Annotated in this window: 776 protein-coding genes, 5 tRNA genes, 8 pseudogenes and 2 riboswitches (2 of these 791 running past the window's edge); of the genes and pseudogenes, 407 read left to right on the top strand and 382 right to left on the bottom strand. The window is 70.2% G+C overall.

The annotated features are described in order from the left end of the window. A protein-coding gene (locus tag JHW38_RS15235; protein WP_207522188.1) for a M16 family metallopeptidase crosses the window boundary here: on the top strand, positions 1–847 show its final stretch. It extends 1,934 nt beyond the left edge of the window; the window shows 847 of its 2,781 coding nt (coding positions 1,935–2,781); its start codon lies beyond the left edge, outside the window; its stop codon occupies positions 845–847. A gap of 494 nt (positions 848–1,341) precedes the next feature. Here JHW38_RS15235 and ubiB read toward each other — a convergent pair whose 3' ends face one another. From ubiB to JHW38_RS15260, 5 genes are all read right to left on the bottom strand, one after another. Further along, positions 1,342–3,036 carry a ubiquinone biosynthesis regulatory protein kinase UbiB gene (ubiB, locus tag JHW38_RS15240; protein ID WP_207522189.1) on the bottom strand — a complete coding sequence of 565 codons (1,695 nt, stop codon included), beginning with the start codon at positions 3,034–3,036 and terminating at the stop codon, positions 1,342–1,344. Next, entirely contained in the window at positions 3,033–3,692 is a 660-nt protein-coding gene (locus tag JHW38_RS15245) for a ubiquinone biosynthesis accessory factor UbiJ (protein ID WP_207522190.1), read from the bottom strand. Before JHW38_RS15245 ends, ubiB begins: the two co-directional genes overlap by 4 nt. Before the next feature lie 217 nt (positions 3,693–3,909). After that, on the bottom strand, positions 3,910–4,899 hold the full coding sequence (gene oleD / locus JHW38_RS15250) for a 2-alkyl-3-oxoalkanoate reductase (protein ID WP_207522191.1): 990 nt from the start codon (positions 4,897–4,899) through the stop codon (positions 3,910–3,912). Between the two features lie 167 nt (positions 4,900–5,066). After that, entirely contained in the window at positions 5,067–6,728 is a 1,662-nt protein-coding gene (oleC, locus tag JHW38_RS15255; protein WP_207522192.1) for an olefin beta-lactone synthetase, read from the bottom strand. A gap of 9 nt (positions 6,729–6,737) precedes the next feature. Then, positions 6,738–7,640, bottom strand: coding sequence for an alpha/beta fold hydrolase (locus JHW38_RS15260; protein WP_207522193.1), 903 nt, complete (start codon positions 7,638–7,640; stop codon positions 6,738–6,740). Positions 7,641–7,933: 293 nt separating this feature from the next. Between JHW38_RS15260 and JHW38_RS15265 the strand changes: the two genes are divergently transcribed. The 9 genes from JHW38_RS15265 (at position 7,934) to JHW38_RS15305 (ending at position 23,011) form a co-directional block, all read left to right on the top strand. Beyond that, the gene (locus tag JHW38_RS15265; protein WP_207522194.1) at positions 7,934–8,788 is read left to right on the top strand and encodes an HpcH/HpaI aldolase/citrate lyase family protein; all 855 of its coding nucleotides are present in this window, start codon (positions 7,934–7,936) and stop codon (positions 8,786–8,788) included. Between the two features lie 155 nt (positions 8,789–8,943). Next, the gene (locus JHW38_RS15270; protein WP_242690954.1) at positions 8,944–11,400 is read left to right on the top strand and encodes a sodium:solute symporter; all 2,457 of its coding nucleotides are present in this window, start codon (positions 8,944–8,946) and stop codon (positions 11,398–11,400) included. A gap of 127 nt (positions 11,401–11,527) precedes the next feature. Beyond that, a complete protein-coding gene (locus JHW38_RS15275; RefSeq protein ID WP_207522195.1) occupies positions 11,528–12,421 on the top strand; it encodes a LysR substrate-binding domain-containing protein in 894 nt (297 codons plus the stop codon). Between the two features lie 347 nt (positions 12,422–12,768). Further along, complete coding sequence (locus JHW38_RS15280) at positions 12,769–15,045, top strand: TonB-dependent receptor (protein WP_207522196.1); 2,277 nt, start codon at positions 12,769–12,771, stop codon at positions 15,043–15,045. Positions 15,046–15,363: 318 nt separating this feature from the next. Then, entirely contained in the window at positions 15,364–16,587 is a 1,224-nt protein-coding gene (locus JHW38_RS15285) for a serine hydrolase domain-containing protein (protein WP_207522197.1), read from the top strand. Beyond that, entirely contained in the window at positions 16,584–17,516 is a 933-nt protein-coding gene (locus tag JHW38_RS15290) for a ribokinase (protein WP_207522198.1), read from the top strand. The genes JHW38_RS15285 and JHW38_RS15290 overlap by 4 nt, the downstream gene beginning before the upstream one ends. Positions 17,517–17,617: 101 nt before the next feature. Then, on the top strand, positions 17,618–19,801 hold the full coding sequence (locus tag JHW38_RS15295; protein WP_207522199.1) for an SUMF1/EgtB/PvdO family nonheme iron enzyme: 2,184 nt from the start codon (positions 17,618–17,620) through the stop codon (positions 19,799–19,801). A 4-nt stretch (positions 19,802–19,805) separates the two neighbouring features. Then, complete coding sequence (locus tag JHW38_RS15300; protein ID WP_242690955.1) at positions 19,806–21,713, top strand: glycoside hydrolase family 127 protein; 1,908 nt, start codon at positions 19,806–19,808, stop codon at positions 21,711–21,713. Positions 21,714–21,811: 98 nt separating this feature from the next. Continuing rightward, on the top strand, positions 21,812–23,011 hold the full coding sequence (locus JHW38_RS15305) for a CaiB/BaiF CoA transferase family protein (RefSeq protein WP_207522200.1): 1,200 nt from the start codon (positions 21,812–21,814) through the stop codon (positions 23,009–23,011). 121 nt (positions 23,012–23,132) lie between these two features. Here JHW38_RS15305 and JHW38_RS15310 read toward each other — a convergent pair whose 3' ends face one another. The 10 genes and pseudogenes from JHW38_RS15310 to JHW38_RS15355 all read right to left on the bottom strand — a co-directional run bounded on the left by JHW38_RS15310 (position 23,133) and on the right by JHW38_RS15355 (position 38,990). Beyond that, positions 23,133–23,828 (bottom strand): phospholipase D-like domain-containing protein, encoded by a 696-nt coding sequence (locus tag JHW38_RS15310; protein WP_207522201.1) that lies wholly within the window; start codon positions 23,826–23,828, stop codon positions 23,133–23,135. A 10-nt stretch (positions 23,829–23,838) separates the two neighbouring features. Continuing rightward, entirely contained in the window at positions 23,839–29,193 is a 5,355-nt protein-coding gene (locus JHW38_RS15315; protein WP_207522202.1) for a DNA repair ATPase, read from the bottom strand. 102 nt (positions 29,194–29,295) lie between these two features. Continuing rightward, the gene (locus JHW38_RS15320) at positions 29,296–31,341 is read right to left on the bottom strand and encodes a flotillin family protein (protein ID WP_207522203.1); all 2,046 of its coding nucleotides are present in this window, start codon (positions 31,339–31,341) and stop codon (positions 29,296–29,298) included. 73 nt (positions 31,342–31,414) lie between these two features. Continuing rightward, positions 31,415–32,098, bottom strand: a complete 684-nt coding sequence (locus JHW38_RS15325; RefSeq protein WP_207522204.1) for a hypothetical protein — start codon at positions 32,096–32,098, stop codon at positions 31,415–31,417. A gap of 98 nt (positions 32,099–32,196) precedes the next feature. After that, positions 32,197–32,901, bottom strand: coding sequence for a PspA/IM30 family protein (locus JHW38_RS15330; protein WP_207522205.1), 705 nt, complete (start codon positions 32,899–32,901; stop codon positions 32,197–32,199). Continuing rightward, a complete protein-coding gene (locus JHW38_RS15335; RefSeq protein WP_207522206.1) occupies positions 32,901–33,524 on the bottom strand; it encodes a YjfI family protein in 624 nt (207 codons plus the stop codon). Before JHW38_RS15335 ends, JHW38_RS15330 begins: the two co-directional genes overlap by 1 nt. 196 nt (positions 33,525–33,720) lie before the next feature. Next, complete coding sequence (locus tag JHW38_RS15340) at positions 33,721–33,966, bottom strand: hypothetical protein (protein WP_207522207.1); 246 nt, start codon at positions 33,964–33,966, stop codon at positions 33,721–33,723. Between the two features lie 319 nt (positions 33,967–34,285). Continuing rightward, on the bottom strand, positions 34,286–35,308 hold the full coding sequence (locus tag JHW38_RS15345) for a 3-oxoacyl-ACP synthase III (protein WP_074871033.1): 1,023 nt from the start codon (positions 35,306–35,308) through the stop codon (positions 34,286–34,288). Between the two features lie 271 nt (positions 35,309–35,579). After that, positions 35,580–35,882, bottom strand: a pseudogene (locus JHW38_RS15350) (DUF4156 domain-containing protein); the annotation flags it as partial. Positions 35,883–36,086: 204 nt separating this feature from the next. Then, a complete protein-coding gene (locus tag JHW38_RS15355) occupies positions 36,087–38,990 on the bottom strand; it encodes a M16 family metallopeptidase (protein WP_207522209.1) in 2,904 nt (967 codons plus the stop codon). Between the two features lie 153 nt (positions 38,991–39,143). Here JHW38_RS15355 and JHW38_RS15360 point away from each other — a divergent pair, with 153 nt between their 5' ends. From JHW38_RS15360 to JHW38_RS15370, 3 genes are all read left to right on the top strand, one after another. Beyond that, positions 39,144–39,623 (top strand): tRNA (cytidine(34)-2'-O)-methyltransferase, encoded by a 480-nt coding sequence (locus JHW38_RS15360; RefSeq protein ID WP_207522210.1) that lies wholly within the window; start codon positions 39,144–39,146, stop codon positions 39,621–39,623. 482 nt (positions 39,624–40,105) lie between these two features. After that, positions 40,106–40,948 carry a hypothetical protein gene (locus tag JHW38_RS15365; RefSeq protein WP_207522211.1) on the top strand — a complete coding sequence of 281 codons (843 nt, stop codon included), beginning with the start codon at positions 40,106–40,108 and terminating at the stop codon, positions 40,946–40,948. Next, positions 40,945–41,949: a hypothetical protein gene (locus JHW38_RS15370; protein ID WP_207522212.1), complete on the top strand. Its 1,005-nt coding sequence runs from the start codon at positions 40,945–40,947 to the stop codon at positions 41,947–41,949. Before JHW38_RS15365 ends, JHW38_RS15370 begins: the two co-directional genes overlap by 4 nt. Positions 41,950–42,162: 213 nt before the next feature. Here the strand turns inward: JHW38_RS15370 and JHW38_RS15375 are convergent, their stop codons facing one another. The 8 genes from JHW38_RS15375 to JHW38_RS15410 all read right to left on the bottom strand — a co-directional run bounded on the left by JHW38_RS15375 (position 42,163) and on the right by JHW38_RS15410 (position 50,316). Beyond that, positions 42,163–43,551 carry a DUF58 domain-containing protein gene (locus tag JHW38_RS15375; RefSeq protein ID WP_207522213.1) on the bottom strand — a complete coding sequence of 463 codons (1,389 nt, stop codon included), beginning with the start codon at positions 43,549–43,551 and terminating at the stop codon, positions 42,163–42,165. Next, entirely contained in the window at positions 43,548–44,537 is a 990-nt protein-coding gene (locus tag JHW38_RS15380; RefSeq protein ID WP_207522214.1) for an AAA family ATPase, read from the bottom strand. The genes JHW38_RS15375 and JHW38_RS15380 overlap by 4 nt, the downstream gene beginning before the upstream one ends. Further along, entirely contained in the window at positions 44,534–45,751 is a 1,218-nt protein-coding gene (locus JHW38_RS15385) for a DUF4350 domain-containing protein (protein ID WP_207522215.1), read from the bottom strand. The genes JHW38_RS15380 and JHW38_RS15385 overlap by 4 nt, the downstream gene beginning before the upstream one ends. After that, a complete protein-coding gene (locus tag JHW38_RS15390) occupies positions 45,748–47,466 on the bottom strand; it encodes a DUF4129 domain-containing protein (protein WP_207522216.1) in 1,719 nt (572 codons plus the stop codon). Before JHW38_RS15390 ends, JHW38_RS15385 begins: the two co-directional genes overlap by 4 nt. After that, positions 47,463–48,476: a stage II sporulation protein M gene (locus JHW38_RS15395; RefSeq protein ID WP_207522217.1), complete on the bottom strand. Its 1,014-nt coding sequence runs from the start codon at positions 48,474–48,476 to the stop codon at positions 47,463–47,465. Before JHW38_RS15395 ends, JHW38_RS15390 begins: the two co-directional genes overlap by 4 nt. A gap of 16 nt (positions 48,477–48,492) precedes the next feature. Beyond that, complete coding sequence (locus JHW38_RS15400; RefSeq protein ID WP_207522218.1) at positions 48,493–49,176, bottom strand: RDD family protein; 684 nt, start codon at positions 49,174–49,176, stop codon at positions 48,493–48,495. Beyond that, positions 49,176–49,682: an RDD family protein gene (locus JHW38_RS15405; RefSeq protein ID WP_207522219.1), complete on the bottom strand. Its 507-nt coding sequence runs from the start codon at positions 49,680–49,682 to the stop codon at positions 49,176–49,178. The genes JHW38_RS15400 and JHW38_RS15405 overlap by 1 nt, the downstream gene beginning before the upstream one ends. Positions 49,683–49,773: 91 nt before the next feature. Next, complete coding sequence (locus JHW38_RS15410; RefSeq protein WP_207522220.1) at positions 49,774–50,316, bottom strand: gamma carbonic anhydrase family protein; 543 nt, start codon at positions 50,314–50,316, stop codon at positions 49,774–49,776. Between the two features lie 357 nt (positions 50,317–50,673). Between JHW38_RS15410 and JHW38_RS15415 the strand changes: the two genes are divergently transcribed. The 4 genes from JHW38_RS15415 to xth all read left to right on the top strand — a co-directional run bounded on the left by JHW38_RS15415 (position 50,674) and on the right by xth (position 55,812). Next, a complete protein-coding gene (locus JHW38_RS15415) occupies positions 50,674–52,101 on the top strand; it encodes a coniferyl aldehyde dehydrogenase (protein WP_207522221.1) in 1,428 nt (475 codons plus the stop codon). Positions 52,102–52,320: 219 nt separating this feature from the next. After that, positions 52,321–53,574, top strand: a complete 1,254-nt coding sequence (locus JHW38_RS15420) for a hypothetical protein (RefSeq protein ID WP_207522222.1) — start codon at positions 52,321–52,323, stop codon at positions 53,572–53,574. Between the two features lie 70 nt (positions 53,575–53,644). Continuing rightward, on the top strand, positions 53,645–55,003 hold the full coding sequence (locus JHW38_RS15425) for a hypothetical protein (protein ID WP_207522223.1): 1,359 nt from the start codon (positions 53,645–53,647) through the stop codon (positions 55,001–55,003). A gap of 41 nt (positions 55,004–55,044) precedes the next feature. After that, a complete protein-coding gene (gene xth / locus JHW38_RS15430; protein WP_207522224.1) occupies positions 55,045–55,812 on the top strand; it encodes an exodeoxyribonuclease III in 768 nt (255 codons plus the stop codon). Between the two features lie 73 nt (positions 55,813–55,885). On the opposite strand, the gene JHW38_RS15435 is transcribed toward xth, so the two are convergent. Together JHW38_RS15435 and JHW38_RS15440 are read right to left on the bottom strand one after the other, a co-directional pair. Continuing rightward, a complete protein-coding gene (locus JHW38_RS15435) occupies positions 55,886–56,161 on the bottom strand; it encodes a GlsB/YeaQ/YmgE family stress response membrane protein (protein WP_206412521.1) in 276 nt (91 codons plus the stop codon). 405 nt (positions 56,162–56,566) lie between these two features. After that, the gene (locus tag JHW38_RS15440; protein ID WP_207522225.1) at positions 56,567–57,955 is read right to left on the bottom strand and encodes an AMP-binding protein; all 1,389 of its coding nucleotides are present in this window, start codon (positions 57,953–57,955) and stop codon (positions 56,567–56,569) included. Positions 57,956–58,175: 220 nt separating this feature from the next. Here JHW38_RS15440 and JHW38_RS15445 point away from each other — a divergent pair, with 220 nt between their 5' ends. The 8 genes from JHW38_RS15445 to JHW38_RS15480 all read left to right on the top strand — a co-directional run bounded on the left by JHW38_RS15445 (position 58,176) and on the right by JHW38_RS15480 (position 64,781). Further along, positions 58,176–58,763, top strand: a complete 588-nt coding sequence (locus tag JHW38_RS15445; RefSeq protein WP_207522226.1) for a 4'-phosphopantetheinyl transferase family protein — start codon at positions 58,176–58,178, stop codon at positions 58,761–58,763. A gap of 133 nt (positions 58,764–58,896) precedes the next feature. Then, positions 58,897–59,562, top strand: coding sequence for a 16S rRNA (guanine(527)-N(7))-methyltransferase RsmG (gene rsmG, locus JHW38_RS15450; RefSeq protein ID WP_207522227.1), 666 nt, complete (start codon positions 58,897–58,899; stop codon positions 59,560–59,562). 272 nt (positions 59,563–59,834) lie between these two features. Further along, positions 59,835–60,653 carry a ParA family protein gene (locus tag JHW38_RS15455; protein WP_207522228.1) on the top strand — a complete coding sequence of 273 codons (819 nt, stop codon included), beginning with the start codon at positions 59,835–59,837 and terminating at the stop codon, positions 60,651–60,653. Continuing rightward, complete coding sequence (locus JHW38_RS15460) at positions 60,650–61,567, top strand: ParB/RepB/Spo0J family partition protein (RefSeq protein WP_207522229.1); 918 nt, start codon at positions 60,650–60,652, stop codon at positions 61,565–61,567. The genes JHW38_RS15455 and JHW38_RS15460 overlap by 4 nt, the downstream gene beginning before the upstream one ends. A 418-nt stretch (positions 61,568–61,985) precedes the next feature. Next, positions 61,986–62,411, top strand: coding sequence for a hypothetical protein (locus tag JHW38_RS15465; protein ID WP_207522230.1), 426 nt, complete (start codon positions 61,986–61,988; stop codon positions 62,409–62,411). Positions 62,412–62,514: 103 nt separating this feature from the next. Beyond that, positions 62,515–63,480: an NAD-dependent epimerase/dehydratase family protein gene (locus JHW38_RS15470; RefSeq protein WP_207522231.1), complete on the top strand. Its 966-nt coding sequence runs from the start codon at positions 62,515–62,517 to the stop codon at positions 63,478–63,480. 231 nt (positions 63,481–63,711) lie between these two features. Then, positions 63,712–64,437, top strand: a complete 726-nt coding sequence (locus tag JHW38_RS15475; RefSeq protein ID WP_207522232.1) for a glycosyltransferase family 2 protein — start codon at positions 63,712–63,714, stop codon at positions 64,435–64,437. An 8-nt stretch (positions 64,438–64,445) separates the two neighbouring features. After that, positions 64,446–64,781: a lipid-A-disaccharide synthase N-terminal domain-containing protein gene (locus tag JHW38_RS15480; RefSeq protein ID WP_207522233.1), complete on the top strand. Its 336-nt coding sequence runs from the start codon at positions 64,446–64,448 to the stop codon at positions 64,779–64,781. A gap of 16 nt (positions 64,782–64,797) precedes the next feature. Here the strand turns inward: JHW38_RS15480 and JHW38_RS15485 are convergent, their stop codons facing one another. After that, complete coding sequence (locus tag JHW38_RS15485; protein ID WP_207522234.1) at positions 64,798–65,196, bottom strand: GFA family protein; 399 nt, start codon at positions 65,194–65,196, stop codon at positions 64,798–64,800. A gap of 285 nt (positions 65,197–65,481) precedes the next feature. Here JHW38_RS15485 and rpmB point away from each other — a divergent pair, with 285 nt between their 5' ends. Next, positions 65,482–65,718 carry a 50S ribosomal protein L28 gene (rpmB, locus tag JHW38_RS15490; RefSeq protein ID WP_057916198.1) on the top strand — a complete coding sequence of 79 codons (237 nt, stop codon included), beginning with the start codon at positions 65,482–65,484 and terminating at the stop codon, positions 65,716–65,718. A 12-nt stretch (positions 65,719–65,730) separates the two neighbouring features. Then, positions 65,731–65,895: a 50S ribosomal protein L33 gene (gene rpmG / locus JHW38_RS15495; protein WP_207522235.1), complete on the top strand. Its 165-nt coding sequence runs from the start codon at positions 65,731–65,733 to the stop codon at positions 65,893–65,895. A gap of 372 nt (positions 65,896–66,267) precedes the next feature. Here the strand turns inward: rpmG and JHW38_RS15500 are convergent, their stop codons facing one another. Beyond that, entirely contained in the window at positions 66,268–67,497 is a 1,230-nt protein-coding gene (locus tag JHW38_RS15500) for a trypsin-like serine peptidase (RefSeq protein ID WP_207522236.1), read from the bottom strand. A gap of 655 nt (positions 67,498–68,152) precedes the next feature. Here JHW38_RS15500 and JHW38_RS15505 point away from each other — a divergent pair. The 7 genes and pseudogenes from JHW38_RS15505 to JHW38_RS26000 all read left to right on the top strand — a co-directional run. Continuing rightward, on the top strand, positions 68,153–71,644 hold the full coding sequence (locus tag JHW38_RS15505; protein WP_207522237.1) for a PAS domain-containing hybrid sensor histidine kinase/response regulator: 3,492 nt from the start codon (positions 68,153–68,155) through the stop codon (positions 71,642–71,644). A gap of 156 nt (positions 71,645–71,800) precedes the next feature. Continuing rightward, positions 71,801–72,265, top strand: a complete 465-nt coding sequence (locus tag JHW38_RS15510) for a hypothetical protein (RefSeq protein ID WP_207522238.1) — start codon at positions 71,801–71,803, stop codon at positions 72,263–72,265. A gap of 417 nt (positions 72,266–72,682) precedes the next feature. After that, entirely contained in the window at positions 72,683–73,135 is a 453-nt protein-coding gene (locus JHW38_RS15515; protein WP_207522239.1) for a PH domain-containing protein, read from the top strand. Between the two features lie 178 nt (positions 73,136–73,313). Continuing rightward, on the top strand, positions 73,314–74,174 hold the full coding sequence (locus tag JHW38_RS15520; protein WP_207522240.1) for a DUF2167 domain-containing protein: 861 nt from the start codon (positions 73,314–73,316) through the stop codon (positions 74,172–74,174). After that, positions 74,171–74,875 carry a hypothetical protein gene (locus JHW38_RS15525; RefSeq protein WP_207522241.1) on the top strand — a complete coding sequence of 235 codons (705 nt, stop codon included), beginning with the start codon at positions 74,171–74,173 and terminating at the stop codon, positions 74,873–74,875. Before JHW38_RS15520 ends, JHW38_RS15525 begins: the two co-directional genes overlap by 4 nt. Beyond that, on the top strand, positions 74,872–75,225 hold the full coding sequence (locus JHW38_RS15530) for a hypothetical protein (RefSeq protein WP_207522242.1): 354 nt from the start codon (positions 74,872–74,874) through the stop codon (positions 75,223–75,225). Before JHW38_RS15525 ends, JHW38_RS15530 begins: the two co-directional genes overlap by 4 nt. Continuing rightward, positions 75,176–75,337: pseudogene (locus JHW38_RS26000) on the top strand (DUF6053 domain-containing protein); the annotation flags it as partial. The gene JHW38_RS15530 and the pseudogene JHW38_RS26000, both read left to right, overlap by 50 nt. Before the next feature lie 38 nt (positions 75,338–75,375). Here JHW38_RS26000 and JHW38_RS15535 read toward each other — a convergent pair. The 4 genes from JHW38_RS15535 to JHW38_RS15550 form a co-directional block, all read right to left on the bottom strand. Further along, positions 75,376–76,044 carry a response regulator transcription factor gene (locus JHW38_RS15535; RefSeq protein ID WP_207522243.1) on the bottom strand — a complete coding sequence of 223 codons (669 nt, stop codon included), beginning with the start codon at positions 76,042–76,044 and terminating at the stop codon, positions 75,376–75,378. Positions 76,045–76,368: 324 nt separating this feature from the next. Next, positions 76,369–79,152 (bottom strand): TonB-dependent receptor, encoded by a 2,784-nt coding sequence (locus tag JHW38_RS15540; protein WP_207522244.1) that lies wholly within the window; start codon positions 79,150–79,152, stop codon positions 76,369–76,371. Between the two features lie 813 nt (positions 79,153–79,965). Then, a complete protein-coding gene (locus tag JHW38_RS15545) occupies positions 79,966–80,199 on the bottom strand; it encodes a hypothetical protein (protein ID WP_207522245.1) in 234 nt (77 codons plus the stop codon). Between the two features lie 47 nt (positions 80,200–80,246). After that, the gene (locus JHW38_RS15550) at positions 80,247–80,603 is read right to left on the bottom strand and encodes an ArsR/SmtB family transcription factor (RefSeq protein WP_207522246.1); all 357 of its coding nucleotides are present in this window, start codon (positions 80,601–80,603) and stop codon (positions 80,247–80,249) included. Positions 80,604–80,950: 347 nt separating this feature from the next. Between JHW38_RS15550 and JHW38_RS15555 the strand changes: the two genes are divergently transcribed. Further along, complete coding sequence (locus tag JHW38_RS15555; protein WP_207522247.1) at positions 80,951–82,081, top strand: glycosyltransferase family 4 protein; 1,131 nt, start codon at positions 80,951–80,953, stop codon at positions 82,079–82,081. Between the two features lie 19 nt (positions 82,082–82,100). On the opposite strand, the gene JHW38_RS15560 is transcribed toward JHW38_RS15555, so the two are convergent. After that, positions 82,101–82,325 carry a hypothetical protein gene (locus JHW38_RS15560; protein WP_074871103.1) on the bottom strand — a complete coding sequence of 75 codons (225 nt, stop codon included), beginning with the start codon at positions 82,323–82,325 and terminating at the stop codon, positions 82,101–82,103. Positions 82,326–82,734: 409 nt separating this feature from the next. On the opposite strand from JHW38_RS15560, the gene JHW38_RS15565 reads away from it, so the two are divergent. Next, entirely contained in the window at positions 82,735–83,973 is a 1,239-nt protein-coding gene (locus JHW38_RS15565; protein ID WP_207522248.1) for an MFS transporter, read from the top strand. Between the two features lie 88 nt (positions 83,974–84,061). Here the strand turns inward: JHW38_RS15565 and JHW38_RS15570 are convergent, their stop codons facing one another. Beyond that, entirely contained in the window at positions 84,062–85,168 is a 1,107-nt protein-coding gene (locus JHW38_RS15570) for an acyltransferase family protein (RefSeq protein WP_207522249.1), read from the bottom strand. 418 nt (positions 85,169–85,586) lie between these two features. On the opposite strand from JHW38_RS15570, the gene JHW38_RS15575 reads away from it, so the two are divergent. Continuing rightward, positions 85,587–86,870 (top strand): hypothetical protein, encoded by a 1,284-nt coding sequence (locus JHW38_RS15575; RefSeq protein ID WP_207522250.1) that lies wholly within the window; start codon positions 85,587–85,589, stop codon positions 86,868–86,870. A gap of 159 nt (positions 86,871–87,029) precedes the next feature. On the opposite strand, the gene JHW38_RS15580 is transcribed toward JHW38_RS15575, so the two are convergent. The 14 genes from JHW38_RS15580 to JHW38_RS15645 all read right to left on the bottom strand — a co-directional run bounded on the left by JHW38_RS15580 (position 87,030) and on the right by JHW38_RS15645 (position 99,582). Further along, positions 87,030–87,854, bottom strand: a complete 825-nt coding sequence (locus JHW38_RS15580; RefSeq protein WP_343225428.1) for a DUF6683 family protein — start codon at positions 87,852–87,854, stop codon at positions 87,030–87,032. Further along, complete coding sequence (locus tag JHW38_RS15585; protein WP_207522252.1) at positions 87,854–88,165, bottom strand: EscF/YscF/HrpA family type III secretion system needle major subunit; 312 nt, start codon at positions 88,163–88,165, stop codon at positions 87,854–87,856. The genes JHW38_RS15580 and JHW38_RS15585 overlap by 1 nt, the downstream gene beginning before the upstream one ends. Positions 88,166–88,326: 161 nt before the next feature. Further along, on the bottom strand, positions 88,327–88,803 hold the full coding sequence (locus tag JHW38_RS15590) for a hypothetical protein (RefSeq protein WP_207522253.1): 477 nt from the start codon (positions 88,801–88,803) through the stop codon (positions 88,327–88,329). A gap of 49 nt (positions 88,804–88,852) precedes the next feature. Next, on the bottom strand, positions 88,853–89,644 hold the full coding sequence (locus JHW38_RS15595) for a hypothetical protein (protein WP_207522254.1): 792 nt from the start codon (positions 89,642–89,644) through the stop codon (positions 88,853–88,855). 7 nt (positions 89,645–89,651) lie between these two features. After that, the gene (locus JHW38_RS15600; protein WP_207522255.1) at positions 89,652–90,155 is read right to left on the bottom strand and encodes a hypothetical protein; all 504 of its coding nucleotides are present in this window, start codon (positions 90,153–90,155) and stop codon (positions 89,652–89,654) included. After that, complete coding sequence (locus JHW38_RS15605) at positions 90,152–91,504, bottom strand: FliI/YscN family ATPase (RefSeq protein ID WP_207522256.1); 1,353 nt, start codon at positions 91,502–91,504, stop codon at positions 90,152–90,154. The genes JHW38_RS15600 and JHW38_RS15605 overlap by 4 nt, the downstream gene beginning before the upstream one ends. Before the next feature lie 46 nt (positions 91,505–91,550). Beyond that, positions 91,551–92,276 (bottom strand): FliH/SctL family protein, encoded by a 726-nt coding sequence (locus JHW38_RS15610; RefSeq protein WP_207522257.1) that lies wholly within the window; start codon positions 92,274–92,276, stop codon positions 91,551–91,553. A 37-nt stretch (positions 92,277–92,313) separates the two neighbouring features. Then, positions 92,314–92,958, bottom strand: a complete 645-nt coding sequence (locus JHW38_RS15615; protein ID WP_207522258.1) for a hypothetical protein — start codon at positions 92,956–92,958, stop codon at positions 92,314–92,316. Next, complete coding sequence (gene sctJ / locus JHW38_RS15620; protein WP_207522259.1) at positions 92,955–93,755, bottom strand: type III secretion system inner membrane ring lipoprotein SctJ; 801 nt, start codon at positions 93,753–93,755, stop codon at positions 92,955–92,957. The genes JHW38_RS15615 and sctJ overlap by 4 nt, the downstream gene beginning before the upstream one ends. Before the next feature lie 29 nt (positions 93,756–93,784). Further along, positions 93,785–94,210, bottom strand: coding sequence for a hypothetical protein (locus tag JHW38_RS15625; protein ID WP_207522260.1), 426 nt, complete (start codon positions 94,208–94,210; stop codon positions 93,785–93,787). A gap of 157 nt (positions 94,211–94,367) precedes the next feature. Continuing rightward, positions 94,368–94,760, bottom strand: a complete 393-nt coding sequence (locus tag JHW38_RS15630) for a hypothetical protein (RefSeq protein ID WP_207522261.1) — start codon at positions 94,758–94,760, stop codon at positions 94,368–94,370. A 185-nt stretch (positions 94,761–94,945) separates the two neighbouring features. Continuing rightward, a complete protein-coding gene (locus JHW38_RS15635; RefSeq protein WP_207522262.1) occupies positions 94,946–96,451 on the bottom strand; it encodes an FHA domain-containing protein in 1,506 nt (501 codons plus the stop codon). 131 nt (positions 96,452–96,582) lie between these two features. Continuing rightward, positions 96,583–98,646, bottom strand: a complete 2,064-nt coding sequence (locus JHW38_RS15640; protein ID WP_207522263.1) for an FHIPEP family type III secretion protein — start codon at positions 98,644–98,646, stop codon at positions 96,583–96,585. A 420-nt stretch (positions 98,647–99,066) separates the two neighbouring features. After that, positions 99,067–99,582 carry a flagellar biosynthetic protein FliO gene (locus JHW38_RS15645; RefSeq protein WP_207522264.1) on the bottom strand — a complete coding sequence of 172 codons (516 nt, stop codon included), beginning with the start codon at positions 99,580–99,582 and terminating at the stop codon, positions 99,067–99,069. Positions 99,583–99,718: 136 nt separating this feature from the next. On the opposite strand from JHW38_RS15645, the gene JHW38_RS15650 reads away from it, so the two are divergent. The 7 genes from JHW38_RS15650 (at position 99,719) to JHW38_RS15685 (ending at position 105,513) form a co-directional block, all read left to right on the top strand. Further along, the gene (locus JHW38_RS15650) at positions 99,719–100,798 is read left to right on the top strand and encodes a sensor histidine kinase (protein ID WP_207522265.1); all 1,080 of its coding nucleotides are present in this window, start codon (positions 99,719–99,721) and stop codon (positions 100,796–100,798) included. A 148-nt stretch (positions 100,799–100,946) separates the two neighbouring features. Next, positions 100,947–101,552 (top strand): response regulator transcription factor, encoded by a 606-nt coding sequence (locus JHW38_RS15655; RefSeq protein WP_207522266.1) that lies wholly within the window; start codon positions 100,947–100,949, stop codon positions 101,550–101,552. Continuing rightward, complete coding sequence (gene sctQ / locus JHW38_RS15660; RefSeq protein ID WP_207522267.1) at positions 101,545–102,648, top strand: type III secretion system cytoplasmic ring protein SctQ; 1,104 nt, start codon at positions 101,545–101,547, stop codon at positions 102,646–102,648. The genes JHW38_RS15655 and sctQ overlap by 8 nt, the downstream gene beginning before the upstream one ends. Before the next feature lie 3 nt (positions 102,649–102,651). Beyond that, positions 102,652–103,554 carry an EscR/YscR/HrcR family type III secretion system export apparatus protein gene (locus JHW38_RS26005; protein ID WP_278249797.1) on the top strand — a complete coding sequence of 301 codons (903 nt, stop codon included), beginning with the start codon at positions 102,652–102,654 and terminating at the stop codon, positions 103,552–103,554. Positions 103,555–103,717: 163 nt separating this feature from the next. Beyond that, positions 103,718–103,984 carry a type III secretion system export apparatus subunit SctS gene (sctS, locus tag JHW38_RS15675; RefSeq protein WP_207522268.1) on the top strand — a complete coding sequence of 89 codons (267 nt, stop codon included), beginning with the start codon at positions 103,718–103,720 and terminating at the stop codon, positions 103,982–103,984. Between the two features lie 24 nt (positions 103,985–104,008). Beyond that, positions 104,009–104,803 (top strand): type III secretion system export apparatus subunit SctT, encoded by a 795-nt coding sequence (gene sctT / locus JHW38_RS15680; RefSeq protein WP_207522269.1) that lies wholly within the window; start codon positions 104,009–104,011, stop codon positions 104,801–104,803. 47 nt (positions 104,804–104,850) lie between these two features. Then, positions 104,851–105,513, top strand: coding sequence for a glutathione S-transferase family protein (locus JHW38_RS15685; protein ID WP_207522270.1), 663 nt, complete (start codon positions 104,851–104,853; stop codon positions 105,511–105,513). Here the strand turns inward: JHW38_RS15685 and sctU are convergent. Beyond that, positions 105,504–106,613: a type III secretion system export apparatus subunit SctU gene (gene sctU, locus JHW38_RS15690; protein ID WP_207522271.1), complete on the bottom strand. Its 1,110-nt coding sequence runs from the start codon at positions 106,611–106,613 to the stop codon at positions 105,504–105,506. The genes JHW38_RS15685 and sctU overlap by 10 nt on opposite strands. Positions 106,614–106,827: 214 nt before the next feature. Here sctU and JHW38_RS15695 point away from each other — a divergent pair, with 214 nt between their 5' ends. The 4 genes from JHW38_RS15695 to JHW38_RS15710 all read left to right on the top strand — a co-directional run bounded on the left by JHW38_RS15695 (position 106,828) and on the right by JHW38_RS15710 (position 109,244). Beyond that, positions 106,828–107,145: a hypothetical protein gene (locus tag JHW38_RS15695; RefSeq protein WP_207522272.1), complete on the top strand. Its 318-nt coding sequence runs from the start codon at positions 106,828–106,830 to the stop codon at positions 107,143–107,145. 94 nt (positions 107,146–107,239) lie between these two features. Further along, the gene (locus tag JHW38_RS15700; RefSeq protein ID WP_207522273.1) at positions 107,240–107,962 is read left to right on the top strand and encodes a hypothetical protein; all 723 of its coding nucleotides are present in this window, start codon (positions 107,240–107,242) and stop codon (positions 107,960–107,962) included. 212 nt (positions 107,963–108,174) lie between these two features. Continuing rightward, positions 108,175–108,783 (top strand): SCO family protein, encoded by a 609-nt coding sequence (locus JHW38_RS15705; RefSeq protein ID WP_207522274.1) that lies wholly within the window; start codon positions 108,175–108,177, stop codon positions 108,781–108,783. A gap of 8 nt (positions 108,784–108,791) precedes the next feature. Then, positions 108,792–109,244, top strand: a complete 453-nt coding sequence (locus JHW38_RS15710; RefSeq protein WP_207522275.1) for a copper chaperone PCu(A)C — start codon at positions 108,792–108,794, stop codon at positions 109,242–109,244. A 110-nt stretch (positions 109,245–109,354) separates the two neighbouring features. Here the strand turns inward: JHW38_RS15710 and JHW38_RS15715 are convergent, their stop codons facing one another. Both JHW38_RS15715 and JHW38_RS15720 read right to left on the bottom strand, forming a co-directional pair. Then, complete coding sequence (locus tag JHW38_RS15715) at positions 109,355–109,951, bottom strand: response regulator transcription factor (protein WP_207522276.1); 597 nt, start codon at positions 109,949–109,951, stop codon at positions 109,355–109,357. A gap of 267 nt (positions 109,952–110,218) precedes the next feature. After that, entirely contained in the window at positions 110,219–112,819 is a 2,601-nt protein-coding gene (locus JHW38_RS15720) for a glycoside hydrolase family 3 protein (protein ID WP_242690956.1), read from the bottom strand. A gap of 71 nt (positions 112,820–112,890) precedes the next feature. Here JHW38_RS15720 and JHW38_RS15725 point away from each other — a divergent pair, with 71 nt between their 5' ends. Next, complete coding sequence (locus JHW38_RS15725; protein WP_343225429.1) at positions 112,891–113,979, top strand: LacI family DNA-binding transcriptional regulator; 1,089 nt, start codon at positions 112,891–112,893, stop codon at positions 113,977–113,979. Between the two features lie 47 nt (positions 113,980–114,026). Here the strand turns inward: JHW38_RS15725 and JHW38_RS15730 are convergent, their stop codons facing one another. The 3 genes from JHW38_RS15730 to JHW38_RS15740 form a co-directional block, all read right to left on the bottom strand. Next, positions 114,027–115,592, bottom strand: a complete 1,566-nt coding sequence (locus JHW38_RS15730) for a sodium:solute symporter family transporter (RefSeq protein ID WP_207522277.1) — start codon at positions 115,590–115,592, stop codon at positions 114,027–114,029. 211 nt (positions 115,593–115,803) lie between these two features. Then, positions 115,804–118,467, bottom strand: a complete 2,664-nt coding sequence (locus tag JHW38_RS15735; RefSeq protein ID WP_207522278.1) for a TonB-dependent receptor — start codon at positions 118,465–118,467, stop codon at positions 115,804–115,806. Between the two features lie 575 nt (positions 118,468–119,042). Then, positions 119,043–120,440 (bottom strand): S8 family peptidase, encoded by a 1,398-nt coding sequence (locus JHW38_RS15740; protein WP_428995253.1) that lies wholly within the window; start codon positions 120,438–120,440, stop codon positions 119,043–119,045. Between the two features lie 723 nt (positions 120,441–121,163). Between JHW38_RS15740 and JHW38_RS15745 the strand changes: the two genes are divergently transcribed. After that, positions 121,164–122,681: a 2OG-Fe(II) oxygenase gene (locus tag JHW38_RS15745; protein WP_207522280.1), complete on the top strand. Its 1,518-nt coding sequence runs from the start codon at positions 121,164–121,166 to the stop codon at positions 122,679–122,681. Positions 122,682–122,847: 166 nt separating this feature from the next. Here JHW38_RS15745 and JHW38_RS15750 read toward each other — a convergent pair whose 3' ends face one another. The 5 genes from JHW38_RS15750 to glnA all read right to left on the bottom strand — a co-directional run bounded on the left by JHW38_RS15750 (position 122,848) and on the right by glnA (position 127,711). Next, positions 122,848–124,233: an ammonium transporter gene (locus JHW38_RS15750; RefSeq protein WP_428995254.1), complete on the bottom strand. Its 1,386-nt coding sequence runs from the start codon at positions 124,231–124,233 to the stop codon at positions 122,848–122,850. 37 nt (positions 124,234–124,270) lie between these two features. Next, positions 124,271–124,609, bottom strand: a complete 339-nt coding sequence (locus tag JHW38_RS15755) for a P-II family nitrogen regulator (protein ID WP_207522281.1) — start codon at positions 124,607–124,609, stop codon at positions 124,271–124,273. 44 nt (positions 124,610–124,653) lie between these two features. Beyond that, complete coding sequence (locus JHW38_RS15760; RefSeq protein ID WP_242690957.1) at positions 124,654–125,493, bottom strand: TorF family putative porin; 840 nt, start codon at positions 125,491–125,493, stop codon at positions 124,654–124,656. Positions 125,494–125,717: 224 nt separating this feature from the next. Further along, the gene (locus JHW38_RS15765) at positions 125,718–126,173 is read right to left on the bottom strand and encodes a GNAT family N-acetyltransferase (RefSeq protein ID WP_207522282.1); all 456 of its coding nucleotides are present in this window, start codon (positions 126,171–126,173) and stop codon (positions 125,718–125,720) included. Positions 126,174–126,301: 128 nt separating this feature from the next. Further along, positions 126,302–127,711 carry a type I glutamate--ammonia ligase gene (gene glnA, locus JHW38_RS15770; protein WP_207522283.1) on the bottom strand — a complete coding sequence of 470 codons (1,410 nt, stop codon included), beginning with the start codon at positions 127,709–127,711 and terminating at the stop codon, positions 126,302–126,304. A 324-nt stretch (positions 127,712–128,035) separates the two neighbouring features. On the opposite strand from glnA, the gene JHW38_RS15775 reads away from it, so the two are divergent. The 4 genes from JHW38_RS15775 to JHW38_RS15790 all read left to right on the top strand — a co-directional run bounded on the left by JHW38_RS15775 (position 128,036) and on the right by JHW38_RS15790 (position 131,425). Beyond that, positions 128,036–128,842, top strand: a complete 807-nt coding sequence (locus JHW38_RS15775) for an undecaprenyl-diphosphate phosphatase (RefSeq protein WP_207522284.1) — start codon at positions 128,036–128,038, stop codon at positions 128,840–128,842. 10 nt (positions 128,843–128,852) lie between these two features. Continuing rightward, on the top strand, positions 128,853–129,386 hold the full coding sequence (locus JHW38_RS15780) for a DUF2750 domain-containing protein (RefSeq protein ID WP_207522285.1): 534 nt from the start codon (positions 128,853–128,855) through the stop codon (positions 129,384–129,386). Positions 129,387–129,526: 140 nt separating this feature from the next. Then, a complete protein-coding gene (locus tag JHW38_RS15785; protein WP_207522286.1) occupies positions 129,527–130,441 on the top strand; it encodes a hypothetical protein in 915 nt (304 codons plus the stop codon). A gap of 90 nt (positions 130,442–130,531) precedes the next feature. Next, the gene (locus JHW38_RS15790) at positions 130,532–131,425 is read left to right on the top strand and encodes an META and DUF4377 domain-containing protein (RefSeq protein WP_207522287.1); all 894 of its coding nucleotides are present in this window, start codon (positions 130,532–130,534) and stop codon (positions 131,423–131,425) included. A 107-nt stretch (positions 131,426–131,532) separates the two neighbouring features. Here JHW38_RS15790 and JHW38_RS15795 read toward each other — a convergent pair whose 3' ends face one another. The 7 genes from JHW38_RS15795 to JHW38_RS15825 all read right to left on the bottom strand — a co-directional run bounded on the left by JHW38_RS15795 (position 131,533) and on the right by JHW38_RS15825 (position 139,343). Next, positions 131,533–132,069, bottom strand: a complete 537-nt coding sequence (locus tag JHW38_RS15795) for an RDD family protein (protein ID WP_207522288.1) — start codon at positions 132,067–132,069, stop codon at positions 131,533–131,535. A gap of 30 nt (positions 132,070–132,099) precedes the next feature. Further along, complete coding sequence (locus JHW38_RS15800; RefSeq protein ID WP_207522289.1) at positions 132,100–132,861, bottom strand: SDR family oxidoreductase; 762 nt, start codon at positions 132,859–132,861, stop codon at positions 132,100–132,102. Beyond that, positions 132,858–133,484, bottom strand: a complete 627-nt coding sequence (locus JHW38_RS15805) for a YbhB/YbcL family Raf kinase inhibitor-like protein (protein WP_207522290.1) — start codon at positions 133,482–133,484, stop codon at positions 132,858–132,860. Before JHW38_RS15805 ends, JHW38_RS15800 begins: the two co-directional genes overlap by 4 nt. A gap of 239 nt (positions 133,485–133,723) precedes the next feature. Further along, a complete protein-coding gene (locus JHW38_RS15810; protein WP_207522291.1) occupies positions 133,724–135,796 on the bottom strand; it encodes a tetratricopeptide repeat protein in 2,073 nt (690 codons plus the stop codon). A 200-nt stretch (positions 135,797–135,996) separates the two neighbouring features. Continuing rightward, the gene (locus JHW38_RS15815; protein WP_207526394.1) at positions 135,997–136,986 is read right to left on the bottom strand and encodes a YheT family hydrolase; all 990 of its coding nucleotides are present in this window, start codon (positions 136,984–136,986) and stop codon (positions 135,997–135,999) included. Positions 136,987–136,996: 10 nt separating this feature from the next. Further along, on the bottom strand, positions 136,997–137,803 hold the full coding sequence (locus JHW38_RS15820) for a lysophospholipid acyltransferase family protein (RefSeq protein WP_207522292.1): 807 nt from the start codon (positions 137,801–137,803) through the stop codon (positions 136,997–136,999). A 226-nt stretch (positions 137,804–138,029) separates the two neighbouring features. Next, positions 138,030–139,343, bottom strand: coding sequence for a sugar MFS transporter (locus JHW38_RS15825; RefSeq protein ID WP_207522293.1), 1,314 nt, complete (start codon positions 139,341–139,343; stop codon positions 138,030–138,032). A gap of 423 nt (positions 139,344–139,766) precedes the next feature. On the opposite strand from JHW38_RS15825, the gene JHW38_RS15830 reads away from it, so the two are divergent. From JHW38_RS15830 to JHW38_RS15855, 6 genes are all read left to right on the top strand, one after another. Then, positions 139,767–140,798, top strand: coding sequence for a glucokinase (locus tag JHW38_RS15830; protein ID WP_207522294.1), 1,032 nt, complete (start codon positions 139,767–139,769; stop codon positions 140,796–140,798). Positions 140,799–141,067: 269 nt separating this feature from the next. Next, complete coding sequence (locus tag JHW38_RS15835) at positions 141,068–143,680, top strand: TonB-dependent receptor (RefSeq protein ID WP_207522295.1); 2,613 nt, start codon at positions 141,068–141,070, stop codon at positions 143,678–143,680. A 190-nt stretch (positions 143,681–143,870) separates the two neighbouring features. Next, the gene (locus JHW38_RS15840) at positions 143,871–146,285 is read left to right on the top strand and encodes a family 20 glycosylhydrolase (protein WP_207522296.1); all 2,415 of its coding nucleotides are present in this window, start codon (positions 143,871–143,873) and stop codon (positions 146,283–146,285) included. A 204-nt stretch (positions 146,286–146,489) separates the two neighbouring features. Continuing rightward, positions 146,490–147,128 (top strand): tetratricopeptide repeat protein, encoded by a 639-nt coding sequence (locus JHW38_RS15845; RefSeq protein ID WP_207522297.1) that lies wholly within the window; start codon positions 146,490–146,492, stop codon positions 147,126–147,128. 225 nt (positions 147,129–147,353) lie between these two features. Next, on the top strand, positions 147,354–148,565 hold the full coding sequence (locus JHW38_RS15850; RefSeq protein ID WP_207522298.1) for an EAL domain-containing response regulator: 1,212 nt from the start codon (positions 147,354–147,356) through the stop codon (positions 148,563–148,565). Positions 148,566–148,572: 7 nt separating this feature from the next. Further along, positions 148,573–151,452, top strand: a complete 2,880-nt coding sequence (locus JHW38_RS15855) for an ATP-binding protein (RefSeq protein WP_207522299.1) — start codon at positions 148,573–148,575, stop codon at positions 151,450–151,452. Positions 151,453–152,028: 576 nt separating this feature from the next. Here JHW38_RS15855 and ggt read toward each other — a convergent pair. After that, positions 152,029–153,771 carry a gamma-glutamyltransferase gene (ggt, locus tag JHW38_RS15860; RefSeq protein ID WP_207522300.1) on the bottom strand — a complete coding sequence of 581 codons (1,743 nt, stop codon included), beginning with the start codon at positions 153,769–153,771 and terminating at the stop codon, positions 152,029–152,031. Positions 153,772–154,023: 252 nt separating this feature from the next. Here ggt and JHW38_RS15865 point away from each other — a divergent pair, with 252 nt between their 5' ends. The 3 genes from JHW38_RS15865 (at position 154,024) to JHW38_RS15875 (ending at position 156,561) form a co-directional block, all read left to right on the top strand. Continuing rightward, positions 154,024–154,794 carry an ankyrin repeat domain-containing protein gene (locus tag JHW38_RS15865; RefSeq protein ID WP_207522301.1) on the top strand — a complete coding sequence of 257 codons (771 nt, stop codon included), beginning with the start codon at positions 154,024–154,026 and terminating at the stop codon, positions 154,792–154,794. 277 nt (positions 154,795–155,071) lie between these two features. Then, positions 155,072–155,149, top strand: a riboswitch (S-adenosyl-L-homocysteine riboswitch). 14 nt (positions 155,150–155,163) lie between these two features. Then, the gene (locus JHW38_RS15870) at positions 155,164–156,117 is read left to right on the top strand and encodes an ATP-grasp domain-containing protein (protein WP_242690958.1); all 954 of its coding nucleotides are present in this window, start codon (positions 155,164–155,166) and stop codon (positions 156,115–156,117) included. A gap of 96 nt (positions 156,118–156,213) precedes the next feature. Further along, positions 156,214–156,561 carry a gamma-glutamylcyclotransferase family protein gene (locus tag JHW38_RS15875; protein ID WP_207522302.1) on the top strand — a complete coding sequence of 116 codons (348 nt, stop codon included), beginning with the start codon at positions 156,214–156,216 and terminating at the stop codon, positions 156,559–156,561. On the opposite strand, the gene JHW38_RS15880 is transcribed toward JHW38_RS15875, so the two are convergent. Then, positions 156,558–157,904 carry a TCR/Tet family MFS transporter gene (locus tag JHW38_RS15880; RefSeq protein ID WP_207522303.1) on the bottom strand — a complete coding sequence of 449 codons (1,347 nt, stop codon included), beginning with the start codon at positions 157,902–157,904 and terminating at the stop codon, positions 156,558–156,560. The genes JHW38_RS15875 and JHW38_RS15880 overlap by 4 nt on opposite strands. Positions 157,905–157,995: 91 nt before the next feature. On the opposite strand from JHW38_RS15880, the gene JHW38_RS15885 reads away from it, so the two are divergent. Beyond that, a complete protein-coding gene (locus JHW38_RS15885) occupies positions 157,996–158,625 on the top strand; it encodes a TetR/AcrR family transcriptional regulator C-terminal domain-containing protein (RefSeq protein ID WP_207522304.1) in 630 nt (209 codons plus the stop codon). Between the two features lie 396 nt (positions 158,626–159,021). On the opposite strand, the gene JHW38_RS15890 is transcribed toward JHW38_RS15885, so the two are convergent. Continuing rightward, a complete protein-coding gene (locus JHW38_RS15890) occupies positions 159,022–160,506 on the bottom strand; it encodes an AAA family ATPase (protein ID WP_207522305.1) in 1,485 nt (494 codons plus the stop codon). A gap of 252 nt (positions 160,507–160,758) precedes the next feature. On the opposite strand from JHW38_RS15890, the gene JHW38_RS15895 reads away from it, so the two are divergent. The 6 genes from JHW38_RS15895 to JHW38_RS15920 all read left to right on the top strand — a co-directional run bounded on the left by JHW38_RS15895 (position 160,759) and on the right by JHW38_RS15920 (position 167,157). Further along, positions 160,759–161,667, top strand: coding sequence for an AEC family transporter (locus JHW38_RS15895; protein WP_207522306.1), 909 nt, complete (start codon positions 160,759–160,761; stop codon positions 161,665–161,667). Between the two features lie 23 nt (positions 161,668–161,690). After that, positions 161,691–162,830, top strand: a complete 1,140-nt coding sequence (locus tag JHW38_RS15900; protein WP_207522307.1) for a hypothetical protein — start codon at positions 161,691–161,693, stop codon at positions 162,828–162,830. Between the two features lie 355 nt (positions 162,831–163,185). Beyond that, positions 163,186–163,815 carry a ParA family protein gene (locus tag JHW38_RS15905; protein WP_207522308.1) on the top strand — a complete coding sequence of 210 codons (630 nt, stop codon included), beginning with the start codon at positions 163,186–163,188 and terminating at the stop codon, positions 163,813–163,815. Positions 163,816–163,921: 106 nt separating this feature from the next. Beyond that, a complete protein-coding gene (locus tag JHW38_RS15910) occupies positions 163,922–164,398 on the top strand; it encodes a SixA phosphatase family protein (protein ID WP_207522309.1) in 477 nt (158 codons plus the stop codon). Next, the gene (locus JHW38_RS15915; protein WP_207522310.1) at positions 164,389–165,117 is read left to right on the top strand and encodes a YceI family protein; all 729 of its coding nucleotides are present in this window, start codon (positions 164,389–164,391) and stop codon (positions 165,115–165,117) included. The genes JHW38_RS15910 and JHW38_RS15915 overlap by 10 nt, the downstream gene beginning before the upstream one ends. A gap of 48 nt (positions 165,118–165,165) precedes the next feature. Then, the gene (locus tag JHW38_RS15920; RefSeq protein ID WP_242690959.1) at positions 165,166–167,157 is read left to right on the top strand and encodes a phospholipase D family protein; all 1,992 of its coding nucleotides are present in this window, start codon (positions 165,166–165,168) and stop codon (positions 167,155–167,157) included. A gap of 148 nt (positions 167,158–167,305) precedes the next feature. Here JHW38_RS15920 and JHW38_RS15925 read toward each other — a convergent pair whose 3' ends face one another. Continuing rightward, positions 167,306–167,875 carry a relaxation protein gene (locus JHW38_RS15925; protein ID WP_207522311.1) on the bottom strand — a complete coding sequence of 190 codons (570 nt, stop codon included), beginning with the start codon at positions 167,873–167,875 and terminating at the stop codon, positions 167,306–167,308. A gap of 401 nt (positions 167,876–168,276) precedes the next feature. Between JHW38_RS15925 and JHW38_RS15930 the strand changes: the two genes are divergently transcribed. The 3 genes from JHW38_RS15930 to JHW38_RS15940 all read left to right on the top strand — a co-directional run bounded on the left by JHW38_RS15930 (position 168,277) and on the right by JHW38_RS15940 (position 170,288). After that, positions 168,277–168,462: a hypothetical protein gene (locus JHW38_RS15930; protein WP_207522312.1), complete on the top strand. Its 186-nt coding sequence runs from the start codon at positions 168,277–168,279 to the stop codon at positions 168,460–168,462. Positions 168,463–168,814: 352 nt separating this feature from the next. Further along, positions 168,815–169,174 (top strand): hotdog fold thioesterase, encoded by a 360-nt coding sequence (locus JHW38_RS15935; protein WP_242691410.1) that lies wholly within the window; start codon positions 168,815–168,817, stop codon positions 169,172–169,174. 70 nt (positions 169,175–169,244) lie between these two features. Beyond that, positions 169,245–170,288 (top strand): LacI family DNA-binding transcriptional regulator, encoded by a 1,044-nt coding sequence (locus JHW38_RS15940; protein ID WP_207522314.1) that lies wholly within the window; start codon positions 169,245–169,247, stop codon positions 170,286–170,288. A 140-nt stretch (positions 170,289–170,428) separates the two neighbouring features. Here the strand turns inward: JHW38_RS15940 and eda are convergent, their stop codons facing one another. The 5 genes from eda to zwf form a co-directional block, all read right to left on the bottom strand. Next, positions 170,429–171,073 (bottom strand): bifunctional 4-hydroxy-2-oxoglutarate aldolase/2-dehydro-3-deoxy-phosphogluconate aldolase, encoded by a 645-nt coding sequence (gene eda, locus JHW38_RS15945; protein WP_242690960.1) that lies wholly within the window; start codon positions 171,071–171,073, stop codon positions 170,429–170,431. 22 nt (positions 171,074–171,095) lie between these two features. Beyond that, on the bottom strand, positions 171,096–171,776 hold the full coding sequence (locus JHW38_RS15950) for an HAD family hydrolase (RefSeq protein ID WP_207522315.1): 681 nt from the start codon (positions 171,774–171,776) through the stop codon (positions 171,096–171,098). A 179-nt stretch (positions 171,777–171,955) separates the two neighbouring features. Continuing rightward, a complete protein-coding gene (gene edd / locus JHW38_RS15955) occupies positions 171,956–173,788 on the bottom strand; it encodes a phosphogluconate dehydratase (protein WP_207522316.1) in 1,833 nt (610 codons plus the stop codon). A gap of 268 nt (positions 173,789–174,056) precedes the next feature. Beyond that, positions 174,057–174,812, bottom strand: a complete 756-nt coding sequence (gene pgl, locus JHW38_RS15960) for a 6-phosphogluconolactonase (RefSeq protein ID WP_242690961.1) — start codon at positions 174,810–174,812, stop codon at positions 174,057–174,059. Further along, a complete protein-coding gene (gene zwf / locus JHW38_RS15965; protein WP_207522317.1) occupies positions 174,796–176,313 on the bottom strand; it encodes a glucose-6-phosphate dehydrogenase in 1,518 nt (505 codons plus the stop codon). The genes pgl and zwf overlap by 17 nt, the downstream gene beginning before the upstream one ends. Positions 176,314–176,471: 158 nt before the next feature. Between zwf and JHW38_RS15970 the strand changes: the two genes are divergently transcribed. The 3 genes from JHW38_RS15970 to nagA are packed head-to-tail and all read left to right on the top strand — an operon-like array spanning position 176,472 to position 179,408. Further along, a complete protein-coding gene (locus tag JHW38_RS15970) occupies positions 176,472–177,224 on the top strand; it encodes a GntR family transcriptional regulator (RefSeq protein WP_207522318.1) in 753 nt (250 codons plus the stop codon). A 35-nt stretch (positions 177,225–177,259) separates the two neighbouring features. Then, complete coding sequence (locus JHW38_RS15975; protein ID WP_207526399.1) at positions 177,260–178,270, top strand: SIS domain-containing protein; 1,011 nt, start codon at positions 177,260–177,262, stop codon at positions 178,268–178,270. A gap of 4 nt (positions 178,271–178,274) precedes the next feature. Further along, on the top strand, positions 178,275–179,408 hold the full coding sequence (gene nagA / locus JHW38_RS15980; protein WP_207522319.1) for an N-acetylglucosamine-6-phosphate deacetylase: 1,134 nt from the start codon (positions 178,275–178,277) through the stop codon (positions 179,406–179,408). Between the two features lie 21 nt (positions 179,409–179,429). Here the strand turns inward: nagA and JHW38_RS15985 are convergent, their stop codons facing one another. Both JHW38_RS15985 and JHW38_RS15990 read right to left on the bottom strand, forming a co-directional pair. After that, the gene (locus JHW38_RS15985; RefSeq protein WP_207522320.1) at positions 179,430–179,690 is read right to left on the bottom strand and encodes a DUF6985 domain-containing protein; all 261 of its coding nucleotides are present in this window, start codon (positions 179,688–179,690) and stop codon (positions 179,430–179,432) included. A 213-nt stretch (positions 179,691–179,903) separates the two neighbouring features. Beyond that, positions 179,904–180,341, bottom strand: coding sequence for a hypothetical protein (locus tag JHW38_RS15990; protein WP_207522321.1), 438 nt, complete (start codon positions 180,339–180,341; stop codon positions 179,904–179,906). Positions 180,342–180,740: 399 nt separating this feature from the next. On the opposite strand from JHW38_RS15990, the gene JHW38_RS15995 reads away from it, so the two are divergent. Next, on the top strand, positions 180,741–184,433 hold the full coding sequence (locus JHW38_RS15995) for an indolepyruvate ferredoxin oxidoreductase family protein (protein ID WP_207522322.1): 3,693 nt from the start codon (positions 180,741–180,743) through the stop codon (positions 184,431–184,433). Positions 184,434–184,539: 106 nt separating this feature from the next. Here the strand turns inward: JHW38_RS15995 and JHW38_RS16000 are convergent, their stop codons facing one another. Together JHW38_RS16000 and JHW38_RS16005 are read right to left on the bottom strand one after the other, a co-directional pair. Further along, the gene (locus JHW38_RS16000) at positions 184,540–185,295 is read right to left on the bottom strand and encodes an anti-sigma factor family protein (protein WP_207522323.1); all 756 of its coding nucleotides are present in this window, start codon (positions 185,293–185,295) and stop codon (positions 184,540–184,542) included. A gap of 43 nt (positions 185,296–185,338) precedes the next feature. Continuing rightward, positions 185,339–185,854, bottom strand: coding sequence for an RNA polymerase sigma factor (locus JHW38_RS16005; RefSeq protein ID WP_207522324.1), 516 nt, complete (start codon positions 185,852–185,854; stop codon positions 185,339–185,341). A gap of 158 nt (positions 185,855–186,012) precedes the next feature. Here JHW38_RS16005 and JHW38_RS16010 point away from each other — a divergent pair, with 158 nt between their 5' ends. Together JHW38_RS16010 and JHW38_RS16015 are read left to right on the top strand one after the other, a co-directional pair. Next, positions 186,013–187,089, top strand: a complete 1,077-nt coding sequence (locus JHW38_RS16010) for a catalase family peroxidase (protein ID WP_207522325.1) — start codon at positions 186,013–186,015, stop codon at positions 187,087–187,089. Continuing rightward, complete coding sequence (locus JHW38_RS16015) at positions 187,086–187,676, top strand: cytochrome b (RefSeq protein WP_242690962.1); 591 nt, start codon at positions 187,086–187,088, stop codon at positions 187,674–187,676. The genes JHW38_RS16010 and JHW38_RS16015 overlap by 4 nt, the downstream gene beginning before the upstream one ends. Positions 187,677–187,844: 168 nt before the next feature. Here the strand turns inward: JHW38_RS16015 and JHW38_RS16020 are convergent, their stop codons facing one another. The 4 genes from JHW38_RS16020 to JHW38_RS16035 form a co-directional block, all read right to left on the bottom strand. After that, on the bottom strand, positions 187,845–188,147 hold the full coding sequence (locus tag JHW38_RS16020) for a putative quinol monooxygenase (RefSeq protein WP_207522326.1): 303 nt from the start codon (positions 188,145–188,147) through the stop codon (positions 187,845–187,847). A gap of 166 nt (positions 188,148–188,313) precedes the next feature. Beyond that, complete coding sequence (locus JHW38_RS16025) at positions 188,314–188,913, bottom strand: 3'-5' exonuclease (protein WP_207522327.1); 600 nt, start codon at positions 188,911–188,913, stop codon at positions 188,314–188,316. Between the two features lie 96 nt (positions 188,914–189,009). After that, positions 189,010–190,905, bottom strand: a complete 1,896-nt coding sequence (locus JHW38_RS16030; RefSeq protein ID WP_207522328.1) for a M61 family metallopeptidase — start codon at positions 190,903–190,905, stop codon at positions 189,010–189,012. 180 nt (positions 190,906–191,085) lie between these two features. Next, positions 191,086–192,543 (bottom strand): serine hydrolase domain-containing protein, encoded by a 1,458-nt coding sequence (locus JHW38_RS16035; protein WP_207522329.1) that lies wholly within the window; start codon positions 192,541–192,543, stop codon positions 191,086–191,088. 276 nt (positions 192,544–192,819) lie between these two features. On the opposite strand from JHW38_RS16035, the gene JHW38_RS16040 reads away from it, so the two are divergent. Next, entirely contained in the window at positions 192,820–194,418 is a 1,599-nt protein-coding gene (locus JHW38_RS16040; protein WP_207522330.1) for a glucan biosynthesis protein, read from the top strand. 439 nt (positions 194,419–194,857) lie between these two features. On the opposite strand, the gene mnmG is transcribed toward JHW38_RS16040, so the two are convergent. From mnmG to JHW38_RS16055, 3 genes are all read right to left on the bottom strand, one after another. Beyond that, positions 194,858–196,747, bottom strand: coding sequence for a tRNA uridine-5-carboxymethylaminomethyl(34) synthesis enzyme MnmG (gene mnmG, locus JHW38_RS16045; protein WP_207522331.1), 1,890 nt, complete (start codon positions 196,745–196,747; stop codon positions 194,858–194,860). Between the two features lie 690 nt (positions 196,748–197,437). Further along, on the bottom strand, positions 197,438–197,974 hold the full coding sequence (locus tag JHW38_RS16050) for a hypothetical protein (RefSeq protein WP_207522332.1): 537 nt from the start codon (positions 197,972–197,974) through the stop codon (positions 197,438–197,440). 82 nt (positions 197,975–198,056) lie between these two features. Further along, on the bottom strand, positions 198,057–198,203 hold the full coding sequence (locus JHW38_RS16055; protein ID WP_207522333.1) for a hypothetical protein: 147 nt from the start codon (positions 198,201–198,203) through the stop codon (positions 198,057–198,059). A gap of 493 nt (positions 198,204–198,696) precedes the next feature. Here JHW38_RS16055 and JHW38_RS16060 point away from each other — a divergent pair, with 493 nt between their 5' ends. From JHW38_RS16060 to JHW38_RS16105, 10 genes are all read left to right on the top strand, one after another. Next, on the top strand, positions 198,697–199,383 hold the full coding sequence (locus JHW38_RS16060) for an ABC transporter ATP-binding protein (protein WP_207522334.1): 687 nt from the start codon (positions 198,697–198,699) through the stop codon (positions 199,381–199,383). Between the two features lie 4 nt (positions 199,384–199,387). Continuing rightward, positions 199,388–200,380 (top strand): HlyD family secretion protein, encoded by a 993-nt coding sequence (locus tag JHW38_RS16065; protein WP_207522335.1) that lies wholly within the window; start codon positions 199,388–199,390, stop codon positions 200,378–200,380. After that, complete coding sequence (locus tag JHW38_RS16070) at positions 200,377–201,354, top strand: HlyD family secretion protein (protein ID WP_207522336.1); 978 nt, start codon at positions 200,377–200,379, stop codon at positions 201,352–201,354. The genes JHW38_RS16065 and JHW38_RS16070 overlap by 4 nt, the downstream gene beginning before the upstream one ends. A gap of 47 nt (positions 201,355–201,401) precedes the next feature. Beyond that, on the top strand, positions 201,402–202,673 hold the full coding sequence (locus JHW38_RS16075; RefSeq protein ID WP_207522337.1) for an efflux RND transporter periplasmic adaptor subunit: 1,272 nt from the start codon (positions 201,402–201,404) through the stop codon (positions 202,671–202,673). After that, on the top strand, positions 202,670–203,923 hold the full coding sequence (locus JHW38_RS16080; RefSeq protein WP_207522338.1) for an ABC transporter permease: 1,254 nt from the start codon (positions 202,670–202,672) through the stop codon (positions 203,921–203,923). The genes JHW38_RS16075 and JHW38_RS16080 overlap by 4 nt, the downstream gene beginning before the upstream one ends. 158 nt (positions 203,924–204,081) lie before the next feature. Beyond that, a complete protein-coding gene (locus tag JHW38_RS16085; RefSeq protein ID WP_207522339.1) occupies positions 204,082–205,071 on the top strand; it encodes a pyridoxal-phosphate dependent enzyme in 990 nt (329 codons plus the stop codon). Between the two features lie 221 nt (positions 205,072–205,292). After that, positions 205,293–206,114, top strand: coding sequence for a V4R domain-containing protein (locus JHW38_RS16090; protein WP_207522340.1), 822 nt, complete (start codon positions 205,293–205,295; stop codon positions 206,112–206,114). Between the two features lie 199 nt (positions 206,115–206,313). Continuing rightward, the gene (locus JHW38_RS16095; RefSeq protein WP_242690963.1) at positions 206,314–207,012 is read left to right on the top strand and encodes an MHYT domain-containing protein; all 699 of its coding nucleotides are present in this window, start codon (positions 206,314–206,316) and stop codon (positions 207,010–207,012) included. A 231-nt stretch (positions 207,013–207,243) separates the two neighbouring features. Then, the gene (locus JHW38_RS16100) at positions 207,244–207,669 is read left to right on the top strand and encodes a ketosteroid isomerase-related protein (protein ID WP_207522342.1); all 426 of its coding nucleotides are present in this window, start codon (positions 207,244–207,246) and stop codon (positions 207,667–207,669) included. Between the two features lie 231 nt (positions 207,670–207,900). Continuing rightward, on the top strand, positions 207,901–209,169 hold the full coding sequence (locus JHW38_RS16105) for a clostripain-related cysteine peptidase (RefSeq protein WP_207522343.1): 1,269 nt from the start codon (positions 207,901–207,903) through the stop codon (positions 209,167–209,169). 536 nt (positions 209,170–209,705) lie between these two features. On the opposite strand, the gene JHW38_RS16110 is transcribed toward JHW38_RS16105, so the two are convergent. From JHW38_RS16110 to JHW38_RS16130, 5 genes are all read right to left on the bottom strand, one after another. Further along, the gene (locus tag JHW38_RS16110; protein WP_207522344.1) at positions 209,706–211,157 is read right to left on the bottom strand and encodes an efflux transporter outer membrane subunit; all 1,452 of its coding nucleotides are present in this window, start codon (positions 211,155–211,157) and stop codon (positions 209,706–209,708) included. Beyond that, positions 211,150–214,320 (bottom strand): efflux RND transporter permease subunit, encoded by a 3,171-nt coding sequence (locus JHW38_RS16115; protein WP_207522345.1) that lies wholly within the window; start codon positions 214,318–214,320, stop codon positions 211,150–211,152. Before JHW38_RS16115 ends, JHW38_RS16110 begins: the two co-directional genes overlap by 8 nt. Positions 214,321–214,548: 228 nt before the next feature. Then, a complete protein-coding gene (locus tag JHW38_RS16120) occupies positions 214,549–215,769 on the bottom strand; it encodes an efflux RND transporter periplasmic adaptor subunit (protein WP_207522346.1) in 1,221 nt (406 codons plus the stop codon). Then, a complete protein-coding gene (locus JHW38_RS16125) occupies positions 215,766–216,779 on the bottom strand; it encodes an SDR family NAD(P)-dependent oxidoreductase (RefSeq protein WP_207522347.1) in 1,014 nt (337 codons plus the stop codon). Before JHW38_RS16125 ends, JHW38_RS16120 begins: the two co-directional genes overlap by 4 nt. Next, on the bottom strand, positions 216,776–217,057 hold the full coding sequence (locus JHW38_RS16130; RefSeq protein WP_207522348.1) for a DUF2798 domain-containing protein: 282 nt from the start codon (positions 217,055–217,057) through the stop codon (positions 216,776–216,778). The genes JHW38_RS16125 and JHW38_RS16130 overlap by 4 nt, the downstream gene beginning before the upstream one ends. A 493-nt stretch (positions 217,058–217,550) precedes the next feature. On the opposite strand from JHW38_RS16130, the pseudogene JHW38_RS16135 reads away from it, so the two are divergent. The 4 genes and pseudogenes from JHW38_RS16135 to JHW38_RS16150 form a co-directional block, all read left to right on the top strand. After that, positions 217,551–218,513: pseudogene (locus JHW38_RS16135) on the top strand (LysR substrate-binding domain-containing protein); the annotation flags it as partial. Positions 218,514–218,991: 478 nt separating this feature from the next. Next, the gene (locus JHW38_RS16140) at positions 218,992–224,361 is read left to right on the top strand and encodes an RHS repeat protein (RefSeq protein ID WP_207522350.1); all 5,370 of its coding nucleotides are present in this window, start codon (positions 218,992–218,994) and stop codon (positions 224,359–224,361) included. Positions 224,362–224,371: 10 nt separating this feature from the next. Next, on the top strand, positions 224,372–225,295 hold the full coding sequence (locus JHW38_RS16145) for an RHS repeat domain-containing protein (RefSeq protein ID WP_207522351.1): 924 nt from the start codon (positions 224,372–224,374) through the stop codon (positions 225,293–225,295). A 4-nt stretch (positions 225,296–225,299) separates the two neighbouring features. After that, the gene (locus tag JHW38_RS16150; protein WP_207522352.1) at positions 225,300–225,695 is read left to right on the top strand and encodes a hypothetical protein; all 396 of its coding nucleotides are present in this window, start codon (positions 225,300–225,302) and stop codon (positions 225,693–225,695) included. 176 nt (positions 225,696–225,871) lie between these two features. Here the strand turns inward: JHW38_RS16150 and recD are convergent, their stop codons facing one another. From recD to recC, 3 genes are read right to left on the bottom strand one after another with little or no spacing between them, the layout of a single operon-like run. Continuing rightward, on the bottom strand, positions 225,872–227,713 hold the full coding sequence (gene recD / locus JHW38_RS16155; protein WP_207522353.1) for an exodeoxyribonuclease V subunit alpha: 1,842 nt from the start codon (positions 227,711–227,713) through the stop codon (positions 225,872–225,874). Continuing rightward, the gene (gene recB, locus JHW38_RS16160; RefSeq protein ID WP_207522354.1) at positions 227,710–231,312 is read right to left on the bottom strand and encodes an exodeoxyribonuclease V subunit beta; all 3,603 of its coding nucleotides are present in this window, start codon (positions 231,310–231,312) and stop codon (positions 227,710–227,712) included. Before recB ends, recD begins: the two co-directional genes overlap by 4 nt. Next, on the bottom strand, positions 231,309–234,689 hold the full coding sequence (gene recC, locus JHW38_RS16165) for an exodeoxyribonuclease V subunit gamma (RefSeq protein WP_207522355.1): 3,381 nt from the start codon (positions 234,687–234,689) through the stop codon (positions 231,309–231,311). The genes recB and recC overlap by 4 nt, the downstream gene beginning before the upstream one ends. A gap of 502 nt (positions 234,690–235,191) precedes the next feature. On the opposite strand from recC, the gene JHW38_RS16170 reads away from it, so the two are divergent. The 6 genes from JHW38_RS16170 to JHW38_RS16195 all read left to right on the top strand — a co-directional run bounded on the left by JHW38_RS16170 (position 235,192) and on the right by JHW38_RS16195 (position 239,752). Further along, positions 235,192–235,983 (top strand): ABC transporter ATP-binding protein, encoded by a 792-nt coding sequence (locus JHW38_RS16170; RefSeq protein WP_207522356.1) that lies wholly within the window; start codon positions 235,192–235,194, stop codon positions 235,981–235,983. Then, the gene (locus tag JHW38_RS16175; protein ID WP_207522357.1) at positions 235,983–236,732 is read left to right on the top strand and encodes an MlaE family lipid ABC transporter permease subunit; all 750 of its coding nucleotides are present in this window, start codon (positions 235,983–235,985) and stop codon (positions 236,730–236,732) included. The genes JHW38_RS16170 and JHW38_RS16175 overlap by 1 nt, the downstream gene beginning before the upstream one ends. A gap of 209 nt (positions 236,733–236,941) precedes the next feature. Next, entirely contained in the window at positions 236,942–237,514 is a 573-nt protein-coding gene (gene mlaD / locus JHW38_RS16180; RefSeq protein ID WP_207522358.1) for an outer membrane lipid asymmetry maintenance protein MlaD, read from the top strand. Beyond that, on the top strand, positions 237,511–238,173 hold the full coding sequence (locus JHW38_RS16185; RefSeq protein ID WP_207522359.1) for an MlaC/ttg2D family ABC transporter substrate-binding protein: 663 nt from the start codon (positions 237,511–237,513) through the stop codon (positions 238,171–238,173). The genes mlaD and JHW38_RS16185 overlap by 4 nt, the downstream gene beginning before the upstream one ends. Further along, complete coding sequence (locus JHW38_RS16190; RefSeq protein WP_242690964.1) at positions 238,170–238,463, top strand: STAS domain-containing protein; 294 nt, start codon at positions 238,170–238,172, stop codon at positions 238,461–238,463. Before JHW38_RS16185 ends, JHW38_RS16190 begins: the two co-directional genes overlap by 4 nt. Before the next feature lie 110 nt (positions 238,464–238,573). Continuing rightward, positions 238,574–239,752: an MlaA family lipoprotein gene (locus JHW38_RS16195; protein ID WP_207522360.1), complete on the top strand. Its 1,179-nt coding sequence runs from the start codon at positions 238,574–238,576 to the stop codon at positions 239,750–239,752. A 191-nt stretch (positions 239,753–239,943) separates the two neighbouring features. On the opposite strand, the gene rmuC is transcribed toward JHW38_RS16195, so the two are convergent. Continuing rightward, entirely contained in the window at positions 239,944–241,557 is a 1,614-nt protein-coding gene (rmuC, locus tag JHW38_RS16200; protein WP_207522361.1) for a DNA recombination protein RmuC, read from the bottom strand. 328 nt (positions 241,558–241,885) lie between these two features. On the opposite strand from rmuC, the gene JHW38_RS16205 reads away from it, so the two are divergent. Beyond that, positions 241,886–242,209, top strand: coding sequence for a hypothetical protein (locus JHW38_RS16205; protein WP_207522362.1), 324 nt, complete (start codon positions 241,886–241,888; stop codon positions 242,207–242,209). Further along, entirely contained in the window at positions 242,197–242,481 is a 285-nt protein-coding gene (locus tag JHW38_RS16210; RefSeq protein WP_207522363.1) for a hypothetical protein, read from the top strand. The genes JHW38_RS16205 and JHW38_RS16210 overlap by 13 nt, the downstream gene beginning before the upstream one ends. A gap of 15 nt (positions 242,482–242,496) precedes the next feature. Here JHW38_RS16210 and JHW38_RS16215 read toward each other — a convergent pair whose 3' ends face one another. After that, positions 242,497–243,666 carry a class I SAM-dependent rRNA methyltransferase gene (locus JHW38_RS16215; protein ID WP_207522364.1) on the bottom strand — a complete coding sequence of 390 codons (1,170 nt, stop codon included), beginning with the start codon at positions 243,664–243,666 and terminating at the stop codon, positions 242,497–242,499. Between the two features lie 126 nt (positions 243,667–243,792). Here JHW38_RS16215 and JHW38_RS16220 point away from each other — a divergent pair, with 126 nt between their 5' ends. The 8 genes from JHW38_RS16220 (at position 243,793) to JHW38_RS16250 (ending at position 250,516) form a co-directional block, all read left to right on the top strand. Continuing rightward, a complete protein-coding gene (locus JHW38_RS16220) occupies positions 243,793–244,575 on the top strand; it encodes a rhomboid family intramembrane serine protease (RefSeq protein WP_207522365.1) in 783 nt (260 codons plus the stop codon). A gap of 224 nt (positions 244,576–244,799) precedes the next feature. Next, entirely contained in the window at positions 244,800–245,264 is a 465-nt protein-coding gene (locus tag JHW38_RS16225) for a nuclear transport factor 2 family protein (RefSeq protein ID WP_207522366.1), read from the top strand. A gap of 139 nt (positions 245,265–245,403) precedes the next feature. After that, complete coding sequence (locus JHW38_RS25555) at positions 245,404–245,775, top strand: hypothetical protein (RefSeq protein WP_242690965.1); 372 nt, start codon at positions 245,404–245,406, stop codon at positions 245,773–245,775. Then, positions 245,772–246,554, top strand: coding sequence for a transporter (locus JHW38_RS16230; RefSeq protein ID WP_242690966.1), 783 nt, complete (start codon positions 245,772–245,774; stop codon positions 246,552–246,554). The genes JHW38_RS25555 and JHW38_RS16230 overlap by 4 nt, the downstream gene beginning before the upstream one ends. 82 nt (positions 246,555–246,636) lie before the next feature. After that, positions 246,637–247,206: a hypothetical protein gene (locus tag JHW38_RS16235; RefSeq protein ID WP_207522368.1), complete on the top strand. Its 570-nt coding sequence runs from the start codon at positions 246,637–246,639 to the stop codon at positions 247,204–247,206. A gap of 131 nt (positions 247,207–247,337) precedes the next feature. Next, complete coding sequence (locus JHW38_RS16240) at positions 247,338–249,023, top strand: M20/M25/M40 family metallo-hydrolase (protein ID WP_207522369.1); 1,686 nt, start codon at positions 247,338–247,340, stop codon at positions 249,021–249,023. 133 nt (positions 249,024–249,156) lie between these two features. After that, positions 249,157–249,870, top strand: coding sequence for an aspartate/glutamate racemase family protein (locus tag JHW38_RS16245; protein WP_207522370.1), 714 nt, complete (start codon positions 249,157–249,159; stop codon positions 249,868–249,870). 133 nt (positions 249,871–250,003) lie between these two features. Further along, positions 250,004–250,516 (top strand): cytochrome c oxidase assembly factor Coa1 family protein, encoded by a 513-nt coding sequence (locus JHW38_RS16250; RefSeq protein ID WP_207522371.1) that lies wholly within the window; start codon positions 250,004–250,006, stop codon positions 250,514–250,516. Between the two features lie 206 nt (positions 250,517–250,722). On the opposite strand, the gene JHW38_RS16255 is transcribed toward JHW38_RS16250, so the two are convergent. After that, the gene (locus tag JHW38_RS16255; protein WP_207522372.1) at positions 250,723–251,199 is read right to left on the bottom strand and encodes an Lrp/AsnC family transcriptional regulator; all 477 of its coding nucleotides are present in this window, start codon (positions 251,197–251,199) and stop codon (positions 250,723–250,725) included. A 148-nt stretch (positions 251,200–251,347) separates the two neighbouring features. On the opposite strand from JHW38_RS16255, the gene phhA reads away from it, so the two are divergent. Further along, positions 251,348–252,238, top strand: a complete 891-nt coding sequence (phhA, locus tag JHW38_RS16260; protein WP_207522373.1) for a phenylalanine 4-monooxygenase — start codon at positions 251,348–251,350, stop codon at positions 252,236–252,238. Positions 252,239–252,407: 169 nt separating this feature from the next. After that, positions 252,408–253,016, top strand: a complete 609-nt coding sequence (locus JHW38_RS16265) for a DUF4291 domain-containing protein (protein ID WP_207526402.1) — start codon at positions 252,408–252,410, stop codon at positions 253,014–253,016. 141 nt (positions 253,017–253,157) lie between these two features. Here JHW38_RS16265 and JHW38_RS16270 read toward each other — a convergent pair whose 3' ends face one another. Further along, positions 253,158–253,670: a DUF6622 family protein gene (locus tag JHW38_RS16270; RefSeq protein ID WP_207522374.1), complete on the bottom strand. Its 513-nt coding sequence runs from the start codon at positions 253,668–253,670 to the stop codon at positions 253,158–253,160. A 491-nt stretch (positions 253,671–254,161) separates the two neighbouring features. Between JHW38_RS16270 and JHW38_RS16275 the strand changes: the two genes are divergently transcribed. The 5 genes from JHW38_RS16275 to JHW38_RS16295 all read left to right on the top strand — a co-directional run bounded on the left by JHW38_RS16275 (position 254,162) and on the right by JHW38_RS16295 (position 258,797). Then, positions 254,162–254,788 (top strand): hypothetical protein, encoded by a 627-nt coding sequence (locus JHW38_RS16275; protein WP_207522375.1) that lies wholly within the window; start codon positions 254,162–254,164, stop codon positions 254,786–254,788. A gap of 86 nt (positions 254,789–254,874) precedes the next feature. After that, the gene (locus JHW38_RS16280) at positions 254,875–255,537 is read left to right on the top strand and encodes a hypothetical protein (RefSeq protein WP_207522376.1); all 663 of its coding nucleotides are present in this window, start codon (positions 254,875–254,877) and stop codon (positions 255,535–255,537) included. After that, entirely contained in the window at positions 255,534–255,998 is a 465-nt protein-coding gene (locus JHW38_RS16285) for a hypothetical protein (RefSeq protein ID WP_207522377.1), read from the top strand. The genes JHW38_RS16280 and JHW38_RS16285 overlap by 4 nt, the downstream gene beginning before the upstream one ends. After that, positions 255,998–256,798, top strand: coding sequence for a hypothetical protein (locus JHW38_RS16290; RefSeq protein ID WP_207522378.1), 801 nt, complete (start codon positions 255,998–256,000; stop codon positions 256,796–256,798). The genes JHW38_RS16285 and JHW38_RS16290 overlap by 1 nt, the downstream gene beginning before the upstream one ends. Before the next feature lie 10 nt (positions 256,799–256,808). After that, complete coding sequence (locus JHW38_RS16295) at positions 256,809–258,797, top strand: carboxypeptidase-like regulatory domain-containing protein (protein WP_207522379.1); 1,989 nt, start codon at positions 256,809–256,811, stop codon at positions 258,795–258,797. Between the two features lie 217 nt (positions 258,798–259,014). On the opposite strand, the gene JHW38_RS16300 is transcribed toward JHW38_RS16295, so the two are convergent. Together JHW38_RS16300 and JHW38_RS16305 are read right to left on the bottom strand one after the other, a co-directional pair. Then, the gene (locus tag JHW38_RS16300) at positions 259,015–260,397 is read right to left on the bottom strand and encodes an FAD/NAD(P)-binding protein (RefSeq protein WP_207522380.1); all 1,383 of its coding nucleotides are present in this window, start codon (positions 260,395–260,397) and stop codon (positions 259,015–259,017) included. A gap of 508 nt (positions 260,398–260,905) precedes the next feature. Next, positions 260,906–262,273 (bottom strand): alpha/beta hydrolase family protein, encoded by a 1,368-nt coding sequence (locus JHW38_RS16305; protein ID WP_207522381.1) that lies wholly within the window; start codon positions 262,271–262,273, stop codon positions 260,906–260,908. A 282-nt stretch (positions 262,274–262,555) separates the two neighbouring features. On the opposite strand from JHW38_RS16305, the gene JHW38_RS16310 reads away from it, so the two are divergent. From JHW38_RS16310 to sigJ, 3 genes are all read left to right on the top strand, one after another. Then, the gene (locus JHW38_RS16310; RefSeq protein WP_343225430.1) at positions 262,556–263,698 is read left to right on the top strand and encodes a sensor histidine kinase; all 1,143 of its coding nucleotides are present in this window, start codon (positions 262,556–262,558) and stop codon (positions 263,696–263,698) included. After that, complete coding sequence (locus tag JHW38_RS16315; RefSeq protein ID WP_207522382.1) at positions 263,695–264,333, top strand: response regulator transcription factor; 639 nt, start codon at positions 263,695–263,697, stop codon at positions 264,331–264,333. Before JHW38_RS16310 ends, JHW38_RS16315 begins: the two co-directional genes overlap by 4 nt. A 200-nt stretch (positions 264,334–264,533) precedes the next feature. Beyond that, positions 264,534–265,439 carry an RNA polymerase sigma factor SigJ gene (sigJ, locus tag JHW38_RS16320; RefSeq protein ID WP_207522383.1) on the top strand — a complete coding sequence of 302 codons (906 nt, stop codon included), beginning with the start codon at positions 264,534–264,536 and terminating at the stop codon, positions 265,437–265,439. 40 nt (positions 265,440–265,479) lie between these two features. Here sigJ and JHW38_RS16325 read toward each other — a convergent pair whose 3' ends face one another. From JHW38_RS16325 to JHW38_RS16345, 5 genes are all read right to left on the bottom strand, one after another. After that, positions 265,480–266,178, bottom strand: a complete 699-nt coding sequence (locus tag JHW38_RS16325) for a helix-turn-helix transcriptional regulator (RefSeq protein ID WP_207522384.1) — start codon at positions 266,176–266,178, stop codon at positions 265,480–265,482. Positions 266,179–266,242: 64 nt separating this feature from the next. After that, positions 266,243–267,475, bottom strand: coding sequence for an NIPSNAP family protein (locus JHW38_RS16330; protein WP_207522385.1), 1,233 nt, complete (start codon positions 267,473–267,475; stop codon positions 266,243–266,245). A 14-nt stretch (positions 267,476–267,489) separates the two neighbouring features. Then, entirely contained in the window at positions 267,490–268,074 is a 585-nt protein-coding gene (locus JHW38_RS16335; RefSeq protein WP_207522386.1) for a hypothetical protein, read from the bottom strand. Positions 268,075–268,324: 250 nt separating this feature from the next. After that, entirely contained in the window at positions 268,325–269,824 is a 1,500-nt protein-coding gene (locus tag JHW38_RS16340; RefSeq protein ID WP_207522387.1) for a sensor histidine kinase, read from the bottom strand. 16 nt (positions 269,825–269,840) lie between these two features. Beyond that, a complete protein-coding gene (locus JHW38_RS16345; protein ID WP_207522388.1) occupies positions 269,841–270,506 on the bottom strand; it encodes a response regulator transcription factor in 666 nt (221 codons plus the stop codon). A 207-nt stretch (positions 270,507–270,713) separates the two neighbouring features. Here JHW38_RS16345 and JHW38_RS16350 point away from each other — a divergent pair, with 207 nt between their 5' ends. Continuing rightward, entirely contained in the window at positions 270,714–271,250 is a 537-nt protein-coding gene (locus JHW38_RS16350; RefSeq protein WP_207522389.1) for a GNAT family N-acetyltransferase, read from the top strand. Between the two features lie 540 nt (positions 271,251–271,790). On the opposite strand, the gene dinB is transcribed toward JHW38_RS16350, so the two are convergent. Beyond that, positions 271,791–272,933 carry a DNA polymerase IV gene (gene dinB / locus JHW38_RS16355; RefSeq protein ID WP_207522390.1) on the bottom strand — a complete coding sequence of 381 codons (1,143 nt, stop codon included), beginning with the start codon at positions 272,931–272,933 and terminating at the stop codon, positions 271,791–271,793. Between the two features lie 93 nt (positions 272,934–273,026). After that, the gene (locus JHW38_RS16360; RefSeq protein ID WP_207522391.1) at positions 273,027–273,470 is read right to left on the bottom strand and encodes a hypothetical protein; all 444 of its coding nucleotides are present in this window, start codon (positions 273,468–273,470) and stop codon (positions 273,027–273,029) included. 174 nt (positions 273,471–273,644) lie between these two features. Between JHW38_RS16360 and JHW38_RS16365 the strand changes: the two genes are divergently transcribed. The 5 genes from JHW38_RS16365 to JHW38_RS16385 all read left to right on the top strand — a co-directional run bounded on the left by JHW38_RS16365 (position 273,645) and on the right by JHW38_RS16385 (position 278,089). Beyond that, positions 273,645–274,175, top strand: a complete 531-nt coding sequence (locus JHW38_RS16365) for a hypothetical protein (RefSeq protein ID WP_207522392.1) — start codon at positions 273,645–273,647, stop codon at positions 274,173–274,175. Continuing rightward, positions 274,172–274,468, top strand: a complete 297-nt coding sequence (locus JHW38_RS16370) for a hypothetical protein (protein ID WP_207522393.1) — start codon at positions 274,172–274,174, stop codon at positions 274,466–274,468. The genes JHW38_RS16365 and JHW38_RS16370 overlap by 4 nt, the downstream gene beginning before the upstream one ends. Before the next feature lie 79 nt (positions 274,469–274,547). Next, entirely contained in the window at positions 274,548–275,585 is a 1,038-nt protein-coding gene (locus tag JHW38_RS16375; protein WP_207522394.1) for a class 1 fructose-bisphosphatase, read from the top strand. 343 nt (positions 275,586–275,928) lie between these two features. Next, complete coding sequence (locus JHW38_RS16380; protein WP_207522395.1) at positions 275,929–277,389, top strand: sigma-54 dependent transcriptional regulator; 1,461 nt, start codon at positions 275,929–275,931, stop codon at positions 277,387–277,389. Between the two features lie 49 nt (positions 277,390–277,438). Continuing rightward, the gene (locus JHW38_RS16385; protein ID WP_207522396.1) at positions 277,439–278,089 is read left to right on the top strand and encodes a hypothetical protein; all 651 of its coding nucleotides are present in this window, start codon (positions 277,439–277,441) and stop codon (positions 278,087–278,089) included. A gap of 82 nt (positions 278,090–278,171) precedes the next feature. On the opposite strand, the gene JHW38_RS16390 is transcribed toward JHW38_RS16385, so the two are convergent. The 7 genes from JHW38_RS16390 to JHW38_RS16420 form a co-directional block, all read right to left on the bottom strand. Further along, the gene (locus JHW38_RS16390; RefSeq protein ID WP_207522397.1) at positions 278,172–279,515 is read right to left on the bottom strand and encodes a transporter; all 1,344 of its coding nucleotides are present in this window, start codon (positions 279,513–279,515) and stop codon (positions 278,172–278,174) included. 33 nt (positions 279,516–279,548) lie between these two features. Continuing rightward, positions 279,549–280,214 carry a hypothetical protein gene (locus JHW38_RS16395; RefSeq protein ID WP_207522398.1) on the bottom strand — a complete coding sequence of 222 codons (666 nt, stop codon included), beginning with the start codon at positions 280,212–280,214 and terminating at the stop codon, positions 279,549–279,551. 135 nt (positions 280,215–280,349) lie between these two features. Next, positions 280,350–281,087 carry a C39 family peptidase gene (locus JHW38_RS16400; protein ID WP_207522399.1) on the bottom strand — a complete coding sequence of 246 codons (738 nt, stop codon included), beginning with the start codon at positions 281,085–281,087 and terminating at the stop codon, positions 280,350–280,352. Positions 281,088–281,160: 73 nt separating this feature from the next. Next, on the bottom strand, positions 281,161–281,973 hold the full coding sequence (locus JHW38_RS16405; protein WP_207522400.1) for a hypothetical protein: 813 nt from the start codon (positions 281,971–281,973) through the stop codon (positions 281,161–281,163). Positions 281,974–282,028: 55 nt separating this feature from the next. Continuing rightward, positions 282,029–282,790 (bottom strand): hypothetical protein, encoded by a 762-nt coding sequence (locus JHW38_RS16410; RefSeq protein ID WP_207522401.1) that lies wholly within the window; start codon positions 282,788–282,790, stop codon positions 282,029–282,031. A 55-nt stretch (positions 282,791–282,845) separates the two neighbouring features. Further along, on the bottom strand, positions 282,846–283,466 hold the full coding sequence (locus JHW38_RS16415; RefSeq protein WP_207522402.1) for a hypothetical protein: 621 nt from the start codon (positions 283,464–283,466) through the stop codon (positions 282,846–282,848). Then, entirely contained in the window at positions 283,463–284,017 is a 555-nt protein-coding gene (locus tag JHW38_RS16420; protein WP_207522403.1) for a hypothetical protein, read from the bottom strand. Before JHW38_RS16420 ends, JHW38_RS16415 begins: the two co-directional genes overlap by 4 nt. Positions 284,018–284,414: 397 nt before the next feature. Between JHW38_RS16420 and JHW38_RS16425 the strand changes: the two genes are divergently transcribed. Continuing rightward, positions 284,415–285,167, top strand: coding sequence for a 2OG-Fe(II) oxygenase (locus JHW38_RS16425; RefSeq protein WP_207522404.1), 753 nt, complete (start codon positions 284,415–284,417; stop codon positions 285,165–285,167). A 152-nt stretch (positions 285,168–285,319) separates the two neighbouring features. Here the strand turns inward: JHW38_RS16425 and JHW38_RS16430 are convergent, their stop codons facing one another. Together JHW38_RS16430 and JHW38_RS16435 are read right to left on the bottom strand one after the other, a co-directional pair. Further along, complete coding sequence (locus JHW38_RS16430; RefSeq protein WP_031374300.1) at positions 285,320–285,754, bottom strand: response regulator; 435 nt, start codon at positions 285,752–285,754, stop codon at positions 285,320–285,322. After that, positions 285,747–286,934: a sensor histidine kinase gene (locus tag JHW38_RS16435; protein WP_207522405.1), complete on the bottom strand. Its 1,188-nt coding sequence runs from the start codon at positions 286,932–286,934 to the stop codon at positions 285,747–285,749. The genes JHW38_RS16430 and JHW38_RS16435 overlap by 8 nt, the downstream gene beginning before the upstream one ends. A gap of 136 nt (positions 286,935–287,070) precedes the next feature. Here JHW38_RS16435 and JHW38_RS16440 point away from each other — a divergent pair, with 136 nt between their 5' ends. From JHW38_RS16440 to JHW38_RS16450, 3 genes are all read left to right on the top strand, one after another. Continuing rightward, complete coding sequence (locus JHW38_RS16440) at positions 287,071–288,867, top strand: SLC13 family permease (protein ID WP_207522406.1); 1,797 nt, start codon at positions 287,071–287,073, stop codon at positions 288,865–288,867. A 669-nt stretch (positions 288,868–289,536) separates the two neighbouring features. Continuing rightward, a complete protein-coding gene (locus JHW38_RS16445; RefSeq protein ID WP_207522407.1) occupies positions 289,537–289,755 on the top strand; it encodes a hypothetical protein in 219 nt (72 codons plus the stop codon). Positions 289,756–290,204: 449 nt separating this feature from the next. After that, entirely contained in the window at positions 290,205–292,121 is a 1,917-nt protein-coding gene (locus JHW38_RS16450; RefSeq protein ID WP_207522408.1) for a M4 family metallopeptidase, read from the top strand. A 346-nt stretch (positions 292,122–292,467) separates the two neighbouring features. Here the strand turns inward: JHW38_RS16450 and JHW38_RS16455 are convergent, their stop codons facing one another. The 3 genes from JHW38_RS16455 to JHW38_RS16465 form a co-directional block, all read right to left on the bottom strand. Further along, on the bottom strand, positions 292,468–293,559 hold the full coding sequence (locus JHW38_RS16455) for a lysozyme inhibitor LprI family protein (RefSeq protein WP_207522409.1): 1,092 nt from the start codon (positions 293,557–293,559) through the stop codon (positions 292,468–292,470). A gap of 14 nt (positions 293,560–293,573) precedes the next feature. Continuing rightward, complete coding sequence (locus JHW38_RS16460) at positions 293,574–294,407, bottom strand: lysozyme inhibitor LprI family protein (protein ID WP_207522410.1); 834 nt, start codon at positions 294,405–294,407, stop codon at positions 293,574–293,576. Positions 294,408–294,684: 277 nt separating this feature from the next. Further along, positions 294,685–295,587 (bottom strand): LysR family transcriptional regulator, encoded by a 903-nt coding sequence (locus tag JHW38_RS16465; protein WP_207522411.1) that lies wholly within the window; start codon positions 295,585–295,587, stop codon positions 294,685–294,687. Positions 295,588–295,724: 137 nt separating this feature from the next. Here JHW38_RS16465 and JHW38_RS16470 point away from each other — a divergent pair, with 137 nt between their 5' ends. Continuing rightward, positions 295,725–297,290, top strand: coding sequence for an MFS transporter (locus JHW38_RS16470; RefSeq protein ID WP_207522412.1), 1,566 nt, complete (start codon positions 295,725–295,727; stop codon positions 297,288–297,290). Between the two features lie 90 nt (positions 297,291–297,380). Here the strand turns inward: JHW38_RS16470 and JHW38_RS16475 are convergent, their stop codons facing one another. Both JHW38_RS16475 and JHW38_RS16480 read right to left on the bottom strand, forming a co-directional pair. Then, on the bottom strand, positions 297,381–298,484 hold the full coding sequence (locus JHW38_RS16475) for a PA0069 family radical SAM protein (protein ID WP_207522413.1): 1,104 nt from the start codon (positions 298,482–298,484) through the stop codon (positions 297,381–297,383). A gap of 383 nt (positions 298,485–298,867) precedes the next feature. Beyond that, positions 298,868–299,641, bottom strand: coding sequence for an SIMPL domain-containing protein (locus JHW38_RS16480; RefSeq protein ID WP_207522414.1), 774 nt, complete (start codon positions 299,639–299,641; stop codon positions 298,868–298,870). Between the two features lie 260 nt (positions 299,642–299,901). Between JHW38_RS16480 and cls the strand changes: the two genes are divergently transcribed. From cls to JHW38_RS16495, 3 genes are all read left to right on the top strand, one after another. After that, a complete protein-coding gene (gene cls / locus JHW38_RS16485; RefSeq protein WP_207522415.1) occupies positions 299,902–301,338 on the top strand; it encodes a cardiolipin synthase in 1,437 nt (478 codons plus the stop codon). Positions 301,339–301,687: 349 nt separating this feature from the next. Next, positions 301,688–301,954, top strand: coding sequence for a hypothetical protein (locus tag JHW38_RS16490; RefSeq protein ID WP_207522416.1), 267 nt, complete (start codon positions 301,688–301,690; stop codon positions 301,952–301,954). A 109-nt stretch (positions 301,955–302,063) separates the two neighbouring features. Beyond that, positions 302,064–302,819 (top strand): pyridoxine 5'-phosphate synthase, encoded by a 756-nt coding sequence (locus JHW38_RS16495; protein ID WP_207522417.1) that lies wholly within the window; start codon positions 302,064–302,066, stop codon positions 302,817–302,819. Between the two features lie 510 nt (positions 302,820–303,329). Here JHW38_RS16495 and JHW38_RS16500 read toward each other — a convergent pair. The 15 genes from JHW38_RS16500 to dnaA form a co-directional block, all read right to left on the bottom strand. After that, a complete protein-coding gene (locus JHW38_RS16500) occupies positions 303,330–303,638 on the bottom strand; it encodes a hypothetical protein (RefSeq protein WP_207522418.1) in 309 nt (102 codons plus the stop codon). A 1,114-nt stretch (positions 303,639–304,752) separates the two neighbouring features. Beyond that, on the bottom strand, positions 304,753–305,160 hold the full coding sequence (locus tag JHW38_RS16505) for an ExbD/TolR family protein (protein WP_207522419.1): 408 nt from the start codon (positions 305,158–305,160) through the stop codon (positions 304,753–304,755). A gap of 231 nt (positions 305,161–305,391) precedes the next feature. Then, entirely contained in the window at positions 305,392–305,808 is a 417-nt protein-coding gene (locus JHW38_RS16510) for an ExbD/TolR family protein (RefSeq protein ID WP_074871298.1), read from the bottom strand. Between the two features lie 15 nt (positions 305,809–305,823). Continuing rightward, positions 305,824–306,237, bottom strand: coding sequence for an ExbD/TolR family protein (locus tag JHW38_RS16515; protein ID WP_096376159.1), 414 nt, complete (start codon positions 306,235–306,237; stop codon positions 305,824–305,826). A 42-nt stretch (positions 306,238–306,279) separates the two neighbouring features. Next, entirely contained in the window at positions 306,280–307,029 is a 750-nt protein-coding gene (locus JHW38_RS16520; protein WP_057949725.1) for a MotA/TolQ/ExbB proton channel family protein, read from the bottom strand. 84 nt (positions 307,030–307,113) lie between these two features. Continuing rightward, positions 307,114–307,791: an energy transducer TonB gene (locus JHW38_RS16525; protein WP_207522420.1), complete on the bottom strand. Its 678-nt coding sequence runs from the start codon at positions 307,789–307,791 to the stop codon at positions 307,114–307,116. Positions 307,792–307,937: 146 nt separating this feature from the next. Then, positions 307,938–309,149, bottom strand: a complete 1,212-nt coding sequence (locus JHW38_RS16530) for a tetratricopeptide repeat protein (RefSeq protein ID WP_207522421.1) — start codon at positions 309,147–309,149, stop codon at positions 307,938–307,940. Positions 309,150–309,286: 137 nt separating this feature from the next. Continuing rightward, complete coding sequence (locus tag JHW38_RS16535; protein WP_207522422.1) at positions 309,287–310,090, bottom strand: M48 family metallopeptidase; 804 nt, start codon at positions 310,088–310,090, stop codon at positions 309,287–309,289. 98 nt (positions 310,091–310,188) lie between these two features. Then, on the bottom strand, positions 310,189–311,100 hold the full coding sequence (locus JHW38_RS16540; protein ID WP_207522423.1) for a CPBP family intramembrane glutamic endopeptidase: 912 nt from the start codon (positions 311,098–311,100) through the stop codon (positions 310,189–310,191). Next, positions 311,033–313,465 (bottom strand): DNA topoisomerase (ATP-hydrolyzing) subunit B, encoded by a 2,433-nt coding sequence (gene gyrB, locus JHW38_RS16545; RefSeq protein ID WP_207522424.1) that lies wholly within the window; start codon positions 313,463–313,465, stop codon positions 311,033–311,035. Before gyrB ends, JHW38_RS16540 begins: the two co-directional genes overlap by 68 nt. Positions 313,466–313,612: 147 nt before the next feature. Next, positions 313,613–314,683 (bottom strand): DUF5694 domain-containing protein, encoded by a 1,071-nt coding sequence (locus JHW38_RS16550; protein WP_207522425.1) that lies wholly within the window; start codon positions 314,681–314,683, stop codon positions 313,613–313,615. Positions 314,684–314,789: 106 nt separating this feature from the next. Further along, positions 314,790–315,935, bottom strand: a complete 1,146-nt coding sequence (gene recF / locus JHW38_RS16555) for a DNA replication/repair protein RecF (RefSeq protein WP_207522426.1) — start codon at positions 315,933–315,935, stop codon at positions 314,790–314,792. Positions 315,936–316,293: 358 nt separating this feature from the next. Beyond that, complete coding sequence (gene dnaN, locus JHW38_RS16560; RefSeq protein WP_207522427.1) at positions 316,294–317,394, bottom strand: DNA polymerase III subunit beta; 1,101 nt, start codon at positions 317,392–317,394, stop codon at positions 316,294–316,296. A 465-nt stretch (positions 317,395–317,859) separates the two neighbouring features. Then, on the bottom strand, positions 317,860–318,108 hold the full coding sequence (locus JHW38_RS16565) for a hypothetical protein (protein ID WP_207522428.1): 249 nt from the start codon (positions 318,106–318,108) through the stop codon (positions 317,860–317,862). A 40-nt stretch (positions 318,109–318,148) separates the two neighbouring features. Further along, positions 318,149–319,501: a chromosomal replication initiator protein DnaA gene (dnaA, locus tag JHW38_RS16570; protein ID WP_242690968.1), complete on the bottom strand. Its 1,353-nt coding sequence runs from the start codon at positions 319,499–319,501 to the stop codon at positions 318,149–318,151. Between the two features lie 326 nt (positions 319,502–319,827). Here dnaA and rpmH point away from each other — a divergent pair, with 326 nt between their 5' ends. The 4 genes from rpmH (at position 319,828) to mnmE (ending at position 323,871) form a co-directional block, all read left to right on the top strand. Continuing rightward, positions 319,828–319,968 (top strand): 50S ribosomal protein L34, encoded by a 141-nt coding sequence (rpmH, locus tag JHW38_RS16575; protein WP_027083663.1) that lies wholly within the window; start codon positions 319,828–319,830, stop codon positions 319,966–319,968. An 86-nt stretch (positions 319,969–320,054) separates the two neighbouring features. Beyond that, positions 320,055–320,489, top strand: a complete 435-nt coding sequence (gene rnpA / locus JHW38_RS16580) for a ribonuclease P protein component (protein ID WP_207522430.1) — start codon at positions 320,055–320,057, stop codon at positions 320,487–320,489. 15 nt (positions 320,490–320,504) lie between these two features. Further along, positions 320,505–322,241: a membrane protein insertase YidC gene (yidC, locus tag JHW38_RS16585; RefSeq protein WP_207522431.1), complete on the top strand. Its 1,737-nt coding sequence runs from the start codon at positions 320,505–320,507 to the stop codon at positions 322,239–322,241. Between the two features lie 259 nt (positions 322,242–322,500). Beyond that, entirely contained in the window at positions 322,501–323,871 is a 1,371-nt protein-coding gene (gene mnmE, locus JHW38_RS16590) for a tRNA uridine-5-carboxymethylaminomethyl(34) synthesis GTPase MnmE (RefSeq protein ID WP_207522432.1), read from the top strand. A 150-nt stretch (positions 323,872–324,021) separates the two neighbouring features. On the opposite strand, the gene JHW38_RS16595 is transcribed toward mnmE, so the two are convergent. From JHW38_RS16595 to JHW38_RS16615, 5 genes are all read right to left on the bottom strand, one after another. Further along, on the bottom strand, positions 324,022–325,122 hold the full coding sequence (locus tag JHW38_RS16595) for an alkene reductase (RefSeq protein WP_207522433.1): 1,101 nt from the start codon (positions 325,120–325,122) through the stop codon (positions 324,022–324,024). A 212-nt stretch (positions 325,123–325,334) separates the two neighbouring features. Continuing rightward, complete coding sequence (dkgB, locus tag JHW38_RS16600) at positions 325,335–326,138, bottom strand: 2,5-didehydrogluconate reductase DkgB (RefSeq protein ID WP_207522434.1); 804 nt, start codon at positions 326,136–326,138, stop codon at positions 325,335–325,337. A gap of 33 nt (positions 326,139–326,171) precedes the next feature. Beyond that, complete coding sequence (locus tag JHW38_RS16605; protein WP_207522435.1) at positions 326,172–327,374, bottom strand: MFS transporter; 1,203 nt, start codon at positions 327,372–327,374, stop codon at positions 326,172–326,174. Positions 327,375–327,664: 290 nt separating this feature from the next. Next, positions 327,665–328,777: a zinc ribbon domain-containing protein gene (locus JHW38_RS16610; RefSeq protein WP_207522436.1), complete on the bottom strand. Its 1,113-nt coding sequence runs from the start codon at positions 328,775–328,777 to the stop codon at positions 327,665–327,667. After that, entirely contained in the window at positions 328,777–329,838 is a 1,062-nt protein-coding gene (locus tag JHW38_RS16615; RefSeq protein ID WP_207522437.1) for an SPFH and helix-turn-helix domain-containing protein, read from the bottom strand. Before JHW38_RS16615 ends, JHW38_RS16610 begins: the two co-directional genes overlap by 1 nt. Positions 329,839–330,301: 463 nt before the next feature. Here JHW38_RS16615 and JHW38_RS16620 point away from each other — a divergent pair, with 463 nt between their 5' ends. After that, complete coding sequence (locus JHW38_RS16620; RefSeq protein ID WP_207522438.1) at positions 330,302–331,342, top strand: energy transducer TonB; 1,041 nt, start codon at positions 330,302–330,304, stop codon at positions 331,340–331,342. 635 nt (positions 331,343–331,977) lie between these two features. Here JHW38_RS16620 and JHW38_RS16625 read toward each other — a convergent pair. From JHW38_RS16625 to JHW38_RS16640, 4 genes are all read right to left on the bottom strand, one after another. Beyond that, positions 331,978–333,165 (bottom strand): ABC transporter permease, encoded by a 1,188-nt coding sequence (locus tag JHW38_RS16625; protein WP_207522439.1) that lies wholly within the window; start codon positions 333,163–333,165, stop codon positions 331,978–331,980. Beyond that, positions 333,162–333,908 (bottom strand): ATP-binding cassette domain-containing protein, encoded by a 747-nt coding sequence (locus JHW38_RS16630; RefSeq protein WP_207522440.1) that lies wholly within the window; start codon positions 333,906–333,908, stop codon positions 333,162–333,164. Before JHW38_RS16630 ends, JHW38_RS16625 begins: the two co-directional genes overlap by 4 nt. A gap of 138 nt (positions 333,909–334,046) precedes the next feature. Then, positions 334,047–335,582 (bottom strand): alpha/beta hydrolase, encoded by a 1,536-nt coding sequence (locus JHW38_RS16635; RefSeq protein ID WP_207522441.1) that lies wholly within the window; start codon positions 335,580–335,582, stop codon positions 334,047–334,049. Between the two features lie 232 nt (positions 335,583–335,814). Continuing rightward, positions 335,815–336,561 carry a ferredoxin--NADP reductase gene (locus JHW38_RS16640; RefSeq protein WP_207522442.1) on the bottom strand — a complete coding sequence of 249 codons (747 nt, stop codon included), beginning with the start codon at positions 336,559–336,561 and terminating at the stop codon, positions 335,815–335,817. 343 nt (positions 336,562–336,904) lie between these two features. On the opposite strand from JHW38_RS16640, the gene JHW38_RS16645 reads away from it, so the two are divergent. From JHW38_RS16645 to JHW38_RS16655, 3 genes are all read left to right on the top strand, one after another. Continuing rightward, a complete protein-coding gene (locus tag JHW38_RS16645; RefSeq protein ID WP_242691412.1) occupies positions 336,905–337,831 on the top strand; it encodes an ABC transporter ATP-binding protein in 927 nt (308 codons plus the stop codon). Beyond that, complete coding sequence (locus JHW38_RS16650) at positions 337,828–338,640, top strand: ABC transporter permease (RefSeq protein WP_207522444.1); 813 nt, start codon at positions 337,828–337,830, stop codon at positions 338,638–338,640. The genes JHW38_RS16645 and JHW38_RS16650 overlap by 4 nt, the downstream gene beginning before the upstream one ends. 668 nt (positions 338,641–339,308) lie before the next feature. Continuing rightward, positions 339,309–339,842: a hypothetical protein gene (locus JHW38_RS16655; protein WP_207522445.1), complete on the top strand. Its 534-nt coding sequence runs from the start codon at positions 339,309–339,311 to the stop codon at positions 339,840–339,842. A gap of 70 nt (positions 339,843–339,912) precedes the next feature. Here the strand turns inward: JHW38_RS16655 and JHW38_RS16660 are convergent, their stop codons facing one another. Beyond that, positions 339,913–340,764: a hypothetical protein gene (locus JHW38_RS16660; RefSeq protein WP_207522446.1), complete on the bottom strand. Its 852-nt coding sequence runs from the start codon at positions 340,762–340,764 to the stop codon at positions 339,913–339,915. A 407-nt stretch (positions 340,765–341,171) separates the two neighbouring features. Here JHW38_RS16660 and JHW38_RS16665 point away from each other — a divergent pair, with 407 nt between their 5' ends. After that, positions 341,172–344,264: a TonB-dependent receptor domain-containing protein gene (locus tag JHW38_RS16665; protein WP_207522447.1), complete on the top strand. Its 3,093-nt coding sequence runs from the start codon at positions 341,172–341,174 to the stop codon at positions 344,262–344,264. A gap of 108 nt (positions 344,265–344,372) precedes the next feature. On the opposite strand, the gene JHW38_RS16670 is transcribed toward JHW38_RS16665, so the two are convergent. Then, positions 344,373–345,164: a TatD family hydrolase gene (locus JHW38_RS16670; protein WP_207522448.1), complete on the bottom strand. Its 792-nt coding sequence runs from the start codon at positions 345,162–345,164 to the stop codon at positions 344,373–344,375. A gap of 158 nt (positions 345,165–345,322) precedes the next feature. Here JHW38_RS16670 and JHW38_RS16675 point away from each other — a divergent pair, with 158 nt between their 5' ends. The 3 genes from JHW38_RS16675 (at position 345,323) to JHW38_RS16685 (ending at position 349,003) form a co-directional block, all read left to right on the top strand. Next, the gene (locus JHW38_RS16675; RefSeq protein WP_207522449.1) at positions 345,323–345,790 is read left to right on the top strand and encodes a hypothetical protein; all 468 of its coding nucleotides are present in this window, start codon (positions 345,323–345,325) and stop codon (positions 345,788–345,790) included. 57 nt (positions 345,791–345,847) lie between these two features. Beyond that, positions 345,848–348,394, top strand: a complete 2,547-nt coding sequence (gene hrpB / locus JHW38_RS16680) for an ATP-dependent helicase HrpB (protein ID WP_207522450.1) — start codon at positions 345,848–345,850, stop codon at positions 348,392–348,394. Positions 348,395–348,643: 249 nt separating this feature from the next. Beyond that, complete coding sequence (locus JHW38_RS16685) at positions 348,644–349,003, top strand: hypothetical protein (RefSeq protein WP_207522451.1); 360 nt, start codon at positions 348,644–348,646, stop codon at positions 349,001–349,003. Between the two features lie 234 nt (positions 349,004–349,237). Here the strand turns inward: JHW38_RS16685 and JHW38_RS16690 are convergent, their stop codons facing one another. Beyond that, positions 349,238–350,329 carry a hybrid sensor histidine kinase/response regulator gene (locus JHW38_RS16690; RefSeq protein WP_207522452.1) on the bottom strand — a complete coding sequence of 364 codons (1,092 nt, stop codon included), beginning with the start codon at positions 350,327–350,329 and terminating at the stop codon, positions 349,238–349,240. A gap of 251 nt (positions 350,330–350,580) precedes the next feature. Here JHW38_RS16690 and JHW38_RS16695 point away from each other — a divergent pair, with 251 nt between their 5' ends. Both JHW38_RS16695 and JHW38_RS16700 read left to right on the top strand, forming a co-directional pair. Then, entirely contained in the window at positions 350,581–351,534 is a 954-nt protein-coding gene (locus JHW38_RS16695; protein ID WP_207522453.1) for an aldo/keto reductase, read from the top strand. A gap of 249 nt (positions 351,535–351,783) precedes the next feature. After that, positions 351,784–352,728: a DMT family transporter gene (locus JHW38_RS16700; RefSeq protein ID WP_207522454.1), complete on the top strand. Its 945-nt coding sequence runs from the start codon at positions 351,784–351,786 to the stop codon at positions 352,726–352,728. 64 nt (positions 352,729–352,792) lie between these two features. On the opposite strand, the gene JHW38_RS16705 is transcribed toward JHW38_RS16700, so the two are convergent. Further along, positions 352,793–354,547 (bottom strand): hypothetical protein, encoded by a 1,755-nt coding sequence (locus JHW38_RS16705; protein ID WP_207522455.1) that lies wholly within the window; start codon positions 354,545–354,547, stop codon positions 352,793–352,795. 352 nt (positions 354,548–354,899) lie between these two features. On the opposite strand from JHW38_RS16705, the gene JHW38_RS16710 reads away from it, so the two are divergent. Continuing rightward, complete coding sequence (locus JHW38_RS16710) at positions 354,900–355,298, top strand: hypothetical protein (RefSeq protein ID WP_207522456.1); 399 nt, start codon at positions 354,900–354,902, stop codon at positions 355,296–355,298. A 14-nt stretch (positions 355,299–355,312) separates the two neighbouring features. Here the strand turns inward: JHW38_RS16710 and JHW38_RS16715 are convergent, their stop codons facing one another. From JHW38_RS16715 to JHW38_RS16725, 3 genes are all read right to left on the bottom strand, one after another. Then, a complete protein-coding gene (locus JHW38_RS16715; RefSeq protein ID WP_207522457.1) occupies positions 355,313–355,849 on the bottom strand; it encodes a pseudouridine synthase in 537 nt (178 codons plus the stop codon). Positions 355,850–356,120: 271 nt separating this feature from the next. Beyond that, positions 356,121–357,197 carry a class I SAM-dependent methyltransferase gene (locus JHW38_RS16720; RefSeq protein ID WP_242690969.1) on the bottom strand — a complete coding sequence of 359 codons (1,077 nt, stop codon included), beginning with the start codon at positions 357,195–357,197 and terminating at the stop codon, positions 356,121–356,123. A gap of 119 nt (positions 357,198–357,316) precedes the next feature. Then, entirely contained in the window at positions 357,317–358,276 is a 960-nt protein-coding gene (locus JHW38_RS16725) for a LysR substrate-binding domain-containing protein (RefSeq protein WP_207522458.1), read from the bottom strand. 195 nt (positions 358,277–358,471) lie between these two features. On the opposite strand from JHW38_RS16725, the gene JHW38_RS16730 reads away from it, so the two are divergent. Beyond that, the gene (locus tag JHW38_RS16730; protein WP_207522459.1) at positions 358,472–358,696 is read left to right on the top strand and encodes a hypothetical protein; all 225 of its coding nucleotides are present in this window, start codon (positions 358,472–358,474) and stop codon (positions 358,694–358,696) included. A 102-nt stretch (positions 358,697–358,798) separates the two neighbouring features. Here the strand turns inward: JHW38_RS16730 and aceK are convergent, their stop codons facing one another. Beyond that, complete coding sequence (gene aceK, locus JHW38_RS16735) at positions 358,799–360,529, bottom strand: bifunctional isocitrate dehydrogenase kinase/phosphatase (protein ID WP_207522460.1); 1,731 nt, start codon at positions 360,527–360,529, stop codon at positions 358,799–358,801. Between the two features lie 73 nt (positions 360,530–360,602). Between aceK and JHW38_RS16740 the strand changes: the two genes are divergently transcribed. Beyond that, positions 360,603–361,073, top strand: a complete 471-nt coding sequence (locus JHW38_RS16740; RefSeq protein ID WP_207522461.1) for a hypothetical protein — start codon at positions 360,603–360,605, stop codon at positions 361,071–361,073. A 107-nt stretch (positions 361,074–361,180) separates the two neighbouring features. Here JHW38_RS16740 and JHW38_RS16745 read toward each other — a convergent pair whose 3' ends face one another. Further along, the gene (locus JHW38_RS16745; RefSeq protein ID WP_207522462.1) at positions 361,181–361,942 is read right to left on the bottom strand and encodes a hypothetical protein; all 762 of its coding nucleotides are present in this window, start codon (positions 361,940–361,942) and stop codon (positions 361,181–361,183) included. Between JHW38_RS16745 and JHW38_RS16750 the strand changes: the two genes are divergently transcribed. Continuing rightward, positions 361,942–362,973 carry a DUF4344 domain-containing metallopeptidase gene (locus tag JHW38_RS16750; protein WP_207522463.1) on the top strand — a complete coding sequence of 344 codons (1,032 nt, stop codon included), beginning with the start codon at positions 361,942–361,944 and terminating at the stop codon, positions 362,971–362,973. The two genes, JHW38_RS16745 and JHW38_RS16750, sit on opposite strands and share 1 nt — an antisense overlap. 128 nt (positions 362,974–363,101) lie before the next feature. Continuing rightward, the gene (locus JHW38_RS16755) at positions 363,102–363,410 is read left to right on the top strand and encodes a hypothetical protein (RefSeq protein ID WP_207522464.1); all 309 of its coding nucleotides are present in this window, start codon (positions 363,102–363,104) and stop codon (positions 363,408–363,410) included. 154 nt (positions 363,411–363,564) lie between these two features. On the opposite strand, the gene JHW38_RS16760 is transcribed toward JHW38_RS16755, so the two are convergent. The 4 genes from JHW38_RS16760 to icd all read right to left on the bottom strand — a co-directional run bounded on the left by JHW38_RS16760 (position 363,565) and on the right by icd (position 366,595). Then, positions 363,565–363,966, bottom strand: coding sequence for a hypothetical protein (locus JHW38_RS16760; protein ID WP_207522465.1), 402 nt, complete (start codon positions 363,964–363,966; stop codon positions 363,565–363,567). Between the two features lie 56 nt (positions 363,967–364,022). Beyond that, positions 364,023–364,403 carry a hypothetical protein gene (locus JHW38_RS16765; RefSeq protein ID WP_207522466.1) on the bottom strand — a complete coding sequence of 127 codons (381 nt, stop codon included), beginning with the start codon at positions 364,401–364,403 and terminating at the stop codon, positions 364,023–364,025. Further along, entirely contained in the window at positions 364,400–364,903 is a 504-nt protein-coding gene (locus tag JHW38_RS16770) for a hypothetical protein (protein WP_207522467.1), read from the bottom strand. Before JHW38_RS16770 ends, JHW38_RS16765 begins: the two co-directional genes overlap by 4 nt. A gap of 363 nt (positions 364,904–365,266) precedes the next feature. Then, positions 365,267–366,595, bottom strand: coding sequence for an isocitrate dehydrogenase (NADP(+)) (icd, locus tag JHW38_RS16775; RefSeq protein WP_207522468.1), 1,329 nt, complete (start codon positions 366,593–366,595; stop codon positions 365,267–365,269). Positions 366,596–366,810: 215 nt separating this feature from the next. Between icd and JHW38_RS16780 the strand changes: the two genes are divergently transcribed. The 3 genes from JHW38_RS16780 to JHW38_RS16790 all read left to right on the top strand — a co-directional run bounded on the left by JHW38_RS16780 (position 366,811) and on the right by JHW38_RS16790 (position 367,949). After that, positions 366,811–367,131, top strand: coding sequence for a hypothetical protein (locus tag JHW38_RS16780; protein ID WP_207522469.1), 321 nt, complete (start codon positions 366,811–366,813; stop codon positions 367,129–367,131). A 29-nt stretch (positions 367,132–367,160) separates the two neighbouring features. Further along, complete coding sequence (locus JHW38_RS16785) at positions 367,161–367,610, top strand: zinc-ribbon domain containing protein (RefSeq protein WP_207522470.1); 450 nt, start codon at positions 367,161–367,163, stop codon at positions 367,608–367,610. A 123-nt stretch (positions 367,611–367,733) separates the two neighbouring features. Next, positions 367,734–367,949 carry a hypothetical protein gene (locus JHW38_RS16790; RefSeq protein WP_207522471.1) on the top strand — a complete coding sequence of 72 codons (216 nt, stop codon included), beginning with the start codon at positions 367,734–367,736 and terminating at the stop codon, positions 367,947–367,949. A gap of 51 nt (positions 367,950–368,000) precedes the next feature. Here the strand turns inward: JHW38_RS16790 and JHW38_RS16795 are convergent, their stop codons facing one another. From JHW38_RS16795 to JHW38_RS16805, 3 genes are all read right to left on the bottom strand, one after another. Beyond that, entirely contained in the window at positions 368,001–368,366 is a 366-nt protein-coding gene (locus JHW38_RS16795) for a YkgJ family cysteine cluster protein (RefSeq protein WP_207522472.1), read from the bottom strand. 48 nt (positions 368,367–368,414) lie between these two features. Continuing rightward, positions 368,415–368,723, bottom strand: coding sequence for a hypothetical protein (locus JHW38_RS16800; protein ID WP_207522473.1), 309 nt, complete (start codon positions 368,721–368,723; stop codon positions 368,415–368,417). 83 nt (positions 368,724–368,806) lie between these two features. Continuing rightward, positions 368,807–369,514 (bottom strand): UPF0149 family protein, encoded by a 708-nt coding sequence (locus JHW38_RS16805; protein WP_207522474.1) that lies wholly within the window; start codon positions 369,512–369,514, stop codon positions 368,807–368,809. Between the two features lie 71 nt (positions 369,515–369,585). Here JHW38_RS16805 and JHW38_RS16810 point away from each other — a divergent pair, with 71 nt between their 5' ends. Then, a complete protein-coding gene (locus JHW38_RS16810; RefSeq protein ID WP_207522475.1) occupies positions 369,586–369,981 on the top strand; it encodes a YchJ family protein in 396 nt (131 codons plus the stop codon). A gap of 261 nt (positions 369,982–370,242) precedes the next feature. Here the strand turns inward: JHW38_RS16810 and JHW38_RS16815 are convergent, their stop codons facing one another. From JHW38_RS16815 to JHW38_RS16835, 5 genes are all read right to left on the bottom strand, one after another. Beyond that, a complete protein-coding gene (locus tag JHW38_RS16815; RefSeq protein WP_207522476.1) occupies positions 370,243–370,752 on the bottom strand; it encodes a hypothetical protein in 510 nt (169 codons plus the stop codon). Positions 370,753–370,826: 74 nt separating this feature from the next. After that, positions 370,827–371,135 (bottom strand): LysM peptidoglycan-binding domain-containing protein, encoded by a 309-nt coding sequence (locus tag JHW38_RS16820; RefSeq protein ID WP_207522477.1) that lies wholly within the window; start codon positions 371,133–371,135, stop codon positions 370,827–370,829. Between the two features lie 193 nt (positions 371,136–371,328). Next, entirely contained in the window at positions 371,329–372,141 is an 813-nt protein-coding gene (gene queF, locus JHW38_RS16825) for an NADPH-dependent 7-cyano-7-deazaguanine reductase QueF (protein WP_207522478.1), read from the bottom strand. 165 nt (positions 372,142–372,306) lie between these two features. Then, complete coding sequence (locus JHW38_RS16830) at positions 372,307–373,641, bottom strand: M20 family metallopeptidase (protein ID WP_207522479.1); 1,335 nt, start codon at positions 373,639–373,641, stop codon at positions 372,307–372,309. Between the two features lie 422 nt (positions 373,642–374,063). Continuing rightward, positions 374,064–375,386 (bottom strand): amidohydrolase, encoded by a 1,323-nt coding sequence (locus JHW38_RS16835; protein ID WP_207522480.1) that lies wholly within the window; start codon positions 375,384–375,386, stop codon positions 374,064–374,066. A 51-nt stretch (positions 375,387–375,437) separates the two neighbouring features. Here JHW38_RS16835 and JHW38_RS26010 point away from each other — a divergent pair, with 51 nt between their 5' ends. The 7 genes from JHW38_RS26010 to JHW38_RS16865 all read left to right on the top strand — a co-directional run bounded on the left by JHW38_RS26010 (position 375,438) and on the right by JHW38_RS16865 (position 379,396). Further along, complete coding sequence (locus JHW38_RS26010) at positions 375,438–375,557, top strand: DUF6053 domain-containing protein (RefSeq protein WP_428995255.1); 120 nt, start codon at positions 375,438–375,440, stop codon at positions 375,555–375,557. A 149-nt stretch (positions 375,558–375,706) separates the two neighbouring features. After that, positions 375,707–375,919, top strand: a complete 213-nt coding sequence (locus tag JHW38_RS16840) for a hypothetical protein (RefSeq protein WP_207522481.1) — start codon at positions 375,707–375,709, stop codon at positions 375,917–375,919. An 82-nt stretch (positions 375,920–376,001) separates the two neighbouring features. Further along, positions 376,002–376,223: a hypothetical protein gene (locus JHW38_RS16845; protein ID WP_207522482.1), complete on the top strand. Its 222-nt coding sequence runs from the start codon at positions 376,002–376,004 to the stop codon at positions 376,221–376,223. Between the two features lie 52 nt (positions 376,224–376,275). Continuing rightward, on the top strand, positions 376,276–376,497 hold the full coding sequence (locus JHW38_RS16850) for a hypothetical protein (RefSeq protein WP_207522483.1): 222 nt from the start codon (positions 376,276–376,278) through the stop codon (positions 376,495–376,497). 52 nt (positions 376,498–376,549) lie between these two features. Next, positions 376,550–376,768 (top strand): hypothetical protein, encoded by a 219-nt coding sequence (locus JHW38_RS16855; protein WP_207522484.1) that lies wholly within the window; start codon positions 376,550–376,552, stop codon positions 376,766–376,768. Between the two features lie 70 nt (positions 376,769–376,838). Then, the gene (locus JHW38_RS16860) at positions 376,839–377,057 is read left to right on the top strand and encodes a hypothetical protein (protein ID WP_207522485.1); all 219 of its coding nucleotides are present in this window, start codon (positions 376,839–376,841) and stop codon (positions 377,055–377,057) included. A 206-nt stretch (positions 377,058–377,263) separates the two neighbouring features. Further along, positions 377,264–379,396: a TonB-dependent siderophore receptor gene (locus tag JHW38_RS16865; RefSeq protein ID WP_207522486.1), complete on the top strand. Its 2,133-nt coding sequence runs from the start codon at positions 377,264–377,266 to the stop codon at positions 379,394–379,396. 186 nt (positions 379,397–379,582) lie between these two features. Here the strand turns inward: JHW38_RS16865 and JHW38_RS16870 are convergent, their stop codons facing one another. Further along, the gene (locus JHW38_RS16870; protein ID WP_207522487.1) at positions 379,583–380,584 is read right to left on the bottom strand and encodes an aldo/keto reductase; all 1,002 of its coding nucleotides are present in this window, start codon (positions 380,582–380,584) and stop codon (positions 379,583–379,585) included. A 205-nt stretch (positions 380,585–380,789) separates the two neighbouring features. On the opposite strand from JHW38_RS16870, the gene JHW38_RS16875 reads away from it, so the two are divergent. Together JHW38_RS16875 and JHW38_RS16880 are read left to right on the top strand one after the other, a co-directional pair. Then, complete coding sequence (locus JHW38_RS16875) at positions 380,790–381,665, top strand: LysR family transcriptional regulator (RefSeq protein ID WP_343225431.1); 876 nt, start codon at positions 380,790–380,792, stop codon at positions 381,663–381,665. Between the two features lie 230 nt (positions 381,666–381,895). Then, positions 381,896–383,233 carry an APC family permease gene (locus tag JHW38_RS16880; RefSeq protein WP_207522488.1) on the top strand — a complete coding sequence of 446 codons (1,338 nt, stop codon included), beginning with the start codon at positions 381,896–381,898 and terminating at the stop codon, positions 383,231–383,233. A 4-nt stretch (positions 383,234–383,237) separates the two neighbouring features. Here the strand turns inward: JHW38_RS16880 and JHW38_RS16885 are convergent, their stop codons facing one another. From JHW38_RS16885 to JHW38_RS16895, 3 genes are all read right to left on the bottom strand, one after another. Continuing rightward, positions 383,238–384,944 (bottom strand): serine hydrolase domain-containing protein, encoded by a 1,707-nt coding sequence (locus JHW38_RS16885; protein ID WP_207522489.1) that lies wholly within the window; start codon positions 384,942–384,944, stop codon positions 383,238–383,240. Between the two features lie 121 nt (positions 384,945–385,065). Next, a complete protein-coding gene (locus JHW38_RS16890) occupies positions 385,066–385,611 on the bottom strand; it encodes a DUF2569 family protein (RefSeq protein WP_207522490.1) in 546 nt (181 codons plus the stop codon). Between the two features lie 199 nt (positions 385,612–385,810). Then, positions 385,811–386,098: a hypothetical protein gene (locus JHW38_RS16895; protein ID WP_207522491.1), complete on the bottom strand. Its 288-nt coding sequence runs from the start codon at positions 386,096–386,098 to the stop codon at positions 385,811–385,813. Here JHW38_RS16895 and JHW38_RS16900 point away from each other — a divergent pair. From JHW38_RS16900 to JHW38_RS16910, 3 genes are read left to right on the top strand one after another with little or no spacing between them, the layout of a single operon-like run. Further along, entirely contained in the window at positions 386,082–387,773 is a 1,692-nt protein-coding gene (locus JHW38_RS16900) for an MFS transporter (protein WP_207522492.1), read from the top strand. The two genes, JHW38_RS16895 and JHW38_RS16900, sit on opposite strands and share 17 nt — an antisense overlap. 30 nt (positions 387,774–387,803) lie before the next feature. Next, entirely contained in the window at positions 387,804–389,105 is a 1,302-nt protein-coding gene (locus tag JHW38_RS16905) for an HlyD family secretion protein (protein ID WP_207522493.1), read from the top strand. Further along, a complete protein-coding gene (locus JHW38_RS16910; RefSeq protein WP_207522494.1) occupies positions 389,102–390,493 on the top strand; it encodes an efflux transporter outer membrane subunit in 1,392 nt (463 codons plus the stop codon). Before JHW38_RS16905 ends, JHW38_RS16910 begins: the two co-directional genes overlap by 4 nt. A 187-nt stretch (positions 390,494–390,680) precedes the next feature. Here JHW38_RS16910 and JHW38_RS16915 read toward each other — a convergent pair whose 3' ends face one another. The 8 genes from JHW38_RS16915 to JHW38_RS16950 form a co-directional block, all read right to left on the bottom strand. Continuing rightward, positions 390,681–391,496 (bottom strand): aminoglycoside phosphotransferase family protein, encoded by an 816-nt coding sequence (locus JHW38_RS16915; protein WP_207522495.1) that lies wholly within the window; start codon positions 391,494–391,496, stop codon positions 390,681–390,683. A gap of 591 nt (positions 391,497–392,087) precedes the next feature. Then, positions 392,088–392,357, bottom strand: a complete 270-nt coding sequence (locus JHW38_RS16920; RefSeq protein ID WP_207522496.1) for a hypothetical protein — start codon at positions 392,355–392,357, stop codon at positions 392,088–392,090. Positions 392,358–392,711: 354 nt separating this feature from the next. Further along, entirely contained in the window at positions 392,712–393,095 is a 384-nt protein-coding gene (locus tag JHW38_RS16925; RefSeq protein WP_207526405.1) for an HU family DNA-binding protein, read from the bottom strand. Positions 393,096–393,661: 566 nt separating this feature from the next. Next, complete coding sequence (gene zapE / locus JHW38_RS16930) at positions 393,662–394,771, bottom strand: cell division protein ZapE (RefSeq protein WP_207522497.1); 1,110 nt, start codon at positions 394,769–394,771, stop codon at positions 393,662–393,664. Then, positions 394,768–395,817 carry a lysozyme inhibitor LprI family protein gene (locus tag JHW38_RS16935; protein WP_207522498.1) on the bottom strand — a complete coding sequence of 350 codons (1,050 nt, stop codon included), beginning with the start codon at positions 395,815–395,817 and terminating at the stop codon, positions 394,768–394,770. Before JHW38_RS16935 ends, zapE begins: the two co-directional genes overlap by 4 nt. A gap of 26 nt (positions 395,818–395,843) precedes the next feature. Then, positions 395,844–396,551, bottom strand: a complete 708-nt coding sequence (locus tag JHW38_RS16940) for an alpha/beta hydrolase (RefSeq protein WP_207522499.1) — start codon at positions 396,549–396,551, stop codon at positions 395,844–395,846. Between the two features lie 323 nt (positions 396,552–396,874). Then, positions 396,875–398,668: an ExeM/NucH family extracellular endonuclease gene (locus JHW38_RS16945; protein ID WP_207522500.1), complete on the bottom strand. Its 1,794-nt coding sequence runs from the start codon at positions 398,666–398,668 to the stop codon at positions 396,875–396,877. A gap of 196 nt (positions 398,669–398,864) precedes the next feature. Further along, on the bottom strand, positions 398,865–399,380 hold the full coding sequence (locus JHW38_RS16950) for a c-type cytochrome (RefSeq protein ID WP_207522501.1): 516 nt from the start codon (positions 399,378–399,380) through the stop codon (positions 398,865–398,867). A gap of 449 nt (positions 399,381–399,829) precedes the next feature. On the opposite strand from JHW38_RS16950, the gene JHW38_RS16955 reads away from it, so the two are divergent. From JHW38_RS16955 to pabB, 10 genes are all read left to right on the top strand, one after another. Further along, entirely contained in the window at positions 399,830–400,246 is a 417-nt protein-coding gene (locus JHW38_RS16955; RefSeq protein WP_207522502.1) for a YjfI family protein, read from the top strand. Beyond that, on the top strand, positions 400,243–401,007 hold the full coding sequence (locus tag JHW38_RS16960; protein WP_207522503.1) for a PspA/IM30 family protein: 765 nt from the start codon (positions 400,243–400,245) through the stop codon (positions 401,005–401,007). Before JHW38_RS16955 ends, JHW38_RS16960 begins: the two co-directional genes overlap by 4 nt. A gap of 244 nt (positions 401,008–401,251) precedes the next feature. Continuing rightward, positions 401,252–402,301: a potassium channel family protein gene (locus tag JHW38_RS16965; protein ID WP_207522504.1), complete on the top strand. Its 1,050-nt coding sequence runs from the start codon at positions 401,252–401,254 to the stop codon at positions 402,299–402,301. Positions 402,302–402,320: 19 nt separating this feature from the next. After that, positions 402,321–402,989, top strand: coding sequence for a DUF2491 family protein (locus JHW38_RS16970; protein ID WP_428995326.1), 669 nt, complete (start codon positions 402,321–402,323; stop codon positions 402,987–402,989). Between the two features lie 41 nt (positions 402,990–403,030). After that, positions 403,031–403,438 carry a DUF350 domain-containing protein gene (locus JHW38_RS16975; RefSeq protein ID WP_207522506.1) on the top strand — a complete coding sequence of 136 codons (408 nt, stop codon included), beginning with the start codon at positions 403,031–403,033 and terminating at the stop codon, positions 403,436–403,438. Between the two features lie 8 nt (positions 403,439–403,446). Next, positions 403,447–404,085, top strand: a complete 639-nt coding sequence (locus tag JHW38_RS16980; protein ID WP_207522507.1) for a DUF1190 domain-containing protein — start codon at positions 403,447–403,449, stop codon at positions 404,083–404,085. A 34-nt stretch (positions 404,086–404,119) separates the two neighbouring features. Next, complete coding sequence (locus tag JHW38_RS16985) at positions 404,120–405,307, top strand: glutathionylspermidine synthase family protein (RefSeq protein WP_207522508.1); 1,188 nt, start codon at positions 404,120–404,122, stop codon at positions 405,305–405,307. A 370-nt stretch (positions 405,308–405,677) separates the two neighbouring features. Further along, positions 405,678–407,318, top strand: coding sequence for a M4 family metallopeptidase (locus JHW38_RS16990; RefSeq protein ID WP_207522509.1), 1,641 nt, complete (start codon positions 405,678–405,680; stop codon positions 407,316–407,318). Between the two features lie 473 nt (positions 407,319–407,791). Continuing rightward, positions 407,792–408,547, top strand: a complete 756-nt coding sequence (locus JHW38_RS16995; protein ID WP_207522510.1) for a 4'-phosphopantetheinyl transferase family protein — start codon at positions 407,792–407,794, stop codon at positions 408,545–408,547. Positions 408,548–408,698: 151 nt separating this feature from the next. Then, positions 408,699–410,873, top strand: coding sequence for an aminodeoxychorismate synthase component I (pabB, locus tag JHW38_RS17000; protein ID WP_207522511.1), 2,175 nt, complete (start codon positions 408,699–408,701; stop codon positions 410,871–410,873). 148 nt (positions 410,874–411,021) lie between these two features. Here the strand turns inward: pabB and JHW38_RS17005 are convergent, their stop codons facing one another. The 3 genes from JHW38_RS17005 to JHW38_RS17015 are packed head-to-tail and all read right to left on the bottom strand — an operon-like array spanning position 411,022 to position 413,769. Continuing rightward, the gene (locus JHW38_RS17005; RefSeq protein WP_207522512.1) at positions 411,022–411,414 is read right to left on the bottom strand and encodes a hypothetical protein; all 393 of its coding nucleotides are present in this window, start codon (positions 411,412–411,414) and stop codon (positions 411,022–411,024) included. Between the two features lie 22 nt (positions 411,415–411,436). Continuing rightward, complete coding sequence (locus JHW38_RS17010; RefSeq protein WP_207522513.1) at positions 411,437–413,152, bottom strand: SulP family inorganic anion transporter; 1,716 nt, start codon at positions 413,150–413,152, stop codon at positions 411,437–411,439. Then, positions 413,149–413,769 (bottom strand): ParB-like protein, encoded by a 621-nt coding sequence (locus tag JHW38_RS17015; protein ID WP_207522514.1) that lies wholly within the window; start codon positions 413,767–413,769, stop codon positions 413,149–413,151. The genes JHW38_RS17010 and JHW38_RS17015 overlap by 4 nt, the downstream gene beginning before the upstream one ends. 188 nt (positions 413,770–413,957) lie before the next feature. Here JHW38_RS17015 and JHW38_RS17020 point away from each other — a divergent pair, with 188 nt between their 5' ends. Further along, positions 413,958–414,539, top strand: coding sequence for an ECF-type sigma factor (locus tag JHW38_RS17020; protein ID WP_207522515.1), 582 nt, complete (start codon positions 413,958–413,960; stop codon positions 414,537–414,539). Between the two features lie 10 nt (positions 414,540–414,549). Next, positions 414,550–417,201 (top strand): serine/threonine-protein kinase, encoded by a 2,652-nt coding sequence (locus JHW38_RS17025; protein WP_207522516.1) that lies wholly within the window; start codon positions 414,550–414,552, stop codon positions 417,199–417,201. A gap of 36 nt (positions 417,202–417,237) precedes the next feature. On the opposite strand, the gene JHW38_RS17030 is transcribed toward JHW38_RS17025, so the two are convergent. The 3 genes from JHW38_RS17030 to JHW38_RS17040 form a co-directional block, all read right to left on the bottom strand. After that, the gene (locus JHW38_RS17030; RefSeq protein WP_207522517.1) at positions 417,238–418,167 is read right to left on the bottom strand and encodes a hypothetical protein; all 930 of its coding nucleotides are present in this window, start codon (positions 418,165–418,167) and stop codon (positions 417,238–417,240) included. A 195-nt stretch (positions 418,168–418,362) separates the two neighbouring features. Continuing rightward, entirely contained in the window at positions 418,363–419,259 is an 897-nt protein-coding gene (locus tag JHW38_RS17035) for a hypothetical protein (RefSeq protein ID WP_207522518.1), read from the bottom strand. A gap of 80 nt (positions 419,260–419,339) precedes the next feature. Continuing rightward, positions 419,340–420,974: an adenosine deaminase gene (locus tag JHW38_RS17040; protein ID WP_242690970.1), complete on the bottom strand. Its 1,635-nt coding sequence runs from the start codon at positions 420,972–420,974 to the stop codon at positions 419,340–419,342. A gap of 467 nt (positions 420,975–421,441) precedes the next feature. Here JHW38_RS17040 and JHW38_RS17045 point away from each other — a divergent pair, with 467 nt between their 5' ends. Genes JHW38_RS17045 through JHW38_RS17070 form a run of 6 tightly spaced genes read left to right on the top strand, consistent with a single transcriptional unit; the run spans position 421,442 to position 427,939 of the window. Then, positions 421,442–422,143 carry a response regulator gene (locus tag JHW38_RS17045; RefSeq protein WP_207522519.1) on the top strand — a complete coding sequence of 234 codons (702 nt, stop codon included), beginning with the start codon at positions 421,442–421,444 and terminating at the stop codon, positions 422,141–422,143. A 25-nt stretch (positions 422,144–422,168) separates the two neighbouring features. Then, positions 422,169–423,623: a sensor histidine kinase gene (locus JHW38_RS17050; protein WP_207522520.1), complete on the top strand. Its 1,455-nt coding sequence runs from the start codon at positions 422,169–422,171 to the stop codon at positions 423,621–423,623. Next, entirely contained in the window at positions 423,623–425,110 is a 1,488-nt protein-coding gene (locus JHW38_RS17055) for a TolC family protein (RefSeq protein WP_242690971.1), read from the top strand. The genes JHW38_RS17050 and JHW38_RS17055 overlap by 1 nt, the downstream gene beginning before the upstream one ends. Beyond that, entirely contained in the window at positions 425,107–426,246 is a 1,140-nt protein-coding gene (locus tag JHW38_RS17060; RefSeq protein WP_207522521.1) for an ABC transporter permease, read from the top strand. Before JHW38_RS17055 ends, JHW38_RS17060 begins: the two co-directional genes overlap by 4 nt. A 5-nt stretch (positions 426,247–426,251) precedes the next feature. Continuing rightward, on the top strand, positions 426,252–427,025 hold the full coding sequence (locus tag JHW38_RS17065; RefSeq protein WP_242690972.1) for an ABC transporter ATP-binding protein: 774 nt from the start codon (positions 426,252–426,254) through the stop codon (positions 427,023–427,025). Beyond that, on the top strand, positions 427,022–427,939 hold the full coding sequence (locus JHW38_RS17070) for an efflux RND transporter periplasmic adaptor subunit (protein ID WP_207522523.1): 918 nt from the start codon (positions 427,022–427,024) through the stop codon (positions 427,937–427,939). The genes JHW38_RS17065 and JHW38_RS17070 overlap by 4 nt, the downstream gene beginning before the upstream one ends. A 13-nt stretch (positions 427,940–427,952) precedes the next feature. Here JHW38_RS17070 and JHW38_RS17075 read toward each other — a convergent pair whose 3' ends face one another. The 3 genes from JHW38_RS17075 to JHW38_RS17085 are packed head-to-tail and all read right to left on the bottom strand — an operon-like array spanning position 427,953 to position 431,717. Beyond that, complete coding sequence (locus JHW38_RS17075; protein ID WP_207522524.1) at positions 427,953–430,982, bottom strand: zeta toxin family protein; 3,030 nt, start codon at positions 430,980–430,982, stop codon at positions 427,953–427,955. Then, positions 430,982–431,332, bottom strand: coding sequence for a hypothetical protein (locus JHW38_RS17080; protein WP_207522525.1), 351 nt, complete (start codon positions 431,330–431,332; stop codon positions 430,982–430,984). The genes JHW38_RS17075 and JHW38_RS17080 overlap by 1 nt, the downstream gene beginning before the upstream one ends. A 10-nt stretch (positions 431,333–431,342) precedes the next feature. Further along, complete coding sequence (locus JHW38_RS17085) at positions 431,343–431,717, bottom strand: hypothetical protein (RefSeq protein WP_207522526.1); 375 nt, start codon at positions 431,715–431,717, stop codon at positions 431,343–431,345. 448 nt (positions 431,718–432,165) lie between these two features. Between JHW38_RS17085 and JHW38_RS17090 the strand changes: the two genes are divergently transcribed. Genes JHW38_RS17090 through JHW38_RS17105 form a run of 4 tightly spaced genes read left to right on the top strand, consistent with a single transcriptional unit; the run spans position 432,166 to position 435,047 of the window. Next, the gene (locus tag JHW38_RS17090) at positions 432,166–433,026 is read left to right on the top strand and encodes an alpha/beta hydrolase (RefSeq protein ID WP_207522527.1); all 861 of its coding nucleotides are present in this window, start codon (positions 432,166–432,168) and stop codon (positions 433,024–433,026) included. After that, a complete protein-coding gene (locus tag JHW38_RS17095; RefSeq protein WP_207522528.1) occupies positions 433,023–433,382 on the top strand; it encodes an EamA family transporter in 360 nt (119 codons plus the stop codon). Before JHW38_RS17090 ends, JHW38_RS17095 begins: the two co-directional genes overlap by 4 nt. Beyond that, positions 433,379–433,837 (top strand): DMT family transporter, encoded by a 459-nt coding sequence (locus tag JHW38_RS17100; RefSeq protein WP_207522529.1) that lies wholly within the window; start codon positions 433,379–433,381, stop codon positions 433,835–433,837. Before JHW38_RS17095 ends, JHW38_RS17100 begins: the two co-directional genes overlap by 4 nt. Next, the gene (locus JHW38_RS17105) at positions 433,803–435,047 is read left to right on the top strand and encodes a DegT/DnrJ/EryC1/StrS family aminotransferase (RefSeq protein WP_428995256.1); all 1,245 of its coding nucleotides are present in this window, start codon (positions 433,803–433,805) and stop codon (positions 435,045–435,047) included. Before JHW38_RS17100 ends, JHW38_RS17105 begins: the two co-directional genes overlap by 35 nt. A gap of 388 nt (positions 435,048–435,435) precedes the next feature. Here the strand turns inward: JHW38_RS17105 and JHW38_RS17110 are convergent, their stop codons facing one another. Beyond that, positions 435,436–436,338, bottom strand: a complete 903-nt coding sequence (locus JHW38_RS17110; protein ID WP_242690973.1) for an arginase family protein — start codon at positions 436,336–436,338, stop codon at positions 435,436–435,438. After that, positions 436,319–437,431, bottom strand: coding sequence for a peptidogalycan biosysnthesis protein (locus JHW38_RS17115; protein ID WP_207522530.1), 1,113 nt, complete (start codon positions 437,429–437,431; stop codon positions 436,319–436,321). The genes JHW38_RS17110 and JHW38_RS17115 overlap by 20 nt, the downstream gene beginning before the upstream one ends. 113 nt (positions 437,432–437,544) lie before the next feature. On the opposite strand from JHW38_RS17115, the gene JHW38_RS17120 reads away from it, so the two are divergent. Both JHW38_RS17120 and JHW38_RS17125 read left to right on the top strand, forming a co-directional pair. Then, entirely contained in the window at positions 437,545–437,811 is a 267-nt protein-coding gene (locus tag JHW38_RS17120; protein ID WP_207522531.1) for an acyl carrier protein, read from the top strand. Between the two features lie 63 nt (positions 437,812–437,874). After that, the gene (locus JHW38_RS17125) at positions 437,875–439,089 is read left to right on the top strand and encodes a beta-ketoacyl-[acyl-carrier-protein] synthase family protein (RefSeq protein WP_207522532.1); all 1,215 of its coding nucleotides are present in this window, start codon (positions 437,875–437,877) and stop codon (positions 439,087–439,089) included. A 246-nt stretch (positions 439,090–439,335) separates the two neighbouring features. Here the strand turns inward: JHW38_RS17125 and JHW38_RS17130 are convergent, their stop codons facing one another. The 5 genes from JHW38_RS17130 to JHW38_RS17145 form a co-directional block, all read right to left on the bottom strand. Then, a complete protein-coding gene (locus JHW38_RS17130) occupies positions 439,336–440,790 on the bottom strand; it encodes an aspartate aminotransferase family protein (protein WP_207522533.1) in 1,455 nt (484 codons plus the stop codon). Next, positions 440,787–441,497 (bottom strand): MtnX-like HAD-IB family phosphatase, encoded by a 711-nt coding sequence (locus JHW38_RS17135; protein WP_207526410.1) that lies wholly within the window; start codon positions 441,495–441,497, stop codon positions 440,787–440,789. The genes JHW38_RS17130 and JHW38_RS17135 overlap by 4 nt, the downstream gene beginning before the upstream one ends. 164 nt (positions 441,498–441,661) lie before the next feature. Next, entirely contained in the window at positions 441,662–441,790 is a 129-nt protein-coding gene (locus JHW38_RS25720; RefSeq protein WP_278249798.1) for a hypothetical protein, read from the bottom strand. 190 nt (positions 441,791–441,980) lie between these two features. Further along, positions 441,981–442,748 (bottom strand): LytR/AlgR family response regulator transcription factor, encoded by a 768-nt coding sequence (locus JHW38_RS17140; protein WP_207522534.1) that lies wholly within the window; start codon positions 442,746–442,748, stop codon positions 441,981–441,983. Continuing rightward, positions 442,745–443,890, bottom strand: coding sequence for a sensor histidine kinase (locus JHW38_RS17145; protein WP_207522535.1), 1,146 nt, complete (start codon positions 443,888–443,890; stop codon positions 442,745–442,747). Before JHW38_RS17145 ends, JHW38_RS17140 begins: the two co-directional genes overlap by 4 nt. A gap of 206 nt (positions 443,891–444,096) precedes the next feature. On the opposite strand from JHW38_RS17145, the gene JHW38_RS17150 reads away from it, so the two are divergent. The 4 genes from JHW38_RS17150 (at position 444,097) to JHW38_RS17165 (ending at position 447,717) form a co-directional block, all read left to right on the top strand. Then, positions 444,097–444,465, top strand: coding sequence for a hypothetical protein (locus tag JHW38_RS17150; RefSeq protein WP_207522536.1), 369 nt, complete (start codon positions 444,097–444,099; stop codon positions 444,463–444,465). Between the two features lie 130 nt (positions 444,466–444,595). Then, entirely contained in the window at positions 444,596–444,865 is a 270-nt protein-coding gene (locus JHW38_RS17155) for a hypothetical protein (RefSeq protein ID WP_207522537.1), read from the top strand. Positions 444,866–445,065: 200 nt separating this feature from the next. Then, positions 445,066–446,496 (top strand): hypothetical protein, encoded by a 1,431-nt coding sequence (locus JHW38_RS17160; protein WP_207522538.1) that lies wholly within the window; start codon positions 445,066–445,068, stop codon positions 446,494–446,496. 435 nt (positions 446,497–446,931) lie between these two features. Next, entirely contained in the window at positions 446,932–447,717 is a 786-nt protein-coding gene (locus tag JHW38_RS17165; RefSeq protein WP_207522539.1) for an alpha/beta fold hydrolase, read from the top strand. Positions 447,718–447,763: 46 nt separating this feature from the next. Here the strand turns inward: JHW38_RS17165 and JHW38_RS17170 are convergent, their stop codons facing one another. The 3 genes from JHW38_RS17170 to JHW38_RS17180 form a co-directional block, all read right to left on the bottom strand. Then, entirely contained in the window at positions 447,764–450,736 is a 2,973-nt protein-coding gene (locus JHW38_RS17170) for an XVIPCD domain-containing protein (protein ID WP_207522540.1), read from the bottom strand. Next, positions 450,733–451,248, bottom strand: a complete 516-nt coding sequence (locus JHW38_RS17175; RefSeq protein ID WP_207522541.1) for a hypothetical protein — start codon at positions 451,246–451,248, stop codon at positions 450,733–450,735. Before JHW38_RS17175 ends, JHW38_RS17170 begins: the two co-directional genes overlap by 4 nt. Positions 451,249–451,722: 474 nt before the next feature. Continuing rightward, positions 451,723–452,208, bottom strand: coding sequence for a hypothetical protein (locus JHW38_RS17180; RefSeq protein ID WP_207522542.1), 486 nt, complete (start codon positions 452,206–452,208; stop codon positions 451,723–451,725). Positions 452,209–452,713: 505 nt separating this feature from the next. Here JHW38_RS17180 and JHW38_RS17185 point away from each other — a divergent pair. The 3 genes from JHW38_RS17185 (at position 452,714) to JHW38_RS17195 (ending at position 454,541) form a co-directional block, all read left to right on the top strand. Next, the gene (locus JHW38_RS17185; protein WP_207522543.1) at positions 452,714–452,926 is read left to right on the top strand and encodes a hypothetical protein; all 213 of its coding nucleotides are present in this window, start codon (positions 452,714–452,716) and stop codon (positions 452,924–452,926) included. A gap of 154 nt (positions 452,927–453,080) precedes the next feature. Beyond that, positions 453,081–453,404, top strand: a complete 324-nt coding sequence (locus JHW38_RS17190) for an I78 family peptidase inhibitor (protein ID WP_207522544.1) — start codon at positions 453,081–453,083, stop codon at positions 453,402–453,404. 162 nt (positions 453,405–453,566) lie between these two features. After that, a complete protein-coding gene (locus JHW38_RS17195) occupies positions 453,567–454,541 on the top strand; it encodes an MBL fold metallo-hydrolase (protein WP_207522545.1) in 975 nt (324 codons plus the stop codon). Positions 454,542–454,571: 30 nt separating this feature from the next. Here the strand turns inward: JHW38_RS17195 and JHW38_RS17200 are convergent, their stop codons facing one another. The 15 genes from JHW38_RS17200 to JHW38_RS17270 form a co-directional block, all read right to left on the bottom strand. Further along, the gene (locus JHW38_RS17200) at positions 454,572–456,740 is read right to left on the bottom strand and encodes a hypothetical protein (RefSeq protein ID WP_207522546.1); all 2,169 of its coding nucleotides are present in this window, start codon (positions 456,738–456,740) and stop codon (positions 454,572–454,574) included. 52 nt (positions 456,741–456,792) lie between these two features. After that, positions 456,793–457,926: a 3-oxoacyl-ACP synthase III family protein gene (locus JHW38_RS17205; protein ID WP_207522547.1), complete on the bottom strand. Its 1,134-nt coding sequence runs from the start codon at positions 457,924–457,926 to the stop codon at positions 456,793–456,795. A 17-nt stretch (positions 457,927–457,943) separates the two neighbouring features. Beyond that, positions 457,944–458,825: a hypothetical protein gene (locus JHW38_RS17210; protein ID WP_207522548.1), complete on the bottom strand. Its 882-nt coding sequence runs from the start codon at positions 458,823–458,825 to the stop codon at positions 457,944–457,946. Next, complete coding sequence (locus JHW38_RS17215; RefSeq protein ID WP_207522549.1) at positions 458,822–459,868, bottom strand: beta-ketoacyl-ACP synthase 3; 1,047 nt, start codon at positions 459,866–459,868, stop codon at positions 458,822–458,824. Before JHW38_RS17215 ends, JHW38_RS17210 begins: the two co-directional genes overlap by 4 nt. 30 nt (positions 459,869–459,898) lie before the next feature. After that, on the bottom strand, positions 459,899–461,446 hold the full coding sequence (locus tag JHW38_RS17220) for an AMP-binding protein (protein ID WP_207522550.1): 1,548 nt from the start codon (positions 461,444–461,446) through the stop codon (positions 459,899–459,901). After that, positions 461,443–462,237 carry a thioesterase II family protein gene (locus JHW38_RS17225; protein ID WP_207522551.1) on the bottom strand — a complete coding sequence of 265 codons (795 nt, stop codon included), beginning with the start codon at positions 462,235–462,237 and terminating at the stop codon, positions 461,443–461,445. Before JHW38_RS17225 ends, JHW38_RS17220 begins: the two co-directional genes overlap by 4 nt. A gap of 19 nt (positions 462,238–462,256) precedes the next feature. Further along, positions 462,257–462,511 carry an acyl carrier protein gene (locus JHW38_RS17230; RefSeq protein WP_207522552.1) on the bottom strand — a complete coding sequence of 85 codons (255 nt, stop codon included), beginning with the start codon at positions 462,509–462,511 and terminating at the stop codon, positions 462,257–462,259. Next, positions 462,508–464,622: a beta-ketoacyl synthase N-terminal-like domain-containing protein gene (locus JHW38_RS17235; RefSeq protein ID WP_207522553.1), complete on the bottom strand. Its 2,115-nt coding sequence runs from the start codon at positions 464,620–464,622 to the stop codon at positions 462,508–462,510. Before JHW38_RS17235 ends, JHW38_RS17230 begins: the two co-directional genes overlap by 4 nt. A 1-nt stretch (position 464,623) precedes the next feature. Next, entirely contained in the window at positions 464,624–465,529 is a 906-nt protein-coding gene (locus JHW38_RS17240; protein WP_207522554.1) for an SAM-dependent methyltransferase, read from the bottom strand. 1 nt (position 465,530) lies between these two features. Beyond that, complete coding sequence (locus tag JHW38_RS17245) at positions 465,531–465,821, bottom strand: acyl carrier protein (RefSeq protein WP_207522555.1); 291 nt, start codon at positions 465,819–465,821, stop codon at positions 465,531–465,533. A 72-nt stretch (positions 465,822–465,893) separates the two neighbouring features. Continuing rightward, complete coding sequence (locus JHW38_RS17250; protein ID WP_207522556.1) at positions 465,894–466,922, bottom strand: acyl-CoA desaturase; 1,029 nt, start codon at positions 466,920–466,922, stop codon at positions 465,894–465,896. Further along, positions 466,909–467,877: an acyl-CoA desaturase gene (locus tag JHW38_RS17255; protein ID WP_207522557.1), complete on the bottom strand. Its 969-nt coding sequence runs from the start codon at positions 467,875–467,877 to the stop codon at positions 466,909–466,911. Before JHW38_RS17255 ends, JHW38_RS17250 begins: the two co-directional genes overlap by 14 nt. A gap of 1 nt (position 467,878) precedes the next feature. Next, positions 467,879–469,609, bottom strand: coding sequence for a fatty acyl-AMP ligase (locus JHW38_RS17260; RefSeq protein WP_207522558.1), 1,731 nt, complete (start codon positions 469,607–469,609; stop codon positions 467,879–467,881). A 94-nt stretch (positions 469,610–469,703) separates the two neighbouring features. Further along, positions 469,704–470,738 carry a 3-oxoacyl-ACP synthase III family protein gene (locus JHW38_RS17265; protein ID WP_207522559.1) on the bottom strand — a complete coding sequence of 345 codons (1,035 nt, stop codon included), beginning with the start codon at positions 470,736–470,738 and terminating at the stop codon, positions 469,704–469,706. 611 nt (positions 470,739–471,349) lie between these two features. Then, complete coding sequence (locus tag JHW38_RS17270; protein WP_207522560.1) at positions 471,350–472,246, bottom strand: SDR family oxidoreductase; 897 nt, start codon at positions 472,244–472,246, stop codon at positions 471,350–471,352. An 82-nt stretch (positions 472,247–472,328) separates the two neighbouring features. Here JHW38_RS17270 and JHW38_RS17275 point away from each other — a divergent pair, with 82 nt between their 5' ends. The 3 genes from JHW38_RS17275 to JHW38_RS17285 all read left to right on the top strand — a co-directional run bounded on the left by JHW38_RS17275 (position 472,329) and on the right by JHW38_RS17285 (position 474,923). Further along, entirely contained in the window at positions 472,329–473,168 is an 840-nt protein-coding gene (locus JHW38_RS17275) for a helix-turn-helix transcriptional regulator (RefSeq protein WP_207522561.1), read from the top strand. Positions 473,169–473,284: 116 nt separating this feature from the next. After that, on the top strand, positions 473,285–474,004 hold the full coding sequence (locus JHW38_RS17280; RefSeq protein ID WP_207522562.1) for a hypothetical protein: 720 nt from the start codon (positions 473,285–473,287) through the stop codon (positions 474,002–474,004). 94 nt (positions 474,005–474,098) lie between these two features. After that, positions 474,099–474,923, top strand: coding sequence for a transglutaminase-like domain-containing protein (locus JHW38_RS17285; RefSeq protein ID WP_242691414.1), 825 nt, complete (start codon positions 474,099–474,101; stop codon positions 474,921–474,923). A 14-nt stretch (positions 474,924–474,937) separates the two neighbouring features. Here JHW38_RS17285 and JHW38_RS17290 read toward each other — a convergent pair whose 3' ends face one another. The 4 genes from JHW38_RS17290 to JHW38_RS17305 all read right to left on the bottom strand — a co-directional run bounded on the left by JHW38_RS17290 (position 474,938) and on the right by JHW38_RS17305 (position 478,214). Further along, a complete protein-coding gene (locus tag JHW38_RS17290; RefSeq protein ID WP_207522564.1) occupies positions 474,938–475,387 on the bottom strand; it encodes a hypothetical protein in 450 nt (149 codons plus the stop codon). Positions 475,388–475,612: 225 nt separating this feature from the next. Next, positions 475,613–476,635, bottom strand: coding sequence for a hypothetical protein (locus JHW38_RS17295; protein ID WP_207522565.1), 1,023 nt, complete (start codon positions 476,633–476,635; stop codon positions 475,613–475,615). Positions 476,636–476,975: 340 nt separating this feature from the next. After that, positions 476,976–477,479, bottom strand: coding sequence for a cupin domain-containing protein (locus JHW38_RS17300; protein WP_207522566.1), 504 nt, complete (start codon positions 477,477–477,479; stop codon positions 476,976–476,978). Positions 477,480–477,608: 129 nt separating this feature from the next. Continuing rightward, positions 477,609–478,214, bottom strand: a complete 606-nt coding sequence (locus tag JHW38_RS17305) for a hypothetical protein (protein ID WP_207522567.1) — start codon at positions 478,212–478,214, stop codon at positions 477,609–477,611. A gap of 427 nt (positions 478,215–478,641) precedes the next feature. Here JHW38_RS17305 and JHW38_RS17310 point away from each other — a divergent pair, with 427 nt between their 5' ends. Both JHW38_RS17310 and JHW38_RS17315 read left to right on the top strand, forming a co-directional pair. Further along, a complete protein-coding gene (locus JHW38_RS17310; protein ID WP_207522568.1) occupies positions 478,642–479,043 on the top strand; it encodes a DUF952 domain-containing protein in 402 nt (133 codons plus the stop codon). A gap of 492 nt (positions 479,044–479,535) precedes the next feature. After that, positions 479,536–480,417 (top strand): alpha/beta fold hydrolase, encoded by an 882-nt coding sequence (locus JHW38_RS17315; RefSeq protein WP_207522569.1) that lies wholly within the window; start codon positions 479,536–479,538, stop codon positions 480,415–480,417. 114 nt (positions 480,418–480,531) lie between these two features. Here the strand turns inward: JHW38_RS17315 and JHW38_RS17320 are convergent, their stop codons facing one another. Next, positions 480,532–480,903: a hypothetical protein gene (locus JHW38_RS17320; RefSeq protein ID WP_207522570.1), complete on the bottom strand. Its 372-nt coding sequence runs from the start codon at positions 480,901–480,903 to the stop codon at positions 480,532–480,534. Positions 480,904–481,663: 760 nt separating this feature from the next. On the opposite strand from JHW38_RS17320, the gene JHW38_RS17325 reads away from it, so the two are divergent. The 3 genes from JHW38_RS17325 (at position 481,664) to JHW38_RS17335 (ending at position 483,924) form a co-directional block, all read left to right on the top strand. Next, a complete protein-coding gene (locus JHW38_RS17325; protein WP_207522571.1) occupies positions 481,664–481,945 on the top strand; it encodes a hypothetical protein in 282 nt (93 codons plus the stop codon). 365 nt (positions 481,946–482,310) lie between these two features. Next, complete coding sequence (locus tag JHW38_RS17330; protein ID WP_207522572.1) at positions 482,311–483,087, top strand: hypothetical protein; 777 nt, start codon at positions 482,311–482,313, stop codon at positions 483,085–483,087. Between the two features lie 243 nt (positions 483,088–483,330). Continuing rightward, positions 483,331–483,924: a GNAT family N-acetyltransferase gene (locus tag JHW38_RS17335; RefSeq protein ID WP_207522573.1), complete on the top strand. Its 594-nt coding sequence runs from the start codon at positions 483,331–483,333 to the stop codon at positions 483,922–483,924. A 534-nt stretch (positions 483,925–484,458) separates the two neighbouring features. Here the strand turns inward: JHW38_RS17335 and JHW38_RS17340 are convergent. Beyond that, positions 484,459–484,971 (bottom strand): hypothetical protein, encoded by a 513-nt coding sequence (locus tag JHW38_RS17340; RefSeq protein ID WP_207522574.1) that lies wholly within the window; start codon positions 484,969–484,971, stop codon positions 484,459–484,461. Next, positions 484,968–486,029, bottom strand: coding sequence for an AAA family ATPase (locus JHW38_RS17345; RefSeq protein ID WP_207522575.1), 1,062 nt, complete (start codon positions 486,027–486,029; stop codon positions 484,968–484,970). The genes JHW38_RS17340 and JHW38_RS17345 overlap by 4 nt, the downstream gene beginning before the upstream one ends. A 173-nt stretch (positions 486,030–486,202) precedes the next feature. Between JHW38_RS17345 and JHW38_RS17350 the strand changes: the two genes are divergently transcribed. The 4 genes from JHW38_RS17350 to JHW38_RS17360 all read left to right on the top strand — a co-directional run bounded on the left by JHW38_RS17350 (position 486,203) and on the right by JHW38_RS17360 (position 488,604). Then, positions 486,203–486,598, top strand: a complete 396-nt coding sequence (locus JHW38_RS17350) for a hypothetical protein (protein ID WP_207522576.1) — start codon at positions 486,203–486,205, stop codon at positions 486,596–486,598. Positions 486,599–486,687: 89 nt separating this feature from the next. Beyond that, positions 486,688–487,050 carry a hypothetical protein gene (locus tag JHW38_RS17355; RefSeq protein WP_207522577.1) on the top strand — a complete coding sequence of 121 codons (363 nt, stop codon included), beginning with the start codon at positions 486,688–486,690 and terminating at the stop codon, positions 487,048–487,050. A 272-nt stretch (positions 487,051–487,322) separates the two neighbouring features. Then, positions 487,323–487,664, top strand: a complete 342-nt coding sequence (locus JHW38_RS26015; protein ID WP_428995327.1) for a DUF6988 family protein — start codon at positions 487,323–487,325, stop codon at positions 487,662–487,664. A 307-nt stretch (positions 487,665–487,971) separates the two neighbouring features. Then, complete coding sequence (locus tag JHW38_RS17360) at positions 487,972–488,604, top strand: hypothetical protein (RefSeq protein ID WP_207522578.1); 633 nt, start codon at positions 487,972–487,974, stop codon at positions 488,602–488,604. 372 nt (positions 488,605–488,976) lie between these two features. Here the strand turns inward: JHW38_RS17360 and JHW38_RS17365 are convergent. Beyond that, positions 488,977–489,053, bottom strand: a tRNA-Arg gene (locus JHW38_RS17365). Positions 489,054–489,321: 268 nt separating this feature from the next. Between JHW38_RS17365 and ubiA the strand changes: the two genes are divergently transcribed. From ubiA to JHW38_RS17390, 5 genes are all read left to right on the top strand, one after another. After that, entirely contained in the window at positions 489,322–490,233 is a 912-nt protein-coding gene (gene ubiA / locus JHW38_RS17370) for a 4-hydroxybenzoate octaprenyltransferase (RefSeq protein ID WP_207522579.1), read from the top strand. A 162-nt stretch (positions 490,234–490,395) separates the two neighbouring features. Further along, on the top strand, positions 490,396–492,441 hold the full coding sequence (locus JHW38_RS17375) for a CshA/CshB family fibrillar adhesin-related protein (RefSeq protein ID WP_207522580.1): 2,046 nt from the start codon (positions 490,396–490,398) through the stop codon (positions 492,439–492,441). 187 nt (positions 492,442–492,628) lie between these two features. Then, a complete protein-coding gene (locus tag JHW38_RS17380; RefSeq protein WP_207522581.1) occupies positions 492,629–493,141 on the top strand; it encodes a Rid family hydrolase in 513 nt (170 codons plus the stop codon). A 217-nt stretch (positions 493,142–493,358) separates the two neighbouring features. Further along, a complete protein-coding gene (locus tag JHW38_RS17385) occupies positions 493,359–494,798 on the top strand; it encodes a short-chain fatty acid transporter (protein ID WP_207522582.1) in 1,440 nt (479 codons plus the stop codon). Positions 494,799–495,904: 1,106 nt separating this feature from the next. Then, positions 495,905–497,668: a M64 family metallopeptidase gene (locus tag JHW38_RS17390; protein WP_207522583.1), complete on the top strand. Its 1,764-nt coding sequence runs from the start codon at positions 495,905–495,907 to the stop codon at positions 497,666–497,668. Between the two features lie 313 nt (positions 497,669–497,981). On the opposite strand, the gene JHW38_RS17395 is transcribed toward JHW38_RS17390, so the two are convergent. The 3 genes and pseudogenes from JHW38_RS17395 to JHW38_RS25780 form a co-directional block, all read right to left on the bottom strand. Further along, a complete protein-coding gene (locus tag JHW38_RS17395; protein ID WP_242691415.1) occupies positions 497,982–498,629 on the bottom strand; it encodes a ComF family protein in 648 nt (215 codons plus the stop codon). Then, entirely contained in the window at positions 498,626–498,940 is a 315-nt protein-coding gene (locus tag JHW38_RS17405; protein ID WP_207522584.1) for a hypothetical protein, read from the bottom strand. Before JHW38_RS17405 ends, JHW38_RS17395 begins: the two co-directional genes overlap by 4 nt. A gap of 37 nt (positions 498,941–498,977) precedes the next feature. After that, positions 498,978–499,454: pseudogene (locus tag JHW38_RS25780) on the bottom strand (hypothetical protein); the annotation flags it as partial. Positions 499,455–499,599: 145 nt separating this feature from the next. Here JHW38_RS25780 and bioB point away from each other — a divergent pair. From bioB to folE, 8 genes are all read left to right on the top strand, one after another. Further along, positions 499,600–500,640 (top strand): biotin synthase BioB, encoded by a 1,041-nt coding sequence (gene bioB / locus JHW38_RS17410; RefSeq protein WP_207522585.1) that lies wholly within the window; start codon positions 499,600–499,602, stop codon positions 500,638–500,640. An 18-nt stretch (positions 500,641–500,658) separates the two neighbouring features. Continuing rightward, positions 500,659–501,894, top strand: a complete 1,236-nt coding sequence (gene bioF / locus JHW38_RS17415) for an 8-amino-7-oxononanoate synthase (RefSeq protein WP_207522586.1) — start codon at positions 500,659–500,661, stop codon at positions 501,892–501,894. A gap of 438 nt (positions 501,895–502,332) precedes the next feature. Then, positions 502,333–503,130, top strand: a complete 798-nt coding sequence (bioH, locus tag JHW38_RS17420; protein ID WP_207522587.1) for a pimeloyl-ACP methyl ester esterase BioH — start codon at positions 502,333–502,335, stop codon at positions 503,128–503,130. Between the two features lie 28 nt (positions 503,131–503,158). Continuing rightward, a complete protein-coding gene (gene bioC, locus JHW38_RS17425; RefSeq protein ID WP_207522588.1) occupies positions 503,159–504,070 on the top strand; it encodes a malonyl-ACP O-methyltransferase BioC in 912 nt (303 codons plus the stop codon). Beyond that, the gene (locus JHW38_RS17430) at positions 504,067–505,059 is read left to right on the top strand and encodes a multidrug resistance efflux transporter family protein (protein WP_242690974.1); all 993 of its coding nucleotides are present in this window, start codon (positions 504,067–504,069) and stop codon (positions 505,057–505,059) included. The genes bioC and JHW38_RS17430 overlap by 4 nt, the downstream gene beginning before the upstream one ends. A 151-nt stretch (positions 505,060–505,210) precedes the next feature. After that, positions 505,211–506,911, top strand: coding sequence for a sensor domain-containing diguanylate cyclase (locus JHW38_RS17435; RefSeq protein ID WP_207522589.1), 1,701 nt, complete (start codon positions 505,211–505,213; stop codon positions 506,909–506,911). A 177-nt stretch (positions 506,912–507,088) separates the two neighbouring features. Further along, entirely contained in the window at positions 507,089–507,430 is a 342-nt protein-coding gene (locus JHW38_RS17440) for a hypothetical protein (RefSeq protein WP_207522590.1), read from the top strand. A gap of 280 nt (positions 507,431–507,710) precedes the next feature. Next, positions 507,711–508,304 carry a GTP cyclohydrolase I FolE gene (folE, locus tag JHW38_RS17445; protein WP_207522591.1) on the top strand — a complete coding sequence of 198 codons (594 nt, stop codon included), beginning with the start codon at positions 507,711–507,713 and terminating at the stop codon, positions 508,302–508,304. Between the two features lie 192 nt (positions 508,305–508,496). Here the strand turns inward: folE and JHW38_RS17450 are convergent, their stop codons facing one another. The 3 genes from JHW38_RS17450 to gltB form a co-directional block, all read right to left on the bottom strand. After that, the gene (locus JHW38_RS17450) at positions 508,497–508,862 is read right to left on the bottom strand and encodes a hypothetical protein (protein ID WP_207522592.1); all 366 of its coding nucleotides are present in this window, start codon (positions 508,860–508,862) and stop codon (positions 508,497–508,499) included. Between the two features lie 148 nt (positions 508,863–509,010). Continuing rightward, a complete protein-coding gene (locus tag JHW38_RS17455) occupies positions 509,011–510,543 on the bottom strand; it encodes an FAD-dependent oxidoreductase (protein WP_207522593.1) in 1,533 nt (510 codons plus the stop codon). Between the two features lie 178 nt (positions 510,544–510,721). Next, complete coding sequence (gene gltB / locus JHW38_RS17460) at positions 510,722–515,191, bottom strand: glutamate synthase large subunit (protein WP_207522594.1); 4,470 nt, start codon at positions 515,189–515,191, stop codon at positions 510,722–510,724. A gap of 562 nt (positions 515,192–515,753) precedes the next feature. Between gltB and JHW38_RS17465 the strand changes: the two genes are divergently transcribed. Next, a complete protein-coding gene (locus JHW38_RS17465) occupies positions 515,754–517,034 on the top strand; it encodes a TCR/Tet family MFS transporter (RefSeq protein WP_207522595.1) in 1,281 nt (426 codons plus the stop codon). Positions 517,035–517,123: 89 nt separating this feature from the next. After that, positions 517,124–517,363 carry a hypothetical protein gene (locus JHW38_RS17470; RefSeq protein ID WP_207522596.1) on the top strand — a complete coding sequence of 80 codons (240 nt, stop codon included), beginning with the start codon at positions 517,124–517,126 and terminating at the stop codon, positions 517,361–517,363. 88 nt (positions 517,364–517,451) lie between these two features. Here the strand turns inward: JHW38_RS17470 and JHW38_RS17475 are convergent, their stop codons facing one another. From JHW38_RS17475 to JHW38_RS26025, 8 genes and pseudogenes are all read right to left on the bottom strand, one after another. Then, on the bottom strand, positions 517,452–517,889 hold the full coding sequence (locus JHW38_RS17475) for a barstar family protein (RefSeq protein WP_207522597.1): 438 nt from the start codon (positions 517,887–517,889) through the stop codon (positions 517,452–517,454). Next, positions 517,886–518,335 (bottom strand): ribonuclease domain-containing protein, encoded by a 450-nt coding sequence (locus tag JHW38_RS17480; protein ID WP_207522598.1) that lies wholly within the window; start codon positions 518,333–518,335, stop codon positions 517,886–517,888. Before JHW38_RS17480 ends, JHW38_RS17475 begins: the two co-directional genes overlap by 4 nt. A gap of 145 nt (positions 518,336–518,480) precedes the next feature. Then, entirely contained in the window at positions 518,481–518,891 is a 411-nt protein-coding gene (locus tag JHW38_RS17485; RefSeq protein WP_207522599.1) for an I78 family peptidase inhibitor, read from the bottom strand. 212 nt (positions 518,892–519,103) lie between these two features. Then, positions 519,104–519,406, bottom strand: coding sequence for an I78 family peptidase inhibitor (locus JHW38_RS17490; RefSeq protein ID WP_207522600.1), 303 nt, complete (start codon positions 519,404–519,406; stop codon positions 519,104–519,106). 222 nt (positions 519,407–519,628) lie between these two features. Further along, on the bottom strand, positions 519,629–519,757 hold the full coding sequence (locus tag JHW38_RS26020) for a DUF6053 domain-containing protein (protein ID WP_428995257.1): 129 nt from the start codon (positions 519,755–519,757) through the stop codon (positions 519,629–519,631). 27 nt (positions 519,758–519,784) lie between these two features. Beyond that, positions 519,785–520,963: a ribonuclease H-like domain-containing protein gene (locus JHW38_RS17495; RefSeq protein ID WP_207522601.1), complete on the bottom strand. Its 1,179-nt coding sequence runs from the start codon at positions 520,961–520,963 to the stop codon at positions 519,785–519,787. After that, complete coding sequence (locus JHW38_RS17500; protein ID WP_207522602.1) at positions 520,960–523,419, bottom strand: DEAD/DEAH box helicase; 2,460 nt, start codon at positions 523,417–523,419, stop codon at positions 520,960–520,962. Before JHW38_RS17500 ends, JHW38_RS17495 begins: the two co-directional genes overlap by 4 nt. 119 nt (positions 523,420–523,538) lie before the next feature. Then, a pseudogene (locus JHW38_RS26025) lies at positions 523,539–523,649 on the bottom strand (DUF6053 domain-containing protein); the annotation flags it as partial. 50 nt (positions 523,650–523,699) lie between these two features. Here JHW38_RS26025 and JHW38_RS17505 point away from each other — a divergent pair. The 4 genes from JHW38_RS17505 to JHW38_RS17520 all read left to right on the top strand — a co-directional run bounded on the left by JHW38_RS17505 (position 523,700) and on the right by JHW38_RS17520 (position 528,024). Continuing rightward, complete coding sequence (locus JHW38_RS17505) at positions 523,700–525,064, top strand: Hsp70 family protein (protein WP_207522603.1); 1,365 nt, start codon at positions 523,700–523,702, stop codon at positions 525,062–525,064. A 108-nt stretch (positions 525,065–525,172) separates the two neighbouring features. Then, a complete protein-coding gene (locus JHW38_RS17510; protein WP_207522604.1) occupies positions 525,173–525,871 on the top strand; it encodes a DUF2924 domain-containing protein in 699 nt (232 codons plus the stop codon). 31 nt (positions 525,872–525,902) lie between these two features. Continuing rightward, positions 525,903–526,544, top strand: a complete 642-nt coding sequence (locus tag JHW38_RS17515) for a DUF938 domain-containing protein (protein WP_207522605.1) — start codon at positions 525,903–525,905, stop codon at positions 526,542–526,544. A gap of 79 nt (positions 526,545–526,623) precedes the next feature. Continuing rightward, positions 526,624–528,024: a sialidase family protein gene (locus JHW38_RS17520; RefSeq protein ID WP_207522606.1), complete on the top strand. Its 1,401-nt coding sequence runs from the start codon at positions 526,624–526,626 to the stop codon at positions 528,022–528,024. Here the strand turns inward: JHW38_RS17520 and JHW38_RS17525 are convergent. Both JHW38_RS17525 and JHW38_RS17530 read right to left on the bottom strand, forming a co-directional pair. Then, the gene (locus tag JHW38_RS17525; protein WP_207522607.1) at positions 527,934–528,560 is read right to left on the bottom strand and encodes a YiiX family permuted papain-like enzyme; all 627 of its coding nucleotides are present in this window, start codon (positions 528,558–528,560) and stop codon (positions 527,934–527,936) included. The two genes, JHW38_RS17520 and JHW38_RS17525, sit on opposite strands and share 91 nt — an antisense overlap. 38 nt (positions 528,561–528,598) lie before the next feature. Next, positions 528,599–529,141, bottom strand: a complete 543-nt coding sequence (locus tag JHW38_RS17530) for a GNAT family N-acetyltransferase (RefSeq protein WP_207522608.1) — start codon at positions 529,139–529,141, stop codon at positions 528,599–528,601. 141 nt (positions 529,142–529,282) lie between these two features. Between JHW38_RS17530 and JHW38_RS17535 the strand changes: the two genes are divergently transcribed. Beyond that, the gene (locus JHW38_RS17535) at positions 529,283–530,098 is read left to right on the top strand and encodes a nucleotidyltransferase domain-containing protein (RefSeq protein WP_207526413.1); all 816 of its coding nucleotides are present in this window, start codon (positions 529,283–529,285) and stop codon (positions 530,096–530,098) included. 116 nt (positions 530,099–530,214) lie between these two features. Here JHW38_RS17535 and JHW38_RS17540 read toward each other — a convergent pair whose 3' ends face one another. Beyond that, positions 530,215–530,841, bottom strand: coding sequence for a thymidine kinase (locus JHW38_RS17540; RefSeq protein WP_207522609.1), 627 nt, complete (start codon positions 530,839–530,841; stop codon positions 530,215–530,217). 97 nt (positions 530,842–530,938) lie between these two features. After that, positions 530,939–531,700 carry a sel1 repeat family protein gene (locus tag JHW38_RS17545; RefSeq protein ID WP_207522610.1) on the bottom strand — a complete coding sequence of 254 codons (762 nt, stop codon included), beginning with the start codon at positions 531,698–531,700 and terminating at the stop codon, positions 530,939–530,941. A gap of 121 nt (positions 531,701–531,821) precedes the next feature. Here JHW38_RS17545 and JHW38_RS17550 point away from each other — a divergent pair, with 121 nt between their 5' ends. The 9 genes from JHW38_RS17550 (at position 531,822) to JHW38_RS17590 (ending at position 538,006) form a co-directional block, all read left to right on the top strand. Beyond that, positions 531,822–533,804: a UvrD-helicase domain-containing protein gene (locus JHW38_RS17550; protein WP_207522611.1), complete on the top strand. Its 1,983-nt coding sequence runs from the start codon at positions 531,822–531,824 to the stop codon at positions 533,802–533,804. Between the two features lie 278 nt (positions 533,805–534,082). After that, the gene (locus tag JHW38_RS17555) at positions 534,083–535,108 is read left to right on the top strand and encodes a DUF4272 domain-containing protein (RefSeq protein WP_207522612.1); all 1,026 of its coding nucleotides are present in this window, start codon (positions 534,083–534,085) and stop codon (positions 535,106–535,108) included. 33 nt (positions 535,109–535,141) lie between these two features. Further along, on the top strand, positions 535,142–535,642 hold the full coding sequence (locus JHW38_RS17560; protein WP_207522613.1) for a GNAT family N-acetyltransferase: 501 nt from the start codon (positions 535,142–535,144) through the stop codon (positions 535,640–535,642). A 347-nt stretch (positions 535,643–535,989) separates the two neighbouring features. Further along, positions 535,990–536,075, top strand: a tRNA-Leu gene (locus JHW38_RS17565). A gap of 17 nt (positions 536,076–536,092) precedes the next feature. Continuing rightward, positions 536,093–536,178: transfer RNA gene (locus JHW38_RS17570), tRNA-Leu, on the top strand. A 15-nt stretch (positions 536,179–536,193) separates the two neighbouring features. After that, positions 536,194–536,280 (top strand) — tRNA-Leu (locus JHW38_RS17575). 109 nt (positions 536,281–536,389) lie between these two features. Beyond that, positions 536,390–536,905 (top strand): GNAT family N-acetyltransferase, encoded by a 516-nt coding sequence (locus tag JHW38_RS17580; RefSeq protein ID WP_207522614.1) that lies wholly within the window; start codon positions 536,390–536,392, stop codon positions 536,903–536,905. A 70-nt stretch (positions 536,906–536,975) separates the two neighbouring features. Next, on the top strand, positions 536,976–537,449 hold the full coding sequence (locus tag JHW38_RS17585) for a RidA family protein (protein WP_207522615.1): 474 nt from the start codon (positions 536,976–536,978) through the stop codon (positions 537,447–537,449). Then, the gene (locus JHW38_RS17590) at positions 537,446–538,006 is read left to right on the top strand and encodes a hypothetical protein (RefSeq protein ID WP_207522616.1); all 561 of its coding nucleotides are present in this window, start codon (positions 537,446–537,448) and stop codon (positions 538,004–538,006) included. Before JHW38_RS17585 ends, JHW38_RS17590 begins: the two co-directional genes overlap by 4 nt. A gap of 22 nt (positions 538,007–538,028) precedes the next feature. Here the strand turns inward: JHW38_RS17590 and JHW38_RS17595 are convergent, their stop codons facing one another. Together JHW38_RS17595 and JHW38_RS17600 are read right to left on the bottom strand one after the other, a co-directional pair. Further along, on the bottom strand, positions 538,029–538,517 hold the full coding sequence (locus JHW38_RS17595; RefSeq protein WP_207522617.1) for an SRPBCC family protein: 489 nt from the start codon (positions 538,515–538,517) through the stop codon (positions 538,029–538,031). Further along, positions 538,514–538,909, bottom strand: coding sequence for an ArsR/SmtB family transcription factor (locus JHW38_RS17600; protein WP_207522618.1), 396 nt, complete (start codon positions 538,907–538,909; stop codon positions 538,514–538,516). The genes JHW38_RS17595 and JHW38_RS17600 overlap by 4 nt, the downstream gene beginning before the upstream one ends. Positions 538,910–539,053: 144 nt before the next feature. On the opposite strand from JHW38_RS17600, the gene JHW38_RS17605 reads away from it, so the two are divergent. Continuing rightward, positions 539,054–539,977 carry a 5'-nucleotidase, lipoprotein e(P4) family gene (locus JHW38_RS17605; RefSeq protein WP_207522619.1) on the top strand — a complete coding sequence of 308 codons (924 nt, stop codon included), beginning with the start codon at positions 539,054–539,056 and terminating at the stop codon, positions 539,975–539,977. Positions 539,978–540,369: 392 nt separating this feature from the next. Here JHW38_RS17605 and JHW38_RS17610 read toward each other — a convergent pair whose 3' ends face one another. The 4 genes from JHW38_RS17610 to JHW38_RS17625 all read right to left on the bottom strand — a co-directional run bounded on the left by JHW38_RS17610 (position 540,370) and on the right by JHW38_RS17625 (position 545,164). Further along, positions 540,370–541,359: a Csu type fimbrial protein gene (locus tag JHW38_RS17610; protein WP_242690975.1), complete on the bottom strand. Its 990-nt coding sequence runs from the start codon at positions 541,357–541,359 to the stop codon at positions 540,370–540,372. A gap of 164 nt (positions 541,360–541,523) precedes the next feature. Next, on the bottom strand, positions 541,524–543,875 hold the full coding sequence (locus tag JHW38_RS17615) for a fimbria/pilus outer membrane usher protein (RefSeq protein WP_428995328.1): 2,352 nt from the start codon (positions 543,873–543,875) through the stop codon (positions 541,524–541,526). A gap of 16 nt (positions 543,876–543,891) precedes the next feature. Continuing rightward, a complete protein-coding gene (locus tag JHW38_RS17620) occupies positions 543,892–544,650 on the bottom strand; it encodes a fimbrial biogenesis chaperone (RefSeq protein ID WP_207522622.1) in 759 nt (252 codons plus the stop codon). Positions 544,651–544,660: 10 nt separating this feature from the next. Further along, a complete protein-coding gene (locus tag JHW38_RS17625; protein ID WP_207522623.1) occupies positions 544,661–545,164 on the bottom strand; it encodes a Csu type fimbrial protein in 504 nt (167 codons plus the stop codon). 346 nt (positions 545,165–545,510) lie between these two features. Between JHW38_RS17625 and JHW38_RS17630 the strand changes: the two genes are divergently transcribed. The 4 genes from JHW38_RS17630 (at position 545,511) to JHW38_RS17645 (ending at position 552,535) form a co-directional block, all read left to right on the top strand. Then, entirely contained in the window at positions 545,511–546,776 is a 1,266-nt protein-coding gene (locus JHW38_RS17630; RefSeq protein WP_207522624.1) for a hypothetical protein, read from the top strand. Between the two features lie 465 nt (positions 546,777–547,241). Further along, on the top strand, positions 547,242–549,803 hold the full coding sequence (gene plsB / locus JHW38_RS17635; protein WP_207526414.1) for a glycerol-3-phosphate 1-O-acyltransferase PlsB: 2,562 nt from the start codon (positions 547,242–547,244) through the stop codon (positions 549,801–549,803). Positions 549,804–549,911: 108 nt separating this feature from the next. Beyond that, positions 549,912–551,108 carry a hypothetical protein gene (locus JHW38_RS17640; RefSeq protein WP_207522625.1) on the top strand — a complete coding sequence of 399 codons (1,197 nt, stop codon included), beginning with the start codon at positions 549,912–549,914 and terminating at the stop codon, positions 551,106–551,108. Between the two features lie 131 nt (positions 551,109–551,239). After that, positions 551,240–552,535, top strand: coding sequence for a hypothetical protein (locus tag JHW38_RS17645; protein WP_207522626.1), 1,296 nt, complete (start codon positions 551,240–551,242; stop codon positions 552,533–552,535). Between the two features lie 200 nt (positions 552,536–552,735). Here JHW38_RS17645 and JHW38_RS17650 read toward each other — a convergent pair whose 3' ends face one another. The 4 genes from JHW38_RS17650 to JHW38_RS17665 all read right to left on the bottom strand — a co-directional run bounded on the left by JHW38_RS17650 (position 552,736) and on the right by JHW38_RS17665 (position 554,939). Beyond that, the gene (locus JHW38_RS17650; RefSeq protein ID WP_207522627.1) at positions 552,736–553,359 is read right to left on the bottom strand and encodes a hypothetical protein; all 624 of its coding nucleotides are present in this window, start codon (positions 553,357–553,359) and stop codon (positions 552,736–552,738) included. A gap of 11 nt (positions 553,360–553,370) precedes the next feature. Next, positions 553,371–554,000: a hypothetical protein gene (locus JHW38_RS17655; protein ID WP_207522628.1), complete on the bottom strand. Its 630-nt coding sequence runs from the start codon at positions 553,998–554,000 to the stop codon at positions 553,371–553,373. Then, on the bottom strand, positions 553,997–554,611 hold the full coding sequence (locus JHW38_RS17660; protein WP_207522629.1) for a hypothetical protein: 615 nt from the start codon (positions 554,609–554,611) through the stop codon (positions 553,997–553,999). The genes JHW38_RS17655 and JHW38_RS17660 overlap by 4 nt, the downstream gene beginning before the upstream one ends. Positions 554,612–554,729: 118 nt before the next feature. After that, positions 554,730–554,939 carry a YdcH family protein gene (locus tag JHW38_RS17665; RefSeq protein WP_207522630.1) on the bottom strand — a complete coding sequence of 70 codons (210 nt, stop codon included), beginning with the start codon at positions 554,937–554,939 and terminating at the stop codon, positions 554,730–554,732. 144 nt (positions 554,940–555,083) lie between these two features. On the opposite strand from JHW38_RS17665, the gene ttcA reads away from it, so the two are divergent. From ttcA to JHW38_RS17680, 3 genes are all read left to right on the top strand, one after another. Further along, complete coding sequence (gene ttcA, locus JHW38_RS17670) at positions 555,084–555,989, top strand: tRNA 2-thiocytidine(32) synthetase TtcA (RefSeq protein ID WP_207522631.1); 906 nt, start codon at positions 555,084–555,086, stop codon at positions 555,987–555,989. Positions 555,990–556,159: 170 nt separating this feature from the next. After that, a complete protein-coding gene (locus JHW38_RS17675; RefSeq protein WP_096376396.1) occupies positions 556,160–557,071 on the top strand; it encodes a recombination-associated protein RdgC in 912 nt (303 codons plus the stop codon). Positions 557,072–557,309: 238 nt separating this feature from the next. Beyond that, positions 557,310–558,104: a M48 family metallopeptidase gene (locus JHW38_RS17680; protein WP_207522632.1), complete on the top strand. Its 795-nt coding sequence runs from the start codon at positions 557,310–557,312 to the stop codon at positions 558,102–558,104. 67 nt (positions 558,105–558,171) lie between these two features. Here the strand turns inward: JHW38_RS17680 and JHW38_RS17685 are convergent, their stop codons facing one another. The 3 genes from JHW38_RS17685 to JHW38_RS17695 form a co-directional block, all read right to left on the bottom strand. Next, positions 558,172–559,038, bottom strand: coding sequence for an alpha/beta fold hydrolase (locus tag JHW38_RS17685; RefSeq protein WP_428995258.1), 867 nt, complete (start codon positions 559,036–559,038; stop codon positions 558,172–558,174). Between the two features lie 195 nt (positions 559,039–559,233). Then, positions 559,234–560,238: a ferrochelatase gene (gene hemH / locus JHW38_RS17690; protein ID WP_207522633.1), complete on the bottom strand. Its 1,005-nt coding sequence runs from the start codon at positions 560,236–560,238 to the stop codon at positions 559,234–559,236. Positions 560,239–560,325: 87 nt separating this feature from the next. Continuing rightward, positions 560,326–560,709 carry a hypothetical protein gene (locus JHW38_RS17695; RefSeq protein WP_207522634.1) on the bottom strand — a complete coding sequence of 128 codons (384 nt, stop codon included), beginning with the start codon at positions 560,707–560,709 and terminating at the stop codon, positions 560,326–560,328. 235 nt (positions 560,710–560,944) lie between these two features. On the opposite strand from JHW38_RS17695, the gene JHW38_RS17700 reads away from it, so the two are divergent. The 5 genes from JHW38_RS17700 to JHW38_RS17720 all read left to right on the top strand — a co-directional run bounded on the left by JHW38_RS17700 (position 560,945) and on the right by JHW38_RS17720 (position 564,332). Continuing rightward, the gene (locus tag JHW38_RS17700) at positions 560,945–561,877 is read left to right on the top strand and encodes a lipid-binding SYLF domain-containing protein (protein ID WP_207522635.1); all 933 of its coding nucleotides are present in this window, start codon (positions 560,945–560,947) and stop codon (positions 561,875–561,877) included. Between the two features lie 193 nt (positions 561,878–562,070). Continuing rightward, positions 562,071–562,298, top strand: a complete 228-nt coding sequence (tatA, locus tag JHW38_RS17705) for a Sec-independent protein translocase subunit TatA (protein WP_207522636.1) — start codon at positions 562,071–562,073, stop codon at positions 562,296–562,298. A gap of 54 nt (positions 562,299–562,352) precedes the next feature. Then, positions 562,353–562,856 carry a Sec-independent protein translocase protein TatB gene (gene tatB, locus JHW38_RS17710; protein WP_207522637.1) on the top strand — a complete coding sequence of 168 codons (504 nt, stop codon included), beginning with the start codon at positions 562,353–562,355 and terminating at the stop codon, positions 562,854–562,856. Further along, complete coding sequence (gene tatC, locus JHW38_RS17715; protein WP_207522638.1) at positions 562,843–563,628, top strand: twin-arginine translocase subunit TatC; 786 nt, start codon at positions 562,843–562,845, stop codon at positions 563,626–563,628. Before tatB ends, tatC begins: the two co-directional genes overlap by 14 nt. Next, positions 563,625–564,332 carry an RDD family protein gene (locus JHW38_RS17720; RefSeq protein WP_207522639.1) on the top strand — a complete coding sequence of 236 codons (708 nt, stop codon included), beginning with the start codon at positions 563,625–563,627 and terminating at the stop codon, positions 564,330–564,332. The genes tatC and JHW38_RS17720 overlap by 4 nt, the downstream gene beginning before the upstream one ends. 35 nt (positions 564,333–564,367) lie before the next feature. On the opposite strand, the gene JHW38_RS17725 is transcribed toward JHW38_RS17720, so the two are convergent. Together JHW38_RS17725 and JHW38_RS17730 are read right to left on the bottom strand one after the other, a co-directional pair. Beyond that, the gene (locus JHW38_RS17725) at positions 564,368–565,297 is read right to left on the bottom strand and encodes a hypothetical protein (protein WP_207522640.1); all 930 of its coding nucleotides are present in this window, start codon (positions 565,295–565,297) and stop codon (positions 564,368–564,370) included. Positions 565,298–565,384: 87 nt separating this feature from the next. After that, positions 565,385–566,110, bottom strand: coding sequence for a glutamine amidotransferase (locus tag JHW38_RS17730; RefSeq protein WP_278249799.1), 726 nt, complete (start codon positions 566,108–566,110; stop codon positions 565,385–565,387). Between the two features lie 119 nt (positions 566,111–566,229). Between JHW38_RS17730 and glyQ the strand changes: the two genes are divergently transcribed. After that, positions 566,230–567,162, top strand: coding sequence for a glycine--tRNA ligase subunit alpha (gene glyQ / locus JHW38_RS17735; protein ID WP_207522641.1), 933 nt, complete (start codon positions 566,230–566,232; stop codon positions 567,160–567,162). A 124-nt stretch (positions 567,163–567,286) separates the two neighbouring features. After that, entirely contained in the window at positions 567,287–569,362 is a 2,076-nt protein-coding gene (glyS, locus tag JHW38_RS17740; RefSeq protein ID WP_207522642.1) for a glycine--tRNA ligase subunit beta, read from the top strand. A 176-nt stretch (positions 569,363–569,538) separates the two neighbouring features. Here glyS and JHW38_RS17745 read toward each other — a convergent pair whose 3' ends face one another. Next, positions 569,539–572,445, bottom strand: a complete 2,907-nt coding sequence (locus tag JHW38_RS17745) for a TonB-dependent receptor (protein WP_207522643.1) — start codon at positions 572,443–572,445, stop codon at positions 569,539–569,541. Positions 572,446–572,956: 511 nt separating this feature from the next. Between JHW38_RS17745 and JHW38_RS17750 the strand changes: the two genes are divergently transcribed. The 4 genes from JHW38_RS17750 to JHW38_RS17765 all read left to right on the top strand — a co-directional run bounded on the left by JHW38_RS17750 (position 572,957) and on the right by JHW38_RS17765 (position 580,403). Further along, a complete protein-coding gene (locus tag JHW38_RS17750) occupies positions 572,957–574,933 on the top strand; it encodes an autotransporter assembly complex protein TamA (RefSeq protein ID WP_207522644.1) in 1,977 nt (658 codons plus the stop codon). 27 nt (positions 574,934–574,960) lie between these two features. Then, entirely contained in the window at positions 574,961–578,857 is a 3,897-nt protein-coding gene (locus JHW38_RS17755; RefSeq protein WP_207522645.1) for a translocation/assembly module TamB domain-containing protein, read from the top strand. Positions 578,858–578,972: 115 nt separating this feature from the next. Then, entirely contained in the window at positions 578,973–579,812 is an 840-nt protein-coding gene (locus JHW38_RS17760) for an ADP-ribosylglycohydrolase family protein (RefSeq protein WP_207522646.1), read from the top strand. A 36-nt stretch (positions 579,813–579,848) separates the two neighbouring features. Next, positions 579,849–580,403, top strand: coding sequence for a DinB family protein (locus JHW38_RS17765; protein WP_207522647.1), 555 nt, complete (start codon positions 579,849–579,851; stop codon positions 580,401–580,403). 1 nt (position 580,404) lies between these two features. On the opposite strand, the gene JHW38_RS17770 is transcribed toward JHW38_RS17765, so the two are convergent. The 3 genes from JHW38_RS17770 to mutM form a co-directional block, all read right to left on the bottom strand. After that, positions 580,405–583,104, bottom strand: a complete 2,700-nt coding sequence (locus tag JHW38_RS17770) for a serine/threonine-protein kinase (protein ID WP_207522648.1) — start codon at positions 583,102–583,104, stop codon at positions 580,405–580,407. Positions 583,105–583,349: 245 nt separating this feature from the next. Beyond that, positions 583,350–583,922 carry an ECF-type sigma factor gene (locus tag JHW38_RS17775; protein ID WP_207522649.1) on the bottom strand — a complete coding sequence of 191 codons (573 nt, stop codon included), beginning with the start codon at positions 583,920–583,922 and terminating at the stop codon, positions 583,350–583,352. 272 nt (positions 583,923–584,194) lie between these two features. Beyond that, on the bottom strand, positions 584,195–585,007 hold the full coding sequence (gene mutM / locus JHW38_RS17780; protein ID WP_207522650.1) for a bifunctional DNA-formamidopyrimidine glycosylase/DNA-(apurinic or apyrimidinic site) lyase: 813 nt from the start codon (positions 585,005–585,007) through the stop codon (positions 584,195–584,197). 85 nt (positions 585,008–585,092) lie between these two features. On the opposite strand from mutM, the gene JHW38_RS17785 reads away from it, so the two are divergent. From JHW38_RS17785 to JHW38_RS17805, 5 genes are all read left to right on the top strand, one after another. Further along, positions 585,093–586,061, top strand: coding sequence for a CHAD domain-containing protein (locus JHW38_RS17785; protein WP_207522651.1), 969 nt, complete (start codon positions 585,093–585,095; stop codon positions 586,059–586,061). A gap of 338 nt (positions 586,062–586,399) precedes the next feature. Next, entirely contained in the window at positions 586,400–587,596 is a 1,197-nt protein-coding gene (locus JHW38_RS17790; RefSeq protein WP_207522652.1) for a DesA family fatty acid desaturase, read from the top strand. A gap of 374 nt (positions 587,597–587,970) precedes the next feature. Beyond that, positions 587,971–588,144: a hypothetical protein gene (locus JHW38_RS17795; RefSeq protein ID WP_207522653.1), complete on the top strand. Its 174-nt coding sequence runs from the start codon at positions 587,971–587,973 to the stop codon at positions 588,142–588,144. A gap of 93 nt (positions 588,145–588,237) precedes the next feature. Further along, a complete protein-coding gene (locus JHW38_RS17800; RefSeq protein WP_207522654.1) occupies positions 588,238–588,588 on the top strand; it encodes a hypothetical protein in 351 nt (116 codons plus the stop codon). 218 nt (positions 588,589–588,806) lie between these two features. Further along, positions 588,807–589,625 carry a kanamycin nucleotidyltransferase C-terminal domain-containing protein gene (locus JHW38_RS17805; protein ID WP_207522655.1) on the top strand — a complete coding sequence of 273 codons (819 nt, stop codon included), beginning with the start codon at positions 588,807–588,809 and terminating at the stop codon, positions 589,623–589,625. Positions 589,626–589,628: 3 nt separating this feature from the next. Here the strand turns inward: JHW38_RS17805 and JHW38_RS26030 are convergent. Further along, positions 589,629–589,715 (bottom strand): annotated as a pseudogene (locus JHW38_RS26030) (DUF6053 domain-containing protein); the annotation flags it as partial. Positions 589,716–589,872: 157 nt separating this feature from the next. Here JHW38_RS26030 and JHW38_RS17810 point away from each other — a divergent pair. Then, on the top strand, positions 589,873–590,859 hold the full coding sequence (locus tag JHW38_RS17810) for a hypothetical protein (RefSeq protein ID WP_207522656.1): 987 nt from the start codon (positions 589,873–589,875) through the stop codon (positions 590,857–590,859). Further along, on the top strand, positions 590,856–591,623 hold the full coding sequence (locus JHW38_RS17815) for an ABC transporter ATP-binding protein (protein ID WP_207522657.1): 768 nt from the start codon (positions 590,856–590,858) through the stop codon (positions 591,621–591,623). The genes JHW38_RS17810 and JHW38_RS17815 overlap by 4 nt, the downstream gene beginning before the upstream one ends. Positions 591,624–591,691: 68 nt before the next feature. Here the strand turns inward: JHW38_RS17815 and JHW38_RS17820 are convergent, their stop codons facing one another. From JHW38_RS17820 to JHW38_RS17830, 3 genes are all read right to left on the bottom strand, one after another. Continuing rightward, positions 591,692–592,072 carry a hypothetical protein gene (locus JHW38_RS17820; protein ID WP_207522658.1) on the bottom strand — a complete coding sequence of 127 codons (381 nt, stop codon included), beginning with the start codon at positions 592,070–592,072 and terminating at the stop codon, positions 591,692–591,694. Between the two features lie 325 nt (positions 592,073–592,397). Beyond that, entirely contained in the window at positions 592,398–592,889 is a 492-nt protein-coding gene (locus JHW38_RS17825) for a hypothetical protein (RefSeq protein WP_207522659.1), read from the bottom strand. Further along, positions 592,886–593,446 carry an RNA polymerase sigma factor gene (locus JHW38_RS17830; RefSeq protein ID WP_207522660.1) on the bottom strand — a complete coding sequence of 187 codons (561 nt, stop codon included), beginning with the start codon at positions 593,444–593,446 and terminating at the stop codon, positions 592,886–592,888. Before JHW38_RS17830 ends, JHW38_RS17825 begins: the two co-directional genes overlap by 4 nt. Before the next feature lie 296 nt (positions 593,447–593,742). After that, a riboswitch (glycine riboswitch) is annotated at positions 593,743–593,852 on the top strand. A gap of 156 nt (positions 593,853–594,008) precedes the next feature. On the opposite strand from JHW38_RS17830, the gene JHW38_RS17835 reads away from it, so the two are divergent. Next, the gene (locus tag JHW38_RS17835; RefSeq protein WP_207522661.1) at positions 594,009–594,614 is read left to right on the top strand and encodes a trimeric intracellular cation channel family protein; all 606 of its coding nucleotides are present in this window, start codon (positions 594,009–594,011) and stop codon (positions 594,612–594,614) included. A 3-nt stretch (positions 594,615–594,617) separates the two neighbouring features. Here JHW38_RS17835 and JHW38_RS17840 read toward each other — a convergent pair whose 3' ends face one another. From JHW38_RS17840 to JHW38_RS17850, 3 genes are all read right to left on the bottom strand, one after another. Next, on the bottom strand, positions 594,618–595,196 hold the full coding sequence (locus JHW38_RS17840; protein WP_207522662.1) for a uracil-DNA glycosylase family protein: 579 nt from the start codon (positions 595,194–595,196) through the stop codon (positions 594,618–594,620). A 325-nt stretch (positions 595,197–595,521) separates the two neighbouring features. Beyond that, positions 595,522–597,180, bottom strand: coding sequence for an MFS transporter (locus tag JHW38_RS17845; RefSeq protein ID WP_207522663.1), 1,659 nt, complete (start codon positions 597,178–597,180; stop codon positions 595,522–595,524). Positions 597,181–597,378: 198 nt separating this feature from the next. After that, positions 597,379–598,701 carry a DcaP family trimeric outer membrane transporter gene (locus JHW38_RS17850; RefSeq protein ID WP_242691416.1) on the bottom strand — a complete coding sequence of 441 codons (1,323 nt, stop codon included), beginning with the start codon at positions 598,699–598,701 and terminating at the stop codon, positions 597,379–597,381. Between the two features lie 382 nt (positions 598,702–599,083). Between JHW38_RS17850 and acs the strand changes: the two genes are divergently transcribed. Together acs and JHW38_RS17860 are read left to right on the top strand one after the other, a co-directional pair. Further along, complete coding sequence (gene acs, locus JHW38_RS17855; protein WP_207522664.1) at positions 599,084–601,036, top strand: acetate--CoA ligase; 1,953 nt, start codon at positions 599,084–599,086, stop codon at positions 601,034–601,036. A gap of 297 nt (positions 601,037–601,333) precedes the next feature. Beyond that, positions 601,334–601,759, top strand: coding sequence for a YciI family protein (locus JHW38_RS17860; RefSeq protein ID WP_207522665.1), 426 nt, complete (start codon positions 601,334–601,336; stop codon positions 601,757–601,759). A 14-nt stretch (positions 601,760–601,773) separates the two neighbouring features. Here the strand turns inward: JHW38_RS17860 and JHW38_RS26035 are convergent. Further along, positions 601,774–601,842 (bottom strand): annotated as a pseudogene (locus JHW38_RS26035) (DUF6053 domain-containing protein); the annotation flags it as partial. A gap of 127 nt (positions 601,843–601,969) precedes the next feature. Here JHW38_RS26035 and JHW38_RS17865 point away from each other — a divergent pair. Beyond that, entirely contained in the window at positions 601,970–602,422 is a 453-nt protein-coding gene (locus tag JHW38_RS17865) for a VOC family protein (protein ID WP_207522666.1), read from the top strand. Between the two features lie 139 nt (positions 602,423–602,561). After that, on the top strand, positions 602,562–603,821 hold the full coding sequence (locus JHW38_RS17870) for an RNA polymerase sigma factor (protein ID WP_207522667.1): 1,260 nt from the start codon (positions 602,562–602,564) through the stop codon (positions 603,819–603,821). Between the two features lie 120 nt (positions 603,822–603,941). Here the strand turns inward: JHW38_RS17870 and JHW38_RS17875 are convergent, their stop codons facing one another. The 5 genes from JHW38_RS17875 to JHW38_RS17895 form a co-directional block, all read right to left on the bottom strand. Further along, positions 603,942–604,658 carry an MgtC/SapB family protein gene (locus JHW38_RS17875; protein WP_207522668.1) on the bottom strand — a complete coding sequence of 239 codons (717 nt, stop codon included), beginning with the start codon at positions 604,656–604,658 and terminating at the stop codon, positions 603,942–603,944. Positions 604,659–604,806: 148 nt separating this feature from the next. Continuing rightward, complete coding sequence (locus JHW38_RS17880; protein WP_207522669.1) at positions 604,807–606,102, bottom strand: AAA-associated domain-containing protein; 1,296 nt, start codon at positions 606,100–606,102, stop codon at positions 604,807–604,809. A 48-nt stretch (positions 606,103–606,150) separates the two neighbouring features. Continuing rightward, a complete protein-coding gene (locus tag JHW38_RS17885; RefSeq protein WP_207522670.1) occupies positions 606,151–607,896 on the bottom strand; it encodes an ABC transporter permease in 1,746 nt (581 codons plus the stop codon). Further along, a complete protein-coding gene (locus tag JHW38_RS17890; protein WP_207522671.1) occupies positions 607,823–608,191 on the bottom strand; it encodes a hypothetical protein in 369 nt (122 codons plus the stop codon). Before JHW38_RS17890 ends, JHW38_RS17885 begins: the two co-directional genes overlap by 74 nt. 37 nt (positions 608,192–608,228) lie before the next feature. Further along, complete coding sequence (locus JHW38_RS17895; RefSeq protein WP_207522672.1) at positions 608,229–608,891, bottom strand: hypothetical protein; 663 nt, start codon at positions 608,889–608,891, stop codon at positions 608,229–608,231. A 600-nt stretch (positions 608,892–609,491) separates the two neighbouring features. On the opposite strand from JHW38_RS17895, the gene JHW38_RS17900 reads away from it, so the two are divergent. Beyond that, complete coding sequence (locus tag JHW38_RS17900) at positions 609,492–609,914, top strand: hypothetical protein (RefSeq protein WP_207526506.1); 423 nt, start codon at positions 609,492–609,494, stop codon at positions 609,912–609,914. 127 nt (positions 609,915–610,041) lie between these two features. Here the strand turns inward: JHW38_RS17900 and JHW38_RS17905 are convergent, their stop codons facing one another. Then, positions 610,042–610,647, bottom strand: a complete 606-nt coding sequence (locus JHW38_RS17905) for a TetR/AcrR family transcriptional regulator (protein WP_207522673.1) — start codon at positions 610,645–610,647, stop codon at positions 610,042–610,044. A gap of 138 nt (positions 610,648–610,785) precedes the next feature. On the opposite strand from JHW38_RS17905, the gene JHW38_RS17910 reads away from it, so the two are divergent. The 6 genes from JHW38_RS17910 (at position 610,786) to JHW38_RS17935 (ending at position 620,435) form a co-directional block, all read left to right on the top strand. Then, positions 610,786–611,856, top strand: a complete 1,071-nt coding sequence (locus tag JHW38_RS17910; RefSeq protein WP_207522674.1) for a hypothetical protein — start codon at positions 610,786–610,788, stop codon at positions 611,854–611,856. 144 nt (positions 611,857–612,000) lie between these two features. Then, positions 612,001–615,174, top strand: coding sequence for an efflux RND transporter permease subunit (locus tag JHW38_RS17915; protein ID WP_207522675.1), 3,174 nt, complete (start codon positions 612,001–612,003; stop codon positions 615,172–615,174). A 130-nt stretch (positions 615,175–615,304) separates the two neighbouring features. After that, the gene (locus tag JHW38_RS17920) at positions 615,305–615,793 is read left to right on the top strand and encodes a hypothetical protein (protein ID WP_207522676.1); all 489 of its coding nucleotides are present in this window, start codon (positions 615,305–615,307) and stop codon (positions 615,791–615,793) included. Between the two features lie 141 nt (positions 615,794–615,934). Continuing rightward, entirely contained in the window at positions 615,935–617,569 is a 1,635-nt protein-coding gene (locus JHW38_RS17925; protein ID WP_207522677.1) for a multicopper oxidase family protein, read from the top strand. A gap of 40 nt (positions 617,570–617,609) precedes the next feature. Then, positions 617,610–618,386 carry an FKBP-type peptidyl-prolyl cis-trans isomerase gene (locus tag JHW38_RS17930; RefSeq protein ID WP_207522678.1) on the top strand — a complete coding sequence of 259 codons (777 nt, stop codon included), beginning with the start codon at positions 617,610–617,612 and terminating at the stop codon, positions 618,384–618,386. A 303-nt stretch (positions 618,387–618,689) separates the two neighbouring features. After that, a complete protein-coding gene (locus tag JHW38_RS17935) occupies positions 618,690–620,435 on the top strand; it encodes a DNRLRE domain-containing protein (protein ID WP_207522679.1) in 1,746 nt (581 codons plus the stop codon). A gap of 102 nt (positions 620,436–620,537) precedes the next feature. Here the strand turns inward: JHW38_RS17935 and JHW38_RS17940 are convergent, their stop codons facing one another. Continuing rightward, positions 620,538–621,002: a hypothetical protein gene (locus JHW38_RS17940; RefSeq protein WP_207522680.1), complete on the bottom strand. Its 465-nt coding sequence runs from the start codon at positions 621,000–621,002 to the stop codon at positions 620,538–620,540. A 251-nt stretch (positions 621,003–621,253) separates the two neighbouring features. Further along, positions 621,254–622,684, bottom strand: a complete 1,431-nt coding sequence (locus tag JHW38_RS17945; protein ID WP_207522681.1) for an alpha-L-fucosidase — start codon at positions 622,682–622,684, stop codon at positions 621,254–621,256. Between the two features lie 241 nt (positions 622,685–622,925). Here JHW38_RS17945 and JHW38_RS17950 point away from each other — a divergent pair, with 241 nt between their 5' ends. The 4 genes from JHW38_RS17950 (at position 622,926) to JHW38_RS17965 (ending at position 627,502) form a co-directional block, all read left to right on the top strand. Beyond that, entirely contained in the window at positions 622,926–624,362 is a 1,437-nt protein-coding gene (locus JHW38_RS17950; protein WP_207522682.1) for an alpha-L-fucosidase, read from the top strand. Positions 624,363–624,754: 392 nt separating this feature from the next. Continuing rightward, complete coding sequence (locus JHW38_RS17955; RefSeq protein ID WP_207522683.1) at positions 624,755–625,720, top strand: TerC family protein; 966 nt, start codon at positions 624,755–624,757, stop codon at positions 625,718–625,720. 103 nt (positions 625,721–625,823) lie between these two features. Next, the gene (locus JHW38_RS17960) at positions 625,824–626,777 is read left to right on the top strand and encodes a DNA alkylation repair protein (protein ID WP_207522684.1); all 954 of its coding nucleotides are present in this window, start codon (positions 625,824–625,826) and stop codon (positions 626,775–626,777) included. 137 nt (positions 626,778–626,914) lie between these two features. Then, positions 626,915–627,502: an NAD(P)H-dependent oxidoreductase gene (locus JHW38_RS17965; RefSeq protein WP_207522685.1), complete on the top strand. Its 588-nt coding sequence runs from the start codon at positions 626,915–626,917 to the stop codon at positions 627,500–627,502. Positions 627,503–627,628: 126 nt separating this feature from the next. Here the strand turns inward: JHW38_RS17965 and JHW38_RS17970 are convergent, their stop codons facing one another. The 3 genes from JHW38_RS17970 to JHW38_RS17980 form a co-directional block, all read right to left on the bottom strand. Then, complete coding sequence (locus tag JHW38_RS17970) at positions 627,629–628,087, bottom strand: SRPBCC family protein (protein WP_207522686.1); 459 nt, start codon at positions 628,085–628,087, stop codon at positions 627,629–627,631. A 79-nt stretch (positions 628,088–628,166) separates the two neighbouring features. Continuing rightward, positions 628,167–629,171, bottom strand: a complete 1,005-nt coding sequence (locus tag JHW38_RS17975) for an isoaspartyl peptidase/L-asparaginase family protein (protein WP_207526418.1) — start codon at positions 629,169–629,171, stop codon at positions 628,167–628,169. Between the two features lie 49 nt (positions 629,172–629,220). Next, positions 629,221–630,348 carry a cyanophycinase gene (locus JHW38_RS17980; RefSeq protein WP_207522687.1) on the bottom strand — a complete coding sequence of 376 codons (1,128 nt, stop codon included), beginning with the start codon at positions 630,346–630,348 and terminating at the stop codon, positions 629,221–629,223. A gap of 135 nt (positions 630,349–630,483) precedes the next feature. Here JHW38_RS17980 and JHW38_RS17985 point away from each other — a divergent pair, with 135 nt between their 5' ends. The 3 genes from JHW38_RS17985 (at position 630,484) to JHW38_RS17995 (ending at position 635,544) form a co-directional block, all read left to right on the top strand. Next, complete coding sequence (locus JHW38_RS17985; RefSeq protein ID WP_207522688.1) at positions 630,484–631,104, top strand: RNA polymerase sigma factor; 621 nt, start codon at positions 630,484–630,486, stop codon at positions 631,102–631,104. Beyond that, entirely contained in the window at positions 631,082–632,143 is a 1,062-nt protein-coding gene (locus tag JHW38_RS17990) for a FecR family protein (protein WP_207522689.1), read from the top strand. Before JHW38_RS17985 ends, JHW38_RS17990 begins: the two co-directional genes overlap by 23 nt. Positions 632,144–632,463: 320 nt before the next feature. Then, positions 632,464–635,544: a TonB-dependent receptor gene (locus JHW38_RS17995; protein ID WP_207522690.1), complete on the top strand. Its 3,081-nt coding sequence runs from the start codon at positions 632,464–632,466 to the stop codon at positions 635,542–635,544. Between the two features lie 208 nt (positions 635,545–635,752). On the opposite strand, the gene JHW38_RS18000 is transcribed toward JHW38_RS17995, so the two are convergent. Next, the gene (locus tag JHW38_RS18000; protein ID WP_207522691.1) at positions 635,753–636,520 is read right to left on the bottom strand and encodes a trans-aconitate 2-methyltransferase; all 768 of its coding nucleotides are present in this window, start codon (positions 636,518–636,520) and stop codon (positions 635,753–635,755) included. A gap of 195 nt (positions 636,521–636,715) precedes the next feature. Between JHW38_RS18000 and JHW38_RS18005 the strand changes: the two genes are divergently transcribed. The 3 genes from JHW38_RS18005 to JHW38_RS18015 all read left to right on the top strand — a co-directional run bounded on the left by JHW38_RS18005 (position 636,716) and on the right by JHW38_RS18015 (position 652,768). Next, positions 636,716–651,469: a LysM peptidoglycan-binding domain-containing protein gene (locus JHW38_RS18005; RefSeq protein ID WP_207522692.1), complete on the top strand. Its 14,754-nt coding sequence runs from the start codon at positions 636,716–636,718 to the stop codon at positions 651,467–651,469. A gap of 2 nt (positions 651,470–651,471) precedes the next feature. Then, entirely contained in the window at positions 651,472–651,906 is a 435-nt protein-coding gene (locus JHW38_RS18010) for a hypothetical protein (RefSeq protein ID WP_207522693.1), read from the top strand. Positions 651,907–652,174: 268 nt separating this feature from the next. After that, positions 652,175–652,768, top strand: a complete 594-nt coding sequence (locus tag JHW38_RS18015) for a hypothetical protein (RefSeq protein ID WP_207522694.1) — start codon at positions 652,175–652,177, stop codon at positions 652,766–652,768. Positions 652,769–652,805: 37 nt separating this feature from the next. On the opposite strand, the gene JHW38_RS18020 is transcribed toward JHW38_RS18015, so the two are convergent. After that, on the bottom strand, positions 652,806–653,603 hold the full coding sequence (locus JHW38_RS18020) for an SDR family NAD(P)-dependent oxidoreductase (RefSeq protein ID WP_207522695.1): 798 nt from the start codon (positions 653,601–653,603) through the stop codon (positions 652,806–652,808). Positions 653,604–653,765: 162 nt separating this feature from the next. Between JHW38_RS18020 and JHW38_RS18025 the strand changes: the two genes are divergently transcribed. From JHW38_RS18025 to JHW38_RS18040, 4 genes are all read left to right on the top strand, one after another. Then, positions 653,766–654,821, top strand: a complete 1,056-nt coding sequence (locus tag JHW38_RS18025; RefSeq protein ID WP_207522696.1) for a two-component system sensor histidine kinase NtrB — start codon at positions 653,766–653,768, stop codon at positions 654,819–654,821. After that, positions 654,818–656,224 carry a nitrogen regulation protein NR(I) gene (ntrC, locus tag JHW38_RS18030; protein ID WP_207522697.1) on the top strand — a complete coding sequence of 469 codons (1,407 nt, stop codon included), beginning with the start codon at positions 654,818–654,820 and terminating at the stop codon, positions 656,222–656,224. The genes JHW38_RS18025 and ntrC overlap by 4 nt, the downstream gene beginning before the upstream one ends. Positions 656,225–656,732: 508 nt before the next feature. Next, positions 656,733–657,311: a superoxide dismutase family protein gene (locus JHW38_RS18035; protein WP_207522698.1), complete on the top strand. Its 579-nt coding sequence runs from the start codon at positions 656,733–656,735 to the stop codon at positions 657,309–657,311. An 89-nt stretch (positions 657,312–657,400) separates the two neighbouring features. Then, the gene (locus tag JHW38_RS18040) at positions 657,401–657,898 is read left to right on the top strand and encodes a GNAT family N-acetyltransferase (RefSeq protein ID WP_207522699.1); all 498 of its coding nucleotides are present in this window, start codon (positions 657,401–657,403) and stop codon (positions 657,896–657,898) included. Between the two features lie 219 nt (positions 657,899–658,117). Here the strand turns inward: JHW38_RS18040 and JHW38_RS18045 are convergent, their stop codons facing one another. Next, on the bottom strand, positions 658,118–659,035 hold the full coding sequence (locus tag JHW38_RS18045; RefSeq protein ID WP_207522700.1) for a hypothetical protein: 918 nt from the start codon (positions 659,033–659,035) through the stop codon (positions 658,118–658,120). A 151-nt stretch (positions 659,036–659,186) separates the two neighbouring features. Here JHW38_RS18045 and JHW38_RS18050 point away from each other — a divergent pair, with 151 nt between their 5' ends. The 4 genes from JHW38_RS18050 to JHW38_RS18065 all read left to right on the top strand — a co-directional run bounded on the left by JHW38_RS18050 (position 659,187) and on the right by JHW38_RS18065 (position 664,126). Beyond that, the gene (locus tag JHW38_RS18050; protein ID WP_207522701.1) at positions 659,187–660,464 is read left to right on the top strand and encodes an acetyl-CoA C-acetyltransferase; all 1,278 of its coding nucleotides are present in this window, start codon (positions 659,187–659,189) and stop codon (positions 660,462–660,464) included. Between the two features lie 230 nt (positions 660,465–660,694). Further along, positions 660,695–661,426, top strand: a complete 732-nt coding sequence (locus tag JHW38_RS18055) for a hypothetical protein (RefSeq protein WP_207522702.1) — start codon at positions 660,695–660,697, stop codon at positions 661,424–661,426. A gap of 375 nt (positions 661,427–661,801) precedes the next feature. Then, a complete protein-coding gene (locus JHW38_RS18060) occupies positions 661,802–663,388 on the top strand; it encodes a CocE/NonD family hydrolase (RefSeq protein WP_207522703.1) in 1,587 nt (528 codons plus the stop codon). Between the two features lie 174 nt (positions 663,389–663,562). Further along, positions 663,563–664,126 (top strand): hypothetical protein, encoded by a 564-nt coding sequence (locus JHW38_RS18065; protein ID WP_207522704.1) that lies wholly within the window; start codon positions 663,563–663,565, stop codon positions 664,124–664,126. Positions 664,127–664,232: 106 nt separating this feature from the next. On the opposite strand, the gene JHW38_RS18070 is transcribed toward JHW38_RS18065, so the two are convergent. The 3 genes from JHW38_RS18070 to JHW38_RS18080 form a co-directional block, all read right to left on the bottom strand. After that, positions 664,233–665,483 (bottom strand): heme biosynthesis HemY N-terminal domain-containing protein, encoded by a 1,251-nt coding sequence (locus tag JHW38_RS18070; RefSeq protein ID WP_207522705.1) that lies wholly within the window; start codon positions 665,481–665,483, stop codon positions 664,233–664,235. A 52-nt stretch (positions 665,484–665,535) separates the two neighbouring features. Beyond that, positions 665,536–666,531 (bottom strand): uroporphyrinogen-III C-methyltransferase, encoded by a 996-nt coding sequence (locus JHW38_RS18075; protein WP_207522706.1) that lies wholly within the window; start codon positions 666,529–666,531, stop codon positions 665,536–665,538. Between the two features lie 224 nt (positions 666,532–666,755). After that, positions 666,756–667,562, bottom strand: a complete 807-nt coding sequence (locus tag JHW38_RS18080; RefSeq protein ID WP_207522707.1) for a uroporphyrinogen-III synthase — start codon at positions 667,560–667,562, stop codon at positions 666,756–666,758. A gap of 360 nt (positions 667,563–667,922) precedes the next feature. Between JHW38_RS18080 and JHW38_RS18085 the strand changes: the two genes are divergently transcribed. The 5 genes from JHW38_RS18085 (at position 667,923) to JHW38_RS18105 (ending at position 671,418) form a co-directional block, all read left to right on the top strand. After that, entirely contained in the window at positions 667,923–668,381 is a 459-nt protein-coding gene (locus JHW38_RS18085) for a YiiD C-terminal domain-containing protein (RefSeq protein ID WP_207522708.1), read from the top strand. Positions 668,382–668,420: 39 nt separating this feature from the next. Continuing rightward, positions 668,421–668,879 (top strand): hypothetical protein, encoded by a 459-nt coding sequence (locus JHW38_RS18090; RefSeq protein WP_242690977.1) that lies wholly within the window; start codon positions 668,421–668,423, stop codon positions 668,877–668,879. A 182-nt stretch (positions 668,880–669,061) separates the two neighbouring features. Continuing rightward, the gene (locus tag JHW38_RS18095) at positions 669,062–669,499 is read left to right on the top strand and encodes a rhodanese-like domain-containing protein (protein WP_207522709.1); all 438 of its coding nucleotides are present in this window, start codon (positions 669,062–669,064) and stop codon (positions 669,497–669,499) included. A gap of 343 nt (positions 669,500–669,842) precedes the next feature. Next, positions 669,843–670,349, top strand: coding sequence for a protein-export chaperone SecB (secB, locus tag JHW38_RS18100; RefSeq protein ID WP_207522710.1), 507 nt, complete (start codon positions 669,843–669,845; stop codon positions 670,347–670,349). Between the two features lie 31 nt (positions 670,350–670,380). Next, complete coding sequence (locus JHW38_RS18105) at positions 670,381–671,418, top strand: NAD(P)H-dependent glycerol-3-phosphate dehydrogenase (protein ID WP_207522711.1); 1,038 nt, start codon at positions 670,381–670,383, stop codon at positions 671,416–671,418. Between the two features lie 212 nt (positions 671,419–671,630). Here the strand turns inward: JHW38_RS18105 and JHW38_RS18110 are convergent, their stop codons facing one another. Beyond that, positions 671,631–672,269 carry a diffusible signal factor-reguated Ax21 faimly protein gene (locus JHW38_RS18110; RefSeq protein ID WP_207522712.1) on the bottom strand — a complete coding sequence of 213 codons (639 nt, stop codon included), beginning with the start codon at positions 672,267–672,269 and terminating at the stop codon, positions 671,631–671,633. A gap of 351 nt (positions 672,270–672,620) precedes the next feature. Here JHW38_RS18110 and JHW38_RS18115 point away from each other — a divergent pair, with 351 nt between their 5' ends. From JHW38_RS18115 to JHW38_RS18170, 12 genes are all read left to right on the top strand, one after another. Continuing rightward, on the top strand, positions 672,621–673,388 hold the full coding sequence (locus tag JHW38_RS18115; RefSeq protein ID WP_207522713.1) for a 2OG-Fe(II) oxygenase: 768 nt from the start codon (positions 672,621–672,623) through the stop codon (positions 673,386–673,388). Positions 673,389–673,638: 250 nt separating this feature from the next. Then, a complete protein-coding gene (locus JHW38_RS18120; protein WP_207522714.1) occupies positions 673,639–674,421 on the top strand; it encodes a peptidoglycan-binding domain-containing protein in 783 nt (260 codons plus the stop codon). Positions 674,422–674,753: 332 nt separating this feature from the next. After that, the gene (locus tag JHW38_RS18125) at positions 674,754–676,907 is read left to right on the top strand and encodes a TonB-dependent receptor (protein WP_207522715.1); all 2,154 of its coding nucleotides are present in this window, start codon (positions 674,754–674,756) and stop codon (positions 676,905–676,907) included. Further along, the gene (locus JHW38_RS18130) at positions 676,904–677,665 is read left to right on the top strand and encodes an ABC transporter ATP-binding protein (RefSeq protein ID WP_207522716.1); all 762 of its coding nucleotides are present in this window, start codon (positions 676,904–676,906) and stop codon (positions 677,663–677,665) included. Before JHW38_RS18125 ends, JHW38_RS18130 begins: the two co-directional genes overlap by 4 nt. After that, entirely contained in the window at positions 677,662–679,065 is a 1,404-nt protein-coding gene (locus tag JHW38_RS18135) for an ABC transporter permease subunit (RefSeq protein ID WP_207522717.1), read from the top strand. Before JHW38_RS18130 ends, JHW38_RS18135 begins: the two co-directional genes overlap by 4 nt. Further along, positions 679,062–680,594 carry a DUF3526 domain-containing protein gene (locus JHW38_RS18140; protein WP_207522718.1) on the top strand — a complete coding sequence of 511 codons (1,533 nt, stop codon included), beginning with the start codon at positions 679,062–679,064 and terminating at the stop codon, positions 680,592–680,594. Before JHW38_RS18135 ends, JHW38_RS18140 begins: the two co-directional genes overlap by 4 nt. 2 nt (positions 680,595–680,596) lie before the next feature. Continuing rightward, positions 680,597–682,561, top strand: coding sequence for a TonB-dependent receptor domain-containing protein (locus JHW38_RS18145; protein WP_207522719.1), 1,965 nt, complete (start codon positions 680,597–680,599; stop codon positions 682,559–682,561). Between the two features lie 22 nt (positions 682,562–682,583). After that, entirely contained in the window at positions 682,584–683,528 is a 945-nt protein-coding gene (locus tag JHW38_RS18150) for a hypothetical protein (RefSeq protein WP_207522720.1), read from the top strand. Next, a complete protein-coding gene (locus JHW38_RS18155; protein WP_207522721.1) occupies positions 683,525–684,589 on the top strand; it encodes a pyridoxal-phosphate dependent enzyme in 1,065 nt (354 codons plus the stop codon). The genes JHW38_RS18150 and JHW38_RS18155 overlap by 4 nt, the downstream gene beginning before the upstream one ends. Before the next feature lie 25 nt (positions 684,590–684,614). Next, positions 684,615–685,892 (top strand): ATP-grasp domain-containing protein, encoded by a 1,278-nt coding sequence (locus JHW38_RS18160; RefSeq protein WP_207522722.1) that lies wholly within the window; start codon positions 684,615–684,617, stop codon positions 685,890–685,892. A 52-nt stretch (positions 685,893–685,944) separates the two neighbouring features. Beyond that, positions 685,945–686,784 (top strand): Rossmann-like domain-containing protein, encoded by an 840-nt coding sequence (locus JHW38_RS18165; RefSeq protein WP_207522723.1) that lies wholly within the window; start codon positions 685,945–685,947, stop codon positions 686,782–686,784. A 13-nt stretch (positions 686,785–686,797) separates the two neighbouring features. Then, a complete protein-coding gene (locus JHW38_RS18170; protein WP_207522724.1) occupies positions 686,798–688,018 on the top strand; it encodes an MFS transporter in 1,221 nt (406 codons plus the stop codon). Between the two features lie 78 nt (positions 688,019–688,096). Here the strand turns inward: JHW38_RS18170 and JHW38_RS18175 are convergent, their stop codons facing one another. Next, positions 688,097–689,005 (bottom strand): LysR family transcriptional regulator, encoded by a 909-nt coding sequence (locus JHW38_RS18175; RefSeq protein ID WP_242690978.1) that lies wholly within the window; start codon positions 689,003–689,005, stop codon positions 688,097–688,099. 95 nt (positions 689,006–689,100) lie between these two features. On the opposite strand from JHW38_RS18175, the gene JHW38_RS18180 reads away from it, so the two are divergent. Genes JHW38_RS18180 through JHW38_RS18195 form a run of 4 tightly spaced genes read left to right on the top strand, consistent with a single transcriptional unit; the run spans position 689,101 to position 692,836 of the window. Then, complete coding sequence (locus JHW38_RS18180; protein ID WP_207522726.1) at positions 689,101–689,550, top strand: hypothetical protein; 450 nt, start codon at positions 689,101–689,103, stop codon at positions 689,548–689,550. Between the two features lie 60 nt (positions 689,551–689,610). After that, complete coding sequence (locus tag JHW38_RS18185) at positions 689,611–690,675, top strand: L-dopachrome tautomerase-related protein (RefSeq protein ID WP_207522727.1); 1,065 nt, start codon at positions 689,611–689,613, stop codon at positions 690,673–690,675. A gap of 20 nt (positions 690,676–690,695) precedes the next feature. Next, complete coding sequence (locus tag JHW38_RS18190; protein WP_242690979.1) at positions 690,696–691,724, top strand: polysaccharide deacetylase family protein; 1,029 nt, start codon at positions 690,696–690,698, stop codon at positions 691,722–691,724. 29 nt (positions 691,725–691,753) lie between these two features. Beyond that, a complete protein-coding gene (locus JHW38_RS18195; RefSeq protein ID WP_278249822.1) occupies positions 691,754–692,836 on the top strand; it encodes an alkene reductase in 1,083 nt (360 codons plus the stop codon). A gap of 19 nt (positions 692,837–692,855) precedes the next feature. Here the strand turns inward: JHW38_RS18195 and JHW38_RS18200 are convergent, their stop codons facing one another. From JHW38_RS18200 to aroE, 3 genes are all read right to left on the bottom strand, one after another. Next, positions 692,856–693,110: a YkgJ family cysteine cluster protein gene (locus JHW38_RS18200; protein WP_207522729.1), complete on the bottom strand. Its 255-nt coding sequence runs from the start codon at positions 693,108–693,110 to the stop codon at positions 692,856–692,858. 10 nt (positions 693,111–693,120) lie between these two features. Then, positions 693,121–693,468: a hypothetical protein gene (locus JHW38_RS18205; protein WP_207522730.1), complete on the bottom strand. Its 348-nt coding sequence runs from the start codon at positions 693,466–693,468 to the stop codon at positions 693,121–693,123. Positions 693,469–693,532: 64 nt separating this feature from the next. Next, positions 693,533–694,402, bottom strand: a complete 870-nt coding sequence (aroE, locus tag JHW38_RS18210; RefSeq protein WP_207522731.1) for a shikimate dehydrogenase — start codon at positions 694,400–694,402, stop codon at positions 693,533–693,535. Positions 694,403–694,452: 50 nt separating this feature from the next. On the opposite strand from aroE, the gene JHW38_RS18215 reads away from it, so the two are divergent. Both JHW38_RS18215 and JHW38_RS18220 read left to right on the top strand, forming a co-directional pair. Beyond that, a complete protein-coding gene (locus JHW38_RS18215; RefSeq protein WP_207522732.1) occupies positions 694,453–695,379 on the top strand; it encodes a TolB family protein in 927 nt (308 codons plus the stop codon). A gap of 96 nt (positions 695,380–695,475) precedes the next feature. Further along, positions 695,476–696,321 (top strand): hypothetical protein, encoded by an 846-nt coding sequence (locus JHW38_RS18220; RefSeq protein WP_207522733.1) that lies wholly within the window; start codon positions 695,476–695,478, stop codon positions 696,319–696,321. Positions 696,322–696,434: 113 nt separating this feature from the next. On the opposite strand, the gene hemB is transcribed toward JHW38_RS18220, so the two are convergent. The 4 genes from hemB to cysT all read right to left on the bottom strand — a co-directional run bounded on the left by hemB (position 696,435) and on the right by cysT (position 700,391). After that, entirely contained in the window at positions 696,435–697,427 is a 993-nt protein-coding gene (hemB, locus tag JHW38_RS18225) for a porphobilinogen synthase (protein ID WP_207522734.1), read from the bottom strand. 192 nt (positions 697,428–697,619) lie between these two features. Next, positions 697,620–698,663: a sulfate/molybdate ABC transporter ATP-binding protein gene (locus JHW38_RS18230; protein WP_207522735.1), complete on the bottom strand. Its 1,044-nt coding sequence runs from the start codon at positions 698,661–698,663 to the stop codon at positions 697,620–697,622. Positions 698,664–698,677: 14 nt separating this feature from the next. After that, positions 698,678–699,535, bottom strand: coding sequence for a sulfate ABC transporter permease subunit CysW (gene cysW / locus JHW38_RS18235; protein WP_207522736.1), 858 nt, complete (start codon positions 699,533–699,535; stop codon positions 698,678–698,680). Continuing rightward, positions 699,528–700,391: a sulfate ABC transporter permease subunit CysT gene (cysT, locus tag JHW38_RS18240; protein ID WP_207522737.1), complete on the bottom strand. Its 864-nt coding sequence runs from the start codon at positions 700,389–700,391 to the stop codon at positions 699,528–699,530. Before cysT ends, cysW begins: the two co-directional genes overlap by 8 nt. A gap of 184 nt (positions 700,392–700,575) precedes the next feature. Between cysT and JHW38_RS26040 the strand changes: the two are divergent. Beyond that, positions 700,576–700,659: pseudogene (locus JHW38_RS26040) on the top strand (DUF6053 domain-containing protein); the annotation flags it as partial. Between the two features lie 84 nt (positions 700,660–700,743). Here the strand turns inward: JHW38_RS26040 and JHW38_RS18245 are convergent. The 4 genes from JHW38_RS18245 to JHW38_RS18260 form a co-directional block, all read right to left on the bottom strand. Continuing rightward, positions 700,744–701,745, bottom strand: coding sequence for a sulfate ABC transporter substrate-binding protein (locus JHW38_RS18245; RefSeq protein WP_207522738.1), 1,002 nt, complete (start codon positions 701,743–701,745; stop codon positions 700,744–700,746). Between the two features lie 52 nt (positions 701,746–701,797). Further along, positions 701,798–703,243 carry an OprO/OprP family phosphate-selective porin gene (locus JHW38_RS18250; protein WP_207522739.1) on the bottom strand — a complete coding sequence of 482 codons (1,446 nt, stop codon included), beginning with the start codon at positions 703,241–703,243 and terminating at the stop codon, positions 701,798–701,800. Positions 703,244–703,621: 378 nt separating this feature from the next. Further along, positions 703,622–703,885, bottom strand: a complete 264-nt coding sequence (locus JHW38_RS18255; protein ID WP_207522740.1) for a hypothetical protein — start codon at positions 703,883–703,885, stop codon at positions 703,622–703,624. Continuing rightward, positions 703,882–704,397, bottom strand: a complete 516-nt coding sequence (locus JHW38_RS18260) for an RrF2 family transcriptional regulator (RefSeq protein ID WP_207522741.1) — start codon at positions 704,395–704,397, stop codon at positions 703,882–703,884. The genes JHW38_RS18255 and JHW38_RS18260 overlap by 4 nt, the downstream gene beginning before the upstream one ends. Positions 704,398–704,600: 203 nt before the next feature. On the opposite strand from JHW38_RS18260, the gene JHW38_RS18265 reads away from it, so the two are divergent. Further along, entirely contained in the window at positions 704,601–705,473 is an 873-nt protein-coding gene (locus tag JHW38_RS18265; protein WP_207522742.1) for an ABC transporter permease, read from the top strand. Next, positions 705,470–707,038 (top strand): dipeptide ABC transporter ATP-binding protein, encoded by a 1,569-nt coding sequence (locus JHW38_RS18270; protein ID WP_207522743.1) that lies wholly within the window; start codon positions 705,470–705,472, stop codon positions 707,036–707,038. The genes JHW38_RS18265 and JHW38_RS18270 overlap by 4 nt, the downstream gene beginning before the upstream one ends. Positions 707,039–707,156: 118 nt before the next feature. Here JHW38_RS18270 and JHW38_RS18275 read toward each other — a convergent pair whose 3' ends face one another. Beyond that, positions 707,157–707,405, bottom strand: a complete 249-nt coding sequence (locus JHW38_RS18275) for a hypothetical protein (RefSeq protein WP_207522744.1) — start codon at positions 707,403–707,405, stop codon at positions 707,157–707,159. A 512-nt stretch (positions 707,406–707,917) separates the two neighbouring features. On the opposite strand from JHW38_RS18275, the gene JHW38_RS18280 reads away from it, so the two are divergent. Continuing rightward, a complete protein-coding gene (locus JHW38_RS18280) occupies positions 707,918–709,402 on the top strand; it encodes a YadA-like family protein (RefSeq protein ID WP_207522745.1) in 1,485 nt (494 codons plus the stop codon). Positions 709,403–709,630: 228 nt separating this feature from the next. Here JHW38_RS18280 and JHW38_RS18285 read toward each other — a convergent pair whose 3' ends face one another. Continuing rightward, positions 709,631–710,647 carry a pteridine-dependent deoxygenase gene (locus JHW38_RS18285; protein WP_207522746.1) on the bottom strand — a complete coding sequence of 339 codons (1,017 nt, stop codon included), beginning with the start codon at positions 710,645–710,647 and terminating at the stop codon, positions 709,631–709,633. A gap of 349 nt (positions 710,648–710,996) precedes the next feature. Here JHW38_RS18285 and JHW38_RS18290 point away from each other — a divergent pair, with 349 nt between their 5' ends. The 9 genes from JHW38_RS18290 to JHW38_RS18330 all read left to right on the top strand — a co-directional run bounded on the left by JHW38_RS18290 (position 710,997) and on the right by JHW38_RS18330 (position 718,402). Beyond that, the gene (locus JHW38_RS18290) at positions 710,997–711,266 is read left to right on the top strand and encodes a phosphopantetheine-binding protein (protein ID WP_057949458.1); all 270 of its coding nucleotides are present in this window, start codon (positions 710,997–710,999) and stop codon (positions 711,264–711,266) included. A 61-nt stretch (positions 711,267–711,327) separates the two neighbouring features. Next, positions 711,328–712,038, top strand: coding sequence for a ketosynthase (locus tag JHW38_RS18295; RefSeq protein WP_207522747.1), 711 nt, complete (start codon positions 711,328–711,330; stop codon positions 712,036–712,038). Between the two features lie 167 nt (positions 712,039–712,205). Continuing rightward, positions 712,206–712,514, top strand: a complete 309-nt coding sequence (locus JHW38_RS18300) for a beta-hydroxyacyl-ACP dehydratase (RefSeq protein WP_207522748.1) — start codon at positions 712,206–712,208, stop codon at positions 712,512–712,514. Continuing rightward, complete coding sequence (locus JHW38_RS18305) at positions 712,511–713,485, top strand: acyltransferase (protein ID WP_207522749.1); 975 nt, start codon at positions 712,511–712,513, stop codon at positions 713,483–713,485. Before JHW38_RS18300 ends, JHW38_RS18305 begins: the two co-directional genes overlap by 4 nt. Further along, on the top strand, positions 713,412–714,122 hold the full coding sequence (locus tag JHW38_RS18310; RefSeq protein WP_278249823.1) for a LolA-related protein: 711 nt from the start codon (positions 713,412–713,414) through the stop codon (positions 714,120–714,122). The genes JHW38_RS18305 and JHW38_RS18310 overlap by 74 nt, the downstream gene beginning before the upstream one ends. Further along, on the top strand, positions 714,122–716,479 hold the full coding sequence (locus JHW38_RS18315; RefSeq protein ID WP_207522750.1) for an MMPL family transporter: 2,358 nt from the start codon (positions 714,122–714,124) through the stop codon (positions 716,477–716,479). Before JHW38_RS18310 ends, JHW38_RS18315 begins: the two co-directional genes overlap by 1 nt. 13 nt (positions 716,480–716,492) lie before the next feature. Continuing rightward, positions 716,493–716,921 (top strand): phosphotransferase, encoded by a 429-nt coding sequence (locus JHW38_RS18320; protein WP_207526422.1) that lies wholly within the window; start codon positions 716,493–716,495, stop codon positions 716,919–716,921. 40 nt (positions 716,922–716,961) lie between these two features. Next, positions 716,962–717,702 carry a 3-oxoacyl-ACP reductase FabG gene (fabG, locus tag JHW38_RS18325; RefSeq protein ID WP_207522751.1) on the top strand — a complete coding sequence of 247 codons (741 nt, stop codon included), beginning with the start codon at positions 716,962–716,964 and terminating at the stop codon, positions 717,700–717,702. Between the two features lie 223 nt (positions 717,703–717,925). After that, entirely contained in the window at positions 717,926–718,402 is a 477-nt protein-coding gene (locus tag JHW38_RS18330; protein WP_207522752.1) for a hypothetical protein, read from the top strand. Positions 718,403–718,517: 115 nt separating this feature from the next. Here the strand turns inward: JHW38_RS18330 and JHW38_RS18335 are convergent, their stop codons facing one another. Genes JHW38_RS18335 through JHW38_RS18345 form a run of 3 tightly spaced genes read right to left on the bottom strand, consistent with a single transcriptional unit; the run spans position 718,518 to position 721,376 of the window. Further along, positions 718,518–719,339 (bottom strand): glycosyltransferase family 2 protein, encoded by an 822-nt coding sequence (locus JHW38_RS18335; RefSeq protein ID WP_207526423.1) that lies wholly within the window; start codon positions 719,337–719,339, stop codon positions 718,518–718,520. Between the two features lie 31 nt (positions 719,340–719,370). Continuing rightward, positions 719,371–720,180 (bottom strand): beta-ketoacyl synthase chain length factor, encoded by an 810-nt coding sequence (locus JHW38_RS18340; protein WP_207522753.1) that lies wholly within the window; start codon positions 720,178–720,180, stop codon positions 719,371–719,373. Next, a complete protein-coding gene (locus JHW38_RS18345; RefSeq protein ID WP_207526424.1) occupies positions 720,177–721,376 on the bottom strand; it encodes a beta-ketoacyl-[acyl-carrier-protein] synthase family protein in 1,200 nt (399 codons plus the stop codon). Before JHW38_RS18345 ends, JHW38_RS18340 begins: the two co-directional genes overlap by 4 nt. A gap of 308 nt (positions 721,377–721,684) precedes the next feature. Between JHW38_RS18345 and JHW38_RS18350 the strand changes: the two genes are divergently transcribed. Beyond that, entirely contained in the window at positions 721,685–722,368 is a 684-nt protein-coding gene (locus JHW38_RS18350) for a YdcF family protein (RefSeq protein WP_207522754.1), read from the top strand. Positions 722,369–722,613: 245 nt separating this feature from the next. Here the strand turns inward: JHW38_RS18350 and JHW38_RS18355 are convergent, their stop codons facing one another. Then, the gene (locus tag JHW38_RS18355; protein ID WP_207522755.1) at positions 722,614–723,300 is read right to left on the bottom strand and encodes a helix-turn-helix domain-containing protein; all 687 of its coding nucleotides are present in this window, start codon (positions 723,298–723,300) and stop codon (positions 722,614–722,616) included. Between the two features lie 504 nt (positions 723,301–723,804). Next, entirely contained in the window at positions 723,805–724,653 is an 849-nt protein-coding gene (locus JHW38_RS18360) for a hypothetical protein (RefSeq protein ID WP_207522756.1), read from the bottom strand. Between the two features lie 16 nt (positions 724,654–724,669). Between JHW38_RS18360 and JHW38_RS18365 the strand changes: the two genes are divergently transcribed. Beyond that, positions 724,670–726,988: a serine hydrolase domain-containing protein gene (locus tag JHW38_RS18365; RefSeq protein ID WP_207522757.1), complete on the top strand. Its 2,319-nt coding sequence runs from the start codon at positions 724,670–724,672 to the stop codon at positions 726,986–726,988. A gap of 105 nt (positions 726,989–727,093) precedes the next feature. Here the strand turns inward: JHW38_RS18365 and JHW38_RS18370 are convergent, their stop codons facing one another. From JHW38_RS18370 to JHW38_RS18385, 4 genes are all read right to left on the bottom strand, one after another. Continuing rightward, the gene (locus tag JHW38_RS18370; RefSeq protein WP_207522758.1) at positions 727,094–728,899 is read right to left on the bottom strand and encodes a DUF885 domain-containing protein; all 1,806 of its coding nucleotides are present in this window, start codon (positions 728,897–728,899) and stop codon (positions 727,094–727,096) included. Positions 728,900–729,067: 168 nt separating this feature from the next. Then, a complete protein-coding gene (locus tag JHW38_RS18375) occupies positions 729,068–729,535 on the bottom strand; it encodes a cytochrome c oxidase assembly factor Coa1 family protein (protein ID WP_207522759.1) in 468 nt (155 codons plus the stop codon). Between the two features lie 43 nt (positions 729,536–729,578). Further along, positions 729,579–731,795 (bottom strand): S9 family peptidase, encoded by a 2,217-nt coding sequence (locus tag JHW38_RS18380; protein WP_207526425.1) that lies wholly within the window; start codon positions 731,793–731,795, stop codon positions 729,579–729,581. Between the two features lie 146 nt (positions 731,796–731,941). Continuing rightward, positions 731,942–732,655 carry a glutathione binding-like protein gene (locus JHW38_RS18385; RefSeq protein ID WP_207522760.1) on the bottom strand — a complete coding sequence of 238 codons (714 nt, stop codon included), beginning with the start codon at positions 732,653–732,655 and terminating at the stop codon, positions 731,942–731,944. Positions 732,656–732,890: 235 nt separating this feature from the next. Between JHW38_RS18385 and JHW38_RS18390 the strand changes: the two genes are divergently transcribed. Continuing rightward, positions 732,891–733,532, top strand: coding sequence for a TIGR00645 family protein (locus tag JHW38_RS18390; protein ID WP_207522761.1), 642 nt, complete (start codon positions 732,891–732,893; stop codon positions 733,530–733,532). A gap of 102 nt (positions 733,533–733,634) precedes the next feature. Here the strand turns inward: JHW38_RS18390 and JHW38_RS18395 are convergent, their stop codons facing one another. Then, complete coding sequence (locus tag JHW38_RS18395) at positions 733,635–734,618, bottom strand: hypothetical protein (protein WP_207522762.1); 984 nt, start codon at positions 734,616–734,618, stop codon at positions 733,635–733,637. A 131-nt stretch (positions 734,619–734,749) separates the two neighbouring features. Between JHW38_RS18395 and uvrD the strand changes: the two genes are divergently transcribed. Then, positions 734,750–736,927 (top strand): DNA helicase II, encoded by a 2,178-nt coding sequence (gene uvrD, locus JHW38_RS18400; protein ID WP_207522763.1) that lies wholly within the window; start codon positions 734,750–734,752, stop codon positions 736,925–736,927. 124 nt (positions 736,928–737,051) lie between these two features. Here the strand turns inward: uvrD and JHW38_RS18405 are convergent, their stop codons facing one another. Continuing rightward, positions 737,052–739,406, bottom strand: a complete 2,355-nt coding sequence (locus tag JHW38_RS18405) for a TonB-dependent receptor plug domain-containing protein (RefSeq protein ID WP_207522764.1) — start codon at positions 739,404–739,406, stop codon at positions 737,052–737,054. A gap of 175 nt (positions 739,407–739,581) precedes the next feature. On the opposite strand from JHW38_RS18405, the gene JHW38_RS18410 reads away from it, so the two are divergent. Next, positions 739,582–740,823 carry a phytase gene (locus JHW38_RS18410; protein WP_207522765.1) on the top strand — a complete coding sequence of 414 codons (1,242 nt, stop codon included), beginning with the start codon at positions 739,582–739,584 and terminating at the stop codon, positions 740,821–740,823. Positions 740,824–740,915: 92 nt separating this feature from the next. Here JHW38_RS18410 and JHW38_RS18415 read toward each other — a convergent pair whose 3' ends face one another. The 3 genes from JHW38_RS18415 to JHW38_RS18425 all read right to left on the bottom strand — a co-directional run bounded on the left by JHW38_RS18415 (position 740,916) and on the right by JHW38_RS18425 (position 742,481). Continuing rightward, positions 740,916–741,452, bottom strand: coding sequence for a hypothetical protein (locus JHW38_RS18415; RefSeq protein ID WP_207522766.1), 537 nt, complete (start codon positions 741,450–741,452; stop codon positions 740,916–740,918). Between the two features lie 179 nt (positions 741,453–741,631). After that, positions 741,632–742,060: a GNAT family N-acetyltransferase gene (locus JHW38_RS18420; RefSeq protein WP_207522767.1), complete on the bottom strand. Its 429-nt coding sequence runs from the start codon at positions 742,058–742,060 to the stop codon at positions 741,632–741,634. A gap of 103 nt (positions 742,061–742,163) precedes the next feature. Then, entirely contained in the window at positions 742,164–742,481 is a 318-nt protein-coding gene (locus tag JHW38_RS18425) for a DUF2782 domain-containing protein (protein ID WP_207522768.1), read from the bottom strand. 167 nt (positions 742,482–742,648) lie between these two features. Here JHW38_RS18425 and polA point away from each other — a divergent pair, with 167 nt between their 5' ends. Further along, on the top strand, positions 742,649–745,432 hold the full coding sequence (gene polA, locus JHW38_RS18430; protein ID WP_207522769.1) for a DNA polymerase I: 2,784 nt from the start codon (positions 742,649–742,651) through the stop codon (positions 745,430–745,432). A gap of 516 nt (positions 745,433–745,948) precedes the next feature. Here the strand turns inward: polA and hemF are convergent. Together hemF and JHW38_RS18440 are read right to left on the bottom strand one after the other, a co-directional pair. Then, entirely contained in the window at positions 745,949–746,860 is a 912-nt protein-coding gene (gene hemF, locus JHW38_RS18435; protein ID WP_207522770.1) for an oxygen-dependent coproporphyrinogen oxidase, read from the bottom strand. 172 nt (positions 746,861–747,032) lie between these two features. Further along, positions 747,033–749,408 carry a S9 family peptidase gene (locus JHW38_RS18440; protein ID WP_207522771.1) on the bottom strand — a complete coding sequence of 792 codons (2,376 nt, stop codon included), beginning with the start codon at positions 749,406–749,408 and terminating at the stop codon, positions 747,033–747,035. A 932-nt stretch (positions 749,409–750,340) separates the two neighbouring features. On the opposite strand from JHW38_RS18440, the gene JHW38_RS18445 reads away from it, so the two are divergent. The 5 genes from JHW38_RS18445 (at position 750,341) to JHW38_RS18465 (ending at position 759,204) form a co-directional block, all read left to right on the top strand. After that, entirely contained in the window at positions 750,341–751,741 is a 1,401-nt protein-coding gene (locus JHW38_RS18445; RefSeq protein WP_207522772.1) for a cytochrome ubiquinol oxidase subunit I, read from the top strand. 75 nt (positions 751,742–751,816) lie between these two features. Further along, positions 751,817–752,821, top strand: a complete 1,005-nt coding sequence (gene cydB / locus JHW38_RS18450) for a cytochrome d ubiquinol oxidase subunit II (protein ID WP_207522773.1) — start codon at positions 751,817–751,819, stop codon at positions 752,819–752,821. 594 nt (positions 752,822–753,415) lie between these two features. After that, positions 753,416–755,032, top strand: coding sequence for a S8 family serine peptidase (locus JHW38_RS25725; RefSeq protein WP_207522774.1), 1,617 nt, complete (start codon positions 753,416–753,418; stop codon positions 755,030–755,032). Positions 755,033–755,555: 523 nt separating this feature from the next. Beyond that, the gene (locus JHW38_RS18460) at positions 755,556–755,834 is read left to right on the top strand and encodes a YcgL domain-containing protein (protein WP_207522775.1); all 279 of its coding nucleotides are present in this window, start codon (positions 755,556–755,558) and stop codon (positions 755,832–755,834) included. After that, a complete protein-coding gene (locus JHW38_RS18465) occupies positions 755,827–759,204 on the top strand; it encodes an ankyrin repeat domain-containing protein (protein ID WP_207522776.1) in 3,378 nt (1,125 codons plus the stop codon). The genes JHW38_RS18460 and JHW38_RS18465 overlap by 8 nt, the downstream gene beginning before the upstream one ends. A gap of 523 nt (positions 759,205–759,727) precedes the next feature. Here JHW38_RS18465 and JHW38_RS18470 read toward each other — a convergent pair. Next, on the bottom strand, positions 759,728–761,569 hold the full coding sequence (locus JHW38_RS18470) for a monovalent cation:proton antiporter-2 (CPA2) family protein (protein WP_207522777.1): 1,842 nt from the start codon (positions 761,567–761,569) through the stop codon (positions 759,728–759,730). Positions 761,570–761,764: 195 nt separating this feature from the next. Here JHW38_RS18470 and JHW38_RS18475 point away from each other — a divergent pair, with 195 nt between their 5' ends. The 3 genes from JHW38_RS18475 (at position 761,765) to JHW38_RS18485 (ending at position 765,061) form a co-directional block, all read left to right on the top strand. After that, positions 761,765–762,628 carry a protein tonB gene (locus tag JHW38_RS18475; RefSeq protein WP_207522778.1) on the top strand — a complete coding sequence of 288 codons (864 nt, stop codon included), beginning with the start codon at positions 761,765–761,767 and terminating at the stop codon, positions 762,626–762,628. A 226-nt stretch (positions 762,629–762,854) separates the two neighbouring features. Further along, on the top strand, positions 762,855–763,022 hold the full coding sequence (locus tag JHW38_RS18480) for a hypothetical protein (RefSeq protein WP_207522779.1): 168 nt from the start codon (positions 762,855–762,857) through the stop codon (positions 763,020–763,022). Positions 763,023–763,276: 254 nt separating this feature from the next. Further along, positions 763,277–765,061, top strand: a complete 1,785-nt coding sequence (locus JHW38_RS18485) for an XVIPCD domain-containing protein (protein ID WP_207522780.1) — start codon at positions 763,277–763,279, stop codon at positions 765,059–765,061. An 833-nt stretch (positions 765,062–765,894) separates the two neighbouring features. Here JHW38_RS18485 and JHW38_RS18490 read toward each other — a convergent pair. From JHW38_RS18490 to JHW38_RS18500, 3 genes are all read right to left on the bottom strand, one after another. After that, a complete protein-coding gene (locus JHW38_RS18490; RefSeq protein ID WP_207522781.1) occupies positions 765,895–766,785 on the bottom strand; it encodes an RNA polymerase sigma-70 factor in 891 nt (296 codons plus the stop codon). A gap of 89 nt (positions 766,786–766,874) precedes the next feature. After that, on the bottom strand, positions 766,875–767,300 hold the full coding sequence (locus tag JHW38_RS18495; RefSeq protein ID WP_207522782.1) for a cupin domain-containing protein: 426 nt from the start codon (positions 767,298–767,300) through the stop codon (positions 766,875–766,877). A 102-nt stretch (positions 767,301–767,402) separates the two neighbouring features. Then, on the bottom strand, positions 767,403–767,882 hold the full coding sequence (locus JHW38_RS18500; RefSeq protein WP_207522783.1) for a carboxymuconolactone decarboxylase family protein: 480 nt from the start codon (positions 767,880–767,882) through the stop codon (positions 767,403–767,405). A 175-nt stretch (positions 767,883–768,057) separates the two neighbouring features. Between JHW38_RS18500 and JHW38_RS18505 the strand changes: the two genes are divergently transcribed. The 4 genes from JHW38_RS18505 to JHW38_RS18520 all read left to right on the top strand — a co-directional run bounded on the left by JHW38_RS18505 (position 768,058) and on the right by JHW38_RS18520 (position 770,844). After that, positions 768,058–768,321 (top strand): sigma factor-like helix-turn-helix DNA-binding protein, encoded by a 264-nt coding sequence (locus tag JHW38_RS18505; RefSeq protein WP_207522784.1) that lies wholly within the window; start codon positions 768,058–768,060, stop codon positions 768,319–768,321. After that, complete coding sequence (locus JHW38_RS18510) at positions 768,318–769,340, top strand: LysR family transcriptional regulator (protein WP_207522785.1); 1,023 nt, start codon at positions 768,318–768,320, stop codon at positions 769,338–769,340. Before JHW38_RS18505 ends, JHW38_RS18510 begins: the two co-directional genes overlap by 4 nt. A gap of 166 nt (positions 769,341–769,506) precedes the next feature. Further along, positions 769,507–770,277 carry an SDR family oxidoreductase gene (locus JHW38_RS18515; RefSeq protein WP_207522786.1) on the top strand — a complete coding sequence of 257 codons (771 nt, stop codon included), beginning with the start codon at positions 769,507–769,509 and terminating at the stop codon, positions 770,275–770,277. A 72-nt stretch (positions 770,278–770,349) separates the two neighbouring features. Beyond that, complete coding sequence (locus JHW38_RS18520) at positions 770,350–770,844, top strand: Ohr family peroxiredoxin (protein WP_207522787.1); 495 nt, start codon at positions 770,350–770,352, stop codon at positions 770,842–770,844. A 198-nt stretch (positions 770,845–771,042) separates the two neighbouring features. On the opposite strand, the gene rho is transcribed toward JHW38_RS18520, so the two are convergent. After that, on the bottom strand, positions 771,043–772,824 hold the full coding sequence (gene rho / locus JHW38_RS18525; protein WP_242690980.1) for a transcription termination factor Rho: 1,782 nt from the start codon (positions 772,822–772,824) through the stop codon (positions 771,043–771,045). Between the two features lie 279 nt (positions 772,825–773,103). Beyond that, a complete protein-coding gene (trxA, locus tag JHW38_RS18530) occupies positions 773,104–773,436 on the bottom strand; it encodes a thioredoxin (RefSeq protein ID WP_207522788.1) in 333 nt (110 codons plus the stop codon). 289 nt (positions 773,437–773,725) lie between these two features. Here trxA and rhlB point away from each other — a divergent pair, with 289 nt between their 5' ends. Continuing rightward, positions 773,726–775,528: an ATP-dependent RNA helicase RhlB gene (gene rhlB, locus JHW38_RS18535; RefSeq protein ID WP_207522789.1), complete on the top strand. Its 1,803-nt coding sequence runs from the start codon at positions 773,726–773,728 to the stop codon at positions 775,526–775,528. 233 nt (positions 775,529–775,761) lie between these two features. Here rhlB and JHW38_RS18540 read toward each other — a convergent pair whose 3' ends face one another. Further along, on the bottom strand, positions 775,762–776,199 hold the full coding sequence (locus tag JHW38_RS18540) for a hypothetical protein (protein WP_207522790.1): 438 nt from the start codon (positions 776,197–776,199) through the stop codon (positions 775,762–775,764). A gap of 255 nt (positions 776,200–776,454) precedes the next feature. On the opposite strand from JHW38_RS18540, the gene ftsE reads away from it, so the two are divergent. The 6 genes from ftsE (at position 776,455) to JHW38_RS18570 (ending at position 781,086) form a co-directional block, all read left to right on the top strand. Continuing rightward, entirely contained in the window at positions 776,455–777,141 is a 687-nt protein-coding gene (ftsE, locus tag JHW38_RS18545) for a cell division ATP-binding protein FtsE (RefSeq protein ID WP_207522791.1), read from the top strand. Between the two features lie 113 nt (positions 777,142–777,254). Next, a complete protein-coding gene (gene ftsX / locus JHW38_RS18550; RefSeq protein WP_242691419.1) occupies positions 777,255–778,151 on the top strand; it encodes a permease-like cell division protein FtsX in 897 nt (298 codons plus the stop codon). A 265-nt stretch (positions 778,152–778,416) separates the two neighbouring features. Beyond that, positions 778,417–779,268, top strand: coding sequence for a response regulator (locus JHW38_RS18555; RefSeq protein WP_207522793.1), 852 nt, complete (start codon positions 778,417–778,419; stop codon positions 779,266–779,268). Beyond that, on the top strand, positions 779,265–779,969 hold the full coding sequence (gene ung, locus JHW38_RS18560; RefSeq protein ID WP_207522794.1) for a uracil-DNA glycosylase: 705 nt from the start codon (positions 779,265–779,267) through the stop codon (positions 779,967–779,969). The genes JHW38_RS18555 and ung overlap by 4 nt, the downstream gene beginning before the upstream one ends. 294 nt (positions 779,970–780,263) lie before the next feature. Continuing rightward, complete coding sequence (locus tag JHW38_RS18565) at positions 780,264–780,422, top strand: hypothetical protein (protein ID WP_207522795.1); 159 nt, start codon at positions 780,264–780,266, stop codon at positions 780,420–780,422. 469 nt (positions 780,423–780,891) lie between these two features. After that, positions 780,892–781,086, top strand: coding sequence for a hypothetical protein (locus JHW38_RS18570; protein ID WP_207522796.1), 195 nt, complete (start codon positions 780,892–780,894; stop codon positions 781,084–781,086). 156 nt (positions 781,087–781,242) lie between these two features. On the opposite strand, the gene JHW38_RS18575 is transcribed toward JHW38_RS18570, so the two are convergent. Beyond that, complete coding sequence (locus JHW38_RS18575; protein ID WP_207522797.1) at positions 781,243–782,097, bottom strand: LysR substrate-binding domain-containing protein; 855 nt, start codon at positions 782,095–782,097, stop codon at positions 781,243–781,245. A gap of 102 nt (positions 782,098–782,199) precedes the next feature. Here JHW38_RS18575 and JHW38_RS18580 point away from each other — a divergent pair, with 102 nt between their 5' ends. Further along, complete coding sequence (locus tag JHW38_RS18580) at positions 782,200–782,655, top strand: tautomerase family protein (RefSeq protein WP_207522798.1); 456 nt, start codon at positions 782,200–782,202, stop codon at positions 782,653–782,655. A 98-nt stretch (positions 782,656–782,753) separates the two neighbouring features. Here JHW38_RS18580 and gcvA read toward each other — a convergent pair whose 3' ends face one another. Further along, the gene (gene gcvA, locus JHW38_RS18585; RefSeq protein WP_207522799.1) at positions 782,754–783,662 is read right to left on the bottom strand and encodes a transcriptional regulator GcvA; all 909 of its coding nucleotides are present in this window, start codon (positions 783,660–783,662) and stop codon (positions 782,754–782,756) included. Positions 783,663–783,797: 135 nt separating this feature from the next. Here gcvA and JHW38_RS18590 point away from each other — a divergent pair, with 135 nt between their 5' ends. Next, positions 783,798–784,490 (top strand): FMN-dependent NADH-azoreductase, encoded by a 693-nt coding sequence (locus JHW38_RS18590; protein WP_207522800.1) that lies wholly within the window; start codon positions 783,798–783,800, stop codon positions 784,488–784,490. A 319-nt stretch (positions 784,491–784,809) separates the two neighbouring features. Beyond that, a complete protein-coding gene (locus tag JHW38_RS18595; protein WP_207522801.1) occupies positions 784,810–785,673 on the top strand; it encodes an EcsC family protein in 864 nt (287 codons plus the stop codon). 302 nt (positions 785,674–785,975) lie between these two features. On the opposite strand, the gene JHW38_RS18600 is transcribed toward JHW38_RS18595, so the two are convergent. Then, positions 785,976–787,283: a sensor histidine kinase gene (locus JHW38_RS18600; protein ID WP_207522802.1), complete on the bottom strand. Its 1,308-nt coding sequence runs from the start codon at positions 787,281–787,283 to the stop codon at positions 785,976–785,978. Beyond that, positions 787,267–787,980, bottom strand: coding sequence for a response regulator transcription factor (locus tag JHW38_RS18605; protein ID WP_207522803.1), 714 nt, complete (start codon positions 787,978–787,980; stop codon positions 787,267–787,269). The genes JHW38_RS18600 and JHW38_RS18605 overlap by 17 nt, the downstream gene beginning before the upstream one ends. A gap of 342 nt (positions 787,981–788,322) precedes the next feature. Between JHW38_RS18605 and JHW38_RS18610 the strand changes: the two genes are divergently transcribed. Both JHW38_RS18610 and JHW38_RS18615 read left to right on the top strand, forming a co-directional pair. Beyond that, positions 788,323–789,129, top strand: coding sequence for a phosphatase PAP2 family protein (locus tag JHW38_RS18610; RefSeq protein WP_428995259.1), 807 nt, complete (start codon positions 788,323–788,325; stop codon positions 789,127–789,129). Continuing rightward, positions 789,126–790,787, top strand: coding sequence for a phosphoethanolamine transferase (locus JHW38_RS18615; protein ID WP_207522804.1), 1,662 nt, complete (start codon positions 789,126–789,128; stop codon positions 790,785–790,787). The genes JHW38_RS18610 and JHW38_RS18615 overlap by 4 nt, the downstream gene beginning before the upstream one ends. 118 nt (positions 790,788–790,905) lie before the next feature. Here JHW38_RS18615 and JHW38_RS18620 read toward each other — a convergent pair whose 3' ends face one another. The 3 genes from JHW38_RS18620 to JHW38_RS18630 form a co-directional block, all read right to left on the bottom strand. Continuing rightward, positions 790,906–792,171, bottom strand: a complete 1,266-nt coding sequence (locus tag JHW38_RS18620) for a patatin-like phospholipase family protein (protein WP_207522805.1) — start codon at positions 792,169–792,171, stop codon at positions 790,906–790,908. A gap of 350 nt (positions 792,172–792,521) precedes the next feature. Next, on the bottom strand, positions 792,522–793,892 hold the full coding sequence (locus JHW38_RS18625; RefSeq protein WP_207522806.1) for a glycosyltransferase: 1,371 nt from the start codon (positions 793,890–793,892) through the stop codon (positions 792,522–792,524). A 10-nt stretch (positions 793,893–793,902) separates the two neighbouring features. Next, entirely contained in the window at positions 793,903–797,925 is a 4,023-nt protein-coding gene (locus JHW38_RS18630) for a non-ribosomal peptide synthetase (protein WP_207522807.1), read from the bottom strand. A gap of 846 nt (positions 797,926–798,771) precedes the next feature. On the opposite strand from JHW38_RS18630, the gene JHW38_RS18635 reads away from it, so the two are divergent. After that, on the top strand, positions 798,772–799,440 hold the full coding sequence (locus JHW38_RS18635) for a hypothetical protein (RefSeq protein ID WP_207522808.1): 669 nt from the start codon (positions 798,772–798,774) through the stop codon (positions 799,438–799,440). A 30-nt stretch (positions 799,441–799,470) separates the two neighbouring features. Here the strand turns inward: JHW38_RS18635 and JHW38_RS18640 are convergent, their stop codons facing one another. The 3 genes from JHW38_RS18640 to JHW38_RS18650 form a co-directional block, all read right to left on the bottom strand. After that, complete coding sequence (locus JHW38_RS18640; RefSeq protein ID WP_207522809.1) at positions 799,471–799,905, bottom strand: hypothetical protein; 435 nt, start codon at positions 799,903–799,905, stop codon at positions 799,471–799,473. 122 nt (positions 799,906–800,027) lie between these two features. Continuing rightward, the gene (locus JHW38_RS18645) at positions 800,028–801,392 is read right to left on the bottom strand and encodes an ATP-binding protein (RefSeq protein ID WP_207522810.1); all 1,365 of its coding nucleotides are present in this window, start codon (positions 801,390–801,392) and stop codon (positions 800,028–800,030) included. After that, on the bottom strand, positions 801,393–802,091 hold the full coding sequence (locus JHW38_RS18650) for a response regulator (RefSeq protein WP_207522811.1): 699 nt from the start codon (positions 802,089–802,091) through the stop codon (positions 801,393–801,395). A gap of 259 nt (positions 802,092–802,350) precedes the next feature. Here JHW38_RS18650 and JHW38_RS18655 point away from each other — a divergent pair, with 259 nt between their 5' ends. The 3 genes from JHW38_RS18655 (at position 802,351) to JHW38_RS18665 (ending at position 803,710) form a co-directional block, all read left to right on the top strand. Further along, complete coding sequence (locus JHW38_RS18655) at positions 802,351–802,839, top strand: hypothetical protein (protein ID WP_207522812.1); 489 nt, start codon at positions 802,351–802,353, stop codon at positions 802,837–802,839. A gap of 75 nt (positions 802,840–802,914) precedes the next feature. Beyond that, complete coding sequence (locus tag JHW38_RS18660; protein WP_207522813.1) at positions 802,915–803,370, top strand: SRPBCC family protein; 456 nt, start codon at positions 802,915–802,917, stop codon at positions 803,368–803,370. After that, a complete protein-coding gene (locus JHW38_RS18665; protein WP_207522814.1) occupies positions 803,360–803,710 on the top strand; it encodes an ArsR/SmtB family transcription factor in 351 nt (116 codons plus the stop codon). Before JHW38_RS18660 ends, JHW38_RS18665 begins: the two co-directional genes overlap by 11 nt. Before the next feature lie 90 nt (positions 803,711–803,800). Here JHW38_RS18665 and JHW38_RS18670 read toward each other — a convergent pair whose 3' ends face one another. The 3 genes from JHW38_RS18670 to JHW38_RS18680 all read right to left on the bottom strand — a co-directional run bounded on the left by JHW38_RS18670 (position 803,801) and on the right by JHW38_RS18680 (position 805,904). Beyond that, positions 803,801–804,274, bottom strand: a complete 474-nt coding sequence (locus JHW38_RS18670) for a cupin domain-containing protein (RefSeq protein WP_207522815.1) — start codon at positions 804,272–804,274, stop codon at positions 803,801–803,803. 27 nt (positions 804,275–804,301) lie between these two features. Next, on the bottom strand, positions 804,302–805,108 hold the full coding sequence (locus JHW38_RS18675) for an MBL fold metallo-hydrolase (RefSeq protein ID WP_207522816.1): 807 nt from the start codon (positions 805,106–805,108) through the stop codon (positions 804,302–804,304). 88 nt (positions 805,109–805,196) lie between these two features. Further along, positions 805,197–805,904, bottom strand: coding sequence for a glutathione binding-like protein (locus JHW38_RS18680; RefSeq protein WP_207522817.1), 708 nt, complete (start codon positions 805,902–805,904; stop codon positions 805,197–805,199). A 90-nt stretch (positions 805,905–805,994) separates the two neighbouring features. Between JHW38_RS18680 and JHW38_RS18685 the strand changes: the two genes are divergently transcribed. After that, a complete protein-coding gene (locus tag JHW38_RS18685) occupies positions 805,995–807,473 on the top strand; it encodes a PLP-dependent aminotransferase family protein (RefSeq protein WP_207522818.1) in 1,479 nt (492 codons plus the stop codon). Between the two features lie 102 nt (positions 807,474–807,575). On the opposite strand, the gene JHW38_RS18690 is transcribed toward JHW38_RS18685, so the two are convergent. From JHW38_RS18690 to JHW38_RS18700, 3 genes are all read right to left on the bottom strand, one after another. Then, the gene (locus JHW38_RS18690) at positions 807,576–808,025 is read right to left on the bottom strand and encodes a hypothetical protein (RefSeq protein ID WP_207522819.1); all 450 of its coding nucleotides are present in this window, start codon (positions 808,023–808,025) and stop codon (positions 807,576–807,578) included. Between the two features lie 109 nt (positions 808,026–808,134). Beyond that, entirely contained in the window at positions 808,135–811,251 is a 3,117-nt protein-coding gene (locus tag JHW38_RS18695; protein WP_207522820.1) for a TonB-dependent receptor domain-containing protein, read from the bottom strand. A 277-nt stretch (positions 811,252–811,528) separates the two neighbouring features. After that, on the bottom strand, positions 811,529–812,440 hold the full coding sequence (locus tag JHW38_RS18700; protein ID WP_207522821.1) for a pyridoxal-phosphate dependent enzyme: 912 nt from the start codon (positions 812,438–812,440) through the stop codon (positions 811,529–811,531). A 562-nt stretch (positions 812,441–813,002) separates the two neighbouring features. Here JHW38_RS18700 and rpoH point away from each other — a divergent pair. Next, a complete protein-coding gene (gene rpoH, locus JHW38_RS18705; RefSeq protein ID WP_207522822.1) occupies positions 813,003–813,881 on the top strand; it encodes an RNA polymerase sigma factor RpoH in 879 nt (292 codons plus the stop codon). A 72-nt stretch (positions 813,882–813,953) separates the two neighbouring features. Here the strand turns inward: rpoH and JHW38_RS18710 are convergent, their stop codons facing one another. Beyond that, the gene (locus JHW38_RS18710; protein WP_207522823.1) at positions 813,954–815,507 is read right to left on the bottom strand and encodes a hypothetical protein; all 1,554 of its coding nucleotides are present in this window, start codon (positions 815,505–815,507) and stop codon (positions 813,954–813,956) included. A 151-nt stretch (positions 815,508–815,658) separates the two neighbouring features. On the opposite strand from JHW38_RS18710, the gene JHW38_RS18715 reads away from it, so the two are divergent. The 4 genes from JHW38_RS18715 (at position 815,659) to JHW38_RS18730 (ending at position 817,950) form a co-directional block, all read left to right on the top strand. Then, complete coding sequence (locus JHW38_RS18715; protein WP_207522824.1) at positions 815,659–816,126, top strand: DUF1203 domain-containing protein; 468 nt, start codon at positions 815,659–815,661, stop codon at positions 816,124–816,126. 219 nt (positions 816,127–816,345) lie between these two features. Beyond that, the gene (locus tag JHW38_RS18720; RefSeq protein WP_207522825.1) at positions 816,346–816,774 is read left to right on the top strand and encodes a hypothetical protein; all 429 of its coding nucleotides are present in this window, start codon (positions 816,346–816,348) and stop codon (positions 816,772–816,774) included. A gap of 221 nt (positions 816,775–816,995) precedes the next feature. Then, positions 816,996–817,424 carry a hypothetical protein gene (locus tag JHW38_RS18725; RefSeq protein ID WP_207522826.1) on the top strand — a complete coding sequence of 143 codons (429 nt, stop codon included), beginning with the start codon at positions 816,996–816,998 and terminating at the stop codon, positions 817,422–817,424. A 100-nt stretch (positions 817,425–817,524) separates the two neighbouring features. After that, a complete protein-coding gene (locus JHW38_RS18730) occupies positions 817,525–817,950 on the top strand; it encodes a hypothetical protein (protein ID WP_207522827.1) in 426 nt (141 codons plus the stop codon). Positions 817,951–818,050: 100 nt separating this feature from the next. Here JHW38_RS18730 and JHW38_RS18735 read toward each other — a convergent pair whose 3' ends face one another. Then, positions 818,051–819,331 (bottom strand): NAD(P)/FAD-dependent oxidoreductase, encoded by a 1,281-nt coding sequence (locus JHW38_RS18735; protein ID WP_207522828.1) that lies wholly within the window; start codon positions 819,329–819,331, stop codon positions 818,051–818,053. 10 nt (positions 819,332–819,341) lie between these two features. After that, positions 819,342–820,295, bottom strand: a complete 954-nt coding sequence (gene tal / locus JHW38_RS18740) for a transaldolase (protein ID WP_207522829.1) — start codon at positions 820,293–820,295, stop codon at positions 819,342–819,344. A gap of 184 nt (positions 820,296–820,479) precedes the next feature. Between tal and JHW38_RS18745 the strand changes: the two genes are divergently transcribed. Then, on the top strand, positions 820,480–821,325 hold the full coding sequence (locus tag JHW38_RS18745; RefSeq protein WP_428995329.1) for an NYN domain-containing protein: 846 nt from the start codon (positions 820,480–820,482) through the stop codon (positions 821,323–821,325). Between the two features lie 204 nt (positions 821,326–821,529). Here the strand turns inward: JHW38_RS18745 and JHW38_RS18750 are convergent, their stop codons facing one another. Beyond that, entirely contained in the window at positions 821,530–823,782 is a 2,253-nt protein-coding gene (locus JHW38_RS18750; RefSeq protein ID WP_207522831.1) for a primosomal protein N', read from the bottom strand. Positions 823,783–824,236: 454 nt separating this feature from the next. Here JHW38_RS18750 and JHW38_RS18755 point away from each other — a divergent pair, with 454 nt between their 5' ends. After that, positions 824,237–825,238, top strand: coding sequence for a hypothetical protein (locus JHW38_RS18755; RefSeq protein ID WP_207522832.1), 1,002 nt, complete (start codon positions 824,237–824,239; stop codon positions 825,236–825,238). Further along, complete coding sequence (locus JHW38_RS18760; RefSeq protein ID WP_207522833.1) at positions 825,235–825,879, top strand: DUF3106 domain-containing protein; 645 nt, start codon at positions 825,235–825,237, stop codon at positions 825,877–825,879. Before JHW38_RS18755 ends, JHW38_RS18760 begins: the two co-directional genes overlap by 4 nt. 122 nt (positions 825,880–826,001) lie before the next feature. Here the strand turns inward: JHW38_RS18760 and JHW38_RS18765 are convergent, their stop codons facing one another. Both JHW38_RS18765 and JHW38_RS18770 read right to left on the bottom strand, forming a co-directional pair. Beyond that, the gene (locus tag JHW38_RS18765) at positions 826,002–826,322 is read right to left on the bottom strand and encodes a DUF4286 family protein (RefSeq protein WP_207522834.1); all 321 of its coding nucleotides are present in this window, start codon (positions 826,320–826,322) and stop codon (positions 826,002–826,004) included. Positions 826,323–826,327: 5 nt separating this feature from the next. Further along, positions 826,328–827,818: a DUF3667 domain-containing protein gene (locus JHW38_RS18770; RefSeq protein WP_207522835.1), complete on the bottom strand. Its 1,491-nt coding sequence runs from the start codon at positions 827,816–827,818 to the stop codon at positions 826,328–826,330. A gap of 118 nt (positions 827,819–827,936) precedes the next feature. Between JHW38_RS18770 and JHW38_RS18775 the strand changes: the two genes are divergently transcribed. Together JHW38_RS18775 and sppA are read left to right on the top strand one after the other, a co-directional pair. Further along, a complete protein-coding gene (locus JHW38_RS18775) occupies positions 827,937–829,358 on the top strand; it encodes an MATE family efflux transporter (RefSeq protein ID WP_207522836.1) in 1,422 nt (473 codons plus the stop codon). 157 nt (positions 829,359–829,515) lie between these two features. Then, positions 829,516–831,402, top strand: coding sequence for a signal peptide peptidase SppA (sppA, locus tag JHW38_RS18780; RefSeq protein ID WP_207522837.1), 1,887 nt, complete (start codon positions 829,516–829,518; stop codon positions 831,400–831,402). 152 nt (positions 831,403–831,554) lie between these two features. On the opposite strand, the gene JHW38_RS18785 is transcribed toward sppA, so the two are convergent. After that, positions 831,555–831,779, bottom strand: coding sequence for a hypothetical protein (locus tag JHW38_RS18785; protein ID WP_207522838.1), 225 nt, complete (start codon positions 831,777–831,779; stop codon positions 831,555–831,557). A gap of 115 nt (positions 831,780–831,894) precedes the next feature. Here JHW38_RS18785 and JHW38_RS18790 point away from each other — a divergent pair, with 115 nt between their 5' ends. Next, on the top strand, positions 831,895–832,671 hold the full coding sequence (locus JHW38_RS18790) for an SDR family oxidoreductase (protein ID WP_207522839.1): 777 nt from the start codon (positions 831,895–831,897) through the stop codon (positions 832,669–832,671). A 112-nt stretch (positions 832,672–832,783) separates the two neighbouring features. Here JHW38_RS18790 and JHW38_RS18795 read toward each other — a convergent pair whose 3' ends face one another. The 11 genes from JHW38_RS18795 to JHW38_RS18845 all read right to left on the bottom strand — a co-directional run bounded on the left by JHW38_RS18795 (position 832,784) and on the right by JHW38_RS18845 (position 845,778). Beyond that, a complete protein-coding gene (locus tag JHW38_RS18795; protein WP_207522840.1) occupies positions 832,784–833,461 on the bottom strand; it encodes a DUF4124 domain-containing protein in 678 nt (225 codons plus the stop codon). Next, positions 833,461–834,264 (bottom strand): DUF4124 domain-containing protein, encoded by an 804-nt coding sequence (locus tag JHW38_RS18800; protein WP_207522841.1) that lies wholly within the window; start codon positions 834,262–834,264, stop codon positions 833,461–833,463. Before JHW38_RS18800 ends, JHW38_RS18795 begins: the two co-directional genes overlap by 1 nt. 63 nt (positions 834,265–834,327) lie before the next feature. Next, positions 834,328–834,762 (bottom strand): EamA family transporter, encoded by a 435-nt coding sequence (locus JHW38_RS18805; protein WP_207522842.1) that lies wholly within the window; start codon positions 834,760–834,762, stop codon positions 834,328–834,330. Positions 834,763–834,948: 186 nt separating this feature from the next. Then, positions 834,949–835,515: a Sua5/YciO/YrdC/YwlC family protein gene (locus tag JHW38_RS18810; protein WP_207522843.1), complete on the bottom strand. Its 567-nt coding sequence runs from the start codon at positions 835,513–835,515 to the stop codon at positions 834,949–834,951. Positions 835,516–835,591: 76 nt separating this feature from the next. Next, the gene (locus JHW38_RS18815; RefSeq protein ID WP_207522844.1) at positions 835,592–836,584 is read right to left on the bottom strand and encodes a lytic polysaccharide monooxygenase; all 993 of its coding nucleotides are present in this window, start codon (positions 836,582–836,584) and stop codon (positions 835,592–835,594) included. Positions 836,585–837,087: 503 nt separating this feature from the next. Next, positions 837,088–839,649: a DNA topoisomerase I gene (locus tag JHW38_RS18820; RefSeq protein WP_207522845.1), complete on the bottom strand. Its 2,562-nt coding sequence runs from the start codon at positions 839,647–839,649 to the stop codon at positions 837,088–837,090. 298 nt (positions 839,650–839,947) lie between these two features. After that, on the bottom strand, positions 839,948–841,042 hold the full coding sequence (locus JHW38_RS18825) for an RDD family protein (protein WP_207522846.1): 1,095 nt from the start codon (positions 841,040–841,042) through the stop codon (positions 839,948–839,950). Between the two features lie 154 nt (positions 841,043–841,196). Continuing rightward, entirely contained in the window at positions 841,197–842,162 is a 966-nt protein-coding gene (locus tag JHW38_RS18830; RefSeq protein ID WP_207522847.1) for a GYF domain-containing protein, read from the bottom strand. A 393-nt stretch (positions 842,163–842,555) separates the two neighbouring features. Beyond that, positions 842,556–843,044 (bottom strand): DUF494 family protein, encoded by a 489-nt coding sequence (locus tag JHW38_RS18835; RefSeq protein WP_207522848.1) that lies wholly within the window; start codon positions 843,042–843,044, stop codon positions 842,556–842,558. An 88-nt stretch (positions 843,045–843,132) separates the two neighbouring features. Further along, the gene (dprA, locus tag JHW38_RS18840; RefSeq protein ID WP_207522849.1) at positions 843,133–844,527 is read right to left on the bottom strand and encodes a DNA-processing protein DprA; all 1,395 of its coding nucleotides are present in this window, start codon (positions 844,525–844,527) and stop codon (positions 843,133–843,135) included. 96 nt (positions 844,528–844,623) lie between these two features. Next, positions 844,624–845,778 (bottom strand): LysM peptidoglycan-binding domain-containing protein, encoded by a 1,155-nt coding sequence (locus JHW38_RS18845; protein WP_207522850.1) that lies wholly within the window; start codon positions 845,776–845,778, stop codon positions 844,624–844,626. 171 nt (positions 845,779–845,949) lie between these two features. Here JHW38_RS18845 and def point away from each other — a divergent pair, with 171 nt between their 5' ends. The 5 genes from def to JHW38_RS18870 all read left to right on the top strand — a co-directional run bounded on the left by def (position 845,950) and on the right by JHW38_RS18870 (position 852,586). Next, the gene (def, locus tag JHW38_RS18850; protein ID WP_207522851.1) at positions 845,950–846,462 is read left to right on the top strand and encodes a peptide deformylase; all 513 of its coding nucleotides are present in this window, start codon (positions 845,950–845,952) and stop codon (positions 846,460–846,462) included. A gap of 145 nt (positions 846,463–846,607) precedes the next feature. Further along, complete coding sequence (gene fmt / locus JHW38_RS18855; protein WP_207522852.1) at positions 846,608–847,531, top strand: methionyl-tRNA formyltransferase; 924 nt, start codon at positions 846,608–846,610, stop codon at positions 847,529–847,531. A 577-nt stretch (positions 847,532–848,108) separates the two neighbouring features. Then, positions 848,109–849,431, top strand: coding sequence for a 16S rRNA (cytosine(967)-C(5))-methyltransferase RsmB (rsmB, locus tag JHW38_RS18860; RefSeq protein WP_242691420.1), 1,323 nt, complete (start codon positions 848,109–848,111; stop codon positions 849,429–849,431). Between the two features lie 114 nt (positions 849,432–849,545). Continuing rightward, positions 849,546–851,312, top strand: coding sequence for an ArnT family glycosyltransferase (locus JHW38_RS18865; protein WP_207522854.1), 1,767 nt, complete (start codon positions 849,546–849,548; stop codon positions 851,310–851,312). A gap of 29 nt (positions 851,313–851,341) precedes the next feature. Next, entirely contained in the window at positions 851,342–852,586 is a 1,245-nt protein-coding gene (locus JHW38_RS18870; protein ID WP_207522855.1) for an O-antigen ligase family protein, read from the top strand. A 21-nt stretch (positions 852,587–852,607) separates the two neighbouring features. On the opposite strand, the gene JHW38_RS18875 is transcribed toward JHW38_RS18870, so the two are convergent. Next, entirely contained in the window at positions 852,608–853,435 is an 828-nt protein-coding gene (locus JHW38_RS18875; protein WP_207526428.1) for a glycosyltransferase family 2 protein, read from the bottom strand. 165 nt (positions 853,436–853,600) lie between these two features. Between JHW38_RS18875 and JHW38_RS18880 the strand changes: the two genes are divergently transcribed. Beyond that, a complete protein-coding gene (locus JHW38_RS18880; RefSeq protein ID WP_207522856.1) occupies positions 853,601–854,674 on the top strand; it encodes a CDP-glycerol glycerophosphotransferase family protein in 1,074 nt (357 codons plus the stop codon). A gap of 159 nt (positions 854,675–854,833) precedes the next feature. Here JHW38_RS18880 and JHW38_RS18885 read toward each other — a convergent pair whose 3' ends face one another. The 3 genes from JHW38_RS18885 to JHW38_RS18895 form a co-directional block, all read right to left on the bottom strand. After that, entirely contained in the window at positions 854,834–856,273 is a 1,440-nt protein-coding gene (locus JHW38_RS18885) for a PH domain-containing protein (protein WP_242691421.1), read from the bottom strand. Between the two features lie 83 nt (positions 856,274–856,356). Next, on the bottom strand, positions 856,357–857,022 hold the full coding sequence (locus JHW38_RS18890; protein ID WP_207522858.1) for a PH domain-containing protein: 666 nt from the start codon (positions 857,020–857,022) through the stop codon (positions 856,357–856,359). A 159-nt stretch (positions 857,023–857,181) separates the two neighbouring features. Then, entirely contained in the window at positions 857,182–858,129 is a 948-nt protein-coding gene (locus JHW38_RS18895) for a lauroyl acyltransferase (RefSeq protein ID WP_207522859.1), read from the bottom strand. A gap of 130 nt (positions 858,130–858,259) precedes the next feature. Here JHW38_RS18895 and dtd point away from each other — a divergent pair, with 130 nt between their 5' ends. From dtd to JHW38_RS18915, 4 genes are all read left to right on the top strand, one after another. Beyond that, positions 858,260–858,700, top strand: coding sequence for a D-aminoacyl-tRNA deacylase (gene dtd, locus JHW38_RS18900; RefSeq protein WP_207522860.1), 441 nt, complete (start codon positions 858,260–858,262; stop codon positions 858,698–858,700). Positions 858,701–858,796: 96 nt separating this feature from the next. Next, positions 858,797–860,665, top strand: a complete 1,869-nt coding sequence (rpoD, locus tag JHW38_RS18905) for an RNA polymerase sigma factor RpoD (protein ID WP_207522861.1) — start codon at positions 858,797–858,799, stop codon at positions 860,663–860,665. A gap of 250 nt (positions 860,666–860,915) precedes the next feature. Further along, on the top strand, positions 860,916–861,389 hold the full coding sequence (locus JHW38_RS18910; RefSeq protein WP_207522862.1) for a hypothetical protein: 474 nt from the start codon (positions 860,916–860,918) through the stop codon (positions 861,387–861,389). Between the two features lie 49 nt (positions 861,390–861,438). Beyond that, complete coding sequence (locus JHW38_RS18915) at positions 861,439–861,930, top strand: hypothetical protein (protein WP_207522863.1); 492 nt, start codon at positions 861,439–861,441, stop codon at positions 861,928–861,930. A 32-nt stretch (positions 861,931–861,962) separates the two neighbouring features. Here the strand turns inward: JHW38_RS18915 and JHW38_RS18920 are convergent, their stop codons facing one another. The 5 genes from JHW38_RS18920 to JHW38_RS18940 all read right to left on the bottom strand — a co-directional run bounded on the left by JHW38_RS18920 (position 861,963) and on the right by JHW38_RS18940 (position 867,154). Beyond that, a complete protein-coding gene (locus JHW38_RS18920; RefSeq protein WP_207522864.1) occupies positions 861,963–862,328 on the bottom strand; it encodes a nuclear transport factor 2 family protein in 366 nt (121 codons plus the stop codon). Between the two features lie 248 nt (positions 862,329–862,576). Beyond that, positions 862,577–863,791, bottom strand: coding sequence for an AGE family epimerase/isomerase (locus tag JHW38_RS18925; RefSeq protein ID WP_207522865.1), 1,215 nt, complete (start codon positions 863,789–863,791; stop codon positions 862,577–862,579). Continuing rightward, a complete protein-coding gene (locus JHW38_RS18930; protein WP_207522866.1) occupies positions 863,788–864,813 on the bottom strand; it encodes a carbohydrate kinase family protein in 1,026 nt (341 codons plus the stop codon). The genes JHW38_RS18925 and JHW38_RS18930 overlap by 4 nt, the downstream gene beginning before the upstream one ends. After that, on the bottom strand, positions 864,813–866,111 hold the full coding sequence (locus tag JHW38_RS18935) for a sugar MFS transporter (protein ID WP_207522867.1): 1,299 nt from the start codon (positions 866,109–866,111) through the stop codon (positions 864,813–864,815). Before JHW38_RS18935 ends, JHW38_RS18930 begins: the two co-directional genes overlap by 1 nt. Further along, the gene (locus JHW38_RS18940) at positions 866,108–867,154 is read right to left on the bottom strand and encodes a LacI family DNA-binding transcriptional regulator (RefSeq protein WP_207522868.1); all 1,047 of its coding nucleotides are present in this window, start codon (positions 867,152–867,154) and stop codon (positions 866,108–866,110) included. The genes JHW38_RS18935 and JHW38_RS18940 overlap by 4 nt, the downstream gene beginning before the upstream one ends. A 240-nt stretch (positions 867,155–867,394) precedes the next feature. On the opposite strand from JHW38_RS18940, the gene JHW38_RS18945 reads away from it, so the two are divergent. Further along, entirely contained in the window at positions 867,395–869,809 is a 2,415-nt protein-coding gene (locus tag JHW38_RS18945) for a GH92 family glycosyl hydrolase (RefSeq protein WP_207522869.1), read from the top strand. A gap of 54 nt (positions 869,810–869,863) precedes the next feature. Here the strand turns inward: JHW38_RS18945 and JHW38_RS18950 are convergent, their stop codons facing one another. Beyond that, on the bottom strand, positions 869,864–871,024 hold the full coding sequence (locus JHW38_RS18950) for an alginate lyase family protein (protein ID WP_207522870.1): 1,161 nt from the start codon (positions 871,022–871,024) through the stop codon (positions 869,864–869,866). Between the two features lie 391 nt (positions 871,025–871,415). On the opposite strand from JHW38_RS18950, the gene JHW38_RS18955 reads away from it, so the two are divergent. Further along, positions 871,416–871,491 (top strand) — tRNA-Ile (locus tag JHW38_RS18955). Between the two features lie 34 nt (positions 871,492–871,525). Here the strand turns inward: JHW38_RS18955 and JHW38_RS18960 are convergent. The 6 genes from JHW38_RS18960 to JHW38_RS18985 all read right to left on the bottom strand — a co-directional run bounded on the left by JHW38_RS18960 (position 871,526) and on the right by JHW38_RS18985 (position 879,365). Further along, positions 871,526–871,906, bottom strand: coding sequence for a hypothetical protein (locus JHW38_RS18960; RefSeq protein WP_207522871.1), 381 nt, complete (start codon positions 871,904–871,906; stop codon positions 871,526–871,528). Between the two features lie 53 nt (positions 871,907–871,959). After that, positions 871,960–873,567 carry a hypothetical protein gene (locus JHW38_RS18965; protein WP_207522872.1) on the bottom strand — a complete coding sequence of 536 codons (1,608 nt, stop codon included), beginning with the start codon at positions 873,565–873,567 and terminating at the stop codon, positions 871,960–871,962. 1,118 nt (positions 873,568–874,685) lie between these two features. Then, positions 874,686–875,225: a hypothetical protein gene (locus JHW38_RS18970; RefSeq protein WP_207522873.1), complete on the bottom strand. Its 540-nt coding sequence runs from the start codon at positions 875,223–875,225 to the stop codon at positions 874,686–874,688. A gap of 43 nt (positions 875,226–875,268) precedes the next feature. Further along, complete coding sequence (locus tag JHW38_RS18975) at positions 875,269–875,775, bottom strand: hypothetical protein (protein WP_207522874.1); 507 nt, start codon at positions 875,773–875,775, stop codon at positions 875,269–875,271. 341 nt (positions 875,776–876,116) lie between these two features. Then, positions 876,117–877,001: an AraC family transcriptional regulator gene (locus JHW38_RS18980; RefSeq protein WP_207522875.1), complete on the bottom strand. Its 885-nt coding sequence runs from the start codon at positions 876,999–877,001 to the stop codon at positions 876,117–876,119. Positions 877,002–877,271: 270 nt separating this feature from the next. Next, positions 877,272–879,365 (bottom strand): TonB-dependent siderophore receptor, encoded by a 2,094-nt coding sequence (locus JHW38_RS18985; RefSeq protein ID WP_207522876.1) that lies wholly within the window; start codon positions 879,363–879,365, stop codon positions 877,272–877,274. 972 nt (positions 879,366–880,337) lie between these two features. On the opposite strand from JHW38_RS18985, the gene JHW38_RS18990 reads away from it, so the two are divergent. After that, a complete protein-coding gene (locus JHW38_RS18990; protein ID WP_207522877.1) occupies positions 880,338–880,763 on the top strand; it encodes a hypothetical protein in 426 nt (141 codons plus the stop codon). Between the two features lie 37 nt (positions 880,764–880,800). Continuing rightward, positions 880,801–882,642, top strand: a complete 1,842-nt coding sequence (locus JHW38_RS18995; RefSeq protein ID WP_207522878.1) for a hypothetical protein — start codon at positions 880,801–880,803, stop codon at positions 882,640–882,642. A gap of 923 nt (positions 882,643–883,565) precedes the next feature. Here JHW38_RS18995 and JHW38_RS19000 read toward each other — a convergent pair. Next, a complete protein-coding gene (locus tag JHW38_RS19000) occupies positions 883,566–884,765 on the bottom strand; it encodes a serine hydrolase domain-containing protein (RefSeq protein WP_207522879.1) in 1,200 nt (399 codons plus the stop codon). Between the two features lie 507 nt (positions 884,766–885,272). Between JHW38_RS19000 and JHW38_RS19005 the strand changes: the two genes are divergently transcribed. From JHW38_RS19005 to JHW38_RS19020, 4 genes are all read left to right on the top strand, one after another. Continuing rightward, positions 885,273–887,057, top strand: coding sequence for an Ig-like domain-containing protein (locus JHW38_RS19005; protein ID WP_242690982.1), 1,785 nt, complete (start codon positions 885,273–885,275; stop codon positions 887,055–887,057). Positions 887,058–887,603: 546 nt separating this feature from the next. Beyond that, the gene (locus JHW38_RS19010) at positions 887,604–889,403 is read left to right on the top strand and encodes a sensor histidine kinase (RefSeq protein ID WP_207522881.1); all 1,800 of its coding nucleotides are present in this window, start codon (positions 887,604–887,606) and stop codon (positions 889,401–889,403) included. Then, a complete protein-coding gene (locus JHW38_RS19015) occupies positions 889,400–889,840 on the top strand; it encodes a response regulator (protein WP_207522882.1) in 441 nt (146 codons plus the stop codon). The genes JHW38_RS19010 and JHW38_RS19015 overlap by 4 nt, the downstream gene beginning before the upstream one ends. Positions 889,841–889,850: 10 nt before the next feature. Next, positions 889,851–890,228, top strand: a complete 378-nt coding sequence (locus JHW38_RS19020; protein ID WP_207522883.1) for a hypothetical protein — start codon at positions 889,851–889,853, stop codon at positions 890,226–890,228. Between the two features lie 31 nt (positions 890,229–890,259). On the opposite strand, the gene JHW38_RS25580 is transcribed toward JHW38_RS19020, so the two are convergent. Together JHW38_RS25580 and JHW38_RS19030 are read right to left on the bottom strand one after the other, a co-directional pair. Further along, positions 890,260–891,021: a nuclear transport factor 2 family protein gene (locus JHW38_RS25580; protein WP_242690983.1), complete on the bottom strand. Its 762-nt coding sequence runs from the start codon at positions 891,019–891,021 to the stop codon at positions 890,260–890,262. Between the two features lie 97 nt (positions 891,022–891,118). After that, positions 891,119–891,772 carry a hydrolase gene (locus JHW38_RS19030; RefSeq protein ID WP_207522884.1) on the bottom strand — a complete coding sequence of 218 codons (654 nt, stop codon included), beginning with the start codon at positions 891,770–891,772 and terminating at the stop codon, positions 891,119–891,121. A 194-nt stretch (positions 891,773–891,966) separates the two neighbouring features. On the opposite strand from JHW38_RS19030, the gene JHW38_RS19035 reads away from it, so the two are divergent. Continuing rightward, positions 891,967–892,854: a LysR family transcriptional regulator gene (locus tag JHW38_RS19035; RefSeq protein WP_207522885.1), complete on the top strand. Its 888-nt coding sequence runs from the start codon at positions 891,967–891,969 to the stop codon at positions 892,852–892,854. 24 nt (positions 892,855–892,878) lie between these two features. Here the strand turns inward: JHW38_RS19035 and JHW38_RS19040 are convergent, their stop codons facing one another. Beyond that, complete coding sequence (locus tag JHW38_RS19040; RefSeq protein ID WP_207522886.1) at positions 892,879–893,358, bottom strand: SRPBCC family protein; 480 nt, start codon at positions 893,356–893,358, stop codon at positions 892,879–892,881. 226 nt (positions 893,359–893,584) lie between these two features. On the opposite strand from JHW38_RS19040, the gene JHW38_RS19045 reads away from it, so the two are divergent. Beyond that, positions 893,585–893,812 (top strand): hypothetical protein, encoded by a 228-nt coding sequence (locus JHW38_RS19045; protein ID WP_207522887.1) that lies wholly within the window; start codon positions 893,585–893,587, stop codon positions 893,810–893,812. 53 nt (positions 893,813–893,865) lie between these two features. On the opposite strand, the gene JHW38_RS19050 is transcribed toward JHW38_RS19045, so the two are convergent. After that, positions 893,866–894,285 carry an H-NS family nucleoid-associated regulatory protein gene (locus JHW38_RS19050; RefSeq protein ID WP_207522888.1) on the bottom strand — a complete coding sequence of 140 codons (420 nt, stop codon included), beginning with the start codon at positions 894,283–894,285 and terminating at the stop codon, positions 893,866–893,868. 310 nt (positions 894,286–894,595) lie between these two features. Here JHW38_RS19050 and JHW38_RS19055 point away from each other — a divergent pair, with 310 nt between their 5' ends. Both JHW38_RS19055 and JHW38_RS19060 read left to right on the top strand, forming a co-directional pair. After that, positions 894,596–895,513: an MBL fold metallo-hydrolase gene (locus JHW38_RS19055; protein ID WP_207522889.1), complete on the top strand. Its 918-nt coding sequence runs from the start codon at positions 894,596–894,598 to the stop codon at positions 895,511–895,513. 71 nt (positions 895,514–895,584) lie between these two features. Then, positions 895,585–896,466 carry a hypothetical protein gene (locus JHW38_RS19060; protein ID WP_207522890.1) on the top strand — a complete coding sequence of 294 codons (882 nt, stop codon included), beginning with the start codon at positions 895,585–895,587 and terminating at the stop codon, positions 896,464–896,466. 67 nt (positions 896,467–896,533) lie between these two features. On the opposite strand, the gene JHW38_RS19065 is transcribed toward JHW38_RS19060, so the two are convergent. Together JHW38_RS19065 and JHW38_RS19070 are read right to left on the bottom strand one after the other, a co-directional pair. Further along, positions 896,534–898,645 (bottom strand): right-handed parallel beta-helix repeat-containing protein, encoded by a 2,112-nt coding sequence (locus tag JHW38_RS19065; protein ID WP_207522891.1) that lies wholly within the window; start codon positions 898,643–898,645, stop codon positions 896,534–896,536. Between the two features lie 428 nt (positions 898,646–899,073). Then, positions 899,074–900,909, bottom strand: coding sequence for a CocE/NonD family hydrolase (locus JHW38_RS19070; RefSeq protein ID WP_242691422.1), 1,836 nt, complete (start codon positions 900,907–900,909; stop codon positions 899,074–899,076). 165 nt (positions 900,910–901,074) lie between these two features. Here JHW38_RS19070 and JHW38_RS26045 point away from each other — a divergent pair, with 165 nt between their 5' ends. Further along, complete coding sequence (locus JHW38_RS26045) at positions 901,075–901,296, top strand: DUF6053 domain-containing protein (protein WP_428995260.1); 222 nt, start codon at positions 901,075–901,077, stop codon at positions 901,294–901,296. On the opposite strand, the gene JHW38_RS19075 is transcribed toward JHW38_RS26045, so the two are convergent. The 4 genes from JHW38_RS19075 to JHW38_RS19090 all read right to left on the bottom strand — a co-directional run bounded on the left by JHW38_RS19075 (position 901,199) and on the right by JHW38_RS19090 (position 905,231). Further along, positions 901,199–902,644: an OprO/OprP family phosphate-selective porin gene (locus JHW38_RS19075; protein ID WP_207522893.1), complete on the bottom strand. Its 1,446-nt coding sequence runs from the start codon at positions 902,642–902,644 to the stop codon at positions 901,199–901,201. The two genes, JHW38_RS26045 and JHW38_RS19075, sit on opposite strands and share 98 nt — an antisense overlap. Before the next feature lie 71 nt (positions 902,645–902,715). Continuing rightward, entirely contained in the window at positions 902,716–903,738 is a 1,023-nt protein-coding gene (locus JHW38_RS19080; RefSeq protein WP_207522894.1) for an alpha/beta hydrolase, read from the bottom strand. A 192-nt stretch (positions 903,739–903,930) separates the two neighbouring features. Further along, on the bottom strand, positions 903,931–904,479 hold the full coding sequence (locus tag JHW38_RS19085) for a C39 family peptidase (RefSeq protein ID WP_207522895.1): 549 nt from the start codon (positions 904,477–904,479) through the stop codon (positions 903,931–903,933). A gap of 29 nt (positions 904,480–904,508) precedes the next feature. After that, positions 904,509–905,231, bottom strand: a complete 723-nt coding sequence (locus JHW38_RS19090; protein ID WP_207522896.1) for a hypothetical protein — start codon at positions 905,229–905,231, stop codon at positions 904,509–904,511. Positions 905,232–905,602: 371 nt separating this feature from the next. Here JHW38_RS19090 and JHW38_RS19095 point away from each other — a divergent pair, with 371 nt between their 5' ends. Together JHW38_RS19095 and JHW38_RS19100 are read left to right on the top strand one after the other, a co-directional pair. Then, positions 905,603–906,163 carry an ECF-type sigma factor gene (locus JHW38_RS19095; protein ID WP_207522897.1) on the top strand — a complete coding sequence of 187 codons (561 nt, stop codon included), beginning with the start codon at positions 905,603–905,605 and terminating at the stop codon, positions 906,161–906,163. A gap of 10 nt (positions 906,164–906,173) precedes the next feature. Continuing rightward, a complete protein-coding gene (locus tag JHW38_RS19100) occupies positions 906,174–908,474 on the top strand; it encodes a protein kinase domain-containing protein (protein ID WP_207522898.1) in 2,301 nt (766 codons plus the stop codon). 74 nt (positions 908,475–908,548) lie between these two features. On the opposite strand, the gene JHW38_RS19105 is transcribed toward JHW38_RS19100, so the two are convergent. Further along, positions 908,549–909,364, bottom strand: a complete 816-nt coding sequence (locus JHW38_RS19105; protein ID WP_207522899.1) for a sel1 repeat family protein — start codon at positions 909,362–909,364, stop codon at positions 908,549–908,551. Positions 909,365–909,545: 181 nt separating this feature from the next. Next, a complete protein-coding gene (locus JHW38_RS19110) occupies positions 909,546–910,223 on the bottom strand; it encodes a TetR/AcrR family transcriptional regulator (RefSeq protein WP_207522900.1) in 678 nt (225 codons plus the stop codon). A 111-nt stretch (positions 910,224–910,334) separates the two neighbouring features. Between JHW38_RS19110 and JHW38_RS19115 the strand changes: the two genes are divergently transcribed. The 3 genes in view from JHW38_RS19115 to JHW38_RS19125 are tightly spaced (each overlapping or abutting the next) and all read left to right on the top strand, a layout consistent with a single transcriptional unit that may run on beyond the window. Beyond that, positions 910,335–911,393 (top strand): SDR family oxidoreductase, encoded by a 1,059-nt coding sequence (locus tag JHW38_RS19115; protein WP_207522901.1) that lies wholly within the window; start codon positions 910,335–910,337, stop codon positions 911,391–911,393. Next, on the top strand, positions 911,390–912,070 hold the full coding sequence (locus tag JHW38_RS19120) for an NAD-dependent epimerase/dehydratase family protein (protein ID WP_207522902.1): 681 nt from the start codon (positions 911,390–911,392) through the stop codon (positions 912,068–912,070). Before JHW38_RS19115 ends, JHW38_RS19120 begins: the two co-directional genes overlap by 4 nt. Then, positions 912,063–912,859, top strand: the 5' portion of a protein-coding gene (locus JHW38_RS19125) for an MBL fold metallo-hydrolase (RefSeq protein WP_207522903.1). It continues 403 nt past the right edge of the window; only the first 797 of its 1,200 coding nucleotides appear in the window; the start codon lies at positions 912,063–912,065; its stop codon lies beyond the right edge, outside the window. Before JHW38_RS19120 ends, JHW38_RS19125 begins: the two co-directional genes overlap by 8 nt.

Below are 912,859 nucleotides of genomic sequence, written 5' to 3' on the forward strand. Positions count from 1 at the left end.
GCCGGCCGGGCACCCGCTGCGCGCGCGCAGCCTCGACGAATCGCTGGCCCAGATCAAGGCGATCAAGCTCGACGAGCTGCGCGCGTTCCACCGCGATTTCTACGGCAGCGCCGAAGGCGAGATCGCGGTGGTCGGCGACTTCGATCCGGAAACACTCAAGCGCCAGTTGCAGGCGCTGTTCGCGGCCTGGAAGCCCGGCCACGCGTTCGCGCCGATCGCGACCCATTACACCGCGGTGGCGCCGGAGCAGCGCCGGCTGGAAACCCCGGACAAGGCCAACGGCGTGCTGATCGCGCGCGCCAACGTGGCGCTGAAGGAAACCGATGCCGACTACCCGGCGCTGGTGGCGGCCAACTACATCCTCGGCGGCGGCATGAAGTCGCGCCTGGGCGACCGCATCCGCCGCAAGGACGGCCTGAGCTACGGCGTCGGCAGCGACCTCGACGCCGACTCCAGCCGCGACGGCCGCGACGATGCCGGCAGCTGGAGCGTGCAGGCGATCGCCGCGCCGCAAAACCTCGACAAGGTCGAGCGCGCGATGCGCGAAGAACTGACGCGCCTGGCCGAAGGCGGCGTAGCCGCCGACGAACTGCGCGACGCCGTCTCCGGCCTGCTGACCCAACGCGAACAAGCGCGCGCCTCCGACGCCACCGTCGCCGTGCTGCTCAGCCGCAACCTGTTCTTCGACCGCACCATGCAGTTCAGCGCCGACCTCGACGCGAAGTTCAAGGCGCTGACGGTGGAATCGGTGAACGCAGCGATCAAGCGCAGCCTGAAGCCGCAAGACTTCAGCGTGTATCTGGCCGGCGATTTCGCGGCGGGCGACAAGCCGGCGGCGGCGAAGTAAACGGCGAGCTGCGGCCGCTGTTGTTGCTGTTGCTGTTGCTGTTGCTGTTGATCTTCGCTCCCCCCGCCGCCCCGAACTCGCCACAGGCAAAAGCAGACCCGAAGGGCGCGCGCATGGATGCGCGCGTGCGGGACCGGGCCAGGATGGCCCTTGTCCCGCATCCCTGCGCAAGCACCGAACCCTAGTGGCTCTTGATTCGAGAACAAGGAAAGCGCCTTTCTTTGGTTACTTTCTTTGGCAAGACAAAGAAAGTGACCCGGCCGCTTGCGGACGGAAGCTGTTGATTGCGGCTGGTCGTCACACGACATACCGCCAACGGCGAAATCAACACGGAAAGACAGGAGCGCGGCAGTTCAGTTGTCGCAGTCGCAGCTCGCGCAGCTCCTACAGGGGCTCCAGCCAGTTCCGTATCCGACTGTAGGAGCTGCGCGAGCTGCGACCGCGAAACCCCAGCCACGGCAAAACTTCAAACACCAACCTCAACCCAGCCGCCGTTACTTGAACCACCGCTTACGCCGCCGCCGCGGCCAAGCCGCCAACAACGCCCACACCCCCCCCAACCCCGCAATCCACGACGAAGCCGGAATCGACCAAAACCGCGGCCCGCCCGACTCCAACCCGTACAACACCGCCGAAACGATCAACAACCCGGTCCCCAAAATCGCCGACACCGTCCGCCGCACCGCATCCTTGATCGTGCGGTTGAGCTCGACGATATCCCCCGACCGCATCTTCAGCTCGTGCTGCCCAGCCACCTGCTGGCTCAGCCAGGAATGCAGCAGCCGCGGCATTTCCGGCGCGCGCGTCACCAGCTCCGGCAGGCGCTTGCGGAACTCGCCGGCCAGCCGCTGCGGGCTGTAGCGGTCGAGCAGGATGCGCTGCAACACCGGCCGCGCCACCGCCCAGATGTCGAGCTTGGGATCGAGCAGTCGGCCGACGCCTTCGATGTTCAGCAGGGTCTTCTGCAACAGGATCAGCTGCGGCTGCAAAGTCAGCTCGTAGCGCTGCGCGGTGCGGAACAGCTTGACCAGCACCTCGGCCAATGAAATCTCGCTCAGCGGGCGGGTGAAGTACGGCTCGCACACCGCGCGCGTGGCCGCTTCGAGCTCGTCGATGCGGATGTGCGCCGGCATCCAGCCGGCCTGCACGTGCAGTTCGGCGATGCGGCGGTAGTCGCGGTTGAAGATCGCCATGAAGTTCTCGGCGAGGTAGTACTGATCCTCGTCCGACAACTGGCCCATGATCCCGAAATCCAGGGCGATGAAGCGCGGGTTGTGGCGCCGCGCCGGATCGCTGTCGACCCAGATGTTGCCGGCGTGGGCGTCGGCGTGGAAGAAGTTGTCGCGGAACACCTGGGTGTAGAACACCCGCACGCCCTTGGCGGCGAGCGCGCGGCGGTCGATGCCGGCGGCGTCGAGCGCGGCGATGTCGTCCGACGGAATGCCGTAGACGCGTTCCAGCGTCAGCGCGCGTTCGGAGGTGTGCGACCAGATCACCTCGGGCACGTACATGTCGTCGCTGTCGGCCCAGAACCGGCGCAGCACGCTGGCGTTGGCGCCCTCGCGCTGCAGGTCGAGCTCGGCGGCGAGCGTGCTTTCGATCTCGGCGACGATCGCGCGCGGACGGATCTTGTCGGCGTTCGGATGGGCGCGGTCGACCAGCGCGGCCAGCGCCTTGAGCAGGGCGATGTCGCCGGCGATCTTGCCCTCGATGTCGGGGCGCAGCACCTTGACCACGACCTCGCGCGCGGGCCGTTCGCCCTGCGCGGGCAGGCGCGCGGCGTGGACCTGGGCGATCGAGGCCGACGCCAGCGGCTCGATGTCGAAGCGTTCGAACGCGTCCTCGATGCTGCGCTCCAGCGCGCGCTCGACGATGCCGCGCGCGGTCTCGCCGTCGAACGGCTTGACCCGGTCCTGCAGCAAGGTCAGTTCCGCGGCGATGTCCGGCGGGACCAGATCGCGGCGGGTCGAGAGGATCTGGCCGAACTTGACGAAGATCGGGCCGAGTTCCTGCAGGGCCAGGCGCAGCCGCGCGCCGCGCGACATCGCCGCGACTTCGGCCGAGGCGCGCGGCACGAATGGGCGCGCGAGCTTGAGCCAGCGTTCGGCCGGGGTGTCGTCGAGCAGCGCGTCGAGGCGATAGCGCAGCAGCACGCGGCCGATGCGCCAGGCGCGGGCGGCAGACCTCATGCGCGGCCGCCCGCGCGCGCGCGCAGGCGCGCCACCCGCGCGGCCGCGCGCTCGACGTCGTCGCGCAAGGCGTCGACGTCGTCGTGGAAGGCGTCGAGTTCGGCGCGCGGCACCAGGTCGCGGCTTTCCTCGGTGAGGTATTCGGCGGCGTTGCTGGCGAACGCGCCGGCGGCGTCGCGGGCGTGGCGCAATGCGCCGGCGACCGCGTTGGCGATCTGCACGCCGACGATGTCGCCGAACACCGCGGTGAACGGCTGCTGCCAGTCCGGATCGAAGCGCTCGGCCAACCGTTGCAGGCGCCGGGCCAGATCGGCGTCGCCTTCGATGCGCAGCTTGCCGACCGGCGCGGCCTGTTCGTTGCGCGCCGCGCCGAGCAGGTTCGGCAGCTGGGCGAAGATCGCGCCGAGGGTGCTGCGCACCGACAGGTCCGGCTCGTCGCTGCTGCGCACCGGGCCGACTTCCAGGCGTTCGCCGGCGACCAGGATGCGCGCGGCCAGCGGCGGCTCGGCCAGGTGCAGGGCGATGCTGCGGCCGTCGAGCGCGGACAGGCCGGCGCGGGTGTCGGGATCGAGCGCGAGCGCGCGGTTGAGCGCGGCTTCCAGGGCGCGGCCGGCGAGCGGCTTGAGCGCATCCAGGGGCGAGGCGGAATCGTTCATGCGCCCATTCTATCCGCGGCCGCCGGCGCGGCTGTTAGCGCTTTGTGCAAGCGCGGTGCGGTTTAGGGACGCGGTTTGGCCGCAGGTCCTGGGCCGCCGCGCATCCTGGCCGGGCTCCCTGTAGGAGCGGCGCGAGCCGCGACCGCGAATTGCGGCGTCCGGCGCGAACATGAAACCCCGCGGTCGCGGCTCGCGCCGCTCCTACAGGAGGCTTCGGTCAGCCCTGCGCCGCCTTGACCCGCGCCAGCCCTTCGTCGAACCCCACCTGCGGCACGTAGCCGAAATCGCGCCGGGCCGGGCCCATGTCGTACCAGTGGGTGGTCGACAGCTGTTCGGCCAGGAACCGGGTCATCGGCGGTTCGCTCTTGAGCGGCAGCAGCGTCCACAGCCCTTCGCAGATCGCGCCGACGACGTAGGCGGCGCGGAACGGCAGGGTCTTGTCGACGGTCGGCGCGCCGACCGCGGCGAGCAGGCCGTTGAGGGTCTCGCGCGCGCTGCGCGGGTCGCCGTTGCTGATGAAGTAGGCCTTGCCGGCGCAGGCCGAACCCGGGGCCAGATGCTCGAAGGCGTCGAAGTGGGCCTGGGCGGCGTTGTCGATGTAGGTGGTGTCGATCAGGTTGTCGCCGGTGCCGACGAAGCGCAGGCGGCCGCTGTTGGCGCGCTGGACCAGGCGCGGCAGCAGCTGATTGTCGCCGACGCCCCAGATCAGCCGCGGGCGCAGCGCCACGGTCGCCAGCTGCGGCGAATTGGCCGCGAGCACGGCTTTTTCGGCGATGGTCTTGGTGGTGGCGTAGTGGGCCTTGAAGCCGTCGCCGTAGGGCACGGTCTCGGCGCTGCCGCCTTCGACCGGATGGGTCGCGCGGTGGGTGACGCTCGGCGTGGAGGTGTAGACCAGCTTGCCGATGCCGTGGGCGCGGCAGGCGGCCAGAACATTCTCGGTGCCGACCACGTTGGCCTGGTGATAGCTGTCGTAGCTGCCCCAGGCGCCGGCCTTGGCGGCGTTGTGGAAGATCGCGTCGCACCCTTGCGCCGCGGCGACCACGGCGTTGCGGTCGGCAAGATCGCCCTGGATCTGGGTCACGCCGAGCGGTTCCAGCGCCGGGTAGTGGCCGCGGTTGAAGCTGAGCACTTCATGGCCGCGCGCGGTGAGGCCGCGGCACAGCGCCTGGCCGAGGAAGCCGCCGCCGCCGGTAACGAGGATCTTCATCGCGCTGGGGTCCATGAGTGGGGAATCGAATGATAGGGCTTGCGGCCGCAGCGGAATGTCGGCCAGGCGACAGGCCGGCGTTGGCGGGAGGGCCTGAAGGCTGTCTCACCAGCGCTGAAGCGGACCTTCGGCGCTGGAGGCGGTACCGCAACACCCAACGACCGCCTTCAGTCGCCGATCGCGCGCGCCTGCAGCGCCAGCTTCTCGCGCCCGATCTTGGCGTTGTGGCGGATGTCGACCGGAAAGCCCGGATGGAAGCGGAAGCGTTCGATCGCGGCGGTATGCGCATGCTTGGCGCCGATTTCGCGCAGCTCCTCGACGATGCGCTCGCGCTCGCGGTTGCCGATGCGCGGCTTATGCAATTCGACCCACAGCAGCGGCCGCTGCCGGCCCGCTTCGCCGGTGCCGACCAGCGCGGTGCGGCGCACCTTGGGATGGGTGTTGAACACCGGTTCGACCTGCTCGGTGTACAACGGCCCGTTCGCGGTTTCGACGCGATGGCCCTTGCGCCCGCAGAACCACAGCCGGCCGTGTTCGTCGAGGTAGCCGACGTCGCCCATGCGGTGGACGATGCGCTCGCCCGCGCCCGTCGTTTCGCGGATCTTGGCGAGCTGGGTCATGCGCTCGCGGTTGAAGTACGAATCGGTCGCGGTCGGCCCGGCCACGGTGATTTCGCCGACGGTGCCGACGGCAACCAGCAGCTCGTCCGACCACTGCTCGATGGCTTCGTCGCTGACGCGGATGATGCGCACGTCGTTGCGCGCGACCGCGCGGCCGACGCAGGTGCCGGCGCCGGCTTCGGTCGCCGCGCGCGTGGATTGCAGTTCGCGGCCTTCGATGACCGCCACCGGCAGGCATTCGGTGGCGCCGTACGGCGTCCAGAACTGGGCGTCCTCGTGCATCAGCCCGCGCAGCTTGGCGACCGTGTCCGGCGGCACCGGCGCGCCGGCCGAGGTCACCCGCCGCAGCGTCGGCAGCGGCCGGCCGTAGTTCGCCAGCACCGCCATCAGCGCGGGCGAGCCGAACAGTTGGTCGCAATCGAAGCGGCGCAGCGCATCGTGCAGCTTGGCCGGGTCGGCCTGCGCCGGCCGGGTCGGGTCCATGTCCGGAATCACCGAGGTCAGGCCCAGCGCCGGGTCGAACAGCGCGAACGGCGGGAACGTCGGCAGATCGACGCCGCCGGGCGCGATGCCGAAGGCCTCGCCCATCATTTCGATCTGGGCGACGAAATGGCGATGGCGGAACACGACGCCCTTGGGCACGCCGGTCGAACCGCTGGTGAACACGATCGCGGCGACTTCGTCGGCGCGGGTGTCGGCCAGCTGCGAACCGGCGCCTTCGCCGGCGCGCTCGACGCGCGCGAGCGTGTCGTCGGCGAGGAACGCGCGTTGACCGGTGGTGATGCGGATGCGCGCCGACTTCGCCCAGCCCAGCACGACGCGGGCGATGTGCGCCAGCGGAATGCCGATGAACGCCTCCGGCGCGGCTTCGTCGAGGCATTGGCGCAGCGCGCGCTTGTCGATGCCCGGATCGATCAGCACCGGCACCGCGCCGGCCTTGAACAAGGCGAACATCAGCAGGAAGAACTCCGGCGACGGCCGCACCATCACCGCGGTGCGGGTGCCGCGGACGATGCCGCGTTTCGCCAGCCCGGCGGCGATCGCGTCGCTGCGGCGGTCGAGTTCGGCGTAGGTCAGCTCGACGTCGTAGCGCGCCAGGCCGTCCGGCCCGCGCGTGCCGGGGCAGCGCATGGCCACGCGCTGCGGCGACTGCGCGGCCAGCCGCGGCAGCGAGGCGGCGATGTTGCAGATCGCACCGGTAGCGTCCATGCGCGCGCCTCAGGCCAGCGGGTGGCGGTCGAGGAAGGCGCGGATCGCCGGCACCAGCTCGGCGGCCTTGTCTTCCAGCACGTAATGGCCGGCGTCCTTGAACGCGTGCACTTCGGCCTGCGGCAAGGCGTCGGTGAAGCCCTTGAGGAAGTGGTGGTCGAACACGAAATCGCGCAGGCCCCAGCCGAGGAAGGCCGGGCGGTCGGCGTATTCGGGCAGCTTGCGGCCCATCGCCTGCACCAGCGGCCAGGCCTTGTCGCCTTCGCCGAGCGGGATGTCCTGGACGAAGCGCGAGGTGGCGATGCGATTGGCCCACGAGTCGTACGGCGCGAGATAGGCGCGGCGCACCTCGGCCGGCATCGGCTTGGCCACGCCCAGGCGCGCGGCGCCGCCGGCGAAGGCGTTGAAACCGCGGATCAGGCCGGTGCCGAGCGCGGAATCGCGGCCCAGGCGCAGGCGCTTGGGCAGCGGCTTGGCCGCCGGCAGCGGGAACGCGCCGGTGTTGGTGACGACCAGGCGCTTGATCTGGTCGGAATGCTTCAGGCCCCAGCCGAAGCCGATGCCGCCGCCCCAGTCGTGCACGGCCAGGGTCATCGGGCCGGCGATGCCGAGGTGCTCGAGCAGCGTCTCGACGTCGTCGACGCGCGATTGCAGGGTGTAGTCGTAGCCGGCGTCGTCGGGCTTGTCGGACAGGCCCATGCCGACGTGGTCGGGGACGATGCAGCGGTAGCGGTCGTGCAGGCCCAGCACCAGCTTGCGCCAGTAATAGCTCCACGAGGGGTTGCCGTGCAGCATCACCACCACCTCGCCGTCGCGCGGGCCCTGGTCGAGATAGCTCATCCGGATGCCCGGGCGGACCTCGAAACGTTGCGGCTGGAACGGGTAGTCGGGGAAGTTGAGGCTGGACGTCATCGGGGACTCGGTGGCGGCGCGCCTCGCGGGCGGGCCTGGCGGACAGGCGGCCATTATCGGGTGCCGGGGCCGGATGGGGAATTTTTGCGGTGTCGGGGGGCTGGGCTCCCTGTAGGAGCGGCGCGAGCCGCGACCGCGGGGCCTCGGCCTCGCGCCGCCCCCAACGACAACCCACGCGAATCCCCCGGCGATCGCAACAAAACCTATCGTTTGAACATGCCGCCCCTGTGCCGATGCCCGCGAACGCTTGCCGCACACTCGCCGGACCATGAATGCCGCCGCCCCGCCCCGCCATGCGTAGCAAGCTGTTCGTCCCCGGGGCGCGGCCGGAGCTGTTCGACAAGGCCCTGGCCGGCGCCGCCGACGCGCTGTCGTTCGATCTGGAGGACGCGGTCGCGCCCGAGCGCAAGGCCGCAGCGCGGGTCGCGGTGGCCGCGTTCCTGGCGTCCGGCGCCGCGGCGGCCTCGTCGAAGCTGATGATCGTGCGGGTCAACGCCCCCGGCAGCGAGCACTTCGTCGCCGATCTGGCCGCGGTGGCGCGCGAGGGCACCGACCTCATCAACCTGCCCAAGATCGAATCGGCCGCGGCCCTGCACGAAGCGGCGGCGGCGCTGGAACGGGCCGAGGCGCGCAACGGCGTGGCCCGGCCGATCGGCCTGCTGGTCAACATCGAAACCCCGCGCGCGCTGCTCGCCGCCGCCGCCATCGCCGCGGCGCATCCGCGCGTGGCGGGGCTGCAACTGGGCTTGGCCGATCTGTTCGAAGCGCAGGGCATCGCCCGCGACGACCGCGCCAACCTGCACGCCGCGCTGTTCGCCGTGCGCATGGCCGCGGCCGCGGCCGGGGTGTTCGCGCTCGACGGCGCCTACGCCAACCTGCACGACGAGGCCGGTTATTTCGAGGAAGCGCTGACCGCCAAGCGCCTGGGCTTCCTCGGCAAGAGTTGCCTGCACCCGCGCCAGGTCGGGCTGGCCAACCGCGCCTTCGCCGCCAGCGGCGACGAGCTCGACCGCGCGCGGCGCATCGTCGCCGCGGCGCGCGAGGCCGCCGACGGCGGCCGCGGCGTGTTCGTGGTCGACGGGCGCATGATCGACCGGCCGTTCCTCAAGCGCGCGCAGGCCCTGCTCGCGACCGCGGAACGGTCGTAACCAGCCGTATTCGGCCGCGGCCGGCGCGCCGCGGCATCAGGGCGCCGCGCCCGCGGCGCCGCGCAAGTTCGAGGGGACGTTGGCGGATGTCGCAGCAGTCGCAGTCGGTAGGGTTCGGTCTTCGCGCGCCAACGGCGCATCGCGGCTTCGCCAGCGTGTGGCCCGCGCTGCGGCGCGCGTCGATCGCCTTCGCTGCCTTGCTGTTGCTGCCGATGCTGGCCGCGCCGCTGCGCGCCGAACCGCTGACGCCGTTGCGGGCCGGCGCGTTGCCGGCGCTCGAAGCCGCATCGCCGCCGCTCGGGCTGGCGCAGCTCGACGGCGCCACGATCGCGATCGGCGCCGACGGCGCCTGGCGCCTGGACCCAGGCGCGGCGCAGTGGCGCGCGCTGCAGGGCGGCCCGCCGCCGCGCACCCGCGCGGTCGTCGGCGACGGCGCGCGCGCGTTCGCGCTGTCGGCCGACGGTTCGCTGGCGCGGCTGCAAGCCGACGCCACGCGCTTGCAGGCGCAGGCGTTGCCGAATCCGCCGGAGCCGTTGCGCGACGCGGCGGCGGCGTGGTCGGCCGACACGCTCTACCTCGCCGGCCTCGGCGCCGACGGCGCGCCGCGCGTCTACCAGCGCCCGCTCGGCGACGAACGCGCCGCCTGGACCGCCGCGCCCGCGTGGACCGTACCCGGCACGCCGCGCACCCTGCTGTTGCAGACCAGATCGCTGTTCCTCGTGCTCGCCGATCCCGCCGGCGATGCCGACGCGCTGCTGCGCTGGACGCCCGGCGAAGCGGCTTGGCGCGATGTGGGCCGCGTGCCCGGTTACGTGCCCGCCGGCGCCGGCCGCGCCACCGGCCAGGCCCATCTGCTGATCCCGGTGCAGGCCAGCGCGCACGCGCCGGCGCGGCTGCAGACCTACCAGACCATCACCGGCGCCTGGGCCGAACTGCCCGGCGCGCAACTGCCGGCCGACGCGCTCGCCAGCGCGGCCTGGCCCGACGGGCTGATGTGGGCGCGCGCCGACGGCGCCCGCACCCAGTTCGCGACCGCGCAGATCCAGTCGAACAAGCTGCGCCTGCACTGGCTCGACTGGGTGGTGATCGTGGTCTACCTCGCCGGCATGATCGGCATCGGCCTGTACTTCTACCTGCGCGAGAAACGCGGCAACACCGACAGCTTCTTCGTCGGCGGCCGCAGCATTCCGTTCTGGGCCGCCGGCATCAGCCTGTACGCGGCCAACACCAGCTCGATCAGCTTCATCGCCATTCCGGCCAAGGCGTTCGAGACCAACTGGCAGTACATGGCCAACAACGTCATCGCCGTGTTCGGGCTGGTGTTCGTGGCGATCTGGGTCGTGCCTTTGCTGCGCCGGCTCGACCTGATGTCGGTGTTCTCGTACCTGGAAACCCGCTTCCACCCGGCCATCCGCATGCTCGCCAGCGCCTTGTGCGTGTTCGTGCAGATCGGCAGCCGCATGAGCGTGATCCTGTTCCTGCCGGCGCTGGCCATCGCCACCATCACCGGCATCAGCGTGTTCTGGAGCGTGCTGCTGATGGGCGGCTTCACCATCGTCTACACCGCGATGGGCGGGATGAAGGCGGTGATCTGGACCGACTTCGTCCAGGTCATCGTCAAGATGGGCGGCGCGATCTTCGCCATCGGCTTCATGATCTGGGGCCTGCGCGGCGGCTTCGGCCAGTTCTGGTCCACTGCGATGGCCGAAGGCAAGATGCACACCTTCGACTTCAGCTTCGATTTGACCAAAGCGACCGTGTGGGGCTTCGTGTTCCTGGTCCTGTTCGAAGTGGTGCTGACCTTCCCCAAGGACCAGGTGCTGATGCAGCGCACCTTGTCGACCAAGTCCGACAAGGAAGCCGGGCGCTCGATCTGGGCGTTCGCGGCGATCATGATTCCCGGCGGCATCGTCTTCTACACCATCGGCACGGCGATGTTCGTGTACTACCGCGAGCACCCCGAGCGCATGAACCCGCTGCTGCCGATCGACGCGACGTTTCCGATGTTCATCGCCGCCGAGCTGCCGGTCGGCGTGACCGGGCTCATCATCGCCGGCATCTTCGCCGCGGCGATGGCGACGCTGTCGGGGATCATGAACTCGGTGGCGACGCTGATCTCGGTGGACTTCTACGAGAAGCTGCACAAGGGCCATACGCCGCAGCAGAGCGTGCGCTTCGCCGAGCTCATGACCGTGGTCGTTGGGCTGATCGGCATCGGCGCAGCGTTGCTGCTGTCGAAGTTCGACATCCATTCGCTGTTCGACGTGTCGATCGAGCTGGCCGGTTTGCTAGGCGGCGGCTTCGCCGGCGCTTATACGCTGGGCATGTTCACCCGCCGCGCCAACTGGCAGGGCGTGGCGATCGGGATCGGCGCGAGCATCGTGCTGACCTTGGGCATCTGGACCTTGCGCGCGGTGCATCCGTATTACTACCTGGCGATCTCGATCGCGCTGTGCATCGCGATCGGGTATGTGGCGAGTCTGTTTTTCCCGGCGCCGACGCAGTCGTTGGAGGGGTTGACGATTTATCGGCGGCGAGGGGCCTCATCCGCCCCTGCGGGGCACCTTCTCCCGCAAGCGGGAGAAGGGACAGCCAGCGGCGATCAGCTTTGAGCCCCTCTCCCGCTTGCGGGAGAGGGGTTGGGGTGAGGGCAACCGCACCCGCTGAAAAGGTGACCAATGGAAGTAGCCCACCCCACCCGCCTGAGGTAGCGTTGCCCCACAACAACCGCGAGCCGCCGTGGAAACCCAGTTCCTCAACACCTTCGTCACCATCGTCGACCAAGGCTCGATGGCCGCCGCCGCGCGCGTGCTCGGCATCACCCCGGCCGCGGTCGCGCAGCAGATCCGCACCCTGGAACGCGAGATCGGCGCGCCGCTGATCGCGCGCGTCGGCCGCACCGTCAGCGTCACCGAGGAAGGCGCGCGGATCCTGCCGCGCACGCGCGAACTGCTGCGCAACGTCGCCGACCTGCGCAGCGTCGCCGCCGAAAGCGAAGTCGCCGGCGAGCTGCGCCTGGGCGCGTGCCCGACCGCGCTGGCCGGGATCCTGCCCGACGTGCTCGCGCGCATGGTCGAGACGTTTCCGCAGATCAACGTCTTCATCAAGCCCGGCTTCTCGGCCGATCTCTACCACGCCGTCGAACAGGGCGACCTGGACGCGGCGATCGTGCTGCAGGCGCCGTATCCGCTGCCCAAGACCTGCGAATGGCAGCTGTTGCGCGAGGAACCGCTGATCGTGCTGGCGCCGGCGCACCTGGCCGACCGCGACCCGCACGAACTGCTCGCGACCCAGCCGCTGATCCGCTACGACCGCCACCAATGGGGCGGCCGCCAGGCCGACGAATATCTGCGCGCGCAGCGCATCGTCCCGCGCGAACGCTTCGAATTGAACGCGCTCAACGCCATCGCGGTGATGGTCGACCGCGGCCTCGGCGTATCGCTGGTGCCCGACTGGGCGCAGCCCTGGCCCGAAGGCCTCAAGCTCGCGCGCATCCCGCTGCCCGACGCCTCGGCCAAGCGCTGCATCGGCATCGTCTGGTCGCGTTCGAGCGTGCGCGTGCGGCTCGTCACCGTGCTTTTGCAGGAAAGCCGCAAAGCCATGCAGCAGCGCAACGGCCCGAAGCCCCTGTAGGAGCGACGCGAGTCGCGACCGCGAAGCCTCGCTTACGACGCAACCGTGCAAGCCCGCGGTCGCAGCTTGCGCAACTCCTGCAGCTTGAAACGAAACAACATCGTTTTTGCCGCAGCGCAACAAGAATTGCTAACGCCTCACCCAACAAAACCTAGCCTCTGAACATAGCGCGCAACGGTTCTAAGCCACCGAGCGAACGCATAGTCTCGCCAGCATCCGGGGATCGCGCGATGTCGGGGACGTCGCCACAAGGACGCGGCCACGCTGCCGTCGGGCCAACGCCGGAACGATGCGCGACGCCGCTCGCGGCGCGCGCCGGCCTTCGCATCACCACGACGGAACCGAACATGCTCAAGCCTCTTTCCGCCGCGATCGGCAGCGCCCTGCTGCTGTCCTTCGTCGCCGGCGGCGCCGCCGCCCAGGACCCGGCGCCGGCCGCGCCCGAAGCCAGCGCAGCCGCGCGCGCCGCGGTCGACCTCGACAACGTCGTGGTCACCGGCACCCGCAGCCCCAAGGCGGTCGACAAGATTCCCGGCGCGATCACCCTGGTGTCGAAAGCCGAACTCGCGCGCAGCCTAGTGCTGACCGAAGACGCGACCGCGGTGCTCGCGCGCACCGTGCCCGGCTATGCCGAATCCTCGCAGGCGATGAGCAACACCGGCGAGAACCTGCGCGGCCGCGTCGCCCTGCGTTTGTTCGACGGCGTGCCGCAGGGCTCGCCGCTGCGCGAAGGCACCCGCAACGGCACCTTCACCGACATGGGCATCGTCGGCCGGATCGAAGTCATCAACGGCCCGTCCGCGTCGGAAGGCATCGGCGCGGCCGGCGGCATCATCAACTATCTGTCCGCCGCGCCGACCAAGGAAGGCAACGAGTTCACCCTGATCACCCGCTACACCACCCAGTTCGAGGACGACAGCGACGGCTGGAAGCTCGGCTTCAACTTCGCCCGCAAGGCCGGAAACTTCGACATGCTCGCCAGCGTCTCGTTCCTGGACCGCGGCATCACCTACGACGGCCAAGGCCGCCGCATCGGCATGAACACCAGCGGCTCGCTGGCCGACACCGAATCGCGCAACCTGTTCCTCAAAGCCGGCTACGACTTCGGCGAGGACGGCACCCAGCGCATCGAAGGCTCGGTCAGCCACTTCAACATCGAGGGCAAGGCCAACTACATCCAGGTGCTGGGCTGCCGCCCCGACGAGCGCGCGCTGTGCGGCGAGACCCGCACCAACACCTCCGAGCGCGGCAGCATCTTCGGCTCCAAGGCCGCGATCAACGATTTCAAGCAATACCAGCTGACCTACACGAACAGCGATTTCTTCGGCGGCACGCTGACCGTGAACGGCTACAAGGCCGATCAGGAAATGCGCTACCTGCCGGAGAACACCATCGACCGCCAGGATCCGCTGCTCGGGCCGATCGGTTCGGTCTGGGACCAGTCGGAAATCGTCACCAACAAGAAAGGCCTGCGCACCTCGTGGGCGCGGCCGTCGCTGTTCTCGGTCGAAGGCCTGGAGCTGCGCATCGGCGTGGACCTGGTCGAAGACACCGCGCAGCAGCGCCTGGCGCTGACCGACCGGCTGTGGGTGCCGCCGATGGACTACAAGAGCCGTGCGCCGTGGATGCAGCTGTCGTGGGACATCGGCCCGGTGACTCTGTCCGGCGGCATCCGCCGCGAGGACGGCGAGCTGCACGTCGACAGCTACACCACCACTTGGTACCGCGACCGCCGCAACGTCGGCGGCGGCACTTTGGACTATCAGGAGAACCTGACCAACTTCGGCGCCGTGTGGCGCGTCAACGAGCAATGGTCGGTGTTCGGCTCCTACGGCGAAGGCTTCACCCTGGCCAACGTCGGCATTCCGCTGCGCAACGTGCAGTGCTCCGGCGACGCCGGCAGCGTGCAGACCAACGGCTGCCCGAACGACCCGCCGATCAACGTCGGCGACCTGCTCGACCTCAACGCCATCGTGGTCGAGAACACCGAGTTCGGCTTCAACTGGCGCGGCGAGCGCGCCTCGGTCAGCGCCTCGCATTACGACTCCAAGTCCGACTACGGCCAGTCGCTGGCGATCGACCCGGTCACCAACGACCTGGTGCTGCTGCGCGCGCCGGTGCGGATCAAGGGCGTCGAAGTCTCGGCCGACTGGCGCTTCAACGACGCCTGGCGGATCAGCGCAGTGTATTCGCGCACCCGCGGCAAGACCTCGTTCTGGTCGGCCGACGCGGCCGGCCGCTTCGGCGCCGGCGGCTTGAACAAGCCGATGGGCGTGCTCGACATCAACCCCGACAAGCTGGCCTGGACCCTGACCTGGAACTTCCGCCCCAACGCCGATGTGAGCCTGGGCGCGACCACATTGTTCTCGCGCGACCTGTCCGGCAGCGACGTGCGCGCATTCGACAACCGCGCGTTCGCCTTCACCGAAAGCACCAAGGGCTACACCTTGTTCGACCTGGGCTTCAATTACGAGACCCAGCGCTACGGCAAGTTTTCGCTCGGCATCGAGAACCTGCTCGACAAGCAATACATCCTGAGCTGGTCGCAGCCGCCGGGCGGGTTCCAGAACTATTGGGCCGGACGCGGGCGCACCGTCTCGCTGACCCACACCTTCAAGTTCTGAGTTCCGCGGCGGACGCCGGTTCGGATCGCCCTCGTCCGCCGCGGCATGGACAGCCGCGGCGGCTTTTTCTTCGCAACAGGAATCGACTTGCCCACTCGCGCCTTCCGCCGTTGCCGCGTGCCGCTGCTGATCGTGGGAGCGATGGCGACAGGTGCGGCTTGCGCCGAAACCGGGCACAACAGCCTCGGGCCCGAAGGCCCTCCCGCGACGGTCGTGGCAATGCAGACATCGGCGGAGTCTGTGGGAGGGACTTCAGTCCCGACGCTTTCCGCTCAGGCTTCAGCACCCACCTCGCCATTCGAACCGTTGCACGCGTACATGCGCGACGCGACCCGCCCCGGCGGCTACCTCGGCGCGGTCGTGCTGATCCTGCGCGACGGCCGCATCGTCGACTTCCACGCCTACGGCCAGCGCGATTTGGCCCGCCGCGAAGCGATGCGCCGCGACGCGATCTTCCGCATCTATTCGATGAGCAAGACGGTGACTTCGGCCGCGGTGATGCAACTGGCCGAGCGCGGCCTGATCGACATCGAAGCGCCGGTCGAACGCTACCTGCCCGAACTCGCCGACCGCCAGGTCGCCGCCGGCGGCAGCGCCGATGCGCCGCGGCTGCACCCGGCGCGGCGCGCGATCACCGTGCGACATCTGCTGACCCACACCGCCGGTTTCGCCGCCGGCCTGCCCGGCGACGACCTCGCCGCTGCGCTGACCCGTCGCGACGATCCGCACGCCGCCGGCGACCTCGCCGGTTTCGTCGCCCGCCTCGCGCGCGCGCCGCTGGCCGCCGATCCCGGCACCCGTTTCGGTTACGACGGCGCAGCCACCGAGGTGCTGGCGCGGCTGGTCGAAGTCGTGTCCGGGCAAGCCTTCGATGCTTACTTGCGCGAGCATCTGTTCGTTCCGCTGCGCATGCGCGACACCGGTTTCGCGGTGCCCGCCGATGCGCGCAGCCGCATCGCCGACTTGACCACCACCGCCGACGACGGCCGCCTGCGCCTGGACGACAGCCCCTCGCAACGCGTTCCCGGCGCGCCGCTCAACGCCTATTCCAGCGGCGCCGGCGGCTTGTATTCCACCGCCTGCGATTACGCGCGCTTCGCCCAGATGCTGCTCGACGGCGGCCGCATCGCCGACCGCTCCGGCTTCGCCGACTGCGGCGAACGCCGCGCCGGCCCCGGCCCGCGCGTGCTGCGCGCCGACACGGTCGCGGCGATGCTGCGCAACCAGCTGAGCATGCTCGATCCGCCGGTGCACCAGTTCGACCGCGGCGAAGGCTTCGGTTTCGGCGGTGCGGTGGTGATCGATCCGGCCAAGCGCGCGACGCCGGCGTCGCCGGGACAGTTCGGCTGGCCCGGCGCGGCGTCGACCACCTACGCCATCGATCCGCTGCGCAAGACCGTGGCGATCGCGCTGTTGCAGCATCTACCACGCCGCGAAATCGCCGACGACCCGCCGCGCCTGAGCGCGGATTTCTATCGTCTCGCCTACGCCGCCGTCGACGCCGCGGCCGCGGCATCGGCCGCCAGCGGGAGTGCCCGGTGACCCAGCCCGAACGCCTCGCCGTCCTCGTCGCCGGCTCGGCCAATCTCGACTTCGTCGTCCGCGCCGCGCACGCGCCCGCGCCCGGCGAAACCGTGCTCGGCCGCGAACTGGCGACCTATCCCGGCGGCAAGGGCGCCAACCAGGCCCTCGCCTGCGCGCGCGCCGGCGCCGCGCCGACGCGCATGCTGCTGGCGCTCGGCGCCGACGCGCACGCCGAACCGATCGAACGCTCGTTGCGCGAAGGCGGCGTCGAACTGCGGGTGCGCCGCATCGGCGACCGCGCGACCGGCACCGCCTTCGTCTGCGTGGCCGACGACGGCGAGAACTCGATCGTCGTCGCGCCCGGCGCCAACGCCGCGCTGCGCGGCGACGACCTGCCCGCGCTCGACGGCGTCGGCTGGCTGTTGCTGCAACTGGAAACGCCGTTGGACGCGGTCGCCGCGTGGGCGCGGCGCGCACGCGCGGCAGGCGTGACCGTGGCGCTCAACGCGGCGCCCGCGCAGGCCTTGCCGGCGGCGTTGCTCGACGCGGTCGACCTGCTGATCGTCAACGAAGGCGAGCTGGCCGCGCTGACCGGCCAGAGCGATCCTGAGGCCGCGCTCGCCGCGGTGCGCGTGCCGAACGTGGTGGTGACCCTGGGCGCGCGCGGCTGCCTCGCGCGCGCCGACGGACGCGCCCTGCGCCAGCGCGCGTTCGCGGTCGACGCGGTCGACACCACCGCGGCCGGCGATACGTTCTGCGGCGTCCTGGTCGCCGCGCTGGCGCAAGGCGACGGCTTCGACACCGCGTTGCGGCGCGCCTGCGCGGCCTCGGCGCTGGCGTGCACGCGACCGGGTGCGCAGACCAGCGTGCCGAGTCATGTCGAAGTCGAGCGGCTGCTGCAAACTGCCGAGGCGGCGGCGCTTTCCGATCCGGTTGCCGCGACTTGAGGCAGAGCATCGGGACCGAAGTCCCTCCCACAGCCGCCGTACCAGCGCGACGCATCGACACCGAACTCCAATCCCGCAATCAGACTCACGAATCCCCCGCCATGTCCGACTACGATTCCGCCGCCGACGCCGCTCCCGAAGCCGAGCGCCCGCGCGTGCGCAGCGAGTACAAGTTCTCCCACGTCACCACCCAGCGCTACCTGCCGCTGCCGGGCAAGGCGCCGGGCTGGCCGTTCGCCGAGATCGGCCACTGGAAGACCGACGTGGACGGCGCGCTCGACGACTGGATCGAGGAACTCAAGGACTGGCGGCGCGAGCATCTGGTCCGCATCGGCTACGACGACGCGCATTACCGCCGGCCGGAACTGCAATGGGCGCAGCGCAACTTCGTCCACGCGCAGATGATGGTCGAGGACCGGTATTTCTACGATCCGGTCGCAGGCCGCTATACCGTCGATCGTTATCTCGACGACCTTGAGCGTCGCTACGGCGGCATCGACAGCGTGCTGATCTGGCCGGTGTATCCGAACATCGGCGTCGACGACCGCAACCAGTTCGACCTCGCCCGCGATCTGCCCGGCGGCCTCGACGGGCTGCGCGGCGCGGTCGCCGATTTCCACCGCCGCGGCGTGCGCGTGTTCCTTCCGACCATGCCGTGGGACCACGGCACCCGCGACGCCGGCCGCCGCGATTGGGACAGCGTCGCCGAACTGGTCGCAGCGATCGGCGCCGACGGCGTCAACGGCGACACCTACAACGGCGTGCCGCGCGCGTTCTTCGACGCCTGCGACGCCGCCGGCCATCCGGTGGTGCTGCAACCCGAATCGACCATCAGCGCCGAGGAAGCGCTGATCTGGAACGTGCAGAGCTGGGGCAAGAAGGCGCCGAACGAAGCGGTACCGCCGGTGGCCAAGTTCAAGTGGCTGGAACCGCGGCACATGATCAACTACGAAAACCGCTGGGGCCGCGACCGCAACCACGACCTGCAATACATCTTCTTCAACGGCGTCGGCTACAACGCCTGGGAGAACGTGTGGGGCGTTTGGAACCAGTTGAGCGACCGCGACGCCGAAGGCCTGCGCCGCATCGCCACGGTCGAGCGCGCGTTCGCGCCGCATTTCGTCGCCGCCGATTGGCGGCCGTACGCGCGCACCTTGCAACACGGTGTATTCGCCAGCCGTTTCCCGCACGGGGGCTCGACGGTCTGGACCGTGGTCAACCGCAACGAATTCGACGTCGACGGGGAATTGATCGCAGTCGCGCATGCGGACGGCCAGCGGTACTACGACCTGTGGAACGGCGCCGAGCTGACGCCGCGCGTCGACGGCGGACGCGCGACGCTCGAATTCGCGCTGGAAGGCCGCGGCTTCGGCGCGCTGCTGGCGCGGCCGGCCGCAGCCGCCGACGACGACGGGCTCGACGCGTTCCTGGCCAAGATGCGCACGCTGTCGGCCCGACCGCTGCGCGAGTACAGCGCGCAGTGGACTTCGCTGAAGCAGACCCTGGTGGAGATCGCGCCGACCGCGCCGGCACCGGCCGCGCCGCAAGGCATGGTCGAGATCCCTGCCGCCGACTTCGACTTCGTCGTCGGCGGCGTCGAGATCGAAGGCCAGACCTGGGAAGGCGTGGACGTGCAGTACCCGTGGGAGAACAGCGCGCGCCGCAACCATCGCAGGCGCCTGCGCCTGCCGCGCTTCTTCATCGACCGCACTCCGGTCACCAACGCGCAGTACCTCGAGTTCGTGCGCGCCAGCGGCTACGTTCCGCGCGACGCGCACAACTACCTGCGCGACTGGGTCGACGGTGCGCCACGGGCGGGTTGGGAAGACCGTCCCGTCACTTGGGTCGCGCTCGAAGACGCGCGCGCCTATGCGCACTGGGCCGGCAAGCGCCTGCCGCGCGAGTGGGAGTGGCAGTACGCCGCGCAGGGCGGCGACGGCCGCCGCTATCCCTGGGGCGACGATTGGCGCGAAGACGCGGTGCCGGCGCCGAACCGCGGCCGCCGCGTGCGCGCGCCGGATCCGGTCGATGCGCATCCGGCCGGTGCCAGCCCGTTCGGCGTGCTCGATCTGGTCGGCAACGTCTGGCAATGGACCGACGAATACGTCGACGATCACACCCGCGCGGCGATCCTGCGCGGCGGCAGTTCGTACCAGCCGCAGACCTCGCATTGGTATTTCCCGCAGGCCTACCGACTCGACCAGCACGGCAAGCTGCTGCTGATGGCGCCGAGCAAAGACCGCTCGGCCTGCATCGGCTTCCGCTGCGCGATGGACGCGGAGTAAGCGCATGCGCGACTACGCTCCCGCGCTGGATCCGGCCGGCATCGACCTGCAAGGGCCGCTCGGCGAAGCGCTCGCGGCCAACCTGCGCGGCCGCCTGTCGCATTTCATCGTCGACGAAACCAGCCCGGCGATCGCGCTGTTCGCGCCCGAGCGCCGCCGCCACAACACCGAGGGCGATTGGTACGGCGAACACGCCGGCAAGTGGCTCAGCGCTGCGGCCAAGGCCGCCGCGCGCAGCGGCGATGCGCGTCTGCTCGGCAACGTCCGCCGCGTCGCCGACTTCCTGGTCTCGGTGCAGGAAGCCGACGGTTACCTCGGCACCTACGCGCCGGAGCGCCGCTTCATGCGCAAGCAGCCGCCGAAGCCGGTCAGCTGGGACGGCGCGCCGAGCGTGCGCACCTGGGACATCTGGACCCACGCGTATCTGATCCTCGGCCTGCTGGAAGTGCACAAGCACTTCCCCGAACCGCGCTACCTCGACGCCGCGCGCCGCATCGGCGCGCTGTGCCTGCGCACGCTCAACGACCGCGGCATCGACATCACCGAGCTCGGCAATCATTTCGGCATGTCGGCGACGGTGCTGCTCGATCCCGCGGTCGAACTGTATTTCGCCACCGGCGAGCAGGATTTCCTCGACCTGGCCCTGATCGTGCTCGGCCAGGCCGACGCGCATCCGCCGCTGGCCCTGCTCACGCGCGCTCTCGCCGGCGCGGACGCGGCCGAGATCGCCACCGGCAAGGCCTACCAACTGGCCTGGAACCTGGTCGGGCTGGCCAAGCTGCACCGCGCCAGCGGCCATGCCGACTACCTGGGCGCGGTCGAGTCGCTGTGGCGCAGCATCCGCGAGCGCCATCTGACCCTCGGCGGCGGCCCCTGGGGCGGCGTCGCGCACCGCTCGCGCGAGGTGTTCAACGCGCCCGGCGCGTTCGACCCGCACGGCTATGTCGAAACCTGTTCGACCCTGGCCTGGATCCAGCTCAATCGCGAATTGCTGACGATCACCGGCGAGGCGCGTTACGCCGAGGAAATCGAGCGTTCGGCCTACAACGACCTGCTCGCCGCGCAGGCGCCGGACGGCGAGGACTGGTGCTATTACGTGTTCCCGAACGGGCGGCGCGTGCATACCACGTACTGGCGCTGCTGCAAGTCCAGCGGTGCGATGGCGGTGGAGGAACTGCCGGGCGTGGCTTACTCGCTCGACGACGCTGACGCGGTCGCGGTCAATCTGTATGGTGCCGGCTCGGCGCGCGTCGCCCATCCGGTCGCGGGCGGACTTCGTCTGACTCAGGACACGGCGTATCCGTTCGACGGGTCGATCCGCATCCGGGTCGAGCCGAAAAATCCGGCGCGTTTCGCGCTGCGCCTGCGCATCCCTTCGTGGGCGCAAGGCGCGCATGTCGAGGTCAACGGCGCGGCCGTCGACGGCAAGCCCGCCGCAGGCGACTACTTCGCCGTCGAACGCGAATGGCGCGAAGGCGACGAGGTGCTGTTGCGTCTGCCGATGCGGCCGGTCGCGCACCTCGCGCTGAACCGCAACGTGCAGGAATCGCGCGCGCCCGACGGCAGCGCGGTCGCGCAGGAGGTGTTGCGTCACGCCTACCTCGGCTTCACCTGCGGCCCGCTGGTCTACGCCACCGGCCTGATCGACGGCTTCAAGAGCGAGGAAACCGTGCGCCTGCCCGACGCGCCGGAGTCCGAGTGGCTGCATTGGTCCGCGCCCGCCGCCGGCGCGCCGCCGCGGCTGGAGCTACGTCTGGGCTATCGCGCGCCGCTGAGCTTCGAACCGTATTACCGCGCCGGCGGCCGCGTCGACGGCGCCTGGCGCCTGACCTGGCTGTCGCTGGCGCCGCCCGAGGCCGATGCGGTTTGCGGCTTCGCGCACGATGCACACGGCCCAAGCAAGAATTCGTAACGCCAGAACATATGCCGCCTGCCTGTTCGCGCGGCGCGGGCAGGCGCACAGTTGAACCGCCCGCACCGTCGAACCGCCCAGGCTCCGCCACCGCACGCATGGATTACCGCACTCCGCTTCCGCCCGATCGCAACCGCACCGGCGCCGGCCCGCTGGCCGGCGTGCGCGTGCTCGATCTCAGCGCGTACATCGCCGGCCCTTACGGCTGCGCCCTGCTCGCCGATCAGGGCGCCGACGTCATCAAGATCGAGCCGCCGGACGGCGACAACCTGCGGCAATATCCTTCGACCTTGGTCAGCGAAAGCCGCGCCTTCCTCGGCGTCAACCGCAGCAAGCGCGGCATCGTCCTCGACCTCAAGCGCGCGCACGACCACGCCGCGCTGCTGCGCCTGGTGCGCGAGGCCGACGTGCTGGTACACAACTTCCGCCCCAGCGTTCCGGCGCGGCTCGGCATCGATTTCGAACGCCTGCAACTGATCAACCCGCGCCTGATCTATTGCGCGGTCAGCGGCTACGGCGAAGACGGGCCGATGAAGGACAAGGCCGGCTACGACCAGGTCTTGCAGACCATGACCGGCATGTGCGCGCTGCAAGGCAAGCGCGGCGGGCCGCCGGAAATCATCTACGGCTCGGTGGTGGACTATTACGCCGCCGCGCTGCTCGCCGGCGGCGTGGCCTCGGCGCTGTACGAGCGCGAGCGCAGCGGCCTGGGCCAGTTCGTCGGCGTGTCGCTGCTGCGCAGCGCGCTGACCATGCAATCGGCACGGCTGATCTGGGCCGAAGGCGAAGGCCTCGACATCGGCCGCGACATGCGCTCGGGCGGGGTCACCGGCATCCACCCGACCCGCGACGGGCATATCTACATCTCGGCCAACACGCCGCGGTTCTGGCAGGCCCTGTGCGAGAAGACCGGGCTGGACGCGTTGGTCGCCGACCCGCGCTACGACAGCGTGCGCAAGCGCGCCGACGCCGCGGCGCAGATCGTCCCGCAACTGCACGCGGCGCTCGCGCAGCACACCGCGCTGGAATGGGAAGCGCTGTTCGGCGACGCGGTGCCGTGCGCGGCGGCGCGGCGGATCGAAGACATGTTCGAGCATCCGCAGGTGCTCGCCGAAGGCATCGTCGCGCCGATCGAGCATCCCGGCATCGGCCGTTACCGTGGCGTGGCGCAGTCGATCAAGTTCGGCCGCACGCCGGGGCCGGCGCCGTTCGCGGCGCCGGAGCTGGGGCAGGATACCGAGGCGGTGACGCGCGAGTTGGACGAGTCGGGCGTGGTGGCGGTGCGCGAGCGCGGGTGAGGCCGGTTTCGGCGTAGTCGGAGTTTCGCGGTCGCGGCTCGCGCCGCTCCTACAGTCGGGATCGCGCCCCTGTAGGAGCGGCGCAAGCCGCGACCGCGCCACTTCGCCTACGACGTCCGCCTCAACGCCCGAACTTGTCCCACAGCATCTCGAAGTGCCCCGAGAAGCTGCGCACCAGATTGGCGTCGTCGGTCACCACCAGATTCTCCTCGTTGCTGGTGGTCGCGCTGCGCGTCCAGTTGAAGCTGCCGTTCGCCAACACCCGCCCGTCGAACAGCGCGAACTTGTGGTGCATGTGGAACGGACTGTCGTCGATCCGCAGCGGTACGCCGAGTTCGATCAGCCGCGCCACGTCGCTGCCTTCGTCGTATTGCTTGTCGTTGTCGCTGATGACCCGCACCTCGAGCCCGCGCTTATGGCAAGCGAGAATCTCCTCGCTGAGCCGGTCGTCCGAGATCGTGTAGACACAGACCTCGACCCGACGCTTGGCCGACCGGCACAGCTCGCGCAACTTGCGCAGGCAGGCGTCGCCGGGCGCGAAGAACGCGCTCGACACCAGCGCCGGCGGCTCGGCGACCGCGTCCAGGGTCTTGACCACCTGCTCCAGCCAGCGCAGCGAATCCAGGGTCTGCGGCGTTTGCGACGGCTGCGCCAGCATCAGCTCGCGGGCCATGTCGAAGGCGCGGTTGCGCAGATAGCGCACCCGGTCGGCCGGCAGCTTCGCGCCGAGTTCGCGCAGTTCGAATTTCTCCTGCGCGTCCAAGTTCAGGTCGGCCACGCTTTCGCGCAGGGTGCGGTCGAGTTCGGCGAAATCCATCACGGCGGCCTCAGCGCTGGACCCGGCCGTTGAGCCGGTCGGCGAATTCGTTGAGCGCGCGTTGCAGTTCGCGCTGCTGTTCGGTCATCTCGGCGCGGGTCGGCGCATCCTCGATCCCGCGCTCGCCGAGTTGCTTGAACAGCTCGATCATCGCCGCGTTGACCCGTTCCTGGCGTTCGTCGTTGCCCTGCAAGCGCTCGACCAGCGGCACGAACGCCTGCTGCAGCTGCGGGCCGAGCCCGCCGAGCGCGGCGGCCAGGGCCGCGCCGGCGTCGGCCGGCGGCGCGGCGTCGGGTTCGCTGCTTGCGGCGGCGATGCGTTCCAGCGCCGCCAGCAGTTGCGGCCACGGCGCTGCTTCGGCCGGTTTGGCTTGCGCCACCTGCGCCGCGCTCGCGCGGCCGGTGGCCGCATCGAGCGCGCGCACGCTCTCGACCAGATCGTTGAGCTGCGCCACCACCCGCCCGCCGACGTCCGACTCGCCCGCGCCCATCGCCTTGTTGCGCAGGAAATCGCGCTTGATCTGGGCCCAGCGCGCGGCCTGCTCCTCGCTGTGGATGCCGCGCAGCTCGCCGAGCTTGAGCAGGTTCTCCTCGGCGCCGGAGGTCAGCAGCTGCGCCTCGCCGAGATAGTGATCGTCGATCAGCTGCTGCAACTCGGCCGCGTTCATGACCGGCGAAATCTTCTCCGCCAGCTTGTTCATGTTGCGGTAGCTGCCTTGCAGCTTGAACGGCGGCTCGGTGCGATAGGTTTCGGCCTGGGCCGCGCTGGCGATGTACTGCTGGTTGACCCGGTAGACCACGTCGCGCACCTGCACCAGCCGTTCCAGGGTCGCGACGATCTCGTTGATCTCCGCGCCGCTGTAGGCGTGCTTGAGTTCGTTGGCCGAGAACGCCTTGCCCTGGGCCTTGTCGATCAGCTTGTACAGATCGCCCATCTCGCGCGTGGCCAGCGGCGCCAGCACCGGGTTCGAGGTCAGGCTGTTCTCGATATAGCTCAACAGGAACGCGTGCTCCATGCCGCCGAGCACGTCGCCGAGGTTGTAGATGTCGGCGCGGTTGGCGAGCATGTCCGGAATCTTGAACACCTCGCCGGACTCGGTGTACGGGTTGCCGGCCATGACCACGCAGAACTTCTTGCCGCGCATGTCGTAGGTGCGCGTGCGCCCCTTCCACACGCCCTCGATGCGGCGGGTGCCGTCGCACAGCGAGATGAACTTCTGCAGGAACTCGGGATGGGTGTGCTGGATGTCGTCGACGTACAGCATTACGTTGTTGCCCATCTCCAGCGCCAGATTGAGCTTTTCGAGCTCCTGGCGCGAGGTCGCGTCCGGCGCCTGGGCCGGATCGAGCGAACGCACCTCGTGGCCGAGCGCGGGGCCGTTGATCTTCATGAAGATCAGGCCGAGCCGGTGCGCCACGTATTCCATCAGCGTGGTTTTGCCGTAGCCCGGCGGCGAGATCATCATCAGCAGGCCCATCAGGTCCGAGCGCTTGCTCTCGCCGACCGTGCCCATCTGCTTGGCGAGATTGTCGCCGATGACGCCGAGGTAGACGTCGTTGATGAGCTTGTTGCGCACGAACGAGCTCAGCGGCCGCGGCTTGAACTCGTCCAGGCGCAGCGCCGCGCGTTCGCGCGCGACGATGCCCTGGCGCAGCGCCTGATAGGTCTGGAAGCCCGGCACGAAGCGTTCGCGATGGTGGCGCAGCCGCGCCGACCAGTCGTCCACGGCGATGCGCATGCGGCCCTCGCGGATGCGCGGGTGCTCGCCGAGCAGGCCTTGCAGGTCGGCGCCGAGTTCGGTTTCGCTGGTGGTCTTGGCGAAGCCGTCGTCGAGCAGCAGCAGCGCCGCGGCTTCGGCCGCGTACGCCGCCTGCGCGGCGAGCTCCGGCGTGCGCGCCAGCGCGTCGACCCAGTTCGTCGCCAGCGCCCAGCGCGCGGCCGGGCGTTCGCGCAGCGATTCGAGCGTCGCGGCGAAACCGTCCCACATCCGCGCCGCGCCGAGTTTTTCGCGCAAGGCCGCAAGCAGCTGCGCGGCGTAGCGGCTGAACACGAACCGCGGCTGCGGCGCCGACAGCTCCAGCACCAGGTATTCCGCCGCGCGCGGGGTCAGCGCCGGATCGACCGGCATCGTCTGTGCCTGCGCCCACGCCGCCATCGCCGCGGCGACTTCGCCGCGCAGCGCGGCGAGGCCGTCGCCGCTGCCGAACAGGCGCTGGATGTCGGCCGCGGTGCGCGCGCGCTCCGGCCAGCCGGCGGCATCGCCGTGCCCGCCTTGCAACGACCAGAAGTACGCCGCCCACGCCCGCGCCGCCGGTTCGAAGCTCAGGCTGCCGGCGCTGTCGCGCAGCGGCAGCAGCGCTTGCAGGATCAGCGCGGCGTCGTGGTCGTGGATGCCTTTCTCGTAGCCCTCGCGGTAGCGCGGCGCGGCGAAGTCGCGCAATGTGCGCGCCAGCGCCTCGGGCTGGGCGAGCTGCGAACGCAGCAGGTCCATGCTCAGGTTCTCGCGTCCGGCTTCGGCGGCCTCGATCGCCAGCCCGGCCAGGTACTCGCCGCGATACAGCTGCGGCGATTCGGAGTCCATCGACACGCCCCAGTAGTCGCGCGCCGCGTTCAGGCCGGCATCGTCGATCGGCTCGAAGAAATCGGTGCCGGTCAGATGCAGGTTCAGCGCGTCGCCGCGCGGCATCAGGGTCAGGTCGAGTTCCTGGGTGTTGACGCTGAAGCGGTGGCGCGGGCCGAGCTTGATGACGCCGCCGCCGTCCTCGAACAGTTCGCTGCGGTCGCGCAGCGCGCGCACCGCCTGATCGCGCGCGCCCTTGAGCCGCGCCTCGACGTCGTCGGCCTTGACGTTGTCCTTGAGCGCGCGCAGGCGCTCGGCCAGCTCGCGCAGCTTGAGGATCAACGCGTCGCCGGCGAAGAACGCGTTGAGCTCGTCGTTGTCGGCGAAGCGCGCGGTGCGCCGGCCCAGGCCTTCGAGGATGCGCACGGCCGCGTCCATGACCGCCTGCGCCTTGCGCTGGCGTTCGTCCAGCAGGGTCTGCTTGTGCGCCTCGAAGGTTTCCAGCAACTCCTCGCGCTTGGCCAGGATGTCGCCGAGGAAGGCCTCGTGCTCGCCGAACTGGCTTTCCAGTTCCTCCAGCTGCACCAGCAGGCGCGAGAGTTGCTCGTCGGCCTTTTCCGGGTCCTGCGCCAACGCCAGCGCGCTGGCGATGCTCTGGCCGAACAGGGTGAACTGGGCGCCGAACTGGGCCACCGATTCGGCCGATCCCAATTGCTTGCGGCGCTGGTCGGCGCGCGCCTTGGCCTGATTGAGCTTGGCGTAGATCTCCGAAATCGACTCGACCACACGGGTGCGCTGGGTCGCGTCGTCGACCTTCAGCGTCGCCATCAGCCCCGACAGCATGTCCAGGTCGCCGGACATCGCCTGCATCCGGCTCAGCGGCTCGCTCAACTGGGTCACCGTGGACGCGGCCTGCGCCTGCGCGTCCAGCGTCTTGAGCGCCTCGCCGAGCGGCGCCAGCGCCTTGTCGCCGGCCAGGAACGCGCCGGTCGCCGCGCCGATGCGCTCGTGCGCGGCGATCAGCGCCTGCTCCATCGCATCGATCTTCGCCACATCGATGTAGCGGTACTCGCGAATGGTCAGCAGGTGCCCGCGCTGCGCGGTCAGTCCGTTCAACGCATCGACGAACGGCTGCACTTCTTCCCAGTTCTCGGGCTGCAGGCTGTCGAGCAGTTCCTTCTGCCGGCTCTGCGCCTCGCCCATCGCGCGCTCGGACTGGCTGCGGATGCCTTCGACTTTCTCGTACTCGTCGAGCACCGACTCGGCGGTCGCGGCGATTTCGCGCAGCAACGGCGCGACGTCGCCGCAGTGCGGGTCGCTGAGCCAATGGTGGGCGTCGAACAGCCGCCGGGTGTTCTGCGCGAGCAGGCCGTAGCGCTGCGCCGAGACTTCGGTCGCCTCGATCTCGCGGCTCAGGCTGATCAGCTCGGACATGCCGCGCACCAACTCGGCGTTGCCGATCTTGCCCATGAAGCTGTTGCCGGCCGGCTGCCGCGCCGCGTATTCCTCGCTGGCGTACGGTGTCTGCCACACCTGCATTGGGTGCACGCGGGTCGGCTCGTCGCTTTCGGTGGCGAAGATCACCATGCGCCCGTCTTCCAGGCGCGCGTAGCCGTGGCCGAAGATCGGCGTCTGCAGGCGCCGTTCGATCAGGTTGTAGGTGAACATCGCGGTGCGGCCCTGCTCGGGCTCGTAGAACAGGTACATCACGTCTTCGCCGTTGGGCGAGCGGATGTTGCGCTTGTAGCGCATCCCGTCCATCGACTGGTCGAAGCGCTTGTGCTCGCCGTTCTGCAGGTAGTAGCCGCCGGGGAAGATGATGCCGTGGTCTTCCGGCAGCTGGATGCAGGCCAGCCCGATCTCGTCCAGCCGCACCACCTTGCGGGTGAGGGTGTTGAACACCAGGTAGCGCCACTGCTCCTCGCGGTACGGCAGGATCTTCAGCAGGATCAGGCTGCCGACGCGGGCGTAGTCGACCTGGGCGTCGTCGAGCGACTGGGTCTTGTCCTGGACCGGCTCGCGGTAGATGCCCTGGCCGTCCTGGGTGTTGTTCTCGATCTTGACCGTGAGGTCGCCGTTGACCGTCTCGACGAACACGCTGTCGAGGATGTTCAGATGCGGATGGCGGCCGTTGACGACGAGCTCGCGCCCGGCGCGGATCCACTCGAAGTCGTACGGCGCCGGCAGCGCGATGTCGCGCTCGCCGCGGTTGTCGATGTAGCGCACTTCGCCGTCGGGCGAGACCGACCAGCGGAACACGCGCAGGTCGGTGATGCGCTCGCCGATCTGGAACGCGGCCAGCAGCTTGCCGTCGCGCACGATCAGCTGGATCAGCCGGGTGTGCTTGTAGTAGGCGTAAAGCTCGCGGAAGTCGTGGGCGAAGCTGTCGATGCCGAGGAAGCTGCCCTTGAGCTCGACCGGAGTGACGTCGTAGCCCTCGGGCCCCTGCACCAGCTTGTACAGCGAGAACACGTCGGCGACGACGGTCTCTTTCTTGAGCCCCATGAACACGTTGTAGCCGAACACCAGGTAGTCGCCTACCTGGACGATGTCGCGCGCGACGCAGTTGTTCTCGGTGCGGATGCGGAAGCGGCCGATCACCTCCATCTGGCTGCTGCCGAACTCGGCCAGGCGCTGCTGGTTGAGTGCGTCGGCCAGCGCGCGCAGCTTCTGGCCCTGTTCGGCCAGGCGCTTGCTCAGCACCTCGTAGGCGCCGCCCTGGGCGACGGCCTGATCGACTGCGCTGCTGTCGCCAGCAGTGGGAGCGCCCGCGGCCGCAGCCGCGGCGGGCTTGGTGTCCGCCATGTTTCGTCCTGCCTTTCGGGCCGGCCGCGCGAGTCCGCGCCGCCGGCGTCACACCGACGCGCCGCCGTCAGCGGCGGCGCGTTCCCTGGCCTCGCGCCGCGCTCAGGAATCCAGCGTCGCGGCGCCGTCGGCGGCCTTGTCGCCGGGCTTGGGTTCGGCCTTGGCCAGGATGCGCTGCAGCACGTCCTGCACGATCGGGCTCTTGCCGGCCACGCCTTCGATCGCCTTGCCGACCGACAGCGCCTTGGCGAAGGAATCGAAGAACGCGCCTTCGCCGCCGACGATGTCGATGTTGGCCTTGCTGAGCGCGGCCGACAGCACCTCGGACTGCTCCTTGGCGATCTCCTTGTTGGCCTCGATGCCGGCGATGGCCTGCTCGAAGTTCTTTTCCAGCTGCATGCGGAACTCCTCGTGCGCGCGCGCCTGATCGCTGAGCGAACCCAACGCGCCGAACTTCTCGCCCAGGCCCTCGGCTTCGGCCTTGAACTTCTGCAGCAGCACTTCGGCTTCCGACAGGCCCAGGGCCTGGGTCGCCTTGGCCTTGGCCGCGCCCAGCTGCTCCTCGCCGCGCGCCTGCGCGAACAGGTTTTCCTCCAGCACCTTGGCGTCGGACAGGCCCTGCTTCTGCTTGGCGTCGGCCTGCGCTTCGATCACGCGCGCCTGCGCCAGGCCCTTTTCCTGCTCGCCCTTGGCTTCCGCGCCGAGGGTCTCGGCGATCACGCGGGCCTTGGCCAGGCCTTCCTTCTCGGCCGCGGCCGCGGTGACTTCGCGCACCCGCGCATCGGCCAGGCCCGGCGCGGCGCGCTCGGCCTCGATGCCTTCGGCGAGCTTCTTCTTGGCCTCGGCGGTCTTGCCGGCGGCTTCGAACTCGGCCTGGGCCAGCGTGGTCATCTCCACCGCCTTGTGCTTGGACGCGGTCTCGTCGGCCTCGGCCTGCTTGACCTGGCGCACCAGTTCTTCCTCGGCCAGCGCCTGCGCGGCGAGCACCGCGACCTGCTTGGCGCGATCGGCCTCGGACACCTGGCGCACTTCCTTGATGCGTTCCTCCTCCTGCGCCACGGTCTTCTCGACCGCGATGCGCTCGCGGATGACGTTGGCGATTTCCTTGCGCTGTTCTTCCAGCGCGCGCTCCTTCTCGATCCGGTTGAGCTCGACCTCGCGCTCGCGCGACACCACTTCCAGGTCCTTGGCGCGGGTGACCTTCTCGACCTCGATCACCACCGCGCGCTGGCGGTTCTGCTGCGCCACTTCGACTTCGCGCTGGCGGTTCTGCTCGCGGATGTCGATCTGTTCCTGCGCGGCGATGCGCGCCTGCTCGGCCTTGAGCCGCTCCTCCTCCTGGACCTTGGCGGTCTCGGCCTGCTCGCGCGCCTGGATGGTCTGGATCTCGCGCTTCTGCCGCGCCTCGGCGTCGGCCTGCTGGCGTTCCAGCGCCAGCATCGCCTCGCGGGTCTCGACGTTCTTCTTGGTGATCGCCAGCTGCTCGTTGCGCTCGAGCTCGTTGGTGATGACGTTCTGCGCCGCGGTCAGCTCGGTGATCTTGCGGATGCCTTCGGCGTCGAGGATGTTGCTCGGGTCCAGCGACGCCTTCGGGGTCTGTTCCAGATAATCGATGGCGACGTCTTCGAGCACGTAGCCGTTGAGGTCGTTGCCGATCACCTCGATGATGCGGTCGCGGAATTCCTGCCGGTTCTCGAACAGCTTGACGAACTCGATCTGCTTGCCGACCGTCTTCAGCGCTTCGGAGAACTTGGCGTTGAACAGCTCGTTGACCGCGGTGCGGTCGGAGGCGCGGTCCACGCCGATCGCCTTGGCGACCTTGAGCACGTCCTGCTGGGTCTCGTTGACGCGCAGGTAGAACGCCACGGTGATGTCCGCGCGCATGTTGTCGCGGCAGATCAGCCCGTCCTTGGCGCGGCGATCCACTTCCAGGGTGATCAGGGAGATCTTCATGAACTCCTTCTTGTAGATCACCGGATACACCAGCGCGCCGGTGAAGTGCACCTTCGGCGTCGCGGACATGTCGTTGACGATCAGGGCCGTGCCTTGCGGCACCTTGATGTAGAAGGCCTTGAACATCAGCAGCATCACGAAAATCATCAGTACGACGACGACGATGGCGGCGCCGACGATCATCAAGTTGTCCATTTGCATCTCCCTATGACACGACTGCTTGTCGCGGCCGAGAAGGCGGCGACGGTTCGATGGCGGGCGCCCGGGTTCAGGCGCCGCGGAATTCGTCTTCGCTGACCGCGCGGTAGGCGTTCTGGTCTTCGAGGTATTCGATCAGCACGACCCGGTCGCCGCGCTTGAAGCGCTGCGGGTCCTCGTCGCGGATCTGCAGGATCAGGCCGGCGCCGCCGTCTTCGACGCTGGCGGTGCCGGTGCCGCGGTTGACCGGGCTGCGCACGGTCGCGACCTGGCCGAGGATCGGCCGCGGCGGGCCCGGCTGCATCTTGCGCAGCAGCTGGCGCAGCGGCCGCAGCGCCAGCGCGGCGACCGGCAGCGACACGCAGAAGTTGACGAAGATGATCGCCGCGCCCGCGGCGATGCGCAGCGGCGTGCCCGGCACCAGCTTCATCAGGTAGACGTCGGCGTAGTAGGTCAGGATCCAGCCGACCAGCACGATCACGCTGATGACCACGGTGATCGGAATGCCGCCCAGGCCCAGGCGCATCAGCGGATCGAAGATGCCGTGCTGCGGATGGTGCGCGCCGTCGGCGAGGGTGTGGTCGCCGAAGCCGTGCGCGCCGTGACCGTGGCCGTGGCCGCCGATCCAGCCGTCGATCATTTCGCCGCCGGCCAGACCCACCGCCGACAGCAGCCAGTAACCCACGACCACGCCGAGCAGGACGGTGTAGAACGCCGTCGGCAACGTCAGGATCGTACTGAAGAAATCGCTCATCCCGTCTCCCTCCCCGCTTGCCGCGATGCCCGCGGCGCCTCCATGAAACCGGGCGGCCCCATGCCGACCGGCCAAACCGAACCGAATCGAACCGGGGCTCAGCCCGGCAATTTCTGCCGCAGGCGCGCCAGCACCGCTTCGGCGCCGGCCTCGTCGGGCATGATCCCCGCGTCGCGCAATTTCTTTTCCAGCGCGTCGCCGCCGTCGTGGCGCGCCAGCTCGGCCGCCGCTTCCATGCGCGCGCCGCGCTCGGCCTGCTTCTGCTTGATCCGCGCCAACGAATCCACCGCGGTCTGCAAGCGGTTCTGCGGCCCGGCGTAGCGCTGCGCGACCGCAGCCTGGGCGCGCTGCATGCTTTCGGTCGCCTTGACCGTGTCGAGCTGCTGCTTGAGCCGGCGGATGTTGCCTTCGGCCATCGCCACCGCCTTGCGCAGCTCGGCGACGCTGGCGGCGAGCTGGCGCAGGTGCGCCTCGTCGTCGCCGCGCGCGGCTTCCAGCGCGGCGATCTTGTCGGCGACTTCGCGCGCCAGCGCGTCCTCGCCCGACTCCAGCGCCTTGATCGCATAGCCTTCGTATTCGGCGATCTTGTCCGCGCCCTCGTTCCAGGCGCGCTGCGCCAGGGTGTGGCGCGCGAGCAGGTGCGCCAGCGATTCGCGCGACTGGCGCAGCTCGATGTCGCAGTCGCGGATCTCCTGGTCGAGGATGCGCAGCGCCTGGCTGTCGACCCAGGCCTCGCCGAGCTCCTGCGCGCCGGCGCGCACCGAGGTCAGCAGCTTGCTCCAGATGCCGCCCTGCTTGGCCATCACGCCGCCTCCAGCAATTGCGTCTCGTAGGCCTCGCTGGCCTTGATGACGTTGTCGGCCAGGGTTTCGATTTCGTACAGCACGTTCGACAGCGACGACGACGCGCTGAGCGCGCCGAACATCATGTACACCGCTTCGCCGTCGGCGAGGGTTTCGATGCCGATGGTCGACAACGGAAACACCTTGTGGGTGCGCAGCACTTCTTCGTTGAACGCGGCGGCGTCGCGCACGTGCGCGACCGGCCACAGCAGCGCCTCGACCACGATCTGCTCGCCGACCACGGCCAGGAACAGCGGCAGGTCGCCGTATTCGGCCATGACCAGGTGCAGGCTCGGCTCGGCGCCGTCGATCAGTTCGATCTGCGAGTCGCCGTAGACGAATTCCTCGGTCTGCGAGAGGGCGTCGAACAGCCCCGTCGCGGTCCAGACCTTGCCGTCGTTCATGTCCCTCTCCACCCGTCCCCGTCCCGTCGCCGCACCGCGCGGCTGGCGCATGCGCTTTTCCGCCGCCAGCAGCTCGTCGCCGAACTCGGGCAGCACCCACAGTTCTTTCTTGACCAGCCCTTTCTCGCGCAGGCGTTCGCGGTGGCGGCGCTGGTAGTAGGCGGAGGATCTGCGTTCCATGGAGACGGACGTTAGAGCATTACATGTGACACTGACAAGCTGTCACATGTAAGAGCCGACGAACGGCGGCAGACGGCGGCCGTTGGGGGCCGCCGGGCGTTGTCGATCAAGGGCTTGCGGTACGCGGGTGGAAGGCTCTCGCCGGCATGGGCGAGGGCGCGGTCGCGGCTTGCGCCGCTCCTACAGAGAGCTTGGGTCAGGCCGGGATGCCGTGTTGCTGGCGGGCCTGGGCGATGCGGGCCTGGACTTCGGGGGCGAGGGTGCCGAGTTCGGCCTGCTTGAAGATGTTGCCGAGCACGCGCTTCTCGTCGTCGTCGATGACGTCGTCGCGCAGGGCGAGGTCGAGCAGGTTCTGCAGTTCGGCGAGGTCGAGCGTGCCGTCGTTGGTGAATACCTGGATCGAGGCGAGCGCGATCACGAGGTGGCTCTTGGGCTGGGCCATGCGGCAACTCCGTTGCGGGTGATGAAGGTCCTGGTGCGGCGGCCGTCGCGGCCGGCGCGTGATGGGTTCGACTATAGCAAGGTCGGTGCGGGGTTCTGCGGTCGGGGGCGCAGGGTTCGCCGTCAGCGAAGTGTCGCGGTCGCGGCTTGCGCCGCTCCTACAGTCGCAAACGAAACCCCTGCAGGAGCGGCGCAAGCCGCGACCGCGACACCGCAACTACCGCGCAACCCGCCACGCCCGCGCAAAAACAAAACGGGCCCGACGCTCGCGCATCGGACCCGCTCGTTTTTCGCAGCGAGCCTTGCGGCTCAGTCCGCGATCACCACACCACTTCGGCCATCGAGCAGTTCAAGCCCGAACCGATGCCGAGCAGCGCGACGCGGTTGCCCTTCTTCAAGCGGCCCATCTCGCGCAGCTTGCTGAGCACGATCGGCACCGAGGCCGGGCCGATGTTGCCGTGCTCGCCGAAGATCGTCATGACCTTGTTCGGGTCGATGCCGAAGGCCTTGAGGAAGGCCTGGGTGTGCGCGCGGCTGACCTGGTGGATCACGAATTCGTCGAGCTCCTCGACCGCCCAGCCGAGCGCGGCGCGCGCGGCGGTGAAGGTCTTCTGGCCGAGCTTGAGGCCTTCGATCATCAGCATGCGGCCGTCGGCGACCATGCGGTCGTGGTGCAGGTCGCCCACGCACAGGTGGTTCCACTCGGTCGCCGAGCGGGTCACGCCGCCGCGGTAGCGCGGCGCGCCCGGGGCCAGTTCGGCGCGGGCCAGGACCATCGCCGCGGCGCCGGAACCCAGGGTCAGCGTCGCCATTTCGTCGCGCAGCTGCGATTCGGTGACGTCGGCGCGCGACAGGCGGTCGAGGGTCTTCTCGTAGGCCTTGTTGGCGGTCTCGCCGTCGACGACCAGGGCGTAGTCGATCTCGCCGCGCTCGATCATGCGGCCGGCGATGTCCATGCCGTTGATGAAGGCGAGACAGGCGTTGGCGACGTCGAAGTTCTGGCAGTTCTCGCCCAGGCGCAGGTTGCCGGCGACGATGCTGGCGGTCGACGGCTCCAGGTAGTCGCGGCTGACCGAGGTGTTGACCAGCAGGCCGATGCGGTCGGCGTCGACGCCGGCGTCGGCCAGCGCCTTGACCCCGGCCAGGGTCGCCGCTTCCGACGGCTTGACCTCGCCGTCCCACAGACGGCGCTCGCGCACGCCGGCGATGTTCTGCAGCACGTCCACCTTGATGCCGAGGCGGTCCAACGTCGGCTTGAGCCGGGCGTTGATTTCCTCGGTGGTCAGCTTTCGCGGCGCGTCGACATGGGCGAGGCCGGCGATGGCTACGTGTTGGAACAGCATGGGCGCGAACCCTTGGCAGGCAGAAAAGTGCGACAGGTTAGCGCCTTCGCGCCCCCCATGCACCAGCAAAAGTCACGCCGGGGCCTGGATCTGAACCAAGCCCGAAGGGTTATTCCGTTTGAAATTCAACCATTTACAACGGTTTTTGCACCGCAAAAAAGCCGTACGCCGGCGTTTGGATTTGCGTTCAACCGCCGACGGGATAGGTCTGGGCGCTGCCGGAAGCGGGTTTTTGCGCGGCCGGAGCGGCCGCGCCGGGGCCGGCGGCGCCGCAACGGTAGGCGCCGAAACGCTGCGCGCCCTGGTTCGGATCGGCCAGCGCCTGGATGGTGTCGGCCTGCAACGCCGGCGCTTCGTTGCGCGCCAGGGTTTCCAGTTCTTCGCGCACGCGCAGCTCGTTGCGCTCGTAGAAAGCGATGTTGTGCTTGACCGCGACCTGCACCTCGCCGCGCTTCTCGCACGCGGGCGCCGCGCCCGGAGACAGCACCCGCACCGCCTGCGCGCCCGGGGCCATGTTGACCCAGGTGCAGGCCGAAACGCTCAGAGCCAGGAACACGATTGCCGGTGCGCGCATGCGGAACCTCGATGGGGGCGGTTGGAACCGGCCGGCATTGTCGCCGGAATCGGCTGAGCGCGAAACCAATGCGTGCCGGCCGATCGCGTGCGGCCGCGATGCACGCGCCGACCAGCGCCTGCGCCCGAACGCGAACGGGCCGCCCTGCGCGGGCGGCCCGTGGTTCGTTCCAGCGGCGAACCCGCCGCCGTTATAGCCGCTGCGTCAGCGCAGCGGCTTGCCGTCGCTGTCGATGACCTTGACCTCGCCGAGCCCCAGCGCGCGCACCGGCTGCTCGATCTTGGACAGGTCGCCGACCACCACCCAGGTCAGCGCGGCCGGGTCCAGCGCCTTGGCCGCGGCCTGCGCCAGCGCCGGCGTCATCGCCTCGTTGCGCGCCTTGTATTGCAGGATGTAATCGGCCGGGCGGCCGTAGCGCAGGTCGGCGCCGACCTGGCCGAGCAGCGCGTCGCCGGTTTCGTACGCGCCCGGCAGGCTCAGGGTGTTGGCGGCGCGGACCTTGGCCACCTCGGCCGCCAGGATCGGCTTGCTGCCGCTGCTGAAGGCTTCGATTTCGCGCTTGAGTTCGGCCAGCGATTCGACCGTCTTGTCGGCCTGCACCGCCGCCTGCGCGATCCACGGGCGCTGGCCGAGCGCATTGCCCGAGCCGCTGTAGGACCCGTAGGCCCAGTGCTTGTCCTCGCGCAGGTTCATGTTGAGGCGCGAGCTGAACTCGCCGCCGAGCACGCCGTTGGCGAAATCGAAATCGATCGTGCCTTTGTCGCTGGTCGGCGCGATCAGCTCGCCGACATAGAGATTGGACTGGATCGCGCCGGGCTGGTCGACCAGGAACACCCGCGGCGCCTTCGGCCGCGCCACCGCGGTCAGGGCCGGCAGCGCCGGCGCGTCGGCCGCGCCCTTCCAGTCGCCGAAGCGCTTTTCCAGCAGCGGCACGATCTGCGCCAGGGTGGTGTCGCCGACCACGACCACGCGCGCGCGCTGCGGCTGCAACCAGTCGCGGTGGAAGCGCAGCAGGTCGTCGCGCTGGATCGAACCGATCGAGGCCTCGGTGCCGGTGCCGGTGAACGGAATCGCGTAGGCGTGGTCGGCGCCGTACAGCAGCGGCGGCAGCACCCGCAGCGCAGCGGTCTGCGGGCGCGCCTTCTCCTGCTTGATCCCGGCCAGCCACTGCGCGCGTACGCGCTCGATCTCGCCGTCCTCGAAGCGCGGACGGCGCACGGTGTCGGCGAACAAGTCCAGCGACGGTTCGAGCTTGTCGCTCAGCGCCGACAACGCGACGCTGGCGCTGTCGAGGCTGGCGCCGCTGCTGAGTTCGGCGCCGAGCTGTTCCTTGCGCGCCGACAGCTGCAGCGAGCCCAGATCGCCGGCGCCTTCGTCGAGCATCGCCATCGCGAAGCTGGCGGTGCCGGTCTTGCGGCCCAGGTCGGCGCTGAAGCCGCCGGGGAATTCCATCTGCAACTGCACCACCGGGATTTCGTGGCGCTCGATCAGCACCACCTGCATGCCGTTGGCCAGCGTCGCGGTCTGCCGCGACGGGAACTTCAGCGCCGGGAAGCTGGTGGTCTTGGGCACGCCCTGGCTGCGGTCGAGGTCGGACTTGACCGTGGTGAAGCGCGGGTCCGGCGCCGGCAGCGGCGCGGGCCGGCTCGCCGGCGCGGCGCGCGCGGTCTCCGGCAACGCCGAGGCCGGCTGGTCGCCGGGCGTCACCACGATGGTGTGCGAGCCCTTGCCGAGCCACGTGCGCCCGGCCGCCTGCACGCTGGCGATGCTGGCCTTGTCGAGGTCGGCGAGCTCGCCGCGGTAGCAATCGGGCCGGCCGAGGAACACCGCACAGCGCGCGAGCACGTCGGACTTGCCGCCGAAACCGCCGATGCGCTCGATGCCGCGCACGAACTCGGCGCGGCTGGCGGTCTTGGCGCGTTCGAGTTCTTCCGCGCTCGGGCCCTGCGCGATCAGGCGCGAGATTTCCTCGTCGATCGCCGCGCGCACCTTGGCCGGGTCGACGCCTTGCTTGACGTTGGCGACCACGACCAGGGTGCCGCTGATTTCGGCGTCGTTGACCGAGACGCTGGCGCTGTCGGCGATGCGGTCGCGGTGGACCAGGCGCTCGTCCAGGCGCGAAGCCGCGCTGCCGCCGAGCACCTGCGCGAACAAGGCCAGGTCGGTGCCGTCGGCGGCGCCGAACTGGGCGACCGGCCAGGCGCGGTAGACGCGCGCCTGCGGCACGCGGTCGCCGATGGTTTCCTCGGTGTCGCGCTCGCGCTTGGGCACGCGCGGTGCCATGTCCTTGAGCGTGGCGGTGGCGGGAATGTCGCCGAAGTAGCGCAGCGCCTTTTGCTTCGCGGTGGCCAGGTCGATGTCGCCGGCCAGCACCAGCACCGCGTTGTTGGGGCCGTACCAGCTGCGGAACCAGGTCTTGACGTCGTCGAGCGAGGCCGCGTCGAGGTCGGCCATCGAACCGATGGTCTGCCAGCTATAGGGGTGGTCGGCCGGATACAGCGCCTCGTAGAGCTTGGCGATGATGCGGCGGCCGTAGGGCTGGTTTTCGCCCTGGCGCTTTTCGTTCTGGACCACGCCGCGCTGCTCGTCCAGGGTCTTCTGGTCGATCGCGCCGAGCAGGTGGCCCATGCGGTCGGATTCCATCCACAGCGCCATGTCCAGCGCGGTGGTCGGCACGTTCTGGAAATAGTTGGTGCGGTCGACGTTGGTGGTGCCGTTCTGGTCGGTGGCGCCGACCAGTTCGAACGGGCCGAAGAATTCGTCGCGGTGGTTTTCCGAACCCTGGAACATCAGGTGTTCGAACAAATGGGCGAAGCCGGTGCGGCCGGGCTGTTCGTTCTTGCTGCCGACGTGGTACCAGACGTTGACCGCGACGATCGGCGCCTTGCGGTCGGTGTGCACGATCACCCGCAGGCCGTTGGGCAGGGTGAATTCGTCGTAGGCGATGGCGACCGCGGCGGCGGGCTTGGCGGCCGCGGCCGGCGTCGCGGGCGCGGCCAGCGCCGCGGCGGGCGCGCCCAGCGCGGCGGCCAGCGCCAGGGCTAGCGCGGCGGCGCGCGGGGCCGGCGCGCACGCGCGCGGGCCGAAGAAGGAGGAAAGCTGGGACATGACGGCTCCGGTCGTTAGGGGCGTCCGCGAGCGGACCACCGGCCATCTTAGGCGCAGGCGCCACGCCGGGCATGGGTCGCCGGTCACGTGGGGAGGCCGCGCGCGGCTGCGTTGCGCGGCCCAAGGCCGGCCCGGCCGCCGCATAATGCGCGCATGTTCAACGTTATCCTGTTCCAGCCGGAGATTCCGCCCAACACCGGCAACGTCATCCGCCTGTGCGCGAACACCGGCGCGGCCCTGCACCTGATCGCGCCGCTCGGCTTCACCCTCGAAGACAAGCAGCTCAAGCGCGCCGGCCTGGACTACCACGAGTACGCCAGCCTGCAGGTGCACGACGGCCTCGACGCCGCGCTGGCCGCGATCGCCGCCGCCCAGGGCGCGCCGCCGCGTTTGTTCGCGCTGAGCACGCGCGGCCGCGAGCGCTTCGACGCGCCGCGTTATGCAGCGGGCGATGCGTTCCTGTTCGGGCCGGAGACCCGCGGGTTGCCGCAGGAGGTGCTCGATGCGCTGCCGGCGGAGCAGCGGTTGCGGCTGCCGATGCGGCCGGACAACCGCAGTCTGAATCTGTCGAACACGGTGGCGGTGGTGGTGTTCGAGGCGTGGCGGCAGTTCGGGTATGTGGGCGGAGAGTAGAGAGGACCGAATCGGAACCTCGGCCGCTTCAGCCATTTTTCGGTATCACGAAGCGGTTAGCGCCCCGGGGACAGTATTACGCTAATCCGCCTATTAGAAAGCCCATTCCCATGCTGGATTTACAAGGAAGCTTCTGCGCCGGGGAATAGATGGGAATTTGAGCTTCCACATATATGGCACTTATTGACGTGCCATAACGCAGTGATAAATCGCCCATATCGAAGTTGGAGAATTTGAGCGCACCGCTGCTTGCGCTCAACGCGTCGCAGTTCCCGCCAGACGACTGAGCCATGATCGCCTAGGCCACGGGGAATGCCGACTGTCTGATCAAGCCCCGTTGTTTCGACACAAAAAACGCTCGATCGGGAGCGTCACCGGAATAATCGCGGACGAGAGCGCAAAACAGCGATCGCTGGGCAGGATAAGCGCACGCGCCGCCGCCTCAGCCCCTCGCAAAATCGCTACTGGCTCGAACCCCTCACATGGAGAAAGTGAAAATGTTGCGGATCCTGATCTTGATCGGAGCCCTGGGCGGATTGGGTGCTTCCGTTCCGTCGCACGCCGCGCTCAAGGACGCTATAGCCGAACGCGGGCGCCAAGAAGTCCACAAAAACCAGCAAGAGCGCCTGCAAGCGCTTACGCAACGCGGTCGGATTGGCAGCTTCCAACAGTTGCTCGGAACGGGCCGCATGCAGGTCGCCTCGTCCACCGGCGCATCCGAGGCCGCTTCGCGCGATGCAGCCATCGACTTGGCTGCCCTTGGCTTCACCGCGGCGGACGTCAAAGCCTATCGCGCGCGCCAAATCGATCTATTCGATGTGGCGCACCGGTTTTTCGAAGGCATCACGTCGCCGACAGAACAGATGCTGATGGCCGACACCATTGTGATAGGCACGGCGGGGCAGATGCGGGGCGCGCGCGACCGCATCGACGGATTCCTGACGGAAGTCCCGTTCAGCGTCGCGAAATCACTGAAGGGCTCGCGCACTGCCGGCGACATCGTTCACATCCCCATGAATTCCGGCCCGCTTCCGGATGGCAACTATCAGCGGGATTTTTCCGAAGTCCAGTTCGCCTATGGAAAAAAGTACCTGCTCGTTCTGTCAAAGAACTGGTACGAGCAATTCGTCGCCATAAAGAAGAAGCGAGCCGAGAGCAGCTTTACCGCACTGCCCTACGTCGTGTACGAAATCGCCGAGAACAACGCGTTGCGCCGCGTCTCCCGCACGCTCAAAGCCGGACCCGAACCCGAAAACGTCGAATCCGTAGAAGCCGAACTAAGGCGCCTCGCCGTAAGCAGCAGCCAAACGGGAGGGGTCCGATGAGATTTCGCGCCACGCGCACTGCGCTAGCAATCGGGGCGATAGTCTGGGCTGGAATCGGCCATGCCAGCCCACCGAACTTTCTCGTAAAATGGCAGATCGATTCCGCTATCGTCGGAATCCACAGTTCCATACCGCCGACCTGCGTCCAGCCCACGGCGAATGCAGTCGCCACATGGAACAGCGTTGGGGCAAATTTCCTTCTTTTCCCGGACTTCATCGTCTCTCAACCGCGAGTGGCCGAGCAGAGGCCGGATTACGACTACAAGAACGTCACCATCGAAGACGGCGTGCCGTCGAATCCGCTTGCGCTTATGGCGGCTAGAGTGACGATGAACACCTCTACAAAAGTCTTGCAGAACGCGGACATCGTCGTAGACAAGCGCCGGCTATGGAACAACGATCCGACCCAAATCCAGCTTAGTTGCTCGACCGCGACGAATATCCCACCTGCCGAAGTTGACTGGGAATCCGCGATTCTTCACGAACTTGGGCACGTGGTTGGAATCGACGACAGCCAGAGCGACATCAGCTGCTCGATGTATTTCGAATTGGGCCCAGGACAAAAGCAGCGCAGCCTGTGCGCGGACGAAAAACTGGTATACATCGATGCGTACAAGCCGTTCAAGATCACGAGCCTAGCGAACCTGGCCGGCCCGCAGGGCGTGAACATTCCTGCTCAGATCTTCTTTGAAGGCATTCCCAAGTTCCCGGTCCAGAGAAAGACCAAGATCGTTGAATGCGCCAGCGACTGGTCGTGCTCCGATTACAACGGAAGCTACTCGACCTATACGTCCTCGCCGCTCACCTTCAATTTCAAGTGCACGAATTCCTCGCCACTGCCCACGGCGACGTTCAAATGGAGAACCACGCTGGTCGATGCCAATGGCGTGACGACCAACGCGGTCGACCATACGAGCACCTGCACCAGACCGGCCGGTACGACGCAGACAAGCACAGTCGATGTTTCGGGTGGTGTCGGTCGAGTAATAATCACCGACTGAAGCCGCAACCAAGCGGGTTCGGCACAGTCAACTGGCGCTAAAAAACCTATCGGCGACAGCTTGCGAGCGCGAGGAAAAAAGCAAACCCCATCGTGAGCCGGGGCTTTCTTTTTCGCGGCGCACACTGGCGTGCCGAAAAGACACTGCGTTGTGACCTTGATCCGACATCGCCGTGAACGGCGACGCGCAAAAAAGATCGACAGCGGCGCGCTGTTACAACAACCGCTCCCGCTTCACCGCCAGATACTTCTCCACCAACGACGCCGCCAACTGCTCGCAAGCCACGTCCAGCACCATCACCCCCTGGCTGCGCAGCGCTTCGTGCGCCTGGGTGCGGTGTTCCAGGTATTGCGCGGTGGCGCCGGCGCGGATCGCGCCGGACAGGTCGTCGACTTCGTCGTCCAGGGCCTGATCCAGCGAGCCTTCGCGCAAGCTCGCCACGCACACCAGATGGCGGCCGCGCAGCATGCGCACCGCGGCCAGCAGGTCGTCCATGTCTTCGTCGCGCAGGTTGGTCACCAGCATCACCAGCGCGCGCCGGCGCTGGCGCAGCGACAGTTCGGTCGCGGCGGCGAGGAAGTCGGTGGCGACCGGCTGCGGTTGCAACGCGTAGCTGGCGCGCAGCAGGTTGTCGATCGCGCCGACGCCGCGCTGCGGCGGCACCCAGCGGCTCTGGCCGCCGCTGGCGAGCAGGCCGACGCCGTCGCCCTGGCGCAGCGCCAGATACGACACCACCAGCGCCGCGTCGAGCACGTGGTCGAAGTGCGAGAGCTCGCCGTCGCGCGCCATCAGCCGGCGGCCGGTGTCGAGCATCAGCACCAGTTGCTGGTTGCGCTCGTCCTGGTATTCGCGCGAAATCAGCCGGCGCGCGCGCGCCGTGGCCTTCCAGTCGATCTGGCGCAGGCTGTCGCCGACGCGGTACTCGCGCATCTGGTGGAAGTCGGTGCCTTCGCCGCGGCGGCGCTTGACGTGCGCGCCGACCAGGCGCGAGGCCTGTTCGGCGCTGAACATCGCGAACTTGGCCAGCGGCGCGAAATTGGGGAACACCCGCACGCGTTGCGGCGCGCCGGCCACGCGCGACTGCCACCACAGGCCCCATGGCGAATGCAGGCGCAGCTGGGTGCCGTCGAACTGGAAATCGCCGCGGCTGTTGGCGCGCAGGTAGTAGTCGAAGCCGGCCGATTCGCCGGGCTTGAGGTCGAGCCGGCGCGGCAGGTCGCGCCAAGCCCAGCCGCCGGGATGCAGGTCGAACACGTCGACGCGCTGGCGCCGTTCGCCGTCGATTTCCAGGCTCACCGGCCGTTCCACGCCGATCGCCCAGGTGTCGTGCATGCGCCGCTGCACGCGCGGCGTCGGCGCGCGCCATACCCGCCAGCCGTCCAGCGCCAGCAGCGCCACCGCGGCCAGCACCGCCAGCTGCCACCACTGCGGGCTCAGCCAGCCCGCGCTCGCCGCCAGGCCCAGCGCCGCGCACGGCAGCGCCAGCCAGCCCAGCCGCAGCGACGGCCGCGGCCAGGCTTGGCGCGCCAGCGCGCGTTCGCGCGGCACCGCGGATGCGGCGCCGGCGACGGCGGGCAACGGCGGCGGCGCCGTCGGACTCATTGCCGCGGCGCTTCCACCGTGGCCAGCAGCGCGTGCAGCACGTCGTCGGGCGACTGGCCTTCGATCTGCAGCTCCGGCGCCAGCGCGATGCGGTGGCGCAGCACCGGCTTGGCGATTTCGCGCACATCGTCGGGGGTCACGAAATCGCGCCCGGACAGCACCGCCTGCGCGCGCGCGGCGCGCACCAGGCCGAGGCTGCCGCGCGGGCCGGCGCCGAGCGCGATGCCGGCCCAGTCGCGGGTCTTGGCGACGATGCGCACGACGTAGTCGATCACCGCCTCGTCGACCCGCACCAGCGCGGTGCCCTGCTGCATCGCCACGATTTCCTCGGGGCCGAGCACGCGCTGCACCTGCGACAGGTCGAAGTCCGACGCGCTGCGGCCGAGGCTGACCGCGCTGACCATGCGCTTCTCGTCGGCCAGGGTCGGGTAGTCGATCATGATCTTCAGCAGGAACCGGTCCAGCTGCGCTTCCGGCAGCGGATAGGTGCCTTCCTGTTCGACCGGGTTCTGGGTCGCCAGGGTCAGGAACGGCGGCGGCAGTTCGAAGCTGTGGCCTTCGATGGTGACCTGCAGTTCCTGCATCGCCTCCAGCAGCGCCGACTGGGTCTTGGCCGGGGCGCGGTTGATTTCGTCGGCCAGCAGCAGATTGGTGAACACCGGGCCGCGGCGGATGTTGAAGCTCTCGGTCTTGGGGTCGTACACCGCGTGGCCGCTGATGTCGCTGGGCATCAGGTCGGGGGTGAACTGGACGCGCGCGTAACCGCAGTCCAGCGCCTTCGACAGCGCGCGCACCACCAGGGTCTTGCCGAGGCCGGGCACGCCTTCGAGTAGCGCATGGCCGCCGGCGAGCAGCGCGATCAGGATCTGGTCGAGCACTTCGGCCTGGCCGATGAAGGCCTTGCCGACCTCATCGCGCACGGCGGCGGCGCGTTCGGCGAGCGCGGCGCCGGTGATCGGGACGAGCGGAGCGGCATCGAGGCTCATAGACGGTTTCTCATGCGGATCAAAGTGGCGATGCGGGTGCGGAAGGCGGCGTGGTCGCGCGCCAGCGGAGGGGCGAGGGCGTCGCGGATCTGCGCCGGCCCGAGCCCGGGTTCGTTCTTGTAGCGCTGCGCCAGCAGCTCGACCTGGGGCTCGCCTTCGATCGAGGCGGCGTACGGGTCGCGCCGGCGCAGCCGCAGCAGGAACGCGGCGCGCACCGAGGCGTACAGGCTGGGGCCGTAGCCGTAGCGGTAGATGTGTTCGCCGCTGGCGACCACGTGTTCGAGCAGCGAGCGCCGCTCCATCGCCGGCGCCGGCCGCAACGGGCCGAAGCGCTGCATGCGCTGCCACAGCCACGCCAGCAGCCACAACAGCAGCGGCAGCCACGCCATCCAGCTGTTGACGATCAAGGTATGCCACAGCGACGGGACTTCGGCCGCGTAGATCAGGTGCACGGTGCCGGCCTCGTAGTTCGGCGCCAGCACCTGGCGCGCGAACGCGGCGTTGGAGGCCTGCGCGATCTCGTCGCCGCCCAGGCGCGGGCCGCCGAACAGCGGCACGCCCGAACCGCCGCGGTTGGACAGGAAATCCAGGTCCGCCAGCACGTCGACCTTGCCGTCGCCGTAGGGCAGACGCGCGTACACGTAAGCCGTGTCCTCGTCGCCCCAGGCCGCTTCGGGTTCGGTTTCGGCGTTGTAGAAATAGAACCGGCGCGAGCCGCAGAACATCGACTGCGCCTGGCGCCCGCGTTCGAACAACTGCGCGCAGCCGTTGCGCTCGGCCTGCTCGCTGCCGTCGGACGCGTCGAGCAAGGTCACGCCGACGTCGTCGAGCACCGGCACCCGCGCTTCGCCGACGCGTTCGCGCCACGGCGGCGTGCGCACGACCAGGTGGCCGCCGCGCGCGACCCATTCCAGCAAGGCCTTGGCGTCGCCGGCGGCGAGGGTGCGCGGGTCGCGGTAGATCACTACGGTGTCGCGCTTGCCCAGCGTATGGGTCGACAGCAGCAGGCGCTGGCGCGCGTCGACCTTGACCCCGTCCTTGAGCAGAGCCAGCTTGAGCACGTACAGCGGATTGCTCGCCGCCTCGCCGGTGCGCGGCATGTCGACCATTTCCTCGCTGCGCACGAAATCCTGGCGCCACAGCGAATAGCCGGCGAAGCCGAGCAAGCCCAGCACCAGCACGACCAGGATCGCGTACACGGCCTGGCGGTTCATGCGGCCCACCCGAAGCGCCGGCTGAGCGTGCCGACCAGATCATCGAACTCCTCGGCCGCCGGCAGGGTTTGCGCGTAGGCCGCGTACTGCCACACCCGCACCGCGCGCGCGAACGCGTCGCGGTCCTCGGCCAACGGCAGCTGGCGCGAGGCGCGCAGGCATTGCGCCTCGGTCGCGCCGGGGACCAGGGTCACCTGCGCGCGCTGCGCCATCGATTCGACCGCGGCGCGGTACATCAGCGCCAGCGCGTCGCGGTGGCGGCCGCCGCGCCACAGCCGGCGGATCGCGGTCGCAATGTCGTCGGGCAGCGGTTCGGGTTCGGCCAGCGCCGCGCTGCGCACATCGCCGGGCGCCTGCACCGCGTCGCCGGCGCCGCTGCGGAACCAGCCCAGCCAGCGGCTCAGGCTGAACAGCAACAGGCCGACGATCAGCGCGACCACGCCCCACAGCACCACTTCCAGGCCGGTGGCCAGGCCGCTGCCGATGCCGTTGAAACCGCTGCGGTCGCGCCGTCTGGCGGGCTTGTCCGGCTCGGGTTCGTCGGCCTTGGCGCGCGGCTTCCACAGGCTTTGCTTCTGCTTCGGCGCGACGGTCGGGTCTTTCATCGACTGATCGACCGCGCGCCGCAGCGCCGCGTCGTCGCTGCGCGCGGCGCCGTATAGCGCGTCCAGGGTCGAGGTCTGGGCGCCGGGCTTTTTTTCGTCGTCGCGGATCGGAACGCTGGGGTAGGACGACTCGGCGTCTTCGTCCTCGGAGGATTCGTCGCCGCCGCCTTGCTCGCTTAGTTCGTCCGCGTCGACCTGCGCGTCGTCGGCGGCCGGCTCGGCCGCGGGCGCGGCGGCATCGCCGCCTTCGAACTGCGCGGCGCGGTCGCCGCCGGCGTCCTGCGCCTGCGCCGGCGCCAGCCACGCGCCCAGCCCCAGGCCGAGGCACAGCGCCAGCAGCGACGGCGCCGCGGCCGCGCTCAGGCGCGCGCGCAGGCGGCGGAACACGATCTCGATGTCCCAGCCTTCGATCTCGGTGCGGCGATTGAGATACAAGCCGAAACCGGCGCCGACGTAGAACGGCTCGATCACGCTCATCGCGATCCACTGCAGCACGTTCAACAGCGCGATCATCCAGCCCGGCTGTTCGACGAACGCTTCCCACAGCGACTTGAGCGTGTCGGGCAGGTAGTCGAACGGGATGAACATCGCCCCGGCGAACACCAGCCCGAGCATCAGCACGAGTTCGAAGTTCAGGCAGATCAGGGTCAGCAGCGCGCTCACGCCGTACACCGGCGCGCCGAGCGCGGCGCGGCGCTGGCGCGCTTCGCCGCCGTCGCCGCCTTCGAGCAGGTCGACCGGCAGGTACAGCGGACGCGCCGGGCCGAGCCGGCGCCAGGTCAGGTACGGCAACCACCAGCGCCCGCCCCAGCGCAGCGCGGCGCGCGCGGTCTGGCGCGGGGTCGGGGTTTCGCCGAACACCGCGCGCGAGATCACGAACAGCGGAATGCGGTCGAGCCAGGGCTTGAGCCACCACATCAGCAGGCCCGACAGCCACAGCAGGTCGAACACCCAGCCGATCGCGTTGAGCGCGATCAGCAGCGGCAGGGTCACCAGCAGCCAGGGTTTCCAGATCGCGCCGGCGTTGCGGCGGACCAGGGCCATGCCGAGTTCGCAGGCTTCCCAGGCGGTGCGCGGACGCAGGGCGACGGTGAGCGCTTCGAGCTTCATGCGGCGTCTTCGTCGTCCTGGTACGCCGCGTTGCGGCCGCCGCGCAGCAGCCACAGCGCGGTCAGCGACCACAGCAGCGCGCCGACGGCGTACTTGATCGAGGCCGGCATCCAGCCGATCGACGACCAGAACGCTTCGACGAACGCGGCGAACACCAGCATCGCGAACACGCCGATGCAGATCTTGGCGCCGCGGCGGCCGCCGTGGATCAGCGAATCCACGCGCCGGCGCTGGCCCGGCGCGATCAGGCTCAGGCCCATGCGCAGGCCGGCGCCGCCGGCGATGACGATCGCGGTGAGCTCCGGCGCCGAATGCCCGGCGACGAAGCGCCAGAACGGATCGCCGTGGCCGACCGCCTGCAGATGCCCGGCGACGCCGCCGATCATGATGCCGTTGAAGATCAGCACGAACACCGTGCCGACCCCGGCCACCAGGCCGGTGGCGAAGGTCTGGAAGCCGATGCCGACGTTGTTGCCGATGTAGTGGGCGAACATCTCCAGGTCGTCTTCCTGGGTGCGGCCGAGGTCGCGCTTGCCGCTGGGGTCGTACATTTCCTCGAACTGGGCCAGCATCTGCGGCGGGAACAGGCCCGAGGCCAGGTCCGGCTTGACCTGGATGGCGACGAAGATCGTCACCAGCGGAATCACGAACAGCAGCGCTGCGGCCAGCATGCAGCGCCATTCGGCGCGGACCAGGCGCGGGAAGCCGGCGAGCAGGAATTCGACCGCGCGGCGCGGATGCGCCGGCTTGGTCCGGTACAGCATGCTGTGGCCGCGCTGCATCAGCTGTTGCAGGCGGTCGGTGACCACCGCGCTGTAGCCGCGCCGGCGCGCCAGCGCCAGTTGCTGGCACAGGCGACGGTGGCGCGCGGGCAGTTCGTCGTCGCGGATGCCGCGCCATTCGCGCCGGGTCGAACGCGCGTTGCGCGCGCTGTCGCCGCGGCGCTCCAGCCACTGTTCGAACTCGCGCCATTCGGCCTGATGCCGTTCGACGAAGCGTTCCTGCTTCATGACCGTGCGCCCCGCTTCATCGCCGCCCCAGCAGCCAGTTGGCGATGCCGTACAGGCGCGCCGCCGCGGCCTGGCCGCGCACGTGCACCAAGGGCTCGGCCAGATCGGCCAGTTCGGCCTGACGCGCCGCGGTCAGGCCGGGGCCGCGTTCGGCGAAGGCGACCACCGCGGCTTGTTCGTGCGGCAGCAGCAGTTGGTCGGGCGCCACCGCCGGCGCGACCGCGGCCTCGTGCAGCAGCGTCTGGCGCGGCGCGTGCACGACCAGGGTGCGCGCGACCATGTCGCCCAGGCGCCGGCCCCAGGGGTCGATCAGGCACGTGGTCAGGCCGACCGCATAGAACAGCGGCAGCGCGTCGACCACCCGCAACAGGTTGCGCGCGAACGCCGCCATCCAGCCGACCGGCGCGCCGTCGGCGGACACCACGCGCAGGCCCAGCGCCCATTTGCCGGGCGTGCGGCCCTGCATCAGCGCTTCGAACAGCACCGGATAGAACCAGGTCAGGCCGAAGCTGACCAGCATCAGCAGCGCGCCGCCGGCCTTGCCGAACGGAATCGCCAGCAGCTGCACCAGGGCGACGTAGATCGCCGCGCGCGCGAGCAGGTCCACCAGATACGCCAGCGCGCGCGGCACCGGGCCGGCCGCGCGCAGGTGCAGGGCCACGCCTTCGGGCGTCACCACCTGGCGGTAGGTGTCGAGCATCAGACCTTGATGACCTTGGTGTCGCAGATCAGGTCGTGCAGGCAGCGGCTTTCCTCGCCGAAGATCCACAGCGCGTTGACCAGGGCGAAGATGCCGCCCAGGCACGGCACCTGCTCGATCAGCGCGATCACGAACATGCGCAGGCCGACGATGCGGCCGAACGAGCACGGCGAGCCGTCGTTGCGCACGATCTTCATCCCCAGCCAGCGCTTGCCGAGGGTCTGCGAATGCTGCGACAGCAGCACCAGCTGATACGCGAACAGGCCCAGCGCGAGCAGCAGGCCGAGCCCGATCATGCCCAGTTGCAGCGGCGAGGGTTCCTCGTTGCGCGGCGCGATCGCCACCGACAGGAACGCCGGCAGCAGGCAGGCCATGATCAGGCCGCCGTCGATCAGGCGCGCGACCAGACGCAGGCCGCGGTCGGCCTTGATCGAGTCGTCGGCCAGTTCGCCGGGCAGCGGCGGCGGCGCGGTCGGCGCCGCGTACGGATTCTGCGAATCTTCCATGTAGCGATAACTCCGTGGTGGTGCTTTCCCCTGGCGCGACTGTAAACGCGGCGGGCGGGCCTGACTAGCCGCGGCGCGGCCGGCGCCGGGCTCAGGCCGTGGCCATGCCCAGGTAGCGGTCCTTCAACCGAACATAATGCTGCGCGCTGTATTGCAGCTGCTCGATCTCGCGTTCGCTCAGGCGCCGGACCAGGCGCGCCGGATTGCCGAGCCACAGCTCGCCCTCGCCGACCACCTTGCCCGGCGCGATCACCGCGCCGGCGCCGACGAAACCGAAGCGGCTGACGCGGGCGCCGTCGAGGATCTTGGCGCCCATGCCGATCAGGGCGAACTCGTCGATGGTGCAGGCGTGGACGATGGCGCCGTGGCCGATAGTCACGTCGTTGGCGATCACCGTCGGCAGGCCGCCGGGACGGGTGAACGGGCCCTCGTGGGTGACGTGGACGATGGTGCCGTCCTGGACGTTGGTGCGCGCGCCGATGGCGATGGAATTGACGTCGCCGCGGACCACGCAGCCGGGCCAGATGGACACGTCGTCGCCGAGGGTCACCGCGCCGATCACGGTCGCGGCCGGGTCGACGTAGACGCGTTCGCCGAGGGCGGGGAAGGTGTCGAGATAGGGTCGAAGGCTCATCCGCGCATTGTAGGCGCTGGCGGCGGCGGGCCGCGGCGGCGGGCGCGGATCGCCCGATCCGGGCAGGCTGGTCCGCTCGGTCGCTCGGTCGCTTGGTCGCTTGACGCGGCACTTCAGCGCCCTCCGTCCCACCGTCATCCCCGCGAAGGCGGGGATCCAGGGCTTCATCGCGACACGACTCTGAAGTCTCTGGATCCCCGCCTTCGCGGGGATGACGTTCTGGTGGAGACGCCGGCGCGGGACAGTCCCGCCACAACCGTAGGGTCCGCAACTCGACCGCCGCGCCCCCCTCGCCTGTCCTCTGCCGCCCCACCGCGGTCGCGTTTTCGCCGCCCCCGGCGTACTAGACTGCGGCGTATGGACACTCTCGCCGACACGCCCCTCGCCGACCTCGCCGCGACCCGCGAACGCCTGCGCGCCGCCTGGCAGGCGCGCAAGCCCGACTACGCCCAGCGCCGCGCCGACCTGCTGCGCCTGCGCGACGCGTTCCGCGCCCGGCTGCCGCAGATGGACGCGGCGATCCGCGCCGACTTCGGCCACCGCTCCAGCCACGAGAACCTGCTCTCGGAGGCGATGATCACCCTGGCCGAGATCGAGCACGCGCTGTCGCACCTGCGCGGCTGGATGCGCCCGCGCCGCGCCGCGGTCGGCTGGCGGTTCTGGCCGGCGCGCGCGCAGATCCGGCCCGAGCCGGTCGGCGTGGTCGGCATCCTGTCGCCGTGGAACTACCCGGTGAACCTGGCCCTGGTGCCGCTGGTCTCGGCGATCGCCGCCGGCAACCACGTCTACCTCAAGCCGTCCGAACACACCCCGCGCACCGCGCAGTTCCTGCGCGAGCTGCTGGCCGACGTGTTTCCCGAAGACCGCGTCGCGGTCGCGCTGGGCGGGCCGGAGCTCGGCGCGGCGTTCTCGGCGCTGCCGTTCGACCATTTGCTGTTCACCGGCTCGACCGCGGTCGGCCGCAAGGTCATGGCCGCGGCCGCGCCGAACCTGACCCCGGTGACGCTGGAACTCGGCGGCAAGGCGCCGGCGCTGGTGTGCCCGGACTATCCGCTGGAACAGGCCGCCGCGCGCATCGCCACCGGCAAGTGGTTCAACGCCGGGCAGACCTGCATCGGCGTGGACTACGTGCTGGTCGACGAGGCGCGCCGCGACGCGCTGGTCGCCGCCGTGCTCGCGCAGTTGAAGGCGCGCTACGGCGACCTGGGCGTGGCCCAGGACTACACCCGCATCATCAACGCCAGCCAGTACGCGCGGCTGGCCTCGTACCTCGACGACGCGCGCGCGCGCGGGATCGCGGTGATCGAACCGTTCGACGACCCCGCCGCGCGCGACGCGCGCGCGGCCGAGCGCCTGTTCCCGCCGACGCTGGTGATCGAACCCGGCGACGACGCGCAGGTGATGCAGCACGAGATCTTCGGCCCGATCCTGCCGGTGCTGTCCTACCGCACGCTCGACGAGGCCATCGCCCGCATCAACCGGCTCGACCGGCCGCTGGCGCTGTACCCCTTCAGCCGCGACTCGGCCCAGGTCGACAAGATCCTCGCCCAGACCCTGGCCGGCGGCGTCACCGTCAACGACACCCTGCTGCACTTCGGCGCCCACGACCTGCCGTTCGGCGGGATCGGCCCCAGCGGCATCGGCGCGATCCACGGCCGCAACGGCTTCGACGCTTTCAGCAAGCTGCTGCCGGTGTTCTACCAGCGGCCGTGGGCCGGCAGCGACCTGCTCAAGCCGCCGTACAAGGGCAAGATCGACGCGATGATCCGCTTCCTGGCGAAGTAGCGCGCTGGAAGTGATCGACGGCAGCGACGCAGGGACCGCGGAGCCGTCGAGGCGGTCGTGCGGGCGCGGCGCGAGTCCGCCGAGCGATCCCCGGTGCGCTGCGCGCCGCCACCTGCGCGCGACGCGCAGCCTTCGTCGCGACGAAACCGGCGCAGCGCAAGGCCGCGAATGCGATGATGGCGGCGCGGCGCAAGGCCGCGCCGGAGGATCGCAACGCGCATGGACGCCCCAACGCCCCACCCCGCTTCGCCGTCCGCGCCAACGCGCTCCAACGCGCCCGCGTGGGTCGCCTTCGCGCTGCCGCCGCTGGCCAGCGCGGCGTGGCTGGTCTGGGCCGCGCTGACGCTCGGCAACGCCGAGGCCGAGGGCGGACGCGCTTACGACATGATGCTGTACGGCATCGGCGGCGCCGGCCTGACCGGCGTGGCCGCGATCGCGGTGCTGATCTGGGCCGGCCTGCGCGGCTACGTCGGCCGCGCCCTGCTCGCCTTGCTCGCCGGCCTGCTGCTGGCGCCGCTGCTGCTGTGGTTCGGCGCCGGCGCGGTGCTGTCGGCGCGGCGCAAGGATTTCGAACAGCGGCAGGAACAGGTGCGCCAGCTCGCCGACACGGTCCGCCGCGGCGACGCCGCGCATATCCGCGCCGCGATCGACGCGCTGCCCGACAAACCCGGCCCGGCGCGCGCGTTGTGCATGCTGCAAGGCCGGCGCACTTACAAGCTGGTGCATTGGGTCTGGTTCGACGAACACGCCAACGGCCCCCAGTTGTCCAGCGCCGAGCTGCTGACCGCGGCGGCCGCGGTGGTCGACGGGCCGGCCTCGATCCAGGTCAAGCAAACGACCCTGCGCACGGCCCTGCTCGGCCTGATCGAGCAAAACGAGCCGGCGCGCTTCGGCGCCTGGGCCGCATTGTGGCGGCGCACGCTGACGCAACCGGCCGCAGGCCCGCTGCTGCTCGTCGCCGATCCCGACGCGCACGGCGATTGCAGCTACGGCGATCCGCTCGATTTCGCCCTCAGCCGCTGGCGCGACGACGGCGTGCGCGCGTGGATCGACGCCGGTTTCGGCTTCGCCGAGGGACGCAGCCAGCCGCTGTCCGCGCTGCGCGCCCTGCGCCGTCCCGGCAGCTTGCGCGCCCTGCTCGCCGCCGACCCGCAGTTCGCGCAGCTGTTGCGCGAGGACCGCGACGCCGGCGAAGAAGCGCTGTCGGCGCAGGCCGATTCGCTCAGCGCCACGCTCGATGCGAGCGAGCGGCCCGAAGACGCGGCCGAACTGGTCGAAGCGCTGCACGCCGCCGGCGCGCGGCCGCGCACGGTCGGGCTGGCGACCGGCTGCGAATTGTTCGAGGCCGGCGAAAAGCGACGCGACGCGCCGCGCGACACGCCGCAACGGCAGGCGGCGGTCGAGCGCATCCGCGCAGTGTTGTGCCCGCAGCCGCGCAAGCCCGCGCACGCGGCGCGGCCCGCTGCGGCGTGAGCGCGGCCGAACTGGCATCGTCCACGGCGGCGCGGTAAAACGGCGTCAGCCCCGGATTCGAGCCATCGCCTTGGACGGCACTGTCGATCGCACCGCCCGCCAGCGCCGCCGCGTCCTGCGCCGCTGGCTGCTCGCTTATCCCGTGGTCGCGCTGGCCTTGTCGATCTATGCGGTCGCCACGTCCGCGCGCACCGACATGGGCGAATTCCTGCTGCTCGCGGTCGTCGCCGCCGGCGCGGCGCTGGCGATGCCGCTGCTGGCGCTGATCGACGGCGCGCGCAGCCGCGCGATCGGCCCGGCCGTGGGTGGCTGCCTGCTCGGCGTCGTGCCCGCGCTGCTGGTGGTCGCCTGCGTCACCGCGGCCGACCAAGCCTATTTCGAGCACACCATGAAGATGCAGCGCGAACGCATGGCCGGGCTGCTCGACGCCAGCGTGCGCGGCGACCGCGACGGCGTGCGCGCGGCGATGGCGACGCTCGCCGACGAATACGACCCGGCCCACGCGCTGTGCCTGATCGGCGCCGCCGGCCGCAGCCAGGACTGGGTGCTGCCCGAACCCGACGGCGGCGCACTGCGCGTTCCCACCGCGCGGCTGTTCGACGCCGCCGAAGCCTTGATGCAGGACCTGCCGCGCGCGCAGCGCCAGGCCGTGCTCGGCGCGCTGCTGGTGCGGCTGAGCGAACGCAATGAGGCGATCGGCTACCTGCGCGGTTGGCTGCGCCTGTGGCGCGACGCCCAGGCCGAACGCGCGTCGCGTACGCTGGCCTTCGCACAACCGCGCGCCGACGATTCCGCCGGCGACTGCCATCTCGACAGCGACGCCGACCTCGCCCGGATCGTCGCCGACACCTGGCACGACGACGGCCTGCGCGCCTGGATCGCCGCCGGCTACGGTTTCTCGGCGGAACAGGGACCGCCCGCGCTCGACGGACTGCGCAGCGAGGCCGGTCTGGACGCGTTGCTCGCCGCCGGCTTCGACCTGCGCGCGGCGCTGCGCCGGCCGGTCGCCAACAACGAGGCCATGCACCAGCTCGCCGCCCGCCTGCCGCTGCGGCTGGACCAAGGCGACGACCCCGCCGCGCTGGCCGGGCTGACCGAAGCCTATCTGCGCGCCGGCGCCGAACTCGGCCGGACCCGCTACGGCAAGACCCTGTGCGAAACCTTCCGCGACGCCGAGCGCAGCCAGGCCGCCGACCGCGCGTCTGCGCCCGCGGCCGCGCGCACCACCGCGGCCGAGCGCATCGATCGGGCGCTGTGCCCGCAGGGCCGGCCGCCGGCGCCGACGTCTTCGTCCACCACCGCTTACGAAGACAGCCTCGCGGCGGCCTCCGACGCCGCGTCGGAGGCGGCCCGGCGCGAGGCGCTCGGGTCGTCGCAGTCGCCGAGCCCCGAGCCGCCGGCGCCCGAACCGGCCACGCCCGCACATTGAGGCGACATCGCCGCGCCCGCAAACGCGGCTACACTTCGCCCATGAAAATCGTCAGCTGGAACGTCAACTCCCTCAACGTGCGCCTGCCGCACCTGCAGCAGTGGCTGGAGGCGTTCGCGCCCGACATCGTCGCGCTGCAGGAAACCAAGCTCGAAGACAGCCGCTTCCCCGACACCGCGTTGGCCGAGGCCGGCTACCGCAGCGTGTTCGCCGGGCAGAAGACCTACAACGGCGTGGCGATCCTCTCGCGCGAAGCCGCGCAGGACGTGCAGGTCGGCATTCCGGGTTTCGACGACGAGCAGCAGCGCGTCATCGCCGCGACCGTCGGCGGGCTGCGCATCATCGACCTGTACGTGGTCAACGGCCAGGACGTGGGCACCGACAAGTACGCCTACAAGCTGCGCTGGCTCGATGCGGCGCACGCCTGGATCCAGGACGAGCTCAGCCGCCATCCCGACCTGATCGTGCTCGGCGATTTCAACATCGCCCCGGAAGCGCGCGACACCCACGACCCGGCGGTGTGGAACGACAGCCACATCCTCACCTCCACCGCCGAGCGCGACGCGCTGCAACGGCTGCTGGCGCTGGGCCTGCACGACGCGTTCCGGCTGTTCCCGCAGGAAGAAAACCAGTTCTCGTGGTGGGACTACCGCCAGGCCGGCTTCCGCCGCAACCTCGGCCTGCGCATCGACCTGACCCTGATTTCCGACTCGCTGCGCGCGCGCTGCGTGGCCGCCGGCATCGACCGCGAACCGCGCACCTGGGACCGTCCCAGCGATCACGCGCCGGCGTGGGTCGAACTGGCCTGAGCCCGCGCGTTTTCGCCCAAGCAAAAGGCCCGGCATTGCCGGGCCTTCTGTTTTTCGCGGCGCCTGCTTGCGCTCAGCGCACGCGGCCGCGCCGGAACAGGTTGACGATGCCGAGCAGCACGATCGCGCCGACCAGCGACAAGGCCAGCCCGGCGACGTTGAACGCGCCGCTGTTGATGGTGCCGGCGCCGATGCCGAGCACGCCGCCGAGCCAACCGCCGAGGAAGGCGCCGACGATGCCGACGATGATGTTGAGGAAAATGCCTTGCTGGCCGTCGGTGCGCATGATCATGCTGGCGATCCAACCGATGATGCCGCCTACGACCAACCAAACGATGATGCCGAACATTGCGTCTTCTCCTGAGGTTGCACAGGTGATGCGAACGGCGCCGTAGTGCGTGAAACGTAGCGCTGGCGCCGTTGCCTGAACGGGGTTGCGGCCAGTCTGGTACCGATGGCGTGACGGCAACGTCGAATTGCGCGCGTTGGTCATGTGAAGAAGCGAACGACGCGGGCGTTCGTGAACGTCGCGGCGCGATTTCGCGACAACTTGCGCATGCGGGGGCTGCCTGCTGCAGGAGCGGCGCAAGCCGCGACCGCGCCAACGCGACCATTGCGACCGCATCGGTCGCACGGCTGGCCGCAGACGCAAACGAACACGACGGCCGCTCAACGCGGCCGGTGAAAATTTCGTCGTGGTTGGCTTGGCGCGGTCGCGGCTCGCGCCGCTCCTACAGGGGGGAGCGATCGCGGCTTACGTTTGCGCGCGCAGCATCGCTTCCAGCGCATCGCGCGGCAGTTTGCCGGTGTCGTTGCGCGGCAACGCGGCCACTTTCTTGAGCGGGCGCGGCAGGAACACCGGATCCACGCTCTGCCGCAATGCGGCCAGGATCTGCGCTTCGCTGAGCGACGGCGCGACCGCCAATGCGGCGATGCGGCGCACGCCGAACGCATCGGCTTCGTCGAGCTGGAACACCGCGCCGTCGTCGACGCCGTCGATCGCCAGCAGCTTGCGGGTCAGATCGCCGAGCGAGGCGCGCTTGCCGGCGATTTCGAGCAGGTCGGCGGCGCGGCCGCGCACGTGGAAGCGGCCGTCGGCGTCGACTTCCATCAGGTCGGCCAGCACCACCGCTTCGGGCAAGTGCGCGGCGTGGATCGCGGTGCCGTCGGGCTGCGGGCACACGCGCACGCCGGGCAGCGGCGTCCACGCCAGTTCCTGCGCGGTGCGGCGGCGCGCGAACACGCAAGTTTCGGTCGAACCGAACACTTCGCGCACTTCGCAGCCGTAGCGCCGTTCCGCGGTCTGCGCCAGTTCCTGCGACAGCGGCGCGGTGGCCGAGACGATGCCGGCCAGCGGCGGCAGTTCGATCTGCGATTCGACCAGCGCGCGCAAGTGCACGGGCGTGGTCACCAGCAACGGGGGCGTGGCGGCGTCGGCCAGCGCGCGCGCGACGTCGCCGGGAAAGAACGGCCGCTGCGCATGCACCGCGACCGGGCCGAGCAAGGGCAGCAGCACCGACATCTCCATGCCGTACATATGCTGCGGCGGCACGGTGGCCACGACTTCGGTGACGCCGTCCGCGCGCAGCAGGCCGGCCAGCGCGGCCAGGTTCTGCGCGGTGCTGGTGCGGAAGCCGCCCCAGGTCTTGAGGTTCGGCTTGGGCTGGCCGGTGCTGCCGGAAGTGAAGCCGATCGCCAGCAGCGCTTCGTCGTCGACGCGCAGCGGTTCGCCCGCGAGCGGCGGCAACGCCTGCTGCAGCCGCAGATAGCGCGGCGGCACCGGTTCGAGTTCGAGATCGCCGACGCAGTAACTTTCGGGGTAGCGGCCGAGCACGTCGTCGACGATCGCCGGCGCGCGCGACGGCGGCAGCAGGTTGATCTGGCCGCGCACCGCGACCGCGCACAGCGCGACCAGGAAGCGGTAGCGGTCCTCGCACAGGTTCACCGCATGCCGCGCCTGCGGCAGGCGCGCGGCCAGCGCGCGCACGTCGCCTTCGAACGCGGCGCGGTCGATGCGGCCGCCGGGGCCGAACGCGAGCGCGCGCGTCGGCGCGCCGGACAGAAGCTCCCGCCACGCGGACTCGGATTCGCAATTGGGCTGGGGCGCCGGGGCGCCGTGGCTCGGATCGATGACCGCTGACATTCGCTGTGGTTTTCCGCTGTGTTGCCTGAAACTTGCCGGGCCCTGCCTGATCGCAGGCTGACGAACCGCCTCGGCGCGGCCTCGGCCGCGCCGGTACTGCGCCTGCTGCGGCCCGCGCGCAAGCGCCGCGCCCCCGCGCAGCTGCCGTACGAACGAAACCCGATCCCCTGGGTTTAGCTTACGCTGACCGACCCGCCGCACGCCAAGCCCGCATCTGTTCATGTCCCTGTCCGCCGTCACCGCCCCGCCGCTGTGGACCCCGCCGCGCTGGATCTGGCTGCCGCATCCGCACGGCGAACCGGCGCAGCCGCAGGCGCGCGCCTGGCTCGCCGCCGAACTCGGCGACCCGGACCTGCAAGTGGCGCGCGACGGCCGCCAGCGTCCGCACCTGCTGCCGCCGCACCAGGGCTGGGACTGCAACTGGAGCCACAGCGGCGACCGCCTGCTGGTGGCGCTGGGCCGCGGCGGCCGGGTCGGCGTCGACCTGGAGCGGCTGCACCGGCGCCCGCGCGCGCTGGAGGTGGCCAAGCGCTACTTCACCGAACGCGAGGCGCAGTGGCTGGCGGCGCAGGACGATCGCGATCTGGCGTTCCTGCGGCTGTGGTGCGCGAAGGAAGCCGTGCTCAAGGCGCACGGGCACGGGCTGTCGTTCGGGCTGCACCGGCTGCGCCTGGAACCGGCGGCCGACGGGTTGCGGCTGGTGGAATGCGATGCGGAGCTGGGCGTGCCGGAGCAGTGGCGGCTGCTGGAGATCGCACCGGGGCCCGGATACCTGGGCGCGCTGGCGTGGCGGATGGAGCCGCTGTAGGGGCGGCGCGAGCCGCGGCTGCGGGGTTTTCGATGGCGCCGAGACTTTCGCCGTAGCGGGATTTTCGCGGTCGCGGCTCGCGCCGCTCCTACAACAAGCTTCGGCCATCGCGCATTCGGCGATAATCGCCGCGATGAACGCTCCCACTTCCCTACCGCCCGGCCTGCGCGGCGAGCTCGAGGCCGGCCTGTCCGCGCTCGCGCTCGACCCGGCGCTGGCGACGCCGCTGCTGGACTACCTGGCCCTGCTGGCGCGCTGGAACCGCACCTACAACCTCACCGCGGTGCGCGACCCGCACGAGATGGTCGGCAAGCACCTGCTCGATTCGCTGGCCATGCACCGCTACGCCGAGGCCCTCGCGGCGCGCGGCGGCGCGCTGGCCGACCTCGGCACCGGCGCCGGCCTGCCCGGCATCCCGTTGTCGATCGTCAAGCCGGGCCTGCGCGTGACCCTGGTCGAGAGCAACGGCAAGAAGGCCCGCTTCATGCGCGAGGCGCTGCGCCAGCTCGGGCTCAGGCACGCGCGGGTGGCCGAATCGCGGATCGAGGCCTTCGCCGAGCCGGGCGCCTACGACGCCATCACCGCGCGCGCCCTGGCCACGCTGCCGCTGATCCTGGAACTCGGCGGGCACCTGCTCAAGCCCGGCGGGGTGCTGCTGGCGATGAAGGGCGTGCGCCCGGACGAGGAAATCGCCGCCCTGCCCGCGGGCTGGGAGCTGCGCGCGGTCGAGCCGATGGCGGTGCCGGGGCTGGCCGCGGAGCGGCATATGGTGGTGATCGGGCGGGTCGGCGAGGGCTGATCCGGGCGGCGGACGCCGGGCGCGGCGACGGCGATCTGCGCTGCGGCCTGCGCGGTAGCGGAATTGGCGCGGTCGCGGCTTGCGCCGCTCCTGCAGGGGGCTGCGGCTACCATACGGCGGCCGGGCGGAACGTCCGGCGCCACGCGCCGCCCCAGGACGCCCCAAGCGCGCGGCGGCCGGGGCGGGCATAATCCCCTGTCCGGTCGGCGCCACGCGCCGCCGGCATCGTCAGCTTCTTCTTTATTCACTCCGCAACCGCAGGGACGAGCCGCATGGCCCGCATCATCGCCGTCGCCAATCAGAAAGGCGGGGTCGGCAAGACCACCACCGCGGTCAACCTGGCCGCCGCGCTGGCCGGCGCGCCCAAGCGCGTGCTGCTGGTCGACCTGGACCCGCAGGGCAACGCCACGATGGGCAGCGGCATCGACAAGCGCCAGCTCGAGGACTCGGTCTGCGACGTGCTGCTGGGCGAGGCCGACGCCGCCGCCACGATCGTGCAGGCGCCGGAAAGCTTCGACCTGTTGCCGGGCAATATCGACCTCACCGCGGCCGAAATCCGCCTGATGAACGAAGATGCGCGCGAGCAGCGGCTCAAGCGCGCGCTCGAACCGCTGCGCGCGAACTACGACTTCATCATCATCGACTGCCCGCCGGCGCTGTCGCTGCTGACCTTGAACGCGCTGACCGCGGCCGATTCGGTGATCGTGCCGATGCAGTGCGAGTACTACGCCCTGGAAGGCCTCAGCGCGCTGGTCGAGACCATCGATGCGCTCAAGGCCCAGCTGAACCCTTCACTCGAAATCGAAGGCGTGTTGCGCACCATGTTCGACGTGCGCAACAACCTCGCCAACGCCGTCTCCGCCGACCTCACCGCCCACTTCGGCGACCGGGTCTTCCGCACGATCGTGCCGCGCAACGTGCGTCTGGCCGAAGCGCCGAGCTACGGCCAGAGCATCGTCGGCTACGACCGCGCCAGCCGCGGCGGCATCGCCTACCTGGGCCTGGCCGGCGAAGTGCTGCGCCGCCAGCGCGAGCGCGATCAGGCCGCCGCCAAGACCGCGCGCAGCGCCACCGCGGAGACCCCGGCATGAGCAATCCCGCCAAGAAGCGCGGCCTCGGCCGCGGCCTGGAAGCCTTGCTCGGCCCCAAGGCCGCCGCCGAAGCGCCGACCCTGGTCGAAGCCCAGCCCGGCGACCTGCTGCGGCACCTGCCGGTCGATTCGCTGAGCGCCGGCAAGTACCAGCCGCGCAAGCACTGGGACGAGGAAAAGCTCGCCGAGCTGGCCGAGTCGATCAAGGCCCAGGGCGTGATCCAGCCGATCGTCGTGCGCGAGATCGGCGAACGCGGCGGCAAGACCTACGAAATCATCGCCGGCGAACGCCGCTGGCGCGCCTCGCGCCTGGCCGGGCTGGCCGAGATCCCGGTGGTCATCCGCGAAGTCGACGACCGCACCGTGGTCGCGATGGCGCTGATCGAGAACATCCAGCGCGAAGACCTCAACCCGCTCGAAGAAGCGCAGGCGCTGACCCGCCTGATCGACGAATTCGACCTCACCCACGCCCAGGCCGCCGAGGCCGTGGGCCGCTCGCGCGCGGCGGTGTCGAACCTGCTGCGCCTGCTCGAGCTGCCGGGCGAGATCCGGGTGCTGGTGGAGACCCGTTCGCTGGAAATGGGGCACGCGCGCGCGCTGCTGACCCTGGCGCCGCAGGCCGCGATCGCCCTGGCCCGCCAGGCCGCCGAGCTCGGCTGGTCGGTGCGCGACGTCGAACATCGCGTGCAGCAGCTCGCCGCCGGCAAGATCCCGGTGTCCGGCAAGCCCAAGCCGGCCAAACTCAAGCCGCAGGCCGACATCGTGACCCTGGAGCGCGAGCTGTCGGAATCGCTCAACACCAAGGTCAACGTGCTGCACGGCCGCGGCGGCAAGGGCCGGCTGGTGATCCACTACACCGACCTGGATTCGCTCGAAGGCGTGCTGGAAAAGCTGCGCGGCAAGGTCGAGGCTTAAGCCTCGCGGGCGGGCTTCGGGCCCGGGCCGCCGCGCTTTCTGCAAGAAGTCCTCGACGCGAGGTTTCCCGCGCGTTTGCGGCAGGGCCTCAGGCCCGACGCCTTCCGATCCGGCTGCGATCTAAGGCGCCCGCTCGGCGGCGCCCGACCGCGCCGCCCCGCCATCTCCTTCAGCTCGCTGAACCGAGTACCGGCTCGGTCGTTTCCCCCTAGCCTGATCGCGCCGCCCTAGCGGCCGCCTCCGTGTTTTGTCGACCGTAACGACACCGGATCGCGAGGGGTTCCACTAAACTTGCGCCACCGTCCCCCGCCGCCTGCCCTGCCGGATCCCGTCCGGCCGGGCGCTGGGCGTCGCCGGTGCGGTAGGCAGTTTCAGAAATTCAGGCACTGAAAAATCCACCGAGCAAGGAGATGCAACGATGAAATGGATGGCCGCCGCCGCGCTGATGCTGGCCCCGGTCCTGGCCTGGGCGCAAACCGGCACCTGCCCGGCGCTCAAGAACCCGGACATGAAGTGGAACCAGCGCCAGGGCGACAACTACACCCTGTGCTACATCGAACTGCCCGGCAGCGTCAGCACCGGTTTCGGCATCTATGTCGGCCACCGCACGTTCAAGCCGGACAAGAAGGCCAAAGCCGAGAAGGGCGCGGTCGGCACCCAGCAGGTGCAGTGGTACACCAAGGCCACCCCGGGCAACGCGCGTCCGTACTCGCGCGAAGCGATGATCGTGATCCCCGGCGACAAGCCCAAGAGCAAGCTCAAGGTCTACGCCTGGATCGACGCGGCCACCGCCGAACAGCTGAGCCAGGCCACCGCGATCGCCAAGCAGGTGGCGCTGAACTGAGGCCCCGGCCCGGCCGGATCCGCGACCGCGACGCGCGTGCAATGCGCGCGTCGCGGGCACGACGGATAATGTGCGCCCGTCCCGACCGCCGGCCTTCCCTCGCATGACCATCCTCGTCACCGGCGCCGCCGGCTTCATCGGCGCCAACGTCTGCCGCGCGCTGCGCGCCCAGGGCCGCGCCGTGGTCGGCCTGGACAACTACAACGATTACTACGACCCGCAGATCAAGCGCGACCGCGTCGCCGCGCTGTGTCCGGACGTGGACATCCGCGCGCTCGACCTGACCGACCGCGACGGCCTGGCCGCGCTGTTCGACGAGTTCGCGTTCGAGCGCGTGGTGCACCTGGCCGCGCAGGCCGGCGTGCGCTACTCGCTGAGCAATCCGCACGCCTACGTCGACAGCAACCTGGTCGGCTTCGTCAATCTGCTGGAACTGTGCCGCCACCGCGGCGTGCAGCACCTGGCCTACGCCTCGTCCTCGTCGGTGTACGGCGACTCGGCGACGCCTCCGTTCTCGGAAGACCAGCGCATCGACAAGCCGCGCTCGCTGTACGCGGCGACCAAGGCCGCCAACGAGCTGATGGCCTACACCTACGCCCAGCTGTACGGCCTGCGCGCGACCGGCCTGCGCTTCTTCACCGTGTACGGCCCGTGGGGCAGGCCGGACATGGCGCCGCTGCTGTTCTCGCGCGCGGTCCTGGCCGGGCGCCCGATCGAGGTGTTCAACCACGGCAAGATGCGCCGCGACTTCACCTACATCGACGACATCGTCGCCGGCGTCATCGGCGCGCTCGACCACCCGTCCGAAGCGGTCCCGCCGCACCGCGTGTTCAACCTCGGCAACCACACCCCGGTCGAGCTGGAGCGTTTCATCCAGGTCATCGCCGACGCCGCCGGCCGGCCGGCGCAGAAGGTCTACAAGCCGATGCAGCCCGGCGACATGGTCGAAACCATGGCCGACACCGCGCTCGCCCGGGCCGCGTTCGGCTTCGAGCCGGCGACCTCGATCGAGGCCGGGCTGCCCGGCGTGGTCGCCTGGTGCCGCGACTATTTCGGCGACAATGCTTGAAGTTCGGCTGTTTTCCAGACCTGGGGCGGGTTTTTAGCCGCACTACGGTGGCCCGTGACGATTCCGACCGAATCTGAACACCGGCGCAGGTAAGCTCCGCGGTTTGCGCCGGCGGCCGGGCTGCGCACAATGAATCGTTAAACCCGGCGCGGCAGGCTTGCGTCTCAGGCGCTCCTGCGGCATATCGCGCATGCCCGCCGGACCTCCCCCGAATTCCCTCGAGTTCCATCCATGACCCAAACCCCACAACTGTCGGTCGTCGTTCCGGTGTTCAACGAACAGGACAACGTCGCGCCCCTGGTCCAGGAAATCACCACCGCGCTGCGCGGCGTGGCCGATTTCGAGATCGTCTATGTGGACGACCATTCGCGCGACGGCACCCTGGCGGCGCTGGAAGCGCTGAAAGCCGGCGTACCCGAGCTGCGCGTGCTGCACCACGTAACCCAGAGCGGGCAGAGCACCGCGGTGCGCAACGGGGTCAAGGCCGCGCGCGGCGCCTGGATCGCGACCCTCGACGGCGACGGCCAGAACGACCCGGCCGACATTCCCAAGCTGCTGGCCAAGCGCGCCGAATCGGCGCCGCAGTTCAAGCTGTTCGCCGGCTGGCGGGTCAACCGCCAGGACTCCGGCAGCAAGCGCTGGGCGTCGAAGTGGGCCAACGCGATCCGCAGCCGCATGCTGCGCGACGACACCCCCGACACCGGCTGCGGCATCAAGCTGTTCGAGCGCGCCGCGTTCCTGGAACTGCCGTACTTCGACCACATGCACCGCTACCTGCCGGCGCTGATGCAACGCGCCGGCTACCAGACCGTCAGCGTACCGGTGAACCACCGCGCGCGCGGCGCCGGCGTGTCCAAGTACAACAACCTCAACCGCGCCCTGGTCGGCATCAGCGACCTGCGCGGCGTGGCCTGGCTGATCCGCCGCGGCAAGCTGACCCAGATCGTCGAACGCTGAGCGCCGCCATGGACTTGATGAATTCCCCGATCGGGTGGCTGGCCTGGACCGGCCTGCACATGTCGCCGTGGAAGCTGATCGGCCTGATCGGCGCGCTGATGTTCGGCGGCCGCTGGCTGGTCCAGTTCGTCGCCAGCAAGCGCGCGGGCAAGCCGGTGATCCCGCGGGTGTTCTGGTACATGAGCCTGATCGGCAGCGCGATGACCCTGAGCTACTTCCTGTTCTCGCAAAAGCAGGACTCGGTCGGGGTGATCCAGAACCTGTTCCCGGCGTTCACCGCGGCCTACAGCCTGTACCTGGACATCAAGCACCGCGGCTGGCGCCGCGACCGCGCCAGCCACTGAGCCGGCGCCCGCGGGGCTAGTCGAGCTGCTCGCACCCGGGCGGCACCACGACCCAGGCATGGCGGCGTTCGCCGTACACCGAGACCTGCGGCGGCGGCGGAAACGCCGGATCGGCGAACGCGCCGGCCGCGACCAGGACGATGCCGGGCAGCGCCTCGGGCCGCCAGAACACGGTCGAGCCGCAGTGCGGGCAGAAACCGAAACGGGCCCGGTTGCCGCTGTCGCCGGCCTTGACGAACTCTCGCGTCTCGCCCTGCACCGCGACCGAGGCTTCGGGATAGCGCACCTGATAGCTGAACGCGCTGCCGGTGCGGCGCTGGCAGGCCAGGCAGTGGCAGATCGAGATCCGCAGCGGTTCGCCCTCGCAGGCCAGGCTCAGCTGGCCGCAGGCGCAGGAAGCGGTGCGACGGGTCATGGCGCTCGTCCTCGACGGGGTGGTCCGCCGCCGGAGTATGGCGCCGGGCCGCGTCGCATGGGCCAAGTGCTTGTTCCGGCTTGTAATTGCCGGCATAATGCGCGGCTCGCTGTGTCCGGCCGCCTCTCGAGGCGTCACCGGGCGGCCCCGGAAGCGCGATTCCGGACCGCCACGTGCAGCGGAAATTCCACCTGTATCGCGCGGTGCAAGCGTCTTCATCGATGCCGGCATCGGGGCCGCCGCCTCCCTGGCCAAGGGAAGCATCCAACCTTTTAGAGGTGCGCAATGTCCCGCGTATGCCAAGTTACGGGCAAGCGAACGACGACCGGCAACAACGTCTCGCATGCCATGAACAAAACCCGCCGCCGTTTCCTCCCCAACCTGCACGAGCGCCGTTTCTGGGTCGCCAGTGAGAACCGTTGGGTGAAGCTGCGCGTTTCCGCCCACGCCCTGCGCACCATCGACAAGAACGGCATCGACTCCGTTCTCGCCGAGCTGCGCGCCCGCGGCGAAAAGATCTAAGGAGGATCGACCATGGCTTCCAAGCGCGACAAGATCCGCCTGATCTCGACGGCGAACACCGGTCACTTCTACACGACCGACAAGAACAAGAAGAACACCCCGGCCAAGATGGAGATCAAGAAGTACGATCCCGTCGTCCGTAAGCACGTGATCTACAAGGAAGGCAAGATCAAGTGACGCAATGGCGCGTTCGCGCCTAGCGCGAACGCCTTTGCCATTGCGTCATCCCCGCGAAAGCGGGGATCCAGAGCCTTCAGAAGCGAACCCGCCTACATGGCGGGTTTTCTTTTGCGCGGATTTCGCCGAGGCATCCGGCTTGCGCGGCGAACGGCGACTCCGCGGTCGCGGCTCGCGCCGCTCCTACAGGCAGCGCTCGCCGCAACGCAGCGACCACGACGCCGCCACGAACGCGAGAGGGACTCCAACCCGACGCCTTCGCCCCGATCGCCGCGCCCCCACGGCGCGGCGATCCGAACCCAAAGCGTCGGGACCGAAGTCCCTCCCGCAACCGCGATCCCACCGACGCCTACGCGCGCCGGCTCCGCCGCATCACGGAATCACGCCGCCGAAATACGTCGACACCTGCGGCCAGATCAGCGAGATCTTCGCGCCGGAATTGAAGCAGCCGCCGAAGTGGTGCAGCGCCAGCACCTTGCCGCTGGAGCGCGCGATCACCGGCGAACCCGAGCTGCCGCCTTCGGTGTCGCAGTAATAGCCCACGTCGCTGTTGGTGGCGTTGCCGTTGACGCTGGGCGCATCGACGCGGCACTTGCCGCCGCTGTTCTGGGTGTCGGCGACGCTGAGCTCCTTCATCCGCCCGCCCGGATGGCCGGCGATGAAGATGCCTTCGTTGGCGACCGCGGCGCGCGGATCCAGGCCGAGCGAACCGAAGCTGGAGATGTTGGCGAAGTTCTTCACCGTGAACAGGGTGTAGTCCAGGGTGGCGTCGGTCTTGAGCATCTGGTCGCCCGCGACCTTGGTCACCGTCGCCTGCGCGCCGGTGCAGGTGCTGCGCTGGTAGTTGAACCAGAACTCGGCGCCGGCCACGCCGGCGGCGCTGTTGATGCAGTGGTTGTTGGTGAACATGCGGTTCTGCGAGCTCACCCGCCATGCGGTGCACAGGCTGCCGCCGCTCATGACCGCGCGCGCCACCGGCTTGGAGCCGTTGAAGGCCTGGGTGTCGCTGGTCGAATAGCAGGCCGCGGCCTGCTTGTTGTCGGTGCCGCAGATCGACTTGCCGCCGACGTCGGTGCTCAGCAGGCCTGCGTTCTGCAGCTCCGGCAGCATGTCGTCCGGATAACCTTCGAGATAACGCGTGACCTTGACCCCGTGATCCTTGCGCCACGGCTCGCGCGCCGTGCCGACCAGGCGCAGCACCGCGACCGGTCCGGAGATCGACATCGCCGAGAACCGGGTCTTGCCGTCTTCGCCGAGATCGGCGGCGACGGTGTGGCCGTCGCGGCGATCGGCGCTGTAGCGATACACCTCGCTGCCGTCGGGGCTGGCGACTTCGAGGGTCACGCCGGCCGGCAGCGAGAAGTGTTCGAAGTGCACCTTGATGAAGGACGCGTCCGGGGTGCGGATTTCCACCTGCTTGGCGCCGGCGTCGACGCCGGCGCGGCCGACGCGGCCGGGCTGCGCACCCAGTTGCAGATCGGCGGCGCGCACGTCGGCGATCTTGATCGGCGCCGGCGCGGTCTGCGCGTTGGCCGACAGCGACAGGCACAGCGCGCTGGCGAGCAGCGCGGGTACGAACAGCTTGGACATTGCGTGGTTCATTCGCTGGTCCCTCCTGGGATGTAGCGGCGCGAACACGGCTTGAGGCGATGAGGCGTGCGGGCGCGCGCCGACGCGCCGCGCGCGGGCGGCGGTCGGGCGTGGCGAGTGCTGCGCCGGAGACGATGGTTGAGGTGGCGCACGGCGAGGCCCCGCCGTGCGCGGGCGACCTTGGCAAATGCGGCGGGGGCAAACCGTGATCGCGGTGGGTTACGCGGCGCGCGGATACAGGTCGGTGGCGGAACCTTGATAGCCGGCTCAGGGCGATTGAGGCGCGGGTAAGACGCGTTCAGGGCGTTGCGGGTGAAGGGGTGCGCGTTGCGGCAGGACAGCAATGCGTAAGTGGGTGGCGGGAGTTGGGAGTTGGGAGTTGGGAGCTGGGACTTGGGATGCGGGACGACAGATCCTCTGCCGCCGCAGCAAGACACCACGGCCCCGCCTGTCGTCATCCCCGCGAAGGCGGGGATCCAGGGCTTCATCGCGGCATGACTCTGAAGTCTCTGGATCCCCGCCTTCGCGGGGATGACATTCTGGCGGGGACGCCGGCACGGGAGAATTGCGGCCGGACGCCCCGCCCAAAGTCGCACTCCGCTCGCGCCCCGCCCCCGCCACCGACCCCGTACACTCGACCGACTCCAATCACCCGGCGCCCGCACCCTTGATCCCCGGCTGGATCCTGCTGCTGGTCTCGGCCGGCTACGTCGGCCTGCTGTTCGCGGTCGCCTACTACGGCGATCAGCGCGAGCGCTCGCCGCGCGCGCGCTGGCTGCGCACCGCCGTGTATTCGCTGGCGCTGGCGGTGTACTGCTCGTCGTGGACGTTCTACGGCGCGGTCGGCACCGCCGCGCGCACCGGCCTGGGCTTCCTGCCGATCTACCTCGGCCCGCTGCTGATGCTGGCGTTCGGCTGGCGCATCCTCGAACGGCTGGTGCTGATCTCCGGCGAACACCGCATCGTCTCGATCGCCGACTTCCTGTCCTCGCGCTACGGCCGCGCGCCGGGCCTGGCCGCGCTGGTCGCCGCGGTCGCGCTGACCGCGGCGGTGCCCTACGTCGCGCTGCAATTCAAAGCGGTGGCGATGAGCGTGCAGGTGCTCGCCGGCGTGCCCGCCGACGCCGGCCTGCTCGCCGATCCGGCGTTCTACGTGGCGATGATGCTGGCGGTGTTCGCGATCCTGTTCGGCACCCGCCGCGTCGACGCGACCGAGCACCACCACGGCATGGTCCTGGCGGTGGCATTGGAATCGCTGGTCAAGCTGATCGCCTTCGTCGCCATCGGCGTGTTCGCCCTGATCCACCTGCCGGGCCTGGGCAATTACGGCGAACGCATGCAGCAGGCCGCGCGGGTGGTGCTGCAACCCGGCCTGCCCGACGGCTTCGTGACCCAGACCCTGCTCGCGTTCACCGCCATCGTCTGCCTGCCGCGCCAGTTCCACGTCGCCGTGGTCGAATGCCAGGACCCCAACGACCTGCGTTCGGCGCGCTGGCTGTTCGGCGGCTATCTGGCGCTGATCAGCCTGCTGGTGGTGCCGATCACCCTGGCCGGGCAGGCCGCGCTCGGCGGCACCGGCGTCTCGCCGGACACCTACGTGCTGGCGCTGCCGCTGCAGATGGACCGGCAGGCGCTGGCGCTGATGGTCTACATCGGCGGCTTCTCGGCCGCGACCGGCATGGTGATCGTGTCGTCGGTGGCGCTGTCGACGATGGTCAGCAACGACCTGGTCATGCCGCTGCTGCTGCGCAGCGGCGTGCTGCACGAAGGCGCGCCGCACCAGAGCCCGGGCATCGACCGGCAGGTGCTGTGGGTGCGCCGCGTCACCATCGTGCTGCTGGCGCTGATGGCCTACGGCTACCACCGCGCCTCGCTCGGCGCGAACGGGCTGGCCCAGCACGGCCTGCTCGCGTTCGCCGCGGTCGCGCAGTTCGCGCCTGCGCTGATCGGCGGCCTGTACTGGCGCGGCGCCAGCCGCGCCGGCGCGTTCGCCGGCCTGTTCGCCGGCACCGTGGTGTGGAGCTACACCCTGCTGCTGCCGGCGTTGAGCCGGATCGGCTGGATCGACCAGGGCTGGCTCGCCACCGGCCCGCTCGACATCGCGTGGCTGCGCCCGGAGCAGTTGTTCGGGCTGGTCGGCTGGGAGCCGCTGACCCACGGCACGTTCTGGTCGCTGCTGTTCAACGTCGGCGCGTTCCTGTTCGTGTCCGCGCGCCAGCGCCCGCGCCTGCAGGAACAGTTGCTGGCCGCGCCGTTTCTCGACCCGTACGTGCGCCGTCCCGCGCTCGGCCCCGGCGGCTGGGCCGGCAGCGTGCGCGGCGGCGAATTGCTGGCGCTGGCCGAGCGCATCGTCGGCGAGCGCCACGCGCGCCGCGCGTTCGAGGACTACGCGCGCCAGCAAGGCCGCGAGTGGCAGCCCGAACAACCCGCCGACCGCGCCCTGGCGCAGTTCACCGAACGCCTGCTGGCCGCGGCGATCGGCGCCGCCTCGGCGCGCCTGACCCTGACCAGCGCGCTGCGCGGTTCGGGCATGGAACTGGGCGAAGTGGTCGCACTGCTCGACGAGGCCAACCAGGAGCTGCGCTTCAACCGGCAGGTGCTGTCGACGACGATGGAAAACATCAGCCAGGGCGTCAGCGTGGTCGATCCGCAGATGCGGCTGGTGGCGTGGAACCGGCGCTATCAGGAACTGCTCGACTACCCCGACGGCATGCTCTACGTCGGCCGTCCGGTCGCCGACCTGCTGCGCTGGAACGCCGAGCGCGGCGAGATGGGGCCGGGCCCGCTCGACGAAGCCAGCATCGACGAGCTGGTGCGCCGGCGCCTCGCGCATCTGCGCGCGGGCGCGCCGCACCTGTTCGAACGCGTGCGCCCGAACGGCCAAGTGATCGAAATGGTCGGGCGGCCGTTGGTCGGCGGCGGCTACGTCACCAGCTACAGCGACGTCACCGACTACAAGCGGGTCGAACAGGCGCTGCGCGAGGCCAACGAGAACCTGGAGCAACGCGTCGAGCAGCGCACCCAGGAAGCCGAATCGGCGCAGCAGTCCAAGACCCGCTTCCTCGCCGCGGTCAGCCACGACGTACTGCAACCGCTCAACGCCGCGCGTCTGTTCACCGCGGCGCTGCGCGAGAGCGACAGCCCCGACGAACAACGGCGCCTGGCCGAACGCGTCGACGCCTCGTTGCGCGCGGCCGAGGACCTGCTCGACGGCCTGCTCGACATCTCGCGCCTGGACGCCGGCGCGCTGCGTCCGGAGCCCAGCGATTTCGACGCCGGCGAACTGCTGCGCGAACTGGCCGCGCAGTACGCGCCCAGCGCCGCCGGCCGCGGCCTGTCGCTGCGCGTGCGCGCGCCGCTCGGCGCGATGCCGGTGCGCAGCGACCGCCGCCTGCTGCGCCGCGCCTTGCAGAATTTCCTCGCCAACGCGCTGCGCTACACCCGCGAAGGCGGCGTGCTGATGGCCGCGCGCATGCGTCCGGGCGCATCGGCGGCCGAGCCGGGCCGGGTCGAGCTGCAAGTGTGGGACACCGGCCCGGGCATCCCCGAGCACCATCTGGAACAGATCTTCGACGAGTTCCAACGCTTCGACCAACCCGGCAGCGGCGGCGAACGCGGCCTCGGCCTGGGCCTGTCGATCTGCCAGCGCATCGCCCGCACCCTCGACCACCCGCTGCGGGTGCGCTCGCACATCGGCCGCGGCAGCGTGTTCTCGATCAGCGTGCCGTGGGGCCAGGTGCCGCGCGAAGCCGCGCCGGCCGAGGCCGCGCAGGCGGGGCTGGCCGATTCGCTGGCCGGCCTGCGCGTGCTGTGCATCGACAACGACCGCGAGATCCTCGACGGCATGCGCGCCCTGCTCGACCGCTGGGGCGCGACCGCCCTGCTCGCGGCGACCGTCGACGACGCGCTGGCGCTGCTCGGGCAAACGCCCGACGTGGCCCTGGTCGATTACCACCTGCACGACCGCCTCGACGGCCTGGCCACCATCGACGCGCTGCGCGCGCGGCTCGGCCGCGAACTGCCGGCGGCGCTGCTGACCGGCGACGGCAGCGACGCGCTCAAGCACGCCGCGCGCGACCGCGGCTGCCGGGTGCTGACCAAGCCGATCAAACCGGCTTCGTTGCGCGCGTTCCTGGCGGCGCAGCGACCGGCGGCGTGAGCGGCGCGGCCGATGCCATCGGCCGGCCGCGGGTCCGCGCCGCTGTCCGCTGAGGTCCGCGCGCCTTATCCTGATCCGGTTCTGCGTCGGAGCCGAAGCGAATCGCCGCGCCGCGGCCGATCCGTACCGACGCTCCATCGAGCCAGGGGAAAATCGATGCGCCTACGCAAACGTTTCGTCGCCGCGCTGGCGCTGGCCTGCGCCGCCGGCCTCGCCGTCGCCGCACCCGGGCGCGAACCGGCCCAGCCGCGTCTGGACGGGATCTATCAAGCCGATTCGGGTCGCGGCCACTTCTTCTACCTGCGCTTCTACGCCGACGGCGTCGTGGTCTCGGTGACCTCGCCGGAACCGGCGGAACAGGTCAACGACTGGTTCAACCGCGGCTGCGCCGCACTGCCGCGCGGCGCCTACACGCGGCGCGACCAACGCGTCGAATTCGTCACCCGCGCGCGGGTCGGCTCGGTCGAGTACGCCGGAACGCTCGCGCACGACCGCTTCGACGCGCATGTGCGCTCGTTGATCAACGGCCACGAATCGGACCAGACGTTCCGTTTCGTCCCGATCGCCAAGCTCAGCGAACAGCCCTCGGCGGACGCGCCGCCCGCCTGCGGGGCCGGCTAGGCGGACCGACGGCGGTTCAGGCTGCCGCGCCCGCAACCGGCTCAATCGCGCCTCGCGCAGCGTTGAGCGCCCAGCGGCCTGAACGGTTAACTTTTTCCGCTGAACGAAGCGGGCCGAATCGCGTTTTCCGCCTTGAGATCGGCGCTCATCGTCGACACCATAACGCCCGGATGCCTGGCCACTTCGCGTTGCGACGGATCGCGACGAATCGACCGCAGGGACCTCAAGCGCCGGCGTCCACTCCCCGCTGCCGTCTGTCTTGCGCCCCAGGCCCGCTCGCGCGGGCCGCAGGCGCGCGGCCGGGTGCGCTACGCTGGCGCTTCGAGCACTCGCCCCGACCGGCCGGCCATGCAGCCGCAGCATTCGAAGCTCCCGAACTCGTCCGATCCGACGCATCCGCGCCGCTACCGCGTGCGCATGCCGCTGCTGTTCGGCTTCGGCGCTCTGACTTGCGCAGCGACCGTGGTCTTGGTCGCGACCGCCGTCTATCAACACGCGTGGACCGCCGTGACGGTCCTGACCCTGCTGTTCGGCGGCTCCGGCATGGCGCTGATGCTGATGGCCGCGCCGCTGGAAGGCGACGAGGACGGACTCACCGTTCGGCGTCTGCATCGGCACACACGCATCGCCTGGAGCGACATCGTCGCCGCGCAGGGCGATGCCGACCGGTTGCTGCTGCGCACGCGCGGATCGCGCGAATCGCTGCTGTCGTATTCGTATTGGCGCGGCGAGGACCGCAACGGGTTGTATCTGCTGATCCGCGAGAAATTCGCCGCCCACGGCACCGAGGTCGCGCCGCGCCTGCGCGCCTTCCTGCGCATGGACGAGGATTTCCTCCAGCCCCTGCCCCGGGACGACGACGCGACCTGAGCCGTCGCCGCGCGCGCCCGACGCCGCCGGTCGCCGCCCGACGCCATTGCCGATGTGACGCAGTGCCCATAAGCTGTCGCCGCCCGCACCGATCCAAGGACGCGATCGCGGGCCGGACGTAGGGGTACGTCCGTCAGCGTCTCTCACAGACGTTCATCGACACAGGGGATTCCACACCATGCGCAAGCGCCTGCTTTGCGTCCTGACCGCGCTCGCGCTGGCCACCGCCGCCGCGACCGCCGCCGCCCAAGATCCGGCCGACGCGCTGGCCAAACTCGCCTGGCAGATCGGCCCGACCCAGGGCGCCATCGCCGGCAAGGCGACGGTCAAGGTGCCCGACGGCTATGTCTTCCTCGGCGCGGCCGAGACCCGCAAGCTCAACGAGCTGCTGCACAACCCGCCGTCCGGCGACGACGAGTTCACCCTCGCGCCGAAGGACCTGCACTGGTTCTCGTTCTTCCACTACAGCGACATCGGCTATGTGAAGGACAACGAGAAGCTCGACCCCGACGCGATCCTCGCTTCGGTGCGCGAAGGCACCGAGCAGTCCAACGAGGAGCGCCGTCGCCGCGGCTGGGAAACCATGCACGTCGAGGGTTGGAGCTTCAAGCCGCAGTACGACAAGACCCTCAACAATCTGGAATGGGCGATCCTGGCCTCGGCCGAGGGCAGCAGCGAGAAGATCGTCAACTACAACACCCGCCTGCTCGGCCGTCATGGCGTGACCGAAGTGGTGCTGGTGTCGGATCAGTCCGGGCTTACCCAGGCGGTCGGCGAGTTCAAGCAACTGGTGCCGGGTTACGCGTTCAACGACGGCGAGAAGTACACCGAGTTCCGTCCGGGCGACCACGTCGCCGAGATCGGCCTGGCCGCGCTGATCACCGGCGGCGCCGCCGCGGTGGCGAGCAAGAAGGGCGTGTTCGCGGCGATCGGCCTGTTCCTGGTCAAGGCCTGGAAGCTGGTGCTGGTCGGCCTGGCGGCGGTCGGCGGCGCGATCGGCAAGCTGTTCGGACGCAAGAAGGATTCGTCCGGGCAATGAGCCCGCAGACGCTCCAGCTGCTGCTGGCGCTCGGCGTGTTCGCGTTCTATCTGCACGATTCGGCGCTGCTGCTGCATTACGACGAAATCGTGCTGACCCGGCGCGGCCGGCGCTGGTTCGCCAGCGCCGGCTCGGACACGCGGCTGGGCGGGCGCTATCTGTACCTGCCCGACCCGCTGCGTCCGGCCGCGCCGCTGTTCCGCGCCGGCTGGCTGGACGCATCGCAACCGGGCGAGCACTGGGCCGGCCTGGACCACTACCTCGCCGCGCTCGCGCGCTTCGCCGCGCCGTGCCGGCTGCTGTGGTGGCTGCTGCTGGTGGCGTTGCCGCTGATGCTGTGGCGCGCCGCGCATCCGACCGCGATGCTGGCGCTGGCCGCGGCGGTCTACGCCTGCGTGCTGTGGATCGGCCTGCGCCTGTGGCGGCTGCGGCGGGTGCTGGAACTGAGCCGGCGGCAGGCGCTGACGATGGCGTTCGAACTGCTGTGCTGCCCGCCGCATGCGATCAACGCCGTACGCCGGCTGTGCGAACGCCGCGGCCTGCGCAGCGAGGCCATGACCGCGGCGCGGCGCTTGCTCGGCCCTGGCCGAACGGCGACGCTGGCCGGCGAGATCGGCGAACGATTGGATTTGGCCCTGGATTTCCGCGGCGACGACCCGAGCCTGCTCGACGCGCGCCAACGCCTGGAGCGACTGCGATGACCTCCACCGAACTGCTCGTCGCCATCGGCGGCGCGGCCCTGGGTTACTGGTTCATCGCCGTGGCCTGGCCGCTGCTGCGCGGCCGCCGCGGCGACGATGCCGAGGCGCCCGGCGCAAGCCCGTTCGCGCCGGATCCGCCTTGGCACGAAGTGCTCGGCGTCGGCGCCGACGCCGAGCGCGCGATCATCGACGCCGCGCACCGGGCCAAGCGCGAGGAATACCTGCCCGAACGCGTCGCCCGCCTCGGCGCCGGCGCGCGGCGCCAGGCGCAGTGGCGTTTGATGGAGATCGATCGCGCGTATGCGACGGCGATGCGCGAGCTGGGGCTCGGGCGCGACGAACCGCGCTGAGCCGCTGCGCGGGTCGGGCTCGCGCGGCGGCGGCGCTTGGGCGGGAGGGACTTCAGTCCCGACGCTCTTGCGCCGGATCGCAGCGGTCCGAACTCAGAGCGTCGGGACTGAAGTCCCTCCCACCTCGAAGCCGGCGCTGCAACGGCCGCACTACTCCGCTTCTTCCGGCGGCGGCACGATCGCGCTCGGATCCAGCGCCAGCCTTCCTGCGATCAACACCGCCTGGGTGCGGTTGTTGGCGCCGAGCTTGCGCAGGATCGCGGTCACGTGCGCCTTTACCGTCGCTTCCGACACGCCCAGTTCGTAACCGATCTGCTTGTTGAGCAGCCCCGCGCCGAGCATCTGCAGCACCCGGAACTGTTGCGGCGTGAGGTCGCGCAACCGCTGCGCGGCCTCGTGTTCGTCGGCGTTCGCGGCCGGCGCGGCGATCGCCGCCGGCGGCGCCCAGCGGTCGCCGTCGAGGACGGTGGTGATGGCTTCGCCGAGCGTCGCCGCATCGGCGGATTTGGGAATGAAGCCGACCGCGCCGTGGTCGAGCGCGCGGCGCATCGTCGCCGGCTCCTCGCGCGCGGACACCACCACGATCGGCAGCTGCGGATGCAGCGCGCGCAGATGCACCAGCGCGCTGAAGCCCTGCGCGCCGGGCATGTTGAGATCCAGCAGCAACAGGTCGGCATCGGATTCGGCTTCGACCAGGGCGTACAGCGCGTCGACGCTGTCGGCCTCGCGCAGCGCCGCGTCGGGCAGCACCCGCGCGACCGCGCCGCGCAAGGCTTCGCGGAACAGCGGATGGTCGTCGGCGATCAGCAAGGTAGGCATGGGGCGGGCCTGTAGGTGTCGCAGGAATCGCAGGGCGGTGCGCTGCGGACGACGGGATGAGGACGATCTTACGTCGCTACCCGGCGTGGCCGGCTATTGGACGATGGGTGAAGGTCGGTGAAGCGCGGGTCGGCGCCGGCATGAACGGCGTCGCAGAAACCGCGATCGGCGCGCAAACGCGCCGCCGCGCGGACAAGAAAAGGCCCGTCCCGCGGGCGGCGGGACAGGCCGGAAACAGCCCTAAACGGCTGGAGAGCGGCTTACTGGAGGGTGGGCCGGATCGGGATACGGGCGGACAAGCCCCGGCCAGGCCGGGGCCCGGCCTCAATGGAAGTCGTACTTGACCCCCACGGTGAAGTAGCGGCCGATGGCGCCGCTGGAATGCATCGGGTTGTAGTTGATCGCGCCGTAGGTCAGCGGATCCAGCGGAGCGATCTTGTCGGTCAGGTTCTGGATCGAGCCGAACACCTCGATGCCGTCGACCGCGCGCCAGCGCCCGGACAGGTCGAAGGTGGTGAACGACGGGATCCGGCAGCCGCCGCCCGGCGCCGCGGTGCCGTCGGCGTAGCGGCTGGCGCAGGGATTGCCCTTCGCGGTGATGTTCTTGAAGCTCGAGATGTAGTTGACCACGCCGCTGAGCGAGAGCTTGCCGTATTCCCAGGTCGCGCCGAGGTTGATCTTGTCCTTCGGCGTGCCGATGCAGTTGGTCACGTCGCAGTTGCCGTGGGTGCCGGCGTATTCGAACGTGGTGCCGTCCTCCTCCTCGCGCTCGAAGGTGCTGATGTGGCTCCACTGCAGGTCGAGGTTGAGCCTGCCGCTGGCGCCGAGGTCGAAGCTCTGGCGCGCGTCCAGGTCGATGCCGCGCACCGTGGTCGAGGCCGAGTTGATGTAGTTGGCCTGCGCGGCGAGCAAGGTGCCGGAGTTCGGCACGCCGGGCAGGTTGTTGTCGCTGCGCACGGTGCGGCCGGCGGCGACCGCGGCCGAGGTCGACTCGACGTTGATCTCGTTGGTGCGCTTGATCTCCCAGCCGTCGAGGGTGATGGTGGTGTTGGCGGTGGGTTCGAACACCAGGCCCAGGGTGTAGCTCTTGGATTCTTCGGGCTTGAGGTTCGAATTCGGGCTGGTGATCACCGCGACCTGGATGTCGCAGTCGCGCACGCTCGCGCCCGGCGCCGGCGTGCCGCCGGGGCAGCGCACCGGATCGGCGGCGGCGGTGAACGCGGCCAGCCCGCCCTTGCCCGACTCGGCCGGATTCGGCGCGCGGAAGCCTTCGGCGTAGGTCGCGCGCAACGCCAGTTGTTCGAACGGCTTCCACTTGATGCCGATCTTCGGCGTGGTCGCGTCGTCGCCGCCCTTGTACTTGTCGTAGCGCACCGCGCCGGAGATCTCCAGGCTTTCCAGCACCGGCGCGACCAGTTCGGCGTAGGCCGCGGCGACTTCCTGGGTGCCGCTGTAGGCCGAATAGCCCAGGCCGATGATGTCGCCGGTGTCGGTGTAGGTCTGCGGGTCGAGTTCTGCCTTCTGCCGGCGCCATTCCGCGCCGAACGCGATGCCGAGCGAGCCGCCCTTGAGTTCGGCCAGCGAACGCGAACCCTTGACGTCGAACAGGTCCAGCGTGGTCTTGCCGTCGGCGTGGATGGTCGGCGAGATGTAGTCGTACAGCGCCTTCGAATTCAGCCCCGCGTTCTGGCCGATGCGCCAGTAGCCGCCGGGGCCGGTGCCGTTGGTCAGCGCGTCGCGCACCGCGCTGTAGCGCAGGAAGTTGTCGCGGGTGTTGGTCAGGTCGTTCTGCGAATGCAGATAGGCCACGTCCACGTCCCAGGCGCCGAGCGTGCCCTTGACGCCGGCGAGGATGCGGCTGAATTCGCTGTCGGTGCGGATGGTGCGCGGGCCGACGTCGAACGCGGCGTAGCGCAGGTTCACCGACTGGCCCGGGAACGGATTGTCGGGATGGTTCGGGCCCAGCACCACGGCGCTGTCGCCGGCGTCGCCGTTGATCGGCCCGCCCGGATAGCCCCAGGCGCCGGACACGCCCGAAGGCGTGTTGTGGAACGTGCTCTTTTTGCGCGAGTAACCGGCTTCGACGTACGCCTCGAACGTGTCGGACAGCGCGAAGGTGCCGCGGCCGAACAGGTTCACGTACTTCTCCTCCGGCGCCAGGCTGTTGAACTGGCCGGACTGCCACAGGCAGCCGCCGTTCGGGTCCTGCGGGGTCAGCGGCGACAGTTGCGCGCAGCCGGGCAGCGACATGTACTGGCCGGTGGTGGGGTTCTTGACGTTGCCGGCCGGCGAACTGGTCGCGTCGGTGCCGAGGATGTAGCCGGACATGAAGCGCTTGGTCTGGCTGTAGCCCCACGGGCGCGCGTCGCCGGTGCCGATCCACTTGCGGTCGCGGCGGTCGGCGACGCGGATCTCGTCGGTCTGTCCGCCTTCCAGATTGAAGTAGACGTTGTAGCGGTCTTCGTTGAGGTCGCCGAAGCCGAAGGTCACCGAGGCCTTGGCCTGCTGGCCGTCGCCCTTGCCGGACGCGCCGTAGCTGCTGCGCACCGACACGCCCTTGAACTCCTTGCGCAGGATGATGTTGACCACGCCGGCGATGGCGTCGGAGCCGTAGATCGCCGAGGCGCCGTCCTTCAGCACTTCGACCCGCTCGACCGCGTCCATCGGAATGACGCTGAGATCGGTGAACACTTTTTGGCCATCGTCGGCCAGGCCATAAGGCGCCATGCGCCGGCCGTTGAGCAGCACCAGGGTCGAACCGGCGCCGAGGCCGCGCAGCGACACGCCGGTGCCGCCGGCGGCGAAGCCGGTGCCGTAGGTGCGCGGCACCGAGCCGGCGCCGTCGACGGTCAGCGTCTGCAGGTATTCGGCCAGCGTCGCCTTGCCGCTGCGGTCGATGTCCTGGCGCGTGACCACCTGCACCGGCGAAGCGGTTTCCATGTCGCCGCGGCTGATGTTGGAGCCGGTGACTTCGATCCGGCCGAGCGTGGTGGTCGGCTCGGCGGCGCTGTCCTGCGTTTGCGCCTGCGCGGCGACCGGTGCGAGACCGGCGACGGCGGCGACGAGCAAGGCGCGGCGGATCGCGTGGCTGAGAGGGGCGTGCGGCATGATCGGCTGGCTCCTGATTGCGGTGGATTCCCTGGGGATCGCGGCGGGGCTACGGCAGTGTCGGCAACCTCCGCCGCCGTCGTTGTGCGCATCGCGCGCTGTCGCTGCGCGCGGGCATCGCGATCAATGTCCGGCGCTTGCGCGAACCGCTCGCGCAGCGATGCGCGGCGCGACTGGCGCCGACTGCGGCAGTGAGCCCCCTCGATGTTCCGATGCGTTGCGGATTCGATGCTGCGGACGCGGACGTCGCGCAGCGCCGATGCGCGGCGCACGCGTGAATCGACGTTAACGCGCCGCGTCGCAGCGGTACTTCGACGCAGTTCCGTTTAGCGCGCGCAAAACTTTGCGGAGTGTGTCGAGTGCGTTGAACGGATGCGCGCGACGATGCGCGCGGTGGCGATGGCCGCGGAATTTCGCTTAGCGCGGTGTGCGCGAAGCGACGGACGCGAGGGCGATTTTTTTGCGCCGCGATTGTGCGGATGCATCATCGGGAGTTACTGGATCGGCAAAGTTTCGTGGCGCAGGCGATGTGCGTTGCGTCGTGTCCGCGATTCGCGGAATGCGCTTTCGCTGTGACCGCTGATCGTCGTTCGCGCGCGGACGAGCGCGACGCTTCATCACGCATCGCGCTGAAGTCTCTGGATCCCCGCGTTCGCGGGGATGACGGTCTGGGAGCAACGCAACGAAACCCACCCACCGTCATGCCCGCGAACGCGGGCATCCAGGGCTTCATCCAGGCATGAGGCTGAGGTTCGTCGATCTGTCGCTTTCGCAGGGATGAACATGCGGAAGCCGTGCGGCGAATTCCGCGCGCTAAACCACCACGCCGTCTTCGTCGCGATCGCGCGTCGGCAACGGCATCGCGGGCGCGACCGATTCGCTCGCGCCCGCCGACGACGACCGCGCGACGGTGGTCCGGATCGCGCCGGCGAGCGGACTGGGCAGACAACAACACGGTGCGCGCGAAGACGCGCAGGGCGCCGCCGCAGCGGCGGCCTTGGCCGGCGCGGCGCGCCGGCGCGCGGGGCGGCCGGCGTCAGCGGCCATGCGCGCGCTCCGCGTGCGCGGCGGCCGCAGGCGCGCGTCGCCCGGCGTCAGTCGGGCAAGTCGTCATGCGCGGCCCCGGGGGCGGCCTGCAACTGGGCCAGGTAATCGTCCAGGCGCTGCAGGCGCTCGTCCCACAGCTGCCGGTATTCGTCGAGCCAGCCGGACACTTCCTGCAGGCGCGCGGTCTCCAGCCGGCACGGCCGCCACTGCGCGGCGCGGCCGCGCGCGACCAGGCCGGCGCGCTCGAGCACCTTGATGTGCTTGGAGATCGCCGGAAGGCTCATCTGGAACGGTTCGGCCAGTTCGGTCACGCCGGCTTCGCCGCTGGCGAGGCGGGCCAGGATCGCGCGTCGGGTCGGGTCGGCGAGGGCGGCGAAGGTGGTGCTGAGCGAATCGACGGACATGGCAACTGAACCGAGAGGTTAAATAACCGGGATAGTGAGCGCCCGGCGCGCGCAGGGTGTCAAGCCGGCCGTGAGGGTTCCGTCAGTCCTGCCGGCCGCGTCCGCGCGCCGTTCGTTCAGTCGATTCATGAATAGGCGTACTGAATTCTTACTCACGGAACCTCACTTCATCACATAATAACTGTGACGATGTTCGCACTAATGGAGAGGCGCTGACTCGGCCGCTTGTTCTCGTTAGTCGTATCCCGGCCAGGACCTGCGTCACCGATGAAGTCTCTCCACTCCAACGCGATCTTCGCTGCCGCGCGGCCCCCGCGCGCGGACGCCGCTGCGACTGCGGGGACCGCATGCGCATAGGCCTGGACTACCGCGCCGCGACCGCGGCGCCGGCCAGCGGCCCGGCCCGTCAGGTGCTGGCGCTGGAACGCGCCCTGCGCCGCCGGCCCGACACCGAGACGGTGCTGTTCACCGAAGCCCCGCTCGATCACCCGCACCGCGCCATCGCGGTCGCCGCCGACCTGCCCGCGCGCGCCGACGCCGACGCCGCGCCCCCCGGGCTGCGCCGGCGCTGGCGCTTCGAGGCCGGCTTCCTGCCGGGCGCGCTGCGCGCGCAGAAGGTCGACATCTACATCGCCGCGGCCGAGGGCGGCCTGCCGGTGTGGCGCAAGCCCGCGGCGGTGCGCCAGGTGCTGCTGCTGCACGACCTGTTCCGGCTGACCCTGCGCCGCCCGCGCTCGGCGCCGTGGCGCTCGCTGGCCTCGCGCCTGATCGACGAGGCCGCGATCGGCCATTCCATCGCCAGCGCCGACGCGATCTGGACGCCGTCGCGCTACACCACCGCCGAGTGCGGCCGGCTGTTCCCGGCCCACGCGCACAAGCTGTACGTGCTGCCCGACGCGCTGGCGCCGCTGCCGGCGCCGGCCGAGCGCAGCCGCCTGAGCCGGCCGCTGCCGCCGCGCTACTGGCTGCTGGTCGGCACGCGCGAGCCGCGCAAGAACGCCGACCTGTTCCTGCGCGCGTGGCTGGACGCGCGCCGCCAGCACTACGACACCCCCGACCTGGTGGTCGTCGGCTCGCCCGCCGACGTGCCGGCCGAGCTGCAGCGGCTCAGCGGCGTGCACTGGTTCGAACGCATCGGCGACGACGAGCTCGCGCGCCTGTACCTCGACGCCGAGCGCCTGTGGCAGCCGTCCTACGCCGAAGGCTTCGGCCTGCCGGTGCTGGAAGCGCTGGCCGCGGGCACGCCGGTGGCGGTCGCCGAAGGCGGCGCGCTGGAGGAAGTGGCGCCGGGCGACATGCCGCGCTTCGATCCGCACGACCGCCCGCAACTGGCCGAGCTGATGATCCGGCTGAGCCGCGAATCGGTGGTCGGCAACGCCGAACAGCGCCGCGCCTTCGCCCAGCGCTTCGCGCCGAACGCTTATGCCGCGCGCGTCGGCGCCTTGCTCGACGAGTTGCTCAAGAACAAGAAGAAGTGAACCCGGCTCCCCAGCCGGCTCACTCGTAGGGCGCGTGCTGCAGGCCCTGGGCGGCGATGATGCGGTTGATGTGCGCGACCACATGGCAGCGCTCGGTGCGCGGAGTGACGGTCAGCAGACGCTCGATCAGGCTGTCCACGCGCGGCCAGAACACCTCGTCGTCGCGCCAATGGCGGCGCCACAGCGGCAATGCCGCGCTGAGCTGGCACAGATCGCCGTCGAGTTCGGCGCGGGTTCGGTGCATCGGTTCGACTCCCCTGACAGCGGCGGGACCGGCCCGCCCTCGTTGACGCCTGAGCGGCCGCAGCCGCCGTGCTGAACTCGCCGTCGCCACCGGGGGATGCGGGACGGCCTCTAATGTACGAACGCAGACTGGGACCGTTGCCCCACCTTAGATCACCAAAAATATATCCAAAAAGTGACTGAAGTCACGTTGTTTACCCGGCATCGTGGTGTGCCAGGGTAGGAGGGGCGTGCAGCAAGGGGTGAGACCGAAGGAGTGGGCAGCGGGAAAAGCCGCTTTCGCCCGCTGCCCTGCGCCCGCTTCTTGCGCCTCAGCGTTCCACCCGCGACGCATTGACCTCAAGCAAGCCTGAGGTCGCAAGGTGGCGGCCATCGTCCCGATCCGGCCCGCTCCCGTGAATCCCATGCCCGTGTCCTCCCCCGCCGCCCTGCCCCAGGCCGAACGCACCGACTGGCAGGCGGTGGCCGCCGTGTTCGGCGCCGGCCTGATCGCCGCCCTGCAAGTCGGCAAGACCGCGATCGCCCTGCCCGCGCTGCGCGCCGACCTCGGCCTGGACCTGCGCGCCGGCGGCTGGCTGATGGCGGTGTTCGGCGTGCTCGGCCTGTTCGCCAGCGTGCCGGCCGGCGCGCTGGTGGCGCGGTTGGGCGACCGCCGCCTGCAGGTGATCGGCCTGGCCGCGATGGCGGTCGGCAGCGCGCTCGGCAGCCAGGTCCACAGCCTGGCGGCGCTGATGGCCACGCGCGTGCTCGAGGGCGCCGGCTTCCTGCTGTTCGCGGTGGCCGGCGCGAGCGTGCTGCAACGGCTGTCGCTGGCGCGCGACCGCGCCGTGGTATTCGCGATCTGGAGTTGCTACATGCCCGCCGGCATGGCCCTGGCGCTGGCCACCGGCGCGGCGCTGGACGGGACCGCGCTGGCCGGCTGGCGCGGCTACTGGGAACTCAACGCGCTGTTGTGCGCGGCGGCGGCGCTGGCGCTGCGGCTGGCGGTGCGCGCGCCGTCGGCGCAGGCCGCGCGCGCCGCCGCGCAGCGGCCGTGGCGGCAGATCGGCGCCGACGCGCTGGCGGTGGCCGGCGCGCGCGGCCCGCTGCTGCTGGCGCTGGCGTTCGCCCTGTACGCCTTGCAGTTCTATGCGCTGCTGAGCTTCCTGCCGACCCTGCTGATGCAGCGCATGCAGGTCGACGCCGCCACCGCCGGCCTGCTCAGCGGGCTGGCGATCGGCAGCAACGTGCTCGGCAACCTCGCCGCCGGCGCGCTGCTGCGGCGCGGCGCGCAGCGCTGGCGGTTGATCGCGCTCGCCAGCGTAGTGATGGGCGCGGCGGCCGCCGGCGCGTTCGCGTTGCCGCTGCCGGCCGTCGTCGCTTATGCCTTGTGCGTGCTGTTCGCGCTGGCCGGCGGCCTGCTGCCGGCCTCGGCGATCGGCGGCGCCGCCGAGCTCGAACGCGATCCGGGCCGGATCGCGATCGCGGTCGGCCTGCTGATGCAGGGCAGTTACCTCGGCCAGGTGATCGGCCCGTCGCTGTTCGGCAGCGTGGTCCAGGCCGCCGGCTGGGCGGCCGCTGCATGGCCGGTGGCGTTGGCGGCGCTCGGCGCGGTCGCCGCGGCGGTCGCGGTGCGCAGCAGCTTCGCGGCCGAGTCGGCGCGCGGCTGAGCCACGCGCCGGCGGTTCGAATCGGGCCGCGCGAGTCGGTGCCGCTCGAGTCGATATCGCTTGAACCGCTTCGCCGGAACCGCCGCGCTTAAACCGCCGCCGCTTCGGCCGCCGGCGCCGGCGCGCGGCGCCGGATCAGGCGTTCGCGCCAGCGCAGGAACGGCCGCTCGACCGCGTAGTGCAGGATCGCGCCGGCCGCCAAGGCGGCGCCGGCATACGCGAACAACGCCAGCAGCGGCCGCGTCTCCAAGGCCTCGCCGTACGCGCCGGCCATCAGCGCGAACGCGCCTTTGTGGACCAGATAGAGACTGAAGGACGCCGCCGCCAGCCAGGCCGCGCCGGGCACGCGCAGGCGTCCGGTCCAGCGCTGCTCGGACGCGCCGGCGGCGACCAGCAACGCCATTCCCAGCGACACCACCGGAAAGCCGAACACCGACGCGACGAAACCCAGGCGCTGCTGCGACAACGCGATCGCCGCGCCGACCGCGAGCGCGCCGGCCAGCGCCAGCCAGCCCGAATGCCGCATCAGCGCCTGCCACGCGCGCGGCCGGTACGCGCGCAACGCCGCCAGCGCCACGCCGAACAGCAGACCGTCCAGGCGCATCCAGGTCGGGTAGTAGATGCGTTCGACCCAATGGTTGGCGTTGTCGTCGAGATCGTTCCAGACCCAGGCGCGCAACGCGATTCCGGCCAGCACCAGCGCGACCGTCGCAGCCGCGCCTTTCCACAACGCCGGCCGCCGCGTCAGCGTAACCGCGAGCAGCGGGAACAGCAGATAGAAATGCTCTTCCACACACAGCGACCACGCATGCGAGAACGCCTTGTTGCGTTCGTAATCGATCAGCAGGTTCAGGGTGAAGGTGAAGAACTGCCAGCCCGACTCCAGCCCCGGGCGTTCGCGGAACGCCGGCCACAGCAGATACAGCGCGAGCACCGTCCAGAACGCCGGCAGCACGCGCAAGGCGCGGCGCAGGTAGAAATCCTTGAAATCGAGCGCGCGGCCCTGGCTCAGCGGCCGCAGCACCTGCCAGCCGATCAGATAGCCGCTGAGGGCGAAGAACAAGTCCACGCCCATCCAGCCGAACTGCGACATCGGCGACCACGACGAACCCAGGCCGGCGCCTTGGGCATGGAAGAACATCACCCAAACGATCGCGATCGCGCGCAGCAGATCGAGGCCGGGCAGTCGGCTCATCTTGATTCCAGGAGTTGGGGGAGCGTTGCGGAGGTCGGTGCCGCGTTCGCTTGACGACGTTGCATCGTGGAGAGCGGGCGCGAAGACAGTGTGCGCCCGCGCATCGCGCGCAACAAGACGATGTGCGCGCGCGGCGCGCCTGCGTTGCCACGTTTGCGCTGCGTTGCGCAGGCGCGCGCGCCGCGCTGCAATCTGCGTTTTCGGCAGTTGCAAGAATCTTTTATGGCGACGACGAACGTTGCCGCATTTCGGTTCCCGCGCACGCTGCGGCGCGCGTGTCGCCGACTTGCGTTGCGCATGCATTCGCGACGCCGCGCGCGCACCTAGGGCCAGCCCGAGGATGCCGCGCCCGTCCGCGCGCATTACCGTCGAATCCGGCGCCTGCGTACGGCAGGCGATTCGGTGGGCGGGTGCGGCCATGTCGGGCATCAACTTCGGCAATCCCTTGAGCGGTCTGCTGCCGGGCCTCGGCGGCTCCAAGCCGGGCCTGCCCGGCGGCCCGCAGCCGCCCGGGCTGAACCTGCCCGGCGGCATCGACGCCCCGCCCGGCCACGGCGGCCTGCCGCCCGGGCAGAACGGCCCCGACGGCCTGTCCAACCCCGGCGGCAACAACGGCCTGCCGGGCGGCGACCCGTATTCGCCCGGCGCCAGCGGGCCCGGCACGCCGACCGCCACGCCCGATGCGGTCAGCCAACCCAACGCGCCACTGCTGAACCCCGACAACCCCGCCAGCCGTCTGCTGCAGGGCCAGTCGCCGAGCGCGAACAACAGCAGCTACAGCAATCCGTTCAACGCCAACTCGCCGACCCAGTACCCGCCGCCGACCTTGTCCGAACGCGCGCTGGTCAACGCGCCGCAGTTCGGCGCCGGCGATCGGGTCGCGGTGAACTACGGGGTGATGCCGGCCAGCGGCAACGCCCAAGGCGCCGTCGTGCAAGGCCAGGGCCTGCCGCAGACGGCGTCCGGCGCGTTGCCGCCGAGCGTGGGCAGCGGCGCGGGCGCAGGCGCGGCCGCCAATTCCGCCGCGGCCGCCTCGACCACCAGCAATGCCGCGGCGCCGGCGCTGACCCTGGTCAACACCGCCACGCCGAACGCGGTCGCGGCCGCGCCGATGGCCGCGGCGACCTCGCAGGAGGCGCTGCTCGCGCAACAGAACCTGCTCGCGCGCATGGCCGGGCAACACGCGCCGGCCGCCGGCAACACCGCCGCCAACGCCGCGCCGCCGCCGTCGGAAACCTCGGCCACGCTGCCGGCGGTGGGCAGCAACGCGGCCCACAACGATCCGCGCTCGCTGCCGCTGGGCGGCAACGAACGCGCCGCGCAGCAACGCGGCGACGCGCCCAACAACGCCCTGGTCTACACCGGCGACGGCGCGCCGCGGCGCGCGCAACGGCGCGGCGCCGGCGTCGACAACGCCACCCTGACCCATTGGCTGTGGCGTTTCGGCCGCGGCGGCGCGCACCGCCCCAGCCGCGAAGCCGAGCCCGAGCTGGAAGCGCTGCGCGCGCTGCAATGGCTGTTCTGGGTGCTGACCGTGGTCGCCTACGCGAGCCTGGCGATGGCGGTGGTGCTGATGCTGCCGGCCGGCAGCCTGATCAGCGAACGCGCCAGCCCGGCCGGCAGCGGTTTGGCGCTGTTCCTGGCGGTGGTGGTCGCGGCCGGCGCGTGGGTGCTCGGGCGCAGGATCAGGCGCTCGCGCTGAGGGATCCGGCGCGTCGGCGCGCAAGGTCTCGGGCCGGAAGGTCCTTCCACGAGCGCGACCGCCGCGAACCGGGCCAGTGCGTGCGTTCGTGCGAGCGGCTTCGAGCCCGATGCGTTCGCTTCGGCTCGCCGCGCCGCCTCAGCGCGTCGCCGCGCTGCCTCAGCGCGCCAGCCCCGCCGCGCCGAAGCGATAGTCCTGCAGATCCAGCCCCAAGGTCCGGCGGATGTCCTCGCGCGCGGCGCGCGCGAACGCCGCCTGGGTCTGCGGATCCGGCGCGCGCGCGAACTGCTCCAGCTTCTCGTCCAGGTTCAACGAGCGGAACAGGAAATCGTCGGCCACCCATTGCCGCTGCGCCGGCGCCAGCCGCGCCAGCACGCCGTTGTCGGCGAACGAACCGCGCATCTGCTCGCGCAGCGCGCGCAGCGACTGCGCCGACGGCAGCGGCGCCTGGTGCACCAGCGCCCAGTTCACCGCGACGTGATAGGCGGCGACATCGGCGAGGTTGTCGTTGGACAGGCCGCGCGCCGGCAATGCGGCGGCGAAGCGGCGACGGTAATCGGCGCCGCCGGAGCGGCGGGCGAAATCCTCGGCGACGCCGCGGCTCTGCTTGCCCATCGCCGCGATCAGCGCCGCGCGCACGCGCTCGGTGGTGGCCGGGTCGCGCCGGAACGACAGGTCCGCCTGCGCGGCTTTCGCGCTCGCCTTTGCCGCCGGCTTGGCCGCGGCCGCCGCGCTGTTGCGCTGGCTCAGCGAGCGATTGATCGCCGCGTTGACCGCGGCGGTGCCGGCGGTGTTCTGCATCGCGTTCATGGACGAATTGAACGAGTCCATGTACGGCTGATAATCCTGCGCCATCGCCGGCGACGCGGCGACGCACAGCGCGACGACCGCCAGACGCGAACGCGCGCAACGCAGAAACGCGAAAGGAGCGAAGCCTCGCGGCTTCGCTCCCTCCGACTCGCGCCTTGGGCGCGAGCGCGCCATCAACCCTTGCGGGCGGTGTTGGCGTTGGTGTCGCCGATGGTCTTCACCACGTTGGTGAAGGTGTTCATCATCAGCTGGAATTCCGAGACCAGGGCCTGGGTCTTGAGCATGTCGCTGGGCTTGGCGTCGGCCGGCAGGCCTTCGATCGCCTTGGTCATCTGGTCGGCCTTCTTGTCGGCGAGCTTGCCGCACAGGGTAGCCAGCGCCATCAGCCAGCCGTTCTTGCCGCCGGCCTTGGCTTCTTCGGTCTTGTTCTGCACTTCCTGATTGGCCAGGGAGTTGACGAACAGGGCGTTCACGTCGTTGCTCATGATCTTCTCCAATGCGATGCGTTGTGCGAGATAGAGCGGTTCAGCCTTGGTCGTCGAGACCCGCCCCTGGTGTGATGCCATCTTCCGCATGGCCCCGGGTCGCAACAAGCTATGGCGTACCCTAGGTGCCGCGGCGCGAAAACCCGCGCCTGGCCTGCCTCTCAGCCCGCATTGCCCCAGGGATTGCGCGGCGCCGGCTTGCGCGACGCCGGCTGCGCCGGCGAATTTGCGACGGCGGTCGCGGCCTGGGCCGACTTGCGCGCGGCGTTGCGCTCGTTCAGCCATTGCGCCGCGGCTTCTTCGCCCTGCTCGCGGCGCAGGCGCGCGTACTCGTACGCGTCCTTGACCGATTCGCGGCGCAGCGGCTCCAGGGTCTCGTCGAAATTGCGCATTTGCGACTCGCGCTCGCTGGCGTCGGCGTCCGGCAGCATCGCCTCGACCGCGGCCGCCCAGTCGCGGCGCATCGCATCCGGGTCCAGTTCGGCCGGCGCGCTGAGGTCCTGCTGCGCCAGCGCCTCCTCGAAGTGCTGCATCAACAGGCGGCGGTCTTCGCCGTTGAGCTGGGACTGCTCCTGCAGCATGGTCTCGAACGAAGCGCGCAGCTGGCGGCGCTGGTCGTCGGCGGTCTGGTCGGTCATCGGTGGCGTTCCGTCGGTTGGGTGTAAGAGGCCGCGCGCGCCGGCGCGGTCAGTCGTGGTAATGCGGATCGATGCTGAGCTGGCCGAGGTTGCGCGCGGCGAAGCGGCGCATCAGCTCCGGGCCGGCGTCGCGGATCGCGTCGTAGCTCGAACGCGAGCGCGAGTCGGCGCGCAGCGTCCAGCCTTCGGCGGTCTTGCTCAACAGCAGGTCGGTGCCGGGCAGGGTCTGGTCGGACAGGCGCAGCAGCACCTGCCCGTCCTCGCCGTCGGCGCCGCCGCCGCTGACCGCGAGCTGGCGCACGTGGCGCTCGATCAGGTCGGCGAACGCGGCGGCGTTGGAGGTCGGCGCCGGCGCCTGCATCGGCGCGGCCTGCTCGGCGCGCATCGCCTGCTGCGCCAGCCACAGGCCGGATTGCTCCGACGACTGCTGGCCGGCGTCGCCGCGGTCGAAGCCGACCGAATAGCGCTGCTCGTCGCGCGATTTCTGCTCGACGGTCTGCTGGCGCGCCTGGCCTTGCGCGGCGTGGCTCTGCGCGGTCTGGTCCTGGGCGTACTGGTTGCGGCCGCGCTCCAGCGCGTTCTGCTGGCGGCCGCGCAGGGCCTGCGAAGCGGCGTCGCCGGCGGCGGCCTGCTGGCCGTCCTCGGGCGGCGCGCCGGGCGTGGTCTGCTCGCCCTTCTGGCCCAGCGCCTGGCGCTGCTGCATCAGGTTGCGGAACTGGTCGACCGATTCGGCCGGCGCCGGTTCGTGCGCGGCGAGGCGGCGCTCGGCCACCTGCGCTTCCTGCGCGGCCTGTTGCGCGCGCTTGGCGTCTTCGTTGGCGGAGTTGCGGATCGTACTCATGGCGACCTCAGAAGGGACTGCTGTCGTGAGCGGAGCGCTGGCGCGCGGCCAGCAACAGATCGGCGGAGAGCGCTTCCTCGCGCCGCTGGGCGATCGCGTTTTGTTCCTTGCGCCAGACGTCGCGGCGCTTCTCCAGCGCCTCCAGCCGCGCCTTGGCGCGGAAGAAGGCCTTGCGCGCCTCGTCCAGCGCGGCTTCGGCCTCGCGCAGCTTGCCTTGCGCGTCGGCCAGGCGCTGGCGCGCGGCGGCGGCGAGTTCGGCCAGGTGATCGATGTGCGCCTCGCGCTGCGACATCGCCATCGGCCACGGCACGCCCGGCGGCGGCGGGTCGAGCAGGCGCAGGCGCTGGCCGGCGCGTTCCTGCAGCAGCGACTGGATCTCGCCCTCGATCGCCACGCAGGCCTCGCGCCGCGCCTGCACCTGGGCCTGCCGCTCAACGACCAGCGCGCGCGCCTTCTCCAGGCGGTGCTCGCGCAGTTGCAGCAGGGTCGCCAGGGGAAAGCGCTGCTTCATCCGAACAACCTGCGCAGCGCGTCGACGGATTGCCTGTAGTCGGCCAGATCGTTGGCCGACTGCTTGAGCAGCTTGCGGATCGGCTCGATCTTCTCGATCGCGATGTCGGCGTCGGCGTCGCTGCCGCGCTTGTACTCGCCCAGTTGCAGCAGCAGCTCGATGTCCTGGTGCTTGGCTAGGTACTTGCGCAGCTGCCCGGCGGCGCGCTGGTGCGCGTCGTCGGCGACGCGCGGCATCGTCCGGCTCAGGCTCACCAGCACGTCGATGGCCGGGTAGTGGTAGGCGGCGGCGAGCTTGCGCGACAGCACGATGTGCCCGTCGAGGATCGAACGCACTTCCTCGGCGACCGGGTCGTCGCCGTCCTCGCCTTCCATCAGCACGGTGTAGAACGCGGTGATCGAGCCCTTGTCGTTGTTGCCGGCGCGCTCGAACAAGCGCGGCATCTGGCTGAACACCGACGGCGGGAAGCCGCGCCGCGCCGGCGGTTCGCCGATCGCCAGGCCGACGTCGCGCAGCGCGCGGGCGAAGCGGGTCACCGAGTCGACCAGCAGCATCACCCGCTGGCCGCGGTCGCGGAAGTACTCGGCGATGGCGGTGGCGACCCAGGCCGCGCGGCTGCGCTCCAGCGCCGGCCGGTCGGAGGTGGCGACGACGATGATGGATTTCTTCAACCCGGCTTCGCCGAGGTTGTCGTGGATGAATTCGTTGACCTCGCGGCCGCGCTCGCCGACCAGGGCGATCACGTTGACGTCGGCGTCGCCGCCGCGCGCGAGCATGCCGAGCAAGGTGCTCTTGCCGCCGCCGGCGACGGCGAAGATGCCCAGGCGCTGGCCGACGCCGGCGGTGATGACCGAGTCGATCGCGCGCACGCCGGTGGCGAAGGGCTGTTCGATCAGCTGCCGCGCCAGCGGATTCGGCGAGGCGGCGTAGATCGGCATCTGCACGGTCGGGCCGAGGCTGCCGCGGCCGTCGATCGCGTCGCCGTTGGCGTCGAGGATGCGCCCGAGCAGGCCGTCGCCGCAGCGCACCGAGGCCTGGCGGCCGGTGGCGACGACTTCGGTGTCGTGGGCGACGCCGTCGAGCGCGCCCAGCGGCGTCAGCAGGGTGTACTGGCGCGACACCCCGACCACTTCGGCGGCGAGGCGGAAATTGCGGTCGCGCGGGCTGCGCAGTTCGCACAGCTCGCCGATCATCGCCTTCAGGCCGGTCGCGCGGATCATGGTGCCGTAGGCTTCGGCGACCTTGCCCACGCGGACCACGCTGGGCACCCGCGCGAGCGCGGCGATCAGCGGGTCGATCTGCACCGGCGCGGGCGCCGGCTGCAGGACGGTGCGCGGCAGGCTGCTCATCGCGCCGCTTCCCGCGAAGGATTCCGCAACGCGGGCGCGCGCGGAATCATCCGCCGTGCTCCGCGCCGTACTCGGCGCCGGACAGGGCGATGCGGATCGCTTCGATCTGCTGGGCGACGCCGGCGCGCACTTCGCCGACTTCCGACACCACCACGCAGCTGAGCTTGTCCAGGCTTTCGTCGTCGACCAGTTCGATCACCCCGACCACCGGATGCGCCTGGCGCACCAGGCCCAGGCCCTTGGCGACTTCCTCGCGCACGCTGGGGTGCACGCGGATCAGCAGGAACTGTTCGGCCTGCGCCGCTTCCACCGCCTGCATGACCAGCGGCGGCACCACCGCGCGCGCGTCGAACTCCGGCGAGATCCGCGCCACGATCGCGCAGGCCAGCTCGGTCACGCGGCTGCCGGCGTCGGCCAGCACCCGCGCGCGGCGCTCGTTGAGGTCGGCCAGCTGCTGCGCCATCTGCAACTGCGCGCGCGCCAGGCCTTCGGCGAACCCGGCGGCGTAGCCGGCCTCGCGCGCCTGCTTGATTTCGTCGCCGGCCAGTTCGTACAGCTCGTTGACCCGGGCCAGCATCTGGTCGATCTCGGCGATCTGGTTCCACTGTTTGCCCGGCACCACCACCCCGGCCAGCGCGCGGTCGAACTGGCGGCGCTCGAACACCGCCACCGCGCCGCCGGCGCGGCCGTGGTCGCGCCGCGCCGTCAGCTCGGCGACGTTGCTCGCGCCGGCGGCGGACGGGACTTCCTGGCGGAGCGGATCGGCGGGCATGGCGGTTCCGTGGACTGCGGCGAAAGGAAAGGCGCGCTCAGGCCGTCAGCGGGCGCGCGCCGTGATGCGTATGCAGGCGCTCGACCACTTCGGGCGGCAGATGCGCGACCAGCGTCGGCGCGCTGTCGTGGACCTCGCGCGGCAGCAGCAGCCGGACCCAGTCGGCCAGGCCGGGGTCGCGGCGCTCGGCCCACAGCCGCAGTTCGGCGCGGCCGCGCAGGTCGAGCAGGAAGTACAGCGGCGCGTCGTCGTCCATGCGCAGGGCGCGGTCGAGGTTGTCGCCGAGCTGCAGGGCCAGTTGGTTCTGCACCTTGCCGTCCCAGACCTGGCTGTCGAGCGCCAGCAGATAGGAGTTGTCGAGCGCCTGCTTGAGCCGGCGCACCGGCTCGCGCCGCACTTCGGCGCGGATCGCCGGCGCATACGCCAGCGCGCCCAGGTCGCGCACCAGCCGCTCGACCCGCGCGCGCGGCCAGCGCAGCGCGGCCGCGGCGAAGCCCGCGCCCGGCTGCGGCGCCAGCAACGCCGGCGCGGCTTCGGCGGCGAGCCAGCCGCCGAGCAGGCGGCGGCCGAGCGCGCTGTCGCGCGCGGCCGCCAGCAGTTCCGGCGCGATGCGCTCGTCGCCGCGGCCGTGCCAGCTGGCATCGGTCTCGGTCAACACCGCGCGCAGCGCCGCGACGCTCATCCGTTCCACACTCCGCCGCGGGCGTTGCTCTGCGGCGGCGGCTGCGCGGCCGGGAACAGGCGCGAGCGCATGCGGCCGAAGAAGAACGCCACGATCGCCAGCAGCACCAGCGCGCCGGCGCCGATGATGACCGCGCTGAGGTCGATCGAGCCGAGCACCGCGTTGAGCGGGCCGCCGGCCTGGCTGACCTTCGGCGGCGACTGCACGGTGAAGAACTTCACCGTGACCTTGTTGACGTCGTCGAGGCCTTCGACGCTGTCCTTGACGAACACTTTGATGTCGGTCTCGCGGTCGCGCAGACTCTGGCCCGGGCGTTCGAAGATCAGCACCGAGGCCGAGGAGTCCTGGACGTTGCCGCCGAGCGGGTCGCGGTCGGGCAAGGCGATGTGCACGCGCGCCTCGACCACGCCGTCGATGCGGGTCAGGGTGCGCGACAGCTCCTGCGACAGGCCGTACAGATAGCGCGCCTTTTCTTCCAGCGCCGAGGACGCGAAGCCTTCCTTCTTGAACACGTCGCCGAGCGAGCGGTACTGCGCGCGCGGCAGGCCGCGCGAGGTCAGCACCTGCATCGCGTACGGAATGTCGCCGCGGTTGACCATGACCTCCCAGCCGGTCTTGCTCGGCGAGGGGTCCTTCTCGGCGGGGATGCCCGCGTCGAGCAGCGCCGCCATCAGTTCGTTGGCCTGCTGCTCGTCGAGCTGGCTGTACAGCGGCGTGCGCGTACACCCCACGATCAGCAGGCAGGCCAGCAGGGCCGCCAGAATCCTTAAAGCCTTGAAGCCCGACGCCCTACCCATGCATCCCCCGTGTTGGTGTGTCTTGCGTGTTACGACTGCTGGCGGAACAGCTGCTGGATGCCGTCGGACGTGCGGTTGGCGACGTTCGAGGTCAGCTGCGAGGTGAACATGAATTGATGGCACTTCATGGTCATCTGGATCATCTCGCCCGGGGTCAGCTCGGCCGCGTTGGCGGACATGCTCTGACTGACCTGGCCGATGCTTTCGGCGCCGCCGTTGAGGTTGTCCAGCGCCGCCAGCACCGCGCGGGTGCCCTGCGAAGGCTCGCTGGCGCCGGCCTGGGCGACTTGCCCCGCGCCTTCGGCGTGCACCCCGCCCGCGCCGCCCGGAGCGGCGCCGCGGTCGAACGCGGCCGCGAACTCGCGGATGTCGTAGGCCGAGGCCTGCGGCGACTGGGCCGGCGACGCGGCGGCCGGCTGCGCGGCTTCGGCCGCGACTTGGATGGCTTCGATCATGAACCTGTCTCCTGCAATAGGTTCGACAACATGAGGTCCGAACGAACGTTACGACGCACCGGCGCGGCGGATGCCGAACCCTGCGACGGCCGCGGGCGCCCGGATGCTCGATCCGGGCGCCGCGACGGCAGGCGGCAGACGTCGGGCCGCGCGCCGGTCAGTTCTTCGACGCCAGCTTCTCGATGCCCTGGGCGACCGAGTTGATCGAGGTCGAAGCGCTGTTGGAGATGAACTGCATGCGCAGGCTCTGCGAGGTCAGCGCGATCATCGACGAGGGCTGGTCGTCGCCGCCGCCGATCGAGCCCGACAGCTCGGTGATGCGCGAGGCCTGCGCGTCCATGGTCTGGCCCCAGGCGCGCGCCATCGACTCGTACCAGCTCGCCGAACCGCCGCCACCGCCGCCGCCGGCCGAAATGCCGCCGCCGCCGCTGCTGCCGCCCGCGCGCGAGCCCTTGCCGTTGCCGATCGCGTCGTTCTTGTTGACGTCGGCGATGAAGCTGGTGACCAGGCCGGCATTGCCGCCGGCGCCGTTGACTGCGTTGTTGCTCATGACGTCTCTCCTGCTCGTTTGCGGCATGGCCGCGCAATGGCGTGGAACAACGAATGGCACCGAAAACTTGACGCGTACTGCAATTCCGGACGTTTCAGCGGACGAAGGGTGCAGGGTGCCGAGGTTGGATTAAATCGGCGCCGTGCGGGCGAAACCAGCTAGTGCTGACCCTGGGTCGTCCCTGTTCATTGTCGGTTTCCGGGCCGCGCCGGCGCTTCGGCCACGGCCGGGCGCGCGCTCGCGGGCGCAGCGGGCGGCTGGGCCGCGGCGGCGGCAGGCGGCTTGGCGTTGCTGCCGGCGGCGGCGTTCGCCGCGGGCGCAGCGCCGGCGGTGGCGGGCGCAGGCGCGGCCGCGTCGGGCGCCGGCGCAGCGGCGGCGGCATCGGCCGCCGGCGCGGCGCCGCTGGCGATCGCCAGCTCCTGCGCGGTCAGCGGCTGCGCCTTGATCTGCTCGGTCAGGCCGGTCAGCTTGTTAAGCGCCCAGGCCTTGTCGCCGATGGCGATCAGGTTGCGGCCGTCGGGCAGGCTGTCGCCGACCGCGTACTGCGCGCCGTCGAGATCGATCACGTGCGGGTTGTCGCCGCGCACGATCTTGACGATCCGGGTCGGCTCGGTCGGCACCGCCTGCTTCGGCGCTTCCGGCGCGGCCACCGCGGGGCCGGCGACCTGGGTTTCGTCGAGGTTGCGCGGAATCACCCGGCGCACGCCGTTGACGTCCTGCATCGCGCGCGAGGCGACCGCGCGCTTGAACTGTTCTTCGTCGGCGAAGCGGCCGCTGACTTCGACGTCGCCGTTGCCGAGGTAGCGCGTGGTCGTGCTCAGGCCCTGGCTGCGCAGCACCTCGCGCACGTCGGCGGCGATGTCGTCGCCGGTGCGCAGGTCCAGCCGCGCCTCGACCTGGTCGGTGGCCAGGCGCTTGCGGATCATCTCGCGCACGCTCGCGTCCTTGACCGTGCCCGACAGCACCAGGCCGCCGTCCTCGTTCTCGACCAGCTTGCCGCCGGCGATCGAGAACTCCTTGATCAGCGGCTGCACCAGTTCGGTCGGGGTCGGCTTCTTCTCGAAGCCCGGCATCACCGCCGCGGCGATCGCCACCGACACCAGCGACAGCGCCGCCAGGCCCGCGATCAGCGGCAGGTGGCGCATCGGCGTCTTGGCCGGACGCGCGGCGTCGGCGAGGTTCGGCAGCATCGTCGCCCAGCCCGGGTCTTCGGCCGCGCCGACCGCGAACGAGGCGCCGCCGATGTCGACGCGCTGCATCGCCGCGAGTTCGGCCGGGTCGCCCGGATTCAAGGTCTGGCCTTCGATCGTCAGCGGCGCGTCGAGCGCGCGCAGCGAGACCGTGCCGCCCATGCGGGTCAGGAAGGCGTGGCGCGGTGCGACGTTGGGATCGGACAGGACGATGTCGCAATCGCCGCTGCTGCCGATCAGCACGGTTTCCTGCGCCGACAGCGGCCGGCTGCCGCCGGTGTGCAGGCCGGAGACGATGCGCAGCACGCTGATCGGCGAGGCGATGCGGATTTCGGCGCTGCGGCCTTCGACGGCGCGCGGCTCGGAAGCGGCACCGGTCGACGCTGCGGACGTGAACGATTCAGGCGACTCGACCGCAGGCGACTGCGCGGCGCGCGTCCGCTCCGCGTCGCCGATGCCGTCTTCGCGCTCGTGCGGGGGGTGTTGATCGGGGGACATCATCGCGGTGACTCCTGTTCAGCGCCGCCGCCGAAGGCGGGGCGCGCGGCCGGGACGCGCGAGTCGCGCGGGCCGTTCGGCCGATGAATGGGGAAATGGGCGCTCGCAGCGATGGACATGGCTGTGTTCTCTCCTCAGGCGTTGACCTGACCCGCCTGCACGATGCGCAGATCGGGCGCGAGTTCCTGGTAGGACAACACCGGCAGCTCGAAGAAGTCGATCTCCAGCAGCTTGCGCAAATGACGGCGAACATCCAGTGAACACAACAGCACCGGTTTTATGCCTTCGCCCTGTCGCGCCAGATGCGAACGCACTTCCGCGCCGAGCCGTCCGGCCAGTTCCGGCGAGATCGCCAGCTGGGTGGCGCCGCCGGCCACGCGCACCGATTGGCGCAGGCGGTCTTCGAGCTCGGGATGGATCAGCAACACCTGCATCGTGCGTTCGCCGTCGGCGTAGCGGTCGGCGATTTCGCGCTTCAGCGCGACCCGCACGTACTCGGTCAGCAGCACCACGTCCTTCTCGCGTCCGCCGACGTCGGTGATGGCTTCGAAGGCGTCGCGCAGATTGCGGATCGGCACGCCTTCCTCGACCAGCCGGCGCAGCACGTCGGCGACGCGCTGCGGCGCGACCACGCGCAGCATTTCCTTGACCAGGTCCGGATAGTCGCGCTGCATGCGCCCGAACAGGTTGGACGCTTCCTGGATGCCGATGAAGCTGCCCAGGCGCCGTTCCAGCGCGAGCCGGCAATGCTCCATCACCGTGCCCAGGCCGTCGCGGATGCCCGGCCCGGCCTGGCCGGTCCACTCGCCGGCCAGCGGCGGGAAGAAGCCCGGCAACTTCGGCGCGTTGGCGTCGCCGGCGCGCGCGGCGCGGAACTGCGCGTTCGGCGACAGCCGGCCGAACGCCATGCGCGCGCCGAACGCGGTGAGGCGGTAACCGCCGAGGCCGTCGCTGCCGTCGAGGTCGGCGGCGATCTTGACCACCGGCACCGGCAGCGGCACGCCGTATTCGTCGCGCAGACGGCGCGCGATCTCGATCATGCGTTCGCGCGCGGCGTGCTCGCCGAACGCGGCCGCCAGCGACGGCGACAGGTCCAGCTGCAGCGCCGCGGGCGGCGCGACTTCGTCTTCGTTGGCCGGCTTGTCCTCCGCCGCGCGCTCGCCCTCGGGCACGCTGAACGCGCGCCGCAGCAGCGGGTGGTAGTGGCGGTAGCGCCACGCGGCGAAGCCCAGCAGCACGACCGACAGCGCGAAGAACACCAGCTTCGGGAAGCCCGGCACGAAGATCATCAGGAACGCCAGGCAGCCGGTGATCAGCAGCACGCGCGGCTGGCCCGAGACCTGGCGGGTGATCGATTCGCCGAGGTGGCGGTCGTCCTCGTCGCCGGCGGTGCGGGTCACCACCAAGCCGGCGGCGATCGTCGCCAGGATCGCCGGGATCTGCGAGACCAGGCCGTCGCCGATGGTCAGGATCGAATAGGTGTGGGTGGCGTCGCCGAGCGGCATGCCCTTCTGCAGCACGCCGATGGCCAGGCCGCCGAGCAGGTTGATGATGATGATGACGATGCCGGCGATGGCGTCGCCCTTCACGAACTTCATCGCGCCGTCGAGGCTGCCGTGCAGTTGGCTTTCCACTTCCAGCAGGCGGCGCTTGCGCTTGGCCTCGTCCTTGTCGATCAGGCCGGCGCGCAGGTCCGAGTCGATCGACAGCTGCTTGCCGGGCATCGCGTCGAGGGTGAAGCGCGCGGCGACTTCGGCCACGCGCTCGGCGCCCTTGGCGATGACGATGAACTGGACCACGGTGATGATCAGGAACACCACGAAGCCGACCACCAGGTTGCCGCCGGCGACCAGGCTGCCGAATGTTTCGACGATATGACCGCCGTTGGCTTCGAGCAGGATCGAGCGGGTGATGGCGATCGACAGCGACAGCCGGAACAGCGTGGTCAGCAGCAGCACGCTGGGAAAGCTGGAGAACGCGACCGGCGTGGGGATGTACAGCGCGATCAGCAGCAGGCCGAAGCCGATCGCGATGTTGACCGCGACCAGCGTGTCGATGATCGCCAGCGGCAGCGGCAGGATCATCACGCCGATGATGGTCACCGCCGCGAACGCCAGGACCACGTCGCTGTAGCCCGCGCGGCGACGGCCCTGCGCGCCGGACGCGGTAGCGATCCAGGAAGTCAGCAGTCCACGCATTCGTTCGTCCCGAGTTCCTTAGGAAATCCCGCTCCCCGCGGGGGCATGGCCGATCCGCCCGCGCAGGCCCGGCGCGGCGCCTTGCGCCAGCGCGACGGCGACCGCGGCGCCGCGCGGAACGGATCCGCGCGCAGCGTTCGTGTGATGAGTCGCACAGTCTGGAACGTTGCAGGCGATCACGACGTTGCCACGTACCCCAGAGCCATCGCGCATGGCTGTCCTCGACACGATGCCGGTCCGGACGGCCGATACTAAGTGCAATTTGTCACTTGTTGTGTGAACGAACGGGTTCCGCGCAATGCGCGCACAAACTCACGCGGCCTTCATTGGACGCGGCTAAATTCGCGCGCATTCGTCGCTGTTTTTGTGAACTTGTGCGCACTTGCTTCGACGCATTCGTCTAACGTACGCGCAAAACGTTCACGCCTCGCGCTCGACCGCGGCGTTGGGGGCCGCGTTGGGGGATTCAGCGACGGACGATTCCACAGGCGAAGCGGTTGCAGATGCAACCGTTGCGTCGGCCGCAGCGATGTCGGCCGGTTCGAGCTCGGCGATCAGGGTCATGGTCTGTCCGCCCACGCCGACCGCGAGCGCCCGGCCGGCGCGGGTGCGCAACACCACGATCCGCTCGCGCGGACCGATCGGCAGGATCTGCAGCACCGACAGCGGCGCTTCGCGCGCGGTCAGGCCGTGGCGCTTGCGCAGCACGTACAGCACCGCGACCAGGCCGCCGAGCACCACCGCCACCGGCAGCAGGATCGCGGCGAACTCGAACAGCAACGACGGCGGCTGCGCAGCGGCGGCCTGGGCGGCGGGAGCGGCGGCGGCCGCCGGCGCCGCGGCGAACGCGGCCCACGGCGCGCAGCACGCGAAGGCGAGGCAGGCGCGGACGGGGCCGGAACGGACGGCGGAACGCAGCAAGGGCAGTGTCGGCATGGCGATTGAGTGCGCAACCAGGTTCGGGAACGGAAGGAGCGACGACGGCGCGATCGGCGGCCGGCGCGCGGCGACATACCGTAGCAGCCCGCCGCGGCTTCACGCCGCGCGGCCGGCGAACGCGGGAGGCTGAGGCATGCCCCGCACCCGCGCCAGCACCAATACGGCCGACACCGCCGCGCGCGGCGACGCCGGCCTGCTCGCCGCGGTGCCGTTCGCCTGCGCGGTGTTCGCCGGCGACGGCGCGCTGCGCGCGGCCAACCCGCGCTACCGCGAGGAATTCGGCGAACTGCCCGAACACGACCGGCGCGAAGCCCTGCTGGCGCGCCTGCACGGCCAGAACGGCGGCGGCGCGCGCCCGCGCGAGGTCCGCGCGCCGCACAGCGGGCGCTGGTACGCGCTGCACTGGGGCCGCGCCGAACACGCCGGCGAGGCCGCCGACGTGCTGACCGCGGTCGACATCAGCGAGCGCATCGAGACCCTGGCCTCGCACAAGAGCCGGCAGGAAAAGCTGCTGTTCACCTCGCGCATGATGTCGGTCGGCGAAATGGCTGCGACCCTCGCGCACGAGCTCAACCAGCCGCTTGCGGCGATCATGAATTACGTAAACGGCAGCCTGCGGCTGGTCGAGCAGGCCGGCGGGCCGGTCCAGGTCGAACGCGCGCTGCAGGCCGCGCGGACCCAGGCCGAGCACGCCAGCGCGGTGATCTCGCGGGTGCGCGAGTTCGTCCGCGCGCGCGAGCCGCGGCGCGACGCGCACGCGCTGTCGCGCCTGGCCGAGACCGTGCTGGAGCTGCTGCGGCTGGAAGCCGAGCGGCTCGACCTGCGCATCGAACTGCGCCTGCCCGAATCGCTGCCGCCGGTGTTCGCCGACCGGGTGATGGTCGAGCAGGTGCTGCTGAACCTGGTCAAGAACGCGATCGAGGCGATGCGCGAGATCGCCCCCGAGCGGCGCGAGCTGCGCATCGACGCGCGCCTGAACCTGGACGAGCAGGTCGAGGTGCGCGTGTCCGACCGCGGCGCCGGGCTCAGCCCGGCCGAGCAGGACCAGCTGTTCTCGCCGTTCTTCACCACCAAGACCGACGGCCTCGGCATCGGCCTGGCGATCTGCCGTTCGATCATCGAATACCACGAGGGCCGGCTGTTCTTCGAGCCGCGCGAAGGCGGCGGCAGCGTGTTCGGCTTCACCCTGCCGCGTTACGAGGCGCGCGCTTGAAAGGCGCGCAGGTGACAAACATCAGCACCGCCGCCGGGCCGCTCCGGGTTATACCGTCGCGCTGGCGCGCGAGCGGGCGAGGCCGCGCCGCGCCGATGCGCCGGCCGGCTCCGCACGGCGGCGCGCGATCCGCCGCTAGGGAGTCCGCATGAGCGAAGCCCGCATCTATCTGGTCGACGACAACGACGGTTTCCGCGAATCCACCGCGTGGCTGCTGGAAACCGCCGGCTTCGAGGTGCAGGCCTACGCCAGCGCGCCGGCGTTCCTGGAGGCCTACGCCGGCGAGCGCCACGGCAGCGGCGCGCAGTGCCTGGTCTCGGACATCCGCATGCCGCTGATGAGCGGGCTGCAATTGCAGGAGGAACTGCGCCGGCGCGGGATCACGCTGCCGCTGGTGTTCGTCACCGCGCACGGCGACGTGCCGCTGGCGGTCGAGGCCATGCGCAAGGGCGCGGCCAACTTCCTCGAGAAACCCTTCAGCGACGACGGCCTGATCGAGGCGATCCGCGCCGCGGTCGCCAACGCGCGCAACCACGCCGGCGGCGGCGAGGCCGGCGACGACCGGCTGGCCCGGCTCAGCCCGCGCGAACGCCAGGTCATGGACTTGGTGGTGGCGAGCAAGCCCAACAAGATCATCGCCGACGTGCTCGGCATCAGCGTCAAGACCGTGGAACTGCATCGATCGAACATGATGAACAAACTCGGGGTACGCTCGCTGCCCGAACTGATGAAGGTGGCGCTGGGTCATGGTTGAGGCCGACGCGATCGACGCTGCGCCGGGCACGGCCGGCGAAAACGCCGCGCTGCAGGCGCGGCCGCTGCGCGGCCGGGTGCCGGCGGTGCCGCTGTGGCAGGCGCAGGCGCTGTGCGGTTTCTTCGGCGCGGCCCAGCGCTGGCCGCTGCGCGACGGCGGCGGCTGGCTGGAGTTCTTCGCCGCCGGCCCGGTCGACGGCGAAGTGATGACCCTGGAAGGCGACGGCGCGCGGGTGCGGCTGCAGCTCGACAGCGGGCTGGCGCTGGACGCCGACACCGGCCTGCACTGGAGCGGCTACCGCGGCCGCTCGCGGGTGCTGGCCTGGAGCCTGGCGCACGAATCGCAATTGATGAAGCTGAGCCAGGCGCTCGACGTGGCGCTGATTCCGGTCGTCGACGACAGCGCCGCCTCGCTGCAGAGCCTGCAGGCGCGCGGCGACGACGACGGCCTGTGGCTGGGCTTCCGCGTGCTCGACGGCGCCGCGCAGCCGCGCGCGCGCGGGCACCTGCGGATTCCGCCGGGTTGGGTCGACCGCCTGCTGCAACGCGCGGAGCTGTTCGAGCGCGCGCGCGGCGACGGCGACGGCGACGGCGACGACTACCGCGACTGGTCGCAGCTGCCGGTGCCGCTGGCGCTGAGCTGGGACGGCCCGACCCTGCGCTACGCGCAATGGCGCCAGCTGCGCGTCGGCGACGTGCTGGTGATCGGCAATTTCCAGCGCCTGCCGCAGATGCGCGCATGCGCGCCGGGCTGCGCCTGGCCGCTGGCGCCGAGCGCCGAGGGCTGGCGCATCGACGGGCCGGCGCAATTCCTTTCCACGCACGAGGAGACATCCGCGATGAGCGACCCCGAATCCGCCGCCGAGGCGCCCGCAGCGACCGGACCGGACGTGCCGGTGCGGCTGCAGTTCGACCTGGGGCGGCTGGAATGCCGCTACGAGGACCTGCAGGGATTCCAGCCCGGCTACGTGTTCGCCCTGCCCTCGCGGCTGGAAGGCGCCAACGTGGTGATCCGCGCCAACGGGCGCGATGCGGGCCGCGGCGAGATCGTCGCGGTCGGCGATACCTTGGGCGTGCGCCTGCTCTCCTGGAGCTGAGTCATGGATTTCAGTTCGTTCTCGCCGGCGCTGGTGCTGCTGACGGTGGTCAGCCTGGCGCTGGCGCCGTTCGTGGCGGTGATGGTGACCTCCTTCACCAAGATCGTGGTGGTGCTGAGCCTGCTGCGCAACGCGCTGGGCCTGCAGCAGGTGCCGCCGAACGTGGTCATCAACGGTCTGGCGATCGTGCTGTCGATCTATGTGATGTATCCGGTGATCCTGGAGACCCACGACGCGATCAACGCGCGCGCCGGCGGCGGCGCGGCGGCGACCGCGACCCAGGGACAGCCGCCGGGCACCGGGCCGGCCGCGGCGAACGCCGCGAACGCGCCGGCGGATCCGGCCGCCGCAGCGGCGCCTGCTGCTGCGGCCGCACCGGCCGCGGCGAACGCTGCGGCGCCTGCCGCACCGGCGGCCGCTGCCGCGACGCCCGCCGCCGCGCAGGCCAACGCGCCCGCCGGCGCCAAACGCCCGACTCCGCTGCCGTCGGCCGTGCTCGGCGGCAAGATGGACGCCGCGCGCCTGCTCGCGCTGATGGACGCCGGCAAGGAACCGCTGCGCAAGTTCCTGATCAAGCACTCCAGCGACGCCGAGCGCGCGTTCTTCCTGCGCAGCGCCCAACGCCTGCTGCCGCCGAACGCGCGCGGCGACATCAGCGTCGACGATTTCATCGTGGTGATTCCGGCGTTCACCGTCAGCGAACTCACCGCCGCGTTCCAGATCGGCTTCCTGATCTTCCTGCCGTTCCTCATCATCGACCTGGTGGTGTCGAACATCCTGCTCTCGCTCGGCATGATGATGCTCTCGCCGACCACCGTGTCGCTGCCGTTCAAGCTGCTGCTGTTCGTGCTGATCGGCGGCTGGGCGAAGCTGGTGCACGGGCTGGTGCTGACGTATGGCGGGTGAAGCGGGGGTTGGGGACAGCAACAGCGGGGTTGGGGAACTGGGGCGGCGCGGGTGCGGGTTGTGCCGGCGGCCTTTGAACTCACGCGCATCCACAGTTCCCTAACCCCGCCCTTGCTCTCTCCAACCCCGCTGCACGCTCCCTCCCGCCACAACGGACCCCGCCATGGGCGACATGCTCGAAATGACCAAACAGGCCCTGTGGCTGACCCTGCTGCTGTCGGGGCCGCCGGTGGTGGCCGCGGCCCTGGTCGGGCTGGTGGTGGCCTTCATCCAGGCCGCGACCCAGTTGCAGGAACAGACCTTCGCCTACGCGATCAAGTTCACCGTGATCGCGGTGACCTTGTTCGTCACCGCGTCGATGATCGGCGGCACCCTGTACACCTTCGCCGACCGCATCTTCCTCGACTTCCCCGGCATGATCCGCCACTGATGCGCGACGCACGCTGACGACGCGATGATTCTCGACGTAGAAAACGGCGGCAACCTGCTGCTCGCGCTCGGGCTGGTGCTGCCGCGCGTGCTCGGCGCGTTCATGATGCTGCCGCTGATCACCTCCGAAAACATGCCGCCGCTGGTGCGCAACAGCTTCATGGTCTCGCTGGCGATCATCGCCATTCCGGTGGCGATGAACGGCGTGCCGCTGAGCCAGCTCAACGCGCTGCAGTTCGCGCCGATCATCCTCAAGGAACTGTTCATCGGCGTGTCGATCGGCTTCGTGTTCGGCATGGTGTTCTGGGCGATCAGCGCCGCCGGCAACGTCATCGACACCCAGGTCGGCATGACCCTGGCGCAGGTGTTCGACCCGGTCCAGGGCCATCAGGCCTCGCTGCACGGCAGCTTCCTGTCGCAGTTCGCGACCTGGCTGTTCATGGCCAGCGGCGCGTTCCTGGTGTTCCTCGACCTGCTGATGGCCAGCTACGCGATGTGGCCGGTGGTGTCGTTCTTCCCGACCCTGCACGCGGCCGGCATGGAGCTGTTCGTCGGCCAGTTCAGTTACCTCATGAGCGCGCTGCTGGTGCTGGCGGCGCCGGCGATGGTGGTGCTGCTGCTGATCGACCTGTCGTTCGGCCTGGTCAACCGCTTCGCCCCGCAGCTCAACGTGTTCACCATCACCATGCCGATCAAGGCCTGGCTGGCGACCTGGATCGTGCTGCTGATGCTCGGGGTGTACGTGGAGATCGTGTTGCAGCGCATCTCCGGCAACCGCGGCCTGATCGAGGCCTTGAACAAAGCCTTCGGCGGCGCCTGAGGCGCGCGCCGCGTCTGTCGTTTTCCCCGTTTCGGAAGGAGCGCGCGATGACCGAACTGACCCTCACCACGTTCGACTGGGTGCCGGATTTCCCGCGCGGCTACGTGCGCGACGTGCGCGTGCGCTGGGCGCTCGAAGAAGCCGGGCTCGACTACCAGGTGCGCAGCGTGCCGTTCCGCGAGCGCGGCCCCGACCACTACGCGCACCAGCCGTTCGGCCAGGTGCCGTGGCTGACCGACGGCGAACTGTCGATCTTCGAAAGCGGCGCGATCCTGCTGCATCTGGCCCAGCGCGCCGACAGTCCGCGCGCGCAGGCCTTGCTGCCGGCCGATCCGCAGCGCCGCAGCGAGGCGGTGGAATGGCTGTTCGCCGGCCTCAATTCGGTCGAGATGGCGAGCGTGCCGTGGTCGGTGCTGAAGTTCTCCGACGTCGCCGACGGCGTCGCCTGGGAGCGCATGAACGGCTTCCTGGAAATGCGCCTGGACCGCATGGAGCCGGTGCTGGCGCAGCGCGAATGGCTGGCCGGACAGTTCAGCGTCGCCGACATCCTGATGGCCGACGTGCTGCGCCTGCCCGACCGCTTCGATCGCCTCAGCGGGCATCCGGCCTGTCGCGCCTATGTCGCCCGCGCGACCGCGCGGCCGGCGTTCGCCAAGGCCCATGCCGACCAGATGGCGCACTTCGCCGCGGCCGACGCCGCTCAGCGCTGATCGTCGAGCGGCGGCGGCAGTTCCGGCGCGCTGTCGTCGCCGTCGCGCAGGCGGCGCACGGTTTCGGCCCAGTGCAGGACCTCGGCCACAGCCTCGAAGAACTCGTTGCCGATGTATTCGTCGAGCCCGGCGCGTTCGTTGAGGCCGCGCGCCAGCTCCACGTTCTGCAGGATCGGCACGCCGGCCTCGGCGGCGGCGCGCTTGATCGCCTCGGCCATGTAGCCCTCGCCCTTGGCCACCACCACCGGCAGGTCGGTGATGCCGTGCTCGTACTGCAGGGCGATGGCGATGTGGGTGGGGTTGGTCACGACGACGTTGGATTGGCGGACGGCGTTGAGCATGTTCTGCTGCGACCATTCCTGATGCAACTGCCGGCGCCGGCTCTTGACGTGCGGGTCGCCTTCGTTTTCCTTGACCTCCTGCTGGATGTCGCGCCGGCTCATGCGCAACTGCTTGAGGTAGGAGAACTTCTGGTACCACACGTCGATGGCGGAGACGAAGAAGAACACGAAGATCGTCCACACCCCGATCCGCACCAGCCCGTACCAGATGCCCGAGCCCATCGCCGCGGGCGGCGCGTACGGCAGCAGCATCAGCTGGGCCAGCATCTTGTAGATCACGAAGCTGCCGATGCCGACCAGGGCCGCGCTCTTGATCGTGGACTTGACCAGTTCGACCAGGTTGTCCATCGAGAACATCTTCTTGACGCCCTCGGCCGGGTTCATCTTGTCCATCGCCGGCTTGAGCTTGCCCAGCGCCAGGATCGGGCCGACCTGCAGGAACTCGACCACCGCGCCGAGGAACACCGCCATCGTCAGCAGCGGCAGGGTCAGCCACAGCAGGGTTTCGAACGCCGACCCGCCGACCTCGCGCAAGGCGTCGCCGAACGGCTGGTTGATCGCCTTGAGGCTGGTTTCGAACAGGCGGATCAGCTTGAGCCGCATGAAGTCCAGCATCAGCCAGCCGCACACCATCCAGCCGAGCACCAGCACGGTGCTGGTGAGCTCCTTGCTCTTGGCGACATTGCCTTCCTTGCGCGCGTCGCGGATCTTTTTCTGGGTCGGCGGCTCGGTCTTGTCGGCGCCCTGGTCCTTCGCCATGCGCGGCCCTGCTGCGGGAAGGGCACCGAGGCTAGCACGCAGGCCACAGCGCGAAAGTGGCGGGTGTCAGCAATCGCCGCCGGGCGTGCGACGGGGGGCCTGAACGCAGGCGGGGCACGTCCACCGCACCTAGGGTCGCCCCGAGTTGGCCCTGTTGGCGCCCTGGGGCTACATTGCGCCCATCCCCCACACCGCGACCGCCCTGACCGCCCGCATGAGCACCATCGGCCCCGATTCGCGCATCGACCGCGCTGGCCTCGACAGCCAGACGCTGGAAGCGCTGCGCGTCCGCGAGCCGGCGGCGCAGGGCGCGCAGGCGCCGGGCGCGGTCGCCGAGGCGGTCCCCGCGTATGCCCCGCCCGCGGTCGACCCCGGCGAGCAGACCCTCAACGCCGACGCCTGGCGCGGCGTGGCCGCCGGCGACCGCCAGTTGCCGGGCGATAGCCGCCTGGAACACGAGCTGGGCCAGCTGGACCTGTCCGCCGCCGCCGACCGCGGCGCCGAGGCGGTGCTGGATTCGCTGACCGCCTGACCGGGGCGTTCGATCCGACTGCGCACTCCGGCCGGCGATCCGCGGCCGCCATCGCCTGCCCGCATCGCTGCCGCCGGCCCGCTCGGCTAGGCTAGTGGCGTCTTTCGCCGTCTTCCTGCTTGTGACCGAACCCGCCGCGTTGAACGAATCGCCGTCGCCCGAAGCCCTGCGCGCCGCCGCCGACCGGCTGGTGTCGGCGCTGGCCGCGCACAGCGACCCGGAGTACCGGCTCAGCGTGCTCAAGCGCGTGGTCCGGCGCCTCGGCGAGGAACGCTATCCCTTGTTCATCCGCCTGCTCGGCGTGGTCGCCGAGAGCGACGACGCGCGCGCCCAGCGCCTGCTCGCCGACACCTTCGGCACCGCGCTGCGGCGCATGGACCTGCCCGGCGGCGCGCTGAGTTCGTGGGGCGCGACGCGCTTGCCGGACGCGACCGGGCCGGTCGCGGCGAGCGCGTTGTCCGGCCACTTCTTCGGCGCGACGCCGCGGCGTCTGCTCGGGCCGGTCGAATACCTGACCGTGTGGCATTTGCAACGCACCCAGCGCACCGCGTTGGGCGCGGACACCTTCCGCACCGCGCTGGCGCGGCTGATCGCCTTGCTGAACCGCAGCGAGGACGCGCGCACGCTGTATCCGCAAAAGCTCGCGGCCGATGCGCAGAACGAGATGGAAGGCGCTTACACGCGCGCCACCCGCGAGCGCCTGCGCACGCTGGCCGACGCGTGGCGGGCCGGGCGCTCGCCGGACGAGGTGGCGCAGGCGGTGCTGGATGTGGCGGAGGCGCCGTTGCCGACAGGTTGGGTGGTTCGCGATCTTTGATCGTCGCCGGGGGTCGCCCCACCCCGGCCCGAACGCAGAGCGTTCGGGCGTTCGCGACTGCGATGGCTCGCAAGCGCAGTCGCTCACCCCGTTTACGGGAGAGGGGTTGGGGTGAGGGCCGCAAGCAAAAACGCCGCTGCGACACTGAGCCACATCCTTCCGCGCAACGCCGGTGCTGCAATGCCAGCCTCCCCGCACCGAAGCGAACGCGCATGCGCGACCTGCCCTTCCTTCCATCGCCTTCGCGCCGCCGCCTGCTCGCCGCGGCCGGCGCCGCCGCGCTGCTGAGCGCCTGCGGCCCCGGCGAACCCAAGCTGAAACTGCACGGCATCGACCTGAGCCTGCGCCCCGGTTTCGGCGGCGATTTCCGCCTGCTCGATCCGCAAGGCCGCGAACGCACGCTGTCGGATTTCTACGGCAAGACGGTGCTGCTGTTCTTCGGCTTCACCCTATGCCCCGACGTATGCCCGACCGCGCTGACCCGCGCCGTGCAGATCCGCAAACTGCTCGGCGCCGACGGGCCGAACCTGCAGGTGCTGTTCGTCACCCTCGACCCGGCGCGCGACACGCCGCAGGTGCTGCAGGCCTACACCCAGGCCTTCGACCCGAGCTTCATCGGCCTGAGCGGCAGCGAACAGCGCATCGCCGACACCGCCAAGGCGTTCCGCGTGGTCTACGCGAAAGTGCCGACCGGTTCGACCTACACCATCGACCACTCCGCGCTGAGCTACGTCTACGACGCCCACGGCCGCCTGCGCATGGCGCTGCGGCACGAGCAGAGCGCGGCCGAGTGCGTCGACGACATCCGCCAGATCCTGTGAGGCCGCCCATGCGTCGCGATCGTTTCCCCGTCCTGCTGCTCGCCGCCGCGCTGCTGTGCGCGGCGCCCGCCGCGTCCGCGCAAGTGAAGGTGGAAGCGCCGTGGGTGCGCGCGACCGTCGCCCAGCAACCGGCGACCGGCGCCTTCATGCGCCTGACCGCCGCGCGCGAGCTGCGCCTGGTCGATGCGCGCTCGCCGGCGGCCGAGCATGTGGAAGTGCACGAGATGGCGATGCAGGGACAGACCATGCGCATGCGCCAGATCGCCGCGCTGGCCTTGCCCAAGGACCGCGCGGTGGCGTTGGCGCCGGGCGGTTATCACCTGATGCTGATCGGGCTGAAACAGCCGTTGCGCGCGGGCGCGAAGGTGTCGCTGACGCTGGTGTTCGAAGATGCTGCGGGCAAGCGCAGCGAGCAGGATGTGCAGGCCGAAGTGCGCCCGCTGGCTACGCCGGCGTCGTAGCAGCCCTGTAGGAGCGGCGCGAGCCGCGACCGCGACAACGCAACCATTGCGCAAGGTTCGGCGTAGTTGCGTTGTCGCGGTCGCGGCTCGCGCCGCTCCTACAAAAAGCGCTACAGCCCGACGACGCTGCGCTCCGGCCCCGGCCGCTTGCCGAGCTTGCGCTGCAGCGAACGCCGATGCATGCCGAGCAACCGCGCCGTCGCCGAAATGTTGCCGCCGGTATCGTTGAGCGCCTGCTGGATATGCTCCCACTCCAGCCGCCGCAGCGGCATCATCGTGTCCGGCGCCTGCGCGGGCGTCGGCGCCGCATCCGGCGACTCCAGGCCGAGCGCGGCCAGGATTGCGTTGACGCTGGCCGGCTTGGGCAGGTAATCGTCGGCGCCGCGCTTGATCGCGTCGACCGCGGTGGCGACGCTGGCGTAGCCGGTGACCAACACGATGCGCATGTCCGTGCGCAGCTCGCGCAACGGCCGGATCAACTGCAGGCCCGACTCGGCGCCGAGCTTGAGATCGACCAGCGCGAACGCCGGCGGTTGCTGCAAGGCCAGATCCAGCGCCTGGCGCACGCTGCCGGCGGTGCGCGTGTCGACGCCGCGACGGGCGAGGCTGCGTTGCAGGGTGGCGGCATAGGTGTCGTCGTCGTCGACGATCAGGCCCGGGCCGAGGGGGCCGTTCACAACGGCACGAGGGGGCGTGGTTGCGTTCATGCGCGGCATCCTACGCCCGGGCCCGCGCCGCGGGAGTGCGGCAAACTGCCACAGGACAATGTGTCCAACGCTGTGGTTGGGGGTATGACGGCCGGTCGCTGCGACGCCGCGCAGTGCGCAAGGAATGGGAGAGACGCCTCGTCCTCCCACACCCGTCATCCCCGCGAACGCGGGGATCCAGAGCCTTCAGCGTCATGCGCCGATGAACTCAGGCTCCCCGCTTCGCATCAGCATCAACGTCAGCGAACGACACCGACGCATAACGACTCACTGCCGCTTGCACTCCACCACCTTGTCCGCATCGGTGCCGTAAGCGACTTCGTGCAACACCACCACCGTCCCCTTCGGCGCCTGCAACCCGAACGGCGACAGCAGCTTGCCCATATCGCCGCCGGCCGTGCGCACGCACTTGAGCGGCACGCCGATGCGCTGCCACTGCCCGCGCGGCAGCCCGCGCAGGATCTCGCCGAACGGCAGCTTGGCTTCGCAGGTCGGCCCGCACTGCGCGGTCAGATAGGCCTCGCCCGCGCCGACCGCATCGGCCTTCAGCGAGATCAGCAGCTGCACGTCGCCGTTGGTCTCGCGCACCAGTTCCACCGGCGCGTCGGCGACCAGATCCAGGCGCGCCTCGCCCTTCCACTCCGCGCGCCACGCGTCTTCCTGCGCCTTGTAGTCCACCGCCGTCACCGCCAGCGCGCCGTCGGCGCTGGCCAGCGGCGGCTTGGCCGCGTCGCTGTGCTTGCCCTGCGAATTCACCCGCAGCAGCCAGCCGCGCGGCAGCGCGCCGCGGGCGAGGAAGCTCATCGAGCGCTGGTCGAGATCCGGCGTGCCCGGATCTTCCGACAAGGCGCCGACCTTGCCGCCCTTGGCATAGTTCAAGCCGTAACCGAACGCGAACTGCGGCGAGTAATCCTTGTCGCCGACGTTGGCCACCTGCACCGCGGTGCGCGGCCACGAATACGGCAGCTTGCCCTTGAAGTCCTGCTGGACCTTGCCGTCGGCCTTGCGCAGCAGCACATCGGCGATGCCGCCGCCTTCCGAACCCGGCAGCCAGGCGGCGACGAACGCGTCGGAGGCGTTGATCTCGCGGTTGGTCCACAGCGGCCGGCCCGACAGGAACACGCTGACCACCGGCACGCCGTCGGCCTTGAGCCGCTTGATCGTGTCCAGCTCGGCGTTGCGCGTGCCGCGGAACGTCGCGATGCGCAGGTCGCCCTGAAACTCGGCGTAGGGGTCTTCGCCGTAGACATAGATCGCCACGTCCGGCTTGGCCGCGTACTTGCCGTCGGCGGCCAGTTCGGCTTGGCCGCCGGCGGCTTCGATCTGCTCGCGCAGGCCGCTCCAGATCGATTGCGCGTGCGGGAAATCCGAGGGTTTGAGCCCGGTGCCCTGCCAGTTCAAGGTCCAGCCGCCGGACTGCTTGGCGACGTTGTCGGCGCCGTCGCCGAGCACCAGCACCCGCGACTTCGGCGCGATCGGCAGCACGCCGCTGTCGTTCTTCAGCAGCACCAGCGACTCGCGCACGGCCTGGCGCGCGATCGCGCGATGCGCGGGGCTGCCGAGCACCTCGAACTTGCCGCCGAGCGGGCGCTTGGACGGCGCGCCGGCTTCGAACAGGCCCAGGCGCAGCTTGACCCGCAGGATCCGGGTCACCGCGTCGTCGAGCCGCGCCATCGAAATCTCGCCGCTTTTGACCTGCTTGAGCGCGTTGTCGTAATAGCCGCGCCAGCTGTCGGGCGCCATCAGCATGTCGACGCCGGCGTTGAACGCGGCCGCGCAGTTGTCGTTGCTGCAACCGCTCAGCTGGCCGTGCGCGTTCCAGTCGCCGACCACGAAGCCGTCGAAGCCCATGCGGCCTTTCAGCACGTCGGTCAGCAGCGCACGGTTGCCGTGCATCTTGGCGCCGTTCCAGCTCGAGAACGAGGCCATCACCGTCTGCGCGCCGGCCTTCAGCGCCGGCGGATAGCCCGCGCCGTGGATATCGCGCAGTTGCTGCTCGCTGATCTTCGCATCGCCCTGGTCGCGGCCTTCGAAGGTGCCGCCGTCGGCGAGGAAGTGCTTGGCCGAGGCGATCACGTGCGCGCCGTCGAGGAACTGCTTGCTGCCGAGCTTTCCCTGCAGGCCTTCGATCGCCGCGGCGGCGTAGCTGGCGACCAGCCGCGGATCTTCGGAATAGCCTTCGTAGGTGCGGCCCCAGCGGTCGTCGCGCGGCACGGTCAGGGTCGGCGCGAAGGTCCACTCCATGCCGGTGCTGCGCACTTCGGCCGCGGTGGCTTCGCCGATGCGCCGGATCAGCGCCGGGTTGCGCGTCGCGCCGAGCGCGATGTTGTGCGGGAACAAGGTCGCGCCGACCAGATTGTTGTGGCCGTGCACGGCGTCGATGCCGAAGATGATCGGCACCGCGACCTTGCCGTCGCTGGCGTCCATCGAGGCGTTGTAGAACTTGTCGGCGATGTCGAGCCATTCCTGCGGCGGCGCGGCGTAATTGCCGCCCGGCTCGGAGATTCCGCCGGGTTCGGAATTGCCGCCGGCCAGCACCGAGCCGATGTGGTACTTGCGCACATCCTCGGGCGTGGCGCTGTTGATGTCGGCCTGCACGATCTGGCCGACCTTCTCCTCCACGCTCATCTTCGCCAGCAAAGCCTGGATCCTTGCCTCCAGTTGGGCGTCGCGCGGGATCGGCGGCTTCAGCGCCGGCCACAGCGCCGGGTGCACCGTCGCCGCGGCGCTCGTCGGTTCCTGCGCCGCGCCGGTCAGCGCCGGCGCCAGCGCCAGCAGCAAGGCCCAGGCCAGCCGGCGCGGGCGCGGCGCGGGTTTTTGGATCGAGACAGCGGCGGCGCGCCGGGGCATCGGGACGGTGGCGTTCATGGGTCGCTCCTGAAGGCATGGAAAGGTACGGCAGCGTTTCGGCCGGATCGGCCGAAACGCCGCGAAAACAGATGAGTTCCGCCCGCGCGATCTGGCAGAATGCGGCCTACACGCGGCAAGGAAACAGACCGGTCATGCGGGTGCGCATCGAAGATGTGGCGGAGGTCGCGGGCGTGTCGATGAAGACCGTCTCGCGCGTGCTCAACCAGGAACCCAACGTCAGCGAGGAAACCCGCAAGCGCGTGGAAGCCGCCGCGCGCAAGCTGCAGTACCGGCCGAACCCGTCGGCGCGCAGCCTGGCCGGGCAGCGTTCGTTCCTGGTCGCGCTGCTGTACGACAACCCGTCCAGCAACTATCTGATGGAAGTGCAGGCCGGCATGCTCGACGCCTGCAACAGCCAGCACTACAACCTGATGCTGGCGCCGGTGACCTACACCGACAAGAAGCTGGTGGCGCACGTCGACGAGATCGTGCAGCGCTCGCGCGCCGACGGCCTGGTGCTGACGCCGCCGCTGACCGACCACCCGGGCCTGATGAAGCGGCTCGGCCAGCTCGGCATTCCCTACGCCAACATCTCGCCCAAGCTGCGCGGCGAGCGCATCGGCGTGGTCCTGGACGAGGAGCGCGCGGTGCGCGAGTTGATGGCGCATCTGGTCTCGCTCGGCCATCGCCGCATCGCCCACATCAAGGGCCACCCCGAGCACGGCGCCAGCCAGTGGCGCTTGAACGGCTACCGCGACGGGCTGGCCGCGGCCGGCATCGAATTCGATCCGCAGCTGGTCGCCGAAGGCGATTTCCACTACGACACCGGCGCGATCTGCGCCCAGCGCCTGCTGCTGATGGACGATCCGCCGACCGCGATCTTCGCCGCCAACGACGACATGGCCGCCGGCACCATCCGCACCGCCAGCGAAATGGGGCTGTCGATTCCCGGCGACGTGTCGGTGTGCGGCTTCGACGACACGCCGCTGTCGCGGCAGATCTATCCGCCGCTGACCACGGTGCGCCAGCCGACCCGCGAGATGGGCCGGCTCGCCACCCACGAGCTGTTCAAGCGGATCAAGGCGCCCGACGCGGGCCAGCTGATCCTGGCCCCGTACGAACTGCAGCTGCGCAAGTCCACCGGTGCGGTCGGCAAGCCGCGCGCGCGCAAGCGCTGACGCGCGCGGCGCGGCGCGCAGCGGTCGCCTCGCTCGCGCCGGCGCGGTCACCAGAACGCGGCGTACAGCGCGATCAGGATCGCCAGCACCGCGAGCGCGGCGATGTTCCAGGCCGGCGCGGTGGCGTAGCTGACGCCGTCGTGGCGGATGCGGTCGCGCGCGGCCGGCGGCGCGGTCGCCAGCGACACCGCCGCCATCAGCAACGCCGACAGCAGGAACGTCACGCCGATGCGGTTGACGAACGACATGTCGGTCCAGATCACGTACTTGAACAACAACGAAAGCGCGATCGAGCCACCTGCGGCCGCCAGCGCGCCAGCTTCGTTGGCGCGTTTCCAGAACAGCCCGAACAGGAAGATCACCACGATCCCCGGGGTGAAGAAACCGGTGTATTCCTGGATGTACTGGAAGCCCTGATCGAACCCGCCCAGCAGCGGCCGCGCAGTGAGGATGGCGATCAGGATCGACACCGCGGCGGCGATACGGCCGACCCGCACCAGTTGCCGCTCGCTGGCATCGGTGCGTCGCTTGGCATAGAAATCCAGAGTGAAGATCGTCGCCACCGAATTGATCTTCGAGGCCAGCGACGCCACGATCGCCGCGACCAATGCCGCGAACACCAAGCCGAGCACGCCCGGCGGCAGCAGCGCCATCATCGCCGGATAGGCATCGTCGGAGCGCTCCAGCCCCGGCGAAAGCATCACCGCGGCGATGCCCGGCAACACCACGATCACCGGCAGCACGATCTTCAGCGCCGCGGCGAATACGATGCCCTTCTGCGCTTCGTTCAGATCCTTGGCGGCGAGCGCGCGCTGGATGATGTACTGATTGAAGCCCCAGTAACTCAGATGGGCGATCCACAGGCCGCCGAGCAGAACGCCCAGCCCCGGCAGCTTGTCGTAATGCGGGCTGTCCTTGGGCAGGATCATATGGAAGTGGTCGGGATGCGCGCTGAGCAGCTTGTTGAAGCCGGCGACGATGCCCGCGCCGTCGCCGATCTTGCTCAGCGTCAGCCCCGCCACCAACAAGCCGCCGAGCACCAGCAAGGTCACCTGCACGATGTCGGTCAGCGCCACCGCCTTGAGCCCGCCGTACAGCTGATACGCCAGCGCGAACAAACCGAGCAGGGTCAGCGCCAGCATCTGGTCCATGCCGGTGACCTGGGCCACCGCGATCGAACCCAGCCACACGATCGAGGTCAGGTTGACGAACACGTACAGCCCGAGCCAGAACACCGCCATCAGCGTGCGGATGCGGTTGCCGTAACGCTCCTCCAAGAACTGCGGCATGGTGTAGATGCCGTTGCGCAGGAACACCGGCAGGAAGAACTTGCCGACCACCAGCAGCGTCGCCGCCGCCATCCATTCGTAGGACGCGATCGCCAGGCCGAGCGCATAGCCCGAGCCGGACATGCCGATGATCTGCTCGGCGGAGATGTTGGCGGCGATCAGCGAAGCGCCGATCGCCCACCACGGCAGCGCCTTGCTGGCGAGGAAGTAGTCCTTGGCGGTTTTCTCGTGCCCGCCCTTCTCGCGCGAGACCCACTGGGCGAGAACGAACACGCCGGCCAGGTAGGCCAGGACGATGGCGGTATCGAGCAGGGACAGTTTCATGCGGCTCCGGGGATGGATTGCGCGGTTGCGTCCGTTCTACCCGCCGGCGCCGCGGCTGGCCACGGTCCGGGCGCGTTTCGGCGCAAGAATTCGATTGCAACAGGCGCCGACGCCGCGACACCCCGCCGCTCCGCCCGTGCGCCGTGGGGACGCGCGCGGGACGGGGCGGCGAGGCAGGGACGCTGCGCTGGCGCTGCCGGACGCTCCGGCATCAGAAGGCCCAACGCACGCGCACGCCGTAGCTGCGCGCGTCGTTGAGGAATCGGGTGTTGACGCCCGAACCGACCAAGGCCTTCTGCGACACGTCCTTGTTGGTCAGGTTCGCGCCCCACAGTTCGAAGCGCCAGGCGCCGTCGAGGGTGGTGTAGCCGGCGCCGGCGTTGATCTGGGTGAAGCCGTCCTGGCGATCCGGGAAGCCCGCGGTGGCCGCGTCCTCGATCCGGTCGACGGTGCCGGCGGTGTCGCGCAGGAACGTCACCGGGCGGTTGTTGTACTGGGTCAGGAAGAACGAGGAGCGGTACGCGGCCAGGATCTGCCAGTCGAAGGTACCGCCGGGCACGTCGAAGGCCTGCTGCAGGCGCGCGTTGAAGGTGTATTTCGACGACAGCGGCAGCTCGTTGCCGGACAGGTCGATCTGCGAGGTGATGCCGCCGTTGCCGAAGTCCTGGCTGCGCACGTCGGCGACCACGCCCTGCTTGATCTTGGTGTGCAGGTACAGCGCGTTGAGGTCGAGGGTGAAGCCGGCGCCGAAGCGCAGGCGGCTCTCGGCCTCGACGCCGTACAGTTCGGACTTGCCGACGTTGCGGTTGACCAGGGCGAAGCCGCTGGCCTCGCCGTCGGGATTGAACGCGATCACGCTCAGGTCCTGGAACACCTGGTCGTCGTAGTCGTAGTAGAAGCCGCTGACGTTGAAGGTCGAGGTGCGGCCGAGGAACTCGAACGAATTCTTCGAACCGATCTCGAACGCGGTCAGCTTCTCCGGCTTGTAGGTTTCCGGAATCACGTTGACGTCGAAGCTGTCGTTGAAGCCGCCGGCCTTGTGGCCGGTGGAGACGGTCGCGTAGAGCAGGTTGCGCGGCGTCAGGTCGTATTCCAGGCCCAGGCGCCAGTCGGTGAACTCGAACGCGCTGGAGCCGTGCTGCGGCGCGGGCACGCCGAGGACCAGGAAGCTGTGCTGGCCGTTGGCCGGGCAGTTCACGGTGTTGCCGCCGATGTCGGGACGGTCGATGCAGGTGCCGTTCGGACGGCTGCCGTCGACGATGCCGGCCAGTTGCTGCTGCATGGTGTCGCGCGCGCCGGCGCGCAGGATGCCTTGCAGCAGGAAGCGGGCGAGGTCCGCATTGCTGGTCAGGCCGCTGACGTCGAAGCTGGGGCGGTTCAACAACGCCGGCATGAAGCCTTCGGTGCCGAGCCGGGTCTGGAACACGCCGCCGTCGCCGCCGAAGCCCATCGTCCAGTTGCCGCCGATGCCGTCGCGCGACTTGCGCTCCTCGGTGTAGCGCAGGCCGCCCTTGACCCGTAGGCGCTCGCTGACGTCGAAGGTGCCGTCGCCGTAGACCGCCCACGAACGCCCGTCGACGTCGGGCATGGTGAACTCGGTGCCCGAGTAGAACGCGCCCTTGTCGGTCAGCGACATGAAGCCGACCTGCTGCTTTTCGTGGAAATAGAAGCCGCCGGTGGTCCAGCGGAAGCGCGCGTCGTCGTCGGAGGACAGCCGCAGCTCGTGGGTCTGCGATTGCGAACGCGCCTGCAGGTAGTTGGTGCCGAAGTTGTCGTAGTCCACGCCGCCCCAGCTGGCCGGCTCGCCGGCCGGACGCGCGCGCAGGTCGCGGCCGGGCCAGCTGTTGCCGTCGGCGGCGGCATTGATCTGGAAGTAGTCGACGTCGCGGTAGCTGCCGCTGTATTCCAGGTTGACGCCGCCGAAGTCGTAGCGCACCTGGCCCTGGAAGCCCCACAGCTTGTTGTCGACCTTGCCCTGCACGCCGCGATAGACCACCGCGCGCATGTCGATGTCGTCGGGCTTGAAGCCGGCTTCGGCGGCGCGGAACACGCCCGCGCCCGGATAGCCCGTGCCGAGTTCGCGGCCGACGTCGAGCATCGCGAACACTTGCAGCTTCTCGTCGGGCTCGTACAGGAACGACAGGCGGCCGGCGCTGTCGTCCTGGATGCCGGCGGGTTTCAGGTTCTGCCACAGGCCGACGTTCTTGAAGCCGGCTTCCTTCTCGACGTGATAGCCCGCGAACCGCAGCGCGGCGTATTCGCCGAGCGGGAAGTTCAATGCGGTTTCGTAGCCCTTCTGGTCGCGGTTGCCGACTTCGCCCTGCACGTAGCCGCTGAATTTTCCGCCCAGCTCCGGCTTCTTGGTGACGATGTTGAGCGTGCCGGCCAGTGCATTTCGTCCGCGCAGCGTGCCCTGCGGGCCCTTGTTGATCTCGACCCGTTCCAGGTCGAAGAACATCCCGCCCAGGCCGCGCGGCCGCGGGATGTAGGCGCCGTTGATGTGCGGCGCCGCGCCGGGATCGCCGAGTTCGGTGTTGTTCGACGAACCCACGCCGCGGATGAAGATCTCGGTCGCGCCTTCCTGGTTGGCGATGCTCAGGCCGGGCACGGCCACCTGCATCTGGCGCAGTTCGTTGTTGATGCCAAGGCCGCGCAGATCCTCCTGCGACAGCGCCTGCGCGGTGCCGGCGTACTTCTGCAGGCTTTGCGCGCGGCGCTCGACGGTGACGATGACCGAATCCAGGTCGGTGGCGCGCTGTTCGCCCGTCGGTTGCGGCGGCGCGGCGGGCGCGGCGTCCTGCGCGGCGGCGTGGCCGGCCAGCAGCGCGGCGACGACCGCCAGACTCAGACGCGAACCGCAGTGATTCAGGTGCATCGCAACCTCCCCTTCCGATGCCGGCGCTGCGGCCGGTCGTATTGACTGCTGATGTCGAGCGCGGCGCGGTCGCCCCCTGCGCGGAACCGGCCGAAAGATGCCGGCAGCTTGTAGCCCGCCGATGACAGCGCTGTCAACAAAGCGGACACGTTGCGGCAATGCAGCACGATTTCCGCTGAAATCGATCGGCCGTTCGGGACAGGACAGGTGTGCGGCGCTTGCGTGATCCGGATCACGACAATTGCGCGTTTGCACGGGCGTAAGCGTTTTCAATGCGGCGCGGCGGCGGTCTGGCTTAGACCAAAGTCGGCCGTGTGCGGGGCGCGCGCGACGCCGCCGCGGCAGGCGCCTGCGCGCGGCGATGGCGCAGCGCATCACGGCGCTTGCGCGGCCTCGGCGCGGGTCGGCGGGGGCGCGCTTTGCGATCGCGCTCACATCCGAGCGGGAGTGCGGTGGCGCGGCAGCGCGAGGCGGACAAAAACGGACTCCGGCCGAAGCCGGAGTCCGTGGGTCACGACTCGCGATCGTGTCTTGCCGCGGCCGCCGCACGCGCGGCCGCGTCGTGCGCTGCCGCGTTACGGCGTGGCGTCGGTGGCCGCGTCGGCGTTGACGATGCCGGTGCCGATGGTCGGGTTCTGGGTCGAGGCGAACGGCGAAGCGGTGTTCTTGATCGTCGTCTCCACCTGCGCCGGGGTCAGGTCCGTGCCCGGCTTGGACTGCATCAGCGCGACCACGCCGGCCACGAACGGCGCCGCCATCGAGGTGCCGTTGTAGTTGACGTAGTTGAACGCGCCCGGCGAGGTGGTGCCGGCGTTGAGCGTCGACAGGATGGTCTGGCCCGGCGCGGACACGTCGACCAAGGCGCCGTAGTTGGAGAAGCTGGCGCGCACGCCGGCCGAGGTGGTGGCGCCGACGTTGATGACGTTGGCGCAGCTGGCCGGCTGGAACCCGGACGCGTTGGCGTTGCTATTGCCGGCGGCGACCACCACGGTCACCCCGCGCGAAACCGCGCCGTTGATCGCCACCTGCATCGCCGAGGTGGTCGCGCACGCGCCGCCGCCGCCGAGGCTCATGTTGATGACGGTGGCCTTGTTGGCGCCGACCGCGGGCACGCCCGAGACGGTGCCGCCGGAGGCCCAGGTGATCGCATCGGCGATGTCGGCCAGGGTGCCGCCGCAACGGCCGAGCACGCGCGCGCTGAGGATCTTGGACAGGAACGCGGTGCCGGCGATGCCGGTGGAATTGTTGGTCACGCCGGCGGCGATGCCGCTGACGTGGGTGCCGTGCCAGCTCGAATTGCGCGCCGGCTGGCCGACGCCGCACTGGCCGGCGGTGGTCCAGTCGCCCGGGTCGTGCGGATCGGCGTCGCGGCCGTTGCCGTCGTTGGCGGTGGTGGCGTTGCTGATGAAGTCGTAGCCCAGCGGCGAGGTGCGGTTGTTCAGCAGGTCCGGATGATCGGTGATGCCGGTGTCGACCACCGCGATGATCTTGCCCTGGCCCTGATAGCCGTTGTCCCACGCGGTGTTGGCGCGGATGCCGTAGGTGCCGTTGAGGCCCCATTGCTGCGGATACAGCGGATCGTTCGGGGTCAGCAGCGCCTGGAAGCGCGCGTTGGGTTCGACGAAGCGCACGCGCGGATCGGCGGCGATGCTTTTCATCAGCGTCGCCGCTTCGACCACGTCGAGCGGACGGCTGACTTCGATCAGTTCGGCGCCGGTGGAGATGGTGCGGGTGTGCTGGATCTTCAGGTCCTTGCGGCCGAGCGAAGCCAGGGCGATGTCGAGATCGCGCTGGAACGCGGCGGCCTTGGGCGCGTCCTCGGCGTAGCTGACGAGGAAGCCGTCGACCGGCTCGTCGGCCTTCAGGCCGGTGAGATCGACGCGGTCGGCCGCCAGGGCCGGCGCGGCGATGAGGCTGAGAACGGCGGCCGCCAGCGCGTGCCGGCGGAGGCGAAGCATGGAAGGCGAAGACATGAACGAAACTCCCGTGAGGTTTCGATGAGCCGCGATCTGCGGCGGAACCGTCCTGGTCCCTCTCGCGTGTCCAGCAGTGGGGAATACGACGTTGCCTTACGCGAGCGCGTCCGGACGTGGTCTGCGGGCAGCGCTATGCCCGCGCACTGGAGCCTAGAGAGGAATATTTATTCGACAACCGCTAAACCACCGTCGGTCACATCGGCTTCGCCGAAAACATCATGGATTGCGCATCGTCGCCGCTCGCGTTCGCATGAATCGGCGCAATGTTTTTTTTCGTAGCGATGAACGAGTGCGATGCGCGTCGTGAAGGCGGGCCGCGCAGTTCGATTGCGGTAAACGGTTATCCAACCGAGAGTGGCGCGAGGCGATGCGGCGACGCGCGAACGTACGTGCGCAAATGCAGAAGCAGGTGCTTGATGCATGTATCGAACGCATCGAATGCGGGTCGCAGCGACTGTAGGAGCGGCGCGAGCCGCGACAACCGCAGCGGTGTTCGAAAGCCCATCTCCCCGAAGCCAGGACAATCGATGCTGTTGCGGATGACGCAACGATTTTCCAGGCTTCGGCTACGACACTGCCGAACACCGCTGCGGTTGTCGCGGCTCGCGCCGCTCCTGTAGAAACCCCCTCCCTCGACGGCGCTCGAACACAGGAGTAACGTCGTCCACGAGCGCATCGCCGCGGCCGCGGACCCCGAGTCCGCACTCACAAGGAACCGACATGAACGCCGCTGCCCACACGCTCCTGCCCCTGCGGGCGGACGCGCCGTCGTCCGCTGTCCGCAGCATCGAACGGCCGCTGCCGGCCGCGCTCGGCGCCTGCGCGCTGATCCACGGCTTCCTCGACCCGGCCGAATGCGCGGCGCTGATCGCCGCCGCCGAAGCGCGCGGCTTCGGCGGCGCCGGCAGCGACTACCCGCCTTCCTATCGCAACAACGACCGCCAGGTGCTCGACGATCCGGCGCTGGCGCGGCGCCTGTTCGAGCGTCTGCGCGCGTACGCGCCGGACGAGCTCGCCGACGCCGACGGCGGGCGTTGGCGGCTCGAATCGCTCAACGAACGATTGCGCTTGTGCCGCTATCGTCCGGGCCAGCGCTTCAATATCCACCAGGACGGCGTGCACCACCGCGGCCCGGACCTGCGCAGCCGCCTGACCTTCATGATCTACCTCACCGACGGCGCCGCGTTCGCCGGCGGCGACACCTTGTTCTACGCGCACGGCCCGGGCCGCGGCGGCGAGGCCGAGGCCGCGCCGCAGGCGCGGGTCAGGCCGCGCGCCGGCGCGCTGATCCTGTTCGACCACGCGCTGTGGCATGCCGGCGAAGCGGTCACCGCAGGGGTCAAGCACATCCTGCGCAGCGATCTGTTGTATCGCCGCATTGGCGCTCGCGGCCCGGCCGACGCGCCGGCGCCGTTCGCGCCCGGCCACGACGGCTACGTCTGGACGCTGGCGCGCCTGGGCGACGGCCGCATCGCCAGCGCTGGGCGCGATGCGCAGGTGCGGCTGTGGTCCGGCGACGGCCGCGAGACGGCGCGCCTGCAAGGACACGCGCAGTCGGTGCTGGGCCTGTGCGAACTGCCGCACGCACGGCTGGCGACGGTGTCGCGCGACCGCAGCCTGCGGATCTGGAACCTCGCCGATGGCGCTTGCCTGCGCAGCGCGCCCGCGCACGACAGCGCGGCGCTGTGTTTGACCCGGCTCGGCGACGGCCGCCTCGCCAGCGGCGCGGCCGATGGCGGCATCGCGCTGTGGAACGGCGACGGCGAGCGCCTGCGCGCCTGGACCGCGCACGCGGGCTGGGTGTGGTCGTTGTGCGCGCTAGGCGACAGCGGATTGCTCAGCGCCAGCGAAGACGGCGAGCTGGCGTGGTGGAACGCTTCAAGCGCGGAGCGTGTCGCCAGCCTGCGTTGCGATGCGCCGCTGCGCAGCGTGGACGCGGAAGGCGCGCGGATCGCGTTCGCCGGCGTCGACGGCCGTATCCGTTTGGCGCGTGCGAGCGACGGGGCGCTGCGCGAGGACCGCGATTGGCTCGGCCACGACGCGGCGGTTCGGCGGGTGCGCTGGCTCGGCGACGGGCGCTTGGTCAGCTGCGGCGAGGACGGGCGCGTCCGGGTGTGGAACGCGGACGGCGCGTTGCTGCAGGAGCGGCGGCACGACAACTTCGCCACCGATGCCTTGCTGCTGGACGACGGGCGGCTGCTCAGTTGCGGCTACGACGGCGTGTTGCGTACGGATTGAAGGCAAGTGGCGCGGTTGGCGAGGTTTCGCGGTCGCGGCTTGCGCCGCTCCTACAGGGAGCGGCTGTAGGAGCGGCGCGAGCCGCGACCGCGCCCGATCCGATCGTGCCGCAACCCCGCAGCCCCGTCATCCCCCCTCTCCCGCGAACGGGAGAGGGGTCCCCCACTCAGCTCTCGTACGCCGACTCGCCGTGCGTAGTGATGTCCAGGCCCTCGCGCTCGGCTTCTTCGGCCACGCGCAGCCCGACCACCGCCTTGACGATCGCGAACGCGACCACCGACACCAGGCCCGACCACACCACGGTGATCGCCACGCTCAGCGCCTGTACGCCGACCTGCGCGGCGATGCTGTCGTTGCCCGCGCCGAGGCCGAAGCCGCCCAGCGCCGGTGCGCTGAACACGCCGGTCAGCAGCGCGCCGATGATGCCGCCGAGGCCGTGCACGCCGAACACGTCGAGCGCGTCGTCGGCGCCGAGCAGGCGCTTGAGCCCGTGCACCCCCCACACGCAGGCCGCGCCGGCGATCGCGCCGATGGCGATGGCGCCGAACGGGCCGACCGTGCCGCAGGCCGGGGTGATCGCGACCAGACCGGCGACCACGCCCGACGCGCCGCCGAGCATCGACGACTTGCCCTTGACGATCTTCTCGACCAGGCTCCACGCCAACGCCGCCGCCGCAGTGGCCAGCAAGGTGTTGAGGAAGGCCAGCGCCGCGCCCGCGGTCGCTTCCAGGTTGGAGCCGGCGTTGAAGCCGAACCAGCCGACCCACAGCAGCGACGCGCCGATCATGGTGAAGGTGACATTGTGCGGCTTCAGCGCCTCGCGTCCGTAACCCACGCGCTTGCCGACGAAGTAGGCGCCGACCAGACCGGCGACGCCGGCGTTGATGTGCACCACGGTGCCGCCGGCGAAGTCGATCGCGCCCTTGGCGAACAGGAAGCCGTCCGGCCCGTACCAGACCATGTGCGCGATCGGCAGATACGCGAAGGTGAACCAGATCGCCGCGAACAGCAGCACCGCGGCGAACTTGATCCGCTCGGCGAACGCGCCGACGATCAGCGCGCCGGTGATGCCGGCGAAGGTCGACTGGAACGCCACGAACACGTACTCGGGCAGCGACACGCCGGCGGTGAACGTCGCCGCCAGCGATTCCTTGTTCACGCCCTTGAGGAACAGTTTATCGAACGTGCCGATCCAGGCGTTGCCGCCGGCGAAGGCGAGCGAGTAGCCGTAGCTGACCCACAACAGCACGATCAGCGAAAACACCGCCAGCACCTGCATCAGCACCGACAGCACGTTCTTGGAGCGCACCAGCCCGCCGTAGAACAGCGCCAGGCCGGGCACGGTCATCAGCAGCACCAGCAGGGTCGAGGTCAGCATCCAGGCGACATCGCCCTTGTCGACCACGGGTTTGACCGCCGCCGCGGCGGCCGCGGCCTCTTGCGCGTGGGCCGGGGCGAACGCCAGCAGCGCCGCCGCGGGCAACGCGGTCCACAACAACGTCTTGCTCATCCGCCCGCGCGCGCGGGCCTCGTCGATCGTCGCGTACTTCATAAGGGTTTCTCGCAGGCCGAAGTCAATGGGCTCGTCGTCACAGGGCGTCGTCGTCGAGTTCGCCGGTGCGGATGCGCACCGTGTTCTCCACCGGCAGGACGATGATCTTTCCGTCGCCGACCTTGCCGGTGCGCGCGGCGTTCTGGATCGCCTCCAGCGCCGCGTCGAGCAGGCTGTCGGGCACCGCGCATTCGATCTTGAGTTTGGGCAGGAAATCGACGACGTATTCGGCGCCGCGGTACAGCTCGGTATGGCCCTTCTGCCGTCCGAAGCCTTTGACTTCGGTGACGGTGATGCCCGATACGCCGACTTCGGTCAGCGCTTCGCGCACTTCGTCGAGCTTGAACGGGCGGACGATGGCGATGATCAGTTTCATCTCGCAACTCCAGGTTGGGTCGTGCTCGTTGGGCTCGCGCGGCGTCAGAACGCCTTGCTGACGGTCAGGGTGAATGCGCTGTCGGCCAGGAAGTTGTTGTGGGCGTTGGTGTAGAGCGCTTTTTCGGCGTCGGTGTCGCTGTAGGCGGCGGCGACGGAGAAGCCGTTGTCGAAGCTCTTGGTGACGCCGAGTTTCCAGTCGGTGTACTCGAAGGCCTCGTTGTTCTCGATCCACTGCTTGCCGCCGTGCAGGTTCAGCGTCCAGCCCGGCTGGAAGGTCCAGTTGAGGTTGGCGTCGAGATAGCCCGAACCGTCGGAGTCGGCGTAGCCGAACAGGTCGGTGACGGCGTGCGAGTACTTGAGCCCGAGCGACACCGTCTCGCTCGCCGCGAGCGTGCCGCCGACGTAGATCTCGGTCGTGTTGGGGCTGTTGAAGCCGGACGGATAGCTGCCCGGGTAGTAGTAGGTCAGCACGCCGACGTCGTAGGAAAAGATCTCCCCGGCCTTGCCGCGATAGCCCAGGTAGCCGTCGAGTTCGAGGCTGTTGGAAATGTCGTCGCCGACGACGACCGTGTCCGACAGCCAGCTGACGTTGCTGCCCCACGCGCCGGCGTAGAAGCCGCCGTCGTGGGCGTACTCGATCCCGGCCTGCAACGCCGGCTTCTGGTTGGTCTGGGACACGCCGCGGAACAGATAGTCCGTGGTCAGCGCGACCGAGCCGGACGTGCCGGCGAACGCCGGCGACGCCGCGCAGGCGAGCGCCAACGCGAGCATCGCGCGTCGTGCGGTTTGTCCCTGGCGCGGAGCGTGTGCGAGCGTCGTCGTGACGCGGGACGCCGTGGTGGCGACGGCATCGGTGGTGTTATCGCTGGTGTGAGACGACATGACGCAGGCTCCTCATAAGCGGTGGCCCCTCCCCGGTCATTGCTTCGCGAAGGAAGCGGTGGTGCGGGATGCGGCGGAACGCTTCGTCGTCGTTCTCGCCGTTTTTCGGAAACAAGCCGCCCCGCGGCGGACGTGGCCCGTCGTGCGCGTTCTCCTGGTTGGAAGGGAAATCGAAAGCCGCCCAAACGAACACGGCCCGAAGCGTTCGCTCCGGGCCGTGCGGGTTACAAGGTCTTGCTCATGAACACGCTGTTGGGATCGTCGCGGTAATCGGCGAAGGGCCCGCAGTAACCGAAGCCGTAACGCGCGTACAAGCTGCGCGCCGGCCCGAATCCATCCATCGAGCCGGTTTCCAGGCTCAACCGCCGGTACTGCCGGCGCGCCGCTTCGGCGAGGATGTGCTCGAGCATCGCCGCGGCCACCCCGCGCCGTCGGTGCGCGTCGGCGGTGCGCATCGATTTGATCTCGCCGTGCTCCGCGTCGAGCCGCTTGAGCGCGCCGCAACCGAGCAGTTCCTCGCCGTCCCAGGCGCTCCAGAAACTGATCTGCGGGTGCTTGAGCGCATCGAGGCCGAGCGCGTGGATGCTTTCCGGCGGCGACAGTTCGGCCATGCCCTGCAGGTGTTCGCGCAGCAGCGCGATCACTTCGGGACGGTCGAGCTGGCCTTCGCGGATGTGCATCAGTCGCTGTTCCTTCGTTTCGACAGGCAAAGCAGGGGCCGCGGGCGCCGGCGCGAGGCCGCCGCCCTGGGGGACACGATCGTTTCGAACTCAGCGCGGCCGCAGTGCGCGGCCGCGCTGCGGCGCCGTCAGACGGCGTAGTACATCTGGTATTCCAGCGGGTGCGTCGCAGCGCGGAACTTGGTCACTTCCTGCATCTTCAGCGCGATGTAGCCGTCGATGAAGTCGTCGGTGAACACGCCGCCGGCCTTGAGGAAGTCGCGGTCCTTGTCCAGCGCTTCCAGGGCCTGGTCGAGCGAGTGGCACACGGTCGGGATGCCCTTCTCCTCCTCCGGCGGCAGGTCGTACAGGTCCTTGTCGCTCGGCGCACCCGGGTCGATCTGGTTCTTGATGCCGTCCAGGCCGGCCATCATCAGCGCGGCGAAGGTCAGGTAGCCCGACTGGATCGGGTCGGGGAAGCGCATTTCGATGCGGCGCGCCTTCGGGTTGGCCACGTACGGAATGCGGCAGCTCGCCGAGCGGTTGCGCGCCGAATAGGCCAGCATCACCGGCGCTTCGAAGCCCGGCACCAGGCGCTTGTAGCTGTTGGTGCCCGAGTTGGTGAAGGCGTTGATCGCGCGCGCGTGCTTGAACACGCCGCCGATGTACCACAGCGCCAGCTGCGACAGGCCGCCGTAGCCGTCGCCGGAGAACAGGTTGACGCCGCCCTTGGCGAAGGACTGGTGCACGTGCATGCCGCTGCCGTTGTCGCCGACGATCGGCTTGGGCATGAAGGTCGCGGTCTTGCCGTTGCGGTGGGCGACGTTCTTGATGATGTACTTCATCGTCAGCAGCTCGTCGGCCTTGGCGACCAGCGAGTTGAACTTGGTGCCGATCTCGCACTGGCCGGCGTTGGCCACTTCGTGGTGGTGCACTTCGACTTCGATGCCGACCTGTTCCAGCGTCTTGCACATCTCGGCGCGGATGTCGTGCAGCGAGTCGAGCGGCGCGACCGGGAAGTAGCCGCCCTTCACGCCCGGACGGTAGCCGCTGTTGCCGCCTTCGTATTCCTTGCCCGAGTTCCACGCGGCTTCTTCCGAATCGATGTGGAAGAAGGTGTGGCCCATGTCGTTGGCGTAGCGCACCGAGTCGAAGATGAAGAACTCGGGCTCGGGGCCGAAGAAGGCCTGGTCGGCGACGCCGCTAGACTTGAGGTAGGCCTCGGCGCGCTTGGCCACGCCGCGCGGGTCGCGCGAGTAGGCCTGCATGGTGGCCGGGTCGAGGATGTCGCAGGTCAGCACCACGGTCGGATCGGCGGTGAACGGATCCAGGAACGCGGTCGACGCGTCGGGCAGCAGGATCATGTCCGACTCGTTGATGCCCTTCCAGCCGCTGATCGAGGAACCGTCGAACATCTTGCCGTCCTCGAACAGGGCCGGCTCGACGATCGACTTGGGAAAGGTCACGTGATGCTGCACGCCGCGCATGTCGGTGAAGCGCAGATCGACGAATTCGACCTTGTGGTCCTTGATGAGCTTTTCGATGTGTTCGAGGGACATGTGCTGGGATCCGGGATTGGGGATTGGGGATTTGGGATTCGGGATTGGCAAAGCGGGGGCCTTGCGACCTGGTTAGATTCAAGCAAACGGCGTGCCAGCTTTCGACTTAACGTAAGCTAATGATTTTAAAAGGCGACCAGCTAAGCCCTTTCAGATAAAGCACCAAATTGGGGCAAGCAATCCAGGTTTCGCACCAACTTGGAAATTGCCGCTTCCGCTATCCTGACCCGCTGCCGCGAGCCCCCGATCGCGCGGCCCGGGCAAATCCGCCGCGAATCCCGCCTCCGCCAATCCCGAATCCCGAATCCCCAATCCCCGCCCCCAATGACCGACCTGCTAGCCGCCCTCCTCCTCGGCATCATCGAAGGCATCACCGAATTCCTCCCGATCTCCAGCACCGGCCACCTGCTGATCGCCCAGCACTGGCTCGGCGCGCGCTCGGACCTGTTCAACATCTCGATCCAGGCCGGCGCGATCCTGGCGGTGGTGGTCATCTACTGGCAGCGCCTGTGGGGCCTGGCCGTCGGCTTCACCCAGCGCGACAACCTCGACTACCTGCTCAAGCTCGGCGTCGCCTTCGGCGTGACCTCGGTGCTCGGCCTGATCGTCAAGAAAGCCGGCTTCACCCTGCCCGACCACGTCACCCCGATCGCCTGGGCGCTGGTGCTCGGCGGCGTGTGGATGATCGCGGCCGAGCATTTCGCCGCCAAACGCGCCGCCGCGCTCGGCGAGCGCAGCGAGATCACCTGGACGGTCGCGACCCTGGTCGGCATCGCCCAGGTCGTGGCCGGCGTGTTCCCGGGCACCTCGCGTTCGGCCGCGACGATCTTCGTCGCCCTGCTCGCCGGCACCACCTCGCGCGCGGCGGCGACCGAGTTCGCGTTCCTGGTCGGCATCCCGACCATGTTCGCCGCCAGCGGCTACGAGCTGATGGGTGTGATCGGCACCCCGGCCGCGGCGCAGGAAGACTGGGGCGCGCTGGCGGTGGCCTTCGTCGCGTCGGCGGTGACCGCCTTCATCGCGGTCAAATGGCTGCTGCGCTACATCCAGAGCCATCGTTTCACCGCGTTCGCGATCTACCGCTTCGTGTTCGGCATCGCGCTGTTGCTGCTGATGCCGGCGGGCAGCTGAGGAAACCGTCATGTCCGATCCGCAAGCACCCAACGCCAACGCCGCGCAGTTCGAGCAGGAACTGCTCGAAGACCAGGCGCTGTCGGCCGCCGAGCGCTACGCCTCGTTCCTCGCCGCGGTCGCCGACAGCGGCCGCTTCTGGGTCGCCGAGTCGGGCGAGTACCTGCTGACCCTGTTCGACGGCGACGGCCAGGAACTGCTGCCGGCCTGGCCTTCGGCCGCGACCGCGCACGCCGCGCTGGCGCAGGCGCGCACGCAGTCGCCGAACCTCGCCGGCTACGCGCCGGCGCCGCGCGAACTGGCCGCCTGGCGCGAGCGCGCCGCCGCGGCGATGGACGAGGCCGGCGTCGGCGTCGGCACGTTTCCGGACCTGGCGATGCAATGCGCGGTGGTCGCGCCGACGCAATTGCTCGAACACCTCGATGCGGTGATCGCCGATGCCGGCGCGGCGGCGGACCAATCCGCGGACGCTGCGCCCGGGCTCGACCTCGCCCAGGCGCAGCGCGCGCTGGCGCAGAAGTTCGCCAAGCCCAAGGGCGACTGAGCGCCGCACGCGAGGAAACGCCTGTGCGCAAGCCTGCGCGCGCCGGTGACGAATCTCGATAGCGCGACCGCTATCGCACATCGGTATCGACGCCGCGCACCGGACTGCTTCACGCTGTGCGCCCCGATACGGAGATCGTCATGGGCACCGGCATGAAATTCCCGCGCGTCGCCGCGATCGTCGTCGCGCTCGCCTTTTGCGCCGGCCTGGCGCTGGCGTACGCCGCCAGGCCGGGCGGCTACGGCGCCGATGCCTCGTCCGACCCGACCCTGACCTCGTTGCCGCGGCGCAAGGCCGGCATCGCCGACCTGACCGAATACCCATGGCAGGTGCAACTGGCCACGCGCGCCGACGGCAACGCCTTGCCGCTGCTGCAGGCCGATGCGATCAGCCAGATCGAACTGCGCTTCAGCGACCGCAGCATGATGTTCCGCGGCGGCAACACGCATTCGATGGAGTACCGCATCGACGGCGCGCGCATCGTACCCGCTCATGGCGACAGCGACGGCTTCGCGATGACCCTCGCCGGCACCGCGCACGAGCGCCCGCGCGCGATCGACGACCTGCTGTCCGCGCACCTGCGGCCGCCGTTCGACTACTGGCTGGAAGGCAGCGGCGCGACCCAGCGCCTGTACCTGACCGGCGCCGACGGCACTCGCTTCATCCTGCAGACGCAGGACGCGGCGTACGGCGCCAAGGCCGAGCAGGTCAGCCTGGAAGCCGAACCCGGACTGCGCGCCTGCGCGGTCGGCTGCGCAGCGCTGGCGGCGCCGACGCCGAGTTGCCTGTCGGTGCGCAAGCTGCGCTGGGTGAAGTACATGCCGCAACCGGCGTCGGACTGGTTCCTGCTGCCGAAGCACGCCTTCGACGGGCGCCGTTCCGACCCGCAGCGACGCCAGTTGCTGGACACGCGCCACTATCCGAGCCTGACCGGACAAGCGTGCTCGCTCGGCGTCTACGTGGTCGACATGGTCACCGACTTCGATCAGATCCCGAAGGTCGAAGTCCATGGCAATACGGTCAGCGCGACGGCGCAACACGACGCGCAGCCGTGAGCCCGACCCGCGCCTGAACGCGCAAAACCCCATGCGGCGCGGGCCTGCGTTCATCTGTTTTTCGCGACTCACCCCGGATCATTGCGCCCCATGAAAATCCAACGCCCCCTGCTTCTCGCCGCCGCGCTGTCCAGCGTCCTGCTCGCCGCCTGCGCCGCGCCTTCGACCAATGCCGGCAAGACCGCCGACGCCAAGCCCGACGCGCAGTCGCAAAGCGGCGCCCAGCCCGACACCGGCGCCGCACCGGCCGCGGTCAAGAGCGATCCGGCGCTGGCTTCGTCGGTCGACCTGCGCGGCTACACCTGGAACCTCGACACCGCGACCGACGCCGCCGGCAAGCCAATCGCGCTGTTGCAGCGCGAAGGCAAGTACGGCCTCAAGCTGAGCTTCAGCGGCGACAACCTCGGCGTGTCCGGCGGCTGCAACCACGTCGGCGCGGGCTTCAAGCTCGCCGGCGACCGCATCGACATCGGCGCGTTCCGCACCACCCTGATGGCCTGCGAAGACCAGCGCCTGATGCAGATGGACAGCGCGATCAGCGAACAGCTCAAGGGCAGCGCGCGCTTCGCGATCGAAGGCGACGCGCCGCAGCCGCGCCTGCTGCTGACCACCGCCGGCGGCGCCAAGCTCGTCCTCAGCGGCGAGCCGACCGCGGAAACCCGCTACGGCAGCGCCGGCACGACGATGTTCCTGGAAGTGGATTCGCAGCTGCGCAAGTGCTCGCACCCGCTGATCCCGAACTACCAGTGCCTGTGGGTGCGCGAGCGCAAGTACGACGACAACGGCGTCGCGCTCAAGCCCAGCGACGAATGGCATTTCCTGTACCAGAACATCGAGGGCTACACCCACGAAGCCGGCATCCGCAACGTGGTGCGGGTCAAGAAGTTCGACATCAAGAACCCGCCGGCCGACGCGTCGTCGGTGGCGTACGTGCAGGACATGGTGATCGAAAGCGAATCGGTGCCGGCGCCGAAGTCGAAGTAAGCCGCGCCGCCTCGCTTGCTGCGGGCCCGGTCGCCGCAAGGCGGCCGGGCCCGTTCGTTATCGGCTCGGCTGCGAAGGTCGACGCAGGCGAATCTGTGCGCCGCGCTTCAGCGCTTGGCCGCCGCGCGCACCACCAGCGTCTTCGGCAAGCGGTCGTGCCACGCCGCCACGCGCGCGCCGCTGAAGAAGATCGTGAACGGTTCGAACGGAATCTGCCGCGCGGCGGTGCGTCCGAGCACCTGGGCCCAGCTCGGCGGCCGGCCCTGTACGTCGACCACGCGGGTGCTGGTGACCAGCTTGCCGAGGGTGACGCCGAAGATGCCTTCCATCGGGACGTAATAGGCGAACTGCACCAGCAGCATGGTCAGCGACATGGTCGGGTTCCACGGCGCGTCCGGCGCGGGCCGCAGCAGCTTGAGCACGTCGGGGTCGAACGCGGAATACACGCTGAGCCCGCCGAGCACCACCGCGCTGCACACCGCGCTGTCGATCAGCAGGTTGATCAGGCGCTGGGCGCGGCTGGCGACCACCAGTTCGGCGGCGCGCTCGGCGCGCAGTTCGGACTGCGGCCGCTCGTGGGGGTCGCGCTGCTGGGGGTCGCGCTGCTGGGGATCGCGCTGGCGGGAATCGTCGGGAAGGTTCATGGCGTCGTTCGTTTCGGATCGTGGCGCGGTTTACAGCGTGCGGGTCTGGCCGCCGTCGACGTCGACGATGGCGCCCTGCATGTAGCTGGCGGCGTCGGAGACGAGGAAGGCGACCACGCGGGCGATTTCTTCCGGCGCGCCGAAACGCGCCACGCCGAGCGTGCGCGCCAGTTCGGCCGCGGCCGCGGCGGCGTCGAGGCCGCGTTCGCGCGCGATCGCGTCGATGCGGGTCTGGGTGCGTTCGGTGGCGATCGAACTGGGATTGACCGCGTTGACCCGCACGCCGTCGCGCACGCCGCGGTCGGCCAGGGCCTTGGTCAGGTTCAACAGCGCGGCGTTGACCGCGCCGCCGATCGCGAACTCGGCGCTGCCGGTGCGCCCGCCGATGCCGGCGATGTTGACGATCGCGCCGCCGCGTTCGGCCAGCGCCGGCCACGCAGCGCGGCACAGCCGCACCGCGCCGAAGAATTTCAGGCCGAAGCCGGAGCTCCAGTCGGCGTCGGAAAAGCCGAGGAAATCGCCGCGCGGGGTCGCGCCGGCGTTGTTGACCAGCACGTCGAGGCCGCCGAAGCGTTCGTGCGCCGCGGCGACCGCGCGCGCGGCGGCCTCGGGTTCGGACAAGTCGGCCGCCAATGCCAGCGCCGGGCCCGGCAGTTGCGCGGCCAACGCGTCGAGCGCGGCGCCCGAGCGCGCGACCAGCACCACGCTGAGCCCGCCGGCCGACAGCTCGCGCGCGATCGCCGCGCCGATGCCGCGGCTGGCGCCGCTGACCAAGGCCACCCGCGTACTCACCCCTTGACCTCCGGGTTGAGCGAATACGTCGCATAGATCGACGCCTGCCCCAACACATGCCCCTGCATCGCATTGAGCGCATCGGCCGCGGTGAAACGTGCGTCCAGCGGCAGGCGCTCGACGTCGAGGGCGAAGATGCGGAAGAAATAGCGATGCAGACGCAGATCGTTCGGCGGCGGGAACGCGCCGTCGTAGCCGTACCAGTCGCCGGCCAGATCCGGATCGGACGCGAACCAGCCGGTGTAGTCGTTGAGGCCCTGGCGCGCGCCGCTCGGGCCGGCCGGATCGCGCTTGCCGTGCGCGACCACGCCGTCGCTGCAGCTGCCGGCCGCGATCTCGCGCACATCGGCGGGAACATCGGCCACGACCCAATGGATGAAATCGCCGCGCACCTGATGTTCGGGAATCTGCACGTCGTCGCGGCCGACCATCTCGGCCACCGTCGGCACGTCCGGGTCGATGCAGATCAGCACGAACGAACGCGTTCCTTCCGGCACGTCGTCCCAGGCCAGGTGCGGATTGCGGTTGGCGGCGAAGCCGAAACCGTCGGCCGTGGCCTGGCCGGCGGCGAATTCGGCGTCCAGGCGTTGGCGGTGCTGGAAACTGTTGCTGCGGATCTGCATGACGGACTCCTGGTTCGAAGCCGGCGTGCGCACGCCGGCTTGGGGACGCGGATGGTTCGAAGCGGATTTTCGGAGCGCGCCGGCGGACGCGGATGGTTCGGGTGTTTTGTTCGACGCGGCTGGCTCGACGCACGCGCGCGCCGCGGCGGGCGCGGCGGCGCGGGCGCCCATGATCGCACCCGCGCATGACGACGACCGCGACCGCCGCCGCATCGGCGGCGGCGGCGCGGCGCGCGCGCTCAGCGCTCGGGGTAACCGAGCCGGCGCGCGACCGGGCCGAGCACCGCGAAGGCCTCGCCGAGCGGGCCGGCGTAATCGCGCCAGCGGCCGTTCGGCAGGCGGTCGCTGATGTCGATCTCCTTCGGCAGCTGCAGGTTCACCCGCAGCGTGTCGGCCAGCACCTGGGCGATCTGCGCCGGGTGTTCGCCGACTTCGTCGAGCTTGACCAAACGGTGCGGGAACAGGTTGCCTTCGTGCAGGTCGGCGACCTGCTCCAGGCTGCGCGCCAGCCAGCGCGCGCCTTCTTCCGGCGAGCTCAGGCGGTACGGGGTCGGGCTGCCGAACGCCAGCCAGTCCAGCAGCATGTCGCGCGGGTCGCGCACCGCCATCAGCAGGAAGGCTTCGGGCAGGTACGGACGCAGCGCGCGCAGCAGCGCGTTGTCCCACCACAGCAGCCAGTCGTACACCGGCGCCTCGCCGACGCCGCGCGCGGACAGCGCGGCGCGGTAGAGCTTGACCAGGAACGCCGGATCCAGGCTGCCGGACAGCAATTCGTCGACCGTGCCGTAGCGCTGCATCGGGTCGCTCGGCGGCTGCGGGCCGAAGCGGTCGAACAGCAGCGGCGCGCCGGCCAGGCCGAGCACCTGGCCGATGCGTTCGATCTGCGAACCCGGCGCGCCCCACAGCAGCAGGATGCCGCGGCTGCCTTCCGGCGCCTTCGCCAGCGCCGGCCATTCCTGGCCGGTGCGCGCGCTGATCGGGTTCAGCGGCAGGCGCTGCTCGGTGACTTCGGCGTGCAGCTCGGCCCAGGTCGCGGCGGCGGCTTCGGGCTGGCCGGCGACGTCGAGGGTGCGGCCGAGCATCTGCCGCAGCTCGCGCTTGACGTTCGGATCCGGGGCCATCCCGATCAGCCGCTCGATGCGCTCGGCGGCGGCCTCGGGATCGCGTTCGACCAGCGCCTGGACGATGCGCATCTCGGCCTGGGCGTCGCCCGGGCTGAGTTCGGCGATGCGTTCGGCCAGGGCCACGGCCTGATCGGTTTCGCCGAGGTGGTCGTGCACGGCGGCGCGCGCTTCCAGCGCGCCGAGATTTTCCGGCATGGCTTCGCGCCAGCGCGCGATCACCGCCAGCGCCGACTCCGACGCGAACGGTTCCAGCGCGACCCGCGCGCGCCACAGCTGCGGCGTCTGCGGCTGCGCGGCGAGCGCGGTTTCCAGCGACTGCACCGCTTCGTCGAAGGCGTCGTTGCGGCGCCAGGCTTCCATCGTCGCGTCGAGCGTGCGCAGGTCGGCCGGATGCTCGGCGAAGGCGCTGCGCAGGAAACGCAGGGCGCGGTCGTTGCGGCCGGCGTCGAGTTCGACTTCGCCGGCCCAGCGGCGCACGCCGAAGTCGGCGCCGTCGCGTTCGGCCAGCGGCGCCAGGCGGTCGGCGGCGTCGACGAAGCGCGACTGGCGGCGCAGCAGTTCGGCCAGCAGCAGCGGCAGGGTCGGCTGGTCGGGATTGAGCTCGGACAGGCGCTGGAAGCACTGCTCGGCGAAGGCGAGGTGGTCCTTGGCGAGGTACGCGAAACCCAGCGCGTGCAGCACCTGCGGGTCGTCCGGCGCGACCGAGCCGGCCTGGCTCAGCACCGCCAGGGCGCGGTCGGGATCGCCGCGGCGCAGCGCCAGCATGCCGACCACCGCGGCCACGCGCGGATGGTCCGGGGCGATGCGCGCGGCGGTGCGGGCGAGCCGCTCGGCTTCGTCGAGGTCGCCGTGCAGCACCGCCAGCTGGGCCTTGATGATGTAGGCGGGGAAGGTGTTCGGGTCCAGGCCGATGGCTTGCGCCAGCGAGGCCTGGGCCTGGTCGAGCTGGCGCCCGTCGAGCAGCGCGCCGGCGCGCTCCAGGTGCAGCTGCGCGTCCTCGGGCGTCAGGCCGATGGCGCGGTCGAGCGCGGCCACGGCGGCCTCGCCCTGGCCGTCCAGGCGCAGCGCGGCGGCGTGCAGGCGGTGGGCGCTGGCGTCGTTGGGCTGCTCGCCGACGAGCTGCTCGGCGCTGGCGAGCGCCTGAGCCGTGTCGCCGCGGCGCAGGGCGTCGAGGATGGGTTCGTACATGTGACGTGCTTCGCGCTGGATAAGAGGGGGGATTGTAGGGGTGTGCGCGGTTTTGCGCTTTTTGCCCGGTTCGGCGGCTTCGGGCGGGCGCGCAGCGGGAGCGGGCGCTGCCGGGCGAACGCGCAGCGGTACCGGCGCACGGCGGCGGCGCGGACGCCGGCCGGGCGCGGCCCGGCGATGGCCGATCGGCGCGGCAGCGCTCAGCCGGCCGCCAGCGCGTCCATGCGGTCGGCGATCCAGCGTTCGGCGAAGCCGTCGAGCTGGGCGTTCTCGAGGAAGCCGCAATGGCCGCCCCACGGCGCCACTTCCAGGCGCGAATGCGGCGGCAGGCGCAGCTCGCGGAAGCCGGCCAGCGGAATCACCGGGTCGTCGGCGGCCATCAGGATGCTGGCCGGCACCTGCAGCCGCGCCATGCGTTCGCCGGCGATGGAATAGCCGTCGAAATAGCGGTCCAGGGTGCCGAAGTCGGTGTGGCGCTCGACCATCCACTGGGTCAGCGGGCGCATGCGCAGGCCGAGGGTGCGGTCGTCGAAATCGTGCACGGCCGGAAACAGTTCGCGCTTGCGCGCCAGCGAGCCGCGCCATTTGCGCTCGAAGTACCACAGGTACATCGGCAGCCCGGTTTCCATCTGCTCCATCGTGCGCGCCGGATCCAGCACCGGGCACACCGCCGCGGCGTGCGCCAGCGGCAGGCCGATCTCGGACGCGCGCAGCGCCAGGCGCAGGGCGAAATTGCCGCCGAGCGAATAGCCGGCCACCGACAGCGGCCGCAGCGGGAAGCGCTCGGCCACGACCTGCGCGGCCTGCACCACTTCCTCCAGGCGGTTGGAGTGGAACAGGCCTTCGTTGAGGTGGTGGGTGTCGCCGTGGTCGCGGAAGTTGAGCCGGAACACTTCGAAGCCGCGGCCGAGCAGGCGCGCCGCGGTCAGGCGCATGTAGTTGGATTCGGCGCTGCCTTCCCAGCCGTGCAGCAGCAGCACCAGGCCGCGCGGCGTGGTGCCGGGCACCGCGCTGTGCAGGCCTTGCAGGCGCACGCCGCCGGCGGTTTCCAGCAGATGCAGTTCGCTGCGCGCGCCGGCCTGGGCCAGGCGCCGCTCGGCGTTGCGCCGGCGCAGCGGGCTGGAGCCCAGCACCGACTGGATGTGAGCGTTGCGCAGCCAGCGCGGCGGCGCGTAGTCGGATGCGGTCAGCATCGCCGCCTCAGCCCGCCATCGCCTCGACGATGCGCTGCCGCGCCAGATCGGCGATGCGGCGGCGGCCGTCGGCCTCGCCGGGGCCGATCGGCGCGAGGAAATGCACTTCGGCCAGCCGCCCGGGCTCGCCGAGCAGGCGCAGGAAGTTGGCGAAGAAGCTTTCGCGGTCCTGGAACGCGACCACCTGCTGGGCGTCGCCGCGCTCGCCGTAGCGCAGCGCCACCGGCTGCACCGGCACGCCGGCTTCGACCGCGGCCATGAAGATGCGCGCGTGGAACGGGCCGATCTCGCGGCCGCCGCGGGTGCCGCCTTCGGGGAACACGCCGACCGAACGGCCCGCGCGCAGGCGCGAGAGCATTTCGTGCAGCACCCCGCCGAGCGATTCGGTGCTGCCGCGCGAATGGAAGATGGTGTGGCCGCGCGCGGCCAGCCAGCCGACCACCGGCCAGCCGGCGATTTCGCGCTTGGCGACGAAGCCCATCATGCGCTGGCTGTGCAGGATCTCGATGTCGACCCAGCTGACGTGGTTGGCGACGAACAAGGTCGCCCCGGCCAGCGGCGTGCCGACCCGGCGCAGGCGGAAGCCGAAGATCCGCATCAACCCGGCCGACCAGGCCCGGATCACGCGGTGTTCCAGGGTTTCCTCGCCCCAGGGGATGCGGGCGGTGGGCAGGGTGATCAGCAGCAGGACCAGCGGCAGGTGGACGAACACGTGCCACAGCAGCAAGGGCGTACGGATCAGGTAACGCAGCGCGCGCGCGGCCGACGCGCCGGTGGGCGCGACCGCGCCGGCGTGGGGAGGCGGCGCATTCATTGCGTGCACGATACCGAAGCGCCGCCGCAGCGGCCAGGGTCAAATGGCGGAACGCCACGTCCGGCGAGGCCGGACGCGGCGGCGGTGAAATTTTCACCGGATCGGCGCCGGCGCTTCAAACGCCGGGCGCCGGCTGGCGGGACGAGCGGCAGCGGGGCCTCGCGGCGGCAAGGCCTCCCAGAAGGGCTCCAGCCCGGCGGACCCCGCCTGCGCGGGGCCCGGCGGTTCAGTTGGCCTCGACCGCCGGCGCCGCGCCGGCGCCGCTGCGCTCGCGCAGGCCGAGCTTATGCCCGACCTTGGCGAAGAACAGGATGTACAGGTAGCACGGCACCATCAGCGCCAGGAACACCGCCTGGAAATCGAAGTGCTGCTTCAGCACCGCGTACAGCTGCGGCACCACCGCGCCGCCGGCGATGCCCATGACCATGATCGCCGAGCCGGTTTCGGTGTGGCGGCCGAGGCCGCGGATGCCGAGCGGGAAGATCGCCGGCCACATCATCGCGTTGGCGAAGCCGAGCGCGGCGACGAACAGCACCGAGACGTAGCCTTGGGTCGCGAACGCGCCGATGCTCAGCAGCACGCCGAGCACCGCCGACCACGACAGGTAGCGCTCCTGCGAGATGAAGCGCGGAATCACGATCAGGCCGACGATGTAGCCGGCCAGCATCCCGCCAAGGGTGAACGAGGTGAAGAACTTGGTCTTGTCCAGCGGCAGGCCGAAGCTGTGGCCGTAGGTGCCGATGGCGTCGCCGGCCATCACTTCCACGCCGACGTAGACGAAGATGCACAGCGCGCCGAGCCACAGGTGCGGATAGCCGAACAGGCTGCGGCCGTCGTCGCCGCCCGCGGCGCCGCCCTTGTTGACCTCTGCGGCGCGCAGTTCCGGCAGCGGCGAGAACAGCACGCCGACCGCGAGCAGCGCGAGCACGCCGGCCATCAGCAGGTACGGGCCGTGGATGTTGGTGGCGAACTCGTTGAGCAGCTGCTGCTTGGTGGCCGGATCGGCGCCCTTGACCTGTTCGGCCAAGTCGCCCATGCCGTGCAGCACCAGGGTGCCGAGCACGATCGGCGCGAGGATGCCGGCGATCTTGTTGCAGATGCCCATCACCGCGATGCGCCGGGCCGCGCCCTCGATCGGGCCGAGGATGCTGATGTAGGGATTGACCGCGGTCTGCAGCACCGCCAGGCCGGCGCCGATCACGAACAGACCGCCGAGCGCGCCGGGGTACCAGCGCTGGGTGGTGAACTCGCCGAACACCGCCGCGCCGATCGCCATCACCATCAGGCCCAGGGCCATGCCGCGCTTCATCCCGGTGAAGCGCAGGATCGACGAGGCCGGCAGGGCCAGGAAGAAGTACGACAGATAGAACGCCATCGGCACCAGGAACGCGCCGACTTCGTCGAGCTCGAAGGCGAGCTGGGCGAAGCCGATCAGCGGGCCGTTGAGCCAGGTGACGAAGCCGAACACGAAGAACAGCGCGCCGACGATCGCGATCGACATGAGATAGCGCGGCGGAGCGCTGGCGTTTGCAACCGACATGAGACATCCCCTCCCAGGGCAGGCGGGAGACGCCCGCCGCGTGCGCCTTGCTCCGGTTGACCGGCACGACAAGCGTTGGCCCAACGTTGTCACAACTGCCCGCGTCCTGCCAACCGGGACCGCCCGAATCGGCTGAAACCCGCGCCAGAACGTGATCTCCGGCGCGCGTGGCGATGTTGCGCCGCATCAAGAAAAGCGCGGCAACCGACACGGTTTGCGCCCGGCGATGACGGTTTTGCGGAGTCTTGTTGACAACGTTGTCAAAGCGGGTGCAGTCTCGGCGCCGCCAAGGGGAACGCTCAAAGGCAGCCGTGGAGGGCGCATGCAGTGGGACGGGTCGTGGGAAACCGGACAATCGCAGCCGCAGAGCGGGCGCCGCGCGTGGCGCCTGAACGGGCGCGCCGCGCGGACGCGGGTGCGCGCATGAGTGCGGCGCCGCGGCCGAGCACGGCCGCGCCGGCCGACGCCGGTACCTTCATCGCCGCCGACGTCGGCGGGACCCACACCCGGGTCGGGCTGGTGCGCCCCGGCCAGGGCGGCGACACCGTCGCCGTGCTCGCCCACCGCAAGTACGTGTGCGCCGACTACCCGAGCCTGGCGCCGATCCTGGCCGAATTCATCGCCGGCAACGGCATCGGCGTGGAGCGCGTGGTCATCGCCTGCGCCGGCGTGGTGCTGGAAGACCGCGTGGTCAATTCCAACCTGCCGTGGCCGATCTCGCTGTCGGAACTGCGCCGCGAGCTGGGCCTGCGCGAAGTGTTGTTCATCAACGATTTCCAGGCCAACGCCAACGCCGCCCAGTGCATGGCGCCGGAAGACTCGACCCTGCTGACGCCGGGCGTGCGCGACGCCGCGCCGGGCCCGGTGCTGGTGATCGGCCCCGGCACCGGCCTGGGCGCGGCGATCCGCATTCCCAACGGCCGCGGCACCGTGGTGCTGCCGACCGAAGCCGGCCACACCGCGTTCGCGCCGGGCAACGCGCGCGAAGTCGAGATGCTGCGGCTGGTGCAGCAGCGCGGCCACGACTACGTCAAGACCGAACATTTCGTCTCCGGCCCCGGGCTGGTGAACCTGTACGACTCGCTGTGCACGCTGTCCGCGGTCGAGCCGGCGCTGCGCGCGCCGGCGGCGATCACCGAGGCCGCGCGCCGCGGCGACGCGATCGCGCGCGAGGCGGTGCTGACCTTCTGCGCCCTGCTCGGCAGCGTGATCGGCGACCTGGTGGTCATCAGCGGCGCCAAGTCGGTGTTCATCGCCGGCGGCATCCTGCCGCAGCTCAAGGACTTCGTGCCCGACAGCCGTTTCCACGCGCGCATGCTCGACAAGGGCGTGATGCGCCCGGTGCTCGAGAGCGTGCCGGTGCGGCTCATCGAGAACGAGCGCCTGGGCGTGATCGGCGCGGCCAGCTGGTACCTGGAACACAGCCGCGACGCCGCGGCCCGCAGCGTCACGTAATCCCGAATTCCGTCGCGCGGCGCGCAGGCGCCGCGCGGCGCAGGCAGCACACGCACCAGGCGCAAGGCCGAAGGCACGCTCGCGGCCTCGCATCGAAGGCGGCAACACCCAGCGCTCCGCGCTGGCAGCACAGGCAGCACCGGGAACACGCAGACGGCCGCAACGCGACCGGGCTGCCGCAGCACCGCACGCACACAAGACAACCGGACTCCGCGACGAACCGGCAACGGACGATCGCCGAGCCATCACCGCCCGAGGGAGGAACAGTAATGAAAGCGCGCAAGACCCTTTTGTCCGCCAGTATCGTCATGGCTCTGAGCATGGCCACGGGCGTAGCGATGGCGCAGGACGCACCGGCCGCCGCGGCCCAGGCCAAGGACCTCGACGCGGTCGTGGTCACCGGCATCCGCGCCAGCCTGGAGAAGTCGCTCGACACCAAGCGGGCCAACGTGACCGTGTCGGAGGCGATCACCGCCGAGGACATCGGCAAGTTCGCCAACACCAACGTCGCCGAAGCCATGTCGCAGATTCCCGGCGTGGTCCTGGACCGCCGCTTCGGCCAGGGCGAGCGCGTCAGCATCGACGGCACCGACCCCAGCCTCAACCTCAGCTTCCTCGACGGCCACCCGGTGGCGCAGTCGATCTGGCTGTACGGCGAGCAGCCCAACCGCGGCTTCGACTACACCCTGCTGGCGCCGGAAATCCTCGGCCGTCTGGAAGTCATCAAGTCCTCCGAAGCGCGCCTGACCGAAGGCAGCCTCGGCGGCACCGTGCTGATGCACACGCGCAAGCCGCTGGACCTGGACGCCAACTCCATCGCCGGCTCGCTGAGCTTCAACTACAACGACCAGGGCGGCGACACCCGTCCCAGCGGCTCGGTGATGTACAGCTGGAAGAACGCCGACGCGAACTTCGGCTTCAACATCGCCGCGCAGCACTACGAAGAGACCGTCGACCGTCAGGGCGTGGAAGTGTTCGGCTACCAGAAGGCCAGCGCCTTCCCGAACCAGACCGGCGCGGCGGCCAACATCGACGTGCCCAACTTCGTCAACGCCGCCTGGTTCCAGCAGACCCGCGAACGCAACAGCGCGAACCTCAACCTGCAGTTCAAGCCGAGCGACGAGCTGGAGTTCAACCTCAGCGGCTTGTTCATCCGCGAGAGCTTCGACAACTACAACCAGTCGTTCTACAACTTCCTGACCCAGCGTCCGGGCGCGGTGGACCGTCTGAGCACCAGCGGCGGCGTCGCCACCGGCGGCCACAGCAACGCCAACCCGGTGTTCTACGACAACAACGTGCGCGCCTCCGAGCCCGAGACCAAGGGCATCGACCTGACCGGCAAGTACCAGACCGACACCTGGGGCGTGTCGGGCCAGGTCGGCCACAGCAAGTCGGAGAACACCCTGGAGCAGTGGTTCATCGAACCGGTCTACACCGGCGGCTACAGCTTCGACCTCAAGCGCGGCCTGACCTTCGACAACCCGGCGGCGGCCAGCAACCCGGCCAACTGGGCCGGCGACGGCTTCATGGGCAACTACGGCGTCATCGACACCGAGACCAAGGACACCTACGGCCAGGTCGATTTCAACATCCGCTTCGACAGCGTGCTCAACAACCTCAGCTTCGGCGCGCGTCGCGGCAAGCACGAGGAAGACTACCGCCAGAACGTCTACGTCGGCCTGCCGGTCGCCGACCTGGTCACCGTCGGCACGATCAACCCGGTCAGCCTGCGCGACCTCAATCCCGGTTCGGGCCGCCACGTCCAGGTCGGCCGCCAGAACGTGATCGACTACGTCAACCGCTACCGCGGCGCGCTGACTCCGGATCCGGCCAGCTTCCTCAACAACACCTTCAGCATCGAGCAGACCAACACCGCGGCCTACGTCCAGGCCGACTTCGCCAGCGGCGGCTGGCGCGGCAACGTCGGCGTGCGCTACGTCGAGTCCAAGACCGACGGCGAGGGCTTCGCCTACGGCGGCACCCCGAGCCTGACCGACCTCGACTCCAAGCGCGTGCGCAGCTCGAAGAAGGAAGACTTCGTGCTGCCGTCGTTGAACGTGGTCTACGACACCGGCAACGACGTGCTGCTGCGCTTCGGCGCGGCCAAGGTCGTGGCCTGGGCGCCGTACAACCAGCTGGTCGGCAACACCTTCCTCAACGACAGCACCTTCACCGGCAGCGGCGGCAGCTCCAACCTCGACGCGTACGAGTCGACCAACTACAGCCTGTCGGCCGAGTGGTACTTCGCCGAGCAGTCGGTGCTGGCGGCGTCGGTGTTCTACAAGGACATCGACAACTACATCACCAGCGAAGGCCGCATCGAGCGCCAGTTCAACTCCAACGCGACCACCGCGCCGGCGTTCTACCAGTCGCGCATCGTCGGCACCAACGGCTGCACCACCGACGGCTTCTGCAACTACAGCATCATCCGTCCGCTCAACGCCGGCAAAGGCAAGGTCAAGGGCTTCACCGTCAGCTACCAGCAGCCGTTCGGCGACACCGGTTTCGGCCTGACCGCGAACTACACCTACGCCGACGGCGAAGGCGCCAACGGCACCGACCTGCCGTACCAGTCGCGCGATGCGGTGGCGATCAGCCCGTACTACGAGCGCGGCCCGTTCTCCGCCCGCATCAGCTACAACTGGCGCAGCGATTACCTGGCCGGCGGCTACGTGGCCGGCGCGCCGCCGGCGAGCGTGGACGACTACGCCGAGCTCGGCGCGAGCGTGGCCTGGAACATCGACGACCGCCTGACGGTCGCGCTGGAGGGCATGAACCTGCTCGACTCGGAGTACAAGCAGTACCTCGGCCGCGAAGAACTGGTCGCCCAGAGCTTCCACACCGGGCGCCGTTTCATGGCGTCGTTCCGCTTCAAGTTCTGATCGGCCGGCAAGGCGATCGATCGCTCGACCCGACAAGCCCGGCATGCGAATGCCGGGCTTGTCTTTTTTCCGCGCCGCCGAGTCCGCCGCGCATGCGGCCGACCGCGCGGACGCACAAACAAACAACCCCCGGCCGCCGCGCCTGCGGCATGGTGAGCGGCCGAACGCCCCGCTCCGGAGTCCGTCCACGATGAAGACCCGCCACCGCGTCGCCCCGCCCGTCCGTACCGCTTTCGTCCACGCCGGCTTGGCCTGCGCGCTGGTCGCCGCGCTGACCGCATGCGAACGCAAGGCCACGGCCGAACCCGTCGCCGCGCCGGCCGCCGTGCAACCCGCCGCGGCGCCGCGCGTCGCCCATCCCAGCGCGGTCCTGCCGCGCCCGGCCAAGTTCGTGCCGGGCCAGGGCGCGTTCGCGTTCGGCCCGCAGACCGTGGTGACGGTCGCGGCCGACCAGCCCGGCGCGCGCCGCGTCGGCGAGTTCTTCGCCCAGCGCGTGCAGGCGCTGCGCGGCTTCGCGCCGAAGCTGCAGGACAACAGCGGCGAGACCAAGGGCGCGGTCGAGCTGGCGCTGGACCCGAAGCTGCCGATCGGCGAGGAAGCCTACGTGCTCGACATCGGCCGGGACGGCGCCAAGATCAGCGCGCGCAGCGAGGCCGGCCTGTTCTACGGCGCGGTCAGCCTGTGGCAGCTGGCCACCGCCGACGGCGGCCAGGGCGCCACGGTGATCGCCGCGCAGCGCATCGAAGACGCGCCGGCCTACCGCTGGCGCGGGCTGATGCTCGATGTCGCGCGCCATTTCCGCAGCGTCGACGAGGTCAAGGCGGTGCTCGACCAGATGGCTTCGCTGAAGCTCAACACCTTCCACTGGCACCTCACCGACGACCAGGGCTGGCGCGTGGAGATCAAGAAATACCCGCGCCTGGCCGAAGTCGGCGGCTGCCGCGTGCGCGCCGGCGCCAACGGCCGCGACGCGCGCGGCCAGCCGGTGCCGTACTGCGGTTACTACACCCAGGAACAGATCCGCGACGTGGTCGCCTACGCCGCCGCGCGCCACATCAACGTGGTGCCGGAAATCGAAATGCCCGGCCATGCCCAGGCCGCGATCGCGGCTTATCCGCAACTCGGCGTCGGCGACGTGCTCAAGCAGGCGCCGAAGGTGTCGTCGGATTGGGGCGTGCACACCTATCTGTTCAACCCCGAGGATCAGACGTTCGCGGTCCTGACCGACATCCTCGACGAAGTGGTCGCGCTGTTCCCGTCCAAGTACATCCACATCGGCGGCGACGAGGCGGCCAAGGACCAGTGGCAGGCCTCGCCGCGGGTGCAGGCCAAGATCAAGTCGCTGGGGCTGAAGGACGAAGCCGCGCTGCAGAGCTGGTTCGTCGGCCGCATCGGCCAGCACTTGGAGAAACACGGCCGCACCCTGGTCGGCTGGGACGAGATCCTGGAAGGCGGCGCGCTGCCGGCCAGCGCCACGGTGATGTCCTGGCGCGGCGACGCCGGCGCGCTGGAGGCCGCGCGCAAAGGCCATGACGTGATCCTCGCGCCCGACCGCAAGCTGTACCTGGACTACGCCCAGAGCGAACGCGACGACGAACCCAGCGGCCGCTTCCCGGTCAGCACGCTGCGCGCGTTCTACGATTTCCAGATGACCCCGCCCGGCATGGACGCGCAGCAGGCGCAGCGGGTGATCGGCGCGCAGGGCAATCTGTGGGTCGAGCACAAGCGCACCTTCGAACTGGTGCAGCTGGCGCTGCATCCGCGCCTGGACGCGCTGGCCGAGGTGGTGTGGTCGCCGGCGCAGGGCCGCGACTGGAACGACTTCCAGCGCCGGCTGGTGCCGCAGCTGGCGCGCTACCAGGCGCTCAAGACCCCGTACAGCGACGCCGCCTACGCGGTCGACGTGCGGGCCGAGCCCGACGCCGCCGGCGCGCGGGTGACGCTGAGCAGCCAGACCGGCTTCGGCGAAATCCGCTACCGCACCGACGGCGGCGAACCCGACGCGTCCTCGCCGGTGTATACGCAGCCGGTGCAGGCGCCGCTGCCGCTGGACGTGGTCGCCACGACCTTCTTCGACGGCCACGCGCTGTCGGCGCCGGGCCGCTATCGCGCGCAGACCGCCGCCGACCTCAGCGAGCGCGGCAGCGCCCGGCTCAAGGCCTGCCGCGAGGGCTACAACCTGCGCCTGGAGGACGACGCGGCGCGCGACGGCAGCCTCGGCGACAACGGTACGCGCGCCGCGCTGACCGTGAACCTGATCGACCCGTGCTGGATCTACCCCGCCGCGAAGCTCGACGGCGTGGCCACGCTGCGCGCCACGGTCGGGCAGGTGCCGTACAACTTCCAGCTCTGGCACGACACCGACAAGATCGTGACCCGCAAGGCCGAGCCGGATGCGGCGCTGGAAGTGCGCCTGAACGACTGCAAGAGCGCGCCGATCGCGCGCCTGGCGCTGAAGCCGGCCCTGGCCAGCGACGGCCTGACCGTGCTGGAGGCGCCGCTGCCGAAGCTGTCGGGCACGCACGATCTGTGCTTCGTGTTCGCCAGCGGCCGCCACGATCCGCTGTGGGCGCTCGACCGGGTCAGCCTGCGGACCGCGCCCTGAGCGGTACGGCGAGGGGGCGGCCGACCGACGCCCCCCGCCGTCCCGCAGACCGGCGCCTGGGACGTGTCCGAGGTGGCGTTACTGCATTTACAGCGCATGCGGGCATGCGTTCGGCCGCATTTCGGAAACAAAAATATGTGGCGATGTTCATGAATCCGTGCTTTGGGCGGTAGCATGTGCGGCCCAAAGGGGGGACTCACGTACATGCTCATCCGCAATCTGCTGTTGGCCTCGGCGCTCGCCGCGGCCCTGGCTTCCGGCGCGGCCGCTGCGCAAAGCCTGCCCAAGCCCAACGAGTTCTACTTCGACGCCGACGCGCAGACCGCCAAGCCGGTCATCGCGGTGCGCGAAACCGGCGAGGCGGCGATGGACCGCCTGGCCAAGATCCTGGAACGCAAGGCGCACGCGCCGACCGAAGCCGCCCAGCTGGCGCATCTGGCGATGGAGGCCGGGCGCAACGACCTGGGCCGCCAGCTGTACGCCCGCGCCCTGCGCGAGATCGACAGCGGCAGCAGCTTCTGGCGCTCGATCAACTGGAGCTACGGCTGGGACCTGTACCACGCCGGCGCCCCGGAAGAGGCGCTGAAGGTGTTCGCCACCCTGCACAGCGCGCGCAACATCAGCGCCGGCTGGATGCCGCCGACCTATGCGGTGGTGTTGTGGACGCTCGGCCGCAAGGACGAAGCGCTGCAGTGGTACGCCGCCGCGGTGCGCACCGAGCCGGACCAGTGGCGCGACGCCTCGCGCTACGCCGAACTGCTGCCGGGCTGGCGCGACGCCGACCGCGCGACCCTGGCCGAAGTGCAAAAGGCCTGGGCGGCCAATCCGCCGGCCTGGCCGTAAGCGAACGAGCGCGCGGGAGGTCGGCCGCGACGGCCGCATCCGGCCGCACGCGCGCCGCCGTCCGCGCGCGCCGCGCCACCCGCGTCACCCCGCGCCCGCGACGCCCGTCGCAGGCGCTCCAGACCGTTCGTCGCCACGCTTCCCGTTGACTCGGCTACACGGCTACATTCGGCCGTCCGCTGCCTCCGGGCGCGGCTCGTCGCTGCGCCCGCAACCGGGGATCGGATGTCGAAGTCGGCACTCAGCGTCCTGGTGGTCGAAGACCACGGCTTCCAGCGCCGCATGGCGCTGCGCCTGCTGGCCGAACTCGGCGTGAGCGCCCTGCACGAAGCCGCCGACGGCGCCGCCGCGCTGCGGCTGTTGCGCGAACTGCCGCAGGCCGCGGGCGCGGATCCGGTCGACCTGGTCCTGGTCGACCTGGACATGCCCGGCATGGACGGCATCGAATTCATCGACCGCCTCGCCCAACAGCGCCTGGCCCGCGCCGTGCTGGTGGTCAGCGCGCTCGACCCGGCGTTGCTGCATACCGTGCAGACGATGGCGCGCGCCTGCGGCCTGCGCGTGCTCGACGCGCTGGCCAAGCCGCTGACGAAAGCCAAACTGGAAGAAGCCCTGACGTCCCTGCGCCAAACCAAGGCCGACGAAGAACCCCCAACCACGCCGCAAGTCACCCCCGCAGAAGCCCGCACCGCCCTCGAAACCGGCCAAATCGAACCCTGGTTCCAGTTACAAGTGGAACTAAGCAACGGCCGCGCCATCGGCGTGGAAGCGCTCGCCCGCTGGCGTCACGACGACGGCCGGGTGATCCTTCCCAAACATTTCGTGCCCCTGCTGGAAGCCCAGGACCTGCTCGACGAACTGACCGAACGCATGCTCGCCCAAGCCTGCCGCCACAAACGCGGCTGGGACCGCGAAGGCCTGCGCCTGAAGCTGTCGGTCAACGTCTCCGCGTCCACCCTCGACGACGTCGGCGCCGCCGACCGCTACCAGCGGATCGTGCGCGAGGCCGGGGTGGCGCCGAGCGAAGTGGTGCTGGAGCTGACCGAAAGCTCGCTGATGGCCGACGCCGCGCGCGGCCTGGCGGTGCTGGCGCGGCTGCGGCTCAAGGGCTTCGGCCTGTCGATCGACGACTTCGGCACCGGCTGGTCGTCGCTGTCGCAACTCTCGCAGGTGCCGTTCACCGAGCTGAAGATCGATCAGGAGTTCGTCGCCGGCGCCAGCCAGCGGCCGCGCAAGCGCGCGGTGGTCGAAGCCAGCCTGGACCTGGCGCGCAAGCTCGGCCTGGACGCGGTCGCCGAAGGCGTGGAGACGGTCGAGGACTGGCAGATGCTGGCCGAGCTCGGCTGCGCGGTCGCGCAAGGCCGGCTGATCGGCGAGGCGGTGCCCGGCGCCGAGCTGCGCGCCGCGCTCGCGCGCTGGCGCCGCCCCGAGCACTGACCCGACGATGTTCGCCTGGCTCGACCGCTACAGCGTCCGCCGCCAGCTCTGGGGCCTGTTCGCGCTGTTCCTGGCCGCCGGCTCCAGCGTGCTGCTGATCGACGAGATCGAGCAGCACCGCGCGCGCGCCGCGCTGCAATCGCTGCAGGACGATTCGCTGCGCGGGCTGCGCCTGATCAAGACCATTTCCGACGCCTACGGCCTGGACGTGGTCGACACCACCTTCCGGGTGCGCAACGCCCTGGTCGGCTGGGACGAAGGCGTGGACCGGGTCGACCGCGCCCGCGCCCGCATCGACGCGGCCTGGCGCGAGCTCGACGCGCTGCCGCACACGCCGCGCGAGCAGCAGCAGCTCGGCGCCGCCGCGCTGGCCCGGCGCACCGCCGACGCCGCCGCGCAGGAGCTGCGCACGATCCTGCAACGGCGCGACCTGCGCGCGCTCGGCCGGTTCGCCGACACCCGTCTGTACCCGGCGATCGATCCGCTGACCCAGCGCATGCAGAGCCTGTCCGACCTGGAACTGATCCAGGCCGACGCGGTAGTGCGCGCCGACATCGCCCGCAGCGAACGGGTCAGCCTGCTGCGCATCGCGGTGTCGCTGCTGGCGCTGGCGCTGGCCGCGCTGGTCGGCCGGCGGGTGCTGCGCAACGCCTCGCGCGGGGTCGACCAGCTGACCTGGCTGGCGCGGCGCATGCGCGACCACGACTACACCGCCGACCCCGGCGACCTGCCGCTGGGCGAGCTCGGCGCGGTCATGCAGACCTTCCTGGACATGCGCCGCGACGTGCTCGGCTTCGAAACCGAACTGACCGGCCAGCTGATCCGCAACGAGCGCACCCGCGCCGAACTGGAGCGGCGCGAGCGCTTCCAGGCCTCGCTGCTGGATTCGGCCCAGACCGCGGTCATGGCGGTCGACGCGCACGGCCGCTTCACCCTGATCAATCCGTTCGCCGAACGCCTGCTCGGCGTGCGCGAAGCCGACGCGGTCGGCCGCGAACCGCTGCATGCGGTGTTCGAAACCCGCGCCCTGCAGGCGCTGGCGACCGAACTGGGCACGCGCCTGGGCCGGCCGGTGGCGGCCGACTGGACCGCGCTGCGCGAACTCGCGCGCGGCCAGGCCGCGCCGCGCGAAACCCGCCTGCGCCACCGCAACGGCACCTGGGTGCCGGCGCTGGTCGCGGTGTCGGCCACCGGCGGCGGCGACGACGAGGCGCCGGGGCTGCTGGTGATCGCCGCCGACCTCAGCGCGCTGAAGCGGCTGGAGCGCGAACTGCGCGCCAGCGAAGCGCGCGCGCAGGACGCGAGCCGGGCCAAGTCCTCGTTCCTGGCGGCGATGAGCCACGAGATCCGCACGCCGATGATCGGCGTGACCGGGATGATCGAAGTGCTCGCGCATTCGCGCCTGGACGGCGAGCAGCGGCAGGCGCTGGAGGTGATCCAGCAGTCCTCGCAGGCGCTGTTGCAGATCATCGGCGACATTCTCGACTTCTCGAAGATCGAAGCCGGCCGGCTGGAGCTGGCGCCGGAACCGGTGGATCTGGCCGCGCTGGTGCGCGCCACCGCCGCCGGCTTCCTCGGCGCGGCCGGCGCGCGCGCGGTGGCGCTGAGCTGCGAGATCGACCCGCGGCTGGCCCCGGCGTATCGCGCCGATGCGCTGCGGCTGCGGCAGATCCTCGGCAACTTCCTGTCGAACGCGGTCAAGTTCACCGAGCGCGGCACGATCGAGGCGGCGCTGGAATTCGAAGGCGCGCAGCCGCCCGCCGCCGGCGACGACGCGCCGCGCGACCGCCTGTGCCTGCGCGTGAGCGACACCGGCATCGGCATCGACGCCGAACAGCAACGCCTGCTGTTCCAACCGTTCCAGCAAGCCGACGCCGACACCGCGCGCCGCTACGGCGGCACCGGCCTGGGGCTGGCGATCTGCCGGCGGCTGGCCGAACTGATGGGCGGCGAGATCTCCATGCACAGCGAGCCCGGCGTAGGCACGACCCTGCGCCTGCGCGTGAGCCTGCCGCGCGCGTCGGCGCCGGAAACCGCCGACGCGGCCGGCGACGCCGCCGCGCTGCCCGCCGCCGCGCCGCCGGACCCCGAACGCGCCGCGCGCGAAGGCCGGCTGGTGCTGCTGGTCGACGACCATCCGACCAACCGGCTGGTGATCGCGCGGCAACTGGCCCTGGCCGGCTATGCCTGCGAAACCGCCGACGGCGGCGAGGCCGGCCTGCAGCGCTGGCGCAGCGGCCGCTACGGCCTGGTCCTGACCGACCTGCGCATGCCGGGCCTCGACGGTTACGCATTGGCACGGGCGATCCGCGCCGAACAGACGCAGGCCGGGATCGGCGACGCCGACCCGCGGCGCACGCCGATCCTCGCGCTGACCGCATCGGCCTTGAAGGACGAGGCCGACGCCTGTTTCGCCGCGGGCATGGACGATTGCCTGGTCAAACCGGTGGCCGCGGCGAAACTGGCCGCGGCGCTGCGGCGCTGGCTGCCGGCGGCGACCGATGCAGACGCACGCAGCGCGCACGAACCCGAATCGGCGCTCGCGCCCGGAGGCGACCTCGGCCGCGTGCTCGACCTCGAAGTCCTGCATTCCCTGCTGGCCGACAGCGGCGGCGGCGATGCCGAAGCGGTGCTGGGCGAATTTCTCGTAGCCGCCGACGAAGACCTCGGCGGCCTGCGCCACGCCCGCGACGCGCAAGACGCCGCCGCGCTGTCGCGCCACGCCCACCGCCTCAAGGGCGCGGCGCAACTGATCGGCGCACAGGAACTCGGCGACGCCGCGCAAGCGCTCGAACACGCCGCCCGCGCGCAGGACTGGCCGCTGGCGAAACCGTTGCTCGGCGACGTCGAAACCGCGCTGCGCCGTTTGCGTCGCTTGCGCGGTTAGGCGCGATCGCGAATCACTCGTCGCCGCAAACCTCGGAATTCCAGAGCGCCAAAAGAAAACGGGTTCCGACGCTCGCCGGAACCCGTTTTGATTTTGTCGTTGCCCTTGCCTTTCGCTCCCCCCGCCGCCCCGAACTCGCCACAGGCAATGAGAGACCCGAAGGGCGCGCGCATGGATGCGCGCGTGCGGGACCGGGCCAGGATAGCCCTTGTCCCGCATCCCTGCGCAAGCTACGAACGATAGTGGCTCTTGATTCGAAAACAGGGAAAGCGCCTTTCTTTGGTTACTTTCTTTGGCAAGACAAAGAAAGTGACCCGGCCGCTTGCGGACGGAAGCTTTGGATTGTGGCTTGTCTTCACCCGCAATGAAGACAACGACGAAACCAACCGCGGAACGCCCGCTGTAGGAGCGACGCAAGTCGCGACCGCGAAACCGCAGCCCTTGCGCAGGTTTCGTCGTAGTTGAGTTTTCGCGGTCGCGACTTGCGTCGCTCCTACAGCCGGATACGAAACGTTCCGGTGTTCCTGGAACTGCGACCGCGACACCCCTCCAACGACGAAGCCCTCGCCGCGCGACTCAGTACCCCGCCGCCTGCCCATCCTTGCGCGACTCGCTCGCCCCCACATAACCGCCGTTCGGATTGACCATGATCGCCTGATACCCGCCATAAGGCCCCAGCGCAAACCGCACGCTATGCCCGCGCCGCACCAACTCGCGCACGGTCTCGTACGAATACCCCGTCTCCAGATCCAGCTCGCCGCCGTCGCTCATCGCCACCATCTGCCCCGCCGGCTCGGTCGACCCGTCGTGCTGGATCCGCGGCGCATCGCCGGCTTCCTGCAGGTTCATGCCGAAGTCGATCATGTTCATCAGGATCTGCGCATGCCCCTGCGGCTGCATCGCCCCGCCCATGACCCCGAACGACAGCCACGGCTTGCCGTCCTTGGTCACGAACGCGGGAATGATGGTGTGGAACGGCCGCTTGCCCGGCGCGAACGAATTGGGATGGCCTGCCTTCAGCACGAACTGCTCGCCGCGGTCCTGGAAGATGAAGCCCAGCCCCGGCGGCGCCATGCCGCTGCCCATGCCGCGGTAGTTGGACTGGATCAGCGAGACCATCATGCCGTCGGCGTCGGCCACGGTCATGTAGATGGTGTCGCCCTGGTCGAGCTGCGCCGGCGTCGCCGGCTGCGCTTCCTTGAGCACCTTGTCCATGGAAATCAGCTTGCGCCGCTGCGCCGCGTAGTCCTTGGAGATCAGCTTGGCCACCGGCGAGGACTTCTCGAACGCCGGATCGGCGTACCAGCGCGCGCGGTCGGCGAAGGCGAGCTTCTTGGCTTCGGCGAACAGGTGCACGTGCTCGACGCTGCCGAAGCCGTACGACTTGAGGTCGTAGCCTTCCAGGATGTTGAGGATCTGCAGCGCGGCGATGCCCTGCCCGTTCGGCGGCAGTTCCCACACATCGTAGCCGCGGTAGTTGCTGCTGACCGGATCGACCCATTCGCCGTGGTGCGCGGCCATGTCCTCGTAGCTCAGGAAGCCGCCGTTGGCCTTGAAGTACGCGCCGATGGTGCGGGCGATGTCGCCCTTGTAGAACGCATCGCGCCCGCCCTGGGCGATTTGTTCGAGGGTGTGGGCGAGGTTCGGGTTCTTCCACATCTCGCCGGTGCGCGGCGCGCGGCCGTCGATGGTGAACTGCTCCTTGAAGCCCGGCCACTTCGACAAACGCGGCACCGAGGCGTTCCAGTAATACGCGATGACCTCGTGCACCGGATGGCCTTCGCGCGCGTAGCGGATCGCGGGCGCCAGGTTCTCGGCCATCGGCTTGCGGCCGAAGCGCTCGTGCAAGGCGAACCAGCCGTCGACCGCGCCGGGCACGGTCACCGGCAGCGGGCCGTGCGGCGGAATCTCCTTGAGCCCGCGCTTCTGGAACTCGGCCAGGCTCAGCGATTGCGGCGAGCGGCCCGAGCCGTTGTAGCCGTAGAGCTTCTTGGTTTTCGGATCCCACACGATCGCGAACAGGTCGCCGCCGACGCCGTTGCCGGTCGGCTCCATCAGCCCGAGCGCGGCGTTGGCGGCGATCGCCGCGTCGACCGCGCTGCCGCCGGCCTTCATCACGTCCAGCGCGATCTGCGTGGTCAACGGATGCGAGGTCGCGGCCATGGCATGCGGCGCGTAGACCTCGCTGCGGGTGGCGAAGGGCTGGCCGCTGATGCGGTCGGCGGCGTGCGCGGGCAGCGCCGGCGCGAGGACGGCGGCGCAGGCCAGGAGCAGCGCCGCCGCGCGGCGCGGACGCAGGGCGGTGTTCGAAGAAGGCATGGTCGAGCTCCCCAGGACAGCCTTCGACGATAGCGCAGGCGCGCGCCGAACTGAGTAGGCCGAAAGTCGAGCCCGGGCGGCTGAATGCGTGCTTCGGCGCCGGCCAAGCCGCGCCATGCGGCGGCGCAGCGCGAATTCGCCCGAACCGGCAAGGGCCGTCGCGGCGCGCGCGGATCCGGCACCGGTACCGGTCCGTCGCGCCGGCGGCGGGTTAGCATCGGCCCTTCCCACCGCAATCCGGCGGAGGCGCTCATGCACACCGACCGCAAGGCCCGCGCCGCGCGCGGGCTGGCCTACGCCGCGGCGTTGGGCGCGTGCCTGTGCGCCGCTGCCGCGTTCGCCCAACCCGGAGCCAGGGCCATGCGCGCCAGCCAGGCGTTTTCCTCACCGGCCGCGGCCGAACTGGCGCAGGCCGCCGGCGACGGCGACGCCGCACGGGTGCGCGCGCTGGTCGCCGCCGGCGCCGATCCCAACGCGCGCGGCGAGCGCGGCGTCAGCGTGCTGCAATGGGCGTTGTACCAGCGCAGCGTCGACGGTCTGCGCGCATTGCTCGCGGCCGGCGCCGACCCGGCCCAGGGCGCCGACGACGGCGCCACCGTGCTGCAACTGGCGGCGATGGCCGACGACCCGCGCTATCTGCGCGCCTTGCTCGAGGCCCAGGTCGATCCGAACCTGAGCAACACCGTCACCGGCGCCAGCGCGCTGGCCGCGGCGCTGCTGGCCGAGCGCGCCGACAACTTCGCCGCGCTGCTCGCAGCCGGCGCCGATCCGAACCGCGCCGACCGCACCGGCAACACGCCGCTGCACGTCGCGGCGAAGATCAACGAATTCGGCCACGCGCTGACCCTGCTGCGCGCCGGCGCCGATGCGAACGCGCGCAACGCGCAGGGCGCGAGCTTCCAGCGCTACATGTTCATGAGCCCGGACCGGTTGCTCAACGCGCGCACGCGCGGCGAGCGCGATGCGGTCGAGGCGTGGCTGCGCGAGCGCGGGGTGGCGCTGGAGGATACGGCGGCGAAGTAAGCCGCCGCGCGCGGTTCGCGCCGCCGTTGCCGGTTCGGTCGCCGCCGCGTGCGGCGCGGCCGAGGCGATGCGCTCGCGCCGACCGCGATACCCGGCGGCGGACGCCGACGCAACGACGAGAATTTTTCGCGCACCGCTGCGCCGCTCCGCGAAGGTTTCGCTATTTCGCCGCGCCCGCGCGTTTCGCGTTGACAGCCCGCCGCGCCGCATCGAACACTGCGCCGGCATCGCGTTGCGATGCGTCCACTGCGCGGCGCCGGCACGGCCCCGCGCGTCCGGACCCGAGGGGTGCTGCGACGGAGCCTGCGCTCCGCCACGCTCGGGCCGCGATGCCGAGCAAGGGCGCCCTCCCGTCATGTTGGAGGCGTCATGTCCCTGTCCGATCCGCACACCCCCGCCGCCGATGCGCGCGCACCCGGCTTCGTCCGCTTCGATCCGCCGCTCTCGCTCGCCCTGGTCGTGTCCGACGTCCAGCCCGAACCGCACGAAGACGACGCCGGCCTGATCGCCGCGCTGCGCGAGCACGGCATCCACGTCCACGCCCGCAGCTGGAGCGACGCCACCGTCGACTGGGCCGCGCACGATGCGCTGCTGGTGCGCAGCACCTGGGATTACTTCGAGCGTTACACCGAGTTCCTGCAGTGGTACCAGCGCATCGAAGCGCTGCGTTGTCCGATCGCCAATCCGCTGCCGCTGTTGGTATGGAACAGCGACAAGCGCTATCTGCTGGAACTGGCCGCGCAAGGCGTGGCGATCATCCCGACCGTGCATGCGCGCGGCGCCGACCTCGACGCCGCGCTGACGCCGATGCAGGGCGAGGTGGTGGTCAAGCCCAGCGTCAGCGGCGGCGCCTGGAACACGCTGCGCGGCCGCATCGGCAGCGACGGCTTCGCGCAAGCGCTGGCGGCGCTGCCGCGCGAGCTGGATTACCTGATCCAGGCGTTCGTGCCGCAGGTGGTCGAAGACGGCGAGTGGTCGCTGCTGTTCTTCGGCGGCGTCTACAGCCACGCGGTCCTGAAGAAGCCGGCGCGCGACGACTATCGCGTGCAGACGTACTACGGCGGCACCGCCGTGCTCACCGAACCGCCCGCGCACGTCGCCGCCTCGGCGCGGCGCGCGCTCGATGCGGTCGCGGCGCTGGGCTTCCGCGACCAGGCCTATGTGCGCGTGGACGGCGTGGTGGTCGGCGACGAGTTCCAGGTCATGGAGCTGGAATTCATCGAACCGTTCCTGCATCTGGCCGCGCATCCGCCGGCCGCGCGCCTGTTCGCGGCGCAACTGGCGCAGCGTTGGTCGGCGCTGCGCGAGGCCGCGGCGGCCTGACCCCGGCCGCGGCACCGTCATCGGCCGCGCGCGGCGATTGCGCGCGCGGCCGATGCCGCTTAGCGTCGGGTGCCCCGCATCGAAGACCGCACGCAGATGAGCGACGCCCACGATCAGCGCCTGTTTTCCTACGGCACCCTGCAACTGCCGGCGGTGCAGCAGGCCACCTTCGGCCGCCTGCTGGCCGGCGAAGCCGACGCCTTGGTCGGCTTCCGCCGCACGATGGTGAAGATCGACGACCCGCAAGTCGTCGCCACCAGCGGCCAGACCCACCACCCGATCGTCGAACCCAGCGGCGACCGCGGCGACCGCGTCGACGGCACGGTGTTCGCGATCAGCGCCGCCGAACTGGCGCGCGCCGACGACTACGAAGTCGACGACTACGTCCGCGTCGAGGCCGTGCTGGCCTCGGGCGGACGCGCCTGGGTGTACGTGAAGGCTTAACCGGCCGCAGCAACGTCGGCGGGAGCGGCGTCCGCGGCCGACGCGCGCGAGCCGCGCAGCAGCTTGCGCAGCGCCGGCACGCACGGCAGGTACAGCGCCGCGCCGACGACCCAGACCCAGCCGTCCCAATGGCCGGCGCCGGCGACGTAAATCGCGCCGAACAGCAGCGGGCCGATCACCGCGGCGAGGCTCGCGAGGCTGGCCAGCACGCCTTGCAGCGCGCCCTGGCGGGCTTCGTCGGTGCGCTCGCTCGACATCGCCAGCAGCGCCGGCCCGCCGATGCCGCCGCCGGCGGCCAGCAACAAGCCGGGCGCGAGGGTCGCGGCGCTGCGGGCGAAGGCGAAGGTCAAATAACCGAGCACGTCGGAGATCACCCCGCCGATCAGGGTCTTGCCGGGGCCGAAGCGGTCGCTGATGCGGCCGGTGGCGAAGGCCTGGAACAGCGAGTGGATGACCCCGAACGCAGCCAGCGACAGGCCGACCGCGGTCGGGTTCCAGCCGAAGCGGTCGTGGCCGTAGATCGCCCACAGCGTGCCGGGCACCTGGCCGGCGAGCTGCATGGCCAGGTACAGCCACAGCAGCGGGGCGAGGTCCGGCAGGCGGCCGAGTTCGCGCAGCGAATGCCACGGCGCCAGCTCGCGCAGCGACGGCGCCGGCCGCGGCTGGGGATCGCGTTCGCGCTTGGGTTCGGGCAGGGCCAGCCAGGCCAGGGCGAAGTTCAGCAGCGCCAGCGCGGCCGCGGCCACGAACGGCGCGCGCAGCCAGATCGCGCCGAGCAGGCCGCCGATCACCGGCCCGGCCACCAGGCCCAGGCCGAACGCCGCGCCGAGCCAGCCGTAGCGGCGCGCGCGCTGGGATTCGTCGGAGATGTCGGCGATGTAGGCGCCGGCGACCGAGCCGCTGGCGCCGCTGATGCCGGCGATGGCGCGGCCCAGGTACAGCAGCGACAGCCACGGCGCGCAGGCCATCAGCAGGTAGTCAAGCGAACTGCCGAACAGCGAACACAGCAGCACCGGGCGGCGGCCGAAGCGGTCGCTGAGCGCGCCCAGCGCTGGGGCGCAGACGAACTGCATCAGCGCGTACAGCGCGGTCAGGGCGCCGGCGTGCAGGGCCAGGTTGTGGTGCAGGCCGAACGAGTCGAGCAGTTGCGGCATGACCGGCGCGATCAGGCCGATGCCGATGGCGTCGAGGGCGACGGTGGCCAGGATCAGGCCCAGCGCGAGGCCGGTGCCGGAGATGGCGGCGGACGAAACGGCGGCGGGGGCCGGGCCGTTCGCTTGAGCCGCGGCCTCGGCCGCCGGCTCGGCCGGCGCGGAGGCCGGCGGTTGGATCGGGGTGTGCATGGCACGCTTCCCTATCGGTGATAGATTCGACGCGGATGCTAATCTATCGCCGATAGGGACACAAGCCCCCACCGGCCGGAGACCGAATTCGATGAAACTGCAACGCGAGACCGTGGTCGCCGCCGCCCTGAAGCTCCTCGACGAAGTCGGCATGGACGGCCTGACCACGCGCCGGCTGGCCCAGGAACTGGGCGTGCAGCAGCCGAGCCTGTACTGGCATTTCAAGAACAAGCGCGAACTGCTCGACGCCCTGGCCGAGGCGATGCTGGCCGAGCAACAGCCGGCCGATCACACCCAGTACCCCGACTGGCGCGAGTGGATGGCCGCCCAGGCCCACGCGTTCCGCCGCTGCCTGCGCGCCCACCGCGACGGCGCGCGCGTGCACATCGGCACCCGCCCCGAGGGCGGCGACTTCGGCGACGGCGAAGCCGAGCTGGCCTATCTGGTCGCCGCCGGCTTCACCCCGGCCGACGGCCTGCGCGCGCTGATCTCGCTGAGCTACTACACGATCGGCTGGCTGCTGGAAGAACAGGCCGCGACCGAAGCCGGCCGCGGCCCGGGCCAGGCGCCGATGGTGCCGGACCCGCAGCGCTACCCGCTGCTGGCGCAGGCGCAGACGGTGCTGAGCCAGAACGATGTCGATGCGGATTACGAGTACGGGCTGCGGGCGTTGATCGCGGGGTTCGAGGCCTTGTTGCCGCTGCGGGCGGTTGGGCGCTGAGCGGCCGAGCGATCGAGGACAGGAGCGCAGCGCGCATGGACCGCGCAGCTGCCAGAACGTCATGCCCGCGAAGGCGGGCATCCAGAGACTTCAACGCTTTGTCGCGATAAAGCCCGGGATGCCTGCCTTCGCGGGCATGACGGCTGGGTAGATCGCATAGCGACTGCGCAAGAGCGGCGAATCCCTAAGACTCGCTTCGCCTCCATCGGCACGTCATCCCCGCGAACGCGGGGATCCAGAGACTTCAGCGTCCTGCCTGGATAAAGCCCTGGATGCCCGCCTTCGCGGGCATGACGGCGGGTGAGTTTCGTCGCGTCTCTCTCAGGTCGTCATCCCCGCGAACGCGGGGATCCAGAGCCTTCAGCGTCCTGCTTCACGGCAACCGCCACCGCCGCTTCAATCCGCCGGCACCGTCCGCCCCCGCGCCCACTCGCGCAGCTCCGCCACCTTCTCGCCCATCAGCACCGACAGCGGCCGGGTCTGCTTGAGTTCGGCGCGCACCTGGAAATCCGACAGCGCGGTGCCGGCGGCGTGCGCGGCGTACATCGCCGCGACGATGGCCTGTTCGATCTCGGCGCCGGAAAAGCCGTCGCTGGCCGCGGCCAGCGCGGGCAGGTCGAAGCCGGCCGGGTCGAGCGAGCGCCGGCGCAGGTGGATCGCGAACAGTTCCTCGCGCACCTCGGCTGCGGGCAGGTCGACGAAGAAGATTTCGTCGAAGCGGCCCTTGCGCAGCAGTTCCGGCGGCAAGGCGTCGATCTGGTTGGCGGTGGCGACCAGGAACAGTTTCGAGCGGCGCTCGGCCATCCAGGTCAGCAGATAACCGAGCACCCGCCGCGACACGCCGCCGTCGCTGTCGCCGCTGTCGGCCAGGCCTTTTTCGATTTCGTCGATCCACAGCACCGCCGGCGCCAGCTGTTCGGCCGAGGCCAGCGCGGCGCGCAGGTTCTTTTCGGTTTCGCCGTGGAACTTGTCGTACAGGGTGCCGAAGTCCAGCCGCACCAGCGGCACGCCGAAACCGGCGGCGACGGCCTTGGCGATCATCGATTTGCCGCAGCCCTGCACGCCGAGCAGCAGCAGGCCCTTGGGCGGGTCCAGGCCCGGCGGCGGTTCGGCGCCGGCGAACACCGGGCGGCGCTGTTCGACCCAGCGCTTGAGCCGGCGCGCGCCGGCGACCTCGCCCATGCGCGCGCTGTCGTATTCGTAATGCAGGTGGCCGGAGCGGTTCAGCAGTTCGAACTTGAGCTTGGCCAGCTCGGGCAGGTCGTCGGCGTTGAGCGCGCCGTCGCGGAAGATCAGGTGGCGGGCGATGCGGCGCGCGTCGACCGCGTCGATGCCCTGCAGGTTGCGCACGATCTGCTTGACCGCCTCGCCGTCGGCCTCGACCCGGCGGCCGCCGTTTTCGCGCGCGTAGTTCTCCGCTTCCTCGCGCACCAGCTTGAGCAGGGCGTTGGCGTCGGGCAGGCGCGGGGTGAAGCGCACCGCCAGCGCGTCCAGGTCCGGCGGCAGTTCCTGCTTGTGGCCGATCAGCACCAGCACGTGCGGCTCGCACTCGCGGCGCTGGGCGATCTCGCGCAGCTGGCGCTGGGTGCTGGCGTAGCTCAGGTACGGATGGGCGTCGAACAGCAGGTAGATGCCGCGCTGGTCGGCCTGGCGGATCGCCTGCAAGGTGGTCGAGATGTCGGGCGCGACCTCGGCGTCGTCCTCGCGGTCCAGGTCGATCCGGCGCAGGCCTTCGGTGATCGACCACCGGTACAGCGCGCGCCAGACGTTCATCAGCGCCTGGCGGAACAGTTCGACCACGCGGGTTTCGTCGCGGGTCTCGATCACGATCAACGGGGTGTTGGCGCGGATCAGCGCGGTCAGGTCTTGCAGGTCGCTCATGGGCCGGGGTCTTCCGTGGAACGGGCATGATACGGCGGCGCGCGCTGGCGGGTCGCGCCGGCGCGGGTTTCGGCCCGGCGCGCGTTCGCGGGCGCACTGGCGGTTACACGCAAACCCGCGCCGGCGCGGATCGCCCACGCGGACGCGGCGGCGCCGACCCGCATCGCGGCGCGCGGGCCTAATCCGAAAGCCGTCTTGAGCCGGCGCGCGCCAGCCGCGACCATGCCGGCATCCCCTGCCACGCCGCGACTCATGGCTTTCGACGCCTTCGCCCTGGTTCTGGCCATGCTGGTGCTGGGCTATCTGTTCCAGCGCCTGCGCGCCCTGCCCGACAACGCCGCCCAGGTCCTCAACCAGGTCGTGCTGTACGTCTGCCTGCCGGCGGCGGTGCTGCGCTACGCCCCGCGCCTGCACCTGGAACCGGCCCTGCTCGGCGTGGCCGCGGTGCCGTGGCTGCTGCTGGCGGCGACCGTGCTGCTGGTCGGCCTGCTCGCGCGGGCGCTGAAATTGCGCCGCGACGAGCATGCGGTGCTGCTGCTGACCGTGGCCCTGGGCAACACCAGCTTCCTCGGCTACCCGCTGACCCGCGCCCTGATCGGCGAACACGCCCTGCCGTACGCCGTGGTCTACGACCAGTTCGGCGCGTTCCTGATCCTGTCGACCTTCGGCCTGTGGGTGCTGGCGCGCTACGGCGGCGACACCCGCCCGAGCGCGGCCGACATGCTGCGGCGGGTGCTGCGTTTTCCGCCGCTGTGGGCGCTGATCCTGGGCTTCACGGTCATGCCTGCCGAACCGCCGGGCTGGATCGCCGGCGGCCTGCAACGCCTGTCCGACGCGCTGCTGCCGCTGGCGATGCTGACCATCGGCCTGTCGGTGAAGCTGGCGCTGCCGCGCGAGGAGCTCAAGCCGCTGGCCGCCGGCCTGGCGCTGAAGCTGGCGCTGATGCCGGCGCTGGCCTGGGCGCTGGTGCCGCTGCTCGGCCTGCAGGGCGAGATGGCCCGCACCACGGTGCTGGAATCGGCGATGCCGCCGATGGTCACCGCCGGCGCCCTGGCCATCGCCCACGGCCTGGCGCCGCGGCTGGCGGCGGCGATGGTCGGGTATGGCCTGCTGTTGTCGCTGGCGAGCTTGCCGCTGTGGGCGGGGCTGGCGGTAGGCTGAGGCTTCTCCGCCGGCCGCCGCTCATGCTCGCTTCCACCTTGTACCGCTCGCGCTTCACCGTCCTCGCCGCGCTGGCGCTGGCGCTGGCGTTCGCCGGTTGCGACCGCGGCGCGGCCGAGGCCGACCCGCCGCAAGCCGCGTCCGCGGCATGGCAGGCCGCATCCGACACCCTGCTGCGCGCGCATCTGCGCCGATTGGCCGAACGCGAGGACCTGCAAAGCCAACGCGACCTGCTGCGCCTGCAAACGCTGTCGCCGAACTTCCACACCCAGTCGGCGCAGCGGCTCGCGCGCGAGCGCCTGGGCGTCATCGCCCGGGTGCGCGCGGCCGCGCCGGCCGACACCGAAGCCGACTGGTACCACGCCGAGCTGTGCGTGCGCCGGCATCCGCCGGCGACGCAAGGCTGCGACCCGGGCCCAGCCCTGCGCCGGCTGCAAGCGGCCGAACCGGACAACGCCGCGGTCTGGCTGCTGGCCGCCGACGCCGCCGATGCACGCCACGACCCCGCCGGCTATCTCCTCAGCCTGCGCCGCGCCGCCGCGGCGCGCCGCTACGACCTGCACTACGCCCGCCACTGGAGCGGCGCGCTGGAGTCGCTGCAGCGCCTGCCGTTGCCGCCGCTGGACCCGCCCACCCGCCGCTACTTGAACGACGAAGACCCCGACGCGGCCAGCGACGCCGATATGCGCACGCTGCTGGCGACGATGGCGGCGCCGTTGCCGCTGCCGACCGCGGCGGTGCTGAACTGTCGCGCGCCCGAGGACGAGGAGCGCGCGGCCTGCGCCGCGGTCGCCGGCCTGATGGCCGCGTCCGACACGCTGATCGGCCAGACCCTCGGCCTGTCGACGATGGCGCGGCTCAGCGCCGATGCCGCCGACGGCCCGGCCTGGCGCGAGCGCCTGCGCCAGGCCTATTGGCGCAACGAGCGCGCCCGCGACCTGCCGGCCTCGCCGCAGTTCGTCTCGCTGCTGCGCAGCCGCGGCGAAGTGGCCGCCTACGACGCGCTGCTGCGCGCCGCCGGCCGCGAGCGCGCGCCGCCGGGTTGGCTGCCGCAACAGGCGATGGCGCGCGAGCTGGTACGCACCGGTCGTAGCGATGGCGACGGCGACGACGCAAACGCCGACACCGAAGCGGCGGCGCCTGCGCCGCCGGTCCCGTTGTAATCCTCACGCCGGCGCCGGCCGCGGGCCCGGGTCCGGATCGCCGCAGCGGCCGCCTCGGTTCCAGCCTCAGCCACCGCTCCGGGTCGCTCCCCGGACCGGCGCCGAACCTCGCCGGCACGCCCGCCGCGACGCAGGCGACCGGCGCTTACGCGCCGCGTCTACCGGTCGATGCGTTCCCGGCCGATGCCATTCCCGTCGATGTGGACTGGGTCGCAGATCGCACCGGCCGGCCGGGCGGTCGTCGCAGGCCCGTACCCACGGACCCCACCGCGGACGCGACGAGACCGGCCCGCGCCGTGATGACCGGCTGCACGGAGCCGGTGTAGGCTGGGGCTCCGATCCGGAGGGAGCTCGCATGAAGACCGTGCTGGTGGCCAGTTCCAAGGGCGGTGTCGGCAAGACCACGATCGCCACCCACCTCGCCGCGCAGGCGGCCTTGGAAGGGTTGCGCACGGCCTTGATCGACGCCGATCCGCAAGGCTCCTCGACCCGCTGGGCGCAGCGCCGCTCAGTCCTGGAAAGCGCGGTGCTGCCGCTCGACGGCACGCGCAAGAAGGCCTGGCGCAAGCAGCTGCCCGAAGACGCCCAGCGCACCGTCATCGACGCTCCGGCCGGCGCCATGGCCGAGGACCTGGAATCCTTCCTCGAGGTCGCCGACGCGGTGATCGTCCCGGTCCAGCCCTCGACCCTCGACATCGAAGCCACCGTGCCCTTCCTCGACACCCTGGCCCAGCACCCGCGGGTGCGCCGCGGCCAGCTGCGCGTGGGCCTGGTCGGCAACAAGCTCAAGCCGTGGACCAACGCCTCGCAGCAGGCGCTGGACCTGCTCAGCGAATGGCCGTATCCGGTGGTCGGGCAGATCCGCGACAGCCAGGCCTACGTGGTCATGACCGCGCTGGGCAAGAGCCTGTTCGACTACCACTCGCAGCAGATCCGCGAGCATCAGGCCGATTGGGCGCCGTTGTTGAAGTGGCTGAAGAAGTGAGGCGCACCGCGCGCGCATTCACCCACACCCGCCGCCGCACCCGCTACCCTGACCGCCCTGCGTTCGCGCAAGCGCCGCCCCTCTCCATCCGATCCGTCAAGGCCACATGCGCGAACTGATCCTGCTCCGCCACGCCCACGCCGAACCCGCCGCCAACGGTCAGGCCGACCTCGACCGTCCCCTGTCCGCCGAAGGCCTGGCCGAAGCCGAAGCCGCCGGCCGCTGGCTGGCGCAGAACAAGCTGGTGCCCGACTGCGTGCTGTGCTCGCCGTCGCGGCGCACGCGCGAAACCCTGGAAGCCGTGCTCGGCGCGATCGGCTACGTCGAACAGCGGATCGAGCCGTCGGTGTACGAGGCCACCCCGGGCACGCTGATCGCCCTGGCCGACACCCACGCCGACGTCGAACGGCTGATGCTGGTCGGGCACAACCCCGGCCTGGAGCGGCTGGCCGCGCTGCTGCACAGCGGCCAGTCCGGCGATTACCGCGGCATGCCGCCGGCGGGCATCGCCGTGCTCAGCCTCGTCCCCGGCGTGGCCCTGGAACCCGGTTCGGCCCAGCTCAGCGCCTTCTGGTGGCCGTGACCGCGTCGCGGCCGCGGCCGTTCGGCCGCGCTGCGACGTCGCTGCCTCTCGCCCTGCTCCTGCTCGCCGGCGGCGCCGGCGCGCAGGCGCCGTTGCCGTCGGCGGCGCCCGCGACCGCCGCGCCGCTGCCGGCGCCGGGCCCGCGCGTGGTCGCGCAGACCGGCTTCGATCCGCTCCACACCCGTTTCAGCTTCGAACTGCGCACCCGCTGGGGCCAGAAGGTCGGCGGCGAGTTCCCGCGCTACGACGGCGAGGTCAGCGTGCTCGCCGACGGCCGCCATCAGGTCCGCATCCGCCTGGCCACCGGCGCGGTCGTGGTCGGCGATTCCGAGCGCTACACCCGCATGGCCCGCGGCGATCGCTTCTTCGCCGCCGAGCGTTATCCGTACATCGAATTCCTGTCCGAGCCGCACGCGGCCGACCTGGTCCGCCAGGGCGGCGCGCTGCGCGGACGGCTGACCCTGCACGGGATCAGCCGCATGGAAACCTTCGTCCTGGCCCCGGCCGCGTGCGCGCGCCCGGGCGAGGACTGCGACGCGATCGCCCACGGCAGCGTCAGCCGCGACGACTACGCTCTGGACGGATGGCAGTTCGCGTTGGGCGACCGGGTGCGTTTCACCATGCAAGTGCGCCTGTTATCCACGCAAAATAAGCTTCCCCCGCCGCGGACCCCGCCGTCGCGGCCCCCCGAGACGGTTCCGGCACGGCCGGAGCGCTGACCCACCCGCGTTGCCGCACCGGCGCCGCGACGCCAAGGAGCTGTACCGTTGAACCCCGTGTCGCGCGGCCTTGCGGCCCTGCTCGCCCTGTCCCTGTCGGCCTGCGCCTCGCTGAGCCCGGCCCAGCGCGACCGCGCCAGCGCGATCGCCGCCGCCGCGCGCTCGGCGCAGATCGACTGCCACGGCGAGAACGCCTGCGCCCAGCCCTCGCCGCTGTACGACCTCGGGGTCAAGGCGCTGGCCGAATCGGCGCCGGAGCGGCCGCGCCACTACACCGTGATCCTCGACCGCGGCCCCGACGCGCTGCTGGCGCGGATCAACCTGATCCGCAGCGCGCGCCACACCCTGGACCTGCAGACCTACATCTTCGAGGAGGACGACGCCGCGCGCCTGGTCCTGGACGAACTGCTCGCCGCCGCGCGCCGCGGCGTGCGCGTGCGCCTGCTGATCGACCAGCTCGCGGCGATGCGCCACATCGACACCCTCGCGGCGCTGGCCGGCGCCCACGTCAACTTCGAGATCAAGCTGTACAACCCGGTCCTGCACCGCGCCCGCATCACCTACCCGCAGTACGCGCTGGCCGCGGCCTGCTGCTGGCGCCGGCTCAACCAGCGCATGCACACCAAGCTGCTGCTGGCCGACAGCCAGGTCGGCATTTCCGGCGGGCGCAATTACCAGGACGACTATTACGACTGGGACGACGAGTACAACTTCCGCGACCGCGACGTGATCGTCGCCGGCCCGGTCGCGCAGGTCATGGGCACCGACTTCCAGGTGTTCTGGAGCGACCGCCGCAGCGTGCCGGTCGAGCGTCTGGCCGACGTGGGCCAGCGCATCATCGACGACGGCGTGCCGCTGCTGCCGCCGAGCAAGTTCGAACGCCCGCAGCGCGCGCAGGCGATGCGCGAGGCGGCCGCCGACGACGCCCAGGTGCGCGAGCGGCTGGTCGAACCCGCGATCGCGGTCGGCGCGGTGCGCTACATCTCCGACACTCCGGACAAGCACCGCGAGGACGCCGAGAGCAACGCCCTGGCCTCGGACTCGCTGCGCAACCTGATCGCCAATTCGCGCGACGAGGTGCTGCTGCAGACGCCGTACCTGGTGCTGTCCAAGTCGGCGCAGCAGCTGTTCCGCACCCTGCACGCGCGCCCCGACCGGCCGCGGGTGATCGTCTCGACCAACTCGCTGGCCGCGACCGACGCCTTCATCGCCTACGCGCTGTCGTACAAGTACAAGCGCCGCTACCTGCGCGAGTTCGGCTTCAACATCTACGAGTACAAGCCGTTCCCGGCCGACGCGCCGATCGACATCGCCGCGACCGGCGCCGAACTGCCGGCGCTGGGCCTGCCCGGCCTGGCCGAGACCGGCGCGGACGGGCCCGAAGGGCGCGCCGAACCGGGCGACGTCTCCGGCGCAGGCCTGGCCGAATCGCGCCGGCGCCGCAACGACCCGGACCGCAGCAGCGTGCTCTACCGCCAGCGCTACCGCCAACCGCTGACCCAGGAATACGCGGCGATGCGCTACGCGCGGCGCCGCACCAACGAACCGGTACCGCTCAAGCGCGCCGGCGTGCGCATCGGCATGCACGCCAAGTCGATGGTGATCGACCAGCGCATCGGCGTGATCGGCACCCACAACTTCGACCCGCGCGGCGACCACTACAACACCGAGAGCGCGGTGGTGATCGACGATCCGGCGTTCGCCCAGGCGTTGGCGGCGAGCATCCGCCGCGACATCGCGCCGGAGAATTCGTGGGTGATCGCGCGCCGCGACAAGCCGCCGATCTTCTCCGGGCTGGAGTATTCGATCGCCAAGATCTCCGAGCACCTGCCGATCTTCGACCTGTGGCCGGTGCGCTACGCCACCAGCTACGAATTCGTGCCCGGGCCGGATTGCCCGAATCCGCTGTTGCGCACCGATCCGGGATTCCGCGCGTGCTACAAGCCGGTCGGCGATTTCCCCGAGGTCAATCTCGGGGTCAAGAGTCTGACGACGCGGATGTTCACCGCGTTCGGGGCGGGGTTGGCGCCGATTCTGTAACGCGGCGGTCGCGTCGGGTTCGTCGTCGTTGCGTTGTCGCGGTCGCAGCTCGCGCAGCTCCTACAGGGGCTGCGGCCGGTTGCGTGTCCGACTGTAGGAGCGGCGCGAGCCGCGACCGCAACGCTGCAACTACGACGAAACCACCCGCCTAGCGCGAGCGCACCGGCCGATACTGCTTGCGATCTCCATACCCCGCGGCCTTCTCGTCCACGTTCGCGCACAAGCGCCCGTCGCACAGGGTCACGTCCGCACGGTTGTAGGCGCGCAGCAATTCGGCCGAGATCCGGCTCTGGTCGATATCGGCGCGGTACTGCCACAGCAGCCAGCCGCCGCCGAGCAGCAACAGCAGCACGCTGCCGAACGCGGCGCCGACGACTTTCCACACCAGATGCTTGTGCAGCTGCTCCATGCGCTTGAGCTGCCCGGCCAGCGTCTGCGAGCCGTCGTGGAGCAGGCTGCCGGCGTCGCGCAGACGTTTTTCGTACGCGCCCACCGGTTCCGACAAACCGCTTTCGAGCTTGCCCATGACCGCCCCGGGCAGCGTGCGCAGGCTGTCGTCGGCCGATTGCCGCAGCACCCCGGGCACTTGCTGCGCCAGCGCCTGCAGGTGCTCGGCCAAGGCGCGCTGGTGGCGCTCGAGTTCCTCGCAGCGGCGCTCGAACTGTTCCATCAACACCGCGGTCTTGCTGATCAGCGCGGTCAGCTCGTCCTGTTGCATCGTGACTCTCCCTGCTTGAGCGCGGCCCGTCGACCGCAGGCTCGCGATGACGGAGCAGCCGGTCCGGCCGCAACCGGTCCGAGCCTACGCGAGCGTTCGCGCCCGCGGCAACGCGGCGCGGCGCCCGGCCGAAGTGCGTTGCCGGCCCGGGCTGGCGCCGCCGCAGTCACACCCGCGCCGGCGCCGCCGTCTAGGTCGTCAGTCATGGCAACCCCGGCCGCCCCGGGCTCATCCATATCCTCGAACCCGGTAGATGCAGCCCCGCCGGCCAGCCCCCAGAACCGCACGGGGCATGACTAAAGGGGGATATGACTTCCAGCACATACCGATTTCTGCACAGGTGTTGTACTTTACCAACACACCGAAGCACTACCACCCCACGACACACCAAGGACCCGACCATGAACGCCTCCAACGCCCGCACCCAGACCGCCGCCCCGACCGCCAAGACCCCGGCCGCCAACGCCCCGGTCCGCCACGTCCACCGCCAGCGCGACTTCGGCGTCGGCTACGGCAACTCCAGCGGCTACGCCAGCAACCGCAGCTACGCCAGCAACTGGGTCCAGCCGCGCTTCCGCTTCGCCTGATCGCAGCATGGCGTCCCTGGTCCGGTCGGCCACGCTTCCCTGGTCCGGATCGGCGCACTGAGCGCTCCCTTTTCCCAAAAGTCCCAGCGCGCGCCGATCCGGCCTCTTTTGCCCCGCCCGAACCGAACTGCGTTCCGCCCGAAGCCGTTGCCACCGCCGTAACCGCTGTTCCCCGGCGCAAGCCGACACGTCCCGGCTGGTCCGGTCGCCGTCCCGCCGCTATCGTTCTGCGATGAGCGCATCGGACCCGACCAGCCCCGCGGCCCCGGCCGCCACTCCGCCGGCAGCCAAACCGCTGTTCCGCGGCACCACCACCGTCGACGACCTCAACCGGCTCTCGCGCAACACCGCGATGGAGCCTTTGGGCATCGCCTTCACCGAAATCGGCCCCGATTACGTGCGCGGCACCATGCCGGTCGACGCGCGCACCCACCAGCCCTACGGCCTGCTGCACGGCGGCGCCTCGGTGCTGCTGGCCGAAACCCTCGGCAGCAGCGCCGGCAACCTGTGCTGCCCGGACGGCAAGGTCTGCGTCGGCATCGAGATCAACGCCAACCACGTGCGCGGCGTGCGCCAAGGCACGGTCACCGGCACCGCCCGGCCGATCCACGTCGGCGCCAGCACCCAGGTCTGGGAAATCCGCATCGAGGACGAGGCCGGCCGCCTGGCCTGCATCTCGCGCCTGACCCTGGCCGTGGTACCCAAGGCCTGAAGCGGCGAGTAGGCTAAAGCCCCGCGTGGCGCGCACGACGCGCCCGCACCGCGCTCACCGCCGAGGCCCCGTGCGCCGACCCACCATCAAAGATGTCGCCGAACTCGCCCAGGTCTCGCTGAAGACCGTCTCGCGGGTCATCAACGACGAGTCCGGCGTGCGCGCCCGCACCCGCGCGCGGGTGCACGAGGCGATCGCCGAACTCGAATACCGCCCCGACCCGTCCGCGCGCAGCCTGCGCAGCGCCCAGCCGTATGCGCTCGGCGTGGTCTACGACAACCCGAACCCGTACTACATCATCAGCGTGCAGAACGGCGTGCTCGCCGCCTGCCGCGAAACCGGCTACGGCCTGCAGATCCATCCCTGCGATTCGTCCTCGCCGCTGCTGGCCGCCGACCTGATCGACCTGGTCCAGGGCGCGCGCCTGGCCGGCCTGGTGCTGGCGCCGCCGATGTCCGAGCGCATGGAGCTGGTCAGCGAACTGACCGCGCACGGGATCAAGCTGGTGCGCATCGTCTCGGCCGCCGAAGACCCGCGCGACGGCGCGCCGTGCGTGTGGGTCGACGACCGCGACGCCGCCTACGACATCACCGAACACCTGATCCAGCTCGGCCACCAGCGCATCGGCTTCCTGTGGGGCGGCAAGTCGCACCGTTCCAGTTGGGAGCGCTACAAAGGCTATGCGCAGGCGCTGACCGACTACGGCATCGGCGAAGACGAGAATCTGGTCCTGCCCGGCGACTATTCGTTCGACGACGGCTTCCGCGGCGCGCGCCGCCTGTTCGCCCTGCCCGACCGGCCGACCGCGATCTTCGGCAGCAACGACGAAATCGCCGCCGGCGTGCTCGCGGCGGCGAAGTCCTCGGGCATGCACGTGCCTTACGACCTGTCGATCGCCGGCTTCGAGGACAGCCCGTTTTCCAAGCAGTCGTGGCCGACGCTGACGACCGCGCGGCAGGCGACCGAAGAAATCGCGCGACACGCCGCGTACCGCCTGATCGCCGAACTGCGGCGCGAGAGCGACACCCAGCTGGAGCCGCCGGCGAACGAAGGCTTCAGCCCGATCCTGGTGGTGCGCGGGTCGACTGCGCCGCCGCGGCCGGCGCAGGCGTAGCCGCCTGCATTCCGGTCCCCTCTCCCGCTTGCAGGAGAGGGTTAGGGTGAGGGCAAATGCGACTTCAATGCCTGCGCGGGTGCGGACGCAGCGCGTGCCCTCCGCCGGCCCTCTCCCGCAAGCGGGAGAGGGAGCAAAGCTCATTTCAGCGCCGCCGCCTCGCGCGCCAACGCCTCGACCTGGGCCCAATCCCCCGCCTTCACCGCCGCCGCCGGCGCCACCCACGAGCCGCCGACGCACGGCACGTTCGCCAGCGCCAGGTACTCGCGCGCGTTGTTCGCGCCGATGCCGCCGGTGGCGCAGAACCGCAGCTCCGGCAGCGGGCCGCCGAGCGACTTCAGCGCGGTCGCGCCGCCGATCGATTCGGCCGGGAAGAACTTGAGCTGGGTGTAGCCGTGTTCGAGCAACGCCATCGCTTCCGACGCGGTGGCCGCGCCCGGCAGCCACGGCAGATCGATCTCGCGCGCCGCGGCGATCAGCCCCGGCGAACTGCCCGGCGACACCGCGAAGGTCGCGCCGGCCTTCAACGCATCGACGAAATCCTGCGGCCGCCGCACGCTGCCGACGCCGACCGCGGCGCCTTCGACTTCCGCGGCGATCGCCCGCACCGCCTCCATCGCGACCGGCGTGCGCAGCGTCACTTCGATCGCCGGCAAGCCGCCGGCGACCAGCGCGCGCGCCAGCGGCACCGCATGGCTGAGGTCGTCGATCACCAGCACCGGCACCACCGGCGCCAGCGCCAGCACCGCGCCGACGCGCTTTTGCAGATCCTGCATCGCAGTCATTGTTCGGTTCCCAGAAAAATAATCAGGCGCGCGCGGCGACTTCGTCGATGTGCTTGAGCAGGTCGGCCGGGTCTTCGTAGACGCGGAAGCCGCCGGCGCGTTCGAGTTCGTCCTGGCCGTAGCCGCCGGACAGCAGGCCGACGCCGAGCGCGCGGGCGCGGCGCGCGGCGAGCAGGTCCCAGATGCTGTCGCCGACCACGACCGAATGCTCGATGTCGGCGCCGAGCTTGTCGGCGGCGGCGAGGAACAGGTCCGGATCGGGCTTGGCGTAGCGCACCATGTCGCGGGTGATCACCACGTTGCGCTCGGGGTCGACGCCGAGCGCGACCAGGTTGTGGCGCGCGGTTTCCATGCGGCCGCTGGTGGCGATGGCCCAGGGAATTTCGTTTTCGGTCAGGTACGCGAGCAGTTCGACCGCGCCCGGCAGCGGCCGGATCTGCGTCGCCTGCGCGGCGTAGGCCTGCGCGTGCAGCTTGTGCAGGCGCTCCACGCGCTCGGGTGTGATGTCGATTCCGGTCTCGCGCAGCAGGATGTTGGTGAACAAGCCGCCGCTCATGCCGATCTTGCGGTGGATGCGCCACACCGACAGCGGGATGCCGTCGGCGTCGAGCGCTTGTTTCCAGGCCAGGACGTGTTGGTAGACGCTGTCGACCAGGGTGCCGTCGAGGTCGAACAGGAAGGTGGTGCGGATCGGGGCGGGCATGGCGCTGCCTTTTGGAATTCGGAAGTTGGGGGCGATGCAGTTCTTACCTACCGTCATTCCCGCGAAAGCGGGAATCCAGAGACTTCAGAGTCATGTCGCGATGAAGCCCTGGGTTCCCGCTTTCGCGGGAACGACGGTCGGGGCAGCGCGGCGCGATCAACACCGCACCGCCCTCGCAATCACAACGGCACCGGCCCGAACACGCCCGCGCCCTGATCCGCCGGCGCGGCCGCGTCGCGGAACGCGGCGAACAGTTCGCGGCCGAAGCCGACATGGTGCGCGGACAGATCGGCCGTCGCGTTCTCGCGCGCCGCCCAATCGGCCGGTTCGACCACGCTCAGCGTCCCGGCCACCGCGTCCACGCGCAGCACGTCGCCGTCGCGCAGCTTGGCCAGCGGGCCGCCGACCATCGCTTCGGGGGTGACGTGGATCGCCGCCGGCACCTGCCCCGACGCGCCGGACATGCGGCCGTCGGTCACCAGCGCGACGCGATGCCCGCGTTTCTGCAACACCGTCAGCGTCGGCGTCAGCTGATGCAGCTCCGGCATGCCGTTCGCGCGCGGGCCCTGGAAACGCACCACCACGATCACGTCGCGGTCCAGCTCGCCGCGCTCGAACGCCTGCTTGACCTCGTATTGCTCGGTGAACACCCGGCACGGCGCTTCGACCGTCCAACGGTCTTCCGGCACCGCCGAGACCTTGATCGCAGCGATGCCGAGGTTGCCGGTCAGCACGCGCAAGCCGCCGTCCTTGCGGAACGGATCGGCGACCGGCCGCAGCACCGCGGTGTCGCAGCTTTCGCGCGTGCACGGCACGTAATGCACTTCGCCGTCCTCGCCCAGGCGCGCTTCGACGCGATAACGCTCCAGGCCGTGCCCGGCGACGGTTTCCACATCGCCGTGCAGCAGGCCGTGATCGAGCAGTTCGCCGATCAGGAACGCCAGGCCGCCGGCGGCGTGGAAGTGGTTCACATCGGCGCTGCCGTTGGGATACACCCGCGCCAGCAGCGGCACCACCGACGACAGCGCGTCGAAATCCTCCAGCCGCAGCTCGATGCCGGCGGCGGCGGCCATCGCCACCAGATGCAGCAGGTGGTTGGTCGAACCGCCGGTGGCGTGCAGGCCGATCACGCCGTTGACGATCGCGCGTTCGTCGACGATCCGCCCGATCGGGCGGAAGTCCTCGCCCAGCGCGGTGATCTGCGCGGCGCGGCGCGCGGCCAGCGCGGTCAGCGCGTCGCGCAGCGGCGTATTCGGATGGACGAAACTGGAGCCCGGCAGGTGCAGGCCCATCATCTCCATCAGCATCTGGTTGGAATTGGCGGTGCCGTAGAAGGTGCAGGTGCCGGGGCCGTGGTAGCTGCGCGCCTCGGCTTCGAGCAACTCGTCGCGGGTCGCTTCGCCGGTGGCGTAGCGCTGGCGCACGCGCGATTTCTCGTCGTTGGGCAGGCCCGAGGTCATCGGCCCGGCCGGCACGAAGATGCCCGGCAGATGGCCGAAGTGCAAAGCGCCGATGAGCAGGCCGGGCACGATCTTGTCGCACACGCCCAGGTACAGCGCGGCGTCGAACATGTCGTGCGACAGCGCCACCGCGGTCGCCATCGCGATCACGTCGCGCGAGAACAGCGACAGCTCCATGCCTTCGCGGCCCTGGGTGACGCCGTCGCACATCGCCGGCACGCAACCGGCGACCTGCGCGGTCGCGCCGGCGTCGCGCGCGGCGGCTTTCAGCAGATCGGGATAGCGCTCCAGCGGCTGGTGCGCCGAGAGCATGTCGTTGAACGAGGTGACGATGCCGAGGTTCGGCGCCGCGCCGCTGCGCAGCGCCTGCTTGTCGCCGGGCGCGCAGGCGGCGAAACCGTGGGCGAGATTGCCGCACGACAGCCGGCGCCGGTGCGGACCGCTGCCGCAGGCCGCGTCGAGGCGGGCGAGGTAGGCGGTGCGGCGCGCGCGGCTGCGTTCGACGATGCTTTGCGTGACTTGCGCGACGACAGGATGCAATTGGGTATTCACTTGAACCTTGCTCGATGCGGGGCGCCGGCATCGGCGCCTGGCCGGTGACTCGAAAAACGAGACTCCCCTAAAAAAGGGAGAGAGGGGGGATTTGCTCTTCCTACACCTTCCGGAGAAGCACCGGCAAAAGCAAATCCCCCCGCGTCCGCGGTGCGGACGCCGCCCCGGCGACGGGGCGACAGCAAAAGCCTTAACTGGGAGGGGAGGGAGTCAGGGCTTGGCTGTCTGCGGAACCCAAAACGACGCGGGTTCCAAATAATCGTGCGGGTTACGGACTCCAATACAAGGTCGGCACGTGCGGCGCGCCGGCCAGCGCGGCGCGGATCGGCAGGGTCGAACGCGGGTCGCTACGCGCGGCGTCGAGCACCGCGCGCTTGCTTTCGCCTTCGATGTGCAGATACAGCGCCGGCGCGGTGAAGATCGCGCTCAGGGTCAAGGTCATGCGCGGCTCGGGCATCGCCGCGGTGCGCACCGACATCACCGGCGCGCGGCCGCGCGGCTGCAGGCCGATCTCGCGCAGCGCCGGGTTGTCGTGGCCGAGGTCCGGGAACAGCGAGGCGGTGTGGCCGTCGTCGCCCATGCCGAGCACCGCGACGTCGAGCGGCAGGCCTTCGTTGGCGATCTTGGTCAGCACCGGCATCAGCGCCATCTCGGGCGTGTCGACCGGGCGATACAGCGGCAGGAAGCGCGCCGCCGCGGCGTTGTGCTGGAACAGGTGCTCGCGCAGCAGGCGTTCGTTCGAACGCGGATGCTCGGCCGGCACCCAGCGCTCGTCGATCGGCAGCACGGTGACCCGCGCCCAATCCAGCGTCTGCTGCGACAGCTGCTGGAAAAAGCGCTTCGGCGTGTTGCCGCCGGACAGCGCGATGCTGGCTTCGCCGTGGCGCGCGAGCGCGGCGCGCAGGTCGGCGGCGACTTGCCGCGCCAGCGCCAACGCCAGCTGTTCGCCGTCGTCGAACAGTTTTTCGTGCAGCGGCAGCGGCAAGGGTTCGATCACGGTCAGTCGCTCAGCCTGCATCTTCATGCCACGTCCTCCCATCGCGTTCGATCAGCGCCACCGCGGCGCTCGGTCCCCAGCTGCCGGCGGTGTACGGGCGCGGCGCCTCGGCGCTCGCGGCCCAGGCCGCGCGGATCGGGTCGATCCATTTCCACGCCGCGTCGACTTCGTCGCGGCGCATGAACAACATCGGATTGCCGCGCACCACGTCCATCAGCAGGCGCTCGTACGCATCGGCCTGGCGTCCGCCGAACGCGGCCGCGAAGCTCATGTCCAAGGGCACGTGGCGCAGGCGCAGGCCGCCGGGGCCGGGCACCTTGTTCATCAACCACAGCTTCACGCCTTCGTCGGGCTGCAGCCGCAGCACCAGCTTGTTCGGCTGCAGGCGGCTGGACGGGTCCTGTTCGGTCAGGCCTTCGAAAATCGAATGCGGCACCTGACGGAACGTCACCACGATTTCCGACACGCGTTCTGCCAGCCGCTTGCCGGTGCGCAGGTAGAACGGCACCCCGGCCCAGCGCCAGTTCTTCACTTCGGCCTTGAGCGCGACGAAGGTTTCGGTGAACGACTGCGCGCCCAGTTCCTGCGCATAGCCCGGCACCGCGCGGCCTTCGACCGCGCCGGCCTTGTACTGGCCGCGCACGGTGAAGCCGGCGGCGTTGCCGTTCTCGATCGGGCGCAGCGCGCGCAGCACCTTGAGTTTCTCGTCGCGGATCGCGTCGGCGGCCAGCGACGACGGCGGCTCCATCGCGACCAGGCACAGCAGCTGCAACAGGTGGTTCTGGACCATGTCGCGCAGCGCGCCGGACTTGTCGTAATACGGGGCGCGCGATTCCACGCCGACGGTTTCGGCCACGGTGATCTGCACGTGGTCGATGTGCTCGGCCTTCCACAGCGGTTCGAACAGCGCGTTGCTGAAACGCAGCGCGGTCAGGTTCTGCACCGTCTCCTTGCCGAGGTAATGGTCGATGCGGAAGATTTGGGTTTCGTTGAACACCCGCGCCAGCGCGTCGTTGATCGCGTCGGCGCTGGTGCCGTCCTTGCCGAGCGGCTTTTCCACCACCACGCGGGTCTTGGGATTGACCAGGCCGTGCGATTGCAGCCGGTCGGAGACCACGCCGAACAGGTCCGGGCCGACCGCGAGGTAGAACACCCGCACCCGCTCGGCGTCGGCGAACTCGGCGGCGAACTCGGGCCAGCCGCTGTCCGAGCTCAGGTCCAGCCGGCGGTACGACAGCAGCGCCAGGAAGCCGTCGAGCACCTCGGTCTGCTGCGCCTGCTCGCCGGCGAACTGGATCAGCGCCTCGCGGATCTTGCCGCGGTAGGCCTCGTCGCTGCGCTCGTCGCGGGCGATGCCGACGATGCGCGCGGCGGCGACGATCTGGCCGTCGGCATAACGGTGGAACAAGGCCGGCAGCAGCTTGCGCAGGGCCAGGTCGCCGGTGCCGCCGAAGATCACCAGATCGAACGGGGCCAGCGGCGCCAGATGCGGGGGTTGCGCGGTGGAAGGCACGGAATAGACGCTCATGGACGGTCCGGCGGGGTCTCGACTGGTCTGGATGAAACCATACCAGCAAAGATACCAGTAAGATACCACCCGTGCAAAATAACCATAAATCAATGGTTTAAACCGGTTTAGCACGTCTTTGTTGCCGCCAATGGTCTGCCACTGGTATCTTTTCCCGCATGCAGGACTATCTGCAAAACGAATTCCGCCGCCAGTCCGACGCGCGCCGCGCGCCGGCGTATCAACACCTGCGCCGCACCCTCCAGCACGCGATCGAGAACGGCGAGCTGACCGCCGGCCAGGCCCTGCCCGGCGAACGCGAGCTCGGCAAGCTGCTCGACCTGTCGCGGGTGACCGTGCGCAAGGCCATCGCCGGCCTGGTCGGCGACGGCCTGCTGGTGCAGCGCCAGGGCGCCGGCACCTTCGTCGCCGAGCGCATCGTCAAATCGTTCTCGCGCCTGACCAGCTTCACCGACGACTTGCGCGCGCGCGGGCTCGATCCGCGCTCGACCTTCCTCGAACGCGGCCTCGGCGAGGTCACGCCGGAGGAAGCGATGGCGTTGAACCTGTCGCCGGGCGCGGCGGTGATCCGCTACTACCGCCTGCGCACCGCCGACGGCGTGGCCTTGGCGCTGGAGCGCACGGTGGTGCCGGCCGCGGTCATCGGCGATCCGGACCTGGTCGAGAACTCGCTCTACGAAGCCTTCGCCAAGCTCGGCATCCGCCCCGCGCGCGCCTTGCAGCGCCTGCGCGCGATCGCCTTCGACGCCGAGCAGGCGCGGCTGATGAACCTGCCCGAAGGCGCGCCCGGTCTGTTCATCGAACGCCGCACCTTCCTCGACGACGGTCGCGTCGTCGAGTTCACCCGATCCTTCTACCGCGGCGACGCCTACGACTTCGTCGCCGAACTCCAGAGCGAACCCACCCCGTGAGCGCCGACACCCTGCTCGACCCCAGCACCACCCGCATGTACGCCGAAGCGCAGGAAGCCGGCGACGCGGTCGCCCGCCAGTTCGCCGCCAACGCCGACATCGTCGACGAGCTGGCCGAACGCCTGCGCGCGCAGCCGCCGCGCTTCATCGTCACTTGCGCGCGCGGCAGTTCGGATCACGCCGCGACCTACGGCAAATACCTGTTCGAGACCCAGCTGGGCCTGGTCACCGCCTCGGCGTCGCCGTCGGTGGGCTCGGTCTATGCGGTCAAGCCGCAGTTGCAGGATTCGCTGTTCGTGGCGGTGTCGCAGTCGGGCAAAAGCCCCGACCTGGTGCGCAACGCCGAGATCGCCAAGAGCGCCGGCGCGCACGTGCTGGCCCTGGTCAACGTCGCCGACTCGCCGCTGGCGCAGGTCGCCGACACCGTGCTGCCGTTGCACGCCGGCCCGGAAAAGAGCGTCGCGGCGACCAAAAGCTATCTGTGCTCGCTCGCGGCGATGCTGCAGCTGACCGCGCGCTGGAGCAGCGACGCGCGCCTGTTCGACGCCGTGCACGCGCTGCCGGCGGCGCTGCGCGAGGCGTTCGCGCAGGACTGGTCGCCGCTGGTCGAGGGCCTCAAGGACGCGCACAACCTGTTCGTGATCGGCCGCGGCCTCGGCCTCGGCGCGGCCCAGGAGGCCGCGCTGAAGTTCAAGGAAACCTGCGGCCTGCACGCCGAAGCCTTCAGCAGCGCGGAAGTGAAGCACGGCCCGATGGCGATCGTCGGCCCGGGCTTTCCGGTGCTGGCCTTCGCCCAGGACGACGGCACCGGCGACGGCACCGTGGCGGTCGCGCGCGAGTTCCGCCAGCGCGGCGCGCCGGTGTGGCTGGCCGCGCCGGGCATCCACGGCGGCGATGCGCTGCCGCTGGCGCGCTCGCTGCACCCGGCGATGACGCCGCTGCTGACCGTGGCCAGCTTCTACAAGGCGGCCAACGCGCTGTCGGCCGCGCGCGGGCTGAACCCGGACGTGCCGCCGCATCTCAATAAAGTCACCGAGACCGTCTGAGGCCATGACCGCCACCGCCTTCGTCAACGGCCGCGTGCTCAGCGAGCGCGGCTTCGAATCCGACCTCAGCGTCATCGTCGAGGACGGCTGGATCGTCGCCGTGCTGCCCGGCCCGGCGCCGGCCGGCGCGCAGGCGGTCGATCTGCACGGCCGCTATCTGGCGCCCGGCTTCATCGACACCCAGGTCAACGGCGGCGGCGACGTGCTGTTCAACGATGCGCCGACGGTCGACGGGCTGCGCACGATCGCCCAGGCGCACCGCAAGTTCGGCACCACCGGGATGATGCCGACGCTGATCAGCGACGACGTCGAGGTGATGCTGCGCGCGATCGCCGCGGTGCGCGAGGCCATCGCCGCGGGCGTGCCCGGCATTCTCGGCATCCATCTCGAAGGCCCGTACCTCGCGCCGGCGCGCAAGGGCGTGCACAACCCCGACAAGTTCCACACCCCGGGCGAGGACGAGCTCGACCGCATCGCCTCGCTCGACAACGGCAAGACGATCCTGACCTTGGCGCCGGAGCGCTTCGACGACGCCACCCTGCGCGCGCTGGCCGCGCGCGGCGTGCTGCTCAGCGCCGGCCACACCGCCGCCGATTACGAACGCCTGCGCTCGGCCTTCGCCAACGGCATCAGCGGCGTCACCCACCTGTTCAACGCGATGACGCCGCTCGGCAGCCGCGAACCCGGCGGCGTCGGCGCCTGCCTCGACGATCCCGGCTCGTGGTGCGGGGTGATCGTCGACGGCGAACACGTGCATGACGCTTCGCTGCGCGTGGCCATCGCGGCCAAGCCGCGCGGCAAGATCATGCTGGTCACCGACGCGATGCCGCCGGTCGGCGGCGTCAACGAAGACTTCGTGCTGTACGGCGAGACCATGACCTGCCGCGACGGCAAGTGCAGCACCGCCAGCGGCACCCTGGCCGGCTCGGCGCTCGACATGGCGACCGCGGTGCGCAACACCGTGCGGCGCCTGGGGCTGCCGCTGGAGGACGCCTGCCGCATGGCCTCGGCGTATCCGGCCGACTTCCTCGGCCTCGGCGGCGAGCTCGGACGGATCGCGCCGGGCTATCGCGCCGATCTGGTCGCGCTCGACGACGAGCTGACGGTGCGCGACAGCTGGATCGCCGGCCGGCGCTGAGCGCGCCGGCAAACGTTGCCATCAACGGCGGCGGCGATACACCACGTCTTCCAGCGTCGGATCGTCATACGCGTAGACGTGCTCGCCGGCTTCGAGCAGCGCCGAATGGGGGCTGGCGATGAAGGCCGCGACGGCGGCATGGAAGTCCTCCGGCGCCTCGTCGTCTTCGTAGCCTTCGGGCACCAGCGCGCATTCGCGGCCGCCGAGCACCGACAGGGCCAGCGGCGTGTCGCAGCGCGATTCGAACAAGGCGGCGGGGTCTTTGGGTGGGCGTTTGGCCATGCGGGTCGCTCCTGCGAGGAGTGGCAACGGCGGCGCCCGGCGGTCCCGGCTGCGGGCACAAGCATAGGCCGGCGCGCCGAGTCTCGATTCACTCGCCACAGCAGTGGCGCCGCCGCATCGCCGCGCGTGTCCCGACGCGGCTTCATGCGTCCACAAGGCGGAGAGGGTGGGGCGCGCCGACAGCACGGCCGCTGAGGCCGCGCCGCGCCCGGCTCAGCCGCCGCGGCAGTCGCGGCGCGCGCGGTCTTCGCGCTGGGCGACGTCGCCGGCGCCGGCTTCGCGCATCTTCTTGATCGAATGCGCGCAGCGGTCGCTCATCGGCTTGCGCACGTTGCCTTGCGCATCGCGTTCGCCGGCCGCCGGTTCGCTCCAGCGCACCAGCGGCTGCGGCGACGGCATCGGGAAGTTCGCCGCGCCCGGCTCGGCCAGGCGCGCGTTGGCCGGGCTCTGGCGATACAGCGCGTCCTGCGGGTTCGCCGCGCCCGGCGGCGCATGCGCGGAGGGTTCGCGCTTGGGAGCAGCCAACACCGGCGGCGAGGTCTTGGCGGCCGCGACGGCGGCGGGCTTGGCCGCCGGCCGAGCGGGCGCCTGGGCGAAGGCCGGCGCCGACAACAGCAGCGCGAGCGCTGCGGCGAGAGGAAGACGGAACATGAGCGCGGTCCTGAAATTACGCCGGATCGTCGCCGGCCTTGCGACTGTAGCGGCATCGCGACGCCGCCACGCCGCGGCGCGGCGCAGGCGTTCATGCGCGGTGCGCATTGGCGGCCATCGCGCGCCGCGCAGCCTGCGCGGCGCAGGCCGGATGCGCCGGCCGCGACGGCGGCGCGCAGCCCGGTGGCGGCCCTCGCATTCCCCTGTTCATCCTGCGCACGCAGCGGCCGCCGTCCCCGTATACGAAAGGCACACTCTGCCCGTCTGGCGGCCCAATTACGCACACAGGCTATAATTCCGAGTCTTTGCTCGGCTCCCGGCGCGCCACACCGGACCGCACGGACGCCCGCCGCACCGCCCCCGCCAGCCCACCCGCGGCATCGCCGCGAGAGCCCGCCCATGACCAGCACCGCAGAACTCAGCTCGCCGTCGTCGGCGAACACGGACCTCACCAACTCCGTGCTCGACCCGGACTACACCCTCGAGCACAAGTACACCCGCCAGGAAGGCCGCATCTATCTGTCCGGCGTGCAGGCGCTGGTGCGCCTGCCGCTGATGCAGCGCCTGCGCGACCAGGCCGCGGGGCTCAACACCGCCGGCTTCATCTCCGGCTACCGCGGCTCGCCGCTGGGCGGGTTCGACCTGGAGCTGTGGCGCGCGCGCAAGCATCTGGAAGCGGCCGGGGTGAAGTTCACCCCGGGCCTCAACGAAGACCTCGGCGCGACCATGGTCTGGGGCACCCAGCAGACCAACCTGTTTCCCGGCGCCAAGGTCGAAGGCGTGTACGGCATGTGGTACGGCAAGGGCCCCGGCGTGGACCGCACCGGCGACGTGTTCAAACACGCGAACGCCGCCGGCACCAGCAAGCACGGCGGCGTGCTGGCGCTGGCCGCCGACGACCACGCCTGCCGCTCCTCGACCCTGCCGCACGGCTCGGAAGGCGAGTTCACCAGCGCGATGATGCCGATCCTCAACCCGGCCGGCGTGCAGGACATCCTCGACATGGGCCTGATCGGCTGGGCGATGTCGCGCTACACCGGGCGTTGGGTCGGCTTCAAGACCATCGCCGAAACCGTGGAGTCGTCGGCGTCGGTCGACGTCAATCCGCTGGCGTTGCAGATCGTCACCCCGGACGACTTCGTCATCCCGGCCGGCGGCCTCAACATCCGTTGGCCGGATCCGCCGATGGACCAGGAAATGCGCCTGCACCAGTACGCGGTCAAGGCCGCGCAGGCGTTCGCGCGGGCCAACAGGATCGACCGCATCGTCATCGATTCGGCCAACGCGCGCCTGGGCATCATCACCACCGGCAAGAGCTACCTCGACGTGCTGCAGGCGCTGGAATACCTGGGCCTGGACGCGCGCGCCTGCGCCGACCTCGGCATCCGCGTGTACAAGGTCGGCATGACCTGGCCGCTGGAACCGGTCGGCCTGCGCGCGTTCGCGCGCGGCCTCGACGACATCCTGGTGGTCGAGGAGAAGCACGCCTTCATCGAAAGCCAGATGAAGGAATCGATGTACAACTGGGACGGCGGCAAGCGTCCGTCGATCGTCGGCAAGTACGACGAGAACGGCGAGTGGATCCTGCCCTCGACCGGCGAGCTGACCCCGGCGCGCATCGCCGGCGTGATCGCGCGCCGCATCCAGCGCTTCCACGACAGCGAGCAGATGCGCGACGTGCTGCGCTGGATGGAGGAAAAGGAAAGCGAGCTGGCGCTGCCGCGGGTCGCGTTCCCGCGCGTGCCGCACTACTGCTCGGGCTGCCCGCACAACACCTCCACGGTGGTGCCGGAAGGCTCGCGCGCGCTCGGCGGCATCGGTTGCCATTACATGGTCACCTGGATGGACCGCGACACCAACACCTTCACCCAGATGGGCGGCGAAGGCGTGACCTGGTGCGGACAGGCCGGTTTCACCGAGACCGAGCACGTGTTCCAGAACCTCGGCGACGGCACCTACTTCCACTCGGGCTCGCTGGCGATCCGCCAGTCGGTCGCCGCCGGCGTCAACATCACCTACAAGATCCTCTACAACGACGCGGTCGCGATGACCGGCGGCCAGCCGGTCGACGGCACCTTGTCGGTGCCGCAGATCGCGCATCAGGTGCGCTCCGAGGGCGTGCACACGATCGTCCTGCTGTCCGACGACATCGCCAAGTGGAACCGCCGCGAGCTGTTCCCCAGCGACGTCGAATTCCACGACCGCAAGGAACTCGACGCGATCCAGAAGCGCCTGCGCCAGGTCAAGGGCGTCAGCGTGCTGATCTACGACCAGACCTGCGCGACCGAGAAGCGCCGCCGCCGCAAGCGCGGCAAGATGGTCGATCCGCAAAAGCGCGTCATGGTCAATTCGCTGGTCTGCGAAGGCTGCGGCGATTGCGGCAAGAAGTCGTTCTGCGTGTCGGTGCTGCCGAAGGAAACCGAGTTCGGGCGCAAGCGCGAGATCGACCAGTCGAACTGCAACAAGGACTATTCCTGCGTCAATGGTTTTTGCCCGAGCTTCGTCACCGTCGAAGGCGGCGGCCTGAAGAAGAAGAAGGGTTCCTCGGCCAAGGATCGTCTGAACGATCTGCCGCTGCCGCAGCTGCCCGCGCTCGACCAGCCCTGGAACATCCTCATCACCGGCGTCGGCGGCACCGGCGTGGTCACCATCGGCGCGCTGCTCGGCATGGCCGGGCACCTGGAAGGCAAGGGCGCGAGCGTGCTCGACCAGACCGGCCTGGCGCAGAAGGGCGGCGCGGTGACCACCCACATCCGCATCGCCAAGACCCCCGAGGACATCCACGCCGTGCGCATCGCCGCCGGCGAGGCCGATCTGGTGCTGGGCTGCGACATGGTCGTGGTCAACGACTACTGGGCGCTGTCGAAGATCCGCGCCGGCCGCAGCCAGGTCGTGCTCAACAGCTACGAAGCGATGCCGGGCACCTTCACCACGCGTCCGGACATGCAGTTCCCGGCCACCGACATCGTCGCCGCGATCAAGCTCGCGCTCGGCGATCAGGCGCCGCATCTGGTCGATGCGACCCAGCTCGCCACCGCCCTGCTCGGCGACGCCATCGCCGCCAACCTGTTCATCCTCGGCTACGCCTGGCAGCGCGCGCTGGTGCCGATCAGCTTCGACGCGCTGATGCGCGCGATCGAGCTCAACGGCGCGGCGATCGAGATGAACAAGACCGCGTTCGCCTGGGGCCGCCTGGCCGCGATCGACCCGCGCGCGGTGGCCGAAGCCGCCGGCGTGACCCGCAAGGTGCCGACCGCCGCCGAAGCGACCCCGCGCGACCTGCCGCACCTCAAGCCCGGCGAGTGGGAAGGCAACGAGTGGGGCGCGACCTCGGCGCCGCGCGCGACCCGCAACGAGGACGAGCTGCGCCACGTGCCTGCCAAGGCCGATGGCGACAACGTCGCGTTCCTGCCGCTCGACGACCTGCGCCTGTCGCGCTCGCTCGACGAACTGATCGCGCGCCGCGTCGCCTTCCTGACCGACTACCAGGACGCCGCCTACGCCAAGCGCTATTCCGACTTCGTCGCCAAGGTGCGCGAGGCCGAGCAAAAGAAGGCGCCGGGCTCGACCGATCTGGCCGAGGCGGTCGCGCGCTACTTCTTCAAGCTGATGGCCTACAAGGACGAGTACGAAGTCGCGCGCCTGTACACCAGCGGCGAATTCCAGCGCCGCCTGCAGCAGCAGTTCGACGGCGACTACAAGCTCAAGTTCCACCTCGCCCCGCCGCTGCTGGCCAAGAAGGACGCGCAAGGCCGTTTGATCAAGCAGGAATTCGGCCCCTGGGTGTTCACCGCGTTCAAGTGGATGGCCAAGCTGCGCAAGCTGCGCGGCGGCACCTTCGACATCTTCGGCTACACCGAGGAACGCAAGATGGAGCGGCGCCTGATCGGCGAGTACGAACAGACCGTCGGCGGCCTGCTCGACAAACTCGACGGCGGCAACGTCGACCTCGCCGCGGAAATCGCCGGCATTCCCGAGCACATCCGCGGCTACGGCCACGTCAAGGAAGAACACCTGCACAAGGCCAAGGCGCGCGAGGCGGAGTTGCTGAAGGAATTCGCTAATCCGTTGCGGATCGTGCAGGCGGCTTGAGGCCTTCGGGTCCGCGACGCGCACGCGATCGCACCGTTGGAACGAAACGCCCCGCATCCGCGGGGCGTTTCTTTTTCCCCTTCGCAAGCCGCCGAAGCTCGCCGGCTCAAATCGCCCGCAACGCGTGCCGCACCACATCCGCGCTGGCCGCATCGCCCGCGCTGACCATCGCGTAGTTGTAGCCGCCGCGCGACCAGTACTGCGCCAGCAGGCCGCCGTCGCGGCGGTCGCCGCGCGGCAGCATGTGGTGGCGCGGGCCGGGCGGGCGGATGTAGAAGCTGATCGCCGCGCCGGCCGGGTCCTGGTAGACCACCAGCGCCGCGGCGCCCTGGTCGGTGGACAGCGCGCGCGCGCCGACCGGGCGGTAGCCGGCGGCGCTGAGGTCGGGCAGGCGCATGGGTTCGCGGAAGTTCGCGTCGAGCCAGGACTGCACATCGCCGGCGACCGCGTCGGTGCGCAGGTCGTGGCGCGCGGCGAACAGCCGGTGCGCGGCGATCGCGTCGGCCATCGGCGCGCCGGCCAGCATCGCCGGCGCGGCGGGACGGCTCCATTCGCGCGCCTGCCAGCCGCCGATGCCGCCCACGCCGAGGCTCAGCAGCACCGCCGCGGCCACGGCGTAGCGCGCGCTGCGGCGGCGCGCGAGGCCCGCACGCAGGCGCGCGGGGTCGAGCGCGGGCTCCAGCGGCGGCAGCGCGCCGGCGAGCCCGACGCGCAGTTGCTGCGCGTCGCGCTGCCAGGCCTGCAGTTCGGCCAGCCGCTCGGGCTGGCGCGCCAGCCAGGCCTCGACCTCGGCGCGGCGCGCGGGGTCCAGGCGGCCGTCGATGTAGGCGTGCAGATCGTGTTCGTCGGGGACGTGGGTCATACGGAACTCGCAAGCGGAAGCGAACAGCGGCGGGACGAACGCATCATTTCAGCAATCTCAGCGGCGGCGCGGCGGTCTCGCCGTCGCTGAGCCGGCGCAGCGCCTGGCGCGCGCGCGACAGCCGCGACATCACCGTGCCGATGGGGACTTCGAGAATATCGGCGACTTCCTGATAGCTCAGGCCTTCGACCGACACCCACAACAGCAGGCTGCGCTGCTCCACCGGCAACTGCTGCAAGGCCTCCAGCGCCGAGCGCGCGATCGCCTCGCGCTCGGCCGAGGGCTGGCTGTCCGGCGCGCCCAGGCCGGTCCGCGCGAGCACGCCGGCATAGCGCTGGGCGCGGCGCTGGCCGTCGAGGAACTGGCGGTAGAGGATCGAGAACAGCCACGGCCGCAGCGCCGCCTCGTCGCGGCGCTGGTCCCAGCCGGCGATGGCGCGCTCGAGCGCGCTCTGGACCAGATCGTCGGCCGCGTGCGGGTCGCGCGCCAGCCAGCGGGCGAAGCGCCGCAGCGAGGGCAGTTGTTCGCGCAGGGCCTGATCGAGTTCGTGCGGGGACATGGGCGCGGTTCGCAGGGGTTCGTCCGGTGTGACGCCGCCGGACCCAGTTTATTCCCGCGGCCGGTCGCCGCGCCGTTCAGGACGCGGCGAGGGAATAAGCGCCGCGGCCGCGCGTCGTACCGGTGACGCAGCCACTCCCGCAGCCACGATCGCCCGCCATGAACGAACCCTTCGCACCGCCCCGACCGCCCGTCCCGCTCGCCCGCTGGGCCCTGATCGCGCTCGCGGTCGGCGGCCTCGCCGGCGCCTTCGCCTATGTCGCCGGCTACCTCGACCCGCAGCGGCTGACGCCGAAGCGCCTGGTCGATCAGTTGCAGACCAACGGCGGCCTGCACCCCGGCTACCGCCGCAACCACGCCAAGGGCGTGTGCGTGATCGGCCGCTTCGACAGCAACGGCGCGGCCGCGCCGTACTCGCGCGCGGCCCTGTTCGCTGCGGGTGCGAGCACGCCCCTGGTCGGCCGCTTCGCCCTGCCCGGCGGCAACCCCTACGCGCCCGACGGCGGCGTGCCGATCCGCAGCCTGGCGCTGCGCCTGACCCAGGCCGACGGCCAGCAATGGCGCACCGGCATGAACAACATGCCGGTGTTTCCGGTCGCCACGCCGCAGGCGTTCTTCGAGCAACTGCGCGCGACCGCGCCCGACCCGGCCACCGGCAAGCCCGACCCGGCCAAGCAAAAGGCGTTCTTCGAGGCGCACCCGGAAACGTCCGCGTTCCGCGCCTGGATCAAGGACCAGAAGCCGTCGGCCAGCTACGCCACCGACAGTTACTACGGCCTCAACGCGTTCTACTTCGTCGGCGCCGACGGCGCGCGCCATGCGGTGCGCTGGCGGGTCGAGGCCGACAACGGCGCCGCCGCCGCACCGCTCGGCGCGCAGGACGTGAACACCCTCGCCGCCGAACTCGAACAACGCCTCGCCCGGGGCCCGCTGCGCTGGCGGCTGTGGGCGACGCTGGCCGCGGCCGGCGATCCGGTCGACGACGCGACCCAAGTCTGGCCGGCGCAGCGCCCGCAGATCGACGCCGGCACGCTGATCCTGGAACGCGCCCAGGACCAGGACAGCGGCGAATGCCGCGACATCAACTACGACCCGATGGTGCTGCCCGACGGCATCGTCGCCTCGGCCGACCCGCTGCTGCCGGCGCGCTCGGCCGCTTACGCCGAGTCCTACCGCCGCCGCACCGCCGAGGAAGCGCGTGCCGGCGGCCGTCCGCCGCAGGAGGCCGCGCGATGAACGCCGAGACGAATGCCGAACCGACCCGCCGCGACGAAACGATGTTCTGGTGGCCGGCGCGCGTGCTGCACTGGCTGATGGCGCTGATGATCCTGACCATGCTGTTCGTCGGCGCGGGCCTGGTCGCGAGCGTGTCGGAACGCCACGCCTGGCTGCTGGCGCTGCACAAGCCGCTCGGCGCGGCGATCCTGGTGTTGGCGGTGTTGCGGCTGGCGCTGCGGCTGTGGCGCCGCCCGCCGCCGCTGCCGCGCGAGCTGAGCGCGGCGCAGCGTTTCGCCGCGCACGCCTCGCACTGGCTGTTGTACGCGCTGATGCTGGCGATGCCGCTGATCGGCTGGGCGATGCTGTCGGCCGGCGGCTATCCGGTCGACCTCGGCGCCGGGCTGCGCCTGCCGCCGATCGCGCCGTTCGACCCGAGCTGGTTCGCGGCGCTGCGCTGGCTGCACCGGACCTTGGCGTACGCCTTGTTCGCGCTGGTGCTGCTGCATCTGGCGGCGGCGCTGTATCACGGCCTGATCCGCCGCGACGGGGTGTTGCGCAGCATGCTGTGGCGGCGGCGCGAGATTGTGGAGCAGGACCTCGGCTGAGTGGCGATTGCGGCACCGTGCTTTCGGCGCGAACGGCCACAATTCTGCGCGCAAGCGCCGATTCCGACTGTAGGAGCTGCGCAAGCTGCGACCGCGACATCGCGCTTACGACGCAAACGGCTACCCCGCGGTCGCGGCTCGCGCCGCTCCTACAGGAAGCGATCCGGTTTACCCGGCCGGCGGCAGGCCGTGCCCGCCGACCGGCTCGGTTTCGAAATGCGAATCGAACCCCGCGATCATCGGCCGCGCCTTGGCGATCGTCGCCTGCACCTGCGGCAACGACAACGAGGCGCGATGGCTGTCGGCGTCGTCCCAGACCTCGGTGATCCAGATCGCGTCGCCGTCGCCCGGATCGCGCGCGACGATGTAGCTGCGGCAGCCGGGCATCGCGCCCACGTCCTGCAACAGCAGCGCGATCAGCGCGTCGCGCTGGCCCGGCGCGGCTTTCATGCGGCCGATCAATCCGTACATGGCGGTGTCCTCGCATGCGGGCGCGGGCCCGCCGGGAGCCGACTCTAGCGCCGTATTGCGGACAGATCGCGGACAGCAAGCTCGCGAACGGCTGGCTCGCGGAAAGCCAGCGGGGATAGCGGGCCCATAGACAGCCGGCTCGTGGGCACCGGGCCCGCGAACAGGCTCAGCGCGCCTCGCGCGGCAACTCCGCCCGACCCAGCGCGTACGGCAGCAGCCGCGCGATGTTGCGCGCATCGTCGATGCCGCGGTGGTGGGTGCCGGCGAACTCCAGCCGCGCGCGGCGCACGCCGCCGCCGAGGCCGAACTTGCGGCCCGAGCCTTCGCGCTGCGCGAACAGCCGCTTGATGTTGCGGTGCGGCGCGCCGACCGGATCGGCGACGCGGTGGAAGCCGCAGTCCTGCTGCAGCTGATTGCGGTCGTAATCGCCCCACGAACCCCAGATCAGGTCCGGATACGCGCCGCGCCAAGCCTTCAGCGCGGCGGCCACGTCGGCGAAACCGGGCGCGGCGTCGACCTGCGCCTGGGTGATCGTGGTCAGTTGCGTGCAGAAATCGCTCAGCCGCGGATGCCGCACCGGCCGCACGAAACTCTGGAATTCGTCGACCACGCGCAACGTCGCGGTTTCGACCATCACCGCGCCGATCTCGATGATCTCCATCTGCTGGCGCGGCACCGACCCGTCGTTGGCGCAGGTCGCTTCGAAGTCGATCAGCAGGTAATGCGCGGGTTCTCGTTCTGGTTCTTTTTCGATGTTTTCGTTCATAGCGCGGCATTGTCGCGCGTCCCACGCTGTCGCCGCCGCACCGCCGGTCGGCCGCCAAACGGCGGCCTGCGCGGTCGCGGCTCGCGCCGGAACGGCTTACTTCGGCGCGAAAATCTTCGACAGGCGATCCGGCGCACCGTCGATCCGCTCCAGCCGCGGGTAACGCAAGCCGCCGCGGTAATCGATGCGCACGCTGCGCACCGCATCGCCGTTGCGCACGATCAGCTCGATCGGCTGCTTGCCGTCCTTGTTCGCGCCGACCGCGTCCTTGAGCCGCTCGCCGCTGGCGCTGTAGCCGTTGATCGCGATCAGCGTGCTGCCCGGAGCGATGCCGGCGTCGAAGGCCGGGCCGTCCCAGCGCACCGCGACGACGTTGTTGTCGTTGGACAGGCTCAGGCCGAGCGAATAGGTCAGGTCGGTCTGCTTGCGGTCGCTTTCGGCGAGCTTGGCGTATTCGCTCGGCGTGTCGGCGAAGCTCAGCTTCCAGCCGCTCGCGGCCAAGCCGTCCAGCGGCGCGGCGCGCGCGTCCAGGCGCTCGCGCAGGAACCCGGCCCAGTCGAACGGCGCGACCTTGTCGAGCGCGGCGACCACGTCCTCGAACTCGTACGGCTTGACCTCGAAATCGCCGTCGGCGCCGCGGAAGAAGCCGCGCGCGAAGTCGTCGAGCGAGCGCTTCTCGCCGCTCAGCGCGCGCAGCTTGGCGTCGACCGCCAGCCACACCAGCTGGCCGCCGCTGTAGTAGTCCTCGCTGAGCTGGTAGCTCGAATACGATTTGGGCCGGCGCATCGAAATCACCGGATCCATCGTGGTGTCCTGCAACGGCCGCCAGCTCAGGCCCGGGCGGTCCTCGGCGTAGCGCGCGGCCACCAGCGCCAGCGCGTCGCGCGCGAACTCGGGCTTCCACAAGCCCGAACGCGCGGCCAGCACATAACCCCAGTACTGGGTCTGGCCTTCGTACACCCACAGCAGGCTGTCGCGCAGCGGCTGGTTGAAGTTGCCCGCGACCAGCCCGGCCGGACGGCGGAATTTGCCGTTCCAGGCGTGGGTGTACTCGTGCGCGAGCAGATCGCGGCCGAGCGCGCTGCTGCCGTCCCAGCCGGTGAAGTAGTCGGCGTCGACGCCGTTCTCGCTGGAGCGATGGTGTTCCAGGCCGATCCCGCTCATCTGGCCCGACAGCGCCAGCAGGAAATCGTAATGGTCGTAAGGCTGCGAGCCGAACAGCTTGACCGCCTGCGTCACCAGTTCGCGGTGCGGCTTGAGCTGTTCGGGCTTGGCTTCGAGGAACTTGGCCGCGTCGGCGACCAGATTCAATCGCACCGGAATCTTCGCGCCCGGGGCCAGATCGATCTGCTTGTAATGGCGGCCGGCGAACACCGGCGAATCCAGCAAGGTGTTGAGCGGCACCGGGCGGAAGCGCAGGGTGTCGCCCTGGCGCGCGTCCAGTTCCAGCGCGGTGCCGGCCTGCCAGCCGGCCGGCAGTTTCAGGCTCGGCGCCACCTGGATGCCGCGCGCGTAGTAACCGGCCGGATACAGCGCGACCTGGTTCCATTGCACGTTGAGCATGTCGGCGGTCATCACCACCCGCCCCTGGTTGCCCGCGGTCGGGGTCAGCATGTCGAACTCGATGTCCAACTCGCCGACGCCCTGCGGCACCTCGAGCTTGAACGCGTACACGTCGAGCGGATCGCGCGCCCAGGCGATGGCCTGGCCGTTGCCGCGCACGCGCAGGCCGGCGAGCTTGTCGATCGGGCCGGTCGGCGAATGGTTGCCCTGGATCCACTGCGGGAACAGCAAGGTCAGCGGCCCGGCCTGCACCGGCAGGCGCTGGCGCGCGTGCAGCACGCGCCGGGCGATGTCGCTGGCGTCGACCTCCAGTTGCACGGTGCCGGGGTACGGCCGGTCCTGCGGCGGCGCGGTCTGCGCGCGCGCGGCGTGCCAGGGCAGCGCAGCGGCGATCAGCAAGGGCAACAGGGCGAGCGGGGATCGGCGCATGTACGGACTCCAGGACGCAGGACACGAAAAACCCATCCTACTCACCGCGCCCGCACGCCGGCCCCCTGCCATTGGGCATGGGTCGGCGATACCGCGACGCCGGTACGGCGTAGCGGCAAATTGCGCACATCCGCGGCCGGCCGACGCCCGTCGCCGGCGTCCGCGCAGCGCCGTCCGCCGTCAACGCGGCGGCAGCGCCTCCTGGCTGCGCTCGCTGCGCTGGGCCGTGCCGGTTCCGTCTTCGAAGTAATCCACCGCGGTCACCGCGCCGGCCGCGTCGCGCACCAGCTTCAGCCGCGCGATGCCGTTGGGATAGACGAATTCGCCGGCGCCGACCGCGGTCAGCGTGGCCGCCGCGCCGCCGCCGATGCGCTGGATGCTCAGCCCGCCGCCGTCGGCGCGCAGCGCCCACGAACGCGCGGGCACGGCCTGCCGGTACACGCCTTCGGCCTGGCGCAGCGTGCGCGGTTCCTCGGCCACCGCCAGCGCCGGCGGATACGGATCGCCGAGCGCGGCCGCGGCCAGCTTGCGCACGATCGGCTCCAGCCCCGCGCTGCCCGGCGCGCCGGTGTCGCTGTTGCTGAGCACCGCCACGGTGATCTCGCGCTCGGGCAGGTACAGCAGGTACGAAGCGAAGCCGAAGATGCCGCCGCTGTGCGCGTAGCCGTCGCGCCCGCGCACCGCCGTGCGGCCGATGCCGTAACCGTAGCCGTACGCGCCCTGCTGCGCCTTGCCGTGCGCGGTGGTCATGGCCGTGTAGTCGGCCGCGCCGATCGCCTTGCCGCCGTGCAGCGCGCGATTCCAGCGCAACAGGTCGTCGAGCGTGGACACCAGCGCGCCGGCCGCGTGCGGCTGGCTCATGTCGAGGAAGTCCATCGGCGCGACCGCATCGTCGCGGCGGGTGTAGCCGTTGACCATGCCGGGAATCAGCGCGTGCACGTCGCCGTAGCGGGTGTGTTCGAGCTTGAGCGGCTGCAGCAAGCTGCGGCGCAGGTACTCGTGCCAGGGCTGGCCGCTGGCGGCCTCGATCACCGCGCCGAGCAGCACGTAACCGGAATTGTTGTAGCGGAAGTCCTGGCCCGGGGCGAAGTCCGCCGGCAGGTCCTTGAACACCGCGATCAGTTCCTGGGTGCTCAGTTCGCGCTTGATCGACTCGCGCATGTAGCCGTCGATGCCGGTGTAGCTCTTGACTCCCGAAGTGTGGTCGAGCAGGTGGCGGACCTTGATCGCCTCGCCGTTGGGATAGCCGGGCACGTACTTGGACAGGGGATCGTCGAGCCCGACCTTGCCGGCTTCGACCAGCTTGAGCAGGGCCGCGGCGGCGAACTGCTTGGTCACCGAGCCGATGCGGAAGGTCTGCTGCGGGGTCAGCGGCACGCCGAGTTCGACGTCGGCCAGCCCGCGCGCGCCGCGGTACAGCACGCGGTCGCCGCGCGCGACCAGCACCGCGATGCCGGGCGCGTCGGCCGGGACGTTCTCGGCGAGCAGGCGTTCGGCCAGCGCGCGCACGCTGGCGTCTTCGGCGGTGTGCGCCGCCGGCGCGGCGGGCGCGGCGAACGCCGGCGCGGGGGCCAGGACGAGACAGGACAAGGCCGCCGCACAGGCGGCGGCGAGCAAGGCGCAGCGGACAGCCGGCATGACGACTCCATTCGCAGGGGATCGCCGGACCTTAGCCGCGCGCCCGCGGCGGCCGACACGGCCGGAAGTCCCGACGACTTTCGGCGACGATTGCGGCGGCGGCATCGGGCGGCGAAGTTCGGCCGCGACGTTCGACGACGCGTATCGCCGGCCGAACCGCCGCGCAGGCCGCCCCGCTGAACGACCGGTTTTGCATTTCCACACCGGCCTAACCCCGCGCGCGCGGCGATTGGCTAGCATGCGGCGTTTCCGTCGCTGCCCTGCCCGACCGCCCCCATGATCCGACGCCAGTTCCTCCAATCCGCGGCCGCCGCCCTGGCCACCTTCGGCCTGCCCCTGCCCGCGCTGGCCCTGGCCGGCACCGCCGCGCCGAAGAAGCTCGGCGCGCCGCAGCCGTTCGACTACGCCAGCCTCAAGGGCCAGGCGCGCGCGCTGGCGCAGAAGGCCTACGTGGCGCGCAGCACGACCCTGCCGCCGGCGCTGGCCGCGCTGAACTGGGACCAGTACCAGTCGATCCGCTTCCGCCGCGACCACGCGCTGTGGGGCGACGGCGACGGCAAGTTCCTCGCCCAGTTCTTCCACCTGGGCCTGTTCTTCAAGTCGCCGGTGCGCATGTACGACCTCGCCGACGGCCAGGCGCGCGAGCTGGCCTACGACCCGGCGATGTTCGACCGCGCCGCCAGCGGCCTCAAGCCGGGCGCGCCGCTGCCGCCGGACCTGGGCTTCGCCGGCTTCCGCCTCAACACCCGCAAGGACCCCGAGCGCGACTTCGCCGCATTCCTCGGCGCCAGCTACTTCCGCGCGGTCGGCGTGGAAGGCCAGTACGGCCAGTCCGCGCGCGGCCTGGCGATCGACACCGGCAGCGGCCACGCCGAGGAATTCCCCGACTTCGTCGCCTACTGGCTGGAACGCCCGTCCAAGAACTCCGACACCGTCGTCGTCTACGGCCTGCTCGACTCGCCCAGCGTCGCCGGCGCCTACCGCTTCGCGATCACTCCGGGCGAAGTGCTGCTGATGGACATCGACTGCGCGCTGTACCCGCGCAAGACCATCGAACGCCTCGGCCTGGGCCCGTGCACCAGCATGTACCAGGTCGGCGAGAACGACCGCCGCATGGACTGGGACTGGCGCCCGGAGATCCACGACACCGACGGCCTGGCGATGTGGACCGGCAGCGGCGAATGGATCTGGCGCCCGCTGTGCAACCCCGAACACCTGCGCTTCAACATGTTCGCCGACGACAACCCACGCGGCTTCGGCCTGCTCCAGCGCGACCGCAACTTCGACCATTACCAGGACGACGGCGTGTTCTACGACAAGCGCCCCTGCCTGTGGGTCGAGCCCAAGCAGGGCTGGGGCGCGGGTTCGGTGCAACTGGTCGAGATCCCGACCCTGGACGAAACCTTCGACAACATCGTCGCGTTCTGGAACCCGCGCGAGAAACCGCAGGCCGGCCAGGAACTGCTGTACGGCTACCGCCTGTACTGGGGCGCGCAGCCGCCGGCGGTGCCCAAGCTCGCCCATTGCGTCGCCACCCGCACCGGCCTGGGCGGACGCATCGGCTTCAAGCGCGACACCTTCTCGTGGCGCTTCGCGGTGGACTTCGCTGGCGGCAATCTGGCCGCACTGGCCAAGCGCGACGCCACCGTCGAACCGGTGGTGCAGATCTCCGGCGGCGCGCGCCTGGAAACCGTCTCCTGCCGCCCGCTGCACGAAATCGGCGGCTACCGGGTCATGTTCGACGCCGTGCCGCCGGGCGACGCTACCGACCAGCTAGACCTGCGCCTGTTCCTGCGCGACGCCAGCGGTACGCTCAGCGAAACCTGGCTGTACCAGTGGTCGCCGCCGCCGAAGAGCGAGCGCAAGCTGTATTGAGGCGAGGGAGTCGAACTTCGGCTCCAACTCCCGCAGCAAAGAGGACACGCAGGCCGCGCTCTTGCTCTTGCCGGTCATCCCCGCGAACGCGGGGATCCAGGGCTTTATCGCGACAGGTCTCTGAAGTCTCTGGATCCCCGCCTTCGCGGGGATGACGATAGGTGGGATGCACGTAGCTGCAGCTGCAGCGCTGCCGTTGTGACGACAGGCGGGATGCGCGTAGCTGCAGTGCTGCCGCTGTACTGAGTTCGGGCTCGGGATTCGGCGTCCGCAACAACGAAACGTGCAGGCCGCGCTCTTGCCCGTCATCCCCGCGAACGCGGGGATCCAGGGCTTTATCGCGACAGGTCTCTGAAGTCTCTGGATCCCCGCCTGCGCGGAGATGACGGCAGGAACGAGACGCGCAACGGCCAGCCGCGCCGCCCTATCCCGCCGCGGCTCACGCCACCCGCGAACGCCGCACGCGGGTCAGATGCACCAGCAGCAGCGAAATCGCCGCCGGCGTCATCCCCGGAATGCGCTGCGCCTGCCCGACCGTCTGCGGCCGCACGCGCTCGAGCTTCTGCTGCACCTCGGCCGACAAACCGCGCACCGCGGCGTAGTCGAAATCCTGCGGGATCGGCGTGTGCTCGTTGCGCTGCTGGCGCTCGATCTCCTCGCGCTGGCGATCGAGATAACCGGCGTACTTGACCCCGATCTCGACCTGCTCGGCCACCTCCGCATCGCCCACGCCCGGCCCCAGCGACGCCACCTGCATCAGCTTGGCGTAGTCCAGTTCCGGCCGCTTGAGCAGATCGCGCGCGCTGCTTTCGCGGCTGACCTCGATGCCCAGCGTCTGCGCGACTTCGCGCCCCAGCGCGTTGTTCGGCGCCGCCCACACCGCGCCCAGGCGCGCGGTCTCGCGCTGCACCGCCTCGAGCTTGCGCTCGAACAGGCCCCAGCGCGCATCGTCGACCAGCCCCATCGCGCGCGCCGCCGGCGTCAGCCGCTGGTCGGCGTTGTCCTCGCGCAATTGCAGCCGGTACTCGGCGCGCGAGGTGAACATGCGGTACGGCTCGCTGGTGCCGTGGGTGATCAGGTCGTCGACCAGCACGCCCAGATAGGCCTGATCGCGGCGCGGGCTCCAGCCCTGCTCGCCGCGGACGAAACGCGCGGCGTTGAGGCCGGCCAGCAGGCCCTGCGCCGCGGCCTCCTCGTAACCGGTGGTGCCGTTGATCTGGCCGGCGAAGAACAGCCCCGCCACCGCCTTGGTTTCCAAGGTGTCGTTGAGCCCGCGCGGGTCGAAGAAGTCGTACTCGATGGCGTAGCCCGGCCGGGTCAGGTGGGCGTTCTCGAAACCGCGGATCGAGCGCACCAGGTCCAGCTGCACGTCGAACGGCAGCGAGGTCGAGATGCCGTTGGGATAGATCTCGAAGGTCTCCAGCCCCTCGGGCTCGACGAAGATCTGGTGGCTGGCCTTCTCGGCGAAACGCACCACCTTGTCCTCGATCGACGGGCAGTAGCGCGGGCCGATGCCCTCGATCTGGCCGGTGTACAGCGGCGAGCGGTCGAGCGCGCCGCGGATGATCTCGTGGGTCCGCTCGCTGGTGTGGGTGATCCAGCACGAGACCTGACGCGGATGGTCGGCCGGACTGCCGATGAAGGACATGACCGGACGCGGATCGTCGCCCGGCTGCTCCTCCATCACCGAGTAGTCCAGGCTGCGCCCGTCGATGCGCGGCGGCGTGCCGGTCTTGAGCCGGTCGACCACGAACGGCCCCTCGCGCAGGCGCGCGGCCAGCGCGGTCGCCGGCGGATCGCCGGCGCGGCCGGCGGCGTAGGTGGTCTGGCCGACATGGACCTTGCCGGCGAGGAAGGTGCCGGCGGTCAGCACCACCGCCGGCGCGCGGAAGCGCAGCCCGGTCTGGGTGAGAACGCCGGTGACCCGGCCGGCGTCGAATTCGATGTCGTCGACCGCGGCCTGGAACAGGCTCAGCCCCGGCTGGCCCTCGACCGCGCGGCGGATGAAGGCGCGGTACAGCGCGCGGTCGGCCTGGCAGCGGGTCGCGCGCACGGCCGGGCCCTTGCTGGCGTTGAGCCGGCGCCACTGGATGCCGGCGGCGTCGGCGGCGCGGCCCATGACCCCGCCCATGGCGTCGATTTCCTTGACCAGATGGCCCTTGCCGATGCCGCCGATGGCTGGGTTGCAGCTCATCGCGCCGACCGTCTCGATCGAATGAGTCAGCAGCAGGGTGCGCGCGCCGGCACGCGCCGCGGTCAGCGCGGCCTCGGTTCCGGCATGGCCGCCGCCGACCACGATGACGTCGAATTGGTAGAAGGAGTCGCTCATGGGTTCGAGGCGGTCTGGCAACGGCGGGGCGCCGGACGCGGCGCTGGCTGGGCGGCGCGGCGCCCGGACGGGCCGGCATTTTCGCACGCCGGACTGGAGCACGACGTCAAGCCGGCGGCGGCCCACGAAAAGTTGGCACGCTCCATGCTTGGATATTCATGCACCTTGCGGGGCAGGCGCTAGACGCCGGCTGGAATTGGAACAGGGGCTGGCCAAGCGCTCGCGGGGGAAGCCGGGGGCCGAATGTCGGGGGACATTCGGCCCCTTTTTATTGCCTGCGCGCCGGCTCCGGCCGGCGCCCGCCGATCCGCGCCACGCTGCCGAGGCAGCCGCGAAGCCCGCGTCGGGCGTTCGCCCTAACCCATTGACCCAAAAAGAAAAGCGCGCGTAGATACGCGCGCTTTCCGGTCGCGTCCGCACTGCGGAGCGGAATGGGCGCCGACGCCTGACGGGGACGGAACAGGGGGGATCCGTGATTCCTCGCCAGGCGCCGACATAGAAGCCTGTGCTTACCGAAAACGTCCAAATACGACGTAAGCGGTCAGTAGCGGTAGATTGCTGTCACTCCGTCAGGAACGCAAGTGCGCACCGTTCCAGTTCCGACGAAAAAGGGGCCCGTAGGCCCCTGGTAGCGTCTTGAACGGTCGTAAACGACCGATGGCCGGTGTCCGGCGTGCGGAGTTCGCCTGTTCAGCGTTCCACGTCGCGCCAAGCGCGGCCACCGTCGCGGCGCGCGGACGGCATCGCTGGGGCACGCGGCGTCATCATTTGTTGCTGCGGCATCGAGCGCGGCTGCTGCGGCATGCTGGTGCCCGGATTGCGCGGACCCCAGGCGCCGCCGCCGACCGGGCGGGTGTCGCGCCACGGGATGCCGCCGTCGCTGCGCGGCGGCGAGGGGTTGTTCGAAGGCGGGTTGGTGGGCGGCCGGCCCGGACGGTTGGGGTAGTAGTGGCGTGGGTAGCCGTAGTAGTACGGATAGCCGCCGTAACCGTAGTACGGGTTGCCGTAATAGCCGCCGCCGTAGCGGAAGCGATACGACTCGCCGTACGGGTAATAGCCGTAGCCCGGCCCGTAATAGCCGCCGTAGCCGCCGTAATAGTTGTAGTCCACGCTCGGCCGGCCGTAGTAATACGAGCCCGGCCCACCGCCGCCGCGGACGGTGTAGTCGGAGACGCAGCCGGCCAGCAGGCCGGCTGCGAGTAGCGGAATTGTCAGTTGTCGGATCATGGCAGCCCCCCCGGATAGGGTTTCAGATTCTGCCTGATGCATTGAACTCGGGCTTAACTCGGCCGACCCGGAACTGTCAGTTTCACGCCGGTTCGGGCTGCGCCGCGTTGTCGCTCAGGTCGATATGCGGGGCCGGATGCGAACCGGCAGCCGTAGGCTGGATCTCAGGCGGCTCGCAGCCGGTGAGCAGGACCAGGCTCAAGGCCAGACAGAGCGAAAGTTTGCGCATGGGATTCCCCTGTGAATGAGCGTCGTGGTGATCCGGACGCGCGGGTGCGTCCGGAGGCGGCGGCCGTCCTGGCCAATCGATCCGCAGCTCCCGCCGGGCGCACCGGCGGAATCGGCTCGTTCGGGTTCAACCGGGGGCGGTGCCGGATACTCCCCGCACGGCGCGGATTCCGGAGAATCTTCGCCTGTCCTCGACTGACGTGCCTTGCGGGTCGATCCATAAACTATCGGTGAAGACCTGCGCGATTGCGGTACGGGTTCACAATACGGGTTCATGAATCGTTGCGCGTTGCGACCAGCGGACACGCGCGCACGCGGCGCCCGGCCTCGCGCCGGCGCAGGTCCTGACAAATGGGGGATTGCGCCGACCCGCGCCGGCGCGGGAACCTTCAGGGCGCGCGCCGGGTCGCAACGACCACGGCGGCGCCCGCGCAACGGACGATGCGCGGGCAGGCTCCTCGCGGCATGTCTCCCACTTCCCGGCCCGGTTATCGATGATCGAATTGGATGCGGTCCATCGTCGTTATGAAATGAACGGGCAAGCGGTGAATGCGTTGGCCGGGGTGGACCTGAAGATCGGCGCCGGCGAATTCGTCGCCATCACCGGCGCATCGGGTTCCGGCAAATCCAGCCTGCTCAACATCCTGGGCTGCCTGGACCGGCCGACCCGCGGGCGCTATCTGATCGAAGGCCGCGACGTCGCCGAGTTCGACGACGAGGACGCCAGCGACATCCGCAACCGCCGCATCGGCTTCGTGTTCCAGAGCTTCCACTTGCTGCCGCGGCTGACCCTGCTGGAGAACGTGCTGCTGCCGCTGCGCTTCCACCGCCAGCCGCCGGCGGACGCGCCGCAGCGCGCGCACCAGCTGCTGGCCCGGGTCGGCCTCGGCGAGCGCAGCGGGCACCGCCCCAGCGAGCTGTCCGGCGGCCAGCAGCAACGCGCCGCGATCGCCCGCGCGCTGCTGTTGCAGCCGGCGCTGCTGCTCGCCGACGAGCCGACCGGCAACCTGGACTCCAAGAGCGCGGCCGATGTGCTCGACCTGATCGGCGAAGTCCACGCCGGCGGCCAGACCGTGGTGCTGGTGACCCACGACCGCGACCTGGCCGCGCGAGCGCCGCGCGAGGTGCGCCTGCACGACGGCAAGGTCGAGCACGACAGCGCGCACGGCCGGGCGGCCTGAGCGCATGATCGCAAACGCATTCCGATCCGTTTCCGCCGCGTCCGCGCTCGCCGCCGCGCTGGCCATCGCAGCCGCTGTCGCCGCGCCCGCCGCTTGCGCGGTGGTACTGACCGGCGAAGTGCGCTCGGTCGGCGCCCAGGCCATCTACACCCCGCAGGCCAACACCGCGCCGGTGTCGCTGCGCTATTTCGTGCCGGAAGGGCAGGCGGTCAAAGCCGGCGAGGTGGTGCTGCGCATCGACCCGGGCCAGGCCGGCACCCAGATTCCCGAACTCGACGCCAAGATCGAACAGGCCCGGGCCAAGGCGGCCAAGGAACTGGCCGAGCTGGAAGTCAAAGCGGTCGACGCCGAAGTGGCGCAGGCCGAGGCCGATGCGGCGCTGGCCACGGCCAAGATCGAAGCGGCGATTCCGCGCGGCCTGATCTCGCAGCTGGACTACGACCGCCATCAGGGCGAACTCGACAAGACCCAGCGCGAGCAGCGGCTCAAGCGCGAACTGCTCGACGCCGCGCGCGCCGCGGTCGCGCGCCGGCGCCAGGACGGCGATCTGGAAACGCGCAAGCTCAGCGTGCAGCGCGATTACTACGCCGCGCTGCTGCGCCAGTCGGAAGTGCGCGCCGAGCGCGACGGCATCGTCCTGCACGGCTTCAACAACAACTGGATCGGCGGGCGCATCGACGAGGGCAGCTCGACCATGCCCGGCAGCAAGGCCGGCGAGGTGGTCGGCAGCGGCGGCGCGATGCAGGTGCGCGCCTGGGCGCTGGAACCCGACCGCCCCGGGCTGCGCGTCGGCCAGGACGTGCAGCTGAGTTTCGACGCGCTGCCGCAGCGCGAGTTGCGCGGGCGCATCGCCGCGATCGCCGGCGCGCCCGACCGCAAGCCCGAATGGGGCGAAGGCCGCTACTTCAGCGTCGACATCGACCTGCCGGCCGGGCACGGCCTGGCGCTGCTGCCGGGCATGAGCGTGCGGGTGACCGCGGCGGGAGCGCACCGATGAGAATCCATGCGCTGCGTTGCGCTGTTTTCTTCGCGCTGGCGTCGGCCGCAACGCTGTCCGCTGCGGCCGCGCCGTTGCGCGTCGACGGCGAAGTCTACGCGCGCCGTTCCTCGCCGCTGATGCCGCCGAACATCGAACGCATGTGGCAGTTCAACATCACCCAGCTCGCGCCCGACGGCGCGCCGGTCAAGCGCGGGCAGGCGGTGATCAGCTTCGACAGCAGCGACGTGATCAAGCAGCTCACCGAGAAGCGCAGCACGCTCAAGGAAAAGCAGAGCGAGCTGGAAAAGCTCGACCTGGAACTGGCCGAGCGCGAGCGCACCGAGCGGCTGGCCACCGCCGAGGCGCAGGCCGCGCTGGAGAAAGCCAAGCGCAAGACCGAGCAGCCGGCCGAGCTGATCGCCGGCGTCGAGTACCGCAAGCTGGTGGTCGCGCGCGAACAGGCCGAACGCAAGATGGAACTGGCGCGCAAGCGCGAAGTCCTGTCGGCCGAGCAGCGCCGCCAGGAGCGGCGCCTGCTGGCCGCCGAACGCGACCAGTTGCAGGCCGACGTGGATCGCCTGCAGCGCTCGCAACAGGCGCTCGACGTGGTCGCGCCGCGCGACGGGCTGATGATGCACCGAAGCAATTTCGAAGGCGAAAAATTCGATGTCGGCTCGCAGGTCTGGGTCGGCCAGACCGTGGCCGAGATTCCCGACATGAGCACGCTGGCGGTGCGCGCGGAACTCGCCGAGCGCGACCTGGGCCAGGTCAAGGTCGGCGCGCCGGTGCGGATCGTGGTCGAAGGCGGCGCCGGCAGCGTGCTGCGCGGCAAGGTCGCCTCGGTCGGGCGCGCGGTGCGCAGCAAATCGCAGGTGCAGCCGGTGCCGGTGCTGGACCTGGACGTGCAGCTCGACGATCCGCGCGCGCCGCTGCGGCCGGGGCAGGCGGTGCGGGTCGAGATCGCGGCGGCGGCGGCGGGAGCGGCGCGATGAGAGCGTTCGGTGTGGATGCGCGGCTTCTGCTGCGGTGCGGCGGCTGGTTGGCGCTGCCTCTCTGGTTGGCCGCCTGCTCCGGCGAACTCGCGCCGGCCGCGACCGAAACCGTCGCCGCGGCGCCGCTGCGGCTCAGCGTGCGCGGCGAGGGCGAGCTCAAGTCGGCCAAGGCCACGCCGCTGAGCGTGCCCGGCCGCAACTGGGCCGCGCGTCAGGTCGAGTGGATGCTGCCGGAAGGCAGCGCGGTCAAGAAGGGCGACCTGATCGCGCGCTTCAGCGCCGACCAGGGCAAGCAGGAACTGGCGCAGACCCTGATCGACCTGCAGCGCAACCAGCTCGCGCGCGCGGCCAAGCAGGGCGATCTGGACACCGCGCAGAGCAAGGTCGGGGTCGATCTGGCCCAGGTCGCGGTGCAGTTGGCGATCGCCGAACGCTACGCCAGCGCCGACCTGAGCACGCTGGCGCGCAACGAGGTGCTCGACGCGGTCCAGGACCGCAGCTTCCTGACCTCCAAGCAGGACATCCTGCAATGGCAGCGCGGCCAGGCCGGGGTGCGCGGCGGCGCCGAGCTGGCGGTGCTCGACGCCCAGCGCGCGACCTACGACATCGCCGCCAAGACCCGCCAGGCCGACCTGGACGCGCTGGAACTGCGCGCGCCCAACGACGGCGTGCTGATGCTCGCGACCAACTGGCAGGGCGACAAGGCCAACATCGGCGCGACCCTGCGCGCGGGTTTCGATTACGGCAGCCTGCCCGACGCGTCGGCGATGGAACTGGACCTGAGCCTGCCGCAGATCGAGGCGCAGGGGGTCAAGGTCGGCAACGCGGTCGAGATGTTCCCGGTCGGCCGGCCCGAACAGACGATCCGCAGCAAGCTGTCCTGGGTCGCCAGCGCGGCCAAGGTGCGCAATCAGCAGAGTCCGGTGAAGTATCTGAGCATGAAGGCGCCGATTCCGGCCGAAGCGATCGCGCGCTACAAGCTGGTGCCGGGCCAGCAGTTGCAGGCGCGGGTGGTGCTGCTGGACGCGCCCAAGGCCTTGAGCGTGGCCAACGTCGCGGTCGACAGCGACGACGGCCGCGACTACGTGCGGGTGCGCGACGGCGCCGGCTTCCAGCGCCGCGAGGTCCAGCTCGGCGTGCGCGGGCCGGCGCGTTCGCAGGTGCTGTCGGGCCTGCGCGAAGGCGATGCGGTGTTGCTGGCCGAAGCCGGCGCGATCGACGCGCCGACCGCCAAGGCCGAAGACGCGGCCAAGGACGCGGCCGCGCAAGACAAGAAGGCCGCGGCGAAACCGCAACCGGCGCAGGCGGTGGGCCGATGAGCCGCGCGCTGGGCTGGCTGCCGCCGATCTGGCGCGAAGCGGTCGAGGAACTGTGGCGGCGCCGGCTGCGCACCTTGCTGACCTTGCTCGGTCTGATCTTCGGCGTCGGCGCGATCGTGGCGATGCAGGCGGTCGGCGAGGGCAGCCGGCGCGAAGCGCTGCACCTGGTCGAAAGCCTCGGCCTCAACAATCTGATCGCCGAAGCCAAGCTGCAGCAGGACGAGAACAGCCTGCGCGAGATCCGCGCGCGCAGCCTCGGCCTGAGCCTGGCCGACGCCGACGCGGCGCTGGCGGTGGTGCCCGGCGCGCAGCGCTACGCCGCGGAAAAACCCGTGCGCACCCATTCGGTGTTCAGCGATCACGGCCGCAGCGACGCGCAGGCCAGCGGGGTCAGCCCGGACTACTTCGAACTGTCGTCGCTGCGCGTGGCCAAGGGCCGCGCGCTCAGCGCCGACGACGACCGCGCGCTGGCGGCGGTGGCGGTGCTCGGCCATCAGGCCGCGGCCGATCTGTTTCCGCACATGGATCCGCTCGGCCGCTATCTGAAGGTCAACCACGTGTGGCTGCAGGTGGTCGGCGTGCTGGCCGACCGCGACCTCAGCAAGGACCAGTTCGAAGGCGTGCAGCTGGGCCTGGAGAGCAACCGCGTGTACGTGCCGCTGGCCAGCGCGCGGGCGCGGTTCAAGTTCAATCCGCAGGAGGACGAAATCGACCGCTTCCTGCTGCGGCTCGGCGACCCCTCGCAACTGGCGGCCGGCGCGCGGGTGCTGTCGACGGTGCTCGGCCAGCGCCATGCCGGCAGCGCCGATTTCCGCCTGGTGGTGCCGCAGCAGCTGTTCCAGCAGCACCAGAAGACCCAGCGCATCTTCCGCGTGGTGATGGGCGCGATCGCCGGCGTGAGCCTGCTGGTCGGCGGCATCGGCATCATGAACATCATGCTCGCCAACGTATTGGAGCGGCGGCGCGAGATCGGCCTGCTGCGCGCGCTCGGCGCGCGCCGGCGCGACGTGGTCGCGCAGTTCCTGCGCGAGGCCACGGTGATCTGCGTCGCCGGCGCGGCGCTGGGCTTGCTGTTCGGCGTGCTGTTGGCGTATCTGATCGCCGCGTTCGCCGGCTGGCAGGTGGCGTGGGCGCCGCTGCCGGTGTTGCTGTCGGCGGCGTTCTGCGCGGCGGTGGGACTGGCGTTCGGGGTGTATCCGGCGCGGCAGGCGGCGCGGTTGGATCCGATCGCGGCGTTGAGGCATGACTGAGGGGGGCAAAAGCGGGAATAGGGATTAGGGGTTAGGGAACTGCGGGTACGCGGGCGGTCGAGGCATCGCAGTTTCCGGTTGCGGCGGTGTTGTATGCGGGCGTCGCAACTCCAGTTCCCTAACCCCTAACCCCGCTCGTGCTGCGCTACGCTTGCGCGATGAACGCTCCCGATACCCCGACGCTCGCCGCCCCCGCCTACACCGACATCCTCGCCGCCGCCGCGCGCATCGCCGCGCATGCGCACGCGACTCCGGTGCTGACCTCGCACGCGCTCGACGAGCTCGCCGGCTGCCGGCTGCACTTCAAATGCGAGAACCTGCAGCGCGGCGGCGCGTTCAAGTTCCGCGGCGCCTGCAATGCGGTGTTCTCGCTGAGCGACGAACAGGCCGCGCGCGGCATCGTCACCCAGAGTTCCGGCAACCACGGCGCCGCCATCGCCCTGGCCGCGCGCCTGCGCGGCGCGCGCGCGACCGTGGTCGCGCCGCACAACACGCCCAAGGTCAAGCTCGCCGCGATCCGCGCCTACGGCGCGCAGGTGGTGTTCTGCGAACCCGCGCAGTCCGCGCGCGACGAAGCCACCGCGCGGGTGCTGGCCGACACCGGCGGCGTGCTGGTGCATCCGTTCAACGATCCGTTGGTGATCGCGGGGCAGGGCACCGCGACGCTGGAACTGATGGCGTCCGCGCCCGGCCTGGACGCGGTGATCGCGCCGGTCAGCGGCGGCGGCCTGCTGTCGGGCACCGCCATCGCCGCGCACGGCGCCGACCCGGGCGTTGCGGTCTACGGCGCCGAACCGCAGGGCGCGCGCGACGCCCACGACTCGCTGCGCGAAGGCCGGCGCATCACCGGCCGCGCCACCGACACGGTCTGCGACGGGCTGCGCGCGGAACTGGGCACGCTCACCTTTCCTATCCTTGGCTCACACGTGCGCGAGGTGTTGCTGGTCGACGACGCGCAGGCGATCGCGGCGATGCGGCTGATCTGGGAGCGGATGAAGCTGGTGGTCGAACCCTCCGGCGCGGTTCCGCTGGCGGCGGTGCTGGCGAACCGCGAATTGTTCTCCGGCCGCAGCGTCGGCCTGATCGTCTCCGGCGGCAATGTCGACCTCGATCAAGCGGCGCAATGGTTCGCCGCACACGCTTCGTGACCGGTTTCCGATTCGGTTTGCGTTTGTTATGCGGCGCACGTTGAGGACGCGTCCTCGCGCCGCATAAAAAGACTAAAAACCAGGGCTTTTGTGTGATCTTGGTTAGTGTTTTTTGTTAACACAACTGGCACGCTGCGCCATCGCGCGCCAGTCCCTGTCATGACGCGTCGACCGCTCGATCCGAGCGGAACGGACCCGCGCACAGGCCAGGGGAGTTCTGCATGGTGGATGTCGAGTTTCGCGTGGTTTCCGAGCGCCGCGACGGCCTGCTGCTCGCCTTGGGCCAGGTCGTCATCGCCAACGGTTTCACCCTGCTGCGCCAACGCATGCTCAACAGCGACGAAGGCGTGGTGCTGGTGATGGTGGTGCGCGGGCCGGCCGATCAACTGCTGGTGCTGGAGGAGAAGCTGGGCACCCATCATCTGGTGCAGAGCTTCGAGGCCTCGCCCTACGAAGGCGCGTCGAGCGCGCCGGCGCAGGCGCCCGCGCGCTCCGGCAATGGCAACGGTCATGGCAACGGCCACGGCGACGGCCATGCAGCGCCGCCGCCGCAGTCCGCGCCGCCGGTCGCCTCGGCGCCGATGCCGGCCGGCGCCGCGCCGATCGACATGCAGCGCGTGGAAACGCTGCTGCCCCAGTTGGCGCGCAACTACCCCAACATCCTGCTGCAGCTGGTCGCGCTCGAGCGCGAGCTGCCGCCGGCCCAGCGCGAGGCGACCTTGCGCTACATCGGCCAGCGCGTCGGCGCCTGGGTCTACAAGCGCGACTTCGCCCTCGGCGGACAGCTGCCGATGGCCGACTCGGTGCGCCGCATCGCCCTGCCGGCGATGCGCCAGCTGGTCCAGGCCGAACTGCACGACGACTCGCTGCGCGTGCGCAACAGCCCCTTCTGCCATCGCGGCGAACATGGCGAGTGCTGCCATTTCCTGCGCGGCATGCTCGGCGGCCTGCTCGAAGGCCAGCACGGCGGCAACGTGCGCGTGGTCGAAAGCCAGTGCCGCAACACCGGCGCGGAGACTTGCCGGTTCGATTTCGAAGCCTGACCGGACAGACCGGTCGACCGCCGCGGCCGGGATCGCCGCGGCGCCACGCGCCGACGTACGCGCCGGCGTGGGATGTCGCCTTGGCGCGGGACGGCGCCCGGGCGGCCGATTGCTGTTCCTATCCGAAGACAACCCATCCACCAGGGGGTTCGCCATGCCGCTCGACCAAGCGATTCAATGCGTCCACGACCCGTTGCTCGTGATTCTTTCCTATGTGGTGTCGGTGCTGGGGTCGTTCACCGCCCTGCAGTTGGCCATCGCCATCCCGGGCGCGACCGGCGCGGCGCGCTGGCGCGCCGTGACCGCCGCCGGCATCGCGATGGGCGGCGGCGCGATCTGGGCGATGCACTTCATCGCCATGCTCGCCTGCCGGATGAACGTGGAAGTGACCTACGACCTGCCCGTCACCCTGGGTTCGGCGGTGATCGCGGTGGTGTCGTGCATGGCCGGCCTGTCGATCGCCGGCACCGGCGTGTTCAACTGGAGCAAGCTGATCGTCGGCGGCGTGCTGATGGGCCTGGGCGTGACCGGCATGCACTACACCGGCATGGCGGCGATGGTGATGCCGGCCGACACCGTCTACAACCAGTCGCTGCTGGTGACCTCCGCCGGCATCGCCATCGTCGCCTCGATCGTCGCCCTGTGGCTGGCGTTCAACCTGCGCGGCTGGGCGCAGATGCTCGGCAGCGCGCTGGTGATGGGCGTGGCCGTGTGCGGCATGCACTACACCGGCATGCTCGCGGCGACCTTCATCCCCGACAAGAGCGCGGCCGCCGCCGGCGGCGTCAGCGGCGGCTACCTCGGCGTGGGCATCTTCGTGGTCACCACCGCGCTGCTCGCGGCGGTGCTGACGATCAGCCTGCTGCGTCAGCGCCAGCGCGCGATGGTGCGGATCTGATCGCGCCGATCCGGGACTGAGCATGCGAGCGTCGAACGCGGCCCGGCGGGCTTACCGCCGGGCCGCGCGCTTTTGCGGGAGGGATTTTCCGGGACGGCCTTCAGCCCCTCCCGCAAAACCGGCACCGGCTGCGAACGCCCTTCCGCCCTGGCTCGTCGGCCCGGCGCGAATGCGCGATCATGCGCCTGCCCCGCCCCCTTCCCCGACCCAGATTCCGCAGGACCGCAGCCGATGACCGAAGGCCCCCGCCGCCACGACCTCGCCAGCGAGCTGGTGCTCTCCTACTACGCCGCGTTCAACCGCGGCGACTGGGACGGCATGCTCGCCACGCTCGGCGACGACGTCGTCCACGACCTCAACCAGGGCGCGCGCGAAACCGGCCGCGAGGCGTTCGCGGCGTTCCTGCGACGCATGTCGCGGCACTACCGCGAGCAATTGCGCGACATCGTGGTGATGACCTCGGTCGACGGCGCCCGCGCCGCGGCCGAGTACGTGGTGCACGGCGAGTACGCGGTCACCGATCCGGGCCTGCCGGAAGCGCGCGGGCAGAAGTACGTGCTGCCGGGCGGCGCGTTCTTCGAGATCCGCGAGGGCCGGATCCAGCGGGTCAGCAACTACTACAACCTCGACCATTGGGTGGCCCAGGTCGGCGGCTGAGCGGCACGCGCTTCGGCGCCTTCCGCCACCGGCGCTGCGCAACGCAGTTCCGGCGTGCGTGTCGCGTTCCTCGCGAGCGATCACACTTGCGACGCAAATTTTAGGTAGGGCGCGCCAGGGTGAGCCGCGCCGGCTTGCGCTTTTACCTGTGGCGGACGCGTGTCCGCCCTTCGCCGCGCGCACGAAGCGCGCCGTGCGCGCCGCGAAGCTCACCTACCAGGAACCCGAACCATGCGATTGCTCAATCACGCCATGCTCGCCGCCGCCCTGCTCGCGGGCGGCGGCCTGGCCCATGCCGCCAAGGCGCCGGCCAAACCCAAGGCGGCCACCGCCGAGTGGAACGTGCTGGTGTTCATGAACGGCAAGAACAACCTCGAAGAATTCACCGTCCACAACTGGAACCAGATGGCCAAGGTCGGCAGCACCGACAAGGTCAACATCCTGGTCGAGTACGGCCGCGGCGACGGCTATTACACCGGCAACGGCGACTGGACCGGGGTCAAGCGCTACCGCGTGGCCAAGGGCGCCAAGCCGACCGCGGCCAATGCGCTGCTCGACCTGGGCAAGGCCAAGCTCAACACCGACATGGGCGATCCGGCCGCGCTGGCCGACTTCCTGGCCTGGAGCGCCAAGACCTATCCGGCCAAGCGCACCATGCTGGTGATCTGGAACCACGGCCAGGGCTTCCGCGCCGCGCCGGTGCAGGCCACCCACCGCGCGGTGTCGTTCGACGACGAAACCGGCAACGCGCTGTACAACAGCGACGTCGCCGCGGCGATCAAGACCGCGCTCGGCGACAAGAAGCTCGACATCGTCGCCTTCGACGCCTGCCTGATGGCGATGATCGAACCGGCCTACGAGTTGGCCGATCGCGCCGATTACCTGGTCGGCAGCGAAGACCTGGAACCGGGCGAAGGCTGGGATTACGGCTTCCTCGCCGGCCTGGTCAAGGCGCCGGCGACGACCGATGCCAAGGCGCTCGGCAAGCTCGTGGTCGACAGCTACGACGCGTACTACACCAACAAGCCGTCCGGCCACACCACGCTGTCGAGCATCGATCTGGGCAAGATCGGCCTGTTCGCCGACGCGCTCGACGGGGTGACCGCGTCGCTGACCACCAGCGCCGAGCAGCAGGCCGCGCGCGATGCGCGCAAGGCGCTGACGCCGTATCCGACCTCCTACGGCGTCGACATCGGCGGCTGGCTCGCCACGCTGAAGACCAAGGCCGTCGACGCCGACAGCAAGGCCGCGATCGGCGACGCGCAGGACGCGTTGGCGCTGGCGGTCAAGAGCAACTACACCAGCGGCAACAAGGTCGGCAAGAGCTATTACGGCGACACCGGGCTGGCGGTGTTCTTCCCGCAGAGCGCGGCCGAGTTCAACCGCGACAGCTTCCGCGACGGCTACAAGGTCAGTAATACCGACCGGCCGATCCGCTACGTCGGCGAATCGGCGTGGCCGGGCTTTCTGAAGACGGTGTTCTCGGTGCCGACCGACTGAGGCAAAAAAAGCCGACGGGACGGCCGCGGCGGCGATGCGGCGCGGGCGCGCTACCAGTCGCGCCCGCGCGCGCTGCGCGGCGAGCGGAACCCAGTGCCGCGCCGCGCATGCCGCCGCGACCGGCCCGTCGGACCGAGGAATTCGGCCATGGCCTCGCGGCGACGCCGCGAGGCGAACATCGGAACCGACCGCCCGGGACGCGCGACGCGCGCCCCACCGCGAGGAACGCGCAACGCGTCCCGGGCGAATCGATGCGGGGCGGCGCGGGCGCGAGGCCCGCGCCGCCGGGAATCAAAAGGACCGACGAGCGGCCTGCGGCGGTAGAGAGGGGAGGGGCCGCGCCGCGGGCCGGGGTCGTCGGTCAGGAAAGCGGAGAAGGCAAGAGCGGGGTTGGGGGTTGGGGAACTGAGGTGGCGATGATCGGGCGCAGCCTTCGCGGAAGTTGCGACAGCGCGTATCGGAGTACACCGCCACAACGAAGCTGCCAACCATTGCGCACTCTCAGTTCCCTAACCCCTAGTCCCTAATCCCGCTTCTCAATTACGAGCTACTCCCTCGCGCACCGGCTCACGCGCCGGCCACCCACCCGCCATCGCCTTGTACAACGCGATGGCGCCGGTGACCGAACGCGTGCGTCCGTCGGCGAACGCGTCCTGCGCCTGCAGCTGGGTGCGCTCGGCGTCGAGCACTTCGAACAGGTCGGCGGCGCCGGCCTCGTAACGCACGCGCGCGAGCTTGGCGGCCTTGCGGCTGTCGTCGGCGGCGCGTTCCAGGTGCTGGTCCTCGACCCGCGCGCGGGCGTAGCGGACCAGCGCGTTCTCGGTGTCTTCCAGCGCCAGCAGCACGCTTTGCTGATAACGCGCCAACTCGCCTTCGGCGCTGGCATCGGCGGCCTTGATGCGCGAGCGCACCCGGCCGATGTCGAGGAACGACCAGTCGATGCCGAGCGCGACCAGACGGGTTTCGCTGGCGCGTTCGAACAGCGCGCTGGTGTCGATGGCCTGCGAACCGATCAGCCCCGACAGGGTGAAGCGCGGGAACAGGTCGGCGGTGGCCACGCCGATGCGCGCGGTGGCCGCGTGCAGGCGGTGCTCGGCCGCGGCGACGTCGGGACGCCGGCGCAGCAGCTCGCCCGGCGTGCCGGCATCCAGCCGCGCCGGCAAGGCCGGCAGCGCCGAGGCCTGATCGAGCTCGGCCACCAGCGAATCCGGCGTCTGCCCGGTCAGCACCGCGAGGCGGTGCTGGGTCACCGCGACCTGGGCTTCCAGGTTCGGCACCCGCGCCAGGGTCGCTTCGAGCTGGGCGCGAGCGCGCGAGGTGTCGAACTCGGTGCCGCGGCCGGCGTCGAAGCGCGCTTCGACCAGACGCAGCGTCTCCTGCTGGTTCTCGGCGTTCTCGCGCGCGACCCGCAGGCGTTCCTGCAGGCCGCGCAGCTCGACGTAGCTGCGCGCGACTTCGCCGACGATGGTCACCTGCATCGCCTGCAGGTCGGCCGCGCTGGCCCAGGTGTCGGCGCGCTGCGACTCGACGTTGCGGCGCACGCGGCCGAACAGGTCGAGTTCCCAGCTGACGTTGGCCTGGACGCTGTAGCTCTCGTTGTCGCGGCCGCGGTTGTCCACGCCCGGCATCTGGTCGCTGCTGGAGCGGGTGTCGCTGCCGCTGGCGCTGCCGGTGATGGTCGGGAAGCGGTCGAACTTGGCGCCGCGCAACAGCGCGTTGGCGCGGTCGTAGTTGGCCAGGGCGATGCGCAGGTCGTGGTTGGCGCCCAGCGACTCCTCGACCAGCCGGGTCAGCAGCGGGTCGTTGAAGTTGCGCCAGAACTCGGCGGCCGGATCCGGCGCGGCGGTGCCGTCGGTGGCGGCCTCGGCGTCGGCGCGGGAGAACTTTTCCGGCGTCGCCAGGGTCGGCCGGACATAGTCCGGACCGACCGCGCAGGCGGCCAGCGCGAGCGTCAGCAGCGCGACCGCGGGAAGTTGCAACTTACGCATGGACGGTCTCCGAAACATTGTGGTGGTCGCCGTGCGAGACCAGCTTGTTGCCGACCAGCTTGCGCAGCGCCACGTAGAACACCGGGGTCAGGAACAGACCGAACAGGGTCACGCCGAGCATGCCGGCGAACACGGTGATGCCGGTGACCGAGCGGACCTCGGCGCCGGCGCCGTGCGACAGCACCAGCGGCACGGTGCCGGCGATGAAGGCGATCGAGGTCATCACGATCGGACGCAGACGCAGGCGGCACGATTCCAGCGCGGCTTCGACGATGCCCTTGCCCTGCAGTTCCAGCTCGCGGGCGAACTCGACGATCAGGATCGCGTTCTTGCACGCCAGGCCCATCAACACCACCAGGCCGACCTGCACGAACACGTTGTTGTCGCCGCCGGTCAGCTTGACGCCGATCAGCGCCGACAGCATGCACATCGGCACGATCAGGATCACCGCCAGCGGCAGGGTCCAGCTTTCGTACAGCGCGGCCAGCACCAGGAACGCGAGCAGGATGGCGAGCGGGAACACGATCATCGCCGCGTTGCCCTGGCTGACCTGCTGATAGCTCAGGTCGGTCCACTCGATCTCCATGCCGTTGGGCAGGACCTTGGCGGCCACGTCCTTGACCACTTCCATCGCCTGCGAGGACGACATCACGCGCGGGTCGACGTCGCCGGCGATGTCCGCGGCCGGGTAGCCGTTGTAGCGCAGCACCGGGTCGGGACCGAAGGTCTGCTTGATGCTGACCATCGAACCGATCGGCACCATCTCGCCGCGGTCGTTGCGGGTGCGCAGGTTGGCGATGTCCTCGACGCTGTCGCGGAACGAACCGTCGGCCTGGGCGATGACCTGCCAGGTGCGGCCGAACTGGTTGAAGTCGTTGACGTAGGCCGAACCCAGGTAGGTCTGCAGGGTGTCGAACAGCTCGGTCAGCGGCACGCCCTGCGCCTTGGCCTTGACCCGGTCGACTTCGGCGTCGAGCTGCGGCACGTTGGCCTGGTAGGTGCTGTTGGCGTAGCCCATGCCCGGGGTCTGCATGACCGTGCCCTGGAACGCGCTGACCGCGTTCTGCAGCGCGCCGTAGCCGAGGTTGTTGCGGTCCTGGATGAACATCTGATAGCCCGCGCCGTTGCCCAGGCCGAGGATCGGCGGCGGCATCAGCGCGAAGGTGAAGCCTTCCTGGAAGCCGCTGATCTTCTGGTTCAACTCGGCGGTGATCTCCACCGCGCTGCGGTGACGCTCGGAGAACGGCTTGAGCGGCAGGAACGCCACGCCGGTGTTGGGCGTGTTGGTGAACTGCACCGCGTTGAGGCCCGGGAAGGCGATCGAGTGCTGCACGCCTTCGGTCTTCATCGCCACATCGGTCACCTTGCTCAGCAGGGCGTCGGTGCGCGAGATCGAGGAGCCTTCCGGCAGCTTGACCGCGGCGATCAGGTACAGCTTGTCCTGCAGCGGGATGAAGCCGGGCGGCACGATCTTGAACATGAAGCCGGTGGCGACCAGCAGCACCGCATAGACCACGAACACCGCGCCGCGCTTGCCCAAGGCGCGCGAAATCGCGCCCTGGTACTTGTGCGAGCTGGAGGCGAAGAAGCGGTTGAACGGACGGAACAGCCAGCCGAACAGGCGGTCGATCAAGCGCGTCGGCGCATCCTTGGGCGCGCCGTGCGGCTTGAGCAGGCGCGCGGCCAGCGCCGGCGACAGGGTCAGCGAGTTGACCGCCGAGATCACCGTGGAGATGGCGATGGTGACCGCGAACTGCTTGTAGAACTGGCCGGTCACGCCCGACAGGAACGCCATCGGCACGAACACCGCGCACAGCACCAGCGCGATCGCCACGATCGGGCCGGACACTTCCTTCATCGCCTGGTGCGCCGCGTCGAGCGGGCTCAGGCCTTCCTCGATGTTGCGCTCGACGTTCTCGACCACCACGATCGCGTCGTCGACGACGATGCCGATCGCCAGCACCAGGCCGAACAGGCTCAAGGTGTTGATCGAGAAGCCCAGCAGGTACAGCGCGGAGAACGTGCCGACCACCGACACCGGCACCGCGATCAGCGGAATGATCGAGGCGCGCCAGGTCTGCAGGAACAGGATCACCACCAGCACCACCAGCAGCACCGCTTCGAGCAGGGTCGACACCACCGCCTTGATCGAGTCGCGCACGAAGATGGTGGTGTCGTACACCGCCTCGTACTTGATGCCTTCCGGGAACGTCTTGGAGAGCTGGTTCATCGTGCCGATGACCTGCTCCTGGATCTGCAGCGCGTTCGCGCCCGGCGCCTGGAAGATGCCGATGCCGACCGCGTTCTTGCCGTCGAGCTGCGAGCGCAGGCTGTAGTCGCCGGCGCCGAGTTCCAGGCGGGCGACGTCGGACAGACGCACCACTTCGCCGTCGTTGCCGCGCTTGAGCACGATGTCGCCGAACTCCTTCTCGCTGCGCAGGCGGCCCTGGGCGTTGATCAGGGTCAGGAAGTCGCTGCTCGGCATCGGCTCGGCGCCGAGCTGGCCGGCGGAGACCTGCACGTTCTGCTCGCGCATGGCGCGGACCACGTCGCCGGCGGTGAGGCCGCGCGAGGCGACCTTGTCCGGGTCGAGCCAGGCGCGCATGGCGTAGTCGCCGCCGCCGAAGATCTGCGCGTCGCCGACGCCCGACAGGCGCGCCAGGCTGTCCTTGACGTGCAGTCGGGCGTAGTTGCGCAGGTACAAGGTGTCGTACTTGCCGTTCGGCGAAGTCAGGTGCACGACCATCAGGAAGACGGGCGACTGCTTCTGCGTCGTCACGCCTTGCCGGCGCACGTCCTCGGGCAGTCGCGCCAGCGCCTGGCTGACCCGGTTCTGCACGCGCACGGCGGCGTCGTCGGCGTTGGTGCCCGGCTTGAAGGTCACGGTGGTGACCAGCACGCCGTCGGAACCGGCGACCGACTTGATGTACATCATGTCTTCGACGCCGTTGATCGCTTCTTCGAGCGGCGTGGCGACGGTTTCGGCGATGACCTTGGGGTTGGCGCCCGGATACACCGTGCGCACGACCACCGAAGGCGGCACCACTTCGGGATATTCGCTGATCGGCAGGATCGGGATCGCGATCAGGCCGGCGGCGAAGATCACGATCGACAATACGGCTGCGAAGATCGGCCGATCGATGAAAAATTTGGAAAAGTCCATGACGGATTCCTTGGTGCGGCGATGAGCCGCATGGGTCCCGGGCCGGGTCCCGCGAGGGGCGGGGTCGGCCTTTGATTGCTTTGAACCGGCTGGAAGGTTCGTCATTCCCGCGCAAGCGGGAATCCAGAGACTTCAAGCGTTCTCGCCCGAACAGCCCTGGATCCCCGCCTTCGCGGGGATGACGTCAGGTAGATCCGACCGGTTCGTGTGGTGGCTGCTAAGCCCGGCTCACTTCGACCCGGCCGCCGCGCCCGGTGCGGCGGGCACCGGCGCCGGCGCGCCCATCGCGATGGACTTGGGCTGCACCGGCATGCCCGGGAAGAACACCTTCTGCACGCCGTGGACGATGACCTTGTCGGTCGGCGCGAGCCCGGATTCGACCACGCGCAGCCCGTCGATCATGCGGCCGAGCTTGACGTCCTTGCGCACCGCCTCGTTCTTGGCGCCGAGCACGTAGACGTACTTGCGGTCCTGGTCGGTCAGCACGGCCTTGTCGTCGACCAGCATGGCCTTGAACTCGCCGCTGCCTTCCAGCTGCACGCGCGCGAACAGGCCCGGGGTCAGCACCCGGTCTTCGTTGGGGACCACGGCGCGGGCGCGGATGGTGCCGGTGTTGGAGTCGAGCTGGTTGTCGGTGAAATCGACCGTGCCCGCATGCGGGTAGCCGTTTTCGCCGGCCAGGCCGACCTTGACCGGGTTCTTGTCGCCGGAACGCTCGCCCTTGCGGGCCAGGTCGTTGTAGCGCAGGTAGGTCTGTTCGTCGGCTTCGAAGTACACGTACATCGGGTTCTGCGAGACCAGGGTGGTCAGCAGGGTCTGGTCGGCCGAGGCCAGGTTGCCGACGGTGACCATCGCCCGACCGGCGCGGCCGTTGATCGGCGAACGCACTTCGGTGAAGGTCAGGTCGAGCTGGGCCGAGGCGACCGCGGCTTCGGCCGCGCGCACCGCGGCGTCGCCGCCGGTGCTGGCGGCGCGGCGGGTCTCGAACTCCTCGCGCGAGATCGCCTTGGCCTCGACCAGGGTCTGGGCGCGCTTGTCCTGGGTCTGGGCCAGGCGCGCTTCGGCGCGCGCGCGTTCCAGTTCGGCCTGGGCGCGGTTGAGCTCGGCGCGGTAGCGGCGCTGGTCGATCACGAACAGCAGGTCGCCTTTCTTGACCTCCTGGCCTTCCTTGTAGGCGACGCGGTCGACGTAGCCGCTCACGCGCGGGCGCAGCTCGACGGTTTCCACCGCCGACACCCGGCCGGTGAACTCGTCCCACTGCCGGACCTGCTTGCTCAGGACCTGGGCGACGCTGACTTCCGGCGGCGGCGGCGCGCCGCCTTCGTGCGGAGCGGCCTGGCTGCCGCAGCCGACGGCGGCCAGGGCGATGACGACGCTCGCGGTCAACGCGAGCACGGAAAGTCCGATTCCGGGCTTGCCGGAGCGGACGGAGAAGTGACGGGTGCTCATCGTGGGGTGGGTTCCTGTTTGGGATTCGGTGCGGTCAGCGACTTCAGCAGGGCGCGCGCGTCGAGCAGACATCGTTGGGTCTTGTCGTCGGACGCACAGTCCGGTTCTTGCGCGGTTGCGGCGGCGGCTGCGGGAAGCGGGACCGTCTTGGGTAAGGTGTCGCGACTGGTAGGAAGCGGCGCGGGAGGGGCGGGCGGAGCGGCGGAGCGGGCTGGCGTTGCGTCGTCGACGCGGCTGGCGGGCGGTGAGGGGAGCCGGATCGCAGCCGGCGGCGGCGGCGACGGCCGCGCGCGCGGCGGCAACAAGGTCGGCGCCGGCGCGCGCAACGCATACGGCACGATCGGACGCGGCGGCTCCTCGCTGATGTCGTGATCGATCAGCGCCATCGCGCGCTGGCCGACCGACAGCGCACTGGGCCATTCGGGGCAGGAATGGCGTTGGTTGAACTCGGTGCACACCGGCGTGTCGACGGCCAGCAGCTGCACCCGCACCGCCTGTTGGCGCGCTTCGTCGTGCAGCACGCGCGCGAGCATGCGCAGCGCGGCGGCGCCGATCGAGCGGTGGCCGTAACCGGCCCAGGGGTGCTCGCTGCCGGGACCGCCGATCAGCACATAGGTGCCGCCGCGGTCGCGTTCGGCCAGCAACGGCAGCAGGTGGCGCGCCGCGGCGAGGTGGGGGAGAAGATCCTCGTCGAGCTTGCGCCGCAGGAACTCGGCCGGGTTGTCGAGCAGGCGGCCGCGCTCGGCGCTGCCGCACACCGCCGCGACCACGCCGGCGAGCGGGCGGCCGAGCTTGCGCAGGGCGCGCGCGAGCTTGGCGCCGGCCGCGTCGTTGGCGACGGAACCGGTCACGACGGTCAGGTCGGCCTGGGGGTAGCCGGCCTTGAGCGCCTTGAGTTCGCTGGACCGGCGCGCGACCGCGATGACCGGGCGGCCGCTGTCGATCGCGGCCTGCACGACCCCGCGGCCGACGCCGCCGGTGGCACCGAGTACAACCAAAGGGGCTTTCATTGTCCCGCCCCTGGGACTTTCTCTCCCACAACCGGGACGATCCCGTGACGCTTGTCATCCTGGGTGTAGTGCGCGAGCAGCGCGCCGACGGCCGGCATCAGCAGCATGGCCGCGGGCAGGGCGATGGTGAAGGCCAGCACCCAGGCCAGCATCCACGCTTCCTCGGCGCCCTGGGCCAGGCCCTGGCGGAAGACGACGACGGCGAGGCCGATCAGCGCGGACATGGCCAGCGACATGACGGGCAGAAACGCGTACCTGGCTTGGCGGGGGGTCAACATGGCGGGGGGACCTCGTGACGATGTGCGGCACAGGTTAGAGATGGGAACGGGTCTTGATTAGCCCGGGATTCAGGGAATAATTGTCCCGGCAACGGTCCAATCCCGGTTCCGGCCCCTTGAAGGCCGGCGGACCCGCCCCAACCCCGACTGTGCGGAAGGGGGCCGGCCCGCGGTGCATCGCACGACGGCGCCACTTTCGGCGTTCGCCGCGGACGGCGGCAGTGGAAGCGATCAATCCGCGCCGGTGACAGCCGTCATCACTTATCACCGCGCCGGCAGGAGCCGGCGGGCGTCACACCCAGGGAGTCGTCGGTCCGGCACCGGCAGGCCGCGTTCCGCCCGCGTCGTCGCGACGCGCCCGGTCCTGGCATGCACCGCTGATCGCTGTACGTACATACCGTTACACCATCCGTCTCGCGTTCGAACACAATCGCTTGCCGATCCCGGTCTGCGGCGTGGTGTTCCCAGCCTTCGAACCAGGAGTCCAACCCCCGTGGCTCACGATCTCAACGACACGCTGATCTTCGTCAAGGTGGTCGAAAGCGGCAGCTTCATCGCCGCCGCGCAGGCGCTGCGCCTGCCCAAGACCACGGTCAGCCGCAAAGTCCAGGAACTGGAAACGCGCCTGGGCGCGCAGCTCCTGCACCGCACCACGCGCAAGCTCGGCCTGACCGAAGCCGGCAACGTCTACTTCGAGCACTGCCAGCGCATCGCGCGCGAGTTGAACGAAGCCGAAAGCGCGGTCGGCCAGCTGCAGGGCGGCCCGCGCGGCTGGCTGCGCATCACCGCGCCGTACTCGGTCGGCATCACCTGGATCGCGCCTTTGCTCGGCGAGTTCCACGCCCGCCATCCCGAGGTGCGGGTGGAGATGAACCTCAGCAACGAAACCGTCGACATGATCGACCAGGGCATCGACGTGGCCCTGCGCGTCGGCGCGCTGCCGGATTCGAACCTGATCGCGCGCAAGCTGGCGGTGTTCCGCACCCAGATCTACGCCAGCCCGAACTACCTGGCGCGCCACGGCGAACCGCTGCACCCCGACGACCTGCGCCACCACCGCACCCTGGCCATGCCCAAGTCGCGGCGCAGCAACAACGAATACGTGTGGGCGCTCAGCGACGGCGAGCGCACCGTCGACTACGTGATCGACCCGGTCATGGTCGCCAACGACCCGGGCCCGCTGCGCGGCGCGCTGCTGTGCGGCGAAGCGCTGATGCTGGCCGCCGACGTCACCGTCAAGGCTTTCGCCGAACAAGGCTACGTGCAGCGCGTGCTGGCCGGTTGGACCGGTCCGGAGTACGAGTTCAACGCCGTGTTCCCGCGCGGCCAGGTGCAATCGCCGAAGGTCCGCGCCTTCGTCGACTTCCTGGTCGAACGCCTGAACTTCGACGCCGACTACATGCAGGTGCTGTGCCCCGACGCCAAGCGCTTCCGCAAGGCCTCCGAAGAAGCCGAAGCCGCGCTCGCCCACGGCCTGGCCAAGGAAGCCGGCGAACCGCGCACGATCGCGGTGCCGGTGGTCGAAGCGATCGAAGCGATCGCCGAGGCGGTCGACGGCGGCAAGCGGCCCGGCAAGGCGCGCGTCGCCGCGAAGGCCGACGCCGAGACCAAGCGCGACGGCACCCCGAGCGACGAGGACGCCGCGTTGGCGTAAGGCTTGCGGCGCGCCGCGCCGGACAGGTTCGTTGTGTGGACTCCCCATCGTCTCGCGGTCGAGGCGGTGGGGATTTTTTGTCTACATGCGAGTCGCGCTTGCGCATAGTGCGCGGCTTTTTTCCGCTTCAACGCCTGAATCGAATCACGCGCATTACGTCCCGTTACAAATGCGACTTGAATCAGGGTTTGGCTTGCTGCAATGATCGCCGCGGGGCAGGTCACGGACGCCCTGAAAACGAGCAGCTTTCAGCCGCAACGGCTGATCCACGGACGATTCCATGAATTCGATGAATAAGCGATTCCTTCGCAGCGACGCGCTGCGATACGGCTTGGCCTGGGCGTTGTTTTTGCTGACGGCGCTCGCGTTGAGCCCCGCCCGCGCGCAGAACACCGATTGGCCCAACGAATACGCCAAGCGCGTACGCGCCACCGAGAACGTTTCGCCGTTGTCGGACGAGGCCTTCGGCGACAAGGTGAACCTGTTCAACGGCACCGTGCGCTTCAGCCACGACCTGATCTCGCTGCCGGGCAACAGCGCGTTGCCGGTGTCGCTCGGCATCTTCCTGGATCCGCACGACATCACCGGCGGGCCGCTCAACGGCAACTGGGATCTGGATATTCCCTACGTCGGCGCGGTGCATCACAGCAAGAGCGCGGAGGCCAAGGGATGGGTGGCGTTCCCCTCTTACGTCAACAACGGCTATGTCGACTTCGACTATTCGATGTTCTGGAGCGGCAACCGCCTCACCATCAACGGAGGCGGCGGCGGCGACTTGCTCAAGATCGGTAACGACCCTAAGCAGGTGAAGCCGAACAACTCTGTCAGCTACACCTTCGCGACCAAGGACGGCTGGTACTTTTCCGAGCTGCCCAGCGTGCAGAACGGCCCCGGCAAAGGCCTGATCGGCTACGCACCGGACGGCACCAAGTACACCTTCGACTGGCTCGTCTATCGGCGCTATTCGTCGATCACCCATCCGTGGGGATACAACGTCGCCAATGCGTTGCTGCACCGCTACAAGCTCAAGCTCTATGTCAGCAAGATCGAAGACCGCTTCGGCAACTGGGTGAAGTACGAGTGGGAGCAGGATCATCCCAAGCGGATCTACGCCAACGACGGGCGCGAGATCACGATGACGTACACCGATCCGGCGCCGTATCTGTTCGCCGGGAACGTGCAGACCAACATCCTCTCGGCGACCGCCAACGGCCGGACCTGGACGTTCAGCTATCCATCGGGAGAAGGCGGCAACGTCCGCAACCCGGATGGCACCGAATGGAAATACGAAGGTCCAGGCCAGTTGGGCACGTTCCGCCTGGATGTCGCCGAATACCTGCTCAATCCTGACACCAACCAGACCTACCCAAAGCAGAACGTTCCCTGCTCGCCGGGCGCGATCCTCAAGGACACCACCAGCCGGGCGCGCATCACCCATCCGTCCGGCGCGGTCGCGCAGTACACATTCAAGTCCATGCGGCACGGGCGGACCAACGTTCCGTTCCTGTGCGAAACGGGCATCAACGACAACAGCCCGCGCAATCGCTATTCCACGTTCCACGACACGTGGTCGATCACCGAGAAGCGCATCAGCGCGCCGGGCGTAGCGGAGAAGGCTTATACCTACAGCTACGACGGCGTTGGTGAGGGCTATCAGACCCAGGACGAGTCGCGCTGGGACATCGGCGCCGGCTGGAACGCCAAGTACGCGCCGCCTGCGCCCAACTACAAGACCGTTACCGTCACCGAGCCCGACGGCACCCAGAACATCCACACCTTCGGCCGCGACCGCGACATCAACGAAGGCCAGTTGTTCAAGGTCGAAACCAAGAAAGCCGGCACGGCCTACCGCGTGGTCGACAGCGCATACGTAACCGACGCCGAAGCCGCTGCGATGCCATTCCCAAACTGGATGGGCAGCAACGGCGACGAGTACGCGGACAAGCTGCCCAACTCCAACCGGCCGCTCAAGAGCGCGATCACCCGTCAAGACGGCGCCACCTTCAACCGCGCGATCAACGCATTCGACGCGCTGGCGCGGCCGGTGAACACGACCGCATGGTCGTCCGGCACCGCCAGCGACGGCAGCCGCACCACGACGACGGAGTACCACGACGATCTCGCCTTGTGGGTGCTGGGCCAGGTCAAGAAGGAAAACAACGCCAACACCGGCTGGATCGTGTCGCGCACCGAGTACGACGCGCAAGCCCGTCCTTCGCAGCGCTACGCATTCGGGCGGCTGGTCGAAAGCTACGGCTACAACGCCGACGGAACCCTGGCGACGGTCACCGACGGCGGCGGCAACGTCACCGCCTTGAGCGCGTGGAAGCGCGGCTTGCCGCAATCGATCCAGTACGCCGACCTCACCGGCGATTCGGCCGTGGTCGACGATAACGGCTGGCTTTCCTCGGTGACCGACGAGAACGGCTACACCACCGCTTATGCCTACGATCCGATGGGTCGGTTGAAGACCGTCACGCCGCCGTCCGGCGACAGCAACGCGTGGAGCGCTACCCAGATCACCCTGAGCCGGCGCGACATGGACGAGTACGGCCTGCCGCCCGGCCACTGGATGCATACCACGACCATCGGCGGCCGCTACTGCAAGAACGTGTTCCTGGACGGCTTCTGGCGGCCGGTGCTGACCCACGAATGGGACTGCGCCGATCTTCAGGGTACCTTGCGCGCCAGCGCCCAACGTTACGACGACAAGGGCCGGACGGTGTTTTCGAGCTACCCGCTCGGCTATGCGGATGCATTCCCCAATGTCTTCTCGACACCGCTCAAGGGAACCTACACCGATTACGACGCCCTCGGGCGCGTCTCGCTGTTGCAGCAAGACAGCGAGCTCGGCCGCCTGAGTGCGCGCACGGAGTATTTATCCGGCTTCCAGACGCGGTTGACCAATCCGCGTCAACAGCAGACCACCACGGCGTATCAGACCTTCGATCAGCCCGGCATCGACGCGCCAGTGTCCATCGCGCATCCCGAAGGCACGCTGACCACCATCGCACGCGACATCCTCGGCGCCGCGACGGCGATCCGCCGCAGCAACCAGGACGGAACGGTCCAGCTCACCCGCAGCTACGTCTACGACGGCCAGCATCGGCTGTGCAAAAGCATCGAACCCGAAACCGGCGCGACCGCGACCGGTTACGACGCCGCGAACAACATCGCCTGGACCGCGACCGGCCTGGCGCTGCCGGCGACCGACAGCTGCAACCGCGACGAAGCGCTGGCGTCCGGCCGCGCGATCGGCCGCAGCTACGACGCGCGCAACCGCATCAAGGCCCTGAGCTTCCCGGATGGCCGCGGCAATCAGGCCTGGACCTACTACCCCGACGGCTTGCCTAAAGAGATCGTGACCCAGAACGGCGGGCAGGACCCGGCGGTCACGAACCGCTACTGGTACAACAAACTGCGTCTGCCGACCGCCGAGCAAATGAGCTTCTCCACTTTCGAATGGGGCTTCGGTCTGGACTACACCAACGAGGGCAAGCTCGCTTCGCACACCTATCCCAACGGCCAGCAGGTCGCCTACGACACCAACGGCCTGGGCCAGGCCAAGCGCGCGGGCAGCTATGCCAGCGAGGTCAGCTATTTCGCCAACGGCGGCCTGGCGCGGTTCGTCTACGGCAACGGCATCGTCCACACCCTGACCCAGAACGCACGCGGACTGGCCGAGCGCAGCCGCGACGCCGGCGCCGCCACGGTGCTCGACGACAGCTACGACTACGACGCCAACGGCAACGTCGCGGCCATCAGCGACGGCCGCGCGGGCGCGCCTGGCAACCGCAGCATGACCTACGACGGGCTCGACCGCCTGACCACGACGGCATCGACCATGTTCGGCGCCGCGTCCTACAGCTACGACGCGCTCGACAACCTGCGCACGGTCAAAGTGGCCGGCACCGCGACGGTTCCCGGACGCCAGCACGTTTACTACTACAACGGCGCCAATCAGCTTGAACTGGTCAGGACGCCGGACGGCGCGGGCGTGATCGGCCTGGAATACGACGAACAAGGCAACCTGCGCAACAAGAACGGAAAGCAGTTCCGCTTCGACTACGGCAACCGCCTGCGTGAGGCGAAGGACGCGGAATCGTATCTCTACGACGGCCACGGCCGGCGGGTGCTGTCCACCAGCCCGACGCTCGGCCGCATCGTCTCGATGTACAGCCAGGACGGTGTGCTGCGCTATCAACGCGACTTCCGCAAAGAGAAGGACATCGCCTACTTCCATTTGAACGGCAGCCTCGTGGCGAAGGCCACGTCGCCGACTGCGCCCGATGTACCGGTGGTGGCTGCGCCCAGCTACGTCTCGCAAACCAGCTACACCGTCAGCTGGAGCAATGTCACCGCGTCCGGCAGCTATGAGTTGCAGGAGCGAACGAACGGCGGCGCCTGGCAGGCTTTGTACAACGGCGCCGAACGTAGTCGGACACTCTCGGGGCGCAGCAGCGGCAGCTATGGCTACCGAGTGCGCGCCTGCAACGGCGCCGGCGGTTGCGGCCTGTGGAGCGTCGAGGCGAACGTGCAAGTGCAGCGCCCCCCGACCGAGGCACCGGTGCTGACCGTTCCCGCGACCGCATTAAACGGACAGTACAGCGTCAGCTGGGCCGCAGCCGGCGGCGCTACGGATTACGTGCTGGAGGAAAGCTTCAAAAGTGGCGCCTGGAGCACCGCATACAGCGGTTCTGCGCTGAGCCAGGCGTTTTCGGCGAAACCCTACGGCGTCTTCGCTTATCGGGTGAAGGCCTGCAACCCGGCAGGTTGCGGACCGACCTCGGCTGCCAGCAACGTTTCTGTTCTGTATCCGCCGGGCTCGGCACCGACCTTGACCGCACCGGCGCAGAGCGACGCGGGCAGTTTCGCTGTGAGCTGGACCGCTGTCGGCGGCACGAGCCGGTACGAACTGGAGCAGAACGCCCTCGGCGGCGGCTGGGCCTTGATCCAGGACGCCAATGCGACCAGCCGCACGATCGTGGGCGGCGCCAGCGGAACCTATGGCTACCGCGTCCGTGCCTGCAACGCAGCCGGTTGCGGCGCGACCTCGGCGGAAGTCCAGGTGACCGTGATCGGCCCGCCCACCGCGGTGCCGTCGATGAGCCTGGCTGCGAGCAACAATACCGGCTCGTTCGAAGTGACCTGGACCGTCGTCCCGACCGCGACGGCATATCAGCTCGAAGGCAGCCGCGAGGGCGCAGCCTGGCAGCTGCTGTATCAGGCCGCGGCCAACGGCACCATCCTGGGCGGCCTGGGAGACGGCCGCTACGGATACCGCGTGCGCGGCTGCAATCCGGCCGGATGCGGGCCTTACTCCGACGTCCGTTTCATCGTCGTCGACCTGCCGCCGGCCACGCCGAGCATCACGTTGGCCGATTGGCTGCGCAACACGCTGAAGGGGAGCGTCGTCAACGACACCTGCACCGTGCGCTGGACGACTACTGCGAAGACGCAGAACTACGAACTGCAGTCGGCAGACAACGGCGCGCAGTTGTACCGAGGGTCCGCAACGCAGGCCGTCTCTGCGTCGAGTGGGCAGTATTGCGCGTTGAACTATGCCGTACGTGCGTGCGGTACGGGCGGGTGCTCGGCGTGGTCGTCGCCGGCCTATCCGGCCACCCGCCGCACCGAGCCGATGGACTGAGGAGTAACCCATGAAAAGGAAAATCCTGAACTGGATCTCGGCCACGACGTTGACTGCTGCCGCATTCGTCGCGCAGGCGCAAACGGTTATCGAGTACGTCCACACCGATGCCTTGGGCACGCCAGTGGCGATCACGGATGCGAACCAGAACGTGATCGAGCGCAGTGAATACGAACCATACGGGCGGCTAGTCAATCGCCAGCTTATGGATGGTCCGGGTTACACAGGGCATGTCAACGACGCCGCGACTGGCCTGTCCTACATGCAGCAGCGATATTTCGACCCAGAGCTCGGCAGATTCATGTCAGTTGATCCCGTGACCGCTATCGGTGGAGGAAATCGCTTCTTCAATCGATACGCTTACGGATTCAACAATCCATTCAAGTTCAACGATCCCGATGGCAGATGCCCCGTCACATCCAGCAAGCGTTCTTGCATAGATTCCGAGCGCGTCCACCCCACTCGATTTGTCAATATTCGGCTGTCCTCCGACCAAGAGAGCGCGGCCAAGGCAGGAAAGAATGTCGTCAAACTTCAATCTGGCGAGACAAAGGAAAAGCTCGGTTCGTTGAATGAGCAGCCGGATGGCACTTTGAAGACGGAGCTAGTTGCGAACGTAAAGACCAGTACAACCAGTTCGGCTTTTAAGGCCAGTGGAGACCTCCCTCCCAATGCAAAGGCGACAATTCATGGTCACCCCGACAGCAGCCAGCTGATGGACGACAAGAAAAGTGCGGGAGACCTTCAAGCAGTCATCAATGTCAGCAAGCCAAATGTCGCGGTGGCCACCGATGGGCGCATGGCAGCGTGGGAAGTAGTCAACGGGGTTACACAGGTTCGAGCGATAAACGGCTATTTTAACCAAGCCGAAATCAAGCATTTCGAAAGCATAATCGATAGCCGCCAGCGCGCCTTCAACGAGTCCGGAGACTGAACGAATGAAATTTGCTCAGGCAGTATTTGCGGCTTTGATACTTTCATCTTGCACGGCGGCTCCTATCAGGCCCGATGGCGCCCTGACGCCGTCCATTCTCAATGCCGCCAAGTCCGAGCATCACGGACAACGCGTCAAAGTCTTTGGGTGGATGACTTCAGGCTTTGAGCGTTATGGCATATGGGACAACAAAGCGGCGTTTGACCGCGGAAACTACACTGACGACTGCGTAAGCTTGTTGATTCCGGAGGCAATGGATACATCGAGGTATGACAAGCGTTATGTCGAGCTGGAGGGTGAGTTCGTCCAACGCCTCGAAAAGAACGCAGTCAATCTCGGTGCTTGCAATAGAACCACCATCATATTGAGCGAGGATTCTCCGCCACGACTCGTCAAGTGACCATCTCAGCCGCGATTGGTGTCAAGGTCCTGACAGACGAATTTCATGCAGATATCGAATCAGTTATCTGGCAGGAGAGCGGAGATCTAGCTGCTCAGATGATGCAGCCATGAGCGAACTATTGCCCGCATACACCGCTTACTGACCCGAAACGACCGACTGATCGGCACGCCCCCTCACCCCAACCGCCAAGCCAACCCCGACACCCGCGCCGCATGCCGCGCCAACGCCGCGCGCAGCACGTTCTCGCTCGCGGCCAGATGCACCTCGCCGCGCGCGCGGGTCAGCCCGGTGTAAACCAGTTCGCGCGATAGATGCCGCGCGTCCTGCCGCGGCAGCTGCAACCACACCCGCTCGAACTCCGACCCCTGCGACTTGTGCACGGTCATCGCGAACGCGCCGCTGTGCGCGGGCAGTGCGGAGGGGTGGAAGGGGCGAGGACCCTGACTGCCGCCGGCGAACCACGCGACGGTGCCGGCGGTGGGGTCGTCGCGACCGGCGCCGTCGCGCGCGCGCAGGCAGACGCCGATGTCGCCGTTGAACAGGCCGTGGCGATAGCTATTCTCGGTGATCAGCAGCAGGCGGCCGTGGAAGTAGGCGGGACGGTGCGCTCCGGCCAGTGCTTCTTCGATGCGTGCGTTGAGCGGAGCGGCGCCCTGGCCGCCGTCGCGCAGCGCGGTCAGCAGACGCAGGCGCGCGGCCAGGGCCAGGGCTTGCGCGGGATCGTCGCTGTCGCCGATCGCGCGCCACGCCGGCAGCAGGCGCTCGCGGCCGCTGCCGGCGAGCGGGTCGTGCACGTCTTCGTGAAAATGCACGCCGCGCAGTTCGCCGCTGCGCAGCAGGGCCAGCGCGGTGTCGGCGTCGCCGGCGCGCACGGCGTCGGCCAGCGGGGCCAGTTGCAGGTCTTCGGTCTGGCGGTAGCCGCGGCGCAGGTGTGCGCGGCTGGCGCTGAGCGGGGTCGGCGCAGTCTGCACCGGCACGGCGTCGCCGAGCAGCGGACGCAGCGCACTGGCTTGTTCGGCGGGCAGGCCGTCGTCGTCGCCGGCGGCGTCGACGATCGCGGCGAGCACGTCGCCGGCTTCCACCGACGGCAGCTGGTCGCGGTCGCCGAGCAGGATCAGGCGCGCGCCGTCGGGCACGGCTTCGACCAGTTTGCACATCAGCGGCAGGTCGACCATCGAGGCTTCGTCGACCACGACGACGTCGAAGGCCAGCGGATTGCGCGCGTCGTGGCGGAAGCGCGGACGGTCGGGCACGACGCCGAGCAGGCGGTGCAGGGTGCCGGCTTGTTGCGGCAAGGCGTCGAGCAACGCGGCGTCGAAGTCCGGCAGCTCGCGCAAGCGTTCGGCGGCGCCGCGCAGGCTTTCGGCCATGCGCTCGGCGGCGCGGCCGGTCGGCGCGGCCAGGGCGATGCGCGGCGGCGCCACGCCGTCCAGGCGCGCCTGCGCGATCAGCAGCACCAGCACGCGCGCGATGGTGGTGGTCTTGCCGGTGCCGGGGCCGCCGGTGGCGAGCAACAGCGATTGCAGCAGCGCCAGCGCGGCGGCGCGGGCCTGGCGGTCGTCGTCGCGCGCGTGCGGAAACAGTTGCGCGAACAGCGGCGCCAGCGCGTCCAGGTCGGCCGGCGGCGGCGCGAACGCCTGCAAGCGGCGCAGGCCCGCGGCGAGGCGGCGTTCGTATTCGCGGTAACGGCGCAGGTACAGCAGGCCGCGTTCGAGCACCAACGGCGCGGCCGCGTCGGCGGCTTCGTCGGCGCCCGGCGTGGCGACCCAGCGCGATTGCGCCAGCAGCGCCAGCCACGCCTGCGGCTCGGGCCATTCGATCGCCGCTTCGCTGAGCCACTGCGGCTTGCGCGGATCGAACGCGGCATGGCCGCGCGCGATCGCCTGCGAAGCCAATGCCGCGCCGGCCAGCACCGCATCGGGCGTGTCGCGGTCGAGCCGGCGCAGCGCCTGCGCCAGCGCGTGGTCGACGGTGCGCAGCGCGCCGTCGCGGAACAGGGCGTCGAGCAGGCTCATCGCGCGCCTCCGGCGAACGCCGCGTCGAGCGCTTCGATCAAGGCTTGCGGCGGCTTGGCCGCGTAAAGACCGGCCTGCGGATCGGCCGCATCGAGGCCGCGGCAGAACAGATAGCGCACGCCGCCGAAATCGCGCGCGTAGTCGTAGGCCTCGCCGAGGCGGAAACGCAGCCAGCGGTGCAGGGCGACGGTGTAGATCAGCGATTGCAGGTCGTACTCGCTTTCGGCCATCGCGCGTTCGACCTGGGCGGCGTCGAACCCCGGCAGGCGGTTGGTCTTGTAGTCGAGCACGTAATAGCGGCCGTCGTGCGAATACACCAAGTCGATCTTGCCGGTCATCAAGCCTTCCAGGCGCCGGCGCGAGCCGAACGCGCGGCGCTCGCGCACCTGGCCGTGCGCGTGCAGCGCGGCCAGCAGCGCGTCGATCGGCGCGGCGTCGAGAGCGAAGTGGAATTCCATTTCGCTGCGCCGCGCCGGTTCTGGCACGTCGCACAGGCGCGCGCCTTCGGGCAGCGGCGCGACCAGGGTGCGCCCGACCAGCGAACCGAGCAGCTCCATGCCGTCGGCGATTTCGGTTTCGGTGTAGCCCTCCTTGCCCATCGCCGAAGCCAGCACCTCGGCCTGCCCCGGCGGCGGCGGATCGCCTGCGCGCCAGTCGCGCCAGGCGCCGAAGTCGACGCGTTCGAGCGCGTTGTGGACGACGTTGCCGAAGCGGCTGCCGCCGAAGCGCGCATCGCCGGGCAGCGCCGCGGCCGGCGCGGAATCGATGGCGGCGTCCACGGCGGTCTGCGGTTCGTCTTCGGCGCCGCGTTCGTCCTGCGCCGCGGGGTCGAAACCGGCGTCCTCGTTGGTCAGCTGGGTGAAGCTGTACACCCACCAGTCGCGCGCGACCTTGGCGACGGCTTCGCGCGCCGGCGGCACCGCGCCGGCGGCGGCGGGCGGCAGCGGCGCGGGCGGCGGCTCGATCGGCGCCGCGTCGATCGCAACGCCGGGTTCGCGCGCCAGCGCGTCGAGGTCGGCCAGCATCGGCTGCAGCGGCGACAGCGACGCCTGGTACAGCGGCCCGGCGGCGATCCACAGCGCGTGGCGCGCGCGGGTCAGGCCGACGTAGAGCAGACGCGCGTCCTCGGCGCGGTTCTCCAGCGCGGCGCGCTCGCGCGCGGCGTCCCAGTCCGGCGCGTTCGGGTCGAACACCTCGCTTTGCAGTTGCATGACCCGGCCGAGGTCGGGATCGGGGTATTCGCACCAGCGGCCGGGGCGCGGTTCGCGGCCCAGCGCGACGAACGGCAGGAACACCAGGCCGAATTCCAGGCCCTTGCTCTTGTGCAGGGTCAGGATCTGTACCCGGTGCGCGTCCGATTCCAATCGCAGTTGTTGTTTCTCGTCGCTGTCGTCGGCCTCGGCGATGCGCAGGCGCAGCCAGTCGCGCAGGCCGTGCAGGCCGAGCGCTCGGCGGTCGGCTTCCTGCAAGGTCTCGGCCAGTTGCAGCAGGTTGGTCAGACGGCGTTCGCCGTCGCTGATCGCGAGCAATCGCGGCGCTTGTTGCGCGCACAGCTCGGCCAGCAGCGCCAGCGGGCCGTGGCGCTGCCAGCGCTCGCGCCAGTGCAGCGCCTGCGCTTGCCAGCGCGCCTGTTCGGTTTCCTCGGCGGCCACGCGCGCCACCTGCGCGCCGTCCAGGCCGACCAGCACCGTCGCCAGCGCCGCGCGCAGGCGGCCGCTGTCGCCGGGGTGCAGCAAGGCGTCGAACAGGGTCAGCACTTCCATCGCCTGTTCGGTCGCGAACAGGCTGCGGCGGCCGGCGGCGACCGCGGGGATGCCGGCGGCGGTCAATGCTTGCTGGATCTGCGCGGCCTCGTCGTGGCTGCGCACCAACACGGCTATGTCGGCCGGGCGCAACGGCCGGCCCTGGATCGTGGCGCGGCCGGCGCGCGCATCGGCGAGCCAGCGGTGGATCGCGGCGACGCAGGCGCGCGCGGCCAGCTCGCGCGATTCGGGCGAACTCCACTCGGGTTTCTTGCGTCCGTCGGCCGGCGGCGGCAGCGCGCGCAACACCAGCGCCGGTGCCACGGCGCCATCGCGCTGCAGATCGTCGTCGGCGACCGCGCCGCCGGCTTCGACCGCGCGGAAGCGGATGCGCGGATCGACGAACGCGGCCGCGCCGGCCTGCGCGTACAGCGCGGCGATCGCTTGCAGCAACGAAGGCCGCGAGCGGAAATTGTGGTCCAGCGGCGGCGCCGGCTCGGCCTGCGCCGCGGCCGACAGATAGGTGTGCACGTCGCCGCCGCGGAACCCGTAGATCGCCTGCTTGGGATCGCCGATCAGGAACAAGGCGCTGCCTTCCGCCCCGGCCTCGCCGAACACGCGGCGGAAGATCGCCCACTGGCGCGGGTCGGTGTCCTGGAATTCGTCGACCAAGGCCACCGCATACTGTTCGCGCAGACGCTGCGCCAAGGCCTCGCCGTGCGCGCCGTCCAGCGCTGCGGCGACATCGGCGATCAGATCGTCGAAGCTCTGCACCCGGCGCACGCGCTTGAGTTCGGCCAACCGTTGCGACGCCGCCGCGCGGATGCGGTGCGCCAACGCGAGCCGCTGCGCCGCGAGCCACTGCTCGCGCCGCTGCGCGGTGTCGAGATACGTCGCCACCGCGTCGAACAACGGCGACGCCGGCACTTGCGCTTCCTTGCCCTTGTTGGCCTTCGACGCCAACGCGGCGGGCGCGAGCTTTTGTACGCGTTCGTCGAGCGGCTGGCCGTAGTCGCCGTTGGCGCACCACGCGCGCAGCTGTGCGTACAGCTCACCCGGCAGGTTGGCGCGGTAGCTGTTGCCGTTGAGTACCTTGCCGGCGATGGCCGCGTCGAGCGCGGCGAAGGCCTCGTCGGCGTGCGCCGCGAAGGCGTCGCTCAACGCCGCGCCGGCCTGTTGCAACTCGTCCAGCGGATCGTCCGCGGCTTCCGGCGCGGCCGGCAGCAGCAACGGCGTGCGCAGCAACGCGCCGAGGTCGGCGGCCAGCGACGGCGGGCCGCCGGGCCATTGCAGCGCCAGCAGTTCGGCTTCGCCGGCGTCGTTGCCGAACGCGCGCCACAGGTCGACGGCGATTTCGTCGTGCAGCTCGCGCTCGCTGCCGATCAGCTCGGGCGCGTCGAACGGCTGGCCGGTTTCCAGCGCGTGCTCGGCGAGCACGCGCGCGCAGAAGCCGTGAATGGTGACCACCGCGGCCAGATCGATCTCGCGCGCGGCGCGTTGCAGGCGCGCGCGCAGCGCGGCCTCGCCTTCGAGCTCGGCCTGCGCGCGCACCAGCGTGCGGGTCAGCGCGCGCTCGGCATCGTCGTCGGCCGGCTGCAACGCGGGATCGTCCGCGGCGATGCGCGCGGCCAGCAGCAAACGCCGGCGCAAGCGCTCGCGCAGCTCTTGGGTCGCCGCGTCGGTGAAGGTCACCGCGAGGATGCGGCTGACGCTGAGGCCGCGTTCGATCACCAGCCGCGCGACCAGCGTGGCCAGGGTGTAGGTCTTGCCGGTGCCGGCGCTGGCCTCGATCAGGCGCAGGCCGTCGAGCGGCAGCGCCAGGAACGGGTCGGTGGGGTTCGCGTCGCCGGCGCTCATGCGGCGTCCTCGTCGCGGCCCAGCACCACCGCATCGAACACCAGCTTGGCGATGCCGCGGAATTGCTCGCCCAGTTCCGCATCGGCGAACGGATCGCGCCCGCGCAGCGCGAGGCGCACGCCGGGTTGGCCGGCTTCGCCCCAATGGCGCGGGCCGCCGTGCCATTGCGCTTCGGCCCGGCTCCAACCAGAGTGTCCACGACCGTCCTTGTCCTGCATCGCCGCCTCGTACCACAGCCAGCCCGCGCGCGGCAGGAACGGCAGCGGCATGCGCAGGCCGTAGTCGCGCAGACGCAGCAGCGCCGCCAGCGCGGCGCGCGCCTGCCGCGGCGGCAACGCGGCGCGCAGGTGCGGGCCGGGCCCGTCGCTGGCTTGGGCGAACTGCGCCAGCGGGCGCGCGTCGCCGAGCGCCGACAGCACCAGCCAGTCCAGGCCGTGCGCGATCTGCGCCGGCCCATGCAAGGTATCGAAGCGCAATCGCGCCAGCCCGCTCGGATACAACTCGTCGAGCCGTCCGAGCAAGCGCGTCCCGTCGAGTTCCAGTTCGAACGGCAGCGTCTGCGCCGCGCCGCCGCGCCAGCGCGCGAACGCGTCGGCATAGGGGCGCACCTGACCGAGCAAGGCGTCGAGCTGGCGCCGTCCCAGCGGCCCCGACGGCAGCAAGGCGCGCGCGCGCAGCGAAGCCTGCAGGCGGTCGCGGTCGACCGCGCCGTCGCCGGCGAGCAGGTCGTCGAACACCGCGCGCTGCAATTGTTGGCGGAACAGACCGCGCCCCGGCAGCACCAGCGGTTCGACGTCTTCGGCGGTTTCGATTTCCTCGGGCAGGCGCAGGCCCAGGCGCTGGCGCAGGAACGCGGTCGGCGGATCGCGCAGGAAGCTGCGCAGGTCCTGGTAGTTCAAGTGGCGGTCGCCGTCTTCGTGCTGCAGCGGCGGCAACAGGTCGTCGAGCCACGGGCCGAGATCTTCGCGCCGGCCCGCGCCGGCGTCCGCGGCCGGACGCCATTCGCTGCGGTAACTGAAGCGGCGCGGTTCGGCCGCGTCGCCGGCGTCGCCGCCGAACGCGGCCGGCGCGAACGGCTGCAACGGCTGGCGCACCACGAACTGCGCGCGCACCTGGGCCGGATCGGCGTGGTAGCGGGCGATCGCGTCGAGCAGTTCCGACACCAGCGGCGACGGCTCGCGCTGGCTGCCGTCGCGCGGGTCGGCGCCCAGGTAGCTCAGATAGAACGCGTCGGACGCGGCGCCGAACAATTGCAGGAACAAGAAGCGGTCGTCGTCGCGCAGCGAGCGGTCGCCGCGGCGGCGCGCGCCGGTGCCGAGTTCGGCGGCGAGGCGGTTGAGGCCGCCGGCCGGGTCGCGGCGCGGGTAATCGCCGTCGTTCATGCCGAGCAGGCAGATCGCGCGGAACGGAATCAAACGCATCGGCACCATCCGGCCGAAGCTGACCCCGCCGGTCAGCAGCGGCGCGCGGGTGTCGGCCTCGGCCAGCGCGGCGCGGAAATGCGCGCGCACCACTTCCGGCGCGACGCTGCCGTCGAAGCCGGCCGCGGCGGCGTCGCCGGCGAAGGTTTCCACCAGCGTGCGCAGGCGTTCCAGCGTGCGCTGGTCGCCGCTGTCGCGCGGGCGTTCGGGCAGCAGCGCGCGCAGCGGGCCGAGCAGGCGTTCGCACCATTGCGCCGGGGTCAGCTCGGCGGCGAGGCCGCGTTCGAACCGGGCCAGCACGCGCAACAGGCGGATCAACGCATCGAGCGCATCGAGCGCAGCGCCTTCGAGTTCGGCGTACGGCGCGACGCCGGCGACCAAGGCGCCGTCGCCGTCTTCGCCGTCGCCGGCGGCGTGGCCGATCAGCACGCGGTCGAGCGCGAACGCCCAGGTGTAGGCGTCGTCGCCGGGCGCGTCGTGGCGGCCGCGATGGGCGGCGTCGATGCCCCAGCGCGCGCCGGCTTCGCCGAGCCACACGCGCAGGCGCTCCAGGCCGTCGCCGTCGAGGCCGGCCTGTTCGGCGATCGCCGGAGTCGCCAGCAGGTCGAGGATTTCGCTGAGGCCGAAGCGCGACACCGGCAAGGCCAGCAGGCGCAGGAACACTTCGGCCAGGGGCTCGGCGGCGAGCGGGCTGACGTCGGCGAGCGCATACGGGATGAAGCCCGGGCGCCCGGCGAGGCCGCCGAACACCGCGGCGATGTGCGGCGCGTACGGATCGATGTCGGGCGCGAGCACGGCGATGTCGCGCGGTTGCAGCGGCGGGTCGAAGCGGCGGCCTTGTTCGCTGTTCGGATCGAGCAGGCCTTGCAGTTGGTCGTGCAGCACCTGCACCTCGCGCAAGCGCGTATGGCAGGCGTGGATCTGCACGCTGGCGTCGAGCCGGTCGAGCTGCGCGCGCCACGGCTGCGCCGGCAGCGCGCGCCGGTGCAGCAGGTCGCGTTGCAGGCGTTGCAGCAGGCTGTCGCGCTCGGGGTCGTCGTAGCGGCTGTCTTCCGGATCGGCGTAGGCGGCGATTTCGCCGGACGGGTGCACCACTTCGTAGCCGCCGAGCACCGCCATGAAATCGCGCCCGGCCGCGCCCCAGGCCTGCAGCAGCGGGTTGTCGTCTTCGCCGAACGCGGCCTGCTCGCCCTGGCGCAGGCGCTCGGCCAGAGTGCCCAGGTCGCCCCAGTACTTGCGCGTCGGCGTCGGCAGATAGAAATGCAGGCTGCCGGCGCGGGCCTGGGTCGCGATCACCCGCAACACGTCGGGCGAGATGTTCAGCGTGGCGAAGGCGAACAGCCGCGGCGGCAGGCCGCGCGGCGCGTCGTCGCGTTCGCTGTCGCCGCCGAAGCGCTGCAGGTAGTCGTCGATGCGGCGCGCGCGGTAGCGGCGGCCGCCGGCGACCTTGCGCCACAGCGCCGCCTGCGGGTCGCCGCGCTCGTGACCGGCGTCCCAGGCCAGCAGCCAGTCGCGGCGCCAGGCCTGGTATTTCTCGAACAGGCCGGCGAGTTCGCCCGACAGCGACCAGGCCTTGATCGGATCGTCGCCGTCCAGATAACCGCGCAGCGGCGCCAATGCCGGCTCGCGCAACTGCGCCGGCCGCGCCAGCTGCGCGTACAGCCGCCAGCGCAGCGCGGCGGCGTCGAGGTCGTCCTCGCCGCCGGGCACGTTGGCGTCGAGCGCGCGCTGGACGAATTCGCCCGGGGTCAGGAATTCCAGGTTCGCGGCGATGCCGTGCGCCTGCGCCAGGGTCGCCTGCAACCAGCGCCGCATCGCCACCTGCGGGATCAGGATCGTGTCCGGCGCCAGCAACGGCTGCCCGGGCGCCGGCGTGCGCAGCTCCTGCGCGAGCAGTCCGGCCAGCACGTCCAGCGCATTGGAATGGTAGAGACGGAAATCGGGACGCGCGGGCATAGGGCGACATCTTACGTACCCCGGCGCGGCGCGCGTGCAGCGCATCGGGCGTTTGCGCGGCGCGCGGGGCGTTTGCGCACGGTGTCGCGCGCGGGGTTACGCGCCGTTACCCCGCGCGAGCGGATCCGCGCTTACGCTGCGCGACGGCGGCGGCTCGGCGCGGCGCCGGCGCTTAAAACGGTTTTAATCCCGACCGGCTGCAATGCGCCGTCGGCGCCGGACACGGTGCGGCCTGGCGGCGACGCGAGGCGGCGCGCAGCGCCCGACGCGCGGCCGCAGCGGGCGAATCGAACGGTCCGTTCGGCCCGGCGCGACAGCGGCGAGGCCCGCGGACGGCTAAGCTGCGACAATGGCCTGCGCTCCATCCCCGTTCAGGCGGGCTGGGCCAAGCTGCGCCGTTTTCTGACGGTGTGTTTTCTGGCGGCCGGTTTTCCAGTGTTCTGGACAGCGTCCGCTTCGCTCCGCCCTGCACCGCATCGCTCCCACCGGTAGCCGCCCCCGCATGACGACGACTTCGACGCCCATCGTCCGCCTGACCGACCTGCGCCTGGATCGCGGCGGCCGCAGCGTGCTGCGCGGCATCAATCTGAGCGTGCCGCGCGGCAGCATCGTCGCCGTGCTCGGCCCGTCCGGCAGCGGCAAGTCGACCCTGCTGTCGGCGCTGACCGGCGAACTGGCGCCGGCCTCGGGCACGGTCGAAGTGTTCGGCCAACCGGTGCCGCAGAACCAGCGCCAGTTGCTGGAACTGCGCAAAGGCATCGGCGTGCTGCTGCAAGGCAACGGCCTGCTGACCGACCTGACCGCGGCCGAGAACGTGGCCCTGCCGCTGCGCGCGCACACCCAGCTGCCGAACCCGCTGATCCGCCGGCTGGTGCTGATGAAGCTGCACGCGGTCGGCCTGCGCGCGGCCGCCGACGCCTACCCGCGCGAACTCTCCGGCGGCATGGCCCGGCGCGTGGCGCTGGCGCGCGCGCTGGCGCTGGACCCGCCGCTGATGATCTACGACGAACCGCTGACCGGGCTCGACCCGATCGCCTCGGGCGTGGTCATGAGCCTGGTGCGCCGGCTCAACGACACCCTCGGCCTGACCAGCATCGTGGTGACCCACCACGTCCACGAAACCCTGCCGGTGGCCGACCACGCCATCGTCATCGCCAACGGCGGCATCGTCTTCTCCGGCACCCCGGCCGAGCTGGAGCACAGCGACGACCCCTTGGTGCGCCAGTTCCTGCGCGGCGAGCCCGACGGCCCGATCGGCTTCGACGCCGCACCGCGCAACTCGGAGGCCGCGTAATGGCGTTGTTCGAAACCGTCCGCTCGCTGGGCCGCGCCGGCCTGTTCTCGTTGTCGGTGTTCCGCGCGTCCAAACCGACCGCGGATTTGTTCCGCGAGCTGGTGCGCGAGATCTACAAGATCGGCGCGCGTTCGCTGCCGATCATCGCCGTTGGCGGCGCGTTCGTGGGCTTGTCGGTGACCCTGCTGGGCTACCGCGCGCTCGATACCTACGGCGCGGCCAACCAAGTCAGCGCGATGCTCGGCCTCGGCCTGTACCGCGAGCTCGGCCCGGTGCTGACCGCGCTGCTGTTCATCGGCCGCGCCGGCAGCTCGATCGCGGCCGAACTGGGGCTGATGCGCGCGACCGACCAGATCACCGCGCTCGGCCTGATGGCGATCGACCCGGTCGGCAAGGCGGTGGCGCCGCGGTTCTGGGCGGCGGTGCTGTGCGTGCCGCTGCTGACCGGCTTCTTCTGCAGCCTGGCGATCAGCGCGAGCTATTTCGAATCGGTCCACGTGATCGGCCTGGAGCCCGGGGTGTTCTGGCAGGTGCTCAAGGACAGCGTGGATTTCTTCGACGATTTCCTGATGGCGTTCGTGAAGTCGGCCGTGTTCGGCGGCACCGCGGCGCTGGTGGCGGCGTACGTGGGCTACCACGCCGAGCCGACCATCGAGGGCACCTCGGTGGCGACGACGCGCGCGGTGGTCAACGCCTCGCTGCTAGTGCTGATGTTCAACTTCGTGATGTCGGCATTCTTGTTCAAGTGATGTTCCCTTCTCCCGCTTGCGGGAGAAGGTGCCCGAAGGGCGGATGAGGGCAGAACGAGGTGACCGGAGCTGCGCTGCGCGCGCCCCTCACCCCACCCCCTCTCCCGCACGCGGGAGAGGGGCTTTCCGAATTTCGCTGTTGCCGTAGCAGACAAACCGTTTCCCCAGCCGCGTTGAACCGCGCGGGCTTTATCCCCAAGGTGGTGCCCATGTCCGTCCGCAGTCCCCGCATCGAATTCGCCGTCGGCGCGTTCCTGCTGCTCGCCCTGGCCTCGCTGCTGGTGTTGGCGATCGCCTCCACCAACGGCAAGTTCGGCTTCGGCCGCGACAATTACGAGGTCACCGCCAAGTTCACCAGCATCGGCGCGCTGCGTCCGAACGCGCCGGTGAAGATCGGCGGCGTCAACGTCGGCCAGGTCGCCGATATTTCGCTGGACCCCAAGAGCTACGCCTCGGTGGTCACCCTGGCCATCGACAAGCGCTACAACAAGCTCTCGGCCGACACCTCGGCCGGCATCTTCACCAGCGGCCTGCTCGGCGAAAGCTATATCGGGTTGACCCCGGGCGGCGACCCGGACGACCTCAAGCCGGGCGACGAGATCTACCTGACCCAGCCAGCGATCGACCTGATCCAGCTGGTCGGCAAGTACATGTTCAGCGGCGGCGCGGCCGGCGGCGGCAACAACGCCAACGGCGCCGAAGCCGCCAAGCCGGCCGACGCCGGCACCCCCGATTACCTCAAGGGCGAACCCACCGCCCCCTCCAGCGAGAGCAAGCCATGAAGCGCATCCTGACCGCCTCCCTCCTCGCCTGCGCCCTGCTCGCCGGCGTTCCGTCCCTGGCCCTGGCCCAGGCCACCGCCGCGCCGGGCACCGCGCCGGCCGCCGGCATGCCGAGCGCGATGGTGCTGACCAACACCACCCGCATCCTGTCGACCCTGGAATCGCGCCGCGCCGAGTTCAGCAAGAACCGCGCCGCGCTGAGCCAGTTCGTGACCACCGAGTTCAACCAGCTGTTCGACCGCGACTACGCCGCGCGGCTGGTGCTGGGCACCCACGGCCGCGGCGCCGCCGATGCCGACGTGGCCAACTTCGCCGACGCGCTGACCAGCAGCCTGATGCAGCGCTACGGTTCGGCCCTGCTCGACTTCAACACCCGCCTGCAGGTGCGGATCAAGTCGGAAACCCCGCTGCGCAACGGCGCCATCGTCAAGGTGTCGAGCGAGTTCCTGCGCCAGGGCGGCGAGCCGGTGCCGGTGGACTACCTGCTGCGCAAGACCGGCAACCAGTGGAAGGTGTTCGACGTGATGGTGGAAGGCGTCAGCTTCGTGCAGACCTTCCGCAACCAGTTCGACACGCCGCTGAGCCAGAAGTCGATCGCCCAGGTCGCCGCCGACATCAAGGCCGGCAAGCTGCAGGCGCAGGCGAGCGGCAACAAGTGAGCGCGGCGGGCACCGCGGCCAGCGTGCGGCGCGACGGCGAGACGCTGGCGTTCGCCGGCGCGCTCGACCGCGCCGCGGCGGCCGCGTTGTGGCCGCAAGCGCGGCCGCTGGCGGCCGGCGCGCGCCGCTTCGACCTGACCGGCGTGGCCTCGGTCGACAGCGCCGGCCTGGCGCTGTTGGCCGAACTGGCCGCGCAGGCGCCGGGCGTGGCGGTGGTCGGCGAGCCGGCCGGTCTGGCCGAGTTGCGCGCGGCCTACCGCCTCGACGAATCGCTCGGCTTCGGCCGCTGAGGACCGCGCCGCCGTACCGCTGTCGCACATTCCCCCTCGTTGCGGTCGCCGACGCCCACGGACGTGGCCTGGCCGCCCCCACCGCTGTCCCGGAAGACTAGACTGCAACCATGCGCCCCCACGCACTCCCTCTCGCGCTGGCCCTGGCCCTGGCCGCGCACACCGCTCCGGCCCTGGCGCAAGACGCCACGCCGGCCCTGCCGGGCGACAGCGCCGGCCTGATCATCGATGCGGCCGCGCTGGCCGCGGCAGCGCAGGCGAGCGCGGACGGCGCGGTCGACGCCAACGCCCCCGTGCAGACCGATTCGGCGCGCGCGCTGGCTTCGGCCGAAGCCGCCGCGACCGAGGCCGCCGCCGTCGACGCCGCCCAGGCAGCGCCGCACGAGGCGCCGTCGCTGGACTACGCCGTCGCCCAGGTCGACCCGGCCGCGACCGCCGCGCCGCCGCCGGCCGCCGCCGCGAGCGACGACCCGCGCACCGACGCCGAACGCGACTTCGACGCGCTGTACGGCAGCCCGCAGCAGGAATACAACCCGGTCGCCGATCCCACCTTGCCGGCCCCGGCCAACGTGCCCGGCGGCTACGACCCGTGGGAGAAGTACAACCGCAAGATGCACCGCTTCAACAACGCGGTCGACCGCGGCGTGGCCAAGCCGCTGGCGCGCGCCTACACCAAGGTGGTGCCGCGGCCGGTGCGGCTGGGCGTCAGCAACTTCTTCAACAACCTCGGCCAGCCGGTGTCGATGGTCAATGCGCTGCTGCAGGGCAAGCCCAAGCAGGCGGCGCAGTCGCTGGGCCGGTTCGCGCTGAACACCACGCTCGGCATCGGCGGCATCTTCGACCCGGCCACCGCGGCCAAGCTGCCGAACCGCAGCGAGGACTTCGGCCAGACCTTGGGCGTGTGGGGCTGGAAGCGCTCGCGCTACCTGGAACTGCCGTTCTTCGGCCCGCGCACCGTGCGCGACGCCTTCGGCGCGGTCGGCGACGCCCCGCTGAGCCCGCTGCGCCGGATCGAGCGCGACCGCATCCGCATCGGCCTGCAGGGCCTGCAGCTGGTCGACATCCGCGCCCAGCTGCTGCCGCTGGACAACCTGCGCGAAGGCGCCGAAGACGAGTACGCGCTGGTGCGCGATTCGTGGATGCAGCGCCGCGATTACCAGATCTTCGGCGACCGCCTGGAGAAGAACGGCGAGACCCAGCTGCCGGATTACCTGCAGGACGACAGCAACCCGAGCGTGCCGGCGAACGCGATGCCGGTGATGCCGACCGACGGCGCCGGCGTGCGCTGAGGCGGTACAACAGCTGATACGCGAACGGCCCGGTTGCGAATCCGGGCCGTTTCGTTTTGGTCGTTCGCGTTGTTGCGGTGGCTTCCTGTAGGAGCGGCGCGAGCCGCGACCGCGGGGTCGCACGCTCGCGTCGCAAGCGCGGTGGCGCGGTCGCGACTTGCGTCGCTCCTACAGGGGGAAACGCGACAACGTCAGGTCGGGTCGGGTTCCGGCAAACCGGCCGCGCCTTCGATGGGCTGCGGGCCGTCGGGCTGCAACGCCTGGGCGTCGTCGACGGCCGCCGGCAACGCCAGCGGCGCCGAAGCGTCTTCGCTTTCGCCCCCGTCTTCGTCCAGCGCCGACTCCACCAGCTTCGCCGGCATCGCCTTGTTCGGCTTGACCCCCAGCTCGCGCAGCATCTCGGCCTGGCGGATCGCATTGCCTTTGCCGCGGCCGAGCTTGTCGCGCGCGGCTTCCAGGGTCTTGTTGGCGCCGTCGAGCTGGCTCGCGGCCTTGTCCAGGTCGGCCACGAACGCGGCCAGCTTGTCGTACAGCAGCGCGCCGCGCTTGGCGATCTCCTGCGCGTTGCGGCTCTGCGCTTCCTGCCGCCACAGGTGCTTGACCGTGCGCAGCACGAACAGCAGCGTCGACGGGCTCACCATCAGCACGTTGCGGTCCCAGCCTTCCATGAACAAGCCGCGGTCGTTGGCGACGGCGAGCATGAACGCCGGTTCGATCGGCACGAACATCAGCACGAAGTCGAGCGAACGCAGGCCGTACAGCTCCTGGTAACGCTTCTCCGACAGGCCGCGCATGTGCTGGCGCATCGATTCGATGTGGCGCTTGAGCGCGCGCGAACGGGTGTCCTCGTCTTCGGCGCTGACGAACTGTTCGTAGGCGACCAGCGACATCTTGGCGTCGACGATCATGTGCCGGTCTTCGGGCAGGTGCAGGGTCACGTCGGGGCGGCGTTCGCCGTCCTCGGTGCCGTGGCTTTCCTGCACGTCGTATTCCTCGCCCTTGCGCAGGCCGGCCGATTCCAGCACCCGCTCGAGCACCAGCTCGCCCCAGGCGCCCTGGGCCTTGTTCGAGCCCTTGAGCGCGGTGGTGAGGTTCTTGGCGTCTTCGCTGAGCGACTGGTTCAGCGCCATCAGCTGGCGCACCTGTTCGCCGAGCGCGGTGCGGTCGCGGGTTTCGTTGTCGTAGACGGTCTCGACCCGGGTCTGGAACTCGGCCAGCTTCTGCTGCAACGGGTCGAGCAGCTGGCCCAGGTGGCTGCGGTTCTGCTCGGTGAAGCGGCGGCTCTTCTCTTCCAGGATCTCGTTGGCGAGGTTGCGGAACTGCGCGCTGAGTTCGTCGCGCACCTCGCGCAGCTGGGCGATCTTCTCGTTCGCCTGGCCGCGCTCGGCGTCCAGTTGGGTGGCCATGCGGCCGAGTTCGACCGTGCGCCGGTTGAGGTCGCCGGCCAGCGCGTCGCGTTCGCGTTCGAGCTGCTCGAACTCCAGGCGCAGGCGCTGCAAGGCCTGCTGCTCCTTGTCGAGCTCGGCGCCGCTGCGGCCGATGGCTTCGCGCAGCAGGCCGCTGTCGCGCTGCAACTGGTTGCGCTGCGCGTCCAGTTCGTCGAGCCGCGACTGCAGTTCGGGAATGCGCGCGCAGCGCTCGGCGAGCTGGGCGCGCTCGGTGTGGGCGGCGGCGAGCTGGGCGCCGAGTTCGGCGCGCGCGGCGGCGTGCGCGCGCGCGGCGCCGGCGCGGGCCAGCAGCCAGGCCAGCGCGGCGGAGGCCGCGGCGGCGACGAGAACGGCGGCGACGACGAAAGCTGGGGACATCCGGGACTCGGGAGCGAAAACGAAAGGAGGCGGGCGCGTTGCCGCGCGGCAGGCGGGCCGTCCGTGCCCGAGGCCCCGCGCGGCGGCGGGGCGTGCAGGCACGAGCGGCGTGCCTAGTCTAAGGGCCAGTCTAAACGGGTGAGTCTCACGCCCTGCGACCGGCGGCGGCCGGGCGGGGCGGCGCAGCAACTGCGTTGGCGGTCACAAATCGCGCGCAAGCTGCGGGTCCGTTGTTCCATACGGAACGGCACTGACGGCCGCGGCTGTGCCAATCTTGGCCGCAGCCGTCGGGCGGCGCAGGCCCGTCCCATGCACACAAGGCCCGCCCATGGACCCGCGAGACCCACGACTGTACGCCGACCCGCGCGGCGTCTGGCGCGACGACGGCGCCGGCCGCGTGCACGGCATCCGCTGGCGCGATATCGACGGCATCGACGGCTACGCCATCGACGCGGCCGAGCGCCGGCTGATCTACGTCGAACTCGGCACCGCCAGCGGCGAGCGCCTGGAACTGCGCACCGACTGGCCCGGCTACGCCGACGTCGCGCGCGCGCTCAGCGCGCACCTGCCCGGGCTCGACCTGGACGCGCTGCAGCGGCTCGAACAGGCGCGCCCGGACGACCCGCCGGCGATCCTGTGGTGGCGCGATTGACGGCGGCCGCGCCGAGCCCGGCGCCGGCCGAGCTGCGCAAGCTCAGCCAGCGCGACTGGTCCTGGACCCTGTACGGCGCCGGCGAGCGCCGCTTCCTGTCGGTGCTGTGCGGGACGGTGGCGACCTACGAGCTGACCGTCGAACTGGCGCCGCCCGAGCGCGAACGCATCGGCGAGATCGGTTTCCTCGACGCGTTCGCGAACGAAGTCGCCTACCGCCCGACCCAGTGGCACCCGCGCCACCTGCGCGATTTCCGCGCGCCGCCCGAATAAGCGCGGCGCTGCCGCTCAGTCCAGCACGCGGCAGAACACCGCCTTCAGATAACGCGACTCCGGCACCTGCGCCAGCCACGGGTGGTCGGCGCCGGCGCCGGCCACGCGCAGCACCTGCACGGTGCGGCCGGCGTAGAACGCGGCGCGGCGCAGCATGTCGAGGAACTGGTCCTCGCTGACCAAGCCGGTGCACGAGAACGTCGCGAACAAACCGCCGGGCTTGACCACGCTGAGCGCCAGCTTGTTCATGTCGAGGTATTTCTTCAGCGCGGGAATGACCTGCTCGCGGTCGCGGGTCATCTTGGCCGGGTCGAGGATGACCACGTCGAAGCGTTCGCCCGCGTTGCCCATGTCGCGCAGGTACGGAAAGATGTCGGCCTGGACGAACTTGACGTGGGCGTTGTTGAGCTTGGCGTTGGCCTTGGCGATGTTGATGACGTCGGCGTCGATGTCCACGCCGATCACTTCCTCGGCGCCGCGCGCCTTGGCGTAGACGCCGAAACCGCCGGTGTTGCAGCACAGGTCGAGCACGCGCTTGCCGGCGACCTGCTGCGACAGCCATTCGCGATTCTCGCGCTGGTCGGCGAAGAAGCCGGTCTTGTGCGCGCCGGCCGGGTCGGCGCGGAACTTGATGCCGTACTCGGTGATGGTCGCCGGCGGCACCGCTTCGGTGCCGCGGAAATCGAAGCTTTCCTGCTTCTGCACGTGCTCGTCGGCGAAGGCGTAGAAACGGCAGCCGGGGAACTGCGCGCGCAGCGCGTCGTAGATCCACTCGCGGTGGCGGAACGCGCCGGCGCTGAAGTATTCGACCACGAGCAGATCGCCGTAGCGGTCCACGACCAGGCCGCTGATGCCGTCGCCCTCGCTGTGGACCACGCGCCAGGCGTCGCTGATTTCGTCGAGCCTGAGCACGTCGCGGCGCAGCGACACGGCCGCGGCGATCTTGCGCGCGAACCAGTCGGCGTCGACCGCCACGTCGGGGTCGTTCTCGAGCATGCGCAGGGCGATGCGCGAATGGCCGTTGTAGAAGCCGCGGCCGATCCACACGCCGTCCACGCCGACCACATCGACGATGGCGCCGGGCTTGGGGCGCTGGGCCGGCTTGTCGACCAGGCGCTGGAAGATCCAGGGGTGGGTGGATTTCCAGGCGTTCTTGAGGCGTACGGTGGGGAGTTCGGTAGTCATCGCGCCATTCTACCGGGCCGCGCGCCCGGGCCCGGACTGCGAACCCCGGCCCAATCCCGCCGGCGGGACAAAGAAGCCCAGCCCGGCCGGCTTGTTTTGCCGCGGCCGGGTGCCAATCTGCTTCGTATGCACCTGCCCACCGACGCCCCGATCCCCGACACCCCGGCGCAGCGCAAGGCCGACCGCTCGCGCCTGACCCGGGCCCTCAACGCCAGCCTGGCCTTCGTGCTGGTGCTGGCGGCGGTGTTCGCCGCCCAGAGCGGCTTCGACATCCGCCCGTTCACGGTCCAGCCGTGGTCGGCCGAAGGCCTGCTCGGGATCCTGACCGCGCCGCTGCTGCACGGTTCGGTCGAGCACCTGGCCGCCAACGCGACCTCGCTGCTGCTGCTCGGCACCCTGGCCGGCGCGGTCTATCCCAAGGCCACGTTGCGCGCGCTGCCGGTGATCTGGCTGGGGTCGGGGCTCGGCGCGTGGCTGCTCGGCGAAGCCGGGAGCCATCATTTGGGCGCCAGCGGCCTCACCCATGGCTTCATGTTCCTGGTCATGACCCTGGGCCTGCTGCGCCGCGACCGCCCGTCGATCGCCGCGGCGATGATCGCCTTCCTGCTCTACGGCGGCATGCTGCTGACCGTGCTGCCGCGCGAAGCCGGGGTGTCCTGGCAGGCCCACCTCGGCGGCGCCGTCGCCGGCGTGGCCTCGGCGTTCGCCTTCCGCCTGCGCGACCCGCTGCCGCCGCGCAAGCGCTACAGCTGGGAAGACGAGGAAGACGCCGAACTGGTGCCGCTCAACGACGAACTGGAACCGCCGAGCCCGCGCAACGTGCCGGTGCTGTGGAACCGGCCGGAGCCGCGCGATGTGCAGGCGGGGGTGGTGTTGCGGTTTCCGCCGCGCGAACCGCCGGTGGAGTGAGAGCGATGACGACTCGCCGGCGTCGGGGTTCGTCGTCGTTGTGTTTTCGCGGTCGCAGCTCGCGCAGCTCCTACAGCGGCTTCCTGTAGGAGCTGCGCGAGCTGCGACCGCGGACCTGCCGCCGCCGCGAACGCCCCATCGCGGCGACGCAACCAACGGCATTTGCGCGCGACGTCGCCGGCCTCCATCCTCGGCCGCCTCCCGTCACGACCCGGCCCACGCCCATGACCGCATCTCGTGCATTGCCCGCGCTCGCCCTCGCCGCCGCGCTGACCGCGGCGCCCGCCGCTTTCGCCAGCGAGATCGACCCCGCGACCCGCAGCGCCATCGAAGCGACCTGCTTCGATTACGTCGACGGCCAGCTCGAAGGCGACCCCGCGCGCGTCGCGCGCGCGCTGCATCCGGACCTGGCCAAGCGCCGCGTGCTCGGCGAGACCGCCGACGAGAAGCTCGGCCTGCGTCGGATGAGCAAGGAAGAACTGGTCGAGCTGACCCGCCAGGGCGCGCTGAAAACGCCGAAGGCGCAGTGGAACCGCAGCTGCAGCGCGCTCGACGTCGCCGGCAACGTCGCAGTCGCGCGCGCGGAAACGCCGTGGTTCGTGGATTTCTTCCACCTCGGCAAGTTCGGCGAGCGCTGGGTCATCGTCAACGCGCTGTGGTACGCCAAGCCCAAGCCGGCGCAGGACTGAACCCGGCGCGGCGGTTTTCGGACGCTGCGTCGTTCCGGCCGCGTCCGGCGCGCGTTACATTGGCGCCGCGTCCACGGACCGGGACCGCGGCCGCCGGCCGTCCCGTCGTCGTGGCCTCCCCTTGCGACCGGAGCCCGCCATGCAACGTCTTTGCCTTGTTCTCGCCGCGCTGGCGATCGCCGCGCTGCCGACCCTGACGCAGGCCAAGAGCGCCTGCCACATCCAGGGCCAGGTCGGCGGCATGCTCATCAACGAGTGCACCGAGACCGACCAGAACGTCCCCGACGATCAGCTCAAGCAGCAATGCAACGGCAAGGTGCCGGGGCTGGCCGAAGTCGGCGGCCACGCCGATGCGCGCGTGGTCGCGGCCTGCCCGGCCGGCGCCAGCGGCGTGTGCGAAGGGCCGATGGGCGCGCCGGCGCGGATCTATTACTACAAGCGTTCGGCCGAAGAACTGACGATGGTGCGCAACGCCTGCCAGGCGCAGCGCGGCAAGTGGGTCGCGCCTTGAGCCCGCCGCGGCGCGCACTCGCGCGCGGCGCGGCGCTGGCCGCACTGGCGCTGGCAGCGCCGGCCTACGCCGACGGCGCCGCCGATCCGCCGTCGTTCGACCGGCCCGGCATCGCGTTTTCCACCGGCACCCTGCCGCGTGGCGGCTTCGCCTGGGAACAGGGGCTGCCGGATGTCGAGCGCGACCGCAGCGGCGGCGTGCGCAGCACCCAGTACAGCGCCGACACCAATCTGCGCCTGGGCCTGACCGACACGCTGGAAGTGCAGATCGCGACCTCGCCGTACAACTACCTGCGCGAAAGCGGCAACGGCGCGCGCCGCAGCGCCCACGGCGGCGGCGACACCTCGCTGGCGCTGAAGCTGGCGCTGCCGTCGAGCAACGACAAGTTCAGCTGGGCGCTGCTCGGCAGCGCCACCGTCGCCACCGGCGCGCGCGACTTCAGCGACGGCCGCGACCGTTACGCGCTCGGCGCCACCGTCGCCTACGACTTCGACGACGCCACCTCCGGTTCGCTGTACCTCAATGTCGAGCGCAGCGGCGGCATCGAGGCCTGGACCTTTTCGCCGAGCCTGAGCCGCGCCTTCAGCGCGCGCTGGGGCGGCTATGTCGAAGCCGGCTGGACCCGCACCGCGCACGCGCCGGACACCGGCGTGGCCGGGGTCGGCCTGACCTTCATGGCCACGCCGAAGATCCAGCTCGACGCCTCGCTCGACGCGGGCCTGAACGACGCCAGCCCGGATTGGCAAGGCGGCGTCGGCGTATCGTTGTTCTTCGACTGATCGTTGTTCGACCGGTCATTGCGCGACAGAGCAGCCGCGACCGGTCCGCTGCGCGCGGACCGCACCGCCCGGAGCCCCGTTCATGGACGACAACCTCTACGCCCCGCCCGCCAGCCAGGTGGTCGACCCCGCGCCCGTCGCGACCGGCGCCGCGTTCTACGTGGTCGCGCCGTTCAAGTTCTGCCTGCTGTTCTTCGCCACCCTCGGCGCGTACCAGCTGTACTGGTTCTACATGCAGTGGACGCGCTACCGCCGCCACAGCGGCGAAACCCTGTGGGCGGTGCCGCGCACGATCTTCGCGATCTTCTACACCCACGCGCTGGCGCGGCGCATCGACAAAGTGCTGCGCGAACGCGGCGAGCGCTACGACTGGTCGCCTAGCGCCACCGCGACGCTGTTCGTGATCGCGCAGATCGCCAGCACCGCGTCCGACCGCTGGGCCGCGCGCATGGCCTCGCCGCTCGCCGATTTCTTGAGCATCGCCATGCTGATCCCGATCGGCCTGTGCGTGATGGCGCTGCAGAAAGCCGCCAACCGCGCCAGCGGCGATCCGCAAGGCGAGGCCAACCAGCGCTTGAGCGTGGCCAATTATGTCTGGCTCGCGGTCGGCGCGCTGCTGTGGCTGACGCTGTTGTCGGACTATCTGTTCTAAGCGCCAAGGCGCGGCCGGCGCCGCCGCGGCGGTAGCGTCCGAATCGTTACCGGCGGGCGTAGCGCCGGGTCCGGGCCGGTGCTAGCGTCGCCGGCAGTGCGCGCGTGGGGCGCGCCGCCGCCGGAGGTCCGATGTACCGTCCAGCCCGTTTTGTCGCCTTGTGGTGCGGTTGCCTTGCGTTCGCCCTGGCCGGCTGCCAGCGCGCCGCGGCGCCCGCTCCCGTCACCGCCACGACCACCACTACGACGACCACCAGCGACGACGACGCCGCGCAGGCGCGCCGAATCGAAGCCGACGTGCGCTTCCTCGCCGACGACCTGCTCGAAGGCCGCGAAACCGCCACCCGCGGTTTCGACCTCGCCGCGCTGTACGTGGCGCAGCGCCTGCGCGCGATCGGCGCCGAACCGGCCGGCGACGACGGCGGCTATTTCCAGAGCGTGCCGCTGCTGCGCGCGCAGCGCATCGACGGCGGCGGCGAGTTCCGGATCGAACGCGCGACCGGCACGGTGGCGCTGAAGTTCCGCGACGAATTCCTGCCGCAGCTCGACTTCGCCGGCGGCCAGAACCAAGTGCGTGCGCCGGCCGCGTTCGTCGGCCAGGCGGTGTATGCGCCCGAACTCAAGCAAGACGACTTCGCCGGCATCGACCTGCGCGGCAAGATCGCGGTGTTCTTCAACGGCGCGCCCAAGCGCTTCGACCACGACCGGCGCGCGTTCTACAGCTCCTACCGCGAGAAGCTCGACGCGGTGGCGCAGCGCGGCGCGGTCGGCGCGGTGATCGTGGCCACCGAAGACGAGGAGAAGCGCAGCCCGTGGGCGCGCGCCGTGCAGCACTGGGACAAGCCCGGCATGCGCCTGCGCGGCGGCGACGGCCGCGCGCTCGACATTTTCCCGCAGTTGCGCGTGGTCGCGCAGGTCTCGGCCGCGCGCGCGCCGGCGCTGCTCGACGCCGGCGACCGCAGCGCGGCCGAGCTGTTCCGGCAAGCGCGCGAGGGCGCGCTGCGCGGCTACGACCTGCCCGGCACGCTGAGCCTGTCGGCGCGCAACACGCTCGAGGCGGCGCAGTCGCGCAACGTGGTCGCCCGCCTGCCCGGCCGCGAGCCGGCGCTGCGCAACGAGCACGTCGTCTTCAGCGCGCACCTGGACCACCTCGGCATCGGCGCGCCGGTCAAGGGCGATGCGATCTACAACGGCGCGCTCGACAACGCGCTCGGCGTGGCGGTGATGCTGGAAGCGGCGCAGCAGCTCGCGCACAGCGACGCGGCGCGCAAGCGCTCGCTGCTGTTCGTGGCGCTGACCGGCGAGGAAAAAGGCCTGCTCGGCGCGCACTGGTTCGCCGGCCATCCCAGCCCCGCCGGCGCGGCGCTGGTGGCCAACGTCAACATGGACATGCCGGTGCTGCTGGCGCCGACCAGCGACGCGATTCCGATCGGCGTCGAGCATTCCGACCTGCAGGCGGTGTTGCAGCGCGCGGCCGCGCAGACCGGGGTGACGCTGTCGCCGGATCCGATTCCGGAAGAGAGCATCTTCATCCGCAGCGACCAGTACGCCTTCATCCGCAACGGCGTGCCGGCGGTGTATCTGATCGGCGGCTTGAACGGCAGCGAAAAAGCCAAGGGCCAGCTCGGCCAGTTCCTGCGCCAGGATTACCACCAGCCCGGCGACGATGTCTCGCAGCCGATCCAGTACCCCGACGCGGCGCGGCTGGCGCGGCTCAATGTGCGCATCGGCGAGGCCATCGCCGGGGCGGAAAAGAAGCCGGCGTGGAATGCCGGGGATTTCTTCGGCGAGAAATTCGCGAAGGCGGCGAAGCCTTGAGGGTTGGTTGCGGCTGAGAGGACAGCGTCGGGGCTGAAGGGCCTGCCACAATGCGACGCTTCGAAGATTCGTTGACTCATGAGATCGAAGCGTCGGGACTGACGTCGCTTCCTCAAGGCCTATACTCGAACGCATGAGCGAACCCCAACTGCGCACTCTCGGCCTGCTCGGCGGCATGAGCTGGGAATCGACCCTGCCGTACTACCGCCTCATCAACCAGACCGTGCGCGAACGCCTCGGCGGCCTGCATTCGGCGCGGCTGCTGCTGTACAGCGTCGACTTCGCCGAGATCGAGCGGATGCAGCACGCCGGCGACTGGGACGCGGCCGGCGCCGCGCTCGGCCGCGCCGCATGCGCGCTGCGCGACGGCGGCGCGCAGTTGCTGGTGATCTGCACCAACACCATGCACAAGGTCGCCGATGCGGTCGAGCAGGCCGCGCAATTGCCGCTGCTGCACATCGCCGACCCGACCGGCGCGGCGATCCGCGCCGCCGGCTTGCACCGCATCGGCCTGCTCGGCACGCGCTTCACGATGGAGCAAGACTTCTATCGCCAGCGCCTGCAACAACGGCACGGGCTGGAGGTGCTGGTGCCCGACGAGGCCGGACGCGAGGCGGTGCACCGGATCATCTACGACGAGCTGTGCGTCGGCGCGATCCGCGAGGAATCGCGGCAGGTGTACCGCGAGATCATCGCCGGGTTGGTCGCGCGCGGCGCGCAGGGCGTGATCCTGGGCTGCACCGAGATCGGCCTGCTGATCGGCGACGGCGATGTCGACATCCCGCTGTTCGATACCGCGGCGCTGCATGCGCGCGCGGCGGCGTTGGCGTCGATCGGGCAGGATTGAAACGGGTTCGAGCCTGCACCGGTTCGAACCCGATGCCGGCCCGAAGCCGCCGCCAGGCGCGGCCGCGGGCTTGGTGCCGTGAGCGCCGCCGGTCCACACTATCTTTCCCGCAGCACCGCGAATGGAGTCCGCAATGAACGATCGCCCCAATCCCGGCTGGTTCGGCCGCAATTGGAAATGGCTGGTGCCGACCGGCTGCCTGACCGTGCTGCTGTTGTTCGCGCTGGTGTTGGCGGGGCTGATCGGGCTCGGCGTCAAAGGCATGTCGGGGCTCATGAGCGGCAGCGAGCCGGTGCGCCATGCGCTGACACTGGCCAAGGCCAATCCCGAGGTGCAGGCCGCGTTCGGGGAGCCGCTGGAGACCGGCATGGGTTTCCAAGGCTCGCTGACGACCAACAACGACAGCGGCTCGGCCGACCTGTCGGTGCCGATCAAGGGCCCCAAAGGCAGCGGCCGCCTGTACGTGAAAGGCGAGCGCGAGGCCGACCGCTGGACTTATCGGCTGATCGAGATCGCCGTCGACGGCAGCGAGCGGCGTATCGATCTGCTTGGGGCGCCGTCTGCTCCGGCACCGAAAGAGACGGCGCCGGAGAAGACGCAAGAACATGATCCGGACGCGCCTGCGGAGCCCGCGGCGACGGCTTGATCGGTTCGTTCGCATAAGCGCCAAAAATCGAATGGGTTCCGGCGAAAGCCGGAACCCATTTGTTTTCCGGCCTCAGCGCGAGGCGGTCGCGTTTCTCCCTGTAGGAGCGGCGCGAGCCGCGACCGCGACACCGCGCTTGCGACGCGAGCTTGCGACCCCGCGGTCGCGACTTGCGTCGCTCCTACAGGGAGCAACCGCGGCAATGTTCACTTCGCCGGCAACGGCAGCGCCTTGAACTCCTTGACCGTGCGCAGCACCAGACTCGAATTGATGTCCGCGCCGCCGGCCTGGTTCAGCAGCCGGTCGAGCAGGAAGCGCGAGAGATGCTCCAGGTCGCGCACGACGATCTGCAGCAGATAGTCCATGTCGCCGGTCAGCGCGTAACAGGCCACCACCTCGTCCCAGGCGCCGACGAACTCGGCGAAGGCGGCGACCGCCTCGCTGTCGTGGCGGCCCAGGCGCACCCGCACGAACGCCTGCAGGCCCAGCCCGAGCCGCGCCGCGTCGACCTCGGCGCGGTAGCCGCGGATCACCCCTTCGCGCTCCAGCCGCTGCACCCGGCGCAGGCAGGCCGAGGCCGACAGGTGCACGCGCTCGGCCAGTTCGGCGTTGGTCAGGCGGCCGTCGCGCTGCAATTCGGCCAGCAGGACGATGTCGGTGCGGTCGAGTTCGATCGTGCTCATGCTCGTGGTCACTTTCGGCGCCCATCGGGCGATATACGCAAGGATGTTGCGCCGAACCCGGTTACAAGCGCAATAACGCAAGCCTATTGCGCCGCAACACGGCTAAAGTCGTCTCAACGGCCCGATCCGGAGCCTGGAGCGAGCCGGTATGAACACCACCCCGCAGCGCGTCGAACACCAACTCACCGACAAGGGCTACGTCCCGGTGTACACCACCGCCGTGGTCGAGCAGCCGTGGAGCGCGTATTCGAGCGAGGACCATGCGGTGTGGGCGCAGTTGTTCGAACGCCAGCAGAAGGTGCTGGTCGGCCGCGCCAGCGACGAGTTCCTGAGCGCCCAGCGCGCGATGAACATGACGCCCGACCGCATCCCCAAGTTCGCGGACCTCAACCGCACCCTGCGCGCGCACACCGGCTGGGAGCTGATCGGGGTCGAAGGGCTGCTGCCGGAGCTGACCTTCTTCGACCACCTGGCCAACCGCCGTTTCCCGGTGACCTGGTGGATCCGCAAGCCCGAGCAGATCGACTACCTGTCCGAGCCGGACCTGTTCCACGACCTGTTCGGCCACGTGCCGCTGCTGATGAACCCGGTGTTCGCCGACTACATGCAGGCCTATGGCCTCGGCGGGGTCAAGGCGCACGGGATCGATCCCGACGCGCTGGTGCACCTGACCCGGCTGTACTGGTACACGGTCGAATTCGGCCTCATCCAGCAGGCCGACGGGCTGCGCATCTACGGCAGCGGCATCGTCTCGTCCAAGAGCGAGTCGATCTACAGCCTGGAATCGGCCGCGCCGAACCGGATCGGCTTCGACCTGGAGCGGGTCATGCGCACGCGCTACCGCATCGACACCTTCCAGAAGACCTACTTCGTCATCGACAGCTTCGAACAGCTGATGCGCGCGACCGAGCCGGACTTCACCCCGATCTACCAGCGCCTGCGCCAGCACGAATCGGTCCCGGCCGGCGAAGTGCTGGCGAGCGATGCGGTGTTCACCCGCGGCACCGGCGAAGGCTGGCTGACCGACGGCGACGTCTGACCGCGCCGCCGCGTATCCCCTGCAGGCGCGACCGCGACACCCCGCCGACGACGCCATCGTCGCCGGCCCGCGCCGCTCGTCCGCACCGAGCGGCGCAGCCGTCGGATTCCAACGACGCGCGCTACACTCGCCGCCGATGAACGACGAAAACCAGAGCAAGACCCCGCACATGGGTGCGGGCCACGCCGCCGCCGCGCAGACCGCCAGCGGCCTTCCGTATCGCCAGATCCGCGCCGTCTACGACGACGCCACGATCCGCGTCTACCAGGCCTTCAACGAGCAGATCGCCGACGCCGCGCTCGCCGCCGGCCGCTTCGTCGCGCCGTTCTCGCGCTCGCGCATGACCTGGATCAAGCCCTCGTTCCGCTGGATGATGTACCGCGCCGGCTGGGGCTACAAAGACGACAACCAGCGCCGCATCCTCGCCATCGATATCCGCCGCGAGGGCTTCGAATGGGCGTTGGCGAACAGTTGCCCTTCGCATCCGGACCCGGCGATGACGCCGCAGCAGTGGCAGCAGCATCGCGACGCCACGCCGGTGCGGATCCAGTGGGATCCCGAACGCGATCTGCATTTCCATCCGCTCGACCATCGCTCGATCCAGATCGGGCTGGGCCGGCCGGCGGTGCTGCGCTATGCCGACGAGTGGACGCAGCGGATCGAGGATGTCACGCCGTTGGCGCATCGCATGCACGCACTGGTGCAGGCGGACCGGCTCGAAGAAGCCGCTGCGTTGTTGCCGCCGGAGCGGCCGTACCTGCCGCTGACCGAGGTTTGATGCGAGAGGGCCTTCAGGCCCGATGCGTTCGGTCCAGGTACCGCGACCTGAGCCGAAAGCATCGGGCCTGAAGGCCCTCCCACAGAAACAGTCGCGGCAGCTCGAAGCAGCGGCGGCGCCCGAAGGCGCCGCCGGCGACGCTCACGCCAGCGCCAGGTCGGTCTGCGGCGCGCGCCGCTGCCCGGCCAGGAAGCGCAGCGCCCAGCCGGCGAAGTAGCCGGCGCTGAAGCCCGACACCACCAGGTCCCAACCCAGCGCGCTGGCGTGCAACTGCGGCTGGACCGCGGCGATCACCTGCAGCGCGTAGTGCGCGCCGAAGATGCCGAGGTTGCGCAGCAGCGGCAGCGCGCTGCCGGGCTGGCGCACCAAGCGGCGCTGGTGGTCGAAGGCCAGCGCGGCCGGGTTCAGCGACCACACCCCGAGCGCGCCGCCGATCGCCGCGCCGAGGAACCAGCGGCTCAGCGTCTCCAGCGGCGCGCCGGAGTGCCCGGCCAGCCCGATCAATCCCCAGGCGATGAACACCGCCGGCACCGCCCACACCCGCGCCAGCGATTGCACGCCGGTGCGCAGGCGGCGCAGGCCGAGGTACAGCAGGACCGCGAAGATGGCGTAGACCCACAGCGGGGTGCCTTGCAGGAGATGGCTGAGGAACATGGCGGCGGGCCTCGGTGAGAAAGATGCGGCGGGCGGAAGGGCGGGGTTCGTACCGGCGGGCAGGGCCGCCGGGTACGGTGCATATGCTCGGCCTCGGGCCGGCGCGATCGCAGGCCCGACGGTCACCGATGCGGCCTGCCGGAAGTCATCGCGTGGGCCGGGTGGCGACGCGGCCGGCGGGTGGCGTAGCCGGCGGGCAGGGCGGCCCGGAAGCAGGCCTGGGCACCAGTCAGGTGCCGATTTGGAATTTTTAAGACGTCTAACTGGACGCACTACGTCACATTCGTGAGCGAGTGGATGACGTGCCTGGGCGATTCCCGCCCAGCCGGGCAAAGCGCCCGGTTTTATGAACACGTTCACATTTTGGCACCTGTGAATCACATCGCACTAACAAACCAATCTGCGACATAAATCACGCTTGTGGCACGGATTGTGCGTGATCTGGCCGGAGCGCCGGATCCCCCGGCGCCGACTCCCTTCGGACACCTTCCATGCGCAAGCTTCCGACCGCTCTCCTGGCCGCCGCTCTGCTGGCCGGCCTGCCGCTGCTCGCCCAGGCCGAGTCGCAGTACACGACCGGCACCGCCTCGCCGATCACCGCCACCGCCCGCCTCGACTTCCAGATCACCGTGCCGAAGATCCTGTTCCTGCGCGTCGGCGCCGGCGCGGACTACACCAACACGGCCACCATCAACCAGATCGCCTTCACCGTGCCGGCCGCCAACGTCGGCAACGGCGCCCCGGTCGCGGCCACCGCCGCCTCCGGCGACCTCGGCAACGGCGCGGTCACCGCCAAGCTGGTCGGCAACAACGGCACCATCGCGCTGTCGTCCTCGACGGTCGGCGCGCTCGGCAACGGTTCGGGCGACAGCATTTCCTACAGCCAGATCCAGACCACCACCGCGGTCAACACCACCGCCACCGCGCTGACCGCCCCGGCCCTGGCCGACGGCGCCGTCACCAGCACCAACGTCGCGCCGGTCGCCGGCAGCAAGGTGGTCAACCTCGACGCGCGCTGGACCTACGCCTACCTCAACGGCGCGGTGGTCGCGCCGGGCACCTACGGCGGCGTCAACGCCAACAACAGCCGCGTCACCTACACCGCGTCGATGCCGTAAGCGCGATGCGATGCGTCGCGCGCCGGCGTCGCCGGCGCGCGACTCCGGCGCCGCCGCCACCGCGGCGCCTTCCCCGGAGACCCGTCATGACCGCACCCATGCGCGGCCAGGCCCTGGGCCTGTGCGCCGCCGTTCCGCTCGCCGCAACGCTGGCCGGATTCGCGCTGGCGGGATTCGCGCCGGCCGCGGCCGCGTTCACCGCCAACTTGAATCCCGGCACGCGCGCGATCTACCTGCGCGTCGGCGACGGCGTCTACACCGGCAGCTACACCGGCAACGGCACGCCCGGCAACGGCGGCGGCATCGACGTGGTGTCGGTGACGGTGCCGGCGGCCGCGCTCGGCAACGGCGTGGATCAGGTCATGACGACCACCGCGTCCTCGGGCGTCAGCAACTACGACAGCTACGCGTTCTGCAACGTGCCGGCGCAGATCTACGTCGGCGGTTTCTACCGCCGCAGCGGCAGCGGCGGCGCCGCCAGCCTCACCGCGACCGTGCCGGCCGGCCTTACCAACGGCCAGGGCCAGACCATCGCGTTTTCGCAGATTTCCTGGACCGCCAGCGGCAACGGCGACACCGGCGCGCAGCCGATCCCGGCCGGCACCTTCCAGCCCGGCAACCAGTTGCTGGCGAGCTTTCCGATCAACACCTGGCGCGAGAGCTGCCACACCTTCCGCTACGCCAACGACGCGGTGGTCAGCGCGGGCACCTACACCGGCAGGGTGACCTACACCCTGAGCGCGCCGTGAGCCGCGCCGTGCGCGCCTGCTGCGTTCTCGTCCTCGCGCTCGCCGCGACGGCGGCGAACGCGGCGACCTACCGCGTCGACGACAGCGGCAGCCAGGTCATGAACCCGAACGTGCAGATGCGCTGGGACGCGAGCGTGCCCGGCGCGCAGGGCCGCGGCGTCACCGGCGCGCTGGAAGTCGCGCTGCGCCTGGACGTGGCCGCGTGGCGCGGCCGCAGCGGCCGCATCTACATGCGGCTGCCGGCCTCGCCGTCGGGCCCGTTGCGCGCGGCGTGGACCACGCAAGGGCCGCTGCTGCCGGGCCAGCTGATCGCCGGCGAACGCGCGCTGATCTACGCCGGGCCGATCGCCGACGACGCCCTGCGCGACCGCCTGCGCCTGACCGTGCAAGCCGACGGGCAGCGCCTGGAGCGCGTGGAAACCCTCAATTTCACCTTCGAAATCGACCTGGACGGACTCTGATGCGCCTTCCCTCGCGCTCCCTCGCCGCGCTGTGCCTGCTCGCCTCGCTGTGGCCGACGGCCGCCGCCGCGCAAGGCTTTTCCGCGCTGGTCTCGCCGCCGCGCTTCGAAGACCGCGCCGCGCCGGGCAGCGTCTACCGCAACGTGGTGGAGATCACCAACGTCGGCGCGCGCGCCGCGCGCTACACCCTCAAGACCGCCGACTGGAGCATCGACGGCAACGGCGCGGTCGCGTTCGACACCGCGCTCGCGCCGGGCAGCTGCCGGCCGTGGGTCGGCCTGGAAGCGGCGCAGATCGACGTCGCCGGCAACGGCAAGCGCCGCTACCGTTTCGAAGTGGCGGTGCCGAAGGACGCGCCGGCCGGCGAATGCCGCTTCGCGATCCTGCTGGAAGGCGAGCCGGAAACCGTCGGCGGCGCGCTGGCGCTGCCGGTGAGCGGGCGCATCGGCATCATCGTCTACCTCGCCGTCGGCGACGCCGCGGCGCAGTTGCGCGTGGTCGACACCGGCACCGCGCAGATCGACGGCCGGCGCGTGCCGGTGCTGCGCGTGCGCAACGAGGGCAATGCGCATACGCGGCTGGAAGGTTTGGTCGACGCGGTCGACGCCGGCGGCCGCCGCTACGGCCTGCAGCCTTCGAGCCTGCCGATCCTGCCCGGCGAAACCCGCACCCTGGCGCTGACGCCGCAGGCCGACGACGCCGACGCGGCCGCGCCGACCCTGGCGTATCCGTTGCAGCTCAAGGGCGCGCTGGAATGGGACCGGCAGAAGTTGCCGCTCGACCAGCGCCTGGCGCCGTGAGCCGCGCGCGGTGACCGCCCGCTCGCGCCCGTTGCTGCGCCGCCGCCTCGTCGCGGCGCTGACGCTCGTGCTGACCGCGTCCGCGTCGACCGCAGCGGCGCAGGACAAGGACGGCGCCGCTGCCGACAACGACTACCGCGACCGCATCATCGCGCCGCAGTCGCTGGCGCCGCTGCCGCCGGACCCGGAAGAAACCCGCGACGACAGCGGCCTGCCGCGTTCGCTGCGGATCGGCTTCGACTACGCGCGCAACGAACGCGGCGACGACCGCTACGACGAAAGCGGCGTCAGCCTCGGCGGCTATTGGGAAACCGCGGACTGGGGCAGCCTCTCGCTCGACGCCACCGCGCTGCGCCGCAACCGCGGCGAAGGCCGGCGCGATGCGCGCGAATGGAGCGGCGCGGCGACGCTGTGGCAGCGCGGCGTGTATCTCGACGGCGGCTGGCGCGGCGACAACGGCCTCGGCGTGATCGCCACGCCGGCGCTGGAGTTGCAGCGCAACCAGTACCGGTTCTTCCTGCCGACGGTGGCGATGGCCGGCGCCAGCAGCCAGTGGAGCCGCGACAGCGACGGCCGCAGCGTGTACGCCGCGTTCGGCCGCGCCGGCGTGTTCGACGGCACCCGCACGGTCGGCTTCGACCTCGCCGACGGCGAAGTCGCCGCGCTCGGCGCGCAGTGGCGGCCGGCGCAGGACTGGACCGCGTCGGCGGCGCTGCTCAGCACCGACGGCCGGATCGCGCCGGACGAACGCGGCGTCGGCTACGTCGCCGGCGCGACCCAGGCCGGGCACTGGGCCGCGCGCTGGAGCTCGGGCGCCGACTCGGTGCAATTCAATCTGCTCAACAGCCACAGCCGCGACGGCAACGCCAGCGGCGGCTGGATCGACGCCAGCGCGCGCCGCGGCCGCTTCCGCCACGACGCCGGCCTGTTCTCGCTCGACCCCGGCATGGCCTGGGGCGCGCTGCCGGTCAATCAGGACGCGCGCGGCGGCTATTACCGCCTGGGCTACCAATACGGCCGCTGGCTGTGGAACGCCGGGCTCGACGAAATCCGTTCGATCAGCGGCCGCGGCTTCGACGGCCGCTACGCGACCGCGTTCGCGCGCTATCAGGCCAGCACGCGCCTGGGCTACGGCGCCAGCGCGAGCCTGCGCCACGCGCAGCGCGGCGGCGACGCGTACTCGGTGCAGGGCTTCGCCGATTACCGCAGCGATTGGGGCCAGACCCGGCTGCAACTCGACCGCGCCGACGCCGGCGGCGGCGAACGCAGCTGGCAGGCCAGCATCGATCAGGCGCTGCCGCTGCCGGAAGGCCAGCACCTGTCGCTGTCGCTGGCGTACGCCGAACTCGGCCAGCGCGGCCTGGAGGCGACCCGCAGCGCCAGCGCCTCGCTGTACGGCGGCCTGCGCCTGGGCCAGCGCTGGAGCCTCGACGGCAACGCGCGCTGGAGCCACGGCGACGGCCCGTCGGCGACGCGCGGCAGCGACATCAACCTCAGCCTCAGCGGCGCGCTGGCGCGCGGCTGGTCGCTGAGCGCGGCGGTGTATCAGAGCCGCGGCTCGCAGCGCTCGCCGTTCCTGCTCGATCCCTTGGCCCTGGACTCGCCGTTCCAGCGCCTGCCGCGCGAACGCTCGGCGCTGCTGACCCTGCGCTACGACTGGCAGGCCGGGCGCTCGCTGCCGATCCTCGGCGCCGCGCCGGGCGCGGCCAGCGGCGCGATCGCCGGGACGCTGTACCTCGACGAGAACGGCGACGGCGTACGCGCCGCGTCGGAATCGCCGGCGGCCAACGTCACCGTGATCCTCGACGGCCGCTGGACCGCGCGCACCGACAGCAACGGTGCGTTCGCGTTCGACCGGGTCGGCGTCGGCGAACACCGCCTGCAGGTCGTCGCCGACAACCTGCCGTTGCCGTGGTCGCTGGTCGAAGCGCCGATGGCGGTGCGGGTGTCGGTGCGCGAGACCGCGCGCGTGGAAATCGGCGCGACGCGGCCGCGATGAGGGGCTTGGCGCGTGTGGCGAGGTTTTCGCCGCACGCCGGATGACGCGATGAGCCCCCTGTAGGAGCGACGCGAGTCGCGACCGCGCGCTTTCACGCTCGCGGCGCGACTTTCGCCGCACGCCGGTTGGCGCGGTCGCGGCTCGCGCCGCTCCTACAGGCAGCAGACGATTTGCGCGGCGCCGGGCTGCGCGACGTCGCGGTGAAGCGGCCGCCGATTTACGCGGTGGCCAACGCCGGCCGGCTTCGCGCCGGCGCCGCGGTCGCCAGCAACCGCTCCGCCAGATCGCGCGCGGCCACGCGCAACTCCGGCACCGCGGTGATCTCCCACAACTGCGCGCGCAGCAGCGGTCCGATCGCGTACAGCCCGCGCACCGCCGCGCCCTTGCGGTCCAGCGCTTCGAACTGCGCCGACGTGCGCAGCCCCAGGCCGAGCGGATCGGCCGCGATCAGACCCGATTCGCGCAGATGCGCGATCAGCGGATGGGTGGTGCGCTCGACATCGGTGTCCAGGCCGGTCGCGCGGATCAGCGCGTCGAAGCGCTCGGTGTGCAGGCGCTGGCCGCCGCGTTCGCGGATCAGCGCTTCGACCGCGTCGTCGCCGCGGCGCGCGCGCAGCAGGCGGCCGGCGCGGATCTGCAGCTGGCCGGACTCCTGCAAGGCCTGCAACTCGTCGGCCAGCTGCGGCGCGATGCGATGCCGCAGCGCTTCCCAGTACGAACGCAGATGGCGCGCGAACGCGCTGCGCTGCGCCGCCGGCATGCCGGCCCAGAAACTTTGCGTGTACGGCCGCAGCGCGTCGACCAGGCTGCGCCAGTCGTCGACCACCGGGGCCAGATTGCGCAGCGCGCGCAGCAGTTCGCGCGGGGCGTGGCCGTCGAGCGCGTGCAGCACCGCCGGCGGCAGCGCCACCGGCGCCGGCGCGGCCTCGCCGTGGGTGCGCGGCAGCAGGCCGTGGCGCGACAGCGCCACGATCGGGCCGCGATGGCCGCGCTTGTGCAGGCTCACCACCACATCGGCCATCGTCAGACCGGTGCCGACGATCAGCAAGCGCGCGGCCGGGTCGAGCGCGTCGAGCGCGCCGTCCTGCCACGGCCAGCCGAGATAGCTCGGATGCACCGCCAAGCGCGGCCCGACCCCGGCCAAGGGCTGCGGCGGCAGCGCGCCGACCGCGAGCACGACCTTGTCGGTCAGGAAATCGCTGCCGTCGGCCAGATGCACGCGGAAACCGGCGGCGGCGCGTTCCACCGCGATCGCCTCGTGGCGGATCTGGCTGAAGCCGGCGGTGCTGCCGGCGACCGCGGCTTGCAGCTGCGCATGCAGGTATTCGCCGAACAACAACCGCGGCAGGTAGCTGCCGCGAGCGCGGTCGGTGAGGTTGAGCCAGTCGGCGAAACCGCCCGGCGCGTCGGGCGTGGCGCCCAGATCGCTGGCGCGCACGTTGAGCAGATGCTCCGGCCGCGCCTCGCCGTAGGCCACGCCGCGGCCGTAGCTTTCCGGCTGTCCGACCAGGCACAGCTCCACGCCGGGACCGGCGCTGCGCGCCAGTTCGCCGGCCAGGGCGCTGCCGCTGAAACCCGCACCGATGATCGTGATCCGCATGGGGCTGCTCCTGCGTTCGAGAGTGGAGCAGACGTTCTAGTGGATTGCGCCGCGGCGGGTGTAAAGCCGGGGTTACCGGTTCGTAAAGCGCGGCGCACGATGCGGAAGATCGTCATGACGATTCGGCATCAGCTCTGTCGCGCAACGGCAACACGACGCGACGATTCGCGCCGCGAGGAATTTCCTGTGATTCGGGGGAATAGCCTTTCGGCTTCGATGCGGCTCGTTGTGGTTCGTCACGCACCGGGCCTAAGACGCCGGGCCTGAAGGCCCTCGCATCGAAGCGGCGGCAAGGACTTCAGTTTCGATGCGTTCGTTTCCGCTGCGAACAACCACCGGCACCGGCGCGCAAGGCTGCATGCCGGAAGGCCCTCCCATCGCGGCAGCCACCGTAGCCGCCGGATGAGAGGGCCTTCGGCCCGAACTTTTCATGCGGGTTCGACGCGAACCCAGCCAAGCGCGTCGGGCCTGCAAGCCCTCGCGCAAGCAAGGCCTCGCTGCGCCGCGCTTACTTCGGCCCGGCCAACTGCTTGGCCGCGCCGTACGGCCAGCCGTCGAGCGTGCCGCGCTTGATCCAGTCCAACTGCATGCGCAGATAGCCTTCGGCGATGCGGGTGTGCTGGCGCTCGCCCTTGGCGTCCTTCTCGAATTCCAGGATGCCGTGGTCGGCCTGCGGGAACACCACGCTGGTGATCGGGCGGCCGGCCTTGCCGAGTTCGGTCAGGCGCTTTTGGGTTTCATCGGAAGGCGCTTCGACGTCGTCGCCGCCGACCACCCACAGCTGCGGGGTCTTGAGCGTGCGCAGCACCGGCATCGGGTCGTAGTCCCAGCTGACTTCGAAATCGTATTTGGCGAATTCGGCCGCGATTTCGGCCGGCGTGTGGTTGGCGATCAGGCCGCTGTACTCGCCCTTGACCGCTTTCCACCACGGCTCCTTCTGGTACTTCGCGCGCGCCGCGTCGAGTTCCTTCCAGCCGCGCTTGCCGGTGGTCGAAGCGATCAGGCCGGTGGCGTCGGTCAGTTCGCGCGCCTTGCGCAGCGTGGCGGCGTCGCCGAAACCGGCGGCGCGCAGGTCCAGCACGACCTGGTCGCGGTCTTCGGCCAGCACGCCGTCGGCGAGGCCGAAGCCGACTTCGACGAAGTCCGCCTGCGGCGTCTTGCTCGCCGCCAGCGGCGCGACCCAGCCGCCCTGGCTGCCGCCGAGGTAGCCGATCTTGCCCACGCGCCCGTCGCCCACGCGCAGCGCTTCGCGCAGCGCGGCGCCGGCGTCGTCGGACAGCTCGTGGAAGTTCTGCGTGTACTTGCCGCTGGAGCCGCCGGTGCCGCGCTTGTCGTAGACGAACACGCCGACGCCTTCGCTCGGGAACAGGTATTGCTGGAAATAGCCGTCGACGCCGGAATAGTTCTCCGAGCCGTGCACCAGCACGACCACCGGCACCTTGTCCTGGCCGGCCGGCAGCACCAGCCGGCCGCGCAGCTTGACCCCGGCGCCCTCGAACGTGGTGTCGACGATGTCGAACTTGAGCCGGTCGCCGCGGTGGCCGTCGAACACGATGCCGTCGTCGCAGCTGCCGAGTTCGACCTTCGTCGTGTCGGCGCGCTGGGTCCAGCCGACCGTGCCGACCAGCGCGCCGTCCTTGCTGCCGGGCGCGCTGACCAGCTTGCCGGTGCGGCCGTCGAGCAGGCGCCAGCGCAGCACCGAGGCATCGTCGGTGCGGCCGATCGCGACCGCGCGGCCGTCGTCGAGGCGGTAGGCGCCGGCGTGGCAGGTCAGGTCGGCGCCTTTCGCCGCGGGCGCGGGCTCGGCGGCATGGACGGCGGTGGCGGCGAACAGCGCCGCGGTCAGGGTGGCGATGCGCAAGGCGGTCGGGTTCATGTGGGCTGGCCGTTGGAAGGGAGGTCGTGGCTTGTGATGCGCGCTTGCGCGCCGCGGTTGCAGCCTGCGCAGCGATCGCGGCCTCAACGCTGTGCACTTTCTTTTCGCGGTGCGATGTGCTGCGCGCGACGCGCGCATGACACGGGACCGGACGCCGCGCGAACCATGCCCGGCCCGCGTCCGCGCGCGCAGCCCCCGCCGGTCGTGGGCGCGCCGTGCCAGAAGTCACTTTCTGCGCCCGCCCGGTTGCCAACGCGGGCCGCCGCCGCGCAGCATTCGGCCATGCCCCTGCCTTCGCCGCTGCGCGCCGTGTTGCGACCGCTGAACCTGCCCGCCGTGCTGACCTGGGTCGCGGTCGGGCTGTCGTTGCCGCTGGACCGCTCGGCGCAGGCGCCGACGCTGTGGCTGGCGATGGGCCTGTTCCTGCTGGCCTTCTTCGGCGACGAACTGTTCGGCCTGGCGCGCGCGCGCCGCGAGGCCTGGTTCGCGCTCGAGGCGACGACGGCGCTGGCGGTCTGCGCGCTGGCGCCGCGCGGCGGCGCCGCGCCGGCGCTGCTGGTGATCCTGGTCGCGCAGCTGGCGCTGGTCTATCCGCTGCGCCGGGTGTATCTGCTGGTCGCGCTGATCGATGCCGCGCTGTACCTGATCCTGCATTGGGCCGGGCATCCGGTGCCCGGCATCGTGGTGCTGGGCTTCGCCGGCTTCCAGGCGTTCGCGATGCTGATCGCGCATTACGCCAGCACCGCCGAGCAGGCCCGCGACCGCCTCGCCCTGGTCAACGCCGACCTGCTCGCGACCCGCGCGCTGCTGGCCGACAGCGCGCGCGACGCCGAGCGCCTGCGCATGGCGCGCGAGCTGCACGACGTGGCGGGGCACAAGCTCACCGCGATGATGCTCAACCTGCGCGCGCTGGCGGCCGAACCGGAGCTGGCCGAACGCCGCGAAGTGCAGATCGCGCAGCAGCTGGCCGGCGAGCTGCTCGGCGACATCCGCGCCGTGGTCCAGGCGCTGCGCGACGCGCGCGGGCTCGACCTGGGCACCGCGCTGCGCGCGCTGGCCGCGCCGCTGCCGAAGCCGACGCTGGCGCTGGAGCTCGACGAACGCCTGCACCTGACCGACCCGGCCCTGGCCGAAACCCTGCTGCGCGTGGTCCAGGAAGCGCTGACCAACGCCGCGCGCCACGCCGACGCCGCGCAGCTGCGGGTGGCGCTGCGCCGCGACGGCGCCGCGCTGGACCTGCGCATCGACGACGACGGCCGGGTGCGTGCACCATTGCGCGAAGGCAACGGCTTGTCGGGCATGCGCGAACGCGTCGCCGCGGCCGGCGGCGAACTCGATTTCTCCCTCACTCCCGAAGGCTCGATGCGCATCCACGCCCGCTTCCCGCTGCAACGCTCCGAACCCGTCGCCGCGAGGCCGGCATGAGCGCGGCGCCGATCCGTATCGCCCTGGCCGACGACCAGGCGCTGGTCCGCGCCGGCCTGCGCGCGCTGCTCGAACGCCTCGGCTTGACCATCGCCTTCGAAGCCGACGACGGCCAGGCGCTGATCGATCAGCTGGCGCACGCGCCGGTCGACGTGGTGCTCAGCGACATCCGCATGCCCGGCCTGGACGGCATCGACGCGCTGCTGGCGCTGCGCGAACGCGGCGACCGCACCCCGGTGCTGCTGCTGACCACCTTCGACGACAGCGAGTTGCTGCTGCGCGCCGCCGAAGCCGGCGCGCAGGGCTTCTTGCTCAAGGACGCCGCGCCGGAAGACCTGCGCGACGCGATCGCCCGGGTCGCCGCCGGCGAGACCCTGTTGCAGCCGGTCAGCACCGAGCCGGTGCGCGCGCGCTACCGCTACCACGCCGACGACGCGCCGCGCGCCTTGTTCACCGAGCGCGAGGTCGGGGTGCTGCGGCTGATGGCGGGCGGGTATTCGAACCGCGAGATCGCCAAGGCGATGTTCCTGGCGGAGGGGACGGTGAAGAACTACGTGTCGGTGATCCTGGAGAAGCTGGATACGCGCGACCGGACCCGGGCGGTGTTGAAGGCGATTACGTTGCGGGTGATTTGAAGAAGCGGTTTCGACGTAGTTGCGGTGTCGCGGTCGCAGCTCGCGCAGCTCCTACAGGGAGCTGTTGCAGGAGCCGCGCGAGCTGCGACCGCGACGCTTCGCCGGCGACGAACCTCGCGAGCCATGTCACACCCGCACGGCCCGGATCGTCGAACCAGCACCACACCGCTATCCTGGCGCCCCCGCCGCGCCCCACGCCCATGACCCACGCCACCGACGACGACCGCCTTTTCGCCCAGCACGCGCCGATGCTGACCGGCCTGGCCTACCGCATCCTCGGCTCGCGCGCCGATGCCGAAGACGCGGTCCAGGACACCTACCTGAAGTGGCTCGACGCCGAGCGCGCCGCGATCGACAACCCGGCCGCGTGGCTGACCACCGCCTGCACCCGCCGCTGCATCGATCTGCTGCGCGCCGCCCACCGCACCCGCGTGGACTACGTCGGCTCGTGGCTGCCCGAGCCGATCCAGGCCGAACTGGCGCACGCCAGCGCCGGCAGCGAGCCGGAGGCGCACTGGACCCTGGCCTCGTCGCTGTCGACCGCGTTCCTGCTGTTGCTGGAACGGCTGACCCCGAAGGAGCGCGCGGCCTATCTGCTGCACGAGATCTTCGACCAGCCCTACGCCGAAGTGGCGAAGATCCTGGAGATCGAGGAAGCCGCCTGCCGCAAGCTGGTGCAGCGCGCGCGCGGCAACGTCGAACAGGCCAAGGTCCGCCACGTCACTCCGGCCGAGCAGCAGGACCAGTTGCTGGCCGCGTTCGAGACCGCGATCGTGCAGGGCCGCACCGCGCCGCTGGCAGCGCTGCTGTCGCAGCAGGTCGCGCTGCACGCCGACGGCGGCGGCAAGGCCACCGCGGCCGCGCAGGCGATCCACGGCGCCGACGCGGTGCTCGGCTTCATCGCCTCGGTGCTGCACCCGGCCTGCCGCGAGGACCGCTGGACCTTCGTCGACCTCAACGGCTCGCGCGGCGTGATCCTGGAGCGCCAGGGCCGGATCGAGGCGGCGATCAGCTTCGGCTACGACGAAGGCGGCGCGCTCAGCGACATCTTCATCATGCGCAATCCCGACAAGCTGGCGCGGCTGGAGGCGGTGCGGATTCAATAGGCGCGGATCCAATGACGGCGGCGGCGCGCCGCCGCAACGCTCACAGCTGATCGCCCAACGACGAACCGACCGAGCGCAGGTAGGCGTTGAGCCCGCGCGTTTCGTCGGCAGCGAAGATTTCCCCGGTCGCCGCCTGCGCGACGATCCGGTCCGGGCGGAAGCTGCGGAAATCCTCGCGCAAGCGGCACCACGCGCCGAGCGTCCAGCTGCCGCCCCAGAACGACAGGCACAGCGGCTCGATCGCGCGTTCGCTGGCGCGCGACTCGTTGTCGCGATAGGTCAGCTGCAGCACCTGCCGGCTCTGCACCGCGGCGTAGAGCGGGTCGATGACGCCGCTGGTTTCCAGGCGGTTGCCGAGCTCCGGCGCGAAGATGCGGGTGCGCGCGGCGCGGTCGCGCAGCTCCGGCGGCAGCACCGCCTCGATCTTCAGCAGCGCCGCGGTGGCGCCGCGGCCGAGCCGCTCGCCGCCGAACGCGCGCACGAACCGGCTGCCGACGATCAGCGCTTCGAGCTCGTCGGGACTGAACATCAGCGGCGGGATGTCCGCGCCCTTGCGCAGCACATAGCCGACCCCGGCCTCGCCTTCGATCGGCACGCCCGAGCGTTGCAGGTCGGCGACGTCGCGGTAGACCGTGCGCAGCGACACCTCCAGCGTCTGCGCCAGTTGCTGGGCGGTGATGGCCTGGCGGCGGCCGCGCAGGGCATGGATCAGCAGGAACAGGCGGTCGGCGCGGCGCATGCCGCATGATCCCGCGCCGCGGCGGCGCGCTCAAGCGCGCGGCGGCGGCGAAGGGCGCGGACGCTCACGCGCGCAGCTCCGAGCGCGCGGTCGGCGCCAGCCGCAGCAGTTGCGGCGCGGCTTTCAGATCCGCGAGCAGGGCGTCGGCGACCGCGGCGCGCCAGCCGGCGTCCGCGGCCAACCGCCGCGGCGCTTCGGCGTCGTCGCAGCGTGCGAACCAGACCAGCGCCGGCTCGCCCTCGCGCACCGGCAGGCGCGGATAGCCGTTGGGCGTGTCGTCGGTCACGTACACGCCGAGCAGTTCGAGGCCGGCCGGTTCCAGCAGCGGCGCGAAGCCGCGTTCGAAGCGTTGCAGGAACCCGTCCTGCGCCGGCGCGTTCAACTCGCACACGCCGACGCAGACGATGCCGCCGTCTTCGCCGCGCGCGCCGACCGGCGCGCGCTCGTGCGCAGCGGCGGGCAGCGCGCAGTCCGGCCGCGCCGGCTTGAGCAGGCGCACGTCGTCGTTGTCGAGCAGGGTCGCGTTGGCGGCGTCGCGGTGGGCGCGCCAGGTCGGGCCGCCGTAGAAGCCCTGCAGCGATTCGGCGCGCAGCGCGTGGCTCGGGAAACCGCGCACCCAGGTGTAGCGGTCGGCGGCGTCGAGTTCGCGGAACTGGCCGATCACGTGCATGCCGACGGCTTCCTGCGATTCGACGAACTCGCGCTCGAACAGCTCGATCAGATCGTCGCGGCGGCCGGGCCGCATCAGGTAGCGGCGCAGTTCGATCACCGCGTCGTCGTGGCGCAGGCGGCCGTCGTCGTCGCGGCGGCGCAGCCACATATGCCAGTTGGTTTCCCAGCTGGCGCCGCCGTCGCGCGAGAACGCCTGCTGCCAGTGCGCGGTGTGGGCGCCGATCCCGCTCCACTGGAAGCGCGCGCGCACCGGCTCGCCGTCGTGTTCGAGTTCGCCTTCGAACACGCCGACGCCGCGTTCGAAACCGCCGGCGACCGGCGGCTCCAGCACGCCGTCGTGGCTGCCGGCCCACCAGATGTTCCACTGCCGGCGTTGCAGGTCGAACAGGCGCAGGGTCATGCCCTGGAAGTCGTCGGCCTGCCCCGGCCGGCGCCAGTCGCTGAGGAAGGCGTCGACGTTGCCGAGCCCGCCGAGCACCGGCTCGCAGCTCTGGCGGGCGTGGAAGATCTCCCAATCGTCGCTGCCGGCCAAGCGCTGGCGCAGGCGTTCGTTGCGCACCTGCCAATGGCCGTGCAGGAAGTCGAAATCGTGGCGGCCGTCGCGGGCCTGGGTGTCGTCGCTCATCGTCTCTCTCTCGTTCAGGCCAGTCGGGTCATGCGCATGACCCAGTTGGTTTCCCAGCTGCGGCCGCCGTCGGGCGACAGCGCCTGTTCCCAGCGCACGCTGTCGGCGCGGATGTCCGACCAGACCGCGCGCGAGGGCAGCATCCGGCCCTCGTGCGCCTCGCGGCCTTCGAACACGCCGACGCCATCGCGGAAGCCGCCGATCAGCGGCGGTTCCAGCGCGCCGTCGCGGTCGCTGGCCCAGTACACGTGCCATTGCCGGGTGTGCGGGCGGTACAGGCGCAGGGCGAAGCCTTCGATGCCGCCGTTCCAGTCGGTTCGGTAGCGGTCGACGCTGCCGAGGCCGGCGAGGATCGGGCGGCATTCGTCGGTGGCGTCGAATTCGATCCAGTCGTCGCTGCCGGCCAGGCGCTTGGCCAAGCGGCGGTTTTCGACTTTCCAGCGGCCGACGTAGAAGTCGAAGTCGTGGCGGCCGTCGTGCGGCGCGGGTGCGGCTTCAGCTGCGCTGGCCGGGCCGACGCCCGCCAGCGCGGCCAGCGGCGCGCTCGCGCCGAGTTGCAGCAGGCGCCGTCGCAGCGCGTCGATTGCAGTGGTGTCCATCGCGTTCCCCTCGCGTCCGGTGGCAGGGGCACAGGATCGGCGGGGGCTGCTGCCAGCCTGTTGTCAGCAGGGGTGGGGGCGGGGGCGAATCCGCAACAACGGCATAGGCGAGCTGGGCTCCCTGTAGGAGCGACGCGAGTCGCGACTGCGAATCCGCAGCTACGACGCCAGTCGCCTGCGGGCGAGTGACGCCGGCCGTCGAGGGTTCGCGGTCGCGACTCGCGTCGCTCCTACAGGAGGCCCATCAGGTTCACGGCGCGACCGGCGGGAACCACACGCACACCTCGAACCCACGCCCCGGCCCGCGCGGATCGTCGGCGCCGCGCTCCAGCCCCTGGCCGCATTCGATCTTGGCGCCGTGGGTCTGGGCGATGCGCGCGACCAGCGACAGGCCGATGCCGCTGCCGCCGTCGGGACTGCCGGGCGCGCGGTAGAAACGGTCGAAGATGCGCTCGCAGTCGTCGACCGCCACGCCCGGGCCGTTGTCGGCCACGCGCAACACCGCGCCGCCGGCTTCGGCCGAGCAGCTGACCGCGACCTGGCCGTCGGCGCCGGCGTGGCGCACGGCGTTGTCGATCAGGTTGCGCAGCAGGATCCCGAGCTGGTCGACGTCGCCGAGCAAGCGGGTCGGTTCGGCGCACAGGCTGATGCGCTGGCGGCGTTCGCGCGCCAGGGTTTCGAAGTCGCGGATCACCAGCACCACCAGATCCGACAGGTCCAGCGGCGCCAGCCGCACGCTTTCCTCGCCGGCGTCGAGGCGGGCCAGATCGAGCAACTGCTCCGACAGCCGCGCGCTGCGGCGCACGCCGGCGCTGAGCCGGTGCAGCGCCTCGTTCTTTTCCTCCAGCGTGCCCGCGCGCAGCGCCAGTTCGGCGTGGGTGCTCAGCACCGCCAGCGGCGTGCGCAGCTCGTGCGCGGCGTCGGAAATGAAACGGCGCTCGTGCTGGACCGCGGCATCGACGCGTTCGAGCTGGCCGTTGAAGGCTTCCACCAGCGGATGAAATTCGCTCGGCAAGGCGTGGGTCGGCAGCGGCGTCAGGTCGAGCGGCTGGCGTTGCAGCAAGGTGCGGCGCAGCGCGGTGATCGGCCGCAGCGAGCGTCCGATCACCATCCAGGTCGCCAGCGCGAACAGCAGCAAGATCAGCGCCGCGGCGATCAGGCTGCCGACGATCCAGCCGCGCAGTTCCTCGACCACCATGCGCTTGCTGCGGCCGACCTGCACGACCAGGCCGCGCTGCGGATCGGACAGGGTGTAGACCTGCCAGCGCTCGCCGTCGATGACCCGGCGGGCGAAGCCGTCCTTGAACTCGGGGTTCAGCGGTTGCAGCGGCGCGGCCGCCGAATACACCACGTTGCGGCCGCCGGCCCAGACCTGGAAGCTCATCTTGCGGTCGGCGGACACCGGTATCGGCCGCTGCCGCGCCGGGTCGCGCGAGGGCAGGCGCTCCAGGCCTTCGGGCATCGAGGCGAGCACTTGTTCGGCGATCTCGCGCAGCGAGTTGTCGAGCATGCCGGTGTGCTCGCGGCCGAGCTGCCAGACCTGGCAGCTCAGCCACACGAACCAGGTCAGCAGCACCGCCTTGAACAGCACCCAGGTCAGCTTCCAGCGCAGCGAGCGCCCGGCCGGGAATTCGCGCGAGCGGCGGCAGCGCTCGCGCCAGCCTTCGCGCGGCGCCTCGCGTTCGCGCCACGGCGCCGCGGGTTCGGCGTCGCCCGCGGGGCCGGCGTCGCGGCCGTCGACGGCGCTCATGGCGCGGCGCTCGCGTTCAATTCGGGCCGCCGCCGATGCGGTAACCGTAGCCGTGCACGGTCACGATCAGTTGTTCGCCGAGCTTGCGCCGCAGCTGGTGCACGTACACCGCGATGGTGTTGCTCTCGATCGTGCCGGAGCTGCCGTACACCGATTCTTCCAGCTGCTCGCGGGTGACCACGCGGCCCTGGCGTTCGAGCAGCAGGGTCAGGGTGCGGAACTCGTGGCCGCTGAGCGTGACCGGCTCGCCGTCGCGGGTGACCAGGCGCCGCGCCGGGTCGAGCACCACCGTGCCGCAGCTGAGCACCGGCGACACCCGGCCCTGGCTGCGCCGCATCACCGCGCGCAGGCGCGCGCACAGTTCGTCGAGCTGGAAGGGTTTGACGATGTAGTCGTCGGCGCCGGCGTCGAGCCCGGCGATGCGTTCGCTGAGCTTGTCGCGCGCGGTCACGATCAGCACCGGGGTGGCGTCGTAGCGGTTGCGCAGCGCGCCGAGCACGCCGAGGCCGGAGCCGCCGGGCAGGCCGAGGTCGAGCACCACCGCGTCGAAGTCGTGATCGACCAGCGCGGTCTTGGCCAGCCGCGCGTCGGCGACCCAGTCGACCCGCCAGCCGTCGTGGCTCAGGCCGGTGCGCACGGCTTCGGCCAGCATCGCGTCGTCTTCCACCAGCAGGATGTTCATGACCCGGTCGCGCGCTCGTGTTGCGGAGGTGTTGCGGCATTTCGCCGCATCGTGCCGGGGCACTGTGCGCCGGCACGATTAAAAAGTTCTTAAAAGCCGGCGCGCAGGATGGCTGCGCCCGCACCGGGGCCCGCCGCGTCCGCGGACTCCCGTCGCGATGCTACCGCGTCGCCGCGCCCCTCACCCGCCGCTTACCGGAAACCCGCGATGAACCCCCAGCTCGCCGTGACCCGTTCCGACCCCATGCCCGCCGCCGCGCCGGCCGTCCTGCGCGTGCGCGCGGTGACCCGCGCCGACGCCGCGACCCTGATCGCGCTGTGCCAGGAGCACGCCGACCGCCGCGAACTGGAGCGCCGCCCCTACGGCCCCGCGCGCGCGGATGCGCTGGAGCTGATGGAAGTGCTGTTCGAGCCCCCGTACGGCGCCTGGGCGTGGCTGGCCGAGGCCGACGGCGAGGCGGTCGGCTACGCCAGCGCCACCGCTGGCTTCTCGATGCTCGAACGAGCGTACTGCCTGCAACTCGACGATCCCTACGTGCGCGAGCCGTGGCTCGGGTGCGGCGTGGAGGCCGAATTGCTGCGCCATGCGCTGGACGCGGCGCGCCGCTTCGGCTGCCTGAACCTGCAATGCCAGTCGCCGCAATGGAGCCAGGCCGCGCGCGCGCTGGACGCGCCGTTGCGCGCGGTGCGGGTCGAGGCGGTGAAGTACGTGGTGCGCATGGACGAGGACGCCGCGCAAGCGTAAGCGCGAGGGAGCCGGGCCGGCGCTGTCTCCCCCGGCGCGGGTCCGGCTCCGTTCGCGCGGCGATGTTCATACCGTCGATGACATCGGCGGCGGCGATGAACGTCCGCAGGCAATGCGGTCTGCGTCGTCGATGCAGCACCGCGGTCTGAACTCGCGCGATTTCCACGCGGCCAAGCCCCACGTTCTCGCCGACAGTTACCGCAAGAGCAAAAAAGGATTCCGGCGAACACCGGAATCCTTTCTGCTGTTGCCTTTGCATTAGCTTGTCCGCTCCCCCCGCCGCCCCGAATTCGCCACAGGCAACCGTAGACCCGAAGGGCGCGCGCATGGATGCGCGCGTGCGGGACCGGGCCAGGATGGCCCTTGTCCCGCATCCCCGCGCAGGCATCGAACGATAGTGGCTCTTGATTCGAAAACAAGGAAAGCGCCTTTCTTTGGTTACTTTCTTTGGCAAGACAAAGAAAGTGACCCGGCCGCTTGCGGACGGAAGCTATTGATCTCCGCTTGTCATCACGCGACACAGCGACGACAGCGAAAGCATCAATCGTCCATCTCGTCCGACAAAGCCGCCTCCGCATCCTCCAACGCGAACGACGCCGCGAACAGATCCGACTGCGCCAACGCCTCGCCTTCCTCTGCAAACCCCGACAACCCCACGCCGACCAACCGATACAAGGTCTCTTCCGGCAACTCCACCCGCGCGCGCAAGGCCCAGGCGATGTCAGCCAGTTCGCGCTCGCTGCCCGGCGGCTGCGGCGGAGTCAGGCTGCGGGTCAAAATGCGAAAGTCGGACGTCTTGAGCTTGAGCACCACAGTGCGCGCAATCCGCCCCGGCCGCCGCTGCAACTCGCGCCGATACCCCGCCCAAGTCTTGCCGGCCAGCGCCCGGATCTCAGCCTCGGTACGCTCCAACGGCACGTCGCGTTCGAACGTGTCTTCCGAAGAAATCTGCAAGGTCGGCCGTTCCGGCTCGACCGGATGCTCGTCGATCCCGTAAGCGAGTTCGTGCAGCCGCCGCCCCCAGCGCCCGAAGCGCTGCTCCAGCTCCAGCGCCCCGAACGCGCGCAAGTCGGCGACGGTCGCCACGCCCAGCTCGGCGAGCTTGCCCTCCATGACCTTGCCCACGCCCGGCAACCGCCCCACCGCCAGCGGCGCGAGAAACGCCTCGACCTGATGCGGCTTGACCACGAACAGCCCATCGGGCTTGTTCCAGTCCGAAGCGATCTTGGCCACGAACTTGTTCGGCGCCACGCCGGCCGACGCGGTCAGCTGGGTTTCCTCGCGGATCGACGCGCGGATCGCCTGCGCGGTCGCGGTCGCCGAGGGCAGGCCGGTCTTGGTCGCGGTGACGTCGAGATAGGCCTCGTCCAGCGACAAGGGTTCGATCAGATCGGTGTGGCGCGCGAAGATCTCGCGCACCTGGCGCGAGACCGCCTTGTAGCGGACGAAATCCGGCGGCACGAACACCGCCTGCGGGCACAGCCGCTCGGCGCGCACCGCCGGCATCGCCGAGCGCACCCCGAACACCCGCGCCTCGTAGCTGGCCGCGCACACCACCGAGCGCGCGCCGCGCCAGGCCACCACCACCGGGCGGCCGCGCAGGGAAGCGTCGTCGCGCTGTTCGACCGACGCGTAGAACGCGTCCATGTCGACATGCAGGACTTTGCGCGGAGCGGCGGACACGGAAGGCGGCGGAGGCGAACGCGGACAGGGCGAGCGATGCGGAACATGGTAGCCGTTCCGCCCGCGCCGTCCGCGCCGCGCCCGCCGCCGCGGTCACTCCGCGTAGGTCGGCACCAGCGCGCCGTTGCTGTCGAGCCCGGCGCCGTACTGGCCGTCGCCGTAGCTGTACACCGGCGGGTTGCCGAGCGTGGCCAGCAGCGCCTGATAGGCCTGCGGCACGCTTTCCTGCCAGACCGCGATCTGGCCGATCACGAACACCGAGGCCGGGTTGTAGCCCCAGCTGTCGAGGATCTCGGCGACCGTGGGCACGTCGTTGACCGCGAACACGTTGCCCTGGTCGTCGGCGACGCTGAGGTGGATGCCGATGATCCGCGCGCCGGCGTCGTTGCGCGCGCATACGCCGATGCAGGAGGTGAAGGGGGTGAACTGGATCGTGGACTGGGTGTCGTTGCCCTGCGGCGGAACGTTGTCGGCCGAACCCCAGCGGCGCTCGGGGATGGCCAGGGGCGTGTTGCTGAACTCGATCGCGTACGGCATGGCTGCGCTCCGGAAACCCGCGGCGGATTGCCGCGCGGCGAACCTAGCCGGCGGCGCGCGGCGCCGCCATTGCGGGCGCGGTCCGCAGGCGCGCGGCGCCGACGCAGCGCACAAACCCCGCAACCGCGCGCCGGCGCGCTTCACGTCGCCGGCGCCGGCGCGTTCATCCGGGGCATGAACCTGCACGCCTCGCCGATCCCGACCGCCGCGTCCGCGGCCCCGCCCTGTTTCGCCGGCCTGCCGGCGCCCGACAGCGACGATTTCGAAACCCTCAGCGCGTTCTGCGACACCCACCGGATCGACGCGCTGGCGGCGCTGCCGTGGGTCGCGGCCGAAGTCGCCCAGTCCTGCGGCTTCGCCGCGATGCTGCGGCTGGCGCACCGCCACGGCGGCCGCCGCGTCTACCTGCCGCGCGGCCGCAACGCCTGCGCCGCGCGCCTGGGCCTGGAACTGGACGCGGCCGCGCACCGGCGCCTGCTCGACCGCGCCAGCGCCGCCGGCACGATCGAGATTCCCTCGGCCTGGGGCGTGTTCGTGGCCCTGCGCCGGGTCGCGATCCGCGCCGCGCTGCGCGCCGGCTGCGACCAGCGCGAGATCGCCCATGCCTTCGGCGTGACCGAGCGCCATCTGCGCCGCGAAGTCGATTCGCTGCAGGTGCGCGCCGGCGACGCGGCGGCGCGCACGCCGCCGGACGTGCGCCAGTGAGCGCGCGCGCGGCTGCCGCGACGATCGAACGGGCGGTGATGGTGCGCCGCGACGGCCCGCGCGGCCGCTGGATCCTGCACACCGCGGTCGACTTCCTGCGCGTGGACGACGGCGCCCGCATCGCCTGCGACTACTTCGAAGTCGCGCCCGCGCCCGGGCAGCTGTGCTGGATCCGGGTCGCCGCGCCGCATCCGGACGCCGGCACCTGGCTGGCCCGTTTCGACCACAGCTACAACGTGGTCTTCGACTTCGTCGACCTGCGCCCGGCCGAGCCCGCGCCCGGCGAAAACTGAACGGGCCGGGGCCTGCGCACGACGGCGCGTCGCCGACTTCGGCGACAATGGCGCCCCCTCGCCGCCAGCGTCCGAGCCCATGTCCGCCGTTCTCACGCCCAGCTCCGCCATCTCCCTGACCCGTTACCTGATCGAAGAACAGCGCGCCGGCCGCATCAACGCCGACCTGCGCCTGCTGATCGAAGTGGTCGCGCGCGCCTGCAAGACGATTTCCATCGCGGTCGGCAAGGGCGCCCTCGGCGGCGTGCTCGGCGATGCCGGCACCGGCAATATCCAAGGCGAAGCGCAGAAGAAGCTCGACGTGCTCAGCAACGAGATCCTGCTCGAAGCCAACGCCTGGGGCGGCCACCTCGCCGGCCTGGCCTCGGAGGAGATGGACACCTCGCACCCGATCCCCGACGTCTACCCGCGCGGCAACTACCTGCTGCTGTTCGATCCCCTCGACGGCTCGTCGAACATCGACGTCAACATTTCCGTCGGCACCATCTTCTCGGTGCTGCGCGCGCCCGAAGGCGTGACCCAGGCGCAGGACAAGGACTTCCTGCAGGCCGGCACCGAACAGGTCTGCGCCGGCTACACCACCTACGGCCCCAGCACCATGCTGGTGCTGACCATCGGCAACGGCACCCACGCCTTCACCCTCGACCGCGAAGTCGGCAGCTTCGTGCTGACCACCCGCAACATGCGCATTCCCGAAGACACCCAGGAATTCGCGGTCAACATGTCCAACCAGCGCCATTGGCAGCCGCCGATGCAGCGCTACGTCGGCGACCTGCTCGCCGGCAAGCAAGGCCCGCGCGGCAAGGACTTCAACATGCGCTGGGTCGCCTCGATGGTCGCCGACGTGCACCGCATCCTGACCCGCGGCGGCATCTTCAGCTACCCGCTCGACGCCAAGTGCGCCGACAAGGGCGGCAAGCTGCGGCTGATGTACGAAGCCAACCCGATGGCGCTGCTGGTCGAGCAGGCCGGCGGCGCGGCCAGTACCGGCCGCCAGCGCATGCTGGAAGTGGCGCCGACCGGGCTGCATCAGCGGGTGCCGGTGTTCCTCGGCAGCAAGAGCGAAGTCGAGGCGGCGGTGCGCTATCACCGCGAGTTCGATTCCGAGCAGCCGTAAGCGGCCGATAAGCCCGACCCGGCCTGCAGCATCGGCCGCATCGCGCGGCGGCGAACCGCAACGTCGCCGCGCGGCAACCGCGATTCGCGGCGATCCGGCCGCGCGCGCCGGATTTTCCGGCATCCGCGACGACGCGCGCGCGGTGTCGCTTGCCACGATCCAATGCGCACGCCGCGCCCGCGCACCCCAACATCTGGCGTCTTGCGCGCGCCCCGCCGTGCCCAGCCGCTAAAACGCACCGCGCCGACCCGACCGGCCGTCGGTGGCCGGCTTCCGCTGGTCACTGCGTTGGAGTAAGAACTGGAATCAATTGCGCAGTTTTGCGCGCGCGGGGATCGAACTCATGGCCAACGGGATCCGCAGCGATCTGGCGTACCGTCACGCCGTCGCGGCGCCGGTCAGGGCCGCCGCCGCGCGCGGCGACGGCGCGCGCGAACTGCTCTACCTCAGCCCCGGCGGCGCCGGCCGCATGCACGCGCTGGCCCCGTTGCAGAACCTGGGCTGGACCCTGCGCCGCGCCCACGACGCGCGCGCCGCGCTGCGCCAGCTGCAATCCAGCCCGCGCCTGCCGCACGCAGTGCTGATCGATCTGCGCGAAGGCTTCGAAGCGCGCGACCTCGACGACCTCGGCCCGGCCCTGGCCGCGCACAACGCCGGCTGGATCGCCGGCGTCGCCGCCGCCCAGCTCGAACACGAGCCGACCCGCCGGCTGATCCGCGACTACTGCTACGACTACGTCACCCTGCCGTGCCCGGAAGCGGTGCTGCATACGGTGATCGGCCACGCCTACGGCATGGCCGCGCTGGCCTGCGGCGCCGACGGCCACGGCGCGCTCGGCGACGCCGGCCTGGACGGCATGATCGGCGAGAGCGAACCGATCCGCGCGCTGTGCCGCGGCCTGCACAAGGCCGCCGGCACCGACGCGCCGGTGTTCATCGCCGGCGAAACCGGCACCGGCAAGGAACTCGCGGCGATGGCGGTGCACCGCCACTCGCACCGCGCGCGCCAGCCGTTCGTGGCGATCAACTGCGGCGCGATCCCGCACAACCTGGTGCAGTCGGAACTGTTCGGCTTTGAGCGCGGCGCGTTCACCGGCGCGCAGCAGCGCAAGCTCGGCCGGATCGAAATGGCCCACGGCGGCACCTTGTTCCTCGACGAGATCGGCGACCTGCCGCTGGACAGCCAGGCCTCGCTGCTGCGCTTCCTGCAACAGGGCACGATCGAACGCCTCGGCGGCCACGAGCCGATCCCGGTCGACGTGCGCATCGTCTCGGCGACCCACCACGACCTCGACCACGCCGTCGCCGAAGGCAAGTTCCGCGCCGACCTCTACCACCGCCTGTGCGTGCTGCGCCTGCGCCAGCCGCCGCTGCGCGAACGCGGCGGCGACATCGACCTGCTCGCCGACCACGCCCTGCAGCGTTATGCGCAGGAAACCTCGCGCGGCATCAAGGGCTTCTCGCCGTGCGCGCGGCTGGCCCTGCACCGCCACGACTGGCCCGGCAACGTGCGCGAACTGATCAACCGCGTGCGCCAGGCCGTGGTCATGGCCGAAGGCCGCTACCTCACCGCCGCCGACCTGCACATCGGCGACGCCGCGATCGGCGCGCCGATGACCCTCGACGAAGCCCGCGACGCGGCCACGCGCGAGGCGATCGAGCGCGCGTTGCAGCGCAACCGCGGGCGGCTCGGCGAATCGGCGCGCGAGCTCGGGGTGTCGCGGGTGACGTTGTATCGGTTGATGCAGCGGCTCGCCATGCGCGGCACTGACGAAAATATGAATGGCGAACTAGAGATCGTTTGAAGTTTCAACGCCACCGGATCAGGAGCAAAGGATGGGCCCACGCATATCCGTGAACAAGCTCGGCGAGTACATGACTGCGACGCCATCTAGACGTCGACAAATTGTTAAGGATCAGAAGAACAAACCTGCCTTCAAAGCAGCCAGATATAAAGATGCCCGCGAGATAATTACTACTTTCATAGCATCTGGAATGATCGATGATGAAGTAGCGCTAGATGCCGCCGAAGCTTTGCGAGAAGATCAAAGCGGAACGGATTTCGCTATACAAGATCGATTCAACTGCGCTGACGCAATCGAAAAATTCGTCGAGCTCAGCGGAGACATTGATCTGGGAAGTCTAGTTCCGATCGCCAGTCCTGAAGCAGCCTCTGACTCGCTCGAGCTCTCTGGAGTTCGCGTAAGCATACGCCCGGACGCTCTACTTCTGGATAAGGACTCCCATGAGGTTGTCGGATGCATCAAGCTACACTTCGCAAAAAGCCAGCCATTGGACGAAAAAGGTGGGGCGTACGTCGCGACGGCTATGCGTGCTTACTTAGAGACGGTGATTTCGTCGCCTTCCGTCGTTAATCCAACACGGTGCTATGTAGTCGATATAGCGACAAGAACCATCTACCTCGCGCCGAAAGCAGTAAAACGGCGCATGGACGATCTTTCTGCCGCATGCGAAGAAATCAAGGATCGATGGGCTAACCTCTAAAAGAAATCGGGGCGGAAACCCTCCGCCCCGTCCCCGGGCACAGCGCGACGCCATTCCCCGCAAGCGATGCCGCGCGGCGCTTTCAGAACGAACGCGAACCGCGCAGCGAAAACACGAAATTCGGCGCGTCCGGGGTCAGCCCCGCGGCGATCTGGCCGTTGAAGGTCCAGCCCGAGGGCAGCACGTAGCTGGCGCCGATGTTGAGCGTGGTCGAATTGCTGGAGCTGCCGGCGACGCGCCGCTTCGCTGCACCCGGCGCGGTGATGTGGGTCGCGCCGGTGGCCGCGGTGGCGACGCTGAAGCTGACCGCCGAGCGGTCGTTGAGCGCGATCGCCAGGCCGCCGCTGAGCTGCACGGTGTTGCCCAGCGCCACCCGCGCCGGCGAGACCTGTTCGGCCACCGGCGAGATGTCGTCGAAATCGGCCGGCTGGTTGTAGGTGTAGCCGATGTTGCCGAACAGGATCACCGGGTCGTAGGTGCGCAGCGCCGAGACGTTGAACGTCGCTGCCCACACGCCCGAGCCGGTCGGTAGGTCTTCGGGGATGTTGAGGTTGTTGTTGTCGCCGTCGGGCTGGATCAGCTTGAGCCCGAACGGATCGCGCCCGGTCGGCGCGCGCACGCGCAGGCTGGTGACGATGTCGGGCCAGCGCTGCGATTCCTTGACCCACTGGTAGTACGCCGCGACGCTCGCATCGCCGACGCCCTGCGAGCGCATGCGCACTTCGCTGACCACGCTGGACGCGCCGCCGGCGCCGCCGCTGACGAAGCGCGAGTCGCGGTAGACGTAAGGCAGCGAGGCTTCGAGGCTGAGCCGGTCGCTGAGGCCGTAGCGGCCGCTGAGTTCGAAGGTGCCGACGCTGGCCTTGGTCTGGTCGAGGTTGATGCTGCCGAGGAAGATCGCGTCGAGCGCGAGGAATCCGCTGAGCGCGAGTTGGCGGCGGTCGTAGTAGCTGTAGCTGAAGCCGGCGTCGAGGGTGAACTTGCGTTCGAACAGCGGCGCGTGTTCGCGCACGACCAGGGCTTTTTCCTGCTCGCGGCGCTGGGCGTCTTCTTCGCGCTGGGCCTGGCCGACCTGGATCGGTGCGTTGGCCGATCCGTCGGCGACTGCTGCGTTGTTGTCGCCGGCTTTGCGCCGCGCATCCTCGGCCAGCTCGCGCGCATCGCGCGGCACGCCTTGCTGCGCGCCATCGGGCGCGTCGGCCTGCGGCGCGCTCAGGCCGCGTCCGTGCTGAGCCAGTTCTAGCCGGTCGACTTCGTCGCGCAAGCGCTCGATTTCGGCGCGCTGCGCGGTCAGTTCGTTGCTCATGTCGAGCATGCGTTGATGCAGCGACTTGAAATCCGCGGCGGCGGCGTCTTCGCCGGCATGCGCCGGCGCGCTCAACGCGAGCGCTACGGCGAACGACAGCGGGGCGAGGGCAATGCGCATGATCGTGCCTCCATGCCTTGGGTGCGGTGGGCGTCAGCGCGGCAGCGCGCGCAGGCCTTCGAGCGCCTGCTGCAGGCCGAGCTGGCGGCTCATCTGCGGCGTCATCGCCGCGGTGACGATCTGCAATTGCAGGCGGTTGCCGGCGCTGACGCCGTCGCCGGCGATGCGCCCGCTCTGGGCGATGCCGCCGAGGCCGCCGCCGTCCAGGCGCTGTTGCAGCGACACGCCCGGCGCCTGCACGCCGACCTGCGCGCCGCCGTCGAGGAAGGTCACCTGCGCGCGCAGCGCGCCGGCGGCGCTGTCGCTGTGGGTCTGGCCGTTGAAGCCGGACGCGTCCAGGTCGGCGCGCGCGCGGTCGACGAAATCGATCGAGGCCAGGTTCGACAACCGGTTGCCGTCGCCGGCGATCTGCGCGATCTGGCCGATGCCTTGCACGCGCACCGCGTCGGCGCCCGAGGCATCGGCATGGGCGAGCGGCGCATCGGCGCCGACCGCCGCGCTGCTGCGCGCGTCGCTGCGCACGCTGTAGCCGTCGCCGTCGCGCAGCACCAGCAGCGAACCGGTAGCGATAGCCGCGCCTTGCTGCGGCGTGGCCACGCTGGAAATCAGGTCCACGCGCAGGCCGATCAGCATGTGCGCGTCGTAGTAGCGTCCGCTGAGCGTCGCCAACGTGGCGTCGTCGACGATCTGCGCGCGCACCGGCGCGCGCTGCGCGGGTGGCAGGGCGGCCGCGGGTTGCGCCGCGGCCGCCGCTGCCGCGAGGGCCGTGAACAGGACACAGGGGAGTGATGGGCGGTTCATCGGGCACCTCGAAACGAAAACCTCGATTACGGTTCAGAACAGGTCCGACAGCGACAGCGTGTACTCGACCGCGCGCGGCGCGGCGGTGGCGCGTTGCAGCGCGTCGCCGCGGCGTTGCAATGCCGGCGAGCTGCGGTCGAAGACCAGATAGGAGTCGGCGCGCATCGGTCGGTCGCCGACCACCGCCAGGACGATGCCGTTCCAGCCGCGCACGAACTCGGCTTCCGGCATCACCCGATGGCCCAGCGCCGGATCGGCGACGAACACGCGTCCGCCGGCCGCGCCCTTGACCACGACGAAGTGGCGATAGCCGCGGATGTCGAGCAGCGCGATCACCGGCATCTGCAGGCGGTACAACGCGTCGGCGTCGATGCGGAAGCCGTGCGCGCGCAGGCCGATGCTTTCGACGTAACGCTTCATGTCGAGCATCGAAAACCCGTTGCGCACGACTTCGCGCGGATCCACGCCGACCATCATCTTTTCGATCAGCGCCGGCTCGTCGACGTCGAGGCCGTAGCCGTAATGCAGCAGGCTGGCCAACGCGGCCGAGCCGCAGCTGAAGTCGTAGCGCTGGCGCAGCAGTTCGCGATAGCGCAGGTCGCGCAGGGTGCGCATCGGCTTGACCATCGGGGTCGGGCCGGCGCCGGTGAGGCGGGTCAGGTCGATCGGGCTGTAGCGCTCGCCGGGCGAGACTGCGTTCTGCGCGCGCGCGGCGCCGCAGGCGGCAAGAGCGAACGCGAGCGTGGCGGCGATAGCGCGCAAGGCGTGCATGGCGGCGAGGTCGAGAGAAAGTCGGGAAGGCCGCGATGGCCGATGCGCGGCCATCGCGGTGCGGCGGGGGAGGTCAGTCGCCGCAATGGGTGCAGGTCGGCGGCGGCGGCGGCGGCGCGCAGGCGCCGCACGACGCGGTGGCGATCGCCAGACCGTTGTGCTGCAGATTGCCGACGCCCGACGCCACGTTGACGCCGATGTTGCCCTGCGCGCCGGACAGCGCGCTGCCGCCGAGCGAGGCGTACAGGTCCAGGCTGATGCGGCGGCCGTCGCTGTCGAGCAGGTTCGACGTCGCCGACTGTTCGCTGTCGGCGCTGGCCAGGGCCAAGGTGCCGGAGCTGTTCACCGAAGCGGCCATGGCGTTGCCTTGCGCGTTGCCGACGCCGGCGGCGACGTTGACGCCGATGTTGCCCTTGGCGTTCGACAGCGCATTGCCGTCGAGCGTGGCGCGGTAGAAAGTCTGGTCGGTGCTGGTGGTGGCGAAGTTGGCGTACGAAGACTGCGAACCGAACGTCATCGCCGAGGCGAAGACTTTTTCGCCGTCGACTGCCGACAGCGCGGTGTCGTTGCTCTGCGCGTTGCCGACGCCGGCGGCGACGTTGACGCCGAGGTTGCCCTGGGCATTGGACAAGGCGTTATCGCCCAGGTGCGCGCTGTGGTCGCCGTCGCCGAGCGAGGCGTTGGCTTCGGTGCTCTGGTCCTGGTCCACGGTCGCGGCCGATTGCGAGGCCACGCGGACCTGGCCGCGCACCTTGACCCGGCCGGATACGTCGATGCGGTTGCCGACGTAGGTATCGCTGTGGATGCGCGCGTCGTCGCCCTCGGCCAGGGCCGGCAAGGCCACCGCGGCGAGCGCGAGCGCCAACAAGCAGTGTTGGAGTTTCATCTTCGTTCTCCGTCAGGCGCTGCGGCCGCGGCGCGACGCCGCGGCCGCGCGCGCGTCATTGGCAGCTGCCGCACGAAGCGGTGGCGATCGACAGGCCGTTGTGCTGCAGGTTGCCGACGCCGGCGGCGACGTTGGCGCCGATGTTGCCCTGCGCGCCCGACAGCGCGCTGCCGCCGAGGGTGGCGAAGGTGTCCAGGTCGCAGGCCGCGGCCAGTTCGTTGAGCCAGCTGTGCTGCTCGCTGTCGGAAGCGGCCTTGGCGATCGTGCCGGAGCTGTTGACCGAGGCGGCCATGCCGTTGCTCTGCGCATTGCCGACGCCGGCGCCGACGTTGACGCCGATGTTGCCCTTGGCGTTCGACAGCGCGCTGCCGTCGAGCGTGGCGCTGTAGTAGGTGTCCTGCTGGCTCGAATAGGCGTAGTTGAAGCCGGCCTTCTGGTCGTTGAACACCATCGCCGAGGCGAACACCTTCTCGCCGTCGACCGCCGACAGCGCGGTGTCGTTGCTCTGCGCGTTGCCGACGCCGGCGGCGACGTTGGCGCCCATATTGCCCTGGGCGTTCGACATCGCGCTGCCGCCCATGTGGGCGTCGTGGTCGCCGTCGCCGAGCGAGGTGTTGGCCAGGGTGTTCTGGTCCTGGTCCACGGTCGCGGCCGATTCGGACGCGACCCGGATCTTGCCCTTGACCGCGACGCGGCCGCCGACGTGGATGCGGTTGCTGATCGAGGTGTCGCTGTGGATGCGGGCGTCGTCGCCTTCGGCGTAAGCAGGCGCGGCGACGGCCAGGGCGAGGGCGAGCAGGGTCAGTTGCGCTTTCATGGTCTCTCTCCTGAAGGGTGGTGGGTGTCGCGACTGCATTCCGCCGTTGTGGTTGTTATGGAGCGCTCCCCGGCAGTCGGAGCACGATGGCGTTGACCGACGCGTTGCCGGCCCCCGCCGTCTGGTTGAGTTGCAGCACGCCCTGGCCGCCGCGGAAGGCGTCGTCGGCGATGGCGGCGTCGCGCAGGCTCGGCGCGCGCCGGTTCTCCAGCGGCGCGGACGGCGGGCCGGCGATCTGCGCCAGGGCCGCGTCGTCGAGCGCGGCGGCGCCGCCGCGCGCCAGCGCGAACTGGTTGAGCTGGGCATTGCCGGCGCCGGCGCTTTGGTTGAGTTGCAGCAGGCCGCTGGCGTCGGCGAACGCGCCGGCGCCGATGCGCGCCTGCGCGTTACGCGCGGCGGCGGCGGGGTCGGGACGTTCGGCTTGCTGATGCGCGTTGGCGGCGGCGAGCGCGATGCCGTCCGGGGTCAGCGCCAGCGCGGCCTGATTGGCCTGCGCATTGCCCTGGCCCGCGGCTTGGTTGATCGCCGCGCGGCCGTCGAGGCCGCGGCCGGCTGCGCCGATCTCGGCGCGGTCGAGCGGCGGCTCGGCGCGGCCGTCGCCGGCGATCGCGGTCGCCAGGAGGCAGCCGATCAGCCACCAAGGCGCATGCCGCAGCGGGCGCGCGCGCGCGTTCACCGCCCGCTCCCGGTCGGCGGCGGCGCGACGGCGGACGGCATCGCCGCCTGCATCACCGCACCGCTGATCGTGTCGCCGAGGCCGGCGGTGGCGCCGATCACCGCGCCGCCGACGCTGGCGCTGGCGCCGAGCGGCGCCGACGCCGCCGGGCCGCCGAACGCGTTGCCTGCGCCGACGCCCGCCGACGGCACCAGCAACCCGGTCACCGCGCCGGCGGCCGCGGCCACGCCGATGCCGCCGGAACCGTGCTGGCCGAGCGCGGCATCGTCGAGCAGCGGCGCCAGCGAACGGTCGAGGGTGGCGTGGAACACCCGGCCCGGGAACGTCGTCGCCTCGGTGCGCACCGGGTTGTCCTGCACCGGCAGCGCGCGATACGCGATGCGCGGGTACACCGTGCGGGCGACGATCACGCTCGGGTCGGGGCCGGGTTCGGCCGCGTGCGCGCCCGGCGCGGCGGCGACGGCGATGGCCAGCGCGGCGCACGCCAGCGCGCGGCGGTGGAGGGCGACGGCGCCGACGGTGGCGGCGCGCAGGGCGGGCAGGGACGACATGGCGGACTCCGAGAGACGGGGGGTCTCGAAACACCGGTCGCGGGGCAGGCGCGGCCGGCAGAGGGTCCTACGCCAAACCCGTGCCAACTCCGCAAGCGCTTGATCCGGCGCTGGTTTTTCGCCGTCCAGCGCGGCGTGTCCGGTGCCGCTGCGACAAAACGTTGCGCGCCGGCAACGCCCGGCCGGCGCCTCGGTGCGGACGGTTCCCCACTCAGCTTTGCGCTGTCGCAGCCGCGCATGCGCGCGGGGCCTGGCTTTGCCGCGGCTCGCGCATCGCGCCGCGCGCGCATCGCGGCCGCGTTGCGTTTTCGCAACCTCGCCACGCATGCGAGGATGGGGCGACGACGCCGTCGGCGCGTTTGTGTCCTACCCGATCCGTTCCGCCAGGTGGCCTTGCATGTCTTCCGCACCCGACGCCGTCCGCGACGCCCTGCCCGCCGCCGCCAACGGCGGCGACGATTTCATCGAGGTCTATCCGCAGGCGCTCGACCGCGCGCAATGCGCCGAGCTGATGCGGCGCTTCGACGCCAGCCGCGAGAGCGAACCCGGCCGCGTCGGCGGCGGCGTGATGCCCGACCTCAAGGACAGCCGCGACCTCACCATCACCGGCCGCGAAGGCTGGAAAGACATCGAGATCGCGCTGAACCTGGCGGTGTTCCGCGGCCTGCTGCAGTACCTGCGCCGCTATCCGCACATGATGATCGCGCCGCTGATGCTGGAAGCGCCGGGCGCCGACGGCAAGCGCCACCGCCTGACCCCCGAGCGCATGGCGCAGATGGACGACCAGCAGCTCGCGCCGATCGCCCAGACCGTGTTCCGTCCCGGCGCGATCAATCTGCAGCGCTACACCGACGGCCGCGGCGGTTATCCGTACTGGCATTGCGAGCTGTACCCGCGCGACGCCCACGCCGAAACCCTGCACCGGCACGTGCTGTGGACGATCTACCTCAACGACGGCTTCGAGGAAGGCGAAACCGAGTTCCTGTATCAGCGGCGCAAGATCGCGCCGCGCGCCGGCGACCTGCTGATCGCGCCGGCCGCGTTCACCCACACCCATCGCGGCAACCGGCCGAAGGGTGGGGACAAGTACATCGCTACGAGCTGGATCTTGTTTCAGCGCGCCGAGCGGTTGTTCGGCGGCGGGGGCTGAGCGGCGTTCGCTGCGCAGCGGAGCCGGCGGCGCGAGATTGAAAGCCCGCGGTCGCGGCTTGCGCCGCTCCTACAGGGGGCGCAGGCCGCGGCGTGGCGGCTGTGACCGCGAATTACGGGCGACGACGCGAGTTTGAAACGCGCCGCGCAGGCTCAGGGATTGCGCGGATGGTTCAACACCAGCCAATACAAGCCGACCTGCTTGACCGCCCACACGAACTGCTCGAAATCCACCGGCTTCTGGATGTAGCTGTTGACCCCGAGCGCATAGCTGGCTTCGACGTCGAACGGCTCGGTGCTGGTGGTCAGCACCACCACCGGCAGGGTCCGGGTGGGTTCGTGGGCGCGGATCGCCTGCAGCACTTCGCGGCCGTCGACCTTGGGCAGGTTGAGGTCCAGCAGCACGATCGACGGCAGGTCGTTGGGATCGCGGTCGGAGTAGCGGCCACGGGCGAACAGGTAATCCAGCGCCTCGGCGCCGTCGCCCATCACCACCAGCCTGTTGGCGATCTTGGCCTCGTCGAACGCGAGCCGGGTCAGCTCGACGTCGTCGGGGTTGTCCTCGACCAGCAGGATTTCCTTATGCATCAGCGTTTTCCTCGCCCCTCGACACGAGCGGCAACTCGACTGTGAACGTGCTGCCCGCGCCGGGCTCGGCGTGGGCGCGCAACTGGCCGCGATGGCGCTCGGCCACGCGTTGCGCGATCGCCAGGCCCAGGCCGTGGCCGCCGCCCTGGTCCGGCCCGTGCAGGCGCTGGAAGGGCTCGAACAGCTTGTGAGCATAGCGCATGTCGAAACCGCTCCCGTGGTCGCGCACGCTCAGCGCCAGCACCCCGGCGCGGACTTCGCCGGCGACCTCGATCCGCACCCGCGTCCCGGCCGGCGCCTCGGCCGGCACGGTCGAGAACTTCCAGGCGTTGTGCATCAGCTGGGTCAGCATGAGCTTGAGCAGGCGCTCGTCGCCCTCGACCTGCAAGCCGGGCTGGACGCTGACCTCGCCGCGATGGGCGGGGTCGGCGTCCTGCAGCTCGGCGCCGACCCAGTCGGCCAGCAGGCTCAGGTCGACCGGCGCGATCCGCATCTCGGCGCGGGTCACGTGCGACAGCTCGGTCAGCATCGCCAGCAGCCCGGTCATGCGGCTCGCGGCGGCGCGGATCCGGCCCAGGTAGTCGCGGTCGGTTTCGTTGAGGCGCTCGCCGGCGCGGTCGGCCAGCAACGCGGAGAAGCTTTCGATCGAACGCAGCGGCGCGCGCAGGTCGTGGGCGACCGCGTCGGCGAACAGCTGCAGCTGCCGGTGCGAGGCGTCGAGCGCGGCGCCGTGCTCGGCGACCCGCGCGCTCAGCGCGATGCCGGCCTCGCGTTCGCCGCGGATGTCGCGCATGTGCGAGATGAAGTACTGCGGCGCGCCGTCGTCGGCGCGCATCACCGCGACGTTGAGCTGCACCCACACGTCGGAGCCGTCGCTGTGCACGTAGCGCTTGTGTTCGTCGACCGAGGCCAGCTCGCCGCTGACCAGGGCGGCGACGAGGTTGTGGCTGATCGCCAGATCGTCGGGATGGGTGACGTCGCTGTAGTGCTGGCCGCGCAGTTGTTCCTCGCGGTAACCCAGCATCGCGCACAGCGCCGGATTGACCTCCAGCCACACGCCTTCGAGCGAGACGATGGCCATGCCGATGTTCGACGCCGTCATCGCCAGGCGGAAACGATCTGCCCGCGCCGGATCGTCTCCGGCCTGCGGGGCGGTCGGCAGGGCGTGCGGCAAGCTCATCGGATTGGGGGCGGATCGGACCGCAGCGTCGGCCATCGGCGGCGAAGTGGCCGGGAAGTGTAGCGAATGTGTCCGTGACGGCAGGGTGGACGGCGCACACGGCGCGGACACGGCCAACTCCCGCACAATCGCCGCCATGGACTTTTCTCAGATCGCCTTCCTGCTGATCCTGGCCGCCGCACTGTACCTGTTCGTCAGCGAACGCCTGCGGGTCGACGTGACCGCGATGCTGACCCTGCTGGCGCTGGTGCTGACCGGGGTGCTCGACGCCAAGCAGGCCTTGTCGGGCTTTGCCAGCGAACCGGCGATCATCGTCGCGGCGGTGTTCGTGATCTCCGGCGGCCTGGCCGCGACCGGCATCACCGAGCGCCTGGGCCAGTGGATCGGCCGCGCCGCCGGGCGCAGCGAGGGCCGGGCGATCGCGGTGACCATGCCGGCGGTGGCGGCGCTGTCCTCGTTCACCCACCACGTCATGGTCACGGCGATGATGCTGCCGATCCTGACCCGGTTCGCGAAGTCGCGCGGGCTGTCGGCCTCGCGCCTGCTGATGCCGATGTCGTTCGCGGCCTCGCTCGGCACCACCCTGACGCTCGTCAGCGCCCCCGCCTTCCTGCTCGCCGACAACCTGATCGAACGCACCGGCGCGCCCGGGCTGGGGATCTTCTCGATCACCCCGATCGGCCTGGCGCTGGTCGTGGTCGGCGTGCTGTACATGCTGGCCGCGCGCTGGATCCTGCCCAAGCGCAGCGGCGACCACGGCGACGACGGCTACCTGCGCCTGGACCGCTACCGCACCGAGCTGCTGGTGGTCGAGGGCTCGCGCTGGAGCACGCGGCCGCTGGCGGAGCTGCAGAAGGCGCTCGGCGACCGCTTCGTGCTGACCGGCTGGCTGCGCGACGGCGTGCGCCGCCAGGACCTGGGCCCGAGCAGCCCGCTGATCAGCGGCGACATCCTGCTGGTCGAGGCCTCGGCCGACGCGCTGGCCTCGCTGCACGACGACGCCGGCCTGGACCTCAACGCGATCGCGCGTTTCGGCGAACACGCCCAGGGCGACGGCGAGGCGCAGCTGGTGCAGGCGCTGGTCGCGCCGGGTTCGGAGTTCGTCGGCCGCAGCGTGCGCGAGCTCGACTTCGCCCGCCGCTTCAACGCGGTCATCGCCGGGCTGTGGCGGCGCGACGGCGCGGTCGCGCCGCGTCTGGCCGACGCGCGCCTGCGCGAGGGCGACCTGCTGGTGCTGTGGGGCCGGCCGGCGCGTTTCGCCGAACTGGCCGCGCACCACGGCTTCCTGATGCTGGTGCCGTTCGCCGGCGAAGCGCGGCGGCGGCTGCGCGCGCCGGTCGCGCTGGCGATCCTGGCCGCGACCGTGGTCGCCGCGGCGACCGAATGGCTGCCGGCGCCGCTGGCGTTCCTGCTCGGCGCGGTGGCGATGGTGGCCACGCGCTGCGTCGACGTGGAACAGGCCTATCGCGAGATCGACGTGCGCATCTTCGTGATGATCGCCGGCGTCATCCCGCTCGGCGTGGCGATGGAACAGACCGGCACCGCGCAGCTGCTGGCCCAGGGCATGCTGCACGTGATCGCCGGCTGGCCGCCGCTGGCGATCTTGCTGGTGATGTTCACCGTGGCCGCGCTGCTGACCCAGATCCTGTCGGACGCGGCGACCACGGTGCTGCTGGGGCCGATCGCGATCTCGCTGGCGCAATCGCTGGGCCAGCCGCCGACGCCGTTCGTGGTGTGCACCGCGCTAGGCGCGGTGGTCGCGTTCCTGACCCCGATCGGTCACCACGGCAACCTCCTCATCCTCGGCCCCGGCCAGTACCGCTTCAGCGATTTCCTGCGCATCGGCTTGCCCCTGACCGTGCTCATCGCCTTGGTCAGCGCCTGGATGGCGCGCTGGCTCTGGCTCGGCGGGCCGTTCTGGCCCGGCGGCTGAAGCCAGTCCTGCGCTTCGAGTTCGCCGGCCGGCAGGCTGACCGTGCCCGCGCCGGTCGCCGCCGGCGCCGCCGCCCAGGCCAGCAGCAGGGCCCAGGCCAACCACGCGCGGCGGTGCCGACGCGCGCGTGGGCGAACGGGCAGCGCGGCCGGCGTCCTGGCGATGGCGGGCATGGTCGGTCCTTGAGCGGCCGCGGCGAGGCGGGAGCGGTCAAGGTAGGCCTGCGGCGGGGTCGGTTGATCCGCCGAAAGTCTCGGTGAGGCAACGGGTTACAGGCGGCGTTCAGTCGCATGAGCGGGGTTGGGGGTTGGGGAACTGAGGTGGCGCGGCGAGGGTGCACAGCGCGGGTCGGGGCGGGCTGAGGGCCTCATTGCGTTGGTTGAGGTTCGGATGTTTTGCCGGGGGGGTCAGCGCGAAGCGCTTGCGGATGCGTTGGCCGCAGCGCGGTCTCGACCCGCGATCAGAAATTTCCTACAGCGCGCCTGCGAGTCTTCCGAGGGTAAAAGACTGTGGCTTGCGTCACCTTATGCGCGCCCCGGCAGCCTCACTCATGCGCCGGCAACGGACGCCGCTCTTGGCCAGCGCATCGGCCAACCGATGGGTCGCCGCCTTGAGCAAGCGGTCAAGCTGGGTCGGGGCCTCATTCGTTCGCCATCCACGCGGGGCGTCATGGTCTTCACCGTGCAACTCAACGAATCCACCTACCACGGCCGCACGCTGTCGTGCGACGTGGCCGACGCGCGCTTCGACGATGCCGCCTCGGCGTCGGCCGCCGCCAAGGCCGAAGCCTTCGATCTGTCGATGCAGCTGCGCGTGGCGGTGGCGATCCGCATCTTCGAAGACAGCCGCATTTATCTGTCGCACATCATGCCGGCGCCGCAGCGCTGAAACGGCCGCAGGTTTTCTTTGACCGCAACGCTTCGCTGCGCAACGCAGCGACTGCAGGAGCGACGCGAGTCGCGACCACGAAGTTCGCGCTCGCGCCGAAACGTTCGTCGTAGCGGTTTTTTCGCGGTCGCGGCTTGCGCCGCTCCTACAGGGCGAACCCGCGGTTCGCATCGTCCGTCGGCCTTCGCGCTCTTAGACGCGCATCCCATTTCTTCGATCCCACCTGCCTTCTTTGCGTAACAAAGGTGGGGGGATACGCATTGCGCCGCGTTCGCAGCTATGGGGAAACGCTGCAACGGATGCGCCTTCACTCGTCGTAAGACGCCGCCGTCAGGCACCAATGACTCCCTGCCGTTGTGCAGTAACGCCGCAGACGCGACTCGATTCGCGCACCGGCGATTTGCGTTCTTTTCTCTCTTTCGCTTTGCATGACTCGGAGACCCAACGCTATGTCGATCAAGCACAAGGTGCTCACCGCATCGATTCTTCTGGCCATCACCGGCACCACCGCGACCGCGCTGGTGGTCGCGCAGCGCGACGCCGGCGGCGCGTCCGGCAACGCTCAGGCCAATGCCCAAGGCGGCGCCGCGAACGCTCACGCCGCCGCGCAACGCAGCGCGCACGCGCCGGCCGCGCACGCGACCCTCGAACAGCCCTTCGCCGACGCCTCGGCGCGCTCGGGCGCGACCCCGCAGGCGCAGCTCGACACCCATCCGGCGGTGCAGCGCGCGCGCGAATGGCTGCAGGCCGACAAGGCCCGCAGCGCCGCCGCGCAAGGCCTGTCCGGCGGCGCCGGCGCCGCCGCGCTGGCGGCGGAAAGCTACAAGCCGCGCGACGTCATCGTCGAAGCCGACGGCAGCGAACACGTGCGTTTCCAGCGCGATTACCAGGGCCTGCCGGTGATCGGCGGCGATCTGGTCACCCACGCCAAGAACGGCCTGCTGACCTCGATCAGCAAGACCCTCGACCTGACCCTCGGCAACGGCGGCGCCGCGCCGAACGCGAAGCTCTCGTCCGCGCAGGCCATCGCCGACGCCGGCGTGCACTTCGCCGGGCGCTTCCTCGAGCAGCCCAAGTCGCGCATGGTCTACTTCGCCAAGGACAACCAGCCCACGCTGGCCTATGAAGTCACCTTCCGCGGCCTCAACAAGGCGCAGCGCCCGGTCCACGACCTGATCTACGTCGACGCCGGCAACGGCGGCCTGCTCGGCCGCGACAGCCGCATCTACAGCGCCGAAAGCACCGAAACCTACGGCTACACGATCACCCGCGGCAAGGTGAACATCACCACCGCCAAGGTCAGCGCCGCGGAAAGCGACGGTCGCGGCGCGGGCTATCTGCTGCGCGACGACAAGCGCGGCGGCGGCAGCACCCACAACACCGGCGGCACCGTGGTCGACCTGATCTTCGGCGGCGGCGACTTCAGCGCGCCGGCGATGTTCGATGCCGACAATGTCTGGGGCAACGAGCAGATGACCAACATCGAGCGCACCGGCGTGGAAGCCCACTACGGCGTCGCCCGCACCTGGGACTACTACAAGAAGTTCTACGACCGCGTCGGCATCTTCGGCGACGGCCTCGGCGTGCAGAGCTTCGTCAACGTCACCTTCAGCTACTTCGGCATCTTCGACCTGGGCGGCACCAACGCGTTCTGGGACGGCGACGCCAAGCGCATGGTCTACGGCAACGGCGATTTCGGCGTGTCCAATCCGGTCGTGGCGATCGACGTGGCCGGCCACGAGATGTCGCACGGCGTAACCCAGGCGACCTCGGGCCTGCTGTACTCCGGCGACGCCGGCGGCCTCAACGAAGCCAACTCCGACATCCACGGCACCCTGGTCGAGTTCTTCGACAACAGCCCGAAGGATCCGCCGGATTACCTGATCGGCGAGAACGTGAACCTCGACGGCACGCCGCTGCGCTACATGTTCAAGCCGAGCCTGGACGCGGACGCCGACGGCAACGGTTCGTTCGACTGCTACCCGGCCGCCGGCTTCACCGAGGAAGACCCGCATTACACCTCGGGCATCGGCAACCACTTCTTCTACCTGCTGGCCGAAGGCCAGAAGGTGCCGAAGTCGCACCGCAAGACCGTGCTGCCGTCCGACCTGGTGTGCAACGGCGCGACCGGCCTGAAGGGCCTGACGCCGGTGGTCGCCGGGCAGATCTGGTACCGCGCCAACACGCTGTACCTGACCTCGCAGGCGAGCTACCCGGATGCGCGCGTGGCGACCCAGACCGCGGCCCAGGACCTGGTCGACCGCGGCCTGCTCAAGGCCAGCGCGGTCAAGACCGTGGCTTGCGCGTGGGAAGCGGTGAACGTGGGCTTGCCGGAAGGTTCGAACGCGGTCAACTGCAAGAACTGATCGTGCGGGCGGCGCGGCCTTCGGGCTGCGTCGCCTGATGCATCGGCGGTAAAGAAAAAGCGCCGGGACTTCGGTCCTGGCGCTTTTGTTTTTGCGTGCGGGCGACGGGCAGGAAACGGCAACGACGAAGCGCGGCAGGCGAGGCGGCTTGCGACTGCGCGGTCGCGGCTCGCGCCGCTCCTACAGTGGGGGCTTCCAATCCTTCGGCGAACTGCGAGGCAGCGACTGTAGGAGCGACGCGAGTCGCGACCGCGAAACTGGGCCGACGGCGCAAGCTTGCGACCCCGCGGTCGCGGCTTGCGCCGCTCCTACAGGCAGGCATCCGACATGCGTTGGATGCAGGCGCTCAACGCGCCGGCGCAGTCGTCTGGAAATACCAGCCGTCCAGCGTGCCGTTGTGCCCGCAGAATTCCGACATCGGATGCGGCTGGCCGTTGCTGTCGAGTTCGCGCACGCGCAAGCCGGCGCCGACGCGGGTCAGCTCCAACGCGCTGCCGTCGTCGCCGGCACGTGCGACCACGCGCGCTTCGCTGCCGCCGCCGGAGACCTCGGCGTCGCAGACCCAGCGCCCGTCGAGCGGGTGGGCCGCGTTGCCGCGCACCACGTAGACGCCCTTGGTGTCGCGGCGGATTTCCAGGCCGCCGGCGAAGTTGTTCCAGTCGCCGAGCAGGCCCTCGCGGGGACGCTCGCGAATACGCTCCAGTTCCTTGAGCCGCCCGTCGAGTTGATCGCGCAGCACCTTGCCGCGTTCGCCGCGCTCGGCGTTTTCGTACGCGGCGTCGCGCACGCTCATGAAGTAGCGCTGGTCCTCGCGCAATCCCTGCCCGGCTTCGCCGCCGAAGCCTTGCAGCAAGTCGGCGTAGCGGTGCGCGATCGCCGAGTCCGCGCGCGCGGCGGCCGGGTCGGCGCAGATCGCGCGCTCCACCGGCGTCCTGGCTTTGGCGCAATCGAACGAGGGCTGCGGCTTGCCGTCGTCGAAGAACGCGTAGGCCGAGAAATCCACCGCGTCGGCCTTGGCGCGCGGAATGCGGCGATAACGCGAGCCTTCGTCGATCTTGCTCTGGCAACTTTTCGTCGCGGCGCCGACCCATTGCAGCTCGGCGCCGCATTGCAGCAGGTAGTCCGGTTGTTTCGACGGCGTGCGCGGTTCGCAGCCGTTGGCGCTGATCGAACAACCTTCCGGGTCGAACTCCACGCGCCCGTCGACCAGCCGCCCCTTGAACAGGTTGGTGCCGCCGCTGTTGCTGGCGCGCCAGTTCCACGCGCCGCGGATCTGCGCGCCGCGCTGTTCCAGTTGCAGGCTCTGGCACCACAGCTCGCCCTGGTAGCGCTGGCAGGATTCCCAGAAGCCGTCGAACGACGCCGCCGGCGCGGCATGGGCGAACATCGGTGCGGCCGACAGCAGCGCGGCGGCGGCGATACGCGAAAACTTGCTCATGGAAGCGTCCTGCCTCAGGAATAGAACGGAATGCGTTGCAGCTTGTAGACGCCGTCGACGCGCTTGAACACGCGCTGGCTGTGGATATCGTCGTTTTCGAGCAGATATTCGCCCGGCTCGATCACGCCCGGCGCCTGCACCTCGCCGTTCTCGTCCTCGCCCGAATCGAGCTTGCGCGAGTAGCCGCGCACGCGGTTGGCCTTGAGCGCGGCGCGCACCGCGGCGGTGACGATGCGGTCGTACTTGGCCACCGCCTCGGCTTCGTTGCGCGCGCTGGCCGACTGCTTGCGCTGCTGCGCGTCGCAGGGGTCGTTGCCGGGCAGGCAGCTGCTGCCGCGGCTGAAATCGGCGAACGGCTGCGCGGTCATCTTCGCCACCGCGGCGCGGTCGTCGGCGGCCACGGCCTTGCGCAGATCGGCGATGAAGACCTTGAAATCGCCGTGGCGGTCGAAGCGGTAGTCGTTCTTGGGTTTCGCGGCGGCGGCCGGCTCCGGCGGCAAGGCCTGCGCCCAGTCGCGGCGCATCTGCGCGATGCGTTGCTGGTACGCGTCGCGGATGCAGGCCGGATCGCGGCATTCGTTGCGCCCGGCCAGCCAGCGCGCGTTCTCGGCGGCGATCGGATCGACCTGGCGGCCGGTGTCGCCGTCGACGCCGCGGGTTTCGGCGCGGATTTGTTTGTAGAGCTCGTTCATTTCGCTGTCCAAACGCGACAGCTCGGCGTCGGCGCAGATCGTTTTCTCGACCTGGGTGCGCGCGCGGCGGCAATCGAAGCCGGCGGCCTGGCTCACCGCGGCGACGGCGAGCAGGGCTAGCGCCGCGCAAGCGCGGAAAGTAGCGGATCGGAACATGCGGAATCCTTGCGGCGGGGAGAGGGAAGCGCGAACGGCCGGGCACGCCGCGCGCGGCCGCGAGCGGGCGCGGCCGAAGCGAGGAAGAAAGCGTGCGGGCGACAGCGGGGGCATGGGCATCCTTGCGCAGTCCGGCGGTTCGGCGGATACGGCGGCGCGCCCGGTGCCGCGGCGCGCTGGCGGCATTGTCGGCGAGGCCGCGCGCGCCTGCCAGCGCGGACGCGATGCGGCCACGATCGGGCAGGTCGCGGGCCCGCCGCTCATCCGGTCTGTCGGCTCACGCGATCGGCTTGTGCCGGAACAAGCGCTCGCCGATGAAGTCGAGGAACACCCGCAGCTTCGGCGACACGTGCCGGTGCGCCGGCCACAGCGCCCAGAACTGGCCGCGCTGGGTTTCGTAGCCCGGCAGCACGCGTTGCAGGCGGCCGGCGGCGAGGTGCTCGCGGACCAGGAAATCCACCGAGTACACGATGCCCAGGCCATGCACCGCGGCTTCGACCGCGGCCTCGCTGTTGTTGCACACCAGCGCCGCCGGCAGGTGCGGCGCGGCCTCGCCGGGTTCCAGCTTCAACGACCATTCCTGCAGCTTGCCGCTGTTGGCGAAACGGAAGTGGATGCAGTCGTGCCCGGCCAGATCGGCCGGCACGCGCGGTTCGCCGCGGCAGGCCAGGTACTCCGGCGCGGCGCACAGCATGAAGCAGAACGGGCCGAGCCGGCGCGCGCGCAGGCGCGAGTCGGGCATGTCGCCGCTGCGGATCGCGGCGTCGAAGCCGCCGTCGATGACGTCGACGATCTGGTCGTTGAAGTCCAGTTCCAGCTCGACTTCCGGATAGCGCTTGTGGAACTCGCCGAGCACCGGCACCAGGAAGCGGTAGCCCACGGTCGGCAGGGCGATGCGCAGGCGTCCGCGCGGCGCCTGCATGGCGTGGGTCAACGCGGCCTCGGCGTCTTCGAGTTCGTCCAGCAGCGGCTTGCAGCGCTCGTAGAACTGGCGGCCCTCCTCGGTCAGCTGGACGTTGCGGGTGTTGCGCTGGAGCAGGCGCACGCCGAGCTGCTGCTCCAGCCGGGCCACGCTCTTGCCGACCGCCGAGGACGAGACCCCGAGCTGGCGCGCCGCGGCGACGAAGCTGCGGGCGTGGGCGGTGCGCACGAAGGCGAGCAGGCTGCCGAGCTTGTCCATGCGGCGGATCCCCAGGGGAGGGTGGGTGCGAGGCCGCCATTATGTCCGTTTGCTCCATAAAGCTTGAACCGCAGTGGTGTTTTTCACCGATTGCGGCACTCCTAAGCTGGTCCACCGTCCCCCACGGCCTACCCCGCATGTCCGTTTCCGCCTCTCCGGCCGAGCCCGCCTCCGGCCGCCACGACCGTTTCTGGATCCTCGGCGCCATCTGCCTGGCCGGGCTGGTGCTGCCGCTGAGCTTCACCGCGCCGCCGGTGGCGATCCCGGCCATCGCCGCCGAGCTCGGCGGCAGCCCGGTGGCGCTGAACTGGATGACCAACGCCTTCATGCTCGCCTTCGGCAGCTGTTTGATGGCCGCCGGCACGCTCGCCGACACCTACGGCCGCAAGCGCGTGTTCGCCACCGGCATCGTCGCGTTCGCGCTGGTCTCGCTGCTGCTGGCGCTGGCGCCGAGCCTGGCCGCGCTGAACGGCCTGCGCGTGCTGCAAGGCGTCGCCGCGGCGCTGGCGCTGGCCGGCGGCAATGCCGCGCTGTCGCAGGAATTCCACGGCCCGGCGCGGATCCGCGCCTTCAGCCTGCTCGGCACCGCATTCGGCCTCGGCCTCGCGTTCGGGCCGAGCCTGGCCGGCTGGCTGGTGCAGACCCAGGGCTGGCGTTCGGTGTTCCTGTCGAGCCTGGCGATCGCGGTGCTGGCGACCTTGTTCGGGGTGCCGCGCATGCGCGAATCGCGCGATCCCGATGCCGGCGGCCTGGACTGGCGCGGCAGCCTGAGTTCGACCGCGATGCTGGCTTCGCTGACCATCGGCGTGCTCGAAGCGCCAGAGCGCGGCTGGGGCGATCCGTGGGTGCTCGGCGCGCTGATCGGTTCGGCGTTGCTGCTGGTCTGGTTCGTGCGCATCGAAACGCGCGCGGCGCGGCCGATGCTGGACCTGAGCCTGCTGCGCTATCCGCGCTTCGTCGGCGCGCAGTTGCTGCCGATCGGCACCGGGCTGTGTTACCTGGCCCTGATCGTGCTGCTGCCGGTGCGGCTGATCGGCATCCACGGGCTCGGCACGCTCGACGCCGGGCTGATGATGATCGCGCTGTCGGCGCCGATGCTGGTGGTGCCGATGGTGGCGGCGGTGCTGAACCACCGCGTCGCCGCCTCGACCCTGTGCGCGGCCGGCCTGTTGCTGGCCGCGGCCGGCCTGGCGTGGCTGGGCTGGGCCGCCGGGCGCGGCGAGGTCGCCGGGCTGATCGCGCCGATGCTGTTGATCGGCACCGGCTCGGCGATTCCGTGGGGCCTGATGGACGGTCTGGCGATCAGCGTAGTGCCGAAGGAACGCGCCGGCATGGCCGCCGGCGTGTTCGGCGCCAGCCGCGTGTCCGGCGAAGGCATCGCCCTGGCGGTGGTCGCCGCGGCCCTGGCCGGCCTGTTGCAGTGGCGGCTCGGCCACGCCGGCGCCGCCGCCGGCGAGGCCCTGAACCAGGCCGCGCAACGGCTGGCCACCGGCGACGCCGCGCGCGCGCAGGCGCTGCTGCCGCAGTTCGCGCCGGCGGCGTTGCGCGCGGCGTACGACGGCGCGTTCGCGTGGCTGATGTATGCGCTGGCCGGCGCGACCGCGGTGGTGGCGTGGGTGGTGTATGCGCTGCTCGGGCCCGCAGCGGAGCCGGCGCCGGCCGACGCGGCGGGCGCGGCCTTGTGCGAGGACGCGGCGGGCTGAGAGCGTTCGGGCGCAGAAGGGCCTTCGGGCCCGACGCTGCGCGCCCGCACCGTCAGTTGTGGATAACGCCGTGCGGCCGATCCGCGTCGGTCAGAACAGCTCCATCTGCGGCGTCGGCTTGCGCGGCGCGACGAACCGGCTCGTATCCAGCGCCGGCAAGCGGTCGAAGCCCAGCCGTCGCCAGCTCTTGCGGAAGCGCTGCTCGATCAGCTGCGCGAACGGCCCTTCGCCGCGCATGCGATGGCCGAAACGGCTGTCGTAATCCTTGCCGCCGCTCATCTGCTGGATCAGGCTCATCACGTGCGCGGCGCGGTCGGGGTAGTGCAGTTGCAGCCAGTCGCGCCAGACCTGCTTGAGCTCGTGCGGCAGCCGCAGCAGCACGTAACCGGCCGCGCGCGCGCCGGCCTCGTGCGCGGCGTCGAGGATGCGCTCGATCTCGCCGTCGTTGATCATCGGAATCACCGGCGCCACCATGACCCCGACCGGCACCCCGGCCTGGGCCAGCGTGCGCATCGCCTTGAGCCGCGAATGCGGCGCCGAGGCGCGCGGCTCCATCCGCGCGGACAGCTGGTTGTCGAGCGTGGTCACCGAGAAGTACACCGACACCAGCCCGCGCTGCGCCATCGACGCCAGCACGTCGACGTCGCGCACGATCGAGGCGTTCTTGGTGATCAGGCTGAAAGGGTGCGAACACGCGTCGAGCACGTCGATGACCCCGCGGGTGATGCGGTAGCGGCGCTCGATCGGCTGGTAGGAATCGGTGTTGATGCCCAGCGCGATCGGCGCGCAGCGGTAGCCCGGGCGCGCCAGCTCGTTCTGCAGGCGCTCGGCGGCGTTGGTCTTGGCGAACAAGCGGGTTTCGAAATCCAGCCCCGGCGACAGTTCCAGGTAGGCGTGGGACGGACGCGCGAAGCAGTAGACGCAGCCGTGCTCGCAGCCCCGATAGGGATTGATCGACTGGCCGAAGGCGATGTCGGGCGAATCGTTGCGGCTGATGATGCTGCGCGCGGTTTCCTCGCTGACCACGGTGTCCGGGCGCGAGGCGAGCTCGGCGTCCTCGTAGACCGAGCCCCAGCCGTCGTCCTCGCCATGGGCGGTGCGCACGGCGAAGCGGCCTTCGACATAGCTGGCCGCGCCGCGGCCCTTGATCGCCGCCGGCTGCATCGAGATCTGGGTTTTGCGCGCCGAATCCATGCGCCCCAGCCTAAGCCCGCGGCGTCGCAACAGACGCGACGCTAGAACGCGGGCTGTGGATAAGACCGGCTACCCGGGCTGTGGACAACCGCTCAGGCAGATGAACGAGCGCGGGCTTATCGACAGCACTTATCCCCAACCCGCCCCGTTCAGGGAAACCCGCGCGCTGGTTCGCTTTGCGCGGGTTTACCCACATCGCTGACCACGAGTTATCCCCAAGCTTCTCCAGCGTTCCATTTTGCGCAGTTTGCCGCCCCAACGCGGCCCCCAAACCTTTGCAGGAGCGACGCGAGTCGCGACCGCGAAACCCGACCGACGGCGCAAGCCCGGAGCCCCACAGTCGCGGCTCGTGCCGCCCTTACACAGGACCGCAGCCGCGCCGCTCACTCGATCGCAAAACTCGCCGACACCGTCGCATTGACGCTGATCTGACCGACCGCCAGCGTCGCGCCATCGTCCTCGCCGCCCTCGTCGCCGGCTTGCTGGACCACGTTCTGCATCATCTGCCCGCCGCCGGCGCCGCCCCAGCCGCCGCCGCGCCACCAGCCTCCGGAATACGACTCCGAGACGCTGTAGACCGCGCCGCGCCGCACGCCGAGTTCGTGCGCCAGCGCGTCGGCCTTGTCCTGGGCCGCGCGGATCGCCAGCGCGCGCGCGGCGTCGCGGTGCTTGCGCAGCTGCGAGGTGCGGAACTCGATCCCGTGCACGTGCTGCGCGCCGTTGGCCAGCAGCCCGGCCAGCACGCTCTCGTAGGCGCCGATCCGGGTCAGGCGCACGCCGATGCTCTTGCGCGCGACGTAGAACTCCGGCGTCAGCCGCGCCACGACCTTGGTGCTGTTGTCGTACGGATAACGCGGCTCGATGTTGACGTAATCGGTCTGCACGTCCTTGTCCGGCACGCCGCTGGCGCGCAGGAACGCCAGCGCCTTGGCCACGTCGGCGTCGTTGAGGCGCTTGGCCTCGGCCAGCGCGATCGCGCGCGACTCCACCCCGACGCTGATCAGGACCTCGTCGGGCGGCACCTTGATTTCGGCCGAACCCGACACGTTGAGACTGCGCCGCTCGGGCGCCGGCAGTTCGGAAAAGCGCGGCACGGCCGCGGACGGCGCGGCGATCAGGATCGCGGACAGCAACAGCCACCAGGCGGGACGCGGCATGGGACTTCCTCCTTGAGATGGGAACCGGTGAGATCCACCAACGCGCGCCGGCTGCGGCCGGGGTTAGCGCGGCGATCGGCGGCGAAGCGGCAAGCATCGCGGCGCCTGTTGTGGATAACCTGCCATCCCCGACGCGGCCGCGCGCGAACCCCGCGCGTGCCGCACGCAGCGACCGCACGCACACTTTGCGCCGCAACCCGCGCGGGCTAGCCTAGCGCGGCGCCGGCCGCGGCCGCGCCACCTTCCGATGGAGCTTCGCCGTGCCCGAATCGCTGACCGCGCTGTGGCAAGACCTGGTCCGCATCCCTCACCTGGGCCTGTACCTGACCGCCGGCTGGGCGGTGTACCTGTTCTGGCTGGGCACCTGGATCGTCCTGCAAAAACGCGAGCCGGTGGCGACCCTGAGCTGGTTGTTCAGCCTCGCCCTGCTGCCCTACATCGGCTTCCTGATCTATTTCTTCTTCGGCCCGCAGCGCATCCACCGCCAGCGCCTGCGCCGGGTGCGCGCGCGCGCCGCGCTGCCGGCGCCGCCGCCCGGGCTGACCCCGTCGCCGGAAGCGATCGAACTGGCGCGCCTGGGCCAGGCCACCACCGGCCTGCCGCCGACCACCGCGACCGACGCGCGCCTGCTGATCGACGGCGGCGCCAAGTACGAATCGCTGCTGGCCGACATCGCCCAGGCGCGCGAGCACATCCACCTGGAGTACTACATCTACCAGCCCGACGGCATCGGCACCGCGCTGCGCGACGCGCTGGTCGAACGCGCGCGCGCCGGGGTCAAGGTGCGCCTGCTGCTCGACGCGGTCGGTTCCGGCAGCACCTCCAAGCGCTTCCTGCAGCCGCTGCTCGACGCCGGCGGCGAAGCGGCGTGGTTCCATCCGATGAAGCTGCGCTGGTTGTGGCACCGGCCGTGGCTGAACCTGCGCACCCACCGCAAGATCGTCGTCGTCGACGGCCGCATCGGCTACACCGGCGGCATCAACATCACCGACGAGGAGGACGAGCGCGCGCGCAAGGACGCCTACCGCGACCTGCACCTGCGCCTGGAAGGCGATGTGGTGCGCGAGCTCGAACTGGTCTTCATCGAGGACTGGTGCTACGCCACCGGCCAGCCGCCGCTGAAGCAGCTGCATCTGGCGCCGCAGCCGGGCACGATCGCCGCGCAGGTGGTCAGCTCGGGGCCGGACTCGAACTGGGAAGCGATCCACCGCATCCACGTCGGCGCGATCCACGCCGCGCGCACGCGGGTGTGGCTGGTGACGCCGTACTTCGTCCCCGGCGAAGCCGCGCGCATGGCCCTGACCTCGGCCGCGCTCGGCGGCCTGGACGTGCGCCTGCTGGTGCCCAAGCTCAGCGACAGCCGGCTGGTGACGTATGCGGCGCGCTCCTACTTCGACGAACTGCTCGAGGCCGGGGTCAAGATCCACGAGTACGGCCCGCGCATGCTGCATACCAAGGCGCTGCTGTGCGACGACGAAAGCGTCGTCATCGGTTCGGCCAACTTCGACCACCGCAGCTTCCGGCTCAACTTCGAGATTTCGGTGATGTTCTACAACGCCGACCTCGGCGGCCGGCTGGCGGCGCTGATCGAGCAGGAATGCTCGCGCGCGCCGCGGGTGCGCAACGACCGCAACCGTTCGCTGTGGCGGGTGCGGCTGCCGGAGGCGCTGGCGCGGTTGGTGTCGCCGTTGTTGTAGGCGCGGCAGGGCGTCGGGCTGGCGCCGGACGGCGCAGGTCGCGGTCGCGGCTTGCGCCGCTCCTACAGTCGGATTTCCAGCGATGTCGCGCCTGCTCCCTGTAGGAGCGGCGCAAGCCGCGACCACGTCCCCCCGGCCTCGCGCCGAACCCCTCCCGCCAGCGTATTCATCGCCCCGACGCCCGCCGACTCCGCCCCGATGTGCCGGCGGTCGCAGCCGCGCACCGCTGCGGCTGTAGCCTGCCGCGGTCGCACGCTACACTCGACCCGGGCCCGTCCGAGGCCCCCGGCCGGCCGATCGCGACCGGCCCGGACAGGGGACCGCCGATTTCGTCAGGGAGCACGCCGCAATGCCTTGGGTTTATCTGCTGCTGGCCGCCGCCGCCTTCGGGCTGGCGCTGAAGACCACCTCGCCGCCGCTGATGGCGGTCGGCCTGCTGGCCGCGCTCGGGCTGTTGATCGCCGGGGTCATGGGCCTGCTGGCGCGGCGCCTGGACAACAGCAGCCGCGACGTGTCGTCGATGATCGATCCGGCCGAACTGCGCCGCCTGCGCGAGCAGGCCGAAGCGCGCAAGCTCGCCGCCGCGGCCAGCCAGTCGGAACCGCCGCAGCGCTGAGTCCGCCGGATCCGGGCCGCCGGCCCGGCCGACGCTTGTCCACAGGCCGCATCCGCGGCGGCCAGATTGCGCACTCGCCGCCGGCTGCGGCGCACGCTAGGCTTTGGCCATGACCGTCCTCAGCGTCAACGTCAACAAGATCGCGGTACTGCGCAATTCGCGCGGCGGGTCCGAGCCGGACGTGGTGCGCGCCGCGCGCGCCTGCCTCGACGCCGGCGCCCACGGCATCACCGTGCATCCGCGCCCCGACGCGCGCCACATCCGCGACTACGACGTGCTCGCGCTGGCCGAACTCGCGCACGCGCGCGGCGTCGAGTTCAACATCGAAGGCAATCCGTTCGCGCCGCCGCGCGCCGGCTACCCGGGCCTGCTCGAACTGTGCCGCCAGGCGCGTCCGGCGCAGGCGACGCTGGTGCCCGACGGCGACGACCAGCTCACTTCCGACCACGGCTTCGACTTCGAACGCGACGCCGCCGCGCTGCGCCCGCGCATCGCCGAACTGGGCGAACTCGGCTGCCGCGTCAGCGTGTTCGCCGACGCCGACCGCGACGGCATCGAACGCGCCGCCGAACTCGGCGCGCAACGCGTCGAGTTGTACACAGGCCCGTTCGCCGAAGCCTTCGCCGCCGGCGACGCCGGCGCGGCGCTGGCCGAGTTCGCCGCCGCCGCGCGCCGCGCCCAGGCCGCCGGCCTGGGCGTCAACGCCGGGCACGACCTCAGCCAGGCCAACCTCGGCGCGTTCCTGCGCGCGGTGCCGAACGTGCTGGAAGTGTCGATCGGCCACGCGCTGATCAGCGAGGCCTTGTACGACGGCCTCGATGCGACGGTCCGCGGGTATCTCGCGGCGATGGCCGGCGCTCGCTGAAACGCTTCGGCGGCGGCTGGATCGATCGGCCGCCGACGCGAGTCGGCTCGCATCCCGCAACTTATCCACCGCGCAGCGCTGCGTAGTTGGCGATGCGTTTTCGATTCGTACCTGCGCGTGGATGCCGCCACGCTGTGGGTAAGTCCGCGTTCGGCGACGCGCAGCGTCGCGCTCACGAACGCTTCTGTGGACAAGTCGTTTCCGCGAAGGCGTCTGTGGATAGATGATGCCGCGCAGTCGGCGACGCACCCCGTCGACGACTGCGACAAGAACGACTTGTGGACAAGACTGCGCGGCATATTCGCAGAGTGCTGCGCATCAAGCGTTTCAACGGCGTCGCCCTGCAGTGTGCGAGCTGTGGACAAGCGCGCGGCCAGGACTCGATCGTCGGTGGTTCGCGGTTGCGCGTCTTGCGGCAGCGACAGACTGCATTCGACTGATCGCAGCGGCTTGTGGACAAGTATCGATAGCGCTTCCGGTGTACACCAGCGCGCGGCTTGCTTCGTCGTTCTATCCGCCGATGATCTGCACGGTCGTTGCGTCTGCTTCGATGCTGCCGGCATGCCGGCTGTGGACAAGTTCGAAGTACGCCGTGCGCGCGGTCTCGCGTGCGATCGCGGCGACTCGACCGGCATGGATCGCGCGGTCTGCGGATGATCGGCGCCACTGCCGCATCGATTCCGATCGCCTCGCGATGCGGCCTGTGGACAAGCTCGAGTCGCGCAGCATGCATGCCGCGCCGCGCGCGATCTCGGCCGTTCCATCAGCATCGACCACAGTTTTTTCGCCCTGCCTTCTTTGGATAATCCGCGTCGTCATCGCATCGGCGCCAAGGCCGCCGCGATGCGGCCAGGCAAGCGACTGTCGCTTGCAAGGCTGTGGACAAGTGCGCGGCGCGACGCACCGCGCAACGAGAGCCGTCTCCATCGCCGTCACGACAGACTCGGACAAGTGTCCGCTGAGACTGCGATGAACCGCTCAGCGCAACGCCAGTAGCGACGCTGCGCCAGCGCACATGCGGCCCGGCCGGCTTGTGGACAAGTCTTGTCATAAGTGCTCGCGCGTACCGAGCGAAACCCGCGTTTTCCAGGCCTTTTTTGCGGGTCCGCAGCGATTGCGGATGCGGTGTGGACAACTGTTCGGACAGTTCACAAATCCGCCCCAGGCGAGATCGGCATGGCCCCGTGTTGCCTGCGACGGTAGCGAGCCATCGATTGCGGACAATGCGCAGGCGCATCGTTTCGCCACACAGGGTCGAATGCATCGCACCCCCAGCCGTGGACGTCGGGCCGCCGAGCGCGGGTGTTCGTCGCAGCGACGTAGACAAGTCCACAGCGAGTCGCAGCGGTGCGCGCTTCCACGCGGTCCCGAAAATCGGGCGCAGCTCTGTGGACAATCAGATCTCGTAGCGGGCATCGAGCGTTGTCGCCGGGCCGTCGAAACGCATCGCTCTGGGGGTACGTCCATGCGCACAGGCTTGTGGGCAATTCGCACCGGTTGGTGGCGATCGAACGTTCCGCGCTGTACAGCACACCGCATCGCATCGCTCCGATATGCGACGCGGCGAGCCGACCTTCCGTTATCCACAACGCGGCGATGCCCGCTCGACGAAAAGTCCGATAGCGGTTATCCACATGCGTCCTCACGTTCGAAGCGGAGGCGCGAGGTACGCGCTTATCCACAGTCCGAATCACCCGCAGACCGCACCGACGCTCTCCTCATCGCGCGGCTGTGGACAACATCCGCAGCGCTCACGCCGAGCCATTCGCGGATCGGCCGTGGCATCGCGTCGCATGCGCCCGGTACGAGCCCGCGACGCGGTCATGCCCGGCAGCAAAGCTTGTGGACAAGCCTCGCCGCACACGAAAACGGCCGCGTCTTCGGCGGCCGTCTCCGGTTCCACGTGGCGCCGCGCGTCGGGCGGCGAAGCGGTCTAGCGTGTGGACAAGTTGCGGATGCCGGCTTCGTCCGCGGCCGACAAGGCGTGAGCGAAGGCCTGGTAGTCGGCATCGGCGTTCGCGCTCACCGTCAACACGGTGTCGGGACGGTCGGCGGCCAGCGCCGTCAGCGCCGCGGACAGCTGCGCGCGCGTCATCGGCCGGCCGTCGAGGACGAAGCTGCCGTCCTGGCGCACGTTCAATTCGGCCTTCGGGGCCTCCTTGACCGGATGCGGGTTGGGGGAGGGCAGGCTGAGCTTGAGCTGCCCGGTCAGCGCTGGCGCGGTCACCATGAAGATGATCAGCAACACCAGCATCACGTCGACCAGCGGGGTCACGTTGATCTCGGCGACGGTCTCGTTGCGGTACCGGCCTGACGAAGCGGAATACGCGGAAACGGCCATGAGCTACCTCCATCCTTGGGGCGGGATACCCGGCTCGACGGTAATCCCGCGGCGGCCGGGTGCGCAAGTCGTCGCATTTCGGCGCCGACCGCGCCGGGTCGGCTCGGCGTGGCCGATCGCGGCCACGGACTTGCCCACACCCCATCACCGGCGCCCCGACAGGCGGCCGCATAAAAAAACGCCGCCCGGTTGGGCGGCGTTTCACGACGGTAAGCGTCGGTTCCGAACGGATTACTTCTGGACGAAACCGATCTTTTTCATGTCTGCGTTTTTGGCGTAAGCCAGCACCTTGGCGAGCACGCCGTATTCGGCGTCTTCGTTGGTGTCGATTTCTAGCAGAGGTTGGTTCGTGGGATCGCGCTGCACCGTTTCGTTCATCATCCCCGGGATCGCCGCGAGCGGCGTGGGGTTGTTGTTCCAGAACACCTGGCCGGTCGCGTCGATGCGCAAGGCGATCGGCGGCGGCGGCTCGGAGGTCTGCGGCGGCGGGTTGAGCGTCGGCTGCGGAAGATTGACGTCGATCGGATAGGACACCGTCGGCGCCGTGACCATGAAGATGATCAGCAGCACCAGCAGCACGTCGACCAGCGGGGTGACGTTGATGTCCGAAATCGCGCCGCTATCGGAGGAGTTGTTGCTGAAAGCCATGTTCCCGATCTCCGATTAGCGTTCTTTGATCGCGACGAAGCCGACCTTACGCATGCCTTGCTTCTGCGCGATGGTCACCACGTTGTTGATCGTGCGGTACTTGGTGGTGCGGTCCCCGCGGACGTTGATCGGCGGCTGCGGGGTCTTCTGCGCTTCGACCGAAAGACGGCTTTCCAGCTGGTCGGCGGTGATCGGCTCGTCGTTCCAGTAGATGTGACCGTCTTCTTGGATCGCCAAGGTGATCGGCGTGATCTTCGGCGCTTCCTCGATCTTCTTCAGCGTGGCTTCGGGCAGCTTGATTTCGACCTTATGCGTCATCAACGGCGCCGTGATCATGAAGATGATCAGCAGCACCAGCATCACGTCCACGAGGGGCGTGACGTTGATTGTGGCCATCGGGCCGCCGGTGTCGCCTGAACTAAAGGCCATGTCCGAACTCCAGGAGCTACGCTAAATGGGGAGGCGTGGTAATTAGCGCTTGTTCGACACTTCGCCGACGCGCGAGCCGGTGGCGAAGAAGTCGTGCAGGTCGTGCGCGAAGGTGTCGAACTTGTTGTTCGTGACGCGGTTCAGGCGCACGAAGAAGTTGTACGCGAGCACCGCCGGGATCGCGACGAACAGACCGATCGCGGTCATGATCAGCGCTTCGCCGACCGGGCCGGCGACGGCCTGGATCGAGGACTCGCCCGAGGCGCCCAGGCGCAGCAGCGCGTGGTAGATGCCCCACACGGTGCCGAGCAGGCCGACGAACGGCGCGGTCGAACCGACGGTGGCGAGCACGGTCAGACCGGCTTCCAGACGCGAGCTCTCGCGGGTCACGGCCTGACGCAGGGCGCGATCGACGAACTCCGAGCGGTTCAGCGACTCGACCAGGCGCGAACCTTCGTGGCGCTGGTGGTGAGCGGCGGCCTGGGCGGCGTCGAGGGCGATCTTGGAGAACGGCTCGCTGCGCGGCTGCTCTTCCATGTAGCGGATCGCGTCCTGCGCGTTCGGGGTTTCCCAGAAGGTGCTGACGACGCGGTCCGAGGAACCGCGCAGGCGCAGGTTCTTAACGAAGTTGATGACGATCCAGTAGACCGACAGAACCGACATCAGCGTGAGCGTGATGAACACGATCCAGCCGACGAGATCGAAGTTCTGCAACAGATGCGAGAAGCTCATCTGCTGGAGCGCTTCAGCGTTGGAGCCTCCGGCGGCGGCGGTGGTGGTTTGCTGCAGCATGACGCTTACCTTTGAATGTCGTGGAAAGGAAGAAAGGTTTTACGCGGAACGAACGACACAACTAGCTGGTCCAGCCGACCCCGATCAGGTCGGCGGGACGAAGTCCACGGGCACTCGGACGCGACTGGCGACCGGCTGACCGTTTTTCATTTCGGGGTTGAAGCGCCACTTGCGCGCGGCGTCCATGGCCGCTCGGTCCAGGTTGCGGTTGCGGCTGGACTTCTCGACCTGCACGTCCAGCACGTTGCCCTGGCCGTCGATGCTGATCACGAGGACTACGGTGCCGCCCACGCCCTGACGGGCTTCGGTCGGCGGGTACTTCGGCGGGTTCAGGCGGCGCGAGGACGGATCCACGCTCGAACCGATATCGCTGGCCACGGCGGGCGGCGACGGCGGAGCCGGCGGCGGCGCGGGCGGATCGATCGGGCTCGGATCGACGTTCTCGATCGGCGGCTGCTCCGGCGGCGGCGGCGTCGGAGTCGGTCGCGGCGGCGACAGCTCCTTCGGCGGCTGCTTGATTTCCTTCGGCGGCTCCGGCGGCGGCGGCGGCGGCGGCGGGGGCGGCGGCGGCGGCTTGATGATGTTCACCATCGTCACCTCCTCCTTGTCCTGCTGCTGGGCGGGCGGAGTCATCGGGGCCAGCAACAACAGCAGCGCCGCAGCATGCACGGCGATCGCGCAGGTGATACCGGCAATACGTGCCCAGTTCAGCCCTTCGCGGTCGTCATCTTTCCTAACTTGGAGTTCGAGGTCTTGCGTCATGCCGTCAGCTCGGGAGGTGTTACCGGACGCCTGGGCGCCGCGGGCCATCGTTCGGTTCCTGCAACCGTTTCCAGTCGCGGGAACCTCCTAGCATATACCAAACCGCGTCACAGGTTTACAAGCGCGGATGGGCCTGCACGCTGAAATTACTTGCCTTTCAGCGCGAGAATCTTTTTGGCGTCGTCGGGCTTTTTCACGCCCTTCGCGATCGCCTGCTTGGCGGCTTCCTTGGCCTCGGGAATGCGGTCTTCCTGCCACAGCACGCGGGCGAGATTCAGGTACGTCTCACCGTCCGGCGCGAGCGGAGCCGCCTTCTTGTACGCGTCGATCGAGGGACCGGTCTGGTCGGAGTAGTAATAGGCCTGGGCCAGCGCCACGTAGGCCTGGTAGTCGGGCTTGAGGACGCCCTTCTGCAGACCTTCGTTGATCACTCCGATCGCCTCCTTCTCTTTCTTGTCGAGATTGAGGTAGGTCGAATACAGCTGACGATAGTCCTTGTCTTCGGTGAACTGGCCGGCGGCGCGCATCTTCTCCATCACCGCGGCGGCCTTGTCGAGCATGTCGGACTGCGAATAGACCGCGGCGACGTTCATCTGCGCGCGCTTGTCGTTCGGATTCTTGGCGGCGATCGACTCGGCGACCTTGGCCGCCTCGGCGCCCTGGTTGTTCTCGACGTAGGCGGCCATCAGCAGCTGCAGCCATTCCTGCTTGGGCTCCGGCGACGCGTCGACGGCCTGCTTGATGACCTTGGCCGCGTCCGGGTAGCGCTCCAGGCGGTACAGCGCATTGCCCTTGACGATCAGGTGCTCGGGCTTGGTGCTCTTGGACTCGTTGAGGAAACGGTCCATCGTCGCCAGCGACTCGGCGTACTGCTCTTCCTGCAGCTGCAGCTGGGCCAGGACGAACATGCGGTCGAAGTGGGCGTTGTTGTCGAGGCCGTTGATCTCGATGGCCTTCTTCAGGTACTCGATCGCCGCCTTGTTGTCGTCGGCGTCGTACGCGACCTGGAAGCCGATCTGCGCGGCGAAGGAGCGTTCGTAAGGATTGAGACCGGTGTCGGCGATGATCGCGTCGGCCTGGCTGCGGGCCTCCGGGAACTTCTCCTTGTCGAACGCGTCCATCATCTTCTGCAGCTTGGCGCCGCCCTTCGACGAGGCCTTGGCTTCCGGCGCGGTGCGGGTCGCGTTCGGGTACTGGTTTTCCTGCTTGGCGGGCTTGCCGCTGTCCTTGGCCGCGCGGCGCTGGGCGCTGCGCTCGGAGGCGGTCTGGGCGTTGACCTGGGTCACGGCACCGAACACCAGCACCGCACCGATGGCGGCGGCAAGCAGGGTGCTGCGACGGGTGGGTTGCTTGTTCATCGACTCACCTTTTCAAGGGGCTCAGAGGCCGCAGACCGGGGCCTCGCGGCGGACCGGCGCAAGGCCAAGGGGCCGCCAACCTAACAGAAACTTGGGCCTGCGCGATACGGGTTCGGGCTGCCTTTTTCACATGTTCATCATCCACACCTGGGCGTACGGCCGGACGCCCGGGCCTGCTCGTAGACCGGGACCAGGGCGCCGGCGCGGGCGTTCAGTTCGTGGATGCGCGACTGCGGGTCGGGGTGGGTCGACAGCCACTGCGGCGGGCGCGAACTGCTGGCCGCGATCATGTTCTGCCACAGGTCCACGGCCTGCCTCGGGTCGTAGCCCGCCTGTGCCATAAGTCGTTGACCCACCACGTCCGCCTCGCTCTCCTGGGTGCGCGAACCGGGCAGCAGGAAGGCGGTCTGCAGGGCCGCGCCGCCGAGCTGGCTGGTCGCGCTGGCGGCGCCGTCGCCGTAGCGCGCGCCCATCAGGCTGCCGAGGATGTTGAGCGCCACCTGGCTGCCCATCTGGCGGGTGATGCGCTCGTCGTGATGGCGCGAAACCACGTGGCCGATTTCGTGCGAAATCACCGCCGCAAGTTGGTCCTGGTTCTTGGCGACGGTAAAAATTCCCGTGTTTACGCCAACCTTTCCGCCAGGAAGGGCAAAGGCGTTGGGGGAACTATCGACGAACACGGCCACTTCCCAATTCGCCTGCCACGCCGGCGGCAGTTCGCGCGTGATCGTGTTCACCACGCAGCGCACGTAGGCGTTCTGGCGCGCATCGGTGCTGATGCGCTCCTTCTTCTTGGTTTCGGCGAAGGCCTGCGCGCCCATCTGGTCGAGCTGGGCCTGGGAGACGCCGCCGACGTGCTGGGTGCGCCCGGTGGGCGACGTGGTGGTGGCGCAGGCCGCGACCGCCGCGGCGATCGCGAGCCCGAGCAGGATGCGTTTCATTGCCGGTGGTCCCCAAAGCGATAACGGCTTTGTAGCCTTGCCCGGATTAACGGATCGTCAATAGCGGTACGGGCTGCGGCCCGGCGCGGATGCGCGGCTCAGGGCCCGGCCATCAGCGCCAGGCAGGCGATGAGGTTGTTGCCGGCGTGGACCAGGTACGAAGCCCACAGGCTGCCGGTGCGGCGGTAGACCAGGGCGAACACCGCGCCCATCAGCGCATACACGGCCCACAGCACCAGCACGCCCCAGCCGCGGCCGGCGCCGAGGCCGGGCGGTTCGTGGACCAGGGCGAAGGCGACCGAGCTCAACACCAGGCCAAGCCACGGCCGGCCCGCGGCCCACAGCCGGCCGAACAGCACCCGGCGGAACAGCAGTTCCTCGTACGCCGGCGCGATCAGCACCGCGAACACCAGCCACAGCCCGGGCTGGGCGCGCAGCGGGTCGCTGAGGACCTGGTTGGTCGGGGTCGCGTCGATGCCCAGCAGTTGGGTCATCCGATCGGCCATGTAACTGAACCATAGCAGCACGATGACGGCTGTTAGGATCAGCATCCAGGTAGATGGCCGCAACAAGGCCCGCCACGCGGCGCGCCGCTCGACCGCGTTCGCAGTTCGACGAAAGTAGTAGACGATCAGGGCCGCAAAAGCGGTCGCGGCGAGGCCGATCAGCAGCGAAATCGACGTGGGCGGGCCGGCGTGCGCGGAAGTCGCGCCGCGCAGCCCCTGGACGAAGCCCCAGCCGACCGTGCCGAGCACCGATCCGCCGGCCAGCAGGCACAGCCACAGCAGCAGGTCGAAGGCGAAGCCGGCCAGCGCCGGCAGCAGCGGTGCCGGCGTGGAACCTACGGTGTTGGGGAGAGCGTCCGCTTCGCCCGCGAGCGCGGGCGAGGGATCGGCCGGCGCGGCCGTGGCGGCGCCGGCGAGGCTTGAACCCGGCGCGGGCTCAGACGTCGAGATTGGCCACCTTGAGCGCGTTGTCCTCGATGAACTCGCGCCGCGGTTCGACCACATCGCCCATCAGCGTGCTGAAGATCTGGTCGGCGGCGACCGCGTCCTCGATCCGCACCTGCAGCAGGCGGCGGGTTTCCGGATTGACCGTGGTATCCCACAGCTGCTCGGGGTTCATCTCGCCCAGGCCCTTGAAGCGCTGGATCTGGCGGCCTTTCTTGGCCTCGTCCATCAGCCAGGCCTGCGCCTGGGCGAAGCCCGAGACCGCCTGGGCGCGGTTGCCGCGCACGATCTGCGCGCCGTCGCGCACCAGCCCGTGCAGCAGCGCCGCGGCTTCGCGCAGCGCGCGCAGCTCGCCGCTTTCGAACGCGGCCAGCGGCAGCACCTGGGTCAGCTCCTGGCCCATGTGGGTGCGCTTGAGCAGCAGCGCGGCCTGACGCGTTTCGTTGGCGCGATGCAGGGTCAGCTCGTAGCGCGGACGGCCCAGGCCGGATTCGTTGAAGCGCTTTTCCAGCCCGCCGAAATCCGGCGTGTGGTTGAGCAGGTAATCGGTGTCGAGCTTGGTGTAGTCGATCAGCGCGGTCAGCACGTTCGGATCGTAGCGATGCGAATTGCGCGCGATGGTTTCCTTGGCCGCGGCGTACGCCAACAGCAGCTTCTCCAGCGCCGCGCCTTCGATCGGCGGTTCGCCGTCGGCCGGAATCAGGCCGGCGCCCTCGACCGCGTTGCCGGCCAGGTACGCGTCGAGCGCCGCGTCGTCCTTGAGGTAGATCTCGTTCTTGCCCTGCTTGATCTTGTACAGCGGCGGCAGGCCGATGTAGATGTGGCCGCGCTCGATCAGCTCCGGCATCTGCCGGTAGAAGAACGTCAGCAGCAAGGTGCGGATGTGCGAGCCGTCGACGTCGGCGTCGGTCATCAGGATGATGCGGTGGTAGCGCAGCTTGTCCGGGTTGTACTCGTCCTTGCCGATGCCGGTGCCCAGCGCGGTGATCAGCGTGCCGACTTCGGCGCTGCCGAGCATGCGGTCGAAACGCGCGCGCTCGACGTTGAGGATCTTGCCCTTGAGCGGCAGGATCGCCTGGGTCTTGCGGTTGCGGCCCTGCTTGGCCGAGCCGCCTGCGGAGTCGCCCTCGACGATGAACAGTTCCGACAGCGCCGGATCCTTTTCCTGGCAGTCGGCGAGCTTGCCGGGCAGGCCGGCGATGTCGAGCGCGCCCTTGCGGCGGGTCAGGTCGCGCGCCTTGCGCGCGGCTTCGCGCGCGCGCGCGGCGTCGATGATCTTGCCGGTGATCGCGCGCGCTTCGTTGGGATGTTCCTGCAGGAATTCTTCCAGGCGCGCGCCGAAGGTGCTTTCCACGACCGGACGCACTTCCGAGCTGACCAGCTTTTCCTTGGTCTGCGACGAGAAGCTCGGGTCCGGCACCTTCACCGACAGCACCGCGATCATGCCTTCGCGCATGTCGTCGCCGGACAGCGAGATCTTCGCCTGCTTGGCGATGCCGCTCTGCTCGATGTAGTTGGTCAGCGTGCGCGTGAGCGCGGCGCGGAAACCGATCAGGTGGGTGCCGCCGTCCTTCTGCGGGATGTTGTTGGTGAAGCAGAACATCGTTTCCTGATACGAGTCGGTCCACTGCAACGCGACGTCGACGGTGATGCCGTTCTGTTCGCCGGACACCGAGATCACGTGCGGATGCAGCGGCGTCTTGACCTGCGCGAGATGCTCGACGAAGGAGCGGATGCCGCCTTCGTACTGGAACACGTCGCGGCGGCCTTCGCCGCGCTCGTCGATCAGGGTGATCTTGACGCCCGAGTTGAGGAACGACAGTTCGCGCAGGCGGCGCGCGAGGATGTCGTAGTGGAACTCGACGTCGGTGAAGATTTCGACCGCCGGCTTGAAGCGCAGCGTGGTGCCGCGCAGGTCCGAGGCTTCCAGCTGCTTGAGCGGATAGACCGGCTCGCCGAGCGCGTATTCCTGCTGGTAGTGGTGGCCGTCGCGCCAGATGTCCAGCCACAGGCGTTCGGACAACGCGTTGACCACCGACACGCCGACGCCGTGCAGGCCGCCGGAGACCTTGTAGCTGTTGTCGTCGAACTTGCCGCCAGCGTGCAGCACGGTGAGGATCACCTCGGCCGCGGAGACGCCTTCTTCCTTGTGGATGTCGACCGGAATGCCGCGGCCGTTGTCGTAGACCGAGACCGAGCCGTCGGTCAGCAGGGTCACGACGACATCGTCGGCGTGGCCCGCGAGCGCTTCGTCGATCGCGTTGTCGACGACTTCGAACACCATGTGGTGCAGGCCGGTGCCGTCGTGCACGTCGCCGATGTACATGCCGGGCCGCTTGCGCACGGCCTCCAGGCCGCGCAGCACGGTGATCTTGCTGGAGTCGTACGAGGTCGAGGGCGGAGTCGGAACGGTTTCGTCGGTCATTCGCTTCGGGTCGGCTGCAAAGGCTGGCTGGGCCCGGTCGGAAACGCGTGGCCCGGCCAGACATTAGCTATTGGGATCCAGACGAAATTATAGCACTTCGCGCCCCCTCCCCTGTGGGTACCCAGCCCCGGACGCCTGGATGGCCTCTCAGCGCGTCCCAGGCGCGAGCAGAGCCTGGACGTCGACCACGTCGACGTCGTGCATCTGCCGCAGATACGCGTCGAGATAAGCCTTGTGCGAGGCGCCGACGACCTGCAGCACGCGCACGCCGGGGCGGTTGCCGAAGGCTTCGCGCAGGCTCGCGGCCATGCGCAGATTGCGTGCCTCCCACCACGCCACGTACTGGCGGCCGTAGCGCTCGGGCGAGGGCTCGCGCAGGGCGGCGCCGAAGTCGGAATCGATGCCGCCGAGCTGGGTGGCGGGGCGATTGAGGAAGCGGTAGAGCCCGAGCAGGTCGCCGCGGTCGGTATAGCCCTGTTCCTCGGCGATGAAGGGGTACGCCGAGGCCTTGCGGACCGCGCCGATCGCGTCCTGGAAACCCGGCCCCATGTCGGCGAATACGCGGTCGGCGCTGTGATCGTCGATCGCGTAGACCCGTTGTAGGCCCAGGCGCGCGGCCAGGGCCGCGCCGATGCGGTAGTTCTCGTTGCGGGCCGTGGTGGCGAGGGCGCCCAGTTGCTCAGTCAGCGCCGCATCGAGGCCGTCGCCGGCGCGGCGTTCGGACGGCGGCAGTTGCAGCCACTGGACCAGGGCCGAGGCGCGTTCGCTCGCGGCCAGCAGCAGCGAGGCGAGGCGACGGCGCTGGGCCGGGGTCGGCTGCGCCGGCCAGTCGGCGTAGCGGCGGCGCACTTCGGCGACCGCGGCCGGGACGTCGAGGCCGGTGGCCTTGCGCGCGGCCGCGGTGTCGGCGCAGTAGGTGTCGTCCGCGCCGTCGAACAGCGGTTGGTAGCGCCTCAGGTGATCGCATCCTTCGCCGGACACGGCCTCGATGGCGACGATGTCGGGCTTGAACGCCGCCAGGCGCTCCAGCACCGGCTCGAGCCGGGTCAGGTCGTAGTCCTTGGGCAGGCCGCTGAGGTGGGCGGTGCCGAGCACGGCGACCTGGGTGCGCGGGCCGGCGCTGCGGCGGCTGAGTTCGGACAGATCGACCTGGGCCGGCGCCGGCAGGGTGGCGACAAGGGCGAACAGGCCGAGAACGGCGGAAAGAACGGACTTCACTCCCTGAATCCCCTGGCTGGATGCGTCCGGGTGGGATGCGGACGGGGTCGGCGGGGTTTAGAACCGAGGTTGGCGTCGTGTTCCACGTGGAACACGTCTGAGGCCATCAAGAGCGGGTTCCACGCTCCAGTTCCACGGACAGGCTTCCCGTGGAACCGTGGATCCTTGATTCCTGCCGCAAGGTTCCATGTTCCACGTGGAACCGAGCGATCTCGACTTCCATCTCGGCCAACGCGGGCGGAGGCTCTGTGCCGGTGATGAAAACTTGGGCCCGACTGGCGATCAGACGCTCCAGCACGCGACGCTGATGCCGGCGATCCAGCTCCGAGGCCAGATCGTCCAGCGCGATCACCGGCCATTCGCCCTGGACTTGCGCGTGCTGCTCGGCCTGGGCCAGCAAGGCCACCAATGCGACCAGCTTGGCTTGCCCGCGCGACAGGGCCTCGCGGCCCGGAATCGCACCGTAGCCGATGCGCCAGTCGGCGCGATGCGGGCCGACCGAGGTAAAGCCTTGCTGCTGGTCGCGTTCCCGGGCCAGCAGCAGGGCGTCGGCCAGCGGGAAGTCGTCGCGGCGCCAGCCGGGGACGTAGTCCAGGCGGATCGCGCCCAGTCCCGGCGCGAGTTCCGCCGCAAACGCGGCAAATCGGGGCTGCAGCTCGTCCAGATATTGCTGGCGGCGCCGGCTCAGCGGTTCGCCAGCCTCGGACAGCTCGCGATCCCACGCATCGATCTGGCCATCGCGGGCCCGCGCCTTGAGCAGGGCGTTGCGCTGCTTGAGCGCGCGGGTGTATCGCCGCCACAGCGGAGTGAAGTCTGGTTCCACGTGGAACAAGCCCCAATCGAGATAGCGACGACGGATTTCGCCGGGCCCGGTAATCAGCGCGTGGCTGCCGGGCTCGAAGCTGACGACGGCCAGCGCCGCGCACAACTCGCCGAGCTGGGACACCGAAGCGCCATCGAGCCGGCCGACCCAGTCCTGTCCGCTGTGCCGCAACCCGGCCTTGCGCCGCTGGTCGCGGCGGGCCTCCTGCCATTCGACGAACACTTCCAAGGCCGGATCGCCGGCACGGATCAAACCGTCGCGAACGCGGCCACGAAAACTGCGCCCGTAGGCCATCAGGTGCAGGGCTTCGAGCAGGCTGGTCTTGCCCGCGCCGTTCTCGCCGGTGATCAGGTTGATCCCGGGCGCCGGCAACAGGCTTACGTCGGCGAAGCGGCGCAGGCCGCGGGCGTCCAGGCGGGTTACGTGCATGGGGGAATGATCGCAGATTGGCTAGGGCGGGGCGGGCGGGACGCAGCAAACGGGCCTGGCTAAACCGGTATGGGCTACCTGTAGGAGCGGCGCGAGCCGCGACAACCGAAGCGATTGACGCTAGCGGAGCCGCCGAAGCCAAAGATCCGCCAGAACAAGGTTTTCCTAGCCACATCAGTCGCTTAGGCGACCTCGTGGTACCAAATTTCTTCGGTTGATCGCGGCTCGCGCCGCTCCTACAGGGCCCTCAGGAACCCGACGTAAGCAGCCGAACCTTCAGCCAGGCCCCAAAACGCACACGCCCGGCAGAAGCCGGGCGTGTGTTGTGTTCCACGTGGAACCGAAGCGACGCCGTGGATCAGAGACGCAGCGGCATCACCACATGGCGGCAACGTTCGTTCGACGCCTCGCGCACCAGCGCCGAGGAGTTGGCGTCGCGCAATGCCAGCACCACATGCTCGTCGCGCAGCGCGGTCAGGGCGTCGAGCAGGTAGTTCACGTTGAAGCCCACGGCCAGGTCGTCGACCTTGGTGTCGGCTTCGACTTCTTCCTGCGCTTCTTCCTGTTCCGGGTTGTGCGCGCTGATCTTGAGCTGGCCGGGCGAGACTTCGATGCGCACGCCGCGGTACTTCTCGTTCGACAGGATCGCCGCGCGTTGCAGCGAAGCGCGCAGGATCTCGCGCTCGATCCGCACTTCCTTGTCGGCGCCGATCGGAATCACCGCCTCGTAATCGGGGAAACGGCCGTCGATCAGCTTGCTGGTGAAGGTGACATCGTCGCGCTTGATGCGGATGTGGCCGCGGCCCATCTCCAGCTCGACCTCGCGGTCGCCGCCTTCGAGCAGACGCTGCAATTCCTGCACGCCCTTGCGCGGCACGATGATCTGGCGCTTGGTCTGCGCGCCGCCTTCGAACGGCGCTTCGCACAAGGCCAAACGGTGGCCGTCGGTGGCGACGCAGCGCAGGCTGGTTTCGCGCAGGTCGAACAGCAAGCCGTTGAGGTAATAGCGCACGTCCTGCTGCGCCATCGCGAACGCGGTGCGTTCGATCAGCTCCTTCAGCGCGGCTTCCGGCACGCGCACGCGTTCGGTCGCTTCGACTTCGTCGATCGACGGGAAGTCGTTGGCCGGCAGGCTCGACAGGGTGAAGCGCGAACGCCCGGCCTGCACGGTGATCTTCTCGGCGGCCTGGCTCACGGTGACCTTACTGCCGTCGGGCAGGGCGCGCACGATTTCGAACAGCTTGCGCGCCGGAATCGTGGTTTCGCCGTCCTTCGCATCGTCGACGTTGACGCGCGAAATCATCTCGACTTCCAGGTCGGTGCCGGTCAGCGAGAGCTGGCCGTCCTTGACCTGAACCAGCAGGTTGGCGAGGACCGGCAAGGTCTGCCGGCGTTCGACGACATTGACCACTTGGGCCAACGGCTTGAGAAAAACTTCGCGTTGCAGGCTGAAACGCATGCGGACCCCTTGGCCGGTCGGTGGGCGCAAACCCAATTACTAAAGAGATGTATAAATCAAAATCTTGGTGGCGGTGGAGCAGCGAAAAACTGTTGAAAACCGACTTAAGACTTTGATTTACAAGCTAATTCCGGTAACTCAAACGCGGGTAGAACTGGCCCTGGAGGGCGGGTGGAACCTGTGGATAACCTCGGCGCGTCGCCGCGGCCTGAACTTTATCCACAGCTTGTACGAGTCTAGTCCCCGAACTTATGCCTTTCACATCAGCAACTTAGCGTCTACCTTGTGTCCACCGGCGGCGCGGTCGTCGGTGCGGACCCCGAACCGCCGGCGCTGGAACCCGGTTGGATCCGCCTAGCGCCTGCGCCTTGTGCGCGGCCCCGGCAAACCGGTGGTTCCTGGAATCCCGACCCACGCCAACGCCGAACCACCCGCCCGGCCCCTCAGCCTGCGGTCCTGCGATCTCTACGGATGAGCGCGGACGGCAGCCAGACCGACCGGAAGGCCGTGCCGCTGCGTCGCGCTCGTCGTCGTGGATTCCAGCAGGAACCGCCAATGCAGGAGCCGCACCACATAAAACGAGCCGCCGGCCCGCCGCTGGGCGAGGTCGCGGCCGGCTCCGGCCGGAAGGCCGTTGCGGCGCCAGCTTAGCGCGGGCGGCGCGGTGCGGTCGGGGCGCGATAGCGGGATCGCGCCGTCGGCGTTGCCGCGCATCCCAGGCCGAGGCCGGCGCCCGCCGAGCAGGCGCCGCGGATCACTCGCTGAGCTTGCGGATCAGCTTGTCCCAGTCTTCCCGCAGCTTGCCGTCGGTTTCCATCAGGGTGCGGATCTGACGGCAAGCGTGCAGAACGGTCGTGTGGTCGCGACCGGCGAAGGCATCGCCGATCTCCGGCAGCGAGTGTTCGGTCAGTTCCTTGGTCAGCGCCATGGCCACCTGGCGCGGACGGGCGAGCGAACGCGTGCGCCGCTTGGACAACAAGTCCTTGATCTGGAGGCCGTAGTAGTCTGCCACGGTCTTTTGGATGTTGGGGATGCCGATCGCCTGTTGCTGCGCGCGCAGCAGGTCGCGCAGGGTTTCCTGGGCGAACTCGGCGGTGATCGCGCGGCCGGTGAAGTTGGCGCGCGCGGTCAGGGTGTTGAGCGCGCCTTCCAGGTCGCGCACGTTCGAGCGCATCTTCTTGGCCAGCAGGAAGGCGACTTCCTCGGGGATCGCTGCGCCGCGTTCCTTGGCCTTGGAGATCACGATCTGGGCGCGGGTCTCGAAGTCCGGCGGCTCGATCGCCACCGACAGGCCCCAGGCCAGGCGCGACTTCAGCCGCGGCTCCAGGCCTTCGACCTCGCGCGGGTAGCGGTCGCAGGTCAGGATGATCTGCTGCTTGCCGTCGAACAGCGCATTGAAGGTGTGGAAGAACTCCTCCTGGGTGCGGTCCTTGCCGGCGAAGAACTGGATGTCGTCGATCAGCAGCGCGTCGACGCGCTGGAACTGGCGCTTGAACGCATCCATGGTCTTGTCCTGCAGCGCTTTCATCATCGCGCTGAAGAACTGCTCCGAACGCAGGTACATCACCCGCATCGCCGGATTGGCGTCGCGCATGGCGTTGCCGGCGGCGAACATCAGATGGGTCTTGCCCAGGCCGGTGCCGCCGTACAACAGCAGCGGGTTGTGCGCGCGTTCGCCGGGCTTCTGCGCGGCCTGCCACGCGGCGGCGCGGCCGAGCTGGTTGCTGCGGCCTTCGACGAAGTTGTCGAAGGTGTAATGGGTGTCGAGGTTGCCCTGGAACGGCTCGACCGGCGCGGTCACCGCGGCCGGCGCCTGGCGCACGGCGCTGGTGGTCGGCTCCAGCGGCAGCGGCTGGGTGCTGCCCGGCGCGCGCGGCAGCGAGCCGACTTCCAGGCTGACGTCTTCGCTGCCGGCGAAGTACGACAACAGCTCGCGGATGCGCGCGAGGTAGCGCTCGCGCACGTGTTCGACCACGAACGCGTTGGGCGCGTAAAGCACGGTCTTGCTGTCGCGCTGCGCGGCCTGCAGCGGCTTCAACCAGGTATGCACGTCCTCGACCGGGAACTCGGCTTCAAGGCGTTCGAGGCAGCGGGGCCAGGCTTCCATCTGTAGCGTGTCTTCTTGTGTGCGTGTTTCGTGCGTGGGGCGGTCGGCCGCAACGGCGGGGCCGGCGGCGGACGAAAGCGGCCCAACGCACGATGCGCACATCGCGACGCAGGAAGCCGGGGGGTCGGTCAGACTACCACCGAGGCCGGGATCGGAACAGGACTAATCCACAGGTTCATGCACAGCTCGTGCACAGGCTGCCCCCAGGCGCTTTGGTGGCCTGCGTCGCGCATCCGCAATCCCAATCGGGACAAGGGCTTGACCCTGCCGTAGGGGCGCCGCTAGAATCGGCGGTCCACTTTCGTCGTTATCTTTGCGAGCCTGTCATGGCCACCAAGCGCACCTACCAGCCCAGCAACCTCAAGCGCAAGCGCGACCACGGTTTCCGTGCCCGCATGGCGACCGCCGACGGCCGCAAGATTCTCGCCCGTCGTCGCGCCAAGGGCCGCAAGCGCCTGACCGCCTAAGCGTTGCCGGCCGCCCTGCCGAGATCGTTCCTGGCCATCGACCGCCAGGCACGGCCGATCCGGCGCCGCGCGGCCGAGCGCCTGCAATGAACTCGAACCGCTTCCCGCGCACCGCGCGGGTACGCGCGCGTTCCGATTTCGACCGCATCTTCAAGCATGGACGGCGCGTGGCGCTGCCCGTGCTCGCTTTGCATTTCCAGGCCGACCCGCAGATTCCGGCGCGGCTGGGGCTGGCGGTGTCGCGCAAGGTCGATCCGAACGCGGTCGGCCGCAACCGCATCAAGCGCATCCTGCGCGATGCCTTCCGCCACCTGCGCGGCGAGCTCGCCGCGGGCGATTATGTCGTGGTCGCGCGCCCGGGTGCGGCCAAGCTGTCCGGCGAGGAACTCCGCGCCGCGTTCCACAGTCTGCTCAAGCGCGCCGGCGCCCGAAACGCGCTCGCATTGCCCGAGACTGCGGCCCCCGGCACAATGCCGGCCGCTTCCCCTTCTCACCCCACGCCGGACTCCGGTCCCGGCTGAGCCCGCCTGCTGCCCATGAACCAGACCCGTGCTTTTCTGATCCTCGCCTGGCTGATGGTGGCGACCCTGCTGTGGATGGAGTGGGGCAAGGAGAAATCGGCGCCGCCGGCTCCGCCGCCGAGCGCGGTCGCGCCGGCCAGCAGCGTGCCCAGCGTCGCCGGCCTGAGCGCTGCGCCCGGCGTGCCCGCCGCGCCGACCGCCGCGCCGTCCGCGCCGGCGGCATCGCCCGGCGTCGCCGCGGCCGCGCCCAGCGACGCGCCGGTGGTGGTCAGCACCGACGTGTTCAAGGTGATCCTCAACGGCGGCGAGATCAGCGAGGCCGACCTGCTGCGCTACCCGGTCGGCACCGAGCCCGACAGCCCGCCGATGCGGCTGCTGGCCCACGATTCGACCCTGTACTTCGTCGCCCAGAGCGGCTGGGTCAACCAGGCCAAGATCGCCCCGACCCACGATGCCGGCTTCCGTTACGCCGGCGACTCGCGCGAGCTCAAGCTGGCCGACGGCGCCAAGGAAATCGCGGTGCCGTTCGTGTGGACGGGCGCCGACGGCGTGACCATCACCCGCACCTACACCTTCCGCCGCGGCGACTACGTCATCAAGGTCCGCGACGAAGTCGCCAACGCCAGCGCCGCGCCGTGGCAGGGCTACATCTACCGCCAGCTCAGCCGCGTGCCGCGCGAGCTCGCGCGCAAGGGGCCCTTCAGCCCCGAGCAGTACAGCTTCCAGGGCGCGGCGTGGTACAGCCCGACCGACAAGTACGAGAAGCGCAAGTTCGACAAGTTCGCCGCCGACGGCAACCTCAACAAGCAGGTCACCGGCGGCTGGATCGCGATGCTGCAGCACCACTTCTTCGCCGCCTGGATTCCGGGCGACAAGGACCAGGGCCAGTTCCAGCTCGACCAGCTCAACGCCGGCGGCGCGTCGCAGTACGTCATCCGCGACGTCGGCCCGGGCTTCACCGTCGCGCCCGGCCAGAAGGCCAGCACCGAAGCGCGCCTGTGGGTCGGCCCGAAGCTGGTCAAGGCGATCGAAGCGCAGAAGGTGCAGGGCCTGGACCGCGCGGTCGACTTCAGCAGCTACTCGATCTTCGCCACCCTCGCCAACGGCCTGTTCTGGCTGCTCGACAAGCTGCACGGCCTGTTCGGCAACTGGGGCTGGGCGATCATCGGCCTGGTGGTGCTGCTGAAGCTGGCGCTGTATCCGCTGTCGGCGGCGCAGTACAAGTCGCAAGCCAAGATGCGCAAGTTCCAGCCGCGCGTGGCCCAGCTCAAGGAGCGCTACGGCGACGACAAGCAGAAGTTCCAGATGGCGCTGATGGAGCTGTACAAGAAGGAGAAGATCAACCCGGTCGGCGGCTGTCTGCCGCTGCTGCCGAGCATCATCATCTTCATGACGCTGTACTGGATGCTGGCCGAGTCGGTGGAACTGCGCCACGCGCCGTGGACGCTGTGGATCCACGACCTGACCTCGCGCGATCCGTTCTTCGTGCTGCCGCTGTGCAACATCGCGATCATGTGGGCGACGCAGAAGCTGACCCCGATGACCGGCATGGACCCGACCCAGCAGAAGATGATGCAGTTCATGCCGCTGGTGTTCGGCGCGATCCTGGCGTTCCTGCCGGCCGGTCTGGTGCTGTACCAAGTCGCCAACGGCGGTCTGGGTCTGTTGCAGCAGTGGATCACGACCAAGCGCTACGCCGAGGAGAATGCCGGCGGCGGTGGCGGCAAGGACAAGGACAAGGACAAGAGCTGATCGGTTCGCCGGATCGGTTTTCGCGAAGCCCGCCGCAAGGCGGGCTTTTGCGTTTCTGGGGATAAGTCGGTTGCTGCGCAGCGCCACCCGCCGTCATCCCCGCGAAGGCGGGGATCCAGGGCTTCACCGCGACACGACTCTGAAGTCTCTGGATCCCCGCCTGCGCGGGGATGACGACTCGTGGGCTGCGTGGAGACAGATGGCGAAACCCCGAACTCCGACCTTATCCACAGCACGACCCAGCCACTATCATTCGCCTATGACCGCCCCCGCCTCCGCCCGCGACACCATCGCCGCCATCGCCACCGCGCCCGGCGCGGGCGGCGTGGGCATCGTGCGTTTATCGGGAGCCCAGGCGCGCGAGATCGCGCGAACGATGGCCGGCCGCGAACTGCAACCGCGCTACGCCCATTACGTGCGTTTCCGCGACGGCGCCGGCGAGACCATCGACGACGGCATCGCGCTGTTCTTCGCCGCGCCGGCCAGCTACACCGGCGAGGACGTCGCCGAGTTGCAGGCGCACGGCGGCCCCGCGTTGCTGGAGGAACTGCTCGCGCGCGCGTGCGCGCTCGGCGCGCGCCGCGCGCGGCCGGGCGAGTTCAGCGAACGCGCGTTTCTCGAAGGCCGGCTCGACCTGGCTCAGGCCGAGGCCGTCGCCGACCTGATCGCCGCGGCCGACGCGCGCGCCGCGCGCGCGGCGCGGCGCGCGCTGGACGGCGAATTCTCGCGTCGCGTCGAAGCCCTGGCCGGCGACCTGCTGGCGGTGCGCGTGCACGTGGAGGCGGCGATCGATTTCGCCGACGAGCCCATCGACACGCTCGGCGGCGGCGCGTTGCGCGAACGCTTGCGCGGCGCGGCGCAGGCGCTGGACGACTTGCTGGCCGCGGCCGAACGTGGCCGGCGTCTGCGCGACGGCCTGCATGCGGTGATCGTCGGCCCGCCCAACGCCGGCAAGAGTTCGTTGTTGAACGCGTTGGCCGGCAGCGAGCGCGCCATCGTCACCGACATCGCCGGCACCACCCGCGATCTGCTGCACGAAACCATCAAGCTCGACGGCGTCGAGCTGACCCTGGTCGACACCGCCGGCCTGCGCGACGGCGGCGACGCGATCGAGCGCGAAGGCATGCGCCGCGCGCGCGGCGAACTCGACCGCGCCGACCTCGCCATCGTCGTGCTCGACGCGCGCGATCCGCACGGCGGGTTGGCCGCGGTCGCCGATGCGATCGAACCGGTGCCGGCGCGCTTGTTCGTCTACAACAAGATCGATCTGCTCGAATCCGACTACGACTCGCCGGGGCCGGCCGATGTCGGCGGCGAAAACCGGGTGTTCGTGTCCGCGCAGACCGGCGCGGGGCTCGATGCCTTGCACGCGCGCTTGCGCGCGTTGGCGCAAGGCGATGGCAGCGATGCGGCCGAAGGCGCGTTCACCGCGCGCGCGCGGCATGTCGATGCGTTGCGGCAGGCGCGCGAGGAGCTGGCCGAGGCGCGCGCGCAGCTCGATCACGAGATGCTCGATCTGGCGGCGGAAGCCCTGCGCCATGCGCACGACGCGTTGGGCGAAATCACCGGGCGGGTGCGCGCCGATGATTTGCTGGGGCATATCTTTTCGAGTTTCTGTATCGGTAAGTGAAACGTCGACGGTGGGAGCAGGGTTGCGCCGTCGGTGCGGTTTCGCGGTCGCGGCTTGCGCCGCTCCTACAGGGGGCTACCTGTAGGAGCGGCGCGAGCCGCGACCACGACACATCGTCTACGGCGCAACGACCCTACCGCCGCCGCACCCTCACGCCGCGCGCGGATAATCCGTATAACCCTGCGCCCCACCGCCGAAATAACGCGAGCGATCGCCCTCGTTCAACGGCAAATCCCGCCGCAACCGCTCCGGCAGGTCCGGATTGGCGATGAACGGCCGGCCGAAGCCGATCAGGTCGGCCCAGCCGCGCGCGAGCGCATGTTCGGCGCGGGCCTTGTCGTACTTGCCCGAGTAGATCAGCGTGCCGCAGTAGATCAGGCGCAAGGCGTCGCGGAACGCGTCGGGCATGCTGGGCGCGTCGTCCCAGTCGGCTTCGGCGATGTGCAGGTAGGCGACGCCGATATCGTCGAGCAGTTTCGCGGCGGCGAGGTAGGTCGCCTGCGGCGTGTCGTCGACCGCGCCTTGCAGCGTGGTCAGCGGCGCCAGGCGCACGCCGACGCGTTCGGCGCCGATCGCATCGGTCACGGCTTGCGCGACTTCGCGCAGAAAGCGCAGGCGGTTCGGCAACGAACCGCCGTACTCGTCGTCGCGCGCGTTGGCCTGCGAGTCGATGAACTGGTTGATGAGGTAGCCGTTGGCGCCGTGCAGCTCGATGCCGTCGAAGCCGGCGGCGACGGCGTTGCGCGCGGCCTGGGCGTAGTCGGCGACGATCGCGGCGATCTCATCGCGGTGCAGCGCGCGCGGCGCGGAGTGCTGGACCATTTCGCCGACGCCGGCTTCGGGCCCGCGGCCTTCGACGTCGACGAAGACTTTGACGCCTTCGGCGACCAACGCCGACGAGGACACCGGCGCGGCGCCGTTTTCCTGCAAGGCGACGTGCGAGACCCGGCCGACGTGCCACAGCTGGGCGAAGATGCGCCCGCCCGCCGCGTGCACGGCGTCGGTGACGCGGCGCCAGCCGGCGATCTGTTCGGGCGTGTAGATGCCGGGGGTCCAGGCGTAGCCCTGGCCCTGGCGGCTGATCTGGGTGCCTTCGCTGACGATCAGGCCGGCGCCGGCGCGTTGCGCGTAGTACTGCGCCATCAGTTCGGTAGCGACCTCGCCGCGGCCGGCGCGCGAGCGGGTCATCGGCGGCATGACGATGCGGTTGGGAAGATCGAGCGCGCCGATGCGGTGGGGGGCGAACAACATGGGGATATCTCGCGGAAGTCGGGAACGAGGTGGAGTCGGGCGCGCGCGAGCGTAGGCGTCGCGGCGCCGATGCAGTGTTCTGTGGATAAGGTTGCGCGGCGGGCGTGTGCGATGGCGGTCGCGGCTTGCGCCGCTCCTACAGGTGGATCGCATGCCTTCTGTAGGAGCGACGCAAGTCGCGACCGCGACATTTCAACTACGACGCCACCGCCTCAATCCCACGCCGGCGCCAATCCGTCCGGATCGGTCAGCCGTTCGCCGCGATCCAGCGCCGCGATGCGCTGCATGTCCTCATCGTCCAAGCGCAGCGACACCGCCAGCAGATTGCCGGCCAGATTCTCGCGCTTGGTCGAAGACGGAATGACCGCATAGCCCAGCTGCATCGCCCAGGCCAACGCCACCTGCGCGGGCGTGGCGCGATGCTTGGCGGCGATATCCACAAGCGCCGGGTCGCTCAACACCTTGCCGTAAGCCAAGGTCATGTACGACGTCAGCGCGATCCCCGCCTCTCGCGCGAACCGCGCGAGCTTGCGGTTCTGCAGGTACGGATGCAGTTCGACCTGATTGGTCGCGAGGGCGTCGGCGCCGACCGCAGCGATCGCGCGCTGCATCAGCGCGATGTTGAAGTTGGAAACGCCGATCGCACGAGTCAGACCTTCGTCGCGCGCTTGCGCCAGCGCGGCCATGAATTCTTCCACCGGCACGGCGTCGTCCGGCGACGGCCAGTGGATCAAGGTCAGGTCGACGTAATCGGTGCGCAGCTTGGCAAGGCTTTCGCGCAAGCTGGGGATAAGCCGGTCGCGCGAGAGGTTGTCGATCCAGATCTTGGTGGTCAGGTAGACCTCGCCGCGGGCCACGCCGCTGTCCGCGACCGCTTGGCCGACCTCGGCTTCGTTGCCGTAGATCTGCGCGGTGTCGACGGCGCGGTAGCCCAGCTCCAGGCCGGTGCGGACGGAATCGACGACGGTCTGGCCCTTGAGGCGGAAAGTGCCGAGGCCGAAGGCAGGAACATTCATGTGGATATCTCCGAAAGAAAGCGGGGGAAGAATTCAGTGCGCGGCGACGGCAATGCCGTCGGCACGGTCGGCGACGCCGTCGCGGCGGTCCAGGCGGCCGCTCAGCGCGGTCAGGCCGAACGCGGCCAGCACCACCAGCGCGGCGATCCACGGCGTATGCGCGAGGCCGAGGTGGGCGACGACTTGTCCGCCGGCCCACGCGCCGCCGGCGACGCCGAGGTTGAACGCGGCGATGTTGAAACCGGCGGCGGTGTCGACCGCCTGCGGCGCATAACGCTGCGCCTGCTTGACCACGTACACCTGCAGGCCGGGCACGTTGCCGAACGCGACCGCGCCCCAGGCCAAGGCGGTCAATACCACCAGCCACGGGCTGTGCGCGGTGAAGCTCAGCGCCAGCAGCACCGCGGCGAGCAGCGCGAAGATGATCTTCAGCGCGGCGACCGGGCCGCGGCGGTCGGCCAGCCGCCCGCCCCAGACGTTGCCGACCGCGACCGACACGCCGTAGGCCAGCAACACCGCGCCGACCATGTTCGGGCTGAGGCCGGCGATGTCCTGCAGGATCGGGGCGAGAAAGGTGAAGGCGATCAGCGAGCCGCCGTAGCCGACCGCGGTCATCGCGTAGACCAGCAGCAGGCGCGGTTGCAGCAGCAAGGCGGCCTGCTTGCGCAGCGGCGCAGGTTCGCTGTGGGCGATGCGCTGGGGTACGAACAGCGCGCTGCCGATCAGCGCGACCAGGCCGAACCCGGCGACCGCGAGGAAGGTCGCGCGCCAGCCGAAGTGCTGACCGAGGAAGGTGCCGAGCGGAATGCCGGTGACGAAGGCCACGGTCATGCCGCTGAACATCGTGGCGATGGCGCTGGCGGCTTTTTCCTTCGGCACCAGGCCGGTGGCGATGATCGAGCCGACCGAGAAGAACACGCCGTGGGCGAGGCCGGTCAGCACGCGGGCGAGGATCAGGGTGGCGTAGCCCGGGGCCAGCCAGGCGAGCAGGTTGCCGGCGGTGAACAAGGCCATCAGCGCGACCAGCAGCGCCTTGCGCGGCACCCGGCCGGTCAGCGCGGTCAGCAGCGGCGCGCCGATCGCGACCGCGAGCGCGTACAGGCTGACCAGCAGGCCGGCCGCGGGCAGGTCGACGCGCAGGTCGGCGGCGAGGGTCGGGATCAGGCCGACGATGACGAACTCGGTGGTGCCGATGGCGAAGGCGCCGAGGGTCAGGGCCAACAGGGCGAGGGGCATGGCGGGCATCCGGGGAATCGGGCGATTCGGGATGCGCAGTGTCGGCGCCTGGGCTTTGCGGAAAAACGCAGTTTTTATCGAATTACATTTGACTGGAAGTCAAGGATAGAAACGGGGGAGCGCTGTGGATAAGCACGGGACAGCGCTCGGATAAATCTCCCGAAAGCCAGTCAGGACAAGGCTATAGATGGGGTTCCAGTTATCCACAAAGGCTTATCCACAGCCTCGGCGACCTCGCGCTCGTGCCCGATCGCCGTCGAGTCTGTGGATAAACCGCGTTTGTGGATAACTCAGCGGTTGCCGCCGAACACCGCCATCAGCACCAGCAGTGCGATCGCCGCGGCCAACCCGGCGAAGAAGATCTTGACCCAGCTGTAGGGCCGCTCGCCGGCCAGCGCGCCGGTGTAGCCGTTGGCCAGCACCTGATAGCTGCGCGAGCCGTAGGTGTAGCTGACCAGCCACACCGGCACCAGCACGTGCTTGAAGGTGCGGCCGCTGAAATCGGCGTCGACCTGCAGGTTGCGCTGGGTGTCGCCGGGGACCTGCGCCGAACACAGGCTGCGGGTCTGCGCTTCCATCTGCGCCTGCCCGATCTGCGCGGCGCGGCGCAGGTCGACCTGATAGCGCTCGACCAGCCAGCCGCGCACGAACTCGGGCGAATACGGCTTCAGGTCGGTGGTGGTCGGGAACGAACCGATCCGTTCGAGCAGGCCGGCGTGCACGCCGACCGTGCCCGGCACCAGTTCGTCGTCGAAGAAGTGCTGCAACGCGCCGGACGCGGATTCCCAGCGCGTGCGCTGCACCTGCCGGGTCTTGCGCTCGCCGTTCTCGGTGTAGCTCTGGGTCTCGTAATAGTGATAGCCGGCCTCGGCGGTCCAGCGCGCGGCCACGTGCGCGTCGAAGGTCCAGTACGGCAGGTACACGCCCTTGAGCGTGTCGGTCAGCGCCGCGCGCTTGAGCCGGTTCGGCGCGAACCAGCGCGTGCCGTACCACTTGCGGATCGCGTCGCGCACCTGGCCGTCGCTGAGCTTGAACGGCAGCAGGCTTTGCGGGGTGATCGCATCGCCGAGCGACTGGTGGTCGATGATCGACGGCGAGCCGCAGAACTCGCAGCGCTGCGCGACCTTGCCGTCGACGAACACCGAGATCGCCTTGCAGCTTTGGCACTGCACCTCGCGCGGCGCGCCGTCGTCGGCGTAGCCGCGTTGTTCGCCGGGGTGTTCGGACAGCGCGCGCGCCAGGTCCAGTTCCTGCACCACTTGCAGGCCCTGGCTTTCCTGCGCCTGCGTCCACGGCACCACGGTGCCGCAGTACGGACACGCCAGCGCCTGCTTGGACGCGTTCCATTGCAGATCCCCGCCGCACTCCGGGCAGGGATGTTTTCCGACGGTGGCGTTGTCCATCAGCCGCGCAGGAATTCTTCGAGCGCGCTCTTGGCGATGCGGGTGGCGTTGCCGATCTTGCGCGCCTTCAGATCGCCGGACGCGATCGCGGCCATCACGTCCTCGACCGAGACGCCGAGCGTGGCGGCGGCCTGTTCGGGCGTCAGCACTTCCAGTCCCGCGGCCGCGGCGGGCGCCGCGGCTTGCGCCGGCGCCGAGCCCGCGCCCGGCGCGCCCGACATGCCGCGCATCATTTCCTGGGCGATGCCGAAACCGACCGCCATCTGCGCCGGCACCGCGGCCGAGGCGTCGCCGCCCTGGCCCATCGCGCTGCCCATCTGGAACTTGACGTAGTCGTTGAGGTTGCCGACCGCGCCCATGCTCGAACGCGCATCGATCGCCTTCTCCACGTCCGGCGGCACCGACACGTTCTCCAGCACGAAGGCGGTGATCTCGATGCCGTACTTGGAGGTCATCGCCGGATTGATGACCGGCAACAGCGCCTCGCCGAGTTCGCTGTAGCGCGAGGCCACGTCCAGCGCCGGCACCTTGGCGGTCGCCAGCGCCTCGGTGAACACGCTGACGATGCGCGAACGCATGGTGTCGGCGAATTCGTCGAGGCGGAAATTCTGGTCGGTGCCGGCGACTTCCTTGAGGAACTTCGGCGGGTCGACGATGCGGAAATCGTAGGTGCCGAACGCGCGCAGGCGGACCACGCCGAAGTCGGCGTCGCGCATCATCACCGGGTTGGCGGTGCCCCACTTGTTGCCGGTGAACAAGCGCGTGTTGAGGAAGTAGACGTCGCACTTGAACGGCGATTCGAAGCCGTACTTCCAGCCCAGGATCGTCGACAGGACCGGGATGTTCTCGGTCTGGAGGGTGTGCTTGCCGGGGCCGAACAGGTCGGCGTACTGGCCGGCGGCGACGAACTGGACCTGCTGCGACTCGCGCACGATCAGCTGGGCGCCGTTCTTGATCTCCTTGTCGTCGTCGGGAAAGCGATAGGAGAGGGTGTCGCGCGAGTCATCGGTCCACTCGATGATCTCCAGCAGCTCGCCCTTGATGAAACCCAGAATGCTCATGTCGCCGCTCCGCTTCCTGCCAGTGGTGCGGCCGATTCTAGAGCACGGCGGTTGCGCTGCAGACCCGCGGCGGGTCGGTCCCGCGCCGAACGCCAGGCCGCTTGCGGACGGACCGGCCGCACGCCGCGCCACGGGCGGCCCGGTCGACGACCGCGGCCCGGCGGGCGTGCCGACGGCATCGCCGGGCAGCGGACGAGGCTCCGTCCGCCGGCGCACGGCCGTTCGCCGGCGCGGTCCGGCGGCCGGCGAAAACTGTGGCGACGGTCGCGCACGTGGCTGCGAACCGACACACCCGGTATCGGTGCGGCCCGCGATGGATGGCACACTCGGGGTCTGACGCCCATCGCGGCGGGCCGCGGCAACCTGAACGCTTGACAAACGCGGCCCGCTAGCGCGTTCTATCCGGCGTGCGCCCGGCCCCGTATCGGACGGGGACTCGCGTACTTCAGGGGAGCTTTTATCGATGATCGCCAATAACGACCGGCATTACAGCCGGCTGTCCGCCGTAAAGCAGTTGTCCGCCGTGTTCGCGCTCGGATGCGCGCTGGCGGCCTGCGGTAAGAAAGAAGAAGCCGCCCCGGCCGCGCCGGAGCAGGCCGCGCCGAGCGCGAGCGCGCCGGCGGTGAACGCCGGAAACGCCGTGTCGGCCAAGGTCTCGGCGCTGACGGTCGAGCAACTGCGCGACGCCGCGCGCAAGGCGTACGCGGAAAACCGTCTGTACGCGCCGGCCGAAGACAACGCGGTGGAGTACTACCTGGCCCTGCGCGAGAAGGCGCCGGCCGATGCGGTGGCCTCCAGCGCGCTGACCGACCTGCTGCCGATGACCGTGATCGCCACCGAGCAGAGCATCGGCCGCGAGGATTTCAGCGAAGCCCAGCGCCTGTCGGCGCTGATCGAACGCGCCGACGGCCAGCACCCGGCGTTGGCCCGGCTCAAGGCCTCCATCGCCAGCGCCCAGCAGGCGGTGACCAAGCGCGCCGAGCAGGAAAAGCTGACCGCCGAGGAACAGACCCGCAAGCAGGCCGAGCTGGAGAAGCAGCGCCTGGCCCAGCAGCAGCAACAGCAGCAGCAGGCCGCGCAGCAGCTGGCGACCCAGCAGGCCGCCGAACGCCAGGCCGCGACCCAGCGCGCCGCCGAGCAACGCGCCGCCGAACAGCGTGCGGCCGAACAGCGCGCCGCGCCGACCGCCGCCGCGCCGGAACGTCCGGCCCCGGCGCCGGCCGCCGCGAGCGCACCGGCCGCCGCCGCGAGCGACCTGCGCGCGGTGTCGACGCCGGCGCCGCGTTACCCGCCCGAAGCGCTGCGCGCCGGCACCTCCGGCGAGGTCCAGGTCGAGTTCACCGTCGGCACCGACGGCTCGGTCACCGCCGCGCGCGTGGTCCGCGCCAACCCGGCGCGCGTGTTCGACCGCGAAGCGGTCAACGCGGTGCGCAAGTGGCGCTTCCAGCCGGTGCCCGCGCCGGTCACCACGCGCCGCACGATCGGGTTCAACCCGGGCGGTTGATCGCCGCGGCGATTCGAAGCGAAACGAAAAAGCCCGGCTCGCGCCGGGCTTTTTTATACCGCGAAGGTTGCGCTTGCGACTGTAGGAGCGGCGCGAGCCGCGACCGCGACAACGCAACTGCGGCGTTGCTTGCGGCGGAGCGGCGTTGTCGCGGTCGCGGCTAGCGCCGTTCCCGCAAGGCCGCGTTGCCGGATCAGCTTGAGATCGCAGGACCGATATGAGCCGTTTTAATTACGACGACAGGGTTCGCGTCATGGCCGGGGTCGACCAGAGGTGGCGGCCCGGTGCTGTCGCATGGATTGTCGGGGTTTTCGAAGATCGGCCGAGCGGGAGCTATTTCGAACACTTTCCGCAAGGGGTCGTGTACTCGATCGAGTACGAAGACGGCGCGTCCACGGAAGTTCACGAAGACGCGTTGGAGCCGCTGGACTAGGTCGACGCAAACAGGCGCAGGCACTGGTTTTCCTGCGCGGGTCTTCGTTTTTCTTTTTACCGGGCGACCTGCGTTGCCGCCTGAGCCCGGCGACGCCGATCGTTGCTGGATCCGCGGCCGGAAAAACAGCGTCGGGCCTGAAGGCCCTCGCATGGGAGCCCTCCCGAAGGAGGGCTCTCGCACGACGGGGCGCCCGCAGCGCTCAGCCCGAAATCGCCAGCCGCTCGTTGTTGTAGCGGCGCACCGCGGCGATCCACAGCAGCGCCGCCAGGCCGAAGCCGCAGGCCAGGTACATCGCCCAGATCTGGCCGTTGATCGCCTCGCCGCGGATCACCTTCAGCAGCAGCTGGTTCTGCGCCAGGAACGGGACCGCGAACTGCCACAGCTGGGTCTTGAGCGGGTTGACCATCAGCACGAAGGTCGGCAGCAGCGGCAGCAGCATCAGCCAGGTCACGTGGCTCTGCGCTTCCTTCAGGCTCTTGGCCGCGGCCGACAGATAGGTCAGCAGCGCGGTGCCGATGAACGACATCGGCAGCAGGATCAGCAGCATCTTGCCGATCGAGTACAGGCTCACGTCGAGCATGCGCCCGACCCCGCTGCTCATCTGCGCGCTGAGCTTGAACGCCAGCAAGGTCAGCAGCAGCGAGAACAGGCCGAGCACGCAGGCTGCGGCGATCTTGCCGCTGACGATCGCCGCGCGCGGCGCCGGCGTGGCCAGCAGCGGCTCCAGCGACTGGCGTTCGCGCTCGCCGGCCGTGGCGTCGATGATCAGGAAGGCGCCGCCGGCGAACGAGGTCATGATCAGCAGGTACGGCAGCAGCGCCGACAGGATCAGGCCGCGCTTGGCCTCGGCGGTGGCGACGTCGCGGTCGGCGACGTTGACCGGCTGGACCACGCTGGCGGAAATGCCGCGCGCCAGCAGCCGCAGCGCGCCGACCTGGCGGCTGTAGCCTTCCAGCGCCGCGTGCAGGCGCCGCGCCGGAATGTCGGCGTCGCGGCGGGTGCTGTCCTGCACGATCTCCACCAGCGCCGGCTGCCCGGCCTTCCAGTCCTTGGCGAAGTCGGCCGAGACGATCAGGCCGACGTCGTGGTCCTGGCTCTGCACCGCCGCGTCGAGGTCCTTCGGCGCCGGCACCGCGACGATGTTCTGGGTGGCGAGGAACTTGATCAGGTTCGGCGCGCGTTCGGCGCCGACCACCGGCACTTTGAGCGCGTTGTCGAGCTGGGTGCGGGCGCGGTTCTCGGCCAGCGAGCCCATGCCCAGCATCAGCAGCGGATACAGCAGCGGGCCCATCAGCAAGGTGATCGCGAGGGTGCGGCGGTCGCGCGAGATGTCGAGCAGTTCCTTGCGCACCACCGACCAGAACGCGGCGAAGGGATTGACGTTCATGCGTGCAGGCCCTCGTCGCTGCCGATCGCCTTGACGAAGGCGTCTTCCAGATTGTCCTCGCCGGTCTGCGCGCGCAGTTCGTCGGCGCTGCCGGCGGCCACTACTTGGCCCTTGGCGATGATGACGACGCGGTCGCACAGCGCCGCCACCTCTTGCATGATGTGGCTGGAGAAGATCACGCAGCGTCCTTCCTCGCGCAGTCCGCGCAAAAAGCCGCGCATCGCGCGGGTGGTCATCACGTCCAGGCCGTTGGTGGGTTCGTCCAGGATCACGTTGCGCGGGTCGTGCACCAGCGCGCGGGCGATCGCGGTCTTGGTGCGCTGGCCTTGCGAGAAGCCTTCGGTCTGGCGGTCGAGGATGTCGCCCATGTCGAGCGCGCGCGCCAGCTCGGCGGTGCGCCGTTCGATCTGGGCGCGGCTCAGGCCGTGCAGTTCGCCGAAGTAGGCGATGTTCTCGCGCGCGGTCAGGCGCTTGTACACGCCGCGCGCGTCCGGCAGCACGCCGAGCGCGCGGCGCACCGCGGCCGGGTCCTTGGCCGCGTCGACGCCGTCCACGCGCACTTCGCCGCGGTCGGGACGCATCAGGGTGTAGAGCATGCGCAAGGTGGTGGTCTTGCCGGCGCCGTTGGGGCCGAGCAGCCCGGTGATTTCGCCGTCGCGCGCTTCGAAATCGACGCCTTGCACGGCATCGACGGTGCCGGTCTTGGTCTTGAAGGATTTATGCAGGTCGTGGGCGGTGATCATGGCTTCTGGTCGCGAATGGGGAATGGAGAATCGGCAGTCGGCAAAGGCAACGGGGCGCGCCAAGCAGCGAGGGAAGCAGACCAGCGCGATGCGGCGCGCCTTCTCGATTCCCTGTTCCCCATTCCCGATTCCCGGCTCCTACGGCTCCCACCCGGTGAAGGAAACGAACGGCGGCACGTAACCCAGCGTATCCAGGCAGCGCGCATCGAGCTTCTTGGCGTCGCCGCTTTCCAGGAACTGGCCGAGCAGCTTCGGCGTGCAGCCGACCCGCAGCGCGCCGTGGCCCTGGCCGCGCAGCACCAGATGGCGGCCGTTCGGCAGATGCTTGAGCACCTGCTCGCCGTAGCGCGGCGGCGTCACCGGATCGAGTTCGCCCGACAGCAGCAGCACCGGCAGGTCCGAGCGCAGCGGTTCGTGGAAATTCTTCGGCCGCGTGCCGGTCGGCCAGACCTTGCACTGCGCGGTCAGCGCGTCGGTCATGGCGTTGCCGAGCACGGTGTCCTTGTCGGCCGGATCGGCGACGAACAGGTCGGCGTCCTCGGCGCAGGTCACCGACAGCTGCATGCCGTAGTTGAGTTCCTCGCTGAGCTGGCCGCCGATCATCTTCGACAGCGCCAGCAGCGGCGCGTAGCGGCCCTGGTCGGCTTCCGACAGCACCAGCGGCAGCAGCGAGGCGGCTTCGGGCTGGTACGAGAACATCCGCGTGAGCATCGCCACGTGGCCGGCGCTGATGCGTTCGCGGCGCGGCTCGCCGGTCGACGGGTCGCGGTAGTCGACTTCGACCGGGTTGGCCTGCAGCCGCGCCATCAGCCGGCGCAGCTGCTCGCGCGGCTCGGCGCCGAAGCGCGCGCGGCAGGCCGGCGTCTGCTGGCACAGCTTGAACTGCTGGGCCAGCGCGTTGTCGAGGTTGCGCGCGTGTTCGCTGCCGAGCACCAGTTCGTTCGGCGCGACGCCGTCGAGCACCACCGCGCGGGTGTGCTGCGGATAACGTCCGGCGTACTGCTGGGCCACGCGGGTGCCGTAGGACACGCCGACCAGGTCGACCTTGGCCGCGCCGATCGCCGCGCGCACCGCGTCGAGGTCGGCGATCGCGTCGGTGGTGGTGAAGTAGCGCGCATCGACCTTGAGGTGCTGCGCGCAGCGGCGCACCGCCTCGGTCGCGGCGGCCATCTGCGCGGCCTCGTTCTGGCCGTCGTCGTCCTGCGGCACCGCCTCGGCGCAGGTCAGCGGGGTCGACTTGCCGGTGCCGCGCTGATCGACCAGCACGATGTTGCGGCGCTTGCGCACGTCGCGGAACGCCGCGTCGACCAGCGGCCACGACGCGGTCGCGGCCTGGCCGGGGCCGCCGGCGAGGAAGAACACCGGATCGTCCTCGGCCGCGGCGCTGTCGGTCGACGGCAGCCAGGCCAGGTTGAGCTCGATCTTGCGGCCGTTGGGCTGGGCGTGGTTCTCCGGCACCTGGAAGCGTGCGCACTGGGCCGCGATGGTGCCGGTCGCGAACGGCGAGGCCAGGGTGCAGGGTTCGAACGCGATCGCGCCGTAGCGGCGCTTGAGCGCGCCGCCGTTGCCGCCGCCGGCGTTGCTGTCGCAGCCGGCCAGCGCCAGGGCCGCGAACGCGGCGGCCAGCGCGATGGCCGCGCGCAGCGGCCGGGGGTGCTTGCAATCGATGGGCATGTTGCGTGGTCTCGTCGCCAGGCGGTTTCGCCTGCAAGAATGACAGACCCCGGTGGCGGGAAGAATGTGACCGCCCGGCGCGGTGAATCTTTCAACGGCTGTCGGGCCGCGCTGCGGCTGGGCCGAAAGCGGCGCGTCTGAAGGCTCTCCCACAACAGCCGAAGCCCGATGGCCTGCCGGCGCTTGTGAGCGGGCCTTCAGGCCCGACGCCCTTGTACCCGCCGCCGCGCCCTTACTTCGACGAAACGTACTTCTCGCGCCGGATCTGCGGCACCGCCAACCCATACCCCTTCAACGCCTCGAAACAGGCGTCGACCATGTTCGGATTGCCGCACAGATAAGCGATGTCGCCGTTGCCGTCGGGCGCGAACTCGGCCAGGAACTGCTGCACATAACCGTGGCGCACGTCCGGATGCGGGTCGGCCGGCAGCTCGCGCGAGAAGCACGGCACGAAGCGGAAGCCCGGCACGCGCTCGGCGAACGCGCGGAACTCGTCGCCGTACAGCAGTTCTTCCGGGGTGCGCGCGCCGAACAGCAGCACGACCTGGATACCGCGTTCGCGGATCTGCCGTTCCAGCTGCGGCAGCATCGCCCGGTACGGGGTCACGCCGGTGCCGGTGGCGATCAGCAGGTAGCGGCGGTTGGCGTCGGCCGGCATCAGGCAGAAGCGCCCGAACGGGCCGCTGGCCTGGACCGCCTCGCCTTCGCGCAGGCCTTCGAACAGCGCGGTGGCAGCGCCGCCGGCGACGTAGCTGACCGCGATCTCGACGGTTTCGCCCGGGCCCATCGCATGGTCGTGGATCGTCGCCAGCGAATAGCTGCGCTTGGTCGCGGTGCCGTCGGCGTACTGGAAGTGGACCTGGATGAATTGTCCGGGGATGTAGTCCAGCGGTTCGCCGTCGTCGCGCTGAAGCACGTAATGGCCCACGGTCGGCGCCAGCATGCGGCGCGAGACGAGCTTGAGCGGGAATTGCTTCATTCGACGGAGTTCTCGCTGAGCGCCCGGCCGGAGCCGGGCGCGGAAAGGGGGTCGGCCGTGCCGCAGGGGCGGGCGAAGCGACCGGCTGCGCAAACTCCGGGCGGGCCGGGCGCTTTCGCGCCGCCGCAATCGGGGCGTCCGCAACAGTCTGTGGCCGGAGTGCCGCCACGCGGCCGCCTATACTAAGCCATTCGCCGCGAGGCCCGCGGCCAGCGACCGAGACCCTCACGCAATGACCCAGCCAACGGCCCCCGCCACGGGCCCCCGGTCCGCCACGGCCAGCAGCGCCGCGGCCGTCCCCGCCACGGTCGGTTCCCCCGCCGCCGCCGTGCCCGCCTTGCGCGTGCGCGACCTGCGCAAGACCTACGACAACAACGTGCAGGCGCTCAAGGGCGTGTCCCTGGACGTCGCCGAAGGCGACTTCTTCGCCCTGCTCGGCCCCAACGGCGCCGGCAAGTCGACCCTGATCGGCATCGTCAGTTCGCTGGTCAACCTCAGCGACGGCTCGGTCGAGATCTTCGGCACCGACCTGCAGCGCCGGCGCGACGCGGCGATGCGGCTGATCGGCCTGGTGCCGCAGGAAATCAACTTCAACATGTTCGAGAAGCCGCTCGACATCCTGGTCAACTACGCCGGCTTCTACGGCGTGCCGCGCGCGCAAGCGCTGGCGCGCGCCGAGGAGGAACTCAAGCGCGCGCAGCTGTGGGACAAGGCCGACAAGATGAGCCGCACGCTGTCGGGCGGCATGAAGCGCCGGCTGATGATCGCGCGGGCGATGATGACCCGGCCGCGCCTGCTGATCCTCGACGAACCCACCGCCGGCGTCGACATCGAAATCCGCCGCGGCATGTGGAAGACCCTGCGCGAGATCAACGCCGCGGGCACCACGATCATCCTGACCACGCATTACCTGGAAGAAGCCGAGAGCCTGTGCCGCAACCTGGCGATCATCGACCAGGGCCGCATCGTCCAGCAGGGCCCGATGAAAGCGCTGCTGGCGATGCTCGACGTGGAAGGCTTCCTGCTCGACATCGACGGCGTGCTGCCGGCCGCGCTGCCGCAGATCGAAGGCGCGACCCTGCTGGCCGCCGATGACCACACGCTCGATCTGGAAATGCCGCGCGCGATGGACCTCAACCGCGTGTTCGCCGCGCTCGGCGAGGCCGGCATCCGGGTGCGTTCGATGCGGACCAAGTCCAACCGCCTGGAGGAGCTGTTCGTGCGCATGATCGCACCGCCTTCCGCCGCCGCCACCGGGAGCGCCGCATGAGCAGCCAGACCCAACCCGCGCCGAGCGCCGAGATTTCGCCCGCGCGCCGCAACCTGACCGCGCTGGGCACCATCGTGCGCCGCGAAGTCGCGCGCATCCTGCGCATCTGGGGCCAGACCCTGGTGCCGCCGGCGATCACCATGACCCTGTACTTCCTGATCTTCGGCGGCCTGATCGGCTCGCGCATCGGCGATATGGGCGGCTACACCTACATGGAGTTCATCGTCCCGGGCCTGGTGATGATGAGCGTGATCCAGAACAGCTACGGCAACATCTCCTCGAGTTTCTTCGGCGCCAAGTTCGGCCGCCATGTCGAGGAGCTGCTGGTCAGCCCGATGCCGAACTGGGTGATCCTGTGGGGCTACGTCGCCGGCGCGGTGCTGCGCGGCATCATGGTCGGCGCGATCGTGCTGCTGATCGCGATGTGCTTCACCACCGTGCGCATCCCGCATCCGCTGGTGACCTTCACCACGGTGCTGCTGGGCGCGACGATCTTCTCGCTGGCGGGCTTCATCAACGCGGTGTATGCGAAGAAGTTCGACGACGTGGCGATCGTGCCGACCTTCATCCTGACTCCGCTGACGTATCTGGGCGGCGTGTTCTATTCGGTCAAGCTGTTGCCGGCGTGGGCGGAGGCGGCGACGCACGCCAATCCGATCTTCTACATGGTCAATGCGTTCCGCTACGGATTGCTCGGCAGCAGCGACGTGCCGTTGTGGGTCGCGTATGCGTTGATGCTGGCGTTCGTGGTGGCGTTGTCGTCGCTGGGTTTGTGGTTGCTCAAGCGCGGCGTCGGGTTGCGTAGCTGAGCGCGCTCGACGTAGCTGCGCAAGCCGCATGACCTTCGCTGCGTTGTTCCGGCGAAAGCCGGAATCCGTGTTGTTGTAGCCGCTGCTTTTGCTCTCCTGCCGCCTCAGCGCAACTGTTGCGTAGGTTGCGTCGTGATTGCGTTTTCGCGGTCGCGACTTGCGTCGCTCCTACAGTCGGATACGAACCCTCTTCGGATATCGCAACAACGAGTGACGACAAGCGGAAATCCAAAGCTTCCGTCCGCAAGCGGCCGGGTCACTTTCTTTGTCTTGCCAAAGAAAGTAACCAAAGAAAGGCGCTTTCCCTGTTTCGAATCAAGAGCCACTATCGTTCGTGGCTTGCGCAGGGATGCGGGACAAGGGCCATCCTGGCCCGGTCCCGCACGCGCGCATCCATGCGCGCGCCCTTCGGGTCTCTGTTTGCCTGTGGCGAGTTCGGGACGGCGGGGGGAGCGAAAAGCAACGGCAACAGCAGAGACGACAGCCGGCCGTGTCTGCTGTTCGCGCTGACTACCTAGCGAAAACAGCGAATCCAAGCGTTCTCGTTGCCCGACACTTCGCCGCGTTCGCTAACTGAACCAAATCCCGCACCATTGACCCCTCCTGCACCCGCCTCGCGTTACAACGAGGCCGCCCGCACCGGGCGTAACCGCCACCAAGGAGTTCCCATGCGCCTGACGCCCCTCGCCGCGATCGCTTCGCTCGCCTTCCTCGCCGCGTGCACCGCACCGGACAAAGCCAAGGACGCCGCCGCGACGCCGGCCGCCGAGGTCGCGCCGGCCGCCACCGCCGAACCGGCCGCACAACCCGAACCGGCGACGACGCCGTCGGCCAAGATCGGCGCCGACCAGGTCGGCAAGCTCAGCCCGGTGCCGGCGTTCAAGGGCTTCGGCGAGCACTGGAGCGTGGATATCCAGGCCACCGGCGAGATGAACCACAAGGTCGATCTGACCTGGGGCAGCGGCAGCGAAAAGGCCAGCGGCACCGCGCGCTACAACGGTCAGCCGGCCGATGCGCCGAGCACGCTGATCGTGCTCAGCGGCGAGTTGCAGACCAAGGACGGGGCCAAGCCGATGACGATCGAGATCAGCCGCAAGGAATGCATCGACGACGGCGACAACAAGCACATGCAGTCGGTCGACATCAGCGTCGAGGGCATGGACAAGTTCAGCGGCGGCTGCGGCGATCTGGCCGTGTATTGATCGCATCGCAGACCGCGCAAAAACAAACGGCCCGCATCGCGGGCCGTTTGTTTTCCGTCGCGCCGCGCGCTCAGCGCCGCGCCGCGCGCCCGTGCCACCAGCGCACCAGCAGCCACGACAGGATCGGCGCGAACAGCAGCACCAGCAACACGATGGTGATGCGTCCGGCCATGTCCCACTGCTCGCCGCCGAGCATCGCCGGCAGCGAGCCGAGCACGATCAGCACCGGCGTCAGCAACGACGACGCCAGCGCCGGCAGCGCGCCGGAGCCGCGCCGCATCGGCGCGATCAGCGCGATCAGGCCGTGCACGGCGCCGATGCCGAGCCCGACCACGCTCATGCCGGCGCGCTGCTGGCCGTCGCCGAGCGTGGTGAACGCCGCGGCCACGGTCTGCACCAGCAAGGCGACGCCGGCGGCCAGGCTCAGCGCGACCAGCGCGCCGATCAAGCGCCGTTGCCACGGTTGCCACAGCACCGGCGCGGCGCCGCGCCCGGCCAGGCGCCAGGCCAGCGGCAACGCGACCAGGTTCACCGCCACCACCTTGAGCACGCCGAAGCCCGCGGCCCACGCGCCCATCGCCGATACGCTGTAGCGCCGCCCCAGCGATTGCATCAGCGGCGCCTGCGCGAGCGACCACAGCACGCCGAGGCCGAAGATCAGCACCAGCGCGGCGAGGATGCAGGCCCACGGCCGCGCCGGCACGCCGCGGCGGTCGGTCAGCGCGCTGGCGACGACGGCGACGGTGCCGATCAACAGGCCGATCGAACACAGCCACTGCGCCGCGCCCATGCCCGCGCTCTGGGTCGCCGGCGAGGACGCCGCCGCGGCCAGCACGAACGCGCCGGACAGCGCGAACACCAGCGTGGACAGGGTCAGCGGCACGAACGCGGGCGAGCGGTTTTCGGCGGGAGCGGTCGGCATGGGCGGGCGCGGGAAAGGGGGCGCGACAGGGTAGCCGGTTCGCCCGGGCGCCGGGTTCGCGCCGGCGCCGGGCGCACGCCACGGCAGTGACGTGGTTGAAGCATCTGTGCGGTCGATTGGTACTGAATATTCACTGCCAAGCGCGATTTCATGGATCCAATGCTTTGCTGACTTTTGCGCAAGTCTTGATCTTTCCTGTTCTCGCTTTGGCTGATTCAGCCTCATTAACGCTAGTAAAAACAATCAGTTAACTAGAAGAAACATTTTGTTACGGTTTTTTCTTGCTTCCCCGCCCGGCCGCGACCTATTAGTGAGGTCCCGTGGCGCAAGGCCACGGATGACTTTTCGGGGGAAAACTCATGCAAACGACTCACCGTCGCGGCGTTGCGCCGCGCCGTTCGCCGCTCATGCTGGGCATCTGCCTGGTGCTGGCCGCTCCGGCCGTCTGGGCGCAGCAAACGCCGCCGGCTGCGCCCGCCGCCGCGGAAGCCGACAAACCGGCCAGCACCAAGACCACCGAGCTCGACCGGCTGGTCGTCACCGGTTCGCGCATCCGCCGCGCCGGTTTCGACACGCTCGAGCCGGCGACCGTCGTCAGCAAGGAGTACATCTCCGCGCGCGGCATCACCAACGTCGCCGACGCGCTCAACGAAATTCCCGGCTTCGGCGTCGGAATCACGCCCGAAGGCGGCCAGGCGACCTTCGGCACCGGCGTCAACTTCGTCAACCGCTTCGGCATCGGCAGCGCGCGCACGCTGACCCTGGTCAACGGCCGCCGCTTCGTCACCAGCGCGCCGACCACGCTGTTCGGACCGGCCGCGCCGGGCCTGCAGGTCGACCTCAACGCGATCCCGACCGCGCTGGTCGAGCGGGTCGAGAACATCGCCATCGGCGGCGCGCCGACCTACGGCTCCGACGCCATCGCCGGCGTGGTCAACGTGATCCTGCGCAAGAACTACGAAGGCGTGGAAGCCGGCGCCAGCTACGGCGTCACCGAGCAAGGCGACAACGAGCGCTACAACGCCTGGGCCCTGGTCGGCGCGAACTTCGACGACGGCCGCGGCAACGTCACCTTCTCGTTCACCTACGACGACAGCAAGGGCGTGCTGCAGAAGGACCGCGATTTCTTCCGCGCCGGCTACTTCAACGCCGCCAACCCGCTGGCCGCGCGCATGGCCGCGCTGTTCCCGGGCCGCACGCCGGCCAACGACGGCCGCTACAACCCGAACATCCCGTTCAACACCGGCAACGGCGACGGCATTCCCAACGGCGTGCTGATCCGCGACCGCCGGATCTGGTCGACCCCGTTCGGCGGCCTGATCTCGCCGGTCAGCGGCGCGTTCAAGCCCGGCACCGACAACATGATCGCCAACGGCTTCGGCCCCGGCGGCAACACCGTGCTCGCGTTCGACCGCAGCGGCAACCTGGTGCCGTACAACCAGGGCATTCCGTACTCGGCCACCGACGCCAGCGGCGGCGACGGCATCAGCCTGGTCGATGCCGGCCAGGTGATCTCCGACCTCAAGCGCATGTCGGTCAACACCACCGCGCGCTGGGCGCTGAACGATCGCGTCGACGTGTTCATGGAAGGCTCGTTCTATTCGGCCGAAAGCACCGAGCTGACCGACCAGTGGGCCTACAACTCGCCGCTGTTCGGCGGCGCCAGCCAGATGCTGCGCTTTCCGACCACCTACGCGCTGCTGACCGATCAGGCCCGCGCGCAGTTGAACGCGCTCGGCGTGACCGCGTTCAACCTCTCGCGCGCCTCGCGCGACCTGATCACCAACAACGGCAGCGGCACCACCGAGCTGGGCCGGATCGTGCTCGGCCTGGAAGGCGATTTCGACATCGGCGAGCGCACCTTCTACTGGGAAGCCTCGGCCAACTACGGCCGCAGCGACTCGCGCGCGTACGGCACCTCGCTGAACCAGCAGAACTTCGTCAACGCGCTCAACGTGATCCGGGTCAACGGCCAGGTGGTCTGCGCCGGCGCGCCGGTCGCCGGCGTGGTGGTGCCGGGCGGGGTCACCGCCAAGCCCGATCCGAACTGCGTGCCGCTGGACCTGTTCGGCGAAGGCCGCCCCAGCGCGGCCGCGCGCCAGTACGTGACCACCCGCACCGCCTCGCAGGCGCTGCAGGAGCAGGAGGTCTACAACGTCAACGTCTCCAGCACCCTGTTCAACCTGTGGAGCGGGCCGCTGCAATACAACATCGGTTTCGAACACCGCAAGGAAAGCGGTTTGTTCGATCCGGGCTCGTTCCTCGAGCAGGGCCTGGGCCGTTCGGTGCCGATCACCCCGCTGCAGGGCCAGTACACCACCAACGAGTGGTTCGGCGAGTTCGTGCTGCCGCTGGTCAATCCCGAGCGCAACTTCATCGGCCTGCGTAAGCTCGACGTGATCGGCAAGTACCGCCAGGTCGACAACTCGATCAACGGCAAGTTCGACACCTACACCTACGGCCTGCAGTGGAAGCCGTTCGAAGACCTGGAAATCCGCGGCAACTTCACCCGTTCGCTGCGTTCGCCGGCGATCACCGAAGCGTTCCTGCCGCAGGCGACCTCGTTCCAGTTCGTCACCGGCGACCCCTGCGACGCGCGCTTCATCAACAGCGGCGCGAACGTCGCCAACCGCAAGCGCAATTGCCAGGCCTTCCTCAATTACTACGGCCTGACCAACTTCACCTCGAATGCCAACGGCGCGTCGATCCAGGGCATCTCCGGCGGCAATCCGAACCTGCGCAACGAGTCGGCCGACTCCTACACCTACGGCTTCACCTGGGCGCCGTCGTTCGCCGAAGGCCTGACCGTCACCGCCGATTACTACAACATCAAGATCAAGGACGTCATCAGCAGCCTGACCGCGGCCGACATCGCCACCGCCTGCTTCGACGCGTCCGACTTCAACGCCGGCGACGTGCCCAACGCCAACTCGTTCTGCAGCCGCATCGTCCGCAACGCCCCGGGCAGCAGCGCCGGCGCGGGCCAGGCGACCAGCTTCATCAGCGGCTTCGTCAACGGCAAGTCGCTGACGATGGAGGCGTATTCGACCGAGATCGCCTACCGCTTCGACACCGACCGCTTCGGCCGCTTCGCGTTCGGCCTGACCGGCTACTTCCCCAAGGAGCTGACGATCGACGTCACCGGCGTCTCGCCGAATCCTTCGGCCGGCGAGATCGGCACGTCCAAGCGCCAGTACCAGCTCAGCGGCGCGTGGGAGAAGGGCCGCTGGGGCCTGAACCTGACTGGCAACTACCTCAGCAGCGCCGAGTTCAACGTGCTCAACACGCCGGAAACCCGCGACATCCTCAAGGTCGGCGACTACTGGCTGTTCAACGGCGGCGTGCGCTACCGCCTCAACGATCACGCCATGCTGCGGCTGGCGGTGACCAATCTGTTCGACAAAGCCCCGCCGTTCCCGGCGCAGACCTCGGCGGACGCGTTCTCGACCTACGACGTGCTCGGCCGCCGCTACAACCTGGCGTTCGAGTGGAAGTTCTGAGGATGTAAGGCAAGACGCGGGCTTGCGCCGAGCAAGCCCGCGAAGTGGAGGCTGTACTCCGATGGCCGGCCCGCTCTCCGACGGGTCGGCCCTTTTTTTGCGTCGCGCTCAGCCGGGCAAGCGGAAGAAGGCGCTGGCCGCCGCGGTGCTGTTGGCGGCGGTGACGGCGACGTCTTCGCCGCGGTCGCGCGCCAGTTCCTCGACGATATGGGCCAGGTACATCGGCTCGTTGCGCCGGTGCGAGGGCGCCGGCTTGACCGTGCGCGGCAGCAGGTACGGCGCGTCGGTTTCGATCATCAGCCGCTCGGCGGGAATGTGCTTGACCAGCTCGCGCAGATGCAGGCCGCGGCGCTCGTCGCACAGCCAGCCGGTGATGCCGATGTACCAGTCGCGGTCGAGATAGGCGAACAGTTCCTCGCGCGTGCCGGTGAAGCAATGCACCACCGCCGGGCCGAGCTTGCCGTCGAAGTTCTTCATCATCGCCACGAAGTCGTCGTGGGCGTCGCGCTGGTGCAGGAACAGCGGCTTGCCGGTGTCGACCGCGGTCTGCAACTGCATCTCGAACGCGCGCCGCTGCGCCGGGCGCGGCGAGAAATCGCGGAAGTAGTCCAGGCCGCATTCGCCGACCGCGACGACTTCGTCGTGGGCCAGCAGCGCGCGCATTTCCGCGTCGCATTCGGCGGTGTATTCGCTGGCGTGGTGCGGGTGCACGCCGGCGGTGGCGAACAGCTCGCCGGGATGCCGCCGCGCCAGCTCCAGCGCCTTGGGCGAATGCTCGCGGCTGGCGCCGGTGATCACCATGCGCGCCACGCCTGCGTCGCGGGCGCGTTGCAGCACCGCGTCGCGGTCGGCGTCGAAGCTGTCGTGGGTGAGGTTGGCGCCGATGTCGATCAGTTGCATGGGGCACAGCGGAAGCGAAGGCAGCGCGCAGTGTAGATGCTGGCCGCAGCCGGCCCAACCCGCGCGCCGCCCGCGGCGGACGACCGGCGCGCTTCACAACGGCGGTGCGGCCGCGTTGCTTGCATACACGGCGGCAGGGGCCGCCCAGGAGACTGTCCATGCGCATCGCTTCCCTCGGCCTGGCCGCGCTGCTGGCCGCCGCCGGCGTCGTCCACGCCGCCACGCCCGCCGCCGCCGGCCTGGATTTCCCCAAACAGACCTTCAGCGGCGGCAACGTCAACCCGGTCTGGCGGGTCGAACTCAAGCGCGTGGAGGCCGGCGCGGTCGAGCTGCGCCTGTCCAGCCCGCGCGGCGTGCCGATCGCCGCGGGCACGCTGAAATCGGTCGAGCCGGTGCTGAAGCTGCCGGTGTTCGGCGAACTCAAGGGCCAGTACGGCCTCGCCGGGCCGGTCATCCTGCAGCAGCGCTCGCTGCCGGCGCAGGTGCTGGTCGCACCGAGCAAGGCCGGCCAGCCGTGCCAGGACGCCCGCGGCAAGAAGTATTCGCAGGCGGTGTTCCTGGTGATCGGCGCGAGCAGCGATCCGGACAAGCTGTATTACGGCTGCGGCGAATACGCCAAGCCCTGAGCGGCACCGGCGGCGGCGCCATTCCGGCCGCCGCCGCCGGTCCGTATCCTTGCGCGGGTGAACAGCCCCGCCTTTCCGATCGATTCCTTGCTGCCGCAGATCCGCGACAGCCTCGCCGCCCATCCGCGCCTGGTGCTGGAAGCGCCGCCCGGCGCCGGCAAGACCACCCAGGTGCCGCCGGCGCTGCTCGATGCGCCGTGGCTCGGCGGGCGCAAGATCGTCATGCTGGAGCCGCGCCGCGTCGCCGCGCGCGCGGCCGCCCAGTTCATGGCGCGCCAGCGCGGCGAAGCCGCCGGCGACACGGTCGGCTATCGCATCCGCTTCGAGAACAAGGTGTCCGCGCGGACCCGGATCGAAGTCGTCACCGAGGGCATCCTGACCCGGATGATCCAGGACGATCCGACCCTCGACGGGGTCGGCGCGCTGCTGTTCGACGAATTCCACGAACGCCATCTGGCCGCCGACCTCGGCCTGGCCCTGGCCCTGGACGTGCAGGCCTCGCTGCGCGAGGACCTGCGCATCGTGGTGATGTCGGCGACCCTCGACGGCGAGCGGTTGGCGCAGTTCCTCGACGCGCCGCGGCTCAGCAGCGCCGGGCGCAGCTACCCGGTGCAGATCGCGCACCTGCCGGCGCGGCGCGAGGAGAAGCCCGAACACCAGCTCAAGCGCGCGGTCGAACACGCGCTGGGCGCGCACCCCGGCGACGTGCTCGCGTTCCTGCCGGGCCAGCGCGAGATCGCGCGCGCCGAAGCGGCGTTGGCCGGCAGCGAGGCCGCGCGCGGCGTCGATGTGCTGACCCTGCACGGCGAACTGCCGGTCGAGCAGCAAAGCCGCGTGCTCCAGCCCGATCCCGACGGCCGCCGCCGGGTGGTGCTGGCGACCAACGTCGCCGAATCCAGCGTGACCCTGCCCGGCGTGCGCGTGGTCGTCGATGCGGGGTTGGCGCGCGAGCCGCGCTACGACCCCAACAGCGGCTTCGCCCGCCTCGACGTGGTCGCCATCGCCCAGGCCTCGGCCGACCAGCGCGCCGGCCGCGCCGGCCGCGTCGCCGACGGCTGGGCGTACCGTTTATGGCCCGAATCGCAGCGGCTGGAGCCGCAGCGGCGGCCGGAAATGGCCCAGGTCGAACTGGCCGGGCTGGCGCTGGAACTGGCCGCCTGGGGCGACGCCGGCCTGCGTTTCGTCGATGCGCCGCCGCCCGGCGCGATGGCCGCGGCGCGCGAACTGCTGCTGCGCCTGGGCGCGCTGGAACCCGGCGCCGGCGCGCAGCCGGTCATCACTGCGTTCGGCCGGCGCATGCTCGCGCTCGGCACCCACCCGCGGCTGGCGGCGATGCTGCTGGCGCCGAGCGACGCCGGCGAACGCGCCCTGGCCTGCGATCTGGCCGCGCTGCTGGAAGCGCGCGACCCGCTGCGCAGCGGCGGCGACGCGCTGCACGCGCGCTGGCAGGCGCTGGCCGCGTTCCGCGCCGGCCGCGCGCCGGCGGACGCGTCGCGTTCGGCCCTGGCCGCGCTCGATCAGGCCAGCAAGCAATGGCGCCGGCGTTTGCGCGTCGACGCCGCGCCGCCCGCGTCGGCGCCCGCGCACTTGCTCGGCGACCTGCTCGCGCACGCGTTTCCCGACCGCATCGGCCGCCAGCATCCCAGCGATCCGTATCGTTATCAGCTCGCCAACGGCCGCAGCGCCAAGCTGTTCGACGACAGCGCCGTGTACGGCGAACCGTGGCTGCTGGTCGCCGAACTGCGCGACGATCCGCGCGACGCGCGCATCCTGCGCGCCGCGCCGCTCGACGAGGCGCGGCTGGAGCGCGAGTTCCCGCAGCGTTTCGTCAGCGAGGACCGGGTGGTGTGGGACGCCAACGCGCGCGGGATCGCGGCGGTGCGCGAACGCCGCTTCGACCGCATCGTGATCGACAGCCGGCCGCTGGCCAAACCCGATCCGGCGCGCTACGCCGACGCCTTGGTCGACGCGGTGCGCCAGCTCGGCCTGGACGCGTTGCCGTGGACCGAATCGCTGCGCCAGTGGCGCGCGCGCCTGCGCTGCCTGCGCGAGTGGATGCCCGAGCTGGCGCAGGGCGAACACGCGTTGCCGGATCTGAGCGACGAAGCCTTGATGGCGGGCCTCGACACCTGGCTCAAGCCGGCCTTGCGCGGCAAGACCCGGCTCGACGCGCTCGACGAAGCCGGCTTCGGCGAAGCGCTGCGTTCGCTCGCCGACTGGAGCTGGCGGCAGAAGCTCGAAACGCTGGCGCCGACGCGCATCACGGTGCCGTCGGGTCAGGAACGCGCGATCCACTACGACTTCGAAGCCGAAACTCACGACGCCCATATCGGCGCCAGCGCGCCGGTGCTCGCGGTGAAGCTGCAGGAACTGTTCGGCCTGGCCGACACCCCGCGCATCGCCGACGGCCGCGTGCCGCTGACCCTGCACCTGCTGTCGCCGGCGGGCCGGCCGCTGCAAGTCACCCAGGACCTGCGCGGTTTCTGGGAACGCACGTATCCGGAAGTGAAGAAGGAAATGAAAGGCCGCTACCCCAAGCATCCATGGCCCGACGACCCGTGGACCGCCAAGGCCACACACCGCGCAAAACCGCGCGGCACATAACTCGCACCGGCTTCCTGTAGGAGCGGCGCAAGCCGCGACCACGCCACCACAACCACGACGCCACCCACACCCGCCCCCTGTAGGAGCGGCGCAAGCCGCGACCGCGCCGCCACAATCACGACGCCACCCACCCGTCGTATCCTCTCTCCCACATTCAGCCCCAAGCCACGCCAGCGTCGCCCCGCTCACAGAATTTCAACGGTGGCGCGCCGACACTGGAGCCCGTTTCTCTCGTCCAGGACCGACACGATGAGCAAGTTCGATTCCCTGCCCGACCGCGCGCTGGAACTGGTGCACGCGATCAGCGCCAACCTCAAGGAGGCCGCGCCCAAGGCCGGCCAGTGGCTCGACACCGGCGCCAAGCTCGGCGTGGTCAAGGCCGGCGCGCGCACCGCCGGCGGTTTCATCCGCCGCAATCCGGTGGTCGCGGTCGCCGCCGTCGCCGGCGCGGGTTTGCTGTGGTACGCCGCGGCGCGGCGCAAGGCGCGCAAGCAGGCCGAAGGCGAACCGATCGAAGGTTCGGCGCGGCGCATCGACGCGCGCCGTTCGGCGCCGGGCGCGGGGCGCCGGCGTACGCGCAATGGCGCGGACGAGGGTGCCGCCGAGTAAGTACGTTTGCGCGTGAACGAGGCGCCGGTTGCGGCGCTTCGTCGGAATAACAAAAAGCCGGCGCGGATGCGCCGGCTTTTTCGTTTGGGTTGCGTCGTGGTCGAGTTTTCGCGGTCGCAGCTTGCGCAGCTCCTACAGGGGCCTCGGCAGGTTGCGTATCCGACTGTAGGAGCTGCGCAAGCTGCGACCGCGAAAACTCGACTACAGCGAACGCACCGCAGCGCGAGAAACCCGTCAGGCCTCCGGCAACTCGATAATGAACCGCGAGCCGCCATGCTTGCGTTCTTCATACCAAAGCTGCCCGCCGGCATTGACCACGATCTGCTTGGCCAGCGACAAGCCCAGCCCGCTCGACAACCCGTCGTCGATGTCGTTGTCGTGCAAGCGCACGAAGGGTTTGAACAGCTCGCGCTGGCGCGCCACCGGAATGCCCGGGCCGCGGTCGGCGACGATCAACTGCCAGAAACCCGGCGCGCTGTTGCGCGCGGCCAAGGTCAGGTCGCCGCCGGGCGCATACTTCATCGCGTTGGTGACCAGATTCTCGCTGACCTGACGCAGCACCCGCGAGTCCATCGCCACCTGCGCCGAACCGTTCGGCGGCGGCTGCACCTGCACCCGGATGCCGCGCGCGTCGAGCTGCATTTCGTAGCGGCGCACCAGCCAGTCCAGGGTTTCGGCCAGGTCGGCGCGGGCGCTTTGTTCGGCGCGTTCGCGGTGGCCGGCCTGGGTTTCCAGGTAATGGCGGATATACCCCAGCGCGTCGTCGGCGCTCTCGTGGATCATTTGCAGATAGCGCGGCACGCGCTCGGGCTTGCAGCCGTTGTTGATCAGCAGGTCGCTGGCGAACAGCACGCTGGTCAACGGATTCTTCAGGTCGTGCGCGACCAGGTTGACCAGTTCCTCGCGCTCGCGCGCGACCCGCTCGAGCCGGTCGCGGGTGAGCTTGAGGCCGACGTGGGCGTTGACCCGCGCCAGCAGTTCTTCGGGCAGGAACGGTTTGGTGACGTAATCGACCACGCCGGCGTCGAACGCGCGCAGCAGCAGGTCGCGGTCGTGGGCGGCGGTGACGAACACCACCGGCACCCGCAACGGCGAGCCGGCGCGCAGCGCGTCCATGACTTCGAAACCGTCCATGCCCGGCATCATCACGTCGAGCAGGATCAGGTCGGGCGGGGACTGCGCGTACAACTGCAAGGCCTCGTCGCCGGTCGAGGCGGCCACCACTTCATAACCCTGGCGGGACAGCAGGGCGGTCACCACGCGCAGATTCGCGGCCTGGTCGTCGACGACCAAGATGCGACCGGTGGATGTCGCGGGAGTGCTCACGTCCTGTAAATCTCCTGAGGGCGCTGGACTGCCACATAATTCACACAAAATTCGCATTTGTGAATCGCGTGGAAATCGTGTGGCAAGTTAACAGAAACCTTCACGCAAAGGCGGTATCGGAGCCGGGAATGATGAATCGTTCACTGCCCTGCGACGACCTGCCGCAACCGGTAACGATGGCCCACACGAAGGTGAATGACGGTCGCAATGCGGCGGCGCATCATGAACACTCCCGCATTAAGGAAAGCGCAATGAAAATGCGCCCGCTCGGTCGTTCTTCCCTGTCGGTCGCGCCGCTGGCGTTCGGCGGCAACGTATTGGGCTGGAGCGCCGACGAGGCGACCGGTTTCGCCCTGCTCGACGCCTTCATCGAGGCCGGTTTCGCCCTGGTCGATACCGCCGACGCGTACTCGGCCTGGGTGCCGGGCAACCAGGGCGGCGAGTCCGAGCGCATCATCGGCCGCTGGCTGGCCCAGGGCGGCGGGCGCCGCGAGCGCATCGTCGTCGCGACCAAGGTCGGCAAGTGGGCGCCGCGGCGCGGGCTGGCGCCGGCCACGATCCAGGCGGCGGTGGAGGATTCGCTGCGCCGGCTCGGCACCGACACCATCGATCTCTATCAGGCCCACGCGGACGATCCCTCGGTGCCGCTGGAGGACACCCTCGGCGCGTTCGCCCGGCTGATCGAACAGGGCAAGGTGCGCGCGATCGGCGCGTCGAACTACTCGGCGACGCGTCTGGCGCAGGCCCTGGAGGTGTCGCAGCGGCACGGGCTGCCGCGTTACGAAACCCTGCAACCGCAGTACAACCTCTGCGATCGCGCCGGCTTCGAGGCCGAACTGGAGCCGTTGGCGCGCGAACGCGGCCTCGGCGTCATCGGGTATTACTCGCTGGCCAGCGGTTTTCTGACCGGCAAATACCGCGGCCGCGACGACCTCGGCAAAAGCGCGGCGCGCGGCGGCGCGGTGGCCCGGTATCTGGACGCGCGCGGGCTGCGCATCCTGGCCGCGCTCGACGCGGTCGCCGCCGGCCACGGCGCCACGCCGGCGCAGGTGGCGCTGGCGTGGCTGATGGCGCGGCCGTCGGTGACCGCGCCGATCGCCGGCGCGACCAGCGTGGCGCAGTTGCAGGAACTGATGGCGGCGGCGCGCCTGAGGCTGGCGGTCGATGAGATCGCGGCGTTGGATGCGGCCAGCGCCGGCGGCTGAAGCGCCCGGTATTGCCGCGTACGCGCCGTCGGCGCGCTTCGCTGAGCGCCTCCCGTCCGGCCGAACGCCCACGCCGGCAAAGGCCGACGGGTGCGGCGCGGTGTCGCTGGGCTGCGCCCGGCCTTACCCTGTCGCCACGGCGCCGCGATCTTCGTCGCGGCCCTGCCTGTCGTTTCTCCCATTCCCCAAGCGCCGTCGCTGCCCGCGCCACGCAGGCGGCGCACGCGTCCACCCGAGCCCTGTCCGCCCGTGTCCTCCGCCTCTGTCCGCCGCACCGGCTTCGCCCTCGCCGCCGCCGGCGCGATCCTGTTCTCGGCCAAGGCGATCCTGGCCAAGCTGCAATACCGCTTCGGCGTCGATTCGCTGCAAGTGCTGGCCCTGCGCATGGCCTTCTCGCTGCCGTTGTTCGTCGCCCTGGGCGCGCGCGAGCACCGCCGCGCGCGCGTGCGCGGCGCGCTGCCGACCCGGCGCGACTGGGGCCTGATCGTGGTGCTCGGCGTGCTCGGCTATTACCTGTCGAGCCTGCTCGACTTCTGGGGCCTGGAGTACGTGCCGGTGTCGCTGGAGCGGCTGATCCTGTTCCTCAACCCGACCATCGTGCTGCTGATCGGCCTGTTCGCGTTCGGCCGCCGGGTCGCCGCGCGCGAGTGGGCGGCGCTGGCGGTCAGCTACGCCGGCGTGGTCCTGGTGATGGTCGAGAACCTGCGCGTGGAAGGCGAGCACGTGCTGCTCGGCAGCGCGCTGGTGCTCGGCGCGGCGGTCAGCTACGCGCTGTACCTGGCGATGTCGGGCGAGCTGGTCAAGCGCCTGGGGTCGTTGCAGTTGGTGGCGTGGGCGATGATCGTGTCGACCGCCGCGGTGCTGGCGCATTACCTGATCGCGCGCGACCCGGCGGCCCTGTTCGGCCTGCCGTGGCAGGTCTATGCGCTGGCCGCGGCCAACGCGGTGTTCTGCACCTTCCTGCCGGTGACCTTCACCATGGCCGCGGTCGGGCGCCTGGGCGCCGGCACCGCGGCGCAGTTCTCGGTGATCGGGCCGGTGTCGCTGGTGTTCCTCGGCGCCTGGGTGCTCGGCGAGAAGATCACCGCGATCCAGCTGGTCGGCACCGCGGTGGTGCTCGGCGGGGTGTTGCTGCTGAGCCGGCCGGGGGCGAACTCGGTGCCGGTGGCGGCGGCGGACAAAGCGTCGGGCTGAGCCGGCGCGCAAACGCGAACAGGCGCCCGAGGGCGCCTGTTCGCTTACGCACTTCGGGCCAGCCTCAGTGGGTCGCCAGCAGCGGCACGCTGAGGGCTTCGTGGAACACGGCGCCGGACAGGCAGGCGTTGCTCTGCAGCGCCGACAGCTTGGTCGCGCGGTCCTTGAGGTCGCCGTAGGTGCGCGGCGTGCCGCTTAAGGGGTCGGCCATGGTGAAGGTGCCCGGATTGGCGAGGCTGCTGCCCGCCGGGTTGTTGCCGATCAGGAACCGCGACAGCAGCGAGGTCGCGCCGGACGCGCGCGGGGCGATGTGGAGGAAGTTGGTGGTCTGGGTCTCGGCGCCGTGGCAGGCGTTGCAGGTGTTGAGCGAGAACCCGTGGCGCTCGTCGTTGCCGGCGCCCGGACCGTTCCAGAACTGCTGCGGCGGCCCGTTCGGCACCGCGCCGGTCAGCATGCGCTGGCCCTGGTAGACCAGCGGCACCTGGTAGTTGTTGGCCAGGATCTGCGCCGAAAAGTCCCAGATGTAATCGCCGAGCAGGATCGAGTTGTTGAGGCTGTGGTGCGGCGTCTGCTTGGACGTCGTCATGGTCAGTTGGTTGGCGCCGCGGGCGATGGCGAACTCGCGCAGTTCCCACGGGCTTTGCAGGAACTCGTTGGTGCGCACCTGGTTGATCGCGCTGCGGTTCGGCTTGGCCGGCGCGGCGTTGGCCGCGGTGAAGCGGTCGGTGATGACCTGCAGCTGCGAGTTGTAGGCCGGCGAGCCCAAGGTCAGCGTGCCCAACGCGCCCCACTGGCGCGCATAGCTGCGGATGTTGGTGCAGCCGGTGATCGGAATGCCGTATTCCAGGATCACCGTGAACGGCAGCACCGAACAACTGCCGCTGGCGTTGCGCCGGAGCACGCCGAACACGAACCGGCCTTCGCCGGCGGTGCCGCCGCCGTAGGCCGAGTTGGTGCGCAGGTCCATGCGGTTGACGATCGCCAGCAGGCGCAGCGGCGCGCGGTCCATGCGCAGCTTGCCGGTAACGGTGTCCTTTTCCCAGGCGTTGAGCACCTGGTTGATGACCTGCGCGCGCGCCGCGGCCGGGAAGGTGTTGATGGTCTGGGTGGTGGCCCACTGGCGCAGCCAGTTCTCGGTGAAGTCCGCCGGGGTCACGCCGCTGACCGGCTGATTCGCCATGTTGGTCATCAGCCTGTTGAAGGTCCAGGCGCCGTTGGCGTTGCCGGCGCCGGTGCACAGGTCGAAGGTGCGGGTCGGGTCCTCGATCACGCTCGGCGAGGTGACCAGCAGCGAGCGCTCCGGCCGCACCAGCGCCGCCGGGCCGAACACCACCGGGAACGGAATCCGGATCGGCATCTGCAGCTCGATCTGCTTGCGCAGGGTTTCCGGTTCGAGGAACGCCATCGGCGCCTCGCCGCGGAACTCGCGGTCGACGAAGGTCGCCACGGTCAGCTTCTGCCCGGCCTGCTCCTTGCGCTCGCTCTGCTCCTTGACGAAGCCTTCGAAGTCGAACGGGATCGGCGCGCTGTAGAGCTGCGGGTCCTTCTCGTCGCGGCGCAGGACTACGGGCTTGTCGCCGACGTTGAAGTTGATCTCGGCCGGCAGCTGCTGCTCCTTGGCGTAGATCAGCTGCAGCAGGGCGTCGCCCTGGCCCGACTGCGGGGTCGGGGTGATCAGCATGTCCTCGACCACCGGTGGGGCCAGTTCGAACGGCAAGGGTTCTTCGGCGGCGGATGCGGCCGGCGCGTGCAGCAGGCTGGCGGACCCGGCGGCCAGCGCGAGGCCGACGCCGAGGGACAGGGAACGCAGGGTGGACATGGGTCGGGCTCCTTCCGTTGAGCAGACCGCGAGTGGCGTAGCGCCAGGCGCGTAGCTGTCGTCGACGCTAAGGCCGCGCGCGCGGGCGGCGCCAGCGCCGCGGCGGGATCAAATGGGGACGTTTTCGCAGCCGCGCCGGCGAGCTGCGACCGCGGTCGCGGCGACACTGCGCCGGCGATAGCGAAGGCGGGTGAGCGAAGGTGAGCGAGCCAGCGGCCGCGCAGGTCAGGCCGATCGCGCGTCGGCAGCGTCCGCACAGGCCCGCAAGGCGCCGGCTTGAGCGCCGAGTCTCGTCAGCGCGCCGCCGATCCGCGAAAATGCCGCGCCCCCGAACTGCGCCAAGGTTTCGCGCATGCAACGTCTTTTGCTGCTGATCGCGCTGGTCGCGGTCGCCGCGTTCGCCTACCTGCACTGGTTCGCCCCGCCGGCGCCGCGCTACCGCCTGGACGAGATCGAGCGCCAGCCGGTGCCGCGCGCCGAGTTCTTCGCGCTGTGGCGCGAAACCGCCTACGGCCTGTGCGACCGCGGCGCCGCCGGCGGCGAGCGGCTCGGGCCGGCCGATTGCCGGCGTTACGTCGATCGCGCGCACGAGCGCTGCGCCGCCCGCGTCGGCGCGCCGGCGACGGTCGCCGGCAAGGCCGAATCGCGGCGCTGGGCGCGGCCGTACCTGGAGTGCGTGGTGCCCGCGCCGGTGTGCCGCGGGGTGGAAGTGCGGACCCTGGACGACGCGCTGCGCCACTGCGCGCCGTAAGCGCGGCGCTCAGTTCACAGCGCGCGCCACTGCCCCGGCGCCAGCCCGCCGAGCCGGTGCGGGCCGATCGCCACCCGGATCAGGCGCAGCGTCGGCAGGCCGACCGCGGCGGTCATCCGCCGCACCTGGCGGTTGCGGCCTTCGCCGATGCTCAGTTCCAGCCACGCGTCGGGCACGGTCTTGCGGAACCGCACCGGCGGATCGCGCGGCCACAGCCAGTCCGGCGGGTCGAGCGCGCGCGCGCGCGCCGGCAGGGTCGGCCCGTCGTTGAGTTCGACCCCGTCGCGCAGGCGCTGCAACTGCGCCGCGGACGGCTCGCCTTCGACCTGGACCAGATAGGTCTTGGCCTGCTTGTGGCGCGGGTCGGTCAGGCGATGGGCGAGCGCGCCGTCGTCGGTCAGCAGCAGCAGGCCTTCGCTGTCGTGATCCAGGCGCCCCGCGGCGTAGACCCCGGCCGGCAGCCCGAACCCGGCCAGGGTCGGCTTCGGCGGCTGGCTGCGGTCGGTGAACTGCGAGAGCGCGCCGTAGGGTTTGTTGAGGGCGATCAGCATCGGAGTGGGGCGGGCGGGGGGCGGGGTTATTTTGCCGGGACGCGGCGCGAGAGCGGAGTTTGTCGTAGTCGGATTGTCGCGGTCGCGGCTCGCGCCGCTCCTACAGGGGCTGCGGCCTGTGCCGTTTCCGACTGTAGGAGCGGCGCGAGCCGCGACCGCGACAACCCACCCACGACGACACCACCGGTGCCGACGTCGGCACCCGCCCAAAACGAACAGGCCCGCCGCAATCGCGACGGGCCTGCCGGTCAATGCCGATACCGCGCAACGATCAGCGCGGCTTGCGGAAGCGCAAGGTCATCCGGTCGCTTTCGCCGATCGCCTTGTACTTGGCGTCGTCCGCCGCATCGTGCTGGTTGGTCGGCGGCAGCGTCCACACGCCGTTCGGGTAGTCCTTGGTGTCGCGCGGATTGGCGTTGATCTCGCTCTTGCCCTCGAGCTTGAAGCCGGCCGCTTCGGCCATCGCGATCACCTGCGCCGTGCCGACATAACCGCTCTTGTCCTCGGCCGGCACGTCGGCCTTGGCGCGGTGCTCGACCACGCCGAGGGTGCCGCCGGGCTTGAGCACGTCGAAGAAGCCCTTGAACATCACCTCGGCCTGGCCGGCGCTGCGCCAGTTGTGCACGTTGCGGAAGGTCAGCACCACATCGGCCGAGGCCGGCGGGCCGAACGCGGGCTTGAACGGGTCGTAGGCGGCGACGACGGCGGCGGCGTACTGCAGCGGCGCGTCGGCGAACTTCTTCTCCAGGCCGGTCTTGGCCTTGTAGTAGTAGGCGCGCGCGCTGTCCTTGGTCTGGCTGTCGGGGTCGACCACCGCGGCCACGTAGCGGCCCTTCTCGCGCAGGTATGGGGCGAGGATTTCCGAGTACCAGCCGCCGCCCGGGGTGATTTCGACCACGGTCTGGTCGGGGCGCACGCCGAAGAACTGCAGCGTTTCCAGCGGATGGCGATACGCGTCGCGGGCGACGTTGCCCGGGTCGCGCCAGGCGCCGGCGATCGCGTTCTTGAGCGGGCTGCCGGTGTTGGCGGCCGCGGCGGGCTTGTGCGCGGCCGGCTTGGCGGCCGGCTTTTCGGCCGGCTTCGCTTCGGCCGGCTTCGCTTCGGCGGGCTGTTCCGCGGCCTTCGCCGGCTGTTCGGCCGCCGCTGCCGCGGGCTTTTCGGCGGCTGCCGCGGCGGGCTTCTCGACCTCGGCGGCGGCGGGCTGCGCGGGCTTTTCGGCCGGCTGCGCAGCGGCCTGCTCCGCGGCCGGCGCCGGCTCGGGCTTGTTGTCCTGAGCGTGCGCGACCGCGCCCGCGCCGGCGGGCAACAGCGCGGCGAGCAGCAGTCGGGCGAGGTGTTTACGTTCCATGCAACCCACTCCAGTGACGTTCGGAAGGCCGCAGCCTACCGCATGCGTTCAGCCTGCGCTGTAACGCGAATGTGCCGGCGCTGCCGGCTGCGGCGCGTGCTGCGCCGCCGCAGCGCGACTCAACTGCGCTTCGCCCGCGGCTTGCGCGCCGGCGCCGCGGCGCCGGCCTGGCCGCGCGCGGCGAGGTCGGCGTCCATCTGCTCGACATACTCGCGCGCCTGTTCATGCAGCCAGGTGCGGAACGACTCCAGCCCGGCGTGATCGACCGAACGCGGCGGATACACCAGGTAATGCCCCCAGTCGATCTTCAGCCGCCCCTGGCTCAGCGGCACCAACTGGCCGTTGCGGATCAACAGCCGCGTGCGCGCCATCCGCCCCAGCGCCACGCCCAGGCCCTCGACCGCGGCGCGGTGCATGGTTTCGGAATCGTCGAAGTGGGCGACGTAGCGCGCCGGCGGCTTGCCGCCGTAGCGGTCGAACCAGTCCTGCCAGTACGTCGACAGGTCGCCGAGCAAGGGCCAGCGGTGCAGGTCGTCCTGCGCCGGCAGGCCGCCCATGCGTTCGACCAGCTCCGGGCTGGCCACCGGAATCAGGGTTTCGTCGAACAGGTGCTCGATCACCAGCCCCGGCCAGCGGCCGTAGCCGCCGCGGATCGCCGCGTCGACGCCGGGCTCGCGGTCGAAGTCGACCAGCGCCGCGGACGAGAACAGATTGAGTTCGAGCTGGGGATAACGCGCGACGAAGCTGCCCAGCCGCGGCATCAGCCAGGCCGAGGCCATCGACGCCAGCAGGCTCAGGGTCAGCACGTCGTCGCGGCGCGGGCTGTACGGGCGCAGGGCGTGGTCGAGCGCGTCCAGGTGCGGCGCCACCACCGACAGCAGGCGCTCGCCGTCGGCGGTCAGGCGCACACCGCGCGGGCCGCGTTCGAACAGGCGCCGGCCCAGGCGCTGTTCCAGGGTGCGTATCTGATGGCTCAAGGCGCTGACGGTGAGGTGCATCTGCTCGGCGGCGCGGGTCAGGTTGTTCAAGCGCGCGGCGGTGGCGAAACCCAGCAGGGCGTGCAACGGCGGACGGTTCATCGAGGCGGTTCCCGGTGGCGTTCGAGCGTTCGATCCGGCTCAAGTCTGGCTTGCAAACGTATCGCTTTTTTGCCGGATTTGGCGAGCGTAACTTGAGCCTCGTCCGCAGCCCGCACGGCGTCCCCCACGCGCCGGCCGGCTCCGGCCCCCGCACACGAGGCCCCGGCCATAGCCGGTTCCGGAGGAGTCCAGGCCATGAATATCTACAAGAACCTGATGTTCCTGCACGGCCATTTCGTCGATCCGCGCGATGCCGACGACGACGCGCCGGCGCCCGCGCCGCAGCGCGCGGCCTTCGTCGCCGCCTCGCGCCCGGCTCAAGCCGCGCGCCGGCTCGACTGGCGCCAGTGGTGGCTGCGGCTGTGGCCGGCGCAAAGCGCCCGCGTCGCCGACGGCTGCGACGGCGCGCGCTGCGCCTGAACCCGCTGCGCCAGAGCGCGCTGCGCCAGAGCGCGCTGCGCCGGAGCCGGACGAACTCCGGCCCGCGCGCCGGCGACGTTCGCCGAACACCCGGCGCGCCGCTTACGGCAGCCGCCGCGCCGACGGATACGGCGCCACGTCGTTGATCCGCCCGGCCGCGAGCCCGGCCTGCACCTGCCGCCACCACTGCACCTGGAAGATCTCGCCGTGGGCGTGCATCAGCGCGCCCAGCAGCGGCGGGCTCAGGCCGAGGAAGCGCGGGAACTGTTCCGGGAAGACGTCGTTGCCGTGGGCGTAGAACCACGCGCCGGCTTCCATCTCGTCCTCGTGGTTGCGCGGCGCCGGCACCTCGCGGAAGCGGCAGTCGCTGACCAGACACAGCTCGTCGTAGTCGTAGAAGATCGCGCGCCCGTGGCGCGAGACGCCGAAGTTCTTCAGCAACAAGTCGCCGGGAAAGATGTTGCTCAGCGCCAGGTCGCGGATCGCCTGCCCGTAATCGATGACCGCCGCGCGCGCGGCTTCGGGCGTCTGCTCGCGCACGTACAGGTTCAGCGGCCGCAGCCGCCGCTCGACGTAGCACAGGTGCAGCACCAGATCCTCGCCGTCGAGGGTGATGCTGCCGGCGCAAGTGGTCAGCAATTCGTCGAGCAAATCCGGCGCGAAACGCGCGCGCGGAAAGCGCAGGAACCGGAACGGCTGCGCGTCGACCAGCCGGCCGACGCGGTCGTGGTGGAACACCAGCGAGTACTTGGCTTCCACGTCCTCGCGCGCGACTTCCTTCGGGTACGCGAACCGGTCGCGGATCAGCTTGAACACCAGCGGATAGCTCGGCAGGGTGAACACCGCCATGACCATGCCGCGCTCGCCTTCGGCGCGGATCAGGCGCTCGCCCGGCTGCGCGGCGAACTGGCGGAAGAAGGTGCGGTAGCGCTCGGTCTTGCCCTGCTTGGCGCGGCCGAGCACGGTGTAGAGCTCGTCGATCGGCTTGCCCGGCAGCAAGGTGCGCAGGAACACCACCGCATCGCCGACGGTCGGCAGGTCGGCGTGGAAATAGCTGCGCGAATAGCTGAACAGCTGCACGACTTCGGCGCGCAAGGTCAGCACCGCATCGACCCGCAGCGCGCCGTCGTCGTTGACCAGCGCGATCACGCACGGCGAGAAACTGCGCTCGCCGAACACCCGCCCGACCAGATAGGCGCGGCGCTCGCGATAGAACACCGTATCCAGCAGCTCCACCGCGCGCACCGGATGCGGGCCCCAGTGCTGCAGGTCTTCCTGCAGGCGCACCGCGATGCCGGCGGCGCAGCGGGTGCGGTGGGCGTAGGGCACGGCGAACGGGTAGTCGTCGAGCACGCGCATGAAGGTCTCGACCAAGCGGTCGCCGGACACCGCATAGCTGTGCCGCGCCACCGGATGGGTGATCGCATCGGTCGGCTCGATGTCGAGGGCGACGAACTCCAGCGCCGGATCCACGCCGCGGGTCTTGAAGAAGCGCCGGGTCAGCGTGTTGAAGAAAGTCTTGTACAACTCGCCGTCGAGCAGCGGCGCGACGATCCCGGCATAGGCCTCGCGCACCCGCGCCCACAGCGCCGGTTCGCGCGCGCGCGCGCCGAGCCGCGCTTCCAGCGCCTGCCCGGCTTCGCCGACGCACAGGTCGTACAGCGCGATGCGCTCGACCGCGTCGTCGCGCGCGCCGTTCCAGTCGCAGCGTTCGAAACGCGCTTGCGCGCGCCGGGTGATCGCGGCGAAGCGCGCGTGGTAGTCGGCGAACGCATCGCGGATCTGGCTGGCGACGGCGACCGCTTCGGCGAGAGCGTCGGGGGCGGCGGACATGGCCGCAGTGTACGGCGGCGCGCGTGCGGCTGTGGCATGCTCGCCGGCGGATTCGCTTACCGATGAAACCGTCATGACGCTTCGGACACCGACGCCGGCGATTTTATGTGCCGCGTTGATACTGGCCGCGCTGGCGCCGCACGCCGCGCTGGCCCAGGACGACACCCGCCTGATCCTGTACACCGGCCGCGTCGGCGAACGCGCGGTGACGATGTACCTCAAGGACGAACCGGCCCCGTGCGGCGGCGACTTGCGCCTGATCACCGCGATCTATCGCTACGACGGCGTGTCCAAGTGGCTGGAACTGGACGCCAACAGCGATCGCAAGGGCCGCCTGGCCCTGGTCGAATCCAACCTCGGCAGCGGCGTCAGCGGCGCGATGATGCTGGTGCGCGACGGCGATGGCCTGAAAGGCAAGTGGATCAGCCCCGACGGCGAGCGGGTGCTGCCGGCGCGCTTCCAGCCGGCTCCGGCGCCGGCCAGGAAGCGCCGCGAGATGGAGGAGACCCTGGAAAAGGTCCACTACGAGAACAACGACTGCTGAGCTGCGCCGGACTCGCCCTGTAGGAGCTGCGCAAGCTGCGACCGCGCAGCCCGCCGGCCGCGTCGCATCCACGCAACGCCGACGAACCCACGATCAACCCACGCCGCCTAGCGCCCGCGCGGCCACCGCATCTCCAGCGCCACCATCGCCGCCACGCACGCCGAGATCGCCGGCCACCACGGCAGGAACAGTTCCAAGGTCGGTTCCCAGCGCGCCCAGGTATTGCCGTAGTGCAGCGCGAACACGGTCAGGTTGGTGTGCAGCGCCAGCAGCAGGGCCGCGCCGATCGCCGCCGCCGCCAGCGCGCGGTCGTAGCGGCGCGGCCCGCGCCGGCGCTGCCGCCAGCGCAGCAGCAACGCGCACGGCAGCACGGTCAGCAACAGGCAGACCGTGGCGAAGAGGGTCAGCGCGGTGAGAAAGCGCACCGGCGTCATCGTCGTCAGCACTGCGACGTCCGTTTCGCCGATCACCGTTTCCCAGTGCGCCCAGGCCGGCAACGCCACCGCCGCGGCCATGAACCACAGCGCGCGCACGCCCCCAGCCAGCGCAGAACGGCCGGTGGCGAGCGCGGGCGAAACGAGGCTGATGCGGGTCGAGGTCATGGACGCGGCGGCCGCTCGGTCGATACGGCCAACGATCCTACTGTCATTACCGGCAAAATCCGATGCACTTCTCGAAACCATCGGGTTACCATCCGCCGCGACGGTGCAGGGATGCTGATACGCGCCGATCGGACCGGCCCGATGGGGGAACTCCGGTGCGGCGCCCGCCGCCCGGAAGGCATCGCCGGCACCGCTCGCCGCTCGCGTCTTGCGCTCGAACCGGGGCTTCGCGCCCCGTGCCTTTCCTGACGAGAGCGACACATCCAATGGTTCAGAAGATCATCATCGGCGTGCTGGCCGCGGCCCTGATCGCGGTCTGTTCGGTCTGGGGCTACACCGCCTGGCAGAAGCAGCAGGCCGCCGCGCCCGCACCGGCGCCCGTCGCCGCCGCGCTGCCCGCGGCCAAGCCGCTCGATGCGGCCCTGCCGGCCGAGACCGCGCCGGTCGCGGCCGAAGCGCCGAAGGAAGAAAAGGCCGACGGCACCCACTTCACCTACAAGTACGTCTCGCCGCGCAATTCCGACCTGCTGGCGATGTACAACATGGCCAGCGAGATCGACATCCTGCACCACCTGCCGGAGGTCAATCAGCTCGACGGCTGGCTGACCCTGCCGCGGCCGATCAACTTCATCACCGCCGAGTGCGGCACCGTCAACGCCTTCTACGCCCGCGACAAGGGCGACGTGGTGCTGTGCTACGAGATGCTGGAACTGCTGGTGCGCCAGGGCGCGGCGATCGCCCAGGCCAACGGCGGCAGCACCGGCGACCAGCTCAAGTACCTGATGGCGAACCTGCGCTTCCTGATGCTGCACGAGACCGGCCACGCCCTGGTCGACATGCTCGACCTGCCGCAGACCGGGCGCGAGGAAGACGCGGTCGACCAGCTCGCCACCACCTTGATGCTGTCGCTGGTCAGCGCCGACGAGAGCGAGGGCGACATCGCCCAGAACCTGCAGCTGGCGTCGAACTTCTTCCTGCTGACCGACAGCGGCAACCACGACATGGCCAGCTACGCCGACGAGCATTCGGTCGGCGCGCAGCGCTTCTTCAACCTGCAGTGCATGATCTACGGCCACGATCCGGGCAAGTACCTGCGCATCGTCACCAGCGGCCGCCTGCCCGAGGCGCGCGCGCTGCGCTGCCAGGACGAGAGCAAGCAGATCACCCGCAACTGGCTGCGCCTGATCGAGCCGAACATCGCGCCGAAGCACCGCATGACCGCCGAGGAGGAGCAGGCCAAGATCGAGGCGATCAAGCAAAAGCAGGTCGAGAACGCGCCGGCGCCGTACGTGCGCTGAGCCTCGTCCGGGCGCCCGGATACGGGCGCCGCGGTTGCGCCCGCCGATGCGGCGCGCGCAGCCCGGATCCAAAAAGAACTATGCGCGGCCGCTACGGCGGCCGTTTCATCGCTATCGGTTGATTGCACATGATGGTTTGCCGCACGCTCGCACTGAGCGCTTTCGTCCTCGCGCTGGCCGCCTGCGTCAAGCCCGCCGCCGAACCGGCTTCGCCGGAACAGGCGCGCGCCGCGTTCCTGGCTTCGTGCGAACGCCGGCTGCAAGGCCGCACCTCGCTCAGCGCCGCGCAGATCGCGAGCTTCTGCCCCTGCTTCGCCGACGCGGCCGCCGCCAAGCACGATCTCAACCGGCTCAACGCCGAGATGGAATCCGGCAGCGACGACGCGTTCAAGTCGACCCTCCAGGCCGAATTCGAGCAGTGCAAACGGCGCATGTAACGCGCCGATAGCCCTCCTGTAGGAGCGGCGCAAGCCGCGACCGCGAATCCGCAACCACGACGAAACCGCCCTGCGAGCGAAAGACTCGCGGATGCAGGCGCCGTGGTTGCGGATTCGCGGTCGCGGCTTGCGCCGCTCCTACAGGAAGCGCCGGCTACTGCGCGTTGCCGTCGGGCATCAGCAGCACCAGCGGCTCGCAGGCTTTCGCCGTGCAGCCCCAGCGGCGCACGGCCGCTCCGTCGGTCCAGGTCGCCGTCGCCGCGGCGTTGATCTCGAAGTCCCACTCGCGTCCCTGCGCGCGCAGGCGGCCGCTGATCGAACACGGCAGCCAGTAGAACGCGTCGTGGGTGCCGTCGGGGTATTCGCGGCTCGCGGCGAACAATGCCGCCACCTGCCGCGGATTCAGGCGCCACGCCGCGCAGTCCTTGCGCAGCGCGGGTTCGCGGCCTTGCGGGTCGTCGAAGCGCGCCGGATCCACGCGCAGCACGGTCAGCGTTTGGCCGCCGTCCGCGCCGGGCGCGTGCGCGCAGGCGGCCAGCAGCAGTGCGAGCGACAAGCCGGCAACGGCCTGAAAACCAGTACGTCGCAGAGCAAGCATCGTAGTGAACGGCATCATCGGGCCTTGGGAAAATCCGCGGCCTTGCGCTCGAACGCGTCGCGCGCCAGGCCTGCGTAACAAACGAACGCCGCCACCGCCTGTTCGACGCTGGAAACGCTGAAACTCAGCGCGTCGCCGCGCTGCGCCAGGCGCGCGAGCAAGGAATCGCGAACCAGGCGTTCGCTGCGGAACGCGAATGCGCCATGGCCGAGCGGCCGCGCTTCGAGAAAATCGCGTTCGTCGCGGTACAGGCCGATACCGTACGCGCGCTCGGGCGGCGCCGCCTGCGCCTGCGCCAGCAACTCGCCCAGGCGCGAGGTCGGCACCGGGCCCAGCTGTTCGACGGCGCCGTCGTCGTAGACGCGGTAACCGCGCAGGTCGGCTGCGGCGTTCATCGCCCGTCGAACAGCCGCAACACGAGTTCTTCGACTTCCAGCGGCCGGCCGGCGCGCGCGGCGGCCTGGTGCCATTGCGCCGGCGAGGGACCGTCGCTGGCGCTCGCGCCGCCCCACAGCGAGGCGTTGATCGCGAACACCGCCGCGCCTTCGCGCACATGCATCGGCGCGACCCGCTCCAACGCGGCGCGCAGCGGGCCTTCGACCGCGGCCGGCAATGCCGGCGTGTAATCCAGCCAGACCTTGCGCGCGCCGTCGGCGCGCACCGCGACGACCACATAGCCCGACGCGGGCGCGCCGGGCGCGGCCCGTTGCAGATGCGCCTGCGCCGCGGCGTTGAGCGCCTTGATGTAGGCCGCCATCGCCTCGGCGCCGTCGACGCGCTGCGCCATCGCCTCCTGCGGTTGCAGCAGCATGATCGAGTTGACCGCGTACGGCGCGGCCGCGGCGGCGGATCCGGTCCAGGACATGAGCAGCACGATCGTCAACAACCAACGCATGGCGGCGACCTCGCATCCGATGTGAGGCGGTAAGGCGGCCCGCGCGGGCGCGGGGCTTGCCGCGATCCTAGCGCAACCGGCTGCGGCCGGTCTGCCGGCCGTCGTCCGCGTGGTCGCGATGGCCCCTTGTAGGAGCGGCGCGAGCCGCGACCAACCGCAGCGGTGTTCGAAAGCGCCGCTTCCGCAGCCCGGGCAATCGGCCACGCTTGCAGATGCCGACTATCGGGGCTTCGGAAACCTCGCTTGCGAACACCGCTGCGGTTGGTCGCGGCTCGCGCCGCTCCTACAGGTAGGCATCGAAACGCCAAAAAAACACGGGGCGCCTGAGCGCCCCGTGCTTCAACGACTTCGGCGCGTCGCGCCTCAGAGGTGCTTGATGATCTCGTCCGCGAACTCCGAGCACTTGACCTCGGTCGCGCCGTCCATCAGACGGGCGAAATCGTAGGTCACGCGCTTGGAGCCGATGGCCTTGTCCATCGCCGCGATGATCGCGTCGGCGGCTTCGGTCCAGCCCATATAACGCAGCATCATCTCGCCCGACAGGATCACCGAACCCGGGTTGACCTTGTCCAGGTCGGCGTACTTCGGCGCGGTGCCGTGGGTCGCCTCGAACACGGCGTGGCCGGTCACGTAGTTGATGTTCGCGCCCGGCGCGATGCCGATGCCGCCGACCTGCGCGGCGAGCGCGTCGGACAGGTAGTCGCCGTTGAGGTTCAGCGTCGCGCTGACGTCGTATTCCTTCGGACGCAGCAGGATCTGCTGCAGGAAGGCGTCGGCGATCGCGTCCTTGATGACCAGGCCCGCGCCGGGCTTGCCTTCCGGAATCACGTGCCACGGGCCGCCGTCGAGCTCGACCGCGCCGAAGGCTTCGCGCGCGATCTGGTAACCCCAGTCGCGGAAGCCGCCTTCGGTGTACTTCATGATGTTGCCCTTGTGGACCAGGGTCACCGACTTGCGATTGTTCTCGATCGCGTATTCGATGGCCGCGTGGACCAGGCGGGTGGTGCCCAGGAACGACACCGGCTTGATGCCGATGCCGACCTCGACGCCGAGCTCGCGGCGCGGCGCGCCGACTTCGACCAGCGCGTCCTGCCAGGCGTCGATCTTGGCCTGGGTGCCGAAGCGGATCTTGTCGAACGCCTGCGGGAATTCCTTCTGCAGGAAGTCCAGCACCTTCTTCGAGTCGGCGCTGCCGCCGGCCCATTCGATGCCGGCGTAGATGTCCTCGGTGTTCTCGCGGAAGATCACCATGTCGACGTCGCCCGGCTTCTTGACCGGCGAGGGCACGCCTTCGAACCAGCGCACCGGGCGCAGGCAGACGTACAGGTCGAGCATCTGGCGCAGGGCCACGTTGAGCGAGCGGATGCCGCCGCCGACCGGCGTGGTCAGCGGGCCCTTGATGCTCACCAAGTAGTCGCGACAGGCTTGCACGGTGCCATCGGGCAGCCAGGTGCCGTAGGTGTTGTTGGCCTTCTCGCCGGCATAGACCTCCAGCCACTCGATCTTCTTCTTGCCGCCGTAAGCCTTGGCGACCGCGGCATCGAGCACGCGCACCGAGGCGCGCCAGATGTCGGGGCCGGTGCCGTCGCCTTCGATGAACGGGATGATCGGGCGGTCCGGCACGTTCAGGCCGGTCGGGGTCTTGGTGATCTTGGCGCCGCCTGCGGGCGGCGTCGCTACGAACTCGGTCATTACGATCTCCAGTGGGGCCGCCCGTGCGCAGGCGCATGGGACGGTGCAGGGTTCCTGCGGCCCGCGGGTGGCGCGACGGGCCGGCCGGCCATTGTCGCGGTTCGGGGGAGGCGAGGCAAAGTGCGCGGTGGGTCGCTGTGTTGCGGGGCCGGGCCGCAGGGCCTGTTATCGTGGCCGGCGCGGGCGCGGGCGCGGCGGCATCGGAGGCAGAGGCAATGGCGGCGCAGGATTCGATCTATGCCCGGCAGTGGCGCGACCGGCGCGCGCGCCGATTGTGGTTTTACGGCGTTTGGATCGGCGGCTTCGCGGTCCTGGCGCTGCTGATGTTCGGCGTGCTTCCACATTTCCCACAGATCCCGGCCGGCGCAATATTCGTCGTACTGGGCTTGACTTGGTTGGCGGGTTCCTTCTTCGCCGGGATGCGGCTTCAGCGATTTCCTTGTCCTCGCTGCGGACGTTCGTATTTCATGACCTCATTGATCTACTTCCCGTTCGCGCGTCAGTGCCGCCATTGCGGCTTGCCGCGGGACGAGTGAGGCGGCGCATGTACCGTCGGAAATCTCCGGTGCGTAAACGCAGGAAGAAGCGGCCCGATCCGCCGGTGCCGGTCGATACCTCCCGGTGGTCGCAGGCCAGCCGCCGCTCGATGACCTGCGAACTGATCGGCGATCATTATTCCGATCGCACGCTCAGCTGCCGCAATTGCCGCAACGCATTCGTGTTCAGCGCGCAGCAACAGCGCGAAACTTACGAAGTACGCAAGGCCTACATCGCGCAACAACGTTGCCTGTGCCCGCAGTGCTGGCCGCAGCGCTTGCGCCTGGTCGACGAACTCAAGCGTCTGCGCTCGCGTTGGGCGCGCGACCGCGCGGGCGTGAAGCGCGACCCGCAGGCCTTGCGCCGATGGCGCGAACTGTTGGCGCAAGCGCCGCGCTACGGTCTGCGCAGGGACCGCGCGCAATGCGCGATGGTCGAGCGGTTGCTGGCCGCGGCCTTGCCGCCGGTGGATGCGTGAGGGTTCGGCCTGCGTCGCGAACGATGCAGGGCGTCGCCCGGCAACGCTGGAATCGAGCCGATCCCTTATGCTGTCGCAGTAGCGACGTACCCGCATTCGTACGCAGCGATTCGGATTGCAACAATGATGAAGATCCTAGCGATCGTAGCCGCCCTGATTTCCACCGGCCTGGGCATCAGCGCGATCCTCACCCGCAGCATCTCGTTGCACTGGACCATCGGCAACGGCGAGCCGCGGCTCGACGAGCCGCCGACGGAGGTCCGCGGTTGGCCGGCGGTGGTCCTGGGCGTCGTCTGCATCGGCATCGGTGCGTTCATCGTCGCCAAGCACGTGCTCTGAGCCGTCTGCGCGGGAATCCGCGCGGATTCGGCGCGAGTCGCTTCGTCCCTGTCAGCCCGCGACAGCCCAGTCGCCCGGCGTCAACGGCGCCATCCCATGCACGGCCCGTGCGCGGTCGCATTGCGCGCTCGGCGCGCCGTCTTCCCACGCGGGCCTGACCTCGCGGCACGGCGAAGGCCGCAACGGATAGATGCCGCAGTGCGCGTCGCGCGCGAGGTCGCCACGCAGTTGTTCGCAACGCACCGGCGCGCCGCCGTAGGTGCCGCGCATGACCACGCGGTGCGGGTCCAGGGTTTCGGTCAGCGCCGATGGAGTGAGGCCGTGCGGGTGCGCGTCGGTCTCGCTCCAGTGGAACGCGACGCGGAAGGCGGCGCAGCAGGCGCCGCAGCGCAGGCAGGGGTGGGCAGCGTCGGACATGGGCCGGCGAATGTCGCGGCGGTGAAGGGATGGAATGGGTGCGAACGGCTACAGCAGCGCGGACACGCCGACCGCGCTCGTGAACGCGGAGATCAGCCCGAGCCACGCGATGATACGGCCATGCTCGGCGAAGCGCTGCGGGCGCAGCAGCCACTGCACGGCGCAGCCGACGAGATAGCCGGGCAGGAAGGCGAGGACGAGGCCGGTCCAGAGGCGGTCGAAGGCCTTGGGCGCTTCGAGTCCGTAGTAGCCGGCGACCGCGCCGAGCGCGAGTGCGGCGTACAGCGTCAGCCTCAGCGGCCGGATCCGGCGCAGATCCGCCCGGTCGTAGTCGAACCAGAATCGCGATTGCCGCATGCCGCTTCCTTGGCGCTGCTTGAACCGAGCCACACGCTAGCGCGACCCGGTCGCCACCGCCAGGGGCGACGCGGTTCAGGCGCTCAGGCCCCGCAGCACTTCTTGTACTTCTTGCCGCTGCCGCACGGGCACGGTTCGTTGCGGTCCGGGGTGTCGGCGCGGCGCAGCGGTTCGCGCGGGGTCAGCGCGTCGATGCGGTGGTGCTGCAGGTCGGCGAGCATGCCGGGCAGGCCGGAGACGATCTCCAGGCGCTCGCGGTAGCTGACCGGGGTCGGCGGCGCGGCCGGGTCCTCGCCGAGCACTTCGCCGCTGGCGAGGCGGTCGAACAGGACGAAGATCTCGTCGATCCAGTCGTTCTCGTCGAGCCAGGTTTCCCAGGTGGCTTCGCGCAGTTCGACGCCGCGGAAGAAGCCCAGCGCCCAGTCGCGGCCGACGTCGAGTTCGTCGGGCTGTTCGGTGTCGGGTTCTTCCGGCAGCCACAGCAGCGGGGCGAGGTGGTCGGGCAGGTCGTCGTCGCCGTGGCGGACCCGCGCCGAGACCATGTTCCAGTGGCCGATCAGCAGCGCCTGCACCTGCGCGGCCTCGGCCTCGTCGCTCCAGCGCGGCTCCTTGCCGCCCCACACCGCCGGCTGCCACTCGGCCGGCGCCGGCTGGTCGGGGCCGACCACCAGGGCCGAGAGGTAGCCGTCCAGCGCTTCCAGGTTGAAGCCCTTGTACGGCACGGCGCGCTGGTCGAGCAGGTCGGCCAGGCGTTCGATCTGCTCGTCGTCGAGGTAGGCGGGGGCTTTCATGGCGGCGCTCGTGGGGGCAACGGGGGCGTGCATGGTAGTCGCAAGCGCGTCGCCGCGGCGAAAATACCCGCATGAGCGCCCGCATCCCCGTCCCCGCCGCCTGCCCCTGCGACCCGGCCCGCCGTTATTCCGCCTGCTGCGGCCCCGCGCATGCCGGCCAGCCCGCGGCCAGCGCCCAGGCGCTGATGCGCTCGCGCTACAGCGCCTATGCGCTCGGCGACCTGGAGTACCTGCGCGCGAGCTGGGCGGCGCGGACCTGCCCGGACGAACTCGATTTCGACCCGGCGGTGCGCTGGCTCGGCCTGGAGATCAAGCGCACGCGCGAAGACGGCGACGCGGCGGCGGTGGAATTCGTCGCGCGTTACCGCGTCGGCGGCGGCAGCGCGGTGCGGCTGCACGAGCTCAGCCGGTTCGAGCGGGTCGACGGGCGCTGGCTTTATCTGGACGGCGAATTCCCGTCGGGTTGAAGCCACGATCGCCCCCTGTAGGAGCGGCGCAAGCCGCGACCGCGACACTGCGCTTACGACGAATTTTCGATCCGTTCGCATCCGCGCGCGCGGTCGCGCGCGATGGCCACTGGCGCCGCGGTTGCGGGTTCGCGGTCGCGGCTCGCGCCGCTCCTACAGCAAGCCGACGCGAGTCCCGCAACCGCCGCATCGCGCGAACAAAAAAAGGGCGCGGCCGTGAGGCCGCGCCCGGGCTTGCCCGCCCTTGAGGCGGAGAGAGGCTTACTTCTTGACTTCGAAATCCTTGCTCTGGACGACGTTGCCGTCCTGGCTGATCTCGACCTTGTACTTGCCTTCCGGGAAGCCCTTCGGGCTGTTGATGCTGAACTCGGTCACGCCGCCGTTGGTGGCCTGCACGTCGACCGCCGGATCTTCCTTGACGGTCTGGCCGTCCTGGTAGGTCCACTTGGCGCCGATCTTGGTCGCCACGGTGGCGGTCGGATCGGAGGTGTTGGTGGTCACCGACGCGTGGATGGTGTCCTTCGGCTTGAACGTGGTCGCCGCGGCGGTGACCTTCTTGTCGGCGCCGACGGCGCTGCCGAGGTCGAGGCTGGCGACGGTCGCGGTCGCAGCGACCGGAGCCGGGGCCGGGGCGGGCGCAGGAGCCGGGGTTTCGGCGGCCGGCGGCGGCGGCGGCGGAGCCGGCTCTTCCTTCTTCTTGCAGCCCGCCAGCGCCAGCGAGGCGACCAGGGCGGCGGCGACGGCGTACGTGGTGCGATTGCGGATCAGCATGGTGGATCTCCTTGGAAAGACGATGAAGTGGAAAGCGTCGCGGCGCGGGTTCGCGCCTCGTCGTTGACGGTGCGTCAGTCGTTGACGGTCGGAATCTTCAGGATCTGGCCGGGCTGGATCTTGTCGGGATCGTCGAGCTGATCGCGATTGGCCTCGAAGATCGCATTCCACTTGCTCGCCTTGCCGTAGAACTCTTTGGCGATGTGCGACAGCGTGTCGCCCTTCTGGACCGTGTAGGTCTGCTGGCCACCGCCGGTGATCTCGTCGGTCGAGCTCACGCCGCTCTGGACGTCGCTGAAATCGGCTTTCTCTTTGATTTCGTCGGTGCTCGACACACCGCTTTGCACATCGGAAAAATCGGCTTTCTTGTCCGGGGTAGTCATGGGTAGAGGGCTCCTGCCGGGGTGGCGGGGGCACCATGACATGGGGCTTGTTAAAAAGACATAGCGCCCGCGTGAACTGTGATGAGGAAACTGAATGGGGATATGACGCGTTTAAGACGCGTCTCAACCGGCGCTGTGCGCGCGCTGGATCCCGCGGCACCGGCCGTATGCCGGACCGGTGCCGTGAGCCGGCTTACTGGCGCTCGTCGCGGCCGGCGGCCGGCGCGTCCAGACCGGCGCTGCCGCGCCAGGGATTGATGTCCAGGCCGCCGCGGCGGGTGTAGCGCGCTTCCACCGACAGCCACTGCGGGCCGGCGATGCGGCTGAGGTCGGCATGGATGCGCTCGACGCATTGCTCGTGGAATTCGGCGTGGTCGCGGAACGAGACCAGGTAGCGCAGCAGGCCGGCCCGGTCCAGGCGCGGGCCGCGATACGCGACGACGACCCGCGCCCAGTCCGGCTGGCCGGTGACCGGGCAGTTCGACTTGAGCAGGGCCGAACTCAGGGTTTCCTCGACGATCTCGCCCGCGTCGGCGGACAGGTGTCCGGCATTCGGCGGGCCGTAGTCGTCGATCGCCACGTCGAGCGCGTCGATCGATTCGACGCTGTCGCCGTCATCGATCGGCGGCAGGCCGAACGCGACCTGCACCGGCGCGCCGGCGGCGGCGCCGAGGTCGCGCACGAAGGTGTCGAGCACCGCCTGCGCGCTGTCGAAACGGCTGGAATTGAAGGAATTCAGGTACAGCTTGAGCGACTTGGATTCGATCAGGTGCGGCGAGGTCGCCGGCACCGAAATCGTCGCGGTGGCGACCTGCGGCTTGCCGCGGCGGTCGAGCCAGCTAAGTTCGTAGGCGTGCCAGCGGTCGTAGCCGACGAACGGCGGCGCAGCGTCGTCGACGCCGATGTGCTCGCGGCCGAGCGCGCGGGCGATGGGGAACAGCAGCGAGGCGTCGTACTCGCGCGGGTAGTCGACGTGGCGGCCGAGGGGGAGTTCGTGGGAGGTCATGGCGGTATTTTAGCCGCTGCGGCGGGTGGCGCCGGTTGCCGCAGTTCGCGGTCGCAGCTTGCGCAGCTCCTACAGTCGGATCCGAACCGTCCGAAACCCTTGTAGGAGCGGCGCGAGCCGCTACCGCGACAATTCACCTGCGGCGCAACCGCAACCGCGCCGCGCTCACCCCGCCTTCGGCGCGTTCAGATAATCCAGCGTCACCTGCAGCATCGCCCGCAGCCCCAGGTCCAGCGAGCTCTCGTCGAGCTTGAACTTCGGCGAGTGGTTGCTCGGCGCCGTGGTCGGGTCCACGCCCTTTTCGGTCGCGCCGACGAAGAAGAACATCGCCGGCACTTCCTTGGCGTAGTACGAGAAATCCTCCGCGCCCATCACCAGCGGCATCTCGACCACGTTGGCGTCGCCGGCCACCGCCTTCAGGCTCGGCAGCATGCGCGCGGTCAGCGCCGGGTCGTTGTAGGTCACCGGGTTGCCGTCCTGGTCCGGCACCTGCGCTTCGGCGCGGGCGCCGTGCGCGGCGCTGACGTGCTCGGCGACGTTCTTGAGGTCTTTGAAGATCGCCTGGCGCATGCCTTCGTCGAAGGTGCGGATGGTGCCGACCATCTCCACGTCGTCGGGAATGATGTTGTAGCGGATGCCGCCCTTGATCGCGCCGAAGCTGACCACCGCCGGCAGCTTGGCGATGTTGGTGCGGCGGCTGACGATGGTCTGCGAGGTGCCGATCACGTCGGCGGCGGCGACGATCGGGTCGATGCCGGCCCACGGCGCCGAGCCGTGGGTCTGGCGGCCCTTGATCTTGATGCTGAAGCGGTCGGACGCGGCCATCAGCGGGCCGCCGCGCACGCCGAGCTGGCCGGCGTTCAAGGTCGAGAACACGTGCAGGCCGAACACCGCTTCGGGCTTGTAGTCCTTGAACAATCCGTCCTTGAGCATCAGCGAGGCGCCGCCTTCCTCGTTGCCCGGCGCGCCTTCTTCGGCCGGCTGGAAGATCAGCATCACCTGGCCCGGCAGGTCCTTCTTCATCGCCACCAGCGCATCGGCCACGCCGAGCAGGATGCCGGTGTGGGCGTCGTGGCCGCAGGCGTGCATGACCCCGACGGTTTCGCCGCGATAGGTCGCGGTGGCCTTGGACGCGAACGGCAGGTCGACCTGTTCGGTCACCGGCAGCGCGTCCATGTCGGCGCGCAGGGCGATCTTCGGGCCGGGCTTGCCGCCTTCGATGATCGCGACCACGCCATGCTTGGCGATGCCGGTGCGCGGCTTGAGCCCGAGCTTGCGCAGGTGCTCGGCGACCTTGGCCGCGGTGCGCTCCTCGCGGTTGGACAGTTCCGGGTTCTGGTGGAAATCGCGGCGCCAGCCGACCACGTCGGCCTTGAGCTTGGCCGCGGCGCTGGCGACCTCCGGGCGCTCGCCCGACGCCTGGGCGGCGGCGGCGAGCGGCAGGGCGAGGGCGGACAGACTCAGGGCGCAGCGCAGCGCGACGGACAGCGGACGCTTCATCGACTTCGACTCCGGCGGGAAAGTCCCGATGCTAGCCGAAGGCGGGCGGCGCGGCAGCGCGACTTTGGGTGGGCCCGTCCCTGTAGGAGCGGCGCGAGCCGCGACCGCGAACCTGCAATGGCGACGAAAACTTCTATCCCGCGCAACCGCATGCGCCGATGCGAAGGCGGAGGTTTCGTCGTCGTTGCGGTGTCGCGGTCGCGGCTTGCGCCGCTCCTACAGGGGGGATCGCCGGGTTGCGCACTGAAGACCCGAGACGTTCGCGGCGTACCCCGCCAGAACGTCATCCCCGCGAACGCGGAGATCCAGAGACTTCAGAGCCATGTCGCGGTGAAGCCCTGGATCCCCGCCTTCGCGGGGATGACGGTAGGAGAGTGGCGTGGCGTGGCGCGGTGCAGCGCGAATCGATACGACCTCGCCGATCACTCCTGCGCCGGCGCACCGTGCAGATAATCCAGCGCCACCTGCAACATCGCCTTCGTGCCGACCTCCAGCGCGCCTTCGTCGAGCATGAAGTTCGGCGAATGGTTGATCGGCGCCTTGGCCGCGTCGCTGCCCTTCGCGGTCGAGCCGACGAAGAAATAGAAGCCCGGCACGGTGTTGGCGAACTGGGAGAAATCCTCGGCCACGGTCACCAGCCCGGATTCGACCACGTTGGCCTCGCCGGCCGCGCGCCGCAGCGACGGCAGGGCGCGGCGGGTCAGGGCGGCGTCGTTGATCGTCGCCGGCGCGTTGTTGACCACCGCCAGCTCGGCGCTGGCGCCGGCGGCGTGGGCGTAGTCGTCGGCGGTGCGGCGCAGGCGCGCGATCACGTCCTCGCGCACGGCCGGGTCGAAGGTGCGCAGGGTGCCGACGAGCCTGGCTTCGTCGGGAATGATGTTGAAGCGCACGCCGCTGTTGAACTGGCCGGCGGTCAGCACCACCGGGGTCGCGGCGATGTTGACCTGGCGCGCGATCATGCTCTGGCTGGCGAGCAGGATCTGCGCGCCGACGGTGATCGGGTCGACCCCGTCCCACGGCCGCGAGCCGTGGGTCTGCTTGCCGCGCACGGTCAGGCTCCATTCGTCGGCGCTGGCCAGCATCGGGCCGCTGCGGTAGCCGATCTGGCCGACGTTGAGCCCGGCCCACACGTGCAGGCCGAACACGGCTTCGGGTTTGAAGTCCTTGAACACGCCTTGATCGAGCATGAGTTTGGCGCCGAACGGCTCGCCCGCGGTCGGCGGGCCTTCCTCGGCCGGCTGGAACACGAACATGACTTCGCCCGGCAGTTGGTCCTTGTGCGCGGCCAGCGCGGTGGCGACGCCGAGCAGGATCGCCACGTGCGCGTCGTGGCCGCAGGCGTGCATGACCCCGACCGGCTGGCCGCGGTAATCGGCGGTGACCTTGGACGCGAACGGCAAACCGGCCGGCTCGGTCACCGGCAGCGCGTCCATGTCGGCGCGGATGGCGATGCGCGGGCCGGGCTTGCCGCCCTTAAGCACCGCCGCCACGCCGGTGTGGGCGATGCCGGTGCGCGGTTGCAGGCCGAGCTTGCGCAACTGTGCAGCGACGAGCTGTGCGGTGCGCACTTCGTGCTGGCCGAGCTCGGGGTGCTGGTGGATGTCGCGGCGCCAGGCCACGACCTGGCTTTGGACCGATTGCGCGGCCTGCGCGGTCGCGGCGGGGTCGGCGCTTTGGGCGAACGCGGGAGCGGCGCAGGCGAGCGCCAGGGCGGCCAACGCCGACGGACGGAAAGACAGGGACATCGCAGGACTCCGGCGCGGGAAGGAAGGCGGCGTACGGATGCGTCGGCGGTCGTGGGAGGGCCTTCAGGCCCGACGCCGTTCGCTGCGATCATCGCGATCGGACACCAGAGCGTCGGGCCTGAAGGCCTTCCCATAACCGCGCATCGCACGCGCGGCAGCCTGCGATGCTAAGGCCGAAGCTGCGCCCGCGGTACCCGGCGGCGGCCGCAACGCGGCGTTGCAACCGTGCGTACGGACGTGAATGCAGTCACAGGCCGGGCCGTCGCCGTCGCGCATGCTGGCCACGGCCGATCCGGCCGCCGACCAAGGAGCAGGTTCGCATGGGTTCGATTCGCCACACCCTGAGTTTTCTCGCCGCGTTCGCGTTCGCCGCCGGTTTCGCCGGCAGCGCCCTGGCCGCGGGCAATTGCAGCATCTGCATGGGCATCTACGACCGCTGCATGGCCCAGCCCGACGCCGACCAGGGCGTCTGCGCGCGCCTGCACAACCAGTGCGCGCAACCCAAGCAGTGCCCGCTGATGCCGGAGTTCTGAGCATCGCCGCCGGCTCCGGCGCGCGTCGCGACGGCGCCGGTGTTCCGCGTTGCATTCACCAACGACCAAGGAGCAGGTTCGTATGCGTTCGATTCGCCACAAGACGTTGTTCGCCGCCGCATTCGTGTTCGCCGCCGGCTTCGCCGCCAGCGCCGCCGCCGTCCCGGCCAAGTGCGCGCCGTGCCGCCAGATCTACGACGACTGCATGGCCGGGCCCAACCCCAGCTACGAAGTCTGCGCGCGCCAGTACAACGAGTGCGTGCCGCCGAGCTGCCCGCTGATGCCGCTGCCGTGGGATCCCTGAGCGCCGCCGCCGCACCCGACCGGAATCATCCACGACCAAGGAGAAGGTTCGTATGCGTTCGATTCGCCACAAGACGTTGTTCGCCGCCGCATTCGTGTTCGCCGCCGGCTTCGCCGCCAGCGCCGCCGCGATCCCGGCCAAGTGCGCGCCGTGCCGCCAGATCTACGACGACTGCATGGCCGGCCCCACTCCCAGCTACGAAGTCTGCGCGCGCCAGTACAACCAGTGCGTGCCGGCGGGCTGCATGCTGATGCCGCTGCCGTGGGAACCCTGAGCGCCGCCGTTGCGCCCGACCGGAGTCATCCACGACCCAGGAGAAGATCCGTATGCGTTCGATCCGCCACAAGACGCTGTTCGCCGCCGCGTTCGCATTCGCGATGGCGCTGAGCTCGACCGCGATGGCGCAGTTCGATTACCGGTGCGACTCGTGCATGAGTCAATACACCTATTGCGCCGGCCAACCCGATGCGTCGATTCCGGCGTGCGTCGACGAATACAACATTTGCGCGGGACGCTACGACTGCCCGTACATGCCGATCGAGTGAAGTCCGTCCCCGGCCGCCGCCAGCGACGGCCGGTGGCGTCGTCCGCCACATGACCCAGGAGAAGGTTCGTATGCGTTCGATTCGCCACAAGACCCTGTTCGCCGCCGCGTTCGTGTTCGCCGCCGGCTTCGTCGGCACCGCCGCGGCCGGCAGTTGCTGGGATTGCCAGCAGATCTATAACGCCTGCATGCAGGAACCCGGGACCACCCAGAGCCAGTGCGCGCACCGCCACAACGACTGCGCGCGGCCGATGAACTGCCCGCTGATGCCGGAAACCGACATCGAGTAAGGCCGCCAGGCGTGCGACCCGCGGGCGCGGTGCGGCGCGCCCGCTTCGGGTCGGGGCCGGGGCGCACGGGCGCCCCGGCCGCCGCCCGGCGGGCCGATTTGCCCCGCCGCCGCCGCGGGCCTAAAATGAGAATGGTTATCGTTTGCCGGCTCGCAGGACGCTCGCGGCCGCGATCGCGCCCTTTCCCGTTCTCCGTGCAGGCCCCCATGTCCCTTTCCGCTTCCCGTCCGCGCGCGCTCGGCCGCGCGATCCGCCTGACCTTGTCCGGCCTGCCGCTGCTGGCCGGCGCTTTCGCCGCGCAGGCCGCGGACGCCCCGGCCGCCGACGCGACCACCCTCGACAAGGTCCAGGTCCAGGCGCCGATCGCCAAGCGCAGCCAGACCGTGACCAAGACCGACACCCCGCTGATCGAGGTGCCGCAGTCGGTCTCGGTCATCACCGCCCAGCAGATGCGCGAGCGCGGCATCCAGGGCATCGAGGAAGCGGTGTGGTACACCGCCGGCGCGCAGGGCGGCGGCTACGGCCAGGACACCCGCAGCGACTGGCTGCTGGTGCGCGGCTTCACCCCGGCCCGCTACATGGACGGGCTGACCCTCACCGACGGCGTGTGGACCGGCGGCACCCGCATCGAGCCGTACGGGCTGGAGCGGCTGGACGTGCTCAAGGGACCCTCGTCGGTGGCCTACGGCGCGATGCCGCCGGGCGGCCTGGTCAACATGGTCAGCAAGCGGCCGACCGCCGAGCCGCTGCACGAGGTCGAGGTCACCCTCGGCAACTACGACCTGCGCCAGGCCGCGTTCGATTTCGGCGGCCCGCTCAGCGCCGACGGCGTGTGGTCGTACCGGCTGACCGGCCTGGCCCGCAACAGCGACAACATCGTCGACCACGTCAAGGACGACCGTTACTTCTTCGCCCCCGCGCTGAGCTGGAAGCCGAGCGAGGACACCGAACTGACCGTGCTGGCGCGCTGGCAGAAGGCCGACACCGCGCAGGGCGGCGGCTTCCTGCCCGCGGCCGGCACCCTGCTGCCGAACCCGCACGGCAAGATCCCGCGCGAGCGCTACACCGGCGAGCCGGGCTGGAACGACTACGTCAAGACCATGCGCTCGATCGGCTACGAATTCCGCCACCGCTTCAGCGACGCGGTGACCTTCCGCCAGAACCTGCGCTACGGCAAGGTCGACGTCGATCACGACGCCGGCGTCGGCGCGTTCGGCCTGCAGGACGACCAGCGCACGCTGACGCGCTACTACTTCCCGCTGGAAGAAGCCTCCAAGTCATTCGCCGTCGACAACAACGTCGAATGGAAGTTCGGCACCGGCGGCTGGGACCACACCGTCCTCGCCGGCATCGACTATCGCCGTCTGGAAAGCGACTACAGTTCGGCGTTCGCGTTCGGCGCGCCGTCGCTGGACATCTTCAACCCGGTCTACGGCGCGCGCATCGTCAAGCCGGCCTACACCTCGCGCACCGACAAGGTGCAGCAGCAGGTCGGCGTGTACGTGCAGGACCAAATCCGCATCGACCGCTGGGTGATCACCGCCGCCGGCCGCCAGGACCGGGTGCGCACGCGCACCGACAATCTGCTGGCCGCGCCGGTCACGCGCGAGCGCCAGAACGACAGCAAGTTCTCCGGGCGCCTGGGCGTGAACTACCTGTTCGACTCGGGCTGGGCGCCGTATGTGGCCTGGTCGCAGTCGTTCGAACCGACCGTCGGCGCCGACTTCGCCGGCCGTTCGTTCGTGCCGACCACCGGCGAGCAGATCGAAGCGGGCCTGAAGTTCCAGCCCGCCAGCGGCCGCGCGCTGCTGACCCTGGCCGCGTACGAGCTCAAGCAGAAGAACACCCTGACCGTCGATCCCAACCACACCTTGTTCTCGCTGCAACAGGGCGAGACCCGGGTGCGCGGCGCCGAACTGGAAGGGCGCTGGAATTTCGCCAACGGCCTGAGCGTGTACGGCGCCTACACCTACACCGATTCGGAAGTGACCCGCAGCAACGACGCCGGCGCGCTCGGCAAGCAGATCGCCTTGCAGCCGCGCAACGTCGCGTCCTTGGGCGCGGACTACACCATCGGCTACGGCGCGCTGTCGGGCCTGGGCTTCGGCGCCGGCGTGCGCTACACCGGCGAGCACTACGGCGATCTGTACAACCAGTGGAAGACGCCGTCGTACACGCTGTTCGACGCCTCGGTGCGCTACGACCTGGACGCGTGGCGGTTCCAGCTCAACGCCAGCAACCTCAGCGACAAGGAATACGTGTCGGTGTGCAACAGCGCGGCGTGGTGCTACTACGGCTATCCGCGCACGGTGACGGCGTCGGTGCGCTATCGCTGGTGATGCGCGCGGATCTTGCGACGCAGCGACTGTAGGAGCTGCGCGAGCTGCGACTACGGGGTAGCCGGTTGCGTCGTCTGCGTGGTGTCGCGGTCGCGACTTGCGTCGCTCCTACAGGTGGATCGCGCGGATCTTCGCTGGTGCGGAAAAACGGGACGCAGCGTCGCCGCTGCGTCCCGCGGGCGCGGCTCAGCGACCGATCATCGCCATGCCGGCTTCGCTGTAGCGCTCGCCCGCGACCGCGCCGGGGGCGAACAGCGCGGCCAGGCGGCCGAGGTCGTCGGCCGTCAGCGTCACGTCGACCGCGCCGAGGTTGTCGTCGAGGTACTTGCGTCGCTTGGTGCCGGGGATCGGCACGATGTGCTCGCCCTGCGCCAGTACCCAGGCCAGCGCCAGTTGCGCCGGGGTGCAGCCCTTGTCGGCGGCCAGTCGCTTGACCTGCTGCGCCAGTTCCAGATTGCGGGCGAAGTTGTCGCCCTGGAAGCGCGGAGTGATGCGGCGGAAGTCGTCGCTGGCGAGCGAATCGGCGCTGGTGATCGCGCCGGTCAGAAAGCCGCGGCCGAGCGGGCTGTAGGGCACGAAGCCCACGCCGAGGCGTTCGCACGCGGCCAGCACGCCGTTGTTCTCCGGGTCGCGCGTCCACAGCGAGTATTCGCTCTGCACCGCGGCGATCGGATGCACGGCCTGAGCGCGTTCGAGCGTCTGCGCCGAGGGTTCGGACAGGCCCAGGTAACGCACCTTGCCCTGGCGCACGAGGTCGGCCATCGCGCCGACGGTGTCTTCGATCGGCACGTTCGGATCGACCCGGTGCTGGTAGTACAGGTCGATATGGTCGGTGCGCAGGCGCTGCAGGCTGCCCTCGACCGCGCTGCGCACGTACTCGGGGCGGCCGCTGACGGTGCGCACGCCGGGTTGCGACGGGTCGGAGACGAAGCCGAACTTGCTGGCCAGGAACACCTGCTCGCGGCGGCCCTGCAGGAAGCCGCCGAGCAATTCCTCGTTGGTGTGCGGACCGTACACGTCGGCGGTGTCGAGGAAGTTCACCCCGCGCTCCAGGGCGCGTTCCAGCGTGGCCAGCGATTCGCCGTCGTCGGCGGCGCCGTAGGCGAAGCTCATGCCCATGCAGCCCAGGCCGAGCGCGGACACGGTGGGGCCGTTGCGGCCGAGGCGGCGGGTCGGAAGCGTAGTCATTGCGGCGGTTCTCCATGATCGGGGGGAGAGCGGGACGCGGCGGGTGGGGGTCCGCCGCGGCGCCCGGGGAGGGCGTGCGGGCACTGTAGGCCGGCGTCATTGCGCGAAAAACCGGCCTATTCCTCATGTGTCATGAAGATTTTCTTCATAATGGCCGACAGGTCCCGCCGGAGCCGCCGCCATCGCCGCCCATCCCCTGCCCGCCGTGCTCGGCTTCGCCCGGGTCGCCCACTTCGGCAGCTTCACCCGCGCCGCGGCCGAGCTTGAGGTCTCGCCGTCGGCCCTGTCGCAGAGCGTGCGCGCGCTGGAAACCAAGCTCGGCGTGCGCCTGCTGAACCGCACCACCCGGCAGGTGGCGCTGACCGAGCACGGCGCGCGCTTCCTCGAACGCATCCAGCCCGGGTTGGCGCAGATCCAGGCCGCGTTCGACGACCTCGACGAGGTCCGCCACCGCCCGACCGGACGGCTGCGCATCAATGTCGGCCGCACCGCGCTGCGGATCATGATCGAGCCGAAGCTGGCGGCGTTCATGGCCTTGTATCCGGAGCTCGAAGTGGAGCTGTTCGCCGACGACACGCTGGCCGACCTGGTCGGCGAAGGGTTCGACGCCGGCATCCGCCTCGGCGAGAGCCTGGCGCGCGAGATGGTCGCGCTGCCGTTCGGCGGGCCGCAGCGCCAGGTCATCGTCGGCTCGCCGGCCTACTTCGAACGGCATCCGCGGCCGCGCACGCCGCAGGACCTGGCGCAGCACGACTGCATCCGCCTGCGCCTGCCCGGCGCGCGGCGTCTGTATCCGTACGAATTCAGCCGCGACGGGCGCGATTTCGACGTGGAAGTGCACGGCCGGCTGATCCTCAACGAAGGCTGGCACATCCTGTCGGCGGCGCGCGCGGGGCTGGGGCTGGCGCAGGTGTTCGAACCCTCGGCGCGCGCGGACCTGCGCGAAGGGCGCTTGATCGAGGTGTTGTCGGAGTGGCTGCCGCCGTTCCCGGGGTTCCACATCTACTACCCGGCGCGCAAGCAGCTGCCGATGAAGCTGCGGGTGTTCGTGGATTTCCTGCGCGCGCAGACTTGGGACTAGCCGCGACGTAGCGACTGTAGGAGCTGCGCGAGCTGCGACCGCGGGGTAGCCGGTCGCGTCGTAGGCGTGGTGTCGCGGTCGCGGCTCGCGCCGCTCCTACAGGCAGATCGCGTGGTGCTTCGATGGCCGGGAGGTCGCGATTCGCGCCGTCCGCGCAGGCGGTTCTCGCATTTCGCCGCGGCGCATGCGAGGCTGCGGCGGATCGCTGGGGAGCCGTCATGAACGATGCCGTGTCCGCCGTAGCACCCGCCGCGCCGAAACCGCTGCAAGGCGAGGCCGCGCTGGTGCGCGCGCTGGGGCCGTTCCAGCTCGGCGCTTCGATCGTCAACATCATCGTCGGCGCCGGCATCTTCATGCTGCCGGCGCTGCTGTACGGACGGCTCGGCGCGAGCGCGCCGCTGGTGTTCGTGGCCGGGGCGCTGGCGATCGTGCCGATCGCGCTGTGCTTCGCCGCGATCGGCAGCCGCGCCGCCGCCACCGGCGGGCCGTACACCTTCGTCGGCGCGGCGTTCGGGCCGTTCGCCGGGTTCCTCGCCGGCGCGTTGATGTGGGTCTGCAACACCTCCTCCAGCGCCGGCGTCGCCGCGGCCCTGGCCGAGCAGGCCGGCAACGCATGGGCCGCGCTGCGCGAGCCGCTGCCGCGCGCGGCGTTCATCGCCGCGGTCTACGCCGCGCTGTTCGCGCTCAACGCGTTCGGGGTCAGGCTCGGCGCGCGCATGATCGTGCTGCTGGCCACGCTCAAGCTGTTGCCGCTGTTCCTGCTCGCCGGCGTCGGCCTGTGGTTCGTCGACTGGCATCAACTCAGCGCCGCGGCGTGGCCGGGCTGGGGCGCGCTGGGCTCGTCGATGGTGCTGGTGGTGTTCGCCTACTCGGGCATGGAAACCGCGCTGGTGCCGACCGGCGAAGTGCGCGATCCCTCGCGCCACGTGCCGCGCGCGACCCTGTCGGCGATCGTGCTGGTGGTGCTGCTGTACATCGGCATCCAGCTGGCCTGCCAGGGCTTGCTCGGCGCGCGCCTGCAAGGCAGCGCCACGCCGGTCGCCGACGCCGCCGGCGCGGGCTGGGCGCCCGCGCACGGGCTGCTGCTGGCGACCGCGGGCGTGTCGATGACGGGATTTCTGATGGGCAACCTGTTCTCGTCCTCGCGCCTGCTGTTCGCGCTCGGCCGCGACGGCTATCTGCCGGCTGCGTTCGGCCGGGTCGACGCGCGCTATCACGTGCCGCGCGTGGGCTTGCTCGCGCATGCCGGGATCGCGCTGGCGCTGGCGCTGATCGGCAACTTCGAAACCCTGGCGCTGATTTCCGGCGGCGCGATCTGCCTGCTGTTCGCCGCGGTCTCGGTCGCGGCCTGGCGCGCGCAGGCGCGCGACCTGCGCGGCGCCGGCGAACCCTTCCGCCTGCCCGGCGGCAGCTGGCCGATGCCGCTGCTGGCGGTCGCGGTGATGGCGGCGATCCTGGCGACGATGACCCTGGCGCAGTGGCTGGCGATCCTCGTTTCCCTGCTCGCGCTGGTGGCGCTGTACGCGGTGCTGGCGTTGCGCCGGCGCGCGGCCGGCGCAACGCGCTGAAGCGTCAGCGGCGCTGGCAGCGCAGGTCGCGGACCCGGCCGACGTCGAGCGAGACGCCGTCGATCTTGCCGTCGGCGCCGCGCTGGAAGCGGTAGGTGATCGCGTCCTCGGTGAAGCTGTCGCGCTCCAGCGGTTCCAGCCGCGGCGGCGCCACGCGCGGATCGAAGCGGTGCAGGGCGCCGTCGATCACGCTGAGGCGGTAGTCGCGGCCGAGTTCCTCGCAGCGGTAATCGCCGGCATACGCCGCCAGCGCCGCGGCGTCGGGCGCCGCCACGGCCAAGGCTTCGAACTCGGTGCGTTCGCCTTCGGCCTGCTGCACCAGCACGCGCGGCCGGCCGCGACCCGCATCGCGGAACGACAGCGCCTGGATCGGGCTGTCTTCGACCTCGAATTCGGCCTTGCCGGCCGGGCGCAGCGCGAAGCTGTCGCCGAAGGCGTGCAGTTCCAGTTCGCCGTCGTTCCATTGGATGCGGCGCAGGCTGCCGGTCTTGGGATTGCGGTACGCCCCGGTCCAGCGCTGCATCGCCGCCGCCGGCAGCGCGACCGCGGCGCGTTGCGCGCGCGCCGCGTCGGGCTCGGACGGCAGCCCCAGCCACAGCGCGGCGGTGCGCTGGGCCATGCCGTCGGGGTCGGCGTGGGCTGCGTTGCACAGCGCCGCCACCGACAGATGCCGTTGCGGATAACGCAGCAGCTGGGCGCGATAACCGCCCCAGGCGCCGCCGTGTTTGACGATCTTGAGCCCGTCGTGCTCGCCGACCATCAGCCCCAGCGCGTAGTCGATCGGCTCGCCGCTGTCGAGCTTGCCCGGCTGTTGCAGGCGGGCGAGAAACGCGGCGTCGCCGACCACGGGGCGATAGAAATTCTCGTCCCAGCGTTGCAGGTCGGCCAGCGTGGTCAGCACCGAGCCGTCGCCGACCTGATCCCAGTTCGGCAGATCGATGCGGTAACGCTCGATCCCCGCGGGCTGCGGTTTGCCGGGCTGGGTTTCCGCCTTGGAATAAGCGCTGGCACGGCCGCGCACCGGCAAGGTGTGGTCGTCGCGATAGCGCGTGTCGCGCATGCCCAGCGGTTCGAAAATGCGTTCGCGCGCGAACTGCGCCAGCGGTTTGCCCGATACCCGCTTGACCACTTCGGCGGCGAGGAAGTAGCCGGTGTTGCTGTACACGTATTCGCTGCCGGGAGCGAAGTTCAGCGCCTTCTGCCGCGCCAGCAGGTCCAGGGTCTGGCGGTCGCTGCTGTAGTCGTCGTAGGCGATGCCGGCCAGCAGTTGCAGCACCAGGTAATCGCGCAGGCCGCTGGTGTGCTGCAACAGGTGGCGCAGGGTGATGGTGCGGCCGTAGTCGGGCAGCTCGGGTACGTACTTGCGCACGTCGTCGTCGAGCGAGAGCCGGCCGTCGCGTTCCAGCAGCAGCACCGCGGCGGCGGTGAACTGCTTGGAGGTCGAGCCGATGTCGAACACGGTGTCGGCGCCGATCGGCACGCCGAGTTCGAGGTTGGCCTGGCCGTAGCCTTTGTGGAACGCGACCGCGCCGTCGCGGAACACCGCCACGCCGCAGCCGGGCGTGTCGGGGTGGTTCCACTGGGCGAAGATCCGGTCGGTGCCGGCTTCGAGTTCGGCCGGCGCGGCCGGCGCGGCGACGGCGGCGAAACTCGCCGCGACGAGCGCCAGCGCGACGGCCAGCGGACGCAGCGGAAAATGCAGAACGTGCATGGCGTGTCCTTACGGATGCGCACGGCGAAGGCGCGCGCGGGCCGGCCACTATAGGCAGCGCGTCCGCGTCCGCCGCGTGGCGTCAGTCACGCAATCGCACGGCGCGAACGCGCCGATACACTCAGTTGCGGCGGGCGACAAAAGTGTTCTTGACCCGGTCGGACATGATCGCGTACGCGATCCACAAGCCGTTCCAGAACAGGCCGCGGACGATCACGACCAGCGCCAGCGTGCCGAGGAAGCCGCCGTTGCTGGCCTGGGTCAGCAGGCCGGTGGCGACCGCGAACAGCATCAGGTCGATGCCCAGCCAGCCGATGTAGACGCGCGGGAACCACCGCGACTTCATGAAGAACAGCGCCAGCGCGGCGAGGTTCAGCGCGAAGCTCACGCCGCAGGCCGCGATGTAGATCTGTATCGCCGTGCGCTTGGCCGCATCGAGTTCCGGCGAATCCAGCATCGCGGCCATGCCGCCGCCGTTGACCATGCCGAACAGCAGCGACCACACCAACATCACCGCCACCGCGATCAACCAGCCGCCCAGCCCTTGCGGCCCGCTGTTGCGCTCGCTGCGGTTGGTGCTGAACCGCAAGGGTTCGTCGCCGAGCCGCAGCGCGCCGCGTTCGGCGGGCGCAGCGGGTTCGCGGCGATACGGATCTTCTTCCTGCATGGCGCCTCCTGCCGGCGCGGCGGTTCCGGCTTCCCCCCGAAGCCGGCGACGGCCGCGCGCACACGATAGCCGCAATGCGCTTGCCGTCACATCCCCGCGACGCCGGTCCGGCACCATAGCCCGGCAGGGGAAAGCGGACTCGCACGGACAAGCCGGCCGCCTCGCGCGCGCTTGATCGTTGACCGTCCGCTGTTGCCTACTATTCCGTCGCAACGCCAACGCACGCAGGAGCCGCGCGCCTGCCGATGGCCCGCACCGCCGCTACCGCCGTGTCCGATTCCGCAACCGCCTCCGCCAGCACCGACGCCGCGAGGCCGGGCGCCTCCGTGCCGTCTTCGCCCGCGCCGTCGTCTTCGGCGGCCGCGCCGGGGCCGTTCGGGTCCGGCAAGCCCGCCGCATCGGCCAGCGCCGCCAGCGACGGAGCCGGCGCACCGCCGCCGCCCGCAGATCCGCCGGCCGTACCGCCGCCGATGCCGCGCTGGCGCATCGCCGCGTTCGTCGCGATCTCGCTGCTGCTCGGCCTGACCCAGAGCCTGGGCATGAACCTGGTGGCCTCGAACCTGCCGCAGGTGCAGGGCGCGCTCGGCGCGACCACCGCCGAAGGCGCGTGGCTGCTGACCGCCTACTTCGCCACCAACATCCCGGCCAGCCTGCTGCTGACCAAGTTCCGCCTGCATTACGGCCTGCGCCTGTTCGCCGATCTGGCGATCGGCCTGTTCGTGATCGCCGCGGTGGTGCACCTGGTCGCCAACGACCTCAGCTCGGCGATCGCCGCGCGCGCCGCGCTCGGCATCGCCGCCGCGCCGCTGAGTTCGCTGACCGTGTTGTACATGGCCGAGGTCTTCAGCGGGCCGAAGAAGGTCATCGGCCTGATGTTCGGCTTCGCCGCGCTGCAGACCGGCGCGCCGGTGTCGCGGATCGTCGCCGAAGGCCTGTTCCTGCACGGCCAGTGGCACGGCGTGGTGATGTTCGAACTCGGCCTGGCGCTGGCCTGCTTCGCCGCGATCAACCTGCTGCGGGTGACGCCGGTGCCGCGCCAGCCGATGTTCGACCGTCTCGACATCGTCAGCTTCCCGCTCTACGCCAGCGCGATCGCCTTGTTCACCGTGGTGCTGACCCAAGGCCGGCTGCGCTGGTGGCTGGACACGCCGTGGCTGGGCCAGTGCCTGGTCGCCGCGGCGGTGTGCGCGGGCGCGTTCGTGATCGTCGAAATCAACCGTTCCAAGCCGATGGTCAACCTGCGCTGGCTGCTGCACGGCGGCTACATGGTGCGGCTGGGGCTGGCGATCACGCTGTCGCGCATGGTGCTGTCGGAGCAATCGGTCGGCGCGGTCGGCCTGCTCAACGTGCTGGGCCTGCTCAACGAACAGATGCACACCCTGTTCTGGCTGGTGCTGCTGGGCACGGTCGGCGGCTTCGTGGTGACCCTGCTGTTCCTGCCGAAGCAGCGTTTCGACTTGCTCGGCCTGATCGCGGTCGCCATCGTCGGCGTCTGCGCCTACGTGGACTCGCACGCGACCAACCTGACCCGGCCGGAAAACTTCTATCTGACCCAGACCCTGATCGCGATGGCGGCGTCGATGTTCCTGGCCTCGTCGATCCTGCTCGCGCTGGTGCGGGTGGTCGCCGACGGGCTGCGCAACCTGGTCACCTTCATCGTCTTGTTCAGCACCACCAACGCGCTCGGCGGCCTGCTCGGCTCGGCGGTGCTCGGCACCTATCTGGCCCAGCGCCAGACCGCGCATTACCAGCACCTGATGCAGCAGGCCACGCTCGCCGACCCGCAAGTGGTGCTGCGCACCCAGCAGCTCGGCGGCGCGGTCGCGCGCGTGCTCGGCGACAGCGCCGCGCGCGGCAACCAGGGGCTGGCGTCGTTCAATCAGCAGGTGACGCGCGAAGCCTGGGTGCTGGCCTACAACGACGTGTTCCTGGCGGTGGCGTGGCTGGCCGCGGCGGTGCTGCTGTGGGTGCTGCTGCTGAAGTGGCATCTGTGGCGGCGCGGCCACACCGTGGTCAGCTTCGCTTCGCAGGTGCCCGGCCCGTTCGGCCCGCCGGCGGCGGCGCCTGCGCCCGCGCCCGCGGCGGAGGCGCGCCGCGACGCCGCAACCACGCCGCCTGCGCTGCAATCGCCGCCGGGCGCCGCGACACCTTCCAATGCCTGACCCCAACCTCCCCGACCCGAAGGACGCCCCATGCCCCTGAAGACGCCCTTCAAATCCAAGGCCACCGTGCCGGCGCTGCTGATCGCGCTGCTGGCCGTGCTGGTGATCCTGTACGCGTGGCGGCTGTGGCCGTTCTCCACTGCGCGCCAGAGCACCGAGAACGCCTACGTGCGCGGCAGCGTGACCGTGATCGCGCCGAAGGTCGACGGCTACGTCGCCCAGGTGCGGGTGCAGGACTACATGCAGGTCAAGGCCGGGCAGGTGCTGGTCGAACTGGATGCGCGCAACTACCGCCAGCGCGTCGATCAGGCCCGCGCCAACCTCGCCGCGCAGGACGCCAACCTGTCCAACTCGACCCAGGCCCAGCGCGTGCGCGAGGCCGCGGTGGCGAACGTCGAGGCCCAGCTCAAGGCGGCGCAGGCCAACCTCGCCCGCGCCCAGGCCGACATGCGCCGGGCCGAGGCGCTGGTCGGCGACGGTTCGTTGTCCAAGCGCGAGCGCGACCAGACGCTCGCCGCGTTGCGCCAGGCCGAAGCCTCGATGGGCCAGGCCCAGGCCGCGCGACGCTCGGCCGACGAGGACGTGCGTTCGGTGATCGTCAACCGCGACGCGTTGACCGCGGCGGTGGCCAACGCGCGCGCGGCGCTGCGGCTGGCCGAGATCGATCTGGCCAACACCCGCATCCAGGCGCCGCAGGATGGGCGCCTGGGCGAGATCGGCGTGCGCCTGGGCCAGTACGTCACCCCGGGCACCCAGCTGATGCAGCTGGTGCCGCAGCGGGTGTGGGTGGTGGCGAACTTCAAGGAATCGCAGACCGCGGGCATCCGCCCCGGGCAGGCGGCGTGGTTCCGGGTCGACGCGCTCGACGGCAAGACCCTGCGCGGTCGGGTCGAACGCATTTCGCCGGCCACCGGCTCGGAATTCAGCGTGATCAAGACCGACAACGCGACCGGCAACTTCACCAAGGTCGCGCAGCGGCTGCCGGTGCGGATCGCGCTGGAGCCCGGCAAGGACGAGGCCGAGCGCGAGCTGGCCGCGCGGCTGCGGCCGGGCATGTCGGTGGAAGCCACGGTCGATACCGCGAGCCAGATCGATGCCGACGCGGTGCACCGCGCCGAGCAGGCCGCGGCGGCCGATGCGGCGCGCGATGCGTCGGTGCCGGCGTTGCAGGCCGACGATGAGGCGGCGGCCGCGCGCGGCGAGCCCGCGAACGGCACGCCTTCGAACCCCGCGCAGTCGAGCGACGCGCCCGTACGTGGCGGCGGCGCGGACGCCGCCGCGCGCGCGCCCGCGCATCCGTCGCAGCCGAACGCCCAGGCGCCGGCGCGATGAACCCGCTGCGCGACTTCGCCCGCCTCGCCACGCTGATCGCGGCAACCGCTGCGCTCGCCGCCTGCGTCAGCGTCGCCCCGCCGCCGACGCTGGACGCGCCGCCGCCGCAATGGCGCGACGCGCCCGGCGCCGGCGTCGCCGTGCAGCGCGACTGGTGGCGCGGCTACAACGACCCGGCGCTGACCCGGCTCGTCGACGCCGCGCTGGAACGCAACACCGACCTGCGCCTGGCCGCGGCGCGCGTGGCCGAAGCGCGCGCGCTGCTCGACGCGCAGGGCGCGCAGCAATGGCCGACGTTGGATTTGGCCGGCAGCGCCACGCGCTCGCGCAGCGTTGGCGCCGCGACCGGGCGGCCGAACCTGTCGACCGTCAGCCAGCCGCAGTTCCAGGCCGCGTACGAAGTCGACTTGTGGGGCCGGCTGAGTTCGCTGACCGAGGCCGCGCGCGCCAACCTGCTCGCCAGCCAGACCGGCGCCGACAGCGTGCGCCTGAGCGTCGCCGCGGCGGCGGCCTCGGGCTACATCGGCCTGCTCGCCAGCGACGCGCGTCTGGACGTGGCCCGGCGCACCCTGGCTTCGCGCGAAAACGCGCTCAAGCTGGCCCAGCGCCGCTACGACACCGGCTACACCTCGCGCCTGGAACTGGCCCAGGCGCAGGCCGAGTACCGCGCCACCGCGCAGGTGGTGCCGCAGCTGGAGCTGGCGATCCGGCGCCAGGAAGACGCGTTGTCGGTATTGCTCGGCCGCGCCCCGCAGGCGATCGAACGCGGCCGTGCGCTGGCCGAGATCGCCGCGCCGGCGCTGCCGGCGGCCGGCGTGCCCTCGCAGTTGCTGCGGCGCCGTCCCGACATCGCCCAGGGCGAGGCGCAGATCGCCGCCAGCGACGCCAGCCTCGCCGCCGCGCGCGCGCAGCTGTTGCCGTCGCTGCGCCTGACCGGTTCGATCGGCAGCCTGGAATCGAGCCTGCTGCACGGCGACCCGATCCGGGTGTGGAGCGTCGGCGGCAGCGTGCTGGCGCCGCTGTTCAACGCCGGCCGCCTGCGCGCCGGCGTGCGCGCCAGCGCCGCGCGCCGCGACCAGGCGGTGCTGGGCTACCAGAAGACCGTGCTGACCGCGTTCGCCGAAGTCGAGGACGCGCTGGCGGCGATCGGCCACCTGCGCGAACAGCGCGACCAGGCGCTGCAACAGCAGCGCGCCCTGGCCGATGCGCTGCGCATCGCGCACAACCGCTACAACGAGGGCTATGCCTCGTACCTGGAAGAACTCGACGCGCAGCGCAACCTGTTCAATGCCGAGCTGACCGCGTTGCAGTTGCAGGGCGATGCGCTGACGGCGGAAGTGAATCTGTACAAGGCGCTCGGCGGCGGCTGGGAGCCGGCGGCGCAGTAGGCGGTGGCGCGGTCGGGCAGAAAGCGTCTGACCTGAAGGCCCTGCGACAAAAGCCTGAGCCGTTGCGGGAGAACCCAGTTGTGGGAGAGCCCTCTCCGGTAAGGAGCCCTCTTGCGGGAGGGCCTTCAGGCCCGAGGCTTTCCTCTCGGCTCGCGAAACGCTCCCACCGGAGCATTTCGCCGTCGCCTCACACCCGATCCAGCTCGTTCAAGGCCTTGCCGATGATCGCGAACTCCTTGTCCGGCTGCTCGCCGTCGCTGAGGAACCACGCCGCCGACAGGCCCTGGAACGCGACGATCCATTGCAGCATCCGCCGCCGCTCGATCTGCGCCAGCTCGGTCACCACCGCCAGCCGGCGTTCGAAATGGCCCGGCGCCAGCGCGGTGTCGCCGTCCGGGTCGGTGAACAGGTTGGCGTAGTCGAAACCGCGCTCGCCGGCCACGCGCTTGGGATCGATCGCGATCCAGCCGCGCTGCGGGCCGGCGTCGAGCACGTTCTCGTGGTGGATGTCGCCGTGCAGCGGCACGTGTTCGCGCGGATCGTCGAACAGTTCCTGCGCGACCTGCCAGCTGCGCCGCAACACGCCGCCGTGGCTGGCCGCGTACACCGGCAGATCGGCGAACCATTCGCGCAGCGTCGCCAATCCCGGCGGCGGCGGCTCAGGGCGCGGCGCGTGCAGGCGCGCGACGGCTTCGCACAGGATCCGCGTGGCCTCCTCGTCCTGGCCGTTGCGCGCCATCTGCGCCAGCGAACGCGGCCCGCAGGCGCGTTCGAGCAGCAGCGCGCCCTCGCCGTCGTCGGCGTAGACGCGCGCGGCGCCGTCGCCGTTCCACCAGTTCATCAGCAGGCCGCCTTTCTTCTCCTCGGCTTCGCGGGCGATCTTGAGCATCGCCGGCTGGTCGTTCCAGCGCACCGGCAGCACGTCGCTGCTGTGGGTGTGGATCGGGGGGCCGTCGGGAGTGAGAGTCCACAGGGCCAGGTGGTGCTCGAAAGGCGTCGTCATGCGCGGTGTGGCGGAGGCGGCGGAACTCTGGATATCGGGGGTGGGGCGGGGGTCGGCAAGTGGTGAGATGTTTCTTTGTGTAGGGGGTTGCGGTGGAGTTGCGCAAAGTTTCGTTATGCGTTTGTCGGTGTTTGATCGCGCTTGGTTGTTGCGTTCGTCTTTGCTTGAGCTACGAGTGAAGACAAGCAACGATCAACAGCTTCCGTCCGCAAGCGGCCGGGTCACTTTCTTTGTCTTGCCAAAGAAAGTAACCAAAGAAAGGCGCTTTTCCTGTTCCGAATCAAGAGCCACTATCGTTCGAAGCTTGCGCAGGGATGCGGGACAAGGGCCATCCTGGCCCGGTCCCGCACGCGCGCATCCATGCGCGCGCCCTTCGGGTCTCTCATTGCCTGTGACGAGTTCGCAACGGCGGGGGGAGCGGAAAGCAACTGCAAGATGAAAGGGCGCTGGCCGTAGCGACTGTAGGAGCTGCGCAAGCTGCGACCGCGACAATGACGCAACGACGAACCTGCGCCGCTGCGTCGTCGTTTCATCGATTCGATCCACAGAACGAAAAACCCGATAACGCAAAGCGCTATCGCAGCCGACGCCTCAAGGCGTCTCGGTTTCCTGCGCCGCGTCCTCGCGCTCCTTGAGCACCTGGGCGGCTTCCGCATCCGCGGCGACGCGGTGGCGCAGCGACTTGCAGCGCTCCACGCCGGCGTCGGTCAGGGTCAGCGCGCCGTCGTCGTCGGCCTGCGCCAGCGCCGCGTCGATCAGGCGTTCGTGCAAGGTGCGCGAGTGGGCGCCGGGTGGGTGTCCCTGGTCGATGCGCTGCAATACATCCAGCAAGGCCAAGTCTTCCAGGCTGATCGGATCCACGAGCTGACTCCAGGCGAATGCGCGCACTATGCCACGGCGTCCGCGTTTGCGAAGTGCCGCGCGAGCGGCTTCAGCCTGTTCATTTTTCATCGGCGCACTCTGCGATCGTCATCGCCGCCAAGGCGGGGATCCGGAGACTTCGCAGTCGTGCCGCGATGAGGCCCTGGATCCCCGCTTTCGCGGGGATGACGGCCGGTGAGCCGCGTTTGTCCGACGGGCTGAGCAGTACCCACGCACGCTGTCGGCATCGAAGCCGCAATGCGAATCGCGAACCGCAAAAACGCGAACGCCGCCCAAAGGCGGCGTCCGGCAAGCAGACGATGCGGCGGGCCGGAGCGCGCCGCATCCGCAGGATCAGAGTGCGGCGTCCTTGAGCTTCTTGAGCGGACGCACCTTCACCTTGACGGTGGCCGGCTTGGCGGCGAACCACTGCTCTTCCTTGGTGAACGGGTTGATGCCCTTGCGCTTCGGCTTGGCGGCGACGCTGACGGCGGTGATCTTCAGGATGCCCGGCAGGGTGAACGCGCCGGCGCCCTTCTTGTTGATCGAGGCGTGCACGGCGCCTTCCAGAGCGCCCAGGATCGAGCGGACGTCCTTGGCCACGACGCCGGTGGTTTCGGCGAGGTGCGCGACCAGGCCCGACTTGCTCAGCACTTCCTTGATCGGCTTCGGAGCGGCGGTCTTGGCGGCAGCCTTCGGCGCGGCCTTCTTCTTTGCAGCGGTCTTTTTCGTAGCCATAGTGTTTTCCGGTAGTACGGCGTTGGATGGATGGGTTGCCTGGTTAACCCCTCGGCAAGGCGGAATGTAGGGCAAGCCCGCCGCGTCGCCAAGAGCTTTGGCGTAAAAAAATGCGGGTTTTTCAGCCGCGCGCGTCCGATCGCGGCGGCGCGCACGGAAAAACCCCGGCGCCGTGCGGAATTCGGCGCCGCCGCGGACGCCGCCGCGCCCGCAGCGCGAGCGCACAAAACCCCTTGAAAACAGCATGTTCGGCGATTCGTGCGGCGGCGCAGCGAAACTTTGCGCGCGCTGCGCGCGCGCCGCGACGGCGGTGGCGGCGACGCGGCGGCGGCATTCAGTCGCGGGCGGGTCCGAACGCGCGCGCGGCGGCGCGGATGTGTGCCTTTGCGCGTTGTTGCGCGAACGCAGGCGCCGCTTGCGCGGCGAAAACCGGCAGCTAAAGGCGCGAAAGCAGGGACTTGCGCCGCGATCGCCGGCGCGCGGCTGCACGCGGTCTTCACCGCCGAGGCCGACGGCGAACGCCGCGCGCAGCGGCCAGCCGGCGCGCGCCGCCGGTCGGCTGCGCCTCAGCCGCGGTGCGCGCGCGCCAGGTATTCGGCCGACTGCATCTCGATCAGGCGCGAGGCGGTGCGCTCGAACGCGCCGGTCAGGCGCTCGCCGCGGTACAGCGCGGTCGGCGCGTCGGCGGCGGTGCAGACCAGGTTGACGTGGCGGTCGTAGAACTCGTCGATCAGGTTGACGAAGCGCCGCGCCGGGTCGTCGTTGCGGCCGTCGAACAGCGGAATGCCGCCGAGCAGCACGGTGTGGTATTCGGTCGCGATCTCGATGTAGTCGCTGGCCGCGCGCGGGCCTTCGCACAGCGCGGCGAAGTCGAACCAGGCGTGGCCGTCGGCGCGCGCGCGCACCGGGATGTCGCGGTCGTCGATGCGCAACGGCCCGGTTTCCGGCGCGCAGCCGGCCGCCAGTTCCTTCCAGCGCGCCGCCATCCACGGCTCGGATTCGGCGTCCAGCGGCGCGCGGTAGACCGGCGTGCGGGTCAGCGCGCGCAGCCGGTAATCCTGCTGGCTGTCGAGCAGCAGCACCTGGCAGTGCGCCTGGATCTGCGCGATCGCCGGCTTGAAGCGGTCGCGCTGCAGGCCGTCGGCGTACAGGTTCGGCGGGTCGATGTTGGAGGTGGTGACCAGGGTCACGCCCTCGGCGAACAGGCGCTCGAGCAGCCGTCCGAGCAGCATCGCATCGCCGATGTCGATGACGAAGAATTCGTCCAGCACCAGCACCCGCAGGCTGTCGCGCCATTCGCGCGCGATCTTGGCCAGCGGGTCGCTCTGGCCGGCGTGCGCGCGCAGTTGCGCGTGGACCTCGCGCATGAAGCGGTGGAAGTGGGTGCGGCGCTTCTCGCGGATCGGCAGCTGTTCGTAGAACAGATCGATCAGGAAGGTCTTGCCGCGGCCGACCCCGCCCCACAGGTACAGCCCGCGCACGCCTTCGCGCGGCTTGCCGCGCAGGCGGTCGAACAGGCCGGGTTCGGGCGCGCCGACGAGCTGGGCCTGGATCCGGTCGAGCTCGCGCAGCGCCGGGTGCTGGGCGGCATCGTCGCCCCAGTCGCCGCGGGCGACGCCGGCGGCGTAGGCCTGCGACGGCGTGGCCGCCGCGTCGGCTCGAAGGTTCGCGCTCACGGCTTCAGCACGCGGCCGCCGGCCGACATCAGCCGCACCGGCACCTGTTCCTGGTAACCGTCCGACCAGGCGTCGACCGCGGCCGGCAGCTTGCCGGTCCAGGCCGGATCGCTGCTGTAGTAGCGCAGTTCGGCGTGGCCCTGCTTGTCCTCGGCGCGGATCGCCGCCCACTGGCGGCCGTCGTCGGCCTGGATCAGCAGCGCGCGCATGTCGACCGCGACGCCGCGCACGTAGCCGTTGGTGACCTGGGCCTTGAGTTCTTCGTCGCGGCGGGTGTCGGTGACGTCGAGACGTTCGACCAGGGCGTCGTAGTCGTCGCCGATCAGCGCGCGCAGGCGCGCGTCGTCCTCGGGCTTGAGCACTACGCCGAGGTCGAGCAGGGTCCAGTGGGTCGTCGCCACCGCGGCCGGCAGGCCGGGCAGGTAGCGGCCGCTGAAATGCACGCCCATGCCGGCGCCGCAGTCGCTGCCGGTGTGCTGCTGTTCGATCTGGATCTGGCGGTGGAAGCGGTGGAAGGTCAGTTCGCAGGCGGCGTTGTCGCCCTGGCCCTTGAACGCCATCTCGCTGTCGCCGGCCTTGCGCGCGCGGCCCGACAGCAGGCCGGTGTTGGCGCCGGAACTGGCTTGCAGCTCCAGTTCGTAACGGTCGTCGCCGGCCGGCTTGAGCGCGAGCGTGGCGGTGCCGTCGCTGCGGGTCCACTCGCCGGCCCAGTCGAACTTGCCCGCGACCGCGGCCGGCTTGAGCTCGGTCAGGCGGCCGACGTAGGCCATGCGCAGGCAGCGCACCTGGCCGTCGCAGCGGTCGCGTTCGCGCAGCCAGGCTTGCTGGTCTTTCTTGAGTTCGCCGCGGTAGTCGCTGGCCTTGAGCGCGGCGGCGTAGGCGCCGGCGAGTTCGCCGTCGCGCTGGCGCAGCACCGGGTCGGTGCAGATGGCTTGTTCGTTGCGGCTTTTGGCTTTGCCGCAGTCGATGCCGGCGGCGGCGGCCGGCAGCGCGGCCGCGGCGAGCGCGGCGGCCAGCGGCAGCGCCAGGCGGGGGGGAAGGCGCATGGGGGAAGCGTCCTGGTCGGTCGGGTTCAGACGGGCGCGGCGCCGCCGGCGTCGTGGTCGGCGCTGCCGTCGATGGGCGGCGGCAGGTGCGGGCGCACCGAGTTCTTGATCGCGCCGCGCAGGTCGATCAGGCGGCGGTGGAAGAAGTGCGAGGTGTCGGGCATGCGCACCAGCTCGGGCGGCTGGCGCAGGCCGCCGATCCAGGCGTAGACCGCTTCGGGATCGACGATCTCGTCGGCCTCGCCCTGGATCACGATCCACGGATAGCCGCTGGGCGGGGCGATGCGGTCGAAGTCCCAGCGTCCGGCCGGCGGCGCGATCGACAGCAGCAGCTTCGGTTGCAGTTCGTCGGCCATGCGCAGCGACACGTAGGCGCCGAAGCTGAAACCGGCCAGCCACAGCTGCGCGTCGGGACGCTGCGCGCGCACCCACGCGGCGACCGCGCGCAGGTCGTCGCATTCGCCTTCGCCCTGGTCGAATTCGCCTTCGGAACGGCCGACGCCGCGGAAGTTGAAGCGCACCGTGGCCGCGCCGGATTCGCGCAGCGAGCGCGCGGCCATGGTCACGACCTTGTTGTGCATGGTCCCGCCCTCGGTCGGCAGCGGGTGGCAGACGATGGCGACGATCGGGCGAGGCGGCGCTTCGGGCGCTTCCACGATGGCCTCGATCGCCCCGGCCGGACCGGCCAGGGTCAGCGCGGCGCTGGCGTCGCTGGGAAAGGCGGGGTTGCTCATGCCGCGCATGATACGGGGCGGCGTGCAGCGGGTGTTACGGCGGCGTGTGCGCGGCGGCGGCGGCCAAGGCGGGCAAATCGCGGCGGTTCGGCGGGCCGGGTCGAGGGGGTGTCGCGTCGGAGCGCAAGGCGTCGGGCCTGAAGGCCTTCCCGCAACCGCATCGGGCTTCGGTCGGCGCGCTCGTTGCCTCGGCCCATCGCAGTGCAAGGCCGTTGCACAAAACGTATCCGGCCCGACGCTGCTCCCACGCATGCGGCCGACGCCCGATGCGGTGGTGCGCGGGCCTTCAGGCCCGACGCTTTCGGCGCCGATCGCCGCGCCGCTTACTTCGGCAGCAAGTCGAAACCCAGCAACACCGGATCGTGATCGGAACTGCGCCACGGCCCCGCGCCGCCGGCGCGATAACCGGCGCTCTCGGGTTCGTCGGCGTTGGTGTGCCACTCGGCCGCGCCGCGCAGCGTCGCCGCCAGCGCCGGCGACAGCAGCGCGTGGTCGAGCCGGCCGAGTTCGCCGTCGTAGACGTAGCTGTAAGGCGCGGCGACCTTGGCCGCGGCGAACGCGTCCTGCCAGCCGGCCGCGTACAGCTCGCGCAGCGGTTGTTCCTGAGCGTAGGCGTTGAGGTCGCCGACGATCATCGTCAGCTGGCCGCCGCTGCGGGTCGGGTCGGTCTTCAGCCACGCGTCCAGGCGCCGCGCCGAATCGCTGCGCAACACGTTCCAGCAGGCCGCGCCGTCGCCCTGGTCGCGGTCGCCGCCTTCGGCGTCGCGGCAGCCCTTGGACTTGAAATGGTTGGCCGCGACCACGAACGCCGGGCCGCGCCGGCCGTCGGCGCCGAGCGCTTCGAACGCCTGCGCCATCGGCACCCGCGAGTGGGTGCCGAACGGGCCCTGGGTCAGGGTCGCGGCGAGCCCGCGCGCGGCCACGCGCTGGCCGCGGTAGATCAGGCCGACCCGGATCAGATCGCCGCCGGGGCCGCGCACGGCCGACGCGCACGGCTGCTTGCACGGCGCGGCGTAGCGCCAGTCCTGGGCGCCGCCGCCGGCGGCGTCGGCGCGGTCGAGCGCGGACACCAGTTGCGCCAGGGTCGAATCGGGGCCGTAGCCGTCGTTCTCCAGTTCCATCAGCGCGGCCACGTCGGGGTTCATCGCGTGGATGGTTTCGACCAGCTTGGCCAGCTGGGCGTGGAACTCGGCTTCGCTGCGGGCGCCGCGCGGGGTCGGGAAACCGCCGCTGCGGCCGTCGCCGTTGAACAGGTTTTCCAGGTTGAACGCGGCGATGCGCAGGCTGCCGTCGACCCGCGGCGGCTGTTGCGGGCGCGGCGCCGCCTGCAGCTGCGGCGCATGCTCCAGGCGCAGGCCGGGGCGGCCGTTGCGCGGCAGGGCGATGCCTTCGAGCGCGTCGAGGCGGCTGCCGCTGCGCGCGGCGTAGGCCGCGTCGCCGAGCGCGTCGCCGCTGAGGGTCAGGCGCCGGCGCAGGTTGTCGGCGGCGACCGCGCGCGCGGCTTCGCTGCCCGGTGCGGCGCGTTCGCCCGGCTGCCACAGCGGGCCGTCGAAGGCGGCTTCGACGGTGCCGCGTTCGCGGTCGCGGTCGGCCAGGGTCAGCGGCGCGGCGATGCGCACGCGCATGCCGGCCAGGGCGTGCCAGTCGGGCGCGGCGCCGACGACGGTCGGGGTCAGTGCGCGCAGTCGTTTGTCGAGCGCGCGCGAACGCAGCGGTTCGACCTGGGCGGCGTCGATCGCCAGCAAGGTGTCGGCGCCGCCCTTGCCGGCGCCGCCCTTGCCGCCGACCGGCAGCGCGGCGCGGCGCACGGGGCCGGCGACTTCGACGGTCTGTCCCGGCGTCAATGCGGCCGCGGCCGGGCCGAGCACCCAGATCGCGTCCGAGGTCGCGGCGTCGCCGTCGCCGGCGTCCTGCAGCAGCCAGCCCGGCTGGCCGTCGGCGTCGGGCAGCGCGGCGGTGACCACGCCGGCCACGCGCACCGGCGCGGCGGCGCCGGCGGACTGCAGCGTCCCGATCGGCACCGTCGCGGCCGCGCCGCGGTCGGCATGCGGCGCGCTGGCGCAGGCGGCCAGCAGCAGGCAGGGCGCGAAGGCGAGGGCGGGGCGGATGCGCGTCATGGCGGGCTCGGGGTCGAATGAGCGGCCATTATCCGCACCCGGATTGCGGATCGTCGTGTGCCGTCTGGCGGCAACGCGGCCGCTGGTCGGCGCTGTCGGCGCGGGTCCGGCGCCGCGCAGGCGACGGCCAGCGGCGCAAACGAAAGCGCCGCCCGAAGGCGGCGCGGTTCGTGCGGCCGTGCGCGAGCGCGGCGGCTTACTTGATGTTGCTGAGCATCCAGTCGACCGTCGCGGCGACCTGCTCGTTGGTCAGCGCCGGGTTGCCGCCCTTCGGCGGCATGATCCCGGACGTGCCGGTGAAGCCTTCGATGGCGTGCTTGTGCAGGGTGTCCTTGCCCTTGGGGATGCGCGCCGACCAATGCGAGGCGTCCAGGGTCGGGGCGCCGCCGGCGCCGGACTTGTGGCAGCCCGCGCACAGGCTGTCGAAGATCACCTTGCCGTCCTTGGTGCCGCCGTAAGCGACCTGCGAGGCCGCCTTGGCCGCCGCCGCGGCGACCGCCGCCTGCTGCGCCGCCGCGCCGGTGGCGCCGGCGTAGACCGCGCCGGTCGGGGCGATGCGGTTCTCGGTGCGGGCCGCCGCGCGCGGATCGATCTCCTGCGGCAGCTGCTTGTGGACGAAATAGGCCGCGATCATCAGGCCGAGGGTCACCAGCATCAGGAAGCCGATCACCATCGAGAATTTCTTCAGGAATTCAAGGTCGTAATTGCGCACGGTCCACCTATTGCGTGCGCCCCGCCCGGGGGCGCATCGAGCCATCGACGTGGCCGCCACCGGGGTTCGGCGCGACCGCTGCACGGACCCGCCCTGGGACGGTCCGCCTTCCGCCGCCAGGGCGGAATCGCGGGCCGGGAATGCCGGTCGGGTAGTTCCGCCGGACAGTTTAGCCCAAAGCCCGGCCCGCGCGGCCGGCTCCGGCGCGGACGTGCGCGCGACCCGCCAGGCCCCGCCGCTGCGGGCTTTGCGCCGTGTATGGGGGTGCGATCCTGCGACTTGTGCGCCTTGCGCCGGCCCGCGGCCGCCCCTATAACCTTCCCGTTCCATGAGCACGGTCACGGACGATGATCGCGGCGGGCCACCGGGCGCCGCCCGCGCCGCGCCCCTGCGATCCGGACGCCCGCGCCGCACCCGTCTTTCAAGGACTCTCCCTCAAGGACCGCCCTATGTCCCGCTGGACCACGCACGAACTGATCGCCCGCTTGCAAGCCACCTTCGGCGCCGAAAACGTCGAAGAAGTGCCGACCGCCGACGGCGCGATCCAGGTGACCCTGCCGGAGAGCGGCGACCTGGGCATCACCATCGCCCTGACCGACCGCGAGATCTTCGTCTCCACCCCGCTGGTCGAATCCGGCCAGGTGCGCGACGTGGCCGGCTTCAACGAGGCCTGCCTGCGCCTGAACCCGATCAACCCGCTGTCCAACCTGGGCCTGACCACCATCAACGACCGCGACGTCTACATCGTGTTCGGCGAGATGGCGCCCGACTCCAGCGCCGAGCAGATCGAGCTGGAAATCCGCACCCTGGCCGACAACGCGATCGACGCGGTGGAAGCCCTCAAGTCCTATCTGGTGAGCGCATGAGCATCCTGCAGAAGATCCTGACCCTGTTCCGCGGTACCGCGCACGAGGCCGGCCAGGCCGTCGTCGACGCCAACGCGCTGAAGATCCTGGATCAGGAAATCCGCGACGCCGGCACCGAGCTGGCGCGTTCCAAGGAAGAACTGACCAAGGTCATGGCGCAGCGCCAGCTGCAGGCCAACCGCAGCAAGGACCGCTTCGTCAAGAAGGCCGAGTACGAGACCTACATCGCCGGCGCGCTGCGCAAAGGCGACGAGCAGCTCGCGCGCGAAGTGGCCGAGCGCCTGGCCGCGGTCGAGAACGACCTGAAGAACGACGAGCAGGCGATCAACAGCTTTGATGCCAGCATCAACCAGCTCAAGACCGCGATCACCGCGACCGAGCGCAAGCTGGCGCGGGTCAAGCAGCAGGTCGACACGGTCAAGGCCACCGAGGCGGTGCAGCGCGCGCAGACCGCGGTCGCCTCGCGCCACTCCGGCGCGAACGGCAAGGTCACCACCGCGCTGGATTCGCTCGAACGCATCCAGCAGCGCCAGGCCGAGCGCGGCGCGCGCCTGGAAGCGGCGGCGCAGCTGGAGTCGGAAAGCGGCGACGGCGATCTGAACAAGCGCCTGGAAGCGGCCGGCTTGCTGCCGGAGTCGACCAGCGTCGACAACATCCTCGAGCGTTTCCGCGAAAAGCCGGTGCAGCAGCTGAGCCACGAGCCGGCGGCGCTGCCGGCGGCGGAAGTGCGCGAGGCCGACAAGGTCGAGCGCAAGGACTGACCGCGTTTCCGGCGCGCGACAGGTGGCGCCGGAGCATGATTTTCGCGGTCGCGGCTCGCGCCGCTCCTACAGGGAGCTCATGTAGGAGCGGCGCGAGCCGCGACCGCGACAGATCCGTTGCGGCGAACCCCGCCTTCGGGCGCGCACCCTGCCCCGCAAACCACGCGCACCACCGGCGCACGACGCGCCGCTCCCAGGGAAAACGGATGTCGAAACCGCGCACGCGACGCCGCAGGCCCGCGCCATGATCGTCCTGGGCAAGCTCTACCGCAGCCTGCGCGGGCACCTGCGCCGGATCAGCTGGGGCGTGGTCGCCGCCGCGCTGGCGGCGCACATGAGCCTCACCTGGCTGCTGCTGGCCGCGGCCGGCGAAGCCAAGCTGCTGGGCTGGGATTCGTTCGTCTATTACTACGTGACCACGGCCAGCACGATCGGCTACGGCGACCTGTCGCCCGGCAGCGCCGCGGGCCGCTGGGTCGCGGCGCTGTTCGTGATGCCCGGCGCGATCGCCTTGTTCGCTTCGATCCTGGCCAAGACCAGCGCCGGCCTGCTCAATTTCTGGAAGCGCCATCAGGTGGGCAAGATGAGCTACGAAGACCTGTGCGGCCATACCGTGCTGATCGGCTGGCACGGCCGCGAATCGCAACGGCTGGTGCAGCTGCTGCTGGCCGACGCCAATACCGACGACGAAGGCATCGTGCTGGTCGCCGAAGGGCTCGGCGAGAACCCGCTGCCGGACCAGATCCGCTTCGTCGCGGTCGATTCCTACGCCGATTGCGGCGAGTACGAACGCGCCGCGCTGGCCGGCGCGGCGCGGGTGATCGTGCACGCGGCCGACGACGACCGCTCGCTGGCGGCGGTGTTCGCGGTGATGGCGCAACAGCCGTCCGCGCACATCGTCGCCCACTTCGAATTGGCGGCGGTGGCGCAGCTGGTGCGCAACCATTACCCGCATGTGGAATGCACCCGGCCGCTGCACGTGGACGTGATCGCGCGCGCCGCGCAGGACGCCGGCAGTTCGCTGGTGGCCGGCGAATGGCTCGGCGCCGGCGGGCCGACCCAATTCAGCTTGCAGGTGCCGGCCGCGGCCGCGCCGGTGCGCGCGGGCAAGCTGGCCGCGGCGTTCCGCAGCGAATCGGCGCTGTGGATCGGCTACCGCGACGGCCGCACCGCCGCGCCGGTACTGAATCCGCCCGATCATGTCGAGATCGCGCCGGGCACATTGTTGTATTACCTTGCCGACGCGCGCATCGACGGCGCGCGCCTGCCGTGGGCGTCGCTCGCGGCGGCCTGAAGAAACGAATCGCGAGGGCATCGGGATGGGTTGGTTGGACGGATTGTTCGGCGGCAAGAAACGCGAGGCCGACAAGCCCGCGCTGCCGTTCGCGCACGAGCTGCCGCTGGGGCTGCGCATCAACGGGCGGGTCGCGTTCGACACGCTGACCTTCCGCGCCAATCCGCAAGCCTGGACCCTGCGCCTGCCCGAAGGCCACCAGGGCATTCCCTGCTACGGCTACATCGATCTCAAGGGCGGCCACGCCCTGCACCGCTTCTATCTCGACGACGACGCCTACCTGCAGGTCAGCACCGCCAACGGCCAGGTCGAGGGCATCAAGGCCTTCGTCTTCAACGACACGGTCAACCCGCCGAACCAGGCCGCGTTCAAGCGCTTCATCCAGGAGCACCCGCACCTGGGCGCGGCCTCGATCGACTACGCCGGCCGCACCTGGTACCGCGAATTCGGCGACGACATCGCCGAGAAAGTGCCGCCGGTGGTCTACGACGAAGTGCTGTACCGGCACGACCCGCCGCGCCGCGACGACGATCTGACCCATTACGCGATGCTGTATCGGCGCGAGATCCCCGAGCTGGAACGCGACGAGTTCCTGCTGGTCACCGCCGAGGACTACGGCCCCAGCGAATTCGTCGTCACCTACGCGCTCGGCATCGACCTCAACACCGCCGACCTCGACATCACCTGAGTTTCCGCGCCGCACCGCCATCACCGCAAGGACACCGCCCCATGGACGCACCGATCAACGCCTACAGCTTCCTCAACTTCCTCGCCTATGCCGGCATCGGCATCGGCGTGCTGGTCCTGGCCGCGCTGGCGGTGTCGATGATCACCCCGCACCGCGAGCTCAGCCTGATCCGCGCCGGCAACACCGCCGCCGCGACCGGCTTCGCCGGCACCCTGATCGGCCTGGCCCTGCCGCTGCATTCGGCGATCTCCAACTCGGTCAGCCTGGTCGACGCGGCGATCTGGGGCGCGGTGTCGGTGGTGGTGCAGCTGTTCGCGTTCCTGCTCGCGCGGCTGGTCTCGCCGAAGCTGTCGCAGCAGATCACCGAAGGCCAGATCGGCGCGGGCGTGTTCTCCGCCGGCGTGTCGGTCAGCGTCGGCCTCATCAACGCCGCCGCGATGACGCCGTGAGCGATGCCATGACCAAGACTGCGAACGACACTGCGCCGCGCGGCAAGCGCTCGCGCAACCTGCGGCTGGTGCTGATGGCGGTGGCCGTGCCGGCGGTGCTGGCCGGCTGCGACGACGATCCCAGCGGCAAGATCCTGACCTCGCGCGAAGAATGCAGGGTGCAGACCGAAGTCTCGCGCGAGGAATGCGACAAGGCCTACAGCCAGGCCCTGGTCGAACACGAAAAGCTCGCGCCGCGCTTCGAGAGCGAGCAGGAGTGCAACCAGCAGTTCGGCGCCTGCCAGCCGCTCGCCGGCCAGTCCGCGGCCGCGCATCCGACCTACATCCCGCCGATGACCGGGTTCCTGATCGGCTACGCGCTGTCGCAGGCGATGAACGGGGGCGGCGGCTATTACCGCGTCGGCGGCGTGTCGCCGCTGTACCGCGATTACCGCAGCGGCGGCTACCTCAAGCCCGACGGCCGCGAGGTCAGCACCTACAGCGGCACCGTCTACGGCAAGAAGGCCGGCGACACCGCGCTGCCGGCGCGCGCGGTCACCGTCTCGCGCGCGGGCTTCGGCTCCAGCGCGGCCGCGCGCGGCGGCTTCGGCCGCAGCAGCAGTTCCGACGGCGGCGGCCGCGGCTTCGGCGGCGGCCGCGGCGGCTGAGCCGCGGCGCCGATCCACTTTTACTCGAGCATCCATGAAACGCATCGTCGTCCCCGAACGCCCGGATTGGCGCGAACAGGCCGAGTCGCTCGGCTTCCGCTTCCACACCATCGACGGCGCGCCGTACTGGGACGAGCGCGCGTGCTATGCGTTCGGCCTGCGCCAGATCGAGGACGACATCGAGCAGCCCACCCAGGAGCTGCACGACATGGCGATGGCCCTGGTCGACGAAGTCGCCGGTTCGGAACAGTTGCTGGAGCGGCTGGCGATTCCGCGCGAGTACTGGGACTGGATCGCCGATTCCTGGCGCCGCGGCGAGCCGCACCTGTACGGCCGCATGGACCTGGCCTACGACGGCCGCGGCCCGGCCAAGTTGTACGAGCTCAACTACGACACGCCGACCTCGCTGTACGAGGCGGCGTACTTCCAGTGGCTGTGGCTGGAGCAGAACATCGCCCGCGGCGAACTGGGCGAGCGCAGCGACCAGTACAACCGCATCCAGGAACTGCTGATCGAAACCTTCGGCGCGCTGGCGCGCGAGGGCCGCATCGCCACGCCGGTGCATTTCGCCGCGGTCGAAGGCTCGCTGGAAGACCAGGGCACCGTGCGCTACCTGCGCGACTGCGCCGAGCAGGCCGGCGTGCAGACCCTGGAACTGACGATCGAAGGCATCGGCCTGAGCCGCGAAGGGTATTTCACCGACGGCGACGACCGGGTCATCCGCACCTTGTTCAAGCTGTATCCGCTGGAGTGGATGTTCGCCGAGGAATACGGCCCCAAGCTGGCCGGCTCGCGCGTGCAGCTGATCGAGCCGGCGTGGAAGGCGATCCTCAGCAACAAGGGCGTGCTGCCGCTGCTGTGGCAGCGCCACGCCGGCCATCCGAACCTGCTGGAAGCGCATTTCGAAGACGCCGACGCCGGCGAACTCGCGCCGGGCTGGGTGCGCAAGCCGCTGTTCTCGCGCGAAGGCGCCAACATCGAACTGGTCGGCCTGGACGGCGAGCGTTTGCGCAGCGACGGCCCTTACGACGACGGCCCGACCATCCGTCAGGCCTTGTATCCGCTGCCGCGTTTCGACGGCGCCGACGGCGAGGCGAACTATCCGCTGATCGGCAGTTGGGTCGTGGCCGATCAGGCCGCCGGCATGGGCATCCGCGAGGATGCCGGGCCGATCACCCAGGATACGTCGCGGTTCATGCCGCACGTCATCGTCGGCGATTGAACGGCGGCGGCGCGGCCGCGACGCATCGGATCGCACAGCGTCGAAGCTGAGGCCTCCCCCTCGGCTCGGCGCTGCCGCGCGAGCGATGGGCGAAGCATCCGTCGCTCATCCATGCCGCGTCGCGCGCGGTTGCAGACGAAACCGCAGTGGACCTGCGTCGCACTTCGCGTTCATCGTGAACGCGATGAACGATCCGCCGTCATATGACGATTGCGGAAACTGCGAAATCCCCCAGCAATTCGGCGTGCGATCCGCACTTGCGCGTCGCGGCCGCCGCGTGGGCACCGACTCAAGATGAACCTGGCGGCCCGCGTTGCCGCTACGGTTCGCCGGCCGTACCGGCGCTTGCATCACTTGAGGGGAAGACCGGATGACTTCGCATTTCCACGCACCCAAGCGCCTCGCCCTGGTCCTGGCCATCGCCGCCGCCGCGCCGGCCGCGCACGCCGCGCCGCCGGCCGCGCGCGCGCTGGCGATGGATCAGGCGCAGGGCCTGATCGCCAACCATCTCGGCGCGCTGCAAGGCGCCGCCGACGACCGCTTCCAGGCACGCGACGCGGTGGTCGACGCCGACGGCACCGAACACGTGCGCTTCGACCGAAGCTACCGCGGCCTGCGCATGATCGGCGGCGACGTGGTGGTCAAGAGCCAGCGCGGCCAGCTGCGCCAGGCGCTGCTGAGCCTGCGCAGCGCGCAGCGTCCGGCGCTGACGCCGCGGCTGAGCGCGGACGCCGCCGCGGTCGAGGCCGGCGCGCGCTTCTCCGGCCGCGTCGATCAGGTGCGCTCGAACGAGCTGGTGGTGTACGCGCGCGGCAAACAGCCGGTGCTGGCGTACGAAGTGACCCTGCAAGGCGCCGACACCGACCGCCACTCGGGTCTGGTGACGTTCTATGTCAACGCCGCCGACGGCAAAGTGCTCGACGTGCAGGACCTGATCCAGACCGCCGCGGCCACCGGCACCGGCAAGTCGTTCTATTACGGCGACCTGAGCATCGCCACCGACAAGAAGAGCGCGACCAAGTACGACCTGATCGACACCACCCGCGGCAACGGCAGCGTCTACGACGCCAAGGGCGGGGTGGTTTCGAACCTGTTCGACATCCTGTCGACCACCAGTGCGGCGACCTTGTTCACCGACGCCGACAACGCCTGGGGCAACAACGCCGTCAGCGACCGCGCGACCCTGGCCGTGGATATCCATTACGGCGTCGGCGCGACCTGGGACTACTACAAGAACGTGCACGGCCGCAGCGGCCTGGCCGGCGACGGCAAGGGCATCAAGAGCTACGCCCACACCAACTTCAAGACCTCCACCGGCGCCACCACCGGCGCCAACGCCGCGTACGTGGCGCTGGTCAATTCGATGTTCTACGGCGACGGCGACGCCGCGCGCGGCTACGGCCCGGTCGTCGGCCTGGACGTGGCCGGCCACGAGATGACCCATGGCGTGACCGCGGCGACCTCCAAGCTGGCCTATTCGGGCGATGCCGGCGGCCTCAACGAAGCGGCGTCGGACATCATGGGCACGCTGGTCGAGTTCTACGCCAACAACGCGCGCGACCCGGGCGACTACCGCATCGGCGAGATGATGCGCAGCGACGGCAAGGCCTTCCGCGACATGTACAACCAGGCCGCCGACGGCAAGTCGTTCAACTGCTATCCCGCCGGCGGCTTCGACCCGGCGCTGTCCGACGGCGCGCACAACCCGCACTACACTTCGGGCGTGGGCAACCGGCTGGCGTACCTGGCGATGGAAGGCGCGAGCGTGCCGGTGGGCTCGGGGCTGACCCAGGCGCAGCTGGTCTGCAACGGCGACACCGGCATCGTCGGCATGGGCCAGGACAAGTTCGGCAAGATCTGGTATCGCGCGCTGACCGCGAAGTTCACTTCCAACACCACCTACCCGCAGGCGCGCGCGGCGACGCTGGCGGCGGCGACCGAGCTGTACGGCGCGAATTCGGCCGAGTACAACACGCTGGCGCGGGCGTGGAGCGCGGTCAACGTCAACTGACGGCTGAATGAGTTCGTGCGTCAGGCAACGGCCCGCCTTGTGCGGGCCGTTGTGCGTTCGGGGCTTGTGGCGGGGGATCGCGCTGAAGTCTCTGGATCCCCGCGTTCGCGGGGATGACGGTCTGCAAGAGGCGCAGCGAAACCCACACACCGTTATGCCCGCGAACGCGCGCATCCAGGGCTTGATCCAGGCATGACGCTGAAGTCTCTGGATCCCCGCCTTCGCGGGGATGACGACCTGGAACAGACGCGGCGAAACCTACCTACCGTCATTCCCGCGAACGCGGGAATCCAGGGCTTCATCGAGGCATGGCTCTGAAGTCTCTGGATCCCCGCGTTCGCGGGGATGACGATCTGTAAGAGGCGCAGCGGAACGTGACTATCGACGTTCCCGCGACCGCGACCGCGACCGCGGTACCGGCGCCGCCGCGGCGCGTGTGCGATTCTGTCGCTCCCTTCCTCGCTCCCGCGCCCATGACCGCCGACGCGCCGGCCGCCGTCCGTCCCGAACCGCCGCGTCCGCCATCGCGATTCCTGTGCGAGGCCGGCGATATCGAGGTCGAGGCCTTCGGCCGCCGCTTCGGCGGCCACGCCTGCCGCTTCGATGTGGCCGCGTATCGCGACGAGTTGTTCGCCGAGCACGCGGTCGCGTTCGCGCCGCAGCTCGAGCGCGCGGTGCCCAAGCGCCGCAGCGAATTCCTCGCCGGGCGCGTGTGCGCGGGCCGCGCGCTGGCGCGGATCGGCGCGACGGCGGCGACGGTCGCGATCGGCCGCGATCGCGAGCCGCTGTGGCCGCCGGGCGTGGCCGCCTCGATCACCCACGCCGGCGATCGCGCCTTGTGCGTGGCCATGCCGGCCGCCGATACGCTCGGCCTGGGCGTCGACATCGAGCGGCCGATGGACGCGCGCCGCGCCGCCGACATCCGCGCGGTGGTGGTCGACGCGGCCGAGTGGGCGCTGATCGAGGCCGGCTTCGCCGATCCGGCCGCCGGCCTGGGCGCGGTGTTCTCGGCCAAGGAGAGCCTGTACAAGGCGCTGTTCGCGCAGGTGCGGCGGGTGTTCGGCTTCGACGCGATGCGGCTGGCGCGGATCGAACCGCAGCGGCTGGAGTTCGTCTGCGCCGAAGACCTCGCCGCCGGGGTCCGCCGCGGCCAGCGCTATGCCGCGCACTATCGCTTCGATGCCGACGGCGGCGTGCTGAGCCTGGTCTGGTTGCCGCGTCCGGGCTGAGCCCCACTCCGAATCCGGCCCCAATCCGGTAAAAAGCCGGCCGCCAGCCTCGCGCGGCAGTCGCGCCGATACGGCCGAGCGACTCCGCCGTGCCCGCACCGCGTTGCCGGACCGCCGCGTCCCCGCGGCTTTGTTACACAATGGGCGGATCATGCGTTGCCTGTTGATCGACAACTACGACTCTTTCACCTGGAACCTCGCCGACCTGATCGGCCGCGCGTTCGGCCAGGCGCCGCAGGTGCTGCGCAACGACGCGGCCGACTGGGACGAGTTGCAGGCCGATGCGCGCTACGACTGCGTCGTGGTCTCGCCGGGCCCCGGCAGCGCGGTGCGCGCCGCCGACCTGGGACTGTCGCGCCGCGCCATCGAGGCTTCGGCGCTGCCGCTGCTGGGCGTGTGCCTGGGCTTCCAGGCCATCGCCCACGCCAACGGCGGCCGCATCGCCCACGCGCCGGAGCCGGTGCACGGCCGCCCGGCGCGCTTGCGCCACGACGGCCGCGAGCTGTTCGCCGGCTTGCCGCAGCCGTTGCAGGTGATCCGCTACCACTCGCTGATCGCCGCCGCGCCGCTGCCGGCGCAGCTGCAAGCCATCGCGCACAGCGAGGACGGCGTCATCATGGCCCTGCGCCACCTGCGCCGGCCGCAGTGGGGCGTGCAGTTCCATCCCGAGTCGGTGCTCAGCGAGCACGGGCTGGCGATGATCGGCAACTTCCGCGATCTGGTCCGCCGCCATCGCGGCGGCGCGACGGTCGGCTGGCGCGAAGCCGTCGCGCCTGCGCCCGCGAGCGCGCCCGTTTCCGCGCGCGCACCCGCATCGCTCGCACCCGCACCCGCACCCGCACCCGCATCCGCGCCCACCGCGCCCACCGCGCCCACCGCGCCCGCGTTGCGCGTGTGGCTGCGCGCACTCGACCCCGCGCCCGACGCGGAAACCGTGTTCGCGCACTGCTACGCGCAGTCGCCGCACGCGTTCTGGCTCGACAGCCAGGTCGCCGAAGACGCCGGCTGTTCGTTCATGGGCGCGGCCGATCCCGGCGACGTGTTGCACTATCGCGTCGGCGACGACGATGCGGCCTTGTCGGCCGGGCAAGGGCTGCTGGCGCAACTGCGCGCAGAACTCGCGCGCGACATCGCCCCGGTCGACGAAACCCTGCCGTTCGAATTCCGCGGCGGTTACGTCGGCTACTTCGGCTACGAAGCCAAGGCCCTGTTCGACGGCGAACGCGGCCACGCCGCGGCCGCGCCCGATGCGGTGTGGATGCGCGCGCGCCGCTTCCTCGCCTTCGACCACGCCGGCGGCCGCGCCTGGGCGCTGGCGGTGGCCGACGAAGCCGGCGCGGACGCCGCGCAACGCTGGCTCGACGACACCGCCGCGCGAGTGCGCGCACTGCCGGCCGCTGCGGCGGAACCGGCGCCTGCGCAGCCGGCGCTGGCCGCACTCGACGTCGCGATGGACCTCGGCCACGACGACTACCTCGACGCGATCGCGCAATGCCGCCGCGCCATCGTCGAGGGCGAGTCGTACCAGGTCTGCCTGACCAACCATTTCCGCGTGCGCGCCCGGCTCGATCCGCTGGCGCTGTACCGGCGCCTGCGCCGCGGCAACGCCGCGCCGTTCGGCGCCTACCTGCGCAGCGGCGCGCAGTGCGTGCTGAGCACGTCGCCGGAACGCTTCGTCCGCGTCGATCGCGCCGGCCGGGTCCAGGCCAAGCCGATCAAGGGCACGATCCGCCGGGCCGAGGATCCGGCGTTGGACGCGCGCTACGCGCAGGAACTGGCCGCCTCGGGCAAGGACCGCGCCGAAAACCTGATGATCGTCGACCTGATGCGCAACGATCTCAACCGCGTGGCCGTGCGCGGCACGGTCGAGGTGCCGCGGCTGGCCGCGATCGAGAGCTACCGCACCGTGCATCAGATGGTCAGCACGGTCGAAGCGCGGCTGCGCCCGGACTGCGACCTGATCGACCTGCTGCGCGCGACGTTTCCCGGCGGCTCGATCAGCGGCGCGCCGAAGCGCCGCACGCTGGCGATCATCGACCGGCTCGAACGCAGCGCGCGCGGCGTGTACTGCGGTTCGATCGGCTACCTCGGCTACGGCCGCGTCGCCGATCTCAACATCGGCATCCGCACCCTGGCCTACGACGGCGAAGAAGTGTCGTTCGGCGCGGGCGGCGCGATCACCTGGCTGTCGGATCCGCAGGCCGAGTTCCAGGAGGTCTTGCTCAAGGCCGAAGCGGTGTTGCGGCCGTTGTGGGACCACCTAGGCGGCGGCGCCGCGTTCGCCGGCGCGGTCGAGGGCGACCGGTGGCGGGTGCGCGGCGGTTGAGCCGAACGCGTCGGGCCTGAAGGCCCTCCCGCACCGCGCCGGCCTGCCCACGAAGCCCAGCACGCCGAGCGCGCGCTTGCGGCCGCATGGCGCGACGTTTCTCCTGCGCACGGTCTCGGGATTCGCGGCGCTGCTTGTGGGCGGGCCTTCAGGCCCGACGCTTTTGTGTCCGCCGCGAGGCGTCCGCCCAGCGCCAAGCCAACACGCCCAGCAGGGGCAGCGCCAGCAACAAGGCCGCGTCGAACCACGAGGGGTACTCGCTACCCAACGTCGCCACCGCCCACACCGTCAGCGCCGCCAGCAACACCCAGGCGAACATCGCCTGCGCGCGCGCCGCCGGCGTCCAGCGCGCCACGATCCACAACGCCAGCGCGCCTGCGGCGACCGTCCAGGTCAAATCCCAAGCCAAGCGCGCATCGCCGCCCGGCGGCAGGCCCAGCCGCGCCGCCAGTTCGCCGCCGCTCCAGTTCGCCGCGACGAACGCCGCTGCCGCCCCAGACCACGCCAGCAGCGAACCCACGATTGCGCGCAACCAACCCATCGTCGTCATCGCCGCGCCGCCGTCACGTGCGCGGCGCCGCGTCGGCGGGGCCGGCCCGGGTCGCGACTGCGTCGACTGCATCCGCTTCGACGGAGCCGGCCTCGTTCGCCTCCATCCCGGCATTGACCGCATCGTCCACGCTCCAATACTCCAGCGCCGACGCCGTCTGCCCCGGCAACTGCACGCGCTCCAGCAAGGTGCGCACGCCGTCCTTCAGCCGCGCCAAGGTCAGCGCCACGCCGCGCGCGCGCAGCCAGCCGTCGAAATCGCTCAGCGCTTCCAGCGAGGTGCTGTCCAAGTCCGGCGAGATCTCCAGGCTCAGCACCAGCCGGCGCGCCTGCGGCCGCGCTTCCACCTGCTGCCGCGCCAGCGCCAGGATCGGCTCGGCGTTGGCGAAGAACAGCGGCTGCTCCGGCCGCAGCACCAGCACGCCGGGCACCGGCTGGGCCTGCGGATGCAGCGCGGTGTCGACGAAGTCGTGGCTGCCGGGCAGGCGCCCGAGCACGCTCAGGCGCGGGCGCGAGAGCCGGCGCAGCAGCATCAGCAGGCTGAAGGCGATCGCCGCCAGCAGGCCGTCGAGAATGCCCAGGCTCAGCACCGTGGCGACCGCGGCGAACGCGACCAGCCGGTCGCGGTGCCAGCGCAGGTAAGGCGCGAACGTTGCGGGCCGCAGCGACTTGCCGACCGCGTGGATCACGATCGCCGCCAGCACCGGCTGCGGGATGCGTTCGATCCAGGCCAGGGCGAAGGCGACCATCAGCAGCACCGCCAATGCCGCGACCAGCCCGGCCACGCGCGAACGCGCGCCGGCCGCTTCGTTGGCCGAGGTCGCCGAATAGCCGGCGCCGACCGGCAGGCCGTGCAGCAGGCCCGACACCGCGTTGGCGACGCCGAGCGCGAACAGGTCGCGGTTCGGCTCGACCGCGTCGCCGTGCTTGAGCGCGTAGGCGCGGATCGCGGTGTAGGACTCGGCGTACAGCACCAGGGTCAGCGCCAGCGCCAGTTCCAGGCAGGTCAGCCACTGGTCCGGGCCGGGCCAGCCGGGCGCGCCCAGTGGCGGGCTCAGCGCGATCGCGCCGGTCAGGGCCACGCCATGCGCGGCCAGCGCGGACGATGCGGCGACGCCGAGCGCGATCACCAGCAGGCTCGCCGGCAGTTTCGGAAACCGTTCGCCGAACTTCAGCGCCAGCAAAGCCAGCGCGCCGGTGGCGAAGCTGGCCGGTTGCCATTCGCGCCAGCGTTGCGGCAGTTCCAGCAGCAGCGGCGCGAAGTCGCCGGCGCGGGCGTGCAAGCCCAGCAGCGACGGCAGTTGCTTGAGCACGATCACGCAGGCCAGGCCGAAGGTGAAACCGCGCAGCACCGGCCGCGCGATCATCTGCGACAGCCCGCCCAGCCGCGCCGCCGAGGCGGCGAGGAAGCAGGCGCCGGTGGCCAGGGTCAGGAACCCGGCGATGGCCGCGCGCGCGGCCGGGTCGGGGCCGGCCACGGCCAGGGTCGCCGCGGCCAGCACCGCGGCCGAGGACGAGGTCGCCGAGACGATAGCGAACCGGCTGCGCCCGATCAGCCCGTAGGCCAGCAGGCCGGCGAACAGCGCGAACACGCCGGTCTGCGCGGGCAGGCCGGCGAGCGCGGAGTAGGCCACCGCCTCGGGCAGCAACAGGCCGGCGATCGCCAGCCCGGCCACCACGTCGGCGCCGCGGCCGGCCGATGCGGCGCCGGCGGGCGCGGGCGCGCTCATGCGAACGACCCGCTCCAGCCCGGCAGGTAACCGGCTTCGGCGCTGTGGGCCAAGGCCAGCGCGCGCTCGAGCGCACGCGCGCCGGACTTGGCCGCGTCCTTCGCGGCGATCCGCGCGCGCAGGAAATCCGCCCACAGGAATTCGGCGTACGGCGTCGCGTCCTTGGCGCAACCGCCGGCCTCGCGCACGCGCGCGGCCAAGGTGCGGTAGGGATCGTCGCGCAACTGCTGCAAACCGTCGGGGATCGCCGCGTAGTCGGTGCGCGCGCCGCGCTCGTCGTAGGGATGCGCCCAGCGGTTGAATTCCATCGTCCGCCAGAACGTCGCCGGATCGAGCCAGGAAAAATCCCGCTGCACGATCACCGGCACCTCCGCCACGCCTTCTTCGAGCATGGCCAGGCCGAAGTGGTGGTGATCGACGATATAGACCTCGCGGCCGGGACCGAGCACGCCGGGAAACCAGTGCGAGGCGATCAGCGCGGCGCGCTTTTTGCGCCCCAGCGCATGCCATTGCGCACGCTTGTCGGCGACTTCGCGCAGGCCGACGGTGATCTGGGTCGGACGCAGCCGCTGCGGAGCGACACTCAGGATCGGATGACGCAGGCCGTGCTGGGACATGGGCGGGCTCCACGGTCGCGTGCCGGCGCGCGACGCCGGTCCATTGAAGGAGATGCCGGCCCGGCTTGGCAAGCCCGCCGCACGCCGGCGCACGGAGGTTGCGCGCGCTTAACCGCGGCGGCGGCGCGCATGGCTCGGCGCCGCGGCCAAGCGCTATGCTGGCCTCCCCTCCGGGCGTCGCCCCCGCCATGACCGCCGCCGATCCGCCGTCCGACATCACCGCACTGTTGCACGGCTGGCGCGAGGGCGATGCGCAGTCCGAAGCGCAGTTGCTCGACTGCATCTATCCGGTGCTGCGGCGGCTGGCGCGGCAGCGGCTGGCGCGCAGCGGGCAGGTCACCCTGCGCGCGACCGAACTGGCCAACGACGCTTACTTCGAACTGGCCCAGCAACGCGAAGTGCCGTTCCAGAACCGCGCCCACTTCTACGCCATCGCCGCGCACGCGATCCGGCGCCTGCTGGTCGACCACTTGCGCGAGCGCTCCGCGCTCAAGCGCGGCGGCGACGCGATCCGGGTGACCCTGCAGGCCGGCGACGAGATCGCCGCGCCGTCGGCCGACCTCGCCGACGCGCTCGACCTCGACCGCTTGCTGGAACGGCTCGAACGCATCAACGCGCGCGCCGCGCGCGGCGTCGAGCTGCGCTACTTCGGCGGCCTCACCATCGAGGAGACCGCGCAGACCATCGGCGTGTCTCTGCCCACCGCCAAACGCGACTGGCAGTTCGCGCGCGCCTGGCTGCACGACCAACTGTCCGCTTCGCCGGGCTGAGCGCCGCGCCATGACCACTCCGACCGCGCTATGGGCGCAGGCCGCCGATGCGTTCGCCCGCGCGCTGGAGCTGCCGCCGGCGGCGCGCGCGGGTTTCCTCGACCAGGTGTGCGCCGCGCACGTCGACCCGGACGGTCTGCGCGCCGCGGTCGCGCGCCTGCTGGCCGCGCACGAGGCGATGGAGGCCGAATCCTCCGGCGACCGCGAGGCCCTGCCGTGGCGCGGCGGCGCCGCGCCGCTGTGGAGCGACGACGACCACGGCCTGAGCGCCGGCGAACGCGCCGGCGCGTTCGTGATCGAACGCGAACTCGGCGCCGGCGGCATGGGCCGGGTGTATCTGGCGCGGCGCGCGGTCGAGGACGGCGAACAGCGCGTCGCGCTCAAGCTCGCCGCCTCGCCGCTGTGGGCGCCGCAGGTGCAGCGCCGGCTGCGGCGCGAACGCGAACTGCTGGCGAGCCTGGAGCATCCGAACATCGCGCGCCTGATCGACGTCGGCGAACTGCCGTCGGGGCAGCCGTACTTCGCGATGGAATACGTCGACGGCGAGCCGATCGCGGCCTGGTGCGACCGCCACCGGCTGCCGCTGCGCGCGCGGATCGAACTGGCGTTGCAGGCGCTGGCGGCGGTCGACTACGCGCACCGCCGGCTGGTGCTGCATCGCGATCTCAAGTCGAGCAACGTGCTGGTCGACAGCGAAGGCCGCGCGCGCCTGCTCGACTTCGGCATCGCCAAGGCGGTCGCGCCCGGCGCGGCGGCGACGGTCGACGCGCAGGCGTTCTTCTCGCCGGCCAGCGCCGCGCCCGAGCAGGTGTCGGGCGCGGCGACCAGCGTCGCCACCGACGTCTACGCGCTCGGCGTGCTGCTGTACGAACTGCTGTGCGGGCAACTGCCGCTGGACGCCGACGAGCGCAGCGCGGCCGAACTGACCCGCGCCATCGCCCACGAAATCCCGGCGCTGGCGAGCCGTCGGCTGGCCAGACTGGAAGCGCGCGAACCCGAGCGCGCCGCGGCCGTCGCCCAGGCGCGCGGCGCGGCCTCGGCGCGGGCGCTGCGGCGGCAGCTGCAGGGCGACCTCGACGCGATCCTGGCGCGCTGCCTGCGCAAGGAACCCGAGCAGCGCTACGCCAGCGTCGAACGCCTCGGCGACGACCTGCGCGCGTGGCTGCACGCGCAGCCGGTGGCCGCGCGCGGCGGCGAGCGTTGGTACCGGCTCGGCAAGTTCGTGCGCCGTCAGCGGCTGCCGCTGGCGCTGGCGACGATCGCGGTGGCGCTGACCGCCGGATTCGTCGTCCATACCGTGTTGCAGGCGCGCGAACTGGCGCAGGCGCGCGACCGCGCCGAGGCGCGGCGGCTGCAGTCCGAACGGGTGACGGCGTTCATGGTCGATCTGTTCCGCGCGTCCGATCCGTCGCAGGCGCGCGGCCGCGATCCCAGCGCGCGCGAACTGCTGGCGCGCGCGGCCAAGGGATTGCAGGAGAACCGCGACCCGGAGACGCGCGCCGCGTTGACCGCCGCCATCGCCGAAGTCGAATTCAATCTGAGCGACTACGAAGCCGCCGAGCGCCTTTCGGCCGAAGCGCTGCGCCTGCGTCTGGCGCAGCCGGACACCGAACCGGCGGTGTTGCGCCGGACCTACGCGCTGCGCGCGCAGGCGGCGCTGCTGCGCGCCGACTACGCCGGCGCCGAGACGTTTCTGACCCAGGCCGAGCGGCGCTTGACGCCGGAAGCCGAAGACGAAGCGCTGACCCTGTTGCGCCTGCGCGCGCGCCTGTCGCAGGCGCAAGGCAAGCTCGACCTGGCCCTGGCCCAATGGCAGCGCGCCGACGACGCGCACCGGCGCCGGTACGGCCGCGACGATCCGCGCAGCGCGCAGGCGCGGCGCGGCTTGGCCAGCGCCCTGCTCGCGGCCGGCCAGGAACAGCGCGGCTCGCAATTGCTCGCCGAGTTGCCGCAGACGCGCAGCGGCGACAGCGGCAACGACCCGGCGGCCGCCAAGGCCCTGGCCTCGCAGGCGCGCCAGCGCCGCGACGCCGGCGATTACGCCGAAGCCGAGCGCGCCGCGACCGAGGCCCTGCGCATCGACCTCACCCTGTACGGCGAAGACCACGAGGAAACCGCGGCGGTGTTCAACCTGCTCGGCACCATCGCCCAGTCGCGCGACGATTACCGCGCCGCGCTGGCCTGGTTCGAACGCACCCTGGCGGTGCGCATGAAGGTGTTCGGCCCGAAGCATCCGCGCGTGGCCAGTTCCGAGTTCAACCTGGGCGTGATGCGCCACCTGTTCCTCGACGACCCGCGCGGCGCCGAGCCGCATCTGCGCCGCGCGGTGGAGATCGCCGCCGCGGCGACGCCGGACCATCTCAACCTGGCCATGTACCGGCTCGGCTGGGCGATGGACCTGCACGACCTGGGCCGCATCGCGGAAGCGCGCGCCGCGCTGGCGCCGGCGCTCAAGCGATTCGGCGAATTGCAGGGCCAGGAGCTGAACCGCGCGCTCGCCCGCAGCGAGGACCTGTGCATGGCGCCGCCGCCGTGGACGGCGGCGCAGGCGCAGGCCTTCGCCGAAGCGGCGACGGCGGTGCGCGCCGAAGTCGAACCCGACCATCCCAAGCGTCGCCGCCTGGAAGCCTGCGCCGCGCGGATGGCGCCGGCGCGCGGTTAGCCGGTCGCGGCGTCGCCGCCGCGACCGGCGGACGGCTCAGTCGGCGCGCGGCGCGATCGGCGTCGGCGCGTTCGGCTCGCGTTCGACGTCGAGCGTCTGGTCGAGGCTGCCGGTCGGCAGCGACGTCCACGACACCCGCATGCCCATGCCTTCGCTGAGCGCGGTGCCCCCCAGCGGACCGTTGCGCAGGCGCACCGGCCGCCATTGCGCGCTCGGCAGCGGGAAGCTCAGCCACTGCTGCACCGGCATGCCGATGCCCACGCGCACCTGATCGCCGTCGTGGAGCAGGCGGATGCGCGGATCCGGCTTGTTCTGGGCGTCGACCAGCACCGCCGACAGCGACGCCAGCACCGGCGGCGCCAGCGAGGTGCCGTCGCCTTGCGACCAGCCGGCGTGCGGCGACTCCAGCCAGTCCGCGCGCAGCACCGGTACGGCGCCTTCGTAGTTCTTGACGATGAGGGTCAGGCTCAGCACGCGTTCGTACTGCGGGCCCGAGGCCGGACGGAACGACCATTCCAGGAACGTCGACTCCTGGCGCTGCGGCGGCAGGCCGATCGGCGGCTGTTGCGCCGCCGGCCGCACCGCACCCGCGCCGGCCTTGCCCGCGCCGGCGCGCGACACCGAATCGCCCGGCGGCGCCAGCTGGATGTTGTTGAGTTCCAGCGGCAGCTCCGGCCACTCCTTGGTCTTTTCCAGCACCGCCAGGTTTTTGCCGGTGAACGGCAGATCGCGCAGGCTCCAGTACTCGATCCCGTACTGGGCCGCTGCGGCCGACACGATCATGTCGACCTCGCACGAACTGGCGTTGGGGTCGGTGCCCGACTTCGGCGCCGGGTTCGAGCCGGCTCTGCTGCCGGGCGGCGGATCGATCGGGCCGCCGCCGCCGCCGTCGCAGAAATCGCTGCCGGCCAGGGCCGGGCCGGCGGCCAGCAACAGGCACAGGGCCAAGGGGGAAAGCGTGCGCATGGGTCGTGCTCCTTTGAGTGATTCGCCCGGACGGGCGCGTTCCTGTTTCGTTCGTGTGGGGGGGCGCGGCGAACCGCAGACGGCCGCGCCCGCCGCGCAGGCGGGCGCCCGCGCGATGAGGTAGCGATCGATGGCGTTCCCGTCCGATCCGCGCGTGCGCCGGCAGCGGCGCGCGCCGGACCGGCCGCCGTACGCTCAGTCCGTGTGCGGCCCGGCCGGATCCGGCGGTTCCGGCTCCGGTTGCGGCTGGCCGGGACCAGACGGGTCGGGGCCGTCGCTGTCGAGCGTGCCCAGCGACACGCTCGGCCAGCCGACCCGCAGGCCCATGCCGCGGGTCAGCGGCGAGCCCTTGACCAGCCCGTTGCGCAGCCGGGTCGGATGCCACTGCGCGTTCGGCAGCGCGAAGCTGATCCACTCGCTGACCGGCAGGCCCAGGCCGACGCGCACGAACCCGCCGTCGTGCAGCAGGGTGAAGCGCCGCGGCGCCGCCTGGCCGCTGCCGTACAGCCGGACCGTGCGGCTGGACAGCGTCCGCGGCGTGGCGCCGTTGAGGTAGGACCAGTCGCGGGTCGGCGGATCGAGCCAGTCGGCGCGCAGGTAGGTGCCGCGGCTGTCGACCATGACCGTCAGCGCCAGCACCCGCTCGCCGATTTCCAGGGCGTCGGGCTGGAACGCCCATTCCAGGAAGGTCGATTCGCTGTAAGGACCGGCCGGCTCGCCGATCGGCGGATCGATAACGCCGCTCGGCGCGCGCAGCGACGCGGTGCCCGACGGCAGATGCACTTCTTCCAGGCACAGCGGCAGTTCCGGCCAGCCCGGGAAGCCCTTGAGCGCTTCCATGTTCGCGCTGGTGTAGCGCAGGTCGCGCAGGCGCCAGTAGGCGCTGCCGGCGCTCTGCGCCTGGTTGGTCACGATCATGTTGGCTTCGCACGAGCCGCCGCTGGGATCGGTCGGCGACGCCTTCGCCGAACCGCCGGCGGCGCCGTCCGGCGGTTCGGTCTTGCCGCCGCCGCTGTCGCAGAAATCGCTGCCGGCCAGGGCCGGGCCGGCGGCCAGCAGCAGGCATAAGGTCAGTGGAGAGAAGGCGCGCATCGGTCAAGCTCCTGGGGCGGCAGCGCGCCCGGGGCAGGCGCGGTCCTGATGGAATACTCGGAGAATCCGCGACGGAAGGATCATTTTTTCTGTGCGCTGTGCAATGGCAGGCGCGGTTCGCGCTCGAACCGTGCCAACTGTTGTTCCAGCCGCCACTGCAACCCCGCCTTGTCGCTGCCGCGCAGCCAGGCCGCGCAGGCCGCATCGGCGTCGCCGCGCGGGTCGGCGTCGGCGCAGGCCGCTGCGCGCGCGCCGCCGGCCGCGTCGCGCCACAGGCTGGCGCCGGGCAGGAACGCGTAATGCAGGCTGGCGCGGGCGAGCTGCTTGAGTTCGCGGTAATCCAGTCCCTGCTCCTGCGCCGCGCGCAGGTACTCGCCGCTGAGGTCGCTGCGCAGCACGCCCTGGTCGTCGCTGGACAACACCACCGGCACGCCGGCGGCGCGGTACAGCGCCAGCGGATGCGCGGCGCCGCGCACGCCGAGGATCGCGGCGTTGCTGGACAGGTTGATCTCCACCGCGACGTTGCGCTGCGCCATCTCTTGCAGCAGCGCGGCGAGGTCGTCTTCGTAGGCCAGGGCGATGCCGTGGCCGATGCGGTCGGCGCCGGCGGTTTCCACCGCCTGGCGGATGTGGCTGCGCAAGTCGCCCGGCGGCGACAGCCCGGCGACCAACTCGCCGGCGTGCAGCGACACCTTCACGTCCGGATAGCGCTGCCTGAAGAACGCGACCATGCGCATGTGCAGGGCGTAGTCGCGCGCCGCCAGCGGGTGATGCTCGACGCCGAGCAGATTGACGCCGACGCAGCGCGGATCGGCCGCGGCCAAAGCGAAGGCGAACGCGAGGCTGGCGAACACGCGCGCCGGCTCGTGCGTGCGCGTGGCCGGAATCTGATAGCGCACCTCGACGGCGCAGCCGGCTTGCGGCGCAGCGCCGGCGCAGCCGAGCACGGCGGCGGCGCGCGCTTCGTCGCGATCGAGATCGGCGCGCGCGCGCGGCACCGCGTCGGCCAGCACCGGTTGCAGGGCCGCGGCGAGCGCGGCGAAATCGCCGGCGTCGCCGTGTTGCGCGGCGGCCGCATCGACCACGCTGCGCCCGGCCGGCGGCACCTGCATCAGTTCCAGATACGCGGTGCGTTCGCCCGCGGCGATCGCGCGCACCGCGGCGAGCATGTCGCCGCCGCGCTTGCGCGAGACGATGCGGAAGCGGTCGAACGCGTCGAAGAAGCGCTGCTCGACCGGCACCATCGGATCGCCGATGCCGCGCTCGTAGCCGCGCACCGACATCGCATCGATCGCGCGCCCGTACAGCGGCAGCGGCGCGTCCGCGACCGCGACGCGCGCGGGCGGATCGCACGGCGGAGCGACCAGATGCGCGTCCTCGCGCTGCAGGCACAGGCCGTCTTCGCCGGCCCAGCGCAGATAGTCCTCGGCGTAGACCGCGCCGCTGAGGTGGCTGTGCAGGTCGCCGCCCTTGGGCATCGCCTGCACGAACGCGCGCAGCCGCGGCGGGCTGGCCAGGATGCGGTCGAAGTACGCGGCGGTGGCGGCTTCGGCTGCGGCCGCGCCGCCGGCTTCGCGCGCGGACGCGGCGCCGGCCGACGCCGCGCCGGCGAGCCATGCGACCGCCGCCAGCCAGAACGGCGCGCGCCGCGGCGGCGCCCGGTTCAGCTGCCTCGCCCGTCCCGCCCCTGCGCTGCCCGCGCCTGCGTTTTCCATGCACCGCTCCCCGCGCCGCTCGCCCCTTTGGCCGCCGATCTTAGGCCAAGCCCGGATCGGCCGTGCCGGCGTCGCTAACCGACGCTCACACCGCAACCGGGGTCACGGCGCCGCCGGGTTTGCCGCGATAGGCAGAAGACTGCGCCGGCGCGGAACCTTGGGTAACGGTCGCGGTCGAAGCCGCGCCCAAGCGCTGTCGCGGTTTTGTAACCGTACGTATCGGTCGCCTGAGCGGTGAGAGAACGTTCATGTCCCGATGCGACTTTCGGCGGATTCGCGGCGATGCAAAAACCTCTTGAATTCAGCGCTGCGGCCATGGCGAATACCACCGGTTTTCGCGCTGTCGCGAAGTTCTCCGACAAATTTTTGACAGAAAGTAACGTTAACGAAAATTCGCAATAGCGAGTGCCACACTTTCGCTATCACGCCGGACGCATCGCGCGGCCGGACCGAGCACAGGGACGCCCATGCGCATCTTGATCGCCGAAGACGACCCCGCCATCGCCTCGGGTCTGAGCGCCGCGCTCGCCGACAGCGGCCACGCGGTCGACCGCGTCGCGCGCGGCAACGACGCCGACGCGGCCTTGCACGACGGCACCTACGATCTCGTCGTGCTCGATCTCAACCTGCCGCAGCTCGACGGCCTGACCGTGCTGCAGCGCGCCCGCGCGCGCGGCGAGAGCGCGGCGATGCTGGTGGTGACCGCGCGCGAAGGCGTCAGCGAACGCGTGCGCGCGCTCGACTCCGGCGCCGACGACTATCTGGTCAAACCCTTCGTGCTGGAAGAATTCGCCGCGCGCGTGCGCGCGCTGCTGCGCCGCCGGGTCAGCCAGGGCATTCCGATGCTGTCGATCGGCAAGCTGCGCCTGGACCTGGCCGGTCGCCGCGGCTGGAACCAGGACGCGGCGCTGGAACTGACCGGCCGCGAGTTCGCCCTGCTCGACGCGCTGCTGAGCCGCCGCGGCAGCCTGGTCAGCCGCGAGCAACTGATCGAAGCGCTGTGCAACTGGGAACAGGACATCACCAACAACGGCCTGGACATCGCCATCCACCGCCTGCGCCGCAAGCTCGACGGCAGCGGCGTCAACATCCGCACCATCCGCGGCCTGGGTTACGTGGTCGAAGAAACCGGCGCCGCGATCGCGGCCGTCGGCGAACGCCGCGCCTGACCGCCCGCGCCCGGCCGACCCGCACGTGACTTCCGCCGCATCGACGCCCGGCCCGCGCGCCCGGCCCGCGCGCGCCGGCGACAGCCTGCGCCGGCGGCTGCTGCTGTTCCTGCTGGTGCCGGTGTGCATCACCGTGGTGCTGGTGTCGGTGCTGGTGTACGCGGTGGCTTCGCGCTACTCCGACAGCGTCTACGACGAAGGCCTGCTCGAAGACGCGTACGGCCTGGCCAAGGTGCTCAAGGCCACCGGCTCGGACGGGCAGCTGTCGCCGCAGGCGGCGTTCCTGCTCGAATACGCCAAGCTCGGCCACAACTACTACTCGGTGCGCAGCCTGCGCCGCGGCGAACTCAGCGCCAGCCGCGAGGCGATTCCGCCGGGTCCGGCGCCGCGCCTGGACGGCGACGCGCAGTTCTACGACACCCGCATCGACGACGTGCCTTCGCGCGCGGTCGCGCTGGCGGTGCCGGCGCCGGCCGATCCCAGCGACACACTGGTGGTGACTCTGGCCGAAACCGTGCAGGACCGGCAGCTGCGCGCGCGCCAGATCCTGCTGATGTCGATCCTGCTGCAACTGGTGTTGACCGCGGTGCTGTTGGCGCTGATGTGGAGCGGCGTCAGCCGCGGCCTGCGCGCGCTGGATCCGCTGATCGGCCGCTTGGCCCGGCACGGGCAGGAACTGGTGCCGGTCGGCGACGTGCCGGTGCCGGCCGAGATCCGTCCGCTCAGCGCCACGATCGACGCGCTGCTCGAACGCATCCGCCGCCTGTTCGTCAGCCAGGAACATTTCATCGCCGACGCCGCGCACCAGTTGCGCACGCCGCTGGCCGGCCTGGCGCTGCACGCCGAACGCGCGCGCAGCAGCGCCGACGAGGGCCAGCGCGCCGACGCGCTGGCGCAGGTGCAGGTGCTGACCATGCGCCTGGCCCGCACCGCGACCCAGTTGCTGGCGCTGAGCCGCGCGCAGGCGCCGGTGGAGGCCGACGGGCCGATGGCGCCGTTGCGCCTGGACCAGCTGTTGCCGGAAATTCTCGGCGAGCACGTCGCCCGGGCGATGCGCGCCGATGTCGATCTGGGCTACGAAGGCTCCGGCGAAGCCTTGTCGGTGCGCGCCGACGCGTATGCGCTGCACGATGCGCTCGGCAATCTGATCGACAACGCGCTCAGTTATGTGCGTCGCGGCGGCACGGTCAGCGTCGCCCTGCAGCGCTACGGCGAGTTCGCGCGGGTCAGCGTCGACGACGACGGCCCCGGCGTGTCCGACGCGGCGCTGCCGCGCCTGGGCGATCGTTTCTATCGCGCGCCCGAGGCGATCGAAGGCGGCACCGGCCTGGGGCTGGCGATCGTGCGCCGCATCGCCGACCGCCACGGCGCGCGCGTCGCCTTCGCCCGCTCGCGCCTGGGCGGGTTGCGGGTCGAACTGGATTTTCCCTTGATCGCCCCGGCGGGGCGGGTCGCGTCTTTGACCGCGGAGCTGCATTGATGTCCCTGTTCTCGCGGAGCCTGCCGTTGCCGAGCCCGTTCTTGCGCAGCCGGCTGCGTATCGCGCGCCTGCTGCCGCTGGCGCTGCTGCCCGTGGCCTTGGCCGCGTGCCTGAGCACGCCGATTCCCGACCAGACGCCGCCGTTGCCGCCGCAGTGGCGCAACGCACCGGCGGCCGATGCCGCGCCCGCAGCGGCGCCGGATCCGCGCGGCTGGTGGCATGCCTTCGGCGATCCGCGCCTGGACGCGCTGGTCGAACAGGCGCTGGCCGCCAACCTCGACACCGCCCAGGCGCGCGCGCGCCTGCGCTCGGCGCGGCTGCTGCAGCAACACGCCGGCGACGCGCTCAAGCCGGAAGTGCGCGCGCGCACCAGCAACCCGATCGATCCCGACGCCAGCGCCTCGTTCTTCGTGATGGGCCTGGACGCGGTCTGGGAAATGGGCTTCTTCGGCCGCAGCGAAGCGCTCGAACGCGGCGCCCGCGCCGAGCTCGACGGCGCCGCCGCGCAGCTGCGTCAGGCGCAGATCAGCGTGGCGGCGGAAACCGCGCGCGAATGGATCGCGCTGCGCGATGCGGCCGAGCGCGAGCGCCTGCTCGATTCGATCCGCGCCGCGCGCGCCGAGCAGTTGCGCGTGCAGCAGGTGCGCGCCGACCTGCGTCTGGCCGCGCGCGACAGCGTGCAGGCGCCGCGCGCCGCGCTGGCCCAGGCCGAAGCCGCGCTCGGCGAACCGCGCCAGCGCATCGTCGCCGCCGAACAGGCGCTGGCGGTGCTGCTCGGCCGCGCCGAACCCGATCCGGACTGGCGCCGCGGCGCGGCGCGTCCGCCGCTGGCGCGCGCGGCGATCGAACGCGCGCCGGCCGACCTGCTGCGCACGCGTCCCGACATCGCCCTGGCCCAGGCCGGGGTGCTGCGCGCGGCCGCCGATCTCGGCCTCGCGCGCGCCGATCAATACCCGCGGCTGGCGTTCGGCACCTCGATCCAATGGTCGGTCAACGTCACCGCGCACCGCCGCACCGAAACCGAAGGCATCGGCGTGTCCGGTCCGATCATCGACGTGCCGCTGTTCGACTGGGGCCTGCGCCGCGCGCGCGCCCACGCCAAAGGCGCCGAACTCGAAGCGGCCGCGCTGGCCTACCGCAAGACCGTGCTGGCGGCGGTCGCGGAAACCGAATCGGCGCTGTCGGCGCTGGAGCAGCAGCGCCAGCGCGAGGACGCCGACCGCCGCGCCTTCGACGCGCTGGCGCGTTCGGCGCAGATGCAGCAAGTGCGGCGCGGGCTCGGCCTGAGCGGCGATCTGGAACTGGCCACGAGCGCGATCGAACGCGATCAGGCCGCGCTCGAACTGGTCGCCGCGCAGGGCGACCGCGCCCAGGCCTACATCGCGCTGTACAAGGCGCTCGGCGCCGCGCCCGAGGACCGGCTCGGCCGCGCCGACGAAGGCGACGTTGCCGCCACCGCGCGCGCCGACGCCGGAGCGCGCCGATGACCTCGCTGGCGCGCCAGACCCTGCGCTACGAATGGCGCCGGTTCCTGCCGGCGGTGCTGGCGATCGGCTTCTCCAGCCTGCTGCTGTTGCTGCAGGCGGCCTTGGTGCTCGGCATCTTCGGCAGCGCCAGCGTGTACGTGTCGGGTTCCTCGGCCGACCTGTGGGTCGGCTATCCGGGCACCCAGAGCGTCGACCAGGGCCGGCCGGTGGATCCGAACCTGCAATCGCTGCTGCTGATGCAGCCGCAGGTGGCCAAGGTCGAACCGTTCTATTGGCTCGACGCCGACTGGCGCGGCCCGGCCAAGGACACCGGCGGCGTGTCGGTGTACGTCTCCGGCATCGATATCGGCGCCAACGGGCTGATGTTCTCGCGCGCGCTGTCGCCGCAGCTGCGCCAGCGGCTGGCGCTGCCCGACAGCGTGATCGTCGACCGCGCCGAACTCGACAAGCTCGGCGTCGGCATCGGCGAGAGCGCGCACCTCAACGGCCATCGCGTGCGCGTGGTCGGCGCCAGCTCGGGCCTGCGCGCGCTCGGCGGCGTCAACGTCGTCGCCTCGCTCGAAACCGCGCGGCACCTGCAAGGCAACAGCGCCAACGCGGCCTGGCCGGCGTACTTCGTCGCCAGCCTGCGCGATCCGGCGCAGGCGCCGCAGGTGATCGCGCAACTGCGCGCCGGCGCCCCGGGCTTCGGCCGCTTCGAGGCCTGGACCGCGCCGGATTTCGCCCGCCAGGCGGTGCTGTTCTGGATGTTCGACACCGGCGCCGGCGCCGGCGTGCTGTTCCTGGCCGCGGTGGTGCTGCTGGTCGGCGCGGTCATCACCAGCCAGGCGCTGGTCGCCGCGGTCAACGGTTCGGTGCGCGAATACGCGACCTTGAACGCGCTCGGCATCGGCATGCGTTCGCTGCGCTGGGTGGTGCTGGAGCAGGCGCTGTGGGTCGGAGCGATCGGCGTGGTGGTGGCGACCGGCGCCGGGCTGGCGCTGATCGCGCTGGCGCGCGCGCGCGACGTGCCGGTGCTGTTCAATCTGCAAGTGACCGCGATCTGCATGCTGGTGGTGATGGTGCTGGCTTCCCTGTCGGGCCTGTCGGCCCTGCGCGGCCTGCGCCGCGCCGATCCCGCGGTGCTGCTGCGATGAACGCCATGCCGAACCCGTCCGCCGCGCGCACCGCCGATCCCGCGGCCGGCCTTATCGCCCACGGCATCGTCAAATCCTTCGTTTCCGGCAGCGTGCGCACCACCGTGCTCGACGGCATTTCGCTGCAGGTGCATCCGGGCGAACTGACCTTGATCTCGGGCCCGTCGGGCTGCGGCAAGAGCACGCTGCTGTCGGTGCTCAGCGGCTTGCAGCGTCCCGACCAAGGCCGGGTCAGCGCGCTCGGCGAAGACCTCGGCGCGCTCGGCCTGCGCGCGCTGGAGGCGTTCCGCCTGCACCACACCGGCTTCGTGTTCCAGGGCTTCAACCTGTTCCCGGCGCTGACCGCGACCGAACAGGTGGCGTTGCCGCTGCATTACCTCGGCCTCAGCCGCGCCGACAGCCGCGCCCGCGCGCTGGCCGCGCTGGAAGAAGTCGGCATGGCCCGGCGCGCGCACCTGCGCCCGGCCGAACTGTCCGGCGGCGAGAAACAACGCGTGGCGATCGCGCGCGCGCTGGCCAAGCGGCCGGCGCTGCTGTTCGCCGACGAGCCGACCAGCTCGCTCGACGCCGCCAACGGCCAGATCGTGATCGATATCCTGCACGGCATCGCCCGCCGCCACCGCACCCTGGTGCTGTGCGTGAGCCACGATCCGCGCCTGATCGGCCACGCCGACCGTCTTGTGACCATGGAAGACGGACGCATCCTCAGCGACCGGCGCGATCCTGGCGCCGATCTTCCGCTTTCTCCCATTCCCTCCTTCTCCCCCGGGCCGCGATGATCCGTCTCCTTAACCGCCCTGCGCCGCTGTCGATCTGCCTCGCGCTGGCGTTGGCCCTGTCCGGCTGCGGCCGCGACGACGCCGCGAGCGCCGCCGCGCCGGCGGCCGCGAATCCGTCGTCGGCGTTCGCCGCGGTCGCGCGCGGCCGCATCGATGTCGAAGGCGGCCTGCTCAAGCTCGGCATGGCGGCCGACGGCGTGCTGGCACGGGTGCCGGTGCGCGAAGGCGAACGCGTCGCCGCCGGCCAGGAGTTGGCCGCGCTCGACGCCAACGCCGCGCAGGCCGACGACCGCATCGCCGAAGCCAAGCTGGCGCAGGCGCGCGCGCAAGTGAACCTGTTGCAGCAACGCCTCGCGCAAGCGCGCGTGCGCGCGCAGCGCCTCGGCGCGGCCGCCGCGGCCGGCGCCGGCGACGGCCAGAGCGCCGACGACGCCCGCGACGCGCTGGCGCAGTTGCAGAACGAAGCCGACAGCGCCCGCGCCGCCGCCGACATCGCCGCCGCGCAGCGCGATCAGGCCGCCTGGACCTTGCAGCGCCAGACCCTGCATGCGCCGGTCGCGGGCCAGCTCGCGCGCGTCGCCGCGCGCGTGGGCATGAGCGTGGCGCCGCACGGCGCGCCGCTGTTCGTGCTGCTGCCCGACGGCGAGCGCATCGTCCGCGCCGAACTCAACGCCGCCTTCCTCGACCGCGTGCATCCGGGCATGCGCGCGCAGATCCTCGACGACGGCGACACCCAGCGCGTGCTCGGCGCCGCCAAGGTGCTGCGTCTGGCGCCCGCGTTCGGCGCCTCGACCCTGGAAGACGATCCGGACGTGCGCGCGAACGAGCGCACCGTCGAGTGCGTGCTGGCGCTGGACAAGGGCGACGGGCTGCGCATCGGGCAGCGCGTGTTGGTGCGGTTCCTGGGCAAATAGCCCGGGGCGGAGCCTACAGCCGCGGGCCGCGCTCGGCCGCTTCGGGTTGCGCGCGCTGCTGCGCGTCGAGCGTGCGCTGGATGTCGCGCTCGCGTTCCAGCGTCTGCGCATCGCGCAGGCTCTGCTGCATCGGCGGCGCCTGCTCGCCGAGCGGGACCTGGGCGTGCAGGCCCGGCACGGCGCTGCCGACCCACAGCTTGCCGCCGGCGACGCCGACCGGGCCGATCTGGTCCGCGTCGCCGATGCCGCCGCGCTTGGCCGCGACCATCGCCCAGGCCACGGTCTCGTCGGACACGCCTTGCGGCGCGCCGGAGCGGATCTTGGCGAACATCGCCTGGTCTTGCGGCGACAAGTGCGCGTCGCCTTCGCGGCCGGAGCGGTTGCGCTCGGCGTCTTCGCGTTGCGACGAGCGTTGTCGTTCCTGTTCCTGTTCCTGCGGCGACGGTTGCGGACGTGCGGCGCGTTCGCGTTCGTCGTGTTGCATCCGCGCGTTGGCGTCGGGCTCGGCGGGTGTCCGTTCGGGCGGCGCGGCTTTCGGCGGCGCGCGCGCCGGTTCGACGATTTCGACCGCCGCGGCGGTCGCGGTGTCCGGCGCTGCGGCCGCTGTCGTCGCCGCTGCGGCGATGATCGGCGCGGCCGCCGCGACCTGCTGCACCTGATCGTGCGACAGCCCTTGCCGGTTGGCTTCGCGCACGCTTTGTTCCTGCGCGTCGCGCTGCTGCGGCGACAACGCGTCGATGCGCAGTTCCGGCGACTGCGGCAGCGGTGCGGACGCCGCGCGCAGATCCATGCGCGCCAGTTCGACTTCCTGGCCGCTGGTGACCGCGGCGACCCGCACCACGCCTTGCGCGTCGCGTTGCAGATGGGCGATGGAACTGTGGATGTCGGCGTGGCCGTGCGCGTCGGGTTGCACGTACAGCGCGCTGGTCGCCGGATCGATGCCTTGCGCCTCGCGCGTGCGCTGCACCGCTTCCAGGGCGGCATCGATCCGTTCCGGCGCGGGCGCGACGCCCGCGGCGGCATACGCGGACTGCAACGCGGCGCGGTCGATCGATTCGCGGGTCGGCGGCGCCGGCGCCGGAATCCCGGCCATCTGTTCGGCGTGCTGCGCCAGCGCCGGTTGCAGCAGCGCGCGCGTGCCTTCGAGTTCGCGCCCCGCGTTGGCGGAGGCTGCTTCGCCGTCACGTTCGCGTTGCCACGCGCCGTTCTCCGCACGCCGATACAACTCGCCGTCCGAAGCGGTCAATCGCGTAGGCTCGGCGAGCGCGGTCGCGACCGCAGCGGGCTTCTCGCCGAACTGCTGCCAACCGTTGGCGCGATAGCTGGCGTCGTAGCGCGCGGCGATGGCGGCGGGGCTGTGGGCGAGGTTGTCGCGCAGCGTCTGGGTCGCGGCCGCGTCCAGTTCCGTCGCGCGTTCCGGCGCGGCGACATCGGTGCGGGTCAGCGGATGGCCGCGATCGGTGCGCGCGACCACCGTGTCGCGCCGCCATTCGCCGCTGTCGCCGTCGCGGCGCCAGTCGGCGGGCGCGAGGCTCGGCGCATCGCCGGCACCCGCGGGCTGCACGTGCGGATCGCGCGGCGGCGGCAGATTGCCCATCGCCAGCGCGGTGGCGGTGTTGCTGGCGTAGTAATCCAGCTCCCGCGCCTTCTCCGGCGTGGCCGAAAACGCCTGCCGCGTCGGCGCGTCGACGCCGTCGTCGCGCAGGTCGCCGGTGTCCTGGCGCAGCCACTGGCGGCCGTCGGATCGCCACGCGACGCCCTCGCGGTCGGTCTGCCGGTAGACCTGCCGCTCGTCCCACCACTGCGCCGCGCGTTCGCCGACCTGACTGCCGGCGATCGCGCCGACCGCGACGAATGCCGCCGCGCCCGGCCCGGTTTCCCAGCCCACAGCCAATCCGGCCGCCGCGCCGCCGAGCCAACCGCCGCTGCCGCGTGCGCCGTAATGCAGGAGTTGCGATTGCGCGGCCAAGGGGTTGTCCTGCGCCAACAACGAACTGACCTTCTCGCCGGTTTCGTGCGCGTCGTAGGCGCTGGCTGCGACGCCGAGGGCCGAGGCGCCGGCGAGGACGGCAGCGCGCGGCATCTTCGGCAGATGAGGTTCGGCTGGCGTCGCGAACGGTTGTGGTGCGTTGGGGCGCACCAAGGCGTCGATGGTGGCGATGCCTTGCTGGCGGGCCAGGACGTTCTCGGCGATTTTCAGGTCGCTGTGTTCGGCGAGCAGGTTCGTGCGGGTGGGTGGGTCGAGGTTTGGGTTACGTGCGGAGTTTTGGGGCAGGTCGTTATGCCATTGAACCTGCGCGTCCCAGCCTGCGCGCAAGCGTTCAGTGTGGGCGGGATTCTTGAGCCGCTCCAGGCGGGTCTCTTCCAAGGCCTGTCCCGGTGTGCGCGCATCGATGCGGCTGTCGTAATGTTGCACGCCCTCGCGGTCGAATATGCGGATGGGCACACCGGTACGATCGTGGATCGTGTCCAGGCTGACAGGAAGTTTTCCGTAGATGGCGTCGCGTGCGCCTTCAGGCACGTAGCGGCCGTAGCCTTCGTTATCGATCTTTTTAGAGAAGCGTTCGTCGACGCCGAATTCGCTTTCCAGTTTGGGGGAGGCGATTGCGCGGACCTCCACCTCATAGCCTTTCGACTTGAGATCCTGGATCAGATCCGATGCCCATTGTCCGTTGCTGAGCGTGGTGTCGAAAACCAAGTTCTTCTTGCCGGCAATAGTGGCTTCCAGCAGTTCATCGGCCCACTGGCTGGCATCGGCGTGGGTCCGGCCCGACCACGTATAGGGATTTTCCAGCCGAAACTCCGGGGCTCCAGGGTGGTAAGAACGTAATTCGTCCGGATCGACGAGAACCACATCTCCCTGAAGTTCGAGGCTGGCCGCATTGACGAGCCCACCCTTGCCAGCCCCCGGCTGTCCCGCGAGCAGAATCGCCTTCGGGTTGTCTTGCGACGAAACATCGCTGATCAGACTTTTAGGAAGAACTTTATCGAGCAGGATTTGCTTATGCGTCTGCTCGCTCAGTCGGTCGTTGTTCTCGTCCATCACAGAACATCTCTGTATTTCTCGACGTAATCGCGAATTCCTTTATCGCCGATCCAAGCCATCTTGCGAATGGCGCCGGACATTACATCCTGCTTGTGATCGGCTGCCGCGATCTTTACAGCGTCTCCATCGGCCTCGGCTTCCTTGAGTTCCTTGATCGCCTCGAAATAAAAGGTGTCCAAACGTCCCTCCAACATCCATATGATGCGGTCGAGCGGTTCCGATGCCGAAGGTGTATCTACGAAGTCGGCAAGCAGATCCTGTAAGCGTTGGATGTGCCCGGGATACTCCTTGAGCATGTCGCGGAGTCTTTGCGGTATGGGCGGCGGCGGTGGGTTCGAATGATTCATCGAAATTGATTCATTCAGTAAGGTATAGGGGCGGTTTGGTACGGCCGAAGAATCTGTGCGGGCTGTCTTGGCTTCCTCGCAAGCGCGATTCGGAATCTTCGACTGTTCTCTGGATGTAGATCAACGAATCCTCCATTCCACCCATTCCAGCTCCGGCATGCGACATTCGTAGCGCTCTCTTGTGTGCCGCCTCTAAAGCCGTTTGATCGCCAGCCCGTTTCGCCGCCTCGATTTCTTCGCGAGCTTCCGAGATGAACGTTTCTAGACAGCCTTCCAGCAACCAGACCGCACGATCATAGGGATCCAACCCTGCGGAGGAGGTTTCGGCGAACCAATCGAGAGTCGCCTGCAAGCGATCGATGCACTCCGGGCAGTCAATGAGCATTGCAAGGAGCTTCTTTGGAACGGCGGCGGCGGTAGTTCCCCTGGCTCACTGGCACTCCATTCGATCGATCTGCTCTCCGGCCGATAACGGCCTTCGAATAGTCTCACCCTCATGGCGCGACTGAAACAGGCCTGTCCGTTTGCCAGGGGACGCAGAAAGCAAATCGCGTTCCAGAGCACTTTCGATACGGATGCGTCGCAGCACCAACCCGCATTCGGCACGTCCATTCCCAACTCAAACCCGCCGAAAACGCCACCGAATCGAGCAGTCTGTCCCATATAACGCACTGCAACTTCCCAGTGACGTGTCTACTCACACAATAGCCACCATTCAGCCACCCAACCCCCCACGAAAGGTTGCTGAAACCCCCACTAGTCAGACTCCCCCTTTCCAGCCCCCACCCGCCGCACGCTCCGGCGCGGCCCTGGCGCCAGCGATACGAGTCTCGATGATCACCAACGCGGAATTCCACTACGAAGGCGGGCGCGACGGCGTGCTGCTGATCCACGGCCTGACCGGCACGCCGCACGAGATGCGGCTGCTCGGCAAAGGGCTGCAGCGGGCGGGATACACGGTCTACGGGATGCAGTTGGCCGGGCATTGCGGCGACGAGGCCGATCTGCTCGCGACCGGCTGGCGCGATTGGTACGCCAGCGTCGAGCGCGCCGCCGACGAACTGCGCGGCAAAGTCGATCGTTTGTACGTCGCCGGCCTGTCGATGGGCGCGCTGCTGTCGCTGATGCTGGCGGTGGAGCGGCCGGGCTGGGTGTCGGGCGTCGGCGTGCTCGGCGCGACCTTCCGCTACGACGGCTGGAACATGCCGAAGATCGGCCGGCTGTCGTTCCTGTTGCCGTGGTTCAAGCGTCTGGGCATCGGCCGCGGCCGCAGTTTTCAGGAAGAACCGCCGTACGGGCTGCGCGACGAACGCATCCGCGCCCAGGTCAGCGGCGCGATGCTCGGCGGCGACAGCGCGGCGGCGGGGTTGCCGGGCAATCCCTGGCATTCGCTGGCCGATCTGTACAGCCTGTCGGCGCATCTGCGCCGGCGCCTGGGCGAGGTGCGCGCGCCGTGTCTGGTCGCGCATGCGACCGAAGACGATGTCGCCCACGTGCGCAACGCGCAGTTGGTCGCCGACCGCGTATCGGGGCCGGTCGAGTTGCTGTGGCTGCGCGACAGCTATCACATGATTACGATCGACCGCGACCGGCGCGTGTTGATCGACGGCCTGGCCGGTTTCTTCCAGCGCGTCGGCGACGGCCGCGCGGTCGGTGCGGATGCGATGTCCGCCGCGGCGGTGCGCGCGGCATGAGCGCGCTGGTGTGGGCGCTGTGGACGGCGACGGTGCTGCTCGACACCGGCGGCCAGCTCGCGTTCAAGGCGGCCGCGGGCGATCCCGACGCCGGCGACGGACTGGCGCGCTGGAAGCACATGCTGTCGCGGCCGTGGCTGTGGATCGGCGGCGCCTGCTACGTGCTCGAATTCCTGGCCTGGATCGCGTTCCTGTCGCTGGTGCCGCTCGGCCGCGGCGTGCTGCTGGGCTCGATCAACATCGTCGCGATCATGCTCGCCGGGCGCTGGCTGTTCGGCGAGAAGCTCACGCCGTGGCGGTTGGCCGGCATGGGCCTGATCGGGCTCGGCGTGGCGATGGTCGGAGCGGGCGCATGAAGCGGTTCTATCTGATCGGTTTCGCCTTGCTGATGGGGTTCGACACCCTGGCCCAGCTGAGTTTCAAGCACGCCGGCAGCGGCGCGTTTCCGCCCGAGGCCTCGCTGGACTGGCTGCTGCGCCTGCTCGCGCAGCCGTGGCTGTACGGCGCGCTGCTCGGCTACATCGGCGCGTTCTTCACCTGGATGAGCCTGCTCAAGCACGCGCCGATCGGGCCGGCGTTCGCCGCGTCGCACCTGGAAGTGGTCAGCGTGCTGGCGTTGTCGGCGTGGCTGTTCGGCGAACGCTTCAGCTCGTTGCAGGTGGCCGGTGCGGTCGCGATCGTCGCCGGCATCGTGTGCCTGGCGATGGGCGAGCCGGACGACGCCGAATCCGGCAGCGAGCAGGCGGCGCAACTGGCCGCCGGGCGCGAACCTCGCGATGCGGGCGAAGCCGATGGCGGCGCCGCGCACTGAACTGCCGCCGACGGCGGGGTTGCCGCTGCGCTGGAGCGATTTCGCCCCGGGCGCGGCAGCGCCGCTGGCGCCGCAACTGGCGCGCCTGCTCGAACTCGACGACGGTGCGGCCACGCTGACCTGTTCGGGCACCGCCGCGCTGGTGCTCGCGCTGAGCGCGCTGGGGCGCGACAGCGCGCGCCGCGATGTGATCGTGCCGGCCTATACCTGCCCGCTCGTCGCCATCGCGGTCGCACACTGCGGGTTGAACCTGCGCTTGTGCGACACCCGGCCCGGGCATTTCGAAATGGATCCCGACGCGCTGGCGGCGCTGTGCGGCCCGGACACGCTGGCGATCGTGCCGGCGCATCTGGGCGGGCGTCTGGCCGATCTGGGCGCGCCGGTGCGGCTGGCCCGCGCGGTCGGCGCCCGGGTGATCGAAGACGCGGCGCAGGCGCTCGGCGCGCGCCACGCCGACGGCACGCCGGCCGGCGCGGCCGGCGACCTGGGCATCCTCAGTCTCGCCGCCGGCAAGGGACTGAGCATTTTCGAAGGTGGCGCGCTGATCGCGCACGATCCGGCGTTGCGCGCGCGCATCGCCGAACTCGCGCCGCAGGTGCTGCCGCGGTCGTTGCGCTGGGAAGCGCGACGTTGCATCGAACTGATCGGCTACGCGCTGCTCTACGGGCCGCGCGGGCTGCGTTGGGTGTACGGCGCGCCTCTGCGGCGCGCGCTGCGGCGCGGCGACGAGGTGGCGGCAGCGCAGGACGAGTTCTCCTTGCGCATTCCGTTGCACCGGGTCGGCGGCTGGCGCCGCGCCATCGGCGCGCGCGCCGCGCCGCGCCTGCCGGCGTTCCTCGATGCCGCGCGCCAGCGCGCGCTGGCGCGCAGCGCGCAGTTGCGCGGGATCGAAGGCGTGCAGGTGCTCGGCGACCGCCGCGGCGAACGCGGCACCTGGCCGACCCTGACCCTGCTGTTCGCCGATCCGGCCGCGCGCGACGCCGCGCTGGCGCGGCTGTGGGGCGCGGGCCTGGGCGTGTCCTGGCCGTTCGTGCGCGCGCTGCCGGATTACGCTTACCTGCGCGGCACCGTTGCGTCCGCGCCGATGCCGAACGCCGCCGATTTCGCCGCGCGCGTGCTCGCCGTCGGCAACAGCGAATGGCTCGACGATGCGGCGTTCGCGCGGATCGCGCAGGTGCTGCAGGAAAGCTGCCGACAGCCGCGAGGCTGACGAGGCGGGTGCACCCCCTGTAGGAGCGGCGCGAGCCGCGACCGCGTCATTGCGGCTGCGTCGGAAGCTCCGTCGCGGTTGCGGCTTCGCGGTCGCGACTCGCGTCGCTCCTACAGTCTGAAACGAACCGGCCGAAGCCTCCTGTAGGAGCGGCGCAAGCCGCGACCACGTCATTGCGGCTACGTCGAAAGCTCCGTCGCGGTTGCGGCTTCGCGGTCGCGACTCGCGTCGCTCCTACAGTCTGAAACGAGCCGGCCGAAGCCTCCTGTAGGAGCGGCGCAAGCCGCGACCGCGCCATTGCGGCCACGTCGAAAGTTCCGTCGCAGTCGCGGTTCCGCAGTCGCGAGTCGCGTCGCTCCCAACATCCAGAACGAATCGCGCGGCAATCTCACCCCAACGCCGACAACAACCGCAGGTTGACCCGATGCTGCTGCGCCTGCCACAGCCGCAGCGCGTCCGCGTCCGGCGGGCTCTGACCATCGGCGGCGGCCAGCGCGCGCTTCCACCATTGCGGATAGGCGGCGATGGAGATCTCGCCGGTGACGTCGCTGGCGACGATGCGCGGGCGCAGGCGCGCGACCGCGGCGAGCAGGGCGTCGGCGCGCATCTGGCCTTGGTCCCAGTTGGTCATCGCGTCCTCGGGGCGCAGCACGTCCTTGTCGATGCTGAGGTAGATCGGGTCGCGGCCGGTCTCGATCTCGGCCAGGAACGCGTCCAGCGCGGCGTCGACGCTGGCGTGGCTGCGCACCGCCGCGCCCAGGCCGAGCCGGCGCGCCCAGCCGACTGCGACCTGGCTCGACCAGTAGCGCAGCTTGCCGCGGTACAGCGGACGCAGGCGGTTTTCCCAGGCGTGCGCCAGGCCGATGTCGGTCGAGGTGATGCCGACCACGTGCACCCGCGCCACCTGCGGCAGCGCGGCGACTTTCGCCACCCACGAGCCGCAATGGATCGCCAGCGGAAAGCGCATGTTGTCGGGATGGTTGTCGAACACCACCACCTGCAGGCGGCCGTGGGCGCGCGCGGCGCGGCGGATCAGCGGCAGGCTGAGGTGGTGGAAATCGCCGCTGCCGAGGAAGGCGCAGCCGTGGCGCGCCGGCAGGGTTTGCTCGAGGCGTTCGCCGAAGCGCGCCAGCGCGCGTTGCGAGCAGGCGAAGCGCAGGCGGTCGTGCCAGTCGCGCAGGTCCAGGCGCAGCGCGCCGGGCAGGGCGCCGACCGAGGCGTCGAGGTCGAGCACGACCGGCGTCTGGGCGGCGGCCGCCGACTTCATCGAATCAGGCGCGGCTGGCGGCATCGGCGTTCTCCGGTTCGTTCGCGGCCGCCGCGGCGGCCTCCAATACGCTGCGGTCGGATTCGAAGAACTTCGCCATCCGGCGCAAGCCGGCGCGCAGCAGCGGATTGCGCGCGTACACCGCATGCCGGGTGAAGGCGAAGCGCGCGCCGAGCTGGCGCTTGACCTGCGGGTCGGTCCAGCCGGCGACGTAGGCGTCGAGGTTGCGGCGCAGCGCGTAGTCGAGGTTTTCGAACCAGCTCAGCGCATAGAGATTGTGTTCGCGCGCCTGCGGGTAAAGCAGGCCGATGTACTTGTCGACCAGCATGCCGGCGTGTTCGTAGCACAGGTTCCAGCCGATCGTCTCGCCGTGGTGGCGGTACACGAACACCACCCCGCCGCTGTCGCCGTCGCGCAGCAGGGCGCGGAAGTAGTCGCGGCTGAGCAGGTCGAAGTGGATCTCGCTTTGCGCGTAGACGTTGAGGTACAGCGCGTAGAACGCGTCGACGAGCGCGTCGTCGGCGAACTCCGGCGCGCCGGCGGCGAGCGTGTCCACGCTCAGGTCCGCGCGCGAGCGCAGTTTGCGGCGCAGGTCGCGGCGGCGCCCGCGCGACAGCCGCGCGAGATACGCATCGATGGAGTCGAAGTCGATCGGCACCCAGGCCAGCGCCTGGCCTTCCAGCAGCACGAAGCCCTCCGCGGCCAGGGCGTCGGCGAAGGCCGCGGCCTGGCGGTTGGCCTCGGCCGGCAGCAGCGGCGAGTCGACCGGCAGGTCCTTGACGATCAGCAGAGGGCAGCGCCGGCCCTGTTCCTCGCGCAGGCGCCGCGCCAGCGCGGCGGCGTCGTCGCGGCCGGGCAGCGGCGGCAGCCACAGGTATTCGGTGTTGGTCGCACCGATGAAGCGGGTGCGCAGGCGCAGCCACGGCCGCCACAGCGCGTGGCCGGGCCAGCCGCGCACGCGCCGCAGCAGCTCCGGCTCGGCGGTCGTCAATGGATCGAACGGCGCGGTGAACGCGGGCAGGCCACCGCCGGCCATTTCCGCGGCGAAGCCGGCCGGCGGATGGGCGAGGAAGTGGCCGAGCAGCCGCTCAGGTTCCAGACGGGTCACGAAAGACATGTGCAAGGTTCGCCGGCTAGAGTCGGGCGTTGATGGGCCGGGCCCGGCCGCCTCGCGCGTCGGACCCGACCCTGTGCGGTCCAGCCCCCGCGAGCGACACCAGGAGCGCCAGCATGAACGAATCCGTCGAACGGCAGTTGTACGAAATCATCGCCAAGCAGAGCGGCATCGACGTCGCCACGATCACTCCGCAGTCCACGCTCAAGGATCTCGGCGTCGACTCGCTGACCGCGATCGAAACCATCTTCGAGATCGAAGAACACTTTGGCGTGACCCTGCCCGACCGCGACCCCAACTTCGACACCGACTCGGTGCAGGGCCTGCTGACCGCGCTGCAGCAGGCGCTCGACGGCGCCGCCGCGGCGCCGGACGCGGCCTGAGCCGGCGCGCGCGCCGGCCGTCTTCGCGACGGCCCGCTTGAATTCCATCCGCCGGAGACCCGGATGCGCAGAGTAGTGATCACCGGCATGGGCGCGATCAACGCGCTCGGCCACACCGCGGCCGACACCTGGCGCGAAATGCTCGCCGGCCGCAGCGCCATCGGCCCGGTCCAGGCGGTGCCGGCCGAGAAGCTGCGCGCCAAGGTCGCCGCCGAAGTGCGCGGCTACGAGCCGGCGCAGCACTTCGACGACAAACGTTTGCCGATGCTCGACCGCACTTCGCAGTTCGCGTTGATCGCGGCGCGCGAGGCGGTCAGCCAGTCCGGCCTCGACTTCCGCCAAGGAGATCTGGGCGAGCGCAGCGCGGTCATCGTCGGCACCGGCGTCGGCGGCGAAACCAGCCACGACGAGGCGTTCCGCCGCCTGTACGGCGACAACAACCCGCGCGTGCATCCGTTCACCATCGTGCGGGTGATGGCGAACGCGCCGGCCTGCCACCTGAGCATCGAATTCGGCATCACCGGCCCGGCGTTCGGCGTGGTCAGCGCCTGCGCCTCGTCGAACCATGCGTTCTCGCAGGCCTTGCAGACCATCCGCGCCGGCAGCGCCGACGTGGCCCTGGCCGGCGGCGCGGAGGCCTGCATCACGCTCGGGCTGACCAAGGCCTGGGAGGCGATGCGGGTGCTGGCCGACGACACCTGCCGGCCGTTCTGCCTGCAGCGCCGCGGCTTGGTGCTCGGCGAGGGCTCGGCGATCTTCGTGCTGGAAGAATACGAACACGCGCGCCGGCGCGGCGCGACGATCCTGGCCGAACTGGCCGGCGCCGGCCTGTCGGCCGATGCCAGCGATCTGGTCCTGCCGTCGCAGGCCGGCGCGGTCGCGGCGCTGCGGCGCGCGCTGAAGGACGCCGGGCTGGCGCCGGAACAGATCGGCTACATCAATGCCCACGGCACCGCCACGCCGGCCAACGATCCCAGCGAGAGCCGCGCGATCCGCGAGGTGTTCGGCGCGCACGCCGACGGTTTGCCGGTGAGCTCGACCAAGGCCGTGCACGGCCATGCGCTCGGCGCGGCCGGCGCGCTGGAGATGGTCGCCGCGCTCGGCGCGCTGCGCGAGCAGGCGGTGCCGCCGACGGCGAACTTCCTCGATCCGGATCCGCAGTGCGATCTGGATTATGTGCCGAATGCGGCGCGCGAGGCGAAGGTGGAAGCGGTGCTGTCGAACTCGTTCGCGTTCGGTGGGTTGAATGCGGTGGTGGCGGTCCGAAGCTTGCGTTGAAGACGACGCAAAGGACGGGTGGGCATCGTCGCCCACCCGGCCCGAACGCATGGCGTTCGGGCGTTCGCGGCCGCGCGAGCCGGTGGCTCGCAAGCGCGGCCCCTCACCCCGCTTTGCGGGAGAGGGAAATGCGAGCGCAGCGAGCGAGGGTGAGGGCCGCGGGCCCTCACGCGACGGCGCAACCAACGCGACAACCGCGACGACTGGCAAACGAGGAAGCACAGCCGCCGCGGCCATCGCGTCCGCTTACAGCGAGCGCTTGGCGCGCGTCAGCAGCTGATCCAGCAGGGCCAGCGCCTGATCGATCTCCGCGCCGGAAATATGCAGCGACGGCGCCAGCGTGATCACGTTCTTGTAGTAACCGCCGACGTCCAGCACCAGGCCCATCTTCTTGCCGTTGTAGTCCAGATCGCCGGCCAGGCCGATGTCGCACATGCGGTCGAGCAGCTGCTTGTTCGGGGTGAAGCCGTCGGCCTCGCAGATCTCCGCGCGCAGCGCCAGGCCCAGGCCGTCGACGTCGCCGATTTCCGGATGGCGCTGCTGCAGGTCCTTCAGGCCGGCCAGGAAGTGCGCGCCGGCGCGCATCACCCGGTTCTCGTAATCGCCTTCGGCCAGCATCCGCATCGTCTCCAGGCCGACCGCGGTGCCCAGCGGGTTGGAGGCGAAGGTCGAATGGGTCGAGCCCGGCGGGAACACGGTCGGGTTGATCAGCTCCTCGCGCGCCCAGATGCCGGCGAGCGGGTTGAGGCCGTTGGTCAGCGCCTTGCCGAACACCAGCACGTCGGGCTGCACGCCGAAATGCTCGATCGACCACAGCTTGCCGGTGCGGAAGAAGCCCATCTGGATTTCGTCGACGACCAGCAGGATGCCGTACTTGTCCAGCACGCGCTTGAGCCCGGCGAAGAAGTTCGGCGGCGGAATCACGTAGCCGCCGGTGCCCTGGATCGGCTCGACGTAGAACGCGGCGTACTCGCACTGGCCGACCTTGGGATCCCACACGCCGTTGTATTCGGTCTCGAACAGGCGCTCGAACTTGGCCACGCAATGCTCGCCGTATTCTTCCTTGCTCATGCCCTTGGGGCCGCGGAAGTGGTACGGGAATTCGATGAACTGGGCGCGGTCGAAATGGCCGTAGCGGCGGCGGTAGCGGTACGAGGAGGTGATCGCCGAGGCGCCGAGGGTGCGGCCGTGGTAGCCGCCTTCGAACGCGAACATCAGGCTCTTGCCGCCGCTGGCGTTGCGCACCAGCTTCAGCGAATCCTCGACCGACTGCGCGCCGCCGACGTTGAAGTGCACGCGGCCCTTGCGCCCCCACTTGTTCTGCGCGTCGACCGCGATGGTCTTGGCCAACTCGATCTTGGTCGGGTGCAGGTACTGGCTGGCGACCTGCGGCAGGGTGTCGATCTGGCGCTTGAGCACGTTGTCCAGGCGCGGATTGCGGTAACCGAAGTTGACCGCCGAGTACCACATCTGCAGATCGAGGAATTCGGTGCCGGCCGAGTCGTACAGATAGCTGCCGTCGGCGCCGGTGAAGATCTTCGGCGGGTCGCTGTAGTGCACGGTGTCGCCGAACGAGCACCAGGTTTCTTCATCGGCCAGCAGTTCGGCGTCGCTGCGCGCAGCGGCATCGGACAGGTTGGCGGCGGGGACGGCGATATCGCTCGGGGCGAGATCGTCGGCGAGCAAAGCGGAATGCGTCATGGGGTGCGGACCCGGGTGGGGAGGGGGAGGACGGAATCGGTAACGCGCGGCGCGTCGAGCAGGCCGTCGAGCAGGCTCGGCAGCAACGCCAGCGCTTCCAGGAAGCCGCCGATCGGCGCATGCGCGATGCGCTGCTGGCGGCAGTGGTCGATCAATTTGCTCTTGGCGAAGACGTAGTCGGCGCGCGCGGCGACGCAGAAATCCGACTGGCCGTCGCCGATCAGCAGGTTGCGCGCGCGCGCCGGCGCGCGGCCGGCGACCGCGCATTTGCAGGTGCCGCTGCCGACCCGGCAATCCGGGCGCGCATGCGGGAATTCCAGGCGCCATTCGCGTTCGCCGACCGCGACCAGGCGGTTGGCGACGACCGGCAACGGGGCCAGGCCGTGGCGGGCGAGGATGCGTTGGATGGCGTAGTCCAGGCCGTCGCTGACCACGGTCAGGCGGCAGCCGGCGGCGTGCGCGGCGCGCACGAATTCAGGGAAGGCCGGGTCGATGCGGATGCCGTCGAGCAGGGCGTCGAGCCCGTCGCGGTCGGTGTCGAGCAGGGCCACCTGCTGGTGCATGCACTCGCGCGAGGTGATGCGTCCGGCCTTCCAGGCCGCCTCGATCAGCTCCCAGCCGGGCCGGGCATAGCGCACCAGCACCGTGTCGGTGACGTCTTCCAACGCGATGGTGCCGTCGAAATCGCAAAGAATGTTCCAGCCCAGGCTCATGCGCAGTCCGGCTAAGAGGCGTTGGCGGCAGCCTAGGCGGCTTTCCTTTCGCAGCCCTTTCGCCCGCGAAAGCGTCGCGCGCGGCGTTCAGGCGCGGCGACGGCGCGGCTGCGGTTCGGGTTCGTGAAGGCCGGGCGGGCGGTCCGGCCCGGCGCGGCTCAGCCGCGGTCGATCGCGAACACCAGGTCGTGGAACCAGCCGATGCCCAGATAGGCGGCGATCATCGCCAGCGCCGAGAGCAGGCAGGTCGCGGCGACGGCGATCCAGGTGAATCTGCGCTCGTTCATGCCCGCCCTCGTCCGTGTAGCCAGGACGATAGCGGCGCGCGCGCTGCGGGTCTGCGTTGCGGGTCAAGCGCGAACTGTGCAAGCCGGCGCGTTGTCGTTGCGCGCTCACGCAAACTCACCCCGCACCCGCATGGCCTACCTGTAGGAGCGGCGCAAGCCGCGACCGCGCCACCGCAACGACGACGAACCCTTACTCGTCCCCGCGCACCGTAGCCAACCGCAAAAAACTCTCGTGCTGATACCGGCTCATGCGCAAGCGCTGCCCATCGTCCATCGTCACCACATGATGGCCGTTGAACCACGGCTGGATGCTGCGCACCCGGCGCACGTTGACGATGGCCGAGCGGTGCACGCGGGCGAAATGGCGCGGGTCCAGGCGCGCGGCCAGCGCGGTCAGGGTTTCGCGCAACTCGTGCACGCGGCCGCCGGCGTGGATCTGCACGGTGTTGCGGTTGGCCTTGATCCAGACGATGTCCTCGACCGCGACCAGCACCACGGTCTCGCCTTCGCGCACCGGAATGCGTTGCAGGTGCTCGTGCTTCTGCCGCAGCGCGTCGAGCGCCTGCAGGATCTGGCTGCCGAGCCCGGCCTGCGCGGCCAGCCGCAGCTTGGCGCGCTGCACGGTGGCGGCGAAGCGTTCGCGGCTGAACGGCTTGATCAGGTAATCGACCGCGTTGGCTTCGAACGCGCGCACCGCGTACTGCTCGTAGGCGGTGACGAACACCGTCGCCGGCATGCGCGTTTCGCCGACCGCGGCGATCACTTCCAGGCCGGTCATCGCCGGCATCTGGATGTCGAGGAACACCAGCTCCGGCGCCAGCTCGGCGATCGCGCGCACCGCGCTGGCGCCGTCGCCGCATTCGCCGAGCACGCGCAGTTGCGGGTCTTCGCGCAGCAGCTTGACGATCGCCAGCCGCGCCAGCGGTTCGTCGTCGACGACCAGCACGCCCAGGCTCATGCGCGGCCGGCTCCTGCGCGGTCTGCGTCGGGCGCGGGCGCGTCGGCGGCGACTTCGACGTCCTCGTCGATCTCGCGCGCCGGCAAGGCGATGCGGCAGGCCACGCCCTGCGGCCACAGTTGGTCCAGGCGCAACTGCGCGGCGTCGCCGTACAGCTCGCGCAGGCGCAGGCGGGTGTTGGACAGGCCGATGCCGTGGCCTTGCGGGCTTTCGCCCGGGGTCAGTTCGCTGTTGCGGTTGCGCACTTCGATGCGCAGCTCGCCGTCCTCGCGCCGGCATTCGATCTCGACCCGGTCGGCGCCGACGCGGCGGCCGATGCCGTGGCGGATCGCGTTCTCGACCAGGGGTTGCAGCAGCAGGCTCGGCACCGCGCAGTCCAGCGCTTCGGGATCGGCGTAGATGCGCGCCTCCAGCCGGTCCTGGAAGCGCTTGCGCTGGATGCCCAGGTACAGCTCCAGCAGGTCGAGCTCGCGGCGCAGGGAAATTTCCTGGCCGTCGTAATCCTCCAGGAACGCGCGCAGCAGTTCGCTCAGGCGCAGCAGCATGTCCTCGGCCGAACGCTGGTCTTCGTCGAGCAGGGTCACGATCGCGTGCAGCGTGTTGAACAGGAAGTGCGGCTGCAGCTGGGTCTTGAGCACTTGCAGCCGCGATTGCGCCAGCTCGCGCGCCAGCCGCACCGCTTCGAGTTCGCGCCGGCTCTGTTCGGCGCGGAAGTGCAGCGAGTGCTGGATCGCCAGCAGCGCCCAATAGGTCAGCAGGCCGGTGGCGGCGTGCTGGCCGACGAAGTACACCATCTGTTCGCCGAAGCCGCTGGGTTCGAACAGGGTCGACACCGCCGCGCCGATCGACAACGCCAGCGCGGTCACGCCGACGCTCAGCAGCGCCTGGCGCGCGAGCCCGCGCAGGTGCAGCGGCGGGCGCACCGGATGCCGCGCCGACAGCTTGAAGATCCACGGCGCCAGCGCGGCCCAGGTGAACCACTGGATCGCCGACCAGCGCAGGTACACCCACGGCGGCCACACTTCGGGGCCGGCGACCGCGTCGAACAGCATGTGTTGCACGGCGAACGCCACCGCGACCACCGACCACAGGGCCAGGTAGCGGCGCAGGCCGAGGGTGGTGTCGCCCAATTGAATCTGCATCGGCGCGGCCCGGAGTCGTTACGCCGGCATCGTAAGCGCGCTGGTACGCGCGGAAAAGCGTGGGCGGCGGCGGCGACGATCCGTCCCGCCGCGGCGACGATTCGTCCCGCGACGGTGGCCGCGCAGGCCGCCGCCGCGCTGGGATGTGCGCGAACCCGGCCGCGGCCGCCGCGCCGGGCCACCCGCACAGACTCCGGAGAACCGTCGTGTCCGCGATCCGCACCGCCGCCTTGCTCGTCGCCGCGCTGTCGGCCGCGGGCGCCGCGCAGGCCCAAGCGCGCTACTTCGAAATCATCAACCGCGGCGGCGACAGCATCGTCGCGGTCGCCGCCTCGCCGGCCGGCGCGGCGGCGTTCGCCGACAAGCCGATCGCCGCGCCGCTGCAAGGCGGCGGCGCCACCGCCACGATCGAGCTGGCCGGCCCGGGATGCCGCTACGATCTGCGGTTCTCGCTGGCCAACGGACGCGTGCTGGAATACGCCGATGTCGACGCTTGCCGCCATCGCGGCTTGCGCGTGGCCGCGGCGCCGCAACGCGCGGCGCGGCCGGCGACCGGACTCGCAGGCCGGCCTTGATGGGCTGGCTTTAAACGGCTGCGCGTCACTGTCCGCGCACACGGGTTTTGACACTGCGCCGCGGCGGCGTTAGAGCTGGCGCTCGCGGTCGCGCGCCGTCCCGGCGCGCGTCGCTTCCAGGGAGAAGGACATGCGCAAGCTCCGCACGAAAGGGATGTTCGCCGCCGCCGCGGCGCTGTGTTCGCTGATGCTGGCCGGCGTTGCGGTTTCGCAGCCCGGGCCGTACGTGGAAATCCGCACCTACACCGATGCCGGCGGCAACACGATCGGCGTGCAGCTGATCAGCCGCGGCTGCCGCGACCCGCAGCCGGCCGGTTGGGGCGTGTGGACCGGGCCGTACACGGTCGACCGCGGCCGCTGCTTCGTGATCGCGCCGCCCGGCGGCGGCGAGGTCAACTAAGGCCGCACGGACGTTCCAGGCCGCTCCGGGCGCCGCCATCGGCGCCCGGAGCCACGCCCGTTCCAGCACGCACCCCGCGCGCCCTCAGTTCCCCAATCCCTATTCCCGCTTTTGCTTTTCCCGCTTGCCGAAACCTTCACACCCTCCGCTCGGCCCGATGCCACACTCCCCCCTCGCCTGAAACGCTAAGGAGTGGTGTCATGGGTGATCCGAATCGCGATCCCGCCGACGGTCCCGGCAACGGCCCGGGCGACGATCCCAACCGCCCGCGCCCGCCGGCCAGCCCGCCGCCGTCGCCGACCCGGCCCGCGCCGGCGTCCGATCCGCTCGGCACCGCGCTGGGCCCGATCCTGAGCACGGTCTCGCCGCAGCGGCCGCCGAATCCGGCCGGCTCCGGCCCGGGCACCGCCAGCCAGGTCCAGTTCGACGGCAACCAGCCGCTGTTCTCCGGCGGCGAACGCCAGACCCAGGGCGGCGCCTTCCCCAGCACCGCCTTCGGCGGCTACGTCTCGCGCCCCGGCGGCGGCGACCTGCGCATCTTCGCCGGCAGCAGCGACGGCCCGACCACCTTCGCCTTCGCCGGCCGCCAGGACACCGGCGCGTTCGGGCTCGGCCTGCGCCTGACCGACGGCACCAACGGCCTCGGCGCGGGCTATGCCAACAACCCGCAGACCCAGACCCAGACCGGCTTCGTGCGCCTGGACGCCGACCGCCTGCAGCTGACCGCGCAGGGCAGCTTCGCCCCGAACGGCAACCAGTTCACCCTCGACGGCCGCTACAGCCTCGAAGGCGGCCGCTCGGTCGCCGCCAACGGCGCGTTCAACGACGGCAGCCGCGAGTGGCGCGCCGGCCTGGGCTACAACGGCGGCACCGGCGGCACCAACCTCAGCGGCACGGTGATCGGCAATCCGCAGGGCGTCGGCGGCAGTTTCGACTTCAACACCCAGCTCGGCACCGGCGTGCGTGGCGGTGCGCAAGGCAATTACCAGCCCAGCGGCACCTGGAGCGTGGGGCCGCGCTTCAATCTCGAACTCGGCGATGGCTGGAGCGCGACCGCCGGCGCCAACGTGCTGCGCGACGCCAACCGCCGCATCAGCGGCAACGGCGAGCTCGGCGTCAGCCGTTACGACGAGCGCAGCGGCGCGCGCTTCAATCTCAGCGCGGGCGCGGACACCAACGGCGGCTACAACGCGCGCGTCGGCGTGACCTTTACGCTGGATTCGATCGGCTCGCTGTTCAGCGGCGGCAGCCGTCATCGTTCCGTCGCGCCGCCGCCGTCCGATATCGGCCTGCCGAGTCCGCGGACCGATCCGCCGCCGGCCACGCCCAGGCTCGACCAGCGCAGCGCGGTGGAACCGCAGGCGCAGCCCGGCGACGGCGCGGCGGCGCCGCGGCGCACGGCCAGCGCTGCCGGCGGCGACACCAACGCGTTGCTCGATGGTTTGATGTCCGGCGATCCCAACGCGAGGGCCGCCGCGCGCAATCATCCGGCTGCGCAGGAGATGCTTGGTCAGGCGACCGCCGAGGCCAACCGCCAGCAGGCCGCCCAGCAGCAGGTCGCGCAAGCGCCGACGCAGGAGACCGCGCCGGCGCAGGCCAATCCATCGCATGGCGCGCGTTCGTTGAGCTGAGCGCGCGCGGCGAATCGCGGCGACTGCGATGCCGCACCGGATGCCCGCCTTCGCGGGCATGACGGCGGGCGGTGTGTTTCGCTTCGCCACCTTACAAGCCGTCATCCCCGCGAAAGCGGGATCCAGAGACTTCAGAGTCATGCCTGGATAAAGCCCTGGATGCCCGCCTTCGCGGGGATGACGACCAGGGGCGTGTTTCGCGTCGCCACCTTATAAGCCGTCATCCCCGCGAAAGCGGTGATCCAGAGACTTCAGGGTCGTGCCTGGATAAAGCCCTGGATGCCCGCCTTCGCGGGCATGACGACAGTGGGTTTCGCGGTGTTTCTTCCAGACCGTCATTCCCGCGAACGCGGGCTTCGCTTTGCTTCGGCAGAGCCGAACATCCAGAGACTTCAGAGCCATGCCTCCAGCGCCGTCTGCTAACGTCGACGCCGCATGCCGCCATCGACCCCGCAAGACTTGCACATCGCCACCCCGCACGGCCGCCTGTTCGCACAGCGTTGGCATGCCGGCGGCGACGCCGCGCCGATCGTGCTGCTGCACGACTCGCTCGGCTGCGTCGAACTGTGGCGCGACTTTCCCGCGGCGCTGGCCGCGGCCACCGCGCGCGACGTCGTCGCCTACGACCGCCTCGGCTTCGGCCGTTCCGACCCGCATCCGGGCCGCCTCGACGCCGGTTTCATCGCCGCCGAAGCCGGCGCGGGGTTCGCCCACGTGCGCGAGGCGTTCGCGCTGGAACATTTCGTCGCGTTCGGCCACAGCGTCGGCGGCGGCATGGCGGTCGGCTGCGCGGCGCGCTATCCGGCGCAGTGCCGCGCGCTGGTGACCGAGTCGGCGCAAGCCTTCGTCGAAGACCGCACCCGCGACGGCATCCTCGCCGCGCGCGCAGCGTTCGCCGAGCCCGGGCAGGTCGAGCGGCTGGGCAAATACCACGGCGACAAGGCGGCGTGGGTGCTGAGCGCGTGGATCGACACCTGGCTGGCGCCAGCGTTCGCCGACTGGAACCTCGATGCGCAACTCGCCGGCGTGCACTGCCCGACCCTGGCGGTCCACGGCGAGCGCGACGAATACGGCAGCGTGCGCCATCCCGAACGCATCGCCGCCGGCGTGCGCGGGCCGGCCACGCTGAGCGTTCTGCCCGGATGCGGCCATGTGCCGCATCGCGAGCGCGCGGGCGAGACGCTGGATCTGATCGCGGCGTGGTTGCGGACGGTGGATTGAGCCGCGCCGCCAGCCGCGCGCGTCGCGCGGCTGGCGACAGACGCGCTCACACCGTCTGCGCGCGCGAAGCCTCCTGATTGCGGCCCAGCGCCTGCTGCCGTTCCTGCTCCTGCGCCACCGCGGTATTGGCCGCGAGCAGCTTCTGGTCCGACTGCTCCACCGGCGTGGACGCGGCGACAGCCACCGTCACGCCGGCGCGCTTGTGCGCCGGATCGTCGAGCGCGCCTTCGACCGCGAACAGCTGGCCGTTCTTGCCCGGCACCACGTGGTCGACGCGGTCGAGCGGCGGCGCCGGGCGCGTGGCGGCCTCGTCGCGATGCGGATCGCGGCAGGCGGCGAGCAGGCTGCGGCTGACCCGTTCGCTGGCGTCGTCGTACGGTTTGCCGATGCCCTGGTCGAAGCTGCGCACGCCGCCGCGGATCTGTTCGAGCATCGCGTGCTGGGCGTGGTTGGGATCGTCGGGGCCGTGGCCGTTGGAGGAATGCTTCGGCGCGGGCTGCGCAGGCGCGGCGGGCGCGGGCGTCGCCGGCGCGGGCGCGGCCGGCGCCACGACGCGCATCTCCTGCGCCGTGGTCACGCTCCTCATCTCGACCTTGTTGTCGTTCTGGCCGGTGAAGGTCGCGATCGGGCTGCCGGGGCCGTAGGTATTCGTCGCCGGATCGGGCAACAGCTTCAGCGAGAAGCTGGTGTTGTTGCCGATGCCGTCGCGGGCGTGGTCGCGCTTGACCGCGGCGGCGGCGGCGTCGAGTTCGGCGTCGCTGCGGGTCACGCCGGCGGACTTGTACACGCCGGCGACCATCTCGCGCACCGGATCGGGATCCGGCGGCCGATGCTCCTTGGCGTACTGCGCCATCACCTTCATGTCGGCCAGGCCGGCCTGCTGGCTGTTGAAGGTCGCGTTCAATTCGGCGCGGATGTTGCCCTCGGCCTTGGTGTCGCGCAGCCAGCCGTCGTGGGTCCACTCGCCGTCGGCGCCGCGGGTATAGAGGTCGCCGTTGGACGCTTGCAGGGTGCCGCTGCTGGCCGCGGCGTGCTTGATCGATTCCGGCACCGGGCCGGCCTTTTCCCAGCCGAGCTGGTCGTAGGCGATCTGGTAGCGCGCGGCCACCGCGGCCGGCGAATTGGCCGCGTTCTGGGCGACGATCAGCTGCGACTGCGCGTCCAGCGCCTTGGCTTCCTGCGCCGTCGCGGTCTGCGTGCGCATGTTCGGAATCATCTGGAATTCCGAGAGCATCGCGTCTTCGGTCAGCACCCGCGACCATTGCCCGTTGCCGGCGTCGCGGGTCCAGTTGCCGGCGACGTAGCCGGGCTGGTCTTCCTTGCCGGGAATCGAATACGGATTGACCGGCTTGGGCGAGTTGGCCAGGCCGAGGTCGTAGGAGGCGTTGGCGGACTGGTAGTTCAGTTGCCGCGCGAGCCCGCCGATGGCGGTGTAGCCGTTGTTGCGATAGAGCGGGTCGCCGTCGGAATCGGTGCGCGGCTTGACCTGCACGTCGCCGCCCGGCGCGGCCGGCGTGGCCTTGACCTGTTCGGTCTGCGCTCTGCGCGTCCACGGCCCGTTCGGCTGCGCGGGATCGCGGTGCCAGACGTTGCCGTTGCCGTCGGTCTGTTCGTAGATCTTCTTGTTGTCGCGGCTCTCGGCCCATTTCTCGCCGGCGTAGGCGCCGATGGCGCCGCCGACCAACCCCGTGACGATCGCCCCGGGCCCGGTCTCCGACCCCGCCAGCAAGCCGTAGCCCGCGCCGGCGAGGAAGCCGCCGGCGATGCCGCCGGCGCTGCGGCCGACGAAGTGGGTGGCCGCCGATTCGGCGCCGGTGGTGTTGCCCTGCGAGCGCAGCTCGATGACCTTGTTGCCGGTGCTGGCGAAGTCGTAGGCCATCAGCGCGATGCCGGCCGCGCCGGCGCCCTTGAGCATCAGCTTGCCGCTCGGGCTCAGGCCCTTGGGCAGCAGCGCTTCGGCCGCGCCTTCGGCGGCGCCCTCGGCCGCGCCGGTGGCGCCTTTGACGCCGGGCGTCGGCTTCAGGCCCGGCGTCGGCGGCGGTTCGGCGGCGGCGACCGGCGGCCCGCGCGGCGCGCCGGGTTCGCCGGCGGCCGGACGCGGCGCGCGTTCGGGTGCGTCGGCGATCGGCCCGGTATGCACCGGCGGCGTGCGCCCGGCCAGCCACGCGCTGCGGGTGACCGCCATCTCGTCGAAGCTCAGCGCCTTGAACGCGTCGACCGGCTTGTTGAACAAGGTCTTGTTGACCGCGTCGTAGCCTTCGATGAGCTTGAGCTCCGCGCGCACCTGTTCGACGCTGACCACAGTCCCGCCGCGGCTCGCGGCCGCGGCGACGGTCTTTTCCAGCTGCTGGAATTCGGCCGCCGACTTGCTGGCGAAGGCCAGCGGATCGCTGCCGAACGCGCTGACCGGATAGCCGTTGATGACCGCGTCGGGATGCTTGAGCGCGGTGGTCAGCTCGAAATTGCTAAAGCCGCGGCCCTTCGGCGCGTTCTCCACGAACGCCACGATCGGCTTGCCGCGCGCGACGGCGTTTTCGAAGTACTCGGCGCTGCCGGCGTTCCACATCATGTCTTTCAGCGCGCCGCGGTAGTCGGCCTTGAACGGCTCGATGCCTTCGGCCTTCATGAAGGCCTTGAACTTGCCTTCGGACGCGGCGAAGCCCGGGTCGGTCTGCGCGGTTTCGACGAAGCTGCCCCACGGCGTATCGCCGATGATGCCGGCCTTGCCCTTGACGTCGGCGGCGTACTTGACCGCGTTGTTGAAGTTGCTGGTGCCGGAGGCGTCGCTGCCGGAGAAGCCGACGTAGTCCACGCCCGCGCCGAGCTTGGGCGGATGCGCCTGCATCTGCTTGCTCATGTACTGCGCGTAGCTGGTGCTGCCGTCGGGGCCGGAGCCGGGCGACTTGAGGTAATCGATGACCTTCTGCACCTGCTGCGGGCTCAGCGCCGAACCGTCGGCGTTGCGCGCGCCGCCGAGGGTGGTGCGGGCGTAATCGTCGAACACGAAGCCGGTGCTCATGACGCGTCGCTCCCGTCGGCGTGCGCGGGCACGAAGGCTTCGGCGAGCACCAGCTCGCCGTCGGCGAGGCGCGCGACCGACTCCGGCGCGGCGATGCCGCGCTCGGCCAGTGCGGCGGCGTCGACGACCGCGAGATAGCGGGTGTCGTCGTCGTTGTCGGTGCGCGTTTCGAACACGCCGACCAGCCCGCGCGCGAGCTCGCGCAGGAAGACGAAGTCGGGCTCGTCGTTGGCGAGCCGGCGCTTGAGGTCGAGCGCGGCGTCGAGCGCGCCGGCGCTGCCCAGTTCGAGCAGGAACACCCGCTCGCGGCGTCCGGCCTTGTCGACCACGGCGTCCGAGCCGTTCAGGCCGAGGCCGTAGAAGCGCTTGCCGTCGAGGAAGATGGCGTACTGGTATTCGGTGTCGTCCGGGCTTGCGGGCGGCGAGGCCGGCTGCAGGCGCGGTTCGTAGATGGTCAGTCCGGTGTCGGCGTCCACGGCCGAGCCCAGGCGGGGTTGAAAATCCAGCGACATGATCGAGTCCTTGATGATGAAAGTCCGGCGCCGCGAATGCGCTGCGCGCATTCCCCCTGTGCGGCGGCCTCCCTGCCGCGGCGAGGCGGCGTTCCGTAACGGGAGCGGGAACCGCCGGGTGCAGGCCGGGCGGTTCCCGGGCGCTAGAGTGCCATAGCGCCCGGACGGCGGCGTACGGGGACGGGGCGGTTCGGGGCAAGGTTCCGACCGGCGGTGGGGCGGCGGGCCGGAGGGGGCCGGGAATGCGGAATTGTGGCCCGTGGGGCGGTGCACAGGCGCGGCGTCGGAACGGCCGGGCCGGCGACGACTGGGGCGCCGCGTTCAGGGGCTCGCGCGCAGGCCGCGTGCGGCGCGGTCGTTGCTACGCCGGCTCCGGGCCAGCCGGCTTTGGACAAGCAAGCCCAGGCAGCGAAGATCCTGGCCAAGCGCCGCCGCCGCGGTTCGCGGCGACGGCGCACAACGGCGAAGGCCGGCTTACTGGCAGACGTACTCGCGCGCCTGCCAGAGGGTGTCCATATCCAGTTCTTCGAACTGGATCACGACGGTCTCCACGCGGGTCCAGCTGGCGACCGCGCGCGCGCCGACGTTGCCGCACGCCGCCGGCAGACCGCCGGCCACGGCCTGCCCGTCGATCGCGTAAGCCGAGCCGTCGCAGGCCGAGCCGGCCTGGAACGGGTTGTGGTTGCAGGTCATCAGCACGTCGTTGGCGAGCCCGTTGGCGGCGTCGAAATTCGCCGTCCAGCCGCTGGCCGCATCGTTCGCGCAGCTCGCGGAGTAGCCCGGCAGGGTCGGGCCGCCGGCATTGCAGGTGTGTTCGTCGTAACTGCCGAAGAAGCTGGTCTTGTAGTACGCGGTGCGGCCGGTTTCGACCCATTGGGCGGCGGCGGCATCGTGCGCGAACGCGGACAGGCCGAGCAGGCACAAGGCTGCGGCGGCGAGCGGGCTGGATCCTTTCGACATGGCGATCGTCCTCGGTGGTGGCGTCGTAATGCGGTGGGAGCGGTGCGGTCCCGGCCGTGCGGATCGCGCGCGCGATGGCGGCGGATGCGTGCGGGCAAACCTCCGCGAGCGCACGCGCGCGGACGCCGCGCATCGCAGCGCGTGCGGAAACGTTCGCAAGGCCGTGGCGGCTCCCTGCCGGCGAAAGAACGGGCCGCAGGATCCGCGCGGCCGCCGCCGCCATGATCGTCCGCGTACGACGACGAACACAAGCGACGGCGCGCGCAGCGCGCGAACGACTGGCAGAACTGACAGCGCAACGACGCATGCGCGAATGCGAAACGCGATGAACGACAAAAAAACATCGGCGTCGCGGCCGTGTCGCATCGATGCGTTGCGTGCGGCACGCGTATCGCGGCGAACGCACGATGGATTTGCGACGCAGGTTGAAGTCCGCGGGCTTTTGCGCCGCAACACCGGTGCTAGCCTGCGCGGGCCCGGTCCTGGGCCTCTAAGGAGAGAGATCATGACCCGTACCAACAAGCTGCTGGCCGTGTGTGCGTTCGCGTTCGGCCTGACCTTCGCTTCGTCCGCGTTCGCCGCCTGCAATGCGCGCTGCTTCGACACCTGCCAGACCGGCGCCATCAACCGCTGCCTGGCCAACGGCGGCGGCGACCGCTGCTACGAAGACGTGACCTACGCGCATTGCTATCGCCAGTGCGGCTGCATCATTCCCTGATCGCAACCGGCGCGAACGCGACGCCCCGTCCGCACGGACGGGGCGTTTTCGTCGACGACGTTCATGTTCCTGCGCGACCGCCGCGACGCGCGCGACAGTCGACAAGCCGCGGCGTTCGGCGGACGATGCGAACGTCCTCCGCCGAGATCCCCCGATGAACGCAGATCGCAAGAGCTTCCCGTTGCGCCGCCTGTCGCTGCCGGCCGCGTGCGCGCTGGCGCTGCTCGCCGCCGCGTGTTCGCCGCCGCCGACGCGCCCCGACCAGACCGGCCGCGGCCGCTGCGACGCCAGCGCATTGGGCTGGGCGGTCGGCAAGCCGCTCGACGAAGCCGCCGGGCGCAAGCTGTTCCAGCAAAGCGGTGCGGGCCTGTGGCGTGTGGTCGCGCCGGACAACACCTTCTCCAGCGATCAGCGCGACGACCGGCTCAACGTGCGCGTCGACGCTTCCAATGTCGTGACCGGCGTCGACTGCGGCTGAAGTCGGCCACGCGCGCGCCGCCGCTGTCCGCGGCGCGCGCCCGACCGCGCGAACATGCACGCGCGGCCGCAACCGCCGCGCCGCCGCCGCAACTGTGCGAACGCGCGCAAAGCCGCCGCGGACGCGACGATACACTGCGCTCCAGCCCCGCGAGCGCCCGCCATGAGCGTAGTTGCCGAAGCCGCATCCGCCGCCGCCGTCGATCGCGCCGGCATCGCCACCGTCGACACCGGCTTCCAGCGCCCGGGCTTCGACGCCTCGCACCTGATCGTCGAAAACGGCCGCGGCGCCTTCGTCGATTGCGGCACCACCTACAGCGTGCCGAACCTGCTCGCCGCGCTGCAGGACAACGCGCTGGCGCCGCACGACGTGGACTGGCTGATCCTGACCCACGTGCACCTCGACCACGCCGGCGGCGCCGGCGCGCTGATGCGCGCGCTGCCGAACGCGCGCATGGCGGTGCACCCGCGCGGCGCGCCGCACATGATCGATCCGTCCAAGCTGATCGCCGGCGCCACCGCGGTCTGGGGCGCCGAAGCGATGGCGCGCGACTACGGCGAGATCGTGCCGGTGCCGGCCGAACGCGTGCGCGTGGTCGAGGACGGCGACACCCTGCAACTGGCCGGGCGCGCCTTGCAGTTCGTCGACACGCCCGGCCACGCGCGCCACCATCACTGCATCTGGGACGAACGCAGCGGCGCCTGGTTCACCGGCGATACGCTGGGCCTGTCGTACCGCGATTTCGATTCCGCGCGCGGCGCGTTCGTGCTGCCGACCACCTCGCCGAGCCAATTCGAGCCCGAACCGCTGAAGGACTCGATCCGCCGCTTGCTGCAACGCAAGCCGCGTGCGGCCTACCTCACCCATTACGGCCGCGTCGACGAAGTCGAGCGTTTGGCCGCCGACATGATCGAGCAGATCGATGCGATGGTGGCGTTCGCGCGCCGCGCCCAGGCGGAAACCGGCGACCGCGATGCGCGCCACGCGCGCCTGTGCGCGGCGTTGGCCGATTACTACGTCGAACGCCTGCTCGCGCACGGCACGCCGATGAGCGAAGCGACCGCGCGGGCGATGCTCGCCGACGAGGTCGAAGTCAACGCGCAGGGCCTGGAATTCTGGCTCGACCGCGGAGGCTGAGCGCCGCCGCGGCATGCGGACCGACGCGCCTCAGGCCGGCGCGCCGCCGTGCTGGTGCACGTAGTCGGCGATGCTGAAGAAGCGATAGCGCGCCAGCCGGTCGATCGCCGGAATGCCGCGCGGATGGATGCCGCCGTAGATCTCGTCGCGCGGGCCGAAGCCGGCCAGGCTCATCGCCAGCATGAACTCGTCGAACGGCATCATGAACTGGCGCGAGACGAAGTGCATGCCCCAGTTGAGCGAGTGCGGCAGCTTTTCCTTGCGCATCCACGCTTCTTCGTCCTCGGGCACCTCCTCCAGCAGGTTGCGCGCCTTCGGGCTGTGGCCTTCCACGGCGAGGAAGCCGTGGCGGATGTACGGCTTCCAGCGGCCCATGAAGTCGACCAGATCGGCCGCGGCGACGAAGCCCGGCACCAGGCCGTGCTCGTCGCCGAACGCGACCTGGAACAAGGCCTTGAGCTGGTCCAGCGCGAACGGCAGTTCGGCGTGCTCGTCGACCGCCGGCGCGTCTTCGACATAGCGTTCCAGCACCGCGCGCAGGCGGCCGCGGTCGGCTGAGCGCAGGTGCGCGAGCAACACCGCGTCGGCGTCGGCCTCGCTGCGCACGGCCAGGCGGCGGTTGTGGACCAGGAACATGAAGGTGTGCAGGAAATCGCGCAGCCCGGCCGGGCGGTCGTGGCCGTTCTCGCGCACGCGCAGGCCGCTGAGCGCGAGTTCGTCGTCGTAGCGCGCCGGCTTGGAGATGTCGGCGTGGACCACGCGCGCGTGCACATGCGGGTGGTCGTCGAACGCCGACAGCGTGGCGCGCGCGCGGGTGCGCGCGGCCTCGTTGTAGTCGGCGCCGACCACCAGCAGCGGGAACTGCTGCAGGTGCTGGCCGCGGCGGGTGTGGGCGATCACGTATTCGGCCAGGCGCTTGAGCGCGATCGCGTCGCCGCAGCCCATGTCGGCGATGCCGGCGGGCTGTTGCTCCAGCGGGGTGTCGTCGAACAGGCGGCGCACGATCTTCTCGTTGATCTCGCGCGTCGCCGGGCCCGAACCGGCGCCGCTGGACGCGTACACGTTCATGACCCGGTCGATGTGCTGGTCCTGGCCGACGCCGAGCGGATCGGGATCGCCGAACAGCAAGTCCTGCAAACGCGCGTACGAACGCAGGTACGACGCCGGCAGGCCGGCGTACGGCGCGGCGATCGGGCGGTTGCGGCGGCCTTCGGCGCTGAGGCGGATGCGGCCGCTGCCGTCGTCCTCGATCTGGCCCAGCCGCTGCATCAGCGCCCACGCCGCGCGCAGGAACGCGGGATCGGCCTGCGGCCAGCCGCGTTCGCGCGCGGTCCAGGCGTTGCCGTCGGCGAAGGCTTCCAGCACCGACGGCGCGATCCGTTCGAGCTTGCCGTCGCGGCGTTCCAGCACCGCCATGTCGAGCGCGACCCAGGTCGGCCCGGCGAGCAGGCCGTCGAGCGCGGTCAGCAACTGCGCGCGGGTCCGCCGTGCGACCCGGCCGCTGGCCGCGGCCAGGCCCCATTCGCCGTCGCTGAGTTCGACCAGGGCGGCGTACGCGGCGACCGCGTCGTTATCGTCGCGTTGGCGATGGCACAGCGCATGCGCGTGTTGCAGCCAGTCGCAGGCCGCGGCGGCGCGGGCGAAGGTGTCGGCGTGGCGGCGCACCCAGTCGACCGCGCAGGCGCCGGTCTCGGTGAGGCGGTAGCGCATGCCGCGGTCGGCGCCGTCGATGCGCAGCCAGCCTTGCAAAGCGACCAGGTTGAACGCGCCCCACAAGGTGCCGAGGTTGGGTTCCGGATCGGCCTTGCGGCTGCGCGCGAACTCGAGCATCGCGCGTTCCTCGCCGACGGCGAGGCCGTCGAACGCGCCGGCCGCGACCAGCGTGGCCAAGGTCGGCACCACCACCACGCCGTTGGCCCAACCGAAGCTGCGGCCGTAAGCGAGCACGCGGTCGGCCTGTTCCGCCGACAGGCGCAAAGTCGCGGCGCGTTCGCCGCGTTCGAGCGCGATGTCGGCGTCGCCGGCGTCCACCGCGATGCCGATCGGCGTACCGGCGGGCAAGCCGAGCACCTGGCAGGCATCGTCGCCGTGGGAGTCGATGTAGCGCGCCAGCCGCGCGCTGAGGCCGGCGTGGTCGGCGCCAGGGTCGGCGTGATCGGCGGGGTCGGCTTGCTGAGCGGCGAGGGCGTTCGCGTGCATGGCGGGTCCGTTGGCAGGATCGGTGGAAGGGAACTCAGCGGAAAGCCAGCGCTCAGGCTTCGGCGGCGCTGGGGTGGGATGCGGGAACGGCGCGCGGCGCTTCGATCAAAGGCTCGTCGCCGGTGGCGATCGCGCCGACCCGCCACAGCTGCGCGCCGAAGCTCCAGCCCGCGCCGGCGCCGGCGATCAGCACGCGGTGGCCGGGTTGGATGACCCCGCGCCGCAGCGATTCGTGCATCGCGATCGGCACCGACACCGACGCCAGACAGGCGCAGTCGGCGAGCTTGACCACGTAGCGCTCGCGCGGCACGCCCAGGGTCGCGGCCCAGCCGTCGACCAGGGTTTGCGCAGGCTGGTGGAACACCACCGCGTCGACGTCCTCGCCGCGCAGGCCGTTCTGGTCGAGCAGGCGCTGGGCGATGCCGGGGATGGTCTCGGGCATGAACCGCGCGATCTCGTCCTTGGTCTGGCTCTTGAGGGTGAAATACGCGCGGTAATCCTGCGGCGCCTCGCTGCGCGCCTGCGCGCCGGCGGCTTCGAGCTTGCGCGAGTGGCGCCACTTGGCCGTGGCCAGCCCGTAGTGCTCGCCGTCGCTGCGATAAACCGAATCGAGCAGGTCGTACGGCGAATCCGCGTCGCCGGCGCTGAGCACCGCGGCCGCGGCGCCGTCGCCGAAGTTGATCGAGGACTTGCAGGTGTAGTCCAGCAGCGAGGAGAACCATTCGGCCGAACACACCAGCACGTGGCGGGCGCGGCCCTGGCGGATGTAGTTGGCCGCCATCTGCATCTGGAACAGGAAGCTGGCGCATTCGGCTTCGATGTCGAAGTTCAGCGCGCGGCCCGCGCCAAGGTGTTCGCGCAACAGGCCCGACAGGCGCGGCGCGAAGCGGCGGCTGGCGTCGCTGCCGTCGCGGGTCACGAACGGCGAGGTGATGTTGGCCAGGATCATGTCGAGCTGGCCGGGCTCGATGCCGGCCGCGCGCACCGCGCGCGCGCTGACCTCGCCGGCCAGCCAGGTTTCCGATTCGCCGCGCGCGCGGTCGAAGGCCTGGCGCGAATAGATGCCCCAGAACTCGTACCAGGCCTCGGGCACGTCGCGCAGCTCGGCGAAGGCCGGGCCGCCGTTGGGCAGGGCCTTGGACGGCAGCGCGCAGGTCAGGCTGCGGATGGCGACGGTGGGTTTCATGTGATCTCTCCGGGGTCTCAGAGTTCCAGGGCGAAGCAGCCCACGCGCGGCTTGAACGGATCGAGCGAAAACGCGGCCAGCGCCGCGCGCGGCGCGTCCGGCGTCTGCGCGCGTTCGCGCAACAGTTCGTGCAGGCGCGCCGGCAGTTCGAACATCGGCGCGGTCGGCGCGCCGGCTTCTTCGCCGCCGGCTTCGCCGAACCAGCTTTCGTACAGCCAATGCCGCGCGGCGCCGCGGCGCGTATCCGGCAGCTGCGCGCGCAGCGCCTGCAACGGCGCGCGCAGCAGCTGCGGATCGACCCGCGCGCCGCGCTCGCCGTCGAACGCGCCCTGCGCCAGCGCGTGGCAGCCGGTCGCGACCATCGTCGCCGAGTCCAGCGCGTGCAGCGCCGCCAGCGGCGCGTGGTCGATGTCGTGATGGGCGAAGAACGCCGGCGCGTCGTCGCCGTCGAACCCGAGCACGATCGCCGCCGAGCCGTCGGCCAGCGCCTGGGCGTTGGCGCCGATGGTTTCGGCGAGGCATTCGGCGCGGGTGACCAGGGCGCGGCGATAGCCCAGTTCGCGGCTGAAGCTCTGCGCCAGATCCAGCGCCAGCGCCCAGTCGGCGTCCATCAGGTCGAACACCACCGCGCGGTCCATGCCGAGTTCGCGCTGGATCGGATGGCTCAGACGCGGATAGGAGAAATCCGGATCGTCGGCCAGGCGGCTCGGCGACAGCGACAGGCTGACGATCAGTTCGATCTCGGCCGCTTCGCAGCGCGCCTGCGCCAGCGCTGCGCGGATCGAGACCAGGGCGTAGTCGATCGCCATCACCGAACGGTCCGGCGCGGCGCGTTCGCGCGCGCTGGCCGGCGAATGCGCGCCGGCGGGCAGGTAACGGCTGGCGCCGAGGATCTTCATGCGAGGGCTTCCAAAGTGGCGGTGGTGGAGGCGGCGCGCGCCGCGGCGAACGCCGGTTGCCGGTACAGCGCCGCGCCCCAGGTGGCGCCGGAGCCGTACGCCAGCAGCAGCACGGTTTGCCCGGGCCGCACCTGCGGCATGCGCTGGGCCAGGGTCACCGGCAGCGAGGCCGAGGCCATGTTGCCGAGGCGGTCGACGCTGACCGCGAAGCGCGATTCCTCGCAGCCCAGGCGCCGGCGCACTTCGTCGAGGATGCGCAGGTTGGGCTGGTGGCAGACGATGTGGTCGACTTCGTCGACGCTCAGGCCGTGGCGGCGCAGCAGCCGCGTCGCGATCGTCGCCAGGGTGTCGCTGGCGTGTTCGAACATCGGCTTGCCGCGCATCAGGAAATCGCCGCGGCCGTCGCCGGCGGCTTCGGCGCTGGCGAAGCGCGCGTCGGCGCTGCCGGGCGAGTGGGTCATCAGCAGGTCGAAGTAGCGGCCGTCGGCGCCGAGTTCCAGATCGATCAGGCCGCTGCCGGCGCCGTCGCCGCCGGCCTCGATCACCGCCGCGCCGGCGCCGTCGCCGAGCAGGATCGCGAGGTTGCGGCCGCGGTCGGAGCAGTCCATGCGCTTGGACAGCACTTCGCCGCAGATCAGCAGCACCCGCCGGCAGCCGCCGCCGATCAGGCCGCGCGCCAGTTGCAGGCCGTACAAGAAGCCGCTGCATTGGGCGCGGATGTCGAGCGCCGGGATCGGGCCCAGGCCGAGCATCGGCTGGATCAGGCAGGCCTGCGAAGGATCGTGGTGGTTCGGCGACAGCGTGTTGACCAGCAGGAAGTCGATGTCGTGCGGGCCCAGCCCGGCCGCGTCCAGCGCCGCGCGCGCGGCCGGCACCATCAGGTCGCTGGCCGCCTGCGCCGCGCCGACGTGGCGGCGCTCGCGCACGCCGGTGCGTTCGAGGATGAATGCCTCGCTGGTGTTGATGCGGCCGAGCAGGTCGCGGTTGGCGACCACGGTGTCGGGCAGGCAGGCGCCGAGCCCGGCGAAGACCAGGCTAGTCATGGCGGCGGCTCCTGCGGGGGCGGGCGCGGCTCAGCACAGGCTCACGTCCTCCAGCGCCTGCGGTTGCAGCGCGCGGCTGGCGAACTGGGCGATCGCGCGGCGGTTGGGCTTGCCGTTCGCGGTCAGCGGCAGCTCGTCGAGCTGCAGCACCCGTACCGGGCGCATGTGGCTTTCCACCCGCAGTTCCATCAGCGCCTGCACGCGTTCGATCTGTTCGGCGCCGGGCTGGCCGTGCACGCACAGCACCGGCCGGTCTTCGCCGCTGGCGTCGCGCGCCGGCACCACGAAGCAGATGCCCAGTTCCGGCAGGTGCGTGCCGATCAGCAGTTCGACCTGGATCGGCACCACCCAGCGCCCGAACACCTTGAAGCGGTCGTCCTCGCGGCCGTGGAAGTACAGGTATTGCTCGTCGTCGCGCGCGAACAGGTCGCCGGTGCGGTACCAGCCGTCGACGAAGCGCGAGGCGCCTTCGTGGCGCCGCCGCCAATAGCCGGCCGCGACCGCCGGCGAGCGCACCAGCAGCACGCCGATCTGGCCGGGGCCGACGTCGCGGCCGTGTTCGTCGACGATGCGCGCCTTGCAGCTCGGCAGCATGCGGCCGAGGCTGCCGGGGCGCAGCGCGTCGGGGTAGGTGGTCGCGAACACGTGACACAGCTCGGTCGCGCCGATGCCGTCGTGCAGGTCAAAACCGAAGCGCAGGCGCCAGCGCGCGGCGGTGGCTTCCGGCAGCGGCGCGCCGGCCGAGAACGCCAGGCGCAGCTTGCAGTCCTCGCCGCGCAGGCCGCCTTCGAGCAGCATGCGGTACAGCGTCGGCACCGCGAACAACACGGTCGGGGCGAACTCGCGCAGGTTGCCGAGCACGCTCTCGGCGGTCGGCCAGGCCGGGTCGAGCACCGCGCTGGCGCCGAGGTACAGCGGGAAGAACAGGCTGTTGCCCATGCCGTAGCCGAAGAACATCTTCGGCACCGAATACAGCACGTCGTCCTGGCCCAGGCGCAGCTGCGCGCACAGGTCGGCGCAGCAGGCCAGCACGCCGGCGCCGCTGTGCATCACGCCCTTGGGCTTGCCGGTGGTGCCGGAGGTGTATTGGATCAGCGCCGGCGCGTCGGCCGGCACCGCCACGGTCGCGTCCCAGCGGTCGTCGTCGTCGCGCGCGGCCAGCACCGTGTCGCGGAACCACATGGTTTCGAGCAGGCGCGCGTTCGGCGCCGGCGACAGCCCGCCGAGCGCCTGCGCCACGGTCACCGCTTCGCCGACCTGGGCGTACAGCAGCGCCGGCTTGGCGTCTTCCAGGATGGTGCGCAGCGATTCGCGGTCCAGGCGCGAGTTGACCACCGCCGGCAGCGCGCCGATCGCCAGTGCGGCGAAGAACAGCACCGCGAGGTTGGGGCCGTCGTCGAGCGCGATCACGACCCGGTCGCCGGCGGTCACCGAGTCGCGGATCATCGCCGCGGCCTGGCGCCGCACGGCGCGGTCGAGCTCGCGGTAATCGAGGCGGTAGCCGGGACCGAGGTAGCAGGGCTTGTCCAGGGCGCGCTTGGCGAACACCAGCTCGGCGGCCAGATTCAAGGCGTTCATGCGGTTCCTTCCTCCTCGGGCGATTCGATCGGATGGCCGGCGCGCGACGGCGCCGGCGCAGCGAGCAGGGCCGCGAGCGCCGCCAGCAGCGGTCGCGGATCGGGCTTGAAAAAGAAATGCTCGCCGTCCCATTCGTGCACGCGGGTCGGCGCGCGGCTCAGCGCGCTCCAGGCGGCCAATTCCTCGGCGGTGCAGGCCGGGTCGTCGCGGCCGCGCATCGCCGCGATCGGCAGCGCCAGCGGCGCGCGCGCGCGGTGCAGGTAGCCGGCGTTGAGGCGCAGGTCGGCGCGGATCGCCGGCAGGTAGGCGGCCAGCGCGGCGGCGTCGGCGAGCACCTGCGGGTCGGTGCCGTCGAAGCGGTGCAGCAGGGCGAGGAATTCTTCGTCGCGCAGGCCGTCGACGTCGGGGTAGTCCAGCGGCAGTTGCGGCGCGGGCCGGCCGGCCACGCACAGCCGCAGCGGCGCGCGCGCGCCGGTGTCTTGCAGCTCGCATGCGGTCAGGTAGGCCAGCAGCGCGCCGAAGCTGTGGCCGAAGAACGCGTACGGCCCGGGGCGCTGCGCGCACGCGGCGGCGATCGTCGCGGCCAAGTCCTGCAGGTCGGTCCACGGCGCTTCGCGATGGCGGAACTCGCGGCCCGGCAGTTGCACGCCGACGATCCGCAGCCATGCCGGCGCGATCCGGTTCCAGCCCAAAAACGCGCCGCCGCCGCTGCCGGCCGAGCCGAAGCAGATCAGTTCCAGGCGCGCGCCGGGCTGCGCGCCGGTGCCGGTGAACCAGGCCGGGGCGTTCATGCTCGGGCCGCGGCCGGGTTCATGGCGCCGCCTCGCCGCCGCCGAGCGCCGCCGACAGCTGGGCGATCGACGGGCAATCCCAGAACACGGTGATCGGCAATTCGCGCCGCAGCCAGCCGGACAATTCGGTAGCGATCGACACCGCCACCACCGAGTCGAAGGCGTAGTCGGTGAACGCGCGCTCGCGGTCGATCTGCGCCGGCTCGACACCGCTGGCGCGGGCCACGCGCGCGCTGAGCCAGCGCGCGATTTCTTCCTGGTCGGGAGCGGTCATGACAGCGCAGCCAAGGTGTCGACGTCGGCCGCAGCCGTCGCGTCGGTCGGCGCCGCAGCGGCGCGGGCGGGGCCGGGCGCGGCCTCGAGCGGAGGCACGTCGTAATGACGGCGGCGTTGGAACGGATACAGCGGCAGCTCGATGCGCCGGCCTTGCAGCAGCGTCGCCAGCTCCGGCCAGCGCAGCGGATAGCCGCGCCGCAGCAGCGCCGCGCACAGTTCGGCCAGGCGCCGCGCCGGCGTCGCCTGCGGCGGCGCCAACGCGTCGCCGTCGCGCGCGACCAGCACCGGCACGTGCGGCCGCGGCGATTCCTCGCCGTACGCGGTCACCGCGATGCCGAGGCTGGCGGCGTACACCGAGGCCGCGCGCAGATCCTCGCAGGCGCCGTCGACCGCCAGCCGCGGCAGGCCCAGCTTGGCCAGCAAAGCGATCGGCCGCAGCGGGCCGTGCAGCGGCGCCGGCAGCGGTTGCAGCGCGCGTTGCAGCGGCGGCCACGGCGCCTGCTCGGCGCCGTCGTTGGGGAACAGCGCCAGGCGCAGCTCGCCTTCGCCGGCGGCCGGCGCGGCGCCGCTGCGCAGCGCGGCGATCGCCTCGTCCCAGTCGCCGACCACCCACACCCGCCGCAGCGGGAACAGCCGGCGCTGCACGAACATCCCGGCGCACAGGTCGCGCAGCCGCGCCAGCGGCTCGCCGCGCGCGCGCAAGGTGTCGGCGAAGTCGGCATACGCCGCGCACAGGCGTTCCAGCGCCTGCGCATCGGCGGCGCTGACCGCCAGCGGCCACGGCCCCTGCGCTTCGGCATCGGGCTGCGCGCGCTGCGGCGGCGCCTGTTCCAGCACCGCATGCGCGTTGCCGCCGCCGAAGCCGAACGCGCTGACCGCGGCGCGGCGCGGGCCGCGGTCGCCGCTCCAGGTTTGGTGCTGGGAACACAATTCCAGGCCGCCCTGGCTCAATCGCAGCAGCTGGCTCGGCGTCTGCGCGTGCAGGCTCGCCGGCACTTCGCCGCGTTCCAGGATCAACGCGGTCTTGATCGCGCCGGCGATGCCGGCGCTGGCTTCCAGATGGCCGATGTTGGATTTGACCGAACCGACCCGGCACGGCCTTAGCGGATCGCGCTCGCGGTCGTAGACCTCGCGGATCGCCTGCATCTCGATCGCATCGCCGAGCAGGGTGCCGACCGCATGCGCCTCGATGTACTCGACGCTGGCCGCCTCGACCCCGGCGCGTTGCAGCGCCGCGCGCATCACCTGCTGCTGCGCCGGCCGGTACGGCGCCGACAGGCCGTTGCTGCGGCCGTTGTGGTTGGTCGCGCTGCCGAGCACCACCGCGCGGATGCGGTCGCCGTCGGCGAGCGCGCGGTCCAAGCGCTTGAGCAGCAGCATGCCGCCGCCTTCGCCGCAGACATAACCGTCGGCGTCGGCGGCGAACGGCTTGCAGCGGCCGTCGCGGGCCAGCGCGCCGGCCTGGGCGAAGGCGATCATGTTGGCCGGCGACAGGATCAGCTGCACGCCGCCGGCCAGGGCCAGCTCGCATTCCTCGTCGTCGAGCGCGCGGCAGGCCAGGTGCAGCGAGGCCAGCGACGAAGCGCAGGCCGCGTCGACCGTCAGGCTCGGCCCGGTCAGGCCGAACAGGTACGAGATGCGGTTGGCCGCGACCGCGGCGCTGGCGCCGGTGCTGGTGCGCATGTCGATGTGCGCCCACTGCCCGGCCCAGCGGCGGTCGAAATCGCGCGTGCTCAGGCCGAGGAACACGCCGACCGGCTGGCCGACCAGGCGGTCCGGCGCCAGCCCGGCGTCTTCGCAGGCGTGCCAGGCCAGTTCCAGCGCCATGCCCTGCTGCGGATCCATGCGCTGCGCTTCTTCGGCGTCGATGCGGAAGAACGCCGCGTCGTAGCGGTCGCCGCCGTCGTCGATGCCGGCCTGCGCGCAATAGGTGCGGCCCGGCTGGCCCGGCGCGTCGCCGAGAAACGCGGCCGCGTCCCAGCGTTCGGCCGGCACCGCGCCGAGGCCGCTGCGGCCGTGGACGAGGTTGTCCCAGAACGCTTCCACGCCGTCGGCGCGCGGAAACCGGCAGGCCATGCCGACGATGGCGATGGGCGCGCGCGCGGCCATCTCAGCCGCGTCCCGCCAGCGGCGTGCTGCGCGGCAACGGCCGCAGCGCCAGCCGGCAAAGGTTCATGGTGCCGGTGTGGAAGGCCACCACCATCAGCGACAGATACTTTTCGTAGCGCTGGTACTGCGCTTCGCCGGCCAGTTCGATCGCCTCGCGCCTGTTGCGGCGCAGGTTGTGCAGCCACTGGCGCAGGGTGCGCGCGTAGTGGTGGCGGTCGTTGCGCAGCTCGACGATCTCGAACAGGCCGCTGGCGGCCTGGAACAGGTCGGCCGGGCGCGGCAGGTCGGATTCGGGAAAAATCTCCTGCGCGAAGAACGCGCTGAACTGGCTGCGTTCGGCGTTCTCGTAGGTGATGGTCTGCAGCGAGACGCGGCCGTCGGCCGTCAGTTGTTCGGCGCAGAACTCGAAGAAACGGCGGTAGGCGGCGATCTTCTCGCTCTGGCTCTGCTCCAGGCTGGCGAAGTGCTCGAACGCGCCGATCGAGACGATCGAGTCGTAGCGCGCCTCGCCGCGGTGCTGCTCCCAGCTTTCCAGGCGCGCGCGCAGGCGCGGATCGGCGTGCGCGGCGATCGCGTCGGCCTGGGCCTGGCTCAGGGTCACGCCGGTGCAGTCGGCATCGCCATGGCGCTGCAGCGCGCGCTTCATCAGCCCGCCCCAGCCGCAGCCGACGTCGAGCAGGCGCTTGCCGGCGCCGAAGCCGGCGCGGTCGAGGTGCCAGTCGAGCTTGTTGCGCTGCGCGGCGTCGAGGTCTTCGCTGTCGTCGAGCCACAGCGCGCTGGAGTAGGTCATCGACGGATCCAGCCACAGCGCATAGAACGCGTTGCCGACGTCGTAGTGGTGCTGGATCGCGTCGGCCGACGCGCCGGCGCTGACCGCGGTGGAGGCCGCCTGAGGTTGCGCGCTCATCTCAGCGCTCCGCCGCCAGCGCGGCCGCCAGCGCGGCGATGCTGGGATGGTCGTAGGCCACCGCCGCATCGAGCTCGCGGCCGAGCCAGTCGCCGAGGTCGCCGGTCATGCCGACCGCGGCCGAGGAATCCAGGCCGATCTGGTTGAAGCTGGCTTCGGCGTCGATGCTGTCCGGCGTCACCGACAGCACGTCGGCGATGTACAGGCGCAGCCACTGGGCGATGCGCTCTTTGGCGTCGCCGGCGGCGGCGTCGAAGCTCGGCAGGGGGAACGGCGCGGTCATCTGGTTCATGGGCGGGCCTCGGTGTGCTCGGAAGAAAGAAACGCCGGAGAGAAAAGGTCGAGAGAGGAACGCGGGTGCGGCTCAGGCTCCGGCGTCGGAACCGGGATCGGCGGCGGCGACCGCGGGCCCGCGGCCGCGCAGCGCGCGGCGGTCGCGGTCTTCCGCGCGCACGCGCTGCACGTCCCAGACCACGCCGAGTTTTTCCAGCACGCACACCACCCCGCCGCTGATGTCGATCTGCCACCAGCGCAGCGACAGGATCGCCGCGCGCGGAAACGCGTGATGGTTGTTGTGCCAGGACTCGCCGAGGGTCGGGATCGCCATCCACAGGTTGTTGGTGCTCAGGTCGCGGGCGACGAAATCGCGGGTGCCGACCACGTGCGCGAACGAGGTGATCCACCAGATCATGTTGTGCAGCGCGAACATGCGGATCAGCCCGCCCCACAGGAAGCCTTCCAGCGCGCCGTACCAGGTGCCGGTCAGCGCGCCGCCGAGCGCGGCCGGCAGCGCCCAGCCGAGCGCGATCCATTGGTAGTAGCGCTTGTTGACCCACATGATCGGCGCGTCGCCGAGCAGGTCTCGGGCGTAGAAATTGGCGTTCGGCACTTCGTGCTTGAAGGTCCAGCCGATGTAGGCGTGCAGCAGCCCGCGCACGCGGTTGAGCGCGCCGTCGCCGTGCAGGTTCGGCGAATGCGGGTCGCCGGGCTTGTCGGCCAGCTCGTGGTGCATGCGGTGCAGCGAGGTCCAGAACACCACCGGGCCTTGCCCGGCCATCGAGCCCAGGATCGCCAGCAGCGCGCGGAACGCGCTCGAGGACTTGAAGCCGCGGTGGGTGAAGTGGCGGTGGTAGCCGATGGTCAGGCCCATGCCGACCAGGAAGAAGAACAGCAGGAAAATGCCGAGCGCGGTCGCCGAGACCGGGCGCACGAACAGGTGCAATGCGATCGCCGTAACCAGTCCGCCGAAGCCGAGCCCCGTCACCAACGCGGTGTGCAGGTGCTGCAGTCGGCGGAACCGCGGGTTTTCGACGGTGCGGCGGCGGTTCGGCACGGGTCCGGCGGACGGCGCCGGCGCCGGGTCGAGGCCGGTGTCGGACTCAATCGCGCTCATGGGGAGCTTCCTGCAAGGACGGGAGGGAAGACGGTTCCGGCGCGGCGCCGCGCGGCTCGGGCTTGGCCCGGCGCACTTGTTCGGCCAGTCCCAGGCGTTCGAGCAGCAGCACGAAGGCGCCGCCGATGTCGAGTTCGTACCAGGCGCGCGAGAAATACGCGGCGCTGCCGTCGGCGTGGTGGTTGTTGTGCCAGCCTTCGCCGAGCGCGAACAAACCCAGGAACCAGTTGTTGCGGCTGCTGTCGCCGGTGTCGTAGCGCTGATAGCCCCACAGGTGCGCGGCCGAGTTGATGCCGTTGGTGAGCTGGTTGGTCACGAACAAACGCAGCAGGCCGCCCCACAGCAAGCCTTCGAACGCGCCGGCGAACGTGCCCTCGATCGCCAGTCCGATCAGCGCCGGCAGCAGCAGGCCCAGCGCCAGCCAGGCGAAGTAGTGGCGGCCGACCCAGCGCACGGTTTCGTCCTTGAGCAGGTCCGGGCAGTACTGCAGCGAACTCGACAGCTCGTGGCCGAAGGTCCAGCCCGCGTGCGCGTGCCAGAACCCGCGCCAGCGGCCGAGCGCGAGGCCTTGATGGGTGCGCGGCGAATGCGGGTCGCCGTCGCGGTCGACGTAGCGGTGATGGCGGCGGTGGTTGCTGACCCAGTAGATCGGCGGGCCTTGCGCGGCCATGCACGCCAGGATCGTCAGCGCCGCCTTGATCGGCCGGGTGGTCTTGAACGCTCGATGGGTCAGCAGGCGGTGGTAGCCGACGGTGATCGCCAGGATGGTCAGGAAATAACCGCCGAGCAGCAGCGCCACATGCCATGGCCTGACCTGGCCGTAGACCAGCGCCGCGACCACCGCGGCCGCCGGCAGCGCCACGATCAGCAGCGCGTGCAGACGCTGCGCCAGGCGCCCGCCGGAACTGGCCAGGGCGACGCGCGCCGACGGTTGCAGACTCTCCGGACGCTCCATCTCAGGCCTCGCTCAGTTCCGGCGCGTCGGCCGCTTCGAACGCGTCGGCTTCGAACAGCTCGCGGCAGCGGCCGCGGCGGACCTTGCCGCTGGTGGTGCGCGGCAGGTGGCCCGGCTTGATCAGCCGCACCTGCGCGACCGCGACGCCGTGGCGGGCGATGATCTCCGCGCGCAGCGCGTCGACGATCGCCGCCTTGTCGGCGAAGCCGAGGCCCTGGCGGCTGAGTTCGTGCACGATCACCACCTGCTCGTCGTGCGGCGCGGGGCGCTGGAACGCCGCGCCGCCGCCGAACGCCAGCGCCGGGTGCGCGTCCTGCGCGGTGTGTTCCAGGTCCTGCGGGTAGTGGTTCTTGCCGCGCACGATCAGCACGTCCTTGAGCCGGCCGGTGATCAGCAACTGCCCGTCGAGCAGCGCGCCGAGGTCGCCGGTGCGCAGGTAGCGCTGGCCCTCGGGCGCGTCGGCCAGGGTCGCGGCGAAAGTGCGCTCGCTCAGCTCAGGTTGATCGAAATAGCCGCGCGCGACGCTGTCGCCGCCGACCCAGATCTCGCCGATGCTGCCGTCGGGCAGCGCGGCGCGCGTGTCCGGATGCACGATCCGCACCGGGGTGGCGTCGCCGATGCCGCCGCAGCCGATGAAGGCCATGCCTTCGCCCGGCGCGGCCGCGGCGGTGGCGTCGCCGATCGACAGCGCGCCCGCGTCGAGGTCGTAGCGGCGCGCGCCGTCGCCCTGCATCACGCCGGTGACGAACAAGGTCGCCTCGGCCATGCCGTAGCACGGGAACACCGACGACGCGCGCAGCCCGTGCGGCGCGTAGGCCTCGACGAACGCGGCGACGGTGCCGGCGCGGACCGGCTCGGCGCCGGTGTAGGCCACTTCCCACGCGCTCAGGTCCAGGCCCTCGCGCGCTTCTTCGCCGACCTTGCGCACGCACAGGTCGTAGGCGAAGTTCGGCCCGCCGCTGACGGTGCCGCGGTAGTCGCTGATCGCGCGCAGCCAGCGCGCCGGCTTCTGGATGAAGTCGATCGGCTGCATCAGCACGCACTGGCCGCCCTGGTACAGCGTTTGCAGCAGATTTCCGATCAGGCCCATGTCGTGGTAATGCGGCAGCCAGCCGACCACCACCGACTCGCGGTGCATGCGCATGTAGTGGCCGATGGCGCGCTGATTGGCGATCAGATTGTCGTGGCCGACCATCACGCCCTTCGGCGTGCCGGTCGAGCCGGAGGTGTATTGCAGGAACGCCAGCGTTTCGCCGCCGGCGTAGGCCAGCGCTTCGAACTGCGGCGGCGGCGCGATGCCTTGGATGCTGGCGATGGCGCCGGTGTCGACCCAGTCGACCGCGCCGAGCCCGGCCGCGACCGCGTCGCGCAGCTTGGCCTGCTCGCGCTCGCCGGCGATCACGCAGGCCACCCGCGCGTTGCGCCCGATCGCCGCGACCGCGCCGGCGTTCTTCGCCGACGGCACCGACACCGGCACCGCGACCACGCCGGCGGCGAGGCAGCCGAGGAAGGTCTGGAAGAACGCCAGCGGATCGGCGTCGAGCACGATCGCGCGCTGCCCGGCGTAGCCGCGTTCGGTCAGTTCGGCGGCGATCGACCAGGCGCGGTCGCGCAGTTGCGCGTACGTGCACTGGCTGGCCGCGGTTTCGCCGCGGTCCAGGCCGATGTAGGCGACCTTGTCGGGCGTGGCCTCGGCATGGCGGCACAGCCGGGCCAGAATCGTCTTGTCCACTGCGTTAGTCGCGTCCACTGCGCACCTCGGTGAGTCGACGGGCCGGCGCTCGCGCGCCGGAGGGATCGATGCGGGCGGCGTCGCCGCCGCGCGGTCAGGCGGTTACGGCCAAGACTTGCGGCTGGGTTTGCGCTTGTTCTTGCGGTGCGCACTGCGCTTGCGCCGGCGCGGCCGCCTGCGGCGCGTAGCGCAGCACGGTCGAACCCCACGACAGCCCGACGCCGAAACTCGACAACACCAGCGTGCGCGCGCCCGACGGCGCGCTCAGCAGCGGCGCCAGCACCAGCGGAATCGAGGAGCAGCAGGTGTTGCCGACGTCCTGGGCCAGGAACGGAGTCTTCTCCGGCACCCCGAGCGCATCGCCGATGCTTTCGACGATGAACTTGCTGCCCTGGTGCAGCAGCACCACGTCGACCTCGTCGAGCGCGGCCGCGTTCTTCTCCAGCGCGCGGGCGATGCTGCCGGGCACCTCGCGGATGCAGAAGCGCGCCACGTCTTTGCCGACCATGCGCAGGCGCCGGCGTTCGTCGAGCATCAGGCTGCCGGCGTGGTCGCCGCTGGTGCCGAAGTCGGCCGCGCCGATCCGCCACGGCGCCTGCCGCGACAGCAAGGTCGCGGTCGCGGCGTCGCCGAACAGCAGCGCGGTCGCGCGGTCGTCGGGATCGACGATCTTGCTGTACGGGTCTGCGGTGACCAGCACGCCGTAATCGGCGCCGAGCGATTGCAGGAAGCCGGCGGTGAGGCTCAGCGCGTACACATAGCCCGAGCAGCCCAGGGCCAGGTCGAACGAAGCCACCCGCGTCGGCCAGCCCATGCGTCCGTGCACGATCGCCGACACCGGCGGAATGCCGTAGCCGTCGGGATTCTGGGTGACCACGACCAGGCAGCCGATGCGTTGCGGATCGATCCGGCAGCGTTCGAGCAGATCGGCGATCGCGCGGCAGGCCAGATCGGAGGTGGTTTCGCCGCTGTCCTTGACCGACAAGGTGTCGAAACCGATGCGCGAGACCAAGGTATCGCGCGGAACGCTGAGCCGTTCGGCGCGATCGGCGCAGTGGATGCGCGAGCGCGGCACATAGGCGCCGATCGCCTCGATTCCGTAGTCGAAGCCGGCCGCCTGCGCGCTCATGTGCGTCGCCACCGCGATGCAGCGCGACGCCGCGCGCGCTGGCCGATGTGTCGTTGCGAGGGACGCAGATCCTTCATGCGCGATGCCTTCCTTGGATGGGTGGGCGTGGCGAGGTGCGAACTTCCGGGCGGCCGATGCTGCTGTGCGCGCGATGGCGTTTTCAATCGCGGATCCGGCGAACTGCTGCATCGGTCGCAGCCGGCTCGATGCGCGCGCGAGCTTGTGACTGCCGACGTGCGCGCGCCTGGATTGGCGGCGCAGATGCGCAGCGACGGCAATCACGGACGCGCTCGCGCCGCGACGGCGCGCGCTCGCGCGTTCGCGGCGACTGCGCGAACGCGCGTGCGGTCACTCGCGAACGGAGCCGGGTGTGCTTTCGCGATGCGACTGACATCGAATCGTTCGTGACTCGGGCCGGGATCGCGTCGCAGTTCCCTGCGCGGAATCTGGGGATTGCAGCAATGAGGTCACAGTTGACGCGCAAGTTGCGCGTCGGGTCGCATCGTTGCGATCGACCGTATGCGGTTTGCGTCGTGGGCGACGCTGCGGATCGCGGAGCAGCGGCCGCTTCGGTTCGCGGCCGGCGGCGCGAACCGAAGCGTCTTCGTCGATCAGGCGTCGGTGAGTTCGAGCCGGCGCAGATCTTCGATCAGGCCCGGCCCGGTCGGCGTCCATCCGAGCCGGCGCCGGGTTTGTTCGCTGGACGCGGGAAAATCGTGGCCCGCGAACAGCGCGAGCCAGCCGAACCGGCTTTGCGCCTGCTCCGGCGCGATCGATTCCACCGGCAGATCCAGGAGCCGGCCGACCGTCTCGACGATCTCGCGCATCGCCACGCCTTGCTCGGCGACTGCGTGGTATTTCGCGCCGGGCTGCGCGCGCTCCAGCGCCAGCCGGTACGCGCGGGCGACGTCGGACAGGTGCGCGGCCGGCCAGCGCTGGCTGCCGTCGCCGACATACAGACATTTGCCGAGCTGCCGGAACAGCGCGACCAGCGGCGTGACCAGGCCTTGCGAAACCGGGTCGTGCACCTGCGGCAGGCGCATCACCGACACGTTGGCGCCGGCCGCGGCGGCCGCGGCCGCGGCTTCCTCCGAGGCGGCGCGCGGATGCCGGTCGGCGCCGACCGCGGCGTCGTCCTCGCGCGCGAGCTGGCCCGGCGCGGCCGCGACGATGGCGGTGCCCGAGGTCACGATCAGCGGACGGTCCGAGCCGGCGAGCGCCGCGCCGAGCGCGGCGACGATCGCGCGGTCTTCCTCGCAGCTGGCCGCGAAGCGCGAGAAATCGTGGTTGAAGGCCAGATGGATCACGCCGTCGGCCTGCGCGGCGCCGGCGGCGAGGCTGGCGTGGTCGTCGATCGAGCCGGGGTGGACCTGCGCGCCGGCGGCCCGCAGCGCATCGGCCTTGGCCGGGTTGCGGCACAGACCCAACACGCCATGGCCGGCGCCGATCAGTTCCGCGACCACGGCCGAGCCGATGTTGCCGGTGGCGCCGGTGACGAATACCCGCATGGGAGCGCTTCCTTTATTGGTGGGGAAGCCGACTGTGTGCTTCAATCGGATGCTGGTAAATCAGTGTCTTTATCCTATTAAGATGGCTACCCGCCTCAGCCCCAACGGCGCGTCGGACAGCCCGCTCGGCGCCTATCTGCGCGACCGCCGCGCCAGGCTCGATCCGGCCGCGCTCGGTTTGCCCAGCGCGCGCCGGCGCACGCCGGGGCTGCGGCGCGAGGAAGTCGCGCAACGCGCCCACATCAGCCCGACCTGGTACACCTGGCTGGAACAGGGCCGCGGCGGCGCGCCGTCGGCCGAAGTGCTCGACCGGATCGCGGCCGCGCTGATGCTGACCGAGGTCGAACGCGAACATCTGTTCCTGCTCGGCCTCGGCCGGCCGCCGGAAGCGCGCTGGCGAGACGACAGCGGCGTGACCCCGCGCCTGCAGCGCGTGCTCGACGCGCTGGACCCGCACCCGGCGCTGATCCGCACCGCGACCTGGGACGTGGCCGCGTGGAACCGCGCTGCGACGGTGATGCTGATCGACTACGGCTCGCTGCCGCCGGAGGAGCGCAACATCCTGCGCTACCTGTTCCTCGACCCGCGCGCGCGCGCCGCGCAATACGACTGGGAGAGCGTGGCGCGCTTCGCGGTCGGCGCGTTCCGCGTCGACGCGGCGCGCGCGGGCGCCAACCTCGCGATCGAGCCCTTCGTCGAGCGCATGTGCCGGTTGAGCCCCGACTTCGAACGCCTGTGGCGCGACAACGGCGTGCAAGGCGCGCACGGCGACGCCGTCAAACACATCCGCCATCCGCTGCTCGGACCGCTCGCATTCGAGTATTCGGTGTTCGCGGTCGATGCGCGTACGGATCTGAGCCTGGTGGTCTACAACCCCACGACCGTCGCGGACCTGCAAAAGATTGCCGGCTTGCTCGGCTAGCCGGACCTCGCGCGCCCGTCATGCGCGAGCGCTGCGAACCGCCCTTGCCGGCGCCTGCGCCGGCGCGTAGGGTTGCGCACCGCTCATCCAGCCCGCACCGCCCAGAGGCGCCTCGCATGCAGTTCAACGGACAACGTTTCCTCGTCGTGTATTCCGGCGTGCTCACCATCGCCTTCGTCGCCGCGATGCTGAGCGGCTTCGCCCAGACCAACAAGAAGCTGGTGGTGGAGGAACTCGAGGTCCAGCGCATCAACGTCAAGGAGCCCGACGGCACCTTGCGCCTGATCGTGTCCAATGCCGCCAAGGCGCCCGGCATCATCATCAAGGCCAAGGAATACCCGCATCCGAACCGCCGCGTCGCCGGCCTGATCTTCTTCAACGACGAAGGCAGCGAGAACGGCGGCCTGATCTTCGGCGGCGAGAAGACCAAGGACGGCGACAAGCGCTCGTTCGGCCACCTCTCGTTCGACGCCTACGAACAAGACCAGACCATGGCGCTCAACTCGCAGGACGGCAAGGAAGGCCGCGCGACCAAGCTGCAATTCACCGATTACCCCGACCACTCCATCGTCGAGGACATCGAGTTCATGGATTCGATCAAGGACCTGCCCAAGGACCAGCAGGAGGCCAAAAAGAAGGCTTACTTCGACCGCAAGGGCAAGCCGACGCGGCGGATGCGTCTGGCCCGCGACGCCGACGGCAGCGTGGTGCTGGCGATGAACGATCTGCAAGGACGGCCGCGCATCGCCATGAAGGTCGCCGACGACGGCACGCCTTCGTTGAAGATGCTCGACGAGAACGGCAAGGTGGTCGGGCAGCTGGCGCCGCAGCCGTAAGCGGACGCCGGCCGGCGATCGAACGCGGCGGACGCCGCGGTTTGCGGTGCAATGGCTGGCGTGCGCTTTGCCAGGAAGGTGATGCTTGAAGTCGATGCGATGGTCGCTGTGGATGGGCGCGGTGATGGTTTCGGCGTGGATGCGCGCCGCCGCCGCGGAACCGGCGTTGTCCGAGGCCGAGCTCAGGCTGCGGATCCAGTCGGTGCTGGTGCCGTCGCCGTACCGGCTGTCGCCGGCGGCGCGCCGCGGCACCGTCCGTTACCGGCTCGCCGAACGCGACGCCGCGGCGAACTGGGCATGGCCGCAAACCGGCGAGCAAAACGCCGTGCGTACTTCCGACGGGCTGGAGCTGACCGTCTGCAAGGACTGCGGCCGCGAACCCGCGCCCGACGCGGCCGCGCTGCGGCGCTACCGCGCGCCGACGCCATGGCTGCAAAGCAAGGACCCGGCGGTGGCGAGCTTCGCCCGCGCCGCCGGCGTCGGCAGCGTCGACACGCGCATGCGTCGTCTGGTCAAGGCGGTGCAGGCGCAGCTGTCGGGCCCGGTGGTCTACAGCGGTTACCGCAGCGCGCGCGAAGCCTTGCAGCGGCGCGAAGGCGATTGCACCGAGTACGCCTTGCTGCTCGCCGCGGCCGCGCGCTCGCGCCGCATCCCGGCGCGCGTGGTCGGCGGGATGGCGTACGGCAGCCGTTTCGTCGGCCGCGCGCACGCGTTCGGCCCGCATATGTGGGTGCAGGCCTGGAACGGAGAACGTTGGATCAGCTACGACGCCGGCCTCGGCGAATTCGACGCCGGCCATCTGGCGCTGGCGGTCGGCGACGGCGATCCTGAAAGCCTGCGCGGCGTGATGGCGGCGCTCGCCGGCCTGCGCATCGATGACGCGGCCGGCCTGTTGCCCGAGCAACGCGCCGCCGATTGACGCGGCGGCGGCGCTTATTCGCGCGGCGGCGGTTCGCGCCGCATCGGCAGCTCGGGCAGGTCGCTGTCGTCGTCGACCCATTCGGCTTCGCCGGGACGGCTGATGCCGCCGACCAGCACCATGACCAGATCCGACTCCAGGCGTTGCGTGGTCACCACCACCGGTGTCTGCGTCTGCGCGGCGGCGCTGGGCGCGGCGAGCACGGTCTGCGGCGATGGTGCGATCTCCGCCTGGCCGGCCGCGGCGGGCGCGGCGATCGCCAGCGCCAGCGCCGTGCCCATCGCCAACCGATACGAGACGCAGACCGGGCCGCTGGCCTGCCGCAACAGCTCCGCGCGCTCCGCGTCGCTGCGCCCGTCGAGGCAGTGCACGGTCTTGCCGCACGCGCCGCAATGGCCGTCGAGGCGTTGGCGCGCCTGCGCGTCGAGCGGACAGGGCTGGTCGATCCTGGGGTAGCGGGCCATGTGCGGTTCCTTTGCACCGAACGATGGCCCGTTGTAGCACGCGGCCGGCGGCTTGAGGCCCGAAGCCGCGGGCGCGCATGCCGCCGATCCGACCGGCGGCGCAGGACAGGAAACCTGTGTCCTGAATGCGAGCGTCGATCTGGCCGCTGCCGAGGTCACCCACGCGAACGTCACGGTCTTCGCGTTTTCGGCGGCGCACAGCCCAACCGACGCCCGCGGCCGGCCTCAGTCCGAATACGGCTCCGGATTGGCCAGCGCGGCGCCGCGATGGTCGGGTCGGGCCGGATCGTTGCGATAGTTGTCGCGCCACTCGCTCCAGCCGTAGCCGAGCCGCGCGCCCTCGTCGTAGACATAACCGTAGCCGTAGCCGGTCACGCTGAAGCGGTTGTCGACCACGGCGAGCGCGCGGCCGTAACGGTTGCCCCAGCGCGACTCCAGGATCAGCTGATAGCCGTTGCCCTCGAACAGATTGCCTTCGATCCGGACTTGGTCGATGTCCGCGGCGGTCTGGAAGAACAGCGAGCCGGTGTCGTTGCCGGAGCGGATGTCGAAACGGTTGTTGCGGATCGACATGCGCCGCAGCGGGTTCGCCGCGGTCGAAAAATCGCGCACGGTCGCGGCGGAGTTGTGCGAAGCGTTGCCGCCGGAGCCGTACGAGCGCAGGCGATGCACGTAGTTGCCGTCGGCGACGGCGTCGTACTGCGGGCCGGTGTTGTAGAAGCAGATGCCGCTGCCGGTGTCGTGGATGTAGTTGCGCTCCAGGATGCCGACGCCGAGGAAGGCGCAGGAACGCGAGATGCGTTTCTGCGCGATCAAGGCGCCGGAAATTTCCGAATCGCGGATCTCGACCCGGCCCTTGGCCGGCGGACAGGCGTCGTCGACGCAGCGCGAATAGTCGGTCGTGGTCAGCACCGCGGTGCCTTCGCTGATCGAGACGGGGCGAAAGCAGGAACGTTCGATGACGATGTCGCCGGCCGAAAGGTCCAGCGGCGATTCGAAACGAAGATCGCTCAGGCGCGTGCCGGGCGCCAGCCTGGCGTTGCCGGTGTAGCGCGGAAGCGAATCGCAAGTGTGCTGCCCGATCGCGGCCAGCCCGGTGTTGGTGGGCGTGAGTTGCCAGCCCCGCAGCAGCGGCGGCTGCGCCGAAGCGGCGCTTGCGAGCGCGGCCAGCGCAACGCAGGCGAGCGCCTGGCTTGCGCGGACCAAGCGGCGGGCGTCGGAGCGAATCGACAACGCGGGATCGATCATGGACTTCCTCTCGGGATGAGTAGCCGAACGGATGCGGGCAGATCGGCGGCTCGTCTGGTCGACGTTCGTCGCGCCGGATCTTCCCGGTAAGGCCGGCGAAGCCGCTGTCGATGAGCGCATGCGGCGCGCGCAGCGCATCGCCGGCGACGCGATCATCCGCGCGCCGGCAGCGCGCGATGCTTGCCGCCGATCACGTTCGTACAATGTGCCCGCGTTTGCGCCGGCGATTGGGACGACAGCTGTCCGCAATGGCGTTGCGGCGCTCGGTGCGCCGCTTCCCGAACGCATGACAGATGTCCATTGCGCGCGCGAACGCGATTGGGCTGGCGATGCCGCCGCTTCAGCGTTCCCCGTCCCAATAGTCGACGCCTTCGCCGTTTCTGCCGATGAATTCGAACGCTTGCTCGCCGCCCAGGTTCGCCTCCGCCATGAACTTCCCCGAATCGGGATACACGCAGATCTCGGGATCGTCCGTGGTTGCGATGGAGAGATACTTCAGAACCCCGGGCGATGTGTTGATGATCTGGTGCGGGTACTCCGGGCCGGGCGGAATGCAGACGACGTCGCCGGCCTTGATCGGCAACAGCTCCCCGGCCACGCGCAGCGTTCCGGATCCTTCGATCACGATGAACATCTCCTCCTGCGCGTAGTGCAGGTGATAGGGGCACACGCGCTTGCCCGGCGGCACGACGTCGAACGCCGCGGCCAGCTTGCGCGCCGCGGTTCCCTCGGTGATGCGCACGCGCTCGCTCTCGTACAGCGGGCCGCGGACGAAATGCTTGAGCGGCGATTCATGCACGTTGCGGATCAATGCTGCGGAAAGCGCGCTGGCTGTGTCGGACATGGCTGGGCTCCACGGGATGACGGGCGCCCACTATGACGCTTGCCGCGCGTTGCGGCAGCGTTGCGGGCGCCATCGGCACGTGCGCGCTGTCGCGCGGGCGGCAAAGCGGTCGCGCCTGTCAGCGACAGGTCACGGAACCACGCGGATCGGGAGATTGGCGACCAAGGCATTGGGCGCCGTATTGGTTCTGGTTTGAACCAGGCAGGGGCCGAGGCTCTGCTTGAATACCAGGCGATTGAGCACAGGCGGTCCCGACTGCGTGGCCGCATCCAGGACGGCGACGATGGGACCGCCCGACGGCGTGGAGTTCGGACAATTCAGGCTGAAGGGCGGCGGCACCGACAGCCTGACAGCACTGAGCGTCACGTTCCACAGCGTCGGCGACAGCGTGGGCGCGCCGGTGAAAGGCGGATTGGGTCCGATGTAAGGGGCCGCCGCGGCCGTTGCCGGCCACGGAAGATACGTCACCACCGCAGGACAGATCGAAGCGCCGGACAGCACGACGTTGGTGATGCTCGCGCTGCCGTTGACGACCGTCATCGTAAAATCCGCGTTGCAGGAAAAGCCGCTGACGGCGGTCACCGAAATCGGCCCAGCCAAGTGGACCGTTCCGTTGGCCGACCATGTTCCGGTCGACACGTTCCATACCTGGAAGGAGGTAGCGGATGCGCAGGCGCTGGCGGACACTGCCATGATTGCGGCGATGGCGAGCAGGGAGGTCCTGAACGGGGTCATGGCGTTTTCTCCTGTGTGGTTTCGAGCCGTCGTCCCTGTACAGACGCGCCCGCCCGAACAACCCGAACCTGGTAAGCAAGCAACGAACGGACCTGCCGCCGCGGCGTCTCCTTTGAAGCCCGGTGGAAGGACGTGAGAAAGGGAGAGTTTCAAGAATCCCGCACCCATGGCGCAACGCGCTTGGACGAGACGCGCTGCAGTTCGTCTCCAGGACGTTGCGTCTCGGCCGGACTCACCCAGGCTTCCCGGCGCTGGCCGCGACAACGAACGCGCTGGGTTCGCTCAGAAAACATCCACGGGCAGCGGCCGTCCGGCAGTCAAGCGCTTACCGCACCGTATCAACCGCAGAGGTAAGGTCATGAGGCACAAGAGGGTTCGGGTCCTGTTGCTCGGGTCGTTGTTTATCGGCCATCCCGGCCAAGGCGCGTTGGCGGAAGAAGGCGGTGCGCCTCCGACGGCGGCGTACAAGATACTGACCCGGCCGGAAATGGAAGCGCTCAAGGCGAACGGACGCTTCGAAGGCTCGGCTCAGGACGCGGCCGACGGATTCATCCATCTTTCGACCGACAGCCAGCTGACGCGAACGGCCGACCTGCATTTCGCCGGCAAGACCGACCTGTTCGTCGCGACGGTGGACGTGCAGGCCGCTGGCGCCAGCATCAAGTGGGAAATCTCGCCGCGCAGCGGCCTGGTGTTTCCGCATCTGTACGGCGTGTTGGAGCAGCGGCTAGTGCTGCGCATCGTCCGCCTCCGCCGCGACGACCGCGGGCGCGTCGTCCTGGATGCCGCGCCGGATCGCGCCGAGACCCAAGGCGACGGTCGGCCCTGAGGGGCCGGCATACCGGAGCAGAAGTTCAAGAACACGGAACCCTTACGGCTGCCGCAACGCGGCCGAACGGCAAGGGATGCGCCTGGAGTCCTTCCGAAGTCCGGTTCCGTCGACGACCGCCGATAACGGTGCGCCCGACACCATTGGAAAACGCAACGGAAACTCAAGGGCGCGCCCAAGCGCCGTGAGCTTTCGTGCGCGATCGTTACCTTCGGTGATCCCATCGGAGTCCGTCTACCTCGTCTCGGAACCGGATCCGCAGGGACGGTATATCCAGCGCAACCTGTCCGTAAGACGCGTCGACACAGGCTCAGACAGTCGGCTCGTTTTTCTCGTTGCCGCGTTGCTGCCGGTTTCAAGGCGGCCCGGACGCGGCCGATCGATCTGCGGACCCAGGCGAGTCGCTCAGTAGGTTGCAGTCGAAAAACGTTGGACTGTCTTGCTCCCGCATCCACGCATACCCATCCACGACGACAGTGGCGGAGAACGCTTATGACGGTGAAATCCGAAGACCGGTTCGTTGAGATCGACGACGTGAAGCTGTGCTATCGGGTCGAAGGCGACCCGTCGCACCCGCCCGTGCTGTTGATCATGGGCCTGAACTCCCAGCTGATCCATTGGCCGCAGCGGCTCGTCGACGCGCTGAAAGAGCAGCATCTGGTCGTCCGCTTCGACAACCGCGACAGCGGCTTGACGCGGTGGCGCAGCGGAGAGCCGCCCGCCGACGGCTATCGCCTGGTCGACATGGCCGACGACGCGATCGCGTTGCTGGATCACCTCAAGATCGACAGCGCCCATATCGTCGGGGCGTCGATGGGCGGCATGATCGCGCAGCGGCTGGCGATCAATTACCCCGCGCGAGCGCGCAGCCTGTGCTCGATCATGAGCACCACCGGCAATATCTGGGTCGGATACGCGCAGCCCGGCGTCATCGCGGAACTGATCGAGCCGCCGCCGGCCGACGAGCAAGGCGCGATCGAGCATGCCGCGGCGCTGTACGACCTGATCGGCTCGGATACCTATGCCGCCGAAGAACGTCCGCGTCGCCGGGCGCTGGCCGAAGCGGCTTACCGGCGTTCGCTCGATGAGAACGGCGTTCCGGCCCATCCCGGCGGCGGCGCGCGCCAAGTCGGTGCGATCCTGCTCGCGGGCGATCGCACGAAGGAACTCAATGGCCTGGCCCTGCCGACCTTGGTCATCCACGGCAACGAGGACGCACTGATCCATATTTCGGGCGGCAAGGCCACGCGCGACGCCATCCCGGGAGCCCAATGGCTGGGCGATCCGGCGCAGGGCGTCGAAGGCATGGGGCACGACCTGCCGCAGCCGCTGCTCGACGCGATCGTCGCCGGAATCGTCGCGCACCTTAAGTAGAGCGCGTTCGCGGGCTGGGTCGGCGACGGGTGGTCCAGCCCGCGAAACGATCGCCGACGGCGTCGGCGGCGCCATCCCTCCGACCGGCGCCTTATGCGCAGTGCGCGCCATGCCCTAGTCCAGAGGCGTCAGTCCACTCATGTAGGACAGCAAGAACCGGTGTTCGACGAGGTCGCTTTCGTAATGGCCGAGGACGTAAGGATCCGAGTTCCCGACATCGGAGTGCGGGTACAGCAGCCCGATGGGACGAATCGTCCAGACCCGGGACGAGAGGAGCGTGTCGTAGGTAAAGCGAAGCCGCTTGCCGTCGCGGATGGTGGATTGGACCAGCCACTCCAGCGGCGATCTGGGGATGCCGGGGCCATACGCCGACGTGAGTATTCGACTCGGTGTGAATCGGCCAAGCCATTGGCTGAGCATAAAGATCACCCGGTGTAGATGGCTCTCTCCCTCGAGCCGGGCGCCGCCGTGGGTGCGGGTTGACATGCACCTTGGTTTTCTTGCTGTCAGTCACATTTTTACGACCGCCTTAACCGTTAACACTCACCAAAACTCACGGCCGCGACGCGGCCGCCCGGAATCGTTTCCGGTTCCACCTGAGCATCGTTCGCCGCGATGTCCATGCCGTAGTCGGAGGGGTTCGCAGGCGTTCGTTCGGATCGGACCACCATGAAGCTGGGGCTGCATTCCGGCTCGCTGGACGTCAATCGGTGGAGGCGCGCTTCATGCGCATGAGCGCGACCTAGCGGCGCAGCGACCACCCGAGCTCGGCCGCGAACTGGCGATGAAAATGAAACTTCGAGAACGCGGCGATCCGGTTGACCGCGTCCAGATCCAGGTCCGAGTCGAGACATCCGTTCGATGTGCGCGAGCGCTTTGTGCATCCGCGAACAGTAGGCTCGCGTCGCCGCCTTCATGGATCGCCTGGGTCGTTGGTCCCTGAGTGGCCCGCCTGTCCTGGCGCCCGAAGCCGCGACGCGCTCGGCCGATCTCGCCGAGACGCTATCGAATGAAGCGCCCGGACGCGCGGCGGGTCGGCGCAACGCGCGTCGAAGCCCGTGCTAGGGTTCCAGCGCGGCGAAACCCGATCGTGTTCTTCGTTGACAGGTCTGCCGGAGCGCTACGAAAGCCGCCCCGCATCCGCGACAGCGTTCCACGTCGCGGTTTTGGCCCTCTGCGCAGATCGGATCAATACAGGCGTCACGATGGCTCCGCAATCTTCGAACTTCACCCGCAAGGAGCACGTATGAAGATGAACAAGTATCGCGCCGTCGGCGCAGCCCTCCTGATGTCGATCGTATTCAGCGGCGCCGCCCTCGCGGCCCGGCACCACTACCAAGTGATCGGCGAGGGCTATGGTCACGATCGCGACCAAGCCTATGAAGCCGCGTCCTACTACGCGAATCGCGCCTGCTACCTGGGCTGGGGCGAATCCACGCAGGAGGAGACCATTTTGGTCGAGGAACTTCAGCCGGCCAGCGGCTACTGGTATGTGAAGCTGTCCTTGGGCTGCTTCTCGGACGACTGAGCGCGCATTCGATTCGGCGCAAGGCCGTGGCGAGCCGGGAAGCGACCGGCTCGCCATGGATCCGCTCAGCGGCTTCATGCTCGACGTTTGTCGTGATGACGATTGCCTCGTCGCACGCTGCCTGCGCGGCGGCATGATCGCGTGTTCCGCATATCCGGTTTGCGCACGCCTGTCTTCGAGCTCACGACCGGTGCTCGGAGGTGAATGCTTCAGGTTCGACGCCGGACAAGCGTATCGAGGTGACGAAAACCTTTGCAGCGACCGCGCGAGGTTAAAAATCCTTCGCATCGCCGCGACGTATGCCACATGAGCGCTCGTCGATTCTTCGCTGGTGCGGACAGTTCCGATCCGCTTGGGAGACATCCATGACGAGCAACAAAGGAGCGCGCGATCTGAACCGCGATCCCATCACCGGCGCCCCGGGTTCCCATCCGGTCGGAGTCGGCGTGGGCGGCGTGGGCGGCGCCGCCGCAGGCATGGTGCTGGGCGCGCTCGGCGGACCGATCGGAATGCTGATCGGTGGCGGCATCGGCGCGATCGCCGGCGCTTCGGCCGGCAAGGGCGTGGCCGAGAAGCTGGACCCCACGGGCGAAGCCGGCTATTGGCGCGAGGAATACAGTCGGCGCCCGTACTACGACCCCAAGTACGACTACGACCGCGACTATGGTCCCGCCTATGCCTACGGCGCAGCGGCGCGTTCGAACCTCGGCGATCGCTCCTGGGACCCGACCACCGAAGCCGAGCTCGAACGCGACTGGGCCAAGGCGCGCGAAGATTCCCGGCTCGAATGGAGCGACGCGCGCGCGGCGGTGCAGGATTCGTGGGGACGCGCCGACCGCACCTACCGCACCTACGAGGCCACGGACCGCTATCACCAGTCGCGGTTCGACCAGGTTCCGTATCGCGATGCCGACGCGCAATATGCGGACTACCAGCCGGCGTATCGTCTCGGCACGCAAGCACGGCATCAGCACACCGATCGGGAATGGGACGACCGGCTGGAAGCCGAACTCGGCCAGCGCTGGAACGAGGTCAAGGGCGAATCGCGACTGGGCTGGGACAAGGCCAGGGGCGCGGCCAAGGATGCATGGCATAGCGTGGAGCGTGCGCTTCCTGGCGATGCGGACAAGGACGGTCGCTGACGGCGGCTATTGACCTGAAAGCAAGGCAGCGCGCAGTCCAGGCAGGCCCCGACGCCACGGCGCATAGGGGCCTGCTGTCTATGCGTCGATTCAGCTTGTGCAAACCGATTCGGCTGCACTTTGAACACTGAGATGGATCAAATCGATCAGATTTTCGGCCAGTCACTCAGCGACTGACCGTGCTGAAACCGCTTGGCGGGTTGACTGGGGTCAGGCGTCAGATGGTCAAGAACGGAGAGCGAGATGACCCAACCCTCGACCGAGATACGCAGCGCCTCTCTCGATGAGATGCCACGCGCGGTGGCGACGGTCGTGGCTGCATTTGTCGCCGACCCGCCCGCGCGATTCGCTTGGCCTTCGGCGCACGACTACCTCCAGACCATGCCATTGGCCACGCGCGAATTCGCGGGCAGTTGTTTCAAGCACGGCACGGCCTATGTATCCGAGGACTTCTGCGGCACCGCGCTGTGGTTGCCACCGGGCGTGGAGCTCGACGGCGAAACCCTGGAAAAAATGTTCCGCGACACGGCAAAGCGCGAGCACCTCGACGACCTGCTTGCAACGTTCGAAAAGATGGGACAGGCGCACCCTCAAGAGGCCCATTGGTATTTGCCGCAGATCGGCGTCGACCCGAACGCGCAAGGCAAGGGCATCGGAGCGGCGTTGATGCGCCATGCCCTAGCCCGCTGCGACCGGAATCACGCGTTGGCGTACCTTGAGGCGTCGAAACCGCAGAATATCCCGTTCTATCGGCACTATGGCTTCGAACCGTTGCGCGAAATCCAGATCGGCGCGGCGCCGCCCGTCATGCCTATGCTTCGCAGACCTCGCCGTTGATGGCGCAGGCCGGTGTGCTTTGCCGCACGCCTGGCCATTCGTTGGGCCGCGACCGTAATGGACGACTGCGTAGCTGCAGGCGAGCGTGGGGAGCGCGCCGGGGTTGCGCGGCGCTACTTGGGCGACACGATGTACTGGCGATTGGCACCGATCGCTTCGCCCTTGGCGATGCCCAGAGGGTGTCCAAGGCCATCACCTGGAAGTGGTGACGATGCGGCGGGCGCGCACTCGCCGCCTGGGCCCGTAAAGGATAGCCGGGCCGAGGCATTGGACTAAAAAACCAAGGCACTCAGGCTAAGAGAGAGAAAAGCGGGGTTGATCTGCCCCGTTCCGGTCGAAACGGGGCCGACCTTGGTCGAACGCTAAAGCGCAAAAAACATTGAAACAAAGCGTTTTCGACAGTCGCTGCTCTCGAAACAGAGAGGTTCGAACTGGAAATTTGGCGCGCCCACGGCTCCCGGATTCGAACTGGTAGTTCACAAAAAGCCGGCTAGAGCAACCTCAACACAGGCTAGGTCAGCGCCGAGAGGACGATCAGCCCTTGTCAGGGCTGTCGTCCTGCGACTGTGTACTGGCCTCATCAACAGTGCGGGTTGCGTCTTCCGCCGGCGTGGGGGGCGAATGGTCTTCGACCGGCTTCCTGAACGCGTTTCCCTTCTGCGCCCGCGCAACGGACATCTCAACTATTCTGTCTACAACCCGTTCGGGGGTGTTCCACTTCATGACCAGCCGCCCCGGGTCCATGCCGTAGTCAGCGACAATGTCGCGTAGCTGTTCTAACGATAGTTTTTCGAGAGCGCGACGTAGAACGGGTTCGCCATCTCGAATCAACTGGACTGGATCGAAGGCCGCCGGATTTCGTCGATTCTTGCCGCGCTTGATGTCATCAACTTCCGTTGCCGGCTTTCCACCGCCGTCCTTGGAGCCCTTGCGTTTAGCCGACGCAGGGCTCAGAGCCTCGATCAAAGCTGATTCGAAGTCAGGGTTGCGTTCGGCTTCTTCGATTACAGCGCGAACTACGCGGTTAAGGATATTTTTAACGCTCACAACTCTCCCTCCAAGTCTCGCCAGATTTCCCTTGCGAGTTCGATATAGGTCGACGTGAGGCCGTGCGGGTCGGGCCCGTACTTCTGCCGCAAGGTGCGCTTGGAAGATAGATGTTCAGCGGCGGCAGACGCGACGTTGGTCTGCTTGATCCTGGTTGCGTAGACGGCGGGAAGTCGATCGTCGTTCCGCAATTGGTTCAATACGGTATTGTGCACAGTCGAGTTTGTCTGGAACTTCGTTGCAACGATTCCAAGTGGTGTGATCTGGTCTCCCAGTTCTTCCGCGAATTCATCGATTCGGGTGACAATCTGCGGAATACCGTAGGTGGAGAGATGGTCTGGGATTGTAGGGATCAGATAAAAGTCAGACAGGCGCAAACCGTTCAGCGTAACAATGCCGAGGTTTGGCGGACAGTCAACAATGACAATATCGTAATCATCGATTTTGGCCTTAACAGCGCGCCAAAGTAGCTCGACTGGATTAACAGCGTAGAACTTACCTGCCGGGGCCGAAGCCAATTGATCCTGCACATCGATAAGATCGAGGCTCGACGGGAGAAGATCGATGCTTCTTGCTTCCTGCACGTCTCCAACGCCTTTCTGCAGTGTTGCTTCAAGATTGAACTTCTTCCCCTCCGTGTTCATCGCATCCTTGAACAATTGAGCCAGCGTATGGCCCTTGTTGTTCAGTTCCAGCCACTTATCCTCGCCGAGCAACATAATCGTTGCGTTGGTCTGAGGGTCGAGGTCAATGACCAATACCTTCTTACCCATGACGCCGGAAAAAACTTCGGCGAGAGCCACCGACGTCGTGGTCTTGGCGACGCCGCCCTTTAGATTGATAGTAGAAATCACGTGAGCCACTGGAATGTTCCTCTTGTTCTTTCTGAGCCAAGACCGGATGTGCGACCGATGGAAAATTGGACCAGAGGCAAGTTCAGTGATGGGCGCAGGGAAGTCAGAAACGCGCACTCTCCAATTGGCGACCGCTTGACGGGAAACCCCCGCCATCTGGGCAATCTCGCCAATCCCGACAAAGTCATCGCCTGTTTGTTCCATATCACCTGCATGTGAGCATCGTTCACAGCAGCAGTGTACATCGTTCACAGCGGTCGTCAAGGGGGGGCATGTACGGTGTTGCATCACTGGGCGCCGGCTCTGCGCAGCCGTGAAAGAGCTACTAGGTCCGACTTGCACGCCAGAGTATGCGTGGATACTCTCTGGCTGCGCCGATGACGTCGGCCAGCCCGTCCACGATGGCGAAGCCGAATCGGCAACGTGCTTGTTACGCGGGTACCTTTTTTCGCCGCGAAGCTTTATGTGTGGACGCATATGGCAAGACCGCGGTCTTGAAGAAAGGTTCTATCTCCGTGCAAAAATTTGCTATCCATCAAATCGAAATCATGCGTCGCATGGCGAAGAAGATTTCGCACGCCGAAGGCATCTCGCACGGCCACGCACTTGACAGGCTGGCTGAGGAAAAAGGGCTCAAGAATTTGTCATTGCTTCAGAAGAATGGGGTTTTGGACCCCAGTCTTCCACAGCCTTATGTCTTCCGCCGTAGTGACGAGGGGTGGCCCAGTCGTTGCACGCTGTTCGTCCCCCGAGGGACAGGTGGAGGCAACTGACTCCTGCCGAAGCGGCGCTCAGTCAGACTGAAGATATCAGCCAGAAGTTCGTTAGCACGGCTAATGCTGTCGAGTTTTCTATTGACTACATGACCGCGTTGCTGAGGCGCGCGCGCTTCCGGATCGCGCAAGATTGCACCGCGATCTGGGAAATGCGTTGTTGGCTGCCTTATGGAGTGGATTACACCGAGGACGGCTCTCGTCTTTTAGTCAATCGCCGATACAAGCCGGTTGGCATGACGGCTCGTGATTGGGTGGTATATGAGCAGTTTCCTCGACATGTATTGTCGATGCATGGGGAAGAGTGGCGCCAGTTTGCTTGGCCTAGTGCTAAGGATGCATTCCTTTACGCTGATTCCTGTATGCCTCGGAAATCCCGGGAAATGGCCGATCAGTATCTCAAGCGCTTGGAGCGTCTGAGCCAGGTCATTCAACGAAATGGCGAGTCGTAATCGACCCTTCTCCGCTCCCGTCGTTCATGCCCGGGCGAAGGGAGTCAGGGGCGAGCGAGCCTGTACCATTAGAACTGCAAACTTAGACGAGCTTCCTCTAGCTGCGGCCACTTAGGAGTTCACATGGATAGTGACGATCGAACACGAGTGGCCCAGCGTCTGCGCGAATCTTGGGGGCAGTTTCGGGCTCTGGCTGAGCTCATCCCTGCCAAGCAACCTCATCGCGTTCGATTCGATCTAGCGCGCAGTGCCGTTGACTTGGCCCTAGAGCACTGCTCCAGCATCATCAAGTTGATCGGCACAGGAAGGAACTCAGCTCTGCAGCTACTTTACTAAGGCCGCTGCTGGAGGCGGGCGCAAATGCTTGGTGGCTGATGTACTGCGCCGATACTGATCGCGTTAGAGGGCTCAAGATGGCATTGGGCGGGGAGTCCACTGCCGATACACCGCAACTGGAAGATGCGCTAAAGGCACTCACACCAATATTCCCGGAAACGTGCGTCATCCTCAATGGATTAAGGAACAAGGGGCCTGCTACTTGGCTGCACAAGTTCACTCACGGGGGGGGTTGCAGCTCCATCGGCGCGCAAATGCTTGGTTGGCGGACGAGTTGATCATGCACCTAATAGCGGCGGATACCTTCGCAGTGACTGCATGTGCCGTGTCCGCTCGCATCTATAACGCTGAGTCAGTCGAAAGTTACGCGCGACGTCGACTCGATGAACTAAGCGACCAGCTCGATGTAATTAGTAATCAGGAGCACAAGGTACGGACTCCGCTCGTGCTGCCTGAGGTCGTATTGATTGACGAGTGGGACAATGCATGAGGAGGCAGGTGCGCAGTCCCGAAGTCTGAGACTATGGCCTCGACATGCTACTCCGTGGCAGCGAACCTAGGCGTATGACTTACGGGCGTAACGACATGAATTACAGATTTGAGCGTGCAGATGCTCAGAGGCTGGCCGATCTAGCAGGGGTTCTACACGATCTGGAGTTATCAATTCAGGCATGTGATGAATTCCTCAGCAACCCTGTAGTGGGATCAGTTAGAGCCATCCTGATCTCTAGGTCGCTCGCGACATTTGCCATTGTTACGTACTGCCGGACTATGGCTTCCGGAGTTAGGTCAGGAATATCAACGGAACAACTCGCTCTATTGCCATCACATTTGCAGCAGCGGCACGATTATTTAAAGGGCATACGAGATAAATTCATTGCGCACTCGGTAAACCACTTCGAAGAGAACTTCGTAGAGGTCGAGTTGGAGAAATCAGATTCCGGATTGGTGAAGGTGAGTAGTTTAAGTACTGATCACACGAGGCACGCTACCTTCTCCAATGCGGATATGATCGGTTTGAGGGAGTTGGCGGAAGCCCTGCTTGAGGTGATGAACACGGAGTATGACGCTGAATTTGATCGTGTTTGGGATACCCTAGAATCGCTTGCGCCTGCTGAACTATTGGCTGTTCTGACGGCTCCATCGGGTCGAGGATATAAGCCTCCTCATACACCACGTAAGCGCTTCGATCAGCACTCATCTAAAAGGGATAGGTGACAACCGCGGTCTGGCATTCTCGATCAGAGTCAGCATGTCTTGCGCAGAGTTAGCGGAAGGATGGAAGGATACTAATTCCTACTCTTGGCCCAATTCGTGAGTTCCGCACACGTTAGAACGATTTTTTGGACCCCACCTCTGGCATCAAACTGATCTTTTTGACTAACGCTAAGTTGTTGAAAAAAAGGAGAGCGGGAGTTAGTTGTTGGACTAAAAAACGCCCTGAGAGAAGAGAGAAAAGTGGGGTTGATCCTCCCCGTTTCGGCCGGAACCGCGCCGACCCTGGCCCAACGCCAAAACGCGAAAACCGCCGAAAATAAAGCGTTTTCGACGGTCGCTGCTCTCGAAACAGAGAGGTTCGAACTGGGAATTTGGCGCGCCTGGAGGGATTCGAACCCCCGACCAATGGCTTCGGAAGCCACTACTCTATCCGGCTGAGCTACAGGCGCTTGGAGATCGCGTACGCCGACTCGCGGCGTGCGGCCGTGCATCATAGCGGAATCCGCCGGTTTGGGTGAATCCGGCCGGTCGGTCGCGTAGGACGGCCCGGGAGGCTGCACCGCCGCCGCCGCGGCCGTCGGCCGAGCCAGGGCCTGATCCCGCGCCAGGCAAGCCGATCCGGCGCCCGATCGAAAGCTCCGACCCGACAAGCCCGGCACGCCCCCCAGTCCCGCCGCAAGCAAGCGCCCCGCCCCCGGCGCGCTACTCTATGCGGCTATGGATCGCGCCCACTCCCACCTGCCCGCGCCGGACTGGCGGCGGCGTCTGTCGCTGTACTGGAAGCTGACCCGCGGCGACCGGCCGATCGGCTGGCTGCTGTTGCTGTGGCCGACCTGGTGGGGGCTGTGGATCGCGGCTGGCGGGGTGCCGCCGCTGTGGACGCTGTTCGTGTTCTCGGCGGGGGTCTGGCTGACCCGCGCGGCCGGGTGCGTCATCAACGATTACGCCGACCGCTGGCTGGACCCGCACGTGGAGCGCACCAAGCACCGACCGCTGGCGACCGGTGAGCTGCGCGGACGCGAGGCGCTGGCGGTGTTCGCGGCCCTGATGCTGGCCGCGTTCGCGCTGGTGCTGACGATGAACCGGCTGACCGTGCTGATGAGCGTGGTCGGCGTGGCGCTGGCGGCGAGCTATCCCTATCTGAAACGGTATACGCATTTGCCGCAGGTGTACCTCGGCATGGCCTTCGGCTGGGGCATCCCGATGGCGTTCGCGGCGGTGCGCGGCGAAGTGCCGGCGGTGGCGTGGCTGCTGTACGTGGCCAACATCCTGTGGTCGACCGCGTACGACACCTGGTATGCGATGGTCGACCGCGAGGACGATCTGAAGATGGGGTCGAAGTCGACCGCGATCTTGTTCGGCGAACTCGATCTGCTCGCTATCGGCACGCTGTATGCGCTGATGTTCGCCGCCCTGGCGCTGGCCGGGCAGCGCGCCGCGCTGGGGCCGTGGTACTACGCCGGACTCGCGGTCGCGGCGGTGTTGGTGGTCTACGAATTCGTCCTCGCGCGCGGACGCGAGCGCGAACGGTGCTTCCGTGCGTTCCTGCACAACCATTGGGTGGGGCTGACGATCTTCGCCGGGCTGGCGTTGGATTACTTCGTGCGCGGCGCGCCCGCGGCGGTGTGAACGGCATCCAGCCGGCCGCGCGGGCCTGCGCATTTCAAATGGCGTTGACAGACGGGCTGGCACACTCCGGTCACGCCGAAGCGGGGGGCGTGGCCTAGCCGGCTTCCTTCCGTGCGCGCGGCCCGGCCGCCCGGCGTCGTCCGTCGTCGTCGAGAAGTCCGCATGTCCTCAGTTCTCCCCCCGCGCCGCCCGCGCCTTGCGTTCGCGAGCCGCTTCGCGCGTCCGTTCGCCGCCGCCGTCCTCGCCGCCACCTTGTTGCCGCTGAGCGCGCAGGCGCAGTTCGCCACCGGCGGCGCCGGGCGCTTCAAGTCGAACATCTACTGGTTCAACTGGGGCACCGCGCCGAACACCATTCCGCAGGCCGGCACCACGGTGACCAATACGATCCCGCTGAACGGGCAGGAACTGCGCGTGACCTGTTCGCTGAGCAACATCAGCGGCGGCACCGCGCCGTCGTTGCGGGTGTATCGGCCAGGCAGTTGGCAGGGCGACGGTCTAGACGATCTGTACAACATCGGCGGCACCGGCGCCGCCAACACCATGAACATCGGTTTGCGCAATCGCGTCGATGCGACCACGGTGAATTTCGACTTCAGCTGTTCGGCGACGCTGGGCGCGCCTGGGCAGCCGAACCCGCCTGCGTATCAGCTCGAAGGCCTGGTGGTGGCCGACGCCGAGCAGTCGGCGAACGACGAATTCCTGCAGGCGACCATCAACTCCACCAACACCGGCGGCCCGACCACCTGGCGCATCATCGACCGCTACCGCACGCCCGGCTGCACCACCGGCACGCCGGCCCTGCTGAGCCAGTCCGGCGGCACCAGTACCCTGCGTTTCGGCGCGTCGACCAACTGCGCCTCCGGCCCGATGGGCGTGGGCTTCATGGAGAACGCGACCCGCGCCAGCGTGCAGTTCCGCGGCGGCGGCGGCTCGGCGGTGGCGGTCGGCGTGGTGGTGGTGGACTCCACCGATCACGGCGATGCGCCGAGCAGCTACGGCGACGCCGTGCACCTGGCCCAGTTCACCTGGAGCGGCGGCACGCTGACGCCGGGCGTGACCACCGACATCAACGCCGACAGCTTCGCCCTCGCCAATCTGGTGCCGCCGAGCACCCGCCTGGGCAGCGCGCTGGATTCCGAATCGGCCGCGCAGTACTCGGCCAACGCCGACGGCGACGATCTGCTCGGCACCGACGACGAAGACGCGTTCGCGGCGCCGCTGGGCACCATCGCCGCGTTGCCGGGCCGCACTTACACCTCGCCGGCGATCGCCTGCACCGGGCCGGGCACGGTGCGCGGCTGGATCGACTTCAACCGCGACGGCGATTTCGACGATGCCGGCGAAGTCTCCACCAACAGCCCGACCTGTTCCGGCACCTCCACCGTCACCCTCAACTGGACGGTACCGGCCGGCGTGCAGACCGGGCGCAGCTACATGCGCCTGCGCATCGCCAGCAACGCCGCGCAGATCGCCACCCCGACCGGTTCGGCCAGCGACGGCGAGGTCGAAGACCACGTGCTGACCCTGGCCGATGCGCGCATCGCGTTGGTCAAGCAGGTCGGCGCGCGCGCCAACGCGGCCGACCAGTTCACCGTCAGCCTGCTGCAAGGCGCCACCGTGCTCGGCAGCGCCGCCACCAGCGGCGCCGGCACCAGCGCCAGCACCGGCGCGGTGTTGTTGGCCGCGAGCACCGGCTACACCTTGCGCGATGCGCTCAGCGCGGGTTCGACGCCGTTCGCGAATTACCAGAAAAGCATCGCTTGCGTCGCCAACGCCGGCAGCACCGGCGCGGTGCCGGCGCCCGGCGGGCCGACCGGCACCGGCCCGGTCGACTGGACGCTGACGCCGAACCCGGGCAACGACCTGACCTGCACCATCACCAACCGCGCGCTGCTGACCGCGCTGCGGATCAACAAGACCGACAACCAGAGCACGTACACGCCGGGTGCAGACCGCGAGTACACCCTGACGGTCAACAACGACGGCGCCGACGCGGCGATCGGCGCGCGGGTCAGCGATACCTTGCCGGCCGGCGCGACCTTGTCCGCGCCGTGGCGCTGCACCGCCAGCGCCGGTTCGGCCTGCGGCGCCGCCAGCGGCGGCACGGTCGGCGGCAACAGCGTGACGTTGACGGTCGACCTGGCCCCCGGCGGCAGCGCGACGATCGCGGTGCCGGTGCGTTACAGCGCCAATCCGGGCGATTACTGAGGGTCGGGGCGCCGTTGCCGCGGCGCCCGAAACGGGGCGGCGGCGGCGCGCGCGGGTCGGCCCGGGCGCGTGCGACCGCGCCCGCGAGTTCGCGCGACCGGCATAACGCAATCGTGATTGCGGGCAATGACGGCTGCGCGGCGACAGGGCGCAATGACGGCCGACACCCTTCGCACGGAGCGCCGCCATGCCCAAGCCGCTGTTGCCCCTGTCCCTGCTGTTCGCCGCCTGCGCCGCGATCGCCGCACCGCCCGCGCCCGACGCCGCGCCGCCGACGCGCGAGCATTTCGCCCCGCCGGGCTGGGAAAGTTCGTACCGCGACCTGCACTACTCGCCGGTGGTGCGCATCGGCGACCGGGTCATCGTGTCCGGCATCCCGGCGATGGACGGCGCCGACGACGAAGCCAAGGCGCGCGCCTTGTTCGTCGAACTGCGCGCGCACCTGCGCAGCGCCGGCGCCAACCTCGACGACGTGATCGAACTGCAGAGCTTCCACGTCGCCCGCGACCAGGCCGAATTCCGCCGGCGCATCGAGCCGGTGCTGAAGGTGCATCGCGAGTTCTTCAAGGATCACTATCCCGCTTGGACGGCGGTGGCGGTCAGCGGCCTGTATTCGAAAAGCGCGAGCTTCGAGTTGCGGGCGGAAGCCGTGATCGGCTCCGGCAAAGCCCCGCGCGCCAAGATCGGCGCCAAAGACTGAACCCGCATGGCCTGCCTGTAGGAGCGGCGCGAGCTGCGACCGCGACAACGCAACTACGCCGAAGGTTTCGACGCAGCGGTGATGTCGCGGTCGCGGCTCGCGCCGCTCCTGCAGGCGGCCCATGAAGCCCATCGCCAGCGTTTGCGACTAAAGTCCAAGTGGCCCGCGCACCCCCGGCTCGGACAATCCCCCAGCCTCCGCAGGATTCCGCCACCTCATGACTTCAGCCGCTCCCGCCGCCGACGGCCCGCTCGCCCGTTTCGCCCTGCGCAGCGCCGCCTGGGCCGAACGCTGGTTCCCCGACGCGTACGTGTTCGCCGCGCTCGGCGTGGTCGTGGTCGCGCTCGCCGCGCTGGCGTTCGGCGCGAGCCCCGGCGCCACCGCGGCCGCGTTCGGCGACGGTTACTGGAGCCTGATCCCGTTCACCATGCAAATGGCGTTCGTGGTCATCGGCGGCTACGTCGTCGCCACCGCGCCGACGGTGGCGCGGCTGATCGATGCGCTGGCGCGGTTTCCGCGCAGCGGCCGCGGCGCGATCTGCTACGTCGCCTTGGTCAGCATGCTGACCTCGCTGCTGAGCTGGGGCTTCTCGCTGGTGTTCGGCGGCCTGCTGGTGCGCGCGCTGGCGCGGCGCGAGGACCTGGACATGGACTACCGCGCCGCCGGCGCGGCCGCCTACCTCGGCCTCGGCGCGGTCTGGGCGATGGGGCTGAGCTCGTCGGCCGCGCAGTTGCAGGCCAACCCGGCCAGCATGCCGCCGGGATTGCTGGCGATCACCGGCGTGATTCCTTTCAGCGAAACCATTTTCCTGTGGCAGTCGATCGCGCTGACCGCGGCGCTGATCGCGGTGTCGCTGCTGGTGTGCTTCGTCACCGCGCCGCGCGGCGCTTCGGTCAAGCGCGCGCGCGAGTTCGAAGGCGCCGACCGCCTCGCCGCCGACGAGAAGCACGCCGCGGCGCTGCCGCCGCGCACGCGCCCGGGCGAATGGCTCGAATACAGCCCGCTGATCACGGTGCTGCTGGCGGCGATGAGCGTGGGCTGGCTGGCCTACGAATTTTCCAACAAGCCGCTGGTCAGCGCGATCGCCAACCTCAACACCTACAACTTCCTGTTCCTCACCGCCGGCCTGCTGCTGCACTGGCGCCCGCGCAGCTTCCTCAACGCGGTCGCGCGCGCGGTGCCCAGCACCGGCGGCGTGCTGATCCAGTTTCCGCTCTACGGCGGCATCGCCAGCCTGCTGACCGCGGCCAAGGGCGCCGACGGCCAGACCCTCGCGCACCATCTGTCGAGCGTGTTCGTGCGCATCGCCAGCACCGAGACCTTCACCTTGGTGATGGGCGTGTACTCGGCGGTGCTCGGCTTCTTCGTGCCGTCCGGCGGCGGCAAGTGGATCATCGAAGCGCCGTACGTGATGCAGGCCGCCAACGACCTGCGCGTGCACCTGGGCTGGGCGGTGCAGGTGTACAACGCCGCCGAAGCCTTGCCGAACCTCATCAACCCGTTCTGGATGCTGCCGCTGCTGGGTGTGCTGGGACTGAAGGCGCGCGACATCGTCGGCTTCACCTTCCTGCAATTGCTGGCGCATATCCCGCTGGCGCTGGGCTTGCTGTGGCTGCTCGGCCTGACCCTGAACTATCACCCGCCGGTAATGCCCTAAACGCATCGTCGCGCATCGCGCAAGCGGAAAAATCCTACCCTCGCGCGCGCCGACGGCCGACTGACGCGTTCGGCCGCGGTGCGCGATTCTGTGCGCCGTGGAGACGCCGCGCCGGTCGCGCGGCAGGTGCGGACAAGGAGGCCGCGCTGCTCCACCGCCACGTTCCCGCCGTCGCGTGCGGGCCGCCGTCGACGCTGCGGATTCTCAATGTGGGAGAACCGCTTTGGCGACAATAGCGGCACGCGGCAGGGAAGGGATTCCGAGCCGGTCAACGACGCCCAGGGAGGGAGCGGAGCAGGGGGCAGGGAAGCGCATCGCAGGCAACGGCCTCCTCGTCGGTGGAGCGCTTGCGATGCCGGGCCCCGAGCACGGCAGGGAACGTCGGCCAAGCGAACCCGCCCGATTCGATCAGACGCGCCAGGAGGCGCAACGCAGGGAGCATCGCCAGGGACGGCGGGCGGTCGGAATCGGGGATGCGCCAGGACGGCGCGCGTGGCGGCAGGGACGCCGCCACCGGGTGGGGGCCAGGGAGGGCGAGCGGGTTGCGCGCAGGACGCGCGCACCCGCGACGCAGGGCGCGCGGCGGGTTTTGTGCGGCGCGCAAGGGGACGAACTTCAGTCCCGACGCTTTCGGCTCCACGCGGGTCGAAGCCGCGTTGCGGTCGATTGAAGGCGTCGGGCCTGAAGGTCCTTCCCGAAAGGCGGGCGCCAGCGTCGGCGAACGGAATCGTCGGCGCTGGCGCGCGATGGGGTGCCTTGTCGCAACAGGGAATGTGGATGCTCCCGGCGTCCACGCCGCGCGGTGTCTGCGCAAGGCCGCTGTTACGGATCGAGTGGTGCGCAAGCCGGGCACCCTCGCGGGGCGTGCTCATGGCGAGTTGCGTTTCCGCAATGTCGCATCACAAAAACGGCACACATACGCCAGCCGATACTGTGACCGTGCCTACGCTCGCCACCTCGGGCGTGGAGTAGCGTGCTGTCGTCGCCGGATGCGCCGAGGTTGCCAGCGCAATGGACTCCGGTGTGTGAGTTCCGCACCGGCATCACCGTCGCGCTTGCGCGGCCACGCCGGTGCGCGCCCGTCCGCCGCTCGCTGGGGAACCGCCATGAGACTGTCCACGTTGCTGTGCGCCGGCGCGCTGTCGCTGGCGGCCACTTGCGTCCACGCCGCCGTGCCCGCGCATTACGTCGTGTTCGAAATGGACGCGCAAGGGCGCGCCGAGCCGGTGTTCTACACCCAGGTCGAGCTCGGCGACCCGCAGCGCGACCTGCGCGGCCGGCAGCCGGTCGAGCGCGGCGTCGAACGGGTCGAGTACCGCATCTCGCGCAACGGCGCCAAGAGCGCGCAGGCGTACGAGGCGCAGGTGCCGCAGTTCCTGCGCGCGGAGTTCGCCGCCGATCCCGAGCACGGCGACGGCCGCATCGAGCTGCACCGGCCGGTGCGCGATCCGCATCGCGCCTTCGTGGTGCGGGTGCCGCTGGACGCGGCCGATACGATCGAGCTCGCCGGCGGCGCGGCCAAGGCGGCGCAGCGCATCGACCTGCGCGAGCTGGCGATCCGCGCCGCGCAACTGCCGCTGGCCGCCGCCGCGCGCCGCGCGCTGCCGCTGGCCGCGCCGCTGCCGGGCGAGGCCGCCGCCAGCGCCGCCAAGGCCGCCAACTCCGGCAACCGGCTCGACATCCTGGTGCTCGGCGACGGCTACACCAGCGCCGAACAGACCACCTTCGCCAATCATGCCGCGGCGCTGAAGACCGCACTGTTCAACGTCAGCCCGTACAAGGACTACCAGAACTTCGTGAACTGGCAGACCGGTTTCGTCGCCTCCAGCCAGTCCGGCGCCGACCATCCGCCGTACCAGGCCGGCTGCACCGGCACCAGTTGCTGCGCCGACACCGCCGCGCGCAGCGATCCGCGCGCCGGCATCTTCGTCAACACCGCGCTCGATGCGACCTTCTGCACCAGCCAGATCCATCGCCTGCTGACCACGCGCTCGTCCAAGGTCATGGCCGCGGCCGCCGGCTTCCCGGACTGGGACAAGATCCTGGTGACGGTCAACGACCCGGTCTACGGCGGCGCCGGCGGTTCGTTCGCGACGATCTCGGCGCACAGCAGCGCGGCGTTGATCGCGATCCACGAGTTCGGCCACAGCTTCCACGGCCTGGCCGACGAGTACGACACGCCGTACCCCGGCTTCCCGGCCTGCAGCGACATCAGCGGCAGCGCGCGCTGCGAACCCAACGTGACCAATCAGACCAATGCCAGCCTGGTGAAGTGGCGCAGCTGGTTCACCCCGGGCCTGCCGATCCCGACGCCGGCCGGCACCAGCGGCACCGGCCTGTTCCAGGGCGCGCGCTACCTCAGCAGCGGCATGTACCGGCCGGTCGACAACACCTGCCTGATGCGCGCGCTGGGCACCTCGTTCTGCCCGGTGTGCCGGCAGGAGTATGTGCTCAAGCTCTACCGCGGCGGCTTCGGCTCGCCCGCGGCCGGCATCGACCTGATCGAGCCCGGCACCGAGGCGCCGTCGCCGGCGGCGGCGGTGAACTACGCGCGCGGCAGCACCCAGCGCTTCTCGGCGGCGATCCTGCGCCCGAGCATCGGCACGGTCGCGCTGCAGTGGTACCTCGACGGCGTGGCGGTGTCCGGCGCGACCGCGGCCAGCTACGACTTCCGCCAGGACGCCGCGACGCCGGCCACGCGCACGCTGGAATTGCGCGCGACCGATCAGACCGTATTCGTCAAAGCGGCGATGGCCGGGAACCTGTTGCAGCATTCGCGCACCTGGACGATTCGTGTGAACGCTGCGAAGGCGTCGTCGGCATCGGCGAACGCTTCGGCGGATGTCGCTAGGATTGCGGCCGCGCCTTGATGCCGGGATGCATCGCGGCCAGCGCGCTCCACGGGTGTCATGACGCGACAACGCTGTCGTCGGCGCGTGCAGCGCGCCGGCGTTGCCGGTATCGACGGTTCGGCTCGGCTTGGATTCGATTGAATTCGAACTGAGCCGAACCGAGCCGAACCGAGCCGAACCGAGCCGAGCCGAAGCCAGAACGCGGAGCACTTCTCAGCGTCGTCATCCCCGCGAAAGCGGGGATCCAGAGACTTCAGCGTGCTGCCGACCCGAACCGCGCACTCGCTGCGGGCCGCAACCCAGCGGTCGCCATCGGCGCGCGCGCCCGACGCTACAGCGTCCGCGCACACACCCAGGCATCGACCCGCTGCGCCCCCGCGCGCCGCAACGCCTGCGCGGCCGCATGCAGGGTCGCGCCGGTGGTCATGACATCGTCGATCAGGATCGCGTGCGCCGGCGGCGGCGTATCGGCGATCCAGACGAACGCCTCGGCCAGGTTGCGCCGGCGCTGGGCGGCGTCGAGACGCGATTGCGGCGGAGTGTCGCGGGTGCGGTGCAAGCCGCTGGCGCACACGCTCAGACCGAGGCGACGCGACAGCGGGCGCGCGAGTTCGAGGGCTTGGTCGTAGCCGCGCTGGCGCAGGCGGCTGCGGTGCAGCGGAACGGGGATCAGGATTGCAGCCGGTGCGTCGTCGGAACGGGCAGGATGCGCAGAGCGATTCGGCGCGCGTATGCCCTCGCGGCTGATCGCTCCTACGCTTGCGGCACCTGCGAAGTGCGCAGCATGCAGGGCCGAGGCGAATGTCGGTGCGGCCGCGGCGGCGTTCCGGGATCGCATGCGCTCGGCCAATGGTGCGAACGCGGCCGCCATCGTCGTCGCCAGCACGCGACCGGCGGCGAGGTCGCGATGGAACTTGAAGCGCGGCAGCAGGCGATCGAGCGGAGCGCGGTAAAGGCTGGCCGCGCGCACTTCGTTCAACGGCGAGGCGCGGACGAGGCAGGCGCCGCAGCGATCGGGCAGCGCGGCGGCGATCGAAGACGTGTGCGTGAGCGGATTGGCGCCGACTGCGCCATCACCATCATCGCCACCGCCACCGCCACCGCCACCGCCACCGCCACCGCCATCGCCATCGCCACCACCACCACCGCCACCGCCACCGCCACCGCCACCGCCACCGCCACCGCCACCGCCACCGCCACCGCCACCGCCACCGCCACCGCCACCGCCACCGCCACCGCCACCGTCGCCACCGCCGCCACCGCCGCCACCGCCGTCATCGTCATCGTCATCGTCCGCCCGCACTCCCACCCGAGCCGCAACCAACGGCATCGCACACCCCAGACAACTGCGCCCCACCCGTGGCCACTGCGCCCAACACGCTGCGCACAGATCGCAGCCCGGCAGGCCCGCCTCGGCGCAGATCAAACAGCGCGAGGGCCACAGCGACCAACCCAGGCGCGGCCAGACGCCGGTCGGGACAGGCAGGGCAGGAAAGGCGGCGAGTGCGGCAGTCATGCGAGCAGTGTCGGCACGCGCAAGCGGCGCCGATATCGGCCGCCACCCCCGCACCGGATCGGAAAAGCGCCCGCCGCGCCGCCGGAGACCGCCCCGGCGCGGGGTCGGCGACCTTGCCCATTCGGGCCGCCGCGCCGAAACCGGGGGCGAAATCGCACTGCCGCCGAGGAAAAGAGTGCCCAACCGCGATCCCGCGTCCGACCCTGCCCACCCAACGCGCGCGATCGCGCCACGAACACGACGCCAACGCAGCCAACCTGCCTGGAACCTCCCGCAAGAAGCGCTCATTCACGCGCCCGACTGCTGTCAACCAATCGACGCCAGCCACGGTTGACAGCCACCCCCGCGCTTCCCAGACTCCCCAATCCGGCCGCGCCCAGTGCAGCCGGTTCCCTTTCGCCCGCCGTCAGTGCAGTCCGCTGGAGCCAGCCCGGTGCCCAACACGTCCCCCGAATCCACTCTCCGATACGACTGGTCCCGCGCCGAGGTCCGCGCGCTGTTCGACCTGCCGTTCCCCGAGCTGCTGCACCGCGCCGCCGGCGTGCACCGCGAGAATTTCGATCCGACCGAGGTCCAGGTCAGCACCCTACTGTCGGTCAAGACCGGCGGCTGCCCGGAAGACTGCGCCTACTGCCCGCAGGCCCAGCGCTACCACACCGGCGTCGACGCGACCAAGCTGATGAGCACCGAGGCGGTGCTGGAAAAGGCCCGCCAGGCCAAGGCCGCCGGCGCCTCGCGCTTCTGCATGGGCGCGGCCTGGCGCTCGCCGAAGGACCGCGACATCCCGAAGGTCGCGGCGATGATCCGCGAGGTGAAGTCGCTGGGCCTGGAAACCTGCGCGACCCTGGGCATGCTGTCCGAAGATCAGGCGCTCAAGCTCAAGGCCGCCGGCCTGGACTACTACAACCACAACCTCGACACCGCGCCGGAGTTCTACAACGAGATCATCCGCACCCGCGAGTTCCAGGACCGCCTGGACACGCTCGAACACGTGCGCGACGCCGGCATGAAGACCTGCTGCGGCGGCATCGTCGGCATGGGCGAGTCGCGCGAGCAGCGCGCCGGCCTGTTGCAGACCCTGGCCAACCTGCCGGCGCATCCGGATTCGGTGCCGATCAACCGTCTGGTCCAGGTCGAGGGCACGCCGTTGGCCGGAACCACCGAGCTCGATCCGTTCGAATTCGTGCGCACCATCGCGGTTGCGCGCTTGATGATGCCGAAGTCGATGGTCCGTCTCTCCGCCGGTCGAGAATCGATGAGCGACGAGTTGCAGGCGCTGTGCTTCCTGGCCGGCGCCAACTCGATCTTCTACGGCGAGAAGCTGCTGACCACCGGCAACCCGGACACCGAGCGCGATCTGGCGCTGTTCGCGCGGCTGGGCCTGCGGCCGATGCAGATCGTGGAGACCGCGGGCACCGTCCATGCGAGTATTGAGCAGCACGAAGCACATCCCGCCCACACCTGCGCCGCCTGAGCGGCGGAGCCACCTGCCATGAGCAGCAGCCAGCGTATCCTTTGGCGCGACCGGATCCACGCCGCACAAGCCGAGCGCGTGGCGTCCGCGCGCACGCGCAGCCACCGCGCGGTGAGCCACCGCGACGGCGCGCGTTGCGAAGTCGACGGGCGTTCGCTGGTCAATTTCTGCGGCAACGATTACCTCGGGCTGTCGCAGCACTTCGCGGTCATCAACGCGTTCCAGGACGCGGCCTCGCGCGAAGGCACCGGCGGCGTCGCCTCGCATCTGGTCTGCGGGCATCACGCCCAGCACGAGGCGCTCGAACGCGAACTGGCCGACTGGCTGGAATCGCCGCGCGCGCTGCTGATGGGCAGCGGCTTCATGGCCAATCTCGCCGCGGTGCAGGGTTTGCTCGGCGAAGAAGACGTGTGCGTGCAGGACCGGCTCAACCACGCCAGCCTGATCGACGCCGCGCGTCTGGCCGGCTGCCGCTTGCGCCGCTATCCGCACGCCGATCCCGAAGGCGCGATCCGGCAGTTGCGCAACGTGCCCGACGGCCTGGCGATGCTGGCCACCGACGGCGTTTTCAGCATGGACGGCGACATCGCGCCGCTGCGCGACCTGGCCCTGGTGGCGCGCGCGCAGAAGGCGGTGCTGTACGTCGACGACGCCCACGGCGTCGGCGTCACCGGCCCGGACGGGCGCGGCACGGTCGCCGCGGCGCGTTTATCGGTGCAGGAAGTGCCGTTGCAGCTGGCGACGTTCGGCAAGGCGCTCGGCAGCTACGGCGCGGCGCTGCACGGCGACGCCGACCTGATCGGGCATCTGGCCGAAACCGCGCGCAGCCACCTCTACACCACCGCCTTGCCGCCGGCGCAGGCCGCGGCCACGCGCGCGGCGATCAAGCTGGCGCGCAACGACCACTGGCGGCGCGAGAAGCTGGCCGAACTGACCGCGCTGTTCCGCGAACGCGCGACCAAGCTCGGCCTGGAACTGCTGCCGTCGGGCACGCCGATCCAGCCGGTGATGTGCGGCGACGACCGCCGCGCGCTGGCGATGGCGCAGGCGCTGGAGCAGCAGGGCTACTGGGTCGCCGCGATCCGTCCGCCGACCGTGCCGGAAGGGCGCGCGCGGCTGCGGGTGACGTTCTCGGCGCTGCACACGCGCGAGCAGGTCGAAGGCCTGATCGACGCGCTGGCGCGCGCGGCCGAGCGGGTGGCGATCGAGCGCGCGGACGAGGCGACGATGGCCGTGGTCGGGGCTGGGCGTTGAGGCGGCGATTGGCGGCGACGAACCGGTAAAGACGGACCGATAAATCAGCAAGAGCCGACGCTTTTGCTCGTCATTCCCGCGAACGCGGGAATCCAGGGCTTTATCGAGGCATTGCTCTGAAGTCTCTGGATCCCCGCATTCGCGGGGATGACGAGCAAGAGCGAAAGCGACGAGTCGGATACAGACAGCGACACAAGCGACAAGGCGACATAAGCGCAACTGGCAAGACAGGCGAAGCCCCACCCCGTCATTCCCGCGAACGCGGGCTCCGCTTTACTTCGGCGGAGCCGAATATCCAGGGCTTTACCGAAGCAAGACTTCCAAGTCTCGTTACCCCGCACCCACAGCGACGACGAGCGAGCAATCCACCGCACCACCCGCCCCGCAGCGCCCCCGCGCGGCGACGGCGGCACGCAAACGCAGCAGCACGGACTTTCCATGTACATCCAAACCGCCGGCGCTCCCGCCGGCAGCGGCCGCCCGGCGCTGGCGCTGATCCACGGCTGGGCCATGCACGCCGGGCTGTTCGCGCCGCTGGTCGAACGCCTCGGCGATGCCTTCAGCCTGCATCTGATCGACCTGCCCGGCCACGGCTACGCCCGCGACGACGCCACCGCGCTGGATCCCAAGGCGCTGGCCGCCGAACTGGTGCAGCGCATTCCCGACGCGTACTGGCTCGGCTGGTCGCTCGGCGGCCAGGTCGCGCTGCGCGCCGGCCTGGACCATCCGGAGCAGGTGCGCGGCCTGATCCTGATCGCCTCCTCGCCGCGCTTCGTGGTCGGCGCGGACTGGCCGCACGGCGTACAGCCCAGCCTGTTCCGCAATTTCGGCGAAGCGCTGGAGCGCGATTTCCGCGGCACCCTCGACGGCTTCCTGGCGCTGGAAGCGCTGGGTTCGGCCAAGGCCCAGGAAGAACTGCGCCACCTGCGCGAACTCGCGTTCGAACGCGGCGAACCGGCGCCGCGCGCGCTGCAGGAGGGGCTGGTGCTGCTCGACGAATTCGATGTGCGCGCCGAACTGCCGCAACTGCGCGTGCCGAGCCTGTGGATCTCCGGCCGCCGCGACCGGCTGGTGCCGGCCGGCGCGATGCCGGCCGCTGCCGCGCTGACGCCGCTCGGCCGCAGCGCGGTCATCGCCAGCGCCGGCCACGCGCCGTTCCTCGGCGCCACCGATGAAGTCGCCGCCGCCATCGAAGCCTTCGCCGCGCCGGCGCCGGCCGCCCTTCCGCTCGCCTGAGCGCGCTCCGCACCGTTTGAGTCCTGCCATGACCGATCTGTTCGACCACCGCCAAGTGCGCCGCTCGTTCTCGCGCGCCGCGCACGGCTACGACCAGGCCGCCGCGCTGCAGCGCGAAGTCGGCGCGCGCCTGTCGGAAACCCTGGATTACCTCGAAGACCGCGTGCCCGAGGTGGTCGTCGACGTCGGCTGCGGCCCCGGCCACCTCAGCGCGGCGATGCAGAAGCGCTGGCCGCGCGCGCAGGTGATCGCGCTGGATCTGGCCCTGCCGATGCTGCGCGAGGCGCGCGACAACTTCGGCGGCCGCGGCTGGCGCGAGCGCCTGCTCGGCGGCGCGCGCCGGCCCGACGCGGTCTGCGCCGACGCGCGCGCGCTGCCGCTGCGCGACGCCAGCGTCGACGTGCTGTTCTCGAACCTGTGCCTGCAATGGGTCGAAGACCTGCCGGCGGTGTTCGCCGGCTTCCGCCGCGTGCTCAAGCCCGGCGGCCTGCTGCTGGTGTCGACCTTCGGCCCCGACACCTTGTTCGAACTGCGCGGCGCGTTCGCCGAAGCCGACGCGGCGCCGCACGTGAGCCCGTTCGCCTCGATCGCCCAGTTCGGCGACGCGCTGATCGCGGCCGGCTTCAAGAACCCGGTACTGGACCGCGACGAGTTCGTGCTCGGCCATCCCGACCTGGGCCATCTGATGCGCGAGCTGCGCACGCTCGGCGCCACCAACGCCAGCGTCGACCGCCGCCGCAGCCTCACCGGCCGCGCCCGCTTTGCGCGAGCGGCGCAGGCCTACGAGCCGCTTCGCGGCGCCGACGGTTCGCTGCCGGCGACCTGGGAAGTCGTCTACGCCCATGCCTGGGGCCCGGAGCCGGGCACGCCGATCCGGGTCGGCGGCGTCGACGAGGTGCAGGTGCCGGTGTCGAGCATCCGCGTCCGGCCGCGCGCGTGAACGCGCGCCGCCACGCCCTGGCGGCGGTGCTGATCGCGCTGGCGTCGGCGCTGTTCTTCACCTGCACCTACGTGCTCAACCGCGCCGCCGCCGGCGGCGGCGGGCATTGGGCCTGGACCGCGGCGCTGCGTTATCTGTTCACCCTGCCGCTGCTGTTGCCGGTGGTGGCGGCGCAAGGCGGCATCGCGCCGGTGTGGCGCGCGATCCGCGCCCATCCGGGCCCGTGGCTGGCCTGGAGCGCGATCGGCTTCGGCCTGTTCTACCTGTGCCTGAGCTACGCCGCCGCGAGCGGACCGGCGTGGCTGATCGCCGCGACCTTCCAGCTGACCGTGATCGCCGGAATGCTGTGCGCGCCGCTGCTCTACCGCGACGAACGCGCGCGCATCCCGCTGCCGGCGCTGCTGGTCGGCGCCGCGATCGTGGTCGGCGTGCTGCTGATGCAGCTCGGCCACGGCGGCGGCCGGCTCGACCGCGCCGGCTGGATCGCGCTGGCCTGCGTGGCGGTGTCGGCGTTCGCCTATCCGCTCGGCAACCGCGGCCTGTTGCTGCACCTGGAACGCAGCGGCATCGAGCTCAACGCGACCCAGCGCGTGTTCGGCATGACCCTGGCCAGCCAGCCGCTGTGGTGGGCGACCGCGCTCTATGCCGGCGCCGAAGCCGGCGCGCCGACGGCGGCGCAGGCGGGGTTGGCCGCGGGCGTGGCGCTCGGCGCCGGGGTGATCGCGACGATCCTGTTCTTCCAGGCCACCGGCATGGTCCGCAACGATCCGACCGCGCTGGCCGCGGCCGAGGCGATGCAGGCCGCCGAGATCGTGTTCGCCACCGCGATCGGCGCGCTGTGGCTCGGCGAAGGCTGGCCGCGCGGCCAGGCCCTGGCCGGCGCCGGGCTGGTCGTGCTCGGCATCGTCGCCTTCAGCGCGGTCGCCGCGCGCGCCGCGGCCGGCAACGAGCGCCGGCTCAAGCGCCTGCGCAGCGATCGCGGCGGTTGAGCGCCGCGGCGCCGCGCCTGGGCGCCGGCCGGGCGCCGTACCCGTCGCCGGCGTATGTTGCGTTGCGCCGCCGTAGCGTCGCCGCCATCCCCGCGCGCGTCCGCAGCGGCTAGACTTCGACGTTCTTCGAAACACGGGAGCGGACCGGGACATGCGCAAGGCGGCGTGGGCGCTGACGATCGCGATGCTGTGCGCGCTGCTGCTGTGCGCGCCGGCCGCGGCGCAATCGCTCAAGGTCGAAGTGCTGATGACCGAGACCGACCTGCAGACCCCGCCGGTCGGCGCGCCGGTGCTGCGCAGCATGGTCGCCGAGCGCCCGCACGACTTCGTCCGCTTCAGCCTGCCGCGGCGCCAGGAAGGCTATTGGCTGCGCCTGACCAGCCAGCGCACGATCAAGCCCGGCGACGGCCAGATGCTGGTGGTGCGCGGCTCGCGCGCGATGGGCCCGCTGCTGTACTACCCGCCCGGCGCGGCCAACGCGCGCGAGATCGACGACGCCGAGCACGGCGGCGTGCCGCTGATGCGGCGCGGCTGGGTGCTGCCGCTGCCGAACGGCTGGCCGACCTCGTCGGTGGCCTATGTGCGGATCAAGGGCCGCGCGGCGATGAGCGAGATCCGGCTCAACTTCGCCAGCATTCCCGAACTGGCCCGGCAGGAGCGCGGCGACGCGCGCTTCATGGCCGCCGCGTTCACCGCGATGATGCTGATGGCGGTGGCGATGGTCGGCGTGTGGGTCGCGTTCCGCGATTTCGTCTACCTCGGTTACGGCGCCTATCTGGCGTGCATGGCCACCTATCTGCTGCTCAGATCCGGCGACGCCTCGGAGATGTGGGGGTTGGCCGGCATGGCCAGCGAACCGGCGGTGGCGTGGGCATTGGCGACGCTGGCGACGATCTTCCAGCTCGGCTTCAGCGTGCGCTTCCTCGACCTGCCGCGGCTGATGCCGCGCACCACCTGGGCGCTGCGGATCGTGCAGTGGGCCAACATCGGCTGGCTGCTGGTGCTGCTGCTGTTGCGCGAGCACGTCTACGGCTGGTGGTACATCGGCGGCAACATCCTGCTGCTGCTCGGCGTGCCGCTGATGCTGGTGATCGCGGTGGTCGCCTGGCGCAAGGGCGCGCCGTACGCCGGCTATTACCTGCTCGGCTGGACGCCGATGCTGGTGCTGGCCGCGGCGCTGGCGGCCAACATCCTCGGCCTGCAGGACGCCGAATGGGCCGAGCGCGGGCTGGCGCTGACCGCGGTGCTGGAATCGGCGGTGCTGGCGCTGGCCTTGAGCCAGCACGCGGCCAACCGCCACCGCATCGTGCTGCTGGCGCGGCAATCGGTGGAGCGCGACCCGCTGACCGGCGCGCTCAACGCCCAGGTGCTGGAACAGATGCTGCAGGCCTGGTCGTCGCCGGGCAGCCTCAACGTCAACAACTACGCGCTGCTGCTGGTCGACCTGGACGGCTTCGCCGAGGTCAACGCGCGCTACGGCCGCGCGGTCGGCGACGCGCTGCTGCAACAGGCGCTCTCGCGCATGCGCGGGGTGCTGCGGCCGGACGACACCATCGCGCGCATGGACGGCGACTGCTTCGGCATCGTCAGCGAATGCGAACGCGCCGAAAGCGAAATGCTGGCGCGGCGCATCGGCGAGACCTTCGCCCAGCGCCCGTTCCGCATCGACAGCCACGAGATCGTGATGAGCGTGAGCATCGGCGTGGCGATGTCGCAGCGCGGCGAGCCGGTGCCGGCGCTGTTCGAACGCGCCCGGCTGGCGCTGCGCCATGCCGTCGGCGCCGGCCGCAACGCGGTCAGCACCGCCCAGGGCGGCGGCCGCGACGTGGCGGTGGTGCTGCAACCCGAATGAGCCGCCGCTGCGGTCGCGCAACGCGCAGCGGGCATCGGTTTTCGTCACGAAAAACTAACGCATCGGCCGTCGCTCCCGACGCAGGCTGAACGTCTTAAGCCGCCTCGGCGATCTTCACCTGCATTGCATCTTCATGGGCCTAGCTTGGTCCACGGAACGAGCAAGTCGATGCGAGCCATGAGCAATCACGACGAAACGGAGGTCGGCGCAGCGGTCGTGCAAGCGATAGACCCGGGCGAATATCGCGAGCATTTCCATCGCGAATTCCGCTTCGCCCCGTACTACAGCGCCGGGCGCGAGTGGCCCGATTACGAACCGGCGTATCGCTACGGCTACGACAGCTATCTGCACTGCGGCGGGCGCCGGTTCGAAGAAGTCGAAACCGCGCTGGCCGCCGAATGGAACCACTGCCGCGCGGCATCGCGGCTGCACTGGACCGAAGCGCGCGAAGCGGTGCGCGACGGTTGGCACCACATCGAGCGCAACCTGCCCCACGCGCTCGACCGGCCTTTGCGCTGATACCCCGCGCAGAGTCCAACCGCTCCCCCGGCGCTCTCTCCCCCGGGGAGCCGACTGGTCGCCCCGTTGGGCGACCTTTTTTTTGGCCGGGATTCGGGATTCGCGATGGACCGACTGTGCCGTGGATGGCGCATACAGGCTCTCAGGTCGCGAGTCCCCGATCCCTAATCCCCAATCCCCAATCCCCAATCCCCAATCCCCAATCCCCAATCCCCAATCCCCAATCCCCGATCCCGGCTTGATAGCATTCGTGTCCCCCCAAGCACACAAGGCCCGTCTCATGGCCGATACCCCCGACAAGCCCAGCCGCGAGCAAGCCGAGGCGGCGGTCCGTACCCTGCTGGCCTGGGCCGGCGAGGACCCGCAGCGCGAAGGCCTGCTCGACACGCCCAAGCGCGTGGTCACCGCCTACGGCGACTGGTTCAGCGGCTACACCGACGATCCGCGCGAGTACCTGGCGCGCACCTTCGAGGAAGTGGCCGGCTACGACGAGATGATCGTGCTGCGCGACATCGAGTTCGAAAGCCATTGCGAGCACCACATGGCGCCGATCATCGGCAAGGCCCACGTCGGCTATCTGCCCAGCGGCAAGGTCGTCGGCATCAGCAAGCTCGCGCGCGTGGTGGAAACCTATGCGCGCCGCTTCCAGGTGCAGGAGAAGATGACCGCGCAGATCGCCCAGTCGATCCAGGACGTGCTGCAGCCGCTCGGCGTCGGCGTGGTGGTCGAGGGCGCGCACGAGTGCATGACCACGCGCGGCGTGCACAAGCGCGGCGTCAGCATGATCACCTCGAAGATGCTCGGCATGTTCCGCGACGACGCGCGCACCCGCGCCGAGTTCCTGCGCTTCATCGATGTGGGGCCGGGGCGCTGAAAGCGCCCGATCAGATCCCGCGCTGAAGGCATCCGACCGAGGTCGATGCGCGCGCTTTGCGCGCATCGCGTCGAGAGCCGCTGGCGACAGCGGCTCTTTGTTGTGCGGCGGAAGCGGAATCGGGTGGGTTCCGGCGTTCGCCGGAACGACGGCGTCGGCTGGCGCGGGTTCGCGCGCCGCGCCGCGCGCCGCTCAACCCAGCTTCGGATCCGGAAACGGCAGCTTGTCCTGCGACTGGCTCGGCTGGGCGACCCAGCGTTCGCCGTTCCAGTAGAAATCGGCCTGGGTTTCCGAAGCGCCGGCGCCGCTTTGCACCTTCACCGTGCACGCGGTCTGGCCCGGATATTCGGCGTCGACCGCCGGGATGCAGGTGCCCAGCACCACCGCCACATCGCGCATCAGCGCCGGGTCGCCGAACATCTCGGCGATGGCCTTGCCGGCCTGCGCCGCGTTGGGCAGTTTCGACGGCGCCGGCTGCGCCGTGGCGGGACGGTCGGCGCGCGCGCAGGCGCCGAGCAACGACAGGCACAGCAACGCGGCTGGAAGATCGATACGCATGGGTCGTTCCTTCGAATGAGCACCGCGCCGCAGCGTGCGGCGTCCCCCGGTGTGCCGTTCCCGGCACCGCGAGTGTAGCCGCGTCGCGGCGGCGATGCGAAGGCGCGACGGCGCCGCGACCCGCGGCGCCGTCGACAACCGCGAACGCTCAGCCGGCCCTGGCCAGCGCGGCGTCGCGGCGCGCCGCCAGCGGCGCGCGTTCGCGCAGCAGGGCGACGATGCCGGCCGCGGCCTCGCGGCCTTCGAACGCCGCGGTCACCACCAGGTCGGCGCCGCGCACCGCATCGCCGCCGGCGAACACCTTTTCGTTCGCGGTCTGGTACGGCAGCCCGCCGGCGGCCTTGCGCCGGGTCGCGCAGCCTTCGTTGGTCGCCAGCACCTGGATCCGGCCGTTGTCGGCCAGAGCGATGCCGTGCTGGGCCAACCACGCCGGCGGATCGGGCTGGAAGCCGAACGCGATCACCACCACGTCGGCGTCGAGGGTTTCCTCGCTGCCTTCGACCGTTTCGGCGCGCTGGCGGCCGCGCGCGTCGGGCGGGCCGAGCCGGGTCTGGGCGACGCGCACGCCGCTGACCGTCTCGCCGTCGCCGAGCAGTTCCAGCGGCTGGCGGTTGAACAGGAACTGCACGCCTTCCTCGCGCGCATTGGCGACTTCGCGCGCCGAGCCCGGCATGTTGGCCTCGTCGCGGCGATACACGCAGCTGACCTGGGCCGCGCCGAGCCGCACCGCGCTGCGCACGCAGTCCATGCCGGTGTCGCCGCCGCCGAGCACGATCACGCGCTTGCCGCGCAGGTCGGGCAGTTCGATATGGTCTTCCCAGCCGGCGATCGGCGCCGAACTCGCGTTCGCGCCTTCGCCGTGGACGATGCGCCCGTTCTGGACCAGGAACGGCAGCGCCGGCAGCACGTTGCGCAGGTCCTGTCCCGGCAGGCCGCCGTCGGTGTAGCGGTACGTGCCCAGGCCCAGGAACACCGCGTCGAACTCGGCGACCAGCGCATCGAAGCCGATATCGCGGCCGATCTCGACGCCGAGGCGGAACTGCACGCCCATGCCTTCGAGCACCTCGCGGCGCTGGATCATCACCGACTTCTCCAGCTTGAAGCTGGGAATGCCGAAATGCAGCAATCCGCCGATGTGCTCGTAGCGGTCGAACACCACCGCCTGGATGCCGGCGCGGGCGAGGCGGTCGGCGCAGGCCAGGCCGGCGGGACCGGCGCCGATCACGGCGACGCGGTGGCCGCTGGCGGTCACCGTCGACAGGTCCGGACGCCAGCCGTCGGCGAGCGCGTTGTCGACGATGTATTTCTCGACCGCGCCGATGGTGACCGCGCCGAAGCCGTCGTTGAGCGTGCAGCTGCCCTCGCACAAGCGGTCCTGCGGGCAGACGCGGCCGCAGATTTCGGGCAGCGGATTGGTCTCGTGGCACAGCGACGCGGCTTCGTGCAGGCGGCCTTCGCGCGCCAGTTCCAGCCAGTTGGGGATGTAGTTGTGCAGCGGGCAGGCCCAGCCGCAGTACGGGTTGCCGCAGTCCAGGCAGCGCCCGGCCTGCTTCTTGGCTTCGACTTCGGAGAAGCGGCCGTACAGTTCGCCCCAGTCGCCGTCCAGGCGCAGTTGCAGCGGAATGCGCGAGGGCATCTCGCGCGGGGCGTCGCGGAATTGGAAGACCGGCTTCTTGCTCATGCGGGCTGGACTCGATGGCGTTGTCGACACACGGCGGAGGCGTTGCGCAGCGGCGATGCCAGCGGTTTTACCGAGGAAAGGCCGCGTTCGCTGGTAATTCGGATCATCGTCGTCGCCTCGGTGGGTGTGATCGCCCGCGTCGCCGACGCGGCGCGGGGTGAAACGGACGCGCGCGCCATCACGCCGCGCTCCGCAGGGTTTCGGCCAGCGATTCCAGGCTCGCCGCCTTCGGCTTGACCAGCCAGAACTTGCCCAGGTAGTCGCGCATCTCGTCGAGGATGCGCCGCGCCCAGGCGCTGCCGGTCAAGGCCGCGTGGGTTTCCAGCAGGTCGTGCAGGTGCGAGCGGTGGTGCTCGAAGCCGTCGGCGGAGATGCGCAGGATGTCGATCAGCTCGTGGTTGTAGCGGTCGACGAAATCGCGTTCGACGTCCAGCACGTAGGCCATGCCGCCGGTGAAGCCGGCGCCGAAGTTCAGGCCGGTGCGGCCGAGCACCGCGACCACGCCGCCGGTCATGTACTCGCAGCAGTGGTCGCCGGCGCCTTCCACGACCGCGGTGGCGCCGGAGTTGCGCACGCCGAAGCGTTCGCCGGCGCGGCCGGCGGCGTACAGCTCGCCGCCGGTGGCGCCGTACAGGCAGGTGTTGCCGAGGATCGGCGTCTCGTGCGCGAGGTAGCGCGCGCCGTGCGGCGGGCGCAGCACGATGCGGCCGCCGGCCATGCCCTTGCCGACGTAGTCGTTGGCCTCGCCGGTGAGTTCGAACTGCAGGCCGCCGGCCTGGAACGCGCCGAAGCTCTGGCCCGCGGTGCCCTGGAAGCGCAGGGTCAGCGGCGCGTCGTTCATGCCGCGGTCGCCGTGGGCGCGGGCGATGCGCCCGGACAGGCGCGCGCCGATGCTGCGGTCGGTGTTGCGGATCTTGTAGCTGTAGTCGCCGCCGGCCTTGTGCGCGATCGCCACGGCGAGTTCGGTGTCGAGTTGCAGCGCCAGCCCGTCGGGTTCGGCCGGCGGCGCCGGCATGCCGCAGTGGCCGCCGTGGGCCAGGCCCGAGCCGGCCAGCAGCGGCGACAGGTCCAGGCGCTGCTGGCGCCGGCTGTCGCCGTCGCGCTGGCGCAGCAAGTCGGTGCGGCCGACGATTTCGCCGAGCGTGCGCACGCCCAGCGCGGCCAGCCAATGCCGCACTTCCTCGGCGAGCAGGCGGAAGAAGTTCTCCACGCGCTCGGGCAGCCCGGTGAAATGGTCGCGGCGCAGCGCGTTGTCCTGGGTGGCCACGCCGGTGGCGCAGTTGTTGAGGTGGCAGATGCGCAGGTACTTGCAGCCCAGCGCGATCATCGGCGCGGTGCCGAAACCGAAGCTTTCCGCGCCGAGCAGCGCCGCCTTGACCACGTCGAGGCCACTCTTGAGTCCGCCGTCGGTCTGCAGGATCACGCGTTCGCGCAGATCGTTGCCGATCAGCGCTTGGCGCGCCTCGGACAAACCCAGTTCCCACGGCGTGCCGGCATAGCGGATCGACGACAGCGGGCTGGCGCCGGTGCCGCCGTCGTGGCCGGACACGGTGATCAGGTCGGCGCCGGCCTTGGCCACGCCGGTGGCGATGGTGCCGACGCCCGCGTGCGAGACCAGCTTCACCGAGATCAGCGCTTCGGGATTGACCTGACGCAAGTCGTGGATCAGCTGGGCCAGATCTTCGATCGAATAGATGTCGTGATGCGGCGGCGGCGAAATCAGGCCGATGCCCGGCATCGCGTAGCGCAGCCGCGCGATCAGCTCGTTGACCTTGTGCCCCGGCAACTGGCCGCCTTCGCCGGGCTTGGCGCCCTGGGCGACCTTGATCTGCAGCACTTCGGCGTTGACCAGATACTCCGGGGTGACGCCGAAGCGGCCCGAGGCGATCTGCTTGATCTTCGAGACCTTGTCGCTGCGATAACGCGCCGGGTCTTCGCCGCCTTCGCCCGAATTCGAACGCCCGCCGAGCCGGTTCATCGCGATCGCCAGCGCTTCGTGCGCTTCCGGCGACAGCGCGCCCAGGCTCATCGCGGCCGAGTCGAAACGGCGCACGATGGCTTCGATGGGTTCAACTTCTTCCAGCGCAATCGCCCGCGACGGATCGGCTTCGAGTTCGAGCAGGTCGCGCAGAGCCGCGGTCGGACGCTCGTTGACCGCTTCGGCGTACCGCTGCCAGTCGCTCCACTCGCCGCTGCCGACCGCGCGCTGCAGGCGGGTGACCACGTCGGGGTTGAACAGGTGGTACTCGCCGCCGGGCGTGTACTTGAGCAGGCCGCCGATCTCCGGCAGGCGGTTCGGATTCCAGGCGAGGTCGGCGAGGGTTTCGTCGTCGCTTTGCAGCAGTTCGAAACCGGCGCCGCTGATGCGCGACGGCGTGCCGGCGAAGCACAGGTCCACCACTTCCTTGTCCAGGCCGATGATCTCGAACAGCTGCGCGCCGCGGTAGCTGCCGATGGTGGCGATGCCCATCTTGGAAATGATCTTGAGCAGGCCCTTCTTGATCGCGCGGCGGTAGCTGCGGCCGATCTGCGCGACTTCGCCGTGCTTGGTGCGCAGGATGCCGCGCGCGCCGAGGTCGTGCAGGGTCTGGTAGGCCAGGTACGGATACACCGCGGTCGCGCCGAAGCCGATCAGGCAGGCGAAGTGGTGCGGGTCGCGCGCGGTGCCGGTCTCGATGATGAGGTTGGCTTCGCAGCGCAGGCCCACGCGCACCAGGTGCTGGTGGATCGCGCCGGTGGCCAGCAGCGCATGCATCATCAGCGCGTCGCGGCGCGGGCGGCGGTCGCTGACGATCAGCAGCACGATGCCGTCGCGGGTCGCGTCCTCGGCCTCGCGGCACAGCCGCAGCAAGGCCGCCTTGAGCCCTTCCTCGGCGGTGTAGTTGAGGTCGATGTAGCGGTGCGACTGGTCGTACGGCGCCATCGCCAGCAACTGGCGCAGCTTGCGCTGGGCCAGCACCGGCGAATTGAGATGGATGTGGCCGACGTTGTTCGGCCCGTCGACGAACACGTTGCCCTCGCGCCCGATCTGGGTCGCCAGCGACATCACGCAGTCCTCGCGCAGCGGGTCCATCGGCGGGTTGGTGACCTGGGCGAAGGCCTGGCGGAACTGGTCGTACAGCGGCCGCACCTGTTGCGACAGCACCGCCATCGGCACGTCGTCGCCCATCGAACCGGTGGCTTCCTGCTCGATCTCGGCCAGCGGGCGCAGCACTTGCTCGCGCTCCTCGCGGGTCAGCTGAAAGAGCTTCTGGAAACCGGCGAGGGTTTCGTGGTCGAACGGTTCGGCAGCGAGGTTCGGATCGATCAGCTCGCTGTGCAGGTAGGTCATGCCCTGCTTGAGCCAGCGCTTGTACGGCGCGCGCGCGCGGTTGATCCGGTCGATGGCTTCCGAATCCAGCAGCTCGCCCTGGTACAGGTCGGCGGCGATCATCTCGCCCGGGCCGAGCTTGCCCTTGGCTTCGATCTCCTCGGCCGGCAGCTCCCACACGCCGGCTTCGGAGGCGATCAGGAAATGGCGGTCGCGCGAGCGCAGCCAGCGCGCCGGGCGCAGGCCGTTGCGGTCGAGCGTGCACGCGGCGTAGCGGCCGTCGCAGGTGACGATGCCGGCCGGGCCGTCCCACGGCTCGGTGTTGAGCGCGTAGTACTCGTAGAACGCGGCGAGGTCGGCGTCCTTGTATTCCAGCGATTGGGTCGCCGGCGGAATCAGGATGCGCATCGCCTTGAGCAGGTCCATGCCGCCGGCCTGCAGCACTTCCAGCATGTTGTCGAGACTTTGCGAATCCGAGCCGTCGACGCTGACGATGTGCTCGAACTCGCGCAGGTCCAGGTTCGGCGTGCGCCAGGCGTGCACGCGCGCCTGCGCCCAGGCGCGGTTGCCGGCGATGGTGTTGATCTCGCCGTTGTGGGCGAGCAGGCGGAACGGCTGCGCCAGCGGCCAGCGCGGCGTGGTGTTGGTCGAGAAGCGCTGGTGGAACACCACCGCGCTGGCGGCCAGTTCCGGCCGTTGCAGATCCGGGTACAGCTGCATCAGCCGGTCCGGCAGCACCATGCCCTTGTAGCCGATGCTGGCCGAGGACAGGCTCACCACATAGAAGTCGCGCTCGTCGCTCAGGCGCTGCTCGGCGCGGCGGCGGGCCAGGAACAGCGAGCGCTGGAACGCGGCCGGATCGAACGGGGCGGCGGCGTCGACGAAGATCTGTTCGATCCGCGGCATGGTCTTGCGCGCGAGTTCGCCGCAGGCGTCCAGATTGACCGGCACCACGCGCCAGCCGGTGACCCGCATGCCTTCGCTGCGCAAGGTCTCGTTGAGGGTGTCGCGGGCGCGCTGGGCGGCGTCGGCGTCGTGCGGCAGGAACACCAGGCCGGCGGCGAAGTTCGCGCCGGGGCGGATGTTGGCTTCGCGCGCGATCAGGCGCAAGAACGCGTCGGGGTGGCGGATCAGCAGGCCGCAACCGTCGCCGCTGAGGCCGTCGGCGGCGACGCCGCCGCGATGGGTCATGCGCGACAGCGCTTCCAGCGCGCGGTCGACCAGGGCGCGGCTGGGACGATCGTCGAGTTGCGCGATCAGCCCGAAACCGCAGCTGTCCCGCTCGTCGCGGGGATCGTAGAGCCCAGCAGGGCTGGGACGTTCTTGCCTGGCTTGCATCGCATCTCCGGGACGATTAAGTGTTCCGTGGATCGCTAGCTCGCTACCGCTGCGCGTTGTGGTGGCTCGTCCCGCCTGGATCGGGGCGCCGCCGCGCGGATGGGCGCGGCATTGCGTCGGGTTCCGATGTTCGGCTCGTGTCTGGAGTTCGCTTCCTGTGGGGTCCGCAACGCGCGCCGCGTTCGCGACGTCGCTATGTGTTCGTCTCGGCGGCCCCGCGCGCTGTTTCGCGCGAAGACCGTCCACCGCCGGCGAGGACCTGGGTCCGCACCGCAGCGTTGAAAACCGAGCGTGTCCCGACTAAAGCACAAATTGTGCGATGCGGCAATTCGCCTGCGGGCACGGAAATTCCAGGAAGTGCGCTGGATCGCGCTTGTGAGCGCGCGCGCTCACAGCCGATTTCGTAAGCCGATGATCGCAATAGAAAAATCGAGGCCGCACGATGCGATTAGTAACGCCGGAAACCATCCCGCCATGACATTCGTCCATAGCCTGGGCAACGGCGGGCGCTAAACTGCGCGGCGAGCATCCCTCGTTCTCTTTCAGGCCGGCCGCCGACCCCATGACCACCGCTTCCGCTCCCGCACCGGGCGCGCGCCGCGCTGCGCTCGTCTTCATCTTCGTCACCGTGCTGATCGACGTGCTGTCGTTCGGGCTCATCATTCCGGTGCTGCCGCATCTGATCGAGAAGTTCGTCGACGGCGACACCGCGCGCGCGGCCTATTGGGTCGGGCTGTTCGGCACCGTGTTCGCGCTGATCCAGTTCGTGTTCTCGCCGATCCAGGGCAGCCTGTCGGACCGCTACGGGCGGCGCCCGGTGATCCTGTTGTCGTGCCTGGGCCTGGGCCTGGACTTCATCCTGATGGCGGTGGCCAACACCTTGCCGCTGCTGTTGATCGGCCGGGTCATCTCCGGCATCACCGCGGCCAGCTTCACCACCGCCAACGCCTACATCGCCGACATCACCCCGCCGGAACAGCGCGCCAAGAGCTTCGGCATGATCGGCGCGGCGTTCGGCGTGGGCTTCGTGATCGGGCCGGTGATCGGCGCGTATCTGGGCGAAGTCGACCTGCGCCTGCCGTTCTGGTTCTCCGCGGGCCTGGCGCTGCTCAACTTCCTCTACGGCCTGTTCGTGCTGCCCGAGTCGCTGCCGAAGGAAAAGCGCAGCGCGCGCTTCGACTGGAGCCACGCCAACCCGCTGGGTTCGCTGATGCTGCTCAAGCGCTATCCGCAGGTGTTCGGCCTGGCCGCGGTGGTGTTCATCGCCAACATGGCGCATTACGTGTATCCGAGCATCTTCGTGCTGTTCGCCGACTACCAGTACCACTGGGGCCTGCGCGAGGTCGGCTGGGTGCTGCTGGTGGTCGGCGTGTTCAACATCATCGTCAACGTCGCCTTGATCGGGCGGGTGGTCGCGAAACTGGGCGAGCGCCGCACCTTGCTGCTCGGGTTGAGCTGCGGCGCGCTCGGCTTCGTCATCTACGGGCTGGCCGAACAGGGCTGGTACTTCCTGCTCGGCCTGCCGATCAGCGCCTTGTGGGCGATGGCCGCGCCGGCGACGCAGGCGCTGGTCACGCGCCAGGTCGGCGCCGACGCGCAGGGCCGGGTGCAGGGCGCGCTGATGAGCCTGATCGCGCTGGCCGGGGTGATCGGTCCGGCGCTGTACGCCGGCAGCTTCGGCTACTTCATCGGCAAGAGCGCGCCGGTGCATCTGCCGGGCGCGCCGTGGTTCATCGCCGCGGCGCTGCTGACCCTGGGGCTGTTGATCGCCTGGCGCTACGCGCGCGCGCCCACCGCGCCGGCGGCGCCGCCCGCGGCCGGCGCCGCCGAAGCGGCGGCCTGAACCGTTCGCGTCCCCACCTGACCGATGGCACAGGTGGGGCGGCCGCGCGCGCCGGCATGGTCGGGTTCCGTCCGCCAGGAGAGACCCGCATGCGCGCGCTGCCCGCCTTCGTTCTGAGCCTTGTCGCCGCCGCCGCGCTGAGCGCGTGCGGCGGCGTGTCGTACCGCGACACCAACGCCGCCGTGGACGCGCGGCCCGAATGCGCCAGCGGCCCGCTGCGGCCGGGCGAGACGCCGCCGTCGTGGTGCGAGCGCAAGGTCGAGACGGATTGGAAGTCGGATCGCGGCGGGGAGAAGGTCGACTTCAAGAAGAAGGAGGGCGGGGGCTGAGGGTTCGTCGCGGTTTGGGAGAGCCGTGGCGGAAGGCGGCTCTCGCGAAAGACGATTCCGGCGAACTCGCCGGTCGCCCTTCCCGCGACTACGGCGCCATCTGCGCCAGCTCCGCCTCCGGCAGCGGCAGCAAGGCCCAGAACGGCACCCGCGTCTTGGCCCAGTCGCGCGCCGCTTCGCCGAGGATTTCGACCAGGGTCGCGGCGTCGTCGGCATTCGCCGCCTGCCACGCGCCGGCGCGTTCGATCAGCAGCAGGTAACCCGGCGCCGGCCACCACGACAGGTCGTTGACGCTGTCGTCGAGCGCGTCCCAGTTGCCGCCGAACCACTCGGGAAAACGCAGGCCGGCGGCGAGGCGGGCGAGCGCGTCGTCCTTGTCGCGGCAGTCGGCGAAGTCGACCCGCACCAGCGCGAATTCCAGTTCGGCGGCGGCATCGGCCAGGGCCTGGCTGTCGCGCGCGTCGATGAAGTAGGCGCCGGCCTGGGCCGGGTCGGCGAGCAGTTCGCGCGGGTCGATGGCGCTCATCGCGCGGCTCCTTGAGCGGGCGGGTCGAAACGGCGGAAGCTGCGGTAGTGGTCGTCGCTGTAATAGAACTCCACCGGCGGATCGCCACCGGTGACGATGCGGCGCGCGCCGCGGTCGTCCGAGCCCGGGGTTTCCACGGTGTACTCGCGGTAATAGCCGCGCGGCTGCGGCGGCAGGCGGCGCTCGCGGTTCTGGAAGGTGCTGCCGTCCTGGCGGTGTTCGAAGCGGCCGCCGCTTTGGATCTTGCGCAGCACGTCGCGGGCTTCGGCGGGCAGGAACGCGGGATAAGCCGCGTCGTTGCGCGCGCCTTCGTTGCGCGATGCGCGCGGGCCGTCGGCGACGGCGACCGGGCCCGATGCGGTCGCAGCGGGACGGTGGCCGAACTGGTTCCAGGCCCACAGGCCGATCAGGACGACGGCGGCGAGCGGCCAGAGGTTGCGGCGCATGGCGAGGGCTCCCGGAAAAGGTCGGGAGTTTAGGCGACGCGGGCTCTACGTGGCATGAGCGGGTCAGGGGAATCGCAGGAACGATGGCCTGGGCGAGTCTGCTGCCTCGGCGCCGTTGTGCTCGCGCCGTCTTCGCTCCTCGCGCTTACCCGCAGCCGATGTCGACGATGACGTTGCGCTCGTCGACATGCACGTTGACCCGGCCGTCCAGGTATTCCTTGGTGATCATCTGCCCGGGCTTGAGCACGCGTACCGTGTGGCCGCCGGCGGCGGCGCGGGCGCGTTCGACGGTGGCGGCGTCGGCGGTCTTGCCGATCAGCGCGGACTTGGCGGCGTCGGCGTTGCAGCTCGGCCGCGGCGGCAGCGGTGCGGGCTCGGCCGGCGCGGCGGGTTCGGCCGCGGTCTGGCCGGCGGCGGACTGTTCGGCGGAACTGGGCATGTCGGCGGCCGGGCGCGGGCCGGCGCAGGCGCTCATCGCCAGCGGCAGCGCCGCCGCCAGACACAGCGCGGAAAACAGGCGGGGCGTGCGGCGGGATGCGGCGGTCGGTGCGGACATGGCGTTCTCCTTTCGCGAAGCGCGCGCGGCGCGGTCAGGCGAGCCTGCGCCGCTGCGGCTGTGTCGCGGGTTAACGCCGCTGGATGCGATGGCCGATTCGCGACTGCGCGCACAGCGCAGCCGGCTTTTGTGGGAGGGCCTTCGGACTTTCAGGCCTGCGCGGAAAGCGTCGGGCCTGAAGGCCCTCCCACGGACAGCGACAGCGCGCGGGATCAGCCGCAGCGCAGGCCGGTGATCGCGCCGCGCTCGTTGACGTCGACGTTGATGCGGTCTTCGCGGTAATCCATGGTCGCGGCCATGCCCGGGGTCAGCACGCGCACGTCGCGGCTGTGGCTTTCGCTGCGGATGCGGTCGACCGTGGCGGCGTCGGGCGCGCGGCCGATGGCCCAGCGCGCGGCTTCGGCGTTGCAGGTCTGGCCGACGTTGGTCGGCGGAATCGGCGTCGCGCAGGCGGACAGCATCAGGCCGAGCGCGGCGACCGGCAACGCGAGGCGGAGGGAGATCGGGGAGGACATGGCGAGGCTCCTGCATGGGGTATGGACGGGAGTGCCGCGAGCCTGGGCCCGGCGGCGTGTGCGGCGCATGAAGGCCGGCGTTGCGGGAACGGCGCGATGCGAAGGCCATGTCGGCGCGGTGCGCGGATCGTCGCGGCCGGGCCGTTCCTGCGAGGCAGGGCGAGTCTATACGAGCGCGGCGACAGGTTTGCGTCGCGCGTTCAAGCGGCGGTCAGGGCGCGGCTACAGTCGCTGCGTTTTTCGGGTTTCGTTCTTGAGTGACGGCTTGTAACTGTGCGTGGGAGAGACTTCAGTCCCGACGCTTTCGTTTCCGATCTGAGCCAAAAGCGTCGGGACTGAAGTCCCTCCCACAAAAGCCGATGGATGTTCCGCGGGGAATCAGGATTCCAGCAGCGCCGCATCGGCCTGCGCTTGTGCCTGCACCAGCCGCAGCATCAGCTGGGCGAGCGTGACCACGTCCTGATGATTGTGCGCGGCCACGCGCCGCAACAGCGCCGACGAACCGCCGCGCAGGAAATGCAGCCACGCCGCCGGCGCTTGCGAGCCGGGCAGGTCGTCTTCGCGCACGATCCGCAGCAGCTCGCGTTCCATCGTCGCGAGCTTGCAGTTCTCCCACACGCCGCGGTACAGCCGCCGGGTCGGGAACAGCAGATCGACGTGATCGAGCCCGGCCAGCGGATTGGCGATGCGCGCCAACCGATAACGCGTGTTGAGCAGCGGCGCGTCGTAGCACCGGCCGTTGTAGCTCGACAGCACGGTCTCCGCCGTCAGCCAGCGCGCGAACTCGCGCAGCATCGCGGTTTCGGCCGACAGCGTGGAGATCATCAACTGGCGGATGCGCAGGCCGTCGCCGCGCTGCGGATCGTCGTACCAGTCGGCCGCGCCGATCATGAAGGCGCGGGTGCCGGTGCCGCCGGCCAGGCCGGTGGTTTCGGTGTCGAAGAACAGCAGCCGGCGCGGGTCGAGGCGATCCTCGCGGCGCTTGGCGAAGTCCAGCGGCAAGGCTTCGCGCGGGCCGGGCAGCGGTAGATGCGCCTGGATCAGATGCAGGCCCGGGGCGATTTCTTCGCCGGGCAGGGAGCGGTCGGCGGGCAGCGCGCGCACGCTGCGCGCGGGGTCGGCGGCGCTCGCGCGCTCGCCTCGGCGCGCGAGCGCGGCAGCGCTGCGCCCGCTCTCGCGTGCGTCGCCGCGCGCGTCCGCGGCGCGCGGCGCGGGCGGGCCCGAGGCGGGTGTCGGTTTGCGTTCGCGCAAGGCGATCATGCGGCGCAAGGCATCGAGGTCGGGGCGTTGCGTGCGGGCAGGCGCGGGTGCGAGGCCGTCGGGTCCGAAGATGCAATCGGCGTCGCTGCGCGCGTTGGCGGCGGCCGCGGCCGCGCCGGCCGAATCGGTGCCGGCCGCGCCGGGCGTTGCGGCTTGCACCAGCGCGGCGTTGTTCGTTGCCGCCGGCTCGTCGCGCGTTGCCGGCAACGCCACCGGCGCCGCGGCGCGCGGCGCCGCCGTCTCGCTGCGCCCGGCCTGCTGTTGCAGCGCGCGCAACCTGGCCAGATTCAAGCTCATGCGTCCGCGTCCTCGAGCAGGCGCAGCACCTGCAGCGCGAGCGCGCGCGGCGTGGCGCCGCCGCCGTCTTCGTCGCTGGCCAGCACCGGGCCGACGCAGGCCGGGCAGCCGGCGCGGCAATCGCAGCCCTCAACCAGCTCGCGCGCGCGCAGCACCAGTTCGGCCTGGCGCCGCCACAGCGGCTCGCTCAGCCCGACGCCGCCGGGGAAGTTGTCGTACAGGTACACGGTCGGCACGAACTGCTGCACGTCGCCGACCAAGGCGGCGCTGTCGTTGCCGTCGCCGCGGATCTGCCCGCGTCCGTCCTTGTCCTGGGTCGCGAACCACGCCCCGTCGCCGTTGCCGACCGACTTCTGCAAGTCGCGCGCATCGGCCATCACCGCGACCGTGGCGACGATGTGCAGCGCGTGCGCGGCGCCGAGAAAGCCGTCGAGCGCGTCCTGGCGCGAGGCGAAGCGCGACAGCAGCACGCCCTGCGGCAACTGCCACCACAGCGCGGTGGTGTGCAGTTCCTGGTCGGGCAGGTTGACCGGCCCGTAGCCGATGCTTTCGTGGGTGTAGTAGCGGATCTTCTTGTAGCCGGCGACGCGCCGCACCACGTGCACCTCGCCGTGGTGGCTGTCGCCGCGGCCCGCATCGCAGCCGTCGAAGCGTTCCAGCACCTTGAGCTTGGTGTAGTCGATCGAGTCGGTGTAGTAGTCGACGTGGGTGCGGGTGACGTAGGCCTTGCGGCCATCCCAGTCGAGCCGCTCGACCTGGTACGGCACCGACTGGATCATGTGGATCGCGCCTTCGTACAAGGTCAGCGCCGCGGCCGAATAGTCGACCTCGGCGATGATGGTCTGGCGCCCGTCGCTGCGGTCGACCACGACGAAATTGCCGTCGGCGACCGAGCGCAGGCTCACCGCATTGGCCGGGTAGCTGTCGGCGATCCACTCCCAGCGCTCGCCTTCGCGATGGACCACGCCGGTTTCGGCCAGCGCTTCCAGGAACACGGCCGGATCGACCGGGCCGAACGACTCGCCGTGCAGGAACGGCAGCTCGAACGCGGCGCAGCGGATGTGGTCGAACAGGATCAGCGGCTGGTCCGGGGCGATGCGCGCGTGCTCGGGCGAGGCGTCGGCGAAGAAATCCGGATGCCGCACCACGTACTGGTCCAACGGTTGCGAGCTGGCCACCATGACCCCGAGCGAGGGCTGCTGGCGGCGTCCGGCGCGGCCGAAGCGCTGCCACGTCGCCGCGACCGAACCCGGATAGCCGTTGAGCACGACCACGTCGAGGCTGCCGATATCCACGCCGAGCTCCAGCGCCGAGGTCGCGACGATGCCGTCGATGCGGCCGTCGCGCATCGCCCGCTCGGCCTCGCGCCGCTCGCTCGGCAGGTAGCCGCCGCGGTAGGCGCGGATGCGTGCGGGCTTGCGCGGATCGGAATCGAACACGTCCTTCAAATACTTGGTCAGCACCTCGACCATCAGCCGGGTCTGCGCGAACACCAGGGTCTTGAGCCCGGCCTTGATCGCGATGCGGGCGATGCGGTTGCTCTGCGAACGCGCCGAGGCGCGCAGGCCGAGGTCGGCGTTGATCACCGGCGGGTTCCACAGCAGCACGTGTTTGTCGCCGGTCGGCGCGCCGGAGTCGAGGATCGCGCGCACCGGCTGTTCGATCAGCGCCTCGGCGTGCGCCTGCGGGTTACCGATGGTGGCCGAGCACAGGATGAACTGCGGACTCACGCCGTAGAACGCGCAAATGCGCTTGAGCCGGCGCAGCACCCCGGCGACATGGCTGCCGAACACGCCGCGGTAGGTGTGCACCTCGTCGATCACCACGTAGCGCAGGTTCTCGAAGAACTGCGCCCACTTGGTGTGATGCGGCAGGATCGCCTGATGCAGCATGTCGGGATTGGAGACGACGATGTCGCCGTGCAGGCGGATCGCCTGGCGCGCGTCGCCGGGGGTGTCGCCGTCGAAGGTGAAGGCTTTGACCCCGAGATCGCCGGCGCGGTTGAGTTCCAGCAACTCCGCCACTTGATCCTGCGCCAGCGCCTTGGTCGGGAACAGGTACAGCGCTTTCGCGCCCGAGGTCATCGCCGCGCTGACCACCGGCAGGGTGTAGCACAGCGATTTGCCCGAAGCGGTCGGCGTGACCACGGCGACGTGCTCGCCGGCCTGCGCGGCCTGCCACGCTTCGGCCTGATGGCTGTAGAGCCGGTCGATGCCGCGCGCGCGCAGCGCGGTTTTCAGCGGCTCGGGCAAATCTTCGGGCAAGGGCGCATAACGCCCCTCGCGACCCGGCACGGTGAAATGCCCGGTGATGCGGGCGCCGTAGCGGCGCTGCAGGCGCTGGGCCAGCGCGGCGCCGTGGCGCGCCGGCAGCGGCGCGTCCTCGCCCTCGGGCTTGCGCGCGTTGGGATGGGCGGGGACGAGATCGTGGTGCGCGGGGTCGATGAGGGCGGACATGGCGGGGCCGGACGGGGCGTCGTCTCGTTGTACGCGACTGGGGTCTCAGCGTGTGAGACGGCGCCGTGGCGGGCGATGGCGACTTTGCCGCTTGTGGCGGCGGCACCGGTGTCGGCTTTTGTGGGAGGGCCTTCAGGCCCGAAGCTCTTATGTCCGATCGCGGCGTTGCGAAACAAAAGCCTCGGGCCTGAACGCCGTCCCACAAAAGCAAGGTCCTGCGGTTCACTCATGCGCCCGCCGCAGCCTGTATCCTTGCGCGCCGCGAATTCCAGCCCTCCCCATGAAGATCGGCATCGATTTCGGCACCAGCTATTCCGCCGCCGCCGCCGTCATCGACGGTCAGGTCCGCACCGTGCGTTTCGGCGAGGAACGCCAGTTCCGCACCACGGTGTATTTCCCCGAGGCCGTGCCCGACCCGGACAAGTTCGAACTCGACGACGCGATGGAGGCCGAGGTCGACTCGATCGTGCGCAGCGCGCGCGCCGAGCAGAGCCGCAACCCCGGCCAGGCCCGGCGCAGCGACCTCGAACTGCGCCGCGATGCGGTGCGCGCGGTGCGCCGGCAGTGGCTGGAGCGGCAGGTGCGCGAGGCGCGCGCCTCGGCCGCGTCGCTGCAGAACGCGGTGTACGGCGAGGAAGCGGTCGAGGCCTATCTGGCCGAGGGCTTCGGCAATCTGGTGCAGTCGCCCAAGTCGATGCTCGGCTACCAACTGGCGCCGCACGTGCGTCAGACCATCGTCGGCATCGCCGGCTACATCCTCGAACACATCCGCCTGAGCGCCAGCCAGCAGTTCGGCGCCAACGTGCGCGCGGCGGTGCTCGGCCGGCCGGTGCAGTTCCGCAGCTCGATGGGCGCGGCCGGCGGCGACCAGGCCCTGGAGATCCTGCGCGAAGCCGCGCTCGGCGCGGGCTTCGACGAAGTCGATTTCCTCGAAGAACCGGTCGCTGCGGCGCTCGGCCACCACGCCCAGAGCCCGCAACGCCACCGCGCGCTGGTGGTCGACATCGGCGGCGGCACCAGCGACATCACCCTGGCCGAAGTCGGCGGCGCGCAGCCGCCGCAGGTGCTGGGTTCGTGGGGCATCGCCCGCGGCGGCGTCGATGTCGATCTGGCGCTGAGCCTGTCGCGCTTCATGCCGCTGTTCGGCAAGGGCGCCACGCGCGTGCCGGCGCACCATTTCGTCGAAGCCGCGACCGTGCACGACGTAATCCGCCAGCGCGATTTCCAGCGCCGCGACGCCTACCGCGAAGTCGACGAACCGTTCGGTTCGCGCCTGATCGCGCTGCAGGACACCGGCAACACCACCCGCCTGAGCCGCGCGGTGGAAGCGGCCAAGATCGAACTGAGCTCGCGCGAACGCAACCGCGCCGAGCTCGACTACATCGAGGCCGGGCTGGCCCAGGAAGTGCTCGCGCCCGACCTCGGCATGGCCGCCGAGGGTTTCCTCGGTTTCTTGACCGAACTGTTGAACGACGTCGCCGCGCAGATCGGCGAGCCGCCGCAGGTGGTGTTCCTGACCGGCGGCATGTCGCGCGCGCCGTACGTGCGCGAGGCGGCGCAGCGGTGTTTCCCGGAGGCGCAGCTGGTGGCCGGCGATGCGTCGCTGGGGGTGGTGTCGGGGTTGGCGTTCGCGGCGTTGGGCTGAAGACCGCGATTGAGGCCCGGATTCGCGCCGTTCCGGGTTGACAGGCCCGGGCCTTTCCCCCTCAAATTCGGCCGTTCGCTGCTTCGGCCGTCGGGATTTGGGGGATCTATGGCAAGGAAGTCTTCGCCCGCGCTGGTGAGCGAGTATCTCGAGCGCCTGTCGGGCGAAATGTTCGAGCCCGCGTACCGCACCGAACTGTCCGACCTGATCCGCGGCAAGGCCGGCATCTACGCGCTCTACAAAGGCGAACGGCTGTACTACGTCGGGCTCGCGCGCAATCTCGAAAAACGCGTCGGCGATCACCTCAAAGACCAGCATGCGGGCAAGTGGGACTCGTTCAGCGTCTACCTGATCAGCGCCAGCGAACACATCAAGTCGCTGGAGTCGCTGCTGCTGCGGGTCTTGTTCCCGAAGGGCAACCAGGTCAGCGGCAAGCTGGTCGGCGCGGTCGACAAGAAGAACCTGCTGCTCAAGGCGATGAAGGAGACCGACTCGGCCCGGCGCGCCCGTCTCGTCGGCGCGCATCGCCCGGCTCCGACGGTGCGCAAAAAAGCCGCGACCGGCCGCGGCGCGGTCGCCTTGGCCGGCGTGGTCAAACGCGCATTGCCGTTGCTGCGCGAGTACGGCGGCGAAGTCCATCGCGCGTCGCTGCGCAGCGACGGCTACATTCATTACAAGGGACAAAAGTACCGTTCGCCGTCGGCTGCGGCAGGGCAGATCTGTCCGGGCGCCGTCAACGGTTGGTACTTCTGGTATTACGAAGCCTCCAAGGGCGATTGGGTGCCTTTGGACCGGTTGCGCAAGTAGCGCGCCCGAAGCCGCTGCGGAGTCCCGCCCGATGACCGAACGTCCGTACTCGCCCTCGTGCGAACGCAACCGCGACCCGATCCTCGCCGTGCTGCGCGAACATTTCGCCGACCGCCGCGAGGTGCTGGAAATCGGCAGCGGCACCGGCCAGCACGCGGTGCATTTCGCCGCGGCGATGCCGTGGTTGCGCTGGCAATGCTCCGACGGCGCCGCCTATTTGCCGGGGATCCGCTTGTGGCTGGCCGAAGCGGCTTTGGCCAATACACCGCCGCCGTTGGAACTCCAGGCCATCGTTGAGCCCGCGCCCGGTTTCGCGCCGCCGCCGCCGTTGCCGCGCGGCGGCGATGGCGTAGCGCGCGGCTTCGACGCGGTCTTCAGTGCAAACACCCTGCACATCATGGGCTGGCCGCAGGTCGAGGCGTTCTTCGCCGGCCTGGCGACGGTGCTCGCCGACGACGCCTGCGTCGTCGTGTACGGGCCGTTCAACTACGCCGGCGCCTATACCAGCGACAGCAATCGCGATTTCGACGGCTGGCTCAAGGCGCGCGATCCGGCCTCGGCGATCCGCGATTTCGAGGCGGTCGATGCGCTGGCCGCGGCGATCGGGCTGCGTCTGCGCGCGGACATCGCGATGCCGGCCAACAACCGCTGCCTGGTCTGGCGCCGCGGCTGAGCGCTGCGGCCGCGCGGCGCTTGACGGCGGCCGCCGCGGCGCCCGCACAATGCGTTTCCGCTCCGATCCGGATTCCGCCATGCGCGCAACGCTGCCGTCTTCGCTGTTGTGCGTACTGGCGCTGGCCGTGGCCGGCTGCCAACAGGCGACGCCGCCCGCTCCCGCCGCGAAACCCGAAGCGACGCCGGCCGCGGCAACGCCGCAGTGGCGCGTCTCCGACTGGCCACTGCCGGTCGCCGCCGCCGCCGCGCAGCCGGACCTGATCGCCGCGCCGGACGGCGGCTGGTTGCTGTCGTGGATCGAACCCGGCGAACACGGCGGGCATGCGTTGAAGTTCGCGCGCGCCGGCCGCGACGGTCGCTGGGACGCGCCGCGCCGCATCGCCGCGGGCCGCGACTGGTTCGTCAACTGGGCCGACACGCCGCATATCGCCGCGAGCGCCGACGGCGCGCTGTGGGCGCACTGGCTGCAGAAGTCGGCGCCGGCGACCTATGCCTACGACGTGGTGCTGACCCGCTCCGGCGACGGCGGCGCCACCTGGTCGAAGCCGCTGAAGGTCAACGACGACGGCACCGCGACCGAGCACGGCTTCGTCTCGCTGTGGCCCGACGGCGCCGACGGCCTCGGCGTGGCCTGGCTCGACGGCCGCCACACCGGCGCGGCCGCGGGCGAGGGCGGCCACGCCGGCCACCGCGGCGCGATGAGCCTGCGCGCGGCGCGCTTCGACGCGAAGCTGGCGCGCTCGCTCGACCACGAAATCGATGCGATGACCTGCGACTGCTGCCAGACCGACGCGGCGCCGACCGCGCGCGGCCCGTTGCTGGTCTATCGCGACCGCGATGCGCAGGAGATCCGCGACATCGCCGCGACCCGCCGCGACGGCGAGGCCTGGAGCGAGCCGCGCCACGTCAACGCCGACCGCTGGACCATGCCGGCCTGCCCGGTCAACGGCCCGTCGGTGGCCGCGCGCGGCGAGGCGGCGCTGGTGGCGTGGTACACCGCCGCGGGCGGCGAGTCCAAGGTGCAGGCGGCGCGCAGCGACGACGCCGGCACGAGTTTCGGCGCGCCCTTGCTGCTCGACCGCGGCGAGCCGGTGCAGGGCCGGGTCGAGGCCGCGCTCGGCGCGGACGCGGCCTGGGTGCTGTGGCTGCGCGAGGACAAGCAGGGACAGACCCTGTGGCTGGCGCGGCTGGCGCCGGATCTGTCGCGCGAACTGCAACGCATCGAAGTGGCGCGGGTGCCGGGGCGCGGCCGCGGCACCGGCTTCGCCCAGCTCGCGCTCGGCGACGGCGTCGCTTATGTGGTGTGGACCGAACTGGTCGACGGCGCCGCGCGGCTGCGCGGGGCGCGGGTGCAGGCCGAGGCCGGCTCCGCGCCGGACGCGCGGCCTCAGCCCGAGGCGACGGTTTCCAGCAGCGGCGAATCGAACATCGCCGCCGGCGACACCACCGTTTCGCCGAGCGGCACGCGCGCGCCGTAGCGTTCGCGCAGCTTGGCCTTCACTGCCGGGTCGTCGAGCCTGAACTCGCCCAGGCGCTGCAGCTTGCCGATGCGAACGCCCATCGCGCGGTCGAACAATTTGTAGGCCAGCTCGCTGCAATACAGCCGGTCGTCGGACCAGCCGAAAGCGAGGTCGTAATGCTTGCCGCGCATCCGCTCGGCCTGCGCCAGCAAGCGCTGGGCCTGCGCCGCATCCGGCGGCTGGCGCAAGCGCTTGAGCACGTAATGCCGGCCCTGGCCGCGCGCGATCCATGCGTCCAGCGGGGTGTAGCGCGCCGGTTCGACCGCTTCGAACACATACGGCTTGCCGTCGCGATGCAGCACCACGCCCATGTGGCTGTAACGCGAACCGGTCGCGCTCTGGACCGCCAGGCTCTGCGCCGAACGCGAGGCGTGGAAGATCAGGTCGCCGTCGCGCACCGGCGGCGGCGCGGCGCGCGCGCAGGCCGCGCCCAGCGTCAGCGTGGCGGCCAGCGCGCAGGCGAAAACGGCGCGCAGCGCGGCCGCGCGGCTCATCGGGAGTGGCTCATTCGAGGCAGCTCATCGGGCGCCGCTCATGCCGGCGCGCCGGCCGCTTCGGCGCGCTTGGCCGCGACCGTGGCGAACAGCCGCACGTCGCGGTTCTCGGTGCCGTGCCGGATCGTGCCCTCCTCGCGCATGCCGAGCCGTTCCAGCACCTTGATCGACGCCGCATTGCCCGGGCTGACGATCGCCAGCACCCGCGCCAACGCCAGCGCCTCGCGTGCGTAGCGCAGCACCGCCTCGCCGGCCTCGACCGCATAACCGCGCTGCCAGTGGCGTTGCAGGAAGGCGTAGCCCAGGTCCGGCGCGGGCAGGGTGTCGCGGCACAGCAGGCCGCTGATGCCGATCGGCTCGCCGCTGTCGCGCAGCTCGACCCGCCACAGGCCGTAGCCGTGGCGCGCGTAGCTTGCGGCGGGGCCGTCCTGGATGTAGCGCAGCGCGCCGTCGAGGTCGCGCACGCCGCGGTCGCCGATGCCGCCGAGGAAGCCGGGTTCGTTGAGCAGTTCGAGAATGAAGCCGGCGTCGCCGGCGGCGAGCTCGCGCAGGGTCAGGCGTTCGGTCTGGATCGTCGGCATGGGCGGCGGCGCGCGCGGGTCGGTCGGGCAACGATACGACAGTGGCGCGCTTCGGTGAGGCCTCGATGAAGCCGGCGCGACGGCGGCTACACTGGCCGGCCACGCACCGCCGCCTTCGCCGCCATGACCGAGCCGTCCCGCCTGCACGAAATCCACCCCATCGCCGACGACAAGCGCCGCGCCGTGCTCGACGCGCTGGCCGCGATCGAGCGCGAGCACGACGTGCGCGTGGTCTACGCCTGCGAATCCGGCAGCCGCGGTTGGGGCTTTTCCTCGCCCGACAGCGACTACGACGCGCGCTTCGTCTACGTGCACCGGCAGCCGTGGTACCTCAGCGTCAACGAGCGCACCGGCCCGGGCGAGCCGCAGCGCGACGTGATCGAGCTGCCGATCGAGTCGGACCTGGACGTGGCCGGCTGGGACCTGCGCAAGGCGCTGCGGCTGGTGTCCAAGTCCAACCCGACCCTGCTGGAGTGGCTGCGCTCGCCGATCGTGTACCGCCAGGACGAGGCGATGGCCGCCGAGCTGCACCGGCTGGCCGAGCGCTTCTATTCGCCGATCGCGGCCTGGCACCACTACCTGAGCCTGGCGCGCGGCACCTTCCGCTCGCACCTGGGCGGCGACAGCATCCGCACCAAGAAATACCTGTACGTGCTGCGGCCGGTGCTGGCCTGCCAGTGGATCGAACGCGAGGACAGCGCGCCGCCGATGGCGTTCGAACTGCTGCTGGAGCGGCTGCTGCCGGACGGCCCGGTGCGCGCGGCGATCGACGAGCTGCTGGTGCGCAAGCGCCGCAGCGCCGAAGTCGAAGCCGGGCCGCGGGTGCCGGCGCTGAGCGATTTCCTCGCCGCCGAGCTGGAGCGGATGCAGGCGCAGCCGCCGCAGCTGAGGCCGGGCCAGGGGCGCGGCGATGAGCTGGACGAGTTCTTCCGCGCTTCGCTGCGGCAGGAGTGGTGACCCCCTGTAGGAGCGGCGCGAGCCGCGACCGCGACAACGCAACTGCGGCGAAACTTGCGGCGTAGTTGCGTTGTCGCGGTCGCGGCTCGCGCCGCTCTTACAGGAAGCAGCGAGGCTCAGTTCGACAACGGCAACGGCGGCTGCAACGGCTCGATCGTGCCTTCCCCGCGCATCACCTTCTTGTATTCCTTGCGCGACACCGAGATGTAGCGTTCGTTGCCGCCGATCTCGACCTGCGGCCCGTCGTGCACCGCGCGCCCGGCTTCGTCCACGCGCAGGGTCATGGTCGCCTTCTTGCCGCTGTGGCAGATGGTCTTGATCTCGCTGAGCTCGTCGGCCCAGGCCAGCAGGTACTGGCTGCCTTCGAACAGTTCGCCGCGGAAATCGGTGCGCAGGCCGTAGCACAGCACCGGGATGCGCAGGTCGTCGACCACTTCGCTGAGCTGCCAGACCTGCGAGCGGCTGAGGAACTGGGCCTCGTCGACCAGCACGCAATGCAGCGCGCCGTGCGCGGCGATGTCGGCGCGGATCAGCGCTTCCAGGTCCTGGTCGCGGTCGAAGGCCTGGCCTTCGGCGCGCAGGCCGATGCGCGAGGCGACCACGCCGGTGCCGGCGCGGTGGTCCAGGCGCGGGGTCAGGATCGCGGTGCGCATGCCGCGTTCGCGGTAGTTGTGCGCCGACTGCAGCAGGGTCGTGGTCTTGCCGGCGTTCATCGCCGAATAATAGAAATAGAGCTTGGCCATGCCGCCAGTGTAGGGCGAGCGGCGCCGCCGCTACAGACTTGACGCCGGCCGGCGCGCGCGTCGCGCGCGCGCCGGCGCGATGCTCACGGGGTACCGCTTACGGCGTGCCGTTCAGGCTTTGCGGAACGCCGACCTCGACGTTGCCGCCGCTCTGCCAGACCGCGTCCTCGACCGCCCAGTAGCGGTGCGCGTCGAGCCGCCAGTCGGCGTACATCGGGCGCAGGTCGAGCGAATCGCCGCCGTCGAACAGCGAGGCGCCGCCCATCGACGCGGCCACTTGCACGCGGTCGGTGGCGGCGCCGGTGCGGCTGCCGGTGGCCTGGCTGCGCGCCCGCGCCAGCGCGCGCTCGAAGCGCGGCTTGGCCGCCTCGTCGCCGAACTCCGCGTACAGGGCGCGGCCCTCGCGCAGCGCGCGCTCGCGTTCGGCCTCGCTGAGTTCCAACCACATCTTCTCGCGCAGCAGCAGGAACTGCGGGTAGCGGCGCTCGGCGGCGAGGTCGGCCCAGGCGTAGGCCAGGGCGCGGTCGGCGGGCTGGCCCAGGCCGTGCCACAGGATCAGGCTCAGGCGGTGCTGCGAATACTTGTCGGCGTAGCGCGCGGCGCGGCGGAACTGCTCGGCGGCGCTGCGCCAGTCGCCCTTGCCGGCGGCTTCGGCGCCGTACAGGCGGTACAGCTCGTTGGGATGGGTCGCGGCGATGCGGCGGCGGGTTTCGAACTCGCGCAGCGTGGTCCGGTCGGTCTCGGCCACGGCCTGTTGTTGCGGCGTCGGCGCAGGCGGCGCTGCGACGGGCGGCGCCGCCGACGCGGCGGCCGGCGCCAGCGCGGCGAACACGAAAAACAGCGCGAAACCTCGGGGCATGGCCGGCTCCGGCGGCCCGGCGGCGGGTCCGCAGGCGTCCAGCCTACTCCAGCCGCGCCGCCGCCGGCACGGCGGTTAGACTATCGGGTCGGTCCGGCCCCCGCCGGCGATCTGGCGTCCCATGCACGGTCTCAATCCCCCCCAACGCGCCGCCGTCCTCAACACCGACGGTCCCTTGCTCGTGCTCGCCGGCGCCGGCAGCGGCAAGACCCGCGTGATCGTGGAGAAGATCGCCCACCTGATCGCGTCGGGCCGCATGCCGGCCAAGCGCATCGCCGCGATCACCTTCACCAACAAGTCGGCCAAGGAAATGCGCGAACGCGTGGCCAAGCGCATCCGCGGCGACGCCGCCGACGGCCTGACCATCTGCACCTTCCACGCGCTGGGCCTGAAGTTCCTGCAGATCGAGCACGCCAAGCTCGGCCTGCGCCGAGGCTTCAGCGTGTTCGACAGCGACGACAGCAACGCCCAGATCAAGGACCTGCTGCCGGCCGGGACCAAGCCCGACGTGCTCGACGACATGCGCAACCTGATCTCGCGGGCCAAGAACGCGGGCCTGTCGCCGGAGCAGGCGATGGCCGAATCGCGCAGCCCGCGCGAGATCGAGGCGGCGACGATCTACGAGCTGTACCAAAAGCGCCTGACCACGTTCAACGCGGTCGATTTCGACGATTTGATCCGCCTGCCGGTGCAGTTGCTGGAAGCCGACAGCGACGTCCAACTGGCCTGGCGCGAGCGCATCGGCTACCTGCTGGTCGACGAGTGCCAGGACACCAACGACGCCCAGTACCGTCTGCTCAAGGGGTTGGCCGGGCCGCGCGGGCTGTTCACCTGCGTGGGCGACGACGACCAGTCGATCTACGCCTGGCGCGGCGCCAATCCGGACAATCTGCTCGAGCTCGGCAAGGATTATCCGAGCCTGCAGATCGTCAAGCTCGAACAGAACTACCGTTGCAGCAACCGGGTCCTGCGCGCGGCCAACGCGCTGATCGCCAACAACCCGCACGAGCATCCCAAGACCTTGTGGAGCGACCAGGCCGACGGCGAGCGCATCCGGGTGTGGGAATGCCGCGACAGCGCGCACGAAGCCGAAAAGGTCGCCGCCGAAATCCACTTCCAGCAGCAGAAGCACAACGCGCCGTGGAGCGACTTCTGTATCCTGTTCCGCGGCAACCATCAGAGCCGCGCGCTGGAAAAGGCGTTGCAACTGCTGCGGGTGCCGTATCACCTCAGCGGCGGCACCGCGTTCCTGGAGCGCGGCGAGGTCAAGGACGCGCTGGCGTGGCTGCGGCTGGTCGCCAATCCCGACGACGACGCGGCGTTCCTGCGTTCGGTGACCTCGCCCAAGCGCGAGGTCGGCGCCACTTCGTTGGCCAAGCTGGCCGAGATGGCGCGCCACGCGCAGCTGCCGATGTCGCGCATGGCCGAGTCGATCCACGCGATCAAGCAACTGACCCCGCGCGCCGGCAACGCGCTCGACGGCTTCGTCAACATCGTGCGCTTCCTGCGCGAGGAGGCCCAGCGCATCAGCCCCGGCGAACTGGTCGGCGTGCTGGCCGAGCGCAGCGGCCTGCTCGCCTCGATCCGCGCCCAGTGCAAGGACGAGGCCAGCTACCAGCGACGCAAGGAAAACCTGCAGGAGCTGTCGGGCTGGTTCGACGGCGGCCGCGGCTCGGGCCCGGGCGAACTGGCCGCGCAGCTGGCGCTGCTGTCGCACGCCGACAAGGGCGAGGCCGGCAACCAGGTGCGGCTGATGAGCCTGCACGCGGCCAAAGGCCTGGAATTCCGCTTCGTCTTCATCGTCGGCGTCGAGGACGGCAACCTGCCGCACGACGCCAGCCTCGACGAAGGCCGCCTGGACGAAGAACGGCGGCTGATGTACGTGGGCATCACCCGCGCCAAGGAGCAGCTGTACCTGTCGCACTCGCGCGAAACCCAGCGCTGGGGCGAGCGCATCCGGCTCAAGCCGAGCCGCTTCATCGACGAACTGCCGGCCGGCGAACTGCAACGCGACGGCGCCGATCCGGTCGCCGACGCCGAACGCAAGCGCGAACGCTCGCTGGCGGGCTTCGCCGCGATCAAGGCGCTGCTCGAAGAAGGCTGAGCCGTCGCGGGACCGTCGTCCGTCCCGCGGGAAGACGGTCCGCGCCGCTGTCTTGCGCTCTTGCGGCAAAGCCGTCGGCCCCGACGCCCTTCGCTGTTCGGGAGGGCCGTCGGGCGCGACGCCTTCCGCTCCGATCGCTGCCTGTCCGCGCATCGCAACGAATGCGCACTTCGACGGATTTCTGCCCGCCCCGTCACACCCATGCGGCCGCTGCGCACGCGACCGCATCGCGCGAAACCGCTAGGCTGGCGTCCGAATCCCCCGAAGGGCCCCCGCCCATGCCCCTGCTGATCAACGCCTATTCCACGCTCGCCTCGCCGCCGCCGCCGCCGTTCCTGACGCAGGCGCCCACCCGCCGCGACCGCAGCGATCCCGAATTGGTGCCGCACCTGCAGGGCTTCGTCGGCTACGTGATGAGCACGGTCGCCGACGGCATGGACGCGCGCACCTTCGGCGTGCTGCGGCATCTGCAGCGAGTGCAGACCCAGTTTTCGTTCGAAGTGCACGAGCGCGATTACGACGCGCTCGCCGCCTGGGGCGACAGCGCCAACGTGCTGTGCTTCCTGCCCGACGGCAGCGTGCGCGACGCCGCCGGCAACGTGCTGGTGAGCCGCGGCGAACCGCCGGTGGAAGCCGACGCCGCGCTGCCGTACCCGGCCGACGCGCGCGAGCGCAAGCGCCGCAGCGAAGCCGAACTGCGCCAGCTCGGCGCCGCGCCGCCGGCGCACCTGCCGCCGGTGCTCGGCGCCGGCGAAGTGCGCCTGCGCGACGCGCAGGAAGCCATGCGCCGCATGCTGGCGCTGTGCGCGGTCGCGGTGCGCGCCGAGTCGCTGAGCTCGCAGCCGCTGTCGATGGAGGAAATCCGCGCCAAACTCGCGACGGGCGTGGCCGCGCTGACCCCGGCCGAACGCGCCTTCATCGCCGCCGACAAACCCGACGAGGACACCTGGGCCAACCAGGGCTGGCGCTACGAAAGCGCGGCGCTGCTGCAATGGGCGCTGGGCCTGAGCGAGGCGCTGCCGGCGCCGACCGCGATCTGCGACGCGGCCCGGGTCGCGCGCGTGGCCATCGACCATTCAGACGAGGCCGCCATCGCCGCCGCGCGCCTGCGCCCGCTGCCGGAACTGCTCGACGCGCTCGACGGCGCTTATCGCCGCCACTGGCTGGTGCGGCAGGCGCGTCTGGACGACAAACCCGCGCCGATCGGCCTGCATCCCAGCGTCGTCTACGAGCGCCACTACGCGCTCAACTGGCTGCTGCGTTTCGACGAGCAGGACTGGGACGAGGTCGGCACGCCGACCTGAGCGCGGCGGCCGCCCGCTCGGCATACTCGGCGCATGAACCCGACCCTGCGCCCCGCAACCATAGCCGACCATCCGGCCGTGCTCGCCCTGAATCTCGAAGCCGAAGCGCTGATGAGCCCGATGGACGCCGCGCGTCTGGCCATGCTCGACGGCCAGAGCGCTTACCACCGCGTGGCCTGCGACGGCGACGCGGTGGTCGCGTTCCTGATCGCGCTCGACCAGGGCGCCGACTACGACAGTCCGAACTACCAGTGGTACCGCCAGCGTTACCCGCGCTTTCTCTACATCGACCGCATCGCCGTGGCGGCGAGCCATCGCGCGCGCAAGCTCGGCGGACTGCTCTACGACGATCTGTTCGCGTTCGCGCGCCAACGCGGCTTCGACACGGTCGCGGCGGAGTTCTACATCGAACCGTTCAACGAAGCGTCGAGCCGATTCCATGCGCGGCATGGATTCGTCGAAGTCGGGACGCAGTGGGTCGCGCAGGGAAGCAAGCGCGTGTCGTTGCAGATCGCCGCGGTGCCGAAGGGCTGACGCGTATCGCGCGTTGCGCGAATAAAAAAATCGCCGCGGCACTTGCTTGCGCGAATTTCGTTTTGCTATGTTGCGCGCATGGACATCATCTCTCACCGCCGACTACGCCTGAGCGCGCGATTGCATCGTCGCGACGCCGGCGTGCGTTCGAGCGGAATCCGACTACGTTGACCCCATCGCCCGATCCCTCGCGGATCGGCCGGGGCCGCTAGCGGTACGACTCGAAGGCGCCGAAAGGCGCCTTCGTCGTTTTCGCCTTTCGGCATCGCATGCCGCCACCGACTCCGCTGCGCCTTCGCCGGCGCGGCGCGGGACGCCGCGCGCCGGCATCCGCATCGATTCCCCACGCCCGAATGACGTAATGGCAAACGTGCAGCCCTGAGATGGCTGCGGCCGCAAGGCCGTGCGGGTTCGAGTCCCGCTTCGGGCACCACTTCGCAAGCACCATCCGCCCGGATGGCGAAACGGTAGACGCACCGGTCTCAGAAGCCGGTGGCCGCAAGGCTGTGTGGGTTCGAATCCCACTCCGGGCACCAATGCAAACCCACGTCGCCCAAGTGACGTAACTGGCAACCGTGCCGGCCTCAGATGCCGGCGGCCGCGAGGCCGTGCGGGTTCGACTCCCGCCTTGGGCACCACACTCGGCCATGCCGCACGCCGGCAAAACTGCGATGATCGAATCCGGTTCCGATGCAACGGCTCGCGCATGATCGTGCGGCATCTCCCTTCGACGAGCGTTGCGCCGCGATGATGCCGACCCTGGCCCGCGTCGGCCTGCACCTGCGCCCGCTCGTCATGGCCGACGCGCCGGCGTGGTTCGCCTATCTGTCCTTGCCCGGCGCGGTCGAACACACCAGCTGGAGCCTGGACGGGATCGAGGTGCTGTACCCGCAGATCGCCGCGTCCCATCCGTTCCGCGGCGATGCGCCGGTCTTGTTCGCGATCGTCGACGATCTGGACGAACTGGTCGGCACGGTCGGTTTCCATACCGTGTTCGACGATCCGCGCGGCGGCGAGATCGCCTACAACCTGCATCCGGCGCACTGGGGCCGCGGCATCGCCAGCGAGGCCTGCGCGGCGGTGACGCAGTGGGGCTTGCACGAGCGCGGTTATGCGCGCGTCGACGCGTACGCGCTCGACAGCAATTCCGCCAGCCAGCGCGTGCTCGACAAGTGCGGGTTCCGTCGCGTGCGGCTGGAGACCGGGCTGCGCTCGGTGCGCGGCGCGCCGCGCGATTTCTGGCTGTACCGGCGCGAGGCGTGAGCGCGGGCGCTTGCCAGCGGCGCGGCCGCGGACGATGATCCGGGCACTTCATCGGATGAGGGCAAGGATCATGCGCTGGTTCCGTTCCGCCGCCGTACTGTGCCTGTGCGCGATGTCCGCCGCCGCGTTCGCGGGCGAGCGGCCGCAGTTCCTGGGTTCGCCCGATCCGGCCGCGGCGAAGTTGCCGTTCTCCGAAGCGGTGCGCAGCGGCGACCTGTTGTTCCTGTCCGGCCAGATCGGCACCGTGCCCGGCGCCGACAACGCCTTGGCGAAAGGCGGGATCGGGCCGGAGGCCGAGCAGACGCTGGGCAACATCCGCGCCGTGCTCGAACGCCACGGCGCGTCGATGCGCGATGTGGTCAAGTGCACGGTGTTCCTGGCCGATATCGGCGATTGGCCGGCGTTCAACGAGGTCTATCGCAAGCATTTCAGCGCGCCGTTCCCGGCGCGCAGCGCGTTGGCCGCGTCGGGTCTGGCGATGGGCGCCAAGGTCGAGGTCGAATGCATCGCGCAGGCGCCGCGCAAGGCGGGCAAGGCGCGATGAGCATCGGCTTCGGCGCCGTGGCCGCACGCGCGGCCGTCTGCGCGCTGGCCTGCGCACTGGCGCTCGCCGCGCCGGCGCGCGCGGACGCGGCCGAAGGCTATACGCCGGCCGACGCGGTTTTGTCGGAACCGCGCGCGCATCCCGACTGGCCATGCCTGTCGTCGCTGCTGCAGCAGATCGTCGACGACCAGGGCGAGCGCGGCGTCAACCTCCTGCACATCGGCCGCGTGGTGCGTCGGGCCGGCGACGGCGACGACTTCGTGCGCGTGTACTGGCCGCGGCAGCGCGCGATCGTGCTGGTGTCGCTGAACCGCAACGGCTGCGCCGATCCCGCTTACCGCTACGACTCGCTCGGCCTGGGCTGGTATCGGACCAAGGCGCGCATCGACCTGGACAGCCACGTGCGCGAAACCGAGGCCGAAGTCAGCGGCAGCAGCTTCCTCGTCACCCGCGCGTGGACCGACGCGGTGATCGCCGAATGCACGACGCACGGCACCGAGCTCAAGCTGCGGCGCGCGCGCCGGCGGCGTTCGGACGCCGACGCCGACGCGCTTTGAGCCGGCGCGACGCAGGCCGCGCTCAGGCTGCCTTGCGCTCGTCCAGCAAGGCTTCCAGCGCGTCGTAGCTCAGGCCCATGCCGGTTTCCATCGGCGATTGCAGCACGCCGTCGCGGATCTCGCGGCTGGCGTATTCGATGCGGTTGCGCATCAGCGTGCGTCCGCCGCGTTCGACGAAGGTGGTGGTGCCGAGCGCGTCGCCGCCGAACCAGGCCTCGTCGAAACGCTCGCGGCCGACGATGCGCTCGGGCGCGACGACTTCGGCGTAGACGCCGCGGATGCCCATCTGCGCATCGCCGTTGCGCCACAGATAGCGGTAGGCGCCGCCGGCGCGCAGATCGATCTCGCACTCGTCGAGCGACCAGCCGCCGAACACGCCGAGCCAGCGCTTGAGCAGCTCGGGGCGGGTCCAGGCTTCGAACACCAGTTCGCGTGGGGCGTCGAATTCGCGGGTGACGACGATGGCGGTGTCGCCGTCGGCGGCGACGCTCAGGGTGTTGTTGGCGCTCATGGCGTTTTCCTTTTGCGGTTGGGACGGATGGCGGGACGCGGCGCGGCGGCATCGCTGCCGGCGCGCTCGCGCTGCATTTGCGCCAGCAGGGCATCGAGCTGGCCGAAGCTGCTCTCCCAGTAGCGCCGATAGGTTTCGAGCCACGCGTTGGCCTCGGCCAGCGGCTGCGCGCGCAGCCGGCACGGGCGGCGCTGGGCGTCGCGGCCGCGTTCGATCAGGCCGGCGCCTTCGAGCACCTTGAGGTGCTTGGAGATCGCCGGCTGGCTCATCGCGAACGGCTCGGCCAGCTCGTTGACCGAGGCCTCGCCGAGCGCGAGCCGGGCCAGGATCGCGCGCCGGGTCGGGTCGGACAGGGCGGCGAAGGTGGCGTCCAGGTGCTGGCTGGGCTGCATAAATAACCAAATAGTTATAGAACGTATTGGCTATATACGCGGCCGGTGCGGGCTGGTCAAACCCGTTCCGACGAACGGCGCGGCATTCGACACGCTTTTGCGCCGGGGCCTACACTTCCCGGCCTTTCCTCAGGACCCACGCGCATGCAGCTTCGCGTCCCTCTTACCGTCCTGGCCTGCGCGCTGGCGCTGGCCGCGTGCAAGCCGCAGCCGGGCGCGCCGGCCGCCGCCGCGCCCGCCGCCGATGCCAAGCCCGCGGCCGCCGCGCCGCCGGCCGCCGACGCCAAGCCGACCGGCGCGGACGACAACCTCAACGCGGTGCTGTGGATGCAGCGCTCGGTCGAATACCGCGCCAGCGCCGAGACGATCTATCGCGCCGCCGCCGACAAGCTCGACGCCGCGCTGAAGCAGCCGAACTGGGACGCGCTGGTGCCGGACGAACGCGGCAACGCCGCCAAGGGCCTCAAGCCCGCGGTGGTGATGGACGTGGACGAGACCGTGCTCGACAACTCGCCGTATCAGGCGCGCTTGGTGCGCGACGGCAAGGAATACGACGAAGTCAGCTGGGACGCGTGGGTCGCGGAAAAGAAGGCCAAACCGGTGCCCGGCGTGGTCGAGTTCGCCAAGGCCGCGCAGGCCAAGGGCGTGACCATCCTGTACCTGTCGAACCGCGCGGTGCATCTGAAGGACGCCACGCTCGCCAACCTGCGCAGCGCCGGCCTGCCGGTCGCCGACGACTCGGTGTTCCTCGGCCTGGGCACGGTGGTCGATGGCTGCGAACAGAACGGCAGCGAGAAGAATTGCCGGCGCTTGCTGGCCGGCAAGCAGTATCGCGTGCTGATGCAGTTCGGCGACCAGATCGGCGACTTCGTGCAGGTGGTGGCGAACACGCCGGAAGGCCGCGACGGTCTGCTCGAGCAATACCACGACTGGTTCGGCGAACGCTGGTGGATGCTGCCGAACCCGAGTTACGGCTCGTGGGAAGCGATGACCTTCAACAACGACTACAGCCAGTCGCGCGACGCGCGGCGCGAGGCCAAGCGCAAGGCGCTGGATCTGGCGCCGTAAGGCGTCTCAGGTGTTCTGGCGACGTTCTACCTTTTTAAATCAATGAGTTGAATCGCAATACTTAAGGTATTGCATTAGCTTGGTCCCGGCGTTAGTCTGCCCGCATCCCGGCTCCGGCCGGGGCCATGCCACAACTCGTACTCTCCGGCGCAAGCCGGATTTGAAGGAGGCCTCGCGCCTCCTTTTTCTTTTTTGCGGCGCAGGTTCGGCAGCTCCCTGTAGGAGCGGCGCGAGCCGCGATCGCGACACGTCGCTTAGCGCGAACGCTGGACAAAATCTCGCCATTCGCATCTCGCGACTCGGCGCAGTGCATTTGTCGGTGGCTTTCGCGGTTGTGCGATTGGCGCGGTCGCGGCTTGCGCCGCTCCTACAGGTAGGCCATGCGGGATGCGTCAGTAGGTGACGGTGACTACGACCGTGTCGGTGTAGCTCCCCGGCGTTGCCGTCTGCGGCGCTACCCGGCCGTACACCGTCTGCGATTGCGCCGTACCCGTGCCGGTGCCGGCGACCGTGTCGGTGCCCAAGGTCGTGCCCCAGCGCTGGCTGCGGCCGCTGTCGCGGTACAGCTCGTACGGGACGAACAGGCCGCCGGCGCTGCGCATGCGGCGGATGTTGCCGCTGGCGTTGAGGCCGTTGCCGATGCCGAGTTGCCAGGCGGTGCGGCCGGTGCAGGTCAGGCCGATCGCGGTGGTGCGGTCGACGTTGCTGAGGATCCGTCCCGGCACGTTGCCGAAGGCGAGGTCGGGCACCGGCTTCGGGCTCAGCGCGCAGGCGTTGGGCACCGAGCCGGAGACGGTGAAGGGGATCGTGCTCGCGGTGCCGGTGCTGCCGCCGCTGATGCACGAGGCGGGCATCGGCGGGGTGCCCAGCAACGCTTCGGCGAACTGGAATTCGATCTTGGTGTCGGCCGCGGCGGTGAAGCGGTTGGTGTAGGTGCCGGCGTTGAGCGCGGTCTGCGTGGGGATGCGGCCGTACAAGGTGGCGGTGAGGGTCTGGCTGCCGCCGAGCAGCGGCACGTCGTAGTCGAACTGCAGCGGCAGGAAATTCGGCACGGTGGCGTTGCCGCGCGCGCCCCAGATCTGGGTGCGCGCGCTGTCGGTGTAAAGCTGCATCTGCAAGGGGTCGGAGAAGCCGTTGATCATGCGCCGCGGCGCCAAGGTGCCGCCGCCGTCGGTGCCGCTGAAAATGCTCACGCACATGTTGACCCGCGCCTTGGCCAGCAGCGACAGCGCGCCGGTGGTGCAGGTGACGGTGAGGGTCGCAGTGGCGTCGGTCTGCGCGCCGTTGGTCGGCGCGAACGCGAGGTTGGTCATGCTGCCGGTGCAACTGGTCGCCGCCTGCGCCGGCGCGGTCCAGGCGAGTGCGGCCAGCAGCGCGAACATGCATCGCAAGCCCATGCGTCGCAGGTCTATGCGCAGCGAGTCCGGGCGCGGTTGGCGCACGCGGTCGCGTGGGATTCGCTCGTCCGCCGCCGTCGCCGTCGCCGTCGCCGTCGCCGTCGCGCGCGCCGGCGCGTTCGCCGCTGCCGCGGTGCGCGCGAACGCGCTCACCGCGCCGCCTCGCGCGCGCACGCCAGCGGCCCGAGCCGGGCGATGCCCTGCGCGTCGGCGGGGTAGTCGAAGCGCACCACGCATTCGCCGCCGTCGGGCAGGCGCACGCGCAACTCGTTGCGTTCCAGCAGCTGTTCCAGATAAGTCTCGCCGTCGTAGCCGACGGTGGCGCGTTCGCCGTTGCCGCTGAGCACTTCGCTGCCGAGCGGCAACGGCGCGCCGGCGGCGTCGCGCAGGCTCAGCACCGCGGCGCGGATCTTGTCGATCTTGAAGCGCACCACGGTGCCGGAGCGGTCGCGCGGCGTGGCCAGCGTTTCGACCCGATCCAGCCGGGTGTCGGCCGGCAGTTCCATCGGATCGATGCCGATGCGGTTGCGCTGCCACGCGTTGAGCGGCGTCACCAGCAGCACGCCGTCGGCGTCGGTGCGGCCGAACGGGCGGTTCTCGAGCAGCACCGGCACGCCGGGCACGCCGGTCGAGACCACCGCGAACGCGTCGCTGACGTTGCGCGCGGCGAAGCCGTGGCCGCCCATCCACACCAGCGCGCCGCTGGCGCTGGCGTAGCCGTAGTCGCGCGAACCCTGGCGCGCGTAGCCGAGGTTGAAGCGGCCGGCATCGGTCAGCCACGCCGCTTCGGCCAGGCCGCCTTCTTCGCCGTCGCCGCCGCGTGCCTGCAGGCGCCAGCCGAAGCCGCCGTCGCCGGGCACCGGGCGCGTCAGGTCGATCGCGCCCTGGTCGAGGCCGGCGGCGCGCTGCGCCGAGACGCTGAGCTGGGTGCCGGGGCGCGCGGGATCGGCTCGCAGGTTGAGGTTGAAGCCGAGGTACACGGTGCGGTCGCGGCTGCGGTCGAGGTTCTGGTTGTACGACAGGCTCAGCGACGCGCGGGTGCCGAGGTTGCGGCTCCAGGTCGCGCCGGCGTAGCGCGCCGGTTCTTCGCCGCGATAGACCAGCCGCACGTAGTTCAGGCCGAGGCTGCCGATGCGCGCATCGCTCCAGCCGATCACCGCGCGTTCGCTGACCCGCGGCGCGCCCAGGCCGTAACGCGAGGCGAGGTCGCGGTAATCGCCGTGGGTGCGCTGGGTATCGGCGGCGAAGTTGAAGCGGCCGTTGCTCCAGTTGTAGGCCGCGGTGTATTGCCAGCCGGCATCGCCGCCGTCGCGGCCGTGGCTCAGCGACGCGCCGAACACGCCGGCTTGCCCGAGCAGCCAGGCCGCGCCGACACCGCCGTTGACCACGCCATCGCCGCCTTCGCCGTGGGCCTGGAAGGTGAAGCGGTCGCTGACGCCGTAGCGCAGGTCGGCGCTGAGCAAGGGGTCGCTGCCGTATTCGAACGAACGCAGCGCGTAGGCCTCGCGCGCGACGCCGAGGCTCACCGACCAGTCTGACAAACCCTTCGCGAGCAGCTGTTGCGCGGCGTAGAACGGAAAGTCGAGCGTGCGGGTGCGGCCGAACGCGTCGGTGACCACCAGCTGCGCGCTGCCGGCGCCGGTGATGCCGGGAATGGTGGTCAGCTGGAACGGCCCGGGCGCGACTTCGCCGCTGTATTGGCGCAGGCCGTTGACGTACAGGTCCACCGCCGACGGCACCGCGACTTCGCCGACCAAGGTCGGCAGCGGCGTAGTGATGCGATACGGCTGCAGGCCGAAATCGCGGCCGAAGCGCACGCCGCCCAGGCGCAGCGGGCGGGTCCAGTCGAGCTGGCCGCTGACCACGTCGCCGACGGTCACGGCGAACATCGATTCGGGCCGCGACCAGCGCCAGCTGGTGTCCAGGCGGATCGAATCGGTGCGCCGCGGCGCGCCGTCTTCGCGGTAGTGGCGGATCACGCCGGTCTGACTGAAGACTCCATCGCCGAGCCCGAACGCGCGCGCTTCGACGAACGCGGTGGCGTTGTCGCTGCGGTCGTCGCGGCTGGCGTAGAGGTCGTAGTTGAGCAACAGCCCCGGCGAGGCGCTGGCCTTGGGCACGTCGGCGCCGGGCGCGTTGAGGCGGCTGACGCGCAGGTCCAGCAAGGCCAGCGGCGCGTCGATGGCGACGCGCTGTTGCGTCGCGTCGAAGCGCACGCTGACGCCGGGCAGGGTGTCGGGTGCGAGCGTGTCGCCGCTGTCGCGGTCGTTCAGGGCGAAGCCGATCGCGCGCAAGGTGGCGACGCTGGCGTAGAGCCGGCCGTCGCGCAGTTCGAACGGTTGCGGCGCGCCGTACGCGGTCTGGTTGAGGCTGACTTCGAGGTACACGGCCATGTTCGCGGCCTGCGCCGCGGCCGCGGCGGCGTTGACCGGACGCGCGATGTCGGCCGCGTCGAACGACGCCGGCGATGCGGCGCGGCTCAGTTGCGACGCCAGGAGCAGGCCGGCCGGCATGGCTTCAGCGAGCCGGCGGGTCCAGCGCCAGCGCCTGCTCGTTGGGTTCGCCATTGATCCTCGCTTTCAAGGTGCCCGCGCCGTGCAGCGGGTCGGCCGGCACGCGCAGCGGCCAGCGCATGCGTTGGCCGGCCAGGGCATAGCCGAGCAGCCCCGGCGCCAGCGCATGGCGCGCGCCTTGCGCATCGACGAACACCGCATCGGCCAGTTGCGCGCGGCGGTCGCCGCGGTTGTCCACCGACAGCCAGGCTTGCGCTCCTTCGAACTGGAACTGCGCGCGCAGCTGCGGCGCGCCCGCGGCGCCGTCGAGCGGGGCCAGGAACACCGGCACCGAATAGCGCAGCACGAATTGCAGGCCGGTTTGCTCCGGGGTCTGCGCCGGCGGCAATTCGTCGACGATCAAGCGGTAAGCGCCTTCGCGCGCGGGCGGCGCGCCGAGCCGGATCACCCGCACCAACTGGCGCGCGCCGGGCGCGAGTTCCAGCATCGGCGGGCTGATCGCCAGGCCGGGGTCGGGTTCGAGCCGCTCCTGGCCCTCATTCTGGGTCCAGCGGAACACCCGCACCTGCGCGCGCAGCGTCTCCTGGCCGGTGTTGCTGAGCCACAACGCGTCGGCGGGGCGCTCGCGGCTGAGGGTCAGCGTGGTCGGCGTGACCTGCAGCCCGGCGGCGGACGCCGCGGCGCCCGCGCCGGCCAGCGCGGTTGCGAGCGCGAGCCGGGAAGCGAGGCTGCGGAAGGGTGCTGCGCGCCGGCCGCCGCCCATCGCGCGGCGGTCAGTAGGTGATCGTGGCGATCACCACGTCATTGTAAGTACCAGCGGGAAAGTTGGCGCTGGGCGTGCGCCCGTACACCGGGATGTTGACCGCGGCGCCGGTGCCGCTGCCGGCCAGCACGTTGCCGCCCGCGCCGACGGTGCTGCCCCACACGTCGGTGGGGCCGCGCGCGGCGGCGCGGTAGAGCTGGTATGGCACCAGGTTGGCGCCGTTGGCCATCTTGCGGCTGTTGACGTCGGTGCCGTTCTGGCCGTTGTCCAGGCCGATGGTGTAGGCCGTGCCGGGCGTGCAGTTGACGGTCAGCTGGCCCTGCTGGTCGACGTTGGTGGCGCTGGACGACACGCTGCCGAAATTGACCGGCAACGGCGCGGTGGTGTGGATGTCGCAGACGCTGGTGATGGTGATGGTGACGTTGAGGTTGGCGGTGTCGGTCGCCGCGAACGCGGGGCCGGCGGCGGCCAGGGCGACGACAGCGAGGAACAGACGGCTCGGGGTAAGACGCATGGTCGTTCTCCTGCGCACGCGGCGCATTAGGCGGGCGAGCTTTTGTGCCGGTTCTGCCTGTTTAGAACGCATAAAACATGCCAGAGCCGGCACCTTAACCAGCTGACTGACGGGCAAGGGTGATGCCTTTCACGGGATGGGGGAGCGCACCTGTTCAGCCGCATATTTGCGATGCGAATCACAAAACATGAGTGACGTATCTGGACTTCCGTACTCGACCCGTGCCGTCGCTAACTGTGCGTTCGCGTCGTAAAAGTGAGCGAGCGTGAGCGGCCCTTGTGCGCCGGCGAGGGCGACGCCAAGATGCCGGTCCGCGGATGCGCTCCGCGCCAGAGCCTCCGCCCGCATGCCTCTCGTTCGACGCGCCAGCGCTGCCGTGCTGACGATCGCCGCTGTGCTGGCGGCGGCCGGTTGCGGCCCGGAACCGGCCCCGGCCGACGCGGTGCCGACCTTGCCGGCGCAGGCGGTGACCCAATTGGTGTCCGACCTGCGCCGCAACGACCTGGCCGCCTACGCGCGCCACGCGGTGCCGCCGGAACTGCACCAGCGCCTGGAAACCGCCTGGGGCGAGGGCCGTACGGTGTGGCCGCTGACCGAGCTGCCGCTCGACGACCGCTTTCCTTCCTTCATCGCCGCGCTCGCCGAGCAGGACGCCGAACGCAAGCTGGTGGCGACGTATCGCCGCCAGTTCGCCGGCGCCGGCAGCGAACTGCAGTCGGCGGCCAAGACGCTGGGGCTGTTCGCGAGCCAGTACGTGCGCAGCGAGCCGGGGTACAGCGACACCGAGCGCGATCACCATGCGCAGTTGATCGAAGCGATCAGCGGCTGGGCGCAATCGGCTCCGCTGGGCGATTCGCAGCGGGCGCGCGAGGCGATACCCCAGTTGGTGTCGGCCGCGCGCGCGACCGGGCTGGCCGCGCCGGGCGCGTTCGCCAAGGCCGGCATGGACCGCAGCCTGCGCCGGCTCGGCCCGTTCGTGGAGCGGCTCAAGCAGGTGCTCGGCGAGTACGGCCTGAACCTCGATGCGGCGCTGGACAGCGTTGATGCGACCCTGGACGTGCAGACCGGCGACACCGCCAAGGTGCGCATCCGCTATCAGGTCGGCGGCCAGCCGGTCGATGCCTATGTGCTGGTCGAGCGCATCGACGGCCGCTGGTACCTCAGCGACGTGCTGCGCCATGCCCGCGCCGAGGCCGAGGCGCCGGTGCAGGCGGCGCCGTCGGGGACGATGGCGCAACGGCTGGCGGCGCTGGCCAAGGTGCAGGCGCAAGCCCGCGCGCCTGCGGCGGTGGCGGCCAGGCCGGCGGGGGTCGCTGCGCCGGCGACGGCGCCGGTCGATCCGGTCGCGCCGCCTGCGGCGGATGCGCGCCCGGGCCCGGGCACGGTCAAACCGGCGCCGGCTGCGGCATCGGGCGACGCCCTGCCGGCCGCGCGGCCAGCGGTCGCCGAGTCCAAACCGGCCGAGACGCCCGAAACCAAACCCGCCAGCGCCGGCAAACCGGTCGCGCCCGAGGCGAAAGCTGCCGGCAAGAACGTTCCGCCCGAGCCCAAGCCCGCCGCCAAGCCGGCGGCCCGGCCCGGCGCCGCCGGCGAGCCGCCCAAACCGCGCTGAGCCGCGCCGGCCGGCGCGGCGGGTGACAACGGTGTCGCCATCCGGGGCAGCCGGTGGTCCCGTCGCCGGCGGCCTGCGCCGCGGCCCGCGGTCCGGGGCGCGGTTCCGGGCCGAATAGGCATAATGCCGGCAATGCCGAAACAGACGCCCCTGCCTTTCCCCGACGCCGCGGCGGCCGATGCCGCAGCGGTTCCGGACCGCGCCGCGCCGGCCGCGACGGATCCCAGCGATCCCGCCGCCGCCGCGGATCCAGGCAGCGACAACGCAAATCCAGTCACATCGAACATGCCCCAAGCGTCCGTTCCGAACACTTCCGATCCGTCTGGTCCCGTGCCCGCCGAGGGCGACGCCGTCGCCCGCGCGTCCGCCGCCCAGGACGAGCCCATCGCCGCTCCGGGCACCGCCGAACCGTCGCCTGCGCCCGACCCGGCCGCCGAACACGACCCCGAGCAGCCCGAACTGCCGATGCCGACGCCCGTCGCCGCCGCGTCCGCCGGCGCCGGCCCGTCCGCGCCCGCGCCGCGGCCATGGTGGGCGCGCCTGCTCGGCAAGCTGATGGCGCCGTGGGTCGCGCTGACCGTCGAGCCGAAGAACCCGCAGCAGCACGTCGCCGAGCAATGGCAGGGCCGCCCGGTCTGCTACGTGCTGGAGGACTACGGCCTGTCCAACGCGCTGATCCTGGAGCGCGCCTGCCTGGAAAGCGGCCTGCCGTCGCCGCTGCAACCGCTGCCGGGCGACCCGCTCGGGCGCAAGCGCGCCTATGTCGCGCTGTCGCGGCGCAACGCCGGCACCCTGGCGCCGGCCGGCCCGCCGTCGGCGAAAACCCATTCGGGTTCGCTGGCGCGGCTGCTCGACGCGCACCGCGTCGATCCGCACCTGGACGTGCAGCTGGTGCCGGTGTCGATCTTCGTCGGCCGCGCGCCGGACCGCACCAGCGGCTGGTTCTCGGTGCTGTTCTCGGAGAACTGGACCCTGGTCGGCCGCTTCCGCCGCCTGCTCGCGATCGCGCTCAACGGCCGCCACACCACGGTGCGGTTCTCACCGCCGGTGTCGCTGCGCGGCATCGTCGACGAAGGGCTGGAGCCCGAACGCACGGTGCGCAAGCTCTCGCGCGTGCTGCGCACCCACTTCCGCCGCATCCGCGCGGCGGTGATCGGGCCCGACCTGTCGACCCGGCGCATGCTGATCGACCGCGTGCTCGCCAGCGACCCGGTCAAGGAAGCCATCGCCGACCAGGCCCGCCGCGACGGCACCGACGCCGCCGAGGCCTGGAAAAAGGCCCACGCGATGGCCTACGAGATCGCCGCCGACTATTCGCATCCGGTGGTGCGCTCGGCCAGCTTCCTGCTCACGCCGGTGTGGAACCGCATCTACCGCGGCGTGCTGGTCCATCACCTGGACCGGCTCAAGCAGGAAGCGCCCGGCTTCGAAGTGGTCTACGTGCCCTGCCACCGCAGCCATCTGGACTACCTGCTGCTGAGCTATTTGCTCTACACCAAGGGCATCGTGCCGCCGCACATCGCCGCCGGCGTGAACCTCAATCTGCCGGTGGTCGGCACCATCCTGCGCAAGGGCGGCGCGTTCTTCCTGCGCCGCAGCATCCGCGGCAGCGCGCTGTATTCGGCGGTGTTCTCCGAATACGTGGCGCAGCTGGTCGCCGGCGGCTACTCGATCGAATACTTCATCGAAGGCGGGCGTTCGCGCACCGGCCGGCTGCTGCCGCCGAAGGGCGGCATGCTGGTGATGACCGTGCGCGGCTTCCTGCGCCAGCCGACCCGACCGGTGCTGTTCCAGCCGGTCTACATCGGCTACGAGAAGCTGATGGAAGGCAACAGCTACCGCGACGAACTGTCGGGCAAGCCGAAGGAAAAGGAATCGATCTGGCAGCTGCTGTGGGGCATTCCCAAGGTGCTGCGCTCCAACTACGGCCAGGTGGTGGTGAACTTCGGCGAGCCGATCAAGCTCGGCGACATGCTCAGCGAGCATGCGCCGGAATGGGACGGCCGGCCGCTGGAGGAAGACGACAAGCCGCAGTGGCTGTCCGATACGGTCGACGCGCTGGCCCAGCAGATCCAGGTCAACGTCAACCGCGCCGCCGACGTCAACCCGATCAACCTGCTGGCGTTGGCGCTGCTGTCCACGCCCAAGCACGCGATGGGCGAAGCCGACCTGCTCGCGCAGATCGCGCTGAGCAAGACCTTGCTGGCCGAACTGCCGTACTCCGACCGCGTCACCGTGACCCCGCACACGCCGCAGGAAATCGTCGCCCACGGCGAAGAGATCAACGTGCTCGAGCGCATCGCCCATCCGCTCGGCGACGTGCTCGGCGTGGACGAGGACAAGGCGGTGTTGCTGAGCTACTTCCGCAACAACGTGCTGCACCTGTTCACCGCCGCCTCGTGGATCGCCTGCTGCTTCCAGCACAACCGGCGCATGAGCCTGGCCGGCGTGCTGCGCCTGGGGCGCAGCGTGTATCCGTTCCTGCAGGCCGAGCTGTTCCTGCCGTGGAGCGAGGACGAATTCGCCCAGCGCCTGGCGCGCACGGTCGATGTGTTCATCCGCGAAGGCCTGCTCGAGAAGGTCAGCGACGACGACGGCGGCATCCTCGCCCGCAACGCCGGCCAGACCGACGAAGTGTTCCGCCTGCGCGCGATCGGCCATTCGCTGCAACAGGCGTTCGAGCGTTACTACATCGCCATTTCGGTGCTGGTGAAGAACGGCCCGGGCACCTTGTCGGCGGCCGAACTCGAAAGCCTGTGCCAGCTCGCCGCGCAGCGTTTGTCGCTGCTGTACGCGCCGGCCGCGCCGGAGTTCTTCGACAAGACCCTGTTCCGCGGTTTCATCCAGAAACTGCGCGAACTGCGGCTGGTGTGGCCCGACAGCCAGAGCAAGCTGGCGTTCGACCAGCGCCTGGACGCGTGGGCCAAGGACGCCAAGGTCATCCTCGGGCGCGAGCTGCGGCATACGATCGAGAAGATCAGTCCGGAGATGGCGGCGAAGCCGGCGGCGCCGGAGGCGGGCGGCTGAACGCGGCGCGGCCGTCCGTGCGGGCGGCCGCGCTTGTCGCGCATCGGGTTCGCGCCGATACTGCGCGCGCCTCTCTCTAGGGAGAGAGGTTTCACAGGGGAAATCCATATGCTCAAGTTCACCGCTTTGGCGGCGGGCGCGTTCGCGCTGCTGTCGTGCGCAGACTGCAGCGCGGCCGACGAGGCCGACGGCTACCGTCCCGAACGCGCGGCGATGGCCGCGCAGATGCCGGTCTACCTGGTCGTGCTCAATTCGCGGGTGCGGCCGCAGATCGACTATCCGCGCATGGTCGGCGGCAACGTCTATATGCCTCAGCCGTATTACCACAACAACGTCCCGGGCCTGAGCGTGGGGCAGGCGGCGCTGGCCAACGCTCTGGGCGCCGCGCTGGCCGATGCGATGATCTATGCCGAGGCCAAGCAGCGCGCGGCCGCGGCGTATGCGCCGGTGGTCGGCGGCCGCTGCGATCTGGAGATCGCAGCGCCGTTGCAGCAGACCTTGCGCGAGGCGATGGCGCGCGCGCCGTGGGGCGCGAACGTCCAGCCGATTCTGATCGACGGCGACGTCGAGGACTGGGACAAGCAGATTCCCAAAGACCGGCCGCGCCAGGTCTTCAGCGTGAGCGCCAGCCTGACGCCCGGGCTCGGCGCGCTGCTGACCTCGGTGGATCTGGCGGCTTATTCGCCCGAAGGCGGAGGGTCCGGCTCGTCCTGGCAGAAGAAGCCGTTGTGGCAAGACCGGTTCATCGTGGTCTCCGATGTCGTGGCCCTGCCTGCCAAGAGCAACGCCGACCGGGCGCGGATGGCGGCGCAGGAAGACGCGCGTTATGCCGAAAGCGGCGATCTGGCGGTGGTGGCCAAGGTTGCCAAGGACATTTACGGCGCGGGCAAGTCCGAACGCATGCGCGCTACGGCCGCCGATCGCTTGCACAAGCGCAACCTCAAGCTCGCGCGCGAGGCCGATTGGTCGCTGCTGACCGAAGGCCCGCGCCGAGGCGAGTTGTGGAGCCAGGACGATTGCGCGCCGATGCGCGCCGCCGTCGCGGCCGCCAGCGGCGAACTCGGACGCATGCTCGACGACCTGTACGCGCAGCGCTTGCCGCCGCGCCTGCAGGCCAAGCACAAGACCAAGGACGATCCCCCGGAGGCGCCGGGCGAGCGCAAGATCCGGGCGTTGCCGGGCGGCGTGTATGTGTCGCGCAACGAGGGCGGCACCACGCCGTTGGCCTATCGCTATCAACTGCTGCCGCAGGAGAAGGAACAAGGCCAGGACCAGGCCCAAGCCCAAGCCCAAGCCCAGAATTAAGACCGAGTGCGCGGGCGGCGCCGGGCGCGCCGCCCGCGTTCCTCGCAGCGGACGGGCGCACCTGATAGTCGTCACTGCGCCCGGTGGCGCGCGCGGGGTACCATCGTCCGACTCCGCACCGGCTACCGCCGATGTCCTCCTCCGCTTCCGCCGCCGACCTCGCTTCTGCTCCGTCCGCCCCGCTGCAGCCGGCCGACAGCGAGCGCCTAGGCCCCGGCGCCTGGCGCGAAATCCCCCTGCTGACCGCGCGCCTGCTGTGGCGGCACTGGCCGGCGCTGGCGTTCTGGTTCTTCGCCCAGCGGCTGTGCTACGGCCTGCTGATGGACCTGGCGGTCAAGCTCGGCGAGCGTTCGCTGCTGCTGTCGTTCGCGTCCCTGTCGGTGCTGATCGTCACCCAGCTGGCCGGCACCATCTTCATGTTCCAGTCGCTGCGGCCGTCGCTGCCGATGCTGGCCGGCGGCGCCGCGGTGCCGGATACGCGGGTGGTGCGCAAGCAGTGGATCACTTCGCTGGCGATCGCGTTGCTGCCGTTCTTCGCCTACTACGTGGGCTGGGGCCTGATGGAGGATCTGCGCCGGTCGTTCATCACCGAATACATCTTCAGCGTGTGGGAGAAGGAAGACTTCCGCCACGTGCTCAAGCTCAAGGGCCTGTGGATCGCGCTGGCGGCGGCGTGGGCGGTGCGCTGGTTCAGCAAGCGCCGCGCGGCGGCGACCGGGCATGCGTCGTGGAACGTTTTGGCGACCGTGTGCGAGGCGTACTGGGTGTTCGTCGGCGTGGCCGCGATCGGCCAGGCGATCAAGGGCGGCAAGGATTGGTGGCACGAACGCGCGGTGTACGTGGCGGTCGGCGATTGGTGGGAAAGCCCGACCGCGCTGTTCAAGACCCTGGCGCCGACCAAGCGCGCGCTGGCGCCGGTGTGGGATTTCCTCAGCACCGCCGGCGGCGCGATCGCGCTGCCGCTGATCTGGCTGGCGATCACCGCGATTATCTACGGCATCGACCTGCGCAAGGCGCAGCGCATCGACCAGGCCGACGAACAACTGGGCCGCGCGGTCGCGCGCTTCAAGTCGATGCATTTCACTCTGCGCATGCTCGCCGACAAGGCCAGCGCCGGCTGGACCAGCAAGGGCGTGCCGGTGGTCAACAGCCTGCGTTTGGTGTTGCGCGCGGGTTTGCCGGCGCTGCTGACGTTGTGCGTGTGCTGGCAGCTGCTGGCGTATCTGGATTCGTGGTCGTGGCACTGGATGCAGCAGTGGGTCGGCCCGAAGGATCCGGATTGGCAATCGGTGGAAGGGCAGGTCTACGCCGCCTTCCTCAACACGCCGCTGTCGTTCCGGCCGTCGCTGTTCACCGATGTGCTGCGGGTGGTGCTGCTGGCGGCGACGTTCGATCGCGCCATCGCGCGCTTGCCGCGGGCGGTTTGATCCGAAGGCACGGCTTCGCAGCCGCATCGCGATGAAGCCCTGGATCCCCGCGTTCGCGGGGATGACGGTCTGCAAGTGGCGCCGCGAAACCCACCTCACGTCATGCCCGCGAACGCGGGCATCCAGGGCTTCACCGAGGCATGACTCCGAGGTCTTGGACCCCCGCCTTCGCGGGAACGACGTACCGAGCGAGCCGCCGACTACAACGCGAATTCGAGATAACGCCCGTCGGCCTTGCCCGAGTACCGGAACTCGATGCGCGCACGCAGATCGCCCAGGCGCTGCCCGCGCGGCAACACGAACGCATGCTGGAACGCGAACGGCCGTCCCGGCACCGCCAGCACCTGCTTGAACGAATCGTCGTAGCCGCTGCCGCAGGTGCTCGGCAGGCGCGGGCCGGACAGGCGCGGCAGCGCGCCGGCGCCGGCGTTCCAGCGCCGGCCCTGGGCGTCGACGATGGCGCCGACGCAGGTGTCCAGGTCGCGGGTCTTGGCGCCCGAATCGGGGATCACTTCATAACGCAGCAACACCACTTCGGCGTCCTTGCGCAGCGGGCCGCGCAGGCGCGGGTCGCGCGGCGCCAGCGATTCGGCCGCGACCAGTTTCCAGCGCGCGCCGTTGAACGCGGTCCAGTCGTTCTTGTTCGCCGCCACCGCCACGCTGGGATTGCGTTCGCGGTAGCGCTGCAAGGCGTCGCGATACGGCAGCCACAGCGCCAGCGCACCGACCACGGCGGTGCCGATCAGCCACAGCGCGTTGCGCCGCCACCAACCGGCGGGCGGCGCGGTCGCGGAAGCATCGGCGGCGGAAGAAGTCGTCGTCATCGCAGGGCCGCTCACATCCGCAGGTCCAGAACCGGTTTGGCCTCGGCCAGCAGCTTGCGCGCGGCCGCCTTGTCGAGCTTCAGGTCGACATCGACGAGGCTGTCGCCGCCGACCGGCAGCAGGCTGCCCCAATACAGCTGCAGGTGCGCGCCTTCGAGCTGGTCCGGCGGCAGTTCGAAGAACCACGCGCCGCTCTCGGGCAGGCCCGGCGCGAGCTCGCGCTGGTTGAGGGTGAAGCCGGGCAGCTTGGGCCGGTCCGGGCTCGACGCCACGTAGACCAAGCCGTCGCGGGTGCGGATCTGCGCGCTGAGGTACCCCGGCCGCTGGGTCGCCTCGACCTTGGCCAGCACCGACAGCCACACGCCCGCGCTGCGCAGGGTGCGGTCTTCGGGATGGGCGAAATCGCCCTTGAGCAGATACGCCTGGGCGACCTTGAGCCGGCCGACCTCGACCGCGAAATTGCGCCCGGCCGCGCGCGCCGCCGGCGCCGATTGCAGCAGCGGCGCGTCGCGCTGCTCGTAGCTGGATTCGCCCTTGCGCAGCGCCACCACCGCGGCCAGCGCCAGCACGATCCACAGCGCGTCGCGCCAGCGCCAGCGCGGCAGGCGCGCGCGCGGCGCGGCCGGCGAGGGCGCGCTCATGGCGCCACCCGGCGGTCGCGCAGGTCCTGCACGGCCAGCTTGAAGCTCGCCGCGGGCTTGTCCTGCAGCCAGGCGCCTTCGTCGTTGAGATAGGCCTTGGCCTTGTAGTCGCGGCCGAACAGGCCGAACAACTGGGTCGGCGCGTACGCGTAGTCCGGCGGCAGCTTCCAGACCAGGTCGACGCGTTGTTTCAGGCGCGGGTGCAGGTCGGCGAGCAGGCTGTGGTCGTCCGCGGCCAGCGGCAGCCCGGCCTTGACGATCTCGCGCTTGGGCCCGACCAGGATCAGGTCGTCGAGCAGATAACCGTGGCTGTTGAAGCTGCGCCCGGTGCGGTTCTCGACCTCGGCCTGCAGCACCAGGTACAGCTGGCCCGGCTCGATCCGCCCGCCGGGCTTGTAATAGGCGACCCAGGCGCTCAGCGGCGTCACCGCCATCGCCCCGGTCTGCACGCGCTTGCCGGCCGGATACTGCGGCAGCGGCTTGGCCCTGGCCTTGGCCGGCTCGAATCCGCCGAGCGCGAATACCGCGATCAGCGCGACCGCGGCGACGGCCGCGAGGGCCTGCCACCACGGGTTGCGCGCCGCGCCGATCAGTTCGTCCTTATTCGCCATGCCGGGGCCCGTTGCGAGTGCGCGCACCGTAGCACGAGGGGACGGGGCGGCTGCACCCGGGGACGTCACCAGGGGCGCATGACAGCTGCCATGCCGGCGCGCGCGGACGCGCTGCGGCTCAGGCCGGTTCGTCGGGGATCAGCGCGCTTTCGAGCCGGGCGATGCAGTCCTTCAGCCACAGCTTGCGCTTCTTCAGGCGCTTGACCGTCAGCTCGTCGGCCTGCGGGTCCAGGCCGAGGCGGTCGATGGCGGCGTCGAGATCGCGATGCTCCACCCGCAGGTCGGCGAGCTGGCGGGCGATTTCGGCGGCATCGGCACTGGCGGTCATGGCCCTGAGCTTAAACCGCCGCCGTGTCCGTCGTCATCGGCCGCCGCGCGCAGGGCGCAAACCCTTGCGGCGGTTGGCTTGCGGCCCGCGCGCGGCGGCGTCCGGGCCGTGTTCACCGACCCTTGGCGTAGAATCGGCGGCCTGATGAGTACCGTCCTGCCTCTCGCCGAACCCGTCCGCCGCGCCCGCGCCGCCGACCCCGCCGCCACCGATGTCGGCCGCCTCGGCGCGCGCCTGCGCCACCAGGTCGGCCGCGCCATCGCCGACTTCGGCATGATCGAAGAAGGCGACAAGGTCATGGTCTGCCTGTCCGGCGGCAAGGACAGCTACACCCTGCTCGACATCCTGATGCAGTTGCAGAAGAAGGCGCCGGTGAAGTTCGAGCTGGTCGCGGTCAACCTCGACCAGAAGCAGCCGGACTTTCCCGAGCACGTGCTGCCGCAGTACCTCGAATCGGTCGGCGTGGCGTACAAGATCCTCGAGCAGGACACCTACTCGGTGGTCACGCGCGTGGTGCCGGAAGGCAAGACCATGTGCTCCTTGTGCTCGCGGCTGCGGCGCGGGGCGCTCTATACCTACGCGGCGGAACAGGGCTTCACCAAGATCGCGCTCGGGCATCATCGCGACGATCTGGTCGCCACGTTCTTCCTGAACCTGTTTTTCCACGCCAAGCTCAGCGGCATGCCGCCGAAGCTGCTGTCCGACGACGGCCGCCATGTGGTGATCCGGCCGCTGGCTTACGTGCGCGAGGACGACATCGTCGAATACGCCGCCGCGCGCCGGTTTCCGATCATTCCGTGCAACCTGTGCGGTTCGCAGGAGAACCTGCAGCGCAAGCAGGTCAAGCGGATGATGGACGCGTGGGAACGCGAGACGCCCGGGCGGCTGGAAATCATCGCGCGCGCGCTCGGCGATATCCGGCCGTCGCAGCTCAGCGATCCGAAGCTGTTCGATTTCCTCGGCCTGGGGCAGGCCGGCGGCGCGGCGGCGCAGGCGCCGGTGTGGCTGGACGAGGCCGGCTCCGACGATCCGGTCGCGCAGATCGGATGATCCATCGTTTCATCGCACCGTCGTTCCCGCGCAAGCGGGAACCCAGGGCGTTACGTGCGGGAACGCACGAGGTCTCCGGATTCCCGCTTGCGCGGGACTGACGACACACGGCAGGCGCGGCACCCGCGACGCCGATTCCCGATTTCCCCTTTCCTATTCCCGGTCTCTGAATGTTCTTTCGCAATCTCACGTTCTTCCGCTTCCCCACCACCCACGACCTGAGCGAACTCGACAAGGGTCTCGAAGAATGCCGGCTCAAGCCGGTCGGCCCGCTGGAACTGTCCTCGCGCGGCTTCATCTCGCCGTTCGGCCGCGCCGATGAGGAAGCGGCGATCAGCAACCGCATCGGCAGCGCGATCTGGCTGACCGTCGGCGGCGAAGACCGGCTGCTGCCCGGCGCGGTCGTCAACGACATGCTGGCCAAGAAGCTGGCCGAGATCGAGCAGAAGGAAGGGCGCAAGCCCGGCGGCCGCACCCGCAAGCGGCTCAAGGACGAGCTGATCACCGACCTGATGCCGCGCGCCTTCATAAAGCCCAGCCGCACCGACGCGATCATCGATCTCGAACACGGGCTGGTGATCGTCGACAGTTCCAGCCGCAAGAGCGCCGAGAACGTCATCAGCGAAATCCGCCGCGCGGTCGGCAGCTTCCCGGCGCTGCCGCTGAACGCCGAAGTCGCGCCGCGTTCGATCCTGACCGGCTGGGTCGCCGGCGAGCCGTTGCCGGACGGGATCATGCTCGGCGACGAGTGCGAACTGCGCGATCCGGTCGACCAGGGCGCGGTGGTCAAGTGCCAGCGCCAGGAACTGGAGAGCGACGAGATCGCCAAGCACCTGGAGACCGGCAAGCAGGTCACCCGCCTGGCGCTGAGCCTGGACGACCACGTGTCGTTCGTGATCGGCGAGGACCTGATCGTGCGCAAGTTCAAACTGCTCGACGGCGCTGTGGACCAACTCGAACACAGCGACGGCGACGGCCTGCGCGCCGAGCTCGACGCGCGCTTCGCGCTGATGAGCGCGGAAGTGAAGCGCTTGTTCGTGGTGATGGAAAAGGCGTTGAAGCTGTCCAAGGTCGAGGCCTGAGTCTCGCGTGGGTCGCGGGTGCGGCGCGACCTGCGGCAACGCGGTCGCGGCTCGCGCCGCTCCTGCAGGTCTAAACGCCGGCTTCGGCCGCCCCCTGTAGGAGCGGCGCAAGCCGCGACCGCGACACCGCAGCGACGACGAACCCCGCCGCACCGCGCGCACCGCCCGCAACCGCGCCGCGCCGTCGCAAAACTCCCGCCGCATCGCGCTATGCTTCGCGCATGGCGGTCCCCCACCCATGAAAAGCCTCCTGCGCCTGCTGACCGGCACGCCGCAGGCCGCGCCGCGCAGCGTGTCGCGCGAGACCGTCGCCATCGTCCTGGCCGACGGCCGCAGCGTCGAGGTGCTGCGGGTGCGCGACCCGCGCGCGCGCCGGATCAAGCTCAGCGTCGACGAGCGCGGCCCGCGCCTGACCCTGCCGCTGCGCGCCAGCGAGATCGCCGGCACCCGCTTCGTGATCGAGCACGGCGACTGGCTGCTGGCGCAGATCGCCCGCGCCGGCACCGATGCGCCGGGCCTGCAGCCGCACGTCACCGCCGCGCTGCCGCTGCGCGGCGCCGAGGTGCCGCTGCGCTGGCAGGCCGCGCGCTACCTGCGCATCCAGGCCGGCGACGACGCGATCGAGATCGCCGCGCCCGAAACCGTGGCGCTGAAGTCGTTGCAGCGCGCGCTGCGCGATTTCTACGAAGGCCAGGCCCGCACCGACGTCGGCCGCTGGCTGCCCAAGTACCTGCCCGACCTGCCGCGCGCGCCCTCGCGCCTGCGCTACCGGGTGATGTCCTCGCAATGGGGTTCGCTGGCGCCCGACGGCGCGCTGTCGCTGGACCTGTCGCTGGTGCTGGCGCCGCCGGCGGCGTTCGAATACGTGCTGGTGCACGAGCTGTGCCATCTGATCCATGCCGACCATTCGCGCGCGTTCTGGCGCGAGGTCGAGCGGCGCTGCCCGGACTGGCGCGACGAACGCGAGTACTTCCGCGCGTCCGGGCGCGCGCTCAAGGCGCGGCTGCGCAAGCTGATCGCTGCCGACGACTGAGCGGCGGCGATCGCGCTTCGGCGCAAGCGCGCGCGGCGCTCAACGCCCGCGGTTCAACGCCCGCGGTTCAACGCGACAGGAACTCGCGGAACAGCTCGCCGACCATCTGCGGCTGCTCCATATGCAGATGGTGCGTCCCCGGCCGCACATGCAGCTCGCCCTCGCGCAGCAGCGTCGCGCGCTCGCGCCGCACCGCGTCGGGCATGTAGCTTTGCGCCGGGTCGGCCCAGACCATGCAGGTCGGGCTGTCGATCGCGCGGATCAGCGCGCGCATCTGCGCTTCGCTCATGCGCAGCGCCGAGGTCAGGGTCAGGCGCGGATCGCTGCGCCAGACGAAACCGGCCGCGCCGGCGTCGCTGCGCACCGGCGCGACGCCGCGTTCGACCAGCAGGCGCGCGGGCGCTTCGCTGAGGTTGTTGGCGATCATGCGCGCCTTGACCGCGGTGGCGATGTCGGAAAACACCCGCAACTGCTTGCCGCCGAGCGCGGCCATGCCGGCGAAGGCTTCGCGCAGGCGCGCGCCGACCCGCTCCTCGGGTTCCGACAGCGAGCCCAGCGCTTCGACCAGCAGCAGCCGGTCGACCCGCTGCGGCACCGCCGCGGCGACGAAGCTGGCGGTGGCGCCGCCGAGCGAATGGCCGAGCAGGTGGAAGCGCTCCCAGCCCAGCGCGTCGGCCACCGCCAGCGCAGCGCGCGCGGCGACGACCAGGCTGTACTCGCCCGCGACCGGCAGATGCGAGCTGGCGCCGTGGCCGGGCAGGTCGGGCGCGACCAGGTCGAAGCCGTCGAACCACGGCGCCAGCGGCACGTAGCTGGCGGCGTTGTCGAGCCAGCCGTGCAGCGCCAGCAGCTTCGGCGCCTGGGTGCGGCCGTTGCGCAGACCGGCGAGGCGGCCGAAGTCGGTGTCGACGACGAATTCTTGCATTGCAGCCATTACCGCATCCTGTGCTCGGGCGCGCGGCCCATGATGCCAGCGCGCGGTGACAACGCGCAGCGCGGCGGCGGGCCGCCTGCCGCTGCGCGCGAATCCGCACGCGCGGGCCGCGCGCGGTCCGTGTTCGATCGGTCCGCTCTCAAGCGGCCGCGCTCGACCGATCGGCGCTCGCCTCGCCGGCCCGCCGCCGCAGCGTCAAATCGCCGGCTTCCACCCGGCCAGTTCGCGCTGCACGATGCCGGCCAGGGCCTGCGCATGCGCGGGCGATTCGTTGAGGCAGGGGATATAGCGCAGCCGTCCGCCGCGCGCGGCGAAGTCCTCGGCCAGCATCATCGCGACTTCTTCCAGCGTTTCCAGGCAGTCCACGGCGAAGCCGGGAGCGATCACGTCGACCTGGCCGACTCCGCGCGCGGCCAGCGCGGTCAGGGTGTCGGCGGTGGACGGCTCCAGCCAGCGCTCGCGGCCGAAGCGCGATTGGTAGCTCAGGGTCCAGGCGTCGTCGGCCAGCCCCAGCGCCTGGGCGATGGCGCGCGCGCTGGCCTCGCACTGGCGCGGATACGGATCGCCGGCGGCGGCGAAGCGCTGCGGCAGGCCGTGGAAGGACATCAGCAGATGCGCGCCGGCGCCGTGCGCGGCGCGGTGGCGGCGCACCGATTCGGCGACCGCGCCGACCCAGTCGGGATCGGTGTGGTAGTCGTGGACCATGCGCTTGTCCAAACCCTCGGCCGCATCCAGCACATCGCCGACCGAGGCGGTGGTCGAGGTCGAATACTGCGGATACAGCGGCAACGCCAGCACCCGCTTGACGCCTTGCGCGCGCAACTGCGGCAGCAACTGCTTCCACGACGGCTGGCCGTAGCGCATCGCGTGCAGCACCCGCAGCTGCGGCAGTTCGCGTTGCAGCGCTTCGGCCAGGCGGCGCGTGTGCACCGCCAGTGGCGAGCCTTCCGGCAGCCACACGCTGGCGTACTTGTGCGCGACCTTGCCGCTGCGCAGCGGCAGGATCGCGAAGTGCAGCAGCGGGCACCACAGCCAGCGGCTCATGTCGACCACGCGATGGTCGTGCAGGAATTCGGACAGATAGCGGCGCACGGCCGCGGTGTTGGCGGCCTCGGGGGTGCCGAGGTTGACCAGCACCACGGCGGTATCGGCGCCGGCTGGCGCGGCGGCGGAATCGTCGGAGCTTGCGATTGCGGGCATGCGCATAGGATGACATCCGCGCGCCGCGCCGGGGCATCGATTGTCCGGATCGACCGGATCGACGGCGCCGATCGGCGGCGCAACGGTTCAGTTGACCGCGAAACCTTGGCAGCGCTCGCAGAATTCGCAGAATCGCTCCAGCCAGGGCCGGGTCGCGCTGTAGTTCAGCGACAGATCGTCGCGGTGGAAGCCTTGCGTGTCCGGTTCGTCGGTGAAGCCGCCCTCGAAGGTCAGGCGGGTGTCCGGGCCCATCTGCGGCAGGTAGCGCTCGCGGATCGCCCGGGCGATGGCGCGCGCCTCGTCGCGGTCGAACTGGACGGTGACGCCGCTGTAGTGCATCAGGATCGAACGGGTCTCGTCGCCGAGGTCGAGCGACTGGATCAGGTCCAGGGTCGGCCGCCAATGCCAGGCGTTGACGTCGAGCGTGCCGGCGCCGCCGGCGCAGTCCAGATCCCGGATCGTGAAGCCCATGACGCGTCCTCGCTGCGTACCGGCGCGAGAATGCGGCGCCGCCGCGCGCGCGTCAACGCGGCCTACAATGCCGCCATCGCGCGCCGCGCGCGTCCGCCCGTACAGTCTGCGTTCGCCGGTGATTCATTACCGCCGCACTAGCCTGAACCGATCGCCGTCGTTGCGGTCTGTACGTTCGGTCGCCGCGCTGGCGCCCTTCATCCGCAGTCCGTCCGCTTATCCGCCGGAGCCGTCCATGTCCCGTCCGCAGTCCCGCGTCCTGAGTGTTTGCCTGGCCCTGAGCCTGGGCCTGTCCGCCACCGCCGCCGTGGCCGGCCCCGACGAGGACCAGCGCGCCCGCGATGCGGTGCGCGTGCTCGGCGACATCCAGCAGATTCCCGAGTCGGCGATTCCCGACAAGCTGTTCGACGAGGCCCGCGCCATTGTCGTGGTGCCCGATACGCTCAAGGTCGGCCTCGTGTTCGGCGGCCGCCGCGGCCACGGCCTGGTCTCGGTCAAGAATCCCGACGGCACCTGGTCCAATCCCAGCTTCATGAAGCTCACCGGCGGCAGCGTCGGCTTCCAGGCCGGCGTGCAGTCCTCCGACATCGTGCTGGTGTTCCGCGGCGCGCGCGGCCTGGATTCGATCGTCAACGGCAAGCTGACCCTCGGCGGCGACGCCAGCGTGGCCGCCGGCCCGGTCGGGCGCACCGCCGCGGCCGCCACCGACGGCCAGCTCAAGGCCGAAATCTGGTCGTGGTCGCGCGCGCGCGGCCTGTTCGCCGGCGTCGCCCTCGACGGCGCGGTGCTGTCGATCGACGACGCGGCCAATCAGGCCGTGTACGGCTCCGGCAGCACTCCGCGCATGATTTTCGAGGGCCGTGCCAGTGGCCAGCCGTCGAATGCCGTGGTCGATTTCCGCGACCGCTTGGAGGAGGCCAGCGCCGCCGCGCGCGCCAAGCGCACCGCCGAGGAGCAGCGTCCGGAGCTCGGCACCACCGTGTATCCCGCGCCCGGCGTGACCGTGGCCCAGCCGGCCGGCGCCGCGACCGAGCCGGCGCGCGCGCCCGCCCACGAGCGTCTGGCCCCGGCCCAGCCGGCGCAGCCGCAGCCCGTGCAGGGCCAGCCGGCGCCGTTCCAGAGCGTGCCGGCGCAGACCAATCCGGCCAAGGTCGAGCCGCTGCCCTGAGCCTGCGAGCGCGGGCGGCGAACGCTTCGCCGCCCGGTTCAGAACCGCGGCCGGCCCGGCGACGCCCGTCCGCGCCGGCGCCGGATCGCGCCGACATGCCGAATCTGTCGTGTGCGGCAGGACCTTTGCCACATCGGCTTAAGAGCCGTTGCGGTATCCTTACCCCTTCATCAATTCAGCAGCGAGCATCGTCATGGGCGCCTGGGGCATCGGTCATTGGATCATCGTCCTTGTGATTGTTCTGCTGGTGTTCGGGACCAAGCGCCTGGGCAGCGTGGGCAAGGACCTCGGCGATGCGGTGAAGGGTTTCAAGAAGGGCATGGCCGAGGACGACGACAAGCCCGGCCAGCTCAAGGACGAATCGCGCAACAGCACCGACAGCAACGCTTCGGCGCGCAACGACGAGCGCAACCAGCGCTGATCCGGCGCTGACCGCGCCGCCGCCGCCCCGCCTTCTACGTACGGTCACGCAGGCATGTTCGACATAGGCTTCTCCGAAGTCTTCGTGATCGCGATCGTGGCTTTGATCGTGCTCGGTCCCGAGCGTTTGCCCAAGGCGGCGCGCTTCGCCGGCCTGTGGGTGCGGCGCGCGCGCGCGCAGTGGTACTCGGTCAAGTCCGAACTCGAACGCGAACTGGCCGACGAAGAACTCAAGCGCAGCTTGCTGCAGGCCCAGGACGAACTGCGTTCGGCCCAGCAGCAGCTGCGCGACGGCGACCGCGCGCTGCGCGAGGGCGTCGACGATCTGAACCGGCGCGTGGCCGGTACCGGCAGCGCCGCGGTCGAAGCGGCGCCGGCCGAAACCGCGCCGGCCGAGGCGTTGCCGCCGCCGGACGCGGCCGCGCCGTTGCCCGAGGCCGCGCCGACCGCCGACGCGGCCGTCCACGCCGAGCCCGCGCATCCCGACTACCACGGCGCCACCCAGCCGGATTACCACCGCCCCTCCACTGCACAGACGCCGAACGATGAGCGACGCTGATCCCCGCTCCGGCGATCCCAACGACTACACGCCCGAGCCGCGCCTGCTCGATCACCTGATCGAACTGCGCGCGCGCCTGCTGCGCGGCGTCGCCGGGCTGATGATCGTGTTCCTGGGCCTGCTGCCGTTCGCCAACAAGCTCTACCACTTCCTGGCCACGCCGCTGCTGGCCAAGCTGCCGGCCGGCAGCCAGCTGATCGCGGTCGAAGTGGCCTCGCCGTTCGCCGCGCCGCTGAAGCTGGCGTTCTTCGCCGCGCTGATGATCTCGATGCCGTGGCTGCTGTACCAGGCCTGGGCCTTCGTCGCGCCGGGCCTGTACAAGCGCGAGAAGCGCCTGGCCCTGCCGCTGCTGGTGTCGGCATTGACGCTGTTCTACACCGGTTGCGCGTTCGCGTTCTTCCTGGTGCTGCCGTCGGTGTTCGGCTTCCTGGTCAAGGTCACGCCGGCCGGCGTGTCGATGATGACCGACATCAACGCCTACCTCGACTTCGTCCTGGTCCTGTTCCTGGCGTTCGGCCTGAGCTTCGAAGTGCCGGTCGCGCTGGTGATCCTGGCCCTGCTCGGCTGGGTGACCCCGGCCCAGCTCAAGGAAGCGCGCGGCTACGCCATCGTCGGCATCTTCATCGTCGCCGCCGTCATCACCCCGCCCGACGTGGTCTCGCAGCTGATGCTGGCGATCCCGATGTGCCTGCTGTACGAGCTCGGCATCATCGCCGCCAAGTGGGTCGCATCCGAGCGCGCGCGCCCGGCCGACGACGCGCAGGAATCGTGAGCGCGCCCGGCGCGGCGTCGCCGCCGGCCGGGTTTTGGCCGCGTTATGCGGCGTGGTCGCTGGATGCGTTGTTAGTCGCGGCGCTGACCTGTCTGCTCGGCGCCGGCTTCTGGCGCGAACGCGCCGAGGCGGCGGCGCGCGGCTATGCCGAACTCAATGCGCGGCTGGCCGAAGCGATGGCGTCCTCGGCGCTCGACGAGCTGGAATTCGGCGGTTTTCTCGGCAGTCTCGGTACCGATCCGCAAGTGCACGCCGCCGCGGCCGCGACCGCCTCGGCGGTCACCGCGCTGGCGCTGGGCTGGCTGCTGGCTTATGCCGTCCTCGGCCTGATCCTTGAGACCGCGTTCGTCGCCTTCACCCCATGGCAGGCCACGCCGGGCAAGCGCGCGCTGCGCCTGCGCGTGCGCGCGCGCGACGGCGGCGAACTCGGCGCGGCGCGCGCGGCGCTGCGTTATCTCGCCGGCTCGTTGTCGTGGCTGACCTTCAACATCGGCCACCTGATGGCGTCCGCCAAACCCGAACACCTGGCCCTGCACGACCGCATCGCCGGCGCCAGCGTGCGCCGCGACGGCGCCGCCGCGATGCCGGCCTGGGGTTGGCTGTGGCTGGCCGCGCAGATCGCCGCGGCGCTGGCCGCCTGCGTGTGGCTGATGTGGACGCTGCAGGCGTCGCTGGAAACCGCGCTGTACGGCGGCGCGCTGTAGCCGCCGCGCTGCAGCGGTTGAAAAACCGCGGCCGCTCAGGCCTCGAACCGATCCTGCCGCGCCGGCGCCTGCGCCGCCGCGCCGCCGCCCTCGCTGTCGCCGTCTTCGGCGAACACATCGCTCCAGGCGTAATAGCAGGTGCCGCACATGACCACCAGGAACACCATGCCGTACGCGGCGAACAACAGCCATGCGAGCAAGTGGCCGAACATCGGCGCGACCGCCGAACCCAGCAGCGCCAGCACCAGCGCGGCGATGCTGACCAGCAGCCCGGCGAGCATCGCGCCGAGCATGAACAGCATGGTCGCGAACAGGTACGAGCCCAGGTTCCACAGCGACGCGCTGAAGCTGCGCTTGACCGCGTCGGACAGGCTCAGCCCGGAGAACATGATCTGCGGCACCGACACCAGCACCACCGCGGTGCTGAAGTAATAGAACAGCAGCTGCGCCAGCGCGACCAGCGCCGGCTGTTCGGCGGTCGGCACGGTGGTGATGCGGCCGGTGATCGCGCCGCGCACCATCTCCTGGTACTGCGGCCAGTAGTCCGCGCCGGTGGCCCAGATCAGCAGCGAACCGCAGATCAGCGCCAGCGCGATCTGGATCATGCCCAGCAGCGCCAGCGGCAGCGCCTTGTGCAGGCGCAGCGGCGCGAACAGGTCGCGCGCGCGGGTCGGCCGGCCGCTTTCGGCTTCGCGGATCACGTGCATCAGCCCGCCCAGCAGCACCGGCAGGATCAGCACCGCCGCCAGCGCGGCGACCGCGACGGTGGTGATCGCGGTTTCGAAGTCGGTGCTTTCGCCGAACTGCAGCGGCAGGGTGAACACGAACATCAGCAGGTACAGCACCGCGATCAGCAGCAGCGCCGCGCCGAAGATCGCGCGCGGGTTGCGCCGGCCCAGGTTGATCGCGCGCATCAGCCATTGCGCGCCGTGGGTCAGCGGCACTTTGCGGATCGAGTGGCTCATCGGCGGTGGCTCATCGGATCGGTCCCGTTGCCGGGCCCCTGGCGAAAAGAATGCGGCGCCGGCGCGGCTGCGCCGGCGGCGGAAGGCTCAGCGGCCGTGCAGCGCGCGCGCATGGCCGACGAAACGGCGCAGCACCCGGCGCGCGTGCGGCGCGGCGCTGACCTCGCGCGCGACCGTGCGCGGGCACAGGCCCTCGTTGCGCAGCGCGTCCTGGCGCGCGCGCACGTAGCCGCGCATGTGGCCGGCGCTGAATTCGGGATGGAACTGCACGCCCCAGGCGCGCTCGCCCCAGCGGAACGCATGGCAGGCGTCGTGGCCCGAGCGCGCCAGCACCGTGGCGCCTTCGGGCGCGCGCAGCACCGTCTGCAAATGCGTGGCCTGGGCCGGAAAGCTGGCCGGCAGGCCGGCGAACAGCGGGTCGGCGGCGGCGCTGGGGTGCAGCTCCAGCCGCACCGTGCCCATCTCGCGTCCGGCCGGGTGGTTGCCGACTTCGCCGCCGAGCGCGTGCGCCAGCAACTGGTGGCCGTAGCAGATGCCGAACAGCGGCAGCCCGGCATGGGCGGCCTCGCGCAGCCACTGCGCGCTGCTTTCGCTCCACTGCGCGCGGTCGGTGACCATCGCGCCGGAGCCGGTGACGATGGCCCCGGCGAAACCGTCGCGGCCGGGCAGTTCATCGCCGGCTTCGACGTTGACCACCACCGCCTCGTCCCGGTCCAGACCGGCGGCGACGCGGATCCAATGCGGAAAACCGCGGTGGCGGCGCATGGAGGGGACCGGCTGGCCGGTCTCGAGAATCAGGAAGGGCGGCTTCACGGGGCGTTGGCGGGCACGGCGGGGGGATCGCCAATAATGGACCGACAATGGGGGCAAAGTCCTGAAATTACAGGGCTCGCCGCTATACTAACCCGCTTTGCCGCAGCGCAGACCAGACCATGAGCGCGTCCGACGCACCGCCCACCGCGATCACCTTCCAGAGCATGATCCAGCGCCTCAACGCCTACTGGGCCGAGCGCGGCTGCGTGCTGATCCAGCCGCTGGACCTGGAAGTCGGCGCCGGCACCTTCCACCCGGCCACCTTCCTGCGCGCGCTCGGCCCGGAGCCGTGGAACGCCGCCTACGTGCAGCCCAGCCGCCGCCCCACCGACGGCCGCTACGGCGAAAACCCCAACCGCCTGCAGCGCTACTACCAGTACCAGGTGGCGATGAAGCCCAGCCCCGACAACATCGTCGAGCTGTACTTCGACTCGCTCAAGGCGCTCGGCGTGGACCCGCGCGTGCACGACCTGCGCCTGGTCGAGGACAACTGGGAATCGCCGACCCTCGGCGCCTGGGGCCTGGGCTGGGAAGTCTGGCTCAACGGCATGGAAGTCACCCAGTTCACCTACTTCCAGCAGGCCGGCGGCCTGGAGTGCCGGCCGGTGCTCGGCGAGATCACCTACGGTCTCGAGCGCCTGTGCATGTACCTGCAGAACGTCGACAACGTCTACGACCTGATCTGGACCTACGGCCCGGACGGCACCGCGGTGACCTACGGCGACGTCTACCACCAGAACGAAGTCGAGCAGAGCGCCTACAACTTCGAACACGCCGACGTGGCCGAGCTGTTCCACCGCTTCGACGCCTGCGAGAAGGAAGCGCAGAAGCTGATCGAACTCGGCCTGCCGCTGCCGGCCTACGACCAGGTGTGCAAGGCCAGCCACAGCTTCAACCTGCTCGACGCGCGCCGCGCCATCAGCGTGACCGAGCGCCAGCGCTACATCCTGCGCGTGCGCCGCATCGCCCAGGGCGTGGCCGAGGCCTACTTCGCCCAGCGCGAGAAGCTCGGTTTCCCGGCGCTGAAGCAAGCCGACGCAGAAGCCGCCTGACCCGCTGAAAGCCCCTCTCCCGCTTGCGGGAGAGGGGTTGGGGTGAGGGCCTCCCGCCGCCCCGAAACCACCCAATCCCCGGCGCCGTCCGCAGGACGCGCGGCGACACCGCAAAGGCCACCGCATGAGCACGACCCAACCCCTCCTGATCGAACTGGGCACCGAAGAACTGCCGGTCAAGGCGCTGCCGGCGCTGGCCCAGGCCTTCTTCGACGGCGTGCTCGACGGCCTGCACAAGCGCGGCATCGGTTTCGATCGCGACGGCGCCAAGCCGCTGTACACCCCGCGCCGCCTGGCGGTGCTGCTGCGCGCGGTCGACACCCGCCAGCCGGAACAGCGCAGCGAAGTGCTCGGCCCCTACCTCAACATCGCGCTCGACGCCGACGGCCAGCCGACCAAGGCGCTGCAGGGCTTCGCGGCCAAGTCCGGGGTCGAGTGGACCCAGTTGGAGAAGACCAGCGACAACAAGGGCGAGCGTTTCGTCCACCGCGCGGTCAAGCCCGGCGCCGACACCGCGCAGCTGCTGGCCGAGGTCGTGCGCGAGGCGCTGGCGGCGATGCCGATTCCCAAGCCGATGCGCTGGGGCGGCCACGATTACGGCTTCGCCCGTCCGGTGCATTGGCTGGTGGTGCTGCTCGGCAAGGACGTGGTGCCGGCCGACGCGCTCGGCGTCAGCAGCGACCGCATGAGCCGCGGCCACCGTTTCATGCACGACAAGCCGGTGTGGTTCTCGCTGCCGCAGGACTATGTCGAATCGTTGCGCAGCGCGTTCGTGCTGGTCGATCCGGACGAGCGCCGCGAGCGCATCGTGCGCGAAGTCGAAGCCGCCGCCAGCCGCGACGGCGGCCGTGCGCGCATCGACGCGGGCATCCTGGAGGAGGTCAACGGCCTGACCGAATGGCCGGTCGCGGTGGCCTGCGGTTTCGAACGCGAGTTCCTCGCGGTGCCGCAGGAAGCGCTGATCGCGACGATGGAAGCGAATCAGAAATTCTTCCCGGTGCTCGACGCGCAGGGCCAGCTGACCGAGCGCTTCGTCGGCGTGGCCAACATCGAAAGCCGCGACCCGGCCGAAGTGCGCAAGGGCTACGAGCGGGTGATCCGTCCGCGCTTCGCCGACGCCAAGTTCTTCTTCGACGAGGACCTCAAGCAGGGCCTGGAGTCGATGGGCGAGGGCCTGAAGACGGTCAAGTACCAGGACAAGCTCGGCAGCGTCGCCGACAAGGTCGCGCGGGCGACCGCGCTGGCGCAGTCGATCGCCGCCCAGGTCGGCGTCGACCCGGCGCAGGCCGCGCGCGCCGCGTCGCTGTCGAAGAACGACCTGCAATCGCGCATGGTCAACGAATTCCCCGAACTGCAGGGCATCGCCGGCCGCTACTACGCCCGCGCCGCCGGCGAGAACGCCGCGGTCGCCGACGCGATCGACGAGGCCTACATGCCGCGCTTCGCCGGCGACGCGATCGCGCCGTCGGCGCTGGGCCGCGTGGTCGCCATCGCCGAGCGCCTGGACACCCTGGCCGGCGGTTTCGCCGCGGGCCTGAAGCCGACCGGCAACAAGGATCCCTTCAGCCTGCGCCGCAACGCACTGGGCCTGGCGCGCACCTTGCTCGAAGGCGGGCTCGACCTGTCGCTCCGCGCGTTGCTGGACGAAGCGGTGAAGTTGCAGCCGGCGCAGAAGCAGGGAGTCGACGCGGACGAGCTCAGCGAATTCGTCTACGACCGCCTGCGCAACTACTACGGCGAACGCGGCATCGCGATGGCGCAGCTGGAAGCCGTCAGCGCCGTCGCCCACGGCTCGCTGCTCGACTTCGACCGCCGCCTCAACGCCATCGCCGAATTCGCCCGGCTGCCCGAGGCCGAAGCGCTCGCCGCGGCCAACAAGCGCAGCCGCAACATCCTCAAGAAAGTCGAAGGCGGCGTGCCCGAAGCGATCGATCCGGCGCTGTTCAACGAGCCGGCCGAACGCGAATTGGCCGAAGCGGTGGACGCGGCGATCGCCGACACCGACCCGCTGCTGGCCCAACGCGACTACGTCGCCGTGCTCGGCCGCCTGGCGCGGCTGCGCCCGCAAGTGGACGCGTTCTTCGACAAGGTCATGGTCAACGTCGACGACGCGGCGGTGCGCAACAACCGGCTGGCCTTGCTCAAGCGTTTGTCCGACCGGCTCGGCGGGGTGGCGGCGATCGAGCATTTGTCGATCTGATCGCGGCGTTCGCGTTGTAGAAAAGGCCGGCTTTCGCCGGCCTTTTTTTGTCCCTCGAAATGTTCGTCGCCCGAGTGCGGCATCGGCTGCGGAAGATCCGCGACAAAAAAGAGGGCCGGCTTGCGCCGGCCCTCTCCTTACTGCTTCGGCAAGCGGCTCTCGCCGCTACCCGTGGATCAACGGAACTTGTAGTTCACGCCCACGTAGTAAGCGCGGCCGATGGTGTCGTACACGCCCGAACCGAACGAGTTGCCGTACATCGCCAGCGGCGGGTCGGAATCGAACAGGTTGGTGATGCCGCCGTAGACGTCCCAGCCGGTGTCGGCGAAGTCGTAGCTCACGCGGATGTCGTGGACCACGCCCGAGCCGGCCTTGGCCGGAGCCAGGAAGAACGGATCGTTCTTGTAGGTGTCCCAGTCGGTCTGACGGGCGACGCCGGAGACGTAACGGGTGTTCCAGGTGCCGCTCCAGTTGTCGCGGCGGTAGTTGGCGCTGATGTTCGCCTTCCACTTCGGATAGCCCAGCGCGCCCAGGTACTCCACCTTCGCCGCCGGATCGTTCTGGAACGGGTAGTCGGTGTAGTTCAGGGTGCGGGTCGCATCCAGCTGCCACGACATCTTGCCGCCGAACAGTTCGTGCGTGTAGGACGCGCCGATGTCGATGCCGTCGGTTTCCTTGGCCGCGATGTTCTGGTAGATCGCGGTCACGAACGCGATCTGGCCGTCGGCGCGGCGGCGGACGTTGGAGCAGTAGATGTTGCCGATGCCGCCTGGGGTGTCGACGCAGCGCTGCGCGGTCTGCTCGAAGTCGAGCAGCGAGATCGCGTTGCGCAGCTTGATCTTCCAGTAGTCGACGTTGAGGCTGAAGCCTTCCAGGAAGGTCGGGGTGAACACGAAGCCGTAGGTCACGGTGCGGCCGGTTTCGGGCTTCAGGTTCGGATTGCTGCCCGACAGGCCTTCGTTGGTGCCGGTGACCTGGTCGGTGAAGTTGGCCGGCAGGCCCAGCAGCGCGCAGTTGGCGGCGCGCACGGCCGGATCGCTGCCGCGGCCGATCTGCTGGACGTCGCAGGGATCGTCGACGAAGCCGAAGTTCTGGCTCTGGCCGCCGAACAGCTCGCCGATGTTCGGCGCGCGCACCGCCGAGGAGGCGTTGCCGCGCAGACGCAGGCTGTCGTTGATCACCCAGTCCAGGTTGTAACGCCAGGCGCGGGTGTTGCCGGTGGTGTCGTAGTCGGAGAAACGGACCGCGCCGCCGAGGGTCAAGTTCTTGATCAGGGTGATGTCGTGCAGCAGCGGCACCGCGGTTTCGATCCACAGTTCCTTGACGTTGTAGCTGCCGCGCGAATCCGGGATCGCGTTGAGGAAGGTCAGGCCCGCCTTGTCCAGCGAGTCGTTGATCTGTTCGCTGGTCTCGCGACGGTACTCGACGCCGGCGGCGAAGCTCATCGGGCCGGCCGGCAGTTCGAACAGGTTGTTGTTGACCAGCGAGCCGCCGGCGACGAACTGGGTCAGGCGGGTCTTGGCGCGGGTGGTGACGTTGAACCAGTCGCGCGCGGCCTTGCTGATCGCGCCGTCGCCGAAGATGGAGAACGGAACGCAGCTGGCGATGGTTTCCGGCGTGAGCGTCAGGCCCAGGTTTTCGAAGTTGACGTTGGCCGCGGTCGGATCGATCTGCGAGCGGCAGACGATCTTGCCGTTGGCGTCCTTCACCGCGTCCAGGCCCGCGTAGAAGCGTTCCATGTAGCGGTTGTTGAGGTTGTCGCGGGTCTCGGTGGTGCGGCCGTAGTTGACCGACGCGTCGTACTGCCAGTCGCCCTTGCTGCCGAGCACGCCTTCGGCGCCGAGGACCAGGCGCATGGTCTTGCGCTTGGTGTCTTCGCCGCGCAGACCCGAATCGTAGTCGTCGCGGGACAGGAAGAAGCCTTCGCCGCCGGTCAGCGCGCTGAGCGCCGGAGTGACGTAGGCGTTGTCGTCGGCGATGTAGTGGCCGCCGTAGGTGCCGAAGGTGTTGAACGCGGCGGTGCCGAACGACTTCGAGTTGGCCTGGTTGTACAGACCTTCCATGTACAGGCGGTGGTTCTCGGTCACGTCGAAGCTGCCGGCCACGTTCAGCGTGGTGCGGTCGAACTTCGGCTGCAGCTGGTTGGCGCGGTTGCTGTCGTTGTGGTCGCAATCGGTGCAGCGGCGGCGCGAGGTGTCGCGCAGGCCGTCGATGCGCAGCGGACGGTAGGTGCCGTCCGGGTTGAACACGTACAGGTTGGCCGGGTTGCTGAAGCTGCCGGTGCGCGAGAACACGCCGCCGGTGGTGAACTCGTACGAGCCGGCGTTCTTGAAGTAGGAACGGGCGTACGGGCCGCCGGGGGTGTTCAGCGTGGTCACGTCTTCGTTGCCGAAGCGGTCGCGGAACTGCAGGTCGTCCTGGCGCGAGTGCTCGAGCGAGGCGGCGATGTTGCCGCGGTCGTCGGCGAAGTTGGTGCCGGCGGTGACCGAGAACAGCTCCTTGCCGAAGCTGCCGTGCTGGCTGGTGCCGAACTGGGCGTGCAGGTTCACGCCTTCGTACTTCTTCTTGAGGATGAAGTTGATCACGCCCGAGACGGCGTCGGCGCCGTACACCGCGGACGCGCCGCCGGTGATGATTTCGACGCGCTCGATCCAGTCGGCCGGGATCAGGTTGGTGTCGACCGCGGTGTCGCCGGCCGAGGCGCCGACCATGCGGCGGCCGTTGACCAGGACCAGGGTGCGCGAGGTGCCGAGGTTGCGCAGATCCTGCATCGCAATACCGGCGGTGCCGATGAAGCGGCTGGAGTTGCCCATGGTGAAGGTGGTCGCCAGCGCCGGCATCGTGGTCAGCACGTCGCCGATGTTGACCGCGCCGGTGGCCTTGATGTCCTCGGCGGTCAGCACGCTGACCGGCTGCGCGGAGACCACGTTCGGATTGGAGATGCGCGAACCGGTGACGGTGACCGTTTCGATCTTGGTGATGGCTTCGCCCGAGCTCGAGCCGGCCTGCTGCTGCGCGTACGCCGGCGCGGCCATGCCAACCAACGCGGTGCACACCGCGATGGTGAGATTCTTTCTGTTCACGAAGTGGACTCCTGGAATGTGCAGTGACATTGCTTCCCTACCTGAAAACTTCCTTGCTGGAAGAGGGTGGGTGATCGTTATTAGGAGAGACCCCGAGTGACCGGTCCGCAGCCCCCTGCACGACCGATCAGTTTCCCCTGGTACCGAAATTACGTCTTCTTAACGCCGAGTGCAATTAACCTGAAACCTGTCAATGCACTTTTTGTAAGAGAGACAAGCTCTTAGCGCGAAATGTGCGCGCTATCTCATTGATTTTCCGGGGCCCACCCGCGCAGCGTCGGAGTCGGGAACGGATGCGGCCCAGCATGCGGCCAAGATCGGCAAAGGCTGGCGTGCCATATCGCAGGGCTGTGATTCCGGGCGAAGCGATGACCGCACCGGCTGTGCACGAGTGCGTCCTGCGCTGCGCCCGCGACGTGCTTGCGCCGCGTTGACTCCGCAGCCGTTAATCTGAACGCGCACCCCGAATTTTCCTAAACAATACAAGCCGTTACCGGTTATTCTGCGCGCTATGCCATTGATTCCCCGTCTCTTTCTCGCCGGCGCCTTGAGCCTCGGGGCCGCCGGCGCGGCTCAGGCGGCCAAAGTCGACAAAGTCGAAATCCACGGCCTGGACGAGGCGATGACCCACAACGTACGGGTGTCGCTGTCGCTGGTGGACAGCATCGGCAAGGAGGTCTCCGGGCGACGCCTGGGCTACCTGCTGCGCGAGGCCGAGAACGAGACCCGCGAGGCGCTGGAGCCGTTCGGCTACTACTCGCCGACGATCAAGATCGAAGACTCGCGCGGCGCCCGCCTGGTCGCCACGCCTTCGACCGACACCGCCGCCCAGGCGCGCGAGGGCGACCTCGGCGCGCCGGGCGAGCGCGACGCCACGCCCGCGACCGACACGCCCGCGGCCGACGCCAGTGGCGGCGACGCCTCCGCCGACGGCGCGCCCGCCGCGGCGCCGGCGCGCAACGGTTCGTCCGCGCCGCCGATCCGGGTCACCATCACCGTCGACAAGGGCGAACCGGTCAAGGTGCGGCGCTCGGACATCGCCATCCTCGGCGCGGGCAGCGACGATCGTTACCTCAATCAGGATCTGGCCGCGTTCCGGCCGGGGCCGGATCAGGTGTTCGATCATGCGGCGTATGAGGCGAGCAAGACCAAGATCAGTCGACGGCTCGCGGAACGAGGCTACTTCGACGCTGATTTTTCTTCGCGGCGGGTGGCGGTTACGCGCGCGGAACATGCGGCCGACATCGACTTGGTCTGGACCAGCGGCCAGCGCTACGACATGGGCGCGATCAGCTTCGAGCAGACGCCCAAGCGCATCATCCGCGACAGCCTGCTGCAGAAGCTGGTGTATTGGGAGCAGGGCAGCTACTACCACCAGGGCAAGCTCGACCGCTTCCGCGAATCGCTGGCGCGGCTGGACTATTTCTCCAGCATCGACATCGAACCGCTGCCGGACCAGGCGAGCGACGGGCAGGTGCCGGTCAAGGTGACCCTGACCCCGGCCAAGCGCAGCATCTACACCGCCGGCGTCAGCTACGGCACCGACAGCGGCGCCGGCGTGCGCCTGGGCGTGGAGCGGCGCTACGTCAACGACCGCGGCCACAAGGCGCTGGCGCAGATCGACTTCGCCCAGCGGCGCAAGACCGCGACCCTGCAGTACCGCATCCCCGCGTTCGCCTGGCTCGACGGCTGGTACACCTTCAGCCTGCAGGGCAGCGACGAGCAGACCGACTACATCGATTCGCGCCGGATCGAACTGGTCGCCAGCCGCAGCGGCAAGATCAACCAGCACTGGACCGCGACCGCTTCGCTGCACGGCCTGCGCGAGCGTTGGGCCTACTACGACGAACTCGACGACGATCCGGACACGCGCGAGAACTACCGCACCGCGACGTTCGTGTATCCCTCGCTGCGCGCCGAATACGTCGACGTCGACGACAAGCTCTATCCGCGCAGCGGCATCAGCGCCACCGGCATGATCCGCGGCGGCCTGGAAGCGCTGGGTTCGGACGCGAACTTCATCCAGGCCCACGTCACCGGCCGCTGGTTCAAGGGCCTGGGCGAGCGCAGCCGCCTGATCGCGCGCGGCGAGGTCGGCCATACCTTCACCAATTCGCTGACCGACATGCCGCCGTCGCTGCGCTTCTACGCCGGCGGCGACCGCAGCATCCGCGGTTACGAATGGCGCGAGGTCGGCCCGCGCATTCCGCCGGCGGAAGGCCGCAAGGCCTATGCGCTGGGCGCGAAGAACGTGGTGACCTCGAGCATCGAGTACGAGCAGTACTTCAACGAGAGCTGGGGCGGCGCGGTGTTCGTCGACAGCGGCAGCGCGTTCGACAATCAGAAGGACCTGAAGATGCGCACCGGCGTCGGCGTCGGCGTGCGCTGGCGTTCGCCGGTGGGCCCGCTGCGCATCGACATCGCGCGCGGCCTCGACGACCCGGATTCGGGTTTCCAGATCTATCTCAACATCGGCGCCGATCTGTAAGCCGCGCCCAGGACGATTCCGCAGCACATGAGCGATACGCCCCCGCCGCCGCCGACCCCCACCGCGCAGGAGCTGCTGCTCGAACGCCGCCGCCGGCGCCGCGCCGCGGCCCGGCGCTGGGCCTGGCGCAGCAGCATCGCCGCGGCGGTGCTGACCCTGCTGATCGCGTTCGCGGCGTACTGGCTGATCGCCACCATCGCCGGCCGCGACGTGTTGCTGGCGCAGATCGTCGCGCGCCTGCCGGCCGATTCGAGCTTCACCTGGAAGGCCGCCGAAGGCCCGCTGTCGGGCCCGTTGACCCTGCGCGGCGTGCGCTTCGCCTACAAGAAGACGGTGTTCACCGCCGAACGCATCTACCTGGATCCGGCGCTGCGCCCGTTGCTGGGCCGCAAGCTGCGCCTGGACGCGGTGCAGGTCGAAGGCGCCACGCTGGATATCGAAAAGAGCGACGAGCCGTTCGAACTGCCGCGCTGGCCGGACGTGCTGCCGCAGATCGAACCGCCGCTGGCGGTGCAGGCCGACGATGTGCGCATCGACGGCTTCAAGATCGCCCAGGCCGGCGAGCACCTCATCGACATCCGCCAGCTGCGCGCCGGGCTCGATGCGCAGTCGGGCAAGCTGCACGTGGAAAAGCTCGTCGCCGACACCGACCGCGGCCGCTTCACCGCGCACGGCGATTACCAGCCCAGCCGCGATTTCAAGTCCGACCTGACCGTCACCGCGGTGCTGCCGAGCGCGCCCGGCCGTACGCCGCCGCGCCTGGGCCTGGTCGCGCGCGGCGATCTGTCGCGCATGGACGTCGCCCTGGCCGGCGCCGCGCCGGGGCCGGTGCGTTTGACCCTGACCTTGCGCGGCAAGCAAGAAGCGCCGGACTGGCGCTTGCACGCGAAGGCCGACGCGCTCGACATCGGCCTGCTGACCGCGCCCGACGCCAAGCCCAGCGCCACGCCGATGGCGCTGCGTTTCGACGCGCAGGGCAGCGGCGGCGTCGCCGCGCTGGAAGGCGAATTCCGCCAGGGCGACACGGCGGTGACGGTGCTGCCGTCGAAGCTGTCGCTGAAAGAACAGGTGCTGGACGTGCAGCCGTTGGCGCTGCAATTGTTCGACGGCACCGCCACATTGCGCGGCCACGCCGATTTCAGCGACGCCGAAAACGGCCGCTTCAAGTTCTCGATCAACGCGCGCGGCCTGACCTGGGGCGGCCAGGCGCCGCCGACCACGCTCAAGTCGGTGGCCAAGCCTGCGCAGGCAGCGCAGACGCCGGCCACGCCGGCGGTGACGCTGGAAACCGCCGACTTCGGCTTCGCCGGCACGGTCAAAGACTGGGCGGCGATCGGCAACGCCCGGCTGTTGCGCGACAAGCAGGCCGCGACGGTCGAATTCGACGGCCGCGGCAACGACCAGCGCATGAGCCTGAAGTCGCTCAAGGCCAAGATGCCGACCGGCCTGCTCGACGCCAGCGGCGAAGTGGCATGGGCGCCGAAGTTGGCCTGGGATCTCAAGGCCGCGTTGTCGGGCTTCGACCCGGGTTATTTCGCGCCGGAATTCAAGGGCGCGGTCGACGGCCAATTGGCCAGCACCGGCAGCGTGCGCGACGACGGCGGGCTGGAGATCCAGGCCAGCGCCGACAAGCTCGGCGGCCGCTTGCGCGATCGCCCGCTCGGCGGCCGCGGCCGTTTCCTGATGCATGGCGCGGCCACCGGCAAGACCGGCGACGCCTACGAGGGCGACGTCGCGTTGAGCCTCGGCGGCAGCAAGCTCGAAGCCAAGGGCAAGTACGCGCAGGACATCGACGTCGACGCGAAGTTCGCGCCCTTGCAGTTGAACGATCTGCTGCCCAGCGCGACCGGCAGCCTCAACGGCACGCTCAAACTGACCGGCGCGGCCGACGCGCCGAACCTCGACGCCGACCTCAGCGGCAGCGGGCTCAAGTACGGCGACTACCGCGCCGCCAGCTTCAGCGCCAAAGGCAAGCTGCCGTGGCGCGGCCGCGGCGGGCAACTCGCGCTGCGCGCCAGCGATCTCGACGCCGGGCTGGCGTTGTCGTCGCTGAGCGTGGACGCGCAGGGCGCGGTCGAAGCGCTGCAACTGCAGGCGCAGGCGCGCAGCGAAGTCGCGAACCTGGACCTGTCCGGCCACGCCGACAAGCGCGGCAACGTGTGGTCGGGCGCGCTGGCCTCGTTGCAGCTGGCGCCGAGCAAGGGCGCCAGCTGGCGCTTGCAGCAGGCCGCCTCGTTCCGCTGGGACGGCAACAGCGGCGGCTTCAACGACGCCTGTCTAGCCTCCAGCAGCGGCGGTTCGCTGTGCGCCAGCGCCGACTGGCCGCGCCGCGGCGTCGAGCTCAAGGGCCACGGCCTGCCGCTGCTGCTGGCGCAGCCGTATCTGCCCGAGCGCAGCGACAAGCGGCCGTGGGTCCTGCGCGGCGAAATCGCCGTCGACGGCGAACTGCGCCCGGCCGGCAACGGCTGGCGCGGCAACTTCAACGTCAGTTCCGCCAGCGGCGGGCTGAAATTCAGCGAACGCGCGCGGCGCGAGCTGGTGCGCTACAGCGCGCTCTCGCTCAAGGCCAGCTTCGACACGCAGAAGCTCAGCGCCGAACTCAAGTCCGTCTTCAACGACGACGGCCGCATCGAAGCCACCGTCAACACCGGTTGGGACGCGTATGCGCCGCTGTCGGGCAACGTCGCGGTCGACACCGACGAGCTGACCTGGGTCGAGCTGTTCTCGCCCGACATCGTCGAGCCCAAGGGCAAGCTGGAAGGCCGCATCGGCCTGGCCGGCACGCGCAGCAAGCCGCTGTTGAGCGGGCAGGCGCGGCTGTCGCAGTTCACCACCGAAGTGCCGGCGCTGGGCATCGTGCTGCAGGACGGCGACGTGCGCCTGGACGCGCAGCCCGACGGCAGCGCGCGCATCGCCGGCAGCGTGCGTTCGGGCGAGGGCACGCTCAACGTCGACGGCAGCCTCGGCTGGCAGGGCGACGACACGCCGCTGGTGTTGAACGTGCGCGGCACCAACGTGCTCGCCTCCGACACCCGCGACCTGCGCGCGGTCGCCAACCCCGAACTGACCGTGCGCTACGCGGCCAAGCAGCCGCTCAACGTCACCGGCAAGGTCACCATTCCGTCGGCGCGCGTCGACCTGGAGCGTCTGGACCAGGGCGTGTCGGTGTCCGAGGACGTGGTCGTGCTCGACCCGGTCGATCCGGAAAACACCGGCGCCTCGCCGCTGGAGCTCGACCTGACCCTGGCCGTCGGCGACGACGTCAAGCTCAAGGGCTTCGGCCTGGACGGCAAGCTCGGCGGCCAGATGCGGGTGCGTTCGCGTCCGGGCCGCGAGATGGCCGCGAGCGGCGCGCTCAGCGTCGAAGGGCGTTACGAAGCCTACGGACAGAAGTTGCAGATCACCCGCGGCAACCTGGCCTGGAACAACGGCCCGGTGTCCGACCCGATCCTGGACTTGCGCGCCGAACGCGAAGTCGGCGCGGTCAAGGCCGGCGTCGACATCGGCGGACGGGTCAGCGCGCCGACCGTCAATGTCTGGTCCGATCCGGCCAGCTCGCAGTCCGAAGCGCTGGCTTACCTGACCCTCGGCCGTCCGCTGTCGAACCTGACCGGCGACGAGAGCAAGCAGCTCAACGCCGCCAGCGCCGCGCTGTCCGCCGGCGGCGGCCTGCTGGCCTCGCAGCTCGGCGCCAAGATCGGCCTCGACGACGCCGGCGTGATGGAAAGCCGCGCGCTCGGCGGTTCGGTGCTCGGCGTGGGCAAGTACCTGTCGCCGAAGCTGTACGTCGGCTATGGCGTGTCGCTGCTCGGCACCGGCCAGGTGCTGACCTTGAAGTACCTGCTGCGCAAGGGCTTCGATGTCGAGATCGAGTCGAGCACGTTGGAGAATCGCGCGTCGGTGAATTGGCGCAAGGAGAAGTGAGGGCGGCGGCGCGCATGCGCCGCGCCGTTCGGTTCCGACGCGCGGCAACGGCCGGAGGATAAACTGCCGCGCATCGCCCACACGGACCGGGCGGAACCTCACAAGGACTGACGACATGCTGCTGCAACTGGCCATCGGCGACGCATACGGCGCCGGTTTCGAATACGCCCCGGACCGGCTCGTGCGCGAGCGCAACGACGGTGCTGGCTACACTCGCCACCCGCGCCACGATATCGAGCCGGGTTGCTATACCGACGACACCCAGATGAGCCTGGCCATCGCCGAGGCACTGGTCGAAAACGATCCGTGGACCCGCGAATCGCTGGCCGCGCGCTTCGTCGCCGCGTTCAAGCGCGATCCGCGCGAAGGCTACGCCAGCCGTTTCCACGGCCTGCTGACCGAGGTGCGCGACGGCGACGACCTGCTCGCGCGGATCCGGCCCGACAGCGCCAAGAGCGGCGCCGCGATGCGCTCGCCGCCGCTCGGCGTGTTGGCCGATACCGCGCAGGTGATCCGCCGCGCCGAGCTGCAGGCGCGCATCACCCACGACACGTCCGGCGGCGTGGCTTCGGCGACGGCCTCGGCGTTGTGCGCGCATTATTTCGTCCACCGGCACGGGCCGAAGGCCGAGCTGGCCGACTTCCTGCTCGCCTACGTGCCGGGCCCCTGGGATCGGCCGTGGCACGGCAAGGTCGGCGCGTTGGGGATGGACAGCGTGCACGCGGCGGTCGCGGCCCTGCGCGAGCACGCGAGCATGCGCGAGTTGTTGCGCGCCTGCATCGCTTTCACCGGCGATGTAGACACGGTCGCGACGATCGCGCTCGCCGCAGGCGCCCACAGCGAGGAGATCGCGCAAGATCTTCCGGTTTCGCTGTACGAAGGCCTGGAAAACAGCCGCTATGGCCGCGATTATCTGGCGACGCTGGACGCGCGGCTGATGGCGCTGGCAGGCTGACGCGCCGGCACGCGCGCGGCGAACCAGGATCCGGATATGAACCTGCTGGCCCACACCCGCCTGATGGCCGACTACAACCGCTGGATGAACCAGCGCATCTACGCCGCCGCCGCGCGCCTGCCGGCCGCGGCGGTGGCGCAGGATCGCGGCGCGTTCTTCGGCTCGATCCTGGGCACGCTCAACCACCTGATGGTCGCCGACAAGATCTGGCTGCACCGCTTCGCCACCCATCCTTCGCGCTTCGCCGCGCTCGACCCGCTGCGCACGCAGCCGCGGCCGACCGACCTGCGCGCGGTCGAGTTCGACACGCTGCCGCAGTGGCGGGTCGCGCGCGAGCAACTCGATGCGGCGATCGTCGATTGGGCCGGCGAGCTGAGCGAGGCCGATCTGGATCATGTGCTGGCGTACGCCAACACCAAGGGCGTGGTGTCGCAGCGACGGTTCGGATTGCTGCTGCTGCATTTCTTCAATCACCAGACCCATCACCGCGGCCAGATCACCACCTTGTTGACCCAGGCCGGCGAAGACGTCGGCGGCACCGATCTGCTCGAGCTGATTCCGGCCTTGCCGGCGGACGCGTCGGCGCTGTGATTCAACCCGCGCATCCGTCGCGGATCGCCTGCACCTCGCGCAACACCTCGCTCCCATCCGGCCGCGCCTCACCGATGCTGCGCAGCAGGCCGTCCAGCCGCGCCCGCGCTTGGCCGCGCTGGTTGCCGGCGCAGCGCAGTTGCGCGGCATAGGCTTGCGCGCGCCAGCCGAGCTTGCGCAAGGCTTCGTCGTTGATCGGCAGTTCCGCCAGCGAGTCCAGGTGCGACAGCGCGGCGGCGTCGCCGCCGGCGGCTTGCATGCGGGTCAGCGCGAGCTCGGCCGCGCGCGTGCGCGGGTCGCGTTCGCCGTAGGCCTTGCGGGTCAGCGCCAGCGCGCGTTGCAGGCGCGGCGCGGCGCTGTCGCGCGCGCCCAGGGCGAGTTCGGCTTCGCCGAGCTGGCGCTCGGTTTCGCCGACCGGGCCGGAGTCGGCGCCGTCCTGGCGGATGCGCAGGCGCCGCACCTGCTCCAGCGTTTCGCGCGCCTGCGCGCCTTGGCCGGCGTCCAGCAGCACCAGCGCCTGGTCGCTCATCAGCGCGGCCAGCTTCGCCGGCTGCGGCGCGCGCCGGGCGATCTGCAACGCGCGCTCGAATTCGCTCAGCGAACGCGGCAGGTCGCCGCGCTCCCAGGCGACGATGCCGAGCGCGCGATGCACTTCGGTCAGGTCGGCGTCGTCGGGCCGCTGGCGCTGCGGCAGCAGGCTGCCGAGCAGTTGCAGTTCCTTCTGCGCCAGGGCGAACTGGCCTTGGTCGATGTGCAGCGCGACGAGTTGCCGGCGCACGGCGAGGGTGGCCGGGTGCTGCGCGCCGTTGACTTCCAGGGCGATCGCCAGCGCGTCGGTGGCGTCGCGCTCGGCGTCGCCGAGCTGGCCCAGCGAGCGCCGCAGCGCGGCCAGGTTGCGGCCGATCTCGACGTGCAAAGGATGGCGGTCGCCGACGCTTTGCTGCAGCTTGCGCCGCGCCTGTTCGAAACCCAGCAGCGCCTCGCGGCTCTGGCCGGCGTCGGCCTGCAGGCCGGCCAGGTCCATCAGGTTCTCGACTTCGCCGACGTCGGTGTTCTCGCGCATCTCGCGGCGGATCGCCAGCGAGCGTTCGAACAGCTGGCGCGCGCCCTGGCGCTCGCCGTTGTCGCGGCGGCAGCGGCCGAGTTCGGAATAGAACTCGCTGGTCTGCAACGGCAGCTGCGCCTGCTCGCGCCGGGCCAGATCGAGCGCGGGCTGCATCAGCGCGGCGCAGTCGCGAGGCTGGTTCAGCAGCCGCAGCACCTTGCCGCGCTGGTTCAAGGATTCCAGGCGCAGGCTGTCGGGAATGTCGTCGGTGGACGCGATCACCTGCGCCTGCCGATCCAGCAGGCTGCGCGCTTCGCTGTAGTCGCCGAGCCCGGTGCGGATGCGCGCGATCACCCCGAACAGTTCGGCGCGCGAGCGCGGCTGCTTGGCCAGTTCGCGGTTGCCGCGCGCGACCGAAGCGTCGAGCAGGCCGCGCAGGTCCAGCGGCTCGCCTTCGGGCGTGCCGCGCGCGCTTTCGAACAGGCCGACCATGAAGTCCTGCATGGCCTGCGCGCGCGCCGCTTCGGCGACCGCTTCGCGCGCCTGCCAGGCGACCACGCCGAGCGAGGCGCTGAGCACCAGCGCGACCAGCGCCGCGGTCGCCAGCGCCCAGCGGTGGCGCGCCATGTACTTGTTGACCCGGTAGCGCACGCTCTGCGCGCGCGCCAGCACCGGCCGCCCGGCTTCGAAGCGCTGCAGGTCCAGCGACAGCGCTTCCACCGAGGGATAGCGCTGCTCCGGCCGCTTGGCCAGGGTCTTGAGCACGATGTTGTCGAGATCGCCGGCCAGCTGTTTGCCCAGGCGCCGCAGCGAGCCCGGATCCAGGTCGGGATCGTTGGCGTCGGCGTAGCGCAGCACCGCCTGCGAGGGCTTGAGCGGATCGGCGGCGAGGATCGCCTCCTCCCATTCCGCGTCGGTCTGGCGCTTGAGCTTGTACGGCTTGGAATCGGTCAGCAGTTCGTACAGCACCACGCCGAGCGAATACACGTCGGTCATGGTGGTGACCGGTTCGCCGCGCACCTGCTCGGGCGCGGCGTAGTGCAGGGTGAAGGCGCGCGCGCCGGTGCGGGTCTGCTCCGGCAACGGCACGTCGTTGCTGTCGAGCAGCTTGGCGATGCCGAAGTCGAGCAGGCGCACGTCGCCGGCCGGCGTCACCAGGATGTTCGACGGCTTGAGGTCGCGGTGGACGATCAGGTTGGCGTGGGCGTGGCTGACCGCGTCGCAGATCTGCTGGAACATGCGCAGCCGCTTGTCCAGCGAGGTGCGCTGGTTGCGGCAGTAGTCGGTGATCGGCTCGCCTTCGACGTATTCCAGCGCCAGGTACGGCAGCCCGTCGCGGGTCACGCCGGCGTCGAGCAGGCGGGCGATGTAGGGATGGGCCAGACGCGCGAGGATCTGCCGTTCGCGGGTGAAGCGGGTGCGCAGGTTGACGTCGGTCAGGCCCGGCCGCAGCAGCTTCAGCGCGACCCGGCGCTGGTACAGGCCGTCGGCGCGCGAGGCCAGCCACACCTGGCCCATGCCGCCTTCGCCGAGCAGGCTTTCGAGCCGGTACGTGCCGACTTCCACGCCGGGACGCATGCCGGACTGCTGCGGCGCGACCAAGGGTTCGGAGAGGAAATCCTCGTGGCCGTCTTCCAGGCCAATAAGCTCAGTCAACTCCGCCGCCAGCGACGGATCATCCGCGCCTAGCTCGCGAAGACGTTCGGCGCGCGCATCCGGCTCCAGCTCGAGCAACGCATCGAGCAACGGCGAAAGTCGCAACCAACGTTCGGCGTCCATCGAATCAGCCGCGCGCCCGCGCGCGCAGGACGGCGAACAAGAGCAGCGGAGCGACGGCGATGACGGTCATGGCGTTGCGCATTCCTTGCAGGCGCGCACCGCGCGGACCGCGGCGCGGGCGCTCAGCGGCTGGGTTCGTCCTGCAGCGACGCCAGCAGGAACAGTCGCGCTTTCTGCCAGTCGCGGCGGATGCTGCGCTCGGAACGCTGCAGCAGCGCGGCGATTTCCAGTTCCGACAGGCCGGCGAAGTAGCGCAGTTCCACCACCTGGGCCAGGCGTTGGTCGACGCCGGCGAGCTTGGTCAGCGCCGAATCCAGGCCGAGGGTGTCCTCGTCCAGGCGCAGGCCGCCTTCGACGTCGTCGGGCAGTTCGGTGACGCGGTGCAGGTCGCCGCCGCGCTTTTGCGCGAGGCGCTGGCGCGCGTAGTCGACCACCACGCTGCGCATGGCGGAGGCGGCATAGGCGAAGAAATGCGCGCGGTCGTCGAACTGCGCTTCGCGCCGGCCGACCAGTTTGAGATAGGCCTCGTGCACCAGCGCGGTGGCGTCCAGCGTTTGCCCGTGCTGGCCGGCGAGCTGGCGCCGCGCCATCGTGTGCAGTTCCTGATAGAGCGTGGCGAGCACGCGGTCGAGCGCGCCGCGATCGCCTTCGCGCGCGGCGTCCAACAGGATCGTGATGTCAGCGCTTTCGGCCATGTCGCCCCCAATTCGGACCAGACTATAGCGCGTTCAGCTTGGCTTGGAAGCGACACAGGTGGCAGCAAACCTGCGCCGGAATGCAGCAATAGGCTGCGTAACCGGCAGCTTTCATGCGTACAAAATTACCCCGCGGCGTTAACGCGCGAGGCGCCGTCGCGATGACACGGCGGCGCCCCGCTGCGATGAACGGTAAGGGCGCATGGATCCGGACAGCGTCGGAATCCGCCGGCGCGGCCCGCCGAACCGGCGCGACCGCACCGGAGCCGCATTCAGCGTTGGCAGTGCCCGCACCAGACCGTGGTGCGCTGGCCGATGCTGGCCTGCTTCAGCGGCCGCCCGCAGCGCGGGCAGGGCTCGCCGCCGCGGCCGTAGGCGGCCAGTTCCTGCTCGAAATAGCCGGGCGCGCCGTCGGGGCTGATGAAGTCGCGCAAGGTGGTGCCGCCGCGCTGGATCGCATAGCCGAGGATCGCCTTGATCGCGCCGGCCAGCTCGGCGTAGCGCTCGCGCGAGACCTTGCCGGCCGCGCGCAACGGCGACACGCCGGCGGCGAACAGCGCTTCGGCGGCGTAGATGTTGCCGACGCCGACCACGACTTTCTGATCCATCAAAAACGTTTTCACCGGCGCCTTGCGGCCGCGGCTGAGCTGGAACAGGTAGTCGCCGTCGAACGCGTCCGACAGCGGCTCCGGGCCGAGATCGCGCAGCAACTCGTGGGTGTCGCCGGGCGCCTGCCACAGCAGGCAGCCGAACCGGCGCGGGTCGTTGAAGCGCAGCACGCGGTCGTCGTCGAGCAGCAGGTCGACGTGGTCGTGATCGCGCACCGGCGTGTCGGCGGGCAGCACGCGCAGGCTGCCGGACATGCCCAGGTGCAGCACGGCGCTGCCGGCGGCGGTGTCGATCAGCAGGTACTTGGCGCGCCGGCGCACGGCGTCGATGCGCTGGCCGGGCAGGGTCTCCTCGATCGCCGCCGGGATCGGCCAGCGCAGGTCCGGGCGGCGCAGGATCGCGGTGACGACGTGACGGCCTTCCAAGTGCGGCGCGAGGCCGCGCCGGGTGGTTTCGACTTCAGGTAATTCAGGCATGGGGCCAGCGTACTATCCCGCTCGGGCCGGCGCTCGCGGCGTCGGCACGAACTGTACGCATCCATGCGCCGCAGGGAGTCCGGTCATGCCGCAGGCCGCCGTCGAAGCCGACGCCGAGGGAGTCGAGTCCGCCGCGCAACCAGGCGCGCGGCGCGCCGCCGGCGCCGCGCGCCGGCCGCGCAGCCGCGGCGGCAGTGCGCCGCCGTCGCCGCCCGCGCGCGCCGAGCCGCTGCCCGTCGTGGACGAATCCGAACCCGAGCCGGCGCCGCGCCCGCCCGGCCAGCGCCTGCGCGCGCATGCGACCCGCGAGATCGACCAGGCCCTGGACGCGCTCGGCTGGGGCGGCAACCGCCTGCACGCCGGCGTGCATCTGGCGCGCAAGTGCCTGCGTCGCGCCCGCGCGACCCTGGCACTGGGCGGCGACGCGCTCGGGCCGGGCCGCGACTGGGTCGACCGCGCGATCCGCGACCTCAATCGCGACCTGTCGTCGCTGCGCGACGCCCACGCCCTGGTCGAAACCCTGGACCGATTGCTGCGCGGCACGCTCGCGCCCGAAGCGCGGCCGTTGCTGGCGCGCGCGCGCCGCGCCGCCGCCGCCGCGCGCGCCCAGGCCGCGCACGCGGCGCGCGCCGACGATCCCGGCCTGGGCCGCCGCCGCGCGCTGCTGCGGGTGCTGCGCGCGGCGCTGCGCGCGCTGCCGTGGAAGCAATTGCAGCCGGAGCACTGGCGCGGCGCGGTCGCCGCCGGCCTGGCCCGGGTCGAGCGCGCCGGCGAGCGCGCCCGCGCCAGCGGCGGCGACGAGGACTGGCACGAATGGCGCCGCCGCGCGCGCCGGCTGTCGCAGCAGCAGCGCGCGCTGAAAAGCGCGGGGCTCGGCGCGGACGCGCCGACGTTCGACAAGCACCAGATCGAGCGGCTGGGCGAGGCGCAGGACCTGACCTTGCTGCTGGAGCATTGCGGCAAGGGCTCGCCGTTCGCGAAGCTCGAGCGCGGGGCGGTCAAGGCGTTCGCGCGGGCGGAGCTGGAGCGGGCGCGGGAGCGGATCCAGGGGTAGGGATAGGCGGGTCGCGCCGCCGGCGAGGTGGCGCGGTCGCGGCTCGCGCCGCTCCTGCAGGGGGCGGTTCCGACTGTAGGAGTGGCGCGAGCCGCGACCGCGAACCCACGCCGCCCGGCGCCATCCCCGCCCCTGAACGCCCCCGCCGGGCCTGAACCGCCCCGTCCTGCCCGCTCCCCGCCGCCTTGCCCGTTCGAACTCACAACCCCATCACAACCATCGGCCGGCCATACCGGCGCGAACGGTGGAGCCGTAATGGCATCATCGGCTATACAACTGTCCTTTAATTGCCCGCCACCCCCAGGCGCCGTCCGCCGCCGCCGCTCCCGGAGTTCGCAATGCCCGCGTCCCTGATCGATTTCCTCGCCGGAGGCCTGGTCCAGGCCAGCTTCTGGGAATTGGTCGTCTACTTCCTGGTGGTGACCCAGCTCACCATCCTGTCGGTCACCTTGTACCTGCACCGCTCGATGGCGCACCGCTCGGTCGACTTCCATCCGGTGCTGGCGCATTTCTTCCGTTTCTGGACCTGGCTGACCACCTCGATGATCACCAAGGAGTGGGCGGCGATCCATCGCAAGCACCACGCCAAGTGCGAGACCGAGGACGACCCGCACAGCCCGCAGTTCAAGGGCATCGACACGGTGATGTGGCGCGGCGTGGAGCTCTACCGCCAGGCCCGCAGCGAGCGCGAGGACATCGAGAAGTACGGCAAGGGCTGCCCGGACGACTGGATCGAACGCAAGCTCTACACCCCGTGGGCGACCTTCGGCCCGGTGCTGTTGCTGCTGTCGAGCTTCGCCCTGTTCGGCTTCGCCGGCGTGGCGATCTGGGCGCTGCAGATGGTGTGGATCCCGTTCTGGGCCGCCGGCGTGGTCAACGGCCTGGGCCACTGGTGGGGCTACCGCAATTTCGAAACCACCGACACCGCGACCAACCTGACCCCGTGGGGCTTCTGGATCGGCGGCGAAGAACTGCACAACAACCACCACGCGTTCCCGAGCTCGGCCAAGTTCGCCCTGCGCAAGTGGGAGTTCGACATCGGCTGGACCGCGATCCGCGGCCTCGCCGCGCTGCGCCTGGCCAAGGTGCTGCGGGTCGCGCCGACCCTGGACGTGCGCCCGAACATCGCCATGCCCGACGGCGAAACCCTGAAGGCGCTGCTGGCGATCCGCTTCCAGGCGATGACCGATTTCTACCGCAACGTGACCCTGCCGACCCTGCGCGAAGACGCCGGCGACCGCATGCGCGCGTTGCCGCGGCGGCTGCGCAAGGGCCTGGCCGACGGCGGCCGCTGGCTCGACGACGGCGCCCGCACGCGCTTGCAGAACTGGGTCGCCGAGCGTCCGCGCATGGCCCAGCTGGCCGATTTCCGCCAGCGCCTGGCGCAGGTGCTGGACGACCGCTCGCACGACGCCCAGGCCACGCTGCAGCGCCTGCACGCCTGGTGCGTGGAGGCCGAAGCCAGCGGCATCCAGTCGCTGCAGGCGTTCTCGGCGCGGCTCAAGGGCTACGCGCTGGCGCCGGCGCGCTACTGACCGCCGCGGCGCCCGCGCCGCCGCCCAGGAATCCGACGACCCGCGCTCCGGCGCGGGTTTTCTTTTGTACGACGCGCGCCGAAGCGCGAGTGAGACGGCGGTGGTTTCGCCGATTGCGCGGCCCGGCGCGCGCGCGTAGCGTCGCCGGGCAAGGATTCCGGCGCCGCCGTCCGGCCGCGCCGCACACGGAGGTGGCCCGTGCCCGGCCCAATCGCCTGCCCGACCGACGCTTGCGCCCGCGCCTTGGTCGCGCGCGCCGCGTCCACGCGCCCGCCGCCGTCCCGGTTCGCGTTCAAGGACGAACCGCCCATCCGCGACCGCGACTGCGCGCCACGGAGCGGCGCCGGCGAGCGCATGCGTAAGGAGAGAGCACGATGAAATCGTTCCGTACCCGACGCTTCAAGGCGCTGGCTCTGGCGGCGCTGTTCGCCGCCGGCATCGGCTTCGGCGCGGCCCAGGCCGATACCAAGTACGCCGAGGGCTGCGCGCCCAAGTCCGGCTGCCAGTTCGGCGGCACCCGCTTCGCCTGCTGCCAGGACGACAGCTGACGCGTCCGCGCGGCCGGCGCGCGCGCCGGCCGCGCACTTGCCCGCCGCGCCCGCGCACGGCAGGCTGCGCGCATCCCCCGCCGCGGAGCGCGCATGCGCCGTCTGCTTATCTTCGCGTTGATCCCGTGGCTGTGCGCGGTCGTGCCGGCCGCGGCGCAGGAAGTGACCTCGACCGGCGACTACCTCTCGCGCATGGACGCCGACCGCGACGGCCGGGTCTCGCTGAGCGAATACCAGGACTGGCTCAGCTACGCCTTCGATGCGATGGACGCCAACCGCGACGGCGTGCTCGACGCCGCCGAACAACCCGCCAGCGGCCGCGGCGCGCGCGCGCCGCTGACCCGCGAGCAGCACCGCAAGACCCTGGCCGAACGCTTCGCGCGGCAGGACCGCAACCACGACGGCTACCTCGACGCGCGCGAGCTGGCGTCGCCGCCGCAATGACCGCGTGGTTGCGCGCCCCCTGTAGGAGCGGCGCGAGCCGCGACCGCGGGGCAGCCGATCGCGTCGCGCATGCGGTTTCGCGCTCGCCGCTCGCGCCGTTCCCGCAGGGAGCCATCGAAGCCGCGATGCGCGATGCATCCCACCGCAACCGCCAGCCGCGTCGCAACGCCCGCATTGCGCAATTGCCGCGCGCGCGAGCGTCGTGGTAACTAGTCGCGATGGATTACGCACTGCCCCAGGGCGAACTCGACACCCTGTTCGCCGGACCGCAATCGGTCACCTCCGAGCAACGCCGCGACCTGGTCGCCCTCATCCTCGAACGCTTGCGCGAGCGCTACGGCGAACGCCTGCTGGCGGTGGCGCTGTACGGCTCCACCGCGCGCGACAGCGACGGCCCGTATTCGGACGTGGAGCTGTGGGCGGTGCTCGACGACGCCGCGTTCGGCGCGGACTTCGACGAATCGCTGGAATGGGTGCACGGCCGCGGCAAGGCCGAGGTCAACCTGATGTCGCGCAGCGCGGTGGAAGCGTTCGCGCGCGAAGTCGACGAGGCCTGGCCGATCAGCCACGGCCAGTTCGTGTATTCGCGCGCGCTGTGGATCGCGCCGGATCACGGCGCGCTGTTCGAGACCTTGCGTTCGCTGGCCGCGCATCCGGACGACGCCGAAGTCGAACGGGCGATGGCCGAGATCGTGGTCGGCGAGCTGTACGAGCTGATCGGCAAGCTGCGCAACCGCTACGCGCGCAAGCCGCTGGCGCTGCTGGCCGGCGAGTTCGCCGTGCACGTGGCCTGCCTGGCCGGGCTGGCCGAGCGCCATCTGTACGCCAGCGCCGGCACGATGTTCGACGAAGCCGCCGATCTGCCGGGGCCGGACGGCGCGGTCGAGCTGTACCGGCTGGTGGCGAAGGGCGAGCTCGGCGACGAAGCGCGCCTGGTCGCGACGCTGGAGCGGGTGTGGGCCGGCCTGGAAGCCTGGGTGGGCGAGGTGGCGCTGACCGAGGCCGTGCGCCGGCGTTGCGTGGCGGGCGAGCGCTGAGCATCACGGCGTCGCCGTGAACGCAGCTTTCGTGGGAGGGCCTTCAGGCCCGACGCTTTGCGCTCCGGCCGCCGTGGATGCCGAGACGAGTGGACAGCTTCCGCCGTAGGCGCACTGTCGCGGTCGCGGCTTGCGCCGCTCCTACAGTCGGATTCGGAACCGGCGACGCGCCCATCCATCGGCACTGTGCCGCCGACGCGGCCGCGCACACCATCGCCGAACCCCATCCGCGCTAACCTCGCCGATCATGCCGCCCCTGTTTCACCCTTGGCTGCGCGAAGCCCGACTCGCCGCCCTGCGCGGCGGCGGTTGGAAGCGCGGGCGCCGCCTCGTCGTCGCGTTGGCGCTGGCGGCCGCCGTCGGCTTGGCCTTGCGCGCCGCGGGCGGCGAAGCGGCGGCGTTGCCGGAGGCGTTGCCGCGCTTGCTCGCGCAGTTGCCGCTGCCGTTCGTGCTGCTCGCGCTGGCGCTGTCGTACGCCAGCGCGCGTGCGCGGCTGGCCGGGCTCGACGAGCGTCTGCGCCACGGCTGGTGGGCGGCCGCGCCGATCGAACCGGCGCGGACCACGCGCACCTTGGTGTTGCTGGCGACGCTCGGCGCGGCCGCGGCCTTGTCGGTGGCGGCGTTGCTGCTGGCCGCGTTCGGCGGCGACGGCGAGCGCGTGCGCACTGCGTTCTTCGTTCTCGCCGCCGGGCTGGTGCCGGGCACCGCCTTGGGCCTGTTCGCCGCGCTGCGCCAGCGCCGCCGTCCCGCGCAGCGCCTGCGCGAAGGCGCGCGCGAGCCGATGTTCGGCCTGCGCTGGCTCGACGACGCGCGCCTGCCGCACCTGAGCGACTGGCAGCGGCGCGAAGCGCTGCTGCGTTGGCGCCGCGGCGGCCACGCCTGGATGATCGGCGCGGTGCTGATGGCCTTGCCCGGTTCGACCGCGCTCGCGTCCGGCGCCGGCGTGTTGCTGATCGCCACCGCGCTGGCTTGGTTCAGCCTGTTGGCGCAGGCCTGCGCCGCGGCCAGCGTCGCCGCCGGCCGCGCGCTGGCGGCGACGCCGCTGGCGCGGAGCGGCTTGCGCCGCGCGGCCTGGCGCTATCCGACGTTCGCGTTCGTCTGCGCCTGCGCGCTGGCCGGCGTGGGCGCGGCGTTGCTCGGCGTCGGCTGGCGCGCCGCGCCGATGCTGCTCGGCGCGGCCGCGGTGTTGTGCCTGCCGGCCTGGGCCGCTTTGCGCGGCGGGCGGCGGGCATGAACGCCGCGCTGGAACTGCATGGGCTGCAGCACCGTTACGACGAACACGCGGTGCTGCACGGCATCGACCTGCAGCTGATGCCCGGCGATTTCGTCGCGCTGATCGGCCCCAACGGTTCGGGCAAGACCACCTTGCTGCACTGCCTGGCCGGCCTGCTGCGGCCGAGCGCCGGGCGGGTGCTGATCGGCGGCCGCGACCTCGCCCGCGAGCCGCTCGCGGCCAAGCGCGCGCTCGGCTTCGCGGTCGACCCGGCGCGGCTGCCGCCGCTGCTGAGCGGGCGCGAATGCCTGCGCCTGTTCGCCGGCGCGCGCGGCCTGGACGCGATTCCCGAGGCGACGCTGGCGTTGTGCGCGACCTTGTCGCTGGACGCGATGCTCGACCGCCGCATCGGCCAGTACTCGCTCGGCACCCGGCAGAAACTGGCGATCGCGCTGGGCCTGCTCGGCGAGCCGCCGCTGCTGGTGCTGGACGAACCGCTCAACGGCCTGGACCCGCTCAGCGCCTACGCGCTCAAGCGCCATCTGCAACAGCTCGCGCGCGAACGCGGCGCGGCGGTGCTGCTGGCGACGCATTCGCTGGACGTGGCCGAGCGTTTCATCACCCGTGCGGCGTTGCTGGTGGATGGGTGGCTGCGGCGGGAGTGGGCGGCGGGCGAACTCGACGCCATCCGCGCCGATCCGGCGCGGTCGCTCGAGCAGTCGATGGTGGAGGCGTTGGCGGGGTCCGGCGCCGACGCTACGGCCAGGCGCGACGGCGATTCATAGCGCGAATGCAGCGAGCCGCGGCCGCGACCGCGACGCGAACCGCGAGCACGGCCGGCCCACCTGCGCGCTCAGCGCAGCGGCGTGCTCATGCACAGCACGGCGGCGATTTCGTCGGCGCCGATGACGGCCCGCAGTTCGGCATTGACCTCGGCGGTCGCGCCGGTGAACAGATGGAAGTCCAGGTCGTGGCGGAAGGCGCTGGTTCTCGCTGCGGACCAGCCCGGGAGCGTGGTGTCGATAATGGCGAAATTCACCGCGCTGGATGCATCGTGCTGCACGAGTTCGGTTTCGAGCGCGGCGAGGGAAGTCGCGGCCAGCTCGAACAAGCCGTATCGGTATTTGCCACGTTCGTTCAGAAAGCGTGCCGCGACCTGCGCGTCTGCAATGAAGACCCGGCGCCAGCCGGTGAGCTGCGACGATTCGGCGGCGGCGAACAGTGGGTGGGCCATGCGATGCGTCCTGTTGGCGGCGTTGCGGGGACGCTAGGCGAGAGGCGCGGAGGCGTCAAATCTCGGTGCGTCCGTGGCGGCCGGCGACGCTGCGGCGTCGGCTCGTCGGTCGTGCTGCAAGCGCGCCATACAGGGGCCGATCCCTGGCGAGGCACGGTGGTTGCAGCAGTCGATAGCAATCGCGTCGGACGGCGCTTCGTGGTGGCGCAGTCCGGCTGTAGGAGCGACGCGAGTCGCGACCGCGACCTCGCGCTGACGGCGCAAGCGGGCGATCCCGCGGTCGCGACTCGCGTCGCTCCTACACGGGGATCGCGCGGCGATGCAGTCAGCCGAGCCCGCGTTCGAGTTCTTCGCGCCGGCGTTGCAGACCCGCGTAGTAGCGATCCGCGCGCACGTGCATCGCCATCGCCGCGGCGCCCATGACCAGGCCGAGCGCGCCGGCCGGCCAGCCGGCGGCGACGCCGGCGAACGCCGCCAGGGCGAACGCGCCGAGGCTGTAGACGGCGCAGAACGCCAGCGCCAGACGCGCGGCCAGCAGGCGATGGCGCGCGTACAGCACGCGCCGGTGGCGCAGCGCCCACTGCGCGTAGCCGCACCAGCCCAGGTTGATAGCCAGCAGCACCGCGAAAGCGGCCTGGGTGCGCGCCGGCAGCGCCGGTTCGGTCAGCCACAGCGCGGCCAGCGCGACGCTGGCGCCGGCGCCGAGCAACAGCAGCGCGACATGGGCCCAGCGCGCGCCGGGAGTCAGTTCGCGTTCGAGCAGGTCGCGCAGCGCCGCGGGCACGGCCTCGGTGGGCAGCGGGGTCGGTCGGTTCATTGCGGTTCTCCTTTGCGGTCGAGTTGGCGGCGCAGCAGCGCGCGGGCGCGGAACAAGCGCGACTTGACCGTGCCCAGCGGGCGTTCGATCACCTGCGCGATCTCCTCCAGCGACAGTCCTTGCAGGTAATGCAGGCTCAGCGCTTCTTGCTCGGGCGGCGGCAGGCGGTCGATGTGGCGCTGCAGATGCAGCAGATCGAGCGCACGTTCGGGTTCGGCCGCGTCCTGCGCGAGCGTGTCCGGGTCGAGATCGGCCTCGGCGGTTGGTTCGGCGTAGCGGCCGCGCAGCCGGTCCATGCCGGCGCGGCGGGCGATGCCGAACAGCCACGGCCGCAGCCGCGCCGGTTCGCGCAGGCCGGCGATGCCGCGCAGCACCCGCAGCCAGGTGTCCTGGACGATCTCGTCGGCGCCGTCGTCGTCCCCGCACAGGCGCCGGGCGTAGCCGCGCAGCGGGCCGTGCCAGCGCGCGATCAGCGCGTCGAAGGCGGCGCGTTCGCCGAGCTGGCAGCCCAGGGCCAGCCACTCGTCGTAGTGCGGATCGTCGGGGGGCAAGGGCATGGCGGCGGCAGCGATGGGTTCCTACCTGTAGTCGCGGCGGCGGCGAAAAGGTTCGCGCCGGTTCGGGTCGGCCGCAACGGACGGTGCCCGTCGCAACCGCCGGCATCCGTTGCGGCCGGCGCCGGCCGCAACCGCCAGCGCCGGCACGCCGCGGCGCGCGCACGCCTGCTACCATGCCGCCCGTTCGCAGAAGAGAGGCGCCGGCCATGGCCGCCGCCCGCCGAAGGCGCAGGCTCCCATAATCGCTCAGGCCCGGTTCGCAGAACCCAATTCGCCGAAACCGACCACTGCAACGACATCGCCGATCTGGAGAGAGGCCGCATCGACGGCCCACCGAAGGGGCAAGCAGCCGCGGGCGCACGCGTCCGGGCCGCGCAAACTCTCAGGTAAAAGGACAGCGGGAGCGGCGCCGCGGCCAAGGTTGCGGAAACCGATGCGCATCGCTGCGCGCGCCTTGGCGCGCGCGGTCCCGCCGTCCGCCTGCGTCCGTTCGCGACGCGGCGCCTGCGCGCATCCGTCTCCGCTGCCGCCGCGGTCCCCCGACCGTTGCCGGAGACCTCCCGTGTTGCTGCAGATCATCTACCTCATCGCCATCAGCGCCGAAGCCATGACCGGCGCGCTCGCCGCCGGCCGCCGGCGCATGGACCTGTTCGGCGTGGTCATCATCGCCTGCGTGACCGCGCTCGGCGGCGGCTCGCTGCGCGACATCGTGCTCGGTCACTATCCGCTGGGCTGGGTGCGCCATCCCGAGTACCTGGGCTACACCGTCGGCGCCGCGTTCGCGGCGACGTTCCTGGCCAAGAAGCTGCACTATCTGCGCCGCACCTTTCTGTGGCTCGACGCGCTGGGCCTGATCGCTTTCACCCTGATCGGCTGCGCGGTGGCGCGCGAAGGCGGGCATGCGCCGGTCATCGTGGTGATCGCCGGCATGCTCACCGGCGCGTTCGGCGGCGTGCTGCGCGACGTGCTGTGCAACGAGATTCCGCTGGTGTTCCAGCGCGAGCTGTACGCGGTGATCTCGCTGTTGACCGGCATCGCCTACCTGTTGCTGCTGCGCCTGGGCGTGGTCGAGAACGTCGCGGTGCTGGCATGCCTGGCCGGCGGCTTCGCGTTTCGGTTGCTGGCGATCCGCTACGAGTGGGAGATGCCGAAGTTCGTCTACCAGTGAGCGCTAATCGGCCAGCGCCTGGGCCACGCGCTCGCGCAACGCCGGCACCAGTTCGCGTTCGAACCACGGATTGCGCTTGAGCCACAGATTGTTGCGCGGGCTCGGATGCGGCAGTGCGACCAAGCGCGGCCAGTGCGTGCGCCAGTCCAGCACCGCTTCGGTCAGCGAAGCCGCACCGGGCAGATGCCAGGCCTGCGCGTACTGGCCGACCGCGAGGGTCAGGCGCAGGCCGTGCAACTGCGGCAGCAGCTTCGGCAACCATGCCGGCGCGCATTCCGGCCGCGGCGGAAGGTCGCCGGATTTGCCTTTGCCGGGATAGCAGAACCCCATCGGCACGATCGCCACGCGTGCGGCGTCGTAGAAGGTCGCGCGATCCAGCCCGAGCCAGGCGCGCAGGCGCTCGCCGCTGGCGTCGTCGAACGGGATCCCCGATTCGTGCACCTTGCGCCCCGGCGCCTGCCCCGCGATCAGCAGGCGCGCGGTTGCGCTGGCCTGCAACACCGGCCGCACGCCATGCGGCAGGTGCGCGGCGCACAAGGTGCAGGCGCGGACTTCGCGCAGCAGAGTGGGGAGGGTCGGCATGGGCTTATGGTAGTTCGGACTCGGGAGTCGGGAGTTGAAGTCGAAGGATGCACGGATTCTGCTTTTGCTCGTCATCCCCGCGAAGGCGGGGATCCAGGGCTTCATCGCGACAGGGCTCTGAAGTCTCTGGATCCCCGCCTTCGCGGGGATGACGTCTTGTGGCTGGCGCAGCGGCTTGTAGCCTTTCCCGAATCCCGAATCCCGAATCCCGAATCCCGAATCCCGAATCCCGAATCCCGAATCCCGAATCCCGAATCCCGAATCCCGAATCCCCAAAAAACTACGCCGGCCCAAAGGCCGGCGCAGTCCCCAAAGCGACACCCCATCACTCGGTAATATCGCGATCCTTCGTCTCCGGCAGGAACAGCGCGCCGATCACCACCGTCAGCCCCGCCACCACCACCGGATACCACAAGCCGCTGTAGATGTTGCCCGTCGCCGCCACGATCGCGAACGCGGTGAACGGCAGGAAGCCGCCGAACCAGCCGTTGCCGATGTGGTACGGCAGCGACATCGAGGTGTAGCGGATCCGGGTCGGGAACAGTTCGACCAGCCACGCCGCGATCGGGCCGTAGACCATCGTCACCAGCAGCACCAGGAAGGTCAGCAGCCCGATCACCGCCGGCTTGTTGATCTGCGCCGGATCGGCCTTGGCCGGATAGCCGGCGGTAGCCAACGCTTCGGTCAGTTGCTTGCCGAAGGCTTCCGACTGGGCCTTGAACGCGGCGCTGTCCAACGCTTCGCCTTCGAAGCTGTTGAGCGTGGTGCCGCCGATGCTGACCGTGGCCAGGCTGCCGGCCGGGCCGGCCGCGTTCTGGTACGGAATGCCCTTCTTCGCCAGCGCCGACTTGATCACGTCGCAGGACTGCTTGAACGCGGCCTTGCCGACCGGATCGAACTGGAACGCGCAGCGCGCCGGATCGGCGGTGACGGTGACCGGCGAGGCGGCGACCGCGGCTTCCAGCGCCGGGTTGACGTTGTGGGTGAGCGCCTTGAACACCGGGAAGTAAGTGACCACCGCGATCAGGCAGCCGCCGAGCACGATCACCTTGCGGCCGATCTTGTCCGACAGCCAGCCGAAGAAGATGAAACCGCCGGTGGCCAACGCCAATGCGATGGCGATGAAGATGTCGGCCTGGTTGGGGTCCATGCCGAGCGTCTTGGTCAGGAAGAACAGCGAGTAGAACTGTCCGCCGTACCACACCACCGCCTGGCCCGCGGTCGCGCCGAGCAGGGCCAGCAGCGCGATCTTGCCGTTCTTGGAGAAGAAGCTCTCGGTGATCGGCGCCTTCGAGGTCTTGCCTTCGGCCTTCATCTGCTGGAACAGCGGCGATTCGGCCAGCTGCATGCGGATCCACACCGACACGCCGAGCAGGACCACCGACACCCAGAACGGAATGCGCCAGCCCCAGGATTCGAATTCTTCCTTGCCCAGGTAGTTGCGGCAGCTCCAGATCACCAGCAGCGACAGGAACAGGCCGATGGTGGCGGTGGTCTGGATGAAGCTGGTGTACAGGCCGCGCTTGCCGTTGGGCGCGTGCTCGGCCACGTACGTCGCCGCGCCGCCGTACTCGCCGCCCAGGGCCAGGCCCTGCAGCAGGCGCAGCACGATCAGGATGATCGGCGCGAGGATGCCGAGCGTGGCGTAGCTCGGCAGGATGCCGACCAGGAAGGTCGACACGCCCATCAGCACGATGGTGACCAGGAAGGTGTACTTGCGCCCGATCATGTCGCCCAGGCGCCCGAACACCAGCGCGCCGAACGGCCGCACCGCGAAGCCGGCGGCGAAGGCGAGCAGGGCGAAGATGAACTGGCTGGTCTCGTTGAGGCCGCCGAAGAACTGCTTGCCGATGATGACGGCGAGCGATCCGTACAGATAGAAGTCGTACCACTCGAACACGGTGCCGAGGCTGGAAGCGAAGATCACCTTGCGGTGGTCCTTGGTGAGCGGCGCCGAATGCGCGCCGGCGGTCGTGCTGGACATGAGCTGTTCCCCCGAACAGTGGATGGAAGCGGGCCGCGGCCCGCCGGGGCGTTTTTCTTCGGTGCTGCCGCGGCGTCGTGCCCGCCGCGTCGATTCTTCGGTGCCGTCATCCCCGCGAAGGCGGGGATCCAGAGACTTCAGCGTATGCCTGGATGAAGCCCTGGGTTCCCGCCTTCGCGGGAACGACGGCCCCCGCCGTCAGAAGCTGTACTTCACATGCGTCTGCAACCGATTGAGCTCGCCCTTCTCGCCGGTCTCGATCTCGCGCTGCCCCCAGATGTACTCCGCGCCGATGTCGAGCTTCGGAATCGGGGTGTAGATCAGGTTGAGATGCGCCGACTGCGCCGACTTGGTGATGCCCAACCCGGTCAGCGCGGTCTTGTTGTCGTACTGCGCGCGCGAATAGAACACGTTGCCGCGCAGCTTCGGACCGAACACATGGCGCCAGCCGACGAAGCCGGAGATCAGGTCGATGTTCTCCAGATCGCCGCTGGCGTCGAGCACCGCGTCGTTGTTGAGCGCCAGACCGACATAACGGCCGATGCCGCTGCCGGCGGTCACCATGTAGCGCAAGTCGTCGCTGGCGCCGAGGTTCCACTTGCCCGAGACGCTCAGGCCGTAGCCGGTGCTGCTGTCGTTGACCCGGCCGGCCTGGTACTTGAGCTGCCGCGCCAGCGCGCCGACGCTGAAATGGCCCCAGTCGCCCTTGGCGGTGTAGCGCGCGGTCACGTCGGGCACGGCGCCGTCGTCGCCGGCGACCTGGGCCATGTTGCCGCGGAACGGCGTGTACACCGTCTCCGGATTCTCGATCGAGAACGACCACGGCCCGCTGGTGTAGCGCAACTGGGCCTGGCGCACGAACACCGTGCCTTCGGTCGGGCCGAGGAAGTCGACCGTGTCGGGCAGCGCGTTGGCGTCCTGGAAGTTCGACCAGGTCTGGCCGGCCAGCCACTTGTTCCAGGTCACATAGGCGTGGCGTACGGTCAGCGCGTAGGTGTTGGTGGCGATCTCGTTGCCGGTGAACGCGGTCGAGCCGCCGCCGAACAGGTCGAATTCCAGGTAACCCTTGAGCTTGTCGCCGCTGTCCAGGTCGGTGTCGGCGGCGAACCAGAAGCGCGAGAAGTTCGCGCCCATGTCGGTGTCGCTGCCGCCCTCGCGGGTGGCCTTGGCGCCGACCGGAATCGCCTTGGGCACGTAGAACAGGCGGCCGACCGAACCGTCGGCGATGTCGCCGGCGTCGGTGGACGTGACCGAGGCGTCGAGCTTGATGAAGCCGCCGTAGCTGAAGCGCGTGCCCGGATTGCCGGAAGGGCTGATGGTGGTGGCCTGGATCGGGTTCTTGACCGCCGGCGCCGCCGCCACCGCCGGCGCGCTGGTCTGCGCGGCTCTGACTTCGGTGACCTGGGTCTGGGTTTGCTGCTGTTGCGAGACCAGTTGCTGGACCATGCGCTCCAGTTCGGCCACGCGCGCTTCCAGTTCTTTCTCCTTGGCGGTCTGGGCCAGGGCATGGCCGGGCAGCATCAGCGCGAGCAGCACCGAAGCGGCCAGCAGCGAGCGGCCGCGCGCGGCGCGGCCCCCGGCGTGCGCCCCCGCGCCGCGTGTGAGCAGGCTAGACAACATCGTGATTCCCTCCCGAGGAATGCCGCCCGGAACGTGCGGCCGCGGCCAGCCTGCGCGCCGCGGCGGCGGCGCCACCATTCGCCATTGGTCGAAAAAAGACCCCTGTCTGCGCGGCTTACGACCATCGTCTAAGAGCGCGGCGCTGCGTGGATTGCTGCGCTGCGGCACACTGAGGGCAGGTCAGGCGAGGCCGGGCGCGGCGCCCGTCCGTTATTCTCCCCGGTCTCGCTATCCACCCCTCGCGTCGTTCCCACGCAGCCACGGCATCTCGCACGGAGCCCTCATGAGCAACCCCGCCAGCGTCCATCCCGTCGATCCGGCCTTCGCCGCGAACTCGCGCTACACGCGCGAGCGGTACGAGCGCGAGTACGCCGAATCGGTACGCGACCCGGACGGCTTCTGGGGCCGCATCGCCCAGCGCCTGGACTGGTACAAGGCGCCGAGCAAGATCGGCAACGTCAGCTACGACCTCAACGATTTCCGCATCAAGTGGTACGAGGACGGCGAGCTCAACGTCAGCGTCAACTGCCTCGACCGCCACCTGCAAACGCGCGGCGACAAGACCGCGCTGCTGTTCGAACGCGACGATCCGGACCAGCCGGCCGAACGCATCACCTACCGCGATCTGCACGCGCGCGTCTGCCGCCTGGCCAATGCGCTGCGCAACCTCGGCGTCGCCAAGGGCGACCGCATCACCATCTACCTGCCGATGATTCCCGAAGCGGTGGTGGCGATGCTGGCCTGCGCGCGCATCGGCGCGGTCCATTCGGTGGTGTTCGGCGGCTTCGCGCCCAATTCCATCGCCGACCGCATCGCCGACTGCGCCAGCAAGCTGGTCATCACCTCCGACGAAGGCCTGCGCGGCGGCAAGAAGATTCCGCTGAAGGCCAACGTCGACGCGGCGCTGAAGCTGCCGGGCACCAACTCGGTCGAAACCGTGCTGGTGGTGCGCCACACCGGCGCCGCGGTCGACATGCAGATGCCGCGCGACCGCTGGTACGACGCGGTCGTCGAAGGCCAGAGCGACGCCTGCGAGCCCGAGCGCATGAACGCGGAAGACCCGTTGTTCATCCTCTACACCTCCGGCAGCACCGGCAAGCCCAAGGGCGTGCTGCACACCAGCGGCGGTTATCTGGTCTACGCCAGCTACACCCACGAAGCGGTGTTCGACCTGCGCGAGGACGATGTCTATTGGTGCACGGCCGACGTCGGCTGGGTCACCGGCCACAGCTACATCGTCTACGGCCCGCTGGCCAACGGCGCCACCGCGCTGGTGTTCGAAGGCGTGCCGAACTATCCCGACGTGTCGCGCTTCTGGAACGTGATCGACAAGCATAAGGTCACGATCTTCTACACCGCGCCGACCGCGATCCGCGCGTTGATGCGCGACGGCGACGAGCCGGTCAAGCGGACTTCGCGCAAGTCGCTGCGCCTGCTCGGCTCGGTCGGCGAGCCGATCAACCCCGAGGCCTGGCGCTGGTACTACGATGTGGTCGGCGACGGCCGCTGCCCGATCGTCGATACCTGGTGGCAGACCGAGACCGGCGGCATCCTGATCACCCCGCTGGCCGGCGCGATCGACCTCAAGCCGGGCTCGGCGAGCAAGCCGTTCTTCGGCGTGCAGCCGGCGCTGGTCGACGCCAACGGCCAGGTGCTGGAAGGCGAGGCCGAAGGCAATCTGGTCCTGACCGCGTCGTGGCCGGGGCAGATGCGCACGGTCTACGGCGACCATCAGCGTTTCATCGAAACCTATTTCAAGACCTATCCCGGCAACTACTTCACCGGCGACGGCTGCCGCCGCGACGCCGACGGTTATTACTGGATCACCGGCCGCGTCGACGACGTCATCAACGTCAGCGGCCACCGCATCGGCACGGCCGAGGTCGAGAGCGCGCTGGTGCTGCATCCCAAGGTCGCCGAGGCGGCGGTGGTCGGTTTCCCGCACGACCTCAAGGGCCAGGGCATCTACGCCTATGTGACCCTGATCGCCGGCGAAGCGCCGAGCGAAGACCTGCGCAAGGAACTGGTCGCCTGGGTGCGCAAGGAGATCGGTCCGATCGCCACGCCCGACCACCTGCAATGGGCGCCGGGCCTGCCGAAGACGCGTTCGGGCAAGATCATGCGCCGGATCCTGCGCAAGATCGCCGAGAACGCGCCGGACCAGCTCGGCGACACCTCGACCCTGGCCGATCCGTCGGTGGTCGAGAGCTTGGTCAACGAGCGCCTGGGCAAGTAAGCGCCGCAGCGAAAAAGAGCGGACCGGGCGACCGGTCCGCTTTTTTTTGTTCGCGCGAACCGGTTTCCCCCCTGTAGGAGCGGCGCGAGCCGCGACCGCGGGGCAGCCGATCGCGCCGCACAGGCGGTGCCTCGGCCGCGGCCCGTACGGTCGCGCCGTAGCTGCGGTGTCGCGGTCGCGGCTCGCGCCGCTCCTACAGGGAGCAAACCGGCTGGCGACCTTTGTCGATTCCGCCGATCCCGATTCGTCGCCTTCTCAGAAGCCGGCCTCCCGCCGGCGCAAACGAGGACCGCGACCATGAAATTCATGCTGATCGTCAAAGCCACCGCCGACAGCGAAGCCGGCGTCATGCCCAGCACCGAGCTGCTGACCGCGATGGGCGCCTACAACGAGGAACTGGTGCGCGCCGGCGTGCTGCTGGCCGGCGAAGGCCTGCACCCGAGCGCGCGCGGCGCGCGCGTGCACTTCGACGGCCGCGCGCGCCGGGTCGCGCCGGGGCCGTTCCAGGCGCCGGGCGAACTGATCGCCGGGTTCTGGCTGATCCAGGCGCGCTCGCTCGAAGAAGCGGTGGAATGGGTCAAGCGGGTGCCGAACCCGGACGGCTCGCAGTCGCAGATCGAGATCCGCCAGGTGTTCGACGCGGCCGATTTCGGCGACGCGCTGACGCCGGAGTTGCAAGCGGCCGAAGCGCAGCTGCGCGAGCAAGTGGCCGGCCGCCACTGATCCCGTCGGCCCGCTGTGGGATGGCCTCCGGGCCCGAGGCTCCTGGGTCGGACCGCCGCGACCCGAGCGAAAGGCATCGGGCCTGAAGCCTCCCCGCAACCGCCGGCGCAGTTTGTCGATCCGCGCCTGCCGCATTCGTCGTCTTATCGAAGCCGCAACGGTTCCACCGTGCCGCGCTTCCCCCATTCATCCCTTCCAGGAACCGCCACCATGCAACTCAACACCTACCTCTCCTTCGACGGCGACTGCCGCCAGGCGTTCGAGACCTACCAGAAGATCCTCGGCGGCAAGATCCACGCGCTGATGCCGTTCGGCGACAACCCGGGCTGCGAATCGCTGGCCGCCGACGAGCGCGAGAAGATCATGCACGGCTGCTACGAGCTCGACGGCTTCATGCTGATGGGCACCGACGCCACCGCCGCGTATCCGTACAAGCCGATCGTCGGCGCGCACGTGACCCTGAGCCTCAACGACCCCGAACAGGCCGCGCGCGTGTTCAAGGCCCTGGCCGAAGGCGGCAAGGTCGAAATGCCGCTGCAGGAAACCTTCTGGGCGCTGGCCTACGGCATCGTCACCGACCGCTTCGGGGTGCCGTGGATGGTCAACTGCGTGCAGGCGATGGGGTGCGTGGACGGCGACGGCGACGGCCGCGCCGCGGCCTGATCCGCAGGCGCAAGCGGCGGCGCGAATCGCCGCGTCCGCCGCAGCCTGCACCCGTTGCGGCCCTGACTGAGCGGCCCCGCGCCCGCGCGGGCCGTTGGACCCTTGCGACCCGGCGCGCGAGGTGGTGTCATCCGTCGCCATGACGGCCACCGACACCCACCGCGCCATCGATGCCGTCTGGCGCATCGAATCGGCCAAGCTCATCGCCGGTCTCACCCGCATGGTCCGCGACGTCGGCCTGGCCGAGGAACTGGCCCAGGACGCGCTGATCGTCGCGCTGGAGAAGTGGCCCGAGACCGGCGTGCCCGACAACCCGGGCGCTTGGCTGATGCAGACCGCCAAGAACCGCGCCATCGACCGGCTGCGGCGGCGCAAGCTGCTCGACCGCAAGCACGAGCAGATCGGCTACGAGATCGAATCCGGTCTCGACGACGCCGAGGACAAGTTCTTCGACAAGCTCGACGACGACATCGGCGACGACCTGCTGCGGCTGGTGTTCATCTCCTGCCACCCGGTGCTGTCGACCGAGGCGCGCGTCGCCCTGACCCTGCGCCTGCTCGGCGGCCTGACCACCGACGAGATCGCGCGCGCCTTCCTCGCCAGCGAACCGACCATCGCCCAGCGCATCGTCCGCGCCAAGCGCACCCTGGCCGATGCGCAGGTGCCGTTCGAAGTGCCGCGCGGCGACGAGCTGGCCGAACGCGTGTCCTCGGTGCTGGAAGTGATCTATCTGGTGTTCAACGAAGGCTATTCGGCCACCGCCGGCGACGACTGGATGCGGCCGAACCTGTGCGAGGACGCGCTGCGCCTGGGCCGGATCCTGACCGGGCTGATGCCGAAGCAGGCCGAAGCGTTCGGCCTGGTCGCGCTGATGGAAATCCAGGCCTCGCGCTCGAAGGCGCGCACCGGCCCCGACGGCCAGCCGATCCTGCTGCTGGACCAGGACCGCTCGCGCTGGGACCGCCTGCAGATCCAGCGCGGCCTCGCCGCGCTGGAGCGCGCCGTGCAATTGCGCGGCGCCGACGGCCCGTACGTGCTGCAGGCTGCCATCGCCGCCTGCCACGCCCGCGCCGCGACCGCCCAGGACACGCCGTGGGCGCGCATCGCGGTGCTGTACCAGCGCCTGGCGCAGCGCCTGCCGTCGCCGGTGGTCGAACTCAACCGCGCGGTCGCGGTGTCGATGGCGTACGGCCCGGACGCGGCGCTGCCGCTGGTCGACGCCTTGCTCGAGGAGCCGTCGATGAAGCAATACCACCTGCTGCCGAGCGTGCGCGGCGACCTGCTGTTCAAGCTCGGCCGCAGCGCCGAGGCGCGCGCCGAGTTCGAACGCGCCGCCGCGCTGACCCGCAATGCGCGCGAACGCGAGTTCCTGCTCGGTCGCGCGGCGGAGTGCGCGTAACGCCGCAGCATTCGCTCCCCTGCAGGAGCGGCGCGAGCCGCGACCGCGGGGCAGCCGGTTGCGTCGTATGTGCGGTATCGCGGTCGCGGCTTGCGCCGCTCCTACAGGGGGTCGCCAAGCTCAATCGCGCGTGCTCGACTCCCACGTCGCATGCATCACCCCCGGCAAGCGCCGCAATCGCTCCACCACCGAGTCCAGCTCCGCGGCGATCACCGCGGTGCTGACCAAGGTGGCGACGATCTCGGTCGCGGTTTCGCCGTGCTCGTCGACGTCGACGTCGCCGACCGGATAGTTCGCCGCCTCCAGATGATCGACCAGCCACTCGCGCGCCGCGGGCGCCGATTCCGGCGCCGCGCTCAGCCGCACCTCGTAGGTCGCTTCCGACACGCGCTCGTCGATCGGCACCCGGTTGATCGCGTTGACCAGCGGCCGCAGCAAGGTGTTGCCGGCGATCACGAACGCGGTCAGCAGCGCGCCCTCGGCGAGCATGTCCGCGCCGGTGCAGGCGCCGACCGCGGCCGAGCACCACAGCGTGGCGGCGGTGTTGAGGCCGCGCACGTTCATGCCTTCCTTCATGATCACGCCGGCGCCGAGGAAGCCGATGCCGGAGACCACGTAGGAAATCACCCGCACGGCCTCGACGCTGCCGGCCAGGCGCATGCCGAGGTCGACGAACGCGGCCGCGCCGACCGCGACCAGCACGTTGGTGCGCAGGCCCGCGGTGCGCTGGCGGTACTGGCGTTCGGCGCCGATCAGGGTGCCGAGCACGAACGCGGCCAGCAGGCTCAGCACGGTGTCGAGGAACGGCAGCAGTTGGAAGGTGTGCAGGAAGCGCATGGAGGCTCCGGAGGAAAAGCGGGAGAGTCGGCGGTCGCAGCGCGGGGCATCGGGCTCGAAGACCCGCGCTGCGACAGCCTCGCACTCCCGGATGAAAGTTTTTGTGCAAGGGCTTCAGCCCGACGCGGTCGTTCCGGCTCGCCCGGACTCAACCCGGGTTGTCCAGGCTGAACCGATCCGCGGCCTCGTCGTAAGCGAAATACTCCGCATAGCGCGCCCACGAGGTGACCGCGCGCAGCGTCGCCGCCGCGTAGTCGGGCGACATGTGGTCTTCCAGCTCGTCGCGGAAGCGCCGCGCCGGCGCCTGGTGCGCGCTGCGTTCGTCGAGCACCCGGCGGATGTGCGCGGCCAGCGGCACGTGCGCGGCCAACTGGCGCGCGAACAAATGCTTGCGCGCATCGGTGTCGAGCGCGACGAAACGCGCGCCGGTCTCGCTCAGGCGCAGGTCGCCATCGCCGAGTTCGGCCAGGCCGAGCAGTTGCAGGCTTTCGGCGATTGGAAACAGCTCGTCGATCTCCAGCTGCAACTGCGCCGCCAGCGCCGGCAGATCGGCGTGGCCGCGGTACGGCGGCTCGGCCAACGCCTCGGCCAGGCCGGCGATGAGGTTGCTCGACACCTGCGGCAACTCCATCGCCAGCCCGCCGCGCGGCGCCGCGCCGGGCTGGGCGCCGCCGGTCATGCGCTGGTAGATCGCATCGACCAGATCGCGGAACGCCGGGTCGAAGCGGTCGCGCGGCTGCGGCAGTTCGACCCGGATCTCCTCGATCACCCGCCCCGGATGCGAACCGAAGATCAGGATGCGGTCGCACATCAGCACCGCTTCCTCGATGTTGTGGGTCACCATCAGGATCGATTCGATCGGCATGCGCCGCTCGGCCCACAGGTCGAGCAGGTCCGAACGCAGGGTCTGCGCGGTCAGCACGTCGAGCGCCGAGAACGGCTCGTCCATCAGCAGCAGCTTGGGCTCGACCACCAGCGCGCGGGCCAGGCCGACGCGCTGGCGCATGCCGCCGGACAGTTCCTTCGGGTACGCGCTCTCGTAACCGTCCAGGCCGATCAGGTCGATCGCCGCCAAGGCGCGCCGGCGCCGCTGCGCCGGCGCCACGCCGCGCGCTTCCAGGCCGAGCTCGACGTTCTGCAGCACGGTCAGCCACGGGAACAGGGCGAAGCTCTGGAACACCATCGCGATGTCGGCCGGCGCGCGGCTCAGCGGCGTGCCGAGGAATTCGACCTCGCCTTCGCTGGGACGGATCAGGCCGGCGATGGCGCGCAGCAAGGTCGACTTGCCCGAGCCGGAACGGCCGAGCAGGCCGACGATTTCGCCGGGGTGCAGTTGCAGGTCGACGTGGTCGAGCACGCGCAGCGGCTCGCTGCCGGCCTTCGGGTAGTGCTGGCTGAGGCCGCGCACGTCGATCAGCGGGCGGATGCAGGTGTGCAGGGTCATGAGGGAACTCCTTGCCAAAACGAATAGGGATGCGAAGACGGCGCGCGCTCAATCCAGGCGCAGGCGCCGTTCGGCGTAGGCGTACAGCGGCCGCCACAGCGCGCGGCTGAAGGCGGTGACGAACAGCGACATCACCGCCACGCCAAGCACGATGCGCGGGAAGTCGCCGGCTTCGGTGGCGCGGGCGATGTAGGAACCCAGGCCGTAGGCTTCGACCTTGCGGTCGCCCCAGTGCACCAGTTCGGCGACGATGCTGGCGTTCCACGAACCGCCCGAAGCGGTCAGCGCGCCGGTGACGTAGTAAGGGAACACCGCCGGCAGGATCGCGCGCCGCCACCACGTCCACGAACGCAGCCGGTACACCGTGGCCGCTTCGCGCAGGTCGGTCGGCACCGCGCTGGCGCCGGCGATGACGTTGAACAGGATGTACCACTGCGTGCCGAGCACCATCAGCGGCGACAGCCACACGTCCGGATTCGCGCCGGTGGCGAGGATCGCGATCACCGCGACCGGGAACAGCACGTTGGCCGGGAACGCCGCCAACAACTGCGCCACCGGTTGCAGCCGTTGCGCCCAGCGCGGACGCAGGCCGATCCACACCCCGACCGGCACCCAGATCAGACTGGCGACGGCGATCAGCACGATCACCCGCAGCAGCGTCGCCAGACCGCCGCCGAACGCGGCGCGCACATCGTCCAGGCCCAGGTGCTGGCGGCCGTAGTCGAACGCGAACCACGCGCCGCAGGCCGCGGCCAGCAGCAGCGCGGCCAGCCACAGCCGGTCGGGCCACGGCGATGCCGAGACCTCGTCGCTGGCGGCGACGACCGGCGCGCGCCGCCGCAGCCGCAGGCACATCGCGCGCTGCCACAGCCACGCCAGCGGCCGCAGCGCGCGCTTGCCGGCGCGGGTGCGGCGGATCAGTTCGTACATCCACGAACGCGGACGCTGTTGGCTGGCGGTCTGCTCGCTGCGGAACTTGTCGGCCCAGGCCACGATCGGGCGGAACAGCAGTTGGTCGCACAACACGATGGTGACCGCCATCGCCGCCACCGCCCAGCCGACCGCGGCGAAGTTCTGCTGCGCGATCGCCAGCGCGAGGTACGAGCCCACGCCCGGCAGCGTCACCGTGGTGTCGCCGACGGTGATCGCCTCGGAGGCGACGATGAAGAACCAGCCGCCGGACATCGACATCATCGCGTTCCACACCAGCCCCGGCATCGCGAACGGCGCTTCCAGCCGCCAGAACCGCTGCCACGCGCTCAGGCCGAAGCCGCGCGCGACTTCGTCGAGGTCGCGCGGCAAGGTGCGCAGCGATTGATAGAACGAGAACGCCATGTTCCAGGCCTGGCTGGTGAAGATGGCGAACACCGCCGCGCATTCGGCGCCGAGCTGGCGGCCCGGGAACAAACCGAGGAACGCTGTGACTGTGAAGCTCAGGAAGCCCAGCACCGGCACCGATTGCAGGATGTCCAGCGCCGGCACGATCAGGCGTTCGGCGAGCCGGCTCTTGGCCGCCCAGGTCGCGATGGTGAAGGTGAACAGCAACGACGCCAGCATCGCCGCGAACATGCGCAACGTAGTGCGCAGGGCGTAGTCGGGCAGGCGCGCCGGGTCGAGCGTGACCGGATCGAGATGCAACGCCGACAGCGGCGCGCGGGTTTCCATCGCCGCATGCGCCAGCGCGGCCGCGCCGGCGATCAGCAGCGCGAACGCGATCAGGTCATAGGCGTTGGGCCACCAGCGCTGGCGCGACAGCGCCGGCGGCAGCAGCGGAAAGGGACGGAAGACGGACATCGGTGCGGGCCTCGGTGGAGCGGAACGGGCGCGCGCTCGGGCGCGCGCGAGGAACAGGGCGGTCGATGGGTTTTCGTCCCGGCGGTTCGTCGGCCGCGCCGGCGCGGACCCAGCGGCATTCCAGCCGGCCGGTCGCTGGCGAGCGCCGCCATTGCGCGATCAGTTGTTCGCGCGGCGCGGCGTCGGCCGCGGCGGCTTCGCGCGCGCGCAGCTGCGCGCAGGCCAGCCGCAGCAGCGGAGCGAGCGCGCGGTGTTGCGGCCGCGCGCGGTGCACAGGGAAATGCAGCAGGGTCATGGCGTCCTCCTTGCAGTGGATCGAAGCGGCGCGGCGCTCAACGCAGCGCGAAGTTGAAGCCCAGGGTCAGCCACGGGCCGCGCGGATCGCGCGCGCGGTCGCCGAGCAACAGGTCGAGGCTGGCCGCTTCGCTCAGCGCGCGGCGCAGGCCGAGTTGGCCGCCGACATCGCCGTGCGGATCGGCGTAGAGCTCGGCCAACGCGGTCCAGCGCGCGGCGAGCGCTTGCTCCAGGCCGACGCCACCGGTGAGGCGCGCGCGGCCGCGAAGCGGCTGGTTCCAGCCGAGATTGACGTGCCACAAACGCTGGCCGTGCGGATCGGGCCCGAGGGTCAGCGGCAGGTTGAGGTTCCAGCCGTCGTAGCGGCCGCCGGTCCAGTTCGCGCCGAGCGCAGCGGCCAGCGCCCAGCCGTGGGGCGAGGCATGCAGCACGCGCTTGGCGCCGAGGCTCTGCGCGGCCGGCGCGTGCGGCGCGGCGTAGTCGCTATGGCTCAGGCCGAATTCGGTGCCGGCGATATCGCAGGCCGGCGCGAGGGTCAGCTCGCGCGCCGGCGCGGCCGTGCGCAGCCAGCTTTCGAGCTGGCAACGGCCGCGCTCGACGGTCGCGGCGTCGTCGACGTACAGGCTGGCGCCGGCGCGCGCGGCGCCGGCGTGCGCCCACAGCGCCGCAGCGAACAAGAACAGGGTGAAGCGCAGGAGCATCGGCGATCTCCGGACGAACGGAAACGCCAAAGGCCACTGGAAAGCGGTCTTCGCAGGGACTGCAGTGCGATGGAAAACGAGCGCGCGCCCGCGCCGCGCTGGGCGGGCGAAGGAAGGGCGTTAGGGGTTGCGTGCGACTCGGCTTCGTTCTGCGCGAACGGAGCCGACCTGGGACATCCCAGACCTGGAGCGATCCGTCAGCGCGAGCGCTGCAGCGAAGGTCTAGATCGACTGTCCAAGGGGGCCTCTGGAGGGCGGAAGGGAGCTTGCGGGGCGCATGATCCTCGCCGGATGCGGCCGGGTCAACCCCGTTCGCGCATCGTCGGCGCGATTCGCCAGAACCGGTTCAGTCGGGCGCATCGCTCGCTGTTACAAGGTTGCAGACGCGAGAGGCGGGGCGCGGGAACTCGGTCGCGATGATCTCGTCGCTGCGGGACGCATCGTCGCAACGCAGTCGCTCCCTCCCGGCCCGCGCGGCGTTGCGGCAGTGGAATTCACAAGCGTCGAAGTCGCCGAAACCCGCGGTTTTACCGAATCGTTTACACGCCGGGCCAACGACTGCCGTCACCATCGGCGCAAGCCACGAGGGCGAGGACGGACATGGATGCGGTGTTCTGGGTGCTGATTTCGGTGTTGGCCGCGGTCAACGTGTTGGCCACGCGCAAGTGCTGGCGCAGCAAGCGGTTCAAGCCGTCGGTTCGGGCAGCGTTGATCCTGGTGGTGTGGTTGCTGCCGGTGTTCGGCGCGATCTGGATCCTGTTGGCGACCGAGTTGGCGAGGCCCGCGAGCGAGCGGGTGCGGATCGTCTACGTCGCGCACGGAACCCGCGGCGGCTTCGGTCGAAGCGATGCCGGCGCTGCCGGCGCGTTCTGGGTGCACGCCAGCGGCGCAGTCGATGCGGGCGGCGGCGATGGCGCGCATTGCGGCAGCGATTCCGGCGGCGGTTGTCACGGCGGAGGCGACAGCGGCGGCGGCGGCGACTGCGGCGGCGGTGGCGATGGAGGCGGCGGCAGCTGCCATTGAGTCGCGTGCGCTTTTTGCAGGAGCGGCGCGAGCGGCGACCGCGGCATCGCGCTTACGACGCAAGCGCGGTTTCGCGGTCGCGGCTCGCGCCGCTCCTACAGTCGGGTGCGCGGCTGTCTCGAGCGCATCAAGCGCGCGCGATCGTCGCCTCGATCAAGGTCGCCAAGGTCTTCGCCGCATCGGCTTCCTCGATCCGCCCATGCGTCATCTCGCGCGACAGCGCTTCGCCCGCGCCGACGATGGCGATGCAGCGCCGTTGCAGTTCGGCTTCGTCGACCTTCGCGTACGGCGCGAGCAAGCCGCGATAGAACCCGACGTAACCGGCGGTGAGTTCGCGCTGCACCCGTTCCATCTCCTCGTCGCCCTTGAGCGCGGCGAAGATCGCGTGGCATTCCGGCCCGGCGGTGCGGAAGCAGCTCATGTAGCTCTCGCCCATCAGCCGCGCGACGTCGCCCAGGCGCTTGGGCGTGCGCTCGAAGTCCTGCGCGACGGTGACGGCCTGGCGTTCGTCGATGCGCTTGTACAAAGCGATCAACAGGCCCGAGCGGGTGCCGAAGTGTTCATAGGCGATCGGCTTGCTGACCCCGGCGCGCTCGGCGAGGTAGCCCAGGGTCAGCGCGTCGGTGCCTTGCTCGCGCACGACCGCCATCGCCGTTTCCAGCAATTGCTCGCGCCGTTCGGGCTTGGCCATGCGCTTGGCCGGAGCGGGTGGGGCGGATGCGTGGGCACTCATGGTCGGGTCTCCGCAACTTCGAAAAGGCGCTTGACAGCGCCGGCGGGATTGTATCTTACTATTGGTAACTTACCAATCGTAGCTTGTGTCGGGCCATCGGGGTCCGGCGCGGGCGCGGTGAACACCGGATCCCGAATCATGACCGCCCTGGTTTCTTCCGCTCAATCCTCTATCCCTTCGGCCGCCGCCGCGTTGGCGCCGGTCCTGATCGTTGGCGGTTCCGGCGTGGTCGGCGCGCAGGGCGCGCAGGCGCTGCGCCGCTTGCACCCTGGCCTGAAGCTGGCGATCGCCGGCCGCGACCGCGCGCGCGCCGAGGCCGTTGCCGCGCAACTCGGCGATGCCGAGGCGGTCGTGGTCGACCTGCGCCGCGCCGACCTGGGCCTGCCGGCGCAGGCGCGCTTCAGCGCCGTGGTCGTGTTCCTCAAGGACGAGCGCTTGAACACGCTCAAGTACGCGTTGCAGCACGGCCTGCCGTACGTCAGCACCTCCAGCGGATCGTTCGAGATCGCGCCGGAAGTGAGTTTCCACCTGCGCCATCCGGGCCGTTCGCCGATGCTGCTGGCGAGCCACTGGCTGGCCGGCGCGGCGACCCTGCCGGCGCTGCACTTCTCCGCCGCGCTGCGCCGCGTCGACCGGATCGGCATCTTCGCCCTGCTCGACGAAGAAGACATGGGCGGCCCGGCCGCGGCCGCCGACTACGAACGCCTGACCACGGCCGCGGCCGCGCAGATCCTCGACGACGGCCAGTGGCGCTGGGTGCGCGGCGAGGACGCGGCCAGCGTCGGCACGAGCGTGGACGGCACGCCGATCGCGGCTTCGGCGTACTCGCCGATGGACGTGGTGAGCCTGGCCGCGGCCACCGACGCGCAGTCGATCCGGCTCGACATGGCCCTGGGCGAAAGCGCCAGCCGCCGCCGCGGCGAAGCGTTCTCGACCGAGATCGCGCTGGAACTGGAAGGCGAAGATTTCGCGGGCCGTCGCGTGCGCCATCGCCATGAGCTGGTGCATCCGCAAGGCCAGGCGCCGCTGACCGCGCTCGGCATCGCCCTCGGCGTGGAGCGCCTGCTCGGCCTGGACGGCGCGGCCGCGCCGGCGCCGGGCCTGTACACGCCGGACCTGCTGATCGACCCGGCTTATTTCCTGCGCCGCATGCGCGAGTCCGGCACGCGCGTGAGCAGCCGCGACGCGCAGGACGCGCGCGCCGCCTGAGCGCGCGGCGCGGGTCCGCGCCGCCGCCGCATCGGATCGTGCGCGACCAACGACGCGCGCCGCAAGCATCGCCCACACCCGCCAGCCGGCGCCGAACGGCGCCGGCCGCCCCTCGCTTTGTCCGCGCCGCCCGGGAGGCCGCCCATGGACTTGTCCCGCTACTTCATCGACCGCCCGATCTTCGCCGCGGTGCTGTCGATCCTGATCTTCGCCGCCGGCCTGATCGCGCTGCCGAACCTGCCGGTCAGCGAATACCCCGACGTGGTGCCGCCGACGGTGGTGGTGCGCGCGGTCTATCCCGGCGCCAATCCGCAGGCCATCGCCCAGACCGTGGCCACGCCGCTGGAGGAAGCGGTCAACGGCGTGCAGGACATGATGTACATGAAGTCGGTGGCCGGCACCGACGGCGTGCTGGTGCTCACCGTCACCTTCAAGCCCGGCACCGATCCCGACCAGGCCCAGGTGCAGGTGCAGAACCGGGTCGGACAAGCGCTGGCGCGCCTGCCCGAAGACGTGCGCCGCCAAGGCGTGACCACGCAGAAGCAGTCGCCGACGCTGACCCTGCTGGTGCATCTGGTCTCGCCCGACGGCCGCTACGACTCGCTGTACCTGCGCAACTACGCCACGCTCAAGCTCCGCGACGAACTGGCGCGGCTGCCCGGCGTCGGCCAGACCCAGATGTTCGGCAGCGGCGACTACGCCATGCGCATCTGGCTCGATCCGGGCCGGATCGCCGCGCGCGGCCTCAGCGCCGGCGACGTGGTGCGGGCGATCCGCGAGCAGAACGTGCAGGTGTCCGCCGGCCAGCTCGGCGCCGAGCCGATGCCGGGCGGCAGCGATTATCTGATTCCGATCAACAGCCAGGGCCGCCTGCAGAGCGAGGCCGAGTTCGAACGCATCGTGGTCAAGGGCGGCGACGGCGGCGAGATCGTGCGCCTGTCCGACGTGGCCCGGGTCGAACTCGATGCCGGCGACTACACCCTGCGCGCACAGCTCGACAACCGCGATGCGGTCGCCATCGGCGTGTTCGAAGCGCCCGGCGCCAATTCCATCGCCTTGTCGGACGCGGTGCGCGCGCGCATGGCCGAACTGGCGCAACGCTTCCCGCCGGGGCTGGAGCACCGCATCGTCTACGACCCGACCGTGTTCGTGCGCGATTCGATCCGCGCGGTGGTGACGACGCTGGCCGAAGCGGTGCTGCTGGTGGTGCTGGTGGTGATCCTGTTCCTGCAGACCTGGCGCGCCTCGGTCATTCCGCTGATCGCGGTGCCGGTCTCGGTAGTGGGAACCTTCGCGGTGTTGTACGTGCTCGGCTTCTCGATCAACACCTTGAGCCTGTTCGGGCTGGTGCTGGCGATCGGCATCGTCGTCGACGACGCGATCGTGGTGGTCGAGAACGTCGAGCGCAACATCGAAGACGGCCTGAGCCCGCTCGATGCCGCGCACAAGGCGATGAAAGAAGTGTCCGGGCCGATCGTAGCGATCGCGCTGGTGCTGTGCGCGGTGTTCGTGCCGATGGCGTTCCTGTCCGGGGTGACCGGCCAGTTCTATCGCCAGTTCGCGGTCACCATCGCCATCTCCACGATGATCTCGGCGATCAACTCGCTGACCCTGTCGCCGGCGCTGGCCGCGCGCCTGCTCAAGCCGCACGGCGCCGGCCAGGACGCGCCGACGCGGTTGATCGAGCGTCTGTTCGGCTGGCTGTTCCGTCCGTTCAACCGCGCCTTCGGCGCCGGCGCGCAGCGCTACCAGGCCGCGGTCGCGCGCCTGCTCGGCCGCCGCGGCGCGGTCGCGGCGGTGTACCTGGCCTTGCTGTTGGCGACCGCCGCGATGTTCCAGGCGGTGCCCGGCGGCTTCATTCCGACCCAGGACAAGCTGTACCTGATCGGCGGCATCAAGCTGCCCGAAGGCGCCTCGCTGGCGCGCACGGACGCGGCGATCCGCAAGATGAGCGCGATCGCGATGGCCACGCCCGGCGTGCACGCCGCCGAAGCTTATCCCGGCCTCAACCCGTTGCAGTTCACCAACACGCCCAACACCGGCACGCTGTTCTTCGAACTCGAGCCGTTCGCTGCGCGCAGCCGCAGCGCCAGCGCGATCAACGACGAACTCAACGCCAGGTTCGCCGCCTTGCAGGACGGCGCGGCGTTCTCGTTCATGCCGCCGCCGATCCTCGGCCTCGGCACCGGCTCGGGCTATGCGCTGTACGTGCAGGACCGCGACGGCCAGGGCTACGGCGCCTTGCAGGGCGCGCTCAACGACTACACCGCGGCGATCGCGCAGGTGCCCGGGCTCGGTTATCCGATCAGCACCTATCAGGCCAACGTGCCGCAGCTCGACGCGCAGGTCGACCGGACCAAGGCCAAGGCCCAGGGCGTGGCGCTGAGCGAGGTGTTCGACACCTTGCAGACCTATCTGGGCTCGGCCTACGTCAACGACTTCAACCAGTTCGGCCGCACCTGGCAGGTGATCGCGCAGGCCGACGGCAGCCACCGCGACAGCGTCGAGGACGTCGGCCGCCTGCAACTGCGCAACCAGCGCGGCGAGATGGTGCCGCTGGCTTCGCTGGTGACCCTGCGCGAAACCTACGGGCCGGATCCGGTGATCCGCTACAACGGCTATCCGGCCTTCGACCTGGCCGGCGAGGCCGACCCGCGCGCGCTGTCGTCGGGGCAGGCGATGCGCGCGCTGGAAACGCTGGCGCGCTCGGCGCTGCCGCGCGGCATGCGGATCGAATGGACCGATCTGAGCTACCAGCAGGCGACTCAGGGACGCGCGGCGCTGATCGTGTTCCCGCTGGCGATCCTGCTCGCGTTCCTGGTGCTGGCCGCGTTGTACGAAAGCTGGACCCTGCCGCTGGCGGTGATCCTGATCGTGCCGGCGACGCTGCTGTCGGCCCTGGTCGGGGTGTGGCTCGACGGCGGCGACAACAACGTGTTCGTGCAGGTCGGCCTGGTGGTGTTGATGGGGCTGGCGTGCAAGAACGCGATCCTGATCGTCGAGTTCGCGCGCGAGCTGGAATCGCAAGGCCGCGGCATCGTCGAGGCCGCGCTGGAAGCCTGCCGCCTGCGCCTGCGGCCGATCGTGATGACCTCGGTGGCCTTCATCGCCGGCACCGTGCCCCTGCTGCTCGGCCACGGCGCCGGCAGCGAAGTGCGCGCGGCGACCGGGGCGACGGTGTTCGCCGGGATGATCGGGGTGACCGTGTTCGGCCTGTTCCTGACCCCGGTGTTCTACGTCGCGCTGCGCCGTTGGGCCGCGCGCCGGCGCGCACCGCACGCTGCGCCGCCGGCGCTCGCGGCCGGTGAGGTTCGGTGAGCGAAGCCTCCCGCGCCGCTCGGCGAAGGCCGCGCGGCGCGGGCGCGGCCGACGTAGGGAGGCGGTCGGCAGCGTGCGTTGCTACGTGTACATTGGTCGCCGCAGGGGCGACGGCACCGAGGGGACGCAAGTGCAGCAAGCAATCCGACTGGCCGGCTTCTTCGCCGCCCACGGCGTGTGGTGCGTGGCCGACGGCGAGGACCTGATCCCGATCTACGCCTTCGAAGACGCCGCCGGCGAGCGCAAGATGATCCGCTACGCCGGCGAGCAGCTGGAGGAGGCGGTGGCCGAAGCGCGCGCGCGGCTGTCGGCGAACCCGGACACCGCGCAGCACGCGGTGCTGGTCCACGACGGCTTCGTGACCTTGCCTTCGGGCCGCACCGACGCGCTGATCCTGAGCGTGCGCGACTTCGCCGGCGATCTCGCCGCGACCCTGGCCGTGCCTTACCGCAACGCCGCCCACCCGCTCGGCTTCGCCGTGCACCGGCCCAAGTTCCTCGACTGGCGCGGCGAGTCCGAGCCCGATTACGCCCGCCTCGGCGAGGACTTCTTCGCCGGGGTGGAAGAACACGAGATGGGCGACCGGGTCTGGCAGGCGCGGCTCGACGATTCGATCTGAGCGCCGGCCGCGCCGAACCTTGATCGGCATCGCACAAAATCCAGGCGCGGCGCAAAGCAATTGCCATCGTCGGCGAACATCATGGCGGGTCGCCGGCAGCCGCCGGCGTTACCGACTTCCGCCCGCCAACGCCCGTAGCCGATGACCGATCCGCAACGCCGCCGCTTCCTCATCGGACTCACCGTCGGCGGCGCCGCCACCGTGGCGGGGCCGATCGCGATGTGGCGCTACACCGGCGGCCACGGCCACCGCATGGGCGCGCTGCCGGACCTGCAATCGCTGCCGCCGGACGCGCGCTTCGTGCAGCCGCTGCGCATTCCCGGCAGCGAAGGCCCGATGGCCGAGATCGACCTGCGCCGGCCGCTGCAGTTGACCGCGCGTACCGCGCAAGCCGAACTGTTCCCCGGGCCGCCGACGCAACTGTGGGCCTACACCGCCCGCGTCGCCGGCGGCGAGGCGCTGAACCCGCTGCTGCGCGCGCGCCGCGGCGACAGCATCGAGGTCGGCCTCGACAACCGGCTGGCCGAAGCGACGACGCTGCACTGGCACGGCCTGCACGTCGACGAGGCCAACGACGGCAGCGGCCTGTATCCGGTCGCCGCCGGCAGCCAATACCGTTATCGATTGCGCGTGGACAACCGCGCCGGCCTGTACTGGTACCACGCCCATCCGCACGGCCGCACCGGCGCGCAGTTGCAGCGCGGTCTGGCCGGCCTGCTGCTGGTCGAAGACGACGAAGAACTGGCGCTGCGCCAGCGCCTGGGCCTGCGTTGGGGCGAGCGCGACCTGCCGCTGATGATCGCCGACAAGCAGGTCGACGCGCGCAACGCCATCGTCTACAAGGACGGCGCCGACGACTGGATCGGCAACCGCGTGCTGGTCAACTGGACGCCGGAACCTTATCTCGACGTGATTCCGGCCTGGTACCGCTTCCGCCTCGCCAACGTGTCCAACGCGCGCCTGCTGCGCCCGTGTTTCCTGCACGAAGACAAGCCGCTGCCGATGCTGCTGATCGGCAGCGACGGCGGCCTGCTCGAACGCGCCTGGCCGATCGACGACCTGTTCCTGGCGCCGGCGCAGCGCGCCGACGTGCTGGTCGACTTCGGCGCGCTCAAGCCCGGCGCCAAGGCGGTGCTGCGCAGCCTCGACTACGTGGCGATGGAAAACGAAGACGAGTCCGGCGCGTTCGCGCCCGACCCGATGGGCGACCATCCCGGCGCGGCGGCGATGGGCGAGCCCTTGGACCTGATGGAACTGCGGGTGATCGAATGCGTCACCGAGCGCCCGCCGGCCCAACTGCCTTCGCTCGATGCGATGTCGGCGGTGCCGGCGCCGCCGGACACCGCCGACTGGCCGGTGCGCGCGCTGCGCCTGCGCATGGACGAACAAGGCCGCTGGTTCATCAACGACTGGAATTTCCACCTCAGCGGCCACGATCCGGCGTTCACGGTGAAGCGCGGAACCCGCGAGGTCTGGGAAATCCGCAACAGCATGACCAGCATGCCGCACCCGATGCACCTGCACGGCTTCCAGTTCCGGGTGGTATCGCGCGCGATCAGCCCGCCGGACATCCGCGGCCGCCAAGTCGCGCCGGGCGGCCTGACGCCGCAGGACCTGGGCTGGAACGACACCGTGGTGGTGTGGCCCGGCGAGATCGTGCGCATCGCCATCGACTTCTCGCAGCCGTTCGCGGGCGTGCAGCGCTACATGCTCCATTGCCACAACCTCGAGCACGAGGACATGGGCATGATGCTGACCTTCGCCGTCGCCGACTGACCGTTCGTCTTCTCTCTTTATGCATCTTCGGAGTTCCGCCATGCCGCGTTCGCTGCTCGTCCTGTCCGCGTTGTCGCTCGCGCTCGCCGGCGCCCTGGTCGCGTGCGCGCCTAGCGGCTCGGGCGCAGGCAAGAACACCGCCGCCGCGCCGTCGGCGCCGCTGGCGAAGGCCGACGTGGACAGCGAACGGGCGAAGATCAGCTACGTGGTCGGCCGCGATTTCGCCCGCAGCGTCGAACCGATCCGCGCCGAACTCGACACCGAACTGGTGCTGCGCGCGATCCGCGACGCCCAGGCCGGCCGCCCTTCGCTGTTCGACGACAGCGAAAGCAAGCGCATCCGCGACGGCTTCAGCGCGCACCTGCGCGACAAGCACGACCAGGAGGTCAAGGCGCTGGCCTCGCGCAATCTCGCCGCGGGCGAGGCGTTCCTGGCCAAGAACGCGAAAGCCGAAGGGGTGAAGACCACCGCGTCGGGGCTGCAATACCAAGCGATCAAGCAAGGCCAGGGCGCGCACCCGAAGGCCAGCGACACGGTGCGGGTGAACTACGTCGGCACGCTGATCGACGGCAGCAAGTTCGAGAGCACCTACGACACCGACCATCCGGCCGAGTTCGTGCTGTCGCAGGTGATGCCGGGCTGGACCGAAGGCGTGCAGCTGATGACGCCCGGCGCGAAGTACCGGTTCTGGATGCCGCCGAAGCTGGCGTACGGCGATCGCGGGCTGGCCGGGCAGATCGAGCCGAATTCGGTGCTGGCGTTCGAGGTGGAGTTGCTGGAGATCGCGGGGCAGGGCGCGCCGACGCACGACGAGTAAGCGCGTCGCGAGCGCAACGGAAAGCGTCGGAACCGAAGTCGCTCCCGCAAGCGCCCGCTTGCTTATCGATGTCACCCGCGCCGGCGCAAGCCTGCCCTTGTGGGAGGGACTTCGGTCCCGACGCTGTTCGCTGCGCCCGCCGCTCGCCGCAACTGCGAAAGTTGTGACGCAGACCGCGCGAAGCACGCAACAGCCGCGCATTGCGTCGCAATCGTGTAGCAGTTTTCCGGCCAAACTCCGCAGCCATCGCGGCTGTCGTCCGCGATCCCCGCTTTCAGCCAACTCCACCGCCGGAGACAGCCAGTGACCGCCATCGCCCTGCGCGCCCCGTTGTGCGCCGCCCTCGCCACCGCCCTGATCGGCGCCGCATCGCTCGCGCCCGCGCAGGCCGCGCAGCGCACCCTGCAGCTGTCGGAAGACGCCACCCAGAGCAAGCCGGTGACCGCGTCCGCGCTGCGCGGCACGCCGCTGGCCAAGGCCGGCGCCGCCGACCGCGTCTGCGAGACCGGCGCGAAGTGGCTGCGGCTGGGCTTCAAGCAGCTCAAGCTGTCGGGCTACGACTCGCTGGTGCTGACCAGCAGCGGCGGCGACAAGCTGGTGTTCGAAGGCGGCCACTGGAACGAGCGCAGCTTCACCACCCGCGCGCTGCGCGGCGAATGCGTCGCGATCCAGCCGTATTTCAGCCAGCCCGACAGCGCGTTCCAGCTCGACCGCTACGACTACAGCGCGGTCGCGCTGGACAAGGCCACGGTGGTGGTCGCCGGCGCCGGCGACATCTGCGACACCAGCGGCAACGCCTGCCAGGGCACCTCGGACCTGATCGTCTCGATCAACCCGACCGCGGTGTTCACCGCCGGCGACAACGCGTACAACAGCGGCACCCTGAGCGAATACAACAGCCGCTACGCGCCGACCTGGGGCCGCTTCAAGGCGCTGACCAGCCCCTCGCCCGGCAACCACGACTACAGCACCACCGGCGCCAAGGGCTACTTCGACTACTTCAACGGCAGCGGCAACCAGACCGGCCCGGCCGGCGACCGCAGCAAGGGCTATTACAGCTGGGACGTCGGCGACTGGCATTTCATCGCCCTCAACACCATGAGCGGCGGCACCGTCGCGCAGACCCAGATCGACTGGCTCAAGTCCGATCTCGCCGCCAACACCAAGCCGTGCACCGCGGCGTACTTCCACCATCCGTTGCTGAGCCGCGGCAGCTACTCCGGCTACAGCCAGGTCAAGCCGTTCTGGGACGCGCTGTACGCGGCCAAGGCCGACCTGGTGCTGGTCGGCCACGACCACAACTACCAGCGCTACGGCAAGATGAATCCCGACAAGGCCGCGGCCAGCGACGGCATCCGCCAGGTCCTGGTCGGCACCGGCGGGCGCGCGTTCTACGGCATCAGCGGCAGCCACGCTTTGCTGGAATCGAGCAACGACAGCACCTTCGGCGTGCTCAAGCTGACCCTGACCGCGAGCGGCTACACCGGCGACTTCGTGCCGCGCGCCGGCAGCAGCTACACCGACCACTTCACCGGCACCTGCAACAAGGGCAGCGGCAATCCGCCGACCCAGACGATCACCTTGAACAGCGTGCGCGACGTGACGGTCAAGTCCGGCGGCAGCCGCGACAACAGCGCCACGCTGTACGCCGACGGCAGCGACGGCGGCCAGGTGCTGCGCGGGCTGATGGCCTGGGACGTGTCCGCCGCCGCGGGCAAGACCGTCACCGGCGCGCAGGTCAAGCTGCAGGTCACCGACCGTTCCACCGGCACCTACGACCTCTACAGCGCCGGCGCCGCGTGGACCGAAGCCAACGCGACTTACAGCGGCGTCGGCCTCGGCGCCAAGATCGGTTCGATCGTGCCGAGCGCGACCGGCGCGCAGACCCTCACGCTCAACGCGGCGGGTTTGCAGCTGGTCAAGGACTGGGCGTCGGGCGCTGCCGCCAACAACGGCGTGGTGCTGTCGTCGAGCTCCAGCGACGGCGTGGATTGGTCTTCGCGCGAGGGTTCCAACGCGCCGCAGCTGATCCTCACGTACACGCCCTGAGCGCTGCGCGCCGCAAGCGCTGATGCGCTTGCGGCCGGACCGGCGCAAACGAAAACGCCCGCGGACTGCGCGGGCGTTTTCTTTTCGCGAGCGAGCGTTCGATCAGGCCGTGGCTTGCAGCGCCGGACGCGCGGCGTGGGTGCCCGCGCCTGCGCCGATCATCAGCTTGACCGATTCCTTGATGCGCTCGGCGCCGCCGAGCTTCACCGCGGCGATCAGGCGATCGCCGATGGTCTTGTGCTCGTCGGCGCTGCTGGCATGCGCGCCGAGAATGGCCAGGCCTTTCTCGGTGAGCCGGTAACGCAGCGCCAGATGCACGAACGGAACGCCGTTCAACGACTCCTTGACGCAGGCCGTGCTGCGCACATAACCCTCGTCCAGCAGCCATTCGAAAGTCGCGCCGCAGGCGAGCACCGCCTGCGCCATGGCTTCGCGGTTGGACGGGTCCACGCCCGGCAGATGACGCGCCGATTCCTCGGCGTTGAAGCGGGCTACGACGGGATGCTGCTCAAGCGCCGCCGCGCAGATCCGCGCGGTGGCAATGCTGAAAACCTCGATGTTTTTCATGGATGACGCCCCCTGACGTCCTTGCTATTTACGAGGGCATTACGTAAAAACGGCGTGAACGAAATTCATCTAATTGCTTGAAAAATAACGGGTATTTCTTGAGGTTCGTACCGTCTGAACTGTGATGCCCGGCGCTGCGGCCATGACATGGGATGACAAACTGACCCGCCGCGGCAGATGCATAACGCGGCGCGGCACCCGCCTGTGACGCGGGCGGATCAGTTTGATGAACAAAAATGGCCCGGACGCGCTCAGGTTTTTTCCGGAGCCAGTTCGATCACCGTGTCGATGCTATCGGCCAGCGTCTCGGGCAACGCGACGCGCAGCGCTTCGCCGTCGCGATGCGTGCGCAACGCGGCGCCGCCGTCGAGCAGGCGCGCGCGCCAGCGGCCCGGCGCGTTCACGCGCAGCTCGCCGTCGGCTGGGCGTTCGAACACGTGCAGGTACAGCCGCTCGTCCTTGGCCGTGATCCGGCCCCACGCGACCTCGCCGAGCGGATTGGCGGCGGTCGCGTAGACCGAATCGCCGTTGCGCCGCAGCCACTCGCCCATCTGCCGCAAGCGCTCGACGCTGGCCTGCGGTACGCTGCCGTCGGCCATCGGGCCGATGTTGAGCAGCAGGTTGCCGCCCTTGCTGGCGGTGTCGACCAGATCGCGCAGCAACTCGCGCGTGGACTTCCAGTTCGTGTCCAGCGCGCTGTAGCCCCAGGTGCCGTTCATGGTCATGCACGCTTCCCAGTCCACGCCGGCGACGCCGCGCGCGGGGATCGCCTGCTCGGGCGTGGTGAAGTCGCCGTGGGCGCGGTCGAACCATTGCAGGCTGCCTTGCGGATCGTCGTAGCCGAGCGAACGGTACAGGCGGTTGTTCATGACGATGCCGGGCTGGGCCTTGCGCACTATCGCCATCAGCTCCTGCGCGCGCCAGGTTTCGCCTTCGGCGCCGGGATTGGAATAGTCCCACCACAGCACGTCGATCGGGCCGTAACGCTCGGTCAGTTCGCGCACCTGGGCCTGCAGGAAATCCTGGTACTGCTTCAGGTTCGCGCGCTGCGCGTAGCCGGGATCTTCTTTGTCGCCGGCTTTCTCCAGCGGATGCGGCAAGGGATGTTCGAGCCGGGCGAAGTCGCGGTACGGATACGCCGGGTGGTGCCAGTCGATGACCGAGTGGTACAGCCCGACCTTGAGGCCTTCGGCGCGCGCGGCCTCGACGATTTCGCGGACCAGATCGCGGCCGGTGGCGTCCTTGGCGTCGAAGTCGCTGACTGCGCTGTCGTGCAGGGCGAAGCCTTCGTGGTGCTTGCTGGTGAACACCAGATACTTGGCGCCGGCCTGCTTGGCCAGCTTCGCCCACTCGCGCGCGAAGCCGGGCTTGGGCTTGAACAGCGGCAGCATCTGTCGCGCGTATTCGGCGGTCGGCACGTGCGCGTTGCGCTGGATCCATTCGGCCGAGCCCTTGACCGGCTCGCCGTTCCAGCGCCCGGCCGCGCCGGAATACAAGCCCCAGTGCACGAACAAGCCGAAGCGCGCTTCGCGCCACCAGCGCATGCGCGCATCGAACGCGGCCTGCGATTCGCTCGGCGCGGCGACCTCGGGCTTGGGCGCGGCGGCGGCGGGCGTGGCCGCGCGGGCGAGGCCGGCGAGCGCGAGCAGGCACGGAATCAAGGCGGCGCGCAGCGGCGTCATCGGCGTTCTCCTCGGGGCGTTGCGCGCATCCCAGCAGACTGCGCGCGCGGCGGTCAACCGCGCGGAGGTCGCGTGCTTTCGTTTGGCGGCGGCGTGCGCGTGCTTGCTTTCGGACTGCGCGTGCGGTCGCGCGAACGGCAAAAAATCCAAACAAATCCAAATTGCGGCAATCGCGCCGCAACATGGCGAGGCGCGCTTGCGCCACTAGACTGCGGACATCGCCGTCGCTGTGGTACCGATCATGGACCGTCGTCGTTTCCTGCTGGCAAGTTCCACGTCCGCGCTCGCCGCGTCCGCACTTCCGGCAGCGGCGCTGGCCGCCGCGCCCGCGCCCGTTGCCGCCGCACGCCCGCGACCGACGCCGCAGCAACTCGCGTGGCAGCGCGAAGAACTCGCGCTGTTCGTCCACTACACGGTCAACACCTACACCGATCGCGAATGGGGCGAAGGCGACGAAAGCCCGCGCGCGTTCGCGCCGACCGACCTGGACGCGCGGCAATGGGCGCGCGCGGCCATGGCCGGCGGTTTCCGCAGCCTGATCCTCACCGCCAAGCACCACGACGGCTTCTGCCTGTGGCCGACCGCGACCACCGCGCACAGCGTACGCAGCAGTCCGTGGCGCGACGGCCGCGGCGACGTGGTGCGCGAGTTCGTCGACGCCTGCTGCGCCGAGAATCTCGGCGTGGGCTTCTACCTGTCGCCGTGGGACCGGCACGAGCCGCGCTACGGCAGCGGCCAGGCCTACGACGATTTCTACCTCGCGCAATTGACCGAGTTGCTGACGAACTACGGCCCGGTGGTCGAGGTGTGGTTCGACGGCGCCAACGGCGAAGGGCCGAACGGACGGCGTCAGGCGTACGACTGGCCGCGCATCCATCGCACCGTGCGCGCCTTGCAGCCCGATGCGGTGATCTTTTCCGACGCCGGCCCCGACGTGCGCTGGATCGGCAACGAGCGCGGCGTCGCCGGCAGCACCTGCTGGGCGACGGTGGATCCGGCGCGGGTGCCGCACCCGGGTTTCGACCGGCCCTGGGTCGGCGAAGCGTTGCAACAAGGCGACCCGCACGGCAGCGCGTGGCGGCCCGGCGAGACCGACGTGTCGATCCGGCCCGGCTGGTTCTGGCACGCGGCCGAGGACGCCAAGGTGCGCAGCGCCGACAATCTGATCGATCTGTACTGCAGCTCGGTCGGGCGCAACAGCAAGCTGCTGCTGAACGTGCCGCCGACCCGCGCCGGCCGCTTCCACGACACCGATGTCGCGCGCCTCGCCGAGTTCGGACGCAAGCGCGAGGCCTTGTTCGCCGGCGGCAACCGCCTCGCCGGCGCGCGCGTGCGCTCCAGCGACGGCGACGCGCCGCAGCGTGCGCTCGACGGCGATCCGGAGTCGTTCTGGCGCGCCGACGCGGTCGAGGCGTGGCTGGAGTTCGAACTGGACGAAGCGATCGAGTTCGATCTGTTGTGTTTGCAGGAGGCGATCGCCCACGGCCAGCACGTGGCCAACCACCGTTTCGAGATCTGGCGCGACGGCCAGTGGCGCACGGTGGCCTGGGGCACGACCATCGGGCACAAGCGCGTGGAGCGGTTCGAGCCGGTGCGGGCGCGGCGGTTGCGGCTGGTGGTCGAGCATGGCTACGAACCGGCGCGAATCGCGACGGTGGCGGTGTATCGCGGCGGCTGAACGCGGGACGGCGATCGTCCTGTAGGAGCGGCGCGAGCCGCGACCGCGGGGTGGCCGGTCGCGTCGCAAGCGCGGTGTCGCGGTCGCGGCTCGCGCCGCTCCTACAGGGGGGCGCCCGGACTGTGCCGCCGACCCTGAACGGCAGTTCAGCGGCAACCGTGCTATCGTTGCCCGCAGAAGGGGAGTAGCTCCCGCTGTCGACATCGTCACTACGGGCTCACCGCCCCGGTGCGACAGGTGTCCGGACCACCGAACGGTCGGCCGGATGCGAGCAAGACCTTCGCCGCAGCGGCGAAGGCATGTCTCCCGAATTCCCTCCGGACGACGCTTCGCGGCCTGCGGCCTCGAAACCGGCGCGCTTGCGCCTCCAAATCGTCTTGCGGGAGAGTCAAATGGAAACCATCGGCAGTCCGATGCTGTGGGGCGCGTTCGCCGCCTTCGTCGTCGTCGCGCTGCTCGTCGATCTGGTGCTGATGCGCCACGGCGGGCCGCACAAAGTCACGTTCAAGGAAGCGGCGTGGTGGAGCGTGGGCTGGATCGCCCTGGCGTTCGTGTTCAATGCGGCGCTGTGGTGGTACGTGAGCCGCGAGTCCGGCGCTGAAGTAGGCAACCGGGTCGGGCTCGAGTTCCTGACCGGCTACTTGGTCGAGAAGTCGCTCGCGGTCGACAACATCTTCGTGTTCCTGATGCTGTTCTCGTACTTCGCGGTGCCGGAGGAGCAGCGCCAGCGCGTGCTGGTCATCGGCATCCTCGGCGCGATCGTGCTGCGCTCGATCCTGATCTTCGCCGGCGCGCTGCTGCTGGCCAAGTTCCATTGGGTGCTGTACGTGTTCGGCGCGTTCCTGGTGTTCACCGGCATCAAGATGCTGATGGCCGCGGGCAAGAGCCCGGACCTGGAGCAGAACCCGGTGCTCAAGTGGATGCGCGGCCACCTGCGCCTGACCGACGAGTACCACGACAGCAAGCTGTCGATCATGCGCGACGGCAAGCGCTGGTTCACCCCGCTGTTCGCGGTGATCGCGCTGATCGGCGTGACCGACGTGATCTTCGCGGTCGATTCGATTCCGGCGATCTTCGCCATCACCGCCGATCCGTTCATCGTGCTGACCTCGAACGTGTTCGCGGTGCTGGGCCTGCGCGCGATGTTCTTCCTGCTGCAGGGTATGGCCGACCGCTTCCACCTGCTGCCGTACGGCCTGGCCACCGTGCTGGTGTTCATCGGCGCGAAGATGCTGCTGATCGATCTCTACAAGATCCCGATCCTGGTGTCGCTGCTGGGCGTAGCGGTCATCATCGGCACCTCGGTGGTCGCCAGCCTGATGCTGCCGCCGAAGCCGGAGGCGGGCGCCAAGGGCTGATCCGCCCGAACGCGTTACCGAAGCGATAGCGGGCCGCGGCGCCGATGGGTACATTGGCGCCGCGGCCTTTTTGTTGGCGGCCGCGAACCCACCGGAGGCCGTCGTGGCCAGAACCGCCGTCACCGATGCGATCGCGCGCAAGGCCGCTGCGGGCAAGCAGGCCGCGGTTGCGAAAACCGCGCGCAAGGCCGCGGCCAAGAAAGCCGTGAGCGAGAAAAGCGCGACGAAGAAAACCGCGGTGAAGAAAGCGGCAGCGAAGCCGGCGACTGCGAAGAAAGCCGCAGCGAGGCGGCCGGCCGCGAAGAACGCCGCGCCGACTCTGGCCAGCGAACGCAAAGCCGCCCAGGCCGCGTTCGCCGCGCTGCCGTTGCCGCAACGCCTGAGCCAGGCCCTGGACGGGCTGCGCGCCGCGGCCAGCGCCGGGCATCGCGCCGGCATGCTGCGTTTCGCGATTCCGAACGAGCGCGCCTTCGGCGTGCCGATGGCCGCGATCCAGGCCCTGGCCAAGCGCGTGGGCCGCGACCGCGCGCTCGCCGCGGCGCTGTGGGACAGCGGCTGGTACGAAGCGCGCCTGCTCGCGGCCTATCTCGACGATCCGGCTGCGGTGACCGCCGCGCAGATGGACCGCTGGGCGCGCGAGTTCGACAACTGGGCGGTGTGCGACACGGTCTGCTTCGCCCTGTTCGACCGCAGCGCGCACGCCTGGGCCAAGATCGAGCAATGGGCGCGGCGCGAGGACGAGTTCGTGCGCCGCGCTGCGTTCGCGCTGCTGGCGAGCAAGAGCGTGCACGACAAGGCGGCCGAAGACGCGCAGTTCCTGCGCGGTCTGGCGTTGATCGAGGCGCACGCCGGCGACGCGCGCAACTTCGTCAAGAAAGCGGTGAACTGGGCCTTGCGCTCGGTCGGCAAGCGCAACGCCGCGCTGCATGCGGCGGCGCTGAAGACCGCGGCGCGCCTGGCCGCGTCGGCCGATGCGGCGCCGCGCTGGAACGGCAAGGACGCGCTGCGCGAGCTCAACGGCGCGTCGGTGTCGGCGCGTCTGGCGAAGCGCAAATAGGGCCGCAGGCACGAACGCGACGGCGCGGCCGCGCGCCGCGTCGCCGACGACTCCGGGCGATTATCCTTGGCGGCCCAATCCCGCATCGCGGCCGGCGCGCAGCGCGTGGCCGCATTCCTCAAACCTCGGTGCCGCGCATGTTCGCCTTGTCGATTCTCGCCAACCCCAGCCCCGCCAGTTTCAGCCACGCGATGGCCGACGCCGCCCATCGCGTGTTGAGCGATCGCGGTTACCGCATCGCGTTCCACGACCTGTACGCGGAGGGCTTCGACCCGGTGCAGCGCACCGGCGAGAGCGGCAACAACCGTTCCGACGATGCGCTGATCGAACGGCATTGCGCCGAACTGGCCAGCGCCGACCTGATCCTGATCTTCCATCCGAACTGGTGGGGGCAGCCGCCGGCGATCATGAAAGGCTGGATCGATCGCGTGTTCCGCCTGGATACCGCCTACGGCTATCCGCCCGGCGTGTCTTACCAGGGCGTGCCGGTCGGGTTGCTCAAGGCGCGGCACGCGCTGGTGTTCAATACCTCCAACACGCCGGCGCAGCGCGAGGCCGAGGCGTTCGGCGATCCGTTGGAGGCGATCTGGAAGCGCTGCGTGTTCGGCCTGTGCGGGGTGGACTCGGTGATCCGGCGAATGGTCGGGCCGGTGTCGGGCAGCGAGGAGCGGCAACGCGCGCAATGGTTGGCGCAGGTCGCCGAGGATGTGGCTGCCGTCGCCTGAGCGTCGCCGGGTTCGCGCTTCGGGCCGCAGCCGTTGTAGGAGCGGCGCGAGCCGCGACCGCGGCAACGCAACTGCTGCGCTGCTTTCGTCGTGAGCGAAATGCCGCGGTCGCGGCTCGCGCCGCTCCTACAGCGGCGTTTCGCGGCTGCGTTCGCAGTAGGTCTTCAACCCGGCCAGACGCCGCCGCACCACCGCATCGAAGTAACGCGCCGCCAGCGGCTCGATCGCCCAGCGCAGCCAGCGCGGCCGCGCGCGCAGGCTGTAGCGGAAGCGCGCCTGCGTACGCTGCGGGTCCAGCGCCTGGAAGATCCAGGTGCCGGCGAATTTTTCCAGGAACCACGGCCCGCGCACCATCGCGATGGCGGCGAGGCCGGGCGGCTTGAGCTGGACGAAGCGGACCTGCATGCGCAGGCCGAACTTGTTGCGCACCCGGACTTCGCTGCCGAGCGGGGCGGCCGCGTCGCCGACCATCTCGATGCGCTCGGGAAACGGGTCCCAGTCGTAGCGCACCGCATAGTCCTGCGAGACCGCATAGACATAGTCCGCGGGCGCGGCGATTTCGGTGCGTCGTTCGATCAGGGCCATGCGCGGCGCCGCGGAGGGACAGGCGGAGTATGGCGGACGCAGCGGCCGCACCGCTGCGCCGCGATGCCGCACCCCGGATTCAGCGCGCCGCCGGCTCCGCCAGCTTCTCGTCCTTGAACAGCGCCACGTGCGGCACGCCGTCCGCGCCGATCCAGCCGCGGTACATGCCTTCGGTGTTGAACGGCAGCGCGAACTCGCCGTTCGCGCCGAGCACGATCGCGCCGCCGTCGCCGCCGGCGGCGGGGATGTCGCGGTCGATCACGCCCTCGGCGGCTTCGCGCACGCTCTGGCCGGCGTAGCGCATGCGCGCGCAGATCTCGTGCGCGGCCACGGCGCGGATGTAGTACTCGCCCCAGCCGGTGCCCGACACCGCGCAGCGCGCGTCGGCATAGGTGCCGGCGCCGATGATCGGCGAATCGCCGACCCGGCCGTAACGTTTGTTGGTCATGCCGCCGGTGGAGGTGCCCGCGGCGAGGCGGCCCTGGGCGTCGAGCGCGACCGCGCCGACGGTGCCGAAGTGCTTCGCGGTTTCGATATCGGCGTGGGCCTGCCCCGAGGCTTCTTCCTTGAGCGCCTTCTGCAACTGCTGCCAGCGCTTTTCGGTGCGGAAGTACGACGGATCGACCAGGGTCACGCCGGCTTCCTTGGCGAAGACTTCCGCGCCGTCGCCGACCAGCATCACGTGCTTGGACTTCTCCATCACCGCGCGCGCCAAGGCGATCGGATTCTTGACCCGGTGCACGCCGGCGACCGCGCCGGCGCGGCCGCTGGCGCCGTCCATCAGCGCCGAATCGAGTTCGTTCCTGCCGTCGTGGGTGAACACCGCGCCGCGACCGGCGTTGAACATCGGCGCGTCTTCCAGCACCACGATCGCGGCGCCGACCGCATCCAGCGCCGGCTTGCCCGCGGCCAGCGCGGCGTGGCCGGCGCGCAGCGCGCTTTCCAGCGCCGCGCGCGCGTCCTTCTGGTCTTTTTCGGTCAGGCCGGCGCGCTCGACGCCGGCGCCGCCGTGGATCACCAGCACGGGTTTGGGCGCGGCGGGCTTGGCCGCGTCGGCGGCCCATGCGGCAGGCGCGAGCGCCATCGATCCGAGCAAAGCGGCGCAGCAGGCGCCATGCAGTTCCAGGTGCAGCTTACGGCGCAACGAGTTGCTCATCATCGGCTCCATAGGACAAGTTCGGCAGCCGCAGGGCGTCGCGCGCGGCGTCGCCGTCGGCGGGACCCTCGCGCAGGATCAGCTGCCCGGACTCGACATCATAAAGCTCGACGAACGCCGGCCGCTCGACTTTGAAGTCGCGCATGCGCAGCGCGCTGCCCTCGCCGATGCCGATCACCGGCACCGCGCGCTGGCTCAGCGGCTCGCCTTCGGCGAAGGTCGCCGGCTGGCGCGGCTTGACCAGCCAGACCTTGCCGCCGTTGCCGCTGAACACGCTGCCTTCGCCGTGCGCGTCGATGCACAGCGCGGTGTATTCGTCGACGCCGAGGCCGACCAGGTCGCGGCGGCCGTGTTCGTTGGACAGCCGCGCCAGGAACGCGATCAGCCGCCCCAGGCGCTGGCGCTTGCCGAAGTGGCTGTCGGTGATGACGTTGTGCAGATACGGCAGGTGCAGGAAATCGTCGACCATGGTCAGCTTGGGCCCGGCCGGATCCTCGAGCGCGGTTTGCGAGACCACGCTGCCGCCGTCCATGGCGCCGTACGCGTACGCGCCGAGGATCGCCAGACCCGCGCTGGTGCCGCCGATCGGCTTGCCCGCGCGCACGTGCGCGTCGAGCGCGCGCGCCAGCGGCGTGTCCTTCCAGTAGCGCACGTAGCGCGACTGGTCGCCGCCGGCGATGAAGATGCCGTCGGCGCGGCGGACGATGTCGAGCACCTGCGGGTCGCTGGCGGCGCGGCGGTCCTGGAACACCAGGGTCTGCGCGCCGGTGATGCCGCCGATGTCGTCGAAGAATTCGTTCTGCGCATCGACCGTGCCGGATGCGCGCAGGATCACGATGCGGCCGTGGCCGGCGCGTTCGACCATCCAGGCGAACGCCTCGCGCGGCCACTCGCCGCCGCCGACCAGCATCAGGCCGGCGCGGGTCGGCTGCGGGCGCGGCGCGTCGATGCGGCCGATCTCGTAGTAGCGATAGCCGTCGCGCTGGGCCGGATCGGCGCCGTCGGCGGGCGCTTGCGCGTGCGCGTTCAGGCCCGCGCTGGCGAGGCCCGCGGCCAGCCACAGCCCCGCCAGGGTTTTGCGCCGCAACGCGGACCAGGACCACATCGACGAACGCTGCATCGCACGGCCTCCGAACTGGGATCTTTACATCACGACGAAGCAGGGCGGCGCGATCCCCCATCGCCGCAGAACGCGTCCGCGCCGGATGCGCGGCGCGCGGGGCTGGGCTAATGTCCGCGCATGGACAACGATCTGGACGCGTGGTTCGCCGCCGACATCCTCTGCCACGAGGCGGCGCTGGTGCAGTATCTGCGCCGGGCCTGGCCGCATCCGGACGAAGTCCACGACCTGCGCCAGGAAGTCTATGTGCGCGTCTACGAAGCGGCCGGCAAGGCCCGCCCGCACCAGCCCAAATCGTTCCTGTTCGCGACCGCCCGCCACCTGATGACCGACCGCCTGCGCCGCGGACGGGTGGTTTCGATCGAGCCGGTGGGTGATTTCGAGTCCTTGAACGTCTTGATAGACGAGTGCTCGCCCGAGCGCCGGCTCGGCGCGCGCCAGAATCTGCGCCGCCTGGCCGAGGCCTTCGACCGTCTGCCCGAACGCTGCCGCGAGGCGGTGTGGTTGCGCCGGGTCGAGGAACTGCCGCAGAAGCAGGTGGCGCAGCGCATGGGCATCACCGAGAAGACCGTGGAGAAGCAGATCGCCAAGGGCATGCGCCTGTTGGCCGAGCACTACTTCGGCGGCGAGGCGGGCGGGCAGGACGGAGCCGGAATGGCCGCGCTCGGCCGCTCGCGGCGTTCGGCTACGGACGACGAGGCGCAGGGACATGACGGACATGGCGGCAAGCAGGGAGATTGAAGACACCGCTGCGCAGTGGCTGGCCCGACGCGAAAGCGGCGATTGGCCGGCGGCGGCGCAGGCCGAGCTCGAGGCCTGGCTGGCGCGCGCGACCGCGCACCGGGTCGCGTTCGTGCGCCTGCAGGCGGCGTGGACCCAGGCGGCGCGGTTGCGCGCCCTGGCCGGCGCCGACTCGGGCGTGCCGGAGCGTCTGAGCTGGGACGAGGCCGCGCCCGCGCGCGCCGACGCGCCGGCGGACGCCGCGGCCTCGCCGTTGCGCGCCGATGCGCTGAGCTTCCAGGTGCGGCCCAAGCCGGCGCGCGCCTCGCGCTGGCCGTACGCGGCCGCCGCGGCGGTGGCGACGCTGGCGGTCGGGCTGGGCTGGGGCTGGCTGCACTACGGCGCGGTCGAGCGTTCCAGTTACCGCACCGCGCTCGGCAAGACCGACGAAGTCGCGCTGGCCGACGGCTCGCACGCCACCTTGAGCAGCGACAGCCGCATCGAGGTGGCGCTGTCGGGCGCGCAGCGGCGGGTCGAACTGGCCCAGGGCGAGGCGTTCTTCGCCGTGGCCAAGGATCCGCGCCGGCCGTTCGCGGTCGCGGCCGGCGCGCGCCGGGTGGTGGCGGTCGGCACGCACTTCTCGGTGCGCCGCGACGGCGCCGACGTGCGTGTGGTGGTCACCGAGGGCACGGTGCGGCTGGAGTCCGAACCGGTCGGCGGCCATCCGCAGCCGACCACGCTGCTGCCGGCCGGCAGCATCGCCCTGGCCGGGCCGAACGGGGTGCTGGTGCGCAGCGTGCCGGTCGAGGAGGCCGAGCGCTACGTCGATTGGCGCCACGGGTTCCTGGTGTTCCGCGATACGCCGCTGGCGCAGGCCGCGGCCGAGTTCAACCGCTACAGCGCGCGCAAGCTGGTGATCGCCGATGCGGCGGCCGGCGAGTTGCGCGTGGGCGGCAATTTCCGCTGGTCGAACGCGGAGATGTTCGTGGGGTTGCTGGAGCAAGCGATGCCGGTGAAGGCGGAGCGGTTGCCGGACCGGATCGTGTTGCGCAGTCGCTGAGAGCGGCCCTCATCCGCCCTGCGGGCACCTTCTCCCGCGAGCGGGAGAAGAAAAGCTGGCTTGTGGTGCGTGGAGTTCGCGTCCCGTTCTGGGGAGGTCGGGAGCGCGAGAGCCCTTGCTGTTCCTTCTCCCGCTTGCGGGAGAAGGTGCCCGAAGGGCGGATGAGGGGCCCCGGTCGCTGTTCCACCGCCGCTCGCCTCGGCACACTACGCCGCCCTCGCGGCCGGGCCCGTGCCTGCCGCCGCGTGCGGGATTCGCCGACTTCGTTCGTCTGACATACACAACGGCGCCGTACGAGTGCCGATGGGGAGGGGAAACCGATGCTGCGTGGTTTACGTGTAGTGCTGTTGACGTTGGCCTGTTCCGCCGCCCTGTCCGCGCAGGCGCAGGGGGCGCCGGCGCGGGTCGAGATCCCGGCCGGCGACCTGTCGGCCGCGCTGGATGCGCTGGCGCGCCAGTCCGGCGCCCAGTTCGTCTATTCCGCCGACCAGTTGCGCGGCCTGCGCACCGCCGGCGTCAGCGGCACCATGCCGGCCGGCGACGCGCTCGACCGGCTGTTGCGCGGCAGCGGCTTCGTCGCCCGCCGCGACCCGTCCGGCGGCATGGTCATCGTCAAGGACGTGGCCGCGCCCAAGTCCCGGCCCGCCGCGGCCGCCGCGCCGCGCGCGCAGGCGGCCACCGGCGGCGCCTCGCCGGAGCCGCCGGCGGCGACCGACCTGGAGACCATCCAGGTCACCGGCTCGCGCATTCCGCGCGCGCAGATCGAAGGCCCGGCGCCGGTCACGGTGATGACCGCGCAGGAGATCAAGGCCAACGGCTTCACCAGCGTGCCCGACGTGCTGCGGGCGATGACCCAGAACGGCGGCGAGACCCAGAGCCAGCAATCGGCCAGCGGCGCCGACTTTTCGCCCGGCGCGCAACAGGTCGACCTGCGCGGCCTCGGCCCCAACCACACCCTGGTGCTGGTCAACGGCCGCCGCATCGCCGACTTTCCGATGCCGTTCAAGGGCCGCAGCAACTTCACCGACATTTCCAACATTCCGCTCGGCATGGTCGAGCGGATCGAAATCCTGACCGGCAGCGCCTCGGCGATCTACGGCTCCGACGCGATCTCCGGCGTGGTCAACTTCATCCTCAAGAAGCAGGCCGACGGCACCACCGTCGACGTGCGCATGGGCGACGCCACCCGCGGCGGCGCCGAGTCGTTCGACCTGAGCGTGTCCAGCGGCTACAGCAACGACCGCTTCACCGCGATCTACGGCGCCGAGCTGCTGGTGCAGAACCCGCTGTGGGCCTACGACCGCGCGCGCCAGGATTCGACCCTGGACGGCCCCAGCGCCGGCAGCCGCGCGCCGCGCCGCACGTTTCTGCGCACCAACTGGTACGACGAATACCTCGACCCGGAAGGCGCCTGCGACGGCGTCGCCGCGCTCAACGGCGGCAACACCTATCGCGCCTCGCGCCCGGGCTACGGCGTCGACGGCGAGGACGGCTATTACTGCGGCAGCGACCGTTCGATCGGCTACGGCACCATCCTCAGCAAGCGCCGCGGCCTCAACGCCTACGGTTCGCTGAGCTACCGTTTCGACAACGACACCGAATGGTTCGCCGACCTGCAGTTGGGCTACCACGAGCTGTCGATGTTCCGCGACGTGACCCAGTGGGTCTACCAGCGTCCCGACGGCGACGAGAGCGGCTACTTCTTCAACCGCGCCACCGACCAGCTCGAATACTGGCAGCGCCAGTTCACGCCCGAGGAAATGGGCGGCCTCAACAACGGCGACATCCGCACCCGGCAGAAGACCTTCAGCGTCACCACCGGCTTCAAGGGCCGCTGGGGCGCGAACTGGGATTGGGAAACCGCGCTGAGCCATTCGCAGTACCAGTCCACGATCAGCTGGCCGCAGATCGTCGCGTCCAAGGCCAACGCCTTGTTCCTCGGCCCGCAGCTCGGCACCGACGACGACGGCTATCCGATCTTCGACGCCGACCCCTCGCGCCTGTACCGGCCGCTGACCCGCGCCGAGTACGACTCGATCGCCGCGCGCACCGTCTATCAGCCCAAGTCGCGCACCGACACGCTGTCGCTGACCTTCACCAACACCGAGCTGTTCCAGCTGCCGGCCGGCGCGGTCGGCTTCGCCGGCACCGTGGAAGCCGGCAACCAGAGCTACAACCTGCGCCCGGATCCGCTGGCGACCCAGTACTACTACTACAGCTGGCGCGATTCCGACGGTCACGGCAGCCGCGACCGCTGGGCCGCGGCCGGCGAACTGCGCCTGCCCTTGTTCGAGCGCCTGAACCTCAGCGTCGCCGGCCGCTACGACCAGTACCGCTACAGCGGCAACAGCATCGACAAGTTCACCTACAGCGCCGGCCTGGAATGGCGGCCGCTCGACACGCTGCTGCTGCGCGGCTCCTACGGCACCGCGTTCCGCGCGCCGGACCTGCATTACGTGTTCGCCGGCGAAGGCAACGCCGAATCGGCCGCGATCGACTACTACCGCTGCCGCAGCGAAGAGCCGGGCGTGGATTACGCCGACTGCTCGTACGGGGACGAAAGCCTGATCGTCACCCGCCGCGGCAACCGCAAGCTGGAGCCGGAAACCAGCACCTCGTGGACCGCCGGCGTGGTGTGGTCGCCGCTGGCGAACCTGGATTTCTCGCTGGATTATTACGACATCGACCTGCGCCACCAGGTCCAGGACCTGCGCGCCGACAGCGTGCTGCAGGACGAAGCCGACTGCCGCCTGGGCCAGCGTCCGGACGGCACGCCGGTGAGCGCCGGCTCGCCGACCTGCGCGGACGCGCTGGCGCGGGTGGTGCGCAGCGCCGACGGCCGTTTGTACGGCACCTACGTCAACCCGATCAACATCGCCCGCGAGCGCACCAACGGCGTCGACTTCACCGCGCGCTGGCGCTGGGACACCGCGCTCGGCACGTTCCGCTTCAGCGGCAACTACAGCTGGGTGCGCGAACACGAGAGCCAGCAGTACGCCGGCGACCGGGTCGAGGACCAGTTCGCGATCAACAGCGGTTTCGACATCCCGCGCAGCAAGGCCAGCGCCAGCGTCAGCTGGGAGCGCGACCGCTGGACCGCGACCGTGCACGGCGAACGCCTGGGCAAGCTGCCGAACTACGACTCCTACAACGAGGCTTACGATCCCGCGGACGGCGGCAGCCCGTGGATCGGCGCGACCTACCGCTACAACCTGTCGCTGCAATACCGCTTCACCGACCACAACCAGCTGTCGGTGTCGGTAACCAACCTGTTCGACAAGATGCCGCCGCACGACGCCAGCTACACCGGCTACCCGTATTACGACGTGTCCTGGTTCGATGCGCTGGGCCGGCAGGTGTTCGTGCAGTACACCCACAAGTTCGGCGGCGCGCCGCTGTAAGCGCGCCGGCCGCGGATGCGTCCGCGGCCACGGTTTGGCTTCCTGCCACAAGGATAGTGGCGGGAGGCTTTTTTACCCCGATCGCCTCGCGGCTCCGATGGCCCCCTGTAGGAGCGGCGCAAGCCGCGACCGCGCCAACGCAGCCACGCCGAAACATCCACGTGCCGCGTGCACGACCGATAACGGCAAAGTCCGCGCCAACGCCGACTTACTCAGGCGTCCGCGCCACCACGAAAATCCGCCGGAACTCGAACCACGTCGTCCCGTCGCCGCGCGGCGGATACGCCTCATCCAGCATCGCCGCCAACTCGCTGCGGAAGCGCTGCCAATCCTCCGCATTCAACGCCGCCTTTACCGGCCGCAGCGCCGTCCCGGTGATCCACTCCAGCACCGCATTCTCGCCCTGCAGGCGCTGGGTATACGTCGTTTCCCACGCATCGACCTGACAGCCCAGCCGCGCCAGACGCTCCGCGTACTGGGTCGGTGCATCCACCGCCTCGTCGTCGCGCAGCCCGACCGCCGCGAGCTTGTCGACCCAACCCGGGCTGGCCGCGAGCCTGCGCGTCAGCACGTGCGAAGGCGCGACGAAATTGCCCGGCACCTGGATCGCGATCCACGCGCCCGCCGGCAGCTCGCGCACCCAGCGCTCCAGCAGCTCGCGATGCTCGGGCACCCACTGCAACACCGCGTTGGACACCACCACGTCGGTATCGGGCTTGGGTTTCCACTCGCGCACATCGACCAGTTCCGCATCGATGCCGAGCTTGCGCGCGGCCGCGACCATCTCCGGCGAATTGTCGCTGGCCTCCAGCGCCGCCTGCGGCCAGCGCTGGGCCAGCGCCGCGGTGAGGTTGCCGGGGCCGCAGCCCAGGTCGACGACCCGGCGCGGCGCGGTCGCGCCGATGCGGGCGGTGAGGTCGAAGAACGGCCGGCCGCGCAGGTCGGCGAAGTCGAGGTATTTGGCGGGGTCCCACATGCGAGCGGCTCCGGAGAGGGATGGACCCACTATAGGCGCCCCGGGAGCCCCGGGCTGTGCCCTGCGTGGCCGCCGGATCCCAAGCGGGGCGGGCGTTTCGGCGTTTCGGAGGCGGCCGCTAAACTTTTTCTGGAATGTGCCGAGAAGTCCGTTAGAGGGCCGCCCCCTGGCGGCTAACCGAAACGGGAAAGGCACATGGTCGCGATCGTCACAGGGAACGGACTGGGTCTGCAGGCCTCCTCGGCGCTGGGTCTGGGCGGGCGGGGGCAGATCGGCGGTGCGGGGGTCGGCAAGACCGGGGAGCAGGCGTTCGTCAACGCCGCGACCGGCAACCTGATCCTGCGCGACCGCGACCAATGGCTGATGGGCCGCGGCGTCGACGCCGAGCTGTACCGGGCCTACAACAGCCAGGCGCAGCTGGTCGGCGAGACTTGGCGCGCGGGCGTCAGCAAGCAGGTCGGCGGTCTGACCGGGACGGTCAATGCGGCCGGCAGCAGCGTCTATCGCACCGACTGGGACGGCAGCCGCATCGCCTACGCCTGGGACGCGGCGCGTTCGTTGTACGTCGCCAGCGAAGGCGCGGGCACCCGCGACACCCTGGCCTGGGACGGCGGCAACCAGCGCTGGACCTGGACCCAGGGCGGCAGCCAGCTGATCGAGCGCTACGACGCGGCCAACAGCGGCCGCCTGATCGAGAGCGTGGACCGCGACGGCAATGCGGTCAGCTACGTCTACAACGGCGCCGGCGCGCTCAGCCAGGTCGTCACCGCCAACGGCGAAACGACCTACCTGGACTACGACTCCAACGGCCGCCTGAGCCAGCTGCGCACCGTCACCCAGACCGCCAACGGCACTCAGACCTCAACCGCGGTGCGTTACGGCTACGACAGCGCCGGCCGGCTGGGCACGGTGACGTTGGACCTGAGCCCGGACGACAATTCGGTCGCCGACGGCAAGGTGTTCACCACGACGTATGGCTACGACGGCAGCAGCGGCCGGATCGCCTCGATCACCCAGTCCGACGGCGCCAAAGTCGCGTTCGGCTACCAGCTGATCGACGGCCAGTACCGCGTGGTCAGCATCGCCCAGACCAGCGACGCCGGCGTGCTGCGCACGACCACGCTGAGCTACGACACCGCGAACCGCCGCACGACCATCGTCGACCCGCTCGGCCAGGACACGATCCTGAGCTACGACGCGCAGGGCCGGCTGTTGCAGACCAGCAGCCCAATGGTCAACGGCGCGCACCAGACCCAGACTTTCACCTACGACGCCGCCGGGCAAGTCGCGACGATCCGCGACGGGCTGGGCAACGAAGTCAAATACACCTACGACGCAGCCGGCAACCTCATCAAGCAGGAAGACGCGGTCGGCACGGTGGTGGAGCGCACCTTCGGCAGCGACAACCAACTGCTGAGCGAGACGGTATCGGGGCCGAACACGGCCACGGCGACGACGCGGTATGTGTACGACGCGGAGCAGCATCTGCGGTTCAAGGTCAGCGCCGAGGGGCGCGTCAGCGAGCTGCGCTACAACGCCGCCGGCCAGTTGATCGCGACGCTGGGCTACTCGGAAGGCAACTACGCCGGCAGCACGTTCACCGAGGCCGCGCTGACCGCGTGGGCCGGCGCCACCGCGCGCATCGGCGAGCGCACCGACAGCGAGTACGACTTCCGCGGCAACCTGAGCCAGGTGACCCGCTACGCCACGCTGGCCGCCGACGGCAGCGGCGTGCTCGACGACCAGGTCATCCGCACCCGCTTCGTCTACGACGCGCAGGGCCGGCTGTTGCAGCGTTACGTCGGCCCGATCGCGGCGCCGGAAGTCGAACAGTTCGTCTACGACGGCCTGGGCCGGACGATCCGGGTCACCGGGTTCAACGACGCGGTGACCGTTACCCAGTACGACGACGCGCAGCGGCGCACGGTGACGACGCTGGCCAACGGGCTGGTGCGCACCTCGACCTACAACCACGCCGGCGAGCTGATCGCGCTGGCCGAATCCAACAGCGGCGGCACGGTGCTGTCGCAGGTGCGCTATCACTACGACGCCGACGGGCGGCTGCGCATGAGCGAGGATGCGCTCGGGGCGAAGACGCATGTGTTGTACGACGAGGCAGGGCGGCGGGTCGGTGAAATCGATGCCGCTGGCGCGCTGACGGAGTACGTCTACGACGCCAACAACCAGGTCGTGCGCAGCGTCCGTTACGCCAACACGGTCAACGCCACCGCGCTGGCAGCGTTGCTGGACGCGAACGGCAAGCCGAAGCAGACCGCGACCGTCAACGGTCAAACCGTTGCGCTGACCCTCGCCAACGCCGGCGTGCGGCCGGCGGCGGATACGGCCAACGACCGCCTGGAGTGGCGCTTCTACGATGCGGCCGGCCGTCTGGCCAAGAGCGTGAACGGCGGCGGGGTGGTGACCGATTACGTTTACGACGCCGCTTCGCGCGTGGTCGCCAGCGTGGTCCGCACCGCGACCGTCGACCCGGCCGCGCTGCGCGCCGATCCGAACCTGGCCAACGCGACCGTTCAAGCCGATGCCCAGGATCGCAAGACCCGCTATTTCTATAGCGCCGACGGCCAGCTGCGCGGCACGCTGTCGGCCGATCTGCGCCTGCAGGAGCACGTCTACGACGCGACCGGCCGCCGCATCCAGACCATCGCCTACGAGCGCACGGCAGCGGCCGAATACGCCGACGCGGGAAGCTTCGAGCAACTGCGTTCCTACTCCGACCGGGCCGATGCCCGGACCCGCTATCGGTACGATGCGCGCGGGCTGTTGACGGCGCAGATCGACGGCGAGAACAACGTCACCCGTTACGCCTACGACGCCTACGGCAACATCGCCGAGCGCATCCGCGGCGAGCGCCTGGCGCCGCCGCAGGGCGGGACCTATCGTCTGCACGGCTCGTTTCAGGCGCAGACCTATGCGTCCGCTCCGGGCCAACGGGCGACGGTGAAGGTGTGGGTCGACGGCGCGCTGGCGGCGACGATCGAAGTCGGCGACGACGCCTATCGCGCCTATGCGTTCTCGATCGAACTGGCGCGCGCAAGCCAGCACGAAGTTCGGCTGGAGGCGACGCTCCCGGACGGCAGCGCGCTGGCGATCGGTTCGGCGGAATTCGCCGGCATCGCCTTCGACGCGGGCGGCGATTCGCGTTGGACCGGCGCGGCCGGCAGCCAGACGTTCCCGCGCGGCGATGTCTATCTCGACCAAAGCCAGTGGACCCAGTGGCTGGCCGCCGCACCGGACGTCGATCCGCAGTGGCAACCGCCGACGGACGCGCTGGCGACGACCTTGCCCGGCGTGCGCGAACGCACCACTTACGAATACGACGCCGACGGCCACTTGCTGCGCCAGACCGAATACTCCGGCAGCGGCGACGCGGTCTCCGGCTACGACTACGACACGATGGGCCAGTTGGTCGGCGAAAGCCGCGGCGACCGCCAGGCGCGCTACCGCTACGACCTGCAAGGGCGCCTGCTGGCGCAACTCAGCGGCGAAGGCGTCAAGGCCTTGCAGGCGCTCGGCGCCAATCCCGGCGCGGCGCAGGTGGAAGCGATCTGGAACGCCTGGGGCGTGCGCTACGCCTACGACGCCGCCGGCCGCCGCATCTCGGCGACCGATGCGCTGGGGCGTTCGACCTTGTCCTATTACGACGCCGCCGGCCGCGTGACCCACCTGGTCAACGCGATGGGCGAGGTCAGCGAGCGCCGCTACAACGCATGGGGCGACCTGACCGAAACCGTGGTCTACGCCAAGCGCCTGACCGCGGCCTCGCTCGGCCAGATGCGCGGCGGCGCGCTCGGCAGCGCCGAACGCACCGCGTTCGCGCTGCTCGACGATGCCCAGGCCAGCCGCACCCGCCTGAGCTACACCACCGCCGGTGCGGTGCGCGAGGCCATCGACGCGATGGGCGGGCTTACCCGCAACACCTACGGCGCCTGGGGACAGCTGAGCGGGACCCGCTCGTGGACCAGTTATCTGGACCGCAGCGACGCTACCGCGCTCGACACCGGTTACGACTACGATGCGATGGGGCGAGTGTCGGTGGTCCGCTCGTATCAGTCGCCGCAGAGCTGGTTCGGCCGTTTCACCTCGTACGACCGCTACGGCCTGATAGCGACCGAGCACGGCCTCGGCGTCGCCGAGTACACCCAGCGGCGCGACCGCGCCGGCCGCGTCGCCGCCACCGGCGACGTAGTCGGCAACTGGACGCACTTCGTCAGCGACGCGTTCGGCAACGTGCTGGCGCGCACCGACCGCACCGGCGCGCGCACCGAATACAGCTACACCGCGTTCAACCGCGAAGTGCGCACGCGCAGCGCCGAAGGCGTCGAGACCGTCGCGCGCTACAACGAGCACGGCCAGGCGGTCGAGCTGACCGACGGCCGCGGCAACAAGACCGTTTACGTCTACGACCTGGACGGCCGGCTGAAGTCGGTGACCACGCCGGACGGCGTCGTGCGCTCGAGCTACGACAAGGCCGGCCAGTTGATCGAGACGGTCGACGCGCGCGGGGTCAAGACCGTGTTCGAGTACGACGCGGTCGGACGCATGCTCACCCGCACCCTCGATCCGGACGGCCTGGCGATCAAGACCCGCTACGACTACGACGCCAAGGGCCAGCTGATCCGAACCACCGACCCCAACGGTACGGCGATCGAGGTCAAGTACGACCTCAACGGCCGCCAGGCCAGTGTGGTGGTGGATGCGGGCGCGGGCCGGCTCAATCTGACCACCGGCTACGAATACGACGCGGCCGGCCGCACCGTGCGCGTCACCGAAGGCATGGGCACGGCCGCGGCGCGCGTGACCCAGAACAGCTACGACAAGCTCGGCCGCCTGGAAACCAGCACCGTCGATCCGGACGGGTTGGCGATCCGCACCGAATTCGCCTACGACGAAGACGGCCGTCTGGTCGCGCGCCGCGACGCACTGGAGCACTTGACCCGCTACGTCTACGACAGCCTCGGCCGGCTGAGGTACAGCATCGACGCCGCCGGCGCGGTGGAAGCGCGCAACTACGACCAGGAAGGCCGGCTGATCCGCGTTCGCGCCTATGCGACGGCGATCGACACCACCTGGATGGCGTGGATGCTGAGCTTCGAGAAAGCGGAGAACGCATTGCCCGCGCAGACCGCGGACGACCGCGTCACCCGCTACGCCTACGATCGCGACGGTCGCGTACGTTACGTCATCGATCCCTCCAACGCCGTGCGCGAAAGCGTCTACGACAACGGCGGCAACATCGTGCGCAGCATCGCCTACGCCACGCCCGTCGGCGGCCTGGGCGACGCGCCCAACGCGGCCGACGTGGCCGCGGCATTGGCAGCGCAAAGCGCCGGCGCGCATGCCGCCGACCGCACCGGACGCGCGATGTACGACGCCGCCGGCCGCGCCGTGTTCCAGGTCGATGCGGCCGGCTATGTCGTGCGCAACCGTTACGACGCGGCCGGCAATCTGCTCGCCAGCGCAAAGTATGCGGCGACGTATCCGGCCAACGGCGCGATCGACCGCGCCAGCCTCGACGCCTGGGCCGACGCGCAGCCGCGCGAACAGACCGCCGAAGACCGCTGGGTCTACGACGCCGCCGGCCGCGTGACCTGGCAGGTCGATGCGGGCGACCGGGTGACCCGCAACACCTACGACGCGGCCGGCCGCCTGCGCACGGCCGTACGGTTCATGCGCACCGCCGCGTACCCGGCCGCCGCGCCCGCGGCTTACACCGAAGCCGGCATGGCGGCGTGGTTCGCGCAGTACGTACAGAGCGATTCGCGCGAAATCCATCCGACCACGATGTGGTTCTACGACGCCGCCGGCCGGGTGCGCTTCGTCTACGACGCGATCAAGCGCGTGAGCGAAACGCGCTATGACGCGGTCGGCAACGTCGTGCATACCCGCGTCGCCGACGCGCAGTACCAACGCCCGATCGTGCCGACCGATACCGTCGACAGCATCGGTGCGATCGTCGCGCTCGGCTGGAGCGTGGGGACCCGGCTGGGTTACGACGGCGCCGGCCGCATGCTGGAAAGCACCGACGACAACGGCGCGGTGCGGCGCTATCAGCGCGACGGGCTGGGGCAGGTGGTCGCCGAATTCGCCGCCTGGGGCAGCCCGGCGCAGACCGAAACCCGGCGCAAGTACGACCCGGCCGGGCGGCTGGTCGAGGAGACCCGCGCCGCCGGCACGACGGTGGCGAACACCTCGCGCCGCGTCTACGACGCGTTCGGCCAGTTGATCGCGGCGATCGATCCGCGCGGCGTCGAACTGGCCGAGTCGGATTCGCCGTGGGCGCTGGCCGAGCGCAAGCGCCGCGGAGCGACCGACACCGGCGGCGCCGCGCTGCTCGTATCGACCTTGAGCGCCGAACAGAAAGCCGCGCTGCTGGCCGCATACACCACCCGCACCCGTTACGACGTCAACGGGCGTGCGACCCAGACCATCGATGCCCTGGGCGGCGTCGTCGCCCGCAGCTACGATGCGTTCGGCGATGCGGTCAAAGTCGTCGACGCACTCGGCAACGCGGGCTATTTCTACTTCGATGCGCTGGGGCGGGTGAGCCATCAGGTCGACCCGATGGGCTACCTGACCCGCACCGAGTACGACGCGCTCGGCAATACGGCCGCGGTGTACCGCTATCTGCAACCCGTCGCCGGCGCGGTCGACGGCGCCGCGCCGCCGGCGCCGCCGGCCGGCGCGGTGGCGGTCACGCGCATGCGCTACGACCTCGCCGGCCAGCTCATCGGCACGACCGACGCCGAAAACGGCGTGGAAAGCTTCGAATACGATGCGGCCGGCCGCCGCACCAAGTACCGCAACAAACTCGGCGGCGAAGTCGCCTATGCCTACGACCGGGCCGGCCAGCTGATCGAGGAAACCTATCTGTCGGTGAGCGTGGCGCTGGCCGACGGCGGCCGCGGGCCGCTGACCAATCGCTATGTCTACGATATGTTCGGCCGCCAGACGACGGCGTACGAAGCGTTCGGCAGCCGCGAGATCCGCGGCCGCACCACCGCTTACGACGCGCTCGGCCGGCCGGTGTACGCGCTCAGCGAAGTCGCGCTCGAAGGCGAGTCGACGACCGATCTCGAGGAGGGTTTCAACCACGACGCGCGCGGCAACCTGATCGAGAAGACCGACGGCCGCGGCGGCATCACCCGCTACTACTACGATGCCAACGACCGCCTGATCGGCCAGGTCGATCCGAACGGGCGCCTGACCCTAAACGAGTACGACGCCGTCGGCAATCTGCTGCGCACCCGGTCGTTCGTGCAGGCCGTGGCGCTGCCGGCGGGCGACGCGCTGCCCGCGATTCCGCTCGATGGCGCCGGCCGTCCCGCCGCCGCGCGCGAGACCCAGTACCGCTACGACGCCGCCGGCCGCCGCATCGAAGCGACCACCGTCGGCGTACTGTTCGCGGTCGCCGACGCGCCCTTGCCGGGCGGGTCGTACTACACCCTGCAGGAAGGCAGTTTCTCCGAGAGCTGGGTCTACGACCTCGGCGGGCGCTTGGTGAGCCGCAAGGACGGCAACAGTGGAGTCGCACGCAGCTACTACGACGCGCTGGGCCGCAAGACCCTGGAACTCGACGCCGAAGGCTATCGCACCGACTGGACCTACGACGCCGAAGGCAACGTGCTCGAAGAACAGCGCTACGCCAAGCTCCATCCCAACCCGCTACCGACCTCCGGCGATTTGACGGCTTACTTCGCGGCCTGGCCGGAAGACGATCAGAACGATCGCGTCACCGTCTACAGCTACGACAAGATGGGACGCCGGCTCAGCGAAACCCGCAAGAACGTCGACGCGCGATCGGTCGGCAGCAACGGCCAGCTGGCCGAAATCCGCGACGCCGATGCGACCACGGGCTACGCCTACGACGCCGCCGGCAACCTGCTGCGCCGCACCGACGCGCTCGGCAATGTGTTCGGCTGGGAGTACGACAAGCTTGGTCGCAACATCGCCAAGACCCTGCCCGGCTTCGTCGATCACGCCGGCCGCAGCATCACCGCGCGCACCGAGTACGACTACAACGGCCTGCACCAGATCATCCGCGAAGTCCGGGTCGGAACCGCGGGCGAGCCCAGCCAGACCGACACCTACGTCTACGCCCAGGGCGGCCGCCTGATGTCGCAGACCAACGCGATGGGCTACACCACCAGCTACAGCTACAACGCCGGCGGCGACATGCTCGGCATGAGCTACCAGCGCACCGACTCGGCCGGCGTCAAGCGCAGCGAGACCGTGCAGGCGAGCTACGACGTGTCCGGCCGCGAAACCGCGCGCGTCACCGTCGCCAGCGACGGCAGCCGCAGCGTCGAGCGCCGCACCGCGTACAACCTGTTCGGCGAGGTGACCGGCCGCGGCATCGGCCCGGGCGCGGTGTTGCAGGAGTTCGCCGAGTACGACCTGGCCGGCCGCATGATCCGCGGCAACCTGGAAGGCGGCGTGGTGCGCGTCTTCTACTACGACGCCAACGGCAACGCGGCGCTGCGGATGGAATCGCAGACCGTCGACCTGCGCGCGCAGTCCTACGCCCAGCTGCCGGGCGTGGCCGGCGTGTTCGCGACCATCACCCAGTACGACAAGCGCAACCAGGTCGTCGACGTGATCCAGCCGACGATGACCGCCGATCCGGACCGCTGGAGCTTCGATCCCAAGCCCGCCAGCCCGACCCGCATCGGCCAGATCGGCGTGAACGTCGGCGGGCCGGTCGGCTATCCGCCGGCGACGCCGCTGTACAACAGCGCGAACGGATCGCTGTACATCGGCAACGGCGCCGGGATGGGGCCGATGAACAACGCCGCCGGCCTGTACTCCAGCATCCACAACGGCACGATCGACACCTTGTCGGTGGGCATCGACCTGCCGGACTACACGGCCCAGTTCGGTCCCGCGTATCAGATCCGGATCGAGGTCGGCAGTTACGAGAACTACTGGCGCGGCCCGGATCCCCAGTTCGGCGAAGCGACCGGAAATTCCTCCGGCAGCTTCGTAGGCACACAGGCAGACCGCTATGCCACGATCAATCTGCGCTCGATGTTCCCCGACGGCCGTTTCGGCATGTGGGACGACGTCTGGGGCAACGTCCAGCTTTCGATCAGCGTCTACATCGTTTCGCGCTCTATGGGCGGGGGACGGGAATTCCTGATCGCCGATGGCTTCGGCGAGATGCAGGCGAGAGGAAACGGCGTCAGCATGGGGTTCTATTCGAACTCGCCGGGCTCTACCTTCGTCCCGCTCACCCCGAGCCTGCCCGCGCAGTTCTCCGTCGGCACCGTGCGCCTGCCCAACGACGGCTTCCGCCAGGACATCACCCCGCAGTTCTACTACCGCCCCTGGGGCTCCAGCGGCGCGTTCCAGCTGCTGCCGATCAGCCGCACGCCGGAAGGCGGCATGGCGACCGTCGACGTCAGCCAGCTGCCCGCCCAGCAATACGAAGTGCTGTACGTGTCCGAGCGCAACGACGGCGCGCTCGGGCGCCGCGAACGCTACTCGATGCGGACCGGGCCCAACGCGTCGATCGCCTTGGTTGGCGACGCGCAGCAATCGGCGTATCTGGTCAACGGCATCGGCATGTTTGTCTGGGCCGGCAACGAGCTTCATGCGGTGTCGCTGCGCATGCGTCGCGGCGAACTGCCGCGTTACGCCGCGATGGAATACCGGCGCAAGGGCACGCAGGACGCCTGGACGTATCAGCCCATTCCCCATCTGGCTCCGCCCAACAGCTTCAACTGGTGGGATGCGGGCACCCGCCCGGGCGATTACGAAGTCCGCCTCATCATGACCAACGACGCGGGCCAGGGCGAGATCCTGGTCGGCGAAATCCGCGCCGGCGCCTCGCCGAGCGTGTTCCTGCAGTATCAGTACGACCCCAGCGCGGTCACGCTCAGCAATCTGCCGCGCGGCGCCGAGTCGGTGAGCTTCACCATCACTCGGCCCAACGGCAGCGTCGCGGTCGCCGACTCCGCGGTGTCGATCGTTAACGGCGTCGCCGTGTGGGCGATCCCGGATTGGCTGCTGGCCGAAAGCGGCAGCAACTTCACCGTCTACGGCATCGAAGCCAAGTTCAGCAGCGGCAGCCGCACCGTGCCGTCGGTGGTCTACAAGGCCAACGGCACGATCCAGATCGGCCCGCAGCGCACGCCGGCCGCGACCATCGCCGTGCCCGGCAACCTGTACACGCTGAGCCTGGAGCCGCCGGCATCCGCGCCGGGCGACTACATCGCCTTGCACTACCGCCCCGAGGGCGATCCCTCGCGCAACTTCGAGCAAGTCATCGTCCGCCGCGCCGTCGACGGCAAGTTCCACTGGGACACGGTGGACTTGGACAAGTCGAAGATGTACGAGTACTACTACGACGTCTACGGCAGTCTCGCCGACGCGCAGAATCCGAACGGCCTCAGCCGCGGGCGTTCGAACGGCTATTTCTGGCCGGTCGCCGACGGCGCGGCGGCGGAAGTGCGCTGGGTCTACCGCGACAACGCATCCACGTCGACGTCGATCCACCGCCGCCAGAGCTGGAACGCGTTCGGCGAAGTCGCCAGCGAAACCGTCAGCGTCAGCGATGGGGGCGATCCGCGCCTGCGCGATCTGGAATACAACACGCTCGGCAAGCTGGTGAAGGTGCGCGACCCGGAAACCAGCGTCACCTACGCCAACGGCTTCAGCAAGCGCGAACGGATCGAACAGATCTACTACTACGATCTCGCAGGCAGTCTGGTCGGCTATGTCGACGGCAACGGCAACCTGACCACCCAAGCCTGGAATTACGGTAGCGCCAAGCCCAGCGTGTCGCAGGAATGGCATGCCGACGGCGGCAGCAAGACCTACCGCTACGACGTGTTCGGCAACCAGCGGATCATGATCGACGAGATCGGCCGCCAGACCGATTACCGCTACGACAACGGCAACCGCCTGGTCCAACTCGACCGCCCCGTCCGTGCCGACGGTCAGCGCGCGACCGAGACCTACGCCTACGACGAGCAGGACCGCCGCCTGCGCCGCACCACCGTGCTCGGCAGCGATACCACCGACTACAGCATCGAAGGCGACGTCAGCCGCACCGTCAGCGCCGAAGGCCGCGTCACCACCTACACCGCGGTCTGGAACGCGCAGGCCGACGGCGGCAACGGCGCGTGGGAACGCACCACCGCGCAGGCCAACGGCCGCAGCATGACCGACGTGGTCAACGCCTACGGCCAGAAGCTGCAGCACCGCGACCTCGGCGGCAACATGTTCTACTACCGCTACAACCGCGCCGGTCTGCTCGCCAGCTCCACCACCGACAAGCGCACGGCCGGACAGGAAATCGTCTACGAGTACTACAACAACGGCCTGATCAAGACCCTCAACGACCAGCGCGAAGGCATCGTCTCGCGCTACGAGTACGACCGCAACGGCAACCGCACCTTCGAAGGCCAGACCGGCAAGAACGGCGCCTGGGTGTTCCAGCAGTCGGTCGCCACTTACGACGAACTCAACCGACTGACCCACATCCAGGACCCGCGCTACGTCATCGACTATCGCTTCGACGGCAACGGCAACCGGGTCTACATGAAGGCGGTCTATGTCGATCCGCTGACCCTGCAGCTCGACCAGAGCCGGCCGCAGGAGTACTGGTACCAGTACGACGCGATGAACCGCTTCACCGTGACGATGGGCAAGCTGCGCGGCACTGCGGCGAACAAGGACGACGCCTCGGCCTGGGTGTGGCAGGGCGACAGCGGCGATGGCGTGCTGGTGGCCTACGACCGCGCCGGCCAGCGCATCGAGGCGACCTATGCCAGCGACCGCCACGTCGAACAGTACGCCTACGATTCGATGGGCTACCTGACCGACACCAAGATCGGCGGCGTGGTGCGCGCCAGCCGCAGCAACGACCTCGCCGGCCGCGTCCTCGACTACCGCGAATACGACGCCGACCGCGTCCTGCGCAACCACATCACCCACACCTGGGACCGCGACAGCCTGTTGGTGCAGGACTTCGACAACCTCAAGAACACCGGCACCCGCACCTATCGCTTCGGCGACGGCACGGTCGAGTACACCCAGACCTACGACAACAACGCCAACCCCGGCGCGACGGTCAAGACCACTTACACCTACCAGTGGTTCGACAGCGCCAAGCAACAGGAAATCCGCGTCGACGGCAGCGCGCCGGGCGTCAAGGGGCCCTGGGCGCCGGGCTTCTCGCACTACAGCTACGACGACCTGGGCCGGATCCTGGTCGCGCGCGACGAAACCGGCGGGCGTTCGTTCTCGTACCAGGTCGACGGCGAAGGCCGCATCCTGCAGCGCGACGAACTGATGGGCGGCGAATTCATCGACGGCCGCATCTACAACGCGACCCAGAACCGCTACCACAGCTACTTCCTGTTCGACGACCGCCAGGTCGGCAACCTCGGCAACGACGGCATCGACCGCATCGACTACGTCAAGGAACTGGCGCAGAACCAGGCCCCGGCCGGCGCGCGCAACGACGACCGCCACAAGCGCTTCACCCCGGTCGGCGGCGTCGACTTCGACCAGAACTACCAGCCGATCAACAGCCTGTACCCGACCGCCGCGCCGGGCAGCTACATTGTCAAGGCCGGCGACACGCTGCAAAGCATCGCCAACGCCGTGTGGGGCGACGGCGCGATGTGGTACCTGCTGGCCGATGCGAACGGTTTGGCGCCGAACCAGCCCTTGATCGCGAACACCGTGCTGACGGTGCCGAACAAGGTCACCAACATCCACAACAACGCGGGCACGTTCAAGCCGTACGACGCGGGTGCGGCGATGGGCAATACCAGCCCGACGTTGCCGGAGCCGCCGCCGCCGCCGACGCCTAAGAAAGGTGGGTGCGGTGGGTTTGTGCAGATATTGGCGATCGTGGTGGCGGTGGTCGTGACGATCTACACCGCAGGTGCGGCTGCCGGGTTGGTTGGTTTGGAAACGACAGCTGCTACGACCTTTGGCGCCGGCCTCCAGGTACTGGGAGGGGTAGCTACCGCTGCGACGACTGGTCTAGCCGCTACCGCGGGTGTTGCCGTCGCTGGCTTCGCTGCGGGAGCAATTGGTGGAGCTGTCGGCAGCATCGCCAGTCAGGGCGTCCTCATCGCCGGTGGCGCGCAGAACGGATTCGACTGGAAGGGCGTTGCGACCAGCGCTTTGGGCTCTGGCATATCTGCCGGATTGGCTGGATCGGCGGGCTTAGGGAGTGTGCTGGACAAGGTCGGGAAAGCGGCGGGAGGCTTCGGCCGCGCGGTTGCCGCCGGTGCGGTCAACAGCGCAGTGACGACTGGGCTGGCCTCGGTAATGGATTTGGGTAGCTTCAGCTGGAAGAACGTCGCGATCTCGGCGGTGAGCTCCGGTGTGGGATACGCGGCGGGGCAGGGAGTCGGTCGCCTGCAGTACGACGGCGCGGCCGGTTGGGGCGACGCGCTGAGCAGCGGCAGGGCTCAACAGGAGCTGGGCAAGAAATTTACCCGCGACGTGCTCAGCGGCTTTGCCGCGGGAGCCGTCAGCGCGGCTGCGCGCGGCAACCTTTCCGGCGAAGTACTGATGCAGGTCGGCCTGGATGTGGTCGCCTCGACCATAGGCAACAGCATCGTGGAGCAGGCGGCGGCGCGGCAGCAGGCGTTCGCCGATTCGATGGGTCGCAGCGAACAGCGCATGCAGGATATCGCTCGCGATATCGGCGACAGAAACATGGCCGCTGCCGCGGACGACGCGGCATTTCGAATCCAAGCGGGCGCGGACCGGATTCTGCAGGACGGGGTGGGGCAGCGGCTCGCTCGAGGAGATATCGGCATCGACCGGGATTTCGATCGGAATTGGGCGATGGCTCAAGCCAAGGCCCAAGCTTTGGCCGGCGTGGACTCCCGGGGCGTGGGGAATACCCCGGGGGCGCCCGTCTATCCGCAGCAATGGTGGGGTACGCCTTCGATCACGGGCTATTTCGCAGGCGATTTAGCGCGTACGCACGGGATCACAACGGCGGAACTCCTGAGCGGAGGTGCCGTTGTTCGCCAGATGGTGGACAAAGAAATGGAAAATATCGCGATAACGGGAAAGCGTTCGGTCGGAGTGTCCGCCACGCCCCCGGAATACCTGGTCGGCAGGCAGTTGTATGACGACTACGAGCGTCAGGCCAACGATCCCTGGGGGATCCGCCTGGCTCGCAACTTGCCCGGCGATGCCACCAATCTTGTCCTTAATGAACTGATCGGAATGGGGGCGGCTGCGGCCTACAGTCGTGTGGCCTCTTTGCTACTCCGGTCCGAAAAAGCGATCACTCAGGCAGATCTTCAGGCTGCGTTCGCGAGCACCAGACCCTATGAAATCCCGGGAGCGCAAGTACCCGCGTCCGGTACCGCATTCGTCCGCATCTCGAACCTGTCCGACGATCTCGTTCTCGACGTCGGCGCCGGGCGGGCCATCGGCGAGCCTGTCTACCGGACATCGTATGCCTACAGCATGGTTCGGGAGCTGGATGCGTACGGCAATGAGATCATGTACAGAGCCATGAGTCTGGCCGAGTTCAGGCTGTTGAAACTGACGGGTAAAGTGCCGCCGGGCTCCGGGGGTAAAGAAACCATGTTGTCGCCGTTGCAGGACTACTCGACCAAGTATCGAGGGGTTCTCGTCCGGGTTGCCGTAAAGCCAGGCACTATGGCGGAACTCGCGGACATGGGCGCCGTGGCGAACACGGCCAGCATGGTTCAGTTCCCGGGTAGGCCTTTTGTCGGCAACGTCGAAAATTGGACGCAGAACTACGCGCTTATCAAAATGGAAAAGGGCCAGATCAATACCGGTCTTGGCCAGGGACGGGCTTTGCAGGTCTTCAACGACAATGTGGTCGATGTTCGCCCTGTAAGCGTTACCTATGGCGACGGATCGGTGCATAAGTACAACCCGGCCGTAAACTACAAAGACTCCGATTTCGGTAAAAAATGACAATGAAAGACATTTACAATCTTGCGACGGCCCTCGATGGCTCTCCGGATCTGGTGCGGGATACTCAGGCTCTGACGCTCGATCAATCCAAGCCGGGAATGGGCTTGAAGGGGACTTGGGGCTTGTTTGGTTCGCCGCAATGGTGGAAGAGCGTGAGGACCGGCGCGATCCCTCGGAAGTCCGTTTCTGGCGTCGTCACGGCCGTCTTCGAGGCTGGACAGGATAGGAGCGGAAGCCCCAACAGTTTTACGTTGTTGACCGAGAGGGGAGAAGAGGTTTCGGAAAGCATGTACTCGGACACGCCAGATGCCATGAGGGAGTTTCAGGTCGGTAAGAGCGTGGAAATCGAGTACTTGTTCGATGAACTGAAAGAACGCGCTCCGGATGGGGCGCCGACTTATCTGGACATCGTCCTTCGGGTGTCTATCGAAGATTGATAAGGGATCGGAACGGATTCGTTGATCGATTTCGGCCTGGATCAGGCCGGTAACTGCACCAGTCTCTACGTCGCCAACGGTTCGTCCTTCGCGATCAGGCTGCCCTGACCGGCGCACCGGTGTCGGTCGACCGCCGCGCCGCTGGCGTGGTCGAGGATCGAGCCGGTCATCGACGGAGCCCGGTCCGAGTGCCGGGCAAGGACCGCGGTTGGCTCGGGCGGATGGACCGCGGGCATCGCAGGCCTGCGGCGGTTCGGGCTGGGGCCGGATGGCGCGCCGACTCGGCGAATGCAACGCGAACGCCTGCGATGACAGCCACGGGCGCGATGCGACGCGCAACGCAGTCCGCGCAATCCGTGCCCGCTGCGGCGCCAGCGTGATTGTGGCCGCCGCCGCCGCGTGCTCCAGTCGCGGCGCGCCCGCCATTCCGGCGGGCTTTCAAGGAGGAAATACCATGAAGCATTCGATCTCGGCGGCGCTGGCCGCGTTAACGGTCTCGACGGCGTTGTGCGGCACGGCCTTCGCTGGCGACAAAGGCAACGTCCCGGTGACCTTGGAAACCAACTCGTCGAATCAGGTGATCCGCGCCTACGGCATGATCGGCTCGGCGCGCAACAGCGTCGACACCAAACAGATCATCAGCTGCTTTATCAGCGCGACGGGCAGCTCGCTGCACGCCGGTTGCGAGGCGCAGAACGCGGCGGGCAACAATACGATGTGCCTGAGTTCGAGTCCGAACATCGTCGCTGCGGTGCAATCGGTCGGTCCCGATTCCTACATCGACTTCACCCGCGACAGTTCCGGCAATTGCACCGGTTTGTATGTCGCCAACGGTTCGCCCACCGCGGTCAAGCAACCCTGATCCGCACATCGGTGCGGCCGTCGCGGCCGCACCGTTTTCAGTCCAGCAGCACGCCGCTGGTGAGGTTGAGGATCGCGCCGGTCATCGATGCGGCGCGGTCCGATGCCGCGTATACCGCCGCGCCGGCGATCTCGTCCAATGAAGGCAACCGCTTGAGCAACGTGCTTTCCGCCGCGCCGCGCATCATCTCGTCGAGACTCATGCCGGCCGCGTCGGCCTGCGGCTGGAACACTTCGCGCGCATGCGAGCCGTGCTGCAAGGTTTCGGGAATCGCATGCGAGCGCAGGCAGACGGTGCGGATGCCGCGCGCACCGAGTTCGCCGGCCATGTGACGCGATAAAGCCTCGACCCCGGCGCAAGCGACGCAATGGCCGAGATAGCCGGGTCCGGTCATGCGCGCCACCGGCGTCACCAGCGAGAGGATCGCGCCGCCCGCGCGCATGTGCGCGGCGGCGGCCTGGGCGATCAGGTAGTGGCTGCGGATGTAGCGATGCACCGGCAGTTCGAACGCGTCCAGGCTCAGCTCGGCCAGCGGTACGCCTTGCACGTGCATGAAGCCGACGGCGTTGAACGCGATGTCGATGCCGCCGGCGCGTGCGGCGACGTGGTCGGCGTGGGCGTCGACGGCCGCTTCGTCGAGCGCGTCGACGCAATCGGCCTCGGCGCTGCCGCCAGCCGCCGCGATCGCGGCGACGGTAGCGTCGAGCCGTTCGCGCCCGCGCGCGGCCAGGAACACCCGCGCCCCTTCGCGCGCGAACGCGCGCGCCACCGCGCCGCCGATGGCGCCGCTGCCGCCGTGGACCACCGCGACCTTGCCTGTGAGTTCGCCTTGCATACGTCCTCCGTTGAGCCATGACGGTGCGTTCGGCCGGTCCGGCCGGTCGCCCGGGGTGCCTAGCTAAAGCCCTGCCGCACCTTGTTGTCAACCAGTTGGTTAAGTTCGAAAGGCGCCGATTGGCCCCCTGTCCGCGCGCAGGCTCTGCACTATGATGGTGCAATGCCCGCCGACCCCCAGCCCGCCCCCGACCTCAGCCTCGACGCGCTGACCACGCCCTTGGCCTGGAGCGACGCGGCCGGCGTCCTGACCGGCTGCAACCTCGCCTTCTCGCGTTGGTTCGGCGTCGGCGCGCGGCGCTTGCTGGGCTGGCCGCTGGCCGGGCTCGATGCCGGCGACGGCCGCCTCGCGCTGGCGGTCGCGCGCGCCGGCGGCGACGAAGCGCCGCTGCGCATGCGCCGCATGCGCCTGCGTTACGGCGACGGCGAAGAACGTTTCGCCGACCTGTGGCTGAGCCGGCGCGACGACGGCGGTTGGCTGCTGGAAGCGCATCCGGTCGACGAGTTTCCCGGCGACGACCCGGCGCTGTTGCTGCCGTCGGCGTTGTCGGCCTCGCTCAAGGGCCTCGCCCACGAACTGCGCAATCCGCTCGCCGGCTTGAAGGGCGCTTCGCAACTGCTCGCGCGCCGCGTCGACGACGCCGATTCGCGCGAGCTGATCGAACTGATCGACAGCGAAGTCGAACGCCTCACCGGTCTGGTCGACCGCCTGCTGACGCCGGCGCCGCCGCGGCCGCACGCGCCGCTCAACATCCATGCCGTGCTCGAACGCGTGCTGCGCCTGGCCGAAGCCGACGCCGGCTGGGCGGTGCGGCTGGTGCGCGACTACGATCCCAGCCTGCCGGAATTCGCCGGCGACGCCGACCGCTTGATGCAGGCGGTGTGGAATCTGGCGCGCAACGCCATCGAGGCCGGCGCCAACCACGTCCAGCTGCGCACCCGGGTCGAGCACGGCGCGCGCATCGGCGACAGCGCGCATCCGATCGCGCTGCGCCTGGAGATCATCGACGACGGCCGCGGCGTGCCCGAAGAACTCGCCGAGCAGTTGTTCCTGCCGCTGGTGTCCGGCCGCGCCGAAGGCAGCGGGCTCGGATTGGCGCTGGCGCAGCAGGTCGCGCGCGAACACCGCGGTTCGCTGACGTATCGCTCGCGCCCGGGGCATACCGTGTTCACGCTGCTGCTGCCGATGCACATCGAGGATCAAGGGGAAAGCGCATGAGCGCCGCGCGCATCTGGGTCGTCGACGACGACCGTTCGGTCCGCTTCGTGCTCGCCACCGCGCTGCGCGAGGCCGGCTACACCGTGGACGGTTTCGAGAACGCCGCCGACGCCTTGAGCGCGCTCGAACAGCGTGGCACGCCGGACCTGTTGTTCACCGACGTGCGCATGCCCGGCGACGGCGGTCTGGTGTTGCTGGAAAAACTCAAGGCGCGCGCGCCGTCGCTGCCGGTGGTGGTGATGAGCGCCTACACCGACGTGGCCAGCACCGCCGGCGCGTTCCGCGGCGGTGCGCAGGAATTCCTGTCCAAGCCGTTCGATCTCGACGAAGCCGTGGCGCTGGCCGCGCGCACGCTGGCGACCCGCGCGCCGGCCGAACGCGACGAACCCGCGGTAGAAGCCACAGCGGACGACACGTTGATCGGCGACACGCCGGCGATGCTGACCCTGTTCCGCGCGATCGGCCGTCTCGCCCAGGCGCCGCTGTCGGTGCTGATCACCGGCGAGACCGGCACCGGCAAGGAACTGGTCGCGCGCGCGCTGCACCGCGAATCGCCGCGTTCGCACAAGCCCTTCGTCGCGCTCAACACCGCGGCGATTCCGGCCGAACTGCTGGAAAGCGAACTGTTCGGCCACGAGGCCGGGGCGTTCACCGGCGCCCAGCGCCGCCATGTCGGCCGCTTCGAGCAGGCCGACCGCGGCAGCCTGTTCCTCGACGAAATCGGCGACATGCCGTTGCCGTTGCAGACCCGTTTGTTGCGTGTGCTGGCCGAGGGCGAGTTCTTCCGCGTCGGCGGGCGCGAGTTGATCCGGGTCGACGTGCGGGTGATCGCCGCGACCCATCAGGACCTCGAAAACCTCGTCGCGCAGGGGCGCTTCCGCGCCGACCTGCTGCATCGCCTGGACGTGGTGCGCCTGCGCCTGCCGCCGTTGCGCGAGCGCCGCGGCGACCTGCCGCAGCTCGCCGAGCGTTTCCTCGCCGCCGCCGCGCAGCGGTTCGGCGCGCCGCTCAAACGTTTGTCGAAGCCGGCGCTGGAGCGGTTGATGGCGCACGACTGGCCCGGCAACGTGCGCGAACTGGAGAACGTGTGCTGGCGTCTGGCGGCGTTGGCGCCGGGCGACGCGATCGCGCGCGAGGATCTCGACGAAGCGCTCGGCGCGGCGCCGGCCGCGGCGGGCGACGCCGGCGAAGAATGGGAAACGCTGCTGTCGGCGTGGGCGCGCGCGCAGCTGGCCGACGGTCGCGCGAACCTGCACGCCGACGCGCGCGAGCGTTTCGACCGCGCGTTGCTCGAAGCCGCGCTCGCCCACACCGGCGGGCGCCGCACCGAAGCGGCCGCGCGCTTGGGGCTGGGGCGCAACACGCTGACGCGCAAGCTCGGGCCGGGGCGTCGCCGCAGCTGAGGCCGGCGCCGTTTGTAGGAGAGTTCTTTCGGAAGAGTCTTCAGGCCCGGCGCTCTGGTTTCAGTTGCGAAGGCGCACGACCTCGATCGCTTGAGCGCCGGATCGAAAAGCGTCGGGCCTGAAGGCCCTCCCACAAAAACCGAGGCGCTGCGCCAGTTCGCAGCTCGGGACGTCGGGTACGAAGGTTCTCCCACAAAGAGACGATTCGCTGCGCCGATTCTCAGCTCAGGACATCGGGCCTGAAGACCCTCCCGCAAAGCCGACGCGCCGCGTAACCTCACGGCGCGCAGCTGCGGCACTTCTTGCCGCACCGCAACGATGCTGCGCTTGGCGGCTCGCCGCCGCCGTGGCGCGATCGCCCGCATCGCCGCCATAATCGCGCGGCAAGGCCACCACACACGCCGCGCCGCCACGCCTTTGCGCTTCACCCGCGCTGAACCCAGGCCCAGCTAGCGTCGGCCCCACGACCGGGCGTCGCCGCGCGACGCCGCCGACCAGGAGCACCGCTATGACCGCGACTCTACGCATCGCCTTACTCGCCGCCGCCACCGCCGCGCTCGCCGCGTGCGGCGGCCAGACCGTCAAGCCGACACCGCCGCCGGCATCCGCCGGTCCCAAGCCGGTATCCACCGCCAGTTCGGCCACCGTGGTGCTGGCGTCGGCATCCGGCAGTCTGGTCAGCGGCAAGCTCACCCTGCGCCCGATGGGCGACGGCGTGCACCTTACCGGCGAGATCGGCGGGCTGACGCCGAACAGCACCCACGCCATCCACATCCATGAGAAGGGCGATTGCAGCGCCGCCGACGCCACCAGCGCGGGCGGCCACTTCAATCCGGCTGCGCAGCCGCACGGCCAGGTCGATCACGGCGCGCACCATGCCGGCGACATGGACAATCTGGTCGCCAACGCCGACGGCGTGGCCAAGGTCGACGCGCACGCCAGCGGCGTGACCCTCGGCGGCGGCGCGCCGAACGACGTCGCCGGCCGCGCGGTGATCGTCCACGCCTCGCCGGACGACTACAAGACCCAGCCGACCGGCAACGCCGGCGCGCGTCTGGCCTGCGGCGTGATCAAGACCGGGCGCTGAAACTTCGCCGGATCGAAGCGCAAAGCCCGACGCTTCGCGCTTCGATCCGAACCGTTGGCAACGCCAACACCGATAACGATCCCATCGCCATGACCCATCTGCGCATCCGCGACGCCGCTCCCGCCGATTGCGACCTCATCGCGCAGTGGATGATCGCGATGGCCTGGGAAACCGAGCACAAGCGCCTGGACCCGCCGACCGTCCACGCCGGCGTCGCCGCCGGCCTCGCCGATCCGGCCAAGGCGCGTTACTTCGTCGCGATGCGCGAAGCGGAAACCGCCGGGCGCGAAACCATCGCGGTTCCGGCCGGTACCTTGATGCTGACGCGCGAGTGGAGCGATTGGCGCAATGGCGAGTGGTGGTGGATTCAGAGCGTTTACGTCGCCGCCGAACATCGCCGCCAGGGCGTGTACGACGCGCTGCACAGCCATGTCGCGGCGCTGGCGCAGGCGACGCCCGATGCGATCGGGCTGCGCTTGTACGTCGAGCGCGGCAACGCGGCGGCGCAGCGCACGTATCGCGGCCAGGGCATGGTCGATGCGGGCTACGACATCTTCGAACAGGAATTCGCCGCGACCCGGCGCTGAGCTGCGTTCGCAGCGGACGGGCGCAACGAATCCGCGAACGCAGCGCGCCGCGACCGACGCATGCGACGCAGCCGACCGGCGATTGCGATGCCGAGCCCCTCTCCCGCTTGCGGGAGAGGGGTTGGGGTGAGGGTGTTCGGCAGCGGCAAGAGCCATTCGCGCCTACGGCGCTCAGCCCTCACCCCGGCCCTCTCCCGCAAGCGGAGAGGGAGACGAGGGTCAAATCGCCTCGCGCGGCTGCTCGTCGTCGCAATGCACGAACGTCACCGGCACCCCATGCGCCCCCAGCACCGCCGACATCTGCCGCAGCCGCGCTTCGAAATGCTGGTAACGCCGGTTGAGCTTCTCGCGACACTCATCGGTATCGCACGGCGCTTCCGGCGCGTAGCGCGCATGCCATGCGGCCGGCGAAAACAAAGCGATGCGCGCTTCGCCATCGGCGTAATGCACCAGCGGCTCGGGCGGCGCGTCGACCCAATGCTCGCCCTCGGGCTGCAGCAGCGCGGTTTCCAGCAGCGGCCACAACGGGCCCAGGCCGGCGTGTTCGTATTGCAGGGCCATCATCGCGGCGAGGTCGTGCACGGTCAGGTAGCGCGCGTGCTCGACCTTGAGGCCGAACGCGTCCTGCGCCGCCAGCGCGGTGTCGGCGCCGGCCATGCCGCGTTCGAGCAGGCTCGATTCGAGGATCTCGCCGACCCGGGCGACCAGCTCGGCCGAACCGCTGAGCGCGAACGGCACCAGCCGCAGCGGGCCGCCGGCGAAATCGGGCGAGGGCGTCAGCGCGCCGGGCAACTGGTCGTCGTGGGCGCCGAAGGCGATGACCCGGCCGGCCTGTTCGGCGCCGCGTTCGCGCGGGGCGCGCGCGGCCAGTTCGTCGAGCTCGCGGTGCAGGGGCCAGCCCGGGCGCAGCAGTTCGACCGGGTCGTAATGGGCGCCGACGGTGACCAGGTCCAGCGCCGCGGTGTCGGCGGCGAAGCCGGCGAGGTCGCGGGCGATCTTCTCCGACAGGGCGCCGGCGTCCTGGCGGGCGAGGGCGCTGCGCGCGACGGCGGCGTCGCCCTTGAGCTCCAGGGCGAGCGCGCCGAGGACGTGCAGGGGCGCGGCGGGGCCGCGTGCGGTGGGGCTTTCGGAGGTCATGGTCACCAAGGATACGCTGGCGTTTGGTAGAGCGCGCCGGCGGCGCTACACTGGGCTCCATTATGCCCGCTCTGCCCCGTGGGCCCGCGTCAACACCGATCGCTTTCCCGCCCGGTCTTTCCCCGAAACCCGCTTTTCAGAGGTGCTGCCGATGCGTCAAAACCGTCCCGTCGCCGTGCTCGGTGGCGTGCGAATCCCGTTCTGCCGGCAGAACACCGCCTACGCGGATGTCGGCAACCTGGGGATGTCGGTGCGCACGCTCGGCGCGCTGGTCGAAAAGTTCGGCCTGCACGGCCAACAGCTCGGCGAAGTGGCGATGGGCGCGGTGATCAAGCACAGCAGCGACTGGAACCTCGGCCGCGAGGCCGCGCTGTCCTCGGGCCTGTCGCCGCTGACCCCGGGCATCACCCTGCAGCGCGCCTGCGGCACCTCGCTGGATTCGATCATCACCATCGCCAACAAGATCGCCACCGGGCAGATCGAGGCCGGCATCGGCGGCGGCTCGGACACCACCTCCGACGTGCCGATCGTCTACGGCCGCAGCCTGCGCCGGCGCCTGTTGCAGGCCGCGCGGGCCAAGACCACCAAGGACAAGATCGCCGCGTTCAAGGGCTTCCACCTGCGCGAGCTCAAGCCCGAGTTCCCCGGCGTGGCCGAGCCGCGCACCGGCAAGAGCATGGGCGACCACTGCGAGGACATGGCCAAGCAGTGGAACATCTCGCGCGACTCGCAGGACGAGTGGGCGCTGTCGTCGCACCAGAAGCTCGCCGCCGCCTACGAGCGCGGCTTCTTCGACGACCTGGTGGTGAGCTTCCGCGGCGTCTCGCGCGACAACAACCTGCGCGCCGATTCCAGCCTGGAAAAGCTGGCCACGCTGAAGCCGGCGTTCGACAAGACCTCCGGCCGCGGCACCCTGACCGCGGCCAACTCGACTCCGCTGACCGACGGCGCCTCGGCCTGCCTGCTGGCCTCGGAGGAATGGGCGCAGGCGCACAACCAGGAAGTGCTGTGCTATCTGCGCGACGCGCAGGTCGCCGCGGTCGACTTCGTCCACGGCGAAGGCCTGCTGATGGCGCCGACCGTGGCGGTGCCGGAGATGCTCAAGCGCAACGGCCTGACCTTGCAGGATTTCGACATCTACGAGATCCACGAAGCCTTCGCCGCGCAGGTGCTGTGCACGCTGCGCGCGTGGGAGAGCGAGGATTACTGCAAGAACCGGCTCGGCCTGGACGCGCCGCTGGGCAAGATCGACCCGGCCAAGATCAACCCGAACGGCTCGTCGCTGGCCGCCGGCCATCCCTTCGCCGCGACCGGCGCGCGCATCGTCGCCACCGCCGCCAAGGAGCTCAAGCAACGCGGCGGCGGCCGCTGCCTGATTTCGATCTGCACCGCCGGCGGCATGGGCGTGGTGGCGATTCTGGAGCGCTGAGTTTTGCGGCGCTGACCGTACTGTTGCTGTCGCCTGCCTGCATCGGGGCCGAAGCTGCGAAGCTTCGGCCCCGATGCGTTTTTGCGGGCAGGGTATGGCAGGGCGTCGGTTCCGACGCTCTTTTCCCGCTGCAGCGGTCTTGCCCGCCTCGAACCGCAGGAACCCCGCCCCCAGGTCCCGCCGCCGGCGTTTCAGGCACAATGCGGACTCCGTCGCGACAAGGATCTGTCATGCGCGCATTGCTCGCGTTATCGCTCGCCCTGGGCCTGGCCCCGCTGTCGGCCGCGGCGATGACCTTCATGGACGAGTCCTTCGTCTGCCCCATCGACGGCCAGCCGTTCACCGCCCGCGTCGCCGCATCCGGCACCTCGTTCGGCCGCTACTTCGACGGCCAGCACTACGGGCCGATCGCCTCGCCGGGCCCGCTGCCGGCCTGCCCCGGCAACGGCTTCATCGTCGAGGACGACCAACGCCGCTACGACGCGCCGGAACTGGAGCGGCTGCGCGCCTTCGTCGCGTCGTCCGACTATCGCCGCTGGGTCGCGGAGGACACGCCGTACTATCGGTTGGCCAAGCAACAGACCTTCTTCGGCGCGTCCGACGATGTGATCGCCCGCTCCCTGCTCGCGGCGACCTGGGAAGCCGGCGCGCGCCGTTACCCGCGTTACGCCGCCGAAGCCCTGGAGGCCTGGCAGAAGCGCGCCGCGCGCGAGGCCGGCAACGACCGCGCCTATCACTCGCGCCTGATGGTCGGCGAATTGCAGCGCCGGCTCGGCCGCTTCGACGAGGCCCGCGCCACGTTCGAGGCGCTGCGCGTCGACGCCGGTTTTCCCGGCAAGCAGGTCGAGGCCGACGATGCCGCGACTCTGCGCAAGATCGTCGATGCGCAGTTGCAGTTGATCCGCGACCGCAGCGTGGCGCATGCGCGCCTGGACGAGAACGGCGACATCGTGGATTTCTGAGCGAGGGGCCTTCGCGCCCGCGGTTTTTCGATCGGTTGAGCCGAAAGACCGTTCCGGCCGGGACGGCAGCGCTTGGGCGAACGGTCGTCCCGGCCGGCGCCTTCCGATCCGCAGCGGCGAACGGCCGCCCGCCCACACCGCGAACGGCAGGGCCGAAGCCCTCCGGAACTCTGTGCGGCACACACGAAAGACAGCCTTATCGCGCCTTTTGGGCGCCTCATGACGCCATTCCGTGACCCAGGTCGCCACGGTTCATCGGGTTGCCGAATCCCCGCCGTTGTTGCCCATCCATGCGCAGTGGTACGGTCGCCAGGCGGTAAACCATACGCAAACGTATCCATTCGTGCAGGACCGGTCCTTGGGAGGGGACGACTCATGCGCAGGATTCAAACGTGGTGGCTGTCGTTCCTGTTGCTGTTCCTGAGCGTCCTCGCCCCGGCCGCCTACGCCGGCGGCTTCAGCGGCCAGTACCAGCGCATCGCCGGCTGGGACGGGGCGCCCATGGGCGCGTTCGTGATGGTGCCCAAGGACCAGGGCCCGGGCCCGTTCCCGCTGCTGGTGATGCCGGCCAGCTGGGCGGTGCCGAACCTGGAGTACGTCGGCCGCGGCGGCCAGCTGGCGGCCAAGGGCTATGTGGTGGTGAGCTACACCTCGCGCGGGTTCTGGGATTCGGCCGGGCAGATCGACATCGCCGGGCCGGGCACGGTCGAGGACGTCAGCGCGGTGATCGACTGGGCGCTGGCGAACACGCCGTCGGACCCGAGCCGGATCGGCGCCAGCGGCATTTCCTACGGCGCCGGCATCAGCCTGCTCGCGGCCGAACGCGATCCGCGCATCAAGGCGGTGGCCGCGCTCAGCGGCTGGGCCGACCTGGAGGCCTCGCTGTACGCCAACCGCACCGTCAGCCAGCAGGGCGCGGGCTTGCTGGTGGTCGCCGGCGCGCTGACCGGCCGGCCCGGGCCGGAGCTGGCCCAGGCCACCGCGCGCATCGCCCTGGGCGATTTCGACGGCGCCGTCGCCGGCCTGCTGCCGATCGTGCCGCAGCGCAGCCCGATGACCGAGGTCGCCGCGCTCAACCGCAACCGCACCGCGGTGCTGCTGGCCAACGCCTTCAACGACAGCCTGTTCCCGCCGGGCCAGTACGTGGATTTCTACAACGCGCTGAGCGGGCCGAAGCAGTTGCTGTTCGCCCACGGCGACCACGCCACGATCGAAGCGCCCGGCGCGCTCGGCCTGCCGAACGAGACCTACACCGCGGTGGAGCGCTGGTTCGACCATCACCTCAAGGGCGCCGACAACGGCGTACCGCGCGAACCCGCGGTGCGGCTGAAGTCGCAGGCCGGCGACTGGCGCGGCTACGCCGACTGGAACGCGGTGCAGAGCGGCGCGACGGTGTTCGCGTTGAGCAAGCCGAGCGGCTTGATCGCCCCGACCGGCGAACTGCGCAGCGCGCCGAGCGTGGGCTGGAGCCAGTCGATCCTGACCGGCCTGCCGACCGTGGCCGATTCCGGCGTAGCGATGGTCAGCGGTTTCCTGCAATCGCTGCAGGTCGCGCCGACCGCGTCGATCCCGCTGGTCGCGCGCGCCGGCGCCGGCGTGTGGCAATCGCCGGTGTACTGGAGCGGCGCCCAGCTCAGCGGCATGCCGCAGCTGCGCATCACGGTGACGCCGAGCCAGAGCGAGGTCAGCGTGTTCGCTTACCTCTACAGCGTCGATCTGCTCGGCAACGGCCAGTTGCTCAGCCACAAGCCCTATTCGCTGCGCGGCGCGCGGCCGGGCGTGGCGCAGAACCTGGACCTGCGCCTGGAAGCGACCAGTTGGGACCTCGCGCCGGGCCGCCGGCTGGTGCTGGTGATCGACACCGCCGATCCGCGCTACACCGGCGCCAGCCGCATCGGCGGCACGCTGAGCTTCAGCTCGCCGGCCTCGGCGCCGGCGACGCTGACCGTGCCGCTGCGCTGAGCGTTCGGGTCGGAACGAAGACGGCGCCGCGAGGCGCCGTTTTCGTTCGTGCGGCCGGCTGCGGCAGTGCGTATCGTGTCGCCGCCTTGCGCGCGGCGCACGCGGCGATACGATGGCCGCGGGGATCGCCGCGAACCGCGGGCGAAGCGCAATGCACGCGCCACAGGGGGCAGGATGCAGACGTTCAATCCATACGAAGCGCCGCAAAGCGCGTTCGCCGACAGCGCCGTCGCCGAATCGGACGACCGTCGCGGGCCGTGGCGCGACGGGCCGGATCTGATCGCGGTGCGCGATTCGCACTTGCCGGGCCGCTGCGTCAAATGCAACGCGCCGGGCGAGACGCGGCTGAAGAAGACCTATTACTGGCACAGCGCCTGGTGGCTGCTGCTGGTGCTGTTCAATCTGCTGATCTACGCCATCGTGGCGATGATCGTGCGCAAGAACTGCCGGCTCGAAGCCAGCCTGTGCGCGCAGCACGCCAAGCGCCGCTCGCGCCTGATCGCCGCCGCGTTGTGTTGCCTCGGCGGGTTCGCGCTGGCCTTGTTCTTCGGCATCGCCCACAACTCCGGCCCGCTGTTCGCGCTCGCCGTCGCGGCGTTGCTGGGCTCGATCGTCACCGCGATGATCGCCTCGCGCACGCTGTATCCCAAGCGCATCGGCGAACGCTACGCGCGCTTCGGCGGCGCGGCGCAGGAATTCCTGGCGACCCTGCCGAGGTTCCGCGACACGGGCGTGTGAGCGCCGCGCCGGACGCGCACGCGAACGACCGCGGTGGAACGCCTGCGCGAAAAACAGAACGGCCGCATCGCTGCGGCCGTTCTGCATCGCATCGGCGCCTGGCCGGTCAGCCGCGCAAGCGCGGCATGCCGAACTCGTCGCGTTCCTCGACCACCGCCTCGTCGAACAGTTTCTGGCGCAGGTCGCGGCCCGGCAGTTCGCTCGGCGCTTCGCCGCGCGCGGCGCGCAGCGCGTTGAGGTAGCTCAGGCGCGCGCGGCTCTCGTCGCCGACCTGGGCGAAGCCGTGGCCGAGTTCTTCCCAGGCTTCGCTGCCGGCGCCCTGGGCGACGGCGCGGTGCAGATAAGCTTCGGCCTGCGGCCACTGGCTCTGCGCGCGCGCCAGCCGGGCCAGGCTCAGCAACAGCCCCGGGCTGCCCGAACGCGCGGCCAGCCAGCGTTCGGCCTGGGCGCGGCGCGCTTCCAGCCGGCCGATCGGCAGGCGTCCGTACAGCGCCGCCAGCGGTTCGTCCCAGCGCGCGTCGAGCGCCTGTTCGAGGCTTTTCGCCGCGGCTTCTTCCCAGCGCATGTCGGCGGCGCGTTCGGCGTAGGCGGCCACCGCCGCCGGTTCGCTTTTGAGCGGCTTGGGCAGGCTTTCCCACAGGTCGGCCAGCACGTTGGCGTCGGCGGCTTCGCGCAGCGCCGCTTCGGCCCATTGCGCTTCCAGCTGGCTCAGGCGCGCGGCCGGCCAGGCGTTGCTCTGGCGCAGCGCGCCGAGCAGGCCGTAGGCCTCGCCGGCGCGGCCCAGCGCGGCCAGCGCCTGCGCGCGCAAGGCCAGTCCGCGCGGCGGCAGCGGCTGCGCGGCCGGCGCATCGAGCGCGGCCAGCGCATCGCCGGCGCGTTGTTCGGCCAGCGCGTATTCGGCCGCGGCCAGCGCGCGCGCGGCCGGGTAGTCGCTGGCGATCGCATCGAGATGCTGCGCCTGCGCCGCGGCATCGCCGCGCGCGGCCGCCGCATGCGCGGCGCCGACCCCGGCCACCGCGGCCGTGTCGCGGCTGCGCGCGGCCTGCGCCAGCGATTTTTCGGCGCGGCTCCAATGGCCCTGGTGCAGCGCGTCCAGGCCGTCGATCAAGCGCGCCCGCGCCTGCTTCTTGCGGTGCCGGCGCATGGCCACGAACGGCAGGCTCAGCGCCTTCCACACCAGCCACAGCGCGAGCAGGCCGCCGACCAGCATCAACAGCGCCTTGGGCACGTTGGTGAGGTAGTCGTAGCCGCCGTAGGTGACGACGACGCGGCCCGGATCCTGTAGCAGCAACTGCGCGACCAAGGCGCCGACCAGGGCCAGCACGATCCAGAACAGGAGATTGCGGAACAGATTCATCGTGGCGCGTCCTTCCTCGGAGCCCGGTCGGTGCGGTCGGTGCGCGCGGCGCTCAGTGCGCCGTGCGCAACTGGCGCAACTGCTGCAGTGTGGTGCCGAGGGTGGGAACCGTCAGTGAAAGCGGCATCGCCGCCAGTTCGCGCAGGCTCGCGAGCTGTTTTTCCTGCGTCGGCGAAGGCGCCGACAAGCGCTGCACCCAGCGTTCGGCGCGCTTGAGCGCGATCTTGTAGCCCGGCGCGTCGCGGCGTTCGGCCGCCGCGCGCGCCAGCGAGATCTCCAGCTGCAGCCCGGCCAGCGCGGCCGAGCGGTCGGCCGGATGCGAGGCGACGGTGCGGTCGACCGGCTGGGTTTCGATCAGCGTGCCGAACGCGCGCCGCCACCACGGCGACGGCTCGGCGACGGCCGGGCGGGCGCTGTCTTCCGGCAGGGTCAGCGACTGCGCCAGCGCGTCGAGCTTGGCCATCGCCTGCATGCGCGGTTCGATCCCCAGTTCCTTGAGCGCGGCGGTTTCCTGCAGCAGGGTCTGGCGCAGGCTCAGATAGGCCGGATCGTCGATGCCGTCGAGCACGCCGCCGGCCAGGATGTAGGCGCGGCGCGCGCCTTCCAGGTCGCCGGCGATCTGCAGGCGCTGCTGGCCCAGGGTCAGCAACAGCTCGGTCTCGTCCAGGCGCATGGCCTGGGCGCCGTGGCGGTTGGGGTCGGCGAGCTTGGACACGCTGTCCTCGATCAGCGCCGCGCGCTGGCCGATGCCGTGCAATTCGTCGCGCAGCACCCGGTTGGTGCTGTCGGCCTGGACGATGCGGCGGTTCTGCGCGTCCTGGTTCGTGCGCAAGGTGTCGACCCGCTGCTCCAGCGCCTCCAGGCGCTGCGCGTCGTCGGCCGCGGCCTCGCGTTCGAGCACTTCGCGCTGCTGCCATTGGCGCCAGCCGAACCAGCCGGCCGCGGCGATCAGCGCCAGCAACACCAGCCACAGCCAGGCGGACGAACCGCGGCGCGCGGGCGCCGCGGCGGAAGGAGAAAGGGACACGGGATCGGCGGGGTCGTTCATGACCCGGCCATGCTACCGGATGAACGGATCAAGACCGCCTTGACGCGATCGCGTTTCGTTGCGGCCGGGCGCTCGGCGCGGACGGACGGCGCGTTCTCGTGCGGGGCCGGACGAGTCGCGCCGCATCCGAGCGGGCGCGGTCGGCGTGCCGCGCCAAGCCGAAGGCGCGCGACCGGTCGTGCGCAGCAGGCCGTGCCGCATCCGCCGCGCGCAGGTCGGTTCGCTCAAGTGCCCGTCGTCTCCGCCAGCGGCGCCAGCAATTCCTCCGCGCCCGGCCCGGCGGCGACGCCGACCGTGGCGAACCCGGCCTCGCGCGCCAGCTGCGCCAGCCGCGCGCTGGCCGCGCTGACCCGGGCCTGGCGCAGCCGCGCGGCGGCCTCGGCCGGCAATCGTTCGAGCACGCGCTGCAAGGCCTCGCCGCTGGACAGCGCCAGCAGCAGCGGCGCGCGCGCATCGATCAGGCGCGCGACCATGAACCGGTCCAGCGGCGCCGGCTCGCGCCGGTAGATGTCGGCGCGCCGCAGCTGCGCGCCGCGCGCGGCCAGGGTCGGCGCGATCGCGCCGCGGCCGCCGGGCGCGGTCAGCAAGCCGACGCTGTCGCCGGCGGCGTAGCGGTCCAGGCCGGGCAGGGCGAGCAGGCCTTCGCTGTCCATGCGCTCGGGCCAGCGAACATCGGTTATGCCGAATTCGGCCAGAGCCTGTGCAGTGCCGGCACCGACCGCATACCAGGCCTGACCGGCGCGTTGCGGCGGCTGCGGCAGCGTCGGCGCGGCCGCGCGCGCATCGGCCGCGCACAGGTCGCGCAAGGCGCGCACCGCGTTGGGACTGGTGACCACGACTTGCGTCGACTGCAGGGCGGCGGCCAAGGCCGCGCGCGCCGCAGCGGTGTTTTCGCTGCGGATCGACCACGGCGACAGCTCGATCAATGCGCTGGCGTATTGCGCTGCGATACAGCGTAGCGCCTCGTGTTCGTCACTAGGACGTAACGAGATCACGTACCATCGCGGCGGTATCGTCGGCTCGCGGCTCATGCGCGCAGCTTCGCACAGCGCCGCGCGCAACGGCAGCCGCCATGCGTCGCAGTACGTTTACGCGAGGGTTTTCGCGCTCGCGCAGCGCGGTTGCGCTGCAAGCGCCGCGCCGTATCGATACCGGATTCGCGCAATCGTTTTTCGATTCGGTTCCTGCGATTTCGTTTTGCAGCACGTTCGCGCAACACCGCTTCCGCAACACGGCTTCCGCACCACCGAATACGCAACACCGTTCCCCGTGTCCCGCAGTTCGCGATTCGTTCCTGTGGTCTGCTTCGCGCGGCCGCCGGCCGGCCCGCCGTTGCGTTCCGTCCGTGCCCCGCACGTTATCCATTCCCCCGCACCGCGCTTCCGACGCTGATGACTTTCGACGCCGCTCTGCAACGCCTGCACACCCACTACCAGTCCATGCCGCCGGTCGCGGCGATGAACGTCGGCATCGCCGGCTACGACGGCAAGCGCCTGCGCCTGCGCGCGCCGCTCGCCCACCACGTCAACGACAAGGGCTGCGCGTTCGGCGGCAGCCTCGCCTCGGTGATGACCCTGGCCTCGTGGGGCCTGGTCTCGCTGGGCCTGGAAATCGCCGAGCTGCGCGCGGAAGTGTTCGTCGCCGACAGCCAGATCCGCTACCTGGCGCCGCTGTTCGGCGACCTGGAAGTGCAGGCCGAGCTGGCCGCCGACGCCGACTGGAGCGTGTTCGTGCAGACCCTGCGCGGCCGCGGCCGCGCCCGCACCGGCCTGATCGCGCGCGCTTTGCTGCCCGAAGGCGGGGTCGCGACCGAGTTCACTGCGCGCTACGTCGCGATCGCCAAAGCCTGATCCGGCCGGCGCCTGACGCGGCCGCGGCGGGCGGGTAGGATGCACGCCAAACCGCCCACCGAGCCGGAGTCCGCGATGCGCCTGATGAAGTACCTGCTGCTGTCCTGCCTGTTCGCGTTCGCGCTGGCCGGCTGCCAGACCACCGGCACCCAGAACAACCGCCTGACCGAAGCGCAGTACGCCTATTCCGCGGCGATCCGCTGGGGCGATTTCGAAGGCGCCGCCAACCTGATCAAGCCGCAGCTGCGCAAGCAACTGGCGCCCACGCCGATGCAGCTGGAGCGCTACAAGCAGATCCAGGTGTCCGGCTACAACGACGTCGGCAGCGAAGTCGACAAGGAAAAGGGCACCGCGGTGCGCATCGTCAACATCGGCGTGATCAACCGCCACACCCTGGCCGAGCGCAACGTGCGCTACACCGAGGCCTGGGAATGGGACCCGGAAGCCAAGACATGGTGGGTCATCGGCGGCCTGCCGGACTTTTGGGAAGGCCAGTGAAGCAGGAGATAGCGAGTAGAAGCTAGGAGATAGCGACAGCCGCTCTTGCTACCTCCTATCTCCTAGGCGCCATCTCCTGAAGGCCCCCGCCAGGGGCCCTTTTTGCTTCCTGGGGCCGCGGTGGGCGACAATCGCGGCCCCGCGTGGGCCGTGCCGGCCCCGCCCGTGCATGAGCTGACTCCGTGAGTTTCGATGAATTGCTGGCGTTCGCCGGCCGCCACCTGTACCTGTCGCTGGGCCTGGTCGGCTTGACCGTGGCGCTGATCTACACCGAGACCGCGCGGCTGTTCCGCGGCTACAAGGCCCTGCGTCCGGCCGAGCTGACCCAGCTGATCAACCGCGACAACGCCCTGGTCATCGACCTGTCGGCGATCGCGGAATACGAAAAGGGCCACATCCCGGGCAGCCGCTCGGTCCAGCCGAGCCAGTTCGATCCGGAAAGCAAGCTGCTGGCCGCGGCCAAGCAACTGCCGGTGGTCGCGGTGTGCCGCAACGGCCAGGCCTCCGCCGACGCCGCCAAGCGGCTGAAGAAGGCCGGTTTCGAGCAGGTCTATTGGCTCGACGGCGGCATCGCCGCCTGGCAGCAGGCCGACCTGCCGCTGATCAAGGGCCGCAACTGAGCCGGCGGCCGCGCCGCGGCCGTCGCTTCGTTCGCGCCTGAACCCGCTTTACCAGCGCTGCGCGCGCCTTGTCGCGCCCGCGTCACGCGCGCCGGCCAGGCTGGCGCCCGCCGCGGTCTCGCCGCCGGCGATCCGGGCCCGGCATTGTGTGAGGCGCGCCGGGATTCCGTCCCGGCGCAACGCCGATCCGGCCGATCGGGGCTTGATCGCGCCGCAATCGCCTCAATCCAAGCTGTTCCGCGGCCGATCCGCGCCGCCGCCGCCGGGCCGTTTGGTCCGGCGCGGACGAGCGGGCATAATCGGCCTCTTTTCGAAATTTCATCTAGCTGGGGGAGTCACCACGATGTCCGAAGAAAACGTCAACGGCGCGGTCGCGCCGGCCGATAACGGCCCCGCGTTCACCGTCGAAAAGATTTACGTCAAGGACGTCTCCTTCGAGGTCCCCGGCGCGCCGGCCGTGTTCGCCGAAACCCAGCAGCCGCAGCTGCAGCTGAACCTGTCGCAGAACGTGCAGCGCGTCGGCGACAACGCCTTCGAAGTCGTGCTCGGCGTGACCCTGACCTGCACCGCCGGCGACAAGTCGATGTACCTGGCCGAAGTGAAGCAGGCCGGCGTGTTCGGCCTGATCGGCTTCGACGCCCAGACCCTGGACGCGATGCTCGGCACCCACTGCCCGAACGTGCTGTATCCCTACGCGCGCCAGCTCATCAGCGACCTGATCCAGGCCGGCGGCTTCCCGCCGTTCTTCCTGCAGCCGATCAACTTCGACGCGCTATACGCCGAAGGCCTGCGTCAGCGCGCCGGCCAGGGCGAGAGCCTCGCCGACGCGGAAACCGCCGGCAACGCCTGATCCCGGGCACGCACCGGACTCCGTCGCGCGCATGACTTCGCAGACCACGACTCTCAAGCCGCGCGTGGCGGTGATCGGTGCCGGTTCCTGGGGCACCGCGCTGGCGGCGCTGATCGCCCGGCACGGTCACCCGACCGTGCTGTGGGGCCGCGACGGCGACGTCGCCGCGGCCATCGACGGCCGCCACGAAAACCCGCGCTACCTGCCGGGCATCGCCCTGCCGGACGCGCTGCGCGCCACCACCGATCTGGCGGCGGCGCTGGCCGGCGCCGATCTGGTGCTGGTGGTGACGCCCTCGCACGCCTTCGCCGAAACCCTGCGCGCGCTGGCCCCGCATCGGCCCGCGCACGCCGGCGTGGCCTGGGCGACCAAGGGCTTCGAGCCCGGCAGCGGCCGTTTCCTGCACGAAGTCGCCGAGGAAGTGCTCGGCGCCGGCGTGCCGTTGGCGGTCGTCACCGGCCCCTCGTTCGCCAAGGAAGTCGCGCAAGGCCTGCCGACCGCGCTGACCGTGCATTCCGACGACGCGGACTTCGCCCAGTCGGTCGCCGATGCGCTGCACGGCCCGGCGTTCCGCGCCTACACCGGCGACGACATGCTCGGCGCCGAACTCGGCGGCGCGATGAAGAACGTGCTCGCGGTCGCCACCGGCGTCGCCGACGGCATGCAGCTCGGCCTCAACGCCCGCGCCGGCCTGATCACCCGCGGCCTCAACGAAATGCTGCGCCTCAACCAGGCCATCGGCGGCCAGCCCGAAACCCTGATGGGCCTGGCCGGCCTCGGCGACCTGGTGCTGACCTGCACCGGCGACCTGTCGCGCAACCGCCGCCTGGGCCTGGCCCTGGGCCGCGGCCAGTCGATCGAGGACGCGGTGCGCGAGATCGGCCAGGTGGTCGAATCGGTGCAGACCGCCGACGAAGTCATGCGCCAGGCCGAGCGCCACCGCATCGAACTGCCGATCTCCAGCGCCGTGCGCGAAGTGCTGCACGGCCGCATCACCCCGTCCGACGGCCTGCGCCAGCTGCTCGCGCGCGAGCAGAAGCCCGAGTACCCGAACGACCTGTTCGGCTGATCGCGCCGCGCGCGCCGGCGGCGCGCGCTGTTTTCCCGCAACCCGATCCGCGCGCGCCGCCAGGCCGCGCGTCGGTCGCGCGCGCGCAATCCGCGCAGCGTCGCGGCGAACGGGCAAAAAAAGAGCCCGACCTTGCGGCCGGGCTCCATCGCGACTTTTCGGGGGAGAGAGAGAATTCGCGATTGTTGCTGGAGTACCGTCGGAGCGCTTTCTTAGAAGCTGAAGCGCGGACCGATGAAGTATTCCTTCTCGCCGCCGTCGATGAACTTGGCGTCGGCGGTGATGCCCCAGTTGTTGTTGAACTTCACCAGGGTGCCCACGCGGGCGTAGAACTTGCTGTCGTACTTGTCGGCCGAGCTGCCGTACGAACGGGTGTTGTCGAAGTCCTGGTAACCGGCGAAGGCATAGCCTTCCCAGTTCGGGGTCAGCGTGCCGCGCACGCCGGCTTCGACGAAACCGCCCTTGAACTTGTCCGAGAAACCGCTGAAGTCGTACTTGTTCTGCTCGTAGGCGATGCGGGTGACGAGGTCGACGCGCTTGCTCAGCTCATGGTTGTAGCCCACGCCGATGTTCCAGCGGTCCAGATCGGTGCTCGGAATGCGGATGGTGCCGATGCTGCTGATGAAGCTGCGCGAATCGGTCTCCTGCTTGCTGTAGCTGCCGAAGACGTGGAAGTTCGGGTGGAACGCGTACGAACCGGCGATGGTCCAGCCATCGGAATCGGCGAACTTGTTCTTGGCGTCGATCTTGGCGTAGCCGGCTTCGACGTAGTTGTAGGAGACGCCTTCGGCGGCCGAAGCGGCGAACGGCAGCGCAGCGGCGAGGGTCAGGGCAAGCAATGCACGCTTCATAAAGGTCTTAGCCTCTTATTGGTCTTATTCCGTTTCCACGCGCCTCGGGGTAAGGCGTCCGTGTGGATCGGTGTGCGCAGTATCGTCATCGCGCTTCAATCGCACCTGAATTTTTCTGAGTTTTTTATAGGAACTAAACGTTCTGTTTACGGTACTTGGACATCGGTCTAGGCCTGAAGTCACGGTTTTTAAGGGGATTTTCAGCATCGCAACGCACGAGCCTTGCTAGAGGCTGAACATTCGCGCGCACGATCGGCAAACAGGCGCAGCGCAAGAAACGGATGGCGCGGCGTCGCGCGCATCGCCAGCATGACGTTCGTCATACGCATGCGCCGCAGGACGCTCAATCCCATGATCGCCGACGCTTGGATTTCGCAAACAGCGCCCGAAACCGCCGCGCCGGACGCGCGCGAACGCCTGCATCGCCGCATCGACGGCTACGACTGGAGCGCGCTCGGCGCCGCGCTCGACGAACGCGGCTGGGCGCTGCTGCCGAAGCTGCTCAGCGCGAGCCAATGCGCGGCGCTGGCGGACGCTTACGACGACGAGCCGCGCTACCGCAGCCGCATCGTCATGCAGCGCCACGGCTTCGGCCGCGGCGAATACCGTTACTTCGGCTATCCGCTGCCGCCGATGGTGCAGGCGTTGCGCGAAGGCCTGTACCCGCCTCTGGCGCGGATCGCCGAGCGTTGGCGCGCGGCGCTGGGCGAAGACGGCGGGTATCCGGATTCGTTGCAGGCGTTCGTGGCGCGCTGCCATGCCGCCGGCCAGACGCGACCGACGCCGTTGCTGTTGCGCTACGGCGAGGGCGACTACAACTGCCTGCACCAGGACGTCTACGGCGAGCATGTGTTTCCGCTGCAAACCGCGATCTTGCTGTCGCAGCCCGGGCGCGACTTCGAAGGCGGCGAGTTCGTGCTGACCGAACAGCGTCCGCGCATGCAGTCGCGCGCGCAGGTGGTGCCGCTGCGGCAAGGCGATGCGGTGGCGTTCGCGGTGCGCCACCGGCCGCAGCGCGGCGCGCGCGGGTTCTACCGGGTCAACCTGCGCCATGGCGTGAGCGCGTTGCGCGCGGGCACGCGGCATACGCTGGGCGTGATCTTCCACGACGCGCAGTGAGCGGCCGGCGCCGCGACGGCGGTGCGGCTCACCCGCGTCATCTGCGAAAACGTCGCACGCCCTGCGCTGTTAGCGCCCGCGGCAAACGCGACGGCGCGCGCATCGCGGCCACAGCGCTGTTGCATCCGTGCATCGCCGGTCGCTGACCGCCCCGCCGTAGCGGCGGCGTTGGCTCCTAAGTCGCCGCTGCGCGAACGGCGCGCCGCACCGCGGCGCGATCCGAGGACGAGTCGATCACAAGGAGCCCGCCATGCCGCTGCAAGACCAATCTTTCGTGCGCCGCGAACTCGATTTCCCCGGCGCCTTGCGCCAGGGCGCCAGCGGCGCGGCGGTGAAGCGGGTGCAGGAGTGGCTGGGCTATCACGACAGCGGCACGCCGATCGACGGCAAGTTCGGCCCCGGGACCGACCGCGCCTTGCAGGGCTTCGCCGCGCGCAAGCGCATCGCCTATGCCGGCGAAGTCGGGCCGACGCTGTGGGCGGCGCTGACCGAGCCGCTGGCGCGCGTTGTCGGCGCGAGCGCCAACGCGCCGGCGAACAAGCCGTATCCGCAGTTGGTGCGCTGGTTCGCCGAGCAGCATCTGCTCGCGCATCCGGTCGAACTCGGCGGCGCCAATCGCGGGCCGTGGGTGCGGTTCTACATGAAGGGCAGCGAGGGCGAGAGCATGCTGTGGTGCGCGGGGTTCGTCAGCACGGTGTTGCGCCAGGCGGCCGAGCATGCGGGGCGGGCGATGCCGATCGCCGGCAGCTTCGGCTGCGACGAACTGGCGGCGCAGGCCAAGGCCGGCGGGCGTTTCCTCGCCGCGCGCGCGCTCGCCGGCGCGCCGGGCTTCGCCGCGCTCGGCGCTTGCGGCGTGTTCCTGGTGCGCAAGAGCGCCAGCGACTGGATCCACACCGGCTTCGCCTTCGACGGCAACGCCGACAGCTTCCTCAGCATCGAGGGCAATACCGACCACAAGGGCTCGGCCAACGGGTTCGAGGTCGCGCGCCGCGCGCGCAAGACCGCGGCCTGCGATTTCATCCGCCTGGGCTGAGTCCGGCCGGCCCGGCCCGGCGCGTGTGGGCCGGGCCCTCCACGGCCGGTCCATCGGCGACGAATCCGCCCAGCACCGCCTGCGGCCTTGGCGCCGCACCGGACGAATCCCCCCTCTGCCGTATTGACGCCCCCGCGACTCCCGCTTACCTTGTGTCGGAAATGAAATGATATATCGTTTCATTTCACACTTTCGGTGCAGCAGGGGTCGCAGTGAACACAGGCAGTCGGGGAAGCCGCGCGGCAGCGGCAGGCGGAACACCACAACGACGCGGCGGGGCGGTCGCGCCCGGCGCCGGGCCGCGCTGGCTCGCGGGCGCGGTCCTGAGCGCGTTGGCGCTGCCGTCCGCCTTCGCCCAGACCGCGCCGGCCGAAAGCGCCGGCGGCGCCACGCCCAAGCTGCTCGACAAGGTCACCGTCGAAGGCGCGTCCGCCGCGCCGTGGGACCGGCCCGCGCCGACCGCCTCGCGCCTGGGCCTGAGCGGGCGCGAGACGCCGGCCGCGGTGACGACGCTGACCCAGGAACAGATCCAGGCCCGCGGCCTGCGCGGCAGCGTCGAGACGCTCAACGCCGCGCCGGGCGTGTTGGCCGGGCAGTTGCCGTCGTCGCCGGGCACGGCCTCGATGCGCGGCTTCAGCGGCGGCGCGATCGCGCTGCTGTACGACGGCGTGCGCCAGAGCACCGCGCCGCTGGTCACCCGCGACTTCGACAGTTGGAGCTTCGAGCGCATCGAAGTGCTCAAGGGCCCGGCCTCGGTGCTGTACGGCGAAGGCGCGCTGGCCGGCGCGATCAATCTGGTGCCCAAGCGCCCGGACTTCGACGGCCGCGCGTTCTCCGGCCTGATCGGCGTCGGCAGCTTCGGCGGCCGCCGCTACGCGGTGGATTTCAACGAACCGGTCGGCGAGCGCCTGGCCTTGCGCGCGATCGCCAGCCGCCGCAGCGGCGACGGCTACGTCGACGGCACCGCCAGCGAGTCCACCTCGGCCACCGTGGCCGCGCGCTGGCGGCCGAGCGACGCGATCGAGGTCGATGTCGCGCTGGATCATTTCGAAGACGACTACGACACGGCGTACTGGGGCACGCCGCTGCTTCCCGCCGCGCTCGCGCGCGACCCCAGCTCGCTGGTGCGCAGCGCCGACGGGCGCGTGCTCGACCGTTCGCTGCGCCGGCGCAACTACAACGTCGACAACGGTCTGCAGGATTCGCGCGGCGACTGGCTGCGCACGCGGGTGGGTTGGCAGATCGGCGACGGCCTGCGCTTCAGCAACGAGTTCAGCTACTACGACGCCAAGCGCCGCTGGTGGAATTCGGAAACCTACGCGTTCAACCCGCGCAGCGGCCTGCTCGACCGCGGCACCACCCGGATCGAGCACGATCAACGCTTCTGGGTCGAGCGCGCGACGCTGTCGGCCGACAGCGAGTTGGGCGGACGCCGCAACCGCGCCGCGGTCGGCATGGAAATCAGCAACGGCGACTTCGCGGTGATGCGCCGCTTCGGCACCACCGCGCCCGTCGATCCGTTCGCGCCGCAGCGCGGTTCGGTCAGCTTCGCCGACACCGCGGCGAACTTCCCCGGCGCCGGCAACCGCGTCGATTTCGATTCGCGCACCCGGGTGTACTCGCTGTTCGCCGAAGACGCCTACAACCTCAGCGAACGCTGGTTGCTGCTGGCCGGCCTGCGTTACGACCGGATCGAGCTGGAACGCCGCATCGACGACCGCAACACCGGCGCGCGCACGCGCTTCGAACGCACTTACGAACCGCTGTCGTGGCGGCTGGGCACGGTCTACGATCTGGCGCCGGCGACCCAGCTGTACGCGCAGTACAGCACCGCGGTGGCGCCGGTCGGCAGCCTGCCGCTGCTGTCGCTGGCGAACTCGCGCTTCGAACTGACCCACGGGCGTTCGGCCGAGGCCGGGATCAAGAGCAGCGTGTGGGACGGCCGCGTCGATCTGGGCGCGAGCGCGTACTGGATCGAGCAGGACGACATCGTCACCCGCGATCCGCGCAACGCCAATCTGTCGGTGCAAGGCGGCACCCAGTCGTCGCGCGGGATCGAACTGACCGCGGCGGCGGCGCTGACCCGCGCCTTGCGCATCGACGCCAGCGTGGCCGCGTTGAACGCGCGCTTCGACAAACTGCGCGAGGCCGGCGGCGCCGACCGCGCCGGCAACGTACCGCCGAACGTGCCCGAGCGTATCGCGCAAGTGCATGCGAGCTACCGCTTCGACGCGCTGCCGCTGACCGTCGGCGCCGGCGCGCGCTACGTCGGGCCGTGGTACGCCGACAACGCCAACCGCCTGCGCGTCGCCGGCCGCACGGTCTGGGACGCCAGCGTCGCCTACCGGTTGCCGTTCGGCGAGATCGCGCTGTACGGGCGCAACCTCGGCGATGCGCTGTACGCCGACTGGACCGGCGGCGCCGCCGACCAATTCGTGCTCGGCGCGCCGCGCAGCGTCGAGCTGACCTTGAGGGTGAACCTATGAGCCTGCTCGAGAGCAGCACCGACGCGCTGCGCCTGGACGGCGTGCGCAAGGACTTCGGCGACCGCCACGCCCTGCAGTCGCTGACGCTCGGCATCGCGCCGGGCGAGGTGTACGCGCTGCTCGGTCCCAACGGCGCCGGCAAGACCACCACCTTGAACCTGATCCTCGGGTTCCTGGACCCGGACGGCGGCCGCATCGAGGTCGCCGGCATCGACGTGGGCCGCGACCGACTCGGCGCGCGCGCCAGGATCGCGTATCTGCCGGAAACGGTGATGCTGCATCCGCAGCTCGACGCGATCGAGAACCTGAGCTATTTCGCCTTGCTCGGCGGCCGCCGCATCGACGCGCGCCAGGCGCGCGCGCTGCTGGCCGAGGCCGGTTTGCAGGAGGAAGCGCATACCCGCCGCGCCGGCGGTTTTTCCAAGGGCATGCGGCAGAAAGTCGGCCTCGCCATCGCCCTGGCCAAGGACGCGCAGTTGCTGCTGCTCGACGAACCGACCTCGGGCCTGGACGCCAGCGCCGCCAACGATCTGTCGCACGGCATGCGCGCTGCGTCGCGGCGCGGCGTGGCGGTGCTGATGGCGACCCACGATCTGTACCGGGTCAAGGACGTGGCCCATCGCCTCGGCATCCTGCGCGCGGGCCGGTTGTTGACCGAGCGCCGCACCAGCGAACTGTCGGCCTCGCAGATCGAAGCGCTGTACTTGCAGGAACTCGACGCGGCCGGCGCGGCCGCGACCGGAGCGGCCGCCGCATGAGCGCGTCGCTGACCGCGTACGAATGGACCCTGCTGCGCCGCGACCGCCGCGCCTGGTGGGCGTTGCTGGCGCTGGCCGCGCTGGTGTTGCTGGCGTTTTCGTTCGACCTGGCGACGGTGGCGTCGGGCAATGCGGCCAAGGCGCAGGCCGCAAAGGCCGAGCGCGCGCGCTGGCTGGGGCAGGGCGCGAAGGATCCGCATTCGGCCGCGCACTACAGCATCTTCGCGTTCAAGCCGGCGCCGCTGTTGGCGGCGCTGGACCCGGGCGCGCAGCCCTTCGTCGGCCAGACCGTGTGGCTGGAAGCGCACGTGCAGAACGACATGCTGTACCGGCCGCAGGGCGATGCGTCGGCGTTGCAGCGCGCGGGGCTGGCCAGTCCGGCCAGCCTGTTGATCGCGTTCGCGCCGCTGGTGGCGTTCCTGCTGGCGTTCACCGCGGTGGCGATGGACCGCGAGCGCGGCACCTTGCGCCTGGCGCTCGGCGCGGCGCTGCGTCCGCGCGCGATCGTCGCCGCCAAGGCGCTGGCGATCTGGTCGGCGCTGCTGCTTGCGTTGCTCGCACCGGTCACCGTCGCGGCGGCCGTCGCCAGCGCCGCGCTGGGCGGACTGAGCGCGGACGTGGCCTTGCGCCTGGCGCTGTGGGCGGCGGCGATGGCGGTGTACCTGGGCGTGCTGACCGCGCTCGGCGTGGCGGCGTGCTTGCTGACGCGCAGCGTGCGCGGCGCGCTGGCGCTGTTGTTCGGGCTGTGGATCGCGCTGGCGCTGGCCTTGCCGCGTTGGGCCAGCGGCGCGGTCGAAGCCGCGGTGCCGTTGCCGTCGAGCCAACAGGTCAAGCAACAGCTGCAGGACGAAGCGCCGTCGTTCTGGACCGCCGAGGAAGCCAAGAAGCACCGCAGCGCCTTGCTCGCGCGCTACGGCGCCAAGGACGTCGGCGAGATGCGCGTGGACGCGCGCGGCGCCGAGCTGGATCTGAGCGAGCGCCATTCGCACGAAGTCTTCGACCGCGTGCTCGGCGGTTTCTACGACCGCGTCGCGGCGCAGGACCGCGCCTTCGCCGCCTGGGGCTGGGCGAGCCCGGCGACCGCGATGCAGAGCCTGTCGCCGCTGCTGGCCGGCAGCGATTTCGGCCACCACCGGCGCTTCATCGATGCCGCCGAGCACTACCGGCGCGCGCTGGTCAACCGCATGAACGAGGACGTGATGGCGCATCCGCTCAATGGCGCGCAGCCGCGCCATACCAACGACGAACGCCTGTGGGCGCAGGTGCCGCAGTTCGAAGCGCCGATGCCGGCGCTGGCGGCGAACTGGCGCAACGCCGCGCCCGCGCTGTCCGGCTTGCTCGCCTGGGCGGCGTTGGCCGCGGGCTTGCTGGCGCTGGCCGCGCGCAGGCTGCGGCCATGAGCGCGCGCAGCGACCACGCCGGCGCGATCGCGTTGCCGGCCGCGCGCAGCGCCGGTTTCGCCGAGCTGTTGCGTTGGGAACTCGGCCATATCGGCCGCAGCCGTCTGTTGTGGACCGTGATCGGTCTGCTGTTCGCGGCGATGCTGTGGGGCGCGCACAGCGGCGCCGCGCTGCATCGCGGCCAGGACCGGGCGATCGAGCGCAGCCGCGCCAGCGATCTGGACTGGACCCGGCAGATCCTCGAGCGCGCGCGCCGTTACGCGGAACCGGCGGCCGAACCGGTGCCGTACTGGCAGGACCCGACCGACGTGGCCGGTTTCAGCCGTTATTTCCTGCGCGCCCACAGCTACAAGCCGAACCTGCCGCTGTCGCCGCTGGCGGTCGGCGGCAGCGATCTGATGCCGACGCGGCTGCCGGTGAAGCTGGAAACGCCGTTCGGGATCGAGCCGGCCTACGATTTCGAGAATCCGCGCGCGCTCGGCCTGGGCCGGTTCGATCTCGGCTACGTGCTGGTGTATCTGCTGCCGGTCGCGGCGATCGTGCTGATCGGCTTGCTCGCCACGTTCGAGCGCGACCACGGCATGCTGCGGCTGATCGCCGCGCAACGGGTCGGGCCGCGCGCCTGGCTCGGCGCGCGCATCGCCGCGATCTTCCTCTGGCTGGCGCCGGCGGCGCTGTTGAGCATGTTGATCGCATTGTTCTCGGCCGGCGCCGACCTCGGCGCCGCCGTTCCCGAATTGATCGCGTCGGCGGCACTGGTGGTGGCCTACCTGGGGTTCTGGGCCGCGCTGGGATTCGTCGTGGTGTCCGCGTGGCCCGGCGCCGCCGGCGCGATCAGCCTGATGAGCGCGGTGTGGGCGGTGCTGGCGATCGGCCTGCCGCTGCTCGGCAGCGGGGTCGCCGCGCGCCTGGGCGACGCGCCCACGCCGATCGCTTACGTGGACGCGCAGCGCCGCGCCAACGACGCCATCGGCGTCGAACGCGATGCGCTGCTCGCGCGCGACTTCCGCGCCCGCGCCGACCTGGCCGGTTCGCTCGACAAGATCGGCAGCCTGGACTACGCCACGCGACTGAGCTTCCTGGCGCCGGAACTGGAGCGCCGCCTGCAACCGCTGCGCGACCGCCAGGACAGCGCGCACAGCGCGCGCGAGCGGCTGTCGCAGTGGGCCGGCTACGCGGCGCCGCCGCTGGGCATGGAGCAGGCGCTGGCGCGTCTGGCCGGCACCGACGCCGAGCGCCATCGCCGTTTCGAACGCCAGACCGCGGCGTACCAGAAGCGATTGCGCGAGTGGTTCTATCCGCGCATGCAGCGCCAGATCGCGGCGCCGACGCCGCGGCCGCGCGCGGACAGCTACGGGCGCATGAACTTCCTGGAGTTCGATGCGATCCCGGCGTACGTCTGGAGCGAAGCGCCGGCGTGGTCGCGGGTGGCCGGCGCGCTGCCGATGGCGCTGTGGCTGACGCTGCTGGCGGCGGGCCTGAGCGGCTGGGCGCTGCGGCGCCTGCGGCAATGGCCGGCGGAGTTGTGAGCGTGCGCGCGCACTCCCGCACGCCGTCGGCTCGGGCCGGCGCATCGAACTGGAGCGTCGGCTTCGCGCTCATGGTCTGCGCCGCGGCCGCGCAGGCGCAGCGCGCCGGCGACAACGCGGTGACCGCGGCCGAGGACGCGTTCGGCGCGACCTTGGGCAACGAAACCATCGGCTTGTACAGCGCCAAGCAGGTGCGCGGCTTCTCGCCGGTGGACGCCGGCAACGTGCGCATGGACGGCGTCTACTTCGATCGCCAGGGCACGGTGCCGCCGGCGCTGGTGGAAGGTTCGAGCATCCGGGTCGGCCCGTCGGCGCTGAACTATCCGTTCCCGGCGCCGACCGGGATCGTCGACTATCGGCTGAAGAAGGCCGGCGACGAACGCGTGCTCAGCGTGCTGGCGGCGCTCAACGCCTACGGCGCGCCGGCGCTGGAGTTCGACGCGCGCCTGCCGCTGGTCGAGGGACGTTTCGGCATCGCCGCCAACCTGGCGTTGGCGCGCGAGGAGTATTACGACGGCGCCGACGCGCGCTATGTGCGCGCCGGCTTCGTGCCGCGCTGGCGGCCGAACGACTGGATCGAGATCCTGCCGTTCTGGAGCATCTCGCGCGGCCGCGACGAGGAAGTGGCGCCGACCATCCTGACCGCGGGCCCGTACCGGCCGCCGAAGATCGAGCGCCGCCGCCACTTCGGCCAGAGCTGGAGCGACAACGAATACGACAGCCGCAATTTCGGCGTGCTGGCCAAGGCGCGCATCGGTGCGGACTGGGCCTTCGCCGGCGGCGTGGTGCGTTCGGTCAACAACCAGCCGCAAGGCTTCGCCGAACTGTTTTCCGACACCACGCCCGATGGCCTGACCCGCGAGCGCGTGGTCGCCGATCCGCGCCAGCGTTATGCGTCCACCAGCGGCGAGTTGCGGCTCAGCCGCAGCTTCCGCGAGGGCCCGCGCCTGCACGTGCTGCATGCGGCGGTGCGCGGGCGCGGCGTGGACAGCGAGTACGGCGGTTCGGCGCCGGCGATCGATTACGGCTGGCGGCCGCTCGGCGAACCGCGTCCGCAGCCGCGGCCGGACGGTTTCGACTTCGGACCGCTGACCCACGACCGGGTCGAGCAATGGACCGCGGGCCTGGCCTACGAGGGCCGCTGGCGCGAGGTCGGCGAGTGGAATCTCGGCGTGCAGCGCAGCCGTTACCGCAAGCGCATCGAGCAGCCCGGCGCGGCGACGGCGCTGAGCCGCGACGATCCCTGGCTGCCGAGCGCGAGCGTGTCGCTGCAACTGAGTCCGCGGCTGGCGCTGTACGCCGGCCACACCCGCGGCCTGGAGGAGAGCGGCATCGCGCCGGACGATGCGGCCAACCGCAATCAGGCGCTGCCGGCGATCCGCACCCGCCAGACCGATGCGGGGCTGCGCTGGAAGCTCGGCGACGACCTGAAGCTGGTCGCCGGCGCGTTCGACGTGCGCAAGCCGTATTTCGCCACCGACGAGCGCAACGTGTTCGGGCCGCTGGCCGAAGTGCGCCATCGCGGCATCGAGCTGAGTTTGAGCGGCAAGCCCGGCGACCGCTGGACCGTGGTCGCCGGCGCGGTGCTGATGCGCCCGCGCGTCAGCGGCGAGGCGGTGCGGCTGGGGCGGGTCGGCGACCGTCCCATCGGCCAGACCGAGCAATTGCTGCGCGCCGACCTGGAGTACCGCCCGCCGTGGCTGTCGGGCTGGTCGTTCGATGCGTCGATGAGCCGCTACGGCGAACGCGTGGCTTCGCGCGACGGGCGCAACGTGGTGCCGGCCTACGCGCTGGTCGACCTCGGCGCGCGCTATCGCTTCCGCCTCGGCGAGGCGCCGGCGAGCCTGCGCCTGCTGGTGGCCAACGTCGGCGACACCTTCACCTGGAACATCTACGGCAACAACAGTTTCGGCCTCATCGACGGACGCCGCTACGTGGCGCAGCTGACGGTGGATTTCGGCGGTTGATCTCGCGCTCGGGGAGATGCGCATGCTGCAACGCTACCAATCGAAACAAGCCGCCGCGTCCGACGATCCGGCCGCCGCCGCCGCATGGGCGCCGGAGGCGACGCCGCGCGCGGCCTGCAGCGGCGTTTGCCACGGCACCCTGGGCGAGCTGTGGCAGGGGCCGTGCGAACAGCACGGGGAACTGCATATCGGCCTGATCTCGCTGCCGGTGCGGCGCTACAGCTGGATGCATTTCCTGCCCGGCGAGGACGGCGACATCGAGCGCGATCTCGACGGCAAGGACAAGTGCCGGCGCGCGATAGAGGCTTATCTGCATCTGCACGGCAAGACCCTGCCGCCCGGGCGGTTCGTGCACGACAGCGAACTGCCGACCGGAAAGGGCATGGCCAGTTCCACCGCCGACCTGGTCGCGACGGTGCGCTGCCTGGACCGGCTGTTCGGCGCGACCACGCCGCTGGCCGCGCTGACCGCGCTGCTGCGCGGCATCGAGCGCTCCGACAGCGTGTTCCTCGACCGTTATGCGCTGTACCTGAGCGGACGCCAGCAGGTCCTGCAGACCTTCGCCGACGCGCCGCGCCTGCACGCCTGCTACATCGACGAAGGCGGCACGGTGGAAACCGAGAAGCTGGCCGAGCCGCTGTTGCAGCACTACCGGCGCCACCAGGCCTCGTACCGGGCGCATCTGGAACTCGCGCTGGACGCGTTCGGGCGCGGCGACGCGGCGGCGATCTGCGAAGTCGCCACGCGCAGCGCGCAGCTGGCGCAGTGGGTGACGCCGAAGCCGCACCTGGACATCCTGCTGCGCCACCGCCGCGAGCTCGGCGCCGACGGCGTGGTGGTCGCGCACACCGGCAGCCTGATCGGCTATCTGTTCGCGCAGCGTCCCGACCCCGCGCGCCTGGGCGAGCTGTCGGCGTTCTTCGCCGGCCTCGGCCGGCAGTGCCGGCTGATCGAGGCCGGGCCATGAGCGCGCCCGTGCACGCGCACATCGCCGATGCGATCAAGGCGCCCGATCTGGTCCGGCTCGGGCCGAACCTGTACGTCGCCCGGTTCGAAACCATGAAGGTGTATTCGACCCTGGTCGCGGTCGAACGCCTGCTCGCCAGCGGCCGCATCGCGCCCGGGGCGACGCTGATGGACAGCTCCAGCGGCATCTACGCGTACGCGCTGGCGCTGGCGTGCCACAAGTTCGGGCTCAAGTGCCGCATCGTCGGCTCCAAGACCGTGGACAAGACGCTGATGGTGCAGTTGCGCATCCTCGGCGCCACGGTCGAGCAGGTCGAGCCGCAGGCCACGCTCAAGCTCGACCAGAGCCTGCGGGTGGCGCGCATCCACGAGCTGATGGCGGCCGATCCGAACCTGCACTGGATGCAGCAGTACCACGACGACATCCATTACTGCGGTTACGAACCCGTCGCCGAACTGATCGCCGACGGCGTGCGCGGCGCGCCGCTGAGCCTGGTCGGCGGGGTCGGCTCGGGCTGCTCCACCGGCGGGCTGGCCTGCGCCTTGCGCGCGCATGCCGGCGAGGTCGAACTGATCGGCGTGCAGCCGTTCGGCAGCATGACCTTCGGCTGCGAGCACATCGAAGACCCCGGCATCATCATCGCCGGCATCGGCAGTTCGATCCCGTTCCGCAACGTGCGCCATGCGCTGTACGACCAGGTGCACTGGGTTTCGTTCGACTACGGCCTGTCCGGCGCGGTGGCGTTGCTGCGCGAGCACGCGCTGTTCGCCGGCCTGTCCAGCGGCTGCTGCCATCTGGTCGCGCGGCGCGAAGCGCTGCTGCATCCCGAGCGCAACGTGGTGTTCCTCGCCGCCGACACCGGCCATCGCTACGTCGATGGCGTGTTCGCGCGCTACGACGAGGCGCTGGCGCTGGACGCGCTCGCGCCCAAACACGTCGAGCGGCTCGACCAGCTGGAACTGCCGTGGTCGGCGATGCGCTGGGAGCGCGCCGCGTTCGATCCGCTGGCCGCGCGCGCATCCGTTTCTCCGGCCGCGGCGCAGGCCGCGGCCGCACATTGAATTCCTTACTCCGGAGCATCGCCTCATGGCGCACCTGTTGATGATCGAAAGCTGGGTCGGCGGCACCGGCCGGATCTTTCCGCCGGCCATCGCCCGGCTCGGCCACCGCTACACCTTCGTCACCCGCAACCGCGGCCACTACCAGGACCCGCGTTCGCGCGAGATCCATCCGGTGATCGAGCACGCCGACAACGTGCTGAGCTTCGACACCAACGACGTGCCGGCCCTGGTCGAGTTCCTGCGCGCCCAGCACGAGGTGCTGGAGTTCGACGGCGTGGTGACGATCTGCGACTACTACATCGGCACCGTGGCCGAAGTGGCGCAGGCGCTGAACCTGCCGCAGGCGTTCTCCGACAACGTGGTGATGGAGCGGCGCAAGGATCTGGTGCGCGAGGCGATCGAGCGCGCGTTCCTGCCGAATCCGAAATTCGCCGTGACCGGCGAGTGGGAGCAGGTCAGGCGCGAGGCCGAGCGCATCGGCTATCCGCTGGTCGTCAAGCCGACCGACCTGGCATCCAGCGCCTTCGTCAAGTTGGTGCGCGACGAAGACCAACTGCGCGAATCCTTCGACGCGCTGGCGGCGTTCCCGCGCAACTTCCGCGAGCAGGAGCGGGTGCCGCTGCTGTTGCTGGAGGAGTTCATGGACGGCGAGGAAGTCAGCGTCGAGGCCTGCACGTATCGCGGCAGCACCACGGTGATCGGCATCACCGACAAGAGCCTCACCGGGTTTCCATACTTCATCGAGGACGGCCACATGTTCCCGGCGCGGCTCGACCCGGCGCTGGCGCAACAAGTCGAAGCGCTGGTGCGCGGCGCGCTGGCCGCGGTCGGCCACGATCACGGGCTCAGCCATACCGAGGTCAAGCTGACGTCGAAGGGGCCGCGCATCGTCGAGATCAATCCGCGCCCGGGCGGCAACTACATCGCCGAGCTGATCCAGCGGGTGACCGGCATCGACCTGCTCGATGCGCAGATCGAACTGGCGCTGGGCCGCGAGCCGGACCTGCGCCGGCGCGACACCGGCGTCGCCAGCGCCGCGATCAAGTTCCTGGTGCCGCCGCGCAGCGGGCGCGTGCTCGCGCTCGACGGCGCCGCGGCGCTCGACAAGGATCCGAACGTGGCGCGCTGGAGCCTAGCGGCGGTCGCCGACAGCGAGGTGTCGGCGCCGATCGACAACGCCTGCTACCTCGGCCATGTCGTCGCCAGCGACGCCTACGGCCTGGACGCGCGCGCGCACGCCGAGCGCGCGGTCGCCGGCCTGCGCCTGCGCTACGCCGACGAAGCCGTCGCGCCGGCCGCCTGAGTCCGCGCAGCGCCGCTTCGCACCGATCCCGCCCTTTCGAACGAGTACCCGCATGCATCCGTCCATTCCCCGCACCGTCGCCGACCTCACCGATGCCGTCCTGCGCGGCGAGCACGGCCCCGATCCCGCCGCGTTGCACGCGGTCGGCGCGTTCTGGGTCCGCCAGAGCACCCAGTTTCCCGGCACCGACACCAAGTACCGCAACTACTACCTGGTGCTGCGCGCCGAGTCGGCGTTCGGCGGCTGCTGCCTGGAGCGCGATCAGCTCGAGTCGGCGATCGCCGAGGACTTGTCCGGGCGCAGCCTCGCCGAACTGCTGCGCGACGAGCGCACGCCGGTGCGGGTGGCCGCGCTCGACGCCTATCTCGCCCTGGCGTATCCGCATCGCGAGCAAGCCCAGGCGCACACCCTGCTGTTGCCGCACGGCACGCCGCTGGAGCGGGCGCGCGCTCGCGACGCGGCCATCGCCGGTCTGCTCGACATCCGGCCGGGCATGCGGGTCGCGCTGATCGGCGTGGTCAATCCGCTGGTCGAGGCGATCCGCGCGCGCGGCGGCGTCTGCCTGCCCTGCGATTTCAACCTGCGCGTGACCTCCGACGGCACCGAGGTCGCGACCGACATGGAGCAGGTATTGGCCGCCGCCGACATGGTCATCGCCACCGGCATGACCCTGAGCAACGGCTCGTTCGACCGCATCGTCGAGGTCGCGCGCGAACGCGGCGTCGGCCTGGTGGTGTACGCGCAGACCGGCAGCGCGATCGTGCCGCGCTTCCTCGGCCACGGCGTCGCCGCGGTGTCGGCCGAGCCGTTCCCGTTCTCGCAGTTCAGCGCCGATCCGACCCCGATCCATCTGTACCGCGCCGTATCGCTCGGCGCGCGCGAGGCGGCTTGAGCCGGGTACGCGAATGAACGCCGCTGCCGTCGCCGCTGCCGCGACCCATGGCCTGGACGAGCCCGCGCGCAAGCGCGCGCTGACCGGTCTGCTGGTCTACACCTTCTTCATGGTGGCCGGCTTCGCCATGCTGATGCCGCTGGTGGCCGTGCACTACGTCGACGGCGTCGGCATGGCCGCGGCCGCGGTCGGGCTGGCGCTGGCGGTGCGGCAGTTGCTGCAGCAAGGGCTGGCGCTGCTCGGCGGAATGCTGTCGGACCGCTTCGGCGCGCGGCGCATGATCTGCCTCGGCGTGCTGCTGCGCGCCGCCGGTTTCGCCAGCCTCGCTTTCGCCGCCGACCTGCCGGCGCTGCTGTGGGCGATGGCGCTGTCGGCGCTGGGCGGGGCGATGTTCGAAGCGCCGTACCAGGCCAGCATCGCCGCGCTGACCGACGCGCAATCGCGGCCGCGCTATTACGCGATCAGCAACTGGGTCAGCGGCGTGGCCACCACGCTCGGCCCGCTGCTCGGCGTGGCCTTGCTGCGCTTCGATTTCCGCATCGTGTGCCTGGCCGCGGCGGTGTGTTTCGCGCTGAATTTCGTCATCGCGCTGAAGCTGCTGCCGAAGTTCGAGATGCCGCCGCAACCGCCGCCGCTGCGCCACGGCCTGGGCCTGGTGCGCGGCAACCGCGCGTTCCTGGTCCTGGTCGGCTGGCTGATGCTGTATTGGTTCCTGGCGGTGCAGATCAACATCAGTTTCCCGCTGCTGGCGCAGAAACTCGCCGGCGACGCCGACGGCGTCGGCGCGATGTTTGCGCTCAGCGCCGGCATCACCGTCGCCCTGCAATACGGGCTGGTGCGCTGGCTGGAGCGGCGCCTGAGCGCGGCGCAGGTGCTGGTGCTCGGGGTGAGTCTGATGGCGCTGTCGACCGGCGCGATCGCGTTCGCCGGGTCGTATCCGGCCTTGCTGGCCTGCGTCGCCGGCTACGCGGTCGGCGCGGTGATGACCCGGCCGACCCAGCAGACCCTGATCGCCGGCCTCGCCGATGCGCGCGCATTGGGCACCTTCCTCGGCGTGAGTTCGTTGAGCCTCGCCGTCGGCGGCGGCCTCGGCAACATCGCCGGCGGCTGGCTGATGGACGTGGCCGCGGCCAGCGCGCGGCCGTGGCTGCCGTGGACGACGTTCTGCGCGGTCGGGCTGCTCAGCGCGCTCGGCCTGCATCTGGCGCTGCGCGGGCGCGCGGCGCCGGCGTAGCGCAACCGTCTTCCTTCCCCGTCGCTTCAGTTGCCCTCTCCCGGACTCCGGCAAAAGGAGAGGGCTTTTTTTTGGCGATCACTGCGGGATCGCGGCGATCGCCTCGAACCGCTCGCGCAGAAACTCGCGCAACCGCTGCACCAGCGGGCTCAGCAAGCGCCGGTCGGGGCACACCAGATTCAACGGCGCCGGTTCGCCGCGCCAGTCGCGGCACAGCACGCGCAGTTGCCCGGCCCGCACTTCCTGCGAGATGTCGAGCCAGGACTTGAACGCGATGCCGTGCCCGGCCATCGCCCATCGCTTGACCGCGTGGCCGTCGTCGCTGACGCGGTCGCCGCGCACGCGCAGGTCGCGCGTCTGTTCGCCGCGGGTCAGCCGCCAGCGGTCCTGGGTTTCGCCGCGGATCAGCATGCGCAGGCAGTTGCGTTCGGCCAGCTCGTCCGGATCGGCCGGTTCGCCGTGGCGTTGCAGATACTGCGGCGAGGCGCACAGCACGCGGCGGTTGTCGGCGCGCAGCGGCAGCGCGATCAGGCTCGAATCCGGCGGCGGGCCGTAGCGCAGGGCGACGTCGACCGGCTGGCGGTAGACGTCGGCGAAATGGTCGGACAGGTTGGCGCGCAGCTGCACCTGCGGATGCGCGGCGAGGAACTCGTCGAGCCATGGCAGCACCAGGCTGCGGCCGAGGTCCGACGGCATCGACAGTTGCAGGCTGCCGCGCAGCGTCGCCTGTTCGCCGCGCAACGCCTGCTCGCCTTCGTCGATCGCGCGCAGCGCTTCGCGCGCGTGCTGGAGGAAGCGCTCGCCCTCGTGGGTCAGGCGCAGGCTGCGGGTCGAGCGCACGAACAATTGCGCGTGCAGTTCCGCTTCCAGGCGCTTGAGCGTGGCGCTGGCCGCGGCCGGGCTGATGTCGAGCGCGCGCGCGGCGGCCGACAGGCTGCCGGCATCGGCGGCGCGGACGAACAGGACGAGGTCGGCGAAGGCCTTCATTTTCAACGCCCGGTTGAAACAGAACCGGCTTATGCCCGGTTTTTGCCGCGCCGGCAAGGCGTCAGCCTGAGCTCCCCGCGTTTCCGGCCCCGGCCATGCCCGCCATCGACCCTCCCGCAGCGCCGCAGTGGCGCTTCGATCACCTCAATCTGCACGGCCACGCCGACGGCGCCGCACTGGCGGGTCTGTTCGGCGAAGTGATGGGGCTGCGTCCGGGCTACCGGCCGCCGTTCCCGTTTCCGGGGCAGTGGCTGTACCGCGGCGACGAGGCCTGGCTGCATCTGGTGCAGCCGCCGTCGCCGCGCGACGAACGCTTGCGCGTGGGTCACATCGCGTTCCGCACCGACGAGCCGGCCGCGGCGCTGATCCAGCGCGTGCGCGCGGCGGGCCTGCAACACGAGGTCGCGGTGGTGCCCGAGCGCGGCGAAGTGCAGGTGTTCGTGCCGCTGCCCGGCGGGCTGGTGATCGAACTCGACGCCGCGGCCGACCCGGCGTTGGCCGGCGACGGCGTCTACCGCAGCGCGCTCGCGCGGCAGCGCGTCTGAAGTCTTCCCAACGCGGCGCGGATCGCGCGCCGCTCACTCCCGATCCGAGGATCCGTTCCGATGAAGTTTCCCTCCCGCTCCCTGCTCGCCGCCGCCGCGTTGTGCGCCGCTCTCGGCGCCGCCGCGCACGCCGAAACCTTGAAACAAGACAAGCGTCTGCAAGTGGTCGCCGTGTCCGATGTGCGCCCCGGCAATGTCGCCGTCGCGCCCGACGGCCGCGTGTTCGCGACCTTCCATCCGCTCGGCGCCAGCAAGCTGCAACTGGCCGAAGTCGTCGACGGAAAGCTGCGGCCGTATCCCGACATGAGCGTGCAGAACGACGGCGCCGCGGCCACGGACACGACGCTCGACACCCCGCTGGGCATCAGCGTCGACCGCAAGAACCGCCTGTGGGTCGTCGACATGGGCCTCAAGCTCGGCAAGACCCGGCTGTGGTCGTTCGACCTGGCCACCGGCAAGCTCGCGCGCAAGTACGAACTGCCGGCGCAGATCGCGCCGAAGGGCAGCTTCGTCCAGGACTTCGCCATCGACGAGGCGCGCGGCTGGGCGTATCTGGCCGATATCGCCGACCCGGGCATCATCGCGCTGAATCTCGACAGCGGCGCCGCGCGCCGGTTCGGCGGCCACGCCGCGCTGCGCGCCGAAGACGTCGACATGAAGATCGACGGGCGGGTGGTGAATTTCGGCGGCAAGCCGGCGCGCGTGGGCATCAATCCGATCACTTTGTCGGCCGACCGCGAGACCCTGTACTTCGGCGCGATGAACGGCACCACCTGGTACCGCCTGCCGGCGCGGCTGTTGCGCGAAGGCGCCGACGACGCGGCGGTGGCCGCGGCGATCGCGCCGGCCGGGCCGAAGCCGATCAGCGACGGCGTCGCCACCGACGCCGCCGGCACGCATTGGTTCACCGACCTGCAACGCCACGCCATCGTCCGTCTCGGCCGCGACGGCAAGCTGCGCGACGCGTTGCGCGATCCGCGCCTGCAATGGCCGGACAATCTCGCGCTCGGCGCGGACGGCTGGATGTATCTGTCGGTCAATCAGCTCGACCGCACCCCGAGCTTCACCGGCGGCGCCGACAGCGGCCGTCCGCCGTATTACCTCTACCGCTTCCGCGCGCGTTGAGCCGGACAGGAGACGCCGCGATGAGCGATGAATCCCACGACGCGACACCGGCCTCGCCGCCGCGCCGGCGCTTCGTGCGCGACGCCGCGCTCGGCCTCGCCGCCGCCGCGGCCGCGGGCGGCGCGGCCGCCAGCGGCGCGCATGCCGCGCACGCGGCCGGCTGGGCGTCCGCGCCGCGCGTGCGCGGCGGCGATGCCGACGGCGAGCATTGGCCCGAGCACGCGCGCCTGGTGTTGTCGATCTCGATGCAGTTCGAGGCCGGCGGCGAGCCCGAGCGCGGCGCCGACAGTCCGTTTCCCGACAACCTGCCGGCCGGCTTGCCCGATCTGGCCGCGCGCACGTGGTTCCAGTACGGCTATCGCGAAGGCGTTCCGCGCCTGCTCGACCTGTGGGACAAGCACGGCCTCAAGGTCACCTCGCACATGGTCGGCGCGGCGGTGCTGAAATCGCCGGAGCTGGCGCGCGAGATCGTGCGCCGCGGCCACGAAGCCGCCGCGCATGGCATGGACTGGCGCTCGCAGGCCGGTATGAGCCGCGAGCAAGAGACGCGTTTCGTGCGCGACGGCATGGACGCGGTGGAGCGCATCACCGGCCAGCGCCCGCGCGGCTACAACTGCAACTGGCTGCGGCGCAGTCCGCATACGCTGTCGGTGCTGCGCGAGCTGGGCTTGGTCTACCACATCGACGATCTCAGCCGCGACGAACCCTTCATCGTGCCCGTGGACGGCGGCGACTTCGTGGTCGTGCCGTACACCTTGCACTGCAACGACATCGTGCTGATCGAGGGCCGCCATTTCTCCAGCCGCCAGTTCTGCGAGCAGCTCAAGGACGAGTTCGACCAGCTCTACGCCGAAGGCGCGACGCGCCGGCGGGTGATGTCGATCAGCACCCACGACCGCATCGGCGGCCGGCCCGCGGTGGTGCGCGCGCTCGACGAGTTCCTGAGTTACGCCCTGGCCCAGCCCGGCGTGGTCGGCGCACGCAAGGACGCGCTGGCGCGCTGGACCTTGGCCGATCGAAACAGCCGGCGCGAGCCGGCGGCGACCTGATCTTCCATTGGAGTTTGGCCATGAGCGAATTGTTGTTCGAACCGGCGCGTCTGGGCTCGCAGCTGCTGACCAACCGCATGGTGATGTCGCCGATGACCCGCGCCCGCAGCGCCCAGCCCGGCAACGTGCCGACGCCGGCGATGGCGCGCTACTACGCCCAGCGCGCCGGCGCCGGCCTGATCGTCAGCGAAGCCACCCAGGTGTCGCCGCAAGGGCAGGGCTACAGCTTCACTCCGGGCATCCACAGCGACGAACAGATCGCCGGCTGGCGGCAGGTGACCGGCGCGGTGCATGCCGCCGGCGGGCGCATGTTCCTGCAGCTGTGGCATGTGGGGCGGATGTCGCACGAGAGTTTCCACGGCGGCGAACGGCCGGTCGCGCCGTCGGCGCTGTCGCCGGAGGCGAAGGTGTGGATCGTGCGCGACGGCGTCGGCGGCCTGGTCGATTGCCCGGTGCCGCGCGCGCTGCGGCGCGAGGAGATCGCCGGCATCGTCGAGCAGTTCCGCCGCGGCGCCGCCAACGCCATCGCCGCCGGCTTCGACGGCGTCGAGATCCACGCCGCCAACGGCTATCTGATCGATCAGTTCCTGCGCACTACGTCCAACCGGCGCGACGACGACTACGGCGGTTCGATCGGCAACCGGGTGCGTTTCCTCGAGGAAGTGACGCGCGCGGTCGCCGGCGAGGTCGGCGCGGACCGCACCGGCATCCGGCTGGCGCCGTACATCACCGCGCGCAACATGAACTGCCCGCAGATCATCGCCGCGATCCTGGAAGCGGCGCGGCGCCTGCAGGACATCGGCGTGGCCTATCTGCATCTGTCCGAAGCCGATTGGGACGATGCGCCGCACGTGCCCGATTCGTTCCGCCACGAACTGCGCGCGATCTATTCCGGCGGGCTGATCGTCGCCGGCCGCTACGACCGCGAACGCGGCGAACGCATCCTGCGCCAGGGGCTCGCGGATCTGGTCGCGTTCGGCCGGCCGTTCATCGCCAATCCCGACCTGCCGCAGCGCTACGCCCACGACTGGCCGCTGGCGGCGTTCGACCCGGCGACATTGTTCGGCGGCGACGAGCGCGGCTACACCACGTATCCGGCCTATTCGGCCTGAGCCGCGGATCCGCCTGCGGTTACGGCGCGGTGGCGCGTTCCAGCGCCATCAGCGTCGCCAGCGCGTCCTCGCGCGATTCGCCGCACATCGAAGGTTGCGGCTGCAACGAGCCGCAGAAACGCGGGCGCTCGGGTTTTCCGAACAAGCGGCAGCGCAGTTCGTCGTCGAGTTGAACGCAGGGAATGCCGGCCGGTTTGCCGTGCGGCATGCCGGGAATCGGCGAGGCGATCGACGGGGCGATGCAGCAGGCGCCGCAGCGGTCGCGGCAGGGCATCGCCGCGCGCTCAGGTCTGCGGCGGCGCCGGCCGCTTGGCCAGCACCGCGGCGATCAACAGGCCGGTGGCGGTCAGCGACAGCAGGATGTGGACGCCGCCGACCACGGATTGGCCGAGGCCGGCCGTGCTCGCGCTCATGCCGGACGCCATCATCTTGTACATCCAGGCTTGCCCGGCCAGCCCCAGCAACATGCTGAGGATCTGCAGCGAGAACGCGGCGACCGCATAGACCGCGCCGACGCCGATGCGGCGCTTCCACGACAGGCACAGGGTCACGCCGACGGCGCAGGCGATCAGGTTCGGCGCGGACATCGCCGCTTGCATGCCCAGTGCGGGCAGCCAGTCTTCGAAGGTCATGCAGGGCTCCTTGCCGGAACGCGCGCGGCGCGGCGCGCGCAGAAATCGATAGTCGCGAGCGCAGTCAATCCGCGGTCACCAGAGTGCCCGCGCCCTGGCGCAGCAGGTCGTAGACCGGATCGGTCTCGGGGCGGCGGCGGTGCCAGCGCTCGAAACTCTCGGCGGCCTGTTCGACCAGCATGCCGAGGCCGTCGATGCGGTCGTGCGCGCCGGCGACCTTGGCCCAGGCCAGGAACGGGATCGCCGCTTCGCCGTAGCTCAGGTCCACCGCCGCGGTGCGCGGCGTGGCCAGGCTCATCGGCAGGCTCGGGAATTCGTGTTCGCGCGCGGCCGAGGTGGCGTTGACGATCAGATCGAAGTTGCCGAGGTTGCCGACGTCGCTGAGGTAGCGCGGATGCACCCGGCCCGGTTGGCCGAGCGTGTCGGCCAGCGCATCGGCGCGTTCGCCGGTGCGGTTGACGATGAACAGGTCGCCGATGCCGGCGTCGAGCAAGGCCGGCGCCACGCCGCGCGCGGCGCCGCCGGCGCCGATCAGCAGGCTGCGGCGTTCGCGCAGGTCCAGGCCGTGGCGTTCGGTGAGGTCGCGGATCAGGCCGACGCCGTCGGTGTTGTCGCCTTCCCAGCCGGTGGCGCTGCGGATCAGGGTATTGACCGCGCCGGAACGGCGGGCGCGCTCGCTCAGGTGGGTGCAGATGCTGGCCGCGCGGGTCTTCAGCGGCAGGGTGATGTTGGCGCCGAGGCCGCTTTCGGCGGCGAATTCGGCCAGGGCCACGTCGAAGCGCTCCGGCGCGGCGTCGACCGCCACGTACTCCAGCGCGATCCCGAACTGGCGCGCGAACGCCGCGTGGATGCGCGGCGACAGCGAATGCGCGACCGGATGGCCGAACACCGCATAGCGCAGGACCGGGCTGGACGAGCTGGAATCGATCGACATGACGCGCGCCTCGTTAGACTGGTGACCCTTCCGATGGGAGCAAGACGCGCATGCGGCACGCCAGGGTCTGGTTGCGACCGAGTGTACTCCTCGCCTGGGCGGTCGCCAGCCCGGCCGGAGCGGGTCTGAACGAATACGGCATAGAAGGCATGGGTGTGGTGTCCACCGCGCACAGCGAAGTGCGCGCGAGCGTGAGTCCCGACGGACGGCGCATCGTCTGGGGCAGCGACCGTCCCGGCGGCGCCGGCGGGCGCGACCTGTGGCAGGCCACATTGGTCGACGGCCGCTGGCAGAACCCGCAGCCGTTGCCGCTCAACACCGCCGCCACCGACTTCGATCCGCACTTCAGCGCCGACGGCCGCTGGCTGTTGTTCTTCTCCGACCGTCCCGGCGGCCACGGCAAGGACGATCTTTATCGCGCTGCGGTGCTGGCCGACGGCGGTTTCGGCCCGGCCGAGAATCTCGGCGCGGGCGTCAACAGCGCCGGCCGCGAATGGGCGCCGACCTTGAGCCGCGACGGCCGCCACCTGCTGTTCGCCAGCGACGGCCGCGGCGGCGCCGGCGGCCAGGACCTGTGGATCGCGCGCTGGAACGGCCAGGCCTTCGTCGACCCGCGTCCGGTGCCCGGCGTGAACACCGCCGCCGACGAATTCGACGCCGCCTGGCTCGGCGACGGCCGCGCGATCGTGTTCACCCGTTCGCAGAGCGTCGACGGCGACAAGCCGTTCCGCCTGTACATCGCGCAATGCGACGGCCAGCGCTATGGCGACGCGGTTCCTCTGAAATTGTCGTTCAACACCGAGGAGAACTTCACCTTCGGGCCGTCGCTGGACTGGAACAAGCCGGGCGAGTTGTTGCTCAACGGCACGGCGAAGTCGCCGAAGGCGGGGCGGCAGGACATCTATCGGATGGCGGCGCCGGCGGTTACGGGCAAAGACGGGTGTGTGGATGAAATAATCGCCAAAGGACGAGGTTAGCTTCGAGTGACTTCTGACGCCTAGGAAAGGTGCCCCGAAGATGCCTGGACTAGTCTTCGGTCGATAAATCGGACGATCATCGTTAGTGGAGGCGTGATGGCATGGAATGATCTGATTGGATTTCTTCGAGCTATTCCGGACGTTGTTTGGTCTGGGATTTTTGCGGCGACACTCGCATTTACTGGGGTGATGTTGTCGAACCGAAGCAATACGTCGCGACTCATTCGCCAGCTTAAACACGATGCAGGAGAGAAGGCCAAAGATCGAAATGCTGTGCTACGAAGGGAGGTGTATCTTCGTGCCGCAGAAGAGTTTGTCCGAGCTAACAGTCGATTGGGCGCACTCACGCAAATCGATCCGGTCAAGCAGAACTTGGCTGATGGATTTCAGGAATTGTTCGTTGTTGGCGCCAAGGTTCAAATGGTCTCTCGGGCATCTACATCTAAGCTGGTCGGCGAACTTCTTGTAGCCTATGGCGAGACTTTGCTGGATCTTGCGAGGGATCTCCAGCCCGTGCACGATGTCCAGATAGATATAGCCATCGCCAATCAAGCCCACGATGAGGCTGCCGAGGAAACAAAGAGGGTGCTTGCTGCGTTGACTAGTTTTAATGAGTCGGCTAGTGCGAATGAGGCTGTGTTCAAGGCGCTCAGCCGCTCATTCGATTACAACGAGGGGAATAGAAGGACTCTATCTGAGCAAAGATTGAAGCTCTTAGATCTCCGTAGTGATCTAGTAGCCGATTTCGCGCGCAAAGTTATGCTCGCGATGAAGAGGGTTTCGAGCGTTCAACTTCCTGTCATGGTTGCAATTCGCCAGGAGCTCGATCTTGACGGTGACATCAGTGATTTTGAGGCTCAAGCTTTTGAGAATCAAAAAAGAATGGAAGTCGCGCTAGATGCATCTTTGAGGTGGATGGAAGCTGAGCGAGATCGCTCGTAGAGGCGGCCCTTCTACGAGACTGATGCCGCGTTGGTCTTTGCTCAGTATTCGTCAGATCTCTATGAGAACTGAGAGGTTCTCATCATGTGCATCTACATGATGCGAGGCCCGCTTTAGCGCGCCTCGCGCATCCATCTTGCCGCATCCAACGCGAAGTAAGTCAGCACCCCATCCGCGCCGGCGCGCTTGATCGAGGTCAGCGCTTCCATGACGCAGCCGCGCTCGTCGAGCCAACCGTTGCCGATCGCCGCGCGCAGCATCGCGTACTCGCCGCTGACCTGATACACGAACGTCGGCGCGCCGAATTCGTCCTTGGCCCGGCGCACGATGTCCAGGTACGGCATGCCCGGCTTGACCATGATCATGTCGGCGCCTTCGTCGAGGTCGAGCGCGATCTCGCGCATCGCTTCGTCGCTGTTGGCCGGGTCCATTTGGTAGGTGTACTTGTTGCCCTTGCCGAGCGCGCCGGCCGAGCCGACCGCGTCGCGGAACGGCCCGTAGAAGCTCGACGCGTACTTGGCGCTGTAGGCGAGGATGCGGGTGTGGATGTGGCCTTCGCTTTCCAGCGCGGCGCGGATCTGACCGATGCGGCCGTCCATCATGTCGCTCGGCGCGACCACATCGCTTCCGGCGGCGGCGTGCGACAGCGCCTGCTTGACCAGCGCCTCGACGGTTTCGTCGTTCATGACGTAGCCGCTGTCGTCGATCAGGCCGTCCTGGCCGTGGGTGGTGTACGGATCCAGCGCGACGTCGGTGATGACGCCGAGTTCCGGGAAGCGCTGCTTGAGCGCGCGCACCGCGCGCTGGCACAGGCCGTCGTCCTGCCAGGCGGCTTCGGCGGTCAGCGACTTGGCGTCGGGCGCGGTGACCGGGAACAGGGCCAGCGCCGGCACCCGCAGTTCGCTGGCCTGTTCGGCCACGCGCAGCAGTTCGTCGATCGACAGGCGCTCGATGCCGGGCATCGAGCCGACCGGGGCGCGGCCGTCGAGTTCGTGGACGAAGACCGGGTAGATCAGGTCGTCGGCGGTGAGGACGGTCTCGCGCATCAACCGGCGCGAGAATTCGTCGCGGCGCATCCGCCGCGGGCGGGTGTAGGGGTAGCTCATGGTGGCCTAGTCTACTCCCGTGCGGGGCGGGGGCCTGCGGCCGCGGGTCGCGGCGCGGCGGGACGGCGCGTTGCGGATTCGGCACGAAGCCCCTGTAGGAGCGGCGCGAGCCGCGACCGCGGGGCTTCGATCTTGCGGCGCAGGCCGATTTTCGCGGTCGCGGCTTGCGCCGCTCCTACAGGGGGCTTCGAATCAATCCGAGTAGACGCGGTAGCGCAGCGGCCGCACGTGGACGAGGCTCCCAGGCGCCGGCGTCACCGCATCCGGCGTCGCCACCAGATCCAGTTCCAGCGGCCGCGTCTGCCCTTCGACGTTGAGTTCCAGGGTGATCCGCTCGGCCAGCCGGTGCGCCGACAGCACCTGCGCCGGCAGGCCTTCGCCCGCGCCGACCAGGGCGATGTCGTGCGGGCGCACGTACAGGCGTGCGCGGCTGCGGCTGTGCACGTCGACCGGCAGGCGCAGGCCGTGGCCGTCGATCGACAGTTCGCCGCCCTCGGTCTGGCCGTCGATGACGTTGGCGCGGCCGATGAAGTCGAACACGTAGGCCGAGGCCGGCGCGCTGTAGATCTCGTCGGGCGTGCCGATCTGTTCGATCCGGCCGTCCTTGAGCACGACCACGCGGTCGGCCAGCTCCAGCGCTTCTTCCTGGTCGTGGGTCACGAACAAAGTGGTCTGCCCGGTCTGGTCGTGCAGGCGGCGCAGCCAGCGCCGCAGCTCGACGCGGACCTTGGCGTCGAGCGCGCCGAAGGGTTCGTCGAGCAGCAGCACGGTCGGGTCGATCGCCAGTGCGCGCGCCAAGGCGACGCGCTGCTTCTGGCCGCCGGAGAGTTGTTCGGGATAGCGCGCACCCAGTTCGGGCAGTTGGATCAGCCCGAGCAGTTCCTGCACGCGCTTGGCGATCGCCGCCTTGTCGGGGCGCCGCGAGCGCGGCCGGCTGCGCAGACCGAAGGCGATGTTCTCGGCCACGGTCATGTGCTTGAACAAGGCGTAGTGCTGGAACACGAAGCCGACGTTGCGCTCGCGCAGGCTCAGGCGGGTGGCGTCGGTCTGGCCGAACAGCAGCTGGCCCGAGTCCGGCGGCAACAGGCCGGCGATGACCCGCAGCAAGGTGGTCTTGCCCGAGCCCGACGGGCCCAGCAGCGCGACCAGTTCGCCCGAGGCGACGTCCAGGTCGACCGCGTTGAGCGCGGCCACGTTCGCGTAACGCTTGGCGATGGCTTTGAGATGCAGGTCCATATCGTCTTCGCTCGTCAATGCCGCCGGTGCGATTGCGCCAGCGCATCGCCGTGCCGCGTTTCCAGCCACAGTTTCACCACCAAGGTCACCAGCGCCAGCCCCGCCAGCAGCGACGCCGCCGCGAACGCCGCCGCGGCTTCGCCGCCGAGTTGCTTGTACAGCACTTCCACGTGCAGCGAGAGCGTGTTGGTCTTGCCCATGACGTTGCCCGAGACCACGGTGACCGCGCCGAACTCGCCCATCGCCCGCGCGCTGCACAACAGCACGCCGTACAGCAGGCCCCATTTGATGTTCGGCAGGGTCACCTTGAAGAACATGGTCCAGGCGTTGGCGCCGAGCGAGCGCGCGGCCAGTTCCTCGTCGCTGCCTTGCTGTTCCATCAGCGGAATCAGCTCGCGCACCACGAACGGGAAGGTCACGAACAAGGTCGCCAGCACGATGCCCGGGGTCGCGAACAGGATCTTGAGGTCGTAGGCGTTGAGCACGTCGCGCAGGAAGCCGTGGGTCGGGCTGAACAACAGCACCAGACACAGGCCGGCGACCACCGGCGACACCGCGAACGGCAGGTCGATCAGCGACAGCAGCGCGCGCTTGCCGCGGAATTCGAAGCGGGTCAGCGCCCAGGCCGCGAACACGCCGCAGATCGCGTTGACCGGCACCACGATCGCCGCGGTCAGCAAGGTCAGCTTGAGCGCGTCGACGGTGTGTTCCTCGCTGACCGCGCCCCACCAGACTTTCAGGCCGCTGCCGAACGCCGCGCCGAGCAGGGCGAACAGCGGCAGCACCACCACCAGCAGCATGACCGCCGCGGCCAGGCCGATCAGCAGCCAGCGCACCCAGGCCGGTTCCTGCAGGTGGTCGCGCTCAGCCATCGCGGCGGTTCCCGTGCGCGAACAGGGTCGAGGCGGCGTTGATCGCCAACAGGCAGGCGAACGACATCAGCAGCAGCAAGGTCGCCAGCACGATTGCCGCGGGCACGCCGCCGTCTTCTTCCAGGCGGATGGTGATCAGCATCGGCGCGATCTCGGTCTTCCACGGCAGGTTGCCGGAGATGAAGATCACCGAGCCGAACTCGCCGAGCGCGCGCGCGAACGCCAGCGCGAAGCCGGTCAGCAGCGCCGGCAGCAGTTCCGGCAGGATCACTCGCCGCAGCGTGGTCAGGCGCGAGGCGCCGAGCGAGACCGCGGCTTCTTCCTGCTCGCGCCCGAGCGCTTCGAGCACCGGTTGCACGGTGCGCACCGCGAACGGCAGGCCGACGAAGATCAGGGCGATGACGATGCCGGTGAAGTTGTTGACGAGCTGGATGCCGAACGGTTGCAGCAACTGCCCGACCCAGCCGTTGGCGTCGTAGATCGCCGCCAGGGTGATGCCGGCGACCGCGGTCGGCAGCGCGAACGGCAGGTCGACCAGCGCGTCCATCAGGCGCCGGCCGGGGAAGCGGTAGCGCACCAGCACCCAGGCGATCAGCGCGCCGAACAGCAAGGCGGCGATCGCCGCGACCAGGGACGCGCCGAAGCTGACCTTGAGCGAGGCGATCACGCGCGAATCGGAAATCGCGCGCGCCCAGCCGGCCCAGCCCAGGCCGCCGGAACGCAGGATCAGCGCCGCCAGCGGCAGCAGCACGATCAGGCCGAGCCAGGTCAGGCCGATGCCGAGGCCCAGCCCGAAACCGGGCAGGGGACGGCGCCAGCGACCGGAGGCCGGCAATGGGAGGGCTTGCTCGCTCATGTGGCGGTGGGCGGCAGAAGTTGTGAGGACGCAGGGGTGCGACGCTATCGCGGTTTCCCGAACGCGTGGAAATGCGCGTTGGTTGTATCGAGGTGCGCGATGGCGATATGGGGTTCGAGTCGGGGGTGGCGCGGAAGTTCCGTACGGTGAATGGGCGGGCGATGCTGGCGTACCGGCCGTACGTATGCGAGGGCCTTCGGGCCCGACGTTTTCGGCTCCGATCAATGCGACCTGGAACAAACGCCTCGGGCCCGAAGGCCTTCCCGCAACAGCGCAGCCGAGCCTGGAGCAACGGCGAGCCGCGGCCGCGCCGGCTCTCGCACGCCGGCGCGGCCGCGGTCTCAGGCGGAACTCACTTGGGCTGGTAGATCTTGTCGAAGAACCCGCCGTCGGAGAAATGCGCGGCCTGCGCCTTCTTCCAGCCGCCGAAGGCGCCGTCGATGGTGACCTGCTTGACCGCCGGGAACTTGCTCAGCTCCGCCGCCGGCACCTTGTCCGGTTCGGCCGGACGGTAGCCGTGCTTGGCCGCCAAGCGCTGGCCTTCGGGGGTGTAGAGGAAGCGCAGGTAGGCTTCGGCCTGCTTGCGGGTGCCGTGCTTGTCGACGTTCTTGTCGACCCAGGCCACCGGCGGCTCGGCCTTGATGCTCAGGCTCGGCACTACGATCTCGAACTGGCCGCGGGTGTTGGACTGGTGCAGGGTCAGCAGCGCTTCGTTCTCCCAGGCGATCAGCACGTCGCCGATCTTGCGGTCGACGAAGGTGGTGGTGGAGCCGCGCGCGCCGGTGTCGAGCACGGGCACGTTCTTGAACAAGGCCGAGAGATAGTCGACGACCTTGTCGCCGTCGCGGAACTTGGTCGAGGCCCAGGCCCACGCCGCCAGATAGTTCCAGCGCGCGCCGCCGGAGGTCTTGGGGTTGGGGGTGATGACCGCGACGCCGGGCTTGATCAGGTCGTCCCAGTCCTTGATCCCCTTCGGGTTGCCCTTGCGCACCAGGAACACGATGGTCGAGGTGTACGGCGAGCTCTGGTGCGGCAGGCGCTTCTGCCAGTCGGCCGGCAGTTGCTTGGCGTTGGCGACGGTGTCGATGTCGCCGGCCAGCGCCAGCGTCACCACATCGGCTTCCAGGCCGTCGACGACCGCGCGCGCCTGCTTGCCGGAGCCGCCGTGCGAGGTGCGGATGTTGAGGGTCTCGCCGGTCTGCTGTTTCCACTGCGCGGCGAACACCTGGTTGACCTCGGCGTAGAACTCGCGGGTGGGGTCGTAGGAGACGTTGAGCAGTTCAGCGTCCTTGGCCGCGGCGGTGCCGGCGGCCAGCGCCACGCTGAGCAGAATCCATCGGTAGGCGGTTTTCATCGGTCGATCCTCTGCGAAGTGGCGTAAACGGATAAGTACGGACAAAGGCGGATCAGAATGCGAGCTGGGCGCGGGTGAAGAAGGCTTTTTCGTCTTCGCGGTCGCGCCCGGCCGCGGCGCCGCCGTCGAATTGGGTCTGGGTGTAGTTGGCGACCAGCTTGAGGTTGGAGGTGAGGTACCAGTTCAGGCCCAGCCCCCACGACCGCGCCGCGGCGGCGACGGCGTTGGGATCGGCGAAGCGCGGGAACGCGGCGTCGTCGATTTCCAGACGGCCGTAACGCGCGACCAGCTCGAACGCGCCCCAGCCTGCACTACCGACGGTAAAAGCTTGGTTAGGCCGGGTCACGCCGCGGTAGCCGGCGTCTTCGCCGGTGAGCACCAGACCGGCGGTGACTTGCCAGGCGCGGTGGTCGAGCTCCTCGCGCGCCGCGCCGACGCGGACCTCCTGGCTGGAACTGACGTACTCGCCGAGCAGGCCGAATGCGTTGCGGTAGTAGTACAGCTGCGGCGACCAGCGCTTGCTCGCGCCGTCGGCGAGCACGGTGCTGCGGTAGTTGAAGAACTGCGACTGGCCCGGGGTGCGGTAGCGCGGCAGGAAGTTGTTGCCGCTGCCGCGGCGGTCGCCGGCGCTGGCGCCGAGGCCGAAGCCCAGGCCCTGCAACGCGCCGCCGGCGTTCTTCCACGGTTCCAGGAAGATCCGCCCGGCGTATTCGAATTCGTTGTCGGGATTGGTCGTGGGGCTGTCGCGGCCGTCGACCGCGCCGTTGAACACGCCGACCGCGTACGACACGGTGGAACCGGCGAACTCGCCCTGCAGCTGCAGGCCGAGGTCGCGGTTGGGCGTGAGCTCGGACGCCAGGCCCAGTTCGATCAGGCCGGTGGAACCGCTGGATTGCAGGCGCTCCAGCCCGACCGGGCTCTTGAACTTGCCGATCCGCAAGGTCGCGCGCGGATCGAACTTGAGGTCGAGGTAGGCGTCGTTGATGGTGGCGCTGTCGCCGGCGAACTCCGGCATGACCCGGAACCCGACCAGCGAGCCCCAGCTGCCTTCGATGCTCGGCTGGATGCGGCGCCACAGGAAGCTGTCGTTCTGCGGCACCTGTTCGTCGCCGATGAAGAAACGCCCGTCGGCCTGGACCAGCGCCTTGAGCTTGATCTCGACATCGCCCGGCGGCGGCGACTTGATCGACAGGCCCTTGCTCGCGCTCAGCGACACCACCGGCGTGCTCGCGGCCTTGGCCGCATTGTCCTCGGCCTGCAGTTCCAGCTTGCGTTCGATGATGCGCAGGCGCTGGTCGAGATCGGCGAGGTTGCCGTCGCCCTGCGCGTCGGCGGGTGCGGCAGTGCCGAGGCGCTGCTCGATGGCTTTGAGGCGCTGCGCGAGTTGTTCAACGGTGAGTTCGGCCGCGTGTACGGGCAGGCCCGCGGCGCAGGCGAGCGCGGCCCACAGCGGCGCAGTGGACAAGCGTAGGTAAGGCCGGCGGACCCGGGTCGGCATGGATTGCTCCTTTCATCGGAAGACGGTGGAAGGGCCCGGTGGCGCGGACCACGGAACTGGCAGAAAAAACAACAACGACAAAACAAATAGAAACCGCAGTCGCCCCCAGACAACCCGACAGCGCCCCAACAACGACACCCCATCGAGCACCTGCGCCCGCAACCCAGGCAAGAAACACCTGCGTCCGAACAGCGAAGCAACATCGAAATGAATTCCGGCTTTCGCCGTAGCGACGGCGCCGATGGAGCCGCCTCGTTCGCGGTCGCTTGGCTGTGTCGGTGGCGACGCTCCGCCGCGACGCACACGCCGCGTCAGCGATACCGCACCGGCCCACCGCCCGCCGACGCCCCCGCGCCCGGCTTCAACAGCGACGAATCCTCATCCCCACGACTCCCCCGCCACCGTCACCTCCACCCGCTCGCTGCGAACGATCTCGACGATGCGCGCCCCTTGCACCACCACCTCGATCCGCCCCGCGCCGAGCCCGCGCAAGGTCTGCAACAGCACGAACTCGCTGTCGCTGAGGTTGACGATGTTGATGTCCGGTTCCGGCGCGCGCTGCGCTGGGTAACGCACGGTCGTCACTTGCGCCGCCGCGCGTTTGCCGGCGCCGGACGCGGCGGATTTGCGCGCCCGGCTCACAGCGAATCTCCGAAGCCGCCCGCCAGGAACGTCGCATCGAGCAGCGCCGGGTCGATCGCCGCCGCGCCGAAATCCGGCATCAGCGCCAACTCGCGCAGGCTGCGCCGGTCGAGCACGTTGGACAGCGCGTCGCGCGCTTCGCGCATCAGCGCGCGCAGGCTGCACGCGTCGGGGTCGGCGCAGTCGGCGCAGGGCTGATAGGCGCTGACGCTGGCGCAGCGCACCGGCGCCAGCGGGCCGTCGATGGCGCGGATCAGGTCGCCGACCATGATCTGGTCGGCCGGCCGCGCCAGGGTGTGGCCGCCCTTCTGCCCGCGCCGGCTGTTGATGAAGCCGGCTTCGCGCAGGTCGACCAGGATCGATTCGAGGAATTTGCTCGGCGCGCCGCTGTGCTCGGCGATGGCCCGCGCCTGCAGCCGGCCGTGACGCGTCGCCGGCGCGGTCCGCCCGCTCTCGGCGCGCGCCAGCGCGCACATCGCGCGCAGGGCGTACTTGGCCTTCATCGTCAGCATTTCCCATTCACCATGTAGGAAATGTGGCGCGGGGGCCGGCGCAGGGGAAAAGGTATTGGCTTATCTGGGTATGACGGCGGGGAATGTGGGTTGTGGAGCGGGGGAGGGGTGAAGCGGGGAAGGTAGAGCGGGGTTGGGGACCTGGGGGGGCGCGGTGGGCGGGAGGGGCGTCGCAGCCGGGGCTGAGCCGGTAGGATGCGGCGATGCGACTCTCGACTCCTTTGCCGCCGCTGGCCCGCACCTGCCTGACGGTGCTCGCTTTGCTCGCCGCCGTCTGCTGGCTGGCGCCCTGGCTCAGCGCCTACGGGCCGGCGCTGCCGGATTGGGAAGCCTTGTCGGCCGCGCCGGGGACGGCCGGGCACTGGTTCGGCACCGACGCCATCGGCCGCGACGTGTTCGCGCGCACCCTGGCCGGCGGACGCTTGTCGCTGGGGATCGGCCTGCTCGCCAGCGTGGTCGCGCTGGCGATCGGGCTCAGCTACGGCGCGGTCGCCGGGCTCGCCGGCGGTCGGGTCGAACGCTGGATGCTGCGCGTGCTCGACGTGTTCTCGGCGCTGCCGTTCCTGTTGGTGGTGATCCTGCTGCTGACCTTGTTCGAGCGCTCGCTGTGGCTGTTGCTGGCGGCGATCGGCGGCTATGTCTGGATCGACCTGGCCCGGGTCATGCGCGCGGAGGCCGCGCGCCTGCGCGAGGCGCCGTTCGTGCTCGCCGCGCAGGCCGCCGGCGCCAGTTTCGGCCAGCGCCTGCGCTGGCACGTGCTGCCGAATCTGTTGCCGCTGGCCTTGGTCTATCTGGGCCTGATCCTGCCGCAAGCGATCCTGGTCGAGAGCTTCCTCGGCTTTCTCGGCCTGTCGATCGACGAGCCCTCGTCGAGTTGGGGCGGGTTGCTCGCCGAGGGCGTGCAGGAACTCGACAGCGCGCCGTGGACCTTGTTGTTCCCGGCCGGGTTCCTGGTCGCGACGCTGGCGGCGTTCCAGTTCCTCGGCGACGGTTTGCGCGACTGGCTCGACGTGCGCGGCCAGGCGCAGGCGCGCGGCGCCGACGACGCGCGTCCGGCCGAGGCCGCCGCGGCATGAGCGCGCTGTTGGAATTGCACGGGTTGCAGGTCGAAGCGGCCGAGCGCGGACGCGCGCCGCGCGCGCTGCTGGGGCCGCTGGATCTGGAACTGCAGGCTGGCCAATGCCTCGGCGTGGTCGGCGAGAGCGGCAGCGGCAAGAGTCTGACCGCGTTGTCGCTGCTGGGGTTGTTGCCGGCGCCGCTGCGCGCGCGCGGCGGGCTGCGCGTGGACGGCGTCGAGCTGGCGCTGGATTCGCCGCAGCACGCGCGCTTGCGCGGCCGCACCCTGGCGTGGGTGCCGCAGGATCCGCTCGCTTCGTTGCATCCTCTGCGCCGGGTCGGCGCGCAACTGGTCGAAACCCTGCGCGCGGTGCTCGGCCTGGGCGGCGACGAGGCGCGGCAGCGGGCGCGCAGCTTGCTCGAGCGCGTGCAGTTGCCCGAGCCGGCGGCGGCGCTGACGCGCTATCCGCACGAATTCTCCGGCGGCCAGCGCCAGCGCATCGCCATCGCATTGGCCTTGGCCACGCAGCCGCGCGCATTGATCGCCGACGAACCGACCTCAGCGCTGGACGCGCGCATCGCCCGCGACATTCTCGATCTGCTCGACCGCCTGCGCCGCGAGGACGGACTGGCGCTGTTGCTGATCAGCCACGATTTGCCGCTGGTCGGCGCCTACGCGCAACGATTGCTGGTGTTGCAGCGCGGCGCGGTGGTCGAACGCGGCGACACCGCGCAGGTGTTCGCCGCGCCCGCGCAGGCGTACACGCGCGAGCTGATCGCGGCCGACCGGATCGCGCCGCTGGCGGCGCCGGCGGATGCCGGCGCGCCGGTGCTGGTGCGCGGCGAAGGCTTGCGCATGCGGTATCCGCGCGCCTCTCGCGCGGCCTTGGACGGAGTCGATATCGAACTGCGGCGCGGCGAAGGCCTGGCCCTGGTCGGCGAAAGCGGCAGCGGCAAGAGCACGCTCGGGCGCGCGTTGCTGCGTTTGTTGCGCGGCGCGCAGGGGCGGGTCTGGTTCGACGGCGTGGATCTGGCCTCGCTCGACGCCGCCGCGCTGCGCACGCTGCGCGCGCGTACCGGCGTGGTGTTCCAGGATCCTTACGCGTCGCTAGATCCGCGCTTGCGCGTGGCCGACATCGTCGCCGAGCCGCTGCGCATCCACGGGCTCGGCGACGCGGCGGCGCGACGCGAACGCGCGGCCGAGCTGATGCGTGCGGTCGGGTTGCCCGAGCCGGCGATGCTCGATCGTTATCCGCATCAGTTCTCCGGCGGGCAACGCCAACGCATCGCGATCGCCCGCGCCTTGGCGACGCGGCCGCAGCTGTTGGTGTGCGACGAAGCGGTGTCGGCGCTGGATGCGCACCATCGCGCTGCGGTGCTGCAACTGCTGGTGCGGCTCAAGCGCGAACACGGTCTGGCGTTGTTGTTCGTGACCCACGACCTGTCGGCCGCCGCGGCGGTGGCGGAGCGGATCGCGGTGCTCGAGGCCGGACGCATCGTCGAAAGCGGAACGACGGCGCAGGTGCTCGGCGCGCCGGCGCATGCGCATACGCGCGCGTTGCTGGCGGCGCGGGCGGCGTTGTAGCGGAGCCTTGTTTCGCGATGCGTTGCGGGCGTCGCGTCGGTGGGTTCGCGGTCGCGGCTTGTGACCGAAGGAAATCCCGTGGGACGCCGCTCCTACAACAGGAGCGGCGCCATTGCGCTTAAATCAGGCCGCCGCCGAGGCTCAGGCGGGCGATGCCGACGACGATGACGATGGCGTTGAGGATCAGGCCGGCCTTGGCGCGGCCGTTCTTGCCGGCGCCGCTGAACAGCACGCCGATGGCGGCGATGATCGCGCCGACCGCGGCGAACGGGATCAGGAACCAGTTGCCCCATCCCAACAGCGGAATCAGCGCCAGGATCATCCACAGCAGCGCCACTACGCCCCAGATCAGGCTGATCACTCCCATCGTCGTCGCGCTCCACATGCCGGCCGGATCGGCCCGCTAGCAAAATCGGTGCTGCAGTGCGCCGCTTCAAGTGCCGTTCGTCGCGGTGCGGGGGCGGCCGTTCAAGCGGGGCCGCGCGATGGCGTCGCCACAGCCGCTTTGCGGTTGGCGGAAAGTACGCATTTCGACGGCGCTTCGGCGTCGGCTTCGGGCGCGGGGGAATCGCGCGGCGTCGAGCCTCGACGGCTTCGGTCTTCGTCGCTGCGGCGATCTGAGCGATGCGGTGCGGGTGAGCAGAATGTTCGGATCAACCCCGTAGATTCTCCCTGCTGCATTGCAGCAGCGTTACCGAAATCATGCTGGATCTGGTTAATTTGGTGAAGTAAATCGCACCTGCTTGGCTGTATAAAAGTGCATCAAATCGCTTTATGGTTAGTCGGGCCGGTGCCGGGGAGGGCGCGGTCTAACGCAGCGTCAGAACGCATGCCTTGACGGTTCCGTATCGGTTCTTGTCAGCCTTAGGGGAAAAAGGAATGAATCGCAGCACTTTATTGGCGCTGGCCATCGCCGGCGTCATCGCTATGAACGTGGTCGCGTCCGGACAGGCGCACGCAGGCAGCGCCTGCGACCTCAACGACGGCATCGCCGGTAACGAAAACGCCGGCGGCAGCACCGCCAACGGCGCCGACGCGGTCGCGTGCGGCAACAACAACAGCGCCGATGGCGCGGGGGCGGTCGCGGTCGGCAGCAACAACGCGGCGGCCGGCGAGAACAGCCACGCATCCGGCAGCGGAAACTTCGCTACCGGCGCGCGCTCGTCGGCGGTCGGCAGCGACAATCTCGGGCTCGGCGACGACAGCACGTCGATCGGCTCGGGCAATCAGACGGTCGGCGCCAATTCCACCGCGGTCGGCGCGCTCAACATCGCCGGCTCGGAAGACAGCAGCGCCATAGGCGCAAGAAATTACGCGCAGGGCGTCGGATCGAACGCGGTGGGCCGCGACAACCGGGCCGGCGGCGCGCGCGCCAACGCAGTCGGCGGCGGCAACTTCGCCGACGGCGACGACGCCACCGCCATCGGCAACGGCAACACCGCCAGCGGCGCGCGCAGCTTAGTCGCCGGCTTCAACAGCCAGGCCAGCGCCGACGATGCGGTCGCGCTCGGCAACAACTCGGTCGCCGATCGCGCCAACACGATTTCGGTCGGCGCGTCCGGGGCCGAGCGCCAGATCGTCAACGTCGCCGCGGCGACCCAGGACACCGACGCGATCAACCTGGCGCAGCTCAATCGCGCCGTGGGCGTGTTCGGCGGCGGCGCCAGCTTCGCCGGCGGCGTGTTCACCGCGCCGACGTACACGATCCAGGGCAACCCGTTCAACGATGTCGGCTCGGCGTTCGGCGCAGTCGACGGCCGCTTGACCGATCTGTACGGCCGCATCGCCGCGATCCCGGCCGGTCCGCAAGGCCCGCAGGGTCCGCAAGGGCCGCAGGGCCCGCAGGGGCCGCAAGGCCCGGGCGGTGGCGGCGGCTCGGCGCTGTCGGCCAACTACGACGACGCGTCCAAGAGCACGATGACCCTGGAAGGCGCCAACGGCACCCGCGTGGCCAACGTCGCCAACGGCACGGCTCCGACGGATGCGGTCAACGTGCGCCAGATGCAGGCCGGCAACGCGAGTTCGGTGCAGCAGGCCAACGCCTACACCGACCAGCGCATCAACGGCCTGAACCTGGACTTCGGCAATTTCCGCGCCGAGGTCAACGACCGCTTCGAAGACCTCGACCGGCGCATCCGCCGCAACGGCGCGATGTCGGCGGCGATGTCGCAGATGTCGGCCAACAGCGCCTACGCCAAGCCCGGCCGCGGCCGCCTCGCGGTCGGCGCGGGCTTCCAGGACGGCGAAAGCGGCCTGGCGATCGGCTACGGCCGCCGCATCAACGAGAACGTGTCGGTCAGCATCGGCGCCGCGTTCTCCGGTTCGGAGAGCTCGGGCGGGGTCGGGTTCGGCGTGGATCTTTGAGCTGGAGCGGGGTTAGGGATTAGGGGTTGGGGAACCGGGGAAGCGAAGGGACCGCGTTTGCGCGGGCCCTTCTTTATTCTCACGGGAACAGAACAAGCAACAGGCAACAGCAACGCAAAAGGCCCGCAAACGCGGGCCTTCTTGCTTCTGCGCGGTGCTGTCGCAGAACCGGCGCCGGCCCCACCGCCCGTGCGCCCTCAGTTCCCTAACCCCCAATCCCGCTCCACCTCACCCATGCACTCCGTCTATCTCCACCAGCAACTCATGCCGGCACACCGCCGCATGCAGCAACACCCGCGGCACGCGCTCGCCGTAGCGGCGGTCGAGTTCGGCGGCGATGAGCGGCAGGTCGGGCAGGTCGCGCACATAGACCTTCAGGCGCGAATCCGCGCCGAACGCCGGCGCCAGGCCGGGGCGCTGCTGGCGCGCGGCGCCGATCAGGCTGTCGAAGTTGGCCAGGGTTTCTTCGAGTTGCGCCAGCACCGAATCGGCATGCCGCGATTCGTGGCCGACCACCGCCGCGGTGCCCGACAGCAGCAGCGGCATGCGCGCCGACGATGGCGGCAGCATCGCGCGGGCGAAGCTCGGCGATTGCGGGCCGTAGCGGCGCGGATAGCGGTAGGCGCTGACTTGGCGCGGATTCTCCAGCGGCGCGCCCGGCGTGCGCGAGGCCAACCAATAGACCTGCAGCCGGCGCGCGCCGTCGACGCGGCCGATCGCGGTCGCGGCCGGCAGCCGCGCGATCGGGAACTCGCCCAGGCCAGCGGCGCGGCCGACGCAGAACACGCGGTAGCGCTCCTCGTCGCCGTGGCCGAGGGTGATGCCGTCGAGGTAGTTCCAGATCCGCAGCAGGTGCGGATAGCCGCGCTGCGCGGTGAACGCGATCAGCTTGCGGTACAGGTATTCGGCGGCGCGGCCGATTTCGCCGTTGGCCGCCTCGCCGGGCAGCGGTTCGGGTTCGTCGAGTTCGATCACGCCGAATTGCAGGGCGCCGTCTTCCGACCAGGCCAGATCGCCGTCGCGGCCGGCGACCACCGGGCCGACGCCGCGCCAGCGTTCCAGCCGGCGCGGGCCGAACGGCTCCAGCGGCACGCGCAGGTAGCGCGGGTCGTCGTGCCGCGGCGCGCCCTGGCCGAAACCGAACACCGCCAGGGTGTCGTCCGCGGCCAGCGCTTGCGCCGGGTCGGCGTCGAGGTAGTCGACCTCCAGGCGCGGGCCGCCGACCATCGCGGGCGCGGCGCTCATCGCCGGCCCCGCGCGCGGCGGGTCGGAGCGGCGGGGGACATCGGGGGCGCTGCGAAGGCGGGCGGCTCGTCGGAGCCGGCCGCGGCGAAGGCCGGGGCGGCCGTCGCGGACACGGAAACGGAAGGCTTCATGCGCAAATGATAGCTCGCGACAGGCGCAGACTGCGCAGCCGTATGGTCGCAGGCCAAGCGCCGCAAGGTCCGCCGTTTTGCATCCAATTGTTTGATTTTTATGAATTTTGCCGCGCCGGTGCGGAGCCCGCCCCGGCCTCGCCCCGCGCCGGCGGTTGCGCGCTGTGGCGCGATGAAGGATCGTGGCGCCCCTTGCTACGCCTGTCACGGAACACACGATGTCTGAACAAAGCCCTGCCGAACGCGAGCTGGCGCAGCTGCTGGTCGAGAGCCTGAACCTGGAAGACGTGGCGCCGGAGCAGATCGATCCGGACGCGGCGCTGTTCAACGACGGCCTCGGCCTGGATTCGATCGACGCGCTGGAACTGGCGCTGGCGATCACCAAGCGCTACGGCTTCCAGCTGCGTTCGGACAACGACGAGAACCGCCGCATCTTCGCCTCGCTGCGCGCGCTGTCCAGCCACATCGAACAGCATCGCGCCGCCTGATCTTTCTCCGCGTCCGCGCCGGCGCGCGCCGGTGCGGACGCCGCCGGACTTTCGACCCGCCGTGAACGAATTCGCGTCCAGCGCCAGCGTTCCGGCGCGCGTCCTGCTCGCCGTCGCCTACCCGCTGCTCGCGCACTGGGCCAGCCACGACGGCGGCGGCGTGCCGGCGGCGCTGGCCCTAGCCGACCTGCTCGCCTTCATCGTCGTCGACGGCTTGCTGGCGCTGCGCCCGGCGCCGTGGGCGATCTTCGCCGCGGCGCTGGCCGCGCTCGCTGCGCTGGTGCGCACGCCTTACCCGCAGATGCTGCTGCTGACCCCGCCGATGCTGTTCAACGGCTGGCTGGCGTGGTGGTTCGCGCGCAGCCTGCGCGCGCCGCGCGAGGGCCTGATCACCCGCATCGTCGCGGCCCTGTACGGCTGCGCGCCGCGCGAGCTGGCGCCGCCGCTGTACCGCTACACCCGCAGCCTGACCGCGCTGTGGGCGGCGGTGCTCGGGATGCTGACCCTGGTCAACGCCGCACTGGCGCTGATCGCGGTGCCCGACGGCTTGCTGGCGCGATTGGGCCAGCAGCCGTCGCCTTCGATCACCCAGGCGCAATGGTCCTGGTTCGCCAACATCGTCAATTACGGCGTGCTCGCGGCGATGTTCGCCGGCGAGTACCTGGTGCGCCGGCGCCGCTTCCACGACCGGCCGGAAACCGGCTTCTTCGATTTCCTGCGGCGCATGGCCCTGCTCGGGCCGCGTTTCTGGAAGGAATTGTTCTCGCCCTGAGCGGCGCGGACGCGCGGGTTTTCGCCGCCGGCGCGTCCGCAGCGCCCGCGCCGGCGCCGCCGCGGCAGCGTGAAAACGCTTGCAGCGCAGCCGTTCCGCCGCCTTTCATGCGCGCCTGTTCTATTCTTCGACCTCGTCTCCGTTTCGCTCTCGCCGCGCACCGTCCCATGAACTTCGTCGTCCCCGCCGATCATCCCTGCCTGCCGGGCCATTTCCCCGGCCGGCCGCTGGTGCCCGGCGTGGTGCTGCTGGAACGGGTGCTGGACGCGCTGCAGGCGCAGCACGGCGAACTGGCCGGGCTGCGGCTGCCGCAGGCGAAGTTCCTGCAGCCGCTGCTGCCGGGCGAAACCGCGCAGATCGAACTCGACGAAGCGGGGCCGTCGCGTTGGCGCTTCCGCGTGCGCCGCGGCGACGACCTGCTCGCCAGCGGCGAGATCGTCGCCGACGGCGCCGGCCGCGAGGATCCGCGCGCGTGAGCGACGGCCACTGGAAAGACCGCCCTGAAGGCGCCGGGCCGCGCGCCTACCGGGTCATCTTCTTCATCGCCAACTACGGCGGCCGCGCGCTGGCGCGGCTGGCGCTGTACCCGATCGTCGCGTTCTACCTGCTCGCGCGCGGGCCCGAGCGGCGCGCCTCGCGCGCCTACCTGGCGCGCGCGCTCGGCCGCGAGCCGCGGCTGATCGACGTGGCCCGCCACCTGCACACCTTCGCCGCGACCATCCTCGACCGGGTGTTCATGCTCAGCCGCGGCATGGACCGCTTCGACGTGCGCATCCGCGGCCTGGAATCGCTGGAACGCTTGCTCGACCGCGGCCAGGGCCTGCTGCTGTTCGGCTCGCACCTGGGCAGCTTCGAAGCGCTGCGGGTGCTGGCGCGGCGGCGGCCGCAGCTGCAGGTCAAGGTCGTGCTCGACCGCGGCCACAACGCCGCGCTGATGCGCATGCTCGACGCACTCGACCCGCGCATCGCCGCCAACGTCATCGACGCCGGCCAGGACGGCACCAGCATCGTCCTGCAGATCAAGCAGGCCGCCGAGGAAGGCGCGGTCGTGGCGATGCTGGTCGACCGCGCCGGCCCCGGCGAGGCGTCGACGCCGGCGACGTTCTTCGGCGCCGCCGCCGCGTTCCCGACCGCGCCGTGGCTGATCGCCGCCGCGCTGAAACTGCCGGTGGCGCTGGCCTTCGGCCTGTACCAGGGCGGCGCGCGCTACGAGCTGGTGTTCGAACCGTTCGCCGACGCGCTCGAGATCGAACGGCGCGAACGTCCGGCGCGGCTGGCCGCGCTGGTCCAGCGCTACGCCGAGCGCCTGCAGCACCACGCGCGCAGCGCGCCGTACAACTGGTTCAACTTCTACGATTTCTGGCAGGCCGATGATGCTTCCTATGTTCCGTCCGACGACGCTGGCGCTGCTGCTGGCGGCGACGTGGCCGCTCGCCGCGCCGGCTGAGCAGGCCGCCGCACCCGCTGCCGCCGACGCCGGCGCGCAGCCGGCCGACCCGGCCTGGATCCTGCCGCGCCTGGCCCAGCCGCTGCCGGCGCGCACCGACTTCGTCGAAGTGCGCGGCTCGGCCTTGCTCAAGGCGCCGCTGCGCGTGTCCGGCGAGTACCGCCGGCCCGACGCCGACACCCTGGTGCGCGAGGTGCGCGAGCCGTACGCGGAAACCACCACCATCCGCACCGGCGCCAAGCCGGGCCAGGGCGAGGTCAGCATCGTCCGCGCCGGCAAGCCGCCGCGGCGCTTCTCGCTGTCGCGCGCGCCGGAACTGGTGGCCTTGCAGGCCAGTTTCGGCGCCCTGCTCGGCGGCGACCGCGCCGAACTCGAGCGCCACTACACCCTGGCCGCGCAAGGCACGCGCCGGCAGTGGAGCATCGCGATGACGCCTAAGGACGCGCAGGTCGCCGCGCGCGTGCGCGAGATCGTGCTGCTCGGCCGCGACGAGGAACTGCGCTGCATCGAAACCCGGCCGGCGCGCGGCAGCGAGCAGCAACGCACCCTGCTCGCCAGCGCCGCGCGCGCCGCCGCCGGCGTCGCCGACGCCAGCCAGCTGGCCGCGCTGTGCCGCAGCCACGGCCCGGCGCGCTGATGACGCCGGCCCGCCGTCTGGCGTTCGCGCTGTTGTGGCTCGGCGTCCTCGCCGTCGCCGGCTGGGCGATCGGCGCGCACCTGCAACTCAGCGGCGACCTGCGCCGCTTCATGCCCAACGCGCGCACGCCGGCGCAGAAGCTGCTGATCGACGAACTCGGCGAAGGCCCGGGTTCGCGCCTGTTGTTGCTGGCGATCGAAGGCGACGCGCCGGCGACGCTGGCCGCGCAGTCGCAGGCGCTGCGCGCGGCGCTGGCGCCGCAGCCGGCGTTCAAGCTGGTCGCCAACGGCGCCGGCCTCGGCCTGGAAGCGGTGCCCGAGCGGCTGCGCCCGTACCGCTACCTGCTGTCGCCGACGCTCGACGAACAGCATCTGGACGCCGATTACCTGAGCGATCAGCTGCAAAGCCGGGTGCAGGATCTCGGCTCGCCCGCGGGCGAACTGATCGAGCCGCTGCTGCCGAGCGACCCGACCCTAGAAATGCTGCGCCTGGCCGAAGCCTGGCAGCCCGGGCTGACGCCGCAGACGCTCGACGGGGTGTGGTTCGACCGCGCCGGCAAGCAGGCGCTGCTGGCGGTGGAAACCCGCAGCGCCGGGTTCGACCCGACCGGCCAGGAGCGCGCCATCGCCGCGATCCGCGCCGCGTTCGCGCAGGCGCGCGGCGCCAGCCCGGCGCGGCTCACCGTCAGCGGGCCGGGCGCGTTCTCGCTGGAGATCGGCGGCCGCACCCAGCGCGAAGCGAGCCTGATCGGCACCATCGACAGCCTGCTGTTCGTCGCCCTGCTGTGGATCGCCTACCGCAGCTGGAAAGCGCCGCTGATCGGCGGCCTGCCGCTGGCGACCGCGGGCCTGGCCGGCCTCGGCGCGGTCGCGGGCCTGTTCGAGGGCGTGCACGGCATCACCGTCGCGTTCGGCTTCACCCTGATCGGCGTGGTCCAGGACTATCCGATCCATCTCTACAGCCACCAGCGCCCGGGGCTGTCGCCGTGGGCCAGCGCGCGCAGCCTGTGGCCGACGCTGGGCACCGGCGTGGCCTCGACCTGCATCGCGTACCTGACCTTCTTCGTCTCCGGCGTCGACGGCCTGCAACAGCTGGCGGTGTTCACCATCGTCGGCCTCGCCACCGCGGCGCTGACCACCCGCTTCGTGCTGCCGGCGCTGATCGATCCGGCGCCGCGCGACGTGGCCGAGTCGAAGCGTCTGGCGCGGGTGTGGACCGCGCTGGCGCGCTGGCCGCGGCTCGGCGTGGCCAGCGTGTCGCTGCTGGCCGCGCTGGCCCTGGCGGTGGTGTTGTTCGTGCCGGGGCCGTTCTGGCAGAACGATCTGGCCAAGCTCACGCCGGTGCCGGAAGACGCCCTGGCCCGCGACGCGCAACTGCGCGACGAACTCGGCGCGCCCGACGTGCGCTACGTGGCCGCGATCGAGGCGGGCGACGCCGAAGCCGCGCTGCAAGCCTCCGAAGGCTTGCTCAAAGAACTGCCGGCGCTGCGCCAGAGCGGCGCGATCGCCGGCTACGACCTCGCCGCGCGCTACCTGCCGAGCGCGCGCACCCAGCTCGAACGCCAGCGGCGTCTGCCCGAAGCCTCGACGCTGCGCGCGGCGCTCGCGCAGGCGGTCGCGGCGACGCCGTTCCGCGAAGACGCCTTCGCCGACTTCCTGCGCGACGTCGAGGCCGCGCGCCATGCGCCGCCGCTGCGCCCGCGCGATCTGGCCGGCACCGCGCTGGCGAGCAGCATCGAAGGCCTGCTGCGCGAACGCCCGGGCCGCGCGACCGCGCTGGTGGCGTTGTCGGGATTGCACGATCCGGCAGCGGTCGCGGCGGCGGTGCGCCGGCACGGCGGGCAGTTGCTCGACTTGAAGCAGGCGTCGGAGTCGTTGGTCGCCGAGTACCGCGGCCGCGTGCTGATGGCGCTGGCGCTGGCCGGCGTGCTGCTGGCCGCGGCGGTGTGGGTGGCGCTGCGTTCGCCGCGGCGGGTGCTGCGGGTGCTGGCGCCGATGGCGCTGAGTACCTTGCTGATCCTGGCCGCGCTGCGCGGCTTCGGCATCGAGCTCAACCTGTTCCACTTGGTCTCGCTGATCCTCGCCGCCGGGCTGGGCCTGGACTACGCGCTGTTCTTCGACCACGCCGGCGACGACCGCGCCGAACAGCTGCGCACCCTGCACGCGGTCATCGTCTGTAGCCTGACCACGTTCATGGTGTTCGCATTGCTGGCCTTGTCCTCGATTCCGGTGCTGCGCGCGATCGGCGCCACCGTCGCGCTCGGCGTGGTGTTCAATTTCGTGCTGGCGCTGTTGATCGTGCGCGAGCCGGCGGCGATGCAAGTCGCAGAAGGAGCGGGCGCCGATGCGCAAGCTTGAGGACCCCGCGCCGCTGCGCAGCCGCGCAGACATCGCCGCGCTGATCCCGCATCAGGGCCTGATGTGCTTGTGGGAGTCGGTGATCGAGTGGGACGACGACGGCCTGGTCGCGCGCAGCGACGGCCATCGCGATCCGGCCCATCCGCTGCGCGCGGGCGCGCGCCTGCATGCGGTGCATCTGTGCGAGTACGGCGCCCAGCTGATGGCGGTGCACGGCGGCCTGCTGGCGCGCGCGCACGGCGGCCGCGCCCGCGCGGGCGTGCTGGTGGCGCTGCGCGGGGTGGAGCTGCGCGCGCTGCGCATCGACGACTTGCCCGGCGCGCTGGAAGGGCGCGCGCGCAAGCTGATGGCGGGCGAGGACAGCTGGCAGTACGAGTTCGAAATCCTGCACGCCGGCGAACCGCTCGCGAGCGGGCGGGCGGCGGTCATGGCGCGAAGCTGAGCGGCGACGGACATCGTTCGGGCGCGGAGGACAGACAGAGATGAGTGCAACGGAAAAACCCGCGCGGCGGGCCTTGGTGACCGGCGGCAGCGGCGATCTCGGCGGTGCGGTCTGCCTGCGTCTGGCCGCGCAGGGCTGGCGCACGATCGTGCACGCCAACAGCGGCCTGGACCGCGCCGAGGCGGTGGCCGCGCGCATCCGCGAGGCCGGCGGCGCGGCCGAGGCGGTGGCCTTCGATGTCGCCGACGGCGAGGCCGCGCGCGCGGCGATCGAGGGGTTGCTCGAGGCCGGGCCGATCCAGTGCGTGGTCAACAACGCCGGCATCCACGACGACGCGCCGATGGCGGGCATGAGCCAGGCGCAGTGGAAGCGGGTCATCGACGTGTCGCTGCACGGCTTCTTCCATGTCACCCAGCCGTTGCTGCTGCCGATGGCGCGCACCCGCTTCGGCCGCATCGTCAGCGTGTCGTCGGTGGCGGCGGTGCTCGGCAACCGCGGCCAGACCAACTACGCCGCCGCCAAGGCCGCCTTGCACGGCGCGTCGCGGTCGCTGGCGCGCGAGATGGCCAGCCGCGGCATCACCGTCAACGTGGTCGCGCCCGGAGTCATCGAAGGGCGGATGGCGGAGCAGGCGTTTCCGCCGGAGGCGATCAAGCAGATGGTGCCGGCGGCGCGCGCGGGGCGCGCCGACGAGGTCGCGGCCCTGGTCGGGTTCCTGTGCTCGGACGAGGCCGGCTACATCAACGGGCAGGTGATCGGCATCAACGGCGGCATGGGCTGAGCGCGGCGCGCGGGCCGCGACGGCCCGGCGTCGGTCGCGGTCGCTCCGCGACACGGCGATCTTCGCGCAGCGGCCCGGCGGCGGGACGCGGCGGACGCGGCGCCGCCGGTCGGCCCGCGCGGACCGCCGATGAACGCGGCCGGCCGCACCGGGGCGCGCTTCACCGCGGCGGCCGCCGCGACGTCGTAGCATGGGGCCAACGTCCGTCGTCGGAATCGCCGTCATGCGCAGACTTTTCCTGTTGGCCGCGCTGGTGCTGGGCTTGAGCGCCTGCGCCAGTTCCCACGTCATCACCGGCCAGCCGCGCCCGCCGGTTCCGCTCGAACAGGTGCGCGTGTACTTCGCGCCGCCGCCGAGCCGCTACGAGGAGATCGCCCTGTTGCAGAGCAACAGCGGCGCCTTCACCTACGGCGAGCAGAACAAGATGAACTCGGTCATCAACAAGCTGCGCGGCGAGGCGGCCAAGCTCGGCGCCAACGGCGTGCTGTTCCAGGGCAGCGACGACGGCGCCGGCGGCACCGGCGTCAGCGTCGGCGCGGGCGGCGGCAGTTACGGCGGCGGCCGCCACTTCAGCGGCGGTGGGGTCGGCATCAGCATCAGCCCGCGGCAGAAGTTCGCGCGCGGCGTCGCGATCTACGTGCTCAATCCGCCGCCGATGAGCGACCCGGGCCCGCAGGCGCCGCCGCCGCCCGCGCGCTGAGCGCCGCTCGGACAAGAAGGCTCGCGGTTCATGCGGGGGAGCCTTCGGGCTCTCTCGAGGGTCTTCAGGCCCGCCACGTTCCTGGCCGATCGCCGCGGCGACGATCCGTCCGGCTTCAGCTCGAACCCACCGGCGCCTTGGGTGCCGGCACCGCGGCGAACTCGCCGCTGGGATCGTCGATCAGCGGCGGATGCGCGCGGATGCTGCGGTACACCTGCGCCACCCGGCCGCGGCGCAGGCAGTGCAGCACGATGTGCGAGGTGATCCGGCTGAAATCGCGCAGCGGTTTGAAGTGGCTGGCGCGGTAGGCCTGTTCGCCGTCGGCGTTGTAGCGCGATTCGATCGGCACCGACACGCAGCGGGTGCCCAGCCGCTGCGCGGCCGACATCAGGATCTGCGCTTCGAACACGAAATCCTCGCCCGGCACTTGTTCCATCGCAACGACTTCGGCCGGGTACAGGCGCTGCCCGCTCTGGCTGTCGGCGACCTGGTAGCCGGTGCCCCAGGCCACGCCCCAGTCGCCGAAATCGTTGGCCAGGCGGCGGTAGGTCGGTTGCGCCGCGCGCTTGCGCAGGCGCGCGCCGATCACGATATGGCCGGGATGGCGGTTGCCGCTGTCGATCAGGCGCGGGATGTCCTCGGCCGCGTGCTGGCCGTCGCCGTCCATCGTCACCACCGCGGCGGCGCCGCGGCGCAGCGCTTCGGCGAAACCGTCGCGCAGGCTGGCGCCCTTGCCGCGGCGTTGCGGGTGGCGCAGCAGCACCGCCGGCAGATCGGCGATGCGCTGCGCGGTGCCGTCGTCGGAACCGTCGTCGACCACGATCACCAGCGCGCATTGCGCCAGCGCGCCGGACACCACCTCGCGGATGCGCAGCGCTTCGTTGAGCGCCGGAATCACCACCGCGACGTTGTCGCGATGCAGGCGCACGCGTTCCAGCGGCGCGCGTTCCGGCTGCGGCGCCGTCGCCTCAGTCATCGGTCAGTTCCAGCCACAGGCAACGGCCGCCGCCGGCCGGCAGCGCAAGGCGCGCGTCGCCGGCCGCCAGCGCGTCGAACAGCGGCAGCATCGGCGCGCTGGCGTTGCCGTGGTCGCGCGCGTGCAGGCGGCCGGGCGCGGCCGCCGCGGCGGGCGCCGGGCCGAGCCAGGCGTGCAGCGCCGGCGCGCCCGCGCGCGGCGCGCGGCCGAGCACCAGCGCCGCGCCGAGCAAGCCCTCGCTCGGCGCGATCGCGCCGAGCGGGCCGTAGCCGGCGCCGTCGTAGCCGGCCAGCAGCACCGCGTCCTCGCCGGCGGCCAGTTGCGCCAGCGCTTCGATCAGGCCCTGGGCGAAACCGGCCTGCAGCGCGCTGAGCGCGGTGGCCGGGCGCATCGCGCCGACGCCGATGGTCCAGTAGCCGGCGGCGGCGTTGTGCACCGAGTTGTGGAAGCGGGTCGGCGAAATCGCGCGCGGGTCGCTGGCCAGGGTCGCGCACATGTAGTCGGTGATCGCCATGTCGCCGTGGCTGGACACGAACACCGACGACAGCGCCGCCGGGTCGCGCGCGGCCGCGGCGCATGCGGCCGCGGCCACTTCCAGCGCGACCGCGACGGTTTCCGGCGCGCGCCGGCGTTCGTTGGCCGGCAGCAGCTGCGGCGACGGCCGCGCGGGCGCGGCGTCGGCGGCGTCGGCGCCGAGCGCGTACGCGCGCGCCGCGTTCCAGTCGGGCAGGCCGCGGCTCCAATAGCCGATGCCTTCGACCGCGGCGGTCAGGGCGGTGGCGGGACGGGCGGCGTCGTTCATGCGCGCGCGAACACCAGCGAGCAGTTGTTGCCGCCGAAGCCGAAGGAATTGTTCATGGCGTAGCGGATCGGCGCGCGCGCGTTGTCGAAACGGATCTGCGGGCCGTTGCCCGGATCGGGCTCGCGGCTGTTGAGGGTGCCGGGCAACTCGCCGCTGTCCAGCGCCAGCAAAGCGAACGCCGACTCGACGATGCCGGCCGCGCCGAGGGTGTGGCCGGTCCAGCCCTTGGTCGAGGACGCGTGCAGCTGCGGCGGGAACAAGGCCGCGACCGCCAGCGCTTCGACTTCGTCGTTGGCCGGCGTGGCGGTGCCGTGCAGGTTGAGGTAGCCGATCGCCGCGGCGTCGACGCCGGCGCGCGCGAGCGCGTCGGCCATCGCCAGCCGCGCGCCGAGCCCCTGCGGGTGCGGCGTGGACATGTGGTGGGCGTCGCTGGATTCGCCGTAGCCGCGCAGCAACAGGCCGCCCGCATCGGCGTCGCAGCGCTCCAGCAGGGCGAAGCCGCCGGCCTCGCCGAGCGACAGGCCGGTGCGCTGCGCGTCGAACGGCCGGCATGGATCCGGCGACACCAGTTGCAGCGAGTTGAAGCCGAACAGCACGCTGCCGCACAGCGTATCGACGCCGCCGACCAGGGCCGCGTCGGCCAGTCCCGCGGCGATCAGGCGCGCGGCCTGGGCGAACACCTTGGCGCTGGACGAACAGGCGGTGGCGACGGTGACGCAGGGGCCGCGCAAGCCGGTCGCGGCGGCGACGAAGGCGCCGGGCGAATGCGGGGTGTGCAGCGTCGGGCGGGCGAGGTCGTCGGGAAAGCGCGGCGGTTCGCCGTGCAGGCGCGCGTAGGCCGCCTCGGTGGCGCCGATGCTCGAAGTCGAGGTGCCGACGATCACCGCGATGCGGTCGGCGCCGTAGCGCGCGACCGCAGCGGCGATCGCCGCGGGCACGCCGTCCTGGTTCAGGCTCAGCCAGGCCAGGCGGTTGTTGCGGCATTCCCATTCGGCCAGCGCCGCCGGCAGCGGCGAGTTTTCGATGCCGTCGACCCGACCGATCCAGCAATCCAGCGGCGCCTGATCCGCGGCGAGCGCAGCGAAGTCGTTGCGGCGCAGGCCGCTGCGACGCTCGCGCAGGGCCGCCGCTTGCGCGCTCAGGCCGTGGCCCAAGGCCGTGCTGGCGGTGTAGGCGCGGATCGCCAGGGGCGGCATCGGAGTGGCGGTGGACGGCACTGAGTGGGCTGATCCCAGATAAAGGCACGCGCAGTATAGCTATGGGGCACATGAAGCCGGCCTATTCGCGAATCGCAGCGCACGCCGGCGCGGGCCCCGCGGCGCGTATCATGGCGCGCCGCGGGCCAGACGCTGTGGTGCGGCGGCGTTCGCCGTCGCGACGCGGCATCGATCGGGCCGGATCGGGCGACCGCTCGCGCGATCGCGGTCACGCCTGCGGCATTAACGATTCAGCCCGCCCCACAGACACCCGAAAACCCGATTCGACACCGCTGCGACGCGACCCAGTGACCACTCGCGCTTCCCACCGCATCGCATTGTTCGGCGACCGCGACCTGCTGCATGTCGCGGCGGTCGCCGCGGCCGCGTGCACGCTCAGCGCCGGCGTGGTCTATCTGGGCTACTTCGTCCACGTGTTGCGGGTGGCGCGGCGCGCGCCGTGCCGGCCCGAGCGCGGCGAATGCGTGCTGCTGTTCGGCAAGCACGCGCCCGGCGGCCGCATCGACCACGATTTCGAAGCGCGCCTGGACCGCGCGGTGTCGCTGTGGTCGGAGCGTCCGCCGCGCAGCGTGGTGCTGCTCGGCGGCGGCGCTGCCGACCAACCCAGCGAAGCCGAGCTGGCGCGGCGCGGCCTGCTCGCGCGCGGCATCGCCGCCGACGCGCCGATCCGGCTGGAAGCGCACTCGCGCGACACCCTGGAGAACCTGCGCAACGCGCGCGAGCTGCTCGGCGAGGGCATGCGCGCGCGGGTGACCCTGCTCAGCAGCCGTTACCACCTGGCCCGCTGCGCCTGGTTCGCGCGCGAGCTCGGCTACGACTTCGAACTGTGCGCGGCCGAACCGCGCCTGCGCCTGGGGCCGCGCATGCTGCTGCGCCTGGCCGGCGAAGCGGCGTACGTCTGCCTCAGCGACGTCGGCGCGCGCTGGGCGCGGCTGATCGGCAGCCAGCGCCTGCTGGCGCGGTTGCGCTGAGGCGCGCCGGCTTCGGCGCGGCTCAGCCGCGGCCGCAGACGAGCCGGCGCGACCGCGCGTCGCAACCCGGCCGCGCCGCGCCGGCCGCGGCAAACGAGGCCCCGGTCCGGTAAAAATTTTCCGCTGGCGAAAACTCGGCCCCGTGATCGCTGCCAGCCGCTTGTGTGACTGCGATCAGCCGACCTTGCCGTCGCGGGCGCGGCCGCGCTGTGTTTTGCGCGAAGTTTTGTGGCAGGCGCGGGGCCTCAGCCGTCCTCGCGGCGACCGCGCGCGCCGCGCGCGGCGTCCTGGCGCGCCATCGCCTCGCGCAGATGCGCTTCGCCGCCCGAGCACACCGCCAGCACCCGGCACGGGCCCGGCGCGGCGGCGAGGTAGGCGTGGCCCATGGTGCTGTCGAAATAGATCGAATCGCCGGCTTCCAGGCGCGCCGGCGCGTACAGCTCGGTGTGCAGTTCGATCGCGCCTTCCAGCACCAGCGCGAACTCCTCGCCGGTGTGGCGGATCAGTTCGCCGAACTCGTCCAGGCTGCGCGCGTGCAGCTCGACGATGATCGGCACCAGACGCTTGTTGAGCAGTTCCGAGGCCGGATACAGATGATCGTAGTGCTCGGTGCGGATCGCGTAGCCCTCGCCGGCGCGGGTGATGCTGCGGCGGCCGCCGAAGGCGTCGTTGCCGGCCGGCGGCTGGCTCGAGAACAGTTCGCCGATGTCGACTTCCAGCCCTTGGGCGATGCGGGTCAGCTTGTCGAAGCTCAGCGACATCTTGCCGTTTTCGATCTTCGACAAAGTGGAAATCGGCAGGCCGGTGCGGGCGCCGATTTCGGCCAGGGTCCAGCCGCGCTGGCGGCGCAGCGCGCGCAAGGCCACGCCCGGGTTGTGGGCGGCGGCGGCGGGCGCGGCGACGGTGACGGTCTTGCTGCGCTTGGCGGGCATGGAAAAGGCCGATAGGGACACACGCGACTCTAGGACCCGCGCCGGAGGCTTGCCAAGCCGCAACGGCAAGCGATTATTCGTATTGTGAAATCGAGTTTCCGATCATGAAAACGACGGTCGCGGGCCGCGCCGCGCGCGCGGCCGTCGCCGATGCGCCGCCGGCGGGCAGTACACTGCCGGGCTGCCGCCGGCCGCGCGACCTGCGGGCGGCGCCGAGCATGGAGTTTCCCGGGGCGGCGCCCGGGCGAAAGGGGGTTTAGGGATGAGTCGTAAGGTCTGGGGGCGGACGGGGCGCATGGCGGCGCCGGTCGGGTTGTGGCTGGCGATGGCCTGGGGCGTGGCGGCGCAGACGCCGGCCGCGTCGCCGCCGCCGAAGCAGGACGAGGCGCCGGCCGCGGCGTTTCCCGCCGCGCCGACGGCGGTGCCGTTGCAGGCGCCGGCGGGGTCTGCGGCCGCGCCCGCTGCGTCGGCGCCGCGGGCTCCGACTCCGGCTCCGACGTCGACTCAGCCCGCCGCACCGGCGCAACCGCGCGCGAACGGCGCGGCCGCGTTTCCGGCCACGACCACGGCGGTGCCGTTGACGCCGGCGGCGCCGAACCCGCCGCCACCGCGCCCGGTCGCGCCGACGCCGGCTGCGACTACCGCAAACACCGCGTTGCCGGCGGCCGCGCCAGCGCCTGCGCCGGCGAGCAAGCCCGCCGCCGCGCCGCCGCCGCGTGCGGCCGAATCGCGTCCCGCGGCATCCACGCCGGCGCCGGCCGTGCCGGCCGAGAGTCGCCGCGCTGCGCCGACGCCCGCGCCGGTATCGCCCGCGCCCGCGGCATCGCGTCCGCACGCGCCCGCGCCGGCGCGCACCGAAGCGCCGGCGCGCAGCGACACCTCCGCGGCCGGCGCGCCTCGCCCCGCCGCTGCGGCGCCTGCATCGACGCCGGCGCCCGCAGCCAACGCCGCGGCGCAGAAACCCGCGGCCAATGACCGGCCGGCCGCGTCCACGTCACCGTCGCCGGCCTCCCGCGCCAACGCGCCGGCGGTTTCGCCTTCCGTTCCGCGCGCCGTGCCGCCGGCGTCCACGCAGGCCGCGCCGCGCGCCGCTGCGCCGGTGACGGCGCCGTCCGCTCCTCGGGCAACGCCGCCGGCCGCCACGTCAGCCGCCACGCGCGCCGCCGCGCCGACCGCCGCGCCGTCCGCTTCCGGCGTCGTCGCGCCGCCCGCGCCGCGTACCGCCACGCCGCCCGCCGCCACGACCGCGCGTCCGGCAGCGCCGGCGTCCGCCGCCGCGCAGTCGCCCGTCGTGGGCCATCGCCCGGCCAACACGTCGCCGGTCCCGACCGCGCGCCCTGTCCCGGCGCGCACCGAGCCGTCCGCGGCGGTGCGCGCGGCCGCCGCCGAGCCGCGCCCGTCGCGGATCGTGCTGGATACGCCGGTGCCGGCGCGCGCGCCCGGTTCGGCGCCCTATGTCGCGCCGCTGTCGGGCGGGGTGGTGCGCCAGACCTCGCCGCTGTCGGACGGCGGCATCGGCGACGACTCGCAGGCGATCCCGCTGCGGCCGCTGCCGGCGCCGACGCCGAAGGCCGTCGCCAAGCCGGTTGCGCCGCCGGCGCCCAGCCCGGTCGCGCCGCCGGCTCCGAAGCCGGTCGCGCCGCCTGTCCCGAAGCCGACGCCGCCGCCGCTCGCCGCGCCGCCCCCGCCGCCGCCCGCCGCGCTGCCGCCCCCGCCGCCCGCGGCCAAGCCGATCGCCCTGCCGCCGCCGGCGCCGGTCGCGGTGGCGCCGCTGGCGTTGCCCGCAGCGGGCAACGAAGGCGGCGGCGAGGCGATCCTGCTCGAAGCCAGCCCCGGCCCCGCGCCCGCGCCGGCGCTGGTGTCGGTCGACGTGGAGGCCTACGCCGACGGCCTGGTGCCCAGCGCGCTCGCCCGCGGTGGCCTCGCCGGCGCGGTGGTGGTGGTGGTCAAGGACGGCCAGATCCTGCTGGCCAAGGGCTACGGCTACGCCGACCGCGCCAAGGGCCGGCCGATGGACGCCGCGCGCACGGTGATCCGCCCGGGCTCGATCTCCAAGCTGTTCACCTGGACCGCGGTGATGCAGCTGGTCGAGCAGGGCAAGCTCGACCTCGACGCCAACGTCAACGATTACCTCGACTTCCGCATCCGCGACTACCACGGCCAGGGCATCACCCTGCGCCAGCTGATGACCCACAGCGCCGGTTTCGAGGAATCCAGCAAGCACCTGTTCGCCGCCGACCCCTCGCGCCTGCGGCCGTTGCGCGCGTATCTGGAAACCGTGCAGCCCGAGCGCATCTATCCGCCGGGCCAGGTGCCGGCGTATTCGAACTACGGCGTGGCCCTGGCCGGCTACATCGTCGAGCGCGCCGCCCGGCAGCCGTTCAACGACTACATCGAACAGCACGTGCTGATGCCGCTGGACATGCGCCGCTCGACCTTCCGCCAGCCGCTGCCGAAGGGCCTGGCCGGCGACATGGCGCAGAGCTACGCGCATGCCGGCGCGCAGCCGATCGGTTTCGAACTGGTCAATCCGGCCCCGGCCGGCGCGTTGTCGACGACCGGGCGCGACATGGCCCACTTCATGATCGCCCAGCTCGACCAGGGCCGTTACCGCGGCGTCGAAATCCTCAAGCCCTACACCGCGCAGGCGATGCAGCGCGCGGCGTCGACGCCGGTGGCGGGGCTGGATTCGATGACGCTGGGCTTCATGCGCAGCGACAAGCACGGCCTGGTCGCGCTCGGCCACGGCGGCGCCACCGAGGCGTTCCAGAGCGATCTGACCCTGCTGCCGGACAAGAATCTGGGCGTGTTCGTCTCGGTCGACGGCCCCGCCGCGGCCGGGCGCGGCTTGCACCGGGACCTCGTCGACGGCTTGCTCAAGCGTTACTACCCCGAGCGCGGCACGCCGCCGGCGACGCGCCTGACCGCGCGCCTGCACGGCAAGCAATTGGTCGGCCGTTACGAGAGCAGCCGCCAGTCGGCGAGCAATTTCCTCGCCATCGCGCGCCTGCTCGGCAGCGCCGCGGTGACGCTGAACGACGACGACACCGTGTCGGTGTCGACGCTGCGCACGCGCGACGGGCGGGTCAAGCGCTGGCGCGAGATCGAGCCGTACCTGTGGCAGGAACTCGACGGCGACAGCCGCCTGGCGGCCAAGCGCGTGGACGGCCGGATCGTGGCGATCGCCAGCGACGACGCGTCGCCGGCGTCGTGGCTGCAACCGGTGCCGCTGTGGCGTTCGGCCGGCTGGATGCTGCCCTTGCTGTATGCGGCGACGGCGGTGCACGTGCTGGCGCTGGCGTTGTGGCCGGTCGCGGCGCTGGTGCGCCGGCACACGCAGCGGCGCCTGAAGCTGGACGGGCGCGAGCGCGATCTGCGCTTGCTGACGTTCTTCGGCTTGATCGCGAATCTGCTGTTGCTGGCGTTGTGGGTTTGGATTCTGGGTCGGGTCGATGCGTCGGCGACCTTGCTCGACGGGCAGCTCGATGCGGCGTTGCGGATCGCGCAGTTGCTGGGACTGCTGAGCGTCGCGGTGGCGGTGGTGGCCGTGCTCAATGCGCGGGCGACGTGGAAGCCGCCGTTGCATCGTTGGCGGCGGGTGTGTGCGGTGGCGATCGCTGCGGCGTGCGTGGCGGTGGTTTGGTTCGTGCTGGCGTTGCACACCTTGCAGTGGTCGCTGGTGTACTGATCCTTGCTCGCGTGGGCGGATGCAGGCGTTTGCGCCCGACCTCAAACGAAAAAGCCGCGGCATCCGCCGCGGCTTTTTCGCTTCCGACGTCCGGCGCGCCGGCGATCAGCGGCCTTTGCGCTTGGGCACGTAATCTTCCTGCACCGCCTTGGCCAACAGCGACGGCGGCAACAACCCCTGATCGAGCAGGAAGTTGTTGAACCCCTGGCGATCGAAGCGGTCGCCGAGCGCCAGCTCGGTGCCCATGCGCAGTTCCAGGATCCGGCTGTAGCCGTAGAAATAGCTGCCGGCCTGGCCCGGCATGTTGAACATGTAGCGGTCCAGCTCCTGCTTGGTCATCGCTTCGGAGAAGCCGACCTGTTCGCGCAGCACCTTGCCCGCGCTGGCGCGGTCGGTCAGGCCGAGGTTGAGCATCGGGTCGAGGATCGCGCGCGCCGCGCGCAGCAGGCGGAACTGCAGGGCGATCAGCTGCCCGTCCAGCGGTTCGTACGGCACCATCTCGGCCTCGGCGTACAGGGCCCAGCCTTCGACGTTGACCGAGTTGAACGCGAACATCGAGCGCGCCAGCGACACGCCGCGCTCGACCATCGCGGTGAACTGCAATTCGTGGCCCGGCCGGCCCTCGTGCGCCGACAGCGTCCACGCCGCCGATTCGTAGTTGAAATCGTCGTACTTCAACGCCTTGCCGTCGGGGCTGGGCACCGCCACCGGCAGCACGAACTGGCCCTGCTGGCCGGTGTTGCCGACCAGCTGCGCCGGCAGGAAGTGCGGCGCCGGCTGCGCCGCCGATTCGGCCTCGCTGCCCAGGCGCATCACCATCGGCCGCTGCGGCACGTCGACGATCTTCTCCTTGCGGATGATCGGGTCGATCGCATCGATGACCTTGCGGTAACGGCCTTCGAGCTGGTCGTTGGGAATGGTGTCGCGCTTGAGCGCCTCGATCACCGCCACGTAGTCGTGCGGGTCGGCGACCTTCAGGCCCTTGGCCTGCGCCACCAGCGGCGCCAGCTGACGCATCGCCGCGCGGGTTTCCATGAACTCGACCTGGGCGCGGCGGATCAGCGTCTGCGGCTCCACGTCGATGCCGAACTGCTTGAGCTGGAACGCGTACAGCTCCTCGGGCAGGCGCGCGTCGGTGCGCGCCTTCGGCAGCACCTGCTCGCGCGTCCACTTGCCGTAGTCGCGCAGCTGGGTCTCCATCGCCTTGAGCGCGGGTTCGGCGCCGGCGACCTGGTACTTGACGAACAGTTTGCGGATGCCGGCGACGTAGGTGTCGACGTTGGCCAGCGCCTGCTCGACTTCGAGCTTGCTCGGCGGCAGCAGCGCCGGGTTGCTCAACCGCTCCTCGTAGCGCTGGCGCGCCAGCACGGTCAGCGGCTCGCTGCCCGGCGCCTGGCCGACGTAGGCCTGCAGGCGGCTCAGCGCCTTGGCTCGGCGCTTGGGATCGATCTGGTCGGTCAGCAACGCGTTCAAGCCGGAGAACACCGTCTGCGGCGCGTCGAACCACGGCAGCATCAGTTTCTCGTTGAGTTCGCTGCCCTGCACGCTCTGGTCGATCGCGCCGAGCAGGATCTCCAGGTCCTGGCGGACGTTGGCGTCGCGCTCGAGTTCGAGCTTCTCCTGCAGCTGCGCGCGCGCCTTGGCCAGCGCCGCGCGGTAGCGCTCGTTCACGCCCGGGCGCAGGTCGGTGACCTTGTCGTCGTAGCCGGGGATGCCGAAGAACGAGAAGCCCTCCGGCGCGAAATCGGCCTGGGCCTTGATCAGGATCGTGGTGTAGTCGTTGCTTTGCTTGACCCAGGCCGGCGCCGGCTTGGCGGCCGCGGACTTGGCTGCGGCGGGCGCCGCCGCGGGCGCGGCGGCGAGGGCGGGCGCGCACAGCGCCAGGGCGATAGCGAGAACGAGCGGTTTCATGGCGGCGACCCTTGTCGTGAGAACGCGAAGAAAAATCGGCTGTGCGTGGCCGCGGCTGCGGCGACCCGCCAGCATCGGCCGGGCGCCGCCGGCGGCCAAGCGCCGAAGGTCATGCGCGGATCGAGCACGGCCGCAGGTTCGGCCTATCGTCGTCGGCGACCGCGACGATCAGTGTCCGGAGCCATCCGCACGATCCGGGTAGTCCGCGGTGACCGCGTGGTCCGACTCGCCGCGCAAATCGTAGCGTTCGCGCGGCGGCCCGTCGGCTTCGCCTTGCAGGCGCCGGTAATGCCACACGCCGTCGGCGTACACGCCTTCGACATTGACCGTGCCGGTGCCGCGCGGGCCTTGCAGGAACACCACGAACGCGGCGGTGCCTTGCTCGCGCTGCTCGACCACGCCCACCGGGATCCAGCGCGTGCCGATCGGCTTGCCCAGCGCCTGGACCATGCGTTCGTCGGCGCGCACCCGCGCCATCGCCTCGCGATACGGCGCGGTGTCCTTCATCGCGTTCATCATCATGTAGATCGCGCCGGCGCCGATCGCCAGCGACAGCACGATCATCACCAGGAAACTCAGCACCAGCATCAACAGCCAGTGCCGGTGCACCCACGGCTTGCGGTATTCGGCGTTCATCGGGTCGAAGTCCTTGTCGCAGGTTCGATGCGGCCCCGCGCGCTCAGCGCTTGAGGCAGCGTTCGAAGAAATCCTCGGTCAGGCGCAGCCGGTGCAGGTTGTCGCGCCCGCGCAGGCCGTGCTTGGCGCCCGGATAGGTCATCAGCTCGAACGGCTGGCCGCGCTGCTGCAACGCGCTCATCAGCACAGTGGAGTTGGTGAACAGCACGTTGTCGTCGGCCATGCCGTGGATCAGCAGCAGGCGCGAGGTGAGCCCGTCCAGGTGCTGCAGCACGCGGCCCTCGCGGTAGCCGGCGGGATTGTTCTTCGGCAGGCCCATGTAGCGTTCGGTGTAGTGGCTGTCGTACAGGCCCCAGTCGGTGACCGGCGCGCCGGCGGCGCCGCAGGCGTACTGGTCGCTGGCCTTGGCCAGCATCATCAAGGTCATGTAGCCGCCGTTGGACCAGCCGTAGACGCCGATCTTCGACCCGTCGACCCACGGCTGCGACTTCAGCCACTTCACCCCTTCGAGCTGATCGGCGACTTCCACCGTGCCCTGCCTGCCGTACAGCGCGCCGGTGAACGCCGCGCCACGGCGCGGCGTGCCGCGGTTGTCGAGCGAGAACACCACGTAGCCGTGCTGGGCCAGGTACTGGTTGAAGTCCGGCGCCCAGGTCCGCTTGACCGACTGCGCGGCCGGGCCGCCGTAGACGTAGACCACCACCGGATAGCGCTTGGCCGGGTCGAAGCCGGCCGGCTTGATCAGGCTGTAGTGCATCGTGCTGTTGCCGTCGGCGGCGGTCAGCGTGCCGAACTCCAGCGGCCGCTGCGCTTTCAGGTACGGCGCGTAGGGATGCTTGGGGTCGCTCAGGTCGTTGGCGATCAGCGCGGCGATGCGGCTGCCGTCGTTGCGGTACAGCTCCAGCTGCGGCGGCGTATTCGGATTCGACCAGCTGTCGACATAGACGCTGGCGTTCTTGGCGAAGCTGGCGGCGTGCATGCCGTCGCTCTTGGACAGGCGCTCGATCGCGCCGCCGGCCAGCGGCACGCGGTAGATCTGCGCATCGGTCGGGCTGTCCTTGCCGGCGCCGAAATAGACCTGGCCCGCGGCTTCGTCGACCGCGAGCACGCCGTCGACCGGCCAGTCGCCCGAGGTCAGCGCGGTGGCCTTGGCGCCGTCTTCCGACAGCAGGTACAGATGCTCGAAGCCGCTGCGTTCGCTGCTCCACAGGATGCGGCCGTCGTCGAGGAAGCGCAGGTCGTTGTGCAGCGGCACCCAGGTCTTGCTGGTTTCGGTCTGCAATACGCGCTGCTTGCCGTCGGCGAGGTTCGCCTCGATCAGTTCGAGCTTGTGCTGGTCGCGCGACTGGCGCTGGAAGGTCAGGCGCTGGGCGTCGCGCCAGTCGACCCGGGCCAGATAGATGTCCTGTTCCTTGCCCAGGTCGATCTCGCGCGGCGCGCCGGCGCGGCCGACCGGCGCGACCAGCAGCCGCACCAGCACGTTGCGGTCGCCGGCGGCGGGATAGCGCTGCTCGACCACGTCGGTGCGGTCGGGATAGACCTCGTAGCGCTTCTGCACCGGCACCGGGGTTTCGTCGATGCGGGCGAAGGCGATGGCGGTATCGTCGGGCGCCCACCAATAGCCGGTGTGGCGGTCCATTTCCTCGTCGGCGACGAATTCGGCGACGCCGTTGCCGATGGTGGCGCTGCCGTCCTTCGTCAGCTGGGTCGCCTTGCCGTCGGCGAGGTCGATCACCCACAGGTTGCGGTCGCGCACGAAGCTCACGTAACCGCCGAGCGGCGAGAGCTTGGGATCGGTGGCGAAGCCTTCGCCGTGGGTCAGCCGGCGCACCGCGGCCTTGCCGGTCTTGCCCAGGTCGTAGAGATACAGCTCGCCGCCGAGCGGGAACAGCAGGCGCTTGCCGTCGGGCGACCACTGGTAATCGACGATGCCCGACAGCGCGGCGATGCGCTGGCGTTCGCGCCGCGCCTTCTCCGCATCGCTGAGCGTTTCCGCGCCCGGCAGCACGTCGTCGGCGTCGACCAGCCGCGCGGTCTTGCCGCTGGCGATGTCGTAGGCCCACAGGTCAAGGCGGTTGCGGTCGCGCTCCTTGCCGCGCAGGAAGCTCACCCGGCTGCCGTCCGGCGCGACCTTGGGCTTGAGCAGGCTCGGCCCCGACAGCGGCGCGTCGCCGGTCAGCGCTTCCAGGGTCAGGCGGCCGTCGGCCGGCGCGGCGGCGGGCGGGGCGGCGAGGGCGGGCGTGGCGGCGGTCAGCGACATGGCGATCAGGCAGGCGGCGAGAAGGCGGGCGTTGTTCATGCGGGCGGAAGCTTCCGTGACGGGCGCCGCCGGCCTGGGCCGGCGGCGGAACGGCGAGAGTGCGACGGGCGTGCGGCGGTGCTGCGCCTGACGTTGTACCGCAGGAACTACTGCGGCTGCGCGGCCGGGGTGCCGAACAGGTGCTTGCGCATCTCCTCGGTCATGGCCTTGTCGGCGCGGTATACCTTGCCCATTTCGTAGGCCCGCTGGAAGGCCGGGCGCCCGGCCAGGGCTTCATACCAGCGCTGCACGTTGGGATAGCGGGCCAGGTCGACGTGGTGCCAGTCGTGCTCGCGCGCCCACGGATGGCTGGCGAAATCGGCGATGCTCAGCGCCTGCCCGGCGACGAACTCGCGCCCGGCCAGGCGCTTGTCGAGCACGCCGTACAGCCGTTCGGTTTCGCGCTGATAGCGGTCGATGGCGTAGGGCACCTTCTCCGGCGCGTAACGGTTGAAGTGGTGGTTCTGGCCCAGCATCGGCCCGTAGCCGCCGACCTGCCAGAACAACCATTCGTTCGTTTCGACCCGGCCGCGCAGGTCGGCGGGGGCGAACAGGCCGGTCTTTTCCGCCAGATACTGCAAGATCGCGCCGGATTCGAACACGCTCAGCGCCGCGCCGCCGTCCGCGGGCGCATGGTCGACGATCGCCGGCATCCGGTTGTTCGGCGAAATGGCCAGGAATTCGGGCTTGAACTGGTCCCCGGCGCCGATGTCGACCGGCGCGATCCGGTAGTCGAGCTTGCGCCCGGCCTGCGCCGCTTCTTCCAGGAACAAAGTGATCTTGTGGCCGTTCGGGGTGGGCCAATAGTGCAGGTCGATCATGGGGGACGGACTCCGCTGAGAAAGCCGGCAGTGTAAGCGCGGGGCCGCGCGCGGCAGCGTTGCGGCCATGGAAAGGCGCGTGCCGCCGCGCATCGCAGCTGAATGCGACGGCCATCGCGATGGCGAGGAAGACGCGGCCCGGCTACTCTGTGGCCCCGCAACGCGGCCGACGCCGGGTTGCGCGAGCCGCGCGTTCGCCGGCGCCAACTCCCTTCCAGAACGTAATCGACTTCGCATGACCGACTCCAGGATCAACCGACTCAATCCCCTGCCGGCCCTGATCTTCAGCTCGCGCTGGCTGCAGCTGCCGCTGTATCTGGGCCTGATCGTGGCCCAGGGCGTGTACGTGTTCCAGTTCGTGCGCGAACTGATCCACCTGGTCAGCGACGCGGCCAATCTGACCGAGCAGAGCATCATGCTGATCGTGCTCGGCCTGATCGACGTGGTGATGATCTCCAACCTGCTGGTGATGGTGATCGTCGGCGGCTACGAGACCTTCGTCTCGCGCCTGCGCCTGGAAGGCCATCCGGACCAGCCGGAATGGCTGAGCCACGTCAACGCCAGCGTGCTCAAGGTCAAGCTGGCGATGGCGATCATCGGCATCTCCTCGATCCACCTGCTCAAGACCTTCATCGGCGCCGGCAACCTCGGCCTGCCGCTGTGCGGCACGCCGGAAGCCTATGAAATGGCGCGCCAGGTTGCGGCGATGACCGCCAACGGCACGCTCGACAAGGCGATGCGCTGCAGCGAGCTGACCCAGCAGGGCGTGATGTGGCAGTCGCTGATCCACTTCCTGTTCATCGTCTCGGCGGTCGGCATCGCCTGGACCGACAAGCTGATGAGCTCGGGCAAGGCGGCGGCCAAGGGCGGTCACTGACCGATCGCGGCTGCGGCGCCGGTGGCGTCGCAGCCGCGCCTGGGCCACCTGTAGGAGCGGCGCGAGCCGCGACCGCGCCAACGCACCTACGACGATCCCCGCCTACTCGCCTTCGCCCGCCACCGCCGACGACCCCATCGCCACCGCCGCCCGCGGCCCCATGATCGCCGCGCGCAGCCGCGCCTTCTGCGGATCCGGCGAAAACCGCAACTGCGCGCCCTGCGTTTCGATCCCCAGTTCGGCGTAATCCGCATCCAGCGACGGAAACTCCGTCATCGCCGCATGCCGCCGGTACAGCCGCGCGAACGTGCCGCCGCCGCCGGCGCGGTCGAGCGCGGCGACGAAAGCCTCCGGCGTGCTCTGGCTGTCCTCGCGCAGGCAGCAGCGCGCGTACGCCGCCAGCACCTGATCCAAGCCGCGGCCGCGTTCGCGCCGCAGGCTCAGATCCGCGTCCAGCCAGAACGCCGCGCCGGCCCAGTAGATGCGCATGGTGCTGCCGCGCTGCCAGCCGACCGCGTCCATGCGCGCGCCGGCGCCGGCGCCGCGGCCGCGGCGGAAGCCGCCGTCGAGCTTGCGCCACGCCTCCTCGCCGTCGAGCAGCCCGGCGCGCGCGCGCAACACGTTCTGGTAATAGCTCGCCAGCCCCTCGGCCAGCCAGCGGCCCTCGTCGCCGAGGTAGGGATGGAACAGGTGCGAAAACTCGTGCACCGCGGTCCAGTCCGCACGCAGTTCGTCGCCGCGCGCGTCTTCGCGCACGTACAGCAGCACCGACACGCCGTCTTCGCGCAGGGTCTGGCCCCACGGCACCGGGCTGGGGTCGCGGCCGCGGCGCGGCACCAGGCGCACGCGCACCGTCGCTTCGCGCAGCGGGAAGCGACCGAACGCGGTCAGCTGCGCGCGCGCGCATTCGGCCAGCCAGGCCTGCAATTCGTCGGCGCGGGCGCGGCTCGGCGGGTTTTCGACGATCGTGCGCAGGCGGCCGTCGCCGACGCGCAGCACGCGTTCGCTCGGCGCGCTCGCCGCGGCGGCGGTCTGCGCCCGCAGCGGCGCGGGTGCGGGCAGGGCCCAGGCCAGCGCGAGCGTCATCAGCCATGCGCCGGCGCGCCCGACCGAGCGCCTCGGCCAGCGCGGCCGACAAGACCGATACGGTGGGCTGCGGGTCATCGCCACCTCGCCGCGCGAAAGGGTTCCCGCGCCTGGACCGCTACAATAGCCGCATGGACGTATCGCATTTGCTCGACGCTCTCAATCCGGCCCAGCGCGAAGCCGTTTCGGCCCCGCCCGGGCATTATCTGGTCCTCGCCGGTGCCGGCAGCGGCAAGACCCGGGTGCTGACCCACCGCATCGCCTGGCTCAACGAAGTGCTCGGGGTGCCGACCCACGGCATCCTCGCGGTGACCTTTACGAACAAAGCCGCCGGCGAGATGCGCGCGCGCGTCGACGCGCAGCTCGCGCGCGGCGCCCGCGGCATGTGGATCGGCACCTTCCACGGCCTCGCCCACCGCCTGCTGCGCCTGCACTGGCAGGAGGCCAAGCTGCCGGAAGGCTTCCAGGTGCTCGACAGCGACGACCAGCTGCGCCTGGTCAAGCGCGTGGTGCAGGCGCTGGAACTCGACGAGACCCGCTTCCCGCCGCGCCAGATCGCCTGGTGGATCAACGCGCAGAAGGACGAGGGCCGGCGCCCGCGCAACATCCAGCCCGGCGGCGACGAGTGGCAGGAGGTCATGCTGCGCTGCTACGAGGGCTATCAGGAGCGCTGCGACCGCGCCGGGCTGGTGGACTTCGCCGAACTGCTGCTGCGCGCGCACGAACTGCTGCGCGACAACGCCGCGTTGCTGGCGCATTACCGGACCCGTTTCCGCGAGATTCTGGTCGACGAGTTCCAGGACACCAACGCGATCCAGTACGCGTTCGTGCGCGTGCTCGCCGGCGAGGACGGCCACGTGTTCGTGGTCGGCGACGACGATCAGGCCATCTACGGCTGGCGCGGCGCCAAGGTCGAGAACGTGCAGCGCTTCCTGCGCGATTTCCCCGGCGCGCAGACCATCCGCCTGGAGCAGAACTACCGCTCCAGCGGCAATATCCTCGACGCCGCCAACGCGGTCATCGCCCACAACCCCGACCGCCTCGGCAAGAAGCTGTGGACCGACACCGGCCACGGCGAGGCGATCGACCTGTACGCGGCCTACAACGAAATGGACGAGGCGCGCTTCGTGGTCGAGCGCCTGCGCCAGTGGGTGCGCGACGGCGGCAGCTACCGCGACGTGGCCGTACTCTACCGCAGCAACGCCCAGTCGCGCGCGTTCGAAGAAGCTTTGCTGTCGGAACAGGTGCCGTACCGCGTCTACGGCGGCCAGCGCTTCTTCGAGCGCGCCGAAATCAAGGACACCCTGGCCTATCTGCGCCTGATCGCCAACCGCGCCGACGACGCCGCGTTCGAACGCGCGGTCAACACGCCGACCCGCGGCATCGGCGAGCGCACCCTCGACGAGGTGCGCAAGCGCGCCCGCGCCGACGCGGTGTCGCTGTGGGAAGGCGCGCGCCGGGTCGCCGGCGAGAGCGTGCTGGCCGCGCGCGCGCGCAACGCGCTGGCCGGCTTCGCGCTGATGATCGACACCATGCAGGCCGACGTGGCCGAGATGCCGTTGCAGGAGAAGATCGACCACGTGCTGCAGCGCTCGGGCCTGCGCGACCACTACGCCAACGAATCGCGCGGCCAGCTCGACTCGCGTACCGACAACCTCGACGAACTGGTCTCGGTGGCCTCGCGCTTCGCCCGCAGCGACGAGGACGAGGCGGCGCAGATGCCGGAGCTGATCGCGTTCCTGAGCTATGCCGCGCTCGAAGCCGGCGAAGGCCAGGCCCAGGCCGACGAGGACGGCGTGCAGCTGATGACCCTGCACAGCGCCAAGGGCCTGGAGTTTCCGCTGGTGTTCCTCGGCGGCCTGGAAGAAGGGCTGTTCCCGAGCGGGCGGTCCACCGAGGAATCCGGGCGCCTGGAGGAAGAACGGCGCCTGGCCTACGTCGGCATCACCCGCGCGCGCGAGAAGCTGGTGCTGAGCTACGCCGAGACCCGGCGCATCCACGGCATGGACATGTACGGCGTGCCCTCGCGCTTCCTGCGCGAGATTCCGTCGCCGTTGCTCAACGAAGTGCGGCCGAAGGTGCAGGTGTCGCGGCCGATGTACCGCGCCGCGCCGCGCCGCGACATGGGTCATGCGCGCATCGACGAATCGCCGATCAAGCTCGGCGCGCAGGTGCGCCACGGCAGCTTCGGCGTCGGCACGGTGACCGACTACGAAGGCGACGGCGCGCATGCGCGCGTGCAGGTCAACTTCGACGATGTCGGCAGCAAGTGGCTGGTGTTGGCGTACGCGAATCTGCAGCCTGCGTAACGGCTGAAATGCCACGGTCGCGGCTCGCGCCGCTCCTACAGGTAGCCCCTGTAGGAGCGGCGCGAGCCGCGACCGCGACACATCGAACGCCCGCGCAACCCATCCCGCGCGAGCGCCGCATGCCTCAGAACGCGTACCGCACCGTCAACTGATACACCGGCCCGGCCTTCTCGCTCTCGCGCTCGTACTCGTCGTAATCGCGACCGACCTGATCGCCGTAGGTGTCGAACTTGTGGAACGCCTCGTCCTTCGACGCGTCGAGCAGGTTCGACCCGGTCAGCCGCACCGCGATCTGCGAGCCGAAGCGCTTCTCCACGAACGCCTCCAGATCCGCGCCGTACTCGGTCGACACTTCCTCGCCGAGCACGCGCGAATACGCGCCGCCCTGGCGGCGGTAGCTCGCGCCGAACGACACGCCCCACTCGGGCAGGTCCTGGATGAAGCCGACGTTGAGCACCGAGCGCGGCTGGTTGTTGAAGCGGCGCTTGCCGAATTCGTCCTCGACTTCGCTGTCCAGCCACGAATAGTTGAGGAACACGCCGGTGTGCTCCAGCCCCCACGCGGTCAGCGGCGTGGACAGGTCGAACTCCGCGCCCCAGACCTTGCCGTCGCCGACGTTGGCGGCGGTGAACACGAAGCTGTCCGGATCCAGCGCCGGATAGCCCGGCGTGGCCGGACCGGCTCCGGGATGCGCGTCGAGAAACTCCTCGACCGCCTCCTCATTGTCTTCCAGCGCCTTCGCGCTCGGTCGGCCGGTGCCGGCGATCTCGATCAGATCGCGCACCTTGCGATAGAACAGGTTGACCCCGACCACGCCGCGACGGCCGAGCCGGCGTTCGTAGCCCAGGTCCAGGCCCCACGCGGTTTCCGGGCGCAGCGCGGGATTGCCGACGAAATCGTTGTCGCCGTACTCGCCTTCCAGCGTCGTCGGCAGCAGCTTGTCGAAGTCCGGCCGGCGCACGGTGCGCGCCAGCGAGGCGCTGAACCGGTCGTGCTCGCTGAGATTGAAGCGCAGGTGCGCCGACGGCAGCAGCAGGCCGTAATCCTTGTCGGTGCGCAGCTGCGGCGCGTCGTCCTGGCTGCGCGAATCGATCTGCGAGCGGGTGGTTTCGTAGCGCAGGCCGCCTTCCCAGTCGATCCGTCCGCTCTTGCCGGACAGCATCGCGTACGGATCGGCGCGGCGTTCCTGGATGCGGCTGCGCTGACGGTCGAATTCGACGTACGGCGGCAGCGGCTGGCCTTCCTTCTTGGCTTCGACCTCGCTGGTGCGCAGCGAGCTGTCGCGGCGCTTGTCGACGCCGTCGACGCCGAATTCGAGCTTGGCCGCGCCGAGCGCGCGATGGTGCGCGAGCTTGAGGCTGAATTCGCGGTCGCGCGCGTCGGTCAGCACGCGCGTGCCTTCGAAACCGTCGAACGAGGGCGGCGAATCCTCGTTGTCGTAGCCGGTTTCCTGCTCGGTGTCGAAGCGGTCGTCGTCGAAGCGGGCGTAACCCAGGTCGATCTCGCTGCGGCCGCCGGCCATGTCGAAGGCGTAGGACGCGCCGAGCACCAGGTTCTTCTGGTCGATGTCGACCTTCTGGTCGTTGACCGACAGCAGGCGGTCGCGCGAACGGCTCGACGGATGGTCGTACTCGCGCGAGTGCTCGGTCTCGGTGCGGTCGGTGCGCACGTAGAAGCCGTCGAGCTTGAGCCGGCCGCCGCCGATGTCGCGGCTGTAGGACAGGTTGCCGGACGTGTCGGTGCCGTCGCGCACATCGCTCTGGTCTTCGCGGTCGACGAAATCGCCGCCGAGCGATTCGAAGCGGTCGCTGCGCTTGCGCTTGGGGTTGTGCCGGCCCTGCAGGTTGATGCCGCCGAGCAAGCGTCCGCCGCCGAATTCGCCGCTGCCGACCGCGCCGAGCACCGGCTTGGTCTTGCCGTCGTCGAAGCGCATCGCGCCGGCGCGCAGATAGCCGCCGTCGAATTCGTAGGCGTCGCGCAGCACGATGTTGAGCGCGCCGGCGATCGCGTCGCCGGAGCGGTTGGCGCTGGGGCTGCGCACGATCTCGATGCGCTCGACCAGTTCGGCCGGAATGCGGTCGACGTAGAACGAACGGTCGCCGCCGGCGCCGGGCACTTTCTTGCCGTTGATGAGGATCTGGGTGTAGCCCGGATCCAGGCCGCGCAGGCGCGCGCCGTCGTATTCGAGCACGTCGGAGACGAAGCCGACGCTGGGCACGCGCTTGAGCATGTCGCCGACGGTCAGCGGTTCGAAGCGCTGGAAATAATCCAGGCCGTAGCTCAGCGTCGGCGCGGTCGCGTCGCTGCGGTCGCGGTAGGCGATTTCGCCGGTCACGGTGACGCGGTCGAGCTCGGTGGCGCGGCGTTCGGCTTCGATCTCGGCTTCGGCGGCGAGCGCGGGCGAACCGCTGGCGGCCAGCAGCGCCGCGCACAGCGCATGGCGGCGGCGAGAGGAGTGGGACGACGTGCTGCTGCGCATGGGGACTTCGCCGGATCAAAGATGGCGAGCGTTGTAAGTCCGGGCGATGGCAGGACGATGACTGCGCCGGCGCGATTGCGACGAACGGTTCGCCTGTCATCAAAGCGGCACGTGACGGTTCTATAACAGCGGCAGGGGCTCGTCTACGTCGTCTACGCAATCCGGGTGTCGCGTCATGCCGAAACTTTCCGTTCTCGCCGCGGGGCTCGCGGCGGCTGTCGCGGTGGCTGTGCTGGTCAGCTGCGCCACACCGCAGGCGCCGCGCAGCCACGCGCGCGCGACGCCCGCCGCGCCCGCCGACGCGCAGCGCGAACCCGACGAACGCGCGCCCGAAGCCGCCGATCCGCTGCTGGCGACCTCCGGCATCGCCCACCAGACCGTGGCCGAAGCGTTCGTGACCGCGGCCACGCCCGCCGACAATCTGGATTCGCCCGCGGTCTGGCGCGCGCCGAACGGCCGTTTGTGGCTGCTCGCCACCGCCAAGCAAGGCGACGGCCTGGCGATCTTCGACGGCGACAGCGGCGAGCGCGTCGGCCAGTACGGCCGCAACGGCGCCGCGCTCGGCCAGTTCCGCCGTCCCAACGGGATCGCCGTGTTCGGCGATCTGGCTTTCGTGGTCGAACGCGACAACCATCGCGTGCAGGTGCTGCAACTGTCGTTGCCGCCGGCGCGCAGCAGCCAACCCGGCGTGCCCGACCGGCGCACGCCGCAGCTGCGGCCGCTGGCCGGCTTCGGCCAGGACGAGCTGCAACAGCCGTACGGGCTGTGGGTGCGGCAGACCGAACCGGGCGCGCTCGAAGCCATCGTCACCGACGCCTACATGGCCGGCGAGGACGCCAACGGCGACGAGATCGCGCCGCCGCTGGAACAGCTCGGCCGACGCATGCAGCGTTACCGGATCGAACTGGGCGCCGGCGCGCCGCGCGTGCGTCACCTCGGCGCGTTCGGCGACACCAGCGCCGACGGCGCGATCCGCGTGCCCGAGTCGGTGTGGGGCGATCCCGCCCACGACCGCCTGTTGATCGCCGAAGAAGACCTCGCCACCGGCACCGCCTTGCGCGAGTACGGCCTCGACGGCGCTTACCGCGGCCGCACCCTCGGCCGCGAGCTGTTCAAGGCCCAGGCCGAAGGCATCGCGCTGTGGCAATGCGCCGACGGCAGCGGCTACTGGATCGCCACCGACCAGTACAAGGACCGTAGCCTGTTCCATGTGTTCGACCGCGCCAGCCTGCAACACCTCGGCGCGTTCGCCGGCCGCCAGGTCGGCAACACCGACGGCGTGTGGCTGCAGCAGACCGGCTCGGTGCGCTTCCCCGACGGCGTGTTCTACGCCGTGCACGACGATCAGGCGGTCGGCGCGTTCGACTGGCGCGAGATCGCGCGCGCGCTGGGGCTGCGCAGCCGCTGCGAAACCTGACAGAACAGGAGATAGGAGCTAGAAGTTGGGAGATAGCGAAAAGCAAAGCGCTCTTGCTATCTCCCAACTCCTGGCTTCTGTCTCCTGCTTCATCAATTGAGCTTGAACGACTTGAGCATCAGGTCGAAGCCCGGCTTGGCCTGGGCCTGATCCTCGTCCGCGCTTTGGGTGATGAGGAACGCGGTGCGGCGCGCGCCGGTGATCTTGTGGTACTCGCGCAGGTGCGGAACCTTCACTCCGCCGAGGCTGACGGTGTAGTGCTCGCGGATGGTGCCCTGGTCGAACGCAGACAGATCGAAGCGGCCCTGATGCTCCAGCGCGTCGGGCAGCTGCTTGTCGGCTTCGGCCGAGAAGCTGCGGGCGAATTCTTCCAGTTCGCGGTTGCGGTCGGACTGGACCGTGGCGATGAACACCGCCGTGCCCGGGCTTTCCACGGTGAGGTAATGCACGCCGCCGAGGCGCTGGTCGTCGGCGAGCTTCCAGTTGCCGGGAATCTGCACCTGCACGCCGAGGCGGTCGTAGACCTTGGGCTCGGCGACGTTGGCGGCGGGTTCGCCGCAGGCGGCGAGGGCGAGGGTCAGCGCCAGAGCGAAACTGCGGACGCAAACGGCGCGCAAACGACGAGGCATGCCTGTCATCGACTTCATCCCTGTGGTCGCCCCCTGTGGGCAAGCGGCCACCCTAGCAGGCCCGTCGCCATAACGCGCGTGCCGAACGCACCGGGTCGGCAAACGTTCGCGCCGCGTCGCGGATGCTGCGAGCGCGTCCGAGTCGGCGCGTTCGAACGCGCCGGCTCAGTCGAGGTCGCTCAGTCGAGTTTGACCCCGAAGTGGAACGCCTCGATCCGCAGCCGCTCGCGCAGGTAGAACGCATGCGCGTCCTGGCGCTGGGTGCCCGAATCCAGTTGCAGGCGCGCGCAGCCCAGGCGCTTGGCCTCGGCCTTGAGCCAGTCGAGCATGGCCTTGCCGAAACCGCGGCTGCGCACGCTCTGGTCGACGATCAGATCGTCGACGTACACGTGCAGGCCCACCGCCAGCATTTCCATGACCCGCCAGCACGCGAATGCGCGCGGCGCGCCGTCCTCGTCGAACACGACCGTGGCGCGGCAGCCTTGGGCGATCTGGCGATGCATCTGGGCGGCGAAGCGTTCTTCGTCGAACTTGGGGCGCAGCTGCGACACCAGCGGCCAGACGGCGCGCAGGTCGGTGTCGCCGGTGAGGGTGCGGATCGTAGTCATCGGGCAGGAATCAGCGGATAGGAGTTAGGAGATAGCGAAAAGCCGACGCGACCGCGTTTGGCTATCTCCTAACGCCTGCTCGCTGTCTCCTCGCGCCGCCGCCTCACCAACTGAACAGCTTGAAGTACACGGGCGACACCGTGCCTTCGCCCTTGCTGGTGTCCAGACGGCCGTCGCCGTTCTCGTCGACCAGGTAATAGATCGGACCGCGCGCCGGCACCACCTTGACCACGCGCAGCTGGCCGGCGACGCGGTACTCCTCGATGGTGTCGCCGTTCTCGACCGTGTGCGTGCGCACTTCGGCGTTGCTGAGCCCGGCGGTCGGGTCGGCGGCCTTGGCGGCGCCGCCGGTGGAGGCGCAGCCGGCCAGCGCCAGCAGCGCGGCGGCCAGGGCGATGGGAGAGGCGAGGGGGGCGCGCATGGCGGTTCTCCGTGGTCCAGGGCGACAGGATACGCCGCACGGCCGTTAAGCGTGCGCATCCGTGTTTGGTTGAGGCCACGCTTGCCCGAAGCCGCATCCCGGCGGCCGTCGCGCCCGGCCGTCGCCGCGTCCGCGCCGGTGCGACGCCAGAGCGTAGAATCCCCGTCATGAAACGACTCGTCCTGATCGATGGTTCCAGCTACCTCTACCGCGCCTTCCACGCGTTGCCGCCGCTGAGCAACGACGACGGCGAGCCCACCGGCGCGCTGTTCGGCGTGGTCAACATGCTGCGCGCGACCTTGAACGAACGGCCGGACTATGTGGCCTTCGTGGTCGACGCGCCCGGCAAGACCTTCCGCGACGACCTCGACCCGAACTACAAGGCCAACCGCCCGCCGATGCCCGACGACCTGCGCGCGCAGGTGCTGCCGATGTGCGAGATCGTCGAGGCGCTCGGCATTCCGATCCTGCGCATCGACGGGGTCGAGGCCGACGACGTGATCGGCACCCTGGCGCGGCGCGCCAACGCCGAGAACATCGACGTCACCATTTCCACCGGCGACAAGGATTTCGCCCAGCTGGTGCTGGCCGCCGCGCCGGACCAGGCCGGCATCGTGCTGGTCAACACCATGAGCGGCAGCCGCATGGATTCGGACGAGGCGGTGATGGCCAAGTTCGGCGTGCGCGCCGATCAGGTCATCGACCTGCTGTCGCTGATGGGCGACAGCGTCGACAACATCCCCGGCGTGGAGAAGTGCGGCCCCAAGACCGCGGCCAAGTGGCTCGGCGAGTACGGCACGCTCGACGGGGTGATCGAACACGCCGCGCAGATCAAGGGCAAGATCGGCGACAACCTGCGCGCCGCGCTGCCGCGGCTGCCGTTGAACCGCCAGCTGGCGACGATCAAGACCGACGTCGAGCTCGACCGCGGCCCGGCCGAACTGGCCCTGCGCGAGCGCGATGCCGACGCCCTGCGCGGCCTGTACGCACGCTACGGCTTCAAGCAGGCGCTGCGCGAGCTGGAAGGCGCGTCCACCGCCAACGACCTCGCCAGCGACCGCGCCGGCCTGCGCGCCACCGCCGCCGGCCACGCCCGCAGCGGCGGCGCGGCCGAGACTCCGGACGCGGCGCTCGCGGCCAAGGGCGAGTACGAAGCCGTCGTCGCCCAGCCGCAGCTCGATGCGCTGATCGCGTCGTTGCAGGCGGTCGACGAGTTCGCCTTCGACAGCGAAACCGATTCGCTCGACCCGATGCAGGCCAACCTGGTCGGCCTGAGCTTCGCCAGCGAAACCGGCCGCGCGGTCTACATCCCGCTCGGCCACGACTATCCCGGCGCGCCGGCCCAGCTCGACCGCGACGCGGTGCTGGCGGCGCTGCGTCCGGTGTTCGCCGACCCGGCCCGGCGCAAGCTCGGCCAGCACGGCAAGTACGACCTGCACGTGCTGCGCCGCCACGGCGTCGAAGTGGCCGGCTACGCCGACGACACCATGCTGGAGAGCTTCGTCTACAACGCCACCGCCAGCCGCCACGACATGGATTCGCTGGCCAAGCGCTATCTGGGCTACGACACGATCAAATACGCGGACGTGGCCGGCAAGGGCGCCAAGCAGATCCCGTTCTCGCAGGTCGCCATCGACGACGCGACGAAATACGCGGCCGAAGACGCCGACGTGACCCTGCGCCTGCACCGCGTGCTCAGTGCGCGGCTGGCGGCCGAACCGACCCTGGAAACGGTCTACCGCGAGATCGAGATGCCGCTGGTGCCGGTGCTGGCGCGGGTCGAAGCCAACGGCGTGATGATCGACGGCGACGAGCTGCGCCGGCAATCGCAGGACCTCGGCAAGCGCATGCTCGAAGCGCAGTTGAAGGCGACCGAGCTGGCCGGCCGCACCTTCAACCTGGATTCGCCTAAGCAGTTGCAAGCGCTGCTGTTCGACGAGCTCAAGCTGCCGGTGCTGGTGAAGACGCCGACCGGCCAGCCCAGCACCAACGAAGAAGCGCTGGAGGCGATCGCCGACCAGCACGAACTGCCGCGGGTGATCCTGGAATACCGCGGCCTCGCCAAGCTGCGCAGCACCTACACCGACAAGCTGTCGGAGATGGTCAACCCGCACACCGGGCGCGTGCACACCAGCTACCACCAGGCCGGCGCCGCGACCGGGCGGCTGGCGTCGAGCGATCCGAACCTGCAGAACATCCCGATCCGCACCGACGACGGCCGCCGCATCCGCCGCGCGTTCGTGGCGCCGCCGGGACGCCGGCTGGTGGCCTGCGACTACTCGCAGATCGAACTGCGGATCATGGCCCACCTGTCGCAGGACGAAGGCCTGGTGCGCGCGTTCGAATCCGGTGCCGACGTGCACCGCGCGACCGCGGCGGAAGTGTTCGGCAAGAAATCGCTCGACGAGGTCAGCGGCAATGAGCGCCGCGCGGCCAAGGCGATCAACTTCGGCCTGATGTACGGCATGAGCGCGTTCGGCCTGGCGCGCCAGCTCGGCATCGGCCGCGGCGAGGCGCAGGACTACATCGCCCTGTACTTCAGCCGCTACCCCGGCGTGCGCGACTTCATGGAACGCACCCGCCAGGACGCGCGCGACAAGGGCTATGTCGAGACCGTGTTCGGCCGCCGCCTGTACCTGGACAACATCAAGGCCTCCAACCAGGGCCTGCGCGCCGGCGCCGAACGCGCGGCGATCAACGCGCCGATGCAGGGCACCGCGGCCGACATCATCAAGCGCGCGATGATCGACATCGACGCTTGGCTGGCCGATCATCGCGAGCGCGCGCTGATGATCCTGCAGGTGCACGACGAACTGGTGTTCGAAGTCGAGGAAGGCTTCGTGCCGGAGCTGCTGGCGCAGGCCTCACGGCGGATGGCGGCGGCGGCCTCGCTGCGCGTGCCGCTGGTCGTCGACAGCGGGGTCGGTATTAATTGGGACGAAGCGCATTGATTATCTGGAAGCCCTTGATTTTGCTGGGCTTGGTTTAATGAATCGGTCCTGAATCCAACAATTTATTAACTCGGATCTTCACGAACTATCCATGTGCCGGATGGTCATATAGGTCGCGACAGATGCAACGTCTGTCGCCGATCTCTCCCTCCCCTGGAGTGATCCCCCGGAGCGAACGCCCCCTCCCCAGGGCACGCTCCACCAGCCCCGCCGGCCCCCCCTGCCCGCGGGGCTTTTTATTTTCCGGCGCAAAAGCCGCTGCGTTCGCGCAGCGGCTTTTGTTTTGCGCGGCGAGCGGTTTCGCCGCCGCGCCCGGAGATATTCGCAGTCGCAGATAACAACGCGATTAAACGAAACCGCTCACACGGCAAATGCGATGGGTTTTGCGCGCCGGTTGGAAAAGTTTAGAAATTCCAATGGCTCCCTGTAGGAGCGGCGCGAGCCGCGACGGCGGAGTAGCCGGTCGCGTCGTAGTTGCGGTGTCGCGGTCGCGGCTTGCGCCGCTCCTACAGAAGCTCAGCCGGCTTCGCCGAGCCAGTCGCGCGGCGTCAGGTACTGCGCCAGCTTCGCTTCGTCGCTGTCGGCCTCGGGCTGGAAGCCGTACTCCCAGCGAACCAGCGGCGGCAGGCTCATCAGGATCGACTCAGTGCGCCCGCCCGACTGCAGACCGAACAAGGTGCCGCGGTCGAACACCAGGTTGAACTCGACGTAGCGCCCGCGCCGGTACAGCTGGAACTGGCGCTCGCGCTCGCCGTAGGGCGTGTCGCGGCGCCGCTCGACCAGCGGCAGGTAGGCGTCGAGGAAGCCGTCGCCGACCGCGCGCATATAGCCGAAGTCGCGTTCGAAGTCGCCGTGCAGGTCGTCGAAGAACAGGCCGCCGACGCCGCGGGTTTCGTTGCGGTGCTTGAGGAAGAAGTATTGGTCGCACCAGCGCTTGTGCGCCTGGTAGCGCTCCTCGCCGCCGAACGGTTCGCACAGCGCGCGCGCGGTGCCGTGCCAGTGGCGCACGTCCTCGTCGAAGGGATAGAACGGGGTCAGGTCGAAGCCGCCGCCGAACCACCAGGCCACGGTCTCGCCGTCGCGCATGGCGCGGAAGTGGCGGACGTTGGCGTGGGTGGTCGGCAGGTAGGGGTTGTGCGGGTGGAACACCAGCGACACCCCGACCGCGCGCCACGAGGCGCCGGCCAGTTCTGGCCGCGCTGCGCTCGCCGACGGCGGCAGGGTGCTGCCGGAGACGTCGGAGAAGCCGATGCCGGCCTGCTCGAACACGTGGCCGCCGCGCAGGATGCGGGTGCGCCCGCCGCCGCCTTCGGCGCGCTGCCAGACGTCCTCGACGAAGCGGGCGCCGCCGTCGGCGGTTTCGATGGCGGCGCACAGGCGGTCCTGCAGGCCGGAGAGGTAGTCGCGGACGCGGTCGAAGTCGTTCATGCCGCGCATTCTAGCGGCGGCGGTCGCGGGCGGGATTTGATCCGGATCAAGCCGGGCGGCGCGGCCCGCGGCCGCGATGGCCCCGCCACGCAGCAGCGGGGGCGGCGCCGATCATAGCGCCGCGCCGGTGCGGCGAACGCCGCGGCGCCCGTCGGGACGCCGCGGCCCGGACTCACTTCTTCAAGGTGCGCTCGAACAGCTCATAGATGCGCCGGTACTCGTCGTACCACGCATCCGGATGCACGAAGCCATGCCGCTCCAGCGGATACGGCGCGATCTCCCACTTGTCCTTGCGCAGCTCGATGAGCTTCTGGGTCATCATCACCGAGTCCTTGAAGAACACGTTGTCGTCGATCATGCCGTGGGCGATCAACAGATTGTCCTTGAGCCCGGACGCGTATTCGATCGGCGAGGACTTCTTGTACGCCTCCGGATCCAGCTCGGGGGTGTTGAGGATGTTCGAGGTGTACTCGTGGTTGTACTGCGACCAGTCAGAGACCGGGCGCAGCGCGGCGCCGGCCTTGAACTTGCCCGGCGCGCGGTACAGCGCCATGAAGGTCATGAAGCCGCCGTAGGAGCCGCCGTAGATGCCGGCGCGGTCGCCGTCGCCCTGCTTGTTGGCGACCAGCCAGTCCAGGCCGTCCAGGTAATCCTCGAGTTCCGGATGGCCCATCTGCCGGTAGATCGCGGTGCGCCAGTCGCGGCCGTAGCCTTGCGAGGCGCGGTAGTCGAGATCGAGCACGACATAGCCCTGCTGCACCAGCAGGTTGTGGAACATCTGTTCGCGGAAGTAGTTCGGGTAGCGCTCGCTGACGTTCTGCAGGAAGCCGGCGCCGTGCACGAACATCACGATCGGGTACTTCTTGCCGGGCTCGTAGTTCTTCGGGCCGTAGAACTTGCCCCAGACCGTGCCGGCGCCGTGCTTGGACGGGACCTGCACGTATTCGGGCTGGATCCACTCGCGGGCCTTGAAGCCGTCCTTGCGGGTGTCGGTGAGCTTGACCGTGTTCTCTCCATTCGCATCGACCACCGCGAGCTGCGGCGGCAGATAGCTCTGCGAATAGCGCGCCAGCACTTTGCGGCCGTCGGGCGAGAGCGCGAAGCTCTCCACGCCGTCGAGCGCGGTCACTTCGCGCACCGCGCCGCCGTTGCGGTCGACCGCGCAGACTTCGTAGTCGCCCGGCCACTTGCGGTTGCACAGGAAGAAGAAGGTCTTGCCGTCGGCGCCGAGCTGCGGGTCGGAGACTTCCCACTTGCCCGAGGTGATCTGCTTCGGCGCGCCGCCGTCGCTGACATAGAGCTGCGAGTAGCCGCTCTGCTCCGACAGCAGCCACAGGCCGCCGTCCGGCAGCCAGCCGAAGTCGTTGTAGTCCCAGCCGATCCAGGCCTTGTCGGTGAGGCGGTGGCGCACGTCGAGCGCGGCGCGGGCCAGGTCGACCGAGGCGATCCAGCGGTCCTTGTTGTCGTTGGCGCGGATCAGCACGCCGGCGTGGCGGCCGTCGTCGCTCCAGCGCACCGCGGCGTTGCGGCCGTCGCCGTCGGTTTCGATGCGCACCGGGCGCTCGCCCTTGAGCGCGTCCTTCTTGGCCGCCTTGCGCATCGCCGCGAGCGGGTCGTCGCCGATGCCGGGCAGCTTGTCGAACTTGAGCTCGCTGGCCTTGCCCGCGGCCACGTCGACCAGCCACAGCTTCTGCGGCAGCGGTTCGTTGCGGCCGACCCGGGTGCGCACTTCCTCGAATTCTTCGTAACCCGATTCGGTCACGTACTTGGGCATCTTGCCGGCGGTGCCGGCGTCGCCCTTCTTGTCCTGGGTGACCGCGAGCAGGTAGCGGCCGTCGGGCGACAGCGCGGTGTCGACGATCTCGACGTCGCCGCCGAGATAGACCGCGCGCGGCGCGCGGCTCGGGTCGCTCTTGCGCCAGGCTTCGTCCTGCTCGCGCGAGGCCTCGCGCTGGGCGCGGTCGTTGCGCAGGGTGTCGATGGTGGCGAGCTGGTAGTCGCGCAGCGCGTCGGCCTTCGGCGCCTTGGCCGGGTCGTTCTGCGCCAGCACCTGCGCGGCCTGGCTCACGCCTTGGCCGGCGCGCCACTGGAACCACTGGTTGTCGACGCGGAACACCAGGTTGCCGTCGCGCGAGAACTGCGGGCGCGCTTCGGTCTCGTTGCTGCGGGTGACCTGGGTCAGCGCGCCGGAGCGCAGGTCGCGCACGAACACGTCGCCGTTGCGGATGAAGGCCATGCGCGAACGCTGCGCGTCGTAGACCGGGTTGGCCGCGTCGAGGTCGTTGCGCGCCGCGCCGTCCAGGCGTTGCGGCGCGCCGCCGGCGACGCCGGTCTGCCAAGTGTCGCGGATGCTCGCGCCGTCGCGCTTGAGCTGGTACTGCACGCGCTGGCCGTCCCACGACCACCAGGCGCGTTCGACCGGCGGGCCGATCCAGTCCGGGTCGGCCATGGTGTCGGCCAGGGTCAGCGGCGCGGCGGTTTGGGCGAAGGCGGCGCTGGCGAGCAGGGCCAGCGGCAGGGCGGCGAGTCGGGCGTAGGCGGGTCGCATCGAGCGGGCTCTTGGGACAAAGACGGGGCAGGGTAGCAGCCGGCGGCGGGGCGGCGGGCCGGTCGTTGGTCATGGGCGGCGCTGTGGATTCGGAGGATTTGCGCGGGCGGCGAGAGGGGGTTTGCCGGATCGGGGGTTTCGGTCGGGGGAGCGGGCCATGGCGGTTTCGAACGAAAGCGCGGGGGCGAGGATCTTTCGTTGGGGCGGTGCTGCGGCTGTCGTCTCATCCGGACCGTCGTCTGATCCAGACCGCATTCGTATCCAGGCCGTCGTTCCGCTCGGGTCGTCATCCTGTCCAGACGGCCGTTCCGTTCAGACCGTCTCCCCTCCAGACCCTAGTCCCTCCAGACCGTCGTTCCTTCCAGAACGTCATCCCCGCGAAAGCGGGGATCCAGGGCTTCATCGCGACATGGCTCTGAAGTCTCTGGATCCCCGCTTTCGCGGGGATGACGTTCTGGAGGGATGACGGTCGTGGAGAGGCGGCACGGCTCGTTCGATCGTGGATTCGCGGGCAGCCGGCGATGCGCTTGATCCGTCGCCGAGTGCATCGACTGCGATCCGCCCTGCCGCGCACTCTGCCCGTCAGCGCCGGACTTCGCGCAAACCCGCCACCGCCCGCTCCGATACGCATCGACCCGCGAGCCCGCGCCTCCACCCCGCGATGCCGCCGTTTGTCGCAGCGCGCGCACGCAGCGCACGCGCTGCCGCGCCGCGAGCGCCCGCTCTCGCACTCCTTCGCTCGCGCCCAAGCGCTTGATCCGCCGCGCCGCCGCGCCCGCGCCAGCCGCCGAATGTCGCAGCCTGCGCACCCCGACCACGCCGCGCTCACCGGCTTTGCGGTTTAAGTGGTCCCACGACTGCGACGCGCGCGGCCCATGCTGCGGCGCAAAAATGAACCCGCCGGCGTACACCGCGCCGTGGAGGCACATCGCGTGGACGCCCTGCTGTTGTCGCGAATCCAGTTCGGCTTCGTCATCTCGTTCCATATCCTGTTCCCGGCCTTCACCATCGGCCTGGCCAGCTGGCTGGCCTTCGTCGAATGGCGCTGGCTGCGCACCCGCGACACCTTGTGGCGCGATCTGTATTTCTTCTGGACCAAGGTCTTCGCCGTGTCGTTCGGTATGGGCGTGGTGTCCGGCATCGTCATGAGCTTCCAGTTCGGCACCAACTGGGCGGTGCTGAGCGAACAGGCCGGCAACATCCTCGGGCCGCTGCTGTCGTACGAGGTGCTGACCGCGTTCTTCCTCGAAGCGACCTTCCTCGGCGCGATGCTGTTCGGCTGGAACCGGGTCAGCGAGCGCATGCATTTCTTCGCCACGTGCATGGTCGCGTTGGGAACCTTGATCTCGACGTTCTGGATCATCTCCGCGAACAGCTGGATGCAGACGCCGACCGGCCACCGCATCGTCGACGGCGTGTTCGTGCCGCAGGATTGGTGGGCGATCATATTCAACCCCTCGTTCCCGTACCGGCTGGCGCATATGGTGCTGGCCGCGTTCATCACCACCTGCTTCGTGATCGGCGGCACCGGCGCGTCGTACCTGCTGCGCGGGATCCATGTCGAGGCCGGCAAGCGCATGCTCAAGGCGGCGGTGCTGTTCGCCGCGATCACGGTGCCGGCGCAGGTGTTCGTCGGCGACCTGCACGGGCTCAACGCGCGCGAGCACCAGCCGATCAAGGTCGCGGCGATGGAGGCGCATTGGGAATCCAACCCGCCCGGCGAGGGCGTGCCGCTGATCCTGTTCGCGGTGCCGAACGAGAAGGCCGAGCGCAACGATCTGGAAATCGCCATTCCCAAGCTCGGCAGCCTGATCCTGACCCACACCCTCGACGGCGACATCCAGCCGCTGAAGTCGGTGCCGGCCAGCGAGCGGCCGCCGGTGAAGCCGGTGTTCTACGCGTTCCGGGTCATGGTCGCGCTCGGCATGGCGATGCTGGCGCTGGTCGCGGTGTCGCTGTGGCTGCTGTGGCGCAAGCGCCTGTTCGAATCGCGCGCGGCGCTGTGGGGCTGGCGGGTGCTGACGATGAGCGGGTTCGTGGCAATCCTGGCCGGCTGGTACGTGGTCGAGATCGGCCGCCAGCCTTACGTGATCTACGGCCTGCTGCGCACCGCCGATGCGGTCAGCCCGATCGAGGCGGCGAGCGTGATGACCTCGCTGATCGTGTTCGCGGTCGTTTACCTCACCGTGTTCGGCGCGGGCTTCCGCTATCTGGTCAAGCTGATCCGCAAGGGCCCGCACCCGCACGAACCGCCGCCGCGCAGCGCGCACGGCGACAAGACCCCGGCGCGGCCGCTGTCGCTGCCGGACGATTCCACCGAGGCCGGCGCGTGAGCGCGGCCCCGCGATGCGCGCGCCCGCGCGCGGCCGGCGCGTGAGCGCCGCGGACGAGAGAGACGGAGAGCGACGATGGACTATTGGCTGCCGGTGATCTGGTTCGGCGTGATCGGCTTCGGTGTGTTGATGTACGTGCTGCTGGACGGCTTCGTGCTCGGCCTGGGCATCCTGGCGCCGTTCGCCGAGGACGAGCAGCAGCTCGACCACATGATGAATACCGCCGCGCCCATTTGGGACGGCAACGAAACCTGGCTGGTGCTCGGCGGCGTCGGCCTGCTGACCGCGTTTCCGAAGGCGTATGCGCTGGTGCTGTCGGCGCTGTACCTGCCGGTGCTGCTGATGCTGATCGCGCTGGTGTTCCGCGGCGTGGCGTTCGAATTCCGCTTCAAGGCGCGGCGCGCCAAGCCGGCGTGGGGTGTGGCGTTCTCGCTGGGTTCGCTGTTCTGCGCGTTCGCCCAGGGCGTGATCCTCGGCGCGATCGTCGAAGGCATGCCGATGCAGGAAGGCAAGTACGTCGGCGGCGTGTTCGACTGGTTCAGCCCGTTCTCGATGCTGACCGGCGCGGCGGTGGTGTTCGGTTACGCACTGCTAGGGTCGACGTGGTTGATCCTGAAGACCGACGGGCGCTTGCAGTACGTCGCGCGCACCTTGGCGCGGCCGCTGGTGTTGGTGGTGGCGGTGTTCATCGGCCTGGTCAGCGCATGGCTGCCGTTCCTCGACTCGCGGATCATGGCGCGCTGGTTCGAGGGCGGGAATTTCTACTGGTTGTTCCCGGTGCCGCTGCTGGTCGTCGCCAACGCCTGGGCGCTGTGGCGGGCGGTGCGGCGCGGCGACCGCGACGGCGCGCCGTTCCTGTACTCGCTGGGCTTCTTCGTGCTCGGCTTCGTCGGCCTGGTGCTGGGCATCTGGCCGAACATCGTGCCGGGGCTGAGCCTGTGGGACGCGGCGGCGGCGCGCTCCTCGCAGATGTTCGTGCTCGGCGGCATGGCGATCCTGTTGCCGGCGATCCTGGGCTACACCTACTGGTCGTACCGGGTGTTCCGCGGCAAGGTCGCGGCCGACGCGGGCTATCACTGAGGCGTCGTCGTCGCGGCCGGCGCGCGCTCGCCGGCCGCGTCCGCACCGGCGCCGCGCGCGCCACGGGCATGGGTCGTATCGGCCGCTCGAACTTCGGCGCCACTCGAAGTGGGGATAACGCTTTCGGCCGAAAGCATTCCGTTCCCGCCGCCGCGCGGCCGTCGCGATATCGCTGCGCGTGTTTTTCATGCCGCACGGGCACTGCATCGCACTGAGGTCGCGCGGCCGCCGTCGCGCCGTGCCGGCGATTCGCCGCCGCGGCGCGCTCTCGCGCATCCGCATTTTGATTTGAACATCGTCCGAATCGCGACGTAACGCAACCGGCATCACCGTTCCGACGGCGTCCGCGCCGCTGCCGCGGCTTACGCGCAGCCCCCGGCGCGCAATGGTTGCCGAGGACGCGGGCGTTTGATCGTCGCCCGCGTCCGGATGAGCCAACGCCGCACGCTGATCGACGCGGCTTCGCCGAAGGCGGCCATCGGTCCGGTATCCGGCGCGCCACCCTTTGCGGTGGCGGTCGCCGCGACGTTGCCGCCTTGGCCCAGCCGCAGTGCGGACCTCCCTACTCGAACCGTTCTCAAGGAATCGCATTCAATGTCACTCATGCTCAAGCAATCCGCCCGGGTCGCGACGCTCGCCAGCGGACTCGCCTTCGTACTCGCCGGCAACGCGTTCGCGGCGGACCTGGAATCGGCGGCCGGCGACCAGCCCGCGGGCGATCCGAACCGGGTCTGGATCCGCTTCCAGCCAGGCGCCAAGTCGAGCATTCAGTCGCTGGTGCGCGACAAGCTCGACGCGCTGCGCGCGTCGCTGAAGTCGAGCCAGGGCGCGCGCGCGGCCGGCCTGGCCAGCGGCACCACCCACTTCGAGTTCGACAATCTCAACTCGATCGTGATGACCCTGCCGCCGCAGGTGATCGAGGCGCTGCGCAAGAACAAGAACCTGGTGATCGAGCAGGATCCGCTGCGCTATCCGGCGAGCGAGATGATGCCCTGGGGCGTGCCCGCCGTGCAGGGGCCCGATGCGGTGGCGGTCGGCGCCGACGGCAGCGGGGTCAAGGTGTGCGTGATCGACTCGGGGATCCTGGCCACGCATGAGGACTTCGCCGGCATCGCGATGAGCGGCACCGCGAGCAACGGCAAGTCCTGGAACACGGACAACTGCGGCCACGGCACCCATGTCGCCGGCACCATCGCCGCGGTCGGCAACAACAGCGCGGGCGTGGTCGGGGTGAGCCCGGGCAAGGTCTCGCTGCACATCGTCAAGTACTTCGACGGCCCCAGCTGCGCCGGCGGCGCTTACGCCTCGGGTCTGGTATCGGCGGCCCAGGCCTGCGCCGCGGCCGGCGCCAAGGTCATCAACATGAGCCTGAAGAGCGGCCTCGGCAACTCCGGCGAACGCGATGCGTTCGCCAAGCTGGTCGCGTCCGGCGTGTTGCCGGTGGCCGCGGCGGGCAACGACAGCAGCACCAGCAAGTCCTATCCGGCCTCGTACCCGAGCGTGCTGTCGGTCGGCGCGATCGATCGCGGCAAGAACTGGGCGTCGTTCTCCAACTACAACAGCGAGGTCGACGTGGCCGCGCCCGGCGTGGACATCACCAGCACCTACCCGATGAAGGGCACGCCGCTGACGGTCGGCGCCGGCAGCTACGCCACGCTGGCGATGGCGGGTACGGCGACGGCGACGGTGAGCGGCGCGCTGGTCGACGGCGGCACCTGCGACAGCCGCGGCAGCTGGAGCAAGAAGATCGTGTTGTGCACCCGCGGCGGGACCGCCACCAGCGCGGAAAAGGCCGGCAACGCGCGCGCCGGCGGAGCCGTGGGCGTCGTGCTTGTCGACACCGCTCCAGGGTTCGCGCCGAAGGCCGGCACGTTGACGGGTTCGTTGAACATCAGCGGCGTCGCGGTCAGCCAGGACACCGGAGCCGCGCTGCGCGGCCTGGTCGGTCAGACCGCCGTGCTCAATCCCACCATGGTCTACGGCGCCAACGACGCCTATGCCAACATGCAAGGTACCTCGATGGCGAGCCCGCACGTGGCCGGCGTGGCGGCGCTGCTGTTCTCGGCCAAGCCGTCGGCGACCGTGCAGCAAGTGCGCGATGCGATCACCTCCACCGCGTTGGATCTGGAGACGCCGGGGCGCGACGACAAGACCGGCGCCGGCATGGTGCGCGCGTTCGAGGCCTTGGATAAGTTGCTCGGAAACAAGTAAGCCGACGCTGCGGTCGGTCCGGCATCCGGCCCGCGCACGGGCCGGATGCGCGGATCGCCGGCGCGACGCGGTGCGCGGTCCGCGTTCCTTCGTCGCCGCCGCGCCGGTCGCGCGGCGGTGAGCGAATCGCGCTGGCGCGGGTCGCGCCCGGTCCGCAGCGCAGTCGCGGCAGGCATCGTGCGGATGGTCGCCGCTCTGCGGCCGGAGCGCGGGCTTCGCCCGCCGCGGGCGGATCCGCATCGGCCTCGGTTCTCCATTCAGCTTCGGCCGGACGGCGCCCCTCGCGCCTGTCGTCGAACGGCGACGCGGCGCCGGCGCGCAGCGCATCCCCTCCGCGGGATCCGGCGCCGGGCGGGTCTACGACCCGGCGCAGCCTCCCGGCCGCTGCGGGGGCTTGCCGCCGCGCGTCCCGCTCCACCCCCACGACGCACCGGAAGTTCGCGCGGCGCGAGCGGAAAGGTATGCTGTACAGCACATCTGCATCGCAGAAAAAACAGTCTCCCCCGGCTGTATCGCCCGCCCCATGCAAGCCTACGTCTACAAAAGCCTCCGCAAGGCAGACACCTATCTGTTCCTGAGCGTGCGCGACGATTTCGCGCGCCTGCCCGATCCGTTGCGCCAGCAGCTGGATCCGCTGCAATTCGTGCTCGAAGTCGAGCTGACCCCGGAACGCAAGCTGGCCCGCGCCGACGCCGCGACGGTGCGAGAGAACCTGGCCGAACGCGGTTTCCACATTCAGTTTCCGCCGGTGCCCGGCGCGGAACTCGCGAAACCTGCGGAGGCCGCGCAGCCCGATGCCTGACGCTCCCACCTCGCGCGCCCTGTCCCGGGGCTTCGCCATCGCCCTGGCCGCCGGCCTGGCGCTGGCGTTGGCGACCGGCTTCGGCGGCACGCCTGCGGGGGCGGCGGTCGCGCTGCTCGGCGGCGCCCTGGCCCAACCGGCGTTCGCCCTGGCCGCGCGGCTGTGGCGCCGGCGCGACGAGCGCCCCGCCTGGAAACCCGAACTGCTGAACCTGGCGGCGCTGTGGGGCGGCGCCACCGCCGCGACCGCGGCGCTGGCGGCGTGGCCGCTGAGTTCGTTGCTGCAATCGGGCTCGCTGCTGGCGGCGCTCGGGCTGAGCGTGGTCGCCGGCCTGCTGCTGCTGGGGCTGTGGCGGCTGTGGCCGCTGTGGACCGGAACCGAGCGCGACGGCGCGCCGCTGCCGCCGCAATGGGCGCGCCTGCCCGACCTCGATCTGGGCGCCTGGCGCGGCCTCGGCGTGGCCGGCATCGTCGCCGCGCTGGTCGCGACCGCCGTGTTGCTGGCGTGGCCGGGCCTGCTCTCGGGCGGCGCGCGCTGGACCCTGGCGGCGGCCTTCGCCCTGGCCTCGCCGGCGCTGCACCTGCTGCTGCAATCGATCCGCCCGGCCGATCCGCTGCCGGGCCTGGAATTCGACCCCGAACTGGACACCGTCCAGGCCGCCGACGAACTGCTCGACGGCGACGCCAACGAGCTCAGCGACGCCGAGCTGGCGCAGGCGCTGTACCTGGCCGCGCGCGCCGGCAAGGTCGAGCGCGCGATCGAGCTGATCGAGCTCGGCGCCGACGTCAACGCCGCGCCGCCGGCCGAGGACGAGCGCGACCGCCGCAGCCTGGCGGTGCTGGCCGCGGTGTTGCCGGACCTGCGCCTGCTGCGCGCGCTGATCGCGCGCGGCGCCGACCTCAACGCCGCCCACGCCGGCATGACCCCGCTGCTGGCGGCGACCCGCGACAGCTGGCACGGCCGTCCCGACGCGGTCATGACCTTGCTGGCCAACGGCGCCGACCCGCGCCTGGCCGATCACGAAGGCAACACCCCGCTGCACCACGCTGCGCGCAGCTCCGACCCCGGCGTGGCCGCGCTGCTGCGCGACGCCCAGGCCGAACTGGAGACGCTGAACCACGACGGCCTCAGCCCGCTCGGCGTGGCCTGCGCCGGCGGCAACTGGCGGCTGGCCAAGTTCCTGCTCGAACGCGGCGCCAAGACCGAGCACGCCGGCGGCTCGCCGGCGCTGCTGGCCGCGGCCGGCGGCGACGAGGACGATCCGGCCGGCGTGCAGCTGCTGCTCAAGCACAAGGCGCGGATCGACGCGCGCGACGGCCAGCGCCGCAGCGCCCTGCACACCGCCGCGTTCGCCGGCCACCTCGACATCGTCACCACCCTGCTCGCCGCCGGCGCCGACGCCGCGGCGATCGACGGCCAGCGGCGCACGCCGGTGCTCGACGCCGCCCGCGGCGGCCGCGCGGCGGTGCTCGAACGCCTGCTCGAACATCTGCCGCAAGGCGGCGCCGAACAGGCCAAGGCGCTCGACGCCGACGGCGCCAGCGCGCTGATCCTGGCCTGCCAGGCCGACACCGCCTCGCCGCCGCTGGTGCTGCGCCTGCTCGAACTGGGCCTGGACCCGGAGCTGCGCGACCGCCACGGCAAGCGCGCGGTCGACCGCGCCGCCGAAGCCGGGCGCTGGTCGCTGGTGGCCGCGCTCGACCGCGCCTATCCGCTGCCGGCCGCGGTCAGCGGCGAAGGCGACAGCGACGCGCCCGACGGCGAACGCGTGATCGTCGACCGCATGCCGGCCGCGCTGCTGCGCGACGGCCTGCGCGAGGGCCGTTCGGCCGAGCTGACTGGTTTGGCCAAGCTGTTGAGCCCGGCCGAGCTCGGCGCGCAACTGCACGAAGAAGACGGCCAGGCGCCGACCGCCGAACGCATCGACTGGCTGCTGGGGCAGGGCGCCGACGCCAATGTGCGCAACGCCGCCGGCGACACCGTGCTGTTCGCCCTGCTCGACCGCGCGCCGGCCTCGTTGCCGGCGCTGCACGCGCTGCTGCGCCGCGGCGTGTCGCCGGCCGGCCGCGGCGGCCTGGGCCGGTTCCTGGCCACCTGTTCGGCCGGCGAACAGGCCGGCCGCGGGCTGGAGCAGTTCGCGCTGGACCTGATCGAACGCGGCGCCGACGCGTTCGCGCGCACCCCGGCCGGCGATCCGCCGCTGGCGATCGCGGTGCGGATGGGCTGGGCGCGGCTGCTCGAACGCCTGCTCGCCGCCGGCGTCGACCTCAACGCGCGCGACAGCCACGGCATGAGCGCGCTGCATCTGGCCGCCGCGCTCGGCCGCGAAAACATGCTCAAGCGGCTGGTCGCGCACGGCGCGGCCCCCGATCTGCTCGCCGCCGACGGCCAGACCCCGCTCGGCGTGGCCCTGGCCTCGGGCCGGCGCGACCTCGCCGACTGGCTGGACTGGCGCGGCTGGCCGCTGCCCAAGCGTCCTTTGCTCGCCGCCGACGTGCCGGCCGCGGCCATCGTCGGCGACGCCGACGCGGTGCGCCGCCTGCTCGACCTGGGCCTGTCGGTCGACGCGCTCGACAGCCAGGGCTGCACCGCGCTGCTGCGCGCCGCCGGCGGCGGCCACCGCGCCGTGGTCGACCTGCTGCTGGCGCGCGGCGCCGATCCGCAGCGCGCGGCCAACTCCGGCGCCACGCCGCTGTCGGCCGCGGTCAGCATGCGCCACGCCGACATCGTCGACCGCCTGGTCGCCGCCGGCGCCTCGCTGGAACAGCGCCTGCCGGGCGATCTGACCGTGCTGATGGTGGCCTGCGCCTTGGGCCTCACCGACCTGGCCGCGCGCCTGCTCGCCGCCGGCGCCGACGTCCAGGCGCGCGACGCGCAAGGGCGCATGGCCCTGCATTGCGCGGCGATGTACGGCTTCACCGCGCGCGACCGCAGCCGCCTGGTGGCCTTGTTCGACACCTTGCTGCTGGCCGGCGTCGACGCCGACCAATCGGCCGCCGGCGCCACCCCGCTGCTGCTGTTGCTCGGCGCGCGCGCCGAACCGGGCACCGCCGCCGACGAAGACGTGCTGATCGCCGGCCTGGAACTGCTGCTCGACCACGAGGCCTCGCTGGAGGTGCAGGACCCGCGCGGCTTCGGCCCGCTGCATCTGGCTTCGCTGCACGGCCTGTTGCGCGTGGTCCAGCGCCTGCTGCGCCACGGCGCCAACCCCGACCAGCGCGACGCGCTGAACCGCACCCCGCGCGAGATCGCGGTGATGCGCGGCTTCGTCGACATCGCCGCCGAGTTCGCCCCGGCGGCGACGGCGGGCACCGGCAACAACGGCGGCGTGTCGATGGCGCGGTTCCTGCGCGGCGGGCCGGGGAACTGAGGTTGTCCGGCGGCTGATCGGAAGGCGTCGGGCTTGAAAGCCCTCCCACAACGGCGGATGCGTTTTGCCGGAACGTCATGCCCGCGAAGGCAGGCATCCAGGGCTTTATCCAGGCATAACGCTGAAGTCTCTGGATCCCCGCCTTCGCGGGGATGACGATCTGGAACAGGAGCGGCGAAACCCACCTGCCGTCGTGCCCGCGAACGCGGGCATCCAGGGCTTTATCCAGGCATAACGCTGAAGTCTCTGGATCCCCGCCTTCGCGGGGATGACGATCTGGAGCAGGAGCGGCGAAACCCACCTGCCGTCGTGCCCGCGAAGGCGGGCTTTCAGGGCTTTATCGAAGCGGGACGCTGAAGTCTCTGGACCCCCGCCTTCGCGGGGATGACGACCTGGAACAGACGCCGCGAAACCCAGCTACCGTCATGCCCGCGAATGCGGGCATCCAGGGCTTCATCGAGGCATGACTGCGAAGTCTCCGGACCCACGTTCGCGGACAGCATCGAAACCGAACGCGCACGGTTCAATGCCGCGTCGAACTCTCGCTCGCCACCGTCGTCGCCTGCTTGTCGACCATCCCGCCGAGCACGCCTTCGCCGCGGTCGGCTTCGAACAGTTCTTCCAATTCCTTGCGCGCGTCGCGCGCGCTCTGCATCAGCGCGTCTTCGTCGTCGTGGACCAGGTATTGCGCGTTGAGCATGCGCTCGTCGAGTTCGCGGAAACGCTCGACATGGTCGCGCGCGGTCGCCGGCGCCACGCCCAGTTCGACCAGCACGTCCTCGCCGAGCTTGAGGCTGGAATGGAAGGTCTCGCGCATCGGCTCGGCGCCCAGGTCCATCAGGTCCCAGGAATGGCGGCGGTCGCGCGAACGCGCGAACACCTTGGCCTTCGGATACAGCCGGCGCACCGTGCGCACGGTGCGGATGCAGGCGTCGCGGTCGTCGATCGCGATCACGAACACCTTGACCTGCGCCGCGCCGGCCGAACGCAGCAACTCCGGCCGCGCCGGGTCGCCGTAATAGACCATGTTGCCGAAGCGGCGCATGAAGTCGACCTGCTCGGCGCTGTTCTCGATCGCGATGAACGGCGTGCGGTGCGCGACCAGCAGGCGCGCGACGATCTGGCCGAAGCGGCCCATGCCGGCCAGCAGCACCTGCGGGTGATGATCGTCGGTGATCTCGTCGTACGGGCGCTTGGGCTTGGGCGCGGGCTTGGCGTCGAGCACGCGCTGCGCGGCGATCATCAGCAGCGGCGTCAGCGCCATCGACACGCCGACCGCGGCGATCAGGCGGTCGCGGGTCGGGTCGTCGAGCAGCCGCGCCTTGAACGCTTCGTTGAACACCACGAACGCGAATTCGCCGCCGAGCGCCATCACCGTCGACAGCTGGAACGCGCCGCGCTTGTCCAGGCCGCCGGCGCTGACGCCGACCGCGAACAGCAGGACGAACTTCACCGACAGCAGGGTCAGCACGATCGCGCCGATGGTCAGCGGCTCGTTCATGACCCGCTGCAGGTCGATGCTCATGCCCACGGCCATGAAGAACAGGCCGAGCAGCAAGCCCTTGAACGGCTCGATCTGCGATTCGAGCTCGTGGCGGAATTCCGAATCGGCCAGCAGCACGCCGGCCAGGAACGCGCCCAGGCCGGCCGACAGGCCCGCGGTCTGCAGGATCCACGCCGAACCCAGCACGGTCAGCAGCGCCGCGCCGGTGAACACCTCCGGCATCTGGGTGCGCGCGACCACGCGGAACACCTGGCGCAGCAGCACCCGGCCGCCGAACACCACCGCGGCGATCGCGCCGACCGCCTTGGCCACCGAAATCCAGTTCAGGCCGTCCACGCCCGCGGCCTTGCCGAGCAGCGGGATCGCCGCCAGCAGCGGGATCGCGGCGAGGTCCTGGAACAGCAGGATCGCGAACGCGAGCTTGCCGTAATCGCTGGACAGGCCCTTGCGTTCGGACAGCAGCTGCAAGCAGACGGCGGTGGAGGACAGCGCGAGGCCGAGGCCGACCACGGTCGCCGCCTTCCAGCCCAGGCCGCCGCCGAACATCGCCAGCGCGCCGAGCGCGATGCCGCTGAGGATCACCTGCAAACCGCCGGCGCCGAACACCGGCTTGCGCATCACCCGCAAGCGCGAGGGCGACAGTTCCAGGCCGATCACGAACAGCATCATCACCACGCCGATTTCCGACGCGGCCAGGACCGGCTCGGCATCGGCGATCACCTTGACCCCGTAAGGCCCCAGCACCACGCCCGCGGCCAGATAACCCAGCACCGCGCCCAGCCCGAACTTGCGGAACACCGGCACCGCGATGACCGCGGCCAGCAGGAACAACAACGCAAGCTCTAGACCGCCACCGTGCATGGGCACCTCCGGCTGGGATTATGGCGCCTGCGGGCGCCGGATGGGGGAGAGGGAACGGGGCGAGGAATGGGACGCTGCATCGTCGGCAACGGCCCGGGCGCGACGAAGGATGACGCACTGCGTTTGCTATGGTTGCGGGCCGGTTTATTTTCAATCCTCGTTGTTCAAGTCACGTGTCATGGAGCACGACGCCAAATGAAGGCAAACAAGTGGTTCGCGAACCTCGCCCTGATCGCCGCGCTGGCCGCGCCGGCGCTGGCCGCCGCGCAGGGCCCGCGCGCGGTGCGCATGCAGGCCGAGATGAGCATGGTGCTGACCGGCAAGGTGCGCATCGCCGCCGGCGGCGCGGTCGAGGACGTCAGCGTCGACCGCGAAGGCGAGGTGCCGCAGCAGGTCGCCAAGTTGATCCGCCAGGCGGCGCCGCAATGGCGCTTCGAGCCGCTCGCCGCGGACGCGCCGGCCGTGTCCGCCGACATGCCGATGACGGTGCGGGTGGCGGTGCGGCGCGACCCGCAGCAGGGCGAGGACGTGTTCGTCATGCGCATCGTCAGCGCCACCTTCGACGCGCAAGGCCCGGGCGAAGCCCCGCGTTCGGGCAGCATGACGCCGCCGACCTATCCGATGCAGGCGGCGCTGGTCGGCATGCCGGCCACGGTGTACGTGGTCGCGCGGTTCGGCCGCGACGGCAAGGTCGCCGACGCGTTCGTCGAACAGGTCAACCTGCACAAGGTCGGCAGCGAGCAACAGATGGTGGGCTTCCGCAAGTCCTTCGCCGCCGCCAGCCTGGCCGCGGCCAAGCGCTGGAGCTTCGTGCCGCCGAGCCAGGGCAAGGCCGCGGCCGAGCACAACTGGCAGGTGCGGGTGCCGGTGGCTTTCATGCTCGCCGGCACGCAGGAACCGGCGTACGGGCAGTGGGACGTCTACGTGCCCGGCCCGCGCCAGCGCGCGCCGTGGGCGCAGCGCAGCGACGACATCGGCGTGGACGCGCTCGCCGGCAACGGGCCGCGTCTGGTCGGCCACGGCCGGCGCTTGATCGGCGGATTCGACGGCAACGGCTGAGCCGCCGCGCGCCGGTTTTCGCGGCGCTCGCGAAGCACCAAACGCCTCCCTTGCGGAGGCGTTTTTTTGTCTGCGATCGCGGTGTCGAAAAGCGGTTTTTCCAGTCGCGATCCCTGCGAACGCGAACGGCGAAAATTACGGGCGACAGCCGCACGGAAAGTGCCGGCTTTTTCGCAGGACGCCCGCGCCGCAACGGCCGATTCGACAAGGAGATCCGATGAAGATTTTGATTCTGTTCGCGACGTTGTTTCTGAGCGCCTGCGACCCGGCTATCGATCGCCCGCCGTTGCTGCAAACCGGTGCCGCCTCCGGCCGGATCGATTTGAGCCAGGCCGCACCGCGCGCGTCGGTGCCGGCAACCGCGGCGGTGTCGGCGCCGCGGATCCGCGGCTGACGGCCCGGCGCGACCGCTCCCGGTCGCGCGGCCTTCCCGGCCGGCGACGGCCGGGAGGCGCCCCCGTCAGCGACGGGCGGTAACGCTGAACGGGCAGACTGCCGGCCACGAAAGTCCCCACCCGTACGCCGACGAATTGCTGTCGTTCAGCTTCGGAGGCATGATGCGGGTTCGCCCGCCATCCCGGAGCTCCTCATCCCTAGTCGGGCTCGGCGACTCGTGAAGCAAATAGCACCGACATGGAGCCAGTGCCTATGAATGCCGCAGTCGATTCACTCACCCCCGCCGCAGACCCCGCATCACTCCCGCGCTGGTACGCCGGCCAGGGAGCCCCGCTGACCCAACCCGCCGCCTACACCGCACTGCTGCCCGCCGACGGCCAGTGGTCGCGGGAGATGGTGATGCGCGCCTTCGTCGCCGACGCGTTGCAGCGCAACGGCCTGGTGGTCGACGAGGACACCCTCGACGCCACCGTCGCCGCCGCGTCCGCGCCCGGCGGCGCGTTCGCCGACGCCGCTCCGGCATGGAAGCTGCAACCCGGCGAAAGCCGCGAAGGCCGGCCGGCGCCGCCGTTCCAGGGCTATTCGCTGGCGCTGCCGGCGGACGCGCAGGCGGCGCTGACCGCGTACGCCAAGACCTGGGCCGCGCAGCACGACCCGCATGCGCCCGGCAGCGAGGACGTTCCGCTCGACAAGCTCAAGACCCTGGCCGCCGCCGCCGGCAAGCCCGACATCCTGGAAACCCTGGAAGCGCTGGACGCGGCGATCAAGGCCGGCTCCACCGCGCAACAGGCCGGCAAGCCGCTCGACGCGGTCGCGCTGGCCTCGGTGCTGGAGTTCGCCACCCGCACCGGCCACGAACGCGAAGCGGCCAGGCTGCTGGAGCGCTACACCGCGGTCAAAGGCATCGCCACCGATGCGCGCGACCTCAGCCACCACGCCGGCCGCGTGTTCAACGGCCGCGATCCGGTCACCGGCAAGGCGCTGACCGCCGACGACCGGGTCAACTCCGCGTTCGACCTGCTCAGCGGCGGCTTCAAGCTCGCCGGCAACATCGGCAGCACCGCGTTGATGATGGGCGCGGGCAATTCCGGTCTGGTCGCCGGCCTGATCGGCGTCGCCCCGATCGGCGTGGCCGTGGTCGCGTTCGCCGCCGGCGCCTACCAACTGATCAAGCACATCCGCGAAGCCATCCTCAAGCCGCAGTGGGACGAGTTCCGCGAGCGTTTCCCGTTCGCCGAAGGCCTGGAACCCAAGCAGGCCATCAGCGGGGTGATGCGGCAGATCGCCGGCATGCCGACCGACGCCGGCAACGCGCTGTCGACCGCGACCCGCATCGTCGACGGCCTCGGCGAGAACCCCGAGACGCGCGCGCGTTTCCTGACCTTCCTCAAGCAGAAGGTGCAGCCCGAGTCGCTGGTCGACGCGCTGGCCAACGGCCAGGGCGACAAGCTGACCGCGCAGCAGGCGATGCTGTTGGCGCAGGCGGCCAAGAGTTCGTCCAAGGAATTCCTCGACCACGAACTCAGCGACGTCAAGCGCTACCTCAAGGACCGCGACGGCGAGCGCGAACGCGGCACCTACCTGATGATGGCGGCGCAGCGCGAAGCGGCCGAGCGCAACGACAACAAGCTCGGCGGCGCGATCGGCGAGGGACTGCGCGTCGCCGGCGTGCTGACCAGCGGCGCCAACGCGCTCAACGGCCAGTACCGCGACCTGCTCGACAAGCTCAAGGGCGTGGAACTGCCGAACAAGCTCGGCGAGCAGCAGCAGAAGAACCTGGCCGCGGCGCTGGTGCCGGCCGCGCGCGAGGCCGGGCTGAGCCAGGTCGATCATCTGATCCCGAGCAAGGACGGCAGCCGCGTGTTCGCGGTGCAGGGCGATCCGAACTCGCCGGACCGGCGCATGGTCGCGCTCGACGTGGCCAAGGGCGCGCAGCAGAGCATCGAGACCAGCAGCCAGCTGGCGGCGCATCAAGCCGCCAACGGCAACGGCCAGAACGCGCAGCAGACCCAAGGGCAGAGCGGTCGCGGGTTCTAGCCGCGGCGGGCGGCGCCGGGGCCGGTCGGGCCCGGCGCTTGCCGCTTCGGTGCGCCGGGTCGAACGTCGTTGTAACCGGCGCGATCCGGGCCGGATATCGGCAGATCGAGCGGGACAGACCAGGGGCAGGCGGATCGAGCGACTCGATCCGCGCCGGGTACGGTCGTATCGAACGGGCCCGCCGGCCCGATGCTTTTCGCTCCGGTCGCGTTGCGCGCGGCCGGGTCCGATCGGAGAGCATCGGGCCGGCGGGCTCGTTTTTTGGGATGCGGGCGTTGTGCCGTCATCGTCGACACATCGGCGGCTCAAGCCTGAAAGACGCGCATCAGTGGCTTCGACAGACGGCTCGACCGCAATGATCCGCGTCCCATCGAGAACGTCATCAATGACCCGCGTTCCGTCAAGAACGCCATCAATGATCCGCGTCCCGTCAAGAACGTCATCAGTGATCCGCCTCCCATCAAGAACGTCATCCCCGCGAAGGCGGGGATCCAGGGCTTCATCGCGACAGGGCTCTGAAGTCTCTGGATCCCCGCCTTCGCGGGGATGACGTTCTGGTGGGCACAGCCGTTCGTGTGGAATGACGTTCTGGTGGGCGCAGCCGTTCGTGTGGAATGACGCTCTGGTGGCGCGGCTGTTCGCGTGGGACGACGCTCTGGTGGGCGCAGCCGTTCGTGTGGGACGACGCTCTGGTGGGCGCAGCCGTTCGTGTGGGATGACGCTCCGGTGGGCGCGGCCGTTCGTGTGGAATGACGTTTTGGCGAACGCAGCCGCTCTTGTGGAAGGGCCCTCAGGCCCGACGCTCTCCGCTCACGCAGCCCGAATCCACCGCCTCACCGCAACCCCGCCGCCAACCCCGACGCGATCCGCCGCAACTTGTCCGGATTGCGCTGCGCATACACCCCGACGATGCGCTCGCCGTCGCTGTCGTACGACAACGCCGTTTCCAGCTCGCCGCCGAAGTAACGCAGCACGCCGAGCCGGCCGTTGATCGTCGCCAGCTCGATGCGCAGGCCGCGCTCGGGCCGCAACGTCGACGCGAACAGCAACTGGGCGATGCGCGCGCCGCCGACCATCGGTTCGACGAACGCGGTGACGATGCCGCCGCCGTCGCCGACCAGGGTCGCCGAATCGGCCATCAACGCGGTCATCGCGCGCAGGTCGCGGTGGTTCCAGGCTTCGACGAACCGCCGCATCAGCCGCTGGTGCGCCTGCGCCGGCACCCGGTAGCGCGGGCGTTCCTCGCGCAGCTGCGCCTTGGCCCGGTGTACGATCTGCCGGCACGCGGCCTCGCTCTTGTCCAGGGTGCGGGCGATGTCGGCGTAGTCGGCGTCGAACACCTCGCGCAGCAGGAACGCCGCGCGCGCTTCCGGCGCGAGCCGTTCCAGCACGGTCAGGAACGCGATCGACAGATCGCTGGCGGCTTCCTGCAATTGCTCCGGCGTGGCCGCCGCTTCGTCGGTCAGCACCGGCTCGGGCAGCCACAGGCCGACGTAGCGCGCGCGCTCGGCGCGCGCGCGGCGCAGGCGGTCGATCGAACGGCGGGTCGCGGCGACGACCAGCCAGGCCTCGGCGTCGTCGACCTGCGCGGGGCCGGCCTCGTTCCAGCCGAGCCAGACGTCCTGGACCACGTCCTCGGCCTCGGCCAGCGAGCCGAGCATGCGGTAGGCCACGCCGAGCAGGCGCGGGCGCAGGCGGGTGAAAACATCGAGAGCGGCGTCCATATCCCACAAGGTCGGATCGCGGAGCCCGATTGTGACGCAGCCCGCGCGCGCCGAACGCGGCGCGCGTCCGCTTGCGCGCCGGCCCGCGCTCAGGGCACCGGCATCAGCGCCGGCTTGCCCGCGTCCTTGAGCAGCACCACCACGAACTTGGCCGGCTTGTCGCGGCTGGCGTTGCGGCCGACGGTGTGGATGTCGCCGGGGCCTTCGTAAAAGCTCTCGCCGGCCTTGAGCGTGACCTCCTTGCCGCCGGCCACGCCCATCACGATCGCGCCCTCGATCACGTAGACGAAGGCGTGCGCATCGTGGCGGTGGACCGGGTCGGCGCCGCCGGGCGGGTATTCGACCGCCAGCATCAGCGCTTCCTTGCCCGGATAGTCGGGCAAGGCGCGGCTCATGACTTCGGTGACGACGGGGGGAGGCGCGTCGTGGCCGTGCGCCGGCGCGGCGCCGTGGGCGAATGCGGCGAGCGGGCACGCTGCGAGCGCGAGCGCGGCGAACAACGGGCGAATGTGCATCAGAAGTCTCCTGGGGCGGCGTTGGAGCGTGAGCGTCAGGGCGCGGCGTTCGCTGCGCGCCTCAAGCCGCGCGCAGCGACGCGCCGGCCCGCGCCGACGGACTCAGGCCAGATTGGCCTTGTCCAGACCGAAGGCCTTGTCCTGCCCGCCCGGCACCGGACGGAACGCGACGTTGATGCGGTTCCAGGCGTTGATCGTCATCACCGCATAGGTGAGGTCGATGATCTCCTGCTCCGAAAACTGCGTGCGCACGCGCTCGTAGAGTTCGTCCGGCACGCCCAGCGCCGGCAGCTGGGTCAATACTTCGGTCCAGGCCAGCGCGGCGCGCTCGCGCGCGGCGAACAGCGGCGATTCGCGCCACGAGGCCAGGTGATGCAGGCGCAGCGCGCGCTCGCCGCGGATCGTCGCTTCCTTGACGTGCATGTCCAGGCAGAACGCGCAGCCGTTGAGCTGCGAGGCGCGGATGTTGATCAGGTCGACGATCGACGTTTCGATCGTCGACTTCTTGATCGACAGGCTGAACTCGACGAACTTCTTGAAACGCTCGGGGGCTTGTTGCTGGTAATCCAGACGTTCGGTCATGACGGGGGCTCCGGGAGGAAGGGCCGCAGGCGCCGATGCCTGCGGTGGCGCCGGCAATCTAGGCCGCCGCGCGCGCGCCCGGTAGGCCGCCGCGCGGACCCGCGGTGTTGAGCGCGACGCACCAATCGCCGCGGCGGCGATGTCACAGGTCAACGCCGCGCTGCGACCTTGAGGCATGAACGCGCCAAACTCCCCGCCGCCTCGCCCGTTCGCGCCGGCCAACGCCGAACGCGTCTGGCGCGAATTCCTGCTCGCGCTGGACGCGCTGCCGCCCGGCGCGCGCGCCGCCTTGCTGCTGCATGCGCTGTTCCAGGCCAGCGCGGAAGACATCGCGCGGCTGATCGGCGAGCCGGCGCCGGCCTGCCGCGCGCACCTCGCCGATGCGCGCGCGCAGGCGCTGGCGCGGGTGGCCGAATGGCGCGGGAGCGCGACGCCATGAACGCGGCCGCGCCGATCGCGTTCGAACGCGCGGAGCCGGCCGCGGACGCGCTGTCGTCCGGATTCTCGGCCAGCTATGCCGGCGTGGTCGCGTTCATCGCCGTGGCCACCGAAGGCAGCTTCGCCCGCGCCGCCGACCGGCTCGGCATCGGCCGCTCGGCGGTCAGCCGCAGCGTGCAGAAACTGGAAGGGCAGGTCGGCGCGCGGCTGTTCTCGCGCACCACCCGCTCGACCTCGCTGACGCCCGAGGGCGAACTGTTCTTCGAGAACTGCCGGCCCGGCGTCGAGCGCATCCTGCAGGCGCTGGAAGACATGCGCGACCTGCGCGACGGGCCGCCGCGCGGGCAATTGCGCATCGGCGCCGCGCCGGGCTTCGGCCGCCGGGTGCTGGCGCCGCTGCTCGGCGAGTTCCGCCTGCGCCATCCCGGCATCGCGCTGGAATTGGCGCTGGACGAACGCACGCCCGATCTGGCCGTGGACCGGCTCGACTTGGTTTTCCGCGACGGCCGCCTCGACGACAGCCAGGTCATCGCCAAGCAACTTATCCCGATGCAGTGGCTGGTCTGCGCCTCGCCGGAGTACGCGCGCCGGCACGGGCTGCCGACCGCGGTCGCCGAACTCGAACGCCACGCCTGCCTCAACCGGCGCCTGCCGAACGGCCGCCTGCGCGCCTGGGAGTTCAAGCTCGACGGCCGCGCGCAGTCTCTGTCGCCGCCGGCCGAACTGACGTTCAACGACGACGAACTGCTGCTGCAAGCGGCGCTCGACGGACAGGGGCTGGCGCAACTGCCGGCCTATCTGGCCTGCGAGGCCGTGCGCGCCGGAACGCTGCTGCGCTGCCTCGGCGGTTACGCGCCCGACGACGGCGGCCATTACCTGTGCTACCTCAGCCGCCAGCAGCTGCCCAAGCGCGTGCGCGCGTTCATCGACTTCGTCACCGCGCGGGTGCGCGCGCTGGACCTCGACTGCGCGCTCGATCCCGACTGCGCCTGCGCCGGTGCGCCTGCGCACGTCCGCTGAAGCTGCGCCGCCCGAGCCGCACTGCGATTGGTGCGCACAGGGCAACACCGCGCGGCCGCGGCGATGGCTACTGCCGGTGCGCGCGGCTGCCTAGCATCGGCCCATCGTTCGCCGCCGCGCCTCGCCGCGGCCGCGCGCTTCGGCCATCCAAACGCACAGGTGCAGCATGAAATTCCTCGTCATCGGCGGTACCGGCCTGATCGGCAGCAAGACCGTGGCGCGCCTGCGCGCGAACGGGCACGAAGCGGTGCCCGCCGCGCCTTCGACCGGCGTGGACATCCTCAGCGGCGCCGGGCTCGACGCGGCGATGGCCGGCGCCGACGTGGTGATCGACCTGTCCAACTCGCCCTCGTTCGCCGACGAGGCGGTGCTGGCGTTCTTCCGCACCGCCGGCCGCACGATTCTCGCGGCCGAAGCGCGCGCCGGCGTGCGGCACCATCTGGCGCTGTCGGTGGTCGGCACGCAGAAACTGAGCGAGAGCGGCTACTTCCGCGCCAAGATCGCCCAGGAACAGCTGATCCGCGAGTCCGGCCGGCCCTACACCATCGTCCACTCGACCCAGTTCTTCGAATTCCTGCCCGGCATCGTCCAGTCCGGCGCCGACGGCGCGAGCGTGCGCCTGCCGCGCGCGCTGGTCCAGCCGATCGCCGCCGAAGACGTCGCCGACGCGGTCGCGCGTTGCGCGCAGCAGGCGCCGGTCAACGGCATCGTCGAGATCGCCGGCCCCGAGCGCGAACCGCTCGCGAATCTGGCGCAGCGTTTCATGCGCATCGTCCAGGACCCGCGCGTAGCGGTCGGCGACCCGCAGGCGCGTTACTTCGGCGCGCGGCTCGACGACGACACGCTGGTGCCGCAAGGGCAGGCCTGGCTCGGCGCGACGAATTTCGAGCGCTGGCTGGAGCAGTCCGAGTACGCGCGCTACGCCGCGCGGATCTGACCTTCGCCCCGCCGCTGCCTGGCCGTCGCGCGCGAGCGCGGCGGCGCAGCGTTCGCTCCCAGGATCGCGGCCATGTCCCCGCTGCAAGCCCCGCCCGCCAGCCTGCTGGACAAATACCGCGGCGACGCCGGCGTCGAGCTCTACACCGGGCGCGTCAGCGTGCGCGGCGGCGAAGCCGGGCATGCGCGCGCGTCCGGCGTGGTGCGTTCCGACGACGGCGCGCTGGCGGTGGAACTGCGCCTGCCGCCCGAACTCGGCGGCCCCGGCGGCGGCAGCAATCCCGAACAATTGCTGGCGGCCGGCTACGCCGCCTGTTTCCACGGCGCGCTGGTGTTGCTGGCGCAGCGCGCCGACGTGGTTTTGACGGAGGTCTGCGTCGACGCCGCGGTGACGTTCGCGCGCGATCCGATCGACGGCCTGTTCCTGCTCTCGGCCGAGATCCGCGTGTGTTTGCCGGGCCTGGATCGCGCGCTGGCGGCGGAACTGGTGCGCAATACCGAGCGCATTTGTCCTTACGCGAAGATGTTCCGGCAAGGCATCGATCACGTAGTCACGGTCGAATCGTGAGAGCCACCTGTAGGAGCGGCGCAAGCCGCGACCGCGAAACCTCGCTTGCGCCGCGAGCCCGAAGTCCCGCGGTCGCGACTCGCGTCGCTCCTACAGCCGGAATCGAAGCCGCGATGCGTGCCGGCCAAAACGATCCCGCAAACGAAAAAGCCCCCGCACTGAGCGGGGGCTTTTCCTGTCGAACCGAACCGATCCGGCTCAGCGCTTCATCGAACTGAAGAACTCGTCGTTCGACTTGGTCGTCTTCATCTTGTCGAGCAGGAACTCCATCGCGCCGATTTCGTCCATGCCGTGCAGCAGCTTGCGCAGGATCCAGATCTTCTGCAGCAGCTCCGGCTCGATCAGCAGGTCTTCGCGACGCGTGCCCGAACGGTTGATGTCGATCGCCGGGTACACGCGCTTTTCGGCGATGCGGCGGTTCAGGTGCACTTCCGAGTTGCCGGTGCCCTTGAACTCCTCGTAGATCACCTCGTCCATCTTGCTGCCGGTGTCGATCAGCGCGGTCGCGATGATCGTCAGCGAGCCGCCTTCCTCGACGTTGCGCGCGGCGCCGAAGAAGCGCTTGGGACGGTGCAGGGCGTTGGCGTCGACGCCGCCCGACAGCACCTTGCCGGAACTCGGCACGACGTTGTTGTAGGCGCGGGCCAGGCGGGTGATCGAGTCGAGCAGGATCACCACGTCCTTCTTGTGTTCGACCAGGCGCTTGGCGCGCTCGATCACCATCTCGGCGACCTGCACGTGGCGCGCGGCGGGTTCGTCGAAGGTCGAGGAGACCACTTCGCCGCGCACGGTGCGCTGCATTTCGGTCACTTCTTCCGGACGCTCGTCGACCAGCAGCACGATCAGGTGCACGTCGGGATGGTTGTGGGTGATCGCGGTGGCGACCTGCTGCATCATCATGGTCTTGCCGGCCTTCGGCGGCGAGACGATCAGCGCGCGCTGGCCTTTGCCTTGCGGCGCCATCAGGTCGAGGATGCGGCCGGTGATGTCTTCGGTCGAACCGTCGCCGCGCTCGAGCTTGAACTTGCGGCGCGGGAACAGCGGGGTCAGGTTCTCGAACAGGACCTTGTTCTTCGACGCTTCCAGCGGCTCGCCGTTGATGCTGTCGACCACCGACAGCGCGAAATAGCGTTCGCCGTCCTTGGGGAAGCGGATGCGGCCGGACAGATGGTCGCCGGTGCGCAGGTTGAAGCGGCGGATCTGGCTCGGCGAGATGTAGGTGTCGTCCGGTCCGGCCAGGTAGCTGGCCTCGGCCGCGCGCAGGAAGCCGAAGCCGTCGGGCAGGATTTCCAGCACGCCGTCGGCGGCGACGCCTTCGCCGTGGCGGGTCAGCACCTTGAGCAGGGCGAAGATCACGTCCTGCTTGCGCGCGCGGGCGACGCCTTCCTGGATGCTGAGCTGGTCGGCCAGGTCGAGCAGCTTCGGCGCCGGCATGCGCTTGAGGTCGCCGAGCGAGTACTGCGGGAAGCCCTCGGGCACCTGCGGGTGCGGACGCGGGACGAAGTTCTCGCCGTTGTCGCCGAAGTCTTCGCCGCCGTTGCCGCCGCGCGGCTGCTGGCGGTTGTTGCGGTCGCGTTCGCGGCGGTTGCGGAAGCGGTCGCGGCGGTTGTTGCCGCCGCGGTTGTTGTCGAAGCCGCCGTCGCGCTGCTGGCCCTGGTTCTGGCCTTGCTGCTGCGATTGCGGGTTGTTGGGCTGGCCGCCTTCGGCGGCGGCGTGGCCGTTGCTGTGGGGCGCGGCGGTCTCGGCGGCGCCGGAGGCGGCCGGAGCGGACTCGCCGGCGCTGGCGGCCGGAGCGGGCGTCTTGGGCTGGCGCGGGGCCGGCGCGGCGGCCGCGGCCGGCTCGCTGGCGGGCATCGGCGCGGGAATCAGGGGGCTGGCATCGGCGACGACGGCCGGAGCGGTTTCGGCGGCCTTGCTGGCGCGCGGCTTGCGCACGCGCTTCTCGGCGGTGTCGCCAGCGTCGGGGGTCTTATCGGACAAGCGGAGGTTCCTCGCTAAGCGGCGAGCGCTCGCATCGGGCGAGCGGGACGTCAGGGACGTGGGTTGATGTGATGAGTAGCTAGACGGGGTGCGGCGCTGGGGACGCGAAGTCCGACGCCGGGTACTGCGAAACTAGCACTGCTGCGGGGCTGCGGCAAGATTCCCCAATCCTGCCGTTCACCTGGACCGGCCGGCGTGCGCCGGGTCCGGCCAGGAGCGTCCGCGCCCGTGGCGGGCGCGAACGTCACGCGATCATGCGACGCGGCTCAGGCCGGCGCGTCAGATCGCCTTGTCGATCATCTGGGTCAGCAGGGTCTTGATGTTCGGCGGCGCGCCGAGCTGGGTCGAGTGGATCTGGCCGTCCTTGAACATCATCAGCATCGGAATGCTGCGGATGTTGTAGCGCACGCCGACCGCGGGATGTTCCTGCACGTCGACCTTGACGACCTTGGCGCGGCCTTCGTATTGCTCGGCCAGCTGCTCGACGATCGGGCCGATGGCCTTGCACGGGCCGCACCACGGCGCCCAGAAATCGACCAGGACGGGTTCGGACGACTGCAGCACGGTGGCATCGAAATCGCTAGCGCCAGCATGCAGAACTTTTTCGCTCACGGGGGTCTCCTGCGGGTGCCCAAACCATACGGTTAAGGCTAATTTGGAACGGAATGCCCGGGCGGGCCATGCCGGGCGGGGGCTTACGCTAAACTGGGGCGTTTCGTGGCGCCTTCAAGGCCCCTTCAAGGGCTGGGACACAGCGTATCGCGTCGCGCCACGGCCTCCTCGAACCGGTCTTTCCGATACATAAATCGGGTGCCGGCTCGGCCCCGGCAGTCTGCTTCGCCGACGCCACCCACGCAAGCGACACCCTACGGCGCCGAACCGGCGCGGATTCCGGAAACGCATGAGCGACAAGCCTTTAACCGATATCACGTTCTCCTCCTTCGACCTGCATCCGAGCTTGCTCGCGGGTCTGGAAGCGGCCGGGTTTTCCCGCTGCACCCCGATTCAGGCGCTGACCCTGCCGATCGCCCTGACCGGCCGCGACGTCGCCGGCCAGGCCCAGACCGGCACCGGCAAGACCCTGGCCTTCCTGGTCGCGGTCATCAACCGCCTGCTGACCCGCCCGGCCCTGGCCGAGCGCAAGCCCGAAGACCCGCGCGCCCTGATCCTGGCGCCGACCCGCGAACTGGCGATCCAGATCCACAAGGACGCGGTCAAATTCGGCTCCGAGCTGGGCCTGAAGTTCGCCCTGGTTTACGGCGGCGTCGACTACGACAAGCAGCGCGAGCTGCTGCAGAAGGGCGCCGACGTCATCATCGCCACGCCCGGGCGCCTGATCGACTACGTCAAGCAGCACAAGGTGGTGTCGCTGCACGCCTGCGAAGTGTGCGTGCTCGACGAAGCCGACCGCATGTTCGACCTGGGCTTCATCAAGGACATCCGCTTCCTGCTGCGGCGCATGCCGATCCGCACCGAGCGCCAGACCCTGTTGTTCTCGGCCACCCTGAGCCATCGCGTGCTCGAGCTGGCCTACGAGCACATGAACGAGCCCGAGAAGGTCGTGGTCGAGACCGAGTTCATCACCGCGGCCAAGGTCCGGCAGAAGGTCTATTTCCCGGCCGACGACGAGAAGATCCCGCTGCTGCTGGGCCTGCTGTCGCGCAGCGAGGGCGCGCGCACGATGGTGTTCGTCAACACCAAGGCCTTCGTCGAGCGCGTCGCGCGCGCGCTGGAGCGCGGCGGCTACCGGGTCGGCGTGCTGTCCGGCGACGTGCCGCAGAAGAAGCGCGAGTCGCTGCTCAACAAGTTCCAGAAGGGCCAGCTCGAGATCCTGGTCGCCACCGACGTGGCCGCGCGCGGCCTGCACATCGACGGCGTCAGCCACGTCTACAACTACGACCTGCCGTTCGACGCGGAAGACTACGTCCACCGCATCGGCCGCACCGCGCGCCTGGGCGCCGAGGGCGACGCGATCAGCTTCGCCTGCGAGCGCTATGCGATGAGCCTGCCGGACATCGAGGCCTACATCGAGCAGAAGCTGCCGACTTCGCCGGTCGACGCCGAACTGCTGGTGGCCCTGCCGCGTCCGCAGCGCGAGCTGCCGGCATCCGAGGACGGCGAAGAAGAAAGCGAGAGCATCGGCGCGATCTTCAAGGAAGCGCGCGAGCAGCGCGCGGCCGACGAACAGCGCCGCGGTGGCGGCGCTGGCGGCCGTGGCCGCAGCAGCGGCGGCGGGCGTAGCGGCGGTCCCGGCGGCCGCAGCGAAGGCCGTCGCGACGGCGCGCCGCGCAAGCCGCGCAGCGAAGAAGGCGCGGCCGCGACGGCCGGCGCCGAAGCCGGCGCGCCGCGTCCGCCGCGCAAGCCGCGCGTCGAAGGCGAGGCGGTGCCCGATGCCGCCAAGGTCGCCGCCGCTGTGGGCACGGGCGCGAGCCCGGCCGCCGAAGGCGAGCGCGCGCCGCGCAAGCGCCGCCGCCGTCGCGGCGGTCGCCGCATCGACGGTGCCGAGGGCACGGCGAATCCGGCGCAGGCCGCTCAGCCGGCGGCCGCGGCCGGCGGTCCCAAGGCGGTGCCCGCGAACAAGCCGGCCGCCAAGCCGGCCGCCGCCGCGCAGCCGGCCGCGCCGCAGGGTCAGCCGTCGCTGTTGAGCCGCATCAGCCGCAAGCTGAAGTCGCTGGTGGCGCGTCCGCCGCGTAGCCAGCACTAAGCGGGTCGGGCGAAGCGGCGCGCGCCGCTTCGCCGCGAGCCGGCGGTAAAGCGCCGGAACCGAAGCCCCTCCCACCACCGTCCCTGCATGCTCCGGGGCGGTGGTGGGAGGGGCTTTGTGCTTTTGTGGGAGGGCCTTCAGGCCCGATGCCTTCCGCTGCGATGTTTCGATAGCCGCTGAAACGAGAGCCTCGGGCCTGAAGGCCCTCCCACCGTCGGTTCCCGCGCCGGCGCTTATTGAGTGCGGCTGTAGAACACCGACCAGGTATTGGCCGCGGTCTCCGACAACTGGAATACATCCAGATCGCCGTCGCCGTCGATGTCCAGCAACTGATACTGGTTGCCGTAGCCCGGCGACGCCGGCCAGCCGACGCCGAAGGCGCCGCCCGCGTACGGCCAGACGCTGCCGACGCCGCCGCTGCCGGGTTCGAAGTGGCCGCGGCGGCCGCTGCCGCCGGCGTTGCACCAGATGGTCAGGCGCCAGTTGGCCGGGGTGCCGCCGAAGAACGGGAAGATCACGAAGCGGGCGTTGTTGAAGCCGGTGGATCCGGCCGGGCAGGCCAGCGTGGCGATGTTGATCGGCGCGTCGTACGACTCGGCGCGCGCGCCGTCGGCGTACAGCCCGGCGGCCGCGAGCGCGGCGCAGGCGAGCGAAAGCTTGAGCAGGTGCATGATCCGACTCCTTGGAAGCGTGATGAGGCCGTCCCGCCGGTGCGGGCGGCGCGGTTCGCTGCGGATGTCGGACTGAACGCTGGAACGAGTTCGGCGCGCGGCGCCGGCGGCCGCGCAACTGCCGGCCTGGGATGCCCGCGCGCGGCGGACGGACCGGTCTTGGATGGGGCGGCGCGGGCCGCAGCGCGAACATAGGCCAAACCCGCGGGTCGAAACGTGATGATTTCCGGCGATTCGCTCTGCGATACTTCCGCCATGACCGTCCTGCGCTTCGACAACGTCAGCAAACGCTACAGCAGCGGCCACGAGGCACTCAGCGAAGTCAGCTTCGAGGTCGCCGCCGGCGAGATGCTGTTCGTCACCGGCCATTCCGGCGCCGGCAAGAGCACCCTGCTCAAACTCATCCATCTCAGCGAGCGGCCCAGCCGCGGCGCGGTGGTGTTCGGCGACAAGAACCTGCTCAAGGTCAGCGGCCGCCGCATCGCCCTGCACCGGCGCGAGGTCGGCGTGGTGTTCCAGGACCACCGCCTGCTCGCCGACCGCAGCGTCGCCGACAACGTCGCCCTGCCGCTGCTGCTGCGCGGCCTGCGCCGCGGCGACATCGGCCGGCGCGTGCGCGCGGCGCTGGAAAAGGTCGGCCTCGGCGCGCGCGCGACCGCGCTGCCGGGCGAGCTGTCGGCCGGCGAACAACAGCGCGTGGGCATCGCCCGCGCGATCATCGGCGAGCCGCGCCTGCTGGTCGCCGACGAGCCCACCGGCAATCTCGATCCGACCTTGTCGGCGGAAATCATGGCCCTGTTCCGCTCGCTGCCCGAACGCGGCACCAGCGTGCTGGTCGCCAGCCACGACCTGGCCCTGGTCAAGCGCATGAAGAAGCGCGTGCTGGTGCTCAATCACGGCCGCCTGGTCGACGACATCGCTCCGGAGGATCTGGCCGAATGAGCGCGCAGGATTTTCGCGACGACCCGGCGCGCGCCGCCGAGGTCCGCCCCGCCGAACTGCGCGCCGAACGCGTCGAGCCCGCGGTCGGCGCGTCCTCGCAGTCGCGCCTGGGCATGTGGCTGGACCATCACCTCTACAGCCTCGTCGCCAGCGTCGGCCGTTTGCTGCGCAAGCCGTGGGCGGCGCTGCTGACCATCGGCGTGATGGCGGTGGCGCTGGCGCTGCCGCTGGGCCTGTGGGCGGCGCTGAACAACATCGAGCGGTTCGCCGGCGATGTGCAGCGTTCGCGCCAGATCAGCGTGTTCCTCAAGCCGCAGGTCAAGCTCGAGCGCGCCCGCGCGCTGGCCGACGAACTGCGCGCGCGGCCGGAAGTCGGCGGCGTGGAGCTGCGCACGCCCGAACAGGGGCTGGCCGAACTGCGCGAGAAAAGCGGCCTGGCCGAGGCGCTGACCGCGGTGGAAACCAATCCGCTGCCGAGCCTGCTGGTGGTGACGCCGAAGGGCGACGAACTGGCGCTGGCGCAGTCGCTGCAACAATTGGCCGAGGCCGACGTGGTCCAGCACGACGCCGGCTGGCGCCAGCGCCTCGACGGCTGGCTGCGCTTCGGCACCCGCCTGGCCTGGGTGCTGGCGGCGATGCTCGGCCTCGGCGCCTTGCTGGTGGTCGGCAACACCGTGCGCCTGGACATCCAGTCGCGGCGCGAGGAAATCGGCGTGCTGCAACAGCTCGGCGCCACCGACGGCTTCATCCGCCGCCCGTTCCTGTACCTGGGCGCCTGCTACGGCCTGGCCGCCGGCGCGGTCGCGCTGGCGCTGCTGACCGCGGCCGACCACAGCCTGCGCGAACCGCTCGGCGCGCTGGCGCAAAGCTACGGCAGCCGTTTCGCCCTGCAGGGCTTCGACCCGCTGCACGCGCTGGGGATCCTGGCCGGCGCCGCGGCGCTGGGCTGGATCGGCGCCGGCGTGGTGACCGGCCACTACCTGCGCCAGACCCGCGGCGGCCAGGGCTGACCGACAGTCTTCCCTGTAGGAGCGGCGCAAGCCGCGACCGCAGGGCAGCCGGTCGCGCCGCAGGCCAGGTTTCGCGGTCGCGGCTCGCGCCGCTCCTACAGGGAGCGGTCGCAACATCCTCGGCGAATCCGCATTCGTGCCGCGCAAGACTCGGAATCCGACCCCGCTTGCGCCTAGAATCGGAATTCCCCCGCACGACCCGCGTCGCGCACCGCTGCGGCCGCCCCGGCTGCCGCCGGCGCGTCCGCAGACGCCAAGGCCCCGTATGCACAGCCAGAACCTGCGACATTTCGACAACACCGCGCCGCGGGTGATGGTGGTGGACGGCTCCAAGCTGGTGCGCAAGCTCATCGCCGACGTGCTGATGCGCGAGCTGCCGAACGCGCGCCTGGTCCAGTGCGGCAACATCATCGAGGCCAAGCTCGCGCTCGACCACGGCGAAGTCGATCTGGTCACCACCTCGCTGGTGCTGCCCGACGGCGACGGCATCGCCCTGGCGCGCGCGGTGCGCGAGGCCGCCGGCCAGGCCTATGTGCCGGTGATCGTGGTCTCCGGCGACGCCCAGGCGCATCTGGAAGCGCGCCGCTTCACCGAAGACGTCACCGACTATTTCGACAAATCGCTGGGCCCGGCCGCGCTGGCCGAATTCATCCGCGGCTACGTGCAGCCGCAGCCGATTCCCGGCGCGCGCGTGCTCTACGTCGAAGACAGCCGGGTGGTCGCGGTGGCGACCAAGCGCATGCTCGAACGCCACGCGTTGCAGGTGTTGCATTTCATCGGCGTGGAAGAAGCGCTCGAACATCTGGAAGCGCATCGCGCCAGCGGCCGCGACGGCGGCGATGCGGGGGCCGATCTGGTGTTGACCGATGTGTATTTGAAGGGCGAGCTGGGTGGGAAAGACCTGCTCGCCAGACTCCGTAATGACTTCGCTTACGGCAAACGGCGTCTGCCGGTGTTGGTGATGACCGGCGACGCCAACCGAGACAACCAGAGCGAACTGCTGCGCGCCGGCGCCAACGATCTGGTGCTCAAGCCGATCGAGGAGCGGCTGCTGGTGACCAAGACCTTGTTCCAGTTGCGCCTGACGCGCATCGGCGAAACGGCGGCGACGGCATGACCGACGGCGACCGCGACATCAAGCTCGATCCGTCCTGGAAATCGCGCATCGGCGATTGGTTCGGGCGCGAGGACATGCAGGCGCTGTCGCGCTTCCTGCGCGAACGCAAGGCGGCCGGCGCGCGGATCTTCCCGCCCGGTCCGCAGATCTTCTCCGCGTTCGACGCCACGCCGTTCGACCAGACCAAGGTGGTGATCCTCGGCCAGGATCCGTACCACGGCTACGGCCAGGCCCACGGTCTGTGCTTCTCGGTCCAGCCCGGCGTGCCGGTGCCGCCGTCGCTGGACAACATCTTCAAGGAAATCCACCGCGACCTCGGCCTCGCCCGGCCCGATCACGGCTGCCTGCTGCCGTGGGCGAAGCAGGGCGTGCTGCTGCTCAACGCCGTGCTGACCGTCGAGGAAGGCCGCGCCGGCGCGCACCAGGGCAAGGGCTGGGAAGGCTTCACCGATCACGCCGTCGACGTGCTCAACCGCGAGCGCGAAGGCCTGGTGTTCCTGCTGTGGGGCAGCTACGCCCAGGCCAAGGGCAAGGTCATCGACCCGCGCCGCCACCGCGTGCTCAAGGCGCCGCATCCCTCGCCGCTGTCGGCGCATCGCGGCTTCATCGGCTGCGGCCATTTCTCCGCCGCCAACGAATACCTCGCGCGCCAGGGGCAGGCGCCGATCGACTGGGCCTTGCCGCCGCGCAGCGCACTGTAAGCCGCGTTCGCGCCGTGGCGCAGCGCCGTTGGCGCGGCGCCGCCGCATTCGGACATCGCCGTTGCGCGCGCGCCTGGCGTTCCCGGCCCGCGCGGCGGGCGGGCGTTCGCGGGGCGTTGCGACTGCGCGCCCGACGCTGCGAATGGCGAGGCGGCGCGCCCCTTTGAAACTTGCAGGTGCCGGGCCGAATCGCCCGGCCCCCGCGTCGTGCCCGAATGCCGCGCTTGCGGCGCGGCGGCCGTGGCCCGGCCCGTCGGTCGCATGTGCCTGCGAAGCGTCACGGATGCCTTGCGAATGAAGAAAATCGGCTCAGACACGTCTGAATTATTGCGTGCCGGCTCTGATGCGGCCGCTTTTCGCAAAGTGATTTCGGTCGCATTTATGTGGGCGTATTGCATTGATAAGCGCCGCGAAAAGGAAGAAATCTGGCCTTTCCACCTATCGGTGCGCTGATTCCGCAGTTTTCGGCCTGCGAAAAGATCGCGCGTCGCGAGTCCGCCGATGTCCTGACCCCCCAGGTTTCTCCGATGGGGGAAGGTGTCAGAAGTCGGAGGTGCCGAGTGGTCGCTGTCAGGCGCTCGCACCCGCTGCAGGGAGCAGGTGAAGTGATCAGGCAATCCACGCGATGTGTACGGTCAGGCGCATTCCACATGCCTGGGGCGTGGTGTTTCGGCACTTCGAACGCGCCGGCCGTCGAGGCTCCGGTGTCTCTCTCCCCTTGCTGGCGTCGCGGTTGTGCGGCGGCTTCTTCCAGGTTCGCGGCCACGGCCGCGAACGCGGGCGGCACGGCAGCCGTCCGACGATCGCGCCGGTCAACCGGCGCGCGCTTCGCCGCATCCGCCGCGCGTTCCCGCGCCGGCGGCGGCGATTCCCCTCGAGCGACTTACTTCAAGGTGATCCCATGAAAGAGACCCGGCGTCGTATGACCCTCAACCTGGCCGGCTGCGAAATGCAGTTCCTCGAAGAACTGTGCGTCCGCAAGGGCGTCAGCAAGACCGCGGCGATCCGCCAGGCGCTGCGCCTGTATCAAGTGGTCGAAGACCGCGCCGACAAAGGCAAGAAGATGTTCTTCGTCGACAACAGCACCAAGGAGCGCTCCGAACTGATGTTGTTGTGACCGCGGCGGGAGCGTTCCTTCCGTCCGCGCGCCGCCGCCGGCCCGCCGCATGCGCAAGCAGCGGCGGGCGGCCGATGCTCGAACCTTGCGGTATTCCAGGCCTCATCGCTCGTACGCGTCGCCCGCATGCGCTCGCGCGTGCGCGGGCCGCCGCCGTCAGGCGAAGAACGTGCGCACGATCGACGCGGCCTCGTGCAGGGCCTCGGGCGCTTCCTCCGGCGGCGTCAGCAGGCCGAAACCGCAGTCGGGCAGCGGCGGCAGCCGCGGCGACTTGGCGACCGCCAGGCCCGGCCCGATCGCCGAAGCGTTCAGGCAGCCCACGCCCAATCCCGCGCGCAACGCCGCCTGCAGCCCGGCCACGCCGCTGGCCAGATGGGCGATGCGGTGGGCGCTGCGATGGCGTTGCAAACGCTGCACCGCCAGCCCGTGCAGGCCGCAGTCCGGCGGCAGCAGCACCAAAGGCAATTCGATTTCTTCGCGCAGGTCCAGCCCGGGCGCGGCGACCCAGTGCAGGGGCTCGCGCCGCAGCGCCAGGCCGGGCGGACGCGTGCGCGCGCCGCCGGCGTGCAGGACCACGGCCAGATCGTACTGACCTTCGGCATGACCCCGCGCCAGCGCGGCGCTCTGGCCGATGCTGACTTGCAGCCGCAGCTGCGGGCAGCGCCGGCCCAGATGGCCGAGCAGGCCGGCGATCTCGTCGTTGCGGAAGTAGTCGCTGATCGCCAGCCGCGCATCGGTGCGGCGCACCTCGTTGCGTACTTCGTGCAGGGCCAGTTCGCCGAGGGCCAGCAACTGGCGGGCGTGGCCGATCAGGCGCTGGCCGGCCGGAGTGAGGCCGACGCCCTGGCGCGAACGCGACAGCAGCGCGGCGCCGGCGGCGGCTTCGAGCTTCTGCAATTGCTCGCTGACCGCCGATTGCGAGCGGAACACGCGGCCGGCGCCGGCGGAAATGCTGCCGGCCTCGGCGACGGCGACGAAGGCGCGGAGCTGGTCCAGGTCGAGACTGCGCATGGCGGCACCGTTACCGGAATGGCCGATGGATGAGCGCTGATCTTCCCGCTATTCCGATGGATGGCGCAAGCCTATCGTGTGCCTGCATCCCGGGGCCGAGTCATGCCGGCCCGCTACGAGACCGCCGTCATGCCGCATCTGAACCTGCATATCTCCAGCGCCGCCGCCGAATCCGCGCCGGCGCGTTCCGAACTGGCGCGCCGCGCCAGCGCCTTGGTCGCCGACCTTACCGTCGAGGTGCTCGGCAAGCGTCGCGAACTGATCTCGATCGAAGTGCGCTTCATCGAAAGCGAGCTGTGGTTCGTCGGCGGCCGCAGCCTGGACGAGCAGGGCCGCAACTCGTTCTTCCTCGACATCAGCATCACCGACGAGACCAACACCAAGGACGAGAAGGCGCGCTTCATCGAGCAGGCGTACGCGCAATTGGCGGCGCTGATCGGCGAGGTGCACGAGGTGTCCTACATCCACGTCGTCGATGCGCGCGCGGCCGCTTACGGCTATGGCGGCGCGACCCAGGAACACCGCTACCAGGCTGCGTACATCGCTGCGAAGGATTGAGCGGGAGCGGCCGCACCGGGCGCAGAACATCCTGACGCCTGACGCCTGACGCCTGACGCCTGACGCCTGACGCCGCGCGCGCATCGGCGGCGCCGGGCTCAGCCCGGTTCCCCGGCGTCCGCGGCCTGCGCGCGCAGCCAGTCGCGCAAGGCCGACAGTTCCGCCCGCTCCGGCCCCGGCGCCTGCACGAACCAGTGCGGGTAGCCGTCGAGGACCGGCCCGAACGGCTGCACCAACGCGCCGCTGGCCAGATCGTCGGCGACCAGGGCCAACCCCAGCAGCGCCACGCCGTGGCCGGCGATGGCGGCCTGGATCGCGTGGCTTTCGTCGGTGAAGCGCAGCCCGGCATCGATGTCCAGATCGGCCAGTTCGGCCAGGCCGGCGCGCTCGCGCCACAGCCGCCAGGTCGGCGTGTCGGCGGTCGGGTGGCGCCATTCCGAATGCAGCAGGGCGTGGGCGAACAGGTCGCCGGGCTGGCGCAAGTCCAGGCGCGGGCTGCACACCGGCGCGAAGCGGTTTTCGATCAGCGGTTCGGCCTTGAGCCCGGGGTAGGGGCCGCGGCCGTAGCGGATCGCCGCGTCGGCGACGCCGGCGTGCAGGTCGACCGGGTCGTCGGAGGCGTGCAGGCGCAGGTCCAGGTCGGGGCAGGCCTGGCGGAACGAGGCCATGCGCGGCACCAGCCATTTGGCGGTGAACGACAGCGGCGCCGACAGGGTCAGCGCGCGCCGCTGCGCCGGCGCGCGCAGCGCCTCGACCGCGGCGGCGAAGGCGTCGAAGCCGTCGCGCAACACCGGAAACAGGCGCTCGGCGGCGGCGGTAAGGGCGACCCGGCGGGTCTGGCGCTCGAACAGGCGCACGCCGATGTGTTCTTCCAGTGCGCGGATCTGGTGGCTGACCGCGGTCGGAGTGACCGACAGCTCCTGCGCGGCGCGCTTGAAGCTGCGCAACCGCGCCGCGGCTTCGAACGCGCGCAAGGCGCTCAGCGGGGGCAGGCGGCGGCCGGGCATGGATGAGGTCAGCTCACTCGTCGGTTGAGAAATCGGAGTTTGTCGCCCGTTGCAGTGGGTTTCAACATGCATCCCATTCCGGCACGGCGCCGAACAGGCCAAACCGGACTCATCCATAGACTAACGAGCCCCGTCATGACCCGATTGCTCCATATCGATTCCAGTGCCCGCCCCGGCGGGTCCGACACCCACGCCCACGGCTCGCACAGCCGGCGCCTGACGGCGCGCTTCGTGCGCCGCTGGCGCGAGCTGCGCCCCGACGACGAAGTGACCGTGCGCGACGTCGGCCTGCACCCGCCCGCGCCGGTCACCGGCGGCTGGATCCATGCCGCCTTCACCCCGCCCGAGCGGCGCGAGGCGTGGATGCGCGACGCCCTCGCCGAGAGCGACGCGCTGGTCGACGAACTGCTCGCCGCCGACGTCATCGTCGCCGGCGTGCCGATGTACAACTTCGGCATGCCGGCGCAGTTCAAGGCCTGGATCGACAACGTGGTGCGGGTCGGCCGCACCTTCGGCTTCGACCGCGCGCGCCAGGGCGAACCCTACTGGCCGATGCTGTCCGACCACGGCAAGCAACTGGTGCTGCTGAGCTCGCGCGGCGACTACGGCTACGGCCGGGGCGAGCGGTTGGAAGCGATCAACCACGTCGAACCCGGCGTGCTGACACCGATGCGCTATATCGGCATCGTCGAAGCCCACGCCGTAGCCGCGGAGTACGACGAATTCGGCGGCGACCGGCTGCGCGCTTCGCTGGAGCGGGCCGAAGGCGAGGTGGATGCGCTGGTGGAGCGGCTGGTTGCGGAGCGGTCGCTGCGCGAAGCGGCTTGAGCGCGCAATGTCGCGGTGCCTTCCTGTAGGAGCGGCGCAAGCCGCGACCGCGCCACCGCGACTGCGACGAAACCTTCGTCGAATGAAGCAGCTGCATTCGGCCTGTGGTTGCGGCTGGACGGAGATAGCGCGCTTTCGTCGTAATCGCGGTGGCGCGGTCGCGGCTCGCGCCGCTCCTACAGGGGGCAGCCGGGGCGGCGCTGAACGGTTGGGCGGCGCGGGCTTGTAGCCGCGGCTCGCGATCCCTACCTTCGCAAAGTCGCGAACTTTTTCGCGACGGGCCGCCGGCCGCGGATCCGGCGATGCGAGGCGAGAGGCGATGAGCGAGGACGCGCGGTTGTTGGACCATCCGGCCGATGCGGCCGATCTCAAGCGCGCGGTGGCGCTGCTGGAGTCGCCGTCGATCACCGCGCGCATGGCCGCGCTGGCCGGGGCGCCGATCGAGTTCGGCATGTCCAAGCTGCCGAAGTTCGCCCACGAGCGCATCCACAAGATCGTCCACGCGGCGATGCACAAGGCCGCGGCGGTGGCGCTGCGCACGGTCAAGGAGGCGCCGAGCAAGAGCGCTTCGACCAAGACCCACAAGCTGGCCGCGGCGGTGTCGGGCGCGGCCGGCGGCTTGTTCGGTGTGGCCGGGCTGGCGGTGGAGTTGCCGGTGACCACGGTCATCATGATGCGTTCGGTCGCCGACATCGCCCGCAGCGAAGGGTTTTCGCTGTCCGAGCCGTGGGTGCAGGCGGCTTGCGTGGAGGTGTTCGCGTTCGGCGGCAACAGCAAGCGCGACGATGCCGCCGAGTCGGGCTATTACGCCTCGCGCGGAGTGTTGTCGGAGCTGACCAAGAACGCGACCCGCGAGCTGGTGCATCTGGCCGGGCATCGCGGCGCGCACGAGGTCACTCAGGCCTACGCCAAGAAGCAGGCGGCGGCGTGGATGGCCAAGCTGATCGATTCGGTGGCCACGCGCTTCGGCGTGGTCATCACCGAGAAGACCGCGGCGCAGATCGTGCCGGTGATCGGCGCGGCGACGGCGGCGACGATGAATGTGCTGTTCACCAACCACTATCAAGACATGGCGCGCGGGCATTTCATCGTCAAGCGGCTGGAGATGAAGTACGGCGCGGAGGCGGTGGAGCGCGCGTATCGGCAGGTGCGGGCGGGGGTGCCGGCGCTGGAGCAGGCATAGAGCTGGCGCGCGGCGAGCGGGGACAAGAGCGTCGGGCCTGAAGGTTTTTCCACAAGAGCGCATCCGGGCGTCGGGCTTGAAGGTCTTTCCACAAGAGCGCATCCGGGCATCGGGCCTGAAGGCCTTTCCACAAGAGCGCATCCGGGCATCGGGCCTGAAGGTCTTTCCACAAGAGCGCACCCAGGCGTCGGGCCGGCGGTCTTTTCACAACAGCGCATCCAGGCATCGGATCTGAAGACCGTTCCGCAAGAGCGCAACCGCTGTTGCGGGAGGACCTTCAGGCCCGGCGCTTCGTTCTCAGCTCAAGCCGACGCCTTGAGCGACAGCGTCGTGCGCGTGCCGCGCTCGGCCTTGTCGAACCGCAGCGTCCAGCCCAGGTGTTCGCACAAACGCGAGATCAGGTCCAGGCCGATGCCGCCGCCTTCGCGGCCGCCGCGGGCGACGCGGGCGTAGATCGCGCTGATCTCCTCCGGAGTCATGCCGTGGCCCGGGTCGTCGATCACCACGGTGGCGTCGTCCTGCAGGCGGATCGCGATCTCGCCGCGGTCGCTGTTTTCGATCGCGTTGCGCAGCAGGTTGCCGATCGCCGCCTGCACGATCGGCAGCGGCGCCAGGATCTCGCAGCGCGGCAGCGGCGCCAGCGCCAGGGTCAGGTCCTTGTCGCGGGTCAGGTGGCGGTGGTCTTCGACGATTTCCGGCAACAGGTGGTCGAGCGCGACCCGGTCGCTGCTCGCGCTCAGGCGCTTGGGGTCCTTGGCCAGCACCAACAGCAGCGAAATCAGCTGCTCGACGTCGCGCGAGGTGCGGCGGATGCGGTTGAGCTGATGGCGGGTGCCGGCCGGCAGGTCGTTGTGCTCCAGCGCGATTTCGGCGGCGCCGGCGATCACCGAGATCGGCGTGCGCAACTCGTGGCTGGCGCTGTCGATGAAGGCGCGCTCGCGTTCGACGAAGCGGTCGTTGCGCTGCAGGTAGTCGTTGACCGCATCGGCGATCACCACCAGTTCGGAACTGGCCGATTCGGGCACTTCCACGCGCTCGCCGGAACGGTTCGGGCGCAGGCCGCCGATGCGTTGGGCCATGTTCGTCAGCGGCCGCACCAGCCGGTGCACGCCCCAGCCGATGACCACGCACAGCAGCAGCAAGGTGGTGATGGCCGAGCCGGCGATGGTCAGGGCGAGGTCGAACTCGCGGTGCTCCATGTCGTCGATGTCCAACGCCAGGGTCAGGCGGCGGCCGTCGACGTCGCGCACCAGGGTCACGTACTCGACCCCGGCGACCACCACTTCGTCGTGCACGCCCGGCGGCAGCGCTGCCAGCTCGCGCGGCGGCGGGCGGGTGGCGCTGTCGTACAGCGACAGCGCCTGGGTGTCGCTCCAGCGGTAGTCCGGATCGCCGCGGCTGCGCTCGACGAAGTAATCCATCTCGGTGTTCATCAATGACGTCCACACCAGATGCTCGGCGTGTTCGTTGACGAAGAAGCCCTGCACCACCACCGCGATCGACAGCAGCGCGGTGTAGCCGAACAGGCCGAGCAGGATGCGCTGGCGCAGGCTCGAGCGCGCCGGCGTCCGCGCCGGCGGCGCGGCGGCGCGGTCAGGCGGGGTTGCCATCGGCCTCGTGATCGCCGGAGTCGGCCGGCACCGCCAGGCGATAGCCCACGCGCGGCAGGGTCTGGATCAGCTTGACCGGGTACGGCCCGTCGACCGCGCGGCGCAGTTCGTAGATATGCGAGCGCAGCATGTCGCCGTCGGGCGGGCTGTCGCCCCACAGCGCGTGTTCCAGGCGTTCGCGGGTGACCGCGCCGGGGCTGGACTGCATCAGCACCTCGAGCAGCTTGCGGCAGGCCGGGTACAGGTGCAGCGAGCGGCCGCCGCGGCTGACTTCCAGGGTGGTCAGGTCGAGCTTGAGGTCGGCGACCTGCAGCAGCTTGCTGCGGCCGCGGCCGGCGGCGCGCGCGGCCAGCGCTTCCAGCCGCACTTCCAGTTCGGGCAGGGCGAAGGGTTTGGTCAGGTAGTCGTCGGCGCCGGCGCGGAAGCCGGCGATCTTGTCGGGCAGTTCGTCGCGCGCGGTCAGCATCAGCACCGGCACGTCGGAACCGGCTTCCTCGCGCAGGCTGCGCAGCACCTCGCGGCCGTCCAGGCGCGGCAGCATCCAGTCCAGCACGATCGCGTCGTAGCGCTGGGTCACCGCCAGGTGCAGGCCGGTGGGCCCGTCGGGCGCCGCGTCGAGGGTGTAGCCGCGCGCTTCGAAGTAATCGAAGAGGTTGGCCACCAGGTTGCGATTGTCTTCCACCACCAACAGGCGCATGCGCCGGTTCTCCTGCCGCAGACGCGGTCTGAACTGAGTGTGCCTCATGCCTGCGGCGAGAGGTCTTGCCGAACGAAGGGTGAGCGCGGCTCCCCGGGTCCCCGGCGCAGACCGGCACTGTGGCTACGGTGGCGTCGGAACCCCGTCGGAACAAGGGGCGAGCCCACCGAATCTGAACGAAATGCGGCCAAAAACGCGCGGTTTCCCCCGTTTAACGCGCCGCCAACCCGGTTCCGACCGCTCTCCGACAGCGCTGTTTCGATCATCGCCGGCAATCCTCCCGGCCGTTGTGTGGCCGCCGCGCGGATTTCTCACGTCCGCTCACGAGCCCCGTTGCCGTCGATGAATCGCTCCGTTTCCAGGCCGCTCGCCGCGGCCGCTGCGCGGCCTGCCGCGTTGCCCGTCGTACTGCCCGGCGTCGCCGCCGGCGTTCCCGCGCGCCGCTTCCTGCTGCGCCACGCGCTGTGGCCGCTGCTCGCGCTGGTAGCGCTGTCGGCATGGAGCATGGGGCTGGGCGGCGATTTCTGGCTGGCCGACCGCCTGTTCGTCTTGCAGGGCGGCCGCTGGGCGCTGCAGAACGCCTACCTGACCGAGCACGTGATCCACCGCTTCGGCCGCGACGCGAGCACCGTCGCCTGGCTCGGCGCGTTCGCCTTGTGGCTGTTCGCGCGTTCGCGCCCGGCGCTGTCCGAATGGCGCCGGCCGCTGGCCTATCTGCTGCTGGCGACGCTGCTGGCGGTGTCGCTGGTGTCGGGGCTGAAGTCGCTGACCAACATGGACTGCCCCTGGGACCTGAGCCGTTACGGCGGCGAAGTCGCTTTCTACGGCCTGTTCGATGCGCGTCCGGCCGGCCTGGACCGCGGCGTGTGCTTCCCCGCCGGCCATGCCAGCGGCGGCTACGCCTGGGTCGCGTTGTATTTCTTCTTCCTGCAAGTGCGGCCGCGGCTGCGCTGGCTGGGTCTGGCGGCCGGCTTGAGCGTCGGCGCGCTGTTCGGCTTCTCGCAGCAGCTGCGCGGCGCGCACTTCCTCTCGCACGACGTGTGGACGCTGGCGATCGCCTGGTTCGTGGCGCTGACCCTGTATCTGGCTATGGCCCGGCGCGAACCGGCGCCGGCGGCGCGCCCGGCGCTGCAAGGAGCCGGCCGATGAGCACCGTCGTCCGTTCCCAGTTGCGCTGGCCGGCGTGGTTGTCGTACCGGCCCACGCTCAGCGTCGAAACCATCGTCGTCGTCGCCAGCGTGTTCTTCGCCGCGTTCGCCAACAACGCGTTCTGGCGCGCGGCCTCGGCCGCGGGCGCGTTCGCCGACGCCCACGGCGCCTGGGTCGCGGTGTGCGTGTTCGCCGCGGTCGTCGCGATCACGTCGCTGTTGCTGGGCGTGCTGCTCAACCGCTGGACGGTCAAGCCGCTGCTGACGGTGTTGCTGCTCGTCACCGCCGGCGCGGCCCATTTCATGAGCCAGTATGGCGTGTATCTGGACACCGGCATGATCCGCAACGTGCTGCAGTCCGACGGCAAGGAGTCGGCGGAGCTGTTCACCGCCGGCCTGATCCTGCCGCTGCTGCTGTACGGCGTGCTGCCGGCGGTGTTGCTGTGGCGGGTGCAGGTCAAGACGCGGCCGCTGGCGCGCGCGCTGCTGGTCCGGCTGGGCTTGCTGACCGCGTCGCTGGCGCTGGCCGGGCTGGCGCTGCTGGGTTCGTACCAGGACATCTCGGCGCTGCTGCGCAATCACAAGGAAATGCGGCATCTGGTAACGCCGGCCAATTACCTGGTGTCGATCGCGCGGGTGGCGCTGGACGATTCGGCCTCGCGCGTGCGCGGCCGCGCGCCGATCGGCACCGACGCGCGCGTCGCCGCCGCGCGCACCGCCAGCCCGAAACCGCGCCTGCTGGTGCTGGTGGTCGGCGAAACCGTGCGCGCGCAGAACTGGGGCCTCAACGGCTACGAGCGCCAGACCACGCCGGAGCTGGCGCGGATCGCGCCGATCAATTTCCCCGACACGACCGCCTGCGGCAGCAGCACCGAGGTGTCGGTGCCGTGCATGTTCTCGCCGTACGGCCGCGCCAACTACGACAAGCGCCGCATCCAGGGTTCGGAATCGCTGCTCAACGTGCTCGAGTACGCCGGCATCCAGACCCTGTGGCGCGACAACCAGACCGGCTGCAAGAACGTGTGCAAGGGGCTGGCGTTCGAATCGTTCGAACACGCCAACGATCCCAAGTTCTGCGGTCCCGACGGCTGCTTCGACGAGGTCATGCTCGGCGGCCTGCGCGAGCGCATCGGCGCCAAGCCGGGCGACGCGGTGGTGGTGCTGCACCAGCTGGGCAACCACGGGCCGGCCTATTTCCGCCGCTACCCCGAGCGCCTGCGCCGCTGGACGCCGACCTGCGACACCAACGAACTGGGCCAGTGCGACCGCGAGCAGATCGTCAACGCCTACGACAATGCGGTGATGGCGACCGACGAGTTCCTCGCCCGCACGATCCGTTACCTGGCCGAGGACAGCTCGCGCGACACCGCGATGATCTATCTGTCCGATCACGGCGAGTCGCTCGGCGAGAACGGGCTGTACCTGCACGGCGTACCGTACGCGATCGCGCCCAAGACCCAGACCAAGGTGCCGATGGTGATGTGGTTCTCGCCGGGCTTCGCGGCCTCGCGCGGCCTGGACCTGCAGTGCCTGCGCGCGGAATCGGCGAAGCCGGCCAGTCAGGACAACCTGTTCCATTCGGTGCTGGGCTTGATGCAGGTGGAGACCAGCGTTTATCAGAAGCCGATGGATCTGTTTGCGCCTTGCGTGAAGGCGTAAGTATCGACGCAGTTTAGTTGTCGCGGTCGCGGCTCGCGCCGCTCCTACATGAGCTACCTGTAGGAGCGGCGCGAGCCGCGACCGCGTCAATGCGACAACGACGAACCCCGCCTCCGCGCTAACTCGCCCCCCACCAGCGCCGATGCAGCACCCGCGCATGGCTGCGCCGCAGCCACCGGCGCACCCGGCTCTCGTCGGCGCGTTCGAGATACGGCCACGCCGCCGGCGCCGCGTCCGAAACCCAGCCGTTCTGCCGCCACAACGCATCGTGCGCGGCGAAATAGCCGTGGTTGACCAGCACCTCGAACTCGACGTCGAGGAAGCGGTCCAGATCGGTGCGCAGGCGCCCGAGCACGTCGCGCACCAGCGCCGGGCTGTAGCCGTCGGCGCCTTCGTCGCGGTAGCCGGTCAGGCTCCAGTACACGCCGATCAGCGCGCCGCTTTCGGCCTGGCCGAAGAACAGCCGCTTGCGCAGCGCTTCGGCCTGGTTGCTCATGACCTGGGTGTAGCGCAGCAGCCGCGACAGCCACCAGCGCTTGCTCTCGAACACGAACGGGCCGCCGGCGTCGGACACCAGCACCTCGCGGTAACGGCGCAGACTGGGTTCGGTGGCGAGGTTGTCGTAGACGCCGCCGTCGCTGAGCTCGATGCGCGCGCGCAGCTCGTCGCCGTCGTCGCCGCGGTAATCGCCGCGCTGGTAGTCGCCCGGCGCGGCCTCGAAGCGGACCGGGCCGAACACCGGCGGGAAGCACGAAGACGCGGCGACCGCGCAGCTCAGCCGCACCCGCCGCGCGCCGTCGCGCAGATAGCCGGCGAGGTAGTCGCCGACGCGGCGGCGCGAGAATTCCCAGTTGACGCCGAAGGTCAGGTCGCTGGCGCAGAACACGAACGACGGCGATTCCGGCAGTTCGTCGAGGTGGCGTTCGCCGAACGCGCGTATGTAGCCGCGTTCGAGCAGGCCGATGCGCCACGACGGCTTGAGCCAGTTGAACGGCAGCGTCGCCAGCACCGGCCAGGTGCGCAGGTCGCGCGCGGCGACTTCGCGGAAGGGTTCGACCACGACCGCGCGGAAGTCGATGCGGTCGCTCCACGCGGCGAAGCTTTCGTCGCCGTCGCGGCGGGTGTCGAGGTAGCGGCAGGCCAGCCAGGCCGAGACGATGCTGCCGCCTGAGACCGAGCTGATCAGGCTCAGGCCGGCGAGCAGGCCGGCCTCGTGCAGGCGCAGCAGCCCGCCGAGGTGGAACAGCGCGGCGCGGTAGCCGCCGCCGGACAGGCACAGCGCGCGGCCTTCGCGCTGATTGACGCCGCTGTGCGCGGCCAGTTCGGCGCGGCGCGCCTCGCGCCGCACGCGCAGGCGCTCGAGTTCGACGTCGGTGCTTTGCATGGGGGAGGCCTCGCTCGCGGGCGGCGCGCGGATGCGCCGCGGGGCAGTCGGCCATTTTGCGCGGACGGCGTCTCCCAGGCTGTGACCGGGGCGTCGGCGCTGCGCGCTCCGGCCTCGCCACAGGGGAGGGGAGGCCGGAGCGCCCGCGTTGTGCGTGCGGCCGCGCGGGGCGGCCAAGAGCGGATGTCGGTGGGTTCCGGCTTTCGCCGGAACGAGATGGAGTTGAGGCGGCCCGGTTTGTCTTGAGATTGCGTTTGTTGAGGTCGCGCGGTTCGTCTGGGGCGTGCGGTCTGACCGCACGGGCGCTTTCGCGACCGAAGGCCTCGCCTCGGTCGCGAACCGGCCGCCGCTCAGGCCACCCGTTCCAGCGGCAGCGCCGAGGCTTCGCGATCGAGCCGCAGCGGCGGCAACAGCCCCCACTCGTTGAGCGCGCGCACCGCCGCGGCGCCGCCGTTTTCGGCGCGGATCTTCTCGCCGAGCTCGTGCGCGGCGCGCACGCGTTCGGGCCGCAGCGCTTCCTCCACCGCCTGCGCCATCTGTTCGGCGGTGACCGTGCGCCGGTCCACGGCCGGCGGCGCGCAGCCGAGCGCGTGCATGCGCCGCGCCCAGAACGGTTGGTCGCCGAAGAACGGCACGAACACCGACGGCACGCCGGCGCGCGCCGCCGCCACCGTGGTGCCGGCGCCGCCGTGCTGCACGGTCGCGGCCATGCGCGGGAACAGCCAGTCGTGCGGCGCGGCTTCGATCACATAGACCTTGTCGTTCAAACGGCCGGGATCGCAGCGCAGCCCGCCCCAGCCGGTCGCCAGCACCGCGCGCCGGCCGCTGATGCGCACCGCGTCGAGCACCACCTGGGTCAGCGCCTCGGCGTTGTTGGCCAGCATGCTGCCGAAGCCGAAGTACACCGGCTTGTCGCCCTCGGCGAGGAAGTCGGCGAGGCCTTGCGGCGGCTGCCACACGTCGGCCTGATCGAGGAACCAGCTGCCGGTGACCTTGACCTGTTCGGGCCAGTCGTCCGGCGGCGGCAGGATGTGGCGGCTGTAGCCGTAGAGCACGCGCATGCGGTCGGGGTTCTTGTCGAAGAACGGCCCGTACCACGGGAACAACGGCAGTTTCAGCTGCGGCCGGATCGCGCCGTTGACCGCCGGCTTGAGCGTGTACCAGGCCAGCAGCTTCATGACCGAGAACAGCGCCATGTTGACCGCGCCGGGGAATTCGCGTTCGGACCAGAACGACAGCGGCGACAGCTTGCGCGACGGCGTGAACGGTTGCAGGTGCGCCTGGATGAAGGGAATGCCGTCGGCTTCGCCGATCGCCTTGGCCAGCTGGGTGACGATGCCGGTGCCGACCAGCAGCGCCGCGCCCTCGCAGGCCGGCCGCGCTTCCTGCGCCCAGGTCGCCGCCCACTGCGCGAACTTGGCGCGGGTGTGCTGGACCAGGTACCAGGGGTTGAGCGCTTTATCGACGGTCTCGGGATTGTTGGTCAGCAAGTCGCTGAAGTCGGCGCTGATCGCCGAGAACTCCAGCCCCGCCTCGCGCACCAGCGGGGCGAAGTTGTCGCTGGTGACGATGCGCACCGGATAGCCGGCGCGCTTGAGCGCCTGGCCCAGGCCGATGCAAGGGCGCGCGTCGCCCTGGGTGCCGACGGTGAAGATCACCACCGCGCCGGGCGTGACCGGAGCGGCGGCGTCGGCTTTGACGGGAAGTGCGGATGCGGACACGAACGTCTCCTTACGAATAAGCGGCGACCAGCGGCGCGGCTGCGGGCAGCGCCGTCGGCAACGGATCCAGCCGCGCCGGCTGCGTGCTCGCGCCGAACAGGCGCTCGCGCAGCACCCGGCCGATGTGCGCGGCCGCGCGCGGCTCCAGCATGGTCTGGTGATGGCAGTCGATCTCGTGCACGTCGAAGTGGCCGGCCACGTGCGCCTGCCAGGCATTGGCGCGGTAGTGCAGCAGGCCGTCGAGGTCGACGCGCTCCTTGCGCTTGGCGTCGAAGAACAGCACGTCGGCGTCGATGCGCTCGGGCACGTAGCGGCGCGCCAGGGTCAGGTTGTTGCGGGTGACCGCGGCGACGTGCTCGATCAGCTTGGCGTCGTCCTTCAGCACCTGCTGCACCAGCGGATTGGAGAACACCTCGTATTCCTGGCACAGCAGCTCGGTCAGCGCGCGCATGTCCTGCGGCGCTTCGCGCAGGCGGTGGTGGAAGCCGAGGAACTTGAGCACGGCCTGGGCCTGCTGGGCTTCGTCGGGCTGCGCCGGCTCGGCGGCGAAGGGATAGGAATCCATCATCGCCAGCAGTTCGACCGTATCGCCTTCGCGCTGCAGCTGCGCCGCGACCGCGTGGCCGATCAGCCCGCCGAGCGACCAGCCGAGCAAGCGGTACGGGCCCTGCGGCTGGACCTTGCGCATCTGCGCGATGTAGTCGGCGGCGATCTCCTCGATGCTGCCGGGCAGCGCGCCGCCGCGCAGGCCGCGCGATTGCAGCGCGTACAGCGGCAGTTCCACCTGGCGCAGCATGCCGGCGAAGGCCCAGCCCACGCCGGTGACCGGGTGGATGCAGAACAGCGGGCGCTGTTGTGCGTCGCCGCGCTCGTGCGCGCCGCCGCGCAGCGCCAGCAGCGCGCCGAGCGGATCGTTGTCGCCGCCGCTGCGCTCCAGCGCCGCGGCCAGGCCGGCGATGGTCGAACCTTCGAACAGCGCGCCCATCGACAGCTCGGAACCGAAATGGCGCGGCAGCGCGGCGACCAGTTCGGCCGCGGTCAGCGAATCGCCGCCGAGTTCGAAGAAGTTGTCGTGGATGCCGACGCGTTCGAGCTTGAAGATCTGCTGCCAGATCGCCGCGAGCTTGCGCTCGGCCTCGGTGCGCGGCGCGACGTAGGCGCTGCGGCGGTCGCGCTCGGGCGGGCGCAGCGCCTTGCGGTCGAGCTTGCCGCTGGAGGTCATCGGCAGCGCCGCCAGTTCGATCCACGCCGCCGGCACCATGTAGTCGGGCAGGCGCGCGGCCAGCGCGCGGCGCAGCGCTTCGGGTTTGGCATCGGCGCCGGCGGCGGGCACCACGTACGCGGTCAGCAAGGCGTTGCCGGCGGCGTCGCGGTGCAGCGCGACCGCGGCCTCGGCGACTTCGGCGAAGCCGCGCAGCTGCGCTTCGATCTCGCCGAGTTCGACCCGGTGGCCGCGGATCTTGACCTGCTGGTCGGCGCGGCCGAGGTATTCGAGCACGCCGTCGTCGCGCCAGCGCGCCAGGTCGCCGGTGCGGTAGAGGCGGCCGCCGGGGCGGAACGGATCGGCGATGAAGCGCTCGGCGTTGAGTTCGTCGCGGTTGCGGTAGCCGCGCGCCACGCCTTGGCCGCCGATGTACAGCTCGCCGGCGCTGCCGGTCGGCATCGGCCGGCCGGAGGCGTCGAGCACGTACACCTGGGTGTTCAGCAGCGGCCGGCCGATCGGCGGCGCCGCGCCGTTGCCGCCGGCCAGTTCTTCGGCGCGGATCTCCATCGCCGTCGACCACACCGTAGTTTCGGTCGGGCCGTACAGATTGGTCACCCGCGCGGCCTGGCGCACCAACTGCTGGGCCAGTTCCGGCTGCAGGGCTTCGCCGCCGATCAGCGCGTGCACGCGCTGCAGGCGCGCGTCCGAGTTGGCCAGCAGCATCCGCCACAGCGACGGCGTGGCCTGCATGACGTCGATGCGCTCGTCCTCGATCAGCCGCGCCAGCGCCAGCGGATTGCGCGCGATCTCGGTGGTGGTCAGCACCGCCGCGGCGCCGACCGTCAGCGGCAGGAACAGCTCCAGGCCGGCGATGTCGAAGGTGATCGTGGTCTGGGCGAGGTAGCGCTGCTGCGGCGTGGGCGCGAGCTCGCGCTGCATCGCCTGGAGGAAATTCCAAAAGCTGCGCTGGCCGACTTCGACGCCCTTGGGCACGCCGGTCGAACCGGAGGTGTAGATCACGTAGGCCAGATGCTCGCCGCCGACGCGCGGCAGGGGCGGCGCGGCTTCGGCGTCGTAGCGCTCGTCCTGGGCGTGGGCGAACAGCAGCGGCAGGCCGCGGCCGGCGAAGGCGTCGGCGAACGCCGGCGTGGTCAGCAGCAGGCTCGGCGCGGCGTCGTCGAGGGTCAGGGCGATGCGCTGCATCGGCGCTTCCGGGTCCAGCGGCAGGTAGGCCGCGCCGGCCTTCCACACCGCCAGCAGCGCCGCCGGCAGCACTTCGTCGCGCGGCAAGGCGATGGCGACGGTGTCGCCGCTGCGCACGCCGCGCGCGAGCAGGCGCTGGGCCAGACGCGTGCTGGATTCGTCGAGTTCGCGATAGCTCAGGCGGGTGTTTCCGGCGATCACCGCGACCGCATCGGGCGTGCTTTGCGCCTGACGCTGGAACTGCGCCAGCGCGGTGCTGTCCTCCAGCGCCGCGTCGGTGGCGTTCCACTGCGACAGCAGCCGCGCGCGCTCGTCGTCGCCGAGCACGTCGATCTCGCCCAGGGCGATGTCGGGACGTTCGAGCACCTGTTCGATCAGGCGCATCAACCGGCGCTTGTGTTCGTCGAGCTCCGCGGCCGGGTACAAGGTCGGATTGGCGTCGAAGTCGAAGCTCAGGCCCTGGCCGTCGAGGCGGTCGAACACGAACACGGTCAGGTCTTCGGCGGTGCCGTTGTGCAGGTTGCGCGCGCTGCCGCGATGGCCGAGGAAGTTGTTGTAGTCGTACGGCTCGATGTTGATGCCGAGCCAGGCCATGTGCTGGTCGGGGTTGACCAGGCCCAGGTCGCGGCGCAACTCCTCGAAGCGGTACTGCTGATGGCGCAGCGCCGACTTGACCGTGCGCGAGGTCTGCTGGAACAGCTCGCTCATGCTCATGTCCGCGCGCATCTGCAGGCGGATCGCGACGACGTTGGCGACCATGCCGGGAGTGCTGCGCAGGGCGTGGCTGGAGCGGCCGGTGACCGGCATGCCGAACACCAGGTCGTGCGCGCCGCTGGCGCGGTGGTAGTAGGCGGCGATCAGCGCGATCAGCACCTGCGGCAGGCTGACCCCGTTGTCGCGGGCGATCTCGGCCAGGCGCTCGCGACCGGCCTCGGGCACGTGGCCGCTGGCGCGGCGCAGGCCGCCGTTGTTGCGCACGCGCCGGCGCGCCAGGGTCACCGCTTCGGGCAGGTCGGCGAGTTGTTCCAGCCAGTACTCGCGGTCGCGGCGGTAGCGGTCGGAATCGCGGTACGCGGCTTCGGCCTCGATCAGCGAAGCCAGGCTGCCGTAGCTGCTCGGCTCGGGTTCGACGCCGTCGCGGTAGGCGCAGTACAGCTCGTTGAGGCGCTTGGCCGCCATGCCGCCGCTGTAGCCGTCGTAGACGGTGTGGTGCGCGCGCTGGTACCAGCAATACAGATCGTCGGCGAACTTGAAGATCGCGCCGACCCACAGCGGGTCGTGGGCCATGTCGACCGGACGGTTGATCTCGGCCTGCATCCACGCGTCGGCGGCGGCGCGCGGGTCGGGCTCGCCGCTGAAATCGATGTAGGGCGTGTCGAACTCGTAGCGCTCGCGCACGATCTGGTACGGCAGGCCGTTGTGCTCGACGATGCGCGCGCGCACGGCTTCGGCCTCGTCGGCGAACTGACGCAGCGCGCGCTGGAACAGCGCCGGCTCGACCGGTCCGTGGATCTCCACCGCCTCGGCGATGTTCAAGGTCGCTTCGGCCGAGGCGAGCTTTTGCCCGACCCACAATCCGCGCTGGGCGGTGGTGAGCGGCAAACCGGGTGCAGGCAGTTCGTTCATGGCGCTTTCCTTGAAGCCGGCGCCGGAACGCGCGCCGCCGCCGGCCGGCGGACGCGGTGTCCGTCGGCGCGCCGTAACGAATGCGCGCGAGCCTGCGGCCGACTCGTTTCTTACGAGTGGCCCCCTCTCCGTGTGTATAGCGAATCCAAAAGTACCAACATGGCCGCGGCGCAGCGCGCCAGGGCAGGGCCTCTATCCGTATCCATCCGGCGCGAGCGGCGGACAGTGGGCCTTAGTTCTTATCGATGCAGCAAAAGGGGGGAAGGTCCGGGCGATGCCCGCGCCTTGCCGTGGAGGTCAGGGCGCGATCGCATCGGAAGGCGACGCTGCGCGGATGCGCCGTGCGGCGCCTTCGGAATCAATATCCCCGAGCGCTCAAGTCATGTCCATCAAGGCGGATGAGAGGCATATCACAAGTCGAGGATTTACGAAGACGGCGGTGAGAGACTTATCACAAGACGGATATGTGAAGGTTTTTGTGCAGCGAGACTTGCGCCTTCGAAGAATTTCGAAACGCGATATTTCCCCTGAAAAAAGCCTATTTCGCACGCTATCGCATCCTCGCGTTGAATCACGCGCGAGTTGTGATCCAGACCGATTCGTTTCCGCTTAACGCAGACGTTTTTCGCCGTTGTCGAACGATTGGTTCGCATGCGGATGTCGATCGAGGTCGCAAGCGCGGGTGAGGATTGGTGAAAATTTATCCAGCGCGGAAAATCCGCGCGCCGGGTCCGCAAACTCCGGTGCGCGCCCCCGGCTTGTGACAGCCCGGCGACAGCAACGGGCCGCGCGCCGCGTCCGCGGATGCGCTATGATGAGAATCGTTCTCATTTGTAGGCGACGCCCATGACCTTCCCTCTCCCCGCGATCGCGGGCGACGCCGGCGCGCGCGAAGCGGCCGCGGCGTCGGCGTTCCTGGCCCTGCCGCCGGACCCGGCGCTGGACGCGGCCGCGCGCCTGGTCGCGGTCTACGGCAGCGGCGCGCTGCGGCTGCGACGCATCGCCGCGGCGGCGGCGCTGGAAGAAGCCGGCCTGCGCGCGCGCTTCGGCAACGACCGCGGCCTGCGCACGGCGCTGGAGCAGCGCTTCGCCGAAGGCTTCGTCGCGCGCGTGCGCCTGGCGCTGGACCGCTGCCGCGACGGCGACTGGAGCGGCCGCCTGCGCGCCTGGGTGGCCACCGCGGTGACCGCCTACCTGGAACAGGTGGCCCTGCACGACGCGCTGTTCCACGACGCCAGCGCCAACGCCAACGGCTACGACCGTCAGGCCTGGCAGGACCATCCGGTGATGGACCAGTTGGTGGAACTGCTCGAAGGCGGCATCGCCGCGCGGGTCTGGGCGGCGCCGGACCCGCGCATGACCGCGGTGATCTTCTTCAGCGCCATGCACGGCGCGGTCGACCGCGCCATCGCCTGCGGCGACGCGCAGGCGCGGCCGGACGAAACCCGGCATCGCCTGGTCCAGACCCTGGTCGGCCATTTCGAACGCAACGTGCAGTGGTGGTCGACGTTCTGAGGCCGACGGCGGCACGAAGCCGCCCGGCGCTCAGGCCGCGTTCGAGCGCAGCAGCCGCGCCACCGCCGCGCGCAGGTCGAGATCGATCGCGTCCCACACCGCGTCGCCGCCGATCGAGCGCGCCTCGCGCAAGGCCTCCAGCGCCGCCTCGCGCCGGCCCAGGCGCAACTGCGCCTGGCCCAGCAGCAACGTCGCCAGCGGCGCGTGGTTCTGCCGGCTCCACTCCAGCGCCGCGCGCGCGGCGAGGATGCAGCCGCTGTAGTCGCCGAGCCGGTACAGCGCTTCGGCCGCGCCGCTGCTGAGCCAGTGGCGGATGTCGTCGCCGTCGAGGCCGGCGTCGGCCAGGGCGATCGCGCGCGCCCAGTGCTTGGCGGCCTGGCGGTGTTCGCCGTTGGTTTGATGGGCGATGGCCTGGTTGGCCAGGTCGAGTACCCGCGACTCGAGGTCGTCGGGCAGGGCGTTCATATCCGTATGCATCGAAGGGTTCCGATCCTGGAGCCGGTCTCAATGTGAACGAGCGTGCTTGCAAGTCCATGCGTAAAAGCGCCGCCCGCGCTGTTGCCAACGCGGTGCGGGGCGAAAAGGGGTCATTGCAGGTGGAAGGGGCGCTCCTGTGCGTCGTTGTCGGCGCCGGCCGGCGCGGGATCGCCTTCGGGCCACAGCCGCGGCTGCCGCGGCAGCCGGGCGACGAAGCGCGCGCCGCCCAGCGGCGAGGGCTCGACGTGGATCGAGCCGCCGTGGCGGTCGATCACCTGGCGCACGATGCTCAGGCCCAGGCCGTAGCCGCCGGTGGCGCGGTCGCGGCTGCGGTCGAGGCGGTAGAAGGGTTCGAACACGCGGCGCCGGTCTTCGGCCGGAATGCCGACGCCGTCGTCCTCGACGATCAGCAGCCAGTCCTCGCCGGCCGGCTCGGCGGCGACGCGGATCGCGCTGTCGGCGTAGCGCACCGCGTTGCGCATCAGGTTGGAGAACGCGCGGCGCAGGCTGCGCGGCTCCACCGCGACCTCGTCGAGTTCCGGCGAGATCGCCCATTCGATCTGGGTCGTGCGCACGCGCAGTTCCTCGGCCGACACGCCGGTGGAGGCGCGCAGGAAGCCGGCCAGCTGCACCGGCTCCAGGCTCGGGCGCGGGCCGCTGCGTTCGAGCATGCCCAGGGTCAGCAGTTCGCCGACCAGCAGGTCGAGCTCCTCCACGTCGCAGCGCAGCGCGTGCACGCGGGCGCGCGCGACCCGGTCGTCGAGGGTGTCGGCGAGGTTGGCCAGGCCGAACTCCAGCCGGGTGATCGGCGTGCGCAGCTCGTGCGAGGCGGCGTTGACCATGTCGCGCTGGGACTGGATCAGGCGGCCGATCTGGTCGGCCATGTTGTTGAAGTAGGCGGCCAGCTGGCGGATCGAGGAGCCGCCGCGCAGGCGCGCGCGCGCGCCGAGGTCGCCGTCGCCGAACTGCGCGGCGGTCACGCGCAGGCGCTCCAGGTCGCGCCAGTGCGGTTGCAGCCACATCATCAGGCCGAGCAGCACCATCGCGAACACGGTCAGGTAAGCGACGTAGCGGATCGGAAAGTCGTTCTCGGTGTAGACGATCTGCACCGTCTCGCCGCCGGGCAGGCGCAGGAACAGATGGTGGCGCTCGTTGCCGACGTGGTCGCTGGCGCTGCCGAGCCGGGCCAGCTCGGCGCGGGCGCGCGCCGGCAGCGCCGCCAGCTCCTGCGCCTCGACCCGGCTGTAGCGTTCGGGCGTGCGCCGGTTGAGTTCGCCCAGGCGGCGCTCGAGTTCGGCGCCGCGGGCGTCGCCCAGGCGCTCGCGCAGCAGGGTCAGTTCGCCGACGAACTCATGCCGCACCGAGGCGGAGTACTGGTCCGGGAACAGGTAGGGGAACACCTGCTGCACCATCAGGATCGAGCACAACAGCAGCCCGGCCACGGTCAGGTACAACCGAACCAGCATCGAGAGCATTCAGTCCTCCCAGGCGATCGGGCTGAACAAATAGCCCCGTCCCCATACGGTCTTGATCTTGCGCGGCTCGTGCGCGTCGTCGGCGAAGTGGCGGCGCAGGCGCGAGATGCTGACGTCGACGGTGCGGTCGACGCCGTCGAAGCCGATGCCGCGCCAGCGCCGCAGCAACTCGTCGCGGCTGAGCACGCGGCCGGCGGCCTGGGCCAGGATCACGAACAGGTTGTAGTCGGCGGTCTTCAGGTCGATCTCCTCGCCCTTCCAGCGCACCTGGCGCGCGGTGAGGTCGATCTGCAGCCCGCCGTAGCTGAGCACCGACGGCCCGGCCGCCTGCGGCTGCGCCTGGCTGCGGCGCAGCACCGCGCGCAGCCGCGCCAGCAGCAGGCGCGGTTCGACCGGCTTGAGCACGTAGTCGTCGGCGCCGACCTCCAGGCCGGTGACCTGGTCGAACAGGTCCGCGCGCGCGGTCAGCATCACGATCGGCAGGCTCGACTGCTTGCGGATCTGCCGGCACACGTCGAAGCCGTCCATGCCGGGCAGCATGAGATCGAGCACGATCACGTCGGGCGGATCGTTCTCAATCGCGGCCAGCGCAAGGTCGCCGCGCAGCACCACCGATGTCTGGAAGTCGTAGCGTTGCAGGTACTCGGAGATCAGCCCGGCCAGACGGGCGTCGTCCTCGATCAGCAGGACTTTGTTCATGGCCACCTCATGCGAGCCGGCATGGTAGCGCCGGGGGGCGTGGGCCGTGGGGGCGATACAAATAAACACATCTGCCGTTGAGGCTAGCGTCAGCCGGGTTTGCGTGTGTGAACATGGGGTTCCGAAGGAGGGATGCGATGCGCGGCGGGGCAAGGGATTCGATACGGCCAGGGCGCGCACGGTTGCAGGCCGGCCAAGGCGCGGCGGTCAGGGCGCAGCGCCGCGCGGTCGCGGACGGCGCGGCGCGGGAGCGCGCGCGATGAGCGCGCCGGCCCGCCGCGACGGCGTCGCGCGCGGCGCGAGCGTCGCCGTCGCCGCCGCCTGGATCGCCGGTTCGGCGTATGTCGCCTGGGACCTGCACGTGCCCGGCGTCTGGGGCATTCCGCTGGCGGTCGCGGCGGCGTGCGCCGGCTGCCTGATCCTGGCGCTGTGGCCGCAGGCGCTTGCGGCGCGCGGCCTGCGCGTCTGCCTGTGGATCGCGCTGTTCTGCTTCGCGGTGGTGCCGCCGGTGTACACGCTGATCGCCGACGCCTTCAACGCCTGGGACCCGAATCGCTTCATGTGCGGCGACGGCGACCGTCTGGTGCGTTGCCGGATGATCGGCATGGAAGTCTTCGTCGTGCCCCTGGTCGTGTTCGCGGCGGCCGTGGCGTGGCGGCTGAAATGGCGCGACGACGCGATCGAGACGGCCGCGACCGCGCTCGCGCTGCTGATCGCGCTGATCTGGCTGACGGCGGTGTCGCTGTGAACCCGCCCGGATGAACAGGCAACTTGACGGTTGCGCTTTGACGGCGCAGGCTGAAATGCACCCAGGAGGTTGCCCATGAACGCATCGACCGACCGCATCGAACGCAAGATCCTGCTGCATGCCCCGCGCGCCAAGGTCTGGCGCGCGCTCGCCGACGCCGAATCCTTCGGCGAATGGTTCGGCGTGCGCCTGCAAGGCCAGCGCTTCGCGCCGGGCCAGAGCGCGCAGGGCTACATCACCTATCCCGGCTACGAGCACCTGCTGATGAAGGTGGTCGTGCAGACGATGCAGCCCGAGCGGCTGTTCTCGTTCCACTGGCATCCGCATGCGGTCGACCCGGGCCGCGATTATTCGGACGAGGAACCGACCCTGGTCGAATTCGCCCTCGAAGACGCCGACGGCAGCACCTTGCTGACGGTCACCGAATCGGGCTTCGACAAGATCCCCGCCGCGCGCCGCGAGGAAGCGTTCCGGATGAACTCCGGCGGCTGGGACGCGCAGGTCGAGAACATCGCCCGCTATGTCGGCTAAGCCCGCGGCCGCGCTCAAGGCGCCGGCGCTGCGGCGCTCGGCGCGGGTGTTCGAGGCGCTCGGCGACGAAACCCGGCTGCGGCTGGTGGTGGCGCTGTGCGCCGGCGGCGCCTTGTCGATCGCTCAGCTCACCGCCGGCACCGACATCAGCCGGCAGGCGGTGACCAAGCACCTGCAGGTGCTGTCGGGCGCCGGGCTGGTGCGCGACCTCAAGGTCGGGCGCGAACGGCTGTGGCAGTTCGAGCCGGGCGAGCTGGAACAGGCCCGGCAATCGTTGCTGCGCATCGGCGAGCAATGGGACCGGGCCTTGCTGCGGTTGAAGGATTTCGTCGAGCGTTAGCCGCCGTTGCGGCCGGGCGCTGCGCACGCGACCGCCGGACGGGCCCTGCGCTGCGCCGATGCTTGCGCCGTGGCCGCACCGTCGCCGCGCTCAGCGGTCGGTCAGATCCAGCGCCGGCCGGCGCTGCTCGCGGCAATAGCGCTCGTACGCGGCGCGCTGGCTTTGCGCGGTCGCGCGCAGGCGCACGCTGCCGCCGGGGCCGAGGAACTCGACCGCGCCCATGACCACCACCAGCGCGATCATCGGTTCGGTGCCGACGATCTTCCACCAGTCGACGTTGCCGGGCGGCTCGTAGACGTAATCGCCCGGGCCGATCAGTTCGCCGGTGCACAACTGGCGGGTGCCGCTGAGGTTGTAGGCGTGGATCTCGCCGGTGTGGCGGTGCAGCGGCATGGTCAGGCCCGGGTCCATGCGCAGCAGTTCGACGAAGCCGCGGTCGTCGGCGAAGAAGCGCAGCGGCTTGGAATACTTGCCGGGCGTGTCGGCGGGAATCCACGGCAGCTCGGCGCTGGCGCCGATGCGCGCGGGCAGGTAGTCGTGCAGGTGTTCGAAGCCCGAAGGCATGGCGATTCCTCGCGAAGATGCGCCGGCTCAGCCGGCGATGGCGTCGAAGTAGCGCTGGAACGAGGCCTCGACCGCGGCGCGGCCGCCGCCGAGGATGTTGCGGCCCAGGCTGTAGCCGTAGACGTCCTCGAAGTCGTAGCCGGCGATGCGTTCGCGCATCGCGCGCACGTCGGCGGGCTTCATCGGGATGTAGTTCGGGTAGCTGTACATGAAGGTGGTGTGGCGGCGGTCGGACACCACTTGCAGCGCGTCGCCGGGGAACAGCGCGTCGCCGCGCTCGCCGCCGCGGCGCCAGTGCAGCGCGGTGCTGCCGGCGAAGTGGCCGCCGCAGCGGATCAGGACCACGTCGTCGGACAGGCGCAGTTCGTCGCCGCTCCAGTAGCGGATCGCCGGCGACGGCCGCTGCACCCATTCGCGGTCGGCTTCGTGCAGATAGATCGGGACGTCGCCGAACGCGCGGCTCCATTCGACCATCGAGGCGTAGAAGTGCGGATGCGAGATCGCGATCAGGTCGACGCCGCCGAGCGCGCGCAGCGCCTGCACCGCCTCGTCGGTCACCAGCGCCAGGGTTTCCCACAGCAGGTTGCCGGCGCCGGTCGGCAGGAACATCGCGCGCTGGTCGATGGCGAAGGCCGGGGCCATGCTCAGGCTGAGCACGCCGGCGTCCTCGTCGATGCGCAGGCGGTGGCGCTGGGCCAGCGATTCCAGCGTGGTCCAGCGTTGGCCGTTCCAGCCGACGTACTGGCGCTCGTCCTCGCAGATCGGGCAGTGCGCCGGCGGCGCGGCGGATTCGGCGAACTGGGTGCCGCAGGTTTCGCAGATGGGGAAGGGCATGGCGGGCCTCGGCGGGGCGGGCGGCAACGGTGGAGAGGGCGGCGCTTTTGCGAGGGACTGACGTCCCTCCTGCAACGACAGCGAAGGCTCAGGCCTGCGCGCCCTGCCCGAACAGCGCGCGCCGCTCGGCTTCGGTGAAATTGGCCGGTTTGGCGTAGGGATCGTCGACGCCGGCGTAGGCGCGCTGGGTCGCCGGGCGTTCGCGCAGGCGTTCGAACCAGCGCCGCAGGTCCGGCGTGGAGTCGAGGTCGTGGCCGAGGCCGGCGTGCGGCACCACCCACGGATAGCAGGCGATATCGGCGATGGAGAGTTCGTCGCCGGCGATGAACTCGCGCCCTTGCAGGCGCCGGTCGAGCACGCCGTACAGCCGTCCGGCTTCGCGCGTGTAGCGTTCGATCGCATACGGCACCGGCTCCGGCGCATGCGCGCGGAAGTGCCCGGCCTGGCCGGCCATCGGCCCGAGCCCGGCCATCTGCCAGAACAGCCACTGGGTCGCTTCCAACTGATCGCGCTCCGCGCGCGGCCACAGCAGGCCGGTCTTGCGCGCGAGGTAGAGCAGGATCGCGCCGGATTCGAACACCGGCAGCGGCGCGCCGCCGTCGGCGGGGGCGTGGTCGACGATCGCGGGAATCTTGTTGTTCGGCGAAATCGCCAGGAACGGCGGCGCGAACTGTTCGCCGGCCGACAGCTTGACCGGCACGATCCGGTGGGCGAGGCCGGTCTCCTCCAGGTACAGGCGCAGCTTCAGGCCGTTCGGCGTGGCGGCGTAATAAAGATCGAGGGCGGCGGTGTCCATGGGGCGGCGTCCGTAGCGGCGAAGGCCGCTGTCATGGGATCAGCTTAGGAGTACGCTGGCGCCCCGGCTGGGCCAAAACGGATCGATTTCATGGAGCCAGTTTCCGAGCGCAGCGTATTCGAGTTCGCGCTGAGCCTGCCGGCGCGCGGCCAGGGCAACCTGACCCACGAACTGCACCAGCAACTGCGCGCGGCCATCCTCGACGGCCGCCTGGCCGCGGGCGCGGCGCTGCCGGCGACGCGCCAGGTCGCGGCCGGGCTCGGCATCGCCCGCAACACCGTGGTCGCCGCCTACGACCTGCTGATCGCCGAGGGTTACGTCAGCCCGCGCCAGGGCGCCAAGGCGGTCGTCGCCGACGTCGCCGCGCGCCGCGACCGGCGCGCGCCGCGGACGCTGGCGCCCGGGCTCGAAGACGCGCGCCTGAACCCGCTGTGGCGCACGCCGTTCCTGCGTCCCGACCCGCCGCGGCAGTTGCCCGAGCGCTGCTTCCGCCTCGGCATTCCCGATCACCGCCACTTCCCGCACGACATCTGGCGGCGGCTGTCGGCGCAATCGCTGCGGACCTGGTCGAAGACCCGCTTCAGCTACCCGCCGTCGGAAGGCATCGCCGAACTGCGCCACGCCATCGCCCAGCACGTCGCTTTCGCCCGCGCCGTCGCCTGCACCGGCGACGACGTGGTGGTGACCTCGGGCGCGCAGCAGGCCTTCGACCTGCTCGCGCGCCTGCTGGTGACGCCGGGCGAAACCCGGGTCGCGGTGGAGGAGCCCGGCTACCCGCCGATCCGCGCCGCGTTCGCCGCCGCCGGCGCGCGCCTGGCGCCGATGCCGGTCGACGAGGAAGGCCTGTGCGTGGACCAGTTGCCGGACGACGTGCGGGTCGTCAGCGTGACCCCCTCGCACCAGTCCCCGACCGGCGTGGCGTTGTCGCTGCGCCGCCGTCGCGCGCTGCTCGACTTCGCCCGCCAGCGCAACGCGCTGGTGATCGAGGACGACTACGACGGCGAGTTCCGCTTCGGCAGCCGGCCGCTGGACGCGTTGCAGACGCTCGACCGCGATGGCCTGGTTTTCTACATCGGCACCTTCTCCAAGAGCCTGTTCCCGTCGTTGCGCAAAGGCTTCATCGTCGCCCCGCGCTGGGCGCGCGATGCCCTGATCACGGTCAAGCACTGCGCCGATTCGCACAGCGACACCATCACCCAGTCGGTGCTGGCCGCGTTCATCCGCGACGGCCATCTGGCCCGGCACGTGCGACGCATGCGCGCGGTCTATGCGCCGCGGCGTGAGGCCTTGCTGGCCGCGCTCGACGCCGAACTGGCGCCGTGGCTGCAGTCGATCCCGTCGGAAGCCGGCATGCATCTGGCCGCGCGCATCCGCGACCCGGCGCTGGCGCCGGCGATCCTGGCGCGGCTGCCGCGGCATATGCCGGGCGCGCAATCGATCGCCGAGTACGCGATGCACGCGCCGGCGCAGCCGGCGATCACCTTCGGTTACGGGGTCATCGATGCGGACGAGATCCGGCCGGCGACGCGCGCGTTCGCGCGCGATCTGGCGCGGATGGGTTCGGAGTAACGGTGCCCCCTGTAGGAGCGGCGCGAGCCGCGACCGCGACACCGCAATCACCACGGAAGTTCCGGCGTAGTTGCGTTGTCGCGGTCGCGGCTCGCGCCGCTCCTACAGGGGCCGCGTCTCGACCGGAACGAACCGCGCCGGCCGCATGCGGCCGAAATCGCGGCGCTCGCCGCGGCGCAGGCGCGGGTTCGGATCGAGCACGCGCGGCGAACCCGCGTCGTGCAGGTACACCACCCAATGCCAGGTGCCGTCTTCGCGCGCATTGATCGCGACCAAGCCATCGCCGTCGCACTCGCTCCAGTCGCCGACCGCGCGCTCGGCGCCGCTGCGGATGCGCAGCACCGTCAGCATCCGCCGCAGTTGCCGCGCATCGGTGAGCCAACCCGCGCGCGCGGTGCGCAGCCCGCCGCCGGCGCGGTAGCGGTACGGACGCGGGCCGATCGCCAGCGCCCGCGCCAGGGTGCGCGCCTGGGCGTAGCCGATGCCGGCCAGCATCGCCACGCAGGCCAGCCCGCAGCCGGTTCGGTCGTGTTGGAGTCGGCGCTGGATCATGGTTCGCGGACGCGGAGTTCGCGCCGAGCCTAACACCGCGCCGCCGTCGCCGCGCCGGCGGCGCGGCCCGGCCGGCTTCGGGCGAAGCCGGCCGCGCGCAGCGCACGCGTCAGTCGAACCGGTAGGTCACGCTGAGGCTGTAGCGCCGGCCGAGGATGTCGTAGGTGCCGATGCCCAGTTCGCTCGGCGTGGTCCCCAGCGGCGGATCCTTGTCGAGCAGGTTCTGCACCGCGAAGTTGACCCGCACGTTGTCGCCGAACCGGTAGTTCGCGCCGGCGCCGAGCAGCCAGTACGACGGCGCGCGCAGCACGTCGCGGGATTCCACGGTGTCCTCGTTGTCGAACACCGAGGCGCTCAGATAACGCGCGTTGAGGTTCAGCCCGAGCCTGTCCTTCTGGTAGTCCACGCCGAACTGGTACTGGCGCTTGGCCATGCCGATCTCGCCGGCGTCGTCGTCCACGCTCACGCCGGTGGTCGAGCTTTCGAAGCGCTTGACCCACAGCGCGTTGGCGCTGAAATCGAAACGGCCCCAGTCGCCGGCGTCCCAGCGGTACGCCAGCTCGCCGGTGACGCCCTGGAAGTGGATGAAGTCGCCGTTGCGGTAGCGCACCGCGACGATGTCGAACTGGCCGTCGGCGTTGCGCTTGACCTGCTCGCAGTAGTAATTGGCGTTGTTGACGTTGGCCGGGTTGAACTGGCTGTTGTCGTAGCAGGCCGACAGCACGTCGTTGATGCTCTGGGCGAAGATCTGGTCCTTGAGCTTGACCTCGTTGTAGTCCACCGCCAGGCGCAGCCCTTTGACGGACTCCGGCTGCCAGACGAAACCCGCGGTCCACGAATCGGCCGCCTCGTTGCGCAGGTTCGGCTCGCCCTGGCGCGCGCCGCGCGCGGTGGCGCTGTTCTGCTGGAAGTCGACCGGGTTGAGGCCGTACTGCTGATAGAACGCCGCGCAATTGCGCGCGCGCGTGGCCGGGTCCGGGCCGCCGGTGACGTTGCGGCGGTCGCAGGGGTCGGAGGTGGTCTGGAACAGCTCGACCTGCGGCAGGAACAGCTCGGTGATGACCGGCGCGCGCAGCGAGCGGGTCTTGTTGCCGCGGATCTGCAGCCCCGGCAGCGGCTCCCATTGCAGGCCGTAGGTGTAGGCGTTGAAGCCGCCGTTGACGCTGTTGTCGACGCGGCGGAACTTGCCGGTGATGTCGAGCCGGTGCAGGCCGGGGAGGTTCGCGTCCGGCGACACCAGCGGCAGCATCGCCTCGGCGTAGTACTCGTTGGTGTGGTACTTGCCGTTGAGCGAGGGAATGGCGACCGAACGGCCGAGGCCGCGGCGGGTGAAGTCGTTCGGGGTGAAGCCGCCTTCCTCGACCCGGTACTCGTAGCCGAGCGCGACGTTGAGCGGGCCGCTCCACAACTCGGCGACCGGGCCGCTGACGAAGGCGCTGAACACCTTCTGCTTCTGTTCGAAATCGGTGCGCTGGATGCCGGTGATGTAGTTGATCGCCTCGGCCGACGGGCGGCCCTGGCCGAACAGGTCCAGCGGCACGCAGTTGGGATCGGCGACGGGGTTCGAGTTGGCGCCGGCGCTGGCGGCATAGACCGCGTTGCGCGCGTTCGGATCGCACACCAGGCGGCCGCCGACGTTGCCGACGTTGATCGCGTTGATGAAGTTCTGCTGGTTCAGCGACACCGACGAGGTGTAAGCCTTCATCCGGCCGTAGTTGGCCGAGACTTCCCAGTCGAACGGCCGCGACCACAGTTCGAAGTCGCCGCGCGCGCCGACCACGATGCGGTCGATGGTGCTGTGGGTGCGGTCCGGAGTCAGGCCGAGGTCGGCCGAGGTGCGGGCCAGGCGGAAGCTGCCGATGCCCAGCGCCTGCAACTGCTGGCGCGCTTGCGCGTTGAGCAGCGGATGGGTCGACTGCACGATCAGCGCGCTGTTGAGGCGGGTGCCGGCGGTGGTGTTGCCGGTGGTGGCGATGTCGACCGGCGGATCGGCGTCGGCCTGGTAATGCAGGCCTTCGGCGAACAGGCGCACGTTGTCGGCGACGTCGAAGTGGCCGATCACGTTGACCGTCTGGCGCTTGAGGCTGGTCAGCAGCGCAGTGATGTCGGCGGTGTTCAGGCCCTGGCCGCCCGAGGCGGTGCTGGTGCCGAAGTTCACGCCGGGGTCGTACGGCACCAGATTGCCGTTCGGCGCGAATTGCAGGTAGGTGCGCTGGTTCGGGCCGAAGCCGCGCAAGGCGCCGCCGGGCAGGGTGACCGCGCCGCTGACCGGCAGGATCAGGCCGCCGAAGGTGGTGGTGAAGGTGCGCGCGTCGCGGATCAGCACGGTGCCGGGGATGCCGTCCTCCGGGCCGGTGTCGAACGGAACGTTGCCGTGCACGCGGCCGTCGTTGGCGGGATTGCGGCCCGGCTGGTTGGCGCGCATCTGCGCCGCGTTCGGGTTCGCGGGGAACGCGTAGGCGCGGGCGAAATCGGTGCGGTCCGAGCGCACCAGGCCCTGGCTGTCGTCGTAGGACGCGCCGACCATGAGGTTGCCGCGGCCGTCGGCGAAGTCGGCGCCGGCCAGCACGCTGTAGCCCAGGCGCTCGTTGTCGCCGTGGTCGCTGATGCCGTAGTTGAAGTTGGCTTCCACGCCCTGGAAGCGGTCCTTGAGGATCACGTTGACCACGCCGGCGATCGCGTCGGAACCGTAGGTCGGCGCGCCGCCGATGGCGACGTTCTCGACCCGGTCGATCATCTGCACCGGGATCGCGTTGAGGTCGACCTGCGAGCCGGCGGAAAAGCCGAAGTTGGTCAGCGCGCGCGAGGTCACCATGCGCCGGCCGTTGAGCAGGGTCAGGGTGCGGTTGCTGCCGAGGCCGAAGCGGTTCACGAAATTGACGCCGCCGGCGAAGTTGCCCTGGCCGCCTTCCGGGGTCTGGCCGATGCCGAAGCCGACGGTCTGGTTCAGCGCGTCGGCGACGTTGGTCATGCCGCGCTCGCGCACCGATTCGCCGGAGACCACGCCGGCCGGTTCCAGGGTGTCGAAGCCGCTGCGCGGGATGCGCGAGGCGGTGACCTTGATGCCTTCCAGTTCGGTGGCGTTGCGCTCGGCCGGCGCCGGCGCCGGCGCGGCGGCCTGCTGGGCCAGGACGGCGGGGGCGAACAGCGGCGCGGCCAGGGCCACGGCCAGAGCGGTCAACAGCGGGCTGCGCCGCGGCGGGCGGCGGGTGGTCGAACGGATCATCGATGGGGTCCCCGGGTCGGGCCGGCGCGTGCGGCCGGCGCCCCGTCAGTACGCCCAATCCGGCAAAGCGGTCGCAAGAGCGAAACGCGAACAAATCATTGTCGAAACGTGATGCGAATCGCGCGATAGATCGCGATTTCGGCGCAGCGGCGTCAACCGTGGCCGAAACGCGCGTTTTGGCATTGGATCCGACGATGCCGACGATGCCGACGATGCCGGCGAGGCGCCCGAGCCGGCCGGACCGGTGCGCGGCCGCGCCGCACGCCGGCGCGGCGGCTTATCCCCCGAACCGGGACAGAGACTCCACGGTCGCGGTCGATCCGCCGCAAACCACGACCAGCACGTTGCCCGCCACGCCGGGCGGAAGCCGGTTCGCGTACAGCAGCGCCAGCGACGCGCCGCAGGCCGGTTCGACCAGGGTGCGGTGGTCGTCGAGGAAAGCCAGGCAGGCGTCGACCGCTTCGCGGTCGCTGACCTGCAACGGAATCACCGGCCGTTCGCGGGTCAGCGCGAACGCGCGCTCGCACACCTGGCGCGCGCCGAGCGAGGTCGCCACGCCCGACAGCGCCGGCAGCTCGACTGGCCGGCCGGCGTCGACGGCCGCGGCGAACGAGGCCATGCCTTCGGTTTCCGCGGCATAGATCGGCACCTCGTCGAGTCCGCTGCGGCGCATGCCTTCGGCGACGCCCGCCAGCAAGCCGCCGCCGCCGACGCACAGCACCACCGCGTCCGGGCGCAGCCCGTCGGCGACCACCTCGTCGATCAAGGTGGCGTGGCCCTGCCACAGCAGCGGGTCGTCGAACGGGTGCAGGAACGCGTCCTGCGCGGTTTTCAGCGACTGCGCGTAGCGGTTCGCTTCGAACCACGACGTCCCGTGCACGATCACTTCGGCGCCTTCCGCATCGAGCAGGCGCCGCGCGCGTTCGGTCGTGGTTTCCGGAACCACCACCAGCACCGGCACGCCGAGCTTGCGGCCCGCGTAAGCGACGGCCAGGCCGGCGTTGCCGCCGGAGGACGACAGGAAGCGCTGCGCGCCTTGCGCGCGGTAGTGCTCGCAGGCGTGGCCGATGCCGCGGATCTTGAACGACCCGGACGGCTGCATGGCTTCCATCTTGAGCCAGGCCCTGGCGCCGATGGCGCGCGACAGCGGGAGGGATTCGAGCAGCGGCGTTTTGACGCTCAATGGCATGGGGTCGGTTTCTTGAGGGGAGGGCGTTCGCACGCGCGGGGCGCTGCGCTGGCCCTCGCGCGGGTGGGCCGGCAGGCGTTTTTCCGCAGGATATCGCGCCGCCTGTTTGCGGACCTTGCCGCCGTTCGAGGCCGCGCGAACGGGCTGGCGATGGTGCGCCAGCCGGGACGGTGGGTGTGGCGTCCGCGCCGGGTTGGAAGCTTTGGGCGTCACGCTTCGGAAAGTCTCTTTCGAAATTGAGATTCGGCCTGCGTCTATCTCCCCACATCAAATGTTGTAAGGATTCGCCCCGCCGCAGGCCGACAGGCCGGGCGCCACGGCCGCGGTCGCGTCGATGCGCCGGCCATCGCGCCGTTTTAACCAGTTGATATTCAAGATATTTCGCCAGCCGTCAGGCGCGCCCAGGCATAGTCGCCGGACTTGGCCGCAGCCGTCGCCCGCCGCCGCGTCCCATATCTGAACGCGCGCCATCTGCGCCCCCGCCCGCCGTTCCAATCGCGCAACACTGCGGAACTTCCCCCACCTTTAGCAGTCCTATAGGCCGACTGCTAAGATCGCTGCCATGACCTCTATCGCCCAATCCTCTGCTCTTGTCGCCAACAACCTGCCTGTGCCCAGCGCGCTCGGTTCGCTGGATGCATACATCGGCGCGGTGCACCAGATCCCGGTGCTCAGCGTCGAGAACGAGCAGGCGTTGGCCCGCCGCTTCCGCGACGACGAAGACCTCGACGCGGCCCGCGAACTCGTCCATTCCCATCTGCGCTTCGTGGTCCACGTGGCCCGCGGCTACAACGGCTACGGCCTGCAGATCGGCGACCTCATCCAGGAAGGCAACATCGGCCTGATGAAGGCGGTCAAGCGCTTCGACCCCGACCAGGGCGTGCGTCTGGTCTCCTTCGCGGTGCACTGGATCCGCGCCGAGATGCACGAGTTCATCCTCAAGAACTGGCGCATCGTCAAGGTCGCCACGACCAAGGCCCAGCGCAAGCTGTTCTTCAACCTGCGCAAGTCCAAGACCCGCCTGGGCTGGATGAACGCCGAGGAAGTGCGTCAGGTCGCCCTCGACCTCAACGTCTCCGAGCGCGAAGTGATGGAGATGGAGTCGCGCCTGTCCGGCCGCGACATCGGCTTCGACGCGCCCAGCGACGAGGACGACGACCACGCGCCGCCGTCGCCGGCCGCGTACCTGCGCGCCGCCGACGAAGACCCCTCGCAGAGCTACGAGCGCGAGGACGAGGAAGACAACCAGCTGGCGCTGCTGCGCGAAGGCATGGCCGGCCTGGATGCGCGTTCGCGCGACATCATCAAGCGCCGCTGGCTCGATGCCGACAGCAAGATCACGCTGCAGGAGCTGGCCGACGAGTACGGCGTCAGCGCCGAGCGCATCCGCCAGATCGAGGCGAATGCGCTGAAGAAGATGCGCGGTCTGTTCGCGGCGTAAGCCGCAAGCCAACGCCGAAAACGCGGACGGCCCGGGGCGACCCGGGCCGTTTTCGTTTGTGCGCGCCCGTCGTTATGTCTTGGCCGGTGCGTTCGCGTCCGCGCTGCCGGACTGCGCGCGTTGGGTCGCGCCGGCGTTGGCTTTTTCCTCTGCCAACGTCTTCGCCAGCCGCCGGTACAGCGCTTTGAGCTGCGAATGCGAGCGCAGGTCGCCGTTGCGCACGCTCAGGTCCAGGGTCCGGGTTTCGGCCTGAAGCACGCGGGCGACGTCGGCCGCCGGCGGATCGCCGGGGAGGGCGCGGTAGACCGCTTCCAGCATCGGATACAGCGGCGCGTGCGGAAAATCCCGCGCCGCCTGCGCGAGCATGGCGCGATACGCCGGGTCCGGCGCGACGCCCGGCTCCGGTTCGGCGTGCTGCACGCGGCTCAGCGCGAAGCGCGGATCGCGGTAGCGCTTCCAGCCGAGTTCGTCGCTCTGCGCCAGGCCGGCGGCGTCGCCGGCGCCTTGCTGCAGATACGCCAGCACGCGCAGCGCTTCGAGGTCGCCGGCCTTGCCGGTGGCGCGTTCGCGCAGGGTGCCGCCGTGGCGGGCCAGCAGCGCGGCGAAGTCCGGCGGTTGTTCGCTGCGCGCGACCAGCCGGCCCAGCGCCACCAATCCCAGCGCCGAGCTGGCCGGATACGGATGGCCGCCGACCAGCACGCGGCAGCGGTCGAGATCGGCGGATTCGAACGCACGCTCGCTGTCGCGCAGTTTCGGCCACAGGCAGTCCCACTCCTGGCGCTCGCGCTGCTGCGGGTTCCATTGCGCGCGCGCCAGCGCGATCGCCGCGTCCTGCGCGGAAGGCTGCGGCGCGTGGTTCCACCAGTCGGTCTGCCAGTCGAACGAACGCGCGAGCAGGCGCTCCAGCGCGCCGCGGTCGCCGCTGGCGGCGTCGCGATAGTCGCGGTCGAAGCGGCTCAGATCGGAAGGGCCGCCGAACACTTCGAACGACATCTTTTCGGCGCCGACGTGGTGACTGTCGACCTTGGAGGCGTCGACGATTTCGACCGCCGCCTGCGGGTCGCCGGCGAGGTGGCAATACGCGGCGATGTAGGTCGCCTGCGCGGGAATGCCGACGCGGCTCGCCTGCAGGCGTTTCCACAGCGGCAGCGCGGCGGCGCAGTCGTCCTTGCGGGTGTAGTGCAGGGCCAGTTCGTAGAGGATTTCCGGCTGGTCCGGCTGCAACGCGTCGGCGCTGCGGTGCAGGCTCAACGACGCGTCGGGCGCCAGCGACCACAGCATGTTGCCGATCGCGAAACGGCGCGCGGCGCCGCCTTGTTCGCCGTAGGCGACCAGCTCGCTTACGGCCTGATCGAGGCGGCCGGAGAATTGCAGCGGCCGATGGCGTTCGTTGAAGGCTGCGGAGCCCTCGCTCTCGGCCTCGACTTGGGCGAGGAAATCCTCGGCGGACAGCGACGCTTTGGCCGCCGTTGCGGCCGCCGGCGCCGCGGCTTCGAACTCGCGCGCGGCGCGCGGCGCCGCCGGCTCCTGCGCCGAACAGGCGGCCGCGGCCAGGGTCAGTATCAGCAACGGCAGCACAAGGCGGCGCCGCGACGGGTCCGTGTCGATTGCGTGGAGCGTGCTCATGCGGTCCTCCTTTGACCGGGCGCGCCGGCGCGCCGTTATGCGCATCAGCCTAATCGTTCGCTGGCGCGCGCAGCAACGGCTGCGCAAGACGCGGATATCGGCGCGGCCGCCGCGGACCTAAGGTGGCGTCGTACCCAACGAGGAACCTGCCATGCACGCTTACCGAATCGACGGCCTCGCCCCGGACGCCTTCGCCCCGCTGTTCGCGCTCGACGACGAGGCGCTGCGCGCACACGGCATGCGCCGGGTCGTGGCCGACTCGCCGCGCGGCTATCCGTGCCGGGTCTCGCTGAGCGAGGCGGCGGCCGGCGAAACCCTGCTGCTGCTGACCTTCGAGCACCACCGCGACGGCCCGTACCGCGCCAGCGGCCCGATCTTCGTGCGCGAGCGCGGCGAGCGCGCGCCGACCCTGCGCAACCGCCTGCCGGAGCTGCTGCGCAGCCGCCGCCTGTCGCTGCGCGTGTACGACGCCGAGGGCTGGCTGCTGCAGGCGCGCGTGTGCGAGGGCGAGCAGGGCGAAGCGGCGGTGGAGGAAATCCTCGCCGATCCGCGCGTCGCCCGCATCGACGCGCACAACGCGGCTTACGGCTGCTTCCTGTGCCGGATCGAGCGCGACTGAGTCGGCGCGCGCCTGCGCGGGGCCGTTCGCGCAGGCGCGGCGCTCGCGCCGACCGACCGACCGCGCCCGCGTTCGGGCCTGACCGTTTTCGCATGAGCCGTTTGCGCCGCGTTTTGCGAGTACTGATCCGAGCGATCGACGCATCGCCCGCCCGTGCGCCGTTGCGGCCCCCCCGCGACGGCGCCGGTCCGTCCGTATCCGCAAGCCAACGGAGGCTCTATGCAAGCGAACAAATGGGTTGTACTGGGCGCGCTGCTGTCGCTGTCCGCCTTGTCGCACAGCCCGCCGGCGCAGGCCGGCAACGTCAGCAACGCGGTGGTCACCTGCTACATCGAAACCGCGGACTGGGACGTCCCGCAGCCGCAGCGCTGCGAAGCGTATTGGATCCCCTCCCGCGCCACCAATCCCAGCACCGCCTATTTCGAGGTGACCGGCCTGCAGCCGGGGCGCTATTCGATCGCCTGGCGCAACGTCGAGATCAACCAGCCGATGCCGAGCTGCGCCAACAGCAATTACTGCTGGATTTCGATCGCGACCGAGACCCGCGGCGACGGCAAGGCCATCCTCGGCGCGACGGTCACCGACCTCGACACCGGCGAGAGCAAGTCGGTGCAGGCGACCGCGCGCTATTACGACGGCGTCAACTGAGCCGCGCGTCGAGCCGGCGTCGGGCGCGGATCGCCCGCTGCCGCCATTCGCGGTTGCGCGCGTCCGCCACTACGCCGCCGCGGCCACGCGCCGGCGGATGAGAACTGCAAGCGGCGTCGCATCGCCGCGGCCCCGTCCTTGCCGGTGCGCGCGCGCCGGCCTGAGACTGCGGCGCCGGCGCGCTCGGCGCGCCGGTCCACAACAACCAAAAGGAGGGGGTCATGGAAGTTGGCAAGATGCTGATCGCGGCCGGATTCGCCGCTGCGCTGTCGCTGTCGTCGGTCGCGCCCGCACGCGCGGGCGATCTGAGCGGCGCGCAACTGACGTGCTATGTCGATACCTACGCTTTCGATGTGCCGCAAGCGGATTGGTGCCACAGCACCTGGACGCCGGGCACCGCGAACAATCCGTCGGTGGCGATGTTCTCGGTGGCCGGCTTGCCGGCGGGCAGCTACAGCTACGCCTGGACCGATCTGGAAACCGGGCGGACGCCGAGCGGCTGCGGCAATGCGGAGTACTGCATCGTGCCGATCGCCACCGAAACCCGCGGCGACGGCGAGGCGCGCGCGCGGGTGGTGGTGACCGATCTGGCCACCGGCGCGCAGCGCGCGCTGGATGCGACGGCCTGGTATTGGGACGGCTACAACTGATCGAACCGGCGCGCAGCGGCGGCGCCGCCGCCGTTGCGCGTCGCCGGTTCCGCTCGGCGTGCGCGCAGCGCGTCTTCGTCGATCGAACAAGGAGAGTTTCATGCGCATCAACGCAATGATCGGACTGAGCGCGGTCGCGCTCGCCCTGGCCATGGGTTACGCCGAGCCGGCCCGCGCCGGCGATCTGAGCAACGCCGGCATGGAGTGTTATGTCGATACCTTCCGCTTCGACATCGCCACCGCCGACAGCTGCACGTCGCTGTGGGTGCCCAACGGCGCGCACGATCCGTCGGTGGCGGTGTTCAGCGTGACCGGGCTGCCGGCGGGCAACTACAGCTACGTCTGGCGCAACCTGGAAACCAACGCGGTCGTCGCCTCGTGCATCTATTCGGCGTGCGCGGTGCAGATCGCCACCGACCGCCTGGGCGACGGCGTGGCGATCCTGCAGGCGACGATCACCGACCTGGACACGGGCGCGAGCCGGCAGGTGCAGGCCACCGCGTACTACCTCGACGGTTACACCTGAGCCGGCGCGAACGCGTCGCACGAATGGAAAGGGCGCCCCCGAGGCGCCCTTTTTCGTTGCGGCCGACGGATGCGCCGCTGGGTTGCGTTCGCCGAGCGCTTCAGTCGTCCGAATCCGCCGGCGCATCGCCGGCGCCGCCGAGAATGATGCGGGCGTGGCGTTGGTAGGTGTAGTACGCCCACGACCAGTTCAGCAGCACCAGCAGGCGGTTGCGGAAGCCGATCAGGAAGAACACGTGCGCGGCCAGCCAGAACGACCACGCCAGCACGCCGGAGAAGTGCAGTCCGCGTAGGTCGACCACCGCGGCGCGGCGGCCGATGGTGGCGAGGTTGCCGAAGTCGACGTAGCGGAACGGCGCCGGCGCGGCTTGGCCGAGCACGCGCGCGCGGATGCTGCGGGCGACGTGGCTGCCCATCTGCTTGGCCGCCGGCGCCACGCCGGGCACCGGCTTGCCGTCGGCTTGCTGCAGGCTGGCCAGGTCGCCGGCGACGAAGATCTCCGGATGGCCGGGCACGCTGAGGTCGGGCAGCACCTGCACGCGGCCGGCGCGGTCGCGCGGCGCGTCGAGCAGCGCGCCGAGCGGCGATGCGGCGACGCCGGCCGCCCACAGCACCGTGCGCGCCGGAACGAACTCGGCGCCGAGGGTGTAGCCGTTCGCGTCGATCGCGCCGACCGGCGTGCCGGTGGAAACTTCCACGCCGAGCCGTTGCAGTTGCGCGCGGGCCTTCTCCGACAGCGATTCGGGAAAGCTCGCCAGCACCCGCGGGCCGGCTTCGATCAGGCGCACCCGCGCCTTGGCCGGGTCGATGCGGCGGAACTCGCGGCGCAGGGTCTTGCGCGCGATCTCGGCCAGGGTGCCGGCCATCTCCACGCCGGTCGGGCCGCCGCCGACGACGGCGAAATGCAGCCACGCGTCGCGTTCTTCCTCGGTCTGCGCGGCTTCGGCGCGTTCGAACGCGAGCAGCACGCGGCGGCGGATGTGCAGGGCGTCGTCGAGCGTCTTCAGGCCCGGCGCGTGCGCCGACCATTCGTCGTGGCCGAAATAGGCGTGGGTGGCGCCGCTGGCGAGCAGCAGGAAGTCGTAGCCGATGGCGTCGCCGTCGGCCAGCGTCACCTGGCGCGCGGCGGCGTCGATGCCGGTCACCTCGCCCAGGCGCACTTCGACGTTGGCCTGCTTGCGCAGGATGTGGCGCAGCGGCGCGGCGATGTCCGGCGACGACAGGCCGGCGGTGGCGACCTGGTACAGCAGCGGTTGGAACAGATGGTGGTTGCGGCGGTCGATCAGGGTGATGCGCACCGGCGCCGAGGCCAGTGCGCGCGTCGCCCACAGTCCGCCGAACCCGCCGCCGACGATGACGACGTGCTTGCGCGGTTCGGACATGGCGGCGTCCTCACCCGTTCAAGCGTTGGGCGAGCAGCGCTTCGAGCTTGCGCTGGTCGGCGGCGAAGCGGCGGATGCCGTCGCCGAGCTTGTCGGTCGCCATCGCGTCTTCGTTGTGCTGCCAGCGGAACGCGATCTCGCTCAGGCGCTCGCCCGGCGCGGCGCGTTCGCCGCTGTCGTTCAACGCGCGCGGCACTTCGCCGTCGCTGGCCTGCAGCTCGCCGAGCAGTTCCGGCGAGATGGTCAGGCGGTCGCAGCCGGCCAGCGCCAGCACCTGGCCGACGTTGCGGAAGCTCGCGCCCATGACTACGGTGTCGTAGCCGTGGCGCTTGTAGTAGTTCCAGATCGCGGTGACCGACTGCACGCCCGGGTCGTCCTGCGGCGTGGCCGGCTTGGCGGCGCCGTTGGCGAGGTGCCAGTCGAGGATGCGGCCGACGAACGGCGAGATCAGGTACACGCCGGCCTCGGCGCAGGCGACCGCCTGGGCGAACGAGAACAGCAGGGTCAGGTTGCAGTGGATGCCTTCCTTCTCCAGTTGCTCGGCGGCGCGGATGCCTTCCCAGGTCGAGGCGATCTTGATCAGCAGGCGGTCGCGGCCGATGCCGGCGCGGTCGTACAGCTCGACGATGCGGCGCGCCTGGTCGAGGGTGGCCTGGGTGTCGAAGCTCAGCCGCGCGTCGACTTCGGTGGAGACGCGGCCGGGGATCAGCTTGAGGATCTCGCCGCCGATGGCCACCGCCAGACGCAGGCCGGCGTCGCCGACGCGCGCCTGCGCGTCGCCGCCCTGCGCCTGGGCCAGGGCCGCTTCGATCAGCGGCGCGTACGCGGGCAGGCCGGCGGCCTTGAGCAGCAGCGAGGGATTGGTGGTGGCGTCGAGCGGACGGAAGCGGGCGATGGCTTCGATGTCGCCGGTGTCGGCGACCACGGCGGAGAGTTGGCGCAGTTGTTCGAGTCGGTTGCTCATGGGGGCTTCGTATCGGTCGTTGGTCTCGCGGCCATTTTCGCCTATCGCGGTTAGTCCGTCATGAAGCCGGCGCTATCTTCTGCCGCTCGGCGCGGCGCGGGGCGGCGGGGCCGGCGGCTGCGTCGGGGCCGCGCGTTGCGTTAGGCTGGCGCGAACCGGCCGCGCCGCGGCCCTGGAGTTGCCGATCATGGCCGTAGCCACGGAAGAAAAGCGCATCGCCCTGCTGATCGACGCCGACAACGCGCCGGCGGCGAAAATCGAGGTGATCCTGGCCGAAGTCGCCCGCTACGGCGCGGCCAACGTGCGCCGCGCCTACGGCAACTGGAAAAGCCCGAACCTGAAAAGCTGGGAGGCGGTGCTGCACGAGTACGCGATCCGCCCGATCCAGCAATTCGCCTACTCCAAGGGCAAGAACGCCTCGGACATGGCGATGGTCATCGACGCGATGGACCTGCTGTACGCGCGCAACCTCGACGCGTTCGCGATCGTCTCCAGCGACGCCGACTTCACCCCGCTGGTGATGCGGCTGCTGACCGACGGGGTCAAGGTGTATGGCTTCGGCGAAAAGAAGACGCCCGAGCCGTTCGTCAACGCCTGCTCGAAGTTCACCTACGTCGAAGGCCTGGGCCAGCCGGCGGCCGAGGTGCAGGCCGACGAGACCGTGGCCACGGTGGCGCCGCGCAGCGCCCAGGACCTGCGCAGCGACACCCGGCTGGTTCGCATGCTGCGGCGCGCGGTCGACGCGACCAGCGGCGACGACGGCTGGTCGCACCTGGGCGCGGTCGGGCATCAGGTCGCCAATCAGGCGTCGTTCGATTCGCGCAATTACGGCTATCGCAAGCTCAGCGATCTGATCGAGGCGGCGGGCTTGTTCGAAACCCGGCGCGACAATCAGATCGTGTGGGTGCGCGACAGGCCCAAGGGCAAGGCGGGCAAGGAGCCGGCGAAGGAAGCGGTCAAGGAGCCGGGGAAAGAACCGGACAAGGGCGGCGCGGGCAAGCCCAAGGTCAAAGGCAAGACGAAGGGGTGAGCGCGTATCGACGCAACCGCGGCGGAGGTTTCGTCGTGGTTGCGGGTTCGCGGTCGCAGCTTGCGCAGCTCCTACAGTCCGAAACGGGGCGACACGAAGCCGCTGTAGGAGCGACGCGAGTCGCGACCGCGACACCGCGCTTGCGACGCGAACGGCTATCCCGCAGTCGCGACTCGCGTCGCTCCTACAGGGGGCGATCGCGGCTCAGTACAGATCGGCGGGATCCACATCCAGCGACCAGCGCACCTTGCGCGCTTCCGGCGCGGCGTAGATCGCCGGCAACGCGGCGTCGAGCGCGGCGTGCAGGACGCGCCGCTCCGGCGCCGACAGGATCAGCTGCGCGCGCAGGTAGCCGGCGCGGCGCGGCATCGGCGCCGGCACCGGGCCGTTGATTTCCAGCGCGCTGCGCTCGCTGCCGTCGTGGCGCGCGCGCTGCGCGGCGGCCTGTTGCAGCTCGCGCCGCGCCGTCGCCAGGAACGCGTTGGCCGCTTCCACCTGCTGCGCTTCGGCGCGGATCAGCGCCATGTGCGCGAACGGCGGGAAGCCGGCGGCTTCGCGCTGGGCCAGTTCGACCTCGGCGAACGCGTGGTAGCCGCCGGACAGCAGGGTGATCAGCAGTTCGTGTTCGGGGTGATGGGTTTGCAGCAGCACTTCGCCGGGCTTTTCGGCGCGGCCGGCGCGGCCGGCGACCTGGATCAGCAACTGCGCGAGCTTTTCGCGCGCGCGGAAGTCGGCGCTGAACAAGCCTTCGTCGATGCCGACCACCGCGACCAGGGTCAGGTTGGCCAGATCGTGGCCCTTGGCGAGCATCTGGGTGCCGACCAGCACGCCCGGCGCGGTGCCGAACTCGCTCAGCAGTTTTTCCAGCGCGTCGCGCTTCTGGGTGGTGCCGCGGTCGATGCGCAACACCGGGAAATCGTCTAAGCGCGCGGCCAGCGACTCCTCGATGCGCTCGGTGCCGGCGCCCTGCGATTGCAGGGCCAGGCCGCCGCAATCGGGGCAGGCGTCGGGGGCGGGGCGGCGGGTGCCGCAGTGGTGGCATTGCAGGCGCCGGCCGCCGCCGTGCACGGTCATCGGGGTCGGCTTGAGCGGGGTGCTGCAACGCGGGCAGTGCGCGGTCCAGCCGCAGTCGTGGCACAGCAGCACCGGGGCGTAGCCGCGCCGGTTCTTGAACACCAGCGCCTGGCCGCCGGCGCGCAGTTCGCCGTGCAGGCGTTCCAGCAGTTCCGGCGACAGGCCCGCCTGCAGCGGTCGCTTGCGCACGTCGAGCACGCGCACCCGCGGCGGCTGCGCTTGTCCCGCGCGGCGCAGCAGGCGCAGGTGGCCGTAGCGGCCGGCCTGGGCGTTGCGCAGCGATTCCAGCGACGGCGTGGCGCTGCCGAGCAGCACCGGCACGTCCAGCGCCTTGGCCCGGACCAGGGCGAAGTCGCGGGCGTGGTAGCGGATGCCGTCGAGCTGCTTGAAGCTGCCGTCGTGTTCTTCGTCGATGACGATCAGGCCGGGTTCGAGCATCGGCAGGAACACCGCCGAACGCGTGCCGACCGCGACCCGCGCTTCGCCGCGCGCGAACGCGGCCCAGGTGCGCGCGCGTTCGCCGTCGGCCAGGCCGGAGTGCAGCGCGTGCACCGGCACGCCGAGACGGGCGCGAAAGCGCGCCAGGGTCTGCGGGGTCAGGCCGATTTCCGGCACCAGCACCAGCGCCTGCTTGCCGCGCGCCAGGCAGTCGGCGATCGCGCGCAGGTAGACCTCGGTCTTGCCGCTGCCGGTGACGCCGTCGAGCAGGAACGGGGTGAAGCCGGGCGCGGCCAGGATCGCGTCGACCGCGGCCTGTTGTTCGTCGTTGAGCGGCGGCCCGGGTTGCGGGGTCGGCGCGTGCGCGACCGCCGGCACCGCCGCGCGCTCGGCGTGGCCGCGCTTGGCCAGCGCGCGCGCGGCGCTGCGCCAGTCGTCGAGCAGGTCGTCGAGGCGGTCTTCGTCGAGTTCGTGGTGCTGGTCGAGCAGGTCGGCCAGCCGCCGCGGCTTGCCGGCGCGCAGGCCGGGACGCGCGGTGGCGCCGGCTTCGGTGAGGCGCCAGGCCCAGGCGTGGGTGTCCGGCAGCGGCTCGCCGTGGCGCAGCGGGCCGGGCAGGGCGGTGGCCAGGACCTCGCCGAGCGGGGCGTGGGTGTAGCGCGCCAGCCAGCGCAGCGACTCCAGCAGTTCGCCGTGCAGCAGCGGCTCGGGGTCGAGCCGGGCGGCGACCTGCTTGAGCGCGGCCGGGTCGGTGCCGGGCTCGGGCGCGCCGACCTCGGCGACCCAGCCGACCAGTTCGCGCCGCCCGAACGGCACCCTCACGCGCGCGCCGACCGGGTCGCCGGCGTCGTCGCCGGCGGGCGGAAGGTAATCGAACAGGCGCGGCAGCGGCACCGGCAGGGCGATGCGCCAGACCCCGGCGGGCGGAAAAAACGAAGCCTCGGACATGGCGCCAGTCTAGCGAGCGCGACGGCCGCGGCGGCAGCCGCGCAGTTGCGGGCCATAGCTGCCGCCGGCCCGACAAAGCCCGCGCAAGTGGCTGGCATCCAAGGGAAAATCCCCTTATCCACACGGGCTGTGGATAAATCTGTGCATGGTGTGTCGGCAGCACTGCGCGAGGGCGTTGAATCAAGCCCTCGGGTTAGGTTGGTGAAAAAATCGCCAATCCGTCTATTTTCTTCATAATCATGCACTTAGCCGTGAAACATCGCTGTAATGCGGGGTTTTGGTTCCGTGAAAGAGCGACACATGACGGTTCGATTACTGCTGTGCACAACCGGATTTTTGCGCAAACCGCGTTCCGCCTCGCGCAAACGCGGTTTGGCGGTTTGTCAAGCGGTTTTGCGGCGGCCCGGCGCCGCTCCGGCCTCGCTATGATGCGGCGTATGGTGAAGTCGTCCCGATGAGTTCCGCAGCCCCCGCCCCCGGTTCTTCCGCCCCCCGTTCCACTGCCTCGACCGCCCCCGCCGCACTGTCGGCGTTCCTGCGCGGCGTCGAGCGGCGCGGCGCGGTCCTGGCCGAGTTGCAGGCCGGCGATGCCGGCGCCGGCGACGCCGCGCTGGTCGCGGCGATGGCCGGGTTCCGCGCGCTCGCCGCGGACACCTCGCTCAACGAATGGCCGGCGCGGTTCTGGGCGCTGCTGCTGACCCAGCCCGGCCTGCGCCAGCGCACCCCGGTCGCGATCCCGCTCGACGCCACCGACCGGCTCGGCGAACTCGGCAGCGGCCCGCGCGCGGCCCTGCTGCTGCGGCTGGCCGCCGGCCTCGGCGAGACCGAGGCCGCGGCGGTGCTGCACGTGGCCCCGGCGACCTACCGGCTGGCCCTGCAGCGGGCGCTGCCGCGCCACGCCGACGGCCGCGCCGACCCGCAGGCTTGGCAGCAATTGCGCGAACAGGTGCACCGCCGGATCAAGACCTTGCCGCCGCAGCGGCTGGAGCGGCTGGCGCAGGCGCGCGAGCGGGCCCTGCAGGGCGCGGCGCCGACGGCTTCGGGCAGCGCCGCTAAAGCCGCGGCGGCGCCGCGGCCGCGCTGGCTGATGCCGCTGCTGTGGTCGTTGCTGGCGCTGTGCGCGCTGGCGTTCGCGGCGACCTTTTGGTCGCCGGCCGGCCTGCTCGGCGACGGCCCCGACGGCGTGACGGTGGCGCCGCTGCCCGAAGGCAGCGGCCCGTCCGCGCGCTACAGCCGCGAGGCCGGGCTGATCGCCGACGGCGATTTCGCCCTGATCGCCGACCCGCCGGGCGAAACCGCCGCGGCCGACATCGACTTCCACAGCTGGCTGGCCGCGCGCGACGCCGGCGCGATTCCCGCCACCGCCGCCGCGCCGGCGGCCGAACCGACGCCCGCCGCGCCCGCGCCGGGCAGCGAACGCCCGGGCCTGGAAACCGACACGCAGGAGGGCGAATGAACCGCCACTTCGTCCGCGCCCTCAACCCTGCCTTTGCCGTCGCGCTGGCGCTGGCGGCATCGGCGCCGGCGCGCGCGCTGCCGCCGGAACTCGAGCGCAGCCTGCCGAACCTGCCGGCGCCGGTGCGCGCGCGGATCGAAGCCAACGGCCAGCGCTGGGACGGCTGGAACCAAGCGCAGCGCCACGACTTCGCCCAGCGCGCGGCGCAGTGGAACCAGCTCGGCGCGGCCGAACGCGGCGCGCGCCGCGAGCGCTACCTCGCCTGGCAGGCCCTGAGCCCCGAAGAACGCACGCAGACGCAAGCCGCCGCCGCGCGTTTCGCCGCGCTGCCGGCGGAGCAGCAGCAGGCGCTGCGCGCCCAGTTCGACGCGCTCGACCGCAGCGAACGCCGCGGCTGGCTGCTCGGCCCGGCGCTCGGCGCCGACTACCCGGCGCTGCAGCCGCTGTTGGCGCAGCTGCCGGCGCAGCAACATGCGGCGATGCTGGCCGCGCTGCGCGGCCTGACCGCGCCGCAGCGCAAGGATCTCGCGGTGCTGGTGCAGCGCACCCCGCCGCAGGACCGCGAACGCCTGCGCGCCGGCTTGCTGGCGACGCCGGCGGCGCAGCGCGGCGCCTGGCTGCACGACGCGCTGGCGCGCTAGCGCAACCTGCCGAAGCCCCCTGTAGGAGCGGCGCGAGCCGCGACCGCGCCAATCGGCTACGGCGAACGCACCGCTGCAAGCGAAAAATCACACACCGCGACAAGCGCGCGGCCAGCCGCGACTCAGCGCGACAACACCCGCATCACCCGCCGCGTCGCCGCGAACCGCCCGCCGAACCGCGCCATCCCATCGCCGCGCATCCGCGGCGCATGCTCGCGCAGGTACGTCTCCAGCGCTTCCTCGTCGCGCAGGCGGTAGCGCACGCATAGCGCGATCCGCCCCGGCGCGGGCGACGGCTCGCTGACTTCGTGCAGGTCCGCGCCGAGGAACCCCGGCAAGGCGCAGATCTCGGCGATATGCGCGCGCAGCCAGGCCAGGAAATCCGCGCGGACTTCGGCATCGACATCCAGACTGACTTCGTAAATCGTCGCGCCCGCGTCCATGCCGCTCACATCCGCACGATCGCCGCGGTCATCAGCGCCGCGGTCGCCAGGCTCAACAGGAAGAAATACGCGCAGCCGATCAGGGTGTAGCGCAGCAGCGTCAACGGCCAGCCGTTGCCGTAGACGCGCTTTTCCATCAGCAGCAGATAGATCGGCATCCACGTCCACAACAGGCCGATGCCCAGGCCCTTGAGCCAGACGAAGCCGGCCCAGTGCGGCGCGATCGCGTCGCCGAGCAGCATCAGCACGAACATCGCCAACAGCGCCAGGCACAGGTAGATGTGGCTGTACAACGCCACCACCAGATGCTCGAGGTAGCCGCGGCCGGAGCCGACGTAGGCGATCTTCAGCAGCAAGGCGAAGATCGGCACCATCAGGAACAGCGCCGACGGAATCGCGCCGATCAGGGCGTGGATGTACAACGCCGGATCCTTGCTGGCGCGCTGGAAGTTGGCCTCGCCCTTGCCGACCTGGCGGTTGAGCCAGTCGTTGGCGAACTGCGGCCACCACTCGACCTTGAGCGGATTGGTCTTGGGATCCCAGGGCCGGCCGTTGAACGACAGCGGGCCGTCGTCGTCGTCGCATTCGACCTCGCCGTAGCGCTGGCGGTCGGCCGCGCGCAGCTCGGCGCCTTCGCTGCGGCCGGCGTGGGCGACCTGCAACTCGGCGGCGCGGCAGCCGGCGGCGTGATTGGCCTGGCGGATCAGCCCGGCGTAGTCGGAGGACTGACGCGTCTGCGCCGAGGCGGCGTCGCGCTGCGCCTGGACCGCGGCGATGCGCGCATCGCGCAGGCGTTCGAGCTCGGCCAGGTTCGCGGCCGCTTCCAGCGAGCCCTCGCGCGGCTTGGCGGCCAGGCGCTCGCCTTCGGCGCGCTGCTCGGCGACCTGCTGCGCGTCCAGCCCCTGCAACGCGCGCAAGGCTTCGATGCGCTTGTCGGCCTGGCGCTCGACCGAGACGATCGACGCCTCGATGGTGTCGCGCGCCACCGGCGCGGCCGCGGCGGCGGTGCGCAGCTCGCCGACGATGCGCGCGCGCAGTTCCTCGACCTCGGCGACGCTTTCGGCGGCGCGCATCTGCTTCTTGACGTTGCCCAGGCGCACGGTGGTGCGCTGCGCGGTGTCGATGTCGAAGTGGGTGTTGCTCTCGACGTGGATCGCGAACTGGGCGACGAAGAAGGTCACCACCGACACGATCACGAACAGCCGCAGCGGCGGGATGTAGCGCACGCGCCGGCCGGCCAGGTATTCGCGGGCGACTTTGCCCGGAGACAGCAGATCGCGCAAAGTGCGGAACACGCGGCCGTCGAGGTGCCAGAACGACTCGAACACTTCCTCCAGCGCGTGGCCGAGGTTGCGCACCGGGTTGTGCACCGATTGGCCGCAGGCGTGGCAGTAATGGCCGTGCAGCTCGGCCTGGCAGTTTTCGCAGTGGCTGGGATGCCCGTCGTGGCCGTGGCCGTCCGACGCAGCCGCCCTGGCTTCAGTGGATGCGCTCATGTGTCGAGAAACGAGGCTCCCCGGCCTTCACTTTCGAGCGGGTAAGATAGCCGTCCGCCGCGACCCGGCGCCAGCGCCCCGACCGGATGCGCGGCCGCAGTCGCCGTTGGTTCCCCCCATGTCTGCGTCGTCCCCCTCCGTTTCGAGCCCCGGCCTGGCCCGGGAAATCCGCACTACTCTCGTCCTGGCCGCGCCGCTGGTCGCCGGCCACGTCTCCACCGGCCTGATCGGCTTCGTCGACAACACCCTGGCCGGCCACCACAGCACCACCACGTTGGCGTCGGTGACCATCGGCACCGCGTTGTGGTGGCTGCCGATGATGGTTCCGATCGGCACCCTGCTGTCGGTGCCGCCGTCGGTGTCGCAGCTCGAAGGCGCCGGCCGCCGCGGCGAAATCGGCGCGCTGTTCCGCCAGGCGCTGTGGATGGCGCTGTTGCTGAGCGTGTTCCTGTTCGCGTTCCTGACCCTGATCCCGCACGCGCTGCCGGCGATGGGCATCGCCCCGACCATCGTTCCGGGCGCGCGCGAGTTCCTGCACGGCATCCGCTGGGGCGTGCCCGCGCTGACCCTGTTCTTCTGCATGCGCTACCTCAGCGAAGGCCTGCACTGGACTCTGCCGACCATGCTGCTCAGCGCCGGCGGCCTGCTGGTGCTGCTGCCGCTGGGCTATGTGCTGACCTTCGGCAAGTTCGGCCTGCCGGACATGGGCGCCGGCGGCCTCGGCATCGCCTCGGCGGCGATGCTGTGGGTGCAGGCGATCGGCTTCTTCATCGTGCTGCGCAACGCCAAGCGTTTCGCCGACCTGCGCCTGTTCGAGCGTTTCGACAAGCCGCATTGGCCGACCATCCGCGGCCTGCTCGCGACCGGTTTGCCGATCGGCGTGACCGTGCTGATGGAAGGCAGCTTGTTCATCGTCACCGCGCTGCTGATCGGGCGCCTGGGCGAAGTGCCGGCCTCGGCGCACCAGATCGCGATCAATCTGTCGGCGCTGTGCTTCATGGTGCCGATGGGGCTGGCCGAGGCGACCACGGTGCGGGTCGGCCACGCGCTCGGCCGGCGCGACTACGCCGGCGTGCGCCGCGCCGGTTTCGCCGGCTACGCCATCGTCCTGTGCACCCAGTTGCTCTCCGGCATCCTGCTGCTGAGCGCGAACGAGTGGCTGGTCGGCTTCTACACCAGCGACATGGCGGTGGTGTCGCTGGCCGCCTCGCTGCTGCTGTATTCGGCGATGTTCCAGTTCCCCGACGGCATCCAGGTGCTGTCGGCCGGCGCCTTGCGCGGGCTCAAGGACACCCGCGTGCCGATGATCCTGGCGGCGCTGGCGTACTGGGGCGTGGGCATGCCGATCGGCGCCGGCCTCGGCCTGGGCCTGGGCTGGGGCCCGAAGGGCATGTGGATCGGCCTGATCGCCGGCCTGACCGTCGCCGCGGTGCTGCTGAGCAGCCGCTTCCTGCGTTCCAGCCAGCCCGAGCGGCTGGCCGAGCGGATGGCGCGGGAACGGCCGCACGAAGTCGACCCGCACGAGACCGGCTGCACCTGAACCTGGGCGCGCGCGGGCCGGCCGGCCCGCGGAGCGTTGCGCAGATGAACGGATTGCGGCCAAAACACAACATTTCGACCACCCTACGTTACGAATGGCGGGTGAAACCCGGCCCCGCGCCGGGTTAGTCTGAGCCGGTACACACGGAGCCTGTGCAATGAACGAAACCCTCCCACGTCGCGGGCCGCTGGCCCGTTTCTTCGTTGGCGTCTGGGACACGATGAACTTCACCCGCCGGTTGATCTTCAACCTGGTGTTCTTCGGGTTCGTACTGATCGTCTTCATCGCGATGCTGTTCGGCGGCAACACCAAGCCGTTCCAGGACCGCACCACCCTGGTGATCGCGCCGGAAGGCGCGCTGGTCGAGCAATACAGCTCCGACCCGGCCTCGCGCGCGCTCAACCGCGCGCTCGGCGACAAGAATCCGGAAGTGCAGCTGCGCGACATCGTGCGCGCGCTCGACGCGGCCAAGGACGACAAGCGCATCGAGCGCGTGGTGCTGCGCCTGGACAAGCTCCAGGCCAGCGGCATGGCCGGCCTGCGCGAAGTCGCCGCCGCGGTCGCGCGGGTGCGCGCGGCCAAGAAGGAAGTCATCGCCTTCGCCGAAGCCATGGACCAGAAGCAGTACCTCATCGCCGCGCAGGCCAACGAGGTCTACCTGGATCCGATGGGCGGGATGATGCTCGAAGGCCTGGGCCGCTACCGCCTGTACTACCGCCAGCTGCTGCAGGAAAAGCTCGGCGTGGACGTGCACCTGTTCCGGGTCGGCGAGTTCAAGTCGGCGGCCGAGCCGTACATCCTCGACGCGGCCTCGGAGGAATCCAAGACCGCCGACCTGTTCTGGATGAACGACCTGTGGCAGCGCTACCTCGGCGACGTGGCCAAGGCGCGCAAGCTCGACCCGAACGCGCTCAACGCGGCGATCGACGAGATGCCGGCGCGGCTGGACGCGGTCAAGGGCGACCTCGGCAAGTACGCGCTCGGCCTGAAGCTGGTGGACGGGCTGAAGACGCGCGAGGAGGTCGATCAGATCCTGACCAAGCGCGGCGTCGCCGACGAGGACGCCGACGGCGGCTTCCGCCAGATCGCGATGGACGCCTACCTGTTCAACCTCGACCGCCTGAGCAACCCGGCCGACAGCCGTCCGCAGGTCGCCATCGTCGTGGCCGAGGGCGAGATCAGCGGCGGCGAGCAGCCGCCGGGCACGGTCGGCGGCGTGTCGACCGCGGCGCTGCTGCGCGAGGCGCGCGACGACGACAACGTCAAGGCGCTGGTGCTGCGGGTCAACTCGCCGGGCGGCGAAGTGTTCGCCTCCGAGCAGATCCGCCGCGAGATCGTCGGCCTCAAGGCCGCCGGCAAGCCGGTGGTGGTGTCGATGGGCAACCTGGCGGCGTCGGGCGGTTACTGGATCTCGATGAACGCCGACCGCATCTACGCCGATCCTTCGACCATCACCGGTTCGATCGGCATCTTCGGCCTGATTCCGACCGTGCCGCGCGCGCTGGAGAAGATCGGCGTGCGTTCCGACGGCGTCGGCACCACCCGCTTCGCCGGTTCCTACGACATCACCCGGCCGCTGACGCCGGAAGTCGGCCAGATCATCCAGACCATCATCAACAAGGGCTATGCCGACTTCACCGGCCGCGTCGCCGAGGCGCGCAAGAAGCCGGTGGCCGACGTCGACGCGGTCGCGCGCGGCCGCGTGTGGAGCGGCGCGCAGGCCAAGGAACGCGGTCTGGTCGACGAACTCGGCGGCCTGCAGGCGGCGATCGACGACGTCGCCCAGCGCGCCAAGCTGGGCAAGGCCGATGCGTTCCGGGTGCGCTACGTGGAGAAGGCGACGACGCCGTTCGAACGCTTCTTCGCCAGCTTCGCCGGCAGCGGCGCCGGCGCGATGGTGCTGGGCCATTCCGACCTCGCCCGCAGCCTGCTGCTCAAGGCCGTGCCGCAGGCGGCCGCGGATCTGCGCTTCGTCGAGAACGCGACTTCGCCGACCAACGGTTCGCCGGTGAAGGCGGTGGCGTACTGCTTCTGCACGCTGTAAACCGCGCGGCCGGCGCCCGGCGCCGGTTCGGGTAAAACGAAAACGCCGCGTCGGATCCGATGCGGCGTTTTCCGTTTGCGCGACGGGTCGCGGCGGAGCGCGAAACATCGGGCCTTCAGGCCCGACGCTTTCCGCTCAGGAGAGACGAAACCTCAACCGCCCTGCGCCTCGACCGCATCGCGCGTCTGCTGCGCGCCCTGATCGACGCTGTGCTCCACGCCCTTGGCTTCCTGGATCGGTTTCTGGATCGCATCGCGCATCTGCGTGGCCTGCGGATCCACCGGCCGTTCCTTCTCCGGCGGCTGCGGTTTGGAACAGGCCGCGATTGCGGCGATCGACACGGCGCAGGCCAGGGCGGCGGCAAGGCGAGACTTCATCGCGGCATCCTCTCGACAGGTTGGCCGGTATGCTACGCCGGTCGCGCGCCGCGCGCGCGGCGGCTTCTACATCACCCGCACACCGCAACCCGCAACGACCGTACCGGAGGCACCGATGGACCCCAAACGTTGGCGATTGGACGGGCAGATCGCCCTGGTCACCGGCGGCAGTGCCGGCATCGGCCGGGCGATCGCGCGCGAGCTGCTGGGCTTCGGCGCCGACGTGCTGCTGGCCGCGCGCGACGCGGCCGCGCTGGAGTCGGCGCGCGCCGAGCTGATCGAAGACTTCCCCGACCGCGAAGTGCAGGGCTTCGTCGCCGACGTCGCCGACGACGAGCAACGGCGCGAGCTGCTGGACTGGGTCGAGGACTTCGGCGAAGGCCTGCACATCCTGGTCAACAACGCCGGCGGCAACCTCAGCAAGCCGACCAACGACTACACCGAGGACGAGTGGCGGCAGGTGTTCGAGATCAACCTGTTCTCCGCGTTCGAACTCTCGCGCTACGCGCATGCGCTGCTGACCCGCCACGCCGCCTCGTGCATCGTCAACGTCGGCAGCGTGTCCGGCACGACCGCGGTGCGCACCGGCTCGCCGTACGGCATGAGCAAGGCGGCGATGCACCAGATGACCCGCAACCTGGCGGTGGAGTGGGCCGAGGACGGCATCCGCGTCAACGCGGTGGCGCCGTGGTACATCCGCACCCGCCGCACCTCCGACAAGCTGGCCGATCCGGACTACCTCGACGAAGTGCTGCTGCGCACCCCGGCCGGGCGCATCGGCGAGCCGGAGGAAGTCGCCGCGGCGGTCGCGTTCCTGTGCCTGCCGGCGGCGGGCTACATCACCGGCGAATGCATCGCGGTCGACGGCGGGTTCTTGCGTTACGGGTTTTGAACGACGCGCCGCGGCGTTCGCGGCGCGATGCCGTAAGCCGGCGCGCTGTCTGCGGCGCGCCGATTCAAGCCGATCGGCTGTCCAGCCGCGATCGTCCGCGTCGCAGCCGCGCTCACTTGCCGCAGGTGCTCTCGACGACGATCCGCTGGATCCGCGCATACTCCGCGGCCGAAGCGTCGCGCCCGTCGGCGCGGCCGAAGCGCAGCGCCGACTCGGCTTCGCGCAGGCGCTGTTTCCAGCTCTCGCACAGGCGTTCGTCGGGGATGCGCTGGCATTGGTCGTCGACCATCTGGCAGGCCACGCCGGCGCCGCTGCCGACGCTGCCCAGGCCCGTGGTCTGCAACGGCGCGCAGCGCTGCGGCGGCTTGCCGTCGTCGTTGAGGTAGCGGCCGTTGTCGTAGGTGCGGCATTCGAACAGCGCCGGCGGCGGCAGCCGGTCGGCGTCGGCGATCGACGACTTCGGCAGCGGCGCGGGCGCGGTCGCCGGCGGCTGCGCCTGCGGCGGGCGCGCCACTTGCGGCAGCTGCGACGACACCGGCGGATGCATCGGCGGCGCAGCGGGCGCGGGCGAGGAATACTGGCCCGGCCCGGTGATCACCGTCGGCGGCGCCGACGACACCGGCGCGTCCTCGATGACGCGTTTTTCCTGGGTGCTGCCCTTGGGGCAGGGCGTGTTGTTCTGTACGGTGAGCTGGCCGATCGCGTCGGTGCAGCGATAGATCACCACCTTGCCCTGAGCCTGCGCGCCGCCGGCGGCCAGCAACAACGCCCACAAACCCCACACGCGCATCAGTAAGCTCCGCAATCTTCGTTGAGGCGCGCGTCGATGCCGCGCTGTTCGGCGGTGATCGCGTTGCGCTCGCTCTGCAAGGCGCTGTTGTAGCGGCGGTCGCCTTGCCAGCGCTGGTCGCGCAGCCGCGCGCACACTTCCTGCTGCGGCAGCCGATGGCATTCGTCGCGCACCAGTTGGTTGTAGTAGCCCGCGTAGCCGTAATAGCCGCCGGGGACGACGTAGCCGCTGTTGCTGGAATACGAGACGTGGCCGTGGCGGCCGCCGATGGCGATGCGGGTCGACGAGTCGGCCACGCGCACGCCGGTGTCGATGCGCCCGGCCGGATCGCCCAGGCGCGGCGTCGGCGCGCCGATGCGGCGGCCGAGCGAGGTGCCTTCGTAATACGGAACGCCGACGTCGACGACCGGCATCATGCGCGGGTTGCCGTCGCCGTTGTCGCTGACGTAGCGGCTGCCGTCGGGGCGCACGCAGTCGTACATCGGCTGCGGCGTGCGCACCACCAGGTACTGCGGCGGCGGGTTGCCGGCGCGCGCGGGCTGCGCCGGCGCCGGCGCGGCTTCGAGCGGACGCGGCGGCGGATCCACCGGCCGCGCCATGCTGACCGTCTGCTGGCGCTGGCCGGCGGCGCAGGGCGTGTCGCGCAGGCTCAGCCGGCCCTGGTCGTCGGTGCAGCGGTAGATCAGCACGTCGCCAGCGGGCCTGGCCGGCGCGTCGGCGGCCAGGCCCGCACCGCTCGCGAGCAGGCACGCGCCGGCGACAAAGGCGGCGATGCGGAGACGACGGAGCGGGACGAAGCGCATGTGCGCATCTTGCGCCACGAATGCGTTAGGGAAAAGCCGCGCCCGGCGCGGTCCGGCGGCGGTTCAGCGCCGCCAGACCAGCACCGCGACGCCGCCGCCGACCAGCAGCAGGCCCAGCCATTCGCGCGGCGACGGCCGTTCGCCGAGAAAGGCCACCGCGAACAGCGCCGCCAGCACCACGCTGAGCTTGTCGACCGGCGCCACCTGGGCGACCTCGCCGAGCTGCAGGGCGCGGTAGTAGCACAGCCACGAGGCGCCGGTCGCCAGCCCCGACAGCACCAGGAACAGCAGCGAGCGCGCCGGCAGGCTGCGCGGATCGACCCACTGCCCGGTCAGCGGCACCAGCAGCGCCAGCACCAGCAGGATGACGAGGCTGCGCACCAGCGTCGCATAGTCGGCGGAGATGCCGGCGACGCCGACCTTGGCCAACACCGCGGTCAGTGCGGCGAAGACGGCCGAAAGCAGGGCCCAGATCGACCAGGCCGGAAGGGAGGACATCGCGCGGCTCCTGAGCGGGTCGACGCGAGCCTGGCACGGCGGCGGTCGCGGCGGTGTCGGAGCGGCGTGCGCGGGCGCCGCAGGCGCGAGCTGCGCACGCGTGGGCGCGGGATGCGGGCGCGAGGCGCCAGCGCGAGGTACGGGCGCGAAGTGCGGCTGCGAAGCGCCTACGGCGCGCGCCGCGGCTCAGCCGCGCAGCACTTCGCCGGTCAGCGCGACCCGGATCGGCGTCGGCGCGTCCAGTCCGCCGGTTTCGCCTTCGCAGACGCCGTCGGCCAGGGCCAGCACGGCGCGGTCGAGTTGGTCGCGGCGGAACGCCGGCGGTTGCCCGGCGAGGTTGGCGCTGGTCGACACCAGCGGCCCGCCGTGCGCGCGGCACAGCGCGCTGGCCTGCGCGTGCGCGCTGACCCGCACGGCGACGCTGCGGTGCGCGCCGCTGATCCACGCCGGCACCGCCGCGGTCGCCGGCACCGCCCAGGTGTGCGGGCCGGGCCAGCTCGCGCGCACCGCCTGCGCGCGTTCGGGCGGCAGCGCGTCCCAGTCGACCAGCGCGTCGAGTTGCTCCAGCGACGCGGCGATCAGGATCACGCCCTTGTCGACCGGCCGCTGCTTGATCGCCAGCAGCCGCAGCACCGCGTCCTGGTCGAACGGATCGCAGCCGATGCCCCACACCGCTTCGGTCGGATACACCAGCACGCCGCCGCGGGCGAGCGCCGCGGCGGATTGTTCGATGCTCAGGGACGGAGCGGGCATGCGGCGGTCCTGCGGGAAAAACGCAGTGTCGCACGCGTCGCGGCGGCGCGCAGGGCGCCGCCGCGACGCCGTCGCTTCAGTGGCCGTGGTGGGCGTGATCGACCGCGGGCTTGGCCGATTCGGGCAAGCGCACGTCGAACGCGTAGGAGCGATTGCCGCTGAGGTACACGCGGTTGTCGGTGCCCGACTGCGCCTGCACCTGGCCGCCGCGCTGCTGGCCGATGCGGGCGAACTTGGCGCGCGCGTTGACTTGTTCGGCGACGCGTTGCGGCCATTGCGCGGTCGAGGTCTCGCCGGCGCGCAGCACGGTTTCGATCTTCTCCGCGTCGCTGCCGTCGGGATTGAACACGCGCAGGGTCACCGCGGTGCCGGCCGGATAATCGTTGACCACGTTGAGCGGACCGGCCTCGCGCCACGGCGACTTGGCGTCGGCGACCGAGCTGTTGAAGTTGACGTCCATGCAGGTATAGAACGCCTCGGTCGAATCCGAGCGCTGCCAGGTGTTGTAGATCACGTGGCGGCCGCTGCGCGCCGGCAGGGTGCAGGTGATGTGGTAGTTGTTGCCGGCCGACAGCGGGATCGAGCCGGTCTTGCAGAACTGCTGCAGGTCGCCCCAGCGCAGCGCGGTGTTCGGGTTCCAGCCCTGCCGGGTCACGTAGAACGTCCAGTCCTTGGTCGCGTGCGGCGCGGTGGCGTAGAAGGTGAAGGTGTAGCTGCTGCCCGAGCGCACGGTGGTGGTCTGCCAATCGCTGCGCACGATGTCGAGGCCGCGGAAGGTCGGGTTGTTGCCGCTGCACAGCTTGCCGTCGGGCACCACGGCCTGATGGTTGCTGTTGGCGTTGGCCTGGTTGATGCCGTTCCAGTCGTAGAACAGCTGCGAGCCGGCCACGGCCCAGGCGGCGCGGCAGGCCGGGTCGGAGGGATTCTCCTTGTTGCCCAGATAACACTTGTAGATGCGGCTCTGCGGATTGACGAACGAGCCGTGGGCGAATGCGGTGGAGGCAGGCAGCGCGGCCGCGCACAGGGCGACGGCGGCGGACAGCAGGGTGCAGCGTTGGATGCGGGTCATGGCGACTCCTGTCGATGGGCAAGATGACGGGCCCCCCAACAGATTCGCGATGGCGTGCTTCCGGCGCGATTGCGATCGCGTCTCGGGACGGGTGCGGCCGCGCGGCGGCGCCCCGGCGTTTATGCGGCCCGATCCTAGTGGCCGGGGGCGGGCGATTCTGTGCGGAGCGTCGCCTGGGGGGACATGCGCGGGCGTGCGGTGGGCGCCGGGATGCGGGAAACGCGGGGTGCGTCACGGATGATGGGGTGGGGTGCGGCGATTGGCCGCTGGCGTTCGGGCGTTCGCGTTGTTGCTGAGTTTCGTCGTTGTCGCATTGTCGCGGTCGCGGCTCGCGCCGCTCCTACATGGGCTCCCTGTAGGAGCGGCGCAAGCCGCGACCGCGACAAAACAACCACGACAAACCCATCCATCGCCCACGCAGCGCCCAAACAAAAAGCGGACGCCCGAAAGCGCCCGCTTCTGCATGCCCGCACCGCGCAACGCGCGGCGCGCGCGACCGCGGCTTACTTCTTCGCCGCAGCCTTCTTCGCCACTTTCTTGACCGCCTTCTTCGCCGGCGCCTTGGCCGCCGTCGTCTTCGCGGCCGCGGTCTTCGCAGCCGCGGTCTTCGCCGCGGCCTTCTTGACGACCTTCTTCGCCGCCTTCTTGGCCGGCGCCTTCTTCGCGACGGCCTTCTTGGCCGGCGCTTCGCCGTCGGCGCTCTTGGCCGCCTTCTTGGCCGCGGCCTTCTTCGCCGGTTCCTTCTTCGCCGCGGTCTTCTTGCCGAAGCGGCCGCGCACCGGCTTGCCGGTTTCCTCGAGCAGCTTGGTCACTTCCTCGAACGTCAGCGACGCCGGCTCGCGGTCCTTGGGGATGCGGCCGTTGAGCTTGCCGTCGCTGATGTACGGGCCGAAGCGGCCGTTGAGCACCTGGATGTCGCTGCCGTCGAACTGCTTGATGATGCGGTTGCGCGCGATCTCCTCCTTCTCCTCGATCAGGAACACCGCGCGCGCCAGGTCGATGGTGTACGGGTCGTCTTCCTTCTTCAGCGACGCGTAGGTGCTGCCGAGTTTGGCGAACGGGCCGAAGCGGCCGATGCCGACGCTGACTTCCTCGCCGTTGTGCTGGCCGAGCTTGCGCGGCAGCTTGAACAGCTCCAGCGACTCCTCCAGCGAAATGGTGTGCATGCTCTGGCCCGGACGCAGCGAGGCGAAGGTCGGCTTCTCCTCGTCCTCAGCGGTGCCGATCTGCGCGTACGGCCCGTAGCGGCCCAGGCGCACGCTGACCGGCTTGCCGCTCTTGGGATCGGTGCCGAGCTCGCGCGCGCCGGTGGCCTCGCTGCGATCGACCGATTCCTTCTTCTCCTCGACCAGCTTCTTGAACGGCTCCCAGAACCGCTCCATCAGCGGCACCCATTCCTCCTCGCCGCGCGACACCGCATCGAGCTCGTCCTCGAGCTTGGCGGTGAAGTCGTAATCGACGTAGCGGGTGAAATGGCCGGACAGGAACTTGGACACCGCGCGGCCGACGTCGGTCGGACGGAAGCGGCGGCTGTCGAGCTCGACGTACTTACGGAACAGCAGGGTCTGGATGATCGAGGCGTAGGTCGAGGGACGGCCGATGCCGTATTCCTCGAGCGTCTTCACCAGCGAGGCTTCCGAGTAGCGCGGCGGCGGCTCGGTGAAGTGCTGGTCGGCGTGGATACGGTCGAGCGGGATGCGGTCGCCGGTCTTCATCGCCGGCAGCTTGCGGCCTTCGTCTTCGTCCTCGGCGGCCTTGGCGTCCTTGCCTTCCTCGTACACGGCGAGGAAGCCCGGATCGACCACGGTGGTGCCCGAGGCGCGGAAGCTGTGCTCGGAACCGGCGGCCAGATCGACGCTGACGGTGTTGAGCGTGGCCGGCACCATCTGCGAGGCGACCGCGCGCTTCCAGATCAGCTCGTACAGACGCCGGCCGTCGTCGTCGAGGAAACGCGCGACCTGCGCCGGCGTGCGCAGCGCGGAGGTCGGACGGATCGCTTCGTGCGCCTCTTGCGCGTTCTTCGACTTGGTCTGGTAGGTGTTGGGCTTGTCCGGCAGCGCCTTGGTGCCGTAGTCGCGCGCGATCACGTCGCGGATCTCGGCCACCGCCTCCTGCGACAGGCTCACCGAGTCGGTACGCATATAGCTGATGAGGCCGACCGTGCCCTCGTCGCCGAGCGCCATGCCCTCGTACAGCTTCTGCGCCACGCGCATGGTCCGCGAGGTGGTGAAGCCGAGCTTGCGCGAGGCTTCCTGCTGCAGGGTCGAGGTGGTGAACGGCGCGGCCGGGCGGCGCTTGCGTTCCTTGCTGGTGACGTCGGTGACGTGCAGCGCGCCGTTGGCCGCGGCGACCAGGCGCTTGCGCGCGGCCTCGGCGGTCTCGCCGTCGGTGATGGTGAACTGTTCGAACTTCTTGCCGTCGAGCTTGTTGAGGCGGGCGGTGAAGGCCTGCTGCGGATGCGCGAGCTCGGCTTCGACGGTCCAGTACTCGCGCGCGACGAAGGCTTCGATCTCCTCCTCGCGCTCGACGATCATGCGCAGCGCCGGCGATTGCACGCGGCCGGCGGACAGGCCGCGCTGGACCTTGCGCCACAGCACCGGCGAGAGATTGAAGCCGACCAGGTAGTCGAGCGCGCGGCGCGCCTGCTGCGCGTCGACCAGCGGCGCGGCGATCGCGCGCGGCTGGTTCATCGCTTCCTTGATCGCGCGCGGGGTGATTTCGGTGAACACCACCCGCTGCAGCGGCTTGCCTTCGAGCAGGCCGCGCTCGCGCAGGATCTCGCCGATGTGCCAGCTGATCGCCTCGCCTTCGCGGTCCGGGTCGGTCGCCAGGAACAGGTGGTCGGCGCTCTTGGCGGCCTTGGCGATCGCGTCGACGTGTTTCTCGTTCTTCTCGATGACCGCGTATTCCATCGCGAAGTGGTTGTCCGGATCGACCGCGCCCTCTTTCGGCACCAGGTCGCGGACGTGGCCGTAGGAGGCCAGGACGGTGAAGTCCTTGCCGAGGTACTTGTTGATCGTCTTGGCCTTGGCGGGCGACTCGACGATGAGGAGGTTCTTGGCCATTGGGACTCCGCAGGGCCCGGGGCGGGGCGCTGCTCGACTGCTCTTTCTCGGTGGGGGCGGCGACGCTGGCCGGGGCCGGCGCGGCAGGGGGTTAAGAAGGCGACGCCCGCGACGTTCGGCCGCGGGCGTTCAGGTTTCCTTTTTCTAGTGGAATCACGAGGCGGCCGCGGCTGTCAAGCTGGACGATCCGGCCGGGGCCGGTTCGGGGGCCCTAAAGTGGCATCGAATTGCCTCAAGGGCACGTGACGAAGTGTGCCCCGTTCAGTTTCGCACGGCTGTGATCGCGGCCCGGCCACGCTCAGCGCATGCCCAAGGCGAAGATCGCGGCCATGAAGCCGACCACGCCGAGCCAGACCAGTCCGCCGAGGATCAGCACCACCCAGGTCACCGGGCCGAGGTCGCGGCGCTGGAAGTCGGCGCGGGCGGTGTAGGCCCAGCGGTCGACCACCTGGGTGCCGGCGATCAGGTCGTGCAGGCCGCGCTTGCGCTCGGTGAAGGCGGCCATCAGGTAGCCGACGCCGAAGCTCGCATAGCTGGCGAACGAGGACGCCCAGCGCGCGAACGCGCGGCCGCGGCTCAGGCGCGCGCCGCCGGCGTCGACGACCTTGATCCCGACCGCGAGCTTGCCCAGGGTGGCCTGCATCGACGAGGACTCCAGGCCGGCGTAGTAGCCGATGCTGATCAAGCCGTACACGCCGTAGCCGAGCACGATCATGACCGCCGACAGCACGCTGCTGTTCTCCAGCCACTGGCTGCTGTCGCCGAACAGGCCGAGCGCGAACACCAGCAGCATCAGCGCGGTGAACACGCTGTAGTAGGCGACGCCGACCAGGGTCGAATCGATCAGGTAGGCGGCGACGCGGCGCCAGAAGCCGCCCGGGACCACGTCCTGGCCCTGGACCACTTCGCTGTGTTCGGCGACCTCGGCGCGCGGGGCGCTGTAGGGCGAGTGCGGATCGGTCGCGGTCGGCGTGGCGGTGGCGGCGTCGGCGGTCGTGGCGGCGCCGCCGTCGGCATCGGCCTGCGCGGCGGCGGAGATGGCGGCTGCGCTCGGCGAGGGCAATGCGGCGGGCGCGGCACTGCTGCCTTCGGCCTGGGCGATCGCGGCCGCGACCGCCTGGGCGGTGCGCTCGGCGCTGGCCTGTTCGGCCGCGCCGGGATCGGCCGCGGCGGCGAAGCCCGGGGCGGCGACCAATTCGCCGGCCAGCTCGCGCCACGGCCGCCACTGGCTGAGGCCGTCGCGCCAGACCAGGGTGTCGGCGCGCAGCTCGCCGCGCTGGTGCAGCTCGATCATCCGCGCCGGTTCCAGCGGCCCGTGCCGGTTGCGCTCTTCGTCGCTGTAGTACCACTGAGCCATCGCGGCGTCCGTTTCCTCGTCTCGTTCGGCGGCCATGATGCCATCGCCGCGCTGGCCGATCATGGCGGTTGGCGCGGCGCGCCGCCGCGCCGTCGCGATGCGGCGGCGCATGGCGGCGCCGGGGTGGACTCGTGGCGGGCTTTGGGCGCCGCCGTCGACGCGCGCCGAACCCTCGGCGCGCGCCGTGCGCTCAGTTGCGGCAGGCCTGCGGCAGCAGCGAGGCGCGCTCGACGTCGGAACTGCAGGTCCACTGCGCGCTGGCCGGTTCGAACGACAGCCAGATCTTGCGGCCGTCCAGCTGCGGGCGGTTGAAGCCGCGCAGTTCCAGCTGGATCGCGCATTCGCCGCCGTCCTTGAGCCGGCCGAACTGGACCGAGGCGATCTGCGCGGACGCGTAGTCGGCCGCCGGGCGGAACCCGTCGCTGGCGTTGGTCGGACACTTCTGGTGCGCGGCGTAGTACTGCGCGACTTGCAGCTTGTAGTCGTTGCTGGCGGACAGCGCGCCGGTGAGTTTGGCGCGGTGGGTGTAGTCCTGGTACGCGGGTATCGCGATCGCGGCGAGGATGCCGATCACCGGCACCGCCAGCACCGCGAGCACGATCAGCGCGATCGCGCAGCCCGACATCCCGCGCTTGGGCGGCGGCGCGGACTGGCGGCGGGCGACATGGGCCGGGGCGTAGTCGGCCGGGCTGACGCTGCGTTGCGGCTGCGACGGGCCGGAAGCCGCGGGCGCGGACCCCGCAGCCGATGGCGCTGCGTTCGACGGTGCCGCGCTCGCCGGCGTTGCGTTCGGCTGCGCGGCGCTCGACCCGGTCGCATCCGACGCGGACGGCGACGGCGCGGACGGCTGCGGGCGCGGCGCCTCGGCCGCATCGAGCGCGGCGGTGAAGTCGGCGCGTCCGTGCGATGAGGGCGCGGCGGCGGGCGCGGGCGTGGCCGCAGGCGCGGCGGCGATGTCCAAAGGCAACGGCGGCGGCGTCGCGCCGAGCCCGAGTTCGTTTTCCAGGCGTTGCAGCGGCTGCCATTCGCGCAGCCCTTCGCGCCAGACCAAGGTGTCGCGCTGGATCCGGCCGGCGCGGAAATGCTCGCGCACGGCGTCCCCGTCGATCGGGCCGACCCGGCCCTGCGAAGGATCGTGGTAGTACCAGTTCGTCATTGCCGTTCCCCCCAAATCCGCGGCCGGCGTTGCGGCGGCCGCGGGCGTCCCTGTCATAGAAAGCGCCGCTGCGTCGAAGTCGCGTCAGCGTTGCGCAATGGCGCTGCGCGCGGCCACCCCGGCACGCGCGAGCCGCATGAAACTACCACGCAGCGCACAAAACGCCAGATGGCGCACAGCCGCGCAGGCCGCTCGGCGACGGATGGGCGCGAAGGCGGCGACCGACGGGTGCGCCGACTGCGTCGCGCGAGCGAGCGATACGGTTTCGGAGGGAAGGCCGCACGCGGACGGGCGCGGCGAACATCGCGGAAAGCGAAGCCCGGCACGGCGCTGCGGCCGTGCCGGCGGGGGACGCGACCGGGCCGCCCTGGGGCGGCGCCGGTCCGGCCGGGCTCAGTGCACCGGCTCGGGCTCGTCCTCGAACATCTGGGTTTCCATCCAGGCGTAAGCCGCCTCGGACCCGGGCTGGTTGAACAGCACCATCAGCACGACCCATTTGAGGTCGTCCAGGTCGAGTTCGTCCTGGTCCAGCGCCATCGCGCGGTCGAGCACCAGCTCGCGCTGGTCCGCGTCGAGGATGCCGTGTTGTTCCAGGAAAAGCAGGAAGCCGCGGCACTCGACATCGAGCTTGTCGAGTTCGGGCCCGAAGTAGATCCGGGTCGGTCCGCCCGCGCTCGGACGGCTGACGCTCGGCCGCTGCTGGGCCAGGGCGTCGAGCCATTCGATGGCTTTGTTGATCTCGGCGGGGCTGAAACCGGCCTGGCCCAGTTCTTCGAACAGCGGGCCGCTGCGGAGCGAATCGCGGTCGCGGACGAGGTCCGCATCCTCGGTGAAGTAGTGCTCGAACAGGTACAGCAGGACGTCCAGGATGCTCTCTTTCATTTCCCTCGGCCTGCGCCGCATGCGGCGCGGTGGGTCAGAACTTGCTGATTGGCCGGGTGAACCGCCGGTGTGCGGCACCGATACGAGTTCAGCGGTTGCGGAAGTAACGGCCGTGCTGCGCCGAAACGCGACCCTCAAGCTCCATGACCAGCAGCATGGAGGACAGTTCCGCGGTCGTCAATGCGGTACGGCGGACCAGTTCATCCATACCGGTAGGGTCGAATCCCAGCGCGTTCCACAAGGACTGGTAGTCCGGGTCGGCGAAATCGGGAGGATCGGAGTCTCCTGAGACGGGACTGGAATCATCCTGACCGGCGTGTATGACCGCCGCGTGGCCACTGTCAATGGGGGCGGCCAGGCGCCGGCGCAAGCCGTCGGCGAGCTCGGCCGCGACCGGGGCCAGCGCGGCGGCGACCTCGGCGGCGCTTTCGACCAGCCCGGCGCCCTCGCGGATCAGCCGGTGGCAGCCGCGCGCGAGCGGGTTGTGGATCGAGCCGGGCACGGCGAACACCTCGCGCCCGCATTCGGCGGCCAGGCGCGCGGTGATCAGGGCGCCGGAGCGCTCCGCCGCCTCGACCACCAGGGTGCCGAGGCTGAGCCCGGCGACGATGCGGTTGCGCGCCGGGAACTGCCCCGGACGGGCCGCGGTGCCGGGCGGGTATTCGCTGACCACCACGCCTTCGGCGGCGATGCGCGCGAGCAGGTCGGCGTGGCGGCGCGGGTAGGCGATGTCCGGCCCGGTGCCGAGCACGGCCACGGTGAGCCCGCCGGCGTCGAGCGCGGCGCGGTGCGCGGCGGCGTCGATGCCGGCGGCCAGGCCGCTGGTCACCGCCAGCCCGCTGCGCGCCAGGGCGCGGGCGAAATCGGCGGCGTTGCCGCTGCCGGCCGGAGTCGGCGAGCGGCTGCCGACCACCGCCACCGCCGGATGCCACAGCCGCGCCGCCTCGCCGGCCACGAACAGCGCCAGCGGCGGGCTCGGCGCGCGCCGCAGCAGGGCGGGGTAGTCCGGTTCGGTCCAGGCGATCAGCCGGTGGCCCGGCTGCGCCAGCCAGTCCAGCGCGCGCGGCCCGGCATCGCCGCACCAGCCGGCTTCGCGCCAGAACGCTTCGCCGGCCGGCGCGCGCAAGCGCTCGATCTGCTGCGGCGACAGCCCGGCTTCGTTCCACGCACGCGCGCCCGCGGCCAGCGCCGCGGCGGCGCTGCCGCAGGCCTCGAGCAGGGCGCGCCGCGGCGCGCTGGCGCCGCCGGCGGCGAGCAGGCGCAGCAGGGCGGGCGCGTCGGAGGCTGCGTCGGCCGCGACCTTGCGCGACCCCGCGCCGACGTCGCGCTCGCGGGCGGGCGCGGCGGGTGCGTGCGGATCGGCCCCGGGCGCGGCGGCCGCAGGCGCGGGCGTCCGCTCGGCGCGCGCCGCGCCGTCGCTGCGCCCGGACGGGCGCGAATCGGAGTTCGTGGAATTCGTGGCGGAAGCGTCGGCGTCGGGCATGCCCCAGCCTAGCCCGCAAACGACGACGGCGCCCGCAGGCGCCGTCGCGTGTATCGGTAGGGAAAGTCCGCGCCGCGGACTCCCGCTACGCCGGACTCAGTACGGCGAGTCCGGATGCTTGAGCTCGAAGCCGACCTTGGTCGGGCGCACGCCGTCCATGATCAGCGCGTAGCTGACCTTGTCGAAGGTGCGGAACACCATCGCGTGGCCGGCGAATTCGTCCGGCAGACGCACGCGCGAGTTCTTGCCGACGGTGTTCTCGTCGCGGTCCGGGCCGACCTTGACCCGATCCACCGCGCGGCTGCCCACGCGCCAGGTCGAGAACACGGTGCCGTTGTCGACGCCGTCGCGGGCGCCGACCGACAGCGCGATCACGTCGCGCGGGCCGCCGCTCTTGACCAGGTCGGCCACCGACAGCACCTGCGCGCGGCCGTAGTCGAACTGGGCCTTGGGCGGGTGCGGGAAGAACTGCAGGTCGTAGGGCTGGGCTTGGACCGGAATCAGGCGGTCGCCGACGCGGATTTCGCGGCCGGTGTCGTCGATCACCAGAGTCGAGGCCTGCATGCCGCCGACGGCGCCGCGGCTCAGGGTGCCGGTGGAGACCTGCATCAGCTCGTAGCCGAGCAGCTCGCGGCCCTTGTCCGGCACCACCACGTCGGTCCAGATCGCTTCGAAGTCGACCGTGCGCTTGCCGCGGAAGTCCAGATCGGCGGCGCGCATGATGTCGCAGCAGGCCACGCGGTCCAGGCGGGTGTAGCGCTGGGTCGGGCGGACCACGGCGTAGCGGGTGCCCGGGCTCGCCTCGGGCAGGCCCTTGATGTAGGCGACCTGGCCCTGGGTCACGCGCAGGCGGTCTTCTTCCAGGCCGACCACGTAGGGCAGGTCCTCGAACTTGTCGACCACGCGCAGGTTCTTCAGGAACGGTTCGATCTCGGCCAGCGGCACGCCGGTGACCGGCGCTTCCTGGCGCGGGCCCGGCTGGACCTGGGCCTGGGCCACGCGGTCCAGGTAGGCCAGCGAGATCACGTCGCCGGGATAGATGAGGTGCGGGTTCTTGATCTGCGGATTGGCCTGCCAGATTTCCGGCCACAGCCACGGCTTCTTGAGGAAGCGCGCCGAGATGTCCCAAAGGGTGTCGCCCCGTTTGACCACGTAGGTCGACGGGTGGTCGCCGCGCAATTCCGCCGCGATGGCGTAAGTGGCGACAGTCAGCAACGCGGCGGCGAAAACCGCGCGGATCGGTTTAAACATGGCGGCCATCTACCTGATTCCCCTTCCAGGTTTGCCCTTTGCGGGCACCCGGACTATAGCCCAGAAGTCGCGCAACACTATCAGGCATTCGCGGCCCGTGACGGCCTGGAATGGGGGTACAATGCAACGAAAACTTGCGTATGTGACCCACGCCCCCATTTTAGGTGCCCTATGGCCCTGTTACCCATCCTTGAGTTCCCCGACCCCCGACTGCGCACCAAAGCGGTCGCGGTCGATCCTGCGCGCGTGACCGAACCGGCGTTCCAGCAACTGCTCGACGACATGTTCCAGACCATGTACGAATGCCCCGGCATCGGCCTGGCCGCGAGCCAGGTCGACGTGCATCAGCGCTTCATGGTGATCGACGTGTCGGAGGAGAAGAACCAGCCGCTGGTCTTCGTCAATCCCGAAATCGTCGAGCGCGGCGGCGAGCAGGTGTATCAGGAAGGCTGCCTGTCGGTGCCCGGCATCTTCGCCGACGTCACCCGCGCCAACCAGATCACCGTGCGCGCGATCGGCCGCGACGGCCAGCCGTTCGAGCTGACCACCGACGGCCTGCTGGCGGTGTGCGTGCAGCACGAGATGGACCATCTCGAAGGCAAGCTGTTCGTCGACTACCTCTCGCCGCTCAAGCGCGAGATGGTGCGCAAGAAGCTGGCCAAGCAGAAGCGGCTGTCGGCGTAAGCCGGGATTCGAGATTCGGGATTCGGGATGGGGCGCGCGCCGCAAGGTGCGTGCCCTTGATCGTTTCAAGCCGGCCCGCGTCGATGCCCAGGCAACCGGTCGCTGTTGCGCCAATCCCGAATCCCCAATCCCGAATCCCGAACTCATGCGCATCGTCTTCGCCGGTACCCCCGAATTCGCCGTTCCCGCCCTGCGCGCCGCCGCGCAGTACAACGAAGTCGTGGCCGTCTACACCCAGCCCGACCGTCCGGCCGGGCGCGGGCGCGAGATGGCGCTGTCGCCGGTCAAGCGCGAGGCGCTGCTGCGCGGCATTCCGGTGCTGCAGCCGGAGAACTTCAAGCAGGCGGTTTCGCGCAAGGCGCTGCGCGCGCTGGAGCCGGACCTGATGATCGTGGTCGCCTACGGCCTGATCCTGCCGCAGTCGGTGCTCGACATTCCGGTGCACGGCTGCTGGAACCTGCACGCCTCGCTGCTGCCGCGCTGGCGCGGCGCCGCGCCGATCCAGCGCGCGATCGAGGCCGGCGACGACGAGACCGGCGTGTGTTTGATGCGCATGGAAAAAGGCCTCGACACCGGGCCGGTGCTGCTCGCCAACGACACCGAGATCGGCGCCAACGAAACCGGCGGCCAGTTGCACGACCGCCTCGCCGACATCGGCGCGCAGGTGCTGCGCGACGGCCTCGGCCTGCTGCGGGTGGGGCTGGTGCCGCAGCCGTATCCGCAGCCGGAGCAGGGCGTGACCTATGCGCACAAGCTCGACAAGGCCGAAGCGCGGCTGGACTGGAGCCGGCCGGCGAGCGAACTGGCCAACAAGGTGCGCGCGTTCAATCCCTGGCCGATGGCCGATGCGCTGCTGGCCGGCGAGCGCGTGCGCGTGCACGGCGCGGTCGCGCTGCCGCTGGCGCACGGCGCCGAACCGGGCACGGTGCTGCTGGCCGGACGCGACGGCATCGACGTGGCCTGCGGCGAAGGCGCGCTGCGCATCCGCGTGCTGCAACGCGAGGGCGGCAAGGCGATCACCGCCGCCGATTATTTGAACGGACGCCGCGATCTGGCGACGGTGCGCTGAGATGAGCGAGCGCCGCGAACCGCCGAAGCCCGACGCGCCGCGCGACGGCGATGCGCGCCCCACGGCCGGGCGGCTGCGCAAGCTGGATTCGCTCGACGCCGCGCGCTATGCGCCGGCGCCCGAGCGGCCCGCCGCCGCGGGCGGCGAGGGCGCGGCCGCGCCGCGGCGCAGCGGCGAGCAGGACCCGCTGCGCACGTCGGCGGCCCGGCGCGAGCGTCGCGAGCGCGCCGCAGCGCGCGCCGGCGCCGGTAGCGAGCGCGCCCCGCGCAGCGATGGCGCGCGTAGCAACGGCCCGCGTGGCGATAGCCCGCGCAGCAACGCCGCGCGTGGCGACGGCGCGCGCAGCGACTACGGCCCAGGCGCACGCGGCAGTGCTCCGCGCGGCGCCGCGCGCGGGCCGGGCCCGCGCGACGTAGCGTCGCGCAGCGGTGGCGAACGCCGCCGCGACGGCGCCGCACGCCCAGGCGCCGCACGCACCGACGCCAAGCCGCGTCCGCCCGGCGCACGCGGCCCGGGCCGCGAGCCCGGCGCCGATCCGTACGCGCGCTCCCGCAACGAACGCCCGGCCGCGCCGGCGCTGCCCGCCGACGACGGCCACCCCGGCGCGCGCGTGCGCGCGATCGCCGCGCGCACGCTCGACGCGGTGCTGCACCGCGGCCGCTCGCTCAAGGCCGAACTGGCCACGGCGCTGCCGGCGCTGGCCGATCCGCGCGACCGCGCCCTGGTCGAAGCGATCTGCTTCGCGGTGCTGCGCCAGCCCTTGCGCCTGGAAGCGGCCTTGACCGAATGGATGCCGCGCCCGCTGCCGCCGCGCGACAGCGAACTGCGCGCGCTGCTGCTGGCCGGCCTGGCCCAGCTCGATCCCTTGCGCTTGCCGGCGCACGCCGCGCTCGACGCCACCGTGCAGGCCGCGCGCCTGCTCGGCCGCGCGCATCAGGCCGGTCTGGTCAACGCGCTGCTGCGCCGCGCCCAGCGCGACGGCCTGCCGGCGGTCGATCCGCGCCATTCGCATTGGCCGAGCTGGTTGCGCGGCCTGCTGCGCAAGGATTGGCCCGAGCGGTACGACGACATCCTCGCGCAAAGCGCGCTGGAACCGCCGATGTGGCTGCGCGTCAACCGCGCCCAGGGCGGCCGCGAGGCCTACGCGCAGCGTCTGGCCGAGGCCGGCATCGCCGCGTCCGCGCCGGCCGACCTCACCGACGCGCTGAGGCTGGACGAACCGCAGGCGGTCGCCGCGCTGCCCGGCTTCGCCCAGGGCGCGGTGTCGGTGCAGGACGCCAGCGCCCAGCGCGCGGTCGAAGCGCTGGCGCCCGCGCCCGGCGCGCGCGTGCTCGACGCCTGCGCCGCGCCCGGCGGCAAGAGCGCGCACCTGCTCGAACGCGACGCCACGCTGCATCTGACCGCGCTCGACGTCGACGCCGCGCGCCTGCAGCGCGTGCGCGCGACCCTGGCGCGCGGCGGGTTCGATGCCGACAGCGAACGCCTGCAACTGCGCGCGGCCGACGCCGCCGACCTGGATGCGTGGTGGGACGGCGCGCCGTTCGACGCGGTGCTGCTGGATGCGCCGTGCTCGGCCACCGGCATCGTCCGCCGCCAGCCCGACGTGGTCCTGCACCGACGCGAGTCCGACATCGCCGCGCTTAGCCTCGTGCAGGCGCGGCTGTTGGACGCGCTGTGGCGCACGCTCGCGCCCGGCGGGGTCCTGGTCTACGCCACCTGCTCGATCCTCAAGGCCGAGAACGAAGACCAGGTGCGCGCCTTCCTGGCCCGCACCGCCGACGCGCGCATCGACGCGCTCGGCCCGGCCTTCGGCCACGACCGCGAGGTCGGCCGTCAGCGCCTGCCCGGCGAGGACGGCGGCGACGGCTTCTTCTACGCCCGCCTGCGCCGCGCCGGCTGAGCGCGCCCGGCGGCAGGCATCCGGCGCGCGCCGGATGAGCCGAAAGTGAGCGGCGGCGCAGTTGCGCAACGCGCCCTCTCCTCCCGTCACTTTCGCCTGCGTATCATTCCCCGCATGTTCAAGAACCCCTTGTCCCGCCACGCGTGGCTGTTCTGGATCGCCGCCTGGCTGGTGCTCGGAGCCGGCCTCGGCCTGCGCGATCCCTGGCCCGCCGACGAGCCGCGTTTCGCCCTGGTCGCCAAGCAGATGGTCGAATCCGGCCAGTGGCTGTTCCCGCACCGCGGCGTCGAGCTGTATTCGGACAAGCCGCCGCTGTTCATGTGGACCGAGGCGGTGTCCTACCTGATCACCGGCCACTGGCGCGTGGCGTTCCTGCTGCCGTCGCTGCTGGCCGCGCTGGGCACGCTGTGGTGCGTGGTCGATCTCGGCCGGCGCCTGTGGACGCCGCGCGTGGGCTACTACGCCGGCTGGGCGCTGCTGACCACGCTGCATTTCGCCTACCAGGCCAAGAAGGCGCAGATCGATCCGTCGGTGGTGTTCTGGATCACCTTCGCCAACTACGGCCTGCTGCGCCATCTGCTGACCGGGCCGGCGTGGCGCTGGTGGGCGCTGGGCTGGTTCGCCGCCGGCATCGGCGTCATCACCAAGGGCGTCGGCGCGATCGCGCTGCTGATGCTGTTGCCGCTGGCGCTGGCCGCGCTGCTGCGGCCGTTGCAGGCGCGCATGGCGCCCGACGGCTTCGGCGCGCGCGCGCTGGCCTGGGTGCGCATGCCGGTGCGCGCCGGCGCCGGCGATGCGCGCTTCTGGCTCGGGCCGCTGGCGTTCTTGTTCGCGATCGCGCTGTGGCTGGTGCCGATGGTGCTGGTCGCGACCCAGGCCGGCGATCCGAGCTATCAGGCCTATCTCAACGACATCCTGTTCCGCCAGACCGCGGGCCGCTACGCCAAGTCCTGGGACCATCCGCAGCCGGTCTGGTACCACCTCGGGGTGATGTTCTCGATGTGGCTGCCGCTGATGCTGGCGCTGCCGTGGGCTTGGCGCGCCTGGGGCCGGCGCCTGGGCCGGATCGATCCGCGCTATATCCTGCCGCTGGCGTGGTGGGTCCTGGTGCTGGTGTTCTTCTCGATCCCGCACGGCAAGCGCGACGTCTACATCCTGCCGGCGCTGCCGATGGCCTGCCTGATGTTCGCGCCGCTGCTGCCGGGACTGTTGCGCAAGGTCTGGCCGCGGCGGGTCGCGCTCGGCTTCACCGTGGTGTTGACCCTGGCCTTGCTCGGCGTCGGCCTGTCGATGTGGTTCGGCGATCCCAAGTTCGAGACCAAGCTGATCGCCGACCGCGGCTTCACCGACCACGGCCGCGCGCTCGCCGCCGGCGTGGTCGCGATCGGCGCCTGGGGCGTGGCCTGCCTGCTGTGGTCGGGCCGGCGCCGGCCCGAACGGGCGATGGTGGCGACGCTGTGCGGGCTGTGGGTGTGGTACGGGCTGCTGATCACGCCGGTGCTCAACGATTCCTCGTCCGCGCGCGGGGTCATGACCCGCGCCGCCGAACGCATCGGCGCCGACGCCGAACTCGGCCTGGTCGCGTGGAAGGAGCAGAACCTGCTGATGGCGCAGTCCAAGACCGTCAACTTCGGCTTCCGCATGGGCTGGCAGAAGCAGCTCGAGCTGGGCCTGGCGTGGCAGGCGCAGGCGCCCGGCAAGCGCTGGCTGTTCGTGCAGTCGCCGGCGCTGCCGGACTGCGTGGATCGCGCCCAGGCCGAGATGATCGGCCGCTCCAACCGGCGCGAATGGTGGCTGGTGCCGTACCCCGCGCGCGTCGCCTGTCCGGCCGCGCCGCCGTTGCCGCGCAACGAAGACGACCACGAGTACGACGGAGACTGATCGGGTTGAGCGCGTCCGCTTCGTCTGTCTTGCCCCCTGCGCCCGGCCCGGCCGGTCCGCGCGAGCGCTGGGCGCTGCGCCTGCTGCAGGCCGCGCTGTTCCTGTTGCCGGCGCTGTTGCTGTCCACGCCGTGGGGCCTGGGCCCGTTCGCGTTGCTGGCGTTGCTGGCGTTCGCGCTGAAGCCGTCGGCGTTCGCGCGCGCTTGGCGCGAAGCCGGACGCGAGACCCGCTGGCTGCTGGCGATGGCGCTGCTGGCCGCGGCGGTGGTGCTGTTCTCCAAATTCCATTTCGAGGTGCGCTGGCGCGAGGCCGACAACCGCTTGCGCCTGCTGACGGCGCCGTTCTTCGCGCTGCTGGTCTACGCCTGGCGGCCGTCGCGGCGCTGGCTGTGGCTCGGCGCGCTGGCCGGATTGGCCGGCGCGTTCGTGCTGGCGCTGTACCAGGTCGGCACCGGCACCGAGCGCGCGCTCGGCTGGACCGCCAACGCGATCGTGTTCGCCGACGCGCTGATCGCGCTGATCGTGCTGGCGGTGTTCGCGCGGCCGCCGGGCGAACTGCTGTGGACCGCGCTGGCCTGCGCGCTCGGCGTGGGCGCGGTGGTGCTCAGCGGCAGCCGCGGGGTGTGGCCGGCGTTGGCGATCGTGCTGCTGGTGGCGCTGGTGGTCAGCGGCGGGCGCGCGCGCAAGCTGTCGTGGGCGGTGCTGGCGGCGTTGGTGCTGATGGTGGCGGCGAGCCACTGGATCGCGCCGTTGGCGCAGCAGATCCGCCTGACCGAACTGGTCTCGGACATGGACCGGGTCAAGCGCGGCGGCGACCACGAATCCTCGCTCGGCGCGCGCATGACCCTGCTGGAACTGGCCGGCGAGAGCTTCGCCGAGCATCCGCTGACCGGGGTCGGCGTGGGCCGCTTCGAAACCGTGGTCATGGCGACGCCGCAATGCGCGCCGCCGGCGCCGCGGATCGGCTTCTGCAAGCTCGGCCACTCCCACAACGACGCGTTCGAGTGGGCCGCGACCATGGGCCTGCCGGGCTTGCTGGCGATCCTGGCGATCTATCTGGTGCCGCTGGCGCTGTTCGCGCGCCTGCTGCGCGCGCAAACCCACGGCCGCGCGCGCAGCAGCGCGCTGGGCGGTCTGGTGCTGGTGCTGGTGTACATCGCCTGCGGCCTGACCCAGTCGATGTTCGCCCACCAACTGATCGCGTCGTTCTACGCGGTCGCGGTCGGCGTGCTGTACGGCTTCGCCCTGCTCGAACGCGAAACCGGGCCGCAGTAGCCGCGCCGGCGCGGCGCGCGCTCAGGCCGCGCCGTCGTCCTTGCGCTCCGGCGCGGCCACCGGCTGGCCGTTGCCGAGCATCCACAGCATGATCGTCTTCTGCCGCACGTAGTTGGCGCGCACATAGGCGTAGACCAGCCCGTGCCAGCCGTCGCGGAAGCCGCCGCGCAGCAGGTAGCCGCGCCAGAACCGCCACGCCGGCGCCAGCACCAGCTTGGCCAGGGTCGCGCGCTTGCCGCGCGCGTGTTCGTGCTCGGCCATCATCCGCGCGTAGCGCTCGGTCTTGGCCAACTGCTGTTGCAGCGAGCGGTACGGGTAGTGGATCAGGTCGCCGCGCAGCGTCGCCACGGCGCCGTCGACGCTGGCGGCTTCGTGCACTTCGCGCTGGCCGCGCCAGCCGCCGCGGCGGCGGTCGAACAGGCGCAGCACGCGGTCGGGATAGGCGTTGCCGTGGCGCAGGAAACGGCCGAAATACTCCGACAGGCGGGCGAAGCGATAGCCGGCGGCGTCGGCGAAGCCGCGTTCGCGCGCGGCCAGGATCGCGGCGCGCAATTCGTCGCCGACGCGTTCGTCGGCGTCCAGGCACAGCACCCAGTCGTGCGCGGCCTGTTCGATCGCGAACTGCTTCTGGCTGCGGAAGCCGTCGAAGCGGCGTTGCAGCACGCGCGCGCCGGCGGCCTGGGCGAGGGCGACGGTGGCGTCGGTGGACTGCGAATCCACCACCACGATCTCGTCGCAGAACGCCAGCGAGGCCAGACAGTCGCCGATCCGGTCGGCTTCGTTGAAGGCGATGATGCAGGCCGACACGCGCGGGCGGGCGGCGGAATCGGTCGGCGCGGGCGGGGGCAGGTCGATGGCGGCGGTCCGGGCGGGGGCGGGCGGGGCTCAGGATACTCCGTGGGCTGGAGCCGGGAGTGAGCGCGCGGCAGTGCGAAGTGCGCGCTTTTCCCCGCTTCTCGCGCCTGCGCGCTCACGCTCCTCTAAACTCAGCGCTCGCACCGACCGGCTGCCGCCATGTCCGACTACCTGCTCTTCGCCACCGAACGCTACGCGCTGCCGATCCTGCAGCCGCTGGCGCAGGCGTTGCACGAAGCCGGCCACGTCGCCCACGCCTGGTTCGCCGACGGCGCCGCCGGTTCGGCGCTGCCGGCGCCGGTGCGCATGCTCGAGCCCGGCCGCGCGGGCCTGCGCGCGGCGGTCGCGCTGAAGCCGCGCGCGGTGTTCAGCGCGGCCAACTGGGTGCCGCCGTTCGTGGCCGGCGCCAAGGTCCAGCTGTTCCATGGCTTCAACGTGGAAAAGCGCGCCGACGCGCGCGGCCATTTCCGCGTGCGCGGCCTGTTCGACCTGTATTGCACCCAGGGCCCGGCGACCACCGCGCCGTTCCGCGAACTGGCCGCGCAGGCCGGCCATTTCGCCGTGGTCGAAACCGGCTGGCCCAAGCTCGATCCGCTGTTCCGCGACGACGACGGCGCGGCCGCGGCGTTGCGCGCGCCGGCCGGCGCGCGGCCGGTGGCGATGTTCGCTTCGACCTTCACCGAACGCTTGAGCGCGGCGCCGCACTTGTTCGAAGCGATCGCCGCGCAAGTCGCGCAAGGACAGCGTTATTGGCTGCTGACCCTGCACCCCAAGTGCGCGCCGGAGCTGTTCGAACGCTACCGCTCGCTGGCCGGCGCCAACGCGGCCTTCGTCGAAACCGAAGCGCTGATCGCCGCGCAGCGCGCCGCCGACGTGCTGGTCGCCGATACCACGTCGGTGGTGTCGGAGTTCGTGGTCCAGCGCAAGCCGGTGGTGACCTTCCGCAACCGCGCGCCGAAGCCGCACATGATCGATTTCGACGATCCGGCCGAACTGGAGGCGCGGCTGGCGCAGGCGTTCGCGCCGACGCCGCAGTTGCAGGCGGCGATCGATGCGTATGCCGAGGCGATCCATCCGTATCGCGACGGGCGCTCGTCGCAGCGGGTGATCGCGGCGACCGAGGATTTGCTGGCGGGGGCGTTGGGCAAGCTGCGCGCGAAGCCGGTGTCGGCGTGGCTGCGCGGGTTGCAGATCCGGCGCGAGCTCGGTTACTGGGGGCCGGGCGCTCGATAGCGTTGGCGTCGTTGTTTAGTTTTCGCGGTCGCAGCTTGCGCAGCTCCTACAGGGGCTGCGGCCGGTTTCGTATCCGACTGTAGGAGCTGCGCGAGCTGCGACCGCGCCAAGGCGATGACGACGAAGGCCGCGCCATAACGACGCAGTTTCCCGCCGCCCTCACCAACGCAACGGCCGCTTCGCCAACGACGCCGCCAATCGCTCGTACAAGCCCCGCGCCTCGTCGACCGGCAAAAACCGGATCCGCAGCGGCGGCCCCAGCGCGCCGGCGCCGGCGGTGTCCAGCCACAGCGTCGCGGTCCCGCAACGGCGGTCCAGCGGCGAGCGGGTGATCTGCAAGGCCTGCAGCTTGTCGAGTTCGGCGAAACGCCAGTAGCGCCGCCACCAGCCTTCGCGCACCGCGATCAGTTCGGCGTCCATCGCATAGCCCATGCGCCGCGCGCGGCGCTGCGCCTTGAACGCCGCCCACGGCAGCCACAGCAGCGCCAGCAGGCTCCACAGGCCCAGTTGCCAGTACCCCGCGAACACCGCCAACAGCGTCCACGGCAGGTCGGGCAGGAACAGCCGCCACCACACGGCCTTCGGCAGCGCGCGCCATTGCAGCGCGTCCCAGCGCGCGTGCGGCAGCAGATGCGCGATGAGCCCGTCGCACACCTGCGGCGCGGCGATCGGCGCCAGTTCCTTCAGCGCGCGGCCGTCCTCGTGTTCGTTCGCGCCGACCGTATCCACCGCCAGCCGGCGCCGCCGCAGCAGGCGATGCAGCACGCCTTCCTCAAGCGTCCAGGCCTGGATGCGCCGGCGCGGCACGGTGGTGCGCCAGCGCGCGAGCAGGCCGCGCTCGGCGGTCAGCCGGCGGCCCTGTTCGCTGAGTTCGAAGCCGTAGTAGCGCATCAGCGCCAAGGTCATCGACAGGCCCTTGAGCGCGGCGGCGACGAAGACGATGCCGGCGACCGCCAGCAGCGCGTAACCCGCGGCATCGAGGTGGTAGCCCTCGACCCGGCCGAACAGCCAGCGCGCGCCGCTGCGCAGCACCCGCTCGGGCACGCGGCCGTTGAAATCGGGCACGGTCTGCATCGCCGCGGCCAGGCCCGCGCCGACCAGGATCAGGCCGCCGTTGGAGACCAGTCCAAGCCGCAGCACCTCGGCCGGCGACAGCCGCAGCAGGCTCTCGGCGCGGTCTTCCGCGGCCTGCGCGGGGTCGGCGCCGCGGCGCCGGACCAGGGTTTCCAGGGCCAGCGCGTCGGCCAGCTTGAGCACCCGCATCTGCGCCTCGGGCTCCTTGCCGCCGGCCGATTCCAGGCGCACCTCGGCCACGCCGAACAGCCGGTGCAGCACGGTCTGGTGCAGGCCCACGTTCTGGATGCGCACGAACGGGATCACCCGCAGGCTGCGGTTGAGCAAGCCGCTGCGCACCACCAGGCCGTTGGCGCCGATGCCGTAGCGGTAGGTGAAGTACTGCCACAGCGAGAACAGCACCAGCACGCCGATGCCGATCAGCGAGTACAGCTCGTTGCGGTCGCCGCGGCCGAGGAAGATCAGGATCAGCAGCGGCACGACGTACTGGCGCAGGTGCTGGACCAGCACGAACAGCCACGACATCGGGTGCAGGCGGCGGTCGGCGACCGGTTCGCCGGCGGCGGCGAAACGCGCCGCGTCCGGGTCGCTGCCGTCGGCAGGCGCGCTCATCGGGCCTCGTCGTCTTCGAGGTCGAGCTGGCGGCCCAGGCGTTCGCGCAGGCGTTGGGCGTCGCCGGCGTCGAGGTGGTCGATGGCGACCGAGCTGTGGCGGGTGCCGGCGGTGTGCACCACCAGCGTCGCCAGCCGGCGCATGCGTTGCAGCGGGCCGTGTTTGAGGTCGAGGTGCTGGACCCGGGTCAGCGGCACGATGGTCTCGCGCTGCCAGGCCACGCCGCGGCGCACCGCGAAGCCGTGCGCGTCGAGCCGCCACAGGGTATTGCGGTAGCGGCGAAAGCCGATCCACATGCCGATGCCGGCGCCGAACAGCGCGCCGGCCAGGCCGCTGCCGACCGCGCCGTGGCGGCCGAAGGTCAGCACGCCGACGATCAATGCGGCGATCGCGAACACCACCGCCAGCGACAGGCTGATGTCGATCGTGCACAGCGGGATCGCGCGCGCGGGCAGGCGTTGCCAGCCGTGCTGCGGCGCCGGCAGGTCGCTGCCGTCGGCGCGGCGCGCTTGCTCCGGCGCGGGCGGCGTCTGCGGCGATGGCGCGGCGGCCTCGCGCTCGACGGCCTCCGCCGCGGCCTGCGGCTGCGTTTCGCCCGTCTGCGCGCCGGCGTCGGCGGGCGCGGGGCGTTCGGAATCGGAGCCGGGCGGTGTGGGCGTCATCGTGCGGACGTCATCGTGCTCAAAGGCGAGGTTCTTCCGCAGTGTAGCGGGGCGGCCGCGCGCGCGGCGCCGATGCAGCGGTTTGCCGAAACGGCCGCATCGCCGCGACCCGCGAGCGTCGCGATGCAGGCGCCGCGATGCGGGCGATGCCGCCGCGGCTCAGCGCCGGTCCGTCTCGATCGAACGATAAGGATTGTCGCGGCCGTCGCCGGACGGCCGCAGGGTGTAGCGCTTGTACGTCCACTGGTACTGCGCCGGATCGCGCCGGGCGATGCGCTCCACCGCCTGGTTCAGCGCGGCGCAGGCCAGCGCCGGGTCGGCGTCGGCGATGCCCGCGGGCGCCGCTTCGATGCGCAGGGCGAAGCCGGGGCCGTCGGGGTGCTGGTCGATGCGCTCGCAATAGCAGAACAGCACCGGCGCGCCGGTGCGTTCGGCGAGCCGGCCGAGCAGGGTCATGGTCAGCGCCTGGACGCCGAAGAACGGCGCGAACTCGCCGTCGCCGGCCTTGGGCTGCTGGTCCGGCAGGATCCCGACCACGCCGCCGGCGTTGAGCCGCTTCCACAACTGGCGCACCGCGGCGCCTTCGGCGCGCACCTGGGTCACGCGTTCGGCGTCGGTATCGGCCCGCACCAGGTTCAGGAACGCCTCGCCGACCGGCGATTCCGGCGGCTTGTACAGGATCGCCAGCGGCGTGCGCATCGCCAGCCACTGGTTCAGCAGCTCCCAGTTGCCGTAGTGCGGGGCGGCCACGATCAGGCCCTTGCCGGCGGCCAGGGCGGCGTCGAACAGCTCGGTGCCGTGCTGCTCGCGCAGCAGGCCCAGGTTCTCGCCGTGCGGGCGGGTCCACAGGCGCAGGGTCTCGACCGCCTGGCGCGCGGTGGTGCGCATGACCGCCTGCTGCCACTGCTCGCGCTGCGCCGGCAGCAGCTCGGGGTAGGCCAGGCCGAGGTTGACCCGGACCACCCGCGCCTCGCGCGCGTCGCGGCGTTGCCAGACCGCGGCGATGGCGTCGCCCAGGCGCCGCTGCCACGACCCCGGCAGGCGGCCGATCAGGCTGGCGAAGAAGTACAGGACACGGGCGGCGGCGCGGGCGCTGGCGGGGCTCATGCCGGCGAGTGTAGCCGCCGCGGCTGCGGCGCCGGCCCGTCGCGGCCGTCGCGCAGGCCGGCGAAGCGCGCCATAGCCGGCGCGTTGCCGGCAGTACACTGGCGATCCCTGAATTTCGAAGCGGTGCGCGATGCTCAGCCTGATCCAGCGGGTGACCGAGGCGCGGGTCACGGTCGACGGCGAAACGGTCGGGGCGATCGGCCCCGGGCTGCTGGCCCTGGTCGGGATCGAGCCCGGCGACGGCGAGGCGCAGATCGCGCGGATGGCCGAACGGCTGCTCGGATACCGTGTATTCGCCGATGAGGCCGGCCGCATGAACCGCGGCCTGGCCGACACCGGCGGCGGGCTGTTGCTGGTCAGCCAATTCACCTTGGCGGCCGACACCGCCAGCGGCATGCGTCCGGGCTTCAGCACCGCGGCCGCGCCGGCGCTGGCTGAACCGCTATTCAACCGTTTGGTCGAAACCTGCCGGCAACGGCATACGGGAGGACTGGAAACCGGCCGGTTCGGCGCCCATATGGTCGTCAGCCTGGTCAACGACGGCCCGGTCACCTTCCTGCTCCGGTCCTGATCCAGCGTCGTCCCCCGTGGCCCAGCCCGGGCCGCGACCGCCGGACCTGCTATACTGGAGCGTTCCCCTACCCTCATTAGCGCGGTGGCGCAGCCCATGGCCAACGAACGTCAGCCCCCTCCGTCCGACATCAAGCTCCTGATCTCCAAGGGCTTGGAGCAGGGCTATCTGACCTATGCCGAGGTCAACGATCACCTGCCCGACGATCTGGTCGACGCCGAACAGATCGAAGACATCATCGGCATGATCAACGGCATGGGCATCGAGGTGCACGAAGTCGCGCCCGATGCCGAAACGCTGTTGCTCGCCGACGGCAACACCGGTAACCGCGAAGTCGACGACACCGCCGCCGAAGAAGCCGCGGCGGCGCTGACCGCGCTCGACGGCGAAGGCGGCCGCACCACCGATCCCGTGCGCATGTACATGCGCGAGATGGGCACGGTCGAGCTGCTGACCCGCGAAGGCGAAATCGCCATCGCCAAGCGCATCGAGGAGGGCCTGAACCAGGTCCAGGCCTCGCTCGCGCTGTTCCCGGGCACGATCCAGCTGATCCTGGAAGACTACGAGCTGCACAAGGCCGGCAAGAAGCGCCTGGCCGAGATCGTGGTCGGCTTCAACGACCATCTCGACGAAGAGCCCGAACCGGCCGCGCCGCCGGCGCCGGCGGTCGACGCCGCCGATGCCGAGTCCGACGAGGACGAGGACGAGGAAGCCGCCGGCGGCGACGAAGACGCCGAGGAGACCGCGTCCGGTCCCGATCCGGTCGAAGTCGCCTCGCGCATGGAGGCCATCGCCGACCTGCACGGCAAGTTCCTCAAGGCGCACGCCAAGTACGGTTCGGCGCACAAGAACGCGACCAAGCTGCGCGAAGAGATCGCCGCGGTGTTCATCACCCTCAAGCTGCCGCTGGCCCTGACCGACACGCTGATGCGCAACCTGCGCGAAGCGGTCGGCTCGATCAAGGACCGCGAGCGCAAGATCCTCGATCTGGCGACCCGCGTGGCCAAGATGCCGCGCAAGGACTTCATCCGCGCCTGGGAAGGCAACCAGACCAATCTGGAATGGGTCGACGAACTGCTCAAGCGCAAGCAGAAGTGGTCGTCGGGCCTGCGCGACGTCAAGGACCAGATCGTGGCCGAACAGCAGGCCACCATCGAAGTCGAGACCCGCTCGCTGCTGACCCTGGAAGAACTCAAGGAAATCAGCCGCGCGGTCGCCTACGGCGAAGCCAAGGCGCGCAAGGCTAAGAAGGAGATGGTCGAGGCCAACCTGCGCCTGGTGATCTCCATCGCCAAGAAGTACACCAACCGCGGCCTGCAGTTCCTCGACCTGATCCAGGAAGGCAACATCGGTCTGATGAAGGCGGTCGACAAGTTCGAATTCCGCCGCGGCTTCAAGTTCTCGACCTACGCCACGTGGTGGATCCGTCAGGCCATCACCCGTTCGATCGCCGATCAGGCGCGCACCATCCGCATCCCGGTGCACATGATCGAAACGATCAACAAGCTCAACCGCATCAGCCGCCAGATGCTGCAGCAGTACGGCCGCGAAGCGACGCCGGAAGAGCTGGCGAAAGAAATGGACATGCCGGAGGACAAGATCCGGAAGGTCATGAAGATCGCCAAGGAGCCCATCTCGATGGAGACTCCGATCGGCGACGACGAGGACTCGCATCTGGGCGACTTCATCGAGGACACCAACGTGGAGTCCCCGGTGGAAGCGACCACCAACATCAACCTCTCCGAGACGGTCCGCGACGTGCTCGCCGGCCTGACCCCGCGCGAGGCCAAGGTGTTGCGCATGCGCTTCGGCATCGACATGAACACCGATCACACGCTGGAAGAAGTCGGCAAGCAGTTCGACGTGACCCGCGAGCGCATCCGTCAGATCGAAGCCAAGGCGCTGCGCAAGCTGCGTCATCCGAGCCGTTCGGAACAGCTGCGCAGCTTCCTCGATATCGACTGATCCGTTAGGTCGCGCAACGTACACGCAACAGGCCCCGCTCGCGGGGCCTGTTGCGTTTTGGCACCGGCCCCTAGGCCGGCATATGCATTCGAAATGCATGGCTGACGCATGCGCGGTGCCGATAGCGCCGCCGACGCATCGATGGCGCCGCGGCGCAGGTGCCGCTGCGCAGCGTTCGCGCTAGGCTGGGCGCCGATATCCGTGCGCGGCGCTGCGGCGCCCGCTTGCGAACGGCCGCGGAGGCGAGCGAATGGAGTCGAACAACCCGTACGAAGCGCCGGCGAGCTTCGCCGTCGACGCGCAGCGCGACACGACCCGCCCCTTGTTCCGCACTGGCGCGATCTACATCGCGACCTTCATGGGCTCGACCCTGGCCGGCGGCTGGGTGCTGGCGATGAACCACGAGGCGCTGGGCCAGCCCGGGTTGGCGCGCAAGGCGCGCTGGTCGGGCCTGGTCGCCTCGCTCGCGCTGATGGCGCTGTCGTTTCTGCTGCCCTGGCAGATCCCCGGCGTCGCCTATCTGGTTCCGCAATTGCTGGCGGTCAGCCAGTGGCTGAAGAAAACGCCGCAAGGCGACGCGATCGCCGTGCGCCTCGCGGCCGGCCTGCCGATGCGCTCGAACTGGGCCGCGGCCGGCATCGGCTTGCTGTGCGGGCTGGCTCAGCTGGCGGCGCTCGGGCTCATCGCGCTGACGGCGATCTACGGGTTCGGCGTGGAGCTCTGACGCCGCTGCGTGGCGCCGCCGCGCCGGTATCGCTCGGGGAGGAAGCGGGATGGACGAGGAAAATCTCTGGGTCGCACCGAAGGCCGCCGTCGGCGCCGATACGCGCGACAGGCCGTGGTTCGGCTTGCGCGCGCTGCTGTGGGGCAGCGTGTTCGGCACCGTGGCGGCCGGCTTGCTGATGATGGCGCTGAACTACCGCGCGCAAGGCCGGCGCAGCTTGTTCGGGTTCGTCGCCGGCGCGGCGGTGCTGTTCGTCGTGCCGGCGCTGGGCTGCGGCGTCGTCTATTTGCTGGTCACCTCGGACGAACGCTCGCCCGTTGCGCAGGCGCTGGTCGCGCTCGGCTGCATCGCGGCGCAGCCGCTGGCGACGATCGTGCTGCTGGGCAACTCGCATCGCCGCGCGATCGCCGAGCGCCTGCGCGACGGCCTGCCGATGCGGCCGGCCGCGCACGCCGCGCTGGTGGTGGCTGCGGTGTGGTCGCTGCCGGCGGCGCTGGCGCTGTTTTTCGCGGCGCTGCCGAGCTTTTTCGTGGTGGGCTGAGCGTCCGCGCCGAGCCGCGCGGCCGCGGCGCCTCAGCCGTAGAAGAACTGTTCGTGCACGATCTTGCCGTCGCGGACCTTGTACACCGCGACTTCGGCCATCGGCATGCGGCCCATGCTCTTGTAGGTCGCATCGATGCCCATCGCCAGAGTGAACCAGTCGCCGCCGACGACCGGGTCGCTGCACCAGCTGTCGTGGATCTCGACCACGTCGTCCATGAACTTGCGGCCTTTCTCGCGGATCGCATCGAGACCTTCGACATTGCCGAGCGGCCCGTCCTGATTGCCGGCGGCTTCGATGCTGACCGCATCGTCGGCATAAAGCTCGTCCTGGATCTGCTCGTGCTTGCCGGCGCGGCACAGCTCGACGTAGCGGTTGGCGATCTGCTGGATGTCCATGACAGCGCTCCGGGAAAAGGAGCGGCCAGCATAGGCGGGCGGATGTTGCGCGGCCGCGTACGTCTGTCAGCCACGCGGGATGACGCGAGGCGCTCCCGACGAGCGGCACATGAATGCGCGAAGCTCCGGGCGCCTCCTGTAGGAGCGGCGCGAGCCGCGACCGCGACAACGCAACCGCTTCGAAACTATCGGCGTAGTTGCGTTGTCGCGGTCGCGGCTCGCGCCGCTCCTACAGGGGAGTCACGGGCTTACGCGCCGCGCAGCCAGCGGATCACTTCGTAGCACGCGCCCATCGTGTGGTAATCGGTCTTGCCGGCCGGGCTTTTCTCGTCGGAATACTTGCCGTTGCGGCGGTCGAGAATGCGGTACCACGCGCCGTAGCGATGGTCGACCATGTGCTGCCACGCATACGCCCACAGCTTGTCGTACCACTGCCAGTACAGGTTCTCGCCGGTGCGCACGGCCAGCATCGCCGCGGTCGCCAGCGATTCGGCCTGGACCCAGAAGTACTTGTCGTCGTCGCAGATCGAGCCGTCGGGCGCGAAGCCGTAGGCGAGGCCGCCGAACTCGTCGTCCCACGAACGCGCGACCGCGGTGTCGAACAAATGGCGCGCGGTCGGGATCAGCCACGCCGGCGCGTCGCCGCGCGCGGTCAGGTGGCGGTCGAGGATCAGCAGCAGCTTGGCCCACTCGGTCTGGTGGCCGGGCTGGAAGCCCCAAGGCCGGAACAGGTGCTTGGGATCGTCGCGGTGGTAATCCCAGTCGATGTTCCAGTCGCGGTCGTAGTGTTCCCACACCAGGCCATCGGCCTGCGCCGCCTGGCGCTGGGTCATGTTCTGCGCCAAGGTCAGCGCGCGATCGAGGTAGCGCGCATCGTTCGATGCCTCGTACGCCGCCAGCATCGCCTCGCACATGTGCATGTTGGCGTTCTGGCCGCGATAGCCGGTGAAGTTCCAGTCGGCATCGGCTTCGTCGCGGTACAGGCCGAACTCGGGCTCCCAGAAGCGCGCTTCCAGCAGGTCCCAGGTTTCGTCCATCCACGCCGCAGCCTCGGCGATGCCGGCCTTGACCCCGCACGAATACGCCAGCAACACGAACGCCACGCCGTAGCAGTGGTTCATGCGGTCTTCCGGCCGGCCGTCGCGGATCGTCCAGGCGTAGCCGCCGGTCTGCGGGTTGCGATGGGCTTCGCGCAGATAGCGCAGGCCATGGCGCGCGCGTTCGCGGTAGTCGTCGCGGCCGAATTCCACCGCCGCCATCGCATAGTTGAAGACGAAGCGGGTCGAGCTGACCAAGTGCCGGTGCGAGGCGTCGTACACCGAGCCGTCGTCGCGGAAGTAGTGGAAGAAGCCGCCGTCCGCGTCCAGCGCGACCGGATCGTAGAACGCCATCGTGTCGCGGATGTGCGCCAGCAGCGCGTCGGGCTCGCGGAAATTCGGCAGCGGGTGCGACGGGAGGTTCATGCTTGTTCCTGCATCAGTCGTTCGACATCGGCGGCGCTGGGCATGGCCGCGAACGCGCCGTGACGGGTGGTGGCCAGCGCGCCGACGGCGGCGGCGTAACGCAGCGCCTCGATAAGTTCGTCTTCGCGCTGGAGGAAGTCGTTGAAATTGGCCGCGCTCACGCCGAGCGCGACCAGCCGGCGCAGCAGGCCGCCGACGAAGGCGTCGCCGGCGCCGGTGGTGTCGCTCGGCGAGACCTTGAAGGTCGCGGCGGTGCCGCTGCGGGTGCGGGTGAACCAGCGGATCGGGGTCGCGCCGTCGGTGATCAGCACGCAGGTCGCGTAGCCGTGCCACAGCCGCTGCAACGCGGCTTCCTCGCCGCCGAGGTGGCGGGCGAGGAACTCGAACTCGCTGCCGCACAGCTTGATCAGGTCGGCTTCCAGCAGCGCCGCCAGCAGCCGCGGCGCCGGGTCGAAGCCGGCCGGCCACAGCGACGGGCGCAGGTTCATGTCCATGCTGACCAGCGCGCCGGCCAGGCGCGCGCGGCGCATGCCGGCCAGCGTCGCAGCGGCGATGGCTTCCTCGGTGAGGCTGTTCGAGCACACGTGGAACACGCCGGCGTCGGCGAAGCCGTCGGCGCGGAAATCGCCGTCGCGGAACAGCAGGTCGGCCGCGGGCGGGCGGTAGAAGCTGAAACTGCGTTCGCCGTCGCCGTCGAGCGAAACGAAGGCCAGCGCGGTTTTGGCTTCGCTGGTGCGGCGCACGTCGCGCGTGTCCACGCCATAGCCGTTGAGCTGTTCGGCGATGAAGTCGCCGAACATGTCCTGGCCGAGCATGCCGACGAAGCGCGCATGCGCGCCGAGCCGCGCCGCGGCGACCGCGACGTTGGCCGGCGCGCCGCCGGCGTATTCGACGAAATGGCGCGGCTCGCCGGCGCTGCTGGCCGGACGGGCGAGGAAATCGATCAAGGCTTCGCCGAAGCAGACGATCGCGGCGTTCGCGCCGCTGGCGCTGGCGCCGGGCGAAGGGGGTACGGCGGACATCAATGCATCACTCCCGAAGCTTGGGCGCTGGCGTGCTGGCCTTGCCCCGCGCGGATGCGCGAGCCGGACAGGCCGTACCAGACGATGAAGGCGTAGCAGACCGCCGGAATCACGAACGAGTGCTGGATGCCGATGCGGTCGGACAACACGCCCTGCAGCAGCGGAATCACCGCGCCGCCGACGATGGCCATGATCAGCAGGCTCGACGCCTTGCTGGTCATCGGCCCGAGCCGTTCGATGGCGATGGTGAAGATGGTCGGGAACATGACCGAGTTGAACAGGCCGATCGACAGCACCGTCCACATCGCCACGTTGCCCTGGGTGGCCATGGTCAGCGCCAGCAGCGCGATCGCCGCGACCGCGGCCACCGCCAGCAGCTTGCGCGCGTCGAGGAAGCGCAGCAGCACCGCGCCGACGAAGCGGCCGACCATCGCGCCGCCCCAGTACAGGCCGAGGTATTTGCTGGCGGTGGCGTGATCGAAGCCGGCGATCTGCGGCTCGGACAGATAATTGACGAGGAAGCTGCCGATCGAGACCTCGGCGCCGACGTAGACGAAGATCGCGATCACGCCGAACAGCAGATGGCGCTGGCTCAACACTTCGCCGAAGCTGTGGTGGGCCGGGTCGGCGCTCTCGGTGGATTCGGTCAGCGGCGGGATGCGCATCGCGTAAACGAACACCGCCAGCAGCACCAGGCAGCCGGCGATGATCATGTACGGCATCTGCACCGCCGCGGCCTCGTGCGCGCGGTAGGCGGCTTTTTCGGCGACCGACATCGCGTTCAACTGAGCGTCGGTGAGCACCGCCGCGGACAGGATCAGCGGGCCGATGAAGGTCGGGAACACCGTGGTGCCGAGCGAGTTCAGCGCCTGCGCCAGATTCAGCCGGCTCGGCGCGCCGGCCGGATCGCCGAGCAGGCTGATGTAAGGATTGGCCGACACCTGCAGCACGGTGATGCCGCTGGCGAGCACGAACAGCGCGCCGAGGAACAGCGGATACGAGGGAATGCGCGCGGCCGGGAAGAACATCGCCGCGCCGATCGCGGCGACGATCAGGCCGATGACGATGCTGTGCTTGTAGCCGAACTTCGCCACCACCCGGCTGGCCGGCAGCGACATCAGGAAGTAGGCGCCGAAGAAGGTCGACTGGATCAGCATCGACTGCGCGTAGTTCATGTTGAACACGGCTTTGAGATGCGGGATCAGCACGTCGTTGAGGCTGGTCAGGCCGCCCCAGGTGAAGAAGATCGTGGTCACCACCGCCAGCGCGGCGGTGTAGGACATGACGCGACGGCTCATGCGGACTCTCCGGGCAAGTGAACCTCGCTGCTGCTGCGGGCCTGCAAGCGCACCGGGGCGATGGTGTGGGCGCGCGGCATGGCCGGTTCGCGCAGACGCTTGAGGATCAGCTCGGCGGCCTGGCGGCCGCGCGCGCGCGGATCCACCGCGATGGTCGTCAGCGGCGGCGAGGCGACCGCGGCTTCGGGAATGTCGTCGAAGCCGACCACGGCGAAGTCGGCGCCGGCGCGGCGGCCGCGCGAGACCAGGCCGGCCATCAGGCCGAGCGCGACCGCGTCGTTGTAGCAGACCGCCGCGGTCGGGGCCGGGTCGCGCACGAACAGCGCGCCGGTTTGCTGCGCCGCTTCCAGGCGCGTGGGCGCGCATTCGACCAGCCACTGCGGTTCGGGCTCGATCCCGGCTTCGGCCAGCGCCTCGCGATAGCCCTGGCGGCGCTGCCGGCACGAGGACGAATCGCGGTGGCCGCCGAAGAAGGCGATGCGGCGGTGGCCGCGGTCGAGCAGGTGGCGCGTCGCCAGGCGCGCGCCGTGGGTGTTGTCGAGGGCGAGGAAATCCCAGGGCGTGCCTTCGAGCTCGCGGTTGAACACCAGCACCGGCGTGCGTTCGCCGACCTGGCTGCGCAGCCGGTTGCCGTCGCTGCCCTCGGCCGGCGACAGGATGATGCCGGCCGGGTCGTGCTCGATCAGCGAGGTCAGCACCGCCTGCTGGCGCTCGACCGATTCGTTGGTGCTGCCGAGCAGGGTGACGTAGCCGGCGGTGGCCAGCCATTCGTCGACGCCGGCGGCGAATTCGGCGAAGAACGGGTTGGACAGGTCGTTGATGACCAGGGCCACGCCGGTCGACACCTTGCGCCGCAGATTGGCCGCGCCGCGGTGATAGACGTAGCCTTGGCGCTTGAGCTCGGCTTCGACCCGGGCGCGGGTGTCGGCGTGGACCAGCGGGCTGCCGCGCAGCACCAGCGACACGGTCGCGCGCGACAGGCCGCAGGCGCGGGCGATATCGGCCAGGGTGACCCTGCCTCGGGGGGCGGGCGCGTCGTTCATCTTGGGCACCTCGGGTGCGGTGGTCGGGCGGAGCTCATAAGGCCGGGCCTGGGCTTTTGGATCGTTCTAAATGCCGCCATCCTGCGGCCTGGGCCCCGTCGCTGCATTCTGCAATGCAGCATGAACGCGACCCGGGCGCGTGCTAGCTTGCCGATAATTAGAACGATCTAAAAGTGGCGGCCCGGCTCTGCGGCCGGTCGCCTTCCCAACCCCGATCACGAATCAGACGGAGTACTCCGGATGGCCCGGCCGATCCAGTCCCGAACGACCCCCTCCCGCCCCGATCCGGCCGCGCCGCCGCCCGCCTTCATCCTGCGCTGGCCGGCCCTGGCCGCCGCGCTGGCGCTGTTCGCCGCCAGCTTCGCCGCGCCGGCCGCGCCGTCGGCCGACGCGGGCCGCCGCGCGTTCGAGGCGGTCGACCCGTTCATCGGCACCGGCGGCGAGGGCCACACCTTCCCCGGTGCGACGGTCCCGTTCGGCATGGTCCAGCTCAGCCCGGACACCGAGATCAAGCCGCGCAAGGAGGCCTACGGCTGGGCCGCCGGCTACCGCCACGGCGACAAGACCATCGTCGGTTTCTCGCATACGCATTTCTCCGGCACCGGCCATTCGGATCTCGGCGACGTGCTGGTGATGCCGATCGCCGGCGCGGTCAAGCTCGAACGCGGCGATTCGGCGACGCCGCGCAGCGGCTACCGCTCCGCGTTCCGCCACGACGACGAAATCGCCCAGCCGGGCTATTACGCCGTCACCCTCGACGACTACAAGATCCGCGCCGAACTGACCGCCAGCGAGCGCGTCGGCGTGCATCGCTACCGCTATCCGAAAGGGCAGGCGGCGCACGTGCTGATCGACCTGCGCACGAGCATGTACGACTACCCCGGCAAGGTGCAGTGGTCGCGCGTGCGCCTGCGCGCCGACGGCACCGTCACCGGTTTCCGCGAAACCCGCGGCTGGGCGCCGGGGCGGCAGTTGTACTTCGCCATGCGCTTCTCGCGGCCGGTCAGCGGCCATGCGTTCCACGACACCGAAGCCGATGTCGTCTACAAAGGCTTCCCGCCGCCGGGCGAGAAAGACCCGACCCAGCGTGCGCAGATCGAAGGCCGGCAAGTGGTCGCCAGCCTCGATTTCAAGGACGCGCCGGGCCAGGAACTGATCGTCAAGGTCGCGATCTCGCCGGTCAGCGAAGACAGCGCCATCGCCAACCTCGACGCCGAAGTGCCCGGTTTCGATTTCGACCGCGTGCGCGCGCAGGCGCGCGAGCGCTGGAGCGAAGCTCTGTCGGCGATCGACGCCGACGGCACCGAGCCGATGCGCAAGAGCTTCTACACCGCGCTCTACCACACGCTGATGGGGCCGAGCCTGTTCATGGACAGCGACGGCCGCTACCGCGGCCCGGACAACGCGGTGCACGAGGCCAAGGGCTTCCGCTACCACTCCACGTTCTCGCTGTGGGACACCTACCGCGCGCTGCATCCATTGCTGACCCTGGTGCAGCCGGAGCAGCGCAACAACGACTTCGTCAATTCGCTGCTGGCCTCGCGCAAGCACAGCCCATACGGGATCCTGCCGGTGTGGGCGTTCCACGGCCAGGAGACGTGGTGCATGATCGGTTACCACGCCGTGCCGGTGATCGCCGATGCTTATATGAAAGGCATTCGCGGCTTCGATGCGAACGAAGCGTTGGACGCGATGGTCGCCAGCGCCGACTACGACCCGTACGACGGCATCGCCCAGTACAAGCAGTTGGGCTATGTGCCGATCGACGAAGAAGGCGAGGCGGCGTCGAAGACGCTGGAGTATGCGTTCGACGACTGGACCATCGCGCGCATGGCCGGCGAGATGGGCCGCAAGGACATCGCCGCGCGGTTCGAAAAGCGCGCCGGCAACTGGAAGCATGCGTTCGACGCGAAGACCGGATTCATGCGCGCGCGCAAGCGCGACGGCAGCTTCCGCGAACCGTTCGACCCCAGCGCCAGCGGCTACGGCAGCGACTACACCGAAGGCAACGCCTGGCAGTACTCGTGGTACGTGCCGCAGGACGTCGCCGGACTGGCGAAGGCGCACGGCGGCGGCGACAAGCTGATCGCGCGGCTCGACCAGGTGTTCGAGGCCAAGGTCGATCCCAAGATTTTCGCCCACATGGAAGACATCACCGGCCTGATCGGCTGGTACGCGCACGGCAACGAACCCAGCCACCACGTCGCCTATCTCTACGGCTACGCCGGCCAGCCCTGGCGCACCCAGGAACGGCTCAAGCAGATCATGGACAGCCAGTACGCGCCGCGTCCCGACGGTTTGGCCGGCAACGACGACCTCGGCCAGATGTCGGCGTGGTACGTGTTCACCGCGCTGGGCTTCTATCCGGTCGCGCCGGCCAGCAACGAATACATCATCGGCCGGCCGTTCCTGCCGAAGGCCACGCTGAACCTGCCCAACGGCAAGCGTTTCACGGTGGTCGCCGACGGGCTCGACGCCGCCCACACCTACATCGGCAGCGCCACGCTCAACGGCCAACCGCTCGATCGCGCGTTCCTGCGCCACGAGGAAATCCTCGCCGGCGGCGAGCTGCGCTTCGTCATGCAGGCGCAGCCGAATCGCGAGTGGGCGAGCCATCCCAAGCAGTTGCCGTACTCGATGAGCGCCGCGCGCTGAGCGCGGCGACGCGTGCGTCGGCGCAGCGGCCGACGCACGCGAGGCGCGCGACGATCAGAAGTCGTCGCGCCCGTGCGTCGCTGCCGACCAGCCGATGAACTCGGCCGCGTTGCCGTCCGGCCGCCCGCGCTTGGTCGCGTTCTGGAAATTCGGAATCGGCGTACCGCGATTCATGTAGCCGTTGACCGCGATCTCGCTGTAGCCCGGATACAGCCCGTTCGAGCGGCAATCGCGCACGCCTTCGCCGTACAGGATCGACTTGGCCATGTACTCCAGCCCGCGCGAGAAGCGCGGCTGCGCCTCGTTGCCGACCTTGAGCAGCCAGATGCTGGTGTCGCCCTGGATCGTCGCCATTTCCGCCGCCTGCGCGATCGCCGCCAGCGAATACTGCGGATGGTGGCAATCGCGCGCCGCCAACTCCTGCACTTCGCCGCTGCTGTAGACGATGCCCGGGAGCAGCTGCTTGATCCGGTTGAGCCCGGCGTTGTAACGATTGGCGTCGTCCTGATACACGCCGGTTGCCATCATCGCCAACGCCCCGGACACGCCCCAGTTGTTGGTCCGGCTCGAGGCCTGATTCGCGTACCCGTAAAGCTTGTTGATGTAGCCGTTGAAGCGATCCTGCGACGCCTGCGGCCAACCCGCCGAGCCGCCGTCGTGATGGCGCAGGATCTCCGCCGCGCTCGCCCACACCGGCAAACCCCACGCCGCCTCCAGCCACGCCTGCGGCGCGTCGGTACCCGGTGCGAGAGTGAAACCGGTGAACTTGCCCGACCACGCATCGAGGATCTGGATCGCCTTGTCGCGATTGCGCGTATCGCCGGTCACGGCCCAGCGCAGCGCGTTCAAGTACGCCGCGAACCCATCGTTCTTCCAGCGACCCTCTTGCGGCCCACCTGCCGCGCGTACGACTTCCACCGTCGCCAGCGCCTGATGCGCGTAGGTGTGCGAACCACGGCTGTCCTGCAGCAGGCGGTTGAAGCCGGTCTTCATCGCGCTGCTGTTGCCGGACTGCACCGCGGTGCGGATGCTGGCGAGGCGGTTTTGGGTCATCAGCAGGCCGGGGTGTTTGAACGGCGGCACCGCGGTCGGTGCGGCGGCGGCCGCGACGTCGGGAGCGAGGTTGCTGTAATCGGCGGCTTGAACGGAACCGGCGGCGCAGGCGAGCAGGGCCAAGGCCAGGACGTGGAAGCGGAACGGAGTCGTACGCGACATAGAAACCTCGTTGATGGTTCAGGCGGCACCGGACGCCCGCCGACAGTGCGGCGAGTCCGGATCGTGAGCCCCCCATCAGTGCGCGGCCCGCGCGGCGTCGCCGCCGTCGCGTTCCGCAGCGCCGCGCGGCGTGGAAAGCCGCCGGCGCAGGCACGCGTCTGGTGCGCGTGTCGAAGCCATGCTGCCCGAGGCGGGTGCACGAAAAATGCGACTGGCGCTGGGCAAGTCGGGTCGCGGGAATCGTATAAAGGCGAGCGGATTCGCAGTTCGGTGGCGTGCGGTGCGGTCCCCACGCCGACGTGGGCGGCTCGGCGCATCCTCGGCCGGCCGCGAGACCTTCGCTCCCCGGGCTGACTGGACCGCGGCGCTGCTTTAGAATCCCGGCTCTTGCGGGCCTATAGCTCAATGGTTAGAGCAGAGGACTCATAATCCTTTGGTTCCAGGTTCGAGTCCTGGTGGGCCCACCATGTCGCTGAACCAAAGGATTATGAGTCCTTTGCTCTAACCATGCGGCGGCCCGACCCAAGCCAACGGATCGAGCATCAACCAAAAGCCCTCGGCGCCCTTTTCCGCCAGCACCATCTGCGCCCCAAGATCGCTGCCGCGTTCGCGGAATTCCAGCTCCAGCGCGGTCCAGTCTTCGACTTCATCATCGCCGTCGTCGTACACCTGCCGCACCAACAAATGCCCCGGCGCCTGCATCCGCCATTCGAACGGCAGCGCTTCCTGCCCGAACGCCGGCGACCAGCTGTGCAGCACGCCGCGGCCGCCGTCGTGGAATTCGATGCGATCGCCGGTCAGGCCGGCGGCCGTGCCCAGCGCCGATTGCCAGCGGCCGACCGGGCCGCGCAGCAGGATGTGCGATCGATGTTCTGCGTTCATGGCCTGCATTTTGCCGGAATGGAGTCGGTACCGGATCGGCGCGAGTCGCGCCGTCAGCCGCCGACTTCGATCGGTTTGCCTTCCACCACCAACTCGTAAACGGTCTTGGTGATTTCCGAACCGGCCATATAGCCGACCGCGCCGGCCGCGAGCGTGCCGACGCCGTACGCGGCCCAGCCCCACGGGCCGGTGGCGTTGACCGGTGCGGCGACGGACGCGAACGCGCCGCCGGTGGCGGCCGCGCCGGCCCAGCCGCCGGCCACTTCGACCACGGTCTTGACCTTGTCCTCGGCGGTGTAGATCCGGTACGCGTCGGCGGCCACGCCGACCACGATCAGCACTCGTCCGCCGACCCGGAACGCGCCTTCGACCTTGCCGGCCCAGCCTTCGCGCGCGGCCAGGTCGTTGGCCGACTTGAGCACGTCCGGCTCGACCTTGGCGCCGCTGTTCTTGATCACATCCAGCAGGCCTTGGGCGCCGCCCTGGATGCGCACGTTCTCGGCGCGGCTGGTCAGGGTGAATTCGCCGTTGGACGAGCGCGAGAAGATGCTGTCTTGCAGGGTCACCTTGCCGACGCCGCTTTCGGACTTGGCCACGGTTTCGCCGACTTCGGTCCACATCTGCCGCTCGGCCATCTTGCTGGCGCTGCGTTCGATGGTGTTCTGGTTGCGCTTGGACAGCGGATCGTCGGGACCCTTGCCGGCCTTCTCGCGCACTTGCTTCTCGACCTCGGCATGCGCGGCGGCGTGCTTGCGGTCGTAGATCTCCAGCAGTTCGCGCTCGCCGAACTGCAGCGGCGGCTTGCCGCTGGTGTTGGCGACTTCCACCGGCACCACCACGCCCTTGTCGTTGCCGACGCCGACGTGCGGGTTGCCTTCGGTGACGAACCACGACACCGGGCCGACCTGGCCCAGTTCGGGGCGGAACGGCGGCTTGCCTTCGGAGATGTTGCGCAGCAGTTCGGCGGCGACTTCCGGCGTGACCGCGCCGTTGCCGGGCGCGCCGCCCACCGCGCCGTTGCTCATGAACGGAATGCCGGCGGCGGCGCCGTTCGGCGTGGTCGGATCCAGGCTGGAGCGGTCCTGCGCGGCCAGCAGCTTGAGCAGGCCCGACTGCGCCGAGGTCGGCGCCAGTTCGATCTTGCCGTCGCGCGCGGCCGACAAATCGATCGCCGCGCCCTGTTGCTGCGGATCGGCTGACGGCGCGTGCAGCTTGCCGTCGTCCAGCGTCGCCGCGCGGCGCGCGAACTCGTCGGCGGCCTGCGGCGACAGGCCGGCGTCGGCGGCCATCTGCCGGTAGCCCTTGTCGAGCACGCTGCGTTCGCTGTCGCCAGGGGTGACGTCGACGGCGACGCCGTGCTGGGTGCCGACCGGCTTGGCCCCGTCCAGGCGCTGCACGGTCTGCACCGCATTGGTCAGGGCGAGCTGATCCATCGGCAGCAGGCGCGAGCCGACCGCGTCCTGCAACTGCTGGCCCTGTTCGGGATGCTGGCGCGCGTAGTCGGCGACCGCGTAGGCCATGCCTTCCACATCGGTACGGCCGCAGTACTGGTTGGCCGAGACGATGCGGTTGGCTTCGGCCAGCACCGCGGCGTCGTAGCTGGAGTCGGTGGGCAGCGGAAAGATCGGCGGAGGCGCGACGGGACGGGTGGGGTCGGTCATGGACGCGGGCGCGAGTGGGGTTTGCCGTAAACCTTAATAGGGAATTCGGCGCGCGCAAGCTAGGAGCGACCCTAGCGCCGCGGCGGCGCCTGCGCGGCCGCGGCTTCGATTCTGACCGCTGCGGCGACCCCGCGTTTTTCGTCGTGATCGCGATCGCCGCGATGCGTCGAAAAATCTTGCGCCGTGCTTTCGCGGTTTCCGGGGAACGTGGTGCCCCAGCTTTGACAGCGGTGCGAGGGTCGGGCTTCAGCGGTGAGGCACTAAATTAAGGGCGTCTCCGAATGTCTGCGGAACCCAGCGCCAGACAAACACCCTTGGCGACTTCTCTATCAGTTTGCCGATCATGTATTCGATGGACGACGGATGGTCGATGCAAGGCGCAACCAGATATACGGAGGCGTCCGAAACGTACTCAAGCAGCGCGACCAAGGCTCTCGATGAGTTCGTTTGGTTGTTGGTGGACTGCCATGTCCGATATCTGAGGTCGAATGAATTGTTGGCCTACTCAGGGCGCAACCAGTCTGCCGTGTTTGTGTAGAAGCGTCCCTTGGCAGTGACCTGTTCAGTCGGCGGCGGGGCTATGGAATCATGGCGCGCGCAACGATTTATTGGTACTCCTATCCATGCCCAATGACGGGCGAAGATGGGAATCGACATGAAAGTCACACGAAAGTTGCCGCGTTTGATCGCGCTCGCGGCGTTCTGTTGCGGCGCTGCGTTCTCGCTGAGTGCGTTCGCCGATGGTCCCCTCAATCCATGGGAAGTCTGTCAAAACCGGTGCGAAGTGACTTACTTCGCTTGTGGTTCCAGTCCTGCGTGCGTGGCCGAATACAAGGCTTGCAAGCGGCGTTGCGGCATTCCTCCCTGATCGCGGGGCGCAAGCCCGGCTGAGCGGAAGCCCGCGGGGGCATTTCGTTCCCGCGGACTTCCAAAAGGCCCGCGACGTAGCGGCGGCATGCGTTTTCAGCGGCCGGCTCGCCTTGAAAGCCGACGACATGCTCGAGGTCGGCCGCGAAACCCGCGTGCGGGACGCAGGCATAACGCGGAATCGCGTTATGCCGGACTCCGTAACGATCCTTGTCGGCCTAGGGCCGACTCCGCACTGGCGCTCCCATTGCCTATCGAGCGGTAAGCATCGGCACATAGGGCATCCAGTCTTGACACGCCATGGTGAAGTCCTGATCCGTGGGTACCAGAGACAGCCCGTCGACGGCGGAGAACGTCCGGACGGTGTAGAAAATCACGTCGTTGGATCCTTCCGGGACCTCATGAAGCAGATGGTCCGGCTTGACGGTCGACGAGATCGAAATGCTGGACGCGGCCGATCCGTCGTCGCTGATGCTCGCAGTGCAGATTCCTTGGGTGAAGATGTAGGTGTACACGCCGGTCTCTTCGTCGATCTCACTGTCGAGCGGGTAGCCGACTCCGATCCGGTAGACGCCGGTGCTTACGCGCGACGGCGCTACGCCGATCCCGCAGTCGCTTTCGCCCGTGGAGGTTTGCAGCGAGCCGTCCGAATTGATGTAGCCGACGCACTTGCCATGAGCCGTATGCGGATCGATTGCGAGAAAAAGCGCCAACAAGGACAGGGCGGGGATTTTCAAGTCGAACCATCGATGCGCGCGAGCGAGTTTCGCGCTTTCGTCAGTGCTGTTCATTCGGGTTTGCTCAAAGAGAAGGGCGTGGTCTTGCCGGCCTGATCTAGTTGACGCAAGACAGGGAAAAATCCAGATCCGTCGGCGCCAGCGGCGATGCGTTGACGGCCGCATGGGTGCGTACCGTGTACGTGACAGTGCCATTGTGACCTGGGGGGACCACTCGCGGAGCCGTCGTAGGCTTCAGGTCGGGCCAGATCTTTACGGTCGACGCCGCGTCGCTGCCGTTGCCGGCGGTCACCGTGCAGATGCTCGCATGAAGCGTGTACAAGACTGCGCCGGTCGCCGGATCGGTCGTCTCTTCGATCGGATGATTCACGCCTACTTTGTAGACCCCGGCGCTCACGTGAACCGGGTTGTTGATCCAGCAGTCGGTTTCCCCGCGTCGCGCCTGCACCGATCCATCGGCATTGATGTAGGCCGTGCACGTGCCATATGCGAATACGGAAGGCGAGGCGACGGCGCATGCGAGCGCGATGCCTGCGCATGCCGTGGCGAACAACGGCTTGCCGGCGCGGCGCGAGCGCTGCGGTGGGTTCGGTTTTCTGCGCATGATTGCGGCACCTTCATAAGGGCGATGGCGCTCTGAGGGAGCGCCAAAGATACTGGGCGCCCTGCGGGGCCTTGTCTGTGACCGGCTTGCCGCTAGTGTTCGCGAAAGCCCGGATTTTCGCGTCCGAAACGGGGAGGTCGCGCAGGCGCGCAGTCGGGTCGCACACGGATTTCACAAGCGCCAGCCAGTCGACTGCCGGGCCGGACCGCCTGCCGCACAGCGCCGAAACAGCCGGCGTCCACGCTGCGAAAGACCATCGGCAGCCGGTCACTTTGGTGCGTACGACGGCAGGCTTCGAAACAACGCGAGGCTCCGCGCAGTGGCTCACGCCAGCTATCCAATCATTTCAGCGGCAGAAACAGTTCCACTACAACCTCATGCGCCGACATCCCCGGAATGGGCGCGAGCCGGCGCCGGCAATAGAGCGGAAAATCGCGCGCTTCTTCGCCGCTGGCCGGAAGCCAGTCGCGATAGAGATACAGCGCGGCGGGTTCGAGATTGTCAGTGTTGCCGGGATAGCGCAGCACGGCGCAGCGGCCGCCCGGAATCGTCCCGGGTTTCACCTCGGCATCGTTCGCCGTGATGGGCCGGTCCGTCGCAACGCACAGGTCCATGCTGTAGTCGGCGGGGTCCGCAGGCGTTCGTTCGGACCGGAACACCATAAAGCTGGGGCTCGACTCCGGCGGCAAGCCGGCGCTCTTGCGCCAACGCATGAAACGTTCGCGCGTTTCGGCGATGGCGCTCCGGTCGCCGCGATGTTCGATCATCGCCACCGGCGTATCTGCTACCTCGCGGACCACTACGTCGTTGCGATCGAAAACAATATGCATGAGCTTGTTCCTTGCGTTGTCGAGGGGGCCGAAGGCCGCGAGCCACACGCCCCAGTCGGGGGCTTTCCGAAACGATGACGGCGACTGCCCGAGCCGCTGCCTGAAGGCGCGGGCGAAAGCCTCGGGCGCGTCGTAACCGGCTTCCATCGCGATATCCGTAACGCTCGGCATCTCACTGGACGTCAGTCGTTGAGAGGCGCGCCGCATTCGCATGAGCTGGACATAACGGTGCAGCGACAACCCGAAAGCGGCCGCGAACTGGCGATGGAAATGAAACTTGGAGAAGGCGGCGGCCCGGCTGACCGCGTCCAGATCCAGGTCGGAATCGAGGTTCCGATCGATGTGCGCCAGCACGTTGCGCATTCGGGAGTAGTAATTTTGCGTCGCCGTTTTCATGGCTCGCCTGGGTCATCCGTTCCGGAGTGGCCAGGCTATCCTGCTCCTCCTGGCCGCGCCGCGCCCGACCGATCTTGCTGAGCTGGAGCAGGACTAAGCGGCGCAGAAGGTCGAATTGTGCCGCGCGCGCCGCAGGCAGGCGAGCAGGGAGCCGAAGCGCTCGCGCCGCCGCGGAGCATCGATGGTCGCTGGGGCGATCGCGATCATGGAGCTACGGGCGCCCGCCGGACACGCGAGGCGAGCCGGCACAACGCGCCGGCGCCGCGGTCCTCAGAACTTGCACCGCACGCTGGCCAGCACCGTTCGCGGCTCGCCGAAAGCGGTGCGGTCGCTGCTGGCGCCGCCGGGAATGTAGCGCTTGTCGAACAGGTTCTTGAAGTTCAGGCGGGCATCCCAGCGCGCGGCTTCGTACGAGAGCGCGGCGTCGAAGGTGGTGTAGCCGTCGAGGCGGAACGGCCGCTGGTATACCGGATCGAGCGGCTCATAGTTGTTGGCCAGACGCTCGCTCTCGGCGTGCGCGCCCAAGGCGATGCCCAGGCCGCTGAGCGGACCGGCGGGCACGGTGTAACGCGCCCACAGATTGGCGCTGTGGCGCGGCACGCCGGCTAGCCGTGCGCCCGAAGGCAGAGTCTGATCGCGCACGATTTCGGCCTGGGTCCAGGCATAGGCGAAGCTCAACTCCCAGTCGGCGCGCGGCCGCCATTGCCCTTCCAGCTCCACGCCGCGGCTGCGCTGTTCGCCGCGGGTGATGTAGTAGTTGGGATGTTGCGGATCTTCGCTGGCCATGTCCTGGCGGGTCAGCTCGAACACCGACAGCATCGCGTTGATGCGGCCGTCGTGCGGCGCGAGCTTCAGGCCGATTTCGTTGTTGACGCCGCGTTCGGGCGGCAGGGCGCTGCCGTCGAAGCTGCGGTAATTGGCTTGCGGCGCGAACGAACGCGAATGATTGAGGTACAGCGCCAACTGCGGCCGCAGCGCATAGGTCAGGCCGACGCGCGGGCTGAACTGCCGGTCCTCGGCGCGCCCGGGGCCGACGCCGCTGGAGGCGACGTCCCAGCGTCCGCCCAAGGTCAAGGTGGTGCGCGCACCGAGCTTGGCGTGATCCTGCAGGTACACGCCGCGCTGGCGCATGGCCTGATCGGTACGGGCGCCGTTGATGAAGGCCGGATGCAGGCCGGTGCGGCCGTACACCGGAGCGAACACATCCAGATCGTAGGGGCCCGGATCGAACGTATCGGTGTAATAGGAACGACGCTCGCTGTAGTCGTAGCCCAGCAGCCAGCGATGCTCGATCGCGCCGGTACGCAGCGTACCGCTCAGGCTGGTGTCCGAACGCAGGTCGTGGCCGCGCTCATCGTAGGGGCCGTAATAGAACCGCCCGAACGTGCGCAGGTCCGGGCTGACGCCGGCGACGAACAGCCAATGGTCCCAACTGTCGTGGAACTCGGAATACCGCACCGACTGGCGCAGTACCAGGCGCTCGCTGAAACGGTGCTCGAAGCTGTAGCCCAGCGCGTCGTAATCGCGGCTCTGCACCGCCGGCGCGTCGCGCTCGTTGATCGCACGGTGGCGCGGCAGGCGGCCGTTCGGATTCGCAAGCGCGCTGCCGTAGGCGGGGATCGGCGACCACGGATTGATCCGGTCGCGCTGCCAGGTGCCGAGCAAGGTGATCGAAGTCGCTTCGCCGATGTTCCAGGTCAGCGACGGCGCCAGATACTTGCGTTGCGCGCCGGAGAAATCGACGAAGAAGTCCTGGTCGCGGTAGATGGCGTTCAAGCGCGCGAGCACCCGGCCGTCGCGGTCGAGCGGGCTGTTGGCGTCGATGCCGACTTCGCGCAGGCTGTAGGAGCCGGCGGCCAGATCCACCGTGGCGAAGCGCTGCTCTTGCGGCCGTTTGCTGACCAGGTTGACCAGTCCCGACAGCGGCCCCTGCCCGTACAGACCCGAAGCCGGCCCCTTCACCACTTCGAGGCGATCCAGACCGCTGAGCTCGGTCGTCGCCATCGCATTCGACCACAGCAGGCCGTCCAGATAGGTCGCATCGGCCGAGGCGTTGAAGCCGCGGAGGTTGAAACCGTCGAAGAAACCGTAAACGTCGTTGCTGGTGACGCCGGCGACGTTGCGCAGCGCTTCGGGCAGACGGCGCGCGCCTTGCGCGTCGAGGGTTTCGCGGGTGACGGTCGACACCGCCTGCGGCGTTTCCAGGGTCGGCGCATCGAGCTTGAGCGCGGCGCTGGTTTCGCGGCGACGCTGGCCTTGCACCACGACATCGTCCAGGGTCACCGCCTTGCCGGCCGCGGCGTCGGCGGCGGGCGTCGCTTCGGCTTCTGCCTCGGCGGCGCGGGCGCGCGGGCTTGGCGCCATTGCGGCGGCCAGGGCGAGCGCGAGTACGCCGCCGCGGCGCGCGTTCGCAGCGACGCGCGCTCGTGCGTGCGTCGTGGGCGCCAGGGAAAGGTTCGCGGCAAGCGGAGGGGAAAGGGACAGACGCATGACGGGCTCCGGGGGGAAAGCGCCGTCTGCCGCTCGGGCCTCAGGCCGCCGGGCACGTGTGCGTGGTTGCGCCGCGCAGGCTGCGCGGCGCGCGAATGATAGGCCAAGCGCCGAAGCCGTCGCAAATCCAGGCCCGGCGGGCTGGGCTGTCGCTGGCCGTTGCCCGGATCTAGCCCTTGGGGGGCGGGGCTGCAAGGCGAGTCGTCATGAGTGGGCTATCTCCGAGTAATCCTGGGCAATCGAGAAAGTCGGATTCGGCTTGCCCGGGTTCCACCAGCGCCGGAGGTCTCGCGCCTTTCGGCAAAACGCCGCTCTCTGGCGTGTTGCGGGCGCTCCATCCCTGCCTGCGTTGTCGTTTCAGTCGCGGATTCGCCGCGCCCCACGCCGAGCCTTCTGGATTTCAGCGGTCGTGCCGAATATCCGCTCGGGCCGGGTTATCCCGTTGCAGAGCTCACTGGAGAAATGGTCTTGCGATTGCCTGGCTTCAGGGCAAATCGGCTTTTCCCCGAAACGTCAGCGCCGATCCGGCTGTTGCACGAATGAAACGCGTCGCTCGCTGGTTGCCGACGCTTTTGCGAGCGAAGTCGCATTGGCGCGAAATGGCCGCCGAATTCTGTGAGAGGAATCAAGCATCGATCGAAAAAAATGGCCGCCGCTTCCGCTCGACAGCGTAGTAGCTGGCGATGCGCCAAGACGCAGACGCTTGACCCCTAAGACGACGGTGCTTCCGTCGAATCGCGCAAACGGCGCGTGTTTCGACGGGAGCCGCTGGCTCCGTGCAGCCGGCGAATGCAGCAGCGGCGCCTCCCGGTCCTGGAGGCCAATCATTACGAAGGAGATTCCAGTATGGCAGGCATCCAATGGGCGGCTCCCCAATCCCTGGGCTACATCCCGTCCGGCAAGCTCGTGACGTTCACGGCGATGCATCAGGCCGAATACACGCAATACGTCCAGATCATCGACGCCAACAACCAGCCCATCAGTTTTTATACCTTGGACGGCAGCCAGGCGAAGTTTCCGATCTCGGGAAGCGGCGTCAACGTCGGCTTCCTCCAGAACGGCGCCGGCCGGTTCACCATGGCGGACGGGATGAAGGTCCAGTTCGGCAGCAGCGGGTCGCAACCTCCGAAGGTCTCGGCGGGCACTCCCGTCGTGTTCTTCATCGTCGACCAAATATTCGGTGGGGGCACCTTGTACGTAACGGAAGACGGCGCCGATAACGACTACAACGACACCAGCTTCGTTATCCAGTGGTACCAGTACGTGGGCTGACCCGCTTCCGCCCCGTTTCCGATCGAAGCGGGGCGGCATGACCGCTCATGAATTCCCATGGCAGCCGCGGTGGATCGCGTGGATTCACCGCGCGGCGCAACAACGACGGAGTGCGGCAATGAAGACCAGGATCATTATGTTCGGCGCACTCGCCAGTGCGCTGGCGATGTCCGCAGCGTGTACGAAAACCGAACCCACTGTCGCCGCTTCAGCGATCTCCAAGGACCAGACGACGCCGTTTCCGGGCGGCGCGCCGATCACGGCGGCCGACCTGACCGCGACGCCGGCGGTTTTGCCCGCCGCGCCGCCGGCGTACAACTACGATCCCTACAACCCGAACATCACCCACGCGCAGTACGCGCGTTTCGCTTGGCGTCAGTTCATCCACTTCAATTCACCGGCGCAGAAGAACGGCGTCGATGCCGCCGGCAAGTCTCCGGTCGTGCGCGGGACCATCGATCCGGGCCGCAACTTCGCCGCATCCGGCGCCAGCGACTTCTACCAGAGCGGCACGGGCGCCGCTTCCAACTTCAGCAGCAATCAGCTGGTCTGGGAAACCTTCGCGCACCGGTCCGAGCTGTTCCCCGCGGGTTCGGCTCCCAAAGGGAACCTCGCGGCGCTGGATCCCGAGTACGTCTTCCAGGGCAACCTCAAGGTCGCCTCGACCGATGCCCGGTTCAACAATCTCGACGAAAACACCCAGATCGGCCAGAACCAGATCTTCTTCCCGAAGAACGGCAGCACGCCGTCGGCCAACCCCCAGGACGATCACATCATCCTGTTCCAGGCCAAGGTGAACCCGGTCGAATACGACTACATCAAATCCATCTACAACGCCGACAAGCCCCCGGCCTCGCTGGAACTGCCTCCCAACGGGACGAACCAGGCAGAGTCCGTCGAGGTCAAATCGGCATGGCGGGAAATGACGCCGGCCTTGATCGCGTCCGGCCGTTATCACACGGCCGAAGCCTTGTACTACTACAAGGAAAATGGGGTGACTCAGGCGCGCGTGGCCACGTTCGGCCTGGTCGGCCTGCACATCCTGCGCAAGATGGAAAACTACCCGACGTTCGTCTACACCACCTTCGAACAGATAGACAGCCTGACCACGCCGGACAAGCAAGACACCGGCTTGTATCTCATCAACCTCTACAACGAGATGCAGTACGACGCATCGGTGCCGCCGGCGACGCGGCCGTCGGCGATCCTCAATTCCGGATCCAACCGGACCCTGGTCGAACTGCCGTTGGCGGGCCCGGTGGACAGCGCTCACGGCTACGCCGTCGTTCCCGGCAAATACACCATCCCCAACGGGTTTTCGGGTCCGATCAAGGTGCAGAATCCGCCGGTGGCGACCAGCGCGGTCTTTGAGGTCAACAACGAAGTCCAGCAAGCGATGGCCAGCACGCCCGCGTTCAAGGACTCGGTGTGGCGGTATTACCGTCTGGTGGGGCTGCAGGTGTTGCCGACCAACGAGGACACCTCCGTCACGCCGGCCAAGCCCGATCCGCTGACCCAGGACTTTTACCTGGCGAACATCGTGATCGAGAGCAGCCAGCCCGGCATCCAGTTGTTCAAGGGCGGAGTCAAGGATCCCGATCCCGACAAGCAGCAATTCACCCTGCTGGCCAAGCGCGGGTTGCCGAGCATTCTGGGCGTGAAGTCCTTGCCTCCGAACACCGACAAGGTGGTGATGGGCGGCTGCATGGGGTGCCACGGCAACGCGCAATATCCCAGGAACGCTCAAGGCCAGGGTTCGAGCATCTTCAGCTTCCTGATCAACCAGGGCACGCTGACGGGGCAAGGCTTCAGCGCCGACGTGCGCAACGAATCGTCTGCGGAGTTGAGCGCGAAGCGTCTGGAGTATCTGGTCTACTAGCCAGTGCGCGGGCCCGGAAGCGTTCTCGCTTCCGGGCGACGCGTGGCCGTCGCGCGGCGCACTCGTCAGTCCGAGCCTTCGTCGGGCCCGGACTGACCCAGACATGCATCGGGGTGCGGCGAATCTACCGGCCTAGGCCTTCGCGCTTGTCCTTGGGGGCTTGCTCGGGCTTGATCTCAGGGGCCAGATTTCTGGTCCCGATATCGGCTTGCTTTGAAGGCGATAACGGATTTCCCGTTTTGACGATCAAAGGGCAGTGGCCCAGGCCGGTGGTTCCGGTTTCGCATTGCGAGTAACTGGTGCACGAGCCGTCGGAGTTGTGTTGAATGCATGAGGAGCAACAGTATTTTACCGGCCCGGGCGAATCGACCTTGTGGTACACCCTTTCGGCATGAGCGGTAAAGACACTCAGAAAACCTACGCACAGTACGAGCGCTTTGGTGTGCATTGTCGGAAGTTCCTTCTAGTGGGCAGTGTGGTTGCTGGGCCTGCGCTGCATCGGTCCGATTCGGCCTGCCTCCTTGGATCTGCGTGGGTGTGGGGTGGGCGTGTTGTATCACCGGCAATTGCCGCAGCAAGACGCCGTCGGGCATCGCGTTAATTTCTAGTTAACTCGATGGACGGCATCGATTCAGGGAGTTCGGAACGCGCGATTGGGACGCTAAAAAACGCATCGTCGCGGTCGAAGCGGACACGTTGAATTTCGCGCTCCGGATCTCGCGCTTCGCAGGATTCCACGGAGTTCATTGCCGAACGACTGCGTCGCTTCGGTCGCGCTATCGCCAGGAAGTGATGGACCTCGGGCCGATGACGATTCCTTCCGCAACTGGCGAAAACGGCTCAAGCACAGAGAACGGCGATGCGATCCCTGGGCAGGGATCGAAGCGTCGCGACGACGCATCTGCGCGAAGTAGCGGTCTCGATCAAGGCGTTCGCGACCGTCCCGCCGCCTGACCGGCGACGTCCTCCCGCGCCGCGATTCTCTCCACGAGCGTGTCGATCGCCGCTTCCATGGCGCTCGCGGTCTGGTCGCCGCTTTGGTTGGTGATGACGAACAGGCCCAGATCGTATTTCGGCACGATGTAGATGTAGCACTGCGACCGGGGCACGCCGCCGTGATGGGCGTAGTAGACGCCCTTCAGGCGGTCGCCGCCGACGATGTTCCAGAAGTAGCCGATGCTGAAGTCGGAATCGAATCGGACCAGGGTTCGATGCGATTCCGTCGCGACAGGGCCGCCGGCCAACTGGAATTTCAGGTACTTCATCATTTCCGGGACGGTCGCTTTGACATTCCCGGATGCGCCCCACGGCAATTGCGGCATGGGCGTGGTCGCCGCTGGGTTGTCGCTGTGATAGCCGACCGCAAGCCTGCCCGCGTCGGCATCGCGCAGTCTGATCCCGACGTCCGTCATCGCCGCCGAGTCGCGCAGAAAATCGCGCAGCAGCGACTCGTAGTCGGTCTGATACACGGTCTCGAGCACATGCGCCGTCAGTTCCGTTCCGGCGCTGGAATAGGCGTACTTCCTTCCGGGCATCCGCGGGATGTCGACATCGTGCAGATCCTTCAGGAACTCCGCCTTGCCGTAGTTCGCGTAGATGGCGTTGAGCTTTCCGGGCGTAGCGTGATCGGTGAAGTCCGCGAGCGCCGCGTTCGCGCGCTCCGGCAACATGCTGGGCAGGCCGCTGGTGTGCGACAGCAGGTGGCGGATGCGGATGGGCTCGCCGTCGTATTGCAGGTTCGGATAGGGCTCGCCCAGATACTTGCGGACGTCGTCATCGAGACTCAGCTTGCGCTCCAGCACGGCCTTGGCCACCAGGCCGCCGGCCATGGTCTTGCTCAACGATCCGATTTCGTAGAGGGTCGCGTCGGTCGGCGGGCTCGGCTTGCCGGCGTGCATGTCGCCGCGGTGGACGACGATTTCCCTGCCCCGGTACACGACGCCGATCGATGCCGAATGGAGCAAGGGTTGCCCGATCAATGTAGTGGCGGCCGCGTCGACCTCCGCCTCCAGGTCTTTCGCCGGGGCGTTCGTTTTCGCGCAGCTTGCGAGCGACAGTGCGGCGGACAACACGAAGAAGACGAGCCGCCGCCTGTTCGGAGCAATCAACGAAGTTTCCGGCATGCGTCGGCGCCTGAAGGGGGCATGGAAAGGGCTCATAAGGTAGCCGAACGGCAAAGCGCACGCTCGCGTCGCTCGGCGGATGCGATTTCGCTTTCGCGGCTTCGCGGCAGGGAGAATGGGGCGCCGCGCTTTCGCGGCTCGGCCTGGGGCTCTGGATCGGGAACGCGCCCGGATTTCCGGCCTCCCGGTAAGGCGCCTTCGGCTTCGTCCCCCCTCGGCGCGCGCGGATTTTCCGGGAATTTCACAGTCGCCGCCTTGACCGGAAATAGGCAACTTGACACGCAGGCCGCCGCCCACCAAAGTCGGCAACGCCCGATAGCGCCGCACATGCATGCAGCGCACTGCGCGGATCAGCAACTGACCGCATACCCGTTCGCATTGTTCTCTGGGGGGAACAGCCGCACCGCAGCACGTCTGCCGTGCATGGCCTGAAAAGGTCGGCGCTTGCGCGCCCGCCTCCTTCCCTATCCACCAGGCATCCGGAGAACGAATCTAATGAGCATCAGAGTGGCAGGAATCTTGCTGTCCGGCGTTTTGCTGACGGCCGGGCTGTCGCCCGCGCACGCGCAAAGCGTCAGCTGCGCGGGCATCGCCGAATGGAACGCGGCGACCATCTATAACGCGGGCAGCAAGCTCGTCTATCAGGGGCGGCTGTACCAGGCGACGATGTCGATCTGGAACACGCCGCCCACGCATTGCCCCAGCTGCGGCTACTACCAGGATCTTGGCGCGTGCAGCGCGGGCGGCAACACGCCGCCGACGGTCGCGTTGACCGCGCCCGCGAACGGCGCGAGCTTCACCGCGGGCGCCACCATCACCGTTACCGCGAATGCGGCCGACGCCAACGGCAGCGTCGCCCAGGTGCAGTTCTTCCGCGGCAGCACCTCGCTCGGCGTCGATACCACGGCTCCGTACAGCGCGAGCTGGGCCAATGCGGCCGCAGGCAGCTACGCGATCACCGCGGTCGCGACCGACAACGAGGGCGCCACCACGACCTCCGCGGCGGCCAACATCACCGTCAATGCCGGAACGCCCGACACCACGCCGCCGAGCGTGCCGGCCGGATTGGCCGCGGCGTCGGTGACCTCGTCCAGCGTCAACCTGAGCTGGAACGCTTCGACCGACAACGCCGGCGGCAGCGGCGTCGCGGGTTACGACGTGTACCGCAACGGCACGCTGGTCGGTTCGCCTTCCGGCACGTCCTTCAGCGACACAGGGCTGGCCGCGTCCACTGCGTACAACTACCGCGTGCGCGCCCGCGACAACGCCGGCAACGCTTCGGCGCAAGGCACGCAGATCAGCGCGACCACCAGTGCCGGCGGCGGCGACAACACCTTGCCGCGGCATGCGCTGGTCGGGTACTGGCACAACTTCACCAATCCGTCCGGCGCGACCTTCCCGATCAGCCAGGTCTCCAACGACTTCGACGTCATCGTGGTCGCGTTCGGCGACGACGCGGGCAACGGCGCCGTCAGCTTCACGGTCGATCCGGGCGCCGGCACCGAAGCGCAGTTCAAGGCCGACGTGGCCGCGGCGCGCGCGCGCGGCAAGAAGGTGGTGCTGTCGCTCGGCGGCCAGAACGGCACGGTGACGCTCAACAACGCCACCCAGGTCGCCAACTTCGTCAACAGCATGGAGGACCTGATCCGCTACTACGGGTTCGACGGCGTCGACATCGACCTGGAAAGCGGCGCAGGCGTCTACCACGGCGCGGCGGTGCAGACCAACCTGGTCACGGCGATCAAGCAGCTCAACACGCGCATCGGCCCGTCGTTCTACCTGTCGATGGCGCCCGAGCATCCGTATGTGCAGGGCGGATTTACCGCGTACAGCGGGATCTGGGGCGCGTATCTGCCGATCATCGACGGACTGCGCCAGGAGCTCGACCTGATCCACGTGCAGTACTACAACAACGGCGCGCTCTACACGCCGTACAGCCAGAACGGCCTGGCCGAGGGTTCGGTCGACATGCTGGTCGGCGCCAGCCTGATGCTGATCGAAGGGTTCCGGACCAACAACAACACCGGCGTCGTCTTCAACGGCCTGCGGCCGGACCAGGTCGCGCTCGGCCTGCCTTCGGGGCCGTCCTCGGCCAACAGCGGACAGGCGTCGCAGGCGACGATCGCCAATGCGCTGAACTGCCTGACGCGGCTGCAGAATTGCGGGGCCATCCGGCCGCAGCAGGCCTATCCGACCTTCCGCGGCGTCATGACCTGGTCGGTCAATTGGGACAAGCACGATGGCTTCAACTTCTCGCGGCCGGTGCGGACGACGTTGAACGCCTTGCCGTGAGCGGCCGCTGAAAAGTCGCGGGCAGGGCGACGCTGAGCCTGCCCGCCGACCCGCTCCTGCGCGGCGCCCCCTGGTGGGCGCCGTTTTTTTCGCATCGAGCCGTTCGACCGCTGTCGGCGGCGGCCGGCGCGCCGCGCTCGCATCGCGGTTTCGCGCAGCGCTCCCGCGAATGCGCGCACATCGCCAAGCTGACTGATTCACGTATCGACGCGCTCAAGCGGCGGACACAATCGCTGCACGGGTGCCTGCGCAAGCCGGCGTACGCAGAAGCCCGTCCTGCCGCCGCCCCGGCGCGCTGCCGTATTCGCAGGCGGAACTCAAGCCGCTCGGCTCGCGTGCAGCGCGACCCTCGAACAGGCCGCGCTCTTGCCGGCCGCCGGCGGAGCCGCGCCTTGCGCGGATCTGCGGCGTCGGCCGTGCCGCATGGGCTCGTGCGGCCAAATCCGGGCTATTGCCACACCTCCGGCTTGACTTCATCATTGAAAGCTATGCCCTGGGGAGGGACGCATGCAGCGCGCAGCGTGCTCCAGGCGGAAGCTCTGACACGTGAGCGCCACCCAACGACACCCCGTCGCGGCCTGGCAGGCGGGCGCTCTTGCGCTCGTCGTCGGGCTGACCGTGATTGTTCCGGCGCTGGTGTTGCGCGGCGCCGGCGAGGCGGCCAAGCATTCGTCGGACCTGGTCCGCCACACCCTGGAAGTCGATGCGCAGGCGCAGTCGCTCGCGCTGCATGTGCGCGACACCGAAGCGGCCGCGCTGTCGCTCGCCGCCGGCGTCGACACGCCGCGCCTGCGCCAGCGCCTGGCCGCCAGTCGCCGGCAGATCGGCAGCGCGATGACCGCGCTGCAGCGCCTCACCGAGGACAACCCGGAACAGCAGCGCCGGCTCGGCGAACTGCAGAACCAGGTGAGTCTGCGCCTGGGCAACATGGATGCGCTGACGCGGGCGGGCGCGGCGTCCACGCGCGCCGAGGTCGACGCCGCGGTGCGCCAGTTCCCGGTCGGCGATCTCATCGCCCAGGTCATCGCCGAAGAACGCGGCCTGCTCGCGCGACGCCAGCAGCAATATCGGCAGCGCGCTTCGCTGACCGAGCTGACCCGCTGGCTCGCGGTCGCCGCCCAGGTGCTGCTGCTCGGCGCGGCGGCGGTCTATGCCGTGCGCCAGTTGCGCCGGCGCGTGGGCGCCGAGCGCGACGCCGCGCAGGCCAGCGCGTACGCGGGGCTGGTGCTCGATACGGTGCGCGAGCCGATCGCGGTGATCGACGCCGATTTCCGTCTGGTGCTGTTCAACCCCGCGTTCGCGGAGTTGTACGGGCTGCCGCCCGATGCGCACGGCCGCAGGCTGGCCGAGCTGGAAGGCGACGCCTGGACCGACGAGGAGACCGTGCGCCGGCTCGGCGACGTGCTGTCGCGCGGACGCGAGATGTGGGACTACGAGTGCGGGCAGACCACCGCCGACGGCGTGCGCCGCACCATGCTGATCAACGCGCGGCGGATGCCGCTGGGCGAGCAGCAGGGCCGCGCGGCGATGATCGCGGCGACCGACATCAGCACCCGTCGCGCCAGCGAGAACCGCATCCACGAACTCAACCGCCAGCTCGAAGGCAAGATCGAGCAGGTGTCGGAAGTCAATCGCGAGCTGGAAGCCTTCAGCTACTCGGTCTCGCACGACCTGCGCGCGCCGCTGCGCCACACCGCCGGCTTCGCCGACAAGCTGCAGCGCCATCTCGGCGACGCCGCCGACGAAAAGAGCCGGCACTACCTCGGGGTGATCTCGACCTCGGCCAAGCGCATGTCGCATCTGATCGACGACCTGCTGGTCTACTCGCGCCTGGGCCGCAGCGCGCTGCGCCTGCAGTCGGTAGACATGCAGTCGCTGATCCAGGAAACGCGCGCGATGCTCGACGCCAACCTCAAGCTCGACCAGCCCGAGCGCATCGTCGAGTGGCATATCGGCCGCATGCCGGTGGTCGTCGGCGACGAGAACATGCTGCGTCAGGTCTGGCTGAACCTGCTCGGCAACGCGGTCAAGTACAGCGCGCAGCGCCAGCCGGCGACGATCGAGGCGAGCCACGCCTACGACGCCGAAGGCAATCATCTGTTCACCGTGCGCGACAACGGCGCCGGTTTCGACATGGCCTACGCCGGCAAGCTGTTCGGCGTGTTCCAGCGGCTGCACTCGGCCACCGAATTCCCCGGCACCGGCATCGGCCTGGCGACGGTGCGCCGCGTCGCGTCGCGCCACGGCGGCCGCGTCTGGGCCGAAGGCCGGCCCGGCGAGGGCGCGACGTTCTTCCTGCTTCTGCCCGCTTCCGACCAACCTCACAACGGACGACTGCCTTCATGACCGAACTGCGCACCATCCTGCTGGCCGAAGACAGTCCGTTCGACGCCGAAATGGCCATCGACGCCTTGCGCGACGCCAACCTGCTGAACCCGGTGGTCCACGTCAACGACGGCGTGGAAGCGCTGGATTACCTGTACCGTCGCGGCGCGTTCGCCGGCCGCAGCGACGGCGATCCGTCGGTGGTGCTGCTCGACATCAAGATGCCGCGCCTGGACGGGCTGGAAGTGCTGGCCGAGATGCGCAAGGACGAAAAGCTGCGCTTGTTGCCGGTGGTGATCCTGTCGTCCTCGCGCGAGGAGGCCGACCTGGTGCGCAGCTGGGACCTCGGCGTGAACGCGTACGTGGTCAAGCCGGTCGACGTCGACCAGTTCTTCGATGCGGTGCGCACCTTGGGCCGGTTCTGGGCCGTGCTCAACGAGCCGCTGGACGCCAACTGAGACCGCCCCGATGGCCTGGCGCCTGCTGTTCGTCGACGACGCCGAAGAAGACGTGGAACTCGCCGAGTTCGCATTGAGCGAACTGACGGTGCCGTGGACGCGGCGGCGGGTCGCCACGCGCGGCGAGCTGGTCGCCGCGCTGCGCGACTACGATCCGCATCTGGTCCTGTGCGATTTCAATCTTCCGGGCTTCAGCTGGGAGGAAGCCCGCGACCTCGTGTCCGCCGCCGCGCCGGCGCCGCTGTTCGCGTTGCTCACCGGCGCAGCGGAACAGGCCGAGCATCTGCCCGGCCTGCCGGTGTGGGACAAGAACCGGCTCGACCGCCTGCCGCGCGAGGTGTCGGCGCTGCTCGCGCCGGCGCAGGTCGCGGTCGCGCCGGCGGCCTAGGGCCTAGCGGCGAGGCCGCAGGCCGCGCGGCTCAGCGTCCGGTCTGCGCCGGCGCGGCGCGCTCGCGGCCGTACGAGCGCGCTTCTTCGGGATCGAACATCGCCTTGCCGCCCAGGGCGGCGCCGGCCGGCGTCTCGTTCTGCAGCACGTCCCAGTGCTCGGCCAGCTGTCCGTTCTCGATCCGAAACAGGTCGACCACGACTTGCGGTGCGTCCGACCATCCGCGGATGCGGCCGTGGATCGCGACGAGATCGCCTTCGGCCACGATGAGGCCGGGCTCGTAGTGAACGTCTTGCGACAGCCCGGCGACGAGCGCGCGCAACGCGTCGCGGCCCTGCGGGATCTCGGGGTTGTGCTGGATGTAGCCGGGCGCGTAGAGCCGGTCCACGGCCGAAGCGTCGCGACGCTGGAACAGGGCCGTCATCGCGTCGAGCACCAAGGCTTTGTTGCGCTGAGGGCGATCGTCCACGGGCCGGTCGGCCGGATGCGTCACGGCGAAGGTTCCGGACATGCGCATGAAGCGGCCGTCGGCCAGCGTCGCATGCGAGTGGACGACGCCACGGTCGTAGTCCTGGACGTTGGTGACCGTCGCGCCGTCGCGTTCTTGCCAGCTGACGGCGAACAGGCCGTTGCCCAAGGCAACGACGTGCGTATCGACGGTTTCGGTTCGGGCGTAGGGTCCTTCCTCGATTTCGAACCGTAGCCGGGTGGCGGACAGCAAGGTCAGGGCGACGTCGAAGGTCGGGTAAGAAACGTCCATCGCCAATCCCACGGGGAAGCGGTCTATCGACATCGGGATCTCTCGATGAAAGAAGAAAAGCGGCGCGACTGGGGCGATGCGTCGCCCTCGCGGAGCCACGCATCGCCCGCAGCTCTGCGGCGCGCTCGGGTCAGGCGGCGCCGCGCGGGACCGGCGTATTGAGCAGCTGCTGCTCCCACAGATAGGCGATGCCGCTGCCCGCCGCATGCTGCTTGAGCACCTCGGTCAGTTCGGCGGTGTGTTCGCTGCGCGCCCAGTCGCGCTGCCATTCCGAAGCCACGGCCAGCCAGGTCATCATGTTCGCGCCGGCCGCGATCATGCGCTGGATCGCGACTTCGTGCGCCTCGACCGACACGGCGCCGGAGGCGTCGGTCACGACGGTGACGTCCCAGCCTTCGCCGAGCGCCTGGATCGCCGGCATCGCGACGCAGATCTCGGTCCACAGTCCGGCGATGATGAGTTGCTTGCGGCCCGTCGCCTCGACCGCAGCGACGACCTTGCGGTCTTCCCAGGTGTTGATGAAGGTGCGGTCGATCACCTCCTGCTCGGGAAACACCTCGGTGATCTGCGGGAAGATCAGGCCGCCGCGATCGGCGACCACGCTGGTCAGGACGGTCGGGACGCCGAACGCCTTGGCGACCTTGGCCAACGCGGTGGCGTTGTTGACCACCATCTGCGGTTCGTGGCTGTTGAGGTTCGCGAGCTGATACGGCTGATGATCGATCAGGACGAGGACGGAGTCTTCGGGGCGCAGCAGCGACGCGAGGCCGTTACGGACGGTCATGGAAATCCTTGGCTGACGAAGGGAAGGGGAGCGGGCGGCGACGCGCGCACCGCGCAGCGCCGTCGCTGCGATCACCTTGTCATCCCCGTTGCGGCGCCGGTAGCGCCGGTTCGCGCCGAGCTGTGTCGCGCGATCGGGAACGCCGGACCGGCGCGCTTTGTGTCAGGCTGTGTCGCGCTTCCGGGAACGCCGCCGTGGATATCGAAGATCTGCAGACCTTCGTCGAAGTCGCCGATGCCGGGGGCGTCTCGCCCGCGGCGCGCAGGCTCGGCGTGTCCAAGTCGATCGTCAGCCGTCGCCTGGCGCGGCTCGAAGCCGAACTCGGGATCCAGTTGCTGGCGCGGACCACGCGCGGCGCCGCGCTGACCGAAGCGGGGCTGGCGTTCCGCGACCATGCCGCCAAGGCGTGCCGGGAAATCGAGCTGGCGCGGGAAACGATCTCGCCGCACGGCGATCTGCGCGGCCGCCTGCGCATCTCCGCGCCGCTCTCGTTCGGGCCCACCCACTTCGCCGGCGTGCTGGCGCAAATGGCGCATCGCTATCCGAACCTGCATATCCACACCGCATACAGCGACCGCTTCGTCGATCTGATCGCGGAAGGATTCGATTGCGCGATCCGGCTGGGCCATCTGCCGGACTCGAATCTGGTCGCGCGGCGCGTGGGGCCGATCCGCGGCGTGCTCGTGGCGAGTCCCGACTACATCCGCGCGCACGGCGCTCCGCAGACGCTGGAGGAGTTCGCCGCCCACGAGGCCCTGATGCAGGGAACCGAAGCCTGGCGGCTTGTGGACGGCGACGGGATCGTTGCCGTGCATCCGCGCGGGCGCTTCAAGGCCGACAACGGTTCGGCGCTGGTTGCGGCGGCTCTGGCGGGACTGGGCATCGCGATGCTGCCCGACGGCCTCGTCCACGAGCACATCGCCGCCGGCGCGCTCGTTCCGATCATGACGCGGCATCCGCCGGCCGAGGCGGGCGTTTACGTCGTTCGCCCGCCGGGACCGCATCCGGTGCGCAAGGTGCGGGTGCTGACCGAACTGTTGATCGATTGTTTCGAGCACGCGCCGCAGCCCGCGCGGGCGTGAGCGCGGCCGGGCCTGCGCGATCGGCTATGCGCCCGCCGAGTAATGCGCTTTCTGCGCAGGATAGTAATCGTCGAACGACGGCAACGGCTTGCCTTCGCGAGCGGCAACCAGCATGTCGAGGTAGTACTCCCATCCCGGCCCGACTTCGCCGGCCATCGCCCGATCGCTCAAGACCTGCACGAAGCGCAACTGCGTGCCGGAGCCGGCCTGGGTCAGGGTCAGCTCGATGCGCCAGTCGCCGTAATCATCCTTCATGGTGACGACCAGACGGTGGGGCGCAGCGCATTCCTCGATCTTCAGGTCCGACCACGGCTGGCCTTTCTCGTGCAGCATCTGCAGCCGCACCGTCTTGCCGGGTCCCGCCTCGCCTTCCCAGCGCCCGAACCAGAGCGCGGTTTTTTCGGACTGCGTTATGCTGGCCCAGACCTCGTCGACGGATGCGGAGAAGCTGCGCACGATGATCAAGTCGTTGCCGTCCAGATGGCCGGTGGGCTTGGGGCTCATGTCGTTTCTCCGCGCGGTTGGGAACTCAAGGGCCGGACAGCGAGCGTTCTGCGGCGATGATACCCGCTCGTGGCAGCGGTAGCCCTGGATGGCCGCGGGCAACGTGGGGCCGTCAGGGCCGTGGAGTTCCGGTTGTCCTCGCTCGGCCGCTGCCCGCGGTCGAACCTGCGTCGCTTCGTTCCGATTCCAGACGCGGCTGCGCTCGCTGTTCGAAACTGGAGCGGTAATGAATCGCTGGCACGCGCGATCCGGAAACGAGAACTACAGCATCGAGCTGGCCGCAACCAGGATCCGGTTTACCAAGGACAGCGGGACCCCGGACTCGTTCGGTGGCAACGACGTGCCGTATCCGCGGTTCCTGCGCAGCGAGAAGTGGCAGAGCCACGTAGCGCAAGTGTTCGGTGCGCAGATTCTGGAGGAAGTGCTGCTGGCGGCCCGCGCCCGTGCGCAATAGCGAGCCTCGCGCGCTGGCTCGCCCGGCCTGTTTCGCGCAACCAGGGTGCTGCGTCAGACCTTCTTGACGAGCGTGCGTTTGCCTATCGCACTGTTCTTGCGCGCGGTCGGCCTTGCCAGGCCCGGAATCAGGAAATCGGTAGCGCTGCGGCCGTGCTTGGTCTTCTGCATCAGCCACCGCGGCATCCGACCGCGGCCCGACCAGGTATTGCGCTTGTTGTCGGGGTCGCGGTATTTCGGCGCCACCTTGCCCGACTTGCGCTTCGGGCTGCGCTTCTTGCCTGCACTTTCGGCCGCCGGCTGTTCGCCGAACAGATCTTCGATCGTATAACCGTACTGGGCGGCGAGCGCGGCCGCCTTTCTACGCACTACGGCGATCGGACGACGGCTGGATATCAACTTTTTCCGCTGCTCGGCGGCGGTCAAAAGAGCGGTCAATTCCCGCAGGCTGAGCTTGTCGACATCGATAGTCATGCCGGCAAGGGTCCGGCCATAGCCATCGGCCTGTCAAGCAATACCGCCCCGCGGCTTCTGGAACCCGAGCCGGAAGGCCTTTATTACAGGAATCTCCGGCAGCCGGCGCGACGCCGCGCGCGTTGGTGCATATCGGGAACCGCTGTGAGCCCGTTCGCGTCTCTACTGCCGCCTGTCCGGCCTGTCTAGTCTGCGGGACGCACGGCTGGAACCGTGCCCCGTGCCGGCACCGCGCAAGCGTCCGGCGTCTTTCCTTCGAGTGCCTGGCCGGTCCGCCGCGAGTCGCGGGCCGGCCTTGGGAGAATTCGCCATGTTTTCCGCAGACAACGCCGTTCCTGCCGATGCGCAGCCTTACAACGAATTGGTACCGTCCCGGTACGCGCTGAAAATCGGCGACATCGAGGCGATGGTGGTCAGCGACGGCGTGCTGCCGTTGCCGACGAAAACGATGGCCACCAACGTCGATCCCGCCGAGTTGGCCGACTGGCTGCAACGCAACTTCATGCCGCCGGACGCGTTCGACTGGCCGCTCAACGTGATGGTGGTGCGCAGCGGCGCGCAGACCCTGCTGATCGACGCGGGCCTGGGCGGCCAGTTCGCGGGCTTCCCGCGCGCGGGCCAGTTTCCGCAGCGCCTGCAGGCGGCCGGCATCGCGCTGGAGTCGATCACCGACGTGATCATCACCCACATGCACATGGATCACGTCGGCGGCCTGCTGGTCGACGGGGTTAAGCAGCGCCTGCGCGCGGACGTGCGCATCCACGTGGCCGCGGCCGAGGTCGAGTTCTGGACCTCGCCGGATTTCTCGCACACGGTCATGCCCAAGCCGGTGCCGGGCGTGCTGCGCTCGACCGCCAAGAGCTTCTACGAGCAGTACCGCGACAACCTGCGCATCTTCCAGGACCGGCACGAGGTCGCGCCCGGCGTGGTCGTGCGCCTTACCGGCGGCCACACGCCGGGGCATAGCGTGGTCGACCTCGAATCCAACGGCGAACGGCTGATGTTCGCCGGCGACGCGATGTTCCCGGTCGGTTTCGATCACCCCGACTGGCAAAACGGTTTCGAACACGACCCCGAAGAATCGGCGCGGGTGCGCCTGGGTCTGTTCCGCGAACTGGTGCAGACCGGCGGGTTGCTGGTGGCTGCGCACCTGCCGTTCCCGTCGCTGGGCCGGGTCGCGGCGGACGGCGATGCGTTCCGCTGGGTGCCGATCATCTGGGATTACTGAGCAGGCCGGGACGGCGCTTGCGGAAACGCTAGAATCCGGCGCTTCTCCCTGTCGATACGGAACGCGCCGCAATGACGACGATGGCCCAGGCGTTGGAAACGATCCGAGCCGCACAGCGAGCGCTCAACGACTGCGCGGCGCAGGATCACGACGGCGAGGACGATGCTGCGGCGCAGTTCGACTATCCGGACCATCGCGCCCGACTCGTCGCTGCGGATCTGGGCGGCGCGCTCGCGGTCGACTACTACGGCGACGACCACGACGGCTGGGCCATCGCGTCGGCGGCGCTGGCGCAGCCGCAGGTCGCCGCGCACATCGCGCAGTTGCGCATCGCCGGGCCCGACGAAGGCGCCAACGGCCTCAAGACCTGGGACTTCGCCGGGCTGATCGCGGCGGCGCCGCGCTTCGCCCGGCTGACGGACCTGCAGATCGCCGAATCGGATCCCGGCGACCACAACCAAGCGGTCGTCGAGGACGATCAGCTGCCGGCCTTGCTGGCGCTGATGCCGGCCTTGCGCAAGCTCACGCTTCCGCAGGCGCCGGAGCCGGAATTCTTCGACCTCGACCTGCCCGAGCTCGGTTTCGTCCGCACCGGCGGCGATTTCCGCACGCGCGGCTTCATCGGCCGGCTGGCTCAGGCGCGGCGCTTGCCGTCGCTGCGCTTCGTCGACTTCGCCGATTCGCTCGCGCCGTTTCTTTCGATCGAAGAACAGCCGGCGGACTGGAGCTCGACTCCGTTCGAGGACTACGAGCGGTTGATGCGGTCGCCGACGATGGAGCGGTGCTGGGGCCTGCGCCTGCGCAACGCGAAGTTGAGCGAGGCCCAGTATCGGGCGCTGCAGGCTTTGCGGCCGCAATGCCAGTTCAGCGTGGTGCTCGCGCCGCCGCATGGCTACGTCTCGCACTGGGGACGCTCGAACTTCCCGCATCGGCACCTGCTCGCGTTCGGCTGACGGCGGCGGGCCGCGTCGATGATCCGACGCAGCGCCCCTCAGGCAGGGGCGCTGCGCGGTCGCCGCCTCATTGCGGCGCGTTCTCCAAAACGGCGTCGTCGAGATAGAACGAGGCGCCGCTCGCGCCGGTGCCGAGCAACAGGATGCGCGCGCTGGCGGTGGCCGCCGGCGCCGGCAGCACCGACTCGATCTTCTGCCAGCCCTCGGCCTGCGCCGGCACGGCCAACGGCACGGTGCCGCTGCCGAGGGTCGAGCCGGCATCGTTGCGCCATTCGATCACCACGCGCACGTTGCTCGGCGCGCCGGCGCCGGCCTTGATCCAGACGCTGAAGCGCTTGTCGCCGGCGCCGGTGCTGTAGCCGGGATAGTTGGCGACTTCCACGCCCCAGTTGGACTCGACGACGTTCACGCGCAGGCTGTAGGCGCCGCCGTGCGCCTGCTCGGAAACGCGGGCGAGCTCGGTGTTGTACCAGGCGCTCCAGTTGCCGATCGACGCTTCCAGCAGCGCGGTATCGGCATCGATCAGATTGCCGGGCGGGTTCGGATTGCCGGGGCCGCTGCCTTGGTCGCTGGTGCTGCCGGCGTCCTGGTTGTACGGCGCGGCCTGCCAGTTGCCGAAGCCGATGCGGTCGCCCCAGCGCGTGGCGAACTTCCACGGACCGTAGTAGTGGTTGTTGTGGAAGCGGTTGTTGGCGCCGAACATCACCTGGTTCTGCACGCCGGTGACGGTGTACGGCGACCACGGCAGGTTGTCGGCGCCGGTGGCCATCAGCGCCTGCGCGCCGCAATAGCCGGAGGTTCCGCACGGCACCACGGCCGGGTCGAAGTAGAACTCGTTGGCGCTGACTTCGATGTCGCGCGAGTGCCAGCGGCAATCGGTGAGGTAGGGCTCCTGGCCGACCTGGGTGTAGCACGGGTGGGTGGCGCTGATCGGGTGGGTGTATTCGTAGTCGTGCGGCCCGGCGATCTGGGTCGGCGCGACGAACGGCGTGCAATAGCTCTTGCTGGTGTTGCCGTTGGAGTTGCAGAAGCGGTTGGCGTTCTCGTAGATCGACACGCCGGAGAAATTGTCTTCGAAGTAGTTGTCGTAGATGCGGATCGACGCCGCGCCCGAGACCGCGCTGGGCAGGCGCGCGTCGCCGCCGGATTCGGACAGGTAGATCGCCGGCGCCGGCGAGCCGCCGTTGCGCGCGCCCTTGACCCAGGCGTTGCGCAGGAAGGTGTTGGAACGGATCGTGGCGTTGTAGCTGATCTCGTACCAGATGCCTTCGTCTTCGTTGTCGGCGATGTAGTTGCCTTCGAACAGGAAGTCCATGTTGTTGGTGTCGGCCCACAGGCCGACGCTCTTGTTGCCGTGGACCCAGTTGTTGGTCACGCGCGCGCCGTTGACGTCCCAGAATTTTCCGCCGCCGGTGCAGCCGCAGCCGGGCTCGCGGGTTTCCCAGTCGTCGGTGTTGTTGCCGACGATCTCGTTGTGGTCCAGGACGATGTTCTTGATCGCCGAATCGCCTTCGACCGGCGGCTTGTACATGCTGAAGCCGTACTGGCCGTTGTCCTTGAGGCAGTTGTAGCGCACGACGTTGTGGCTGCCGAGGAACACGCCGGCGCCGTCGTTGTCCTGGATCGTGTTGTACTCGATCAGCCAGTGGTCGCCGGCGTCGTGATTGACCACGCCCTCGTTGTTGTTGTCCGCGCCGCGGCCGAAGTTGACCACGGTCAGGTAGCGCACGGTGACGTGCTGGGCGCTGCCGGTGAAGGCATAGAGATTGATGTTGCGGCCGTCCAGCACCGCGCCCGGCGCGCCGACGTAGGTGGCGTTGTCGCGGGCGATGATCTGGCCGTAGGCGTCGTCGGCGAAGGTGTGCACGCCGGGTTCGAACCAGAACGTGGCGCCGGGACGGTTGAAGTCGAAGCCGCTGTTGTCGCCGGCCGGAACCACCACCGCGCCGGCCGGCGCGGTCGCCGGGCCGCTCAGCAAGGCGGTGTCGCCGCAGATCGGCGCCGGCGGATCGCCCGGCCACAGCAGGCCGGCGTGGGCCTGGCCCGCGGCGCCGTAGCGCGCCTGCGCTTGCGCGTGTGCGGCTGGAGCGAACGCCGCGGCGAGGATCAACGCCGGCGCGGCGCAGCGCGCCCACTTCAGGGCGGTACGAGTGAACGGATGCTGCGGAAGGATGGCCACGGTTCGGTTCCGGCTGGTGACGGGAAGAGACGGCCCCGCTGCCTGCGCCATGCGGATGCATCGCGCGCCGGTACGTATGCGCTCGCCGCGTCCGGTCCGAACCGGCGTATACGGTCGAGCGTTCCCCGAGGACAGCAGCGGCGATGCCGCAACTGGCGCTCTAGTGCCACGCCATTGCGCGACGGCAATAGTGGCAGCTGTCATGTCGCCGCCGACTTGGGAGCGGCGTCGCGTTATCGCGGGGGCTGCGTTTATCGGGTTGTCCCCGATCGGTGCCGGATCCTGTGCGGATCTGACGATTTCGCGCGTCGCGATCTAGGCCGCGCGAGTCTCGCGAGCGCCTGTCCGCGCGGCTGCGGGCGCCGCCGACGACGCTGGTCGTCGTCGGCGGATACGATCGTGGGCCGCTGTGCCGAAGATGCGGCGCTTCAGTACACCGGCAGCGAAATCGAACTGGCCGTCTCCGGCGTATGCCATACGCGCTGGGTGGCCTTGCGGTAGTCGTCCGGCTTGGCGAAGTAGATGTTCGGCACGAAGGTCTGCGGATTGCGGTCGTACAGCGGGAACAGCGTCGACTGCACCTGCACCATCACCCGATGCCCGGGCTGGAACACGTGGTTGGTTTGCGGCAGCGCGAAGCGGTACGGCAGGGGCCGGTCCGGTGCGATCGCCTTGGGCTGCTCGAAGCTCTCGCGGTAGCGGCCGCGGAAGATCGCCAGCGACACCGCCAATTGATAACCGCCCATGTCAGGCGCCGAGGCGACCTGTTCGGGATAGACGTCGATCAGCTTGACCACCCAGTCGCTGTCGCTGCCGCTGGTCGAAGCCACCAGATTCACCTGCGGCGTACCAGCGATGCGCAGGGGTTCGGTCAACGGTTCGGTCACGAACGTCAGCACGTCCGGGCGTCCGTCGACGAAGCGCTGATCCTTGACCAGCCACGTCGTCCACATGTCGCGGTCGCCGAAGCGCACCGGGCGCGGCGCGAACGGCACCGGCTTGGCCGGATCGGACACGTATTCCTCGAACTCGCTTTCGCCGGCGCGCGGCGGCTGCATCGACAACTGCCCGCCGGCGCGCAGGTACAGCGGCTTGGCCGCCGACGCGCAGCCTTGCGCGCAGCTGCGCGGCCAGCTCGGCAAGCGGTCCCAGCGGTCTTCGCCGGTGTTGTAGATCAGCACCGGCGGCGTGTCCGCCTTCGGCGCGCCTTCGACCAGGTACTGGTCGAAGAACGGCTTGAGCACGTCGCGGCGGAACTGCAGCGCGGTGTCGCCGTCGAACTTGATCGCGCCGAGATTGCGCGCGTCGTAGTTGACCTGGCTGTGCCGCCACGGGCCCATCACCAAATAGTTGAGGTTGTTGCCCGTATCGCGCGGCTCCATCGCCTGATACGCATGGTTCGCGCCCCACATGTCCTCCTGGTCCCACAGCCCCTGCAACCACATCGTCGGGACCTTCAGCGGCGTCGACGCCATCGTGCGGTCGAGCGCCTGCTCCTGCCAGAACGCGTCGTAGGCCGGATGCTCGGTGAGCTTGTGCCACCACGGAATCTGTTCGAGGCCGTTGGCGCGCGCGTAGTCGCCGGCCGAGCCCGCGCGCAGGAAGGTGGTGTAGTCGTCGTAGCCGGCGCTCGGAATCGAACCGCCCTTGCCGCGCTTGCTCAGCTGGCCGACGAAGTAGCCGAAGTTGACCTGGCGGAACGCGCCGTAGTTGAGCCAGTCGTCGCCCATCCAGCCGTCGACCATCGGGCTCTGCGGCGCGGCGACCTTCAGCGCCGGATGCGGGTCGGTCAGCGCCATGACCACGGTGAAGCCTTCGTACGACGAACCGAGCATGCCGACCCGGCCGTTGGATTCGGGCACGTGCTTGACCAGCCAATCGATGGTGTCCCAGGCGTCGGTGGCGTGATCGACCTTGCTCGCGTTCAACGGCCCGCGCAGCGGACGGGTCATCACGTAATCGCCCTGCGAGCCGTACTTGCCGCGCACGTCCTGGAACACGCGGATGTAGCCGGCCTGGGCGAACACCTCGTCGCCTTGCGGCAGGATGTCGATCATGCGCGGCGAATCCAGGCGCTTGGCCCGGCCGGCGGCGTCGTAAGGCGTGCGCGTGAGCAGCATCGGCGCGCGCTTCGCGCCCTTGGGAACCACGATGACGGTATAGAGCTTGGTGCCGTCGCGCATCGGGATCATCACGACGCGTTTGTCGTAGTCGTAACCCTGGGTGGGCGCGACGAATTCCTTGCCGGTGATGTCCGGGGTCATCGGCGCGGTCTGCGCCAGCGTGGTCAGCGGCAGGATCAGCAGCGCCAGCGCGGCCAGGGCGCTGCGCTGCGGGAGGAGCGAAGGCTTCATGCGGTCACCGGGTTCGGGCGGTCGACGGAGGTATCGGACCGGATCGATTGAACCGGCAACGGCGCCGAGCCACAAGTGCAGGGTCGGGCGTTTCGCCCACACTGCGGGAAAGCCTCCGGGCCCGACGCCTTCCGCTCGGGCCGTATCGCGATCTGGAACGAGAGCGTCGGGCCTGAAGGCCCGCCCGCAACCGCGGCGATCAGAACGCGACTTGCGCCCGCACCCCCAGCGTGCGCCCGGAGTCCGCGCCCTGGAACGCGCCGACCTTGTTGTCGGTGGTCCAGAACACGTAGTTGAGCATCAGCCGCGACCAGTCGTTGAGGTACCAGTTCACGCCGAGGGTCCAGGCGTCGCCTTCGCCGCCGCGTGCGGCGTCGGTGAAGTCGTAGCGGTCGTAGCGCACCGCCAGCTCCAGCGCGCCGTAGCCGCCGGCTTCGACCGGGCGCAGCACGCGGGTCGGCGTCCACACCCCGGAGCGCGCGCTGAAACCGGGTTTTTCGCCCGTGAGCAGCCAGCCCGCGTAGACGGACTCGGCCTTGTGCCGCACCGCGCCGACGCTGTCGGATTCGATCGTGCGCTCGGTGCGCTCGCCGAACAGCCAGCCGCTGCGGTACACGCCGCCGAGTTCCAGGCCCCAGGCGCGGTCGCGGTCGACGTTGGCGATGCTGCTGGCCGACACGCGCACTTGGTCGTTCCAGCCCAGCGCGATCGGCGAAGTCTTGTTGATGCTGACCACGTCCGCGCCGAGTTTCTCGTACCAGTACCAGCCGCCGAGATGGACGAAGCCGTCGCCGCGCTTGAGCGGGTTCCAGTGCGCGCGGGTCAGGTAGGCGACGGTGTCGCTGCTGTCGCCGGCGTTGCCGGCATCGTCGCCGGTCACCGCCACGCTGGCGTGCCAGCGCTCGCCGAACAGCTTGGCGGTCAGGCCCAGGCCGAAGTAGCCGCTCTGCATGCCGCCGACCGAGGCGACCGCGTTGCGCTCCATGAACGGCGTGGCGACGCCGCTGGTGGCGCCGTCGATGCTGCGGTCCTTGAGCTTGTTGCCGAGATAGAACTCGGCCTCGTGGCCGCCGAGTCCGGTGTCGAACGACAGGTAGGCGTCCTTGAGCGAAACCGCGTTGCCGGCGAAGTCGGCTTCGACCTTGTAGCCGAGCGGGCCGAACGCGCCTTCCGCGCCCAGGCGCGCGCTGGCGAGGTCGCTGCCGGACAGATTGCGCGCGGCGAACGAGGAGCCGCGGGTGAAGCTTTGATCGAGCAACAGGCGGCCGCGCGGGCGGAAGCGCAGGTTGCCGTCGCTGCTGCGCCATTCCGGCGCGCCGCGGCGCCAGCTCATGCGCGATCCGTCGCCGTTGCCGCCGCCGGTTGCGGCCTGCTGCGCGAGCTGCGCTTGCAGCACCGCCAGTTCGTCTTCGCGGGTGTCGGCGACGGCGGCGGCGACCTGGGCTTGTGCGGGATCGGCGCTGCCGCCGGTTTGCTTGCGCTCAAGCTCCGACAGGCGCCGGCTGAGTTCGCGGATCTGCTCGGCCTGCGCGCGCACCAGCGCGCGCAGGTCGGCATCGCTCGCCGCGTCTGCGGCGAACGCCTGCGGCGAAGACGCAGCGAGGCTGAAGGCCAGCGCGAACGCGGCCCGGTGGCGGTGATGCATGGCGATGTCTCCCCACAATCGCGGTGTGTCGCGGAGGCCTCGGCGCAGCCGATGCCGGTGTGTCGTGTCGGTCAGTCGCCTTCGGCGTTGCCGTCGCGCGCCGGCTTCGCTGCGTCCGCGCGTTTGGACGGTTGCGCCGTCTGCGCCGTCTGCGCCGCTGCGCCGAGAAAACCGTGGCTGCGCGCCCACTGCGCGAACAGCCGCGGCCATTGCCCGACCAGACTGCCCGGCGGCCCCAACCCCCAGCTGTGGCCGCCGCGTTCGAACGCATGCAGTTCCACCGGCACCCCGGCCGCATGCGCGGCCTGGAACATCGCCAGGCTGTGGCCGATGTCGGCGATCGGATCGTCGGCGGCCTGTGCCAGGAACACCGGCGGCATGTCGCGGCGCAGGTGCGCTTCGACCGAATAGGCTTCGACCGCATCCGCCTGCGGCGCGAGTTCGCGGCGCGAGCGGGTCTTGTCCAGCGGCGCGCGCAGCGACACCACCGGATAGATCATCGCCAGGAAGTCGGGGCGCGCGGAGACGCGGTCGTTGTCGTCCACCGGCGGATACAGCGGTTCGTCGTAGCGCGTGCCGGTGATGCCGGCGAGATTGCCGCCGGCGGAAAAACCGATCGCGCCGATGCGCTGCGGGTCCACGCCGAGTTCGGCGGCACGCGCGCGCACCAGCCGCATCGCGCGCTGGCCGTCCTGGAACGGCGACACCGGGCTCCAGCCGTCGCCGGGCAAACGGTAGTACACCACCGCCGCGGTCACGCCGATCGATTGCAGCCACAGCGCGGTCGGCCGCGCCGCGCCGCCGATCTGGATGCGGAAATAGCCGCCGCCGCCGAAGATCACCGCGGCGCTGCCGTTCGGGCGTTCGGGGCGGTAGATCTCCAGGCGCGGTTCGCCGATGTTGGATACCGCGCCGTTCGCGCTACCCTCGCGCCCGGTGCGTTCGGGGCCGCGCACCGGCGACGGCCACTGGCCTTGCGGCCACAGCGGCACGACCTCGGGCGCGGGCGCGGGCGGCGCGGCGTGCGCGGCGCCGGCCGCGAGCAGGGCGGCGAACAACGCGGAAGTCCAGCGGCGCGCGGACGCGAGGTTCATCGGCGAAGGCCTGTGTCGGGATGGCGTAGTTGTAGGCGCTGACGGCGGCGCGGCCGATAACCTATTGGTATTACCCCTGCGCCGGAACCTGCCGGACGCGCAAAAAAAAGCGGGGCGGCCGCCCGTCTCGTGGCGACCGCCCCCTCGGAATGCCGGCGCGCGCGCGTCCATCCACGCGCGCGCGCCGCCGGATCAGTACTGCAGCAGCGAATCCTCCCACTTGCGGTCCGACGCGGACACCGTCGCGGCATAGGTGCGGTAGTAACTGCCGTCCCAGGGGTCGTTGAAGTACACGTAGTTGCCCGAATAGCCGGTCACCACCACGTCGTGGGCGCCGCCGTTGCTCCAGCGCCAGGACATGATGAAGGGCTTGTTGGCGTCGATGCGCGCCTTCAGGCTGGCCTGGGTCAGCGAACCGTTCTGCTGGTAGAAGCGCTGGCCGCCCCAGTAGTAGTTCATCGAATCGTCGACGTAGTAGTTCCAGTTGCCCTGGTTGGCGTTGCTGTTCCAGTAGAAGGTGTTGTTGCCGCAGGCGTAGTTGATGTTGAAGGAGTAGTTCACCATCGTGCACTGCGCCACCGACTTGCCGTGGTAGCCCAGCACCATCGAGGCGGACGCGGCCCAGCACCAGTTGCTGTGTTCCTGCATGTACAGCGGAACGTTGAGCGCGCCGGCCGAGGCGGTGCCGAGCGCCGACAGCGCCAGCAACGCGGCGGTGGAGAGTTTGTTCTTGAGGTTCATCGAAAGGCTCCGCAGTTCGCTACGTTCGGTCAGCGCTGGCCGCGCTGCAGGTTGCCGCGCACGGCCGCTTGCAGCGCCGGCAGCAGGTCTTGGCTGTCCAGCGCCGCGCTGGCGGCGGCGCTCTTGGCGGCGAGCGCCGGCAGCGCCAGCGAACGCCGCGCCGACGGCATCGGTACGAAGCGCGCGCGCTGGCCGGCGCCGCGCACTTCGATCAGGTCGGACGCCGCCTGGTAGATGCGCACGAAGCGGAACGAACCGTCGCCGGTGGCCGGCGCGGCCGCGACCAGGTCGGCCGCGAGCGCGGAGCCGCCGGCGCCGACCGCCTGCCAGCGGCCGTCGATGCGGTCCATGTCGAGCAGGCCGACCGGCTTGCCGGCGGACAGGACCACGAACTTCCAGGTGTTGGTGCCGCGGGCGATGCGGCTGAGGTCGGCGTCGCCCTTGGCGTACATCAGCGCGGCCGGATCGACGGTGTGGATCTCGAAGCCGGCGCCGAGGGTCAGCGCGCGCAGGTCGCCGTAGGTCGCCGCGGCGAGCGGGAATCCGGCCGGCAGGCGGTCGCCGGCGGCGTGGCCGCGCGCCATGTCCTGCATCGTCGTGCGCAAGCCGAGTTCGGCGGCCGCGCGCAGGCCGAGGGTGGACTGGTCGCGCAGCGCGATCTTGCCCGCGTCCGCGCTCTGCGCCGACGCGGCCAGCGGCGCCGCCGCCAACAGGGCCAAGGCGATGGCCGGCGCCAGCAGGGCCGTCCTCATGTAACCGACTTTCATCATTCGCTCTCCGAAGTGGGAAGTTTCTGGTGCGGCGCAACAGCGCGCCGCCGACGTCCGCCGCTCAGGACCGGAGCGCATTCCGGCCGCGCAGCCTGCGCGTCTGATCCAATTCACCCGATGCGGCGGCGAACTCCGCCACGCGATCGCCGTCTGTTGCATCGCATCACGGGAATTTGCGATGCGCGTTTGCCTTTTGCCGCGTCCGGCGCCAAGAATCGGCGCGTGCGGATCGGTGCCGATGGCACTTTGGTCCTCGCGATGCGAAGCCGGGCAGCGCGCCGCAGGGGGCGGCCGCTGCTGCGTGCGCCACCCACGCGCCGGCGTCGCGAAGAATCCAACGAGGCGCTTCATTCATGGGCGAAATCACCGTCCTGCTCGGGCAGGCGCGCTGTGGCGACTCCGCAGCCTGGGACCGCGTGGTGCATCTGCTGTACGCCGACCTCAAGCGGCTGGCGCGGCGCGCCGCGGCCGGGTCGGGCGGGCAGGACGTCACCGCGCTGGTGCACGACTGCTATCTGCGCCTGGACCGCTGCGGCGCCGGCGGCTTCGAAAGCCGCGCGCACTTCCTGTCGATCGCGGCGATGGCGATGCGCCAGTTGTTGATCAACCATGCGCGCGACCGCGTCGCCGGCAAGCGCGGCGGCGCGCAGCCGCACACCACCCTGGGCAAGGCCGATCTGGACGCCGCGCGCGCGGCGTACGCCGAAGCCGAGGAGATGCTGATGATCGACACCGCGCTCAAGCAGCTCGCGGACGACGACGCGCGGCTGGCGCAGGTGGTGGAATTCCGGCTGTTCGCCGGCCTCAGCGAAGAAGAGACCGCGCTCGCGCTGGGCCTGCCGCTGCGTTCGGCGCAACGCCTGTGGCAGCGCGCGCGCGAACGCCTGCGGACGCTGCTGGACGAGGCGGCCTGAGCGCGCGCGCATGTCGCTGCGCGACCGCCTGCTGGAACCGCAGGGCCCGTTGCGCGGCGCGCTGTTCGGCGAGCTGCTGCGCGAGCGCTTCGCTCCCGAATTGCGGCCCGGCGACCGCGTCGGCGCGTGGCGGATCGTGCGCGAACTCGGCCGCGGCGGCATGGGGCTGGTGTACCTGGCCGAGCGCGGCGACGGCGAATTCGAACAGCGCGTCGCGCTGAAGCTGCTGCCCGATGCAGCGACGTCGCCCGACAGCGAAGCGCTGTTCCGCCGCGAACGCCAGTTCCTGGCCGGGCTGTCGCATCCCAACATCGCCCGTCTGGCCGACGGCGGCCGCACCGACGGGGGCCATCTGTGGTTCGCGATGGAGTACGTCGAAGGCCTGCCGATCGACCGCCACGCCCGCGCGCACGCGCTCGACGAGCGCGCGCGCGTAGCGCTGCTGCTGCCGGTGCTGGAAGCGGTCGAGTTCGCCCACGGCCGCTTGCTGATCCATCGCGACATCAAGCCCGACAACGTCCTGATCGATGCGCGCGGCCAGGCCCGGTTGCTGGATTTCGGCATCGCCGGCCTCGCCCACGACGGCGATGCGGCCGCCGCATTCACGCCCGACTTCGCCAGCCCCGAACAACGCGACGGGCGAGCGGTCGGCACCGCGTCGGACGTGTGGCAGCTCGGACGCCTGCTCGACGCGGTGCTGCGCGCGGATGCGCGTGCGGCGCCGTCGCCGGACCTGCGCGCCATCGTCGCGATAGCTATGGACGAGGAGCCCGGCGCGCGCTATCCCACCGCGACCGCGCTGAAGAACGAATTGCTGCGCTACCTGCAGCGGCGGCCGGTGCGCGCGCGCCGTGGCGGCCCGCTCTATCGCCTGCGCCGGCTGGCGCAGCGGCATCCGCTCGGCGTCGCTTCCGCTGCGCTGTCGGCGTTGTCGCTGTTGCTCATGGCCGGCGCGTTCATGCTGCACTCGGCGGCCGAACAGCGGCGCCTGGCGCAGGCGCGCGACGAGACGGCGGCGATCAACCGCTTCCTCAGCGAAGACATCCTCGGCGCCAGCGATCCCTTCGCCGGCAGCGGCGACGCGCGGCCGATCGCGGCGCAGCTCGAAGACGGAGTGCAGCGCGCGCAGGCGCGTTTTCGCGACCATCCCGGCGTCGCCGGGCAGGTCGTGGTCGCGCTCGGCGAAAGCCTGCTCGCGCGCGGCCGCTACGACGCGGCCGCGGCCGCGGCCGACCGCGCGGTCGCGCTGCTGGCGCCGGGCCCGGACCCGCGCGCGCTCGCGCAGGCGCGGCTGTTGCGGGCGACAGTGGACATGTACCGCGGCCTGCCGGAGCGCGCGCAGGACGCGCTCGACCGCTTGCGCGCACGCTTCCCGTACCGCGCCGACGCGCCTTCGCCGCTGGAATGGCGGATCGAGCTCGCGCGCGGCTGGAATGCGATGCTGCGCAGCCGGTTCGGCGAGTGCGCGGACATCTATGCAGGACTGCTGGCGCGGCCGGGCGCGGCCGCTGCGGGCGATCTGAGCGACGCCTACAACAACCTGAGCCTGTGCCAGGTCGCGACCGGCGATGCGGCGAACGGTCTGCGCAGCGGCGAGCGCGCCGAGCGTCTGGCGATCGCCGCGTACGGGCCGCGCAGCGGCAACGCGGCGGTCGCGCGGATCCGCGTCGCGGTGGCGCTGAGCGCGCTGGGCCGCCATCGCGAAGCCACCGCGCGCTTTCGCGGCGAACTCGAAGCGCTGCTCGGCCTGCTCGGCGAAGATCACGGCACCACCGCGACCTACATGGACCATCTGGGCCTGCTGTACCTGTGCGCCGGCGACAACGCCGACGCCGCGCGTTGGACCGCGCGCGGGCTGCATGCGCGCCAGCGGGTGTTCGGGCCGCGGCATCCGTGGACGATCGGCGTGCAGGCGCAGTACGCCGTGGCGCTGCTGCGCGAAGGCCGCGCCGACCTGGCCCGGCCGGTCGTGGCCGAGGTCGAGCGTCGGCAAGCGCTGGTCGACGAGCCGGGTTCGCAAGTCGCGATGTATCGCGGCCTGGGCGAGTGGTATCTGCGCGAGGGCCAGTGGCAGCGCTCGATCCGTTACTACCGCGCCGCGCGCTCGCTGGCGTCGCGTCCGGGCATGCAGGTGCGCTGGAACCTGCACGGCATCGACGCGGGGCTGGCGCTGGCGAACTCGCGCGCGGGCGACGCGGCGCAGGCGCGCGAAGCCTACGCGCGCTACGCGCGCAGCGCGGCGTACGACAACCGCTGCGTCAGCGACTTGCGCGAGCAGGCCGATGCGGACGGCCGGCGTTATCTGCGCTGAGCGCGCCGGCGGCGCTCAGCGATGCGCCGCTGGCCGTTCCCGCGCCGGTCGGGCGGCATATCGCCGCGGACGCTTCAGAACTTGCGTTCGTCCGGTTGCGGAGCCGGCTCGGTCTTCGCCCCTTCGCGCGGCGGCTGCGCCGCGTCGCCGGCATCGGGCTGCGCGCCGGTCTGCGCATCGCCCAGATGTTCGAGCGCGCCGACGTTGACCTTGCTGCCGGAGCGCCGCAGCCAGAATGCGTCCTGGTCGGCCCAGTAACGTTTCGCGTCCCAGTTCGCCTCGACGTAGAAGCCGGTCGGCGGAATCCGGTCGCCATAGTCGGGTTGATCGGCGCGACCGCCGCCGAGGCCGACGTCCATGCCGAGATGGCTGCCGGTGAGCTGGTTGCGCTGCCGCCGCAGTTCCTGCTCGTAGCGCGGCTTTACCGTCGGGTCGCCGTAGATCTTGTACAGCGCCGGGCCTTGCGCCAACGCGAGCTTGCGTTCGTCGGCGCTCATCGCCGCCCAATAGCGTTCGCGCAGCTGAACCAAGTCGGGATAGCCGCGTTCGGCGGCGAGGTCCATCCAGATGTAGGCGGTCGCGTGGTCGGCGGGCGCGCCTTCGCCTTTCCAGTACATCTCCGCGGCCAGCGCCTGCGAAGGCTTGTCGCCGTAGTAGCCGGCGTGGCGGAAGCGCGCCAGCGCGGTTTCCAGCTGGCCGCGTCGATAAGCGCGTATGCCGAGCTGGCGATACTCCAGGTCCGGATGCAAGCGCTGATAGCCCGCGTCGAGCATCGCCGGATCCTCGGACGGATCCGGGCCGGCGCGCGACGCGGCGTGCAGCGGCGCGCCGGCGCACAGCGCGAGCAAGGCGATCGCGAACGGGAACGGCATTCGGGACGCAGCGACCATCGTATTGCTCTCCGACCGGCGATGCAGGGAAAGGATCTGTCGACGGTCGCGAGTGTAGGGTCCGCACGGACCCGCAGTCGACAAAAAAATCGGCATGTTCGCGCTGTCGCGGCGCCGGTTTGTTCAATTGTGAATTTCAGTGTGCCTTTTCGTCCGAGCTTGCCGCGCAGTGTCGATCGAGTCACGTGACTTGAGTTACACGATCGTCGCCGCGTCGTTCGGGCGCGGCGATCAAGCGGTCGAACACGCCGCCGAGCAATTTCACCAGATCGTCCTCGTTGGCCTTCGCCAACGCAGGCAGCGCCATCATCTGGCGCATGATCTGAAACCCGGAAATCACCGCCAGCAGCAGCGCCGCGCGTTCGCCGGCGAGCGTTCCGCGCAGCGTCTTGGCCACGGTCTTGTGGTGATGGGCGCCGATCATGTCGCGGCCGATCTGCGCCGCGCGCGGGCTGGAGGCGGAGTGGAACGAGATCAGGAAGCCGTCGAGCGGCGCGGCATCGGCGCGGGTCATCTCGACCAGCGCCTGCGCCAGCGCGTGGCCGGGGTTGGGGACGTCCATGATGCCGCCGGCGATCAGGCTGTTGGAGGTCATGGTCTGCTCCACGACTTCGGCGAACAGTTGTTCCTTGCCGCCGAAATAGCGGTTGACCAGCATCGCGGTGACGCCGGCGCCGGCGGCGATCTCGCGCACGCCGACGCCGTCGTAGCCGGCGCGGGCGAAGGCCTCGCGGGCCGATTGCAGGATCGCCGCGCGGGTCGCGGCGGCGTCGCGGCGGCGGGCCGGGGCGGGGGTCGCCGCGGGCGCTGAACGGGTGCGCGCCGGACGCGCCGGCGCGGCTTTGGCGGGTTTCTTCATGCGGTTAAGTCTACGGCTATAGACTTGTGCCGGCAAGCTATGTATACATATGTAGACATTGCCCGCCCAGGCGCCCGGACCGTTCCGGCCCGGCAGGGCGAGGGAGCTCGCATGAACACGTCGAACGCAGATCTGACCGTGCTGGTGACCGGCGGCACCGGCTTCATCGCCCAGCACTGCATCCTGGCCCTGCTGGGCCACGGCTATCGGGTGCGCACCACGCTGCGCTCGCTGGCGCGCGAAGACGAGGTGCGCCAGCACCTGCGCGCGGGCGGGGTCGAGGCGGGCGAGCGGTTGAGCTTCGTTGTCGCCGATCTCGGCAATGATGCGGGCTGGGCCGAAGCCGCTGCCGGCTGCGCTTACGTACTGCACGGCGCGTCGCCCACGCCGACCGGCGAGCAGGCCAACGAGGACGATTGGGTGCGGCCGGCGGTCGACGGCAATCTGCGGGTGCTGCGCGCCGCGCGCGACGCCGGCGTCAAGCGCGTGGTGCTGACCTCGGCGTTCGGCGCGATCTGCGCCGGGCACAAGCAACTGGACCGCCCGTTCGTCGAAACCGACTGGAGCGACCTCAGCGCGCCCGGCGTGTGGCTGTATCAGAAATCCAAGACCTTGTCCGAGCGCGCGGCGTGGGACTTCATCGCCCGCGAAGGCCACGGCCTGGAACTGTCCGCGGTCAATCCGACCGCGGTGCTGGGCCCGGTGCTGGGCGCGGACTATTCGCACTCGATCCGGCTGATCAAGAACCTGATGGACGGCCAGCCCGGCAGCCCCAAGATCAATTGCGGCTTCGTCGACGTGCGCGACGTCGCCGACCTGCACGTGCGCGCGATGATCGACCCGGCCGCGAACGGCGAACGCTTCATCGCCATCGCCGGCGACAGCATGTGGCTCGGCGAAGTCGCGGCGGTGCTGCGCGCGCGCATGGGCGCGGCCGCGCGCAAGGTGCCGACGCGGGTGCTGCCGAACTGGCTGGTGCGGCTCGGCGCGCTGACCGATCCGGCGATGCGCGGCTCGGTCAGCCTGCTGGGGCGCAACATGAACGCCAGCGGCGAAAAAGCCATGCGCCTGCTCGGCTGGGTGCCGCGCCCGCGCGAAGAAGCGATCGTGGCGACCGCCGAAAGCCTGATCCGCTTCGGTCTGGTCGGCCAGGACGGGAAGGCGGCATGAGCGCCGCGCCGATCCGCCTGATTCTCGCCGGCGCGACCGGCTTCGCCGGCAACGCGGTGCTGGAGCAGGCGCTGCAGGATGACGGCGTCGCCCAGGTCACCGTGCTGACGCGGCGTCCGCTGACGCTCTCGCATCCCAAGCTGAAGCAGATCCGCATCGCCGATTTCACCGACTACTCGCGTATTCCCGAGCAGGACCTGATCGTCGACGCCTGCATCTGGTGCCTGGGCGTTTCGCAGACCGCGGTCGGCAAGGACGAGTACGTGCGCATCACCGTGGACTATGCGCTGGCGGCCGCGAAGGCTTTGCTGGCGCGCAATCCGCAGCTGCGTTTCTGCTTTCTCAGCGGTTCGCGCGCGGATCAGCAGGAGCGCAGCAAGGTCTACTACGGACGGATCAAGGGACGCACCGAACGGCTGCTGTCCGAGCTGACCCCGAACGCGTTCCACTTCCGCCCGGCGATGATCCGCGAGCCGGGCGGTTCGGTGCGCCCGCCGCGGCTGGCGCGCGCGCTGGTGCCGCTGGCGCGGGTGCTGGACCGCTTCAGCGAACAGGTCAGCGTCGAATGCCTGCAGCTGGCGCGGTGCATGCTCGATGTCGCCAGGCACGGCGCTGCGCAGCGCGTCTTCGACAATCGCCGGATCAAGCATTGGCGCGGGGACGGCATCGATGCGTAAGCGTCTGGCACGTCTTCTGGTCGGGTTGGCGGGCGCTGCGGCGCTGCTCGCGCTGGCCGGCTTCGGCATCTCGAGGACGCCGGGCTTCGGCGCGGTTCCGACCGGCGAACGGCAAGCGCGGATCGAAGCCTCGCCGCAATGGCGCGACGGGCGTTTGCGCAATCCGCAGCCGCAATGGCTGGACCTGCGTTCCGCGCTCGAAGACGCGGTATTCGCGGACGGCAGCGCCGAAGCGGTTCCGCTCCAGCCCGTCGCTGCGGTCAAGACCGACCCGGCCGCGTTGGCCGAGCCGCCCGCGTCCGGACTGCGCATCACCTGGTTCGGGCATTCCTCGACCCTGGTCGAGATCGACGGCGTGCGCGTGCTGGTCGATCCGTTCTGGGGCGAGCGCGCCTCGCCGCTCGGCTTCCTCGGCCCGAAACCGTGGTTCGCCCCGCCGATCGCGCTGGACGAGTTGCCGGCGATCGATGCGGTGGTGATCTCGCACGACCATTTCGATCATCTGGACCGCGCGACCGTCCAGGCCATGCGCGCGTGGCCGACGCGTTTCTTGGTGCCGCTCGGCGTCGGCGCGCATCTGCAGCATTGGGGCATCGCCGCCGAGCGCATCCGCGAGCTCGACTGGTGGCAATCGGCCGACATCGGCGGCCTCGACATCGTCGCCACGCCGGCGCGCCACGCCAGCGGACGGCGCTCGAGCAACAGCAATCTGACCTTGTGGTCCGGCTATGCGCTGATCGGCAAGGCGCACCGCGTCTGGTACTCGGGCGACAGCAGCTTCCACGAAGG

This window comes from Lysobacter enzymogenes (genome assembly GCF_017355525.1).
In the GTDB taxonomy this organism is placed as follows: Bacteria; Pseudomonadota; Gammaproteobacteria; order Xanthomonadales; family Xanthomonadaceae; genus Lysobacter; species Lysobacter enzymogenes_C.

Coding starts and splice junctions, on each gene's coding strand:
- JHW38_RS15645 (WP_207522264.1), bottom strand. CDS start 99,582: ATGCCGACACTGCCCTTGCTGCGTTCCGCCGTCCGTTCCGGCCCCGTC.
- JHW38_RS18495 (WP_207522782.1), bottom strand. CDS start 767,300: ATGCACATTCGCCCGTTGTTCGCCGCGCTCGCGCTCGCAGCGTGCCCG.
- JHW38_RS16765 (WP_207522466.1), bottom strand. CDS start 364,403: ATGAACGCCGCAGCCGACCTGCGCGGTTACCGCGTCTACGACGACGGC.
- JHW38_RS15500 (WP_207522236.1), bottom strand. CDS start 67,497: ATGAACCACGCAATGTCCAAGCTGTTCGTACCCGCGCTGCTCGCCAGC.
- JHW38_RS15520 (WP_207522240.1), top strand. CDS start 73,314: ATGCGCAAGCGCCTGCTTTGCGTCCTGACCGCGCTCGCGCTGGCCACC.
- JHW38_RS18750 (WP_207522831.1), bottom strand. CDS start 823,782: ATGTCCGAGGCTTCGTTTTTTCCGCCCGCCGGGGTCTGGCGCATCGCC.
- oleD (WP_207522191.1), bottom strand. CDS start 4,899: ATGAAGATCCTCGTTACCGGCGGCGGCGGCTTCCTCGGCCAGGCGCTG.
- JHW38_RS17095 (WP_207522528.1), top strand. CDS start 433,023: ATGAGCGCGCTGGTGTGGGCGCTGTGGACGGCGACGGTGCTGCTCGAC.
- tatB (WP_207522637.1), top strand. CDS start 562,353: ATGTTCGACATAGGCTTCTCCGAAGTCTTCGTGATCGCGATCGTGGCT.
- JHW38_RS17790 (WP_207522652.1), top strand. CDS start 586,400: ATGCCCGCGTCCCTGATCGATTTCCTCGCCGGAGGCCTGGTCCAGGCC.
- JHW38_RS16655 (WP_207522445.1), top strand. CDS start 339,309: ATGCGCCTGACGCCCCTCGCCGCGATCGCTTCGCTCGCCTTCCTCGCC.
- rnpA (WP_207522430.1), top strand. CDS start 320,055: ATGAACTCGAACCGCTTCCCGCGCACCGCGCGGGTACGCGCGCGTTCC.
- ubiA (WP_207522579.1), top strand. CDS start 489,322: ATGGATCGCGCCCACTCCCACCTGCCCGCGCCGGACTGGCGGCGGCGT.
- JHW38_RS17560 (WP_207522613.1), top strand. CDS start 535,142: ATGAACCCGACCCTGCGCCCCGCAACCATAGCCGACCATCCGGCCGTG.
- JHW38_RS18515 (WP_207522786.1), top strand. CDS start 769,507: ATGAAATTCCTCGTCATCGGCGGTACCGGCCTGATCGGCAGCAAGACC.
- JHW38_RS16125 (WP_207522347.1), bottom strand. CDS start 216,779: ATGAAAGCCCCTTTGGTTGTACTCGGTGCCACCGGCGGCGTCGGCCGC.
- mnmE (WP_207522432.1), top strand. CDS start 322,501: ATGACCGCCCCCGCCTCCGCCCGCGACACCATCGCCGCCATCGCCACC.
- JHW38_RS18410 (WP_207522765.1), top strand. CDS start 739,582: ATGCCGAAACTTTCCGTTCTCGCCGCGGGGCTCGCGGCGGCTGTCGCG.
- JHW38_RS18735 (WP_207522828.1), bottom strand. CDS start 819,331: ATGTCCGAACCGCGCAAGCACGTCGTCATCGTCGGCGGCGGGTTCGGC.
- JHW38_RS18165 (WP_207522723.1), top strand. CDS start 685,945: ATGCATCCGTCCATTCCCCGCACCGTCGCCGACCTCACCGATGCCGTC.
- JHW38_RS17170 (WP_207522540.1), bottom strand. CDS start 450,736: ATGAGCACCGGCTTCGTGTTCGACGATTACGCCCGCACCACCCTCGGC.
- JHW38_RS16670 (WP_207522448.1), bottom strand. CDS start 345,164: ATGCAACTGATCGACATCGGCGCCAACCTCACCCACGACAGCTTCGAC.
- JHW38_RS16500 (WP_207522418.1), bottom strand. CDS start 303,638: ATGACGACGCGGATTATCCAAAGAAGGCAGGGCGAAAAAACTGTGGTC.
- JHW38_RS18275 (WP_207522744.1), bottom strand. CDS start 707,405: ATGGGAGTGATCAGCCTGATCTGGGGCGTAGTGGCGCTGCTGTGGATG.
- JHW38_RS15930 (WP_207522312.1), top strand. CDS start 168,277: ATGAACGCCTCCAACGCCCGCACCCAGACCGCCGCCCCGACCGCCAAG.
- JHW38_RS17495 (WP_207522601.1), bottom strand. CDS start 520,963: ATGAGCTTGAATCTGGCCAGGTTGCGCGCGCTGCAACAGCAGGCCGGG.
- recF (WP_207522426.1), bottom strand. CDS start 315,935: ATGCACGTAACCCGCCTGGACGCCCGCGGCCTGCGCCGCTTCGCCGAC.
- JHW38_RS18200 (WP_207522729.1), bottom strand. CDS start 693,110: ATGCCCTGCCGCGACCGCTGCGGCGCCTGCTGCATCGCCCCGTCGATC.
- JHW38_RS19090 (WP_207522896.1), bottom strand. CDS start 905,231: ATGAGGACGGCCCTGCTGGCGCCGGCCATCGCCTTGGCCCTGTTGGCG.
- JHW38_RS18725 (WP_207522826.1), top strand. CDS start 816,996: ATGGAAGTTGGCAAGATGCTGATCGCGGCCGGATTCGCCGCTGCGCTG.
- queF (WP_207522478.1), bottom strand. CDS start 372,141: ATGACCTCCCACGAACTCCCCCTCGGCCGCCACGTCGACTACCCGCGC.
- JHW38_RS18890 (WP_207522858.1), bottom strand. CDS start 857,022: ATGACGCCCACACCGCCCGGCTCCGATTCCGAACGCCCCGCGCCCGCC.
- JHW38_RS16605 (WP_207522435.1), bottom strand. CDS start 327,374: ATGCCCCTCGCCCTGTTGGCCCTGACCCTCGGCGCCTTCGCCATCGGC.
- JHW38_RS18420 (WP_207522767.1), bottom strand. CDS start 742,060: ATGACTACGATCCGCACCCTCACCGGCGACACCGACCTGCGCGCCGTC.
- JHW38_RS15875 (WP_207522302.1), top strand. CDS start 156,214: ATGAGCGACGCCCACGATCAGCGCCTGTTTTCCTACGGCACCCTGCAA.
- JHW38_RS15880 (WP_207522303.1), bottom strand. CDS start 157,904: ATGCACACCCCGATCCAACCGCCGGCCTCCGCGCCGGCCGAGCCGGCG.
- fabG (WP_207522751.1), top strand. CDS start 716,962: ATGAGTGCAACGGAAAAACCCGCGCGGCGGGCCTTGGTGACCGGCGGC.
- JHW38_RS17550 (WP_207522611.1), top strand. CDS start 531,822: ATGCACGGTCTCAATCCCCCCCAACGCGCCGCCGTCCTCAACACCGAC.
- JHW38_RS18340 (WP_207522753.1), bottom strand. CDS start 720,180: ATGAACGACGCCGCCCGTCCCGCCACCGCCCTGACCGCCGCGGTCGAA.
- JHW38_RS16400 (WP_207522399.1), bottom strand. CDS start 281,087: ATGCACGCCTTGCGCGCTATCGCCGCCACGCTCGCGTTCGCTCTTGCC.
- JHW38_RS17205 (WP_207522547.1), bottom strand. CDS start 457,926: ATGAAACCCACCGTCGCCATCCGCAGCCTGACCTGCGCGCTGCCGTCC.
- JHW38_RS17490 (WP_207522600.1), bottom strand. CDS start 519,406: ATGTCCTCCCCGATCTCCCTCCGCCTCGCGTTGCCGGTCGCCGCGCTC.
- ggt (WP_207522300.1), bottom strand. CDS start 153,771: ATGCCTTCTTCGAACACCGCCCTGCGTCCGCGCCGCGCGGCGGCGCTG.
- JHW38_RS18945 (WP_207522869.1), top strand. CDS start 867,395: ATGGCCCGGCCGATCCAGTCCCGAACGACCCCCTCCCGCCCCGATCCG.
- JHW38_RS16730 (WP_207522459.1), top strand. CDS start 358,472: ATGAATATCTACAAGAACCTGATGTTCCTGCACGGCCATTTCGTCGAT.
- JHW38_RS16640 (WP_207522442.1), bottom strand. CDS start 336,561: ATGAAGCAATTCCCGCTCAAGCTCGTCTCGCGCCGCATGCTGGCGCCG.
- JHW38_RS18130 (WP_207522716.1), top strand. CDS start 676,904: ATGAGCCTGCTCGAGAGCAGCACCGACGCGCTGCGCCTGGACGGCGTG.
- JHW38_RS15300 (WP_242690955.1), top strand. CDS start 19,806: ATGCGCGACTACGCTCCCGCGCTGGATCCGGCCGGCATCGACCTGCAA.
- JHW38_RS16490 (WP_207522416.1), top strand. CDS start 301,688: ATGCCTTGGGTTTATCTGCTGCTGGCCGCCGCCGCCTTCGGGCTGGCG.
- JHW38_RS15855 (WP_207522299.1), top strand. CDS start 148,573: ATGTTCGCCTGGCTCGACCGCTACAGCGTCCGCCGCCAGCTCTGGGGC.
- JHW38_RS16660 (WP_207522446.1), bottom strand. CDS start 340,764: ATGCCGACCGCTCCCGCCGAAAACCGCTCGCCCGCGTTCGTGCCGCTG.
- JHW38_RS16885 (WP_207522489.1), bottom strand. CDS start 384,944: ATGCACGTTCTGCATTTTCCGCTGCGTCCGCTGGCCGTCGCGCTGGCG.
- JHW38_RS17215 (WP_207522549.1), bottom strand. CDS start 459,868: ATGACTAGCCTGGTCTTCGCCGGGCTCGGCGCCTGCCTGCCCGACACC.
- gltB (WP_207522594.1), bottom strand. CDS start 515,191: ATGCAAGCCAGGCAAGAACGTCCCAGCCCTGCTGGGCTCTACGATCCC.
- JHW38_RS15730 (WP_207522277.1), bottom strand. CDS start 115,592: ATGAAACTGTCCCTGCTCGATACCGCCATCGTCCTGGCCTACCTGGCC.
- JHW38_RS15895 (WP_207522306.1), top strand. CDS start 160,759: ATGGCTTTCGACGCCTTCGCCCTGGTTCTGGCCATGCTGGTGCTGGGC.
- JHW38_RS17295 (WP_207522565.1), bottom strand. CDS start 476,635: ATGATCGATCCCGCGTTGTCGATTCGCTCCGACGCCCGCCGCTTGGTC.
- JHW38_RS16695 (WP_207522453.1), top strand. CDS start 350,581: ATGAAAATGCGCCCGCTCGGTCGTTCTTCCCTGTCGGTCGCGCCGCTG.
- JHW38_RS16330 (WP_207522385.1), bottom strand. CDS start 267,475: ATGAGCGACGACACCCAGGCCCGCGACGGCCGCCACGATTTCGACTTC.
- JHW38_RS17315 (WP_207522569.1), top strand. CDS start 479,536: ATGACGGTGAAATCCGAAGACCGGTTCGTTGAGATCGACGACGTGAAG.
- JHW38_RS15905 (WP_207522308.1), top strand. CDS start 163,186: ATGAAGACCGTGCTGGTGGCCAGTTCCAAGGGCGGTGTCGGCAAGACC.
- JHW38_RS17470 (WP_207522596.1), top strand. CDS start 517,124: ATGCGCGCGCTGCCCGCCTTCGTTCTGAGCCTTGTCGCCGCCGCCGCG.
- dnaA (WP_242690968.1), bottom strand. CDS start 319,501: ATGGAAGCCTGGCCCCGCTGCCTCGAACGCCTTGAAGCCGAGTTCCCG.
- JHW38_RS17080 (WP_207522525.1), bottom strand. CDS start 431,332: ATGAATCATTCGAACCCACCGCCGCCGCCCATACCGCAAAGACTCCGC.
- JHW38_RS15395 (WP_207522217.1), bottom strand. CDS start 48,476: ATGAAGCAGGAACGCTTCGTCGAACGGCATCAGGCCGAATGGCGCGAG.
- JHW38_RS16835 (WP_207522480.1), bottom strand. CDS start 375,386: ATGTCCCTGTCTTTCCGTCCGTCGGCGTTGGCCGCCCTGGCGCTCGCC.
- JHW38_RS15805 (WP_207522290.1), bottom strand. CDS start 133,484: ATGCAGATCCGCAGCAACAGTTTCCAGCACCGCCAACGCCTGGACGCC.
- JHW38_RS15420 (WP_207522222.1), top strand. CDS start 52,321: ATGGACGCCCCAACGCCCCACCCCGCTTCGCCGTCCGCGCCAACGCGC.
- JHW38_RS17885 (WP_207522670.1), bottom strand. CDS start 607,896: ATGTCCGTCTTCCGTCCCTTTCCGCTGCTGCCGCCGGCGCTGTCGCGC.
- JHW38_RS19015 (WP_207522882.1), top strand. CDS start 889,400: ATGACCGAACTGCGCACCATCCTGCTGGCCGAAGACAGTCCGTTCGAC.
- JHW38_RS15655 (WP_207522266.1), top strand. CDS start 100,947: ATGAGCGAAGCCCGCATCTATCTGGTCGACGACAACGACGGTTTCCGC.
- sctS (WP_207522268.1), top strand. CDS start 103,718: ATGGGCGACATGCTCGAAATGACCAAACAGGCCCTGTGGCTGACCCTG.
- JHW38_RS17555 (WP_207522612.1), top strand. CDS start 534,083: ATGCCCCTGCTGATCAACGCCTATTCCACGCTCGCCTCGCCGCCGCCG.
- JHW38_RS15335 (WP_207522206.1), bottom strand. CDS start 33,524: ATGGAACGCAGATCCTCCGCCTACTACCAGCGCCGCCACCGCGAACGC.
- JHW38_RS15560 (WP_074871103.1), bottom strand. CDS start 82,325: ATGCACCGAACCCGCGCCGAACTCGACGGCGATCTGTGCCAGCTCAGC.
- rpmG (WP_207522235.1), top strand. CDS start 65,731: ATGGCTTCCAAGCGCGACAAGATCCGCCTGATCTCGACGGCGAACACC.
- JHW38_RS17805 (WP_207522655.1), top strand. CDS start 588,807: ATGGATTACGCACTGCCCCAGGGCGAACTCGACACCCTGTTCGCCGGA.
- JHW38_RS15360 (WP_207522210.1), top strand. CDS start 39,144: ATGTTCAACGTTATCCTGTTCCAGCCGGAGATTCCGCCCAACACCGGC.
- JHW38_RS15790 (WP_207522287.1), top strand. CDS start 130,532: ATGAAAATCCAACGCCCCCTGCTTCTCGCCGCCGCGCTGTCCAGCGTC.
- JHW38_RS17595 (WP_207522617.1), bottom strand. CDS start 538,517: ATGAGCGCCAACAACACCCTGAGCGTCGCCGCCGACGGCGACACCGCC.
- JHW38_RS16040 (WP_207522330.1), top strand. CDS start 192,820: ATGATCCGACGCCAGTTCCTCCAATCCGCGGCCGCCGCCCTGGCCACC.
- JHW38_RS16240 (WP_207522369.1), top strand. CDS start 247,338: ATGTACCGTCCAGCCCGTTTTGTCGCCTTGTGGTGCGGTTGCCTTGCG.
- JHW38_RS15990 (WP_207522321.1), bottom strand. CDS start 180,341: ATGTTCCGTCTTCCTCTCGCCGCAGCGCTCGCGCTGCTGTTGTCGGCG.
- JHW38_RS18565 (WP_207522795.1), top strand. CDS start 780,264: ATGAAGAAAATCGGCTCAGACACGTCTGAATTATTGCGTGCCGGCTCT.
- JHW38_RS25580 (WP_242690983.1), bottom strand. CDS start 891,021: ATGTCGATAGACCGCTTCCCCGTGGGATTGGCGATGGACGTTTCTTAC.
- recC (WP_207522355.1), bottom strand. CDS start 234,689: ATGCCCGCGCGTCCCGATTTCCGTCTCTACCATTCCAATGCGCTGGAC.
- JHW38_RS18600 (WP_207522802.1), bottom strand. CDS start 787,283: ATGGCAACCCCGCCTGACCGCGCCGCCGCGCCGCCGGCGCGGACGCCG.
- JHW38_RS16085 (WP_207522339.1), top strand. CDS start 204,082: ATGAACGCTCCCGATACCCCGACGCTCGCCGCCCCCGCCTACACCGAC.
- JHW38_RS16000 (WP_207522323.1), bottom strand. CDS start 185,295: ATGACCCACGTCCCCGACGAACACGATCTGCACGCCTACATCGACGGC.
- JHW38_RS15295 (WP_207522199.1), top strand. CDS start 17,618: ATGTCCGACTACGATTCCGCCGCCGACGCCGCTCCCGAAGCCGAGCGC.
- JHW38_RS17775 (WP_207522649.1), bottom strand. CDS start 583,922: ATGGCCGAAAGCGCTGACATCACGATCCTGTTGGACGCCGCGCGCGAA.
- JHW38_RS19000 (WP_207522879.1), bottom strand. CDS start 884,765: ATGCCGGAAACTTCGTTGATTGCTCCGAACAGGCGGCGGCTCGTCTTC.
- JHW38_RS15245 (WP_207522190.1), bottom strand. CDS start 3,692: ATGAACGATTCCGCCTCGCCCCTGGATGCGCTCAAGCCGCTCGCCGGC.
- tatC (WP_207522638.1), top strand. CDS start 562,843: ATGAGCGACGCTGATCCCCGCTCCGGCGATCCCAACGACTACACGCCC.
- JHW38_RS19080 (WP_207522894.1), bottom strand. CDS start 903,738: ATGAACCTCGCGTCCGCGCGCCGCTGGACTTCCGCGTTGTTCGCCGCC.
- JHW38_RS15310 (WP_207522201.1), bottom strand. CDS start 23,828: ATGGATTTCGCCGAACTCGACCGCACCCTGCGCGAAAGCGTGGCCGAC.
- JHW38_RS16965 (WP_207522504.1), top strand. CDS start 401,252: ATGATCGTCCTGGGCAAGCTCTACCGCAGCCTGCGCGGGCACCTGCGC.
- JHW38_RS16895 (WP_207522491.1), bottom strand. CDS start 386,098: ATGCGCCAGCGCGGCATCGGCGGCGGTACGGCCGGCGGATCTGCGGGC.
- rsmG (WP_207522227.1), top strand. CDS start 58,897: ATGAACGCTCCCACTTCCCTACCGCCCGGCCTGCGCGGCGAGCTCGAG.
- JHW38_RS16815 (WP_207522476.1), bottom strand. CDS start 370,752: ATGCTGATCCGCAATCGCACCACGTACGCCGTCGCCGCCGCCCTGGTC.
- JHW38_RS18665 (WP_207522814.1), top strand. CDS start 803,360: ATGTCGGCTAAGCCCGCGGCCGCGCTCAAGGCGCCGGCGCTGCGGCGC.
- sctQ (WP_207522267.1), top strand. CDS start 101,545: ATGGTTGAGGCCGACGCGATCGACGCTGCGCCGGGCACGGCCGGCGAA.
- JHW38_RS18390 (WP_207522761.1), top strand. CDS start 732,891: ATGACCGACTCCAGGATCAACCGACTCAATCCCCTGCCGGCCCTGATC.
- JHW38_RS15380 (WP_207522214.1), bottom strand. CDS start 44,537: ATGAGCCTCGATGCCGCTCCGCTCGTCCCGATCACCGGCGCCGCGCTC.
- JHW38_RS18695 (WP_207522820.1), bottom strand. CDS start 811,251: ATGATCCGTTCGACCACCCGCCGCCCGCCGCGGCGCAGCCCGCTGTTG.
- JHW38_RS16800 (WP_207522473.1), bottom strand. CDS start 368,723: ATGCGGCAATCGCGATTCTGGTTCGACTACGACCGGGCGGATCTGCGC.
- dnaN (WP_207522427.1), bottom strand. CDS start 317,394: ATGCGTTTCAGCCTGCAACGCGAAGTTTTTCTCAAGCCGTTGGCCCAA.
- JHW38_RS19075 (WP_207522893.1), bottom strand. CDS start 902,644: ATGCATCACCGCCACCGGGCCGCGTTCGCGCTGGCCTTCAGCCTCGCT.
- JHW38_RS17630 (WP_207522624.1), top strand. CDS start 545,511: ATGCCTCTCGTTCGACGCGCCAGCGCTGCCGTGCTGACGATCGCCGCT.
- JHW38_RS15285 (WP_207522197.1), top strand. CDS start 15,364: ATGCGCGACGCGACCCGCCCCGGCGGCTACCTCGGCGCGGTCGTGCTG.
- JHW38_RS18790 (WP_207522839.1), top strand. CDS start 831,895: ATGGACCCCAAACGTTGGCGATTGGACGGGCAGATCGCCCTGGTCACC.
- JHW38_RS18415 (WP_207522766.1), bottom strand. CDS start 741,452: ATGCCTCGTCGTTTGCGCGCCGTTTGCGTCCGCAGTTTCGCTCTGGCG.
- JHW38_RS17335 (WP_207522573.1), top strand. CDS start 483,331: ATGACCCAACCCTCGACCGAGATACGCAGCGCCTCTCTCGATGAGATG.
- JHW38_RS16990 (WP_207522509.1), top strand. CDS start 405,678: ATGACTTCGCATTTCCACGCACCCAAGCGCCTCGCCCTGGTCCTGGCC.
- JHW38_RS18895 (WP_207522859.1), bottom strand. CDS start 858,129: ATGAGCCCCGCCAGCGCCCGCGCCGCCGCCCGTGTCCTGTACTTCTTC.
- JHW38_RS17620 (WP_207522622.1), bottom strand. CDS start 544,650: ATGGGCGGCGGCCGGCGCGCAGCACCCTTCCGCAGCCTCGCTTCCCGG.
- JHW38_RS19030 (WP_207522884.1), bottom strand. CDS start 891,772: ATGACCGTCCGTAACGGCCTCGCGTCGCTGCTGCGCCCCGAAGACTCC.
- JHW38_RS17825 (WP_207522659.1), bottom strand. CDS start 592,889: ATGAACCGACCGACCCCGCTGCCCACCGAGGCCGTGCCCGCGGCGCTG.
- JHW38_RS17030 (WP_207522517.1), bottom strand. CDS start 418,167: ATGCGCACGCTTTCCCCCTTGGCCCTGTGCCTGTTGCTGGCCGCCGGC.
- JHW38_RS16740 (WP_207522461.1), top strand. CDS start 360,603: ATGACGCTTCGGACACCGACGCCGGCGATTTTATGTGCCGCGTTGATA.
- JHW38_RS16980 (WP_207522507.1), top strand. CDS start 403,447: ATGACCAAGACTGCGAACGACACTGCGCCGCGCGGCAAGCGCTCGCGC.
- JHW38_RS17305 (WP_207522567.1), bottom strand. CDS start 478,214: ATGACCCCGTTCAGGACCTCCCTGCTCGCCATCGCCGCAATCATGGCA.
- JHW38_RS16050 (WP_207522332.1), bottom strand. CDS start 197,974: ATGATCCGACAACTGACAATTCCGCTACTCGCAGCCGGCCTGCTGGCC.
- rmuC (WP_207522361.1), bottom strand. CDS start 241,557: ATGTCCCCAGCTTTCGTCGTCGCCGCCGTTCTCGTCGCCGCCGCGGCC.
- JHW38_RS15555 (WP_207522247.1), top strand. CDS start 80,951: ATGCGCATAGGCCTGGACTACCGCGCCGCGACCGCGGCGCCGGCCAGC.
- JHW38_RS17245 (WP_207522555.1), bottom strand. CDS start 465,821: ATGAACCAGATGACCGCGCCGTTCCCCCTGCCGAGCTTCGACGCCGCC.
- JHW38_RS15510 (WP_207522238.1), top strand. CDS start 71,801: ATGCGCCTACGCAAACGTTTCGTCGCCGCGCTGGCGCTGGCCTGCGCC.
- JHW38_RS18110 (WP_207522712.1), bottom strand. CDS start 672,269: ATGAAGCGTGCATTGCTTGCCCTGACCCTCGCCGCTGCGCTGCCGTTC.
- JHW38_RS18060 (WP_207522703.1), top strand. CDS start 661,802: ATGCGCAGGATTCAAACGTGGTGGCTGTCGTTCCTGTTGCTGTTCCTG.
- JHW38_RS17600 (WP_207522618.1), bottom strand. CDS start 538,909: ATGCAGCCCAGCCAGCACCTGGACGCCACCTTCGCCGCCCTGTCCGAC.
- JHW38_RS15570 (WP_207522249.1), bottom strand. CDS start 85,168: ATGAGCCGACTGCCCGGCCTCGATCTGCTGCGCGCGATCGCGATCGTT.
- dprA (WP_207522849.1), bottom strand. CDS start 844,527: ATGCCCGACGCCGACGCTTCCGCCACGAATTCCACGAACTCCGATTCG.
- JHW38_RS18755 (WP_207522832.1), top strand. CDS start 824,237: ATGAGTTCCGCAGCCCCCGCCCCCGGTTCTTCCGCCCCCCGTTCCACT.
- JHW38_RS15385 (WP_207522215.1), bottom strand. CDS start 45,751: ATGAACCGCCAGGCCGTGTACGCGATCCTGGTCGTGCTGGTGCTGGGC.
- JHW38_RS17405 (WP_207522584.1), bottom strand. CDS start 498,940: ATGACGATGACGATGACGGCGGTGGCGGCGGTGGCGGCGGTGGCGACG.
- JHW38_RS17440 (WP_207522590.1), top strand. CDS start 507,089: ATGAGCAATCACGACGAAACGGAGGTCGGCGCAGCGGTCGTGCAAGCG.
- JHW38_RS16910 (WP_207522494.1), top strand. CDS start 389,102: ATGAACCCGCTGCGCGACTTCGCCCGCCTCGCCACGCTGATCGCGGCA.
- JHW38_RS18595 (WP_207522801.1), top strand. CDS start 784,810: ATGAGCGAGGACGCGCGGTTGTTGGACCATCCGGCCGATGCGGCCGAT.
- JHW38_RS15820 (WP_207522292.1), bottom strand. CDS start 137,803: ATGAATGCGCCGCCTCCCCACGCCGGCGCGGTCGCGCCCACCGGCGCG.
- JHW38_RS16420 (WP_207522403.1), bottom strand. CDS start 284,017: ATGTCGTCCCTGCCCGCCCTGCGCGCCGCCACCGTCGGCGCCGTCGCC.
- oleC (WP_207522192.1), bottom strand. CDS start 6,728: ATGGACGCTACCGGTGCGATCTGCAACATCGCCGCCTCGCTGCCGCGG.
- JHW38_RS15610 (WP_207522257.1), bottom strand. CDS start 92,276: ATGCCCGCCGATCCGCTCCGCCAGGAAGTCCCGTCCGCCGCCGGCGCG.
- JHW38_RS17010 (WP_207522513.1), bottom strand. CDS start 413,152: ATGAGCGCGCCCGCGCCCGCCGGCGCCGCATCGGCCGGCCGCGGCGCC.
- JHW38_RS16035 (WP_207522329.1), bottom strand. CDS start 192,543: ATGCCGGCTGTCCGCTGCGCCTTGCTCGCCGCCGCCTGTGCGGCGGCC.
- JHW38_RS17360 (WP_207522578.1), top strand. CDS start 487,972: ATGAATTACAGATTTGAGCGTGCAGATGCTCAGAGGCTGGCCGATCTA.
- JHW38_RS18915 (WP_207522863.1), top strand. CDS start 861,439: ATGGACGAGGAAAATCTCTGGGTCGCACCGAAGGCCGCCGTCGGCGCC.
- JHW38_RS17110 (WP_242690973.1), bottom strand. CDS start 436,338: ATGCCGCCAGCCGCGCCTGATTCGATGAAGTCGGCGGCCGCCGCCCAG.
- sctJ (WP_207522259.1), bottom strand. CDS start 93,755: ATGGGTAGGGCGTCGGGCTTCAAGGCTTTAAGGATTCTGGCGGCCCTG.
- JHW38_RS16540 (WP_207522423.1), bottom strand. CDS start 311,100: ATGTGGTCGAACCGCGGCGCGAGTTCATCGAGGACAACGCGCTCAAGG.
- JHW38_RS17125 (WP_207522532.1), top strand. CDS start 437,875: ATGCGCAGAGTAGTGATCACCGGCATGGGCGCGATCAACGCGCTCGGC.
- JHW38_RS17465 (WP_207522595.1), top strand. CDS start 515,754: ATGACCACCGCTTCCGCTCCCGCACCGGGCGCGCGCCGCGCTGCGCTC.
- JHW38_RS16440 (WP_207522406.1), top strand. CDS start 287,071: ATGGACTTTTCTCAGATCGCCTTCCTGCTGATCCTGGCCGCCGCACTG.
- JHW38_RS16145 (WP_207522351.1), top strand. CDS start 224,372: ATGAAAAGGAAAATCCTGAACTGGATCTCGGCCACGACGTTGACTGCT.
- JHW38_RS16865 (WP_207522486.1), top strand. CDS start 377,264: ATGTCCCTTTCCGCTTCCCGTCCGCGCGCGCTCGGCCGCGCGATCCGC.
- rhlB (WP_207522789.1), top strand. CDS start 773,726: ATGAGCGACAAGCCTTTAACCGATATCACGTTCTCCTCCTTCGACCTG.
- JHW38_RS16975 (WP_207522506.1), top strand. CDS start 403,031: ATGGACGCACCGATCAACGCCTACAGCTTCCTCAACTTCCTCGCCTAT.
- JHW38_RS18475 (WP_207522778.1), top strand. CDS start 761,765: ATGAAGGCAAACAAGTGGTTCGCGAACCTCGCCCTGATCGCCGCGCTG.
- JHW38_RS16820 (WP_207522477.1), bottom strand. CDS start 371,135: ATGACTACCCCGGACAAGAAAGCCGATTTTTCCGATGTGCAAAGCGGT.
- JHW38_RS16675 (WP_207522449.1), top strand. CDS start 345,323: ATGCGCATCGCTTCCCTCGGCCTGGCCGCGCTGCTGGCCGCCGCCGGC.
- JHW38_RS15715 (WP_207522276.1), bottom strand. CDS start 109,951: ATGAACGCAACCACGCCCCCTCGTGCCGTTGTGAACGGCCCCCTCGGC.
- JHW38_RS17280 (WP_207522562.1), top strand. CDS start 473,285: ATGCAGTTCAACGGACAACGTTTCCTCGTCGTGTATTCCGGCGTGCTC.
- JHW38_RS15725 (WP_343225429.1), top strand. CDS start 112,891: ATGAGTTCCGCCCGCGCGATCTGGCAGAATGCGGCCTACACGCGGCAA.
- rpmB (WP_057916198.1), top strand. CDS start 65,482: ATGTCCCGCGTATGCCAAGTTACGGGCAAGCGAACGACGACCGGCAAC.
- JHW38_RS16515 (WP_096376159.1), bottom strand. CDS start 306,237: ATGGCCTTTAGTTCAGGCGACACCGGCGGCCCGATGGCCACAATCAAC.
- JHW38_RS16495 (WP_207522417.1), top strand. CDS start 302,064: ATGACCGTCCTCAGCGTCAACGTCAACAAGATCGCGGTACTGCGCAAT.
- JHW38_RS15900 (WP_207522307.1), top strand. CDS start 161,691: ATGCTCGCTTCCACCTTGTACCGCTCGCGCTTCACCGTCCTCGCCGCG.
- JHW38_RS15625 (WP_207522260.1), bottom strand. CDS start 94,210: ATGATCGAAGCCATCCAAGTCGCGGCCGAAGCCGCGCAGCCGGCCGCC.
- JHW38_RS15845 (WP_207522297.1), top strand. CDS start 146,490: ATGCTCATCCGCAATCTGCTGTTGGCCTCGGCGCTCGCCGCGGCCCTG.
- JHW38_RS16030 (WP_207522328.1), bottom strand. CDS start 190,905: ATGCGCCGATCCCCGCTCGCCCTGTTGCCCTTGCTGATCGCCGCTGCG.
- JHW38_RS18500 (WP_207522783.1), bottom strand. CDS start 767,882: ATGACCGAACGTCTGGATTACCAGCAACAAGCCCCCGAGCGTTTCAAG.
- JHW38_RS17540 (WP_207522609.1), bottom strand. CDS start 530,841: ATGGCCAAGCTCTATTTCTATTATTCGGCGATGAACGCCGGCAAGACC.
- JHW38_RS17480 (WP_207522598.1), bottom strand. CDS start 518,335: ATGCGCCGCAACCTCTGGCCGCTCGCCGCCGTCGTCCTGATCGGCCTG.
- JHW38_RS18270 (WP_207522743.1), top strand. CDS start 705,470: ATGAGCGCGCTGTTGGAATTGCACGGGTTGCAGGTCGAAGCGGCCGAG.
- JHW38_RS16275 (WP_207522375.1), top strand. CDS start 254,162: ATGCGCAAGCTTCCGACCGCTCTCCTGGCCGCCGCTCTGCTGGCCGGC.
- dtd (WP_207522860.1), top strand. CDS start 858,260: ATGCTCAGCCTGATCCAGCGGGTGACCGAGGCGCGGGTCACGGTCGAC.
- JHW38_RS16305 (WP_207522381.1), bottom strand. CDS start 262,273: ATGAACCCGACCGCCTTGCGCATCGCCACCCTGACCGCGGCGCTGTTC.
- JHW38_RS18105 (WP_207522711.1), top strand. CDS start 670,381: ATGACTTCGCAGACCACGACTCTCAAGCCGCGCGTGGCGGTGATCGGT.
- JHW38_RS15705 (WP_207522274.1), top strand. CDS start 108,175: ATGCGCGACCTGCCCTTCCTTCCATCGCCTTCGCGCCGCCGCCTGCTC.
- JHW38_RS18045 (WP_207522700.1), bottom strand. CDS start 659,035: ATGACCTCCGAAAGCCCCACCGCACGCGGCCCCGCCGCGCCCCTGCAC.
- JHW38_RS16270 (WP_207522374.1), bottom strand. CDS start 253,670: ATGTTCCTCAGCCATCTCCTGCAAGGCACCCCGCTGTGGGTCTACGCC.
- JHW38_RS16900 (WP_207522492.1), top strand. CDS start 386,082: ATGCCGCGCTGGCGCATCGCCGCGTTCGTCGCGATCTCGCTGCTGCTC.
- JHW38_RS18140 (WP_207522718.1), top strand. CDS start 679,062: ATGAGCGCGCGCAGCGACCACGCCGGCGCGATCGCGTTGCCGGCCGCG.
- JHW38_RS16010 (WP_207522325.1), top strand. CDS start 186,013: ATGAACGAACCCTTCGCACCGCCCCGACCGCCCGTCCCGCTCGCCCGC.
- JHW38_RS17240 (WP_207522554.1), bottom strand. CDS start 465,529: ATGAGCGCGCAACCTCAGGCGGCCTCCACCGCGGTCAGCGCCGGCGCG.
- icd (WP_207522468.1), bottom strand. CDS start 366,595: ATGACCGAGTTCGTAGCGACGCCGCCCGCAGGCGGCGCCAAGATCACC.
- aceK (WP_207522460.1), bottom strand. CDS start 360,529: ATGTCCGCCGCCCCCGACGCTCTCGCCGAAGCGGTCGCCGTCGCCAGC.
- JHW38_RS17880 (WP_207522669.1), bottom strand. CDS start 606,102: ATGACCCTGCACACCTGCATCCGCCCGCTGATCGACGTGCGCGGCCTC.
- JHW38_RS18055 (WP_207522702.1), top strand. CDS start 660,695: ATGCGCGCATTGCTCGCGTTATCGCTCGCCCTGGGCCTGGCCCCGCTG.
- JHW38_RS16795 (WP_207522472.1), bottom strand. CDS start 368,366: ATGTCCGACGCTGCCCACCCCTGCCTGCGCTGCGGCGCCTGCTGCGCC.
- JHW38_RS17680 (WP_207522632.1), top strand. CDS start 557,310: ATGAAAAGCCTCCTGCGCCTGCTGACCGGCACGCCGCAGGCCGCGCCG.
- JHW38_RS17235 (WP_207522553.1), bottom strand. CDS start 464,622: ATGGCCGCGCGCGCGCCCATCGCCATCGTCGGCATGGCCTGCCGGTTT.
- JHW38_RS16185 (WP_207522359.1), top strand. CDS start 237,511: ATGAAGCGCATCCTGACCGCCTCCCTCCTCGCCTGCGCCCTGCTCGCC.
- JHW38_RS16480 (WP_207522414.1), bottom strand. CDS start 299,641: ATGCCGCGTCCCGCCTGGTGGCTGTTGCTGTCCGCGATCCTGATCGCC.
- JHW38_RS15910 (WP_207522309.1), top strand. CDS start 163,922: ATGCGCGAACTGATCCTGCTCCGCCACGCCCACGCCGAACCCGCCGCC.
- JHW38_RS18025 (WP_207522696.1), top strand. CDS start 653,766: ATGCCCGCCGACCCCCAGCCCGCCCCCGACCTCAGCCTCGACGCGCTG.
- JHW38_RS18980 (WP_207522875.1), bottom strand. CDS start 877,001: ATGAAAACGGCGACGCAAAATTACTACTCCCGAATGCGCAACGTGCTG.
- JHW38_RS17930 (WP_207522678.1), top strand. CDS start 617,610: ATGCCGCGTTCGCTGCTCGTCCTGTCCGCGTTGTCGCTCGCGCTCGCC.
- JHW38_RS18505 (WP_207522784.1), top strand. CDS start 768,058: ATGAACGCGCCAAACTCCCCGCCGCCTCGCCCGTTCGCGCCGGCCAAC.
- JHW38_RS18245 (WP_207522738.1), bottom strand. CDS start 701,745: ATGAAAACCGCCTACCGATGGATTCTGCTCAGCGTGGCGCTGGCCGCC.
- JHW38_RS18670 (WP_207522815.1), bottom strand. CDS start 804,274: ATGCCTTCGGGCTTCGAACACCTGCACGACTACCTGCCCGCGCGCATC.
- JHW38_RS16020 (WP_207522326.1), bottom strand. CDS start 188,147: ATGTACGGATTGATCGGCCGCATGAAAGCCGCGCCGGGCCAGCGCGAC.
- JHW38_RS16170 (WP_207522356.1), top strand. CDS start 235,192: ATGACGACGACTTCGACGCCCATCGTCCGCCTGACCGACCTGCGCCTG.
- JHW38_RS17510 (WP_207522604.1), top strand. CDS start 525,173: ATGGCAAGGAAGTCTTCGCCCGCGCTGGTGAGCGAGTATCTCGAGCGC.
- JHW38_RS18175 (WP_242690978.1), bottom strand. CDS start 689,005: ATGAAGGCCTTCGCCGACCTCGTCCTGTTCGTCCGCGCCGCCGATGCC.
- JHW38_RS18425 (WP_207522768.1), bottom strand. CDS start 742,481: ATGCGCGCCCCCCTCGCCTCTCCCATCGCCCTGGCCGCCGCGCTGCTG.
- JHW38_RS26005 (WP_278249797.1), top strand. CDS start 102,652: ATGGATTTCAGTTCGTTCTCGCCGGCGCTGGTGCTGCTGACGGTGGTC.
- JHW38_RS15985 (WP_207522320.1), bottom strand. CDS start 179,690: ATGGCCAAACGCCCACCCAAAGACCCCGCCGCCTTGTTCGAATCGCGC.
- JHW38_RS18960 (WP_207522871.1), bottom strand. CDS start 871,906: ATGAACGCAGAACATCGATCGCACATCCTGCTGCGCGGCCCGGTCGGC.
- JHW38_RS18970 (WP_207522873.1), bottom strand. CDS start 875,225: ATGAACAGCACTGACGAAAGCGCGAAACTCGCTCGCGCGCATCGATGG.
- JHW38_RS17975 (WP_207526418.1), bottom strand. CDS start 629,171: ATGGCGCTCGCGCCTGCCGCATGGGCCGCCGACGCGGCCAAGCCCGCC.
- JHW38_RS16150 (WP_207522352.1), top strand. CDS start 225,300: ATGAAATTTGCTCAGGCAGTATTTGCGGCTTTGATACTTTCATCTTGC.
- JHW38_RS18075 (WP_207522706.1), bottom strand. CDS start 666,531: ATGAACGACCCCGCCGATCCCGTGTCCCTTTCTCCTTCCGCCGCGGCG.
- JHW38_RS18010 (WP_207522693.1), top strand. CDS start 651,472: ATGAAAGACATTTACAATCTTGCGACGGCCCTCGATGGCTCTCCGGAT.
- JHW38_RS17665 (WP_207522630.1), bottom strand. CDS start 554,939: ATGACCGCCAGTGCCGATGCCGCCGAAATCGCCCGCCAGCTCGCCGAC.
- glyS (WP_207522642.1), top strand. CDS start 567,287: ATGAGCACGACCCAACCCCTCCTGATCGAACTGGGCACCGAAGAACTG.
- JHW38_RS17220 (WP_207522550.1), bottom strand. CDS start 461,446: ATGAACGCCTTGAATCTGGCCGCCGAGCTGGTGTTCGCCAAGCGCGCC.
- JHW38_RS17025 (WP_207522516.1), top strand. CDS start 414,550: ATGACCACTCCGACCGCGCTATGGGCGCAGGCCGCCGATGCGTTCGCC.
- JHW38_RS19085 (WP_207522895.1), bottom strand. CDS start 904,479: ATGAACCTCAAGAACAAACTCTCCACCGCCGCGTTGCTGGCGCTGTCG.
- JHW38_RS18990 (WP_207522877.1), top strand. CDS start 880,338: ATGGCAGGCATCCAATGGGCGGCTCCCCAATCCCTGGGCTACATCCCG.
- JHW38_RS18115 (WP_207522713.1), top strand. CDS start 672,621: ATGATCGCCGACGCTTGGATTTCGCAAACAGCGCCCGAAACCGCCGCG.
- JHW38_RS15390 (WP_207522216.1), bottom strand. CDS start 47,466: ATGAAGCTCGAAGCGCTCACCGTCGCCCTGCGTCCGCGCACCGCCTGG.
- JHW38_RS16520 (WP_057949725.1), bottom strand. CDS start 307,029: ATGCTGCAGCAAACCACCACCGCCGCCGCCGGAGGCTCCAACGCTGAA.
- JHW38_RS17985 (WP_207522688.1), top strand. CDS start 630,484: ATGGACAACGATCTGGACGCGTGGTTCGCCGCCGACATCCTCTGCCAC.
- JHW38_RS15515 (WP_207522239.1), top strand. CDS start 72,683: ATGCCGCTGCTGTTCGGCTTCGGCGCTCTGACTTGCGCAGCGACCGTG.
- JHW38_RS16845 (WP_207522482.1), top strand. CDS start 376,002: ATGCGTTCGATTCGCCACAAGACGTTGTTCGCCGCCGCATTCGTGTTC.
- JHW38_RS15615 (WP_207522258.1), bottom strand. CDS start 92,958: ATGAGCGTCGCGGCGCTGCGCGCGGTGTTGACCGAGACCGATGCCAGC.
- JHW38_RS15780 (WP_207522285.1), top strand. CDS start 128,853: ATGTCCGATCCGCAAGCACCCAACGCCAACGCCGCGCAGTTCGAGCAG.
- JHW38_RS16995 (WP_207522510.1), top strand. CDS start 407,792: ATGACCGCCGACGCGCCGGCCGCCGTCCGTCCCGAACCGCCGCGTCCG.
- JHW38_RS17870 (WP_207522667.1), top strand. CDS start 602,562: ATGACGGCCACCGACACCCACCGCGCCATCGATGCCGTCTGGCGCATC.
- JHW38_RS17580 (WP_207522614.1), top strand. CDS start 536,390: ATGATGCCGACCCTGGCCCGCGTCGGCCTGCACCTGCGCCCGCTCGTC.
- uvrD (WP_207522763.1), top strand. CDS start 734,750: ATGGACGTATCGCATTTGCTCGACGCTCTCAATCCGGCCCAGCGCGAA.
- JHW38_RS18950 (WP_207522870.1), bottom strand. CDS start 871,024: ATGTCGCGTACGACTCCGTTCCGCTTCCACGTCCTGGCCTTGGCCCTG.
- JHW38_RS15375 (WP_207522213.1), bottom strand. CDS start 43,551: ATGAGTCCGACGGCGCCGCCGCCGTTGCCCGCCGTCGCCGGCGCCGCA.
- JHW38_RS18885 (WP_242691421.1), bottom strand. CDS start 856,273: ATGTCGTGGCTGTTCGTGCTGGTCCAGCACCTGCGCCAGTACGTCGTG.
- JHW38_RS19105 (WP_207522899.1), bottom strand. CDS start 909,364: ATGGTCGCTGCGTCCCGAATGCCGTTCCCGTTCGCGATCGCCTTGCTC.
- JHW38_RS18635 (WP_207522808.1), top strand. CDS start 798,772: ATGACCTTCCCTCTCCCCGCGATCGCGGGCGACGCCGGCGCGCGCGAA.
- JHW38_RS16780 (WP_207522469.1), top strand. CDS start 366,811: ATGGCGGCGCAGGATTCGATCTATGCCCGGCAGTGGCGCGACCGGCGC.
- JHW38_RS18020 (WP_207522695.1), bottom strand. CDS start 653,603: ATGCAAGGCGAACTCACAGGCAAGGTCGCGGTGGTCCACGGCGGCAGC.
- JHW38_RS15330 (WP_207522205.1), bottom strand. CDS start 32,901: ATGGCCAAGCAGGGCGGCATCTGGAGCAAGCTGCTGACCTCGGTGCGC.
- JHW38_RS16225 (WP_207522366.1), top strand. CDS start 244,800: ATGACCGCATCTCGTGCATTGCCCGCGCTCGCCCTCGCCGCCGCGCTG.
- JHW38_RS17300 (WP_207522566.1), bottom strand. CDS start 477,479: ATGTCCGACACAGCCAGCGCGCTTTCCGCAGCATTGATCCGCAACGTG.
- JHW38_RS17875 (WP_207522668.1), bottom strand. CDS start 604,658: ATGCGCTTCCTGCACACCTTCCAACTGCTGCCGTTCCTCGACACCGTG.
- JHW38_RS16955 (WP_207522502.1), top strand. CDS start 399,830: ATGTCCCGCTGGACCACGCACGAACTGATCGCCCGCTTGCAAGCCACC.
- JHW38_RS18880 (WP_207522856.1), top strand. CDS start 853,601: ATGTCCGACTACCTGCTCTTCGCCACCGAACGCTACGCGCTGCCGATC.
- JHW38_RS17785 (WP_207522651.1), top strand. CDS start 585,093: ATGCCGCAGGCCGCCGTCGAAGCCGACGCCGAGGGAGTCGAGTCCGCC.
- JHW38_RS18935 (WP_207522867.1), bottom strand. CDS start 866,111: ATGAGCCGTCGCGTCATGTCCTACACCGCCGCGCTGGCGGTGGTGACC.
- JHW38_RS16830 (WP_207522479.1), bottom strand. CDS start 373,641: ATGAAGCGTCCGCTGTCCGTCGCGCTGCGCTGCGCCCTGAGTCTGTCC.
- JHW38_RS15995 (WP_207522322.1), top strand. CDS start 180,741: ATGACCAGCACCGCAGAACTCAGCTCGCCGTCGTCGGCGAACACGGAC.
- JHW38_RS17820 (WP_207522658.1), bottom strand. CDS start 592,072: ATGGCCCACCCACTGTTCGCCGCCGCCGAATCGTCGCAGCTCACCGGC.
- JHW38_RS15710 (WP_207522275.1), top strand. CDS start 108,792: ATGCGTCGCGATCGTTTCCCCGTCCTGCTGCTCGCCGCCGCGCTGCTG.
- sctT (WP_207522269.1), top strand. CDS start 104,009: ATGATTCTCGACGTAGAAAACGGCGGCAACCTGCTGCTCGCGCTCGGG.
- JHW38_RS15925 (WP_207522311.1), bottom strand. CDS start 167,875: ATGCAACAGGACGAGCTGACCGCGCTGATCAGCAAGACCGCGGTGTTG.
- sigJ (WP_207522383.1), top strand. CDS start 264,534: ATGACCCACGCCACCGACGACGACCGCCTTTTCGCCCAGCACGCGCCG.
- JHW38_RS18675 (WP_207522816.1), bottom strand. CDS start 805,108: ATGCCCTTCCCCATCTGCGAAACCTGCGGCACCCAGTTCGCCGAATCC.
- JHW38_RS16850 (WP_207522483.1), top strand. CDS start 376,276: ATGCGTTCGATTCGCCACAAGACGTTGTTCGCCGCCGCATTCGTGTTC.
- JHW38_RS15280 (WP_207522196.1), top strand. CDS start 12,769: ATGCTCAAGCCTCTTTCCGCCGCGATCGGCAGCGCCCTGCTGCTGTCC.
- JHW38_RS17325 (WP_207522571.1), top strand. CDS start 481,664: ATGAAGATGAACAAGTATCGCGCCGTCGGCGCAGCCCTCCTGATGTCG.
- ftsE (WP_207522791.1), top strand. CDS start 776,455: ATGACCGTCCTGCGCTTCGACAACGTCAGCAAACGCTACAGCAGCGGC.
- hemB (WP_207522734.1), bottom strand. CDS start 697,427: ATGAGCTACCCCTACACCCGCCCGCGGCGGATGCGCCGCGACGAATTC.
- glnA (WP_207522283.1), bottom strand. CDS start 127,711: ATGTCCCTCGAACACATCGAAAAGCTCATCAAGGACCACAAGGTCGAA.
- plsB (WP_207526414.1), top strand. CDS start 547,242: ATGCCGACGCCCGTCGCCGCCGCGTCCGCCGGCGCCGGCCCGTCCGCG.
- JHW38_RS17075 (WP_207522524.1), bottom strand. CDS start 430,982: ATGGACGAGAACAACGACCGACTGAGCGAGCAGACGCATAAGCAAATC.
- JHW38_RS18000 (WP_207522691.1), bottom strand. CDS start 636,520: ATGTGGGACCCCGCCAAATACCTCGACTTCGCCGACCTGCGCGGCCGG.
- JHW38_RS15370 (WP_207522212.1), top strand. CDS start 40,945: ATGAGATTTCGCGCCACGCGCACTGCGCTAGCAATCGGGGCGATAGTC.
- JHW38_RS17755 (WP_207522645.1), top strand. CDS start 574,961: ATGAGCGATACGCCCCCGCCGCCGCCGACCCCCACCGCGCAGGAGCTG.
- cydB (WP_207522773.1), top strand. CDS start 751,817: ATGGACTATTGGCTGCCGGTGATCTGGTTCGGCGTGATCGGCTTCGGT.
- mnmG (WP_207522331.1), bottom strand. CDS start 196,747: ATGAGCGACTCCTTCTACCAATTCGACGTCATCGTGGTCGGCGGCGGC.
- JHW38_RS19070 (WP_242691422.1), bottom strand. CDS start 900,909: ATGACCCCGGACATCACCGGCAAGGAATTCGTCGCGCCCACCCAGGGT.
- JHW38_RS16300 (WP_207522380.1), bottom strand. CDS start 260,397: ATGCGGATCACGATCATCGGTGCGGGTTTCAGCGGCAGCGCCCTGGCC.
- pgl (WP_242690961.1), bottom strand. CDS start 174,812: ATGAAGATGCAGGCTGAGCGACTGACCGTGATCGAACCCTTGCCGCTG.
- JHW38_RS19110 (WP_207522900.1), bottom strand. CDS start 910,223: ATGAAGAAACCCGCCAAAGCCGCGCCGGCGCGTCCGGCGCGCACCCGT.
- gcvA (WP_207522799.1), bottom strand. CDS start 783,662: ATGCCCGGCCGCCGCCTGCCCCCGCTGAGCGCCTTGCGCGCGTTCGAA.
- JHW38_RS15795 (WP_207522288.1), bottom strand. CDS start 132,069: ATGAACCTTCCCGACGATTCCCGCCAGCGCGATCCCCAGCAGCGCGAC.
- polA (WP_207522769.1), top strand. CDS start 742,649: ATGAAACGACTCGTCCTGATCGATGGTTCCAGCTACCTCTACCGCGCC.
- JHW38_RS15765 (WP_207522282.1), bottom strand. CDS start 126,173: ATGCACATCCGCGAAGGCCAGCTCGACCGTCCCGAAGTGATCGCGCTG.
- JHW38_RS16065 (WP_207522335.1), top strand. CDS start 199,388: ATGATCGCAAACGCATTCCGATCCGTTTCCGCCGCGTCCGCGCTCGCC.
- JHW38_RS16235 (WP_207522368.1), top strand. CDS start 246,637: ATGGACGACAACCTCTACGCCCCGCCCGCCAGCCAGGTGGTCGACCCC.
- JHW38_RS15345 (WP_074871033.1), bottom strand. CDS start 35,308: ATGCTGTTCCAACACGTAGCCATCGCCGGCCTCGCCCATGTCGACGCG.
- JHW38_RS18940 (WP_207522868.1), bottom strand. CDS start 867,154: ATGAACGACGCGCCCGCCCCCCGAGGCAGGGTCACCCTGGCCGATATC.
- JHW38_RS16120 (WP_207522346.1), bottom strand. CDS start 215,769: ATGAGCACCCGTCACTTCTCCGTCCGCTCCGGCAAGCCCGGAATCGGA.
- JHW38_RS18405 (WP_207522764.1), bottom strand. CDS start 739,406: ATGCGCAGCAGCACGTCGTCCCACTCCTCTCGCCGCCGCCATGCGCTG.
- aroE (WP_207522731.1), bottom strand. CDS start 694,402: ATGTCGATCGATTCCAGCTCGTCCAGCCCGGTCCTGCGCTATGCGGTG.
- hemH (WP_207522633.1), bottom strand. CDS start 560,238: ATGCCCGCAATCGCAAGCTCCGACGATTCCGCCGCCGCGCCAGCCGGC.
- JHW38_RS15720 (WP_242690956.1), bottom strand. CDS start 112,819: ATGAACGCCACCGTCCCGATGCCCCGGCGCGCCGCCGCTGTCTCGATC.
- JHW38_RS19115 (WP_207522901.1), top strand. CDS start 910,335: ATGAACACGTCGAACGCAGATCTGACCGTGCTGGTGACCGGCGGCACC.
- JHW38_RS15685 (WP_207522270.1), top strand. CDS start 104,851: ATGACCGAACTGACCCTCACCACGTTCGACTGGGTGCCGGATTTCCCG.
- JHW38_RS17320 (WP_207522570.1), bottom strand. CDS start 480,903: ATGTCAACCCGCACCCACGGCGGCGCCCGGCTCGAGGGAGAGAGCCAT.
- JHW38_RS18540 (WP_207522790.1), bottom strand. CDS start 776,199: ATGCACCTGCTCAAGCTTTCGCTCGCCTGCGCCGCGCTCGCGGCCGCC.
- JHW38_RS18170 (WP_207522724.1), top strand. CDS start 686,798: ATGAACGCCGCTGCCGTCGCCGCTGCCGCGACCCATGGCCTGGACGAG.
- JHW38_RS18580 (WP_207522798.1), top strand. CDS start 782,200: ATGCCGGCCCGCTACGAGACCGCCGTCATGCCGCATCTGAACCTGCAT.
- JHW38_RS15755 (WP_207522281.1), bottom strand. CDS start 124,609: ATGAAACTGATCATCGCCATCGTCCGCCCGTTCAAGCTCGACGAAGTG.
- JHW38_RS18805 (WP_207522842.1), bottom strand. CDS start 834,762: ATGTCCTCCCTTCCGGCCTGGTCGATCTGGGCCCTGCTTTCGGCCGTC.
- JHW38_RS16130 (WP_207522348.1), bottom strand. CDS start 217,057: ATGTTGACCCCCCGCCAAGCCAGGTACGCGTTTCTGCCCGTCATGTCG.
- JHW38_RS17175 (WP_207522541.1), bottom strand. CDS start 451,248: ATGTCGCTGGATTTTCAACCCCGCCTGGGCTCGGCCGTGGACGCCGAC.
- JHW38_RS15870 (WP_242690958.1), top strand. CDS start 155,164: ATGTCCCTGTCCGATCCGCACACCCCCGCCGCCGATGCGCGCGCACCC.
- JHW38_RS16425 (WP_207522404.1), top strand. CDS start 284,415: ATGTCTTCCGCACCCGACGCCGTCCGCGACGCCCTGCCCGCCGCCGCC.
- JHW38_RS16450 (WP_207522408.1), top strand. CDS start 290,205: ATGTCGATCAAGCACAAGGTGCTCACCGCATCGATTCTTCTGGCCATC.
- JHW38_RS15640 (WP_207522263.1), bottom strand. CDS start 98,646: ATGCGTGGACTGCTGACTTCCTGGATCGCTACCGCGTCCGGCGCGCAG.
- JHW38_RS17330 (WP_207522572.1), top strand. CDS start 482,311: ATGACGAGCAACAAAGGAGCGCGCGATCTGAACCGCGATCCCATCACC.
- JHW38_RS19020 (WP_207522883.1), top strand. CDS start 889,851: ATGGCCTGGCGCCTGCTGTTCGTCGACGACGCCGAAGAAGACGTGGAA.
- JHW38_RS18135 (WP_207522717.1), top strand. CDS start 677,662: ATGAGCGCGTCGCTGACCGCGTACGAATGGACCCTGCTGCGCCGCGAC.
- JHW38_RS17345 (WP_207522575.1), bottom strand. CDS start 486,029: ATGGAACAAACAGGCGATGACTTTGTCGGGATTGGCGAGATTGCCCAG.
- JHW38_RS17640 (WP_207522625.1), top strand. CDS start 549,912: ATGCTCAAGTTCACCGCTTTGGCGGCGGGCGCGTTCGCGCTGCTGTCG.
- gyrB (WP_207522424.1), bottom strand. CDS start 313,465: ATGACCGACGAAACCGTTCCGACTCCGCCCTCGACCTCGTACGACTCC.
- JHW38_RS17525 (WP_207522607.1), bottom strand. CDS start 528,560: ATGAGCCGCGCGGCCGCGCTGCGCGCCGTTTTCGCCTGCGCGCTGGCC.
- JHW38_RS16620 (WP_207522438.1), top strand. CDS start 330,302: ATGATCGCCAATAACGACCGGCATTACAGCCGGCTGTCCGCCGTAAAG.
- JHW38_RS16510 (WP_074871298.1), bottom strand. CDS start 305,808: ATGGCTTTCAGCAACAACTCCTCCGATAGCGGCGCGATTTCGGACATC.
- recB (WP_207522354.1), bottom strand. CDS start 231,312: ATGAGCGCCGGCGACGCGAACCCCACCGACCCGTTCCTGGCGCTGCCG.
- JHW38_RS16685 (WP_207522451.1), top strand. CDS start 348,644: ATGAGCAAGTTCGATTCCCTGCCCGACCGCGCGCTGGAACTGGTGCAC.
- JHW38_RS15605 (WP_207522256.1), bottom strand. CDS start 91,504: ATGAGCAGCCTGCCGCGCACCGTCCTGCAGCCGGCGCCCGCGCCGGTG.
- JHW38_RS17890 (WP_207522671.1), bottom strand. CDS start 608,191: ATGACCCTGCTGCATTTCCCTGTGCACCGCGCGCGGCCGCAACACCGC.
- JHW38_RS17625 (WP_207522623.1), bottom strand. CDS start 545,164: ATGCGTCTTACCCCGAGCCGTCTGTTCCTCGCTGTCGTCGCCCTGGCC.
- JHW38_RS16335 (WP_207522386.1), bottom strand. CDS start 268,074: ATGGACACCACTGCAATCGACGCGCTGCGACGGCGCCTGCTGCAACTC.
- JHW38_RS17685 (WP_428995258.1), bottom strand. CDS start 559,038: ATGGCTGCAATGCAAGAATTCGTCGTCGACACCGACTTCGGCCGCCTC.
- JHW38_RS17980 (WP_207522687.1), bottom strand. CDS start 630,348: ATGTGGTCCTGGTCCGCGTTGCGGCGCAAAACCCTGGCGGGGCTGTGG.
- JHW38_RS17585 (WP_207522615.1), top strand. CDS start 536,976: ATGCGCTGGTTCCGTTCCGCCGCCGTACTGTGCCTGTGCGCGATGTCC.
- JHW38_RS16905 (WP_207522493.1), top strand. CDS start 387,804: ATGCCCCTGAAGACGCCCTTCAAATCCAAGGCCACCGTGCCGGCGCTG.
- JHW38_RS18180 (WP_207522726.1), top strand. CDS start 689,101: ATGCCCGCCATCGACCCTCCCGCAGCGCCGCAGTGGCGCTTCGATCAC.
- cysT (WP_207522737.1), bottom strand. CDS start 700,391: ATGAGCGAGCAAGCCCTCCCATTGCCGGCCTCCGGTCGCTGGCGCCGT.
- JHW38_RS16205 (WP_207522362.1), top strand. CDS start 241,886: ATGGACCCGCGAGACCCACGACTGTACGCCGACCCGCGCGGCGTCTGG.
- JHW38_RS15455 (WP_207522228.1), top strand. CDS start 59,835: ATGGCCCGCATCATCGCCGTCGCCAATCAGAAAGGCGGGGTCGGCAAG.
- JHW38_RS16005 (WP_207522324.1), bottom strand. CDS start 185,854: ATGTCCCCGCACGAACTCGATCAGGCCCTGCGCGAACAACTGCCCTCG.
- JHW38_RS15575 (WP_207522250.1), top strand. CDS start 85,587: ATGTCGGGCATCAACTTCGGCAATCCCTTGAGCGGTCTGCTGCCGGGC.
- JHW38_RS16025 (WP_207522327.1), bottom strand. CDS start 188,913: ATGAACGAAAACATCGAAAAAGAACCAGAACGAGAACCCGCGCATTAC.
- bioC (WP_207522588.1), top strand. CDS start 503,159: ATGACCGATCTGTTCGACCACCGCCAAGTGCGCCGCTCGTTCTCGCGC.
- JHW38_RS15635 (WP_207522262.1), bottom strand. CDS start 96,451: ATGATGTCCCCCGATCAACACCCCCCGCACGAGCGCGAAGACGGCATC.
- JHW38_RS15840 (WP_207522296.1), top strand. CDS start 143,871: ATGAAGACCCGCCACCGCGTCGCCCCGCCCGTCCGTACCGCTTTCGTC.
- JHW38_RS17700 (WP_207522635.1), top strand. CDS start 560,945: ATGTCCCGTCCGCAGTCCCGCGTCCTGAGTGTTTGCCTGGCCCTGAGC.
- ubiB (WP_207522189.1), bottom strand. CDS start 3,036: ATGAGGTCTGCCGCCCGCGCCTGGCGCATCGGCCGCGTGCTGCTGCGC.
- def (WP_207522851.1), top strand. CDS start 845,950: ATGGCCCTGTTACCCATCCTTGAGTTCCCCGACCCCCGACTGCGCACC.
- folE (WP_207522591.1), top strand. CDS start 507,711: ATGGCCGATACCCCCGACAAGCCCAGCCGCGAGCAAGCCGAGGCGGCG.
- JHW38_RS18830 (WP_207522847.1), bottom strand. CDS start 842,162: ATGACGAACTGGTACTACCACGATCCTTCGCAGGGCCGGGTCGGCCCG.
- JHW38_RS17290 (WP_207522564.1), bottom strand. CDS start 475,387: ATGGCCCGCTACCCCAGGATCGACCAGCCCTGTCCGCTCGACGCGCAG.
- JHW38_RS17675 (WP_096376396.1), top strand. CDS start 556,160: ATGTTCTTTCGCAATCTCACGTTCTTCCGCTTCCCCACCACCCACGAC.
- JHW38_RS16915 (WP_207522495.1), bottom strand. CDS start 391,496: ATGACGACGCCTTTCGAGCACCACCTGGCCCTGTGGACTCTCACTCCC.
- JHW38_RS18050 (WP_207522701.1), top strand. CDS start 659,187: ATGCGTCAAAACCGTCCCGTCGCCGTGCTCGGTGGCGTGCGAATCCCG.
- JHW38_RS17905 (WP_207522673.1), bottom strand. CDS start 610,647: ATGAGTGCCCACGCATCCGCCCCACCCGCTCCGGCCAAGCGCATGGCC.
- ung (WP_207522794.1), top strand. CDS start 779,265: ATGACCGACGGCGACCGCGACATCAAGCTCGATCCGTCCTGGAAATCG.
- JHW38_RS16215 (WP_207522364.1), bottom strand. CDS start 243,666: ATGACTACCGAACTCCCCACCGTACGCCTCAAGAACGCCTGGAAATCC.
- JHW38_RS15400 (WP_207522218.1), bottom strand. CDS start 49,176: ATGCTCGACACCTACCGCCAGGTGGTGACGCCCGAAGGCGTGGCCCTG.
- JHW38_RS16140 (WP_207522350.1), top strand. CDS start 218,992: ATGAATTCGATGAATAAGCGATTCCTTCGCAGCGACGCGCTGCGATAC.
- JHW38_RS17250 (WP_207522556.1), bottom strand. CDS start 466,922: ATGAGCGCGATTGAGTCCGACACCGGCCTCGACCCGGCGCCGGCGCCG.
- JHW38_RS17105 (WP_428995256.1), top strand. CDS start 433,803: ATGCGGGCGAAGCCGATGGCGGCGCCGCGCACTGAACTGCCGCCGACG.
- JHW38_RS18975 (WP_207522874.1), bottom strand. CDS start 875,775: ATGCGCAGAAAACCGAACCCACCGCAGCGCTCGCGCCGCGCCGGCAAG.
- JHW38_RS17955 (WP_207522683.1), top strand. CDS start 624,755: ATGGAAACCATCGGCAGTCCGATGCTGTGGGGCGCGTTCGCCGCCTTC.
- JHW38_RS17055 (WP_242690971.1), top strand. CDS start 423,623: ATGTCCCTGTTCTCGCGGAGCCTGCCGTTGCCGAGCCCGTTCTTGCGC.
- JHW38_RS19120 (WP_207522902.1), top strand. CDS start 911,390: ATGAGCGCCGCGCCGATCCGCCTGATTCTCGCCGGCGCGACCGGCTTC.
- JHW38_RS18190 (WP_242690979.1), top strand. CDS start 690,696: ATGAGCGATGAATCCCACGACGCGACACCGGCCTCGCCGCCGCGCCGG.
- JHW38_RS18605 (WP_207522803.1), bottom strand. CDS start 787,980: ATGCGCCTGTTGGTGGTGGAAGACAATCGCAACCTGGTGGCCAACCTC.
- JHW38_RS17285 (WP_242691414.1), top strand. CDS start 474,099: ATGCGATGGTCGCTGTGGATGGGCGCGGTGATGGTTTCGGCGTGGATG.
- JHW38_RS18845 (WP_207522850.1), bottom strand. CDS start 845,778: ATGTTTAAACCGATCCGCGCGGTTTTCGCCGCCGCGTTGCTGACTGTC.
- JHW38_RS15740 (WP_428995253.1), bottom strand. CDS start 120,440: ATGTCTTCGCCTTCCATGCTTCGCCTCCGCCGGCACGCGCTGGCGGCC.
- JHW38_RS17005 (WP_207522512.1), bottom strand. CDS start 411,414: ATGGGTTGGTTGCGCGCAATCGTGGGTTCGCTGCTGGCGTGGTCTGGG.
- JHW38_RS15480 (WP_207522233.1), top strand. CDS start 64,446: ATGGACTTGATGAATTCCCCGATCGGGTGGCTGGCCTGGACCGGCCTG.
- JHW38_RS18370 (WP_207522758.1), bottom strand. CDS start 728,899: ATGAAACCGCTCGTTCTCGCTATCGCCCTGGCGCTGTGCGCGCCCGCC.
- JHW38_RS15305 (WP_207522200.1), top strand. CDS start 21,812: ATGGATTACCGCACTCCGCTTCCGCCCGATCGCAACCGCACCGGCGCC.
- JHW38_RS17850 (WP_242691416.1), bottom strand. CDS start 598,701: ATGCTGCCCGGCCATGCCCTGGCCCAGACCGCCAAGGAGAAAGAACTG.
- JHW38_RS19095 (WP_207522897.1), top strand. CDS start 905,603: ATGGGCGAAATCACCGTCCTGCTCGGGCAGGCGCGCTGTGGCGACTCC.
- JHW38_RS18285 (WP_207522746.1), bottom strand. CDS start 710,647: ATGAGCGCCGCGCCCGCGATGGTCGGCGGCCCGCGCCTGGAGGTCGAC.
- JHW38_RS18995 (WP_207522878.1), top strand. CDS start 880,801: ATGACCGCTCATGAATTCCCATGGCAGCCGCGGTGGATCGCGTGGATT.
- JHW38_RS19040 (WP_207522886.1), bottom strand. CDS start 893,358: ATGAGCCCCAAGCCCACCGGCCATCTGGACGGCAACGACTTGATCATC.
- JHW38_RS18660 (WP_207522813.1), top strand. CDS start 802,915: ATGAACGCATCGACCGACCGCATCGAACGCAAGATCCTGCTGCATGCC.
- JHW38_RS18810 (WP_207522843.1), bottom strand. CDS start 835,515: ATGCCCGCTCCGTCCCTGAGCATCGAACAATCCGCCGCGGCGCTCGCC.
- JHW38_RS17195 (WP_207522545.1), top strand. CDS start 453,567: ATGAGCGTAGTTGCCGAAGCCGCATCCGCCGCCGCCGTCGATCGCGCC.
- JHW38_RS18650 (WP_207522811.1), bottom strand. CDS start 802,091: ATGAACAAAGTCCTGCTGATCGAGGACGACGCCCGTCTGGCCGGGCTG.
- JHW38_RS17265 (WP_207522559.1), bottom strand. CDS start 470,738: ATGAGCGCGCAGGCGGCCGGCTTCGACTACGGAATCGAGGCGATCGGC.
- JHW38_RS18470 (WP_207522777.1), bottom strand. CDS start 761,569: ATGCACGGTGGCGGTCTAGAGCTTGCGTTGTTGTTCCTGCTGGCCGCG.
- JHW38_RS18150 (WP_207522720.1), top strand. CDS start 682,584: ATGCTGCAACGCTACCAATCGAAACAAGCCGCCGCGTCCGACGATCCG.
- JHW38_RS16435 (WP_207522405.1), bottom strand. CDS start 286,934: ATGAGCTTGCCGCACGCCCTGCCGACCGCCCCGCAGGCCGGAGACGAT.
- JHW38_RS18775 (WP_207522836.1), top strand. CDS start 827,937: ATGTCTGCGTCGTCCCCCTCCGTTTCGAGCCCCGGCCTGGCCCGGGAA.
- JHW38_RS18265 (WP_207522742.1), top strand. CDS start 704,601: ATGCGACTCTCGACTCCTTTGCCGCCGCTGGCCCGCACCTGCCTGACG.
- JHW38_RS17650 (WP_207522627.1), bottom strand. CDS start 553,359: ATGACGACGACTTCTTCCGCCGCCGATGCTTCCGCGACCGCGCCGCCC.
- JHW38_RS18005 (WP_207522692.1), top strand. CDS start 636,716: ATGGTCGCGATCGTCACAGGGAACGGACTGGGTCTGCAGGCCTCCTCG.
- JHW38_RS18300 (WP_207522748.1), top strand. CDS start 712,206: ATGAACTTCGTCGTCCCCGCCGATCATCCCTGCCTGCCGGGCCATTTC.
- JHW38_RS16015 (WP_242690962.1), top strand. CDS start 187,086: ATGAACGCCGAGACGAATGCCGAACCGACCCGCCGCGACGAAACGATG.
- JHW38_RS16290 (WP_207522378.1), top strand. CDS start 255,998: ATGCGCCTTCCCTCGCGCTCCCTCGCCGCGCTGTGCCTGCTCGCCTCG.
- ttcA (WP_207522631.1), top strand. CDS start 555,084: ATGAGTACCGTCCTGCCTCTCGCCGAACCCGTCCGCCGCGCCCGCGCC.
- JHW38_RS16055 (WP_207522333.1), bottom strand. CDS start 198,203: ATGCGCAAACTTTCGCTCTGTCTGGCCTTGAGCCTGGTCCTGCTCACC.
- JHW38_RS18765 (WP_207522834.1), bottom strand. CDS start 826,322: ATGGACGCGGGCGCGACGATTTACGAAGTCAGTCTGGATGTCGATGCC.
- JHW38_RS18345 (WP_207526424.1), bottom strand. CDS start 721,376: ATGCCGCCCCTGGCGATCCGCGCCTACACCGCCAGCACGGCCTTGGGC.
- JHW38_RS15735 (WP_207522278.1), bottom strand. CDS start 118,467: ATGCACCTGAATCACTGCGGTTCGCGTCTGAGTCTGGCGGTCGTCGCC.
- JHW38_RS17070 (WP_207522523.1), top strand. CDS start 427,022: ATGATCCGTCTCCTTAACCGCCCTGCGCCGCTGTCGATCTGCCTCGCG.
- JHW38_RS18375 (WP_207522759.1), bottom strand. CDS start 729,535: ATGAACGCCGAATACCGCAAGCCGTGGGTGCACCGGCACTGGCTGTTG.
- JHW38_RS16960 (WP_207522503.1), top strand. CDS start 400,243: ATGAGCATCCTGCAGAAGATCCTGACCCTGTTCCGCGGTACCGCGCAC.
- JHW38_RS16505 (WP_207522419.1), bottom strand. CDS start 305,160: ATGGCCGTTTCCGCGTATTCCGCTTCGTCAGGCCGGTACCGCAACGAG.
- JHW38_RS18685 (WP_207522818.1), top strand. CDS start 805,995: ATGGAGCCAGTTTCCGAGCGCAGCGTATTCGAGTTCGCGCTGAGCCTG.
- JHW38_RS16665 (WP_207522447.1), top strand. CDS start 341,172: ATGCTGGGCATCTGCCTGGTGCTGGCCGCTCCGGCCGTCTGGGCGCAG.
- JHW38_RS25555 (WP_242690965.1), top strand. CDS start 245,404: ATGCAACGTCTTTGCCTTGTTCTCGCCGCGCTGGCGATCGCCGCGCTG.
- JHW38_RS17455 (WP_207522593.1), bottom strand. CDS start 510,543: ATGAGCAAGAAGCCGGTCTTCCAATTCCGCGACGCCCCGCGCGAGATG.
- JHW38_RS18380 (WP_207526425.1), bottom strand. CDS start 731,795: ATGTCGCTGACCGCCGCCACGCCCGCCCTCGCCGCCCCGCCCGCCGCC.
- JHW38_RS15600 (WP_207522255.1), bottom strand. CDS start 90,155: ATGAAGCAGCGCTTTCCCCTGGCGACCCTGCTGCAACTGCGCGAGCAC.
- JHW38_RS16525 (WP_207522420.1), bottom strand. CDS start 307,791: ATGACGCAAGACCTCGAACTCCAAGTTAGGAAAGATGACGACCGCGAA.
- JHW38_RS18205 (WP_207522730.1), bottom strand. CDS start 693,468: ATGACCTTCGAAGACTGGCTGCCCGCACTGGGCATGCAAGCGGCGATG.
- JHW38_RS17115 (WP_207522530.1), bottom strand. CDS start 437,431: ATGTCTTTCGTGACCCGTCTGGAACCTGAGCGGCTGCTCGGCCACTTC.
- JHW38_RS17810 (WP_207522656.1), top strand. CDS start 589,873: ATGCCGCCCCTGTTTCACCCTTGGCTGCGCGAAGCCCGACTCGCCGCC.
- JHW38_RS16175 (WP_207522357.1), top strand. CDS start 235,983: ATGGCGTTGTTCGAAACCGTCCGCTCGCTGGGCCGCGCCGGCCTGTTC.
- JHW38_RS15540 (WP_207522244.1), bottom strand. CDS start 79,152: ATGCCGCACGCCCCTCTCAGCCACGCGATCCGCCGCGCCTTGCTCGTC.
- JHW38_RS15935 (WP_242691410.1), top strand. CDS start 168,815: ATGGAGCCTTTGGGCATCGCCTTCACCGAAATCGGCCCCGATTACGTG.
- JHW38_RS16060 (WP_207522334.1), top strand. CDS start 198,697: ATGATCGAATTGGATGCGGTCCATCGTCGTTATGAAATGAACGGGCAA.
- JHW38_RS18910 (WP_207522862.1), top strand. CDS start 860,916: ATGGAGTCGAACAACCCGTACGAAGCGCCGGCGAGCTTCGCCGTCGAC.
- JHW38_RS18575 (WP_207522797.1), bottom strand. CDS start 782,097: ATGCGCAGTCTCGACCTGGACCAGCTCCGCGCCTTCGTCGCCGTCGCC.
- JHW38_RS17765 (WP_207522647.1), top strand. CDS start 579,849: ATGAACCTGCTGGCCCACACCCGCCTGATGGCCGACTACAACCGCTGG.
- JHW38_RS15835 (WP_207522295.1), top strand. CDS start 141,068: ATGAAAGCGCGCAAGACCCTTTTGTCCGCCAGTATCGTCATGGCTCTG.
- JHW38_RS17910 (WP_207522674.1), top strand. CDS start 610,786: ATGACCGCCCTGGTTTCTTCCGCTCAATCCTCTATCCCTTCGGCCGCC.
- JHW38_RS16840 (WP_207522481.1), top strand. CDS start 375,707: ATGGGTTCGATTCGCCACACCCTGAGTTTTCTCGCCGCGTTCGCGTTC.
- JHW38_RS17925 (WP_207522677.1), top strand. CDS start 615,935: ATGACCGATCCGCAACGCCGCCGCTTCCTCATCGGACTCACCGTCGGC.
- rpoH (WP_207522822.1), top strand. CDS start 813,003: ATGACCTCTATCGCCCAATCCTCTGCTCTTGTCGCCAACAACCTGCCT.
- JHW38_RS16595 (WP_207522433.1), bottom strand. CDS start 325,122: ATGTTGTTCGCCCCCCACCGCATCGGCGCGCTCGATCTTCCCAACCGC.
- JHW38_RS18280 (WP_207522745.1), top strand. CDS start 707,918: ATGAATCGCAGCACTTTATTGGCGCTGGCCATCGCCGGCGTCATCGCT.
- JHW38_RS17970 (WP_207522686.1), bottom strand. CDS start 628,087: ATGGCCCTGATCGAACGACGCACCGAAATCGCCGCGCCCGCGGACTAT.
- JHW38_RS15440 (WP_207522225.1), bottom strand. CDS start 57,955: ATGTCAGCGGTCATCGATCCGAGCCACGGCGCCCCGGCGCCCCAGCCC.
- dkgB (WP_207522434.1), bottom strand. CDS start 326,138: ATGAATGTTCCTGCCTTCGGCCTCGGCACTTTCCGCCTCAAGGGCCAG.
- JHW38_RS17795 (WP_207522653.1), top strand. CDS start 587,971: ATGAAATCGTTCCGTACCCGACGCTTCAAGGCGCTGGCTCTGGCGGCG.
- JHW38_RS15825 (WP_207522293.1), bottom strand. CDS start 139,343: ATGTCGGTTGCAAACGCCAGCGCTCCGCCGCGCTATCTCATGTCGATC.
- JHW38_RS18680 (WP_207522817.1), bottom strand. CDS start 805,904: ATGGACACCGCCGCCCTCGATCTTTATTACGCCGCCACGCCGAACGGC.
- JHW38_RS17255 (WP_207522557.1), bottom strand. CDS start 467,877: ATGGAGCGTCCGGAGAGTCTGCAACCGTCGGCGCGCGTCGCCCTGGCC.
- JHW38_RS17160 (WP_207522538.1), top strand. CDS start 445,066: ATGGGTGATCCGAATCGCGATCCCGCCGACGGTCCCGGCAACGGCCCG.
- JHW38_RS16245 (WP_207522370.1), top strand. CDS start 249,157: ATGAGCGAACCCCAACTGCGCACTCTCGGCCTGCTCGGCGGCATGAGC.
- JHW38_RS18615 (WP_207522804.1), top strand. CDS start 789,126: ATGAGCACCGTCGTCCGTTCCCAGTTGCGCTGGCCGGCGTGGTTGTCG.
- JHW38_RS18760 (WP_207522833.1), top strand. CDS start 825,235: ATGAACCGCCACTTCGTCCGCGCCCTCAACCCTGCCTTTGCCGTCGCG.
- JHW38_RS15530 (WP_207522242.1), top strand. CDS start 74,872: ATGACCTCCACCGAACTGCTCGTCGCCATCGGCGGCGCGGCCCTGGGT.
- JHW38_RS16475 (WP_207522413.1), bottom strand. CDS start 298,484: ATGGATTCGGCGCGCAAAACCCAGATCTCGATGCAGCCGGCGGCGATC.
- JHW38_RS17120 (WP_207522531.1), top strand. CDS start 437,545: ATGAACGAATCCGTCGAACGGCAGTTGTACGAAATCATCGCCAAGCAG.
- JHW38_RS15830 (WP_207522294.1), top strand. CDS start 139,767: ATGAGTGCGGCGCCGCGGCCGAGCACGGCCGCGCCGGCCGACGCCGGT.
- JHW38_RS17695 (WP_207522634.1), bottom strand. CDS start 560,709: ATGGGCTTCACGATCCGGGATCTGGACTGCGCCGGCGGCGCCGGCACG.
- sppA (WP_207522837.1), top strand. CDS start 829,516: ATGAACGAAACCCTCCCACGTCGCGGGCCGCTGGCCCGTTTCTTCGTT.
- JHW38_RS18690 (WP_207522819.1), bottom strand. CDS start 808,025: ATGATCCAGCGCCGACTCCAACACGACCGAACCGGCTGCGGGCTGGCC.
- JHW38_RS15405 (WP_207522219.1), bottom strand. CDS start 49,682: ATGGAAGATTCGCAGAATCCGTACGCGGCGCCGACCGCGCCGCCGCCG.
- JHW38_RS15585 (WP_207522252.1), bottom strand. CDS start 88,165: ATGAGCAACGACGTGAACGCCCTGTTCGTCAACTCCCTGGCCAATCAG.
- JHW38_RS16530 (WP_207522421.1), bottom strand. CDS start 309,149: ATGAACAAGCAACCCACCCGTCGCAGCACCCTGCTTGCCGCCGCCATC.
- JHW38_RS17230 (WP_207522552.1), bottom strand. CDS start 462,511: ATGACCGCTCCCGACCAGGAAGAAATCGCGCGCTGGCTCAGCGCGCGC.
- JHW38_RS15745 (WP_207522280.1), top strand. CDS start 121,164: ATGAACGCCGCTGCCCACACGCTCCTGCCCCTGCGGGCGGACGCGCCG.
- JHW38_RS15810 (WP_207522291.1), bottom strand. CDS start 135,796: ATGTACGAACCCATCCTCGACGCCCTGCGCCGCGGCGACACGGCTCAG.
- JHW38_RS18920 (WP_207522864.1), bottom strand. CDS start 862,328: ATGGACATCCAGCAGATCGCCAACCGCTACGTCGAGCTGTGCCGCGCC.
- JHW38_RS17725 (WP_207522640.1), bottom strand. CDS start 565,297: ATGAGCCACTCGATCCGCAAAGTGCCGCTGACCCACGGCGCGCAATGG.
- JHW38_RS16410 (WP_207522401.1), bottom strand. CDS start 282,790: ATGAAAGCGCAACTGACCCTGCTCGCCCTCGCCCTGGCCGTCGCCGCG.
- hemF (WP_207522770.1), bottom strand. CDS start 746,860: ATGAACGACTTCGACCGCGTCCGCGACTACCTCTCCGGCCTGCAGGAC.
- JHW38_RS16255 (WP_207522372.1), bottom strand. CDS start 251,199: ATGAGCACGATCGAACTCGACCGCACCGACATCGTCCTGCTGGCCGAA.
- JHW38_RS17275 (WP_207522561.1), top strand. CDS start 472,329: ATGGCTACCCGCCTCAGCCCCAACGGCGCGTCGGACAGCCCGCTCGGC.
- JHW38_RS17380 (WP_207522581.1), top strand. CDS start 492,629: ATGCCCAAGCCGCTGTTGCCCCTGTCCCTGCTGTTCGCCGCCTGCGCC.
- JHW38_RS18070 (WP_207522705.1), bottom strand. CDS start 665,483: ATGAATCTGTTCCGCAATCTCCTGTTCTGGATCGTGCTGGCCCTGGTC.
- JHW38_RS17485 (WP_207522599.1), bottom strand. CDS start 518,891: ATGTCCGCACCGACCGCCGCATCCCGCCGCACGCCCCGCCTGTTTTCC.
- JHW38_RS17020 (WP_207522515.1), top strand. CDS start 413,958: ATGACCGCCGCCGATCCGCCGTCCGACATCACCGCACTGTTGCACGGC.
- pabB (WP_207522511.1), top strand. CDS start 408,699: ATGCGTTGCCTGTTGATCGACAACTACGACTCTTTCACCTGGAACCTC.
- mlaD (WP_207522358.1), top strand. CDS start 236,942: ATGTCCGTCCGCAGTCCCCGCATCGAATTCGCCGTCGGCGCGTTCCTG.
- JHW38_RS17610 (WP_242690975.1), bottom strand. CDS start 541,359: ATGTTCGCGCTGCTGGCCGCACTCGCCTGGACCGCGCCGGCGCAGGCG.
- JHW38_RS17800 (WP_207522654.1), top strand. CDS start 588,238: ATGCGCCGTCTGCTTATCTTCGCGTTGATCCCGTGGCTGTGCGCGGTC.
- JHW38_RS17040 (WP_242690970.1), bottom strand. CDS start 420,974: ATGGAAAACGCAGGCGCGGGCAGCGCAGGGGCGGGACGGGCGAGGCAG.
- JHW38_RS16890 (WP_207522490.1), bottom strand. CDS start 385,611: ATGCAGGAAGAAGATCCGTATCGCCGCGAACCCGCTGCGCCCGCCGAA.
- JHW38_RS15950 (WP_207522315.1), bottom strand. CDS start 171,776: ATGCCCGCCCCGATCCGCACCACCTTCCTGTTCGACCTCGACGGCACC.
- ntrC (WP_207522697.1), top strand. CDS start 654,818: ATGAGCGCCGCGCGCATCTGGGTCGTCGACGACGACCGTTCGGTCCGC.
- recD (WP_207522353.1), bottom strand. CDS start 227,713: ATGAGCCTGCTCGACGCCCTGTTCCGCGACGGCGCGCTGCGCACCGTC.
- JHW38_RS15355 (WP_207522209.1), bottom strand. CDS start 38,990: ATGTCCCAGCTTTCCTCCTTCTTCGGCCCGCGCGCGTGCGCGCCGGCC.
- JHW38_RS18510 (WP_207522785.1), top strand. CDS start 768,318: ATGAACGCGGCCGCGCCGATCGCGTTCGAACGCGCGGAGCCGGCCGCG.
- JHW38_RS17940 (WP_207522680.1), bottom strand. CDS start 621,002: ATGAAAAACATCGAGGTTTTCAGCATTGCCACCGCGCGGATCTGCGCG.
- JHW38_RS18770 (WP_207522835.1), bottom strand. CDS start 827,818: ATGAGCGCATCCACTGAAGCCAGGGCGGCTGCGTCGGACGGCCACGGC.
- acs (WP_207522664.1), top strand. CDS start 599,084: ATGAGCAACCCCGCCAGCGTCCATCCCGTCGATCCGGCCTTCGCCGCG.
- JHW38_RS16250 (WP_207522371.1), top strand. CDS start 250,004: ATGAACGATCGCCCCAATCCCGGCTGGTTCGGCCGCAATTGGAAATGG.
- JHW38_RS17155 (WP_207522537.1), top strand. CDS start 444,596: ATGCGCAAGCTCCGCACGAAAGGGATGTTCGCCGCCGCCGCGGCGCTG.
- JHW38_RS16615 (WP_207522437.1), bottom strand. CDS start 329,838: ATGAGCATTCTGGGTTTCATCAAGGGCGAGCTGCTGGAGATCATCGAG.
- JHW38_RS17390 (WP_207522583.1), top strand. CDS start 495,905: ATGAGACTGTCCACGTTGCTGTGCGCCGGCGCGCTGTCGCTGGCGGCC.
- JHW38_RS16345 (WP_207522388.1), bottom strand. CDS start 270,506: ATGAACATCCTGCTGGTGGAAGACGACGCGATGCTGGCCGAAGCCGTG.
- JHW38_RS15580 (WP_343225428.1), bottom strand. CDS start 87,854: ATGGCGCGCTCGCGCCCAAGGCGCGAGTCGGAGGGAGCGAAGCCGCGA.
- JHW38_RS17065 (WP_242690972.1), top strand. CDS start 426,252: ATGCCGAACCCGTCCGCCGCGCGCACCGCCGATCCCGCGGCCGGCCTT.
- JHW38_RS16105 (WP_207522343.1), top strand. CDS start 207,901: ATGCGATTGCTCAATCACGCCATGCTCGCCGCCGCCCTGCTCGCGGGC.
- JHW38_RS18930 (WP_207522866.1), bottom strand. CDS start 864,813: ATGTCCGCCGTACCCCCTTCGCCCGGCGCCAGCGCCAGCGGCGCGAAC.
- JHW38_RS18815 (WP_207522844.1), bottom strand. CDS start 836,584: ATGACCCGCATCCAACGCTGCACCCTGCTGTCCGCCGCCGTCGCCCTG.
- JHW38_RS18185 (WP_207522727.1), top strand. CDS start 689,611: ATGAAGTTTCCCTCCCGCTCCCTGCTCGCCGCCGCCGCGTTGTGCGCC.
- JHW38_RS18645 (WP_207522810.1), bottom strand. CDS start 801,392: ATGCTCTCGATGCTGGTTCGGTTGTACCTGACCGTGGCCGGGCTGCTG.
- JHW38_RS18985 (WP_207522876.1), bottom strand. CDS start 879,365: ATGGCGCCAAGCCCGCGCGCCCGCGCCGCCGAGGCAGAAGCCGAAGCG.
- JHW38_RS17990 (WP_207522689.1), top strand. CDS start 631,082: ATGGCGGCAAGCAGGGAGATTGAAGACACCGCTGCGCAGTGGCTGGCC.
- secB (WP_207522710.1), top strand. CDS start 669,843: ATGTCCGAAGAAAACGTCAACGGCGCGGTCGCGCCGGCCGATAACGGC.
- JHW38_RS17270 (WP_207522560.1), bottom strand. CDS start 472,246: ATGCGGGTATTCGTCACCGGCGCCACCGGCAACATCGGCTCGGCCGTG.
- JHW38_RS16350 (WP_207522389.1), top strand. CDS start 270,714: ATGAACCCCCAGCTCGCCGTGACCCGTTCCGACCCCATGCCCGCCGCC.
- JHW38_RS18250 (WP_207522739.1), bottom strand. CDS start 703,243: ATGCCGACCCGGGTCCGCCGGCCTTACCTACGCTTGTCCACTGCGCCG.
- JHW38_RS15315 (WP_207522202.1), bottom strand. CDS start 29,193: ATGGCGGACACCAAGCCCGCCGCGGCTGCGGCCGCGGGCGCTCCCACT.
- JHW38_RS16725 (WP_207522458.1), bottom strand. CDS start 358,276: ATGAACCGTCCGCCGTTGCACGCCCTGCTGGGTTTCGCCACCGCCGCG.
- JHW38_RS16110 (WP_207522344.1), bottom strand. CDS start 211,157: ATGCGTAAGTTGCAACTTCCCGCGGTCGCGCTGCTGACGCTCGCGCTG.
- JHW38_RS15885 (WP_207522304.1), top strand. CDS start 157,996: ATGAAACTGCAACGCGAGACCGTGGTCGCCGCCGCCCTGAAGCTCCTC.
- JHW38_RS18820 (WP_207522845.1), bottom strand. CDS start 839,649: ATGGCCAAGAACCTCCTCATCGTCGAGTCGCCCGCCAAGGCCAAGACG.
- JHW38_RS18355 (WP_207522755.1), bottom strand. CDS start 723,300: ATGCCCGCCAAGCGCAGCAAGACCGTCACCGTCGCCGCGCCCGCCGCC.
- JHW38_RS18155 (WP_207522721.1), top strand. CDS start 683,525: ATGAGCGCGCCCGTGCACGCGCACATCGCCGATGCGATCAAGGCGCCC.
- JHW38_RS15695 (WP_207522272.1), top strand. CDS start 106,828: ATGAGCACCATCGGCCCCGATTCGCGCATCGACCGCGCTGGCCTCGAC.
- JHW38_RS17915 (WP_207522675.1), top strand. CDS start 612,001: ATGGACTTGTCCCGCTACTTCATCGACCGCCCGATCTTCGCCGCGGTG.
- JHW38_RS18730 (WP_207522827.1), top strand. CDS start 817,525: ATGCGCATCAACGCAATGATCGGACTGAGCGCGGTCGCGCTCGCCCTG.
- JHW38_RS15760 (WP_242690957.1), bottom strand. CDS start 125,493: ATGTCGTCTCACACCAGCGATAACACCACCGATGCCGTCGCCACCACG.
- JHW38_RS17140 (WP_207522534.1), bottom strand. CDS start 442,748: ATGAGCCTGGGCGTGCTGGTCGTCGACGACGAACCGCTGGCGCGGCTG.
- JHW38_RS15265 (WP_207522194.1), top strand. CDS start 7,934: ATGCGTAGCAAGCTGTTCGTCCCCGGGGCGCGGCCGGAGCTGTTCGAC.
- JHW38_RS17590 (WP_207522616.1), top strand. CDS start 537,446: ATGAGCATCGGCTTCGGCGCCGTGGCCGCACGCGCGGCCGTCTGCGCG.
- JHW38_RS15545 (WP_207522245.1), bottom strand. CDS start 80,199: ATGGCCGCTGACGCCGGCCGCCCCGCGCGCCGGCGCGCCGCGCCGGCC.
- JHW38_RS18440 (WP_207522771.1), bottom strand. CDS start 749,408: ATGCGACCCGCCTACGCCCGACTCGCCGCCCTGCCGCTGGCCCTGCTC.
- JHW38_RS16340 (WP_207522387.1), bottom strand. CDS start 269,824: ATGAGCGCCGTCGACGGCCGCGACGCCGGCCCCGCGGGCGACGCCGAA.
- JHW38_RS18795 (WP_207522840.1), bottom strand. CDS start 833,461: ATGCGCGTGTGGGGTTTGTGGGCGTTGTTGCTGGCCGCCGGCGGCGCG.
- JHW38_RS18080 (WP_207522707.1), bottom strand. CDS start 667,562: ATGAGCCGCGAGCCGACGATACCGCCGCGATGGTACGTGATCTCGTTA.
- JHW38_RS16460 (WP_207522410.1), bottom strand. CDS start 294,407: ATGTTCCGATCCGCTACTTTCCGCGCTTGCGCGGCGCTAGCCCTGCTC.
- JHW38_RS18700 (WP_207522821.1), bottom strand. CDS start 812,440: ATGCCATTGAGCGTCAAAACGCCGCTGCTCGAATCCCTCCCGCTGTCG.
- JHW38_RS16710 (WP_207522456.1), top strand. CDS start 354,900: ATGCAACGTCTTTTGCTGCTGATCGCGCTGGTCGCGGTCGCCGCGTTC.
- JHW38_RS16790 (WP_207522471.1), top strand. CDS start 367,734: ATGATGAAGATCCTAGCGATCGTAGCCGCCCTGATTTCCACCGGCCTG.
- JHW38_RS16860 (WP_207522485.1), top strand. CDS start 376,839: ATGCGTTCGATTCGCCACAAGACCCTGTTCGCCGCCGCGTTCGTGTTC.
- JHW38_RS15850 (WP_207522298.1), top strand. CDS start 147,354: ATGTCGAAGTCGGCACTCAGCGTCCTGGTGGTCGAAGACCACGGCTTC.
- cysW (WP_207522736.1), bottom strand. CDS start 699,535: ATGGCTGAGCGCGACCACCTGCAGGAACCGGCCTGGGTGCGCTGGCTG.
- JHW38_RS16810 (WP_207522475.1), top strand. CDS start 369,586: ATGAGCGCCCGCATCCCCGTCCCCGCCGCCTGCCCCTGCGACCCGGCC.
- JHW38_RS16610 (WP_207522436.1), bottom strand. CDS start 328,777: ATGGACAACGCCACCGTCGGAAAACATCCCTGCCCGGAGTGCGGCGGG.
- JHW38_RS16945 (WP_207522500.1), bottom strand. CDS start 398,668: ATGACGCGCATCCGCCCCGCCCTCGCCTTCGCGCCCTGCCTGCTGCTG.
- JHW38_RS16280 (WP_207522376.1), top strand. CDS start 254,875: ATGACCGCACCCATGCGCGGCCAGGCCCTGGGCCTGTGCGCCGCCGTT.
- JHW38_RS17545 (WP_207522610.1), bottom strand. CDS start 531,700: ATGCCCCGAGGTTTCGCGCTGTTTTTCGTGTTCGCCGCGCTGGCGCCG.
- JHW38_RS15340 (WP_207522207.1), bottom strand. CDS start 33,966: ATGGCCCAGCCCAAGAGCCACCTCGTGATCGCGCTCGCCTCGATCCAG.
- JHW38_RS18710 (WP_207522823.1), bottom strand. CDS start 815,507: ATGAGCACGCTCCACGCAATCGACACGGACCCGTCGCGGCGCCGCCTT.
- JHW38_RS15865 (WP_207522301.1), top strand. CDS start 154,024: ATGCACACCGACCGCAAGGCCCGCGCCGCGCGCGGGCTGGCCTACGCC.
- JHW38_RS18035 (WP_207522698.1), top strand. CDS start 656,733: ATGACCGCGACTCTACGCATCGCCTTACTCGCCGCCGCCACCGCCGCG.
- JHW38_RS17385 (WP_207522582.1), top strand. CDS start 493,359: ATGACTTCAGCCGCTCCCGCCGCCGACGGCCCGCTCGCCCGTTTCGCC.
- JHW38_RS17750 (WP_207522644.1), top strand. CDS start 572,957: ATGCCATTGATTCCCCGTCTCTTTCTCGCCGGCGCCTTGAGCCTCGGG.
- xth (WP_207522224.1), top strand. CDS start 55,045: ATGAAAATCGTCAGCTGGAACGTCAACTCCCTCAACGTGCGCCTGCCG.
- JHW38_RS17660 (WP_207522629.1), bottom strand. CDS start 554,611: ATGGCGAATAAGGACGAACTGATCGGCGCGGCGCGCAACCCGTGGTGG.
- JHW38_RS16755 (WP_207522464.1), top strand. CDS start 363,102: ATGATGGTTTGCCGCACGCTCGCACTGAGCGCTTTCGTCCTCGCGCTG.
- JHW38_RS18490 (WP_207522781.1), bottom strand. CDS start 766,785: ATGGACGCCGCTCTCGATGTTTTCACCCGCCTGCGCCCGCGCCTGCTC.
- JHW38_RS17180 (WP_207522542.1), bottom strand. CDS start 452,208: ATGTCGAAAGGATCCAGCCCGCTCGCCGCCGCAGCCTTGTGCCTGCTC.
- ftsX (WP_242691419.1), top strand. CDS start 777,255: ATGTGGCTGGACCATCACCTCTACAGCCTCGTCGCCAGCGTCGGCCGT.
- JHW38_RS17045 (WP_207522519.1), top strand. CDS start 421,442: ATGCGCATCTTGATCGCCGAAGACGACCCCGCCATCGCCTCGGGTCTG.
- JHW38_RS16405 (WP_207522400.1), bottom strand. CDS start 281,973: ATGAAACTCCAACACTGCTTGTTGGCGCTCGCGCTCGCCGCGGTGGCC.
- eda (WP_242690960.1), bottom strand. CDS start 171,073: ATGACTGCGATGCAGGATCTGCAAAAGCGCGTCGGCGCGGTGCTGGCG.
- JHW38_RS18865 (WP_207522854.1), top strand. CDS start 849,546: ATGTTCAAGAACCCCTTGTCCCGCCACGCGTGGCTGTTCTGGATCGCC.
- JHW38_RS17520 (WP_207522606.1), top strand. CDS start 526,624: ATGCGCGCAACGCTGCCGTCTTCGCTGTTGTGCGTACTGGCGCTGGCC.
- JHW38_RS16220 (WP_207522365.1), top strand. CDS start 243,793: ATGCACCTGCCCACCGACGCCCCGATCCCCGACACCCCGGCGCAGCGC.
- JHW38_RS16635 (WP_207522441.1), bottom strand. CDS start 335,582: ATGCCCATCGATTGCAAGCACCCCCGGCCGCTGCGCGCGGCCATCGCG.
- bioH (WP_207522587.1), top strand. CDS start 502,333: ATGTACATCCAAACCGCCGGCGCTCCCGCCGGCAGCGGCCGCCCGGCG.
- JHW38_RS17530 (WP_207522608.1), bottom strand. CDS start 529,141: ATGCCGACGATCCAGACCGAACGCCTGACCCTGCGCGAGCTCGCCGCC.
- JHW38_RS25720 (WP_278249798.1), bottom strand. CDS start 441,790: ATGAACGAGCGCAGATTCACCTGGATCGCCGTCGCCGCGACCTGCCTG.
- JHW38_RS17900 (WP_207526506.1), top strand. CDS start 609,492: ATGGATGCGGTGTTCTGGGTGCTGATTTCGGTGTTGGCCGCGGTCAAC.
- JHW38_RS17505 (WP_207522603.1), top strand. CDS start 523,700: ATGAAGATCGGCATCGATTTCGGCACCAGCTATTCCGCCGCCGCCGCC.
- JHW38_RS17210 (WP_207522548.1), bottom strand. CDS start 458,825: ATGAAGATCCTCGGCGCCAGCCGTTACCTGCCCGCCGGCGCGCATTCG.
- JHW38_RS17475 (WP_207522597.1), bottom strand. CDS start 517,889: ATGAGCGCCATCGACCCGCGCGAACTGCTCGCCGACCCGGCCCAGGCC.
- JHW38_RS17840 (WP_207522662.1), bottom strand. CDS start 595,196: ATGCCGACCCTCCCCACTCTGCTGCGCGAAGTCCGCGCCTGCACCTTG.
- glyQ (WP_207522641.1), top strand. CDS start 566,230: ATGAGCGCGTCCGACGCACCGCCCACCGCGATCACCTTCCAGAGCATG.
- rpoD (WP_207522861.1), top strand. CDS start 858,797: ATGGCCAACGAACGTCAGCCCCCTCCGTCCGACATCAAGCTCCTGATC.
- JHW38_RS17845 (WP_207522663.1), bottom strand. CDS start 597,180: ATGTCCAGCACGACCGCCGGCGCGCATTCGGCGCCGCTCACCAAGGAC.
- JHW38_RS17225 (WP_207522551.1), bottom strand. CDS start 462,237: ATGAACGCCCCGGCCTGGTTCACCGGCACCGGCGCGCAGCCCGGCGCG.
- nagA (WP_207522319.1), top strand. CDS start 178,275: ATGACCGCCACCGCCTTCGTCAACGGCCGCGTGCTCAGCGAGCGCGGC.
- tatA (WP_207522636.1), top strand. CDS start 562,071: ATGGGCGCCTGGGGCATCGGTCATTGGATCATCGTCCTTGTGATTGTT.
- JHW38_RS16365 (WP_207522392.1), top strand. CDS start 273,645: ATGAACCTGCACGCCTCGCCGATCCCGACCGCCGCGTCCGCGGCCCCG.
- JHW38_RS17165 (WP_207522539.1), top strand. CDS start 446,932: ATGCCGCCATCGACCCCGCAAGACTTGCACATCGCCACCCCGCACGGC.
- JHW38_RS18965 (WP_207522872.1), bottom strand. CDS start 873,567: ATGACCGACCCCACCCGTCCCGTCGCGCCTCCGCCGATCTTTCCGCTG.
- JHW38_RS18630 (WP_207522807.1), bottom strand. CDS start 797,925: ATGAACGAACTGCCTGCACCCGGTTTGCCGCTCACCACCGCCCAGCGC.
- JHW38_RS16360 (WP_207522391.1), bottom strand. CDS start 273,470: ATGCCGTACGCGATCGAGTTCAGCAACACGCCCCTGGCCATCCCCGAG.
- sctU (WP_207522271.1), bottom strand. CDS start 106,613: ATGGCGAAGGACCAGGGCGCCGACAAGACCGAGCCGCCGACCCAGAAA.
- JHW38_RS15320 (WP_207522203.1), bottom strand. CDS start 31,341: ATGGACAACTTGATGATCGTCGGCGCCGCCATCGTCGTCGTCGTACTG.
- JHW38_RS18065 (WP_207522704.1), top strand. CDS start 663,563: ATGCAGACGTTCAATCCATACGAAGCGCCGCAAAGCGCGTTCGCCGAC.
- JHW38_RS16870 (WP_207522487.1), bottom strand. CDS start 380,584: ATGACTACGCTTCCGACCCGCCGCCTCGGCCGCAACGGCCCCACCGTG.
- JHW38_RS16375 (WP_207522394.1), top strand. CDS start 274,548: ATGTCCGCCGTTCTCACGCCCAGCTCCGCCATCTCCCTGACCCGTTAC.
- JHW38_RS18120 (WP_207522714.1), top strand. CDS start 673,639: ATGCCGCTGCAAGACCAATCTTTCGTGCGCCGCGAACTCGATTTCCCC.
- JHW38_RS18460 (WP_207522775.1), top strand. CDS start 755,556: ATGCAAGCCTACGTCTACAAAAGCCTCCGCAAGGCAGACACCTATCTG.
- JHW38_RS17185 (WP_207522543.1), top strand. CDS start 452,714: ATGACCCGTACCAACAAGCTGCTGGCCGTGTGTGCGTTCGCGTTCGGC.
- JHW38_RS17895 (WP_207522672.1), bottom strand. CDS start 608,891: ATGCTCCTGCGCTTCACCCTGTTCTTGTTCGCTGCGGCGCTGTGGGCG.
- JHW38_RS15750 (WP_428995254.1), bottom strand. CDS start 124,233: ATGAAGTACGCGACGATCGACGAGGCCCGCGCGCGCGGGCGGATGAGC.
- JHW38_RS18720 (WP_207522825.1), top strand. CDS start 816,346: ATGCAAGCGAACAAATGGGTTGTACTGGGCGCGCTGCTGTCGCTGTCC.
- JHW38_RS15970 (WP_207522318.1), top strand. CDS start 176,472: ATGCAGGACTATCTGCAAAACGAATTCCGCCGCCAGTCCGACGCGCGC.
- JHW38_RS17760 (WP_207522646.1), top strand. CDS start 578,973: ATGCTGCTGCAACTGGCCATCGGCGACGCATACGGCGCCGGTTTCGAA.
- JHW38_RS15460 (WP_207522229.1), top strand. CDS start 60,650: ATGAGCAATCCCGCCAAGAAGCGCGGCCTCGGCCGCGGCCTGGAAGCC.
- JHW38_RS15410 (WP_207522220.1), bottom strand. CDS start 50,316: ATGAGCCTTCGACCCTATCTCGACACCTTCCCCGCCCTCGGCGAACGC.
- JHW38_RS17950 (WP_207522682.1), top strand. CDS start 622,926: ATGGACCGTCGTCGTTTCCTGCTGGCAAGTTCCACGTCCGCGCTCGCC.
- JHW38_RS16070 (WP_207522336.1), top strand. CDS start 200,377: ATGAGAATCCATGCGCTGCGTTGCGCTGTTTTCTTCGCGCTGGCGTCG.
- JHW38_RS16455 (WP_207522409.1), bottom strand. CDS start 293,559: ATGAGCAAGTTTTCGCGTATCGCCGCCGCCGCGCTGCTGTCGGCCGCA.
- JHW38_RS19100 (WP_207522898.1), top strand. CDS start 906,174: ATGTCGCTGCGCGACCGCCTGCTGGAACCGCAGGGCCCGTTGCGCGGC.
- JHW38_RS17145 (WP_207522535.1), bottom strand. CDS start 443,890: ATGCAGATTCAATTGGGCGACACCACCCTCGGCCTGCGCCGCTACCTG.
- JHW38_RS16940 (WP_207522499.1), bottom strand. CDS start 396,551: ATGAGCAACCCCGCCTTTCCCAGCGACGCCAGCGCCGCGCTGACCCTG.
- JHW38_RS15785 (WP_207522286.1), top strand. CDS start 129,527: ATGGGCACCGGCATGAAATTCCCGCGCGTCGCCGCGATCGTCGTCGCG.
- JHW38_RS18570 (WP_207522796.1), top strand. CDS start 780,892: ATGACCCTCAACCTGGCCGGCTGCGAAATGCAGTTCCTCGAAGAACTG.
- JHW38_RS15590 (WP_207522253.1), bottom strand. CDS start 88,803: ATGACCGACCAGACCGCCGACGACCAGCGCCGCCAGCTGCGCGCTTCG.
- JHW38_RS17860 (WP_207522665.1), top strand. CDS start 601,334: ATGAAATTCATGCTGATCGTCAAAGCCACCGCCGACAGCGAAGCCGGC.
- JHW38_RS18555 (WP_207522793.1), top strand. CDS start 778,417: ATGCACAGCCAGAACCTGCGACATTTCGACAACACCGCGCCGCGGGTG.
- JHW38_RS18655 (WP_207522812.1), top strand. CDS start 802,351: ATGAGCGCGCCGGCCCGCCGCGACGGCGTCGCGCGCGGCGCGAGCGTC.
- JHW38_RS15465 (WP_207522230.1), top strand. CDS start 61,986: ATGAAATGGATGGCCGCCGCCGCGCTGATGCTGGCCCCGGTCCTGGCC.
- JHW38_RS16535 (WP_207522422.1), bottom strand. CDS start 310,090: ATGAAACGCATCCTGCTCGGGCTCGCGATCGCCGCGGCGGTCGCGGCC.
- JHW38_RS16465 (WP_207522411.1), bottom strand. CDS start 295,587: ATGGACAAGCTCGGCAGCCTGCTCGCCTTCGTGCGCACCGCCCACGCC.
- JHW38_RS18610 (WP_428995259.1), top strand. CDS start 788,323: ATGAATCGCTCCGTTTCCAGGCCGCTCGCCGCGGCCGCTGCGCGGCCT.
- JHW38_RS16100 (WP_207522342.1), top strand. CDS start 207,244: ATGACCGAAGGCCCCCGCCGCCACGACCTCGCCAGCGAGCTGGTGCTC.
- JHW38_RS16380 (WP_207522395.1), top strand. CDS start 275,929: ATGGCCAACGGGATCCGCAGCGATCTGGCGTACCGTCACGCCGTCGCG.
- JHW38_RS17350 (WP_207522576.1), top strand. CDS start 486,203: ATGACGTCGGCCAGCCCGTCCACGATGGCGAAGCCGAATCGGCAACGT.
- JHW38_RS15975 (WP_207526399.1), top strand. CDS start 177,260: ATGTACGCCGAAGCGCAGGAAGCCGGCGACGCGGTCGCCCGCCAGTTC.
- JHW38_RS15260 (WP_207522193.1), bottom strand. CDS start 7,640: ATGACGTCCAGCCTCAACTTCCCCGACTACCCGTTCCAGCCGCAACGT.
- JHW38_RS17965 (WP_207522685.1), top strand. CDS start 626,915: ATGTTCGCCTTGTCGATTCTCGCCAACCCCAGCCCCGCCAGTTTCAGC.
- JHW38_RS16750 (WP_207522463.1), top strand. CDS start 361,942: ATGGTTCAGAAGATCATCATCGGCGTGCTGGCCGCGGCCCTGATCGCG.
- JHW38_RS16195 (WP_207522360.1), top strand. CDS start 238,574: ATGCGCCCCCACGCACTCCCTCTCGCGCTGGCCCTGGCCCTGGCCGCG.
- JHW38_RS18465 (WP_207522776.1), top strand. CDS start 755,827: ATGCCTGACGCTCCCACCTCGCGCGCCCTGTCCCGGGGCTTCGCCATC.
- JHW38_RS18085 (WP_207522708.1), top strand. CDS start 667,923: ATGACTTTCGACGCCGCTCTGCAACGCCTGCACACCCACTACCAGTCC.
- JHW38_RS16705 (WP_207522455.1), bottom strand. CDS start 354,547: ATGTCCACCCTGCGTTCCCTGTCCCTCGGCGTCGGCCTCGCGCTGGCC.
- JHW38_RS16625 (WP_207522439.1), bottom strand. CDS start 333,165: ATGAACGTCAATCCCTTCGCCGCGTTCTGGTCGGTGGTGCGCAAGGAA.
- rpmH (WP_027083663.1), top strand. CDS start 319,828: ATGGCCACCAAGCGCACCTACCAGCCCAGCAACCTCAAGCGCAAGCGC.
- JHW38_RS16630 (WP_207522440.1), bottom strand. CDS start 333,908: ATGATCACCGCCCACGACCTGCATAAATCCTTCAAGACCAAGACCGGC.
- JHW38_RS16470 (WP_207522412.1), top strand. CDS start 295,725: ATGTCCGTTTCCGCCTCTCCGGCCGAGCCCGCCTCCGGCCGCCACGAC.
- JHW38_RS15475 (WP_207522232.1), top strand. CDS start 63,712: ATGACCCAAACCCCACAACTGTCGGTCGTCGTTCCGGTGTTCAACGAA.
- JHW38_RS18715 (WP_207522824.1), top strand. CDS start 815,659: ATGCACGCTTACCGAATCGACGGCCTCGCCCCGGACGCCTTCGCCCCG.
- JHW38_RS19050 (WP_207522888.1), bottom strand. CDS start 894,285: ATGACTATCGATGTCGACAAGCTCAGCCTGCGGGAATTGACCGCTCTT.
- JHW38_RS16935 (WP_207522498.1), bottom strand. CDS start 395,817: ATGCGCCTTCCCCCCCGCCTGGCGCTGCCGCTGGCCGCCGCGCTCGCC.
- JHW38_RS17085 (WP_207522526.1), bottom strand. CDS start 431,717: ATGCTCATTGACTGCCCGGAGTGCATCGATCGCTTGCAGGCGACTCTC.
- JHW38_RS19045 (WP_207522887.1), top strand. CDS start 893,585: ATGAATCGCTGGCACGCGCGATCCGGAAACGAGAACTACAGCATCGAG.
- JHW38_RS17945 (WP_207522681.1), bottom strand. CDS start 622,684: ATGACGCCGCTGCGCGCCGCCTTGATTCCGTGCCTGCTCGCGCTCGCC.
- JHW38_RS17500 (WP_207522602.1), bottom strand. CDS start 523,419: ATGTCCGCCCTCATCGACCCCGCGCACCACGATCTCGTCCCCGCCCAT.
- JHW38_RS17190 (WP_207522544.1), top strand. CDS start 453,081: ATGAACGCAGATCGCAAGAGCTTCCCGTTGCGCCGCCTGTCGCTGCCG.
- mutM (WP_207522650.1), bottom strand. CDS start 585,007: ATGCCTGAATTACCTGAAGTCGAAACCACCCGGCGCGGCCTCGCGCCG.
- JHW38_RS25725 (WP_207522774.1), top strand. CDS start 753,416: ATGTCACTCATGCTCAAGCAATCCGCCCGGGTCGCGACGCTCGCCAGC.
- JHW38_RS18040 (WP_207522699.1), top strand. CDS start 657,401: ATGACCCATCTGCGCATCCGCGACGCCGCTCCCGCCGATTGCGACCTC.
- JHW38_RS16925 (WP_207526405.1), bottom strand. CDS start 393,095: ATGGCTACGAAAAAGACCGCTGCAAAGAAGAAGGCCGCGCCGAAGGCT.
- JHW38_RS18290 (WP_057949458.1), top strand. CDS start 710,997: ATGTCTGAACAAAGCCCTGCCGAACGCGAGCTGGCGCAGCTGCTGGTC.
- JHW38_RS18925 (WP_207522865.1), bottom strand. CDS start 863,791: ATGAACCTCCCGTCGCACCCGCTGCCGAATTTCCGCGAGCCCGACGCG.
- JHW38_RS17515 (WP_207522605.1), top strand. CDS start 525,903: ATGACCGAACGTCCGTACTCGCCCTCGTGCGAACGCAACCGCGACCCG.
- JHW38_RS15485 (WP_207522234.1), bottom strand. CDS start 65,196: ATGACCCGTCGCACCGCTTCCTGCGCCTGCGGCCAGCTGAGCCTGGCC.
- JHW38_RS16445 (WP_207522407.1), top strand. CDS start 289,537: ATGGTCTTCACCGTGCAACTCAACGAATCCACCTACCACGGCCGCACG.
- fmt (WP_207522852.1), top strand. CDS start 846,608: ATGCGCATCGTCTTCGCCGGTACCCCCGAATTCGCCGTTCCCGCCCTG.
- JHW38_RS15435 (WP_206412521.1), bottom strand. CDS start 56,161: ATGTTCGGCATCATCGTTTGGTTGGTCGTAGGCGGCATCATCGGTTGG.
- JHW38_RS16805 (WP_207522474.1), bottom strand. CDS start 369,514: ATGAAAGCCCCCGCCTACCTCGACGACGAGCAGATCGAACGCCTGGCC.
- JHW38_RS17435 (WP_207522589.1), top strand. CDS start 505,211: ATGCGCAAGGCGGCGTGGGCGCTGACGATCGCGATGCTGTGCGCGCTG.
- JHW38_RS19060 (WP_207522890.1), top strand. CDS start 895,585: ATGACGACGATGGCCCAGGCGTTGGAAACGATCCGAGCCGCACAGCGA.
- JHW38_RS18230 (WP_207522735.1), bottom strand. CDS start 698,663: ATGGACCTGCATCTCAAAGCCATCGCCAAGCGTTACGCGAACGTGGCC.
- JHW38_RS16430 (WP_031374300.1), bottom strand. CDS start 285,754: ATGCATAAGGAAATCCTGCTGGTCGAGGACAACCCCGACGACGTCGAG.
- JHW38_RS17995 (WP_207522690.1), top strand. CDS start 632,464: ATGCTGCGTGGTTTACGTGTAGTGCTGTTGACGTTGGCCTGTTCCGCC.
- JHW38_RS19055 (WP_207522889.1), top strand. CDS start 894,596: ATGTTTTCCGCAGACAACGCCGTTCCTGCCGATGCGCAGCCTTACAAC.
- JHW38_RS18220 (WP_207522733.1), top strand. CDS start 695,476: ATGGCATGGAATGATCTGATTGGATTTCTTCGAGCTATTCCGGACGTT.
- JHW38_RS18590 (WP_207522800.1), top strand. CDS start 783,798: ATGACCCGATTGCTCCATATCGATTCCAGTGCCCGCCCCGGCGGGTCC.
- JHW38_RS17815 (WP_207522657.1), top strand. CDS start 590,856: ATGAACGCCGCGCTGGAACTGCATGGGCTGCAGCACCGTTACGACGAA.
- JHW38_RS15325 (WP_207522204.1), bottom strand. CDS start 32,098: ATGAGCGATTTCTTCAGTACGATCCTGACGTTGCCGACGGCGTTCTAC.
- JHW38_RS18620 (WP_207522805.1), bottom strand. CDS start 792,171: ATGCAAAGCACCGACGTCGAACTCGAGCGCCTGCGCGTGCGGCGCGAG.
- JHW38_RS18485 (WP_207522780.1), top strand. CDS start 763,277: ATGAATGCCGCAGTCGATTCACTCACCCCCGCCGCAGACCCCGCATCA.
- JHW38_RS18825 (WP_207522846.1), bottom strand. CDS start 841,042: ATGGCCGCCGAACGAGACGAGGAAACGGACGCCGCGATGGCTCAGTGG.
- JHW38_RS15595 (WP_207522254.1), bottom strand. CDS start 89,644: ATGAGTACGATCCGCAACTCCGCCAACGAAGACGCCAAGCGCGCGCAA.
- JHW38_RS15650 (WP_207522265.1), top strand. CDS start 99,719: ATGCCCCGCACCCGCGCCAGCACCAATACGGCCGACACCGCCGCGCGC.
- JHW38_RS16310 (WP_343225430.1), top strand. CDS start 262,556: ATGCCCCTGCCTTCGCCGCTGCGCGCCGTGTTGCGACCGCTGAACCTG.
- JHW38_RS18315 (WP_207522750.1), top strand. CDS start 714,122: ATGACGCCGGCCCGCCGTCTGGCGTTCGCGCTGTTGTGGCTCGGCGTC.
- JHW38_RS18330 (WP_207522752.1), top strand. CDS start 717,926: ATGCGCAGACTTTTCCTGTTGGCCGCGCTGGTGCTGGGCTTGAGCGCC.
- JHW38_RS15535 (WP_207522243.1), bottom strand. CDS start 76,044: ATGCCTACCTTGCTGATCGCCGACGACCATCCGCTGTTCCGCGAAGCC.
- JHW38_RS15445 (WP_207522226.1), top strand. CDS start 58,176: ATGTCCCTGTCCGCCGTCACCGCCCCGCCGCTGTGGACCCCGCCGCGC.
- JHW38_RS17200 (WP_207522546.1), bottom strand. CDS start 456,740: ATGCACGCGAACGCCCTCGCCGCTCAGCAAGCCGACCCCGCCGATCAC.
- JHW38_RS18015 (WP_207522694.1), top strand. CDS start 652,175: ATGGCGCGCCGACTCGGCGAATGCAACGCGAACGCCTGCGATGACAGC.
- JHW38_RS16115 (WP_207522345.1), bottom strand. CDS start 214,320: ATGGACTTTTCCAAATTTTTCATCGATCGGCCGATCTTCGCAGCCGTA.
- JHW38_RS18800 (WP_207522841.1), bottom strand. CDS start 834,264: ATGCGCTTCGTCCCGCTCCGTCGTCTCCGCATCGCCGCCTTTGTCGCC.
- JHW38_RS15630 (WP_207522261.1), bottom strand. CDS start 94,760: ATGAGCAACAACGCAGTCAACGGCGCCGGCGGCAATGCCGGCCTGGTC.
- JHW38_RS17130 (WP_207522533.1), bottom strand. CDS start 440,790: ATGACGCATTCCGCTTTGCTCGCCGACGATCTCGCCCCGAGCGATATC.
- JHW38_RS16315 (WP_207522382.1), top strand. CDS start 263,695: ATGAGCGCGGCGCCGATCCGTATCGCCCTGGCCGACGACCAGGCGCTG.
- JHW38_RS15470 (WP_207522231.1), top strand. CDS start 62,515: ATGACCATCCTCGTCACCGGCGCCGCCGGCTTCATCGGCGCCAACGTC.
- JHW38_RS16090 (WP_207522340.1), top strand. CDS start 205,293: ATGGTGGATGTCGAGTTTCGCGTGGTTTCCGAGCGCCGCGACGGCCTG.
- JHW38_RS16985 (WP_207522508.1), top strand. CDS start 404,120: ATGAAACGCATCGTCGTCCCCGAACGCCCGGATTGGCGCGAACAGGCC.
- JHW38_RS18395 (WP_207522762.1), bottom strand. CDS start 734,618: ATGACGCTCGCGCTGGCCTGGGCCCTGCCCGCACCCGCGCCGCTGCGG.
- bioF (WP_207522586.1), top strand. CDS start 500,659: ATGAGCAGCAGCCAGCGTATCCTTTGGCGCGACCGGATCCACGCCGCA.
- JHW38_RS18520 (WP_207522787.1), top strand. CDS start 770,350: ATGTCCCCGCTGCAAGCCCCGCCCGCCAGCCTGCTGGACAAATACCGC.
- phhA (WP_207522373.1), top strand. CDS start 251,348: ATGAACACCACCCCGCAGCGCGTCGAACACCAACTCACCGACAAGGGC.
- JHW38_RS15890 (WP_207522305.1), bottom strand. CDS start 160,506: ATGAGCGACCTGCAAGACCTGACCGCGCTGATCCGCGCCAACACCCCG.
- JHW38_RS16565 (WP_207522428.1), bottom strand. CDS start 318,108: ATGCGCGGCAACGCCGACGGCGCGATCCCGCTATCGCGCCCCGACCGC.
- JHW38_RS18310 (WP_278249823.1), top strand. CDS start 713,412: ATGCTTCCTATGTTCCGTCCGACGACGCTGGCGCTGCTGCTGGCGGCG.
- JHW38_RS15550 (WP_207522246.1), bottom strand. CDS start 80,603: ATGTCCGTCGATTCGCTCAGCACCACCTTCGCCGCCCTCGCCGACCCG.
- zwf (WP_207522317.1), bottom strand. CDS start 176,313: ATGAGCGTCTATTCCGTGCCTTCCACCGCGCAACCCCCGCATCTGGCG.
- JHW38_RS16265 (WP_207526402.1), top strand. CDS start 252,408: ATGGGTGCGGGCCACGCCGCCGCCGCGCAGACCGCCAGCGGCCTTCCG.
- JHW38_RS16715 (WP_207522457.1), bottom strand. CDS start 355,849: ATGCTGATCGCCCTCAACAAACCCTACGGCGCGCTCTCGCAGTTCACC.
- JHW38_RS15775 (WP_207522284.1), top strand. CDS start 128,036: ATGACCGACCTGCTAGCCGCCCTCCTCCTCGGCATCATCGAAGGCATC.
- JHW38_RS17605 (WP_207522619.1), top strand. CDS start 539,054: ATGCAGCTTCGCGTCCCTCTTACCGTCCTGGCCTGCGCGCTGGCGCTG.
- JHW38_RS16390 (WP_207522397.1), bottom strand. CDS start 279,515: ATGCGCATTGCCCTCGCCCCGCTGTCGTTCGCCGTAGCGCTCGCGTTG.
- JHW38_RS15365 (WP_207522211.1), top strand. CDS start 40,106: ATGGAGAAAGTGAAAATGTTGCGGATCCTGATCTTGATCGGAGCCCTG.
- JHW38_RS17375 (WP_207522580.1), top strand. CDS start 490,396: ATGTCCTCAGTTCTCCCCCCGCGCCGCCCGCGCCTTGCGTTCGCGAGC.
- yidC (WP_207522431.1), top strand. CDS start 320,505: ATGAACCAGACCCGTGCTTTTCTGATCCTCGCCTGGCTGATGGTGGCG.
- JHW38_RS16080 (WP_207522338.1), top strand. CDS start 202,670: ATGAGCCGCGCGCTGGGCTGGCTGCCGCCGATCTGGCGCGAAGCGGTC.
- JHW38_RS16770 (WP_207522467.1), bottom strand. CDS start 364,903: ATGCGTTGGTTGTTGACGATCGTGCTGCTCATGTCCTGGACCGGATCC.
- JHW38_RS17355 (WP_207522577.1), top strand. CDS start 486,688: ATGACCGCGTTGCTGAGGCGCGCGCGCTTCCGGATCGCGCAAGATTGC.
- JHW38_RS16720 (WP_242690969.1), bottom strand. CDS start 357,197: ATGGAACGTAAACACCTCGCCCGACTGCTGCTCGCCGCGCTGTTGCCC.
- JHW38_RS18260 (WP_207522741.1), bottom strand. CDS start 704,397: ATGCTGACGATGAAGGCCAAGTACGCCCTGCGCGCGATGTGCGCGCTG.
- JHW38_RS17100 (WP_207522529.1), top strand. CDS start 433,379: ATGAAGCGGTTCTATCTGATCGGTTTCGCCTTGCTGATGGGGTTCGAC.
- JHW38_RS17015 (WP_207522514.1), bottom strand. CDS start 413,769: ATGTCCCAGCACGGCCTGCGTCATCCGATCCTGAGTGTCGCTCCGCAG.
- JHW38_RS18215 (WP_207522732.1), top strand. CDS start 694,453: ATGCGGCACGCCAGGGTCTGGTTGCGACCGAGTGTACTCCTCGCCTGG.
- JHW38_RS16650 (WP_207522444.1), top strand. CDS start 337,828: ATGAGCAGCCAGACCCAACCCGCGCCGAGCGCCGAGATTTCGCCCGCG.
- JHW38_RS17060 (WP_207522521.1), top strand. CDS start 425,107: ATGACCTCGCTGGCGCGCCAGACCCTGCGCTACGAATGGCGCCGGTTC.
- JHW38_RS17655 (WP_207522628.1), bottom strand. CDS start 554,000: ATGAGCGCGCCCTCGCCGGCCGCGCCGCGCGCGCGCCTGCCGCGCTGG.
- JHW38_RS17450 (WP_207522592.1), bottom strand. CDS start 508,862: ATGCGTATCGATCTTCCAGCCGCGTTGCTGTGCCTGTCGTTGCTCGGC.
- JHW38_RS18835 (WP_207522848.1), bottom strand. CDS start 843,044: ATGAAAGAGAGCATCCTGGACGTCCTGCTGTACCTGTTCGAGCACTAC.
- tal (WP_207522829.1), bottom strand. CDS start 820,295: ATGAGCAACCGACTCGAACAACTGCGCCAACTCTCCGCCGTGGTCGCC.
- JHW38_RS15525 (WP_207522241.1), top strand. CDS start 74,171: ATGAGCCCGCAGACGCTCCAGCTGCTGCTGGCGCTCGGCGTGTTCGCG.
- JHW38_RS17865 (WP_207522666.1), top strand. CDS start 601,970: ATGCAACTCAACACCTACCTCTCCTTCGACGGCGACTGCCGCCAGGCG.
- JHW38_RS18160 (WP_207522722.1), top strand. CDS start 684,615: ATGGCGCACCTGTTGATGATCGAAAGCTGGGTCGGCGGCACCGGCCGG.
- JHW38_RS17645 (WP_207522626.1), top strand. CDS start 551,240: ATGTCCTCCTCCGCTTCCGCCGCCGACCTCGCTTCTGCTCCGTCCGCC.
- JHW38_RS16325 (WP_207522384.1), bottom strand. CDS start 266,178: ATGCGCCGCGCCGACCGCCTGTTCCTGCTGATCCATGCCCTGCGCGGC.
- JHW38_RS18785 (WP_207522838.1), bottom strand. CDS start 831,779: ATGAAGTCTCGCCTTGCCGCCGCCCTGGCCTGCGCCGTGTCGATCGCC.
- JHW38_RS18385 (WP_207522760.1), bottom strand. CDS start 732,655: ATGATCGACCTGCACTATTGGCCCACCCCGAACGGCCACAAGATCACT.
- JHW38_RS17035 (WP_207522518.1), bottom strand. CDS start 419,259: ATGCGCGCCTTCTCTCCACTGACCTTATGCCTGCTGCTGGCCGCCGGC.
- JHW38_RS15415 (WP_207522221.1), top strand. CDS start 50,674: ATGGACACTCTCGCCGACACGCCCCTCGCCGACCTCGCCGCGACCCGC.
- JHW38_RS17830 (WP_207522660.1), bottom strand. CDS start 593,446: ATGCCCTTGCCCCCCGACGATCCGCACTACGACGAGTGGCTGGCCCTG.
- JHW38_RS17090 (WP_207522527.1), top strand. CDS start 432,166: ATGATCACCAACGCGGAATTCCACTACGAAGGCGGGCGCGACGGCGTG.
- JHW38_RS16855 (WP_207522484.1), top strand. CDS start 376,550: ATGCGTTCGATCCGCCACAAGACGCTGTTCGCCGCCGCGTTCGCATTC.
- JHW38_RS18640 (WP_207522809.1), bottom strand. CDS start 799,905: ATGAACGCCCTGCCCGACGACCTCGAGTCGCGGGTACTCGACCTGGCC.
- JHW38_RS18090 (WP_242690977.1), top strand. CDS start 668,421: ATGCACGCCAAACCGCCCACCGAGCCGGAGTCCGCGATGCGCCTGATG.